Here is a 917,167-nt window from a genome sequence, read left to right on the forward strand (position 1 = left end):
CCGGTGGTGCGCTACCTGCTGGCCTGGCTGTTCGGCACCTGGCTGCTGAGCCTGCTGTTCAAGGGCATCGACCGCATGACCCGGGGCAATGGCGCAGGCGAGGTCACCCTGCAGCGCCGCGCGGCGCCGTGGTACAACCGCCTGGCGGTGTTCATGGTGATCCTGCTGGTGGCCGTGGTCGCTGCCCGTGGCACCCTGCGCCAGGGCCCGCCGATGCGCTGGGGTGATGCCTTCACCACCGATTCCAACTTCGTCAACCAGCTGGGCCTGAACGGCACCCTGACCCTGATCGATGCTGCCAAGAGCCGCTTCGGCGAAGACCGCGCCAACATCTGGAAGCCGGTGCTGGAGCAGGACGTGGCCACGCAGAGCGTGCGCGAGCAGCTGCTGACCGCCAATGACACCCTGGTCGATGCCGACGAGGCTGCAATCCGCCGCGACTTCGTGCCGCCGGCCGAGCGCACCCTGCCGATCAAGAACGTGGTGGTGATCCTGATGGAAAGCTTCGCCGGCCACTCGGTGGGCGCGCTGGGCAGCCCCAACAGCATTACCCCGTACTTCGACAAGCTGGCCAAAGAGGGCCTGCTGTTCGACCGCTTCTTCTCCAACGGCACCCATACCCACCAGGGCATGTTCGCCACCATGGCCTGCTTCCCCAACCTGCCAGGCTTCGAATACCTGATGCAGACCCCGGAAGGCGGCCACAAGCTGTCCGGCCTGCCAGCGTTGCTCAGCGCCCGCGATTACGACGACGTGTACGTCTACAACGGCGACTTTGCCTGGGACAACCAGTCCGGGTTCTTCGGCAACCAGGGCATGACCACCTTCATTGGCCGTAACGACTTCGTCAACCCGGTGTTCTCCGACCCGACCTGGGGCGTGTCCGACCAGGACATGTTCGACCGCGGCGCCGAAGAACTGGCCAAGCACGATGGCAAGAAGCCGATCTACGCGCTGCTGCAGACCTTGTCCAACCACACCCCGTACGCGCTGCCCAAGGACCTGCCGGTAGAGCCGGTAACCGGCCAGGGCCGCCTGGACGAGCACCTGACCGCCATGCGCTATTCGGACTGGGCGCTGGGGCAGTTCTTCGAGAAGGCGCGCAAGGAGCCGTACTTCAAGGAAACTCTGTTCGTCATCGTTGGCGACCATGGCTTTGGCAACCACCAGCAGGTCACCGAGCTGGACCTGGGCCGCTTCAACGTGCCGCTGCTGCTGATTGCCCCGGGCATCCAGGAGAAGTTCGGTGCGGTCAACCACACCGTGGGCACCCAGGTCGACATCGTGCCGACCATCATGGGCCGCCTGGGTGGCCAGGCCCGTCACCAGTGCTGGGGCCGCGACTTGCTCAACCTGCCTGAGGGCGACCAGGGCGTGGGCATGATCAAGCCATCGGGCAGCGAGCAGATCGTCGGCCTGGTGCAGGGCGACCGCATCCTGATCGAGTCCAAGGACATGTCCCCGCGCATGTACCGCTACCAGCTGGGTAGCGAGTTCAAGGCCGAGCTGATCGAAAGCCCGGACCAGCCGGAAATGCTGAAGAAGCTGGAAGCGTATATCCAGACCGCGACCAAGAGCTTGCTGGATAACACTGCCGGTGTTGTGCACGGCACGCCGAAGTAATAGCTGGATCGCCAGGCGGACCTGGGCCGTGTGGGAGCGGCCTTGTGTCGCGAAAGGGCTGCGCAGCAGCCCCAGATCCAGTATCCATGCATAAATCGCCGGGGCCGCTTTGCGGCCCTTTCGCGACACAAGGCCGCTCCCACAAAAAGCCGCACCGCTACCAAGTCATCTGACTGAACATTCTCCCCACCTCAAGGTCACTTGTTTCAGGCATCACACACCCGGTGTTCGTTGACTTAGAGGGTTCGTTCAATGAAAGAGTGGGAAGTCATCTTTGCCGACCAGAAGGGCGTGCTCACCACCCTGACGCTGCACGGCGACCAGTGCCCCAGCGAGGAGGACGCCGCGCGGGCCATCCGTTCGCACCTGTTCCCGGTGATGGACGAGCTGGACCTCAACGACTTCCAGGACCGCACTGTTTCACCCACCGCACGCTGGCTCAAGGAACAGAGTGGCGTGACCATCACCAGCATCCACGAAACGCCCTGAACCACACGTTTGCGTGGTGCCCTGGCAGGCACTACGCTGCAAGAAGGTGCCGGCCTATTCTGCGGGTCGGCACCGCATCCCTTCGCGTCTTGCATCAGCTCGAACTGCCCGGCCGCTGCCGGCAGGTGCGTAGTGCACGGAAAGTCTATCCATCGCATTATTCAGGAGGACGTTTCATGAGCAGCCAGAACGACGATATCAGCAGCAACGTCCTGCGCCAGATGAAGGCAGGCGGTTTCGACTTCACCCAGATCCACCCCATCGAGTTCTACGCCATATTCCCCGACGAAGCAGGGGCCCGCCGCGCGGCCGGGCAGTTTCGCGGTGAATCGCTGAATGCCCAGGTCAAGGAGCTGGGCGACGGTGCCTGGCATCTGGAGCTGAGCAAGGTCATGTATGCCACCCATGGCGGGATTGGCGACTTCGAAGAGGCCTTCGAGCAGCTGGTGACACCTTATGGCGGTGAGGTGGAAGGGTGGGGGGTCAAGCAGGAACGGCCCATAGCCTGAGACTTTGGGAATTTGGGGCCGCCTTGCGGCCCATCGCGACACAAGGCCGCTCCTACAGGCGTGCGCGTACCCTTGTAGGAGCGGCCTTGTGTCGCGAAAGGGGCGCAAAGCGCCCCCAGGTTCTCAAGGCCTGCGCCCAGCCATATGCCTCAAATAGGCCAGCAATTCATCCAGCTCCGTTTCACTCAAGACACTTTCTGCAAACCCCGGCATCTTCGCCTGCGGCCACTGCCGCAGGCTCTGCGGGTCACGAATCAGCTGGCGTAGATATTCCGGCCGAAAATACTCGGTCGGGTTATGCGGCACATTCAGGTCCGGCCCCACCTGCGCATCCCCCGCGCCATTCAGCCTATGACACGCCAGGCAGTTCTGCTGGAACAAGGCAAAGCCCCGGCGCACAGGGCTGTCGGCCGACAGCTTCGGGTCGGGCAGCAGCGCCGGAAAACGCGCCTCGACAGAAGCCAGCTTGCGAATCGTGGAAATCTGGAACGGCCACTGCTCCGGGCGGATGCCGCTTGCCTGCGGTGCAGTCCACACCAGGTAGAACGGCCCGGCACTCGGCTTGCCCTGGCCCAGTGGTGGCCACGGCCGGCCCGGCTCCTCCACCGCCAGCCAGGCCTGTGCCGGCCCGTGCTGCAACAGTGGCGCCGCCGGCATTTCGGCGGCAAAACCATCCAGCGCCACCGCCTGCAGGTGGTCGCTGGCGCTCACGCCATCCAGCAGCGCGGCCAGCGGCACCGCCCGATAATGCATGGGCTGCTTGTAGGAAACGTCCTGGTCGATGCTGATGTCCCGGGCCTGCGGGTGGTCGAGCAGTTCGGCACTGCTCCACTGGCGCGTCGTGGCGCCCAGTTCAAGGTGCAGTTGCGCCGCCGACAGCGGCAGGCTCAGAAGCAACACTAACAGTGCAAGGCAGTGGCGCATGGATAATCTCCGACCATCAAGGCCAGCAGGTTACCTGTGCGTTGCCTGTTGGCGCCACAGCGGCAGTCAGCCGAACAAACGTGTGAGGTTCGGCAGGATCAGCAGCAAAGTCGTGGCGAAGAGAATGAGCCCAGCTTGGCGAATTTTCGATTGTCTGAACATGGCGGACCGCCTTCTTGTTGTTATTCCTGAATACCCGTTGGCTTCCCTGTCGCGCTTCGGGTCGATCGCAGTGGCGTTGCGTTACGCCTGAACTGCCTGCCTCTTGAAAGTGGATATACAACCAACAGTAGGGTGTGCGTCATCCATGTTTGAGAACCCTTTGTTCTAATACTGTAGTTCGTTGATTTCGTCTGGCTATGAGGCCAAGTGCCAGCCGGCTGGCATGCTCTGGCTAGACGGTGGCGCAAGTGCCAGCAGGGCACCGACGAAATGTGACCGTTCGTCAGTGCGGCCTACTTGCTTGTACGTGCCTTTCGCGTCAGTCTCTACAGCAGATTCCCACCCATGTCGTTCAGGACTACCCCTATGTCGTTACGCATCTGCATCCTTGAAACCGATGTCCTGCGACCGGAGTTGACCGCGCAGTACCAGGGCTACGGCAGGATGTTCGAGCAGCTCTTCTCGCGTCAGCCGATCGCCGCCGAATTTCGTGTGTACAACGTGATGAATGGCGATTACCCCGCCGACAACGAAGTGTTCGATGCCTACCTGGTGACGGGCAGCAAGGCCGACTCGTTTGGTACCGACCCGTGGATCCAGACCCTCAAGGCCTACCTGCTGAAGCTGTACGAGCGTGGCGAGAAGCTGCTGGGTGTGTGTTTCGGCCACCAGTTGCTGGCGTTGACCCTGGGTGGCAAGGCCGAGCGTGCCGAGCAGGGCTGGGGCGTGGGTATCCACCGCTATTCGCTGGCGGCCCATGCGCCGTGGATGGACCCGGAGGTGTCGGAGCTGACCTTGCTGATCAGCCACCAGGACCAGGTGACCGAGCTGCCGGAAGGCGCCACGGTGATCGCCTCCAGCGATTTCTGCCCGAACGCTGCGTACCACATTCGTGACCAGGTGCTGTGCTTCCAGGGGCACCCGGAGTTCGTGCACGACTACTCCCGCGCACTGCTCGATGCGCGCCAGCAGTATCTGGGTGATGAGGTGTACCACAAGGCCGTGGCCAGCCTGGCCACCGAGCACCAGGGCGACCTGGTGGGGGAGTGGATGTTGCGGTTTATCCAGCAGCCGGTGAGCAAAGATACCGCAGCGTGATGGCTGGGGGCTGCTGTGCAGCCCATCGCGACACAAGGCCGCTCCTACAGGGGGTCGCGCCAGTCAGGTTATTCGCGATCCCTGTAGGAGCGGCCTTGTGTCGCGATGGGCCGCAAAGCGGCCCCGACAATCTCAGAGCCAGCCAGACTTCTTGAAGCTGGCATACAACGCGGTACAGCCCAGGCCGATCACCCCCAGCACCCCGAAGTACCCATAGTGCCACCCCAGCTCCGGCATGTTCTGGAAGTTCATCCCGTAAACCCCGGCAATTGCCGTGGGGAACGCCAGGATCGCCGCCCAGGCTGCAAACTTGCGCTGCACGATGCTCTGCCGTGACGACTCCAGCAGCATGCCGATCTCGATGGTCTGGCTGGCGATGTCGCGGATGCCTGCCAGGTCCTCCATCTGCCGCGTCACGTGGATCTGCACATCACGGAAGTACGGGCGCATGTTCTTGTCGATGAACGGGAAGCTCAGGCGCTGCAGTTCCTCGCTCACTTCCACCATCGGTGCCACGTAGCGGCGCAGGCGCAGGATGTCGCGGCGCAGGCTGTGCAAGCGGCGGATATCGTCCTCTTGCAGCGAACCGCCAAGCACGCTCTGCTCCAGCTCTTCGATCTCGCCGTGAATGGCCTCGCTGACCGGCTGGTAGTTCTCGGTGACAAAGTCGAGCAGGGCGTACAGCACGAAGTCTTCGCCGTGCTCCAGCAGCAACGGCCGCGCCTCGCAGCGCTGGCGCACCAGGGCATAGGATTTCGAGTGGCCGTTGCGGCAGGTGATGATGTAGCCGTTGCCGGCGAAGATGTGGGTTTCGATGAACTCCAGCTTGCCTTCGTGGCGCACCGGCGAGTAGGTGACGATGAACAGGGCGTCGCCAAAGGTTTCCAGCTTGGGCCGGCTGTGCTTTTCCAGGGCGTCTTCGATGGCCAGTTCGTGCAGGTTGAACTGGCACTGCAGGTTGGCCAGCTCCTCTGCGTTGGGCTCTTCCAGGCCGATCCATACAAAGTGCCCCGGCTTGCGCGCCCACTCGCTGCCTTCATCGATGCTGATGTTGGTGACCTTTCTGCCGGCGCTGTACACCGCCGATGCCACGACTCGACCCATGGTTGTTCGCTTATTCCGGTTGGACACGGGTTACAGCTTGGGCTGTAGTGGGCTCAAGAGCAACCTAGCGCTTGGCCAGTTCCCCTTCCATGCGGTCGATGCATTGCTGCATCTGCCCGCGGCACTGTTCGATCAGCGCCGGCAGGTCCTGCAGGGTCATGCCCGCCGTGGCGATCGGTGGCAGCGAGCGCACGATCACCGTGCGCTGGCGCCAGCTGTTCAGGCTCAGGCGCCCGGCATAGCGGCTGACGCATACCGGCACGATCGGCACACCGGCCTCGATGGCCATGTGAAACGCGCCTTTCTTGAAGGCCAGCAGGTGCTCGCCGGGATTGCGCGTGCCTTCGGGGAAAATCCAGATCGAGGTATCGTCCTGCAGCACCCGGGTGGTCTTCTGCATGGCCTTGCGTGCCTGGTAGGCGTTCTTGCGGTCGACCAGCACGTTGCCACCCAGCCAGAACAGCTGGCCGAACAGCGGGATCCAGCCCAGGCTTTTCTTGCCGATGGCGACGGTGCGCTGCGGTACCACCTGGCCTAGCACGAACAGGTCGAAGTTGGACTGGTGGTTGGCGACGATCACGCAGCCTGGCGGCTGATCCCACAGCGGACCGACTTCTGCCTTGACCCTGATGCGCATCAGCCAGGTGGCCGGCAGGCTGTAGAGGCGGGCGAAAAGGCGGCTGTTGTCGGGGTTGAAGGGACGGCACAGGCCAATGACCAGGCCCAGGGTACCAACCACAAGGAAATGCAGCGCCAGCAGGAACATGCGCAATGAATAAAGCATGGTACGACTCACACCAGACAGTCGCCGGGCAGTGTACGGATGTGCACTGGTTGGGGCAAACCCTGGTGCAAGCCTGTTGCGGCCTCTTCGCGGGCTTGCCCGCTCCCACAGGTACAGCGTTGCCCTCGGCTCTGGCGCTGTCCCTGTGGGAGCGGGCACGCCCGCGAAGAGGCCGGCCCGGCTAACCCATATGCTGCTGATCCAGCTCGATCGCCTTGTCCAGCGCCTCCAGCAGCCCTTTGCGCACCTTCAGCTTGGTGTTCTTGTGCGCCAGCATGTTCAGCTTCTTCAGCTCTCGCGCCGCCGCCAGTGCCGCTTCCTGCAACTGCTCGGCCGGCACGACCTTGTCGAGGAAGCCTGCGTCCACCGCGCCCTGCGGGTCAAACACCTCGGCATTGATCACCGAGCGGTGGAAGGCCGAGCGGCGCAGGCGGTCGCGGGCCAGTTCGATGCCGGCATGGTGCATGGTCATGCCGATCTGCACTTCGTTCAGGCACACCTTGTACGGCCCTTCGACGCCAATGCGATAGTCGCCCGACAGCAGCAGGAAGGCACCCTTGGCCACGGCATTGCCCGGGCAGGCGACTACCACCGGGAACGGGTGCGAAAGCAGGCGGCGGGCGAGGGTGGAACCGGCGGTGACCAGGCTGACTGCTTCCTTGGGGCCGCTGGTCATCACCTTGAGGTCGTAGCCGCCAGACAGGATGCCCGGCTGCCCGGTGATGATCACCACCGCACGCTCCTGCGTGGCGCGGTCTAGCGCGGCGTTGAAGGCGGCGATGACGTCTGGCGAGATGGCGTTGACCTTGCCGTTGTTCAGGGTCAGGGTAACGATGCCGTCTTCGGCGTGGTAGGTAATCAGCTCGCTCATGGCAGAGTCCTTTTGTTGGCGTGGCGACGACGTTACCCAGCGCCAGGGGCGAGGTAAAGCAGTAAGGCTGACTGGTCGGTCAGCGTTCGCCGGGGCTCAAATGCAAATGCATGAAAAAATTAAAAAAAATGCTTGCCAAAGGGAAAGTCTTTCACTAAATTAGCGCACCTCGACAGGCTGCAAGGCTTGAAGAGAAACGGTGAAGTGTCCGAGTGGTCGAAGGAGCACGCCTGGAAAGTGTGTATACGAGAAATCGTATCAAGGGTTCAAATCCCTTCTTCACCGCCACATTCTACGAAGAGCCCCCGAGCTGAGAAGCCGGGGGCTTTTTGTTTTTGGGGCCTTTGGGGGCCGCTTTGCGGCCCTTTCGCGACACAAGGCCGCTCCTACAAGCGTGCGCGGACCCCTGTAGGAGCGGCCTTGTGTCGCGAAAGGGCTGCAAAGCAGCCCCAAAAAATCTAGAAGCTGACCGAAGCCGACAGCCGAGCCGTCCGCGGCGCTCCCTGGAACAGGTAGTTATCCCCCAGGTAATCCCCCACATCACGCCAATAACGCTTGTCGAATACGTTATCCACAGTCAGCCGCAGCACCGTGTCATACCCACCAATGCGCGTGCGGTAGCGGCTACCCACATCGCACACCGTATACCCACCAACTTCCACATTCCCCGCCTGGCTCGCATACTTGCTGGCGCTGTAGCGCGCCCCGCCCAGCAGTGCCAAGCCCGGTATCGGCAGGGTGTATTCCGCCTGCAGCGCCGCCCGGAACCTGGGCACGTTGATCGCTTGGTGGCCTTCATAGGCATCGGTGTCGCTGTTCTGCACCCGCGCCCGAATCGCCGCAGCGCTGGCCTGCACCTGCAGGTTCGAGGTCACCCAGCCGCTGGCGCCCAATTCCAGGCCGGTGTTCTTCTGCTGGCCTTGCTGCACGTAGGTGAAAGTGCCGGCGCCGTCCGGGCGCGCGTACTGGTATGCCTGGCGTATCTGGAACAGTGCGGCGCTGAAGCTCAGGCCTTGCCAGTCATGCTTGAGGCCCAGTTCCAGTTGGTGCGAGGTCGTCGGTGCCAGGATTTCGAATCTGTTCTCGGCGAACCACGGTGCGGTGCCGCCTGCCGACAGGCCTTTGGAATAACTGGCATATACCGTGGTATCCGGCTGCGGCTTGTAGATGAGCGCGGCGTTGGGCAGCAACTCGTACTGCCGGGTATGGCGACCGGCAACACCTTCCTCATTCCAGGTTTTCTCGTCCAGGCGTACTTCACGGGCACCCAGTACGGTCTGCCAGTGCTCGTTGAAGCTGATGCGGTCGCTCACGAACAACCCGTACTGGCGGCTGTCCAGGCGACGTTCGCTAGACCTGATGGGCTTGTCGGATGGATCAAAGGCCGGTGCACCCGTGTAGATGTTGCCTGTACCTACCCATTCCATATAGCTGGGGCGCTGATCCAGCGTGCGCCGCTGCGCACTGGTGCCCACGGTCAGCTCATGCCCCACGCCCAGCGCATCGAAACGCCCGTTGAGCATGGCCTGCGCCTCGTCGGTACGGCGGGTGTCGTCGGGGCTGCGGAAGTCGTAGATGTCGTAGTCGCCGTTGCTGCCGAAGAAGGCGCCTTCGCTCGAGCCCCAGGCAAACGAGCTGTAGTCATCGATCACCACCTTGCTGCGCGAGGTGCTCAAGGTCCCGGTCCAGGCTTCGTTGAAACGGTACTCGAAGCGCCCACCCAGGTTCAGCGAATCGTTCTGCACCGGCTTGGCCCAGTGCTGGTAGGCCAGGCGGTCGTCGGGGTCGATGCCATGGGGTACTTCGCTGCCACCGAGCAGCTGGTAACCCGGCACCGAGCGCTGTTCGCGATGCTGGTATTCGGCATCCAGCTGCAGGGTGGCATTCGGGTTGATCTGCCAGTCGAAGGCCAGCGAGGCGAAGTCGCGCTTGCCGTCGGCGTGGTCGACCAAGGAGCGGATGTCTTCATGGGCCAGGTTGGCCCGCAGGCCGAACTGCCGCTCGCTGCCGAACCAGCCGCCCAGGTCGGTGGCCAGGTAGCGTTCGCCTTGTTCGTTGGTCGACACCGTGACGCTGCGCACGTCTTCGGCGCGCTTGGTCACGTAGTTGACCAGGCCGCCCGGCTCTGACACACCGCTCTGCAGCCCGGACAAACCCTTGAGCAGCTCCACCTGCTGCTTGTTCTCCAGGGCCACGTTCTGCTCGCCGGCGATGGTCTGGCCATTGATGCGGTAGCTGCTGGCGGCATTCAGCTCGAAGCCGCGCACGTTGAAGTTTTCGTAGTAGCCGATGGGGGCGTAGCTTTCACCCACCGAGGCGTCGCTTTGCAGCACTTCGCTGAGCTGGCGTACCTGGCGGTCTTCCAGCAGTTGCTGGTTGAACACGCTGATCGAGGCCGGGGTGTCGAGCAGGGGCGCGGGCTGGAAGCCGCCTACTGCTGCCTGGCGTGCCTGGTAGCCGTCGTTGGTGTAGGTGTCGGACACCTGCAGCGGGGCCAGTAGCACGCTGTCTTCGGCAAGCACATGGGGGCAATGCAGGGCCAGGCCCAGGCTGAGCAGGCTCAGGGGCAGGCGGGGGTGACGCGGGGGCATGCGGTGGGGCTCCTGGATGCGCGACACCTGTGCCGGCCTCTTCGCGGGTGAACCCGCTCCCACAGGAAAATCACTATCCTCAGGTGCAGTGATATCCCTGTGGGAGCGGGTTCACCCGCGAAGAGGCCGGCACAGGCCATGAAAAAGGCGGCATCTTACAGCCGCCTTCAACATAAAACGATCCGGGCTCTGCGATATCCAGTCAGCCTTTGCGGGCCGGCCGCCTGTGCTGCCGCCAGTTGTCATCGATCTTCGACCAGGTCTTGCCATCGGTAATGGCCATGAGCTTGCGCCCGTCCTTGAAGGTGGCCAGGAAGGTGGCTTCCTCTTCCTTGCCACCCAGCCACAGCCCGGCCAGCAACCCCACCGGCCCGGCCACCAGGGCCCCGGCCACGCCCCAGCCCAGGGCACTGCCCAGGCTACGGCTGGATTCCAGGCTGGCCAGCCGCAGCTCGCTGATGCGTGCCAGGGAAATCCGCTCGCCCGGCGAGGGGCTGCGCGGGGTCTTGAGTGTGAGCGATCCATTGCGATACTCGCCTTCGCCTTGCAAGAAATCGCCGGATTGCACCGTGAGTCTTGTCATAACGTCGTCCTGTCAGGGAAAGGGCATTGACCAGCGCCTACTGAGCGCTGCCCGGGCAGGCAAGTCAACGGCCATGCGACGGAGGGTCGTGCGGTGCATTGTCGCCCAGGTCAATGGACTTCAGGCCACCTGCAAAGCGTTCTTGCGCTTGCGCTCGGCCAAACCCCACGCCAGCAACGCCAGCCCGCCAATCACCAACCCGGCCACCACAATCCCCATCCAGCCCTGGCGCTGGAACAACTGCGTGCCCAGCAACGACCCCAAGGCCCCGCCAATGAAGTAGCAGGTGATATACCCGGCATTCAGCCGCGTGCGCGCTTCGGGCCGCAGGGCAATCACCGCGTTCTGGTTGCTCACGTGCACCAGTTGCACTGCCAGGTCGAGCATCAGTACGCCCAGCAGCAAGGCCAGCAACGATTGCTCGGCAAAGCCCAGCGGCACCCACGACAGCAGCAATACCACCAGGCCCACGGTGGTGCCCAGCGAACCCTTGCCACGGTCGGCCAGGCGCCCGGCCCAGTTGGCCGACAGCGCACCCGCTGCACCGGCCAGGCCGAACAGGCCTATCACCGCGTCCGAATAGTGGTACGGGCCTTTCGCCAGCAGGAACGCCAGTGGCGTCCAGAACAGGGCGAACAGGCTGAATGCCAGCAGGCCGAGCAGCGAGCGCAGGCGCAGCACCGGTTCTTCGACGAACAGGCGGAACACCGAGCCGATCAGCGCCGGGTATTTCAGCCCGGCATGGCTGTGGTGTTGTGGCAGGCTGCGGTACAGCGCCACGGCGGTGATGGCCATCAGCACTGCAGCCAGCACGTAGATGCTGCGCCAGCCACCCAGTTCGGCCATGAACCCGGCGGCGGTACGTGCCAGCAGGATGCCCAGCAGCAACCCGCTCATCAACGTGCCGACCGCGCGCCCGCGCTGGTGTGGCTCGCTGAGGGTCGCGGCCATGGGCACGAGGATCTGCGCCACCACCGAGAACAGCCCGGTCAGCGCCGTACCAAGGATCAGCCAGGGCAGGCTCGGTGCGCAGGCGCTGATGATCAGGCCCAGGGTGGAAATGGCGGTCATCACGGTGATCAGCCGGCGCTGCTCGAACAGGTCGCCCAGCGGTGCCAGCAGCAACAGGCCGGCGCCATAGCTCAGTTGCGCGGCAATGACGATGCTGCCGGCACTGGCAGTGCTCAGGCCGAACTGCTGGGCGATGCTGTGCAGCAGTGGTTGCGCATAGTAGTTGCTGGCCACGGCCAGGCCGGTGGCGGTGGCCATCAGCAGGATCAGGGCGCGGCTGAGAGTGGGGGCGTTCATGCAGTTCTCGTGGCGGGCAGGAGTAAAGGGGGGATTATCGGAAAGTGTCGGGCACTACATCAATGCATTGTGTGGCAGAGCAGGGCAGGGGGAGGGGGGCTGGAGGTTGGGGATCGGTTGAGCCTGTGCTGGCCTCTTCGCGGGTAAACCCGCTCCCACAGGTACACCACTGGGCTCGGGGCCTGTGATATCCCTGTGGGAGCGGGTTTACCCGCGAAGAGGCCGGAACAGGCAACCCTTCAATCAGGCAGCAAACCCGCCATCGACCGTCAGGCTGGCCCCAGTGACATACCCCGCCTCAGGCCCCGCCAGGTAAGCCACGAAGCTGGCAATCTCATCCGCCTCGCCATAGCGCCCGATCGCCATCAGCGGGATCAGGCTGTCAGCGAACTCGCCGCTGGCCGGGTTCATGTCGGTGTCCACCGGCCCTGGCTGCACGTTGTTCACGGTAATGCCTTTCGGCCCCAGGTCACGGGCCATGCCGCGGGTCAGGCCGACCAGCGCCGATTTGCTCATGGCATAGGGGGCGCCGCCGGCAAACGGCATGCGCTCGGCATTGGTGCTGCCAATGTTGATGATGCGCCCACCTTGGCCCATGTAGCGTGCCGCGGCCTGGCTGGCGACGAATACGCTGCGCACGTTCACCGCCAGCATGTGGTCGAAGTCGGCCAGGTCGAATTCGGTCACCGGTGCTACCGCCAGCACACCGGCGTTGTTGACCAGGATATCCAGCCGGCCGAAGGCCTTCACAGTGTCATCCACGGCCAGTTGCACGGCCGCCGCGTCGGCGCTGTCGGCCCGCAGGGCCAAGGCCCTGCCGCCGTTTTCGGTAATTTCCTCAGCCAGCGCCTGCGCCGGGCCGGCGGAGCTGACATAGGTGAAGGCCACCTGCGCGCCTTCGCGGGCCAGGCGTCGCACGATGGCTGCACCGATGCCGCGGGAACCGCCCTGTACCAGGGCTACTTTGCCTTTGAGGGTATGTTGCTTGGACATGCTGATCTCCTGCTGGAAGCCAGGCCGGAATGCCTTGGATGGGCGCAGTATCGGCGCTTGATTACCTGCTGATAAGATGGCAATCACTATCAGCAGAGTAAACCTTTGGTTGCCAATCATGGCCATGGAATCGTTCAACGCGTTGGAATGCTTCATCCGCAGTGCCGAAGTCGGCAGCTTTGCCGAGGCCGCCAGGCGCCTCAGCATTACCCCGGCTGCCGTGGGCAAGCATGTTGCCCAGCTGGAAGCGCGCCTGGGGGTGCGGTTGTTCCAGCGTAGTACCCGCAAGCTGACCCTGACCGAGGCCGGGCAGCGATTTCTGGGGGAGGTCAGTGACAGCTTCCGCACCATCCAGTACGCCGTGGCCAACCTGGCCAGCAGCGAAGGCCAGCCGGCCGGGTTGTTGCGGGTGAGCATGGGCACGGTGTTCGGGCGCTTGTATGTGTTGCCATTGCTGGCCGAGTTCCTGCGTCGCTACCCGGCCATTACCCCGGACTGGCATTTCGACAACCGCCAGGTCGACCTGATCGGCCAGGGCTTCGATGCGGCGATTGGCGGAGGCTTCGATCTGCCGCCGGGGGTGGTGGCGCGCAAGCTGACCCCGGCGCACCGGGTGCTGGTGGCGGCGCCGGCTTACCTGGGCCGGCACGCGCCGATTGACGACCCGCAGGTATTGCAACGGCATGACGGTATCCTGATCCGCTCGCCGCAGACCGGGCGGGTGCGTTCATGGCCGTTGACCAGCCGTTGGCAGGTGCAGCAGCCATTGCAGTTGCGCCAGACGATGACCATGAGCGATTCGGATGCGGCTTGCGCGGTGGCCGAGCAGGGCTTGGGGATTGCCCTGGTGAGCCTGCCGTTTGCAGTGCCGTACCTGGAAGGCGGGCGGCTGCAGCGGGTGCTGCCGGACTGGTACGTGGACGATGGGTATATCAGCCTGTATTTCGCCGAGCACAAGCTGTTGCCGGGCAAGACCCGGGCGTTTATCGATTTTGTGGTGGAACAGTTCGAAGAGCAGGGGTTGGCGCGGCGGTTCGATGCCTTGCAAACCGTGTAGGAGCAGCCTTGTGCTGCGAAGAGGCCGGTAAGGCAAATGACTTTCTGTGTCGCTCATGGCCCCTTCGCAGCACAAGGCTGCTCCTACACGGGGATCACTGGCCTGGGGAGCGAAGAGGCCGGTTCAGACAACATCGACTATGAACAATGCCTGTGCCCCCAGGCTCACCTCATCATCAACCTTCCTGCCGACCAACTGCTGCCCCAGCGGCGAGCGCGGGGTAATCACCGTCACCAGCCCATCCCCCTCGCCAATCTTCAACCCCGCCGCCTCGGGCCCGAGGAACAGTCGGCGTTGCCCGCCATCTTCATCCTCCAGCGTTACCAGGTTGCTCACCTGCACCCCGCGTGCCGGGTCGTAATCACGCAGCAGCAGTTGCTGGTAGGTCACCAGCGCCTTGCGGATCTCGGCGCTGCGGCGGGCTTGGCCGGTAGCCAGGTACGAGGCTTCCAGGCCCAGGGTGTCGTACTTGTTCTCGGCGATGTTCTCTTCGGCGGTGGCGGCTTCGTACGCGGTTTGCGCCGCGCGGGTCAGCACATCCTGGTCATGCTCGAGGGTGGCGACTATCTGCGCCAGCAGGCTGGGCTTGTCCATGGTCAGTAACAGAACTCCAGCACGTTGGCCTGGCTTTTGTCGGTGGGCGCGGTGCGGTTCTGCTGCAGCCAGAACTGGCACTTCGGGCTGTTGAGGTTGCGCGGGTTGCCCTGGGCGGCCTCGGCGGCCTGTTGCACCTCCTGCTTGTGCAGGATGTCCTTGTAGCGTTCGAACATTTCCGCCTGGGCATCCGCCGCAGGGGCTGGCGCTGGCGGCGCGGCAGGCCGGTACGCGGCGGGGGCCACGGCCTGGGCCAGTGGCTGTACCTGCTGTGGCCACAGTTGCAGCGCCAGCCACAGGCTGGCGGCGATCGCCACGGCGCCCAGCCACAGGCCAAGGGCAACGCACACGATCAACGGCAGCGGCTTGAGGGTAATCTTCAGTTCACGGTGGCGCGGCATGGCAGCCTCCTGGCAGGGTGTTCGGGGTGCATTGTCGCATGCGCCTGGGCATTTTTCCGCGCAGGTGCTTTTGTCAGCGACAATTTATGCGCAGAATGCGCGGTTTTTCCGCTGGGCGAGGGCAGGGCACATGAACGCCACCTGGGACATCTTCTGCAGCGTCGTCGACAACTACGGCGATATAGGCGTGACTTGGCGCCTGGCCCGGCAGCTGGTGGCCGAGCACGGCCTGGCAGTGCGCCTGTGGGTGGATGACCTCAATGCGTTCACGCCCATGTGCCCCGGGGCCGATGCCGCCGCCCCGCAGCAGTGGCAGCACGGTGTGGATGTGCGCCAGTGGCCGGTGACCTGGTTGCCGGTGGCGCCGGCTGATGTGGTAATCGGTGCCTTCGCCTGCCAGTTGCCAGCAGCTTATGTGGAGGCAATGCGTGCTCGCGCCACGCCGCCGCTGTGGTTGAACCTCGAATACCTCAGTGCCGAGGACTGGGTGGAGGGCTGCCATGGCTTGCCTTCGCCGCAGCCCAATGGCTTGCGCAAGGTGTTTTTCTTTCCCGGCTTTACCGAAAAAACCGGTGGCCTGCTGCGCGAGGGCTCGCTGCTGGCGCGGCGTGATGGGTTCCAGCAAGGCGCACGTCAGGCCTTCTTGCAGGGGCTTGGCGTAAACCCTGAAGCGGGGGCGTTGCTGATTTCCCTGTTCGCCTACGAAAACCCGCAACTGGGCAACTGGCTTGATGCCTTGGCCTCAGGCGAGCAACCTTGCCACCTGCTGGTGCCGCAAGGGCGCGTCCTCGCGGGGCTCGGCCAGTGGCTTGGCGAGGCGGCCCTGCAAGTGGGCAGCGTGCGCAAGCGAGGGGCGCTGACCGTGCAGGTGCTACCTTTCGTCAGCCAGGACGACTACGACCGGTTGCTGTGGAGCTGTGATTTCAACGCCGTGCGCGGCGAAGACTCGTTCGTGCGCGCGCAGTGGGCCGGGCAGCCGATGCTGTGGCACATCTACGTGCAGGACGAGAATGCCCATTGGGAAAAGCTCGAAGCGTTTCTCGCGCATTATCGACACGGGTTGTCAGACGATGCCGATGCCGCCCTGCTTGGCTTGTGGCGTGCCTGGAACATGGACCGCGACATGGGCCAGGCCTGGCAGGCGGCCCGCCAGCACTGGCCGGAACTGCAGCAGCATGCCCGGCTTTGGGCAGCGCGACGGGCCGCTCAGCCGGACCTTGCCACAGCGCTAGTACACTTTTACCGAAATTCGCTATGATACGCGGCCTCGATTTTTATAAATCCATCCAGATTCGGATACTTCGTAATGAAAACTGGTAAAGAACTGAAACCCGGTACCGTCCTGCGGATCGACAACGACCCGTGGCTGGTTCAAAAAGCTGAGTTCACCAAGTCGGGCCGTAACAGCGCGATCATGAAGACCAAGCTGAAGAACCTGCTGACCGGCTACAAGACCGAAACCGTCTACGGTGCAGACGACAAGCTGGACGACGTGATCCTGGATCGCAAAGAAGCGACCCTGTCGTTCATCAACGGTGACGAATACACCTTCATGGACACCACCGACTACACCATGTACGAACTGAACGCCGAGGACATCGAAGCCGTTCTGCCGTACATCGAAGAAGGCATGGAAGACGTCTGCGAAGCCGTGTTCTTCGAAGGCCGCCTGGTATCGGTTGAACTGCCGACCACCATCAGCCGCCAGGTTGTCTACACCGAGAACGCTGCACGCGGCGACACCTCGGGCAAGGTGATGAAGCCTGCCAAGCTGAAGAACGGTACCGAGATCTCGGTTGCCGACTTCATCCAGATCGACGAGTGGATCGATATCGACACTCGCGACAACAGCTTCAAAGGCCGTTCCAAGAAGTAATCCTTCCTGTGAAACGCAAAAAACCCGGCCTTGGCCGGGTTTTTTGTGCCTGCGATTCCTGCAGATCTCGATGCGTGCTCTTGCTTTTGTGGGAGCGGCCTTGTGTCGCGAAAGGGCCGCAAAGCGGCCCCGGCAATATTAAGGTGTACCCGAGATTCCGGGGCCGCTTCGCGCCCCATCGCGACGCAAGGCCGCTCCCACAGCCTTACACGGTCACGTGCAGGCGCACATCCACATTGCCGCGGGTGGCGTTGGAGTACGGGCACACCTTGTGCGCCTTTTCCACCAGCGCTTCAGCATCGGCCTGGGCCAGGCCCGGCAGGTTGATGTGCAGGTCGATGTCCAGGCCGAAACCACCTGGAATCTGGCCGATGCCCACTTTCGCGGTGATCGAGGCGTCCGCCGGCAGGGCTTTTTTCTCCTGCCCGGCCACGAACTTCAGGGCACCGATGAAGCACGCCGAGTAACCGGCGGCGAACATCTGCTCGGGGTTGGTGCCGTCACCGCCTGCGCCGCCCAGTTCCTTGGGGGTGCTCAGGCTGACCACCAGCTTGCCGTCGCTGGAACGGGACTTGCCGTCGCGCCCACCGGTGGAGGTAGCTTCTGCGATGTACAGCGGAGTGACCTTTTGCATCTTGAGCCTCGCTAATGTGCTGTGCGCTCCCCGTCTGGAGGAGGGCGCGGGTTGGTGTGGGATTTAAATTAGCGCGCAATTAGTTAGTGCGCAAGATAAATCGTCACCGCTCATCCGAACGGCCATTGCACAGCATAGCTGTCAGAGGGTTTTCTGCAGGTTCTCGCGCAGCGCCAGCAGGTCGGCCTGCAGCTGTTGCAACTGTTCCAGGCTGCGCCCGCTGGCCTTGAGGATGCACTGCGGCACTTCTTTGGCCTGCTGCTGCAAGGCGCGGCCCTTGTCGGTCAGCTGCACCAGTACCACCCGTTCGTCCTCGCGGCTGCGGTTGCGCTGCAGCAGGCCTTCGCTTTCCAGGCGCTTGAGCAGCGGCGTCAGCGAGCCGGGGTCGGTGAGCAGGTGCTGGCTGATCTCGCCTACGGTCAGGCCGTCGTGCTCCCACAGCACGAGCATGGCCAGGTACTGCGGGTAGGTCAGGCCCAGGGCCTGCAGCAGCGGTTTGTAGACCTTGGTCATCAGCAACGAGGTGGAGTGCAGGGCGAAACAGACCTGGTTGTCCAGCAGCAGCTCGTCACAGGAGGCTTGGGTGTTGGCGTTCATGCAGGTCCTTGAAGGTAATCAATGGGAAAGTCTGGCACGCGGATCGTAAGTGCGCGCTTTATTCGCGCAGTTCACTGCGCAAGGCCAGGTCCCAGGGTGGAATCGGGCTGAAGCGGCTCTTGAGAAATTCGAGCAGCAAACGACTGCGAGAGTTCGTTTCATGTTCCAGGCGAAGCGCGTAGATACCGCTGGTTTCCGCTTGAGGCAAGCCACCGTCGCAAAACAAAGGTATCAGCTCGCCACGTAGCAGGTATTCACTGATCAGCCAAGTGGGCAGGTGGGCTATGCCTAAACCGGCGAGGGCGCCGAACAGCAGGGTTTCGGCGTTGTTGGCGGCCATGCGCATGCGTGAGGGGCGGTACAGGCGGGTTTGCCCGGCCACGTTGAAACGCCAGGCGAATGGCGGCGCCAGGCCGTCCCAGTCCAGGCCGTCGTGCCCGGGCAGTTCGCTGGGGCAGGTGGGCATGCCGCGGCTGGCCAGGTAAGCCGGGCTGGCGCAGGCGATGCGCACCATGTAGGCCAATGGCGTGGCGACCAGCCGGGTGTCGGCCAGGGGGCCGGCGCGCAGCACCAGGTCGACCTCGCCCAGGTGGCTGCCATGCAGGTCGACGAAGCTGTCGATCAGGCGCAGTTGCACATCAAGGCCCGGGTAGGCGACCAGGAAATCGGCGATGGCCGGGGCCAGGTGGCGGCGGCCGAATGCGGCGGGGGCGTCGATGCGGATCAGGCCTTCGGGGGCATTGCTCAGCGACACCGCTTCGGCGCGGGCCAGGCGCAGCTCCTCGATGATGCGCCTGGCCCGTTCGGCAAAGGCGTTGCCGGCAGGTGTGGCACGCACGGCGTGGGTGCTGCGGGTGAACAGGCGGCTGCCCACGGCGCTTTCCAGGTTGTCGATGCGCCGGGCCACGGCGGACGGGGTCAGCGGGTGGCGGCGGGCGGCGGCAGAAAAACTGCCGGTTTCCAGCACATCGAGGAACAGGCTTAGCTGGTCGGTCAGGGTATCGGGGCTCATGGCTGCCTTGCTTTTGCGAAAAACGCACAGCCATTGTGCGCTGCTGTGCGTTTCCCCGCCAGCCCGCAATCGTTAGCATGCTCGCATTATGTGTAAAGGCGGATGAGGCCCCTGATGATCGAGTGGTTGTTGTATATCGTGCTGGGCGCAGCCCTGGGGACCATGGGTGGCCTGTTCGGCATTGGCGGCGGGCTGATCGCGATTCCGGCGCTGGGCGTGCTGTTCGGCCTGGACCAGCAACTGGCGCAAGGCACGGCGCTGGTGATGGTAGTGCCCAATGTGCTGCTGGCGCTGTGGCGTTATCACCAGCGTAACCGCATCGAGCTGCGCCATGCGGTGCCGTTGTCGCTGTGCAGTTTCGTGTTCGCCTGGTTGGGGTCGATCTGGGCGGTGGGGCTGGATGCGCAATCCATGCGCCTGGGCTTTGTCGGCTTCCTGGTGGCCCTGGCGGTGTGGAACGTGGCGCGGATGTTCATGAAGGTAACGCCGCCCAGCGCCGAGTTGCGCTATGCCTGGCCGTGGCTGGGTGTGCTGGGCAGCTTTGCCGGCACCATGGGCGGCTTGTTCGGGGTGGGTGGGGCCGTGGTGGCCACGCCGATCCTGACCAGTGTGTTCGGTACCACCCAGGTGGTGGCGCAGGGGCTGTCGCTGGCGCTGGCGGCGCCGAGTACCTTGGTAACCCTGGTGACCTATGGGGTGCACCACAGTGTTGACTGGGGGGTGGGGGTTCCATTGGCGATGGGCGGCCTGCTGAGTATCAGCTGGGGTGTGAAATTGGCCCATGCATTGCCGGAGAAGGTGTTGCGGGCAATGTTCTGTGTGTTTCTGGTGGGGTGTGCGGTGATGCTCGGGTTCGAGCTTTGAGATTTTGGGGCCGCTTTGCGGCCCATCGCGACACAAGGCCGCTCCTACAGGGGATCGCGTGCCCTTGTAGGAGCGGCCTTGTGTCGCGATGGGCTGCGCAGCAGCCCCGGCTCACTTGAAACCTTCGACAATGTAGTCGGCCATGCAATCGGTGATCGGCGAAGGGTTCTGGGTACTGCGCACCAGCATCACATTGGCCACCGGCAACTGCGGCAACCCTTCGCTTTCGCCCAGAATGCGGATATTCCCGCCGATCAGGCTCTGCAACTGTGCGGTCACCGCCAACCCAGCGGTGACGATGGCGAAGATCGCTGCCAGGCTCGGGCTGGTATAGGCGATGCGGTAGTCGATGCCCTGGGCCTCCAGGGCATTGCAGGTCCAGGCCCGGCAGAAGCAGTCGGTGTTGAACAAGGCTACCGGCATGGGGCGTTGCTCCTGCGGGCAGAAGCCTTCCGCGGCGGCCCAGACCAGGCGTTCCTGGCGCAGCAGCTGGCCAATCTCGTTGCCCGGCTCACGGGTGACGATGGTCAGGTCCAGGTCCTGGCGCAGCATCAGTTGTTTGGAGGAGTCGCAATGCACCTCCACCTGCACCAGCGGGTAGGCTTGGGCAAAGCTCGACAGGATGGTCGGCAGGAAACGCATGGCATAGTCGTCCGGCGTACCGATGCGTACGATCCCCACCATGTGCGGCATGCGCAGGGTGTTGAACACTTCCCCATGCAACTTGAGGATGCGCCGCGCATAGCCGAGCAGCACCTGGCCTTCGGCAGTCAACCGCACCTGGCGGCCGTCGCGCTCGAACAGCTGGCGCTGCAAAATGTCTTCTTCCAGGCGTTTCATCTGCATGCTCACCGCCGACTGGGTGCGGTTGACCACCTCGCCGGCGCGGGTGAAGCCGCCCTGCTCGGCGATGGCCACGAAGGTGCGCAGTACGTCCGCATCGAGGCTCTGGTACTGGGACATTGCATCAATCTCCGAGATGCATGGCATCAGAAACATTCGTTGGATTGATCTTATGCCTGGCAGGAGACTGGAGCCATCAACACGGAGGGCTTCACGATGAAAGGTCATGTCAGCAGCATCCAGCAACCTGTCTTTTCCCTGAACCACCTGTGGCATGCCGCCCTGCAGCGCCCGGCGCGCTGGCTGCAGCTGTACCGCCAGCGCCAGGAACTGGCCAGCCTGAGTGATGCGACCCTGCACGACCTGGGGTTGAGCCGGGCGGATATCCAGCAGGAGGCCGAGCGGCATTTCTGGGATGACCCGCTGCGGAAATAGGCTAAGTTTGTCGGTGGAACCACTGGCCTCTTCGCGGGTGAACCCGCTCCCACAGGAACTCCACATTCCCCCGAGACCAGTGGGATCCCTGTGGGAGCGGGTTCACCCGCGAAAGGGCCGGAACAGACACTACAAGGAGTTCAGGCTTGCCCCTCAAGCTGTCCATCAATCAGGCCCGCCGCCTGGCCCTTTCTGCCCAAGGTTTCGGCAAGCAGCCGGAATCGGCGCCGTCCCTGCCAGCACTCAAGCGCATGCTGCAACGCCTGGGCGTGTTGCAGATCGATTCGGTCAACGCCCTGGTCCGCTCCCACTACCTGCCGCTGTTCTCCCGGCTGGGCAACTACTCGCCTGCCACCCTCGACCAGCTCGCCTGGGGCAGTGGCCGCCAGCGCCTGTTGTTCGAGTACTGGGGCCATGAAGCCTCATTGCTGCCGCTGAGCCTGTACCCACTGCTGCGCTGGCGCATGGCCCATGCCGCCGATGGCCGTGGCATCTATCGCCAGCTCGCGCAGTTTGGCCGTGAACGCCAGGATGTGATCGCCCGGGTACTGGCAGCGGTCCGCGAACAGGGCGCCCTTGGCGCGGGCAGCCTGTCCACCCGCGAGGAGCGGGCTGGCCCCTGGTGGGACTGGAGCGAGGAAAAGCACGCACTGGAGTGGCTGTTCGCCGCAGGGGAGGTGACGGTCGCTGGCCGGCGCGGCTTCGAGCGGCTCTACGATGTACCGGAAAAGGTCCTGCCGAGGTCGATCCTCGACCAGCCACTGCCCAGCGAGACCGAGGCGCATCAGGGCTTGATGCTGCACGCCGCCACCGCCCTGGGCGTAGCCACCGAGCGCGACCTGCGCGACTACTTCCGCCTGGACCCGGGGCAGGGCAAAGCGGCACTGGCCGAACTGGTGGCTGATGGCCGCCTGCAAGCGGTCGAGGTGCAGGGTTGGAAGCAGCTTGCCTACTGCGCCGGCGTGCCGCGTATCCCCCGGCGCATCCAAGCCAGCGCGTTGTTGTCGCCGTTCGATTCACTGGTCTGGGAACGCAACCGTACCGAGCGCTTGTTCGACTTCCGCTACCGCCTGGAAATCTACACCCCGGCGCACAAGCGGGTGTACGGCTACTACGTGCTGCCGTTCCTGTACCGCGAACGCATCGCCGCGCGCGTGGACCTGCGCGCCGAGCGCGCCCAGGAGCAACTGGCAGTGCACGCCGTGCATGTCGAGGAAGCCGGCCTTGACGAAGAGGGTTACCAGGCCTTGGCCGGCAACCTGCTGCGCCTGGCCAGCTGGCTGGGGCTGGAGAAGGTGCAACTGAACTGCCCGCGTACCGAGGGCAGCCAGTTGCGCCAGGCGTTGCTCAGCGCCGCACTTGCTTGAGGGTTTCGGCAATCAGGAACGCCAGCTCCAGGGATTGGTCGGCATTCATCCGCGGGTCGCAGTGGGTGTGATAGCGGTCGGACAGCGCATCCTCGGTGATCGGCCGGGCGCCGCCGATGCATTCGGTGACGTTCTGCCCGGTCATCTCGATGTGGATGCCGCCGGCATGGCTGCCCTCGGCCTGGTGCACCTGGAAGAACTGCTTCACCTCATCCAGGATCTGCGCAAAGTCGCGGGTCTTGTAGCCACTGCTGGCCTTGATGGTATTGCCATGCATCGGGTCGGAGCTCCACAGCACCTTGCGCCCTTCGCGCTCGACCGTGCGGATCAGCCCCGGCAGGTGGTCGCCGACCTTGCCGGCCCCCATGCGCACGATCAGGTTCAGGCGCCCGGGGTCGTTGGCCGGGTTCAGCGTGTCGATCAGGCGGATCAGTTCTTCGGGGTTCATGCTCGGGCCAACCTTGACCCCGATCGGGTTGTGCACGCCGCGCAGGAACTCCACATGGGCACCGTCCAGCTGGCGGGTGCGGTCGCCGATCCACAGCATGTGCGCCGAGCAGTCGTAGTAGTCGCCGGTCAGGCTGTCCTGGCGCACGAAGGCTTCTTCATAGTTCAGCAGCAGTGCTTCGTGGGCGGTGAAGAAGCTGGTTTCGCGCAGCTGCGGCGCGCTGTCCAGGCCGCAGGCGCGCATGAATGCCAGGGTTTCGTCGATGCGGTTGGCCAGCTGGTGGTACTTGTCGGCCAGCGCCGAGTTGGCGATGAAGTCCAGGTTCCACTTGTGCACCTGGTGCAGGTCGGCAAACCCGCCCTGGGCGAAGGCGCGCAGCAGGTTGAGGCTGGCAGTGGCCTGGTGGTAGGCCTGCAGCAGGCGCTCCGGGTCGGGGATGCGGCTTTTTGCGTCGAAGCCGATGCCGTTGACGATGTCGCCACGGTAGGCGGGCAGGGTGATGTCGCCGATGGTTTCATCGCCCGATGAGCGCGGTTTGGCGAACTGCCCGGCCATGCGCCCGACCTTGACCACCGGGCAGCCGGCGGCGAAGGTCATGACGATGGCCATTTGCAGCAGCACTTTGAAGGTGTCGCGGATTTTCGCCGCCGAGAACTCGGCGAAGCTCTCGGCGCAGTCGCCACCCTGCAGCAGGAAGGCGCGGCCTTCGGTGACCTCGGCGAACTGCCGGCGCAGCTCGCGCGCCTCGCCCGCGAACACCAGCGGCGGGTAGCTGGCCAGGGTCTGTTCGACCTTCAGCAGGTGCGCGGCATCGGGGTAGGTCGGTTGCTGCTGGATCGGCAGGGCGCGCCAGCTGTCGGGGCTCCACGGTTGGTTCATCTCGGGCTCGGTCTTGTCGGTTGTAGGCTTTGGGCCATGGTAACAGTTGGCGCTGCGCTTGTTGCATCGAGGGTGTTGACGGACAATGCGCGTTTTTGCGCGGGTGGGTGGTGAGCATGGCGGCAGAACGGGAAGAGCGGCTACTGGCACGGGTGGAGGACGCCTTTGGCGTCATCAGCGTGTATGAAGTCGACGACTACCGCTTTCTGGAATTCGGCGATGCGATCGAGCAGAGCTGCGTGTTCACGGCCGACCCCAGCTGGCTGGAGTACGACTATACCCGCGCCATGCTGGTGGGGGCGCTGTGCCACGAGCAGCCGGAGAGCGCGCTGTTTCTCGGCCTGGGTGCCGGCACGCTGACCCAGGCCTGCATGAAATTCCTGCCGCTGGACGACATCGAGGCCATCGAACTGCGCCCGGACGTACCGCGCCTGGCCATGGAGTACCTGGGCCTTGACGACGACCCGCGGCTGTATGTACGCATCGGCGATGCCCTGGAGCTGTTGCCCACGGCGGAGAAGGCCGACCTGCTGTTCGTCGACCTTTACACCGACCATGGGCCGGGGGTGGGCCACCTGGCGTGGAACTTCCTGGAGAACTGCCAGCAGCAGCTGAACCCGGGTGGTTGGCTGGTGATCAACCAGTGGGCCACCGACGACGGCAAGCCGCTGGGCGCGGCGTTGCTGCGCGGGTTGTACCACCGGCATTACTGGGAGCTGCCGGTGAAGGAGGGCAATGTGATCCTGCTGGTGCCGGCGGACCTGGAGCAGACGCTGGACCTGGATGCTCTGAAAGCCCGGGCCGAGGCGCTGGCGCCGCGCCTGGGGTACAGCCTCGAGGGGCTGATCCGCGAGATTCGGCCGGCTACCTGAGTTGGCTTCTTCGCGGGCGTGCCCGCGAATCAGGCGACGCGGTATCGCAGACAGGAATCGTTTCAGCCGCACATTGCTGATGGCCCGACACTGGCCAGGCACCCTGAAAATATTCCTCACGTCTGCGCACGATTTCGGGTATAGTACGCGCCGGTCTTTTAGCGGACCGCAAAATCAGGTGGTGCAAACCCTCCGAGTCCAGCTTCGGCTGCACGTCCGCTAGGCGGACTTTCCCACGTTTTCTTTTTCAATCGTTTTCGCAAATCCCCGCCGCCAAAGCTGCCTGGGTGACCTGTCGGTCTTTCATGGCTTGTGCAGCTTTGGAGCATGGGTCTTTGCGGATGCACCTAGAGGCAGACCCATGACCCAGGAAACCGGCGGCTTCGCCGCTCTCGATCTCAATCCGAATATTGTTGCTGCCGTTCTGGCGACCGGCTACGAAGAGCCGTCCGCCATTCAGCAACAATCGATCCCGATCATCCTCGCCGGTCACGACATGATCGGCCAGGCGCAGACTGGCACCGGCAAGACCGCTGCCTTCGCCCTGCCGATCCTCAACAAGATCGATGTGAGCAAGCGCGAACCGCAAGCCCTGATCCTGGCGCCAACCCGTGAGTTGGCGCTGCAAGTTGCTACCGCTTTCGAAACCTACGCCAAGCAGATGCCGGGCGTGAACGTGGTCGCCGTCTACGGTGGTGCCCCGATGGGCCCACAGCTGCGTGCGATCCGCAACGGCGCGCAAATCGTCGTGGCCACCCCGGGCCGTCTGTGCGACCACCTGCGTCGTGACGAAAAAGTCCTGTCGACCGTGCAGTACCTGGTACTGGACGAAGCCGACGAGATGCTCAAGCTGGGCTTCATGGACGACCTCGAAGTGATCTTCGATGCCATCCCGGCCAGCCGCCAGACCGTGCTGTTCTCCGCCACCCTACCGTCGTCGATCCGTTCGATCGCCGAACGCCACCTGCGCGAGCCCAAGCACGTCAAGATCCAGAGCAAGACCCAGACCGTTACCGCGATCGAGCAGGCCCACCTGATGGTCCACGCCGACCAGAAGATCCCGGCTGTGCTGCGTCTGCTGGAAGTGGAAGAGTTCGACGCGCTGATCGCCTTCGTGCGTACCAAGCAAGCCACCCTGGACCTGGCCTCCGCGCTGGAAGCCAAGGGCTACAAGGCTGCCGCGCTGAACGGCGACATCGCCCAGAACCAGCGTGAGCGCGTGATCGACTCGCTCAAGGATGGCCGCCTGGACATCGTTGTCGCTACCGACGTCGCTGCCCGTGGCCTGGACGTACCGCGCATCACTCACGTGTTCAACGTCGACATGCCGTACGACCCGGAGTCCTACGTACACCGTATCGGCCGTACCGGCCGTGCTGGTCGCGATGGCCGTGCACTGCTGCTGGTCACCCCGCGTGAGCGCCGCATGCTGCAGGTGATCGAGCGCGTAACCGGGCAGAAAGTTGCCGAAGCCCGCCTGCCGAATGCCCAGGCCGTGCTGGACGCCCGCATCAAGAAGCTGACCACGAGCCTGGCGCCGCTGGTTGCCGAAGCGGAAGCCACCCACGGCGAGCTGTTCGACCGCCTGACCGCCGACCTGGGTTGCAGCGCGCGTGCCCTGGCTGCTGCCCTGCTGCGCAAGGCCACCAATGGCCAGGCGCTGGACCTGGCTGCGGTAGAGCGTGAGCAGCCGCTGGTGCCGAGCTTCGCCCCGCGTGGTGAGCGTACCGAACGTGGTGAGCGTGGCGAGCGTCCGGAGCGTGGTGACCGCGAGCGCCGTGCGCCGATGCCGCTGGCCGAAGGCCGTGTGCGTTGCCGTACTGCCCTGGGTGCTCGTGACGGCATCGCTGCCAAGAACCTGCTGGGTGCGATCCTCAACGAAGGTGGCCTGGCTCGTGACGCCATCGGCCGCATCCAGGTGCGCGACAGCTTCAGCCTGGTCGAGCTGCCGGAAGATGGCCTGGAGAAGCTGCTGTCCAAGCTCAAGGACACCCGCGTGGCTGGCAAGCAGCTGAAGCTGCGTCGCTACCGCGAGGATTGATCCTGGCGCAATGAAAAATCCCCGGCTTTGGCTGGGGATTTTTTTTGCCTGTGCCATTTTGGGGCTGCTTTGCAGCCCATCGCGACACAAGGCCGCTCCTACAAGGGATCGCGTACCCCATGGTGACGCGTAACCTCTGTAGGAGCGGCCTTGTGTCGCGAAAGGGGCGCAAAGCGCCCCCGGCTATCTTCAGTCGAACCGATAAATGTCCATCCCCAACGCCCCCAAGGTAAACCCTTGGTGCACCACCCCGAACTTGCCCCCAGCTCCCAGGGCAAAGAACAGCGGCAGGAAATGCTCATCACTGGGATGGTTACGCACCGCAAACGGCGCCTGCTGCCGATAACCCAGCAGCGCTTCCTGATCATCCGCCCGCAGCTTTTCCACCACCCAATCCCTGAACGCCAGTGCCCACGGCTCGATCACATCCGGCCCGGCATGCCAGTCCAATTCGCCCAGGTTGTGGGTAATGCTGCCCGAGCCGATCAGCAGCACGCCCTGGCCGCGCAAACCCGCCAACGCCTGGCCTACCTTGACCTGCAGCGCCGGCCCCATGTGGCTGGGCAGTGAAACCTGCACCACCGGAATATTCGCATCCGGGTACATCAGCGACAGCGGTACCCAGGCGCCGTGGTCGAACGGCCGCTGCGCGTCCAGCCGGGCAGGCAGCCCGGCAGCCTGCAGCAGTTCACTGACCTGGCCGGCAAGGGTGGGGTCGCTCGGCGCCGGGTACTGCACCGCATACAGCGCCGGTGGGAAACCGTAGAAGTCATGCCAGGTCTCTGGTCGTGCGCTGCCGGTAACCAGCAGTTCGCGGCTTTCCCAGTGCGCCGACACCACCACGATCGCTTTCGGCCGGGGCAGGGCGTTGGCCAGCCCGGCCAGCGCCGGCCCGCTGGCGCCGGGTTGCAGGGCCAGCATGGGGGAACCATGGGAAATGAACAGGCTGGGCAGCATGGCAGGGTCCTGACGGTTAAGATGCACTCATCTTCGATCAACTACAGATCGAAATCCAAACCAACTTTTACCGACAAACCATCTAAAAATCGGGAGTGATCATGGAGCCAGCGTTCTGGCAGCAACGGTGGGCCGACAACCAGATCGGCTTTCACCAGGCGCAGGTGAACCCCTATCTGCAGAAGTATTGGCCAACGCTTGGCCTGGCGCCGGGCAGCCGCGTGCTGGTGCCGTTGTGCGGCAAGAGCCTGGACCTGGCCTGGCTGGCCGGGCAGGGGTACCGCGTGTTGGGCGTAGAGCTGTCGCGGCGGGCGGTGGAGGCTTTCTTTGGCGAGCATGGGCTTGAAGCCGAGGTGCAACAGCGCGGGGCTTTCGAGGTTTGGCGCAGTGGTGACGTTGAGCTCTGGTGTGGGGATTTCTTTGCGTTGCAGGCAGAGGATATCGGCGACTGCGCGGGGCTGTATGACCGGGCGGCGCTGATTGCCTTGCCGCCGCAGATGCGTGTGGCTTACATGCAGTTATTGTCGGGCTTGCTGCCGGCGGGTTGCCAGGGGGTGGTGGTGACTCTGGATTATGACCAGGCTTTGCTGGGCGGGCCGCCGTTTTCGGTGGGGGATGAGGAGCTGCGGCAAGGGTTTGCCGGGTGGCAGGTGGATGAGCTGGAGGCTGTGGAGGTGATTGAGGAAAGCCCGAAGTTCTTGCAGGCCGGGGTATCGAGTTTGTTGGAGCGGGTGTACCGGGTTAGCCGATGACAGGTGTGTAGCCTGCACCGGCCCTTTCGCGGGTGAACCCGCTCCCACAGGTACTGCACAATCCTCAAGGTGAGTGGTGAACCTGTGGGAGCGGGTTTACCCGCGAAGAGGCCGGCACAGGTGTACAAAAAAGGGCGACCGAAGTCGCCCTTTTGTTTTACCGGTTGGATCAACCGCGACGGCGCAGGGCCTCGATACGGTCTTCCAGCGGCGGGTGGCTCATCAGCAGCCCGGCCAGGCCGTGCTTCAGGCCACCATTGATGCCGAAGGCCTTCATGGTGTCGGGCATGTGCACCGGCAGGCCTTGCTCCACGCGCAGGCGCTGCAGGGCACCGATCATCGCCGCGGTACCGGCCAGCTGAGCACCGGCTTCGTCGGCGCGGTATTCGCGGCGGCGCGAGAACCACATCACGATCATGCTGGCCAGAATGCCCAGGATCAGCTCGGCAATGATGGTCGCCACGTAGTAGGCAATGCCCTGGCCTTCTTCGTTCTTGAAGATCACCTTGTCGACGAAGTTGCCGATGATGCGTGCGAAGAACATCACGAAGGTGTTCACCACGCCTTGCACCAGCGCCAGGGTGACCATGTCGCCGTTGGCCACGTGGCCGATCTCGTGGGCCAGCACTGCGCGCACTTCATCGGGCGAGAAACGCTCCAGCAGGCCCTGGGACACGGCTACCAGTGCGTCGTTGCGGTTCCAGCCAGTGGCGAAGGCGTTGGCCTCGTACGCCGGGAAGATACCCACCTCGGGCATCTTGATGCCCGCTTCACGGGACAGCTCTTCGACCGTTTGCAGCAGCCACTGTTCGTGGCGGGTGCGCGGCTGGCTGATGATCTGGGTGCCGGTGGTCATCTTCGCCATCCACTTGGAGATGAACAGCGAGACGAGGGAGCCGGCAAAGCCGAACACGGCGCAGAACACCAGCAGGCTGCTGAGGTTCAGGTCGACCCCGTTGGCGGCCATGAACCCGTTGAAACCGAACAGGCTCAGGGTAATGCTTGCAACCAGCACCACCGCGAGGTTGGTGGCTACAAACAACAGAATGCGCATCATGGTTGTTACGTTCTCCTGACGGATGAGTTGTCGCTTACTGCGGGGTATATAAGGGGCCTGCCGTGCCGATTCAATCGGGCGACTATTTCAAACTGTGTACGGCGGAGTATGGCAGAGGATGGTGCGGGGGCTGTGGGATAGAGCGTTGCAGGATGTAAGAAACATCCTGTGGGGTTTTGGGGTTGCTTTGCAGCCCATCGCGACACAAGGCCGCTCCTACAACTGATCGCGTAACCCTGTAGGAGCGGCCTTGTGTCGCGAAAGGGGCGCAAAGCGCCCCCAGGGCCTTCACTTACTGCGAATAACCCTTCAGGAAATTCCCGATCCGGCCAATCGCCGCCTCCAGGTCATCCACCCGCGGCAAGGTGACCACGCGGAAATGGTCCGGCCACGGCCAGTTGAACGCCGTACCCTGAACGATCAGCAGCTTCTCCGACAGCAGCAGGTCGAGCACGAACTTCTCGTCGTTGTGAATCGGGCAAACCTTCGGGTCGATCTTCGGGAATGCATACAGCGCACCCATCGGCTTCACGCAGCTCACGCCCGGGATGTCGTTCAGCAGTTCGTAGGTGCGGTTGCGCTGCTCCAGCAGGCGGCCCGGTGGCAGCACCAGGTCGTTGATGCTCTGGTAGCCGCCCAGCGCGGTCTGAATGGCATGCTGGGCCGGCACGTTGGCGCACAGGCGCATGTTGGCCAGCATGTCGATGCCTTCGATGTAGCTTTGCGCGTGGTGCTTGGGCCCGGAGATGATCAGCCAGCCGGAACGGAAGCCCGCCACCCGGTACGACTTGGACAGGCCGTTGAAGGTCAGGCACAGCAGGTCGGGGGCCAGCGAGGCGGTGCTGATGTGCACGGCTTCGTCGTACAGGATCTTGTCGTAGATCTCGTCGGAGAACACCACCAGGTTGTGCTGGCGGGCCAGTTCCAGCATGCCCAGCAGCAGCTCTTTGGAGTACACCGCGCCGGTCGGGTTGTTCGGGTTGATGATCACCAGGGCCTTGGTGTTCGGGGTGATCTTGGCCTTGATGTCCTCAAGGTCGGGGAACCAGTCGGCCTGCTCGTCGCACAGGTAGTGCACCGGCTTGCCGCCGGCCAGGCTCACGGCGGCGGTCCACAGCGGGTAGTCGGGGGCCGGGATCAGCACTTCGTCGCCGTTGTTGAGCAGCGCCTGCATCGACATCACGATCAGCTCGGACACACCGTTACCCAGGTAGATGTCCTCGATGCCGACGCCTTCGATCTGCTTCTGCTGGCAGTACTGCATAACCGCCTTGCGCGCGCTGAACAGGCCCTTGGAGTCGCTGTAGCCCTGCGCGGTGGGCAGGTTGCGGATCACATCCTGGAGGATTTCGTCAGGCGCCTCGAAGCCAAAGGGCGCCGGGTTGCCGATGTTCAGCTTGAGGATGCGGTGGCCTTCCTCTTCCAGGCGCTTGGCGTGCTTGAGCACTGGGCCGCGAATGTCGTAGCAGACATTGGCGAGCTTGTTCGATTTGCTGAACTGCATGATGGGATCCCGATTGAGAAAACGCGCTACGCCCCGCCGAAAGGTTTGAAAGGGCAGGAAGCGGGTGCCAGACTGAACGCCTGGCACACGAAGCCAACTAATATACGTGCCACCCGCGCCCCGGAAAAGACGGTGCGCAGTGAAATTCAGCCTGCCGAGGTCCCTACATGCAAAAGATCGAGAAAACCCTGGATCAATGGCGGTCGATGCTTGACCCCGAGCAGTACCAGGTGTGCCGCCTCAAGGGCACCGAACGGCCGTTCAGCGGCAAGTACAACAGCGAGCGCCGCGACGGCATCTACCATTGCATCTGCTGCGGCCTGGCACTGTTCGATGCGCAGACCAAGTTCGATTCCGGCTGCGGCTGGCCGAGCTTCTACGCCCCCATCGAGGAGAGCGCGATGATCGAGATCCGCGACACCTCCCACGGCATGATCCGCACCGAAGTCACCTGTGCCCGCTGCGATGCGCACCTGGGCCACGTGTTCCCCGATGGCCCGCCACCGACCGGCCTGCGCTACTGCATCAACTCGGTGTGCATCGACCTGCGCCCGCGCGACTGACCGGAGCCCGACCATGGCTGGATCGATACTGGACATCCCCTGCGTGACCCTGGGCGGCGAGCACAAGAAGCTCGGCGACTTCCCCGGCAAGGCGTTGCTGGTGGTCAATACCGCCAGCCAGTGCGGTTTTACCCCGCAGTACAAGGGCCTGGAGCAACTGTGGCAGGCCTATCGCGCACGCGGCCTGGTGGTGCTGGGCTTCCCCTGCAACCAGTTCGGCAAGCAGGAGCCGGGCGATGCGCGGGAAATTGCCCAGTTCTGCGAGCGCAATTTCGGCGTGAGCTTCCCGCTGTTTCGCAAGGTCGAGGTCAACGGCCCCGGCAGCCACCCGCTGTTCGTCGAACTCAAGCAGCGCGCCCCGGGCATTCTGGGCAGCCAGAAGATCAAGTGGAATTTCACCAAGTTCCTGGTCGACCCGGCCTCTGGCCAGGTAACGCGCTACGCCCCCACCACCAAGCCGCAGGCCCTGGAAGCGGACATCGAGCGCCTGCTCAGCCGTTGACCGGCACCCAGTGGTCGACCAGCGCCAGCAGCTCTTCACGGCGGAACGGCTTGGCCAGGTAGTCGTTCATGCCCGCTGCCCGGCAGCGCTCGCGCTCCTCGGGCATGGCGTTGGCGGTCAGGGCAACGATCGGCAGGTCGGGCCAGCGGCCGCTCTGGCGGATGCGCCGGCTGGCCTCGTAGCCGTCCATCACCGGCATGTTGCAGTCCATCAGTACCAGGTCGAACTCGTCCTGTTCCAGTAGCTCCAGGGCCTCGGCGCCCTGGGTGGCCAGCTGTACCTGGCAACCGAGCTTGGCCAGCATGCCCTTGGCCACCAGCTGGTTCACCGGGTTGTCCTCCACCAGCAGGATGCGCGCGCGGCCTTGTTCCAGGGTGATGGCCGGGGTGGCCAGCGGGTGTTCGGGCTCGTGGCCCTGCAAGGTGCGGCGCAAGGTCTGGTACAGGGCATTGCGCGCCAGCGGCCGGGCCAGCTGGTGCAGGGGGGCGAGGGTGACCGACTGTTCGCTGGGCAGGAAGTTGCCGTAGGCGGTCACCAGCAGGATCGGTGTCTTCAATGCCGGGCGCAGTTCGAACAGCTGGTCCAGGCTGTCGGTGATCAGCAGGTCGATGGCCGTGGCGTCCAGCCCCGCGCTGCTGTCATGGTGCTGATAGGCAAGGCCCCAGGCGGGCAAAAGGTCCTGCAACAGTTCATCGAGCCCGCTGCCGGCCGCGCTCAGCGCCGCCACGCGCCCGTGCAACGGTGCCGGCGGGATGGCCTCGGTGTGCACCGCCAGTGGCAGCTCGGCGGTGAAGCGGCTGCCGAAGCCCGGGTCGGACTTGATATGCAGGTGGCCCTGCATGGCCTTGCACAGGTTGCGTGTCAGCGCCAGGCCCAGGCCGGTGCCGCCGTACTGGCGGGTGATGCCGGCGCCGGCCTGGGTGAATGGCTGAAAGATCCGCGCTTGGGCTTCTTCGGGAATGCCGATGCCGGTGTCGCGCACTTCCAGGCGCACACCGCCGACGATGGTCGACAGGCGTACATCCACGCGGCCGAAGCGGGTGAACTTGAGGGCGTTGGACAGCAGGTTGCTGACGATCTGCCGTACCCGCGTGGGGTCGCCAAGCACGCTGCTGGGGAAGTCGCGGGCAATCAGGCAGGTCAGCTCCACGCTTTGCGCGGTGTTCTGCGACAGCAGGTTGGCAGTGTCCTCGACCATCGAGCCCATGTCGAACGGAATGCGCTCCAGCTCCAGCTGGCCGGCATCGAACTTGGACAGGTCGAGAATATCGTTGAGCAACTCGACCAGCACCTTGCCCGAGTCATGGGCTATCGCCAGCTGCTGGCGTTGCTCGCTGGGCAGCGGGCTGTCCAGGGCAAGGGCGATCATGCCGAGCATGCCGTTGAGCGGGGTACGGATTTCGTGGCTCATGTTGGCGAGGAAGGCGGCGCGCGCCTGGGCCATGTCCAGCGCCCGGCGGCGGGCTTCTTCCAGCTCCTGGTTGGACAGGCTCAGGCTGCTGTTGCTGGCCTTCAGCTCGTTGGTGCGTGCCGAGACGATATCTTCCAGCTCGTTGAGGTACTGGGTCAGGCGGTTTTCTGCGGTGCGCCGCTGCTCGATCTCGGTGGCCATGCTGACGAATTGCTGGTTGGCGACCTTCACCAGTACGCCGATCTCGTCGTGTTCGTGGCCGTGCGGGCAGGCCACGCGGGTTTGCCGGGGCTTGCGCGGGTCGCTGCCGCTGAGCGCGCCGATCACCGTCACCAGCGGCTTGGTCAGCATCATGTAGAACAGCGCCAGGAGGATGCCGGTCAGCACCAGGCTGCGGGCGAAACCGTTGAGCAGGGTGATGCCGGCGCGGTCGAGAAAGCGGCTGCCGAAGGCGTAGGTGTCCACCTCCAGGTACAGGGTGCCGAGGTATTCCTCGGGCATGTGGGTCAGGTACAGGCGTTCCTTGAACTGGCGCTGGTCGCCGAACAGGAAGTCGCTGAGCGGCCGGTAGCGGTCCTGCAGGCGCGGCCGTTCGACGTCGGCCAGCACTGTTTCGTTGTTGTCGATCAGCCGCGCACGGATGATCGCCGGCGATTGCAGCAGGCCGCGGGTCAGCTCCAGGGCCAGTTCCGAGTCGATGTTGTAGGCGATGCGCGAAGCCGGGTTGTGGCTGATTTGCAGCAAGGCGCGCACTTCACGGTTGATGGACGCGTCTTCGCTGGCATAATCGATGCCGATCTGGATGAGACTGAGCAATGTTCCCAGGATGAAGCCGACCAGGACTGTCAACCGGGCTTGCTTGTATGACAGGCGATTGGTGAACTTGATATCCATGTGTCCCGAGCCGGTTTCACGTCCCTTGCGCTGCGCAAGCATAGCCGAATAGCCCCGGCTGCTGGTGGGTCTGTCACACATTCAGCCTTGATTGTTCTACTGGCTGTGCCGGCCTCTTCGCGGCTAAAGCCGCTCCCACAGGTACATCACAGGTCTCAAGGGCGGTGATAAACCTGTGGGAGCGGCTTTAGCCGCGAAGAGGCCGGCACAGCAGCCCCGAATCTGAATTTGCAGGAGCCCTGATGGACGCTCGCTTGATTGCTTTCCTGGACCGCGCCGAATCGGTACTGGCCCGCCTCGAACCCCTGCTGCCGGCCCAGCGCCCGAACATCGACTGGGCCGCCACCCTGGCCGCGCGCTGGCAGCGCGATGGCCGCAGCGGCTACCTGCTGCCGCTGGAAGTCAGCCTGGACATCCGCCTCAGCGACCTGATCGGCGTCGACCTGCAGCGTGACCAGCTGGGCCGCAACACCCATCAGTTCATCAACGGCATGCCGGCCAACCATGCACTGCTGTGGGGCTCGCGCGGCACCGGCAAGTCGTCGCTGGTACGTGCCTTGCTGGCCGAGCACGCCGGTGCCGGCCTGCGCCTGATCGAAATCGAACGCGACCACCTGGCCGACCTGCCGCGTGTAGTCGAGCAGCTGCAGAAGCTGCCGCAGCGCTTCATCCTGTTCTGCGACGACCTGTCGTTCGAAGCCGGGGAGGGCGACTACCGGGTGCTCAAGAGCGTGCTCGACGGCTCGCTAGAGCAGGCCCCCGACAACGTGCTGCTGTACGCTACCTCCAACCGCCGCCACCTGGTGCCGGAGAAGGAGAGCGACAACGAGAACTGGAGGCGCGTGGACGGCGAGCTGCACCCCAGCGAAGCGGTGGAAGACAAGATTGCCCTGTCCGACCGTTTTGGCCTGTGGCTGTCGTTCTACCCCTTCACCCAGGAACACTTCCTGAACGTGGTCGAGCACTGGATCGGCCAGCTCGCGCAAACTGCCGGCCTGGCCTGGCAGCGCAGCGAAGAACTCGACATCCTCGCCGTGCGCTGGGCCACCGGCCGCGGTAACCGTAATGGCCGTTGTGCCTATCAGTTCGCCCGCTACTGGGTCGGGCTGCAATTGCTGGAGCAAAAGTAAATGATCGACCTCAATGCCAGTGGCGCCGGCCTCGACGGCTACAACCTGCTGGCGGCGCAAGTGCAGGCGCTGTTTGCCGACGAGCGTGACTTCATCGCCAATGCCGCGCAGTTTTCGGCGTTCCTCTATAACCAGGTGGACGACCTGAACTGGGCGGGGTTCTACCTCAACCGCAACGAAGAACTGGTGCTGGGCCCGTTCCAGGGCCAGGTGGCGTGCGTGCGCATCCCGTTCAGCAAGGGCGTGTGCGGGGCGGCAGCGGCCACCCGGCAGACCCAGCGGGTAGAGGACGTGCATGGGTTCCCGGGGCACATTGCCTGCGACAGCGCGTCCAACAGCGAGCTGGTGATCCCGCTGGTGAAGGAGGGCAGGTTGATTGGTGTGCTGGACCTGGACAGCCCGAAGCTTGGGCGCTTCAGTGAGGCGGATCAGGTGGGGTTGGAGCGGTTGGCGGCGATTTTTCTGGAACTGACCGACTGCTGATGGTCGTTGCCTGTACCGGCCTCTTCGCGGCTAAAGCCGCTCCCACAAGGATGGCATCAAGCCTGAGGGCGATGCGGTCCCTGTGGGAGCGGCTTTAGCCGCGAAGAGGCCAGTACAGGTTAAAGCATCAGTCGTACATCACCTTCTTCTTCCAGGTCTCTTCCTCATCGGTCTTGAGCCCCTGGGTCAGTTCATTCTGCTCGTCCTCCGCCGGGGCCATGCGGTCCAGCACCTGGGCGTTGGCCCGGGCCAGCAGCTTCTCCAGGTACGTCAGCTGCTCTTCATACACCTTCGGTTCCGGCTGCTTGCGCAGGTACTGCACGCCGCGCTCGAAGGCCAGGCGCGCCTGGCCTGGCTGGTTCTGCTGCAGGGCCTGCTGGCCGAGGTTGTTGAAGAACTCGATATGCAGCAGCACCAGGATATGGCGGATTTCCTTGATCCATTGCTTGGCCTCGGGCGTGGGCAGGAAGCCCTCCTGGGCGGCGCGGGTCACCTGGTTGTGCAACGCCTCCAGCAGGAAGCGGACATCTTTGGCCTTGATCTCGGTCTGGATCGGGTTGGGCGGGTTGTTCACCGGAATTTGCCCGCCCTGGGCAATCAGCCTCTCCAGTTCGGCGATGCGCGCCTTGATTTCGGCATTGTGCTTGTCCATCGCCAGTTGACGCTGGTTGAGGTTGAGCTCCAGGCGGGTCAGCAGCAACTTCAGCGCCGGGGTCATGAACTGGCCGGGGAAGGTCTCGGTGATTTCGCCACAGCGGCGCAGGCGGTCGGCCAGCTCGACCTTCATCCGGGCGCGCTCGAGCTTGCCGTTCTCGACCACATTGTTTAGGTAGCCGATCACGATCAGCAACGCGATACCCGCCACGATGAGCAGGGTGATCAGAAGTGGTGTCACCGTTAATGCCTCATTGAAGAAGAATTACAGCTTTGAGTGTAGTGAGTTTGCCGGGGGGCGAATAGCGGCTATATGCCTGTACCGGCCTTTTCGCGGCTAAAGCCGCTCCCACAGGTACGGCACTGCCTTCAAGCTGCGCACGGTCCCTGTGGGAGCGGCTTTAGCCGCGAAAGGGCCGGCACAGGATTGCCTCTCCCTATATCGGCAACCCCTCCCGCATCTGCACCCCAACTCACCCGGAAGTCATTGATTTAAATAAATTTCTACAAAGGGGTTGACGCCTGTCCGAACCATCCATAGAATGCGCGCCACTTGCAGCGTAAAGCACACAGCGAAACGCGGCAGGGAGTGAAAGCAGGCAGTAATGCCAGCAGCGTGTCCCCTTCGTCTAGTGGCCTAGGACACCGCCCTTTCACGGCGGTAACAGGGGTTCGAGTCCCCTAGGGGACGCCAATTTGCGGGAATAGCTCAGTTGGTAGAGCACGACCTTGCCAAGGTCGGGGTCGCGAGTTCGAGTCTCGTTTCCCGCTCCAGTTTCTCCGGCAGCGCCTAATGGCGGGGCAGGAAAAGAAAATCCAGGCTGAATCGTGAGGTTCAAACCTGGTGCACTGAAAAGTGTCGTGTGTCCCCTTCGTCTAGTGGCCTAGGACACCGCCCTTTCACGGCGGTAACAGGGGTTCGAGTCCCCTAGGGGACGCCATTTGCGGGAATAGCTCAGTTGGTAGAGCACGACCTTGCCAAGGTCGGGGTCGCGAGTTCGAGTCTCGTTTCCCGCTCCAGTTCAATACTGTGGCGTCTATGCGGTGCAGTGGTGGTGAAGGTCTTCAAGGCGCTTCACGCCGATAGCGGTAAAGCTTCACAATGCGGGAATAGCTCAGTTGGTAGAGCACGACCTTGCCAAGGTCGGGGTCGCGAGTTCGAGTCTCGTTTCCCGCTCCAATTCAAAAAAACCACTCCATATGGAGTGGTTTTTTTTTTGGTCATTTCACCAGTTGAACCGGCAATGGAAGAGAGGTAATCCAACTCTGCTTGTTGTCGACACTGAGGAACGCCAGTATCTCCAGATCCGACGGTGTGACGAATACCCTCAGCGCATCAGCAGTTACCGTCCCGATCGTCATGTCGCCATCAGCCGACGGTACCGGTGTTGCCTCTGCGACCACGACCGGGTCCTTGCTGCCATCGTTGCGTACGCCTGTAATGTAAAGCCTGACGAACTGGCCGGTATCCTTGAGCACCCAGCGCTCCAGGGTAAAGGTCACAGGGCCCATTTTGCTCAGGCTCAACGGCTCGCTGCCGATCTGTTCAGATTGTGGGGCTCCAATGTCCGGGGCTTCCACCTTGAGAAGGTGCGGGTCTGAGGGGTGATTCTTGCCACGCCGCGTGACTTCGAAATACAGCTCCAGCTTGCTGCCCATCCGCGCCGCAATGTTCGCTCTGGGGATAGCACACTCCATCTCGCCGGGGGCAATGCTCACGACTGCGCTGAAGGCACCGTGTTCGCCCGGATGCGCAAAGTACATTGTCACGATGTCGTCGGGTTCGAAGCTGCTGCCCGATTTGATGACCGCTGTGCCACCGTTCGTGGCCCGTGCTGGTTTCAACGTGCTGCTACTGCCGGTGCTGCCTGTTTCCTTCAGGTAAGGGGGAGCGAACCTTGTTGGCAGTGGGGTGGCGTTGCACTGCAGATCTATCGGCAGCGCGCGTTGCAGAGGGGTGCCGGCGCGGTCCTGCACCGTGTAATGCGCATAGCGAATGCCGTCACCCAGCTTGCGGATGAGCTCGCCGGGGAAATTGATTTGCAACGGCTTGCTTGTGTCGTCAAGGGTCAGGGTCCAGCTGTCTACCAGGTCCTGGCCGCCGACTGTTTTGCTCCAGTACCAGGTCAGGACATCACCGGGGCGAACGTTCTTGTAGGCCGGAACCATGGCGGGCAGGGCGTCGCCATTGGTCTGAAGGTAGGCATCGGTCACCCCATTGGCAATGACTGCCGGGTCGAACAGCAGGGCGCTATCCTTGGCGAGTTCGGGCGGGGTTGTGAATATGTAGATATCCAATGGCCGGGAGACTGAAACATTGCTGTTATACAGCTCCACCTCGTAGCGCAGTGTATGCTTCCCATCAGTGCTCATGTAGCGTTCCGGCACTATGATGAAAAGATCCGTTTCGGCTACCGTAGCGGTCCAGGTCTTGCTGTCGACTGGCTGATCATTCCAGAACAGCGTTAGTGTTTCGGGGCCATCCGGGCTCGGGTCGGAGTTTTCCCACATCTCGAACGCCACGCGCAGGGGCTTTTGCGTAGCGCTGTAGCGCAACAGGTTGCTCTCGCCGCCCTCGATATCGTCCAGTAGGTCTTCAATCAGGACAGGAGCAAGCTTGTCCGACTGGGCCGTCGGTCGAAGCAAGCGGGTAAACAACCAACGAAGGTGAGCTACGAAAGACATGGTGACGCCTCCGGAATGAAAAACTCATCGCATGAATGACGGGCCCAGCAGTGGATCAAGGATGCTGCCGGGCACTATTCACGGCTACCAGTTGTAACGTACGCCCAGGCTGGCCCCCCACGGCTGTTCCAGGCGTTCGCCGTTGGCATAGTCGAACTCCGCATGCACTTGCCACTGCTCGGCCCAGGCCGCTACCACACCGGCACCCAGCTCTGCACGAGAACCGCCCAGGTCGTTATCCAGGCTGTTGCCGTTGACTTTCACGCGGTTGTTGTTGACGAACTCATGGGCCCCGGCAACCCGCACATAAGGCTGGAGCATGCGGCTCTGGCCGAAGTCGAAGGTGCGCCCGGCGGTAGCCCCCAGCTTGCCTTGCAGCGAGCGGGTGTCGTCACCGCTGGCTTGCAAGCCATTGGCCAGGTGGTACGACTGCCCCTCGATTGCCATGGCCGCCAGCTGGGCATAAGGCTCGATGAAATAGCCATGGTCCAGCTTGATGTGCCGGCCGGCCTCCAGCGAAACGCCGATGCCGTGGTTGCTGTAATCGCCTTTGGTCTTGCTGCCGTCGCTCAGTTGCACATCGGCGCGGTTCTGGTAGCGGTTGAGCTTGGCAACCCCGTCGAAGTAGTAGCCGCTTTGTGGGTCGAGCCAGGTGGTGTAGGCACCGATGTGGTAGCTGTCGACCGAGCCCGAACTGCCGCCCTGCAGGTTGAGGTCGGAATTGCTGTAACCTGCCGTTACCCCGGCCAGCCAGTTGCCGTCGCCGATTGGCAAGCGGCCATCGGCACCGAACGACAGCCCTTGTTGCTGTTGCTTGTAACCGAAGCCGGAGGTAGAGGCGTTGTACTGGTTGCCATAGCTGCGCATCCAGGCGCCCGCAGCACCATCGTTGCGGCGCACTTCACCCATGCGGCTGCGCAAGGTGGTGAGCTCGCCATACCACACCGTGGGAGCGGTATTGGCCAGTGCCAGGATGGTCTGGGTGCCGTTGCTGAGCGAACGCATCGAGGTATCCAGGTACCAGTCATTGCCGCGTTGTGCCAGGCCGTAGGCGAAGGTACCGAGGTCAACCGGCCCGCCCTCCAGGGTGAAGCTGGCATCGCTGCCTGCGGCGGTCTCCACCAGGCGCAGTTCGCTATCGGCCAGTGGATCCTTGCCGGTGCTGGTAACCCGGATCTGGTGGTTGCCGGTGGCATTACCGGTTATTTTCAGCAGGTCGCCCCGGCCGTCCGCGAAATCGACATTCATGTTGAAGCGGCCACTGCCTTCCACTGTGGCCACCTCCAGTGTAAGGAATTCGCCGTTGTCGCCAAATTCCACCGCGCCGCCGTCCATCACCAGGTCCTTGAGCTGGGCATCACCGGTCATTGTCCACCGGCCGCCGCTGTTCAATGCCAGGCGATCGAGGTTTTCAAGGCGGCCTTTGAGGGTGGCCTGGTTGGCCAGGGTCAGGTTGCCGCTGCCGCCTTCGGCAATGATGATATTGCCTTCCAGGGCGCTGGCACTGACCAGGATGTCCGCGGTGCCGACGGCACCCACTTCAACCAGGGTGCCGTTGCCGGCCTTGAGGGTGGAGCCGTTCAGTACCTCGATCCTGGCGCTGGCTGGTGCGCTGCCTACAGTGCCGACGGCTATCGCTGACCCGTTCTGGCCTTCTACGTGGCTGGCATCCAATACCACCGTGCCTGTCCTGGCAGCTTGGCCGCTGTCGCCACGCAAGCGAATGCCATTCTGGCCACCGACAATGCGGCTGCCGGCGCTGGCCTGCAGCTCGCCGTCGAACAGCTGGGCCCCCACGCCGGTGGTGTCGGTGCCCAGCAGCTGGCTGGCGGACAGCGTCACCAGGCTGTTGTTGATGACTGCCCCGGCGTTGCCGCCGCTGATCACGCTGTCGTGTGCATCCAGCCGTGTGCCTGCCCCGAGGCCCAGCCCCTGGACTGCCGATGACACGTGGCTGCCGCTGAGGGTGGCACTGCTGCCGTCGCGCAGCCTTATCCCGGTTGCATTGCCGGTGGCGTTCACGGTGCTGGTGTCGAGTACCAGCCTGGAGCCTTCCCGTACCTCGATGTTGAGGGCGTTGGCGCCGTTGGCGGTGAGAGTGGCACCGTCGAGCACCGTGTAGTTGTCTGGTGGCGTGCTGTTATCGATCGTGGTGTCTTTGTCGATGATGGTTTGCGCCCAGCTCTCCGGGCTCAATAACAGAAGAGGGCCCAAAGAGGCGGCGCGCAGTGCGTGGCGCAAAGGAAAAGGGCGGAGTGCTGACATACGAGTACCTGTGGCTTATCCGGTTCAAGTTTGGTCGGCAGGTATCGGAAGCTGACCAATGGCGGCAAAGTCTAGGGATTTCTCAACATATTTCTGTAGGAAAAGTCCTCAAGTTGCCGTCGTTGGTTTTGTGTGTGATGGGCTGCGGGTATGCCGACAGCCCATGCTTGGCTGGCTGCTCAGGGGATTGCGCAGGTTCCTGAACCGGTACCCAGGCTGACGACGGCTTCGACGGTTTTCGCTGTGACAACTTCGCCGTTGAATTCCAGGCTGTAATTGACGCGGCCACGGCCGTCCTGTCCGAGGCCGGTGGGGTCATAGATCGGCAGAATGTGGGTTGCGTAAGGTTTGACCTCCCATTCAAAACCTTTTTCTGCCTGGGCCTTGGTGATGGTGACGGTCTCGGTCTTCCGGGCTGCGGGAATTTCGGTTTCGCCACTGCGGCCACCCATGGCGGTCCACACCATGGTTACATCCCCGCCGTTAGGCAGATACTTATTCAGGGGTTTGACGGAGACCTTGAAGGCGGGTTCGCCGGCGGGGTTTGCCGAGTCCTCCCACAGCGAGTTGCAATTGAGCCAGCCTTTGCTGTTCGTCCGCAGGAATTCTGCGGCATCGGGAACGATGGTCACGGCGTCGGCAGCGACCGATGCATTCGTTGATTTTTGTTCGTTTCCCGCGCCCACCGGCTTGCGGATGGTGTAATGCACCGGCAGCGTGGTGTTGTTCCCCGCCCTCAGGATGTAGGCCCAGGGGATCGTCCGTTCGATTGGTGGGGTATCACCTGTGGCGACGGTGTAGGCAGCTTCGGTTACCAGGATGCCGTCCCAGTAGAAGTCCATCAGGTCGCCATCCTCGGCATCGGCATGGAGTGAGAACGTCAGCTTGGCATCCTGCTCCGCGTCATCGCGCGTCAGTACGTTTGCCGTATCAGATATCGCACCCCGCACCTCGGGCGCTGGCAACTCTGTATTGACCGGGTCTGGCCAGTTGGGGTCCGGGTCCGGGCGCCCGGGGCCAGCGACCGAGAAGTCGACATCCACGTCGTCACTTTCCGGCCCGTAGGCTATCTGGTGGCGCAGGATCCGATAGCTGACCGAGGTGTTTACAACATCGTCGGCGGCACCATAGGCGGCGCGCAAATGGCTTGGAGGTATGGCGATGGAAAGCGGGAGCTCACGGGAGCCAATCTGTTCGGCGAATGCTGTGGATGTTCCCCAGGTCACTTCGACAAAATCAGTAGGCCGAGCATTGTCGAAACGGGGTATCTCGACGGCGATACCCGACTGCGCATCCGCCAGGTCGAGGAGGCCGTCTGCCGCCAGGGGTACTACCGGTTTCTTCAAGTTTTCGGGCAATGCGCCCAAGTTGACATCTACGGCAACAAGTTTGGAAATCTGGCTGCGGTTGGTAGCTTTGTCCAACAGGATGTAGACGATGTAGAAGTGGCCATCTCCGAACTTTTCAATTTCTTCCTTTTGGATGAGTAAAATTCTATCAGTGGGTACCAACCCGCTCGCCACCGGTGCCGGTACCTCGGGTTCGACGGGAGGGGTGTCTGAAAAATAAAGCGCATAGACATCTTTCTTGTCTTGGCCTTCATAGGGTGGAAGCGTAACTTTCAATCCGTCAGGGTTGGCGGTGAAGAATGCATCGGTAATCAAGTTGGTCGCGAGTATCGCCTGATCCGGCATTTCTCGGTCCCACGGGGGGGTTTTGTCAAAGATCAGTTCGATCGCAGCCGAAAAGAGGGTGTTCTCATTATATTTTTCAATGCGGTACCTGAGTTGGCGCCTGCCGTCAGCCGGATAGTCATCCCGAGGAACGTTTACTGTCATAGGGAATTTTTGGTTTTTATCGCACTGGTGGCTGGGGCCGACATCCAGGAAAGCCCCCACGCTGTCATCATCCGCGACCTTGGCCATTTGTAGCTGTAGTTCGTCGTAATCCCCTGGCTCGGTAGGCAGGGCGTCCCACTGCTGGATGATGACCTCAAGATCGGCGTCGAGAACATCCTTGTTCAACGTGCCGTCCTCGGTGTCAATGATACCCACCACCTCCGGATCGGCTGGCGCCAGATGCCTTTGTGCAGCCAGCCTGGCAACACGCTGTTGTTGATAGTCACGACGTACCTTAGCTGCAAGCAGACGTGTCGAGTCGTTACTCATGTGGATTGCTCCCATTCGACGGAGAATAACGGTTGCGGGCATGCCACACTTTTGGAGTGACATGCCCTTTGGGGTGGTGGAATGAGGCTAGCGCTGAAGGAGAACTTCGGATACTGGTAAAAATGCTAGGTGGGAGATGAGCGGGACGGAAGATTAAAAAAATCCCACTCTGCCAGTGCACGGATAGGTTTCGTTATCTCGTGTTTCTGGCTGAGTGGGATTATCTGTAATGTTTATCGCGCTGGATCAACTCTTCATGATGTCATTGATTAGTGAAAACGGCTTTGTCCCCAATATGTGGCCCACTTTTTTCTTATATCGAATACTTTAGCTGACTCGCTCCTTTGATCAGTACGATTTGCAACGATACTTTCACTGCCGCTAGTAACAGGAGCACCAGCATTTCTCAACGCACCGCTCAATCTCTCCGCGTATCTACCTGTCATTCCGCTAAATATCCTACTGCCGGCCCCGGCTATCCCAGTCGCCAATCCCAAACCAACAGATGCAAAAGCCAGGTATTCTGCCCATTGTGCGGCCTGCATATTGTTGTCAATGACCGAGACCGCCTGTGCTACCGTGCCGGCCAACGTCACTGCTGCTGCGGCAGTGCTAACGATGGCCGATGTAGTGGTTGTTCCCGCAAAACTGGCAAGAAACGCCGTTCCTAGGGCGACTTTGCCGGCAGCCATGCTGGTACCTGCTGTCGCTATCGCTGTCGCCGCCGCACTGCCGAACGCGCCCACCGCTGCCAGTGCACCGCCGGCGGTAACCACGGCAGCAATGGTGGCGAGAACGCCGATGGCCAGCCATATCCATTTCGATGCATCGCTACCCCTGTCAACCCCCAGCCAGCTCGGGTCATCCTCATCCGGGCGTCGCGGTCGGCCACTGCCGCTTGTGGCCGTGAACCCGCTTGGGTCGCGCAGGGCAATCGGGTTGTTCAGGCAATAGGCATATGGGTTCAACTCGCCGGTTTCGAAGACGCTGAGTGGGTCGGGGCTGTTGAAGTTCCTCTTGCGTGGGCTGCGGGCACGCACGCTTCCCGGGAAGTACCAGCCACTGCCCTGGTCCAGCGCTTCGCCATTGAAGGCCAGATGGCTGTGCAGCGCAGCTGTGGCATGACGTTGGCCGTACGCGCTGTACTGGATGTCGCGAACAATACCGGCCTCGCATTCCGCGATGACACTGAGGCTGGCGTTGGTCTGCAGCAGCAATGTCCTGGGCGGCGATTCGCTCTGCTGTGCCAAGGGAGTGTCTGCATAGAAGCTGTAGCGGGTCCGCGCGCTACCCTGGATGGCCAGGCTCAGGCGGTTCTCATCGAACCAGAGCAGTTTTGCCTCCTCGCTCCCTGTCTGGCTGGTCAGCATCTGCCCGATGCCGTCGTAGCTGTATCGGCTGTGGCCCACAACCTGCAAAAGGAGACTTTCTTTGTCGTACACCAGCTTTCGGCCATGCTGGTCAATTTCAAGGTTGCCGTTCTTGTCATGGCTGAATGTCATTTCGATGGGTGCGGAGCCTGTCGTTGCCAAGGTCAATGTCTTGAGCAGGAAACGGTCTTCTTTCTCATAGGTGTAGGTCTCCCTTTCACTGCTGCCATCAGCGAATTCAGTCAGGCAGATTTTGATGTTGTCGATACTGTCATATCGAAACGTCTCCTGGCTGACCGCGCGTCCGGCCTCATCTTTCGGCAACCGGCTGCCGCTGTACTCGACGATACTCAGCCTGCCTCGCGCGTCATAAGTGAACCGCTCTTTCAGTAGTACGTTACGGCCTTCACGCAGCAGGCGCCCATCGAGCAGCTTGTCTTTGCCCCATTGCTGCACCAGGGTACGTTCGGGTTGGTTGTCGAGTCGTTGTACCCGTTTGCATTCGAAACCATGATCATCGTATTCGAGCGTGGTGACCAAGGTGCTGCCATTGCTCTTGTCCGTGCTGGTTATTTTCTGCAGGCGGCCCAAGTTGTCGTAATCGAATGCCGCGAGCAGGTTGCCCTCGTCGGTGGACTTGATACGGCCAGCCTCGTCGTACTCGTGCACGGTGACGATGTCATCGACATAGGTGCGGGATTTGAGGCGGCCTTGCACCGTGTTGACAAATACCGCGTGCAGCTCGCTGCTGTCCGGTTTCTTCCAGGTTTCCCGGGTTAGCTGCTCATGCTCGTTGTACTGGTAGATTCGGCTACCCTCGGCATTTTCCGTTCGCTCCAGCAGGCCGGTGACCGGTTGGTAGACATACCTGGTTTCGGCGCTTTCGACGCTGCTGTGAGTCGGGGTGGGTGAGAGAGCCAGATTGTATCGGTAGGCAATGGTGTCCCCCGCCCCGGTAACTCTCGCCCGGGGGGCCGACTGGCCAGGTGTGTACTCGTACTTCTCGAGCCGTTTGCCGATCGTACGTGAAGTCAGTTGACCGAGGCCGTTGAAGCTCTGTGCGCCTACCTCGAATGGCGGTTCGGACCCCACATTGGAAATAGCGCAGATACTGGTCGCCCATAGTTCTTCCGACTGGGGCGCATAGCGGTGTTCGATACGGGTCTCGTCGGCCAGTATGTTGGCCGTCATGCGGTTGAAATGGTCATACTTGAACCGGGTGACATTGTTGCGCTCATCGGTCTTGCTGATGCAACGTCCCAATCCGTCATAGCTCTGTTTCTGTTCGGCTACGGCGGTATCGTCCGGGCCAAGGCGCTGGATCAGCACAGGCTTGTCGAACGCGTTGGTCCAGGTACTGACCTTTTGGCTCTTCACGGACTGTTGCGCAACCTGCAGCCAGGTGACTTTGCGCACGTTGTTGTCCGCATCCTTTTCGGTCGGGTCGAACGCCGTATGCTCTTGCACGTTGTCTTCGCGGATGATCACGTTGCGTGCTTCCCAGGCGTCGTACAGGTACTTGCGAGCCACGAACTGCACGGTTTCGGGGAAGGGTTGGGCATCGAGCCAGTCATATCGGCGCTCCTCCACTTCCCGCTCCCAGGCGTCGTACAGCTGTTCCCGGATCAGGAAAAGCCGGGCTTTTTGTTTCGGGTCGACATGGCTTCGGCGTTCCTGATGCACCCTGCCCAAGCCGTCGAAACGTGTTTCGGTGACCACCGTCGTGGGCGAGGTGAAACGCTGGCTGGCCTGGTCCTGGTCGTCGGCGCAAAGGTTGTACTCGTTGCTGCGAACGGCTTCGTCGGCATTGCCCCCGTCGACTACTTCAAAAATGGTATTGCGCAGTTCGTCCTTGACGGTGCGGCGCTCGACATTGTCTTCATCGATATCAAGCAGCAGTTCCCGGGTCAGTAGCGAATGGCCTTCGCTGCTCCTTTGCTGCTCACCGTCGTACCCCTTCACGGTCTGAACAGTTTCCAGCACTTTTATTGGCGGCAGGGCGTGCAAGCGATCGTCGCGCATCCCCTCCCATGTCATCGTGGAGAACTGGTAGGCATACTCCACTGTCGTATCCAGCGTCTTTGGCTGGTCCAGGTCGCCTGCCTTCGGGTTCGGGTAGCTTGTAACGCTTTGCTTCATGCGGCCATGCAGCAGTGGCGTGTCTTCGATCGGGGCTTCATGCTCATTGTCGTAGTAGTCATAGGTGATGGTTTTCACCTCTTTGCCGCTTTCGCTGGTCGTTTCGCTGTGGAGCGCGCACCAGGTCGTCTGGTCGCTGGCGGAGCGGCTGCTGGCCAATACCTTGTAGGCCTTGTAGCGGTAGCGGGTAACCAGCGTGGGGGCGTCACCGGGGTGGCCCTCTGCTGGAATCACGGTCTTCGATTTCATGTCGCAAACGAACATTTCGTCGTTGCCTGGGTAACCGTCCTCGGCCTGCCTGTACCATTCGTAGCGCTCGACAGTGCCGTTGGCTGCCTTCTGCATCAATGCATTACCGAAATCGTCATACGCGGTTTCGACATACTCCTTGCGGCTGTTGCTGCTATCTGCTTTCCACCAGTGCTTAACGACCTTGATCGGCAATTGGCAATATCTGACCTGGTCTTTGAACAGCCCTGATTTCAATGCGTACGAAGTGGTTGTTTCTTCCACGTTCGGGCCGATGACTTCATTTTTTTCGGCGTTCAGCCTGTTGCCTCGATAGGTAGCCTCGCGCGTGTTCAGGTGGAACTTGTTGAATTCGCGAACCGTGCTGCGCACTGGCTTGCCATCGACCCATAATGTCTCGGTCGTTGCGTAGTCATAATCGATGGCTTTGCGGAACAGGTTGTCCAGGCCATCTGCGATCCAGTCCAGGTCCGTGTTGCCGCCGAGGAAGTTATGCCCATTCCTGGAGTAGGTGTAGCGGATGTCGATGGCTGTTTTGTCCTGATCCGGTCCTTTTGCAGCGTATTTGACATGTTTGGTAACCCGCGGTACGGGGTCCAGGCCCGAGCGGTTCGGCAGCAAGTGACCACCATCGTCGTAGAAAAGTTTCTCCAGGCCATTGGTGGGGGTGATGATCTCCTTGATGCACTCCATTCCTCGCTCGAGCGAGTAAGTAAAGCGCCAACTGGCCAGGTTCGGAGTGGGCAATTCGATGCGCTTTACTCTATTGGTCGTGTTTTCGAATACCAGGCTGTAGCTCGCAGTACCGACATCGGTCAGGAATTTCAGTATCGCCCGATCGGAGCGGCGCTCCACTTCCAGTAAGGTAAGGCCGCGCATGTCGGTAATCTTGCTTAGGGTCGGGAACCCGTCGTGGTGCTTGTACTCCAGCGCCAGCCAGTGGCCCTTGCGGCTGAGCATGCAGGTCGGCACCGCTCTGGCGTTTTCGCCCCAGCCTTTGAGTTCGAGCACTTCCACCACGCCAGAGCGGTGTTTCACGTACCACAGCTCCGGAGATAGCTCGTATAGATGGAAAGTGTCGATTTTCTTTTCCGACATCGACAGCTGGTTACTGGTACCGACGCGGCCATCGACCTTGAACGTTTCGCCATTGGCCAGTGAGATGATGCGCCGCCCGCTGGCGACAGCGAACTCGGTCACTGGAAGGGTCCAGCCGCTGCCGAATCCACGGTCGTATTGGCTCAGTTGGCTATAGCGCAGGTGTAATCCCAGATCAGCGGCCATCAGATCACTGCCGGAAAGCTCAGAAAAATCCATGCGAAACATGAAGATACCGGTGCGTTTATCAACACCATTCTGCATGTGGCTGCAGAAGTTGAATGCATTGGAGCTTGGGTTGGTTACGGTGGCCATCAAGCGTGCTCCCCTGTGTCAAAGGCGTGAAATTCAGATCATTTGATCGCCACGCTAACAAAGCCCCCGCGTATTGCCACCTGTTAAATCTGCTAGTTTCGATGGTGCAGATGCAGGTGTAAAAAGTCCCTATCGTGATCGGCAGGCAAAGGCCTGTTTATCGGGCAGATGTATAGGGGATGAACAGATGAAAGATGCTTCCAAGATGCCATTGCCACTAGGCGGGGGGGCGAAAAAAGTTGCGCTGCCGAAACCCTCTGTTCCAGATTTGGAAGGGGATTCCCTGAGCCTGGAGAAGCTGGGGGATGCCAAACTCAAGACATATTTGCCGGGTTTGAAGTTAGGCGATGAAGTATGGCCGCGTTTGTTTGGCTGCGGCCCTGCCGGCGAAACGAGGGACTTGGAGCCGACGCCTGTAGATGTAGAGGCTCTGGAGCCGGATGGCACTTTTCTGGTTGAGGTAGGAAATGAACTAATGAAAGAACTGGATGAGGGGGTTGTATTTTATTCGTACGCTAGAACCCTTCCTCCAAAGACCGATCCGCGGAAGCTGGAAATTTCCGACAGGTTGCTCTTCTACGTGAATAAGCCAGTCCCGCCCGCCGACTTGCTGCCACCCCCTCATATGATGGACAGTGATGGCCTGATTATTGATTTGACTCGTGTGTCCGGAGCCGGCCAAGTCATTAGTACAGCATTCCAGTTCATGTCTGTAAACGACAAGGTGGTACTTTCCTGGAAGGACGAGTACGGAAGTGAAACGTTGACCAAAGAGTTAAAAGCAGAGGATCTGGGCAAGCCTTTGCTTTGGAGTATAGACGCAGCCTGGTTTCAAATGGCTGGAAGTTGGTGCGAACTCTACTACACGATTCATTATCACGATGGTACGCAGGCCAGCCAGTCGCCTACCCAGCGTTTCACGATCGACAACCCAGGCAGCGGGCAATCTCCCAGCTTGCCGCCGCCGAGGATCCCCGATCATGACGGCGGGATGCTTGACCCAAACAGCTATCCGGATGGGGTGTGGGTCGAAGTGGATGGCTATGTTGCACAATTCGGCGATGAGCTGTTGCTTACCGCATCGGGCAAACAGGTTGTACGCGGCGTTTTTCGTATTGATCGTGCAGTATTGGACAGTGGCCGGCTGCGTTTTCATGTGCCTGGCGAGTGGCTCCAGGCCAATAGCGGGGAAAAGATTGCATTGACCTGGCAATGGAGCAGGGTCGGTGGCGCGGCGGACTCTGCGCCGCTCGAACTGACCCTGCGCCAACAGCTGAAATTGAAGGTTCCATTTGTCCCGGATGCAGAGTGGGAAGATTCGGATCCCGGTGAGGAAGTTGACCCCGACATGGAGCTATTCGGCTTTATCCGGGCTGGCCGGTTGAAATATGGCGCGTACGTTGAAGTACCGGTAGATTCCGAAACCGGTGGTGGCAAGATCACCATGCACTGGCAGGGGTATGGCGAATCGGGTAGTTACAGTACGGATAAACCGACTGCAGGTAATAACCGGCGGTTTCAAGTCCCTGTCGAATTTGTTCCTCCCAACTTTTATTCAAGGGTCAAGATTTTTTATACCGTTGAAGTGGATGGTGCCCAGCAGCATTCAGCCGCGTACGGCCTGAGAATAATCAAGCCGGACCCCGGTGATTATGGGGCGATCAGTTGCCCTGGAGCACCGGATGGGAAGCTGTCGCTTTCCAGCGTAAAGGATAACCTCGGTTTTTATCTGAACTCGAGCAGTTGGCCTTTTTTTGCAGTCGGTCAGCTTGTGCGTGTTTTTGTGGAGGGAGAAGGGAAAGAGGGCGGGGGATCGTTACCTCGGGAGTACATTCGTGAGGATCTGCCGGTGACTGAAGAAGAGTGGTTTGCCGATAAGGTGGAAGTTCTGCTTTCAATGGGATATCTGACAAAGCTTAAGTTGAATAAGAGTTTCTCGGTCCATGTACAGGTTAGTTTCGATGGTGGTGTTCATTTTGAACAACTCTTGCCTGTAGACATTTACCTGGAAGCATGAGTCTGTCGCAGCGCCTTCAAATGCATTGCCGGGTTGCAGCCCTGTTTGTACTGCGCGCGGTGCGCCGTTAATCGTTATACAGGAGTTTCTGAAGATGGAGTATACATTTGATAAGCTTTATAGTCGGCTGAAAGAGCAGTCGCATATGCTCAAGTGGGGGATGATCTCCTTCGCTGATGATTTTAAACTGGGGCGATTGTTGCTGCAGATTTATATTCGCCGATTCAAGACCAGTTCAATCATCCCGCCTATCAGCGGGAGCATTCCCAATGAAAATGGTTGGCGCTTTGCGCTGAATGATTTCACGCTCGATTCACCTCGATTGGATTTCACACGCCAGTTGTCGAATGACTCCACGGCGCGTTTGTGTATGTCTGTTGCCGGCGGGACCCAACTTGGTCTGCAGAAAGCGGGTGGCGGCTGGCAAGTTCGAGAAATTCGCGAAACCAGCCCGCTGCTCGGGCCCGAGTTGAGCCTGAACCTGCTGCTGGCTAAAGTACCTGGCGTTGTCGGTGAAGACGGGCGGGTGAGACTTGACTTGAGCAAGAGTTCCGATTTCACCTTGGAGGTTTCTGACGACCCTGGCATGCAAAGGCTGGTAGGTGAATTCTTCAGGCAGAAGTTCGTCGCCCTGAAAGAGGAACAGCGCGTATTTACGCTCGGCCAGATCGAGGCTGGAGGAAACCCTCTATTGCGGGCGAAATCATTCGCGCTGCGTACCCAGGCCCGTGGTCGTGACGAAGATGATAGCGCTGGAGGTGTGCTTGCGCTCATACGTTACGAAGGGGATAAAGAAGGTGATTTCCCTGGTAATGACTACAGCTACTTGATACCCAGCGACAGGAACTATGACGCTGCGGTGTTATTCGAGCCGAAGCGGATCATGCTGGCGCAGTTGCTCGAGTCGTTGCTGACGATAGCAAAGGATGTTGCGTTCGATGTTACTCAGGATGATGAAGGCTTGGTGACAGGAGCTGTGGCCACGTCCGGGACAATGATCGTAGAAGAACAGTTGAGAGTCGCCGAGTTTAGGACCGAAGTGGTGGAAGGCCAATACTTCGATATGGTCCTCAAGCTGAGGATCTTCCAGGTTGACTTGCAGATGGCCAAGGTTTTGAGCGTGTCCGTAAAGGAAGATAAAGTCGTTGTTGAATGGTGTTTGAAAGGAATTTTGGCGGTTCAGCCGGAGGATCTGGATGATGTAACGGGGCGCTTCAAGAAGACCATGATAGCTTTGAGGCTTGATACCAGTGATTTTTACAAGCGCAGCGAGGATGATTTTGAATACAGGATAACGTCTAGCTACCAGCTTAAGGATATTGACGGTGGGACGCTGGAACATAATGAGTTCAAGATGGAGGAGATCAAGGCGGCGGCTCCACCTATTGGGGAAATTAAGCCGGGAGAGGTCGAGTCGGAGGATTTTTGGGGGTGGTTGATCCTGTTCTTAATAGCGGGCGGCGCTTTGCCCATAATGATCGTCGCCGGAGTAATGAATGTAATTAATATATTGCTCAGGATGGTGGAGGATGTCGAAGTTCCAAGTGTCGAATCCGTTGTTCGCGAGTCTCTCGAGCAGAACTTCAAGTTCTCAAACTCTCTCAAGCAACTGGTCCAGGACACCATCAAGCTCAACTTCGGCAACGCCATTATCGGCCAGGACCAGTACGCCCCACTGGATGTCGGTTTTTTTGGCAATGTAAACCCGACGTTTACCGCCTTTGCCATCGAGCCGATGCAGCACACCATGGCAGTGGGCGCGGCCCCGATGAAGTTCAAGACCGATAAGGCGGACAATAACCTGGAATGGTCCATCGAGCCCTTGCTGGACACTGTTCTCAGCTCGCAGATCGGTGATATCGACCCCGACGAAGGCCTGTACACCCCTCCGTCCGCAGACGCTTTCGACGGCCCATTCGTGCGGCTGCGAATTGTGGCCAAGGACAAGGCAAGCGATTTCAGTAGTGCAGCGCTGGTCACGGTCATGAAGAGTAACTTGCAGGTAAACCCCTTGGCCTATGTCATGGTCGAGGACAAGGTCACCCTGCAAGCCGGCTACCTCGGCGATGCCGCTACGCTGCATTGGCAGCAGCCAGAGCACGGTAGCGTAACGGGCAGTGGGGCAACGGCTGTCTATCATGCGCCCAAGGAAATGCCCCCCATCGAGTCGGCAAGGTCGGAAGGGGAGGAGAAAGAGCGTACGGCCTTTACTGTCGATGAAGTGCAGGTAAGCCCCCCGGGTGACGGGCCGACCAAGACCGCGCTGCTGATTACCGAGAACCCTACAAAGCCGCCGATGCCAATCGAGCGAAAGGTGGATCCTGCTACCGGTACGGTGCAATTGACGGCAACACCCAACGGTAACCCGATATCAGCGGACAAGGTCATCTGGAAGGTCCGGGTTGGCAGCGGCACGGTCGACCCGAAAACCGGCATCTATTCCCCCGATAAATCCAGCACCGATCAGTTTGCCCTGATTACAGCCTCCTTCGACACAGGGTTTATAGGCACTTTCGAAGGTTATGTGCTGCAGACCTTGCCGCCAGCGGCGCTCGAGGACGCGGTATTGGGCGTTGGTGCTTTTCAGGTGAAACAAGGACGACAAGGAGCCGAATCATGAAAGTGACAGATCCTCATCTGGTTGACTGGCTGGCTGACCACCCTGATCTGTACAAATGGGACAATATCATGGGGCTGGCGTTGGAGGGAGGGAACCGCATACTCCGGCAGACTCATGCCGCTCACCTGAGCCAAGGGCAGCAGATTGACGGTATCTCAGGCCAGTTCAATGTCGACATGACGAACGTCACTTACCACCTGGCGGGTTTTGAGCTATCGGCGCCCCAGGTGGCTATTGGCAGTATTGGTCTTGAGGACATCCGCCTGGACATGGTGGCGCAAATGTATGGCGGTACCTTGGTCAAGGCCGAGAAGCCCTACAAAGTGCTGAGCTTGTCGTCGTATGGCCCTCTGGACAGCCTGGAACTGAGGCAAAAGGTGCCCGTGCTCGGCAAGAATGGCGCGTTGGTGCTGGATGTGTCCAAGGGCGAGGATGTGCGCCTGATGGTAAGTGATGACCAGAGCGTACAGCGTGCTGCCGGTGACTGGCTACAGCAACAACTGCCGCAGGACCCGGCAAGACTCGACTACCCGTTGGTTTCCGCTGGTCCTCAAGAGCAGCCGGAACACTATCTGGATGCCCTCTATCTAGGCACGCAGGCCGACGCTCAAGGTAAAGGTGACACGTTGGTGATTTTTGCTTCCTCGGCACATGGCAGTCATGGTGATTATCCGGGAGCAAGCAGTGGCTTTCCACGCCTGTTGCCAACACCGCCCAAGGCAAATGACGCGGTACAGCTCATGAGCTCAAGGATGCTGCATCGCAACGCCTACCTGGCCGGCTTCATCAACATGTTGACGAATCCGGCCTTCGACTACCGCTATGAAGAGGGCGTGCTCGACCGTGTTGTTGTCGAGGAGGGTCAGCTGTCGGTGCCGGCAACCAATTACAGGTCCGATAACTACACCTTCAACGGTAAGGCATTCAAGTTGCACGCAGCCGGTGGCCTTGAGGCGCGTTTCGAACAGGACTGGGCGAGCCAACATTGGGATGGCGAATGCGAACTTACGTTCGATTGCCTGCGCAATGGGGAGGAGGTGGCGGTTGAGTACAAGGCCACGTTCGACCTGTCCTTGCACCATCGCTACTACCTGTTACTTGGCTCGGGGCCTGATGAACACTTGCTTGAAGGCCAGTTCTACTCGCCGTGGCCAGAACGACTGGAAGCAAGGGTGATACGTGGTCTGCCCGAGGACGGTGACGATAAGGTGGCAGAGCTGAGGGTCGAGGCTGCAGATTTTGCAGCGCATGCGGTCAAGCAGGCGATCTTGCTGGGTATGGCAGGCAAACTCGGCTCGAAGTCAGCGGAAGATTGGCTGGATAAGCTGCAATTTGGCGCCTTCGGCAAGGTGCGGCCTGTCGCAGCCGAGTTCCCCGGGGCCATGGCTGTGTCTGCCCACCTGGGGGGCGAGGCGTCGTTCTCCATTTACGACGATGCCGTACTGGTGCGAGCGGGCAGCGAACACAAGTTTCAGGTCGATAACCCGAAGGAAGCATTGGACTGGAGATTGGAAAGCCTCCCAGGGGGGCCGACGCACCCAGGCTTCGTCGAGAATGGCACCTACCGTGCGCCGCCTGCCCACACTTTGCAGCGTGCCTTTGGCCAGGTGCTGGTGACTGCCAATAAAGGGGACAAAGAGCGCAGCGTGGCGGTGGTAACGGTGCTTCCCAAAGCACTGGCCGCCAACCCATTCATCACCACGGTGCAAGCCGATTCGACGATATCGCTGAGTGCTAGGGCGCTGGGCGATGCCCCCCTGCGATGGGCCAAGGTCAACGACGACCAGAGTGGAAGTGGCGAACTGGTGGAGGAAGACCTGGGACGGCGCTGTCGTTACCTGGCCAAGGCTAGCGACCCGAGCAAGAGCAATACCTACTGGCTGGAACGGCTTGAGGTAGCGATCGCCGAGCCGACGACGGACGAAAAACAGGGCCTGTACGTGCTGGTGATACAGCGCACGCCAGCACTTGTCGTGGCATTGAAAGAACAGCCAGAGGCCGATGGCAGCATGCAGTTCGTCGCTTATGCCAACGACAGGGTAGTGGTTGCCCAGTGGGAGCTGGCGGTAGGCACGGGCAGCATCGACCCGCAATCAGGGCTGTATCGGCCCGCGCAGAGTGGGGAGCAGTCGCCCGGCATTCTGGTGTTGGCTTCCTTCGACACGGGGCAACTCGGTGTGTTCGAAGGCCACCTGATCATGCCGCTGCAGGCTGCCGGCTTCAAAGGCCTGTGCCAGCAGATGCTGGCTCCACAAGCGCGTTCTGCGTGACTGCCCCGCGACGAAAACAAGGAGAGTGACATGTCTACATACCCTATCGAGCAGGTACTGGCTCGTATGGACAAGCGCAACATCACCCGAGGCTGGGGGGCTGTCGCAGCGTTCAGCCGTTCGCGGCTGAACGACCAGTTGCGGGAGCAACACCGACAACGCCTGGCTACCTTGCGTTTTATACCGCTGTTCAACGGTGATGTGGAGCACGATGACCATATTCGTACGTCCAGCGTATTGCGAAAGATCGAGTTCGGTGCACCGCTGTTGTCCTTCACCAATGCATCGCTCAGTGATTCCAAGGCACGCCTGACTTTTCCCATTATTGCCGGGACGTACAAGCGCCATTCGCCACTGGCAGAAAACCTGCTGACACGATTGGTCATCGACGAGGCCCTGGGCTACACGTTGGTGATGGAAATCGAGCTTCGGCTGGTGATCGGTGAGATCGATCGGCGTGGCAGGGTAACGCTGGACTTGGCCGAAGCGTCCAGTTTCAGCTGCAACCTGGCGGGTGCAGACGAGAAAATCAACGGGCTGATTGCCGCCGCCATTCAGGAACACTTCCAGCAACTGGAACCAAGCAGCAGCCAGTTCGAACTGGGCATGCTCGAACTCAAAGGCCTTACACCATTGTCGCCGACCCACTTCCGAATCCTGACTCAGGCCGCGCCAGGTGCGCAGACCCTGGGTGCTGAGAATTTTGGTGATGGTGCGGTACTGACGTTCATCCAGCTGCGGGCAAACAGCGGCCCGGGCGATCTGCCTGAGCATAGTTTTCCCTACCTGATCCCTGATGATCTCGACAGCGACGGCAGCCTGCGCTATTCGGCAGTGATGGTTGTAGACAAAGCCGTGCTCCAGCATGTTCGCGATGACCGCCTGGATGTTCTGGCATCGTTGTTGTTTTCGACGCGGCACAAGTTCGTCGAGCGGGAGCGGCACATACCTCATGATCTGGCAGTTTTCGGCAAAATTGTTGCAGTACCGCCGTTGTATGCCATCGATCCGCCGTCTCAGACCATTGGCGTTGGGGACACTCAGCAATTCACACTGCGTGATCAGGCAGGAAACAAGGTGACGGCTACCAACTGGTTTGCCTACAGTCGCCAGAGCCATCGTGAAAAAGGCGATGGCACAATCGACGCTGACGGCCTTTACCAGAGTGCCGGCATAGAGGATATCGGCCATCACAGTTTGACCGTTGTGATCACGGCAGAACTCGAAGAGGGGAACCAGCTGCATCGCGTGCATGCTGAGGTGATCGTGCAGTTCGAGCGAACTCAGGTTGCACCACGGGTTAGCGTGTTTGCACCACGCACGCCGATGGTACTGAGCGCGACCATGCAAGCGGAAGATATCGAATGGTCGCTGAGTGGCGAAAAGCGTGGGCAGCTTGACCAGACCAAGGGTCGCCGCGTCACGTTCAGTGCTGAACGGGAGGCCGCTCGGCGCCACTTGAGCATCCAGCAGGTGCAAGCCAAGGGTACGCAGCAACAACGTTTGTCGACTTTGGTCATGCTCAATGGCTTGCAGTCCGTGGTTATCGAGCCTGCGCGGTCTGTCGGCCTTCAGCCGGGCGAAACCGTGGACCTGAGCGAGCGAGATCCTGGTTTGCTGCCCGGCGCGCAACGACGCTGGCGGCTCGTCGGTCCTGGGACGCTCGACGATAACAGGCGATATACCGCGCCGATGGGGGGCGAGCAGGGCACCAGCGTGGTGACATGCGAACTGATTCAGAACGGTGTGATATTGGCGAGCGGTTACAGCCTGCTGGAGTTTGGTGAAAAGCAATTGCAGGAAGAAAGGACCTGGCTCGAAATCAACAGTTACAAGATCTACGTGCCCGGTGGCCAGGAGGGGGATTCCAAGGGCCAGTTGCTCAACAATGGGTTCCAGCCTTTGCGGCTGGAGGTAGTGATTGAGACTGAACCGGTCAATGGCGAGTACTTCAGGCTCAGTGGCGATGAGCAACGCTCCATCGGCATGAGGTTTCTGAACAACAAGCAAGCGCTGGTAAAGCTTAATGATGATGACCCGAGTGGTGGTATAGAGCGGGACCACCTGCATCGCTGGGGTACTCGTACTGTGGCAAACCGGTTCGAGTTTTCCTATCCCCAGTTGTTCGAGCCCGCGCGTCCCGCCAGTGAACAGGGTATCACCCGCAAGAATCTCTACCTTCATTGTGGTGACCGTGCGGGAACTTCCACCACACTGTATAGCACCTTCAACCCGGATTTCGGCGGAATCGAGGCTTCCAACAAGACTGAGTCTGCAAACACCAAGGTGGTGATCGTGCCCAAGGCCCCTCCGGAATTCGGAGATGAGCATTATTCGTTTGTGGCCAAACGTGTAGAGGGAGGGGGCACCGATCCCAATCCGAATCTGCCTCTTGACCCTGGCGATCCGACGCTTGACCCGGCATTCGACCTGCGTTTGAGAACACTGGATTACTGGGTGTTCAAATTGAGAAATAGCCGCTTCATGACGGTTGAGTTCCTGCCGGAAGAGGCGGGGCATGGCCATATAAGCCAGTCGATGATTCGATGGGAGTCCGAGCACAAGAACGAAAAGATGTTCAGTTTTACCGGCGCTATCTTCCGAGACCGGCTGAGCAAGGAAGAAGACGACTGGGTGAAGCCTAAACCGGATGTACCGATTGTTTTCGACCAAAGCCTGCCGAAAGTCATGCCCAGGCGCAAAGAGTTGGAAACCAAAGTCAATATTTCAAAATATGAAGAGGGGAGCCTGGTCATTACCAATCATCGGGTTCCGGACTTTGCTTACCAGAAGCCAGGCGCAGAGGCTCGTGACAACCTGTCGCGCGATGTCGTGGTGTTGCTGCGAGACCTGCAAGGTAATGCCCATTATCGGCGCTTCTCATTCCGGCAGTCTGGCACGGTTTATCACCGCAACTATATCGAACATACGTTGTTTACTCCGCATTAATGCCGGTCGGCTGCCTGCTGGGCAGGCAGCTGGTTGTTTGAATAACTTCAATGGAGATTTTTCATGAAACTCAATTTGGCTTTTTCATGTGGTGCCGTATTGGCAGTTGCGCTTTGGGGCTGCAGTGCTTCTGGGTATGCCGCCAGTGGTGAAGCACCCAAGGTTAAAGATACAGGGCTGATTTACTTTGCCGGGCAGAAAAATGGTGAGCCGGATGGTGGGAATACATGTTCAATCAAGATTGAGTCGGGTACGCACAAGTTCGTCAAGATGGATGACTGCGTAAATGATGATTACTACTATTATCGGCTCGAAAATGCACCGTCCGCGGCGTTGATTACGCTCTATGCCGAGAATGATTGCCGGGATGGTAGTGATGATAATGATTGGTATTTTACGCTGAGAACTACCATGACCCCGGTCACCACTACGTACAGAAAAATCGAGGATCTTCAAAGTCTTTCTGCTGGCGATATTGTTTCCCGGGGTGTCATGTTTGAGAGGGGGAAAAGGAGAAAGGGTGACGTAGATGGCAAGCTGTCTTGCGTAATCATTGATTATGATCTGGGTGAAAGCTGAGGAGAATTACCATGGCTGCTAACCTCTCGGTTCACTCCAATGCCTTCAATTTCGGTAGTCACTTGCGCGGGGGAGTGGACTCACGCACCGGCTTGTATACGTTTTCCGCCAATCTTCGCCGTATTCTGGGGAACGATAATCTGGGTGCGCAATTTGATGCACTGCTCCGCTCCAGCTCACTTGGCCTTGTTGATAGCGGGTTTGGCAAAGGCTGGTACATGGCTGTCACCGAGTTTGACCCTGACCCGGATCGCCGCATTATTTCCCTTGCCAGCGGCGAAACGTTCAAGGCCGATGGCCGTGTCGGCACGACCAACCAGTTGACGATGTCGGAAAGGAAAATCGATTCATTCCATCTTTACGAAGTGTCTGCGAACCGCTGGGATATCAGGTATGACACCGATGTGGTGGAAAGACTCGAGCTCAGGGGTGTCGGCAAGCACGCCAGGGCCGTGCCGACCCGCATTTTCGGTGCAAAGGGCGGCCATTGGCTGGATCTGGAATACAAAAACCACAATGACTACCCCATGCTGGTCAAAATCACCGACATGCGCGGAGTGACCCACCTGGAAGTCAGTCGTACCGACAAGTTGGTGGAACTCACAGTGCTTGCGGATTCGGGCCCGCAGACATTCAGCCTGATTCTGGATGGGGATTACAGGGTAAGCCGTCTCGAACTGCCGACCCCGAACCGTGCCAGTTGGCGCTTCAGTTACATCCATGAAGGAGGCATGGACTTGGTCGACCAGGTCCAGACCCCCACCGGCGGTTTGGAGAAGCTGTATTACCAGGATGGTGGTCACCAATTCCCTATCGGGTCTAACGTGGCTCCGCTGCCGCGGGTTACGCGACACGTGAGCTATCCGGACCCAGGGCCAGGCCAGGATAAAACGGCCATTGACACGCGCTACACATACTCCAGCAACGGGCACAACTTCCTGGGTGGCAATGCGGAGCTGGACTGGATTAACGATGGCCTCGACAACTTGTTCCGTAAAAATATCGACTATGACTACGCTGTTACCGAAACGCTCTGGGTTGAAGATGTTCCGGTAAAAAGTACGGTGCGCGAGTTCAACAAGTTCCACTTGCTCACGCGCGAAGCGACTTTTCTGGGCGAGGAACTCAATGCCGAGAAGACCGAGGTCATTGGCGACAACGTTGTAGAGCAGATCAATACCTACAACCTGAAGCCGGGTCTTTTCAAGGACCAACCCAGATACTGCCAACTGGTGCATGGCGCCCATACTCGCTGGTGGTTGAATAGCAATCCGACACATAACCGAAAAGTCTCCGCTACCAGTACTTACGACGACCACGGCAACCTCAAAACCCACGTGGGTGAAAACGGTGTCGAAGAAATCTATGAGTGGTATGGCAAGGCAGAGCCTGGTTACCCGGGCAATGAAGAGGGTTTCGTTACCCATGTGAAGAAAAAAACCGAGAAACCGGCAGCCAGCAAGGCGGCGGCACTGCCACGCATAACAAATTACACCTACCAGGCACTGCCCATGCTGGCCAGCGCGCAGGCGCAAACTCAGGTGAGCCAATGGCTGGAAGTGGATCTCGAAACGTACACCTGTGGTGATGAAGTGCAAACCACGCACTACAGCTTTGTACAAGCAGAAAATGAAACTGTCGTTGAAGGTGTACCACTGCAACATGGCCGCCTGCATATTCAGTGCGTGCGGTTTCCGAACCCTGAGGCCGCTGAGCCAGGCGCTCCAGCAACGCTCGATACCCAGTTTGAACACACCTACACATACCAGACACTGAACTGGGACGTTGCGAAGGAGAGAGGGCCATCGGTCAGCGGAACCATGCAGGTGTTGCAGACCGCGCAATTACTGACGGGTTTTGATGGCAAAACCAAGGAAGTGAAATCTCAGCAGTCGCTGGCTACGGGTGAAACCGTGCTTAATCGTGATGATACCGACACGGTCATCATGACCGTCTGGGACGCGTTGCTTCGTGTCGAGCGTGAGATCGTAAGCCCGGGCAAGCGTGAGGAGGCGCTGCGTAGATACGAGTACGAGCTTTGTGCCCAGGTGGGTGACCGGGCGCTCCAGGCGACGTACGACGTGAATGATGTGATGACCGTGGCGTATTTCGATGGTGCTTCCCGAACGGTCCGTGAGGAGAGGGAAACCCGCCTTCTGGATGAACCAGGGGTGAAGAGGAAGAGTAAGCCCAGGTCAGATCGCGAAACCAAGCCCACTTACAGCGCGAAGTACGACAATCGGGACAAGCTCGCGGAAGAGACCGAGATTGACTGGATGACCAGCGGCGATTTGTACCTGACAAGCCATTATCGCTACGACGCCTGGGAGGAACAGCTGGGAGTCATTGGGCCTGACGGTGTGGGTGAGTTTGCGCAAACGGACCCTATCGGTGATGGCAAGACAGGCCCGATCACGCGTGAATGGCGGCAGCAGATGTTCGACGGCGGCGGCAACGAGTTGGATAACGGGCGCAAGACCGGCGTGACCGAAACCCAGCTGGACCTGTTTGAATTGCCAGTTCAGGTGCGGCGTTGGGTGAAGGAATGCCCCGACGATGAAAAAGAGACGGTTCTTGAAAGCCAGACGCTGACCGAGTACGACGGGTTTGGCCTGAAGACCAAGGAAATCTCGGGCCTTGACGGCAACGTGAACAAGCAGACGGAGGCCTTCACTTACGATGGCTTCCAGCGCCTGGTGACACATAGCTTGCGCGAAGGCGAGGTGGTTTATCGAACGTACGCTGCGCACAGCGATAAAGACCTGCCGGTCAAGATCTGGGTGAATGACCTGCCGCTATTGGGCGAGCAGCGCTTCGATGGCCTGGATCTGATGGTCTGGTCCAGTACGGGTGGGCGCGAGCAGACATACGAGTACAAGCAGGGGGAAAGCAAGCCGCACAAGGTCATCACGCCGGAGGGTGAAATTGATTATGTATATCGTCCTTATCTGACTGACGAACCGGTACAGCGTACGCTTGCCGGTCATGAGGCTGACTTTGTTTATGATCCGCACAATGCGCGGCTGCTCAGCTGTACCGAGCAAGGAGGGCAGGGGTTCTCGCGTACATATTACACGACTGGCGAGGTGCATACGGAAACTCGCGGCGACCTCGACATGGTGTATGGCTACAGCTGCCTCGGGCGCATGGAGTCCTATCAGGATGTGCTGAAGCAGACCCAGGTCAATACTTACGATAAGGCCGGGCGGTTGGAGCGGACGACATTGGGCTCACTGAGTAGTGAATTCAAATACGATGAGCTAGGCCGTATTGAAAGCTACGAAACCATTGACCAGCCGCAGGGCGCTGGCGAGAAAAACTCACTCAAGACCACCTTGGCCTATGATGATCTTGAGCGGGAATGTTCTCGTACGTTTACGTTCAGCCACGGCGCTGAACAGGTGCTTGCCCAAGAGTATGACGATTTTGATCGTATTATCGAGCGCACTCTGTCGGACGGTACGACAGTGCTGCGCAAGGAGACCTACAAATACGATACGCGCGGCAGGTTGACTACGTATGAATGTGAGGGTGATGATGATTATCGCCCGGTTGACCCCTGTAATAAAAAGATTATCAGCCAGGTATTCCGCTTCGATGCGGTTGATAATATTCGGCAGGTGTTGACAAAGTTCATCGATGGTAAAGATGAGAGTGGTCATGATATTACGGGTCAGAACATGGCGGTTTATCATTTTGAAAATCCCAAGGACCCAGCACAGCTTTCCCGTATTACCAATAACTTTGGCCCCCCTTATCCGCCAGAAGTACTGCTCAAGTATGACGATAACGGAAATTTGAAGGAAGATGGCGAACTCACCATGAAGTACGATGCACTGAATCGCCTGATCGAGGCTACGGCCCCCGGCAAAGGCAAGTGTACGTATGGCTATGACCCGAAAAATATTCTGAGTTCGACTGAAACCGCAGATCCCGCCTGATCCGTGAATAAGCGCGACGCCCAGGGCCCTCGCCTTGGGCGTCGCTCTGTTTCAAACTTGCTGGCGGTCAGCGGTAGCGCATGGTGAATTTCAAGGCCCCCTTCGCCTCGCCGGCGCGAACTGCGCTTGCGTCCTCGGTCTGGTAGAACCGTGCGCCAAAGTTCAGGATCGTGTTGCCATCCCGGATCGCTTGGAGCTCTACCTCGCGTTGCAAGGGTAGAGGGGAGTTGTCATCTTTCAGTATCTGGATACCGACACCTTCAGCGGTAGAGTCAGAAGTGAGGCTGAACACCCCCTCCAGCCCGGGTACCGGCATAGATCCATCGACGGGGTCGAGTTCGATGGTGGCCTTGGTCAGGCCGCCAGGGTCTGTCTTGCAGTCGCTCAAGGTGATGGAGAACGGAATGATCGAAGTCGTGGTGCCTTTGGCGACGAAGTGTGACTTGTCCCACTCCTGCAAGTCCACCGGGTTTGCGCTGACCGGGTCACCGATCAGGCTACACTGGGTTTGCAGTACATTGGCCTGCAACCGGTAGCGCAGCACCAGTCCCAGCCCTGTTGCGTCGAAATGCCCGGTGAACAGTTCGGCGTCGACTGTGTGCAGGCCAGGCTCAATGTCCCCGGTCTTGACCAAGGTTACCTCGTTGCGCAGAGTGGACATCTTGTAACCAACCAAGGTGTTGTTGAACTGGTAAGTCGAGCGCATCGGGATCAATGGTTTGCCAGGGCCACTTTCGGGCATGAAGTAGGCGGGGTCGGTGCCGGTGAAAGGCCGATCGAGGCGGATGCGTGCGCCGATTCCGTCGATATTGGTATTCAGTATGTAGCCGTCGGAAGGTTCACCCGCCACAGGTGGTAGCGGGCCGGGAAAGATGGAGCGAGCGTTCATGTCGAAGCGCCAGAGCACGTCGCCATCGTTGTAACAATGCAGTTCCGACCTTGGTTGGGACAGGGTGAATTCCGGTTGGTTTGGCGTACCGATGACGTCACCTGGGGCGGCGTTGAGGGGTACATGCATCACGCCGGAGAGTACCCGGATGATATTCATTGGCTGGGTGCCCGCGCTCCAGGTGCAACTGTCACCTGCGTGGGCTTGATAGCTGGCGAAAAGCATGACGGGTAGCGCCAGGGGCAGGAGGCGTTTCATTGGTATTTCCTGATGTCGCGCGCCTTTTGTGGGCGCGCGTTCAATAATTGGGAAGGGTTTGTCAGGTCATTCACAGGTCAGGGACTGCAGGCGATAGCCTTGGTTTTGTGGAATGGCTTGTGGATCCAGCTCGAAGCGGCAACGCTCATCTGGCGCTTCGCCCCAGCGTGCTTCCAGCAGCTGCAGGCCATCGGCAAGCGACAGCATGGCGCGGCCAGCCGGGCCGACAATGCCCAGCACGTTGCCGTCGGCATCATGAAGCTGGCTGCCGAAAGGCAATGGCAGTTGCTCGTTGCTGGTAAGGCTGAGTACCACCCGGTTGGCCCGGCGGGCTTCGAACCCGCTTTTGATCACTGCGCCGCGGCGTGGGACGACCTCGGCGGTCGCGTTGACGATTTCGACGTCCGGGTCCAGCTGGTTGGTATCCAGCACCAGTTGATTGAGCCGGTATGGGCGCAAGTGTGGAATCAGTGCGTAGCCATTGGCATTGGTTCGGCTGGCGCTGTGGTTCTGCAGCCCCACCTCGGCGATGTCGGGCACATGCACCAGGCCGATGGTCTCCCCCAGGTAAGGCCCGAGCGCTATACCATCGCTGTGCAGCAACGCAGCGCCGTTCATGTTCAACGACAGGCTACGGTAATCGTCCGACGCCGACAGGCCGGCTCCCAGGGTTGCCTGGGGCGCCTGGTATGCCAGGGACAACGCGGCGCTTTGCTGCTGTTGCTCGCTGGAGGCGACCGAGGCGTTGTAGCTCAGGCTCTCGACCTGGCTGTGCAGGGATGCACGTTGCGACGTGCCATGAGCGGAGTGCTGCAGGTCGAGGCTGAAGCTGCTGCCGCGGCCGAATTCCAGTGGAACCGAAACGCTGAGGCCGAACTGTCGGTCGCTGCCAGTGCCGTGTTGGGTCAACGATTGTGAACCATGCAGGCTGTAGCTGATGCCGTTGTGCGAGGTGGTGAAGTTGAGCTGGAACTGGCGTTGGCTGTCGCTGCGTTGCCAGTAATCCTGTTGCGACAGGGTCAGGCTGAGCGTGCTGCGTTCGCCGATGCGCTGGTTGATCGAGCCTTCCAGGCGGCTGCGGCGGCTACCGAGGAACAGGCGATCACTGCTGCGTTGGCTGATCCACTCGTCGAAGTCGCGATAGCCTTGGGTGGAGTATCGGTAGCCGGCAAAGCGCAAGTGTGTACCGCTGTTGAATGCCTTGCTGTATCTGGCGCTGTAGCTCATGCCTTGGGCAATATGTGGCTCGACCGGCGAGAGGTCGCTGCGGGCATGGGTGATGTCGAACGAAAGAGCCCCGATTGCCCCCAGGTCGCGGGCGATGCCTATGGCTTCGGCGGTGTAGCCTTCGCTTGCCATCAGCCCACCATACAAGGTGGCATTCCACGCCATGCCCAGGGCCATGGTGCCCTGCCAGAGCAATGGGTCCTGGTTGCCGTATGCCGCGTTGTAGCGGCCCAGGGTGGTGCTGTAGCGCCAGACTCCGGGGCGCAGCAGGTTGGTGATGCTGGCGAAAGGCTGGATGAATCGCCGCACCTGGCCGTCGGCTTCGGTGAGTACCACCTCCAGTTCGCCGCTGGCGCCTACGTTCAGGTCGTCGATCACGTAGGGGCCGGGGCTTACGTAGGTCGAGTAGATCGGGTAGCCGTTTTGCCAAACCTCGAGTTTGGCACGCGTTTGCGCTACACCACGCAAGGTGGGGGCATAGCTGCGCATCGCGTCGGGCAGCATGTCGATATCGGAGGCCAGGCGCATACCGGTGACCGGCACGCCGCGGAACACATCGCTGCTGGTAAAGGTTTCGCCCAGGGTGATATTGCCCCAGGTGCCGGGCAGATCATGCTGGGCATAGGTATAGGCACGGCTCCAGGTTTGTCGACCCTCTTCGTCACGGCGCCAGGCCTGGTTGCTGCGCAGTCGCCAGCCTGCCAGGTTTACGCCGCTGTTGAGGTAGAGGTCCTGAGTGTTCTGGCTGCCGCTCCTGCGGTGGTCGCTTTGCTGCATGGAAGCCTGGTAGCTGACGAATGCGGCCGGGATGCCGTGTTCCCAACGTGCCGGGTCCACCTGGCCTGCCATGTCCCGACGCAATGCGATTTGCGGGATGGAGATGGCAAGTTGCAGTCGGCTGGCATCGAAGTCGACAAGCGCACCGGGTACCAGGGTGGGTAAGTCCAGGCAGGTGTTTTCAAGTGCCGCTGGGTCGGCGATGGCATCCAGGCGCAGCCCTAGCTCGCCCATCAGGCCAGGGCCAAGGCACGGTCGCAACTGCTCATCGCCAGGGGCCGCTTCGAACGTCAGTTCGCGTACACCCGCCGGCGCCAGGTTGACCAGCACCTGCACTGGATAGCGTCCAGGTGGCAGTGCCTTTTGCTCGGCCAACCCATGCAGGGCATGGGCAGCATTTGCCCGTGGCTGCCCGGGCGACAGGTAGAGGAAGCTTGCGTCGAACTCGGGCTGCGCCGCAGGAAAGGGGGTTGCCAGCACCGTGCCGGTCGACAGGCAGATGACCATCGGGCAAACGTGGCGCAGGCGAAAACGCCTGCACCCGGAGGGTTGCAGGATCATGGGAAGTCCTTCGAAGGCCGTGGGTCAGGGGGTGTCGTGCACGGGCAGGGTCAGCGGTTTGCTGGTGCTGCCGTAGTCAGTGATCACCGCTACGATGGCCTGTAGGCCGGCGCTGTCGATTTCGGCTGGCAGCGGATAGCTGAGCTCGGACATGGGTGGCACCATGTCCGCACCGGGTAGGGCTTTTTCCTGTTTGCCCTTGACCAGGTCCAGGCGGCTGAAGGTGTAGTGGTAGGGCGTGGGGTTGTGCAGCGTCAGGTGCGGGTGGCCCTCGCGCAGGGTCCTGGCGAGGTGCAATTGCTTGAGCTGGTGAACCGGGTCGCCTTGCAAAGTGGCCGGCCGGTAGAACAGCTTGATGCGAGTGCGCAGGGCAATGTTCAGCGCATTGCGCTGCCCGTCGATGGCCTGAGGGATCTCCTGCAGGTTGAAGAAGAACAGCGATTCGCGGTCTTGTGGCAGGTCGTTGGGCAGGCCGCTGATCTGCACCGATTGCTCCTTGCCGGCCCCCAGCCGGAACAAGGCCGGGGCTGTCATGAACGGTACGGCGGTGGTGGTGTCATCGGCCTGGGTATTGACCCAGGCCTGGGCGGCAAAGGGGCGCTGGCTGGGGTTGGCAACTACCACCGAGGCACTGCGCTGGCTACTTTCGTAGATGATGCGTGTGCTGCTGATGGTGAGGGCGGCATGGGCGCTGTTCAGCAGGCAGGCCAGCAGCAGCAGGCAGCCGCCCAGCAGCGTCGAGGTGCGGGTGACGGGGAACATGGAAGATGACCAGGTGAGGGTGAGCGAAGGATCCAGGTGCACTGGGGCACCTGGAAGGGCATCAAGGCAGAGCGACCACGAAGTTCAAATCTGCGTTGGCTGCGCCGTCGGTCACGGTGCCGGTCTTGATCAACGAGGCATAGAATTTCATGTCGGTAGTGCCGGTTGAAGCCAGAGGGTATTCCTTGGAGTCTGTTCGTGGAGGGATCGACGTGCCATCCTCGTCCTTGATCTCCAGAGCCAGACCGTCGGCTCCGTCAGTGCGAATCCCGTAGTACTTGCCCGTGGGATCATCGCCGTTCAGCGAGTCGAATTTCACAGTGGCTACGTCGCCAGGATTAAAGGCGCAAGTGCCATCTACCTCGACTCGCAGGGCGAATGCGACATCGGTGGTGGACGTGTTAGAGGCGAAGTACTTGACCGGGTATACGCCGAGGTCTACCCAGCCCAGACCACCCATGCCCGGTTCAACCACTTCGATAGGGCAGGTACCACCGCCGTTGATATGCCCCTTGAAGAGGATCTTGTCGGTGGCAGCAAAGGCCGTGCTGCTTGCCAGGCTCAGGGCAAGCACCATAAGAGTTTTTTTCATTGTTCAATCCGTACATTGAAAGGTTGGCTGGCTGTGTGCAGGGCACGCAGCGCTTCAAGTTGCCAAGGCATCCTTGAAACGAGGTACAGCGTACGGACAGGGGGGCGAAGGGGATGTAGGGCGAAGTAATTGGCTAAGGTTGAAACTTCGACAGGCACCCGGCCGAATCACGGCCAGGTGCTTGGCAAGGTCAGTGGCGGGCCGGGTTCAACAGCTGCTTCTCGGCGTGCCAGTCGAAGGGTTCATTGTTCTGTTCCGCTTCGTAACGGCGCTCTTCCAGCCGCTGGTAAAGGTCCAGTTCCTCGTCGGGCATATAGTGCAGGCAATCGCCCGCGAAGAACCACAGCAGGTCACGGGGTACCAGGTGTGCGATTTGCGGGTAGCGCTGGATTACCTGGCAGATCAGGTCCTGGCCCAGGTACTGGCTTTCCAGAGGATCCTGCGGCAGCAGGCTCAGCAGCTCGTCGAAGCGCTCGAGGAACAGGGCGTGGCTTTCCTCCGGTACCTGCTCGGCGTCACCCAGGGCCACCAGGATGGTACGCAGGTGGTTGAGCAGTTGCAGGTGGTATTCCAGGTGGGGGTTGGCCATGGGAGCGGTCCTCGGGTTGGTTGAAACGGGGGCGGAGTATACGCGGGTTACAGAAGGGGCCGCAAAACGGCCCCTTGGCTCAGCGTACCTTGCCTGGTTCGGGCAGCAACTGTGTCTTGTCGAAGGCATCCACATCGATCACCGCCCGGCGGGCGTGCTCTGCCTCGTGCAGTCGTTGCCCCTCACCAGGCTGTAGCGCACCGCTTTCCACTGCCGCATCGATTATCGACTGCCCTGTTGCAGGCTGAACCTTGCCTTCCTTGATAGCTTGGTGCAGTGCCTTGTGCAGTGGGGCCGCCCCATCCAGCAAGTCGGCGGCCCGTTGTAGTGCCGCTACCGGGTCGCCATCGGCCTGCGGGCGGAAGCAACCTGCGAGCAGCTCCTCCAGGGCTGGGTCGCCCTTGCTGCGACCGATCAACGCCGCTACTTCGGCATCCAGTTCATCGCTTGGGCCGGTGTGGCGGCGGCCGAAGGGGAACACCAGCACGCGCAACGCACAGCCGGCAAAGCGGTTGGGGAAGTTGTCGAGCAGCCGGTCCAGGGCCGTTTCCGCCTGGCCCAGGCTTTCTTCCATCGCCCAGCGCAGCAAGGGCTGCATGTGTTCCGGTGAGCCCAGGTCGTGATAGCGCTTGAGCGCAGCGCTGGCCAGGTACAGGTAACTCAGTACATCCCCCAGCCTTGCGCTCAGCCGTTCGCGGCGTTTCAGCGCACCGCCCAGCAGCATCATCGACAGGTCAGCGAGCAGGGCGAAGGCCGCGGCCTGGCGGTTGAGCGCCCGGAAGTAACCTTGGCTCAAGGCGTCACCCGGTACGCTCTCCAGGCGGCCCAGGCCGAGGTTCAACACCAGCGTGCTGGCCGCATTGCTCGCGGCGAACAGGATGTGTTTCATCAACAGGTCATCGAATTCCCTCAATGCCTGATCGCGGTCCTCGCGGCCGGCCAGGGCCATTTCCTTGAGCACGAACGGGTGGCAGCGGATAGCGCCCTGGCCGAAGATCATCAGGTTGCGCGAAAGGATGTTGGCGCCTTCGACGGTGATGAAGATCGGCGCCCCTTGCCAGTTGCGCCCCAGATAGTTGTTTGGCCCCATGATGATGGCCTTGCCACCGTGCACATCCATGGCGTGCTGGATGCATTCGCGGCCGCGCTCGGTGAGGTGGTACTTGAGGATCGCCGACAGCACCGAAGGCTTCTCGCCCAGGTCCACGGCCTTGGCGGTCAGCAGCCGCGCGCTGTCCAGCAGCCAGGCATTGCCGCCGATGCGTGCCATCGACTCCTGGATGCCTTCGAAGGCAGCCAGCGGAACATTGAACTGTTCGCGGATGTTGGCGTACTGGCCGGTGACCAGGCTGGTGTATTTGGCAGCGCCAGTGCCCACGGCCGGCAGGGAGATGGAGCGGCCTACCGACAGGCAGTTCATCAGCATCATCCAGCCCTTGCCGAGCATGGCCTGGCCACCGATGAGGAAATCCAGCGGCACGAATACGTCCTTGCCGCTGTTGGGGCCGTTCATGAACGCGGCGCCCAGTGGCAGGTGGCGTTTGCCGATTTCGACGCCGGGCGTGTCGGTAGGGATCAGCGCCAGGCTGATACCCAGTTCTTCCTGCTCGCCGAGCAGGTGGTCCGGGTCGTAGGCCTTGAACGCCAGGCCCAGCAGGGTGGCGACGGGCCCGAGGGTGATATAGCGTTTTTCCCAGTTCAGGCGCAGGCCGATGACCTCTTCGCCGTTCCATTGCCCCTTGCAGACCACCCCGGTGTCAGGCATGGCGCCTGCGTCGGAGCCGGCCAGCGGGCCGGTGAGGGCGAAGCAGGGGATTTCATCGCCACGCGCCAGGCGTGGCAGGTAGTGGTTGCGTTGTTCGTCGGTACCGTAATGCAGCAGCAGTTCGGCCGGCCCGAGCGAGTTGGGCACCATCACGGTGGAAGCCAGGTCGCCGCTGCGGGTGGCCAGTTTCATCGCCACCTGGGAGTGGGCGTAGGCTGAAAAGCCTTTGCCGCCGTATTCCCTGGGGATGATCAGGGCGAAGAAGCCATTCTGCTTGATATGTGCCCAGGCTTCGGGCGGCAGGTCCATGTCCTGGCCGATCTGCCAGTCGCTGACCATGGCGCAGAGCTGTTCCGTCGGGCCATCGATGAAGGCCTGTTCTTCTTCGCTCAGCTTCGGCGCCGGGTAGGCGAGCAGGGTGCGCCAATCTGGACGGCCGCTGAACAGTTCGCCGTCCCACCATACGGTGCCGGCGTCGATCGCCTCGCGCTCGGTTTGCGACATTGGCGGCAGGGTGCGCTGGAACCACTTGAACACGGGGCCTGTGAATACCTTGCGGCGCCATTCCGGCAGCGCCACCAGGGCGACTTTCAGTGCCAGCACTATCCAGAGCAGGGTCAGCAGCCAGCCGGGAGCGCTGCTGAAAATGCCCATCAGCAGCACATAAGCGGCCATGATGCCGAGAATCTGCAAGGGCGCCAGGCGCCGGTGCGTGAGGTACGCCGCGCCGATCACCAGCACTACCAACCACAACAGCAACATAATCGGTCCTCCTTGGAACCAGGGGGGGTAAGCCGTCCCAGACAGCTTAGACGCAACGCTGCGAACGGCCGGGTCAGAACAGTGACAGGGTATGGCGGTGGGAGTTTCAGGGCATTGCTTGTCTGTACCGGCCTCTTCGCGGGTGAACCCGCTCCCACAGGTACTGCATCACTCTCAGGTATGGCGCAGAACCCTGTGGGAGCGGGTTTACCCGCGAAGAGGCCGGTACAGGCGACGAAAGTCTGGAGTAGACTGCACCACCTCCGCATTCATAAGGACGTTGCCATGCTGAAGATCTGGGGCCGCAAGAATTCGAGCAATGTGCGCAAGGCGCTGTGGGTCGCCCACGAGTTGGGCCTGGATTTCGAGTCGATCGACGCCGGCGGCGCCTTCGGCGTGGTCAACGAGCCGCACTACCGTGCGCGCAACCCCAACGGCCTGGTGCCGATGCTGGAAGACGGCGACCTGACCCTGTGGGAATCCAACACCATCGTTCGCTACCTGTGCGCCGAGTACGGTGCGGAGCAGGGCTGGTACCTGGACGACCCGCGTCAGCGCGCCCTGGCGGACAAGTGGATGGACTGGACCACCTCGTCCTTCGCCACGCCGTTCCGCCCACTGTTCTGGGGCCTGTTGCGCACCCCGGAAGACCAGCGCGACTGGGTGGCGATCAACGCTGCGCACAAGCAATGCGCCCAGCTGCTGGCCATTGCCGACGAAGCCCTGGCCAAACAACCGTACCTTTCCGGTGACCAGATCGGCATGGGCGACATCCCATTGGGAAGCTTCATCTATGCCTGGTTCGAAATGCCCATCGAGCGCCCGGCCATGCATCACCTGGAGGCCTGGTACGAGCGCCTCAAGGCCCGCCCTGCGTACCAGGCAGCGGTAATGACTGCGCTGACCTGATCGAACACCACGGCTACTTCGATAGTCATTATCAATACACATGACTGTACTTGTGCGGCCAGGCCAAGCACCATTGACCGCACTCACTGCGCCAGTGCCTTTACCTGGCGTGTCCTGCACCTTTTTCTCGGTAAGTGACCCGCTATGAGTTCCGCCCTGTCCATCCGACAGCTGACCAAGACCTACGGCAACGGCTTCCAGGCCCTCAAGGGTATCGATCTGGATGTTGCCGAAGGCGACTTCTTCGCCTTGCTCGGCCCCAACGGCGCGGGCAAGTCCACCACCATCGGCATCCTCTCCACCCTGGTCAACAAGACCAGCGGCACGGTCAACGTGTTCGGCCACGATCTGGACCGCGAGCCGTCGGCGCTCAAGCGCTGCCTGGGCGTGGTGCCGCAGGAGTTCAACTTCAACCAGTTCGAGAAAACCTTCGACATCGTCGTGACCCAGGCCGGTTACTACGGCATCCCGCCCAAGGTGGCCAAGGAGCGTGCCGAGCAGTACCTGACCCAGCTCGGCCTGTGGGACAAGCGTGACGTACAGTCGCGTTCGCTGTCGGGGGGCATGAAGCGCCGCCTGATGATTGCCCGCGCGCTGATCCACGAGCCGCGTCTGCTGATTCTCGACGAGCCCACCGCCGGTGTGGACATCGAACTGCGTCGTTCGATGTGGAGCTTCCTCACCGAGCTGAACCAGAAGGGCATCACAATCATCCTCACCACCCACTACCTGGAAGAGGCCGAGCAGCTGTGCCGTAACATCGGCATCATCGACCACGGCACCATCGTCGAGAACACCAGCATGCGCCAGTTGCTGGGCAAGCTGCATGTCGAAACCTTCGTGCTCGACATCAAGCAGGACCTGGCCACTGCACCGGTGCTGCAGGGCTACCCGTGCCGGCTGCTGACCCCGCATACCCTGGAAGTGCAAGTGGACAAGGACATTGGCATCACTGCGCTGTTCGGCCAGCTGGCGCTGCAGAACATCGAGGTGCAGAGCCTGCGCAACAAGACCAACCGACTCGAGGAGCTGTTCGTGTCCCTGGTGGAAAAAAACCTGTCGAAGGTGGCCGTATGAGTGTGGAACTGCGCACCAACTGGGTCGCCCTGAACACCATCGTCTACCGCGAAGTGCGGCGCTTCCTGCGTATCTGGCCGCAGACCCTGCTGCCGCCAGCGATCACCATGGTCCTGTACTTCGTCATCTTCGGCAACCTGATCGGCCGGCAGATCGGCGACATGGGTGGCTTCACCTACATGGAGTACATCGTGCCGGGGCTGATCATGATGTCGGTGATCACCAACTCCTACGGCAACGTGGTGTCGAGCTTCTTCGGCAGCAAGTTCCAGCGCTCCATCGAAGAGCTGATGGTGTCGCCGGTATCGCCACACACCATCCTCGTCGGTTACGTGCTGGGTGGCGTGCTGCGTGGCCTGGCGGTGGGCGTGATCGTGACCTTCCTGTCGCTGTTCTTCACCCACCTGCAGGTGCACCACCTGGGCGTGACCGTGGTCGTGGTGCTGCTGACCGCCACTATCTTCTCGCTGCTGGGCTTCGTCAACGCGGTGTTTGCGCGCAACTTCGACGATATCTCGATCATCCCGACCTTCGTACTGACGCCGCTGACCTACCTGGGCGGGGTGTTCTATTCGATCAACCTGCTGCCGCCGTTCTGGCAGACCGTGTCGTTGGCCAACCCGGTGCTGCACATGGTCAACTCGTTCCGCTACGGCATCCTAGGGGTGTCGGATATCAGCATTGGCACGGCGATTACCTTCATGCTGGTCGCCACCGCGGTGCTCTACCTGGTGTGCGTTCGCCTGCTGGTCAGCGGCCGCGGCATGCGTGCCTGAAGCCTTGCACCGGCATTGGCGCAGACGCCACTGCCGGCCCACCCACCAGCGCCAGTAGAGCATGGTGGTGAAGTAGCCGAGGATGCCCAGCACCACACCGCACACCACCGAGCCGAGCAGGAAGGGTTGCCACAGCGTCGACAGCTGGTCTGTGATCCACTGGAAAGTCAGCTCGTCGGGCAGGGTGCGCGGCGGTACCTGCATCAGCCAGGCGCCGGTCATGTAGGTGACGAAGAACACCGGTGGCATGGTCAGCGGGTTGGTCAGCCATACCAGGCTGACCGCGATCGGCAGGTTGCCGCGCAGCGGAATGGCCAGCGCGGCGGCCAGCAGCATCTGCGCCGGCATCGGGATCAGCGCCGCGAACAGGCCAACGCCCATGGCCCTCGCCACCGAATGGCGGTTCAGGTGCCAGAGGTTCGGGTCATGCAGCAACTTGCCGAAAAAGCGTAAGGACTTGTGTTCCCGAATACTGGTCGGGTCCGGCATGTAGCGTTTGAAAAGTCGGCGCGGCATGTAGGCTCCCGGAGCGTTGATCCGGGCAGTATGCCCTGATTCCCGCTCAGCCTCGTTTAGAGTTTGTGACAATTGTTGAGCAAGCGCTGCCGGCAATTGGGCTATGCCTCAGAAGGTGATTTCGCTTCTGGAGCTCTACTTCATGCGCACAGGGATGTTTGCGCTCGCGCTCGGGCTGTTGTGCCTGGGCTTTCTCCCCGCATTGCCATCGGTCGGATGGCTGGTGCTGCTGGCTGTAGTCGGTGGCCTCGGCCTGTTCACCCGGCTGTGGCCGCTGGGCTGTTTTCTGTTGGGCCTGTGTTGGGCTTGCTGGTCTGCGCAGCAGGCCCTGGATGACCGCCTGGCCCCAGGGCTGGATGGCCGCACCTTGTGGCTTGAGGGCCAGGTGGTCGGCCTGCCGACCCGGACTGCGCAGGGTGTGCGTTTCGAGCTGGACGCGGCCCGCTCGCGGCGGGCAGAGCTGCCGCAGCGCCTGCAACTGAGCTGGTTCGACGGCCCGCCGCTGCGCGCCGGCGAGCAGTGGCGGCTGGCGGTGACCTTGCAGCGCCCGGCCGGGCTGCTCAACCCGCATGGGCCGGACCGTGAGGCGCAATTGCTGGCGCGGCGGGTCGGTGCGACCGGTACGGTCAAGGCCGGGCAGTTGCTGGCGCCGGTTGTCGGCGGCTGGCGCGACACGCTGCGCCAGCGCCTGCTGGCAGTGGACGCCAATGGCCGGCAGGCAGCGTTGGTGGCGCTGGTGCTTGGCGACGGGGCAGGCCTGGCCCGGGAGGACTGGCAAACGTTGCAGGCCACCGGCACGGTGCACCTGCTGGTGATCTCTGGCCAGCACATCGGCCTGGTTGCCGGCTTGCTGTATGGCCTGGTTGCCGGGCTGGCGCGTTGGGGGCTGTGGCCCGCTCGGTTGCCCTGGCTGCCCTGGGCGTGTGGCCTGGCCATGGCTGCGGCACTGGCCTACGGTTGGTTGGCTGGTGGCGGTGTACCGGTGCAGCGTGCCTGCCTGATGCTGGCCGTGGTGTTGCTCTGGCGCCTGCGCTTTCGCCACCTCGATGCGACCTTGCCGTTGCTGCTGGCGCTGGTTGCCGTGCTGCTGGTGGAGCCGTTGGCCGCGCTGCTGCCCGGGTTCTGGCTGTCGTTCGCGGCCGTGGCCACGCTTGGCTATTGCTTCAGTGCCCGCCTGGGCGGCTGGCGGCCCTGGCAGGCCTGGACGCGGGCGCAATGGGTGATTGCCATCGGTTTGTTGCCGGTGCTGCTGGCTACGGGCTTGCCCGTGAGCCTGAGTGCGCCGCTGGCCAACCTTGTTGCGGTGCCTTGGGTCAGCCTGGCGGTACTGCCGTTGGCGTTGCTGGGGACCTTGCTGCTGCCGCTGGGCGGGGTGGGGGAGGCGCTGCTCTGGCTGGCGGGTGGTCTGCTCGATGTGCTTTTCCGGCTGCTGGAGTTGGTGGCGCAACAGCAGTCGGCGTGGCTGCCAGCAGTTCTGCCATTGTGGGCCTGGCTGCTGGTGTGCCTGGGTACGCTGCTGGTTTTGATGCCCCGTGGCGTCCCACTGCGCGGGTTGGGTGGCGTGATGCTGCTGGCGCTGTGGGTACCCCGGGAGACGGTGCCGTTCGGCCAGGTCGAGGTCTGGCAGCTGGACGTCGGCCAGGGGCTGGCGGTGCTGTTGCGCACCCGGCATCACGACCTGCTGTACGACGCCGGGCCGGCCAGGGGGGAGAGCGACCTGGGCGAGCGGGTGGTGTTGCCGACCTTGCGCAAGCTGGGGGTGGGCAGCCTGGACCTGGTGCTGGTCAGCCACGCCCATGCCGACCACGCCGGTGGTGCTGGCGCAATCATGCGTGGCCTGCCGGTCGAACGGGTGATCGGCGGCGAAGTGCTGGATGACATGCAACTGCAGCCTTGTGTCAGTGGCGACCAGTGGACGTGGGATGGCGTGCGCTTTTCGCTGTGGCGCTGGGCTGATGGGCAGAGCAGCAATGACCGTTCCTGTGTGTTGCTGGTCGAGGCGCAGGGTGAGCGGTTGTTGCTGGCGGGAGATATGGAAGCCGGTGCCGAACGGGCCTGGCTTGCGGCTACAGAATCGCCGCGGATCGACTGGCTGCAGTCGCCGCACCATGGCAGCCGCAGTTCGTCCAGCGAGGCCTTCATACGCGCCACGGCACCGCGCGGGGTACTGATTTCACGGGGGCGCAACAACAGCTTCGGGCACCCGCATGCGCAGGTGGTCGAACGTTATCGGCGGCATGGGGTGGTGATGCATGACACAGCGGTGCAGGGGGCGCTGCGGTTGGTGTTGGGGAGGCAGGGGGAGGTCGAGAGTGTGCGCCGACAGAGGCGTTTCTGGAGGGATGCGGGCGGTGGCTGAGCTGGCCCTTTCGCGGGTGAACCCGCTCCCACAGGTTTTGTACCATCCTCAGGTTGAGTGCAGTACCTAATGAAATGGTCCTCCCAGGACTCCCCAGTGAAAGCTTAAGCTTTCACTGGGGGATCTAACTGGAGATCGCCGTTATGAATACTCAGAATCTTGCTCTTACCAGCTTGGATCTAGGCAAAAATTGTTTCCATTTCCACGGCCAGGATAGCCGTGGTCAGTACCTGTTCCGTAGCAAGATTTCTCGCAGCAAGGTTTTTTCCTACATCGCTCAACTACCACCCTGCACCTTGGCCATGGAGGCCTGTGGAGGCGCTCATTTCATGGCTCGATTCGCAGCCAGCTGTGGTCATCAACCCAAATTGATTGCCGCGCAGCATGTACGACCTTATGTCAAAAGTAACAAGAACGACTACACCGACGCCGAAGCCATTGGTGAAGCAGCCAGTCGTTCGGCGATGCGATTTGTTGCAATCAAAAGCGAAGCCCAGCAAGCGCTGAGCATGCTCAACATGACCCGTGAAGCTTTCATTCGGGACCGCACAGCGACGGTCAATCGAATCCATGCATTCCTGCTTGAGTGGGGCGTTAGCCTGGCGCCAACCTTCAAGTCGGTCAGAGAGTTACCGGAAACCTTGGAAAAACTTCATGCTCCTGGCTCGGTCATTCGCCTTTTCGAACAGTTTCATGCGCACTTCAACTACCTCGACGAACAGGTCAAGGCACTCACCAAAGAGCTGGAGAGCCAGGTCGCTGGAGATGATCTGGCAACCCGTTTGATGACCATACCGTGTATTGGACCGATCACCTCCAGCGCCCTGGCTGCAGAATTAGGTGACGGTAAGCAGTTCAAACGAGGACGTGACTATTCGGCCTCGATAGGCCTGGTGCCCAAGCAGCTGACCACCGGCGGGAAACCGCGCTTGCTGGGTATCAGCAAACGCGGTGATCGCAATCAGCGACGGCTACTGGTGCAGTGCAGCCATACCTTCATCAACCACCTGGATAAGCAATCTGGGCGATTGGCTGACTGGGTGAGAGTGTTGCTGACTCGTCATCACCCGAATGTGGTTGTGTGTGCCTTGGCGAACCGGTTAGCACGGATAGCTTGGGCAATCGCACATAGCCATGGCATTTATGAAGCAGGGCCAAGCGCACAGAACGCTTGACCCTGCGCTACCAAGCACCACCCAACGGTTTTTGCGATGCTGGATAACAGATGACGTAAACGGCCAACCGACCTGACGAAAAACCTGGGCTCCCACGCGGCTCTAAAGCCGATTTACCTAATCAGGATCGTCAGGCGCGATTTTCATCAAGGCGCGAACCTTAACCCTTCGACGCCGAATAGATTGCGGCAAGCCAACTACGCATCCAGATTCAGTATTGCAGAAACTGGGAGGACCATAGATGTGGGAGCGGGTTCACCCGCGAAAGGGCCAGTTCAGCCACCCGACAGCTCAAGGTAGAAACCGGGTAGGGCAATTCCCTGACCTCCGGCAGATGAGCCTCCGGCGCGCCTATGGTAGAGTGGCGGCCTTTTTCCGAAGGGGCGTTTACTGTGTGGGAATTGGTCAAGTCCGGTGGTTGGATGATGCTGCCGATCATTCTGAGCTCCATCGCTGCCATGGCTATCGTCGTCGAACGCCTGTGGACCCTGCGCGCCAGCCGCGTCACCCCGCCGCACCTGCTGGGCCAGGTGTGGATGTGGATCAAGGACAAGCAACTGACCAGTGACAAGCTCAAGGCCCTGCGCGCCGATTCGCCACTGGGCGAGATCCTTGCCGCCGGCCTGGCCAACTCGCGCCATGGCCGCGAAATCATGAAGGAATGCATCGAGGAGGCCGCCTCGCGCGTCATCCACGAACTGGAACGCTACATCAGCACCCTCGGCACCATCGCCGCCATGGCCCCGCTGCTGGGCCTGCTGGGCACCGTGCTGGGCATGATCGACATCTTCAGCGCCTTCATGGGCTCGCAGATGACCGCCAACGCCGCAGTGCTGGCCGGTGGTATCTCCAAGGCCCTGGTCACCACTGCGGCCGGCCTGATGGTCGGTATTCCGGCGGTGTTCTTCCACCGGTTCCTGCTGCGCCGCATCGACGAGCTGGTAGTCGGCATGGAACAGGAAGCGATCAAGCTGGTGGAAGTGATCCAGGGCGACCGTGAAGTGGAAGTGGCCGGAGGCAAGGCGTGAAGTTCCGGCGCAATCGCCAGCGGGAGAGCGTCGACATCAACCTGGCGTCGCTGATCGACGTGGTGTTCGTCCTGCTGCTGTTCTTCGTGGTCACCACCACCTTCACCCGCGAGACCCAGCTGCGCGTCGAGCTGCCCGAAGCCGCCAGCGCCGAGCAGGCGCCGCCCGACCAGGGCAAGCTGGTGGAAATCACCATCAGCGCCGAAGGCGTGTACTCGGTGAACAACCACCTGCTGCCCAAGAGCGACCTGGCCACCCTGAGCGAAGCGATCGAGCGTGAGTCGGGCGGCGACAACAAGCTGCCGCTGGCCATCAGCGCCGACGGCAAGACCCCGCACCAGGCTGTGGTCACCGCGATGGATGCCGCCGGCAAGCTCGGTTTCAGCCAGTTGCGCATGACCACCGTCGAGGCGGCTCAGGGCACGCCTTGATGGCCTTCGCCGACCGCCTGCTCGCCGCCTGGTACGCCGGGCATCCGGCTCTGGCGCTGCTGCGCCCGCTGGAGGCACTGTATCGCCGCGTGGTCACGCGCAAGCGGGCGCGTTTTCTCAGTGGCGAAAGTGCCAGCTACCGGGCCCCGGTGCCGGTCATCGTGGTGGGTAACATCACCGTGGGCGGTACCGGCAAGACGCCGATGATCCTCTGGCTGATCGAGCACTGCCGCCAGCAGGGGCTGAAGGTGGGCGTGGTCAGCCGTGGCTATGGCGCCAAGCCGCCGCAGCTCCCCTGGCGCGTGCAGGCCGACCAGGCCGCCGAGCAGGCCGGCGATGAACCGCTGCTGATCGTGCAGCGCACCGGCGTGCCGCTGATGATCGACCCCGACCGCTCCCGCGCCGTGCAGGCCCTGCTGGCCAGCGAACCTCTCGACCTGATCCTGTGTGACGACGGCATGCAGCACTACCGCCTGGCCCGTGACCTGGAGTTGGTGCTGATCGATGCCGCCCGCGGCCTGGGCAATGGCCGCTGCCTGCCGGCGGGGCCGTTGCGTGAGCCGGCCGAACGCCTGCACGAGGCTGACGCGGTGCTGTTCAACGGCGCCAGCGCAGACCGCGCCGATGGCTTCGGCTTCTGCCTGCAGCCGTCAGCCCTGGTCAACCTGCGCAGCGGCGAGCGCCGCGCGCTCGACCATTTCCCCGCAGGCCAACGCCTGCACGCGGTGGCCGGTATCGGCAACCCGCAACGTTTCTTCAATACCCTGCTGGGGCTAAACTGGCAGCCGGTGCCGCATCCCTTTGCCGACCATGCGCAGTTCAGCGCCCAGAGCCTGGCCTTCAGCCCGCCGCTGCCGCTGGTCATGACCGAGAAGGATGCGGTGAAATGCCGGGCCTTCGCCGCTGACGACTGGTGGTACCTGGCCGTCGAGGCGCAGCCCACGCAGGCTTTCAGCGCCTGGTTCGACAACCAGTTGCAACGCTTGCTGCGCAAGCCCTGAGCCCTTTTTCAATTCCCGGCCACCTGGCCTAAAGGAAGCCTCAAATGGACACCAAACTGCTCGATATCCTGGCCTGCCCGATCACCAAGGGGCCGCTGAAGCTCAGTGCCGACAAGACCGAGCTGATCAGCAAGGGCGCCGGCCTGGCCTACCCGATCCGCGACGGCATCCCGGTCATGCTGGAAAGCGAGGCGCGCACCCTGACCGATGAAGAGCGTCTGGACAAATGAGCCTGGATTTCACCGTGGTGATCCCCGCCCGGCTGCGCTCCACGCGCCTGCCGGGCAAGCCATTGCTGCCGATCGCCGGCAAGCCGATGGTGCAGCATGTGTGGGAACAGGCCCGCAGGAGCGGCGCCAGCCGCGTGGTCATCGCCACCGACGACGCCAGCATCGTAGAGGCCTGCAAGGCCTTCGGCGCCGAAGTATTGCTGACCCGTGCCGACCATGAGTCCGGCACCGACCGCCTGGCCGAAGTGGCCGTACACCTCGGGCTGCCGGCCGATGCCATCGTGGTCAACGTGCAGGGCGACGAACCGCTGATCCCGCCGGTGATCATCGACCAGGTGGCAGCCAACCTGGCGGCGCACCCGGAAGCCGGTATCGCCACCCTGGCCGAACCGATCCATGAGCCGGAAACCGTGTTCAACCCCAACGCGGTCAAGGTAATCAGCGACAAGAGCGGCCTGGCCCTGACCTTCAGCCGTGCACCACTGCCCTGGGCCCGCGATGCGTTTGCCAAGGACCGCAACCAGTTGCCGGAAGGCGTGCCGTATCGCCGCCACATCGGCATGTACGCCTACCGCGTCGGCTTCCTGCAGGACTTCGTCAGCTGGGGCCCGTGCTGGCTCGAGCAGACCGAAGCGCTGGAGCAGCTGCGTGCCCTGTGGCATGGCGTGCGCATCCACGTCGAAGACGCCATCGAGGCGCCTGCCGTGGGCGTGGATACCCCTGAAGACCTGGAGCGCGTACGGCGCTTGCTGGAGGCCTGATGCGCGTCCTGTTCGTCTGCCTCGGCAATATCTGTCGCTCGCCCACCGCCGAAGGCGTGCTACGCCATCAATTGCAAGCTGCCGGGCTTGCCGACCGGGTGCATGTGGCCTCGGCCGGCACCGGCGACTGGCACGTCGGCAAGGCGCCTGACAGCCGCACCTGCAAGGCAGCGCTGGCGCGTGGCTATGACCTGTCGCAGCAACGCGCCCAGCAGGTCAAGGCGGCGCACTTTGCCGAATATGACTTGATCCTGGCCATGGACGAGAGCAACCTTGGCCATTTGCGTGCGATGCGCCCGCACACGGCAGTAGCGGAGCTCGACCTGTTCCTGCGCCGCTATGGCGCAGCGCTGGATGAAGTGCCAGACCCGTACTACGGCGGCGCCGATGGCTTCGAGCAGGTGCTCGACCTGGTTGAAGCGGCGTGCCAGGCGCTGGTCCTGGAAATCAAGGGGCGGCTATGACAGTGCAGTGGCAGGAGCAGGTATCGCTCAAGCCTTACAACACCTTTGGCATCGACGTGAAGGCGCGGTATTTCACTCAGGCACATGATGACCAGGAGGTGCGCCAGGCGCTGGCCCAGGCGCAGCAAACCGGCGTGCCGGTGCTGGTGATTGGCGGTGGCAGCAACCTGCTGCTGACCCGCGATATCGATGCGCTGGTGCTGCATATGGCCAGCCGTGGCCGACGCGTGCTCAGCGACGATGGCGAACGTATCGTGGTCGAGGCCGAGGCCGGTGAGCCTTGGCACCCGTTTGTGCAGTGGACACTGGCGCAGGGGTGTTGCGGGCTGGAGAACCTCAGCCTGATCCCCGGCACCGTGGGCGCTGCGCCGATGCAGAACGTGGGCGCCTATGGCGTTGAAATCAAGGACGTATTCGTCGGCCTGACCGCCCTGGACCGCGAGACCGGCGAGTTGCGTGACTTCGGCCTGGCTGAATGTGCCTTCGGGTATCGCGACAGCCTGTTCAAGCGCAACCCTGGGCGTTGGTTGATCCTGCGTGTGCGTTTTGCCTTGAGCCGAACGCTGCAGGCTCACCTGGATTACGGCCCGGTGCGCCAGCGGTTGGCAGAGCAGGGCGTGACCGAGCCGACCGCGCAGGCGATCAGCGAGGCGATCTGCAGCATTCGCCGCGAGAAGCTGCCAGACCCGGCAGAGCTGGGTAATGCCGGGAGCTTCTTCAAGAACCCGGTGGTCTCGGCGGAACTGGTCGAGCGTATCCGTGCGCAGTACCCGGGAGTGGTGGCGTATCCCCAGGCTGATGGCCAAGTGAAGCTGGCGGCAGGCTGGCTGATCGAACAGGCAGGCTGGAAGGGCCATCGCGAGGGGGATGCCGGGGTGCATCGTTTGCAGTCGCTGGTGCTGGTCAACTACGGCCAGGCGAGCGGGGCGCAGATGCATGCGCTGGCGCGGCGGATCCAGGCCGATATCCTCGAGCGGTTCGGGGTCGAGCTGGAGATGGAGCCTAACCTCTACTGATTCAGTGCCTGGGCTGGCCCTTTCGCGGCTAAAGCCGCTCCCACAGGGACCTCACAGGGCCTGAGGGTAGTGGGGCCCCTGTGGGAGCGGGTTTACCCGCGAAGAGGCCGGTACAGGAAAAACGTCCAGCCAAGAAAAAGCCCCGCCAGTTCGCACTGGCGGGGCTTTTTCATTCAGCCTTGGCTATCAACCGTGATGAGGCTTTTGCTCATCAGTGGCTTCCAGGGCTGGCTCCTCGGTGGCTGCAGCAGCTTCCTGTGCGGCCTTGGCGGCAGCCTCGGCCTCACGCTTGCGGCGACGCACTTCACGCGGGTCGTTCGGCGCACGGCCGTTGGCCAGCATGACAGTGGCAGGTTCCACCGCCGCAGGGGCTTCGACCGGTGCAGGCTCGACGGCCACTGGGGCAGGCTCGGCCACCACTTCTGGCTGGGCTTCGACAACCGGGGCAGGTTGCTCGGCAACCGGAGCGGCTTCGACCACGACCGGGGCCTGCTCGATTTCACCGGCCTCGACGGCAGGCGCTTCTACCGGTGCTTCGGCAACCACTACCGGTTCGGCAGCAGGTGCTTCGTCGACCACTGGCTGCGGAGCGACTTCGACCACTGGCTCGGCAGTTGCCTCGACCACGGCCACAGGCTCGCTGACCGGCTGCTCGACCACCGGGGCCACAGCCACTTCTTCAGCCTCGGCAGCAGCTTCGACCTGTTCGACCTTCTCGGCCTGCTCGACCGGCTGGGCGACTTCGCTGTTGTCGGTTTCCGCTACGGCGGCGACTTCGGCGGTGGCAAGCTCGGCCTGCTGGTTGGCCTGGGCTTCGGCGTCGGCACTGATGTTGCTGCTGGCGACGGCGGCAGTCACGGCCAGGCCGGCAGCCAGTTCGGCACCCAGCTCGGTGGCCTGATGCGGTTGCGGCTGCTCTTCGCTGCCTTCTTCCTCGCTGCCATCGATCAGCTCGCCGTTGGCGTTGCGCTGACGCTCACGACGGTTGCTGCGGCGACGCTGACCACGGGAACGGCGGCGCGGGCGCTCGCCATCGGTGCCTTCCTGTTCGTCCTGCAGCAGCTCTTCGTTCGGCAGTTGCTCTTCGGCCAGCTCGGCAGCCTGCTCGGCGGTTTCTTCGGCTACGCGTGGCTGACGCTCTTCGCGTGGTGGGCGAGGGGCACGTTCTTCGCGTGGAGCACGTTCTTCACGAGGTGCGCGCTCTTCACGCGGAGCACGTTCTTCACGCGGAGCACGTTCTTCACGCGGAGCACGTTCTTCACGCGGAGCACGCTCCTCACGCGGTGCGCGTTCTTCACGTGGAGCACGCTCCTCACGTGGGGCACGTTCCTCGCGAGGTGCACGCTCTTCACGCGGGACACGTTCTTCACGGGCTACACGTTCCTCGCGCGGCTGACGTTCCTCACGCTCGGCAGGGGTGGCGTCCAGTGGCTCACGCAGTTCGCGCACGCGCTCTTCGCCACGGTTGCCGCGGCGGTCTTCGCGTGGCTGGCGTGGAGCACGCTCTTCGCGTGGAGCACGTTCTTCACGCGGTGCACGCTCTTCGCGTGGGGCGCGTTCTTCACGTGGTGCACGCTCTTCGCGTGGGGCACGTTCTTCACGAGGAGCACGTTCTTCACGAGGTGCGCGCTCGGCACGCTCTTCACGCGGCTTGCGCTCTTCGTCGCGGCGGCCGTTGCGGTTGCGGCTCTGCTGGCGGCCGTTGCGGCGTTCTTCGTTGCGTGGGCTGCGCTCGGCGGCCGGCTTCTCGGCGGCAGTGACAACCGGCGCTGCGGCAGGCTCTTCCTTGCCGGCGAACAGGCTTACCAGCGATTTCACCAGGCCCTTGAACAGGCTTGGCTCCGGGGCGACCGGGGCAGGGGCGACCGGTGCGGCAGGCTGCGGCTCTTCGACAGTGGCCGGGACCGGCGCGTTGGCGCGGGCCGGGGCGGTCTTGACCGCGGCTTCCTGGCGAACCAGGGTGCGAGTGGCGGTCGGCTGCGGCGCTTCTTCGGCTTCGGCGGCGGCGATCTCGTAGCTGGACTGGTTGCTCAGCACTTCCGGGTTGTCGTCGCGCAGGCGCTGGACTTCGAAGTGCGGGGTTTCCAGGTGATCGTTCGGCAGGATGATGATGCGCGCACGGGTACGCAGTTCGATCTTGGTGATCGAGTTGCGTTTCTCGTTGAGCAGGAAGGCAGCCACCGGGATCGGCACCTGGGCGCGAACTTCGGCGGTGCGGTCCTTCAGGGCTTCTTCTTCGATCAGGCGCAGGATGGCCAGCGACAGCGACTCGACGTCACGGATGATGCCGGTGCCGGAGCAGCGTGGGCAGACGATGCCGCTGCTTTCGCCCAGCGAAGGGCGCAGGCGCTGACGGGACATTTCCAGCAGGCCGAAGCGCGAGATGCGGCCGACCTGGACGCGGGCGCGGTCGGCTTCCAGGCACTCGCGAACACGCTCTTCGACGGCGCGCTGGTTTTTCGCCGGGGTCATGTCGATGAAGTCGATGACGATCAGGCCGCCGATGTCACGCAGGCGCAGCTGGCGGGCGATTTCCTCGGCCGCTTCCAGGTTGGTCTGCAGGGCGGTTTCTTCGATGTCGCTGCCTTTGGTGGCGCGCGCCGAGTTGATGTCGATGGACACCAGGGCTTCGGTCGGGTCGATCACGATCGAACCGCCGGACGGCAGGTCGACCACGCGCTGGAAGGCGGTCTCGATCTGGCTTTCGATCTGGAAGCGGTTGAACAGCGGCACGCTGTCTTCGTACAGCTTCACCTTGCTGGCGTACTGCGGCATCACCTGGCGGATGAAGGTCAGGGCTTCTTCCTGGGCATCGATGCTGTCGATCAGCACTTCGCCGATGTCCTGGCGCAGGTAGTCGCGGATGGCGCGGATGATGACGTTGCTTTCCTGGTAGATCAGGAATGGCGCGGCGCGGTCCTGGGACGCTTCCTTGATGGCGGTCCACAGTTGCAGCAGGTAGTCGAGGTCCCACTGCATTTCTTCGCTGCTGCGGCCAAGGCCGGCAGTGCGCACGATCAGGCCCATGTCGCCTGGCACGGTCAGGCCGTTCAGGGCTTCACGCAGTTCGTTGCGCTCTTCGCCTTCGATGCGGCGGGAGATGCCGCCGGCGCGCGGGTTGTTCGGCATCAGCACCAGGTAGCGGCCGGCCAGGCTGATGAAGGTGGTGAGGGCGGCGCCTTTGTTGCCACGCTCTTCCTTCTCGACCTGGACGATGACTTCCTGGCCTTCGCTCAGCACTTCCTTGATGTTGACCCGCCCTTCGGGGGCTTTCTTGAAGTATTCGCGGGAGATTTCTTTCAGCGGCAGGAAGCCGTGACGTTCGGAACCGAAGTCGACGAAGGCGGCTTCGAGGCTGGGTTCGATGCGGGTGATCTTGCCTTTGTAGATGTTGGCCTTTTTCTGCTCGCGCGCGCCGGACTCGATGTCCAGGTCGTAGAGACGTTGGCCGTCCACCAGGGCTACACGCAACTCTTCGGGTTGAGTCGCGTTAATCAGCATTCTTTTCATGTTGTACCGTCGGTTTCCGGGCTGCCGGAAACGGCGTTCGGCACACACGACGTCTCATGGTCGGTGCCAAGGTGCGCAAAGGGTGGCCGGGCCACCCCCGTGTCGAGCGACGTTCGGCACCAGCCGGTTGCCCAGCCTGCCGTTGTCGCGACGACGCGTCCTGTTTGCTGCGGTGCCAACAAGGCCCCGGTGGCTTCGAATTGGAATCCGAATCAACCAAGCGGGCCTTGTGCACTCAGTCAGGAGGAGGAATCAACCGTCAGCCGTGGACGCCCGGAGGCATCTGTTCAGGACCTTATCCGCTCGCCAGCCGTTCAGTGGGCTGGTGGGCCGGACGCGGTGCTACACGGTCCGAGGGCTGTGCATCTCCACCCTGCACGTATCCCTGATAATTCGGGTGCTGCCGCGCGCTGAATCCGCAACGGGTTGCATTTTTCGCCAGCGCAGGTTCTGCGCTGGCGCCATTCATGTCCAAGGCAGGTATTTCCGAAGCATTCGCCGGGCGTTGCGTGGAAGCGACGGGGCGGGCAGAGGTGCAGCGAAAAGAATCGGGTAAGCAGGTGAAACACCGCACTTGTCGTTTTTTTTCGGTCTTCTCTACACAGCGCTGGTGGCGATTCCAGGCAATTCGGTAAACTGGCGAAAACCCCGTAGGACGGCCTCGCGTCCTGGAGAATTGCGTTGGTCAGGGACCGGCTAGGAGCCTGGTGCCGCTGGCCTGCCGCTTTTGGCGGCGTTCGCGACTATAGCAGCAATGATTAAGTGCTTCAATTCCATAAAAAATTGTTATGATCCCGCCATGACGACCAATACCCCTCCGACTTCCGGCGTTCAGCTGATCGAAGTCGCGCCGGAGCTTGCCGGCCAACGCATCGACAATTTCCTCATCACGGCCCTCAAGGGCGTGCCCAAGACCCTGGTGTACCGCATCCTGCGCAAGGGTGAGGTACGGGTCAACAAGGGTCGCGTCAAGCCGGAGTACAAGATCCAGGCCGGCGATATCGTGCGGGTACCGCCCGTCCGCCTGCCGGAACGTGACGAACCGGCGCCGGTGGCCCAGGGTCTGCTGCAGCGCCTGGAAGCGGCCATCGTCTACGAAGACAAGGCGCTGATCGTGATGAACAAGCCGGCCGGCATCGCCGTGCATGGCGGTAGCGGCCTGAGCTTTGGCGTGATCGAGGCGCTGCGCCAGTTGCGCCCGGACGCCAAGGAACTGGAACTGGTGCACCGCCTGGACCGCGATACCTCCGGCCTGCTGATGATCGCCAAGAAGCGCAGCATGCTGCGTCACCTGCACGCCGCGCTGCGCGGCGACGGTGTCGACAAGCGCTACATGGCGCTGGTGCGCGGCCACTGGCCGACCTCGAAGAAGCAGGTCAACGCGCCGTTGCTCAAGAGCAACCTGCGCTCCGGCGAGCGCATGGTCGAGGTGAACGACGAGGGCAAGGAGGCGCTGACCCTGTTCCGTGTGCTGCGTCGCTTCGGCGAGTTCGCCACCATTGTCGAGGCACGCCCGATCACCGGTCGTACCCACCAGATCCGTGTGCACACCCTGCATGCCGGGCATATGATCGCTGGCGACAGCAAGTACGGCGACGAAGACTTCAGTCGTGAAATTCGTGACTTGGGCGGCAAGCGTCTGTTCCTGCATGCTTATGCGCTGACCGTACCGCTGCCGGACGGTGGCGAGCTGAAGCTCGAGGCGCCAGTGGATGAAGTCTGGGCGAAAACCGTTGAACGTCTGAGTGCGTCCTGACCTATGAAAAAAGGCTATGAGCTACTGATCTTCGACTGGGACGGCACGCTGGCCGACTCGATCGGGCGTATCGTCGAAGCCATGAACGCCGCCGCCGAGCGTGCCGGTGAGGCGCAAAGCAGCGAGAAGGCGGTCAAGGGCATTATCGGCCTGGCCCTGGGCGAGGCGATCCACACCCTGTACCCGCACCTGGCGCCTGCTCAGGTCGAAAGCTTCCGTCAGCACTATGCCGATATCTACATGGCCCTGGACCAGCAGCCCTCGCCACTGTTCGAGGGTGTGGTCGAGTCGCTGGATGCCTTCCGTGCCGAGGGGTACCGCCTGGCCGTGGCCACCGGCAAGGCGCGTCGCGGCCTGGACCGGGTGCTCAAGGCCAATGGCTGGGAGCAGTTCTTCGACATCACTCGCGCCGCCGACGAGACCCGCGGCAAGCCGCACCCGCTGATGCTCGAGGAAATTCTCGGCCATTGCGGTGTCGAACCGGGGTGTGCGCTGATGGTTGGCGATTCGGCATTCGACCTGCAGATGGCCAGCAATGCCGGCATGCACTCGGTGGCCGTGGGCTATGGTGCCATGTCGCTGCAGGCGCTGGCCGAGTTTGGTCCGCAGGTGTGCATCGATCATTTTTCCCAGTTGCGTGAGTGGCTGGGTGGTTCCGCAATTCCATTTCCAAGGTAGGTAAGCATGGCAGACGAATGGAAAGCCCCCGAGGCCGAACCCGAGGAGCGCGAAGAGCGCAAGAGCTGGAAGCTGCTGGAAAAGACCCTGCTGGCAGGTGTTCAGGAGCAGCGCCGGGCGCGACGCTGGGGGATCTTCTTCAAGTTGCTGGCCTTCGTCTACCTGTTCGGCATCCTGATCCTGTTCACACCGTTGATGGACATGGACAAGGCCGCGTCGCGCAGTGTCAGCCATACCGCGCTGGTCGAGGTGCGCGGGGTGATTGCCGACCAGGAGCCGGCCAGCGCCGACAATATCGTCAAGAGCCTGCGCGAGGCGTTCAAGGACAGCAAGACCAAGGCTGTGGTGATGCGCATCAACAGCCCGGGAGGCAGCCCGGTGCAGTCGGGTTACGTGTATGACGAAATCCGCCGTCTGCGGGCCGAATACCCGGCCATCAAGCTGTACGCGGTCATCGCCGATCTTGGCGCTTCCGGTGCCTACTACATCGCCAGTGCAGCGGACGAGATCTATGCCGACAAGGCCAGCCTGGTGGGCTCGATTGGTGTGACGGCGGCCGGTTATGGATTTGTCGGCACCATGGAGAAGCTGGGTGTGGAGCGGCGTACCTACACTGCAGGCGAGCACAAGGCCTTCCTCGATCCGTTCTCGCCGCAGAAGCCGGAAGAGACCGAGTTCTGGCAGGGCGTGCTGAATACCACGCACCAGCAGTTCATTGCCATGGTCAAGCAGGGGCGGGGCGAACGCCTGAAGGACAAGGAGCATCCGGAGCTGTTCAGTGGCCTGGTCTGGTCGGGCGAGCAGGCCAAGGAGTTGGGCCTGGTGGACGGGCTGGGCAGTGCCAGCTATGTGGCGCGCGAGATCGTGGGCGAGAAGGAGTTGGTGGACTTCACCGTGCAGGAGTCGGCGCTCGATCGCTTCTCCAAGCGTGTGGGGGCCAGTGTGGCTGAGCGCCTGGCGATGTGGATGGGCTTCCAGGGGCCGCAGTTGCGCTGATCCGGGTTGCCGGGGGCGCTTTGCGCCCCTTCGCGGGCATGCCCGCTCCCACACTGCTCGCGCAAAGCCCGCAGGTTGCACACGCCTGTGGGAGCGGGCGTGACCGCGAAGGGCCGCAGCGCGGCCCCAAAATTTCAGGGAATCACCACCCCTTCCTTGGTCAACATATCCACCAATCTAATCAGTGGTAGCCCGATCAGGCTGGTCGCATCGCACCCATGTGTGCTCTGAAACAAACTCACCCCCAGCCCCTCGGCCTTGAAGCTGCCGGCGCAGTCCAGCGGCTGTTCCGCCGCCACATAGCGTTCCACTCGCTCCCGGTCCAGTTCGCGCAGGTTCACGGTAAACGGCACGCAGTCCACCTGGCAGTGCCCGGTGGCGCTGTTCAGCAATGCCAGCCCGGTCAGGAAGCTCACCTGCTGCCCGCTGCACTCCAGAAGCTGCTCGCAGGCCCGTTCGAAGGTGTGCGGCTTGCCCAGTACCTGCTCGCCCAGCACCGCAACCTGGTCCGAACCGATGATCAGATGCCCCGGGTGGCTGCCCGCCAGGGCCTCGGCTTTTTGCCTGGCCAGCCGGCGCACCAGCTCCACCGCCGGTTCGTCATCCAGGCGCCGCTCGTCTATATCGGGGCTTGCCCAGGTGAAGGGCAGGCGCAGGCGCGCAAGCAGTTCGCGGCGGTAGGCAGAGCTGGAAGCCAGTAACAGAGGAAGCATGGTAGACTCCTGAATCAGTTGAACAAATTCTATCACGCACGATGCCGCCGAATTTCCTTTGACAGGGGCGGGGGGCATCCCTAGAATGCTGCGCCTATGTTGAATGACCCGATTCCACCTCACGTTGACCCGCGCAAATTAGCCGATCGTGGCGTAACCCTTAACGGTTCGCTGCAACTCGCTGATTTGGAAAGACTCTGCGACCCGCTTTCCGACAATGTCGGTACGGTGCAGGCGAAGTTCGATTTTGAACGAGATGAACAGCACGTGGTGGTTATCCACAGCGAGCTGGACGTCGAAGTCAAGATGGTTTGCCAGCGTTGTCTTGAGCTGGTCACCCTGCCGATCCACAGCGAATGTACATACGCCGTGGTGAAGGAGGGTGCGAATACCCAGTCGTTGCCGAAAGGCTATGACGTGCTGGAACTGGGCGAAGATCCTTTGGATCTGCAGGCATTGATCGAGGAGGAGCTTCTGCTCGCCTTGCCAATCGTGCCTGCTCATCATCCGGAAGAATGCCAGCAGCCGGCGGGCGCAGACGAGCCCGAATCGAGCAAGGACGAGGTATCGCGGTCCAACCCGTTCAGTGTTTTGGCGCAGTTAAAGCGTGACCCAAACGTTTAGGAGTTAATCAATTATGGCTGTTCAGCAGAACAAAAAATCCCGCTCTGCCCGTGACATGCGCCGTTCGCACGACGCCCTGTCGGAAAACGCGCTGTCGGTAGAGAAAACCACCGGTGAAGTACACCTGCGTCACCACGTATCGCCAGAAGGCGTATACCGTGGTCGCAAAGTGGTCGACAAGGGCGCTGACGAGTAATCCTTGTCCGCTCAGATCATCGCGATCGACGCAATGGGCGGGGACTTCGGTCCCCGCAGCATTGTCCAGGCTAGCATTGCCTGCCTTTCGGCTACCCCCTCGCTGCACCTGACCCTCGTCGGTCAACCCTCCCTCCTTGAAGATCTTGTCAGCGGCCTTGCGGCTGCGGATCGCGCGCGCCTGCAAATCGTGGCCGCCAGCGAGGTGGTCGGCATGGACGAGCGGCCATCCCAGGCGCTGCGCGGCAAGCCGGACTCGTCGATGCGCATCGCCCTTGAACTGGTGCGCGACGGCAAGGCTCAGGCCTGCGTCAGCGCCGGCAATACCGGGGCGCTGATGGCGCTTTCGCGTTTCGTGCTCAAGACACTGCCGGGTATCGACCGGCCGGCCATGGTGGCGGCGATCCCGACCCAGACCGGTTACTGCCAGTTGCTCGACCTTGGCGCCAACGTCGACTGCAGCGCCGAGAACCTCTACCAGTTCGCCGTGATGGGCTCGGTGGCCGCCCAGGCCCTGGGTGTGCAGCGGCCGCGCGTGGCGCTGCTTAACATCGGTACCGAAGACATCAAGGGCAACCAGCAGGTCAAACTGGCGGCCAGCTTGTTGCAGAACGCCCGCGGGCTCAACTACATAGGCTTCGTCGAAGGTGACGGGTTGTATCGTGGCGAAGCCGATGTGGTGGTGTGTGACGGGTTCGTCGGCAACATCCTGCTCAAGTCGAGTGAGGGGCTGGCGACGATGATCGGCGCGCGCATCGAGCAGTTGTTCAAGGGTGGCGTGTTGTCGCGGGCAGCCGGGGCCGTGGCCATGCCGCTGCTCAAGCGCCTGCAGGCCGACCTGGCACCGGCGCGGCACAATGGCGCGAGTTTCCTGGGGTTGCAGGGCATCGTCATCAAGAGCCATGGCTCGGCGGGGGTGCAGGGCTTCCAGAGTGCCATCCAGCGGGCGTTGATCGAGATCCAGGAAAACCTGCCGCAGCGCTTGCATGGGCGGCTCGAGGACCTGCTGTTGTAGCCAGTGCCGGCCCTTTCGCGGGTAAACCCGCTCCCACAGGTGCTCCACAACCTTCAGGTCTGTGGTAACCCTGTGGGAGCGGGTTTACCCGCGAAAGGGCCGGTGCTGAAGGAATAAAGACCTTAGGCATATCGCCGATGAAGTGCTTAAATGTGACCGCTTGGTCTGCGTATCCATCCAAGCTTTCAGATTCCGCGCCTGGCCCAAAGCCCGGCGCACCCTATCCGACGACAAGATCATAAGGGCTTGTTCAATGTCTGCATCTCTCGCATTCGTCTTTCCCGGTCAAGGTTCCCAGTCGCTGGGCATGCTCGCCGAGCTCGGCGCCGAGAAGCCAGTGATCATCGAAACCTTCAAGGAAGCGTCCGAGGCACTCGGTTACGACCTGTGGAAGCTGGTCCAGGAAGGCCCGGAAGAACAACTCAACCAGACCGACAAGACCCAGCCGGCCATCCTCACCGCGTCCATCGCGCTGTGGCGCCTGTGGCTGGAAGAGGGCGGTGCCAGGCCGGCCTTCGTCTCCGGTCACAGCCTGGGTGAATACAGCGCTCTGGTTGCCGCCGGCAGCCTGAGCCTGAAAGATGCCGTGCGCCTGGTCGAGCGCCGTGGTCAGCTGATGCAGGAAGCCGTGCCGGCCGGTCATGGCGCCATGGCCGCCATTCTCGGCCTGGATGACGCCGTGGTCGTGGAAATCTGCGCCGAAGCGGCCGAAGACCAGGTGGTCAGCGCGGTCAACTTCAACTCGCCAGGCCAGGTGGTCATCGCCGGCAACAAGGCCGCCGTCGATCGCGCCATCGAGCTGTGCAAGGCCAAGGGTGCCAAGCGCGCCCTGCCGCTGGCGGTCAGCGTGCCGTCGCACTGCGCGCTGATGAAGCCGGCTGCCGAGCGCTTTGCCGAGTCGGTCAATGCCATCGAGTGGCACGCCCCGCAAATTCCGGTGGTGCAGAACGTCACCGCTGCCGTTGCCGCTGACCTCGATGCCCTCAAGCACGACCTGCTGGCGCAGCTGTACCAGCCAGTGCGCTGGGTCGAATGCGTGCAGACCCTGGCCGCTAACGGTGCGGTCAACCTGGTCGAGTGCGGCCCGGGCAAGGTCCTGGCCGGCCTGAACAAGCGTTGCGCCGATGGCGTGACCACCTACAACCTCAATACCCCTGACGCCGTCGCCGCCACCCGCGCGGCACTGGCCTGATTTGGAGAAGCTTGCATGAGCCTGCAAGGTAAAGTTGCACTGGTCACCGGCGCCAGCCGTGGCATTGGCCAGGCCATCGCCCTCGAGCTGGGCCGCCAGGGCGCGACCGTGATCGGCACCGCCACTTCGGCCTCCGGCGCCGAGCGCATTGCTGCCACCCTGAAAGAACACGGCATCACCGGTACCGGCATGGAACTGAACGTGACCAGCGCCGAATCGGTTGAAGCTGTGCTGGCCGCCATCGGCGAGCAGTTCGGCGCACCGACCATCCTGGTCAACAACGCCGGTATCACCCGTGACAACCTCATGCTGCGCATGAAGGACGACGAGTGGTTCGACGTGATCGATACCAACCTGAACAGCCTCTACCGTCTGTCCAAGGGCGTGCTGCGTGGCATGACCAAGGCACGTTGGGGCCGTATCATCAGCATCGGCTCGGTCGTCGGTGCCATGGGCAACGCCGGCCAGGCCAACTACGCGGCCGCCAAGGCCGGCCTGGAAGGCTTCAGCCGCGCCCTGGCGCGTGAAGTGGGCTCGCGTGGCATCACCGTCAACTCGGTGACTCCGGGCTTCATCGACACCGACATGACCCGCGAGCTGCCAGAAGCGCAGCGCGAAGCCCTGCAGACCCAGATCCCGCTGGGCCGCCTGGGCCAGGCAGACGAAATCGCCAAGGTGGTTTCGTTCCTGGCATCCGACGGCGCAGCCTACGTAACCGGCGCCACCGTGCCGGTCAACGGCGGGATGTACATGTAACACTGCAACTCAATGTGACGGATTTCGTAAAAAAAGAGTCATACTGCGAGCCTAAAATCCGTTATAAAGCTGCAACCAGATTCCAGGCAGCGGGTGTGGTGACTGGTGTGAAGGTGCGTTTAGCTTGAAAAGCGAACGTCTTTCTATAAAATTAGCCACCGGCCAGCTGCCTGACATATATCCATTAGGAGTAAACCTAGGTATGAGCAACATCGAAGAACGCGTCAAGAAAATCGTCGCCGAGCAACTGGGCGTCAAGGAAGAGGAAGTGACTCTCGAGAAGTCCTTCGTCGATGACCTGGGTGCCGATTCGCTTGACACCGTTGAGCTGGTGATGGCTCTGGAAGAGGAATTCGAGACCGAAATCCCTGACGAAGAAGCCGAGAAGATCACTACCGTTCAAGCTGCTGTAGACTACGTCAAAGCCCACCAGGCCTAAGACGCTGTAGTCGACGCTTCTTGTCGGGAAAAACCGCACTGCCTTTGCCGGCGTGCGGTTTTTTCTTTGCGAGCACCCTGCGTTTTGCAGATCGGGCTCGTTCACCGGGTACCAAGAGCTTGTTGCCATTTCATTCCATTGCTTGAATGCAATGGCAAGAAACTCTGTCATTAGAAAAGGAGAGTACTGTGTCGCGTAGACGCGTCGTGGTCACCGGTATGGGTATGCTGTCGCCACTGGGTACTGATGTACCGAGCACCTGGCAGGGCATTCTGGCTGGCCGCAGTGGCATCGGTCCGATCGAACACACGGACCTGTCTGCCTACTCCACCCGTTTTGGCGGCTCGGTGAAAGGCTTCGAGGTCGAGCAATACCTGTCGGCCAAAGAGGCCCGCAAGCTCGACCTGTTCATCCAGTACGGCCTGGCGGCCGGGTTCCAGGCAGTGCGTAATGCCGGCCTGGAAGTCTCCGACGCCAACCGCCAGCGTATTGGCGTGGCCATGGGCTCGGGTATCGGCGGCCTGACCAACATCGAAGAAACCAGCCGCACCCTGCACGATTCGGGGCCGCGTCGCATTTCGCCGTTCTTCGTGCCAGGCTCGATCATCAACATGATCTCCGGCTTCCTGTCGATCCACCTGGGGCTGCAAGGGCCGAACTACGCCATCGCCACCGCGTGCACCACTGGTACCCACTGCATCGGCATGGCCGCGCGCAACATCGCCTACGGTGAAGCCGATGTGATGATCGCCGGCGGCGCCGAAATGGCCGCCTGCGGCCTGGGCATGGGCGGCTTCGGTGCCTCCCGTGCACTGTCCACTCGCAACGACGAGCCGACCCGGGCCAGCCGCCCGTGGGACAAGGGCCGTGACGGCTTCGTGCTGTCCGACGGTGCCGGTGCCCTGGTGCTCGAAGAACTGGAGCACGCCAAGGCCCGCGGCGCGACCATCTATGCCGAGCTGGTCGGCTTCGGCATGAGCGGTGACGCCTACCACATGACTTCGCCACCCGACACCGGCGAAGGCGCTGCCCGTTGCATGGCCAACGCCCTGCGTGATGCCGGCATCCAGCCGGAAGAGGTCAGCTACATCAACGCCCATGGCACCTCGACTCCTGCTGGCGATGTGGCCGAAGTGGCGGCGATCAAGCGCGTGTTCGGTGAGCATGCCTACAAGCTGGCTGTCAGCTCGACCAAGTCGATGACCGGCCACCTGCTGGGCGCCGCCGGTGCCGTGGAAGCGATCTTCAGCGTGCTGGCGATCAACAGCCAGATGGCTCCGCCCACCATCAACCTGGACGAGCCGGACGAAGGCTGCGACCTCGACTTCGTACCGCACCAGGCGCGCAGCATGCCGATCGATGTGGTGCTGTCCAACTCGTTCGGCTTTGGCGGCACCAACGGTTCGCTGGTATTCCGCCGGTTCGCCGATTGATGCAAAGCTGGATCGATGGCCAGCCGGCGGCTGCAGTCAACCTGCAGAACCGCGGCCTGGCCTACGGCGATGGGCTGTTCGAGACCATCGCCGTGCGCGGCGGCCGGCCCAGCCTGCTGGACGGCCACCTCGCACGCCTGGCGCTGGGCTGCCAGCGCCTGGCAATCAGTGCCGACCTGGCGCTGGTGCGCGACGAACTCCTGCGCTATGCCAGCCAGCTCGGCGATGGCGTAGCCAAACTCATCCTTACTCGTGGTGACAGCCAGCGCGGTTACGCACCGGTTGCCGGTGCCGCGCCGCGCCGTATTCTGCAGGGCAGCCCGTTGCCCAGCTATCCTGTCGAACATGCCGAGCACGGCGTGCGCCTGTTCCCGTGCCAGACCCGGCTTGGGGAACAACCGCTGCTGGCCGGCCTCAAACACCTCAACCGCCTGGAGCAGGTGCTGGCCCGTGCCGAATGGCAGGACAGCGAACATGCCGAAGGCCTGATGCGTGATGGGCAGGGCAGGGTGATCGAAGGGGTGTACAGCAATCTGTTCCTGGTGCGCGATGGCGTGCTGTTCACGGCCGACCTCAGCCGCTGTGGCGTCGCTGGCGTGATGCGGGCCGCGTTGCTGGAACAAGCAGCGCTGCTCGGCATCCCGGTGCAGGTCTGCGACCTGCCGTTCGACGCGCTGGAGCAGGCAGATGAAGTATTTGTCTGCAACAGCGTCTACGGTGTCTGGCCCGTGCGTGGCGTTGCCGCGCTAAACTGGTCGCCGGGCCCGCTCACCCGTAAACTGCAGGCCGTTGCCCGTACGTTACTGGAAACCTGAATTCGTGAGACGTAAATTCCTGCTGCTGCTGGAAATGGGCTTGATCCTCGCCGGCCTTGCCGTGGGCTGGTCAGCCTGGAAGGTCAACTCGGTCCTCGAGCAGCCCCTGCACGTGACGCAGGAGCGCCTGCTCGACGTGCCCAATGGCACCAACCCCAATCGCATGTTCTATCGCATGCAGAACGAAGGGTTGCTCGACGACGCCGTCTGGTTGCGCCTGTACTGGCGCTTCAACATGGCCGGCACCCCGCTGCACACCGGCGAGTACCGCCTGACCCCCGGCATGACCGTGGAGCAGTTGTTCGATGCCTGGCGTCGGGCCGACGTGGTGCAGTACAACCTGACCCTGGTCGAAGGCTGGACCTTCCGCCAGGTGCGCTCGGCCGTGGCCAAGCATGAAAAGATCAAGCACACGCTGGATGGGCTGTCCGATTCGGAAGTGATGGACAAGCTCGGCCATACCGGTGTGTTCCCCGAGGGGCGCTTCTTCCCGGACACCTACCGCTTCGTGCGCGGCATGAGCGACGTCGAGTTGCTGCAGCAGGCCTATATGCGCCTGGACGAAGTGCTGGCCAAGGAGTGGGCCGAGCGCACCACCGACCTGCCATACCGTGACCCGTACCAGGCGCTGATCATGGCCTCGCTGGTGGAGAAGGAGACCGGCATTCCCCAGGAGCGCGGGCAAATCGCCGGCGTTTTCGTGCGGCGCCTGCGCCTGGGCATGATGCTGCAGACCGACCCTACGGTGATCTACGGCATGGGTGAGCGCTACAACGGCAAGATCACCCGCGCCGACCTGCGCGAGCCGACGCCTTACAACACCTACACCATCACCGGCCTGCCGCCGACCCCGATCGCCATGGTCGGTCGCGAAGCGATTCACGCGGCGCTCAACCCGTCCGATGGCACCAGCCTGTACTTCGTCGCCCGTGGCGATGGCAGCCACGTGTTTTCCGACGACCTCGACGACCACAACTCGGCGGTGCGCGAGTTCCAGCTCAAGCGCCGTGCGGACTACCGCTCCAGCCCCGCGCCGCAATCGCAGCCAGAGCCGCAGCCGCAGCCGCAACCGCAACCGCAACCACAACCCCAACCACAACCAAGTACCGACGAGGCCGAACAGCCCCAGGCGCCTGCCGACGAGTCTACCGCGCAGCCAGCGCCCGACCAGCCGCCTGTGCAGGACGCCCCTGCCGGCGGCGCGCAAGCGGCCGAACGGCCGATGCCTGACGAACAACATTAAGGACTGCCTGTGAGCGGCTTGTTTATTACTTTGGAAGGCCCCGAAGGCGCGGGCAAGAGCACCAACCGCGACTACCTGGCTGCGCGCCTTTGCGAGCAGGGCCTGGACGTGGTGCTGACCCGTGAGCCCGGCGGCACGCCGCTGGCCGAAAAGGTGCGCGAGCTGCTGCTGGCGCCCAGCGATGAAAGCATGGCGGCCGACACCGAACTGTTGCTGGTGTTCGCTGCGCGTGCCCAGCACCTGGCGCAGGTGATCCGGCCGGCGCTGGCCCGCGGGGCGGTTGTCTTGTGTGACAGGTTTACCGATGCCACTTACGCCTACCAGGGCGGCGGGCGCGGTTTGTCGGTCGAGCGGATCGCCACCCTGGAGCAGTTCGTCCAGGGCGACCTGCGCCCGGACCTGACCCTGGTCTTCGACCTGCCGGTCGAAGTGGGCCTGGCCCGCGCCGCCGCCCGTGGCCGCCTGGACCGTTTCGAGCAGGAAGGCCAGGCGTTCTTCGAAGCGGTGCGTCAGGCCTACCTGCAGCGCGCCAACCGCGAACCACAGCGCTATAGCCTGCTCGATGCCGCCCAGCCTCTGGAGGCCGTGCAGCGCGCCATTGATTCACTGCTGCCAGGCATCCTGGAGCGTTGCCGTGGCTGAGGCCTATCCCTGGCAGCAGGCCCTCTGGCAGCAACTGGCCGGCCGCAGCCAGCACGCTCACGCCTACCTGCTGCATGGGCCGCAGGGCATCGGCAAGCGGGCCCTGGCCGAGCGCCTGATGGCCCGCCTGCTGTGCCAGCAGCCCCAGGGACTGGAGGCCTGTGGCGGGTGCAAGTCATGCTTGCTGCTCAAGGCTGGTAGCCACCCGGACAACTTCGTCCTCGAGCCCGAAGAGGCCGATAAGCCGATCAAGGTCGACCAGGTGCGCGAGTTGGTGGCCTTCGTGGTGCAGACCGCGCAGTTGGGTGGGCGCAAGGTGGTACTGATCGAGCCGGTGGAAGCGATGAACGTCAACGCCTCCAACGCCCTGCTCAAAAGCCTCGAAGAACCCTCCGGCGATACCGTGTTGCTGCTGGTAACCCACCAGCCCAGCCGCCTGTTGCCGACCATCAAGAGCCGGTGCCAGCAGGTCGCCTGCCCGCAGCCCAGCCTGGCCCAGAGCCAGGCCTGGCTGGCCGGCGCGCTGCCTGACAGTGACGAGGCCGAGCGCGACGAGTTGCTGACCCTGGCTGCCGGTTCGCCGCTGATGGCGGTCAGCCTGCAGGCGCAAGGCGTGCGCGAGCAGCGCGCGCTGGTCACCGACGGGGTGAAGAAGCTGCTCAAGCAGCAGCAATCGCCCAGCCAGCTGGCCGATGCCTGGAACGGTGTACCGCTGTTGCTGCTGTTCGACTGGTTCTGCGACTGGGCGCACCTGATCCTGCGCTACCAATTGACCCAGGACGAGGAGGGGCTAGGCTTGGCCGATATGCGCAAGGTGGTGCAGTACCTGGCGCAGAAGAGCCGCCAGGCCAAGGTGCTGGAGGTGCAGGCATGGATCCTGGAACAGCGCCAGAAGGTGCTGGGCAAGGCCAACCTCAACCGCGCCCTGCTGCTTGAATCGCTGCTGGCCCACTGGCTGCAGTTGCCGGGCGCCCGCTGATTTTCATTTTTTCATGTGTGCCGTTATCCCATGCTCGTAGATTCCCATTGCCATCTCGACCGTCTAGACCTGAGCGCCCACCAGGGCTCCCTCGATGCTGCCCTGCAGGCGGCGCGTGAGCGCGGGGTCGGGCATTTCCTGTGTATTGGCGTCAGTGCCGAGAATGCTGGTGCGGTGAAGGCGCTGAGCGAGCGCTACGCCGATGTCGATTGCTCGGTGGGCGTGCACCCGCTGGACCTGGCGCCGGGCGAAACGCCGGCGCTGGAATGGCTGCTGCGCGAGCTGGCTCACCCGCATGTGGTGGCGATTGGTGAAACCGGGCTGGATTACCACTACGAGCCGGAAGCAGCCGAGTTGCAGCAAGCCTCGTTCCGCCTGCACCTGGAGGCCTCGCGGCAGACCGGCAAGCCGGTGATCGTGCATACCCGTGCGGCGCGTGCCGATACCCTGGCGCTGCTGCGCGAGGCCAACCTGCCGCAGGCTGGCGTGCTGCACTGCTTCACCGAAGACTGGGACATGGCCAAGGCGGCGCTGGACCTGGGGTATTACATTTCGTTGTCTGGCATCGTTACCTTCCGCAATGCCGATGCCCTGCGTGAAGTGGCGCGGCAGGTGCCGGTCGATCGTTTGCTGGTGGAGACGGATTCGCCGTACCTGGCGCCGATCCCGCATCGGGGCAAGCCGAATTTGCCGCAGTACGTGCGTGAGGTGGCGGAGTACGTGGCTTCGTTGCGCGGGGCCAGTTATGAGCAGTTGGCAGAACAGACCACTGCCAACTTCAAGCGCTTGTTCCCGTTGGCGCGGGTGGCCTGACAGCAACTCTTCATAATACAAAGCCTGAGCGCTCTTGCTCTTGCTCTTGCTTCAGCTTTTGCTTTTAAGCGCGCGATAGTTCAGGCGCCGCCGATTGCGACTTCAGGAGGCCGAGCGAAGGGATTGCGGAGGGAGGTGACGGACATGGATGCCCGTCAAGCGCTGAGGCCCCATGGATGGGGCCTGCAGCGCGTCCTCCCGGGAGCAGGCCCGTAGCGAGGGGACCCCGGAGCGCAGCGCAGGGGCCGGATGATGGGAGCCGACGGTTTTTGGTTCCTTTTTGCCACGACAAAAAGGGACCCGCCGTAAGGGCGGAAAGGTGACTTTGCGCCACCATTGCGAATGAATGCCTACTCGATGTGAATGCCCGCATCCAAAAAGCAAAAAGCAAAAAGCAAAAAGCAAAAAGCAAAAAGCAAAAAGCAAAAAGCAAAAAGCTTAAGCGACGGTTTTGATATGGCGAACAGTCCGTTTGCGATGGCGACGCTGACTCACCTTTTCGCCCTTACGGCGAGTCACTTTTTGCCAAACGCGGCAAAAAGTAACCAAAAAACGCTGCGCTCCCATCATCCGGCCCCTGCGCTGCGCTCCGGGGTTCCCTCACTCCGGCCTTGCTCCCGGGAGTACGCGCTGCAGGCCCCATCCATGGGGCCTCAGCGCTTGACGGGCATCCATGCCCGTTACCTCCCTCCGCAAGACCTGCGTTCGGCCTCCTGAAGTCGCGAAGATCAAGATCAAAAGCAAGATCAAAAGCCAGAGCAAGATCAAAAGCCAGAGCAAGATCAAAAGCTCAGCACGAGCCTCGCGTGGGCGGCCCGTCACGTAAGCAAAAAAAACCCGGGTTCTGGGGGGGGAATCCGGGTTAAGACCATTAGGAGTAAAACAAAGGTACGCGGTCCCTGAGCACCTTTATCGGCGCGCCACTTGGGGGGGATGCGCCGCGCCAACACTTCAAGTATTGGTCAGCTTTGGCGCAGTGCCAGTGCATATTGATCGTTTTTTAAACAGATTTGGAATACGCCAACGTTTCATTCCTCCCGCAGCGCATGGCCGTAAGCATCATGAAACACAGACATGCTAGGATGATCCGTGCAATTTCCCGCAAGTTAGGCATAATAAACCGCTTCGATTGTCATCCAGTCCTTCCTATGCAGAAAGAACCTCGTAAGGTCCGTGAGTTTCGCCGTCGCGAACAGGAAATCCTCGACACCGCGCTCAAACTGTTTCTCGAACAGGGTGAAGACAGCGTCACTGTCGAGATGATCGCTGACGCCGTGGGCATCGGCAAAGGCACGATCTACAAGCACTTCAAGTCCAAGGCGGAGATCTACCTGCGCCTGATGCTCGACTACGAGCGCGACCTGAACGCGCTGTTGCATTCGGCCGACGTCGATCGCGACAAGGAAGCCCTGTCGCGAGCCTACTTCGAGTTCCGCATGCGCGATCCGCAGCGTTACCGGCTGTTCGACCGCCTGGAAGAAAAGGTGGTCAAGGGCAACCAGGTACCGGAAATGGTCGAACAGCTGCACAGCATCCGTGCCTCCAACTTCGACCGCCTGACCCAGCTGATCAAGGGCCGTATCAGCGAAGGCAAGCTCGAAGACGTGCCGCCGTATTTCCATTATTGCGCCGCCTGGGCGCTGGTGCACGGCGCCGTGGCGCTGTACCACTCGCCGTTCTGGAGCAATGTGCTGGAGGACCAGGAAGGCTTCTTCCAGTTCTTGATGGACATTGGCGTGCGCATGGGCAACAAGCGCAAGCGCGATCCCGAACCTTCTAACTGAGATAGTGCAGGCTTTCCCTGAAGCCTGCCAGTCAGCGTTATTGGGGCCGCTTTGCGGCCATCGCAGGCAAGCCAACTCCCACATGTACAGCGCAGATCTCGAGTTTTGCGCGATCCTGTGGGAGCTGGCTTGCCTGCGATGGGCTGCGCAGCAGCCCCATGACTGACATGCCTGCTTCCACAACAGCACGGCGACACCGACAGCGGCAAAAAGGATAGGGCTTGCAAAAACCTGATTTATAAGTCAGGTTTTGCCAGCCCCCATCATCCATGCCGGAGTCATTCATGATCGTCGATCGTCAAGGCAGGCGTTTTCGCAACCTGCGCGTCAGCCTGACGGCTGCCTGTAATTATGCCTGCACCTACTGCGTGCCAGACGGCAAGCGCCTGGTCGCAGCACAGGACGAACTACCGGCGGATGCCCTGGCCCGTGGCGTGGCCTACCTGATCGAAGCCGCCGGCATCGAACGCTTGCGCATCACCGGCGGTGAGCCATTGGTCAGTCCGCGTCTGGATGCCTTTCTGGCCGCCGTGGCCAAGCTCGACCTTGACGATATCTCGCTGACTACCAATGGCCAGCTGCTGACGCGCAAGTTGCCCCAGTTGCAGGCGGCAGGTATCCGCCGATTGAACGTTTCCCTCGACACCCTCGACCCACATGCCTTCCGCCGTATCGCCCGGGGCGGCGACCTGGCCAGCGTGCTGGCGGGTATGCAGCAGGCCAGCGCCATGGGCATGCAGATCAAGGTGAACATGGTGCCGATGCGCGGGCACAACCTCGATCAGGTGCTGCCGCTGCTGGATTACTGCCTTGAGCGTGGCTTCGAGCTGCGCTTCATCGAACTCATGCGCATGGGCCACCTGGCCCGTGACCACAATGCCTTCCTGCAGCAGTTCGTCGGCCTCGACCAACTGCTCGCACTGATCGCTGGCAAGCATGCCTACCTTCAGGTCGACGCGCCGCTGGATGCCACCGCCTTGCGTTATCAGGTACCCGGCAAAGGCCACTTTGGCGTGATCGCCAACGAAAGCGTACCGTTCTGCCGCACCTGTTCGCGACTGCGCCTGTCCTCCACGGGCTGGCTGCACGGCTGCCTGTCGTCGGGCAATCGCCATTTCGTCGGCGATCTGCTGGAAAAACCGCGGCATCAGGCGCTGCCAGCCCTGCAGCGCTTGCTGGTCAAGGCCCTGGCAGACAAGCAGGACCTGGCGTTTTCCGGCGATGTGATGGTGATGAAGGTGATCGGTGGCTGAAGCTGGCGCAAAAGCTGCATCCGCCGGCTATTCGCCGGTTTTTCGTCGCCGGCCACTGGAGGAAAGATGCGTAGCCTGGTTTTGCTGCTGGCGCTGATGGCGCTGGGCGGTTGCATGAATGTCAGCGATATGGGCGAGGGCGTCCGTTACCACATGAGCGATGCCGGTCTGCTGGACCACAGCGATACCCGGCGCACCCTGTCGATCCGCCTGCAGCCCGATTCGTTCATCTTCATCGGCCAGGGCGCGTTCGTGCCACCGGGCAAGGGGCCGGTGCCGCGGCAGAACGCGGTGGCCGAGCAGGCCTACAAGAGCTTCGTCGAGTATTTCCCGCTGGTACGCCGCGCCCAAGGGCCACTGGGCCTGGAAGAGGCCATCGCCCAGGCCCGTTCGGTGGGTGCCGACTACGTGCTGTACACCCGCTTCGCGCGCACCGACGACCGTATCGGCAATGGCGACGAGTGGTATGACGAACAAGCGGTCGACCGCCTGGGCTGGGACACCGGCGTGGTGCAGATGATGCTCATCGAAACCAGCACCCGTTACCTGATCGACACTGCGCGTATCAAGAGCCGTGGCGGTTTGTTGACGTTCCACGATAAAACCCCGGAGGATTTGCTTGGCGCGCCGATGCGCGAGTACGCTCGTAGCCTTCTGGGTGTGAGTGAATGAGGCAAGCGTGATGAGCGATTCCGGCAAGGCCAATGATCTTCTGGCGCAGATTCCCAAGGCCAAGGGCCTGCCGCCGGTGCATCTGTGGAACCCGGATTTCTGCGGTGACATCGACATGCGCATCGCCCGTGATGGCACCTGGTACTACCTGGGTACGCCGATCGGTCGCAAGCCGATGGTACGGCTGTTTTCCACCATCATCCGCCGCGATGGCGATGACTACTTCCTGATTACCCCGGTAGAGAAGGTGGGCATCCGCGTCGACGATGCGCCGTTCGTGGCCGTGGCGCTGGACGTGGAAGGTGAGGGTGAGCTGCAGGTGCTGCGCTTCACCAGCAATGTCGAGGACCAGGTCGAAGCCGGGCCGGCCAACCCGCTGCGCGTGGTGATCGACCCCGTCACGCAGGAGCCATCGCCGTATGTGCTGATGCGCAGCAATCTCGAGGCGCTGATTCATCGCAATGTGTTCTACCAGTTAGTAGAGCTGGCGGTGCCGCGTGAGATCGACGGGGAAGAGTGGCTTGGGGTCTGGAGCCACGGTGAGTTTTATCCGATTGGGCGTAGCAGCTGAGATATCTGGTGCCTGCACTGGCCTTTTCGCGGGCTCGCCCGCTCCCACAGGGTTCTCTACAGGCTTCAAGGGTGTGGGAGTGGGCAAGCCCGCGAAGAGGTCGGCACAGGCAATAATCGGCCTCTTGGTTTTTCCCCGAATTGGTCATTTGTCTCTCTGCCCCACAGGCCTAACCTGCAGGCAATTGCCATCCAGGAGAAGCCCCCCATGAAACCCTTTAGCATCATCCTTTTCGCCCTGTTCGCCGCTCAAACCCCTGCCTGGGCGCACGGCGACGCTGCCGACCAGGTCAAGGTCCTGCAGCAGCAACAACCCTCGAACGCCCCTGGCAAGAGCGCCGTGATGCTCACCGTCAGCTACGCCCCCGGCCAGGCATCACCCGCGCATCAGCACCCGGGCGCAGTGATGGCCTACGTGCTGGAAGGGGCAGTGGTATCGAAGCTCGATAACGAGCCGGAGAAAACCTACAAGGCCGGTGAATACTGGTACGAAGCCCCGGGTACCGTGCACAGCGTGTCACGCAACGCCAGTCAGAAGCAGTCAGCCAAGTTGCTGGTCTGGAGCCTGGTGGATGAAGGCAGTGCGGTCACATTGCCCTATCCGGCAGCAGGCTCGGAGCGCTGAGCCTGCCCCAGCCGGGTTGTCACTTCCTGCATCAGGTTCGGGTCCAGTACCTGGCAAGGCGCGACCTGCGCGTTGCTGGTGTAGAACGGCGGCAGATTTTGCGCCAGTCGAGCAACGTCCTTGGCAGTGCAGCCTGTTGGCAGCAATACATATTGCAGGCTGGAGGGGAAGGACGGCGCGGTGTACCGTTCCAGGGTGGAGCCATAGGCGCCAAGGGTCATGACCGCCTCGCTGCCGGCCGGGTCCGGAAAACGGAGCAGGACGAATGTGCAGTAACGGGGGTGGGTGAGATGCTGGTGTGCTTCGTCGCGGACCTGTGGGTCGTCATGGTTCATCAGGTTCCAGCGCAATGCGGCGTAGCTGCGAGTGGTCTCCATGAACGCAGTGCGAATGGGGGAGCGCGTTTCGTCACCGCCCAGGCAGGCCAGCAGATTGCCGAATGGGTCCAGCAAGGCTACGGCGTTGCACGTATCTGCCGCGAGCGCTGTGTCGACCAATGGCTCGGCCAGTTCGATGCCGGGCAGGCGAGGGTCTGCACTTTTGATGCGCAGGCTCCATGGGCTCAAGCCCGCCAGGGCCTGGCGTACCAAGCTCCGGCTGGGTAGGGCGATAGGGTCTTTCAGGGCAGATGGCGGCAGGCCGGCGTTGCTGCTTTCGTCGTGCACATGGTTCACGCTGGCTTCGAACAACGAACGGGTAAGGCACATCGTTGCGGCATCGATACGTTCGCCAGCGTAGATCGGCCCTTGCGCCGGCCCGACATAGTCGCGATCAAAAGGGCTGCCGACAGCATAGTAGCCCCATGTGGCTTGCACGCGCAGACGAAGTGCGGCCGGCAGGCTGGGGAATTCGAAGCGGCCGTCATGATTGATGCCGGCAAAGGTGTCGAGCGCACTTACCGCAACATTGAAGCCGGCAGTCAGCAAGGCACCTGCGCACATGGCGCAGGGGTCGAGCGTGGTGATGACGGTCAGTTCATGCGCGGGGGGTAGGGCAAGGCGCTGCTGGTTGTCGAAATACCAGTCGACCAGCCGGCGCTCACCATGCCCCGTTGGGTCGTGAAGCCTGAATGCGGGTTGCGCCTGGCTGGCAGAGGGCTCCAGCACGCGGTTGTGCAGGGCGACCAGTACCTTGCCAGTAGCATTTTCGATGATGCAGCCACCCACGGCGAACGTTGCTTGTCGGCTTGCCAAGAGGGCCTGGTTGGCGGCGATTGCTACCGCTTGCTGAGCGTTCTGAGTGAAGTAGTTGGCTTTCATGCTTGCCTGTGCTCGTCGAGGGATCTCGGACGATACAGCAGCCGTACGCTGGCATGAGGGGATAAGTGCAACAAAAAACCTCCAGTGCTTGCGCATCTGGAGGTTTTCAATGTTTGGCTCCGCGACCTGGACTCGAACCAGGGACCCAATGATTAACAGTCATTTGCTCTACCGACTGAGCTATCGCGGAATCTGTGCGTATCTTACTGATTGCCTAGGGGAAGTCAAGCCACCCCTAGGCAAAACAATGAGTTACAGCACCTGCACGATAGCTTTGGTCACCACGTGGATGTTGCTCTGGTTCAGCGCGGCCACGGCGATGCGGCCGGTGTCCAGCGCATAGATGCCGAACTCGTTCTTCAGGCGGGCGACCTGTTCGACGGTCAGGCCCGAGTACGAGAACATGCCAACCTGGCGGCCAACGAAGCTGAAGTCGCGGTTGGCGCCATATTCGGCCAGCAGCGAAACCATCTGCTTGCGCATGCCGTGGATGCGCTCGCGCATTTCGGCCAGCTCGGTTTCCCACATCTGGCGCAGTTCGGCGCTGTTCAGCACGGTGGCAACGATGGTTGCACCGTGGGTCGGCGGGTTGGAGTAGGTGGTGCGGATCACGCGCTTGACCTGCGACAGCACGCGGGTGCTCTCGTCCTTGGAGGCGGTGACGATCGACAGCGCACCGACGCGCTCGCCGTACAGCGAGAACGACTTGGAGAACGAGCTGGACACGAAGAACTCCAGGCCCGACTCGGCGAACAGGCGCACGGCGAAGGCGTCTTCGGCGATGCCGTCACCGAAGCCTTGGTAGGCCATGTCGAGGAACGGCACGTGGCCCTTGGCCTTGACCACTTCCAGGACGTTTTTCCAGTCGTCCAGGCTCAGGTCGACGCCAGTCGGGTTGTGGCAGCAGGCGTGCAGCACCACGATCGAGCCGGACGGCAGGTTGTTCAGGTCTTCGAGCATGCCGGCGCGGTTGACGTCGTTGGTCGGCGCGTCGTAGTAGCGGTAGTTCTGCACCGGGAAGCCGGCCGATTCGAACAGCGCGCGGTGGTTTTCCCAGCTCGGGTCGCTGATGGCAACCACGGCGTCAGGCGACACACGCTTGAGGAAGTCGGCACCAATCTTCAGCGCGCCGGTACCGCCGACGGCCTGCACGGTAACCACGCGGCCGGCGGCCAGCAGTGGCGACTCGGCACCGAACAGCAGCTTTTGTACAGCCTGGTCGTAGGTGGCGATGCCGTCGATCGGCAGGTAGCCGCGCGAGGCGTGCTGGGCGGCACGCTGGGTCTCGGCTTCGATCACGGCGCGCAGCAGCGGAATGCGGCCTTCCTCATTGCAGTACACGCCCACGCCCAGGTTGACCTTGTCGGTACGTGGGTCGGCGTTGAATGCTTCGTTGAGGCCCAGAATAGGGTCGCGGGGTGCCAGCTCGACAGCGGAAAACAGGCTCATTGTTACCTTGGCTCTGATTGGAGTGTGATAGGACGTACACGCTCCAGCCCGAATGCACTGAAGCGGTGCACAAACGGGGAGTCAGTATAGTGATACCGACCGGTCACCGCGACAGTCCGGCACCGCTTTTCCGGTCATTTGCGCAAATATTTTTCGACCATTGGTCTAATTGCCGGGTCCACCGTAACAAGCGCTCACAGCTGTGCCTTGAAAGCGCCCCCCGGCGGGCGCATTTGGGTATAGACTACTGGCTAAATTTACAGTTGCTGCAACACCGCGAGGTCCGTCATGTCCGAGTTCCAGCTCGTCACCCGTTTCCAGCCTGCCGGCGATCAGCCCGAGGCCATTCGCCAGATGGTCGAAGGCATCGAGGCGGGGCTGTCGCACCAGACGCTGCTCGGGGTGACCGGCTCGGGCAAGACCTTCAGCATCGCCAACGTCATTCAGCAGGTGCAGCGCCCGACCCTGGTGCTGGCGCCGAACAAGACCCTGGCCGCGCAGCTGTATGGCGAATTCAAGGCGTTCTTCCCCAACAATGCGGTGGAGTACTTCGTTTCCTACTACGACTACTACCAGCCTGAAGCCTACGTACCGTCGTCCGACACCTTCATCGAGAAGGACGCTTCGATCAACGACCACATCGAGCAGATGCGCCTGTCGGCGACCAAGGCATTGCTGGAGCGGCGTGACGCGATCATCGTCACCACCGTGTCGTGCATCTACGGCCTGGGCAGCCCCGAGACCTACCTGAAAATGGTCCTGCACGTGGACCGCGGCGACAAGCTCGACCAGCGCGCGCTGCTGCGCCGCCTGGCCGACCTGCAATACACCCGCAACGAGATGGACTTTGCCCGCGCCACCTTCCGCGTGCGCGGCGATGTGATCGACATCTTCCCGGCCGAATCGGACCTCGAGGCCATCCGCATCGAACTGTTCGATGACGAGGTGGAGAACATCGCCGCCTTCGACCCGCTGACTGGCGAGGTCTTCCGCAAGCTGCCGCGTTTCACCTTCTACCCCAAGAGCCACTACGTCACCCCGCGGGAAACCCTGCTGGAGGCGGTGGAAGGCATCAAGGAAGAGCTCAAGGACCGCCTGGAGTACCTGCAGAAGGCCAACAAGCTGGTCGAGGCCCAGCGCCTGGAGCAACGCACCCGCTTCGATCTGGAGATGATCCTGGAGCTGGGCTACTGCAACGGCATCGAGAACTACTCGCGCTACCTGTCCGGGCGCCCGGCCGGGGCGCCGCCGCCCACCCTGTACGACTACCTGCCGCCCGATGCGCTGCTGGTGATCGACGAATCCCACGTCAGCGTTCCGCAAGTCGGCGCCATGTACAAGGGCGACCGCTCGCGCAAGGAAACCCTCGTCGAATATGGCTTCCGCCTGCCTTCGGCGCTGGACAACCGGCCGATGCGTTTTGACGAGTGGGAAGATGTCAGCCCGCAGACCATCTTCGTGTCCGCCACCCCGGGCCCCTACGAGGGCGAGCACGCCGGGCGTGTGGTGGAGCAGGTGGTGCGCCCCACCGGCCTGGTCGACCCACAGGTGGAAGTACGCCCGGCGCTTACCCAGGTGGATGACCTGCTGTCGGAAATCCGCAAGCGCGTGGCACAGGGCGAGCGGGTGCTGGCCACCACGCTGACCAAGCGCATGGCCGAAGACCTCACCGACTACCTGGCCGACCACGACGTGCGGGTGCGTTACCTGCACTCGGACATCGACACCGTCGAGCGGGTGGAGATCATCCGCGACCTGCGCCTGGGTACCTTCGACGTGCTGGTGGGCATCAACCTGCTGCGTGAGGGCCTGGACATGCCCGAGGTGTCGCTGGTGGCGATCCTCGATGCCGACAAGGAAGGTTTCCTGCGCTCCGAGCGCTCACTGATCCAGACCATCGGCCGTGCTGCGCGTAACCTCAATGGCCGGGCCATCCTGTATGCCGACAACATCACCGGTTCCATGCAGCGCGCCATCGACGAGACCGAGCGTCGTCGCGAGAAGCAGATCGCCTTCAACCAGGCCAATGGCATCGTGCCCAAAGGCGTGGTCAAGGACATCACCGATATCATGGAAGGCGCCACCGTGCCCGGCGCGCGCAGCAAGAAGCGCAAGGGCATGGCCAAGGCAGCGGAGGAGAGCGCCCGTTACGAGGCCGAGCTGCGCACGCCGGGCGAGATCACCAAGCGCATCAAGCAGCTGGAAGAGAAGATGATGCAGTTCGCCCGCGATCTGGAGTTCGAGGCCGCGGCGCAATTGCGCGACGAGATTGCCCAACTGCGCGAGCGGTTGATTACCAGCTGATTTTTTTACTGCCTGCACTGGCCTCTTCGCGGGTAAACCCGCTCCCACAGGATCGCTGTAATCCTTGAGCTCTGCGCAGTACTGTGGGAGCGGGTTTACCCGCGAAGAGGCCGGCTCAGGCGACAACCCATTCAATGGGGCTCCCCAGCCTTCAGCCCCTCTGGCAACTTGCGTGTCAACAACACCGCCACCATGCTCACCGCCAACCCGATCCCCACAAAGTGGAACGCATCGTTGTAGGCCATGATCAACGCCTGCTGGTGAGTGATCTCGCTCAACTTGCCCAGCGCCGCATTGTCATTGCCCAGCCGCTCCGCCAGTTGCGCCAACCGCTCCGCCACCTGCGGGTTGCTCGGCACCACCGCCTCCCTCAGGTAATCGAAATACACCTTCGTCCGTGCATCCAGCAGGGTGGCCAGCAGCGCAATGCCGATCGCACCGCCCAGGTTACGCAGGATATTGAACAGGCTCGACGCCGAACCCGCATCCTGCGGCTGTATATACGCCGTGGCGATCAGCGAGATGGTCACCATGATCATTGGCTGGCCGATGGCACGGATGATCTGGATATGGTTGAACTGCGGCCCTGCAAAGTCCGGGTTGAGCACCCCCGAGCCGAAACTGGCGGCGCCGAACAGGCAGAACCCCAGGGCACACAACACCTTGGGCGACACCACTTTCATCAGTTGCGGCACCAACGGGATCAGGAACAGCTGCGGGATACCCATCCACATGATCACCTCGCCGATCTGCAAGGCGTTGTAGCCCTGCACCTGTGCCAGGTACAGCGGCAGCAGGTAGATCGACCCGTACAAGCCCACCCCCATGCCCAGGCTGGCGATGCTCGACAGGCCAAAGTTGCGGTTGCCGAGGATGCGCAGGTTGATCAGCGGGTGTGGCTTGGAAAACTGCAGAATCACGAAGGTGATCAGGCTGACCAGGGCGATGCTGCCCAGGCCGACGATCAGCTGCGACTCCAGCCAGTCCTTGCGGTGGCCTTCCTCCAGGAACACCTGCAGGCAGCCAAGCCCCAGGCCCAGGGTGACGATTCCGGCGTAATCGGTGCTTTTCAGCAGTTCCCAGTGCGCGTCCTTCTTTTCCAGCCCGTACAGCAGGCCGGCGATCATCACCAGGCCCGGCGGGATATTGATGTAGAAAATGTATTCCCAACCCCAGTTCTCGGTCAGCCAGCCGCCCAGGGTAGGGCCGATGGAGGGGGCGAAGGTGGCGGTCATGGCGAACATGGCCATGCCCTTGGCGCGGTGGTGTTCGGGCAGCTTGATCAGCGTCAGGGTGAAGGCCAGCGGGATCAGCGCACCGCCGGTAAAACCCTGCAGGGCGCGGAACAGGATCATGCTCTCGAGGTTCCAGGCCATCGAGCACAACAGCGACGACAACAGGAAACCGCCGGATACCCACACCGCCAGGCGCCGCGCCGACAGCAGCTGCACCAGCCAGGCGGTGAGCGGGATCATGATGATCTCCGCGACCAGGTAAGAGGTGGAAATCCACGAGCCTTCCTCCAGCGTCGCCGACAGCGCGCCCTGGATGTCCTTGAGCGACGAGTTGGTGATCTGGATGTCCAGCACCGCCATGAAGGCGCCGAGCATCACGCTCATTACCGCGATCCAGTCGCGCCGGGTCGGCTCGGCGGTGGGCCTGAGCAGCTGGTCACCGGCCATTGTGGCCTTCGTCTTCGCTGCGCAGGTCGACGGTGGCGGTCACCGACATGCCAGGGCGGATGCGCCCGTGCAGTGGGTTGTCGGCGCGGAAGGTCAGCTTGACCGGGATGCGCTGCACCACCTTGGTGAAGTTGCCGGTGGCGTTGTCGGGCGGCAGCAGGCTGAACTGCGCGCCGGAGGCGGCGAACAGGCTGTCGACCCGGCCTTCGATCGGTGTGTCGGGGTAGCTGTCGAACAGCAGTTCGGCACGCTGGCCGGGCTGCATGCGGCCGATCTGGGTTTCCTTGAAGTTGGCCTGCACCCAGATGTCTTCGTCCGGCACGATCGACAGCAGGTAGGCACCGGCCTGTACCACCTGGCCATCGCGCGCGTTGCGCTGGCCGATGCTGCCGCTGATCGGTGCGCGGATTTCGCAGCGGGTCAGGTTCAGTTCGGCCTGGGCCAGGTCGGCGCGGGCGTTGGCGATCTGCGCGTCGAGGCGCTTGAGCTCGGCGGCCAGCGCATTGACCTGCTGGCGCTGGCTTTGCAGGTCGGCACGGGCCTTGTCGACCTGCGAGCCGGCGACATGGCTGTCTGCGGACAGGGTGGTGACCCGCTCTTCCGATACGAAACCTGGCTTGCGCAGCTTCTCGGCACGGCTCAGGTCCAGGCGCGAGCGGTCGAAGGTGGCCTGGTTGGCCGCCACCTGGGCCTGGCCGGCGGCGATCAGGCTGGCTTGCTGGGTCAGGCGGCTTTGCGCCTGCACCTGTTCGGCTTCGCGGGTGGCCAGGGCGGCGCGGGCGCGTTGCACGGCCAGTTCGAAGTCGGCGGCCTCCAGGCGCACCAGCAGGTCGCCTTTCCTGACGTGCTGGTTGTCCTCGACCCGCACCTCGTCGATGCGTGCGCCCAACTGGCTGGAAATGCGCGTGATCTCGCCCTGTACGTAGGCGTTGTCGGTACTTTCGTAGAAGCGGCCCTTGAAGTACCAGTGGCCCAGGAAGGCGAGGGCGATGACGGCCACCACGGTGAAGAAGACCAGCAGGCGGCGTTTGAGTTGGGCAGGCATGAGGACTATCGTTCCAGAAATGTAAATAAATTTAACAGCGGCACATGGCCGGTCGACAAGTGACGTTCGCGCCATTGCTGGAGCCCGGTGCCTGCCTCCTGCTAACATCCCGCCTTTGTTTCATCTTTCGTTCGAGACTCTCCATGACCACCGTACGCACGCGTATCGCGCCATCGCCTACCGGCGACCCCCATGTCGGCACCGCCTACATCGCCCTGTTCAACTACTGCTTTGCCAAGCAGCACGGCGGTGAGTTCATCCTGCGCATCGAAGACACCGACCAACTGCGCTCCACGCGCGAGTCGGAACAGCAGATCTTCGATGCCCTGCGCTGGCTCGGCATCGAATGGAACGAAGGCCCGGACGTCGGCGGCCCGCACGGCCCGTACCGGCAGAGCGAGCGTGGCGAGATCTACGCCAGGTACGCCAAGGAGCTGGTTGACGCCGGCCATGCCTTCTACTGCTTCTGCACCGCCGAAGAGCTGGAGCAGATGCGCGCCGAGCAGCAAGCCCGTGGCGAAACCCCGCGCTACGACGGCCGCGCGCTGCTGCTGAGCGCCGAGGAAGTGCAGCGCCGCCTGGACGCTGGCGAGCCGCACGTGATCCGCATGAAAGTGCCGAGCGAAGGCGTGTGCGTGGTACCGGACATGCTGCGTGGCGATGTCGAGATCCCGTGGGACCGCATGGACATGCAGGTGCTGATGAAGAACGACGGCCTGCCGACGTACTTCCTGGCCAACGTGGTCGACGACCATCTGATGGGCATTACCCACGTGCTGCGCGGCGAAGAGTGGCTGCCATCGGCACCCAAGCTGATCAAGCTGTACGAATACTTCGGCTGGGAACAGCCCAAGCTGTGCTACATGCCGCTGCTGCGTAACCCGGACAAGTCCAAGCTGTCCAAGCGCAAGAACCCGACCTCGGTGACTTTCTACGAGCGCATGGGCTTCATGCCCGAGGCGATGCTCAACTACCTGGGCCGCATGGGCTGGTCGATGCCGGACGAGCGCGAGAAGTTCTCGCTGGCCGAGATGGTCGAGCACTTCGACCTGTCGCGTATCTCGCTGGGCGGCCCGATCTTCGACATCGAGAAGCTGTCCTGGCTGAACGGCCAGTGGCTGCGCGAACTGCCGGTCGAGGAGTTCGCCGCGCGCCTGCAGAAGTGGGCGTTCAACAGCGACTACATGATGAAGATCGCCCCGCACGTGCAGGGTCGGGTGGAAACCTTCAGCCAGGTTGCCCCGCTGGGTGGGTTCTTCTTCGAAGGCGCGCTGAAGCTGGACGCCAAGCTGTTCGAAAGCAAGAAACTGTCGGCCGACCAGGTACGCCAGGTGATCCAGCTGATCCTGTGGAAGCTCGAAAGCCTGCGTCAGTGGGAAAAGGAGCGCATCACCGGTTGCATCCAGGCGGTGGTAGAGGCGTTGGAGCTGAAGCTGCGTGACGCCATGCCGCTGATGTTTGCCGCCATTACCGGCCAGGCCAGCTCGGTTTCGGTACTGGATGCCATGGAAATCCTTGGCCCGGACCTGACCCGCTACCGTCTGCGCCAGGCGCTGGACCTGCTGGGTGGTGTGTCGAAGAAAGAAAACAAAGAGTGGGAAAAGCTGCTGGCCTCCATCGCCTGACAGTGGTCCCGAGGCTACAAGCCAAACCTGTGGGAGCGGGTTTACCCGCGAATACGATGGTGCGTTTTCCGTCGCATTCGCGGGTAAACCCGCTCCCACAGGGCTCACTGTTCAGTTTTGGCAAGGGCAGGGCGGTAAGTGATTGTTATCTGTGAAAAATTTTTTGAATATTTTGAAAAATTCGTTTGACAGCCCTGCAATCCGATCTTAATATGCGCCCCGTCCACAGCGATGAACGAAAACGAAACGCCAGGCACCCAGCCAGCGCTTCGGTTCTAAGCGACATTGTGGGGCTATAGCTCAGCTGGGAGAGCGCCTGCATGGCATGCAGGAGGTCAGCGGTTCGATCCCGCTTAGCTCCACCAAATTCCGTCTGGCAGCCAAGGCTGTCGGGCAAGACCGGGTCCAGCAACCGGGTCTTGAGGGTAAGAAGGTTCGTCCCCTTCGTCTAGTGGCCTAGGACACCGCCCTTTCACGGCGGTAACAGGGGTTCGAGTCCCCTAGGGGACGCCAGTTTTGCACAAGCGATGTTTCAGGGTGTCGCTGGGCCGAGAGGCTAGAAATCCGGGGCTATAGCTCAGCTGGGAGAGCGCCTGCATGGCATGCAGGAGGTCAGCGGTTCGATCCCGCTTAGCTCCACCAATTTTTGCCGCGGTTCGCGCAAGCGGATCGGCACGAAGGTTACGTCCCCTTCGTCTAGTGGCCTAGGACACCGCCCTTTCACGGCGGTAACAGGGGTTCGAGTCCCCTAGGGGACGCCACTTTTCCTGCGTTTTGCAGGGCTTTAAAGGCTCGTCGATTACTGATGAGTCTTTTGTTTCGGGGCTATAGCTCAGCTGGGAGAGCGCCTGCATGGCATGCAGGAGGTCAGCGGTTCGATCCCGCTTAGCTCCACCATTTCTGCCGCGGTTCGCGCAAGCGGATCGGCACGAAGGTTACGTCCCCTTCGTCTAGTGGCCTAGGACACCGCCCTTTCACGGCGGTAACAGGGGTTCGAGTCCCCTAGGGGACGCCACGTTTACCCGCGTTTTGCGGGACTTTTAAGGCTCATTCGATTATTGAATGGGCCTTTTGTTTTTCTTCCCTATTCAAAATTTCGCGACCGACAGCGGCTGCAGATTCTGCTTGCCAAAAAATATTATGCGAATAATATTTCGATCATCATATTTTGATCGGCGAGTGGCCTGATGAGCGACAAGAAGAGCAGAACCCGCGAACGCATTCTCGAGGCGGCGCGAAGTGCGCTGATCCAGCACGGCCCGGCCGAGCCTAGCGTCAGCCAGGTCATGGGGGCGGCAGGCCTGACCGTCGGTGGCTTCTACGCCCATTTCGACAGCAAGGACGAGTTGATGCTCGAAGCGTTCCGCCAGTTGCTGGGCGAGCGCCGCGCCTTGCTCGCGCAGATCGACCCCAGCCTGGATGGCGCCGGGCGGCGGGCGCTGGCCAGTGCCTTCTACCTGTCGCGCAAGCACCGTGATGCCGAAGTGCATGCCTGCCCGCTGCCCAACTCGCTGGGCGAGATGCAGCGCCTGCCGGAGGCCTTCCGCGAGGTGCTGGCCGAGCACATCGAGTTGATGGCTGCTGCCATGGTCGACCGCCCCGAGGACGCCGACAAGGCTTTGGCCGACCTTGCCCTGATGGTTGGCGGGCTGGCGCTGGCCCGTGCCCTGGGCACCAGCGAGCTGTCTGATCGTATTCTGCGCGCCGCCAAATCGGCGGTGCTTTAACCCTGGAGCATGGCGATGACTACCCTGAGCTGGATTCGTGGTGTCAATGGCACCCTGGGCCGCCTGGCCCCCGAGCACGTCGCGGGCAAGATGCGCCGTGCCTTCATGACCCCGCGCAACCTGCCGCCACGGGATTGGGAGTTGCCCGTGCTGGCCAGCGCCGAGCGCATCACCCTGCGCTTCGGTTTGTCGGCCTTGCGCTGGGGCAAGGGGCCGACCGTGTTGCTGATGCACGGCTGGGAAGGGCGCCCGACCCAGTTTGCCGCGTTGATCGAAACCTTGGTCCAGGCCGGGCATACCGTGGTGTCGCTGGAGGGGCCGGGGCATGGGCGTTCGCCCGGCGAGCAGGCGAATGTGGTGCTGTTTGCCCGAGCGCTGCTGGAGGCTGCCGCCGAACTGCCGCCGCTGCGCGCGGTTATTGGCCATTCCATGGGCGGCGCGAGTGTATTGCTGGCCCTGCAGATGGGGCTGCGCACAGAGGCAGCGGTCAGCATTGCCGCTCCGGCGCGGCTGTTGGGCGTACTGCGTGGCTTTGCCCATCGCCTGGGGCTTCCAGCGCGGGCGCGGGCGGCATTCATCCGCCAGGTGGAGCGGGATGTGGGCATGCAGATTGCTCGGCTGGATGTGACGGGTTACCAGCTGGAGTTGCCTGGGCTGGTGGTGCATGCCGCCGATGATGCGTTGGTGGCAGCCGATGAGGCCCAGGTCATCCACAAGGCCTGGTTCGATAGCCGCTTGATGCTGCTGGAGGCGGGTGGCCACCAGCGGGTGCTGTCCGATCCGCGCCTGAGTGCAGCGGTGCTGGAGTTGCTGGCCCGGGCTGGCGCGGTCCCTGTAGGAGCGGCCTTGTGTCGCGATGGGCTGCGCAGCAGCCCCGGCAATCTGTGTCGGGACTGAGATTTTGGGGGCCGCTGCGCGCCCCATCGCGACACAAGGCCGCTCCTACAGGGACCGCGTAGCCCCGCAGGCAAGTGCAGAAGGGCTGGACTTTCCCACGGCGGTCCCTGCTAAATCCACTTTTGCTCCAAGGAAGCGAACATGAGCTGGGACCTGGCAACACCTTTCGTCATCGACCTGCGCGTCGGCAGCGAGGATATCGACGGCCTTGGCCACGCCAACAACGCGGTCTACGTCACCTGGCTGGAGCGCTGCGCCTGGCGCCACTCTCAGCGCCTGGGCCTGGACCTGGCCGAATATCGCCGGCTGGACCGGGCCATGGCCGTGGTGCGCCACGAAATCGACTACCTGGCCGCTGCCTACGAGGACGACGAGCTGCAACTGGCCACCTGGATCATCGACTGGGACCAGCGCCTGCGCATGACCCGGCGCTTCCAGCTCAAGCGCCCGCGCGACGGCGTGACCTTGCTGCGCGCCCAGACCACCTTTGCCTGCATCGAGCTCTCCAGTGGCAAGCCCAGGCGCATGCCGGCGGAGTTTCTCGACGGTTACGGCCCGGCGCTGATCGGCGCCTGAAACACCGGCAATTTTTGTTAGACTGCCGGCTTTTTCCGCCGAGACCCCGACATGCAAATTGCCCTGGCCCCCATGGAGGGGCTGGTCGACAACATCCTGCGCGACGTGCTGACCCGCGTGGGCGGTATCGACTGGTGCGTCACCGAGTTCATTCGCGTGTGCGACCGCCTGCTGCCGCCTTCCTCGTTCGACAAGCTGGCACCCGAGTTGCGCAATGGCGCGCGGACTGCCGCAGGGGTGCCCATGCGTGTGCAGCTGTTGGGCTCGGACCCTGTGTGCCTGGCGGAAAACGCCGCGCTGGCCTGCGAGTTGGGCGCGCCGGTAATCGACCTGAACTTTGGTTGCCCGGCCAAGACCGTGAACAAGTCGCGTGGTGGAGCGGTGCTGCTCAAGGAGCCGGAACTGCTGCACGCCATTGTGCGTGAAGTGCGCCGGGCCGTGCCGGCGGATATCCCGGTCACCTCGAAGATGCGCCTGGGTTTCGACAGCCCCGATGGCGCGCTGGAGTGTGCCACGGCGCTGGCCGAAGGAGGCTCGGCGCACCTGGTGGTGCATGCGCGGACCAAGGTCGAGGGCTACAAGCCGCCGGCCCACTGGGAGTGGGTGGCGCGGGTGCAGGATGTGGTCAAGGTGCCGGTGTTCGCCAATGGCGAGATCTGGACCGTGGACGACTGGCGGCGCTGTCGTGAGGTCAGTGGCGCTGAAGACATCATGCTGGGCCGTGGGCTGGTTTCGCGCCCCGACCTGGGGCTGCAGATTGCCGCGGCGCGTGACGGGCGGGAGTACCAGCCGATGAGCTGGGACGACCTGCTGCCATTGCTGCGCGAGTTCTGGCGCCAGGCTCAGGACAAGTTGTCGCCGCGCTATGCGCCGGGGCGGATGAAGCAGTGGCTGGCGATGCTGACCCGCAGTTATCCCGAAGCGGTTGTGCTGTTTGCCGAGTTGCGTCGGGAGGATGACTGTGCGCGGATCAGCAGGTTGCTGGGGGTTGAGGCGGTTTCCATCGAAGCTTGTGTTGCCTGATCCGGCCCTTTCGCGGGTAAATCCGCTCCCACAGGTTCGGCGCAGGTTTTGGAATGTGTGAGCTCCCTGTGGGAGCGGGTTTACCCGCGAAGAGGCCATCAAGCCCAACGCAGGAATCCAGATTTTTTCTGCTCCCCCCTTGAAAGCATTTCCCTCGGCCATATCTCTTGAGTACGCGATGCCGAAGTCGGGTCGCGTAATGACTTACTTGCTGAATCTCAGGAGTTCATGACCATGACCACCGCTTTCTCTCTCGCTCCACTGTTCCGCCATTCCGTTGGTTTCGATCGTTTCAACGACCTGTTCGAATCCGCGGCACGTAACGAGGCTGGTAGCAGCTACCCGCCCTACAACGTGGAAAAGCATGGCGATGACCACTACCGCATCGTGGTTGCTGCAGCCGGTTTCCAGGAAGAGGACCTCGACCTGCAGGTTGAAAAAGGTGTCCTGACCGTGACCGGTGGCAAGCGCGACAATGGCGCTGCTGAAGTGACCTACCTGCATCAGGGTATCGCGCAGCGCGCCTTCAAGCTGTCGTTCCGCCTGGCCGACCATATCGAAGTCAAGGCCGCCGGCCTGGCCAATGGCCTGCTCAGCATCGACCTGCTGCGCATCGTGCCTGAAGAAGCCAAGGCCAAGCGCATTCCGATCAACGGCGACAAGCCAGCGCTGAACTGATCGTGTAGATGTGAAAAAGGGCACCCCCAGGGGTGCCCTTTTTTGTGTCCGTTCCCACGGTCCCCTTGTAGGAGCGGCCTTGTGTCGCGATGGGCTGCGCAGCAGCCCCAAAATCTTGGTTCCAGCATCGATTGCCGGGGCTGCTGCGCAGCCCATCGCGACACAAGGCCGCTCCTACAGGGGCTGCGTCAGCGTCACCAAAGTCGCGTCAGTCGTTCGGTCAGTAATCCGCCGGCGCCTCCAGCAACATCTGCCGGAACTCCGGCAAAGGCAGCGGCCGGCTGTGCAAGTACCCCTGGTACAGGTGGCACCCCAGCCGTTCCAGGAACTCCAGCTGTTCGGTCAGCTCCACCCCTTCGGCAATCACCGCCAGGTCCAGGCTGCGGGCCATGGCGACGATGGCGCGGACGATTTCGGCGTCGTTGGGGTCCACCGGTGCATCGCGTACGAAAGTCTGGTCGATCTTCAGCGCATCCACTGGCAGGCGTTTCAGGTAGGTCAGCGAGGAATAGCCGGTGCCGAAGTCATCCATGGCAAAGCTCACCCCGTAGCGCTTCAGTTCGCGCATCTTGCTGATGGTGTCTTCCAGGTTCTGGATGACGATGCCTTCGGTAATTTCCAGCTTCAGCATCTGCCGTGGCAGGCGGTAATCGTCCAGGCTGCGCAGCACCCGCCCGACAAAGTCGTTCTGGCGGAACTGCCGTGGGCTGATGTTCACGCACAGGCTGAAATCATCGGCGTCGATCAGCCCGTCGCCGAGCATGCGCGCGCAGGCATCGCAAGCTTCGTCGAGGATCCAGCTGCCAACTTCAAGGATCAGGCCGCTTTCTTCCAGCACCTGAATGAATTGCGCGGGTGGCTGCTGACCCAGTTGCGGGTGATGCCAGCGCAGCAGCACCTCGGCGCCGACGATGCGGTTGTCGCGGGCATCCACCTGTGGCTGGAAGTGCAGCGCCAGCTCGCCGCGGGCCAGGGCCAGGCGCAGGTCGTTTTCCATGCGCAGGCGCTCGCTGGCAGCCTTCTGCATGGTGGTATGGAACAGCTGGGTGGTGTTGCGCCCGGAGTCCTTGGCCCGGTACAGGGCGATATCGGCACGCTTGAGCAGGTCGGCCGGGGTGGCGCCGTGGTCAGGGATCAGCGCCACACCGATGCTGGGTGTCACCTGCAGGCGCTGGCCGTCCAGCGACATCGGCTCGGCCAGCAGTTCGCGCAGGGTGTCGGCCAGCCCGCGGACTTTCTCTTCGACCAGCTCGCGGCTGCCTTCCAGGCCGCTGAGCAATACCACGAACTCGTCGCCACCCAGGCGCGCCACGGTGTCTTCCAGACGCACGCTGGCTTCCAGCCGCGCGGTGATGATCTTCAGCACCGTGTCGCCCACCGGGTGGCCCAGCGAGTCGTTGATGTGCTTGAAGTGGTCAAGGTCGAGGAACAGCAGGGCGCCGCGCAGGTTGTGGCGCCTGAGCAGGGCGATCTGCTGGCTCAGGCGGTCCATCAGCAGGGCACGGTTGGGCAGGTTGGTCAGCGGGTCGTGGTAGGCCAGGTGGCGAATCTGTGCCTGGGCGTTCTTCAGCTGGCTGACATCGCGGGCGGTCAGCAGCAGGCAATCCACCTCGTTGAGGGTGATCGGCTCCACCGACACCTCCACGGTAAGGATATCGCCACGCTTGTTGCGCCCGAGCATCTCGCGATGATGCACCCGGCCACGCTCGAGCAACTCGGCCAGCAGGGCGCTGCGCTGCTTGTCGTCGGCCCAGATGCCGATCTCGTACACCGTGTGGCCGACCACGTCGGCGGTGCTGTAGCCGGTCAGGCGGCAGAAACCGTCGTTGATTTCCAGGTAGCGACCGCTATAGCGTTCGGTGATGGTGATGGCGTCAGGGCTGGAGTGGAAGGCCTTGGCAAACTTCTCCTCGCTGGACTTCAGCGCCGCCTCGGCGCGCTGCTGCTGGGTGATGTCGCGCAGGGTGGTGACGCTGCAAGGCTGGTCATCGACGGTGATGAGGCGGCTGGAAATCACGCAGGTCAGCGGTGCGCCATTGCGGTGGTTGACCACCACGGCGACGTTGCTCAGGGCCTGCTCGCGGATCACCCGCTCGATGCGTTGTGCGCGCTCGACTGACTCCGCCCACAGGCCGATTTCCTCGGCAGTGCGGCCGATCACCTGGTCGGTGCCCCAGCCGAAGGTCTGGGTGAACGCCGGGTTGATCTCGATGAACTGGCCAGTGTCCTGGCGAGTGACGCAGATCGGGTCGGGGCTGACCTGGAACAGGCTGGCGAACTTCTCTTCCGAGGCGCTCAGGCGCTGTTCGCGTTCCACCTGGTCGGTGATGTCGAGCAAGGTGCCAGCCATGCGCAGCGGGTTGCCCTGCTCGTCGCGGTACAGCCGGGCTCGGCTTTCGATGTAGCGCGAGATGCCGTTCTCCAGTTGTACCCGGTAGGTGATCTGGTAGTTGCCGGCAGGCCCTTCGCGCAGGCTGCGGTAGGCCTGGCGCATCGAGTTGCGCTCCTGCTCCGGTACCCCTTCGAAAAACGCGTCGAACGATTCGTGAAAGGGAATGGGCGGCAGGCCGTGGAGCTGTGCGGCCCGGGCCGAGCCGTAGAGCATGCCGCTGGGGATATGCCAGTCCCAGGTGCCCAGTTGTGCCGAGTCCAGGGCCAGGTCCAGGCGCTCCTGGCTGTCCTTCAGGGCCTGCTCGGCGCGCTTGCGTTCGGTAGTGTCGACGAAGGTGCTGATCAGGTAGGTCACGCCTTCCAGCTCGATGCCCTGGGTGCAGAGGATGCCGTCATGCACCTTGCCGCTGATGGCGCGGAACTGCACCTCGAGGATCAGCGGGCCACTGTTGGCCCGGGTCGATTCCAGCATCTGGTGGCGCTGTTCGGGGTTGACCCACAGGCCCAGTTCCAGGCTGGTCTTGCCGATCACCTGGCTGCCGGGCCAGCCGAACATGTCTTCGAAGTGCTGGTTGACCTCGAAGATCATGCCGTCGTGGCGGCGGGTGAGCAAAATGGCATTGGGGCTGAGGTGGAACAGGGTGGCGAAGCGTTTTTCCGAATTGATCAGCGCCGTTTCCCGCTCGCGCTGGCGGGTGATTTCACGGATCACCCCGATCATCTGCGGCCGGCCGTTCGGGTCGTGGGTCAGGCTGCCGTTGATCTCCAGCCAGTGCAGGCTGCCGTCCGGCCAGCGGATACGGTGGCGCATGGCCTGTTCTACCGGTTCGCCGTTGAACACTGCCTGGAACACCTGGCGTGTACGCGCGCGGTCTTCCTCGGGCAGCAGGTCGAGGTAGTCGACATCGGCGGGGAGCGGGCGCTGCGGGTCGAAGCCGAACAGGGCCTGGGTGCCCCGTGACCAGCTGACCCGGCCGCTTTCGATATCCCATAGCCAGGCCCCCAGCCGCGCGCCGTTGAGCGCGGCCAGCAATTGCGGGGCGTTCTGCCAGGCCTGCTCGGACTCCTGAGGGTCGGCCGCAGGTATGCGCGGCAGGCGCAAAAAGCGATTCGCTGATTTGGGCATCGGTACCAGACCTTTGGCGTGTGACGCGTCCTTGGAGGTGGCAATACCGGGCTGACGACCGGTCAGGCGGGCCCTGCGTGGCTGTCGAGCAGGGCCATGAATGCCCTGGCCGCGTTCGATAGCGTACGCTCCGTGTGCAAAATGTAGCCTAGCTGGCGTGACAGCTGTATGCCCGGCAAGGCGATGGGTGCAACCTGTTCGTCGAGCATGGTGCGCGGCAGCACGCTCCAGGCCAGGCCGATCGACACCATCATCTTGATGGTTTCCAGATAGTTGGTGCTCATGGCGATGTTCGGCGTCAGGCCCTGGCTTTCGAACAGGCGCTGGACAATATGGTGGGTAAAGGTGTTGCCGCCGGGGAACACGGCCGGGTGGCGGGCGACGTCGGCCAGGCTGACCGTATGGTTGTTGGCCAGCGGGTGCTCGGGAGCGGCGACGAAGTCCAGGGCGTCGTCCCACACCGGCACGGCCTTGACCAGGTGGTGCGGCTCGGGCGCCAGGGTGATAACGGCAATCTCGGCGCGGCCATGGAGGATTTCGTCGTAGGCCTGTTCCGAATCCATGAACTGAATATCCAGCGCCACTGCCGGGTATTCCCGAGTGAAAGCCCGCAATAGCGGGGGAAGGCGGTGCAAGCCGATATGGTGGCTGGTGGCAAGGGTCAGCCGACCACTCACTTCCCCGGTCAAATTGGTCAGTGCGCGCCGGGTATCATCAAGGACGTTGAGGATCTGGTAGGCGCGGGGCAGCAAGGCGCGTCCGGCCTCGGTCAGGGTCACCTCGCGGCCCAGCCGGTCGAACAGGCGCACATCCAGTTGCTGTTCCAGCCCGGCGATGCGCTTGCTGACGGCCGGTTGGGTCAGGAACAGGCGGTCGGCCGCCCCGGAAAAGCTACCGGTTTCGGCAATCGCGATGAAGGCGCTAAGGTTCGCCAGATCCATGGGTTTGTATTCCTGTTGGTTATCCAAAGCATAAAAATTATGAATTTGAGTTATTCAATTTAACCCCCTAGCATCGACCGCACAAGCCAAGGGGTCTTTGGCATAGAAAGACGCTGATGAGGAACAGTCTGATGGCTGGCAAAACGCTCTACGACAAACTCTGGGAAGCCCATGAGGTCAAGCGCCGTGATGACGGCTCGTCCTTGATCTACATCGACCGTCACATCATCCACGAAGTGACGTCGCCCCAGGCCTTCGAAGGCCTGCGCCTGGCCAACCGCAAACCCTGGCGCATCGACACCAACATCGCCACGCCGGACCACAACGTGCCGACCACGCCAGAGCGCAAGGGCGGTATCGAGGCCATCGTCGACCAGGTGTCGCGCCTGCAGGTGCAGACCCTCGACGAGAACTGTGACGAATACGGCATCGTCGAATTCAAGATGAATGACGAGCGTCAAGGCATCGTCCACGTCATCAGCCCGGAGCAGGGGGCCACCTTGCCTGGCATGACCGTGGTCTGCGGTGACTCGCACACCTCCACCCACGGCGCCTTCGGTGCCCTGGCCCACGGCATCGGCACCTCCGAAGTAGAGCACGTGCTCGCTACCCAGTGCCTGGTCGCCAAGAAGATGAAGAACATGCTGGTGCGCGTGGAAGGCCAGTTGCCTGCCGGCGTTACCGCCAAGGACATCGTCCTGGCCGTGATCGGCAAGATCGGTACCGCCGGTGGTAACGGCCACGCCATGGAATTTGCTGGCAGCGCCATCCGCGAATTGTCGATGGAAGGCCGCATGACCATCTGCAACATGTCCATCGAAGCCGGTGCCCGCGTAGGCCTGGTAGCGGTGGACGACACCACCGTTGCCTATGTCGAAGGCCGCCCGTACGCGCCGAAGGGCGAGCAGTGGAAGCAGGCGGTCGAAGCCTGGAAAGGCCTGGTTTCCGACGCTGACGCGGTGTTCGACACCGTGGTCGAGCTCGACGCTGCGCAAATCAAGCCGCAGGTCAGCTGGGGCACCTCGCCGGAGATGGTCCTCGCCGTCGACCAGCGCGTGCCGGACCCGGCTGCCGAGCCTGACCTGATCAAGCGTGGTTCGATCGAGCGTGCTCTCAAGTACATGGGCCTCGCCGCCAACCAGGCGATTACCGATATCAAGCTCGACCGCGTATTCATCGGTTCGTGCACCAACTCGCGCATCGAAGACCTGCGCGCCGCTGCCGAAATCGCCAAGGGCCGCAAGGTCGCTGCCAACGTCAAGCAGGCGCTGGTGGTACCGGGCTCGGGCCTGGTCAAGGCCCAGGCCGAGCGGGAAGGCCTGGACAAGATCTTCCTCGAAGCCGGTTTCGAATGGCGTGAACCAGGCTGCTCGATGTGCCTGGCGATGAACCCGGACCGCCTGGAGAGCGGCGAGCACTGCGCGTCCACCTCCAACCGCAACTTCGAAGGCCGTCAGGGTGCCGGTGGCCGTACCCACCTGGTCAGCCCGGCCATGGCCGCCGCCGCCGCGGTGACCGGCCACTTCATCGATGTCCGCGAGTTGATCCAAGGGAGCGCAGCATGAAAGCCTTTACCCAGCACACTGGCCTCGTCGCGCCGTTGGACCGTGCCAACGTCGATACCGACCAGATCATCCCCAAGCAGTTTTTGAAGTCGATCAAGCGCACCGGCTTCGGCCCCAACCTGTTCGACGAGTGGCGTTACCTGGATGTGGGCCAGCCTTACCAGGACAACAGCAAGCGCCCGTTGAACAAGGAGTTCGTGCTCAACCACGAACGCTACAAAGGTGCCAGCGTGTTGCTGGCGCGGGAGAACTTCGGTTGCGGCTCCAGCCGTGAGCACGCCCCATGGGCGCTGGACGAGTACGGCTTCCGCAGCGTGATCGCGCCGAGCTTTGCCGACATCTTCTTCAACAACAGCTTCAAGAACGGCTTGCTGCCGATCATCCTCAGCGACGAGGAAGTCGACGAGCTGTTCAAGCAGGTCGAAGCCATTCCGGGCTATCAGCTGACCATCGACCTGCAGGCGCAGGCGGTGACCCGTCCGGATGGCAAGGTGCTGCACTTCGAGATCGATGCGTTCCGCAAGCACTGCCTGCTCAACGGCCTGGACGATATCGGCCTGACCCTGCAGGACAGCGATGCGATCAAGGCCTTCGAAGGCAAGCACCGCGCCGGGCAGCCTTGGCTGTTCCGGGATGCCTGAAGTTTGCAGGTGACAGTACCGGCCCTTTCGCGGGCACGCCCGCTCCCACAGGGATGTCACCAACCCTGAGAGCAGCGCTGTACCTGTGGGAGCGGGCATGCCCGCGAAAGGGCCGGTACAGGCAGCAAGAAACCAAAAGGATCGAGACATGACCAGCACCCAGCACACCGATGTGGTCCAACGCCAGTTCGGCGAACAGGCCAGCGCCTACCTCAGCAGCGCCGTGCACGCCCAGGGCAGTGAATTCGCCCTGCTGCAGGCCGCGCTGGCGGGGCAGGGCCGTGCCCGCGTGCTGGACCTGGGCTGCGGCGCCGGTCATGTCAGCTTCCACGTCGCCCCGCTGGCCGCCGAAGTGGTCGCCTACGACCTCTCGCAGGCCATGCTCGACGTGGTCGCCAGTGCCGCCGCCGAGCGCGGCCTGGCCAATATCACCACCGAGCGCGGTGCCGCCGAACGCCTGCCGTTCGCCGACGCCTCGTTCGACTTCGTCTTCAGCCGCTACTCGGCCCACCACTGGAGCGACCTGGGCCTGGCCCTGCGCGAAGTGCGCCGGGTGCTCAAGCCGGGTGGCGTGGCAGCCTTCATCGATGTGATGTCGCCGGGCAGTCCGCTGCTCGACACCTACCTGCAAACGGTCGAAGTGCTGCGCGACACCAGCCACGTGCGCGATTATTCCGCCGCCGAATGGCAACGCCAGGTCAGCGAGGCTGGCCTGCATGTACGCAGCCACACCCGCCAGCCGCTGCGCCTGGAGTTTTCCAGCTGGGTCGAGCGCATGCGCACCCCCGAGCCAATGCGCGTGGCAATTCGCCAACTGCAGCAAGCCATGGGTGAGGAAGTACGGCAGTATTACCAGATCGAGGCCGATGGCTCATTCAGCACCGATGTGCTGGTGTTGTGGGCCGAGCGTTAAGAACTTTTCGGTGGGGCCCGCTTGGCCGCACCGCGTGATTGGATAGAGGAAAGCATGAGCAAGCAGATTCTGATTCTCCCAGGTGACGGTATCGGCCCGGAAATCATGGCCGAGGCGGTCAAGGTGCTGGAGCTGGCCAACGACAAGTTCCAGCTCGGCTTCAGCCTGGAGCACGATGTGATCGGTGGTGCCGCCATCGACAAGCACGGCGTACCGCTGGCCGACGAGACCCTGGAGCGTGCGCGCAAGGCCGATGCCGTGCTGCTGGGCGCCGTGGGCGGGCCGAAGTGGGACAAGATCGAGCGTGACATTCGCCCCGAGCGCGGCCTGCTGAAAATCCGTTCGCAACTGGGCCTGTTCGCCAACCTGCGCCCGGCCATCCTCTACCCGCAACTGGCCGATGCCTCGTCGCTCAAGCCAGAGATCGTTTCCGGCCTGGACATCCTCATCGTCCGTGAGCTGACCGGCGGTATCTACTTCGGTGCCCCGCGTGGCCAGCGCGAGCTGGAAAACGGCGAGCGCCAGGCCTACGACACCCTGCCGTACAGCGAAAGCGAAGTGCGCCGCATTGCCCGTGTCGGCTTCGACATGGCCCGCGTGCGCGGCAAGAAGCTGTGCTCGGTAGACAAGGCCAACGTCCTGGCTTCCAGCCAGCTGTGGCGTGAAGTGGTCGAGGACGTGGCCAAGGACTATCCGGATGTTGAACTGAGCCACATGTACGTCGACAACGCCGCCATGCAGCTGGTGCGTGCGCCCAAGCAGTTCGATGTGATGGTGACCGACAACATGTTCGGTGACATTCTGTCGGATGAAGCTTCCATGCTGACCGGCTCCATCGGCATGCTGCCTTCGGCGTCGCTGGATGCCGACAACAAGGGCATGTACGAGCCGTGCCACGGCTCGGCGCCGGACATCGCAGGCCTTGGCATCGCCAACCCGCTGGCGACCATCCTGTCGGTGTCGATGATGCTGCGTTACAGCTTCAATCAGTCGGCTGCCGCCGAGGCGATCGAGAAGGCCGTGAGCCTGGTCCTGGACCAGGGCCTGCGCACCGGCGACATCTTCTCGGAAGGCTGCCGCAAAGTTGGTACGCAGGAAATGGGCGACGCAGTAGTCGCAGCGCTGCGGAATCTGTAATCTCTCTGGCCCGCCACCCAAAATTCCCGGTGGCGGCCCACTTTTAGCAAAGGTGTAGTTGCGATGAAACGTGTAGGTCTGATCGGTTGGCGCGGTATGGTCGGTTCCGTGCTCATGCAGCGGATGCTGGAGGAGCAGGATTTCGACCTCATCGAGCCGGTGTTCTTCACCACCTCCAATGTTGGCGGCCAGGGCCCGAACGTGGGCAAGGATACAGCTCCGCTCAAGGACGCTTATTCGATTGAAGAACTCAAGACCCTCGACGTGATCCTGACCTGCCAGGGCGGCGACTACACCAACGAGGTCTTCCCCAAGCTGCGTGAAGCCGGCTGGCAGGGGTACTGGATCGACGCCGCCTCGTCCCTGCGCATGCAGGATGACGCGGTGATCATCCTCGACCCGGTCAACCGCAAGGTCATCGACCAGCAGCTGGACGCGGGTACCAAGAACTACATCGGCGGCAACTGCACCGTCAGCCTGATGCTGATGGGCCTGGGTGGCCTGTTCGAAGCCGGCCTGGTCGAGTGGATGAGCGCCATGACCTACCAGGCGGCCTCGGGTGCCGGCGCGCAGAACATGCGCGAGCTGATCAAGCAGATGGGTGCTACCCATGCTGCCGTTGCCGATGACCTGGCCAACCCGGCCAGCGCCATCCTCGACATCGACCGCAAGGTTGCCGAGACCATGCGCAGCGAAGCCTTCCCGACCGAGAACTTCGGCGTGCCGCTGGCTGGCAGCCTGATCCCGTGGATCGACAAGGAACTGCCGAACGGCCAGAGCCGTGAAGAGTGGAAGGCCCAGGCCGAGACCAACAAGATCCTCGGCCGCTTCAAGAGCCCGATCCCGGTCGACGGCATCTGCGTGCGCATCGGCGCCATGCGTTGCCACAGCCAGGCGCTGACCATCAAGCTGAACAAGGACGTGCCGCTGGCCGACATCGAAGGCATGATCAGCCAGCACAACCCTTGGGTGAAGCTGGTGCCTAACCAGCGTGAAATCAGCATGCAGGAACTGAGCCCGACCAAGGTTACCGGCACCCTGAACATCCCGGTTGGCCGCCTGCGCAAGCTGAACATGGGCTCCCAGTACCTGGGTGCGTTCACCGTAGGTGACCAGCTGTTGTGGGGCGCGGCCGAGCCGCTGCGTCGCATGCTGCGGATTCTGCTTGAGCGTTGATCGTTCCGGTCTGACCGAAAACCCGCGCTGGTGACAGCGCGGGTTTTTTTATTTCCGATCCATCCCGGCCGGCCCGGCTCTTCTCTGCTTTTGCTTTTGCTTTTGCTTCTAGGCGCGCGATAGTTCAGGCGCCGCCGATTGCGACTTCAGGAGGCCGAGCGAAGGGACTGCGGAGGGAGGTGACGGGCATGGATGCCCGTCAAGCGCTGAGGCCCCATGGATGGGGCCTGCAGCGCGTACTCCCGGGAGCAGGCCCGTAGCGAGGGGACCCCGGAGCGAAGCGTAGGGGCCGGATGATGGGAGCCGACGGTTTTTGGTTCCTTTTTGCCACGACAAAAAGGGACCCGCCGTAAGGGCGGAAAGGTGACTTGGCGCCACCATCGCGAATGAATGCCTACTCGATGGGAATGCCCGCATCCAAAAAGCAAAAAGCCAAAAAGCCAAAAAGCCAAAAAGCTTAAGCGACGGTTTTGATATGGCGAACAGTCCGTTTGCGATGGCGACGCTGACTCACCTTTTCGCCCTTACGGCGAGTCACTTTTTGCCAAACGCGGCAAAAAGTAACCAAAAAACGCTGCGCTCCCATCATCCGGCCCCTGCGCTGCGCTCCGGGGTTCCCTCGCGCCGGTCTTGCTCCCGGGAGTACGCGCTGCAGGCCCCATCCATGGGGCCTCAGCGCTTGACGGGCATCCATGCCCGTCACCTCCCTCCGCAAGACCTCTGCTCGGCCTCCTGAAGTCGCGAAGATCAAGATCAAGAGCAAGAGCAAGAGCAAGAGCAGCGCAGCTCTAGGTTTGGGCCAGCACAGACAAAACTCTACAATCCGAGTAAAGTGCCGCCCCCCGCCGTTTTCAGCAAAAGGATCCCTTCCATGACAAACCCTTTGGACATCGCCGTCGTCGGCGCCACCGGCAGCGTCGGTGAAGCCCTGGTGCAGATCCTCGAAGAGCTGGATTTCCCGGTCGCCACCCTGCACCTGCTGGCCAGCATGGAATCGGCGGGCAGCAGCGTGATGTTCGCCGGCAAGAAGCTGAAGGTGCGTGAAGTGGACAGCTTCGACTTCGCCCAGGTCAAGCTGGCCTTCTTCGCCGCAGGCGCCGCCGTCAGCCGCAGCTTTGCCAGCAAGGCGCTGCAGGCAGGCTGCACGGTCATCGACCTGTCCGCTGGCCTGGACGACGCCCTGGCCCTGGTGCCAGAAGCCAACGCCGAACGCCTGGCCGGCCTGGCATTGCCCGCCCGCATCGTCAGCCCGTGCTCGGCCGCGGTTGCCCTGGCCGTTGCACTGGCACCGCTCAAAGGCCTGCTGGATATCGAGCGGGTGCAGGTAATGGCCGCGCTGGCGGTGTCCGCACAAGGCCGTGAAGCGGTCAACGAACTCGCCCGGCAAACCGCCGAGCTGCTCAATGCCCGCCCCCTGGAGCCACGCTTCTTCGATCGCCAGGTGGCGTTCAACGTGCTGGCCCAGGTCGGAGCCGCTGATGAGCAAGGTCACACGGCCCTGGAGCGCCGCCTGGTCAGCGAGCTGCGCGTGCTGCTGGGCCTGCCGGAACTGAAGATTTCCGTGAGCTGCGTTCAAGTCCCGGTGTTTTTCGGCGATAGCTTCAGTGTGGCGGTGCAGAGCCGTCGCCCGGTAGACCTGGACGCGGTCAATCAGGCCCTCGAGGCGGCCGACAGCGTCGAACTGGTGGAGCGCGATGATTATCCGACCCCGGTAGGCGACGCAGTGGGCCAGGACGTGGTCTATGTTGGTCGTGTACGGCACGGTGTTGATGAAGACCAGCAACTCAACCTCTGGCTGACCACCGACAACGTGCGCAAAGGCGCCGCGCTCAATGCCGTGCAAGTGGCGCAATTGTTGATTAAACACATGCCGTAAAAGATACTGGCGAGCACTATTGTCCTGCTCCGCATGCAGGTTTCAGGACGCTTTATACAAGGGAAGAGGTCATGCTTCGAATTCGCAAACTGGTTCTGGCCATGGCTGCAGCATCGGCGCTGTCGTCGGGCATGGCGAATGCCCTGGGCCTGGGGGAGCTGACCCTCAAGTCGGCACAGAACCAGCCCCTGGACGCCGAGATCGAGCTGCTCGACGTGCGCGACCTCACCGCCGCCGAAGTGGCGCCGAGCCTGGCGCCGCCGGAAGAGTTCAGCAAGGCCGGGGTGGCGCTGCCGACGTACCTCGAAGACCTCACCTTCACGCCGGTGATCAACCCCAACGGCAAGAGCGTGCTGCGGGTTACCTCCAGCCAGCCGCTGCCTGAACCGGTGGTAAAGTTCCTGGTCCAGGTGATGTGGCCGCAAGGCCGCCTGCTGCGTGACTATAGCGTGCTGCTCGACCAGGCCAAGGCCCAGGGCGAAAAGCCGGCTGCAGGCAATGTCGCGCCAGCGGTGACCGCTGCCGGCAGCTATACCACCCAACGCCGCGACACCTTGTGGCAGATTGCCGCGCGCAACACCCAGGGTGGTTCGATCCAGCAGACCATGATCGCGATCCAGGCGCTGAACCCGGACGCCTTCATCGGCAACAACATCAACCAGCTGAAGGTTGGCCAGGTGCTGCGCCTGCCCGACCAGCAGCAGATCCAGAATATCGCGCAGGGCGAGGCGACCGCTGAGGTGGCCGAGCAGTATGCCGCCTGGCGTGAAGGCCGTCGCCTGGGCCCGCGTGCCCGCCAGCTGGACGCCACCCGTCGCGGTGCCGCCGAGGCAGCGCCAGCGCGTATCGCCCAGGGCGACAACCTGCGCCTGGTCAGCCCGGGCAACCAGGCCGGTGCCGACCAGGCCAAGGCCCTCAACGACAAGTTGGCGGTGGCCCAGGAAAGCCTGGACACCAGCCGTCGCGACAACGAAGAACTCAAGAGCCGCATGGCCGACCTGCAGAGCCAGCTGGACAAGCTGCAGCGTCTGATCGAGCTGAAGAACAACCAGCTGGCCCGCCTTGAAGCCCAGGGTGCGGCGGCGCCGGCCCAGCCGGTCGCCAAGCCTGCACCTGCCGCCGTCGATACCGCACCCAAACCGGCGCCCGCCGCCGAGGCCGCACCTGCCGGCCAGCCTGGCAGCCTGGTTGACGAAATCATGGGCAACCCGCTGCTGCTTGGGCTGATTGCCGGTAGTGCCTTCCTCGTACTGCTGCTTCTGCTGTTGCTGCTGGCGCGCAAGCGCAAGGCCCAGCAGGAGGCTGAAAAGCACCTGCGCATGGCGCGGGCGCTGGAAGAAGAGCAGGGCGCAGGCTTCGACAGCGATAGCGCAAGCTTCGATGGCGTCGAGGTCTCGGCCCCGAGCGTGACCCTGTCGCCGGCCGTGGTCGCCGCTTCGGCTGCCGCCGCCACCGCCGCGGAAAAAACATCGGCACCCGCAGTGGAAGCGCAACCTGAACCGCAAGCCGACCCCCACGCAGCGCTGCTGGCGGAGGTCGAGCAATGCGTGGCCGAAGGCCGCCTGAACCGCGCTGCCGACCTGCTGGAGCCTGCCGTGGCCGCCGCGCCGCAGCGTGACGACCTGCGCCTGAAACTGATGGATGTGTACGCCCGCCAGGGTGACCAGAGCGCGTTCGTCGAGCAGGAGCGCAAGCTGCCGGCCAGCGAGCCGAACAGTGCAGCTGTTGCCGGGCTGAAAGAGCGTTACCCGGCCATGCTCGGCCTGGCCGCTGCCGGCCTGGGCGCGGCGGCCCTGGCTGCCGAGATGGACGAGCAGTACGTGCAGGAGCTGCTGCAGGATCAGCCTGAAACGCCAGTGGTTGCCGACGTGGCACCCGAGGAAGAGTCGGCGTTCGAGCCAGAGGTGGCGTTTGAACCAGAGGCCGTTGCCCAAGTGGAGCCTGAGGCAGTGCTCGAGCCCGAAGTTGATCTGGATGCTGAGCTGGATGCCTTCGATGAAGTGCCGACCCTCGATGCGCCGGGCCTGGACGAGCAGGACCTGGACAGTGCCTTCGACCTGAGCCTGGGTGACGACCTGCCTGAGCAAGACCCGCTGGCGGCGCCGCTGCTGGACGAATCGGTGGCCCAGCAACCTGTCGTCGACGAGCCGGTACTGGATGAACCGATGCTGGAAACGGCTCAGCCGGAAGACGAGCCGTTTGCCGTGGACGCCGAGCTGCAGGCCGACGCCGACGCCGAGTTCGAGGCCATGCTGGCTCAGGCCGAGACACAGCCCGCTGTGGACCTGTCCGACTTCGACCTCGACGTCAGCGAACCGGTTGTCCCGGCCGCCACGGCTGCGGACGACGAAACCCCGGTGGATGTCGCCGCCGAGCTGGCTGCCTTCGACAGCGAGCCAGCGTTCGACCCGCTTTCCGAGTTCGACCTGCCGTCCGACTTCGATCTTTCGCTGTCGCTGGAAGACGATTCGCCGGCAGCCAAGAGCTTTGCCTCGGAGCTGAACGACGTCAACGCCGAACTGGACAAGCTGTCGCAGAGCCTCGAATCGCCGTCGCTGGAGCCGCACTTCACCAGCGAGGACGCGGCTGCCCAGCCAGAGCTCGAGCCACTGGACGACCTGGACTTCGACTTCTTCTCCGGTAGCGACGAAGTGGCCACCAAGCTTGACCTGGCCCGCGCCTATATCGACATGGGCGACAACCAGGGCGCGCGCGACATCCTCGATGAAGTGGTCAAGGATGGCGACGACAGCCAGCGTCAGGAAGCCGAGGACATGCTCTCCCGACTGGTCTGATGTAAGCAGGGCCGGCCTCTTCGCGGGTAAACCCGCTCCCACAGGTTCATCACAGGTCCGAATTCTGTGCGGGCCCTGTGGGAGCGGGTTTATCGAGGCGTCGAACCGCCGCGAAGAGGCCCTGAAAGGCAGTGCATATTCAACGGCAGCCCTACACGGCTGCCGTTGTCGTTATAATCCCCGCCATTCCGTACACCCCACAGGTTTCATGCTCTTGGACATCATCGACACCGCCGCCGCCGAGTCCGCGGCCGAAGGCTACTCCCGCATCGCCCTGGGCGTGGAATACAAAGGCGCGCGCTATCGTGGCTGGCAGCGCCAGGCCAGTGGCGTGCCCAGTGTCCAGCAGGCCCTGGAGCAGGCCCTGTCCAAGGTGGCCAACGAGCCGATCTCGGTGATCTGCGCCGGGCGTACCGACGCCGGCGTGCATGGCTGCGGGCAGATCGTGCACTTCGACACCCGCGCCGTGCGCGACGAACGCGCCTGGACCATGGGCACCAACTTCAACCTGCCCCATGACATCAGCGTGGTCTGGTCGCGGCCGATGCCGGCCGACTTTCATGCCCGCTTCAAGGCCTGCGCCCGGCGTTACCGCTACGTCATCTACAACGACCCGATCCGCCCGGCGCACCTGGCCGAGGAAGTCACCTGGAACCACCGCCCGCTGGATGTCGAGCGCATGGCCGAAGCCGCGCAGTACCTTCTCGGTACCCATGACTTCAGTGCCTTCCGCGCCAGCCAGTGCCAGGCCAAGTCGCCGATCAAGCACATCTACCACCTGCGCGTCACCCGCCATGGCCAGATGATCGTGCTGGATGTGCGTGCCACGGCCTTCCTGCACCACATGGTGCGTAACATTGCCGGTGTACTGATGACCATTGGTGCCGGAGAGCGCCCGGTCACCTGGGCGCGTGAGGTGCTGGAGGGGCGCAACCGCCGCGAAGGCGGGGTAACGGCGCACCCGTACGGGCTCTACCTGGTGCAGGTGGAGTACCCCGAGGAATACGCGCTGCCCAAGCGTTACATCGGCCCACACTTTTTGACCGGCTACGAGGCATTGGCAGACTGACGGGCGAAAAGTCATTTGCTAACATCCGGCCTTTCACCGTAACAAGCAGGGTTCGCTGTCCATGAGCAATGTTCGCAGCAAGATCTGCGGGATTACCCGCATCGAAGACGCACTGGCCGCTGCCGAAGCGGGCGCCGATGCCATCGGCCTCGTCTTCTATGCCAAGAGCCCGCGCGCCGTGGACGTGCGCCAGGCGCGGTCGATCATCGCCGAGTTGCCACCGTTCGTGACTACGGTCGGGCTGTTCGTCAACGCTTCGCGCTGCGAGCTGAACGAGATCCTCGAAGTGGTTCCGCTGGACCTGCTACAGTTCCACGGCGATGAAACCCCGCAGGACTGCGAAGGCTACCACCGCCCCTGGATCAAGGCCCTGCGCGTGCGCCCGGGCGACGACCTGGAGGCGGCCTGCCAGCTTTACGCCGGTGCCCGCGGCATTCTGCTGGACACCTATGTGCCAGGCGTACCCGGAGGCACCGGTGAAGCGTTCGACTGGTCGCTGGTGCCGGCGCGCCTGAGCAAGCCGATCATCCTGGCGGGCGGGTTGTCTGCCGACAATGTCGGCCAGGCCATCGCCCAGGTGCGGCCGTACGCGGTGGATGTCAGTGGCGGCGTGGAGCAAGCCAAGGGCATCAAGGACGCGGCGAAGATCGAGGCATTCATGCGTGCGGTGAAACAGGCGTGATGGCAGATGTGACGGCTGGCTGCGCGCCATCGTCCATAGCTTTCGCAGCCCTGCGGGGCAGCCGCCTGCGCCTGTGGCGGCAAGACAACACATTAGCGGTGGGGTGGCGCGCTGGAAGTCCCGGCGGCCGGTCCATCATCGTTTCATAAAAGATTTTGAGCTCAAGGGCAGGGCAGGGCCGGCGACACCGGCCCACGCCTGCCAATACTGGAGAAAGAAAGCATGAGCAACTGGTTAGTCGACAAACTGATCCCTTCGATCATGCGTTCCGAGGTGAAGAAGAGCTCGGTGCCTGAAGGCCTGTGGCACAAGTGCCCGGCCTGCGAGGCCGTGCTGTATCGTCCGGAGCTGGAAAAGACCCTGGATGTCTGCCCCAAGTGCAACCACCACATGCGCATCGGCGCACGTGCGCGCATCGACATCTTCCTCGACGCCGATGGCCGTGCCGAACTGGGCGCCGACCTGGAGCCGGTCGACCGCCTGAAGTTCCGTGATGGCAAGAAGTACAAGGACCGCCTGACCGGCGCGCAGAAGCAGACCGGCGAGAAGGACGCCCTGATCTCCATGAGCGGCACCCTGATGGGCATGCCGATCGTGGTCAGCGCCTTCGAGTTCTCGTTCATGGGCGGCTCCATGGGTGCCATCGTCGGCGAGCGCTTCGTGCGCGCGGCCAACTATGCCCTGGAGCACCGCTGCCCGATGGTCTGCTTCTCCGCTTCGGGCGGTGCACGCATGCAGGAAGCGCTGATCTCGCTGATGCAGATGGCCAAGACCTCGGCCGTGCTGGCGCGCCTGCGCGAAGAAGGCATCCCGTTCATCTCGGTACTGACCGACCCTGTGTACGGTGGTGTTTCCGCCAGCCTGGCCATGCTCGGTGACGTGATCGTCGGCGAGCCAAAGGCACTGATCGGCTTCGCCGGCCCGCGCGTGATCGAGCAGACCGTGCGCGAGAAGCTGCCGGAGGGCTTCCAGCGCAGCGAGTTCCTGCTGGAGCACGGCGCCATCGACCTGATCATCTCCCGTGGCGAGCTGCGCCCGCGTCTGGCCCGCCTGCTGGCGCAGATGACCGGCCAGGAAACCCCGGAGCAAGCGCGTGAGGCGGCTGCCGTCGCGTGATGAAACAACGATCCCTGGGCGAATGGCTCGCCTACCTCGAGCAGTTGCACCCCTCGGCCATCGACATGGGCCTGGAGCGTTCGCAGAAGGTGCTTGCCCGGCTGGCGCTGGGCAAGCTGGCGCCACGCGTGGTGACGGTGACCGGCACCAACGGCAAAGGCTCGACCTGCGCCTTCGTGGCCTCGCTGCTGCGTGCCCAGGGGCTCAAGGTCGGCGTGTACAGCTCGCCGCACCTGTTGCGTTACAACGAGCGGGTGCTGATCGATGGCCAAGAGGCCAGCGATGATGCCCTGTGCGAAGCCTTCGCCGCCGTCGAGGCGGTGCGAGGCGATATTTCCCTGACCTACTTCGAGATGGGCACCCTGGCCGCGTTCTGGTTGTTCTACCAGTCGCAGCTGGATGCCGTGGTACTGGAAGTGGGCCTTGGTGGCCGCCTGGACACCGTGAACGTGGTGGATGCCGACCTGGCCCTGGTGACCAGCATCGGCGTCGACCATGTCGATTACCTGGGTGATACCCGCGAGCTGGTGGCCTTCGAGAAGGCCGGCATCTTCCGTCAGGGCAAGCCGGCACTGTGCGGTGACCTGGATCCGCCTCGGCCGCTGCTGGACAAGGCCGCCGAACTGGCTGCGCCGCTGTTCCTGCGTGGTCGTGACTTCGACCTGGCCAGTGCCGATGGCAGCTGGAACTGGCGGGGTACTGCGGCTGATGGTGCGCAGGTAGAGCTGCGTGGCCTGCCTTTGCTCGACCTGCCCATGGAAAACGCCACGCTGGCCCTGCAGGCCTACCTGCTGATGGGCCTGCCCTGGGACGCCGGGCAGATTCGCCAGGCGCTGCTGGATACCCGCATCACGGGTCGCCTCGACCGTCGCCTGCTGAGCTGGCAGGGCAAGCCGGTGGAGCTGTTGCTGGATGTCGGGCACAACCCGCACGCCGCGGAGTACCTGGCCCGGCGCCTGGCGGCCCGGCCGCTGAAGGGGCGCCGCCTGGCGGTGTTCGGCCTGCTCGCCGACAAGGACCTGGACGGTGTTGTCGCGCCGCTGCAGGGGCTGGTCGACGACTGGGCAGTGGCGCCACTGGATACCCCGCGCAGCCGCCCGGCTGCGGAGCTGGCCACGGCCTTGACGAACGTCGGCGCCGCGGTGAAGTCTTATGCCAGCGTCGATGCTGCCCTTGAAGGGCAATGCGCGCAGGCAACGGCGGATGACCAGATCTTGCTGTTCGGTTCGTTTTTCTGTGTTGCCCAGGCACTGGAATGGCTGGAGCGGCACGCCCAGGAGGGTGGAGTAGATGGCAGTGCTGGATAAAGGGATGAAACAGCGCATGGTGGGTGCGTTGGTGCTGGTGGCGCTGGCGGTGATTTTCCTGCCGATGCTGTTCACCCGCGAGGACGAGATGCGTCAGGTGCGCGTCGAGGCCCCGCAGGCGCCGGCCATGCCAAGCCTGCCGGAAGTGAAGGTGGAGCCGGTCGCCGTGCCGGAGCCGCAGGCCATTGCGCAAGAGCCGCAACAGCCACCGGTGGTGGTGGACGAGTCCACCGCGCCGGCGAGCGCGCCCAGCCAGCCGATTACACCGTCACCGCAGACCCAGCCTCAGGCGCAGGTGCAGCCTCAGCCTCAGCCCGCCAAGCCGCAGGCGCCCGTGGCCAAGGTCGAGCCTCAGCCGGCAGCCAAGCCGGCCGCGCCGGCGGCGCCATCGAAGATCGACGTCAACGGCCTGCCGGTCAGCTGGTCGATCCAGTTGGCCAGCCTGTCCAACCGTGCCGGGGCCGAAAAGCTGCAGCAAACCTTGCGTAGCCAGGGTTACAACGCCTATATCCGCTCGGCGGGTGGCATGAACCGGGTGTACGTGGGGCCGCTGATCGAGCGGGCCGAGGCCGAGCGCGTGCGCGACGCCATCAACCGCCAGAACAGCCTCAAGGGCTTCGTGGTGCGCTTCCAGCCTGAACGCAGCTGAGTCTGGCTGACTCGGGCCTTGTAGGAGCGGCCTTGTGTCGCGATCGGGCCGCATGGCGGCCCCAGCGATTTTGGCTGTGTCCGAGACCCTTGGGGCTGCTGTGCGGCCCGATCGCGACACAAGGCCGCTCCTACAGAAGTGCGCATGCTAATCCACCCGACATTCCGCTTACTCCCAGCCCGCCGCTCTGTTAAAATGCGCCGCCTCAAACGTCTGCAGGCAGCACCGTGGCATTTACCTTGGTTGATTGGGCGATCATCGCGATCATCGCCGTCTCCACACTGATCAGTCTCAAGCGCGGCTTCGTCAAGGAAGCCTTGTCCTTGCTCATCTGGATCATTGCCGGTGCGGTTGCCTGGATGTTCGGTGGTTCGCTCTCGGTGTATCTTGAAAGCTACATCCAGACGCCGTCGATGCGCGTCATCGCCGGCTGCGCCATTCTTTTCGTCGCCACCTTGCTGGTGGGGGCCATGATCAACTTCCTCATCGGCGAGCTGATCCGCGTGACCGGGCTGTCCGGTACCGATCGTTTCCTGGGCATGGCCTTCGGCGCCGCGCGCGGGGCCTTGCTGGTGGTGGTGGCCATCGGGCTGATCAGCCTGGGGCCGGTTCAACAGGACACCTGGTGGCAGGAATCACGCCTGATACCACAATTTCTCTTGGTCGCCGACTGGTCGAAAAACCTGATCCTGGGTTTTACCGGCCAGTGGACACCCAGTGGGCTGATCGGCACTCCAGCTGATCTTCCGTTCAAGGAACAGTTGCTCGGGCCGGCAAAGCCCTGAGCGCTATTCACTCAAGTTTCGTCAAAGTAGGGGTTGCGTCGCATGTGTGGCATCGTCGGTATCGTCGGTAAGTCGAACGTCAATCAGGCGCTGTATGACGCGCTTACGGTCCTCCAGCACCGCGGCCAGGACGCTGCCGGTATCGTGACCAGCCATGACGGCCGGTTGTTCCTGCGCAAGGATAATGGCCTGGTGCGCGACGTGTTCCAGCAGCGCCACATGCAGCGCCTGGTCGGCAACATCGGCATCGGCCACGTGCGCTACCCGACTGCGGGCAGCTCGACCTCGGCCGAGGCCCAGCCGTTCTACGTCAACTCGCCATACGGCATCACCCTGGCGCACAACGGCAACCTGACCAACGTCGAGCAGCTGGCCAAGGAGATCTACGAGTCCGACCTGCGCCACGTCAACACCAACTCCGACTCGGAAGTACTGCTGAACGTGTTCGCCCATGAGCTGGCGGTGCGTGGCAAGCTGCAGCCGACCGAAGAAGACGTGTTCGCAGCGGTTTCCCACGTGCACAGCCGCTGCGTCGGCGGTTACGCCGTGGTGGCGATGATCACCGGCTACGGCATCGTCGGCTTCCGTGACCCCAACGGCATCCGCCCGGTGGTGTTCGGCCAGCGTCACACCGACGAAGGCGTGGAATACATGATCGCCTCGGAAAGCGTGGCCCTGGACGTGCTCGGCTTTACCCTGATCCGCGACCTGGCGCCGGGCGAAGCGGTATACATCACCGAAGAAGGCCAGCTGTACACCAAGCAGTGCGCCGAAGCACCGAAGCTGCAACCGTGCATCTTCGAGCATGTCTACCTGGCCCGCCCGGACTCGATCATGGATGGCGTGTCGGTGTACAAGGCCCGTCTGCGCATGGGTGAAAAACTGGCCGACAAGATCATGCGCGAGCGCCCCGAGCACGACATCGACGTGGTCATCCCGATCCCGGACACCAGCCGCACCGCGGCCCTGGAACTGGCCAACCGCCTGGGCGTCAAGTTCCGCGAAGGTTTCGTCAAGAACCGCTACATCGGCCGTACCTTCATCATGCCCGGCCAGGCTGCGCGCAAGAAATCGGTACGCCAGAAGCTCAATGCCATCGAGCTGGAGTTCCGCGGCAAGAACGTGATGCTGGTGGACGACTCGATCGTGCGCGGCACCACCTGCAAGCAGATCATCCAGATGGCCCGCGAAGCCGGCGCCAAGAACGTCTACTTCTGCTCCGCAGCCCCTGCGGTGCGCTACCCCAACGTCTACGGCATCGACATGCCGAGTGTTCACGAACTGATCGCCCACAACCGTACCACCGAACAAGTGGCCGAGTTGATTGGCGCCGACTGGCTGGTCTACCAGGACCTGCCGGACCTGATCGACTCGGTCGGTGGCGGCAAGATCAAGATCGACCACTTCGATTGCGCGGTATTCAACGGTGAGTACGTCACCGGCGATATCGACGAAGCCTACCTCGACCGTATCGAGCAGGCTCGTAACGACCTGGCCAAGGTCAAGAACCAGGCGGTCAGCGCGATCATCGACCTCTACAACAACTGATTTCGGGAGCGACGGCATGACGGATCAATGGGATGCCGGACGACTGGACAGTGACCTCGAGGGTGTCGGTTTCGACACCCTGGCGGTGCGCGCCGGTCAAAACCGTACACCGGAGGCCGAGCACAGCGAAGCGCTGTTCCTGACCTCCAGCTATGTGTTCCGCACGGCTGCCGATGCCGCCGCGCGCTTTGCCGGCGAAACGCCGGGCAACGTCTATTCGCGCTACACCAACCCGTCGGTGCGTGCCTTCGAGGAGCGCCTGGCGGCCATGGAAGGCGCCGAACAGGCCGTGGGCACCTCCACCGGCATGGCGGCGATCCTCGCCGTGGTGATGTCGCTGTGCAGTGCCGGTGACCATGTGCTGGTGTCGCAGAGCGTGTTCGGCTCGACCATCAGCCTGTTTGAGAAGTACTTCAAGCGCTTTGGCGTGCAGGTGGACTACGTGCCACTGGTCGACCTCGCCGGCTGGGAAAAGGCCATCAAGGCCAATACCAAGCTGCTGATCGTCGAATCGCCGTCCAACCCGCTGGCCGAGCTGGTCGATATCACCGCTCTCAGCGAAATCGCCCATGCCCACGGTGCCATGCTGGTGGTGGACAACTGCTTCAGCACCCCGGCGCTGCAGCAGCCGCTGAAGCTGGGTGCCGACATCGTGTTCCACTCGGCCACCAAGTTCATCGACGGCCAGGGCCGCTGCATGGGTGGCGTGGTTGCCGGCCGTGCCGAGCAGATGAAAGAAGTGGTGGGCTTCCTGCGTACCGCAGGCCCCACCCTCAGCCCGTTCAACGCCTGGATCTTCACCAAGGGCCTGGAAACCCTGCGCCTGCGCATGCGTGCGCACTGCGAAAGCGCCCAGGTACTGGCCGAGTGGCTGGAGCAGCAGGAGGGCGTGGAGAAGGTGCATTACGCCGGCCTGCCGAGCCACCCGCAGCACGAACTGGCCAAGCGCCAGATGAGTGGCTTCGGTGCGGTGGTCAGCTTCGAGGTCAAGGGTGGCAAAGAGGGCGCCTGGCGCTTCATCGACGCTACCCGGGTGATTTCCATCACCACCAACCTGGGTGACAGCAAGACCACCATCGCCCACCCGGCCACCACCTCCCACGGTCGTCTGACGCCGCAGGAACGTGAAGCCGCCGGCATCCGCGACAGCCTGATCCGCGTTGCCGTGGGCCTGGAAGATGTGGCCGACCTGCAGGCCGACCTGGCGCGTGGGTTGGCGGCACTGTGATCGAAATCCGCGGCGGTACGCCCGGCCATAACGGCCGGGTAGCCCTGGTGACCGGTGCCGCGCGCGGCATCGGCCTGGGCATTGCCGCCTGGTTGATCTGCGAAGGCTGGCAGGTGGTGCTCAGCGACCTTGACCGCCAGCGTGGCGCCAAGGCGGCCAAGGCCCTGGGTGACAATGCCTGGTTCATTACCATGGACGTTGCCGACGAGGCCCAGGTCAGCGCCGGGGTATCCGAGGTGCTGGGGCAGTTTGGCCGCCTGGACGCGCTGGTGTGCAATGCGGCCATCGCCAATCCGCACAACCAGACCCTCGAAAGCCTGAGCCTGGCGCAGTGGAACCGGGTGCTGGCGGTCAACCTCAACGGCCCGATGTTGCTGGCCAAGCATTGTGCGCCGTACCTGCGTGCGCACAACGGGGCGATCGTCAATCTCACCTCCACCCGGGCGCGGCAGTCCGAGCCCGATACCGAGGCCTACGCGGCGAGCAAGGGCGGCCTGGTGGCCTTGACCCATGCCCTGGCCATGAGCCTGGGCCCGGAGATCCGCGTCAATGCGGTGAGCCCGGGCTGGATCGATGCCCGTGACCCGTCGCAGCGCCGTGCCGAGCCGTTGACCGAGGCGGACCATGCCCAGCACCCGACGGGCAGGGTAGGGACGGTGGAAGACGTGGCGGCCATGGTTGCCTGGCTGTTGTCTCGGCAAGCGGCGTTCGTCACCGGCCAGGAGTTCGTGGTCGATGGCGGCATGACCCGCAAGATGATCTACACCTGAGCCTTTTGCATATCCTGTACCGGCCTTTTCGCGGGTAAACCCGCTCCCACAGGTACTGCGCAGTTCTCAAGGCCTGTGCAGTACCTGTGGGAGCGGGTTTACCCGCGAAGAGGCCGCCACAGGCAACCGCACCGCTTTTGCGCTTTTCTGAAAAAAATTCAATGGGGCTATTGACTTAGCTTCGCCACCTGCGTAAATTTCGCGGCCTCAGCGAAGCAAACGCAACAAGCAACATCGCGAGGGTGATTAGCTCAGCCGGGAGAGCATCTGCCTTACAAGCAGAGGGTCGGCGGTTCGATCCCGTCATCACCCACCACTTCCTGAGATGTTCCTGGTGCTTCGGGTTTCGCAAGAGGCCGATAGCCAGAGAGGAACGCACTGCGCAGCGGTAGTTCAGTCGGTTAGAATACCGGCCTGTCACGCCGGGGGTCGCGGGTTCGAGTCCCGTCCGCTGCGCCATTTTTCAGTAACAGATGGGTGCCTGGCACCGGTCTGAAGCCACAAGGCAAGCGCCTTGGGCTGATCCCAGTTTCAATCGGGCGAAAGCCTGAACGATACGCAGCGGTAGTTCAGTCGGTTAGAATACCGGCCTGTCACGCCGGGGGTCGCGGGTTCGAGTCCCGTCCGCTGCGCCATCTTCGTTTCAAGGTCCCTTGAACACCTTGAAGCAAACACAAGAGAAGCGATCACGTTATCGCTTTTTTTGTGCCTGTCCTGAGGCCATCGCGCCGGAAGGGCAGACCCAGGTTTCAATCGGGCGCAAGCCTGAATGATACGCAGCGGTAGTTCAGTCGGTTAGAATACCGGCCTGTCACGCCGGGGGTCGCGGGTTCGAGTCCCGTCCGCTGCGCCATCTTCGCCTCGAGGCCCCTTGAACGCCTCGAAGCCACGAGAAAGCGACCTTCGGGTCGCTTTTTTCGTTTTTACGCCTGGCAATCGCCGCCCCTGACCCAGATTTACACGAACCTGACAGACTCTTCACCGATCAGCGGTTCCTGTGCCTGCCTGCTGTGTTGCACAATAGGCACCTTCTCGACTTACCCGGAATTCGCAATGACCAGATCTTCCGTCTTTGGTGCGCTCGGGCTGGCCCTGGTGCTGGCGGGCGTGACCGGTTGTTCCTCGAAAAAAGCCGCCGTCTACGAGCACGAGAACTTCGATGACTCGGGCACCTTCTCGCGCAGCTTCCCGGTGAGCGATGCCGGCTCCTGCGAGGCCGCCCGGCGCGCCTTGCTCAGCCAGGGCTACATCATCACCAGCAGCGGCGCCAACCAGGTGGTGGGCAACAAGAGCTTCCAGCAGAACAGCGAGAACCACCTGCAGATCAGCTTCAACGTCACCTGTGCGCCGGATGTGAGCGACGAGCAGCGTTCGACCATGTTCGCCAACGCCCTGCAGGACCGCTACGCCCTGAAAAAGTCCAACACCTCCGCCAGCCTGGGCGTTGGTGTACTGGGGTCGGTGTCGATGCCGATCGGCTCCAGCGACGACTCGATGGTCAAGGTGGCCAGCGAGACGGTGACAGCGGCGCAGTTCTATGACCGCTATTTCGCCCTGGTGGAGAGCTACCTGCCAAAGCCCAAGCCTAAACAGGAGAGCAAGGCCAAGGTCGAGGAGCCCGCGCCGAAGGTCGAAGCGCCCGCGGCTGCCCTGGGGCTGCCAGAGCAGGCCGCGGCAGCGCCGGTGGCACCGGCCCCGGTGGCGGCGCCTTTGGTTGAGGCGGCGCCAGCCCCGGCCCCTGTTGCCCCGGCCAGCGAGGCGGTAGCCGCGCCGGTGGTGGATGACAGCCAAGGCTCGCAACCGGTGGCCCCGCCGGCGGAGGCGGCACCGATCGAGGTGCAGCAGGAAGCCCAGCCTGCCGAGGCCGCCGAGACCGCTTCCCCCGCCCTTTGATAGCTTGCCTGTACCGGCCTCTTCGCGGGTAAACCCGCTCCCACAGGTACTGCGCAGTTCTCAACATCTGCGCAGTACCTGTGGGAGCGGGTTTACCCGCGAAGAGGCCGGTGCAGGCAGTCCATCCCCTGTTACAGACGCACCGCGATAACTTCCTGAACACCTGCTACGTTTACCACTCATAAGCTTGTCATCATTCCTTCACTCCACCTGCTTAGGTTGAAGGCGACACCGATAAAGATCATGAGATGAGAGGACGCAGGGCTATGGACGAATACCAGGAAGAACTTCTCGAATTCCAGGCTTATGAACTGGACACCCCGGAACCGGCTGACGACGCTACCGAGCTCTAGCCCGCCCGCCGCTGGCTGCGGCGAAACTCCCCCGGTGTAAGGCCCGTCCAGCGCTTGAAGGCGCGCTGGAAGGCCTCGGCCGACGCAAACCCCAGCAGATAGGCAATCTCGCCAAAGGCCAGCTCCGTATCGCGGATGTAGGTTTCGGCAAGGTCGCGCCGTGTTTCGCTGAGCAGGTCGCGAAAGCGCGTGCCTTCCTCGGCCAGTTTGCGGCGCAACGTCCAGGTCGGCAGTTGCAGGTGCAGCGCCACTTCTTCCAGGTCCGGTTCACGGCCACCATTGAGCAACGGGCCCAGCAGGTGGGTGATGCGCTCACCCAGGCTGCGCACCCGCGTACGCTGCAGCATTTCCGCCTCGCACAGCTGCAGCAGGTGCTGCCAGGTGCTCGGGCAGTGCCTGGGGTTGGCCAGCTGCAGCGTGGCGCGGCTCAGGCGCAGCTGGTTGCCGTCGGCCGCGAACTGCACGGGCGCGCTGCACAGCGGCTGGTAGCGCGCGGCATAGGCGGGTGCGGCAAACTCGATGTCCATATGTTCGGCCTGCACCGCCGTACCGGCCAGGTCGGCAAGCTGGGCGAGCCAGCCGGCGAGTAGCGAATCGACCACGAAACGGTTGTAGGCGTTGTAGGGGCTGATGGAGTAGAAGCGTAGCCAGGCGCCCTGGGCATCTTCCTGAAAACTGGAGTGGCCGCGGTAGTTGGCGGCGTACAGCGGCTCGAAGCGCAACAGGGTGCGTGCCGCCTCGCCCAGGTTCGGTGCCTGGGCAGCGGTGACCCCGGCCAGGCCGGCATGCGCCAGGCGGCTCAGGCGCCCCATGTGCAGGCCCAGCGCGGCCTCGCCGCACAGTTCGATGGCGGCGTGCCCCAGGTGCATGTAGCGCGGGATCGACAAGCGCGCACCAGCTTCGCTCAGGCGCGCCGCATCCAGGCCATAGCGGCGCAGCAGCGGCTCGGGGTCGTGGCCCAGTTCGCGCAGGGCCTCGGTCAGCGGCTGGACAAAACCAACCGACAGGTCGCCCAGGCGCACGCGGGGGCGGGCCATGGGCTTACAACCACAGGTTCAGCAAGCGGGCGCCAGGGCTGGGGGTGCCCGCCAGCAATTCACCCGCCTGGTGGGCAAAGCCCTGGCCGTCGCTGCCCTGTTCCCAAAACTGCCCACGCATGAACACGCTCATGCTGCTGACGCCGGCCCCGGCCGCTTCGGTCAGGCGCTGCCAGGCCGCCTGTTCGCTGACTTCGCCGCGCTGCAAGGCCAGCCCGGCGCTGGCATCCTGGTGGCGATTGCCGCGCCAGGGCGCTTGCCAGCTGCCCTTGCCGCTGAGGAATACCGGGTTGGCGATCAGTTGTACCGCCTGTCGTGCCAGTTGCTGGTGGTTTTCCGGGTACCAGCTGTCACTGCCCACCAGCACGCCCAGGCGCCCCGCAGGGGTTTGCAATACTTGCAGCGGGTGCTGGCGGCCATCGTGTACATAGCGGCGCATTTCGCTGTCGGGGAACTGCTGGCGTTGCGGTTGGCCCAGCAGCGAGCCGTCACCGGCGAACACCACGCTGCTGTTGAACAGCGGGCCGCTACCGGCATGCAGCACACCCTGTTTCACGTAGGGGGCGGGCAGCACGATGGAGCCGGCTACCAGGGTGACGTTGAACTCCTTGGCCAGGCCACCGAACAGTTGCTGGTAGTCCGCAGCCATCTGCTCGGCTTTCATGCGCAGGTGCGCGTCGGCGCGCCAGTCGTCCCCGTCGGCACGGAGCATGGCCAGGCCATAGCGCAGCGGGTTGCTCAGTTCCAGCCATTGCAGGGCTTCGCTGCTTTGCGTGACCTGGTACAGCTCGTTCTTTTCTCCGCGTGCCCACAGCCAGGTACCGATGTGCTCTGGTAGCACCACCACCGTACGCGGGCTGACAAGCCCTTGGGTACGTGCCTGCTCCAGGTAGGCCGCGAGCTTGCGGTGCAGGCGTTGCAGGTTCTGGTAGTCGCCCGGGTAGAGCAGCGGTTCGACGCCGAGCAGGTTGCCGTGCTCGCCCGGCACGCCGTGGTTCAGTGCCAGTTCGATGCGCAGGTCGGACAGGTAGTGGCCTTCCGGGCGCTGCTGGGTCCAGAAACCGTAGCCGCAGAGGGCGGCGATCATCACCAGCGCCAGGGCGCTTGCCAGGAGTTTTCGCATGAAGCAGGACGGCGCCTTGGAAACGAGAGTTTCCTAGGGTAGTCGTGCTGTGCGCGAGGATCAATAACTTGTCAGTTTCGATCATTGAGCCCGTTCAAACGGCTGTTTAATGTCGCAGGCAGACAAACGACGGGGCCCGCCAGCCGGTGCGGCACCCGCATTCCGTGATCACGCCACCTGGGGACCTTTCCATGGCCGCCGACCGCTACCCGCACCTGCTCGCCCCGCTGGACCTGGGCTTCACCACCTTGCGCAACCGCACCCTGATGGGCTCGATGCACACCGGCCTCGAAGAGCGCCCGGGCGGCTTCGAGCGCATGGCGGCGTACTTTGCCGAGCGCGCCCGCGGTGGCGTCGGCCTGATGGTCACCGGCGGCATCGCGCCCAACGATGAGGGTGGGGTGTATTCCGGGGCGGCCAAGCTCAGCACCGAGGAAGAGGCCGACAAGCACCGCATCGTCACCGAGGCGGTACACGCTGCCGGCGGCAAGATCTGCCTGCAGATCCTGCATGCCGGGCGCTACGCCTACAGCCCGCGCCAGGTGGCGCCCAGCGCGATCCAGGCGCCAATCAACCCGTTCAAGCCCAAGGAACTGGACGAGGCGGGTATCGAGAAGCAGATCGCCGACTTCGTCAATTGCGCGGTGCTGGCCCAGCGCGCCGGTTACGACGGCGTCGAGATCATGGGTTCGGAAGGCTACTTCATCAACCAGTTCCTCGCCGCCCACACCAACCACCGCACCGACCGCTGGGGTGGCAGCTATGAAAACCGCATGCGCCTGGCGGTGGAGATCGTCAGCCGGGTGCGCGGTGCGGTCGGGCCGAACTTCATCATCATCTTGCGCCTGTCGATGCTCGACCTCATCGAGGGCGGCAGCACCTGGGACGAAATCGAGCTGCTGGCCAAGGCCATCGAGCAGGCCGGCGCGACCTTGATCAATACCGGCATCGGCTGGCACGAAGCGCGTATCCCGACCATTGCCACCAAGGTGCCGCGTGCGGCCTTCAGCAAGGTCACCGCCAAGCTGCGTGGCGTGGTGAACATTCCGCTGATCACCACCAACCGCATCAATACTCCGGAAGTGGCCGAGGCGGTGCTGGCCGAGGGCGATGCCGACATGGTCTCGATGGCACGGCCGTTCCTGGCCGACCCGGACTTCGTCAACAAGGCCGCTGCCGGCCGCGGCGACGAAATCAACACCTGCATCGGCTGCAACCAGGCCTGCCTGGACCATACCTTCGGCGGCAAGCTGACCAGTTGCCTGGTCAACCCGCGTGCCTGCCACGAGACCGAGCTCAACTACCTGCCCGTGCGCACCGTGAAGCGCATTGCCGTGGTCGGCGCTGGCCCGGCCGGCCTGGCGGCAGCCACGGTGGCGGCCGAGCGCGGCCACGCGGTAACCCTGTTCGATGGCGCCAGCGAGATCGGCGGGCAGTTCAATGTGGCCAAGCGGGTGCCGGGGAAAGAAGAGTTCCATGAAACCCTGCGTTACTTCCGCAACAAGGTCAAAAGCACGGGCGTGGACCTGCGCCTGAATACCCGGGTCGATGTGCAGGCCCTGGTGGACGGTGGCTACGACGAGATCATCCTGGCCACCGGCATCGCCCCGCGCACGCCGGCCATCCCCGGTGTCGAGCATGCCAAGGTGCTCAGCTACCTGGACGTGCTGCTCGAGCGCAAGCCGGTGGGCAAGGCTGTCGCGGTGATTGGTGCGGGTGGCATCGGTTTCGACGTTTCCGAGTACCTGGTGCATCAGGGCGTGGCTACCAGCCTGGACCGTGAGGCGTTCTGGAGGGAGTGGGGCATCGACACCCATCTGCAGGCACGCGGTGGCGTGGCCGGGATCAAGGCCGAGCCGCATGCCCCGGCGCGGCAGGTGTACCTGTTGCAGCGCAAGAAATCCAAGGTGGGTGACGGCCTGGGCAAGACCACCGGCTGGATTCACCGTACCGGGTTGAAGAACAAGCGGGTGCAGATGCTCAACAGCGTCGAGTACCTGGGTATCGACGATGCCGGCCTGCATATTCGCGTGGCCGATGGCGAGCCACAGGTGCTGGCGGTGGACAACGTGGTGATCTGTGCAGGGCAGGAGCCGCTGCGCGAACTGCAGGACGGGCTGGTGGCAGCGGGGCAGTCGGTGCACCTGATTGGTGGGGCCGATGTGGCGGCCGAGCTGGATGCCAAGCGGGCGATCAACCAAGGATCGAGATTGGCGGCTGAGCTCTGAGATCGCCGGGGCCGCTTTGCGGCCCTGTGGGAGCGGGTTCACCCGCGAATAGGGCTGCGCGGTGCATGGCACCGGCTGCGCCGGTGTTCGCGGGTGAACCCGCTCCCACAGGGGCGCAAAGCGCCCTCGGGATTTCACTGGTAAACTCGCAGCATGCTCCTCGACCTCCCCCAACCCCCCCTGCAGCCCCTGATCCTGCCCTGGCTCCAACAAGCCCAGGTAGAAGCCGCCATCCTGCGCCTGGACCTGATCGACCCGCTGATCAGCGGCAACAAATGGTTCAAGCTACGCCACCACCTGCAACAGGCCAGCGCCAGCAATGCCCCGGGCCTGATCAGCCTCGGCGGCAACCATTCCAACCACCTGCACGCCCTGGCCGCTGCCGGCAAGCGCTTCGGCTTCGCCACCGCCGGCCTGCTGCGTGGCCACGCCCAGGACACGCCAACCGTGCGTGACCTGCAGGCGCTGGGCATGGAACTGCATTGGCTGGGCTATGGCGGCTATCGCGCACGAAACCAAGCGGGTTTCTGGGAACCCTGGCAGGCACGCTACCCGGGTTGGCACTGCATCCCCGAAGGGGGCGGCGGGCTGGCCGGTGCACAGGGCTGCGCGCTGATCATGCAGCAGGCGCGCGCGCAGATCGCGTCACTGGGCTGGTCGGGCTACGACGCCTGGTGGCTGGCTGCCGGAACGGGGACTACCCTGGCCGGCCTGGTAATGGCCGAGGCGGGCGCACATGTGGTGCATGGTGCATTGGCTGTACCCAGGGACCATGGTGTGCCGGAGGCGGTAGCGACACTGGCCGGCGCGCATGGCTACCAGCTGCACGACGCCTGCCGTGGCGGTTTCGGCAAGTTCGACGCGGAGCTGCTGGCGTTCATCGCCGATTGCGAGCGGCACACCGGCGTGCCGCTCGAAGCCCTCTACACCGGCAAGGCCCTGCTGGCCCTGCGTGAGCAGGTCGAAGCCGGGCTGTTCGCGCCCGGCACCCGCCTGATCGTGGTGCATACCGGCGGCCTGCAGGGCCGGCGCGGTTACTTGTAGGGCAGCATGCGCAGCAGCGTGTTGTCGCGCTGCACATAGTGGTGATACAGCCCAGCCACAGCGTGCAGGCCGATCAGCCAGTAGCCCCAGCTGCCGATGCGTTCATGCCAGCCTTTGATGAACTTGGCCTGGTCCGGGTTCGGGCCGATCAGGTGCGGCAGCTCCAGGCCGAAGAACGGCACTGGTTTGTCGGCGGCGCTGAGGATCAGCCAGCCGGCCAGCGGCAGGATGATCATCAGCAGGTACAACGCCAGGTGCATCAGGTGCGCGAGGCCGGTCTGCCAGGCCGCAGGTTTGGGCACGATGGGTGGAGTCGGGCGGCTCAGGCGGATGGCCAGGCGCAACCAGACCAGCACGAACACGCTGAGCCCGAGCATGAAGTGCAGGTCCTTCATCAGGTTGCGTTCGACGCTGTCCTTGGGGAACAGGCCACGCAGTTCGATAAGGGCATAGACAGCGGCCAGCAGCACCAGCATCAGCCAGTGCAGGGCGATGGACAGGCGCGCGTAATGGGTCGCGGGGGTGGATGAAACCATGATTGGTCCTCGTCATCAGGTCGGAATGGCGCTCTTGCCGGCGCTCAGGAAGTACTGTAATGGCTACGGGGGAACAAATCTTTGCGCCAGGTCTGTGAAATTTGTGTTGTCTGCACCGGCCCTTTCGCGGGTGAACCCGCTCCCACAGGCACAGCGCTGAGCCAGAGACCTGTGCAGTACTTGTGGGAGCGGGTTTACCCGCGAAGGGGCCAGCCCAGACAACATCAGACATCGGGCAGATGCGGCCAATCATCAGCCACCAGAAACACCCGTTCAGCCTCCTGCCACGCCCCGCCAGCCTCTTGCGCCAACCTCACCAGCAACTGCGCCGGAGCCTGCCGCTCCAGCACGTGCAGCCACGCCGCAAACTGCTCCACCGCCCAGCACTCCTGCGCCTCGACCCGCGCCGGCGCCAGCCAGGCATGCCGTTGCAGCGGCTGCCATCGCTCACCTTCGCCCATGACCCAGTCCCGCCGCCGCAGCCAGCGCCCGCGCAAGTGCTGCGGGTTGGCGCCCTGTGGTGGCTGTGCATGCCCAGGCCACGGGTAGAACAGATAGCCACCCAGCCACACATGCGCCTGCACCTGCTCCACCCCCAGCCGGGCCAGCACCTCGCGGCTGTGCGCCCCTGTCGACATGGGCAGCTGGTGCCGCGCCAGGTGCGCCAGTTTGCTTCCCAGTCGGTCATGGCAGCCCGGCCCCAGCCAGGCGGCGGGGTCGTGCCCGGGATGCTCCGGGCCCAGGTACAGCTTGATGGCCAGTTCCAGGTGGTGCACACCGTCGCGGTCGCGCAGCACCACATCCAGCTCGCCCAGGGTGCGCCCGCCTTCGCGAATCGCCAGGTTGGCCGCCAGTAGTTCAATGCCCGGGGCCTGGCCCAGGGCGAATTGCCACAGCCGTTCGTAGTAGTGCCCCAGGCGCCGGCTGCCCAGCTGCGCCAGCCAGTCGCGCAATGGGCGGTCATCGTCATCCAGCGCCCGCAGCCAGTCTGCCAGGCGCTGTGGCTGGTCCGCCCACAGGCTGCCCGCCAGCGGGTGGCGCTGGGGGCAGGGCGGGGCGCTGAGCAACGGGGGCGACAGCAGGGCCCAGGCCAGGTCGCGCACGTTGGGGCGGCGTAGCTGCCGGGGCAGGTCGTGGAGCAGGGCGAATGGCATCATCCTGCGAGCATAGCCGGTTTGCCGCTACCCGGTGGTTTCGCCCATAATCGCGGCATAGTCACCCGCCGCAGAGCCTCGCAGGAGCCCCATGGAGCAATTTCGCAATATCGGTATCATCGGCCGCCTTGGCAGCTCGCAGGTGCTCGACACCATTCGCCGACTGAAAAAATTCCTCCTCGAACGCCACCTGCACGTGATCCTCGAGGACACCATCGCCGAAGTGCTGCCCGGCCATGGCCTGCAAACCTCTACCCGCAAGCTGCTGGGCGAGGTCTGTGACCTGGTCATCGTGGTCGGCGGCGACGGCAGCCTGCTGGGCGCCGCCCGCGCCCTGGCCCGGCACAACATTCCGGTGCTGGGCATCAACCGTGGCAACCTGGGCTTCCTCACCGACATCCGCCCCGACGAGCTGGAAGAGAAGGTCGCCGAAGTGCTCGACGGCCACTACCTGGTGGAAAACCGCTTCCTGCTGCAGGCCGAGGTACGCCGCCACAACGAAGCCATCGGCCAGGGTGATGCGCTGAACGACGTGGTGCTGCACCCGGGCAAGTCGACGCGCATGATCGAATTCGAGATCTACATCGATGGCCAGTTCGTCTGCAGCCAGAAGGCCGACGGCCTGATCGTCGCCACCCCCACCGGCTCCACCGCCTACGCGCTGTCGGCCGGCGGCCCGATCATGCACCCCAAGCTCGACGCCATCGTCATCGTGCCGATGTACCCGCACACGCTGTCGGGCCGGCCGATCGTGGTCGACGGCAACAGCGAGCTGAAGATCGTGGTGTCCAAGGACCTGCAGATCTACCCGCAAGTATCCTGTGACGGCCAGAACCACTTCACCTGTGCCCCCGGCGACACCATCACGGTGAGCAAGAAACCGCAGAAGCTGCGCCTGATCCACCCGCTGGACCACAACTACTACGAGGTCTGCCGCACCAAGCTCGGCTGGGGCAGCCGCTTGGGAAGCAGGGACGACTGATGCTCGATCCGGCGCGTAGTTTCGACATCATCGGTGACGTGCACGGTTGTGCGCTGACCCTTGAACGCCTGCTCGACGCCCTTGGTTACAAGCGTGTGGCAGGCGTGTGGCGCCACCCGCGGCGCCAGGCGCTGTTCCTTGGCGACATCGTCGACCGCGGGCCACGCATTCGCGAGGCGCTGCACATCGTCCACGACATGGTCGAGGCCGGCCAGGCGTTCTGCATCATGGGCAACCACGAGTACAACGCGCTGGGCTGGGTTACCCCGGCACTACCTGGCAGCGGCAAGGCCTTCGTGCGCGAGCATACGCCGCGCCACGCCCGGTTGATCGACGAAACCCTGACCCAGTTTGCCCACCACCCCGCTGACTGGCACGACTTCGTCAACTGGTTCTACGAATTGCCGCTGTTCGTCGACGCCGGGCGCTTCCGCCTGGTGCATGCCTGCTGGGACCCGCGGCTGATCGAGCCACTGCGCCAGCAGTACCCCGACGGGCGCATCGACGAGCACTTCATCCAGGCTTCGGCGGTGAGCGGCAGCTTTGCCGCCACCGTGTGCAACCGCTTGCTGCGCGGCACCGACATGCGCCTGCCGGACGGCCTGACCCTCACCGGTGGAGACGGCCTGACCCGTGCCTTCTTCCGTACCAAGTTCTGGGAAGAAGACCCGCAAACCTACGGCGACATCGTGTTCCAGCCTGACGCCCTGCCCGCGGAAGTGGCCAGCACCCCGCTCAGTCACAGCCAGAAGAACGCCTTGCTGCGCTATGCCGAAGACGAGCCCATGCTGTTCGTCGGCCATTACTGGCGCAGCGGCCGCCCGGCGCCGATCCGCGCCAACCTGGCCTGCCTGGACTACAGCGCCGTGCTCTACGGCAAGCTGGCTGCCTACCGGCTGGATGATGAAACCCGCATCGACCCGCACAAGTTCGTCTGGGTCGATGTCGACCGCCCACAGGCCAACCAATGAACATTATCGAAGTGATGCGCCTGCCGCTGTCGGTCGACCTCAGCGGCTTCGTTCACCTGCTGCAGCGCCTGCAGGTGCCGCACCGGGTCAGCGAGGAGGGCGATGCCCAGGTGCTCTGGGCCCCCGACACCCTGGCCGCAGACGTCCGCGAACTCTACCAGCGCTACCCCGACGGCAACGCCGACCTGCCAGCCACCACCGATCCTGTGGGAGCGGGCGAGCCCGCGAAAGGGCCCTCCCTGGCGGAACAGGCCCGCGCCTGCAAGATCACCACCCTGACCCTGCTGCTGTGCTTCATCGTCGCCGGCCTCACCGGCCTGGGCGACAACTTCACCACCATCAGCTGGTTCACCTTCCTCGATTTCCGCGTCCAGGGCGACTACCTGTACTTCAGCCCGCTGGCGCAAAGCCTGGACGAAGGCCAGTGGTGGCGCCTGGTATCGCCCATGCTGCTGCATTTCGGCGTGCTGCACCTGGCCATGAACAGCCTGTGGTACTGGGAACTGGGCAAACGCATCGAATTGCGCCAAGGCCCGTGGGCGCTGCTGGGCCTGACCCTGCTGTTCAGCCTGGTGTCCAACCTGGCCCAGCACTACAGCAGCGGGCCGAGCCTGTTCGGCGGCCTTTCCGGCGTGCTGTACGGCCTGCTCGGGCACATCTGGCTGTACCAGTGGCTGGCACCCGACCGTTACTTCAACCTGCCCAAGGGCGTGCTGGTGATGATGCTCATCTGGCTGGTGGTGTGCATGAGCGGCGTGATCGACACCCTGGGCCTTGGCCAGATCGCCAACGCCGCCCACGTCGGCGGGCTGCTCATCGGATGCCTGACCGGGCTCTTGGGTGGGGCGCTGGCCCGGCGTAAACTGTCGGCTTGAATCAGGAGACACTATGTCCACTTTCGCGCAAATGATTGAAAACATCACCCCGGAAATCTACGAGAGCCTGAAACTGGCCGTGGAAATCGGCAAATGGTCGGATGGCCGCAAGCTCACTGCCGAGCAGAAAGAGCTGTCGCTGCAGGCGGTAATCGCCTGGGAGATGAAAAACCTGCCCGAAGACCAGCGTACCGGCTACATGGGCCCGCAGGAATGCGCCTCGAAGTCCGCGCCGATCGCCAACATTCTGTTCAAGTCGGACTCGGTACATTGATCGAACTCGCTCGTGGCTCGTTGAGCAAGATGGCGGTAAGCCTGCAGGCGCCAGTGGTGCAGTACAGCTTCCGTCTGGATGACACGCAGGTGCCGGTCAACCCGCTGATCGGCCAGCGCCTGCGCCTTGAATACATCGGCGCCATTCACTGCAGCCATTGTGGCAAGCGCACCAAGACCAGCTTCAGCCAGGGTTACTGCTACCCGTGCATGACCAAACTGGCCCAGTGCGACGTGTGCATCATGGCCCCGGAAAAGTGCCACTACGACGCCGGCACCTGCCGCGAACCGTCGTGGGGCGAACAGTTCTGCATGACCGACCATGTGGTCTACCTGGCCAACTCGTCGGGGATCAAGGTCGGTATCACCCGGGCCACCCAGCTGCCCACCCGCTGGCTCGACCAGGGTGCCAGCCAGGCCCTGCCGATCGTGCGCGTGGCTACCCGCCAGCAGTCCGGCCTGGTCGAAGACCTGCTGCGCAGCCAGGTGCCGGACCGCACCAACTGGCGCGCCCTGCTCAAGGGCGATGCCGAGGAGCTCGACCTGGTCGCCATTCGTGAACAGGTGTTCGACGCCTGTGCCGATGGCCTGCGCGAGCTGCAAGGGCGCTTCGGCCTGCAGGCGATCCAGCCGCTGGCCGACGCCGAAGTGGTGCAGATGAAGTACCCGGTCGAGGCCTACCCATCGAAGATCGTCAGCTTCAACTTCGACAAGGACCCGGTAGTGGAAGGCACGCTGCTGGGCATCAAGGGCCAGTACCTGATCTTCGACACCGGTGTGATCAATATTCGCAAGTACACGGCCTACCAGTTGGCCGTGCTCCAGTAAAAAGGACCTGCACATGCGTACCGAACAACCGCAAGTGATCTACCTCGAGGATTACCAGGCGCCCGAGTACCTGATCGACGAGACGCACCTGACCTTCGAGCTGTACGAGGACCACACCCTGGTTCACGCGCAGCTGGTCATGCGCCGCAACCCGGCACGCGGTGCCGGCCTGCCGCCACTGGAGCTCGATGGCCAGCAGCTGGAGCTGCTGCGCGCCTCGCTGGATGACCAGGAGCTGCAGCCGGGCGACTACCAGCTCGACGCCGACAGCCTGACCGTGCAGCCCAAGGCCGAGCGCTTCACCCTCGACACCAGCGTGAAGATCCACCCCGAGAGCAACACCGCACTGGAAGGCCTGTACAAGTCGGGCAAGATGTTCTGCACCCAGTGCGAGGCCGAAGGCTTCCGCAAGATCACCTACTACCTCGACCGCCCGGACGTGATGAGCACCTTCACCACCACGGTCATCGCCGAGCAGCATCGCTACCCGGTATTGCTGTCGAACGGCAACCCGATCGGCAGCGGGCCGGCAGACGATGGTCGCCATTGGGCCACCTGGGAAGACCCGTTCATGAAGCCGGCCTACCTGTTCGCCCTGGTGGCCGGTGACCTGTGGTGCGTCGAGGACAGCTTCACCCGCCAGTCCGGCCGTGATGTGACCCTGCGCATCTACGTCGAGCCCGAGAACATCGACAAGTGCGACCACGCCATGGTCAGCCTGAAGAAGTCCATGCGCTGGGACGAAGAAGTCTATGGCCGCGAGTACGACCTGGACATCTTCATGATCGTCGCGGTCAACGACTTCAACATGGGCGCCATGGAAAACAAGGGCCTGAACATCTTCAACTCCAGCTGTGTGCTGGCCCGTGCCGAAACGGCCACCGATGCCGCACACCAGCGCGTCGAAGGCGTGGTTGCCCACGAGTATTTCCACAACTGGTCGGGCAACCGGGTCACCTGCCGTGACTGGTTCCAGCTGTCGCTGAAGGAAGGCTTCACGGTGTTCCGCGATGCCGAGTTCAGCGCCGACATGAACTCGCGCACGGTCAAACGCATCGAAGACGTGGCCTACCTGCGCACTCACCAGTTCGCCGAAGACGCTGGCCCCATGGCCCACCCGGTGCGCCCGGACAGCTTCATCGAGATCTCCAACTTCTACACCCTGACCGTGTACGAGAAGGGCGCCGAAGTGGTGCGCATGGTTCGTACCCTGCTGGGCGCAGACGGCTTCCGCAAGGGCAGCGACCTGTACTTCGAACGCCACGATGGCCAGGCGGTGACCACCGACGACTTCATCAAGGCCATGGAAGACGCCAACGGCGTCGACTTCACCCAGTTCAAGCGCTGGTACAACCAGGCCGGCACCCCGCGCCTGGAAGTCAGCGAGGCCTATGACGCGGCCGCGCAGACCTACAGCCTGACCTTCCGCCAGAGCTGCCCGCAGACCCCGGACAAGGCCGAAAAACTGCCGTTCGTGATCCCGGTGGAGCTTGGCCTGCTGGATGCCGCAGGCAACGACCTGCCGCTGCAACTGGCCGGTGAAGCGGCGGCGCAGGGCACCAGCCGCGTGCTGTCGGTGACCGAGGCCGAGCAGACCTTCACCTTCCAGGGCATCCAGGCCAAGCCGCTGCCTTCGCTGCTGCGTGGCTTCAGCGCACCGGTCAAGCTCAGCTTCCCCTACGACCGCGACCAGCTGATGTTCCTGATGCAGCACGACAGCGACGGCTTCAACCGCTGGGAGGCGGGGCAGCAGTTGTCGGTGCAGGTGCTGCAGGAACTGATCGGCCAGCATCAGCGCGGCGAAGCACTCAAGCTCGACCAGCGCCTGATCAGCGCCTTGGGCACCGTGCTCGGCAACGACTCGCTGGACCCGGCCATGGTTGCCGAAATGCTCTCGCTGCCGGGTGAGGCCTACCTCACCGAAATCAGCCAGGTGGCCGACGTGGACGCCATCCACGCCGCCCGCGAGTTCGCCCGCCAGCAGATCGCCGAGCAGCTGTTCGACGCCCTGTGGGCGCGCTATCAGGCCAACCGCGAAGTGTCGCGCAGCACCGCCTACGTGGCCTCGGCCGAGCACTTCGCCCGCCGCAGCCTGCAGAACATCGCGCTGTCGTACCTGATGCAGAGCGGCAAGCCGCAGGTGCTGCAGGCGACCCTGGAGCAGTTCGAGCACTGCGACAACATGACCGAGCGCCTGACCGCCCTGGCCGTGCTGGTCAACTCGCCGTTCGAGGCCGAGCGGGCCAAGGCGCTGGAAGCCTTTGCCGAGCACTTCAAGGACAACCCGCTGGTCATGGACCAGTGGTTCAGCGTGCAGGCGGCCAGTACGCTGCCGGGCGGGCTGGCGCGGGTCAAGGCGCTGATGCAGCACCCGGCGTTCACCCTGAAGAACCCGAACAAGGTACGTGCGCTGGTCGGCGCCTTTGCCGGGCAGAACCTGGTCAACTTCCATGCGGCGGATGGCTCCGGCTACCGCTTCCTGGCGGACCTGGTGATCGAGCTGAATGCGCTGAACCCGCAGATCGCCTCGCGGCAACTGGCACCGCTGACCCGCTGGCGCAAGTATGACGACGCGCGTCAGGCCCTGATGAAGGGCGAGCTGGAGCGGATTCTGGCTTCTGGTGAGCTGTCCAGTGATGTGTATGAGGTTGTGAGCAAGAGCCTGGCTTGAGTTTTCCGTAGCCTGAGCCGACCTCTTCGCGGGTAAACCCGCTCCCACAGGTACTGCACCGCTTTCATGGGCTGTGCAGGACTTGTGGGAGCGGGTTTACCCGCGAAGCTTTTGGAGCCGACAACAAAACATAACACCCCGCCCGTTGTGTTCCCGCAAATATCCCCGCTACGATCCCCTCAAGCTATTGCAGGCCTCTAGATCAGGCTTTTCGCAGTACCTGCAGTGCATTGACCCACCACACAAGAACACAACAGGGGGACAGTCATGAGGGAACAGAACAGGCGCTTTGCCTGGCCATTGGCAGCCGGCGCGGTACTGGCGCTGGGGCTTGGCGTGTGGGCTGACAGCGTGCAAGCCGCTGCCGCCGACGAGTATTCCACCGAATCGGCCAAGGCCAGCCAAAGCCTGCTGATCGACGCCACCCATGCCGGCAAGCGCCTGGTGGTGGTGGGCGATCGCGGTCATATCCTGTTCTCCGACGACCAGGGCAGCACCTGGACCCAGGCGCGGGTGCCCACCCGGCAACTGCTGACCGCGGTGTTCTTCCTCGACGACAAGCGCGGCTGGGCCGTCGGCCACGATGCGCTGGTGCTCGCCAGCAGCGATGGTGGTGCCACCTGGAGCAAGCAGTTCGAAGACCTGTCCCGCGAAGCACCCTTGCTCGATGTCGCCTTCCTCGACGCCCAGCACGGCTTTGCCGTAGGTGCCTATGGCGCCTTGCTGGAAACCACCGACGGCGGCCAGCACTGGCAGGATGTCGCCGAGCGCCTGGACAACCCCGACCAGCTGCACCTGAACGGTATCGCCCAGGTGCGTGACGCGGGCCTGTTTATCGTCGGCGAGCAGGGTGGCATGTTCCGCTCCGCCGACAACGGCCAGACCTGGGCCAAGGTCGAGGGCCCTTACGAGGGCTCGCTGTTCGGCGTGATCGGCACTGCCCAGCCGAACACCCTGCTGGCCTACGGCCTGCGCGGCAACCTGTTCCGTTCCACCGATTTTGGTGACAGCTGGCAGCCGATCGAGCTCAAGGCCGCACGTGGAACCCTCGAATTCGGCCTGGCAGGCGCTACGCTTGTCGAGGACGGTAGCCTGGTGCTGGTCGGCAATGGCGGCAGCGTGCTGCGCAGTACCGATGATGGCCAGACCTTCAGTGTCTACAACCGCGCCGACCGCATTGCCCTGGCCGGCGTCAGTGGCCTGGCCGATGGCGGCCTGCTGCTGGTAGGGCAGGGTGGCGTGCACCTGGCTGACCCGCAGGGTGCTGACCAGGAGGTGCGTCCATGACCAGCAGGGAGAGCATCACCATGCACCCGCATCACCAGGACAAGGCCACGCTGCTCGAACGCCTGATCTTCAACAATCGCCCCGTGGTCATCGCCCTGTGCGTACTGGTCAGCATCTTCCTGTTCTGGCAGGCCACGCAGATTCGCCCGTCCACCAGCTTCGAGAAGATGATCCCGCTGCAGCACCCGTTCATCGAGCAGATGATGGAGCACCGCAACGACCTGGCCAACCTCGGCAACACCGTGCGCATTTCGGTGGAGGCCGTGAATGGCGACATTTTCGACAAGGACTACATGGAGACCCTGCGGCAGATCCATGACGAAGTGTTCTACATCCCTGGCGTCGACCGTGCCGGGCTGAAGTCGCTGTGGAGCCCCAGCGTGCGCTGGAGCGAGGTCACCGAGGAAGGCTTCTCCGGTGGCGAGGTGATCCCCAACACCTACAACGGCTCGCAGGACAGCCTCGACACCCTGCGCGACAACGTGCTCAAGTCGGGCCAGGTGGGGCGCCTGGTGGGCAACAACTTCAAGTCCAGCATCGTCGACGTGCCGCTGCTGGAGAGCTACCCAGACCCGCAGGACCCGGGCAAGCAGGTGAAGCTGGACTACCAGCAGTTCTCGCACCAGCTGGAAGAAAAGATCCGTGACAAGTTCCAGGCGCAGAACCCCAACGTGAAGGTGCACATCGTCGGCTTCGCCAAGAAGGTCGGCGACCTGATCGACGGCCTGGTGATGGTGGCGATGTTCTTCGGCGTCGCCCTGGCCATCACCTGGGTGCTGCTGTACTGGTTCACCTGGTGCATCCGCAGCACCATCGCCGTGCTCATCACCACCCTGGTGGCGGTGGTCTGGCAGCTGGGCCTGATGCATGCGGTGGGCTTTGGCCTGGACCCGTACTCGATGCTGGTGCCGTTCCTGATCTTCGCCATCGGCATTTCCCACGGGGTGCAGAAGATCAACGGTATCGCCCTGCAGTCGAGTGACGCCGACAACGCCCTGACCGCCGCCCGGCGCACGTTCCGCCAGCTGTTCCTGCCGGGGATGATCGCCATCCTCGCCGACGCCGTGGGCTTCATCACCCTGCTGATCATCGACATCGGGGTGATTCGTGAACTGGCCATCGGTGCTTCCATCGGTGTGGCGGTGATCGTGTTCACCAACCTCATCCTGCTACCGGTAGCCATCTCCTACGTCGGCATCAGCAAGAAGGCCGTCGAGCGCAGCAAGCAGGACGCCACCCGCGAGCACCCGTTCTGGCGCCTGCTGTCGAACTTTGCCAGTGCCAAGGTGGCGCCGGTGTCGGTGGCCCTGGCGCTGGTCGCCTTCGCCGGTGGCCTTTGGTACAGCCAGAACCTGAAGATCGGCGACCTCGACCAGGGCGCGCCGGAGCTGCGCCCCGACTCGCGCTACAACCAGGACAACAACTTCATCATCAGCAACTACTCGACCAGTTCCGACGTGCTGGTGATCATGGTCAAGACCCCGCCGGAAAGCTGCTCGATCCACTCGACCATGGCGCCGATCGACGAGCTGATGTGGACCATGCAGAACACCCCGGGCGTGCAGTCGGCAATTTCCCTCGTGACCGTGTCCAAGCAGGTGATCAAGGGCATGAACGAGGGCAGCCTGAAATGGGAAACCCTGTCGCGCAACCCGGACATCCTCAACAACTCCATCGCCCGCGCCGATGGCCTGTACAACGGCGACTGCTCGCTGGCGCCGGTGCTGGTGTTCCTCAACGACCACAAGGCCGAAACCCTGGAGCGGGTCACTGCCGTGGCCAAGGCGTTTGCCGACAGCCACAACAAGGAAGGCCTGCAGTTCCTGCTGGCGGCGGGCAATGCCGGGATCGAGGCGGCGACCAACGAGGTGATCAAGTCGGCCGAGCTGACCATCCTGATCCTGGTGTACATCTGTGTGGCGGTGATGTGCCTGATTACCTTCCGCTCGTTTGCCGCCACCCTGTGCATCGTCCTGCCGCTGGTGCTGACCTCGGTGCTGGGCAACGCGCTGATGGCCTACATGGGCATCGGGGTCAAGGTGGCGACCTTGCCGGTGGTGGCGCTGGGTGTGGGCATTGGCGTGGACTATGGCATCTACATCTACAGCCGGCTGGAAAGCTTCCTGCGTGCCGGGTTGCCGTTGCAGGAGGCTTATTACGAGACCCTGCGCTCGACTGGCAAGGCGGTGCTGTTCACCGGGTTGTGCCTGGCCATCGGCGTGTGCACCTGGATTTTCTCGGCGATCAAGTTCCAGGCGGACATGGGGCTGATGCTGACCTTCATGCTGCTGTGGAACATGTTCGGTGCGCTGTGGCTGCTGCCGGCGCTGGCAAGGTTCCTGATCAAGCCTGAGAAGATGGTGGGCAAGGAGGGGGGCTCCATTTTCGCTCATTGACCGCAGGGAGCCGCTCCTGCAGGGGAACGCGTATCGGCAGGCTGATGCGATCCCTGTAGGAGCGGCCTTGTGTCGCGATGGGCTGCAAAGCAGCCCCAGGGCTATAATGCCAACTCATTTCAGATTGGTACCCCCATGTCCCCCCTCGCCACCGCCCTGCAGTCCTGCGACATGCTCCTGATCGACGGCCTGCACGCCTTCGACTTCACCTCCGATGAATCCGGCCTCACCATCGAATGCATGGACGGCCGCCAGCTCCGCCGCTGGTCCTTCCCCCCCGAGCAGATCACTGCTGCCATCGCCGTGGGTGACGAGTGGCAACTCGACGATGCCAACGGCGAGCATCGGCTAGTCTGTATGAGTGCCTTTCGTGCCCCGGATGATGACGAAGATGAATCGGATCTGGACGAGCCTGCTGACCGTTAGCCTGATGAGCATGACCCTCCACGCCCACGCCGCCACCTTGCTGGTGGGCAGCTACACCGATGGCGCCAGCCAGGGCATCTACCGCTATCAGTTTGACGAAAAGACCGGCCATATCGACCCTGCGCCGCAGCAGGTAGTGAAGAGTGTCAGCCCTTCGTGGCTGGTATTGTCGGCCGATCAACGCCAGCTGTTCGCGGTCAATGAAACCCCGAACGGCCATGCCAGCAGCTTCAGCGTCAGTGCAAAAGGCGAGATCAAGCCCATCAACCAGGTGGCCAGCCAAGGTGACGAGCCGACTCACGCCAGTCTCAGCCAGGACCAGCGTTATCTGTTCGTGGCCAATTACGCGGTCAAGCCCGACCCTGGCGGCAGCCTGGTGGTAATCCCGGTGGCCAAGGACGGCAAGCTCAAGCCGGTGGTGCAACAGGCCCGGCACAAGGCGAGCGGGGTCAACCCCGAGCGCCAGGCCGGCGCCCATGTGCATTCGCTGGTGCTGTCACCCGACGGCCGCCACCTGTATGCCAGCGACCTGGGTGCCGACAAGGTGTTCATCTACCGCTACGACGGTGCCAGCGCAGACCACCCGCTGACGCCGGCGATCCCCGCGTCGGTGGACCTGCCGCCGGGCAGCGGGCCGCGCCACCTGTTGTTCGACGCCAAGGGCCGGCACGCCTACCTGACCCTGGAAATGAGTGCCGATGTGGTCATGTTCGATGTGCAGGAGGGCAACCTGGTCGAACGCCAGCGCCTGCCCCTGACCGAGAGCAAGGAAGCTGCGGCGAAAGCGGCAGGTGGCTTGCACCTGTCGGCAGACGGGCGCTTCCTGTATGTGAGCAACCGAGGCACGGCCAACGAGATCGTGGTGTTCAGCGTGGGCAAGCAGGATGGCCAGCTGACATTCCTGCAGCGCCGTTCGGTGGAGGGGGATCATCCCCGCGAGTTCGCCCTCGATCCGAGTGACAACTTCCTGCTGGTGGCCAACCAGAAGAGCAACCAGATCGTGGTGATCCGCCGCGATCCGCGCAGCGGCAAGCTGTTGGAGACGGTGCAGACGCTGAAGCAGGATGCGCCGTCGGACCTGAAATTCATCGAGTGATATCGATCGGCGTGATAATCGATACTGCCGCAATGAATTTTTGCCTGCGGCTTCGGCGGCGTAAGTTTGACCCAAGGCCCAAACAGGCCAACGTCAAACCACCGCCGTCGAGGTCAGCCCAGATGAACTTCAATCTCTTCCCGGTCATTGCCGCATCCGCCATTTCCGCTTCGGTCGTATTGCCGACGCATGCCCATGCCGACAGCAGCGGCAAGGCGTCTGCTACCCATAGCTACACCGAACAGTACCTGCGCCAGAGCGCCAACTTCCATGCGGCATTGAGTGGCAAGCACACCCACTGAATCCTGTACTGGCCCTATCGCCGGCAAGCCAGCTCCCACAGGGGTTGAGCAGGCCTCAGGTCCAGCGCCGTACCTGTGGGAGCTGGCTTGCCGGCGATAGGGCCAGTACAGGAAACAGGGTTCATTTGGCCATTACGGCCTTGAACAGCTCCGAAGCCAACCACCCCTCCAGCCAGCTCCGCACCCGCGGATAAGCCGCCTCGGCGAACCACTGCGGTTCGACCCCGGCAAACTGGCGCATCAGGGGCAGCAACGCGGCATCGGCAATGCGGCATTGAGTGGCAAGCACAACCACTGACTCAAGCCTGACACGGATCCTGTGGGAGCGGCCTTGTGTCGCGAAAGGGGCGCGAAGCGCCCCCAGGATTTCGGCGGTTTACCCCAGGATTGACGGGGCCGCTGTGCGGCCCTTTCGCGACACAAGGCCGCTCCCACAGGTGACTGTGCAATGCTGATAGTTGTTCATTTGGCCATGACTGACCTGAACAGCTCCGAAGCCAACCACCCCTCCAGCCAGCTCCGCACCCGCGGATAAGCCGCCTCGGCGAACCACTGCGGTTCGACCCCGGCAAACTGGCGCATCAAGGGCAGCAACGCGGCATCGGCAATGCTCGGGTGCGTGGCCAGCAAGTAGGGCCTGCCTGCCAGCAGGCCTTCGAGCTCCGCCAGCCAGGCCTCGGCCTGCTGGCGGTAATGCTCGCGGGTATGCTCGGGGTAGCGCTCGGCATACTTGTACAGGTTCACCTGCGCCTTGAACGTGCTGTCGTTGCGCGCAATCAGGGTTTCAGCCTGCTGCGCCGCCACAGGGTCGGCCTGCAGCCGCCAGTCCTGTGGGTCGTTTTGCTCCAGCGCCCAGCGCATGATGTCCAGGCTTTCTTCGAGCACCCCGGCACCGGTATCCAGTACCGGCACCGTGCCCTTGGGTGACAAGGCCAGCAGTTCTGCCGGCTTGTTCTTCATCGCTACCTCGCGAATCTCCACCTCGCACCCCGCATAGCGCAGGGCCAGGCGCGCGCGCATGGCCCAGGGGCAGCGGCGGAACGAGTAGAGGATCACCCGCACACCTCCACGTCACTCAGGCCATTGCCTTGGCGGCGTACCTGGATCTGTACCGGGATGCGTTCGTGCATTTCCTGCACGTGGGAAATCACCGCCACCTTGCGGCCCTGGGCCTGCAAGCCGTCGAGTGCATCCATTGCCAGTTGCAGCGACTCGGGGTCGAGGCTGCCGAAGCCTTCGTCGATGAACAGCGATTCGATGCGCAGCGTGCTGGAGGCCATCGAGGCCAGGCCCAGGGCAAGGGCCAGCGACACCAAAAAAGTTTCCCCGCCAGACAGCGAGTGCACCGAACGCAGTTCGTCACCCATCTCGGTGTCCAGCACCAGCAGGCCGAGGGCGCTGCCGCCGCGCTTGAGGCGGTAGCGGCGGGCCAGCTGGCGCAGTTGGGCGTTGGCGTGGTGCAGCAAAAGGTCGAGGTTGTAGCCCTGGGCGATCTTGCGGAACACATCGCCCGAGGCCGAACCGATCAGGGCGTTCAAGCGAGCCCAGCGTTGCCACTGCTGGTGGGCCTGTTCGATTTCCGCCGCCAGCGCCTGGTGCGCCTGTTGGCGACGCTGGTCATCGGCCTGCTGTGCACGCAGTTCGGCGCATTGCTGCTCATGGCCGGCCAGGCGTTCGCGCAGTTCGGTCAGGGCCTGTTCCAAGGCGTCGGCCGAGGTGTCCACGGTCATTTGCGCGGCATGTTGCTGCAGGCGTTGTTCACGTTCCTGCAGCAGCACGCGGCCCTGTTCGATGGCCTTTTCGGCGCCTTGCAGGCGCTGGCGCAGCTCATTGACCTGCGCATCCTCCATGCCCAGCAGGCGATCCAGGCCGGCGTCGTCCAGTTCCGGGTGTTCTGCGCGCCACTGGGCGATCTGGCCCTGCAACTGCTGGCACTCGGCGTCCAGCGCCTGCTGCTGCTGGGTGTTGGCCTTGAGTTCGCTGGCCAGTTGCACGCCTTGGGTACGCAACTCCTGCAGGCGCTGGGCAGTGTCGGTGTCGAGGGCGCGGGCCTGCTCCAGCGAGGCGTCCATGTGCTGTTGCCAGATCTCGGCGCTTGCATGCCCGCCAAGCAGTTCGCCAAGCGAAGCCTGGGCCTGTTGGCGCTGCTCGTCGAGGGCGGCAAGTTTCTGCTGCAGCTGCTGCTGGGTCTGCACGCGTGCCTGCTGCTGGTCGCGCAGCTTGTCCAGCTGGGCCTGGCGGGCTCGCTGTTCTTCCTGTTCGTCCTTGCGCTGCTCCAGTTGCTGCAGGCGTTGGGCGATCTGCTGGTCCAGGGCGAGGAAGGCATTGGCCGGGTCGTCGTTCAAGGCCTTGAGGGCCTCTTCGGGCAATACGCCGGCAAGGTCCGCGAGGCCTTGCTGCAACTGCTGCTCGTCGCTGGCCAGGGCCTGGTGCTGTTGCTCCAGGTGGCGCTGGGCTTGCTGTTGCGCCTGCTGGGCGGCCTGCAGTTGCTGGTTGAGACGGGCTGCATCTTTTTGCAGGGCGAGCAGGGCGCTCTGGCGTTTCTCGTCCTGGCCGATTTCTTCGTCCAGGCGCCGCAGCTGGCTGTCGAGCCAGGCACTGCGGGCCTTGTCGTCCTGCGGGGCCAGGGCCGGCCACAGGCTGTGCGCCTGCACCTGGGCCACCAGCGGTTGCAGCTGTTCGTCCAGTTGCTGCTGTTGCTGCTGGAAGTCCTTGAGCTGGGCGTTGACCACGCCCAGCTGGGTGCGCAGCTCCACCAGCTTGCTGTTGAGGGTTTCGACCTGCTTCTGCGCGGCATCTTCTTCGGCCTGGTCATGGCGACCCAGGCTTTGCAGCAGCGCTTCAGGCTGGTGGAACGGGTGCTCGGCGCTGCCGCACACCGGGCAGGGTTCGCCGTCACGCAACTGGCCGCGCAACTCTTCGACGCTGGTGTTGCGTGCCAGGCGCTGGCGTTCCAGCAACTGGCGGGTGAGGTTGAGCGCTTGCTCGGCGGCTTCCAGCTCGGCCTTGGCGGCGGTGCCTTCGGTAATCAGTTGCTGGCGCTGCTGCATGGCCTGCTGCTGACGCACGCGCACGGCCTCCAGCTGCTGGCGCAGTTCCAGTTCACGGCCATGCAGGCGTGACAGCTCTTCCACGGCGCGCTGCTGCTTGCGGTTGTCCTGCAGCATGCCACCCAGCAGGTCGATCTGTTCTGCCAGGGCCTGGGGTTCGGCCTTGGCTTCGCGGAACAGCAGCTCGAAGGCATCGCGCTCGGCCTGCAAGTGCGCATTGGCCTGGCTGGCCTGGGCCTGCAGGCCGGGCAGCTCTTCACGGCCCTTGGCCAGGCGGCCCCCGATCAGCATCACTTGCTTCAGTTGCGGCAGGTAGGCGTGCCAGGCATTGGCCAGGCCCGCCAGGTGCTGGCTGTCGGCGAGCGCGGTGTCGATCTGCGCCAGTTGCTGCAGGCTGCGCTGCTGGTTGTCTTCCAGCTGCTGCAGGTGCTGCTGGCCTTCGGCGACCTGCTGCTCGGCCTGCTGGCCGGCGCTGCGCTGTGCTGCCAGCTCCTGCTCCAGACGGGCCAGGTTGTCCTGGGCGGCGAAGGCCTGGCGCAGGCGAGGGGCGTTCTCGCTGTGTTGGGCCTGGCTATCGGCAAGCGCCTGACGCGCGGCGTCCAGCGCCTGCTCAAGCTCGCTGGTGCGCACTTGCAGCTCGGCTTGCTGCTGCTGTTGTTCGGCGATCTTCGCTGCCAGCGGTGCCAGTTGCGCGGTCAGTGTCTGCTGGCGGTGGAACTGGTGACGCTGCGGGGCCAGGCGCTCCAGGCGCACAAGGTCCAGGCGCTGCTCAGCCAGTTGTTGCCAGCCCTGCTCGGCGGCCTGCAGCGCGGTGCCGGCTTCGGCGTGCTGGGCCTGCAGTTGGCGCTGCTCGTTCAGCCAGTTGCGTTGCTGCTCCAGCTGGCGCTCGCCGGCCTGGTCGGCCTTGAACTGCTGCTGCGCCTGTTCCAGGCGCTGGTCGAGCTCGGCGCGGGCTTCGGCGGCCATCGGCAGCAGGTGGCTGGCACGGTCCTTCAGGGCATTGTGGGCCTCGCCGGCTTCGCGTGCCTTGCTGAAGGCCCGCTGGCCCAGGCGGGTGTAGATGGCGGTGTTGGTGAGCTTTTCCAGCAGCTCGCTGCGTTCTTTGTCGTCGGCCTTGAGGAAGGCGCCGAATTCGCTCTGGGCCAGCATCACCGCGCGGGTGAACTGTTCGAAGTTCAGGCCCAGGCGGGCTTCGACCAGTTGTTTGTATTCGTTCTTGCCGCTGCCCAGTACCTGCTCGCTGTCCAGGTCATAGAAGCTCTGGCGGCTGTGCTGCAGCTTGCCGTTGGCCTTGTCGCGGGCGCGGTTGGCTTCCCAGCGGGCGCGGTAGCGGCGGCCATCGATGCCGACGAAATCGACTTCGGCAAAGCCGCTGCCGGTGCCGCGGCGCAGCAGGTTGCGCGGGTCGGAGGTAGGGATTTCACCGTCTGCATCCGGCACCTTGGCCTCGCGGCCAATGTCGTTCAGCCGTGGTACGGTGCCGAACAACGCCAGGCACAGGGCGTCGAGCAGGGTACTCTTGCCCGCCCCGGTAGGCCCGGTGATGGCGAACAGGCCGGCGCTGGCCAGCGGTTCGGCGGTGAAATCGATATCGACCGGGCCGGCCAGGGATGCCAGGTTCTTCAGGCGGATGGCAAGAATCTTCATGGCTGTTCCTCTTCCTGCTGCACGTCCTGCAACAGCAGGGCGAAGTCGGCCAGCGCCTGTTCGTCGGCGGGGTTGCCATAGGCTTGCTCCCAGGCGCGACTGAACAGGTCCTGCGGGGTCATCTGGGCCAGTTCGACAAAGGCCAGGTCATCGTCTTCGGCATTGTTGCGGCCGGCGTATTCGGCGCTGATGCGGATCAAGCGCACGGCCTTGCCTTCCAGTGCGGTTTCGATCTGCTGGCGCAGGTCGGGTTGCGGCTCATCCAGTATCACTCGCACCTCCAGCCAGGGCTGGCGGTTGGGGTCTTCGAGCAGGTCGATCACTGGCAGGTCGGCCAACTGCTCCAGCAGTTCGCCCAGTGGTGCCGGGCCGACCCGTTGCAGGGCCACGGCGCGCGGTACCGGGCGCGGTTCGACGCTGACCAGGCCGGTGCCGTCCAGCTCCACTTCCAGCACCTGGTGCGGGTAGTTGATTTCAGCGAACGACAGCGGGATCGGCGAGCCGCTGTAGCGGATGCGTTCTTCGCGGTTGACCTTCTGCGGCTTGTGCAGGTGGCCCAGGGCGACGTAGCTGATGGCCTTGTCGAAAAGCTTGGCTGGCAGCGCCTCGGCGTTGCCGATGATCAGGCTGCGCTCGGAGTCCTCCGACACCGCGCCACCGGCCATGTGCGCGTGGCTGATGGCGATCAGCGCCTGGTCCTTCTTGCGCTTCTTTTGCGCGGCGGCGATCAGCTGCTGGTGCACCTGGGTGATGCCTTGCAGGTAGTCGTCGCCCAATTGCGGGCCGGTCACCTCGGCCGGGCGCAGGAAGGGCAAGGCCAGGCACCAGGCGGCGACCTTGCCACGGCCGTTGGTCAGCGGAATCAGCAGGCGCTCGGCGTCCAGCTGGCCCTCGTCCAGCCAGTGCACACGGCCCAGGGCATGGGTGCGCAGGCGGCGCATCAGCGCCGCGGGCAGCTCGATGCGCGAGCCGGAGTCGTGGTTGCCGGCGATCATCACAATGTCCAGCTTCGGCTGTTGCTCGTGGGCCTGGACGATGAAGTCGTAGAGACGTTCCTGGGCTTTGACCGGCGGGTTGACCGTGTCGAAGATATCGCCGGCGATCAGCAGCGCATCCGGCTGGCGCAGGCGCAGCTGGCCGAGCAGCCAGTCGAGGAAGCAGGCGTGTTCGAAGTCGCGTTCCTGGCCGTGCAGGCTTTGGCCCAGGTGCCAGTCGGAGGTATGAAACAGACGCATGGATGACCTGTTGGTGTCGAGTCGAGCAAGCGGGGAAAGGGCGGTATGGTAACCCAAGCATGGGGCTAACAGGTGCTCGCCTGAAAGTGTGTCGGCGAACACCTGGCAGCCTTGATGCGATCACGCTTTCTGTAGGAGCGGCCTTGTGTCGCGAAAGGGCCGCAAGGCGGCCCCGGCGATTTTGCGGTGATGCGAAGATCCTGGGGGCGCTTTGCGCCCCTTTCGCGACACAAGGCCGCTCCTACAGGGGCTGCGCTTGTCTTGGGGCTGTGTAGTCAGTGCAGGGTGATATCCCCGGTTTGCCGGTGCAACAGCAACTCGGCCAGGGCCTTGGTCATCTGTACGTGATGCACCGCGTTGACCAGCATGTTGATGCCGGGCTCGCCGGCATTGGCGCAGATGTATTCGTCCAGCGAGTCTTCGATGCCGGCCATCAGCTGGAGGGTGTGGATCAGGGCGTCAACCGAGGGTGTGTCCTGGTTGATGGTGTAGAAGGGGCGGGCCGTTAGTTTTACGGGTGGATCGGGGACGATCTTTTTCATGATTCAAACCCTTTGCTTGATCAGAGAATGCCACCACCGCAACCTTCTCACGGGTTTAGGTGGCAGCCGTGCGCGGGGTGAGAAACCGAGGAAGCAAAGGAAAACTCGGCCAGACTGAAGTCTGCCCGCGCGCGGCCGCCATGAAAGCTGGCGGAAATTTGCTTATCGTCGGGTTCTCACACCCGGTCACCGAAGCGACCCGGAAACGTTATCCGTGAGGTGTTTCCCCGACAACAGCGATAGTTCGGCAGCGCGCGTAGGATAATTCCTAAGCGGGTTGATTCTGAAGCATTGGGTTGCAGGTTCAGAAATATCTTACGGTGGCACCGGCTACGCCGGTGTTCGCGGGTGAACCCGCTCCCACAGGTACTGCGCAAGGTTCTTGGCGTACGCGGTCACTGTGGGAGCGGGTTTACCCGCGAAGAGGCCTGCACAGGCAGCACATCACTTGGGATAGAGCGGCGGCAGGCTGCCGTTCTCGCCGGTCGGCAGCAATACCTGCTCAGCCGGCGGAATCGTACCGATCGCCCGCCACAAATCCTCACCCTGCCAATACTGCCCGCTCTCGCTATACAGCGCCCCGTTCAACCCATCCAGTGCATCCGACAACGGTACGAACCGCGCCGCCATCTCGGCCAGGGTCTCCGGCTGCTGGCGGGCCCAGGCGTCCAGCGCCTGGCGGGTTGCCTGTGGGTCGTTGGCCTGGCACGCGCGCTTGAGATCATCCAGCAAGGTACGCGGGCTCGGCCCGGCCTGCGCGGCGCGCAGCACCGCTGGCTGCGAGCGGGCGCGCCACCACAGGGCAAAGCCCAGCAAGGTGGTGAGGGCGAACACCAGGGTGGCCAGCTGCCACGGCCACAGCAAGCTGCTGGCACTGCTGTTGTCGCCAACCGGGGTGTCGGCGCTCAGCGCCGGGTTGTCCTGCACGTTCAGCGTGCGCGCCGGCAGGCTGCTGTGTTCCAGGTGGTCTTCGCGGGTGTTCCACCAGGCCACTTCCAGCGCCGGCAGGGCCAGCGTACCGCTGTGGGTCGGCACCAGGGCTTCGCGCTCTTCGCGGTTGGCGGTCATGCCGCGCTCGCTGATTTCATTGCGCAGCAACGGCTGGTCGGGGTAACGGCGCAGGCCGGTGATTTCGGTGGCTGGCAGCGGCGGCAACTGGGTGCTGGACAAGCCTTCGGCACGCAAGGTGATGTTGCGGGTCAGCGAGTCGCCAATCTGCACCTGCTGGTTGCCAGGGTCGGGGTTCCAGTGCTCTTCCAGGGTCAGGCTGCGGGCCGGTAGCCATGGCACGCCAGCAGGCCAGGCCGCGGGAATCGGCCGCACGGCCAGGCGCAATGGCAGCGAGCTGACCTGCACCTGGTGGCCGGCCCGGGCCGTGCCGTTGGCTTGTGGGGCTTGGTCCGGGCTGGCGGCGGCGGTGGCGGTGAAGGTCAGTGGCGGGATGTCGAGGGTGCCGCTTTGCTGGGCATACACGGCATAGCGGGTTTCGATCACGCCGTGGCGGACGCCGTTGATTTCCTTTTCATAGGTGCGCGATTCACCCAGCGGTTCGACTTTGGCGTTCTCCAGTTGCAGTGGGCTGAGGCTGCTGTCGTCGTACAGTGCCACCGAATGGTAGATGCGCAGGGTGAGCACGGCCTGGGCCTGGACGTAGACCTCGCTGCTGTCGAGCGTGGCTTCGATGAACACCTGCGAGGCACTGTCCTGGCGGCTGGCATCGGCCTGCAGCACTTGCAGTTCGATGGCCTGGCTGTGCGACTGGCCCAGTTGCAGTTCGGGGATGCGCAGGCTGCCGCTGCGCCGCGGCAGCAGGGTGATGATCCAGCGGGTGCTGGCGCGGGTTTCGCCGTCGAGGCTGTGCAGGCTGTTCAGCTGGCGCGTGCCGCGCACTTCGAAGTCACCCTCCAGCGCGCGCAGGTCGGGCTTGCCGAACTGGGTGACGTCCTGGCTTTCCAGGGTCAGCTCCAGGCTTTCGCCGGCTTCCAGGCGGGTACGGTCGACGCTGGCGCGCAGCAACGGTTCGGCCTGGGCCAGCACGGCCCACAGCAGACTGAGGAGAAAGACGCCGAAGCGACTCATCGTGGGGTTTCCTGATGCAATTGCTGTTCATACCAGAATTTGCGCCGCAGCAGCTCCGCCGGGTTGTCGGGGATCTCCCGCAGCCATTGTTCAAGGGCCTGGCGCTGTTCGGCATCGAGGCTGGTCGATACCGGACGCTGCGGCGGCTGGATGACGCTGTCATCCGCGCCCGCCTGGTTGCCGGGCGCTACCTGGCTGTTGCTGCTGCCTTCACCGGGCTGTTCGGCGCTGGCTTGTTCGTCGTTGCCGGCCGTACCCTGGGCCGGGCTGCTGGCCGAGCTGCTGTTGCCTTCGGTTTCGCTGCCGGGCGTGCCTTGGGCATCGCTGCTGGCTGGTTGTTCCTCGGCCTTGGCTTCGCGCTGTTGCAGCAGTTGCTGCACCAGTGCCTGGTTGTCCAGCGCCGCTTGCAGGTCGGGCTGGCGTTCCAGGGCTTGTTCGTAGGCGTCCAGGGCTGCTTCCAGTTCACCGCTATGGGCCAGGGCATTGCCTCGATTGTAGTGGGCGGCGGCAGTGTCGCCTTGGGAAAAGGCTTCGGCGGCGCCAGCATAGTCGCCCGCCTGGTACAGGGCCATGCCGCGCCATTGCGGGTCCTGGAACTGGCGCGCGGCGCTGGCCGGGCGGTTCTGCTCCAGCAGGCGCTGGCCTTGCTGGTCGGGGCGCAGCCACAGGTCACTGAACTCGAAGGCCTGGCTGGGCTGGGGCAGGGCCAGCAGCAGCGGCAGGCAGAACAGCCAGCCGCGTCGGCCGGCACAGGCGGCCAGCAGCAACAGCGGCAGCAGCAGCCAGTAACCCTGATCGGCCCAGCTGTCCAGTTGCAGGGTCTGGCCGTCATTGCGCCCGGCGCGCGGGTTGTCGAACAGGCCCAGGCCACGCAGGTCGAGGTCGTCGATGCGGGCATGCCGGTAGCGCCCGCCGGTGCCGTTGATGAAGCCCTTGAGGCTGGCGCTGTCCAGGCGTGGCAACAGGATGCCGCCCTGGTCGTCCTTGAGGTATTCGCCATTGGCCTGGCGCACCGGTGCGCCTTCGCGGCTGCCGATGCCCAGCATCAGCAGGCTCGGGCCCTGGCGGCCGAGGGCCTGGGCGATGCCTTGGCGCTCCGGGGCGCTGAGCGACGAGCCGACCAGCAGCAGGCGGCCCTGGCCCAGGCCGCTCTGGGCCAGCAGGGCCAGGCCTTTTTGCACGGCCAGGTCGGCGCGCTGGCCGGGTTTGGGCATGATCGACGGGTCGATCGCCTCGAGCAGGTTGCGGCTGGTGGCCAGGTCATCGGACAGTGGCACCAGGGTGTGCGCGGAGCCAGCGTAGACCACCAGCGCAGTCTGGCTGTCGCGGCGGTGCTCCAGCAGGTCGAGGATCTTGCGCCGCGCCTGCTCCAGGCGGTTGGGCGGGCTGTCCTCGGCGAGCATCTGCGGGGTCAGTTCGAGCAGGATCACCAGCGGGTCGGCCGGGCGCTGGCGGCTTTCTTCCACGCGCTGCCAACTGGGCCCGAGCAGCGCCAGGATCACCAGCACCCAGGCCAGGCCCAGCGCCACCCACGGCAGCTTGCTGGTGCTGCCGCTGCCACCGCCGAGCAGGACGCCATGGAACGCCGGCGGCAGAATCATCTGCCAGCGCCCGGCGCGCTTGCGCCGGTGCCATAGTTTGTACAGCAGCCAGGCGAGCAGGGGCACGGCCAGCAGCCAGAGCGGGCGCAACCATTCGGGCCACAGTTCGATCATCGCCGCCTCCTCAGGCGCAGGCGCTTCAGGCGCTGGCGCCATTCCGGGTGCGGTTGCAGGAAGCGCGGCTTGCGCAGCAGGCGGTGCAGCAGGTTGTCGGGCCATTGCACGGCCAGCACCAGCAGCACGCTCAGCAGCAAGGCCAGGGCCAGGGGCCAGGCATACAGGGCCTTGGCCGTGCGCGCCTGGGTCGGTTGCTGGGCCACCGGTTCGAGCTGGTCGAGGGTGTCGCCGATGGCGTCCAGTTCGGCGCCGTCATGGGCGCGGAAGTAGGTGCCGTGGGTGATGTCGGCAATTTCCTTGAGCGAGGCTTCGTCCAGGTCCAGGCTCGGGTTCAGGCCGAGCAGGCCAGGGGTGCCACTGGCTTCGGGGTTGGCACCGATGCCGATGGTGTAGATGCGCACGCCTTCCTGGGCGGCCAGGCGGGCGGCGGTCAGCGGGTGGATCTGCCCGCCGTTGTTGGCGCCGTCGGTGATCAGCACCAGCACCCGGCTTTGTGCCGGGCGTTGACGCAGGCGCTTGACCGCCAGGCCAATGGCATCGCCAATGGCGGTGTTCTTGCCGGCGATGCCGATCTGCGCTTCGTCGAGGAAGGTGCGCACGGTGCGCCGGTCGAAAGTGAGCGGCGCCTGCAGGTAGGCCTGGCTGCCGAACAGGATCAGGCCGACGCGGTCGCCTTCGCGGTCCTGCAGAAAGTCGCCGAGCAGCGCCTTGACCAGGTCGAGGCGGCTGATTTCTTCGTTCTGCCACTGCATGTCGGGGAAGTCCATCGACCCGGACACATCCACCGCCACCAGCAGGTCGCGGCCGCTGGCAGCCACTGGCACCGGCTCGCCCAACCATTGCGGGCGGGCGGCGGCGCACAGCAGCAACAGCCAGATGACGACAAAGGGCGCCTGCTGGCGCCAGGTCGGCAGGTTGAGCCGCGCGCGGCGCCCGGCCAGGCCTTCCAGTTCGTCGAGAAAGCCCACCTTGAGCACCGGTTCGCCGCTGTCGGCGGCCGGCAGCACCAGGCGCGCCAGCCACGGCAGCGGCAACAGGGCGAAGACCCACGGCCAGGCCAGTTCAAACATGCTTGCGAATCCAGGTTTCGACGGCTTGGCTGAGCCCGGCGATGGCCTTGTCGTCGAGCTTGCACTCGGGTTTGTAGGCGCCTTCGACCAGTACCATCCAGCGGGTCAGGCCGGCGGCCGGGCAGCGGTTGTCGAGAAACGCCAGCCACTGGCGGCCGTTGAGGGTGTGGCTGTTGGCGCCCGGGTAGTGGCTGCGGCACAGGCGCTTGAGCAGGGCGTTGATCTGTTGCAGCCAGGCCCCGGCCGGGGCGCCGTCGTAGGGGCGCGGCAGGCGCGCCAGTTCGGCCAGCGCTTCCACGCGCACCGGGTCCAAGGGTTGTTCGGCACGCACGATGCGGCGTTTGCCCGGGCGCCAGTGGCGCACCCGCCACAGGCCCCAGGCCAGCAGCGGCAGCACGGCCAGCAGCAGCCACCAGCCGGGTGCCGGTGGCCACAGGCCGATCGGCGCGGGGGCGATCAGCGGCTGCAGTTGGTCAAGCGGGTTCATTGGCCGCTGCTCTTCATGACGCGCTCCGTGGCCGCTGGGCGTTCAGGTACTCGCGCAGTTGCTCGATCATTTCGCTTTGGGTGCTCAGTGGCATCAGCAGCACGCGCAGCTTTTGCGCCATCAGCTCCCAGCGCTCGATGCGCGCTTCGGCCTGCTGGCGGTAGGCCTGGCGCAGGTTGGCGTCCAGGGTGTCGAGCTCCAGCTGCGCGCTGCGCTGGGCGAAGCGCAGCAGGCCGGCGGCGGGCAGGGCGTGGTCGAGCGGGTCGGACACCGGCATCAGCAGCAGGTCGCAATGGCGCGAGAGCATGGCCAGGTGCTGCTCCACCTGGGCAGTGAGCGAGCGCTCATCGCAGATCACGATGGCCAGGCTGCCGGGGCGCAGCACTTCGCGGGCGCGGCGCAGGGCCAGGCCCAGGCTGTCGGCCCCGGGCGTGGCCTCGGTGTGCAGCGCCTGGTTGACCTTGGCCAGGCGGTTGAGCAGTTGCAGCAGGCTCTGCTTGCTGCGCCGGGGCTTGATTTCGTGGTGTTCGTTGTCGCCGAACACCAACCCGCCGATGCGGTCGTTGTGGCCCAGCGCGGCCCAGCCGAACAGCGCGGCGGCCTGGGCGGCCAGCACCGACTTGAACATCAGCCCCGAGCCGAAGAACAGCCGTTGGCTCTGCTCGACAAGGATGAAGATGGGCCGTTCGCGCTCTTCGTGGAACAGCTTGGTGTGCGGTTCCTGGGTACGCGCGGTGACCCGCCAGTCGATGTTGCGCACATCGTCGCCGGCCTGGTAAACGCGCACCTGGTCGAAGTCCACGCCGCGCCCGCGAAGCTTGGAGTGGTGCAGGCCCACCAGCGGGCTGCGTTGGCCGGGCCGGGAAAACAGCTGGATTTCGCGCACGCGGTGGCGCATGTCGATCAGCTCGGCAAGGCCGATGCGGATGCCGGGTTCGGCCAGCGACGCGGTGGGCATGGGCTCAGGCAACGGCGACGACGTCGAGGATGCGCTGGACCACGCGGTCCTGGTCGATCCCTGCCGCCTCGGCCTCGAACGAGAGGATGATGCGGTGGCGCAGTACGTCGAACAGCACCGCCTGGATGTCTTCGGGGCTGACGAAATCGCGCCCGGCCAGCCAGGCGTGGGCGCGCGCGCAGCGGTCCAGCGAAATGGAACCACGCGGGCTGGCGCCGTAGGCGATCCAGTCGGCCAGTTCGGCGTCGAACTTGGCTGGGGTGCGGGTGGCCATCACCAGTTGCACCAGGTATTCCTCCACCGCGTCGGCCATGTACAGGCCGAGGATTTCCTTGCGGGCGGCGAAGATCGCCTGCTGGCTGACCCGGCGCTCTGGCTTGGTCTCGCCACCCAGGGCTTCACCACGGGCCTGCAACAGGATGCGCCGCTCTACCGCAGCGTCGGGGAAGCCGATTTTCACGTGCATCAGGAAGCGGTCGAGCTGGGCTTCGGGCAGCGGGTAGGTGCCTTCCTGCTCGATCGGGTTCTGCGTTGCCATCACCAGGAACAGCGGCGACAGGTCGTAGGTGCTGCGCCCCACGCTGACCTGGCGTTCAGCCATGGCTTCGAGCAGTGCGGACTGCACCTTGGCCGGGGCGCGGTTGATTTCGTCGGCCAGCACCAGGTTGTGGAAGATCGGCCCCTGCTGGAACACGAAGCTGCCGGTTTCCGGGCGGTAGATTTCGGTGCCGGTGATGTCGGCCGGGAGCAGGTCGGGGGTGAACTGAATGCGATGGAACTGCGCCTCGATGCCTTCGGCGAGCTCTTTGATGGCCTTGGTCTTGGCCAGGCCCGGCGCGCCTTCGACCAGCATGTGGCCGTCGGCCAGGAGCACGATCAACAGCCGCTCGACCAGTTTCTCCTGGCCTAGGATCTGGGAAGAAAGAAAGGTGCGCAGCGCGATCAGCGCTTCACGGTGTTCCATCGGTGACGGTTCCTGGTATGGGGCCGCAGGCGGCTGGAAGCAGCTGCCCTGGCAAGGGGTGATACTTTAATCCATCCGGGGGGGTGGCGACCAATGGCGGCAGGGAAATTTATCCTTGCCCGGGGCCATGCAGGTCCGGAAATGTCCTGCATATGGCTGGCCATTGGCTGATGTTCCGCGGCGGTGTGCTGGCGCCTGCTTGTGCTTTTTGTACAAGCAGGAGGCAGGACAATGGGCCTGAACAGCTGTAGCACTGCACGCATCATGCCGGTCACTCTGCGTTTTGGCGTGTTCTTCGATGGCACCGGTAACAACCTGAACAATGTGATGCCGGTGGATTCACCGGTGGGTAAAGGGGGCAGTTATGCCAATGCCTTGAGCAACGTGGCCCTGTTGCATGCGCTGTATCCGGTGCAGGGGGCCAATGCTGACGGGACCATGGCGTTTCTGAAGCGCTATGTCGAGGGCGTGGGCACCCTGGCGGGGGAGGCGGATCATGCCTATGCCTCGGCCACCGGGTGTGGGCGTTGGGGGGCCGAGGCGCGGGTCGCCGAGGCCTTGGCGGGGATTGCCGGGCAGTTGCGGGACTGGGGCGAGGCGCATCCGCAGGCAAGGCTCGAGCGGGTCGAGTTCGACCTGTTCGGTTTCAGCCGGGGCGCGGCGGCGGTGCGGCATCTGGCCAACCTGCTGCATGATGGCGGCGACAGTCTGTTGGCGGTGTCCTGCGGCATCGTCATCAATTTCATCGGCCTGTTCGACACGGTGGCGGCGATCATCGCGCCGCTACAGGGCGACTTCGACCCCGCCGACGACCGCCATGGTGGCTTGCGCCTGGGCCTGGGTGCGGGCATTGCCCGGCAAATGGTGCAGCTGGTGGCGGGGGACGAGCAGCGGCACAACTTCCCGCTGGTGCGCAGCGGCCATGACATCGTGTTGCCAGGCGTGCACTCGAACATTGGCGGTGGTTACCCGGATACCACGCAGGAGCAGGTGCTGCTGTGCAAACCGCATTCTCAGCGGGTGCCGCTGAGAATGCGCGTCGAGCACACGCGTGTGCACGCAACAGTCAGTGCGTTGCTGGCGTCGTCGTTTGGTGAAATGGGCGCGCCCAGGCCGCGTGTGCTGGCCTGGGAGGAGCCGATTGCCGGTGGCCTGCCTAGCGAGGCGCAAAAGCAGGTTTATGCGGCGGTGTACCGCGAGCGGGAAGTGGCGGGGCAGCTTTCCCGGGTGTACCTGAGCATCATGCGTGAGTTGGCGGTGCGGGCGGGTGTGCCGTTTGCGCCGTTGGGCGGGCAGGCTGAGCATCGGTTGCCGGAGGAGTTGCTGGGCATCAGCCGCAAGTTGCACGGGTTTGCCTTGGGTGAGAGTGAGCAGCCTGGGTTGACCGAGGATGAGCTGCGTTTGTTGCGCGACAGGTATGTGCATGCGTCGGCGAACTGGAATGCGTTGAAGGGGTTGCGTAACAGTGTGCTGGATGTGCTGTTCGTCGATCGGCCGGGGGCGGGGGGGCGGGTGAAGCATGCCAACCCGGTCGCGTGAGTCGTCTGTGGGCGTGGGTTTGCATGGCACCAGCTGCGCCGGTGTTCGCGGGTGAACCCGCTCCCACAGGTCCTGCGTCAACCCTGAGAGCGGCGCGATACCTGTGGGAGCGGTCTTGCGGCTGCGATGGGTCAGTCAGCCGCGCTCAGGGCGTCCAGCAGGCTCTTCAGGTACGCGCTGCCTTGCGCATCCAGCGGCTGCAGGGGCAGGCGTGGAGTGCCGACATCCTGGCCGAGCATCTTCAAGCCGGCCTTGATGGTGGTGGGCAGGCCACGGCGGGTGATGTATTCCAGCAGTTCGTACTGGCGGTAGAACAACGCGCGAGCTTCAGCCAGGTCGCCTTGCTGCACCGCGTCCCACAGCGCCAGGTTCAGCGCTGGGATCAGGTTGGGCGCGGCAGTGCACCAGCCGGTGGCACCGGCCACGAGGGCTTCCAGGGTGAGCGGGTTGCAACCGTTGTAGAAGGCCACCTGGCCATCGGTGGCCTTGAACAGGCGGTGCATGCGCTGGATGTCGCCGGTGCTTTCCTTGACCATCGTCACATTGGGCACTTCGCCGAGGATGCGCAGGATCAGCTCCACCGACAGGTCGGTGCCGCTGGTGCCCGGGTTGTTGTAGAGCATGATCGGAATGTCGATGGCCGCACCCACCGCCTTGTAGTGGGCGGCCACTTCGGCTTCGGTGAGCTTCCAGTAGGAGATGGGCAGCACCATCACCGCCGTGGCGCCGCAGGCCTGTGCCAGGCGGGCGCGCTGCACGGTGCGTGCGGTGGTCAGGTCGGAGACGCTGACCACGCTGGGTACGCGGCCGGCAATGCGTGCCAGGCTGAAACGCACCACCGTTTCCCATTCGCTGTCGGACAGGTAGGCGCCTTCGCCGGTGCTGCCCAGTGGTGCGATGGCGTGCACGCCGTCTTCTATCAGGCGGTCGATGGACAGGCCCAGGGCATCCAGGTCGAGCGCGCCGTCTGCCGTGAAGGGAGTGATGGTGTAGCCGATAACGCCGCGAATTACAGGTGTAGACATAACCAGGCACCTCTGCCGTTGTTGGGGAAAGAGTACAGCTTCAGTCAGCCCAGGCAGTCGCCATGGGCACGCAAGGCACGGCGCGCGTAGTAGCTGAAGGCGGCGCCATGACGTTTGGGGGTGGAGATCCAGTCGTGGGCTTCCTTGCCCAGGGCATCCGGGATGGGGCGGATGTCACCGGCACCCATGGCCAGCAGCTGCATCTTGGCTGCGCGCTCGAACAGCAGGGCGAGCACGCAGGCTTCCTCGATCGAGCGGCCGGCGATCAGCAGGCCATGGTGGGAAAGCAGGATCGCGCGCTTGTCGCCGATCGCCCTGGAAATGATTTCACCTTCTTCGTTGCCCACCGGTACGCCGGGCCATTCCTTGAGGAACGCGCAGTCGTCGAACAGCGGGCACAGGTCCATGTGCGAGATGGCCAGTGGCACTTCCAGCATCGACAGGGCGGCGCTGTGCAGCGGGTGAGTGTGGATGATGCAGTTGACGTCGGGGCGTGCGCGGTACAGCCAGCTATGGAAGCGGTTGGCCGGGTTGGCCATGCCGCGGCCTTGCAGCACGGTGAGATCTTCGTCGACCACCAGCAGGTTGGAAGCGGCGATCTCGTCGAAGCCCAGGCCGAGTTGTTGCGTGTAGTAGGTGCCAGGCTGCTCGGCGCGGGCGGTGATCTGCCCGGCCAGGCCGGAATCGTGGCCGCCGTCGAACAGGATGCGGCAGGTGAGGGCGAGTTTTTGTCGAGAGGTATAGGTGTTGTCGGCCAGCGCCGTCAGCATCTGCTGCTGGGCGAGTTTGACGAGTTGGTCCTTGGGGGTCTGCATGGTGGTCGTCATGGGCGGTACCTGCATCGGGAAGGGCGATGGATTGCTGATCGGCGAGGACGCCGTCAGGACACAAGTGCGATATTAATGACACAAGGTGTCATATGCAAGCGATGTGTCATCGCCAGCGCCAGTCCATCTGAGACTGCGAGGGGGGAGGTATGGCGGGGTTGTCAGAGGTGGTGCAGGCAACGATCGGCAGGCCAGCCCTGATCACAGGGCTGGCACGTGCCCTTCAAGGTGCGCCGAACAGCATCGTCCAGTAAACGCCGTTATCGCTACGCGAGTTCTCGGCAAAGGCCGCACCCACCTGGGTAAACATCGGGTTCATCAGGTTGGCGCAATGCCCGGGGCTGGCCAGCCAGCCGGCCATCGCCTTGCTCGGTGACCCCTGGCCTGCGGCAATGTTCTCGCCGATCTGTCGCCCACGGTAGCCGGCATCCCATGCCCGATCCGCGGGTAGATCACCGTCGAGGTCGCGGTGCGCGAAGAAATTGTCGTTGGCCATCGCCCGGCTGTGGCGCTGCGCCGCCGTTCCCAGGGCGGTGTTCCAGGTCAACGGGCGTGCAGCGGCAAAGCGCTGGCGACCACACAGGCGCGGCTTCGCCCGTGCAGCGTTTACCTGTGCCAGCAACGCGTTGCTTGCCGATCGCCTATCGCCAAGCTGGGCATCGAGCAGGGGCCGAGCCAGCAGTACCCGCCATTCATTGCGTGAGCGACTCACACCGATATCGGCATATTGGCTATCGAGCAGGGCTGCGCAGTAGTCGCTGCGGAGCATGTCAAAGGCCTCCTCGGCATCTCGCGCGCCGACCAGGCGGATGGCCCGCACCTTCACCGCCTGATAACCCGCAGCCTTCAATCCTTCCCGCAAACCCCCGCCGTAGCCGACCGGCAACGCCAGTTTCGGTTTCAGCACCAGCGGCGTCGAGCCTCGGATCATGCGCCGCTCGCAGCGTTGTGGCTGGGTGCGATAGTCGTTGATGGCTGCCACCAGTTGCCTTTCCCCGCTGGCATGGGCGGGGTTGGCGAACAGGTGGAAAAAAGGGATGAGGCAGAGCGAGACAAAGGGGGAGCGACGGACTGCTTGGCGCATGGGGTGAGTGGCTCTGGTGAATGACGGCGGCAAGGCCGATTTGAGGGCTCGGCTAAGACTGTGCGGCTCAATACAGGTTCACGCGTACGGGGTACAATTTTTCGCGGGTACTCAACTTGAATGCTGCAACAAGGTAAACCGCAATGACACAAGCTACCGATCAGGCTTTTTACGACCGCGCGGATGCGCATATCGAACTGGCGAACCAGCAGATCGAGAAAATCGAAGACCTGGGCAAGGTCAGTGCCTCGCTGACCTTCGGCGCCTCGCGCTTCAATGCCTGGATGAGTGCCCGCAGTTTCAAGACCAGTGCCGAACTGGCTGCCGCGCGGGAAGAGTTGTTGAAGTATTTCTGCGAGCAGTACCGGATGATGCTCGAGGACAACCTGGACGAGCACATCGAGCATTTTGACCGGTATGTGCTGGGCAAAGGCGACTGAACCATGGGGGCGCGAACTCATGGAACTGCACAAGGCTCATTGAGTTAGCAGGGACCCTGTGGGAGCGGCTTTAGCCGCGAACACCGGCGCAGCCGGTGCCATGCACCGCGTTGGATTCTTCGCGGGTAAACCCGCTCCCACAACAGACCGCGCATGCCTTATCGGGTCTTCTTCTCCAGAATCCGCGCCCCGGTACCTTCCTTGCCCAGCACATCCTCGGGGTTGCGCAGCGGGCAATCTTCCAGCGACAGGCAGCCGCAGCCAATGCAGTTGTCCAGGCTGTCGCGCAACGCTTCCAGAGTACGAATGCGGGCGTTCAGGTCTTCGCGCCAGGCGGTCGACATCTCGCCCCATTGCGCTGCCGTGAGCTTGCTGTTGGGCGCATAGCGGCTGAAGGCCTGCTTGATCTCCTCAAGCGGAATACCCGTGCGCTGCGCCACCTTGATGATGGCCAGCGTGCGCAGCACCAGTGAAGGATAGCGGCGCTGGTTACCCGCCGTACGGACGCTGGCGATCAGCCCCTTGGTCTCGTAGAAGTGCAGCGCAGAAACCGCCACGCCGCTGCGTTTGGCCACTTCCCCTACCGTTAGCATCCGTGTGTTGTCCGCTGCCATGCCTGTTGACCTCAAGTTAACTCGAGCTCTTATAGTCCTGCCCGATCTTCCCCGCAACCGCTTTCCCTGATGATCGGAGCACTGCATGAACAAAAGGACGTTACTGGCCTGGGCTGGCGCTGTTGCAGGTGTGCTGGCCGCTGCCTGTGCATTGGTCGGCAGTGGCTCGGCGCCGCCGGCTGCGGCGGCATGGCCGGCGACCAAGGTGGCGCTGGCCACGGCCGAGCAAGTGCAGTTGGCACGGCAGAACTTTGCCTCGGGGGAGCTGGAGGCGGTCAACCAGGTACAGGTGGCGGCCGAGACGGCGGGGCGCATCACCCGCATCGCCTTCGAGTCGGGGCAATGGGTGAGTGCAGGGCAATTGCTGGTACAGCTGAACGATGCCCCGGAGCAGGCCCAGCGCGTGCAGTTGCGCGCCAGGCTGCGCAATGCCGAAGTGGTGCTGCAGCGCAGCCGCAAGCTGCGCGCGGTGAACGCCGTGTCACAGGAGCTGCTCGACAATGCGGCCACCGCCGTGGACGTGGCCAGCGGTGAGCTGCAGCATGTCGAGGCGCTGATCGCGCAGAAGGCAATACGCGCGCCGTTTGCCGGCAAGCTCGGCATTCGCCGGGTGCATCAGGGCCAGTACCTGAGCGCCGGTGAGACAATCGCCAGCCTGGCCGACATCAGCCAGCTGCACGTCAATTTTTCCCTGGGCGAACAAGCCGCCCCCGAAGTGCACGTGGGGCAAATGCTGGCGCTGACGGTGGATGCGGTGCGCGGGGAGGACTTCCAGGCCCGGGTGGTCGCGGTGGACCCGGTGGTGAGCAAGGCGCGCCTGGTGCAGGTGCAGGCGGCCTTGCCGAACCCGGGCGGGCAGTTGCAGCCGGGTATGTACGCCGGCGTGCGCCTGGATGCCGCGCAGCCGTCAAGCGTGCTGGCCGTGCCGGAAACCGCTATTACCTACACCGCCTACGGGCAGACGGTGTTCGTCGCTACCCGGGACCCGGAACAGGGCACCCGGGTCAGCCGGGTGCGGGTGACTACCGGTGAGCGCTGGCAGGGGCGGGTGGAGATCACCTCAGGCCTGGCGCCCGGTGACCAGGTGGTGGTTTCCGGCCAGTTGAAACTGAGCGACGGCATGTCGGTCGAGCCTGTGGCGCAAGACAGCCTGCAGGCCAGCCAGGGAGGGCGGCAATCGTGAAGTTCACTGACCTCTTTGTCCGCCGCCCGGTGCTGGCGCTGGTGGTCAGCAGCCTGATCATCCTGCTGGGGCTGTTTGCCATGGGCAAGCTGCCGATCCGCCAGTACCCGCTGCTGGAAACCTCTACCATCACCATCAGCACCGAGTACCCCGGCGCCTCTGCCGAGCTGATGCAAGGCTTCGTGACCCAGCCGATCACCCAGGCGGTGTCGTCGGTCGAGGGCATCGACTACCTGTCCTCGTCGTCGCAGCAGGGGCGCAGCTTGATCACCTTGCGCATGGTGCTCAACCGCGATTCGACCCAGGCGCTTGCCGAGACCATGGCCAAGGTCAACCAGGTGCGCTATCGCCTGCCGGAAAAGGCCTACGACCCGGTGGTGGAGCTGTCGGCAGGTGACTCCACGGCGGTGGCCTACGTGGGCTTTGCCAGCGAAACCTTGTCGATACCTGAACTGAGCGATTACCTGTCGCGGGTGGTGGAACCGCAGTTCTCCGGCATCGACGGTGTGGCCAAGGTGCAGTCGTTCGGCGGGCAGCGCCTGGCCATGCGCCTGTGGCTGGACAGCGAGCAGATGGCCGGGCGCGGGGTGACGGCCGCCGACGTGGCGCAGGCGGTGCGTGCCAACAACTACCAGGCGACGCCGGGGCAGGTGCGTGGGCAGTACGTGCTGGCCGATATCCAGGTGGACACCGACCTGACCCGGGTCGAGGACTTCCGCGAGCTGATCATCCGCAACGATGGCACCGACCTGGTGCGCCTGCGCGATGTCGGCACCGTCGAGCTGAGCGCGGCGGCCACCCAGACCAGCGCCACCATGGACGGCAAGCCCGCCGTGCACCTGGGGCTGTTCCCCACCCCGACCGGCAACCCGCTGGTGATCGTCGAGGGTATTCGCCAGCTGCTGCCGCAGATCCGCCAGACCCTGCCACCCGGGGTGGAGGTGGCGCTGGCCTACGAGACCGCACGCTTCATCGATGCCTCGATCGACGAGGTGCTGCGCACCCTGGTGGAGGCCATGTTGATCGTGGTGCTGGTCATCTGGCTGTGCCTGGGTTCGCTGCGCAGCGTGGTGATCGCGGTGGTGGCCATCCCGCTGTCGATGCTCGGTGCGGCGGGCCTGATGCTGCTGTTCGGCTTCAGCCTGAACCTGCTGACTTTGCTGGCGATGGTGCTGGCAATCGGCCTGGTGGTAGACGATGCCATCGTGGTGGTGGAGAACGTGCACCGCCATATCGAAGAGGGCAAGTCGCCGGTTGCCGCGGCACTGGCCGGGGCGCGGGAGATCGCCGGGCCGGTGATCGCCATGACCCTGACCCTTGCCGCCGTATACGCGCCGATCGGCTTGATGGGCGGGTTGACCGGCACGCTGTTCCGTGAGTTTGCCCTGACCCTGGCGGGGGCGGTGATCGTTTCCGGCATCGTTGCGCTCACCCTGTCGCCGGTGATGAGCTCGCTGTTGTTGCAACCCGGCCAGCAGCATGGCGCCATGGCCAACATGGCCGACCGCCTGTTCGGCATGCTGACCGGGGCCTATGGGCGAGTACTTGCCTACACCCTGTCGCATCGCTGGATCAGTGGTGGTGTGGCGCTTCTGGTGTGCCTGAGCCTGCCTTGGCTGTACCTGCTGCCGCAGCGCGAACTGTCCCCGCCCGAGGACCAGGCGGCGGTGCTGACGGCCATCAAGTCGCCGCAGCATGCCAGCCTGGATTATGTGGAGCGCTTTGCCCTGAAGCTGGACCAGGTGATGAAGTCCCTCGCCGAAACCACCGACACCTGGATCATCAACGGCACCGACGGCCCGGCCGCCAGTTTCGGCGGCATCAACCTCAGCGCCTGGCAGGCCCGCGAGCGTTCCGCCGCGCAGGTGCAGGCGCAGTTGCAGCAGGCCGTGGCGGACATCGAGGGCAGCAGCATCTTCGCCTTTCAGGTGGCCTCGCTGCCGGGCTCCAGCGGTGGTTTGCCGGTGCAGATGGTGTTGCGCAGCGCACAGGACTACCCCGAGCTGTACCAGACCATGGAGATGATCAAGCAGCGCGCCCGCGACAGCGGCCTGTTCAGCGTGGTGGACAGCGACCTCGACTACAACAACCCGGTGGTCAAGGTGCGCATCGACCGCGCCAAGGCGGCCAGCCTGGGCATCAGCATGCAGGCCATCGGCGAGTCGCTGGGCGTGCTGGTGGGCGAACAGTACCTCAACCGCTTCGCCCTGTTCGGGCGCTCCTACGACGTGATCCCGCAAAGCATCCAGGACCAGCGTCTGACGCCGGCGGCGCTGAACCGCCAGTACGTGCGCGCCGAAAACGGCAGCCTGGTACCGCTGGCCACGGTGGTGCACCTGTACATCGAAGTGGCGCCCAACCGCTTGCTGCAGTTCGACCAGCAGAACGCCAGTACCCTGCAGGCGATCCCGGCGCCCGGTGTGTCGATGGGGAATGCCGTGGCATTTCTCGAACAGCTTGCCGCCGAACTGCCACCTGGCTTCAGCCATGACTGGCAATCGGAGTCGCGTCAGTACGTGCAAGAGGGCTTTGCCCTGATGTGGGCGTTTCTCGCCGCCCTGGTGGTGATCTACCTGGTGCTGGCTGCGCAGTACGAAAGCCTGGTGGACCCGCTGATCATCCTGGTGACCGTGCCGCTGTCGATCTGCGGTGCGTTGCTGCCGCTGGCGCTGGGCTGGGCCACGCTGAACATCTACACGCAGATCGGCCTGGTGACCCTGATCGGCCTGATCAGCAAGCACGGCATCCTGATGGTGGAGTTCGCCAACGAGATCCAGGTGCGTGACAACCTCGACCGTGCCGCCGCCATCGTCCGCGCCGCGCAGATACGCCTGCGGCCGGTGCTGATGACCACGGCGGCGATGACCTTCGGCGTGCTGCCGCTGCTGTTCGCCAGCGGCGCCGGGGCCAACAGCCGCTTTGGCCTGGGGGTGGTGATCGTGTGCGGGATGCTGGTGGGGACCTTGTTTACCTTGTTTGTGCTGCCGACGATCTATGCCTTGCTGGCGCGCGATCATCGGGTGACCACGGTGCGGGGACAGCAGTTGGCGGAGGCTGAGCGGGTGTTGGACATTTGAGGTAAACCTGGCCACATGCGCGATCCCTGTAGGAGCGGCCTTGTGTCGCGATAGGGCTGCTGCGCAGCCCTATCGCGACACAAGGCCGCTCCTACAGGGATCGCGCAAGTTTTGGGATATCGAGCATGGCGCTGGTTTGATCAGCCAGGCGACCGATCCCGGCGCATCTGGGTAACCAGGGTAAAGCGATCATCCGGGTGCACCGTCTCGGACACCGCCATCAGATCGCCGTTTTCCTCGCGGTAATGGCGAATGATCTTCAGCCCCGGCGCGCCTGCCTCGGCCTTCAGCACCCGGGCCATTTCCGCGCTCAGCAACACTGCCCGCACCTGCTGGTCGACCACCGCGATCGCCCGGCCATAGTGTTGCTCGATCAGCCCCGCAATCAGTTGGTCGGGGTGCTCGCGGGCCAACTCGATGACCTCGGCATAGTCGCGCTGCGCATACACATCGGTCCAGCACAGCGGCGCCGCGTTGTGCACGCGGTCGACACGGATGCTCGACACGCAGAAGTAGTGCTCGCCCGGTACCAGCCCCAGCCGCGCCGCCTCGCTCAGGTCGGCGACGAAGTGGCGCACGTCCTGGATTTCCCGTTGCTGGGTTTCCGCCAGGTGCGCCAGGTCCGCCACGCTGGCCAGTGACTGCGAGTAGCCACCGCGCGGGCTGCTGGCCTCCACCCGGGTACCCACGCGCTTGCGCCGCGATACCAGCCCTTGGTTGAGCAACTGGTTGATCGCCGCGCGCACCGTGTGTCGGCTCACATCGTACAGGTCGCACAGCTCGAACTCGGTCGGCAGCAGGCTGCCCACCGGGTAGCGGCCGCTGGCGATGCCTTCCATCAAGTCCTTTGCCACGGTGGTATAGCGCGTCGGGTTCATGCCTTTGGTCTGTCTCGCGAATTTGTAACAGCGGCGGTGCGCAATGCGGCCCCGGAAATCAGGCCTGTGCGGGCAGGCTCATATGCAGCAAGGGGAACGGCCGGCCTTCGCCATCCAGCGGTGAGCGGCCGGTCTGGATGAAACCGTAGTGCCGGTAGAACCCCACCGCCTGCGGGTTCTGCTCGTTGACATCGACGCTCATCACGTTGTGCTTCTGGCGGCCGAAGTCCAGCAGCGCGCGGCCTATGCCCTGGCCATGGCGCTCGGGGGCGACGAAGAGCATTTCCACGTGGTTGCCATTGAAACCGATGAAGCCCAGCGGGCGGTCTTCGGTGTCAACCGCGACCCAGAGCTCGACGGCCAGGAGGTAGACGTCGCGCAATTGCGGCAGCAGCGCGTCGATGTCGGACGCTTGCAGAAAGTGGTGCGTGGCGCGCACGGCGCGCAGCCAGATATCGAGCAGTTGCGGGTGGTCTGCAGCGATGCTTTGGCGAATGATCATGGAGTCATGCCTGGGGAGACCGGGAGGAAAAAAGGGTACCCGGATTGTGTGGGGCGGGGCAATGGACGGTGGGGCAGGGCATCAGCTGATGTGTTGCCCGGGCCGGCCCTTTCGCGGGTAAACCCGCTCCCACAAGTACGGCACTGCCCTCGAGCCCGGCGCCGTACCCGCGAACATGGGCGAAGCCCGTGCCATCGATGGGCTCGACTGCAATCCACGTCGATAGTTAGAAACCTGCCTCCAGGCCCAGCAGGTCCTGCACCGTCTGCCTGCGGCGAATCATCCGTAGCGCTCCATCCTCGATCAGGAACTCCGGCAGCAACGGCCGGCTGTTGTAGTTCGACGACATCGACGCGCCATAGGCCCCGGCGTCGTGGATCACCAGCAGGTCACCCACCTGCGCCTGGGGCAGGTCGTGCGGGGTCAGTTCCTGGTCATCCTGGGTAAACACATCACCCGACTCGCACAGCGGCCCGGCCACCACGGTCGGCTGCCGTGGGCGGTCAACCGGCTGGCCGTCGGCGTCGAGCAGGGTCATGCGGTGGTAGGCCCCGTACATCGCCGGGCGCATCAGGTCGTTGAAACCGGCGTCGATCATGACGAAGGTGTTGCGGCCCACCTGCTTCACGGCGCGTACCTCGGCCACCAGGTAGCCCGATTCCGCCACCAGGAAGCGCCCAGGCTCGATCTCCATGCGCACGGGGTGGCCCAGCATCGCTTCGATTTCCTTGCGGGCCACGGCCCAGGTCCGGGCGTAGCGTTGCAGGTCGACCGGCGTGTCGCTGCTGCGGTACGGGGTGGAAAGGCCGCCGCCAATGGAGAACGCCTCGATGTCCACGCCCAGGCGGCCGATCAGCTCGATCATCGAGCGCGCCACTTGCTCCAGATGCTGGTAGTCCACCCCCGAGCCGATGTGCATGTGCACCCCTACCAGGTGCAGGCCATGGGTTTTCACGCAGGCCAGCGCTTCGCCCAGCTCTTCGTGCCAGATGCCGTGCTTGCTGTTCTCGCCGCCGGTGTTGGTCTTGCGGCTGTGGCCATGGCCGAAGCCGGGGTTGATGCGGATCCAAACGCGGTGGCCGGGCGAGCGCTCACCCAGTTGGCGCAGCATGTCGATGGAACCGGCGTTGACTTCGATCTTCGAGGCCACCACCCGCTCCAGGGTCGGCCGGTCCAGCGCGTCGCAGGTCAGCACCACGCCGGCAGGGTCGCCATCCACGCTGGCGCCCGCGGCAAAGGCCCGTTCCATTTCGCCCAGCGACACTGCGTCCAGCACCAGGCCGTGGGCGCGCATCAGGCGCAGCACATGCAGGTTGGGGTTGGCCTTCTGGGCGAAGCGCACGGTGTCGAACACCTTCAGCTGTTCGACACGCTCGGCGATGGTGCCGGCGTCGTAGGCCCACAGCGGCGAGCCGTGCTGGCGGACAGCCTCGGCCAGAAGAGTGAAGGGTGCAGTCATGGCGGCGCTACTCATATAAGGAAGGCCACGAGGATGAGCCAAAGCAGGAATTCAGAAAAATAGCTATTTTTCTGTCAGCCATTCATATCTGATATGACCATTGCCGACTTGCCAGGTGTTGCCCGTGAAACTGTCCGTCCGCCATATCGAAGTGTTCCGCGCCATCATGGCCGCTGGCAGCGTCACCGGTGCGGCGCGCCTGCTGTTTACCTCGCAGCCCACCGTCAGCCGTGAGCTGGCGCGGCTGGAGCAGGTAACCGGGCTGAACCTGTTCGAGCGCGAAGGTGGCCGCCTGGTGGCGACGGCCCAGGCGCTGCTGTTGATCGAGGAGGTTGAGCGGGCCTACGTAGGGCTGGAGCGCATCGACCGCTTTGCCCAGGCTATCCGCAATTTCGAGCAGGGCCGGCTGGCCATTACCTGCCTGCCACTGTTTTCCCAGACCTTGCTGCCCAAGGCTTGCCAGCGCTTTCACCAGCAGCACCGGGGCGTGAGCGTGAGTATCCTGGCGCAGGAGTCGCCGTTGCTGGAGGAGTCGCTGGTTGCCCAGCAGCACGACCTGGGCCTGACCGAGGTAGAACAGATACCGCGTGGCGCCTACGGCGAATTACTGTTCAGCGCCAACATGGTGTGCGTGCTGCCCGACGGGCACCCGTTGCAGGCCAGGGCCGAGCTGGAGCTGAGCGACTTCCACGAGGTCGACTTCATCAACCTGGCCAGCCTGGACACCTACCGGCAGCGCCTGGACCAGCACTTTCGCGCGGCAGGGGTGAACCGCCGCACGGTCATCGAGACCACCAGTGCTGCCTCGGTGTGCGCCATGGTCAGGCAGGGCCTGGGGGTGGCGATCATCAACCCGCTGAGCGGGCTGGAGGCGGCGCAGGGCGGGTTGCCGATCCGGCGGTTGCGGGTGTCGGTGCCGTACCAGGTGATGCTGATCAGGCCGGACCACCGGCCGGCGTCGGCGGCGGTGGAGCCGTTTTGCCAGGCGTTGCGGCAACAGGCCCAAGAGATGCAGGCGGCACTGATCTGAAGCCTGGCGCGGCCTTTGTAGGAGCGGCCTTGTGTCGCGATGGGCCGCTCCTACAGGGATCGCGCAAGCGTTTGGATTGCTGTATGGCTCAGAGTTCGCAGACGAAGGTGCCGGTCCCGGCCAGGATGTTCTCCAGGGTTTCCTTCACTTCATCCATGTCACTCAACTCGCTGGTCAGGTTGATCTCCAGCACTTCATCCCCCTTCAGCGCATCCCGGTCGCCGGCCGCCACTTCGATCAGCAGGCGCTTGGCGCTCAGGGTCACTTTCAGGCCATCCAGCGTCGACGGCTCGTCATCCAGGGTCAGGTCGACGGTGTCTTCGTCCGGGTAGCGGGTCAGCAGGAACATCTGACCCTTGTCGCTGTGGCAGCACAGGGTCGCCATGTTGTCTTCCTCGTCATCGCAAGGGGTGGCGAACAGCAGGGCAGTATTGATTTGCATGGACAAGGCTCGGATCAAAGGAAACGGAAGGGAATTCTGACAGTCTTGCCGACAGGCATAAACGTAAAGTTACCCCCCCTTGACCGAAATTGTCGCAGCGCTGCAAGCCTTGATGACCGATCAGTCGTTAAGCTTCGGCGAGCCCTGGACGTGCCTGCGCACGTTCAACGCCTGGTTTTACCGTCCGCCTTGCCACGGGTTGGCTATCGTTGATCCGTACACGGCGCACGCAGCGACGCTTCAATTATTACAAAGCCCAAGCGGAGTACCACAGATGGCGTTCTTCACCGCAGCCAGCAAAGCCGACTTCCAGCATCAACTGCAAGCGGCCCTGGCGCAGCACATCAGCGAACAGTCCCTGCCACAAGTCGCGCTGTTCGCCGAGCAGTTCTTCGGCATCATCTCTCTGGACGAACTCACCCAACGCAGGCTTTCCGACCTGGCCGGCTGCACCCTGTCAGCCTGGCGCATCATCGAGCGTTTCGACCCCGAATACCCGCAAGTACGGGTGTACAACCCCGATTACGAACGCAATGGCTGGCAATCGACCCACAGCGTGGTCGAAGTGCTGCACCACGACCTGCCGTTCCTGGTCGACTCGGTACGCACCGAGCTCAACCGCCGCGGCTACAGCATCCACACCCTGCAGACCACCGTGCTCAGCGTGCGCCGCGGCGCCAAGGGCGAGCTGCTTGAACTGCTGCCCAAGGGCACCCAGGGCGAGGGCGTACGCCATGAGTCGCTGATGTACCTGGAGATCGACCGTTGCGCCAACGCCGCCGAGCTGACGGTCCTGGCCCGCGAGATCGAGCAGGTGCTGGCCGAGGTGCGGGTGGTGGTTGCCGACTTCGAACCGATGAAGGCCAAGCTGCGTGAAGTGGTGGCGGAGGTGGAGCAGACCGCCTTTGGCCCGGCGCAGCACGAAAAGGGCGAGGTCAAGGCGTTCCTAGAGTGGCTGCTGGACAACCACTTCACCTTCCTGGGCTATGAAGAATTCACCGTAAAGGGCGACGCCGATGGCGGCCAGATGGTCTACGACGAGCAGTCGTTCCTCGGCCTGCCGCGCCGCCTGCGCGTGGGCCTGACGAGCGACGAGCTGCGCATCGAAGACTATGCCGTGGCCTACCTCAACGAACCGTTGCTGCTGTCGTTCGCCAAGGCCGCGCTGCCAAGCCGCGTACACCGCCCGGCCTACCCGGACTACGTGTCGATCCGCCAGCTGGACGCCGATGGCAAGGTGATCAAGGAACACCGCTTCATGGGCCTGTACACCTCGTCGGTGTACGGTGAAAGCGTGCATGCCATCCCTTATATCCGCCAGAAGGTCACCGAAGTCGAGCGCCGCTCGGGCTTCGATCCCAAGGCCCACCTGGGCAAGGAACTGGCCCAGGTGCTGGAAGTGCTGCCGCGCGACGACCTGTTCCAGACCCCGGTCGACGAGCTGTTCAGCACCGTCATGTCGATCGTGCAGATCCAGGAACGCAACAAGATCCGCGTGTTCCTGCGCAAGGACCCGTACGGCCGCTTCTGCTACTGCCTGGCCTATGTACCGCGGGAAATCTACTCCACCGAAGTGCGGCAGAAGATCCAGCAGGTGCTGATGGAGCGCCTGAAGGCCAGCGACTGCGAGTTCTGGACCTTCTTCTCCGAATCGGTGCTGGCCCGTGTGCAGCTGATTCTGCGGGTAGACCCGAAAAACCGCATCGACATCGACCCGCAGCAGCTGGAACGCGAAGTGATCCAGGCCTGCCGCTCGTGGCATGACGACTACTCGGCGCTGGTGATCGAGAACTTCGGCGAAGCCCAGGGCACCAACATCCTCGCCGACTTCCCCAAAGGTTTCCCGGCCGGCTACCGCGAGCGCTTCGCCGCGCACTCGGCGGTGGTCGACCTGCAGCACGTGCTGAACCTGTCGGAAAGCAAGCCGCTGGCGATGAGCTTCTACCAGCCGCTGACCCAGGTCGGCGAGCGCACCCTGCACTGCAAGCTGTACCACGCCGACACGCCGCTGGCGCTGTCCGACGTGCTGCCGATCCTGGAGAACCTTGGCCTGCGCGTGCTCGGCGAGTTCCCGTATCGCCTGCGCCATGCCAGTGGCCGCGGCTACTGGATCCACGACTTCGCCTTCACCTACAGCGAAGGCCTGAGCCTGGACATCCAGCAGCTCAACGACACCCTGCAGGATGCCTTCATCCACATCGTCCGCGGCGATGCCGAGAACGACGCCTTCAACCGCCTGGTGCTGACCGCCGGCCTGCCATGGCGCGACGTGGCGCTGCTGCGCGCCTACGCCCGTTACCTGAAGCAGATTCGCCTGGGCTTCGACCTGGGCTACATCGCCAGCACCCTGAACAACCACACCGACATCGCCCGCGAGCTGACCCGGTTGTTCAAGACCCGCTTCTACCTAGCGCGCAAGCTCACCCAGGAAGATCTGGATGACAAGCAACTGCGCCTGGAACAAGCCATCCTGACCGCGCTGGACGACGTGCAGGTGCTCAACGAAGACCGCATCCTGCGTCGCTACCTGGACCTGATCAAGGCCACCCTGCGCACCAACTTCTACCAGCCGGACGCCAACGGCCACAACAAGTCGTACTTCAGCTTCAAGTTCAACCCCAAGCTGATCCCCGAACTGCCTAAACCAGTGCCCAAGTTCGAGATCTTCGTCTACTCGCCACGGGTCGAAGGCGTGCACCTGCGCTTTGGCAACGTCGCCCGCGGCGGCCTGCGCTGGTCCGACCGTGAGGAAGACTTCCGCACCGAGGTGCTGGGCCTGGTGAAAGCCCAGCAGGTGAAGAACTCGGTCATCGTGCCGGTCGGTGCCAAGGGCGGCTTCCTGCCGCGCCGCCTGCCGCTGGGCGGCAGCCGTGACGAGATCGCCGCCGAAGGCGTGGCGTGCTACCGCATCTTCATTTCCGGCCTGCTCGACATCACCGACAACCTCAAGGACGGTGGCGTGGTACCGCCGGCCAACGTGGTGCGCCATGACGATGACGACCCGTACCTGGTGGTGGCGGCCGACAAGGGCACCGCGACCTTCTCGGACATCGCCAACGGCATCGCCATCGACTACGGCTTCTGGCTGGGCGACGCCTTCGCCTCGGGCGGCTCGGCCGGTTACGACCACAAGAAGATGGGTATTACCGCGCGCGGCGCCTGGGTGGGCGTGCAGCGCCACTTCCGCGAGCGCGGCATCAATGTGCAGGAAGACCCGATCACCGTCATTGGCGTCGGCGACATGGCCGGCGACGTGTTCGGCAACGGCCTGCTGATGTCCGACAAGCTGCAACTGGTGGCGGCGTTCAACCACCTGCACATCTTCATCGACCCGAACCCGGAGCCAGCCGCAAGCTTTGCCGAACGCAAGCGCCTGTTCGACCTGCCGCGCTCGGCCTGGAGCGACTACGACACCAGCATCATGTCCGAAGGTGGCGGGATCTTCCCGCGCAGTGCCAAGAGCATCGCCATCAGCCCGCAGATGAAAGAGCGCTTCGCCATCGAAGCCGACCGCCTGACCCCGACCGAGCTGCTCAATGCGCTGCTCAAGGCACCGGTAGACCTGCTGTGGAACGGTGGCATCGGTACCTACGTCAAGGCCAGCACCGAGAGCCACGCCGACGTCGGCGACAAGGCCAACGACGCGCTGCGGGTCAATGGCAACGAATTGCGCTGCAAGGTGGTGGGCGAGGGCGGCAACCTGGGCATGACCCAGCTTGGCCGGGTCGAGTTCGGCCTGCATGGCGGCGCCACCAACACCGACTTCATCGACAACGCCGGCGGCGTGGACTGCTCCGACCACGAGGTCAACATCAAGATCCTGCTCAACGAAGTGGTGCAGGGTGGCGATATGACCGAGAAGCAGCGCAACCAGCTGCTGGGCAGCATGACCGACGAAGTGGCCGGCCTGGTGCTGGGCAACAACTACAAGCAGACCCAGGCGTTGTCGCTGGCGGCCCGCCGCGCCCGCGAGCGGATTGCCGAGTACAAACGCCTGATGGCCGACCTGGAGGCCCGAGGCAAGCTGGATCGCGCCATCGAGTTCCTGCCGTCCGAAGAGCAGTTGGCCGAGCGCCTGGCCGCCGGCCAGGGCCTGACCCGCGCCGAGCTTTCGGTGCTGATCTCGTACAGCAAGATCGACCTCAAGGAACAGCTGCTCAAGTCGCTGGTGCCGGACGACGACTACCTGACCCGCGACATGGAAACCGCCTTCCCGCCGTCGCTGGTCAGCAAATTTGCCGAATCCATGCGCCGCCACCGCCTGAAGCGCGAAATCGTCAGCACCCAGATCGCCAACGACCTGGTCAACAACATGGGCATCACCTTCGTCCAGCGCCTGAAGGAGTCGACCGGCATGAGCCCGGCCAACGTGGCCGGGGCGTATGTGATCGTGCGCGACATCTTCCATCTGCCGCACTGGTTCCGCCAGATCGAGGCACTGGACTACCAGGTGCCGGCGGAGATTCAGCTGACCCTGATGGACGAGCTGATGCGCCTGGGCCGCCGTGCCACCCGCTGGTTCCTGCGCAGCCGCCGCAACGAGCAGGACGCCGGGCGCGACACCGCGCATTTCGGGCCGAAGATCGCGCAACTGGGGCTCAAGCTCGACGAGTTGCTCGAGGGCCCGACCCGCGAGCGCTGGATGGTGCGCTACCAGGGCTTCGTCGAGGCTGGTGTGCCGGAGTTGCTGGCGCGCATGGTGGCTGGCACTACCCACCTGTACACCCTGTTGCCGATCATCGAGGCCTCGGATGTTACCGGCCATGACCCGGCGCAGGTGGCCAAGGCGTTCTTCGCCGTGGGCAGCGCGCTGGACCTGACCTGGTACCTGCAGGAAATCAGCAACCTGCCGGTGGAGAACAACTGGCAGGCGCTGGCCCGCGAGGCGTTCCGCGACGACATCGACCTGCAGCAGCGGGCGATCACCATCTCGGTACTGCAGATGGCCGATGCACCGGAAGACATGGACGCTCGCGTGGCGCTGTGGGCCGAGCAGCACCGGGTGATGGTGGAGCGCTGGCGCGCCATGCTGGATGACCTGCGCAATGCCACCGGTACCGACTATGCGATGTACGCGGTAGCCAACCGCGAGCTGGTCGACCTGGCCATGAGCGGGCAGGCGGCGGTGGTGCCGTCCTGAGCCATGAGCTGAAATGAAAAGCCCCGGCAGTGATGCCGGGGCTTTTTTATTTCTGTGCTGGCCCTTTCGCGGGTGAACCCGCTCCCACAGGGATATCACAAGACTTGAGTGTAGTGAGGTCCCTGTGGGAGCGGGCGTGCCCGCGAAGAGGCCGGTACAGGCTTACTTGAACCTGCGCTCCACCCCTTTCTCTACCAGAATCTTCGCCGAAATCTCCTCCACCGAAAAATGCGTGGAATTGATGTTGGGAATGTTCTCCCGGCGGAACAGGTTTTCCACCTCGCGCACTTCGAACTCGCACTGGGCAAAGCTGGAATAGCGGCTGTTGGGCTTGCGCTCGTGGCGGATGGCGGTGAGGCGGTCGGGGTCGATGGTCAGGCCGAACAGCTTGTTGTGGTGCTTTTTCAGCACCGCCGGCAGCTGCAGGCGCTCCATGTCGTCCTCGGTCAGCGGGTAGTTGGCGGCGCGGATGCCGAATTGCATGGCCATGTACAGGCAGGTGGGGGTCTTGCCGCAGCGCGATACGCCTACCAGGATCAGGTCGGCCTTGTCGTAGTAGTGGGTGCGCGCGCCATCGTCGTTGTCCAGGGCGAAATTCACCGCCTCGATACGTTCCATGTAGTTGGAATTGCCGCCGATCGAGTGCGACTTGCCGACGGAATACGACGAATGGGCAGTCAATTCTTGTTCAAGCGGGGACAAAAACGAAGAAAAGATGTCGATCATGAAGCCATTCGAAGTAGCCAGGATCTCACGGATGTCCTGATTGACGATGGTGTCGAAGATGATCGGGCGTACACCATCGCGCTCGGCCGCGGCGTTGATCTGCTGGACCATGGTCCGCGCCTTTTCCGGCGAATCGATGTAGGGACGGGTGAATTTATTGAACGGAATGCTCTCGAATTGAGCGAGCAGACTCTGGCCCAGGGTTTCGGCAGTGATGCCGGTGCCGTCGGAGATGAAGAACGCGGTTCGTTTCATTTGCGATCTGGGCCTTAAGCTGATGACGTTTCTTGGATATGATAAGTTCGGTTTGCCGAATGCGGCTGTCGGCATTCTCACTTATTTTCCAGGTACAGGCCACAAGCGTCCGGCCAAGTCAACGAAGGCAGGCGGGCGCCCTTGAGCTTTTCCAATACAGTTAGTGGAGAGATCACCTTGGTAGAGTACGTAGTTTCCCTCGATAAGCTCGGCGTCCATGATGTGGAGCATGTGGGGGGCAAGAACGCATCCCTGGGCGAGATGATCAGCAACCTCGCAGGTGCTGGTGTATCGGTGCCGGGCGGCTTTGCCACTACGGCGCAGGCGTACCGCGATTTTCTCGAACAGAGTGGTCTCAACGACCGTATCCACGCCGCGCTCGACGCACTCGACGTGGATGACATCAACGCCCTGACCAAGACCGGCGCGCAGATTCGCCAGTGGGTCATGGAAGCCGACTTCCCGGCCCGCCTGGATTCGGAAATCCGTACGGCCTTCGCCGAAATGGCTGCCGGCAACGACAACATGGCAGTTGCCGTGCGTTCCTCGGCCACCGCCGAAGACCTGCCGGACGCCTCGTTCGCCGGCCAGCAGGAAACCTTCCTCAACATCCGCGGCGTCGACAACGTGATCCGCGCGGCCAAGGAAGTGTTCGCCTCGCTGTTCAACGACCGTGCCATCGCCTACCGCGTGCACCAGGGCTTCGACCACAAGCTGGTGGCCCTGTCCGCCGGCGTGCAACGCATGGTCCGTTCCGAAACCGGCACCGCCGGCGTCATGTTCACCCTCGACACCGAGTCGGGCTTCCGCGACGTGGTGTTCATCACCGGCGCCTACGGCCTGGGCGAAACCGTGGTGCAGGGTGCGGTCAACCCTGACGAATTCTACGTGCACAAGAACACCCTGCAGGCAGGCCGCCCGGCCATCCTGCGCCGCAACCTGGGCAGCAAGGCGATCAAGATGGTCTACGGCGAAGAAGCCAAGGCCGGCCGTTCGGTCAAGACCGTCGAAGTGGACCGCGCCGAGCGCGCGCGCTTCTGCCTGACCGATGCCGAGGTCAGCGAGCTGGCCAAGCAGGCCATGATCATCGAGAAGCACTACCAGCGCCCGATGGACATCGAATGGGCCAAGGACGGTGACGATGGCAAGCTGTACATCGTCCAGGCGCGCCCCGAGACGGTGAAGAGCCGCTCCAGCGCCAACGTCATGGAACGCTACCTGCTCAAAGAGAAGGGCACCGTACTGGTCGAAGGCCGTGCCATTGGCCAGCGCATCGGCGCCGGCAAGGTCCGCGTGATCAACGATGTGTCCGAGATGGACAAGGTCCAGCCGGGCGACGTGCTGGTCTCCGACATGACCGACCCGGACTGGGAACCGGTGATGAAGCGCGCCAGCGCCATCGTCACCAACCGTGGCGGGCGTACCTGCCACGCGGCGATCATCGCCCGTGAGCTGGGCATCCCGGCCGTGGTCGGTTGCGGCAACGCCACCCAGGTGCTGAAAGACGGCCAGGGTGTGACCGTGTCCTGTGCCGAAGGCGATACCGGTTTCATCTTCGAGGGCGAGCTGGGCTTCGACGTCAAGCAGAACTCGGTCGACGCCATGCCTGACCTGCCGTTCAAGATCATGATGAACGTCGGCAACCCGGACCGTGCGTTCGATTTCGCCCAGCTGCCCAACGCCGGTGTCGGCCTGGCGCGCCTGGAGTTCATCATCAACCGCATGATCGGCGTGCACCCCAAGGCACTGCTGAACTACGCCGGCCTGCCAGCCGACCTGAAGGACAGCGTCGACAAGCGTATCGCCGGCTACAACGACCCGGTAGGCTTCTATGTCGAGAAGCTGGTCGAGGGCATCAGCACCCTGGCTGCGGCCTTCTACCCGAAAAAGGTCATCGTGCGCCTGTCGGACTTCAAGTCCAACGAGTACGCCAACCTGATCGGCGGCAAGCTGTACGAGCCGGAAGAAGAAAACCCGATGCTGGGCTTCCGTGGCGCTTCGCGTTACATCAGCGAAGCGTTCCGTGACTGCTTCGAACTCGAGTGCCGTGCGCTCAAGCGCGTGCGCAACGAAATGGGCCTGACCAACGTCGAGATCATGGTGCCGTTCGTGCGTACCTTGGGCGAAGCCAGCCAGGTCGTCGACCTGCTTGCTGAAAACGGCCTGGCCCGCGGCGACAACGGCCTGCGCGTGATCATGATGTGCGAACTGCCGTCCAACGCCATCCTCGCCGAAGAGTTCCTGGAATACTTCGACGGCTTCTCGATCGGCTCCAACGACCTGACCCAGCTGACCCTGGGCCTGGACCGTGACTCGGGCATCATCGCCCACCTGTTCGACGAGCGTAACCCTGCGGTGAAGAAGCTGCTGGCCAACGCCATTGCCGCGTGCAACAAGGCTGGCAAGTACATCGGCATCTGCGGCCAGGGCCCGTCGGACCACCCGGACCTGGCCAAGTGGCTGATGGAACAGGGCATCGACAGCGTGTCGCTGAACCCGGACTCGGTACTCGAAACCTGGTTCTACCTGGCCGAAGGGCAGGGCGCGGTCTGATGCAGTAAAACGCGGGGGTACGTCTGGCGTACCCCCGCCTGGTTTTTTCCAGGGCGAGCTCCAGCAATGGATCCCGCCCTTTTTTGTGCACCAAGCAACCTTATGCAAAGCAGCAGCACTCTATTCCCCGTGGCCCTGCTCAGTGCCGAACGCCGCGGCGACCTCAGCGAAGACGTGTACCGGATCAAGGCCGGCAACAGCCCTGACCCCAGCGTCGAGCTGGCTGTCACCCGCCTGGGGCTGGCCGATCAGGGCCAGCCCCAGGGCGTGCCGGTCATTCTCCTGCACGGCAGCTTCTCCAACCGCCGCTTCTGGTACTCGCCCAAAGGGATTGGCCTGGGGGCCTATCTCGCCCGCGCCGGCTTCGATGTGTGGATCCCGGAAATGCGCGGCCACGGCCTGTCGCCACGCAACCATGACTGGAAGCACAACAGCGTTGCCGCCTATGCCCGCGATGACCTGCCGCTGATTGCCGCGTTCGTGCGCGAGCAATCGGGCCAGGCGCCGCACTGGGTCGGCCATTCCCTGGGTGGTACGACCCTGGCGGCAGCGCTGGGCGGTGGCTTTCTGCCTGCCGAGCAGGTGGCCAGCGTGGCGCTGTTCGGTACCCAGATCAGCCGCGTCTACTGGCCGTTGAAAGTGCCGCCGCTGGCCTGGGGGGCGAAGCTGCTGCTCAAGCGCTGGGGGCAGATTTCCGGGCCGCGTTTCAAGCGTGGGCCGGAGGATGAGCCGATCGGCCTGGCCCTGGAGAGCATGCGCTGGCATGGCCTGTTCGGGCGCTTTGGCGACAGGCAGAGCGACTGGTGGGCGGGGCTGGCCGAGGTGGATGTGCCGCTGCTGGCGGTGGCGGGTGCGGGGGACTTCCAGGACCCGGTGTGGGCCTGCCGCAAGCTGTTCGAGCAATTGGGCGGTGAGCGCAAGCAGTTTCTGCGGCTGGGGCTCGAGGAAGGCTTCGAGGCTTTCGGGCATGTCGACATGCTGGTGAGCAAGGCCGCGCAGGTGCAGGTGTGGCCGCTGGTGGAGCGTTGGCTGCGGGATCCGCTGGTGCCGGTGCATGAATCCACGGTGGTGGCGGAGCCTGTGCCCGTCGGTTGAATGGGTTGCGCCTGTGCTGGCCTCTTCGCGGGTAAACCCGCTCCCACAGGAATTCCACAGGGCTCGAGTGCAGTGAGGACCCTGTGGGAGCGGGTTTACCCGCGAAGAGGCCGGTACAGGCAAAACACAACTGACTGCTTGGTCCCGGATGACTGCAATGGGCTCTACGGTGTAGCCTTGGCCGATACCCGCTTTCGTTGTGACTGACAGGAGCTTCCCATGCAGCATTACGTTACGCCCGACCTGTGTGATGCCTACCCGGACCTGGTGCAGGTGCTGGAACCGATGTTCAGCAATTTCGGCGGCCGCGATTCGTTCGGCGGCCAGATCGTCACCATCAAGTGCTTCGAAGACAACTCGCTGGTCAAGGAGCAGGTCGAACTCGATGGCAAGGGCAAGGTCCTGGTCGTCGATGGTGGTGGCTCGCTGCGCCGCGCACTGCTCGGCGACATGCTCGCCGAGAAGGCTGCCAAGAACGGTTGGGAAGGCCTGGTGATCTACGGCTGCGTGCGTGACGTCGACGTGCTGATCCAGACCGACGTCGGCGTGCAGGCCCTGGCCAGTCACCCGATGAAGACCGACAAGCGCGGCATCGGCGACCTCAACGTGGCAGTGACCTTCGCCGGGGTGACCTTCCGCCCGGGCGAGTACGTGTATGCCGACAACAATGGCGTGCTGGTCTCGCCAAGCCCGCTGAAAATGCCGGAGTGATGCGCCGCCCGCGCTGATGGAGCTTTGATGTTCGAGGAAGACAACGCGCAGTGGGGGCTGGTACACGCCCTGGTGCTCGATGGCAAAGGTGGCGCGCGCTCGATTGCCCGTACCGAGCTGGACGACCTGCAGCTGCAACCCGAGCAGAGCCTGTGGCTGCACTGGGACCGCAGCCATCCGCAAACCCGCACCTGGCTGCTGCACGACAGCGGCCTGAGCGCGTTCGCCTGCGAGCTGCTGCTGGAAGAAAACACCCGGCCGCGCCTGCTGCCCCTGGCCGATGAACAGTTGTTGCTGTTCCTGCGTGGGGTCAACCTCAACCCGGGTGCAGAGCCTGAAGACATGGTCTCGGTGCGCATCTTCGCCGAGGCGCAGCGAGTCATCTCGCTGCGCCTGCGGCCGTTGCGCGCCAGTGACGAGATTCTCCAGCAGCTCGAAGAGGGCAGGGGCCCGAAATCGGCTTCCGAGCTGTTGCTGCTGATGGGCGAACTGCTGACCGAAAAGGTCCAGGGCCTGGTCAGCGACCTGTCCGAACTGGTCGACCTGGAAGAAGAAAAGGTCGAATCCGACGAACGGTACACTCCAGAGAATGGTTGCCTGCAGCAGATCCGCCGGCGTGCCGCCGGTCTGCGGCGTTTCCTGGCTCCGCAGCGGGAGATCTACGCCCAGCTGTCGCGCAGCAAATGGAGCTGGTTCGTCGATGCCGACGCCGATTACTGGAACGAGCTGAACAACAGCCTGATCCGCTACCTCGAAGAGCTGGAACTGACCCGCGAGCGTGCCGCCCTGGTGCTGGAAAGCCAGGATCGCCGGCGCAGCGAGCGCATGAACCGCACCATGTACCGCTTCGGCATCATCACCTGCATCTTCCTGCCCATGAGCTTCATCACCGGGCTGCTGGGAATCAATGTCGGCGGCATCCCGGGGGCGGAAAACCCCTATGGCTTCCTGTTTGCCTGCATCGTCGTGCTGGGGCTGGCGGTGGGGCAGTGGTGGCTGTTCCGGCGGTTGCGGTGGGTATAGATGCTCATTGACCTGCACCGGCCCTATCGCCGGCAAGCCAGCTCCCACAGGTGCACCACAGGTTTCAAGGCTTGTGGTACCCCTGTGGGAGCTGGCTTGCCGGCGATAGGGCCAGTGCAGGCAAGCGCCATTCATTTTGAAACACTCGTCCCAATGCGATGTGTGACCCATCGACCGGCCATCTCGTCTCTGACTGACACTGCGCGAGGTGCCCATGCACGATCCGTTTGAAGAATCCCTGCGCGACCTGCTCAAGGCGTCACCCTCCGGCAATGACCGGGACGACCGGGACGACGCCGCTTGCCTGGGTCGCGTGCTGAAAACCGCCAACCGCCAGGTTGGCGCGGGCGATCTGTTCAGCCTGCTTGGCCGCTGGAGCCAGGCGCTGCTGATCGCCGTGAACAATGGCGCGGCGCATGTTGCGCCGGTGCGTCGACACTCTTCCCGCAACGCTGCCAACGGCAGCAAAGCAGATAAGGCCGATTGAATATGGAACTCGATCTCTGGACCCAGAGCCTGGTCACCGCCATGACTGCCCTTTGGACCAAGGTAGCGAACTTCATCCCCAACCTGTTCGGCGCGCTGGTCGTGGTGCTGCTCGGTTTCGTGGTGGCCAAGCTGCTCGACACGCTGCTGTCCAAACTGCTGGCCAAGTTCGGCCTGGACCGCCTGATGGCCGGCACCGGCCTGACCAAGATGCTCGGCCGGGTCGGCATCCAGGTGCCGATCTCCACCTTGATTGGCAAGATCGTCTACTGGTTCGTGCTGCTCATCTTCCTGGTCTCGGCCGCCGAGTCGCTGGGCCTGGAGCGGGTCTCGGCAACCCTCGACATGCTTGCCCTGTACCTGCCGAAGGTGTTCGGCGCAGCCTTGGTGCTGCTGGCTGGCGTGCTGCTGGCCCAGGTGGCAAACGGCCTGGTACGCGGCGCAGCCGAAGGCATCGGCCTGGAATACTCGGCAGGCCTGGGGCGTATCACCCAGGGCCTGGTGATCATCATCAGCATCTCGGTGGCCATCAGCCAGCTGGAGGTGAAAACCGACCTGCTGAACCATGTGATCGTGATCGGGCTGATTACCGTTGGTCTGGCCGTTGCGTTGGCAATGGGCCTGGGCAGCCGCGAAATCGCCGGGCAGATCCTGGCCGGCATCTACGTGCGCGAGCTGTACCAGGTGGGCCAGCAGGTGCGGATTGGCGAGGTCGAAGGGCATATCGAGGAGATCGGTACGGTCAAGACGACGCTGCTGACCGATGATGGCGAACTGGTATCGCTGTCCAATCGTGAGCTGCTTGAACAGCGAGTCAATAGCCGCTAACCGCACAAAGCTGTTAATGTATGCCGCCGCGAAAATCGACCCACGGGGTCGCGCGGCGACATTGACCTGACTGTCGGCCAGATCCGTTTTGAATAAAGTTCATTCGCCGCCCATGCGTTATGACCCCCGCGAGCTCACCGACGAAGAGTTGGTGGCGCGTTCGCATGAGGAGCTGTACCACGTTACCCGCGCCTATGAAGAGCTCATGCGGCGCTACCAACGGACCCTGTTCAACGTCTGTGCGCGTTATCTGGGGAACGACCGTGACGCGGACGATGTCTGTCAGGAAGTCATGTTGAAAGTGCTGTACGGGCTGAAGAACTTCGAGGGTAAGTCCAAGTTCAAGACCTGGCTCTACAGCATCACCTACAACGAATGCATTACCCAGTACCGCAAGGAGCGCCGTAAACGTCGGTTGATGGATGCCTTGAGTCTGGACCCTGTTGAAGAGGCGTCCGAAGACAAGGCTCCAAAGCCGGAAGAAAAAGGCGGGCTGGACAAGTGGCTGGTGCATGTGAACCCGATTGACCGGGAAATCCTGGTGCTGCGTTTTGTCGCAGAGCTGGAGTTTCAGGAAATTGCCGACATCATGCACATGGGCCTGAGCGCGACAAAAATGCGCTACAAGCGCGCGCTAGACAAGCTTCGGGAGAAATTTGCCGGCCTCGATGAAACTTAGTGGCGTGCAAATATCTCTAACGAACCGGCGAGTTCTGCTAGACTTGCCGTCGAGTTGTCCCCCTTGTTTGTGGTGGGACTGCTTAACTATCACCAGATGGGGATTTAACGGATGAAATTGAAAAACACCTTGGGCTTGGCCATTGGCTCGCTCGTCGCTGCTACTTCGTTCGGCGTTCTGGCTCAAGGCCAAGGCGCTGTGGAAATCGAAGGCAACGTTACCAAGCAGTACTACGACAGCGAACGTAACTTCAAGAACGACGGCACCAATCCTGGTGTTCGCCTGGGCTACTTCCTGACCGACGACGTTTCCCTGGACCTCGGCTACAACGAGACCCACAACGCTCGTGGTGAAGTCTTCAACAAAGACATCAAAGGTTCCAAGGCCAAGCTCGACGCCACCTACCACTTCGGTACCGTGGGCGACGCTCTGCGTCCGTACGTTTCCGCCGGTTTCGCTCACGAGAGCCTGGGCCAGGCCACTCGTAGCGGCCGCGACCACTCCACCTTCGCCAACGTTGGCGCTGGCGCCAAGTGGTACATCACCGACATGTTCTTCGCCCGTGCTGGCGTAGAAGCCATGTACAACATCGACAACGGCAACACCGAGTGGGGCCCGACCGTTGGTGTTGGTCTGAACTTCGGCGGTAGCCCGAAGCAAGCTGAAGTCGCTCCGGCTCCAGTTGCCGAAGTGTGCTCCGACTCCGACAACGACGGCGTTTGCGACAACGTCGACAAGTGCCCAGACACCCCAGCCAACGTTACCGTTGACGCTGATGGCTGCCCGGCAGTTGCCGAAGTCGTTCGCGTTGAGCTGGACGTCAAGTTCGACTTCGACAAGTCGGTCGTCAAGCCAAACAGCTACGGCGACATCAAGAACCTGGCTGACTTCATGAAGCAGTACCCACAGACCACCACCACCGTGGAAGGTCACACTGACTCCGTCGGCCCAGACGCTTACAACCAGAAGCTGTCCGAGCGTCGTGCCAACGCTGTCAAGCAGGTCCTGACCCAGCAGTACGGCGTGGAATCCAGCCGTGTTGACTCGGTTGGCTACGGCGAAACCCGTCCGGTTGCCGACAACGCCACCGAAGAAGGCCGCGCTGTCAACCGTCGCGTTGAAGCTCAGGTAGAAGCCCAGGCCAAGTAATTGGTTTGAAGCTTCATGAAAAACCCGGCCTCGGCCGGGTTTTTCTTTGCCTGGGATTTGTGTGGTGTGTGCCGGCCCTTTCGCGGGTAAACCCGCTCCCACAGGTTCGCCGCACCCTTCAGGTCATGCACAATCCCTGTGGGAGCGGGTTTACCCGCGAAAGGGCCGGCGCAGGCAGCGCATCATCCAGCAATTGCCACCAATTCCTGAACCACCTGTTCCCCAACCACCTCCCCAATCACCAAAATCGCCGGGCTACGCAAGCCAAACCCCCGCGCATCCTCGACCATCCCCCGCACATCGCTCCTGCACTCCCGCTGCTGCGGCAACGAGGCATTTTCGATCATCGCCACCGGCGTCGCCGGTGCCATGCCCCCGTCCAGCAACCCTTGGCGCACCTGCTCCAGCCTGGCCACGCCCATGTACACCACCAGCGTCGTCCCGCCCTGGGCCAAGGCCGCCCAGTTCAGTTCGCTGTCGTCCTGGGTATGTGCCGTGACCAGCGTCACGCCCCGGCTCACACCCCGTGAGGTCAGGGAAATCCCGCATTGCGTGGCGCCAGCCAGGCCGGCGGTGATGCCGTTGACCACTTCCACCTCGATGCCATGCCCCTGCAGCCACAGCGCCTCTTCACCACCACGGCCGAAGATGCACGGGTCGCCGCCCTTGAGCCGGACCACGCAGCGTCCTTGCCGCGCATGGCGCAGCATCAGGCGCTGGATGAATGCCTGCGGCGTGGAGCGGCAGCCGCCGCGCTTGCCCACGGCAATCACCCGGGCCTGCGGGCAATGCTCCAGCACCGCCGGGTTGACCAGGTCGTCGATCATCACCACAGCGGCTTGCTGCAATGCGCGTACAGCCTTGAGGGTGAGCAGTTCGGGGTCGCCAGGACCAGCACCAACCAGCCAGACTTTCGCATTCATCAGGGTTTCCTCATCGGCAAGGTGCGTTCAGCCCTTGAGCAGGGTGAGCAGCAATATCAGGTTGAACAGCAAGGACAGCAGGGCCAGGGTGCGCCAGACCTTCAACGGTTCGCGCTCCAGCAACGGCCGTGGCCGGCTGGGCAGTTCCTGGTGGTCGCCACGCTCGAGCAGCAGCAACCAGTGTTCGGCGGTTTCGAAGCGCTGCGCCGGGTCCGCTGCCAGTGCCTGGTGCAGGTTGTGCTGCAGCCATTCCGGCAGGTCGGGGCGGTAGCGCGCGGCGTTGACCGGCTGGCCGAAGCGCGGGCGCTGGAAAGCCTCCACTTCGCCGTAGGGGTAATGCCCGGTCAGCAGGTGATACAGCGTCACGCCCACGGCATACAGGTCCTGGCGTGGGCTGGGCGGCTGGCCGTCGAACGCTTCCGGGGCAATGTATGACGGCGTGCCCGGCAACTCGTGCAGCGGGTCTTCGGACAGCCCCGGGCAGTAGGCCAGGCCGAAGTCCAGCAGGCGCAGCTGGCCATCGCTGCCCAGGTGCAGGTTCTCTGGCTTGATGTCGCGGTGCAGCAGGTTGCGCCGGTGCAGTACGCCGACCGCTTGCAGCAGCTGCCGGGCCAGCTCCAGCCACTGCGGCATGGGTAGCGGGCCGTGCTCGGCCAGCAGCGCTGCCAGGCTCTGGCCGGGGTATTCGCGCATCACGTAGTACAGGTGCTGGCGCTGGCTGGCGGTGTGCAGTTCGGGGAAGTGCCGGCCAGCGACCCGGCGCAGAAACCATTCTTCCAGCAACAGCCCTTGCGCCGCGCCGGGCTCCTGCTCGCGTGCGGCGGGCAGGGTCTTCAGCAGCCAGGCTTGGCCCTGGGCATCGCGCACCCGGTACAGCAGCGACTGGCGGCTTTGCGAAAGCAGCTTTTCGGCTTGCCAGCCATCGATTACCTGGCCTTCACGCAGCGGGCCGGGCACTGGCCATTGCTGCAGTTGCGCCAAGGTGTCGCCCAGGTTGGCCGTGCCCAGTTGCTCGACCTGCACCAGCAAGGCACTGGCGTTGTCCTGGCTGCCGTTCAGGTGCGCGCTGGCGACCAGGGTGTCGACGGCCAGTTGCAGGTCGGGTTGCTCGCGCAGCACCGCCTGGATGTGCTGGTCGCCCAGGCTGGCCCATACGCCATCGCTCAACAGCAGGAAGCTCTCGCCCGGCTGCAGCTCACCTTCCAGATAATCCACCAGCAGGTGCTGGTCCAGGCCCAGCGCGCGTTTCAGCACATGCTGCATGCCTGGCTGGTCCCATACATGGTCTTCGCTCAGGCATTGCAGGCGCCCAGCGTGCCAGCGGTACACGCGGCAGTCACCCACGTGGGCCAGGGTAAAGCGCCGGCCACGCAGCACCAGCGCGCTGAGGGTGGTCAGCAGTGGCTGGCCACTGCCTTGGGCGCGCAACCAGCGGTTCTGCGCCAGCAGCAGGCGGTCGAGTGCCTGGGCCACGCTCCAGGTCGCGGGGGTGGCGTAGTAGTCCAGGGCCAGCGCCTGCAGGCTGGCGCGGGCTGCCAGGCCGCCATCGGCACATTGGCTGACGCCGTCGGCGAGGGCGAACAGGTAGCCTTTGCTGGCGGCCAGCTCCGGCGCCGGGGTAACCAGGCGCAGGGCGTCCTGGTTTTCCTCGCGCGGCCCGGTGGCGCTGGCCTGGGCAAAGTTCAGTTGCAGGCTCATGGCTGTGCCTCAGACCCGCGCCGCGGTAACCGCAGCCGAGCCCCAGGTGGTGCGCCAGCGCTGTTTCACGCCGTGCAGGCCGAACCAGGCCAGCAAGCCCAGGCTGGCGAACAGCCACAGCCCCAGCTGGTAGTCACCGGTGTGCTGCTTGATGGTGCCAAGCCCGGCGGCCAGCAGGAAGCCTCCGATGCCGCCGGCCATGCCGATCAGCCCGGTCATCACGCCGATCTCCTGACGGAAGCGTTGCGGTACCAGCTGGAACACCGCGCCATTGCCGGCCCCCAGGCCGAGCATGGCGCTGACGAACAGGGCCAGTGCGGCGGCGGCGCTAGGCAGGTTGAAGCCGACTGCAGCGATGCAGATGGCCGCCACACTGTACATGCCCAGCAGGGTGCGAATGCCGCCGAAGCGGTCGGCCAGAGCGCCGCCGAGCGGGCGCATCAGGCTGCCGGCGAACACGCAGGCAGCGGTGTAGTAGCCAGCGGTGACCGGGCTCAGGCCATACTGATCGCTGAAATAGCCGGGCAGGGCGCTGGCCAGGCCGATGAAGCCGCCGAAGGTGACGCTGTAGAAGAACATGAACCACCAGCTGTCACGGTCACCCAGGGCCTTGAGGTAGTCGGCCATGGCTTTTGGCTTGGGCCGCTGCGGAGCATTGCGTGCCAGCAGGGCGAACACCAACAGCGCCAGCGACAGCGGGACCAGCGCGAAGCCGAACACATTGTTCCAGCCAAAGCCCGCAGCCAGCGCCGGGGCCAGCAGGGCGGCGAACACCGTGCCGGAGTTGCCGGCACCGGCAATGCCCATGGCTTTGCCTTGGTGCTGTGGCGGGTACCACTGCGAGGCCAGCGGCAGTGACACGGCGAACGAGGCACCGGCAAAGCCGAGGAACACGCCCAGCAGCAGCGCTTGTTCATAGCTGTGCACGCCCAGGTGCCAGGCAGCGGCGAGGGCGATGATGACCACCACCTGGCCGATCAGCCCTGCGGTCTTGGGCGAAAGGCGGTCGACCAGCACGCCCATGGCAAAGCGCAGGATCGCCCCGGCCAGGATCGGCGTGGCCACCATCAGGCCCCGTTGTTGTGCACTCAGCTGCAGATCGGCGGCAATCTGCACCGCCAGTGGGCCAAGCAGGTACCAGACCATGAAGCTGAGGTCGAAGTACAGGAACGCGGCGAACAGCGTGGGCACATGCCCGGATTTCCAGAAGCTGGTACTCATCGAACACCTCACTCGGCAATGCAACGGAACGAAAAAGACGCCGCTACCCGCTCCACGTGGGTGGAGGGGAGAGCGACGTCTTTGTCGGGATCAAGTGGGCAACCGCCGTTGGCTACCGGTGATATTTGTTCAGCAAGAGATGGGCCAACTCTGAGAAGTTGCAGTCCCCTTGTAGGAGCGGCCTTGTGTCGCGATGGGCTGCGCAGCAGCCCCAGGATCTCAGCTTCGCGGCAGAGATTGCCGGGGCTGCTGCGCAGCCCATCGCGACACAAGGCCGCTCCTACAGGGACCGCGTGAAGCAGGTTGCTAGCCCAGCATCTCGTGCATGGCAATGATCTGCTCGGCCACCTGAATCAGCTTCTGCTGCCGGCTCATGGCCTGGCGGCGCATCAGGGTGTAAGCCTGTTCTTCGTTGCAGTCCTTCATCTTCATCAGCAAACCCTTGGCCTGCTCGATGCGCTTGCGCTCGGCCAGTTGCTGGTCGCGCGCAAGCAGCTGCGCCTTCAGCGCCTGGTCGCTTTCGAAGCGGGCCATGGCCACGTCCAGGATCGGTTGCAGCCGCGCGGCATGAATGCCTTCGACGATGTAGGCGCTGACCCCTGCCTGGATCGCCTGGCGCATCACCCCAGGGTCGTGCTCGTCGGTGAACAGCACGATCGGCCGCGGCTGGTCACGACTGACCAGGACCACCTGTTCCATCACATCGCGGTCCGGTGAGTCGGTATCGATCAGCACCACGTCCGGGCGCACCGTTTCGACGCAGGCGGGCAGGTCGATGGTCAGGTCCGGGGCTTCGATGACCTCGAAGCCGGCCTCGCTCAAGGCCGCCTTGAGGCGGCCGAGTTTGCTCTGGGTGTCGTCGATCAGCAGGATGCGCAACATGAATGGTCCCCCTCACGCGCCGACACGGGCATCAGGCAGGTCGCCCAGTGCATGCAGGCTGAAACTGCGGGCATAACCGTAGGGGTCACTGCCGTCCCAGCGGCTGCCATCGATCAGCAGGCTGCTGCGCATCGGCTGCTCGGGGCAGGCCACGCCGAGGCTTTGTGCCGCCTCGCCATACAGTGCCAGCTGCTGGACCTGGCGGGCCACGCCGAGGTAGTCGGGGTCGTCGCGCAGCAGGCCCCAGCGGCGGAACTGGGTCATGAACCACATGCCGTCGGACAGGTACGGCAGGTTGGCCCGGCCATGATCGTGCAGGCGCAGGGCGTGCGGGTCTTGCCAGTGGTTGCCCAGGCCGTCGTGGTAGCTGCCGAGCAGGCGTGGTTCGATACTTGCCAGCGGGGTGGCCAGGTAGGCGCTGCCGCTGAGCAGTTGCGCAGTGCTGCGGCGGTTCTCCGGGCTTTGCTCGATGAAGCGGCTGGCAGCGAGGACCGCCTTGATCAGCGCGCGGGCGCTGTTGGGGTATTGCTCGGCAAAGGCGCGGGCGCAGGCCAGGACCTTTTCCGGGTGGTCCGGCCAGATCGACTGGCTGGTGGCCAGGGTGAAGCCCTGGCCCGTGGCTACGGCATCGGCAGCCCAGGGTTCGCCCACGCAGAAGCCGTCGATGCGCCCGGCCTGGATATGCGCGGCCATCTGCGCTGGTGGTACCACCACGCTGTCGACGTCGCGCAATGGGTGGATGCCCTGGCTGGCCAGCCAGTAATACAGCCACATGGCGTGGGTGCCGGTGGGGAAGGTCTGGGCGAAGGTGAGGCGTGCGCCATGCTGGTGCACCAGGCGCGCCAATGCTTCAGGGTTGGTCACGCCTTTGCGCTGCAGGGCCGGGGACAGGTTTATGGCCTGGGCGTTCTGGTTCAGCCCCATGAGCACGGCCATGGCGCTGGCCGGTACACCGCCGATGCCCAGGTGCACGGCGTACACCAGGCCATACAGGCAGTGCGCGGCATCCAGCTCGCCGCTGACCAGCTTGTCGCGCAGCCCGGCCCAGGAGCCCTGGCGCTTGAGGTTGAGGGTAAGGCCGTGCTGCTGGGCGAAGCCCTGGGTGGCGGCGACTACCACCGAGGCGCAGTCGGTCAGGGCCATGTAGCCGATGTTCAGGCTGGGCTTTTCCGGCGCGTCGCTGCCGTTGACCCAGGCCAGGGGCGTTGCTCGGGGTACAGTGTTCACAAGGTTCCTCGCCCGTACTGATAAGGCTGTGGGCTTTTCCGGTGCAACCGATGTGCCATCTGGCAGCCTCCCTGTGGAGCAACTGCCTTGTGCCGCCTGCATTGGCCTCATCGCCGGCAAGCCAGCTCCCACAGATACAGCACAGGTCAGCCCTTGTGTTGTTCCTGTGGGAGCTGGCTTGCCGGCGATGGGCTGCGCAGCAGCCCCACGATTTGCTGTCATGCCGGCCTCGCGCTGGCTATAATCGCCCCCTCATTCACCCCGAGCCTTGCCCGCCCATGTATACCCTGGCCCGCCAGCTGCTGTTCAAGCTTTCCCCGGAAACCTCCCACGACCTGTCCCTGGACCTGATCGGCGCCGGTGGCCGTCTTGGCCTCAACGGCATGCTGTGCAAGCAGCCGGCGGCTTTGCCGGTTACGGTCATGGGCTTGAACTTCGCCAACCCGGTGGGCCTGGCGGCCGGCCTGGACAAGAACGGCGCGGCCATCGACGGTTTCGCCCAGCTGGGCTTCGGCTTCGTCGAAATCGGCACCGTCACCCCGCGCCCACAGCCGGGCAACCCCAAGCCGCGGCTGTTCCGCCTGCCGGAGGCAACGGCCATCATCAACCGCATGGGTTTCAACAACCTGGGCGTTGATCACCTGCTCGGCCGGGTGCGGGCTGCGCGTTACAACGGCGTGCTGGGCATCAACATCGGCAAGAATTTCGACACCCCGGTGGAGCGTGCCGTCGATGACTACCTGATCTGCCTGGACAAGGTGTACACCGACGCCAGTTACATCACGGTCAACGTCAGTTCGCCAAACACCCCGGGCCTGCGCAGCCTGCAGTTCGGCGATTCGCTCAAGCAGCTGCTCGATGCCCTGGCCGAGCGCCGCGAGCAACTGGCCGGCACGCATGGCAAGCGCGTACCTCTGGCAATCAAGATTGCCCCGGACATGCGCGACGAAGAAACCACCCTGGTGGCCGCCGCGCTGATGGAGTCGGGCATGGATGCGGTGATCGCCACCAACACCACGCTGGGGCGTGAAGGTGTCGAAGGGTTGCCGTACGGTGGCGAGGCGGGCGGCCTGTCGGGCGCGCCGGTGCTGGAGAAGAGCACCCATATCGTCAAGGTGCTGGCGGGCGAGCTGGGCGGCAAGCTGCCGATCATTGCCGCTGGCGGCATTACCGAAGGCCGCCATGCCGCCGAGAAGATCGCTGCCGGGGCGAGCCTGGTGCAGATTTATTCGGGCTTCATTTACAGAGGGCCAGCGTTGATTCGCGAGGCGGTGGACGCTATCGCTGCGATGCCGCGGTGACCTGGCCGTCCCATTCGCGGGCGAGCCCGCGAAGAAGCCAGCGCGGATATGGATTCGAAGTCATAAAAAAGGGCCCCATCAAGGGGCCCCTGGGCCTTCGCCCGCCGCCCGGATAGGGCGTGCATGGTAAATCGAATTCAGTGTCCTCGTTCAGCCAACGGCGTGATTTTCGTTGAGTCTATGGATGCCAGCGGTGCCAGTCATTCCGTCCCAGTTATCACCGCGACCTTCACGCCAGCCGTTGATCCAGGCTTGGCGAACAGAAGGAAGATTGAAGGGGCAAAGTTCGCGGGATTTGCCGGTGACCCCGTATTGGTAGCCACGTGAATATGCTCTTTCCAACGGATCACGCTTAAGTCTTCTCATAGGGTGTTGCCCTCACTTGTTGACTGTAATGTCCCGTCGGCCTCTCCGAGGCCGGGCAGAGTCTTTCTGCCGGTGTGCGCTCGCTGCCGGCGTGGCGAGCTGAAAGTGCCACCTCGTTGCGAAGTGGCCTGAGACCAGTTCTATCGAATGCGAGTCACCGTGTGAATGATCGATTTGTCATAAGCACGTAACCTTTCCAAGGGTGAGGGGATAAGTAAATAAATGCGACTCAACCTTGTTTAGCGTTGAGGCCGCTATGATCAGGCTTTGCCGATCATTGACGTCATTTCGCCAGCGTTTCTCGCGGATGACAGAAATAATTTGAAATGCGACGAAGGGTCACATCGGCCCCGGTATCGCCAGAATTTTTCGTACTGCCTGATGATCTAAGCTGTCTTTGCCACTGGGCCAAGCACAGATCGGTCAGGCGGCCCGGCCTTTCACCGCGCGCGCGCGTGCCGGGAAAGGCCACCCGCACGCCTGCTGGAAAGGTGTGCGGGCAAACATCGCGGGGCGATGCGTCGCCCCGTCAGTCAAATAGCCCAAGGCGCTGGATTACTCATGTCGGACCGTTTCGAACTTTACCTCACCTGCCCCAAAGGCCTGGAAGGCCTGCTTGCCGAAGAGGCGCGGGGCCTCGGCCTGGATGACGTGCGCGAGCACACCTCGGCCATTCGCGGCGCCGCCGACATGGAAACCGCCTACCGCCTGTGCCTGTGGTCACGTCTGGCCAACCGGGTGCTCCTGGTACTCAAGCGCTTCTCCATGAAGAACGCCGACGACCTCTACGACGGTGTGCATGCGGTCGACTGGGCCGATCACCTGGCAGCCGATGGCACCCTGGCGGTGGAGTTCAGCGGCCATGGCTCGGGCATCGACAACACTCACTTCGGTGCGCTGAAGGTCAAGGACGCGATCGTCGACAAGCTGCGCAACCGCGAAGGCCTGCGCCCGTCGGTGGAAAAGATCGACCCTGATGTGCGCGTGCACCTGCGCCTGGACCGTGGCGAAGCCATTCTCTCCCTCGACCTTTCCGGGCACAGCCTGCACCAGCGTGGCTACCGCCTGCAGCAAGGTGCCGCGCCGCTGAAGGAAAACCTGGCGGCGGCGGTGCTGATCCGCGCCGGCTGGCCGCGCATTGCCGCCGAAGGTGGCGCGCTGGCCGACCCGATGTGCGGTGTGGGTACCTTCCTGGTCGAAGCGGCGATGATCGCCGCCGATATCGCGCCCAACCTCAAGCGTGAACGCTGGGGCTTCAGTGCCTGGCTCGGCCATGTACCGGCGTTGTGGCGCAAGGTGCATGACGAGGCGCAGGCGCGGGCACAGGTCGGCCTGGCCAAGCCACCACTGTGGATCCGTGGCTACGAGGCCGACCCGCGGCTGATCCAGCCAGGCCGCAACAACGTCGAGCGTGCCGGCCTGGGCGACTGGGTGAAGATCTACCAGGGCGAAGTCAGCACCTTCGAGCCGCGCCCGGACCAGAACCAGAAAGGCCTGGTCATCAGCAACCCGCCCTATGGCGAGCGCCTGGGTGACGAAGCCAGCCTGCTGTACCTCTACCAGAACCTCGGCGAGCGCCTGCGCCAGGCCTGCATGGGCTGGGAGGCGGCGGTATTCACTGGCGCGCCGCAGTTGGGCAAGCGCATGGGCATTCGCAGCCACAAGCAGTACGCGTTCTGGAACGGCGCCTTGCCGTGCAAGCTGCTGCTGTTCAAGGTGCAGCCCGACCAGTTCGTTACCGGCGAGCGCCGCGAGGCGCAGCCTGAAGGCGCGGAAAGCCGCCAGCAGGCAGCACCGGCCAGCGAGCCGGCGCGCCTGTCGGAAGGGGCGCAGATGTTCGCCAACCGCCTGCAGAAAAACCTCAAGCAACTGGGCAAGTGGGCCCGCCGCGAGCAGGTCGATTGCTACCGCCTGTACGATGCCGACATGCCCGAGTACGCCTTGGCGGTCGACCTGTACCAGGATTGGGTGCACGTGCAGGAATACGCCGCGCCACGTTCGGTCGACCCGGACAAGGCCCAGGCACGCCTGCTCGACGCGCTGGCAGCCATCCCGCAGGCCCTGGGCATTTCGCCGCAGCGTGTGGTGCTCAAGCGTCGCGAGCGGCAGAGCGGCACGCGCCAGTACGAGCGCCAGGCAACCGAAGGCCGCTTCCAGGAAGTGAACGAAGGCGGCGTCAAGCTGCTGGTCAACCTCACCGACTACCTCGACACCGGCCTGTTCCTCGACCATCGCCCGATGCGCATGCGCATCCAGCGCGAAGCAGCCGGCAAGCGCTTCCTCAACCTGTTCTGCTACACCGCCACGGCCACCGCGCATGCGGCCAAGGGCGGCGCGCGCAGCACCACCAGCGTCGACCTGTCGAAAACCTACCTGGACTGGGCGCGGCGCAACCTGGCGCTCAATGGCTTCTCCGAGCGCAACCGCCTGGAGCAGGGCGATGTGATGGCCTGGCTGGAGGGCAACCGCGACAGCTACGACCTGATCTTCATCGACCCGCCAACCTTCTCCAACTCCAAGCGCATGGAAGGCGTGTTCGACGTGCAGCGTGACCACGTGCAGCTGCTGGACCTGGCCATGGCCCGCCTGGCGCCGGGTGGCGTGCTGTATTTCTCCAACAACTTCCGCAAGTTCCAGCTGGACGAGCACCTGATGGCGCGTTACGCGGTGGAGGAAATCACGGCCCAGACCCTGGACCCGGACTTCGCCCGCAATAACCGTATCCATCGCGCCTGGCGTCTGCAGCTTCGTTGAGGCGACGAGGTACATTGCGCGGCTAATGGCCAATAGCTATAACTGAGGGCAGGGCAAGATAATCCGCAGGACGCTGACGTGACGAGATGGGTGTATGTCAAAGGGTGGCGTGCGTGCGCGGTTGCTTGGCCTGTGCACAGAGGCGGTGTCCGCCTGGGCGGTGGCCCTGGTCGCCCTGGTCGTGGGCGGCCTGTTGACGGCCGTCCTGGCGTTAGCCACGCAAACCTTCTACAAGCAGCAGCTGCGCCAGCGCTTCGAGCTGCTGGCCAGCGAGCGTTTCAGCCGTATCGCCGAGCGGTTTGACGAACAGCAGCAGCGCCTTGACGGGCTGCGGCGGTTTTTCAGCTTTTCCAACGAAATCACCCCACACGAGTTCGACGGCTACGCCAGGCCATTGCTGCAGCGGACCCTGGCCTACGCCTGGGCGCCGCGTGTCGAGGCCGCGCAACGCGCCGAATTCGAGCGCCAGGCCAGTGCGCATTCCGGCCCGGGCTATGTGATCCGCGACCAGGATGAGCAAGGCCAGTGGCGGCCATCCCCCCAGCGCGACCATTACTTCCCGGTGCTCTATACCCAGTCGGGTGAATTGCCCGGGTTGCCCTATGGGCTGGACCTCGCCGGCCAGGAAGTGCCCCTGGCGGCACTGGCGCGGGCGCTGGGACCGGGCAGCATGGCGGTGTCCGAGCCACTGCCCATGTTCGATACCAGCTCGGATGCGCGTGGCCTGCTGATGGTGGCGCCGGTGTTTTCCGATGCCAACCCCCGCGGCGCGGCAGTGGGCTATGTGATGGCCTTGCTGAGCATGCGTGAGCTGGTCAGTGACGGGCGCCCGGTTTCGGCAGACGATAACCTGGTGGTGCGTATCGTCGACCCCACCGGGCTGCATGGCCCCGAGGTGATGTTCGATTCGCAGAACCCGGTCGCACCCCTGCCGCTGGCCACCAACCAGCTGTTGCACCTGGCTGACCACCACTTCCAGCTGAGTATCCGGCCGAGTCTGGCCTTCGTGCGTGCCAACCGTTCCTCCGCGGTGCTGGCGGTGAGCCTGCTGGGCGGCTTGTTGAGCCTGCTGCTCAGTGTCTTGCTCTACAGCTTGTTCAGCCAGCGCCAGCGCGCCTTGGCCCTGGTCGAGCAGCGCACCGCCGAGTTGCGGGTCAGCGAGCAATCCCTGCGTGGCACCCACAACCAGCTGCGCAGCGTGCTGGATGCCGCAACCCAGGTGGCGATCATCGCCACCAACCTCAAGGGTGTGGTCAGCACCTTCAACGCCGGCGCCGAGCGCATGCTCGGTTACCCCGCCAGTGAGGCGATCGGCCAGCTGCGCCTGGAAGACCTGGTGCTACCCGAGGAGTTGAGCCTGCGTGCCCATGCCTTGAGCCTGCGTTACGGCCGGCCGATTGAAGGTGGCCAGGCCATGTTCGCCGAAACGGTGCAGGAGCATGGCGCCGAGCCGGGGGAATGGACCTTGCTGCGCGCCGATGGCAGCCAACTGGTGGCCAACATGCTGGTCACCGCCATGCTCGATGAACAGGGGTTGTGGATCGGTTACCTGGCGATCTGCATCGATGTCACTGAACGGCGGCGGGTGCATGAGGCGCTGGCAGCGCGTGACCGCCTTCTGGAAAAGCTCAGTGCCGAGGTACCGGGCGGCATCTACCAGTACCGCCTGGATGGCAACGGCCATTCCTGTTTTCCGTACGCCAGCATGGGCCTGTACGACATCTACGAAGTCGACCTGCAGCAGTTGCGCGAGGATGCAACGGCGGTGTTCGAGCGCATCCACCCGGATGACCTGGAGCGCGTGCGCCGCTCGGTGCGTTACTCGGCCGAACACCTGTCGCCCTGGCGCGAGGAATACCGGGTCTGCCTGCCGCGTGCCGGGCTGCGCTGGGTGCGTGGCGAGGCGACACCGGAGGTGGGCGAGCAGGGCTGCACCTTGTGGCATGGCTACCTGACCGACATCTCCGACCTCAAGGGCGTGGAGGAAGAGTTGCGTGCGCTGTCGGTGACCGACTCGCTGACCGGCATCCATAACCGCCGTTACTTCCAGGAGCGGCTCAAGCTCGAACTGGAACGGGCCCAGCGCGATGGCCAGGCACTGGCGGTGATCATGCTCGATATCGATCACTTCAAGCGCATCAACGACCATTTCGGGCATGCCGTCGGCGACCGCGTGCTGCGCAGCCTGTGCCTGCGTATCGGCCAGCGTTTGCGGCGTACCGATGTGTTCTGCCGGCTGGGCGGCGAGGAATTCATGGTGCTGTGCCCGGGCAGCGATGCAGAGCAGGCGCGGCTGTTGGCGCTGGAGCTGTGGCAAGGAGTGCGCAATGTGCCGGTGGAAGGCGTGGGCAGGGTGACCGCGAGTTTTGGTGTGGCGGGCTGGCGACCGGGGGAAGGGGCCGATGCCTTGCTGTTGCGGGCTGATGCAGGCGTGTATGCGGCCAAGCAGGCCGGGCGGGACCGGGTGGAGGGGGAGTTGGCCTGACAGCGTTCAGTTGCCAATGCCGGCCCTTTCGCGGCTAAAGCCGCTCCCACAGGGACATCACAGGTCTTGAACCCTGCACTGTACATAGGAGCGGCTTTAGCCGCGAAGAGGCCGGTACCGGTTAACGATCAGTTGGCCGCTGTGCTGCCGGCCAGTTTCGGCTGGCGGTAAAGGTCCAGCAGCACCTGGTCGAGCACCTGCGAGGCGCCCCACGGTTTCGGATCGTTGAGGATCGCCGCCACCGCCCAGGTATGGCCGTTGCTGTCGCGGCTGAAGCCGGCAATTGCCCGCACGGTGTTCAGCGTGCCGGTCTTGATGTGCCCTTCGCCGGTCATGGCGGTGCGCTTCAGGCGCTTGCGCATGGTGCCGTCCATACCCACCAGCGGCATCGAGCTCATGAACTCGGCGGCATAGGGGCTCTTCCAGGCGGCCTGCAGCATCGCGGCCATCTCCCGGGTGCTGACCCGTTCGGCACGCGACAGGCCGGAGCCGTTTTCCATCACCAGGTGCGGCGCGGTAATGCCTTTCTTCGCCAACCACTGGCGCACCACGCGCTGGGCGGCGCGGGCGTCGTCACCGTCGGCATCGGTGCGGAACTGCGCGCCAAGGCTAAGGAATAGCTGCTGGGCCATGGTGTTGTTGCTGTACTTGTTGATGTCGCGGATCACTTCCACCAGGTCTGGTGAGAAGGCGCGGGCCAGCAGGCGAGCGCCCTTGGGCACGTTCTCGAAGCGGTCGCCACCCTGGATGCTGCCACCCAGCTCGTTCCAGATCGCGCGCACGGCACCGGCGGCGTAGGTTTGGTGGTCGAGCAGCGACAGGTAGGTCTGCGAGTTGCAGCCGTCACCCAGCTGGCCGCTGACCGTTACGCTGATGCCATCGGCCTGCTGCACCGGGTTGTAGCGCACATCACCCGAGCACTGTTTGGAGGCTACCGCCTTGACCTGGTTGTCGATGCGGATGCTGGCAATCGGCGGTTCGACCGCGATGGTGACCTTGCCGCCATCGTTGCGGGCCACGAAGCGCAGGGCCTTGAGGTTGACCAGCAGCGAGTCGGGCTTGACCAGGAACGGCTTGTTCACATCGCCGCCGTCGTCGTTGAACTGCGGCAGGTTGGGCTGCACGAAGTGGCTGCGGTCCAGCACCAGGTCGCCGGTGATGGTGCGCACGCCATTGGCGCGCAGGTCACGCATCAGCAGCCACAGCTTCTCCATGTTCAGTTTCGGGTCGCCGCCACCTTTGAGGTACAGGTTGCCGTTGAGTACACCGTTGCTCAGGGTGCCATCGGTGTAGAACTCGGTTTTCCACTGGAAGGTCGGGCCGAGCAGTTCGAGGGCGGCGTAGGTGGTGACCAGTTTCATGGTCGAGGCCGGGTTGACCGAGACATCGGCATTGAACACGGTCGGTGTGCCGGGGCCGTCCAGCGGCAGCATCACCAGCGACAGGGCAGAATCCTGCAGCTTGTTGGCTTTGAGGGCCTGCTGCACTTTGGCAGGCAGCGTGGTGTTGACGGCGGCGGCCTGGCTGGGCAAGGCGAGTGGCAACAGCAGGCCGGCAAGAACGAGGGGACGAAGCGTTTTGATCATGATCGATAAATACCCTACGGCGAGGGAAAAGGGCATTGGGGCTGTAAGGGATGATGGCCCCAGGGTGAAAGAATACGCATTATGCCCCAAGCGCAGCGACGATGCGCCACGTTCGACGGAAAAGCACCCCCAATAAAAAAGGCCACCCCTTGGGGTGGCCTTTTCAGCGATCGAGCCGGGCCGGTATTACTCGGCCTTGTTGATCGGCTTTTCCGGGTACCAGGCGTCCAGCAGCGGGCTGACTTCGATCTTGGTCAGTTCGCTACGGCCTTTGAGCCAGGCTTCAACGGCTGCACGCTGTTCTTCGCTGACCGAGCCACGTTTGACCGAGCACACCAGGCCGAAATCGTCACCGCCTACATAGTCCAGGCCGTTGGCGTCCATGGCTTCTGCCAGGAACGCGTCGAGGAAAGCATCGATTGCCTGGTCATCCAGATCTTCCTTGAATTCCAGGTTCAGCTCGAAGCCCAATTCCTGAAACTCGTCGACACACAGCTTCTTGCGCAGACGACGGGAGCGGTTTGTGGCCATGAAACAATCCTCTTAGGTAATAACGCCGCGCAGTCTACCAGTTAACACGCCTGGCTGCCTGCCTGTGTGCAGGTACCTGTGGCCAGTTCCTTGGCCAGGGCACGTTCTACCCGGCACATATGCCGCGCCAGTGCCTGGCGCCGCAGGCGTAACTGGTCGGGAGGCAAGTCGCTTGCCTCCAGGGCTTCGCAGGCTTTCATCAGCGCGGGGGCTTCCAGCATCCGCGCGGCGCTGAGCACCTTGTGCGCCTGTTCGGCAATGGCACCGCTGTCGTGCTGCGGATGCAATGCCATCAAGGTGGCCAGGTCGGCCTGCAGGCTCTGCTGCAACGCCTGCAGGAAGCGCCGGCGGTCGTTCGGGTCATGCCCGACCACTGTGGCCAGGCCGTCCAGGTGGTACAGCTTGCGCCGCGGTTTGTGCTGGCGGCGCGGGCGGATGCCGGCCAGGCGCTGGCTGAGCGTGCCCAGGCTGATGGGCTTGAGCAGGCAGTCGTCCATGCCGGCGCTCAGGCACTTTCGGCGTACCTCCGGCTGTGCGTTGGCGGTGTAGCCGAGAATGGTGCAGCGCGGCCGCTTGCCATGGCGTTCCTCGGTACGCACGGCGGTGGCCAGCTGGTAGCCGTTCATGTGCGGCATGTTGCAGTCGAGCACCAGCACATCGAAGTCGCCCGCCCGCCAGGTGGCCAGGCCTTCGCGACCGTCGCGGGCGCTGGTGTGCTCCAGCCCCAGGTAGCCAAGCTGCTGTGCCATCAGTTGCAGGTTGGCCGGGTGGTCGTCGATCACCAGCACGTTCAGCCGTGGGTCGGGCACATCGAGGTTCTCGATCAGCGGGGCCGGCTGCGCCGCAGCGTCAACCCGCTGCAGCGGCATTTTCAGGCGCACCTGGGTGCCGACATCCTCCAGGCTCTTGATGGTCAGGCTGCCGCCCATCATTTCGCACAGGTTGCGACAGATGGCCAGGCCCAGCCCGGTACCCGCGCGGGCGCTCTGGCTATGCGGGTTGGCCTGGATGAACGGGTTGAACAGGCGTTGCAGGTCGTCGGCATGGATACCGATGCCACTGTCGCGCACTTCCAGCTCCAGCACGGCGGGGGTAGTGCTGCCGTCGTCCACCAGGCCGACGCAGATGCGCACCTGGCCATGCTCGGTGAACTTGATGGCGTTGCTCACCAGGTTGGACAGGACCTGCTTGAAACGCAGGGGGTCGAGCAGGGCATGGCAGCGTGCGGCCGGTGCGATCATCACCTCCAGGGCCAGGCCTTTCTGCCGCGCCTGGCCTTCGAAAATGCGCCCCACCGATTCGACCAGGGCCGCCAGGTCGACGGCCTCCGGGGCGAGGGACAAGTGCCCCGACTCGATGCGCACGATGTCGAGGATATCGCCGATCAGGCCCAGCAGGTCCTTGGCCGAGTGGTGGGCCAGTTCCAGCGCGCAACGGTCTACCCGGCCTTGGTCGGCACGCTTGACTGCCAGTTCGAGCATGCCGATGACCGCATTCATCGGGGTGCGGATTTCGTGGCTGATGGTGGCCAGGAACGTGCTTTTGGCGCGGTTCGCATCGTCGGCCTGCTGCTTGGCCTGGCGCAGCTCCATGACCAGATGGCGGCGCTCGCTGATGTCGATCCAGCCACCGATGATGCCTTGCACCTCACCCAGTGAGTCGCGGTACGGCAGGATCCAGTGGTAGATGGTCATCTCCCGGCCCTGGATCCGTAGTGGCCGGTCCATGATCAGTGGCGAGCCTTCGGCCATCACCTTCAGGTAGTCGGCGTGGATCTGCCGGGTCTGCTCGAAATCGGCGAACAGGCTCCCCTCCAGGTTCTTGCCGATGACCTCTTCGGAGCGGGCCTGCACGGCTTCCAGATAGCTGTAGTTGCAGCTTTGCAGGCGGCCCTCGCGGTCACGCACGTACATGGGGTGGGGCGTGCCGTTGAGCAGGGCGCGCATGAACGCCAACTGGTCGTTCAGCGCCCGTTCGGCGCGTTGCCGCTGGCGAATCTGCAGGCGCAGGCGGGCATTCCACAGCAAGGCCAGCAGCAACAGCACGGCGGTGCCCAGTACCACCTGAATCGCCAGCCGGCGGTAGCCCTGGTCGTTGCCATCCTCGTGCAGGCTGAAGCCGCGCCAGCGGTTGTTGATGACCCCCAGTTCTTCCGGCGAGATGCTCAGCAGCGCCTTGTCGAGGATCGACACCAGCGCCTGTGACGGGGCGCTGGTGGCCATGGCGAAGTTGGCGGGTTCGCTGCCGACGGTAGCCCGGATGACCAGTTCGGGGTTGCCGGCCAGCGCGTGGTTGGCGTCGATCAGGGTGGTGATCACCGCATCGACGGCACCGCTGTTGAGCAACGCCATGGAATAGAACGAACTTTCGGTCTCGACCCAGCCGATTTGCGGATAGTGCCGCGACAGCATGGCGTCCATGGCGCTGTAGCGGGTAATGGCGATGCGATGACCCTGCAGCTGTTCCAGCGAGGTGAAGGGTTGTTTGTCCTTGCGGCTGACCAGCACATAGGCGCTTTCCAGGTAGGGCTGGCTGATTTGCAGGTCGTCTTCGTTCACCCCGCCGGTGGCCAGTGCGGCGATGACATCGGCGCGGCCATCCTTGAGGCGGGCAATCATGTCGGCAAGGCCGCTGGCGCGCTGCACTTCGAAACGCAAGCCGGTGCGCAGGCGAAGGAGCTCGAGCAGGTCGGCGGTGATGCCGCGAAAATGCCCCGAGCCATCGAAATAGGAGACCGGTGCAGCGGTGTCATCGATTGCCACACGCATCACCGGGTGGTCCTTCAGCCATTGTTCTTCGGTGTCGGTCAGTTGCAGCTTGCGGTCGGTCAGCAGCAGGTCGCTACCGGCGCTCCAGCGCTTGAAGATACTGGCGCGTATGGCCGAGGTCTGTCTGTCCAGGGTGGCGTTCACCATCTCCATCAGCACCCTGTCCTCGTGGCGCAGGGCAAAACCGAAGCCGATGGCTTCGTGCTTGCCGAAACTGGCCATGCGCAAGCGCGGCAGGTGGCCGCGATTGAGCTGGTAGTGGGTGGAAATGGTATCGCCGATGAACACGTCGGCCTGGCCGAACGCCACGGCACTCAGGGCCTGGCTGGATGAGCCGAAGGCCAGCAGCTCGGCCTTGGGGTAGGCGCTTTTCACCTCCTGCCGGGGCAGGTAGTGGTAGAGCATGCCCAGGCGCATGCCAGCCAGGCCCATGTCCAGCGCCCGGCTTTCGTCCTCGCGCGTTACCAGCACCGGTTGGTCGATGGCATAGGGGTGCGACAGGGCCAGGCCATCGCTGGCCGCTTCGTAGCCATTGGAGCTGCCAAGCAGGTCGATGTCGCCCTGCCGGAGCGCCTCCACCGCCGCTTGCCGGCTGGTAAAGCGCAGCACTCGCACGGGCAACTGCAGGGCCTTGCCGATCAGGCTCGCGTACTCGGCGGTAAGGCCCTGGTAGTCGCGGCCCCCACTGGTGATGTCGAACGGCGGGTAGTCCGGTGCCGAGGTACCCAGCACCAGTTCCTGACGGCCTTCGAGCCATTGCCGTTGTTCGCTGGTGAGGGCAGGCAGTGCCGGCCTGGCCGATGAGCGTGCCAGCAAGGTATAGGACGAAGCTTCGTGATGGGTAGCCTGTGCCACGCCGCTGAACAGGAGCAGGGTGAGCAGCAGGCGAACGATAAGGTGCGCCATGACTACCCTCAGACCAGCGCGTTGCGTTTGGCCATTTCAATCAGGTCGACCAGTGTATTGACCTGAAGTTTGTGCATGAGGCGCTTCTTGTAGGTACTTACGGTCTTGCTGCTGAGGAACATGCCCTTGGCAATTTCCTTGTTGCTGCGGCCTTGGGCGAATAGTTGCAGTACCATCAGTTCGCGGTCATTTACCTGACGGAAAAGTTGCAAGTCGGCATCTACCGCCTGTTCATGCTTGATTGCCTGGCTGGGGAAGTAGTTGTAACCGGCCAGTACGGCCTTGATTGCACTGAGCAGTTCGCTCAGGTCTTCCTGCTTGCACACGTAGCCTGCAGCACCCGAGTGCATGCAGCGTACGGCAAACAATGCGGGAGACTGCGCGGTCAGTACCAGCACCTTCATGGGCAGGGCCATGGCCTGGAACCGGGCAAGCACCTCCAGCCCATCCAGCTTGGGGATGCTGATGTCGAGGATGACCAGGTCGGGCGCGGTTTCGCGAATCATCTGCATGGCGTCAACGCCGTTGTCCGACTCGCCGACAACCTTGTAATTCTGGTTTTCCAGCAACATACGAACGGCCAGGCGGATGACGGGATGGTCGTCGACGATAAATATGGAATGCATGTTCAACTTCCCTGCGGGCTATTGAGGGTGACAGGCGGCACCTTATCGCAGTTGGAAGTCGTCAGGCATGCGAGGAAGGGCTATTAGCCCTATATGGGAAATGGCTTACAAGATAAAACAAAACGGGCTACGAGACAGGCGCGTTTAACTCGATGTCAAAGCGTGATTGGTAACTTTTCATTTATTCTTATTCGTGCTGTTTAACTTGTTGCCAGTATATGTAGGAAGTTTCCCACAATACACGGTGCAGCTTCGGGCAATGCCCGGGCTGCACCGGCAGGGCTCAGGTCGGGCTGGAGCGCCCGGTCATTTCCCGGGCCATTTCGCTGGCATAGCTGTCGGTCATCCCGGCGATGAAGTCGATCATGCGCAGGAAGGCGCTGTGCAGCGAGCCGTGTGGGTCGGGGGCATTGTTGCCGATAAGGTCCAGTACCCGGCGGCTCTTGAACGATGGCGTGCGTCCGCCGTGCTGTTCGAGGGCGGCGCCGCAGAAGGTGTTCAGCAGAATCTCCAGCGTGGTGTAGGCGCCGATCTCGTGCAGGGTCTTGCGCTTGTCCTGGAAGATTTTGTTGCGTGCCATGTCCTTGGCCTGCAGCACGCAGCGCTTGGCCGGGCCGTGCATGTGTTCGACCAGGTCGCCCGCCAGCTGGCCGGCCAGCAAGGCTTGCTGCTGCTCGACGAAGGCGCGGGCGGCAGCGTTGGTCAGGTGCTCGATGGCCTTGCCGCGCAGGATCGCCAGCTTGCGCCGCCGGGAGTCGCCTGGGCCGAGCTGGCGGTAGGTTTCCGGCAGGTCATCGCCGACCAGGTCGAGCAGCAGCGCTTCGACTTCGGCGTACTGCAGCAACTCCATTTCCAGGCCGTCTTCCAGGTCGATCAGCGCGTAGCAGATGTCATCCGCAGCCTCCATCAGGTAGACCAGCGGGTGGCGCGCCCAGCGCTGGTGTTCCAGTTGCGGCAGGCCGAGCTTGCGGGCGATCTGCTCGAGCAGTGGCAGTTCACTCTGGTAACTGCCGAACTTGTGCTTCTTGTAGCCCAGGGCGTCGGCGTGGCGTGCGCTCCACGGGTACTTCAGGTAAGTGCCGAGGGTGGCATAGGTCAGCCGGGTACCGCCGTCGAACTGGTGGTACTCCAGCTGGGTGAGTACGCGAAAGCCTTGGGCGTTGCCTTCGAAGTTGAGGAAGTCGGCGCGCTCGTCGTCGCTCATGTCGTCCAGCCAGCCACGCCCGGCGGCCTGCTGGAACCAGTGGCGGATGGCGTCTTCGCCAGAGTGGCCGAACGGTGGGTTGCCGATGTCATGGGCCAGGCAGGCCGACTGCACGATCATCCCCAGGTCGCTGGGGGCGCACCAGTCCGGCAGGCTGTCGCGCAGGGTTTCGCCGACGCGCATGCCCAGCGAGCGGCCGACGCAGCTGACTTCCAGCGAGTGGGTCAGGCGTGTGTGGATATGGTCGTTGCTGGAAACCGGGTGCACCTGGGTCTTGCGCCCGAGGCGGCGGAAGGCACCGGAGAAGATGATGCGGTCGTGGTCCTTGTGGAAGGGGCTGCGCCCGAGTTCATCGGCGCTGTACAGGGCTTTGCCCAGGCGTTCGCGGGTGAGCAGGGTGTGCCAGTCCAAGGCGCGGTCTCCTGTGGATCGAGGGGTATAGCTTCCGGTGTCCGGAAGGGCAGCGCAAGGGGTAAGCCCGTAATGGCCCTATCGCCGGCAAGCCGGCTCCCACAGGGATTGCACATGGCTTGAGGCCGATGCGGTCGAGGTGGGAGCCGGCTTGCCGGCGATAGGGTCGGTGCAGTCGACGGAAAACGCTCAGGGGCGGCGGCTGCCTTGCAGGTACAGGCGCAGCAGCGGCAGCAGGCTGGTGCCCAGGCGCAACAGCCGCGCCAGGTTGCCGCTGCGCACGCCCTTGCCGGTGAGGAAACCCAGCGCCACCACGGCGCCAATCCCCCACAGCGGCGCATGCTTGATGCCCAGCCCGTCGTGCAGCGAGCTGCCCATGCCGCGCACGCGGCGCAGTGGCTCAAGCAACTGCGCGGACTCGTGGCGGATTTCCTGGCGGTGCATTTCCATGCGCAGGCGCAGCAGCGCCTTGCGCAGTTCGCGCGGGTTTCGGGTGTTTGGCAGTTCTGGCAGGCTCATGGCAACAGGCGCTCCCGGTCCTTGGCAAGTTCCTCGAGGGTGGCGCCGAAGGGCGACGACTCGTCGAACACTGCTGCCTTCAGACGCAGGCCGCAATACAGCGCGGCGATGCCGTAGAACACGCACAGGCCGATGATGCCGGCCAGGCGATAGCTGTCCCACAGCAACACCAGCAACAGCCCGGACAGCGCCGTCAGCAGCAGCAGGGCGAATACCAGGGCCAGGCCGGCGAACAGCAGCAGGCTCAAGGTGCGGCCCTTCTGCTCCTGCAACTCGATGCCAAACAGTTCGATATGGCTGTGCAGCAGCCCCAGGGCAGCCGCGCCCAGGCGCCTGCCCGAGGCGCTGGCGCCGTTGGCGTCGTTCTCCATGGGAACCCCTTAGCGCCGGTTGGCCAGCAGGCCGATCAACAGGCCGACGCCAGCGGCAATGCCGATCGCCTGCCATGGTTTTTCCTGCACGTACTGTTCGGCACTGCCCAGTGCTGCCTGGCCGCGCTCGCGCACCGAGTCCTGGGTCAGCTGCAGGCTTTCGCGGGCCTGGGCCAGGCGTTCGTGGATCTGTTCACGCAATTCGTCAGCCTGGTCGCCGGCCAGGTTGGCGGTGTCGGCCAGCAGCTTCTCGGTGTCGCGGACCAGTGCCTGGAAGTCAGCCATCAATATCTCTTGTGCAGTCTTTGCCGATTTGCTGGCCATGGGTGTCTCCCTGTCGATGAGTGTTGGTAGTTCGAGTGATAGCACGCGCGGAAGGTTCAAGTGCCGGCGCTGGTATGGGCCTTGCTAAGGCTTTGCCACGTTGCGGGGCGCCCCAGGCAGGTATTGCGCCGATTAGGGGCGCCAGCGCAACGGATACCGATAAACCTTAACCCAATCCACGACAAACCCAAGAAAAAACCACGCAGGCTCCGCCCGGCTCACCGAAACAGGGCAGGGGGCTGGCACCGATTCGGTGCAGGGATGCAGGTTCTTGAACTGTCCTGGTGCCTTTTTCAGCAGGTCTGCCTATTTCATGGAAAACATGCACAGCGCGATGGACTCCCTGGTCCACGGTTCCAACACCCTGTTCATTCTCATGGGCGCCATTCTGGTGCTGGCCATGCACGCCGGCTTCGCTTTTCTCGAAGTGGGCACGGTGCGCCACAAGAACCAGGTCAACGCCTTGTCGAAAATTCTCAGCGACTTCGCTATCTCGGCATTGGTGTACTTCTTCATCGGCTACTGGATCGCCTACGGCGTCAACTTCTTCCAGCCAGCGGCGGCGCTGGCGGCCGACCATGGCTATGCGCTGGTCAAGTGCTTCTTCCTGCTGACCTTTGCAGCGGCGATCCCTGCGATCATCTCCGGGGGTATCGCCGAGCGGGCGCGCTTCGTGCCGCAACTGTGTGCCACGGCGTTGATCGTGGCGTTCATCTACCCGTTCTTCGAGGGCGTGGTGTGGAACGGCAACCTGGGCGTTCAGGCCTGGTTGCAGGCACGCTTCGGCGCGCCGTTCCATGACTTTGCCGGCTCGGTGGTGGTGCATGCCATGGGTGGTTGGCTGGCGCTGGCGGCGGTGCTACTGCTGGGCGCGCGCCGCGGGCGCTACCGCGATGGCCGGCTGGTGGCGTTTGCGCCGTCGAGCATTCCCTTCCTGGCATTGGGGTCGTGGATCCTGATCATCGGCTGGTTCGGCTTCAACGTCATGAGTGCCCAGACCTTGCAGGGTGTCAGCGGCCTGGTGGCGATCAACTCGCTGATGGCCATGGTCGGTGGCACCCTGTCGGCCTTGCTGGCCGGGCGTAACGACCCGGGCTTCCTGCATAACGGGCCGCTGGCCGGGCTGGTAGCGGTTTGTGCCGGTTCCGACCTGATGCACCCGATTGGTGCGCTGGCCACCGGCCTGGTGGCGGGCGCGCTGTTCGTCTGGACCTTCACCGCGGCGCAGAACCGCTGGAAGATCGACGATGTGCTGGGGGTGTGGCCGTTGCATGGCCTGTGCGGTGTCTGGGGTGGCATGGCCTGCGGTATCTTCGGCCAGGAGGTGCTGGGTGGCATGGGCGGTGTCAGCCTGGTCAGCCAGTTGCTGGGCAGCCTGATGGGCGTGGTGGTGGCATTGGCCGGCGGTTTTGCCGTGTATGGTGCAATCCGCGCGCTGCACGGGCTGCGCTTGAGCCATGAGCAGGAGTTCCAGGGCGCGGACCTGTCGCTGCACCGTATCGGCGCCACCAGCCAGGATTGAGCCAGGTCAGGTGCACGGACGGCAGTACGGACCTAGAATAGGTTTCTCCCTGCCAAACCGGACTTGCCCCCATGCTGCCTGAATGCCAACTGTTCGGCACCCTCGGCTGCCACCTGTGTGAAGTGGCCGAGGCCGTGCTGATGCCCTTCGTCGACCATGGCCTGCTGGTGGAGCTGGTCGATATTGCCGAGAACGAAGCCCTGTTCGAACGCTATGGCCTGATCATTCCGGTGCTGCGCCGCTGTGACAATGGCGGCGAGCTGCACTGGCCGTTCGATGCCGAACAGGTGGTGGCGTTTCTCGCGCAGTAATCGCACAAGGGGAGGTCTGTCCCTGCTCCATGCAGTGTGGTGCGTTGTGATGATCCGCTGCCGGCACGTTGAGGCCGGCATCCTTCACCGGTCATCAGGAACCCAGCCATGCGTATTTCCCCCCATTTCACCCTTGATGAAATGACCGTTTCGCAGCTCGCCGCCAGGGAAGGGCTCGACAACAATCCTCCAGCCGAAGCCCGTGCCAACCTGCAGTTGCTGTGCAATGCACTGGAGCAGGTGCGCGCGCTGTTCGGTGCACCAGTCATCGTCAGCAGCGGCTATCGCAGCCCCGCAGTCAACCAGCGCATTGGCGGGGCGCTGACGAGCAAGCATCTGCAGGGGCTGGCAGCTGACTTCACGGTGATTGAAGTGAGCCCGCGCGAGGTGGTGCGCCGGATCAGCGAAAGCGCCATCCCCTTCGACCAGTTGATCCTCGAATTCGATGACTGGGTGCACCTGGCCGTGTCGCGTAGCGCCCCCCGGCGCCAGGTGCTGACCATCCGCAAAGGCACCGGCTATCTGCCGGGCCTGCAATGAAGCGCATTGACGGCGCCAAGGGGATGTTCGTATGCTGTATATAAATACAGTATCGAGGTGAAGCCATGCTCAATGTCGAGCAACTCAAGTACAGCGTCAACCGCATGCCCGTCGAGCGGGTGGCCGACGCTGTTCTGGAACTGCGCCTCGAAGGCCTGGTGACCGACGACCGTACGCCGTTCGGCAAGGTCCACTTCAATACCTGTTTCGCCGAGATCGAGGCCCTGTTCCAGCGTGCCGGCTACCACCGTGGGCTGGACGTGGTGGGCTACCAGGGGTTGCTGTATGCCCTCTACGACCCTGGGCGCTGGGAGCCGGTGCAGGTGTTGCGCTGGCTGAAGGAGCGCTGCGAGGCCATTGCCCAGGCTGGTTGAGGGCGCGGGCTTGGGGGATAATGCGCGGCCGTGAACGTTTCGAGCCCTGCCATGACCACGCCTTTCGACCCCGCCCGCCAGCAAGCCAGCACGGTGTGCCTGCCCCCCGGTAACTGGGCGACGGTGCTCGACTGCCTGTGTGACCATTTCAAGGCCATCGACCGCGCCCAGTGGCTCGACCGCTTTGCCCGTGGCCGGGTACTGGATGCCGAGGGGCGGGCGGTTTCTGCCGAACTGCCTTACAAGCGCGGTATGCGTTTGCACTACTTCCGTGAGGTGCCGAACGAGCGGCCCATACCGGTGCAGGAGACCGTACTGCATGTGGATGAGCACCTGGTGGTAGCCGACAAGCCGCATTTCCTGCCAGTGACGCCGACTGGCGAATACGTCGAACAGACCTTGCTGCGCCGCCTGATCCGCCGCCTGGACAACCCGCATCTGGTGCCGTTGCACCGTATCGACCGGCATACCGCCGGGCTTGTACTGTTTTCCGCCAACCCGCAGAGCCGCAGTGCCTACCAGCGGCTGTTCCCCGAACGGCGTATCGACAAGCGCTACCAGGCCATTGCCGCGGCCATGCCGCAGCACGATTTCCCGCTGGTGCACAAAAGCCGCCTGGTTCATGGCGAGCCGTTTTTCCGCATGCATGAGGTAGCGGGGGAGGCCAACAGCGAAACCCTGGCCGAAGTGCTGGAGAAGAATGGCGAGCTGTGGCGTTATGGGCTGTCGCCAGTGACTGGCAAGACCCATCAGTTGCGTGTGCACATGGCGGCATTGGGGGCGGGGATCTGCAATGACCCGTTCTATCCGCAGTTGGTCAACGAAGAGGATGACTACCAGCGGCCGCTGAAGTTGCTGGCGCAGAGCCTGCGCTTTGCAGATCCGCTGAGCGGGGAAGAGCGCTACTTCGAGAGCTGCTTGCAGCTGGATTGGTAGTCTGGACGGGGTCGTTGTAGGAGCGGCCTTGTGTCGCGATGGGCCGCGAAGCGGCCCCGGCATTCTTTGCATCACCGCTGAACTCCTGGGGCCGCTTCGCGGCCCATCGCGACACAAGGCCGCTCCTACAGGGCCCTAGCGGTTGAACCGCTCCACCAGCGAGTACTGGGTACCCGCCGTGCTGGTCAGCTCTTCGCTGAGCAGCGCCGAGTGCTGGGCCTGTTCGGCAGTCTGGTCGGCCAGGTCGGCGATGGTGCTGATGTTGCGGCTGATCTCGTCAGCCACTGCAGTCTGCTCCTCGGTCGCCGCAGCAATCTGGGTGGCCATGTCGGTAATGTTGGCTACCGCTTCACTGATGCCCACCAGCGCCTCGTCGGCCTGCATCACACGGTCGACGCCTTCCTGCGCCTGGCGATGGCCGGTTTCCATGGTCAGCACGGCATTGCTGGCAGTTTGTTGCAGCTTGGCGATCAGGCCGTGGATCTGCCCGGTGGATTCGGCGGTGCGCTGGGCCAGTTGACGTACTTCGTCGGCCACCACGGCAAAGCCTCGGCCCATTTCACCGGCACGTGCCGCTTCGATGGCCGCGTTCAGCGCCAGCAGGTTGGTCTGGTCGGCGATGCCCTTGATCACATCGACCACGCCACCAATCTCGTCGCTGTCCTTGGCCAGTTGCGTCACCGTCTGGCCGGTCTCGCCCACCGCCGCCGACAGGCGTTCGATGGCCTCGCGAGTTTCACCGGCAATCTGCCGGCCCTGGCTGGTCAGGCGGTTGGCTTCCTGGGTGGCATCGGCGGTGCGCTGCACGTGGTTGGCCACTTCCTGGGTGGTGGCGGCCATCTGGTTGACCGCAGCGGCAACCTGCTCGGTCTCCACCCGCTGGCGCTCCAGGCCCGAAGAACTCTTGTGCGCCAGCTCGTCGGACTGGCGCGCCTGTTCGCTGAGGTGTTCGGCGCTGTCCTGCAGGCGGGTCAGGCAGGTTTTCATGCGCGCGTCCTGGCTGAGCATGGCCATTTCCAGGCGCGCCTGCACGCCCCGGCTGTCGGTGTACATCTGCGCGATCAGCGGGTCGGAGGTGGTTTGCTCGGCCAGGCGCAGCAGGCGCTTGAGGCCACGTTGCTGCCAGCTCAGGCCCAGCAGGCCCAGCGGTACGGAAAGCCCGGCAGCCAGGGCGAAGCCCCAGGAATGGCCCAGCCAGTTGCCGATCAGGAAGCCCACCTGGCTGATCAGGATGAACGGCAACCAGTCCTGCAGCACCGGCAGCCACTTGTCCCGGCGTGGTACCGGCGGCTTGCCCTGGTTGATGCGCTGGTACAGCGCCTCGGCGCGGCGGACCTGCTCGGCGGTAGGCTTGACCCGCACCGACTCGAAGCCGACTACCTGGTTGTTGTCGAAGATCGGCGTGACATAGGCGTTGACCCAGTAGTGGTCGCCGGACTTGCAGCGGTTCTTGACGATACCCATCCACGGCTGGCCCTGCTTGAGGGTTTGCCACATGTGGGCAAACACCGCTGGCGGTACGTCGGGGTGGCGCACCAGGTTGTGCGGCGCACCGGTCAGTTCTTCGCGGGTGAAACCACTGATCTCGATGAAGGCATCGTTGCAGTAAGTGATCACACCTTTGGCATTGGTGGTGGAGATCAACCGCTGCTGGGCAGGGAAAGTCCGTTCTCTCTGGGTAATCGGCTGGTTGTTACGCATGGGTTGATAGTCCGCAGGGCTTTCGACTGGTATCGGCAAGCCGCTGGTTTTATTGAATGAATAATTAATGTGCTTGACCTGTGGCAACTGGCCATCAGTCGATCTGGGTTAGCCAACGAGCACGTTCAAGCAATTTAGCGTCATTATTTCGTTTTTACTGCTGTTTCATGACGGATAAGTCGAATGATGACCGAATGGCTAGCCAAGAGCCAGCATCGGATAGCTGAACAGGGTGAAATGCACCAGGTTCAGGCCAAAATGGCAGAGCACCGCCGCCGCCACGCCGCCCCAGCGGTACGCCAGGCCGTAGCCGATACCGGCAAGGGTGGCCAGGTACACCCATTGCCAGCCGGCCCCCAGGTGTGCCAGGCCGAACAGCAAGGCGGCGGCGAACAATGCCAGCCCTTGGTGGCGCAGCAGCCGTTGCAGGCCGGCCTGGATGTAACCGCGGAACAACAGTTCTTCGGTCAGGCTTACCAGCAGCAGGTTGTTCAGCAGCCATAGCCAGGCCTGGTCGGGCCATTTCGGGGCCCAGCCCAGCATGCCCATTGCCCAGGCGCCTCCCAGGCAGGCAAGCAGGGTCAGGGGCAGGGCGTACAGCAGGCTGGTCGCCAGGCCCTGGCTACGCCACAGGAACAACCAAGGGCAGGCCAGCAGCAGCCAGGCGCCGATCAGCGGTTTGTCCAGGTTCAGGTACATCGTGAAGGGCAGGGCGCCGGGGCTGAGGACAACGCCGTCGATGACCTTGGCAGCGTTGAAGCCGGGCAGCCAGTGCAATGCCAAGGCGATGGCCAGGAGGACGAACAACGTGTGGCCGAGGGCTTGTTGCCAGCGCTGGTGGCGGCGAGCGAGCAAGGCGCTGGCAAGCAGGGCGAGAAACGTGGGCAGGGTGGTGATGCCGAGGTTGCCCTGGCTCAGGGCGAGGGTGTAGCCGAGTGCCAGGAGTAAAAGTGCGATCAGGTGGAAGCGAGGCACGAGTGGTCCTTTTCGGGTAAACGGAAACGGGCCGCTACGCGTCGTCTGTAGGAGCGGCCTTGTGTCGCGATGGGCCGCATAGCGGCCCCAGATTTCAGCTTCGCCGCCGCTATCGAGCGGGGCCGCTGCGCGCCCCATCGCGACACAAGGCCGCTCCTACAGGCGATCGGCGTGTACAGCAGCCCCAAGCATACGCGCCTCAACCAGCAATCAGCTGGCGCAACACATAATGCAGAATTCCCCCGGCCTTGAAGTACTCCACCTCATTCACGGTATCGATCCGGCACAGCACCTCGATCTGCTCCTGCTGCCCATCCTCGCGGGTGATGCGCAAGGGCAGGCTCATGCCCGGGCGGATCTGTGCGCCGTTCAAGCCAAGCACATCGATCTTCTCCTTGCCGGTCAGCCCCAGTTGCTTGCGGTTGTGTCCGGCCTTGAACTGCAGCGGCAGTACGCCCATGCCTACCAGGTTGGAGCGGTGAATGCGCTCGAAGCTTTCCGCCAGTACCGCCTTGACCCCCAGCAGGTTGGTGCCCTTGGCCGCCCAGTCGCGGCTCGAGCCGGTGCCGTATTCCTGGCCGGCGATCACTACCAGCGGAGTGCCTTCCTGCTGGTAGCGCATGGCCGCGTCGTAGATCGACAGCTTCTCGCCACTGGGCACGTGCAGGGTGTTGCCACCTTCTTCGCCCGCCAGCATTTCGTTGCGGATGCGGATGTTGGCGAAGGTGCCGCGCATCATCACTTCATGGTTGCCACGCCGCGAGCCGTAGGAGTTGAAGTCGCGGGGCTCCACGCCCTGCTCACGCAGGTAGCGCCCGGCCGGGCTGTCGGCCTTGATGTTGCCGGCCGGGGAAATGTGGTCGGTGGTCACCGAGTCACCCAGCAGCGCCAGGATCCGCGCACCTTGGACGTCGGTGATCTGCGGGGGCGGCCCGCCGATGTCGTCGAAGAACGGCGGATGCTGGATATAGGTGGAGTCGGCCTGCCACACGTAGGTGGCCGCCTGCGGTACCTCAATGGCCTGCCACTGTGCATCGCCGGCGAACACCTCGGCGTACTCCTTGTGGAACATCGCCGTGTCGACCTTGGCCACGGCAGCGGCGATTTCCTGCTGGCTGGGCCAGATATCGCGCAGGTACACCGGCTGGCCATCCTTGCCGGTGCCCAACGGGTCGCGGGTCAGGTCCAGGCGCACGCTGCCGGCCAGGGCATAGGCCACCACCAGCGGCGGCGAGGCCAGCCAGTTGGTCTTGACCAGCGGGTGCACGCGGCCTTCGAAGTTGCGGTTGCCCGACAACACCGAAGCCACCGTGAGGTCGGCGCTGCCGATGGCTTTTTCGATCGCTTCATCCAGCGGGCCGGAGTTGCCGATGCAGGTGGTGCAGCCATAGCCGACCAGATCGAACCCTAATTGGTCCAGATAGGTGGTGAGCCCGGCGGCCTTGAAGTAGTCGGTGACCACCTTGGAGCCCGGCGCCAGCGAGCTCTTGACCCAGGGTTTGCGTTGCAGGCCTTTTTCCAGGGCCTTTTTCGCCACCAGCCCGGCGGCCATCATCACGCTGGGGTTGGAGGTGTTGGTACACGAGGTGATTGCGGCAATCACCACGGCGCCATCGCGCAGGGTGTGGGTCTGGCCTTGATGGCTGTAGTCGATCTCCCCGGCCTGGTCGGCGTTGCCCACCGCCACGCCGCCGCCACCTTCGCTTTCCAGGCGGCTGACCTCTTTGGCCAGCGGTTTGGGTTGCAGTTCGATGAAGTGGTCGAAGGCCTGGCTGACCTGGCCCAGGGCTACCCGGTCCTGCGGCCGCTTGGGCCCTGCCAGGCTGGCCTCGACCTCATGCATGTCCAGCGCCAGGCTGTCGCTGAACAGTGGCTCCTGGCCGGGCTTCCGCCACAGGCCCTGGGCTTTGCAGTACTGCTCGACCAGTTGCACGGTCGCCTCGGGGCGGCCGGACAGGCGCAGGTAGTCCAGGGTCACCTGGTCGACCGGGAAGAAGCCGCAGGTGGCGCCGTATTCCGGGGCCATGTTGGCGATGGTCGCACGGTCGGCCAAGGGCAGCTCGGCCAGGCCATCACCATAGAACTCGACGAACTTGCCCACCACGCCCTTCTTGCGCAGCATCTGCGTCACAGTCAGCACCAGGTCGGTGGCGGTGATGCCTTCGCGCAGTTTGCCGGTCAGCTTGAAGCCGATCACTTCGGGGATCAGCATCGACACCGGCTGGCCGAGCATGGCTGCCTCCGCTTCGATGCCGCCCACGCCCCAGCCGAGCACGCCCAGGCCATTGATCATGGTGGTGTGCGAATCGGTACCGACCAGGGTGTCGGGGAAGGCGTAGGTGCGGCCATCGGCCTCACGGGTCCAGACGGTGCGGCCGAGGTATTCGAGGTTGACCTGGTGGCAGATGCCGGTGCCCGGCGGTACCACGCGGAAGTTGTCGAAGGCGCTCTGGCCCCAGCGCAGGAAGGCATAGCGCTCGCCGTTGCGCTGCATTTCGATGTCGACGTTCTCGCTGAAGGCCTGCGGCGTGCCGTAGCGGTCGACCATCACCGAATGGTCGATCACCAGGTCCACGGGTGACAGCGGGTTGATCCGCTGCGGGTCGCCGCCGGCCTTGGCCATGGCTGCGCGCATGGCGGCCAGGTCGACCACGGCCGGCACACCGGTGAAGTCCTGCATCAGCACCCGCGCCGGGCGATACTGGATCTCGCGGTCGGAGCGTCGCTCGCCCAGCCATTGGGCGAGGGCGCGCAGGTCGTCGCCGGTGACGGTCTTGCCGTCTTCCCAGCGCAGCAGGTTTTCCAGCAGCACCTTCAGCGACATGGGCAGGCGCTGCAGGTCGCCCAGTTGGCGGGCGGCTTCGGTGAGGCTGAAGTAGTGGTAGGTCTGGTCGCCGACCTGTAGGGATTTGAGGGTATTCAGGCTATCGAGCGAGGGCATTGCCAACTCCTTCTGCGCCGGTGCCTGGCAAGATTTGCCGGTGGCACCGCTCTGTATCGATCCGCACGGCACGGACCTGGCTGAAAGGTCAGGTTAGACCGCTTTGCGCTACCTGACCCTTTTCTGGACCGGCGGGGCGTGTCGCAGGTTCCGATCTTCCTTTATCATCGCCGCCCTGCCGGCGCCTGTGGCGCGCCAGCCGAAGTGGAGTGAGAGATGAATACCCTGTTCATGCATTGCCGGCCCGGTTTCGAGGGTGAGGTGTGCGCCGAAATCAGCGAACATGCCGCCCGCCTGGGTGTTGCCGGCTATGCCAAAGGCAAGCCGCAAAGTGCCAGTGCCGAGTTTGTCTGTAGCGAGGAGGGCGGTGTCGAGCGGTTGATGGGGGAACTGCGCTTCAACCAGCTGATTTTCCCGCGGCAGTGGGCCCGTGGCGGTTATGTCGAACTGCCGGAAAGCGATCGCATCAGTGTGCTGCTGGCGCACCTGGCCGGGTTCCCGGTGTTCGGTAGCCTGTGGCTGGAGGTGCTGGACAGCAACGAAGGCAAGGAACTGTCCACCTTCTGCCGCAAGTTCGAGGTGCCGCTGCGCAAGGCTTTGGAAAAGGCCGGCCGCCTGGTCGACGACCCCAGCCGCCCACGCCTGCTGCTCACCTTCATCAGCGGCCGCCGGGTATTTGCCGGTGTTGCCCCGGCCAACAACAGTGCGCTGTGGCCCATGGGCATCCCGCGCCTGAAATTCCCCCGCGAGGCGCCCAGCCGCTCGACGCTCAAGCTGGAAGAGGCCTGGCACCAGTTCATCCCGCGCGAGCAGTGGGAGCAGCGCCTGGGCGATGACATGACCGGGGTCGACCTGGGGGCCTCGCCGGGTGGCTGGACCTACCAGCTGGTGCGCCGGGGCATGCTGGTGACCGCCATCGACAACGGGCCGATGGCCGAAAGCCTGATGGACACCGGGTTGGTTCAACACCTGATGGCCGATGGTTTCACCTGGCAACCGAAGCAGCCGGTGGACTGGATGGTGTGCGATATCGTCGAGAAGCCGGCGCGTACTACCTCGCTGATCGAGACCTGGCTGGGCGAGGGGTTGTGCCGTGAAGCTGTGGTCAACCTGAAGCTGCCGATGAAACAGCGCTATGCCGAAGTACGCCGGCTGCTCGACCGCATGGAGGCGACCTTCAAGGCGCGCAAGATCAAGGTGTCGATTGCTTGCAAGCAGCTGTATCACGACCGCGAGGAAGTGACCTGCCATCTGCGCCGATTGGACTTGAAGCCGCGCTAGCACAGCGAACCGCTTTGCTCTTGCTCTTGCTCTTGCTCTTGCTCTTGCTCTTGCTTCGGCTTTTGCTTCTAAGCGCGCGATAGTTCAGGCGCCGCCGATTGCGACTTCAGGAGGCCGAGCGAAGGGACTGCGGAGGGAGGTGACGGGCATGGATGCCCGTCAAGCGCTGAGGCCCCATGGATGGGGCCTGCAGCGCGTACTCCCGGGAGCAGGCCCGTAGCGAGGGAACCCCGGAGCGCAGCGTAGGGGCCGGATGATAGGAGCCAGCGTTTTTTGGTTACTTTTTGTCGCGTTTGACAAAAAGTGACCCGCCGTAAGGGCGGAAAGGTGAATAAGCGCCACCTTCGAGAATGAATGTTGACCTTGTTGTTGATGCCCACGCTTGAAAGCGAAGAGCGAAGAGCGAAGAGCGAAGAGCGAAGAGCGAAGAGCGAAGAGCGAAGAGCGGAAAAGTACCGGTCTTGATCTTGCGCATAGTCCATTTACGATGGCGACGCATACTCACCTTTTCGCCCTTACGGCGAGTCACTTTTTGCCAAACGCGGCAAAAAGTAACCAAAAAACGCTGCGCTCCCATCATCCGGCCCCTACGCTGCGCTCCGGGGTCCCCTCGCGCCGGTCTTGCTCCCGGGAGGACGCGCTGCAGGCCCCATCCATGGGGCCTCAGCGCTTGACGGGCATCCATGCCCGTCACCTCCCTCCGCAAGCCCTCTGCTCGGCCTCCTGAAGTCGCGAAGATCAAGATCAAGATCAAGAGCAAGAGCAAGAGCAAGAGCAAGAGCAAGAGCAAGAGCAAGAGCAAGAGCAGGCGCAGGCGCAGGAGCAGGCGCAGGAGCAGGGCGCGTCTTCACAGGCGGTGCTTGGACCACGTCGCGCGATGCGCGACAATAGCGATCATTTGCGGAGTCCCCCATGACCGATTTCACCCCCGACGCCATCCTCGACGCCACCGGCCTGAACTGCCCGGAACCGGTGATGATGCTGCACCAGCACGTGCGCAACCTGGCCGCTGGCGGCCTGCTCAAGGTCATCGCCACCGACCCCTCGACCCGCCGCGACATCCCCAAGTTCTGCAACTTCCTCGGCCACGAACTGCTGCAGCAGCAGGAAGACGCCGGTACCTTCCTGTACTGGATCCGCAAGAAAGCCGACTGAGCCGCTCTGGAACACGCCCGGCGTTGCGCCTACACTGCGTTCCCCAGACAGGAGAGCGCCATGCTGATAGTTGCCGACGAGAACATCCCGCTGCTCGATGCCTTCTTCCAGGGTTTCGGCGAAATCCGTCGTTACCCGGGCCGAAGCCTCGATGCCGCCAGCGTAAAGGACGCCGACATCCTGCTGGTGCGCTCGGTGACCAAGGTCGACCGCCAGTTGCTCGAAGGCAGCCGCGTGCGCTTTGTCGGCACCTGCACCATCGGCACCGACCACCTCGACCTGAACTACTTTGCCGAGGCCGGCATCCACTGGAGCAGCGCACCGGGCTGCAATGCCCGCGGCGTGGTCGATTACGTGCTGGGCAGCCTGCTGACCCTGGCGGAACTGGATGGCGTGGCACTGCCCGAGCGTGTGTATGGCGTGGTAGGCGCGGGTGAGGTGGGTGGCCGCCTGGTGCGGGTGCTGCACGGCCTGGGCTGGAAGGTACTGGTATGCGACCCGCTGCGCCAGGCCGCCGAGGGCGGTGACTACGTCAGCCTCGAGACCATCCTGCAACAGTGCGATGTGATCAGCCTGCACACCCCTTTGCAGCGTGGCGGCGAGCACCCGACCTGGCACCTGCTGGGCCAGGCGCAGCTGGCGCAGTTGCGCCCGGGGGCCTGGCTGGTCAACGCCAGCCGTGGTCCAGTGGTGGACAACGCCGCCCTGCGCGAACTGCTGCTGGACCGCGAAGACCTGCATGCGGTGCTGGATGTGTGGGAGGGGGAGCCGCAGGTCGACCTGCAACTGGCCGACCTGTGCACATTGGCTTCGCCGCACATTGCCGGCTACAGCCTCGACGGCCGCCAGCGTGGTACGGCGCAGATCTACCAGGCGCTGTGCCGCTTCCTCGGTGTGGATGAACAGGTGCAACTGGCCGACCTGCTGCCCCGGCCGCCGCTGGCGCAGATCGAGCTGGATGCCAGCACTGACCCGGCCTGGGCTTTGGCCACCCTGTGCCGCGCGGTGTACGACCCACGCCGCGACGATGCCGATTTCCGCCGCAGCCTCAGCGACGACCCGCAGCAGCAGCGTGCAGCGTTCGACCAGTTGCGCAAGCAGTACCCGCCACGGCGCGAGATCGAGGGGCTGGCGGTGCGCTTGCGCGGGGAGTCGCCGCAGTTGGCGCAGCTGGTCAGTGCCTTGGGTGGGGTGTTGGTCTGACAGCCGTTTGAAAGCTGTGCCGGCCTCTTCGCGGGTAAACCCGCTCCCACAGGTAGCCCGCTGACCTCAAGGCTTGTGTTGTCCCTGTGGGAGCGGGTTTACCCGCGAAAGGGCCGGTACAGGATTCAGGCAAATAAAAACCCGGCGCAAGCGCCGGGTTGCAAGAATTCGCCGATCAACCTTTGCGTACGCGCTCGACCCGGCTTTCTTCCAGGGCCTTGCAGGCCTTCTGGATCATCTGCTCGGTGATCGGTACTTCGCGCCCCTGGGCATCGATGATCGAACCGCACACCTGCGGCTGAGGGGTAGTCCGGGGCTTCTGGTTGTCGCTGCCATGCTGCAAGCTCATGTATTGTCTCCTCATCAGGTTCAAGCGCAGGTTAACCCTGTGCCGTGACTGGCCTGTGACAGTACCTGCAGGGTCACGGCAGGCACAGTCGAACAGAAACGGCGGTAAAGCTCCATAGCCTGGTTAGACCGATAGGCTATAGCAACCCTGCAAGGGTTCCACAGGCGTGGATGAGTGGTAGGCTGCGGTTTCCCCGCCAATGTGGTCAGCGCCATGCCCGAATCGGTTTCCCCGCGTCAACGCCGCGCCTTGCGCCTGGGTTGGCAGTTTGTCCGTCCGTACCGTCGCCAGGTGCTGCTGGCCTTGCTGGCCCTGGTAGTCACCGCCGCCATCACCCTGTCCATGGGGCAGGGCATCCGCCTGCTGGTGGACCAGGGCTTCATGACCCGCTCCGCGCGTCAGCTCAACCAGACCATCGGCCTGTTCCTGCTGCTGGTGGTGGCACTGGCGGTGGGTACCTTCAGCCGCTTCTACCTGGTGTCGTGGATCGGCGAGCGCTGCGTGGCCGATATCCGTCGGGCCGTGTTCGACCACCTGATCGGCCTGCATCCCGGTTTTTTCGAAGACAACCGCAGCTCCGAGATCCAGTCGCGGCTGACCGCCGACACCACCTTGCTGCAATCGGTAATCGGCTCTTCGCTGTCGATGTTCCTGCGCAACGCGCTGATGGTCATCGGTGGTGTGGTGTTGCTGTTCATCACCAACCCCAAGCTCACCAGCATCGTGGTGGTGGCCCTGCCGCTGGTGCTGGCGCCGATCCTGCTGTTCGGCCGCCGGGTACGCAGCCTGTCGCGGCAGAGCCAGGACCGGGTGGCCGATGTGGGCAGCTATGTGGCCGAGACCCTCGGGCAGATCAAGACCGTGCAGGCCTACAACCACCAGGCACATGACCGCCAGCTGTTCGCCGGCACGGTGGAAGCGGCGTTTGCCGTAGCCCGGCAGCGGATTGCCCAGCGCGCCTGGCTTATCACCCTGGTGATCGTGCTGGTTCTGGGAGCGGTGGGGGTGATGTTGTGGGTTGGCGGCATGGACGTGATCGCCGGGCGTATTTCCGCGGGCGAACTGGCCGCCTTCGTGTTCTACAGCCTGATCGTCGGCAGTGCCTTCGGCACCCTCAGCGAGGTGATCGGCGAGTTGCAGCGGGCGGCGGGCGCCGCCGAGCGCATTGCCGAACTGTTGGCGGCGCGCAGTGCAATCCTGCCGCCCGCCGTGGCGCAGGTGCTGCCGCAGCAGCGGGCCAGTGGGCGTATCGAGCTGCAGCAGTTGGTGTTCGCCTACCCGTCACGGCCCTCGGTGGCGGCTGTCGATGGCCTGAGCCTGACCATCGAGCCGGGGCAGACCGTGGCGCTGGTGGGCCCGTCGGGGGCGGGCAAGTCGACCTTGTTCGATTTGTTGCTGCGCTTCTACGACCCCCAGCAGGGGCGCATCCTGCTCGATGGCCGGGCGATCAACGAACTCGACCCCGATCACCTGCGCCAGCAGTTCGCCCTGGTGGCACAGAACCCCTCGCTGTTTCGCGGCACGGTCGAGGCCAACATCCGCTATGGCCGGCCCGAGGCGACCCTGGCCGAGGTCGAGGCAGCCGCCCGGGGTGCTCATGCCGACGCATTCATCCGGCAATTGCCGCAGGGCTACCAGACACCGCTGGGCGAGGGCGGCATCGGCCTGTCCGGCGGGCAGCGGCAGCGCCTGGCCATCGCCCGTGCGTTGCTGGTCGATGCGCCGATCCTGTTGCTGGACGAAGCCACCAGCGCACTCGACGCGCAAAGCGAACACCTGATCCAGCAGGCGCTGCCCAGCCTGATGGCCGGGCGCACCACCCTGGTGATCGCCCATCGCCTGGCTACGGTCCAGCATGCTGACCGTATCGCGGTCATCGACAAGGGCAGGCTGGTGGCGGTGGGGACGCATCGCCAGCTGATCGAAGAGAGCCCGCTGTATGCCCGGCTGGCGGCCTTGCAGTTCACCACGGGGTAGCTTGTAGTGGCGTTGTAACATTTCTGTAGTATTTGCCTGAGAGTATCTAGCTCAACTGTTGCGTAAGTGCTCGACCTGGCTGCCATTGCTTGATGGCAGCCTTTTTTTGGCCTGCCAGTAACCGGGCTGCGTTGCACCCCATTGCCAACTTGCGCGGCCCCCGGTCTTCCTCCTGCTTTCCGAGATCCAAGATGTTGCGTAAATCCCTCAGAGTGCAAATTCTCTCCCTGCTCGGCGGCAGTCTGGTGGCGATGTTGCTGATCGCCCTGGTGTGCTTCCAGTTCCTCTCCTCCAGCGTGCGCGGCTACGCCGAGCTGGTCGACGGGCCGCTGCGGGCCTCGCAGTTGATCGACGAAGCCAACCTGCAGTTCAAGATCCAGGTGCAGGAATGGAAGAATGTGCTGTTGCGCGGGCGCCAGCCGGCTGACATGGACAAGTACTGGCAGCAGTTCCAGGCTCGCGAGCAGCAGGTGCAGCAACTGCTCGGGCAATTGATCGACAGCAGCGACGCGAGGCTCAAGGCGCCGCTGCAGCAACTGCGTGACAGCCACCGGCAGCTGGGCCAGGCCTATGCGCAGGGGCGCCAGGCATTCCTGGCGGCGGGCGGCGACCCGGTGGCCGGCGACCAGGCGGTCAAGGGCGTGGACCGCGCCGTCAGCGAGCAGATGAGCGAACTGGTCGAGCAACTGCGTGCCGAAGCCCGTCAGCACGCCGCCAGCCTGAGTGCCGGCGCCGAGCGCACGGTATGGCTGGGCTTGCTGGTGATGCTGGCTTCGGCCGTGCTGGTGGGGCTGCTCAGCCTGTGGTTGGTCAACCGCAGCCTGGTCGAGCCGATCCGCCAGTTGATCGAATATGTCGCGCAGCTTAGCCAGGGCCGCTTTGCCGCCCGGGTAGACAGCCGCCGCGAGGACGAACTGGGGCGCCTGGCGCGGGCCGCCAACACCCTGCGCGATTTCCTCGCCGACACGGTCGGCCGGCTGCAGGACAACGCCCAGGAACTGGAAGGTGCCAGCGGCCAGCTGCGCAGCATCGCCGGCGACATGGCCCGTGGTACCCATGACCAGTTCCAGCGCACCGACCAGGTGGCCACGGCCATGCACGAGATGTCCGCCACCGCCCAGGAAGTCGCGCGCCACGCCGCCGAGGCCGCCCGCGCGGCGGACGACGCCGACCACAGTGCCCAGGCGGGCGAGCAGGTGATGCAGCAGACCATCGACATCATCGGCGCGGTCAACCGCGAAATTGCCGGCACGGCGGCGGTGATTCGCGACCTGGAGCATGACAGCACGCGCATTGGCAAAGTGCTCGAAGTGATCCGTGGCATTGCCGAGCAGACCAACCTGCTGGCGCTCAACGCGGCCATCGAAGCGGCCCGTGCCGGCGAGGCCGGGCGAGGTTTTGCGGTCGTCGCCGATGAAGTGCGCAGCCTGGCCCAGCGCACGGCGGCGTCGATTGCCGAGATCCACCAGATCATCGAGGCGGTGCAGTCTGGGGCGGTGGAGGCGGTCAAGGCAATCGAAAGCGGCCAGCAGCGCAGCGAGGAGGGTGCCGAGCAGGTGCAGCAGGCCGGGCAGATGCTGCAGCGCATCACCCTGGCAGTGGAAGCGATCCGCGACATGAACCGGCAGATCGCCACGGCGGCCGAAGAGCAGACCAGCGTGGCCGAGGACATCTCGTGCAACCTGATCGAAATCACCCGCATCGCCACGGCCAACCAGCAGGCGGTGCAGCATACCGAACGGGCGGGGCAGCGCCTGCATGGGTTGTCGGGGCAGCTGGGTGAAGTCACCTCCCGCCTCACCGCCTGACGCGGCTCTTGTGGGAGCGGCCTTGTGTCGCGAAAGGGCCGCAAAGCGGCCCCGGCAATCTCTGCACGGACGCTGATATCCTGGGGCCGCTGCGCGGCCCTTTCGCGACACAAGGCCGCTCCCACAACGGTGCGGCGTCAGGTTGGCTACTGGGGAAACCCGCCACTTCCACTGCTTCATTCCATGCCCTCTGGCGGATTGCCGCCATCCTCCCCGTCGCCCGCCCCCTGTATTCACTGCTCCAGACCCAGTTGGCACGTTCCCTGCTCAAGGCGGCGCGCGTGTACACAACAACTGGATAACATCAATGAAGAAATTCCTGCTGACGTTCCTCTGCCTGGGCGTCATCGGCTGCTCCAAACCCGCGGAGCCGGAAAAGACCGTCGATGTGCTGCTGATTGGCGGTGGCATCATGAGTGCAAGCCTGGGCACCTACCTCACCGAGCTGGAGCCTTCCTGGAAGGTCGACGTCTACGAACGCCTGGACCAGGTGGCCGAAGAAAGCTCCAACGCCTGGAACAACGCCGGTACCGGTCACTCCGCGTTCTGCGAGCTGAACTACACCAGCGTCGGCAAAGACGGCAGCATCGACATCAGCAAGGCCGTTGGGGTCAACGAGCAGTTCGAGGTGTCCAAGCAGTTCTGGGCCTACCAGGTCGAGCAGGGCGTGCTGAGCAACCCGAAGTCGTTCATCAACAACGTGCCGCACATGAGCTTTGTCTGGGGTGACGACAACGTCGCCTTCCTGCACAAGCGCGTCGACGCCCTGCAGCACAGCTCGCTGTTCCGCGGCATGGAAATCTCCGAAGACCACGAGCAGATCCGCAAATGGGCACCGCTGGTGATGGAAGGCCGTGACCCGGAGCAGAAAATCGCCGCCACGCGCATGGCCATCGGCACCGACGTGAACTTTGGCGAAATCACCCGCCAGTTGTTCGCGGCGATGACTCGCAACCCCAATGTGTCGCTGAACCTGCGTCATGAAGTGCGCGACATTGTGCGCAACGACGACGGCACCTGGCATGTGCGGGTGGCCGACCTGGCCAATGGCGGCGAGGAAAAGGCCGTCAACGCCCGCTTCGTGTTCATCGGTGCCGGTGGTGGCGCGCTGAAGCTGCTGCAGAAGTCGGGCATCCCTGAAGCCGAAGGCTATGCCGGCTTCCCGGTCGGTGGCCAGTTCCTGATGACCGACAACCCCGACCTGGTCGCCCGCCACCAGGCCAAGCTGTACGGCAAGGCCTCGGTCGGCGCGCCGCCGATGTCGGTACCGCACCTGGACACGCGGATGATCGATGGCAAGCAGGTGCTGCTGTTCGGCCCGTTCGCCACCTTCTCCACCAAGTACCTCAAGCACGGCTCGCTGCTGGACATGTTCGCCTCGCTGAACAGCCACAACGTGCTGCCGATGGTCAATGCCGGTATCGACAACATCGACCTCAGCACCTACCTGATGGGGCAGTTGATGCTCAGTTTCGATGACCGCATGAACGCGCTGCGCGAGTACTTCCCCAACGCCAAGAACGAGGACTGGAAGCTGCTGCAGGCCGGCCAGCGGGTGCAGGTGATCAAGAAGGACCCGGTACTGGGCGGTGTGCTGCAGTTCGGTACTGAAGTGGTGGCGGCCCAGGACGGCAGCATCGCTGCATTGCTGGGGGCATCGCCGGGTGCCTCGACCGCGGCGCCGATCATGCTGACCGTGCTGGAAAAGACCTTCAAGGACCGTATCCAGTCGCCAGCCTGGCAGGCCAGGCTCAAGGAAATCGTGCCAAGCTATGGGCAGAAGCTGAACAACAACCTGGCGCTGACCAACCAGACCCGGGCCTGGAGCAGTGAGCGCCTGCAGTTGCTGTATGTGCCGGTGGAGGCCGAACTGTCGCACTGACACATGTGGGAGCGGCCTTGTGTCGCGAAAGGGTCGCAACGCGGCCCCAGGATTTCAGCCAGGCTGCACAAGTTGCTGGGGGCTGCCTTGCAGCCCTTTCGCGACACAAGGCCGCTCCCACAAAGGGGCGCGCGCTGGGGCAGGGCACTTTTCAATGCGCAACAAAAAGCCCGCACTAGGCGGGCTTTTTGACGAGGATTTGGTCGGAGAGACAGGATTCGAACCTGCGGCCTTCTCGTCCCGAACGAGACGCGCTACCTGGCTGCGCTACACTCCGATGAAGGAAATCCTACTGCATACTTTTTTTGCACGCAAGCCCTTGTTGTTAAAAGGGCCTTTGCAAAAAACAGGCTGCGATCAGAGCTCTTTGACGGTGCGGATCTGGTCCTTGTTCAGGCGTGTGCGCTTGCCGTCCAGCTGCTCGAATTCGTAGAAACCGGAGTCTTCATCGAACTTCGGTGTGTCGGTGGCCTGGATTTCGCGACCGTCGTTCAGGGTAATGACGGTTGGCGATGCGCAGCCAGCGAGGGCGCCCAGGCCCAAGGCGAGCAGGAAGGCGGGTAGGGTCCGTTGAATCATCGTGTTTCTCCAGTGCGATGGTGCTAGATGACATTAAGACGCAGGGCGTCCACGCAAGTTCCGTCTACAGTGCAGCATAGCGGCAAACCCGGGGCATTGATCGAGGGCAAGGGCCACGGGCGTCACGCTGTGATGGGGGCGCGCTGTGTTATAACTGCGGCCATCCCATCTTCTTGTGACGGACCCCCATGAAAGCCAAGGCAGATACCCCCTTCGTGCCGCTGAACATCGCCGTGCTCACGGTCAGCGACACCCGTACTTTCGACACCGATACCTCCGGCCAGCTGTTCGTCGACCGGCTGAGCGCGGCTGGCCATCGCCTGGCCGAGCGCGTGCTGCTGAAAGATGACTTGTACAAGATTCGCGCCCAGGTCGCCACCTGGATTGCCGATGACAGCGTGCAGGTGGTGCTGATCACCGGCGGCACCGGCTTCACCGGCCGCGACAGCACGCCCGAGGCCGTGGCCTGCCTGCTGGACAAGCAGGTAGAAGGCTTTGGTGAGCTGTTCCGGCAGATTTCCGTGGCCGACATCGGCACCTCCACCGTGCAGTCGCGTGCCCTGGCCGGGCTGGCCAACGGTACCCTGGTGTGCTGCCTGCCGGGTTCGACCAACGCGGTGCGCACCGGTTGGGACGGTATCCTCGCCGAGCAGCTGGATGCCCGCCATCGCCCGTGCAACTTCGTGCCGCACCTGAAGCAGGCAGCGGCCTGCGACAGCCGTGGCTGAGGTCCGCCATGCCCGGCCGCTGATGCCGGTAGAACAGGCCCTGGAGCAGCTGCTGGCTTTGGCCGAAGCGGCACCGATCCGCGACACCGAGAACCTGCCGCTGGCCGAGGCCGAGGGCCGTGTGCTGGCCACCGACCTGGTGGCCTCGCTCGACCTGCCGCCTTGGCCGAACAGTGCCATGGACGGTTACGCCCTGCGCATGGCCGACTGGCAGGGCGAACCACTGCCGGTCAGCCAGCGGATTTTTGCCGGCCATGCGCCGCAGCCGCTGCAACCGGGCACCTGCGCGCGCATCTTCACCGGGGCACCGCTGCCCGAAGGTGCCGACTGCGTCGAGATGCAGGAAAACACCGAAGTGGCGGAGGATGGCCGGGTACGCTTTCTCGAAGCGCTGAAGACCGGGCAGAACATTCGTCCCCAGGGCCAGGAAACCCGCAAGGGCGAACAGGTGATGAGCGCCGGCACCCGGCTGGGGCCGATCGAGCTGGGCCTGGCCGCGACCCTGGGCCATGGCCGGCTGGACGTGGTGCGCAAGGTGCGGGTGGCGGTGTTGTCCACCGGTGACGAACTGGTCGAACCCGGCCTGCCGCTGGGGCCGGGGCAGATCTACAACAGTAATCGCCGGCTGCTGGTCAGCTGGCTGCAGAGGCTGGGCTGCGACGTGGTCGATGCGGGCATCCTGCCGGATGACCTGGCGCGCACCCGCAACTGCCTGGCCGAGGTGGGCGATGTCGACCTGATCCTGTCCACCGGCGGTGTCTCGGTGGGGGAGGCCGACTACCTCGGCGCCGCCCTGCGCGAAGCCGGCGAGCTGGCCTTGTGGAAGCTGGCGATCAAACCGGGCAAGCCGCTGACCTTCGGCCACTTCCAGGGCGTGCCGGTAATCGGCCTGCCGGGTAACCCGGCCTCGACCCTGGTCACCTTCGGCCTGCTGACCCGGCCCTACCTGTTGCGGCGTCAGGGCGTGGCCGATGTCACGCCGTTGCGCTTCGACATGCCGGCCGGCTTTGACTGGCCCAAGCCTGGCACGCGCCGCGAGTACCTGCGCGCCCGCATCGAACAGGGCCAGGTGCGCATCTACAAGAACCAGAGCTCTGGCGTGCTGCGCAGTGCGGCCTGGGCCGAAGGGTTGGTGGAGGTGCGCGAAGGCAGTACGCCGAAGCAGGGTGACAGCGTGCCGTTCATCCCCTTCAGCGAACTACTTGGCTGAGCGGCCCCGTCAGGCACTGGCCAGCGGCGTGGCCTCGGCCGGTGCCGCCAGTGCCAGGCGCATGTGCACGTTCTCCAGTTGCTGGGCGGCCACGCTCCAGTCGTGGCGCTGGCGGGCGAACTGGCGCCCGGCGTCGCTCAACTGGCTCATGCGCCAGGGCTGGTTGAGCAACTGGGTGATCAGCAGGGCCAGCTGGTCGCCATCCTCACTGCCCAGGTAGTGCTCACCATTGTTCGCGGCCAGGCCTGAAACGCCTTTGCCGGTGGTGATCACCGGCAAGCCGGCGGCCATCGCTTCGAGGATTTTCACCTTGGAGCCACCGGAATAGCGCAGCGGTGCGAAGAACAATGCTGAACGCCGTTGCAGTTCACGCAGGTCGGGGCGGTAGCCGAACCATTCGATGCGCGGGTCGTTCCAGTGCAGTTTCCAGCTGGCCGGCATGGCATGCCCGGCAATCGCCAGGCGCACCGCCGGGTTGCTCATCCAGACCTGCGGCATGATGTCTTCCAGCGCCCATTCGATGGCCTCCAGGTTGGCGCCATACTCGAAGTTGCCAACGAACAGCAGGCGCTGGCTGTGCAGCGCGGGTTGCACGTGCTGGTAGAAATCACAGTCCACGCCATTGACCACCACGTTCACCGGGCGCCCGCTGATCTGCGCGATCAATTCGGCGTCGTGGGCGCTGACTGCCACCAGTTCGGTGGGTTGGCGCAATACCCGCTGTTCCCAGCGTCGATAGCGCCAGCGGTCGAAGGCGTTGAGCGGGCGCAGCCATAGCGGCAGGCGATCGTGGCTGGCGCCACCCATCACCGATTCCAGGGTGTGCTCGCTGAGCATGTACGGCAGTCCGCGTGCCTGCAGGGCCTTTTCGAAGGGCTGGAAACTGTAGCTGTGTTCGATCTGGATCACGTCCCAGGGCTCGTCCAGCAAATGCTCGAAGCGGTGCCGCAGGCAAGGGGCCAGCCCATTGATGATTGCCCGCATGGGGTAGGCGATGATCGGCGAGGCCAGCAGGTTCAGCGGGCTGTGCAGGGGCCGACGGGGCAGCACGATCAGGCGCTCGAGCAGCGGTTCCAGGGCTTCGCGGGCGGCATCGCCGAGCGGGATCTTCGATTGCACCAGCAGGGTAATCCGATGGCCCCGCTGTGCCAGTGCGCGCATCAGGTGGTATTGCCGGGTCTTGCTGCCGCTGGTGGTTGGCCAGGGCAGGTACGGCAGTGTCCAGAGAATGCGCATGACCCGAAATCCTCGCTAAAGGCTGCGGATAGCAAGACGCGCCCGTGGGCAGCAGTGGTAGAACCACTGCCGGGGGCGCGTCCGTGGCAATAAAGTGTATCTGCTGAGCATAGCCGTGCATTGCCAGGCGTGTGGGAATTGACCGGCCTACGCAATTAAATACTGGGAGCGGCCTGCTATTTTTTCGGGCGCATGCAACGATCCGCAATTGCAAAGGGTCGAGATCTTGGTTGATCACTTCACGGAGGCGCGCACATGCAAGGGCGCAAGGCAATGCTGATCCTGCACGGCAAGCAGGCCATGAACGAAGATGTGCGCAACGCCGTGCATGGTCTGCGCGACAGCGGCTGGGTACTGGATGTGCGGGTCACCTGGGAGGCCGGTGACGCGCAGCGCCTGGTCACCGAGGCGCTGGCCGCCGGCTACGGCCATATCGTCGCCGGAGGCGGCGATGGCACGCTGCGTGATGTCGCCGAGGCCATGGGGCTGGCAGGTACCGAGGCCAGCCTGGCGTTGTTGCCGCTGGGCACGGCCAACGATTTTGCCAAGGCCGCCGGCATACCCCTGGAGCCTGCCACGGCCCTGGCATTGCTGAACATACCCGCACGGCCAATAGACTTGGGCCAGGCCGGCGACCAGTTGTTCCTCAACATGGCCACGGGCGGTTTTGGCAGCCAGGTCACGGCCAACACCTCCGAAGACCTGAAGAAAGTGCTGGGCGCGGCCGCCTACCTGTTCACCGGCTTGTCGCGCTTCAGCGAACTGCAGGCAGCCTCGGTGGAGCTGCAAGGGCCGGGCTTCGACTGGCAGGGTGACCTGCTGGCGCTGGGGATCGGCAATGGCCGCCAGGCCGGGGGTGGGCAAGTGCTGTGCCCCGAGGCATTGGTGGATGACGGCTTGCTCGATATCGCCATCCTGCCGGCACCACAGGAGATGGTCGGGGCGCTGCGTGAGCTGTTGGCTGGCAACGGGTTGTTAGTCAGGGCCAGGTTGCCCTGGGTCGAGATCAAGTGCTCGCAGGGCCTGGACATCAACCTCGATGGCGAGCCGGTGCAGGCCGACAAGTTGCGCTTCCAGGCCAGGCCCGCTGCACTGCGCCTGCATCTGCCGGAGGGGTCGCCGTTGCTCAGTCGTCCAGGCTGATGATTTTCTCGCGCACGGCGAACAGCACCAGGCCGGCCACGTCATGAATCTGCAGGCGTTTCATGATTTGCGAGCGGTGGGTTTCCACGGTCTTGATCGACAGGCCCAGGCCGGTGGCGATTTCCCGGGTGGACTTGCCACGCACGATCAGGCGCAGGATTTCCAGCTGTCGCGCCGTGAGGTTATGCCGCTCGCCCGCGGGCTGCTTGCCCTGCCTGGCGTGCTGCAGCGCCTGGTTGATGACCGTATGGGCGATGGCTGGGCTGAGGTAGCGCTCGCCGTTGCGCACCGCGGCCAGGGCCTGTTCCAGTTCGGTGGCGCTGGTGTCCTTGAGCAGGTAGCCGTGGGCGCCGCTTTCCAGGGCCCGCATGATCAGGTCCGGGTCGGTGTGCATCGACAGGATCAGCACCTTGCAGGTGTTGCCGCTGGCGCGCAGTTGGGTGAGGGCGTCCAGGCCGCTGGTCGAGCGCATGGAGATGTCCAGCAAGACGATGTCCGGCGCCAGCGTGCGCACCTGTTCGAGCAACTGGCTGCCGTCGTCGGCTTCACCGATCACGTCATAGCCGGGGATGTCGCAGACCAGTGCGCGCACCCCGGCGCGGATCAGCGAGTGGTCGTCTACCAGCAGCAGTCTACAGGTCATGGGTTGCAGTACTCCTGGCGCGTTCCTGGGTGCGCGGTGGCCATGGGAACATTGCCTCGATGCGCGTGCCCAGGCCGAGCTGGCTGGTGATGTCCAGGCTGCCCTGCAACGCGGTTACCCGCTCCTGCATGCCGGCCAAGCCCCGCTGGCCTGCTTCGGCCGGTTGCCTGGCTGGCACGAAGCCGCGGCCATCGTCGTGGATCGATAACGCCAACCCCTCGGGGGTGCGCTGCAGGCGGACGACCAGGTTGCGTGCCTGGGCGTGGCGCAGCATGTTGGTCACGGCTTCCTGGGTAATGCGGAACACCGCCATGGCCACGGCCTCGTCGATGCCGCCCAGGCGCTGGTTGCACGCCAGGCTCCAGTGCACGCCGCTGTTGCCCAGGGTGCGCACCAGGTGCGCGCGCAGGCTGGCCTCCAGGCCCAGGCTGGCCAGCTGCCGCGGGTTGAGCAGGGCGGAGACATCACGCACGTTGCCCAGGGTGTCATCCAGCGTGCTGCGCAGGGCGTCGCAGTGGCCTTGCAGGTCATCGGGCATGCGCTTCTGCAGCCACTGCAGCTGCAGCTTGGCGGCGGTGAGCAGCTGGCCGATGTCATCGTGCAATTCCCGGCTCAGGTGCTGGCGCTCGTCTTCCTGGACCTTGAGCATGCGCTCGGCGAGTTCCGCCGGGCGCAGGTTGATCGACCTGGCGCCCAGGGCCAGGTGCACGGCAGCGCCCAGCGTGGCGGCCAGCTGCAGCAGCAGCAGGCTGGCCGGGATCGCCTGGTCGGTCAGGTACAGCGACAGGGTGGCGACCAGCGAGGCCACGCACAGCCCGACCGTCGCCCAGCGCAGCAGGGTAGTGCGGAAGCAGCACCGCAAAGAAGTCTTCAAGCGTGGAAACATAGGTAGGGAAGCCACTGAAGTATTGCTGATGGAGGCCTTGCACAATCCATGTCAGAGGCTTTGGAGCAGTACTTTCTATTTTCTTTCGAACACGTGATCTTGCGACCTTGCTGCAGGTCGCAAGCGTTTGTGGGGCAGCATATTACCACTTCGCAGTGCATTGGTCGCGATCGGGTAACGCTATGAAACGCCTGCGGGGCGGGCGCTGGAGGGTAGCAAAGTGCCACTTGGCTTTATCGCACAACAGGCACTTGCCATTGAACTTGCGCGCTGTTGATTCAACTTGGCCCCCGGCAACCTGGAAAACTTCGAGAACTTTCCAAGTTCGACCTGGGTGGGCCTGAATAAACGTGCCCGGCTGCATTTCAAGCCAGTTCAATATGTGGCAGATGAGCGGCCGGAGTGCGTGCTGCCTGCCGTCTCGGTATGCGGGTGGATGCACACGCTGCCTTGCTCGTCGCAGGAGGTGCAGGGTTGTGCAAACGTTTGCTGCACGGCCTTGGCCAGTTCACCCAGCAGTACCAGCTGCTCGCCGATGTCCAGGTTGAGCCGCCCGGTGCAAGGGTCGACCAGTTCCAGTTGCCAGGCCAGCAGGGTCAGGCAGGCCCCTACCGCGGGCAGGGCTTCGCGCTGCAGGCGACCGACCTGGCAAGCCGGTGCCAGCAACTGCTGCAGGGCGGTGGTGTAATGGGCGACTTCGCGCAGGCCCAGGTGTGTGGCCTGTCGAGCAAGGTTGTCGAGGGCGTTGTCCAGGCAATGGCAGGCATCCGGGTCGTTGTCGATCAGCTCCAGATGCTGCAGGCATTCCTGGGCCTGGGTCAGCAGTACCTGGGCATCCAGCAGGAACCCCTGCAGGGCGTTATCGAACGACAAGGCGCTGTCCATCATGATGCCCCCGCGCGTGGGGCGGGCGCAGGGGACGGGCACGCCAAAACGATAGCTAGCAAAAGCCTGACTCCATTCATGCAATGAGAATGGCGTCACATTAATGGCTAAAGGATATCGCGAACATCAGGTTGCACCCGATTGTGGCTAAGGGTTTCCCTGATAAGGGCCTCAGGTGGGGAACTTTTACTGTCCCGCTTGATCACCCGTGCTTCCCGCAGTAAAGCATGATGGTAAAGTGATATCAATCGCCTTCACGGCATTTTCCCGCAAGGGTCAAGGTGTGCGTGAAGCCGCCGATACAGGGTGGATGATTTCACTATTTCCGACTCAAGCCTGGGGGCTTTCCAATGGCTGGCATTCTCGACACGGTAGACCAACGCACGCAACTGGTGGGTGAGAACCGCCTGGAAATCCTGATGTTTCGCCTGGCCGGCCGCCAGCTGTTCGCGATCAACGTGTTCAAGGTGCAGGAAGTGCTGCAACTGCCCAAGCTGACCCTGATGCCCCAGCGCCACGCCTTCGTCTGCGGTGTGGTCAACCTGCGCGGCCAGACCCTGCCGGTGATCGACCTGTCCCAGGCGATCGGCATGCGCCCGCTGCAGCCGGGGCCGGACAGCACCATCATCGTCACCGAATACAACCGCTCGGTACAGGCCTTCCTGGTGGGCGGTGTCGACCGCATCGTCAACATGAACTGGGAAGCGATCATGCCGCCGCCATCCAGCGCCGGACGCCAGCATTACCTGACTGCGATCACCAAGGTCGATGACAAGCTGGTGGAAGTGATCGACGTGGAGAAGGTGCTGGCCGAGATCGTGCCGTACAACGCCCGGGTTTCCGGCGACAAGCTCGCCGACCCGGTGCTGGCCCGGGCCCGTGGCCGCGAAGTGCTGCTGGTGGACGACTCCAGCGTGGCCCTGGCGCAATTGCGCGACACCCTGTCCCAGCTGGGCGTGAAGCTGCACGTGGCCAGTGATGGCCTGAAGGCGCTGCGCATGCTCAAGGGCTGGGCTGACGCTGGTGAGGATGTGTGCGAGAAGCTGCTGATGGTGTTCACCGACGCCGAGATGCCGGAAATGGACGGCTACCGGTTGACCACCGAGATACGTGGTGATGCCCGTTTGCGCCAGCTGTACGTGGTGTTGCACACCTCGCTGTCGGGTAGTTTCAACGAATCCATGGTGAAGAAGGTGGGCTGCGACAACTTCCTGTCCAAGTTCCAGCCCGATCGCCTGGTCGACGTGGTCAAGCAACGCCTGTTGCTGGATGCCGCTACCGCGTGATCCCGGCCCCTACCGGGTATAAGCTTGGCGTTTTGGCATGACGCGAGGCGGCAGGGATGTTTCTCAGTGAGCTGTATCGGTACCCGGTGAAGTCGGGGCAGGCGCAACGCCTGCAGGCTTCACCGGTGGGATTGCTGGGGTTGCAGGGTGACCGGCGCTGGATGGTGGTGGAGGAAGAAAACGGACGCTTCCTTACCCAGCGCGCCTGGCCTCGGCTAGGCCAGATCAAGGCAAGCGATGATGACAGCGGCCAGTTGCTGCTGGAAGCGCCTGGGCAGGCACCGTTGCGGGTGCCTGTGCCACCTGCCGATGACGCCTTGCGCGGCGTGACCATCTGGCGCGATACCCTGCGCGTGCCGGATGCGGGCGATGCGGCGGCGGCCTGGCTGAGCCAACTGCTGGGCAAGGCCGTGCGCCTGGTGCATTGCCCGGAGCAGCGCGCGCGTTACCTGCCCAATGGCTATGGCTTCAACAGTGACCGGGCGGCGTTCCCGGACGGTTTCCCGTTGTTGCTGATCGGCCAGGGTTCGCTGGACGAACTCGAGCGGCGTGTCGGACGGCCCATGGAGATGCTGCGCTTTCGGCCCAACCTGGTGGTGCAGGGGGCTGAACCGTTTGCCGAAGATGGCTGGAAGCGGATTCGTATCGGCAGCCTGGAGTTTCGCGTGCTCAAGCCCAGTGTGCGCTGCATCTTTACCACCATCGACCCGGCTACCGGCGAGCGCAGCGAGGACCGCGAGCCGATGGCCACGCTCAGGACCTTCCGTGAGAAGGAGGGGGATGTGCTGTTCGGGCAGAACCTGGCGGTGGATGGCAGTGGGTGGTTGGAGGTAGGGATGCAGGTCGAAATCCTGGAGTAGCTGTGTTGCATGTGCCGGCCTCTTCGCGGGTAAACCCGCTCCCACAGGTACTGCACCGCATTCAGGACCGGTGAAATCTGTGGGAGCGGGTTTACCCGCGAAGAGGCCGGCACAGGCTCACTAGCAATCACATGTCATCGAAGTACCGCTCATGCCAATCCACCAGCGGCTGCGGCGAGTTCAGCTTCTGCCCATAGATCACCGAATACGACAGCACGTTCTGTACATACTGGCGCGTTTCGTCGAACGGGATCGACTCCACCCACACATCGAAGCTCAGGTGCTTGGCGCCTTTGAGCCACTGCCGCACGCGCCCGGGCCCGGCGTTGTAGGCTGCCGAAGCGAGTACCCGGTTGCCGTTGAACTGGCTGTGCACCTGGCTCAGGTAGGCGGCACCCAGCTGGATGTTCTTGTCCGGGTTGAGCACCTGCGCCGGTGATGCCAGCGGGATGCTGAACTTGCGCGCGGTTTCCTTGGCCGTGGCCGGCATCAACTGCATCAGGCCGCTGGCACCCACCGGGGAACGGGCATCCTCCATGAACGCGCTTTCCTGGCGGGTAATGGCGAATACCCAGCTTGAATGCAGGCCGCGGACCTTGGCCTCGCGCACCAGGGTGTCGCGGTGGGCCATCGGGAAGCGAATGTCCAGATCGTCCCAGTACTGCGCCTGGCTGATGGTGCGAATGGCCGGGAAGTACCAGCGCAGGTCGTATCCCAGGCGCGCCTGGGCGACCATTTCGTCGCGGGTGAAGTGGCGGCTGACGTGGTACCACTCGCGGCGGCCTTCGACGATCTGGCCACGGGCGTGGAACTCCAGGGCACGGCGGATGCCCGGGGTGTTGCGTACCTTGTTGACCAGCTGCGGGCTGAGCACCAGCGGCTTGTTGTTCAGCTGGTAAGGGGTCTGTGCCCGGTCGGCGGCGAGGAAACCGTAGAAGTCACGCTCACGCGCCACGGTCTTGTACAGCAGCGGGATCTGAGGGTTGTTCGGCTGTGCCAGCTCCAGGCTGCGCGCTTGCCAGTATTTCCAGCGGCTGCTGCTGGCCAGGTCCTGGGGCAGGCGGCGGGTCAGTTCGTAGGCGTCTTCCCAACGCCCCAGGCGCAGCAGCAGGCGCAGGCGCCATTCGCTGACGGTGTTGTCACGCAGTTCGGGGTCGTAGCGGGTCATCAGGTCGAGTGCGCGCGGGTCGTAGCGGCGCGCCAGGGTCAGGCCGATCTCACGGGCGATGGCCACCTTCTCGTCACGGGAAAAGTGCATGCGCTGGGCGTAGTCGTCGAGCAGTGCCATGGCCCGCTCCGGGTCCTGCCGGGCCAGGCGGCGCAGGCCGAGGCTGACCACGTCGGACATGGCTTCGTTGACCGGGGTGAAGCGCGACGGCTGGTTGAGCAGCTCGGGTTTCTGCGCCACATCGACCAGCAGGCGCCCTTGCGGGGCAAGGGTGGTCAGGGTCTTGACCAGGTTGTTGGCCAGGCCGTAGTTGCGCGCCTGGGCCGCCAGCTTGGTGCGTTGCCAGCGCTTGGCCTCGGTCAGCTGGCCCTCGGCCGCCCACATGCCGAACAGCGTGTCGCAGGTGGCCGGCTGCGACTTGCCGACGTTCCACAGTTTGTCGGCCGTGGCAAAACCCTCGGCGCGCAGGCCGTGGCTGAGCTGGTACTGGCCGTTGAGGCAGTCCAGTTCGGTGAAGTTGAGCTTGGGGTCGTAGTACTTGACGAAGGTGTTCCATTCGCCGCGTTCGGCCAGCCAGCGCAACCAGCGCAGTTTCATCCAGTTGGCCTGGGGCAGGTCGCCATGCTTGGCGAGGAAGCCTTCGATTTCCTGGTTGCTGGCGGTTTTCAGGCGGGCGGTGAGTTCGTCGTAGGCCAGGTAGGGCGTCAGCGGGTAGTCGCTGAGGGCCTGGGCATAGCGCAGGTACGGGCCTTTGTCGCCTTTGGCCAGCGCGCGCTTGGCCTCGTCATAGTATTGGCGTTGCAGGGTAAGGTCGGCGGCCTGCGCCGCGCAGGTGGCGGCGGTGAGCAGCAGGCAGGATGCAATATGTAACAGGCGGCTGCGCATGATACGTCCGGGCAGTTGAACCATGGGGAAGTGACGGCGGAGCCAGCACTGTTGGAAGCTATTGCCTTAGCTTAGCTGTTTGCCGGCGGCGGGTGAAAGCACTGTGCTTGTATCGGGATATTAAGTTCGACCAGATGTCGCAAAGGCCTCGCCGGTTGGCCAGGCGGATGCCGTCGAGGGCCAAGTCAGGTAGAATGCGCGCCCGATTTATGGAGACCAACATGACCCTGCTCAAATTCAGCGATGTGTCCCTCGCATTTGGCGCCATGCCGCTGCTGGACAAAGTGTCCTGGCAGATCGCTCGTGGCGAGCGGGTGTGCATCATCGGCCGCAACGGCACCGGCAAGTCGAGCATGCTGCGCCTGGTCAAGGGCGAGCAGAAGGGCGACGACGGCGAAATCTGGCGCGCCCCGGCCCTGAAGATCGGCGAGCTGCCGCAGGAACTGCCGGTGGCCGACGAGCGCACGGTGTTCGATGTGGTGGCCGCAGGCCTGGATGGCGTGGGCGAGTTGCTGGCGCAGTTCCACCACCTGAGCCTGAACATCCAGGGCGATGAAGACCTGGAAAAACTCATGCACGTCCAGCACGAGCTGGAAGCCCGTGACGGCTGGCGCCTGCAGCAGGTGGTGGAAAGCACCCTCAGCCGCCTGCAGCTGCCGGCCGACAAGACCCTGGCCGAACTGTCCGGTGGCTGGCGCCGCCGCGTGCTGCTGGCCCAGGCGCTGGTGTCGGAACCCGACCTGCTGCTGCTCGACGAACCGACCAACCACTTGGACATCGGTGCCATCGCCTGGCTCGAAGAGGCCCTGCGCGGCTTCAACGGCGCGGTGCTGTTCATCACCCACGACCGTTCCTTCCTGCAGAACCTGGCCACCCGCATCCTCGAACTGGACCGCGGCGGCCTGATCGACTGGAACGGCGACTATGCCAGCTTCCTGGTGCACAAGGAGGCCGCGCTGGCCGCCGAGGAAACCGCCAACGCATTGTTCGACAAGCGTCTGGCCCAGGAAGAAGTGTGGATCCGCCAGGGCATCAAGGCTCGCCGCACCCGCAACGAAGGCCGCGTGCGCGCGCTGAAGGCCCTGCGTGTGGAGCGCAGCGAACGCCGCGAGCGCCAGGGCAAGGCCAACATCCAGATCGAGGCGGCGGAAAAGTCCGGCAAGCAGGTGATGGTGCTGGAAAACGTCAGCTTCCATCACCCCGACGGGCCTGTGCTGGTCAAGGACTTCTCCATGGTCCTGCAGCGTGAGGACCGCATCGGCCTGCTGGGCGCCAACGGTACCGGCAAGACCACCCTGCTCAAGCTGATGCTCGGCGACCTGGAGCCGACCACCGGCAAGGTCGAGCGCGGCACCAAGCTGGAGGTGGCCTATTTCGACCAGATGCGCCACCAGCTCGACCTGGAAAAAACCGTTATCGACAACCTGGCCGAAGGCCGCGACTTCATCGAGATCGATGGCCAGAACCGCCATGTGCTGAGCTACCTGGGCGATTTCCTGTTCAGCCCTCAGCGTGCCCGTACGCCGGTCAAGGCGTTGTCGGGTGGCGAGCGTGCACGGCTGTTGCTGGCCAAGCTGTTCAGCAAACCGGCCAACCTGCTGGTGCTTGACGAACCGACCAACGACCTGGATGTGGAAACCCTCGAGCTGCTCGAGGAGGTGCTGTCCAACTACAAGGGCACCGTGCTGATGGTCAGCCACGACCGGGCCTTCCTCGACAACGTCGTCACCAGCACCCTGGTGTTCGAAGGCGAGGGCAAGGTGCGCGAATACGTCGGTGGTTACGAGGACTGGATTCGCCAGGGTGGCTCGCCGAAGCTGCTGGGCGTGACCGAGAGCAAGGGCGGCAAGTCCGAGCTCAACAGCGCGGTGGTGGAGAAGGTCGAGGCCAAGCCGGCGCCTGCGCCTGTTGCAGAGGTGGCCGACGGTTCGAAGAAGAAGCTCAGCTACAAGCTGCAACGTGAGCTGGAAATGCTGCCGGGGCAGATCGACGAACTGGAGCAGCGCATGGCCGAGGCCCAGGAAGAAGTGAATGCGGCGGGCTTCTATCAGCGGCCGATTGCGGAAACCTCGGCAGTGCTGGCCAAGATCGAGAAACTGCAGGGTGAGCTGGATGTGCTGGTGGAGCGCTGGGCCGAGCTGGAAGGCTGATCGGCGTTAGTCTGACCCGGCCATTTCGCGGGTGAACCCGCTCCCACAGGTACTGCGCCGCATTCAACGGCGGCGCGGTCCCTGTGGGAGCGGGTTCACCCGCGAAGAGGCCAGCACAGGTTGAATCATTCCTTCTTCTGCAACCGCACCGCCAGTACATCGCACGGCGCACCATGCAGCACGTCATTGGCCGTGGACCCCAGCAGCAACGCCAGGCCGTGACGGCCATGGCTGCCGACCACGATCAGGTCGCACTTCTGGTCCTTGGCCAGTTGGTGGATTTCCTGGCGCGGCTGGCCATAGGTCAGGTGCGAGTCGCCGCGGTGGATGTCCGGGTATTTGTTGAACAGGCGGTCCATGCGTTCCTTGGCCTGGTCGAACTGCTGCTGTTGCAACTGCGACAGGTCCATCGGCACGTCACCGCCGAACGCCATGGCCATCGGCTCGACGATGTGTACCAGCGAAACCTTGGCATTCGACGGTGCAGCCAGCGCCATGGCACGTTTGATCACCGGGTCGCATTCTTCGGTCAGGTCGACGGCGACCAGAAGATGTTCGTAGGACATGAGCGGAACTCCTGACAATCGCGATAGAAGAAGTATGGTCGCTTTCGGGCGGGTCTTCCGTGAAAAATGGCTAACCAGCTCATTTGCAACGTTTTATGGGAACTACAGATATGACGGTATTGCTGGTGGTGTCAATCCTCGCGCTGATTCTCAGCCCGCTTTCCTGGTTGCGCACCTCGCGCAAGCAGAGCGAGCAGATGAAGCTGCGCCTGGAGGCTCGGCGCATGGGTCTGGCCATGCAGCTGGCGCCGCAGCAGTGGCCGCACTGGCTGGAAAAGGAGCCGCCAAGCCCTTGCCCGCAATACCACCGGGCACGTCGCCGCGGGCATGAGGACAGCTTCAGCTTCTGGCAGATCACCCCGGGGGTGTGGTGGAACCAGTGGCGTGAACCCTGCGAGGACCCACGCTTCATGGAGGCCCTGGCGCGCTTGCCGGCGAGTGTCTACAAGGTCGAGGCCGATGCCCGGATGATCGCGCTGTACTGGACCGAGCGGGGCGATACGGCTGTGTTGCAGGATATTGCCCACGTCCTCGAAACCTTGGCCTGAAATTTGCCTTTGCGCGGCCTCTGTGGGAGCGGGTTTACCCGCGAAGAAGGCGACTCGGTGGGTGGCACCGGCTTTGCCGGTGTTCGCGGGTAAACCCGCTCCCACAGGGCCACGCTAAGCCCGCCCATTGGTCTTCTCATCCGAAGGCAAGCACAAAACGACAAAGCGGCGGCTTGGCCGATCCCCTGAAGGGGTGGGGTGCCAAGTCGCCGCTTTGCGTTCTGCTGCGCAGAAAAGGCCAGGCAGGCCGGGTATGCATTCAAGCAAGTGCCAGTGTAGCCGTTCGAGGTCACCGCGCAAGGCAAAAGCTGCAGCATTCTCCTGCGGCTCATGGTCAATCGCCGACATGAATGGTCAGCAATCACTGTCATCATGTTTTGTACCAAGACGCTACAAAATGACCGGAAAGTCGTGTTTTCACCTTGCTCGCGAGCATTTGACAACGCCGATCTTTTCGGAGAATGTGTGCACACCCAAATCAAACGGGCGTATGAATTGAGCGTTTGTATGTCATGACGCCAAGCCATACTTCCGACTAGCGCGCTGACGGGTGTGCCTGGGGCAGGGCAGCTAGGCCTGCTTTTGCTGCAGCGATCGGCGTGTACTGTTCAGCTTCCATATCGTGGAGATCAGTTGATGATTTACGAAGGTAAAGCCATCACGGTTAAGGCTCTTGAAAGTGGCATCGTCGAGCTCAAGTTCGACCTCAAGGGTGAGTCCGTCAACAAGTTCAACCGCCTGACCCTGAACGAACTGCGCCAGGCCGTCGATGCCATCCAGGCCGACGCCTCGGTCAAGGGCGTGATCGTCAGCAGTGGCAAGGACGTGTTCATCGTCGGCGCCGACATCACCGAGTTCGTCGACAACTTCAAGCTGCCCGAGGCCGAACTGGTCGCCGGCAACCTGGAAGCCAACCGCATCTTCAACGCCTTCGAAGACCTCGAAGTGCCGACCGTCGCCGCCATCAACGGTATCGCCCTGGGCGGCGGCCTGGAAATGTGCCTGGCCGCCGACTACCGGGTCATGTCCACCAGCGCCAAGATCGGCCTGCCGGAAGTCAAGCTGGGTATCTACCCGGGCTTCGGCGGCACCGTGCGCCTGCCGCGCCTGATCGGTTCGGACAACGCCATCGAGTGGATCGCCGCCGGCAAGGAAAACCGTGCCGAAGACGCCCTGAAAGTGGGTGCCGTCGACGCCGTGGTCGCGCCTGAACTGCTGATTGCCGGTGCCCTTGACCTGGTCAAGCGCGCCATCAGTGGCGAGCTGGACTACAAGGCCAAGCGCCAGCCCAAGCTGGAAAAGCTCAAGCTCAACGCCATCGAGCAGATGATGGCCTTCGAGACTGCCAAGGGCTTCGTCGCCGGCCAGGCCGGCCCGAACTACCCAGCCCCGGTCGAAGCCATCAAGACCATCCAGAAGGCTGCCAACTTCGGCCGCGACAAGGCCCTGGAAGTCGAAGCCGCAGGCTTCGCCAAGCTGGCCAAGACCTCGGTTGCCGAGAGCCTGATCGGACTGTTCCTCAACGACCAGGAACTCAAGCGCAAGGCCAAGGCGCATGACGAAATCGCCCACGACGTGAAGCAGGCCGCCGTGCTCGGCGCTGGCATCATGGGTGGCGGCATCGCCTACCAGTCGGCGGTCAAGGGCACACCGATCCTGATGAAGGATATCCGCGAGGAAGCCATCCAGCTGGGCCTGAACGAGGCCTCCAAGCTGCTCGGCAACCGCGTCGAGAAGGGCCGCCTGACCCCGGCCAAGATGGCCGAGGCACTCAACGCCATTCGCCCGACCCTGTCCTATGGCGATTTCGCCAATGTCGACATCGTCGTCGAGGCCGTGGTCGAGAACCCGAAAGTCAAGCAGGCCGTGCTGGCTGAAGTGGAAACCCAGGTGAAGGACGATGCGATCCTCGCTTCCAACACCTCGACCATTTCCATCAACCTGCTGGCCAAGGCGCTCAAGCGCCCGGAAAACTTCGTCGGCATGCACTTCTTCAACCCGGTGCACATGATGCCGCTGGTGGAAGTCATCCGTGGCGAGAAGTCCAGTGAAGTGGCGGTCGCCACCACCGTGGCCTACGCCAAGAAAATGGGCAAGAACCCGATCGTGGTCAACGATTGCCCGGGCTTCCTGGTCAACCGCGTGCTGTTCCCGTACTTCGGCGGCTTCGCCAAGCTGGTAAGCGCCGGTGTCGACTTCGTGCGTATCGACAAGGTCATGGAAAAGTTCGGCTGGCCGATGGGCCCGGCGTACCTGATGGACGTGGTCGGCATCGACACCGGCCACCACGGCCGCGACGTGATGGCCGAAGGCTTCCCGGACCGCATGAAGGACGAGCGCCGCTCGGCCGTTGACGCACTGTACGAGGCCAACCGCCTGGGCCAGAAGAACGGCAAGGGCTTCTACGCCTACGAAACCGACAAGCGCGGCAAGCCGAAGAAGGTCGCCGACGCCAGCGTGCTCGACGTGCTCAAGCCGATCGTCTTCGAGCAGCGTGAAGTCACCGACGAAGACATCATCAACTGGATGATGATCCCGCTGTGCCTGGAGACCGTGCGCTGCCTGGAAGACGGCATCGTCGAAACCGCCGCCGAAGCCGACATGGGCCTGGTCTACGGCATTGGCTTCCCTCCCTTCCGCGGTGGTGCGCTGCGCTACATCGACTCGATCGGTGTGGCCGAATTCGTTGCCCTGGCCGATCAGTACGCCGACCTGGGGCCGCTGTACCACCCGACCGCCAAGCTGCGTGAAATGGCCAAGAACGGCCAGCGCTTCTTCAACTGAGCGGTCAACGAGCTAGAGCGAGAGATTTGATATGAGCCTGAATCCAAGAGACGTGGTGATTGTCGACTTCGGTCGCACGCCGATGGGCCGCTCCAAGGGTGGCATGCACCGCAATACCCGCGCCGAAGACATGTCGGCGCACCTGATCAGCAAGCTGCTGGAACGCAACGACAAGGTCGACCCGAAAGAAGTCGAGGACGTGATCTGGGGCTGCGTCAACCAGACCCTCGAGCAGGGCTGGAACATCGCCCGCATGGCCTCGCTGATGACCCAGATCCCGCACACCTCCGCGGCGCAGACCGTCAGCCGCCTGTGCGGCTCGTCGATGAGCGCGCTGCACACCGCCGCCCAGGCGATCATGACCGGCAACGGTGATGTATTCGTGGTCGGTGGCGTGGAGCACATGGGCCACGTCAGCATGATGCATGGCGTCGACCCCAACCCGCACCTGTCCTTGCATGCCGCCAAGGCTTCCGGGATGATGGGCCTGACCGCGGAAATGCTCGGCAAGATGCACGGCATCACCCGAGAGCAGCAGGATCTGTTCGGCCTGCGTTCGCACCAGCTGGCCCACAAGGCCACGGTCGAAGGCAAGTTCAAGGACGAAATCATCCCGATGCAGGGCTATGACGAGAACGGCTTCCTGAAGGTGTTCGATTTCGACGAAACCATTCGCCCGGAAACCACCCTCGAAGGCCTGGCGTCGCTGAAGCCGGCGTTCAACCCGAAAGGCGGTACCGTCACTGCCGGTACCTCGTCGCAGATCACCGACGGTGCGTCGTGCATGATTGTCATGTCCGGCCAGCGCGCCATGGACCTGGGTATCCAGCCATTGGCGGTCATCCGTTCCATGGCGGTGGCTGGTGTCGACCCGGCGATCATGGGCTATGGCCCGGTGCCGTCGACCCAGAAAGCCCTCAAGCGTGCTGGCCTGACCATGGCCGACATCGACTTCATCGAGCTCAACGAAGCCTTCGCTGCACAGGCCCTGCCAGTGCTGAAAGACTTGAAAGTACTCGACAAGATGGATGAGAAGGTTAACCTGCACGGCGGCGCCATTGCCTTGGGCCACCCGTTCGGTTGCTCCGGGGCACGGATTTCCGGCACCCTGCTCAATGTCATGAAGCAGAATGGCGGTACCCTGGGGGTGGCGACCATGTGCGTCGGCCTCGGCCAAGGTATCACCACTGTCTTCGAACGCGTCTGATCGCGTAGCGGGACAGCGACCGGGGCCTTGTGCCCCGGTTTTGTTTTTTACAGGTTTTATTCAAGAGGGTGGGCAACATGCAGATACAACCAGGCGTATACCGGCATTACAAAGGGCCTGAGTACCGTGTCTTCAGTGTTGCGCGGCACTCCGAGAGCGAAGAGTGGATGGTGTTCTACCAATGCCTGTATGGTGATTACAGCTTCTGGGTTCGGCCACTTTCGATGTTCCAGGAGTCCGTCGAGGTTGACGGCGAGCAGGTGCCACGCTTTGCTTTGGTCAAGGCCGAAGAGGGGCTGCCCGGGTTGCTGGGCAAGTCGCACGAGTGATAGTCCGAACTTGACCTCACACTTTTGCCACTATATATAGCGGTGCCGCGTCTGGCACCTGACGCGTTTTTCATCTTCAGATTCAGGAATACTCCGATCCATGGGCAAATCGCTGGTCATTGTGGAATCCCCGGCCAAGGCCAAGACCATCAACAAGTACCTGGGCAACCAGTACGTGGTGAAGTCGAGTATCGGCCATATCCGAGACCTCCCCACCAGCGGTTCGGCCAGCGCCAGCAAAGAGCCAGCCGCCAAGCGTGGCAAGGCCGCGGGTGAGGCTCCGGCCCTGTCGCCGAAGGAAAAGGCCCGCCGCCAGCTGGTGGCACGCATGGGCGTCGACCCCGACCATGGCTGGAAGGCCAAGTACGAGATCCTGCCTGGCAAGGAAAAGGTGATCGAAGAGCTGCGCCGCCTGGCGAAGGACGCCGACACCATCTATCTCGCAACCGACTTGGACCGCGAAGGGGAAGCCATTGCCTGGCACCTGCGCGAGGCCATCGGCGGCGACGACACCCGCTACAAGCGCGTGGTGTTCAACGAAATCACCAAGAAGGCCATCCAGGAAGCCTTCTCGCAGCCGGGCGAGCTGGATATCGACCGGGTCAACGCGCAGCAGGCGCGGCGTTTCCTCGACCGCGTGGTCGGCTACATGGTTTCGCCGCTGCTGTGGGCCAAGATCGCCCGAGGCCTGTCCGCCGGCCGTGTACAGTCGGTGGCGGTGAAGCTGGTGGTGGAGCGCGAGCGCGAAATCCGCGCGTTCATCCCGGAAGAGTACTGGGAAATCCACGCCGACCTCGGCACCGCCAAGAACGCCAAGGTGCGTTTCGAAGTGGCACGCGAGAAGGGTGAGGCCTTCAAGCCGCTGAACGAAGCCCAGGCCATGGCGGCGCTGGAGAAGCTCAAGGCTTCCAGCTACAGCGTGGTCAAGCGCGAAGACCGCCCGACCAGCAGCAAGCCGTCGGCACCGTTCATTACCTCCACCTTGCAGCAGGCCGCCAGCAACCGCCTGGGCTTCGGTGTGAAGAAAACCATGATGATGGCCCAGCGCTTGTACGAAGCCGGCTACATCACCTACATGCGTACCGACTCCACCAACCTGTCGGCCGACGCCCTGGACATGGCGCGCAGCTACATCGAGCGCGAGTTCGGCAAGCAGTACCTGCCCGAGGCACCGCTGGTGTACGGCAGCAAGGAAGGCGCCCAGGAGGCGCACGAAGCGATTCGTCCTTCCGACGTGAATACCCACCCGAGCAAGCTCACTGGCATGGAGCGCGACGCCGAGCGCCTGTACGAGCTGATCTGGCGCCAGTTCCTGGCCTGCCAGATGCCGCCAGCGCAGTACCTGTCCACCAGCGTCACCGTGGCCGCGGGCGACTTCGAACTGCGTGCCAAGGGCCGTATCCTCAAGTTTGACGGTTACACCCGTGTGCTGCCGCAGCAGAGCAAGCCTGGCGAAGACGACGTGTTGCCGGAAATGGTCCAGGGCGAAGCGCTGAAGCTGATCCAGATCGACCCGAGCCAGCACTTCACCAAGCCACCGGCGCGCTTCACCGAAGCCAGCCTGGTCAAGGAAATGGAAAAGCGCGGTATCGGCCGCCCGTCGACCTATGCGGCGATCATCTCGACCATTCAGGACCGTGGCTATGTGACCCTGCACAACCGCCGCTTCTATTCCGAAAAGATGGGCGACATCGTCACCGAGCGCCTGTCCGAGAGCTTCTCCAACCTGATGGACTACGGCTTTACCGCCGACATGGAGGAGAACCTCGACGACGTGGCCCAGGGCGAGCGTGACTGGAAGAACGTGCTCGACGAGTTCTACGGCGACTTCAGCAAGAAACTGCAGACCGCCGAGTCCAGCGAAGACGGCATGCGCGCCAACCAACCGACCATGACCAACATTCCGTGCAAGGAATGTGGCCGGCCGATGATGATCCGCACTGCCTCCACCGGCGTGTTCCTCGGTTGCTCGGGCTACAGCCTGCCGCCGAAAGAGCGCTGCAAGGCCACCGTCAACCTGGTGCCGGGCGACGAGATTGCCGCGGACGACGAGGGCGAATCGGAATCCCGCGTGTTGCTGGGCAAGCACCGTTGTCCGATCTGCGCCACGGCGATGGATGCCTACCTGCTGGACGAGAAGCACAAGCTGCACATCTGCGGTAACAACCCGGATTGCGCTGGCTACGAGATCGAGGAAGGCAACTACCGCATCAAGGGTTACGAAGGGCCGAGCCTGGAGTGCGACAAGTGTGGCAGCGAGATGCAGTTGAAGACTGGCCGTTTCGGCAAGTTCTTCGGTTGCACCAACCCGGCGTGCAAGAACACCCGCAAGCTGCTCAAGAGCGGCGAGGCGGCGCCACCGAAGATGGACAAGGTGGACATGCCAGAGCTCAAGTGCGAGAAGGTCGACGATACCTACGTGCTGCGTGATGGCGCTTCGGGGCTGTTCCTGGCCGCCAGCCAGTTCCCCAAGAACCGCGAAACCCGCGCACCGCTGGTGCTGGAGATCGTGCCACACAAGCATGAGATCGATCCGAAGTACCACTTCCTGTGTGATGCGCCGCAGAAAGACCCGGAAGGCCGCCCGGCGGTGATCCGCTACAGCCGCAAGACCAAGGAGCAGTACGTGCAGTCCGAGGTTGATGGCAAGCCGACCGGCTGGAAGGCGTTCTACGACGGCAATGCGTGGAAGGTTGAAGACAAGCGCTGATCCGTCAGTGCTGTAATTGGGGCCGCTTCGCGCCCCTTCGCGGGCTTGCCCGCTCCTACAGGTACAGCGCAGGCCTTGGGCTTGATGGAGTTCCTGTGGGAGCGGGCAAGCCCGCGAAGGGACGCAAAGCGGCCCCAATCATTTATGATGAGGCTATCCGCCTTGCAGCCTTAGGGAGGGCACTGAAATGGCCCAGGAAATCTACACCCGCACCAATCAGAAACTGTTCTTTGCCGGCCTCGCCCTGGAGTCCATGGCCAAGGCCGAACAAAGCCAGGCCATGAATGCCCAGGGCCTGGTCCAGGCCGAGCGCGAGTCGGCGCTGTTCCATCTCTACGGCGCACTGCTGGGCCTGTGTCATGAAATTGGTGGCTTCTACCGCCTGCCAGTTGTTGCAACGGTCGAGCAAGCACTGGCTGACGATGCGCTGAACGGCATCGCCATCCCGGAAGTGGCCGAGCTGCTGGAACTGGCCCGCCAGCGCGAAACCTGGCTGGCGCAAATGCTCAGTGCTTATGCCGATTTGTTCCGACCACCGGTCGCGAAAAAAGCGCCAAAAACCGACGTCACCCAGCCATTGATCCAGGCGGTCAATCTCGATGAGCCCGAGTATCCGGCGCTGTCGCGTGCCGAACTGGAAAGCTGGCGCAGCAACCTCAAGGGCCTGGTGAGACGTTTCCGCGACGCGTTGAGTGAGTGCTGATAGCTGCTACGGCTGGTACAATACTGGCCTTTCGCGGAGAACTGCCATTTATGTCTACGTCGTTTCTGGAAATTGTCGAGTTGCCTGATGGCCGCATCGAACTGCGTCGCGCCGAGGATGAGGGCTCTCTGGTAACCCTGGATTTCTCGGAAGACGCCAAGGCGTTCCTGCAGGGTCAGCATGTGGAAGTGGCCAAGGCCATGCTCAGCGTGGGCGTGCAGATGGCCGGTCGCCTGATGGATGGCGAGCTTGAGCGTGATGAAGGGCCGCGTGTGCTGCACTGAGGTGCAGCAGGGCATCAGGTTTCATGCAGTGACAGGCAAAGCCTGAACATCAGCCGAGGCGGATGTTCAGGCTTTGTGCGTTTCCGGCACCGGCAGCGCGCAGCAATTGCTGGCGTGCAGTGGCGTTGACGTTGCCCAGCCAGCTGACCACGGTGTGGCTGCGGCCCAGGCGCAAGGCTTCGCAGGCCAGTTGAAGCGGGCTCTGATTGCCGCGAGGTTGCAGCAGCAGGATGCGTTCACGGTTGAGCCCGGCATCGCGTAGCCAGGCCTGGGTCAGGCTTGACGGCGGGGCGATCAGGGTCAGCCAGCGGGTCTCGTCCTCTTCGCTCAGTTCGCGCAGCACGGGTGCCAGCAGGCTTTGGCAGTGCCCGGGGGCTCCGCGCAGCGACAGTTCGCTGAACAGCTCGGGCTGGCTGCTTTTGCGCGCCACTTCGCTGGTTTTCAGGCCAGGCAGTACGGGCTGGGCGAGGAATGCTTCGAACAATGGCAACTGGACTTGCTCGGGTGCGTGAATGAACTGCTGCATGACGCCTCCTGGATCAGCGGCGAATGACGCCGACGCTCAAGCCCTCGATCACCAGCTCCTGTTCTTTCAGGTCGACTTCGATGGGGGCGAATTCGGGGTTTTCGGCAAGCAGCCAGACCTTGCTGCCTTCGCGCTTGAAGCGCTTGACGGTGACTTCGTCGCCGATGCGGGCCACGACGATCTGGCCGTTGCGGGCTTCGCGGCAGGTGTGTACCGCCAGCAGGTCGCCATCGAAGATGCCGACATCCTTCATGCTCATGCCGTGTACGCGCAGCAGATAGTCGGCCTGGGGGTGGAAGAAGTCGGGGTTGATGTTGCAGGATTGCTCGATGTGCTGTTCGGCAAGGATCGGCGCACCGGCGGCAACCCGGCCGATGATTGGCAGGCCGCTTTCTTCGGCCTTGGCTTCCAGACCGGGGATGCGAATACCACGGGAGGCGCCCGGGGTCATCTCGATCGCGCCTTTGCGGGCAAGGGCCTTGAGGTGCTCCTCGGCGGCGTTGGGCGACTTGAAGCCCAGCTCCTGAGCGATCTCGGCGCGCGTCGGCGGGAAGCCGTTGTCTTCCAGGCAACGCTTGATGAACGCGAGAATTTCGGCTTGGCGTGGCGTCAGTTTCAACATGGTGAGCGCTCTGTCTTTTTGTACAGTGACTGGGATTATATACAGTACTGGATGCGCTGCAAGCCAAAACCTGTAATAAACAGCAGCAATGGCGCTTGCAGCCGCCCGCCTGGCGCTTTTAAATGGCGACCGGCCGGTCACCGAGCCTTGACAGAAGCAGGGCTGAAACGTATGTTTCAAACACCTGTTTGTCTGGCGGAGTAGTCGGAGTAGTCATGGCCCAATCGGAAACCGTTGAACGCATTCTCGATGCTGCCGAGCAGCTGTTCGCGGAAAGGGGGTTCGCAGAAACCTCGTTGCGGCTGATTACCAGCAAGGCCGGGGTCAACCTGGCGGCGGTCAACTATCACTTCGGCTCCAAGAAGGCCCTGATCCAGGCAGTGTTCTCGCGTTTCCTCGGGCCGTTCTGCGCCAGCCTCGAACGTGAGCTGGAGCGGCGCCAGGCCAAGCCGGAGCACAAGCCGAGCCTCGAAGAGCTGCTGGAAATGCTGGTCGAGCAGGCTTTGGCCGTGCAGCCGCGCAGCAACAACGACCTGTCGATCTTCATGCGCCTGCTGGGCCTGGCCTTCAGCCAGAGCCAGGGCCACCTGCGGCGTTACCTGGAAGACATGTACGGCAAGGTGTTCCGCCGCTACATGCTGCTGGTCAACGAGGCTGCACCGCGCATCCCGCCGCTGGAGCTGTTCTGGCGAGTGCACTTCATGCTTGGCGCCGCCGCCTTCAGCATGTCCGGCATCAAGGCCCTGCGGGCGATTGCCGAGACCGATTTCGGCATCAACACCTCGATCGAGCAGGTAATGCGCCTGATGGTGCCTTTCCTGGCTGCGGGCATGCGTGCCGATAGCGGTGTTACCGACGACGCCATGGCCACCGCGCAGCTGCGCCCGCGCACCAAGACCAGCGCAGGCGCCTCCACCGCCAAGGCCTGAAGGCTGGGCGGGGCAGGGCGCTTCGGCTAAGCTAGCGCCCATGCCCGACCTCGACTTCCTGCACATTTCCCTCGCTGACCAGTGCCTTTATGGCTTTGCCGATGGCCAGCTGCGCCTGCGCGTGCCGGTTTCCACGGCGCGCAACGGCGCCGGCGAGCGCAACGGCTCGGGTTGCACGCCGTGTGGCCTGCACCAGGTGCGGGCGAAGATCGGTGCGGGCTTGCCGCTGAATGCGGTATTTGCCGGGCGGCGCTGGACCGGCGAGGTGTGGTCGCCGGCCTTGCATGCGCAATGCCCCGGCCGGGACTGGATCCTTACCCGCATTCTCTGGCTCAGTGGCTGCGAGCCGGGTGTCAACCGCCTGGGTGCGGTCGACACCTTCCGCCGTTATATCTACTTGCACGGCACCCCGGATACGGAACCCATGGGCGTAGCGCTGTCCCATGGTTGCATACGCCTGCGCAACACCGATTTGCTAAGCCTGTTCGAGCAGGTGCCGGCCCATTGCCCGGTGCGCATCGAGCAGGCCGCCTGCCCCCAGTGGGCTTCTCTCAGTCTTCAATGAAGGATTACCCATGACTGTCAGCCTGCAAGGCTCCCTGATGGTGGATATCGCCGGTAAATGGCTGACCGCCGAAGACCGTCACCTGCTGCGCCAGCCTGAAGTGGCCGGCCTGATCATCTTTGCCCGCAACATCGACAGCCCGCGCCAGGTGCGTGAACTGTGCGCGTCGATCCGCGCCATCCGCCCCGACCTGATCCTGGCGGTGGACCAGGAGGGCGGCCGGGTGCAGCGCCTGCGCCAGGGCTTTGTGCGCCTGCCGGCCATGCGGGCGATAGCGGACAATGACAACGCCGAGTACCTGGCCGAGCAGTGCGGTTGGTTGATGGCGACCGAGGTGCTGGCGGTTGGCCTGGACCTCAGCTTTGCCCCGGTACTCGACCTGGACCACCAGCGCAGCGCCGTGGTGGGCAGCCGCGCCTTCGAGGGTGACCCGCTGCGTGCCACGCAACTGGCCGGGGCGTTCATCCGTGGCATGAATGCGGCGGGCATGGCGGCTTGTGGCAAGCACTTCCCGGGGCATGGCTGGGCCGAGGCGGACTCGCATGTGGCCATTCCCACCGATGAGCGCAGCCTCGAACAGCTGCGCCAGGCCGACCTGGTGCCGTTCACCCGCCTGAGCGGACAATTGGCGGCAGTGATGCCGGCGCATGTCATCTATCCGCAGGTCGACAACCAGCCGGCTGGCTTCTCGCGGCGCTGGTTGCAGGACATCCTGCGTGGCGAGCTGGGCTTTGACGGGGTGATCTTCAGTGATGACCTGTCGATGGCGGGTGCGCATGTGGTCGGGGACGCGGCCAGTCGGATCGAGGCGGCGTTGAGCGCTGGCTGCGACATGGGCCTGGTGTGCAATGACCGGGCGGCGGCGGAGCTGGCGTTGAGTGCGGCGCAGCGGATGAAGGTCAAGCCCTCGCCCCGGATTGCGCGGATGCGTGGGCAAGGGTTTGCGCGGACGGATTATCGCCAGCAGCCGCGGTGGCTGGAGGCGTTGGGGGCGTTGCGGGAGGCGCAGCTGGTCGATTGACCGCGCCGGCCCCTTCGCGGGCATGCCCGCTCCCACAGGTGCTGTGCTGGTTTCGAAATTAGTGTTGTACCTGTCCCGGCCTCTTCGCGGGTGAACCCGCTCCCACAGAGGTATGGCGCTGGTTTCGAAATTGGTGTTGTACCTGTGCTGGCCTCTTCGCGGGTGAACCCGCTCCCACAGGTGCGGCGCTGGTTTCGAAATTGGTGTTGTAGCTGTGCTGGCCTCTTCGCGTGTAAACCCGCTCCCACAGGTACAGAACCGCCCTTGAGGGCACTGATATCCCTGTGGGAGCGGGCGTGCCCGCGAAGAGGCCGGTACAGGCAGCGAGGGATTCTAGGCTACCGCCCGCGCTTCCCAGGCAGCGGCGCAAACAGCGCTTCGATCTCTTCATCCCCCAGCCGCCATTGCCCGGCCTGCCCGCCATCCAGCAGGCTCGCCGCCAGCGCCGCCTTCTCCTGCTGCAACAGCTGGATCTTTTCTTCCACTGTCCCCCGGGTGATCAGCTTGAACACGAACACCGGCTTGTCCTGGCCGATGCGGTAGGCGCGGTCGGTGGCCTGGTTTTCGCTGGCCGGGTTCCACCAGGGGTCGAAGTGGATCACCGTGTCTGCAGCCGTCAGGTTCAAGCCCACGCCACCTGCCTTGAGGCTGATCAGGAACACTTCGCTATCACCCTGCTGGAACTGCTGCACCGGCGTGCGCCGGTCGCGGGTGTCACCGGTCAGCAGGCTGTAGCGGATCTTGCGCTTCTCCAGCTCCTGCTCGATCAACGCCAGCATCGAGGTGAACTGCGAGAACAACAGCACCCGGCGCCCTTCGCTCAGCAGCTCTTCGAGCATTTCCAGCAGCGCGCCCAGTTTGCCCTTGTCGGCCTGGTTGCCTTTGCTTTCCACCCCTTTGACCAGGCGCAGGTCGCAGCATACCTGGCGCAGCTTGAGCAGGGCGTCGAGGATGATGATCTGGCTGCGCGCGGCGCCATTGCGGGCGATTTCATCGCGGACTTTCTTGTCCATGGCCACCCGCACGGCTTCGTAGGTGTCGCGCTGGGCATCGCTAAGCTCGACCCAGTGCACCATCTCGGTCTTGGCCGGCAGCTCGGTGGCCACCTGCTCCTTGGTGCGGCGCAGCAGGAACGGGCGGATGCGGCTGGCCAGGTGGGCCATGCGCTCGCTGTCGCCGTGGCGCTCGATCGGTGTGCGGTAGTCCTGGTTGAAGCGCTTCAGGTCACCCAGCCAGCCAGGCATGAGGAAGTGGAAGATCGACCACAGCTCGCCCAGGTTGTTTTCCATTGGCGTGCCGGTCAGGCAGACGCGCTGATTGGCCCGCAGCTCGCAAACCGCGAGGGCGGCCTTGCTGGTGCTGCTCTTGATGTTCTGTGCCTCGTCCAGCACCAGCACATGCCAGGCCTGGGCGCGCAGGTGCTCGAGGTCGCGCGGCACCAGGGCATAGGTGGTCAGGACCAGGTCGTATTCGTGCAGTTTGGCGAAATGCTTGCTGCGCCCCGGGCCTTGCAGGGCCAGCACGCGCAGCCCAGGGGCGAAGCGCTGGGCTTCGTCCAGCCAGTTGGGCACCAGGCTGGTCGGCATCACCGCCAGGGCCGGTGCGCTCAGGCGCCCGGACTGTTTCTCCAACAGCAGGTGTGCCAGGGCCTGCAGGGTCTTGCCCAGCCCCATGTCGTCGCCGAGGATGCCGCCGGTGCCCATCTCGCGCAGCGCCTGCAGCCAGTTCAGGCCTTGTTGCTGGTAAGGGCGCAGGCTGGCCTGCAGCCCGGTCGGCGGTTCTACCTGCAAGTCACGGGCATCGCGCAGGCGACGGCCCAGGTTGCGCACATGCTCGCCACCCTCCCAATGCAGGGGCATGCCGTCGATGTCGTTCAGGCGTGAGGCATCGGCACGGTCCAGGCGCAGGGACGGGCCTGCGGCGTCTTCGTGCAGATACAGTTCGCCCAGGGTGCCCATCACTGCCTTGATGCGGCCATAGGGCAAGGCAACGCGCAGGGCCGGGGCATCGAGGCGGCCACGGTTGAGGTCGATCAGCAGGTGCTCGTCGTCACTGCGCCGGGCCAGTTCGCTGGGGCGCAGCAGTTCCGGGTTGCTGCGCAGCAGTTGCAGCACGATCGGCAGCAGGCTGTGGCGCTGGCCATCGACCACGATGCCCAGCTCCAGGTCGAACCATTCATGGCCGGGCGCTTCGTCGATGGTGGCGTACCAGTCGTCCACTTCCTGCAGGTTGAAGGCGAAGTCGCGGTGGATGTCGATGTTCCAACCGGCTTCGCGCAGGCTCGGCAGGCCTTCGCGGGCAAAGCGCAGCCAGGCTTCGTCATCGGGCAACTGGAGCATCTCGCCGGCACTGTCAGGCAGGGCCTTGCTTTGTCGGGTGGCGGCCTTGAAGCCCAGGTCGCGCAGCATCTTGCGCAGCGCCTGCTCGGCTTGCGGCTGGCGGCGGATGCGCTGGCTGGTGTTGTCTACCAGGCGGGTCAGCGGTTTTTCGTCGCTGCCGCTGGCGCGTAAACCGTCATAGTCGAACGCCAGTGCGGCCCGATGCTGCATCTGCCGCTGCATGCGGCCGGTCTTGGGCATGTAGGCGCTGAATTCAAGGCTGCCCAGCGTCAGGTGCGGCCTGGGTTGAATACTGTCGATCTCTTCACTGCGTACGCTTGTAGGCGTTGGAACCTGGCGATTCAGTGCGTTCAAGCGGTGGCTCAGGGGGATGATCAAGTGTTCGGGCACCGTAGGTGCGCTTGCCAGTTGGCTGGCAATGAACGGGTCAAGATCATGTACAAGCTTGCCAGTCATGCCCGTCTGGGTATCGATGTAATAGAGCGGGTCGAGCGGCAGTGCCATGTCATGCATCCGCTCATCATGGTGCCACGCACCACGATAGCTGCCGTTCTCAAGCCTCATCCAGCGAAACTCGGCCGGCAGTGTCGGCCCGGGGGCTAGTGGCAACAGTTGCTCGCCGTAGATCAGGCGGCCACTGGCCAGTGCGAACTCGTACAGCTCTGCGCCTTGCTTTCCTTCCAGCCTTGCGATTGGCATGTTGGTGTTTTTGCCAAGGGCGTCAATCAGCCTGAGGATGCGCAGGTCCTCATCAGTTACGTAACGTGGCGTGTAGTAGAGCATCTCAGGCAGCGAGCTGGCACGGGCGAGTTTCAGCTGGCCATCGGCTTCGCGGGTGCCTTTGGATACGCTGAGCGTGCAAAGGCCGTGCTCATTAACGACCTTGTAGTAGAGCGACGGGCCTTTGCGCCTGGCAGGCTCGGCAGGCTTTGTCGGAGCTTCCAGGGCCTCGACCCAATGGGCGAGTTCAGGTGGGAGGTCCAGAGATTGCCGGGCTGCGTCAACCGTTGGGTGAGGGGCATCATGGCTGCCCTCGGCGTAATCCGGCCCGCGCTCCAGCAAATAGAGCGCAGCCGCACAATGCTTGCAGTCTTCGCCCACCGGGCATGAGCAAGTGCCTCGGCACTCCAGGCCATCTTCCGTCATGTCCAGCGTGATGCGCTGGTAGTAGGTCCGGCCGCCGGAACCTGCGCACTGGGCGCGGACGGTCATGTCGAGGATGGACACGATTTCGCTTCTGCCTTCCTCGGCGTAGTCCAGGCCGCGTTGCAGGGACTTGCGGTCAAACGCGAACGTCCAGCCGTCGTGCTCCCGCACAAAGAACTGCGCATCGCTCTCGCTCACATCACTGCTCCATCATCTCCGGGTCCATCACTGGCATTTTAGGCGTACCTGGTGGTGTCACCTTCAGCAGCACCGCCAGGTGCCCACCGTCGAGGAAGGTCAGCTGGCCGCCCTTGACGTTGCTGTTGCTCTGCTTGAACTGCTCGCTTTGCAGCACGCTGCCGTTGCCGTCCAGCTGGTTGACCCAGAAGTTGGCCTCGACCGCAATGAAACGGCCCTCGGCGATGCTCAGGTTGCCTTCGATGGGGAAGTGGCCGAACTGCTCGGTGCCTTCGCCCAGGGCGATGCGGCTGGGCTCGCTGCCCACTTGCTGCTGCCAGGCCTTGTGCAGTAGCACGGTGTAGTCGGCGGTGGCTTCCAGGCGGGTGGCTTCGTCTTCCAGCGCCAGGCGGCGCTCGGCGTCCTTTTCCAGGCGTGGAGCGCCAGCGCTCCAGTCTTCGGGGGCGAACGGGCTGGTGAAGGCGGGCACGCTGTTCTGCCGCACCAGGATCATTTCTACCTGATACAGGCCTTCGGCGAAGGCGGCCGGGGCGAACAGCGCCAGCAGCAGGGTCAGGCAACGGATGGCACGCATGGATCTTCCTTAGGCAGGCTGTGGGGTCAGGCGCTCGAACAGCGCCTCCAGGTTATTGAAGCGTTCGTCGGGGCGTTCCATCGGTACCAGGAAGCGGAACTGGGTGGCGCCTTCGAACTTGTAGCGTTTGGGCTGGCCCTGGATCAGCTTGATCAGGGTCAGCGGGTCGACCGGGGTCTCGGCCTCGAACTCGATCTTGCCGCCGTTGGGGCCGGCGTCGACTTTCTTGATGCCGAGCTTTTCCGCGTGCAGCTTGAGCGAGGTCAGGCGCATCAGGTTCTTGGTCGGCTCGGGCAGCAGGCCGAAGCGGTCGATCATTTCCACCTGCAGGTCCTTGAGGCCTTCTTCATCGGCCGCCGAGGCAATGCGCTTGTACAGGATCAGCCGCGCATGCACGTCGGGCAGGTAGTCCTCGGGGATCAGTGCCGGCAGGCGCAGGTTGATTTCCGGGCCGCCGCCCAGCGGCTGCTCAAGGTTGGGCTGGGTGCCCTTGCGGATCGCCTTGACCGCGCGCTCGAGCATTTCCATGTACAGGGTAAAGCCCACCGCCTGGATCTGCCCGCTCTGGCCTTCGCCCAGCAGCTCGCCGGCGCCGCGAATCTCCAGGTCGTTGGTGGCCAGCACGAAGCCGGCGCCGAGGTCCTGGGTGTTGGCGATCGCCTCCAGGCGTTTTTCGGCGTCGGCGCTGACCTTCTGCCGGGTTGGCGTCAGCAGGTAGGCGTAGGCCTGGTGGTGGCTGCGGCCAACACGGCCGCGCAGCTGGTGCAGCTGGGCCAGGCCGAACTTGTCGGCACGCTCGATGACGATGGTGTTGGCGCTGGGCACGTCGATACCGGTTTCGATGATGGTCGAGGCCACCAGCACGTTGAAGCGCTTGTGGTAGAAGTCGCTCATCACCTGTTCCAGCTCGCGCTCGCGCATCTGCCCGTGGCCGATGCCGATGCGCGCCTCTGGCACCAGTTCGGCAAGGTCGGCGGCGCATTTCTCGATGGTTTTCACATCGTTGTGCAGGTAGTACACCTGGCCACCGCGCAGTAGCTCGCGCAGCAGCGCCTCCTTGACCGTGCTCTTGTTCTGCTCCATGACGAAGGTGCGTACCGACAGGCGGCGCGCCGGCGGCGTGGCGATGATCGACAGGTCGCGCATGCCCGCCACCGCCATGTTCAGCGTACGCGGGATCGGCGTGGCGGTGAGGGTGAGGATGTCCACCTCGCTGCGCAGGGCCTTGAGCTGTTCCTTCTGGCGCACGCCAAAACGGTGCTCTTCGTCGATGATGGCCAGGCCCAGGTCCTTGAAGCGTACATCGTCCTGCAGCAGCTTGTGGGTGCCGATGAGGATGTCGATCTTGCCTTCGGCCAGATCGGCGGCGGCGTTGGCCACTTCCTTGGCCGACTTGAAGCGGCTCATCACCTCCACGGTCACCGGCCAGTCGGCAAAGCGGTCGCGGAAGCTGTTGTAGTGCTGCTGGGCGAGCAGGGTGGTGGGCACCAGCACGGCCACCTGGCGGCCGCTGTGCACGGCAATGAATGCCGCGCGCATGGCCACTTCGGTCTTGCCGAAGCCGACGTCGCCGCACACCAGGCGGTCCATCGGCTTGGGCGCCAGCATGTCGGCGCGCACCGCTTCGATGGCAGCCTGCTGGTCCGGGGTTTCCTCGAACGGGAAGCCGGCGCTGAAGGTGGCGTAGTCGGCGGACGGGTCGGCAAATGCATAGCCCTTGCGCGCGGCGCGGCGGGCATAGATGTCGAGCAGCTCGGCGGCCACGTCGCGCACCTGTTCGGCGGCCTTGCGCTTGGCCTTCTGCCAGGCCTCCGAGCCCAGCCGGTGCAGCGGTGCCAGGGCATCGTCGCTGCCGGTGTAGCGGGCGATCAGGTGCAGGTTGGCCACCGGCACGTACAGCTTGGCGCCCTCGGCGTATTCCAGGGTGAGGAATTCGGCGGCCTGGCCGTCGATTTCCAGGGTTGCCAGGCCCAGGTAGCGACCCACGCCATGGTCGATGTGCACCACCGGCGCGCCTTCGCGCAGCTCGGTCAGGTTCTTGATCACCGCGTCGTTGGCGGTTTCGCCGCGCTTGTCGCGGCGCCGGCGCTGCATGACCCGCTGGCCGAACAGCGGGCTTTCGGCGACCAGAGCGATGGCTGGGTCGTCCAGCAGCAGGCCTTCGTCCAGCGGGGCGATGGTGATTGCCAGGCGTTCGCTGCCGGTGATGAAGTCGGCCCAGCCGTCGACGGTATGCGGGCGCAGTTTCAGCCGTTCGAGCAGCTCCAGCAGCACTTCGCGCCGGCCTGCCGATTCGGCGGTGAACAACACCCGGCCAGGGAACTGGTCGAGGAAATTGGCCAGTTCGGCCAAGGGCTGGTTGGCCTTGGCCTCGATTGCCAGGTTGGGAAGGGGGCGCGCCGGGAAGCGCTCGCGGCCCACGCCCGGGTCGAGGTCTTCGGTGCTGACCACTACCCGTGGCCATTGCTTGAGCCGGGCGAAGCAGTCTTCCACCGGCAGGAACAGTTCGGCCGGTGGCAGCAGCGGCCGGCTCAGGTCGCCACGGCGGTCTTCATAACGCCCGCGCACGTCGTTCCAGAAGTGTTCGGCGGCCTGTTCCACGCCGGGCAGCGAGAACACCTGGGTGTCGGCCGGCAGGTAGTCGAACAGGGTCGAGGTTTCTTCGAAGAACAGCGGCAGGTAGTACTCGATGCCGGCGGGGATGATGCCGCTGGCCAGGTCCTGGAAGATCGCGCTGCGGCGGAAATCGACATCGAAGCGTTCGCGGAAGCGCGCCTTGAAACGGGTCACTTCCTCTTTCTGCATCGGGAACTCGCGCGCCGGCAGCAGGCGCACCGAATCCACCTTGTCGATCGAGCGCTGGGTCTCTGGGTCGAAGGTGCGCAGCGTCTCGATCTCGTCATCGAACAGGTCGATGCGGTAGGGCAGCTTGCTGCCCATCGGGAACAGGTCGATCAACGCGCCGCGCACGGCGAACTCGCCATGCTCGTAGACGGTGTCGACGCAGCGATAGCCACTGGCCTCCAGGCGCAGGCGCATCTGCTCCACGTCGATGGTCTGGCCCACGTCCAGCACCAGGCTGCTGCCCAGCAGGAAACGGGTCGGCGCCAGGCGGTGCAGGGCGGTGGTGATCGGCACCACGAGGATGCCGTGGCTCAGCTCCGGCAGGCGGTAGAGGCTGGCGATGCGCTGGGAAATGATGTCCTGGTGCGGCGAGAACAGGTCGTAGGGCAGGGTTTCCCAATCGGGGAACGGCAGCACCGGCAGGTCCGGGGCAAAGAAGCGAAGTTCCTGTTCAAGACGATCGGCAGCCTGGCTGTCGGCAGTCAGCAGCAAAGTGAAGCGGCCCGCGCTGCTGGCGGCCTCGGCGATGGCCAGGCTGAGGGTGGCACCGGGTAGATTGCCCCAGGTTTGTTTGCCGGCCGTGGCCGACATTTGCGGTAGGCGCAGAACTGACACGGGAGATTGCACTCCAAGCGTTGCGGCAAAGAGATCAATTGTACCGGTGACGGTGCCGGCTGTCAGGTTCGAAAGGGCGTGAACGCTGGCTTGCGTGGCCGCGACAGGCGCTCATTGCCCGTAACGCGTTGGGGCGTCATAATGTAGCCCCTTTTTTCTGTCCCTACATGTGGAAGGTTCCCGTGACTCAGAAGCCCGACCAGTGTCTTGGTGAGTGGATCGATCGTGAAGCCCTGGCTGAAGCGATGATCCCGCTTATCGGTCAGCTCTACCGCAACAACAACGTGGTGAGCTCGATTTATGGCCGTAGCCTGATCAACCGTTCGGTTATCTCGATCCTCAAGGCGCACCGCTTTGCGCGTCATCGTCAAGCCGACGAAACCGAACTGTCCGTCCACGAGACATTCCCCCTGCTCAAGGCCATGAGCGAGCTGAAACTGGGCGCCGCTTCGGTCGACCTGGGCAAGCTGGCCAACAAGTTCAAGCAGGAAGGCAATGGCCGCACTGCCGAGCAGTTCGTCCGTGAAGAACTGGCCGAGGTGGTTGGCCAGCAGAACGCTTCGGCGCGCAAGGGCACCGACGTTGTCCTGTACGGCTTCGGCCGCATCGGCCGCCTGCTGGCGCGCATCCTGATCGAGAAGACCGGTGGCGGCGACGGCCTGCGCCTGCGCGCCATCGTCGTGCGCAAGGGCGCCGAGAACGACCTGGTCAAGCGTGCCAGCCTGCTGCGCCGTGACTCGGTGCACGGCCCGTTCGATGGCACCATCACCATCGACGAAGCCAACAACACCATCACCGCCAACGGCAACCTGATCCAGGTTATCTACGCCAAGAGCCCGAGCGAAGTCGACTACACCCAGTACGGCATCGAAAACGCGCTGATCGTCGACAACACCGGCGTATGGCGTGATGCCGACGGCCTGGGCCAGCACCTGGCCTGCCCGGGCGCTGCCCGCGTGATCCTCACCGCACCTGGCAAGGGCGCGCTGAAGAACATCGTGCACGGCATCAACCACGGTGACATCGCTGCCGATGACAAGATCATCTCGGCCGCTTCCTGCACCACCAACGCCATCGTGCCGGTGCTCAAGGCCATCAACGACCAGTACGGCATCGTCAACGGCCACGTCGAAACCGTTCACTCGTTCACCAACGACCAGAACCTGATCGACAACTTCCACAAGGGCAGCCGCCGTGGCCGTGCCGCGCCGCTGAACATGGTCATCACCGAAACCGGCGCCGCCACTGCTGCCGCCAAGGCACTGCCAGTGCTGAAGGGCAAGCTGACCGGCAACGCCATTCGCGTACCGACGCCGAACGTTTCGATGGCCATCCTCAACCTGAACCTCGAGAAGGCCACCAGCCGCGACGAGATCAACGAGTACCTGCGCCAGACCGCCATGCACTCGGAACTGCACAAGCAGATCGATTACGTCAGCTCGCAGGAAGTGGTTTCGACCGACTTCGTCGGTTCGCGCCACGCCGGTGTGGTTGACGCCGAAGCGACCATCTGCAATGACAACCGCGTTGTTCTGTACGTCTGGTACGACAACGAATTCGGTTACAGCTGCCAGGTGGTTCGTGTGATGGAAGAGATGGCCGGTGTGAACCCGCCAGCGTTTCCGCACTGATACGCTTGTAAGGCAATGAAAAAACGGGAACCTTCGGGTTCCCGTTTTTTTTTATCCAGAATTTGTGTTTCCTGTGCCGGCCTCTTCGCGGGTAAACCCGCTCCCACAGGTATACCACTGCCCTCACGGACGACGCGGCCCTGTGGGAGCGGGTTTACCCGCGAAGAGGCCGGCACAGGCAACCGAGAGCCCGAACCTTGCGCACAGCCTTGCTGTTCATCCTCATGCTGCTCACCGCCTGCAACCAGGGCCCCACCCTGGAGCGCCTGGGCGGCCCGACCATGGGCAGCAGCTACAGCATCCAGTACGTGCGCGAACCCGGCGGCCCGGCGCCGGTCCAGGTGCAGGCGGCAGTCGAAACCATCCTGCACGACATCGACCAGCATTACTCGACCTACCGCGGCGACTCCACCGTCAGCCGTTTCAACCAGTTGCCCGCCAACCAGTGCCTGGTCCTGCCACCCGACATGCTCGAACTGGTCAGCCTTGGTCAGCACCTGGCCGAGCAGAGCGGCGGCGCCTTCGACCTTACCGTCGAACCCTTGCTCGACCTGTGGGGCTTCGGCCCCCAGGCCCGTCACGAGCAGGTGCCCGACCCGCTGGCCCTGGCCCAGGTGCGCCAGCGCGTGGGCTACCGGCACTTGCACATCGACGGCCAGGCCCTGTGCAAGGACGCCCCGGTACAACTCGACTTCAACAGCATCGCCGCCGGCCATGCCGTCGACCTGATCGCCGCGCGCCTGCAGGCCATGGGCGTGGCCAGCTTTGTCGCCGAAGCCACCGGCGAGCTCAAGGCCGCCGGCCGCAAGCCCGATGGCAGCCCATGGCGCATCGCCCTGGAGCTGCCCCGCGAAGATCGCCAGATAGCCCGCCAGATCATCCCGGTCAATGGCCTTTCAGTATCAACCTCGGGTGACTATCGGCACTATTTCGAGGAGAATGGCCGGCGCTATTCGCACACCTTCGATGCCCGCCTCGGGCGCCCGGTGCAGCACGACCTGGCCGCGGTCACCGTGCTCGATGGCTCGGCGCTGCAGGCCGACGGCTATTCGACGCTGCTGTTGATCCTGGGCCCGGAACGTGGCTGGGATTTTGCCGTGGCGCATGACCTGGCCGCGGTATTGGTGACTCGGGCCGAGGGTGGCTTCGTCTCCCGAGCTACGCCCGCATTCGAACGGGCAGTGAAAGGCGAATGAAAGCGCAAGCAGGGATGATCGCCGCCAGGGAATGGTTCACACATGTAGTGCGGGCAAAATTGGCCTACGACGCGACCAAGGGTTAATGTGCGCGGCGTTCACGCTTGATTAGACTGCACCCGAATTTTCTCATGACGCCCCGGCGGCATGATCGCGCCCCGCGAGCGACCGTGGCTTGCGGGCCAGTTCTGAAGGAGTACGCATGGCTGTCTACAACTACGACGTAGTGGTGCTGGGTTCCGGCCCGGCCGGAGAAGGTGCGGCAATGAACGCCGCCAAAGCAGGGCGCAAGGTGGCGATGGTCGATAGCCGTCGCCAGGTCGGGGGCAACTGCACCCACCTGGGCACCATCCCGTCCAAGGCACTGCGTCACTCGGTGCGGCAGATCATGCAGTTCAACACCAACCCGATGTTCCGTGCCATCGGTGAGCCGCGCTGGTTCTCGTTCCCGGACGTGCTGAAAAGCGCCGAGAAGGTCATCGCCAAGCAGGTAGCGTCGCGCACCGGCTACTACGCGCGTAACCGCGTGGACGTGTTCTTCGGCACCGGCAGCTTCGCCGACGAGCAGACCGTCGAAGTGGTCTGCCCGAACGGCGTGGTGGAAAAGCTCAACGCCAAGCACATCATCATCGCCACCGGCTCGCGCCCGTACCGCCCGGCCGATATCGACTTCCACCACCCGCGCGTCTACGACAGCGACACCATCCTCAGCCTCAGTCACACCCCACGCAAGCTGATCGTGTACGGTGCCGGCGTGATCGGTTGCGAATACGCCTCGATCTTCAGCGGCCTGGGTGTATTGGTAGAGCTGGTGGACAACCGTGGCCAGTTGCTGAGCTTCCTCGACTCGGAAATTTCCCAGGCGCTGAGCTACCACTTCAGCAACAACAACATCACCGTGCGCCACAACGAAGAGTATGAGCGCGTCGAAGGCTTGGACAACGGTGTGATACTGCACCTGAAGTCGGGCAAGAAGATCAAGGCCGACGCCTTGCTGTGGTGCAACGGCCGTACCGGCAACACCGACAAGCTGGGCCTGGAAAACATCGGTATCAAGGTCAACAGCCGCGGCCAGATCGAGGTCGACGAGGCCTACCGCACCAGCGTGCCGAACATCTATGGTGCCGGCGACGTGATTGGCTGGCCGAGCCTGGCCAGTGCCGCTCATGACCAGGGCCGCTCTGCCGCTGGCAGCATCGTGGATAATGGCAGCTGGCGCTTCGTCAACGATGTGCCGACCGGCATCTACACCATTCCGGAGATCAGCTCGATCGGCCGCAACGAACAGGAACTGACCCAGGCCAAGGTGCCGTACGAAGTGGGCAAGGCCTTCTTCAAGGGCATGGCGCGCGCGCAGATCGCCGGTGAGCCGCAGGGCATGCTGAAGATCCTGTTCCACCGCGAAACCCTGGAAATCCTTGGCGTGCACTGCTTCGGCTACCAGGCTTCGGAGATCGTCCACATCGGCCAGGCGATCATGAACCAGCCGGGTGAGCAGAACAACCTGAAGTACTTCGTCAACACCACGTTCAACTACCCGACCATGGCCGAAGCCTATCGGGTAGCTGCCTACGACGGCCTGAACCGGCTTTTTTGAGCGGCTCCGACCGGTGGCCTGAGCCGGTCGGAGAGACCGATTTCAACCCTGCCCGAGGGTGGTCTTGGCCAAACCGGGAAAGTCTGTAATCAGGCTGTCCACGCCAAAATCAGCGAGCCGGCGCATCAGTGCCGGTTCGTTGACCGTCCACACCGACACGTGCAAACCCTGGCCCTGGGCTTTGAGCAGGCGCTCGGGGGTGCACAGTGTCCAGTTCAATGCAAGCAGCTCGCAGCCGTAGTTCTGCGCCACCTTCAGCGGGTCGAGCCAGGCGTATTCGGCCACCAGCCCGCGCTTGACGTCCGGCACCAGCTCCAGGGCGGCACCCAGCACTTCGCGTGAGCTGGAGGTGATGGTCACCTTGTCCAGCAGGCCGTACTGCTGGGCCAGTTCGCGGATTGCCAGCACGGTGGTGGCGGCACGGGTGCGCGAGGCGCTTTTCACCTCCAGCTGCCAGTGCTCGAACGGGCATTTCTCGAACAGTTCTTCCAGTTTCGGGATCGGGCAGGGCTGGACGTGGCCCGGGCCGCCTTTGCGGGCATCGATCTTGACCAGCTCGGCGGCCGGGTGCTCGACCACCTTGCCGCGTTTGCCGGTGGTGCGCTTGAGGGTGGGGTCATGGATCACCATCAGCTCGTTGTCGGCCGACAGGTGCAGGTCCAGCTCGCAGCGGGTCACGCCATGGGCGAGGCATTGCTGGAAGCTCTTCAGGGTATTCTCGGGCGCTTCGCCCTTGGCGCCGCGGTGGCCGTAGATCAGGGTCACGTTCGTTCCTTCAAATCAGAGAAAAATGGGCTCAGGAGGCGGGGTCGTTCTGTTCCAGCTGCTGGCGCCGTTGCTGCTGCTGGCGCTGCAGGATGTAGCGAGCCAGCAGTTGCCGTTGGGCATCGGTCATGTCGGTGAATTCGGTGCCGACCTCGAAGCCGCCCTCCGGGCGCGGGTCGCAATGGGTGACCTTGCCGCGCAGCAGCAGGCCATGGGCGCGCGGCATCAGCACCATCTTCACCTTCACTCGGGTGCCGGGGGCCACCGCTGTGGCTTGCGCGAATTCGATGCCGCCCTCGGAGATGACCACCGGCTGGGGCTGGCCAACTTCGCCGATCAGGGTCTGGGCAACCACCGCGCTAAGCAGGTCGAGGCGTTTGTTCTGCGCGCGCAGGAAGGCGGCGAGGGTGCGGTCCTTTTCGCTCAGCTGGCGCAGCAGGTGTTGCGACTCGAAGTCGGACAGGTGCAGTTCGCTGAGCAGGTTGAATAGTGGCGAATCATCTTGCAACACATCTGGGTCAAGGGCTTCGGCCGCGCTGAGGGGGCTTATTTGAAGTGCGATCCGATCTTCGATGCGGTAGTATTCGCGGCGATCTTCTTCGTCTAATGTCGTCATGGCGAACCCAAGGTAGCGGCGGTGGTCCGAGTGTAAAGCCGCCGTAGGCGCCTCGCCACAAGGACGTTCCCTTTCATCCGAACAAGCCCCGACATGTTCAGACCTCTTTTCGCATTCATCGGCACGCGTTATACCCGTGCCAAACGTCGCAATCACTTCGTCTCGTTCATTTCCCTGACCTCGATGATCGGCCTCGCCCTGGGCGTGGTGGTGATGATCGTGGTGCTCTCGGTGATGAACGGTTTCGACCACGAGATGCGCACCCGCGTGTTGGGCATGATCCCGCATGCCACGCTGGAGAGCGGCCAGCCCATTGCCGACTGGCCGGCCCTTGCCCAACAAGTAAAGCAGAATCCGCAGGTGGTGGCGGTTGCGCCCTTCACCCAGATGCAGGGCCTGCTGACCCATGAAGGCAAGGTGCAGAAGGTGCTGCTCAACGGCATCGACCCGGCCCGCGAGCGCGAAGTGTCGATCATCGACAAGTTCGTCCTTCAAGGCCGCCTCGACCAGCTGGCGCCGGGCGAGTGGGGCATCATGATCGGCGACAAGGCCGCGGCCAAGCTGGGCGTGGGCATCGGCGACAAGCTCACCTTCGTCGCCCCCGAGGTCAGCGTGACCCCGGCCGGCATGTTCCCGCGCATGAAGCGCTTCACCGTGGTCGGCACCTTCCACGTGGGCGCGGGCGAGATCGACGGCTACCTGGGCCTGACCAACATCAGCGACCTGTCCCGCCTGCACCGCTGGAAGCCCGACCAGGTCCAGGGCCTGCGCCTGAAGTTCGACGACCTGTTCCAGGCGCCACGGGTGGCCTGGGACATCGCCCAGCGCCTGGGTGACCAGGAGTTCTACAGCCGTGACTGGACCCGTACCCACGGCAACCTGTACCAGGCAATCCGCATGGAAAAGGCCATGATCGGCCTGCTGTTGCTGCTGATCGTGGCGGTGGCGGCGTTCAACATCATTTCCACCCTGGTGATGGTGGTCAACGACAAGCGTGGCGACATCGCCATCCTGCGTACCTTGGGCGCCACGCCTGGGCAGATCATGCTCATCTTCATGGTCCAGGGCACGGTGATCGGGGTGATCGGTACCCTGATCGGCGCCGTGGTCGGGATCGTCGCCGCGCTGAACGTCAGTGCGGTGATCGCCGGCATCGAGAAACTGATCGGGCACAAGTTCCTCAACGCCGACGTGTACTTCATCGATTACCTGCCGTCGCAGATCCAGGCCCAGGACGTATACATGGTCTGTGGTGCGGCGCTGGTCCTGAGTTTCTTCGCCACCCTGTACCCGGCCTGGCGTGCGGCCCGCACCCAGCCTGCAGAGGCGCTACGTTATGAGTGAGTCGCGCATGAGTGATAAAGCCGTTCTGAGTTGCCGCAACCTGGGCAAGTCCTACGACGAGGGCCCGGAGTCGGTGCAGGTGCTGTCCGGGCTCAACCTCGAGCTGCACGCCGGTGAGCGGGTAGCCATCGTGGGTAGCTCCGGCTCGGGCAAGAGTACCTTGCTCAACCTGCTGGGCGGCCTCGACCGGCCGACCCAGGGCAGCGTCTGGCTGGCCGGCGAGGAGCTGTCGGCACTGGGCGAGCGTGCCCGTGGCCTGTTGCGCAACCGCGAGCTGGGCTTTGTCTACCAGTTCCACCACTTGCTGCCGGAATTCACGGCCATCGAAAACGTGTGCATGCCGTTGCTGATCGGCCGCACGCCGATCCCCGAGGCCCGTGAGCGTGCCGAGGCGCTGCTCAAGCGCGTGGGCCTGGCCCACCGCTTCAACCACAAGCCGGCCGAACTGTCCGGTGGTGAACGCCAGCGGGTGGCGATCGCCCGGGCACTGGTCAACCGCCCCGGCCTGGTAATGCTCGACGAGCCGACCGGCAACCTCGACCACCACACCGCCCAGGGCATCCAGGAGTTGATGCAGGAACTGTCCAGTGCGTCGCGCACGGCGTTCCTGGTGGTCACCCACGACCTCAACCTGGCGCGCCAGATGGACCGTGTATTGAAGCTCGACGACGGCCACCTGGTGGCGATCTGATCGACTGCACGGGGTGGCCGGTGCCGCCCCGTTTTCCTGTTTTCATTGGGTGTTTTCGTACATGTTCAGACCCTTGCCCATCTTCATCGGCGCGCGCTACACCCGAGCCAAGCGCCGCAACCACTTCATCTCGTTCATCTCGATGACCTCGATGATCGGCCTGTCGCTGGGCGTGCTGGCGATGATCGTGGTGCTGTCGGTGATGAACGGTTTCCAGCGCGAAATGAGTTCGCGCATCCTCGGCCTGGTGCCGCATGCCGCCATCCTCGGCGTGCAGCCGCTGGACGACTGGCACAAGGTGGCCGACGCGGCCATGCGCGACCCGGCGGTGATGGCGGCGGCGCCGATTACCGAAATGGAAGGCATGCTGTCGTACAAGGGCGCGATGCAGCCGATCCAGGTCGGCGGTATCGACCCGGCCGAAGAGGGCAAGGTCTCGATCGTCGGCCAGCATATCGTCCAGGGCCGCCTGCAGGACCTGCAGCCGGGAGAGTTCGGCGTGGTCATCGGTGAGCTGACTGCGCGGCGCTTCCGCTTGAATACCGGCGACAAACTGACCCTGATCGTGCCGGAAATCAGCAAGGAGCCGGGCGGCATCACCCCGCGCATGCAGCGCCTGACCGTGGTCGGCATCTTCAAGGTCGGCGCCGAGCTGGATGGCTCGCAGGCTTACATCCACGTCGACGATGCCGGCGCCATGCAGCGCTGGGCGCCGGGCCAGGTGCAGGGCGTGCGCCTGAAACTGCACGACCTGTATGCCGCGCCGCAGGTGTCCAAGGCCATCGCTGCCGGACTGGGCGATGCCTACCGGGCCGACGACTGGTCGCATACCCAGGGCAGCCTGTTCAGTGCCATGAAGATGGAAAAGACCATGATCGGCCTGCTGTTGCTGATGATCATCGCGGTGGCAGCGTTCAACATCATCGCCACCCTGGTGATGGTGGTGAACGACAAGGGCCCGGACATCGCCATCCTGCGCACCCTGGGCGCCACACCGGCGCAGATCATGGGCACGTTCATGGTCCAGGGCAGCCTGATCGGCATTGTCGGGACGCTGATCGGTGGCGTGCTGGGGGTGATTGCGGCGTTCAACGTCAGCCAGATCGTCGGTTGGCTGGAGCGGGTGAGCGGGCAGCACATCTTTACTTCGGATGTGTACTTCGTCAGCAGCTTGCCGTCGCAGCTGCAGTGGGGCGATGTGGCGATCATCTGCACTGCCGGGTTGGTGATGAGCTTCCTGGCGACCATTTACCCGGCTTATCGGGCATCGCAGGTGCAGCCGGCGATTGGTCTGGCGGTTTGATGTTTACCTGAGAGTCTGGGGGCGCTTTGCGCCCCTTTCGCGACACAAGGCCGCTCCCACAAGCATCGCGAATTGGCCAAGCTGACGCGATCCCTGTGGGAGCGGCCTTGTGTCGCGATGGGCTGCGAAGCAGCCCCAGTTTCACCGATCCTGAGTGAACTCGATCAAAAAACGCGTCCACCCATCCTCGCATTGCGCCCGAATGCTCCCGCCATGGGCCTGCACGATCGACCGGGTAATCGCCAACCCCAACCCGGCATGCTCGCTACTGCCTTCCCGCCGCGCCGGGTCCACCCGGTAGAAGCGGTCGAACAACCGTGGTAACACTGCCGGCTCGATAGCCGCCCCGTTATTGGCCACGCCAATCCTCGGCCCTGGCCCCAATGTCACCTTTATCTGCCCACCCGCCGGGGTGAAGCGCAAGGCATTGTCCAGCAAGTTGGACAGTGCCCGGCGCAGCATATGCCGGTCGCCCTGCAGCAGCGCCTCACCCTCGCGCAGCATCTGCACGCCGCTGTCCTCTGCCAGCGGCGCGTAGTACTCCAGCAGCGCATCCACCTCCTCATGCAGCACCAGCGGTGCTTGCCCCGGCACCAGCAGGCCATGGTCGGCCTTGGCCAGGAACAGCATGTCGTTGATCATCTGCGCCATCCATTGCAGCTCCTCGAGGTTGCCGTGCAGGGCTTCGCGGTACTCTTCGAGGCTGCGCGGGCGGGTGAGGGTGACCTGGGTGTGGGTCAGCAGGTTGGACAGCGGCGTGCGCAGCTCGTGGGCGATGTCGGCGGAGAATGCCGACAGGCGCTGGAAGGCATCGTCCAGGCGCTGCAGCATGGCGTTCATGGCCGTCGCCAGCTCGGCCAGCTCTTCGGGCATCTGTGCCACCGGCAGGCGTGTGGTGAGCGAGCGCGCCGATACACTGGCAGCCACCTGGCCCATCTGCCGCAACGGTCGCAGCCCGCGGCGTGCAGCCCAGGCACCGAGCAGTGCCGTGGCCAGTGCCGACAGGCCCACCGTCAGCCAGATCAGCCGTTGCATGCCCTGCAGGAAGTGCTGGTGATGGGTGATGTCGAGGTACAGGGTCAGTTGTGGCGACTGCGGGGCGCCTTGCGCCAGGTGCACGGCCAGGCTGCGGTAGTCGGTGCCTTGCGCATGCAGGGTTGCCAGGCCGTCGGGCAGTGGCGTCCGCGGCAGGCCTGTGCGGCTTTCGAACCAGGTGGCGCCGTCGCTGCCGTTGATGCGCAAGGCCAGGTCGGCCTGGTGGCCCAGTTCATCGCGCAAGGCGGGCAGGCGCGCCTGCAGCTCGGCCGGGGTGGTGATACCGGCCAGCTGGGTGCGGAACAGCGACAGGCGCGAGTCCAGCAGTTGCTGGTCCAGTTCGACGAAGTGCTGCTCGCTGGCCCGGCTGAATATCAGGCCGGCACCGAGCGAGACAGCGGCGGTGCAGGCGGCGAACAGCAGGGCCAGGCGGCTGCCGAGGGAGACCCGACGCATCACTCAGTACGCTCTTCGAGTACATAGCCCATGCCGCGTACGGTATGGATCAGCTTGTTGGGGTGTGGGTCGTCGATCTTCAGGCGCAGGCGGCGGATCGCCACTTCGATCACATTGGTGTCGCTGTCGAAATTCATGTCCCATACCTGCGAGGCGATCAGCGATTTGGGCAGCACCTCGCCCTGGCGGCGCAGCAGCAGTTCAAGCAGGGCGAACTCCTTGGCGGTCAGGTCGATGCGCTGGCCGGCGCGCTCGGCGCGGCGGCGGATCAGGTCCAGGCGCAGATCGGCCAGGCCCAGGGTGGTGTCCTGGCTGGGGCTGGTGCCCCGGCGCAGAAGGCTGCGCACCCGCGCCAGCAGTTCGGAGAAGGCGAACGGCTTGACCAGGTAATCATCGGCGCCCAATTCCAGGCCGTGCACCCGGTCTTCCACGGCATCGCGGGCGGTGAGAAACAGCACCGGGGTGTCCAGGCCGGCCTGGCGCACGGCCTGGAGGATCTGCCAGCCGTCACGGCCAGGCAGCATCACGTCGAGAATCAGCAGGTCGTGGTCGCCGGTCAGGGCGAGGAACTGGCCGGTCTCGCCGTCGGTGGCCAGTTCCGTGGCGAAGCCGGCCTCGTTCAGGCCCTGGCTCAGGTACTGGCCGGTACGGGCCTGGTCTTCGACGATCAGCAGTTTCATTGGGTGAATTGACTCCAGCAAACGGCACAAAACCCTGTGGGAGCGGGTTTACCCGCGAAGAATTCAACACGGTGCATGGCACCGGCTTTGCCGGTGTTCGCGGGTGAACCCGCTCCCACAGGGGTTGGGTGATGCTGAGATGATACGTGACGATGCACCCGCTCGCCCCAAACTGACGAAGATGTAATCCCGCTGACTTGCGCTCCAAGGCGGGGGGCAAAACCGGTAGACTAGGGGCAATTTCGAACCTTCAGGTCAGTTTCCATGCATCCCGCTGCCGAACATTCCCCGCTGGGCAAGTCCAGCGAATACATTGCCACCTATTCTCCGGAGCTGCTGTTCCCGATCCCGCGTACCGCCAAGTGGGCCGAACTGGGCGTTACCGCCCAGACCTTGCCGTGGCAGGGTGTGGATTACTGGAACTGCTTCGAGCTGAGCTGGCTGCTGCCGTCGGGCAAGCCGGTGGTGGCAATCGGCGAGTTCGCCATCCCCGCCGATTCGCCGAACATCATCGAGTCCAAGTCGTTCAAGCTGTACCTGAACTCATTGAACCAGACGGTGTTCGCCTCGCTTGGCGAACTGCAGGCGTGCCTGGAGAAAGACCTGTCCGCCGCCGCCGGCAAGCCGGTCGGCGTGAAAGTGCGTACCCTGGCCGAGGTCGAGGCCCAAGGCGTGGTGGCCTTGCCGGGGCATTGCATCGATGCGCTGGACGTTGCCATCAGCAACTACGAACAGCCACAGCCAGAGCTGCTGCACTGCAACCCGGAGCGGCAGGTGGAAGAAACCCTGCACAGCCACCTGCTGAAGTCCAACTGCCCGGTCACCGGCCAGCCGGACTGGGGCAGCGTGGTGGTCGAGTACAAGGGCAGGGCGCTGGACCATGCCAGCCTGCTGACCTACCTGATCAGCTTCCGCCAGCATGCCGACTTCCACGAGCAGTGTGTGGAGCGGATCTACCTGGACTTGAAGAACCTGCTGCAGCCGGAGCATTTGACCGTGTATGCGCGCTATGTGCGCCGGGGTGGGCTGGATATCAACCCTTACCGCAGCATGGGGGCGATCAGCCCGGACAACAAGCGCCTGGTTCGGCAGTAAGGTTCGCAAGTACGCAGGGGGGGCGCTTCGCGCCCCTATCGCGACACAAGGCCGCTCCTACAGATACAGCGCAAGATTTGAGGCATGCGCTGTACGTGTAGGAGCGGCCTTGTGTCGCGATAGGGCCGCAAAGCGGCCCCAGTATTTCTAGATCCCCATGCTGTGCAGCGAGTTGGCAATGCTGCGCAGGGTGGCGGTGAGGTCGGGGTGGTCGGCCTCGAAGCGTTCGATCGCCAGGTTCACGCCGTCCACCAGGTTATGGTCTGGCGTGGCTTCCTCAAGCTTCAGTTGCGCCTCGATCTGGCGCGCTTCTTCGTGCAGCGCGGCCAGTTCCTCGTCAGAAAGCGGCACGTTGCGATCCAGTTGCTCGCGCAAGCTGTTCAGGCGCTCTTGCAATTCGCGGGCAGGCATTGGCAGTTCTCCATCAATGGCTTGGCAAGCCATGGACCTCAGCGAAGCGGCAAAGGTTCTGGCCTGTCTTCAGCGTAATCCACCTGCCGTTGCTTTGCATGATCCGCGTCAATGGTGCTGTATCAGGGTTTTTCGCCCTTGCGCCGGCGTTGGGCGATGTCCTGCAGGCAGGTGTCCAGCGCTTCCAGGTGGTCGATCACCGAGTGCACGCCCAGGCTGAACAATTCAAGCGTCGCCTTGCCACGGGCCAGGTCCTGTTCCTGCGCAGTCATGGCTTGCCATTGCCGCGAGCTGCGGTCGCAGAACGGGCTGCAGGCTGCCAGCCCTACCGTCCACAACCCCGCGTTCAGGCCAGATTGCAGCAGGCGTGGGTCGCCGCTGACCAGCACGCAGCCGTCCAGGCGTTGGCTGTCGAGCGTCATCAGGGCCTGCCAGCAGGCATTCGGCGCCGGCCAGCGCGCGCCGTTCACCGAATGCCCCGGCAGCCAGGCGGGCAGTACGTGCGCCAGGCGCTTGCTCTGGGTGGCGTCGAGGTCGTCCAGCCAGATGCACGGCACCTGGCGCTGGCGCAGGCTGGCGAGGGTGGCCAGGGCGCCGGGGGCGGGCGAGGGGGCGCCATTGGCGGCTTGAACCAGGCAGCCGCGCAAGCCGAACAGCACAGCGGTGAAGGCGGGTGCAGCGTCCATGGCAACTTCCCTCAAATAGTCCGCAGGCTATTCGGCGATTGTTACCGCCCTGTGACAACGGGCACCGCGCAACAGTTGTTCACAAAATATTGAGCAGAGATGTGTAAAGCTGTTTATCAGCCCGCAAGCCTCTATACTGCCGCCGTACAGCAGCGCACCCGTTTGCGCTTGCGGCCGAGAAATTCGATGGAGAAACACCTATGCGTAGGATCGGTGCCAGTGTGATCGAACGAGTCACCCAGGCCTGTGTCTGCGCCAGCATGCTGCTGGCGCCCGTGGCAGCCACCCAGGCCGCCACCGAGGAAGATCCCTGGGAAGCGGTCAACCGCCCGATCTTCCGTTTCAACGATACCCTCGACACCTATGCCCTCAAGCCATTGGCCAAGGGCTACCAGGCGGTCACCCCGCAGTTCCTCGAAGATGGCATCCACAACATCTTCCGCAACCTGGGTGATGTGACCAACCTGGCCAACGACCTGCTGCAGTTCAAGCCCCATGCTGCGGGCGTGGACACGGCGCGGCTGATCGTCAACACCACCTTCGGCCTGGGCGGCTTCTTCGACGTGGGTACCAAGATGGGTCTGCAGCGCAACGACGAGGACTTCGGCCAGACCCTCGGCTACTGGGGCGTGCCGAGCGGCCCGTACGTGGTCATCCCGCTGCTGGGCCCGAGCACCGTGCGTGACGGCGTGGCCAAGTACCCGGATACCTACACCAAGCCCTACCGCTACATCGACCATGTGCCGACGCGCAATTCGATCTTCGCCCTGGACATCATCGACACCCGCGCCGACCTGCTGTCGGCCGAGAAGCTGATCCAGGGTGACAAGTACATCTTCATTCGCAACGCCTACCTGCAGAACCGCGAGTTCAAGGTCAAGGATGGCGAGGTCGAAGACGACTTCTGATCCTGCGCGTGCTTGGTCCTGCACAGTCCCCGTGTAGGAGCGGCCTTGTGTCGCGATAGGGCCGCAAAGCGGCCCCGGCAATTCATGTGGCGAAGCTGAAGCCGGGGGCTGCTGCGCAGCCCATCGCGACACAAGGCCGCTCCTACAGGGGTGCCCAGCAGACCCATCAATGCATCGCCAGAATCCGCAACCCGAACTTCTGCTGCCCGCCCGGCTGGTCGGCAATCCACACCACTTCGGTGCTGGCGTGCAGCCCCTTCAGCGCCGGGTGGTCGGACTCGATCCGTACCTCGATATGGTCTCCCACGTGGAAGCGCTGCGGTGCCTGCACCTGCATGCCGCCGCTGGACAGGTCCAGGCACACTGCCGCGATCACCTGGCCTTCGTGCAGCAGGCTGACCTCGGTGTCGATGCGCATGCGGATGAAATCGCGTTTCTCGCCATGGCTGGAGGGCGTGTGGGGCATGCTGCATCCTTCCCGTCGGGTTGCGCTGGTCGACTTTCTTATAACTCCCGGTGATTTGCCCTGTAAAGTGCGCCGAGGTCGACCCTTGCATGCTTGAAACGCCTGCCGGATGGGAGTACCGTCTGCGCCTTACAAGGTAGCTCTCACAGTTGCCGGACAGTTGCCGGGCAGGTGATCTTGTCCTACAACTCAAAGTAGAGTGTGACCACAAAGAATTCCCGTAGCTGGCCGTCTGCCTTGCCGACACCGCTGCACCAACCTAAATCGGCGCCGTTCGCCCACATGCAGAAAACCAGTGCAACGCTGCTGATCATCGATGACGACGACGTGGTCCGTGCAAGCCTCGCCGCCTATCTTGAAGACAGTGGCTTCAGCGTCCTCCAGGCCGGCAATGGCCAGCAGGGGCTTCAGGTCTTCGAAGAACACCAGCCCGACCTCGTGATCTGCGATCTGCGCATGCCGCAGATGGGCGGCCTCGAACTGATCCGCCAGGTCAGCGAGCGCGCCCCGCAGTTACCGGTGATCGTGGTGTCCGGTGCCGGCGTCATGAGTGATGCGGTGGAAGCGTTGCGCCTGGGCGCTGCCGACTACCTGATCAAGCCGCTGGAAGACCTGGCCGTGCTCGAGCATTCGGTGCGCCGCGCCCTCGACCGCTCGCGCCTGGTGCTGGAAAACCAGCGCTACCGCGACAAGCTCGAAGCCGCCAACCGCGAACTGGAGGCCAGCCTGCACCTGCTGCAGGAGGACCAGACCGCCGGTCGCCAGGTGCAGATGAACATGCTGCCGGAAAGCCCTTGGGTGGCCGGCGAGTTCGCCTTCGAGCACCAGATCATCCCGTCGCTGTACCTGTCGGGTGATTTTGCCGATTACTTCCGGGTGGACGAACGGCGCATCGCTTTCTATCTCGCCGACGTCTCCGGGCATGGCGCGTCGTCAGCGTTCGTCACCGTGCTGCTGAAGTTCATGACCACGCGGCTGTTGTTCGAATTCAAGCGCGGCAGCAAGATGCGCGAGTTCAAACCCTCGCAGGTGCTCAGCCACATCAACCGCGGGCTGATCAACTGCAAGCTGGGCAAGCACGTGACCATGGTTGGCGGGGTGATCGATGAAGACACCGGCCTGCTGACCTACGCCGTTGGCGGCCATCTGCCGCTGCCGGTGCTGCACACCCCCGAGCACACCCGCTACCTGGAAGGCCGCGGCCTGCCGGTGGGGCTGTTCGACGAGGCCACCTACCAGGACCTGGTAGTGGAGCTGCCGCCGCAGTTCAGCCTCAGCCTGATGTCCGATGGCATTCTGGACCTTTTGCCGGGTGACACGCTCAAAGATAAAGAAACCGCCCTGCCGGAAATCGTCAGGGCAGCAGGTGGCAGCCTGGATGGGCTGCGTCAACGATTTGGATTGGCTACGCTTGGGGAGATGCCGGATGATATCGCCCTATTGGTGTTGAGCAGGAACCTTCAATGAGTACCGGTAGAATCCAGTTCGCCGAGCAGAGCGGTACCTTCGTCCTGAAATTCGTCGGTGAAGTGCGCCTGACCCTGTGTTCGGCGCTGGATGCGACGATCGAGAAGATTTTCACCGCGTTGAACTTCTCGGCGATTGTCATCGACCTGACCGAAACCGAGAGCATCGACAGCACCACCCTGGGCCTGCTGGCCAAGCTGTCGATCCTGTCGCGCCAGAAGGTTGGCCTGTTGCCGACCGTGGTCACCACCAACCCGGACATTTCCCGGTTGTTGCAGTCGATGGGCTTCGATCAGGTGTTCAACATCGTCGATCGGCCGATCCCGTGCCCGGAATGCCTGACCGACCTGCCGTCCCAGGACCAGAACGAAGACGTGGTGCGCTCCAAGGTGCTGGAGGCGCACAAGATCCTCATGGGCCTGAACGACTCCAACCGCGAAGCCTTCCATGACCTGGTCAATGCGCTGGAGCGGACCTGATCTTCAGCCTGTACCGGCCTCTTCGCGGGCGCGCCCGCTCCCACAGGTACTGCGCTGCATTCGGAACCTGTGGTGGTCCTGTGGGAGCGGGCGTGCCCGCGAAGAGGCCGGCAAGGCCAACACAAGCATTACCTGCCTGATCACCCCCGCCGCGCAAACTCGGTAGCCTCACCCCCACCCGCATCCAGCTGATACACCCGCGCCGGCCGCCCCTGTTCATCGAAGAACACCTGTCCCAACCCCGCGCCATTCCACAACCGCTCGCCAGCCTTGCTATGGCTGGGTGTACGCGGCACCACCTCCATTTCCCGCCGCTTGGTAAACCAGTTGAGCGGCGAGCGTGGCGCATACAGCCAGCGGTTGAGCCGGTCGAGCACATCCAGCAGGCGCCGCGGGAATTCGTTCTTGATCCCGCTGCTGGTCACCTGCCACAAGTGCGGGCTGCGCTGGCGGTGGCGGATCAGCACTTCATAGACGAACGAGTAATGCACATCGCCGGACAGCACCACGTAGTGCCCCGGCGTGCGCGAGTGGCGGAAGATGTTGAGGATGACCTGCGCTGCACCGCGATGGGCCATCCAGTTCTCGGCATCCACCAGCAGCGGGTAGCCCAGCCAGCTGAATAGCTTCTGCACTGTCTCGATCAGCTTCACGCCAAAAATCGGCGCAGGCGACACGATGATCGCCGACGGGTGGTCCAGCAGTGCTTGCTGCAACTCGCTCAGCGCCTCCCAGTCGAGCAGGCCGGACGGCTTGGCCAGGCTGCTTTCGCTGCGCCAGCGGCGGGTGCGGGTGTCCAGCACCAGCAAGGGTGGGTTGGTGGGCAGGCTGAACTGCCAGCCCTGGAAGCGCAGCAGTGCGCCGATCAGCTCATCCTGGGTCTGGCTGTTCAACGCCTGGCATTGCCCGACCAGGGGCTTGCAACCCTGCGGGTCGTTACCCCAGGCCTGGCACAGCAGGTAGCCGAGCAAGGCATTGCCGATGATCCGCCGCGAAAAGGGGTGGCCGTAGGCGGTTTCTTCCCACAGCGCCGAGAGGTTCCAGTCGTCGGTGATGTCGTGGTCGTCGAAGATCATCAGGCACGGCAGGTGGGCCATCACTCGCGCTACCTGGCCGAGGTTGTCGGCAAACGCCTGGATCAGCGGCAGCTCCTGCCGGTAACGGGCCTGGCGCGGGGCGGTGAGCCCGTTGGGCATGTCCAGGTTCACCAGCTGCCAGGGCACCGGTGACCACACCAGCAGGTACATGGCCATGACCTCGGCGAAGGTCACCAGATGGTTGTCGGCGTTGCTGGACGAGAAGATCGGCTTGCGCTTGCCGCCGAAAAAGCGCTCGCGCAGGGTTTCGTTGCGTTCCTGCGCCGGCAGCAGGTCGGCGCGGTGGTAATAGCAGGCCGGGTGCTGGTACAGCGCCTGGCTGTCGGGCACCACCGCGCCCTCCAGTTGCTCGTCGAACAGGCCCAGGCGCGCAATCAGGCTGTGGATGGCGCGCAGCATCGGGCCGGCGACGTCGTCGGCATAGACCTGGTCGCCGGTCATCAACAGCACGGCGGGGCGGTCCGCGGGGCTTTCGCAGGCCTGCAGCAGGCGGTCGGCGCAGAGCAGGCCATCGGCGGCCGGAAAATGCGGCTTGCGGCAGGAACCGTGCAGCAGGTGGTCGAGCCGATCGCGCAGCACCAGGCTTGGGCGCCGGGCGCCGGGGTAGAGCAGGTGCGGCGCCCAACCGGCGATGCCCTGGCCGTTGATGAGCAGGTCATAATCGAGCAGCTGGTTGCAGGGCAGCGGCTGGGCGAAGTGGATGTCCAGCAGGTGGATGAAGGCGTGCTGGCCCACCGCGACCACCTGGCAATCGACCTGGGCCTCGCCTGCCGGGAAGATGAGTTCGGGTTGCAGCGGTTGCGTGGCGACCAGCCAGATGGCCAGGCGCTGGGGTTCCAGGCGGCGCAGTACCGGGCCGGCGAGTACGAGGGGCAATGGGGTAGAGGAGGTCATCGACAGCTCAGGTGGCTTCTCGGGCCTCTTCGCGGGTAAACCCGCTCCCACAGGTACAGCGCCAACTTCTGGCCTGTGGGGATCCTTGTGGGAGCGGGTTTACCCGCGAAGACGCCCTGGAATTCAATACAAATCTAAGGCCAGGTAAAACAAAACGGGCGGAAAATGCTGAACACTTCCCGCCCGTCAGGCAATCCCGAAATGTATCAGGCCTTTTCAGCCATCAACTTCTCCAGCTTCTCCTGGTCCCGCGCGAACTGGCGAATGCCCTCGGCCAGCTTCTCGGTGCCCATGGCATCTTCGTTCATGGCCCAGCGGAACTGGCTTTCGTTCAGTTGTTGCTTGGGCTCGCCGGCATTGCCCGGCTTCAGCACCTGTGGCAGGTCGCCCTGGTCATCGCTGAGCTGCTGCAGCAGCTCTGGGCTGATGGTCAGGCGGTCGCAGCCGGCCAGCTGCTCGATCTGGCCGATATTGCGGAAGCTGGCACCCATGACCACCGTGTTGTAGCCGTTGGCCTTGTAGTAGTTGTAGATGCGAGTGACCGACTGCACGCCCGGGTCTTCGGCGCCCACGTATTCCTTGCCGGTGCTCTTCTTGTACCAGTCGTAGATACGGCCCACGAACGGCGAAATCAGGAACACCCCGGCATCGGCGCAGGCCTGGGCCTGGGCGAAGGAGAACAGCAGGGTGAGGTTGGTCTGGATGCCTTCCTTCTCCAGCTTTTCGGCGGCGCGGATGCCTTCCCAGGTGGAGGCCAGCTTGATCAGCACGCGGTCGCGGCCAATGCCAGCGGCTTCGTACAGCTCGATCAGCTTGCGCGCCTTGGCCAGCAGCGCGGGTTCATCGAACGACAGGCGGGCATCGACCTCGGTGGAGATACGCCCCGGGATGACCTTGAGGATGCCCGAGCCCACGGCCACTGCGAACTTGTCGCAGGCCAGGTCGACATTACCCTTTGCATCGGCCTTTACCTGCTTGAGCAGATCGGCGTAACCCGGGATGGCCGCAGCCTTGAGCAGCAGCGACGGGTTGGTGGTGGCATCGACCGGTTTCAGGCGGGTGATGGCGTCCAGGTCCCCGGTGTCGGCGACCACGGTGGTGAACTGCTTGAGTTGTTCCAGCTTGGAGGTCATGGGCGTGCTCTGTCCTGTGCAATGACTCGACATTACCCGAGCCCCGACGGCCACTCAAGGGCTCGCGAAGCGCGGTGCGAAAGGTGAGGATTCGAGTCGCAAGCGGCCCCGAGGTTCCGCATCTGCTTGCAAGGGCCGCTGGAGATACAACTGGCTTACACAAAATGTGGTGGTTTGCGCCATCCCTGTGGGAGCGGGTTTACCCGCGAACACCGGCGAAGCCGGTGCCATGTACCGCGTTGTTTTCTTCGCGGGTAAACCCGCTCCCACAGGATCTGCATATATCTGAACCCCTGCAGCATCCTGCAGGGGATGGCTTGCTGGCGATGAGGCCCACCTGCTGAATCACCGCCCCTGCAACAACTCCACCGCCTGGTCGAACACCGCCAGCGGCTCCGCCGCCTTGTGGATATCCGCCGACAGCAGCTGACGGAAGCGCCGCGCCCCCTTGAACCCTTGGGCTAGCCCCAGGATATGCCGGGTAACGTGGTGCATCGCGCCACCATTTTCCATGTGCGCGACGATATAAGGCCGCAACTGCGCCAGTGCCTCGCTGCGGCTGACCACTGCCGCCTCGCTGCCGAACAGCTGCTGGTCCACCTCGGCCAACAGGTAAGGGTTGTGGTACGCCTCGCGCCCCAGCATCACCCCATCGAAGGTTTCAAGGTGTGCCTGGCACTCGTCCAGGGTCTTGATCCCGCCGTTGAGCACGATCTCCAGGTCCGGGAAGTCCGCCTTCAACTGCGCCGCCACGTCATAGCGCAGCGGCGGAATCTCACGGTTCTCCTTCGGCGATAAACCTTCCAGGATCGCGATGCGCGCATGTACGGTAAAGCTCCGGCAACCTGCCTCGCGCACCTTGCCGACGAAGTCGCACAGCTCGGCGTAGCTGTCGCGGCCATTGATGCCGATGCGGTGCTTGACCGTCACCGGGGTCGACACCGCGTCACGCATGGCTTTCACGCAATCGGCCACCAGCGCCGGGTGGGCCATCAGGCAGGCGCCGATCATGTTGTTCTGCACCCGGTCACTCGGGCAACCGACGTTGAGGTTGACCTCATCGTAGCCAGCCTCCTCGGCCAGCCGGGCACAGGCAGCCAGGTCGGCCGGCACGCTGCCGCCCAGTTGCAGGGCCAGCGGGTGCTCGGAGACGTCGTGGCGCAGGAAACGGTGGGCGTCGTTGTGCAGCAGGGCACCGGTGGTGACCATTTCGGTGTACAGCAGGGTGTTTTTGGAAAGCAGGCGCAGGAAGAAGCGACAGTGGCGGTCTGTCCAGTCCATCATGGGTGCAACGCTGAAGCGACGGGAAGGCTCAGGGCGCGTGGTTGCTGGGTTAGAGCCTGGGTTTGTGGTCATATCGTTCAACGTGTCTTGTACCAAATTCAGCAATTTCGAGGGTGTTTGTAGCAAACCGAGGGCGCGACGTAGCAAAAGTCGGCGGCAGGAGATCGGTGATTGCCAGGGCAGGCGGCTAGTTTACCAAGAGTGCAGGGCATGCGTCTGGACTCGATCTATACGCAGACCTGCAGCCTTCTGCCGGATCAACTTGACCCGCGTGACTGCGCGACGTTATAGCGGTTGATACGTTCATTGGTCATATCCATTGATCACCAGGTCTAGGGCCAGCTGCTTGAGGTAGACATCCATTGCCTCGTAGAACGATTACTTTCCGCACCTACCAACCCTCTCACGTTTATCGGGATCCTCTTGCTCCGACATTGACCGCAGCGTGATCTATCAGTTAACTGTATGTTTATACAGTTTGCCGAGCCGTCCATCATGTCCATCACATTTCTAGGAGCGCCAATCGGTGGCCCCACGCAGTTGCCGGTGTATTCGTTCCGCGTGCCTGCAGGCTTTCCTTCGCCGGCGGCGGATCACCTCGAGCGGCACATTTCCCTGGACGAGCTATTTGATCTCCGGGCGCCGCATATGTACCTGGTGCAGGTTGAGGGCGATAGCATGCAGGGCGCCGGCATTTATTCCGGGGATTTACTGATCGTAGACCGTAGTCGCGATGCCGAGCACGGTGACATCGTAATCGCGGCCATCAATACAGAGCCGGTGTGTAAGCGGCTGTATCGGCGTAATGGTGTGGTGATCCTGCAGTCTGAAAACCCGGCCTATCCGCCGAGGTATGTTATGGAAGGTGATGACCTGGTGATCTGGGGCGTGGTCCGCTATAGCGTGCGTGACCATGCGCAGTGACCAGGTGTTCGCGTTGATCGATTGCAACTCATCCGGACCCTTACTAACCGTTAGTATTGATTTTATTCCTGTAATTCAATGTCTTACTGTTTGTAACTATTTATAGATTTTTCGAGCTTCGCATTCTACTGAAGCCAGCCAATGGCAAGGATCTGCATGGCACCACACGAAATGCTGCTTCCTTCAGGCGACGATGGCTACTCACAGGCAGGATCAACGTAACGCAAGACCCCGAAAGCGGCATAGAAACCATTCATGCCCATTTTGAGGGGCATGGGCTAGCTTGCGGGGTGAGCGAGTGCAATGGCTCCCTTCTGCGGAGGGCCGTGGAATCGGTGTCCGAGTCAGCGTGGAATCCGCAATGAGGACGATGGATTTACTTTAGTTGGCTAAGCACTATACGCTGGATTTCCTCGACCCAAGGCTCGTTGCCAGCAGCCCTGCCAAGCAATTTTGCGCCTATGAGTGTGGTAAACAGGAGCAACACCTGATCTCGCGAACGGTCAAGCGAGGTCTCGCCGGCCGTAGCCTCCAGTAAGGTATCAAGCAGCAGCCTGGCACCCTGTTTATAAGCCTCGACCATTAAATCGTTATGGATAGTGGCTGCATCATGATTGAGGCCAACAATCGGACAGGTCGTTTCCTTGGCGGTTTCTGCGAGGTACCACTGCGCCAGATTTCGCAGCGCTGGAGTCGAATCTGGCGAGCTACCTGCCAGGACCGTGCTCCAGGTTTTCTGCTCCTTGAGAAAGGATCGGGCGCAGGCCTCCGCGGCCAAAGCCTCCTTCGACGAAAAGTGCTTGTAAAAGCCTCCTACAGTCAGCCCCACGGCAGCCATAACGTCGCCTACGCTCACACCTGAGTAGCCATGCTTGCGGAACAGGCTTGATGCCGTTTCGACAATCCTTTCTCGCGTAGCTTCAGCCTTGGTGCGGGTGGACAGCCCCATATGCTTATCTCCTCTTGGTATGGCCTTCCTGAGAAAATTGGCTCGCCTGTTAAAGGGGGCGCCCGGGCGGTTTGCACTGCAGCTGTTGAGCCAACAAAGCCAGGGCGGCCGCAACTCGTTTGTTTTTATCTAGATGCCACCTCGGTAGGAGGAGGAGACCAACCCCCACCCAGTGCCTTGAACGCCGCGACGGCGGCACGGGCCGATTCGGTTTGCGCCTGGGCTCTCGTATCGGAGGCGCGCAGCAAGCTCTCATCCGCTTGTAGAACTTCGATCAGGCTGACGACGCCTTGCTGGTAGGAGGCAAAGGACGCCTGTCGTGCACGGGCGAGCGAATCCACACCTTGCTCCAGCAGGCCCGCCTGCTCTTCACGCTTGACCAGGGCTGAGAAGGCATTTTCCACGTCTTCGGTGGCACGCAGGGCGGCCAGTCGGTACGCCGCCAGGCTCTCGGCTTCCCGGCCCTTGGCTAGGTCGATCTGCGCGTCGATGCGGCCGAAGTCGAACAGCCGCCAACGCAGGCCTAGCACACCGGAGGCCTGGCTAGCGCCGCTGCCGAACAGGTTGCCGGACGACATCGAGGTCGCGCTGCCGATCAGCCCGCTCAGGGAGAGCTTGGGGTAATACTCGGCGATGGCGGCGCCGATCCGTGCGTTCGCAGCGACCAGGCGGCGTTCGGCCGCAATCAGGTCGGGCCGGCGTCTGAGCAGTTCGCCCGGCGATCCCACTGCTGCAATCTGCGGGGCGAGCGGAATGGCTTTCACCTTGGCAAGTTCTGCGCGGTGCGTGCCTGGCGTTGAGCCCAGTATCACGTCCAATGTATTCATCGCCGTGTCCAGGCCCGTTTCCAGCAAGGGGACGGATGCCCGCACCTGGGCAAGCGCGCCCTCGACCTGATGCACCTGCAACTCGGCTGCCAGCCCCTGGTCATGCAGCAGGTTTACGGTCGCCAGCAGCTCTTCTTGCGTATCTACTTGCCGACGTGCAACGGCGATGCGAGCTTGTAGCCCGCGGATGATGATGTAGATATCGGCGGTCTGCGCCGCCACTGCTAGTCGTGTGGCGGCAGCGCCTGCCTTCGAAGCCTGGTAATCGGCCAGTGCCGCTTCGCGCTCACGGCGCAGTCCACCGAACACATCCAGCTCCCAACTGGCGCCTAGATTAGCTTCATAGGTGTTGCCGTAGCGGTCAAAGTCAGGTGTCGAGTTCAGTACCTGGCCCAACGGCGTCTCCACCGACTGGTAGGCTCTGGCTGCTTGGCTGCCGACAGAGCCGGATGGCACTAATGCTGCTTTTGCGGCCTCTAATCCTGCACGAGCCTGAGACACGCGGGCAGTGGCTTGGGTGAGATCGAGGTTCTGCTCAAGCGCCAGGGTCACAAAGTGGGTCAGTTGCGGGTCGCCGAACCCCGCCCACCAGGCAGCAAGGTCGGCACTGGTGCTGGCCTGTCGTCGATTGACTGCCGCCTGGCCTTGGTACTGCTGCGGCAGCGTCGTGTCCGGTTGAGCGTAGTCGGGGCCGACGGTGCAGCCGGCCGAGAGGCTGGCGAGGACGAGCAGGGCAAGCGGGCGTTTGGGTGGCATGGTTTGTTCCCGGGCAGGCGACGGAGAAGATATGTGACCATATTACATATTGGTCACTTATTGTCTATCACCGAATCGGCCTGTAGGCTATGCCCATGAACAAGACACCTTCCCCTAAAACGGCATCCCGTGGTCCGGTCGATCACGAGGTACGCAACCAGATCGTGGTCGCGGCTACCGAACACTTCAGCCTCTATGGCTACGAGAAGACGACGGTCTCCGATCTGGCCAAGGCTATCGGTTTTTCCAAAGCCTATATCTACAAGTTTTTCGAGTCCAAGCAGGCCATCGGCGAGGCAATCTGTTCGAACTGTCTGGGCCAGATCGAAGCCGAAGTCAGGGCCGCCGTCGATGAGGCCGAGCGCCCGCCGGAGAAGCTGCGGCGCATGTTCAAGGCGCTGGTCGAGTCGAGCCTGCGGCTGTTCTTCCAGGACCGTAAGCTCTACGAAATCGCCGCTTCTGCGGCGACCGAGCGCTGGTCGTCGGTACGCGCCTATGAGGAGCGCATCCAGCAGCTGATCCAAGACATCCTGCAGGAGGGACGGCAAAGCGGAGATTTCGAGCGCAAGACCCCTCTCGATGAAGCCGCGATGGCGATCCATCTGGTCATGCGCCCCTATCTCAATCCATTGCTCCTGCAGCACGGCCTCGACTACACCGACGGGGCTCCACAACTGCTGTCCAGCTTGATACTGCGTAGCCTGTCGCCATGACAATTGTGACTATTGACTAAATTGGTCACTAGATTCAAAGTGAGAGTCCCAACCCACTCGCCAATGGGACTCTCATGCTTTTGCGCCGCTTCACCTCATCCCTCGTCATCTGCGCATTGCCCCTTGCGCTAGTCGCCTGCGGCGAACAAGCGCCGTCCGATCCACGTACCGATGCGCCCTTGGTGCGAGTCGCCCTCGCTCAATCGGCGGCACCCGCGCCGCGCTCATTCACCGGCATCGTCGCAGCCAGGGTCCAAAGCGATCTGGGCTTTCGCGTAGCCGGCAAGGTGCTGGAGCGGCTGGTGGATACCGGACAATCGGTCAAGCGCGGCCAGGTTCTGCTGCGCCTCGACCCCGTCGACTTGAAGCTTGCCGCCCATGCGCAGCGCGAAGCGGTCGCCGCGGTGCGAGCGCGGGCGCAGCAGGCTATCGACGATGAAGCCCGCTATCGCGCGTTGCGCGGCACCGGTGCGGTATCGGCATCGGCCTACGACCAGTACAAGGCTGCGGCGGATGCGGCGCGGGCCCAGCTCAGCGCGGCCGAGGCCCAGGCGGAAGTCGCCGGTAATGCGACACGCTACGCCGAGCTGTTGGCCGATGCCGATGGCATTGTCATGGAGACGCTGGTCGAGCCCGGTCAGGTCGTCAGTGCCGGCCAGCCCGTGGTGCGAGTGGCGCATGCCGGGCCTCGGGAAGCCGTTATCCAGCTACCGGAAACCCTGCGCCCTGCGGTCGGCTCTGTCGCCCAGGCCACACTCTTCGGCAAAGACAACATCAGCGTTGCGACCCATCTGCGCCAACTCTCGGATGTCGCCGACCGCCTGACCCGCACCTTCGAGGCGCGCTATGTGCTGGAAGGCGAACTCGCCAGAGCGCCCCTGGGTACCACCATCACCGTGCAGGTAGCGAACGGGCAGGCCGATCAGCAATTCAACCTGCAGGTACCGATCGGCGCCTTGTACGACGCGGGCAAGGGGCCGGGTGTGTGGGTCATCCGGGGAGAGCCCGCTCAGGTAGCCTGGCAGCCGGTCACTGTGCTGCACCTGGACGACGAGCATGCCCGCATCACTGGCCAGCTCAAGCAAGGCGAGCAGATCGTCGCGCTCGGGGCACACCTGCTGCGTGAAGGTCAGCACGTTCGGGTCGACGGTCAGCCAGCTGTTGCGGTGGCCGAAGGAGGCCGCCCATGAGCGACGGTCGGTTCAACCTCTCGGCGCTTGCCGTGCGCGAGCACTCCATCACCCTGTTCCTGGTCTGTCTGATCTCGCTGGCGGGGCTACTCGCCTTCTTCAAGCTGGGGCGGGCAGAGGATCCGGCCTTTACGGTCAAGGTGATGACCATAGTCACCGCCTGGCCCGGTGCCACGGCCCAGGAAATGCAGGACCAGGTCGCCGAGAAAATCGAAAAGCGCCTGCAGGAGCTGCGCTGGTACGACCGTAGCGAAACCTACACGAGACCCGGCCTGGCTTTCACCACCCTGTCGCTGCTCGATACCACGCCTCCCTCGCAAGTGCCGGAGGAGTTCTACCAAGCCCGCAAGAAGATCAGCGACGAGGCGAAGACGTTGCCGTCCGGCGTGATCGGGCCGCTGGTCAACGACGAATACTCGGACGTCACCTTCGCCCTGTTAGCGCTCAAGGCCAAGGGCGAGCCGCAGCGCCTGCTGGTGCGCGACGCGGAGGCGCTGCGTCAGCGGCTGCTGCACGTGCCGGGAGTGAAGAAGGTCAACATCATCGGAGAGCAGGCCGAACGCATTTTCGTTGAGTTCTCCCATGAGCGCCTGGCAACGCTAGGGATCGGTCCGCAGGAGGTATTCGCCGCGCTCAATGCGCAGAATGCCCTGACGCCGGCCGGTTCCGTGGAGACCAAGGGGCCGCAGGTGTTCCTGCGCCTGGACGGCGCCTTCGATGAGCTGCAGAAGGTTCGCGACACGCCGGTGGTGGCCCAGGGGCGTACCCTGAAGCTGTCGGACGTCGCCACGGTCAGGCGCGGCTATGAGGACCCGGCGACCTTCCTGATTCGCAACGGTGGTGAACCGGCTTTGCTGCTGGGCATCGTCATGCGCGAAGGCTGGAACGGTCTCGACCTGGGCAAAGCCCTGAACGACGAAGTGAGTGCAATCAACGCCGAGCTGCCGCTGGGCATGAGCCTGAGCAAGGTCACCGACCAGGCCGTCAATATCAGCGCTTCGGTCGACGAGTTCATGATCAAGTTCTTCGTCGCGCTGCTAGTGGTCATGCTGGTGAGCTTTATCAGCATGGGCTGGCGGGTGGGCGTGGTGGTCGCGGTGGCCGTGCCGCTGACGCTGGCGATGGTCTTCGTGGTGATGGCGGCGACCGGCAAGAACTTCGACCGCATCACTCTGGGCTCGCTGATCCTGGCCCTGGGCCTATTGGTGGATGACGCCATCATCGCCATCGAGATGATGGTGGTAAAAATGGAAGAGGGCTACAGCCGGATCCAGGCCTCCGCCTACGCCTGGAGCCATACGGCGGCGCCGATGCTGTCTGGAACCCTGGTCACCGCTGTGGGCTTTATGCCCAACGGTTTTGCCCGCTCTACGGCCGGCGAATACACCAGCAACATGTTCTGGATCGTCGGCATCGCGCTGATCGCCTCGTGGCTGGTTGCGGTGATCTTCACGCCCTATTTCGGCGTCAAGCTGCTGCCCGAGATCAAAAAGATCGAGGGTGGGCATGAAGCCATCTACGATACCCCGCGCTACAACCGTTTTCGTCGTCTGCTGGGCCGCGTAATCGCACGCAAGTGGCTGGTTGCCGGTTCGGTGATCGGCCTTTTCGTCACGGCGATACTCGGCATGGGGTTGGTGAAGAAGCAGTTTTTCCCGATCTCCGACCGACCCGAGGTGCTGGTCGAGGTACAGATGCCCTACGGCACCTCGATCGCCCAGACCAGCGCCGCCACGGAGAAGGTCGAAGCCTGGCTGGCCCAGCAGGAAGAGGCCAAAATTGTCACGGCCTACATCGGCCAGGGCGCGCCACGCTTCTTCATGGCTATGGGGCCGGAGCTACCGGATCCGTCGTTCGCCAAGATAGTTATCCGTACCGACAATCAGGACGAGCGCGAAGCATTGAAGCATCGGCTGCGCCAGGTGATTGCCGAGGGTCTGGCCAGCGAGGCGCGGGTGCGCGTCACCCAGCTGGTGTTCGGCCCGTACTCGCCGTTCCCCGTTGCCTATCGGGTCACCGGCCCCAACCCGGACAAGCTGCGCGAAATCGCGGCGGCGGTACAGCAGGTGATGGACGCCAGCCCGATGATGCGCACGGTCAATACCGACTGGGGCACGCGCGTGCCGACGCTGCACTTCAGCCTGCAACAGGATCGCCTGCAGGCCGTGGGACTGACCTCCAGCGCCGTGGCCCAGCAACTGCAGTTTTTGCTCAGCGGTGTACCCATCACCGCCGTGCGCGAGGACATTCGCACAGTACAGGTGATGGCACGTGCGGCTGGCGATATTCGTTTCGATCCGACCAAGGTTATGGAATTTACCCTGGCAGGTGCCAACGGGCAGCGTATCCCACTGTCGCAGGTCGGCGAGGTGGAGGTGCGTATGGAAGAGCCGATTATGCGCTGGCGCGACCGTATGCCGACTATCACCGTACGCGGCGATATCGCCGAGGGTCTGCAGCCGCCGGATGTGTCGACGGCCATTAGCCGACAATTGCAGCCCCTGATCGAGCAGCTGCCGAGCGGCTACCGTATCGAGCAGGCGGGCTCCATCGAGGAGTCGGGCAAAGCGAGCAAGGCGATGCTGCCGCTGTTCCCAATCATGCTGGCCGTCACGCTGATCATCATCATTCTGCAGGTGCGCTCGATCTCGGCGATGGTCATGGTGTTTCTGACCAGCCCATTGGGGCTGATCGGGGTGGTGCCCACGCTGATTCTGTTCCAGCAGCCATTTGGCATCAACGCACTGGTCGGGCTGATCGCGCTGTCGGGCATCCTGATGCGCAACACGCTGATCCTGATCGGGCAGATCCGCCACAACGAGCAGGCAGGCCTGGACCCGTTCCGCGCGGTGGTCGAGGCTACCGTACAACGCGCCCGGCCGGTGATCCTCACCGCACTGGCGGCGATTCTGGCCTTCATCCCGCTGACCCACTCGGTGTTCTGGGGAACGCTCGCCTACACCCTGATCGGCGGCACCTTCGCCGGCACCGTGCTGACCCTGGTGTTCCTGCCGGCCATGTATTCGATCTGGTTCAAGATCAGGCCCGGCAACGGCAACGATGGCAGCCTGGCCGGCGTGGACAGGGCGCCCCCAGTGCGGCAGATGGCAGACCTTAAACTTCCCTGAACGAGAGAAACCACCATGGCGAACTCAAAAGTTGTGCTTGTTACCGGCGTGTCATCGGGTATCGGCCGCGCCGCCGCGGAGCGCTTTGCCCAGCGCGGTTGCCGGGTATTCGGCAGCGTGCGCAACACTGCAACGGCACAGCCCATAACCGGCGTCGAGCTAGTCGAGATGGATATCCGTGACGAGGCGTCGATCAGGCAGAGCGTTCAGCACATCATCGCCCAGGCCAGGCGCATCGACGTGCTGGTCAACAGCGCGGGGATGACCCTGCTCGGCGCGACGGAGGAGACTTCGATTGCTGAAGCCCAGGCGCTGTTCGACACCAACCTGTTCGGCATCCTGCGTACCACCCAGGCAGTACTGCCGCATATGCGCGAGCAAGGCGCCGGGCGCATCGTCAACGTCAGCTCGGTGCTGGGTTTCCTGCCGGCGCCGTACATGGGGCTTTACTCGGCCTCCAAGCATGCCGTGGAAGGGCTGTCCGAGACCCTGGATCACGAGGTGCGCAAGTTCGGCATTCGTGTCGCCCTGGTCGAGCCGTCCTTCACCAAGACCAACCTGGACCTCAATGCGCCCCAGGCGGCTTCCAGGATCGCGGCCTACGACAGCGAGCGCGGCGTCGTTGCCCAGGCCATACAAAGGAATGTCCAGAAGGCGCCGCAGCCCGAGGGGGTCGCTTCGACCATGGTCGAGGCCGCCTTGGGGGCCTGGAGAATGCGCCATACGCCCAAGGGCGAGGCCGCCCTGCTGAGCAAGCTGCGCCGTTTCATGCCGACCGGCCCAGTCGCGAAGGGCCTGAGGAAAACCTTTGGCCTCGCCTGACATCCCGTCCGGGCGTCACATCGCATTTGAACAGACACGCATGTATTAAGCGAGAGACTCCATGAACGCCCCCGACAGCCAGACCATCATGCCCTCTCCTGCCAATAAGGCACAGGCAGCGCCGAGCACGCATACCAGCACCGCCTCACCTTGGCGGGTATTTGGGGTGGTCAGTTTGGCGGTGTTTCTGGTGTCGATGGACGGCACCATGCTGTTCGCGGCCTTCGGTTCCTTGCGAGAAGGTTTTCCTCTGGCAACTCCGGCGGATCTCTCCTGGGTGCTCAATGCTTACACTATGGTCTATGCCGCGATGCTGATCCCGTCCGGTGGCTTGGCCGACAAGCATGGGCGAAAAAAGGTGTTTCTCGGCGGCGTTGCGCTGTTCCTGGCGGCATCTACCGCCTGTGGTTTGGCAAACAACGTGGGATGGCTCGTCGCGGCAAGAGTACTGCAGGCTATCGGCGCTGCACTGCTGACACCCGCATCGCTCTCACTCGTACTGGCGGCGTTCCCGCAAAGCCAGCGCGCCGTGGCGGTCAGCCTATGGGGGGCCGTCGGTGGCCTGGCCGCGGCGGTGGGGCCCAGCCTGGGGTCGTTCGTGATCGCATCGGTCGGCTGGCAGTGGGCGTTCTACCTGAACCTGCCTGTGGGCCTGCTTGCACTGTGGCGCGGCGCAACGCTATTGACGGAAGCAACCCAGCAAGCCAGGCCCCGTCCACTGGATCTGCTGGGCATGGGCCTGCTGATTATCGGCATCGGTGCCCTGGCGCTGTCCATCGTGCAATCGGAGTCGCCTGCCTGGTCACGCCATGAACTGCTGAGCGTTGCAGGTATCGGCCTAATGGGCATCGTCGGATTTGTCGTCTGGGCACGGGTCGCCAGCGCGCCGCTGGTGGATTTGAGCTTGTTTCGCAACCCTACTTACCGCTACGTCAACCTCGCAAGCTTGAGTTTCAGCATCGCGTTTTCGATGATGTTTTTCGCTTTCTTCTTCTACATGAACTCGATTTGGCACTACTCGCTGCCACTGGCAGGCCTGGCAATTACACCTGGTCCACTGCTGGTGACTCCGGTCGCCGCTCTGTCCGGTCGGCTCGCGAGTAGGCATGGCCACCGCCCACTGCTGCTGGCGGGCTGTCTGGTCTACGCGGCCAGTGGACTGTGGTTTTTGCTGGTACCGGGAGCCGAGCCGGCGTACCTGACGCAGTGGCTGCCGGGCATGCTGCTCAGTGGGATTGGTGTGGGCATGGTAATGCCGTCGCTGTCGGGAGCTGCGGTCAGCCGCTTACCTGCGAACCAATACGCCGTGGGCGGCGCTATCAACCAGGCAATCCGGCAAATTGGTTCCGTCATGGGCGTCGTCCTCACCGTGCTGCTGCTCGGCAGTGCCGGTTTGCAACGCGTCGACTTCGATGCCGTTTACCTGTGCCATGTCGGCTTGGCGCTGTTGACCGCAGCCTTGTGCCTGCCCGTCAACACGCGGCCAGCAACCCTCGTCAAACCCAATGACTCGGACGCAAGCCGAGAAACTACCAGGTAAAAAATCTGTACCTGCCCTGTCGGAGAGATCTATGGACATCGAGCAGAAATCCTTTGTCTGGACAAGCCAGCAGTCGGACGCAATGCAGCGCATGCGCGAAGGCGGCGGCAAGCCGGGGCTCGCCCGGATGGAACAACTCGCCGGCAAGAGCGGCCGCGAAATTCTCGAAGCCATGATGTCCGGCGAGCTGCCGTACCCACCCATGAACGAGACCATGAACATGACGTTGTTGGCGGTGGAAAACGGCCGTGCCGTGTTCCAGGGCATCCCGCTGCCGCAACACTACAACCCGCTGGGCACGGTGCACGGCGGCTGGCTCGCCACATTGCTGGACTCAGCCCTGGGCTGCGCAGTGCAAACCACGCTGCCGGCCGGACGCTCCTACACCACGGCCGAACTCAGCATCAACATCGTGCGATCTGCCTCCCACAAGATCGGCCCGTTACGGGCGGTCGGCACGCTGATCCACGGCGGGCGGCAGATCGCCACGGCCGAGGCCCGTGTCGAAGACGAGACAGGCAAGCTCTATGCCCATGCGACCACTACCTGTTTCGTCTTCGACGTGCCGACGGCTTGACGGCGAAGTGCGCATGGCCGGAACCGAGCGTATAAGCGACTAGAAAGCAACCGGGCGGTGCGCGTTGCGAGGCGCCGACCCTGTGACAAGCGAGGTGAGATTATGAGTGTCCGCAATGCAGTTCGAATCGTGGTGACCGGCACAGGTGTGGTCAGCCCCCTGGGCTGCGGCACCGAGACTGTCTGGTCACGCCTGCTGGCAGGGCAGTCGGGCATTCGAGCGTTGCCCGCCAAGTTGAGCGAAGGTACTGGCTGCGCGGTGGGTGGCCGGGTCCCTACCGTGGAGGACGATCCGCATGCGGGTTTTGACCCTGAGCGAACCATCGCCACCAAGGAGCGCAAGAAGATGGATCGCTTTATCGAGTTCGCCCTGGTCGCCGCCGATGAAGCCCTGGCACAGGCTGGCTGGCAGCCGACAGACGAAGCGCAGCGACAACGAACTGCGACCATCATTGCCTCCGGTGTCGGCGGCTTCGGTGCCATCGCCGAGGCGGTTCGCACCACGGACGAACGCGGCCCGCGACGACTGTCGCCATTCACCGCACCTTCCTTTCTGGGCAACATGGCCGCCGGGCAGGTTTCCATCCGCCATGGCTTCAGCGGCCCGCTCGGGGCTCCGGTGACTGCCTGCGCGGCCGGCGCGCAAGCCATCGGCGATGCGGCCCGGCTGATCCGCAGTGGCGAAGCGGATATCGCCGTATGCGGCGGAACCGAAGCCGCGATCCATCGCGTCACGCTCGGCAGCTTCGCGGCGGCGCGTGCCCTGTCCAGCGGATTCAACGACCGGCCTCGGGAAGCATCGCGCCCGTTCGACCGCGACCGGGATGGCTTCGTCATGGCCGAGGGCGCCGGCCTGCTGGTGATCGAATCGCTGGAGCATGCCCTGGCCCGCGGCGCCCAGCCGCTGGCGGAACTGGTCGGCTACGGCACCAGCGCCGATGCCTATCACCTGACCGCCGGCCCGGAGGACGGCGACGGCGCCCGCCGGGCCATGCAGCAGGCGTTACGCCAGGCCGATATCGCGCCAAGCGAGGTGCAGCACATCAACGCCCATGCGACCTCCACGCCGGTGGGCGACCGCGGCGAACTGGCCGCCATCCGCTCGGTGTTCGGCAGCGAATCGGGCGTGGCGATCACCTCGACCAAGTCCAGTACCGGCCACCTACTGGGTGCCGCCGGTGGCGTCGAGGCCATCTTTACCGTCCTGGCGCTACGCGATCAGGTCGTCCCGCCCACGCTCAATCTCATCCATCCCGACGAAGCGGCTGAGGGGCTAGACCTGGTCGCCCTGAATGCCCGGCACATGACGATCCGTCATGCGCTGTCGAACGGTTTCGGCTTCGGCGGCGTCAACGCCAGCCTGTTGTTTCGCCGCTGGGAGTCTTGAGCATGAGCCACCTCACGCAGAAGGACAGGCGCCGTGATAAACGTCGGCGCGAGATACTGGGGGCGGCGAGCGATGTGTTCACCGCATTCGGCTACGACCTGGCGAACATGCAAGCCATTGCCGACTCCGCCGGGGTGACTAAGGCCACCCTGTATGCGCACTTCGGCGACAAGGAGCAGCTGTTCCGAGCCGTCATCGATCACTGGTTGGAGGAGCTGCCGGAGCCGAAGCTGCCGTGTCAGGCAACGGGCGGGTTGCGCGCCTGTCTGCAGGAAGCCGCAGGTGAACTGCTACAGCAAAGCACGCATCCGGCCTTTCATGCTCTCACTCATATACTGCTGCGATCCAACCGAATTCCGCAGAAGCGCTGGCGCCAACGCCATCGCCCCTACCAGGCCTATCTTGAAAGGGCTTTGTCCCAGTCCAGACGCTGCAACGATCCCAGGCAGGCCTCCATCCAGTTTCTTCTGCTGGCGGTCGGAAGCATCGATTGCAACAACCTTATGGCGGTGAACGAATCGCGCGTTAGCGCCGCAGTGGAACTGTTCGTCCAAGCCTATGCGTGAGGCAAAGATCACCCGATCCGTTGGCATTGAACGCAGCGCGTAAGGTTGCTTTAGGTAACTACCAGAGCAACCTCAAGCTGGGTAGAGATCCTAGCTAGCGATGATGATCGACTGCTTTTGGCCGATTTCTGCCCGAACTGGAAGCACCAGGTCGTTCCCTGCCAGTTTAGGATCATGAAGCATGCCGGTCAGATTCGATGCAAATGACTGGTCAGATCGAGTGCTAATGGCTGGGCAAAGGCTGTGCAACTACTCAATCTGGATCGTCGGAAAGCGCATAAATGGCGGTGCTATGGGAGCATTATCAGTAGCGGGTTTAGAGAATGACTGCTATCGGGGTTACGTCAGAATATGCACGGGGGCAGGTCGATCACCTTGGAGTCGCTCTGCTTCGCCTGTAGAAGTCGGTTCTCGGCTAGCAAAACCTCGTTGATGGAGGCAAGGCTGGCTACCTTGGCGCGCAGTCCCTCTATCTCCCGGCGAAGCGCGCGATTCTTCTCACGCTCCGCACAGAGATCTTGGTGTTTCACGTCGCGTTGGGCGCGACTGGAACGCCCTTGAGCATCGCGGATCGCCTCAGCGATTATGGGGTAGTGGTTGTGAATCAGCGCCGTCGAAACGCCCGCCTCGCGCGCCACAGAGGCGATAGTGACCTTGGATTCTCCGGTATGTGCCCGGCCACGCTGGATGCGGGCGAGCGCGAGTTGCAAATCCCGCTCACGAGCGTCCGAGGGCTTGCGTTTGGTCGTCATGCTAGGTTCATCTCCGGGGCGTATCCAAGCTGCACGAGCACGTCACGGCAACGCTGCAGGTCGCGCACGATGCGCTGGCGGCCACCGTCCCCAATGTCGTTACAATCCAGCAATCCCTTCAGGTTGTCGTAGAGACGCTGGTATACGCCAATGTGGCTGCGCCCAATTACTGCGTTGTGGCAGTCGCCGCAGCGAGTCCGCTCTAATGTGTTGCCGATGCAACGGTCGTCGCTGGCGGTGCACCAGGCGTGGCCATTGCTGCGGATCGCGGTGCTCTCGGAAATTGAGGTCACCATCGATGCATGACTCTCGAAGATGGCGAGGTTCGCCGGATCGCGCCGCCAGCGCTTGATCGAGCGACCGTAGCCTCCGGCCAGCGGTTCGTCCTCCATCCAGGTGTCAACGACGCCGAACTTGATGTCTTCGAGTTCTGCCTGGATGTCGCTGTACAACTCGATGTCGAGGTGCTGACCCCAGTCCTCGTCCATGGAGTAGCCCAGCGTCATGTCCATGGACCAGTGTGCGAAGTGCTCGCGCATGTAGCGCAAGTCGCCGAATTGGCTGTGCGCCGCGTAGTTGGCGAATTTGCGGCGGAATTGATGGCTGGCGAGGTTCCAGTCCACCCCACAGCCCTGCACGAACGCTTTGAGGGCATGGTTCCATGTAATGCCCGACAGGGTGCGAACTAAATTGCCCTTTGCAGGGCACACCCCGAGAAAGAGTGCATGGTGATGCTTATGCGCCGTGGCGATTTCTGGGTCGCGCAGATTGACCCTTCGTCGCTCGGCAATCTCGGCGGCGATCATAGCCTGATACGGCTCGGCCCAACGCTCCATCATGCGCAACACGCGCACGGCGACTTCGGGGATCATCCAGTCGTGTACCCCAGTGTCGGTCTTATCCGACCTGGAGCGCATCCAGTGATAGATCGTTCCCTCGTCGTCCTCTGTGCAGCGGTGCGCGCCCGACTGGATGTTGGCCAGTTCGTGGTTGCGGCAACCGGAGGTGCTGGCCAGCACGATGTAGCAGGCAGTCCGTAGATCAAGGATCGCCTGATTAAATGCCCCCAAGCCGCCATCCCAGCCCAAAGTGGCGAGGTGGCGGTTTTTAGCCTCTATGACTGTTCTGGTAACCTGCCTTCTCCGTTGTGCTGCGACGGCATTGAGGGCATCGCGTAAATCGAGTAGCGCCTTGCCGTGCTGAACCTGTTGATAGGCTCTCTCGAACAGGGCGCAGAACACCTCATCCGGCATCAGCGGTGTTTTGCCACCCTGTTTACGAGCCGTGCCGCTGCCGGCCAGCGCATTCGCGGAAGTATCAGGCCAGGGATGCAGAGGGATCGGATCGTGGGTGTACTGGCTCAATTCATGAAGCGCCTCGACTGCCATGAAGCGGCGCTCAAGGGCGCTCTGAGACAGCGGCTTACCCTGGTTCCGGCTCGTCTGCTTGTACGCCCGACACTCGGCAACGTAGTTCGCGCAGACCATGGGTGTCACCGCGCCGAAGTGATTGAGCTTGAGCGCGTTTAGAAACCGTAGGAAGGGCAGCGCATTCTCAAAAAAATTTCGCAAAGTGCTCGCTTTGGGGCGCTTCTGCCCCGCGCGACCGCGCCGCAGGTAGCGGTACAGCAGAGCCTTCATCACGTCCTTAAACGCACGGGGCACGCGGCTGAAGTCCTGGCGCCGCAAGTTGTCTGGCACGTTGCTGGTAAAGCCGTCCAGCTGCCAAATATCGTCGCCGTAGCGGCTGAGGATGACCCAGTGCCCCTCGACCTGGATGGCGCTCACGATGAGTGCGTCGCGATCGCTCTTGGGTAGGTCGCATATTTCCCCCGGCTGGGACTCGATGTTCGCCCAAGATAGCGTGACTAGGTTATTGCCGCTCATGCAAAGATCTCCAGCTTTTCCACCACATCGGACGACCAGAACGGGTGCGGCTCGCGGCGCGCACGCTCGCGGGCGGCTTCGACGGCCGCCGGCTTGAAAGTCCCGCGCCGCAGCCCCTCAGCTACAATGTAGTCGTCAATCAATCGAGGAATGTGCGCGTATTCCTGTGTCCAACGCCGCTTGTCTATGCGTGTGCGCTCCGTGAATACACGGAAGTAGAAGCTGAATAGGCGGTGCAGATCTTCCTCCGTCACTGCGTAATGCTTGCAGCGCAGACAGTTGAGGAACGAAAAACACGCTGCCCCTTCACGTTTCGGTGCGTACTGGCCATTCATCGGGTCGCCGCAGCGCCCCATCGGGGTGGTCTGGTAGGTCGCGCCGATGGTGCGGGTCAGTAATTCTTGAACAAGTATCTCGCCCATAAATTTCCAGTTGCGCCTCGCGTCCCCGCTAGGTGCCAAATAATTTCGCCCGGCCACCTGTGGCGTGTTGCCAAGCGCGATGGCCGTAGTCACCAGGTCGCCCCCTAGTAACTCGAAAATTCGGTTGGCGAACGTTTTGCGGAGGCGAGAGATGTTGATGCGCAGCGGTTGGCCGTCGATATCGGTAAGCCCGTGGTCGGCCACGAGTTTTTTGATCGCCAGTTTCAACGTCCCGTCAGTCAGTGCAATGACCCGGCCGGGGCCTGGGCCGCGATGCACGCGATACAGCCACACGCGATCCTTGAGTTCGTCTGGGGCCTCCGCGCACAGCGGCTCGCTGTGGGCAAGGATGCGTCGTATCAGGCGCTCGACATTGGTCTTGACGGTTGGCGTGGATTCCAACAGATGTGCAGTCGTGTTCTCGGCGCGCAGCGCCACCTTGTGGCTGGTGTGGCCGCGGCGCTTCCAAAGGACCAGGAATACGCTGTTGTCCTTGGGATGGGCGCGCAGGCAATTGCGCTCCATCTCCAGCAGCGGCGTGGAGTTTCGCCCGGTGTGCAGTGCTACAGTCAGCAGGGCATAAGCCAACAATTCGCCAGTTACTGGGATATCGTCGTGCCAGATCGGCATGACCGCTTGCCTGAGTGCGGTGGTGAACGCCTGCCGCTGACGCTTCGGCAGCGGCGTTTCGCCCTTATGCTTGCCACTGTTTGGAAACGGATTTCGTGGGAAAGTCGCATCGTCCCCCGTGGAGACTAACGAAATAAGGCTACGCTGGCCCAACGCATGAAGGACGGACTTCGCGCTGGTGTAGTGGCCCCTCTGGCTAAGGGTGCTGATGCCCAGTCCAGCGAGGTGGCCAAGAAAGCCGTCAATTACAGCGCGATTAATATCGTCCAGGGTCAGCCCGCGCCCGAGCGCGGTTGCGCGCAGTGCAATGTAGTTTAGAAAGTGACGTAAACCACCTTTACAGATACTCGCCACGGAACTGGCCTCGAGCCCGCCGTCCTGCCGGGCCAGGAAGCGTTCGATCTGCCGCTGGCAGGCATAAGTGATCGGATCAATGCCCGTGCCGTACCAAGGGGCGAAGTCGATGCCCCGGGAGCGAGTGGCATTGCGCTCGAAGGCCACTACAGTAGTGGCCGGCGGAATCGCCTCCGGGAGAACGACAACATGACCCGCCGCATCGCGGCTGTGCTCGACATGTGGGACGCTGAGGTCGGTCCTATTGAATACCTTGCGTTTGCCCATTAGACCGCTCCAGCCCTTCATTCAATTCATCGTCGTAGGCCAGCACCGCGTCGTCGGCCAGTTCGTTGACCAAGTGCAGATAAACCATCGTCGTCTGAATGGAGCTATGGCCAAGCTGCCGCTGCACGAACACCAGCGGATCCGCCCCAGCGCGGTTTCGCTGGAGCGTGACTAGGGTATGGGTGGCGTAGGTGTGTCGTAGCATGTGGGTATGGACCCTGATACCGGCTCGCTTGCCGGTTTCCCGGACGATACGTGCGACGCGCTTGCCATCATCAGAGTAGGGCTCACCAAACTGGTTCAGGAACAGCGTCTCATGTTTGGTGCGGCTCAATGATGCCCGCTCACCGCGAACCTGCACTACATAACGATGCAAATCAGCGAGGAAGCGGCGACTGATGTAGATGTCGCGTGGTTTGCTGCCCTTGGTGCGCATGCCATGACCATCGTGTGGATCGAGGCGAATCCGGATGTTGCGCTCGCGCCTACCGGCTTTATCCGGATCGAAGATGTAGGCAAGCGGGAAAGAGGCGATTTCCTCCCGGCGCAGTCCCGTCTGAAGGCCGAGCCGAATCATCATGCGGTGATGCGGATTTTCCTGCGTCGCCAGCAATGCCTTGATCTCATCCATGCTTAGAAACTTCGGAAGCGCCCGATGCTTGCGCGGCATGACGTCGTTCACCATTGCTTTGGCGCCGCCGGCATCAACGTGGGCAAGGAAGCCGAGGACGCGTTTGACCGTTCGTTCCTCATAGCCAAACGGCAGTCTGCTCACCCATCCCTGCTGCTGTGCATACTCGTAGAACTTGCACACATAGTGCAGCCGTTGACGTGTTGTTGATGAAGCCAACTTGCAATCCACCAGGGAGTAGTCCCGGTAGGCCCCTACGACACTCTTGGCCTCGCCACGTTCCACGTCGCGCCAGTCAAGTTCATGCACTTGGAGGAAACTAAAAAAGTCATACAGCGCACGCCCTGTGCTTGGCCATGACTTTCGTGACCCAATAGCGCCACGCAACAGGTAGTGGCGAAAGAATTCATTGGCCGGGACGCAACTGTCCATCGTGTCCCAAAGCAGGATCGGAAAGCCTGGATAAGGACGACCGGCAATCACCAAGTCCTCGGTAGCCCACACAAGCTCCATCAACCTCCCTCCGTCTCTGACCTATCCCCATTTCCTTCTAAAGCTGTTTTTAGATCTTTCTTAAATCATTGTTTATAAGCCTATTTCATTCCTAACCTTTAGCAAGCCCCGGAACAACTCGTTCTATGCGAGCTGTGAGCGTGTGTTCCGGCCGGATCTGGCCAAGACCCCCATCGTGGTCCTGAGCAACAACGACGGCTGCGTGATCGCCAGGTCGTACGACGCGAAGCCGTTCGTCAAAATGGGTGAGCCTTACTTTCAATGCAAGGACACGCTGCAGCGGCACGGCATTGTGGCCTTTTCATCAAACTATGCGCTCTACGGCGACATGAGCGAGCGCGTAATGTCGCTGATTGAATCAATGGTTCCGGCGGCGGAGGTGTATTCGATCGATGAGTGCTTTGCCGATCTGACTGGGGTTCAGGGCAGTCTCACCGAGTTCGGCCGCCAGGTGCGGGCCAAGGTGCTCAAGTGCACCGGCATCCCAGTAGGGGTAGGTATTGCCCCTACCAAGACACTCGCAAAACTGGCCAACCATACCGCGAAGCGCCTGCAGGCGCAGACCGGAGGCGTGGTTGATATTTGCGACCCGTTCAAGCGGGACTGGGTGTTGCGCAACACCGAAGTCAAGGAAGTCTGGGGGATCGGCAGGCGGATGACGGTGCACCTTGAGGCGATGGGCATTCGCACCGCGATGGACTTGACCAAGACGGACCCGTGGACGCTGCGCCAAAAGTTCAGCGTTGTCGTTGAGAAGACAGCCCGGGAGCTTGCCGGCACACCGTGCCTTGACCTCGAGGAGACTGCCCCGCCCAAGCAAGAGATTTGCTGCAGCCGTATGTTTGGCAAGCGCCTGACTGAATTGGCGACGATCAAGCAGGCGGTGGCCAGCTATGCCGGCCGAGCGGCCGAGAAACTCCGGGCGCAGGGATCTGTGTGCAAGCGTATGCGAGTAAGCATCCGCACGGGCATGTTCAACCCGGACGAAGCCAAGTACGCCAAGGGCGTGCTGGTGGAGCTGCCGTATCCCACCAACGATACGTTGCTGCTCACCAGGGCGGCCACCGAGGCGGTGGAGCAGGTCTACCGGCCAAGGTATCGATTCAGCAAAGCCGAGGTGCTGTTGATGGATCTACGGCAGCCGGGCGAGTTCACCGATGACATGTTCGCGGTCACGCAGCCGGTGGCATGCGACCGACTGATGTCGGTGCTGGACGAGATAAATGGGAAGTACGGCCGGGGAACGATGCGTTCGGCCAGCGTCCCCCGTACCCCCGATTGGGGGATGCGTCGAGAGATGATGAGTCGTTCCTACACGACTCGGATCGATCAGCTATGGCGGGTACGCTGAATCCATATGAGCTTCTACTGGAATGAAGTGGGAACTCTCTTCATAGGGGCTTGTTCTGATCTGGCCTCTGCGTCAATCTCTCCTTATCTCAACCGCTAATTGGGTTGATCGATCTGAAGTCAGAACTCAGGAGAACCTATGCTTTTTAAAAGTACGCTGCCCTACAAAGGCTTTTTCTTAGAGAATCCTGTAGAGATTGATAGTCCTGTCGCGGTGCTCACAGGAAAGAACGGCGCAGGAAAAACCCGATTTCTAGAGGCAGCTCGGAGTGCTATGCAGGTAACTGATGGTGGACGGTTTATTCCTTCTGCGAACATAGCTTATGTGCCCTCTACAACGATGCAAGGCCGCATCAGCAACGGCTATGCACGCGACGAACACCATACTCGGCTGGCCATGGTGGTTGGCTGGTTTAATAGCCAAAAGGAGGTTTTCGCGTCCCCTTATCGGGATGAGCCGCATTATAATCAAATGAATCCTGGGGCCCCCTATAATTTTGAGCAAATGTATAAATGCTTTGCATCCATTGCGCGAAAGCTAGGGAAAAGCGTTGGGGAGCTTACTGAGGAAGAAATTAAGTTTAATTTTGAGGGCGGGTTTCAGATTTTCGATGGCCTGGATATTGGGAATGTCTGTAATGATTACATAAGGCGAAAGAGAACCAACTTGTTTGAGAAGTGGCGCGGAGAAAATTACGGCGGAAAGAGTATTTATTTGGAATTGCCAGAATTTGTTAGGTCTTTTGGTGAGCCGCCGTGGTTGTTGTTTAATGATGTGCTAAATGAGATATTTGACGGCAAGATCGGCATTGATCCGCCAAATGATGAGATGGGTGATGATGTTTTTAATCCGGTCTTGAAAGATGTATCTACCGGGCAGGAAATACCATTAGATGGACTGTCGTCGGGAGAGAAAAGTCTTTTATGGCTTGCGACGGTAATGTTTAAGTTGAAATATAGGTCGGAATTGACTTCTGGGGTTCCTGAGTTGATTTTGCTGGATGAGCCGGACGCATTTCTGCATCCAAAAATGGTTGTAAAGTTTTATTCCGTAATTCAGCGAGTCGCAGAGTCTTTTCATTGTAAAATAATTTTTACTACGCACTCTCCGACAACTGTGGCATTGGCGCCTGATGAATGTGTATATCGGGTTTCCTCAAAGGCAATTGTTCTGACGGAAAAAGATGAAGCTCTAGCTGACTTGCTCGATGGCGTAACCCAGATTTCGCTGAACTCTCGTAACAGACGTGAGGTGTTCGTCGAGAGTAAAGGAGATATGGATGCGTATAGATACATATATGACAAAATAAAGTCTCGTTTTCCGAGTGTTGATTCGAAAATATCGCTGTCATTCCTCGTGGCAGGCCCCAAAATGCCACCTAGCCAAGTGGAAGTGAAAGTAGGACAGTATCTGCGGGGGATCGAGAAAGAGGAGTTGCGACGATTCACGGAAGAGCTAAATGGCGTCGGTGATTGCGGTCAAGTTATAGCGATGGTTGAATCACTTTCTTTTGCTGGAAATTCTACAGTGAGGGGCATAGTAGATTGGGATCTTAAAAACAAACCAGTCCGGAATGTGGTGGTGGCTGGTTGTGGGCTTTACTATACGATAGAAAATATAATGCTTAACCCGCTCTATGTGTTGCGTTTGCTTTACGGGCACTCACCGCATAAGTATGACTTGGCTAAATATTGTGGCGTACAGGTTAGTGTTCGCGAGTGGATGGAGCGCGTAGAGCTTCTTCAGGCCTCAATTGATAATTTTATACTTGAGTTTAGAGGTTCGCCAAATGCACAGGATGTAAGCATTGAACTTCTCGGTGGTTATGTTTTGAAACTGGATTTGGAATATCTTACATGTAATGGCCATGAGTTAATGGCGCGGGTGATCGCTCGTTATCAAGAGCTAAAATCTTTAAATGGCAGGGAGGGGGGAGTTCTTTTTGCTTTGGTGAAGTCGATGGTTGACGATTTCGGGTGGGAGTTTGTTCCTGCTTGCTTTGATAAAATTTTTAGTTCCTTGCAGAAGTAGATTGTTGCAAGCTGTTGACTTTGCTGGCCTATGGAGCTTATTGGAATATTGGGGCGGGTTTGAAACGCTAATCCTGGTCGAAGCTGTCGTATGGTCGGGTCAGCCCTCCCGGGGGGAATGACGTACCTTAGGGGGGCAAAGAATGGGACAGAACGAGGACAATTTGAGACATAGTGCATGCAGTGATTGCGGCTTTCTCGTCCATGTCGGTCTCATGGGCCGGTTGTAAGGGCTCAGGCGAGGATAGTCGGTTCTCGGAGCTACAGCGCCTTGTCGAGCGTGTCGGATCACTTTTTTCAGGCGAGTTGAGCTTACGTTACCTCGAATGGTAAAAAATGGTACTACGCCTGTTCGCTAGCCCGAAAAACGGGCGGCTAGGAATAAACTATGCCCAATCCATCCCAGGAGCAACCACCAACCGAGTTCCTTGGAGGAGACGATTGCTCCAGGTTCTTAGCCGAGCGCGATTCGCTGTCCGCTGGCGTTGGGCGTGCGGCGCCAAAATTGCAGCTCCTTTTTGCGTCGTCTCGTACTGTTCCACACAGGACGTATTCAGAGTCTTACCCCATAGCTTGAAGTCGATTGGGATAGGCTGCCTCGATACCTGCCTTATGATCGTCGCTCATTCCGCGCTCCAGGTCATCAATCCACTCAAAGAACTCTGTCAGGTTGTTCAGGCTGAAAACGCGTACGCCATAGCGACCCTCGAGATTCACGCTTGGCTGGCGGACTAGGTCGGCCATTGGTTGGTCCATAAAAAACGCGTTGCAGTACGGAGCGTAAAGCGAAATGTGCTTGACATCCTCAAAGAAACCATTCAGTCGTTTACGAGCCTCTTCGCGGTTAGCATAAGCGCCTCGTTTCACCATAGCCTTCAGTGTTGCGTACATTCGAGCCGAGATATACAGATTCGGCACTTGTCGGAAGTGTTCCGACCTGAAGAACTCAGCGCATTGTTTAAGGCGCTCAGTCAACCCCTGGTCTTTCGGTAGCCAATGCAGCATTTGCTCGACAACCTGACTCACAATCGGGGAGTCCAGCATTGCTTGGGCGTCACCTCGGGCGAGCCGCTGTATCATAGTGATGTACGTGCTCAGGTAGTTATCGGCAACCGCCTGTACCTCTTGGGCGACGTCTTGGTCGAACGTTTGAGTGGAGGCTTGCCATCGATCAAACAGATCGATCAAGCCATCGACAGATTGCCCCTTCAAGAACCTATTGAGTTCGACGTCTTTGAAGTAATCAGGCACGTCAATACGGAAGTAATCGTCCCACTGGTCTAGTGGGCCTTCTATAGCGTCGTCATCCTCAAGTACATACCCCGAGGGCTCACCCTTAAGGAAAGCGCTCCAGGCCTTCGTGACCTGGGTGGTTTCGACGTCATAGTCCTGCTGGAACTTCGCACCACCCGATACCTCTTTGATGAACGCCAAGAGGTCGGTTTTATTGAATTCCTTATAACCTCGCCACTGATGGGTTTCGTCCTCGTGAATAGAGGAGTACGGCGCAACCAAAAGCTGCAGGCTCGCCGCTTTCTTCACTCGATCTGCCGCCTCTACAAATCGAGGGTCTCCGCCACGGAATGCGCTAGAAAAGAAGAATTGGTCCAGGTACAGGACCTTTTTTCGAATTTCCGGCAGCCAAACACTGATGTGATGCTTACAACGGAGGCATCCACGAAGAACGTGGTCGTCGCGGACGGACACGTTTCCGAAGCAGCTTTTCCCGTTGCAGCCGGGGCAATCTCCGAGAATATGGGTAACCAGCATCGTTGCCTCCAAGACGGTTTTCCGAAGATTCTGACACCAATGTGTTGGACATACGACTGAACACGCGGTTGCAATCGTTACTGCCTTCTGGTCGAGCTGGTACAAAAGTGGTACGGCAAGGATTTATTTTAGCTGTAGGCCTTTAAAACAAAGGCGTGTGAGATGAGTCGGTGCAATCCATTACTTACAGCTTGGCCACGGCAATCTTCGATGCTGATGCGGAATTCAGCTGGAGCTGCTGGGAAGGTCCGCTTTTGGCACGTAGCGGACGGTAGGCGCTACGGCGCAGGCGCACCATTTCGCTAGCGAGGGCATTTGTGAGGCGTCCATGTCAGCGCTACCCATCACAATTAGGTCATCCCGTCTAGGCGATGCGACGGCATCCAGCCCGCTAAATAAAGTCCAGAGCCCTAGCTGTCTAGGTATTCGTCCATGTCCAGTTCGGGAAACTTGCGCGTCATGAATTGCAGCGCATCCGGGTCACGGTTGTCCCGATAACGTCGTACGGCATTCAGGACATCGATTCCGCTCCACATCTCAGTCCATAGGATTTCAGGTTTGTGGCGCAGTAACACCTTCAGCGCTTCCAGAGAAGTACCGCCAAAATTGGTTACATGTCTTGCCGCTGAACAACCTTGACGGTCGACAGCGTCAATATCGGCTCCCGCCTGCAACAGGCGCTCCATGATCTCGGGGTGACGTCTGTTGGTCGCCCACATCAAGGGTGTCATTCCATGACAAAGCGGGTCCTTGAAGGGTTCGTCCGGATGCTTCCCGGCTGATAACAGCGCTTCGACCACTATCAGGTCACCCTTCATCGCCGCTAGGGCCAAGGTGCCATCCTCTGCATACATCCCGCCACGTCGCACTAGCTCCACAGCCAGGGCGGATTGATTGTAGCCGATGGCACAACGGACAGCGGATTCTCCCCATTCGCCACGCAGATAACGCAACCTCCACGGCTGCGCAAACTGCAACGCGGCTTGGTGATTGCCAAGTTCGATCTCTTGAAAAAGTCGAGAACGAATGGTTCGGCGAAACCAATGGTTCAAATGGTAAGAGTTCCAGTTTTCAGGAATAGTGAAAACGAAAGTTCTCCACCCAGGGATCCGTATAACGAAAACACTTGCCATTATGCACTCGGCGCTGAAATAGGTGGCCAGATGCTACCACCACACGTTGCAATCCAGAACCCTCAGCTTTTACACGCACTCCTGAAACACCTCATGTGTGCCGACGCAGCCGACGCGATGACGCATTACCAAAAGCGCAGGCCGATAGCAGCATCAGCGAGTTCATCTAAAAGTGTCGGCAGTTAGGCCGAATGGAAAAATGGTTGGTACGAAATTGGTACGAAAATCGTTGGCTTAGGATGAAACCCCTGTAAACGTTGGGTCGGGTGAAGAACCAGCCCAATCCATCATGGGTGCAACGCTGAAGCGACGGGAAGGCTCAGGGCGCGTGGTTGCTGGGTTAGAGCCTGGGTTTGTGGTCATATCGTTCAACGTGTCTTGTACCAAATTCAGCAATTTCGAGGGTGTTTGTAGCAAACCGAGGGCGCGACGTAGCAAAAGTCGGCGGCAGGAGATCGGTGATTGCCAGGGCAGGCGGCTAGTTTACCAAGAGAGCAGGGCATGCGTCTGGAAACAGATCGGATGGTCCTGCCGAGCGAGCGGGCATCTCTGCTGGCTGCTGGGACCCTTGTAGGAGCGGCCTTGTGTCGCGAAAGGGCTGCGCAGCAGCCCCAGGGGTTCAGCGCAGAGGCACAAATTGCTGGGGCTGCTGCGCAGCCCTTTCGCGACACAAGGCCGCTCCTACAGGGGGCCGCGCTGGCAGCCCCGGTCAGTGGTGCGTGCTATCCACTGCGATGCTTTCGCCGGAAACCTCAATGTATCTGGCGCTGCGGTTGGCGAGGGCATAGTGGATTAGCCCGCCCAGGCTCGCGCCGAAGAACCAGGAGAACTGCGACAGCGTATCGAACGCCGGCACCAGCGCCAGCACGATGGCGATCAGCGACGCCGGGATGAAGGCCGCTACGGCGCGCAGGTTGACCCCGCCGCGATAGTGATAGGCGGCCTCGCTGCTTTCGCTATACAGCTCCGGCAGGTTCACCCGGCTGCGGCGAACCAGGTAATAGTCGGTGACGATGATCCCGTACAGTGGGCCGAGCAGGGCGCCCAGGCCGCCGAGGAAATACACGATCACGGACGGGCTGTTGTACAGGTGCCAGGGCAGGATCAGCACGGCGATGCCGGCACTGAGCAAGCCAGCGCGGCGGAAGTTCAGCAGGTTCGGGGCCAGGTTGGTGAGTACGTAGGCCGGGGCGACGAAGTTGGCCATGATGTTCACCGCCACGGTGACGATCAGGAAGGCCAGGCAGGCCAGCACCAGGCCGGCGGTGCTAGGGATGGCTGCAACGATCTCGGTCGGGCCCTGCACCAGTTTGCCGTCGATGCTGAACTGCGCACCGGCGAGCACCACGGCGATCAGTGCGAAACCGAGCATGTTCACCGGCAGGCCCCAGAAGTTGCCCACGCTGATGGTACGCCGGTCCGGGCAGTTGCGGGTAAAGTCGCAGAAGTTGAGGATCATGGTGCCGTACAGCGAGACCCACAGCGCGGCGGCACCCAGTACCTTCAGCCACATCGTGGCGCCGGTCGGCGCGTTGCCGCTGGACCAGGAAATCGACAGGCCGCTGCGCCAGTACATCCAGCCCGCCAGGCCTGCGAAGGCGACTAGGATGATCGGTCCGGCGAAGGATTCGTAGCGGCGCACCATCTCCATTCCATAGGCGAAGATCGCCACCTGCACGCACCAGATGCCGAGGAAGGTGATCCAGCCCAGGGTCGACAGGCCGAGGATCGAGTTCTGGTCGTAGGGCTTGAGGTCGGGAGCGATGGCGGTGAGCAGCACGCGCAGCACTACCGAGGCGAGGTATGTCTGGATGCCGAACCAGGCGATGGCGATTACCGCGCGGATCAGTGCCGGGATCTGCGCACCATGGATGCCGAAGCTGATCCGGCACATGACGGGGTAGGGCAGGCCGGTCTTCTGCCCCATGTAGCCGGACAGGTTCATGAGGCCGTAGATCACCAGTGCGCCGAGCGCGAAGGCTGCGAGGATCTGTGCGCCGCTCATGCCCAGGGCGAAGAGGCCGATGGCGAAGGAATAGTTGGCGATGTTGTGCACATCGTTGGTCCACAGTGCAAACAGGCTGTAGCGGCCCCAGGTGCGATTTGCCGCGCGGGTCGGTGCAAGGTCGGCACTGTAAAGGCGCGGGCTCAACTCCAACTGAGTGGGCCCAGCCGTTTCGGCAGGGAGAACATCAAGCTGGCTGACACCGGAACGTGAAATTGACGCCATCGGGACTCCGTAACTCTTGTGTACTTTTATTTTTGGTTTTGTATACAAACAAGATTCGTACCAACCCGCCGAGCAGTTGGAGTTGGCGGTTCTCGGGCTTTTGTATCCTCTTCATTGGTCGCCGTCACATTTTATGCGAGCCTGGAGATGGGAAATTTGTACACACATATTGTGCGCATGTGTTACTGGCTGCGCCAAATATGGATACTTGTTCGGCGCCGCTGCCGGGCATCGGCAGCGAACGCCGGCTGGGTCAGAACGCGTACACCAACGTGGCCGTGGCGCTACGTGGGCTGCCGTACCAGCCACGTGAGCCGATCGCCGTGTAGTAGGTCTTGTCAAACAGGTTGTCGAGGTTCAGCGAGACGCTGGTTTGCGGCGTGAAGGCATATTGCGCCATCAGGTTGACCACGCTGTAGGCGCCTTGGGTGAAGGTCTCTTTGTTGGGGCCTGCGTTTTTCTCGTACTCCGATCCTTGCCAGCGCACACCGCCGCCCACTTTCAGTTGCGGCAGTGACTGCAGGCGGTAGCTGGTGAACAGTTTGAGGGTGTCGCGGGGCACTTCGGTGAGCAGGCGGTCGCCATCCGAGTTCTTGCTCACGGCATAGGTGTAGCTGGCCGATACTTGCCAGTCAGGCAGGATCTCGCCCGCCATTTCCATTTCGAAACCGCGGGTCTTGGTGCCGGACTCGGCCCGGTAGGCCTGGTTGCCGTCCGGCGCCTGGACGTCGCCGTCCGCCACGGCCAGGTTGTCCTGGTGCACTTCGAACACGCTGAGTGCAGCAGTCAGGCGCTTGTCCCAGAACTCGCTTTTCAGGCCCAGCTCGTAGTTCACGCCCTCCAACGGATCGATGTAGCTGCCCGATGCAGTCTGTTTGTCTTGCGGGTTGAAGATGGTGGTGTAGCTGGCATAGGCCGACCAGTTGTCGTTGATGTCGTAAACCAGCCCGATGTAAGGGGTGACGACCCCGGTTTCGCTGCGCGAGGTGTGTTTGGTTTCACCGCTCGCCAACTGCTCCTCGGTTTCGTCACGTCGCCAGTCGATCACCCGTGCGCCGGTAATCAGCGACAGGTCATCGGCCAGGCTCCAGCGCACCGAAGCCACCAGGCCGTCCTGGGTTTCGTCCAGCGCATTTTCCGTCGTCTTGTTGTGGATGGCGTCAGGTACCGGCAACGAGCCATCCCAGTCATGGATGTTGTCGATGTCCTGCCAGGTCCACAGATGGTAGCCGTCGTTGCGGTAGTAGGCCCGGTAGTGGCTGAGCCCGACGTACGCCTGGTGCTCGCGCGACAGCACTTCGAACGGGCCCGTAGCCGACAGGTCGAACGAGGTCTGCCGAGGTTCGCCTGCCCAACGGCCAGTCCAGGTCTGGATGCCGCTGCCATCAGGTTTGACGGTGCCGCTGGCGGCGGTGGCAAATACGTCGTCATAGCTTCGGCGACTGTGCTCAGCATTGAATTTCAGGTGCCAGCCGTTGGCCAGGTCGTGATCCAGGGTGGTGAACAGGGTCTTGGTGCGACGCTTGTGGTAGCTCCAGTCCGAGGCCGAGTTGAACGAGCGGGAAGGGCTGAAGTGACTGCCATCGGAGTTGAACATCGGGAAGCCGTGGTTACCGGCGCCGTCGTTGTCCATTTCCTGATACTCCGCCCCCACGGTCAGCATCGTGCTGTCGGTGATGTCCCATTCCAGCACTCCATAGCCCACCTGCCGTTCCAGGGACTGGCGGTCGACGTAGCTCTGGCTGTCGGTGTTCGAGGCCACGAGGCGCCCGCGTACATTGCCGCTTTCCGACAGCTTGCCAGACACGTCCAGCTCGGTGCGGTAGGTGTCCCACGAGCCTGCTTTCAGGGTCAGCTTGCGTTGCGTTTCAAAGGTAGGCTTCTTGCGGATCAGGTTGACGGTCGCACCGGGGTCACCGGTGCCGGACATCAGCCCCGTGGCCCCGCGTACCACCTCGACCCGGTCATACGACACCATGTCGGCAAGGTCATCACGAAAGCCAAAGCTGTCAGGCCGGTTGAGGCCGTCGACCTGGATGGTGCCGACCTCGAAACCACGTACGTAGATATGATTGGCGTCGCTGCCGGCCGGCCCCATGCTATCGACGACCACGCCTGGGGTTTGTTCCAGTACCTGGGCAACATCGTTCAGGTTCTGGTCTTCGATCTGCTGGCGGGTCACCACGCTGATCGACTGTGGTGTTTCGCGTGCCGAGAGGCGCAGCCCGGTTGCCGTATTGGCCGAACCTGTGGTGTAGCTGCCGGTGCCTTCGGTGGTGGCACCCAGCCCCACGCTGGAGACCGTCGTTGCAGCGAGTTCCATCGTGCCATCCTGACTCGGGCGGGCCAACATGTAGTGCTTGTCTCCCGCTTGCAGCACCTGCAGGCCACTGCCTTGCAGCAATTGCGCGAGGCCTTGCTCCAGCTCGTAACTACCCTGCAGTCCCTCACTGCGCTGGCCAGCAATTTCTTCGTTGCTGACGCTGACAGTCACCCCGCTTGCCGTGGCGAACTGATTGATTGCGGCCCCCAGCGGCCCCGCCGGGATGCTGTAGCTGACAGGCACGGCCCAGGCATTGGCACTGGCCAGCAGCGAGCCAGAAAGGCTTGCTACCAGTGCGGCTTGGCGAATGCTGAAGGCGGGGGGAGAAAAACAGGCGGACATCCATTGGCTCCTTTCGATGGACTATGCGGGCGCATTGATGAGAAGCGTATTGATAATGATAAAGCTTCGCATATAGGCGGCCGGATAGTTGTCCTTCCTCCTGCAGTTGTCAATCGGTGTGTTGTGTTTTGCGGGTGGGGGCAATCGATTACCCGGTGCTTGAAGCACCACTTCATGCAGAAAGCCACTCGAGTAAATCAATCTGATTTACAATTGCGTCCCTTTTGCCGAGGCTGACGTTTCGTGGATGCCCTGTCGCTTGTCTATGAGCACCTGACCGATTGGGTGATCACGCCCGTTACCGACCAGTTTCTCGGCATTTTCAATTTGAACGGCCGTTTCGGGGCCTTGTTCCTTTGCATCTCCTATGGCGCAGCCTATGGCCTGTTCCGCTTCAGGAAGCAGCGCGGCCTGAGCGACGCCCAGTCGTTCTGGCAATTCATCGGCGGCGCCCGGGTACATCTGCATCCCTCGGCGCTGCTGGACTACCGCTACTACTTCGTGCGGGCCATCCTCAAGGTTGCACTGGTGCTGCCCGTCGTCCAACTGGTCGACCCCTACATCCTGCGCTCCGGCGATTACCTGGTCTTTTTCAGCAACCTCTGGGGCGCGCGCCCGCGCCTGGGCGAGAACCTTGCACTGTCCCTGCTCTATGGGTTGGGGGTGTTCCTGCTCAAGGACTTCATCCATTACTGGGCGCACCGGGCCTTTCACTCCCGCTGGCTCTGGGCCTTTCACAAGGTCCATCATTCGGCGCCCGTGCTGGTGCCGGCGACAGCGAGCCGGGTGCATTTCGTGGAAAAGATCGTCGAGAAACTGAGCACCGGCATTGGCATCGGCTTCTACGCCGGATGCTTCTGGTACCTTTGCGGCGGTGAAGTCAGCCGCTACACCCTGTTCGGCGTGACCTACCTGGTGTTCATCTTCAACAGCCTGGCGGCCAACCTGCGGCATAGCCATGTCTGGCTGTCGTTCGGCCCGCAGCTGGAACATGTGTTGAACAGCCCGGCCCAGCACCAGATCCATCACAGTGATGCCCCGCGCCATTTCAACCGGAACTTCGGCACCAACCTGTCCCTCTGGGACTGGATGTTCGGCACGCTCTATGTCACTACATCAACGCCCGAAAGCATCCGCTTCGGCACCGGTGAGCAGGACCACCAGCGTTACCTGACGGTCTATAGCCTGATCGTCACGCCCTTTGTCGAAACTGGCCGTAAGGTCCTGATGAAATGCCAGCGCAAGGCTGTGCTCGGCGCGTCCGGCAGGGCGGGTCGTTAGCTGATCCCGTGTTTGTTGCGAACGACTGACCGCTCAGGCGGGGAACTGGGCTATCCAGTGCCTGGCAATCTCTTCGCGCCGGCAGACCCACACCCCGTCGTGGCCCTGCACGTAATCGAGAAAGCGCGCCAGCGCCATCGCACGACCAGGATGGCCACTGATCCGCCCATGCAGGCCCACGCTCATCATCTTCGGGTGGTGCGCGCCCTCCTGCCACAACAGGTCGAAAGCATCCTTCAGCAGCCGGAAGAAGTCTTCACCGCAGGCGAAGCCATTGGGCAGCAGATAGCGGGCGTCGTTGTTGACCAGTGTGTACGGAATCACCAGGTGGGCGGGCGAGCCTGGGAGCCAGTAGGGCAGATCATCGTTGTAGGCATCCGAGCTATAGAGAAACCCACCTTCCTCACGCAACAGGCGGCGGGTGTTCTGGCTGACCCTGCCTGTATACCAACCTACGGGGCGTTTACCGCAGATCTGCTCGATCATGTCGATGGTGAGGCGGATATGGCGCCGCTCCTGGTCTTCAGGCATGTCGCGATAGTCCAGCCAACGGTAGCCATGCCCGGCAATCTCATGCCCGGCGGCGCATAGCGCATGGCCAATCGCCGGGGTCAGTTCCAGTGCTCGGCCAACGGCAAAGGCGGTCAGCGGCAGGCCCCTGGCGCCGAACAGCTCCAGAATGCGCCATACACCTGCGCGCGATCCGTATTCGTACATGCCCTCGACGCTCAGGTCCGGTTCCCCCACACGCGGCGGGCGGCCCGGTAGCTCATGAAGCCAGGCCTCCGACTGTGCGTCACCATTGAGCATGCATGACTCCGCACCCTCTTCGATGTTGAGTACGAACTGGACCGCGACGCGCGCCCCACCGGGCCATCGCGGGTGGGGTGGGTTGCCGCCATAACCGATCAGGTTGCGAGCGGACATCAGCCCAGCTCGAAGGTCGTGACGGCGAACACACGTTCGTGTGCGATCACCGGAGGAGGGCCGAGGTACATGCGTGCGCAGCCGAAAACCTCGATCATGCCCTGTTGGCGCACAAGCGCCATCGCGGCGGGGTTATTCTCGGGGGCATCCAGAAACAGCGGGCAACCTTGCGCAAATTCTGCCAGGCGTGCGTAGAGGGCATTGGCTGCCAGGGCGTCATCGGCGAACAAGGGGCCGATCTTGTAGCCTTCCCGGCAGCGCCTTGCCACGCCATAGCCGCTAAGCCTGCCCTCGCGGCGGCAACCCACGGCAAGTGCATCGGCCTGGGCTATCCACCCGCTCAGGAAGGCTGCGCGCGCGGCAGGGAAGCAGGTGCGGTCGTAATCGACCACCTCATCGAACGGGAAGGTGGTCAACGGGACGATGTCCTGGTTGTCTACCTGCGAGCTGGCCGGGCATCCGGTGGCCTTGGCACGAAAACGCATGTTGCGATGGGAGAAGACGAACCCACCCTTGGCGTAGTAGTCCTGCATCGCGAAGACGCCGTCCATGCCAATGCTCGCGCCTGGGCGCAGGCGGGCGAGGAGTCGCTCGCGGCGTGCGTGCCAGAGGGTATTGCCCAGGCCTTGACCGCGATACTCGGGCCGGACGATGAAAATGCCCATGAAGCCGAATTCGCCGTTGTAGGAAGTGATTGCACCGCCACCAATCAATTCGCCGCCCCGGGACGCTGCAATGAAGGCGGCAGGGTCCGTGGCCCAGAACAAATCGGCATCGTGAACGCCGGGATTCCAACCCTCACGGGCAGCCCAATCGACGAGCTTGTCCAGTTCGGGACGGGTCATGTTGCGTATGACCAGCTGATTTGACACCGCAAAGTTCCCCGGTCGATAACAGGGCGGATGGTTCATCGTTACTCTGAACCCTTTGGGTATAGCTTCAACACGAGTATTGATCCAGGCCGTTACGACGCCTGCAGAACAGGCTCGTCGCCATTGAATGGTCCTGAGAGCCAGGGGTAGCTGTCGACCGATGCGAGTAAAAAGTCCTCAACCTATACTGACGCTTGAAAAGCGCCTTATATACGCATTGCAGGCCCTCCTTGCAGGGCAAGCGCATTGCCGTGAATTGCTCCAGCACTGCCACTTTTAGGTGAGTCGTTGATCATGGATGAAGTCACTACCATGCCCGCGGATGATGTACCTGAACTTCAACCTGTGGTGCAGCGCAAGCTCGGACGCTGTCTGTTGCGTTTGCAACAATACGAACAGCTGCTGAAAGTCATAGTCGCGCATGCTGAGTTGAGCGGCCCTGTGGATCGGCTGCATGCCATCCGTGAGCAGAAGATCGCACGTACCAAGAAAAAAACCATGGGCATGTTGGTCGGGATGTTGGCCGACAGCTTTCTGGTCCAGTCGCCCCAAAATGAAGAGTCAGAGACGGAAGCCGATGCTGGTGACCAGATCGGGTTCAGCTATCGAAACCAGTTGAAAATGCCAGTCGAGCACTATGAGGCAACGAAGGTGGCTACCAAGGCGTTGGTCGACCTGCGTAACAAGCTGGTTCACCACTTCATTGAGCATTTCGATCTCTGGTCAGAGTCAGGCTGCCAGGCTGCGGATGGTTATCTGGAGGAAAGCTACCAAACCATCAATCGGCATTGTTTGAACCTGCGATGTTGGGCCAGAACCATGGGCGAGGCACAAGTTAAATTGGCTTCGTTTATACAGAGCCAGGCATTTGCAGATGCGCTCGACGGCATACGGGAGGACGGCTCGGTCGATTGGCTTGGCTGTGGGATCTGCTCCTGTTTACGTGAGGCAGAAGCCAAGCTTGCCGAAGGTGGCTGGACTCGACTGGAAGCAGCGATCCGCTGGATTAGTGATACCTATCCAGAGCAGTCGCCCAAGCGCTACGGTTGCAATCGCTGGAGGCATGTCCTGCACGAATCACGGCAGTTCGAAATACGAAAATCCCAAGCTGATAATGAACGGACTAGCGTTTGGTATCGCAGCAAGGTCAGTTGAAAGGGCCGCTGGATCGTCACTCTATTTGTCGGCGCGCTTAGGGACTGCTTTTGGTCGTTAGTTACCTTCCGCCAAGGGCCGCTCTGGAGCGAAAGCGGTCATCCACGACCGGCAGCTATCGACCCGTTGCTGCCGGTGAGCCGAACAGCAATCTTTGTGGGAGCGGGTTTACCCGCGAACACCGGCACAGCCGGTGCCATCCACCGCAGCGCCTGCATCGCGGGTAAACCCGCTTGGATGGTAGGACTTGAAGGGAGGAGGAGGGTCGGGAGCAGCCAGTCGCGAATGGCCGCTATCGACCCATAGCGGCCGTTCGTGAAGGGCATGAATCGGCCAGAAGCGGACATTGATTTGCTCTCGCTCAAACCAGACGTCGGGCTGTTTAGAAATTGTCAGTGCCAACCGGTACAGTTCTTGGCTGACCCGCCATATAAGCCCTCAGCGAGTCCAAAACGGCCGCCATGCTATCTACATATTCTGGGCGAACGCTGTGCTTACTGTCCAGAACACCATCCTTCGCTCCCGTCGCTGGGCGCGCTGGCTTAGTCCTAATATCGTCGGCAGGGAGTATGCAGGAAAAATAGTCCGGGAAGAGCGATTTAAGCTCATCAGCGTCGGCAGCCTTGTCGCCGTCAAACACCGCAGCAACTCGTGAAAATCCTAGCTCACTCAAAATCTGACAAAGATGCTTGATGTTGCCGGCACCGCCAGCACCCCAGCCAAAGAAAGTGCCTGGCATATCCTGCTCAAGTTGATTGGCAATCTCTGGCAGGAGAACCACATCTTCCTGACCCTCGGTAAGCACAAGCCCATCCTCCTGGAAAAACAGCTCACGTGCATCAAGCCCAAACACATGCGGGTTGTACACGTTGCGGGCTGACAACTTTTTGATCGACTCAAGTGCCGATGGGCCAAGCTGATTGATTTTAGTTCCATTGGCGCCAGTGGTGACCCGGACCAAGCCAGCGCCATTTTTCAATGCTTCCAGATCAACAAAGTATGGAGAGTGAGTGGAGATCACAATTTGCCGGTCGCTAGAGAACTTTCGGATCAACCGTGCTAAACGTTTTTGCAGGGCAGGATGCAATGAAAGCTCGGGCTCGTCGATGACGACAACATCTCCCTCAATCGAGTCATAGAGCGAATCGACAATGGCAAAGATACTGACGATGCCTTCGCCCATGCCATCGCTGGAGTGGGCGTTATCGGCCGAGAAAAACTTGAGAAAATGTTGCCCTTGTTCAGATAGGTCAATCGACCAATCTGGGGTGAATCCTAGCACCTCGGAGGCGTGCAAATTGAACGCGGCCAGCTTGGCTTCATCACTCAGAATATTGAACAAGCGGTATTCGAAACCGCTGAGCGTCGGGCTGCGTTGCGGTGGCAACACCGATCCCTCAATGTGCTCATGCCGTGTATACGCATGCTTGCTGAAGTAAGGGTTGAATGCACGCCGCGATGGTAGTACGAATATTCGCTCTTCGGCTTTTTCTCCAATGCGTTTGGTCTCGCTGGCCCCTTTGCGGAGCGAATGGATGGATTCCTTGGCACCGTCAAAGACGTAATCAATCTCAACCAGTCCGACGGCAGCATGTCGCACCCCGGCACTGAAGCTCGGAGTTGCATAACCGTTACGAGCTCTTAGGCACTCCAGAATGGAAGACTTCCCTGCATTGTTAGCTCCAGTAATTATAGTGAGACCACTGCCTTCTTTGCCATTTGGCACAGAAAACGTCACTGTTCCACGATTCTTGAAGCCACGGTAACCCAGGATGCTGATGGTTTTGATTGGCATTATTTATGATCCAAACTAAAAAGAGGTAAGCCCCTACAGTAGGCTATGCACAAGGCTCATCGCTGGCTGCCCGACGCCTATTAGACCGTAGTCTTAGGCAAACCTAGGTGTGTTTCTGCTGCCCACAGCTGCCTAGAAACGAACGAATTATTGACTATTAGATTTTGGCCAAATGCGCCAGCGAACCAACTCTAACTGAAATTTACAGAGTATCTCAACGCGGTTTAGAGATAGTAGACAGAATGAACGGGCGTTCAGGCGGAACGGACAGTATTTCAATTTCGCTCATGCGCCGAACTTCGCCTCGTACCACAAGTGAACACGGGCCTGGTTGCGCACTTCCACGTTGACGCCCAGGTGCGCGCACGCCTGATGAACCCGGGCGATGACACGGTCCTCTGCCTCCCAGGACAAGTCGGCGTCGAAGTAGGCGATGTCATAGTCCTTGATGCCCCTCTCCGAAGGTAGCCCGGCGCGGTGGTTCCAGAATGTCTGGAACAGGGCGCCTGCCGTCAGCATGCAGTGGGGGACATCCAGCGCTGGCAGGGCGGCCAGCAATGCCCGGTTTATCGGGTTCTCGTGGATGATTGCCAGCACTTGTTCATTCGTCAGTGAATGCATGGGTACCGTCCTTGGTGGTTGCATTGCGCTGAGCTTACCTGAATGCCAGGGTGAGTGGCTGTGCGCAATGGGTTGCTGCTTGCCGTGATCCCATTGGAAGATCGTCCAGCCCGTTGGCCTGTGCTGGCGCGTACTCTGTGGGAGCGGCTTTAGCCGCGAAGATCCAACGCGGTGCATGGCACCGGCTGCGCCGGTGTTCGCGGCTAAAGCCGCTCCCACAGGGTCCCTGCTAATGCAATGAGTTATGTGCTGCTCTATGAGCGCCCGCCCGCCGTGGCGCTGAACAGCGCCGGATTTCGTGTAGTTGAATGCCTGAGCGAGGTGTTCCCTGGGGAGAGTTTACCCGCGAACTGGGCAGTCGGGGCTAGTCATGAAAGCGTTGGTTACACAGCTCTGCGCTACGGTGCGGACGATGGGTTCATAATGCATGCTTTTTCGAGTTTAGCAGGCTACGGCGCCAATTATTGCTCCGGCCAGGTCATCCGGTTGATCAGCATTCACTAACGAGTACTCAGATAATGAAAATTCTTGCCGAAGGGGTCACCGGTAAAGCGCTTTGCGAACACTGCCAGGTAGTGGTGCCTACGTACTATGCACGCCGTGATGTACCGTTCAGCGATGGTCAAGGGGTGGTCAAGGATATCCTGGTGGGTGTGTGTTTCCGTTGCGATGGCGTGGTCGCCCTTACACCTCAATCTACGCCAGCCATCCGAGAGTCACGCCGTCGTTTCGGATAATCGCGATCAATTGTTATCGCGCCATTCTTTCGCCAGTCGAGCCAGATACTGCATGGTCGAAATATCCCGGGCTTTGGTGTGCGCATCCGGCCATAACCAGACTGGCATTGGTCACCTTACGCCAGTCGGTTGAGCTTGCGGGTAGTGTGATCGGCAAGATCGCGAAGGCCAGGGGCACTCAGTGCGCTCTGGAACTCATCCGGCGTGAGGAAGAACTGCTGGTAGATCCCATCGATGACAACCATTTTGCTGCGTACCTTAGCCACTGCTCGGCGCAGGTTCTGGTGCTCATCGTAAAGAGCGGTTGGCACGTTTGCCGCTTGCAGTCCGCCCTCCAACTGCCTTACCGCTTTGAGCAACTCAGCATTCTTGAGGTATTTGGTCTGGTCGAAGGTATCCGATTTCATGAGTGCAACGACACGCCTCGAATAGATCGACTCCAGGACCAGCCAGCCATGAGTCAGCTCAGCGATTACGCTGCGCAGGTCAGGGGAAGAGGGGGGGGTAGCGCTGGCTTCACGAACCTCAACGGCACGTGATTGAAGTGAGAGAGTTGTGTAATCACCCACCAATGCGAGCGCGGCGACGATGAGCGCCGGTGCTGCTGCTTTGACTGGCATGAATACCTCCATTTGCTGCTCGGATTTTGCTGCGATTACTGAAAACTTGGGGGCAATTATCGGCGTTGAAGCCTGATAGTCAATTGCTGCCAAGTCTGGAAATTGTAAGCCTAAAAAACGTTGAGCGTATGGTTCTGGTGCGTCGGTGTGAGCTGGTCCTACAAGACCGAATCAGTTTTTTCCCCTTCCTCGTAGTCCATTTCTGAATCATCCTTTTCAAGCCGTTTCACCATTGCGATGGAAACCTGAGCCCCCTAGTCTCGCCCTGTCGTTGCAAATTCAACGACCGGGTCTGCAAGCCCGATGCTTGGTTTGGTCTCAGTTTGCTGTTGGCTTCGTTCAACGGTGGCTGCGTGCGGGTGGTCTTCGGGCCAGCCGGGAATCGACCTCCAAGCCCGGTCTTGCAGGCCCGCATGTAGCCGCCACCCTATCATCTGCAAGTGATCTGGCGACGGTCCGACTTGTTATTGTCTGGAGGCTGTCATGCTGAAACTCGTTCCCGATCCACCTTTCTCCACTGACTCACCCCATCACTTGGAAGACACCCTGATCCAGGCCACGGAATACGTACTCTGCGCCTTGTCCGTAGGCCATCACGCGATAGCCTCGCTCCCCAAGTCTCCCGCCACGATCATGACCCTGGCGGTCATGCATGAAATGGAGGCTGTGCGCACGCTGCTGGAGTCGGCGATTGCGCAGGTGCAGCTTCGGGCCGGGCAGCCGGTGCATACATTGCACTGATGAGCTGATTTTCAAATTTTGCCAGCCTGGGCGGTGTGGTTTTCCTGCCAGGGACTGCAACCGGGAAATCGCACTGGCCGGCAGATTCAAAAGAGGGTTTCAGATGGACAAGGAATTGGATGACGACACCGGCACGCTGGGCCTGACCGTAGGCGCGGCCACGTTCCTGGACGGTGTGCTGGACGGCAGGAAACTGTTCCGCGTAGAACCGGGAAACTGCTGCGACCATGCCATCGAACAAGCGTCGGTGTTGATGGACTGCTCTCGGCGAGCATCGTTTATCGGGGTTATGGACAACGAACCGGTGCTGGTCTGGGCTTCGCACTTTCTTTGCGACATGGCCAAGGCGCTGATGGATGACGCGCATATGGGCATGCGCAAGAACCGCTGACCTGCCCCCCCGGGCGGCGATGTTGTGCAGCCAACAGCGATCCAGCAGCTTGTTCGACCGCATGCAGCCAACATCGCCGCCAATTTCAGCTAACCAATTGAAATAAAAACACTTTAAAGCCTGGCATGTTTGCTGCTCCTGCCTCCTTGAACCCGAGGATCACCAAGGAGCCTTACCATGAGCCAAGCCCCGATCAAGTTCGCCTACTGGGTCCCCAACGTCAGTGGTGGCCTGGTGGTCAGCACCATCGAACAGCGCACCAGTTGGGACATCGACTACAACCGCAAGCTCGCGCAAATCGCCGAACAGGCTGGTTTCGACTACGCCCTGTCGCAAATCCGTTTCACCGCCGGCTACGGCGCCGACAACCAGCACGAGTCGGTCACCATCAGCCACGCGCTGCTTGCTGCCACGGAAAAGCTCAAGGTCATCGCCGCCATCCTGCCAGGCCCGTGGAACCCGGCGCTGGCGGCCAAGCAGCTGGCGAGCATCGACCAGTTCACCAATGGCCGCATCGCCATCAACGTGGTCTCGGGTTGGTTCAAGGGCGAGTTCCACGCCATCGGCGAACCCTGGCTGGACCACGACGAACGCTATCGCCGTTCCGAGGAATTCATCCGCGCGCTGAAGGGCATCTGGACCCAGGACAACTTCACCTTCAACGGCGACTTCTATCGCTTTCGCGACTACAACCTCAAACCCAAGCCGCTGCAGCAGCCGCACCCTGAGATTTTCCAGGGCGGCAGCTCGCGTGCCGCACGGGACATGGCGGCGCGCGTGTCGGACTGGTACTTCACCAACGGCAACAGCGTGGAAGGGATCAAGGCGCAGGTCGACGATATCCGCGCCAAGGCGGCGGCCAACGGCCATTCGGTAAAGGTTGGAGTCAATGCCTTCATCATCGCCCGCGACACCGAAGAGCAGGCGCGTGCGGTGCTGCAGGAGATCATCGCCAAGGCCAACCCCGAGGCGGTGCGGGCGTTTGGCCAGGAAGTGAAGCATGCCGGTTCTGCCAGCCCGGAGGGCGAGGGCAACTGGGCCAGGTCCAGCTTCGAAGACCTGGTGCAGTACAACGATGGCTTCAAGACCAACCTGATCGGTACACCACGGCAGATTGCCGAGCGCATCGTTGTGCTGAAGGCGGTGGGTGTGGATCTGATCTTGTCCGGGTTCCTGCACTTCCAGGAGGAAGTAGCGTACTTCGGCGAACATGTGCTGCCGCTGGTGCGTGAACTGGAGGCCGGGCGCAGCGTGGACAAGGCGGTGGCCTGAAGCCGATGCCATGCACCGCGTCGGATTCTTCGCGGGCGCGCCCGCTCCCACAGGTAGGGCGCATTCCTTGGGCTACCGGAGCACCGGCGTAGCCGGTGCCATGCACCGCGTTGGATTCTTCGCGGCTAAAGCCGCTCCCACAGGGTACGCGGACCGCTTGTGAATTCAGTTCTCTAAGCGACAGCGCAGCAGACTGCATAAGGCCAGAAACAACCCGCGTCGGTTTCAGGATGCGCCTGGTCGTTCGCACGCAACCCCCCGGCGCCACAAGTGCCATGCTTGCAGGATGCCTCGGACCAGCGCGCGCAGACGTGCGGCCGCAGGCAAGGAGGCCGCTGGCACCACGCAACCGTGACGTGGCCGGCGCGCCGCAGCAGAACACGCCGGATACCTGCCCTTACAACAATTCAGGCAGGGTCCGTGATGCCGAGGTCCGCTGTATGCCTGATGAATTGCTCCACCTGCCTGTGATCCACCGCATTCTGGCCCGTGACAAGGATACCCCCGGCGCGCTGTTGCCGATCCTGCATGCCATCCAGCACGACATCGGCTACATCCCCGATGCCGCTGTCGCCGAAATTGCCCATGCCCTGAACCTCAGCCTGGCCGAGGTGCGTGGGGTGATCAGCTTCTACCATGATTTCCGCACCACGCCACCGGCGCGCCACACCCTGCGCCTGTGCCGCGCCGAGTCGTGCCAGAGCCGGGGCGCCGAGGCGCTGGCCGCGCAACTGCGCGAACAGCTGGCGCTGGACGACCACGGCACCAGCGCCGACGGCACCATCAGCCTGCGCCCGGTGTACTGCCTGGGCGCCTGTGCCTGCTCGCCAGCGCTGGAACTGGACGGCCAGGTGCATGCGCGTCTTACCCCTGACCGCCTGCGCGCGCTGGTCAACGCTTGCCGGGAGGACGCAGCATGCTGAAGCTGTACATCCCCTGCGATTCGGTAGCCCGTGCCGTGGGCGCCGATCAGGTCGCCGATGCCTTGCAACGTGAGGCCGAACGCCGCCAGCTGCCGCTGGACATCCAGCGCACCAGTTCCCGCGGGCTGTACTGGCTGGAACCGCTGCTGGAGTGCGACAGCGCGCAAGGCCGCCTGGGTTTCGGCCCGGTCACCCCGGAAGACGTGCCGTCCTTGCTCGACGCCTTTACCGGTGAGCCCGGTGAGCCCGGTGAATCTGGTGGCCACTCGCTGGCCCTGGGGCCGGTCGAGGACATCCCTTACCTCAAGACCCAGCAGCGCCTGCTGTTCGCCCGCGCCGGCATCACCCGCCCATTGTCGCTGGACGACTACCGTGCCCATGGCGGTTTCGCCGGCCTTGAAGCGGCCGTGGCCCTGGACGGTGCCGAGGTGGTCGCCGCCGTGCTCGATTCCGGCCTGCGCGGCCGCGGCGGTGCGGCGTTCCCGGCCGGCATCAAGTGGCGCACCGTGCGTGACGCCGGGGCCGGGCAGAAGTACGTGGTGTGCAACGCCGACGAGGGTGACTCCGGTACCTTCGCCGACCGCATGCTGATGGAAGGCGACCCATTCCTGCTGATTGAAGGCATGATCATTGCCGGCCTCGCCGTGGGTGCCGACAAGGGCTACATCTATGTGCGCTCGGAATACCCCGACGCCATCCGCATGCTCGACCAGGCCTTCGCCATCGCCCGTGACGCCGGCTACCTCGGCAGCGACGTGGCCGGCAGCGGCCAGGCCTTCGACCTGGAAGTGCGGGTCGGCGCCGGCGCCTATATCTGCGGCGAAGAAACCGCGCTGCTCGAATCAATCGAAGGCAAGCGCGGCATCGTCCGCGCCAAGCCTCCGCTGCCCGCGCTGCAGGGCCTGTTCGGCCTGCCGACGCTGGTGCACAACGTACTCACCCTGGCCTCGGTACCCATCATCATGGCCAAGGGCGCGGCGTTCTACCGCGACTTCGGCATGGGCCGCTCGCTGGGCACCATGCCGTTCCAGCTGGCCGGCAACATCCGCCAGGGCGGCCTGGTGGAACGCGCCTTTGGCCTGACCCTGCGCGAGCTGGTGGAAGGCTATGGCGGCGGCACGGCCAGCGGCCGGCCGCTGAAGGCCGCGCAGGTGGGTGGCCCGCTCGGTGCCTGGGTACCGCCCAGCCACTTCGACACACCGCTGGACTATGAAGCCTTCGCCGCAATGGGCGCGATGCTCGGCCATGGTGGTGTGGTAGTGGCCGACGACACCCTGAACATGGCCAGCATGGCGCGCTTTGCCTTGCAGTTCTGCGCCGAGGAGTCCTGTGGCAAGTGCACCCCATGCCGCATCGGCTCGACCCGGGGCATGGAAGTGGTCGACCGGCTGATCGCCACCAGCGACATAACCGAACGGCATGACCAGGCTCTGTTGCTGCGCGACCTGTGCGACACCATGCAATACGGCTCGCTGTGTGCCATGGGCGGCATGACCGCCTATCCGGTGGCCAGCGCGCTGAAGTACTTCCCCGCCGATTTCGGGCTGACCCACACGGAGGCCGCGCAGTGATCAATTTCTTCGACCCCGCTTCTGATAAAAGCAGCGACCTCGGCACCCCGGCCCGTGACAGCGAGGTACAGGTCAGCCTGAGCATCGATGGCCGTGCCATCACTGTGCCCGCCGGTACCTCGGTAATGCGTGCTGCGGCCATGCTCGGTACCAGCATTCCCAAACTGTGCGCCACCGACAGCCTCGAAGCCTTCGGCTCGTGCCGCATGTGCATGGTGGAAATCGAAGGCATGCGCGGCTACCCGGCCTCCTGCACCACCCCGGTCAGCGAAGGCATGGTGGTGCACACCGAAACCCCGCGCCTGGCCGGCCTGCGCCGCAACGTGATGGAGCTGTACATCTCCGACCACCCGCTGGACTGCCTGACCTGTTCGGCCAACGGCAACTGCGAGCTGCAGACCGTGGCCGGCCAGGTGGGCCTGCGCGAGGTGCGCTACGGCTACGACGGCGCCAACCACCTGGCCGAGAAAAAGGACGTATCCAACCCGTATTTCGACTACGAGCCGAGCAAGTGCATCGTCTGCAGCCGCTGTGTGCGCGCCTGCGAGGATATCCAGGGCACCTTCGCCCTGACCATCACCGGGCGCGGCTTCGAATCGCGAGTGGCGGCGGCGGGTGGTGAGAACTTCCTCGCCTCCGAGTGCGTGTCGTGCGGCGCCTGCGTGCAGGCCTGCCCGACCGCGACCCTGACCGAAAAGAGCCTGGTACAGCTGGGCCAACCCGAGCGTGCGGTCATCACCACCTGCGCCTATTGCGGCGTCGGCTGCTCGTTCCGCGCCGAAATGAAGGGCGACCAGCTGGTGCGCATGGTCCCGGACAAGAACGGCGGCGCCAACCACGGCCACGCCTGCGTCAAGGGCCGCTTCGCCTGGGGCTACGCCACCCACCCGGACCGCATCACCAAGCCGATGATCCGCAAGCGCCTGGAAGACCCATGGCAGGAAGTCAGCTGGGACGAGGCGGTGACCTACGCCGCCAGCGAGTTCCGCCGCATCCAGCTGAAGTACGGTCGCGATTCCATCGGCGGCATCACCTCCAGCCGCTGCACCAACGAAGAAGCCTACCTGGTGCAGAAACTGGTGCGCACGGCGTTCGGCAACAACAACGTCGACACCTGCGCGCGGGTATGCCATTCGCCCACAGGCTATGGCCTGAAGCAGACCCTGGGTGAGTCGGCTGGTACACAAAGCTTCGACTCGGTGATGCAGGCCGACGTGGTGCTGGTGATCGGCGCCAACCCCACCGACGCCCACCCGGTATTCGGCTCGCAGCTCAAGCGCCGCCTGCGCCAGGGTGCGCGGCTGATCGTGATCGACCCACGGCGCATCGACCTGGTCGATTCGCCGCACGCCCGCGCCGAGCTGCACCTGCAACTGCGCCCCGGTACCAACGTGGCCATGCTCAACGCCCTGGCCCACGTGATCGTCACCGAAGGCCTGCTGGCCCAGCGCTTCATCGATGCCCGCTGCGAAACCGAAGATTTCGCCCGCTGGCGCGACTTCGTCAGCCTGGCGGAAAACGCCCCCGAAGTGCTTGGCCCGGTCTGTGGCGTGCCTGCCGAGCAGATCCGCGCCGCCGCCCGGCTGTACGCCACCGGCGGCAACGCGGCCATCTACTACGGCCTGGGCGTGACCGAGCACAGCCAAGGCAGCACCGCGGTGATGGGCATCGCCAACCTGGCCATGGCCACCGGCAACATCGGCCGCGAAGGGGTAGGGGTGAACCCGCTGCGCGGGCAGAACAACGTGCAGGGCTCGTGCGACATGGGTTCGTTCCCTCACGAATTGCCCGGCTACCGGCACATTTCCAACGAGGGCGTGCGCGCCGAGTTCGAGCGTGCCTGGGGCGTGACCCTGCAGCCGGACCCGGGCCTGCGCATCCCCAACATGTTCGAAGCGGCGCTGGACGGCAGCTTCAAGGCCTTGTACTGCCAGGGCGAGGACATTGCCCAGAGCGACCCCAACACCCAGCACGTCACCGCGGCCCTGCTGGCCATGGAGTGCGTGGTGGTGCAGGACATCTTCCTCAACGAAACAGCCAAGTTCGCCCATGTGTTCCTGCCGGGCAGCTCGTTCCTGGAGAAGGACGGCACCTTCACCAACGCCGAGCGGCGCATCTCGCGGGTGCGCAAGGTCATGGAGCCGCTGGCTGGCAAGGCCGACTGGGAGGCGACCGTGGCCCTGGCCAATGCCCTGGGCTACCCGATGAACTACCGCCACCCGTCCGAGATCATGGACGAGATCGCCCGCCTGACGCCCACCTTCCACCGCGTCAGCTACGCCGAGATCGACCGCCACGGCAGCCTGCAGTGGCCGTGCAACGACGCAGCGCCGGATGGCACGCCGACCATGCACATCGACCAGTTCGTACGTGGCAAGGGGCGCTTCATGCTTACCGGCTACGTGCCCACCGAGGAGAAGGTCAACAACCGCTACCCGCTGCTGCTGACCACCGGGCGCATTCTCAGCCAGTACAACGTCGGCGCCCAGACCCGGCGTACCGGCAACGTCGCCTGGCATGACGCCGACCGCCTGGAAATCCACCCGACCGACGCCGAAAGCCGTGGCATCCAGGACGGTGACTGGGTCGGCATCGGCAGCCGCGCCGGGCAGACGGTGCTGCGCGCCAAGGTCAGTGCACGGGTGGCGCCGGGGGTGGTGTACACCACGTTCCACTTCCCCGAGTCGGGGGCCAACGTGATTACCACCGACAACTCCGACTGGGCCACCAACTGCCCTGAGTACAAGGTGACGGCGGTGGAGGTGGTGAAAGTGTTCCAGCCTTCGCAGTGGCAGAAGCGCTACCAGGACTTCAGTGACGAGCAGCGGCGCTTGCTGAAGGAGCGCCGTATTGCGGAAAAAGCCGAGGTGCGCCGATGAGCAGTGAGAACCTGGTCAAGATGGCCAACCAGATTGCCCATTACTTCGACAGCGAGCCAGACCGGGCGCTGGCGGTGCAAGGGGTACGGCAGCATCTGCAGAGCTTCTGGACGCCGGCGATGCGCCGGCAGCTGGCGCAATGGATCGAGGCCAATGCAGGGGAGGGGCTGGACCCGAAGGTGCAGGAAGCGTTGGCCTGACTGGCTCAAGTTCCAAGACGTGCGCGGTCCTTGTAGGAGCGGCCTTGTGTCGCGAAAGGGCTGCGTAGCAGCCCCAGCGATTCCTGCGTAGACGCCAGGATCCTGGGGCCGCTTTGCGGCCCTTTCGCGACACAAGGCCGCTCCTACATGGCGCGCGTCACTTTTAGCCGCGGGCCAGTTCCGCCTGGTGGGCAATTGCCTCCTCGCTCTTGAGCACCAGCACATCCCCTTCCAGCGAATCCAGCACCACCTCCGAGGTATTACCAATCAACGCCCCGGAAATCCCCGTGCGGCAAACCGTGCCGATCACCGTCACCACGGCATCGATCTTCTTCTCGGTATGCGGAATCAGCACATCCGCCGGCCCTTCGGCCACATGCAAGCGGTCTTCGCTGATGTCGTACTCTGCCTGGAATGCCTTGCACGCCTCGCGGTAGCGCTTTTCGATGGTCTCGCTCAGCTGGTACACCGGGTCCGACGCCGACAGCATCGGTGACGGATGCGCACTGATGACGTGCAATTCACCCTTGGCCAGCGCAGCAATGTCATAGCCATGGTCGATGATGCTGGCATGCAGGCGGCGGTGGTCCTCGTCCTGGTTGCCCACGTCCACCGCGGCCAGGACCTTGCCGCCGGTCCACGGCCGCTCGCTCTTGACCATCAGCACGGCACACGGGCACTGGCGCAGCAGCTTCCAGTCGCTGGGGGTGAGCAGGGCCTTTTTCAGCGGGTTGTCCGGGCGGTGTTCCTTGATCACCAGCTCGCAGCCCTCGGCCTGCTGCACGTAGATGATGGTGTCGTGCAGGTTGTCGCGCCAGGCCTCCTCATGGGTGACGTTGTCGTACCCGTCATCATGCAACTGGCTGCTCAGCAGGCTCAGCAGCGCGCTGTGGTCATGCCTTTTGTCGCACATCAGCAGGTGCAGGCGCGCGCCGGTGACACCGGCGATCAGCTTGGCCCGGGTCAGCGCCCGGCTGTGGGCGTGCTCGGGGTCGAGGACGACGAGGATGCTGCGGACGGCTTGCATGGGCGTTAACTCCCTTCAAAGGTGGCGACCAATGCCTGACTATAGTCGGCGCTTCCCCCGCTGGCGCTTGATGTACATCAAGCATAGTCACTGGCGCCGCCCGCCGCCGCCGGTATAATCGCCGGCCCTGCCTGTTCTTTGTGGTTGCACGCTCATGTCCCTGATCCCCGAAATCGACGCCTTTCTTGGTTGCCCGACACCAGACGCCTGGATCGAAGCGGCGCTCGCCGACCAGGAAACCCTGCTGATCGACCACAAGAACTGCGAATTCAAGGCTGCCAGCACCGCCCTGAGCCTGATCGCCAAGTACAACACCCACCTCGACCTGATCAACATGATGTCGCGCCTGGCCCGCGAGGAGCTGGTGCACCACGAGCAGGTGCTGCGCCTGATGAAGCGCCGCGGCGTGCCGCTGCGCCCGGTGTCGGCGGGGCGTTATGCGTCGGGGCTGAGGCGCCTGGTGCGCGCCCACGAGCCGGTCAAACTGGTGGATACGCTGGTGGTGGGGGCGTTCATCGAGGCGCGCAGCTGCGAGCGCTTTGCCGCGCTGGTACCGCACCTGGACGAGGAGCTGGGCCGCTTCTACCACGGCCTGCTGAAGAGCGAAGCGCGCCACTACCAGGGTTACCTGAAACTGGCGCACAACTACGGCGATGAGGCAGACATCGCCCGCCGGGTGGAACTGGTGCGCGCAGCGGAGGTGGAGCTGATCCAGTCACCGGACCAGGAGCTGCGTTTCCACAGCGGTATCCCGATGGCGCAGGCCGCCTGATTCGCACCAGGCGGCCCAGGCGTCAGTGACGGCGGCCCAGCAGCAGGCCGACCACCAGCCCGAGGCCTGCGGAAATGGCCACGGTCTGCCACGGGTGGCCGCCGATGTAGTCCTGGGTAGCCTCCACCACCGGTTGCGCCTTGCTACGCACCTTGTCGGCGGCATGGCGCGCCTGGCGTAGCTTGAGGCTTACCTGCGCGCGCAGGGTTTCCGCCTCGTCACCCACCAGGGCGGCGCTGTCGTTCAGCAGCCTTTCCGACTCTTCGATCAGCGCCTGCAGTTCGCTGAATACCTGGTCCTTGATCTGATCGCTGTCGGCCAGCGCGGCGTTTTTCCGGGCCATGAACTCGTCCTCGTCGATGGTGTGGTTTGAACAATGGATGCCGGCGCGTCGGGAAAGTTGCGGCGGCTTTGGGCTGTTGCAGTACCTGGGTGTAAGATAGCGGCCATTTTCAAACCTGCAGGTACCTTCATGAGTTTCAATCTGGCCAACATGAGCTTCGAGGAACGGGCGCAGATCGAGGCAGAGAAGGCCCGGCTGTTCGAGCTGTGGCAGAACAACCTGGGCAAGGCCAAGGGCGAAGCGGCGCGGCTGATCGCCGAAAAACCCCGGCGCAAAGGCAAATGGGCCGAGTGGGTGCGCGCCGAGCTGGATGGCATGTCGCCGCCCGAATACGCCAACATGGTGCGCAGCGAAGTCAACAAGCTGATGGCCGCAGCCAGCGCCAACCGCTGATCACACCCGCCAGGCGCCTACCAGTAGGCGCCCTTGGGCAGGTCCAGCTTGCCCTCGTCGGTAAAGCGCACGGTCCCCAGCAGCCCGCCGGCCAGCTTGCCGCGCAGCACATAGGGCAGGCCCTGCAACGAGTCCACCCGGCCCAGCCCATAGGCCTGGCGCAGGAAGGAAAACGCCGTGATGCTCACCGGCACCACGACCACCGCTTCGCCATAACGGCCGATGTGCCCCTGCTGGTCGCTGACCCCGGCGGCCAGCGGCTGGCCGTTCACTTCCAGGTTGATGGCGATGCCGTTGTAGTCGATCGGCGCCTCGTTGGGGTTTTGTACCCGCATCTTCACCGCCATGCGCAGTTCCAGCTCCTGCCCGGGCAGCGGTTCGATACCGATCACGCTGATATTGACCGGGTCGTGTGCCTGGAACAGCGCACAGGCCCCCAGGCCGCAGGCCAGCAGCAGGACCAGGAACAGGCGGGCGTAGCGGTGCAGACGGGCAGCCATGGGGTGCGACCTTGCCAGAGTGGGCGAATGGGCAGTGTGGCAAATACGCGTCGGCGTTGAAAGTCTCCGCCCAGATGAAAGATACTGTTTCTCATTAACGCCCGATAACTTCTCCTACTGGCCGTTCCCAAACCCATGCTGACCTCTCCCGCGCCGGGCCTGCTGGCAAGTTTCCAGGAGCACTACGACGACCTGCTGCAGTTCCTGACCCGGCGCATGAGCGACCGTCAGCGCGCTGCCGACGTCGCGCAGGAAACCTACCTGAGGCTGGTGAACATCGACCAGCAGGCGGTGCCGGTGCTGCACGCGCGCAGTTTCATCTTCCGCGTGGCCGGCAACCTGGCGATCGATGCCTTGCGCCGTGAGCAGCGCATTGCCGCCAGCCACGACGACAGCGAGCGGGCAGGTGAGGTGGCCTGCCCGGCGCCTGCACCCGAAGCGGCCTTGCTGGCCCGGGAGCGCCTGCAGATCCTCGATCAGGCGCTGCTGCAGCTGTCCGACAATGCCCGCCAGGCACTGTTGCTAAACCGCGTCGATGGCCTGACCCAGGCGCAGATCGCGCAACGCCTGGGGGTTTCCGAAAGCATGGTGGCGAAGTACATCGGCCAGGCCCTGCGCCATTGCCGCAACTGGCTCAAACAGGCGGGCGTGGCTGCGGCGCTGGTATTTGCCGTTGCTGTGGCAGGTTGGCAGCAGGCGCCGGTGCTGCTGGCGGATTACCACACCGGGGTCGGTGAGCGACAGGTGATTACCCTGGCCGACGGCACGCGGGTGACGTTGAACAGCGCCACTGCCCTGAGCGTGGTATTCAGCGACCGTGAGCGGCGGGTGGTGCTGGAGTCTGGTGAGGCCTTGTTCGAAACCACCGATGATTCACGGCCCTTTGTGGTCGACACGGCCGGTGAGCGGGTGCAAGGGAGTGCGGCTACCTTCAGCGTGCGTCGCGATGGCCGCGTGGTATTGGCACACGGCGAAGCCAAGGTTGGCGAGCATGAATTGGCAGTAGCGGCCGATGCCGGCACGCAGATGGCCTGGCAGCGCGGCAAGTTGATCTTCAACGGCAAGCCGCTGGGGCAGGTGCTGGCGGAGCTCGAGCGTTACCGGCATGGGCGGATCGTGTTGTCCGATAGCAAGCTGGCGGCGATGGAGGTCAGCGGGGTGTTCGACCTCGATGAGCCGGAGGCCCTGTTGCGGACCCTTGAGCAGCGCTATGGGCTGAAGGTGACCTACCTGCCGTGGTTGGCCGTGGTTCATTGATTCGCCTGTGCCGGCCTCTTCGCGGCTGAAGCCGCTCCCACAGGTACTGCACAGGTCTGGAAGGCTGTGGAGATCCCTGTAGGAGCGGCTTTAGCCGCGAAGAGGCCGGCACAGGAAAAATTTTTTATTTTGCACTGCAAGTTCCTGCCTGCCAGATCGTCGTAGTGGGACTGATCAGCAACCAATTCTCATTTACGACTTGTCAGGAAGCTCATTCGTGCCTCTGATGCTCAAGCCCTTGCACCGCCGCCGCGGTCCGCTTCACCATGCCCTGATGTCCTGCAGTGCCCTGGCCATGCTGGTCGGCCCGCTGCAGGCGTTTGCCTCGACCGCCACCGAACAGGCCCAGACCCAGGCCCGCCTGGTCCAGCTCGACCTGCCGGCCCAGCCGCTGGACCAGGCCCTGACCACCTTCGCCGACCAGGCCGGCCTGCACCTGCTGTACACCACTGGCGATGTCGCCGGCCAAGCCAGCCCGGCCTTGCAGGGCAGCTACAGCATCGAGCAGGCCCTGCAGCAGTTGCTGGCCGGCAGCGGCATGAGCTGGCACTTCAGCGATGCCCGCACGGTGACCCTGCGCAAGGCCGACGCTGCGCCGCAGGCGGTCAACCTCAAGCCGATCGAGGTCAGCGTGGCCTCGCGCACCAGCACCGCGATCAGCGAAATCCCCGGCACCGTGTGGGTGGTCGACCAACAGCAGCTGCGCGAGCAGATCGACAGCGGCGTCAGCCTGAAGGAAGCCATCGGCAAGCTGGTGCCAGGCCTCGACCTGGCGCCGGAAGGCCGTACCAACTACGGCCAGAACATGCGCGGGCGCAACGTGCTGGTGATGATCGACGGGGTCAGCCAGAACAGCTCGCGCGGCCTGTCGCGCCAGTTCGACAGCATTTCGCCGTTCAACGTCGAGCGCGTCGAAGTGCTGTCTGGCGCCAGTGCCATCTACGGCGGCGGCGCCACCGGCGGCATCATCAATATCGTGACCAAGAAGGGCGAACCCGGCCCGGCGCGCTTCGAGACCCAGCTCGGCGCCAGCAGCGGTTTCAACAACAGCGACGACCTGGCCACCCGCTTTGCCCAGTCGATCAGTGGCGGCAACGAGCGGTTCAATGCCCGCCTGGGGGTTTCCGGCGAGCAGAACGAAGCCTTCTACGATGGCGCCGGCGACCAGATCTTCATCGACAACACCCAGACCGACCTGCAGTACAACCGCACCATCGACGTGCTCGGCACCTTGGGGATGCAACTGAACGACCAGCAGAGCCTCGACCTGCTGGCCCAGTACTATGACTCGGGCAACCACGGCAGCACCGGTATCTACTTCCCCAACCTGAACCACAACGCCCCATCCGACCTTGAAGACGCCGAGCTGCGCAGCGGCTACTCGTCGGACCTGGAGCCGCGCACCCGGCGCCTGCTGCTGAACGCCAACTACCACCACACCGACGTGCTGGGCCAGGACTTCTACCTGCAGGCCTCGTACCGCAAGGAAGACGACAACTTCTACCCGTTCCCGTACTACAACCGCGCCACGCCCACCGGCTCGCGCGGGGTGTACTTCGCCGCCTCGCAGCAAAACTTCGAAGTCACCAGCCTCAAGGGCCTGTTCGCCAAGCAGTGGGACGCGCTGAAGCTGACCTACGGCGTGGACCTGGACCGCGAGCGCTTCAACGCCGAGCAGACCACCTTCAACGCCCAGACGTCGTCCGAGTCGGGTGGCCTGGAGCTGGAAAAGGAAAGCAAGGCCGCGCGCTACCCCAGCTACCGGGTCGACGGCGTGTCGGTGTACGCCCAGCTGGACTGGCATGCCACCGATAACCTGACCCTGTCCGGCGGCGCCCGGCGCCAGCAGATGGACGTGGACGTCAGCGACTTCAAGGGTGTGCCGGGTGGCAGCAACGATTACCAGGTCAACCTGTTCAACGTCGGTGCCATCTACGACTTCAAGAATGGCCACCAGGTATGGACCAACTACGGCGAAGGCTTCGACCTGCCCGACCCGGCCAAGTACTACGGCAAGCCCGGGCTGAGCGTGGCCGACAACCCGCTGGCCGGCATCAAGAGCCGCCAGGTGGAACTGGGCTGGCGCTATGCCGACCTGGACTGGGATGCCCAGGCGGCGCTGTACTACATCTGGTCGGACAAGATCATCAACGTCGATTCGCAGACCCTGACCATCAACGTGGAAGAGCAGAAAAGCCGCGACTTTGGTTTTGAGGGCGCTCTGACCCGACACTTCCAGACAGGTTGGGAAGCCGGTGGCACCCTGCACCTGACCCGCTCCGAGGAAGAGGATGTCGATGGTGGCTGGATCAAGCGCGATGCCCGCTATGCCTCGTTGTCCAAGGCTACAGCATTCGTCGGCTGGAAGGGCGATGGCCGCAATGCACGGCTGCAGGCCAACCATGCCTTCAGCCTGAAGGACGATGCCGACCACGAGATCGACGGCTATACCACCTTTGACCTGCTGGGCAGCCAGGACACCGGCTTCGGCACCTTCAGCGCCGGCATCCAGAACCTGCTGGACAAGCAGTACAGCACGGTCTGGGGGCAGCGTGCGACGCTGTTCTACTCGCCTACCTACGGGCCGGCTTACCTGTATGACTACCAAGGGCGCGGGCGTACCTACACCCTGACTTGGAGCATGGCTTACTGACCCTGCGCGGTTCTGTAGGAGCGGCCTTGTGTCGCGAAAGGAGTGCGAAGCGCCCCCAGGATTTCAGCTGCGCAGCACATATTGCCGGGGCCGCTTTGCGGCCCTTTCGCGACACAAGGCCGCTCCTACAGAGACCGCACATGCCTGAGGAAGTCGCGGTCCCTGTGGGAGCGGGTTTGCCCGCGAAGAGGCCCGGTCAGACAAACGCCGCCAGCAAATCCTGCGCAAACGCCTGCTGCGCCTCGCCGCCCGGTGCTGACCTGGAGCATGGCTTACTGACGCTGCGCGGTTCTGTAGGAGCGGCCTTGTGTCGCGAAAGGGGTGCGAAGCGCCCCCAGGATTTCAGCTGCGCAGCACATATTGCCGGGGCCGCTTTGCGGCCCTTCGCGACACAAGGCCGCTCCTACAGGGACCGCACATGCCTGAGGAAGTCGCGGTCCCTGTGGGAGCGGGTTTGCCCGCGAAGAGGCCCGGTCAGACAAACGCCGCCAGCAAATCCTGCGCAAACGCCTGCTGTGCCTCGCCGCCCGGTGCTGACCTGGAGCATGGCTTACTGACGCTGCGCGGTTCTGTAGGAGCGGCCTTGTGTCGCGAAAGGGGTGCGAAGCGCCCCCAGGATTTCAGCTGCGCAGCACATATTGCCGGGGCCGCTTTGCGGCCCTTCGCGACACAAGGCCGCTCCTACAGGGACCGCACATGCCTGAGGAAGTCGCGGTCCCTGTGGGAGCGGGTTTGCCCGCGAAGAGGCCCGGTCAGACAAACGCCGCCAGCAAATCCTGCGCAAACGCCTGCTGTGCCTCGCCGCCCGGTGCTGACCTGGAGCATGGCTTACTGACGCTGCGCGGTTCTGTAGGAGCGGCCTTGTGTCGCGAAAGGGGTGCGAAGCGCCCCCAGGATTTCAGCTGCGCAGCACATATTGCCGGGGCCGCTTTGCGGCCCTTCGCGACACAAGGCCGCTCCTACAGGGACCGCACATGCCTGAGGAAGTCGCGGTCCCTGTGGGAGCGGGTTTGCCCGCGAAGAGGCCCGGTCAGACAAACGCCGCCAGCAAATCCTGCGCAAACGCCTGCTGTGCCTCGCCGCCCGGTGCTGACCTGGAGCATGGCTTACTGACGCTGCGCGGTTCTGTAGGAGCGGCCTTGTGTCGCGAAAGGGGTGCGAAGCGCCCCCAGGATTTCAGCTGCGCAGCACATATTGCCGGGGCCGCTTTGCGGCCCTTCGCGACACAAGGCCGCTCCTACAGAGACCGCATATGCCTGAGGAAGTCGCGGTCCCTGTGGGAGCGGGTTTACCCGCGAAGAGGCCGGGTCAGGCAAACGCCGCCAGCAAATCCTGTGCAAACGCCTGCTGTGCCTCGCCGCCCGGTGCTGACCTGGAGCATGGCTTACTGACCCTGCGCGGTTCTGTGGGAGCGGCCTTGTGTCGCGAAAGGGGTGCGAAGCGCCCCCAGGATTTCAGCTGCGCTGCACATATTGCCGGGGCCGCTTTGCGGCCCTTTCGCGACACAAGGCCGCTCCCACAGGGACCGCACATGCCTGAGGAAGTCGCGGTCCCTGTGGGAGCGGGCAAGCCCGCGAAGAGGCCGGGTCAGGCAAACGCCGCCAGCAAATCCTGTGCAAACGCCTGCTGTGCCTCGCCAACCGCCTGCGCCCGGTGCCTGGCCAGGGTAAACGGCACCACGAAGTCCAACCCCGGGTCCAGCGCCCACAACAGCCCCTCAGCCTCCCAGGCTTGCGCGCAATGGCACGGCAGATAGCCAATATGCCGCCCCGACAGAATGAACGTCAGCACGCTCTCGATCTGCTCCGCCACCGCCATGCTGCGCTGGCTCTGGAACGGCTCACCGCCCTTGAGAAACCGGTACGGATGGCGCACCTGGTCCATCGCCAGTAACCGCTCCCGCCCCACGCCAGCCTCACCGAACAGCTCATGGCCCTTGCCGCAATACAGCCGTTGCCGCTCCTCGAACAGCGGCTGGTAATCGAAGGCTGCCTGGTTGCCGGAAAAGTAGCTGATGGCGTAATCCAGCCGCTGCTCTAGCAACAAGCGCTCCAGCTCTGCCGGTGGCGCACTGATCAGCTCCAGCTGCACCGCCTCCTCGCGCCTGCGAAACGCCGCAATGGCCGCCGCCAGCTTCAGGCTCACCGCCTTGTCCTGGTTCTCCGCCATGCCTATGCGCACGGTCCCCAGCAGCCGCCCGGCAACGCCATTGGCCTGCTGGCGAAACTGTTCGATGTTCAGCAATAACCCACGGGCGGCGTCCAGCAACAACGCGCCTTTTTCCGTCAGGTGAAAACCACCCTTGCCGCGGCTGCACAGGCGGTAGCCCAGCCGCGCTTCCAGCTGCGCCATGCGCTGGCTGATGGTGGGCTGGCTCAGGCCCAGCACGCCTTGCGCGGCACTGAAGCCTCCGGCCTCGACTACAGTGACGAACAGCCGCAGCAGGTGCAGGTCGGGGTCGTGCACTTGTCCGAGCATTACATTGCCTCTGGTGAATGTCAGCTTTGCAAACTTGCCATTCCTGCAATGTAACCCGGCTGGCATGCTCGCGGCATCCACCCATTTGCCGAGGTGTCCGCCATGCGTCGATCGTTGTGCCTGCTGTCCCTGGTCCTGGCCTTGCCGCTGCAGGCCGAAGAAAAGGTCGTCAACCTCTACAGCTGGGCCGACTACGTCGCCCCGCAAACCCTCCAGCGCTTCGAGCAGGAAACCGGCTACAAGGTGCGCTACGACACCTTCGACACCACCGAAGTGTTGGAAACCAAGCTGCTGACCGGTGGCAGCGGCTATGACGTGGTGGTGCCGTCGTCGGCCGTGCTGGCCCGGGCGCTCAAGGCCAACGCCCTGCAGCCGCTCGACCCCCAGGCCATGCCTGGCTATGCCAACCTCGACAAGGACCTGCTGGCCAAGCTCGCCGAGGCCGACCCCGGCAACCGCCATGCCGTGCCCTACACCTGGGGCACCCTGGGCCTGGGGGTGAATGTGGAAGCGGTGCGCCAACGCCTGGGAGATGTGCCGCTGGACAGCCTCGACCTGCTGTTCAAGCCCGAGTACGCCAGCCGGCTGAAGGACTGCGGCATCGCCATGCCCGACTCGCCGCAGGAGGTGATCGGCGTGGCCCTGAACTACCTGGGCAAGGACCCTTACAGCCAGGACAAGGACGACCTGGCCGCCACGCAGAGCCTGCTGAGCCAGCTGCAGCCGTCGATCAGCTACGTCGCCAATGGCCGGCAGATCAGCGACCTGGCCAACGGCAGCGTGTGCCTGGCGCTGACCTACAACGGCGATGCGGCGATGGCCGCCGACCAGGCGCGCCGCGCCGGCAAGCCGTTCGAGCTGATCTACCGCATCCCCCGCGAAGGCACGCTGGTATGGCAGGACAACCTGGTCATTCCCAAGGACGCCCCGCACCCCGAGGCCGCGCGGGCGTTCATCGCCTTCATGCTCAAGCCCGAATCGGTGGCCGCGCTGACCAACACGCTGTTCTTCGCCAACGCCAACCAGGCGGCCACGCCGCTGGTGGACGAAGCGGTGCGCAACGACCCGGACATCTACCCGTCGGCCGCGGTGCGCCAGCGCCTGTATGCCGACCGCAGCATGGCCCTGGCCGACCTGCGCCAGCGCAACCGCCTGTGGACCGCGTTCCGCAGCCGCCAGTAACCAATAACGACAAAGGAGCCCGACCGTGGAGCAAGCCGCAAACAACGACCAGGCCATGACCCGCGACAGCCTGTATGGCACCGCTGCGGAAAGTACCTACGCCGGCATTACCAGTTTCTCTCGCCGCCGCTACAGCCGCGACCTGCGTGGCGTCGATGTGGTGGTCAGCGGTGTGCCGTTCGATACTGCAACCAGCAACCGCCCCGGTGCGCGCTTCGGCCCGCGGGCGATCCGCGCCGCTTCGGTGCAGCAGGCCTGGGCCCGGCACTGGCCGTGGGCGTTCGACCCGTTCGATCACCTGGCGGTGATCGACTATGGTGATTGCGCCTTCGACAGCGGCACCCCGCAGTCGGTACCGGACAGCATCGAGGCCCATGCCACGCATATTCTGGAAGCAGGCTGCGCCATGCTCACCCTGGGTGGCGACCACTTCATCAGCTACCCGCTGCTCAAGGCCCATGCCCGCCGCCATGGCCCGCTGGCGCTGATCCACTTCGATGCGCACAGCGACACCTGGCCGGACGAGGAGGGCAAACGCATCGACCACGGCACCATGTTCTGGCATGCCGCCCGCGAAGGCCTGGTAGACCCGGCCAGCTCGGTGCAGATCGGCCTGCGCACCACCAATGATGACAGCCAGGGCTTTGCCCTCCTCGACGCCCGCCAGGTACACCGGCAGGGCACCGAGGCGGTGATCGCGGCGATTCGCCAGCGGGTGGGCGAGCGGCCGGTGTACCTGACCTTCGATATCGACTGCCTCGACCCGGCCTATGCGCCTGGTACCGGCACACCGGTGTGCGGCGGGCTGAGCACGGTGCAGGCGCTGGAGATCATCGGCGGGCTGCGCGGTATCAACCTGGTGGGCATGGATCTGGTGGAGGTGGCGCCAGCCTATGACCACGCCGACATCACCGCGCTGGCCGGGGCGACTCTGGCGATGGAAATGCTGTGCCTGTATGCGGCGCGGCACAAGGTGGACAAGGGCCAGTAACCTGGGGCCGCTTTGCGGCCCATCGCGACACAAGGCCGCTCCTACAGGTAATCGCGTACCCCTGTAGGAGCGGCCTTGTGTCGCGATGGGCTGCAAAGCAGCCCCCAAGGCCCATACTGAAACATCAGGAATCATCTCCACCCGCATTCACACTTTTGCCGCGAACCCTTCGCGCCTTAGGCTATCAAACCCACCAGGCGCGGCATTTTCGTACAGGAGGTGAAGCATGACCCCGACCTTGCCCATCCTGGCCCTCGGCCTGGTGCTGTGCCTGCCCGCGCAAGCGGCCCCCGAGCCGCCCTTGCAACTCGCCGCCGGCAACAACAACCCCTACAACAGCCCGATCCAGCGCGCCAACCCTAACAGCCGCCAAGGCAGCATGCCGGCCACACCTCCCGTGCGCGGCCCGTCCACCGACCCGTACCAGCGCACGCCCACCCTGGACAACCGCGGCATCGGCAATGGCGACAACCTGCGCCGCCAGCAGCAAACCCCGAACCTGGAGCCCACCCGACCACCCCGCGGCAACCCGCGCGCGCCATGAGCGCCCTACGAAAGGAATCCTGCATGCTTCGAGCACCCTGGCTTGTCACCCTGACCGCCGCCGCACTCCTGCCCCTGCTGGCGCAAGCGGCGGCCGAACAGCAGCTTCGCAGTGAAGAAGGCACCTTGACCGTCAGCACAGTGGCCGACGGCCTGCGCAACCCTTGGGCCCTGGCGTTCCTGCCGGACGGCAAGGACATGCTGGTCACCGAGCGCGCCGGCAACTTGCGGGTGGTCAATGCCGAAGGCAAGGTCGGCCCGCCGATCAGTGGTGTGCCCAAGGTCTGGGCCGAGGGCCAGGGCGGCCTGCTGGATGTGGTGCTGTCGCCGGAGTTCGCCAAGGACCGCACCGTCTACCTGTCCTACGCCGAAGAGGGCAGTGACGGCAAGGCCGGTACGGCGGTCGGCCGTGGCCAGTTGTCCCAGGACCGCGCCCGGCTGGAAAACTTCAACGTCATCTTCCGCCAGCAGCCCAAGCTGTCGGAGGGCAACCACTTCGGCTCGCGCCTGGTGTTCGACCGCGACGGCTACCTGTTCATCGCTCTCGGCGAGAACAACCAGCGCCCGACCGCCCAGGACCTGGACAAGCTGCAAGGCAAGATCGTGCGTATCTTGCCGGACGGCGAAGTACCCAGGGACAACCCCTTCGTCGGCAAGGACAACGTGCGGCCGGAGATCTGGTCGTTCGGCCACCGCAACCAGCAAGGCGCCGCACTCAACCCCTGGACCGGCAAGCTGTGGACCCACGAGCACGGCCCGCGCGGCGGCGACGAGATCAACATTCCCGAGCCTGGCAAGAACTATGGCTGGCCGATTGCGACCCACGGCATCAACTACTCGCTGCTGCCGATTCCCGAGGCCAAGGGCAAGCATGTGCAGGGCATGGTCGACCCGCACCATGTATGGGAGAAGTCGCCGGGTATCAGCGGCATGGCCTTCTACGACAGCTCTAGGTTCAAGGCCTGGGATCACAACCTGTTCATTGGCGCGCTGGCTACCCAGGAGCTGATCCGCCTGCAACTGGATGGCGACAAGGTGGTGCATGAAGAGCGTTTGCTGGGTGAGCTGAAGGCGCGTATGCGCGATGTGCGGGTGGGGCCGGATGGCTACCTGTATGTGCTGACCGATGACAAGGACGGCGCGTTGCTCAAGGTAGGCCTGGGCGACGGCACCTGACGCAGTACAGTACTTGTGGGAGCGGCCTTGTGTCGCGAAAGGGCCGCAGAGCGGCCCCAGGATTTTCGCGTCACGACGAATATTGCTGGGGCCGCTGCGCGGCCCTTTCGCGACACAAGGCCGCTCCCACAAGGTATGTGTAGAATGCCGCATGGCTATCGATCCCCATTCCCTCTACCAGCAGGCCCTGACCACCCAGGGCTATGTCGCCGACCCCGCCCAGGCCCGCGCCGTCGAGGCCTTGCAGGCCTGTTTCCAGGCCGTCGAACAGGGCCGCCCCACCCAGGGTATCTACCTCTGGGGCCCGGTCGGCCGCGGCAAGACCTGGCTGATGGACCAGTTCCACCACTGCCTGCGGGTACCCAGCCGGCGCCAGCACTTCCACCACTTCATGGCCTGGGTCCACCAGCGCCTGTTCCAGCTCAACGGCACCGCCGACCCGCTGCTGGCGCTGGCCGGGGAGCTGGCAGGGCAGATACGCGTGCTGTGCTTCGACGAGCTGTTCGTCAACGACATCGGTGACGCGATCATCCTCGGCCGCCTGTTCCAGGTACTGTTCGACCAAGGCGTTGTTATCGTCGCCACCTCCAACCAGCCACCCGAGCAGCTCTACCGCGACGGCTTCAACCGCGAGCGTTTCCTGCCGGCCATCGCCGCCATCCAGCGGCACATGCAGGTACTGCCGGTAGCCGGCGAGCAGGACCACCGCCTGCACCCCGGCGCCGAGCGCCAGCGTTACTGGGTGGCGCAAGCGGGGCAGGCCAGCCAGCTGGGCGAGGTGTTCCGCCAGCTCAGCCCCGGCGACGCAGGCCACGATCAGCCCTTGGCGATCGGCTCCCGGCAGGTGCAGGTGGTGCGGCGCAGCGCGCAGGCCATCTGGTGCCGCTTCACCGACCTGTGCGAACAGCCGCTGGCGGCCATGGAGTTCATGGCCCTGTGCGACCGGTTCCCGGCCATCCTGGTGTCGGGCATTCCGGCGCTGGGGGGTGAACAGCGGGCCGGGCGCATTGCCCGGGGCACCGAGGATGCTGCGGCGCGGGTGGTGGCGGGTGACCGCGAGCTGCCAGCGCTGTCGCCCAAGGACGACGCGGTGCGCCGCTTCATTGCCCTGGTCGACGAATGCTACGACCGCCGGGTGGCGTTGTACCTGGAGGCACAGGTGCCGCTGGATGCCCTCTACACTCAAGGGTATCTGGCGTTCCCGTACCAACGGACCCTGAGCCGGCTACGGGAGATGCAACTGCAACGCTTCGCCTGAAAAGGAGCCGAACCATGGAGCCGCTGTCGCATCATCTGCTGACCCAGGCCTACAACAATGGCTGGGCCAACCACCGTCTGTACAAGGCCTGCCTGCAACTGACCCAGGACGAATTCGTCGCCCCGCGCTGCAGCTTTTTCCCGTCGATCAAGGCCACCCTCAACCACCTGCTGACGGTGGACTGGTTCTACCTGCACATGCTCGAGTGCGAGCAGCGTGGCGAGCAGCCCGACGCCGACGGCGAGCGCTTCTTCGACCCCGAACAGCCGTTTGCCACCTGCACCGACCTGCATGCCGAACAGGCCCAGGCCGATCACCGGCTGATCGCCTATTGCCGCGGCCTGCGCGATGGTGAGCTGGGGCGCTATGTGAGCATCGTGCGCCCCGAGCGGGTACAGCGCGAGCAACGGCTGCGGTTGTTGGCGCACCTGTTCGAGCACCAGGTGCATCACCGTGGGCAGGTGCATGCGATGCTCAGTGACACGGCAGTGAGGCCGCCGCAGCTGGATGAGTTTTTCTGTGAGGAAGAGGCGGGGTTGCGGGCGGCGGACTTTGCCGAGCTGGGCTGGACCGAGGAGCAGGTCTGGAAAGTGTAGGGGGCTGCTTTGCAGCCCTTCGCGGGCTTGCCCGCTCCCACGGGTAGTGCACAGCTTCCCAAACCTGTGCAGTACCTGTGGGAGCGGGCGAGCCCGCGAAGGGCCGCAAAGCGGCCCCTCGACTATTGGCTCACTTGCCCAGCCACTCCACCAGCGTACGGTTGAACCGCACCGGCTCCTCGATCTGCGGCGCATGCCCCATGCCTTCAAAGGTAATCAGCTCACCCTTGGGAATCAGCTTGGCCACCTGCGGCCCCAGCACTGCATACTTGCCCAGCTTCGCTTTCACCTCCGGCGGCGCGATATCACTGCCGATGGCTGTGGTGTCCTGGTCACCGATCAGCAGCAGGGTGGGCATCTGCAGGTCCTTGAACTCGTGGTACACCGGCTGGGTGAAGATCATGTCGTAGATCAGCGCCGAGTTCCACGCCACCGCTTCATGCCCCGGCCCCTTGTTCAGACCCACCAGCATCTGCACCCAGCGCTCGTACTCCGGCTTCCAGCGCCCGGCGTAGTAGGTCTTGCGCTCATACTCGCGCACGCCTTCGGCATCCAGCTTGAGTTCGCGCGCATACCACTGGTCCACCGTGCGGTAGGGCACGCCCAGGGCTTTCCAGTCTTCCAGCCCGATGGGGTTGACCATCGCCAGGCGCTCCACCTGCTGCGGGTACATCAGCGCATAGCGGGTGGCGAGCATGCCGCCGGTGGAGTGGCCGAGCACGATGCTTTGCTTCACGCCCAGCTGTTCGAGCAGGGCATGGGTGTTGCTCGCCAGTTGCTGGAAGCTGTACTGGTAATGCGCCGGCTTGCTGGAGCTGCAGAAGCCGACCTGGTCGGGGGCGATGACCCGGTAGCCAGCCTTGCTCAGGGCGTCGATGGTGGTTTCCCAAGTGGCGGCGCAGAAGTTCTTGCCATGCATCAGCACCACGCTGTGGCCGTTGGCCTGGCCCTGGGCGGGCACGTCCATGTAGCCCATCTGCAGGGCCTGGCCCTGGGACTTGAAGTCGAAATGCTTGAGTGGATGCGGGTAGTTGAAGCCCTCCAGCTGGGGGCCATAGGTGGGCGATTCGGCGGCGATGGCCGAACTGCCGGCGAGGCAGGCCAGGGCCAGGGCGGTTGCGCGCAGCATGGGGGCACTCCGTGTAGGGCCATGTAGGAAGGGGCGACTGTAGCAGTCAGTGGACCACGCGGGACGTGAAAGGTGTTACCAGGCGTGAAACCAGCCCAGGGTAATCATCGCCAGCACCCCATAGCGGCCGGCCTTGGCCAGGGTCACCAGCAGCAGGAAGCGCCAGAACGGCTCACGCATGATGCCTGCGATCAGCGTCAGCGGGTCGCCGATCACCGGCATCCAGCTGAGCAGCAGCGACCATTGCCCCCAGCGCTGGTAGCGCTGTTGCGCGCGTTCCAGCTGGGCAGGGCTGAACGGGAACCAGCGCTTGTCACGCAGGTGCTCGATGGCCCGGCCCAGCACCCAGTTGACCACCGAGCCCAGCACATTGCCCAGGGTCGCCACCAGCAGCAGGGTGGCCCAGGCCTCGGGCTGGCGCAGCAAAAGGCCGACCAGCACGGCCTCCGATTGCAGCGGTAGCAGGGTGGCGGCGCCGAAGGCGCTGAGGAACAGCGCCCACAGGCTGAGCATCAGTAGTTGGCGACCACGGTGTCCTTGCCGTCCTGGGTCACGCCGATGACCTGGTAGGCATCCTTGTGGTCACCCATTTCCATGCCGGGCGAGCCCATGGGCATGCCTGGCACGGCCAGGCCCTTGAGGTCGTTGCGTTTGGCCAGCAGGCGCACCTGCTCGGCCGGTACGTGGCCTTCGACGAACTTGCCATCGATCACCCCGGTATGGCACGACGCCAGGCGTGGCGCCACGCCCAGGCGTTGTTTCACCTCGCTCATGTTCGGCTCGACATGGTCGTTGACGGTGAAGCCGTTGTCGCGCAGGTGGCTGATCCAGGCCTTGCAGCAGCCACAGTTGGGGTCGCGGTAGACGTCGATGGTCTCGGCAGCCTGGGCCAGGCCGGTGATGGCCAGCAGGCCCAGGGGCAGCAGGTGTTTACGCAGCATCATGAAGCACTCCTTCAAAAACGTGGGCGGATACCGGCGACCAGGCCTATGCCTTGCACGCGCCCGGTGTCGTTGCGGCCCCAGGGGCGGTCCGATATCCAGCGGTCGGCCAGCAGCATAGCGTAAGCGGCTTCCAGGCGCAGCGCGGCCTGTTGCTGTTCGCCAGCGTTGTCAGGCAGCCAGTCTACCTGTCAGGTAGTGGTTCCGGATGCCGGCCTGTCATCACGCTGGCTAACGTGCGGCACACCTATCTGAGAGCCTGCTGGATCATGACCCTACCACTGGACTGCCTGTTGTACTCCAAGACCAATCTGATCGGCATCGGACCAAACCTGTCCGACGAGGAACGCCAGGACGTGCAAACGTTGCTGGACCATGCCGATGAGTTCGCAAGCCGCTTCCTCGACCGGGACGAGCTATGGAAAAGCTGGTTCGACCGCTTCCGCAATCGCCTGGAGAAACATGGCTGCGTAAGGATGGCCGCCCTGGAGTTGCCGCCCCAGGTCATCAGGGACCATGACGATTTCGATACAAGGCTCGAGCCCATCGGCACAGGCAGCACACCAACGCTGTTGGCCCAACTGGCGCGCGCATCCATGCAGGAACTGCGCATCAGTGCTCACGCCAGCAAGTTCCTGCAGTCTGGTTGGCAGAACGACGTCGCCTCATCGTTTCTGATAACACCCTGCCAGAAGGACGAGGAGGGCCAGATCCATCTGGCGGTCTACTCGTTTCGCTTCAATGGCACGGTGGAAATGCGCGACTTCGGATTCTGGAGCGAGGCCCAGCGTGACATCGTCGTGTGGAACACCGGCACTGTTTACCGCTTTGACCTGGAACGTTTCGCCGCTTTTCGTCAGCAGATTCGTAAGGAATTGGGCGACCGGCGGCTTGGCGCCATTACCAGGATTGAACTCTAGCCACCTCGCTCAAGCTGGCAGGTCACGCATCAGCAGGCCGTATGCCAATGGCACCTGCTCGGGAACAGGAAGGTAGATGGTGTGGCCATCGCCAGGGGCGACCTGCAGCGGTTGCTGCTGGCCATTGCTCATGTGCTCGAGATCGAAGTGGTAGTTGCCGCGTGGGGTCATCAGTTCCAGATGGTCGCCCACGGCGAAGCGGTTCTTCACCTTGACCTCGGCCAGGCCGTCGACGCGCACCCCGGTCAGCTCGCCAACGAACTGCTGGCGCTCGGACACCGAGTTGCCGCGCTGGTAGTTCTGGTACTCGTCGTGCACGTGGCGGCGCAGGAAGCCTTCGGTGTAACCGCGCTGGGCCAGGGATTCGAGGTTGTCCATCAGGGAGCGGTCGAATGGCCGCCCGGCCACCGCGTCGTCGATCGCCTGGCGGTACGACTGCACGGCGCGGGCGCAGTAGAAGTGCGACTTGGTGCGGCCTTCGATCTTCAGCGAGTGCACGCCCATGGCGGCCAGGCGCCCGACATGCTGGATGGCGCGCAGGTCCTTGGCATTCATGATGTAGGTGCCGTGCTCGTCTTCGAACGCCGGCATTTCGGTGCCGGGGCGGTTGCTTTCCTGCAGCAGGAATACCTGCTCGGTCGGTGCACCCAGGCCCAGCGTCGGCTGCACTTCGCGCACGATGTCGCCAGTTGCGTTTTCGGTGGCCGGGGTGGCGTCGTACTTCCAGCGGCAAGCGTTGGTGCAGCTGCCCTGGTTGGCATCGCGCTTGTTGAGGTAGCCCGACAGCAGGCAACGGCCGGAGTAGGCCATGCACAGGGCACCGTGGACGAACACCTCCAGCTCCATTTCCGGCACCTGCTGGCGGATTTCTTCGATCTCTTCGAGCGACAGCTCGCGCGACAGGATCACCCGGCTCAGGCCCAGTTGCTGCCAGAACTGCACGCTGGCCCAGTTGACCGTGTTGGCCTGCACCGACAGGTGCACCGGCATCTGCGGGAAGTGCTGGCGTACCAGCATGATCAGGCCTGGGTCGGACATGATCAGCGCGTCCGGTGCCATCTCGATCACCGGCGCCAGGTCCTTGAGGAAGGTCTTGAGCTTGGCATTGTGCGGGGCAATGTTGACCACCACGTAGAAGCGCTTGCCCAGGGCATGCGCCTCCTGGATGCCCAGGGCCAGGTTGGCATGGTCGAACTCGTTGTTGCGCACCCGCAAGCTGTAGCGAGGCTGGCCGGCGTAGACCGCGTCGGCGCCATAGGCGAAGGCGTAGCGCATGGTCTTGAGGGTGCCGGCGGGGGCCAGCAGTTCGGGCTTGGCGATAGGGGTCATGTGCGCACCGGAGCAAAAGGCGCGGATGCTAGGGCTGGCAGATACGGCCCGTATTGATTTGCATCAAGGGAATGGCGGCACTTTTGCCAAGGTGCGGCGCACTAATAACGCATAAGCCATGCGAGGACCCGCGATGAACCAGACCGCCCTGCAGAACAAAGCCCTGGCAGTACTGCTGGCGCTGGTGAGCATTGCCTTCATCTGGATCCTGCTGCCGTACTACGGTGCGGTCTTCTGGGCGGTGATACTCGGTATCTTGTTCGCCCCGCTGCAGCGCCACCTGCTGTTGCGTTTCGGCCGCCGGCGCAACCTGGCTGCGGTGACCACCTTGCTGGTGTGCCTGCTGGTGGCGATCCTGCCGGTGATCATCACCAGCGCATTGCTGGTGCAGGAGGGGGCCGCCCTGTACCAGCGCATCGAGCACGGGGAGCTGGATATTGCCGGTTATGTCGAGCGCGGCAAGGACATGCTTCCGGCGTTTGCCCAGCAGGGCCTGGACAGCATGGGCATGGGCAACCTCGACGGGCTGCGCGACAAGATCAGCAAGTGGGCCACCCAGGGCAGCCAGGTGCTGGCCAGCCAGGCGTTCAACTTCGGGCAGGACACCTTCCAGTTCATGGTCAGCTTCTTCGTCATGCTGTACCTGTTGTTCTTCTTCCTGCGCGAAGGCGCGGAGGTCGCCCGCCAGGTGCGTCTGGCAGTGCCGCTGCCCGAACACCAGAAGCGCCGTTTGCAGCTGAAGTTCAACCGTGTGGTGCGGGCGACGGTAAAAGGCAACGTGCTGGTGGCCATTACCCAGGGGGCGCTGGGCGGTTTCATCTTCTGGGTGCTGGATATCCCGAGTGCGCTGGTGTGGGCGGTGCTGATGGCGTTTCTGTCGCTGCTGCCGGCGGTGGGGGCGGGGATCGTGTGGGCGCCGGTGGCGGCGTACTTCCTGCTGACCGGTGCGATTTTGTCGGGGGTGATCCTGACCGCGTTCGGCGTGCTGGTGATCGGCCTGGTGGACAACTTGTTGCGGCCGGTCCTGGTGGGCAAGGATACGCGCATGCCGGACTACCTGATTCTGGTGTCGACGCTGGGCGGGCTGGCGGTGTTCGGGCTCAACGGCTTCGTGATCGGGCCATTGATCGCGGCGCTGTTCGTGTCGAGTTGGGCGATCTTCGCGGCAACCAAACCCCGGGTGCAGTTGCCGGAGTAGCACTTATTCGAGAAAGGCCTGCCGATACGGCGATCCTTGTAGGAGCGGCCTTGTGTCGCGATCGGGCTGCGCAGCAGCCCCAGCAAATTTCGCATTGAAGCAGAAACCCTGGGGCTGCTGCGCAGCCCGATCGCGACACAAGGCCGCTCCTACATCTATCGCGCAAACGTTCAGGTATCGCGCAAACGTTCAGGTATCACGCAAACGTTCAGGTATCACGCAAACGTTCAGGACGCCTGCGGCATCTCACCCTTGGCCAGGCGCCGGTTGATGTCGGCGATCACTTCGGGCAGTTCGTTGATGGTGTCGATCAGGTAGTGCGGGCGGGAGCCGGCGAACAGGGCGTGGATGCGCTGGCGCTCGCTTTCCAGCTTCTCGGCGCTCAGCGCGCGGTAGCCTTCCCAGGTCAGCCCCAGGGCATTGCCCGAGCACACCAGGGCCACGGTCCACATGCCGGCACGGCGGCCTTCGAGAATGCCCGGCACGGTATCGTCGACCTTCACGCACGCCGCCACATCGTCGATACCCAGCGCGATCACGTTGGCCAGGGCCTGGGCCGGCCATGGGCGGCCGTTCGGGGTTTCGTCGGTAGCCACCACATGGTCGGCCACGTAGCCGTTCTGCGCGGCCAACTCCACCACCTTGTCCATCACCACCTTCGGGTAGCCCGAGCAAGAGCCGATCTTCAGGCCGTCCTGGCGCAGCCCGGTGAGGGTGTCCAGGGCGCCGGGGATCAGCGCCGAGTGCACGGCGATCTTCTCGATCTGCAGCGGCATGAAGCGGTTGTAGATGGCGGTGACATCATCGTCGGTCGGGGTACGGCCGAACACCTTGCGGTAGCGCTCGGCAATTTCCGGCACATCGCACAGGGTGCGGATGTGGTCCCACTTGCCCATGCCCATCGGGCCACGGGCTTCTTCGATGGACACCTGCACATCGAATTCGGCAAAGGCTTCGACAAAGATCTGGGTCGGGGCGAAGGAGCCGAAGTCGACCACGGTGCCGGCCCAGTCAAGGATGGCGGCTTGCAGCTGGGTAGGGTTGCTGTAGTTCATGTGCGCTTGTTCCTGAAATTGGGTGGGCAAAGGGTCAGATGTCCAGCACTTCCATTTCCCGCAGCACCTCGGCCACGGCATTCACGGCGGCCTGCATGCCATCCGCTCCAACCACGCCGATGCAGCCGACACGGAAGGTTTCCACCTGGGTCAGCTTGCCCGGGTAGAGGATGAAGCCCTTGGCCTTGACCCGCTCGTAGAAGTCCTTGAACTGGTAGCGGGGATCGTTCGGTGCGTGGAAGGTGACGATGATCGGCGCCTGGATCTCGGCAGGCAGGAAGCTGCGCAGGCCGATGGCGGCCATGCCGTCGAGCAAGGTCTTGCAGTTGTCGGCGTAGCGCTGGTGGCGCGCTGGCAGGCCACCTTCCTCGTTGTATTGCTGCAGCGCTTCGTGCAGGGCAGCGACCACGTGGGTCGGCGGGGTGAAGCGCCACTGGCCGGTCTTGGCCATGTAGGTGTGCTGGTCGTGCAGGTCCATGGCCAGCGAGTGGGCGTTGCCTTCGGCAGCGGCCAGGGCGGTTTTCTCGGCGAACACGAAGCCCATGCCAGGTACCCCTTCCAGGCATTTGCCGGAGGCGGCGATCAGCGCCTCGAAGGGGATGGCGCGGGCGTCGATCGGCAGTGCGCCGAACGAGCTCATGGCGTCGATGATCAGGCGCTTGCCGTGGCCTTTGATCACCTGGGCGATCTCGGGCAGCGGGTTGAGGATGCCGGTACTGGTTTCGCAGTGGATCAGCGCGACGTGGGTGATGGCCGGATCGGCGGCCAGCAGGCGGTCGACGTCGGCGGCGGTGGTCGGCTGGTCTTCGGCGGTTTCGAAGGTGCTGTAGGCACGGCCCAGCACTTTGCAGATCTTCGCCAGGCGCTGGCCATAGGCGCCATTGATCAGCACTAGGACCTTGCCGTCACGCGGCACCAGAGTGCCGATGGCCGCTTCCACGGCGAAGGTGCCGCTGCCTTGCAGGGGCACGCAGTGGTGGCTGGCGCTGCCGTCGATGATGGCCAGCAGTTGCTCGCAGACACTGGCAGTCAGTTGGTTGAAGTCGCGGTCCCAGGAGCCCCAGTCCACCAGCATGGCTTGGCGGGTGCGGATTGATGTGGTCAGGGGACCGGGGGTCAGCAGAATCGGGGCGTTGCTCATTCCGTTATTCCTCACAAGCGGTGGGCTGAAACTACGGGGCCTAGGTTGCAATTGGCGTTGCCATCAATCAAATTGTTTGTTGTTATCCGAGCTATAAGTAAGGCCGATAAATATGAACCTGTTCCAGTTGCGTGCCTTCGATGCCGTCGCCCGTGAGGGCAGCTTCACCCGTGCCGCCGCACGCCTGTTCATCAGCCAGCCGGCAGTGACCGGGCACGTGAAGGCGCTGGAGGAGCACTACCAGATCACCTTGCTGCGGCGTACCGCGCGGCGGGTTGAGTTGACCGAAGAGGGCACCCGCCTGGCAGCCATCACCCGCGCCATGTTCGGGCTGGCCGAAGAGGCGCAGGCCATGCTCGAGGCTAATCGCCAATTGCTGACCGGGCGCCTGGAGGTGGCGGCCGATGGCCCGCACCGGGTCATGCCGATGCTGGCGCTGCTGCGCGAGCGCTACCCGGGCATTACCGTCAACCTGCGCTTGGGCAATGCCCAGGAAACTTTGGCGGCATTGCTCAGCGAACATGCCGACGTGGCCGTGCTGACCGAGATCGAGCCGCGCAAAGGCCTGCATTTGCAGAACCTGTGCGAGTCGCGGTTGTGCGCCTTGCTGCCGGCGGGGCATGCCTGGGCCAGCGGCGAAGGTGATTTGCCGCTGGCCGAGCTGCACCAGCAGATCATGGTGTTGCGCGAGCCCAGCTCCACCACCCGGCGCACCTTCGACAAGGCCTGCAGCAAGGCCGCCGTGCAACCTCGGGTGCTGCTGGAGCTGGATAGCCGCGAGGCGGTGACCGAAGCGGTGGCCTCGGAGCTGGGCATTGGCGTGGTGTCGTCCACCGAAGTCGCCAATGACCCGCGGGTAGTGGCGCGCCCGCTGGCCGGTGACGGCCTGGTCAACCAGCACCTGATCGGCTGCCTGGAGCGCCGCCGTGAGCTGCGCCTGATCCAGGCGTTCCTCGGCCTGGCGGCAGGGCTGTGATGGCTGTTTTCAACGGGGCGGCCTAAGATGGCCGGCATTGAGCCGACAGGACCGTCGATGAGCGAGAAAGACACCATTTCCATGCAGCTGGTGCGCGAGGCGCTGTTGCAGACCTGCCCCGCTGGCGAGCCCGATATCGGCTTGCTGGCCCGGGCGGGTATCGCCGTCGAACAGCTGCACCTGCCTGCGGCGCGAGTCAGCGCCGAGTCCTATGCCCGGCTCTGGCGCCTGCTGGCGCGGCGCTGCAACGATGAGTTCTTCGCCATGGACCCGCGCGGTCTGCGCAGCGGCAGCCTGGCGTTCATGTGCCGTGCCAGCATGGGCCAGCCGACCCTGGGCGCTGGCCTGGAAACCGCGCTGGCGTTCCTGTCACTGATGCTTGAAGACCTGCAGCCAAGCCTGGTGCGCCAGCAAGGCCTGGCCGAAATCGTCATCAACGAGCCGCGTGACACACCGCGCCGCGCTTTCACCTATTTCACCTTCTGGATGATCGTGCACGGTGTGACCTGCTGGCTGGCCGGGCGGCGTATCCCGATCCTGGCCATCGATCTGCGCTGTGCCGAGCCGCCGTTCTGCGATGACTACCGGGTGATGTTTTCGGAAAACCTGCAGTTCGAGCGCCCGCGCACGCGCATGATCATCGCTGCCGAATGCCTTGAGCTGCCGCTGCGGCGCAGCGAAGAAGAACTGCAGCGTTTTCTGGCCGAGGCGCCGGGCAACATCCTGGTCAAGTACCGTGACCCGGCCAGCCTCGGGCGGCGCATTCGCACCGACCTGCTGCGCCTGGATCCGGGGCAGTGGCCCGATGGTGACAGCCTGGCGCGGCAGTTGTGCCTGTCGCCCTCTACCCTGCGCCGGCGGCTGGCCGAAGAGGGTCAGAATTACCAGGGGTTGAAGGACAGTGTGCGGCGTGAGCTGGCGATTGCCTGGCTGAGCCAGGAAGACGCAGCCATGAGCGAAATCGCCGAACGCCTGGGCTTTGCCGACAGCAGTTCGTTCTACAAGGCGTTTCGCAAGTGGTTCGGCTGCAACCCCGGGCATTACCGTGCGCTGATCCTCAAGCGCGGCAGTGGCGGCTAGGGGACCACGCCTTCCCGCTGCCGGCCGCCGCCGCTGGCAAGCATCGTGACGAGTCGATCACTGACCAGGAAATCGACGATGTCTCAACCTGCCTTGCATCCCAAGTTGCTTCACCCCGCCGAAGACTTCATCGCCCAAAGCTTGCCCGCCTGGTTGAAGGCGGCCAAGCCCAAGCAGCTTGCCAGGCTGCAACTGCGTTTCAATGCCTATCTTGCGAGTCAGCGGCAGATGGCAGGGTTCGCCGACCGCCTGCAGCCTCTGGACCGTTTTGCCAAGCAACTGTTCGAGCCTGCCTTGCGTCAGGACAGCCAGCTGAAGCTGCAGGTTGACCTGGACAAGCTGGTGTGGCGCGAAACACGCGCACGGCTGGATGTGAGAACCGGCTTGATCCCTGATTATCAACCGTACTTCGTGCGCATGCCGGCCTTGCAAAAGCTGTTGCAGAACTTCAAGGCCAACGAGTCCTTCTTCCTCGGCACCGCCTTGACCCTCCCGGGAGCCCACCAGGACGAGCAGGTGGTGAGCGAAGACATCGACCGGATTGTCAGCCTGTGCCGCCAGGTGGATGTCGGCAGCGCCTACCAGCGGCACCTGGCGCAGGTATTGACCCCTGACTATGAAAAAGCCCTGACCACCGACCGGCGCCTGGAACTGGCCGTGGCGGTCGAGATCGCGGCCATCAAGCAGCAGCTGGATCCGCAAGACCTGCTGCTGCTGCGTGTCGCGTGCAAGGATGAACACGCCGTGATCAAGGGGCCGCTGCAGCTGGAGATCGGTGCGCTTGAGGTCCTTGGCTGCCGGGTGGATGGCGCGCTGGCGGTTGAATTGATCGAGCAGTCCCGCCACCAGTCCACGTTTCCCTTCGGGGTACCTGGGCGCTTGAAAAGAGTGATCCTGTACACCCCTGACGATCAGGCGCAACCCCTGCGCGCGTTCACCAACTGGGATGAGGCGAACCGCGTCCTGGCCACGGCGATGGGCAACCAGGACTATCGGCAGGCATTCGTGCGGCGCATTGCCTTGGGTGATCGCGCCACTTGTGAGCAGGCCCTGGCCACACGCTTGCAGGATGCACAACCTGACCTGGAACCCCGCAGGGTGTTGGAAGCGGGGGACGGTTTTGCGTCGATGGCCGCCTGGCACATTCAGCGAATCAAGGCCGATGCACGTTTCCTTGCGGTGCCCACCGCCCAGGCCGATGACGCGGCTTCGGAGCAGCGCCTGGACGAGCTCAAAGGCGCCGGCCTGGTATTGCTCAACCTGGCGGGCCTGTTCGTGCCGGTCATCGGGGCTTTGCTGCTGGCGGACCTTGCCAGGCAACTGTTGACCGAAACTTTCGAGGGCGTGCGTGACTGGCAGTTGGGCCATCAGCATGAGGCCTTGACGCATATGCTTCAGGTGGCCTTCAGCGTGGCAACCACCGGTGCGGTGGTTGTCGGTGTCCATCTGGCCCGCAGCGCATTCGTCGAAACCTTGGAGCCGATTATCACCGAGGATGGCCGGCAACGGCTTTGGCGCAATGAGCTGGCGCCTTACCAGGACATTACACCACCAGTACAGCTGACGGAGCTCGACAACGGCTTGCTCGCCGAGGGTGAGCGCCATTGGTGGCGGTTGAATGGAGCCTTGTATCGGGTAAGGCAAACCGCCAATGGCGTCTGGCGCTTGCTGCATGCCGACGGTGAGGCAGCGTTCGGGCCGGTGCTGGAACGCTGCTCTGCGCGTGGCTGGCGGCTGGCTTATGAGCGGCCACTGGAATGGCAGGGCGCCGCGCTGTTGCTCGGGCGGCTCTGGCCGGCTGCGGCCGCGATGGACGCTGTGCGGGTGGAGCAGGTGCTGAAAGTCGCGGATGTCGACGAGGCCTACCTGCGTGGCCTGCTGGTGGAGCGGCGAGCGATGCCAGTGCAGCTGCGCGATACCTTGCAGCGCTTTGCCGTGGACGCGCGCGCGCAAGCCTTTTTCAGCCGGCTGGAAGCGGGGGAGGCCGATACCGATTCCGACTTGTGGCAATGGTGCATCGAAAGGCTGCAGCTGCAGGATGAAACCGTCGAAGAACAGGCGCTGTCGATCGGTGACGCGGCAATCGAGTTGCGTGAGGCGATGCTCGAGCATTTCTCCAGGCTTTACCTGGCTGACGACCCGCTGCTGGGATTGATCCAGCGCGACTTCCCTACGCTGCCAGAAGCCTATGCCCTCGATGTGCTGGAGCAGGCCACCGAGGCTGTACGCTTACGCATGCAGGCAGAGTCCCGTCTGCCGCTGGCATTGGCTGAGCAGGCGCGGGTGGCCCTGCAACTGGCGCGCCTGACCCGCATGCGCGAAGCGTTGTACCTGCAAGGCAGTTACCGGCCGGAAGTGGTGGCGCTGGCCTTTGCCCTGCTGCGTCGGCATGGCCCCGGCGCTGCCGGGTTCAACCTGGTGTTGCGTCGTGACCCGTATGCTGGGGCGGCGATGGAACGGCTGTTCGCCGAGACCGACCTTGAGCAGGACGTGGTGCTGGTCAGGCGGGAAGGGCGCTTCCAGCTCTACAACGACAGAGGCTTGCCGGATGAGCGCGAGGTCGCCGCCCCCCAGGGGCTGTTCGAGGTGCTGGCCGCTTGCCTGCCCGTGGAATACCGGGTGCGACAGGGTTGGAATGGCACCGATGCGCCGACCAGAATCCGCGAGCAGATGCAGGCCTGGCTACCCGGTGACCGGCAGGCCCTGCTGCGCCTGCTCGGCTGGCGGGAGGCAAGGCCCATGGCATCGCCCATGCAGCGTTTGGCCGATGGCCGAGCGGGCTATCCACTGGGTGGCTGCCAGTCGTGCATCGGCTCGCCGGAGCGCGTGGTGCGGCAGCGGGTGCGCGCGTTGTATCCCGGTATCGGGGATGCCGGCGTCGATCGCTATGTCCAGAGCCTGTTGGACATGCGCGGGGGCCTGTTCGAGAGCCTGCTGCGTGTCGAGCAGGAATACCGCCGCCTGGACGACAGCTTGCTGGCCTGGGTTGAAGAGGTGGCGGGCAGCGCCAGCCGCGCACGCCGACGCGTCGCAGATTCGTTGCGGCGTGCCTGGCAGATGCGCAGCGACCGCGCCGTCGGGGCTATCAGCAACGATGCGGTGCTCAGCCTGAGCATCGTCGCCGTACCGGTGGGCAGCCTGCCCGTGTTGCCGGTCGGGACGGACTTCTCGCACGTGTCGGAATTGACCCTGTCGGCGCTCGGTCTGGATGCCATCCCGTCGGGGTTCCTCGCTTGCTTCCCCGATCTACTGTGCCTGGACATGAGCGACAACGCCTTGCGCGCGTTACCTGCGGGGCTGGAGCGGTTGACCGCCTTGCGCCAGTTGCTGATGCCGCGCAACCGTATTCGTATCTCGGAGCCGCAGGCCAATGTGCTGACCGGCCTGGCGCACTTACGTTCGCTGGACCTGAGTGACAACCCGCTCGGCGACATCAGGCTACAGTTCGAGCGGTTACCCAGCTTGCGGATCCTGCGCTTGAACCGGGTACAGATGACGGCGCTGCCCCGGGGCCTGGAGTGGTGTGGCCTGTTGGTGTTCGCCGACCTTCGCAACAACCAGATAACCGAGTTGCCGGCAACTTTGTTCCAGGCCCCGTTGCAGTTGCGCCGTGCCATGCACCTGGAAGGCAATGCGCTGCCAGTGCAGGATCTCGATCGCCTTTATGCCGTCGAACGCCTGCTGGCCACACCCCGCCCGCAACGGCACGCTCCGGCCCGGGAAGAATGGCTGCAGACTCTGGACTCAGCGGCGCGGCAGGAGCAGCAAGGGAAATGGGATGCGCTGAATGCCGAGCCCGGCAGCCTGGCTTTCTTCGAGCTGCTCAGGCAACTGACGACCACGGCCGAATTCAGCAAGGCGCCGGCCGAACTCGGGTTCAGGGTATGGGCAATGCTGGATGCCGCCCATGCCGATACCGCCACGCGCATAGCGCTGTTTGACCTGGCAGCGGAGCCCACCACCTGTGTGGACAGCGTTTCCACCGTGTTCAGCCGCCTTGAGGTGCGCATGCATGTCGAGCAGGCCACCCGCGGCGGCGACCCGATTTCGACCCGCGCGGCACGCCTGCAGTTGGCCAAGCGGCTGTTTCGCGTGCACTGGGTAGAGAAAATCGCCCGACGCGAAATCGACGCCCGCTACCAGGATGGACGCTGGAGCCGCGGGGACCATGATGAAGAGGAGGTGGAGGTCAATCTTGCCTACCTCAGCGGCTTGGCCCAGCGCCTGGACCTGTTGGGCCAACCTCGCCATATGCAGTTTGGCAGGCTGGCCAACGTGTCGTCTCTGCAACTGGAGGAGGCTTTCAAGGAAGTGCTGGAGGTGGAGGCGGGCGAGCAACGCATCGTGTTCATCAGCGAGCGTGATTTCTGGCTGCCGGTACTGCGGGCAGAGCATGCGGACGACTTCGAAAACCTGGAAACGCAATTCACCCTGCGGCTGGAAACACTGGACGAGCAAAGGGAGGCCTTGACCAGTGACGAGTACTGGAACCTGAGCAACGCCCTGCGCGATGAGCGCGAGCAGGCCCTGGCCAGCCTTGCCCAGCGCCTTACGCACGAAGCGTTCATGGTGCCAGAGGCAAAGTGACGGCGCTTCACGGGCGGTACGCAGTGTGCCGCCCTGCTTCTACCGCAGGGGTTCCCTCTGCGCAAGCGCCGGCAGGTTGCACACCATGCGTGGCTTTCGACAGTCATCCAGGGACCTGCCATGACCCGCGAACCACACGCACCACAGCCCGCCTCTGCGTCTTCCAGCCACTTGCACGACGGTTTCATCGGTGACCGGTTGCCTGCCTGGCTCAAACAGGCCACGCAAAGCCAGATACGCACCTTGCGCGAAAGCCTGGAGGCCCATCATGCCACCCAGGCCCGGTTGCGCGGGATCACCCTGGCGTTGCCGTCACCACAGCAGTTCGCCGAACGGCAATTCGCCAGTTTGTTGCGCGAGCCGCTGCCGGGCGACGTGGCGTTCTGGCAGTTGGAGTGGCTGGAGGTTTCCCATCGTTTTTCGTCCACGCTCGGCGCTGAGCCGCAATTTCCCACTTACGGGCAACGGCGTGAAAGCGGCTTGCTCCGCCTGATGCGCAACTTTGCCGCCAGCAACGATTTCTACCTGGGAACTGGATTGGTCGCGCCGGGGCAGGAACGGGTACTTTCGCGGGGCACCGATGAACTGGTCGAGGCGTGCCGCAAGCTCGATGCCGGGCGCCTGTATCAGCAGGAACTGGACCGTACTTTCGATGCCGCGGCACAGCACATCTTGTGTGAGGACAAGCGCTCCGGGCTGCGCCTGGCCGTGCAGGTTGCCGCGCTGAAAGGCGAGATCACCGAGCCGGTCAAGGAGGCATTGCACGCCTTGGTGGATGAACCCGCGGATCGGCGATCCGCCAGCCTCACGGGTCACCCGGGCCTGCTCGAAGCCCTCGGTTGCCCAGTGGCGGATGGTGTGTGGATTCAACTTCGCGACACGCATGGGCAAACGCAGGGCGGCGTGCTCTACCTGCCCAGCGACCCGGTACAGGCGTTGCGACACTTCGACAGCCATGCCTCGATCAACAGCGCGCTGGTGGCCGAGCTGCGCCATGAACCCTATCGCCAGGCGTTCAGCCAGTTGATCGGCCTGGATCAGCGTGCCGGGTTCATGCACAAGCTGCGGGCCCGACTGGAGGATGACCAGCCGGACCTGGAACTCGATGGCAGCGTGCCGCAGCATGACATTTTCCAGGCGCTGGCTGCACAGCAGACAAACCGGGTGAAGCAGGATGGCCGCCTGTTGCTGGTGCCGACCGCCGATGCCGATGAAGCCGCATCGCGTGAGCAGCATGAGGCGTGGAAGGCCGCCGGCCTCGATGTGCTCAACCTCGCGGGCCTGTTCATTCCTGTGGTGGGCGGGTTGCTGCTCGGGCAACTGGTGGCCCACACCCTCTCGGAGGTTTTCGAGGGCACGCAGGACTGGTTGCGAGGCCATCAGCACGAGGCGCTGGAGCACATGCTGGGCGTTGCCGAGATACTGGCGGGCACCGCCGCGACGGTGGCGGGCGTCACCTTCTTGCGCAGCGCGTTCGTCGCGGCGCTGGAGCCGGTAAGGCTCGCCAATGGGGCGGGGCGTTTGTGGTCCCGAGATCTGGCAGCCTTTGCCTCGACCCCTGAAACGATCACCTTGGGTGCGGACGGGGCCTATGCCGATGGCGAGCGCCGCTGGATGAAGGCCGACGGGGTCTTCTACGAGGTTCATCGGCCCGACCCCGATGGCCCCTGGCGTCTGCGCCACCCCGGTCGCGAAGAGGCGTACGGCCCGGTCGTGCTGCACAATGGCGAACGCAGCTGGCGCCTGATGCACGATGAGCCGCAGCGTTGGCGCGACCCTGCGAAAATGCTCGATACCCTTTGGCCGCGCGATCAACCTTTCGATGGTCAGCAGGCGCAGCGAATCTTGCGCATGGCCGGCATCGATGAGGACGAACTACGCGGCCTGCTGGTGGAAAACCGGCGAACGCCCGCCACCTTGCGGGAAACCCTCAGGGCATTCGATGCCGATGCCCGCATCGACACGTTCTTCCGCAACCTGGAACGCGACACTGTCTCCGATCAGGACTTGCAGCTGCTGGCCTGGTGCGAGGCCCGACCGGGCAGCGTAAAGGGGCGTGCGGCAGTGCTAGCGGACCGGCCAAGGTCGAGCGACCTGCTGTTCGCACGGCTGACACGCCTGCCCGAATCGGCGGAGCCTTTGCTCAAGCCGCTGATGGCGCTGGGGCTGCCTGAGCCCTATGCGCGCGATCTGGCCGACGGAGCAAGTCACGACGCTCGCCAGCTGTTCGTCAGTGGTGGAAAGTTGCCGCAAAGCCTGGCCACCCAGGCCAGGTCGTTGTGCTCGCTGGCGAAGGTGAGCAGGGCGTTGGCAGGGTTTTATCTGTCGAGCGCATATAGCGATGAAACGGGCATGCTGGTGTTGGCATTGCTGAATGTCGAGGCCATTGATGCGTTCAGCCTGGCGTTGAGCAATGCTGCTGCCGATGCCGTGGCGTTGCAGCGCATCGGTTCGGTTGGCGATGCAGCCGAGCAGCGGGAGCTGGTGCGTGAGCAAGGGGTCTTTGCCCTGTATGACGGGCAGGGCCGAAAACTCGCGATGCAGCCACCTGCTTCCTCGTGCATCTTCCAGGCTGTGCTGGCCGCGCTCGAATCGCGCAACCTGCTGGGCCGTTTGGGCCTGGCCGAGAACGCCAATGCCGAGCGCCTGCGCGAGAAGCTCATGGCGCACCTGGGTACCCATGAGGAAATCGCCCGCATGCTGGGCTGGGCGCCGACGGAGCGCTGGTTCAACCCCGGGCAGCGCCTTGCCGATGGCCGCGTCGGGTACCTGCTCAGCGGGCGCGCGGCACTGCCCACCACACCCAGGGAACAACTGCGGGCCGGCCTGAGGCGATTCTTCCCGGGGCTGGGCGATTCGCTGGAAACGCAAGTTGACCGCTGGCTGCTGCAGAATGTGCCGGTCGCCGATGCGCTCATGGCGCTGCAGGACGATCATGAGCAGTTGAACCGCGCGCTCAATGGTTGGGTGTCGGCTGCGCTGAGTGACACATTGCGGGCGCGACGCCAGCTGTTCGCCGAACGATTGCTGCGTGCCTGGCAGGCGCTTGGCGACCATGTGGTGGTCGACAGTGATGGCAAGCGCCAGGGGCTACGCCTGGTTCTGAATGATCTGCCAACCGATTCGTTGCCGGTCATGCCTGCCCCTATCGATTTCTATCACGTCACCACCCTGGTACTGAGCGAGACGGCCATCGGGGTGGTGAACGAGGAGTTTCTGCGGGCATTCACCTACCTGCAGGAGCTGGACCTGAGCCACAACCAGCTGTTGCGCTGCCCGCGCGGGCTTGGCTACCTGACCAACCTGCGCCGGTTGCGTCTGGGGCATAACCGCATTCGCCTGGATGCCCATGCCATCGAAGCATTGAACGGGTTGCCGCTGCTCAGCCACCTCGACCTGAGCTACAACAGCCCGCTGGGGGTGTACGAAATGCGCTTCCATCACCTGCCTCATCTGATCGAGCTGAATTTGCGTCGCTGCGGGCTCAGCGAGTGGCCCAGAGGGATCGAGCTGTGTGGCTTCCTGCAACGAGCCGACCTCCGTGACAATTTCCTGCGGGGTGTGCCTGACGGCGTGCTGGCCATGCCGCTGGAGTTTCGCCAGCGCATCCTGGTCGATGGCAACCGCCTGAGCATGGCCGATTACGGCAAGCTGTATGCCTTGGAGCCGCTGCTGGAGGACCCGGAGGAAGAGATCGGCCGAGCCTGGTGGGTCGGTTCCGACTCCGCCAGCCATGGGCGTGGTGAGCTTTGGGACCGGCTGAGCAGCCGAGACGAAAATGCCCGCCTGTTCGATCTGCTGGAGCTTCTGCAAGGCCTGGCGGACTACAGCTGGCCCAAGGCTTATCTGTTGCGCATGGGCTGGCAGTGCCTGTCGATGATGGAGACAGACGCCGAATTCGCTCGCCAGGTGCAACTGGCGGCAGCCGGTGCGGTAAAGGATGACAACGGTGCCATCGACCTGTTCAGCCGACTGTTGCGTCTGCATGCCGAGCGCGACGCGGCGGGCGATGGTGCTCAGACCCATGGTCCGAAGTTGCTGGCGTTGGGGCGCGCCTTGCAACGCCTGGACCGCCTTGATGAGTATGTCGAGGCCGAGCGGCAAAACCTTGAAGGCTTCGCCGAACCGGCAGTACTGGCGACGTTGGCAATGCGCTACAGGGTGCGCTTGCGCACCAGGCTCAGGTTGCCGTTCCAGCCTGCCAGAATGCGCCTCAGGGCGGCAGCCGTAGGGTTGAGCGAGCATCGGCTGCAGGCGGCAGAGGCAGCCGTGGGAAGGGCGGACGTTCTCGATGATGTAGTGGCCGACTTGTGCACGCGCGCGTTCTGGCAGCGCTTTTTGCAACAGCACTTTGCGCAGCCGTTCAACGACCTGGAGCAACTCGCCGGTGAGCAGCGGGCGGCACTGGCGGTAAGGCGCGATGAACTCGGTGAAGCACAGTATCTGAACCAGGCACAGGCACTGGATGCGCAGCTGCAGGCCGATCGGCTGGCGTTGCAACTGCAACTGACCCGGCACTACGTGATCAGCCTGGAGCGCGCACCGGGCTGATGGCCACCGGCCAAACCGGTCATCCAGTTTGACAACTTAGGCCATTGCCGCGACGCCAGCGCGGCGCGAACATCGTCGGACCGATGGTTCAACTCCAAAAACAAGAAACCAGGAGTCCGACGATGCGCGATTACACCGAGGCCGCTCGTGCGTTCGACCATGGCCAGGCTGCTGCTGCGGCGCTGCATGGCAACCTTGAAGCCCTCAATGCCTGTGTCGAATGTTGCGACCGCCATGCCGGTGAGGGCAAGACCGCACTGGTCTGGGAAGACCGCGAGGGCAAGAGTGCACGGTTGAGCTTCGATCAGTTGCAAACACTGGCTGCCCGTTTCGCCAATGTGCTCCAAGCGCAAGGCGTTGGTGCGGGTGACCGGGTCGCCGGGCTGATGCCGCGCACCCCCGAACTGCTGGTCACCATCCTCGCCACCTGGCGCCTCGGGGCGGTGTACCAGCCACTGTTCACCGCGTTCGGCCCCAAGGCCATCGAACATCGCCTGGAGCAGTCCCACGCCCGCGTGGTCGTCACCGACAGCCTCAACCGCGCCAAGCTGGACGATGTGCACGCCTGCCCGACCATCATCACCGTCAACGCCCGAAGTGGCGAGCTGGACTTCCAGCAATGCCTGGACAATGCCGTAGACAAATGCGAGCCGGTCATGTGCTCGGGCAACGACCCGTTCCTGCTGATGTTCACTTCCGGCACCACCGGCCCGGCCAAACCGCTGGAAGTGCCGCTGCGTGCCATCGTCGCGTTCCAGGGCTACATGCGTGATGCCATCGACCTGCGCCCCGAGGACAACTTCTGGAACCTGGCCGACCCGGGCTGGGCCTATGGCCTGTATTACGCGGTCACCGGCCCGCTGTCGCTGGGCCATGCCACCACCTTCTACGATGGCCCGTTCAGTGTTGAAAGCTGCGCGCGGGTGATCGACAAGCTGGGCATCACCAACCTGGCCGGCTCGCCCACCGCGTACCGCCTGCTGATTGCCGCCGGGGATGACTTCTCGGCACCGATCAAGGGCCGCCTGCGGGTGGTCAGCAGTGCCGGCGAACCGCTCAACCCGGAAGTGATCCGCTGGTTCGCCGACGAACTGGGCGTGACCATCCACGACCACTACGGGCAGACCGAACTGGGCATGGTGCTGTGCAACCACCATGGCCTGCAGCACCCGGTACACCTCGGCTCGGCCGGCTTTGCCATCCCCGGCCACCGCATTGTGGTGCTGGACGAGCAGGCCAACGAACTGCCAGCCGGCCAGCCGGGCATCCTCGCGGTCGACCGCGAGCAGTCGCCGCTGTGCTGGTTCGCGGGCTACCACGGCCTGCCGACCAAAGCCTTCGTCGGCAAGTACTACCTCAGCGGTGACACCGTCGAGCTGAACCAGGATGGCAGCATCAGCTTCGTCGGCCGCAGCGACGATGTGATCACCACCTCCGGCTACCGGGTCGGCCCGTTCGACGTCGAGAGCGCACTGATCGAGCACCCAGCGGTAATCGAAGCGGCGGTGATTGGCAAACCGGACCCGGAACGTACCGAGCTGATCAAGGCCTTCGTGGTGTTGGCAAGCGGTTACCAGGGCAACGCCGAGCTTGAAGAGGCTTTGCGCCAGCACGTGCGCCAGCGCCTGTACGCCCATGCCTACCCAAGGGAAATCGAATTCGTCAGCGAGCTGCCCAAGACCCCGAGCGGCAAGCTGCAACGCTTCATCCTGCGCAACCAGGAAGTCGCCAAACAACAAGCGCAACAGGCCACCCCTGCCAGCGCCTGAAAGGAACCGATCATGCAGATAGCCAACAAACACTTCATCGTCAGCGGCGCCGCCTCCGGGCTGGGCGCTGCCACCGCGCAGATGCTGGTCGAGGCCGGCGCCAAGGTCATGCTGGTCGACCTCAATGCCCAGGCCGTCGAAGCCAAGGCCCGCGAGCTGGGCGAAAACGCCCGTTTCGCGGTGGCCGACATCAGCGACGAGCAGGCCGCCCAGGCGGCGGTCGATGCGGCCGTCAGCGCCTTTGGCAGCCTGCACGGGCTGGTCAACTGCGCCGGCATCGTCGGTGCCGAGAAAGTGCTGGGCAAGCAGGGCCCGCATGGCCTCGCCAGCTTTGCCAAGGTCATCAACGTCAACCTGATCGGCAGCTTCAACCTGCTGCGCCTGGCTGCCGCGGCCATGGCCGAAGGGGCTGCCGATGAGGCGGGCGAGCGCGGGGTGATCATCAACACCGCCTCCATCGCCGCCTATGACGGCCAGATCGGCCAGGCGGCCTACGCTGCATCCAAGGGCGCCATCGCCAGCCTGACCCTGCCGACCGCCCGCGAACTGGCGCGCTTCGGCATCCGTGTGATGACCATTGCCCCGGGCATCTTCGAAACGCCGATGATGGCCGGCATGACCGAGGAAGTACGCGCCTCGCTGGCCGCCGGCGTGCCATTCCCACCGCGCCTGGGTCGCCCGCAGGAGTACGCCGCGCTGGCCCGCCACATCATCGAGAACAGCATGCTCAACGGCGAGGTGATCCGCCTCGACGGTGCACTGCGCATGGCTGCCAAGTAAGGAGAGCGAACATGACCCTCGCCAATGACCCGATCGTTATCGTCAGCGCCGTGCGCACGCCCATGGGCGGCCTGCAGGGCGACCTCAAGAGCCTGACCGCGCCGCAGCTGGGCAGCGCCGCCATTCGTGGTGCCGTCGAGCGCGCCGGCATCGATGCCACCAGTGTCGAGCAGGTGCTGTTCGGCTGCGTGCTGCCAGCAGGCCAGGGCCAGGCACCGGCGCGCCAGGCCGCGCTGGGCGCCGGGCTGGACAAGCACACCACCTGCACCACCCTGAACAAGATGTGCGGTTCGGGCATGCAGGCGGCGATCATGGCCCATGACCTGCTGCTGGCCGGCACCGCCGATGTGGTGGTGGCCGGTGGCATGGAAAGCATGACCAACGCACCGTACCTGCTGGACAAGGCCCGTGGCGGCTACCGCATGGGCCACGGCAGGATCATTGACCACATGTTCATGGACGGCCTGGAAGACGCCTACGACAAGGGCCGCCTGATGGGCACCTTTGCCGAAGACTGCGCCCAGGCCAATGCCTTCAGCCGCGAAGCCCAGGACCAGTTCGCCATCGCCTCGCTGACCCGCGCCCAGGACGCTATCAAGAGCGGTCGCTTTGCTGCCGAGATCGTGCCGGTCGAGGTCACCGAGGGCAAGGAGAAGCGCGTCATCAAGGACGACGAACAACCGCCCAAGGCGCGCCTGGACAAGATCCCGCAGCTCAAGCCGGCCTTCCGCGAAGGCGGCACGGTGACCGCCGCCAACTCCAGCTCGATTTCCGACGGCGCTGCGGCGCTGGTGCTGATGCGCCGCTCCGAAGCCGACAAGCGCGGCCTCAAGCCGCTGGCGGTGATCCACGGCCACGCCGCCTTTGCCGACACCCCGGCACTGTTCCCGACCGCGCCGATCGGTGCCATCGACAAATTGATGAAACGCACCGGCTGGAACCTGGCCGAGGTCGACCTTTTCGAAATCAACGAGGCCTTCGCCGTGGTCACCCTGGCGGCCATGAAGCACCTCGACCTGCCGCACGACAAGGTCAATATCCATGGCGGCGCCTGCGCCCTCGGCCACCCGATCGGCGCTTCCGGCGCGCGCATTCTGGTGACCCTGCTGTCTGCCCTGCGCCAGAACAACCTGCGCCGTGGCGTGGCGGCCATCTGCATTGGCGGTGGCGAGGCCACGGCCATGGCTGTCGAATGCCTGTACTGAGGTGAACCATGCTGGTAACTGACGAGCAACAACAGATCGCCGATGCGGTACGCGCCTTTGCCCAGGAGCGCCTGAAGCCGTTTGCCGAGCAATGGGACAAGGAACACCGCTTCCCCAAGGAGGCCATCGAGGAGATGGCCGAGCTGGGCCTGTTCGGCATGCTGGTGCCGGAGCAGTGGGGCGGCAGCGACACCGGCTACGTGGCCTATGCCATGGCACTGGAGGAAATCGCCGCCGGTGACGGCGCCTGTTCGACCATCATGAGCGTGCACAACTCGGTGGGCTGTGTGCCGATCCTGCGTTTTGGCAGCGAGCAGCAGAAGGAGCAGTTCCTCACCCCGTTGGCCAGCGGTGCGATGCTCGGCGCCTTCGCCCTGACCGAACCGCAGGCCGGCTCCGACGCCAGCAGCCTGAAGGCCCGTGCACGTCTGGACGGCGACCACTACGTGCTCAATGGCAGCAAGCAGTTCATCACCTCCGGGCAGAACGCCGGGGTGGTGATCGTGTTCGCCGTGACCGACCCGGACGCCGGCAAGCGCGGCATCAGTGCCTTCATCGTGCCCACCGATTCGCCGGGCTACCAGGTGGCGCGGGTCGAGGACAAGCTCGGCCAGCACGCCTCCGATACCTGCCAGATCGTTTTCGATAATGTGCGTGTGCCGGTAGCCAACCGCCTGGGCGTCGAAGGCGAGGGCTACAAGATCGCCCTGGCCAACCTCGAAGGCGGCCGCATCGGCATCGCCTCGCAGGCGGTGGGCATGGCCCGCGCGGCGTTCGAAGTGGCGCGCGACTACGCCAACGAGCGGCAGAGCTTTGGCAAGGCGCTGATCGAGCACCAGGCGGTGGCCTTCCGCCTGGCCGACATGGCGACCAAGATTGCCGTGGCCCGGCAGATGGTGCTGCACGCCGCTGCGCTGCGCGATGCCGGGCGCCCGGCGCTGGTGGAGGCGTCGATGGCCAAGCTGTTTGCCTCGGAAATGGCCGAAAAGGTCTGTTCGGATGCCTTGCAGACCCTGGGCGGTTATGGCTATCTGAGTGACTTCCCGCTGGAGCGGATCTACCGCGACGTTCGGGTTTGCCAGATCTACGAAGGCACCAGCGACATTCAGCGCATGGTCATTGCGCGCAATCTTTGAAGGAGCAGACTGCATGGCATTCGAAACCATCCTGTTGGACATCCACGGCAAGGTCGGCCTGATCACCCTCAACCGCCCGCAGGCGCTGAACGCGCTGAACGCGCAGATCGTCGGCGAGATCAACCAGGCCCTGGACCAGCTCGAGCGCGATCCGAACATCGGCTGCGTGGTGCTGACCGGTTCCGCCAAGGCCTTTGCCGCTGGCGCCGACATCAAGGAAATGGCCGAGCTGCAATACCCGCAAATCTACGTTGACGACCTGTTCAGCGATTCCGACCGCATTGCCAACCGGCGCAAGCCGATCATTGCCGCGGTGTCCGGTTTTGCCCTGGGCGGCGGCTGCGAGCTGGCGATGATGTGTGACTTCATCCTGGCGGCGGACAATGCCAGGTTCGGCCAGCCGGAAATCAACCTTGGCGTGCTGCCGGGCATGGGCGGCACCCAGCGCCTGACCCGTGCGGTGGGCAAGGCCAAGGCCATGGAACTGTGCCTGACCGGCCGCCTGATGGGGGCTGAGGAAGCTGAGCGTGCTGGCCTGGTGGCGCGTATCGTGCCGCAGGCGGAGCTGGTGGAAGAGGCGCTGAAGGTGGCCGCGACCATTGCAAGCAAGTCGATTCCGGTGAGCATGATGGTCAAGGAGAGCGTCAACCGTGCGTTCGAAGTCACCCTAAGCGAGGGTGTGCGCTTCGAGCGGCGGGTGTTCCATGCGGCGTTTGCTACCGAAGACCAGAAAGAGGGGATGGCTGCGTTCATTGCCAAGCGCGAGGCGCAGTTCAAGGACCGCTGATTGGAATCGGCGTTGCCGTTGCTTTTGCTTTTGCTTTTGTTTTTGCTTCTAAGCGCACGGTAGCTCAGGCGCCGCCGATTGCGACTTCAGGAGGCCGAGCGAAGGGACTGCGGAGGGAGGTGACGGGCATGGATGCCCGTCAAGCGCTGAGGCCCCATGGATGGGGCCTGCAGCGCGTACTCCCGGGAGCAGGCCCGTAGCGAGGGGACCCCGGAGCGCAGCGTAGGGGCCGGATGATAGGAGCCAGCGTTTTTTGGTTACTTTTTGTCGCGTTTGACAAAAAGTGACCCGCCGTAAGGGCGGAAAGGTGAATAAGCGCCACCTTCGAGAATGAATGTTGACCTTGTTGTTGATGCCCACGCTTGAAAGCGAAGAGCGAAGAGCGAAGAGCGGAAAAGTACTGGTCTTGATCTCGCGCATAGTCCATTTACGATGGCGACGCTTACTCACCTTTTCGCCCTTACGGCGAGTCACTTTTTGTCAAACGCGACAAAAAGTAACCAAAAAACGCTGCGCTCCCATCATCCGGCCCCTCCGCTACGCTACGGGGTTCCCTCGCGCCGGTCTTGCTCCCGGGAGGACGCGCTGCAGGCCCCATCCATGGGGCCTCAGCGCTTGACGGGCATCCATGCCCGTCACCTCCCTCCGCAAGACCTCTGCTCGGCCTCCTGAAGTCGCGAAGATCAAGATCAAGATCAAGATCAAGAGCCAGAGCCAGAGCCAGAGCCAGAGCAGAGGGCGCCGACTGGCGGAATGTGGGCAACGGAAGCAAATTCGCACCCAATTGCAGTTGCTCCACGCGACGCGGCGCCTTAGACTGCCGCCCCCTGTAAAAGAGTGCCGGTTGGCGCTTGAAGAATTCCGCTGCCGATGCCAAGGCGTCGGCGGCACCCGAATCGCCCAAATGCACATTTTTTCATAGAGAAATCGATGACCAAGGAACAGTTGCTGGCCATGTCGGCCGATGACTACATGAACGCTGACCAGCTGGCTTTCTTCGCTGGCCTGCTGCAGGCGATGAAAGTCGAAACCCATGAACGCATCGAGCTGAGCCGTGCCACCATCGAAGGCCTGGACACCCCGTCGGATCCTGCCGACGTGGCTTCGGTCGAAGAAGAGCGTAGCTGGCTGGTGAACGCCATCGACCGCGACCAGCGCCTGCTGCCGCAGCTGGAAATGGCCCTGGACCGTATTGCCGACGAAAGCTTCGGCTGGTGCGATGACAGCGGTGAACCAATCGGCCTGAAGCGTCTGCTGATCAGCCCGACCACCAAGTACTGCATCGAAGCCCAGGAGCGCCACGAGCAGCTCGACCGCCATCAGCGCCAGGTGTAACCCCGCGCGGTGTGCCAAGCCCCACGGAGCGATCCCTGGGGCTTTTTGCGTTTCTTTCCGGCAGCGGTTTTGTTGCCCCGTACGTAACACTGCTGTACCGGGATGCGCTGTTTTCGCGCCTTACGCAGGCGTATCATGGCTTTATCGTTAGGGTGCTAATTAAATTCCGGAGGGAATGATGAATAGCCGGGTCGATGTAGCCGTGATGATTGGTTCGGGGGTGCCCGCCACACTGCGTGCGCTGGGTAAACGCATCTGCTGGGTGGTACTGGTCAATGGCGAACGCCGTGGTACCGCATTCGCCACGCGAGAAGAAGCGCTGGAGTGCCAGGCGGCCTGGCAGCAGCAGTTGAAGAAGGGCCTGGCGGCCTGAGTGTAGTGAGTACTGCCGACGAGCGAACGGGTGTTGTTCAGGGCGTTCCCCTGTAAGAAATGTACTTTGCCTCTCGACGAATTTCGGTGTTTTCGTGCATATTCTTCCCCCAGTAATGCGTTGATGGATTGCAGGGCCCGTTCTCACGTGCGCTCTGGCATTGCCTGCCGCATCTTTTCTGGCGGTTTTGCTGTCAGACATTACGCTTCCCGAATGGGAATATGCCGAAAGCCTGTATTTGAGGCCATATCTGGCAAGCCAGAGTAAAGATTCCTGCACGCTGCATCGCCAGCGTGCACAGACATTTCGCATATCGCTTCATTACTCTTTTCGCCTATCGATAAGAAATGGCCGTGCCTCACCGAGCTTGGGTGAGGGCGGGTTGTAACCGGTTGAGGATTACTTCATTGGCAGTCAGCACTCTTGATACCCATGCGTTGTTCGCCCTGGGCGACTTGCGCGGTAAATTGGCCCAGCTGTTTCAGGGCCGCTTTGTCTATGTCACCGAACAGAGTCCCGAAGGCCTGTACATGGCCGAAATCGACACCGAAAGCGCATTGGTCGTCGATGACAAGCAGCGGTTGGAACTGAAGGTCGGCGACCACTTTCGCGCCGCCGTACTGCCCAGTCGCGAAGGCGGCAAACTGGAAATGCGCTTTCGCGAAATCAAGCTGAACGTATATGGCGTGGGCGACTATGCCTTCGTCTCGGTGCCCGAAGGCGAGGGCATCGTGTTCCGTGAAGGCCACGGTGTGATGCTGGTGTTCGCCGCTCAGCAACAAGTGCAGGAAGGCCTGGGCAAGTTGCTCAAGGCGGTGACCGGCAAGGTTGCCAAATGGCGCAAAGGTGAGCTGACCACCTTCAAGGCCAGTGAATGACCCACAGTGACGACGCGCCCGCCACGCGTGCCGAGTTCCATCGCCAGCACCAGGCGGATGCCGTGGCCGAGGCCGAGCGTTTGCTGGCCAGGCGCGGAGAGTTGCAGGGCGCCTGGTTGAACTGGGTGGCAGGGGAATTGTATCGCCTCGGCCCGCCGCCTTATGCGGCCATGGTCCGGCGCGAGTTGCAGCGCCTGGCCCAAGGGTGAGGCGGCAACCTTTCAGTTACCGCGATCGCGGCCGCTGCTCACTTCTTCAGGTACCGGCTCTTTCGCCATGCGCTTGCGGAACAGCGCTGCCCGGGCCAGCAACAGTGTGGTCACCGGTACGGTGATCGACAGCAGGATCGGAATCAGCCAGGCGTGCAGCACCGGGGCGTCCTTGAGCCAGGAAAAGTAGACGATCGAGGCCAGTGCCACGCACCAGGCACCAATGGTCGAGGCCAGTGCCGGCGGGTGCATGCGCTGGAAGTAGTCCTTCAGCCGCAACAGGCCCACGGCACCGATCAGGGCGAACAGGCTGCCGGTCAGCAGCAGCGCGGCAGTGACCAGCTCCAGCCAGAACGGGAGTTGCAGGGTTTCAGTCATTCGATCACCTCACCGCGCAGCAGGAACTTGGCCAGGGCAAACGAGCCAACGAAACCGAACAGCGCAATCAGCAGGGCACCTTCGAAGTAGGTGTCACTGGCATAACGGATTCCCAGTACCAGCATGGTCAGCATGGCCAGGATGTACAGGTAGTCCAGCGCCAGCACCCGGTCCTGGGCGGACGGGCCGCGGAACAGCCGGACAAGCGCCAGGGCCATGGCCAGGGCGAAGATGAACAGGCTGGCGAGGACAGCATTGGCGAGCAGGCCTGTCATTGGAAAATCTCCATCAGCGGGCGTTCGTAGGTGTCCTTGAAGTGCTGGATGAAGGCCGCCTCATCGTCCAGGTCGAACACATGCAGCAGCAACACGCTGCGGTCCAGCGCCAGCTCGGACCAGACCGTGCCGGGCACTACCGTGGTAATCATCGACAACGCCGCCAGGCCATGCGGGTCGCGCAGGGCCAGCGGGATGTGCACGAACGCCGAGCGTGGCGGCTGCTTGCCAGCGCGCAGCACGCCACGGGCAACCAGCAGGTTGGACATGATCACATCGATGCCGACCCGGCCAATCAGCCGGGCGATGGCCAGCGGCCGTCGCACATGGGCATGCTGCGGGCGCAGCGGTGCCATCAGCAGCGGCGCCAGCACGCCGAGCGCGGCAGCCAGCAGCAGGTTGCCGGGGCTGACCGACAGGTTCAGCAACAGCCACAGGCCGAACAGCGAAACCGATAACAGCGGTGCGGGGAACAGTCGATTCATGGCTGCACCTGTACGTCGAGCGAGGTGGGACCAGGAATCGGCCGGGCGGCCATCACGGCTTCGATATAGGCGTCGGGGGCCTGCAGGCTGGCGGCGGTGTCCTGGGTGTAGCGCAGCAGCGGTTCGGCCTTGAAGCTGAGGATGATGCACAGGCCGAGCAGGATGACGATGGGCAGGCATTCATAGCGGCGCAGCACCGGCGACGGGCGTTCCTCAGGCTTCCAGAAACGCTGGATGCCGACGCGGCCGAAGGCGATCAGCGAGGCCATGCCAGACAGGATCAGCAACGCCACCAGGCCCCAGCCCGCCGTGCCTAGCGGCTGCTCGGCAGGTACGCCCAGCCCCTGCGGGTTGAACAGCGCGCTGATCAGGTTGAGCTTGCCGACAAAGCCCGACAGCGGCGGCATGCCGATGATCAGCAGGGCGCAGGCGATGAAGCTGAGGCCGAGGAAGGCCATGGTCCACGGGATGATCTGGCCGATCACCACCTTCTGTTCATCGTCGAGGTTAATGCCTTTGGGCGGGTGCAGTGATTCCAGCGGTGGCGGCATGGCGTCTTCTTCGTCGTCCAGCGGTGCTTCGTTGGCCGAGCGCGAACGCTCGACCAGTTCGGCGAGCAGGAACAGTGCGCACAGTGCCAGGGTCGAGTTGACCAGGTAGAACAATGCCGCGCCGGTCAGCGCCGATTGCGCAAAACCGACGGCGCCGAGCAGGGTGCCGGCCGAAACCAGGATGCTGAGGGCGGCCATGCGCTCCAGGCGCTGCGCGGCCAGGATCGACACCGCCGCCACCGCCAGGGTGACCAGGCCACCGTACACCAGCCATTCACCACCAAAGTGCGCCGAGGCCCCGGCCTGCCCGGAGAACAGCAGTGTCCACAGGCGCAGCACGGCATACAGGCCGACCTTGGTCATGATGGCGAACAGCGCAGCCACCGGCGCGCTGGCGGAGGCATAGGCCGGCACCAGCCAGAAGTTCAGCGGCCAGATGCCGGCCTTGACCAGGAAGGCCATGGCCAGGATCGCCGCGCCGGCGTGCAGCAGGCCACGGTCGGCCTCCGGCACCAGTGGTATCTTCAGGGCCAGGTCGGCCATGTTCAGGGTGCCGGTCACGCCATATAGCATCGCCGCGCCGATCAGGAACAGCGACGAGGCGAACAGGTTGATGGCAATGTAGTGCAGGCCGGCACGCACCCGGGCGCGGCCCGAGCCATGCAGCAGCAGGCCATAGGAAGCGGCCAGCAGCACCTCGAAGAACACGAACAGGTTGAACAGGTCGGCGGTGAGGAAGGCGCCGTACAGGCCCATCAGCTGGATCTGGAACAGTGCGTGGAAGCTGGCCCCGGCACCGTCCCAGCGGGCGCGGGCAAACAGCAGGGCACTGAAGCCGATGATGCCGGTGAGGGTCAGCAGCAGGGCCGACAGGTGGTCGACCACCAGCACGATGCCGAACGGCGCCGGCCAGTTACCCGGCAGGTAGACACCGATCGATTCCGCCTGGCCCTGGGTGCGCACCCACAGTAGCAGGCTGACCGCGATGGCCAGGCCGGCGAAGGTCGACAGCAGGTTCAGCCGGGCTTTTATCTGCCGGTGTTTCTCGCCCAGCAGCAACATCACTGCCGCGGTCACCAGGGGCAGCAGGATGGGCGCGATGATCAATTGGCTCATGCCACTCATTCGTCACGCTCCCGGCCATCCACGTGGTCGGTACCGGTCAGGCCGCGCGAGGCCAGCAACACCACCAGGAACAGCGCGGTCATGGCGAAGCTGATGACGATGGCGGTGAGCACCAGGGCCTGCGGCAGCGGGTCGGTGTAGTGGAGCAGGTCCTGGGGCACGCCGTCCTTGATGATCGGTTCCTTGCCGATGAACAGGCTGCCCATGCTGAAGATGAACAGGTTGACCCCGTACGACAGCAGGCACAGGCCCATGATCACCTGGTAGGTTCGCGGGCGCAGGATCAGCCACACCCCCGAGGCGGCCAGAACGCCGATGGCTACTGCAATCACTTCTTCCATCAGGCGGCTCCTGCTTGGCTGGTTTTCGCCGGGTTGCCCGGGCGGTAGGCGCGCACCGACTGGTGCGCCAGGGCAGTGAGGATCAGCAGGGTCGAGCCGACCACCACGGTGAACACGCCGACATCGAAGAACAGCGCGCTGGCCACGTGCACATCGCCGAGCAACGGCAGGTGCAGGTGGGCGGTATGGGTGGTGAGGAACGGGTAGCCCAGCAGCATGGCGCCCGCGCCGGTCAGGGTTGCGCACAGCAGCCCGGTGCCCATCCAGCGCAGCGGGCGCAGGCTCATCTGCGCCTCGACCCACTGGGTGCCGGCCACCATGTACTGCAGGATGAACGCCACCGACATCACCAGGCCGGCGACAAAGCCGCCACCGGGCTGGTTGTGGCCACGCATGAACAGGTACATCGACACCAGCAGGGCGATCGGCAGCAGCAGGCGCACCAGCACCGCAGGCACCATCATGAAGCCCAGGGCGGTGTCGGTGGCATGCCGTGGGTTGATCAGGTCGGTGACCACGTCGGGTGCCAGCTGACGCTGCTGCGCCGGCAGTTGCATGCTTTCCTTCGGCGGGCGGAAGCGCCGCAGCAGGGCGAACACGGTCAGCGCCACGGCCACCAGCACGGTGATTTCACCGAGGGTATCGAAACCACGGAAATCGACCAGCATGACATTGACCACGTTGGTGCCACCGCCCTGGGGCAGGGCCCGGCTCAGGTAGAACGAGGAAATGTCGTTCGGCGTCGGCCGGGTGAGCATGGCGTAGGACAGCACGGCCATGCCGCCACCTACCAGCACCGCCAGCAGCAGGTCGCGCAGGCGACGCATGCGCGCACGCTCCAGGCTGCCCGGCAGCGGCGATACGCCTTCGATCCGCCGCGGCAGCCAGCGCAGGCCGAGCAGGATCAGTACGGTGGTGACCACTTCCACCACCAGCTGGGTCAGGGCCAGGTCGGGCGCGGAGAACCAGACGAAGGTGATGCAGGTCATCAGGCCGCAGACGCTGACCATGATCAACGCCGCCAAACGGTGATACTTGGCCTGGTAGGCGGCGCCGATGGCGCAGGCAATGGCGATCAGCCACAGCGCGACGAACACGCCCGAGCCTGGAATCTTCGGCCGGTCGCCCCAGCTCAGGCCGCTGTAGAGCATGGGGGTGAGGCCGGCGAGGAAGGCGGCGAGCACCAGCATGAACAGCTGCGACTGCAGGCGGCGGCTGGTGAGCAGGCGCTCGATGCGCCGCGCCAGCAGCATCAGTTGCACCTGGCCGTGTTCGAACAGGCGCTTGCCGTTGAAACGCTCGATCACCGGCGGGTAGGGGAAGCGGCCCAGGCGCAGCTGCTTGCGCAGCAGCAGGTACAGCACGATACCGCCGCTCATGGCCACCAGGCTCATGATCAGCGGCGCGTTCCAGCCATGCCAGATGGCCAGGCTGTATTCCGGCAGGGTGCCGCCCACCACCGGCAGGGCGGCGGCTGCCAGCAGCGGGCCGACCGACTGGGCAGGGAAAATGCCCACCACCAGGCAGGTAAGCACCAGCAGTTCGACCGGCGCACGCATCCAGCGTGGCGGTTCGTGCGGGGTGTGCGGGAGGTCCTGCGCCGTGGGGCCGAAGAACACATCGACGGTGAAACGCAGGGCATAGGCCACGCTGAAGGTGCCGGCCAGGGTGGCGATCACCGGCAGCGTGGCCTCCACCCAGGCAGTGGAGCTGATGAACACCGTTTCGGCGAAGAACATTTCCTTGGACAGGAAGCCGTTCATCAACGGCACGCCGGCCATCGAGGCGCTGGCCACCATGGCCAGGGTGGCGGTGTATGGCACCAGGCGTATCAGCCCGCTGAGGCGGCGGATGTCACGGGTACCGCTTTCGTGGTCGATGATGCCAGCGGCCATGAACAACGAGGCCTTGAAGGTGGCGTGGTTGAGAATGTGGAACACCGCCGCGACGGCGGCCAGCGGGCTGTTCAGGCCCAGCAGCAGGGTAATCAGGCCCAGGTGGCTGATGGTCGAGTACGCCAGCAGGCCCTTGAGGTCGTTCTGGAACATGGCGGCGAAGGCGCCGAGCAGCAGGGTGAGGGCGCCGGCACCGCCGACGATCCAGAACCACTCCTCGCTGCCCGACAGCACCGGCCACAGGCGCGCCAGCAGGAACACCCCGGCCTTGACCATGGTCGCCGAGTGCAGGTAAGCCGATACCGGGGTGGGCGCTGCCATGGCATGGGGCAGCCAGAACTGGAAGGGGAATTGTGCGCTCTTGCTCAGGGCGCCGATGAGGATCAGTGGCAGCAGCACCGGGTACAGCGCATGCTGGCGGATGGTGTTGCCGGCAGCCAGGACCTTGTCCAGGTCGTAGCTGCCGACCACATGGCCGAGCAGCAGGGCACCCACCAGCAGGCACAAGCCGCCCGCGCCCGTGACCATCAGCGCCATGTAGGCGCCGCGGCGGGCGTCGGCACGGTGGTGCCAGTAACCGATCAGCAGGAACGAGAACAGGCTGGTGAGTTCCCAGAAGAACACCAGCTGGATCAGGTTGCCGGAGATCACCAGGCCGAGCATGGCGCCCATGAAGGCGAGGAAGAAGGCGAAGAAGCGCGGCACCGGGTCCTGTGGCGACATGTAGTAGCGGGCATACAGCGACACCAGCGTACCGATGCCCAGCACCAGCAGCGAGAACAGCCAGGCGAAGCCGTCCATGCGCAGCACCAGGTTCAACCCCAGGCTGGGCAGCCAGAGGAATTCTTCGCGAATCACGCCACCGTGGGCAACCTGAGGGTACAGCAGTGCTACCTGGACAGTGCCGACCAGGGCCACGAGCCCGGCGAGAATGGACTCCGCGTTACGTGCGTTGTGCGGCAGCACGGCTGCCAGGCAACTGCCCACGAACGGCAGAAGCAATAGCACTATCAATGACATAGCGTTCTATTCTGGAGAAGTTTGCAAAGAATCATACGTGCCGAGGGGTTGATCACCAACACGCAAGCTGTCGCAGAATCCTACAAACAGGCTGTGACAAGCTGTTTTTTTATAACAGATTCTTACAAAGCATAGCCGCAGTTGGCGGCTTTACAGGCCAGCCTGGCGTTCGCCTCCATCCTGCACGTCCCGTGCTTCGGCCACCTCGCGCGGGCGGCGCACCTTGAGTTCGCTGACCACCACCGCGATCACGATCAGCAGGCCGCCGAGCAGTGCCACGCCCGGCAGGCGCTCACCGGCGATGCGCCCGACGATCCCGGCCCATACCGGTTCGCCGGCATAGATGAGGGTGGCGCGGGTGGGCGAGACCGACTTCTGCGCCCAGTTCATGGCCACCTGGATCACCGCGCTCATGGCGCCCAGGCCCACGGCACTGGCCAACAGCAGCCAGGAGAAGTCGGGTATGCGCTCCTGGGTCGGCACGATCATCAGGAACGCCAGCAGCGAGGCGGTCGCCAGCTGCACCACGGTGACCCGGCGCACATCGACCTGGCCGGCGTAGCGGCTGATCAGGATGATTTCGCCAGCAATGGCCACGGCGCTGACCAGGGTTACCAGCTCGCCTTCGCTGAAGTGCAGGCTGCCACCCTCCGGGCCGGCCAGCAGCATCAGGCCGATGAACGCCAGGCCGATACCGATGCTGGGCATCAGGCCGGGGCGCCGGCCCAGCACCAGCCATTGCAGCAGCGGCACGAACGGCACGTACAGCGCGGTGATGAACGCCGACTGGCTGCTGCTGATGGTTTGCAGGCCCATAGTCTGCAGGCCGTAGCCGAGCATGATCGACACCCCGATCAAGATGCCGGCCTTCAGTTCGGTGAAGGTCAGCCCCGGCAGCGCCCGCGCCGAGACCACCCCGACGAACAGCGCGGCTGCAGCGAAGCGCAGGCCGACGAAGAACATCGGGCCGCTGACGGTCATCACGTTGTGCACCAGCAGGAAGGTGCCGCCCCACAGCATGGTGATGAACACCAGCACCAGTTCGGCCTTGCTCAGGCGAAAGGCAATGTCAGGGGTCGGTTTGCTGCTGGGCTGGCTCATGGTCTTGCGCACTCGGAGGGGGCGGCGCACAATCGCCGCAAAGTGGGCAGTATACTGCGCAATACCGACCAGTGAGCAATATAGTGCACAAAGATTCCTCGCACCGGGCATCGGTGCTGCAGCATGTCAGCCTCAATGTACGCAGCCTGCGCAATGCCGCGGGCATGAGCCAGACGGCGCTGGCGGAGCGCTCCGGTGTCAGCCGGCGCATGCTGGTGGCGATCGAGGCGGGCGAAAAGAATGTCAGCCTGACTACTCTCGACCTGATTGCCGAAGCCTTGGGCGTGGCTTTCAGTACCCTGATCCAGGCACCTGACCAGCGTGACCCCGGGCGCATCGAAGAGTTGGCCTGGGCCGGGGAGCACCCGCAGAGCCGGGCGGTGCTGCTGGGCAGCAGTGTGGCGCGGCGCGAGGTGGAGCTGTGGGAATGGACCCTGGCACCAGGCGAGTGCTATTCCAGCGAGGCTGATGCCGAGGGCTGGAGCGAGCAGATCTATGTGGCGCAAGGGCAACTGACGCTGATTATCGAAGGGGTCGAGCATCGCCTGCAGGTCGGGCAGTTCCATGTGTTTCCCAGCAATTGCCGGTATGCCTATCGCAACGATGGGGCGGTGGCGGTGCGGTTTGTGCGTAATGTGGTGATCTAAGGGCGCGCAGGGCTGCACCACCTGTGGGAGCGGGCATGCCCGCGAACACCGGCGGAGCCGGTGCCATCCTCCGCGTCGCCTGATTCGCGGGCACGCCCGCTCCCACAGGTGCTGAGCAAGCCTGATCAGCTATTCAGCAACTCATCGGTCCTGACCACCTTGGCATAGGCAAACGCCAACGCCGCCATCACCGAATCATGCACCTGCGCCGCCGGCACCTGCTTGCCATCGAACTCCAGTGGCAGCGTGGCACAGGCGTCGTGCGCCACGGTCACGTCGTAACCCAGGTCGGCCGCGGCCCGGGTGGCGGCGTCGACGCACATGTGGCTCATGCTGCCGACGATGGTCAGGGCCTCGACGCCATGCCGGTCCAGCATGTGCTCAAGGTCGGTACCGAGGAAGGCGTTGACCTTGTGCTTGAGCACCACCGGTTCACCGGCCTGAGGCTCGACCTTGGCATGGATCGCCGCACCCTGCGAGCCTGGCGCGAAGAACGGCGCATCGGCGCTGTCGAACTCATGCCGCACATGCACCACCAGGTCGCCCCGTTGACGCGCCGCCGTCAACAGGCGGGCAGCATTGTCGGCCGCCTGGTCGGCACCATCGAGGGTCCATTTGCCGCCCGGGAAGTAGTCGTTCTGGATGTCGATGATGATCAGCGCCTGCTTGCTCATGCTGCCTCCTGTGGCAGTAGTCGTTGGATGACGTTAGTTATAGGCTGTGTGCACTGACCTGAGGATTGGCGCGAACGACACTATGCAGGCAAAAACTGACAACCCCGCCAGCCTGGACATCGGCCTGCTGCTGTACCCCGGTGCGCAACGTGCTGCCGTGCATGGGCTGGCCGACCTGTTCCTGGTGGCCAACCGGGTGGTTGCCGAACTGGGTGCCCTCGAGTTGCCATCGGTGCGTATCAGCTTCTGGCAGGCGGACGAAGCGGGGCAGTTGCAGCCTGCCCCTGAGAGTCCACCTGCCGCCGCGGCCGATCTGCGGGTGCTGATCATTCCGCCGAGCCTGGAGTCGGCACCTCAGGGTGAGCTGCTTGAGCGCCATCGTGCGTCGTTATGCCAGTTGCACGGGCACGGCACGGTGCTGGCGTCGGTGTGCATCGGGGTGTTCTTCATCGCCGCCAGTGGCCTGCTCGACGGGCGCCCGGCCTGCACCCACTGGAACTACGTGCATTCGCTTGCCCAGCGTTTTCCCAAGGTGCGGGTCGAGGCCCAGCAACCGTTGCTGGACGATGGCGACATCGTCACCTCAGCCGGGTTGATGGCCTGGACCGACCTGGGCTTGCGCTTGCTGGAGCGCTTCATGGGCGCAACGGTGGCTCGGGAAACTGCCCGCTACCTGGCGGTCGATCCGGTCGCGGCGCCGCTGCCTGGTGCAGTGTTCAATCCACGCCTGGACCATGGCGATGAGGCGGTGCTGAAAGTGCAGCACTGGTTGCAGGGCAACGGTGGGCAGGATGCCGACCTGGCCAGCATGGCTGCGTGCGCGGGGCTGGAGGAACGCACCTTCCTGCGGCGTTTTCGTGCTGCCACGGGGCTACGGCCGACCGAGTACTGCCAGCAGGTGAGGGTGGGGCGGGCGTGCCGCTTGCTGGAGTTCACCCGGCGCAATGTCGAGCAGATCGCCTGGGGCGTCGGTTACCAGGACCCGGGTGCGTTTCGCAAGGTGTTTCAGCGCATCACCGGCCTGACCCCGAGTGATTACCGGCGGCGCTTCGCGGTATCGGGTTAGGGCACGGGGGCGTTCCCGGTGCGGAAAACCGCTTGACCTTGACATAACTTGAGGTTTTACCCTGCTCGGCATCGCGCTGTAGGCGTCCGTCACCAGGAGACCGTTCATGACGGCAACATCCCATGCCCTGTGGTTTACCCAGATGATCGAATACGAAGTACCCGGCAGGTTCCAGCAGGCGTTGGCCCAGGCGCTGGTGGCGCGCAGCGAAGCGCTGGCCGCGCGTTGCGAAGGGCTGCAGGGTGTCAGCATTCAGGCCAGCGACGATGGCAGCCGGGTGCTGCAGTACCTGCAATGGCAGTCCCGCCAGGCGTGGGCAGCGGCGGCCGTATATTTCGTCGGGGAGCCTTTCCTCGAACTGCTTGGCCAGCATCAGGCGCGTGGAGTCAACTTTGCTGCCTACCAGACCCTGCGTAGCCTGGTGCGCGGCGCCGATGGCGGCCTGCATTGCCAGGTGGGCGAGCCTCAGGCATACCAGGGCGCGTAGTGCGGGTAGCGATCCAGGCGGGCGCCAACGACCATTTCACTGACCCATGCCGCCAGGATCGAACTGTAGGCTTTCTGGCTCTCTTCGCTGGACAGCGCGTGGTCGGCGCCGTCGACGATGCGGTGGGTGAGCGAATGGGCGCTGACGAATGCCGAGCGGTAGCTCATCAAGGTGCTGTGCGGCACATAGTCGTCCTGCTCGGACTCCACCAGCAGTACATCGCCACCGAACTCGGCACAGGCTGCCAGTGCGCGGTTGTCCGCCGGGCCGAGCGGGCGCTGGCGGTAGGCGTTCAACCGTTGCCGGTCGAGGGTTTGCTTGGGGAGGTTCCATTCGTCGTCCCAGTACATGGCGGGCACCCGCAGGGCCAGCCATTTGACCGGCCGCTCGCGGGTCAGCAGGGTGGCCAGATAGCCGCCGTAGCTGCTGCCGATGATGGCGATGGCACTGGTGTCGACGGCCGGGTGGCTTACCAGCCGGTCGTAGGCCACCAGCAGGTCGGTCAGGTTCTGTTCGCGGGTGACCGTCAGCCGTTGGCTTTCGGTTTTTTCGTGGCCGCGCAGGTCGAAGGTCATGCACACGCAGCCCAGTCCGGTGATATGCCGGGCGCGGGCCAGGTCGCGTTGCTGGCTGCCACCCCAGCCGTGGACGAAGAGAATGCCCGGCATCTTGCTGCCGGGGCTGACCAGGGTGCCGACGATGCTGTCATCCTCGACCTGCAGTTCAACGGTTTCACTCTGAATGGTCATGTTCACGAATCCGCGCGAATTTGCTGAGTTGTCCGAGTTCACTGTCGTTTCCTTGGTAAAAGAGGGTGGCGTCAGTGGGCAGTTCGGGGGTGCCGAACACTTCATGGGTGGAGGCACGCACCCGTTGCAATGCCGGGTCATCGGCGAACGCCTGCAAGGCCAGCAGCTCGGCACTGCTGGCTCCGCCCAGGCGCCAGGATTGCTCGAGTACGCCGCTGCGCAGGTGGCCCATGGGGTTGACGCCGCGGGCGATGTCGTAGTTGCGCCGTGAGGCGATGAAGCCGGGGAAGTGCTGCTCGGCGGCCTGCTCGTAGGCCATCGCCTGGTTGATGGCCAGGCGCAGCGGCTCGTCCAGCGGCAGTTGCAGCAGTGCCTGGTAGTCACCGCGCACCACCACCAGGTCGGAGCCGCCATACACTTCCGTGCCCTGGTGGTCGCGGGTCAGTTGCTGGGTACCGTGATAGCTGCAGGTCAGGCCGGCGACACGTACCTGGCCGACGCTGAAGGTTTGCACTTCGCTCAGGTCTTCCTCGAGCACCAGCCCCCACAGCGCAAGGTCCTGGTCATCCATGCCGGCCAGCAGCGGTTCCAGTTCATCCACCGCGGTGATGACCTGTTGCCCACGGCCTGCGCAGGCCAGTACCGGCTTGATCCGCAACGGGCCGTCCGCCAACAACAGCTGTGCGGCGGTGCGCGCATCAGCCTTGCTGAACACGGTATAGCCGCGCAGCAGGGCGTCGCTGGCTTGGCGGGCGAAGGCATCGGTCCAGCCCGGCGGGAAACTGGCCCCGGCCGGCAACGGGTGGGAGATCGCCTTGGTCGCCATGTAGGGGTGTGCGACCAGGCCACCGAACAGGTCCTGCTCGCTGCAGATGCCCAGGGCGGCATGGCGCTTGGGATCGACCAGGGTTTCGGTGGGCAGGTAGTAGTAGCCATCGGTGGCGCTTGGTGGCTGGCTGGGTTGCACGTGTGGGCAGCCCAGCAGGCGGGCCAGGCCATCGGCAAGCTTCAGGTGCACGGCATGCTCGTGGTCGGGGGTGTGCGCGCGGGTGTCGAGCAGCACCACGCCGTTTTTAGGGGCGCAGGCATTGGGCATGGTCATTTGCCTGTGTGCAATGAATGTACTGAGTGTGAAGCCGGTGCTCTGAGGAAGTTCAGCGGAACTTGATCGGTGGTCCTGGCCCGTCTGTAGGAAATGTCTGGTATGCGCAGGGCGTGACGGGCAATGCATGCCGTGTGTCGGTCGCCACGATTGCAGGGCTTCGGCGGCTGTTCCATTATCGGCGCACTGGATAAACCGTGATGTAGCCGCAGGAGAGCGCATGAACGTTCAGACCACCTTTGGGCAAAGCGTGCCGCAGCGCCTGGCGCAGGTTCGCCAGGCCATGGCCGCAGAGGGCATCGATGCCTTGCTGGTACCCTCGGCCGACCCCCATCTTTCCGAGTACCTGCCCGGTTACTGGCAAGGGCGCCAGTGGCTGTCGGGTTTCCACGGCTCGGTCGGCACGCTGGTGGTCACGGCTGACTTTGCCGGGCTGTGGGTCGATAGCCGCTACTGGGAACAGGCGGAACACGAGCTGGCTGGCAGCGGCATCGAGCTGATGAAGCTGTTGCCGGGCAAGCCTGGTGCGCTGGAATGGCTGGGCGATCACGTCGAGACCAATGGCAGCGTGGCGGTAGACGGTGCGGTCATGGCCCTGGCTTCGGCGCGCCAGCTTGGCGACCGGCTGAAGGCGCGCGGGGCGCGACTGGTGACGGACAAGGACCTGCTGGGCCAGGTATGGGAAGGGCGCCCGGCGCTGCCAGGCAACCCGGTCTACCAGCATTTGCCACCGCACGCCACGGTAAGCCGTGCGGAGAAGCTGGCGCAGTTGCGCCAGAGCGTGCAGGCCAAGGGGGCCGACTGGCATTTCATCGCTACCCTGGATGACATTGCCTGGCTGTTCAACCTGCGCGGTAGCGATGTGTCCTATAACCCGGTGTTCGTCGCCTTTGCCTTGATCAGCCAGCAGCAGGCCATCCTGTTCGTCGGCCAGGACAAGCTCGACGAACATCTACGCCAGGTGCTGGCGGCCGACGGTATCGAGGCGCGCGACTACGCCGAAGCAGGCAAGGCCCTTGCCGCCATGCCGGCCGGCAGCCGATTGCTGGTCGACCCGGCCCGGGTAACCTGCGGCCTGCTGGATAACCTGCCGGCCGGGGTGGAACTGGTCGAGGGGCTCAACCCCAGCACCCTGAGCAAGTCGTGCAAAGGTGATGACGATCTGGTGCACATCCGCCAGGTGATGGAGCAGGACGGCGCGGCCTTGTGCGAGTTCTTCGCCTGGCTCGAGGCCAACCTCGGTCAGGAGCGGGTTACCGAACTGACGGTCGACGAGCAGTTGAGTGCCGCGCGTGCCCGGCGCCCAGGCTTCGTGTCGTTGAGCTTCTCGACCATTGCCGCCTTCAATGGCAATGGCGCGATGCCGCATTACCGTGCCACCGAGCAGTCGCATGCGGTCATCGAGGGCGATGGTCTGCTGCTGATCGATTCGGGCGGGCAGTACCTTGGCGGTACCACCGACATCACCCGCATGGTGCCGGTGGGCAACCCGAGCCTTGCACAGAAGCAGGATTGCACGCGCGTGCTCAAAGGCATGATCGCCCTGTCGCGGGCCACCTTCCCGCGAGGCGTGCTGTCGCCGTTGCTCGATGCCATTGCCCGGGCACCGATCTGGGCTGACCAGGTGGATTACGGCCACGGCACCGGGCATGGGGTGGGTTACTTCATGAATGTGCACGAGGGGCCGCAGGTCATTGCCTACCAGGCGGCGCCCACGCCGCAGACCGCGATGCAGGTGGGCATGATCAGCTCGATCGAGCCGGGCACGTACCGCCCAGGGCAGTGGGGTGTGCGCATCGAGAACCTGGTGGTCAACCGCGAGGCCGGCAAGAGCGCCTTCGGCGACTTCCTGAACTTCGAGACCCTGACGTTGTGCCCGATCGATACCCGCTGCCTGGTGCCCGAACTGCTGGCCAGGGAAGAGCTGGACTGGTTGAACGGCTATCACGCCACGGTACGCGAGCGCCTGGCGCCGTTGCTCAAGGGGGACGCGCTGGCCTGGCTGGAGGCGCGTACCGCGCCCTTGTAAGGTGGCAAATGAAAAGGGCAGCTTGCGAGCTGCCCTTTTTTCTACTTGCAGATGACGATCATGCTGCGGCTGGTGTAACCCGCCGGGTTGATGCCGAACAAGTAGTCACCGGGTTCTTCATCGCTATCGCCCGAGCGTGCAATGACCCGGTAGCCGCGCGTGCTGCAGGAGCTTGCGGCCTTGCTGTAGCAGTTGTCCCACGAGGAAGACAGGCCGGAGCAATTGATATGCAGGCCCTTCTTGCCCCTTTTGACCTCAGTCTTGGCCGTGGCGGCACATCCAGCAATAGCCAAGATGGCCAGGATGAGCAAAATACGTTTCATTCCTGTCCTTAAATGCAGGGCGGATCAGCTGCCAGGCCCTGTCGTTATCGCTTCGGTTCTTCCTGAAATTTCCCCAGCGTCCGTGTTCGGTCCAGTAGATAGCGTAAAGATGATGATTCTGTGACAGCTTAATGAGCGAGACGGGTCGCTACAATCATTAATCCTGTCTCAAATGAAAATATTTCTCATATCAGTCTGCCGCGACGGCTGGGCTGGGTTCCTTGCGCATGGACAGGGTGGTGCCGACCGACGCGGTAATGATCGCCAGGATGGCCAGCCACTGGGTAATCGTCAGGACCTCGCCCAGGAACAGCAGGCCGGACAGTGCGCCGAAGGCTGGTTCGATGCTCATGAGGGTGCCGAAGGTGCGTGCCGGGATGCGCGTGAGGGCAACCATTTCCAGGCTGTAGGGCAGGGCGGTGGACAGCACCGCGACGCCCAGGGCCATGGGGATCACGGCGGGAGTGAGCAATGCGCTGCCGGCGTGGGCGATACCGATGGGGGCAACGAACAGCGCGGCGACCACAACGCCCAGTGCGGCACTCTGGATACCATGCTCGGCCCCGGCCCGCTGCCCGAACAGGATGTACAGTGCCCAGCACACGCCCGCGCCCAGGGCATAGGCTGCGCCGACCGGGTCGAGGGCCTGCCCGCCATGGCCGGCAGGCAGCAACAGCAGCAAACCGACGATGGCCAGCGCAATCCACAGGAAGTCGATCGGCCGGCGCGAGGAGAAGATCGCCACGGCCAACGGGCCGGTGAACTCCAGTGCCACGGCGATGCCGATCGGTACCGTTTGCAGGGCCATATAGAAGAGGAAGTTCATGCCGCCCAGCGCCATGCCGTAGATGATGACGTTGCGCAGGGCGTTGCGGGTCATGCGCACCCGCCACGGGCGCAGGATCAGTAGCATGATGATGCTGGCAAAGATCAGGCGCAGGGTGGTGGTGCCTTGGGCGCCGATGAGGGGGAACATGCTTTTGGCCAGGGAGGCACCGGACTGTATCGATGCCATGGCGATGAGCAGCAGGCCGATCGGGAAGAGGGTAGCGGCCAGGCTGCGGGGCTGGGTGTTCATTTCTGTGCAGCGATCCTTGAGCGGGGTGGGGGTGAGCAATATAGTGCGCAATTACGGCGGGTGGGGGCAAGGTGCCCGGCGTTGTATTTTCGGTCCCTGTGAGATCGGGCGCCGCCCACGCGGCGCTCGATCTCACAGGCGCAGCAGGTGTTGTGGCGAGCACCTGGTGGCCCTGACGCGGTCTTTTTCAAAAAAACCTAAATTATTGAAATTAAAGATTGACCTCCTGAAACGCCGCCCTATAATGCGCACCACTCCAACGCGGTAGCGAAGCAAAGCCAGCCACCCTGTTGAGTCAAGTGTTTGAAGCTAAACGAGTTTCTCGCAAAAACTTCAAAATAAACGCTTGACAGCAAATGAGGAAAGCGTAGAATGCGCGCCTCGGTTGAGACGAAAAGCTCTTAACCAAACGCTCTTTAACAAATCGAATCAAGCAATTCGTGTGGGTGCTTGTGAGTACGGACTGATAGTCACAAAGATTATCAGCATCACAAGTGGCCATGCGAGAAATCACATAGTCATTTGAGATTGCTGAGCCAAGTTTAGGGTTTCTTAAAAACCCAAGCAGTATTGAACTGAAGAGTTTGATCATGGCTCAGATTGAACGCTGGCGGCAGGCCTAACACATGCAAGTCGAGCGGATGACGGGAGCTTGCTCCTTGATTCAGCGGCGGACGGGTGAGTAATGCCTAGGAATCTGCCTGGTAGTGGGGGACAACGTTTCGAAAGGAACGCTAATACCGCATACGTCCTACGGGAGAAAGCAGGGGACCTTCGGGCCTTGCGCTATCAGATGAGCCTAGGTCGGATTAGCTAGTTGGTGGGGTAATGGCTCACCAAGGCGACGATCCGTAACTGGTCTGAGAGGATGATCAGTCACACTGGAACTGAGACACGGTCCAGACTCCTACGGGAGGCAGCAGTGGGGAATATTGGACAATGGGCGAAAGCCTGATCCAGCCATGCCGCGTGTGTGAAGAAGGTCTTCGGATTGTAAAGCACTTTAAGTTGGGAGGAAGGGCAGTAAGTTAATACCTTGCTGTTTTGACGTTACCGACAGAATAAGCACCGGCTAACTCTGTGCCAGCAGCCGCGGTAATACAGAGGGTGCAAGCGTTAATCGGAATTACTGGGCGTAAAGCGCGCGTAGGTGGTTCGTTAAGTTGGATGTGAAAGCCCCGGGCTCAACCTGGGAACTGCATCCAAAACTGGCGAGCTAGAGTACGGTAGAGGGTGGTGGAATTTCCTGTGTAGCGGTGAAATGCGTAGATATAGGAAGGAACACCAGTGGCGAAGGCGACCACCTGGACTGATACTGACACTGAGGTGCGAAAGCGTGGGGAGCAAACAGGATTAGATACCCTGGTAGTCCACGCCGTAAACGATGTCAACTAGCCGTTGGAATCCTTGAGATTTTAGTGGCGCAGCTAACGCATTAAGTTGACCGCCTGGGGAGTACGGCCGCAAGGTTAAAACTCAAATGAATTGACGGGGGCCCGCACAAGCGGTGGAGCATGTGGTTTAATTCGAAGCAACGCGAAGAACCTTACCAGGCCTTGACATGCAGAGAACTTTCCAGAGATGGATTGGTGCCTTCGGGAACTCTGACACAGGTGCTGCATGGCTGTCGTCAGCTCGTGTCGTGAGATGTTGGGTTAAGTCCCGTAACGAGCGCAACCCTTGTCCTTAGTTACCAGCACGTCATGGTGGGCACTCTAAGGAGACTGCCGGTGACAAACCGGAGGAAGGTGGGGATGACGTCAAGTCATCATGGCCCTTACGGCCTGGGCTACACACGTGCTACAATGGTCGGTACAGAGGGTTGCCAAGCCGCGAGGTGGAGCTAATCTCACAAAACCGATCGTAGTCCGGATCGCAGTCTGCAACTCGACTGCGTGAAGTCGGAATCGCTAGTAATCGCGAATCAGAATGTCGCGGTGAATACGTTCCCGGGCCTTGTACACACCGCCCGTCACACCATGGGAGTGGGTTGCACCAGAAGTAGCTAGTCTAACCTTCGGGGGGACGGTTACCACGGTGTGATTCATGACTGGGGTGAAGTCGTAACAAGGTAGCCGTAGGGGAACCTGCGGCTGGATCACCTCCTTAATCGACGACATCAGCCTGCTGATGAGCTCCCACACGAATTGCTTGATTCATTGTAAAAGACGATGCTGTAACGCGACCCTGTTATAGGTCTGTAGCTCAGTTGGTTAGAGCGCACCCCTGATAAGGGTGAGGTCGGCAGTTCAAATCTGCCCAGACCTACCATTACATGGTTCAGCCGTAGAATACACGGGGCCATAGCTCAGCTGGGAGAGCGCCTGCCTTGCACGCAGGAGGTCAGCGGTTCGATCCCGCTTGGCTCCACCACTTTTGCCGTACGCAGTAACTTGTCAGAACTTAGAAATGAACATTCAGTTCGAATGTTGATTTCTGACTTTTGTCAGATCGTTCTTTAAAAATTCGGATATGTGATAGATATAGACTGATGACCAGTTTCACTGCTGGTTGATCAGGCTAAGGTAAAATTTGTGAGTTCTGCTCGAAAGAGCAACATGCGAATTTTCGGCGAATGTCGTCTTCACAGTATAACCAGATTGCTTGGGGTTATATGGTCAAGTGAAGAAGCGCATACGGTGGATGCCTTGGCAGTCAGAGGCGATGAAAGACGTGGTAGCCTGCGATAAGCTTTGGGGAGTCGGCAAACAGACTGTGATCCAGAGATCTCTGAATGGGGGAACCCACTCAGCATAAGCTGAGTATCTTGTACTGAATACATAGGTGCAAGAGGCGAACCAGGGGAACTGAAACATCTAAGTACCCTGAGGAAAAGAAATCAACCGAGATTCCCTTAGTAGTGGCGAGCGAACGGGGACCAGCCCTTAAGTTGATTTGAGATTAGTGGAGCGCTCTGGAAAGTGCGGCCATAGTGGGTGATAGCCCCGTACACGAAAATCTCTTGTCAATGAAATCGAGTAGGACGGAGCACGAGAAACTTTGTCTGAATATGGGGGGACCATCCTCCAAGGCTAAATACTACTGACTGACCGATAGTGAACCAGTACCGTGAGGGAAAGGCGAAAAGAACCCCGGAGAGGGGAGTGAAATAGAACCTGAAACCGTATGCGTACAAGCAGTGGGAGCCTACTTTGTTAGGTGACTGCGTACCTTTTGTATAATGGGTCAGCGACTTATATTCAGTGGCGAGCTTAACCGAATAGGGGAGGCGTAGCGAAAGCGAGTCTTAATAGGGCGTTTAGTCGCTGGGTATAGACCCGAAACCGGGCGATCTATCCATGGGCAGGTTGAAGGTTAGGTAACACTGACTGGAGGACCGAACCGACTACCGTTGAAAAGTTAGCGGATGACCTGTGGATCGGAGTGAAAGGCTAATCAAGCTCGGAGATAGCTGGTTCTCCTCGAAAGCTATTTAGGTAGCGCCTCATGTATCACTCCAGGGGGTAGAGCACTGTTTCGGCTAGGGGGTCATCCCGACTTACCAAACCGATGCAAACTCCGAATACCTGGAAGTGCCGAGCATGGGAGACACACGGCGGGTGCTAACGTCCGTCGTGAAAAGGGAAACAACCCAGACCGTCAGCTAAGGTCCCAAAGTCATGGTTAAGTGGGAAACGATGTGGGAAGGCTTAGACAGCTAGGAGGTTGGCTTAGAAGCAGCCACCCTTTAAAGAAAGCGTAATAGCTCACTAGTCGAGTCGGCCTGCGCGGAAGATGTAACGGGGCTCAAACCATGCACCGAAGCTACGGGTGTCATCTTTGATGACGCGGTAGAGGAGCGTTCTGTAAGCCTGTGAAGGTGAGTTGAGAAGCTTGCTGGAGGTATCAGAAGTGCGAATGCTGACATGAGTAACGACAATGCGAGTGAAAAACTCGCACGCCGAAAGACCAAGGTTTCCTGCGCAACGTTAATCGACGCAGGGTTAGTCGGTCCCTAAGGCGAGGCTGAAAAGCGTAGTCGATGGAAAACAGGTTAATATTCCTGTACTTCCAGTTATTGCGATGGAGGGACGGAGAAGGTTAGGCCAGCCTGGCGTTGGTTGTCCAGGTTTAAGGTGGTAGGCTGAAATCTTAGGCAAATCCGGGATTTCAAGGCCGAGAGCTGATGACGAGTTGCCTTTAGGCGACGAAGTGGTTGATACCATGCTTCCAAGAAAAGCTCCTAAGCTTCAGATAACTGGGAACCGTACCCCAAACCGACACAGGTGGTTAGGTAGAGAATACCAAGGCGCTTGAGAGAACTCGGGTGAAGGAACTAGGCAAAATGGCACCGTAACTTCGGGAGAAGGTGCGCCGGCGAGGGTGAAGGACTTGCTCCGTAAGCTCATGCCGGTCGAAGATACCAGGCCGCTGCGACTGTTTATTAAAAACACAGCACTCTGCAAACACGAAAGTGGACGTATAGGGTGTGACGCCTGCCCGGTGCCGGAAGGTTAATTGATGGGGTTAGCGCAAGCGAAGCTCTTGATCGAAGCCCCGGTAAACGGCGGCCGTAACTATAACGGTCCTAAGGTAGCGAAATTCCTTGTCGGGTAAGTTCCGACCTGCACGAATGGCGTAACGATGGCGGCGCTGTCTCCACCCGAGACTCAGTGAAATTGAAATCGCTGTGAAGATGCAGTGTATCCGCGGCTAGACGGAAAGACCCCGTGAACCTTTACTATAGCTTTGCACTGGACTTTGAATTTGCTTGTGTAGGATAGGTGGGAGGCTTTGAAGTGGGGACGCCAGTTCTCATGGAGCCATCCTTGAAATACCACCCTGGCAACTTTGAGGTTCTAACTCAGGTCCGTTATCCGGATCGAGGACAGTGTATGGTGGGTAGTTTGACTGGGGCGGTCTCCTCCCAAAGAGTAACGGAGGAGTACGAAGGTGCGCTCAGACCGGTCGGAAATCGGTCGTAGAGTATAAAGGCAAAAGCGCGCTTGACTGCGAGACAAACACGTCGAGCAGGTACGAAAGTAGGTCTTAGTGATCCGGTGGTTCTGTATGGAAGGGCCATCGCTCAACGGATAAAAGGTACTCCGGGGATAACAGGCTGATACCGCCCAAGAGTTCATATCGACGGCGGTGTTTGGCACCTCGATGTCGGCTCATCACATCCTGGGGCTGAAGCCGGTCCCAAGGGTATGGCTGTTCGCCATTTAAAGTGGTACGCGAGCTGGGTTTAGAACGTCGTGAGACAGTTCGGTCCCTATCTGCCGTGGACGTTTGAGATTTGAGAGGGGCTGCTCCTAGTACGAGAGGACCGGAGTGGACGAACCTCTGGTGTTCCGGTTGTCACGCCAGTGGCATTGCCGGGTAGCTATGTTCGGAAGAGATAACCGCTGAAAGCATCTAAGCGGGAAACTTGCCTCAAGATGAGATCTCACTGGGATCTTGAATCCCCTGAAGGGCCGTCGAAGACTACGACGTTGATAGGTTGGGTGTGTAAGCGCTGTGAGGCGTTGAGCTAACCAATACTAATTGCCCGTGAGGCTTGACCATATAACACCCAAGCAATTTGCGCGTAAGAAGCCAAATTGTGGTGGTGAAGACGAAAGAACCGAAAGTTCGCAACATCACAAATATCGCATATCCGAATTCGCTGGGCTGTCCATCTGGACATTCTGGCAACAGAATTTCTTGACGACCATAGAGCATTGGAACCACCTGATCCCATCCCGAACTCAGCAGTGAAACGATGCATCGCCGATGGTAGTGTGGGGTTTCCCCATGTGAGAGTAGGTCATCGTCAAGATTCATTTCGCAAAACCCCTATCTGCGCATGCAGGTAGGGGTTTTGTCTTTGTGGTGCAAAAATTCCCGGGCATACGCAGTTCCTGTGGGAGCGGCCTTGTGTCGCGAAAGGGCCGCAACGCGGCCCCAGGATTGATGCGCAACAGTTGAAATTGCTGGGGCTGCTTTGCAGCCCTTTCGCGACACAAGGCCGCTCCCACAGGGGATCGCGCCAACTTTTAGAATTTGAGCAAGGCAGTTGCTCCCACAGGGCCCCGCGTAGCTCTGAAAAGCAATCATGAAATGTGCGTCATTTATGCCTGACGAGTTACAGGTCAATGCTACGCTCGCGGAAATACTCAGCACGGATACCCATCATGGAAATGAACTGGCACCAGGCCCTGCAAGAGAGCCTGAGCTGGCTGGCAATCGCCTCGTTCATCACCCTTGTCTGCTTCACGGCAGCCGCCACACTGGCCGTACGTTGTACGCGCTGGGGCAGCCAGTTCTGGCAGCTTGCCGGGCCCTATTTCAGTTTCAGGCGCAGTTGGCGGCCGTTACTGGTGTTCGCCCTGCTGCTGGTATTGACGCTATTCTCGGTGCGCCTGAACGTGCTGTTCTCGTTCTGGTACAACGGCTTCTACAGCGCCTTGCAAGGCCTTGACCAAGCCGCCTTCTGGTACCTGCTCGGCGTCTTCGCGGTATTGGCCACCATCCATGTGCTGCGTTCGCTGTTCACCTTCTATGTAAGCCAGGCGTTCAGCATCCAGTGGCGGGTCTGGCTGACCGAGCGCCTGACCCACGACTGGATGCACGGCGATGCCTACTACCGTGGCCAGTTCCTTGCCGAGCCGGTGGACAACCCTGACCAGCGTATCGAACTGGACGTCAACGCCTTTGTCAGCAACTCGGTGACCCTCGCCCTGGGCGCGGTCAGCGCGCTGGTTTCACTGGTGGCGTTCACCGGCATCCTCTGGGGGCTGTCGGCGCCGCTGGCCGTCGCTGGTGTGGAGATTCCCCGGGCGATGGTGTTTGCCGTGTACCTGTACGTCATCGTCGCCACCTGGATCGCCTTCCGCCTCGGGCGGCCGCTGATCCGCCTGAACTTCCTCAACGAAAAGCTCACCGCCAACTTCCGTTACGCGCTGATGCGTCTGCGCGAGAACGCCGAGAACATCGCTTTCTACCAGGGTGCGCAGGTCGAGCGGGGCACCTTGCTGGGCCGCTTTGGTGCCTTGATCGTGAATGCCTGGGCGCTGGTGTTCCGGAACCTGAAATTCAGTGGTTTCAACCTGGGCGTGAGCCAGGTAGCAGTGGTGTTCCCGTTCATTCTGCAGGCACCGCGCTTCTTCAGCGGGGCGATCAAGCTGGGCGACGTCATGCAGACCTCCCAGGCCTTTGGCCAGGTGCAGGATTCGCTGTCGTTCTTCCGCGAGTCGTATGATGCGTTTGCCCAGTACCGGGCTACTCTCGATCGTCTGACCGGCTTCCTCGATGCCAACGAGCAGGCAAGCGCTTTGCCGCGCGTCATCACCGAGGACCAGGAGCATGCCTTGGCGATCAGCCGCCTGCAGGTGCTGCGCCCGGACGGGCATGCCCTTATCGCCGACCTGGACCTTGACCTGCACGCCGGCCAGGCGCTGTTGATCAAGGGGCCGTCGGGCAGCGGCAAAACCACGCTGCTGCGTGCGCTGGCAGGCCTCTGGCCGTATGCCGAGGGTGAGGTCAGGCGCCCGCTGGGCCACCAGGCGCTGTTCCTGTCGCAGCGGCCGTACCTGCCGCTGGGCGATCTGCGCGCCGTCATTGCCTACCCGGCGGCCAGCAGGCCTGAGGATGAAACGCGGATGCAGCAGGCCTTGCGCCAGGTCAACCTGGCCCACCTGGCCGAGCGACTGGACGTCAGCTGTGACTGGTCACACATTCTCTCGGTCGGTGAGCAGCAGCGCCTGGCATTTGCCCGGGTGCTGTTCAACCGGCCGCAGGTGGTGTTCCTTGACGAGTCCACTTCGGCCATGGACGAAGGGCTCGAGCATGCCCTGTATTCACTGTTGCGCACGGAAATGCCGGCGGCGTTGCTGGTCAGTGTCGGGCACCGCAGCACGCTGGCAGGTTTCCATACCCATCGGTTGGAGGTGGATGGGCATGGCGGCTGGTCGCTACTGGAGCAGCAGCCAGCGCTGGCCTAGTTCGGATTGTCGGTGATCGGGGCCGGCCTGAGCAATGCGACCCCGACCAGGGTGCTGCCGGCACACGCTGCGCCAAGCAAGAATGTCGCCTTGAAGCCGACCCCGTCCCACAGCAGCCCGGCCACCACGCTGGCCACCAACAGCGCCACGCCGGTCAGCAGGTTGAACAGGCCGAAGGCTGTACCGCGCAGTTCGGCGGGGGCGCTGTCGGCGATCATGGCGGCAAAGATGCCTTGGCTGAAACCCAGGTGCAGGCCCCAGGCAGCCACCCCCATGGCCAGCCCGGTCCAGCCCGGCAGCAGGGCCAGCAGCAGGTCGGCGGCGACCAGCAGCCCCAGCCCGGTCATCAGCACGCCGCGGCGGCCCACGCGGTCCGACAGCACCCCCGCGGGGTAGGCCGACAGCGAGTAGGCCAGGGCCATGAGCACCAGCACTGCCGGCGCCCACAGCGGCGCCAGGCCCATGTCCTGTGCGCGCAGCAGCAGAAACGCCTCGCTGAAGCGGGCGAGGGTGAACAGCGTGGCCAGGCCGATCAGCCGCCAGTAGGCCGGGCCCAGGCGGGCCAGCTCGTGCAGGGCCAGCGGTGAGCGCACCGGCCGGGTGGTGGCCGGCGTTTCAGGTTCGCGCACGAAGGCGATGAGGATGTACACGGCCACGAACGCCGGGAGCACCGCCACCCAGAACACCGTCTGGAAATGGCTCGCGGTCAGCCACATCAGCACGATCGCCAGCAACGGCCCAAGGAAGGCGCCCACGGTATCCAGCGCCTGGCGCAGGCCGAAGGCTGCACCACGCAGTTCTGCGGGCGTGACGTCGGCCACCAGCGCATCGCGCGGCGCCCCACGAATGCCTTTGCCTACCCGGTCGACGAAGCGTGCCGCGGTCAACCACTCCAGCCCGGAGGCCATGGGGAACACCGGCTTGGTCAACGCACCCAGGCCATAGCCCAGCACCGTGAGCAGCTTGCGCTTGCCCAGCCGGTCGCTGAGGGCACCGGAAAACACCTTGGTGATCGAGGCGGTCGCCTCGGCGATACCTTCGATAAAGCCCACCGCCACTACCGAGGTACCAAGCACGGTGACCATATACAGCGGCAGCAGTGCGTGAATCATTTCCGAGGAAATGTCCATGAACATCGACACGAACCCCAGCGCCCAGACACTGCGAGGGATCTTCGACAGGGACCTGGTGGCGTTCGTGGCGTGGCTTTCTTCGTGGCTGCGCATCAGGAGGCTCGGCAGAGGGCTACGTTCGAAACTGTAGGAGCCGTCACGCAGGATGCAAATCGGACAGGTGTATGCAAGCAAGAGCGCGAATAGCCGGGCTGCGCCGGCAACGCTGTCGTGTCAGCAAAGTTCCGTTACAAACATGTAAACTTCGTAAATAAGATTTAAACTCATTTGCGAATCTCTATATTTACCATCCCTGTTGGCCACCAAACTGTGTTTGCGAGGCCGGTGGGCGAGGGCTCCCGGTTTCCGACAGGGATGTGCCGTTTCGCTCATGAATCGCAGGAGATGTACCCATGCAGTGCAAGACTTCACCCAACAGCCTGGCCCTGGCGTTCGTCGCGCTGGCGTCACCGGCCATGGTGGCCACCGTGGCCCAGGCCGAAGAACAGCGCACGGGTGAGGTGCTGGAGATGCCGGTTGCCGACAGCGCCCTGGTTATCCAGGACACCCTGGTTACCGCCGAGCGCGAGGCACGCCAGGCCCTGGGTACGTCGATCATCACCGCCGAAGACATCAAGCGCCATCCGCCGGCCAATGACCTGTCCGACATCATCCGCCGCGAGCCCGGGGTCAACCTGACCGGCAACAGCGCCAGCGGCGCGCGTGGCAACAACCGGCAGATCGACCTGCGCGGCATGGGCCCGGAAAATACCCTGATCCTCATCGACGGCAAACCATCCAGCGCACGCAACGCCGTGCGCTATGGCTGGAACGGCGACCGCGATACCCGCGGCGAAACCAACTGGGTACCGGCAGAAGCGGTCGAGCGCATCGAGATCCTGCGTGGCCCGGCGGCCGCACGTTACGGTTCCGGCGCCATGGGCGGGGTGGTCAACATCATCACCAAGCGGCCCACCGACGAACTCAAGGGCAGCGTCAGCCTGTACACCCAGCTGCCGGAAGACAGCGCCGAGGGCGCCAGCCGCCGGGCCAACTTCAACCTGGGCGGCGGCCTGACCGACAACCTCGGCTTCCGCCTGTACGGCGGCCTGGCCAAGACCGATGCCGACGACCTGGACATCAATGCCGGGCATGCCACCAGTGCGCTGGTGGCGGGCCGCGAAGGCGTACGCAACAAGGACATCAATGGCCTGCTGAGCTGGAAGCTGAACGACGAGCACCGCCTCGAGGCCAGTGCCGGCTACAGCCGCCAGGGTAATATCTTTGCCGGCGACACCATGAACAGCAACGGCGGTGGTGACGTCGAGTTCGTGTCCAGCCTGTACGGCCACGAAACCAATGTGATGCAGCGCAGTACCTACGACCTGACCCACCTGGGCGATTTCACCTGGGGTACCAGCAAGACCGTGCTGGCCTACGAGTACGTGCGCAACTGGCGCCTCAACGAGGGCCTGGCAGGCCGTACCGAAGGTGCCCCCAATGCCGAAGGCGCCGCCATGTCGCGCCTGCGCAACACGCGCCTGAGCAGCGAAGTGAACCTGCCATTCGCCATGAGCAGCACCGAACATGTGCTGACCCTGGGCGGCGAGTACCTGTACGAAGCGCTCAATGACCAGGGCTCGCTGCGCCCGCAAAGCTCGGACCCTACCGGTAACGACGGGTTGGTCGGTTTCGACCGCAGCAGCTCGAAGATGACCGCCCGCAGCTATGCGCTGTTCGTCGAGGACAACATCATTGTCGGCGACACCACCATTACCCCGGGCCTGCGTTTCGACCACCACGAAACCTTCGGCGACAACTTCAGCCCCAGCCTGAACCTGTCGCACAAGCTGACCGAAGCACTATCGGTCAAAGGCGGTATCGCGCGCGCCTACAAGACCCCGAACCTGTACCAGTCCAACCCCAACTACTTGCTGTACAGCCGCGGCAATGGTTGCAGCGTGCAGCAGACCAACAACGGTGGCTGCTACCTGCAGGGCAACGCCGACCTCAAGCCCGAGATCAGCGTCAACAAGGAAATCGGCCTGATGTACGACCGTGGTACCTGGCGCACCAGTGCCACGTACTTTCGCAACGACTACAAGAACAAGATCGTCGGTGATACCGATGTGTTGTACACCATCGGCACCGGCAGCCGCGTGACCCAGTGGGACAACGCCGGCAAGGCGCGGGTGGAAGGTATCGAAGGCAACCTGTTCATCGAGCTGACCCCGGCCCTGGACTGGAACACCAACCTGACCTGGATGCTCGACAACGACAACCGCGAGACCGGCGAGCCGCTGTCGGTGATCCCGGAATACACCGTCAACACCACCCTCGACTGGCGCGCCACCGAGAAGCTGTCGTTCCAGGTGGCGGGTACCTACTTCGGCAAGCAGAAGTCGCCGACCTTCAACGAACGCACCCAGCAAGGCTACGACAAGACCGCGCAACAGGACGTGGAAGCCTACGGCCTGGTGGACGTGAGCGCTGGTTACAAGTTCAACGCCAACTACGACGTGCGGGTGGGGGTGAACAACGTGTTCGACAAGCAGATCCTGCGTGGCGGCAACGCCAGTACTTCGGGCGCCAATACCTATAACCAGCCGGGCAGGGCGGTGTTCGCTGCGCTGAACATCAACTTCTGATCCAAGGGGCCGCTGCGCGGCCCATTCGCCGGCAAGCTAGCTCCCACAGGGATCGCGCCAACGTTTGGAATTTGAGCAAGACAGTTGCTCCCACAGGTACCACATAGTATTCGAACCCTGTGCAATCCCTGTGGGAGCTGGCTTGCCGGCGAATGGGCTGCAAAGCAGCCCCGGATGCCCCGATCAACGCCAAGGAGCCCCCGATGATCAAAGCCCCCGCCTGGCTGCAGATCCTCTCCCGCAGCTGTGCCGCACTGCTCGGCGGCTATGCCCTCAGCTACGCCGCCAGCGCCTGCCTGGCCCGTATCCTGCCGCTGGCTGCCGCCGATGCGGTCATCGTCGCGACCCTGCCGGCCTTCATCTTCTACACCGCCGCCATCCTCTGGGCCTTCGCCTGCAGCGATGCCCTGCGTGCCTGGGCCCCGCTGGCTTTGGCCGTACCGCTTGCCCTGATCGGCTTCTGGCCGCAGGCACTGGAGTGGCTGGCATGAAGAACACCTTCACCCAATCGATGGCCTGGCTGCACACCTGGGCCGGGCTGATTTTCGGCTGGCTGCTGTTCGCCATCTTCGTCACCGGCACCCTGGCGGTATTCGACAAGGAACTCGACCACTGGATGCAACCGGAAATCCCGGCCACCGAGGTACCCCAGGCCGACGCCGCGCGGCGCGCCATTGCCTACCTGCAGGCCCACGAGCCGCAGGCTGGCAACTGGGGCATCAGCCTGCCGAGCGAGCGCTCTCCCGGGTTGCGGGTGTCCACCGGCGAGCGTCGACATGGCCCCACCGTACAGCTCGACCCGCGCACCGGCGAGGCCATCGAGGTGCGTGACAGTGTTGGTGGCAACTTCTTTTTCCGCTTCCATTTCACCCTCGACCTGCCACGCAACTGGGGCATCTTCGTGGTCGGCGCGCTGGCGCTGGTGATGCTCGCGGCGCTGGTCACCGGTATCGTCATCCACAAGAAGATCTTCAAGGAGTTTTTCACCTTCCGGCCGAACAAGGGCCAGCGCTCGTGGCTGGATTTCCACAACGCCAGCGCGGTGCTGTTGCTGCCGTTCCACCTGATGATCACCTACACCGGCCTGGTGATCTTCATGCTCATCTACATCCCGGCCGGGGTCGATGCGCTGTTCGCCGGCGACAACCGTGCCTACTTCCAGGCCCAGGGCAATGCCCGCCTGGAGCAGCCTCGTGGCCTGGCCAGGCAACCGGCCGCGCTGGTCGATGTCGCGCCATTGCTGGCCCAGGCCGAGGCGCGCCTGGGGCCGATTGGTGGCCTGAATATCCGCAACCCCAACACGGCGGCGGCGCGTATCGAAATACGCCCCGGACTGGGCAACCGCATTGCCTTGGCCAAGGGCCAGGCCATGGTCTTCGATGGTGTCAGCGGGCAGTTGCTCGGCGACGTCGCCGAATGGCGCGCGGCGCCATTGACCCAGCGGGTCATGGCCGGCCTGCATTTCGCCCAGTTTGGCGGCTACCCGATGCGCTGGCTGTATTTTGTCTGCGGGCTGGTCAGTTGCCTGATGATCGCCAGCGGGCTGGTGCTGTTCTGCGTGAAGCGTGGGCGCAAGTACGCCAGCGCCGAGGCTTCGGTGCGGCGTTGGTACCGAGTGGCGGAGGTGTGCAACGTGGGCTTCGTCAGTGGCCTGTTGTTGGCGTGCGTGGCGTTGCTGTGGGCCAGCCGCGTGCTGCCGGTAGAACTGGCGCAGCGGGAGAGCTGGGAGGTTCGTGCGTTCTTTGGTGTATGGCTGCTGGCGCTGTTGCATGCCGGTATCAGGCCAGTACGCCGGGCCTGGGTCGAGCAACTGCTGCTGACCGCGTTGCTGTGCATTGGCGTGGGTGCGTTGGGTGGCTTGGGCGACGCCATGCGCCTGGGGGTGGTGGCCTGTGCCTTGGTGTTGGGTGTATTGCTCGGGCTGCTGGCCTGGCGCGTATGGCAGGCGCAGTGGGTGCCGCAGAAGGCCAGGGCAGGGCGGCGGATGGAGGCCGGGGCATGATGATGTGGATCATGGGCAGCGTGTTGTTCGCCTACGCTGGCATGCTGGGGCTGTGCCAGGGGCTGGAGCGGCATTACAAGCAGGTATGGAACCGCACCTGCCCGTCGGTGCTGCGTGTCGGCTTGCGCGCGGCCGGCTGGCTGGCGTTGCTGGCCAGTCTGGTGCTGTGTGCCCAGGCCTGGGGCTGGGCCATGGGGCCGGTGGCCTGGTTTGCCGTGATGTCGCTGGCGGGGATGGTGCTGGTATTGCTGCTGCCATACTGGCCGCGGCTGGCGGTGGGGTTGGTGGCAGCGGTGCCGGTTTGGGGACTGATGCTGCTGTGATCTGACCAGGCTCCATCGTCGGCGCAGCCGGTGCCAGGTTGTTGCGGTAAAAAGTGCCAAGGCATGTTACACCTTGCGCCCCGACCCGCTGCGAGAGAAACCCGGTGAAAGCCGTCCGCCTGACCCTGATCTGCCACGCCCTTACCCAGGCCCAGAAGACCGGGCGCCTGCACCGTGCCGACGACGGCATCCTGCCGTTGGGCCAGCAGCCTTTCGCCGACCTTTCTGGTGTGCCGGTGCTGACTGCACCAGAGCGGCGAGCCTGCGAGACGGCGGCGTGGTTTTTGGGACCGGTGCAGGTCGAGCCGGCCTTGGCCGATTGCGACTTGGGGCGTTGGCAAGGGCTGACGCTGAAGCAATTGCAGGCCGAGCAACCGCAGGCGATGGCCGAATGGCTGCAGGCCCCGGCCAGTGATGTGCACGGCGGCGAGTCGTTCGCCGTGCTTTGCCAGCGCATCGCCGCCTGGTTGGCGGCCTTCGACAGGCCGGGTGAATGGGTGGCGGTTACCCACCCGATGGTCATGCGCGCTGCGCTGGTGCACGTACTTGGCTGCCCGATGAGCGCCAGTCAGCGGGTCGATGTGTTGCCGCTGTCGCGCCTGGAGCTGAGCTTTACCGGGCAGTGGCGCCTGCGCCTGGGCTGAAGGTCAGAACGCCAGCTTGTAGCCGATCAGCAGCAGCATCGCCGCCAGGCACGGACGCAGCACGCGGTCGGAAATCCGCCCGGTGAGGTGGCTGCCCAGGTAGATGCCTGGCAGCGAGCCCAGCAGCAGGTAGCCCAGCAGTGACCAGTCCATGTTGCCCATGCCGGCATGGCCCAGGCCCGCCACCAGGGTAAGTGGCACGGCGTGGGCGATTTCGGTACCGACCAGGCGGCGGGTGACCAGGAACGGGTACAGCAGGAACAGCGCCACGGTACCCAGTGCGCCAGCACCGATGGAAGTGAGGGTGACCATCACCCCCAGCACCACGCCGGTGAGCACGGTAAGGATGTTCAGGCTGCGGTCGCTGAGGTGGTAGTGGTCACCGGCATGGCGGCTGGCGAAGGCCTGCAGGCGCGATTTGAACAGGATGGCCAGCGCGGTCAGGATCAGCACCACCGCCAGGCCTTGCTTGATGACGGCGTTGAGCGCCGAGGTGTCGGTGTGCAGGGTGCTGAGGAACCACAGGGTCAGCGCCGCCGCGGGCACGCTGCCCAGGCTGAGCAGGCCGGTGATCTTCCAGTCGACGTTCTTGTTGCGCGCATGCACCCAGACGCCACTGGCCTTGGTGATGGCGGCGTAGAGCAGGTCGGTGCCGACGGCTGTTGCCGGGCTGATGCCAAACCACAACAGGATCGGGGTCATCAGCGAGCCGCCACCGACGCCGGTCATTCCGACGATGAAACCCACGACCAGGCCCGCAATGGTGAAACCGAAAGAACCTACATCCATACGCTACTCGACTGCCCAACTTGCCCGTTATCGGATGCAGCCCAGCATATAGATTTTTTTATAGCCAAATAGACTTGTTCGTTATTAGGTTATAACCGAGACGGCGACGTACGCGATCTTTGTAGGAGCGGCCTTGTGTCGCGAAAGGGCCGCAAGGCGGCCCCGACAATATGTGTTGTGCTGCTGATATCCCGGGGCTGCTGCGCAGCCCTGTCGCGACACAAGGCCGCTCCTACAAAAAGGCGCATCGTTCAACACAGTCAGCGATCAGTCATCACCACCATCACATGCGCATCTGCGCCATCGTCACTTTCCGACAGGTAGATATGCCCCACCTGGCTGTCGAAATACGCCGTCTCCTGCGGCCCGATGCTCACCGCTTCGCCGGTTTCGAACTCGATACGAACACGCCCGCTCAGCACCAACGCGAACTCTTGCCCGGGGTGGCGGATAAAATCGTCGAACTGGCCGCGTTCACGGGCAATGATGCGGGCATAGGCGGGTGTCATGCGCCGTTCGGGGAAGTCGCCGGCGATCGGGTGGTAGTCATAGGTGCCGGTCGAGTAGCCCGCCGCCGCCGGCAGTGAATCGACCACCACGGTCACCGGTGCCGGTGCCGTGACCGTGCCGCTGGCGCGCAACAGCTGGGCAATGTCGACATTCAGCGCCCGGGCGGCAGCGGCCAGTTTTTCATAGCTGACCGAGACCTGCGCCAGTTCCATCTTCGACAAGGTGGACAGCGGTACGCCGCTGGCTTCGGACAATTGCTTGAGGGTCATCTGGCGCGCCTTGCGCACCTGGCGCAGGCGCTGGCCGACTATGGCACGGTCCAGCAGGGGTAGGGCAGCGGGCATTCAGGGTCTCGGCATGCGGCGTTGGTCGGGCATCTTACCTTGGACCCTTGCGTATTCGTAAATTCTCATATATTAGAATTCTCATAAATGATAATTAGCCTGGCAGGAGCGTGCATGACCCCGATCTACGACACCCTGATCATCGGCGCCGGCATTGCCGGTGCATCTCTGGGCTATCGCCTGGCCGGCCAGCAGAAGGTGCTGCTGCTCGAGCGCGAGGCACAGCCTGGCTACCATTCCACCGGGCGTTCGGCAGCCATGTTCATGGAGGCCTACGGCACCCCGCAGATCCAGGCGTTGACCCGCGCCAGCCGGGCCTTCTACGAAGCACCACCGCAGGGTTTCTGCGAGCACCCGCTGCTGGAACCGCGTGGCTGCCTGTACGTCGCCAGCCTGGAACAGCGCACGCTGCTCGAGCAGACCCATGCGCAGAACCTGGCCAACGGCACCGAGGTCAGCCTGCTCGACCGCGACGCCGCCCTGGCCCTGGTGCCGAGCCTGCGTGGCGAGAACCTGGCCGGCGCGGTGCTCGAGGCGGGGGCCATGGACCTGGACGTACATGCCCTGCACCAGGGCTTCTTGCGTGGCTATCGCGCCGCTGGCGGCGAACTGCGCTGCAACGCCGAGCTTGTCCAGGCCTGGTACCTGGATGACCTGTGGCAGGTGCAGCTGGGCGATGGCAGCCGCGTGCAGGCGCGCCAGCTGGTCAATGCCGCTGGCGCCTGGGCCGACCGTGTGGCCGAGCAGTGCGGCGTGGCGCGTATCGGCCTGCAACCCTGCCGGCGCAGTGCCTTTACCTTCCCCGGCCCGGCAGACCAGGACTTCGCCCGCTGGCCGGCGGTAATCGGCGTAGACGAAAGCTTCTACTTCAAGCCCGACGCCGGCCAGCTGCTGGGTTCGCCGGCCAATGCCGACCCGGTCGAACCCCAGGACGCCGCGCCCGAGGAGCTCGACGTGGCTTTGGGCATCTACAACATCGAGGCCATGACCACCCTGGCGATCCGCCGGCCGAGCCACACCTGGGCCGGGCTGCGCTCGTTCGTCGCCGACGGCGACCTGGTGATCGGTTTCGATGTGCACGCGCCAGCGTTCTTCTGGCTGGCGGCACAAGGTGGCTATGGCATCCAGTCGGCTGCGGGCGCCTCGCGCCTGGCTGCCGACCTGCTGCTGGGCCAGCCCCTGTGTCCTGGCCTTGTCAGCCAGGGGGTGGCGCCCGAGCGCCTGTCCCCGGCCCGTTTCCAGCAATCCTGAAAGGAGCATCCCATGAGCAATGATATCCAGCGTTTCCCCAGCAGCCTGCCGTTCCCGTTCTCCCGTGCGGTGAAAGCCGGCGGCTTCCTGTTCCTCTCCGGCCAGGTGCCGATGAGTGCCGGCGGCGAAGTTGTGCGCGGTGACATCCAGACCCAGACCCGCGCCGCCTGCGAGCGCATCGGCGAAAGCCTGGCGGCCTGCGGCGCGCGTTTCGACCAGGTGGTCAAGGCCACGGTGTGGCTGTCGGACATGAGCCACTTCGCCGGTTTCAACGAGGTGTACAAGGAGTTCTTCGGCGCAGCGCTGCCGGTGCGCTCGACCGTGGCCTCGGCATTGGCGCTGGGGGTGGATGTGGAGATTGAAGTGCAGGCGTTTGTCGGAGATTTTTGACCGAACAAATCGCCCATGTGGGAGCGGCCTTGTGTCGCGAAAGGGGCGCGGAGCGGCCCCAGGATTTCTGCATTGCTGCACAGATCGCCGGGGGCCGCTCTGCGGCCCTTTCGCGACACAAGGCCGCTCCCACAAAAGCGATGTGGTGGCAGTGAGACAACAACAATAAATCCAGAGGTTCACATGCAAGAGCAGCTGAAGATTGCCGGCGCGTTTGTCGGCGTGATCGTGGGGGCGGGGTTCGCTTCGGGGCGGGAACTGTTGTTGTTCTTTGTCGATTTCGGTGTGTGGGGGCTGGTTGGTGCGCTGGTCAGCGCAGCCTTGTTCACCTTCCTCGGCATGGCCCTGGCGGGGCTGGGCAATCGCCAGCAGGCCACTTCGCACAAGGATGTGATCCAGGCCATCTGCGGCCGTCACCTGGGCCTGTTCGTCGACTGGCTGATCACCTTTTTCATGTTTGCCGTCACCGTGGTCATGCTGGCCGGTGGTGGTGCCTTGCTGGAGCAGCAGTTCGGCATCCCGGCGCTGGCCGGCAGCGTGATGGTGACGCTGGTGGTGGTGGGCATCGTGTGCCTGGATGTGCGCAAGGTGATCCTCGCCATTGGTGCCATCACGCCGTTGCTGATCCTGGTGGCCTCGGCGATTGCGTTGTACGCCGTGTTCAGCCGGGAGCAGAGCTTCGCCCAGCTCGACCAGCTGGCCAGCCAGCAACAGGCGGGCACCCGTCACTGGCTGCTGGGGGCGTTCCTGTACGTGTCGTACAACATCGTTGCCGGCGCGCCGATCCTGGCCATCCTGGGCGGCTCGGCCAAGGGCGAGAGAACGGCGGTATGGGGTGGGTTGCTCGGTGGTGCAGCACTGGGCGGACTGATGCTGGTGATGAGTGCCGGGCTGTTGTCGCGCCTGGACAGCGTGGCTGACCTGCCGATGCCGATGCTGTCGATCGCCAACGAAGTATCGCCACTGCTGGGGCTGGTGATGTGCCTGATCATCTTCGGCATGATCGTCAACACCGCGGTGGGTACGTTGTTCTCGTTTCTCTCGCGGCTGATGCCGGCGGGGACGGCGAAGTTTCGCTGGGGCTCGGTGGTGACCGGGGTGGTGGCATTCGGCTGCAGCCTGGTGGGGTTCATCAGCCTGGTGGGTGAGGTGTACCCGCTGTTCGGCTACCTGGGCTTCGTGTTGATGGCGGCGGTGCTGCTGGCCTGGGTCCGGCGGAGCAAAGTGGTTAAAGCGGCAGTGGCGTAGGGGGCTGCTGCGCAGCCCGATCGCGACACAAGGCCGCTCCCACAAGGATCGCATGGCACCTGTGGGAGCGGCCTTGCGTCGCGATTGGGGCGCAGAGCGCCCCCCTGGGCCATCAGATCCTGAAGCTGCCTACCAGCTGCTTCAGGCGCCCGGCCTGCTGGGCCAGTTGGTCGCAATGGCGCAGGGTCTCGTTGAGGTTCTCCACCCCTTGCTGGTTCAGGGCGTTGATCTGGGTGATGTCCAGGTTGAGGCTCTCGACCACGGCGGTCTGCTCTTCGGTAGCAGTAGCCACCGATTGGTTCATGCCATCGATCTCGCCAATGCGCTGGGTCACGCTGGCCAGGCGCTCGCCGGCCTGGTTGGCCACCTGCACGGTCTGCTCGCTGGAAACCTGGCTGGTGTTCATGGTGTGCACCGCTTCGCGCGAGCCTACCTGCAGGCTGGTGATCATGCGGTGGATTTCTTCCGCCGATTCCTGGGTGCGGTGCGCCAGGTTGCGTACCTCGTCGGCCACCACGGCAAAGCCACGGCCGGCCTCACCGGCACGGGCCGCTTCGATGGCGGCGTTCAGCGCCAGCAGGTTGGTCTGCTGCGAGATGCCCTTGATCACGTCGAGGATCTTGCCGATTTCGTCAGTGCTGGCGTTGAGCGTTTCGATTTGCGCGCAGGACTCGCTGATGCGCTGCGACAGGGCGGTCATGGCGCTGATCGCTTCTTCGACCACTTCACGGCCACCGTGGGCCTGTTCGCTGGCACCGCTGGCATGCTGCGAGGCATCGGCGGCGTTGCGGGCGATTTCCTGGGTGGCGGCACCCAGTTCGTTGATCGCTGCGGCCACGCTGTTGGTGCGCATGCTTTGCTCTTCGGAACCGGTGATCGACGCATTGGAGGCATTGACCACCTTTTCCGACAGGTCGTGCACCAGGCGGGTTGCCGAGGACACTTCGCTGATCGAGGCATGGATGCGCTCGACGAAGCGGTTGAACGAAGTGGCCAGTTCGCCGAACTCGTCCTTGTTCTGCACGGTCAGGCGGCGGGTAAGGTCACCTTCGCCCTCGGCGATGTCGCGCATGGCGCGGCCCATGGTGGTCAGCGGGCTCATCAGCACCGGGATCAGCAGGCCGAGCAGGCCGGCGATGGCCGCCACGGCGATCAGCATGGCGATGATCGCCGAGGTGCGGAACTGACTGAGCGCGGCGTAGGCCTTGTCCTTGTCGATCGACAGGCCGATGTACCACTGTGCCGACGGCAGGCCGGCCACCGGGGCGAAGGAGATGATGCGGTCCTGGCCATTGAGGGTGACATCCTGCATGCCGGCGGCGACTTGCAGGTTGCTGCCGGGGTAGATGTCCTTGAGGTTCTTCATCACCTGGTCTTTGTCGGGGCTGACGATCACCTGGCCATTGCTGTCGGCCAGGAAGGCGTGGCCGATGCCGCCGAAATCGACCGAGTTGATGATCTCGACCAGGGTGTCGAGGGTGACGTCACCGCCGACCACACCGATCAGCTCGCCATTGCCCTTGCTTTTCACCGGCGTGGCGATGGTGACCATCAGGCCGCCGACAGCACCCTGGTACGGGGCAGTCAGCACGGTCTGCCCGGCGCTGGCCGCGGCGCCGTACCAAGGGCGCTGACGTGGGTCGTAACCGGCCGGCATCTGTGTATCGGGGCGCTGGGTGAACACACCGTTGGCCTGGCCCAGGTAGGTGAACAGGAAATTGCGCGTGTAGGACGGCTGCTCGATCAGCCCGGCCAGGGTGTCGCCGGCACCTTGCTGGGCGATGTCCTGGGCCAGGTTTTCCAGGACCAGGATGCGCCCGCTCATCCAGTTCTGCACGCTGCTGGCGGTCAGTGCGCCGGACTGCTGCACCGAAGCTTCGATGTTCTGGCGAATGGTGTTGCGTTGCAGGTAGTCGTTGTAGAGCGTGAACAGGGCAAATGCCAGGACCACGACGCCGCAGGCGCTGAGCAGGATCTTGTGGCGAAATTTCAGGTTCATGTTTCGAGACCTTGGGCCAATGAGGGGAGGGCGCATCGCGCTCATGACGCATTGCGCAACCTATCGTTCGGGATATCGGCTCAAGGGGTAAAAGATTGAAGTGCTTACAGAAATTTCTTACGGTCATTTCGACGGACGGCATTCACTGGCTACACAACTGCTCGATCAACAGGCGTGCAGCCTGCTGCAACGGTTGTTGCTTGCGCCAGAAGATGTGTACCGGCAACTGCAGCTCGTTGCGGGTGTTGCGAAAATCCAGGCGCACCAGTCGCCCGCTGGCCAGCAGTGGCGCGACCCGCGACAGCGGCAGGTCGCCCCAGCCCAGGCCGGCCTCCACCATCTGCAGGGCGAGGTCGAAGCTGTCGGTTGACCAGTGCGTGGCGCCTATCAACGGGCGTGGGTCGGCCAGCGGCAGGTCACGGCTGCGCACCAGGATCTGGCGCACCCGGGTCAGGTCTTCGAGGTAGTGGATACGCCCCTCGCGCAGGGCCGGATGGGCGGGCGACAGGGTGGCCACCAGCGACTCCATGCCGATGTGCTGGAAGCCGCGCCGGGCATCGACCTGCAGCCCGGCAAAGGCCACGCAGAGGTCGGCGCGGCCGCTGTCCAGCAGGTGCACGGCCTCTTCCTGCGGGGCGCTGAGCAAGGCGATGTCCAGCAGCGGGTGCCGCTCACCCAGGCGAGCGATGGCCGCCAGCAGCGGGCGGTGGTCGATGTCCGGCACCACCGCCAGGGTCAGGCTGCTCTCCAGCCCCTGGGACAGCTCCAGGGCATGCACCTGCAGCAGCCCCAACTGCTCGGCGATCAGCCGGGCATGGGGTTCCAGCGCCATGGCCTGTGCGGTCGGGCGGACTTCCCGCGGGCCGCGCTCGAACAGGGTGTAGCCCAGTTCGGCCTCGAGGTTGCCGATAGCCATGCTGACGGCCGAGGGCACCCGCTGCAGGGCGCGCGCGGCGGCGGAAAACGAACCGCGGTCGAGCACGGCGAGAAACAGCTGGATATTGTCGCTGGAAAAGTTCATGGCAGCCTCCTGTCAGTAGATCTGACAGCTGCTGACTTTTGCTGTCAAGCATGATGAAGCATGATCGCGCCCCATCGCTTTTGTCATTGGAGGTAACCCCGGGTGCAGGGACTCAAACGCAAACTGGTCTACGTGACTTTCTATGAACTGATCGGGCTGTGCATGTCGACCCTCGGGCTGGCCTACCTGTCGGACACCCAGGCATCGCATACCGGGCCTCTGGCGGTGATGATCACCACCATCGCCATGCTCTGGAACCTGATCTACAACACCCTGTTCGAGTGGTGGGAGAGTCGCCAGGCCACGCGCGGGCGCAGTGTGGCACGGCGGGTGGCGCATGCCATCGGCTTCCAGCTGACCCTGGTGGTGTACCTGATCCCGCTGATTGCCTGGTGGCTGGACATGACATTGCTGGAGGCGTTGCTGGTGGATATGGCGTTCATCGTGCTGGTGCCGTGCTACACCTTTGCCTACAACTGGGCGTTCGACCGGATCTTTGGCTTGCCCAGTTCTGCGTTGGTTACGGCCTGACACGTTACCTGTGGTGGCCTCTTCGCGGGTAAACCCGCTCCCACAGGGATATCACAGGCCTTGAAGGCAGTGGGCGACCCTGTGGGAGCGGGTTTACCCGCGAAGAGGCCGGAACAGTCAACCACTAAGGCGGCAGGCGTATGATCAAAGGCTCCTGTTGCTGCTTCACCTGCTGCTCGACCGGTTGTTCCGCCGGGCGCGGCGCACTGGCCAGCAAGCTGTCCTCGACCTGCCCCGACAGGTAGTACACCCCCGACATGGCCCCGCTCTGGCGGTTCTCCATCAGCTCCTGCCATTCCTGGTTCAGCGCCACGTTGAGGATCACCCGCAACTGCTCGACCATCTGCGGGTGTTCGCGGTCATGGGTCATCATCCCGTAACCGGCCGCCGCAATCGAAATCATCGCCCCCGCCACCTTGCCCACCGCCGACGCCACGGCACTGGCGATGCCGCGCGGGGCCAGGGTGGCGCCGAGCTTTTCGCTGGCCTGGTTGGCCACCGAGTTCAGCCCGACATCGGTCTTCCCGGGGCCTTTGCTGGCCTGCTGGTGCAGGTGCTGGCGCATGGCTTGCCAGGCCGGTTGCTGGGCCAGCGACTTGGCCCGTAGCAGTTGGTACAGGCTGGCATTGCGCGCATCCGGCGGCCCCAGGGCGATGGCAGGAATGCGGTTGAGGCGCTGGCTGAACTGTTCGGGGGGCGCGTTGTAGCGGCTGATGATGGCCGGCAGCTGCTGGCCGAGCAGTTGCAGGTACAGCTCGCTGGCACGGTCGCGGATGCCTTCGGGGTTGATCTGCTCGGCCACCGGTTCGATCACCCGCTTGTGGTACTGCTCCTGCAGGTACAGCGCCAGGCGCTTTTCCGCGGGCTCCCGGCCTTCACCGCTGTCGATCTTGTACCAGGCCACCTTGAGGGTCAGCCACTGCTGGGTCCAGTAGCCGGTGAACCAGGGGATGAAGTCGCTTTCGGTGCGCTGCTGCACCTGTTCCTTCCACACTCGCATGGAGCGCCGGGCATAGTCGTTGGCCGAGCTGGCGGCGCCGACCGAGGCTTCGATCAGTTCCTGGTCGATGCGTTGCCAGGCGGCGGGGGTGAGCACCACCGGTGGTGGCGGGACAGGTGGGGGCTTGCCTGCGCAGCCGGCCAGGGCCAGCAGCAGGCACAGCAGCAGGAGGACTCGAGTGCTCACGCAACCGCCTCCCTGATAGAGGCTGGGGTGGTTCTCGGAGTATAGGGTGGGGAGTGAAGGGCTGCCGTGCAGCCCATCGGCCATCGCCCGGCCAACGCGATCCATGTAGGAGCGGCCTTGTGTCGCGAAAGGGCCGCAAAGCGGCCCCGGCAATTTCTGCAGCACAAATCCTGGGGCCGCTTCGCGCCCCATCGCGACACAAGGCCGCTCCTACAAGGGGGGCGTCAGCTTGAATCGGTCATTCCAGGTCGAGCTTTTCTTCCAGGCGGTCGAGATGCTTGTGCATCAGCCCCAGCGCCGCCTCGGCATCGCCGTGCTCCACGGCATCGATGATCGCCGCATGTTCCTGCCACGCGCAGTGGTCGCAGCATGGCGACTCGTAGCGGGCGATGATCAGCGAGGTCATCGGCACCAGGCCGTTGAGGAACCGTGCCAGTGGCGCATTGGCGGCCACCTGCGCCAGTTTCAGGTGAAACTCGCCGCCCAGGCGGATCGCCGCACAACGCTCGCCGTTCTCATGGTGCTGGCGCTCGCGCTCCACCAGTTGTCGTAACTGGCGAATCTGTACCGGCCGGGCGCGTTGCGCGGCCAGGGTGATCAGCGTGGTTTCGGCCAGGCGCCGGGCGCTGAGCACCTGGCGTGCCTGCTCCGGGTCGGGCGCGGCCAGATGCGCAGTGTGGCTGGGGCGCTGCACCACCACCTGCTGGTCGGACAGGCGCCCGAGCACGCGGCGGATCACTGTACGGCTGACGCCAAAGGCATGGCCCAGCGCCTGTTCGGGCAACAGGCTGCCAGGTGGCAGGCGCTGTTCGAGAATGGCATCGAACAGCCGCGGGTAGATCTGCTCGGCCGACAGGCGGGTTTCGCCGGCCGCGAGCAGGGCCGGCAAGTGAGGGGCGGCGTTCATGGTCGCTCTCCTGGGGTCATGGATGCGGGTGTTCGTCCGGGATGTTCAACGGGATGCCCATGCGCAACCCTTCGGCCAGGATGTGCTGGCGCATCTGGGCACTGGCCTGGGCGCTGCTGCGCTCACGTATGGCGCGCACCACCGCTTCGTTTTCCTTCAGCCGCGCGGCCAGGTGCTCTGGCGAATTGCGCAGCATGTCGGCGCTCTGCTTTAGGGCATTGCCGGTCTGTTGCACCACGCTCTGGAAGATCGGGTTGGTGGTCAGGGCGAACAGCGCTTCATGGAAGGCGATGTAGGCCCTGACGCCGGCTTCGCTGTCATCGGCCTCCAGCGCTTCACGCATGTCCATCAGGGTCAGGCGCAGCTGGCCGATGTCCTGGCTGTTGGCCGACTGCGCCACCAGGCCGACGATGAAGGGCTCGAGGGTGTAGCGCAGCTCCAGCACGTCGGCCAGGCTGGCTGCGGCGCTGGTGTCCACGCCCGGTTCCTGGGCGGCGGCATCGGCATCCAGCACCAGCACGCCCTTGCCCGGCAGCGAACGCACCAGGCCCAGGGTTTCCAGCACGGTTACCGCTTCGCGCAGGCTGGGGCGGCTGATACCCAGTTGTTCGGCCAGCTCGCGCTGGCCTGGCAGCATGTCGCCTGTACGCCATTGGCCTCGGGCGAGGGCCTGGCGCAGTTTTTCCACCACTGAGTTGACGACGGTAGATGAGCTGATCACGGTTCGCTCCTGGAAGGGCCGGCATCAGTGCCGGCCACGTTCGCTCAGAATTCCTGTTGATGGGGGTTGGGCTGCTTGCGTGGCGTGGGGGCGAAGCCGGGTTTGCCGTCGAGCACGTTGTGCGCGCGTTCCAGGTCGATGTCCTTCTCCCAGCGGGCGATGGCCACGGTGGCCACGCAGTTGCCGATCAGGTTGGTCAGCGCCCGGCCGATGCCCATGAACCAGTCCACCGCCAGTACCAGTACCAGGCCGACCACCGGGATCGCCGGCACGGCGGTCAGGGTAGCGGCAAGGATCACCAGCGCCGAGCCTGGGATGCCGTGAGCGCCCTTGGAAGTCACCAGCGATACCAGCAGGATGGTCAGCAGGTCGGTCATTGCCAGTGGCGTGCCGGTGGCGTTGGCAATGAACACGATGGCCAGGGTCAGGTAGATGGAGAAACCATCGAGGTTGAACGAATAGCCGGTGGGGATCACCAGGCCGACGGTGGAGCTGCCGATGCCCAGGTGCTCGAGCTTGCGCATGATCTGTGGCAGTACGGCATCGGACGAGGCGGTGCCCAGCACGATGGTCAGCTCTTCACGCAGGTACTTGATCAGTGGCAGCAGCTTAAGGCCCGACAGGCGCATGACCGTGCCCAGCACGATCAGTACGAAGCCGGCACAGGTCAGGTAGAACAGCGCCACCAGCCCGCCCAGGTGTTGCAGCGATTCCAGGCCGTACTTGCTGGTGGTGAAGGCGATGGCACCGAACACGCCGATCGGTGCCAGGCGCACGATCATGCCCATGATGCGGAAGATCACGTGGCTCAGTTCGTTGATCAGCCGCGAGATGCCGGCTGCCGAGTCACCTACCAGGTTCAGCGCGCTACCGAACAGTACCGAGAACAGCAGCACCTGGAGGATGTTGTTGTCGGCGAAGGCGCCGATCACCGAGGTGGGGATCAGGTCCATGAAGAACGCCGTGGCACCGTGGATGTGCTGGCCGCGCTCGGCCAGGCTGCTGGCGTCGGCGCTGGACAGTTGGTCCAGGTGGATGTTGGCGCCGCTGCCGATGCCGCTGGTGAAGGCGAACACCAGGCCGATCACCAGCGCCAGGGTGGTCAGCACTTCGAAGTAGATCACCGACTTCAGGCCGATGCGCCCGACCTTTTTCAGGTCGCCGGCGCCCGAGATACCGCTGACCACCACGCAGAACACGATCAGGCCGATGAGCATCTTGATCAGCTTGATGAAGCCGTCGCCAAGGGGTTTGAGTTGCAGGGAAAGGTCGGGGAAGCTGAGACCGCAGGCGATGCCGAGGGCAAGGCCGAGCACGACTTGAAGGAAGATCGAACGCGAGCACCATTTGAGCATGGGAGGGATCTCTGATCGGTGTCCTTGCTTCGGTAGCCGCACGGGGCGAAAGAGCGCAGGACTTAATTATTGTGGTCTTACCGGTTTGTTCAGCGCGAAGCCATGAAAGCGCGAAAAATCCGACTTTGCAAGGTTTTTTGGCCTTACCGGTCTGACCAGTTGTGGGGCAATCCAGCCTGCCTCGCTCTAATTCGGTGCGTCTGGTTGATCGGGCCGCAGTGCGGCCGTTCGCAGGTGAATCGCAGCGGCGAACCGCGTGCGCACATGAATCAGATCAGGCTTTGGCCAGTGCCTCGGGCACCGTAGCAATCAGCTTGCCAAGCGCCATGCCGACTTCAATATTTTCGATAACGCCATGATTCATAAGGGTTATTTGCATTATGCGGGTGACCTCGTAGAATCCGCGCCCTCGTGGAGCGCTTCAACCGCCAAGGCAGGATGCTTTATGGATGACATCTATCGTGCGGCCGTGGACGCGGCTGCGATCTTTTCCGAAACCGACCTGCGAGGGACCATCACCTACGTCAACCAGCAGTTCTGCAGCATTTCGGGCTACAGCCGCGAGGAGCTGCTGGGCGCCAACCACCGCATCCTCAACTCCGGCCTGCACGAGCCGGAGTTCTTCGTCGGCATGTGGCGGGCGCTGGCCGCTGGCCGGGTGTGGAAGGGCGAGATCTGCAACCGCGCCAGGGACGGCTCGCTGTACTGGGTCGACAGCACCATGGTGCCGCTGGTCGACCCGCTCACCGGCGAGGTGCGCAAGTACGTGTCGATCCGTTTCGACGTCACCGAGAAGCGCCAGTTGCTGCATACCTTGCAGTGGCGTGTGGGCCATGACGTGCTCACCGGCCTGCCCAACCGCGCCTACCTTTCCGACCTGCTGAACCAGGCCCTGGCCTGCTCGCGGCGTGAAGACATTGCGCTGGCGGTGTGCATGCTCGACCTGGATGGCTTCAAGGCGGTCAACGACGGCTACGGGCATGCCATGGGCGACCTGCTGCTGGTCGAGGTGGCGCAGCGCCTGAAGCACATCCTGCGCGATGGCGACGCGGTGGCCCGGCTGTCGGGAGACGAATTCGTGCTGATCCTGCGCGACGTCGACGAAGACCGCCGGCTGCATGCGGCGCTGCGCCGGGTGCTGCGGGCACTGGCGGCGCCCTATGTGGTACGCGAGCAGCGCCTGTCGCTGAGCGCCAGTATCGGCGTGACCCTGTACCCGCAGGACGACGAAGATGCCGACACCCTGGTGCGCCATGCCGACCAGGCCATGTATGTGGCCAAGCAACGTGGGCGCAACCGCTATCACCTGTTCGATGTGTCCCAGGAGCAGGAACTGAAGGCTACCCACCAGACCGTGGCGCGGGTGCGCCGGGCCTTGCACAACGGCGAGCTGTGCCTGTATTACCAGCCCAAGGTCAACCTGCGCAGCGGCCAGGTGCTGGGTTTCGAGGGCTTGCTGCGCTGGCAGCGGCCAGGCCGCGGGCTGGTGCCGCCTGGTGATTTCCTGCCCGCGGTGGAGCAGACCGACCTGATCGTGGAAATCGGCGAGTGGGTGCTCGACCAGGCGCTGAATCAGCTGCAGGCATGGCAGCGCCAGGGGTGGCCCTGGTCACTGAGCGTGAACATCGCCGCGCGGCATTTGCAGCGCAGCGACTTTGTCGAACGCCTGCAGCAGTTGCTGGCGGCGCACCCGGAGGTGGACCCGGCGCGGCTGGACCTGGAAATCGTCGAGTCGGTGGCCATCGACAACCTGCAGCATGTCAGCTGCTGTCTCGATGCCTGCCGCGCGCTGGGTGTGCGCTTCTCCCTGGACGACTTCGGCACTGGTTATTCGTCGCTGAGCTACCTGAAGCGCTTGCCGACCCAGACGATCAAGATCGACCAGTCGTTCGTGCGCGACATCCTGCATGACCAGGACGACCTGGCGCTGACCGGGGCGGTGATCGGCCTGGCGCGGGCATTTGGCCGCGAGGTGATTGCCGAAGGGCTGGAGAGCGTCGAGCATGGGCGGGTGCTGATGGGGTTGGGCTGCGAGCTGGCACAGGGTTACTGCATCGCTCGGCCGATGCCGGCCAGTGCGGTGCAAGCCTGGGCGCTGGCCTATCGGCAGCCGGCGCAATGGCGCGACTCTTGATAGCGCGTCAGCGAGCCATTGGCTTGACCTCGGCCAGTACCGGGTGCGCGACCAGCTTGTCGATGTGCAGGGTGTCGTCGTTCATCCAGCTTTCGCTGAGCAGCCGGTAGTGTTCCATGTCGCGGCAGCGCAGGCGCAGGCTGTAGTCGAAGTGGCCGCTGATCAGTTGGCACTCGTGCACTTCCGGGCAGTTGCGCAGGGTGGCTTCGAAGGCCTTCTGCGCGGCCCGCCCGCTTTGGTTGGACAGGGCGACCAGCACCAGCAGCGACACCCCGGGCGCCACCTTCTGCAGGTCGATGATCGCCCCGTAGCCGCGGATCACGCCACGGCGCTCCAGCTTGCGTACACGCTCCAGGCAGGGGCGCGGGGTGAGGTGGACGAGACTGGAGAGCTTCTCGAAGGTGATGCGGCCGTCATGGCGCAGGATGTCGATGATCGCTTCGTCGATGCGGTCGAGGGGGTGGGCGTTGGCGTCCTTGGTGTCCATGCGCTTGGGCTTCGTTCGGAAGAGGGCATGGGACAGGTTAGGCGGTAAAGGGGGCCGCTGCGCGGCCCATCGCGACACAAGGCCGCTCCTACAAGGGATACGCGGTCCTTGTGTAGGAGCGGCCTTGTGTCGCGATGGGCTGCGCAGCAGCTCCAGGATCCATCAGGCGCAGACAGAACCAGCCTTGGCCACCGCCCGCAACTCCACCACCCGCGGCTGCAACAACCCATACAAATCCTTCGGATCTTCCAGCACCGGCACCAGCCCGATATCCGTGCCGATACCCAGCGCCTGCGCCGTATCCAGCACATAGCGCAAGGCCGAATAATCCTCCAAGGCAAACCCCACCGAGTCGAACAGCGTCACCTGTTCGGCGCGCTCACGCCCCTTGGCTTCCCCGGCAACCACGCGCCAGAATTCGGTCACTGGCGAGTCCGCCGGCATCTGCTGGATCTCGCCTTCCACCCGGCTCTGCGGCTCGTACTCGACGATCACCCGGGCCCGCTCGACAATCGCCCGGTGCAGCTCGGTCTTGCCTGGGCAGTCACCGCCCACGGCGTTCAGGTGCATGCCCGGCTCGATCATCTCCGGGGTGAGGATGGTGGCGCAGGCCTTGTCGGCGGTCACCGTGGTGACGATATCGGCCCCGCGTACCGCTTCGGCCACGGAGCTGGCGATGCTCAGCTTGAGGCCGGGTCGGTTGGCCAGGTTGGCGACCAATTTGGCCGAGGCGGCCGGGTCGATGTCGTACAGGCGGATTTCATCGATGCCCAGCAGGGCATTGAAGGCGATGGCCTGGAACTCGCTTTGCGAGCCATTGCCGATCAACGCCATGCTGCGGCTGTCTTCGCGCGCCAGGTAGCGGGCGGCCAGGGCCGAGGTGGCCGCAGTGCGGATGGCGGTGGTCAGGGTCATTTCGCTAAGCAGCAACGGTGCACCGGTATCGACGCTCGCCAGGGCGCCGAAGGCCATCACTGTGGGCAGGCCATGGCGAGTGTTCTTCGGATGGCCGTTGACGTACTTGAAGGCGTAGCGGCTGGCGTCCGAGATTGGCATCAGCTCGATCACGCCGTCCGCTGAATGGTTGGCCACCCGGGCGCATTTTTCGAAGGCGGGCCAGCGCAGGTAGTCCTGACGGATGTACTCGGCCATTTCCAGCAGGCACGTGGGCAGGCCTTTGCGGTTGACCAGGCGGGCCAAGTCTTGCACATCGATATAGCGGGTCATGAGGGGTCTCCCTGCGGTCGACGCTTCCAGAGTGGGCTCTGGTTTCATTGTGCGGCGGGTGGGGAGGTAAAGCTGGCTGTAATGGGCTGTGGCGGCAGCGGCTTTGGCTGATTTCGCTGCGCTGGCAGCCGAATCGGCTGTGGCTGCCTGGCCCGGCCCTATCGCCGGCAAGCCGGCTCCCACAGGGATATCACAGGCCTTGAGAGCGGCGCTGTAGGAGATAGCCCAGCCCTTTGGGCCGTGCTGTCGCACAGATAACTGAATTCGCGAGCGATCCTCGTACCCTGTGGGAGCGGCTTTAGCCGCGAAGAATCCAACGCGGTGCATGGCACCGGCTGCGCCGGTGTTCGCGGCTAAAGCCGCTCCCACAGGGTCCCTGCTAACTCAATGACTTATGTGCAGTTCTATGAGAGCTGGCTTGCCGGCGATGAGGCCCGCACAGGCAAAGGCAATCATCGCTCACGCAGCCGCTTGTACAGCGTGGTGCGGCTGATCCCAAGCCCGCGCGCCACCGCCGACAGGTTGCCGTTGGCTTGCTCCACCAGCGCGTGCAGGTCCGCTTCCTCAGTGGCAAGCAGCACGGGGGCCTGCAACTCGGCCAGAAATCCTGCAGGCAGGTGCTCGACGCCAACCGGCCCATTACCCGCCAAGGCCAGCGCCACCTGCAGCACACTCACCAGTTCACGCATATTCCCCGGCCAGGGGTGCTGATCGAGCAGTTCGATAATGGCCGCAGGCAGCCGCGCAGGCTGCCCGGGGTCGCGGTAGCGCGCATGCACCTGCTCGATCAGCTGCCGGCGATCACTGCGCTCGCGCAGCGGCGGCAACACCACCGCCAGCCCGGCGATGCGGTAATACAGGTCCTGGCGAAAGCGCCCGGCGCGCACTTCTTCGGCCAGGTCGCGGTTGCTCGCCGACACCACGCGGATATCCACCGCCACCGGTTCGCCGCTGCCCAATGGCTGGATGCTGCGCGTCTGCAGCACGCGCAGCAGTCGGGCCTGGGTGGGCAGCGGCATGTCGCCGATTTCGTCGAGGAACAGGATGCCGTGGTGGGCCTTGCGGATCAGGCCCGGGTTGCCCTTCTGGTGGGCGCCGGTGAACGCGCCCTTGTCGTAGCCGAACAGTTCCGACTCCACCAGCTCTGCCGGGATCGCCGCACAGTTGACGGCAATCAGCGGCTGGCTGGCGCGGCTGCTGGCCCGGTGCAGGGTATCGACGAATACCTCCTTGCCTACGCCGGTTTCCCCCTGCACCAGCACCGGGATGTCCTTTTCCAGCAGCAGGCCGGCCTGCGCCAGGGCCTTCTCCAGGCGTGGTTCGGCGCTACTGGCGGCGGGGCGGCCGGGGGCCTCACGCGGTGGCTGCCACTGGCAATGAAAGCGGTTGCGCCCGGTGGCTTGCAGGGCGAAGGGCTGTTGCCGGGGATGGCTGAGCAGCTGTTGCAGGGGCAACTGGAACAGTTGCGCGATGTTCTGCTGCAGCGGGTTGCCCCCGAGCAGGGTGTCGGCCCGGTGATTGGCGGCCAGCACCTGCCCGTGCTGATCGAACACCAGCAGGCCGGCCCAGGGGCTGTCGAGGTTGTCGGAGGCGCTGTTGAAGATCAGTTGCGCGTGCTGGTCGGCATGCTTGGCGAGGATCAGGCGGTTCTCCAGGCTCTGGCCCATCATGCGTACCAGGCCCAGGGTCTGGCTGGCGGGCAGGTAGCCGTCGCTGGCCACATCGAGCACCCCGACCAGCTGCCGCTCGGCGTCGAACAGCGGCGCGGCGGCGCTGGACATATAGCGGTTCTGGCGCAGGAAGTGCTCGTCCTGGCCCACGTGAATCGCCTCGGCGCAGACCAGCGCGGTGCCCAGCGCATTGGTGCCGACACCGCGCTCGTGCCAGTGGGCACCGGCGCTGAAACCATGCTGCTGGCGCGGCTCGATGAACCGCCGCGAGCCCCAGCTGTCGAGCAGGCAGCCGCTGGCATCGGCCAGCATCACCAGGTAGCTGGCATTGCCCAGCAGGTGCGCATATTGCGGCAGCACCGCTTCGCGGGTCAGGTGCAGCAGGGCCTGGCGCTGCTCCAGCAGGGCGTTCAGCTCGGCGCGGGTCAGGCAGTCGAAGTCCGGGGCGTGCTGGGGTTGCAGGCCGTGGTCGCGGCAGCGGGCCCAGGAGGCCTGGATCAGTTGGGCATGGGTCGAAGCGGATGCGGCCATGGGCCTGTCCTGTGTGATTGTTGTCATGGGGCCGACCGCTGTTCAGTGTCGTGCACGGTTGTTCAATGTCAAACCGGCAAGTGTTCAGTTGTTCAGTGCTTGTGTTCACTTGTGAACCTGCGATTGGCCGGTGTTGCCAGCAAGGCCCCGGGCCAGACGGTCGCGGCGCAACTGGCACGAAACTGGCTGTGCCCGGCAGACAAAAACCACAAGAAGGCCACGCCATGTCCCTGGTGCTGGAACAGGTCAGCCGCAGCGTCGACAACCAGGCCTGGATCGTCGATGCCTCACTGCGTTTCGAACCCGGCTCGTTCAACGTGCTGCTGGGCCGCACCCTGGCCGGCAAGACCAGCCTGATGCGCCTGATGGCCGGGCTCGATCGCCCGAACCGGGGGCGGGTGCTGATGGATGGCCAGGACGTGACTGGCGTGCCGGTGCGCCAGCGCAATGTGTCGATGGTGTATCAGCAGTTCATCAATTACCCGACCCTCAGCGTGTACGAGAACATTGCGTCACCGCTGCGCCAGGCACGCATGGCCGAGCCCCAGATTCGCCGACGGGTGCAGGAAACCGCCGAAATGCTGCGCATCGAAGCCTACCTGCAGCGCCTGCCGCTGGAGCTGTCCGGTGGCCAACAGCAACGCACGGCAATGGCCCGGGCGCTGGTCAAGGATGCCTCGCTGATCCTGTTCGACGAGCCACTGGTCAACCTCGACTACAAACTGCGCGAGGGCCTGCGCCAGGAACTGCGCGAACTGTTCGCGGCACGCCACTGCATTGCCGTGTATGCCACCACCGAGCCCAACGAGGCGCTGGCTCTGGGCGGTACCACCACCCTGGTGCATGAGGGCCGTATCGTCCAGAGCGGGCCTACCGCCGAGGTCTACCAGCGCCCGGGCAGCGTGCTGGCTGCCGAGCTGTTTTCCGAGCCGCCGATCAACCTGGTGCCTGGCCATATCAGCGGCAACGACGTGAGCCTGGCCCATGCCGTGCACTTTGCCCGCAATGCCGACTTGCAGCCGCTTGCCGAGGGTGACTACCGCTTTGGCGTGCGGCCCAGCCACATCAGCCTGGTGCCGGCCCACGACGACGACCTGGAATTGTCGGTGCTGGTGGAACTGGCCGAGATCAGTGGTTCAGAGACCTTCCTGCATGTACGCAACGAACACTGGCGCATGATCCTGCACCTGCCAGGGGTGCACGAATACCAGGTGGACACGCCGATCCGCGTGTTCATCCCCACACACAAGCTGTTCGTGTTCGACAGCGCCGGGGCGCTGGTGCAGGCCCCTGGGCTGCGCCAGGCAAGGAGAGGGTGATGGCCGAGATCCGCCTGCGCCAACTGGCGCACAGCTACAGCCGCCAGCCCGCCAGCGAGGCAGACTATGCCCTGCACGCGCTGGAGCATGTGTGGGAGCAGGGCGGTGCCTACGCCTTGCTCGGGCCGTCGGGCTGCGGCAAGTCGACCTTGCTCAACATCATTTCCGGGCTGCTGACACCGTCCCACGGCGAGGTGCTGTTCGACGGCAAGCCGGTCAACCGGCTGTCACCACAGGCGCGCAACATCGCCCAGGTGTTCCAGTTCCCGGTGGTGTACGACACCATGACGGTGTTCGACAACCTGGCGTTTCCCTTGCGCAACCAGGGGCTGGACGAAGCCCGGGTGCAGGCCCGGGTGGAGGAGATTGCCGAGGTACTCGACCTCTCGGCCGTGCTGCGCAAGAAGGCGCGCAACCTCAGTGCCGACGAAAAGCAGAAGGTCTCCATGGGCCGTGGCCTGGTGCGCGATGACGTGTCGGCGATCCTGTTCGACGAGCCGCTGACGGTGATCGACCCGCACCTGAAGTGGAAGCTGCGGCGCAAGCTCAAGCAGATCCACGAGCAGTTCAACATCACCATGATCTACGTCACCCACGACCAGTTGGAGGCCTCGACGTTCGCCGACAAGATCGCGGTGATGCACGGCGGGCGCATCGTTCAGTTCGGCACCCCGCGCGAACTGTTCGAGCGGCCGCGGCATACCTTCGTCGGTTACTTCATCGGCAGCCCGGGAATGAACCTGATCGAGGTACGCGCCGAAGCGGGCGGGGTGGCGTTCGGCGATATTCACCTGGTGCTGCCCGGGCAACTGCGGGAGCACCTGCGAGAGCGCCTGGCGGCCACAGGCGGTGGACGCCTGCAGGTAGGCATCCGCCCGGAATTCGTGCAGCTGTGGGACAGCCCGTTCGATGACGCCTACCCGGCACGGGTGCTGGACGTCGAGGACCTGGGCACCTACCGCATCGTCACCCTCGAACTGGGCGGTGTCGCGCTCAAGGCGCGCCTGGGCGAGGACCGCCCACTGCCGGTGGCCCAGGCCTGGGTCAGCCTGCCGGCGCAGTGGCTGATGCTGTACGTCGACGATGTGCTGCTGGAGGCCGGGCCATGAACAAGGTGCCGAACAACAAGGCCTGGTGGCTGGTGCTGCCGGTGTTCCTGCTGGTGGCATTCAGTGCGGTGGTGCCGATGATGACGGTGGTCAACTACTCGGTGCAGGACATCTTCGACCAGTCCAACCGCTACTTCGTCGGCGCCGACTGGTACCGCCAGGTGCTGCGCGACCCGGCGCTGCACGATGCGCTGCTGCGCCAGTTCATCTATTCCGCCTGCGTGCTGCTGATCGAGATCCCGCTGGGCATCGCCATTGCCCTGACCATGCCGACCAAGGGGCGCATGGCCTCGGTGTGCCTGATCGTCATGGCCATCCCGTTGCTGATCCCGTGGAACGTGGTCGGCACCATCTGGCAGATTTTCGGCCGGGCCGACATCGGCCTGCTCGGCGCCACCCTGGCCAAGCTCGGGGTCAGCTACAACTACGCCGGCGACCCGTTCGACGCTTGGCTGACCGTGCTGGTGATGGACGTGTGGCACTGGACCTCGCTGGTGGCCTTGCTCTGTTATTCGGGGCTGCGCGCCATCCCCGACGTGTACTACCAGGCTGCGCGCATCGACCGCGCCTCGGGCTGGGCGGTGTTCCGTCATATCCAGTTGCCCAAGCTGAAGAACGTCCTGCTGATCGCGGTGATGCTGCGCTTCATGGACAGCTTCATGATCTATACCGAGCCCTTCGTGCTGACCGGTGGCGGGCCCGGCAACGCCACCACCTTCCTCAGCCAGACCCTCACGCGCATGGCCGTGGGGCAGTTCGACCTGGGCCCGGCGGCGGCATTCTCGCTGGTGTACTTCCTGATCATCCTGCTGGTTTCGTGGCTGTTCTACACAGCCATGACCCATGCCGACAAGGACTAGTCCATGAGCTCACGCAAATCGCTGGCCCTGTTGCTGTACTTCTTCTTCCTGCTGGTGCCGATCTACTGGCTGCTGAACATGTCGTTCAAGAGCAACACCGAGATCCTCGGCGGCCTGACCCTGTGGCCACAGGCGTTCACCCTCGACAACTACCGGGTGATCTTCACCGATGCCAGCTGGTACAGCGGCTACATCAATTCGCTGTACTACGTGTGCCTGAACACGCTGATTTCGCTGCTGGTGGCGCTGCCAGCGGCATATGCCTTCTCGCGTTACCGCTTCCTCGGTGACCGGCACCTGTTCTTCTGGCTGCTGACCAACCGCATGGCGCCACCGGCGGTGTTCCTGCTGCCGTTCTTCCAGCTGTATTCGTCGATCGGCCTGTTCGATACCCATATCGCCGTGGCCCTGGCCCACTGCCTGTTCAACGTGCCGCTGGCGGTGTGGATCCTCGAGGGGTTCATGTCTGGTGTGCCGAAGGAAATCGACGAAACAGCCTACATCGACGGCTACAGCTTCCCGCGCTTCTTCGTGAAGATCTTCATCCCGCTGATTGGCTCCGGCATCGGCGTGACGGCGTTTTTCTGTTTCATGTTCTCCTGGGTCGAGCTGCTGCTGGCGCGCACCCTGACCTCGGTGAATGCCAAACCGATCGCCGCTGTGATGACCCGTACCGTGTCGGCCTCGGGCATCGATTGGGGCGTGTTGGCGGCGGCGGGGGTACTGACCATCTTGCCGGGCATGCTGGTGATCTGGTTCGTGCGCAACCATGTGGCCAAGGGCTTCGCCCTGGGCCGGGTGTGAGGAGGGCAAGGCATGGAGTGGATGGCCTGGACCTTGCCGACGGCGCTGTTCTTCGCCGCCGTTGGCGTGCTGCTGCTGGGCATGACCCTGCTCGAACTGCGCCGCCCCTGCGTGGAGCGACGCGGCTTCCTGCCGCTGGTCACCAGCCGTGGCGACCGCTTGTTCATCGGCCTGCTGGCCAGCGCCTACCTGCATTTGCTGGTGGTTGGCGTCAGCGAGTGGCCATTGTGGGTGGCCTCGCTGCTGTCGCTGGCGTGGCTGGTGGTGGTGCTGCGCTGGGGCTGAGCGAGCGGCCCTGTGGGATAACTGAAACGGGAGATCACAATGTTCGACAACAAGTACAACAGGCGACATTTGACCCTGGCCGCGTTGCTGGTACTGGCCAGCGTGCAGGGCACAGCCTGGGCCGACCAGTACGAGGATGCGGCAAGGAAGTGGCTCGGCAGTGAGTTCAAGCCTTCGACCCTTACCCCTGAACAGCAGCTGGCCGAGTTGAAGTGGTTCATCAAGGCTGCCGAGCCGTTCCGCGGCATGAAGATCAACGTGGTGTCGGAAACCATCACCACCCATGAATACGAGTCCAAGGTGCTGGCCAAGGCCTTCAGCGAGATCACCGGTATACAGCTGACCCACGACCTGTTGCAGGAAGGCGACGTGGTGGAAAAGCTGCAGACACAGATGCAGTCGGACAAGAACATCTATGACGGCTGGGTCAACGACTCCGACCTGATCGGTACGCACTTTCGCTACGGCAAGGTGGAATCGATCACCGACCTGATGGCCAACGAAGGCAAGGACTACACTTCGCCGACCCTGGACCTGAAGGACTTCATCGGCATTTCCTTCACCACCGCGCCGGATGGCAAGGTCTACCAACTGCCCGACCAGCAGTTCGCCAACCTCTACTGGTTCCGTGCCGACTGGTTCGAGCGGCCCGAGCTGAAGGCCAGGTTCAAGGAAAAATACGGCTACGAGCTGGGCGTACCGGTGAACTGGTCGGCCTACGAGGACATTGCCAGGTTCTTCAGCGAAGACGTCAAGGAGATCGACGGCAAACGCGTCTATGGCCACATGGACTACGGCAAGAAAGACCCGTCGCTGGGCTGGCGCTTCACCGATGCCTGGTTCTCCATGGCGGGTGGCGGCGACAAAGGCCTGCCCAATGGTTTGCCGGTGGACGAATGGGGCATTCGCGTGGAGGACTGCCACCCGGTGGGGTCCAGCGTGACCCGTGGCGGCGACACCAACGGCCCGGCCGCCGTGTATGCCACGCAGAAGTACGTGGACTGGATGCGTGCCTATGCGCCCAAGGAAGCCCAGGGCATGACCTTCTCCGAAGCCGGCCCGGTGCCGGCACAGGGCAACATCGCCCAGCAGATCTTCTGGTACACCGCGTTTACCGCCGACATGACCAAGCCCGGTTTGCCGGTGGTGAACGCCGACGGCACGCCGAAGTGGCGTATGGCGCCTTCGCCGAAGGGGCCGTACTGGGAGGAGGGGATGAAGCTGGGCTACCAGGACACCGGTTCGTGGACCTTCTTCAAGTCCACCCCCGAGAAGCAACGCCTGGCTGCGTGGCTGTACGCCCAGTTCGTCACCTCCAAGACCGTGTCGCTGAAAAAGACCATCGTCGGCCTCACGCCGATTCGCGAGTCGGACATCAATTCCCAGGCCATGACCGAACTGGCGCCCAAGTTGGGCGGGCTGGTGGAGTTCTACCGCAGCCCGGCGCGGGTACAGTGGACACCGACCGGCACCAACGTGCCGGATTACCCGCGGTTGGCGCAGTTGTGGTGGAGCCACATCGCCGAAGTGGCCAGTGGCGAGAAGACCCCGCAGGAAGCGCTGGACGGCCTGGCCCGCGACCAGGACCGGATGATGGAGCGCTTGCAGCGGTCCAACGCCCAGGCCACCTGCGCACCGAAGCTGAACCCGGAGAAGGACGCCCAGTACTGGTTCGACCAGCCCGGGGCGCCGAAACCGAAACTGGCCAACGAAAAGCCCAAGGGCGAGACGGTCAGCTACAACGAACTGCTGAAGTCGTGGGAGGCGGCGAGGAAGTGACCGGCTGAATACCGCGCCGGCCTCTTCGCGGGTAAACCCGCTCCCACAGAGATATCGCCATCTTCTGGGACGGCGCGCAACCTGTGGGAGCGGGTTCACCCGCGAAGAGGCCGGTGAAGCCAATGCATTGATCACGGGCAAAAAAAACGGCACCTGCCAGAGGTGCCGTTTTCATATCACGCGGTATTACTTGTGCAGCTCTTCCGCCGCATACAGCGTGTTCTCCAGCAGGCATGCGCGGGTCATCGGCCCGACGCCGCCCGGCACCGGCGTGATCCAGCCGGCGCGCGGCAGGGCGGTCTCGTAGACCACGTCGCCGACCAGCTTGCCGTCTTCCTGGCGGTTGATGCCCACGTCGATAACGATGGCACCTTCCTTGATCCATTCACCCTTGACCAGGCCAGGCTTGCCGGCGGCCACTACCACCAGGTCGGCGCGGCCGACATGGCCGGCGAGGTCCTTGGTGAAGCGGTGGCAGACGGTCACGGTGCAGCCGGCCAGCAGCAGCTCCATGGCCATCGGGCGGCCAACGATGTTGGAGGCGCCGACGATGACCGCGTTCATGCCGTACAGGTCCTGGCCGGTGCTTTCCAGCAGGGTCATGATGCCCTTCGGCGTGCACGGGCGCAGCAGCGGGATGCGCTGGGCCAGGCGGCCGATGTTGTACGGGTGGAAGCCGTCCACGTCCTTGTCCGGGCGGATGCGCTCGAGCAGCAGCGAGGCGTCCAGGTGCGCCGGCAGCGGCAACTGCAGCAGGATACCGTCGACGGCCGGGTCGTCATTGAGGCGGTCGATCAGCTCGGTCAGGGCCTGCTGCGTGGTTTCGCTGGGCAGGTCGAACGCCTGCGAAATGAAGCCGACCTCTTCGCAGTCCTTGCGCTTGTGCGAGACATAGACTTGGGAGGCGGGGTCGGTGCCGACCAGGATCACCGCCAGGCCCGGCGTACGCAGGCCTTGCTGGCGACGCTCCACGACACGTTGAGCGATCTGCTGGCGCAAGTTGGCGGCGATCGCCTTGCCATCGATTAGGTGTGCAGTCATAGACGCGTGATTAACCATCGAGAAGGAAACAATTAAAGAGGGCGCATTCTCGCACGACATGGGCCAAGGGCAAAGGCGGGTGGTCGGGCAAATCCCCTAAGCCCTTAAATAATTTAAATTTTTTTGAGAAAGGTGTTGACGACTATCAGGCCCGCCTATAAGATTCGCCGCACTTGTCGGGCACAGCCTAGCACTGGTTGGCTAAGTCGGGCAGAATGAGTGGTTTAGCAGTTACCTGTTAAGGTCTCGTTCGGTTAGGCTTCAAGCTTAAGCGCCCGTAGCTCAGCTGGATAGAGCATCCGCCTTCTAAGCGGATGGTCGCAGGTTCGAGTCCTGCCGGGTGCGCCATTAGGCAGCTTTGGCAAGCAAGTAGGCTGTAATGCAATATGGTGGGCGTAGCTCAGTTGGTAGAGCGCTGGATTGTGATTCCAGTTGTCGTGGGTTCGATTCCCATCGTCCACCCCATATTCTTCAAAGGCGCCTCGATAGCATCTGGCGCCTTTGTTTTAAGCGTTACGCGGACGTGGTGAAATTGGTAGACACACTGGATTTAGGTTCCAGCGGCGCAAGCTGTAAGAGTTCGAGTCTCTTCGTCCGCACCATGCTTCTGTAAGGCTGTACCGCAACATCGCAAGACTGCAATATGGTGGGCGTAGCTCAGTTGGTAGAGCGCTGGATTGTGATTCCAGTTGTCGTGGGTTCGATTCCCATCGTCCACCCCATATTCTTCGAAGGCGCCTTGATCGTGAGATCGGGCGCCTTTTTTGTTTCTGCGCTCGGTGTATGGCTTGAGGGTTCTGGCACTTGTGAGATCGAGCGCCGCCCGCGCGGCGCTTCGCGGGACAAGTCGGATCGCCGCGCGGGCGGCGCTCGGTCTCCCGGGCGCTGAAAATGCCCTGGCGAACGCCCTCCCGGCCAAATCGCATCCCGGCCCTTGCAATCCTCTGGTGACACCCCAATAAAAGCTGTTAGATTTCAGCCGGTTGAAACACCGGCCCATTTGGCCGGCAGAGGAACAGCCCGATGATCGCAAAAGAAGCCCGTCAGGCCCTGGCGCTACAGCGCTTTGCCGAGGCCAACCCGCAGCTGCTCGAAGAGATCCGTGAGCTGGATGCGCGCGAGCAGGCCCAGCAGATCGAGTGGGCGTTCGAGGATGCGGCCGAGGAGCAGGGTATCCAGCCTTGGGAGCTGGCCCTGCAACTGATCGCCGAAACCCCCGAGCAACTGCAGGCCATGCGCCTGGAGACGCACCGCGAGGTAGCTGAGGCGCTGGGGATGGAGTGGGAGGAGTACTGCCAGTTCAACGAAATCGACCCTGAATAAAGGCAGCGAATTCGTTCCTGGTAGTTGTTTGACAAGGTATTTCGGCTGCAGGGCGCCCCGGGCGTCGTGCGGCCCCCATTGAAGCAGGCCCGGCGTTATGTCGTGCGGGCCTTGAAAGTTAATCGACCGGCGTGGTTTCCCGTCGTCCCGAGTGGGGTGACTTCTGCTGCGCGACTCACTAGAATGCTTGCCCTTGATTCTGGAGTCGGGCTAACGCCGGCTAACGTCTGTGCAACGAGGAATATCCATGCAAGTTTCTGTTGAAAACACTTCCGCTCTCGAGCGCCGCATGACCATCGCCGTTCCGGCCGAGCGCGTCGAGAACGAAGTCAACAAGCGTCTGCAACAGACTGCCAAGCGCGCCAAGGTTGCCGGCTTCCGCCCAGGCAAAGTGCCGATGAGCGTGATTCGTCAGCGTTTCGAAGCTGATGCCCGTCAAGAGGCTTTCGGTGACCTGGTCCAGGCTTCCTTCTACGAAGCCATCGTCGAGCAGAAGCTGAACCCGGCTGGCGCCCCTGCGGTAGAGCCGAAGTCCTTCGAAAAGGGCAAGGACCTGGAATTCGTCGCCATCTTCGAAGTGTTCCCGGAGTTCACCGTTGGCGGCCTCGAGTCGATCAACGTCGAGCGCCTGAGCGCCGAAGTGGCTGACGCCGACCTGGACAACATGCTGGAAGTGCTGCGCAAGCAGAACACCCGCTTCGAGGCCGTCGAGCGCGCTGCGCAGAACGACGACCAGGTCAACATCGACTTCGTCGGCAAGGTCGACGGTGAAGTGTTCGCCGGTGGTTCGGCCAAGGGCACCCAGCTGGTACTGGGCTCCGGCCGCATGATCCCAGGCTTCGAAGACGGCCTGGTTGGCGCCAAGGCTGGCGAAGAGCGCGTTGTCAACGTGACCTTCCCTGAGGACTACCAGAACCTGGACCTGGCTGGCAAAGCCGCCGAGTTCACCATCACCGTCAACAGCGTTGCCGCTCCTGTGCTGCCAGAGCTGAACGAAGAGTTCTTCGCCCAGTTCGGCATCAAGGAATCGACCCTGGAAGGCTTCCGCACCGAAGTTCGCAAGAACATGGAGCGTGAACTGCGCCAGGCCATCAAGGCCAAGGTGAAGAACCAGGTCATGGACGGTCTGCTGGCTGCCAACCCGATCGAAGTGCCGAAGGCCCTGCTGGAAAACGAAGTCAACCGTCTGCGCGTGCAGGCTGTTCAGCAGTTCGGTGGCAACATCAAGCCTGAGCAACTGCCGGCCGAGCTGTTCGAAGAACAAGCCAAGCGCCGTGTGGTCCTGGGCCTGATCGTGGCCGAAGTGGTCAAGCAGTTCGAGCTGAAGCCGGACGAAGGCAAGGTTCGCGAAATGATCGAAGAAATGGCTTCGGCTTACCAAGAGCCTGAGCAGGTCATCGCGTGGTACTACAAGAACGATCAGCAACTGAACGAAGTCCGTTCGGTTGTGCTGGAAGAACAAGTTGTAGATACTGTTCTGCAGAAAGCGACTGTGACCGACAAGTCGGTCTCGTACGAAGATGCCGTTAAACCAGCACAGGCTCCAGCCGCCGCTGAGTAACAGGCTTCTCTCGTAGGAAACCCCCACAAGCCAGCCTTCGAGCTGGCTTGTGCGTATTCAAGCCATGACTATTTGGGAGTGAGCGCAGGACATGTCCCGCAATTCTTATATTCAGCAGAGCTCTGACATCCAGGCCGCAGGCGGCCTGGTCCCGATGGTTATCGAGCAGTCCGCCCGTGGCGAACGCGCTTACGACATCTACTCGCGCCTGTTGAAGGAGCGTGTGATCTTTCTGGTTGGCCCGGTAGAGGACTACATGGCCAACCTCGTCGTCGCGCAACTGCTGTTCCTTGAAGCGGAAAACCCGGACAAGGATATCCATCTTTACATCAACTCGCCGGGCGGTTCCGTCACCGCCGGCATGTCGATTTACGACACCATGCAGTTCATCAAGCCGGACGTCTCGACCATCTGCATCGGCCAGGCCTGCAGCATGGGCGCCTTCCTGCTGGCTGCAGGTGCCAAGGGCAAGCGTCACTGCCTGCCGAACTCGCGTGTGATGATCCACCAGCCGCTGGGCGGCTTCCAGGGTCAGGCCACCGATATCGAGATCCACGCCCAGGAAATCCTCAATATCAAGGCCCGCCTGAACGAGCTGCTGGCCTACCATACCGGCCAGGATCTCGAGACCATCAAGCGCGACACCGAACGTGACAACTTCATGAGCGCCTCGCGCGCGGCCGAGTACGGCCTGATCGACTCGGTCTACGACAAGCGGCAACTGGCCTCCTGAACCGGGGTGCCAGAGCAGGTGGGCGCCGAAAGCGCCTACCTGCGGACTTGAAAAAGCCCGCAATTGCCTTCATCTTGTGTTGCAAGCCTACCGGATTGGATCGATCGAATGACTGACACCCGTAACGGCGAGGACAGCGGCAAATTGCTTTATTGCTCCTTCTGCGGCAAAAGCCAGCACGAAGTGCGCAAACTGATTGCCGGGCCCTCGGTATTTATCTGCGACGAGTGCGTCGACCTGTGCAACGACATCATCCGTGAGGAGGTGCAGGAAGCCCAGGCCGAGAGCAGCGCGCACAAATTGCCTTCGCCGAAAGAAATCAGCGGTATCCTGGACCAGTACGTCATTGGTCAGGAACGCGCGAAGAAGGTGCTTGCCGTAGCGGTGTACAACCACTACAAGCGCCTGAACCAGCGTGACAAGAAGGGTGACGAAGTCGAACTCGGCAAGAGCAACATCCTGCTCATCGGGCCAACCGGCTCGGGCAAGACCCTGCTCGCCGAAACCCTTGCGCGCCTGTTGAACGTACCGTTCACCATTGCTGACGCCACCACCCTGACCGAAGCCGGTTACGTGGGTGAGGACGTCGAGAACATCATCCAGAAGCTGTTGCAGAAGTGCGACTACGACGTGGAAAAGGCCCAGATGGGCATTGTCTACATCGACGAGATCGACAAGATTTCGCGCAAGTCGGACAACCCGTCCATCACCCGTGACGTCTCGGGCGAGGGCGTGCAGCAGGCACTGCTGAAGCTGATCGAAGGCACCGTGGCCTCGGTTCCGCCGCAAGGCGGCCGCAAGCACCCGCAACAGGAATTCCTGCAGGTCGATACCCGCAACATTCTGTTCATCTGCGGTGGCGCCTTCTCGGGCCTGGAAAAGGTCATCCAGAACCGCTCCACCAAGGGTGGCATCGGTTTTGGCGCCGAAGTACGCAGCAAGGAAGAGGGCAAGAAGGTTGGCGAGTCCCTGCGTGAGGTCGAGCCGGACGATCTGGTCAAGTTTGGCCTGATTCCGGAATTCGTCGGCCGCCTGCCGGTACTGGCAACCCTCGACGAGCTGGACGAGGCTGCGCTGATGCAGATCCTCACCGAGCCGAAGAACGCCCTGACCAAGCAGTATGCCAAGCTGTTCGAGATGGAAAGCGTCGACCTCGAGTTCCGCAGCGATGCGCTCAAGGCCGTGGCGCGCAAGGCCCTGGAGCGCAAGACCGGCGCCCGTGGCCTGCGTTCGATCCTCGAAGGCGTGCTGCTCGACACCATGTACGAGATTCCTTCGAAGAAGGATGTCAGCAAGGTGGTGATCGACGAGAGCGTCATCGATGGCACCTCGCAGCCGCTGATGATCTACGAGAACAGCGAGCCGCAAGCCAAGGCCGCACCGGACGCCTGATCCAGGCAATGGCCGGTTGACGGTTGCAAGCAAGAAGGGGCCTACGGGCCCCTTTCTGCTTTTCCTGCGCTAGCGCTTGTAATTTCCCAAGCGTGCCCCCACATTAGGTCCAAGCATCATTTCCACCGGTTTCCGGCCATAAGGCCGCTGTAGAGGCGAAATCATGAAGACCACCCTCGACTTGCCTCTTTTGCCATTGCGCGATGTCGTTGTTTACCCGCACATGGTCATCCCGCTGTTCGTGGGGCGCGAAAAGTCCATCGAAGCCCTTGAGGCGGCGATGACGGGCGAAAAGCAGATCCTCCTGCTGGCCCAGAAAAACCCGGCCGACGATGATCCGGGCGAAGACGCCCTGTACCGCGTCGGTACCGTTGCCACCGTGCTGCAATTGCTGAAACTGCCCGATGGCACCGTCAAGGTGCTGGTCGAGGGCGAGCAGCGCGGCGCCGTGGAGCGTTTCAGCGAAGTAGAAGGGCACATCCGTGCCGAAGTTTCCCTGATCGACGAAGTCGACGCCGCCGAGCGCGAGTCGGAAGTGTTCGTGCGCACGCTGCTGTCGCAGTTCGAGCAGTACGTGCAGCTGGGCAAGAAAGTCCCTGCCGAAGTGCTGTCGTCGCTGAACAGCATCGAAGAGCCAGGGCGCCTGGTCGATACCATGGCCGCACACATGGCCTTGAAGATCGAGCAGAAACAGGAAATTCTCGAAATCGTCGATCTGCCGACCCGTGTCGAGCACGTCCTGGCGCTGCTGGATGCCGAAATCGACCTGCTGCAGGTCGAAAAGCGCATTCGCGGTCGGGTCAAGAAGCAGATGGAGCGCAGCCAGCGCGAGTACTACCTGAATGAGCAGATGAAGGCCATTCAGAAAGAGCTCGGCGATGGCGACGAAGGCCACAACGAAGTCGAAGAGCTGAAAAAGCGCATCGAAGCCGCTGGCCTGCCCAAGGACGCACTGGCCAAGGCCCAGGCCGAGCTGAACAAGCTCAAGCAGATGTCGCCGATGTCGGCCGAGGCCACCGTGGTCCGGTCGTACCTCGACTGGCTGGTGCAGGTGCCGTGGAAGGCCCAGAGCAAGGTGCGCCTGGACCTGGCCAAGGCCGAGGAAATCCTCGATGCGGACCACTACGGCCTGGAAGAGGTCAAGGAACGCATCCTCGAGTACCTTGCCGTGCAAAAGCGCGTCAAGAAGATCCGCGGGCCGGTACTGTGCCTGGTCGGCCCACCCGGCGTCGGCAAGACCTCGCTGGCCGAGTCGATCGCCGCTGCGACCAACCGCAAGTTTGTGCGCATGGCCCTGGGTGGTGTGCGTGACGAGGCCGAGATCCGTGGTCACCGCCGTACCTACATCGGTTCCATGCCTGGCCGCCTGATCCAGAAGATGACCAAGGTGGGGGTGCGCAACCCGCTGTTCCTGCTGGACGAAATCGACAAGATGGGCAGCGACATGCGTGGCGACCCGGCCTCGGCACTGCTCGAAGTGCTCGACCCGGAGCAGAACCACAACTTCAACGACCACTACCTGGAGGTCGACTACGACCTCTCGGACGTGATGTTCCTGTGCACCTCGAACTCGATGAACATCCCGCCGGCGCTGCTCGACCGGATGGAAGTCATCCGCCTGCCGGGCTACACCGAGGACGAGAAGATCAACATCGCGGTCAAGTACCTGGTGCCCAAGCAGGTCAAGGCCAACGGCTTGAAGAAGGACGAGCTGGAAGTCGACGTCTCGGCGATCCGCGACATCATCCGCTTCTACACCCGCGAAGCCGGTGTGCGTGGCCTGGAGCGGCAAATCGCCAAGGTCTGCCGCAAGGTGGTCAAGGAACATACCGGGCAGAAGCAGGTCAAGGTCAAGGTGGCCAGCGAGCAGCTGGAGCACCTGCTGGGTGTGCGCAAGTTCCGCTACGGCCTGGCCGAGCAGCAGGACCAGATCGGCCAGGTTACCGGCCTGGCCTGGACCCAGGTGGGCGGCGAACTGCTGACCATCGAAGCCGTGGTCATCCCCGGCAAGGGCCAGCTGATCAAGACCGGCTCGCTGGGCGACGTCATGGTCGAGTCGATCACCGCCGCGCAGACCGTGGTGCGCAGCCGTGCCCGCAGCCTGGGTATCGCCGCCGACTTCCACGAGAAGCACGACGTGCATATCCACATGCCGGAAGGCGCCACGCCGAAGGATGGCCCGAGTGCCGGTATCGGCATGTGCACCGCGCTGGTGTCGGCGCTGACGCAGATTCCGGTACGTGCCGATGTGGCCATGACCGGCGAAATCACCCTGCGTGGCCAGGTGCTGGCCATTGGCGGGTTGAAGGAAAAACTGCTGGCGGCACACCGTGGCGGGATCAAGACGGTGATCATTCCCGAGGAGAATGTTCGCGATCTGAAGGAGATTCCGGAAAATATCAAACAGGATCTGCAGATCAAACCGGTCAAATGGATTGACGAAGTCCTGCAAATTGCGCTGCAATACGCCCCGGAGCCCTTGCCAGATGTGGCTCCGGAGATTGTCGCGAAAGATGAAAAGCGCGACGGCGATGCTAAGGAAAGAATTAGCACGCACTAGTAGTTTTTGGCTGGGGGGCTTTCCTTGACAGTTTTTTCGGGGCCTTGCTATAAAGCGGCACGCTATTGTCATCAGGCCACCCAGCGCACGTTTCATAAGCTTTTCATTACATACTTAGAAACAAACTCAATAGAGAAATAAGGGGACTTAGAGTGAACAAGTCGGAACTGATTGACGCTATCGCCGCATCTGCTGACATCCCGAAAGCTGTAGCCGGCCGTGCGCTGGACGCAGTCATCGAATCCGTCACCGGCGCCCTGAAGCAAGGTGACGATGTGGTACTGGTTGGTTTCGGTACCTTCTCGGTCAAGGAGCGTGCAGAGCGCACCGGCCGCAACCCGCAAACCGGTAACGCGATCAAGATCGCTGCCGCCAAGGTTCCAGGCTTCAAGGCTGGCAAAGGCCTGAAAGACGCCGTCAACTAAGTCGTCTCTTTCAGCCGGACCCGGCCTGGCCAGGTCCGAGCACGGTGATGGCGGGGCGCAAACGTTCCCGCCTGACACGTTTGCTAAGAAAAGGCGCATCCTCGGATGCGCCTTTCTTTTATCAGGTTTCTACCCACGCTCCGCGGTTGTCGACGCAGTGGTACAGCCGTTTCTGGGGGACGCATGCTGCAAAATATCAGGGACAATTCACAAGGTTGGATTGCCAAGACCATCATCGGCCTTATCGTCGTGTTGATGGCGTTGACCGGCTTTGAAGCCATTTTCCAGGCCGCCACACATAGCCAGGACGCCGCCAAGGTGAACGGCCAGACCATCAGCCAGAACGAGCTGAGCCAGGCGGCCGACATGCAGCGCCGTCAGCTGATGCAACAGTTGGGCAAGGATTTCGACCCGGCGCTGCTGGACGACAAATTGCTGCGCGAAGAGGCACTGAAAGGCCTGATCAGCCGCAAGCTGCTGCTGCAAGGCGCCGAAGATGCCAAATTCGCCTTCTCCGAGGCCGCGCTGGATCAAGTGATCCTGCAGACGCCGGAATTCCAGGTGGACGGCAAGTTCAGTGCCGACCGTTTTGACCAGGTCATTCGCCAGATGGGCTATGGCCGCATGCAGTTCCGCGACATGCTCGCCGAGGAAATGCTTATCGGCCAGCTGCGCACCGGCCTGGCCGGCAGCAGCTTCGTCACCGACCAGCAGGTCGATGCCTTTGCCCGCCTCGAGAAGCAGACCCGTGACTTCGCTTCCCTGACCTTCAAGGCCGACCCGGCCGCGGTCAAGGTCAGCGATGAAGAGATCAAGGCGCACTACGACCAGCACGCCAAGGAGTTCATGTCGCCAGACCAGGTGGTGATCGACTACATCGAGCTGAAGAAGTCGGTGTTCTTCGATCAGGTCAAGGTGACCGACGAAGAGCTCAAGGCCCAGTACGAGAAGGAAATCGCCAACCTCGCCGAGCAGCGCCATGCCGCGCACATCCTCATCGAGGTCAACGACAAGGTCACCGACGCCCAGGCCAAGGCCCGCGCCGACGAGATCGAGCAGCGTCTGGCCAAGGGTGAAGACTTTGCCGCGCTGGCCAAGGAGTTCTCCCAGGACCCGGGTTCGGCCAACAGCGGCGGTGACCTTGGCTTCGCCGGCCCGGGCGTTTACGACCCGGCGTTCGAAGATGCACTGTACAAGTTGCAGGATGGCCAGGTCTCGGCGCCGGTGCGCACAGAGTTCGGCTACCACCTGATCAAGCTGCTGGGCGTACAGGCACCGGAAGTGCCGAGCTTCGCCAGCCTGAAGGACAAGCTGACCCGTGACCTGAAGATCCCGCTGGTCGAGCAGCGTTACGTAGATGCCAGCAAGCAGCTGCAGGATGCCGCCTACGAGGCTTCCGACCTGGCCCAGCCGGCCCAGGACCTGAACCTGAAGGTGCAAACCTCCGCAGCCTTCGGCCGTGAGGGTGGTGAAGGCATCACTGCCAACCGTTCGGTCGTGCAGGCCGCATTCTCCGAAGAAGTGCTGGAGGAGGGTGCCAACAGCACCGCCATCGAGCTCGACCCGGAAACCACCGTGGTACTGCGCGTCAAGGAGCACCGCAAGCCTGAGCAGCTGCCGCTGGAAGCCGTGGCCAAGAACATCAGCGAACACCTGGCCAAGGAGAAGGCGACTGCCGAGCTCAAGGCCAAGGCGGACAAGCTGATTGCCGGCCTGCGTGACGGTTCCATCGCAGCGGGCAGTGTGCACGAAGGGCAGGGCTGGAAGGCCTATGAAGCAGTTACCCGCGGCGAGGACGGTATCGACCCGGCCGAGCTGCAGGCACTGTTCCGCCTGGGCAAGCCACAAGCCAAGGACAAGCCGGTTTATGGCAGCGTCGTGCTGCGTGACGGTAGCCTGGTGGTACTGCAGCTCAAGGGTGTCAACGAAGGCGCTACTGCCACCGACGAAGAGAAGCAGCAGATCCGCCGCTACCTCGCGTCGCGTGCTGGCCAGCAAGACTTCGCGGCGTACCGCAAGCAGCTGGAAGCCAAGGCGGACATCACCCGTTACTAAGGTGATGGATGCATGAACGAACAGGCCGCCCAGTGCGGCCTGTTTCGTTTCTGTTGTCTGTGCCGGCCTCTTCGCGGGTAAACCCGCTCCCACAGGTCCAACACAGGTTTCAAGTACTGTGGTGAACCTGTGGGAGCGGGTTTACCCGCGAAGAGGCCGGCACCAGCAGCGCAGGGTCTAGCGTTTCACCCCTTCATGGATATCCAGCGTATCCCGCGCAATCTCCCGCCCCAGGGCAATCAGCTCCGGCGCCTTGTAGAACTCGAAAAACCGGCATACCCGTTTGGGCACGTTGATCAGTACATCCGGCGGATAGCCGGCGATCTTGTACTGCGCCAACGACGTCTGCATGACCTCGAAGCTCTGGTTGATCAAGTCCAGCAGCGAAGCGGGCCCCACGTTGTCGATGATGAACGAGCCAGTCGCCGACTTCGGCGCGCCTTCGCGCTCCGGCGCCGCCGCCGGTTGCTGGCCTTCCGGGTTGGCGGCGTCGGCCAGCCACGGGTTTGGCGGCGCCAGCCCTTCGGCGACGATTTCCTGCTCGATGCGGATCAGCTCCTCCGCCGGCTTGCGCCGGAACGGCAAGCGCGAGCCCAGCGAACTGAGCAGGGCATCGAAACGCATCTTGAACGCTGCCGGGCGTTCGATCACAGGTAACTGGTACTGCTTCTGGTTGGTGGCGTTGAGGTTGACCGCGATGATCAGGTCGCAGTGGCTGGACACCACCGGCACGATCGGCAGCGGGTTGAGGATGCCGCCGTCGACCAGCATGCGGTTGCCTTGCATCACTGGGGTGAACAGGCTGGGGATGGCCGCCGAGGCGCGCATGGCCTGGTGCAGGCACCCCTCCTGGAACCAGATTTCCTGCTGGTTGGTGAGGTCGGCTGCAACCGCCGTGTAGGGGATGCGCAATTGCTCGATGTTGATCTCGCCGACGATCTTGCGGATTTGCCCGAACACCTTGTCGCCGCGAATTGCGCCGAGGCGAAAGCTGACATCGACCAGGCGCAACACATCCAGGTAGTCGAGGCTCTCGATCCAGTTGCGGTAGTCTTCCAGCTTGCCGGCGGCATAGATGCCGCCGATCACCGCGCCCATGGAGCAGCCGGCGATGCAGGCAATGTCGTAGCCACGGCGCTCGATTTCCTCGATCACCCCGATATGTGCATACCCCCGGGCTCCGCCGGATCCCAGTACCAGTGCCACGCGTTTGCTCATGAACATTCCCCGGCCAGTGCAACCATGGTCCTACAATGCACCCATCGCCACCTGTGCTTCAATGTGCATCGCGCTGAGCTACTGTAATAAAACTGGCTGGGCCAAGCTGGCTGGGCAGGGCACTTTTCAGCTGCCGAGGCGTCAAAAAGCCAACGTTTTTTCTTTTGAGGTATTACCGATGAAAGCCTGGATCTGCCTTCCCTTGATCGCCTTGGCCCTTGCTGGCTGCGCGGGCAAGACGGCCTACCGCGAGAGTTGCGCGACCCAACTGGATGCCGCCTGGAAGGAACTGGACCTGGCCAAGGCCGAAGGCTTTGCCGGTGCCGTGAGCTACTCCAAGGCCTTGTCGTTGCTGACCGGGGCCAAGACCCAGCAGCAGTTCGAAGGTTATGAAAGCTGTACCAGAAAAGCCGAAAAGGCCCGTTTCTATATTCGTGAGTCTCGCGCCGGGCGCTGACCAAGGAGCGTCTTTCGATGTCTGCCATGCTCGATCATGTGGTTGCCCAGATAGTGGCCTTGCAGGTGCGCCTGCTGGCCTGCCGCGAGCGCCTGGCTGCCGATACCGACAGTGAGGCCTTGCATGACCTGCGCACCACCCTGCGGCGCCTGCGCAGCCTGCTGCGGCCGCTGCGTGGGCTGCCGGGGGTGGAGCAACTGGAGGACGCCGCCAAGTCGCTGGGTACACTGACCACGCCGTTGCGTGATCGTGAGGTGCTGGCGGCCGAACTGATCGGGCGTGGTTTTGCCGAGGCCGGGCAGCGGCGCCTGGAAGGGCGTGGCAGTACCTTTGCCAGTGTTGCCGCCAGCCCGCAGCTGACCCGGGTGCTGGCGATTGTCGACGCGTTTCCGCTGTTCCTGCGTGCAGCTGGCCGCGAGGGCCTGGTCAAGGCGTTGGAAAAGCGTATCGACAAACGCCTGGTCAAACAGTGGCGCAAGTTGCACAAAGCGCTGCAGGACCCGGCCCACGATCGCCATCGCCTGCGTTTGCTGATCAAGCGTGCGCGCTACGGTGACGAGGCATACCCGCAGCTCGACCATGCGGGCAAGCCGTTGCGGCGCTTGCTGAAGCAGGCCCAGGGCGACCTGGGTGACTGGCATGATCGCCAGCAATGGCTGCTGCAGGCGCGCGACCATGCCGACCTGGAACCGTGCAAGGTCGCCTGGGAGCAGGAGTTGCACGAGGCCGAGCGCCATTCGGATGTGACGCTGGCTGCACTGCTGCAGGCGCTGGCGCGGCGAAAGCCCGAAAAATGACCGATATGCGGGCTGATCGACAAGGGTTTGCTGGCTAGGATGGACAGACCTTTTTCGCTGCAGGCAGGAGCCGGCCAATGAATTTCAACCAACTGCTCGACGCCGTGCGGGCCAACCCCGAAGCGGTGAGCGTCCCGCCAAGCTGGGCCCAGGGTCGCGCCGCCTTTGGCGGGCTGATGGCGGCCATGGTGTATGAAGCCATGCGCCAGAAAATCTCCGATGACCGCCCCGTGCGTTCGCTGGCCATCAGCTTTGTGGCGCCGGCCGCGGCGGATGTGCCAATCCGCTTCGACGTGGAGGTGCTGCGTGAAGGCAAGGCAGTCAGCACCTTGCTGGGCCGTGCCGTTCAAGACGGCCAGGTGGTGACCCTGGTGCAGGGCAATTTCGGTGCAGGGCGGCCATCAGTGGTCGATGTGCCGGCGTTGCCGGCCACGGAAATGAAAGCGCTCGAAGACGCAGCCCCCGAGCTGCCCCATATCAAAGGCGTTACCCCGGAGTTCATGCAGCATGTGGCCTTGCGCTGGGCGGTGGGTGGGTTGCCGTTCAGTGGCAATCAGTCGCGCCAGATGGGTGGCTGGGTACGTTTGCGCTCGGTGGCCGAAGAACCGGTCAACGAGGCGCACCTGCTGGCGTTGGTCGATGCCTGGCCGCCGAGCCTGATGCCGTTTCTCAAGCAGCCGGCTGCCGGCAGCACGTTGACCTGGACGATCGAATTCATGCAGCCCACGGCGCAGCTGTCGACCCTGGACTGGTGCCGTTATTGCGTGGAAACCGAGCATGCGCGGGATGGTTATGGGCATGCCGCCGCCGCATTGAGGACGGCGCAGGGCGAGTTGCTGGCCTTGAGCCGGCAGACGGTTACCGTGTTTGCCTGACCGAACCCGGGAGCGCGTTGCGCTCCTATCGCGACACAAGGCCGCTCCCACAGGATCGCGTAAAATTCAGGACATGCGCGGTTCTTGTGGGAGCGGCCTTGCGTCGCGATTGGGCTGCAGAGCAGCCCCACTGGCATCAGCGCCGATGCTTGTGTCGTTCCCGCCAGGCCTTCCACCAGGCCCCGCTCAGCAAGAAGCGCGGAAAGGTGATGAACTGCTCGGTCAGCAGGCGTTGCACGGCATCCTTGCGGTTGGCGAAGGGCTCGGGTTGCTCGGCTTCCAGGCGATGGCCCTGGCGCTGCAGGCCCAGGCCGGCGATCAAGGCAATGATGCCAACGGCAATCTGGCCCAGATCCAGGCCGAACAGGCCGGACAGAATCAGCAACGCGCCAAGGATGAACAACGGCACGGCGATCAGGTGCAGCACCAGGTTGGTCGGGTGGCGGTGGTTGTGGTGGTAGCCGCGCCATTGCCAGGCGGGCAGGTTGGGCAGGCGTTTGCTCATGGGCATTTCCTCTCGGTCATGCCCAAAGCTTAGTGCGCCCCCCAGGCGGGGGCCAATCGAGGCTGGCTATGGTGACTATAGCTTGAGCTGGCCAATGGCCTTGTTCAGTTCACCGGCCAGGGTCGCCAGTTCGCTGCTGGTGGTCGCCGAGCCCACGGTCTGTTGCACGGTCTGTTCGGTGACATCGCGAATACTCACCACGGCGCGGTTCATTTCCTCGGCCACCTGGCTTTGTTGCTCGGCTGCCACGGCAATCTGGGTGTTGCTTTCGCGCATCTGCGCCACGGCACCGGTAATCTCGGCCAGTGCTTCGCCGGCCTCCTGGGCCTGCCTGACGCAGTCGTCGGCCTTGTACGAGCTTTCCTGCATGAAATCCACTGCATCGCGGGTGCCCGACTGCAGGGCCGAGACCATGGTGGTGATCTCGTCGGTGGAGTTTTGCACGCGCTTGGCCAGGTTGCGCACTTCATCGGCCACCACGGCAAAGCCGCGGCCCAGGTCGCCGGCACGCGCTGCTTCGATGGCGGCATTGAGCGCCAGCAGGTTGGTCTGCTCGGCGATGCTGTGGATCACACTGACCACGCCATTGATCTTCTGGCTGTCTTCGGCCAGCTGGCGAATCATCTCGGCAGTTTGCTGAACGCCGCTGGACAGCCCCGAAATCGAGTCCTGCACCCGGCTGACCACCTCCTGGCCGCTACCAGCCAGGGTGTCGGCGGTTTGTGACAGGTCACGGGTGGCGCCGGCGTGCTGGGCGATGTGGTGCACCGTCGCCGACATTTCGTTGATGGCGGTAGCGGCCTGGTCGGTTTCGCTCTGCTGGCCGAGCATGCCGTGGCGCACGTCGCTCATGCTCGCAGCCAGGCGCGCGGCACCGGAGTCCAGTTGCGCTGCGGTGTGGGCGACGGTACTGACCACGCGGTGGTAGGTCGCCTGCATGGCATTGAAGGCCCCGGCCATCTGGCCGACCTCGTCGCCACAGGCCAGCGGTACGCGGGCCGACAGGTCGCCGGTTTTTTCCACGTGCAGCATCACGTCCTTGAGCGTGTTGAGCTGGCTGAGCAGGAAGCGGATCAGCAGCTGCGAGGCGCCGAGCATGGCCAGCATCAGGACCAGCACGCATACTGCGTAGTTGCTGAAGCGGTCGAGGAACACCTGGCGCAGGCTGGGCGACTGGGCCAGCACGGCCATTTGCTGATCGCCGTTGCGCAGCACCTGCGCGCCCTGTAGCGGGTTGTTGCCCAAGAGCCGGGCGGCGGGCAGTTCGACCCAGCCTTGGGCATTGCGCAGGGCCTCGAGGGGTTCACCCGCGAAGGTGGGCGTTTGCCCGGCTGACCAGCTGATGACGTTGGCCGGGCGGGGCAGCGGCTGGCCGGCCGGCCAGGCAGCCAGCAGTTGGGCCTGCGCGGCCGCCTGGGCCTGCGCGGCCTCGGCGCGGGCGCGTTGCTCCAGGTGCACGGCATAGAGCACCAGCAGCAAGGTCGTGACAAAGGCCACCGCGTTGACGGCCCAGAACTTGTACTTCAGGGAAACGTTGCTAAGCCAGGCACCCATGGGCAGGTCTTCTCTGAGTTGAGCGGGAACAATATTGGCAAGGTGCCATCATTGTGCCTGCGCAAGCCAGGGCCTTTCTTGATGTGTATCAAGAAAATTCTGCCGCAAGTTCTGACGCGCTTTTGTAGGAGCGGCCTTGTGTCGCGATAGGGGTGCGAAGCGCCCCCAGGTTTTCAGCTTCGCTGCATAGATTGCCGGGGCCGCGTTGCGGCCCTTTCGCGACACAAGGCCGCTCCTACAGGAGAACGCGTCGGGTTCAGGGGAGTTGGAAAAACGCCTGCGCCGTTGCCGTGGTATGCGCCGCCGTCTGTTCGGTCGACTCGCCCCGGTGCAAGGCCACTTCACGCAACACCTCCGGCAGGAACGCTGGTTCGTTGCGCCCGTTCTTCGGCTTGGGCCGCAGGCTGCGCGGCAGCAGGTAAGGCGCATCGCTCTCCAGCATCAGCCGCCCCTCGGCAATGTTGCCCACCAGCGGGTGCAGGTGGGTGCCACGGCGTTCGTCGCAGATCCAGCCGGTAATACCGATGTGCAGGTCCATGTCCAGGTAGGCGAACAGCGCGTCGCGCTCGCCGGTAAAGCAGTGCACCACTGCGCCGGTCAGGTGGTCGCGGTAATCCTTGAGGATCGCCAGCAGGCGTTCGCTGGCGTCGCGTTCGTGCAGGAACACCGGCAGATGCAGCTCGGCAGCCAGTGCCAACTGTGCCTCCAGGGCTTTTTCCTGCAGCGGGCGAGGGGAGAAGTCGCGGTTGAAGTCCAGGCCGCATTCGCCCACGGCGCGCACGCGTGTTTCATTCAGCAACTGGCGCAACTGGCGCTCGCTGCCGGCATCCCAGGTTTTGGCATCATGAGGGTGTACGCCTGCCGTGGCGAACAGGTGCGCGCCGCTCGCATCCAGTTGCTGGCACAGCTCCAGCGCCTGTTCGCTGACCGCCAGGCTGGTGCCCGTCAGCACCATCTGCGTGACCCCGGCCTCAAGGGCGCGCTCGACGATTGCCGCCTGCTGGTCGTGGAAACTGCTGTTGGTCAGGTTGACGCCGATATCGATCAGTTGCATGGTGCTATCTCGTGCCGCGGGGCGGCCAGCATAGCAAAAACCGTGTTTTTCTGAAAAAACCAAGAACTTCATGCTGTTGCCGTGGTCTTTTACCGTCATTTCTCTCTTGGCGGTGCAACCCCATGGATGCCGCCCACCGACCACGGACACGTTTTCGCATGCAGCGATGCTGGCTCATTTTCCTGCTGACGCTTGGGCTGACCTTGACCGGGCCTGCCCACGCGCGCGTGCCGGGACCGCAGCAGAACATCGCGCCGGCCAAGGTCCGTGACCTGCAACAGATTCGCACCAGCCAGGTGCTGCGGGTGCTGGTCAACCAGAGCCGCAACAGCTCCGGTGAGGTCAAGGGCGAGCCGGTCGGCATCGAATACTATCGCCTCCGTGCCCTGGAACATTACCTCAATGCCCGCGCCGCCGACGGCCAGGAGATCCAGCTCAAGCTGATCCCGCGGGCCAAGGAGCAGTTGCTCGGCGCCCTGGCCCGGGGCGAGGGTGACCTGGCCGCGCCGGGTGAGCTGCTCGACCCCGCCGTGGTGCGTGGGGTCAGCAGCAGCGCGCCGGTGCTCGACCAGGTGCCGCTGCTGCTGGTGGGGCGCAAGGGCGAGCGCAGCTTCAGCCATGTCGAGCAGTTGTCCGGGCGTACCGTGGCCCTGACCAGCGCCAGTGCCGCCGGCCCGTTGATCCAGCAGGTCAACCAGCAACTGGCGCTGCGCAAGCGCGCGCCGATCAAGGTAGAGTGGGTCGACTCGACCCTGGCGGTGGAGGATGTGCTGGAAATGGTCCAGGCCGGCATCTATCACCTGACCGTGGTCGAGCAGCCGATCGCCCGGCGCTGGGCCCGGGTGATGCCGCGCCTGCGCCTGGACAGCCGCGTAAAGCTGGGGGCGCCGCAAGCCATGCGTTGGTATGTGAGGCCCGATGCGCCGCAGTTGCAGGCCACGGTCGATCGCTTTCTGCAGGGCTACCGCGCACCGGACAACCAGGACGCCGCGTTCGAGCGCATCTACCGCCGCCAGTACCGGGTGCACGACCCATTGGCCAGCAAGAATCGCCAGCGCCTGACCGCGCTGCGGGCGGTGCTGCAGAAACACGGTGAGGCGCAGCAGATCGACTGGCTCAACCTGGCCGCGCTGGCCTTCAAGGAGTCGACGCTCAACCCGGCAGCGCGCGGCACCGGAGGGGCCCATGGCCTGATGCAGATCACCCCTTCGGCGGCGCAGCGTGTGGGGGTGAGCAACACCGCCACGGTGGATGGCAATGTCCAGGCCAGCGCCCGTTACCTGGCGCTGATCCGGCGCAAGTTCTTTGCCAGCGCCAAGATCAACGAGCGCGAGCGCATGGCCTTCGTGCTGGCGGCCTACAACCTGGGCCCCGAGCGCGTCCAGGCCATGCGCGCCGAAGCGCGGCGGCGCGGGCTGAATGGCGACCAGTGGTTCTTCCAGACCGAACGTGTCGCCATGGAGCAGGTGGGCATGGGGCCAGTCAACTTCGTCAATAGCGTCAACAAGTACTTTGTAGCGTTCAACCGGGAGCGTGCCGCGCTGGAGCGTGTGGCTAAACGCTGACAAATCGATTTTGTCGATTGTTATGTTGGGTTTTTTGCGATTTTCATATCTATCGAATCGATTATGATGGCGACCATCCCAACACAACTTCCCCGCTTCAAGGAGTCTTCGACATGAACAACGCTACCCTCAACGCTCTGTTCTCCACCCGCGCCGGTGCTGGCCTGAGCGTCATCCGTATCCTGGTCGGCATCATCTTCATTGCGCATGGTGCGCAAAAACTGTTTGGCATGTTCGGTGGCTATGGCCTGGAAGGCACCGGCCAGTGGATGGAGAGCATCGGCCTGGCCCCGGGTTACCTGATGGCCCTGCTGTCCGGTAGTGCCGAATTCTTCGGCGGCCTGGCCCTGGTGATCGGCCTGCTGGCCCGCCCGGCGGCCCTGGTGCTGGCGGTGACCCTGGTGGTGGCGATCTTCTCGGTGCACATCGGCAACGGCCTGTTCATGTCCAACAACGGCTATGAGTTCGGCCTGGCCCTGCTGGCTGGCACCGTCGCGGTACTGATCGAAGGCGCTGGCCGCTTCTCGCTGGACCGCCTGATCGCCCGCTGATCCACCGCAAATGCCAAGATACAAGCCTCAGGCCGATCACTTTCGGCTTGAGGCTTGTATCTTGCCGCTTGTAGCTCTAGCATACCGTCTGCGCCGATTTAAACAGCTACTTGCGGGGCGCAGGAAAGCCCCTCTCCGGGTCATCCGAAATACCGCTAAAGCGCTGGTTCGGTGACGCCTCCCACCGCTGCCCAGCGGGATTCGCGAGGCGGAGAGAAGCTCCATGAGTTGCCCACGTACCAGTGTCTGTTTGAGCCCCTTGCCTGCCAGCCAGGCGTCCCGCACACCGCGCATCCTGCTCGGCGGCCAGCATCAACCCACTCTTTTACGTCACCTTGAAGGCCTGTCCCGGCGCAAGGGCCAGGCGCGTGCATTTCTGATCCAGTTCGCCGATACCGGCTGCCACCTCGCACAGTATGGCAATGACCGTTTCGACCTGGCCGTGATCCAGGCCCCGGCACCGGACGAGGCCGCCGAAATCATCGGCCACCTCACCCGTATCGCGCGCCAAGGCCTGATTACCCGCCGCTGAGGAGCGCGCTGTTGAGTACCAACATCATCACCACGGAAGGCCATGAGGCGCTGAAGAAAGAACTGGACCACCTGTGGCGGGTATACCGCCCGGAGATTACCCAGAAGGTTACCTGGGCGGCATCGCTGGGCGACCGCAGCGAGAATGCCGACTACCAGTACAACAAGAAGCTGCTGCGCGAGATCGACCGCCGGGTGCGTTACCTGCGCAAGCGTCTTGAAGATGTGAAGGTGGTGGCCTACTCGCCGCAGCAGGAGGGCAAGGTGTTTTTCGGTGCCTGGGTGGAGATCGAGAACGACGAGGGCGAGACCATGAAGTTTCGCATTGTCGGGTATGACGAGATCTATGGGCGCAATGACTACATCTCGATCGACTCGCCCATGGCTCGTGCCTTGCTGAAGAAGGAGGAGGGTGATGAGGTGGTGGTGCACACACCTACCGGTGAAGCGACCTGGTATGTGAACAGCATCACTTACGGCCAGTGAGTTGATATTGCCTGTGCCGGCCTCTTCGCGGGTAAACCCGCTCCCACAGGTCCGACACAGGTTTCAAGTACTGTGGTGAACCTGTGGGAGCGGGTTTACCCGCGAAGAGGCCAGCACGGGCTGTCATCAACTCTCGCGTAAAACCGCCAACGGGCTGGCATTCAACGCCCGCCGCGTCCCCAGCACCCCCGCACCACCTACCAGCAACGCCCCTGCCAGCGGCAACAGCAGCAACCACACATGCGGGCTCCATTGCAGGTCGAAGGCATAGCGGTACAGCACCAGGGTAATCAGCTCGCACCCGACCGCCGCCAGCAAGCCGCTGGCCGCACCCAGCAAGCCGAACTCGATCCGCCGCGCCTTGACCAGCAATGGCCGCGCCGCGCCCAGCGCACGCAGCAAGGCGCCCTGGCGGATGCGCTCGTCCAGCGTCGCCTGCAAGCCAGCGAACAGCACCGCCAACCCGGCTGCCAGCACGAACAGCAACACATACTCCACCGCCAGGGTCACCTGGGCGAGGATGCTGCGCAGCTGATCGAGCAAGGCATCCACCTGCAGGATGGTCACTGCCGGAAATGCCCGTGACAGCGCCACCACATCCAGGTCATGGCCCGGTGCCAGATAGAAGCTGGTCAGGTAGGTGGTCGGCAGCCCCTGCAACGTGCCGGGCTGGAAGATCATGTAGAAGTTCGGCTGGAAGCTGTCCCAGTGCACGCTGCGCAGGCTGCTGACCCGGGCCTGGCGCTGCTGGCCGCCGATGTCGAAGGTCAGCAGGTCGCCCAGTTGCAGCTTCAGACTGCTGGCCAGTTCCGCCTCCACCGACACACCGGGGATTTCATCTTCGGCGGGCAACGCCTGCCACCAGTTGCCGCCCGTCAGTGTATTGCCTTCGGGCAGTTCGGCTGCCCAGGTCAGGCTGAGGTCGCGCTGCACGGCGCGCTCGCCTGCCGAGTCCTTGCTGACCACCTGCTGCACCGGTTGCTCGTTGATGCGCACCAGGCGGCCGGGTGTCACCGGGTACAGCGGTGCCGAGGTGGCATTGACCTGCTGCAGGTGTTGGGCGAAGGGCTCACGGTCATCCGGCAGGATGTTCAGGGCGAAATGGTTGGGTGCATCCTTGGGCAGCTGCGCTTGCCAGGTGTCGAGCAGTTCCGCGCGCAGCAGCGCGACCAGGGCCATGGCCAGCAGGATCAGGCCGAAGGCCAGGGCCTGGCCGGCAGCGGCCATGGGGTGGCGCAGCAGTTGGCCCAGCCCCAGGCGCCAGGTCAGTGGTGCCCCGGCCAGCAATTGGCGCAGGCTGCGCAAACCGAGCAGCAGCAGGCCACCGAGCAGCAGCGCGGCGACCAGGCCGCCACCGAGCAGGGCGAAGGTGAGCAGCAGGTCGAGGCTCAGGCGCCACATGATCAGGCCCAGTGCGAACAGGGCCGCGCCGTACACCAGCCAGCTGCTGGGCGGTATCGGCAGCAGGTCGCGGCGTAGCACGCGCAGCGGCGGCACCTGGCCCAGCGCGGCAATTGGCGGCAGGGCGAAGCCGGCCAGGGCCACCAGCCCGGTAGCGATGCCGGCCAGGGCCGGGACGATGCCGCCTGCAGGCACCACGCTTGGCAGCAGGCCATGCAGCAGGCGGAACAGGCCCAGCTGGGCCAGCCAGCCGAGCAGGGCGCCGGCCAGCGCGGCGACCAGGCCGAGCATGGCCAATTGCAGGCAGTACAGGCCCAGTGCCTGGCGGCGCGAAAGGCCCAGGCAGCGCAGCAGGGCACTCGCGTCCAGGCGGCGTGCGGCGTAGCGGCTGGCCGACAGGGCAACGGCGACGCCTGCCAGCAGCACCGCCACCAGGCTGGCCATGTTCAGGTAGCGCTCGGCCTTGCCCAGGGCGCCGCCGACCTGCTGGTTGCCATCGCGGGTGTCGCGCAGGCGCTGGTTGGCGGCCAGGTCCTTTTTCAGTGCCCCGCGGTACTGGGCCAACGCTTCGGCATCGCCGCGCCACAGGTCGCGGTAGGTGACCCGGCTGCCCGGTTGGATCACGCCGGTCGCCTGCAGGTCGGCCAGGTTCATCATTACCCGTGGGGTAAGGCTGTAGAAGTTGTTGGCGCGGTCCGGTTCGTAGGTCAGTACGCGGCTCATGCGCAGCGTCTTCATGCCCACGTCGATGCTGTCGCCAACCTTCAGCCCCAGTGCCGCCAACAGGCGTGGCTCGACCCATGCTTCGCCAGGTGCCGGGCCGCCGCCCGGGGTTTCTGCGGCATAGGGCTCCGCGGCACTGCGCACTTGGCCGCGCAACGGGTAGGCACCATCGGCAGCCTTGACGCTGGACAGTTGGATACCGTTGTCGCCGCCGACCACGCTGGTGAACTCGACCACCTGGGCGTGGCGCAAGCCAAGCGCCTTGCCGGCTTTTATCTGCTTGTCGCGGGCCGGGGCGCTGCCCTGCAGCACCAGGTCGGCACCGAGGAACTCGCTGGCGCGCAGTTGCATGGCGCCGCTGAGGCGGGCACCGAAATAGCCGATGGCAGTGCTGGCCGCGACCGCCACCAGCAGGGCGAAAAACAGCACGCGCACTTCGCTGGCGCGGATGTCGCGCAGCAACTGGCGCAGGGCCAGGCCGCACAGGCGGGACAGCGGCATGTGGTTCATCAGGCCTCCACCGGGGCCACCAGGCAGCCCGCATCCAGGCGGATCTGGCGGCGGCAGCGCCGGGCCAGGCGTTCGTCATGGGTAACCAGCACCAGGGTGGTGCCGCGTTCCTTGTTCAGTTCGAACAGCAGGTCGCTGATGCGCTCGCCGGTGTGGCTGTCGAGGTTGCCGGTGGGTTCGTCGGCGAACAGCACTGCCGGTTGCGCGGCGAAGGCACGGGCAATGGCCACCCGTTGCTGTTCGCCGCCCGAAAGCTGGCGCGGGGTGTGGCTCAGGCGCTTGCCCAGGCCGACCCGTTCGAGCAGGGTGCGCGCGTGTTCGCGGGCGTCGCGGCGGCCATCCAGCTCCAGCGGCAGCATGACGTTTTCCAGGGCGTTGAGGCTGTCGAGCAGCTGGAACGACTGGAACACGAAGCCCACATGTTCGGCGCGCACCCGCGCGCGCTGGTCTTCATCCAGCGGCCCCAGGTCGTGGCCTGCGAGGATGACCTTGCCGGCACTGGGCTGGTCGAGGCCGGCGAGCAGGCCGAGCAGGGTCGACTTGCCCGAGCCCGAGGCGCCGACGATGGCCAGGCTGTCGCCCTGGGCCAGGTCGAGGGACAGCGCGTGCAGGATGGTCAGGTCACCTTCCGCGCTGGGGACCACTTTGCTAAGGTTCTGCGCAACGAGAATGCTGGGGCCCATGGAGAATCCGATGCGAGTGTGGTGGTTGAGTGCCGGTCTGGCCCTGTATTGCCTGGCCCAGAGCGCGGCGGCGGGAACACTGCTGGTTGTCGGCGATAGTATCAGCGCCGGTTTTGGCCTGGATACCCGCCAGGGCTGGGTCTCCCTGTTGCAGACCCGCCTGCGGGACGAAGGTTTCGACGACAAAGTGGTCAATGCATCGATCAGCGGCGACACCAGTGCAGGTGGCCAGGCGCGGCTGCCGGCGCTGCTTGCAGCGCACAAGCCGAGCCTGGTGGTGCTGGAGCTGGGCGGCAACGATGGCCTGCGCGGGCAGTCGCCAGCGCAATTGCAACAAAATCTTGCCTCGATGATCGAAAGTTCGCGCAAGGCCGGTGCCAAGGTGGTGCTGCTGGGCATGCGCCTGCCACCCAATTATGGCGTGCGCTACACCACCGCCTTCGCCCAGGCGTATGAACAGCTGGCGGCAGAAAAACAGGTGCCGCTGGTGCCGTTTTTCCTCGAGGGGGTAGGGGGCGTGCCTGAGTTGATGCAGGCGGATGGCATTCACCCGGCCCAGGCCGCCCAGCAGCGCCTGCTGGAAAATGCCTGGCCGGCGATAAAACCCTTGCTGTGACGCTTTAAACGGCGCCGGCTTTCGGCTAATGTTGCGCCCCCCGTTTCGAGTGCCACCGATGCCGCGCCCTGCCTGGTCCCTGTATGCCTACCAACTGATCGAGCCTGATGAGCAGCTCGACCTGTTCGCCTGCCAGGAAATCCGCGTCCACCTCGTGGCCCGCCAGCTCGAGCTGGGCGTACCGGCCGACCGCACTCTGTGCGGTGGCCTGCTGCCGGCGCAACCGCGCTGGTCGGGGGTGGCGCGCTCGATCTACCGCGACGGCCGCCTGTGCGACCTGTGCCGCGCCATCCTCGATGCCCAGCGGCGCGGCATGCGCCCGGTGTGGCCGGAGCTGCAGGGCGCCTGAACACCGCGCCTTTCATCATCTGGAACGCTTGCATGGTGCCAATGCCTCCCGCTTGCATCGGCGCAGGTGTACAATCGATTCTCTTGACCCACCTTTCGAAGGATTTACCGGATGTTGCCGCGCTTTCCTGCCGTCACCCGTAGCCTGTCCCTGGCCGCCCTGCTGGTAGCAGGCCCCGCTGCTGCGCTGGAGCTGCCACTGCCACCACCCGGTGAAGACATCATCGGTCAGGTGCATGTGATCAAGGCAAAGTACGAGGACACGTTCGCCGATATCGGCACTGCCAACGACCTCGGCTACCTGGAAATGATCGCCGCCAACCCGGGCGTGGACCCATGGCTGCCAGGTGCCGGCACCGAGATCATCCTGCCGACCCGTTACATCCTGCCGCCGGGCCCGCGCGAGGGCATCGTCATCAACCTGGCCGAGTACCGCCTGTACTACTTCCCGAAAGGGCAGAACGTGGTGCATACCTTCCCGCTGGGCATTGGCCGTGAAGGCTGGGGCTCGCCGATCGCCAATACCAAGATCACCGCCAAGACGCCGAACCCGACCTGGACCCCGCCAGCGTCGATCCGTGCCGAGCACGCGGCTGACGGCGACATCCTGCCGAGCGTGGTGCCGGCTGGCCCGGACAACCCGCTGGGGCCGTTCAAGTTCACCCTCGGCGTGCCGGGCTACCTGATCCATGGTTCGAACAAGAAGTTCGGCATTGGCATGCGTACCAGCCACGGTTGCTTCCGCATGCTCAACAACAACGTGCTGGAACTGTCGAAGATGGTGCCGGTGGGTACGCCGGTGCGCATCATCAACGAGCCCTACAAGTTTGGTATCAGTGGCGGCAAGGTCTATCTGGAGGCGCACACGCCGCTGGACGACCAGGGTAATCCGTCGGTGGTCGATAAACACACTGCTGTTATCAACGCCTTGCTCAAGCGTGAAGACCTGGCCAATAACCTACGCATGAACTGGGACATGGTGCGTGACGTGGTGGCCGCGGAAGATGGCATGCCGGTGGAAATTGCCGTGCCGACCGAAAACCAGGGTGGCGCACCGATGGTTTCGAGCATTCCGCCCGAACTGCAGTAAGGTAATTGCGACACACCCGGGCCTGCTTTAGTGCAGGCCTTTTCGTTTCTGCGTGGCGCGTTTGCCTTGTGGCAGGCAATAAAAAAGCCGACCCACAAGTGGGTCGGCTCCATAACAATCCGTGAGGATTATTACTTGCGGCTGGCTTTGTCCAGCATACGCAGAGCGCGCTCGTTGGCTTCGTCAGCAGTCTGCTGAGCCTTCTGAGCGGCTGCCAGTGCGTCGTCAGCCTTACGGTAGGCTTCGTCTGCACGAGCTTGAGCGCGAGCTGCTGCGTCTTCAGTCGCAGTCAGACGAGCTTCGGTTTCTTTGGATACGCTGCTGCAACCGGTAGCCAGAACTGCGGCCAGAGCCAGAGCAGAGAATTTCAGAACGTTGTTCATCGTGTTCCCCTTCAAGGACTTTCTATTAAATAGCCATCTCTCGGAAAAGAGAAACTGGCCGGCGTACATAGTACCCATTACTTGTAGTAAGTAAACTGACTAAGCGCAAGAACTGCAAAAAAAATGTTGCTTGACGCCTTTCCGACAAGATTTGCGACACGCCTGTGAAAAAAACGTACAGGGTTCGCAAGCGACTGTAGTACAGGAACTTTTTTGTTGAACTAAGGGTGACTTTAACTGTCCTTCGGCGTCTTAAGCCCTAGTACATCCGGTGGCTGCCTGGCGCGTTGCCAAGAATGGCATCTGGCTGCATTTTCGCCATTTTTAACCGCCACCACCTTGAGCAATCCCGCCTGCGGCGCCTACTATCTTGTGAGTGCCAGAGGATCCGAACGATTGCAATCGTCCAGTGGTCGAAGGGGGCAACAGGTGGCGTAGAGGATTCTGTGCCGGATAAACCACCATCGGTTAAGGTATGGGTCTGCCGAGAAGACCTGCGAGGAGTAGTGATGAGCGAAGCGCTGACCATCCACCATGACCAGGCCGGTCATCAGTTCGAGACCAACGTGGACGGTCATCGTGCCTATCTGACGTACATGGACCTGGGCAAGCAGACGCTGGACATCTATCGCACCTTCGTACCCAACGCCCTGCGCGGCCGCGGGATTGCTGCCGCCCTGACCGAACGGGCCCTGGAGTACGCTGAACAGATGGGCTACACGGTGATTCCGTCCTGCTCATACGTGGAGCGCTACATGGAGCGCCAGCAGCGGCATTCGAGCAAGGTCTGATTCTGTAAATAAAAAGCGGGGCCGCTTCGCAGCCCATCGCGACACAAGGCCGCTCCTACAGGAAATCGCATAACCCTGTAGGAGCGGCCTTGTGTCGCGATGGGGCGCGAAGCGGCCCCGCTCTTTATCGCATCAGCCGCGCTTGCGCTGCGGCAGCACATCCTTCAGCTTGGTGCGCATGCTGCGCAGGGTCTTCTCGGTAGCCGACCAGTCGATGCAGGCATCGGTGATCGACACGCCGTACTGCAGCTCGTCCAGGTTCTTCGGAATCGACTGGCAGCCCCAGTTCAGGTGGCTCTCGACCATCAGGCCGATGATCGACTGGTTGCCTTCGAGGATCTGGTTGGCGACGTTCTCCATCACCAGCGGTTGCAGGGCCGGGTCCTTGTTGGAGTTGGCGTGGCTGCAGTCGACCATGATGTTGGCCTTGATCTTGGCCTTGGCCAGGTCCTGCTCGCAGAGGGCGACGCTGACCGAGTCGTAGTTCGGCTTGCCGTTGCCGCCGCGCAGTACCACGTGGCCGTACGGGTTGCCCTTGGTGGTGACGATCGACACGCCGCCTTCCTGGTTGATGCCGAGGAAGCGGTGCGGTTTGGACACCGACTGCAGGGCGTTGATGGCAACGGTCAGGCCGCCGTCAGTACCGTTCTTGAAGCCGACTGCCGAGGACAGGCCCGAAGCCATCTCGCGGTGGGTCTGCGATTCGGTGGTGCGGGCGCCGATGGCCGACCAGCTGATCAGGTCCTGCAGGTACTGCGGGGAAATCGGGTCGAGCGCTTCGGTGGCGGTCGGCAGGCCCATTTCGGCCAGGTCCAGCAGCAGCTTGCGGCCGATGTGCAGGCCATCCTGGATCTTGAACGAGTCATCCAGGTACGGGTCGTTGATCAGGCCTTTCCAGCCGACGGTGGTGCGCGGTTTTTCGAAATACACACGCATGACCAGGTACAGCGTGTCGGACACTTCCTCGGCCAGCACTTTCAGGCGCTCGGCGTACTCGTGGGCGGCCTTGATGTCGTGGATCGAGCAAGGGCCGACCACAACGAACAGGCGATGGTCCTTGCCGTCGAGAATATTGCGCACCACTTCACGGCCGGCAGTAACGGTCTGCAGGGCCTTGGCGCTGAGGGGGATTTCCTTCTTGAGCTGATCGGGGGTGATCAGGGTCTCGTTGGAGGCAACGTTCAAGTCATCGATCGGTAAATCAGCCATCGTGTTACTCGTCAGGTCACGGGTGCCGGCCGCCAACTATCCCCGTGCGGCCCAGCAGCAAGAATAATCGCAGCGGGGAGCCGAACCTTAGCGCGTTACAGGTGGCGCGACAATGGGCTGGGCCCAGTCCGTGTGGGGTTTTTCCGAGATGGCAGGTGTTTGCCGTGCATGGGCTGCCCAGCGCTGCGCAACCTGTGTAAAAAGAGGGCTGACATTTACCTGGAGATCGGCATGCATCCGCACACACCACGTATCGGCATCATCGGCAGTGGCGCCATCGGCGGCTTCTATGGGTTGATGCTGGCCCGGGCTGGCTTCGATGTGCATTTTCTGTTGCGCAGCGAGTACGAGGTTGTCCGCGAGCAGGGGTTGACCCTGGACAGTGCCGTGCATGGCAACTTGCAGATGAAGGTGCAGGCCTATGCCAGTGCCGCCGACATGCCACCCTGCGACTGGCTGCTGGTGGGGGCCAAGGCCACCAGCAATGACCAGTTGGCGCCGCTGATCGTGCAGGCGGCCGCACCGGGCGCCAAGGTGGTGCTGCTGCAGAACGGCCTGGGCGTGGAGGAGCAATTGCGCCCGGCCTTGCGCAGCGACATGCACCTGCTCGGCGGCCTGTGTTTCATCTGCGTCAACCGCCAGGCGCCCGGCGTGATCCGCCACCAGGCCCTGGGCGCGGTCAACCTCGGCTACCACAGCGGGCCGGCCAACGATGGCGGTGCCGCGCTGGTCAATGAAGGCGCGGAGCTGTTCCGGGCTGCGGGCATCGACTCGCAGGCCATGCCCGACCTGGCCCAGGCACGCTGGCAGAAGCTGGTGTGGAACGTGCCCTACAACGGCCTGTCGGTGCTGCTCGGCGCCAGCACCACGCCGCTGATGGCCGACAGCCATGGCCGCGCCCTGATCCAGGCCCTGATGGCCGAGGTGGTGCAGGGGGCGGCGGCGTGTGGCCATGTGTTGCCCGAGGGGTATGCCGAGCACCTGTTCCAGGTGACCGAGCGCATGCCCGACTACTGGCCCAGCATGTACCACGACCATGTCCACAAGCGCCCGCTGGAGCTGCAGGCCATCTATGCCGAGCCGTTGGCGCAGGCGCGTGCGGCAGGCTGCCACTTGCCACGCATGGAGATGCTGTACCAGGCGCTGGCTTTCATCGACCGGGGCGAACAGCCTCGCTGAGGGTGGCTCTGGCCCCGCCGGGGCCCTCCAGCCCGCATCAGCAGCGCGCCGGACGGCAAAGCGTGCGTCCGGCGCGCTGCTAAGCTGAAGCTTGCTCTGCCGAAGCGGCAGTCGAGGAGGTCGAATGATCCACTCCATGCTGTACGCCACCGACCTCGGTGTCTACGCCCCTTTTGTCATGCAACACGCGCTGGCGCTGGCGCGCACATTCGGCGCCGAGTTGTATGTGATCCATGCGGTAGAGCCCATGGGCCAGTTCGCTGAATCTCTTCTGCAAAGCTACCTCGATGAGCAGACGCTCGACCAGCTGCACAGCCAGGGGGTGAACACGGTGATGGCCAATATCGAGCAGCGTGTGCTGGAAAACTTTCGCGACGAACTGGGCGAGGAGGCTGACCTGGCGGTGATCAAGGCGGTGCGAGTACGCCAGGGCGACCCGGCGCAGGTGATCCTCGACCAGGCACAGCGGCTGAGCGTCGACCTGTTGATTTTCGGTAGCCACAGTGCTGGCGCCGGCGTGGATGTGCCATTGGGGCGCACGGCGGTACGGCTGCTGCAGCTGTCGCCGGTACCGGTGTACATGGTGCCGCTGGCGCAGCATTTGGGGCGTAGGAAAGCATGAAGATGGCCGTAGGCCATTTCCGGGGGTATGTAACAAAATAGTTCTAGATTTATTTCCAGAACCACTAATATAGTTATATATCGTCGCTGCCTGCTGCCGCGGACTCATCGCTGAACCGAGGGGAACCTATGAAGCTTCAACAACTGCGCTACATCTGGGAAGTGGCGCACCATGACCTCAACGTCTCCGCGACGGCGCAGAGCCTGTATACCTCCCAGCCAGGTATCAGCAAGCAGATCCGCCTGCTCGAGGATGAGCTGGGTGTTGAAGTCTTTGCCCGCAGCGGCAAGCACCTGACCCGCGTTACCCCGGCCGGTGAGCGCATCATCAATACCGCTGGCGAAATCCTGCGCAAGGTCGAAAGCATCAAGCAGATTGCCCAGGAGTTCTCCAACGAGAAGAAGGGCACGCTGTCCATCGCCACCACCCACACCCAGGCGCGTTATGCCTTGCCGCCGGTGATCAGCAACTTCATCAAGCAGTACCCGGAAGTGTCCTTGCACATGCACCAGGGTTCGCCCATGCAGATTGCCGAAATGGCCGCGGACGGTACGGTCGACTTCGCCATCGCCACCGAGGCGCTGGAGCTGTTCGGCGACCTGATCATGATGCCGTGCTACAAGTGGAACCGCTGCGTGGTGGTGCCGCAGGGCCATCCGTTGACCAAGCTGCCAAAGCTTACCCTGGAAGCGGTCGCCGAATACCCGATCGTTACCTACGTGTTCGGTTTCACCGGGCGTTCGAAGCTGGACGAAGCGTTCAACCACCGCGGCCTTACGCCGAAAGTGGTGTTTACCGCGGCTGACGCCGACGTGATCAAGACCTATGTGCGCCTGGGGCTGGGCGTGGGGATCGTCGCCAAGATGGCGGTGGACACCAAGCTCGACAGCGACCTGGTGGCCTTGGATGCCAGCGAACTGTTCGAAGCCAGCATCACCAAGATCGGCTTCCGCCGCGGCACCTTCCTGCGTGGCTTCATGTGCGACTTCATCGAGAAGTTCGCCCCGCACCTGACCCGTGAAGTGATGGCCAAGGCCATCCAGTGCCACAACAAGCAGGAGCTGGAAGACCTGTTCGAAGGCGTCGAGCTGCCGGTGCACTGATCCGGAATTGCAAGGGCCTCACGGCCCCTGTGGGAGCGGGTTTACCCGCGAAGAAGGCGACGCGCTGTATGGCACCGGCTTCGCCGGTGTTCGCGGGTGAACCCGCTCCCACAACGGCCCATTATGCCTTGCTGATCAGGTTGCCCGCGTGCAACCCGCATTCCTTCTGCGTCGACTCTTCCCACCACCAACGCCCTTCGCGCTCATGCTGGTTTGGCAGCACCGGGCGGGTGCAGGGCTCGCAGCCGATGCTGATGAAGCCGCGCTCGTGCAGGCTGTTGTACGGCAGTTCCAGCATGCGGATATAACCCCACACTTCCTCGCTGGTCATCTGTGCCAGTGGGTTGAACTTGTACAGGGTGCGCTCGGGGGTGGAGAAGGCGCTGTCGATTTCCACTGCCGCCACCTGGCTGCGGGTGCCCGGGCTCTGGTCGCGGCGCTGGCCGGTGGCCCAGGCGCTCACGGTGGCCAGCTTGCGACGCAGCGGCTCGATCTTGCGGATACCGCAGCACTCGCCGTGGCCGTCCTTGTAGAAGCTGAACAGGCCCTTTTCCTTGACGAACGGGTCGAGCTTGGCGCGGTCGGGGCTGAGGATCTCGATCGGCAGGTTGTACTGCTCGCGGACCTGGTCGATGAACCGGTAGGTCTCCGGGTGCAGGCGGCCGGTGTCGAGGCTGAACACCTTGACCTGCTTGTTCAGCTTCCAGGCCATGTCCACCAGCACCACATCCTCGGCGCCGCTGAAGGAGATCCACAGGTCATCACCGAAGTGCTCGAAGGCAAGCTTGAGGATGTCCTGCGGGGACTTGTTGGCATAGGTCGCGGCCAGTGCTGCGACGTCGAAGGGTTGGCTCATCAGGCGGTTTCCATCGTGGCTGTGGCGCTGTGCGCTCGTAGTGAGGTGATGGTAACAAAAAATGGCGGGGTAGGCGGGCTTGGAGTCGGTGGCGCCCGCGAAGCAGGCGCCGCCGATCACAAGCCTTGCAAGGTCTCCATCAACACCCGCACCTTGGCAATCGACTCTTCATATTCGGCTTGCCACTCGGAGTCGGCCACCACCGCGCCGCCGCCCCAGCAGCTGACCTGTCCACCCTTGACCAGCAGGCTGCGAATGGCAATAGAGCTGTCCATCTCGCCGCGCACATCCACGTAGAGCAGTGAGCCGCAGTACAGCGCCCGGCGTGCCGGCTCCAGTTCGTCGATGATCTGCATGGCGCGGATCTTCGGCGCACCGGTGATCGAGCCGCCCGGGAAGCTGTCGCCGATCAGGTCCAGGGCGTCTTTATCGCTGGCCAGCTGGCCGGTGATGCTGCTGACCAGGTGGTGCACGTTGGGGTAGCTCTCCAGGCTGAACAATTCCGGCACCTTCACCGAGCCGATCTCGCAGGTGCGCCCCAGGTCGTTGCGCAGCAGGTCGACGATCATCAGGTTTTCCGAGCGATCCTTGGGGCTGTGCAGCAGCTCCTCGGCATTGCGCATGTCTTCAGCCGGGTTGCTGGCGCGCGGGCGAGTGCCCTTGATCGGCCGGGTTTCCACCTGGCGCTGGCTGACGCGAATGAAGCGCTCGGGCGAAAAGCTCAGCAGGGCGCTGCCGTCTGCCAGTTGCTGGTAGCCGGAGAAGGGGGTGGGGCAGGCTTTGCGCAGGGCCTGGTAAGCGTGCCACGGGTCGCCCTGGCAGGGCGCGCGGAAGCGCTGGGTAAGGTTGATCTGGTAGCAGTCGCCGGCCTGGATGTAGTGCTGCACCTGGTCAAAGGCGGCCTTGTACTGCTCGGGCTGCAGGTCGCCGGCCATCGGCGCGAGTAGCTGGAAGCTGCCGCTTTCCGCGTTGTCGACACCTTCGAACAGGGCGATCAACCGTTCCCGTTCGCTGCCGGGCAGGCTCGGGTGGAACACCAGTTGGCTGGTCGCGCACTGGTGGTCGGTCACCAGCGCCCAGGCATACAGCCCCAGTTGCGCGTCCGGCAGGCCAAGGTCGTCCACGGCCAGGCTGGGCAGGTGTTCCAGGCGGCGGCCGAAGTCATAGCTCAGGTAGCCGATCAGGCCGCCAGCGAACGGCAGCTCGCTGCCTGCGGGCAACTGCGCATGGCCCAGTCGTGCCAGGCCGGCGCGCAGGCGCTGGAGGAAGGTGCGGCCATCTTCGTCGGGCTGCGCTTGCAGGTGTTGCAGCGGCCAGGCGCTGAGCAGGTCGAAGCGCCCGCGTTCGGCGCCGGGGCGGGCGCTGTCCAGCAGGATCGCACCGGGGGCCTGGCGCAGGCGGGCGAAATAGGCGGCAGGGTCGGGCTGGTAGGGCAGGGGGTGGAGCGTACAGGTCGGCATCAGTGTGGACGGCGATGTAAAAGCGAGGAGGGCGATTGTAGACCTGTGCAGGAAATGCGCCTAGCTTTGTGGCGACATTCAAGCACTGGGTTTCGCCCTTGCGGCCCTGTTGCGACACAAGGCCGCTCCTACAGGAGATCGCGTGATCCTGCAGGAGCGGCCTTGTGTCGCGATGGGCTGCGCAGCAGCCCCGGCGATTTCAGCGCGGGTGCACGTGCCCGAACAAGCCTTGCGATACCCGCACGCGCTGTTCGGCATCTTCGCTGATGCCATCCTTGGCCAGCGCTTCCAGGTGCGCCTCGATGGCGTGGGTGCGCTGGGTCAGGCCGCAGTCGTTGGCGATCTGGATGTTCAGGCCGGGGCGGGCGTTGAGCTCGAGAATCAGCGGCCCCTTGTCCTGGTCCAGCACCATGTCGACACCGATGTAGCCCAGGCCACACAGCTCGTAGCAGCCGGCGGCCAGCTTCATGAAGCCGTCCCAGTTCGGCAGTTGCACGCCATCCACCGCGTTGGTGGTGTCCGGGTGCTTGCTGATGATGTTGTTCAACCAGGTGCCGCGCAGGGTCACGCCGGTGGCCAGGTCGACACCCACGCCGATGGCGCCCTGGTGCAGGTTGGCCTTGCCGCCGGACTGGCGGGTCGGCAGGCGCAGCATGGCCATCACCGGGTAGCCCATCAGCACGATGATGCGGATGTCCGGCACGCCTTCGTAGCTGATGCTCTTGAAGATCTGGTCGGGGGTGACCCGGTACTCGATAAGCGCACGGTCGCGGTGCCCGCCCAGCGAGTACAGGCCGGTGAGGATGCTCGAGATCTGGTGCTCGATTTCCTCGTGGCTGATGATCTTGCCGGACACCGTGCGGTAGCGGTCCTCGAAGCGGTCGGCGATCACCAGGATGCCGTCACCACCGGCGCCCTGCGCCGGCTTGATGACGAAATCGCTGCGCCCACCAATGATCTGGTGGAGCTTCTCGATCTCTTTCTCGGTCTCGATGATGCCGTACATTTCCGGCACATGGATGCCGGCCGCCAGGGCGCGCTCCTTGGTGATGATCTTGTCGTCGACGATCGGGTACAGGTGGCGCTTGTTGTACTTCAACACGTAGTCCGCGTTGCGCCGGTTGATACCCATGATGCCCCGGGCCTCCAGGGCTTTCCACGTCTTGATCAGGCCAAACATCAGGCGTCAGCCTTCTTCAGGAATGCCTTGAAGCGCACGAGCTCGGTCAGGCGGTAGCCGCGGTAGCGACCCATCGCCAGCATGAAGCCCACCAGGATCAGCAGCACGGCCGGGAAGGTGAACACGAAGTACACCAGCTCCGGCACCATCATCAACAGGTGCGCCAGGGAAGCGGCGAACAGGGTGCCGATGGCCACTTTCATGGCATGGCCGCCGCCACGCTCTTCCCAGGTGATGGACAGGCGCTCGATGGTCATGGTCAGGATCACCATCGGGAACAGCGCTACCGACAGCCCGCGCTCCAGGCCCAGCTTGTGGCTGAACAGGCTGATGGCGGCAATCAGTACCACGACGAAGGTCAGTACCACCGACAGGCGTGGCAGCATCTGCAACTTCAGGTGTTCCAGGTACGAGCGCAGCGACAGGCCCAGGGCGGTGATTACCGTGAACAGCACGATACCGAAGCCAAGCTGGGTCTCGCGGAAGGCCAGGGCGATCAGTACCGGGGTGAAGGTACCCAGGGTCTGCAGGCCGACCAGGTTGCGCAGCACCAGGATCACCAGCACACCGATCGGGATCATCACCATGATCATGAAGGTTTGCTGGGTCTGCAGCGGCAGGCCGTACAGCGAATATTCGAGGAAGTCGGCGTCGGTATTCTCGTCGGTCAGCTTGGCCAGGCGGATGGCGTTCATCTCGCTGTTGTTCATGCTGAAGGTAACGTTGGCCTTCTTGCCGCCATCGACAGTGATCAGGTTGTCGTCACCGGTCCACCACAGCAGGCGATCGCTGGGCAGGCCCTGCTCGCCGGTGTCCGGGTTGAAGTACAGCCAGTCGGTGCCGTTGAAGCTGCGCAGCCACAGTTCCGGGGTTTGCGGGGTGTCGGCCACCAGGCGGATGGTGTGCACCTTCTCCATCGGTACGTGGGCGATCGACAGCAGCAGGTCGATGACCTGGGCCTTCTTCATGGCCGTGGTGTCGCCGGCCAGCAGCAGCTTGACGTTATCGTCGTTCAGGTTGTTGACCCGCTTGATGGTCTCGCTGACGAAGGTCTCGACGTCGGCCGAGTGCTGGCGGATCGGCGCCATCAGGGCCTCGGCGGCGATCTTCTCGGGGCCTTCCACTGCCAGGCTGTCACGGAAGGTCGGGCCTTTGACCGTGGTCTTCTCGTTGCTGTAGCGCTTGGTCAGCACCAGGCGGTAGTAGAGGGTCTGGTTGCCGCTGGCGCGGCGGGCCGACCAGGTGACCTTGCGGTTGCCGTCGGCACGGTTGACGCTCACCCCGTAGTTGTTGGAGATGAAGCTCTCGTTGAGGCTGACGTAGTCGCGGTTCAGTGGTGGCACGAACATCTGCACCTTGACCGGGTCCTTGGTGCTGGCCACGAACTCGACCTTGGCGTCGATGTTCCACAGGTCGTCGGTTTCATCCTCGGTTACCGGGATGCCGAGTACGAAGATCTGATAAGCCGTGACCGCCACGCCCAACAGCACCAGCACGGTGATCAGGACTTTCAGATGGAGGGTAAGAGAGCGCATCGGGATTACTCTGCTTTGGGAGCGTCGGTGGCACAGGCAGGTTTGCCGGCCGCGTATTTAAGGCTTGGGTCGACCAGCGCGTCGAAGTGCTTGAGCGCCTCGGAGCCGATCAGCAGCGGGAACTGGAAGGCGCTGCGGTCGGTGAGATTGACTTCGATGGTGCGCATGGCCTGGCCCATGCAGATTTCAAGTTCGATGACCGGGCGCGCGGTATAGGCCTTGCCCGATTCAGCATCATAGTCGCCGGCCCGGCGCTTGATCTTGCTTACGCGTGCCAGCGGGCGTTCGATGGGGTGCGAATGGGCGGCGTCGATGGCCAGGTAGAAGCGCACCCAGCTTTCGCCGTTGCGCTTGAAACGCTTGATGTCGCGGGCGCTGAGCGACGCGGTCTTGGCGCCGGTGTCGAGCTTGGCGGCCACTTCCAGGTCCAGGTCGCCCAGGCGTGCATATTCGTTGAGACCGTACACGGTCTTGCCTGCGGCCTGGCCAAGGGCCGGCAGCAGGGTGAGGCAGAGCAGCAATAATACGGGTGTAAGTCTCATATTCCTGGCGCGGTGCAGTGCAAGGTTCGGGGCTGTTTTCAAAGCCATGTTCAGAGCCGTGTTCAGGGCAAGGCGACTGGCAGCGACTGCGCAAGCTTCCTCGTTCATCTGTCAACAGCATGAATGGATGACAGACAGGCTATCCATACTCCATCGGAGGCGCGGCATTCTATCACGCCGGCGCCTTGACGCCAGCGGTGCGCGATCTGACAGCACCGCGCTGGCATTAGTTCGTTCTTAGACGATTGTCGACAATATTCATTTTGTCTTTGACTGCTGCGGTCGAATTAGCTAATTTCTGGCAAAGAGATTTGCAAGGTGTCGACAATATGCAGGACCTATCCACCCCCAGCCCGGTGCTGGCAGACGAAACGGAAACCTTGTCCGAAAACGTCTTCCGGCGCATCCAGGCGGCCATCGTCAAGGGCGATATCGCCCCCGGCAGCAAGATTTCCGAGCCGGAGCTGGCGCGTACCTACGGCATCAGCCGCGGGCCGCTGCGCGAGGCCATCCACCGCCTCGAAGGCCAGCGCCTGCTGGTGCGCGTGCCGCATGTGGGGGCGCGGGTGGTGTCGCTCAACCACGCCGAACTGATCGAGCTGTACGAAATTCGCGAATCGCTGGAAGGCATGGCCTGCCGCCTTGCCGCCGAACGCATGAGCCAGGCCGACATCGACGAACTGCGCCGGGTGCTCGACACCCACGAGCGCGATGCCGCGTTCCAGGCCGGCCTGGGCTATTACCAGCAGGAAGGCGACTACGACTTCCATTACCGGATCATCCAGGGCAGCGGTAACCAGACTCTGGTCAAGATGCTCTGCGGCGAGCTCTACCAGCTGGTGCGCATGTACCGCATCCAGTTTTCCGCCACGCCGAACCGGCCACGCCAGGCCTTTGCCGAACACCACCGCATTCTCGATGCCATCGCCGACCGTGACGGCGAGCTGGCCGAACTCCTGATGCGCCGCCACATCGGCGCGTCCAAGCGCAATATCGAGCGTCACTACCTGGACGCCCACAACAACAGCCCACGAGGTGAGAAATGACTGTGAAGAGCACCCCCGGTCAGCGTTTCCGCGACGCCGTTGCCGCTGAACATCCGCTGCAGGTGGTTGGCGCCATCAACGCCAACCATGCCCTGCTGGCCAAGCGCGCCGGCTTCAAGGCCATCTACCTGTCCGGTGGCGGCGTCGCCGCCGGTTCGCTGGGCCTGCCGGACCTGGGCATCAGCGGCCTGGACGATGTACTCACCGACGTGCGCCGCATCACCGACGTGTGCGACCTGCCGCTGCTGGTGGATGTCGACACCGGCTTCGGCGCCTCTGCCTTCAACGTTGCCCGTACCGTGCGCTCGATGAGCAAGTTCGGCGCTGCCGCCATCCATATCGAGGACCAGGTCGGCGCCAAGCGCTGCGGCCACCGCCCGAACAAGGAAATCGTCAGCCAGCAGGAAATGGTCGACCGCATCAAGGCCGCAGTCGATGCCCGTACCGATGACAGCTTCGTGATCATGGCGCGTACCGATGCCCTGGCCGTCGAGGGCCTGAACGCCGCCCTGGACCGCGCCGCCGCCTGCGTCGAGGCCGGTGCCGACATGATCTTCCCGGAAGCCATCACCGAACTGCAGATGTACAAGACCTTCGCCGACCGGGTGAAGGCACCGATCCTGGCCAACATCACCGAATTCGGCGCCACGCCGCTGTACACCACCGAAGAGCTGGCCTCGGTCGACGTGTCGCTGGTGCTGTACCCGCTGTCGGCGTTCCGCGCCATGAACAAGGCGGCCGAAAACGTGTACACCGCGCTGCGCCGCGACGGCACGCAGAAGAACGTGATCGACACCATGCAGACCCGCATGGAGCTCTACGATGCCATTGGTTACCACGCCTTCGAGCAGAGCCTCGATGCGCTGTTTGCCCAGAAGAAGGGCTGAAGGTCAAAGATTTGCGTTGGAGCGGCTGGCCTCTTCGCGGGTGAACCCGCTCCCACAAGTACGGCGTGATGCTCGATGCCTGTGGAACCCTGTAGGAGCGGGTTTACCCGCGAAGGGGCCGGCCCAGGTTTCAACGATTAGCCAGATTTCCATAACAAGTTCAAGAAAGGAGAAACACCATGGCCGAAGCAAAAGTACTCAGTGGCGCAGGCCTGCGCGGCCAGGTGGCCGGCCAGACCGCGCTGTCGACCGTGGGCCAGGCCGGTGCCGGGCTGACCTACCGTGGTTACGACGTGCGTGACCTGGCCGCTGGTGCCGAGTTCGAAGAAGTCGCCTACCTGCTGCTGTACGGCGAGCTGCCGAGCAAAGCCGAACTGGTCGACTACAAGCGCAAGCTCAAGGGCCTGCGTGACCTGCCGCAAGCCCTGAAGGAAGTGCTCGAGCGCATCCCGCGTGATGCCCACCCGATGGACGTGATGCGCACAGGTTGCTCGGTGCTGGGTACCCTGGAGCCCGAACTGACCTTCGAGGCCCAGCGTGACAAGACCGACCGCCTGCTGGCGCTGTTCCCGGCGGTGATGTGCTACTGGTACCGCTTCACCCACGACGGCGTGCGTATCGACTGCACCAGCGACGAAGACACCCTCGGTGGCCACTTCCTGCACCTGCTGCACGGCAAGAAGCCGAGCGAGCTGCACGTCAAGGTCATGAACGTGTCGCTGATCCTCTACGCCGAGCACGAGTTCAACGCCTCGACCTTCACCGCCCGCGTCTGTGCCTCGACCCTCTCCGACCTGTACTCCTGCGTAACCGCTGCTATCGGTTCGCTGCGCGGCCCGCTGCATGGCGGTGCCAACGAGGCGGCGATGGAGCTGATCGAGCGCTTCCAGAGCCCGCAGGAAGCCACTGCCGAGCTGCTGCGCATGCTCGAGCGCAAGGACAAGATCATGGGCTTTGGCCATGCCATCTACAAAGAGTCCGACCCGCGCAACGAGGTGATCAAGGGCTGGTCGAAACAGCTCGCCGACGAAGTGGGTGACAAGGTGCTGTACCCGGTTTCCGAAGCCATCGACAAGACCATGTGGGAGCAGAAGCGCCTGTTCCCCAACGCGGACTTCTACCATGCCTCGGCGTACCACTTCATGGGTATCCCGACCAAGCTGTTCACCCCGATCTTCGTCTGCTCGCGCCTGACCGGCTGGGCGGCGCACGTCTTCGAACAGCGCGCCAACAACCGCATCATCCGCCCGAGCGCCGAGTATGTCGGCGTCGAGCAGCGCCAGTTCGTGCCGATCGAGCAGCGCTGAGTCATAGATCGCTGGGGCTGCTGCGCAGCCCTTTCGCGACACAAGGCCGCTCCCACAGGGACGGCGCAGTACCTGTGGGAGCGGCCTTGTGTCGCGAAAGGGGCGCGTAGCGCCCCCAAGTCCTGAGCCGCACCTGCCCCCGAATACCGTGACCGAGCCTGATAACGATATGAACACTGCATTCCGCAAGCACCTGCCAGGCACCGACCTGGACTACTTCGATGCCCGCGCGGCGGTCGAGGCCATCAAGCCCGGCGCCTACGATGGCCTGCCTTACACCTCTCGCGTACTCGCCGAAAACCTGGTGCGCCGCTGCGACCCTGCCACCCTCGACGCCTCGCTGGGCCAGCTGATCGAGCGCAAGCGCGACCTCGACTTCCCGTGGTTCCCGGCGCGCGTGGTGTGCCACGACATTCTCGGCCAGACCGCACTGGTCGACCTCGCCGGCCTGCGTGACGCCATTGCCGACAAAGGCGGCGACCCGGCCCAGGTCAACCCTGTGGTGCCGGTGCAACTGATCGTCGACCACTCGCTGGCCGTCGAGTGCGGCGGTTTTGACCCGCAGGCCTTCGAAAAGAACCGCGCCATCGAAGACCGCCGCAACGAAGACCGCTTCCACTTCATCAACTGGACCAAGAAGGCGTTCAAGAACGTCGACGTGATCCAGCCGGGCAACGGCATCATGCACCAGATCAACCTGGAGAAGATGTCGCCGGTGATCCACAACGACCGTGGCGTGGCCTACCCGGACACCTGCGTCGGCACCGACAGCCACACGCCGCATGTCGACGCCCTGGGCGTGATCGCCATCGGCGTGGGTGGCCTGGAAGCCGAGAACGTGATGCTCGGCCGTGCCTCGTGGATGCGCCTGCCGGAAATCGTCGGCGTCGAGCTGACCGGCAAGCTGGCGCCGAACATCACCGCCACCGACCTGGTGCTGGCCCTGACCGAATTCCTGCGCAAGCAGAAAGTCGTCGGCGCCTACCTGGAGTTCCACGGCGAGGGTGCACGTGCCCTGACCCTGGGCGACCGCGCCACCATTTCCAACATGGCCCCGGAATATGGCGCCACTGCGGCGATGTTCGCCATCGACCAGCAGACCATCGACTACCTGCGCCTGACCGGTCGCGAAGAGCAACAGGTCAAGCTGGTGGAAACCTATGCCAAGGCCACCGGCCTGTGGGCCGACAGCCTGGGCGGTGCAGTCTACGAGCGCACGCTGAGCTTCGACCTGTCGAGCGTGGTGCGCAACATGGCCGGCCCGTCCAACCCGCATGCCCGCGTCGCCACCAGCGACCTGGCGGCCAAAGGCATCGCTGGCAGCTGGGAAGAAGTGCCAGGGCAGATGCCAGATGGCGCGGTGATCATTGCTGCCATCACCAGCTGCACCAACACCAGCAACCCGCGCAACGTGATTGCCGCAGGCCTGCTGGCGCGCAATGCCAACAAACTGGGGCTGGCCCGCAAGCCGTGGGTCAAGTCGTCGCTGGCGCCTGGTTCCAAGGCCGTGCAGCTGTACCTGGAAGAAGCCGGGCTGGAGAAGGAGCTTGAGCAGCTCGGCTTTGGCATCGTCGCCTTCGCCTGCACCACCTGCAACGGCATGTCCGGCGCCCTGGACCCTGTGATCCAGCAAGAAATCATCGACCGTGACCTTTACGCCACCGCCGTGCTGTCGGGCAACCGCAACTTCGACGGGCGTATCCACCCGTATGCCAAGCAGGCCTTCCTCGCCTCGCCGCCACTGGTGGTGGCCTACGCCATCGCCGGTACCATCCGCTTCGACATCGAGAAGGATGTGCTGGGTGTGGTCGACGGCAAGGAAATCCGCCTCAAGGACATCTGGCCCAGCGACGAAGAAATCGACGCCGTGGTGCGTGCCGCGGTCAAGCCGGAGCAGTTCCGCAAAGTGTACATCCCGATGTTCGCCATCGAGGAAGACCGTGGGCCGAAGGTGGCGCCGCTGTACGACTGGCGCCCGATGAGCACCTACATCCGCCGCCCGCCGTACTGGGAAGGTGCCTTGGCCGGTGAACGTACCCTGCGCGGCATGCGCCCGCTGGCAGTGCTGCCGGACAACATCACCACCGACCACCTGTCGCCGTCCAACGCCATCATGCTCGACAGCGCTGCCGGCGAGTACCTGGCGAAGATGGGCCTGCCGGAGGAGGACTTCAACTCCTACGCTACCCACCGTGGCGACCACCTGACTGCCCAGCGCGCTACCTTTGCCAACCCCAAGCTGTTCAACGAAATGGTGCGCAAGGAAGACGGCAGCGTGAAGCAGGGCTCGCTGGCGCGTATCGAGCCGGAAGGCAAGGTCACCCGCATGTGGGAGGCGATCGAGACCTACATGGATCGCAAGCAGCCGCTGATCATCGTCGCCGGTGCCGACTACGGCCAGGGTTCGTCCCGTGACTGGGCGGCCAAGGGTGTGCGCCTGGCCGGTGTCGAGGCGATCGTCGCCGAAGGCTTCGAGCGTATTCACCGTACCAACCTGGTGGGCATGGGCGTACTGCCGCTGGAGTTCAAGCCGGGCACCGACCGCAAGACCCTCGGCCTGGATGGCAGCGAGACCTATGACGTACTGGGCGCGCGCACGCCGCGGGCGACGCTGACCCTGGTGGTTACCCGCGCCAACGGCGAGCGCCTGGAGGTACCGGTGACCTGCCGCCTGGACACCGCCGAGGAGGTGTCGATCTACGAGGCTGGCGGGGTGCTGCAACGCTTCGCCCAGGACTTCCTCGAAGCGACCGCCTAATCAAGAGCAGCGCGGTCCTCTGTGGGAGCGGGTTTACCCGCGAATGCGTCAGCAGATACAACATTGTTTTCTGATCGGACGCTTTCGCGGGTGAACCCGCTCCCACAGGGGTGCTGTGCAAGACAGGAATTGAACATGGCTCATGTACCGCAAGTAAAAATCCCTGCCACCTACATCCGTGGCGGCACCAGCAAAGGCGTGTTCTTCCGCCTGCAAGACCTGCCCGAGCAGGCGCAGATCCCCGGCCCTGCCCGTGATGCACTGCTGCTGCGGGTGATCGGCAGCCCCGACCCCTATGGCAAGCAGATCGACGGCATGGGCGGCGCCACTTCGAGCACCAGCAAGACCGTGATCCTGTCGCAAAGCATCAAGCCTGAACACGATGTCGACTACCTGTTCGGCCAGGTCAGCATCGACAAGGCCTTCGTCGACTGGAGCGGCAATTGCGGCAACCTTTCTGCCGCGGTCGGTTCGTTCGCCATCAGCAGCGGCCTGGTCGATCCGGCGCGCATTCCGCGCAACGGTATCGCCACCGTGCGCATCTGGCAGGCCAACATCGGCAAGACCATCATCGCCCATGTGCCGATCACCGAAGGTGAAGTGCAGGAAACCGGCGACTTCGAGCTGGACGGGGTGACCTTCCCGGCCGCCGAGGTGCAGCTGGAGTTCCTCGACCCGGCGGCCGACGAAGATGGCGACGGCGGGGCGATGTTCCCCACCGGCAACCTGGTCGATGACCTCGAGGTGCCGGGTGTCGGTACGTTCAAGGCGACCCTGATCAATGCCGGCATCCCGACGATCTTCGTCAATGCGGCGGATATCGGCTACACCGGCACCGAACTGCAGGACGCCATCAACGGCGACCCGCAGGCGCTGCTGCGCTTCGAGACGATTCGCGCCTATGGCGCCGTGCGCATGGGTCTGATCGACAACGTCGACCAGGCTGCCGGGCGTCAGCACACGCCGAAAGTGGCTTTCGTCGCGCCGCCGAGCACCTACACTGCGTCCAGTGGCAAAGCGGTGCAGGCGGGTGATATCGACCTGCTGGTACGGGCCTTGTCGATGGGCAAGCTGCACCATGCAATGATGGGGACGGCCGCGGTGGCCATCGGCACCGCGGCGGCCATTCCGGGCACGCTGGTCAACCTCGCCGCAGGCGGGGGCGAGCGCAGCGCCGTGCGTTTCGGCCACCCCTCGGGCACCCTGCGGGTGGGGGCCGAGGCGCGCCAGGTGAATGGTGAATGGACAGTGACCAAGGCAATCATGAGCCGCAGTGCTCGCGTGCTGATGGAGGGCTGGGTTCGCGTGCCTGGCGATAGCTTCTAACGCACCACTGGCGCTCGGCTTTAGTTCGTTGGGGCCGCTTTGCGCCCCTTCGCGGGCAAGCCCGCTCCTACACGGTTTGCGCGGTACCTGTAGGAGCGGCCTTGTGTCGCGAAGGGCTGCAAAGCAGCCCCGGCAATTCTGAAGGGAGCTGGATATGAGCGCCAACGTAGACCTCAACGCCCGCCCGGACTACGACCGGGTGCTGCAAACCCTTGCCGATTACGCCCTTACGTACCGGGTCGAATCCGCCGAAGCCCTGGACACCGCGCGCAACTGCCTGATGGATACCCTCGGCTGCGGCCTGCTGGCCCTGCGCTTCCCCGAATGCACCAAGTTGCTAGGCCCCCAGGTTGAAGGCACCGTGGTGCCCAACGGCGCCCGCGTGCCCGGCACCGCCTACCGCCTCGACCCGGTCAAGGCTGCCTGGGACATCGGCTGCACGGTGCGCTGGCTGGACTACAACGATACCTGGCTGGCCGCCGAATGGGCCCACCCCTCGGATAACCTTGGCGGAATCCTGGCCGTTGCCGATCACCTGTCGCAGAAGCACGTGGCCGCAGGTGAGGCACCGCTGCTGATGCGCGATGTGCTCGAAGCCATGGTCATGGCTCACGAGATTCAGGGCGTGATGGCGCTGGAAAACGCCTTCAACCGCGTTGGCCTCGACCATGTGATTCTGGTCAAGGTAGCCTCCACCGCCGTGTGCGCCAGGCTGATGGGGGCCAACCGTGAGCAGATGCTGAGCGCCTTGTCCCACGCATTCGTCGATGGCCAGGCGCTGCGTACCTACCGCCATGCGCCCAACGCTGGTTCGCGCAAATCGTGGGCCGCCGGGGATGCTTCCAGCCGTGGTGTGCGCCTGGCCGACATTGCCCTGCGTGGCGAGATGGGCGTGCCTGGCGTGCTCACCGCGCCGCAGTGGGGCTTCTACGATGTGCTGTTCAGCCACACCAACAAGGACCTGGCGCTCAAGCCGTCCGAGCAGCAAGAGCTGCGCCTGCCGCAAGCCCTGGGTAGCTACGTGATGGAAAACGTGCTGTTCAAGGTCAGTTTCCCTGCCGAGTTCCACGCCCAGACCGCCTGCGAGGCAGCGGTAACCCTGCATCCACTGGTGCGTAACCGCCTGCACGAAGTCGACCGTATCGTCATTACCACCCAGGAGTCGGCGATCCGCATCATTTCCAAGAGCGGCCCGCTGGCCAACGCCGCCGACCGCGACCACTGCCTGCAGTACATGGTGGCGGTGCCGCTGATTTTCGGTCATCTGGTGGCCGAGCATTACGAAGACACCTTCCATGCCAACCACCCAAGCATCGACCGCCTGCGCGAGAAGATGGAGGTGGTGGAAGACCCGCGCTTCAGCCGTGAGTACCTGGAGCCGGACAAGCGCTCGATCGCCAACGCGCTGCAGGTGTTCTTCAAGGATGGCAGCAGTACCGAGCAGGTGGTGGTGGAATACCCGATCGGGCATCGCCGGCGGCGAGGGGAGGGCATACCGTTGCTGGAGGCCAAGTTCAGGGACAACCTGGCCACGCGCTTTGCGCGGCAGCGGTGTGGGGAGATTCTTGAGGTGTGCAAGGACCAGCAGAAGCTGGAACAGATGGCGGTGCACAGGTTTGTCGACCTGCTCGTGATCTGAGGTTGCCTGTGCTGGCCTCTTCGCGGCTAAAGCCGCTCCCACAAGGTCCTGCGCAGCCGTCGACAACTGTGGGGTCCCTGTGGGAGCGGCTTTAGCCGCGAAGAGGCCGGTACAGGTTGAAACAAGAAAGCCCCGGCATTTCTGCCGGGGCTTTCCTTTACATCTTACAACTCAGCTTACGCCTGAACTACCGGGATCTTGGCGTTGGCTGCCGCTTCGCGGAACTCGGCGATCTGGTCGAAGCTCAGGTAGCGGTAAACGTCGGCAGCCATGCTGTCGATGTCCTTCGCGTACTGCATGTACTCTTCGACGGTCGGCAGCTTGCCGATGATCGAAGCGACAGCAGCCAGCTCGGCCGATGCCAGGTACACGTTGGTGGCGTCGCCCAGACGGTTCGGGAAGTTACGGGTCGAGGTGGAGACCACGGTCGAACCGGTCTGCACACGTGCCTGGTTACCCATGCACAGCGAGCAGCCTGGCATTTCCATGCGCGCGCCAGCCTTGCCGTAGATGCCGTAGTAGCCTTCTTCGGTCAGCTGGTGAGCGTCCATCTTGGTTGGCGGAGCCAGCCACAGACGGGTCGGGATACCGCCCTTGACCTTGTCCAGCAGCTTGCCGGCAGCGCGGAAGTGGCCGATGTTGGTCATGCACGAACCGATGAACACTTCGTCGATCTTCTCGCCCTGTACCGAAGACAGCAGGCGGGCATCGTCCGGGTCGTTCGGCGCGCAGAGCACAGGCTCTTTCACGTCGGCCAGGTCGATTTCGATGATTTCGGCGTATTCTGCATCGGCGTCGGCCGACAGCAGCTCAGGCTTGGCCAGCCAGGCTTCCATGGCCTGGGCGCGGCGCTCCAGGGTGCGGGCATCGCCGTAGCCTTCGCCGATCATCCAGCGCAGCAGGGTGATGTTGGACTGCAGGTACTCGGCGATGGCCTTTTCTGGCAGCTTGATGGTGCAACCGGCAGCGGAACGCTCGGCCGAGGCGTCGGACAGCTCGAAGGCTTGCTCGACGGTCAGATCGTTCAGGCCTTCGATCTCGAGGATGCGGCCGGAGAAGGCGTTTTTCTTGCCTTTCTTCTCGACGGTCAGCAGGCCCTTCTGGATGGCGTAGTAAGGGATGGCATGAACCAGGTCACGCAGGGTGATGCCTGGCTGCAGTTTGCCCTTGAAGCGCACCAGGATCGACTCTGGCATGTCCAGCGGCATGACGCCGGTGGCGGCGGCGAAGGCCACCAGGCCGGAACCTGCCGGGAACGAGATGCCGATCGGGAAGCGGGTGTGCGAGTCGCCACCGGTACCCACGGTGTCAGGCATCAGCATGCGGTTCAGCCAGCTGTGGATGATGCCGTCGCCCGGGCGCAGCGACACGCCGCCACGGGTGCGGATGAAGTCTGGCAGGGTGTGGTGGGTGGTGACGTCGATCGGCTTCGGATAGGCCGCGGTGTGGCAGAACGACTGCATCACCAGGTCAGCGGAGAAGCCCAGGCACGCCAGGTCTTTCAGCTCGTCGCGGGTCATCGGGCCAGTGGTGTCCTGGGAACCGACGGTGGTCATCTTCGGCTCGCAGTAGGCACCTGGGCGCACGCCCTGGCCTTCTGGCAGGCCGCAGGCACGGCCGACCATTTTCTGTGCCAGGGTGAAGCCCTTGCCCGAATCGGCAGGCTGCTCCGGCTTCTTGAACAGGTCGGAAGCACCCAGGCCCAGTTCGGCACGGGCTTTTTCGGTCAGGCCACGGCCGACGATCAGCGGGATACGGCCGCCAGCGCGGACTTCATCCAGCAGCACTTCGGTTTTCAGCTCGAATTTGGTGACCAGTTCGTCGCTGCCGTGACGGCGCACTTCGCCCTTGAACGGGTAAACGTCGATCACGTCGCCCATGCCCAGGTTGGTGCAGTCGAATTCGATCGGCAGGGCGCCGGCGTCTTCCATGGTGTTGTAGAAGATCGGGGCGATCTTGGTGCCGAAGCAGAAGCCACCGGCGCGCTTGTTCGGCACGTACGGGATGTCGTCGCCGAAGAACCACAGCACCGAGTTGGTGGCGGATTTACGCGAGGAACCGGTACCGACCACGTCACCGACGTAGGCAACCGGGTAACCCTTGGCCTTGACGGCTTCGATCTGGGCCAGCGGGCCGACCGAACCAGGCTGCTGCGGCTCGATGCCGTCACGGGCCATTTTCAGCATGGCCAGGGCGTGCAGCGGGATGTCAGGGCGCGACCAGGCGTCCGGAGCAGGGGACAGGTCGTCGGTGTTGGTTTCGCCAGGCACCTTGAACACGGTCAGGGTGTACTTGTCGGCGATGGCCGGACGCGAGGTGAACCACTCGCCGGCAGCCCAGGATTCCAGCACGGCCTTGGCGTGAACGTTGCCGGCCTTGGCTTTTTCGGCCACATCGTGGAAGGCATCGAACATCAGCAGGGTGTGCTTGAGCTGTTCGGCCGCGACGGCGCCCAGTTCGGCGTCATCCAGCAGTGCGACCAGCGTTTCGATGTTGTAGCCGCCCTGCATGGTGCCCAGCAGTTCGGTGGCGTGCTTGCGGTCGATCAGAGGCGACTTGGCTTCGCCCTTGGCGACGGCGGAGAGGAAAGCGGCCTTGACGTAGGCAGCTTCGTCGACCCCTGGCGGTACGCGGTTGGTGATCAGGTCTACGAGGAAGGCTTCTTCGCCGGCCGGCGGGTTTTTCAGCAGCTCGACCAGGCCTGCAGTTTGTTCGGCGTTCAGCGGCTGGGGCACGATACCCAGGGCGGCACGCTCTTCGATGTGTTTGCGGTAGGCTTCAAGCACAGTTATTTCCCTCATCAGTGGTCCCTAAAGGGGGTCCGGGACGCTCATCCAGCATTCAATGCACCCATGCGCTGCCACGGCTTTGTGGGCCGCCCAGCCAGAGTCGCAAAGAATCCTTACAGAAGCTGCTTTCAAAGTTTTACGCCTGCAGAACGGGGAGCTGATGAGGGCTGGCACGGGCATGCGAGGGATGCATGGCCCGGGCCAACGCCGTTCTACCGGATGAACTGTGCTCGTGACGCTTTGAAAACAGCTTCCAACGGACATTGTTGCCTTTGAAAAGGCGGGATGATTCTACGGCAAAAAAAGCTCGAACGTAAGGCGGCGAAGATGACTTTAACGAGTGACCCTGGTTAGACAAAGGGCTAACATGAGCCCGTGTTCCACCGCCAAGCTGTTGTTTTTCATGTCCAACAAGTCCATCAAGACCCCTTGCGTCGGCCTGTGCTCCACGGTTTACGGAGACACGGTTTGCCGTGGCTGCAAGCGGTTCCACCACGAAGTGATCAACTGGAACGGCTACGACGATGCGCAGAAGCGCGCCGTGTGGCTGCGCCTGGAGCAACTGCTGGTGCAGGTGATGATGGCCAAGCTGGAGGTGTTCGACAAAGGCCTGCTGCGCCAGCAACTGGAGCAGCGTTCCATCCGCTTTGTCGAGCAGCAGTCGGAATATTGCTGGGCGTACCAGCTGATTGCCCGCGGGGCGCGGATGATCCGTGACCTGGAGGCCTATGGCATGGTGCTGCTGCCGGAATTCCGCGACTGGGAGCTGCCGCAGTTGCGCGACGCCATCGACCGCGAGTTCTTCCTGCTGTCCGAGGCGCATTACCAGCGCTACATCGCCCCGGCGTTCCTGCAACAGGCTTTGGAGTAGGCTGTTTCCCGCTGATTTCGGGCGGCATCGCTCGCGTAGTGTCCGGCGTTTTCCATGTACAGGAAGCGCCCATGAGCGACTATGTCTACCACCCGGAATTTTCCTTCTTGGCTCGCTGCTGGTGGCAGCTGGGCGATGAGCTCCTGCACCCCGATCAGTGGGATGCTTCGACCGCCAGGCTTGCGCCCATGTGGCTGCATTATGGCGGGGCCGGGTTTCACAATGACCACTGGTACCGGTATCTGCGGGCCGAGCCCGAAGGCACCGGGCCATTGCAACTGGAGCCATGGAGCTACACCTTGCCCAGTCATGTGTATGGCGAGCTGTTCTGGTTCGGAGCCTATGTCAGCGGTACGGACCGGACCGGGGCGACGCTGCGGTATGAAATGCGGCCTTATGACCGGAACTGGAAACCGCTGCAGCGGATTGTCTACAGTAAGCCGGGGGCGCTGTCAGGCTTTGCAGGCTACGTAGGCGTGAAGGACCAGACCGAGGCGGCCGCCGGGCGTCAGCATCTGGCCGACCCGCAGCACCTGTGGAACCTTTCGGGTATCAACCACAACGATATCAAGCGCGGGGCGCGGTTATGCAATGTCGTTCTGGTCGACGCCGCCGGGCAACGGGCCAGGCGCCTCGCCAACCGGGAGGCGTGGCTGATAAACACGCTGACTGGCGAGCCAGGACTGATGGCCCTAGAAGTGATGGACTACGCACATGAAGCGCGTGATGTCGCCTGGGGCACGGGCCTGCAGCGGGCGGGCAGCAGTCATGTGTTCAAGGCAGAGCACAGTTTCATCGCCAGTTTGTGCTGGCGGCCCGACGAGGCGCCAGCCGGCCCTGCCGGCTCCGCGGACGGCGTGCAGGGCTTGGTGGCAGCTCGCTTTGACGAAGGCTGGGAGTGGAATCCACGGGCAAGGCTGAGTGTGGAGCAGACCGATTCGTTGGGCACGCGCTGGCGCGACGATGAAACCCGACCGGCATGCGAGCGTTTCTGGTTTGCCGCCTACCTCGATAACGGGGTGTATGCGTATGAGATCTGGCCGCTTGACGAGCGCGGTCGGCGCCTGAAGTTCACCCTGCGCAAACAGAAGGGCTGGACCATGAGCCTGGCGCAGCGCTGGCAATCGGTTCGTGCGGAGGCGGATTTTCTCTGGCATCTGGACGGGTTGGACCCGGCTGCCTTGCAGGTGGGGGCAACAGTGGCCAACGTGAAACTCAGGCACAGCAGTGGCCGAGTCGTGAAGCTGGCTGATCGCAGCGAACGCAGGCTGGGTACGGAGGCGCTGGGTGAGGAAGGATCCCTGACTGTGCAGGTGGTTGAAACCTCGGCCAGGTTCTAGGGGGGCGCAAGGGCGCTGCTACAGCGCCCTTGCCGGGGTTCAGTCGCCGCTGTACTCGCAGCCGCTGGTGCAGGTCTCGTGGATGCGGACCTTTGACAGTTCCGGCAGCAGCGGCTTGACCTGGTCCCAGATCCACTTGGCGATCACTTCGCTGGTGGGGTTTTCCAGGCCCGGGATGTCGTTCAGGTAGTTATGGTCCAGTTGCTCGTAGATCGGCTTGAAGATCGCCTTGATTTCGGCGAAATCGCGGATCCAGCCGGTGTGCGGGTCGAGCGGGCCGGTCAGGTGCAGGCCGACCTTGAACGAGTGGCCATGCAGGCGACCGCATTTGTGCCCGGCAGGGACGTGCGGCAGGCGGTGGGCCGATTCGAATGTGAATTCCTTGAAGATTTCCACGCTGTCATAACTCTATGTGAATCAAGAATGCGCGCAGTCTACCAGCATGGCCGCTACAAGGCTTGCAGGCGTTCATGCAACCGCCCGGTGGCAATCAGCTCCAGCAGCTCGTCGCCCAGCCGCTGGCTCTCGGCAATGGCCTTGTACCAGTAGCGCTTGCGGCCAGGCGCATCGCCCATGAAACGCTTGAAGTCGTTGCGGTCGGGCAGCTTGCCGTAGGGCAACGCCGCCAGGTACTGCGGCGAGGGTGTCATCAGCAGCACGTTCTGCAGGCGGGTGGCATCGCCCTTGCGCCAGGGCAGGGCCTTGTCGAACCAGCCGGGTACGACCTTGTCGGTGAAGTGCGGGTACAGCACCAGGTCGTCGCCGCGGTAGGGCAGGTCGAGGTGGTAGTCCAGCAGGCCGCCGTCGCGGTAGGTGCCTGCACCTGCGCCTGGGATGTCTTTCACACCTTCCATGACCATGGGGATGGACCCTGAGGCGAGCAAGGCATGGCGCAGGTTGGCCAGGTCCAGCGGCAGGCAGCGCGAGGGGAAGTCGGTCAGTGCGTCGAGCGGCGGCGTGGCGCGGCCGTCGTGCAGGATGATGCGCTCGAAGTGCCGGGCCAGGCGCGAGCGGCCGAGCAGGTTGCTGGCGATCACCGAACCCAGGCCGAGGCCCAGGCGGCCGCGATGGTCGTGGGCGAGCTGGCCATGGCTCTTCACTACCAGGATGTTCAGGCGATAGTGCGGGTTGGCCAGCAGTTGGCCGTCGCGGCCTTGCAGCAGGTTGTCGAGCATGTGTTGGCAGCTGCGGCTGATTTCGGCCGGGGTGACGCCCTTGGCGAAATCCTGCTCGGTGTACAGTTCGCCCAGGCGACGGATGCCTGCGACCGGGTCGTCGAGGCAGGCACTGGCGAAGCGCCAGGCGCCGATCGAGGCGCCGATCAGCGCACGTTGGCGTGGTGCCGACGGCAGCCACTCACCGAACAGCGCCAGGTCCAGGCCCTGGATGCCCAGCGGCTTCGGCCCGCCAGCCGCACCCGGCAGCACACCGACATCGGCCGCCTGCAGGCCGCGCTCGCGGACCTGCCGCAGGGCACGTTGGCCGGCCTTGAAGGTGAGGGCGGGGTACTTGATGTGAATGGCGCTCATGGCGGGTCTCTTTGGCAGCAGGCGAGTCATTGTAAAGGGTTCAAGGCATGCACAGGGCCTGCAGGAGATTGCCCAACCCATCGGGTTGCGCTGTCGCATAGGGAACAAGGTTCTAGAGCATGTCACATTCCCTGTGGGAGCGGGCGCGCCCGCGAATGGCCCAGCGCGGTGTATGGCACCGGCTCCGCCGGTGTTCGCGGGCATGCCCGCTCCCACAGACCGCGCGGGATTCGGTGATGGCGTGAAAGCAGCCTGACCTGCGCTATCATGGCGCCAGTTGTTTTCAGGTTGAATTAAGGACCGGTGGTTAATCTTAACCCCGTAGACAACTTGCACAGTTCTCAGGAGAGAAGAACGATGAAACACATGACTGCCCTGTTCACCGTAGCCGCCGCCCTTGCCCTGGGCGCCCATTCCGCCATCGCCAAGGATGTGCAGCCCGACGAAGTGGTCAAACTGGTCAATGCCAAGACCGTCAAGTCGCTGGACGAACTCAAGGCCGCCGCCGTGGCCAAGCACCCGGGTGCCACCGTCACCGACTCGGAGCTTGAAGACGAGTACGGCCGCTACATCTACAAGGTCGAGTTGCGCGACACGCAGAACGTCGAATGGGACGTGGCGCTGGACGCCAAGACCGGTGAAGTGCTGAAGGACGAGCGGGACAACTGATGACCCACCTACTGCGGCCGGCGCGCTACCTCGCGCTGGCCCTGCTGGCCGTGTGTTCCCTGGCCGTTGCCCGCGACCTGGACCAGGACGAAGCCCTGGAACTGCGCCAGAAGGGCATCATCCTGCCGCTCGAGCATCTGCTGGAAACCGCCCTGGGGCGTCACCCCGGGGCGCGCCTGCTGGAGGCCGAGCTGGAAGAAGACGACAATCGCTACGAATACGAAGTCGAGTTGCTGACGGCTGAAGGCGTGGTGCGCGAGATCAAGCTCGACGCCAGCAGCGGTGCCCTGCTCAAAGACGAGGAAGACGACTGAATGCGCCTGTTGCTTGTCGAGGACAATGTACCGCTGGCCGATGAACTGACCGCCGGCCTGCAGCGCCAGGGCTACGCCGTGGACTGGCTGGCCGATGGCCGCGACGCGGTGTACCAGGGCCAGAGCGAACCCTACGATTTGATCATCCTGGACCTTGGCCTGCCGGGCTTGCCGGGCCTGGAGGTACTGGCCCAGTGGCGTGCCGCCGGCCTGGCCACGCCGGTGTTGATCCTTACTGCCCGTGGCTCGTGGGCCGAGCGTATCGAAGGGCTGAAGGCCGGGGCCGATGACTACCTGAGCAAACCCTTCCACCCCGAAGAACTGCAGCTGCGCATCCAGGCGTTGTTGCGCCGTGCCCGTGGCCTGGCCAACCAGCCGACGCTGGAAGCGGCCGGCCTGCACCTGGACGAAAGCCGGCAGTGCGTGAACCGTGACGGCGTGGATATCCAGCTGACCGCCGCCGAGTTCCGCCTGCTGCGCTACTTCATGCTGCATCCGCAGCAGATCCTGTCCAAGAGCCACCTGGCCGAGCACCTCTACGACGGTGAAACCGAGCGCGATTCCAACGTGCTGGAAGTGCACGTCAACCACTTGCGGCGCAAGCTGGGCCGCAGCGTCATCGAGACCCGCCGTGGGCAGGGCTACATCTACGCCGGGAGCGCCGCGTGAAGTCGATCCAGGCGCGCCTGAGCCTGGGCCTGGTGGCGGTGCTGGTGGTGGTCGGCCTGGTGCTGGCGCAGCTGACGTTGTGGCTGTTCGAAGTCGGCCTGCAGCGCTACCTGGAGAACGGCCTGCGCAAGGAAAGCGAAAACCTGCTGGTGGCCCTGGTGCGCGGGCCTTCGGGCCTGCAGCTGGATGAGCGGCGTATCTCGGCCGCCTACCAGCGGCCGTTTTCCGGCTATTACTTCCGCATCGATTTCGATAAAGGCACCTGGCGCTCCCGTTCGCTGTGGGATCTGGACATGCCCAAGCCCGCCGCGCCGGGCCTTTCCGACAGCCACGAACTCGGCCCGGAAGGCCAGCAACTGCTTGCCCTGCGTGCCGACTACCGGCGCCTGGGCCAGGACATTTCGATCAGCGTGGCACAGGATTATTCGCCGGTACGCGAAGGTTTTCGGCGCCTGCAGCAGATCGGCCTGGGCATGGGCCTGGTGGCGCTGATCCTGGTGCTGGTGTTGCAGCGCATCACCGTCACCCGCTCGCTGCGGCCACTGGAGCGGGCACGCCAGCAGATCGCCCAGTTGCAGCAGGGCCAGCGCTCGCAGCTGGATGCCGAAGTGCCCAGCGAACTGGCGCCGCTGGTGGGGCAGATCAACCACCTGCTGAGCCATACCGAAGACAGCCTGCGCCGCTCGCGCAATGCCCTGGGCAACCTGGGCCATGCGCTGAAGACGCCACTGGCGGTGCTGCTGAGCCTGGCCTCCAGCGAGCGCCTGAAGGACCTGCCGGATGTTCGCGCGCAGATGCGTGAGCAACTGGAGCAGATTCAGCAGCGCCTGGCGCGTGAGCTGAATCGTGCGCGCCTGGCGGGGGATGCGCTGCCTGGCGCGCAGTTCGACTGCGACGTCGAACTGCCGGGGTTGCTGGGGACGCTGGGCATGATCCATGGCGAGGGCCTGCTGCTGGCCAGGGATGTGCCGCCCGGGCTGCTGCTGCCTTGGGACCGCGAGGACTTCCTGGAGCTGCTCGGCAACCTGCTGGACAACGCCTGCAAGTGGGCCGACAGCGAGGTGCGGCTGGGTATCGCACCGAATGCCGAGGGCTACCAGGTGTGGGTCGATGATGATGGCCCCGGTATCCCCGAGGGCCAGCGGCAGCAGGTACTGGAGCGCGGTTCGCGGCTGGACGAGCAGGTAGACGGGCACGGGCTGGGGTTGGGCATCGTGCGCGATATCGTCGAGGCCTGGGGCGGGCGCCTGGCGCTGCTGGATAGCCCGTTGGGCGGCTTGCGGGTAAGCATCGACTTGCCGCGCAAGGCTCGGTAATGCCGGGTCCCTGTGGGAGCGGGTTTACCCGCGAACACCGGCGAAGCCGGTGCCATGCACCGTGTCGCATTCTTCGCGGGTGAACCCGCTCCCACAAGTTGCGCGGCGCGCTTGAGGAATTTGCTGGCCATATCACCACTGCAAAAAAATTGCAGTACAGCCGCATTTTTTTGAATTAGCCCAATCTCACCCCACCCGGCAAAATTCCCCCACGAAACCTTGCGGTTTCCATCTCTCCACGGACGGAGCCCCTTGTGCTATTGCAACCGCAATACGAGGCCCAGGCCACCTCGGCTGGGCTTTCTTTCTAACCAGAAAAACTACAGATTCCGATTACCTACATGTCTGCCTCGCGTTCCGAAAGTCGTCTGCAGCGGCTGTTGCCAGCGCCCCTGAATATTCCCCCCAAAGAATGGTTGCGTGCCGGTATCGGCGCGTTGCTCGGCCTGTTCCTCGCCGGCTGGCTGACCAGCATGGCCTATGGCCCCAGCATCGCCTTGCACCTGCTCGGCCCGCTGGCGGCTTCGGCCGTGCTGGTGTTCGCCGTGCACTCGGGCCCGTTGGCCCAGCCCTGGCCGGTGCTGGGCAGCTACGCCCTGGCCGGCGCGGTCGGCCTGGCCATGCGCCAGGGCTTCGGCCCGGAGCTGTGGGTGGCCGCTGCCGCCCTGGGTATCTCGATCCTGGTGATGTGCCTGCTGCGCTGCCTGCACCCGCCAGGTGGCGGGGTGGCGGTGAGCGCGGTGCTGGCCGACCCGGGGCTGACCGCCATGGGCGACCACCTGCTGGAGCCGGTGCTGCTCAACGCGTTGATCCTGGTAGCGGTGGCGATCCTCTACAACCGCCTCACCGGCGTGCGCTACCCGAAAGGCGCGGTGCCGCGCAAGGACCTGCACCACACCCATGACCCGCTGCCCAGCGAGCGGGTCGGCATCCGTGGAGAAGACCTGGACCAGGCCTTGGAAGAACTGGGCGAGTTCGTCGACGTCACCCGTGACGAACTGGAACGCATCATCCTGGCCACCGAGCAACACGCCCTGCAGCGCAGCCTCGGCGGTATCACCGCGGCCTCGGTGATGTCCCGCGACGTGCAGTTCGCCACCCCCGACACCACTCTGGAGCAGGCCTGGAAAATGCTGGCCAGCCACCATCTGAAAACCCTGCCGGTGCTGCAGCAGGGCAAGCTGGTGGGGATAGTCAGCCTCAGCGACCTGGTCGGCCCGGCCATGCAGCGTGGTCGCTTCAGTTGGCGCGGGTTGTTCGGCCGCAAGGCGGTGCGCATGGAGCAGGTGATGAGCCGCCGGGTAATCAGCGTCAGCAGCCAGCACCCGCTGGAGCGCTTGCTGCCATTGTTGTGCGAACAGGGCCTGCATTGCCTGCCGGTGCTCGATGCCGACCAGTTGGTGGGGGTGATCACCCAGACCGACCTGATCGCCGGCCTCAAGCGCCAGCTGCTCAGCAAGGCCCAGGCTTCAGATAACCGGGTCCCAGCGTTGTGACCAGTCGCTGGCGCCGGCGGCCACCAGCCGGCGCAGGATGGCGAAGGCCTGTTGCAGGGCTTCGCTGTCGCGCTTGCGCGGGTACACCAGGAAGGTCGGGTAGGTGAATTCCGGCGCCTGCGGTACCCGCTCGAACACCCCGCTGTCCAGGTAGGCCTGTACCACCCGCGTGCGGAAGTAGCCACTGCCGCCCTGGTCGAGTATGAACTGCAAGGCCAGCGGGCCCAGGTTGAAGCTCAGCGCCGGGCGCGCGCAGTCGGGCAGGGCGGCATCGTGCTGGCGACGGAAGGCTTCGCCCCAGTCGATATAGATGTACGGGTCTGGCTGGGCGACCCGGCGCACACGGATCAGCTTTTCCTCCATCAACTGCTCCACCTGCAGGCCCGGGCCGTAGGTCGGCTGGTAGACCAACGCGGCATCCAGCAGGCCCATCTCGACCTTGCGCAGCAGCGATTCGCCGTCGCTCACCTCGCTGCGGATGGCATGGCTGGGCAGCTCGCGGTGCAGGGCACTGACCCAGTCGAGCAGCATCGGGTTGCCCAGGCTCACCTCAGCGCCCACGTGCAGCACTTGCTGGCAGCCTTCGGGCAGCGGCAGGTCGCGGCGCGCCGCTTCCCAGGTTTGCACCATCTGGTTGGCATAACTGACGAATGCCTCGCCGTCGCTGGTCAGGCTGGCGCCGTTGCGGCTGCGCACGAACAGCTGGCAGCCCAGTTGCTGCTCCAGGCGCTGCACCCGCGCGGTGATCGCCGTCTGTGACACGAACAGGCGTTCGGCGGCGGCGACCAGGCTGCCGCAACGCACGATTTCCAGAAAGGTACGGGCCTGATCGATGTCCATGGGCTGCTCGGTGGTTGAAGGGGTGGCCTATTCTAGAGGCTTTGCACCGTTATGGGGCGTTTTTGCGTTGTCTGCAAATTTGCAGGTCGGTTGTGACTTTAGTCCCCTGGCGGCGCGGGTGTAGCGGTCCATACTCAAGTTTCGCCCTTCAATAACAACAAGTACCGGGTTTCTTTCGATATGAGCTACCAGCACAGCTACGCCCATTCCATTTCCGACCCTGCCGCTTTCTGGGCGGAACAGGCCGCGCACCTGGCCTGGCACCGCAAGCCTGCCCTCACGCTGCAAGACAATGCCGACGGTACCCACCGCTGGTTTGCCGATGGCCGCCTGAACAGCTGCTACCTGGCCCTCGATCACCAGATCGAGCAGGGCCGTGGCGAGCAGCTGGCGCTGATCTACGACTCGCCGGTGACCGGCGTGCAGCAGGCCTACACCTACCACCAACTGCGCGACGAGGTGGCGCGCCTGGCCGGGTTGTTGCGCCAGCTGGGGGTGAACAAGGGCGATGGCGTGATCATCTACATGCCCATGGTGCCGCAGGCGGCCATGGCCATGCTGGCCTGCGCGCGGATTGGCGCAGTGCACTCGGTGGTGTTCGGTGGCTTTGCCGCCAACGAGCTGGCCTTGCGCATCGACGATGCCCGGCCGACGCTGCTGCTGACGGCCTCCTGCGGGCTGGAGTTCGACCGGGTAATCGAATACAAGCCGCTGGTCGATCGCGCCCTGCAACTGGCCCGCCACCAGCCGCGCAACGTGCTGGTGCTGCAGCGCCCGCAGGCGCGTGCCCAGCTGCAGCCAGGCCGCGACCTGGACTGGCAGGCGGCATTGACCAAAGCCGAGCCGGTGGCACCGGTGGAGCTGGATGCCGGCGACCCGCTTTACATCATGTATACCTCTGGCACCACCGGCAAACCCAAGGGCATCGTGCGGGAAAACGGCGGCAATGCCGTGGCGCTGTGCTACGCCATGCGCCATATCTACGGCATGCAGGCCGGCGATGTGTGGTGGGGCATATCCGACGTGGGCTGGGTGGTCGGCCATTCGCTGATCGTCTATGGGCCGCTGATGAGCGGCTGCACCACGGTGTTCTACGAAGGCAAGCCGATCCGTACCCCGGACGCCTCGGCGTACTGGCGGGTGGTGGAGCAATACAAGGTCAATGCATTGTTCTGCGCGCCCACAGCCATGCGCGCCATCCGCAAGGAAGACCCCGAGGGGGAGCTGATCCGCAAGCACGACCTGAGCTCGCTGCGCCAGTTGTTCCTGGCTGGCGAGAAACTGGATTCCAGCACCCACGAATGGCTGGAACGGGTCAGTGGCAAGCCGGTACACGACCATTGGTGGCAGACCGAGACCGGCTGGCCGGTCACCGCGCCCTGCGTAGGGCTGGAAGGCAGCGCGGCGAAGCCGGGGTCGAGCAACCGGGCGGTGCCGGGCTATCACGTGCGTGTGCTGGATGACGAGGGCCACCTGCTGGGGCCCAACCACCAGGGCTCGATCGTCATCGCCCTGCCATTGCCGCCCGGGTGCAGCCAGACGTTGTGGGGCGACCATGAGCGTTACCTGCAGGCCTACCTGCGGACCTACCCGGGGTATTACCACACCGGCGATGGTGGCTACCTGGACGATGACGGTTTCGTCTACATCATGGGGCGTACCGATGACGTGATCAACGTGTCCGGGCACCGGCTGTCCACCGGCGAGATGGAGGACCTGGTGGCACGCCACCCGGCGGTGGCCGAGTGCGCGGTGATTGGCGTGCATGACGAGATCAAGGGGCAGGTGCCGTTGGCCCTGGTGGTGCTCAAGGACGGCGAGGGCATTGCCGAGGCGCAGTTGCTGGTGGACCTGGTGGGCAGCGTGCGCGAGGAGATTGGCGCGTTGGCGTGTTTCAACCGGGTGCGGTTGGTGAAGCGGCTGCCCAAGACCCGCTCCGGGAAGATTCTGCGGGCGGTGCTGCGCAAGATTGCCGACGGGCAGGACTATGTGCCGCCTTCGACCCTGGATGACCCGGCAGTGCTGGGGGAGATCGAGGCGGTGCTGGCGGATTTGCCCAGGGCGGGTTGATGTTTTGACTTTGCTGGTCTCTTCGCGGGCATGCCCGCTCCAACAGGTATTGCACAGTTCTCAAGGCCTGTGACATCCCTGTGGGAGCTGGTTTACCCGCGAAGAGGCCGGCCCAGGCAATGCAGTTCTAGGGCCCTACCTGATGCAGCTGCCCCAACCGGCTGCGCGTACGCATCAGGTCGGCAAGCGGCCCGCCCAGGCTTTCTTCCAGCGGCCGTTTGCCGATCACCAGCACCTGCCGGTCCTGGTCATACAGCACATCCACCAGGTTGACGAAACGTTGCTGCGCCGCCAGCGAACATTCAGACAGATCATCCAGCCCATCGATGATCCACTCATCGTACTGCCCAGCCAGCACCAGGTAGTCGATCACTGCCGTGGCCTTTTCGCACAGGTCGTCAAAGCCAAGCACCACCCGCCGGCCATCGACGGCCAGCGCGCGCAGCGGGCGCTTGTTCACTTCCAGCATCACCGGCTGCGGCTCGGGCACCTTCAGCGCCTGGCGCTGCGCTGCATTGCCCGGCCACACATAGTGGCCCCGGGTAAAGCGCTGATGCTCGCGGTTGGCCGGCAGGCTGCGGAAATCGGTATCGCCACCCACTTCCAGCACTTCCATCGCGCTGTTGATCAGGCGGATCACCGGCAGGAAACGTTCGTGGTACAGCGGGTTGGGCAGCAGCCCTTCGGGTGCATAGTTGGACGTCACCAGCAGGAACACGCCGCGGCTGAACAACGCATTGAACAGCCGGGTGAGCAGCATGGCATCGCCAATGTCGTGCACATGGAATTCGTCGAAGCACAGCACCTGGCAATCGCCCACCAGCTCGTCGAGGGTCGCGCCCAATGCGTCGTCCAGCGCCCGGTTGCGGTGCATGCCCTGGTGCAGGCGGGCGAAGAAGTCATGGAAGTGCAGGCGCAGCTTGGCCTGCACCGGCACCGCCTGGAAAAACCCATCGAGCAGCCAGCTCTTGCCCCGGCCTACCGAACCGTACAGGTACAGGCTGCGCGGCTGGCCTTGTTCGAGCTGCGCCAGTTGTTCGGCCATGCAGTGGATCACCCGGCGTTGGCCGTCGCTGAGCTGGTAACCGCGGCTGTGCGCCTTGTCCTCGAACCAGCCGAGCAGTTCGCTCTGGTTGGCGGCGGCGCCGCGCAGGCGTTGGCCAAGCTGGCGTAGCGGGGTAGGGATCCAGGCAGGCAAAAGCAAAGCTCCTTGGGCGATGGCGGGGCAGCGTGCAGCTTGCCCGAGGGCGGCCATTTTGACCAATACAGAAAGTGCGCGGCAATCATCGCCTGATGAGATAGGTTTGCCATGGCAGGCGTACAGTAGATGCTGGAGCCGATGCGAGGAGGGGCGAGCATGCACGCCGACCATGATCTGCAGCGTTTCGTCGAGGCGCAGAACCCTGTGTATGACCAGGTGATGCAGGAGCTGCAGGCCGGGCGCAAGCGCAGCCACTGGATGTGGTACGTGTTCCCGCAGCTCGATGGCCTGGGCCACAGCGCCATGGCCGAACGCTATGCGCTGGCCGGTATCGACGAGGCCCGTGCCTACCTGGCTCATCCGCTGCTTGGCCCACGCCTGGAGGCCTGCGTGACTGCGCTGTTGCAGCACAGCGACAAGAGCGCCCGTGAAATGCTCGGCAGCCCCGACCACCTCAAGCTGCGCTCGTGCCTGACCCTGTTCGCCCGGGCGGCGCCCGACAACCCGCTGTTCCAGCTGGCGCTGGTGCAATTTTACGGCGGTGATCAGGACGCCCTGACCCTGGCCATGTTGCCGGGTTAGCTCAGGCCTTGTGCTCCAGTTGGCGCTCGATCATGTACTTCACTGCCAGCCGACGTTCTTTCAGGCGGCGCAGGTCTTCATCCTCGAAGTTGCCCGCCGAGATCGACTCGGCGGCCAGCACCTGGTTGTCGATGTCCATGTACTCGTCCAGCAGCCGGTCCAGTGCCTTGTCCTGCTGACGGCGTTGCTGGACGATTTCGCGCGGGTAGTGCAAGTCCTGGTAAAGATCGTGGGAGACAGGCATGGGGTCCTCCTTGGTCAATGCAGATGGTTCATCTGATTGGAAGGGAGGAATGCGATTGTGTTGAAGCCAAGCGGGCGGAAAGCGACGGATGGTCGCCTCGCCAACCGCGAAAATGACTAACTCGCTGTTTTTTGGTAATTTTTTTTCATCAGGGGGTTCACAGACCGAAAGTTTGTTGTTAAAGTGCCGCGCATTCCAAGACAACAACCCAGTTGTCACTCAGTTGGAATTGTCAGAGCAGCAGATGCTGCATCCGATACAGGGGCGTCGCCAAGCGGTAAGGCAGCAGGTTTTGATCCTGCCATGCGTTGGTTCGAATCCAGCCGCCCCTGCCATTTTCCTGCTTCAAACGTATCTCGGTCCGGTGCTTGGAAAGACAAGCGCCGGGCTTTGTCGTTTCCGCAGGTTTTGTCGCGGGCTGTTCGGTCACCTGGCAGTTCCAAGCATCTCGTTCAGCAAGCGGGCCAGTTCATCGGCCTGTACCGGCTTCTGGATCACCAGGCTGCCCGGCAACTCCAGCCCCTGCAATTCTGCATAACCGGTAAGCAGTACCACCGGCAGGTGCGGGTACCGCTCGCGTGCCGCCAGTGCCAGTTGCGCACCGTTGAACTCGGGCATGGCGAAATCGCTCAGTAGCAGGTCGATCTGCTCATCCAGCAAGGCCAAGGCCTGTTCGCCACTGTGCGCCTGGCGCACCTGGTAGCCGTACTGGCGCAACACATCGCCGAGCATGTCGCGTACCAGATGGTCGTCATCCACCAGCAGCACGGTGCGATTACGGCCGCTTTCGCTTATCGAGTGGCTGAACAGCGACGGCACCGGTTCGTTGACGGCTTCACCCTTGACTGCCGGCAGATACACGGCCACCTGCGTACCACGCCCAGGCGTGGTGTCGATGCGCACGCCACCCCCGGACTGTTTGGCGAAGCCGAATACCTGGGCCAGGCCCAGGCCCGAGCCCTTGCCGATATCCTTGGTGGTGAAGAACGGCTCGAATACCTTGGCCAGCACCTCTTCACTCATGCCGCAGCCGGTATCGCGGATGCTCAGCATCACGTACTCGCCAGGGTCCGGGTCTTCCGGGCGCTGCGGGCGGGCGTCGATCCGGGTGTTGCGGGTCGACAGCGTCAGTTGGCCGCCGTCGGGCATGGCATCGCGGGCATTGATCGCCAGGTTGAGAATGATCATTTCGGTCTGGGTCGGGTCGGTCAGCGCCTGCCACAGGGTTGGTTCCAGGTCCAGGCGCACCGAGACATTGCCGCCCAAGGTGCGGCGCAGCAACTCCTCCAGGCCGGCCAGGGTGCGGTTGAGGTTCAGCGCCACCGGTTCCAGGCGTTGGCGACGGGAGAAAGCCAGCAACTGCGAGGTCAGCTTGGCGCCGCGCTCGCCGGCTTCGCGGATGTGCGTGAGCCGCGCACGGGCTTTTTCAACGTCGGCTTTGGCCAGGTCGCGCTCGAGGAAGCTGGCACCGGTGAGGATTACCGTCAGCAGGTTGTTGAAGTCGTGAGCCACACCGGCGGTCAGCTGGCCGACCGCTTCCAGCCGCTGCATCTGCTGCAGCGCGGCCTCGATACGTTCGCGCTCGGCGATCTGCTCGCGCAGGCGGGCGTTGGCTTCGGCCAGGCCCAGGGCGGCTTCGCGCTCGCTGGTGATGTCGCGCGCCACCACGTACAGCAGGGTGTCTTCCGGCACCACCACCCACGACAACCAGCGTTGCTGGCCACCGGCATCCAGGATACGCCCGACAAAGCGGGCGCTGGTGCGGCCATGGGCGAGGGCGGCCAGTTCGGTGAGCAGCAGTTCCTGGTCGGGCTCGGGCAGCAGGTGCAGCAAGGACGACTGGCTCAGGCGTTCGCGGGACAAGCCCAGGCTGGCTTCCCAGGCGGGGTTCAGCGCGACTGGGGTCAGGTCCTTGTTGAGCACGGCCAGCAAGTCCTGCGACAGCTCCCAGGCACGGTCGCGTTCGCGGGTGCGGCGCTCGACCCTTTCACCCAGCATCTCGTTGAGCTGGCGCAGTGCCTGGTTGGCCTGGCGCTGGGCATGGATGTCTTGCAGCACCCCGGAAAAACGCACGCACTTTCCGTCGACGAACTGGCTCTGGCCACTGCTGAGCAGCCAGCGCGGTTCCAGGCCAGCGGGGTGGGCGATGCGGAATTCGACCCGATACAGGCCGCCACTTTCCGGGCACATGGCGTGCTCCACCGCCTCGCGCACCTGCGGCAGGTCGTCGGGGTAGATGCCGGCGTAAAACACCTCGAGGCTCATTTCGGTATCGGCGGGCAGGCCGAACAGGGTCTTGCAGCGGTCATCCCACAACAACAGGCCTTCTTGCGGGCGCATGTCCCAGGTGCCCATGCCGGCAGCGTCGATGGCAATGCGTGCCCGTGCCTCGACGTCGGCCAGGGCTTCTTCGGCGCGGCGCCGGCGCTGGCGCTCCTGCACTTCGGTCAGGGCCCGGCGTACGGCCTTGGGCAGCAGCGGCAGGTTCTTCTTGAGTACATAGTCGGTGGCGCCCAGGCGGATCATTTCCACCGCATGTTCTTCGCCATAGATGCCAGACAGGAAGATGAACGGAATGTCCGGTGCCAGGCGCTGGGCGATGGCCAGCACATCGGTGCCGGACGAGCCCGGCAGCACGCAGTCGCACAAGATCAGGTCGTAGTGGGGCTCGCTCAGGGCTTGCTCGACACCGGCATGGTCGAACACCAGCTGCGCCTGCACCTGCAACCCGCTGCGTTCCAGGCGCATCAGGGTCAGCTCGGCGTCCATCGAGTTGTCTTCGACCATCAGCAGTTTCAGCGGCGTTGGCTGCATCGTCGCGGCCACCTCAGATGCTGCCACGCCGGTTCAGGCGCAGCGAGCCGGGTGGCGGTTCGTTGAGTACCGCCCAGAACACCCCCAGGTCGGAAATGGCGGCGACGAATTCCTTGAACTCCACCGGCTTGACCACGTACGCGTTCACCCCCAGCTCGTAGGCGCGCAGCAGGTCGGGCTCCTCGCGCGAGGACGTCAGCATCACCGTCGGGATGCTGCGCAGCTCGGCGGTGGCGCGCACTTCCTTCAGCACCTCCAGGCCGTCGACCTTTGGCAGTTTCAGATCCAGCAGCAGCACGGCGGGGTTGCCATCGTCACGTTCGGCATAGGCATTGCGCCGAAGCAGGTAGTCGAGTGCCTCGGCACCGTCACGCAGCACGATGACCTCGTTGGCCAACTGGCTGCGCTCCAGCGCCAGGAGCGTCAGCTCCAGGTCCCGTGGGTTGTCTTCGACCAGCAGGATGGGTTTGAGCATGATGGTAGCGGTGCCTCAGGTAGTCGCGGGATGGCGCGGGAGGGTGAAGTGGAAGGTTGCACCCTGGCCAACCTTGCCATGGGCCCAGACCCGGCCGTCATGGCGTTCGATGATGCGACGCACGCTGGCCAGGCCGATCCCGGTGCCTTCGAAGTCTTCCATGCGGTGCAGGCGCTGGAACACGCCGAACAGTTTGTTGGCGTAGGCCATGTCGAAGCCCACGCCGTTGTCGCGAATGCAGATCTCGGTTTCGCCCGGGTGTTGCACGGCGCTGATGCCGATGCGCGCCGGGGTGCGCCCACGTGTGTATTTGATGGCGTTGGCCAGCAGGTTGTGCAAGGCCATGTTGATGAACGCCGGGTCACCGACCACCTTGGGCAACTGGGCGATGTCCCAGACAATTTCGCGGTTTTGGTAGTCGGGCGCCAGTTCGCTGCGAATGGCCTCGACCAGGGCGTTGAGGTCGACCTCGGACAGGCGCAGGGCAGAGCGGCCCATTTGCGAGAAGTTGAGCAGGTTGTCGACCAGGCTTCCGGCAAAATGCGCGGCTTCCTCGATGTGTTGCAGAAAGCGCCTGCCGCGCTCGCTTAGGCTCTGGCCCTCGATTTCGCCGAGCAGTTCGGAGTAGCCGGCAATATGGCGCAGGGGCGCGCGCAGGTCATGGGACACGCTGTAGGAAAACGCTTCGAGCTCCTTGTTCGAGCGGCGCAGCTCCCCAGCCAGCTGCGCCAGTTCCTCGGCCTTGCGCAGGACAATGCCGAGCACTGCCGTGCGCAGCTCCTGCACGCCTTCGATGACCAGCGGGTGCCAGGGTTCGCAGTAGCCGCGCAATTTTTCCTGCCAGCTTTCGAAACTGTGCCGCGGGTCGAGGTTGCCCTGCGGCCCGACCTGTTTGTTCGGCTGCCCGGCCCAGTTCACCGTGCGCACCTGCTCGGGGCGGAACCACAGCAGGTAGTGCGAGTGGATCTGCGAAATGGCCACTGCCAGCACACCGCCTGCATGGGCCGCGAGCTCGGGCAGTTCATCGATGTCGCGGCGCAGGTTGTCGCTGTGGAACACGCTCTCTTCGCCACGCTGGGAGAGCCAGTGCACCAGGGCGTTTACCTGCGCGGCCGGAGGGGTCTTGCCGATCAGGTCGCAACGTTCGGCGGATATGACCGCGGCACCTTGGGCGCCGGCGAAGGCCAGCAGTACTTCCGGCAAGTCGCGCAGGCCGTCGCCGACACTGTCATGGTCGGCCATGGACGAGATCATGCGCACGATGTGTTGGCGCAGCTCCAGCAACTGGCGAGTGTTGGCGTGGGACTCGCGCGACTCGATCTGCAGCGACAGCACACTGGCCAGCAGTTCGCAGGCGGTACGGGTGCGCAGGTCCACCGGGCGCGGCTGTTCGTGGTGACAGGACACCAGCCCCCAGAGTTGCCCGTCGACCACGATCGACAGCGACATCGATGCCAGGGTACCCATGTTGCGCATGTACTGCAGGTGCACTGGCGACACGCTGCGCAGCGCGGCAAAGCTCAGGTCCAGCGGCTTGCCGGTGCGCGGGTTGGCAGCTGGCAGCAACGGCGAGGCCTGGTAGTTGGCGTCCTCGATCACGCGGATGCGGTTGATTCGGTATAGCTCGCGCGCCTGGCGCGGTATGTCCGAAGCGGGGAAACACAGGCCCAGGTAGCTCGGGTACCCCGGGTCGGCCACCTCGGCCAGCACCTGGCCGTTGCCTTCGGCATCGAAGCGATAGGCCTTGACCCTGCCAAAGCCGGTGATGCGCTTGAGCTGCAGCACGGTTTGCTGCAGCAGTTCCTCGAGGCTGCCGGCCTGGTGCAGGCGGCCTACGAAGCTGCGCACCAGCGGGTAGTAGTCGCCTTGCCCGGCAAGGTCCGCCGGCAGACGAGGGGGTTCGAATTCGGCGATCAGCACCTGGTCGTGACGATGGACCAGCAGGTGCAGGTTGCCACGATATGGAGCGTCCTGGCGCAGGTGCACATCGCTGATGTGGAACGGAAAGACCTCGTCCTGCGGCAGGCGGGCCAGGTGCAGGCGCAGGTCGAAGGCACCGCTGACCAGTTCGGCGAAGTCGCGACCTATCAGTTCACTGGCCGGCATGCCCAGCCAGTGTTCGACATTTTCACTGGCCTGGAGTACCCGCATGTCGGTTTCGTCCAGCACCAGCAGGAAACCGTGGGGCTGGATGCTGCCAGGCAGCTGGATCGGCTCCTGGGCGCAGCGCTCGAGGGCTTGGGTGAGCGTGCTGTCTGCAATCATCTATGAAAACGCTCCTGTCGTGTCCTTCCATGCATGCCGCATGAGTCTAGGCAGGATGAAGGGGATACACCCTAACAGAATATCGGTCCGGATAACGGCCTTTGGCCATTTGAGGAGAATGTCGGCGATGCGTTCTGTGTCGTGCGGCTTTTTTTTCAGGTGGTAGCGCTTTTTGGCTAATACAAAAAAATGGCTCGATGCCAGCAGCGTGATGCCACTCCGCTGCTACGCTCAGGTCAGCAGACATCGACAAGGATAATTAGGTGACGGAGCGCTACCTGGCCGCCCTGTTGGGCCTTATGTTGAGCAGCAGTACCATGGCGGCGGACTTCCTGGTGGAGGTGCGGGTGCTGGTGCAGCGCGGCTGCATGCTGGTCAACCAGCCCCGCGATGCCGGGGCACAGGCGCTTGGGCGCATCGACCTGGGCGCTGCTGCACGGCTGGATGGCCCTGGGGCGCCGCTCACCGGCGCGCTGTTGAGCCAGCGTCCGCCACGCCTGGAATGCAATCCCCACACCCCCTATCAGGTCCGCGTCGATGGTGGGCAGCATGGCGGCGTCGGCGAGTTGCGCTTCCTGGCCAGTGACGATGCCACGGCCCGGCCCATCCCGTATCGCCTTTACCGCGACGCTGCCTGGCGCGAACCGCTGGCGGTGAACGTGGCGCATTCGGCGCGGGTGCCGAACAGCGGTTCGGTCGAGCTGCCGTTGTTTGCTCGGATCGACAAGCTGGCCTGGGTACCGCCTGCAGGCTTGTACGCCGACCTGCTCAAAGTCACCGTCAGCTGGTAGGGATGCCGCCATGCACAAGGACGCGACGCCATGAACCGTACCTCGATCCTGCTGCTTTCCCTGGGCCCGCTGCTGGTGCCCGGTGGTGCCGCGCATGGCACCAGCACCGGTTTCATCCAGGCGCGGCTGGTGATCAGCACCGCTTGCCAGATCAGCAGCAACGAGACGCAACCGGCAACGGTGGGTAACCCCGGCCTGATGGACTTCGGCGAGCGCGGACCGAACTGGGACCAGCCGCTGCGCAGCCGGGTTGATGATGTGAGCGGCGAAGGCAGCCTGCAGATCAGTTGCACGCCCGAGGTGCGGGCGTTCAACGTGCGCATCAACGGCGGCCTGAATGGCAGCGACGGCATACGGCGCCTGAGCAACGGCCGCGAGCTGATCCCCTATCAACTGGCGGTCGACCCAGGCGGTAACAGCCGCTACGGCATCGGCCAGGCGCGTGCCTTCACCATCAGCAGTACCCGGCAGATACCGATCCCCATCTACGGTGTGGTAGTGGCGCAACCGCGCGCGCTGCCGGCCGGGCTGTACCGTGACACCCTGAGGGTGACCCTGGACTGGTAACGACACAAGGAGACTTCGATGCGAACGAACCTTTCACGCTGCATCCTTGCCGGCCTGGGGCTGATGCTGGCTTCCCAGGCGCAGGCCGCCACTACCGGGACCATCGACTCGAAGCTGACCTTGACCGCGGCGTGCCAGGTCAATGGCAGCTCGGGCACTTCGGGGGTGAACTTCGGTGCCCTGGACTTCGGTACTCGCGATGCCCTGTTCACCAGCGCAGACGCCCAGGTGATCGGCGGCGGAGGAGGGGCTATCAGCATTCTCTGTTCGGCCGGCACGGTACCCGTGATCCGCGTGGGTGCAGGTTCCCACGATGGCCAGTCGGCCGGGGGCAGCCGTGCGCTGGCAGATGGCATCGGCAACTTCGTGCCCTACGACTTCTACACCGATGCCGGGCGCACGCAGGTGCTGGCCATCAACGGCACCATCACCTTGCCGACCAGCAGCGGTACGGCCCAGACCGTCAACCTGTATGGTCAGGCGCGCGGCAAGGCCGGCCTGCCGGCGGGGGTGTACACCGACACTGTGTCCGTCGAGCTGTCGTTCTGAACCATGCGCAGCTGGCTGGCGGGCGGCCTGAGCGGCCTTGGCGTGCTGCTGGCCGCGCCTCTGGATGCGGCGACCACCAGCAGCTTCCAGGTGACGGCGCAGATCGTTGCCGGGTGCCTGGTGGTGGGCGGTGTGAGCAGCTTCGGGACGCTCGACTACGGTTCGCAATCGGCTCTGGCCAGCGGAGTCATCGGCACCTCGTTGGGCGGCAGCACGGTGACATTCCAGTGCACCCCGGGGGTGGCCTTGAGCATGAGCGTGGATGGCGGGCAGAACAGTGCCAGTGGCACACGCAACCTCAAGCGGACGGGCGGCACGCAGGTGCTGGCCTACCAGTTGTACCGGGATGCGGCATACAGCCAGAGCCTGGGGATCGGCCAGAGCGTGGCCGTGAGCTACACCGACCCGACGGCGATCAAGCTGCCGGTGTACGGGCGGGTCCAGCTGACCGGCACGCAGCCGGCGGGGACCTACACCGATGTGGTGCAAGTGACGGTGACCTGGTGAATGCACCGGCACCAACGACCGGTATTCAAGGAGAGCTTCATGGGGGCAGGCGCGAAGTGGGCGCGTGGATTGATCGGAGCATTGTGGCTGGCGAGCCTGCCGGCCGGGGCGGCCACCTCGGTGCTGATCTGGCCGATCGACCCGGTGCTGGAGGCTGACCAGAAGGCTGGCGCACTGTGGCTGGAAAACCGCGGCACGGCACCGGCCAACCTGCAGGTGCGGGTGTTCGCCTGGCGCCAGGGTGACTACCAGGAACAGTACCAGGCGCAGCGCGAGATCATTGGCAGCCCGCCGGTGGCCAACATCGCCCCCGGGCAGAAGCAACTGATCCGCCTGACCCGCACCGGCCCCTCGCCAGTCGGCCAGGAGCAGGCCTACCGCATCATCATCGACGAAATTCCGCCCGCCATCCCCGTCGACAAGGCCGAGCCCGGCACCACCGCGGCGATCCGCCTGCAGATGCGCTACTCGGTACCCCTGTTCGTATACGGCGAAGGCCTGTGGGGCAAGGCCGATCCCGCGGGCAAGCGCAATGCCGAGGGCGTCGGCAAGCCGCAACTCAGCTGGCGTGCGGTGACCGTGCAGGGCAAGCCGTACGTGGAGCTGCGCAACACCGGCGCGGTGCATGCGCGGCTGACCGATGTGGTGGTGCAGCAGGGCAGCCAGAGCAAGCCACTGGCCGATGGCCTGCTGGGTTATGTGCTGCCGGGGGCCAGCATGCGCTGGCCGGCACCGCTGGCACCGAGTGCCGGCAGTGTGCTGAAGGGGAGGGTAAACGGCCAGAGCAGCGCGGACACCATCCGCCAAAGCCAATGAGCCTGCGCCTGAATGCCGCGCAGGGGCCAGGGAGGACCCGGCAATGGTTGGAAACCGTGTGTGAGGGGGCTGACAGCGAGGACGCACCGCTGGTGCCTGGGGCTAGCCCTGGTCGGCCCTGGCCTGTTGCTGGCCGACGACCTGCCGCCACCACCCACGGAACTGTCCGCGATCGCCGATGCCACGTTGTACCTCGAGCTGCTGGTGAACCAGATGCCCAGGGCTGAACTGGTGCCAGTGCAGCAGCGCGCAGGGCAGCTGTACCTGGACAGCGAGGTGTTGCGGGCGGCCGGCGTCTCGCTGCCGGGCAACCCGCAGGGCGAGGTGGCGCTGGAGGCCATCGCCGGGCTGCACGCCGACTACGACAGCCAGAACCAGCGCCTGCTGCTGCAAGTGCCGCCGGCCTGGCTGCCCGACCAGCAGCTGGGCGACCGCAACCTGTACCCGGCCAGCGATGCGCGCAGCAGTTTCGGCGCCTTGTTCAACTACGACCTGTACCTGAACGACACCGATGACGGCGGCAGCTACCTGGCGGCCTGGAACGAACTGCGTCTGTTCGACAGCTGGGGTACGTTCTCCAGCACCGGGCAATGGCGCCAGTCGTTCAATGGTGCGCCGACCGACGACACGCGCCAGGGCTTCTTGCGTTACGACACCACCTGGCGCTTCACCGACGAACAGCGCCTGCTGACCTACGAAGCCGGTGACCTGATAACCGGGGCCTTGCCCTGGACCAGCTCGGTGCGGGTCGGTGGCCTGCAGTTGTCGCGCGATTTCGCTGCGCGCCCCGACCTGGTCACCTATCCGCTGCCGGCGTTCTCCGGTGAAGCGGCGGTACCGACCTCGCTGGACCTGTTCATCAATGGCTACAAGTCCAGCACCAGCGAATTGCAGCCGGGCCCCTACACGTTGACCAACGTGCCGTTCATCAACGGCGCCGGGGAGGCGGTGGTGGTTACCACCGATGCCCTTGGCCGGCAGGTGTCGACCACCTTGCCGTTCTACGTCACCAGCAGCCTGCTGCAGCAGGGCCTGACCGACTATTCGGTGGCAGCCGGCAGCCTGCGCCGTGACTACGGGGTGCGCGATTTTGCCTACGGCCCAGGGGTTGCTTCGGCCAGCCTGCGCTACGGGGTCAGCGATATCTTCACCCTGGAGACCCATGCCGAAAGCGCCGAATCGCTGATGCTGGGCGGCCTGGGCGGCAACATGCGGCTGGGCAACTTCGGCGTGCTCAACGCGGCCCTGGCGCAGAGCCGGTTCGACGGCGACAAGGGCCACCAGGTCGCCCTCGGTTACCAGTACAACAGCCAGCGCATCGGCTTCAGCTACCAGCGCCTGCAACGCCATGGCGACTATGCCGACCTGACCCGGGTCGACAGCCGGGACATACAGCTGAGCCAGCGCAGCGAACAGGTCACCTTGAGCCTGAACCTGAACGAATACGGCAACATCGGCGCCGGCTATTTCGATGTGCGCGCCGGTGACGGTACACGAACCCGGCTGATCAACCTGAGCTACAGCAGGCCACTGTGGGGCAACAGCAGCGTTTATCTGTCGGCCAACCGCGAGGTGGGGGACAGCCAGTGGGCGGTGCAGGCGCAACTGGTGATCCCGTTCGACCTGCATGGCACCCTGGCCCTGGGCATGGAGCGCAGCCAGCAAGGCGAAAGCCTGCAGCGGGTCAACTACAGCCGCGCGACGCCGGTGGGTGGTGGTGTCGGTTACAACCTGGGCTACGCCGCTGGTAACGAGCGCGATGCCTACCGCCAGGCCGATGTCACCTGGCGCCTGCAGTCGGTGCAGTTGCAGGCCGGTGTGTATGGCAGCAGTGGCGAGATGGCCCGCTGGGCCGACGCCAGTGGCTCGCTGGTGTGGATGGATGCCGGGCTGTTCGCTGCCAACCGCATCGACGATGCCTTCGTGGTGGTCAGCACCGGTGGTTACGCCGATGTGCCGGTGCGCTACGAAAACCAGGAGGTCGGCCGCACCGATGCCGATGGCCACCTGCTGGTGCCGTACAGCAGCGGTTACTACCGCGGCAAGTACGAGATCGACCCCATGGACTTGCCGCCGGACATCCTCGCGCCGGAAGTGGAGCAGCGGGTGGCGGTGCGCCGGGGCAGTGGCTACCTGCTGGAGTTCCCGCTCAGGCGCGTGCTGGCGGCCAGTGTCGAACTGGTGGACGCCGACCGGCAGGTGCTCAAGCTGGGCAGCCGTGTCACCCATGCAGAAAGCGGCAGCCAGGCGGTGGTCGGTTGGGATGGCCTGGTGTATCTGGAGAACCTGGCGCCGCATAACCGCCTGCAGGTGGAGCTGGAAGGGGGCGGGCAGTGCCAGGTGGCGTTCGACCTGCCTGAAGCACAAGGCTCGATTCCCTTGATCGGCCCGTTGGTGTGCAAGTGAAGGCCCGCTGGCGTGGTTTGTGGGCATGCGCCCTGTTGTTGTGGGCGGGCTCGGCCTGGGCCAAGTGCACGTCAGTGCTGACTACGCCGGCGGCGTTTGGTTCGCTCAACTCGACCCAGGTACGTGGCGCGGTACAGACAGCTTCCAGTACCAACTCGGGCCTGCAATGCAACGGTTCGGTGATCAGCGTGCTCAGCAGCACCGACTCCTTCAAGATCAAGGTCACCTCTACCACCAGCGGGCTGGTAGGGCCTACCGGGGATGTGATCCCCTACACGCTGTATGCCGACGCCACGACCACCTATCCGATTACCCGTGGCACCGCCTTCGAATTCAGGACCACCGGCATCCTCGACTTGCTCGGGTTGCTCAACGGTACACCGAAGAACGTGCCCATCTACATGCGCACGCAGGTAGGCAGCAACGTATCGGCCGGGTTGTATCAGGAAACCCTCACTGTCGAGTGGACCTGGGACTATTGCGACGGGATTGGTGTTGGCGGGCTTTGCATAGGGCGAGACCAGGGCACTGGTACCAAGACCCTGCTGGTGAGCATGACGGTGACCAACGACTGCCAGATCACCACACCCAGCATCAATTTCGCCAGCGCGCCGGTGGTGGCGGGGTTCGGCACGGTGAGCCAGAGCCTGAGTGTGTCGTGCACCAAGGGCAGCAACTACACCGTGGGCCTGGATGACGGGCAGAACGTGGCCAATGGGCGGCGGCGGATGAAGTCGGCTGCCAACAACTACCTGGCCTATGACATTTTCAAGGGCGCCGGTGCGGTGCGCTGGGGTTCGACAGGGGCTGCGCGACGGGCCAGTGCCGATGCCGATGTGAACCCCGGCACGGGGACCGGCACCGGTAGCCAGGTGTTCAACTACAACGCCAAGGTCTACACCGACCAGGCTACACCCCCGGCTGCGACCTATACCGACAGCGTGCTTCTGGATGTGCAGTTCTGACATGGCTCCCGGCTGACGCGATCGTTGTAGGAGCGGCCTTGTGTCGCGAAAGGGGCGCGCAGCGGCCCCACATTTTCAGCTTCGCCGCAGATATCGCCGGGGCCGCTTTGCGGCCCTTTCGCGACACAAGGCCGCTCCTACAGGGGGCGCGTCGGCCAGGGGCCTCAGCGCAAATCGCCAACCATCTTCGCCAATGTCTCCAGCACCGCCCCGGCCAACGCCTTCGAGCGCGCCCCCGACCACCCGGTGACGGCATTCGGAGCGTCGTCATGGTCCTTGAAGGGCATTTCCAAGGTCAGTGACAGGCAGTCATGCGCCATCCCCACCGCATTGCAGGCCAGCGTCGTGTTGGCTTGCCCCGGTTCGTCGCGGGTGTAGCCATGCACGGTCTGGAAGTCGCGGGTCAGGCTGCACAGGGTGCTGCGGAACTGCTCTTCCAGCTTGGCCAGACGCGGCGTGTAGCCGGGGTTGCCCTCGCAGGCCGCGGTGAACACATGGGGAATCTCCTCGTCGCCATGCACGTCGATGAACGCATCCACGCCGTATTGCTTCATCTGTGCCTGGGCGAAGAACACCTCGGGGCTGAGCTCGACGCTGGCGTCCTGCCAGGCACGGTTGAGGTCCTTGCCCTTGAAGTTGGTGCGCAGGTGGCCGAGGAAGGCGCCGTCGGGGTTCATGTTGGGGATCAGGTACAGGTCGGCCTTGGCCAGCAACTGCCGGATCACCTCGTCGTTGGCCTGCAAGCGGTCGATCACGCCCTCCATGAACCATTCGGCCATGTGTTCGCCCGGGTGTTGCTGGGCAATCAGCCACAGCTTGCGTTTGCCTGCGGCACCATCACCGGCACGCAGCAGGGGAATGTCGCGGCCCTGTACGCTGCGGCCACTGGCGAGCAATTCGACCCCCGGCAGTTGCCGTGCACGCTCGATCAGCTGGTTGTGGCGCGCGCGCGGGTAGGGCTCGAAGTAGGCGAACCAGATGTGCGGCTGTTCGGCCTTTACCTCGAACGACAGCGCCGTGCCGTCGAACTGGCTGGGGACGCGAAACCAGGTTTGCTGGTCGTAGGAGGCCACGGCGTTGTAGCCGCTCCAGGCGTTCTTGTAGGAGGAACCGGAGGCGTTGTCGAGGCTGAAGCGATGGACCTGGCCCGGCGTAAGCCCGCTGACCTTGAAGTGGAACCACTGGTAGTGGCCGCTGTGGGTGTCCGGGCGGATGGCCAGGTGCACCCGGGCCGGGTTGCTGGCATCCAGCACCTGGATGTTGCCGGAGTCGAAATCGCAGTCGATCTGCAGGGGGGACAGCGTCACGGTCATGTGCCGGGCTCCTTCTGGGGGCTTTGTTGTGAGGGTACTGTACACGGCTTGACAGGGTTGCTGTGCGAGATCAGGCGACGCGGGGCGATCTCATATGTTTCCTACAGGCTATTTGAAGAACTGACTCGGCGTGATACCGAACTGGCGCTTGAACATGCTGGCGAAGGCACTTGGGCTGTCATACCCCAGCGTCCCCGCCACATCGATGATCCGCTCGCCCAGGGCGATCCGCTCCAGTGCCTGCATCAGCCGCGCCTGCTGGCGCCACTGGCCGAAGGTCATGCCGGTTTCCTTGCGGAACAGGCGCTGGATGGTCTTTTCGTCCACCCCCAGCTGCTGGCCCCAGTCGGCCACGGTGGCGTTATCGTCAGGCCGCTCGTGCAGCGCGGCGCAGATTGCCTGCAGGCGCTTGTCGCCGGGCTGCGACAGCTTCAGTGGCAAGGTCGGCAGCACGCAGATCTCGTCGAGGATCAGGCGCATCACCCGGGCTTCACGCGAGTCTTCGGCAAACGGCGCGGTAAAGCCCACGGAGGCTTTGATCAGTTCGCTGAGCAACGGCGAGATGCTGATAGCCTTGCTCTGCACGGGCAACTGCACTGCCGCGTCGGTGCGCACGAACACACTGCGCATCTTCACATCGCCCACGCAGCGGATCGCGTGCACCTGGCCGCAGGGCATCCATACGCCGCGGCTGGGTGGCACGGTCCAGCGTTCGTTACCGGACTCGACGATCATCAGGCCTTTGATGGCATAGATCAGTTGGTGCTTGGCATGGCTGTGGGGCTCGATGAACCAGTCGGTCGGGTAGTCCGTCGCACGGCTGCCCACCTCCCAGCTCCACTCATCCACCTCCACCAGCAATTCGTGCTGCGGCTTCAGCATTTCAACCTCTTGTACGGGCAGCCTGGCACGCCCACTTTAACAGCAGCGGCTTGGGCGGGCTTGCGAGCGGGTTGCCGGCAGCAGCGCGGTGGCCAACCCCAGCAGCGGCAGGAACGAGATGATCTGGTACACCCACTCGATGCCATGCCGGTCGGCCAGTTCGCCAAGCCCGGCGGCGCCGATGCCGCTGATACCGAACATCAACCCGAACATCACCCCCGACACCATGCCGACCCGGCCCGGCACGGCCTCCTGGGCATACACCACCAGGGCGGCGAAGGCCGAGGACATCACCAGGCCGATGGCCACCGCCAGTACCGCCGTCCAGGCCAGGTTGGCGTAGGGCAGGGCGAGGGCGAAGGGCGCCACGCCGAGGAACGAGACCCAGATCACCGCCTTGCGCCCGATACGGTCACCCACCGGGCCACCGGCGAAGGTGCCCAGGGCCACGGCCGCGAGGAACACGAACAGGTACAGCTGGCTGTGCTGCACGCTCAGGCCGAAATGCTCGATCAGGTAGAAGGTGAAGTAGTTGGTGAACGAAGCGATGTAGACGAACTTGGCGAACATCAGCACGGCGATAACCGCCACGGCGCGCCACATGGCGCCACGCGACAGGCCGGGGGCCTGCTGGCCGGCGAAGGACTTGAGCCGGGTCTGGCCGTGGCGTACGGTCCAGCCGGTCACCCGCAACAGCACGAATACCGCCAGCGCGGCCGCCAGCATGAACCAGGCAATGGCCGGTTGGCCGTGCGGAATGACGATGGCAGCGGTCAGCAGCGGGCCGAGGGCCGAGCCGGTGTTGCCACCGACCTGGAAGGTCGACTGCGCGGTGCCGAAGCGCCCACCGGAGGCCATCCTGGCCACTCGCGAGGCTTCGGGGTGGAAGGTCGCCGAGCCCACGCCGACCACCGCCGCGGCCACCAGCAGCATTTCATAGCTGCTGGCGAAGGCGAGCAGGGCGATGCCCACCAGCGTCACCAGCATGCCGGCCGGCAGCAGGTAGGGTTGCGGGTGCTTGTCGGTGTACAGGCCGACCCAGGGTTGCAGCAGGGACGCGGTCACCTGGTAAATCAGGGCGATCCAGCCGATCTGGGCAAAGCTCAGCGCGAAATCGCTCTTGAGCATCGGGTAGATGGATGGCAGCACGGCCTGGATCAGGTCGTTGAGCAGGTGGGCGAATGCGGCAGCGCCGACGATGCGGACCAGAAAGCCCTGGGGTTGGTCGGCAGGCGTGGTGGCGGCCATGGAGGCGGTGGAGGTCGTCATGGGCGATCTTCTTCTGGCGAAAGGGAACAAGGCATTTGCCGAAGAAGGGTAGCCAGTGCCCGGTTTGCCTGTCTCACGCCGAACAGGCAGCCACTGTCGCGTTTCGGACATTCCGGGCCTGACGCCCTGAATTCGCAAGCGGTCCGCGTACCCTGTGGGAGCGGGTTTACCCGCGAAGAATCCAACGCGGTGCATGGCACCGGCTGCGCCGGTGTTCGCGGCTAAAGCCGCTCCCACAGGGTCCCTGCTAATACCTGGCCGCCCTCGGATTCATCGTTCGTGCCGCGCCACCCAGCGCAGCAATGCTGCAATCGGTACGCTGCGATGAGCCTCGTGCCGGTAGGGCTTGCCTTCGGCGGTAAAGCGTTCGCGATAGCGGCTCAGCACCAGGCTCCGGCCATCGGCCGAAACACGGGCCTCCAGTTCATGCAGCAACAGCGGTTGCCGGGCAGCGCCTTCCAGGCGCCTGAACAGCAGCATGGCGGCTTGGGCATCATTCTTCACGGGCACCCCCTGCACAATCCACTGGCCACGCCCCCGGCTCGCCGGCCTTGCCTTCTGCCACCCGGTTGCTGCGCCGCTGCGCGGTGTAGTCACGCAGCGCAACGTAGTAGTCAGGCCAGGTGCGCAGCAGGTCGGTCAATGGCAGTGCTTCGGCCCGTGCATCGACGATGCCGCCGGCCGTGGCTACGTTGCCCATGGTTTCTACGGTATCGCTGTTGCCGCCAAACGGGTCCAGTGCCAGGCCCAGCAGCGTGCCGGTGGCATCGCGCAGGTTGTGGGTGCCCAGCAGCGGCAGCTCGACAATGGGGCCAGCGGCGATGTTCCACACCCCGAAGGTCTGGCCAAAGTCCGAGCGGTGCTGGCTCAGCCCCATCTTGCCAGACACGTCGACCAGCCCCGCCACACCCAGGGTGGTGTTGAAGATGAAGCGGGAGAGGCTGGTCATCGCCCGTTCGCCATTGCCCTGCAGCAGGTCGTTGACGAACACCTTGGGCTCACCGAAGTTGCTGGCAAAGTTGTGCATGCCCTGTTGGGCAAAACCGGGCAGCGCGGTGTAGCCCCGGGCGACGGGGGCCAGCAGATAGTCATCGACCGTGCGGTTGAAGGCGAAAACGGCGCGGTTGGCGGGCTCGGCCGGGTCACTGACCTGATAGGCGACATTGCCGCAGGCCGCCGTGGCCGGTGCACGTTGGCTGCAGCCTCCCGCCGCAAGCAGCGACAAGGCCAGCGCGGCTGAGCGCGCTGAGCGGGAGGCGGATGATGAACGGGACATAGATACATTCCTGGCAAGAACTGGCGGCGATGCTGCGCAGTTTTCTTTGCCTGGGAATGTCCGGATTGTCTCGGCGTCGACACTTTGTTTCCGGGTTGAAATATATGACGGCTGCGTGGGGATGGCCTTAAAGTACGGCTTGGTAACCTTGTTTTGCGGTGCTTTTTTGTGAGCCATTTGCTGATAGTCGACGATGATGTCGAGGTGCTCGACCTGCTGCAGAAGTTTCTCTGCCAGCATGGCTACGAGGTTGATGTGGCCAAGGATGGCAAGGCGCTGTGGCAGGCCGTCGAGCGGCGGGTGCCGGACCTGGTCATTCTGGATGTGATGCTGCCTGGTGACAGTGGCCTGGTGTTGTGCCAGCGCTTGCTGGCCGAGCACAAGGTGGCAGTGATCATGCTCACCGCCATGGGCGAGTTGAGTGACCGGGTGGTTGGCCTGGAGCTGGGGGCAGACGACTACCTGACCAAGCCGTTCGCCGCCCGTGAACTGCTGGCCCGGGTGAGGGCAGTGCTGCGCCGTGCCGGCGAAGCGGCCGGGGGCGCGGCGGGCCATGCCTGCGCGACCCTGGAGTTTGCCGGCTGGCGGCTGGATGTGGTGCGCCGCGAGCTGCGTTCGCCGGACAACGTCATGATCCCCTTGTCCAACGGTGAGTTCGAGCTGCTGCTGGTGTTCGCCGAGCATCCGCGGCGGGTGCTCAGCCGCCAGCAGTTGCTGGACATGGCTCGTGGCGATGCTTACGACGCCTATGACCGCAGCATTGACGTCCAGGTGAGCCGGCTGCGCCGCAAGCTTGAAACCGACAACGGCAACGAGCCCTTGATCCGTACCCTGCGCAATGCCGGTTATCTGTTCACGCCCACGGTCGCGAAGCGATGAAGCTGCTGGCCAGGGTTCGCCAGGCCCTGCCACGGCCCAGGATCACCATTGCCCGCTGGATCGCACTGACCACCCTGACGGCGATGCTGTTCCTGCTGCTGCTCAAGGGGCTGTTCAGCCTGTTGCTGAGCGTCTGGGCGCAGCCACCGCTGCTGGAGAGCGGGGTGATCGAGAAGGTTGCAGCGGTCACCCGCATCCTCGATGCCGCGCCCATGGCGCAGCGTGCCAACATCGCCAGTGCGGCGGGCGACGGCTCATATTCCGTGCGCTGGCTGCGCCGCCATGACGAAGCGGGCGTGCCAGTGCTGGTCGATGCCGAGTTCAGCGAGGGCACGCCTATCCTGCGCGCACTGCTAAAGCGCCCGGATGCCAGGGTGGAGGCTTTCGAACCGTCCGATATGCCGGAGTACGCACCTGAACGTGGTTATGCGCTGATGATCGAGCTGAGCGACAAGTCCTGGGTGCTGTTCCGTGCCACCAGCCGTAGCTGGGGCCTGGATGAACTGCCGCGCAACCTGATCATCCTCGGCCTGATGCTGGTTTCCAGCCTTGCCGTCGCGCTGCTGGCCACGCGCTACCTGGCCAAGCCGCTGGAACGCTTTGCCGAAGGTGCGCGGCGTTTTGGCAAGGACTTCAACGCCCCGCCCATTCCGGTGGTCGGCCCGCACGACCTGCGCCAGGCCATTCTCGCGTTCAATGCCACCCAGGCGCAGCTCAAGCATTTTCTCAACGACCGCACCCAGATGCTTGCGGCCATTTCCCATGACTTGCGTGCGCCGCTGACGCGCATGCGCTTGCGCGCCGAGTTCATCGACGATGCCCAGCTACAGGCCAAGTTGTTCAAGGACGTCGACGAGATGCAGGCGATGGTCGATGCGGCGTTGGAGTTCTTCCGTGATGACGCACGGCTGGAACAGACGACCGTATTCGACCTGGGCGAGCTGCTGCTGACCGTGGTGGACGACTTCAAGGACGCGGGGGTCGAGGTCGGCCTCAGCGGGCCGCGCCGCTGTGTGTACACGGGGCGGCCCGTGGGTATCAAGCGCGTGCTGGTCAACTTGATCGACAATGCAGCGAAATACGGCTGTGAGCCAACGGTGGTGCTGGCGGTAAGCGCCAGGCAGATCGAGATTACCGTGCTGGATCGCGGGCCGGGCATCGCGCCGGAGCTGCATGAGCAGGTATTCGCGCCGTTCTACCGTATCGAAGGTTCACGCAACCGCAATACCGGTGGCGTGGGGTTGGGCCTGCCCGCAGCACGGGCCATCGTGCTGGAGCAGGGGGGCAGCGTGACCCTGGGCAACCGCCCGGGTGGCGGGCTGGAAGTCAGGGTCATGCTGCCGCAGGGCTGATCAGAGCCCCAGTTCGCTGAGCCCGGGGTGATCATCCGGGCGCCGGCCCAACGGCCAGCGGAACTTGCGCTCGGCTTCGCTGATAGGGTGCTCGTTGATGCTCGAATGACGGTTCTGCATCAGCCCGTCCTCGGCAAACTCCCAGTTCTCGTTGCCATAGGCGCGGTACCACTGGCCGCTGTCGTCGTGGTACTCGTAGGCATAGCGCACGGCAATGCGGTTGCCGGTGAAGGCCCACAGCTCCTTGATCAGGCGGTACTCCAGTTCATGGTTCCATTTACGCGTCAGGAACGCCTCGACCTCGGCACGGCCGCGGGGGAACTCGGCGCGGTTACGCCAGACGGTGTCGATGGTATAGGCAAGCGCGACCTTGGCCGGGTCGCGGCCGTTCCAGCCATCCTCGGCCAGGCGGACCTTTTCGATGGCGCTTTCGCGGGTGAAGGGCGGCAGGGGTGGGCGGGACATCGGGGTACTCCTCAGTTCGATTGGCTGGTAGGAGAGTAGTAGCCGCTGGCCGAACAGAGAATGGGTGTGCCTGGCACATCATAATTGCAGTGCGTGGAACAATGCCGAGGTGCCATACCAGGCGCGGTCCACGTGTAGGAGCGGCCTTGTGTCGCGACAGGGCTGCGTAGCAGCCCCAATAGCTCCAGAGTTGACGCAAGCACCTTGGGGCCGCCTTGCGGCCCATCGCGACACAAGGCCGCTCCTACAGGGGGGGCTCTGTCAGGCTGCGTCGGCTGCGGTTTTCCCGGCAGCCTTGCTACGCCCGCCCAGCCACACCAGCAGCAGCCCGGCAGCCGCCAGCACGCCACCAGCCATCGGCACTGCCGCATAGCCCAGGTCCAGGCTGATCACCGCACCACCCAGCGCCGCGCCCACGGCATTGCCCAGGTTGAACGCGCCGACGTTGATCGACGAGGCCAGCCCCGGTGCTTCGATGGCGGCGATCATCACCCGCATCTGCAGCGGCGGTACCACGGCGAAGGTGAACATGCCCCACACCAGCAAGGCGATGGCGGCGCCGATGTGGCTGCCGAGCACCAGCGGCATCAGCAGCATGATCACTGCCAGTGCCGCGAGGAAGATCCGCGCCGCCCCATCCAGCGACCAGTCGGCCAGGCGGCCACCCAGGCTGTTGCCCAGGGTGAAGCCCACACCGATCAGCACCAGGCCGAGGGTGACGAAGCTGTCCGAGGCGCCGGTCAGTTCGGCCAGTACCGGTGCCACGTAGGTGTACAAGGTGAACATGGCGCCGGCACCGAGCACGGTGGTGGCCATTGCCAGCAGCACGCTGGGGCGGGCGATGACCGCCAGCTCCTTGCGCACGTGCGGCACGTTGCCGCGTTCACCCTTGGGCAGGGCATACCACAGCGCGGCCATGGCCAGCAGGCCCAGCACGGCGGTACCGGCAAAGGCCATGCGCCAGCCGACCTGCTGGCCAATCCAGGTGGCGGCCGGCACGCCGCCGATGTTGGCGATGGTCAGGCCCATGAACATGGTGGCCACGGCACTGGCCTGTTTCTCCTTGGGCACCACGCTGGCAGCCACTACCGCGCCAAGGCCGAAGAACGCGCCGTGGTTGAGGCTGGTGACCAGGCGCGAGGCGAGCAGGGTGTAGTAGTCCGGTGACAGCGACGACAGCAGGTTGCCGAGGGTGAAGATGGCCATCAGCGCCATCAGCGCGGCGCGCTTGCCGAAACGGCTGAACAGCAGGGTCATGATCGGCGCACCGACCATCACCCCGATGGCATAGGCGGTAATCAGCATGCCAGCGCTGGGGATGCTGACATCGACACCTTGGGCGATCACCGGCAGCAGGCCCATCGGGGTGAACTCGGTGGTGCCGATGCCGAAGGCGCCGATGGCCAGGGCAAACAGGACGCGCCCGGCTTTCATTGCGCGTGTTCCTGTCATGGTGTGGCCTCCGTCAGTTGGGTTTTTGTCTCATGGAATTGTGGCAATACGTATTCGGCGATTTCGCGCAGGGTTTCGTCCAGCGGCCGCACGTTGCGCCGCAGGTGCAGGCCGATATGGTCGACGCCCGCCGCACGCAGGGCGCCGAGCTCGGTCGCCAGCGCCTTGCGGCCGCCGCGGAAACCGAAGCGCCAGCGTTGCAGCGGTTCGTCGGGGTTGTCCGCCAGGTCCAGGTGGATGAAGCTGCTGTAAGGCTTGTTGCCCGCCACCGCGCGCCAGGCGGCGACCCGGTGCCGGTGGTCGTCCGCTGTGCCGGGGTAGGCAAGGCAGCCGTCCAGGTTGCTGCCGATCCATGCCGGGCTCTGCTGGGCCAGGCCGGCTACCAGCAACGGTAGCGGCGAAGCGGTGCTGGGTAGTACGGCCAGCCCTTCGGGCAGGTGGCCGTTGGCACCATCACGCAGCAGCGCGACCTGTTCGCGGAAGGTGTTGCCACGCCCCTCGAAATCCCGACCGAACAGTGGGTACTCCACTGGCCGGTCACCACTGGCCACGCCCAGCAGCAGGCGGTTGCCACTGAGGCGCTGCACGCTGTTGGCCGATTTCAGGGTCAGCAGCGGTTCGCGAATCGGCAGCACCACGGCAGCCGTGCCAAGCAGGATGTCGCGGGTTACCCCGGCCAGGTAGCCGAGGTAGGCAAACACCTCGAACACCTGGGCGGCGTCGCCGAACGACGGGTCGTACAGCGGCACATCGCGGACCCACAGGGCGCGGTAGCCCAGGCGGTCGGCCAGTTGTGCCAGTTCTGCGTGGCGGGCCAGGTCCGGCTCGCCGAACTGGCGGCCATCGCGGCGCCGCGCCTGGTCGCCGGCGGGCGTCCAGTCGTGGTCCAGCGGTGCTTCCAGGCCGATGCTGAAGCCGCCAGCGGTCAGGCGTTCGAGAGGCGTGGTCATGGTATCAATCCCAGATTGGCGCCAGGCCGTCAGGGCTGACTTCGCGGCCATTGCGCTCGAGCTTGGCGATGCGTGCCATGTCGTCGGCGTCCAGCTTCAGGTCACGGGCGAGCAGGTTGCTGGCCAGGTTTTCGCGTTTGGTCGACGACGGGATCACCGCGTAGCCCAGCTGCAGGGCCCAGGCCAGGGCAACCTGGGCGACGGTGGCCTTGTGCTTGGCGGCGATGTCGGCCAGAACCGAGTCCTTCAGGACTTTGCCGTAGGCCAGGGTCATGTACGAGGTGACGGTGATGCCTTGCTCCTTGAGGAACGCGGTCAGCTTGCTGTTCTGCAGGTACGGGCTGAGTTCGATCTGGTTGGTGGCGATTTCGCCTTTGCCGACCACTTCGATGGCCTGGCGGGTCAGTTCGATGTTGAAGTTGGACACACCGATCTGGCGGGTCAGGCCCAGCTTCTTGGCTTCGGCCAGGGCGCTCATGTACTCGCGCAGCTCAACGCCGTTGCCTGGGGCAGGCCAGTGGATCAGCAGCAGGTCGACGTAGTCGGTGCGCAGTTTCTGCAGGCTGTCGCGCAGGCTCGGGATCAGCTTGTCGGCGGCGTAGTTTTCGACCCAGATCTTGGTGGTGATGAACAGCTCGTCGCGCTTGACGCCGCTTTCGGCGATGGCCTGGCCGACGTCGGCTTCGTTCTGGTAGATCTGCGCGGTGTCGATGACCCGGTAGCCCAGTTCCAGGGCCGACTTGACCGAATCGATGACGGCCTGGCCGGTGAGGCGGAAGGTGCCGAGGCCGAAGGATGGAATGCTCATGGATCTGCTCCTGGTGAGTGAGGGGTGAGCCGAATCGAGCCTGGTCGCTCGGGTTCGATCGCTCTTCGTGTGGGGAGCAGTGTGCGGCTTTGAGGGGGATTGATTAAGGTGGGGCGGGGCCAAGGTCATTTGACCGGGAGGCAAGAATAGGTCGCTGTGCCTTGACTGTTGCTGAGGGAATGCAGGGTAAACCTGTACCGGCCTCTTCGCGGGTGAACCCGCTCCCACAGGGGCCGCGCCGCACTCAAGAAGGGTGCAGTACCTGTGGGAGCGGGTTCACCCGCGAAGAGGCCAGTACAGAAAAACGAAACGGCCCGCCATAGAGGCGGGCCGTCTGGCATTGCAAGGTGACGATCAGCGGCGGCGGAACAGCGGCAGCGGCTCGTCGGTGGCGGCCTGGTAGGTCACCGAGAAGTCCTTCAGGCTTTGCAACGCGTCTTCCGGGTCCTTGTCGGCACGGATGGCGAACGCGTCAAAACCGCAACGGGCCATGAAGAACAGCTGGTCGCGCAGCACGTCGCCAATGGCGCGCAGTTCGCCCTTGAACTTGTAGCGGTCACGCAGCAGGCGCGCATTGGAGTAGTTGCGCCCGTCGGTGAACGCCGGGAAGTTCAGTGCGATGACCTGGAAGTGCTGCACGTCCTCGCCGATTTCTTCCGCTTGCTCGTCGCTGTCCAGCCACACGCCCAGGCCGCCGTCGCGGGCCTTGAGTACGTGGGCATGGTCGCGCCACATCTGCAGCGGGACGATGTAGTCGTCGCAGTTGGTCAGCTCGTCAAAGGACGTTTCCTTGGGCAGCAGATGCCAGGTTTCGTCGACGATCTGGTTGTTCTTAATGATTCGCTGCATAGACGCGTTCCTTGAAGGGGTCGATGCCAATACGCTGGTAGGTGTCGATGAAACGCTCTTCCTCGATACGTTGCTCGACGTACACGGCGATCAGCTTCTCGATCACATCGGCCATGTCATCCTGTGCGAAGGACGGGCCGAGGATCTTGCCCAGGCTCGCGCCACGCGCGGCATTGCCGCCCAGCGACACCTGGTAGAACTCCTCGCCCTTCTTGTCCACGCCGAGGATGCCGATGTGGCCCACGTGGTGGTGGCCGCAGGCGTTCATGCAGCCGGAGATGTTCAGGTCGATCTCGCCGATGTCGAACAGGTAGTCCAGGTCGTCGAAGCGGCGCTGGATGGATTCGGCGATCGGGATCGACTTGGCGTTGGCCAGCGAGCAGTAGTCACCACCCGGGCAGCAGATGATGTCGGTCAGCAGGCCGATGTTCGGGGTGGCGAAGCCGCTTTCGCGCAGTTCCAGCCACAGGGCGTGCAGTTGGCGCTGCTCGACGTCGGCGAGGATGATGTTCTGCTCGTGCGAGGTGCGCAGGAAGCCGAAGCTGTAGCGCTCGGCCAGGTCGGCCACGGCGTCCAGCTGCTTGTCGGTCAGGTCGCCCGGGGCAACGCCGGTGGGCTTCAGCGACAGGGTCACGGCCACGTAGCCAGGGCGCTTGTGGGCGCGGGTGTTGCGCGAGCGCCAGCGGGCGAAGCCTGGGTACTCGGCGTCCTGGGCGGCGTAGTCGAAGTTGTCCAGGGCCAGGTAGGCCGGGTCGACGAAGTGGCGCGATACACGCTGCACTTCGGCTTCGGTCAGCGTGGTGCTGCCGCCGCGCAGGTGGACCATTTCGGCCTCGACCTTCTCGGCGAACACTTCCGGGGTAAGGGCCTTGACCAGGATCTTGATCCGCGCCTTGTACTTGTTGTCACGACGACCGTAACGGTTGTACACGCGCAGGATGGCGTCGAGGTAGCTGATCAGGTCCTGCCACGGCAGGAACTCGTTGATGAACGAGCCCACCACCGGGGTACGGCCCAGGCCGCCACCGACCAGCACACGGAAGCCCAGCTCGCCAGCGGCATTGCGCACCGGCTCCAGGCCGATGTCGTGCACTTCGATGGCGGCGCGGTCTTCCTGCGAGCCGTTGATGGCAATCTTGAACTTGCGCGGCAGGTAGGCGAATTCCGGGTGGAAGGTGGTCCACTGGCGGACGATTTCGCACCACGGGCGCGGGTCGACGATTTCGTCTGCGGCCACACCGGCGAACTGGTCGGTGGTGGTGTTGCGCAGGCAGTTGCCGCTGGTCTGGATCGCGTGCATCTGCACGGTGGCCAGTTCGGCGAGGATGTCCGGGATGTCTTCCAGTGCCGGCCAGTTGTACTGCACGTTCTGGCGGGTGGAGATGTGGGCGTAGCCCTTGTCGTAGTCGCGGGCGATCCTGGCCAGGGTGCGGACCTGGGTGGCGTTCAGCTGGCCGTACGGCACGGCGACGCGCAGCATCGGTGCGAAACGTTGGATGTAAAGGCCGTTCTGCAGGCGCAGAGGGCGGAATTCTTCTTCGCTCAGCTCACCGGCCAGATAGCGGCGGGTCTGATCACGGAACTGCTTGACGCGGTCCTCGATGATCCGCTGATCGTACTCGTCGTATACGTACATAAAAGTCCTGTCTCAGGCATGCAGCTATTCGCGCGCACGGCCGCGCACTCCGCTTCGGAGCCGGGGAACGATAGCAGGTTGCGTTTATGCGCTAAAGTGATGTTTTTGCATATGAAAAGAACCAAATGGACTATGTGAGACTGACTGCCATTTGTGCGCTGGATGTGGCCTGGCGTTTATAATCCGATGTTTGCATCGCAGGGATATCACCCATGCTCAAGGCGTTGTGCCAAAGCTTGTGTCTTGCCTTGCCGCTGGCGGCAAGCGCGCAGCCGGCTTCGGTGGTTTTCCTCAACCCGGGGCTGTCCACCGAGACGTTCTGGAGCAGTTATACGCGCTTCATGCAGGCCGCCGCGGACGAGCTGGGCATGACCCTGCGCGTGGAGTACAGCGAACGCCGCGCCGACCTGGCGCTGACCCAGGCCAGGGCGATCCTGGGCGGGGCGCAGCGCCCGGATTACCTGGTACTGGTCAACGAGCAGTACGTGGCGCCGGAGATCATCCGCCTGTCGCGCGGCAGCGGGGTCAAGCTGTTCCTGGTCAACAACGGCCTGACTGCCAGCCAGGCCCGCAGCATCGAGGCCCAGCCCGACAAGTATGCCGAGCTGCTGGGCACCTTGACGGCCAACGACGAGCAGGCGGGCTTCCAGATGTTGCACCAGATGGTCGCGCAATTGCCCCGTGACAGCGGGCCGGTGGACCTGCTGGCGTTTGCCGGGGTCAAGACCACCCCGGCCTCGCAACTGCGCGAGGAAGGCATGCGCCGGGCCCTGGCCGACTTCCCCCAGGTGCGCCTGCGCCAGGTGGTATATGGCGGCTGGAGCCGCCAGCGCGCTTACGAGCAGGCGCAGCAACTGCTGGAGCGCTACCCGGCCACCCGCCTGGTGTGGTCGGCCAACGACGAAATGGCCTTTGGTGCCATGCAGGCGTTCGAGGAGGCGGGGCGCAAGCCAGGGCGCGATGTGCTGTTCAGCGCCATCAACAGCTCGCCAGAGGCCCTGCACGCACGTATCGACGGGCGCCTGAGCGTGCTGATGGGCGGGCATTTCACCCTCGGTGGCTGGGCGATGGTGATGCTGCACGATGATGCCCAGGGGCTGGCAGTGAACCGTGACGGCCTGCGCGAGCATCGCGTGCCGGTGTTGCAGCCGATCGACCAGGCCAAGGCAACCCGTTGGCTGAAACTGCTGGAGCGGCCCGACTACGGCATCGATTTCCAGCATTACAGTGCCGAAGGGCGGCCGCCCGACTACCAGTACCCGTTTCTGACATCACCGATCAATTATTGAAAGACCCTGCTTGAGGGAAGGGCATTGCTCGTCTTAACTGCTGGTGGTGAAGTGCATTCCCATAACCACTACAAGAGGCAATGCAATGGGAAACTCAACCAAGGTCCGCAAAGCTGACAGCAGCGTCGATGCCTGGGCGATCCTCTGCCTGATCGTTCTGGTGGTGGTCACTGCCGTGTATTGGGTCAGCCACCAGTAGACTTGTATTCAAGACCGTGATGCAGCCAGAGCGCCTGCGGGAGGGAGTCCCGCAGGCGTTTTTGCTAGCGCGCAAGGTGCAGGGCCAACTGCACCAGGCCGATCAGCACGGCAATGAACACCAGGGTGAACAGCGTCCCCAGCGCAATGAAATGGCTGGCCTTGCCGTGTGTGAAGTCGCGGGCGCGGTTCTTGCCGCTTTGCACGCCGAAGGCGGCAGCGAGGATGCTGTGCAGCATCTGCCAGAAGGTAGGGGGCTTGCCCTGGCTGGAATCGTCCATGGTGGCTCCTGAGGAAATCAGAGGCAATCAGGGACAGTGTAGGTGGCTATTGGGGCTGCTGTGCAGCCCATCGCGACACAAGGCCGCTCCTACAAGGGATTGCATTCTCCTGTAGGAGCGGCCTTGTGTCGCGATGGGCCGCAAAGCGGCCCCAAGGGTCTTAGCTGTCGTAACCCAGGTTAGGCGCCAACCAACGCTCGCTGACACTCACATCCTGGCCCTTGCGCGCGCTGTAGCGCTCGATCTGGTCCTTGTCGACCTTGCCCACGGCAAAGTACTGCGCCTGCGGGTGGGCAAAGTACCAGCCGCTGACCGCCGCCGCCGGGAACATCGCGAAGTGGTCGGTGAGGAACACGCCGCTCGGCCCGGTCTCGCCGATGGCAGTGCCGTCAAGCAGGCGGAACAGGGTTTCCTTCTCGGTGTGGTCCGGGCAGGCCGGGTAGCCGGGGGCCGGGCGAATGCCGCGGTACTGCTCCTTGATCAGCGCCTCGTTGTCCAGGTGTTCGTCGCGGGCATAACCCCAGTGCTCTTTACGCACCTGCTCGTGCAGCCATTCGGCACAGGCCTCGGCTAGGCGGTCGGCCAGGGCCTTGACCATGATCGAGCTGTAGTCGTCGCCCTTGTTCTGGTAGGCCTTGGCCACTTCCTCGGCACCGATGCCGGCGGTGGTGATGAAACCGCCCACGTAGTCGGTAACGCCACTGGCCTTCGGCGCGACGAAGTCGGCCAGCGACCAGTTGGGCTTGCCGTCCGGCTTGATGGTCTGCTGGCGCAGGTGGTGCAGGGTAGCCAGGGCCTGGCCGTCCTCGCCGTACACCTCGATATCGTCATCGGCCACCTGGTTGGCCGGCCAGAAGCCGAACACCGCGCGGGCGCTGATGAGCTTTTCGTCGATCAGCTTGTCGAGCATCTCGCGGGCATCCTTGTACAGCGCCGTGGCCGCCTCGCCGACCACTTCGTCGGTGAGGATGCGCGGGAACTTGCCGGCCAGGTCCCAGGAAATGAAGAACGGGGTCCAGTCGATGTACTCGGCCAGGGTGCGCAGGTCGATGTCTTCCAGCACCTTGACGCCGGTGAAGGAGGGCACCGCTGGCTGGTAGCCAGCCCAGTCGTACTGCGGCTTGGCGGCGATAGCCTGGGCATAGCTCAGGCGCTCGGTGCGGGCACTGCGGTTGGCGGTGCGCTCGCGTACTTCTTCGTATTCCTGGCGGGTCTTCTCGACGAAGCCGGCTTTCAGCTCCTTGGACAGCAACTGGGTGGCAACGCCCACCGCACGCGAGGCGTCGGTGACGTAGACCACGGCGTCGTTGCTGTACTTGGGCTCGATCTTGACCGCGGTGTGCGCCTTGGAGGTGGTGGCGCCGCCGATCATCAGCGGCAACTGTAAGCCCTGGCGCTGCATTTCGCGGGCGACGTGGACCATTTCGTCCAGCGACGGTGTGATCAGGCCGGACAGGCCGATGATGTCGCACTTCTCGTCGCGGGCGGTTTGCAGGATCTTCTCGGCCGGCACCATCACGCCGAGGTCGACGATGTCATAGCCGTTGCAGCCCAGCACCACGCCGACGATGTTCTTGCCGATGTCGTGCACGTCGCCTTTTACCGTGGCCATCAGGATCTTGCCCTTGGCTTCCGGCTTGTCGCCTTTCTCGGCTTCGATGAACGGGATCAGGTGTGCTACCGCCTGTTTCATCACGCGGGCCGACTTGACCACCTGGGGCAGGAACATCTTGCCCGCGCCGAACAGGTCGCCGACCACGTTCATGCCATTCATCAGCGGGCCTTCGATCACTTCGATCGGGCGTGCGCACTGCTGGCGGCATTCCTCGGTGTCTTCGACGATGAATGCGGTGATGCCCTTGACCAGCGCGTGCTCCAGGCGTTTTTCCACCGGCAGCGAGCGCCACTCTTCGTTTTCCACTTCCTTGGTTGCGCCGCCACCCTTGTAGTCGTCGGCGATGGCCAGCAGTGCGTCGGTGCCATGCGGGGTACGGTTGAGCACCACGTCCTCGACCTTTTCACGCAGGACAGCCGGGATCTCGTCATAGATCTCCAGCTGGCCGGCGTTGACGATACCCATGGTCAGGCCGTTCTGGATCGCGTGGTACAGGAACACCGAGTGGATGGCTTCACGCACCGGGTTGTTGCCACGGAACGAGAACGACACGTTGGACACACCGCCCGAACTCAGGGCGTGCGGCAGGTGGTCTCGGATGTAGGCACAGGCCTCGATGAAATCGACGGCGTAGTTGTTGTGCTCTTCGATGCCGGTGGCGACGGCGAAGATGTTCGGGTCGAAGATGATGTCTTCCGGCGGGAAGCCCACTTCATTGACCAGGATGTCGTAGCTGCGCTGGCAGATTTCCTTCTTGCGCGCGGCAGTGTCGGCCTGGCCGACTTCGTCGAAGGCCATCACCACCACGGCAGCGCCATAGCGCTTGCACAGGCGGGCGTGGTGCTTGAACTGCTCGACGCCTTCCTTCATGGAAATGGAGTTGACGATGCCCTTGCCCTGGATGCACTTGAGGCCCGCTTCGATCACTTCCCACTTGGACGAGTCGATCATGATCGGCACGCGCGAGATGTCCGGCTCGCCGGCGATCAGGTTGAGGAAGCGGACCATGGCGGCCTGGGAGTCGAGCATCCCTTCGTCCATGTTGATGTCGATCACCTGGGCGCCGGCCTCGACCTGCTGCAGGGCGACTTCCAGGGCTTCGGTGTAGTTCTCTTCACGGATCAGCCGGGCGAACTTGGCGGAGCCGGTGATGTTGGTGCGCTCGCCGACGTTGACGAACAGCGACTGGCGGTCGATGGTGAACGGCTCCAGGCCCGACAGGCGGCAGGCCTTGGCAATTTCCGGAATCTCGCGCGGCTTGTACTTGGCCACGGCCTCGGCGATGGCCTGGATGTGGCCAGGGGTGGTGCCGCAGCAGCCGCCGATGATGTTGAGGAAGCCGCTGGCGGCGAACTCCTCGACCACCACGGCCATTTCCGCCGGGGTTTCGTCGTATTCACCGAAGGCGTTCGGCAGGCCGGCGTTGGGGTGGGCCGAGACATGGGTGTCGGCCTTGGTCGCCAGCTCTTCCAGGTACGGGCGCAGGTCCTTGGCGCCGAGGGCGCAGTTCAGGCCCACGGAAATCGGCTTGGCGTGGCGTACCGAGTTCCAGAACGCTTCGGTGGTCTGGCCCGACAGGGTACGGCCCGAGGCGTCGGTGATGGTGCCGGAGATCATGATCGGCAGTTCGATGCCGTCTTCCTCGAACACCTGCTGCACGGCGAAGATCGCCGCCTTGGCGTTGAGGGTGTCGAAGATGGTCTCGATCAGCAGCAGGTCGGCGCCGCCCTCGATCAGGCCGCGGGTGGCCTCGATGTAGTTCGTTACCAGCTCGTCGAAGGTGACGTTGCGGTAGCCGGGGTCGTTGACGTCCGGGGAAATCGAGCAGGTGCGGCTGGTAGGGCCGAGCACGCCGGCGACGAAGCGCGGCTTGTGCGGGGTTTCCAGGGTCTTGGCATCGGCCACCTGGCGGGCGATGCGCGCGCCCTCGACGTTCAGCTCGTAGACCAGCGACTCCATGCCGTAGTCGGCCTGGGAAATCTGCGTGGCGTTGAAGGTGTTGGTTTCGAGGATATCGGCGCCGGCATCCAGGTAGGCCTTTTCGATGGCGGCGATCACATCCGGGCGGCTGAGCAGCAACAGGTCGTTGTTACCCTTGACATCGCTTGGCCAATCGGCGAAACGCGTGCCACGATAGTCGTGTTCCTCGAGCCGGTAGCTTTGGATCATAGTACCCATGCCGCCGTCGAGGATCAGGATGCGCTCTTTGAGTGCGTTCTGGAGTGCTTGGAGACGAGCGCTGCGGTCGGACATAGGAACTACCTGGTCGGGCAAATTTCAGAAGGTGCAGAATCATAACAAAGCTGCGCGGTTTTTAGGCGCATCGCCCATTTGCATGAAAATGGCTCATGTTGGGCGGGCGTCGGCGAAGCAGGGCACCCAAGGACGACCAGGCAACAAATCGTGATGGCTTTCAATACCCAGGACTTTCCGCACATGGTGCATCGTATTCTTGCCGGCGTTTTCGCCCTGCTCATCAGCAGTGTGGCGTTCGGGCAAGCCCCCCAGTCGAGCCCGGCTATTTCCTACACCCGGGACATTCAACCGATCTTCACCGAGAAATGCGTGGCCTGCCACGCCTGCAACGACGCCGCCTGCCAGCTGAAGCTGGAAAGCCCCGAAGGTGCGGTGCGCGGCGCCACCAAGGTTCCGGTGTACCAGGGCGAGCGCAGCAAGGCAGTGCCCACCACGCGGCTGTTCTACGACGCCCACAGCGAGGGCGAGTGGCGCAAGAAGGGCTTCTACTCGGTGCTCGACAACCAGGGCAGCCAGGCTGCGCTGATGGCGCGCATGCTCGAGCTGGGGCACAAGACCCCGCTCACGCCCAACGCCAAGCTGCCCGAGGAAATCGTCCTGGGCCTGAACCGCAACAACATGTGCCCGTTGCCGCATGAGTTCGATGCCTATGCCGGCGCCCACCCCAAGGAAGGCATGCCACTGGCGGTGACCGGCCTGACCGACAAGGAATACGACACCATGCGCCGCTGGCTGGCCGCCGGTGCGCCGGTCGAGTACCAGCCGATCAAGCCAAGTGCGGCCGAAGCCAAGCAGATTGCCGACTGGGAAGAGCTGCTCAACCGCCCGGGCTCCACCGAGGCGCTGGTCGGCCGCTGGCTGTACGAGCACCTGTTCCTGGCGCACATCTATTTCGTTGGTGGCGAGCAGGGCCACTTCTTCCAGTGGGTACGTTCGCGTACACCGAGCGGCCAGCCGGTCGACCTGATCGCCACGCGCCGCCCCAACGACCCGCCGGGCACCGACTTCTACTACCGGTTGATCCCGGTGCAGGGCGTGATCGTGCACAAGACGCACATCACCTACCCGATGGGGCCGCAGAAGCTCAAGCGGGTCAAGCAACTGTTCTACGCCGGCGACTGGCATGCCACCGCGCTGCCAGGCTACGGCCCGCGCCACCGGGCCAACCCGTTCGAAACCTTCGAAGCGATCCCGGCCGTGGCGCGCTACCAGTTCATGCTGGATAACGCCGAGTACTTCGTGCGCACCTTCATCCGTGGCCCGGTATGCCGTGGGCAGATCGCCACCGACGTGATCCGCGACAACTTCTGGGCGTTGTTCCAGGAGCCGGCCCACGACCGCTACATCACCGATGCCAAGTACCGTGGCGAGGCCACGCCGCTGCTGGCCATGCCTGGGCAGATCGATGACGTGGGCAGCGTGCTGAGCCTGTGGCACGCCTACCGTGACAAGCGCAACGAGTACGAAAAACTGCGCCGCGAAGCCTATGCCGACATGCCGGCACCAGGCTGGGCGACGCTGTGGGCCGGTAACGACAACGCGTTGCTGAGCATTTTCCGCCACTTCGACAGCGCCTCGGTGACCAAAGGCCTGATCGGTGATGTGCCGCTGACCGTGTGGCTGTTCGACTACCCGTTGTTCGAGCGCACCTATTACCAGCTGGCGGTCAACTTCGATGTGTTCGGCAACGTCTCGCACCAGTTGCAGACGCGCCTGTACTTCGACCTGATCCGCAACGGCGCCGAGGTCAACTTCCTGCGCCTGATGCCGGCCGACCAGCGCAAGGCGATCCTCGGCGACTGGTACCAGAACAGCGGCAAGGTGAAGATGTGGATGGATTATGAAGACATCGACACCGACACCCCGAGCGGCATCCAGCTCGACCCGCGCAACCCCAAGCGCGACTTCGGCCTGAAGCTGTTGCAGCGTACCGGCAGCCTGAATGCCGCGCCTGACCCGATCAACCGCTGCCAGGGCGCATTCTGCTCGCGGCCGCAGGTGAGCGAAGAGTTCCGCAATGCCGAGCAGTCGCTCAGCCGCCTGGTGTCGCGCCCGGCTGCCGGGTTGAAGGTGATCAACCAGCTGCCCGAAGCGACCATGCTGCGCATCGAAGGGCAGGGCGGCCAGCGCCAGGTGTACAGCCTGCTGCGCAATCGCGCGCACAGCAACGTGGCGTTCCTGCTGGGCGAGGCTTACCGCTACCAGCCGGGGCTGGATACCCTGACGCTGTACCCGGGCGTGCTCAGCAGCTACCCCAACTTCATCTTCAACATCCCGACCAAGGATGTGCCGGAGTTCGTCGAGGACATGGAGTATGCGAAAGATGACCCGGCCAGGTTCGAGCGCATCGTCATGCGTTGGGGTGTGCGTCGCAGTCACCCAGAGTTCTGGCGCTATTTCCATGACCTGAACAGCTTTATCAAGGAGACCGAACCAGTCGAGGCGGGCGTGCTGGACATGAACCGCTACGAGAACCTCTGATCGGTTGGGCTGACCTTTCCGATTACCCTGCGGTCGGACTTGCTGGGTGGTCCGGATCGATTGCAAGGGGCTGCTTTGCAGCCCTTCGCGGGTAAACCCGCTCCCACAGGTATGGCACCGCTCTCGAGGTCAGCGCTAACCCTGTGGGAGCGGGTTTACCCGCGAACGAGCGCGTAGCGCTCGCCCCTGCATTCGAGCCTAGGCCTCAATGCACCGGCAATTGCAGGGTTCTCCATGCTGTATTCGCTTCAAGCACTGCGGGCGTTCGCCGCCTGGGTGGTGGTCTGCCACCATTTCATGCAGATCTTCTTCGACTTCCAAGCCTCCGGCCCCATCGGCCAACTGCTCACCGACCGCGGCGCCGCAGGCGTCGACATCTTCTTCGTCATCAGCGGGCTGGTCATCTACCTGTCGACTTGCGACAAGGCCATCGAGCCTCGCCAGTTCCTGCTCAACCGGGCGCTGCGTATCGTCCCGGCCTACTGGTTCTACACGGCGCTGATGGCAACCCTGCTGCTGGCCTTCAGCCAATGGATGCCGCACCAGGCATTCAGCTGGCACCATCTGCTGCTGTCGCTGCTGTTCATTCCGGCGGAAAACCCCGGTGGCTACGGCTTGTACCCGACCCTGAACGTGGGCTGGACGCTGAACTTCGAGATGTTCTTCTACCTGCTGTTCGGCCTGGCCTTCCTGGTGCGCCAGCGTCATCACCAGTTGCTGGTCACCGCCGCGCTGCTGCTGGCCAGCGAGATACTGGGCCGACTGGGCGTGCTCAGCCGCTTCTACAGCAACGACATCATCTACGAATTCCTGCTCGGCATCGGCTTGGGCGTGCTGCACCGTCGCGGGCTGATCCACCAGGGCCGCTGGCTGCCGTTGGCATTGCTGGCGGTTGCAAGCCTTGCCATCTACCACCTGGACGCTTCCCGGCGCTTGCTGCACTGGGGCGTGCCGAGCGCAATGATCGTGCTGGCCTTCGTCGCCCTGGAGCCGGTGTTCCGCGGCAACCGGCTGCTCAAGGCGCTGGGTGACTGTTCGTATTCGGTGTACCTGGTCCATGTGCTGGTGCTGTACGCAGGCTGGTTCGCCAGCCAGCGCCTGCAGTTGAACCCGTACCTGGTGTTCGCCCTGTGCGTGCCGTCCATTGGACTAATGTCGTGGTTCAGCTACCAGTGGCTGGAGCGCGGCCTGTACCGGCGCATGCAGGCCTGGCTGGCGGCGCCACGGGGGCAGGCCCCTGAATATGCGCTTTCCCGAGTCAAATACTAGGACTTTGTTCGAAGGCCGGGTTGGCGTACACTTGGCCGCAAGTCTGTGAGGAACCTACATGAGCGCTATAACCATTACCGACGCCGCCCATGACTACCTGGCCGATCTGCTCTCCAAGCAGAACACGCCTGGCATCGGCATTCGCATTTTCATCACCCAGCCGGGCACCCAGTACGCCGAAACCTGCATCGCCTACTGCAAGCCGGGCGAAGAGAAGCCTGACGACACCGCCGTGGGCCTGAAGAGCTTCACCGCTTACCTGGACGCGGTCAGCGTGCCGTTCCTGGAAGACGCACTGGTCGACTATGCCACCGACCGCATGGGTGGCCAGCTGACCATCAAGGCGCCGAACGCCAAGGTGCCGATGGTCAACGAAGACAGCCCGATCAACGAGCGCATCAACTACTACCTGCAGACCGAGATCAACCCCGGCCTGGCCAGCCACGGCGGCCAGGTGAGCCTGGTGGATGTGGTCGACGACGGCATCGCCGTGCTGCAGTTCGGTGGTGGTTGCCAGGGTTGTGGCCAGGCCGACGTGACCCTGAAGGAAGGCATCGAGCGTACCCTGCTCGAGCGTATTCCCGAGCTGAAGGGCGTGCGTGACGTGACTGACCACAGCCAGAAAGAGAACGCCTACTACTGAGGCTGACGCGCTCTGTCGTGTGTAGGAGCGGCCTTGCGTCGCGAAAGGGCTGCGGAGCAGCCCCGGGATATTGGCGGCGAAGCTGGTATTGCCGGGGCCGCCTCGCGGCCCTTTCGCGACACAAGGCCGCTCCTGCAGGGATCGCGTTGAACCCACTTCCTTAGCAACAAAGTGTTACCGTTTCAACCCCTGCGACAACAGGCCGCAGCCCGTATTCAAAGGGCTGCAGCCGATCCTTGCCTTCGTCGGGTAGAACCCCTCGGGGTGTCGTGCCAGAATGCCCCGGTTTTTCGACCGGCCCGTCCCGAGGGCCGGCACCTTCCCTGTAAAGGATGGTTTCATGAATGATCTATATACCCGGCGCGCAGTTGTCGCCGGGATGGGCGTTCTCGGGCTTGGCCTGCTCGCAGGCTGCAGCCCGGCCCGGGGGCTCGAGTTCAAGTACGGCAAGAACATGAGCAACGAAATCCTTGGGCGCAAGTTCAGCCTCAAGGACACCCAAGGCAATGTGCGCACCCTGTCGAGCTTCTACGGCAGCATGCCGATGATCTTCTTCGGCTTCACCCAGTGCCCGGCCGTGTGCCCGACCACCCTGGCGCGCGCTGCGCAAATCCGCAAGCTGCTGCGCGGTCGCGATCGCGACCTGTTCCAGGTTGTGTTGATTACCCTGGACCCGGAGCGCGACACCCCCGAAGTGCTCGACGCCTACGTGAAGGCGTTCGACCCGTCGTTCACCGCGCTGACCGGCACCCCCGAGGAAATCGCCGCGGTGGCCAAAGAGTTCAAGGTGTTCTACGAGAAAGTCCCGGCGGGTGATACCTATACCGTCTCTCACTCGTCCACCAGCTACGTCTACGATACGCGTGGCACCCTGCGCCTGAGCCTGGGCCATTCCCTGACCGCCCAGGAATGCGCCGAAGACCTGGTCACCCTGATGGAGATCTGCTGAATGTCGATGCAACCGATCAAGCACGGCCTGGCTGCCCTGGTCCTGATGGGCCTGGCGCTGCCGGCCCTGGCCCAGACCACCGTGAGCGACGCCTGGGTGCGGGCGACCGTGCCGCACCAGCAGTCCACCGGTGCCTTCATGACCCTGACCGCCAGCAGCGACAGCAAGCTGGTGGGCGTGGCTTCGCCTGTGGCCAAGACCGTGCAGGTGCACGAGATGACCATGAACGGCGATGTGATGGGCATGCGTGAGGTCCAGGCGGTCGAGCTGCCGGCCGGCAAGGCCGTAACCCTCGACCCGAACAGCCTGCATGTGATGCTGATGGGCCTGAACAACCAGGTGAAGGAAGGCGAGAAAGTGCCGCTGACCCTGACCATCGAAGATGCCAAGGGGGCCAAGGAAACCCTGGACGTACAGGCCGAAGTGCGTGCGCTCAACGCCGAGGCGGGCGGTGGGCATGATCACATGCACATGAAGCACTGATCAGGCTGAACCCTTTGGGGGGCGCTTTGCGCCCCATCGCGACACAAGGCCGCTCCCACAGGAGAACGCGCATCCCCTGTGGGAGCGGCCTTGTGTCGCGATGGGCTGCCAGGCAGCCCCGGTTCAATCAGCTGCGAAACTTGGGCAGCGGCCTGTCGAGGGTCAGCGAGGTCAAGGTCTTGCGGACCTGGGCCTCATCGGCCTCCAGGGCCTTGAGACTTGCGCGGATCTTGCCGGCGGCGGGCACGTCGCCCTGCCGGTCGATCCAGTCGGCTATCTCCTTGCAGGCACTGCTCAGGCAGGCCTGGCGCTGGTTCATCAGCGACAGGAGGGTAGTGAGCTCTCTTTCGGACATGGCAGGATCCTCCATTCAGCCTTGTCAGTGTAGCAGTGGCTGGCCGGCCTGCCTGAGGCCGGCTGTCGCAGCTCAGCCTTGCAGGCAGGCGCTGCGATAAGCCCCTGGCGTTACCCCATAGGCCTGCTTGAACTGCCGGCTCAAATGGCTCTGGTCGGCAAAGCCCAGGTCGAACGCCACCTCCGAGGCAGCCCAGCCACGCTTTAGCATTTCCCGCGCACGGGCCAGGCGCCGCTGCTTCAACCAGGCATGTGGCGGCAGGCCGGTGGCCTGGCGGAACACCCGGGCGAAATGGAATGGTGACAAGTTGACCGCCGCCGCCAGGGCCTCGAGCGAGGGCGGGTCGGCCAGTTGGCTTTCCAGCAGCTCACGGGCGCGGGCCACTGCCAGCGGTTCGTGGCCAGGGGCGGCAGGTTCGGCGCATTGCCCGTGCCGTTGCACCAGGGCCAGCACCGCCTGGCGCCAGGCGGTCTGCTGCTGCAGGGCGCTGGCGCCGGCTTCGGACAGCTGGTGCAACTGGCTGAAGGCAAGCGCCAGGGCCGGGTCGTGGATCACGCTGTCCTTGAAGCTGGGCATGCCGTGGCGGCCCAGTTCCAGTTCGTCGAGCACCCCGGTTACCCGTTCATGTTCCGGGTAGAACCCTCGGTAGCGCCAGCCCGCTTCGTGGGCGGTGGCCCCGGTGTGCAGCTCGTCGGGATTGATCAGCACCATGCTGCCGACCGGCGCCAGGTGCTCGCTGCCGCGATGCCAGAAGCGCTGGGCGCCTGACTCGATCACGGTGAACACATAGCCTTCATGCACATGCGGTGCGAAGCGCTGCTGGAAATAGCGCGCGTGCAGCATCTCGACGTCGCCCAGTGCCGGCGCCTGCCAGAGGTGTGTCTGCTCGCGCAGGGGCGTGCTCATGCCAGCCAGCTGCGCAGGAGGAAGAAGATCAACATGCTCACCAGCATGCTCAGCAACACGCTGCGGGTCAACAGCACCAGGGCGATGGCCACCAGCGAACCCAGCAGGTAGGGGTTGAGCAGGCTCAGGTTCAACAGGTGCTCGGGCATGAAGATGATCGGGCCGCAGATTGCGGTGAGCATGCCCGGCACGGCAAAACCGAGGAACTGCCGGGCGTTGGAGCTCAGGCGCAAGGGCAGGCGCGGCTCCAGGAACGCATAGCGGTTGAGGAACACGATGGCGCCCATGGCAAGAATCAGGACCCAGGTCATGCGCGGGCTCCGGCGAATTTCTGGCAGACGAAACCGGCGCTCATGCCCAGCAGGCCTGCGGCCACCAGGGCGGTTTCCCAGTGCCAGTAGCTGAACAGCACCGAACAGAACAGCGACACCGCCACGCACACCAGCGTGGCCAGGTTGCGCACCAGCGGCGCGATCAGGGCGACGAAGGTGGCGACAATGGAAAAGTCCAGGCCGAGCTGGTCCAGGTGCGGAATGTTCTGCCCCAGCAGGATGCCGGCCAGGGTGAACAGGTTCCAGGCGACGTAGAAGGTCAGGCCCACGCCCAGGGCGTACCAGCGGTTGAACTGCTGCTGGTCGTACTGGCTGGTCAGGGCGAAGAACTCGTCGGTGAGCAGGAAGCCCAGGCCCAGGCGCCAGCGCAGCGGCTGGCTGGACAGCACCGGGCGCATCGTCAGGCCATACAGCAGGTGCTGCGAGGTCAGCAGCAGGGTGGTCAGCAGGATCGACGCCAGGTTGGCGCCGCCCTTGAGCATGCCGATCGCCACCAGTTGCGCGGCACCGGCGAAGACAATGGCCGACAGCCCTTGCCCCTCCCAGGCGCTGAGGTTGGCCTCGATGGCCATGGAGCCGGCCAGCAGGCCCCAGGGGGCGACGGCCAGGGACAACGGGAGAATGGCGATGGCGCCGTGGAGAAAGGCTTGGCGGGCGATGTGGGGCATGGTGGCTGCAGTGCGTGTACGTTGGCAGGCCAGCATGCCAGACGGGGCGGGGGATGGCTTGAACGATCTTGCTATGCCTGGCACGGTCCCTTGTAGGAGCGGCCTTGTGTCGCGATGGGGCGCGCAGCGGCCCCAGGATTTCAGCTTCGCCGCAGATATTGCCGGGGCCGCTGCGCGCCCCATCGCGACACAAGGCCGCTCCTACACGGGAGCCGTGTCCGTGTTAAGGACGGCTGGTCAGGTGCTGCTGCGCTGTCACGCAGCCGTTGGTATCCACGGCCTTCTGCAGCAGGCTCTGGCGGTGCTGCGGGTCGAGGTCGCCGAGCAGGCGGTATACCTCGGCCTGGTAGTCACGCTGGCGCCCCCACTGCATTTCCAGGCCTTGTGGCCGGTTGCGGTTGCAGGCCAGGCGCGTGGCCGGTTGCGGGTAGTAGGGGGCATATACGGTGGCCATGTTGGGGATGGCCTCCAGCGCAGTGCGGTACTCGCTGCTGACGTTATAGGGCGGGCACCAGGTGGCGATGGCCGGCGCCGGCGCGGCAAAGCCCTGTCTGAGGCTGGCTTCGAGCAGCGGGCAGGCGGCATCCGGGATTTGCGCGGCGGGCAGGTAGGTCATGTAGTACAGCGCCAGGCGGTACTGTGCGACCGGGTGGCCCAGCTCCACGGACTTTTTCAGCAAGGCGACGGCTGTCGGCAGGGTGTGGGCCATGGCCTGGCCCTGGCGGCTGAGCTCCGGGTCGCCGCCGATGGCCGTGCGCAGCGTGCTGGCGCCGTCGTCCTGGCTGTCGGCCTGCTCCAGCAGGGGCAAGGCCTGGCGGTAGAGCAGGTCGGCATGAGGGTCGATGCGCACTTCCAGCGCGTGCGCGGCCAGCGGCATCAGGGCGATCAACAGTGGGGGCAAGCGAAGCATGCGGCTCACAGGCAAGCCCCATGGGGTGCCAGGTACTGATGGATGGCTTCGATGTTCATGGCGGTCAAGCGTGCGCCTCGGGCAGATCGGAACGACGGCCTATTCTAGCCACCCAAGTGGCCTGGCCGGAAGACCACCTGGCAACTGTCAGACGAGCTTGATCGGCGTGACCTTGCGCTGGGCATGTTTTTCCTGGGCCAGGCCAAGCTTGGCGGTAATGACCTTGGCCAGGGCATTGTTGCCCAGGTCGTTCAGGTGCAGGCGGTCGATGAACAGGTCGGCGCCGAACACCGGCGAGCTGCTGAGCATGCAGTTCATGTCATAGCAGGGCACCGGGTCGGCCTGGCTCTTGATGCGACGGAAGAAGGCCGAGTGCAACTGGCTGTCGAACGCGCCGTCCAGCAGCCGGTCGAAATTCGCCGGTCGCCGCTGTAGCGCGTCCAGCATGGCCTGCTCGCCAGCGGGCAGGCTATCCCGGCACCAGGGCAGCAACGGCTGCAGGATGAAGGTGAGGGTGGAATGGCTGTCTGCCAGCAGCCGGTCCCATTGGCGCAAGGTCCGGCCAATGCTGTCGGCGGCACGGGCCAGGCGCTTTTCCGGGGGTGACAGCGGCCAGGTGGCAGGTGTTGCGACCGAGGGCGTGGCCAACGCCTGGCCGATGCGTCGCCACAGCGATTGCCGGCGGGGCGCCGCCGCGGGCTGCATGCCTTCGCTGAAACTGTTGAGAAAATCCTGGTAGGCCTTGGCGTGCCGCGGGTCGCTCAGGCTGGCGAGGACTTCGCAGAGGGCTTCGTGGGCCAGGGTGTTGAGGCCGCTGAGCACCACCACATGGCCGAGCTGGCCAAGGCGGTGCTGGTGGGTCAGGAACATCAGCAGCTCCTGGCTGGCATTGAGCCCGCAGCCAGCCAGGCTCAGCCAGACTTCGCCAGTCAGCATCGACAGGTGCGAGGCCACCGTGTGTTCGTCGGAGCTGGCACCGATGCCCAGGGCGGTGGAGCCGCCGACCAGCAGGTTGATGCGTGACGCACCACCGCGCTCGGCTGCCGAAAAGCGCTTGCCGGCAAAATGGCTGTAGCGCAGGCCCAGGGCATCGGTGTTGATGGTGCCGGAGCGGTAGCCGGTTTCGTGCACATGCACGGTGTGCGGGGCGCGCCGGCTGCCCAGCAGCAGAAAGCGCTGGTAGTCCTGTTGCAACGGCGAAGGCGACGAGGTCGTGTCAGTCGCGGTCATGGGTTCTCCTTCTGTTGCAGCGGGCACCTTGCATCACGTTCAGGCCGCCAGCTCCTTGACGTTGTACAGCAGGCCGCCGGCGGCGATCAGCAGCAGGGCGACCCCCGAGGCCAGGCTGATCATGCGGTTGCTGCGCTGCGAGGCGATCTTGCCGATGGCGAAGATGTACAGGCTGAGCACGGCAAAATCGATGGCCACCCACAGCATCGACAGCACCACCATGCTCTTGCCGAACGACTCGGTGATCTGGATGAACTGCGGGAAGAAGGCGATGAAGAAGATGATGTCCTTCGGGTTGGAAATGCCCACCATGAAACCTTGCAGCAGCCCGCCGCGGCCAGGCTTGGCGAGCTCGCCCGGTGCCTCGGCTGCCGGCGCCTGCAGGGCGTCCCGCAGCGTGCCGACGGCAATGTAGCCGATGAACAGGCAACCCAGCAGGCTCATGGCGCTGAGCCAGGCCTTGTCGATGGCGGCGCTGGTGAGGATGATCCAGGCCGCCGCGCCGATCAGCACCAGTGATGCCCAGTTGGTACCCACAGCCGTGAACATGGCCTTGCGTGAGCCGGAGGCGGCCGCGGTGTTGACGATCAGTGCCACCACCGGGCCGGGGGTGGCGATCAGTAGCAGGACAGTAAGGGCGTAGGTAGCGGTGAGTGCGGTATTCACGGTCAGGTCTCGATCAGTATGTCGGGTGTTGCCGGCTGTACGGCATGGGCGTGGAACGGGCAGCGGGACGGGTTGAGCGACCCTGCCTCCTGCAGTTGGTACTGCTTCCACTCGTAGTTGTCGGCATCGCCGAAGAAACCAAGGGTGTCGGGCATGACGCCGTCGTTGTAGTGGTGCACGCGCTCGCGGATGCGTTCGCGGATACGATGGCCGCTTTCGGTGTTGACGTTGGCCACTTCGTCGAAGTTCGCCCGCGGGTTGATGACGAAGGTGATGTGTGGCCCCAGGTTGCGGCTTTTCATCTGCTGGTGGCCGGGGAAGTTCATGTTGATGAACAGCGGCATGCCGGCAAAGCAGAACGACCAGGCGTTGTCGTCGGGGTCGGTCGGGATGCCCTGCGGCCAGGGATGCGGGTCGCGCGCGTGCACGCCACGCAACACCTTCCAGGCCAGCGCCTGTTGCTCGGCCAGGGTGTAGTCGGCGGCAGTTTCGAGAAACACCACCAGTGGGCTGCCGATACGCTGCTTGGGTGGGATAGGTGTGACGGTGCGCACGTAGTCGGCCAGGCCCATGGCGATGTCATCGGCCAGCTGCCCGGCGCGGGCGAAGAGGATGTGGCAGGTTGCGCCGTTTACCGCCTTGCGGCCGAACAGGCAGGGAAACTCGGGGTTGGCGAGGACACTGCGAAAATGTTCTACGGCTTTGTAGGTCCAATGTCGCGCGTTGCGCACATGGTCAGCGGCCAGCTCTAGCGCATCCAGGCGATAGCAAGTTCCATAACCCGTCGACATGATTTCCCCAGGCGTAAATTTGATGAACGTTCAAGTCACATGCAGGCAGGATCTTGGTTATGTTTATTATTTACCCGCATTTTCCGAGACGTCCTTGGCGTTGTAAAACGCGTGGAACTATGACCTACTATTAGTCTTACTCATGCTCAGGGCGTCGCCATGTCGGAACGGATTCAGGCTTTGCACGCGCTGCGTGCCTTCGAGGTGGCCTCTCGCTATGGCTCATTTACCCGTGCCGCGGAAGAGCTGGCCCTGACCCAGGGCGCCGTCAGCCACCACATCAAGACCCTCGAAGCCATGTTCGGCTGCGACCTGTTCGAACGCCGCGGGCCGAAGCTGGCCCTGACCGAGCACGGCCGCCTGCTGGCGCAGGAACTCAAGGTTGGCTTCAAGATCATCGAAAATGCCTGCGCCCTGCTGCGTCAGGACCGCTACGGCCTGCGTCTGAAGGCGCCGTCCACGCTGACCGTGCGCTGGCTGCTGCGGGCGCTGGATGCGTTCAAGAAGGTCGAGGACAACTGCAGCGTGCAGCTGTCCAGCGTGTGGATGGACATCGACAGCGTGGACTTCTACTCCGAGCCCTACGACTGTGCGATCCTCCTGGCCAACGGGCGTTTTCCCGCCGATATCGAGAGTTTCAAGCTGTTCGATGAATGGCTGATCCCGGTGTGCCACCCGGATTACATGGCCCAGGCTCAACCGGTCCTTGCCGACCTGGCCCAGTGCGAATTCCTGCACCCGTCCCCTGACCGACGAGACTGGCGGCGCTGGCTGGCTCGCATGGATGCGCTGGACATCAGCATCGATCACGGGCAAGTGTTCGATACTCTCGACCAGGGCATCTCGGCCGCACAGCAAGGCCTGGGTATTTCGGTGGTCGACCTGGTGCTGGCCAGCGCCGACCTGTTGGCCGGGCGCCTGGTCACACCGTTCAAGCACGCGGTGGCCACCGGCGACGGCTATTACATGACCTGGCTCAAGGCCAGCCCCAAGGCGCGGCAGATGCACAAGCTGCGCGAGTTCCTGCTAGGCCAGGTGCCACCGCTGGCCTGCAAGGACATCAATTACCTGTACGGTTGAACACGCGTTCGAGCAAACGCCCGGCCGCCGGCAAGCGCCCGGCGCTGAAAATATTTCGGCAAACACCTGCGGGGCCCAACAAAATGCGCTGCGACGGTGCGTCAGCGGTAGAATCCCGCAATCAGCACAACAAACGATTCAGAGGTCGACGCGGTGGAGTTGCAGCAGGGCTTTGTCCTGACCCGACATTGGCATGACACGCCCGAAGGCACCTGCGTGGAATTCTGGCTGGCCACCGACCAGGGGCCACGGCAGCTGCGCCTGGCGCCACAGGTATCGGTGGCATTCATCCCCCAGGAGCAGGAAGCGCACGCGCGGGTGCTGCTGGCCAACGAAGCCGGTGTCGAGTTGCGGCCGCTGCAGCTGAAGGACTTTGACCAGCGCCCGGTGCTGGGCCTGTACTGCCGCCAGCACCGGCAACTGATGCAGTTGGAGCAACGCCTGCGCACGGCCGGTATCGAGGTGTTCGAAGCCGATATTCGCCCGCCCGAGCGCTACCTGATGGAGCGCTTCATCACCGCCCCGGTGCAGTTCACCGGCCAACCGGATGCCCAGGGTGTGCTCTGCGATGCCCAGCTCAAGCCCCTGCCGGGTTATCGCCCGCCGCTGCGCCTGGTGTCGCTGGACATCGAGACCAGCGAGCGGGGCGAGCTGTACAGCATTGCCCTGGAAGGCTGTGGCCAGCGCCAGGTGTACATGCTCGGGCCGGCCAACGGCACGGCTGATGACCTCGACTTCGACCTGCACTACTGCGCCGACCGCGCCGACATACTGGCCTGCCTCAACCAGTGGATGGCCGAGCACGACCCGGATGCAATCATCGGCTGGAACCTGATCCAGTTCGACCTGCGCCTGCTGCATGAGTACGCCAAGCTGCTGCAGGTACCGCTGGCACTGGGACGCAATGGCGCGCCGATGACCTTGCGCAGCCATGCCGGTGGTGGCCACGTGTTCGCCGATGCCCCGGGGCGGCTGCTGATCGACGGCATCGAGGCGCTGCGCTCGGCGACCTGGAGCTTCCCGTCGTTCAGCCTCGAAAGTGTCGCCCAGACCTTGCTCGGTGAAGGCAAGGCCATCGACACGCCGTACCAGCGCATGGATGAAATCAACCGCCGCTTCGCCGAGGACAAGCCGGCGTTGGCGCGCTACAACCTCAAGGATTGCGAGCTGGTGACGCGCATCTTCGCCCACACCCGCCTGCTCGAATTCCTGCTGGAGCGGTCTTCGGTCACCGGCCTTGCGGTGGACCGCAGCGGTGGTTCGGTGGCCGCGCTCTGCCACTTGTACATCCCGCAGATGCACCGCCTGGGCTTCGTCGCCCCCAACCTCGGCAGCCGCCCCGACGAAGCCAGCCCCGGTGGCTTCGTCATGGATTCGCGCCCGGGCCTATACGACTCGGTGTTGGTGCTGGACTACAAGAGCCTGTACCCGTCGATCATACGTACCTTCCTGATCGACCCGGTGGGGCTGGTCGAAGGCTTGCGCCTGCCCGATGATGAACACTCGGTGGAAGGGTTCCGCGGTGGGCGTTTTTCCCGTAGCGAGCATTGCCTGCCGGCCATCGTCGAGCGGGTATGGCAGGGCCGGGAAGCGGCCAAGCGCGAGGGCAACGCGCCGCTGTCGCAAGCGCTGAAGATCATCATGAATGCCTTTTACGGGGTGTTGGGCTCGAGCGGCTGCCGCTTCTTCGACCCGCGCCTGGCTTCGTCGATCACCATGCGCGGCCACCAGATCATGCGCCAGACCCGTGCGCTGATCGAAGCCAGGGGCTACGAGGTGATCTACGGCGATACCGACTCCACCTTCGTCTGGCTCAAGGGCGCCCACGGCGAGGAGGCTGCAGCACGCATCGGCCGTGAGCTGGTGGCCCAGGTCAACCAGTGGTGGCGCGAACACCTGCGCGAGCAGATGAACCTGGAAAGCGCGCTGGAGCTGCAGTTCGAGGTGCATTACCGGCGCTTCCTGATGCCCACCATCCGCGGTACGGACGAAGGCAGCAAGAAGCGCTACGCCGGGCTGGTGCAGCGGGCCGATGGCAGCGAGCAGATGGTCTACAAGGGCCTGGAGTCGGTGCGTACCGACTGGTCGCCGCTGGCCCGGGAGTTCCAGCAGGAGCTTTATGGCCGGATCTTCCGCGGGGAGCCTTACCAGGCGTATGTGCGCGATTATGTACGGCGCACCTTGGCCGGGGAGCTGAATGAGCTGATGGTGTACCGCAAGCGTTTGCGCCGGCCGCTAGCCGATTACCAGCGCAATGTGCCGCCGCACGTGCGTGCGGCCCGGCTGGCCGATGACTACAACCGCCGCCTTGGTCGCCCGTTGCAATACCAGCGCGGCGGCTGGATCAGCTATCTGATCACCCTGGCGGGCCCCGAACCCCTGGAAAACCTGCAAGCGCCGGTGGACTACGAGCATTACCTGACGCGGCAGCTGCAGCCGGTGGCCGATGCCATCCTGCCTTTTGTTGGCGACAGTTTCGAAGGGTTGACCGGCCAGCAGCTGGCGCTGTTCTGAAGAGGTGGTACCTATCTAGCTTATCGCTTGGCAAGCCTGCGTCTAGTGTCGGGCCTTTTGATAAGCCCGAGGCGTAACAACGTGACTACACCCACCAAGCAGCAACCGCCAACCGCCGATACGCTGGCCATGGAGCAGGCCTATCAGGACAACCTCATCGTCAAGCGACTGCCCAGATGGATTCGCCGGCTGCGTATCGTCTCGCCGACCGAGCAGAACATCCCGGCCAACGGTTTGTATGAATCGCAGCATGCTGCATTGCGCGACGCATTGAAAGACAGCCTGGCCTGTCGACAGTGGCTGGAAAAGGAGCTTGCGCGAATCGAGGGCATCGACCGTTTCGTCAAGCCGCTGCTTCAAAACGCCATGCAGGAACAGTTCGGCACCAAGGAAAATGTCGATGGCCTGTATTTCAGGCGCTGGTACACCTACACCGCTCCCAGCCAGGGCACCGTGTGGGGGCGCTACCCGGTTTTGGAAAAGGACTATTTCGAGGTACCGCTGATCGAGGCGGCACTGGACAACTTCACGCCGGGCGAGGGGCGGAACGAGCAGCACAAGGACAACTGCATCGTCGACAGCCTGTCGCAACGGCTCGCCTCACCAACCGCGCCAGCTTTCGCACGCTTGTGCCGCCAGCTGGATCTGGGCAAGCGCTATCAACAGCACCTGGACAGCGTGCTCAAAGCGCCGAGCAGCCAGGCAAGCGGCTGGCGCAGCATGGCTTCGACGCTTGCCCAGCTTTACAGCTCGGTCATGCTGATCGATGCGTGCAAGGCCAAGAGCGATGGCGTGCTGACTGCTGCCGAACTGGGGCTGGTACTGGAACTATGCAAGCACGGGAGACCTGGCACGTTGTACGAGTCGAAAGTGGTGGCCCGGCAACTGAAGGCGTTCGGCTGCGATCTGCAACAGATCGTGATACTCGATGTATTTCATGACAAAGTCAGCCGCAAGATCATTGTCTATATTCCCGATGACCCCCACGGTCCCTGGAGCGCAAGCCCCGACCTGGAAAGCTTCACCCGCAAGGTCTTGGGCAAGCGTCTGCGAGACAAGCGCTATCAGGATTTCTTCAAACGCTTCGTACGCCGGCGCGACTGCCAGCAGTTCTTCTCCAGGGTTGCCAAGGACCTGGTGGGCGTCGCCGATTGGGCAACCCGGGAAATGGACCAGCACATGCGGGACTACCCGCTGCCGTTGTTCGCCCACCTTGCTGCCGCGCGCATTGCCCACATCAAGGACGATGCCGCGCTGATTGCCACGCCGGTGTCGGACCTTGACCGCAAGGCCCAGGAAGCCCATCAACAAAGGTTGGTTGCCGAGGGTTGGACCCTGGCCACGGTGGCGGGCGTGTTCATCCCCGCACTCAATGCGCTGCTGCTGGCGGTAATGGTCTGGGACCTGCTGGGCGAGCTGTTCCAGGCCGTGGAAGACTGGCGCGAGGGCGATACCAGCGCAGCAATGGAGCATGTGCTCAGCGTGACCAAAGACCTGGCCGTGATCGGTGTAACCGCTGTGGTATGGCGGGAAGCGAGCCGGGCCTGGGCCGCATTGGACCAATGGGTGCCAGCGCGCCTGGAAGACGGCAGCGAGAAACTCTGGAATGGAGACCTGGTGCCGTTTCGCAGCGCTGCACCTCCCGCTGGGGAAGTGGCCGATGCAATGGGCATCTACCGTGCCCAAAACAGAAGCTGGATGACCATGGACGGCCACAACTACGAAATCGTCCAGCGCGCAGATGAAGAGTGGCAACTGGCACCACGAGATGGTCATGGACCTTTGTTGCGTCACAATGACGCCGGTGCCTGGCGGCTATGGACCGAGCAACCGGCCAGCTGGACAGACAAGCACAGGATGTTCCGCCGTCTTGGTGAGCGTTTCGCTCGCCTGGATGATGAACAGATTGACCAGGCCATGGCCGTCCATGCCCTGGATGCAGACCATCTACGGGCGCTGCATGTGTACGGCCGGCCACCTGAGGCCGAGCTGGTCGATACCGTAGAGCGCCTGCTGATCGATCGCCGGCTGCAAACCCTGCTGGACGATTTGAAGCTCGGGCGGGTGCCGGAGGACGCGCCGTTGCTGGCGAAGGCTCGCGCCCTACCTGGTGTCACCGAGCAGGGCGGGCCAGCATTGGCGGCGCAGGTCTCGGCAAGGCGGCGCCAGCTGTTTCAACAGGTGTATGACGGGCAGCAGGAGCCAGACGATGCGGCGGTGGCAACCTTGCGCAAGGCATTCCCGAGCCTGCATCGCCGAGCGGCGCGCGAGCTTGTGGGTGAGCTGTCGGCAGAAGGTGCGGAATTTCAGGCACTGGTCAGCGGTACGGTGCCGTTTCGGCTGGTCGAAAGGGCCAGGCTGAGCGTACTGCGCATACGTGTTGCGCGTGCCTGCGAGGCGCTGTTCATTGATACGCCCCAGACCCTGGACCAGGCCAAGGTCGCGCTGACGCTGCTGGAGACTCTGGATGTCAGGGAGGCCAGGCCGCGCTGGCGGCTGTACGATGGCGATAGCCCGCAGCCGATAATGACTACTGCTGGCGACGGGCAGAACTACAGGCTTGTGCATGACAACGGGCGGTTCGAGCTTGAAGATGCGCTAGGCCTCGAAATGAGTGGCCCCGGCGAGCTGTTCGAGACCTTGGCGGATGCGTTTGCCCCGGCCGATCGTGCTGCACTCGGTATCACTGAACCCTACGCCCCGGGTTTGAGAGCAGTGTTGGCCCGGCAAATGCCCGGGCACAGCAGGGTACTCGCCCAGGTGTTGGGCAAAAACCCTCGACAGCCATGGATGCTGGCGCCAGTGCGCCTGGAGGATGGCAGGGTCGGATACCCGCTGGGCGGCTGCCAGGGATGCTTTGCCCGGTCTGCATCTCGACCCCGGGCGTTCGAGGCGCGTCTGCGCGACCTTTACCCAGCGTACAGTGACGAGCAGATCGAAGCCTGGCTGACCACCTTGCATGCTTCGGGGCGTGATACCGACACCGAACTCGGTGTGCTCGAAGAGCAGGCCCGCAGGTTGAACGACCACTTGAAAAGCTGGGAGTGGCGAGGGTTGCTGAATCGTGATCGACCCGAGCGCAAGCGGTTTCGCAAAGCAATCATGCAATGCTGGCGGGAACGGGTGCCCGCTCAAGTTACACCTGAGCATCAACGTCTGGCTTTAACTTGGCAGTACAGCGCGTATGACCTGTGCTCATTGCCTGAATTGGGCCCACTCTTCAGCTTCCCGCACGTTACCGAACTTTCCCTGCGCAGCCTGTTGCTGAAAGAGGTACCAGAGCAGTTCCTGCTCTCATTCCCCAATCTGACGTCCCTGGAACTGAGCTACAACCAGTTGCAACGTCTGCCAGCGAGCCTGTCGTTGCTCAATGACTTGCGCATACTCGACTTGTCCGGCAATCGCATCTCTCTGGACGAGCCCCAGGCTCAAGTGCTGGCGCAATGCAGCCGGTTACGTTACCTGAACCTTTCGGACAATCGCTTGAACATGACCTTTTCTGTGGCACAGATGAACCAGTTGGCCGAACTGCGTTTGCGCAATGCCGGGTTGGTATTGCTACCCGAGGGCATCACGGACTGTCAGACGTTGTACATGCTCGATGCTTCCAACAACTTCATCACGCTGTTGCCTCCCAACTTCATCCAGTCCCCGTTGTGGCGGGACGGCTACGTGGCGCTGTCAGGCAATCCTGTGCTGCTGCACCAGGCTGTAGATGTGCAGGAGGCCTGGAACATTCCGGAGGACAGTTCGGTCCCTCACAAATTTCGCTGGGTGGACCGCCTGGACGGTGATAGACGCGAAGATCTGGGTAACCTGTGGGCCACTGTTGAGCAAATGGATGGGGTGACGAACTTCATGCAACTGCTGAAACAGCTTACGCGCTCGCAAGACTTCACCCATCCTCGATATGGGGAAATGCTGGCTGCACGCGTTTTGACCATGATGGAAAAGGTGGACAGCTCAGCAGCACTGGCCAATGAAATTTTCGCCAATGCACTGGTCGAGAACTGCGCCGACAATGCCACAGTGGTCTTCCAGCAGCTTGAAATCCGATGCCTTGTGTGGGAAGCCGAGCAGGCCGCCCCTTCTGGCAGCCAGGAACGAGCCCTGGTGAAACTGGCGCGGCAGTTGTGGAGGCAGCAGGAGGTTGACTTCATCGCCTTGCGCGAGGCTGAGGCTGCAGGTGCGGGCAATGAGTCGATCGAATGGGTACTAGCTTACTCGATCCGCTTGCGTGAGGAGCTGGGCCTGCCTGGCAACGCGCGCAGCATGCTATACGAGGGCATCCCGCACCTGGATGACGCTTCGGTGATGCGCGCGGCTGATCAGGTCAGGCGTAACGAGACAGCCGAATCGGTGGCAGTGTGGATGGTCCAGCAACCTTTCTGGAGAAATCATCTCGAGAAACGCTACGTGCGTGAACTGGAAGTGCCGCCAAGGTTTCAGAACCAGTTGGCAGAGGATGCCAATGCCGAGGACGCCGCCAGGTTGATGGCGGAAATCAGGCTGTGGACCGAGAGGACCGAGCTTCAACTGACCATCGAGGCTCTGCAACGGCCGGCATGACCAGGGCGCATTGGACTATGCTCAAGCTACAAGTGATAGAGGTACTTTTCGGGCTCGGGACGTGGAGTGACCGCACTTGGTAACCGCCGGTTACTGTTCATTCAAACATGGAGGCCTTTTGCTGGTTTACGCTCGCTCGTCGGATCTTTCGCCCTGATCTGTAGTCTTCTGGTTTATCGAGAGAATAAGGAGATACGCATGCTCGTCCGGTCACTGACCCTCGCCACCTTGCTCGCGCTTGTCGGCCCTGTGTTTGCTGCCGACAGTGACGCGCCGCTGGCCAAGGAACTGGGCAAGGCCAGGCCCTTGGTCGTCATTGCGCCCAGCAGCGCCGACCCGACCTTGCGTGGGTTGAACGAGGCCCTCAAGGACCCGGCCACCCAGGCCGCCTTCAAAGAGCGCAACCTGGTGGTGTACAGCGTTGCCAACATGATGGGCAAGCGTGAGGACAAGAACCTCGAGCAGCAGACCACCATGGCCCTGATCCGCGAGTTGAAGCTGGGTGCCAGCAAAGGCACCAAGGTGATCCTGGTGGGCAAGGACGGTGAGCGGCACATGCTCAAGGACGACGAGGAGGGCGAGGCCATCGACCCGCAGGTGATCCTCAAGGCGGTCGATGATCTGCCTGCCAGCGAAAAAGCCGTGACGGCGCCGGAGCCTGTGGCAGCGGCGGCCCCGGAGCCCAAGGCCAAGGACAGCAAGCCTGCCAAACCCGCCAAGCCGGCCGCGCCACCCAAGCCGCTGGAAGACTGACCCTGCACGACGGCCCCGAGGCACCTTGGGGCCGTTGTGTATCCCACTGTATCTGCCCACGCCGCAGACCCATTCCCATACAAAACCGCACCCCGCGCGATACATCCACGACATACCGCAACGGCCTAATGGCTCCACATTCCAACCACAGTGGAGCGACACCATGACTCAAGTACGAAACACCCTCGGCCTGCTCGGCGCTGCCCTGATCGGCAGCATGGCATTGAGCAGCAGCGCCTTTGCCGTCGAGCCGTTGGCCCAGGGTTACCAGCTGGCTTCGGCCAAGGTGGCCGGCGAGGGCAAGTGTGGTGAAGGCAAATGTGGTGGCAGCGCCAAGGCCACCCAGGGCGAAGGCAAATGCGGTGAGGGCAAGTGCGGCGCCAGCGCCAAGGCCGGTGCCGAAGGCAAATGTGGCGAGGGCAAGTGTGGTGACGCCTCGTTCGCCAAGACCGACAGCAACCACGACGGCAAGGTCTCGCGCGACGAGTTCCTGGCGGTGGCCAAGGACCGTGCCGGCGACTTCGACAAGATCGACAGCAACCATGATGGCTTCATCTCCGAACAGGAGGCTGCGGATCACCTCAAGGCGATCTACCAGGCTAATGGCAAGGCCATGCCCGAAGGCTTGTTCAGCCACCTGACCGGCAAGTCCTGACCTTCTGCCCCATGAACCGCGCAACGCCCCTCCTGCTGGTCAGGCGGGGCGTTGTGCCTGTTGCGGAGACCTGTTCATGCACCCCACATCTTTGTCCCCTGTACCTTTACAGACCGGGCTAGGCCTGCGCCGCGGCCTGCTGGCGGAACTGCTGGCCATGGAGGCTGGCGCCGTGGACTTTCTCGAATGCGCACCGGAAAACTGGGTTGCCGTGGGCGGTGCCTACGGCAAGGGCCTGGCGCAGTTGGCCGAGCGTTTTGCCATTACCTGCCACGGGCTGTCGTTGTCGCTGGGTGGCAGCGAGCCGCTGGACCGCCATTTCCTTGGCCAGACCCGCCAGTTTCTCGATCGCCACCAGGTGCGCCTGTACAGCGAGCACCTGAGCTACTGCAGTGATGACGGGCACCTGTACGACCTGATGCCCATTCCATTCACCGACGAAGCGGTGCGCCATGTGGCCACGCGGATTCGCCAGGCCCAGGAATACCTGGAGCGGCGCATTGCCGTGGAAAACATCAGCTACTACGCCGCACCGTACCAGGCGATGAGTGAACTCGACTTCATCCGCGCGGTACTCGATGAGGCCGACTGCGACCTGCTGCTGGACGTCAACAACGTCTTCGTCAATGCCTGCAATCACGGTTATGACGCCCGCGAATTCCTGGCGGGCTTGCCCCAGGCGCGGGTCACCGGCATGCACGTGGCTGGCCATTACGATGAAGCGCCGGACCTCAAGGTAGACACCCACGGGGCTGCGGTGAAGGAAGATGTGTGGGCGCTGTACGCGGTAGCCTGTGCGCGCTTCGGTGTGCAACCGACCGTGCTCGAGCGTGATTTCAACTATCCGCCGCTGGCCGAACTGCTCGCCGAGGCGGCGCGCATCCGCACTGTGCAGTGTGCTGCGGGAGGGCATGCAAATGAATGAGACCTTGCGTGAGCAGCAGTACACCTTGGCCCGGCACCTGCGTGACCCGCAGCGCCATGCGCCGCCGCCGGGCGTGGAGGCCCGGCGCCTGAAGGTTTACCGCGAGCTGTTCTATGGCGCTATCGAAGGTTTGCTGGCCGGCAGTTTTCCGGTGATGCGCCAGGCGTTGGGCGAACCGCGCTGGCATGCCCGAGTGCGAGATTTCTATGCCAACTATCGCAGCCAGACACCGTTGTTCACCGAGATTGCCCAAGCGTTCGTCGATTACCTGCAAGGCATCGAGCTGGATGCGCCCTGGCAGCTGGAGCTGGCGCACTATGAGTGGGTCGAGGCGCAGTTGTATCTGAGCGATGCCGAGGACCCGGCCCATGACCCGGCAGGCGACCTGCTGGAAGGGGAGCCACTGTTGTCGTGTGTGGCGCGGGTGTTGGCCTATCGCTGGCCGGTGGAGCGGATCGGGGCGGATTACCAGCCAGCGGTCGCGCCAGAGGCGCCGACCTTGTTGCTGGTTTATCGCGATGCGGGGCTGAAGGTGCGCTTCGCGCGCCTGGCGCCGCTGGCGTACCGGTTGCTGGCACTGGAACAGGGCAGTGGGCGGGCTCGGTTGGAGGCGTTGGGCGGTGCTGTGGAGGAAGGGTTGGCGTTGCTGGAGGGATTGCGCGAGCAGGGGGTCATCATCGGTACAGGTTGAGTGCGGGTACGGGGGGCGCCTTGCGCCCCTATCGCGACACTAGGCCGCTCCTATGTATGGACTCGCCCACACTGTCTAGCTGCTTTTGAACATAGGAACCCGGTTGCATCTATGTATCAGGCCTGTTCGAGGAAGCTTTTTGCTTCTGGCCAACATCGTGGTGAGCTCGCAGCGTGCCGTTTACATTGAGGCCACTGCATCGGGCCTGTAGGAGCGGAGGCATCAGTCTGCGACGGTCTTACCAGGGGTCAATGTTCACTAGCAGGGGTTGGAGCGCTTAGCGCCCCGGTGGCATTACTCGGTTGGTCAGAGGCTCATGGCAGCCTCCGGGTTGCTGTTCGGTTTGTGTTGATAGACCTGGTCGTTCTGTAACAGGGCCCAGATAATGCGCAGATTTCGATTAGCCAGTCTGATCGCCGCTTCCTTGCGCCCAAGGCGGGATAGCCAGCGCAAGAGGCGGCGATCGTCTGGCTGATCGGAATCAGGCCTTAGCTGACTCAAGACAGCATGTGCGCCCTGGATCATCAGGCTACGTATGTAGCCGTCACCTCGCTTGCTCATCCTGCCCAATCTGACTTTGTTTCCACTGCTGTGCTGATCGGGCACGATACCGAAGAAGGCGGAATACATTCGGCCACTGGCGAAGCGGCTGGGCTCGGTCTGTTTCGCCACGATCGCCGTGGCGATGATAGGGCCTACGCCACGAATGGTGACCAGTCGCTGTGCGACTTTATCCTCCCGGGCTGTCGCTTCGAGCCGTCTACTGAGCCCCGCAATGCGTTCACCCAGAGACAGCCAGTCCGTCAACAGCTCATCGAGCAACTCACGCAATAGGTCGGGCAAAGGTAAAGAGGCATCCTCAAGAGACCGCGGCACATGCTTACCAATCGCAGCGTCGCCCTGTGGCATGGATACGCCATGCTCAAGCAGCAAACCACGTATCTGGTTACCCAGCGCGGTATGCCGCTTGATGTTGCCGCGGCGGATACGGTGCAGTGCTTGAATAGCCAGTGCTGTGGTGCTCTTGATCGATATCGAGGCAATACTGGTATCGCGACCGGCGCGCAAAATGGCATGGGTGTCGTTACGGTCGTTCTTCGCGCCGCTGCGGTGTTCGGCGACTCGTTGCGCAGGCAGGATGCGAACCGCATTACCTTTGGCCTGCAGCAGCCTTGCCCAGGCTTGTGCACCTGGGCCGCACTCCATCAAGACGGTCACTGTCGCTGGCAACCTGAGCAGGAAATCATGAAAGGCCTGACGGGATTTGATGCGATCTTCGTAGATCACCCGACCGGTAGCATCCTCGCCTGCTAACTGAAAGACCTGCTTGGCCAGGTCTACACAGATGGTTGTGCAAAGCTCCACATCAGTGGACGACAGGGAACCTTGCTTGGAACTATGCTTTTTCATGGTCTCGCCCTCGCTGCCGTTGGCTTCTTAGAACGCCACCGTGGCACTGTGATGCCTCGGCGGGGGCGAGTCCATCGATTACAGAGGTACGCGATCCCCTGTAGGAGCGGCCTTGTGTCGCGATGGGCTGCAACGCAGCCCCGGCGATATCACCTGCAGAACCGCCCTCTGAGCCAATGATCCAGGCTCAATCGCCCAGCCCCTTTCAGCAGCAGTGGCAGCAACGCCACCAGGTAGATCAACGGCAACTTGAAGTTGCCAAAGCCCTGGTCGGTAATCGCATACCCTTGGGCCAGCTCGGCCAGGTTCGACCAGTGCGCCGGCCAATGCACCGCAGCAATCGCCACCACGGTCACCACCATCAGCCCCAACGAGGCCAGCCGGGTACCTAGCCCCAGCAACAGCAGTAACGGCAGGATCAGCTCCGCCCACATCGACAGCTGCCAGTTCAGCTCTGCAGGCAGCAGGTTGAAGGGGAACGGGAAGTTCGCTTGCAGGTCGGCGAACCAGTTGCTGCCATTGAATTTCTCCCAGCCGGATTCGAAAAATTCCCAGGCCAGGAACAGCCGCAACGGCAGGTCGGCGCTCCAGGTACCGAAACGGTCGAAGGTGGTCAGGGTGCGGGTCAAGGTGGTCATGCTGGTTTCTCTCTTCAGGAAAGGGCACGGGCGTTACGGCGTTGCTGGCGGGCCAGCTTGGCGGTGAGCTTGACGGCGATGGCGCTGAACATCAGGGCGAACGCCAGCGGGTACCAGCCGCCCATGGGGATGCGTTTGTAGAACGACAGGCAGAACACCGCGGCCAGTACCCACATGCCGGTGCTGTGCAGGGCCTGCCAGGCACGGCCACCCAACAGGCGCATCGGGGCCTTGAACGAGGTGATGGTGAGCAGCAGCAGAAACAGGTAGCCGAGGGTGCCGGGCAGGCTGGAAGTTAGCGTGCGGCCGGCCCAGAACAGCTCGGGGAATTGCTGGGCATAGCGGTAGATCAGTACGCCGTGCACGGTGTGGGAAAAGGCGAATGCCAACCCCAGATAGCGCCGTTCCTGGAGGATGCGACGGCTGTTGGTGCCAGGCAGCAAGGTCACCAGCGACGAGGCCAGGAAGGCCAGCAGGAATAGCGCGAAGGAGCTGCGCGCAGTGGCACGGATCGCGCTGCGCAGGCCGTCCGGATCAGGTTGGCTGGCCAGGACCACGGCGGTCATCACCAAGGTCAGGCCGGCGAGCGTGGCGAACAGCTTCCAGCCGGAGGGAAGGGTGAGGGGTTTCATCACGGAGGCTCCCGGAGTGTGGTTGTGTGACCGGGAGTGTGTCGGGGTGGGGTATCTGCAGTGTGTCGGCGGTGGTGGGGTTGTGTATCGGAGTGTACTGATACTTCAAGCACCACCTGCTTTTTGTGGGAGCGGCCTTGCGTCGCGAAAGGGCCGCAACGCGGCCCCGGCAATTCATGCGACGAAGCTGAAAACCTGGGGCTGCTGCGCAGCCCTATCGCGACGCAAGGCCGCTCCCACAAACTGTCATTTGAGCTCGATCTGCGCGCACAGCCCGCCGCCTGCGCGGTTGCTCAGGGTCAGTCGGCCGCCCATGGCCTGGATCAGCTGATGGGCAATCGCCAACCCCAGCCCTGTGCCGCCGGTGCTGCGGTTGCGTGAGCCTTCCACGCGATAGAACGGCTTGAGCACTTCATCCAGTTCGCCGCCAGGTATGCCTGGCCCGTTGTCGAGCACGCGGATCAACGTCCAGTCGCCCTCGCGGCACACCTCCAGTTCGGCAGCGCCGGCAAACTTGAGGGCGTTGTCCACCAGGTTCACCAGCACCCGGCGCAGGGCATGCGGGCGGGTTTCCAGCAGGCTGCCGCTGCTGCCATGGCGCTCGACCTGGGCGCCACTGTCCTGGTAGTCGAACACCAGGCTGTCGAGAAAGGCATCGAGGTTGACCCGGCACGGGGCCTCGGTGCTGGTGTCCATGCTGCGGGCATAGGCCACGCCTTCGCGCACCAGGTGTTCCATCTCACCCAGGTCGCTCCACAGCTTGTCCTTTTCCACCCCTTCGTCCATCACTTCGACACGCAGCTTCATGCGCGTAATCGGTGTTTGCAGGTCGTGGGAAATGGCCGCCAGCAACTGCATGCGTTCCTTGAGGTAGGCAGCGATGCGCGCCTGCAGGGCGTTGAAGGCCACGGCGGCGTAGCGCACCTCGCGCGGGCCGCTTTCATCCAGCTGCACGCCAGGCTTGTCCGGGTCGAGGTTGTCCACCGCACGGGCCAGGCGGGTCAGCGGGCCGATCGCCAGGCGTACCGCCAGCCAGGTGCACAGCAACAGCACGGCCAGCTGGATCAGCAACACCACGGGCAGCCAACGTGCCACCGGGACCGGCGATGGGGTGACGTCGATGGTCAGCGGTGCGCCATCGGCCAGGGTCAGGTGTGCCTGGAAGTGCGCATTCGGGCCGGGGATTTCCTGGAAGGAAAGGCGATAGTCGGCGCCAATGGCCTTGACGATAGAGTCGGCGGCCATGGGTGGGTCACTGGTCGGCATGGCTTCGCCCGCCAGGCCCTGGTCCAGCCGGTAGCGGTAGGTACGCCGCTCCAGGCGCGGCAGCCAGGCGGCGCGCTCGGCCGCGGGCAGGCGGTCGAGGATGGCCACCGAGGTGGCCACGTCCTGCTCCAGGGTGCTGAGCATCATCGAGCGGCTGCTGATGTAGCGCTCGTAGGCCTGCAGGCCGAACGACAGGCCGTAGGCCAGCACCAGGCCGGTGAAGAAGATCAGTGCCAGGCGTGAGGCCAGGGTACGTGGCCACTTCATGATGGCGACTCGAGCAGTTGCACCGGCAGCGAGAACACGTAGCCCTCGCTGCGCACGGTCTTGATGCAGCTGGGTTCGCGGGCGTCGTCACCCAGGCGCTGGCGCAGGCGGCTGACCAGCAGGTCGATGGAGCGGTCGAAGATGTCGGCTTCGCGGCCCTGGGTCAGGTTGAGCAACTGCTCACGGCTGAGCACCCGCTGCGGGTGGTCGAGAAACACCCGCAGCAGGCGGTATTCGGCACCGCTCAGGGCTACCAGGGTGCCTTCGCTGTCGAGCAGGTGGCGCGCGGTGGTGTCCAGCCGCCACTGGCCGAAGCCGAGCAGGCGGCTGCTTTCGCTGATGGTCAGGTTGGGCGGCAGCATGCGCGTGCGGCGCAGCACGGCATTGATACGGGCCAGCAGTTCGCGGGCCGAGAACGGCTTGGTCAGGTAATCGTCGGCGCCCATTTCCAGGCCGATGATGCGGTCGGTTTCGTCGTTGCGGGCGGTCAGCATCAGCACCGGGGTGTTGCGGTGCTTGCCGGCGCGCAACTCGCGGCACAACAGCAGGCCGTCGTCGCCGGGCATCATGATGTCCAGGACGATCAGGTCGACGCTGTTGGCTTCTAGAAAGGCGCGCATCTGCCGGCCGTCAGCGACGATGCTGGTGCGCAGGCCGTTCTTTTTCAGGTAGTTGCCGACCAGTTCGCGGATTTCGCGGTCGTCGTCGACGATCAGGATGTGATCGACGTGTTCCATGCGCTGCGTTCCTGTGCAAGAGGGGATGGGCGCAGTGTACCGAGCGCGTTCGCGCTTGCCTGCGGGGGTTTGTATTGCAGTGTATCTGCCATGCGTACAGACACAGGAGGAAGCACATCACAGCTTCGGGCGACACATACGGGATACCTGGCCGGCGTGAAATGGCTCTCGACCGGGGAGCACAACTCCCCACCCTCAAGCGTTACACAGGAGAGATGCCATGAACTTCAATACCTTCGCCCGTGCCAGCCTGTTCGCCGTGCTCAGCTTCGGCGCCATTGCCGCCCAGGCCTCCACCATGCCGATGGACGACAGCGGGGTCATGCAGTACCGCTACGGTGACCACCTGGATGTGAAGAAAGTGCTGTCGATACAGGATGACCAGAGCGACGCCTGCGGTTTGGTGAACACCCGCATGGACTACCTCGACTCCAAGGGCCAGCAGCAGAGCGTGCAGTACCGCACTTACGCCACCGGCGGTTGCCATGAGAATTGATCGCCGCTTGTTGTTGAAGGTTGGCGGCATTGCCCTGGCGCTGGCCGGCCTGGGCCTGGCCGGGCACCTGATGGCCCGCGACAGCTACGGTGCCATGCCGTCGCTGTCCGGCGCCAGCCAGTGGCTTAATTCGGCGCCGCTGGATGGCCCCGGGCTCAAGGGCAAGGTGGTGCTGGTGGACTTCTGGACCTGGGACTGCATCAACTGCCGGCGCAGCCTGCCGCATGTGAACGAATGGGCGCGGCGCTATGCCGACCAGGGCCTGGTGGTGGTTGGCGTGCACACCCCGGAGTACGACTACGAGCACGATGTAGGCACCTTGCGTGACAAGGTAGCCAGCCTGGGGATCGGTTACCCGGTGGCGGTGGATAACGACTACAAGGTGTGGAACGCCTGGGGCAACCAGTTCTGGCCGGCGCATTACTTTGTCGACCGCAAGGGGCAGGTGCGCCATGTGCACTTTGGCGAGGGGGATTATGGTGGGCAGGAGCAGGTGATACAGGCGTTGCTGGATGAGAAAGGGTGAGTTGTCTGTGCCGGCCTCTTCGCGGCGGTTCGACGACTCGATGAACCCGCTCCCACAGGTACTGCACCGCTTGCAGACTGTGCGATCCCTGTGGGAGCGGGTTTACCCGCGAAGAAGCCAACACCGATCCGTCAGGTGAAACTGGCAAAGTGCGCCTGCATCCGAGCCGCATCCGCCTGGCGCCCGCTGAACAGCTCGAACGCCTTCACCGCCTGGAACACGGCCATGTTGCTGCCATCCAGGGTGCGGCAGCCCAATGCCCGGGCGGCGCGCAGCAGTTCGGTCTCCAGCGGGAAGTAGATGATCTCCGCCACCCACAGGCGCGCATGCAGCAACTCCACCGGCAGCGGTGTGCCCGGCAGCTTGGCCATGCCCACCGGGGTGGTGTTGACCAGCCCGTCCGCCTCGGCCAGGGCCGTGGCCAGGTCGTTGCCGACCACGGCGCGCCCGGCACCGAAGTGGGCATTCAGGTTGTCCACCAGGGCCTGCGCACGGGCCGCGTCCACTTCGAACAGCACCAGCCGCTCCACCCCTTCACCCAGCAGGGCATGGGCCACGGCCGAACCGGCACCACCGGCACCCATCTGCACCACCTGGCGCCGTGCCACATCAGGCAGGCCACGGCGCAAGCCTTCGGCAAAGCCCAGGCAGTCGGTGTTGTGGCCGACCCGCTTGCCGTCCTTGAGCACCACGGTGTTCACCGCGCCGATGCCGCGGGCTTCGTCCGACAGTTCGTCGAGCAGCGGCAGGATCGCCTGCTTGAACGGGTAGGTGATGTTGAGCCCGGTGAAACCGGTGTGTTGGGCGGCGTCGAGCAGACCGGGCAGGGCGCTGTCGTCCAGTTGCAGCTGGTCGGCATCGATCAGCCGGTACAGGTAGCGCAGCGCCTGGGCATCACCTTCGTGTTCGTGCAGGGCAGGGGTGCGCGACAGCTGGATGCCACGGCCGATCAGGCCGGCGAGGATGGCTTGCTGGCTCATGCGCTGTGCTCCTGCAACATTTCGGCGAAGTGGCTGATGGCCATGCGGTAGCCATGGCTGCCCAGGCCGCAGATGACCCCGACGGCGATGGACGATACGAACGACAGGTGACGGAACGGTTCGCGCTTGTGCACGTTGGACAGGTGCACTTCGATTACCGGCACTTCGCTGGCCACCAGGGCATCGCGGATGGCCACCGAGGTATGGGTCCAGGCGCCGGGGTTGATCACGATGCCGGCGCAGCGGCCACGGGCGGCATGGATCCAGTCGATCAGTTCGCCTTCGTGGTTGGTTTGGCGGAATTCGATTTCCAGGCCATGGGCATGGGCGGTATCGGCACAGCCCTGGGCCAGGTCGGCGAGGGTTTCGTGGCCATATTGGGCAGGCTCGCGGGTGCCCAGCATGTTCAGGTTGGGGCCGTTGAGCACGAGAATGAGGGGCTTCATGACGGGCATCGCTTTGTTGTTGTTGGATGCGTCTAGTTTTGTACCGACTGGTTAGTTTAGTCAATTGGACTAAACCGCTGTACCGGGAAAGTGGGCGATTATCGAACTTGATATCGCCTGTACCGGCGATAGGGCCAGAGCAGACAGCCTGCAGCTTGATTACAAAATTGTAATTTTCCCGCCACCGCCCCGATAAGCGCGGCTTTCTACAGTCCCTCGCCAAAGCTCGCCGACGAGGACCTGTTTCGTGCCCATCCCCCGCAAGACCGCCTTGCTCTGCCTGTTGCTGGCTGTTGCCGCCAGCGCCCAGGCCAGCCAGAGCCTGAGCCTGCCCCAGGCGCTTGACGCCGCCTTTGCCCAGAACCCGGAGCTGGCTGCGGCCGGCCGGGAAATCGGCATTGCCGATGGCGAGCGGCGCCAGGCCGGGCTGATCCCCAACCCGGAGCTGTCCTGGGAGGTCGAGGACACCCGCCGTGACACCAGCACCACCACTGTCACCCTCAGCCAACCGCTGGAGCTGGGCGGCAAGCGCGGTGCACGCATCGCCGTGGCCGGTGCCGGTCAGGCCATTGCCCAGCTGGACCTGGAGCGCCAGCGCAACGGCTTGCGCGCCGATGTGGTGCAGGCGTTCCACGCGGCCCTGCGCGCCCAGACCGCGCTGGAGCTGGCGCAGCAATCGCAGGCGTTGACCGAGCGTGGGCTGCGAGTGGTGCAGGGGCGGGTGACCGCTGGCCAGTCATCGCCCGTGGAGGCCACCCGGGCCCAGGTGCAGTTGGCCCAGGCCCAGGCCGAAGTGCGCCGTGCGCAAACCCAGCGCAGTGTGGCTTACCAGGCCCTGGCACGGTTGACCGGCAGCCCGCTGGCAAGCTTCGATCAGTTGCAGGCCGCCAACCTGTCCCCCGGTGATGCACCCAGCGCCGACGCCCTGCTCGACCAGGTCGAGCAAACGGCTGAATGGCGCCTGGCCGCCGCCCAGGTCGAGCGCGGCGAAGCGTCCCTGGGTTCGGAAAAGGCCCTGCGCATACCCAACCTCACCGTCAGCCTTGGCAGCCAGTACAGCCGCGAAGACCGCGAGCGGGTCAATGTGGTGGGCCTGTCGATGCCCTTGCCGCTGTTCGACCGCAACCAGGGCAACGTGCTGGCTGCGGCCCGCCGTGCCGACCAGGCGCGTGACCTGCGCAACGCCGTGGAACTGCGCCTGCGCAGTGAAACCCGCAGCGCCGTCAGCCAGTGGACCACGGCCATGCAGGAAGTGCAGGCCTATGACCGCACCATCCTGCCTTCTGCCCAGCAGGCCGTGGACACCGCCACACGCGGTTTCGAAATGGGCAAGTTCGCCTTTCTCGATGTGCTCGACGCCCAGCGCACGCTGATCGAGGCGCGCGGGCTGTACCTCGAGGCGCTGGCCTCGGCGACCGACGCGCGGGCGCAGGTCGAGCGGATCTATGGCGACCTCGATGGCCTGCGCAACAAATTGAACAGCAGGAGCAACAATGACTAATCCACGCAAGATAGCCCTTCTGGCTGCCGCCATTGCCGCGCTCGGCCTCGGTGGCCTGGCCTGGACCGGCAACCTCGGCAACGCGTCAGGCACTGAAGCCCGGCACGACGACCACGGCGAAGACAGCCACGGCCACGGCGAGGAACAGGCCGGCGAAGGCCACGAAGAAGATGAGGGCAAGCTGCACCTGTCCATCGCCCAGATCGAAGCTGCCGGTGTGCAACTGGCCAATGCCGGCCCTCGTGAACTGGGCACCGCCATCAGCTTCCCGGGTGAAATCCGCTTCGACGAGGACCGTACCGCCCACGTCGTGCCACGCGTGCCCGGTGTGGTCGAGTCGGTGCAAGCCGAGCTGGGCCAGGCGGTCAAGCGTGGTCAGGTGCTGGCGGTAATCGCCAGCCAGCAGATTTCCGACCTGCGCAGCGAACAACAGGCTGCCCAGCGCCGCCTGGAACTGGCGCGCCTGACTTTCCAGCGCGAACAGCAGCTGTGGCAGGAACGCATCAGTGCCGAGCAGGATTACCTGCAGGCCCGTCAGGCGTTGCAGGAAGCCGAGATTGCCTTGGCCAACGCCCGGCAGAAGGTCGCCGCCGTGGGCCCGGCCGGCGCCGGCAACCGCTATGAACTGCGCGCGCCGTTCGATGCAGTGGTGGTGGAAAAGCACCTGACCGTGGGCGAGGTGGTCGATGAGACCAGCAATGCCTTCACCCTGTCTGACCTCAGCCGGGTCTGGGCCACCTTCGCCGTCGCCCCGCGCGACCTGGACAAGGTGACCACCGGCCGCAATGTCACGGTCAGCGCGCCGGACCTGGGCGCCCAGGTCGAGGGCAAGGTCAACTACGTCGGCAGCCTGCTCGGCGAGCAGAACCGTGCCGCCACTGTCCGCGCCACGCTGGCCAACCCCAACGGCGCCTGGCGCCCCGGGCTGTTCGTCAATGTCGCGGTCAGCGTCGAACGCTTCAACGCCGCCGTGGTGGTACCGCAAAGCGCCCTGCAAACCTGGGAGGAGCAGACCGTGGTGTTTGCCCGTACCGAGGAAGGCTTCGAGGCCCGCCCGGTGAAGACCGGCCGCCGCGACGCCGGCCAGGTGGAAATCACCACCGGGCTTGCCGCCGGCACCCAGGTGGCCGCTGCCGGCAGCTTTGTCCTCAAGTCCGAGCTGGGCAAAGGCTCGGCCGAGCACAGCCATTGATCACGGGGACGCCTGCATGTTCGAACGCCTGATCCAATTCGCCATCGAGCAGCGCCTGGTGGTGATGCTGGCCGTGGTCCTGATGGCCGCGGTGGGTATCCACAGCTACCAGAAACTGCCGATCGACGCTGTACCGGACATCACCAACGTCCAGGTGCAGATCAATACCGCCGCCCCCGGCTATTCGCCGCTGGAGACCGAGCAGCGCATCACCTTCGCCATCGAGACCGCCATGGCCGGCCTGCCCGGGCTCAAGCAGACCCGCTCGCTCTCGCGTTCGGGCCTGTCGCAGGTCACGGTCATTTTCGACGACGGCACCGACCTGTTCTTCGCCCGCCAACTGGTCAACGAGCGCCTGCAAGTGGCGCGTGAGCAGTTGCCCGACGGCATCGAAGCGGGCATGGGGCCGATTTCCACCGGGCTGGGTGAAATCTTCCTGTGGACGGTGGAAGCCGAGCAGGGCGCGCTGAAGGAGGACGGCACACCCTACACCCCGACCGACCTGCGGGTGATCCAGGACTGGATCATCAAGCCGCAGCTGCGCAACGTGCCCGGGGTGGCCGAGGTCAACAGCATCGGCGGCCATGCCAAGCAGTACCTGATTGCGCCGGAGCCCAAGCGCCTGGCGGCCTACAAACTCACCCTCAACGACCTGATCGCGGCGCTGGAGCGCAACAACGCCAACGTCGGCGCCGGCTACATCGAGCGCAATGGCGAGCAGTTGCTGATTCGCGCGCCAGGCCAGGTGGCGTCGGCCGAGGACATCGCCAACATCGTCATCTCCAGTGTCGATGGCACGCCAATCCGCGTCAGCCATGTTGCCCAGGTCGGCCTGGGCGAAGAGCTGCGCTCGGGCGCGGCCACCGAAAACGGCCGGGAAGTGGTGCTGGGCACGGTGTTCATGCTGATTGGCGAGAACAGCCGCACGGTGTCCCAGGCGGTCGCCGCCAAGCTGGTCGAGATCAACCGCAACCTGCCCAAGGGCGTGGTCGCGGTGACGGTGTACGACCGCACCAACCTGGTGGAAAAGGCCATTGCCACGGTGAAGGAGAACCTGGTCGAAGGTGCCATTCTGGTCATCGCCGTGTTGTTCCTGTTCCTGGGCAACATCCGCGCTGCGCTGATCACCGCCATGGTCATTCCGTTGTCGATGCTGTTCACCTTCACCGGCATGTTCAGCAACAAGGTCAGCGCCAACCTGATGAGCCTGGGCGCACTGGACTTCGGCATCATCGTCGACGGCGCGGTGGTGATCGTGGAGAACGCCATCCGCCGCCTGGCCCACGCCCAGCAACGCCATGGCCGCATGCTGACCCGCACCGAGCGCTTCCATGAAGTGTTCGCTGCCGCCCGTGAGGCGCGTCGGCCGCTGATCTATGGCCAGCTGATCATCATGGTGGTGTACCTGCCGATCTTTGCCCTGACCGGGGTGGAGGGCAAGATGTTCCACCCTATGGCCTTTACCGTGGTCATCGCCCTGCTTGGTGCCATGATCCTCTCGGTTACCTTCGTGCCGGCGGCCATTGCCCTGTTCGTCACCGGCAAGGTCAAGGAAGAGGAAGGCCTGGTAATGCGCACGGCGCGTCAGCGCTATGCCCCGGTGCTGGCCTGGGTGCTGGGCCGGCGCAAGCTGGCGTTCGCTGGTGCCGCTACCCTGGTGTTGTTGTCCGGGGTTATGGCCAGCCGCATGGGCAGCGAGTTCATCCCCAGCCTCAGCGAAGGCGACTTTGCCCTGCAGGCTTTGCGCGTGCCGGGCACCAGCCTGTCGCAGTCGGTCGACATGCAGCAGCGCCTGGAACAGGCGATCATCGCCCAGGTGCCGGAAGTGGAGCGGGTGTTCGCCCGCACCGGCACCGCCGAGATCGCCTCCGACCCGATGCCGCCGAACATTTCCGACGCCTATGTGATGCTGCGTCCGCGTGAGCAATGGGGCGACCCGGGCAAGCCGCGTGATGAGCTGATCGCCGAGGTACAACGTGCCGCCGCCAGCGTGCCGGGCAGCAACTATGAGCTGTCGCAGCCGATCCAGCTGCGCTTCAACGAGCTGATTTCCGGGGTGCGCAGCGATGTGGCGGTGAAGCTGTTCGGTGATGACATGGATGTGCTCAACCGCACCGCCGCGCAGATCGCCAGCAGCCTGCAAGGCGTGCCGGGCGCGTCCGAGGTAAAGGTCGAGCAGACTACCGGCCTGCCGGTGCTGACCATCGATATCGACCGCGACAAGGCGGCCCGCCATGGCCTTAACGTGGGTGATGTGCAGGACGCCATTGCCATTGCCGTGGGTGGCCGCACGGCCGGCACGCTGTACGAAGGTGACCGCCGTTTCGACATGGTGGTGCGCCTGTCGGAAACCCTGCGCACCGATGTCGACGGGCTGGGCAGCCTGCTGATTCCGGTGCCGGCCAATACGGCTGCGGGTGCCGGGCAAATCGGCTTCATCCCGCTGTCGCAGGTAGCCACGCTGAACCTGCAGCTGGGGCCGAACCAGGTCAGCCGCGAGGATGGCAAGCGGGTGGTGGTGGTCAGTGCCAACGTGCGTGGGCGTGACCTGGGCTCGTTCGTCGAGGAGGCCGAGCAGACGTTGATCGAGCAGGTGCAGATACCGCCGGGTTACTGGACCCGCTGGGGCGGCCAGTTCGAGCAGCTGCAGTCGGCGGCCGAGCGCCTGCAGGTGGTGGTGCCGGTGGCCTTGCTGCTGGTCATGGCGCTGTTGCTGATGATGTTCAACAACCTCAGGGATGGCCTGCTGGTGTTCACCGGCATCCCGTTCGCCCTTACCGGCGGGGTGCTGGCGCTGTGGTTGCGGGACATTCCGTTGTCCATTTCCGCTGGCGTGGGGTTCATTGCCTTGTCGGGGGTGGCGGTGCTCAACGGGCTGGTGATGATCGCCTTTATCCGTGGCCTGCGGGAGGAAGGGCGCACGCTGCGGGCAGCGGTCGAGGAGGGCGCGCTGACGCGCTTGCGGCCGGTGCTGATGACGGCACTGGTGGCGTCGCTGGGGTTCATCCCGATGGCCTTGGCGACCGGGACCGGGGCCGAGGTGCAAAGGCCGCTGGCGACCGTGGTGATTGGCGGGATTCTGTCGTCCACCGCACTGACCTTGCTGGTGTTGCCGGCGTTGTATCAGTGGGCGTATCGGCGCGAAGAGGTGCAGGAGGGTTGAGCGTTTTGGGGCTGCTTTGCAGCCCATCGCGACACAAGGCCGCTCCTACAGGGGACCGCATCAGCCGCAAATTGACGCGATCCCTTGTAGGAGCGGCCTTGTGTCGCGATGGGCCGCAAAGCGGCCCCAAATTCTCAAACAGTACGACGAGCCCCAGTCCTTGCACCGTCGCCCCCAGCCTCATCATGCAACGAAATCCGCGAAGTCTCCGGCAACGCCAACCCACCCACCAACGCCACCAGTGCAATCACCACCAGGTAGAACGCCGGTGCCAGGCTGCTGCCGGTCTGCCCGATCAGCCAGGTCGCCACCAGCGGTGCGGTACCGCCAAACAGTGTATAGGCCACGTTGTAGGTAATTGCCGAAGCGGTATAGCGGGTGCGGGTAGGGAAGCTTTCCGACAGCAATGCCGCCGTGACCACACCACTGCACAACGCCCCCACCGCCAGCAGGATCACCCCCAGCAGCGCACCGGACATCGAGCCGGAACTGGCCAGCCAGTACGCCGGGAACACGCACAGCATCACCCACAGGCAGGTAAAGCCGATGGTCTTGCGCCGCCCGACGCGGTCCGAGAACGCCCCGGCCAGCGGGCAGCCGACCGCGGCGAACAGCAGGGCCACGGTGGTTACCAGCAGCGATTGCGCGCGGGTCAGGTTGCCGACCAGTTGCAGGTAGGTGGCGAAGTAGGTGGTGAACATGTAGAACGACAGCGCGGTCAGCGAGATGAAGGCCCCCAGGTTGCGGATCGCCCGGCCATGGTTGCGCAGGGTTTCCTTGAGCGGCGAATGTTCATGCTCCTTGCCCTGGGCGATGGCTTCGCGGAACGCCGGGGTTTCTTCCATGCGCCAGCGCAGGTACAGGCCGACCAGCCCCAGCGGCGCGGCGATCAAGAACGGGATGCGCCAGCCCCAGGCATTCATCGCCTCGGCCGACAGGCTGGCTTCCAGGCCATAGGCGATCACTGCCGCGCAGGCAAAGGCGGAAAAGGTCGACACCGGTACGAAGCTGCCATAGAAGGCGCGCTTGTCGTTGGGCGCATGCTCCATCAGGTAGGCGCAGGCCCCGGCATACTCGCCACCGGCGGAAAAGCCCTGCAGGCAGCGCGCCAGGGTCAGCAGCGCGGGGGCTGCCAGGCCGATGCTGGCGTAGGTCGGCAGCAGGCCGATGAGGGTCGTGGAGCCGGCCATCAGCAGGATGGTCAGCGAAAGGATGCGCTTGCGCCCCAGGCGGTCACCCAGCGCGCCGAACACGATGCCGCCCAGCGGGCGCAGGGCGAACGCCACGGCGAATACCGCAAAGGTCTTGAGCAAGGCCACGCTGGCGTCTTCGCTGGCGAAGAACTGGCTGGCGATCAGGGTAGCGAGAAAGCCGTAGACGGCGAAGTCGAACCATTCGACGAAATTGCCGATGGCCGAGGCGGCGATCACCCGGCGCAGGGTGGCGGGGGATACCTCGTGAGGTGCGGGCATGCGAGTGCTCTCCGGTTCCATTGGCAGGCATGATGAAAGTGGCGCGGTCGGGCCGCGCCATCATTGTTGTGCTTGCCAGTAGATAGCCGGGCGCTGGAACGCGCTTTGTCGAGGGCGACCTCGGGATACCTGAATCAACCGCGAGCTGTTCGCTTGACGCGGTCCACTGTAGGAGCGGCCTTGTGTCGCGAAAGGGCTGCGCAGCAGCCCCTCGATTGCAGCTTCGCCACTGACATCGCCGGGGCCGCTCTGCGACCCTTTCGCGACGCAAGGCCGCTCCCACAAGAGCCAATGCAGGCCCGGGATGTTCATGCAAGACAGGCCATGGGTTCAGAAGCGCATATCCAGCGCCAGCTCGAAGGTGCGCGGCGGCCCCATGTAGTACTGGCTGTTGTAGGCCTGCTTGGCATACACCTCGTCGGTCAGGTTGCGTACTCGCCCGGTGAGCGTGGTGTGTTCATCCAGCCGGTAGCGGGCGAACGCGCCGAACAGGGTGTACGCCGGGGCCTTGAGGCTGTTGGCGTTGTCGGCATACACCGAGCCCACGTAGCGCCCGTCTGCCCCCACCGACCACGCCGGGGTCAGGCTGTAGGTCAGCCACAGGTTGGCGACGTTGGCCGGTACGTTCACCGGTGCGTTGCCCTTGCGCGATACCGACACGCCGTTGACCGCCTCGTTGAACGCGTCGTACTGCGCATCGACATAGGCATAGTTGGCTTCGGCCAGCAGCTTCGGCGTCACCTGCAGGCGCCCGGACAACTCGACACCGCGTGAGGTCTGCTGCCCGGCCTGGACCGTGAGGTTGGCGTCGTTGGAGTCGCGCACGGCAAAGTCCTTGCGCACGATCTGGTACAGCGCCAGCGTGGCTGCGCCGCGCCCGTCGAGAAAGTCGAACTTGCTGCCCACCTCCCACTGCTCGCCCTTGGACAGGTCGAACAGCCCGACGTTGGAATAGGTCGCTGCCGCCAGCGAGCCGGCCGGCAAGTCGGCAGAGGTACTGTACTGCGCATAGACGCTGGCGGAGGGGGTCAGCGCGTAGGTCAGGCCGATACGCCCGGAAAGCGGTTCCCAGCGCCGTTCGAAGAACGCCGGCGAGGTTGGCGTTACCGCGCCGTAGTTGGTCACCTGCATGTCAAGGTAGTCGTAGCGCAGGGCGGTCAGCAGGGCCAGGCGTTCGGTGAGTTGCAGGCGGTTTTCGGCAAACACCGCGCGGTTGGTCACCTCGTGGCGGCGTTGCTTGGTCAGGCCGGCATTCACCCCGGGGATGTCGTCGAAGCTGCCGGGGTCGAAGTGCTCGGCATCGACCACATCGCTCCAGCTGCTCGACGTGGGGTAGAGGGTCTGGCGCATGCGCGAGTACTCCAGCCCCAGCGACCACTGGCTGGCCAGGCCGAACAGCTGGTTGTCGTGGCGCAGCTCGATGCGGTCGCCCAGCAGGTTCTGGTCGTGGCGCTGCAGGTAAGGGCTGCTGCGCCGTACCTTGCCATCGCTGGTGTAGCTGTAGCGTTCGAGGTTGCGGTAATCGCGCTGGGCGTTGTAGTGGTACAGCGTGTTCTGCACGCTGGTGCTGTCGCTGAGCTGGTAGTCGAGGATCGAGCGTAGCCAGCGTACCCGCTGTTCATAGCGCCCGTCGCCGACGTTGTAGTTTTCGAAGCGGCGGCTGTTGTCGATCTTCATCGTGCTGCGCCCGGGCAGGATCGGCGAGCCCCAGTAAGGGCTGTCTTCGCGGTCTTCCTGGTACTCCAGGGCCAGGGTGTGGGTGAGGTTGGGCGTGAGGTCGCTCAGCAACGAGAAGGCCAGGCTGTCGGTGTGCCGTTCGTTGCGGTCGATGTAGCCGTTGCCCTGCCCGCGGCTGAAGTCCAGGCGCACGAAATGGCGGGCATCGGCGGGGTTGCTGGCCAGTGCCTGGTTGATGCCGAACGCCACTTCGCTGTCGTCGAAGCTGCCATGGCGGATACGGCCGTCGATGGTCTGCTGATCGCGGCTGGCCAGCTTGGTGATGTAGTTGATCGAGCCGCCCACCGCGCCTGCACCATGCAGGAACGACGATGGCCCGCCGATCAGTTCGACGCGGTCGAGCACCCAGGCATCCACTGGCCGGGTGGCGCTGCTGTAGCCCAGGTTGATGCCGTTGTACAACTGGGTAACCTGGTTCTGGGTGAAGCCGCGGTAGGCGACGAAGCCGCCAAAGCCGGGGTTGGCCGAGGCATTGACGCCGGTCATGGCGTTGATCACGTCCTGGCTGTCCTTGGCGCCGCGCTCCTCGATCAGGCGGCGGTCCGAGACACTGACCGAGGCCGGCGTTTCCCGCGCGGTGAGGCCCAGGCGCGAACCGGTGCGGATCGGCTCGTCCAGTTGCACGCCGCTGGCGGCGTCGCGTTCACCGTCGATGGTGGTGGCGCTCAGTTCCACCGGGGCAGCATCCGCCCAGGCAAGGTTGCAGGTGCCCATGAGGAGCACCAGGGAGGTTTTGCGAAGCATGTTGGTGTGTCTTCCACGCAAAGGTCATGGCTGACCGCGAGCGCGCGCAGTCAGGCGCGCCCGGTTGAGGTCAGGCGAAATGAAGTACGGCTGCGGGGAAAGCGACGGGGGAGGCGCGGGGGTTGAGGGCGGGGCGTTGATAGCGCGGCGGCGGTTGCGCCCAGCTGCGCACCACGATGGGCGAGGTGGCCACGGCTTGCGCCGGGGTGAACGACCAGCCGCTGCTGCTGAGCGGCACGGCCAGGCCGAACGAGGAGCACACCGGGCAGTCGAGCTGGGCCATGTGCTGGTCGCCGCCAGCGCCATCCAGGTCGATGGCAACGCCGTGTTCGCTGTTGATCGAGCAGAAACCGCCTTCCAGGCCGGCCAGGCGCAGGCCACCCATCTGGCCATGGTGCAGGCCGCACAGAACCAGGCTGAACAGGACACTGGCGTAGAGCGTCCAGGCGGTCAGCGTGCGGGTATGCCGGGTGGTTTTCATGGCGGCGAATCTACCATCCGGATGAACGGTCGGGTAGTGCTTCGGGCTTGATATTTTGGGGCTGCAATTTGACGAGATCCCTTGTAGGAGCGGCCTTGCGTCGCGAAAGGGGCGCAAAGCGCCCCCAGGGTTCTGTCAGGCCGCACGCTCCAGTACATCCAGCAAATCAACAAACTCCAGCGCCAGTTTATGCCGCGGCGCCAGGTGCACCAGCGGCACCGAGGCCTGGTGCGATTCACGCATCTTGATCGAACTGCTCAGGTACACCGGCAGCACCGGCATGCCTTCACCGCGCAATTGCTCGATCAGGGTCTGGTGCAGCGCGGTGCGCCCGGCGAACTGGTTGACCACCACACCTTCCACCTGCAACGCCGGGTTGTGGTCCTGGCGCAGTTCTTCGACCTCGGCCATGACGCAGTGCAGGGCCTGGCGCGAAAAGCTGTCGCAGTCGAACGGGATCAACAGCCGCTCGGCCGCCACCAGCGCGCTGAAGGTATAGAAGTTGAGCGCCGGCGGGGTGTCGATGTAGATCCGCTCGTAGTCCTCGCCCAGTTCCACCAGCAGCTTGCGCAGCTTGTTGATCTTGAACTTGCTCTCCAGCTTGCCTTGCAGGTCGCTGAGGTCGGGGCTGGCGGTCACCAGGTGCAGGTTGCTGTAGCGGGTTTCGGTGATCGCCACCCGGTGCTTCTTGCCGGCAGCGGTGACTGGCGACAAGGTCTGGCGGAAGAAATCGGCGATGCCGGAAGGAATGGCGTCATTGACCAGGCCGGTCAGGTAGTAGGTGGCATTGGCCTGCGGGTCGAGGTCGACCAGCAAGGTCCGGTAGCCTTCGGCGGCACTGGCGGCGGCAAGGTTGCAGGCGATGCTGGACTTTCCGACGCCACCTTTCTGATTGAAAACCACACGACGCATTAGACGCTCATCCATGAAATGAAAATGTCAGGTTGGGGTCAATCCTATGACTGGAACAAGACAGTTTTATGACAAGGAATGTTACAACCTGCCAAGTTCATTTCTTCATGTGGCAATAGGTTTGCCTTGAGCTGTGTAGTGTCTGTTCCGGCCCTTTCGCGGGTGAACCCGCTCCCACAGGTTATGCACCGCCCTTGAGGGCAGCGGGGTACCTGTGGGAGCGGGTTTACCCGCGAAGAGGCCGGAACAGGCAAACAAGGGCGTTCAGGCAACAACCACCCGATTGCGCCCCTCCTGCTTGGCCCGGTAAAGCGCCCGGTCAGCCTCGCTCAACGCATCCCCCGGTTCGCTCTCGGCCTCGCCATCCCAACGCGCCACCCCAAGCGACACGGTCACCGCCCCCACCGGCTCCACCGGCGTATCCTGCACCGTCACCCGCAGCCGCTCGGCCACCACTGCCGCAACGTCCACGCCGGCCCCCGGCAGCAGCATCAGGAACTCCTCGCCGCCGGTGCGGCACAGCAGGTCACCCTCGCGGCAACAGCGGCGCATCAGTTCCGCCAGCCGGCGCAGTACCTGGTCACCCACCTCGTGCCCGTGGCGGTCGTTTACCCGCTTGAAATGGTCGACATCCAGAACGATGGCCGCAAATGCCCGGCCCTCGGCTTCCAGCAACGACAGGTTGAACTCCAGGCTGCGGCGGTTGCCCAGGCCGGTCAGCGGGTCGGTCTGGGCGTCGCGGTTGAGCCGGCCGATGCGTTCATGCAGCAGGTTCAGCCCAAACAGCAGCGCGCGCTTCAGCTCGGCCGCCTCGAAGTACCAGGCCGGTACCCGATGCAGGCGCTCGGCAGTGCCGGCCCGGTCCATCGAGCGGGCGCCGGCGGCCAGCTGCCACAGCGGCCGGGCGATGGTCATGGCCAGCCACCACAGCAGCACGCTGCCCACCAGCGCCAATGGTGCGGAGGTGCCGACCACGTTGAGGATCAGGTGGCTAAGCGGCGTCACTGTCTGGGTCAGCGGCTGCTGCGCCACCACGCCCCAACCAGCGCTGGGCACGGTGGCGTATCCGGCGAGCATTTCCACGCCGAGGCTGTTGGTCAGTTGCCGGGTACCATTGCCCAGGCTCGCCAGCTGATCGATCAATTCATTGCCTTCAACCACCGTCCCCACGCGCTGGCTGTCGGGGTGATACAGCAGACGGCGGTTGCGGTCGACCACGTACAGGTAGGAACCATCCTTGTAGAAATGCTCCCCCAGCAGGCTGTTGAGGATGTTGCGTTCACGCAGGTACAGGCTGCCGCCGACATACCCCAGGTAGCGGCCATTGCTGTCGAAAATGGGTTGCGACAGCGCCACCACCAGGTTGTTGGCCGCCGATATGTAGGGCGTCGACACCAATGGGCGGCGCGCCTGCAGCGCCTCCTGGACACCGGGCGAATGCATGTGGCTGCCGACCAGGTGCCGCAAGGGGGCGGGGGAAATCGCCAGCAGCACCCCGTTGGCATCGATCACGAAGGTGGAATTGAAGGCCATGCTCTGGCTCAGGACACGCTCGGTCTCCGACTGCAGGGCGACGGCGTCACCCAGCTGGCGGCCTTGCACGCCAGCACTGAACGACAGCTGCTGCAAGGCGTTGTCGATAAAGGTCTCGGTGATGCTTGCCAGCTTCATCGCATACACCCGGTTGGCTTCCAGGGCATGGTCGATCAGCAGTTGGCGTTGCACCCGGTAGCTGGCGAAGTAGCTGGCGCACAGCATGACCACGGCGGTAAGGGCGCAAAGCACCAGAATGAGTGTGCGTAGATCCGGGCGCAGTCCGTGCTTGGCGTGTGGCAATCCTGACCTCGGGTGATCGAAAAACAGCTACGAAATGGGAACAACCTTACGCCTTATGAGCGCAGTGGGGAACCGCGTTCAGGAGCCTGCCTTTTCCAGCGCGTCCAGTTCGTCTTCCACCTGTTGCATGCGCTGCTCGGCCAGGGCCTGCACTTTCGCGTCGCGGGCCGATTCGCGCATCAGGGCGGTGAGCTTCTCGCTCAGGCGCTTGCCGGCCTCGGTGTCTTCCAGGGCGCGGGCCTTGGCCGGGTCCTGAGTGGCCTCGACGATGGTGGCGAATTCGGCATCGCTGAAGTTCTTTTCGCTGTACAGGCGGAACAGGTCCTGGCGCTGGTCCTCGACGGTCAGGTGCTTGCGCAGCACGCCCTGGATGGTCGCCTGCGGCAGCTGCGGGTGCGTGCGGCCGAGCAGCGCGGCCATGCGCTCGATGTTGTGCGTGTAGGCATCCTGCAGCGGCAACTGGGCCAGGATCTGTTCTTCACGGGAGGGTTTCTGGTCGCAGGCGGTGAGGGCTGCAGTCAGCAGCAGGGGCAGCAGCAACTTCTGGAGGCGAGGCATGGCGTGGCCTGGTTGGGCAGTGAGTGTTGCCGATTATACGGCAGTTGTGGTTGCCTGATGGATTTTGGGGGCCGCTGAGCGGCCCATCGCGACACAAGGCCGCTCCTACAGGGAGCGCGCCTGGCCGGATCTTTGCGCGAATCCCCTGTAGGAGCGGCCTTGTGTCGCGATGGGCTGCAAAGCAGCCCCATTCAGGCAACGCGGAGCATCAGAACCCACCCCCCAACGGCCATTCCACCGCCAACCGTATCTGGTCCCCATCCAGCTCCGCCTGCGCCGTATTGCCCCGATGCACGTTATGCCGCAGCGAAAACGCGGTGCCCTTGGCCTTGCCGCTCTGCACCACATACCGTGCCTCCAGGTCGCGCTCCCAATGCTTGCCCCCCTTGCCATACCCCAGGTACGCATACCCGCCCGCAGGGTCGACATGGCTGCCGTCGATATCGAACCCGCGCACGTACAACGCCGTCAGGTTCAACCCCGGTACGCCGTAGGCGCCCATGTTCAGGTCATAGCGCGCCTGCCACGATTTCTCGTTCGGTGCGTTGAAGTCCGACATCTGCGCCGCGTTGGCAATGAAGATCGCCCCTCGCGTCACGTAGTCGAATGGCGTGTTGCCGTCCACCTGCTGCCAGCCCAGGCTGAAACCGTGCGGCCCGTGGTCGTAACGCGAGACCAGGCTCCAGGTGGTGTTGTCGATGCGCCCGGACAGCGCCTTGCCGGTGTCGGTGGTGCGGTACAGGTTGAGGTCGAGGGTGAGGCTGCGTCGCTCATCCAGGGCATGGCTGAGGGTGCTGCCCAGGTAATGCTGGTTCCAGCTGTCCTGGTAGCGTGAGGTGTACAGGCTGCCGCTGAAGGCGGCGCCGGGGTTCCACACCACGCCGGCCAGGTCGAAGCTGTTGCCCTGGCGGCCATTGGAGTAGTTCACCACGAAGCCCTGGTCATGGCTGGAAGCATTGCGGTCGGCGTTTTCGTTGAAGTGCCCGGCCACCAGCCTGAGGTGCTCGAACTCGGTGCTGTCAAGGAAGAACCCGGTCGCGGTCTCGGGTAGCAGGCGGCTGTCGGAGGAGCTGAACACCGGGGTCTTGACCCGTTGCTCACCGTAGGACAGCACGGTATCGGACATGCGCAATTTCAGTGCCGCGCCGGCACGGCTGTATTCGTTCTTCGGGTGCCCCTCGTTATCCACCCCGAGCAAGCGTGCCTTGCCCACGCGCCCGCCGCCGCTGTCGAGTTGCACGCCCAGGTAGGCGTGGGCGTCGACCCCGACACCAATCAGCCCCTGGGTGAAACCGGACCGGAAGGTGCCCATCAGGCCATAGGCCCATTCCTCGGCCTTGCCGCTACGTTCATCGCGCGGCTTGTAGGCGTTGCGCCCGGCACTGTTGCGCCCGCCATGCTTGTAGTCGCGCTGGTCGAATACGCTGCGGTTGAGCAGGTTCCAGCGGCCATCCTCGACAAAACCGTTGCTTTGCGACTGGGCGGAGTCGGCCAGCGCAGGGGGCGCGAGCAGGGCGCTGGCGAGCAGCAAAACGGCAGGGCGCGGCATGGGCAGAACTTCCTGTTCAGGGGGCGCGAAAACGCAGGATGTGCGCGCCGTCGAAGGGGTCGATGAGGTAATGGGCGTGCACGCCGAAGGTGTTCAGCAGGCGCTCGGGTGTAAGCACCTCGAGCGGTTTGCCGAGGGCGACCAGGCGGCCCTTGTCGAGCACCGCGACGCGGTCGCAGGTGAGCGCCTGGTTGAGGTCGTGCAAGGCCACCAGGGTGGTCACCGGCAGGGCCTGCACCTGTTGCAACAGGCTCAGCTGGTGCTGGATATCCAGGTGGTTGGTCGGCTCGTCCAGCAGCAGCACCTGTGGCCGCTGTGCCAGGGCACGGGCGATGTGCACGCGCTGGCGCTCGCCACCGGACAACGACCCCCACAGGCGTGTGCGCAGGTGCAGGGCGTCGAGGTCGGCCAGGGCCTGCTCGACGATCGTACGGTCCTCCCTGGAGAACGGCGCCAGCGCCGACAGCCAGGGGGTGCGGCCCAGGGCAACGGCATCGAACACGCTGATCGCATCGAGGGTGTCGGCCTGCTGTTCGACCAGCGCCAAGGCCTGGGCGACACGGCGGCGGGGCAACCGTGCCAGCGGTTCGCCCAGCAGTTGCACGCTGCCGTTGCCTGGCTTGCGCAGCCCGGCCAGCACCTTCAGCAGCGAGGATTTGCCGGAGCCGTTGGGGCCGACGATGCCCAGGGTTTCACCGGCGACAACACGTAGTTCGATATCACTGAGCACGGTATTGCCGGCCAGTTGCAGCCCCAGGTTCTGGCAACTCAAGGGGGCCAGCTGTAGCGCCGTCATGACCGTCATGGGCGCCCCCGGCGGCTGACCAGGATCAGCGCGAAGACCGGTGCGCCGAGCAGCGCGGTGACCACGCCAACGGGGATCACCTGGCCCGGGATCAAGGTGCGCGACAGAATGTCGGCGGCAATCAGGAACAGTGCCCCGCCCAGTGCGCTGGCGGGCAGCAGGCGGCTGTGCCCGGGGCCGAGCAGCAGGCGCAGGGCATGGGGGATCACCAGCCCGACAAAACCGATGGCGCCGACGATGGACACCATCACGGCGGTCACCAGCGCCGCGCAGCTGATCAGCAGCAACTGGGTACGCCGCACCGGGATGCCCAGCGATGCCGCCGAGTCGGCGCCGAAGGTGAAGGCATCCAAGGCACGGCGATGCCACAGGCACACCAACAGCCCGAACAGTACAACTGGCACGGCCAGCCACACCGAAGGCCAACGCACGCCACTGAGGTTGCCCAAAAGCCAGAACAGGATGCCGCGCGCCTGCTCGGCGGTGGCCGACATGGTGATGAGGAAGGCGGTAAGGGCGTTGAACAGTTGCGAGCCGGCGATCCCGGCAAGGATCACCTGGGCATTGTTGCTGCTGGGGCCGGCTGCCCTGGCCAGCACCAGTACCAGGGCGAACGCTGCCAGGGCGCCGATGAAGGCGCCGCCGGACATGCTCAGCGCCAGGCTGCCGAAGCCCAGCAAGCCCACCAGCACCGCACCGGTCGAGGCGCCGGCAGACAGCCCCAGCAGGTAAGGCTCGGCCAACGGGTTGCGCAACAGTGCCTGAAGGATCACGCCGCAGGTGGCCAAGCCGGCGCCGCAGGCTGCAGCGACCAGGGTGCGGGGCAGGCGGTAGTTCCAGACGATGCCGGCGTCGATCGGGTCGACCGGGTAGCCGGCCTGCCACAGGTGGTTGGCCAGCACCTGGCCGACCACGCTGGGCGACAGGTTGGTTTCGCCGATGGCGGTGCCGGCCAGCAGGGCCGCCAACAGGGCGGCCAGGGCAACGGCGATGCAGGGTAACAGGCGCATCATCACTGGGCTGCTTTGCCGCTGGCGAAGGCGGCGGCCAGCGTCTGCAGGCCGGTGAACAAGCGAATGCCGGCCTGCATGGCATCGGCGTCGAGGATGATGATGCGATCGTGCTTCACCGCGTCCATGTTGCGCGTTACCGGGTCGCTACGCAGGAATGCCAGCTTCTTCTGGTAGTCGTCGGCGGGGTAGCGGCGGCGGTCCATGCGGGCAATGATCAGCCAGGTGGGGTTGGCCTTGGCCAGGGTTTCCCAGCCTACGGTCGGCCATTCTTCGCTGGACTCGACCACGTTGCGCACGCCAAGGGTGCGCAGCATGAAGTCGGCGACCCCCTGGCGGCCTGCCACGTAGGGGTCGATGTGCAGGTCGGCGCTGGAGAACCAGAACAGCGCCGAGGTAGCGGCTAGGTCCTTGTCGGCCAGTTGCGCCTTGGCACTGTCCAATCGGCCTTTGAGTTCGGCATTCAGGGCCGTGCCACGGTCCTGCACGTCGAAGATTGCCGCCAGCTGGCTGACGCTCTTGTAGATGGAGTCGACCTGGAACGCCTGCAGGCGGGTGCCATCGGCGCCCACCAGGTTGTCCTTGCCTTCGCAGTCCGACGGCAGCAGGTAGGTGGGGATGCCCAGTTCATCGAACTGCTCGCGGGTGCCGACCACGCCCTGGGCACCGACCATCCATTCGAACTGCACCGTCACCAGTTGCGGGCGCTTGCCCACTACCGCCTCGAAGCTGGGCTCGTTGTCGGCCAGGCGCGGCACCTTGGCGTTCTGCACCTGGTACTCGGGCAGCACGTTGTTGAACCACAGCGAGGTGGCCGCCAGTTTGTCGCCCAGCCCCAGCGCGTAGAGCATCTCGGTACTGGCCTGGCCAATGGTGACCGTGCGTTGCGGCGCCTGGGCGAAGGTTTGCGGCTTGCCGCAGTTGTCGACCGTCAGCGGGTAATGGGTGGCAGCAGCCTGGGCCAGGCCGGTGAGGCTGGCGAGCAGGGTGGCAAAACGGGGCAGCATGCTGGGCGATCTCCTATCGGACAGTTCGGGTGAGGAACGCACGGACAGGCATCGCCGAGCCCCCGCTGGCGGCAGGGGTAACACTGATGGCCAATCCCGGACACCCCGCCGGTTGGTGAATGTAGGCCGGCAGGTCTCCTGACTGGTGCGTCATGGCCTGGCTCCGGCCTTCCCGGGTTCGTGGCCCAGTGGCATCGATGGAGCAGGCTCGGCACCTACAGTTGCGGGGGCAGTTCCGTTTGGCCCGAATTGGCGGGCCTGGGATTCCCTATTGATTCCGTGGTGGAAACCGGCGGCCGGCATGGTAGACCATCGTGCCGCCGGGTGAAAACGCTTTTCAGAAGTACTTCAGCCAGGTGATGTCGCGCCGCCGCGCCTTCAGGCGAGCGAACCAGCGCACCGGCAGGTACAGCGAAACCGCCAGCAGCACTGCCCCCAGCCACACCGCGGCGATGCCGTCGAAGCCGAAGTAGTCGCCGTGGTTGCGGCCGAACAGCGCCACGCTGGCCAGGTACAGCAGCTTCAGCACATACAGGTGCAGCAGGTAGAAGAACATCGGTGCTGCGCCGAACACCGCCAGGGCACTGATCCAGCGGGCCTGGCCGGCGCGTTCGAAGGCGCGCAGCAACAGCAGGCCACAGCCCAGGGTCAGGGCCAGGAACAGCAGCGACGGCGGGTACTTGGTGATGTTGAAGAAGCTCATCAGGGTTTGCGTGACGGTTGGGTAAGCGCTCCACGGCGCCTCGCCGTAGCCGTTGACCAGGCGCAACACGACAAAGCCCAGCAGCGCGATCAGCCCGGCCAGCAGCAGGCGATGCTGGCGTTGACCGGCCTCGCTGCCACGGGCGAACCACGGGCCCAGGCCGTAGCCCAGGGCGATGACACCGATCCACGGCAGCACCGGGTAGGAGGTGCGCAGGCGCAGGTTTTCGGAGAACTCCAGCCAACCCCGGTCATGCAGGATCGCCCATGGCACATGCAGGGCGGATTCGGCGCCAAAGTGCAGGCCATCGAGCAGGTTGTGGCCGGCGATGATGATTGCGCCCAGGGTGATCAGGGCGGCACGTGGCAGCCAGACCAGCAGCGACAGGGCGATCATGCTCACGCCGATGGCCCAGATCACCTGCAGGTAGATGACGCTGGGCGGCAGCTGGAAGGTCCAGGCGAAGTTGACCAGGGTGAGTTCCAGCACCACCAGGAACAGCCCGCGCTTGAACAGGAACGCCGAGACATCGCCGCGGCCCTGGTGTTTCTCGCCGTACAGCCAGGCCGACAGGCCGGTCAGCATGACGAACACCGGCGCGCACAGGTGGGCCAGGGTACGGCTGAAGAACAGCGAAGGCTCGGTGGTATCGATAGCCATCGGGTCGCTGACCTGGCGGTGCAGGAAGAAGGTTTCGCGGACATGGTCCAGGAGCATGAACAGGATCACCAGGCCGCGCAGGGCATCGATGCTCTGCAGGCGCTGGGTGACCAGGGTGGGAGTGGCGCTGGCGCTTGTCATGGGAGGTCGCTGATAGGAATGGATGTCAACTGAAACGTTATCTTATAACTAAAGCGTGACGGGGCGGTAGATGTTTTTGTGCTACCTGTGCCGGCCTCTTCGCGGGTAAACCCGCTCCCACAGGTACCTCACCGTATTCGAATTCTGTGTTATCCCTGTGGGAGCGGGTTTACCCGCGAAGAGGCCGGTGCAGGCAGTTCAGATCAGAAGCTGTAATCCACCGTCGCAAAGTACGACCGTGGCATCCCCATCAGCCACTGCTGGCCACTGAACGCCGACTGCACATACTCACGGTCGAACAGGTTGTTCAACTGCAACCCCAGCCGCACATCCGGCAACACCTGCCAGCCGATGTCGGCATCGACCACGGTGTAGCCGGGGGCGCTCTGGGTGTTGGCGGTATTGGCATATCGTTCGTCCACATAGCGCGCGCCAATGCCGGCCTCCAGCCGCTGGCCGAAGCCTTTGCTCAGCCACAGGTTGGCGGTACGCCGCGGGACATTGGCCGGGCGATTGCCCGCACGGTCCTGCGCCACGCCGCCGACCATTTCGTCGAAGTCGTCATACCTGGCGCGCACGATCGCCGCGTTGGCCGACACCTGCCACTGATGCGCAAGCGCCAGTTCCAGGGTTGCCTCCAGGCCGTCGGACGTCTGCTGGCCAGCCTGCTGCTTCTCGTGGGTGAACGGGTCATCCACCAGCAGCTTCTTCTTGACGATGTGGTACGCCGCCAATGTCCATTCGCCACGCCCCTCCCAGAAGCGCTGCTTCAGGCCCACCTCGGTCTGCCTGGCCTCGGTCAGGTCGTAGTGCATCTGGTTGGCGCTGAGGCTGATGAGGTTGTCGACCCCGTCCTCGCTGGTGGAGTACTGGCCATACAGCGACAGGTCGTCGCTGACCGCAAACACCAGCCCGGCACGCCAGTTGCCCCCTTGCAGGCTGCGGTCGCTGCGGCTGTCGGTGGTCAGTTTCTCCTGGACGATGTGGTTCTGGTCGCGGCGCACGCCGGTGACCAGGGACAGGCGATCGCTCAACTGCAGGCGGTTTTCGGCGAACAGGGCAAAGGTGTGGGTGGTGGACAGGGTTTGCGGGCGCAGCGGCGAGGCGCTGTGGAACCAACCCGGTTGTGGCTGCCAAGGGTCGACGTAGTCACCGCCCACATCGTTGTAGGGCGCGTTGCTGTCGACGTTGAAGCGGACTTTGTTGTACTCGGCGCCGACCACGGTCTTGCTGGCCAGGCCGAACAGCGTGTGGTCGAGGGTGAAGGCCTGGCGATCGCCGAACTGTTCCTGGTTGTGCTTGATCTGCAGGTAGCTGCCGCGCAGCAGCTGCTGGCGCCCGGCATCCCAGCTGTACTCCTCGGCATTGCGCCAGTGACGGCGGCTCTTGATGTAGTACAGCTGGTTGCTGGCGCTGAGGTGGTCGTTCAACGTCCAGTCGGTGTTCAGGCGGGTCCATTCATCGACGTAGTGCTGCACATCGTCCTGCACGTTGTAGTTCTTCTTGCGCAGGCTGCTGCGGTAGTGGCCGTCGATCAGCGGGGTGCCGTAGTAGTTGGCAGGCTGCGCATCGCCGCGGTCGTGGGCGAGGGTGAAGCTGAGGTCGTCGCTGGCATCGAAGCGCAGCGCGGCGCTCAGCGCCAGGCTGCGTGACGGGGTGCGGTCGACCCAGCCGTTACCGGTTTGCTGGTTCAGGGCCAGGCGGTAGCTCAGGCGCTCGCCGAGGCTGCCGCCGCTGTCCAGGCCGAGCTGCTGGCGGTCCCACGAACCGTAGCCCAGGCGCAGGTGGTTGCGTATCTCGCCGGCAAACGGCTTTTTCGGGATCACGTTGACCACCGCACCGGTGGCCCCTTCGCCATACAGCACCGAGGCCGGGCCGCGAATCACATCGATGCACTCGACCATCCATGGGTCGACCGGGAACGTCTGGGTGCCGGCACCGGTGTACAGGCGTGCGCCGTCGAACAAGGTCATCACCGAGTTGTGCCCGGTAAAGCCGCGGGCGGACAGGCCCGTGCCGCCGTCGCCCGGGGAGCCGATGTAGCTGATGCCCGGTGAGCGGGTCACCGCGTCCTGTACGGTGAGGTTGCTGCGCTGCTGGATCTGCTCGGCGCTGATGCTGCTGGTGCTGGCCGGTGTCTCCAGGGCGCTGAGGCCCAGGCGCGAGCCCGCCTGGGTCGGGGTGGCCAGGTCGATGGCGTGGCTGCCTTGGGTGTCGGTGATGGCCGTGGAGGGCAGGGCCAGTGGCTGTCGGTCGAGGTCATCGGCCAGGGCCGGCAGGGATACGGCCAGGCAGGCCGCCAGGGGGTGAAGCTTGAAGATACGGGACATGTCGTTCCACTACTGCAGGAATGAATGGATCCCGGTGGAAAACACGCAAAGGCGCACCGTGCACGCAGGCGCGCGCGCGGATACCGGCCTGCGCCCGCCCACCGCGGGTTGCCAAGTGAAGCTCCAGGCCGGTCTCCGGGCTTGCGAGGGGCATGAAACCTTCACCTTCCCATGCATGTGCACAGTGGTATCTCGAAGGGTTCGCTCGCTTACCGTTGCGGGGGCAGCGCCGGACTTGTCGTGGGCAACACGACGCACCGGCTTCCCGTTTCACCCTGCGCGCGGCGGCGCAGGGCACCTGAAACTGGCGGGCATATGACCATTGAAACGCGGGAGGCGTCAAATCTGCCTGCTACCAATGAAACAACTCTCGTCGCGCCCCCTCGGTAATCGCCACGATCCCCGGGTGCTTGACCTTGCGCTCTACCGAAATGGCATAGAACGACTCGTGCACCGCCTCGGTCTGCCCGATCAGCTCCACGCCGTACTGGCGGCACACTTCCTCGGCGATCACGCTGGGCGCAACGAAGATGCCGCTGCCCGACTGCCCGAACGCCTGCATCAAGGCACTGTCATCGAACTCGCCCACGATCCGTGGCTGCACCTGCTGCTCACCCAGCCAGCGCAGCAGGCGGCTGCGTACCACGGTTTCCTGCCCGGGGATAAGCAATGGCGCATCCTGCAGGCAGGCGGGGAAGGGGCCTTCCAGGCGTTGTGCCAGCGCCGGGGTGGCGAAGAAGCTCAACCCACACTCGCCCAGTTTCTGGCTATAACCCTTGATGTCCAGGTGGCTGGGCATGGGGCTGTCGGAAATCACCAGGTCCAGGCGCTGGATCGCCAGGTCGGCCAGCAGCCGTTCGAGCTTGTCTTCGCGGCAGTTGATACGCAGCATGTCGTCCAGCTCCATGGTCGGTGCCAGCAGGCGGTAGACGATGGACTTGGGCACCACATCAGCCACACCCACGCGGAACAGGATCTGCTCCTGCGGGCCGGCCCGCAGCATGGCCTCCAGCTCGTTACCCAGCTGGAACATCTGCTCGGCATAGATCAGCGTCTGGCGCCCTGTTTCGGTCAGTTCCAGCTGGCGCCCCACGCGCTGGAACAGCTCCAGGCCATAGGTCTGCTCAAACAGGCTGATCTGACCGCTGATGGTTTGCGGGGTCAGGTTCAACTGTTCGCTGGCGCGGGCGATGCTGCCGGTCTTGGCAACGGCCCAGAAGTAGTGCAACTGCCGATAGTTGAGCATCGGTATCGTTCCGGATTCGTAAAAACCGAAGTATAACCGCTGAAAATACGAATTTTCCGGATGTGTTGCGCTCTTTAGAATGCGACTCCATCAGGCGCCGTGTGCGCCGCCGGAACATGAAAAGCGAGGAACCCATGCTGCAACTAAAATCCATCGGCACGCCGCTGGTGCTGGCCTTGGCCCTGTTCACCCTGGCCGGTTGCGAGCAGGCCGAGAAATCCGCCCAGCAGATGCTCGACCAGGCCGCACAGTCGGCCAAGCAGGCCATCGACGACACCAACAAGGCCGCCCAGCAGGCGTTGAGCGAGGCCATCGGCAGCGAAGGGCAAAAGCCCAAGGACGCCGACAAGAAAGAAGACACCCAGGAAATCTGACCCCCAACCGCTGCTGCAGGATTTGAACAATGGAATACTTGCTGGAACTCGTCGCTAGCCCTACCGCCTGGGTTGCCCTGGCTACGCTGGTAGCCATGGAAGTCGTGTTGGGCATCGACAACCTGATCTTCATCTCCATCCTGACCAACAAGCTGCCGGTGGAGTACCGCTCCAAGGCGCGCCGTATTGGTATCAGCATGGCCTTGGTCATGCGCCTGGCCTTGCTCAGCACGGTGGCCTGGATCGTCCAGCTGACCGACCCGGTGTTCGAAGTGTTCGGCAATGCCTTCTCCTGGAAGGACGTGATCCTGATTGCCGGTGGCCTGTTCCTGCTGTGGAAGGCGACCAAGGAAATCCATGAGAACGTCGACCCGCACGGGGCCAAGGAAGAAGCCAAGGTGTCGTCGACGGTTACCCTGGGCTTTGCCGCGGCGATCTTCCAGATCCTGTTGCTGGACATCGTCTTCTCGGTCGACAGCATCATCACCGCCGTGGGCATGACCGAGCACCTGCCGATCATGATCATTGCCGTTATCACTGCCGTGATCGTCATGATGGTGGCCGCCGACCCGTTGGCCAACTTCATCAACGACAACCCGACCGTGGTGATGCTGGCCCTGGGCTTCCTGATCATGATCGGCATGACGCTGATCGCCGAAGGTTTCGGCGCCCATGTACCGAAGGGTTATGTGTACGCGGCCATGGCCTTCTCGACGGCGATCGAGATCCTCAACATCCTGGCCCGTCGGGCGCGGTTGAAGCGCGAAGCGGCTGAAGGTTGATGCAAGAAAAGCGGGGCGCTTGCGCCCCATTCGCGGGTGAACCCGCTCCCACAGGTCCCCGCCACTTCTGAAGGCAGTGGAGGGCCTTGTGGGAGCGGGTTCACCCGCGAATGGGCCTCCGAAAGCTCTGAATCAGTGCACCCCGGCATGCCGCCGCGTCCGGCGCACAGGCTGTGGCTTGGCGGGGGCCTGCGGTGGCAGGTGGTGGTGGGAGTGACGCCGCACGATACGCAGTACACCCCATAGCATGGCGGCTGCAACGCTCAGCCACATGCCCACCAGCATGAGGATTGCCATGGTCAGGCTCATCTGTGCCTCCATCTCTACGGGCCGCGCTCGGTCGCCGACGCTGGCCTTCCAGACACTGCTTTAGTCTAGTCTCTCGCCTGTGACGTTCCATTGACCAAAGGTCTATTGCTTGGTCCGATTTGCTCCTAACCGGTGTCGGACTATACCCGCGCCGCTGTCCGACCTATGATCGGTGGCCAGAGCCGGGCGCTGCCTGCCCGGCGTTGGAGCAAGCGAGTGTCCATGCAGCAACCTTCCTTCAAGACCATCCCTCGTCGGCTGCTGGCGGCCTGCCTGGTAGCGGCCAGCCTGGCCGGTTGTGCCAGCGCACCCTCCGCCAACCTCAAGGGCCTGCCGCAGCGGGTCGAGATCAGCAGCGTGCCGTTCTACCGTGGCAACGCCAACCACAGCGGGGCCATGGCATTGGCGGCGGTGCTGTCGCAACAGGGGGCTCCGATCACGCCGGGGCTGCTGGACAAGCCGCTGAACCTGCCCCAGGGCGCCGAGGCGCTGGACACCAGCATCCCCCGGGTGGCGCGCGACTACGGCATGGTGGTGTATCCGCTGGACAAGCAGCTGGACGCGCTGTTGACCCAGGTGGCGGCGGGCAACCCGGTGCTGCTGCGTTACGAGGATGGTTCGGCCTGGTGGAGCGAGCCACGCTATGCCGTGCTGATCGGCTACGACCGCTACAAGCAGCGGGTGCTGTTGCGTTCAGGCATGCACCGGCGGCAGCTGATGGCGTTCGATGACTTTGCCTCGGCGTGGGCGAAGCTTGGGAGCTGGGCGGTGCTGGTGCAGCCACCGCGGCAACTGCCGGCCCAGGTGGACCGCCAGCGCTGGTTGCAGGCTGCGGATGAACTGGCGCGGGCGGGGCAGGAGATTGCGGCGAAGCAGGCTGTGAGTAGCCTGAACAAATAGCTTTGTCTGTACCGGCCCTTTCGCGGGTGAACCCGCTCCCACAGGAAACCCGCTGCCCTCAGGTCCAGTGATATCCCTGTGGGAGCGGGTTTAGCCGCGAAGAGGCCAGCCCTGCCTACATCAGAAGCCCAGGCGATCGCGCAGGCTGTAGTACCAGGCACCAATGGCGCTGAACGGCACACGCAGCATCTGGCCACCCGGGAACGGGTAGTGCGGCAGGCCGGCGAAGGCGTCGAAGCGCTCGGCCTGGCCGCGCATGGCCTCGGCCAGCACCTTGCCCGCCAGGTGGGTATAGGTCACGCCGTGACCCGAGCAGCCCTGGGAGTAGTAGATGTTGTCGCCGATACGGCCAACCTGCGGCAGGCGCGACAGGGTCAGCAGGAAGTTGCCGGTCCAGGCGTAGTCGATCTTCACGTTCTGCAGCTGCGGGAAGGCCTTGAGCATCTTCGGACGGATGATCGCCTCGATGTTGGCCGGGTCGCGCGCGCCGTACACCACGCCACCACCGAAGATCAGGCGCTTGTCGCTGGTCAGGCGGTAGTAGTCGAGCAGGTAGTTGCAGTCCTCGACGCAGTAGTCCTGCGGCAGCAGGGTGCGCGCCAGTTCGTCGCCCAGCGGCTCGGTGGTGATCACCTGGGTGCCGCATGGCATGGATTTGCTGGCCAGTTCCGGCACCAGGTTGCCCAGGTAGGCGTTGCCGGCGACGATGATGAACTTGGCGCGGACCTTGCCCTGCGGGGTATGCACCACCGGGTTGGCGCCACGCTCGATGCGTACGGCCGGGGTTTGTTCATAGATGATGCCGCCCAGCGACTCGACCGCGGCGGCTTCGCCCAGGGCCAGGTTCAGCGGGTGGATGTGGCCGCCGCTCATGTCCAGCATGCCGCCCACATAGTTGTCGCAGGCGACCACTTCGCGGATGCGCTTCTGGTCCATCAGCTCCAGCTGGTTGTGGCCGAAGCGTTCCCACAGGCGCTTTTGCGACTCCAGGTGGCCCATCTGCTTGCTGGTGAGGGCAGCGAACACGCCACCGTCCTTCAGGTCGCACTGGATGTTGTACTTGGCCACGCGCTCACGAATGATGCGCCCGCCTTCGAAGGCCATCTGGCCCAGCAGCTGGGCCTGCTTGGGGCCGACGGTGCGTTCGATGACGTCGATGTCGCGGCTGTAGCTGTTGACGATCTGGCCACCGTTGCGGCCCGATGCGCCGAAGCCGACCTTGGCCGCTTCGACGATGCTCACCTTGAAGCCGTTCTCCAGCAGGAACAGGGCGCTGGACAGGCCGGTGTAGCCGGCGCCGATGATGCACACATCGGTTTCCACCTCACCCTGCAGCGCCGGACGTGGCGGCACCGGGTTGGCCGAGGCGGCGTAGTAGGACTGGGGGTAGGGGGTGTTAGCCATGCTGCAGGAACCTCGTGTTTTATATTTTTAACGAATGTACCGATGCTATCAATAATAATAAACACCCGCTAGTCGTCCGTTGAAAATCCTTTACTCGGTCCCCGTCAGCGCGCCTTTCTATAAAGAGTTTAAGATTCAGTAGGTTAGCGCGAAAAAAAGTATTGACATGGTTTTTGGAATGGGTAGAATGCACACCACACGACAGGCACATAGCTCAGTTGGTTAGAGCACCACCTTGACATGGTGGGGGTCGTTGGTTCGAGTCCAATTGTGCCTACCAAATCGAAGAAGGGGTGATCCGAAAGGGTCACCCCTTTTTTCATTGTGATTTTATGCGGCCAGGGGCTGGTGCGCAGCCCATCCGACCAATGCCGTGCTTCGGCAAGGCGGCCCCATGTGTAGAAAACTCGAAAGTTTTTGATTTTTCTCAAAAAAACGCTTTACAGGTACGCATTCGGTCACTAATATGCGCACCACACGACAGGCACATAGCTCAGTTGGTTAGAGCACCACCTTGACATGGTGGGGGTCGTTGGTTCGAGTCCAATTGTGCCTACCAAACGAAAGTCCCGGCTACCGGGCATCAAAAGGGCGACCCCAAGGGGTCGCCCTTTTGTTTTTGTCGTGCCCAACGGAGGGCGATTTCACGCGCTACAGTCTCGTCGGAAGGCCGCATAGCGAATTGCGACTATAGTGAGTCTCTAGCGATGGGGTCAGAGATGCGGCTATGCCTTCGATTGATGTGTCGCTTCCGTTGAGCCTGCGCAAACGGGCCATGTTGGCCAGTGCGTTGAACCTTCTCGCTGTCTTTGCTTCCCAGGTCATGCGACTGGGCGGCAATCTGGTGATCACCCGCTTGCTCGTGCCGGAAATGTTCGGCGTGATGGCCATTGCAACCACTGTTTCAGTGGTGCTGCAACTGCTTTCCGATGTTGGGCTGCGGCCGAACGTCATTCAGAGCTCGCGCGGCGACGAACCGCTGTTTCTCGATACCGTGTGGACGGTGCAAGTCATCCGTGGGTTTGTGCTGTTCCTTCTGACGTTGCTATTGGCCCTTGGGGCAAAATTCACGCAGTACATCGAACTGTGGCCGGCCCATTCCACCTACGCCGCTCCAGAGCTACCGATGGTGCTGGCTTTGTCTGGGTTCGCCGCGATCATCTATGGCTTCCAGTCGCCCAAGGTCGATGTGGCCATCCGTGTCTTCCAGCAGAAGAAGGTGGTGATCGCCGAACTGATTGCACAGTTTGTCGGTTTGATCGTGATGCTCGTGGCAGGCTATCTCACCCGCTCCATCTGGTCATTGGTGGCGGCGGGGCTGCTGAGCACACTGGTTTTCACCGTACTCAGTCACCTGGTCTTCCAGGGGCCGCGCAACCGCCTGCGATGGGACCCCGCCGCGCTGCGCGAGGTGTTCGATTACGGGCGCTGGATCTTGTTGTCGTCCTCCGTAGGGGTGCTGGCGATGCAGGGTGACCGGATCTGGTTCGGCGGAAGTATGTCGGTCGCGGAACTAGGGGTCTATTCCATCGCTGTCGCCATCCTTGGGGCCATTCAGTCGGTCCTGCTGCGGCTGGCGGGGGCAGTCGCCTTGCCGGCCTTCAGTGAGGCAACGAGAAGTGGCGACAAAGAGCGGGTGCGCAGCCTTTACTACCGTTCCAGGGTGCTGTTCGACCTGACCTCGCTGTTCGCTTGCGGTTTTTTGCTGACTGCCAGCCCGCTGTTGATCAGTTGGCTGTACGACGACCGTTATGTCGGCGCCGGCAATACCATGGCCATTCTCTCGCTCTCTCTTTTCACCTTGCGCTTCACGCTGGCACACCAGCTCTGGTTGGCCCTGGGGCTGACCAAATACGTGGCGATGGACAACATCATCCGGGTCGTTTCGCTGTTTATCCTGCTGCCGGTCCTCATGGCCATCGGTGGCGTGAGCTATGCCATCTGGGGTGTGGCGCTGCATACCTTCTTCACGCTTTTCCTGATTTTTCCTGTCAACCGCAAGCTGGGGCTGCTGGACCTGAAGCGCGAGGTTGTAGTACTGCCTGCCCTGCTGATCGGCGTCTTTTTCGGTGAAATGATAACCAGCCTGTTCACCTGATTGGGCCGTGAAGGCGCAGGCAGGTGAGCGTGTGGTCGGTAGACACATGGGCCGCGAAAGGTTCCAGCGCCTGGGAGGGGAGGCTGCATCAGCCGGCCTCTGAGGCCGCATGGTCAGGTATGCTGTTGTTATCTTTCGCCATATCCACAAGTAGAAAAAATGGCGCCATAAAACATACAGTTTTCACTGGCTAATCATTGAATAATCAATGATTAAGCGTGTCTTGACAGATCTTTTTCGCAGATCTTTAATCTTTTGGTATCTGGCAGCCTGAGGCGTTTAAGTGCCAAGGTTTATTGGCTGTTTATTTGACAGCGCTTATTACCTGTTAACTGGATGAGCTCCAAGGGCATGAAATGAGAAAGCACATACGAAAGCTCATAACGCCGTCGATGCGCTTCGAAATAAGAAAGTTCTTGACTTGGGCTCAGGATATAATGGGGCGCGCGTGTTTGTGGCGCTGGGAAATTACCAGGTTTCGGCTGCAGGCAAGTAACGACTACGAAGTCTTATATGTGGGTCGAAAGAGCCGCAAGGAAATGGCCAAGCTGCTCATCGGCGGCAAACCCGAGGCCGACACCAAATCCGGTGATGGCACGCAACAGCCTGGCGCCGCGTCCCATAGGGTGTTGATCAGCGAGATGCCCAGTGCAGGTGCCCTGTACGTGCCCCATTATCTGAGTGCCATCATCCCCTTGGGGCGTCCGCTGGAAGAGATCATCGCCCGCTACGACGGTGAACTGCGCCGCAACATCCGCAAGTGTCGGCCACTGTACCGCATGCAGCAGGTGCTGACGGACGAGGAGATTGGCAAGGCCGACCGGGAAATGTTGCAGCCTTATGCCCAGGCGCGGCATGGCCTGTATGCCAAACAGTTCGATTCCCAGGACGTGTTGCGCATCGCCAAGACCGTTGGCCGGCTCGACCTCGTGATGAAAGGCGACGAGGTTGTAGCCTGTCATTTCGGTTGTGTAATTACCCGGGCCGGCAAGCGCTATTGGAGCACGCTTCGCTTTGGCTACCCGGAGGCCGTCTTCAACGACCCAAAACGACTGCGCGAGGTCAACTCGATCACTACCTTCATGGCCCTGGAATGGGCCATCGAGCAGGGTTTCGATTATTACGATATCGGCCAATGTCTGGCACGTCCTGACGATGGGCTTTTGAAATGGAAGCGCCGGCGCGGCGGTGATGTGGATACCTTGGGCAACCAGGCTTATATGTTCGTCCGGCTGCCGAAGACCGGCATCGCCAAGTTTCTCTGGGAATTCCCGTTATTTGCCGTCGAGAACAGCAGGCTCACACTGCATCTGGGTTTGCCGGATGGGCCAAGTGACGACGAAGTTGTCGACCGCTATCGTGAAATGGTCTTCGGTGGATTATTCAAGATATACATTTACTGTGCGAAAGCGCCTGGCGAACTGCTGCTGGAGAACTTGCGTGATCGATATGCTCACTTCCAGTCCCCTCCCATTCTGGAAAAAGTAGTGTGCAACTGAGCGTGAAAGATAGCCTTTCAATGAGAGCGCTGCATGATGAACGACATTTCGGATGTAGACACGAAGGGATCCGACCATAAAAGCTGGAGCTTGGCCGCGTACAAGTACCTCGCAAGAAAGCGGCTGGTACGAAAGCCGTCGGAGAACCTGAAGAACCTTGCGGTCAGGACCTGGGATATCGCCCCGGTCGAGGTCACCCCAGCGCCTCCCGCTTTCTTTCTGCCGAATCAGTTGGAGCGAGTGACCGGCTGGGAAGCGAAACGTTTCTTTCCTTTCGAGCATCCGCGGCGGACCATGGAGGGGCTGGGCAGCGTCGCACAGGCCCCTACCAGGGGCTATCTGATCAAGGACGTCGTTCTGATCGATGGCGCACTCTACAAAAACAATGCCAGCTTCTGGCTGTCTGACCGGCCCAACGGGTTGCCGCGAATCGTCGTGGAGCAAGAGGTCGAGCGTGGGGCCGCTTATTGTTCACGTTACGGCAACCGCTGGTTTGGAACGTGGCTGGCCGAGGATTGCGTCACATATGCTTTGGCCCGTAACGAAGGCGTGCCGGTCACCACGGCACCCTCGGGCAGGCTCCCCCTTTTTTCCCAGGCTGCGCAGTACGAAGAATGGCTTGGCATGCATCCGCTTCGGCTGCACACGGCCTTTTTTCGAGAGTTGGTGCTGTTCGATGACTTCAGCCACAACACAAACCAGTCCGAGCGATACCGCGCCATGGGCCAAAAGTTGTTGTCGCGGGTAAATTACCAGTCTCACCCGGGGGTTTTCATCTTGCGGGGCGGTGATGGGGATCCGCGCCTGCTGCACAACGAACTGGAGATCGCCGAACATCTGCAAAAACATCGCGGCTTTCGCATCCTTGCCCCTTTGAAGTGCGACCTGGCAACCATCGTGGAAACCTGTGCCGGGGCGAGGGTAGTGGTGGGCGTCGAAGGCAGCCAGCTCATCCACGGTATGAATGTGCTGTCGCCCGGCGCTTCGGTGCTGACGCTGCAGCCACCTGATCGCTTTGTCTGCTTCTACAAGTACCTGACTGATCGCGATCAACAGCATTTCGGCTTTGTGGTCGGAATACCCGATGGCAGTGGCTTCCGCATCGACCTCGATGAGCTCGAACGGACCTTGGATCTACTGCCGTCATGACGAGGCATGGCATGCCATGACTGCCTGAGGTGCATGGCCACTGGTTGCACGGTGTAACGTATGGTCGCGGTCCTTGCCCGGGGAGGGCGTGCTAGAATCCGCGCCTTCGAATCTGGAGGTACACGCGTGCGCAAACTGGCTGTGGTAATGGCAGTGCTCGCCCTGGCGGGCTGTGAGAACGAGGTCGAAGGCGTGCACAAACAGGTGGCCGAACACCTGCACAACCCCAAGACCGCCAAGTTCGGCAACGTGCGGATCGACACCCAGGGCACCATCTGCGGCCAGGTCCGCGGCAAGGATGATGCCGGGCAGTACGAAGCCTACCGCAGCTACGTGGCGATCAAGCGCGATGGCCAATACGAAATCATCGTCGACGACAGCGGCAACAACCTGCGCATCCGCGAGATGTGTGGCGGCGCCGAGCTGCAGCGTCGCGCCGAAGCTCTGGCAGGCCAGCCGGCCCCGCAAGGCTGGGATGTGGAAGTGATCCAGGGCGCCAACATGGGCGCGCTCAGCGACATGACCGCGCGCCTGATCGAAAAGGGCATCCCGTCCTCGGTGGAGTACCGCGACGGCAAGCCGGTGGTGCTGATGGGGCCGTTCCCCAGCCGTGAGGAAGCCGAAGCACGCAAGGCCGAGGTGATGGCCAAGCTGGGTACCGATTCGGTGGTGATCCAGCACGGCGCAGCGCGCTGAAAACCTTGTGTGCGTAGGGCCTGTAGGAGCGGCCTTGCGTCGCGACGGGCTGCGAAGCAGCCCCACAGAATCTGCTGTGATGCCGAAATCCCGGGGCTGCTTCGCAGCCCGTCGCGACGCAAGGCCGCTCCTACAGGGCGTGCGCCAGCTTCCGGATTTCGAGCAGTCAAACGCGCGCTAGACATTGTCCGCACAGTTTTGGCTATGCTTGGCAGGAAGAAGCCGAACGGGGAGGGCCTCATGTCTACACTGGAGCGGGCCATTGCCGTGGCCGCCAGGGCGCATGAAGGGCAATACGACAAGGGTGGGGCTGCTTATATCCTCCACCCGCTACGCGTGATGATGCGGGTTTCCACAACCGAACAACGGATTGTCGCGGTGCTTCACGATGTGATCGAAGACACCCCGCTGACCCTGTCCGACCTGGCGCGCGAGGGTTTCGCGCTGAAAATCCTTGCCGCCTTGCTGGCGCTCAGCCGCCGTGAGGGCGAGGCCTACCAGGACTTCGTGGTGCGCCTGGGCGGTGACCCGCTGGCGCGCACCGTCAAGCTGGCCGACCTGGCCGACAACAGCGACCTTTCGCGCATCCCCTGCCCAGGCCCCACCGACCTGGCGCGGCTGGCGCGTTACCGCGAAGCCAGCGCCTACCTGCAGGCGTTGGCCTGAGGTTGAATACGCGGTCAGTCTTCCTTCGGTACGGTCCAGAAAATCTGCACACCGCCATCGTCGCGGTGGGCGAGGGTGACGTTATCGTTTTCGGCGATTTCCTCGAGCAGGGTTTCCCAGTCTTCCGGGGCTTCCTGTTCCAGGCGAAAGATCAGCGCCGCGCGGCTGCGCTGGGCAGTGGGGCTGTTGATGATCTTCTGGATGCGTATACCCAGTTGTTCATAGCTGCTCGGGGTGGCGGAGGCGGTGCTGGACACAAGTGTTTCCTTGTTTTTGCTGTATGCACATACAGTATTTCACTGTAAGTAATTTCGCAACAGCTTGTCAGGCGAAAACTGTGCTCAAGCCTGGGCCGATCCGTGCGCAGCGTTATCCAGGGTATTCCACAGGCTTCTCATCGTAGGGTTCTGATGCGGGAGACCCTGTGGGAGCGGGCATGCCCGCGAACACCGGCGAAGCCGGTGCCATACACCGCGTCGCATGCTTCGCGGGCATGCCCGCTCCCACAGGTACCGCGCAACTGCAAGTGCTGATGATCGTTCATACATTTGTATGGCTGATGGCTCCGTCTATTGAAAATGGTCGATACCACCCCCCGCCAACCCCGCATAACCTCAGGCCAACACGCACTGGTCACTACTGACAAGACGAAGCCCTCCACACCAGTCGCAAACGCCAACGGGAAGCCACCAGCATGTCAGCGAAATCCGATTTGTCCCTGTTACCCAACAAACCGCTATGGTTTGCCCCGAGCGCGCCACGGGCCCGGCTGGACGGCGTGGCCGATGCCGATGTGGTGATCGTCGGTGCCGGGTACACGGGGTTGTGGACCGCCTACTACCTGCTCAAGAGCGACCCGTCGCTGCGCGTGGTGCTGCTGGAAAAGAACGCCGTCGGCTTCGGCGCCTCGGGCCGCAACGGCGGTTGGGCCTCGGCGATCTTCCCGATTTCCCTGCACCGGGTGGAGCAACTGTATTCCCACCATGCGGCCTTGCACCTGCAGGCTGCGATGAACGCAACGGTCGACGAGATCGGCCGGGTGCTGGCGCTGGAAGGGGTCGATGCCGACTATGCCAAACAGGGCTTCCTCTCCCTGGCCCGCAGCGCCCCGCAGATGGCGCGGGCGCGTGCGGCCGTGGAATCTTCGGCGCGCTTCGGGCTGCCTGACCAGTGGCGAGTGCTGGAGGCTGCCGAAGCCCATGCCCGGACCGGCGCCCAAGGCACCCTTGGCGGCCTCTACACCGAACACTGCGCGCTCATCCACCCCGGCAAGCTGGTGCGTGGCCTGGCCAAGCTGGTCGAAAGCCTGGGCGCGACAATTTACGAGCAGTCGGCGGTCACCCAGATGGCCCCGGGCGTAGTGCACACCGAACACGGTTCGGTACGTGCCGGCATGACCGTGCGGGCCACCGAGGCATTCACTTCGCAACAGCCGGGCAAGTCGCGTTTCGTCATCCCGCTGTATTCGCTGGTGCTGGCCACCGAGCCGTTGCCGCGTGAACTGCTGGCCCGGCTCAACCTCGACCACCGCCTGGCGTTCAACGACATGCGCCACCTGCGCGTATACGGCCAGGTCACCGCCGAAGGCCGGCTGGTGTTCGGTGGCCGGGGCGCGCCCTACAAATGGGGCTCGAGCATGCCCGAACAGGCTGACCTGGTGGACAGCATCCACGGCAAGATCCACGACACCCTGCTCGAATTCTTCCCGGCCCTGCGCGACGCCCGCATCACCCACCGCTGGGGTGGCGCGCTGGGTGTTTCCCGCGACTGGTGCCCGACCGTCAGCATCGACCGCAACCAGCGCATGGCCTGGGCCGGCAACTACGTCGGTGATGGCGTGGCCACCAGCAACCTGGCCGGGCGCATTCTGCGCAACCTGATTCTCGAGCGTGATGAAGACATCAACACGCTGCCCCTGGTCAACCACCGCTCGCCATCCTGGGAGCCAGAACCGCTGCGCTGGTTCGGCATCAACAGCGGCCTGGCTGCCGCGTCGCTCAGTGATCTGGAAGAGCGCTACACCCACAAACCTTCACGTACCGCGATGCTGCTGGAAAAGCTCACCGGCGCCCATTGACAAGGAGAAACTCCATGCCTTCGTTCACCGTCATCAAGCACGCCGATATCAAGGCACTGCCACTGAACCCTGCCGGTCAGCGTGCCGGCGCCGACAAGGGGGACCCGCAGATCGCCATCAGCAAGCAGGCCCCGGAAGCGATCGGCAACCTCGGCGTATGGGAATGCCAGCCCGGCGGCTGGCCGGTGGTCGACCGCCCTGACACCGAGTTCACCTACATCATTTCCGGCAAGGCGCTGCTCACCGACGACAGCACCCGGGAGGTGGTGGAAGTGACCGGCGGCGACCTGATAATCCTGCCGCCAGGCTGGACTGGCCGCTGGGACGTGCTGGAAACCGTGCGCAAGGTCTACGCCATCTACTGATTTGCGCCAGAGCTGGAAGCCTGCCCCGATCCTTGTGGGAGCGGCTTCAGCCGCGAACACCGGCGCAGCCGGTGCCATGCACCGAGTTGCCTTCTTCGCGGGTGAACCCGCTCCCACATGGCCGCCGCATCCATCAACCATTTTCGGATAACCACAATGACCCAAACCATCATGAACTGGATCTCCGGCGCTCTGGCCGAGACCACCAGCGGCCAGCAACTGCCGGTCTACAACCCGGCCACCGGCGTGGTCACCGGCCAGGTGCAGCTGTCTGCGCAAACGGACGTTGACGCCGCCGTGGCGTCGGCCAAGGCCGCTTTCCCGGCCTGGAGCAACCTCTCGCCACTGCGCCGTTCGCGGGTGCTGAACAAGTTCCTGGCGTTGCTCAACGAGCACCGCGACGACCTGGCCCGCATGATTACCGCCGAGCACGGCAAGGTGTTCACCGATGCCCAGGGCGAGGTGATGCGCGGCATCGAGATCGTCGAGTTCGCCTGCGGCGCGCCGCAGCTGCTGAAAACCGACTTCACCGACCAGGTCAGCACCAACATCGACAACTGGACCCTGCGCCAGCCGCTGGGCGTGGTCACCGGCATCACCCCGTTCAACTTCCCGGTGATGGTGCCGATGTGGATGTTCCCGGTCGCCCTGGCCACCGGCAACACCTTCGTGCTCAAGCCCAGCCCGCTGGACCCGAGCCCGAGCCTGTTCATCGCCGAGCTGCTGAAGCAGGCCGGCCTGCCGGACGGCGTGTTCAACGTCGTGCAGGGCGACAAGGACGCGGTCAACGCGCTGATCGAGCACCCGGATGTGCAGGCGGTGTCGTTCGTTGGCTCCACGCCGATCGCCAACCACATCTACGAAACCGGTGCCCGCCACGGCAAGCGCGTGCAGGCGCTGGGCGGGGCTAAGAACCACTTGGTGGTGATGCCCGACGCCGACATCGATCAGGTGGTCGATGCGCTGATCGGTGCCGCCTATGGCTCGGCTGGCGAGCGTTGCATGGCGATCAGCGTGGCGGTGTTTGTCGGTGACGATACTGCCGAGAAGGTCATGCCCAAGCTGATCGAGCGTACCCGCGAGCTGAAAGTGCTGAACGGTACCAACCTCGAAGCCGAGATGGGCCCGATCGTCACCCGCGCGGCGCTGGAGCGCATCACCGGCTACATCGAGCAAGGCGTGAAGGAGGGCGCGAAACTGCTGGTCGATGGCCGCACCTTCAACGGCCAGGCGGCTGGCGAAGGTTGTGGTGACGGTTTCTGGCTGGGCGGCACGCTGTTCGACAACGTCACCCCGGACATGCGCATCTACAAGGAAGAGATCTTCGGCCCGGTACTGACCTGCCTGCGGGTGAAGGACTTTGCCGAAGCGGTCGACCTGATCAACGCCCACGAGTTTGGCAATGGCGTGAGCCTGTACACCCGCGACGGCCACATCGCCCGCGAGTTCGGCCGCCGTATCCAGGTGGGCATGGTCGGTATCAACGTACCGATCCCGGTGCCGATGGCCTGGCATGGCTTTGGTGGCTGGAAGAAGAGCCTGTTCGGTGACATGCATGCCTACGGTGAGGAAGGGGTGCGCTTCTACACCAAACAGAAGAGCATCATGCAGCGCTGGCCGCAGGCGATTGCCAAGGGGGCGGAGTTCGCGATGCCGACCAGCCACTGAGGCATTCGGCTAGCTGACAGCAAACGGCCCCGCCCACGCAGCGGGGCTGTTTGCATTTCAGGGGTACTAGTGATCAGTACTCCCAGAAGATCCGCTGCAGCTCCTTGCTGTCCTGGGTCCTGGTCATCGCCACCATCGCCAGGATCCGCGCCTTTTGCGGGTTCAGGTCATGGGCCACGACCCAGTCGTTCTTGTCGTCCGGCTGTTCGGCGTTGCGCAGCACGAAACCACCTTGGTTGACGTGCGACGAGCGAATGATCTGCACGCCGTTCTTGCGCAGTTCCTGCAGCGCCGGCACTACCCGCGACGACACCGAACCGTTGCCGGTACCGGCATGGATCAGTGCCTTGGCCCCATTCTGCGCCAACGCCTTGTAGGCGGTGTCGGTGACGTTGCCATAGCCATAGGCGATGTCCACCTGCGGCAGGCTGCTGATCTGCTTGATGTCGAACTCGGAGTTGACCGTGTGGCGCTTGGCCGGCAGGCGGAACCAGTAGGACTTGCCTTCCACCACCATGCCCATCGGGCCCCAGGCGCTCTTGAAGGCCTCGGTCTTGATGTTGAGCGCCTTGCTCACATCGCGGCCGGACTGGATCTCGTCATTCATGGTCACCAGCACGCCCTTGCCGCGCGACTGTTTGTCGCTGGCCACGGCCACGGCGTTGTACAGGTTGAGCATGCCGTCGGCGGACATGGCGGTGCCCGGGCGCATCGAACCGACGACCACGATCGGCTTGTCGGTCTTTTCCACCAGGTTGAGGAAGTAGGCGGTTTCTTCCAGGGTGTCGGTGCCGTGGGTGATGACGATACCGTCCACGTCCTTGCTTTCGGCAAGTTCGGCAACGCGTTTGCCCAACTTGAGCAGGTCGTCGTTGGAGATGCTCTCAGAGGCGATCTGCATGACCTGCTCGCCGCGCACGTTGGCCACGTTGGCCAGTTCCGGTACGCCGGCGATCAGCTTGTCGACGCCCACCTTGGCGGCCTGGTAGGTGGCGCTGTTGGCGGCGCTGGCGCCAGCACCGGCAATGGTGCCGCCGGTGGCGAGAATGACCACGTTGGCCAGCTTCTGCTGGGTTTCGGCTTCTTTGGCCGAAACGGTGGTTGGCAGCACCAGCAGCAGGGCGAGTGCGCTGGGGGCGAAGGTTTTCAGTGCGGCATTCATCGTTATTGTTCTCTCTCTTCCTAATGAGATGGTTGTTTTGTCGCACAGGGTGCAAGGCAGGTTTCGTACCAGGCATGTGCGCGCTGCCTGTAGGAGCGGCCTTGTGTCGCGATGGGGCGCGTAGCGGCCCCAGATTCACGGGCGAATACACAAATTGCCTGGGCTGCTGCGCAGCCCATCGCGACACAAGGCCGCTCCTGCATGAAGGTGCGTTCCATTCGAGATTCCGAACAAACGCAGGAAAAGACGTTCGGCTTTTCGGAAAAAATCCGGATAAACTGCCCCAGGCTCGACTTGACCTCCCACAGCCAAACGGATTTGACAAACCCCGGTCCTGTTTCCATAGTTAGGCAACGCAAACGTTTGCGATCCGACAAAAAACACAAGATCCGGAGTCATCGTCCATGAAACTGCCGTTCCCCGGTCGTCTGCTGGCCCTCGCGGTCATTTCCTCGCTGTCCCTGGCCCTGCCGTTTTCGGCCGCCCACGCCGAAGACAAGCCCAAGGTCGCCCTGGTCATGAAGTCGCTGGCCAACGAGTTCTTCCGCACCATGGAAGACGGCGCCAAGGACTACCAGAAAGCCCACGCCGATGAATTCGAGCTGATCGCCAACGGCATCAAGAACGAGACCGACACCGGCGAGCAGATTCGCATCGTCGAGCAGATGGTCAACGCGGGCGCCAAGGCTCTGGTCATTGCCCCGGCCGACTCCAAGGCGCTGGTATCGGCGGTGAAGAAGGCCATGGACCAGGGCGTGGTGGTGATCAACATCGACAACCGCCTGGACCCGGCGCTGCTCAAGAGCAAAGGCATCAGTGTGCCCTTCGTGGGCCCCGACAACCGCAAGGGCGCGCGCCTGGTCGGCGACTACCTGGCCAACGAGAAGCTCAAGGCCGGCGACCAGGTCGGCATCATCGAAGGCGTGCCGACCACCACCAACGCCCAGCAGCGTACCGCCGGCTTCAAGGAGGCCATGGAGGCCGCGCAGATCAAGATCGTCTCGGTGCAGAGCGGCAATTGGGAAATCGACAAAGGCAACGCCGTCGCCGCCTCCATGCTCAACGAATACCCCGACCTGAAAGCCTTGCTGGCCGGTAACGACAGCATGGCCCTGGGCGCCGTGTCGGCCGTGCGTGCTGCTGGCAAAGCCGGCCAGGTGCAAGTGGTGGGCTACGACAACATCAACGCCATCAAGCCGATGCTCGCCGATGGCCGTGTGCTCGCCACCCTCGACCAGGCGGCCAGCCAGCAGGCGGTGTACGGCATCCAGGCGGCGCTGAAAATGGTCAAGGGCGAGAAGCCTGACGTGGATGCCGACAACGTCATCCAGACCCCGGTCCAACTCATCACCAAGCCCTGATCGCTGGCAGGAGAAACGGCCATGCCTGCATCGGCCAATGAAGTGGTGCTCGCCGCCAGCGGCCTGGGCAAGACCTACGCCCAGCCCGTGCTCGGCGAGGTCAGCCTGAACCTGCGTGCCGGTGAAGTGCTGGCGCTGACCGGTGAGAACGGCGCCGGCAAGAGCACCCTGTCCAAGCTCATCAGTGGCCTGGAAACCCCCACCACCGGGCACATGCACTACCGCGGCCAGGCCTACGCGCCTGGCAGCCGCAGCGAGGCCGAGCGCCTCGGCGTGCGCATGGTCATGCAGGAGCTGAACCTGCTGCCCACGCTGACCGTGGCGGAAAACCTGTTCCTCGACAACCTGCCCGGCCGCTTCGGCTGGATCAGCCAAAAGCGCCTGCGCCAACTGGCCACGGCCGCCATGGCCCAGGTCGGCCTCGACGCCATCGACCCGGACACCCCGGTCGGCGAGCTGGGCATCGGCCACCAGCAGATGGTCGAGATCGCCCGCAACCTGATCGGCGACTGCCATGTGCTGATCTTCGATGAACCCACCGCCATGCTCACCGCGCGCGAGGTGGAGCTGCTGTTCACCCAGATAGAGCGCCTGCGCCAACGTGGCGTGGCCATCGTCTACATCTCCCATCGCCTGGAAGAACTGCAGCGCGTGGCCCAGCGCATCGTCGTGCTGCGCGACGGCAAGCTGGTGTGCGACGAGCCGATACAGCGCTACAGCAGCGCCGAACTGGTCAACCTGATGGTCGGCCGCGAGCTGGGCGAGCATATCGACCTGGGCAGGCGGCAGATCGGCGCGCCGCTGCTCAAGGTCGACAAGCTCAGCCGTGCCGACAAGGTGCGTGAAGTGTCGTTCGAGGTCAGGGCAGGGGAGATCTTCGGTATCTCCGGCCTGATCGGTGCCGGCCGTACCGAGCTGTTGCGCCTGATCTACGGCGCCGACCGTGCCGACAGCGGCAGCATCGCCCTCGGCCAGCCACCGCAGGTGGTCACCATCGACTCGCCCAAGGCTGCCGTGCAGGCCGGTATCGCGCTGATCACCGAAGACCGCAAAGGCGAGGGCCTGCTGCTGACGCAGTCGATCAGCGCCAATATCGCCCTGGGCAACCTCGGTGCGGTATCACGGGCCGGGGTGCTCGATGGCGAAGCCGAAGCGGCATTGGCCGAGCGCCAGATCCAGGCCATGCGCATTCGCAGTGCCGGCCCGCAGCAGGTGGTGGGCGAGCTGTCTGGCGGCAACCAGCAGAAGGTGGTGATCGGCCGTTGGCTGGAGCGCGACTGCCAGGTGCTGCTGTTCGACGAGCCCACCCGTGGCATCGACGTCGGCGCCAAGTTCGACATCTATGGCCTGCTGGCCGAGCTGGCGCGCCAGGGCAAGGCCCTGGTGGTGGTGTCCAGCGACCTGCGCGAGCTGATGCTGATCTGCGACCGCATCGCCGTGCTGTCGGCCGGTCGCCTGATCGACACCTTCGAGCGTGACCATTGGAGCCAGGACCAGCTGCTGGCCGCGGCCTTTGCCGGTTATCAGAAACGTGACGCACTGCTGCATGACGCAGCTCCCAGGATGGATGCATGAAAACCACCCCGCTCGACAGCCAAGGCGCCGCACCGGTGCGCCGCAGTGGCGCCTATCTTGGTCTGGGTACCTACCTGGGCCTGGCCGGCGCCTTGCTGGCGATGATCGTGCTGTTCTCGTTCCTCAGCAGCCACTTCTGGTCGTACAACACCTTCAGTACCCTGGCCAACCAGATCCCCGACCTGATGGTGCTGGCGGTGGGCATGACCTTCGTACTGATCATTGGCGGCATCGACCTGTCGGTGGGCTCGGTGCTGGCGCTGGCAGCCTCGACGGTCAGCGTGGCGATCCTCGGCTGGGGTTGGGGCGTGCTGCCTTCGGCCCTGCTGGGCATGGCCGTGGCCGCGCTGGCTGGCAGCATCACCGGCGGCGTCACCGTGGCCTGGCGCATTCCGTCGTTCATCGTTTCGCTCGGGGTGCTGGAAATGGCCCGCGGCCTGGCCTACCAGTTCACCGACTCGCGCACCGCCTATATCGGCGATGCCTATGCCTGGTTCTCCAACCCCATTGCATTCGGCATCTCGCCGGCGTTCATCATCGCCTTGCTGGTGATCGTGCTGGCCCAGTTGGTGCTGACCCGCACGGTGTTCGGCCGCTACCTGATCGGCATCGGCACCAACGAAGAGGCCGTGCGCCTGGCCGGCATCGACCCGCGCCCGTACAAGGTGCTGGTGTTCGCCCTGATGGGCCTGCTTGCCGGCCTGGCTGCGCTGTTCCAGATCTCGCGCCTGGAAGCCGCCGACCCCAATGCCGGCTCCGGCCTGGAGCTGCAGGTGATCGCCGCCGTGGTGATTGGCGGCACCAGCCTGATGGGCGGGCGTGGCTCGGTCATCAGCACCTTCTTTGGCGTGCTGATCATTTCGGTGCTGGCCGCAGGGCTGGCGCAGATCGGTGCCAGCGAACCGACCAAACGCATCATCACCGGGGCGGTGATCGTCATCGCCGTGGTGCTCGACACTTACCGTAGCCGGCGTGCAGGCCGGCGGAACTGAAAACATGGCAACCATCAAAGACGTCGCGGCACTGGCGGGCATTTCCTACACCACAGTGTCCCATGTGCTGAACAAGACCCGGCCGGTCAGCGAGCAGGTGCGGCTGAAAGTCGAAGCCGCCATCGCCGAGCTCGACTACGTGCCCAGCGCCGTGGCCCGCTCGCTGAAGGCGCGCAGCACGGCCACCATCGGCTTGCTGGTGCCCAACAGCGTCAACCCGTACTTCGCCGAACTGGCGCGGGGCATCGAAGACGCCTGCGAGCGCAACGGCTACTGCGTGATCCTGTGCAACTCCGACGACAACCCGCAAAAGCAGCGCAGCTATCTGCGCGTACTGCTGGAAAAGCGTATCGACGGCCTGGTGGTGGCTTCGGTGGGCCAGGACAGCGACCTGCTGCAAAGCCTGACTGGCGTGCGCACGCCAATGGTGATCGTCGACCGCGAACTGGACGGCGTCGATGCCGACCTGGTGCGCATCGACCACGAGCAGGGCGCCTACCTGGCCACCCGCCACCTGCTGGAGCTTGGCCACCGCGACATCGCCTACATCGGCGGCCCCGCCGAGACCGGGGTCACCCAGCTGCGGCTGAGCGGCTTCCGTCGCGCCATGGCCGAGGCCGGCGCAGCGGTGCTGGGCGACCGCGTGCTGCACTGCGACTTCACCAGCCCGGGGGGCCATGCGGTGGCAACCCGGTTGCTGGAGGGCAAGCGGCCCACGGCGATCTTCGCCGGCAACGACATGATCGGCTTCGGCGTGCTGCGCGCCGCGGCCGAACGCAATATCAACGTACCCGGAGAGCTGTCGGTGATCGGCTTCGACGACATCGAGCTCAGCCGCTATGTGTACCCGCCGTTGACCACGGTGGGCCAGTCGATCCGCGAGTTGGGCGAGAGCGCCGCGTCGATGTTGCTGGCGCGTATCGGCACACCCCGGCAGGGCGCGGCGGAGCAACGCATCGTCGCCCCGCGCATCGTGCTGCGCGAGTCCACCGGGCCGCGCCCGGACCTGTTCAACGATTACCGCTAACGCTAAGGAAATGTCATGAGTGCCAAGGTCGTGGTAGTCGGTAGCCTCAACATGGACCTGGTGGCCCGCGCCCAGCGCCTGCCCCGGGCCGGCGAAACACTCCCCGGCGAAAGCTTTTTCACCGTGCCGGGCGGCAAGGGGGCCAACCAGGCGGTGGCCGTGGCGCGCCTGGGCGGCAGCGTGGCGATGATCGGCAACGTCGGCGACGATGATTATGGTCGGCAACTGCACCGGGCCTTGTATGTGGAAGGCATAGACTGCCAGGGCGTCAGCACCTGCCAGGGCGTGTCCAGCGGTGTGGCGCTGATCACCGTGGATGCCGCCAGCCAGAACTGCATCGTCATCATCCCCGGTGGCAACGGCCTGCTGACGCCGCAGTCGGTGCAGCGGTTCGATGCGCTGCTGCAGGCGGCCGAGGTGATCATCTGCCAGCTGGAAGTACCGGCCGACACCGTGGCCTGGACCTTGGCCCGGGGGCGTGAACTGGGCAAGCGGGTGATCCTGAACCCGGCGCCGGCGACCGGCCCCTTGCCGGCGGGCTGGTTCGCCCACATCGACTACCTGACGCCCAACGAAAGCGAGGCCGAAGCCCTGACCGGCGTGGCGGTGGCTGATCTGGACAGTGCCCGGCGCGCCGGCGAGCGCTTGCTGCAACTGGGCGCGGGCAAAGTGATCATCACCTTGGGCGCGCAAGGGGCCTTGCTGGTCACCCCTCAGGGCCACCAGCACTTCCCCGCGCCGGTGGTGCAGCCGCTGGACACCACGGCAGCCGGCGATACCTTCATCGGCGGCTTTGCCGCTGGCCTGGTGCGCGGCATGGAGGAGGGCGAAGCCATCACCTTCGGCCAACGCGCCGCGGCTCTGTCGGTTACCCGCGCCGGTGCCCAGCCGTCGATTCCCTACCTGGCGGAGCTTGCGCCATGAAGAAGACCCCACTGCTGAACGTCGCCCTGTCGCGGACCATCGCCGGCATGGGGCATGGTGACATCCTGGTGATCGGCGATGCCGGGCTACCGGTGCCGCCGGGCGTCGAACTGATCGACCTGGCCGTCACGCCCGGCCTGCCGGATTTCGCCAGCGTGTTGCGGGTTGTGCTGAGCGAATTGCAGGTAGAGCGCCACGTGCTGGCCGAAGAGATGCAGAAAGTAGTGCCACCGGCGCTGGTCGAGATCGAGCGGCTGAAGGGCAAGCTGGGCAAGCGCGAATGGCTGAGCCATGAAGATTTCAAAGAATTGTCACGCAGTGCCCGTGCGGTAGTGCGCACCGGCGAGTGCCAGCCCTACAGCAACATCGCGCTGATTTCCGGCGTGACTTTCTAGCTCGTCGCCCCCTGTGGGAGCGGGTTCACCCGCGAACACCGGCGAAGCCGGTGCCATCCACCGCGCTGCCTTCTTCGCGGGTAAACCCGCTCCCACAGGGATTTGCGGTGTATCAGGAATACCAATCCAGGCAACAGGAGTGCCACCCATGCTCAAACCCCTGCTACAAGGAATCGCCCTCATGGCCGCAGCCACCACCCTCCAGGCCGCCCCCATCGACCTGATCATCGACACCGACCCCGGCGCCGACGACGTGGTCGCGCTGTTCCTGGCCATGGCCTCGCCCGACGAACTGAACATCCGCGCCATCACCACTGTGGCCGGCAACGTGCGCCTGGACAAGACCTCGCGCAACGCCCGCCTGGCCCGCGAATGGGCCGGCCGCGAAGACATCCCCGTGTACGCCGGCGCCGCCCGCCCGCTGGTGCGCAAGCCGATCTACGCCGCCGACGTGCACGGCGAAGAAGGCCTCACCGGCATCCAGGTTCACGAACCGAAAGCGCCGCTGGCCCAAGGCAATGCCGTGCAATACCTGGTCGACACCTTGGGCGCCGCCAAGCCCCACAGCATCACCATCGCCATGCTCGGCCCACAAACCAACCTGGCCCTGGCGCTGATCCAGCGCCCGGACATCGCCAAAGGCATCAAGCAAGTGGTGGTCATGGGCGGTGCCCATTTCAACGGTGGCAACATCACCCCGGCGGCGGAGTTCAACCTCTATGCCGACCCGCATGCCGCCGAAGTGCTGCTGGCCAGCGGCGTGCCGCTGACCTACCTGCCGCTGGACGTCACCCACAAGCTGCTGACTAGCGACGCCCGCCTCAAGCAACTGGCGGCGGTGAACAACCAGGCCAGCAAACGGGTGGTGGATATCCTCAACGCCTACATCACCCACGACATGGACCTGTACGGCATGCCCGGCGGCCCGGTGCACGACGCCAGCGTCATCGCCTACCTGCTCAAGCCCGAGCTGTTCAGCGGCCGGCGCATCCATATGAGCATCGACAGCCGCGAAGGCCCCAGCTTCGGCCAGACCCTTGCCGACTGGTACGGCGTGCTCAAGCAGCCTGCCAACGTGATGTGGGTGGAGGAGGGCGATGCCCAGGGCCTGTTCGACCTGCTCAGCGCCCGTTTGGCGCGATTGGAATAGCCGTGTGCGGCGCGTAGCGCTCGAACACCTGGTCGAAGAAGCTGCGTGCCGCCTCGGCGCCGCGATCGCGCACCAGCAGGTCGATGGCAATCAGCAGCAACTCCTCCGGCGTGCCAGGGCTGTACGCGCTCTGGCCTTCGGCCCATTTGACCTTGATATCGGCTTCGATGCTGTGGCTGCTCATGAAAGGCTCTCGCTTGGGGCCCGGGACGAAGGGGCGAACACCTGACCCTGGTGTTCGATGGAGGCGGGGTGCGCTCCACTTCTTGCACTAAATCATGACTTTGCGTCAGTGACCTTGCGGCTTAAGCATATGGCAAACGCAGCAGGTTGTGCAAAATCCGGTCACGATTGCGTTTTCGCCTCGGCTGGCAAGTTCAGGCAGACTTGACCGGTTTTGCAACAAAAGATGAGCGGAACTGTCGGATCAGACAGTTCCCGGACCGATTTAGGAGGCTTCATGTTCCGTACCCGTGCTTACCTGGCAACCCTGGCGGTGGCTGCTGTCCTGGCTGGTTGCAGCACTGGTGGCAATTCTGCTGGTGGCGCTGCACCAGCTACGCCGGCAGGCAATGATGGCCGCTGCGAAGCCAGCGGCGCCGATTTCGCCATTGGCAAGCCCGCCAGCGCCGAGCTGCTGGAGCAGGCGCGCAAGGCCAGTGGCTCGCAGATGGCCCGCATTCTCAAGCCGCATGATGTGGTTACCCTTGAGTACCGCTCCGAGCGCTTGAACCTGAATGTGGACGAGCAGGGCAAGGTAATTCGCGTCAACTGCGGTTGACACAGCCCGGAGGATCGACGCGGTCCCTGTAGGAGCGGCCTTGTGTCGCGATAGGGCCGCAAAGCGGCCCCGGCCATTGATGCTGCGAAGCTGAAACCCTGGGGCCGCTACGCGCCCCTTTCGCGACACAAGGCCGCTCCTACAAAAAAGCGAGCGCGTGCAGCCTGGTAAACGCCCATAAAAAAACCCGCCACAAGGGCGGGTTTTTTTACAGCTATCCGAATTACTCCGGACGAACCTGTGCAGCCTGCATGCCCTTCTGGCCGCGCTCGGCGACGAAGGAAACAGTCTGGCCTTCTTTCAGGCTCTTGAAGCCGTCAGATTCGATGGCCTTGAAGTGAACGAACAGGTCGTCGCCGCCGCCTGCTGGGGTGATGAAGCCGTAGCCTTTCTCATCATTGAACCATTTGACGGTGCCTTGTTGGCGATTGGACATGGGTGAATCTCCAGAACATTTAGTTTTTTCAGTGGTGCAATGCGGCCGAGGCTACGGAGCACGGAACACATCATAGTCTAATTCTGCGCATCTAGCGCCTTTTACCTTCGCAGGATGTTGATCCAGCTCAAAGAATGGCTGGTCTGCTCTGGCTTTAAGGTTTCAGCTCTTCGGTGCGCAGGCCTGTTTCACGACCGTCTGGGCCTTCTGCATCAGCTTAGCGTCCACGCCGTCCTTGCTGTCGAGGTCGGCAATCTCCGCGTCGGTGAAATTCTTTTTGATGGCTTGGGCGCCACAGTCGCAGTGTTTTTTCGCGGTTGCAGCATCAACGCCCTGGCCGCTGGCCACCTGCGTGCACTGGGCCATGTAGCCAGCCTCCTTTCCGGGCGGGAAGTTGCCGGCGTTCGCAGCCATGGGCAGCAGCAGGGCCCCAGCAGCCGCCAGGGCCAGAAGAGACGGAACTCGCATAACCAGTTACTCCTTGGGTTAAGGTCTCATCAAGAGTAGGTTGCTTCCCAAGGTCTGATAGGAATTTTTCCGCGTTAGTTCACCGCTGCGGCGTAATTTCCAAATATTTCTGCCTGGCGTGCAACCCGCGTGCTAGCATGCCCGGCTTGCAGCTGACAACTTGCAGCTTGCAGCTATCTTTTTTTCTTTCCAGTCACTCTGGTTCGTCCCTGGCAAGCCGAAAGGCTTCTGCCACTGTGAGGCAGGCTTCCCGTTGCGGGAAGGCAGGTCGGATCTTGTACTGGCTCATCCCAACCCACGTGACCTTTGGTAGGGGTCACCACTAGGAGAGGAGGCGCCATGCCCGTTATTACTCTTCCCGATGGCAGTCAACGTTCGTTCGATCATGCCGTATCCGTAGCCGAAGTCGCCGCTTCCATCGGCGCCGGCCTGGCCAAGGCCACCGTGGCCGGCAAGGTCGACGGCAAACTGGTCGATGCCTGCGACCTGATCAGCAACGACGCCACCCTGCAGATCATCACCCCTAAAGATGAAGAGGGACTGGAGATCATCCGTCACTCGTGCGCCCACCTGGTCGGCCACGCGGTGAAACAGCTGTACCCGACCGCCAAGATGGTGATCGGCCCGGTCATCGACGAAGGCTTCTACTACGACATCGCCTACGAGCGCCCCTTCACCCCTGAAGACATGGCCGCCATCGAAAAGCGCATGATGGAGCTGATCGACAAGGACTACGACGTCATCAAGAAGGTGACCCCGCGCGCCGAAGTCATCGACGTGTTCAAGGCCCGTGGCGAAGACTACAAGCTGCGCCTGGTCGAAGACATGCCGGACGAGCAGGCCATGGGCCTGTACTACCACGAAGAATACGTCGACATGTGCCGCGGCCCGCACGTGCCGAACACCCGCTTCCTCAAGGCATTCAAGCTGACCAAGCTGTCCGGCGCCTACTGGCGCGGTGATGCCAAGAACGAGCAGCTGCAACGCGTGTACGGCACCGCCTGGGCCGACAAGAAGCAGCTGGCTGCGTACATCCAGCGCATCGAAGAAGCCGAAAAACGCGACCACCGCAAGATCGGCAAGCAGCTCGACCTGTTCCACCTGCAGGAAGAAGCCCCGGGCATGGTGTTCTGGCACGCCAACGGCTGGACCGTGTACCAGGTACTCGAGCAGTACATGCGCCAGGTCCAGCGCGTCAACGGCTACCAGGAAATCAAGACCCCGCAGGTTGTCGACCGCATTCTCTGGGAGCGTTCCGGCCACTGGTCCAACTACGCCGAGAACATGTTCACCACTTCGTCGGAAAGCCGTGACTACGCGGTCAAGCCGATGAACTGCCCGTGCCACGTGCAGGTGTTCAACCAGGGACTGAAAAGCTACCGCGACCTGCCGCTGCGCCTGGCCGAGTTCGGTGCCTGCCACCGTAACGAGCCGTCCGGCGCCCTGCACGGCATCATGCGCGTGCGTGGCTTCGTGCAGGACGACGCGCACATCTTCTGCACCGAAGAACAGGTAAAGAAAGAAGCCGCCGACTTCATCAAGCTGACCCTGGACGTGTACAAGGACTTCGGCTTCACCGACATCGCCATGAAGCTGTCGACCCGCCCGGCCAAGCGCGTGGGTTCCGAAGAGCTGTGGGACCGTGCCGAAGGCGCACTGGCCGACGCCTTGAACGAATCGGGCCTGGAGTGGGAATACCAGCCGGGCGAGGGCGCCTTCTACGGCCCGAAGATCGAGTTCACCCTGCGCGACTGCCTCGGCCGTAACTGGCAGTGCGGTACCCTGCAGTACGACCCGAACCTGCCGGAACGCCTGGATGCCAGCTATATCGCCGAAGATAACAGCCGAGTTCGCCCGGTCATGCTGCACCGCGCCATCCTCGGTTCGTTCGAGCGCTTCATCGGCATGCTGATCGAGCACTACGCTGGCGTGTTCCCGGCCTGGCTGGCACCCACCCAGGCCGTGATCATGAACATCACCGACAAGCAGGCCGATTTCGCCCTCGAGGTGGAAAATACCCTGAACGGTAGCGGTTTCCGTGCCAAGTCGGACTTGAGAAATGAGAAGATCGGCTTTAAAATCCGCGAGCATACTTTGCTCAAGGTCCCGTACCTTTTGGTTATAGGGGATCGCGAAGTCGAAACGCAGACCGTCGCCGTACGCACCCGTGAAGGCAAAGACCTCGGCTCCATGCCGGTGGCTGAATTCACGCAGCTGCTCAACAGCGCTGTTGCCCAGCGCGGTCGCCTAGAATCGGAGTAATGACTATTAAGCGTGAAATGAGAAACGATAAACGAACTGCACCGAAAGCCCCGATCAACGAGAATATCTCGGCACGCGAGGTTCGGTTAATTGGCGCTGACGGCGAGCAGATTGGCATCGTCTCGATTGATGAAGCGCTTCGTATCGCTGATGAAGCGAAGCTGGATCTGGTGGAAATCTCTGCAGACGCGCAACCGCCCGTCTGCAAGGTGATGGACTACGGCAAGCACCTCTTCGAGAAGAAGAAGCAGGCCAACGAAGCCAAGAAAAACCAGAAGCAGATCCAGATCAAAGAAATCAAGTTTCGTCCAGGGACGGAAGAAGGGGATTACCAGGTAAAACTACGCAACCTGGTACGTTTCCTTACCGATGGGGACAAGGCCAAGATCTCTCTGAGATTCCGCGGCCGTGAGATGGCCCACCAGGAGCTGGGCATGGAGCTGTTGAAGCGGGTCGAAGCCGACCTCGCCGAATACGGCTCCGTTGAGCAGCATCCGAAGATGGAAGGACGCCAGCTTATGATGGTCATCGCCCCCAAAAAGAAGAAGTAATCTCCCGGGCACGGCAGGCCTGATGATTATTGTGTAATTTTATCGAATGCGGAGTTCCAACATGCCAAAAATGAAAACCAAGAGCGGTGCTGCGAAGCGCTTCCTGAAGACCGCTTCCGGCTTCAAGCACAAGCACGCTTTCAAGAGCCACATCCTGACCAAAATGTCGACCAAGCGTAAGCGTCAACTGCGCGGTGCCAGCCTGCTGCACCCGTCTGACGTGGCAAAAGTCGAGCGCATGCTGCGCGTACGTTAATTCTGGTTTAGATAGAGGAAGTTACTCATGGCTCGTGTTAAGCGTGGCGTCATCGCTCGTAAGCGTCACAAGAAAATTCTGAAACTGGCTAAAGGCTACTACGGTGCACGCTCGCGCGTATTCCGCGTTGCCAAGCAGGCTGTCATCAAGGCAGGTCAATATGCCTACCGTGACCGTCGTCAGAAGAAGCGTCAGTTCCGCGCACTGTGGATCGCTCGTATCAACGCCGGTGCCCGCACCAACGGTCTGTCCTACAGCCGTCTGATTGCTGGCCTGAAAAAGGCTTCGATCGAAATCGACCGTAAGGTTCTGGCCGATCTGGCAGTGAACGAAAAAGCGGCGTTTGCTGCGATTGTCGAGAAAGCTAAAGCCGTTCTGGCTTAAGTACCCGCGACAATCACCCGGCGGCGCTAGCGCCGTCGGGCATTGAACGTCATCGATAGGGGAAGAGCCTTCAAAGCTCTTCCCCTATTTTCGTATCTGGAGTCTGTACATGGAAAACCTGGATGCGTTGGTCTCCCAAGCCCTAGAGGCCGTGGAGCGCGCTGAAGACATCAATACCCTGGAACAGATCCGGGTGAATTATCTCGGCAAGAAAGGCGAGCTGACCCAGGTGATGAAGACCCTGGGCAACCTGCCAGCCGAAGAGCGGCCGAAAGTCGGCGCGCTGATCAACGACGCCAAAGAGCGCGTCACCGTTGTGCTCAATGCCCGCAAGGCCGCCTTCGAAGAAGCCGAGCTCAGCGCTCGCCTGGCTGCCGAATGCATTGACGTCACCCTGCCAGGCCGCGGCCAGGCCACTGGTGGCCTGCACCCGATCACCCGTACACTCGAGCGCATCGAGCAGTTCTTCACCCACATCGGCTACGGCATTGCCGAAGGCCCAGAGGTGGAAGACGACTACCACAACTTCGAAGCGCTCAACATCCCCGGCCACCACCCGGCCCGGGCGATGCACGACACCTTCTACTTCAATGCCAACATGCTGCTGCGCACCCACACCTCGCCGGTGCAGGTGCGGACCATGGAGTCCACCCAGCCGCCAATCCGCATTGTCTGCCCGGGCCGCGTATACCGTTGCGACTCGGATATCACCCACTCGCCGATGTTCCACCAGGTCGAAGGCCTGCTGATCGATCGCGATATCAACTTCGCCGACCTCAAGGGCACCATCGAAGAGTTCCTGCGCGTGTTCTTCGAAAAAGAACTGGCGGTACGTTTCCGCCCATCGTTCTTCCCCTTCACCGAGCCGTCCGCCGAAGTCGACATCCAGTGCGTGATGTGTTCCGGCAAAGGCTGCCGCGTGTGCAAGCAGACCGGCTGGCTGGAAGTGATGGGCTGCGGCATGGTGCACCCGAACGTGCTGCGCATGTCCGGCATCGACCCTGAAGAGTTCCAGGGCTTCGCCTTCGGCATGGGCGCCGAGCGCCTGGCCATGCTGCGCTACGGCGTCAACGATTTGCGTCTGTTCTTCGATAACGACCTGCGGTTCCTTGCCCAATTCCGCTAGGCCCAATCGACGCACATTCTAGGAGAACAGCATGAAATTCAGTGAACAGTGGCTGCGCGGTTGGGTAAACCCGCAAGTCTCCCGTGACGAACTGGTCGCCCGCCTGTCCATGGCCGGCCTCGAAGTCGACAGCGTTACCCCCGCTGCCGGCCAGTTCAGCGGCATCGTCGTGGGCGAAATCCTCGCCACCGAACAACACCCGGACGCCGACAAGCTGCGCGTGTGCCAGGTAAGCAACGGCCAGGAAACCTTCCAGGTCGTGTGCGGCGCCCCTAACGCCCGCCCAGGCATCAAGATCCCGTTCGCAATGATCGGCGCCGAACTGCCAGGCGACTTCAAGATCAAGAAGGCCAAGCTGCGCGGCGTCGAGTCCTTCGGCATGCTGTGCTCGGCTGCCGAGCTGCAAATCAGCGAAGAGAACGACGGCCTGCTGGAACTGGCTGCCGACGCCCCGGTTGGCGAAGACATTCGCCAGTACCTGAGCCTGGACGACGCCAGCATCGAAATCGGCCTCACCCCCAACCGCGGCGACTGCCTGTCCATCGCCGGCCTGGCCCGCGACGTCAGCGCCCTGTACGACACCCCGGTCACCCGCCCGGTAGTGCCAGCCGTACCGGCTGCCCACGACGAAGTGCGCCCGGTCGAAGTCAGCGCCCCGGCTGCCTGCCCACGCTACCTGGGCCGCGTCATCCGCAACGTCGACCTGAGCAAGCCGACCCCACTGTGGATGGTCGAACGCCTGCGCCGCAGCGACGTGCGCAGCATCGACGCCGCCGTCGACATCACCAACTACGTGATGCTCGAACTCGGCCAGCCGATGCACGCCTTCGACCTGGCAGAAATCAACGGCGGCATCCGCGTACGCATGGCCGAAGAGGGCGAGAAGCTCGTCCTGCTCGATGGCCAGGAAGTTGCCCTGCGCGCCGACACCCTGGTAATCGCCGACCACACCCGCGCCCTGGCCATTGCCGGCGTCATGGGTGGCGAGCACAGCGGTGTGAACACCGAAAAAACCCGCGACCTGTTCCTGGAAAGCGCCTTCTTCGAGCCAATCTCCGTCGCCGGTAAAGCCCGTTCCTACGGCCTGCACACCGACGCCTCGCACCGCTACGAGCGCGGCGTGGACTCGCAGCTGGCCCGCGAAGCCATCGAGCGCGCCACCCAGCTGCTGCTGGACATCGTCGGCGGCGAAGCCGGCCCGGTCGTCGAAGCCGTCAGCGAACAGCACCTGCCGCAAGTGGCCCCGGTCACCCTGCGCGCCGAACGCATCACCCAGATGCTCGGCATGGAAATGGACCCAGCCCAGGTCGAGCAGCTGCTGAACGCCCTTGAGCTGACCACTACCAAAACTGAAGAAGGGCAGTGGACCGTCAACGTCCCAAGCCACCGCTTCGACATCAGCCTGGAAGTGGACCTGATCGAAGAGCTGGCCCGCCTGTACGGCTACAACAACCTGCCGGTTCGCTACCCGCAAGCCCGCCTGGCCCCTCAGGGCAAGCCGGAAACCCGCGGTGACCTGCCGACCCTGCGCCGCCTGCTGGTTGCCCGCGGCTACCAGGAAGCCATCACCTACAGCTTCATCGACCCGAAACTGTTCGAACTGTTCAGCCCGGGCGTAGAGCCGCTGCTGCTGGCCAACCCCATCTCCAGCGACATGGCCGCCATGCGCGCGTCCCTGTGGCCGGGCCTGGTCAAGGCACTGCAGCACAACCTGAACCGCCAGCAAGACCGCGTGCGCCTGTTCGAAAGCGGCCTGCGCTTCGTCGGCCAGCTCGGCGACCTGAAGCAGCAGCCGATGATCGCCGGCGTTGTCACCGGCAGCCGCCTGCCAGAAGGCTGGGCCAACGGCCGCGACGGCGTCGACTTCTTCGACGTGAAGGCCGACGTGGAAGCCCTGCTGGGCTACTCCGGCGCCCTGAGCGACTTCACCTTCAGCGCCGGCAAGCACCCAGCCCTGCACCCAGGCCAGACCGCCGCCATCGAGCGTGACGGCAAGCTGGTCGGCTACCTCGGCGCCATCCATCCAGAGCTGGCAAAAGCCCTGGACCTGGACCGCCCGGTGTTCCTGTTCGAGCTGGTGCTGGGCGACGTGGTCGAAGGCCGCCTGCCGAAATTCAGCGAGCTGTCCAAGTTCCCGGAAACCCGCCGCGACCTGGCTTTGATCGCAGGACGTGATGTAGCTTCTAGCTCGGTGCTTGAAGTAATTCGTGACAATGCAGGCGAATGGCTCACAGACCTCAGGCTGTTTGATGTCTACCAAGGTAAAGGCATTGATCCTGATAGAAAAAGCCTTGCCGTCGGCTTGACCTGGCAGCATCCATCGCGCACTCTTAACGACGATGAGGTGAACGCCGCACTGCAAAACATCCTCACCTCGCTCGAACAAAGGTTGAACACCACGTTAAGGAAATAACGGCATGGGTGCTCTGACGAAAGCTGAGATGGCCGAAAGGCTGTACGAGGAGCTGGGGCTTAACAAGCGTGAGGCCAAGGAGCTGGTCGAGCTGTTTTTTGAAGAAATTCGGCACGCACTTGAAGAGAACGAGCAGGTCAAGCTGTCCGGTTTCGGCAACTTCGACCTTCGCGACAAACGCCAGCGGCCGGGCCGCAACCCCAAGACAGGGGAAGAAATCCCGATCACTGCACGGCGCGTCGTCACCTTTCGTCCAGGGCAGAAGTTGAAGGCCCGGGTTGAGGCCTATGCTGGAACCAAGCCATAACGACGAACTGCCCCCCATACCGGGCAAAAGGTACTTCACCATTGGTGAGGTGAGTGAGCTTTGTGCGGTAAAACCGCACGTGCTGCGGTATTGGGAGCAGGAGTTCGATCAGCTCAATCCCGTGAAGCGGCGGGGGAACCGGCGGTATTATCAGCGGCAGGATGTGCTGATGATTCGCCAGATTCGTGCGCTGCTTTATGACCAGGGGTTCACTATTGGCGGGGCTCGGTTGAGGCTATCCAGTGATGAGGCCAAGGATGAGTCGAGCCAGTACAAGCAGCTGATTCGGCAGATGATTGTCGAGTTGGAGGATGTGTTGGTGGTGTTGAAGAAGTGACCTGGGTTTTTGATGAGTGAAATTTTTTGAGAAAAAGCTTTCATTTATCAGGAGGTTAGGGTACATTCTTCATCGTTCTCGGTAGCATTGAGAACATGCTTCAAAGCCCAGTCGGGGCGTAGCGCAGCCCGGTAGCGCACTTGCATGGGGTGCAAGGGGTCGAGTGTTCGAATCACTCCGTCCCGACCATTATTGAAACGAAAAAGCCCAGTCGGTAACGACTGGGCTTTTTTTTTGCATTTCTCATCTGATATTGGAGAATCATCTATCTTCAATAGGAATCCACATTGTAATGGCTTTGTGCTATGTTCATTAAGAGTATTGAATTGAATGGTCATGGCGGACCTACGGAAACTACCCTGACCAGAAATTGATGATGTAAGCTCTTCATGGAGAGGTTATGGTTTTGTCAATGGACCCAGGAATATCTGATGCAGAATGGGGATGCTCTTATCATGAAGTAGCTGGGGCACTTGGTGTTACGGAAATAAAAATATGTTTTGTCAATGTTCGTGATCTTTCAGAGTTTTCCAAAAGGTTGACTCACTCTGTTTTAGACGACTCATGGATGACTAAGCTAGATAAAGGTAGTCGCCGGCAATACGACTATACAGTTAAAGAAACAGCAGGAGTCTTAGTTGATATTTTTAACCGGGCATCAGCTGGCGGGGTGATCGGTGCGGAGTTTGGTGAACTAATGGTTTCCATCGGTTCAGCAAGAGCTTTAGAAAGAATTTTTTCGCATGCAAGACTGCCAATAGCCGAGTTATGGAAGCCGCAAGTTAAGCAAAATGAAGGTTTCGATTTTCACACGGTTTGCACAGAAGAATTTATAAATTTTGGTGAGGCGAAGTTTTCAGCTCATAGCAATCCACATGGCAATGCGATCTCCCAAATTGGCGACTTTTTATCGGTTGACAAACATTTTCGTGATCGGGGGCACTTAGAGAAGCTAGTTAAACCTACGTCTATTGCAAACCTTGATGACGAAAAATTTGGTGTTGTTGCCGCGTTTTCTATCAACTCGGAAAATCCATTAACGATCTTTACAAATGCGCTAAAAACTGCGGTGGATTTTGTCGGGGCTAATAATGTGGCTGGCTTTTACTTGGTGGGGGTCAGTGAAAGTGCTGCATAAAATAAATCATATTAAAGCATCTGTTGATCCGTATTCTGACATATCCGGATTGCTAAAAATACTTCATCTGGAAGGGCCGGCTAGTTCTGATATTTTAGAGTCGTTGGCTCTATATAAGGTTTTTCATTCTGAGAGCTTCAAGGAGTTAGAGGAGCGGATAATTATCGCGATAGGTTTATTCTACAAGGTTAAAGAACCTACGAGCCTCTATTCGTTCTTGATGGCTTCTGTAGGTATTCAGCATAAGCTCGAGTATGGCGCTCTTCTTACCCCTGTCCAGGCTAGCGTCCGCCGAGCTATAAATGATAATCAGTATGTGTCAATCTCTGCCCCAACTAGTGCTGGTAAGTCCTATTCGATAAGGGATTTCATAGCAGAGCAGAAAGGTGACGCAGTTATTGTAGTTCCTTCTAGAGCTCTAATTGCAGAGTACGTTGCTAGCATTCGTGACAGGTTTGCTGGCGATAAGACAGTTATGATATCTACTTTCGTAGATACTGTTTTCACTAGCCGCAATCTGAGGAGGATTTTTATCCTAACTCCGGAGAGAGCACGAGAGCTATTTGTAATTGGTCCAAAGCTAGATGTGGCTGTTTTCTTTTTCGATGAGGCGCAGGTTTCCGAAGATGCAAGTCGGGGAGTGATTTTCGATGTCTTGGTTAGGCGTGTTAATAAAATATTTCCAAGTGCAAAGCTTATTTTTGCTCACCCATTTGTAGATAATCCCGAAGCACAATTTACGAAACATAACTTACCATCTTCAGCTGCATATGCTAGGCCCTACACCCATGGCTCAGTTGGAAAGATAAGCGTGTTTCGTCACGGTAATGGAGGTGATTACTATTTTTCGCCATTTGAGGAAAAAGGCCACATATTGACGAAGTGTGCGGAGTTTGAGGGGGGCTTTGAGGGTTTTGCATTTAGCGGAAATCATTCAATATTGGTGTATGTATCAAAATCTTCAATTTATAGCGGAAGGTTTACCGAAGGTTTTGATGCCTATATTTCAAGTTTGGAAAACATTTCGGAGCAGCGGGCACTGAATATTATCAGTGCGGTAGAGCATATGCTCGGTGCTGATATAAGTGGGCATAACTCAAAGCTAGTTGCACTTTTGCGCAAAGGTGTAGTAATCCACCACGGGTCCGTTCCACTTGAGGTTAGGTTTCTTATTGAGGACTTTATTCGCGGACGATATGCGAAGCTCTGCTTTGCAACTAGCACTCTAGCCCAAGGTGTAAATATGCCGTTCGATATTGTCTGGTTGCAGACAATGAGAATCAGCGGGGAGAGTAGCGAAGACAGATCGTTGGCATTTAAAAATCTGATTGGTAGGGCAGGTCGCCTTACAGATGAACAAAAATTTGATTATGGGTATGTATTTACCGAGAATGCAAAATTATATGCTCAGCGTCTTAATGACTCTTATAGATTGAGTGAAGTTTCGATTATTGATTCGGACGGTTTTGACGCGAATGAAGATACACAAGAGGTAATGGATGCTTTTCGGAGCAATACATTTAATGAAGACTTTAACTTGCCAGAGAAAAAAATTGATAGACTGAGCGCTCCGGCCGTGTTGGCAGCATGCCAAACGGTACTAGATATCATGTACTCAGGTTCGGGTGAAAAGCAAGACATCTCAGGTGAGGCACTGCAACCGTTAAGAATCAAGGTTCGTGAAAGCCTTAAGCTTATTTTTGAGGCCTCAATAAACCGGAAGCTTCTGGATGGTGAGGTGGCAGTCTTTAGAACGGCAATTGTTATATTTTTGTTGGCTACAGGAGGCTGGAGCTTTCGAGAGATCGCCGGCATTAGATATAGTGATATATCGAAGCGGAATGAACGGCGTGTTGGCGTAGCCGAATTTGCTCAAGCCGCAGCCAAATTGCCAGATGCAAGTTTAAAAAAGCCATACCCGCTTGTGAAGGGGGTTTTGGCAAAGGATGTTAGTTATGACGCTGTAGTTTTCGATACATACGACTATATGGATCAAGTTATTTCATTTTCACTTGTGGATGTTTTTTCGGCAGCTTTTAAAATATACGTATCGAGAACTGCTGATGATCGAGCAAATAAAATGATAGAGCTGCTTCGCTATGGGACTAATAATGTGATTCATATGCTGCTAATGCGTTATGGCTTCCCGCCTGAGGCTGTTGGTGAGGTCTCAGGTTATATAAAGTTCATAAATGAAAGAGAAATTATATTTAATGATGGCGTAAATGATGCTCCGGCGCATGTTAAGAGTCTCGTGAGTTGGTATTTGCCTTGAGTTAGTTGGGTGTAGTTGCTCTCCAGTTTATGAAGGTGTAGTTAAATGGCGGTTCAAGATTTAGCGTTTGTTAGAAGGAAAAGTTCAACTGGCGGCTTTGGAGTCGTCATGTCGGAGTCCTCTTGCTTATGATCTTTCACTCCCTCACTGGGTAGCTTTTTTCTCTAGGAGAAGAAGAATTTCTTAGTTTTTTACAGTGCCGACTATTTCTTAAACAGCGAGATATTTAGCAATGTGCCTGGACCATCGTGGTGATGGATTTTGCAATTATTGAAGCATTCAGGTCAATCAAGTGTGCACGGCTGCGGAAGTACTGCGCGGTCTGCTCATCGCTGCAGTAGATATAGCAACCCTTCATTCCGCGCGTCATCAAGGTTCGGTAGGTGTTCTTGATAATAAGGTCCACTAGCTCGCGCGTTTCCTCCGGTTCCGTCTTCATTCGACTTTTGTATCCTCGAATAGAACGATCATGCTTATCCCTCATCTCGGGGGCAGTCTGCACTTGCCCATTGCGTATCACCAGGTCCGGACCAATGATCACGCCGATGTAGTCAACCTCCAGTCCTTGACAGGTATGAATGCAGCCGACCTGCTCGATGGATTTCTCCGCAATGATCCATAGGCTCCCGTCTTGGTCGAGGTTCCATTTACGACGGTAGTTTTCTCCAATGACGATGTCGTAGGCAGAAGGCTGTTTCTTGCTGGTCCAAGGCCAGCAATAACCTGCCACGACTCGGGCCTTGTTATGGTCATTCTTCTTTTCGATCGCTGCGTGCAGTGCTTCGGGGCTATCGAAAACCTTAAACTCGTAAAGGCTACTGTCCAGGTGCCGGTTGGCAGTCGGGCGCACTTGCAGGACGTCGTCCAGCCAGGCCAGGTATCCATCCGAGCCATTGCAACGGAACTGGGAGCTGAGGGTGTACTCCTCAACCTGTGCTCCTTTAGCCTCAGCGAATGCTCGGATCGCATCTCGGCTGCCGATATCACTCAGGGTGACGCGTTGATCTTCGTCGATGAAGAAGATGGTGCAGGCCGAGGCGTTGATCAGTTCTTTGATCTGGTTTTCGCCGAGGTTTCCGTAAAGACCGCTCTTTTCGTTGAGGCGGTGGGCCTCATCGACCACCAAAAAGTCATTGGTATTCGCGTTGGTATCTACAAATGCCCCTGAGCCCACGAACAGATGGGAAAAGCGGCTTCGAGTAATAGAGCCAGCCAGTTTGCTTTCATACACTTTTCGCGGTGCGGCATTTTTTGATACGTACCGGCCGTTCAGGCCTTGTCCGGTGAGCTTAACTAGTAGGTTCAGCGCTACCACCGTCTTGCCTGTGCCAGGTCCGCCTTGAATGATCACAACCCTTGGTTTTTCGGCGGACGCAGCTGTACCGGCAGCTATGGCTGCTTCGAAGATCTCTTTCTGATCGTCGATCAGAATGAATTCCGGTTGAGCCTTCAGTAAGCCCTTCAGCGAATCCGCCAATGCTTTGGATGGGCGGATAGGGCTATCCATCAGCTCATGCAGTACAGTTCTATTGTCACCACTGGCGATGTGCTGTTTGATGAACGAGCGCAGGTGGCCCAGCTGATCCTTACCCTTCATGAACAGCGGGGCGCGGGTGGTGTAGTCCTCATACTGCTTGGCATCGAGCACGCCGTCGGGGACGTAGTTGTGTAAATAGGCGCAGGCTTGAACCTGAATGCCACCCGAGTGAACGGCCTCGTTGAAGCCCTCTAGCAAGCAGGCGTAAGACCAAGCCTGGTACGACGGGTGTACGGTCTCCCGAACGTTGCCGCCAAGTGCTGTGCGCACAATCGCATCTTTGTTGGTGGCCTTCGCTTGACTCCACTGTTTGAGCTCAACCAACAGAACGCTGCGCTGGCCCTGGGCATTGAAGCCGGTCAGGGTTACATCGACTCGCTTTGAGGTCTGTGGTATGTGCAATTCGATCGCTACGCCCATATCCTCGGCCAAATCAGATGCCCGCAGCACCTTGGCCATGGCGCCAAGGGAGTTCTTCCAGGCATTCATTTCTGCTGCGGCCACCAGCTTGCCGGTCGCAGTTTTGAAACTCTGCAGAATTACATCTTCGATGTCGTCGTTATCGCTGTCGTGTAGGAACTGCGATTTGGTCGCTTCGTAAACGATCAAGGTCCTTCTTCCTTACTGAAGCTGGGCAATCAGAGTTGGTCGTACTTCTTCGCTGTATTGCGGGCTTTTTCGACTGGGTACTTTTCGCCGTTAAGGCGCAGCTTGCGCTGGGCTGCGGCGTCAAGGTCCACGCCCAGTACCGAGGAAAGGCGCACCAGATACATCAGCACGTCGGCGAGCTCATCCTCGACGGCTTGCGCTGTTTCCGGGTTGCGGGCTGCGGACTTGGAGGCGTCTTCGCTGAGCCATTGGAAGACCTCAGTTAACTCACCGACTTCACCACTCAGAGCCATGACTAGGTTCTTGGGTGAATGGAACTGGGCCCAGTTGCGGTCGCTGGCGAACTGCTCAAGGGCCTGGGCCAGGCGGGTGATATCGACAAGTTGGGTTGAAGTGGTGGGGGTTGTCACGAGCGCGTCCTGTGGCGGCGGGCGAACTGTGCTGTTTTCAGCCACCGTTTCGCCTTCGTTGCAGATGCTGGACACCATACTTCCTACAGACGAAATGAGAAAGAGCGTAGGAATATTCTGGTGCGTCTGACGGCGTGGGACTAGCGCGCGTGATAGGTAAACACGCCGTTGTTAGCCGGTTGTGCGGCCTTGTGCGGCTTGATTTTGCGTAGGAAAAAGCTGAGAGTGGCGACGAAAATCACCGCAAGGATGCTTAGCCAGTGCCCCAGCTTTCCCTCCTGAAAAGCCCCGCCGCCGTACAGGCTGCAATGGATGAGTTTTCGCATCTGGGTCGGGTGGCGTTCCTCAAACGCTATGGTTTCGGTAAGTCCAGAGACTACATGGTTCGCAACCCTCGAACCGGGGAGCCATGCGACTCGAAGGCGATCGTGGGTGTTGCCTTTGGTAAGCAGTTTCCTAATCAAGGCGTGCTTAGGGCCGAGGATTTCTCTGGCGGTGAAATGACCGTGGTTCCGCTGCTCCAGGCTTTGGGTTTTGACGTTATACGGATTGGGGAGGATTGGACGGAAAATGAGGTCCAGGCCACGGTCGCTGACTATTTCGAAATGCTCCGTTTAGAAGCTGATGGCTTGGCGTTCAACAAGTCCGAGCACAACGAACTCTTGCGCAAGCAGTTGAGAGGCCGAAGCAAAGCGTCCGTAGAGCTTAAGCACCAGAACATCAGTGCTGTACTCGCAGGCATGGGCCTGCCTTTTATCCAAGGCTACAAACCGCGCGGCAACAGCCAATTATTATTGCGGAAGGCTGTTCAAGATTACGTGCGTCGACATTCGGCAGATGTGGGCAAGATTGTCGATGGGTTGGAGGAGGTGAAGACTCCGGCACAGAGGTCTTACTCGGCAGTGCTGGTCGAAGCTCCGGTTATGGAAGAGCGGCGCAAGCTGGTTGCACCGACACGTAATCGACAACGTCTACCGCGCAAGCTTGACTACGCCGCTCGGGACGAAGCGAATCGAAAACTTGGACGATTGGGCGAGGATTGGGTGATTGGTTATGAGCAGCATCGCCTGACTGAGATGGGGCATCCTGAGTTGTTCCAAAAGCTGGAGTGGATCTCGGACACGCAAGGTGATGGTGCTGGCTACGACATTCTATCGTTTGAGAGCGATGTTCACCATCGCTATATCGAGGTAAAGGCGACGAATGGAGGGATCTCATCTCCATTTATTGTGAGTCATAATGAATTGGAGTTCTCTGCAGAAGCAGGGAATCAGTTTTACCTTTATCGAGTTTTCCAGCTTGGCGGCGAGCCGAAGCTTTTTATCTTGCAAGGCGATCTATCGAGTCAGCTTTACCTAAAACCATTGGATTTTAGGGCAAGCTTCCGTGAGTATTTTCAATAATGTCCCCATTCTGACTCTCGGCTCTGAATTCTAAGGGGGAATATTGCAGGCTTATGGAAAAGATTTCAGAGTTGTTGTTCCTTAGGGTGTGGCCATTGATTTGCGCCACTGCCTCAGATGTTCGAACACTTTTAAGTTCGAACAAAACATTTATGTGTCGAATGAAAACCAGGGCTGACATCTGCCCTCGTGCTTGGCTTTTTGGGCTATTTGCCGCTGCACTACTTGGTCTACTGGGTCTGCCGTCACTGCGGTTAGCTGGAGTCAGACCGAGCCTGGAGATGGCGGTAGTGATGACCACGATCAATTGGATTTTAATAGTAATTTATGGCGCATGCTTCGGGATCGGAGCTGCTATGTTCAGGACGCGACAGCATGTGATGGTGAGCATAAACACCTTTTTCTATCTCTCGATTTGGATCGTGATATTGAAGGTGTTTGAGATCCCTGCGCTCGGCGCGCGCTTCGGTGCCTTGGCGCAAAACTGCGCGTCGCTGGATTACAGTAGTGCTGTCACGGAGGCCATTCAGAAGAGCCACCTGACACGCGTATCAGATGCGGTGGTAGGTGTAGGGTATCTCTTCTTCACGCTTCATATGGTCCGGGTTACAAAAGAGTTGCATGATTTCGGATGGATGCGGGCTGTAGCGAATACGCTCTTAGCGATGGCTCTTCTAAGCGCAGTCGTCTCCTTTGTACAAGGGCCGATCATAGCGCAGCTAGTTTGTAGCTACTCCGGAAAATACTAGCAATGTCAATGCGTATTTGATTTTTGGTGGTGGGTGCGTTTCGAGCGCCTCTAAAAACCTGATGTCTGCTGTAGTGACTATTTACGGAGTTACGCTGGGGTATTAGGTGCTGGGGGCCGCTTTGCGGCCCTTTCGCAATACAAGCCTGCTACCAGAGGGCTTTTTAGGCCTATAACCGCGCGTGCTTCAATGATTTTTCATCATGCCCAGCTCGGCATCATCCATCAGCGCCTTAGCCAATGCGCAGAGGTAATGCGAAGCCCAGATCAGCTGGGGTTTGTCTTCCATCAAGCCGTCCAGGGTCATATCCCGTGCGTAGCCCATAAGCTCCGAGGCTTGTTCGCGGGCGCTCTGGCAGGGGATGCCAGCTTCGATGCGGAACAGCGGATGGGTCTGGTTTTCCCCTTGGTAGAAGGTGGTTTTGCCGACGGTGAATTTGGTTTCTTCTGTGGTCATTGTTCTATCTCCCCGAAATCTCTAGTACCTGGTCTGGCCTCATCGCCGGCAAGCCAGCTCCCACAAATACTGCACAGGCCTCGAGATCTGTGGCGCAGTTTAGATCCATGTGGGAGCCTTGCTTGCTGGCGATAGGGGCAGCCCAGGCGACACATAAATGAAGCCTTAGTGCAAAGTCCTAGGCTCAGTGGGCATTTGCACCTGGATCAGTGCGGACTCAAGCAAAGCTCGCAGCGTCTCCAGTTCATGCATCGAGGTCATCATCAAAATCGACGCAGGCGATTTGGGCTGCAGCAGCATTGCCTGATGCACGACGGTCGCCGCGCATAGCGCGTAGTCCGTGGCTTGGATCAGGGTGTCTTCAAGGCAGAGAGTCTTGTGGGGAGGATCTGGAACGATCTTGAGCATGGTGAAGCTCCAACGTAGAAGGAGGAACTACCACGGCCATGCCGTCAAGCAATGGGGTGGTAGCTGTACGCGGGTTGACGGACCGAGACGTTGGCACTCGGCGCACCACAGGGTGCCCGCACGTACAGCCACCATAAAAGTGTGCACATGAGGACAGCGTCATCGGTCCGTCAAAACCGGTCGCTGAATTGGCAGCGACGAGCCGAGACTAAAATCCACGTTGGTCATGTGCAACGAAAAACAGGCGCAGGGAGTATCTTTGGGAAATGGCCTACAAGGAAGGGGCTAATTCTGACTTTTTTTGCCCATTCACCCTCACAGCATGCAACGCCGGCTGCTCTGTTAACGGTTTGTGGCTCTCAAAAAGCTTTCCACTCACGAATCCCTGTATCCAGTTATGTCGCGATGTCAACAAACGGCCCAGCATGGACTTTCACCACTCAAGCCTTGAAACTGACCCGCTGGCATCTGGACCAAGGCAGGTCACGGGCCAGCCCCTGACAACGGACGCCAAGTAACAGCCCATGGAATGCACCGAAGATGAATATCGAAGCTTTTGCCCCTTTCCAGCGCCTCGCCACTGACCTGTTGAAGTACCTACCGGCTGACCAGCCAGATGGCTCCCACGACCTGTCCCACATCCATCGCGTATGGGTCAACGCGCAACGGATACAGCGCGTAGAAGGCGGCGACCTGGAAGTGCTGCTTGCAGCGACTGTGCTGCATGATTGTGTCGCAGTAGAAAAGAACTCGCCCTTGCGTGGGCAGGCGTCAACGCTGTCCGCACAAAGAGCGGCGTCAATCCTGGCTGATATGGGCTGGCCCTTGCAGCGCATCGAGCAGGTGGCGCATGCAGTCAAAACCCACAGCTACTCGGCTGGCTTCGAACCACTCACCCTTGAGGCCAGGATTCTTCAGGACAGCGATCGCCTGGACGCCATAGGTGCAGTGGGTATCGCCCGGTGTTTTTACGTTTCCGGGCGAATGGGGTCGGCGCTGTACGATTTCGAGAACCCCGCGGCGTGGGGGAGGGAGTATCAGGACAAGGCGTATGCGGTCGAGCACTTTCATACCAAGCTGCTCAAGCTTGCGTCAGGGTTTAAAACTGCTGAAGGGGCTCGACTGGCTGCTGAACGCCATGCTCGGCTTGAAGCTTATCTTGCAGATTTTATGGATGAGATCGGGGCGATCGGGCCCGACAAGCCTTTCTGAATCATGGCTTCTGGGCAATCCTCGTTGCAGTAAAGGACTGCTCATAACTTGATCTGGGTTAAAGGGGCGTGGCGGGCTGGATCAATCGGCGATCTGTACCTTCAACTGAATGAAACATTTTGCTTGAGGTTGAGCGGCTGTCGATGTGCCATCATGACATTCCATGCCTTGGCTGATGCCCATGGTTCATCCCAAGCGGGCGATCCTTATGTATGAGTCGGAAAAGCAGGGGCGATTCAAGGAATAGAGGTAGAGCTGTCTAAGCTCTGGTAAATGGGTTTATTCAGCAACCAGAAATGCTACCTCGGGCATGCCATGTTCTACTGCGATTTTTCTGCTTGGGTTGGGAGATTGTTGTTCCAAGGCTTTGTTGGTGTCGCTGCCTACGCTGTAATGACAGCAGAGTTGGGCCATTTGGGTTGAGTACGGAGACTATTAATGACAGTGCATGCCCCCCTTACCCCCACTCAGGAAGATCTCTTTCATGAGGAAGTATGGCTGTTGCTACCCGAGCGCTTAGCAATCAATTGCAAGGTGCTCAATAACCCAGTTCGACAGCTTGCAAGTCCAAAGAAACGAGAGCTTTGCAGGTTGCGGCCATTTTCATTTCGTCAGATTGCCGGCTATGAGGCAACGTTATCCTCTGGCGAGATCCTGAAAATTATCAGCGCTAAGACAGCAGCCCAACTCAATGCGGACTTGGTCTTGTTGGTGCCGGGAGCTTCGGAGCCCACAGAAATCGTTTCGGCGCTCGAACGGGGTGAAGGCCGTTGGTTTGCCAACGCGTTGATCGATCTGGGTACGCTCGATACACCGACTCGGAAAGCAACACTTAAAGCAATTACGGATTCATGGGACGACGCCTTTCAACTCCGCGAAAGCCGTGCAGCTAAGGATGGCCAGGCTGCTACGCCAGGGTTACGTCGTCCCCAAATTGGAGCGCTGCATGCCTCGCTCGCCCACCTCACGCGATCAGGTTCGCCTGCGACGATTGTCATGCCAACAGGTACTGGCAAGACGGAAACTATGCTAGCGCTAAATGTTCACCAGCGTTTTGAGCGATTGTTGGTTGTGGTGCCCAATGACGCGTTACGTGAGCAAGTCGCTGGAAAGTTTGAAACCTTTGGTGTGCTCAGGCGGCAAGAGTGCCTCAGCTCAAGAGCTGAGTACCCGGTAGTAATGCGTCTTTCCCACATTCCCACCTCGGTGGGTGAAGTGGAACTGATCTTTGGCAGCGCGAATGTGGTGGTAGCTACCATGCAGATTGCTGGTCGTGCCGAAGCTGAGATTCAGGAGTGTATGGCTGATCACGCATCTGCGCTCTTCATAGACGAGGCTCACCACATTGGAGCTCCGACCTGGGCGAGATTCCGCAGCCTCTTCGTCGACCGTGAACTGCCGTTACCAATTTTCCAGTTTACTGCCACTCCGTTTCGAGAGGATGGACGACGAGTCGATGGCGAGTTCATCTATACCTACCCGCTCAAGAAAGCGCAGGTAGAGGGCTACTTCAAGCCGATCCGCTTCGAGGCGGTTTTTGGTCTGGATCAATCCGAAGCAGATAAAGCGATTGCTGAAAAGCTTGGTGAGATGCTGCAACGTGATCTCAACCTTGGTCTAAACCATCTGGCTATGGCACGGTGTTCCACAATTGAACGCGCTAAGGAGCTTCATCAGATCTATAGCCGGCGGTTCCCACAACACAACCCTGTCCTTGTACACAGTAACCAGTCCGCACGGGAAAGGCGTGCAAGCCTTGCGGCGCTGCGTAGTTTCGACAGCCGGATTATTGTGTGTGTTGACATGCTGGGCGAGGGTTTCGACTTGCCGGAGCTCAAGATTGCCGCCTTGCATGACCCGCATAAAAGCATTGCGGTCACTATTCAGTTCGTGGGGCGGTTCACGCGACCAGACCCTAGGCTCGGCGATGCAACAGTAATCGCCAACACGGGCGTGGATGACGTCGACCGCTCGTTGGCGAAGCTCTATGCGGAGGATGCTGACTGGAATACGTTGGTTGAGGCGCTGAGTTCTGCACGGATCGAACGGCAGGTGCGGCGTGCCGAAATGTTTAGGGGTTTCACGGGGGATCTCCGTGACATTCCTTTGCAGACCTTGGAGCCCAAGATGAATGCTGTCGTCTATAGAACGACCTGCGAAGCCTGGGATCCGCTGCGAGTAGAGGATCTCTATTCACCTGACGTGTTCCGCGGCATGAAGCTCAATCAGCAGCGTCGAGTAGCTATATTCGTTACCCGTAATGAAGAGCAGGCTGGGTGGACTACAGCTCAGCAAGCTACCAATGTCATCTGGGATCTCCACATGATGCATTGGGATGAGGAGGCTGGACTCCTGTTCATTAGCAGTTCGTTGAAAGGTCCCCATGACAAGCTTGCCAAGGCTATCTGTGGCGATGTCGCGCGCCGAATCGAGGGTGAGGAAGTGTTTCGAAGTCTTCATGGCTTCAAACGGCTGATTTTGCGCAACCTGGGACTCACTCACCATCAGGGGCGCGGAGTGCGCTACTCGATGTACATGGGGGTTGATGTCGCAGACGGCCTCGACAGCACTAAGCAGTCCAGAATCAAGAATAATGTCTTCGCTACGGGTTTCTTGGAGGGTATGCCGACCATTCGTGGTTGCTCGGTGAAAGGTAAGTTCTGGTCGATTACTCCGGTCCGAGACCTTACCGATTGGGTGGATTGGTGTCAGGGAATTGGTCGTTTGGTGAACGATACCGGAATCACGACTGATGAAGTGTTCAAGAGTGCGATGCGACCTCGTTTAATCAGCGAGAGGCCTGCTGTTCCGCCCGTTGCTATTCACTGGCCTGAGTCGCTTGTGACGCAGATTGAGGACCGTATAGAAATCAGCTTTGATGGCCAAGTTGTCCCGTTCTCAGAATGTGATATCGAGCTTCTAAGTCATGAGAGGACTGGCCCGCTGCGATTCGCCGTAACCAGTGATGCCCATGTTGCCGAGTTTGAAATTGAGTTCAACGATGGGGGGGCCAGCTATCCACAGCGGGTGGGGGCGGAGGCCACGATCAAGATTGGCGGTGTTGTAAAAACGTTATCTGAGTCTTTCGGAGAGGAAGCGCCACAGATCGATTTTGGCGACGGATCGCTTCTGATCTACAGCCATCTTTACGCGCTACCTGAAGGCGTCTCTGTTGAGCCGTACCCAACCGACAAGATTGTTGACTGGGATTGGTCCACAACCAACATACGGGCTGAATCTCAAGGTATCGAGAAACGTTCCGATTCCGTCCAGCGTAGGGTCATCGAATACTTGCTCTCCGATGGTAACGTATATGACCTGGTTTTCGATGATGATGGGAAAGGGGAAGTCGCTGACGTGGTTACGGTGCGTGTCACTGACAGTCTGGTACAGGTCACCCTCTACCATTGCAAGTACTCGAGTGCCGATACACCAGGAGCCCGCCTCGGAGATCTCTACGAGGTCTGTGGACAAGCGCAGAAATCTGCTCGATGGCGTGATCGACCTAATCGCATGTTCACTCACATGCTGCAACGAGAGAAACGTCGCCTCGACAAGGGACAGAGCTCTCGCTTCGAGCTGGGAACCGCTGCATCGCTCAAGAAACTGAAGGCGAGCTGGCAAGACTATCGCTATGAGTTTGATGTTCGCATCGTGCAGCCAGGGTTATCGCGAGCGGCAGTTAACGAAGAGGGCTTGCATCTGCTGGCTGGTGTTGAAACGTATCTTTTAGAAACCCGCGCGATGAGATTGCGGGTAATTGGCAGTGCTTGATCGACCACGTGCGACTGTGACTTCAAAGGTAACGGACGACAGAGGGACCTCCCAAATCCTCCGCAGAAGGCTATGGTGGCCATCTGATTTAGGTGGACACCATCTTGGGTCTATTAAGCGGACTTTTCATGCCCCCTCATTTCTCGCCGTCGGCATTGGGGGCGCGCGGGTGGATCGAGCGCGGTTGGCCTCCAGATCAACCTCGTACTTGGTTGAAACTGCCAAAGCCAACGGCTGGGTGGGGATAGTTTATGCGCCAACTTTTTTGCCAAGGCTGATGCCCGACCGAGAGAGTTGGCCAAAACGTTTGAGCGAACCAGCATCACCGGGTCGAATTGCAAGGAGAAATGCCGTACTGCCCGCACCATGCCCCCTCAGAAAGGCGGCGCCACATACACAACCCGGTTTCGTCCATTCTGTTTGGCGTCATAAAGCCCTTTGTCAGCGCGTTCCAGTGCGTCATCCAGCGTTTCTCCCTTGGCAAACAGGGTGCACCCGATGCTCAGGGTTACGTTCAACTGACCACAGGGCAACTGCATCGGGTTGGCACCCACCTGTTCGCGAATCCGCTCAGCAATCCGGGTCAGCTCTTCGCTGTCCTTCACCTGCAAAATTGCAACAAACTCCTCACCCCCATGCCGCACCACCAAATCATCAGGGCGCAGTGCCGCGCGCAGGCGACGGGCCGTTTCGCAAAGCACCTTGTCACCACCGCCATGGCCGTACTTGTCGTTGATGGACTTGAAGTGGTCCAGGTCGGCATAAACCGCACCCAGCTGTAAGCCGTTCACCTCGGCCAATCGCCGTTCATGCGCTTCAAACGCCGACAACGCGCCGCGGTTCCACAGTTGTGTCAAAGGGTCGAGCAGGGCTTTGCGTTGTTCGCGATCCATTTCAAGCCGCAGATCGCGGTTCACCTGGGCCAAGGTACGCAGCTGCAGATACCCCTCGGCGAGCGTAGCCAGGTCCCTGAAGTTCGCTTGCTGAGCCTCGCTGAGCACGCGCGGGCGCGGGTCGAACATGCACAGCGTACCGATGGCTTTACCGTTGCCGGCGCGCAAGGGGTGGCCGGCGTAAAAGCGGATGTAGGGCGCGTTCAGCACGAGCGGGTTGTCGACGAAGCGTTCGTCGCACAGGGCGTCGGGCACCGTCAGGGTGTCCTCGCCGAGAATGGCGTAGCCGCAGAACGAAACACTGCGCGTCGTCTCGCTTGCCTCAAGGCCTATGCGGGCCTTGAACCACTGTCGGTCCTGGTCGATCAGGCTGATAAGCACAGTGTCCACATGGGCCAGGTCCTGGGTGAGCCGCACCAGGGTATCCAGGTAATGCTCGGCTGGCGTGTCGACCAGGTTCATGTCGTCGAGCGTGCGCTGGCGCAGCGCTTCGTCAGCGGGCAAGGGGCAAGCTGGCATTGTGGGTCCTCCGTTCCTTGGTTGGCTTGGTTACCTGGCGGGTGCGCGGTCTGTATCCCGTCGAAACAAGCACAGCATAGGCCATGGCGTGGTGCACGGTCGGCCGACAATTTCTTGCCGGGAGTGTGATTTCTTTCGCTCGATCTTCGTCAAGGATGCTACCCCTTAGCCGTCGTCTGGGGACTGATACAGGGCCTTCCATGCAAACGCTGTTGAACGAGATTCTCGAAGAAGTACGTCCCTTGATCGGCAAGGGCAAAGTGGCTGACTACATTCCCGCGCTGGCCGATGTGCCGGCGAACCAGTTGGGCATCGCGGTCTATGGCAACGATGGCAGCTATTACTGTGCAGGCGACGCGCTGGTGCCGTTCTCGGTGCAGAGTATTTCCAAGGTGTTCAGCCTTGTGCAGGCGATTGGGCACTCCGGGGAAGCCATTTGGCAGCGGCTTGGCCATGAGCCTTCCGGCCAGCCGTTCAACTCGCTGGTGCAGCTGGAGTTCGAGCGTGGTCGGCCGCGTAATCCTTTTATCAATGCGGGGGCGTTGGTGATCTGCGATATCAACCAGTCGCGCTTCGCTGCACCCACGTTGTCGATGCGCGACTTCGTGCGGCGGCTATCGGGCAATCCCCATATCGCGATCGATGCCCGCGTTGCCGACTCGGAGTATCAGTTCCGCGCGCGCAACGCGGCCATGGCTTACCTGATGCAGTCGTTCGGCAACTTCCATAACGAGGTGGAGACGGTACTGCGCAGCTATTTCAGCTATTGCGCGCTGCAGATGAATTGCCTGGACCTGGCCCGGGCGTTCTGTTTCCTGGCCAATGATGGGTTCTGCAAGCACAGCGGTGAGCAGATTCTGACCCGGCGCCAGACCCAGCAGGTGAACTCGATCATGGCCACCAGCGGGTTGTATGACGAAGCAGGGAATTTCGCCTATCGGGTGGGATTGCCGGGCAAGAGTGGTGTAGGGGGTGGCATTGTGGCGATCGTGCCGGGGCAATTCACCGTGTGCGTGTGGTCGCCGGAATTGAATGCGGCGGGTAACTCCCTGGCCGGGATGGCGGCGCTCGAACTGCTCAGTTCGCGGATCGGCTGGTCGGTGTTCTGATCGGCGGGCCCGGTGGCTGAGGTAGGCCCGGTCGATACCTCAGCTCGTCGGGTCTTGCCCCAGTACCTTGGCAAGGGCCACGCGGGCATCTTCAAGCTGTACCAGTGAAGCATGCCGCGCGCCCAGCGCGTCACCGTTCTGGATAGCGGTCAGAATCGCCTTGTGGCGGGGTAGGGCGAGTTCGTCGAAATTCGCCCGCTGGTTGGAGTAGCGCACCGACTCGCGCAGCGCCATCGACAGCATGTTGCACAGGTAGGCCAGCAGGTCGTTGTGGGTGGCGTCGGCGATACGGGCGTGGAAGTCCAGGTCCGGTTGCAGGCGCTCTTCATGGTTGCGGGCGGCTTCCATGCGTTGGTAGGCCTCGGCGATCGAATCGACGTCGTTGGCGCTGGCGTTGGTGGCGGCCAGTGCGGCGGCGGCGGGTTCGATGACCCAGCGTACGCTGCTCAGCATGTTGAAGAATTCCTGCTGTGGCGTGGCCTGCATCAGCCAGTGCAGCACGTCCGGGTCGAGCATGTGCCAGTCATGGCGGGGCCGAACCAGGGTACCCACCCGCGGGCGGGCCTCGATCAGGCCCTTGGCGGTAAGGGCGCGCATCGCCTCGCGGAACACCGGCCGGCTGATCGCGTAGGCTTCGCACAGGCTGGCCTCGGAAGGCAGCTTTTGCCCGGGTGCGAGTTGGCCGGATACGATCTGTACGCCAAGGTCCTGGACCAGGGTGGCGTGCATGCTCTTGCGCGTGGTGGGTTGGCGGTAGTTCATGTGGGGCGGGGCGGATCCTTCGGGCGGGGGCAGCATCATAGCATTAGCGCGTCGACGCGGTGCATGGCACCGGCTGCGCCGGTGTTCGCGGCCACGGCCGCTCCCACAGGTACCGCGTGAGCCTGAAGCCTGCGCCGTCCCTGTGGGAGCGGGTTCACCCGCGAAGCAGGCGACGCGGTGGATGGCACCGGCTGCGCCGGTGTTCGCGGCTGAAGCCGCTCCTACAGGTACAGCGCGAGCCCGAAGCCTGCGGCGTCCCTGTGGGAGCGGGCGCGCCCGCGAAGCAGGCGACGCGGTGGATGGCACCGGCTGCGCCGGTGTTCGCGGCCACGGCCGCTCCCACAGGTACCGCGTGAGCCTGAAGCCTGCGCCGTCCCTGTGGGAGCGGGTTCACCCGCGAAGCAGGCGACGCGGTGGATGGCACCGGCTACGCCGGTGTTCGCGGCTGAAGCCGCTCCTACAGGTACAGCGCGAGCCCGAAGCCTGCGCCGGACCTGTGGGAGCGGGCGCGCCCGCGAAGCAGGCGACGCGGAGGATGGCACCGGCTTTGCTGGCGATGGGCTGCGCAGCAGCCCCGATGACGCTAAACGACAGGCTTCAGGCCTTAGTGCGAGTGCTTGGGCACCGCCGCCCCGCGGCATCCGACCAGGAAGTCGAAGTCGCAACCCTCATCGGCCTGCATGACGTGGTCCAGGTACAGCCTGGCGTAACCACCGCTGATCAACTGCGGCGGGGCTTGCAGGTCGGCCAGGCGGCCGGCCAGTTCCTCGTCGGAAATGTCCAGGTGCAGCCGGCCTTCCCTGCAATCCAGCTCGATCCAGTCGCCTTCGCGCACGGCAGCCAACGGCCCGCCAGCTGCAGCTTCCGGCGCCACGTGCAGCACCACGGTGCCGTAGGCGGTGCCGCTCATGCGGGCATCGGAAATACGCACCATGTCGGTCACGCCCTGGGCCAGCAGCTTGGCCGGCAGGCCCATGTTGCCGACCTCGGCCATGCCCGGGTAGCCCTTGGGCCCGCAGTGCTTCATCACCAGCACGGAACTGGCATCCACGTCCAGCTCGGGGTCGTTGATGCGTGCCTTGTAGTCGTCGAAGTTCTCGAACACCACGGCGCGGCCACGATGCTGCATCAGCGCCGGGGTGGCGGCCGAGGGCTTGAGCACGGCGCCCTTGGGCGCCAGGTTGCCGCGCAGGATGCAGATGCCGCCGTCGGCCACCAGCGGCTTGTCGATCGGGCGGATCACCTCTTCGTCATACAGCGGTGCGGCCTGGCAGTTGTCCCACAGGCTCTTGCCGTTGGCCGTCAGCGCGGCAGGGTTGGGCAGCAGACCGTGTTCGCCCAGGCGGCGGATGACCGCAGGCAGGCCGCCGGCGTAGTAGAACTCTTCCATCAGAAAACGGCCCGAAGGCTGCAGGTCGACCAGGGTTGGCGTACCGCGGCCGATGCGGGTCCAGTCTTCCAGCTGCAGGTCCACGCCGATGCGTCCGGCAATGGCCTTCAGGTGAATCACCGCGTTGGTCGAGCCACCGATGGCGGCGTTGACGCGGATGGCGTTCTCGAAGGCTTCGCGGGTGAGGATTTTCGACAGGCGCAGGTCTTCGCGCACCATGTCGACAATGCGCATGCCCGACAGGTGGGCCAGCACGTAACGGCGTGCATCCACCGCCGGGATGGCGGCGTTGTGCGGCAGCGAGGTGCCCAGCGCTTCGGCCATGCAGGCCATGGTCGAGGCGGTGCCCATGGTGTTGCAGGTGCCTGCCGAGCGCGACATGCCGGCCTCGGCCGAGAGGAACTCGTTGAGGTCGATCTGGCCGGCCTTGTAGGCCTCGTGCATCTGCCAGACGATGGTGCCGGCGCCAATGTCCTTGCCTTTGTGCTTGCCGTTCAGCATCGGCCCGCCGGTAACCACGATCGCCGGCACGTCACAGCTCGCCGCGCCCATCAGCAGCGCCGGGGTGGTCTTGTCGCAGCCGGTCAGCAGCACCACGGCGTCCACCGGGTTGCCACGGATCGCTTCCTCCACATCCATGCTCGCCAGGTTGCGGGTGAGCATGGCCGTGGGGCGCAGGTTGGACTCGCCACTGGAGAACACCGGGAACTCCACCGGGAAGCCGCCAGCCTCCAGCACGCCCTTCTTGACGTGTTCGGCAATCTTGCGGAAGTGCGCATTGCACGGGGTCAGCTCCGACCAGGTGTTGCAGATGCCGATGATCGGCTTGCCCTGGAATTCGTGGTCCGGAATACCCTGGTTCTTCATCCAGCTGCGGTACATGAAACCGTTCTTGTCGGCGGTGCCGAACCATTGGGCGGAGCGCAGTGGGCGTTTGTTATCAGACATGGGAACACCTAATTAGTATTACTATTTTTCGTTGTGCGATCGACTGTACTAATAAAAATGGTCTCTGTGAAGGCTTGTTGGCTCAATTAGTAATACTATAAGATCATTCACCCAGGTCAGAGGTCTGCCAAAAAGTCCCCGGCCAGGTGCTGTACCCATTACAAGAACAATTGGAGACATCGCCATGATTCAGGAGCAGCGGTTAGTCCGCCTGATCACACTGAAACTCATCCCTTTTCTGGTACTGCTTTACCTGGTGGCCTATGTCGACCGTTCCGCGGTGGGCTTCGCCAAGCTGCACATGGGCGCCGACATCGGCCTGGGTGACGCGGCCTACGGCCTTGGTGCCGGGCTCTTCTTCATTGGTTACTTCCTGTTCGAGGTGCCGAGCAACCTGTTGCTCGACCGCTTTGGCGCGCGCCGCTGGTTCGCCCGCATCCTGGTCACCTGGGGCGCGATCACCGTCGGCATGGCCTTCGTTACCGGGCCCAACGGTTTCTACGTGATGCGCTTTCTGCTGGGGGCGGCCGAGGCGGGCTTCTTCCCGGGCGTGCTGTACTACATCACCCAGTGGTACCCGGTGCGCCATCGCGGCAAGATCCTCGGCTTCTTCATCCTCTCCCAGCCGCTGGCGATGCTGATCACCGGGCCGCTCTCGGGCGCGCTGCTGGGGCTCGATGGCATCTACGGCCTGCATGGCTGGCAATGGCTGTTCATCTGCATCGGTACCCCCGCGGTGCTGCTGGCCTGGCCGACCCTGCGCCTGCTGCCGGACAGCCCGGCCAAGGTGCGCTGGCTCAGCGACGAACAGCGCAGCTGGCTGCAGGAACAGCTGGCCAACGACCTGCGCGAGTTCGGCCAGACCCGCCATGGCAATCCGTTGCATGCCCTGAAGGACAGCCGGGTGCTGTTGCTGGCGCTGTTCTACCTGCCGGTGACCCTGAGCATTTACGGCCTGGGTCTTTGGCTGCCCACGCTGATCCACCAGTTTGGCGGCAGTGACCTGGTCACCGGTTTCGTTTCGGCCGTGCCTTACCTGTTCGGCATCATCGGCCTGCTGATCGTGCCGCGCAGCTCCGACCGCCTGAACGACCGCTATGGCCACCTCGGCCTGCTGTATGCCCTGGGTGCGATCGGCCTGTTCTTCAGTGCCTGGCTTAGCGTGCCGGTCATGCAGCTGGCAGCGCTGTGCCTGGTGGCATTCGCGTTGTTCTCCTGCACCGCCATCTTCTGGACCTTGCCGGGCCGGTTCTTCTCCGGGGCCAGCGCTGCAGCCGGCATCGCCTTGATCAACTCGATCGGCAACCTCGGCGGCTACCTGGGCCCGTTCGGTATCGGCGCGCTCAAGGAGCACACCGGGCAACTTTCGTCGGGGCTGTATTTCCTGGCCGTGGTGATGCTGTTCGGGCTGTTGCTCACCGGGGTTGTCTACAACCGCCTGGAGCGCCGCCAGCGCCTGGCTTCCTCGCGGGCAGCCGAAGCCTCCCGCTAATTTTCGCAACCGAGAAGCGAGCACAAACATGCGATTGATCCAATTTGAAACCGCCACCGGCGAGCGCTGCGTGGGCGTGGTGGAAGGCGATTACGCCCTGCAGGTGCAGGGCGCAGCCAGCACCCGCGAGCTGGCCCTGCAAGCCATTGCCGCCGGCCGTGACCTGGCCGCTGAAGTGCAGGCTGCCGGCCTGGGCGAGCGCCACGACTACCTGGCCATGCTGGCCGAAGGCCGCGTGTTGCCGCCACTGGACCACTCGGACCCGGCGCACTGCCTGGTCACCGGCACCGGGCTGACCCACCTGGGCAGCGCCGCAACCCGCGACAAGATGCATCAGCAGCAGGCCGAAGGCGCGGTGACCGACAGCATGCGCATGTTCCAGTGGGGCCTTGATGGCGGTCGGCCGCCGGCAGGCGAGGAGGGCGCGCAGCCGGAGTGGTTCTACAAGGGCGACGGTGGCATCGTCGTGCGCCCTGGCGCCGACCTGCCGCTGCCGGCGTTCGCCGAGGATGCCGGCGAGGAGCCAGAGCTGGTCGGGCTGTACCTGATCGGTGCCGACGGCACGCCTTACCGCCTTGGCTATGCGTTGGGCAACGAGTTTTCCGACCATGTGATGGAGCGGCGCAACTACCTGTACCTGGCCCATTCCAAACTGCGCGCCTGCAGCTTCGGCCCAGAGCTGCGCCTGGGTGCGCTGCCGGCCCACCTGGAAGGCACCAGCCGCATCCTGCGCGACGGCCAGGAGCTGTGGCGCAAGCCGTTCCTCTCGGGCGAGCAGAACATGTGCCACAGCTTCGAGAACCTTGAATTCCACCACTTCAAGTACACCCAGTTCCTGCGCCCCGGTGATATCCACGTGCATTACTTCGGCACCGCCACGCTGTCGTTCGCCGACGGCATCCAGGCGCGCCCGGGCGACACCTTCGAAGTCAGCCTCGACGCGTTCGGCCAGCCGCTGCGCAACGGCATTGCCGCCGCGCCCGGGCAGGTTCGCCCCGGGGTGGTGAAAAGCCTTTGAGCCCGCTGCCAGCCAGTTGCTGAATCGGGGCCGCTCTGCGCCCCTTCGCGGGCTCGCCCGCTCCCACAAATACGGCGCAAGCTCCCAGAACTGCGCGGTCCCTGTGGGAGCTGGCTTGCCTGCGATGGGCTGCGCAGCAGCCCCCTTTCCGCTAACTGCCTGACACGAGCATCTGAACCTTCTTTCTCATTACAGGATTCAACCATGACCGGAAGCAATTTCATTGGCGGCCAGCGCAGCGCCACCGGCAGCGTGCGCCTGCAAAGCCTCGATGCGCGTACCGGCGAAGCCTTGCCGCAGGCCTTTGCCCAAGCCACCCCGGAAGAAGTGGACGCCGCCGCCCAGGCTGCCGAAGCGGCCTTCGCCGAATACAACGCCCTGGCCCCGCAGCGCCGTGCGCAGTTCCTCGATGCCATTGCCGACCAGCTGGATGCGCTGGACGACACCTTTGTCGCCACCGTGTGCCGCGAAACCGCACTGCCGGCCGGGCGCATCCAGGGCGAACGCGCGCGCACCAGCAACCAGATGCGCCTGTTCGCCTCGGTGCTTCGTCGTGGCGACTACCTGGGTGCGCGCATCGACCGCGCCCAACCCCAGCGTCAGCCGCTGCCGCGCCCTGATCTGCGCCAGTACCGCACCGGCGTCGGCCCGGTAGCCGTGTTCGGCGCCAGCAACTTCCCGCTGGCCTTCTCCACCGCAGGGGGGGATACCGCCGCGGCGCTGGCCGCCGGTTGCCCGGTGGTGGTGAAGGCGCACAGCGGCCACATGGCTACTGCCGAACGGGTGGCTGAGGCCATCGAGCGGGCGGTGGTGGCCACCGGCATGCCCGCGGGCGTGTTCAACATGATCTACGGTGCCGGTGTCGGCGAAGCGCTGGTGCGCCACCCGGCGATCCAGGCCGTGGGCTTCACCGGTTCGCTCAAGGGCGGCCGTGCGCTGTGCGAGCTGGCTGCAGCGCGCCCGCAGCCGATTCCGGTGTTCGCCGAAATGAGCAGCATCAACCCGGTGCTGGTCTTGCCTGAGGCCTTGCAGGCCAGGGGCGAGCAGGTAGCCAGGGAGCTGGCCGGTTCGGTGGTGCTGGGCTGCGGGCAGTTCTGCACCAACCCCGGGCTGGTCATCGGAATTGCCGGCGAGGCGTTCAGCAACTTCCTGGCGGCCCTTGGTGCGCAGCTGGCCGACCAGCCCGGGCAGACCATGCTCAATGTCGGTACATTGCGCAGCTATGCCCAGGGCGTGCAACGCCTGCACCAGCACCCGGGCGTGCGTCATCTGGCCGGCGCCGACCAGGCTGGCGACCAGGCGCAGGCGCAGCTGTTCCAGGCGGATGTGAGCCTGCTGCTTGACGGTGATGCGTTGCTTCAGGAGGAGGTGTTCGGGCCGGCCACGGTGGCCGTGGCGGTGGCCGACGAAGCCGAACTGCGCCGCGCGCTGCAAGCCTTGCACGGGCAGCTGACGGCAACGCTGATTGCCGAGCCGCAAGACCTGCAGCGCTTCGCCGCTCTGGTGCCGCTGCTGCAGCGCAAGGCCGGGCGCCTGCTGGTCAATGGTTACCCGACCGGTGTCGAAGTGTGCGATGCCATGGTGCATGGCGGGCCATACCCGGCCACGTCCGATGCCCGTGGGACCTCGGTCGGCACCTTGGCCATCGACCGCTTCCTGCGGCCGGTGTGCTACCAGGACTACCCGGATGCGCTGCTGCCCGACGCCCTGAAAAACGCCAACCCGCTGGGCCTGCAACGCCTGGTCGACGGCCAGCACAGCCGCGAGGCGCTGGCCTGACGCCAAGGGCTTCGGCGTGGTACCGCTGGACCCCGCCCGGGTAGGCCCGGGCGGGGTGTCAGATATGCGGCCAGAACGCCAGCAGCAGACCACCAGCGATAAGCAGGGCGCCACTGTAGCGGCGCCAGGCCGCGCCCAACCGCAACACTTTCTCCGCCAGAACCAGCATCGCCAGCGCGGCCATGCCCCACAGGCTCATGGCGCCAACCACCAGCAGCACCAGCATCAGCGCCCAGCAGCAACCGATGCAGTACAGGCCATGCTGCAACCCCAGCCTCCAGGCGCCGCCAAGGCCCGGGCGTACATGGTGCTGAAGAAAGAACAGCGGGCTCTGGCAATGCTCCAGGCAAGCGGCCTTGCCCTGGCTCATCTGGTAGCCGCCGGCCAGCAGAAGCAGTAGCGCACCCATGAGCGGTGGCAGGCGCAGGGTCATGGGATCGAGCCAGCCAAGCCATTCGCCAAGGGCCTGCAGCAGGGTCATCAGCAGGGCGAAGCCACACCAGAGCAGCGCATAGGCCGCGCAGAACAGCAGCAGCTTGAATGGGCCGGTGCTGTCGCGCAGCAGGCAGCGTCGGTAAAGCAGGAACACCGGCAGGGCGGCCGGCAGCATCATTGCCTGCATCATCGCCAACCACATCAGCAGGGTCAGCGCGCCCTGGCGCGACCACCAGGCGGTGGGTGGCATCTGCATCTCGCCCATCGCCGCCATGGTCGTTGCCTGCTCGACGTGCCACCACCAACCCAGCGCGCTGATCATCAGCACCAGCGCGCCGGTCAGCAGCGCGCCCGGGGCTGGCCAGCGACTAGCCGCGGATGATGCCATTTGGCCCCATATCCAGGTCGTAGAGCATGGCGTTGCGCCCGGCATAGTCCAGCTTCACCGCCCCGGAGCAGTTGAAGGTGGCGCTGGCGCAGTCCGTCTCGCCGAACTCGAAGCCCTCTGGCAGCACCAGCCTGGCCCGGTGCACCGATCCGTCCACGGGGTTGCGGATCGGCTCGGCCCGGCCATCCAGCACCCCGGGCACGTGGATGCTGGCGGTCAGTGCGGCGCGGTCGGTGTGCACCTCAACCGGCACGAACTGCGGTGCGTGCATGGTCTGCACCGTGCTGGCAAAAATGGCGAAGAAGGCCGTGGGTTCCTGCTCCTGGCCGCTGAGAATGGTCAGCAATGCCTGGCGCTGGGCATCACTGGCGCGTTCATCGATAAAGGCCTGGCATTGCCCACCGCCCTCGTGGATGGGCCCAGGCCAGGCGAAGGTGCAGGCCACATTCAAGCCGGCCAGCGACACCTCGTCGAAGTACCCCTCCTCGATGTGATAGCCCACTGCCGCTTCGCAAGTGCCATGGGTGGGCAAGGCATTGAACTGGCAGGGGCAGCCATAATCGCAGTTGCAAAGGTCGACCCCTGCGCCGCGCAATCGCCAATCGACATAGGCCATGATCCTATCCTCGCAAACAAGTGCCACTTGTTAGTTTAGTTCCGGATCATGCCGCCATATTTAGATAGATTCGGCATCTGTCACGGGCCGTATAAAACCACTGCTTCAAAGCATCGGCCTTCTCAGTCAGATGGGGCAGTGCGGGATTCACGGTCAATATCCTCCGGCCAATGAACCTTGGGTGCCAGGCAATGCATGTGGCTCAGGCCATCGTCATCGTTCCAGTCACGGGGTGGGTGTACGAACGCTGGCAGGGCTTCTGGGCCTTGCTGCATGAATAGCCGGGCGATAGCCCAGTAGGCTTCGCCTTGGTACAGGTCATAGGTGAAGAACACACGGTCGATAACTTCGTTGGTTTCCGGGTTGCGGACCGACAGCATGACGTTTTCGATCAGGCCACCGTGGCCGGGGGCGTAGACTCGGTAGACTTCGGCGGTTACATCGTCCCAGTTGTAGGCGACCGGTTTGACGCCCCAGCGTTTACGACTGAAGATGAATATGCGGTCATATCGAAACTCATAAATATATATTTTTTGGCGTAGTCGATTGAAGCGAATTGGCTCGTCTCTAGGCGTAACCAGATCAAGTCTGATATAGGGAATCAAAACCCACAGCATGACCGGAGGAAAAATTATTGATATGTTTATTAACCAATCGCGCTGCCAACCGTCATGTAAAAGACCCCAGTAGAAGCAAAGCGTCAATCCTAGAATAAAAATCAAGCCCGGAGCCCCAACTAAAAATATGACGCCTCGAAGGATGGTGCTGCTCCGTGGTAACTCGAGATATACATCATCGAAATAATTGGGTGCCGGCTTGACACTCGCCCATACGCTCCGCCATTTTGGCACTTCATCCACCTTGGGAAGGTCATGACTCCAGCCTAAAGCACGTTCGCACAAAACTTCATCATCACGTTTCACTCGTTAATCTTCTTTGCACAAACCCCAATGTACCCACTTGGCATCTAGGCAGAGCGTGTAGCAGCAGGGTGCTTACCGTGCCCTCAGCACCTCGCGCTAAGGTTTTAGACGACTTCATCTGTTGTCGGTGCGCTGCGAGACTCCAAGTCGATTTTCGCTGGCCATCGGACCCTGGGGGCGAGGTATTGCATAGGGTTCAGACCATTGCCAATCTTCTGACCCTGAAAAGGGCGTAGAGAGTCAGGAAGAGCGTCATAGCCACTTTGCATGTACAAACGTGCCAGTGCCCAATACTGCTTGCCTTGCTCTATGTCGTCACACAGGAACAGGCGGTCGATGACTTCCTCGGTGTCTGTTTTACGAACCGATATCATTACATTTTCAATGAGGCCGCCGTAGCCCATTGGGGCGTATACCCTGTAGACCTCGGCAGTTAGGTCGGCCCAGTCATAGGCCACGGGTTTTACCCCCCAACCCTTGCTGCCGAAGGGGTGTAGGCGATCAAACCTGTACTCGTAAAAATAGACTTTTTGGCGTGCTCTATTGAAGCGTATGGGTTCATCGCGAGGAAGTCGTAGGTCTATACGAAACAATGGAAAAAAGGCCCAGGTTGAAAGAGTTACAATCATGATGCCTATGGTCGTAATTTCAATTCCCGATTGCCAGTCGTCAAGGAGGGAAGTGATGATGTCTGGCACGATAAACACCATGGTGTAAATTAAAATAATCAAGCCTCCGAAAAAAGATATCCCCCGCACACTGACCGACGACCGTGGGATCTCGATAAATATATGTCCAGCCCGATTGATCTTTAAATTAGATGCCAAACACACCTCGCGCTGCGCGGGTGCAATATCATGCGGAGGAAGATCATACTTCCAGCCCACCCCTCGGGTAGGTAGCATCTTTCTCTTTCCTTTCATGCATTCAGTTCCGTGGAAACAGTGATGGGTAGGACGATGATGGCCTGGCTGATGATGGCAAGCAGAGCGGGGAGCAGCCTGCCGCAGGGCCTGACTGGGCAGTGGCCACGCGGGAAGAGTGAGGCTGCCGCAACCCAGGGCAGCCTATACCTTCTAGACTTGGGGTTCATCGGCCCTCTCAGTCAGATGGGGCAGTACGGGACTCACGGTCAATGTCCTCCGGCCAATGAACCTTTGGTGCCAGGCAATGCATGTGGCTCAGGCCATCGTCATCGTTCCAGTCACGGGGTGGGTGTACGAACTTCGGCAGGGCTTCGGGGCCTTGCTGCATGAATAGTCGGGCGATGGCCCAGTAGGCTTCGCCTTTGTAGAGGTCATAGGTGAAGAACACACGGTCGATGACTTCGTTGGTTTCCGGGTTGCGGACCGACAGCATGACGTTTTCGATCAGCCCACCGTGGCCGGGGGCGTAGACTCGGTAGACTTCGGCGGTTACGTCGTCCCAGTTGTAGGCGACCGGTTTGACGCCCCATCGCTTGCGACTGAAGATGAAGATACGGTCATATCGAAACTCATAAATATATATTTTTTGGCGTAGTCGATTGAAGCGAATTGGCTCGTCTCTAGGGGCAACCAGATCAAGCCTCACATAGGCAGTCAAAGCCCATAATGCTACCGGAAGAAGAGCTATTGATATGTTTGTAAGCCAGTCGCGCGGCCAACTGCCATGCAAAAGGCTCCAGTATAAGTAAAGCGTAATTCCTAAAGCGAATAGCAAACCCGGAACCCCAATCAAAAATATAACACCTCGAAGGATGGTGCTGCTCCGCGGTAACTCGAGATATACATCATCGAAATAGTTTGGCGACGGCTTGACACTCGTCCACACTTCCCGCCACTTTGGAACTTCATGCACCGTGGGAAGGTCATGGCTCCAGCCTAAAGCGCGCTCGCACAAAACTTTATCATCACGCTTCACTCGCTAATCTCCCTGGCACAAATCTCAATGTACCCACTTGGTAGGCTCCGATCCGGCCAGTACATGACCAACAGCGTAGCTGCCTCAATTGTGTGTTTTCCTATAGTCGCCATGAGCGCTATCGAGCCCGAAATCTCTAACTGGCTGAGTTCAGTAGAATAAGGTTTTCGCTTCTCGCTAATTGAATAATTGCAGTCGTGGTCTGGTATTCGTGGAGGCGCGAAGCTCGAAAATGAAGAGGACGGCGAGAGAAATTCTTCAGAGCTCGCAAAAAAAATTGCCCGAAGCAATAGTTTCCCCGCCAATGTAATCAGGGTGATTACCGTCATCGTGACGATGCGCAATCAATTTCCAGCGATATCCCGAAGAACGCTCGTCGTACATAGGCAAAGCGATCAAGAATTTCAGTTCCTTAATTATTTCCGTGCTTGTCAAGCCACCGATTTTCGGAAGCCCTGGATCAGTTGCCAAGCGCGACTCAAAATTCAACTTCGCCTGAACGCCTAGCGTGGCAGCATTGAGTTCGGCAAAAGCGATATCCGCTTGTTCTGGAACATTCCAATGAATGGTCGGCTTTTCGTCTGCTTTTCCAAAGCAGCACCGCCTTACCCAGCGCTCCAGATCAGTTGATTCATTTTCCTGAGCGCGTTTGCTTAGTTGATAAGCAGCAAGCGTGAAGGCGATCGCCAATCCCAGCGGGCCGAAAACCAAGGGATAGAGTACTGCGAATCCGAAAGCGACAGTGCCAAGAACATACAAACCGGCCGAAATTAGATGTCGCTGGTATGCGGCATCATCACCCGCAGCGGCAGCTCGCCTGGTCGCATTGATTGCTTGAGCCGCATCAAAGACCCCTGCAACCGCACTCACCAAAGCACCAAGCCTTATCAAGGCCCCCCCACTGGCTGCAACACCCTTTGCCCACCCCAAATTCAGTGGACCAGCACTTGATCTCAAAATGAGCCCAACCAGTTCGATTTGCCCTCCCAACAGGCCCAACTGCGATCCTTGCAACGCCAACTTGGCCTCATGCGCCTTCGGCCCAATCTCTGTCTCCGCCTTTTCCTGATTCCTGCCCAGGCTGTCCTGCTGCAGATACAACCCGCCTATCGCCAGCAGAACCTCCCAACTGCCAGCAATCCCGCGCAACCCGGAAAAACCGGTTTTTACCAATCGGGCCGACTGCTGCGTCGTGATCTTCATCCCCTGCAACAACCTGCGCGCATCGGTTTCCAACGTCCCCGCTGCCACCGAGATATCCACCAAGGCAAGCTGCGCCGCGCTGCTCGCCTGGGTCACGTCCATGCTGGCCTCCTTGAACAACCGGCCATGCACTTCCTCGGCCTTGCCCTCGACCCACACCGTCACGCTGATCATCGAATTGGTGAACCGTGGATCGAGCACGGCCAGGCTCATCAGCCCGTGCTGGATGATCGGCCGCACCTTGCGCATGGCCTTCATCGAACCAAACTCGAAGTCATCGATATTGCGGCGCATCCGGTCCCGCGCCTCGGCGATCGACGCGTTGGCCTTGTGCTGCAACTCCCGGAGGTGGGCGCTCTGCAAGGCGTAGTACTCGCCCAGCTTCATCTTCACTTCCAGCTCGATCAGGTGGACGCCGTTGTAGAGAAACTGCGTGGCGCTGTTCAGATGCCGCACGGCCTTCTGAATGCCAGGTGACAGACATGGCGCCAGCCGCTGACTGGCCGCATTGAGCGCGCCCTGCGTTTCAGCAATGGCCTGCTTGAGGGTATTGCGCATGCGCAGGCCGGCGTCATCGCTGGCGATGATCTTGCTCAGCATGCCGTAGAGCTTGTCGCTGTCGTTCCAGTTGATCGCTTCTGTGGCGGAGAAACTGGGCAGCAGCCCGGCCAGCAGAGAGCGATCCCGCATCAACAAGGCGCGGTAGGGCGGGCTGTCCGGGTCCTGCAGCCATTTCAACCAGAGCAGTTCGCTGGTGCCGGAAGCGGGAATATGCGGTTCAAGGCGGGGGACGACAGCTTCCGTAACGCCACCGCCCAGGCACAGGGCCATGGTCTTGGCGTAGGCCACCCCGGACTCACGATCGTTACCGTCGTAGTCGTACGCCTCGGCCACCTTGAACATGGGCGTATCGAACAAGGCAACGTACGCCCTTGTGTCCTTGTCGATGTAACGCTGAAACTCGCGCTCCTGCTGCTCGTATTCAGCCTGGAACGCGGCCCGCTGCGGTTCGTGGTAGCGCTCTTCAAGCCGCTCGTCACTCTCCTGCTGCGCACGCTCGACCAATAGCTGCCGCTCGACAGCCGGGTCGGTGAACACCGGCGGCCCATCGCCCGTCATCGGTTCCAGCGACGGCACCTTCTGCGCCGCCCATTCCCTGTGCGTGGCACGAATGATCTGCAGGATCTGCGAGGTCTGCAGCTGATAGGCGCGCATCGGGTCTTCACGCCAGGCCTGACGCTTCAGTACCCAGTTCAGGCGCTGATGGTTGTACTCCTGAATCAGCCCGACAGTGTCGTCGAGCACCACCGCCAGCACGCCGTTTTCCAGCTTGTGCCGGTTGATCGCATTGACCAGATACCCTCGCAGGGCGAACCGGCGCAACCAGCGGCTGTGGAAGCCATGCGCACTGTCGAAGGGGGCACAGCCATGCTGGGCGTACTCGAACACCTGCTGGTCGACCCCAAGCTTATCGGGCGTCATGGCGATGCCCAGCAGTTCGGGATTGTTGCGGGCCTGGATCAGGTCCAGGCCCTCGAAGCGATGCGCAGGCGACGCGCCGCTCTTGTAGGCGTTCAGCACGCTCACCGGCCAGGCGTCACTGGAGAAGGCCAGCCAGGCGCTGGTGTACCTGCCGGTATCGAGGTTGAGAAAGGCCGAAGGAATGTCGTGATCTGCGTTCACGCATTTTTCGGGCAGCGGCGAAGGCGGGCCATCTGGCGGCTCGTAAGGGTTGAAGCGGCGCAGATGACCTTGCTCGCTGACGGCATAGGCATGCCAGACCTGCTGGTCGAGCAGCACATACAGGAAGCCCCTGCGCAAGGTGCGCAAGCCGATCTTTGTCGAGATATGCCGGTTATCCGCCACGGTGGAGACACACTCGGGGCGGGTATCGGGCACCAGGGCGCGACGCAGCGGTAGGATCGGCAGGCCCTGGCGCTCGCAGAACATGCACTGGTCGTGCGGCAGCCCGGCTTCGGCGATCGCGAGGGCAATACGTTGGCTGATGGTCATGAGCGATCCTCGTGTTGGACAGGTCCTTGTCGACCTCTGAACACTAACGGGGAATCGCTTTCCAGAGAGGCATTGGGCTTCCTAAAAGCTTGTAGGAAACGTCTCTGAATAATGGTTTAGCTCTATATGGGGCCATGATCGGTACCCCGGCCTTTTGCGCCACCTGTCGAACCCAAGGCACTGCTGCTGGCCGTTTTCCGTCCGATCTGTATGCGCGATCAATGCGCAAACCCAGGAGAACTTCCATGGCAAACGATCAGAATGACCCCGGCCTCGAGCAAACCGAATCCCAGCCCGGCAGCGGTGACGGAGAGATCCCGCTACCTTCGGATGACGAAGGCCCGATCGAGGAGGAGATGGAGGACGTGCAGGCCAACAATTCGGTTTCTGCCGAGCACCCGCAGCCTCGCTGACGGAATTGCCCGGAACGAATGCGGTTCACACCTTTTCTTGCGAGGTATGCAGCGATGAGCCCCGATCCGAATGCACAAGGCGGCACGAACCTGGACATGCCCACTTCACCTGACCTGGCCGTTGACCCCGACCGCCCGACCATACCCGACCCTGACGACGACCCGCTCATGAACGAAGAAGAGGGTGGTGATTGGCAGGAGGAAGACAGCTTGGCTGATGACGGCAGGCAGAGCGTGGAGCAGCCTGCGGTAGACCTGGATCAGCGCAGGGAGTGACCATTGATAGGGCGGGGCCCTGTGGGAGCGGGTTTACCCGCGAAGAATCCGACACAGTGCATGGCACCGGCTGCGCCGGTGTTCGCGGGTGAACCCGCTCCCACAGGTACTGCGGCTGCCTTGAAGGTTGTGGTAATCCTGTAGGAGCGGGCATGCCCGCGAAGAATCCAACGCGGTGCATGGCACCGGCTACGCCGGTGTTCGCGGGTGAACCCGCTCCCACAGGTACTGTGGCTGTCTTGAAGGCTGTGGTGATCCTGTGGGAGCGGGCATGCCCGCGAAGAATCCAGCGCGGTGGCTGGCACCGGCTGCGCCGGTGTTCGCGGGCACGCCCGCTCCCACAGGTACTGCATCTGCCTTGAAGGCTGTAGTGATCCTGTAGGAGCTGGCTTGCCTGCGATGGGCTGCGCAGCAGCCCCAATGGACACAGCCCTGGCATGCGCGCCGGCGTATCACCCCCGTCGCAACGCAGCCGCCAGCCCCACGGTCAGGATCACGGCACAAAGCATGGCCAGGCTGATGGCAATTGCGACACCCCAGACATCGAGCAGCCCTGCCAATACCAGATAAAACGCAATCACCCCCACCGCTCCGATCGCATTGCCCCGCACCATCGCCGCCATTCCGGCACGGCCATTCTGCAGATGGGCGAACACCACCAGCGGCCAGGCGATCACCGGGATCGGCGCCAGCATGCCGCTGGCCGCCGGGCCCAGCCAGTTGGCCAGGCTTGTGATGACCATCAGCAACGAAGTGGCAGACACCATGCGCAGAGGGATCTCCCAAAACCGCTGTCGTGGCCGGGCCAGGGCATCCGGCCTGGGCTCGCGGCCGCTGGCGCGTATCAGCACGCCAATCAGCACCAGCGCCACGGCAATCGACAGGTACAGGTTGCCCCCATGGGTAAACGCATAGGCCGCTACACCATAGAACAGTATCGCCAGCAATACGGCCGGGCCGATGCCGAGCCTGCGTGTGGCGAACAGGTAGAAGGTGTACGTGGCCTGCACCGCCGCCAGGCCGCCCAGCGCGCCGGGCACCGCACCCAGGGCGAAGGCCGTGCCCTGTTCCAGGCACAGGAAGGTCATTACCAGTGCCGAGGTGATCGGCAGGCCGGACAGCAACCCGCCGAGCAGGCCGCCCCAGCGACGCGAGGCGAGGGAGATGGCCCACATCAGGAGAGGGGTGACGATCAGCTTGAGGTAGAACAGAGTCATCGCAGGGCTATCCATATGTGCGAAAGGTGCGCCCGCCGTAGGCATTGGGTAGGGCGCAGATGAATCAACCGCGGCTGGCCTCCAGCGCCTGGGCCAGGTCGGCGATGATGTCGTCGCTGTGCTCGATGCCGATCGACAGGCGCACCATGTCCCGTGGCACGCCGGCCTTCTCCAGTTCCTCGTCGTTGAGCTGGCGGTGGGTGGTGGAGGCGGGGTGGCAGGCCAGCGACTTGGCGTCGCCGATGTTCACCAGGCGCACCACCAGTTGCAGCGCATCGATGAAGCGCGCGCCGGCCGCCTGGCCGCCCTTGATGCCGAACGACAGGATCGACGCCGGTTTGCCGCCGGTGTAGCGCTGGGCCAGCTCATGCTCGGGGTGGTCGGGCAGCCCTGCATATTTCACCCACGCCACCTGTTCGTGGGCTTGCAGGTAGCGGGCGACCTTCAGCGCGTTCTCGGTGTGGCGCTCCATGCGCAGGGCCAAGGTTTCCAGGCCTTGCAGGATCAGGAAGGCATTGAACGGCGACAGCGCGGCACCGGTGTTGCGCAACGGCACCACGCGGCAGCGGCCGATGAAGGCGGCGGGGCCGAAGGCTTCGGTGTAGGTGACGCCGTGGTAGGACGGGTCGGGGGTGTTGAGCAGGGCGAAGCGTTCCTTGTTGTCGGCCCAGGGGAACTTGCCGGAGTCGATGACGATGCCGCCAATGCTGGTGCCATGGCCGCCGATGTACTTGGTCAGCGAGTGCACGACGATATCGGCACCGTGCTCGAACGGCCGGCACAGCACCGGGGTGGCCACGGTGTTGTCGACGATCAGCGGCACACCATGGCGGTGGGCGGCCTCGGCCAGCGCGGCGATGTCGACGATATTGCCGGCAGGGTTGCCGATGGACTCGCAGAACACCGCCTTGGTGCGCGAATCGATCAATGCTTCGAGGGCGGCGATGTCGTCATGGGCGGCGAAGCGGGTGTGGATGCCCATGCGCGGCAGGGTGTGGGCCAGCAGGTTGTAGGTGCCGCCGTACAGCTTGGCCACCGAGACAATGTTGTCGCCGGCCTCGGCGACGGTCTGGATGGCGTAGGTGATGGCCGCCATGCCCGAGGCCACCGCCAGCGCGCCAACCCCGCCCTCCAGGGCGGCCATGCGCTGCTCGAGCACGTCGTTGGTGGGGTTCATGATGCGCGAGTAGATGTTGCCGGCCACCTTCAGGTCGAACAGGTCGGCGCCGTGCTGGGTGTCGTCGAAGGCGAAGGAGGTGGTCTGGTAGATCGGTACGGCCACTGCCCGGGTGGTCGGGTCGGGGCTGAAGCCTGCGTGGATGGCGAGAGTTTCCAGCTTCATGCAATCGTTCCTTGAGCGTGGGTGGAGCGATCGAGCATGTGGCGGGGGGAGGGCGTGGGTCAAGCGTGAACGCGCGATGGGCTGCCCGGCAGCAGCCCATCGCGTTCAAAGGTGCTTCTACTGGTCCTGGCGGCGTACCTGCATCAACCACTGCCCCAACTGCCAGGCGCCGCCTACCGCGATCAGGCCCGCCACTGCGCGCCAGTCACGGAAGAACAGTCGCATCGCGTTGATGGTGGGCGGTGCGTCGCTACTGCGGACGTAAATGCGGATCCGCGAGGGTTGTGGTGCGGGATCGGTCTCCACGCTGTCGTGTTGCGACAGCGAAGCTGGGCTGACGCCCTCCTGGATGATCAGGTAGTCACGGCCCTGCTGCGCCACATGGGCGTTGATCTTTTCCTTCTTCAACTGCTCGACCAGGCCTTTGGTGACGCTTTGGATCTGCTGATCCACGGTATGGACGAAGTCCAGTAACTGGGCGCCACTCACCTTTGGCTCGGCGGTAAACGCCAGCGGGCCGGCGTTGATGGTGGCGATTTCTATGGGTTTGTTCATTCTCAGCTCCTTGCCGAATCCGGCGACAGCAGGCCGGCGCGCTGCTGCGCGCCGGCCGCAGCTTCAGGCGTGTTCCAGAACCCTGCCAAGGCGCTCCTGGCGGGCAGCGATCAACCGTTGGGTAGCCTCGTAGGATACTTTGGTCACTTCGGAGTAGGTGATGGTCAGTTTGATATTGGCGCCGTCCATGCGCGCAGTTGCGGTTGCGCAGTTCATGCCACTGGGGAACTTGATCTCTCTTGGGCCGACAACGACGTTGCTGCTGATGACTTCACCCAGCTGTACTTTCTGGAACAGCCCCAGGTAATAAGTGGGTGTCACCTTGAACTGAGCCTGGCCGCTACCGACCACATCCGGCTTGAACACCGAACCCTGCCCGCTCATGCCGATACCCAGGTTGGCAGGCAAGTTCGATTTGTTGTTGATCTGGATGCTGTCTCCGGGCGCGGAGCCGCTACCCAGCACCAGTTGCTGGACGTTGTCCTTGAACACACAGTCCCAGACCGATCCGAGCTGCGTCGACAGCGTCTGGCTGGCCTTGTACACCCCGACGCCACCGACCTGCCGATAGTTGGCGATCACCACGTTGTAGTCGATGGTCCACTCCACCCCGCTGAAGCCCTGGGTGGGCACGGTGGTCTGCTTCCAGGACACGCTGTCGAGCCCTACCGAGCTTGGCAAGGTCTGGTAGACCGCGAGGGTCCAGGTATCGTTGGTCTGGTTGTCGAAGTCTACATAGTAGTCAGTGCTCATGATGCTCTCCTTGTCATGTGGGCCGAGCGTGTGGGGTCACGCGCTCGGCCCAGTGACAGGAGCATCGATCATGCCAGGCTGGTGATCGCTTTCCTTTCAACCAGTTAGGCCGAAAAGCAGGGGTACAGGTGGACGTTTTCGTCCACCTGGGGGAGCCCATGGCGGACGTATCCGGCCACCTCAGCCAAGGGGCGCCCTGGCGTAGCACAAACGGCTCGGTCGCACCTTCATTCGCACCAGCGACAGCAGGAAGCCGAAGCCACACTGGTTGGGGTCCAGCACCGGTACGTAGCAGCCAAGGTCCTGCTCGATAAGCTTCGACAAGCGCTCGGCGACACCCATGAAGCCGGTACAGCCGAGCAACAGTGCCTGCGCGCCATCCTCGTTGATGGCAGCCAGCCCGGCTTGCAATGCCTTGACCAGTACCACCTCCACATCACCCAACTGGGCTACCGGGCAGTCGATGGCACGGATCGAGGCAAAATTGATGCTCTGGCCATAATTGGCCACATGACCGCGTTGCAGGGCCAGGGTGCTCTGCAGGATGGTGATGATGGAAAACCGCTGACACAACCCCAGGGCACTGAACGCGGAGGTGGGGAAGCCGCCAATGATCGGGATATCGATCACTTCGCGGGCAGGCTCCACGCCGCACATGTCGAAATCGCTCAGCCAGATGCCGTCGAACCCCTGCTGCTCAAGCTGTTGGGCCAGGCGCACCACCGCCAGGGCGTTCTCGGTGAGATTCAGCCGGTTCTGGATACACGGGCTGCCCTGGACGATGTTGTACACCTGGACCTCGACGTCCGGGGGCACCACTGGGGCTATCGAGGCCAGCAGGCCCTCGTTGTAGTCGCTGCTGTTGACCGGTGCGAGAACCGCAATACGCAGGCTCATGGTCGTAACTCCTGCAGTTGCTCGATGCTTCGGTAAGCGCCCATGTAACCCAGGTCTGCCAGCAACTGCTCGAAGCTCCACGCGATCAATCCACCGGGTTGGCGTAGCGGCGCCGCCGCCTGCCAGCCGATCAGGCAGGCACCGCGCCCGGCATAGCTCGGGTCCAGCGAGCCGTCGGCGCGCACCAGGTCGCCGTTGGAGGCCAGTGCCGGCCCCGGGCCTTCGAAGAACCAGGCAATGCTGTCCGGGGCCATGGCCAGCGGTTGCGGCTGGTGCTTGTCCCACAGCAACAGCGACTCGTTCTCGTAGCACAGGCGCAAGCTGCCTTCTGGGCTGTCGAGGTCGATGCGGCCGATGTCAAAGCCGCCCTGGGTAGTCACGCCGGCGTGGGTCAGGCGCGCATTGCGGGACAGGCAGCGGGCCATCAGGCCGAACTGGCCAAGCCAGTCGAGCACGGCCTGGCAAGTGTGCAGCTGCCCCGCAGCCAGGGCTCTGCCCAGCGCCAGGGCGCGGCTGAGGGTGCCGCGCAGCGGCAGCGCGGAAGGCAGCTGGTCGGGGCTCATGCACCATAGCGCCAGGCCACCGAACTCACCGAACGCCGGCGAGCCGACCACAGGGCGCAACATTTGCTCGGCGATCACATTGGCGTTTTCAGCGTACCCCTGGGCCTTGGCCGGCGGCGTCACATTCAGCTCCACCACCAGTCCGCCCTGGCTGACCACGAACGCCGGCCGCGGCGGTATACCGGCAGCAGCGAAGGTGAGCATCGGCAATGAGGGCACCGCGCGCCCGGCGCCGTCCGCATCGACCACCGCCAGGCCCAGCTTGGCGGCGGCCAGGCACGCAACCAGAAAGCCCAGCGCGCCGCTTTCCGGCGGCACGACATAGGCAAGCTCGCGGCCCTGCTCATTCAGGCGCTGGCGCAAGCATTCCAGGGCCTGAATCGGCCCGAGGGGGTACTGGCAACGCCCGATCGTTTCCGGTGCACCCATGTACGCCACTACCGCGGCGTCGCCGGCACGGGCCTCATCCACCGTGACCACCCTGACGCGGTCGCGCGGGTAGAATTCCCCGACATTGAACGCGGCCAGCAAGTGCCGGGCCGACGCCAAGGTGCCGCCACCACCACTGCCAAAGAAACAACCACCGTTGATCAACGCTTGCAGATCCTTGTGCTCCAGCTCGAACGCCATGATCGTGCTCCTGCTTTCGGGTTGAGGGGGTCAGCTCGACAAACGTGCCAGCCAGCTACGCACGGTGCTGGCGGGCGGGTAGTCCAGTTGCGGGTCGAGACCGCGTAGCGCGCGCACCAGGATCGACTGCACCTGGGCGCCACGTTCGCTGCGTTCGAGCAACCGGGCCAATTCCAAGGCGGCGTGCAGCCGCGCCGGCACCACGCCGAGGGTCAGTGCGGTGGACAAGGCGACGCGCAGGGTCGCCTCGGCTTCGCGGTCGTCACCAAGCGCCAGCAGCGCCCGGCCGCGTAACAGCATCAGTTCGCACAGGTAGGCGCGCTCCTGATGGTCCTGGGCCAGGTCGAGGGCGACATCCACCAGTTCCAGGCAGGCCTCTGCACGCCCGCCCAGCAACAGCACTTCGCCGCGCTTCCAGGCCTGGAAACCATGGAACAACAGGCCGCCGTTACGCAGTACATGCTGCTGGTAGCCTTCGGCAATGGCCTGTTCACCGGCTTCGTACTCACCCGATATGCCCTGGTGATAGCCGCGCAGGATCATGCCCACGCCCCGGTAGAAGGAGAACTCGTGGCGCGCACTGAGCAGCTCCAGCTCGCGGGCCTGGCGCCCGAGTGCATCGCGCTCGCCCAGCACTGCGGCGAGCCAGGCCGCGCCCTGCAGGGCGACCGCGCGGTTGAAGGGGTTGTCGACCGCCTGCTCGGCGCGGGACTGCAAGCGGGCCAGCGCCTGGCGCGCCTGGCTGAACAGGCCCAGCTCGAAGGCGGCCAGGCCTTCGAAAGTGCGGGCCAGGCCCACCAGGTCCAGCCCTTGGTTCGATGGCCAACTGGCCTGGTCGTCCTCCAGCAGCCTGCCGCGCGTCAGGCAGGCCAGGCTTTCCTCGAAATCGCCGAGCCAGAACAGGGTGTTGGCCATGGCCAGGTGGGCCTCGATGCGCAGTGCTTCGCCACCGGCTATCTGCGCCTGCTGCAGCATCTGTTGTGCCGTAGCGCGGGCCTCTGCCAGATCCAGGCCCATCAACAGGGTGGTCCACAGCCCGAACGACACCGACGCCATCTCTTGCGCCTGGCCTTGGCGCGCGGCCAAGGCCTGGGCGTCCCGGTAGCTGGCCAGGCTGGTGATGCTCAACCAGCCCTCAATACTGCGAAAGCTAACTCCCAGTAACCGGTGCAACTCAAATTGCAAACGCCACAGGTCTTTGCCCTCGTAGACCCGCTCGGCTACTTCCAGGCCTTTCTGCAAAGGGCCCAGGGCGCCGCGGAAGTCGGCCCCGTCGATCAGCTTGCGGCCTTCGGCCAGGTAGCGCTCCACGGTCAGGCGCAAGTCCTGGCGCAACCGGACCCGCCGCTCGATCACCTTGCGGTTGACCCCCAACAGCTGCGCCGCAGCACTCTTGTTGCCGTTGCAGCGGTTCAGCGCATGCTCGATCAGCAGTGTTTCCACCGCCGCCAGTTTGTCCGGCCCCTCAAGCCCGAGCAGCGCTTCGGCCAGCTCTACGGCAAGCGCAGAGGCGGGCGAGGGCGGTGCCAGCAACTGCTCGAGGGTTTCCCGGTCGACCAGTGGTGACGGGGCCAGGGTGCCGATGCGATCGATCGAATTGCGCAGTTCGCGCACATTGCCGGGCCAATCTCGCTGGCACAGCAGCTCCAGCGCTGCGGCATCGAAGTGCAGCGGTCGCCGTTGCTGACGGCAGAAGTGCTCGATCAGGTCCGGGATGTCCTCCCGCCGCTCGTTCAGCCCCGGCAGTTCGAGCTCGAACACCGACAAGCGGTAGTACAGGTCTTCGCGAAAGCGCTCCTCGGCCACCAGGCGCTTGAGGTCACGGTGGGTGGCCGCCACCACCCTGCCGCGGAAGTGCCGGCTCTCGCTGCTACCGAGCGGCCGGTACTGCCCGGTTTCCAGCACCCGCAGCAGCTTCGGCTGCAGGGCCAGGGGCAGTTCGCCGATCTCGTCGAGGAACAGAGTCCCCGTCCCAGCCATCTGCAGATGGCCCATGCGCTCGCCAACCGCGCCAGTGAACGCGCCGCGGGCATGGCCAAACAGCTCGGACTCGAGCAATTGCTCGGGGATCGCCCCGCAGTTGAGGTCGATGAACGGCTTGCCCGGCGCGCTCAGGCGGTGCAGTTGCTGGGCGATGACTTCCTTGCCGGCTCCCGTCGGGCCGAAGATCAGCACCGGCCGGTCGCTCTGCGCCACCCGTCGCAGCAGGGCTTGCAGCGCCTGCATGGCAGGCGAACGGCCAGGCACGCCGTCCTCGTCGCCCGGGTGCGTGGTGCACAGTGGCTCCATGAGAATCCATCCTCGTTGGGGTGAGCCAGGCAATGAGGTATAGCAGAGCGACGCGGCCGCTGCTGTGTGTCCGGGTGGCCACCGGTCAGAACGTCGTAAATGCGCGCGACCAGCCCGCCAGAAACGATGGAAGCGGCGGCCGAGGCCACTGTCTGGTTGATGTTGCTTTCGTGCAACGTCCATGCGGGCCGGCCCTTGCTCCGCCCCGCCAGGCCCTGCCACAGGGCGAAGCCGACCAGCAAGGCGATGATCGACATGTTGAACGACCAGCCGATCCGAAGGCCCGCGTACACATTCGAGGGCGTCAGCAGAATGCCAAGCACTACGCCGGTGAGCACCGCCCGCAGGCTCAGTTCACGTTCGATGCGAGCCTGGGGAAGGGCGGTGGACGGGGCATCTCTCATGGCAATCCCTTGTCGGAGTGGTAAGCGCGCTTTGCACAACTGAGCCACTGCTGCCACAAAGGTTCACTGTCGCTACTGGTTGTGAAAGGTGCCCAGCAACAGCCCGGAAGTGCTAGCGGCAACACCGTTGGGTCTCAAGGAAAGTGCTGTGCACAGGGGCTCGCTTTTGCTGACATTGCCGAATCAAGTGAAATTAGTTAAGTTATCTAAATTCGATAACATCCCTAAACTCGGTATAAGTCATGGACCCGATCGCTAATCCCTATTCCCCGGGAGCAGGCGCGCCGCCGCCGGCATTGGCTGGTCGCGACGCATTGCTCAAGCAGGTAAGCATCGCAATCGCCCGCATTCGCCGGGGCCGAGCGGCGAAGAGCGTGCTGATGGTCGGCTTGCGCGGCGTGGGCAAGACTGTACTGCTCGAAAAAATGCGCATTGAAGCCGAGGCCGAGGGTGTTCATGCCATACGCATGGAGGCGCCGGAAAACCGTTCGCTACCCGCACTGTTGGCGCCCCAATTGCGCCTGGCGTTGCTTCGCCTGAGCCGGGTGGAAGCGGCTCGGGACCTGGCTCAACGTGGGTTACGAGCCCTTGCCGGCTTTGCAAAGTCGTTGAAAGTTACTTACGCGGACATAGAGGTGGGTCTGGATCTGGAGCCGGAGCCAGGCTTGGCTGATAACGGTGACCTCGAAGGCGACTTGGCGACCTTGCTGGAGGAGGCCGGCAAGGCCGCACAGCGCGCGGACACGGCGCTGGTGATGTTCATCGACGAGTTGCAGTACGTTGCCGAAGATCAGTTGGCCGCGTTGATTACAGCCTTGCATCGCTGTGCCCAGGGCCAGTTACCTGTCACGCTGGTTGGGGCTGGCCTGCCTCAATTGCGCGGGCGTTGTGGTAACGCGAAATCCTATGCGGAGCGACTGTTCGATTTCCCTGAGATCGGCCCGCTTGCTCCTGAGGCCGCAAGGTTTGCGGTAGTACGGCCTGCAGAAGATGAAGGCGTGGAATTCGAAGAGGCGGCGCTGGAAAGTGTGCTGGCACATTCACAGGGCTATCCGTACTTCCTGCAGGAGTGGGGCAAGCATTCATGGGATGTAGCCTCGCAGAGCCCCATCACCAGCGCTGATGTCGAAACTGCTTCAGAGCAGGCGATTGCCACACTGGATGAGAGCTTCTTCCGGGTGCGCTTTGACCGCCTGACGCTTGCGGAAAAGAAGTACCTGCGTGGCATGGCGGATCTGGGGGCCGGCCCTCATCGTTCTGGTGATATCGCGGCCAGCCTGGCGCGTAAGGTTTCCACGCTTGCACCGCTGCGCAGTGCATTGATCGAGAAAGGGATGATCTACAGCCCGAACCACGGTGATACGGCGTTCACGGTGCCGCTCTTCGATGAGTTCATGCGGCGTATCATGCCGGGCGATGATTGGCGGATGGGCTAGCCTGCTCTACAGGCATGCAAGCCGCAATCACAGGCAACGGTCCTCCCTGATTGCCAGTACGACTGTAAAGATATGCAAAGTTTCCCCGGGCCATCACGCTGCCGCTCTAGAATCCGCGCGCTGCCGAACCTGGCAATGGCAGGCAGCAGATCTAGCCTTGTGGAGCGTTCAAATGAAGTCGAAACACCTTTTCCGCGCAGCCCTGGTTGCGGCGCTGGTATCGGCCTTGTCAGGCTGCTGGATGTTCATGCCGCCGGGTGGTGGCGGTGGTCATGGTGGTGGCCACGGTGGCGGCGGTGGCTTTGGCGGTCATCAGGGCGGTGGCCCTCGCTAAGCTGACCTTGCGACGGAGCGCACAGCCTCGGCCGGGACGCTAAAGCGTACCCGGCGCGAGCGCACACACCTCGGTTCAGCTCACCCCGACCGCCCAAACCGCTTGCGATACTCCGCCGGCGTCACCCCCACATGCTTCACGAACGCCCGCCGCAACGTATCCGCATTGGCAAACCCGCACAGCGCCGCCACCTGCTTCGGTGCCTCTCGCCCAGCCTCCAGCCGCGCCCGCGCAGCATTCACCCGCGCCAGCTCCACCCACGCGGCCGGGGTCATGCCCACATCACCCTGAAACACCCGTGCAAAATGCCTCGGGCTCAGCCCAACCCGCGCAGCCAGGCTGGCAACCCCGTGGTCCAGTGCAGGGTTGGCGGCCACGTAACGCTGCAACCCCTGCAATGCCGAACGCCCAACCGGTGATGTCCCACCTTGCCGGCTGAACTGCAGCTGCCCGCCAGGCCGCTTGAAGTACATCACCAGGTGCCCGGCAACTTGCTTGGCAATATGCCGCCCCAGGTCTTCTTCCACCAGGGCCAGCGCCAGGTCCAGCCCGGCCGTTACCCCCGCAGCGGTACGCAGGTTGCCGTCATGCACCTGAATGGCGTCGGCATCCACCTGCACCCGCGGATAACGCTCGGCCAGCGGCTGCGCCACGGCCCAATGGGTGGTCACACGCCGGTCATCCAGCAACCCGGCAGCCGCCAGGGCAAACGCCCCCGTGCACACCGAGCCGTAACGCCGGCAAGCGCCCGCGCGTTGTCGCAGCCAGTCGAGAATGCCGGGGCGCAGGTACTGCTCGGCAGCCTGCGGCGTGCCGGCGACCAGCAAGGTGTCGATGGCTTCCAGGTCTTCGCCGATCCAGCCGTCGGCGACCAGGCGCGTACCGGAAGAGCTCACCAGCGGCCCCGGTTCGCAAGCCAGCAACAGCAGGCGATAGGCGTCACGGCCGGCCTGGCGGTTGGCTTCGGCGAACACATCGAGCGGGCCGCAGGCATCCAGCAGTTGTACGCCGGGCATGGCCAGGATGGCGACCGTGATGGGGGCAGAGGGCATGGTGGCTCCGGGCGTTGCGCCGCAAGTCCGTAATCCGCCGACAATGGCAGTATCTGGCGCTACAAGTCAATTGAGGACATTGGCTCACAGCAGCAGACTGGGCTCGTCATCAACCCACCCAGGAGCGACCATGTACTCATCTATCGCTGGTATCCAGGTGCCCGCCAGCGCCATGGCTCGGGAAATCACCGAGCTCGTCCGTGACACGGCTTCCCCTTTGCTGTTCCACCACTCCAGCCGGGTGTTCTACTTCGCGGCCCTTGCCGGGCAGCGGCTGGGACTGCGCTACGACAGTGAACTGTTGTACGCAGGCTGCATGTTCCATGACATGGGCCTGACCCATCAGCACAGCAGCGATTGCTGCCGCTTCGAGGTGGACGGTGCCAATGCGGCGCGCGATTTCCTCCAGCGCCACGGCGTGGACGAGCGCGATGTCGAGCGTGTGTGGACGGCGATCGCGCTGCATACCACGCCGGGCATTCCAGAGCACATGCACCCGCTGATCGCCCTGGTCACGGCGGGGGTAGAGACTGATGTGCTGGGGTTGCACCACGAAGGGCTGGGGATTGCCGCGCGGGACGCCGTGGTCCAGGCGCACCCGCGTGGGGAGCGGTTCAAGGAGGCGATCATCCAGGCGTTTTACGACGGGATTCGGCACAAGCCGCAGACCACGTTTGGCAACGTGAAGGCGGATGTGATCGCGGACAAGGAGCCTGCATTCCGGCCTGGGAATTTCTGCAGCGTCATTCGGCAGTCCTGCTGGGCGAGCTGAGTAAAGCGGGCGGAGGATGGCACTGGCGTTGCGCAGGTATTGCGCATTACATCAAACCGGTGCGATCGAAGTGGGAGCAGTTGTCTTGCTCACATTCTAAAAGTTGGCGCGAACCCCTGTGGGAGCGGCCTTGTGTCGCGAAAGGGCTGCAGAGCAGCCCCAGCAATTTCAACTGTTGCGCATCAATCCTGGGGCCGCTTTGCGGCCCTTTCGCGACACAAGGCCGCTCCCACAGGTTCAGCGACAACCTCGGGAGCAACGCTGTACCTGTGGGGCACGTCGAGCGCAGAGTCTGCCACCGAACGCTCGCGATTCGCCACCCCGAACGGCACATGCACCATCGGCAAATCCCCCGCCGGCGATTGCAAATGGCTGCGCTGGTCATCAAAGAACACATGCGGCTTCAGTATCGACAGCACCCTGGGTTTTTCCATCCCGCCCAGAAAGAAGCACTCGTCCGGCGATACGCCCCAATCCTTCAACGTCGTCACCACCCGCTCGTGCGAAGGGGCATTGCGCGCCGTCACGATGGCAATCCGCAAGATGCGCTTGTACGCCGGGTCCTCGGCCAACTTGCGGTCTTCGAGCATGCGAATCAGCGAAAGCTTGCGGTACAGGTCCGCCAGCGGCCCCGGCGAATGCGGGATGCCCTTGCGCACGCGTTCATGCTCCTGAAACTCGTCCAGGTTGTCGTCGCGCTTGTACACGCGCTCGGCCTCGTCATCGGCAATCACCCCGTCAAAGTCGAAGGCTACCCGCAGTTCGGTGTCGATCTCGTCATCGTAGATGCGTGTCGGCAGCACCCGCCCGGCCGGGTAGTTGGCGTCGATGGCTTTCTGCACATCTTCCTCGTTGGCGCTGAGAAACAGCGAGGCATTGAACGCCGGGATGTACTCGTAGGGCGAGCGGCCCGACATGAACGCCGCGCGGGTGATGTCCAGCTGGTAGTGGCTGATCGAGCGAAACACCCGCAGGCCGGTTTCCGGCGAGTTGCGCGACAGCAGCACCACCTCCACCGGCAGCTGCTCGGGGAAGGCCTGGTTGATGCTCAGGAAGCGGCGAATGAACGGGAACGCCACGCCCTTGGGGAAGGGTTCGTCCAGGTTCTGCTGCTGGTGCTGGCGGTAAGCCTCGACGCCCTGGGTCTGGTAGATGTCGTCCGAGACGGTGAGGTCGAACAGCGCACTCGAAGCAACGCCGATGACCAGTTTCTGTTCGATGGGGTAGGGCATGAAGCAACTCCTGAGCGTGAGCTGAAGGCAAGTGTACCCGTGCGCTGTGACGAAAGCCCTCAGTACCAACAGGCGCTATCGGCATCAGATGAGGATGTAGTCGCTACGCACCATCAGCGGCTCATGCGCCCCTTCGACCAGGTGCACGAACTGCCCTGCCACCTGGTCGATCGCCAGGCAGTCGTCTACATCCAGCAAGGCATCGGTATGCGGCTTCAGCCAGCCCGCCTGCATGCGTTGCTTGCCCAGGGCCTTGGCCTCGGTCTTGCTGTGGGCGGTGACCAGCAGGTAGCGGTGGGCCTCGCCGAACACTGCGCGTTCATAACCACCGAGGTTGATGAAGTACAGGCGCAGGGCACCGGGGGCGGGGGCGTGCGGGCGCAGTTCGATGCGCTGGCCGTCGACGCCATGCACTTCCAGCCACGAATCGATGTGCAAACCTTTCGGGCTGCCGAACCAGGCCTGGCGCAACTGCGGGTAGGCCTGTTCGAAGGTGTCGGCCATGGCGAACACCACATCGTGAACTTCGATCTTGGCGCCGGGGTGGCGGCCTCCGAGCATGACGACGTAAAGCATGGGCGGTCCTTTGCATGGTGGATGTAAAAGTGCGGCATTGTACTGCCAGAAGCGGATGCCGCTTTCATGGAACTGCACAGGACTCATTGAATTAGCAGGGCCCCTGTGGGAGCGGCTTTAGCCGCGAACACCGGCGCAGCCGGTGCCAGGCACTGTGTTGGATTCTTCGCGGCTAAAGCCGCTCCCACAGGGTACGCGTACCGTTTGCGAATTCAGTTCTCTGCGCAACAGCTCCGGCCTGACAGTTGCTCCACCAGAAAATCCACGAACACCCGCACCCGCGCCGGCATCGCCGGGCCGCCGACGAACACCGCATGGATCGGCTCGCGATCACCCGGGTTGTACGCCTCCAGCAACGGCACCAGCTGCCCGTTGGCCAGGTCGTCGGCCACGGTAAAGGTACCGATGCGCGCCACGCCGGCGCCGAGCCTGGCCAACTGCGCCAAGGCCTCGCCGCTGCTGCATTCGATACTGCCCGTCACCTTCAATGAAAATGCCTGCCCGTCGCGGCGGAACGGCCAGTCGGGCGCGGCGCGGCGGAAGTTGAAGCGCAGGCAGTTGTGCCGGGCCAGGTCTTCCGGCACAAGCGGCGTACCGCAGCGCGCCAGGTACTCGGGCGAGGCGACGATCACCTGGCCGGTTTCGCCAATGGCGCGGGCGCTCAACGAACTGTCCGGCAGGTGGCCGAAGCGCAGCGCCACGTCGGCCTGGCCGCCAAGAATGTCGGCCACTTCGTCGCTGAGGGTAAGGTCGACCAGCACCTGCGGGTAGCGCGCGCTGAACGCCGCCAGCAACGGCACCACGGTCAAGCGGCCATGGCCCAGTGCTGCGCTGACCCGCAAGCGCCCGCGTGGCACGCCCTGGTCGGTGATGGCCTCTTCCACTTCGAGCATGTCGGCCAGCACCCGCCGTGCACCACGCAGGTACGCTTCGCCTTCGGGCGTGAGGGTGATCGCCCGGGTGGTGCGCAGCAGCAGGCGGGTGCCCAGGCGCTGTTCGGTGCGCGCGAGGATGCGGCTCACCGCCGAAGGCGTCAGGCCCAGCGCCCGAGCGGCTGCGGACAGGCTGCCCTCGTGGGCCACCTTGGCAAATATTTCCATCTCTCCGGATCTTCCACTGAAGTCCATTTGTGCCTCTTCAGCAAAGGTGGTTCGCAAAAATGCAGTCTAGTGCGGCTCGCCTTCGGATCGTAGCATTTGCAGCACAGATAAGGAGCTTGCCATGCGTATCAATCCACCTCTTGTCGCACTCGCCATCGGTGCCTTCGGCATCGGGGTCACCGAGTTTGCCCCCATGGGCATGTTGCCCAGCATCGCCACCGACCTTGGCGTCTCCATCCCCGCAGCCGGGCTGTTGGTCAGTGCCTATGCGATCGGTGTGCTTATCGGTGCACCGCTGATGACCCTGGCCACGGTGAAGATCCCGCGGCGTTACCTGCTGATCGGGTTGTTGGCCATCTTCACCCTCGGCAACCTGATGTCGGCCCTGGCCAGCGACTATGCCAGCCTGCTGGTCGCCCGTGTGGTCACCTCGCTGAACCACGGTGCGTTCTTCGGCATCGGCTCTATCGTCGCGGCCAGCGTGGTGCCGCCCGAGAAGCGCGCCGGGGCCGTGGCCGCCATGTTCATGGGGTTGACCCTGGCCACCATCGGCGGAGTGCCGCTGGCGACCTGGTTCGGTGAAATGCTGGGCTGGCGCACGGCATTCTGGGGCATCGCCGGGCTCGGGCTGGTGGCAATGACCACCCTCTGGTACGCGCTGCCCAATGTGCCGTCGCCCAAGGGTGGCGGGGCCATGGCCGAAATCCGCGTGCTGGGCCGCGGGCCGGTGCTGGCGGCACTGCTGCTGACCGTGGTGGGCTCCAGTGCGATGTTCACGGTATTCACCTACATCGCGCCGATCCTGCAGAGCGAGGCGGCAGCGTCCACCACCTTCGTCACGGCCATGCTGGTGTTGTTCGGTGTCGGCCTGACCTTGGGCAACGTGTGGGGTGGCAAGGCGGCGGACCGCTCGATCGACCGTACCCTGATGCTGTCGCTGGCCGTGCTGATTGCGGTGTTGCTGGTGTTCCCGCTGGTGATGGACTGGCCGCTGCCGACTGCGCTGGCGATCCTGGTATGGGGCGCTGCCAGCTTTGCCCTGGTGCCGCCGCTGCAGATGCGGGTGATGGAGGCGGCCAAGGATGCGCCCAACCTGGCGTCGGCGGTGAACATCGGGGCGTTCAACCTGGGTAACGCGATTGGTGCGGCGCTGGGTGGGGCGGTGATCAATGCCGGGCTGGGGTATTCGGCGGTTTCCCTGGCGGGGGCGGCGATGGCGGCGGTTGGGTTGGTGATGGTATTGATGTTTGCCTGGCGTGGGCGGGCGGTGGCATTGGGGGATCGGGCAGCGGTGTAAGGGCTTGAGATCCTGGGGGCGCTTTGCGCCCCTTTCGCGACGCAAGGCCGCTCCCACAGGGAAGGCGCTGGCAGTACTTGTGGGAGCGGCCTTGTGTCGCGATGGGCTGCAAAGCAGCCCCACGGTCTTGCCCCGGTCGTCAATCTGTTGCCATCACGGCGTACCGTTACGGCCATGCAGGTGATAGGCCGGGCGCTCGCTCAGCCGCTCGTAATAATCGCGCACGGCCGGCAGGTGCGGGTGCTCGAACGGCGTTTCGAACCAGCGGTTGACCGACAGGCCAATGGGGATGTCGGCCAAGGTGAACTGGCTGCCGGCCACATAGGCACCGGTGCTTGCCAGCTGGCGGTCGAGAATGTGCATGTAGCGCGCCCAGTCCGCGCAGCCGGCGGCCAGGGCCTGTGGGTCCTGGTGGGCGGGCGAGTGCCTGACCAGCGACATGAACGCGTAGCTCCAGGAACGGTTGAGGTCCGAGGCCTGCCAGTCGATCCACTGGTCGATCCTGGCCCGCGCCTGCGCCTCGCCCGGGTAGAACGCGGTGGCGCCATAGCGCGTGGCCAGGTAGCGGATGATGCTGTTGGACTCCCACAGGGTGAAGTCACCATCCTGGATCACCGGGATCATGGCGTTGGGGTTCAACGCAAGGAACTCGGCGCTGTCCGTGGGCTTGAAGCCCGCCCCCCAGTCTTCGCGCTCGAACGCGACCTCGAACTCGGCGCAGGCCCACAGGACTTTTCGTACATTGATGGAGGAGGCTCTGCCCAGTATCCGTAGCATGGTGTTCATCCTTGTGGGGGGAGATTGATCGTCCGTCACTGCCGGTTGCCGGTCAAGAGCCTGAGTGGTGGTGGAGCATCCCCTTTGTAGGTTCCTTGTAGTCCATTTCCGAAAGTAAGCCTTTCCACCCCCAAGGTTATTGTGGCGGGGCAGGCAGCGCCCTAGTCTCGGCACGCTCGTAACCCCGAGGAATGGACATGGACAAAGACACTCCGAAAGAAAGCAGCAACCTCAATGTAGTGCGTGCAGCGGGCCGTTTTGGCAACGGCGGCGCCGAACTGGTGCAGATGAACGCGCAGCTGCCAATGCGTACGGCGCTGATGGAGGCCTCGAGCATCATGGGCTGCATTACCGAACTCACCCGCAAGGCCATCGACCGGCCCGGTGACCGCAAGGCGATGATGCAGGCCACGTATTACCTGGCAGGCATGGCCAAGGCGCTGATCGACGGCCAGTTGCAGCAGTTGCGCCAGGCTCGGGGAGGCGAGCAGGAGCCTTAGTCAGGCTTGCCTGGGGACCATGAACTTGGCACCCTTGGCCAGTTTGAATCTCTGTATCACGACAGAAGGAAGTTCGCATTGAGCTGGGACAAGGTGGGGAAACTCCTCGTAGCCGTGCTGCTTGGCCTGATGGTCCTGTTGGCCGCCTATGGGTTGCTCAGGGGCAACCCGCGCCTGGAGGCATCGCTGACCTATGCCTACCTCACCTATCCCAGCCAGTTCAGCGAACGCATCACCAAAGCCAGCGAGCAGCTCAAGTACGAGCAGTTGCAGGGGCGTATCAATTCAATCAGCGAGGGCGGGCTGAGCCACGATCAGGTCGAGCGGCTGATCGAAATGGCCCAGGCGCCGTATGCCCAGCTGTTCGCCAAGCCCTTCGAGGCCGGGCTGGTCGACCACCGTACCGGTCTGCTCATCGAGCTGCGCAACAGCGGTGATGCGCAGGTGCGCCAGGTGAAAATCCGCCTGCCGGCGAAAGGCCTGGTACAGGTGCGCGATGCAGCTGGCAATGACACCATCCTGGAAACCTCCACCATGCAAGCGGACATCCCCGTCATCGAGCCGGGTGGCGCGTGCAAGGTATGGGTGTATTTCGATGCGGACTACTCACAGATCCGCCAGGGCGGGGTCAGCATCAGTCACGCCGATGGCAAGGCTGACATACAGGTTTACCGCGAGGTCATCGGTTTCCCGGCCTGGGTGGCCCGTTACAGCCGCGAGCTGATGGTGCTGCTGGGCGTATTGGCGGCCAGCGTGCTGGGTCTGGGGTATGCCTGCCTGTCGCGTCGCCGCCTGGCGTGAGCTTGCCGGGCGTGTCTTCAGGGCAAAGGACATTTGCCGCAAACTCAACAATCGCGCGTTGACAACCCTCTATAGTGCTCGGCATTACAAGACCCATGCCGAGCCTGCCCGATGATCCCCTCCCTGGACTCCATTTTTTCCCGCCTGCGCCTGCGTCAGTTACGCCTGCTCATCGAACTGGACCGTTGCGGCTCCCTGCACAAGGCGGCGGAGGCCATGGCGATTTCCCAGCCCGGTGCCACCAAGGCCTTGCGCGAGGTGGAGGAGGTGCTGGGTGTGCCGTTGTTCCAGCGCCTGCCCAGCGGCCTGGTGGCCAATGACGTAGGCCGTTGCGTGGTGCGATATGCGCGGTTGATTCACAGTGACCTGGGGCATTTGCGCGAGGAGGTGCTGGGCATCGTCCAGGGCCAGGGTGGGCGGCTGGCAGTGGGTAGCATCATGGGTGCCATGCCGACCCTGGTCGGTGCCCTCGGGCGGTTGCGCCGCAAGCAGCCGCAACTGGCGGTGGAGATCGCCGAGAACACCAGTGCAAACCTGCTGGCCCAGCTTGATGAAGGGCGCCTGGACCTGGCCATCTGCCGGCCAGGGCTGGGCCGCAACGCGGCGGACTACGCCTTTGTCGAACTGGCCCAGGAGCCGCTGGCGGTGGTCGCGCACCCTCAGCACCCGCTGGCCGGTGCGGCGGCGCTGGAAGTTGGCGACCTGAGCCAGTATCGCTGGATCGTCTACCCGGCCAACATGCCCATGCGCCAGGCGCTGGAGCGTGAGTTGAGCGAGGCGGGGGTGGAGGTGCCACGCTACCCGCTGGAAACCTTCTCCACCTTCGCCACCTTCATGCTGCTGGAAGACGACCCGACGCTGGTGGCGGTGATCCCCAGCGCCGTGGCGGCGTTTGCCGAGCAGCGCGGGTTGCTGGTGTCGCTGGCAGTGCAGCTGCGGGCACTGAGCGAGCCGTTCGGGATCGTGCACCGGGTAGCAGCGCCGCTGTCGCCGGCGGCGCGGTTGCTGGTGGAGGAGCTTACGGCCGGTTGAGCCCTGTTGCGGCCCCCTATGGGAGCGGGTTTACCCGCGAAGAAGACGACGCGGTGGATGGCACCGGCTGCGCCGGTGTTCGCGGCCACGGCCGCTCCCACAGGTACAGCGTGAGCCCGAAGCCTGCGCCGTCCCTGTGGGAGCGGGCATGCCCGCGAAGCAGGCGACGCGGTGGATGGCACCGGCTGCGCCGGTGTTCGCGGCCACGGCCGCTCCCACAGGTACAGCGTGAGTCCGAAAGCCTGCGCCGTCCCTGTGGGAGCGGGTTCACCCGCGAAGCAGGCGACTGGTGGATGGCACCGGCTCTGCCGGTGTTCGCGGCTGAAGCCATGCAGGGATCTCGCAATCTAGGTCTCAGAACTGCCGCTCGCGGTAATCGATCAAGCTGGAAAACACCGCAATCAACACCGCAGCCACCACAAAGAAGATCAGCGCAAAGAAGTAATCCCCGGTGAACTGCACGATCAGCCCGATCACGATCGGCACCAGCACTCCGGCCATGTTGCCGCAGAAGTTCATGGTGCCACCCAGCACGCCGGTGCGCGACGGCCCGCCGATGATCGCCGGCAGGCACCAGTACATCCCGCACCAACGGATGAAGAACATCGCCACGCACAGCAGGCTGATCACCGCGACGGTCTCGCCCACATAGGCTGCCGCCAGGATGCACAGCGCCGCCACCAGCGCCGAACCGCTGAACATGGTGCGCATCACCAGGTTCGGCGAGGCACCGCTGGCCCGCCAGCGGTCACCGATCCAGCCGCCGATCAGTTCGCCGACAAACCCGCACATGAAGATCAGGAAGGTCGCCCCGCCCATGGCCGAAATGTTCAGGCCATGGGCTTTGTGCAGGTAGCTCGGCATCCAGGTCAGCAGGCCGTAGAACACTGCCAGGATGCAGCTGTAGCCGGCGAACATGGCAAAGATCGAACGGTCCTTGAGCAGCTCGCGCAGCGGCAGCCTGGCCTTGGCTGCCGCGGCATGGGCGCTGGCGTTGCCTTCGGTGATGTGGCGCAGCTCGGCCTCGTTCACCCCCGGGTGCTCGCTGGGGTGGTTGCGGATGTACTTCCACGCCAGGATGCCGGCCAATACGGTGCCGACCCCGGCCACCACGAAGGCCAACCGCCACGAACCCAGCCAGGCAATCAGCCCGGAAATCAGGATCGCCCCCAGGGCGCTGCCCAGCGGCGCGCCGCCATCCACCAGCACCGCGCCACGGCCACGTTCGTTAGGCGTCAGCCAGGCGCCATTGAGCTTGGCCCCGGCGGGCATGATCGGCGACTCGGCCACGCCCAGGCCGATACGCGTCAGCAGCAGTACCAGCCAGTTGTGCGAGGCCGCGCCCAGTGCCTGGAACAGGCCCCAGGCCACAGTTGCCGCGCCAATGATGCCGCGGGTGTGGAAGCGGTCCAGCAGCATGCCGCCAGGGATCTGCATCAAGGCATAGGACCAGAAGAACGCACTGAGCATCAGCCCTTCCATGGCCGGCGTCAGGTTGAATTCGGGGGCGATCAGCGGCAGCGCCACCGACAGCGAGGCGCGGTCGATGTAGTTGATTGCGGTCAGCAGCAACAGGATCAGGAAGATGCGCCAGCGCACCGTGGTCATCGGGGCCGCAGCGGGCAGCGCCAGGTCGGCCGGGGAGGGGATGGTCTTCATCGCAGGAGCTCGTTGTTGTGATTATCGGGAGGCGTAGCAACTACGCAGGCCGATTGTTGGAGCGCTGCCGGCAGTGCAGGTAATGAAAAGAGCTGATCCGCCAATAACGCCTGCTTATTACCCAGGCAGGGGATAAGCAGTGGTTATTGGCGGATCAGCTCTTTTCATTATCGGCGGCCCTGGCCCGCGCTCTAGATTGCCCCGGCACGGCCCGCCAGCGTCACGACGGGCACAACAAGAACAACGCAGTTGCCTGAGGACCCCTCATGAGCCAATTCCAGTTCCATTTCCCCACCATTGCCAAATGTGGCGCGGGCCTGGCCGACCAGGCCGGTGCGCTGCTCAAGCCGTACGTGGACGGCACCCTGCTGGTAGTCACCGACCAGGGCCTGATCGACGCTGGCATCCTGGCCGGCTTCTTCGCCTCGCTGGAGCAGGCGGGCATCGACTACCAGCTGTTCTGCGCCGTTGAAGCCAACCCCAGCACCGACGTGCTCGACGCTGCCGTGGCGCTGCTGAAAGAGCGCAACTGCACCGCCGTGATCGGCGTGGGCGGCGGCAGCAGCATCGACACCGCCAAGGGCGTGGCGGCGATGGCCACCAACCCTGGCAACATCCTCGACTACGAGGGCTACGACAAACTGACCCAGCCGCCGCTGCCGATCTTCGCCATCCCGACCACCTCCGGTACCGGCAGCGAATGCACGGCGTCGACCGTGTTCACCAACAAGCGCACGCTGTTCAAGACGGTGATCGTCAGCCCGCGGCTGTTCCCGCGCCTGGCCATCCTCGACCCGGCACTGACCCTGAAGCTGCCTGCGGCCATCACCGCCGCCACCGGCATGGATGCCCTGACCCACGCCATCGAGTCGTATGTGTCGCGCCAGGCCAACCCGATCAGCCAGGCCATGGCCCTGCAGGCCATCCGCATGATTGCCGGCAGCCTGGAAACAACCTACTTCGTCGGCACCGACATGGCGGCCCGCGAGCAGATGCTGCTGGGCTCGTTTCTGGCAGGGGTGGCGTTCTCGCAATCCAAGCTGGGCAACGTGCATGCCATTTCCCACACCTTCGGCGGGGTGTTCAACATCCCCCATGGCATCGCCAACGCCGCCCTGCTGCCTTACGTGATCAAGTTCAACCTGCCGGCCTGCCCGGAGCGCTTCCGCGACATCGCCATTGCCCTGGGCGCCGATGTGACCGGGCTCAGCGTGGAGCAGGCCGCGGCACGCACGGTGGATGCGGTGGTGGCCCTGAACCAGGCCATCGGCATTCCCGCGACCATCCGTGAACTGGGCGTGGACCTGGAGTTCCTGCCGCAGATGGTCAGCGACTCGATGCGCAGCGGCAACGTGCTGGTCAACCCACGCCTGACCACCGCGCGCGATGTCGAGCGCCTGATCACCGACGCCTACCACGGCAACCTCTGAACCTTTTACGGAACCACGACCATGTTCTATGAAATGCGTACCTACACCCTGCACATCGGCAAGATGAAGCAATACCTGGAGCACTTCGAAAAGGAAGGCTTGCCGGTGATCTCGCGCTACGCCAAGCTGGTGGGCTGGTGGTACACCGAGATTGGCGAACTGAACCAGGTGGTGCACATCTGGGCCTACGAGAGCCTTGACGACCGCATCGAGCGCCGCGCCGCCCTGTACCGCGATGCGGACTGGCTGGAGCGCTTCATCCCCGTGGCCTTCCCGATGCTGGTGCGGATGGAATCGAAGCTGTTGATGCCTGCCGCGTTTTCGCCGATCCAGTGACCCTGTAACTGCATTGCATCAAGGAGCAACCCAATGGATCTAGGCATTACCGGCCGCTGGGCCATCGTCTGCGCGGCCAGCCAGGGCCTGGGCAAAGGCTGCGCCGAGGCGCTGGGCAAAGAAGGCGTCAACCTGGTCATCAATGCCCGTACCCAGGCCACCCTGGAGCAGACCGCCGCCGAGTTGCGCGCGGCTTGCCCGGGCATCGAGGTGCGCACCGTGGCCGGTGATGTCGCCGACGCCGAGGTGCGCCAGGCGCTGCTGGCAGCCTGCCCGCAGGTGGATATCCTGGTCAACAATGCCGGTGGCCCGCCCCCGGGCGACTTCCGCGACTGGGGCCGCGAGGACTGGCTGAAGGCACTGGACGCCAACATGCTTACCCCCATCGAGCTGATCAAGGCGGTGGTCGATGGCATGGCCGAGCGCGGGTTCGGCCGGGTGGTGAACATCACCTCCGGTGCGGTGAAGGCGCCGATCGATATTCTTGGCTTGTCCAATGGTGCGCGCAGTGGCCTGACCGGCTTCATCGCCGGCCTGGCCCGTCAGCAGCGCCTGGCGGGCAGCAACGTGACGCTGAATAACCTGCTGCCTGGGGCGTTCGACACGGCGCGCCTGCGGAAGACCTTGAAGGCGGCAGGTGGCGATGTGGAAGCCACCGCCCAGTCGCGACGCAAGGCCATCCCGGCGGCGCGCTTTGGCAGTGCCGGCGAGTTCGGCGCTTACTGCGCGTTCCTGTGCAGTGCGCATGCCGGGTACATCACCGGGCAGAACCTGTTGATCGATGGTGGGGCGTTCCCCGGTACCTTCTGAGTCGCCTGACTGAACGCAGGCCCCCTGTGGGAGCGGGTTCACCCGCGAACACCGGCGAAGCCGGTGCCATGCACCGTGTCGCTTTCTTCGCGGGTGAACCCGCTCCCACAGGTACCGTGTCAGCCCTCAGGCGCGGCGATCAGTGAATCGCCACGGGGTTGATGTTCACCTGGGTCGAGCCCTTGTACAGGGGCTGGCCCAGCACGAACAGGAACTCGAACGCCTTGTCCTTCACCAGCGCGCGGGTGTCGATCAGCTCCAGGTTGTAGATGCCGCGCTTGGCCAGCATGAACTGGTTGACCGGGAATTCTTCACCGGTCGGGTTCGGGTACACCTCCGAAGCCCAGGTATCGCCACCAAAGGCGACAATGCCCTGGTCAGCCAGCCACTCGGCCGCCGGCAGGTCGATGCCCGGTTCGGTGGCGAGGAACTGCTGGTTGTCCTTGCCGATCAGTTCCAGCCAGCCGGTGTTGAACAGCACCACGTCACCCTTGCGCAGGGTAATGCCTTCTTTCTTGAGCACGGCCTTGATGTCGTCGACGGTGAACGAGGTGCCGCCCGGCACGATGGCCTTGCCGTAGTGAGCGGTCATGTCCAGCACCACGCCACGGGTGACCATTGGCGGTACTTTTTCCACGCCCAGCTTGGTCACGCCTTCGACCGTGACGAAATCGGCAGCCTTGTTGCCGTTGTAGTAGACGTTGTCGATACCGATGTGGCCGATGCCGTTGAGCTGGGTGCCGACGCCGGTCCAGCCGTTGACCAGTTCATCGTTGAAGCTGAACTTGTTGCGGCCCAGGGTCTGGCCGGCCTGTTCGCCAGGCTGGATGTTGTACAGGTGGAAGCTGCGGTGGCGGAAGGCCGGCAGGTCTTTGCTCACCGGTACGGCCAGCGGGTAGGTCTTGCCGGTCTTGACCAGGCCGACCGCCTGCTTGACCACTTCGGGGGTGAGCAGGTTGGCGGCGCCGATTTCATCCTGTTTGCCGTAGGGCGAGGTCTGCCAGTCGGCGGCCAGGGTGGCCTGGGCAGTGGTCGCCAGGGCGACGGCGAGCAGCAGGGGCTTCAAGCGTTTCATCGGGTACTCCTGATAGTGAGGCGTTGTCAGGAGCAGATTCTGCGCAGGGCCAGCTATGGGAAAAAGCGGCCCGGGGGACAATGACTTTTGCTTGCCGGTCAACAACCACCCTCGTGCAGCGCCAGGCTCTGGCGCAACTGCTCGAGCATGGCCTGGCGCAGTGCCTGTGGCGCCTGCACGCGGATCGAGCCGGCTTGGGACAGCAGCCAGCCCATCAGCGCACGGTTGTCGTCGACGGTGGCTACCAGGGTGGCGCCGCCGTCCGCTTGCAGCGTCAGTTGCATATCTGCCGACAGGGGCGCCGCTTCCAGGCGCCGGGCCAGCGCATCATCGACCCAGGCGTGCAATTCAACCTGGTCCGGGGGTATGAGCGCATCGGGCTGCAGCTGCTGCGCCTCACCCAGGTTCAGGCCCGGTTGCCAGTACCAGCCGTAGGGCATGCCTTTGCTGTTGCACTGCAGCGGGAACAGCGCCGCGAGTTCGACCAGGTCGCGTTCGACGGTGCGTTTGCTGGTGATATGGCCCACGGTTGTCAGGGCGGCCTGCAACTGGGTGGAACTCATCCCCGGGTGACGGCCGGGCAGCAGCTTGAGCAGCTGCCACTGGCGGGCGATGGTGTGACGGGTAGGGTGGCTGGGCAAAGGGCTCGTCCTTGAAGGCAGGCATGAGGCCTGCCTGAGTAGTGGCGTTTAGCTATTGCCCAGCATACCTTGTAGCAGAATGGGATCCAAGTTCTCGCGTACGGCGTTCAGTCGAGGCGCGTCACCCATTTGCCTGCGCCTTGGCCCTCTTTCAGCTGCCGCAGAGCCTGTGGCAATGCCGAGAAGGCGAACTCGCGGCGCTGTGGCGCGATCAGGCTGCCATCGGCGACGGCCTGCAGCAGGCGTTCACCGGCCACGCGCAGGGCTTGGCGATCTGCCAACCGGCCATGGGCATGAATGCTGTTGAGCGCCACTTCATGCAGCGAGATTGCCGTGCCGAAGGCGGGCGTTGGCGCGGTTTCCTGGCGGTCCTGGATGCACACCAGGTGGCCGTTGTAGCCGAGCAGGTGGGCAAGGCTACCGGCATGGGCGCCGCTGACGGTGTCGAACAGGGCATGCAGCGGGCGCTCGCCCAGGGCGGCCTGCAGTTGGTCCTGCCAGTCGGCGTCGTGGTAGTCGAACACCCCACTCACACCAAGGGCCTTGAGAGTGGCGTGGTGGCGTTGACCGGCACTGGCCCACACGCGCAGGCCGCGTTGCGCGGCCAGTTGCGCGAGGTAGAAGCCCACCGCGCCACCGGCGCCGATCACCAGCACATCGCGGCTGGCACCTTCGGGCACCTTGGCCAGGGCCTGCCAGGCGGTCAGGGCGGGGCAGGGCACGGCGGCCGCGGCGGTGTCGCCGAGCGCACTGGGGATATGCATCACCAGGCTGGCATCCAGCAGGCAGTGCTCGGCAAAGCTGCCGTCACGCGCCAGCGATTGGTGGTAGGCAACGCGGCTGCCCAAAGGCATGTCGACGCCTGCGCCAACGGCGACTACCACACCGGCGCCATCCACGCCCGGTACCGTGCCTTGCTGCCAGGCAGGGTGGCCCCACTCGCAGATTTTCCAGTCCACCGGGTTGAGGGCAATGGCGCGGTTGGCCACCAGCACCTCACCGGGGCCGGGTTGTGGCAGGGGTTTACGCAGCAGTTGCAGGCCGTCGAGGCCGGCGTTCGGGGTCCAGGCCCAGGCTTGATGATCGGTTGGCATGGTGCGGGTCCTTTCGAGACGGGTGAGGGCGGCAGGCTAGCGGGGATCGGGCGGGGGAAACAGCTGCGGTGAGGGCAAGGTGTTTTGATTTCAGGGCAAAAGTCTGGGGCCGCTTTGCGGCCCATCGCGACACAAGGCCGCTCCTACAGGAGAACGCGTTTCCTTGTAGGAGCGGCCTTGTGTCGCGATGGGCTGCAGAGCAGCCCCAGGGGTAACTCAGATAGCCAGGCTGTCGACTACACCACCATCGACCCGCAGCGCTGCACCGGTGGTGGCGGACGAGTAAGGGGAGGCGAGGTACACCGCCAGGTGGGCGACTTCGTCGACATCGGCGGCGCGTTGGATGATCGAGCTCGGCCGTGCGGTACGCACGAAGTTGTCGGCTTCTTCACGAATGCTGCGCCCGGACGCCTGGGCTGCATCAGCCACCAGCGCGGCCACGCCGTCGGTCAGGGTCGGGCCGGGCAGCACTGCGTTCACGGTTACCCCGGTGCCGGCCAGGCGCTTGGCCAGGCCATGCGATACCGCCAGGTTGGCAGCCTTGGTGACGCCGTAGTTGATCATGTCGGCAGGGATGGCGATGCCCGATTCCGAAGAGATGAACAGGATCCGCCCCCAACCTTTCTCGACCATGCCCGGGGCATAGTGACGGGCCAGGCGCACGCCGCTCAGCACGTTGGTGTCGTAGAAGCGCGTCCACTCGCTGTCGGCCACGTCGAAGAAGTCGACGTCGTCGTAGATGCCCAGGTTGTTGACCAGGATGTCGGCCCGTGGGTGGGCGGCGAACAGGGTTTTGGCACCGGCGGCGGTGCCCAGGTCGGCGACCACGCCGTGGATCTGCCCACGGCCACCTTGCTCGCGCAGTTCGGCCAGGGCGGCATCCAGCGACTTCTGGCTGCGGCCGGCAATGACTACGTCAGCGTTGGCGCGGGCCAGGCCGCGGGCGATAGCCAGACCAATACCGCCGGTCGAGCCGCTGATGATGGCGGTGCGTCCGCCGAGGTCGATGTTCATGGAATGGCTCCTGTGGGTGAGTTGCATCGATAGGAGCCATCCTAGTGAAGCGCGGTCAGACTGTAAAAGACGTAATTCGACTGAGTTCAGACCTGATTTGACTTATCAAGCCCTTGCTCGGCCAATGCCAGCACCCGCTCGCGGAAAATGCCCACGATCGGCCGCAAGTCGACCTGGTGCCAGACCGCCCACAACTGCTCGCTGGGCTGGAACCAGTCCAGCTGGCGCAGCACCACGGTAGGCCCGGCGCTGGCCGACAGGCTGCTTTGCACCATGGCCAGGCCCAGGCCGGCGGACACCAGGCCGAGCACGCTCAGCGGGTCGTTGGCCTCCAGCGACAGGCGCGGGGTGAAGCCGGCATCGCCACAGCGGGCGATGAAATCGTCACGCTTGTGGCCCTGGTCGGGCTGCCCACCGGTGATGATCCAGTCCTGTTCGTGCAGGTCGGCGGGGGTCAGTTCGGCCTTGCTGGCCAGCGGGTGCGCGGCCGGGATGGCCAGCAGCAATGGGTCGTCCAGCACCGGCTGGCCGCGCAGGTCGGGGTCATTCTTTGGCGGCGGCTCGCAAACCAGGGCAATGTCCAGGCTGCGCTGACGCAGGCCTTCGAACTGTTCGTTGGGGGTCATGTTGTACAGCGCAATGTGGATTTTCGGGCGTTCGCCACGAATCGCCCGCACCGCGCCCGGCAGCACGCCGGCGTGGATGGCGTGGTTGACGTAACCGATGCACAGCCCGCCTTCCTCGCCACGGCCCAGGCGCTTGCCCAGCGATTCCAGGCGCTCGGCATGCTTGAGCAGGCCACGCGCTTCGGCCAGGAAGGTGCGCCCGTCCCTGGTCAGGTACAGTCGCTGGTTGCGCCGTTCGAACAGCGCCAGGCCAAGGTTGTCCTCCAGCTGGGCGATCTGCCGGCTGAGGGGGGATTGGGAAATATGCAGCTGCTCGGCGGCCCGGCCGACGTTCTCGCATTCGGCGACGGCTACGAAGTAGCGCAACTGACGTAGATCTTGCATGAGACCTCCTGGGACTTAACTATTAATAATTATGACTTGGGCGGTCTCGATCTTGCCAGCGTGCCATGCGTTCACTTCGTCGGGTTGATGAACGCGGTCAATTGTGGGAGCGGCCTTGTGTCGCGAAAGGGCTGCAAAGCAGCCCCAGCAATATACGTCTTTGCGCTGAACCCCTGGGGCTGCCTTGCAGCCCTTTCGCGACACAAGGCCGCTCCCACAACTGACCGCGCAGGCTGGAACATTAAAGTTGACCCGCTCGCAATAGCTTGAAGATAACCTTTGCCTTCAAATCAAAACTCATTGTCCCGTCCCCACCTTTTTCCCATCCCCATGTCCCTCGAGAATTCACCCATCCCAACCTTCCACAGGTGATTCTCAAATGCCTCTCGCCTTGTTAGCCCTGACCCTGGCAGCCTTCGCCATCGGCACCACGGAGTTCGTGATCGTCGGCCTAATCCCGACCATCGCCAATGACCTGGCGGTCACCCTGCCTTCGGCCGGCCTGCTGGTCAGCCTTTACGCCCTCAGCGTCGCCATCGGCGCGCCTCTGCTCACTGCCATGACCGGCCGCGTCCCGCGCAAGCTGCTGCTGGTCGGCCTGATGGCGCTGTTCACCGCCGGTAACCTGGTGGCCTGGCAGGCGCCCAGCTACGAATCGCTGATCATGGCGCGCATCCTCACCGGCCTGGCCCACGGGGTGTTCTTCTCGGTCGGCTCGATCATCGCCACCAGCCTGGTGCCGAAAGAAAAAGCCGCCAGCGCCATCGCCACCATGTTCAGTGGCATGACCGTGGCCTTCGTCACCGGTATCCCGCTGGGTACCTTCATCGGCCAGCACTTCGGCTGGCGCGTCACCTTCCTGGTGGTGGCTGCCTTCGGCCTGGTGGCGCTGCTTGGCGCACTGCTGTTCGTGCCCAAGCGCATCCAGCACAGCCAGCCGGCACCGCTGCTGCGCCAACTGCGGGTGATGCTGCAACCGCGCCTGCTGCTGGTGTATGCCATGACTGCCGTGGGTTACGGCGGCTCGCTGATCGCCTTCACCTTCCTTGCCCCGATCCTGCAGGACATCGCCGGCTTCGGCGCCAACAGCGTCGCCCTGGTGCTGCTCGCCTACGGCGTTTCGGTTGCCCTGGGCAACATCTGGGGCGGCCGCCTGGCCGACCGCAAAGGCCCGGTCAAGGCACTGTCGATCATCTTCCTGCTGCTGGCCGTGGTGCTGCTGGCGCTGACCTTCACCGCGCCGCATCCGGTGCTGGTGGTAATCACCGTACTGGCCTGGGGCGCGGTGGCCTTCGGCAATGTGCCGGGCCTGCAGGTGTACGTGGTGCAGCAGGCGGAAAAGGTCGCCCCCGACGCAGTCGACGTGGCTGCCGGTTTCAACATCGCCGCCTTCAACCTGGGTGTGGCCGGTGGCTCCTGGGGCGGTGCCCAGGTGGTGCAACAGCTCGGCCTCGGCCACACCCCATGGATTGCCGCGCTGGTCACCCTCGGTGCCTTGGCCCTGACCCTGTACAGCGGCCGCCTCGACCGCCGCGTACCTGCCCAGCCACAACCTGTCGTCAGCCGCGCCTGACCCCTGATTCGCCTTACGGAGATGCTCATGATGACTCAAGATCCGCTGTTCCAACCCCTGCAATTCGGCGCCCTTAACCTGCCCAACCGCGTGCTGATGCCGCCGATGACCCGCTCCCGCGCCGCCCAGCCTGGCGATGTACCGACCGCGCTGATGGCCGAGTACTACGCACAACGCGCCAGTGCCGGGCTGATCGTCAGTGAAGGCACCTGGATCTCGCCACTGGGCAAGGGTTACGCCCGCACCCCGGGTATCCATACCCAGGCGCAGATCGACGGCTGGCGCCTGGTCACGGAGGCGGTACATACCGCAGGCGGGCGCATCTTCGCCCAGCTCTGGCACGTCGGTCGCCTCAGCCACAGCAGCCTGCTCGGCGGCCAGGCACCGGTGTCGTCCTCGGCAATGCAGGCCGAAGGCGTGAACGTGTTCATCGACAATGCCGACGGCACGCCAGGCTTTGTCCAGGCCTCCAAACCGCGCGCGTTGAGCGAAGCGGAAATTGCCGAGATCATCGAGCAGTACCGCCAGGCTGCGCGCAACGCCATGGCAGCCGGTTTTGACGGTGTCGAGTTGCACGCGGCCAACGGTTACCTGGTCAACCAGTTCCTCGATTCCGGCGCCAACGACCGCACCGACCGCTACGGCGGCTCGTTGGAAAACCGCCTGCGTTTCCTCGACCAGGTCACCCGTGCGCTGGTCGAAGGCACCGGCGACGCCCAGCGCGTAGGTGTACGCCTGGCGCCGCTGACCACGCTCAATGGCTGTGTCGATGCCGACCCGGTCACCACCTATACCGCAGCGGCCAAGCGCCTGGGCGAAATCGGCATCGGCTACCTGCACATTGCCGAAGCCGACTGGGATGACGCGCCGGACATGCCGGTGGACTTCAAGCAACAGCTGCGGGCGGTGTTCCCCGGGGTGCTGGTGTATGCCGGCAAATACACCGGCGAACGTGCACGGCGCGCGCTGGAGGAGGGCTGGGCTGACCTGATCGGCTTCGGCCGGCCATTCGTGGCCAACCCGGACCTGCCGGCGCGGCTGAAGCTGAATGCGCCCTTGGCCGAGCACGAACGGGCCACGCTGTTTGGCGGTGATGCCCATGGCCTGACCGACTACCCGGCACTGGCAACAGCCTGACTTCAGGTTCTACTTCTGTAGGAGCGGGCTCACGCTGTACCTGTGGGAGCGGCTTTAGCCGCGAACACCGGCAACGCCGGTGCCATTTACCGTGTCGCCTGCTTCGCGGGTGAACCCGCTCCCACAGTGACCGTGCAATTTCGAGGTAGGGTGTAAAAAAGCCGGCTGCACTGAAGTTCCTGCAAGACCGCCATTCTCTGTTCTATTCCATCAGCATCACAGCGTTGGCGTATTTTTCCTGGTCCGGTGTGAACGTTGTCAGCATGCCGGTGTGATTACAGGTCAGGGTGAGCTCTGTTCGCGTATCGATGAACAGATCCTCGCCGCGAAGGCCCTGCCATTGCGCCAGGTACTTGAACGAACCGTACTTCATCGGTTTTTTCAAAGCGCGATCATGGCCACCTTTCCAACCTAGCACCGGGAGTGCGCCATCGGCGCAGTGCCGGGCAAGTTCTGGTTGGGCCAGAGCCCGCTCACGGCCAATCTCCCAGCAGCGGATCAAGCCCTCGTCGGGCCCCTTCCATGCTTCTTCCCAGGTGATCAAGGGGCGGATGGGGTGATGAATGGGGCGTCGAATGACCCCGGTAGCTCGATCCATGACTGAGATTGTCCGTAATGTTCAGTTGGCCTGGATGCTACTAATTGGCCACTATCGTGTCCAGTGCTCGCCGACCCCAGCTCTGCGTTCAGTCAAGGCTCTGCTGCAACGCCTCGATAAACACCTCTTCTGCCCGGCTGAAGCGTTGCTCCCTGTTCCACAACAGGTGGATATCCACATCGGCAATCCCTTCCTGCGGCGGCAGCTTCCACAGCAACCCGGCGTCTACATCCGGCGCCACCACATGCTCGGGCAGGCAGCCTATGCCAAACCCGGCAATCACCAGCCGGCGTACTTCTTCAAGGCTTGGTGACGATGCCACGATCCGCCCGGCAAACCCTTGCTGGTCGCGGAAAATGGTCAGTGGCGACAGCATGCCGCCAATCTGGTCACTGGTGAAACTGACGAAGTTCTCCCGCTGCAGGTCGCCTTCGTCCTGGCCAAACAGGGCATGGTGCTTGCCACAGAAGAACGCATAGCGCTGGCGCAGGAACAACCGTTGCTCCAGCCGTGGCTGCGCCCGCCGGTTCAGGCTGAGGCCCGCCGTGGCGGTTTTTTCCTGCAGGGCGGCGACGATGTCGGAGCTGCGCATCACGTCGATCTCCAGCTCCACCCGCGGGTGCTGGCGGTGGAAGTCGGCGAGGAAGTCGTCGAAGTGTTCGTTGACGATACGGCTGATCATCAGCAGGCGTACCTTGCCCACCAGTTCGTCCGCCGGCTGCTCCAGCAAGCCGCCGATCTGCGACATCTGCCCATAGACCTCGCCAGCCAGCTGGAACAGCTGCTCGCCCATTTCCGTCAGCACGAAGCGCGGCCCGCGGCGGGCGATGAGCTGGCGGCCAAGCTGTTCTTCAAGGCGCTTGAGCGCCTGGCTCACTGCCGGCTGGGTGAGGTGCAGGCGGGCGGCCGCACGGCTGATGGACAGCTCCTGGCCGATGACCCGGAAGGTGCGCAGCAGGTTCCAGTCGAGGCGGTCGTTGAGCAGACGGTCGGGCATGGCAGGGCTCGATAATAAGCAAGGCTAATATTTCGAATAATAAATAGAAAATTGACTAATCATAGCCCCGGGCCGATAAATCGCAGATATCGAGGCCTGCCGAGTCGGTGTTGGATTCTTCGCGGGCTTGCCCGCTCCCACAGGGTTACCACAAGTTTCGAATGCTGCGCAGTACCTGTGGGAGCGGGCGAGCCCGCGAAGAATCCAACACCGATTCAACAGGCCAAGCGCCACAAGAGCGCCCCCGTGCCCCTGACAACTCCTGCCAGAACAACAAGCAAAGGAGCCCCCATGAAGCCCACCGCTTCCCCCCAGCCACGCCGTGCCGCCGCCGCCGCGTTCATCGGTACCATGATCGAGTGGTACGACTTCTACATCTACGCCACCGCCGCCGCCCTGGTGTTCGGCGCGCTGTTCTTCCCCTCCGACAACAGCCTGTTCAGCACCATGGCCGCGTTCGGTACCTTCGCCGTCGGCTTCTTCGCCCGGCCGCTGGGTGGCATCGTCTTTGGCCACGTGGGCGACCGTATCGGCCGCAAGAAGTCGCTGGTCATCACCTTGCTGATGATGGGCATCGTCACCGTGGGCATCGGCCTGCTGCCGACCTACGCACAAATCGGCGCCAGCGCGCCGGTACTGCTGATCCTGCTGCGCATCGTCCAGGGCATTGCCGTGGGCGGCGAGTGGGGCGGGGCGGTGCTGATGGCCGGTGAGCATGCACCCAAGGGCCGGCGCAACTTCTTCGCCTCGTTCGCCCAGTTGGGCAGCCCGGCGGGCCTGATCCTGTCGCTGCTGGCCTTCGGCGCGGTCACCCGCCTGCCGGAAGAAGACCTGATGAACTGGGGCTGGCGCGTGCCGTTCCTGGCCAGCGCGCTGTTGCTGCTGGTGGGCCTGGCGATTCGCCTGGGGGTGAATGAGTCGCCCGAGTTCATCGCCAGCCGCGAGCAGGCGGAAAAGGCCCGGCGCAAGGAGCAGGCCCCGGTGTTCGAAGTGCTGCGCACGGCCTGGCGCCCGCTGTTGCTGTGCATCGGGGCCAATACCTTGGGTATCGCCGGGGTCTACTTCACCAACACCTTCATGATCAGCTACACCACCACGCAATTGCACCTGGAGCGCTCCTTGATCCTGGAGTGCCTGTTCTTCGTGGCGATCATCCAGTTCTGCGTACAGCCGTTGGCTGCCTGGCTATCGGAAAAGATCGGCGCCACCCGCTTCCTGGCCCTGGTCGCGCTGCTGGCGATGGCCTCGCCTTACCCGATGTTCGTGCTGGTCAGCTCGGGCCAGGGCCCGTTGATCGTACTCGGCATCGCCCTGGCCGCCGCGTGCATGGCGTCGTTCTACGCGGTGATCGCCGGCTATGTCAGCGGCATGTTCGACACCCGCGTGCGCTACACCGCCATTTCCCTGGCCTACCAGATCTGCGGCGCCATCGCCGGCGGCCTGACTCCGCTGATCGGTACCTGGCTGGCCCACACCTTCACCGGCCAATGGTGGCCGATGGCGGTGTTCTACACCTTGATCGCAACCATTTCGCTGGTCTGCGTGCTCGCCCTGGCGCGCCAGTACGCCCGCAGCCAGCGCCTGGAACTGGCCTGATCGAACCGCTTTTTTCTGGAGTACCCGCACATGTTGAAAAGCAATGGCGAACGCCTGTGGGCGAGCCTGATGGCCATGGCCGAAATCGGCGCTACCGCCCGTGGCGGCAGCTGCCGCCTGGCCCTGAGCGACGAGGACAAGGCTGGCCGTGAACTGTTCAGCCACTGGTGCCGCGAAGCCGGCCTGACGCTGACTGTGGATGCCATCGGCAACCTGTTCGCCCGCCGCGCTGGCAGCGACCCCGATGCAGCGCCGGTGATGATGGGCAGCCACCTCGACACCCAACCTGAGGGCGGCCGTTTCGATGGCGTCTACGGTGTGCTGGCAGGCCTTGAAGTGGTGCGCCGGCTCAATGACCTGAACATCCAGACGCGCAAGCCGCTGGAGATCGCCGTATGGACCAACGAGGAGGGCGCCCGCTTCACCCCGGCCATGTTCGGTTCGGCGGTGTTCACCGGTACCCTGGCGCTGGACGAAGCGCTGGCCATTCGCGATGCCGATGGCATCAGCGTCGCCGACGAACTGCAGCGCACCGGTTACGCCGGCCAGCGCCCGCTGGGTGGCCGAGTCGATGCCTATTTCGAGGCCCACATCGAGCAAGGCCCGATCCTTGAAGACAACGCCAAGGCCATCGGCGTGGTCAGCGGCGGGCAGGCTATCCGATGGCTCGACGTCACGGTCGAAGGCTTGGCCGCGCACGCCGGTACCACGCCGATGCCACTGCGCAAGGATGCCCTGTATGGCACCGCGCGGATGATCCAGGCAGTCGAGCAACTGGCTGCCGCTTTTGCCCCTGAAGGCCTGACCACGGTGGGTGAACTGTCCATCGCCAAGTCCTCGCGCAACACCATTCCGGGGCTGCTGCAGTTCACCGTCGACCTGCGTCATCACCGGGATGAAGCCATCGAGGCGATGGAACGCGAGCTGACGTTGAAGCTGCAAGCCATCGCCAATCAGCGCGGGTTGCAGGTGCGTATCGAGCGCCACTGGATCAGCCCGGCCACGCCATTCGATGCCGATTGCGTAGCCGCCGTGCAGCAGGCGGTGGATGGCCTCGGCTATGCCCAGCAGTCGATCGTCAGCGGCGCCGGCCACGACGCCATCCTGCTGGCCCGCTACTGCCCGACCGCCATGGTGTTCATCCCCTGTGTCGGCGGCTTGAGCCACAACGAAGCCGAAGACGTATTGCCCGACGACGCCCGCCAGGGTGCCGATGTACTGCTCAATGCCGTGCTGGCCCGCGCGGGCATTGTCGAACAAGGAGAAGCCTGATGCGTTGCTACTTCCACCCCGAACAACTGCTGCACCACCCACGCAGCTACTACTCGCGCGGCGCCATGCGCACCCCGCAGGAAGTCCCCGAACGCGCCCAGCGCCTGCTGCAGGCGGCCAAGGATCTGGGCTTCGACATCCGTCAGCCTGAGGACGCCGGCCTCGAACCGCTCAAGGCAGTGCATGGCGAGGCCTACCTGGCCTTCCTCGAAGAGGCCCATGCGCGCTGGAAGGAAGTGCCCGAGGACTGGGGCGACGAGGTCATGTCCAACATCTTCGTGCGTGAACCCAACGCCTTGCGCGGCATCCTCGCCCAGGCCGGGCGCTACCTGGCTGACGGCAGCTGCCCTGTAGGCGAACACACCTGGCGCTCGGCCTATTGGTCTGCGCAAAGCGCAGTGGCCGGTGCCAAGGCCATTCTCGACGGCGAGCCGGCGGCCTATGCCCTGTGCCGGCCGCCAGGCCACCATGCGCGCTTCGATGCGGCCGGTGGTTTCTGCTACATCAACAACGCCGCTGTCGCTGCCCAGGCCTTGCGCAGCCGCTACAGCCGCGTGGCCATCCTCGATACCGACATGCACCACGGGCAGGGGATTCAGGAAATCTTCTACGACCGCCGGGATGTGCTGTATGTATCGGTGCATGGCGACCCCACCAACTTCTACCCGGGTGTGGCCGGGTTCGCGGACGAGCGTGGCAGCGGTGCGGGGGAGGGGTACAACCTCAACTTGCCGATGGCGCATGGGGCTAGCGAAGCGGACTTCATGGGCCAGCTGGAGATCGCGCTGGCAGCGGTGAAGGACTTTGGCGCCGAGGTGCTGGTGTTGTCGCTGGGGTTCGATATCTACGAACTCGACCCGCAGAGCAAGGTGGCGGTGACGACTGAAGGGTTTGCGGTATTGGGCGAGCGGATTCGGGCGATGCGCTTGCCGTGCCTGATCGTGCAGGAAGGGGGGTATCACCTGGAGAGCCTGGAGGCGAATGTGCTGGGGTTCTTTGCTGATAAAGCAGATTGGTGATAAGTGCTATATGCCGGCAGCTGTGTTGTCGCTGCCGGCGTCTGTGATGATACTCGGTCTCGGTGAACGAGGATGTACGTGCTGGGCTCTGGAATCAGTTCTGCTTATAGCTCATATCTTTTTTGGGTCAAGAATTCAGGCTCTCGCCAGTTTGGACCTTTGATATAGCCATTTCCACCACGCTGTATCAAACCTTCGTCACTCATTTTCTTAATCAGGTTAATGAGTTGTAGGCAGTCGCCAATGTTCACCCATCCATTTCGATTGTATAGATTGTCGAGTCGTGGATGAGAAATGCCATTTTGCCTGACAAGCCACAGAATTATATCGGTGGGGCTTTCGTTGGTGATTATTTCGCTAATAGTGTTCATTTGTTCTCTCGTGCGATCTGCTGGTCATCTGCTTCAATTGCTTCTGGTGTGTAAAGCAGTTCGAGCTCCGAGGTGAGTTGGTAGTCTTCCAGTGTTGCAGCGTGTGTATTGTTCCATGCTTCACCATCATCGTTCGGCCTGATTTTATCTGGTATTTCAAGGGTGCGAAAGCGCTCCAGCTCCCTTATCTCATGTGTGTAAAAGCGCTTGTCGGTGTCCGTTTCTTGCAACTTGCCCTGTAGGATTTTTTCCAGCCTGTTGATCATGATGTCATTTGCATCGGACGGGCCGAAGCGGCTTGTGTGTAATTTGACTAATTCGATGCCTGTCGCTGTGATTTTGACCTCGCGCCAATCCAGTCGCTCGATAGGTCCACCTGCTTTGTCTGGATTATAAGCTCGCCCGCTATAAGTGCCTATGGTTGTTGCGTCGGGATAGGGAGAATTGAAAACTATGTACAGTGGTGGCAGACCAGATTCTGGCGGGAAGCAGTAAATACAGTCTTTATAATTCGGTGGTTCATAGGCAGGGAGCGGTGTCGCTTCTATCCATGCGGGTCTGAGATTGACCCCCTCATAGGGGTCCGACAGTATCGGGTCACTGGGGGTTGTAGTTGACGACCCGTTCTCGGTATGAATGGGGAAGCTGAGCCTGATTGGAAAATCACTCGATGGAATCGATGTGTAGCTATTGCCTTCTTTATCCATTACTAAGGGGCGTACAGGCACCTTTTTTTCAGCACTTGTGGAGTTTGCGCGGTTCGTAAGAGTATACGTGTCCAGATTGGCATTTATTCGTAGCGGTGATTCAATTGTCCCGTGCTTAAGCGCAATGTCATGAATATTCGTAGGCAAATCAGGAATGAGTAGTTCAGCAGGCATGCTCAGGGCTGAGTCATGGTACAAATCAGCGTTTCCTAATTCTGATGAATAAAAAAATAAACCTATGCCCAGCCTGAAGATTGGGGTTGCAGTAATGCCCAGTGTCTTAACTTTCTCTATTCCTCTAAGGATATGGCTCTGAAGGCTGCCAAATCTGATTGGGTTAGTTGATATTGTGGTTAATGTTGAGCTTAGCACTATTCCGGAGTTGGGTTTTAAGGTGATGGAATTGCCTTGACTGTCTTTGTTGTGGTTGTTTCTTAATATTATTATGGTTTTCTGCTGGAGGTTTTCGTATTCCTTTTTTATTTTTTCAAGGCAGCGATTTAGTACTATTTCAATTTGCGCGGCAGTAATGTTGCTCATTAAAAAGTACAAATCTTCCTCGATCATATAGAAATCTTGGTCGTGCCAGCGGTTAAAGTGAACGACGTTTTCGAAATGCAGTGCTGCTTCGTCAATGCCTATTGTATATATGTGTTCTGCTAAGTATAGGTTGATATTGTGGATGGCTTGTTTGTGGGTTTTGTTATAAAGGAGCAGGAGGAATTTCTTTTGGGCGTAAAGTTGGCTTGCCTGGTCTGGGTAGGATTGTCTTATGTCTGAATAATGTTTATTCAAATAGTTCTCAAATCCAGGAGTGCTCACTGGGCAGGTAGCCTCGATTTCCTGTATCACATTTTTCGCAATGGTCGTTGCGTTGTCGCTGAGCGCATCATATGAAAGCGATGCTATGTTCGGCGGTGTTATAGGTAGTGTGAACGGGCTGTCCCAAGAAAGGATGTCCTCAAAGTCATATGTAAAAGGCGCGGCTGAGTATATTTCTTGCAGTTCCTGGCTTGTTAGTGTTCTGCGTGAGGTCACGTCTATTTCCCTTGAAGAAGCCTTGAGGTACTAAACCTTGAGGCTTTCGCAAGAAGGGCGGCAGGTGGAATAGATGCACTGCTATTGAGTAGCGAGCGCGACACCAACAGAAATCGTAGATGCCGATGGCTGGTGGGTGTAAGAAGATGGGTTAAGCTGTTGGATCAAGGGAGTTAGACATCTAGTTTTTGTTATAGGCACTCGTTGGCTGAAGTATCCCTGAGGTTTATGGAATAGGTGACGCAGACTGCGGAGGGAGTTGGCCTGCACCTGTGGCAGCGGGCATGTCCGTGAAGAAGCCAGCGTGGCTCAAGCGTGGAGTGTGCAGCTATCGGTGGCAGGCGTAGGCTGGGGGAACCAGAATCTTCGCATCAGGCGCCATCCCTTGGGCAATCCCTGCACAGACTGCAAGCACCAGAGAATCCCCCTGTTCCCCTGTTCCCCCCCCCCACTGCACGCCTAGGCCTAGTTGATGTGCAGAGCGGCGCTCGATCTCACAGGTGCTGAAAAGGTTGCGGCGAACTACACCCCACCCCGCCGCACATGCTTCACCAACACCTTCTCCAGCAACTCCCACATCGCCGGCTCGGTACTGAACGCCACGTTGAACCGCATCCACCCGGTCGCTTTGGCATCGACCATGAACAACTGCCCGGGCCCGAGCATGATGCCTTTCTCCAACGCATCATCCAGCAACGCCGCGCTGTCTGGAATCGCCGGGTGGCGGGTCCAGATATACATCCCTTCATCCGACTCGATGAACAGCTCGAAGCCCAGCCGATGCAGATGCCGGCCAACTTCCTGGTGCGCCTCGGCCAGCCGCTGGCGCAGGCGCTTGAGGTGCTTGCGCCAGCGCCCGTCGATGATCGCGGCATACACCACGCGCTCCATCACCTGCGAGGTGGTCAGGCCAGAGCGCATTTTCAGGTGCAGCAGCTTCTGCATCAGCTCGGGGTTGGCCAGCATGTAGCCGACCCGCACATTGGGCGAAATGCTCTTGGAGTAGCTGCCCACGTACACCACCTGCTGCAGGTGGTCGAGGCTGGCCAGGCACGGCTGCGGTTCGGCGACCATGTCGGCGTACAGGTTGTTCTCCACCAGGCGGAAGCCGTGCTGGCTGGCCAGTTGCAGCAGGCGGTGCAGCTGCGGTAGCGGCGTGCGCGAGCAGGTCGGGCTGTGCAGGTGCGGCTGGGTGAAGAATGCAGTGGGGCGGTGATGGGTGAGCAACTGTTCCAGCTGGTTCAGGTCGTAGCCGGCCGGTGTGCGCGGCACGCCGACCAGGGTCGCGCCCTGGGTACGCAGGATGCTCATCAGGTTGGGGTAACCGGGGTCGTCCACCAGCACCACGTCGCCCGGGCGCACCAGGGTGCGCGCGGCCAGGTCCAGGGCCTGGCTGGCGCCATGGGTAAGCATCAGCTGCGCCGGGTTGGCAACGATCGACAGTTCCTGCTGCAGGTTCTGTGCGGTCAGTGCACGCAGCTCCATCAGACCCATGGGGTCGCCGTAGCCCGACAGCTCCAGCGGGCTGCCGGCCACCTGGCGCAGGCCGCGGCGCAGGCCGTCTTCGTACATCCAGTCGTTGGGCAGCCAGCCGCAGCCTGGCTTGAACGGCAACTGGCGGATTTCGAAGATCTGCTGCAGGTACCACTCGGAGTTGAACGTTGGTCGACTGGTGTCGGCCTCGGCGTTGTGCGGGTCGAGCAATTCGCCCGCCGCGCGGTTGACGAAGAACCCCGCATTGCCCCGGCTCACCAGCAGGCCCTGGGCGACCAGACGGTCGTAGGCCTCGACCACGGTGAAGGTGCTCACCGAATAGCTCGCGGCAAAGGCGCGGATCGAGGGGACCTTGGCGCCTGGCTTGAGGGTCTGGTTGTCGATCAGCTCGCGCAGCCCGTCGATGATCTGGTTCACCAGCGGGGTCGAGGAGTCTGGATGTAATTCGAACATTTGGGCCTTCAGGTTGCGTATCGCCCGGCGTTTGCAAGGTGTATTGCAAGGGCGACCTGTACAGTGCAGTGCGAGTTTCATGCCACTGTGCATGGCTCTCTGCGTCGGACATTTTTACATTAGGTGTCAGATATCGCCACCTAAAGCATGTTCAGTTCGCTCCAGGCGCCTGCCCTGGGGCGCGTCAGCAGGCCGCCATGGAAGGCCTGCGTGTGTTCGCTCACACCATCCTGCGCGCATTAGCACTGATGTACGTGAAACCGCCAGCCATCGGGGTTTCACAGTTTTCCTTGGATAAAAAGAAGCACGGGGTACACAACTGATGGACGCAACATCCACAACCACCACCGCGAAAAGCGGGCATGAGAGCAAGCTCAGTGCCTCGCTCAAGTCGCGCCACCTGACGATGATGTCGATCGCCGGGGTTATCGGCGGCGCCTTGTTCGTCGGTTCCGGCAGCGTGATTCACAGCGCCGGCCCAGCTGCTGTGCTGGCCTACCTGGCAGGCGGCATCCTGGTGGTACTGATCATGCGCATGCTGGGTGAAATGGCGACTTCCTCGCCAGACACCGGTTCGTTCTCCACCTACGCCGATCGCGCCATCGGCCGTTGGGCCGGTTTCACCATCGGCTGGCTGTACTGGTGGTACTGGGTCATCCTCATGGCCTGGGAAGCTTATGTGGCGGGCAAGATCCTGCATGGTTTCTTCCCCGACGTCAGCGTCAACGTGTTCGTGCTGGCCACGACCCTGTTGCTGATCACCGTCAACTTCTTCAACGTCAAGCACTACGGTGAGTTCGAGTTCTGGTTCGCCTTGATCAAGGTGATCGCGATCGTCTGCTTCCTGATCGTGTGTACCGCTGCCGTGCTGAACATCTGGCAGTTCGGTGAAGTGCGTGGCATCAGCCACCTCACCGCCGAAGGCTTCATGCCCAATGGCATCACCACCGTGATCGGTGCCTTGCTCGGGGTGATGTTCGCCTTCCTCGGCGCGGAAATCGTCACCATCGCCGCTTCCGAAGCCAAGGACCCGGCCGCGCAGATCGTCAAGGCGACCAACTCGGTGGTCTGGCGTGTGTGCCTGTTCTACGTGGGTTCGATCTTCCTGATCGTCTGCCTGGTACCGTGGAACGATCCGCACCTGGGCGTTTCCGGCTACGGCGCCTACCGCCGCACCCTGGAGCTGTTGGGCGTGCCGTATGCCGAGCTGCTGATGAACTTCGTGGTGCTGACCTCGGTGAGCAGCTGCCTGATCTCGGGCCACTACACCGCTTCGCGCATGCTGTTCTCCCTGGCCCAGCGTGGCGACGCGCCGTCGTTCTTCAAGATCACCCGCGCCGGCACCGGTGTACCGGTGTACGCGATCATGGGTTCGTGCGCCGTGGCCGTGGTGTGTGCGCTGATCAACTTCAGCGAGACCCTGCGCCCGAAAGACGTGCTGGAAACCCTGATGAACACCACCGGCATGATTGCCCTGCTGGTGTACCTGGTGATTGCCTTCTCGCAGCTGCGCATGCGCCGCAAGCTGATTGCCGAAGGCAAGGAAGTACGCCTGAAGATGTGGCTGTTCCCATGGCTGACCTACCTGGTGATCGCGTTCATCGTGGCCGCCCTGGTGACCATGGCCTTCATGCCTGACTACCAGATCCTGGTGATTTCCACCGGTATCGCCGCGGCAATCGTGGTGGCGATGGGTGTGGTGCATCAGATCCGCACTGGCAAGCAGCACTAAGCGTCACTCGCTTCTCGAAACGGCCGGCTCCCTCAGGGACCCGGCCGTTTTGCGTTGTTGGGCCAGGGGTATATGGCCGCCTGTTACATGGCATATGCTGAATACATTGCCCGCCCAGAGGAGCTTCACATGGCCTGGTCCGCCACCCAGTATTCGCAATTCGAAGACGAGCGTACCCGCGCGGTGCGTGACCTGCTGGCCGCTGTACCGGCACGCCCGGTACGCCACGCCACCGACCTGGGCTGTGGCCCTGGCAATTCCACCGAGGTGCTGCTGCAACGTTACCCGGATGCCCAGGTGACGGCCCTGGACAGCGACCCGGACATGATCGACAAGGCCCGCGAGCGCAAACGGCTGTGCATCCCCCGCGTGCGCACAGTCATCGCTGACATTGCCGGCTGGTCCGCCCCCGAGCCGCAGGACCTGATCCTGGCCAATGCCTCGCTGCAATGGGTACCCGACCACGCCTCGCTGTACCCGCACCTGGTGCGCCAGCTGAGCGAAGGTGCCAGCCTGGCCGTGCAGACCCCGGACAACCTCGATGAGCCGGCCCACCGGCAACTGCGCGAAATCGCCAGCCAGGGCCCCTGGGCGGCGAAGTTCGCTGATTTCCAGCTGCCGCCACGGCACAGCGCGGCGTTCTACTACGACCTGCTCAGCCCGCTGTGTGCGCGGGTGGATGTGTGGCGCACCACCTACCACCACCCGTTGGCCGGTGGCGCGGAAGCCGTGGTGGAGTGGTTCAAGGGTTCGGCCTTGCGTCCGTACCTGGGGCGGTTGGAGGAGCAGGAGCAGGCGGATTTCCTGCAGATGTACCTGCAGGCGATGCAGCGCGACTACCCGCCGGCCACCGATGGCAAGGTGCTGTTGCCGTTCCCGCGGCTGTTCGTGATCGCTACCCGCTAGGGCGGCGCCAGCGCCAGGCCACGTAGCTGTAGATGCCGAGGTTGAGCAGCAGCACGAAAGTGCCCAGCAGCAGCTGGATGTGCGGTGTCAGCCCGGCGGGGTAGATCAACGGCCAGATATAGTGCTCGACGAAGCCGCCCTGGTAGCCCGCGTCACCAGCCGTGCTACGCATGCGGTTTTCCCAGGTGGTCAGCGGGCAGCCCAGGTGCAGGCATTCCACCGCCAGGCCCCAGGCCAGCGCCGGCAGGTGCAGCAGCAGGGCAGGGCGCCAGCGCAGTACCAGCAGGCCGCCGAACAGCACCAGCAGGATGAAGAGCAGGTGCAGCAGGACCAGGCTGTCGGCGGCAAGGCGGTAGAGCATGGTTTGTGTGCCGAGGGTTGAGGTTATCCCAGCATAGTTGGGTTGCCTGTACCGGCCTCTTCGCGGGTGAACCCGCTCCCACAGGTACTCCACAGAGCTTGAGAGCTGTGGAATACCTGTGAGAGCTGCCTGTATTGGTCTCCCACAGGTACCGTGCCAATCTGAGCCTTAGTGCGGCCCCTGTGGGAGCGGGTTTACCCGCGAAGAGGCGGCACAGGCTTACAACCCTTCCTCCACCATCTGCAGGAAGGTCGCCACCACCCGCCGCGTGCGCTGCTCGCTCAGGCACACCAGGGTCTCGGTCAGGTGCCGCTGGCAATCGACGATCGGCAAGGCGCACACCCGCGCATCCGCACCAAACTCCGCCGCCGACACCACCCCCACACCAATCCCCACCACCACCGCTTCCCGCGCCGCTTCCCGGCCTTCCACCTGGATCGCCGGGCGAATCCGCAGCCCGGCCCGTTGCATTTCTTCTTCCAGCGTCTGCCGCGTCACCGACCCGGGCTCGCGCAGCACCAGCGGCGTATCGTCCAGGTCCGCCAGGCTGATCGCGCCGCGGCTGGCCCATGGGTGCTGGTGCGAGACGAACGCCACCATCGGGTCGCGGCGCAGCGGCAGGCAGTGCAGCCGCTCATCGTCGACGTCCCGCCCCAGCAGGGCCAGGTCGGCCTGGTAGCTGAACAGCCGGGCCAGCGACTCGTCGGTGTTGCCAGTCTCGATCTTCACCTGGATACCCGGGTAGCGCTGGCAGAAGCGGGCGATCTGCGGCAGCACGTGCACCGGCGCATCCACCGCCAGCACCAGGCTGCCGGTGTGCAGCGCACGCGAATCCTGCAGCAGTTCATGGGCTTCGGCCTCGCAGGCGAACAGGCGCTGGCTGATGCCCAGCAGGCGCTCGCCGAGGTCGGTGAGCTGCACCGAACGCTTGTTGCGGTGGAACAGCAAGACGCCGAAGCGCTCCTCCAGTTTGCGCACCTGGTCCGACACCGCGGGCTGGGTAAGAAACAGCTTTTCGGCGGCGCGGGTAAAGCTGCCGTGAACGGCCACGGCATGGAAGGCCTTGAGTTGTGCGTGGGAAACCGACATGACGACCTCAGTAACAAGCTGGGCTTATGTGTGAAATACGATAAATCGATTTTATTTATCTTAGCGCAACTGTTTCCATGCATGTCAGCCCGACGCTGGTATCACAAGTGCCGCCAGGGCCATGGCACCCACACGGCGCCATCTGACCCGATGACAGCCTCGTCATCGCTGTGCGTAACACAAGAACAAGACAGGCGTTTCTTCACATTCTGCCGGCACACTCAAGCAAGAGGTCAGACTTACATGAACCAATCCCTAGCCGCGTTCAAACGCTGGCGTATCCAGATTTTCGCCATTACCTGGCTGGCCTACGCCGCCTTCTACTTCACCCGCAAGGCCTTCTCGGTGGCCAAGCTGGGCATCGGTGAAGACCCCAACTTCATGCTCGACAAGGCCGCCATGGCCAACCTCGACGCCATCTACCTGACCGCCTACGCCGTAGGCCAGTTCACCTGGGGCATGCTTGCCGACCGCTTTGGCCCACGCGTGGTGGTGCTCGGCGGCCTGCTGATTTCTGCTGCTGCGGCGGTGGTGATGGGCAGTTACGCCACCTTCCCGATCTTCGCCACCTGCATGCTGGTGCAGGGCCTGGCGCAATCCACCGGCTGGGCCGGGTTGTGCAAGAACATCGGCAGCTTCTTCCCGGCGTCGCAGCGTGGGCGGGTGCTGGGCCTGTGGAGTTCCTGCTATGCCTTCGGCGGCCTGGTGGCCTCCCCGTTCGCCGGCTGGTGGGCCTATACCCTGGTCGGTACCTGGCACGCGGCGTTCTTCTCCAGTGCCGCGGTGGTGGCGCTGGTGGCCGTGCTGTTCTTCTTCCTGCAGCGCAACAAGCCTGAAGACGTCGGCCTGCCGGCGGTGGAGCCCGAGCCGCAGAGCATGGCCCCGGCCGGCAACCTGTGCAGCGTGTGGGCGCCGCTGAAGGAGATCATGCGCAACCGCACGGTGCTGACCCTGGGGCTGGCGTACTTCCTGTTGAAGCCGGCGCGCTACGCCATCCTGCTGTGGGGGCCGGTGATCGTCTTCGAGCAGATGCCCTCGGTGGGCAAGGTGGGGGCAGCAATCATCCCGACAGCCTTCGAACTGGCCGGGCTGCTCGGCCCGATCATCATCGGCCTGGCCTCCGACAAGCTGTTCGGCGCCCGGCGCATGCCGGCTTGTGTCATCAGCCTGGTGTTGCTGACCGTGGCGTTGGCGGCGTTCATGGCGGCCATGCACACCGGCAGCGTGATCCTGGTGGTGGCCCTGCTGTTCGTCATGGGCCTGACCCTGTACGGGCCGGACTCGATGATCAGCGGCGCTGCGGCCATCGACTTCGGCACCGCCAAGGCTGGCGCTACCGCAGCTGGCTTCGTCAACGGCTGCGGTTCGGTGGGGGCGGTGCTTGGCGGGCTGCTGCCGGGGTACTTCGATGGTGTCACGGTGTTCATCGTGTTCGCCGGCTGCGCGCTGTTCTCGGCGCTGGTGCTGCTGCCGCACTGGAACAGCCGCCCGGCCAGCGCTGCGCAAAGCACTGACGTGGCCCCGAATACCAGCATGGCAATCAAGCCACTGCGTACCTGAAAGGAAAGCGAGCGAATGAGACCCTTCTGGCTGCAACAGGCCCTGGATTCGGCGCAAGAGGCGGTGTGCCCACCGCTGCAAGGCGATGCCCGGTGCGATGTGTGCATCGTCGGCGGCGGCTATACCGGCCTGTGGACCGCGCTGATGCTCAAGGAAGCGGTGCCGGCCCTGGATATCGTGCTGATCGAGGCCGATATTTGCGGTGCCGGTGCCAGTGGCCGCAATGGTGGCTGTGCGTTGTCCTGGTCGGCCAAGTACTTCACCCTCGAGCGGCTGTTCGGGGTGGCCGAGGCGGTGCGCCTGGTGCGTGAGTCCGAGCGCAGCATAGGTGAGATCGGCGCGTTCTGCGCGGCCAATGGCATCGATTGCGACTACCGCCTGGACGGCACGCTGTACACCGCCACCAATGCCGCGCAGGTCGGCGCCACCGACGCGGTGATCGCCGCGCTGGAGCAAAAGGGGATCAATTCGTTTCGCCGCCTGCCGCTGCAGCAGGTGCAGCGCCTGGCGGGTTCGGCGCGGCACCTGGAAGGCTGGTTCTCGCCGGCCGCGGCCACGGTGCAGCCGGGCAAGCTGGTGCGCGGCCTGCGCCGGGTGGCCTTGCAGCGCGGCGTGCGCATCCATGAGGGCACCGCCATGACCGGCCTGGAGCACGGCGCCCCGGTGCAGGTGCGCACAGCCCATGGCACGGTGCGCGCCGACCGCGTGGTATTGGGCCTGAATGCCTGGATGGCGCGGGCTTTCCCACAGTTCGAGCGCAGCGTGGCGATTGTTTCCAGCGACATGGTAATCACCGAACCTTGCCCCGAGCTGTTGCACCAGGTCGGCCTGGACAGCGGCATCAGCGTGCTCGATTCACGGATATTCGTGCATTACTACCACAACACCTCCGATGGTCGGCTGATGCTCGGCAAGGGCGGCAATACCTTCGCCTATGGCGGGCGCATGCTGCCGGTGTTCGACCAGCCGTCGCCGTACCGGCCGCTGCTGCGTGAAAGCCTGGGCGGATTTTTCCCGGCGCTGGCCGAGGTGCCGCTGGCGGCCAGCTGGAACGGGCCGTCCGACCGCTCGGTGACCGGTTTGCCGTTCTTTGGCCGGCTGGACGGGCAGGGCAACGTGTTCTACGGCTTTGGTTACTCCGGCAGCGGCGTCGGGCCGTGCCACATGGGCGGGCAGATTCTGTCGTCGCTGGCACTGGGGCTGGACAACCCATGGACCCGTTCGCCGCTGGTCAAGGGGCCGCTGGGGCTGTTCCCGCCCGAGCCGATTCGCTACCTGGGCTCGCTGATGGTGCGCAATGCCATCCGCCGCAAGGAGCGGGCCGAGGACCGTGGGCTGCGGCCGCGCAGGCTGGATGTGCGCCTGGCGCGGTTTGCCGCGGCGGCGGGCAAGGCCGATAAAGGCTGATGAGATTTCTTGTCGAACACAGGCCAGAGGGCGTATAAACTGCACCCACTTTTGGCCGGTCGCTTCCTGAACCGGCCGCTGAAACAAGAGAGTCGACATGGGCGCACAGTGGAAAGCCAAACATAAAGAAGCCGCGGCCAACGCCAAAGGCAAGATCATGGGCAAGCTGTCCAAAGAGATCCAGATCGCCGCCAAGTCCGGCGCCGACCCGGACATGAACCCACGCCTGCGCCTGGCCATCGAGCAGGCCAAGAAGGCCTCGATGACCCGCGAGACCCTGGAACGCGCAATCCGCAAGGGCGCGGGCCTGGACGGCGATGCCGTGCAGTACTCGGCGGTAAGCTACGAAGGTTTTGCCCCGCACCAGGTACCGCTGATCGTCGAGTGCCTGACCGACAACGTCAACCGCACCGTCGCGCAGATCCGCGTGCTGTTCCGCAAGGGCCAGCTGGGTGCCAGTGGTTCGGTGGCCTGGGATTTCAACCATGTCGGCCTGATCGAAGCCACCCCGAACGGCGACGCCGACCCGGAAATGGCGGCCATCGAAGCCGGTGCCCAGGACTTTGACGAAGGCGACGAAGAGGGTTCGACCCTGTTCATCACCGACACCACCGACCTGGACGCGGTGCAGAAGGCCCTGCCGGAGCATGGCTTCACCGTGACCTCGGCGAAGATCGGCTACACCCCGAAGAACCCGGTGAGCGCGGCAACCCTGAGTGCCGAAGCGCTGGCCGAGGTGGAAGCGTTCCTCGAAGCCATCGACGAGAACGATGACGTGCAGAACGTTTATGTTGGTCTGACTGACTGATCTGCTTCTCTGGGGCCGCTTTGCGGCCCATCGCGACACAAGGCCGCTCCTACAGGGGAACGCATGACCCATGTAGGAGCGGCCTTGTGTCGCGAAACGAGGGCAAAGCCCTCGCCAGCGGTCTGGAGCCGAACCCCGATGAACCCCGCTTTCGCCTCCCTCAGCCTCGCCCACCTGCGCACCCTCGACCACCTGCTGCAGCTGAAGAACCTCAGCCACGCCGCCGAGCGCCTGGGCGTCAGCCAGTCCGCCCTCAGCCGCCAGCTTGCCCACCTGCGCGAAGCCTTCGATGACCCCTTGCTGGTACGCCAGGGCCGTGGTTACGTGCTCAGCGAACACGCCGAAGCCCTGGTCGAACCCCTGCGCCAGGTTCTCGAAGAGCTGCACGCCCTGCGCCAGCCCGCGGTGTTCGACCCGGCGCGCTGCGAGCGGCGTTTCTGCCTGGCCGCTTCGGACTACGTGGCCGAGCACATGCTGCCGCTGCTGGTGGCGGCGCTGGAGCGCGAAGCGCCGGGTGTATCGCTGGAGTACCGCACCTGGCAGGCCGGCCAGTACGCCTTGCTGGCCAGCGGCGAGATCGACCTGGCCACCACCTTGTTCGACGAGTCGCCACCCAACCTGCACGGGCGCCTGTTGGGCGAGGACCGCGCGGTATGCCTGATGCGCCACGACCACCCGCTGGCCGCCCGCGGCGCGCTCAGCCAGGCCGACTACCTGGCGCACAAGCATGTGCGTATTTCCGGTGGAGGCGACAAGGACAGCTTCATCGACCGCCACTTGCGCGCCCAGGGCCTGCAACGGCGGGTCAGTTTGGAAGTGCCGTTCTTCTCCGCCACCGTGCAGGTGATCGCCAACAGCCAGGCGCTGGCCACCGTGCCCGAGCACATCGCCCGGCAGCTGTGCCGCCTGCATGACCTGGCCTGGCGGCCGTTGGGCTTCATCGACCACAGCCAGCGCTACTGGGTAGTGTGGCACCAGCGCCTGCAGGCCTCGGCCGAACACCGCTGGTTGCGCAACCGGGTGTTCGAGTTGTGGCGCCAGTCGCAGTTCGGTGTGCAGGGCGGGCATGCGGGTTTGCCATAGCAGGTATGCGCGAGGCGGGGTTATTTGCCTGGGGATAGGTGCCTAGACTGGGGGCATTATGTTGCCTGTACCGGCCTCTTCGCGGGTAAACCCGCTCCTACAAACGATGCAGTACCTGTGGGAGCGGGTTTACCCGCGAAGAGGCCAGTACAGGCAGCGAACCACCCACAGGAGACCCCAGGTGACCCCCGAACAATTCCGCCAGTACGGCCACCAACTGATCGACCTGATCGCCGACTACCGCCAGACCGTCGGCGAGCGCCCGGTCATGGCCCAGGTCGAGCCCGGCTATCTCAAGGCCGCCTTGCCCGCTCAGGCCCCCCTGCAAGGCGAACCTTTCGCAGCGATCCTCGACGACGTCAACCAGTTGGTCATGCCCGGCCTGTCCCATTGGCAGCACCCGGACTTCTACGGCTACTTCCCCTCCAACGGCACCCTGTCGTCGGTCCTCGGTGACTTCCTCAGCACTGGCCTGGGCGTGCTTGGCCTGTCGTGGCAGTCCAGCCCGGCCCTGAGCGAGCTGGAGGAAACCACCCTCGACTGGCTGCGTCAGCTGCTCGGCCTGTCTGGCCAATGGAGCGGGGTGATCCAGGACACCGCATCCACCAGTACCCTGGTGGCGCTGATCTGCGCGCGGGAACGCGCCAGCGACTACGCACTGGTACGCGGCGGCCTGCAAGCCCAGGCCAGGCCGCTGATCGTCTATGTCAGCGCCCATGCCCACAGCTCGGTGGACAAGGCCGCATTGCTGGCCGGTTTCGGTCGCGACAACATCCGCCTGATCCCGACCGACGAACGCCATGCCCTGCGCCCGGAAGCACTGCAGGCGGCGATCGAGCAGGACCTGGCCGCCGGCAACCAGCCCTGCGCCGTGGTCGCGACCACCGGTACCACCGCTACCACGGCCCTCGACCCGCTGCGGCCGATCGGCGAGATCGCCCAGGCTCATGACCTGTGGCTGCACGTGGACTCGGCCATGGCCGGCTCGGCGATGATCCTGCCGGAATGCCGCTGGATGTGGGACGGCATCGAGCTGGCCGATTCGCTGGTGGTCAACGCGCACAAGTGGCTGGGTGTGGCCTTCGATTGCTCGATCTACTACGTGCGCGACCCGCAGCACCTGATCCGGGTGATGAGCACCAACCCCAGCTACCTGCAGTCGGCGGTGGATGGCGAGGTGAAGAACCTGCGTGACTGGGGTATCCCGCTGGGCCGCCGGTTCCGTGCGTTGAAGCTGTGGTTCATGCTGCGCAGCGAGGGGGTCGAGGCGTTGCAGGCACGGCTGCGGCGTGACCTGGACAATGCCCAGTGGCTGGCCGGGCAAATCGGCGCGGCGGCGGAGTGGGAGGTGCTGGCGCCGGTGCAGTTGCAGACGTTGTGCATTCGCCATCGGCCTGCGGGGCTGGAAGGGGAGGCGCTGGATGCGCATACCAAGGGCTGGGCCGAACGGCTGAACGCGTCCGGGGATGCCTATGTGACACCGGCGACGCTGGATGGGCGGTGGATGGTGCGGGTGTCGATTGGCGCATTGCCGACCGAGCGGGAGCATGTCGAACAGCTCTGGGCGCGCTTGCAGGAAGTGGTCAAGGGCTGAAACTGCCGGGGCCGCGTTGCGGCCCTTTCGCTGGCAAGCCAGCTCCCACAGGGACCGCACAAGACCTGGCGCCTATGCGGTCAAGGTGGGAGCGGGCATGCCCGCGAATGGGCTGCAGAGCAGCCCCCTGCAATCTGTCAGTGGCTCACCGCCTGAAAGCTCCCTTTACGGCTAGCCTCATACGCGGTCTTGTCCATCGGCTTGGCATCGGGGTTGCCAAGGTCTTCCATTGCCAGGCGATGGGTTTCCGGGGCGATGTACGCTGCCAGGGCACACACGCAGGTGATGAAGAACGCCAGGCCACCGACCACCAGCGGGATGTTGTCCGAACCAGGCGGGGCTACCAGGGCGAACAGCGCCGGCAGCATGGCGGTCAGCATGGTGCCGATGTTCTGCGCGATGGCCATGGCCGAAACACGGTAGCGGGTGTGGAACAGCTCTGGGTAGAAGCTTGGGAACACCGCGTTGTAACCCTGGTACACCATGCCCCACATCACGATCGACGAGGCGAACGCCAGCGGTACGTTCTGAATGCTGATCGCATACAGGTAGACGAAAGCCAGCAGGCCCGAGCCCAGGCAACCGGCGATCATGGTCGGGCGACGGCCGATCTTGTCGGACAGATTGCCGACAAATGGAATCACCAGCACCGCGACGATGTTGCCGACTACCGGAATCCACAGGTACACGCTCTTGTCGAAGCCGATGCCATAGGCTGGCTGCACCGCGTAGGCCGCACCGAAGATGGTGGCGACTACCGGGATCACGTTCATCAAGGCCATGAACATCACCAGCACCATGTGCTTCCAGCTGTGGCGGAAGGCCTCGCTGATCGGCGACTTGGCGACTTTGTCCTGCTTCTCTTCCTTCACGAACGCCGGGGTTTCGTGCACTTCCTTACGAATGATGAAGCCGGCGATCAGCACGATGGCGCTCATCAGGAATGGAATGCGCCAGCCCCAGTCGTTGAAGGCTTCGCTGGGCATGAAGTAGGCCAGTGGCAGGAACACTGCCGCCGCCAGCACCTGGCCAGCCTGCACGCCTTGCAGGGTGAAGCTGGCGTAGTAGCCCCGTCGACCGAACGGTGCGTGCTCCATGATCATCGAACTGGCACCGGAGATTTCCCCGGCCACGGCAAAGCCCTGGATCAGGCGCAGCACTACCAGCAAGGCCGGGGCGAGCAGGCCGATGTCGTGGTAGGTGGGCAGCAGGCCAACGGCCATGGTCGACAGGCCCATCAGGAACATGCACAGCAGCAGTACGTTCTTGCGGCCGCGGGTGTCACCCCAGTGGCCCAGCACGAAGGCGCCGACCGGGCGCGCCAGGTAACCCACGCCGTAGGTGGCCAGCGAGGCAATGATGGCCATTTTCGGGTCGGTGTTGGGGAAGAAGATCTGCGGGAAAATCAGCGCAGCGGCCTGGGCGTAGATGAAGAAGTCGTAGTACTCGAGTGCCGAGCCTATCCATCCACTGGCGGTCGCTTTCTTGGCTTGAGAGCTGGAGTGAGCCATCGTTGTCTCCGTTGTTATTGTTGTTTGCACAGGTTCCGCCGGAGATTCGCCAAGGCAGGAGGCGAGGGTCGGTGTGCCTGCGTCTGTGGTTCATGTTGACCACGGGCCAGTGGACTGGCAATTCGCTAAAACCGGTTTTGTGCGATAATCGAACGCAAAACTAACCATTCCGTACAAAGAGATTGAAGCGACGACTTTACCTGCGAATAATCGATCGTGCCAGGAACTGTGGTCCTGATTTTCCAGGTCTGGCCCAATCGCCGGCAAGCCAGCTCCCACAAGGCATGCGCCAATCCTGTGGGAGCTGGCTTGCCGGCGATTGGGCCGGTACAGGCAGCCCTGGCCTCAACCCTCTAACAACAAGGAACTCCCGCCATGCAGCGTTCGATCGCTACCGTGTCCTTGAGCGGCACCCTGCCGGAAAAGCTCGAAGCCATCGCCGCCGCCGGTTTTGACGGCGTCGAGATCTTCGAAAACGACCTGCTCTATTACGCCGGCAGCCCGCGCCAGGTACGGCAGATGTGCGCCGACCTGGGTATTGCCATCACCCTGTTCCAGCCGTTCCGCGACTTCGAGGGCTGCCGCCGCGACCGCCTGCAGAAAAACCTCGACCGCGCCGAGCGCAAGTTCGACCTGATGCAGGAACTGGGCACCGACCTGGTGCTGGTATGCAGCAACGTCCAGGCCGATGCCCTGGGCGAAGAACAATTGCTGGTTGATGACTTGCGCCTGCTGGCCGAGCACGCTGGCAAACGCGGCCTGCGCATTGGCTACGAAGCGCTGGCCTGGGGCCGCCACGTCAACACCTACCAGCAAGTCTGGAACCTGGTGCGCCAGGCCGACCACCCGGCCCTCGGGGTGATCCTCGACAGCTTCCACACCTTGTCGCTCAAGGGCGACCCGAGCGCGATCCGCGACATCCCCGGCGACAAGATCTTCTTCGTGCAAATGGCCGACGCGCCGATCCTGGCCATGGATGTGCTGGAGTGGAGCCGCCACTTCCGCTGCTTCCCGGGGCAGGGCGAGATGGACATGGCCGGTTTCCTGGCGCCAATTCTTGCCACTGGCTACCGCGGGCCGCTGTCGCTGGAAATCTTCAACGATGGGTTCCGCGCCGCACCGCCCCGGCAGAACGCCGCCGACGGCCTGCGTTCGCTGCTGTACCTCGAAGAGCACACACGCCTGCGCCTGGAGCAGGAAGGTACCTCGATCGAGCCCGGTGTACTGTTCACCCCACCGGCGGCCAGTGCCTATGACGGTGTGGAGTTCCTCGAATTCGCGGTCGACGAAGCCGTTGGAGCGCGCCTGGGCAGCTGGCTGAAGCGCCTGGGCTTTGCCGATGCCGGCAAGCACCGCAGCAAAGAGGTGCAGCTGCTGCGCCAGGGCGATATCAACATTGTGCTGAACGCCGAACCCTATTCCTTCGGCCACAACTTCTTCGAGGCCCACGGGCCGTCGCTGTGTGCCACCGCGCTGCGGGTCAAGGACCAGCAAGCCGCCTTGAAGCGCGCCACCGCCTTCCGTGGCCAGCCGTTCCGTGGCCTGGTCGGGCCCAACGAGTGCGAAGTGCCGGCGGTACGTGCGCCAGATGGCAGCCTGCTGTATCTGGTGGAGCAGGGCACTGCCGGCCAGACCCTGTACGACACCGACTTCAGCCTTGACAAGAACGCCACGGCCACCGGCGGCCTGCGCCGTATCGACCACATGGCCCTGGCCCTGCCGGCCGAGTCGCTGGACAGCTGGGTGCTGTTCTACAAGAGCCTGTTCGATTTCGCTGCCGACGACGAAGTGGTGCTGCCGGACCCTTATGGCCTGGTCAAGAGCCGCGCCCTGCGTAGCCAATGCGGCACTCTGCGCCTGCCGCTGAACATCTCGGAAAACCGCAACACCGCCATCGCCCATGCGCTGTCCAGCTACCGTGGCTCGGGCGTGCACCACATCGCCTTCGATTGCGACGACATCTTCCGCGAGGTGGCGCGGGCAAAACTGGCTGGGGTACCGTTGCTGGAGATCCCGCTGAACTACTACGACGACCTAGCGGCGCGTTTCGATTTCGACGACGAGTTCCTCAGCGAACTGGCGTACTACAACGTGCTGTACGACCGCGATGCCCAGGGCGGCGAGCTATTCCACGTGTACACCGAGCCGTTCGAAGAGCGTTTCTTCTTCGAGATCATCCAGCGCAAGGGGGGGTATGCCGGTTACGGTGCGGCCAACGTTGCGGTGCGCCTGGCAGCCATGGCCAAGGCCCGCAGCGGGGCGGCGCGCAAGCCGGTCCTCTGAGCCCGGCGCGGTCCCTGTAGGAGCGGCCTTGTGTCGCGATGGGCCGCAAGGCGGCCCCAGGATTTCAGCAGCACCGCATGAATCTTGGGGCCGCTTTGCGGCCCATCGCGACACAAGGCCGCTCCTACACCGACCGCGTATGCTTCAAGGGCGTTCGGCCACCAACAGCAGCGACTGCGGCAGCGCACTCTGCGGGTGCTGTGGCTCCTGCAGGCTGACCAGCCGCAACCCCGCCATGTCCAGCGCGTTCAACCAGCTGGCCAGGGTACGGAAGTACCACGGCATCACCTGCCAATCCCCGGCGAACCCGGCAAACGCCTCCTCCCGCCAGCCATCCTGGTAATCCCCATCCGCCACGCCCCACGGGTGCAGGGTCTGGATCACCAGCGCACCGCCGGGCGCCAGCAACGCATTCATCGCCGCCAGCAGCGGGATGATGTCCTGCTGCAACAGGGCGAAGTTGGCGCAGATCAGGTCATAGTCCTTGCCAACATAGGCCTGCCCGGCGGCCAGCTGTGCATAGCTGGCCAGGTGCACCTCGGCGGAACCTGCAGCACGCGCGGCATCCACCAGCGCCCGGTCTCCATCCACACCTACCGCCTCGACACCCCGGTCGCCCAGCGCGCGCAACAGCCAGCCTTCACCACAGCCCAGGTCGAGCACCCGTTCGGGCTGGCGGCCAAGAATGACCAGCAGGATGGCCTGGTCGGTGACCTGGCGGCGGCTCTCGATACTGCCGCTGCGTACCGCATCGATCCAGGCCTGGGCGTTGTGCTGCCAGCTGTCGAGCAAGGCGTCTTCAGGGTTGCGCATGGTCATCTCCGTCGTGCTCGTTTCCGCTGGCGGCCGCCAAAGCGCTCAGCCGGCCGCAGCGTGCTGTCGCTTGATCCGGTACATATCGCCATCAGCATGGCGCAGCAGCATGTCGGCATCGTTGCCGTCCTCGGGGAAACGGGCCACGCCAATGCTGCAGGATGGCGCATCGATGCCCGCAAACTCGGCGCCGAGTGGCTCCGCCATGGCGGCCAGGATGCGTGCCACCTGCTCGGCGATGGCCTCTGGCGACACGTAGTCGGTCAGCAGCACGGTGAACTCGTCACCACCCATCCGCGCCACTGTATCGGTCGCACCTACGCAGCCTTCCAGGCGCCGGGCCAGGGTGCACAGCACCCGGTCACCCACGCTGTGGCCATGGTTGTCGTTGATGTCCTTGAAGTCATTGATATCGATGAACAGCAACGCCAGCGGGTGGTTGTGGTGCCGGGCCGCGGCAAGGGCGGTGTCCAGCCGCTCATTGAACATGGCCCGGTTGGCCAGGCGAGTGAGTGGGTCGTGGTGGGCCAGGAAGCGCAGTTCCTCCTCGGCCTTACGTTGGGCGGTGACATCCCGCGCCACACCGATGCGGGCATCGGCCTCATCGGACCAGCAGGCGGCCCACAGGATATGCACGATACCGCCATCCTTGCGGATGTAGCGGTTGCGGAAGTCGTAGTGGGATTGGCCGTTCATCACCCGGACGATCGATGCGCGGGTGATCGCCAGGTCGTCAGGGTGCATGTAATCGGTGATCGGGGTGCCGATCAGTTCGCAGGCCCGGTAGCCCAGCAGCGCCTCGCAGGCATCGCTGACGAAAACGATCTGGTTGTCCCGGTCGACCACGAACACCGTGTCCAGCATCAGGTGGATCAGCCTGGGGTATAACGCTTGCAGGTCTACGGGCATGGGGCAGGGTGTCCGCGGCGGGGTGACCGATCATAGCCTGAAGGGGAGAGGCGCAGCCATGGGGGCAGCGAGGGTTGTGTGGTTCCTTGTAGGAGCGGCCTTGTGTCGCGATCGGGCCGCAAAGCGGCCCCGGCAATTTGTCCTGCGTAGCTGAAATCCGGGGGCCGCTCCGCGGCCCGATCGCGACACAAGGCCGCTCCTACAAGGGCAGTTGCCATCAGTTACTCACTATCAGTTCCGGCCCGAGGTAATCGTTGATCTGCTGGATATCGTCATCCCCCAGGCTGCCCACCGACGATGCCAGGCGCAGCCGCGACATCAGGTAGTTCAGCTTCGCCTCGAACAGGTCATGCCGGGCGTCAAACAGCAATTCCTCGGCATTGAGCACATCCGAGTTGGTGCTGGTACCGCCTTCCCGGAAACCCTTGCGGGCCGAAAGCAGCGAGCGTTCGTTGGACGCCACGGCCTTTTCCAGCGCCTGAATGCGCAAGGCGCCACTCTGCACGCCGCGGTACTCGCGAGTGGTGCCGGAAATCACTTCCTCGCGCGTGGCGTCCAGTTCATCCAGGGCCTTGGAACTGTTGGCGCTGGCCTGGCGGGTGAGGGCGCTGGTGCTGCCGCCGCTGTACAACGGAATGTTCAGCTCCAGCCCGATCGAGCTGTAGTGGTTGCGCTGGTTCAGTTCGGAAATCGACTGGCTGCTGCCGGCGGTATAGCCCGCCACGAAATCCAGGGTCGGCCAGTGCCCGGCGCGGGCGCGTTTCACTTCTTCTTCGGCCAGCTCGTAGTTGTGCCGGCGCGCATGAATCAATGGGCTGTCGGCCTGGGCCTTGACCAGCCAGTCCTGCAGGTTGCCCGGCATCAGCGGCGGGGTGCTGAAGCCCGGCTGCAAGGTGGTCAGCGACTCCGGCGTTTCACCGATGTATTCCTCCAGCTTGCGGCGGGCGTTGACCAGGTTGTCCTGGGCCTCGATCAGGTCGGCCTCGGCCAGGTCGCGACGGGCTACTGACTCGTCGATGTCGGTGATGGTGCCGGCACCCAGCTCCATGCGCCGCTTCGCCGACGCCAGCTGCTCTTCGAAGGCATTCAGCTTGGCTTTGGCCAGGGTGATGGTTTCGCTGGCCAGCAGCACGTCGAAGTAGGCGTCGGCCAGGCGCACCGCAGCGTCCTGGGTCTTGGCATCGAACACCGCCACGCTGTAGTCGGCACGTTGCTGGCCCTGGCGGTATTCGGCCATCTTCTGCTTGTTGAACAGCGGTTGGCGCAACCGCACGTTGGCGCCCTTGGAGTCATAGTCCAGGTCGCTGTCCCGGCCATTCTGCCGCTGGCTGCCATTGACCTTGTTGAAGTAGCCCGCAGCGTTGATCTGCGGCAGCAGGCCGGCCTCGCCGATGGCGCGGTTCTCACTGCCGGCTTCTTTCTCGTGCACCGCGGCGCGGTAGATCGGGCCCTGGTACTGCAGCAGGTCCCAGGCTTGCTTCAGGTCCATGGCACTGGCCTGTACGGACAACCCCAACAGGCACAACATCAGGCACGGGCGATTCATGTCATTGCTCCTTGAACGAGGCGTCCACGCGTTCGAGCATCGGCTTGAGCAGGTAGCTGAGCAGGTTGCGCTCGCCGGTCTTGATGGTGACGGTGGCCGGCATGCCGGGGCGGATGTGGTTGCTGCCCAGCAGGCCCATGCCGCCTTGCGTCACTTCCACTTGGGCCAGGTAGTACGGCTGCTTGCTTTCTTCGTCCATCAGGCGGTCGGCGGAAATGGTCATGACCCGCCCGGGAATGTTCGGCGTCTTCGCATGGTTGAAGGCCGGGAAGGCGAGGTCCACGTCCAGGCCCGGCACCATCTTGTCGATGGCCTGCACCGGGATCATCGCGTCAACCTGCAACGGCTGGTCGAGCGGCACCACCTCCATGATCTTGGCTCCAGGCTGGATGATGCCGCCGACCGTGGCGATGCTCAGTGCCTGGACCATGCCGTCGATCGGCGAGCGGATCACCGTGTGGGTCACTTCGTAGTCCAGCGCGCGCAGGCGATCGGCCAGGGTGGTGTTCTCCTTGGCGGTATCGGTCAGTTGCGATTCCACTTCCTTGAGGTAGTCGTGCTGGCGTTGCAGGATGCGCAGCTTGATCTCGGTGGCCTGGCTGCGCGCCCGGGCAATGTTGTTGAGGTTTTCGGCCTGGCCGGCGGACAGGTCGGCATTGTTGCGCTCCAGCTCCAGCAGGCGGTTGCGTGGCACATAGCCTTCGGCGGCCAGCACGCGTGTGCCTTGCAGTTCCTGGTTGAGGAAGCCGATCTGCGAGGCGCGGGCGCCGTACACCTGCTGCAGGCCCTTGAGCTGCACCGCCGTGGCGGCCAGGTTTTCCTCGAGGATGCTCAGTTCGCCAGCAAGGCCGGCGCGGCGGGTGTCCAGCAGGCGCTGTTGCAGGTCCATGGCTGCCAGCAGGCGCGGGTCGTTGCCGTAGTGCTTGAGCAGGGCAGGGTCGAAGGTGACCTTGTCGCGGCCATCGCGTTCGGCTTCCAGGCGGTTTTCCACGGTCTTGCTGACGATGTACTGGGCACTGACCGCGCCCTGTTCGGCCACCGCGCGCAGGGCGTCCAGGCGTACCACCTCCTGGCCTTTCTTCACCATGTCGCCTTCACGCACCAGGATCGCCTCGACCGTGCCGCCGGTCAGGTGCTGCACCGCCTTGCGGTTGCTGGTGACCTTGACCGTGCCGGTGGCGACCACCCCGGCATCAAGTGGCGCCAGGCACGACCACAGCAGGAAGCCGCCAAAGCCGGCGATGACCATCCATACGCCCCAGCGTGCCGGCCGGCCCATGTCCAGGTCGATACCGTTGCGGGCCTCGGCGGGAATCAATTCGGTGTGTTGGGTCATCTGCATGATCGATCACTCCCGTGCTTTTACCGAGGCCAGCGGCGCTGCGGTCGCCGCCGGGATCACGCTGGCCTTGCGCAGCGCCGCGAACACTTCGTCGCGGCTGCCGAGCATGTGCACGGCACCGTCACGCAGCATCAGCACCTTGTCGACCGCGCACAGCACATTAGGCCGGTGGGAAATCAGGATTACCGTGGCCCCGCGCGCCTTGAGTTCGGCCAGCGCATCGACCAAGGCCTTTTCGCCAACGTCATCGAGGTTGGCGTTGGGCTCGTCCAGCACCACCAGGTTCGGCTCGCCATACAGCGCACGGGCCAGGGCGATGCGTTGCTTCTGGCCACCGGACAGCGGGCTGCCGTCGGCTGCCAGGCGGGTGTCGTAGCCCTGCGGGAAGCGCAGGATCATGTCGTGCACGCCACTGCTGCGGGCAGCGCGGATCACCGCTTCGCTGTCCACTTCGGTGAAGCGTGCGATGTTCTCGGCGATAGTGCCCTCGAACAACTCCACATCCTGCGGCAGATAGCCGAGCCACGGGCCAAGTTCGGCCTTGTTCCAGGTGAAGATGTCGGCGCCGTCCAGGCGCACCTTGCCGGCCTGGGTCGGCCACACGCCTACCAGCAGGCGGGCGAGGGTGGATTTGCCCGAGGCCGAAGGGCCGATGATGCCCAGGCTTTCACCCGGGACCAGGCTGAAGCTGACCCCGCGCACGATGTTGTTGTTGGTGCCGGGGGCGCCTGCGATCACGTTTTCCACGGCCAGCATGCCCATTGGCCGCTGCAGCGACATGCTCGGTGGCCGCTGCGGGTAGTCGTGCAGCAGGTCGTTGAGCCGGCCCCAGGCGGAACGGCAGCCCAGCAGTTGCTTCCACGCGGCGATCGCCTGTTCAACCGGGGCCAGGGCGCGGCCGGTAAGGATCGAGCAGGCGATCATCATGCCGGGGGTGATCTTGCCCTCGATCGCCAGCAGTGCGCCGGCACCGAGGATCACTGACTGCAAGGTGATGCGCACGAAGCGCCCGGTGCTGCTGATCATTGCGGCGCGGTCGGAGGCCAGGGTCTGCATCTGCAGGATGCGCAAGTGCCCCTGGTACCAGCGCTTGCCTATCTCCGGCAGCATGCCCATGGCTTCGATCACTTCGGCGTTGCGCAGGTTGTTGTTGGCATAGCTGGCCGACGACATGGCCGCCTGGTTGGCCTCGGCCAAGGGTTTTTGCGTGGCCTTCTCGGTGAGGTAGGCCAGGCCCACCAGGATCAGCGAGCCGATCAGCGTCACCAGCCCCAGCAGTGGGTGGATCAGGTAGCAGACCAGCAGGTAGATCGGCGTCCAGGGGGCATCGAAGAAGGCGAACAGGCCGTTGCCGGTCAGAAACTGGCGCACCTGCGCAAGGTCCTGCAGGGCCTGGGCCGGGTTGCCGCCGGCGCGGCTCAGGTTGCGTTCGAAGGCAGCGCTGAAGATGCGTCGGTTGAGGTCCATGTCGAGGAAGTTGCCGACCCGGATCAGTACGCGGGTACGGACCATCTCCAGGGCCGACATCAGCATGAACAAGCCGATCACCAGCAGGGTGAGCATGGTCAGGGTGGTGACGTTGCGGCTGACCAGGGCGCGGTCGTACACCTGCAACATATAAATTGCTGGCGTCAACATCATGACGTTTATGACGCCGCTGAAGGCGGCCAGGGCAAAAAAGCTGCGGCGCAGGCGGAACAGCACGTCGGCCAGCTCGGAACGAGTGCGTGGTGGCTTGTGCATCGGGGCCTCCCTTTATCACAAATCGGGAAGCCCTTGCGGCGCCCCGTGCAGCGGTAATCGTGGCTTCTGGTTGGCTCGCAGGCGGATCGCTCTAATGGCGGATGCTCCAAAACGCTGCGCTGCTCCCACATGCTGGAGCGTAGGTTGCAGCGACATAGCCGGTAATATCGTTTCGCTCTATGAAGTCTTTGAACTTTTCATAAGTGCCAAAAAAACAGCTATTTGCATCGCATTATCATCGGCCGATGATTTTTTCGACGGGATATTGACAACCTTTTCGCCTGCGACTTTAGTCTGATGTATTCGGGCCCTGTGCGAGCTGGGGTCGATGCATGTGCGTTACAGCTGTATCGCATGCTTAACAAGGCCCCCCGGATGGTGGGTGCCGGCTTGCGAATGATGAGGCCAGTGGGGGCCAGCACAAGAGTGTTGTGCCCACTGAACCTGGACCACCGAACCAGTATCTGCGCACGTCAACACTGACTGGGCGCGGGAAGGACCCTGTTGCCCTGTGTCATCTCCGGACAGATCGAGGGCAATTGAAATGGCAGATTTCAGCAAGTCGGACCTGGAGTTCATCCTTCAACAGATTTTCATCGCCGAAGCCCACGCCGATGGCGCGAGCCTGACCGACCTGCTGCCCAACAGCCAGGTACCGTTCGGCCTGCGCACCGTGGACGGCAGCTACAACAACCTGGTAACCGGGCAGAGCGAGTTCGGTGCCGCCGACAACTCGTTCCTGCGCCTGCTCAGCCCCTCCTTCAGCGGCGACTATGCCGGCACCGGCACGGTCACCGATTCGCAACCACGCACCATCAGCAACCTGATCGTCGACCAGACGGCGAACAACCCGGCCGCGGTCGAGGCCAATGGTGGTGCCGCTCCGGTGATCAGCCCCGGCATCGACGGGGTGTTCGGCACCGCTGACGACACCGAAGTGTTCTTCATCCCCAACGTGTCGCCCGACGTCGGCCTGACCGCCGGCTTCAACGCCTGGATGACCTTCTTCGGCCAGTTCTTCGACCACGGTCTGGACCTGGTCACCAAGAGCAGCACCGACTTCGTGTTCATCCCGCTGCAGCCGGACGACCCGCTGTTCGTCGAAGGCAGCCCGACCAACTTCATGGTGCTGCCACGGGCTGTGCGTACCGCAGGCGCCGATGGTGTTGTGGGTACCGCCGACGATGGCCAGACCAACACCACCTCGCCGTTCGTCGACCAGAGCCAGACCTACAGCTCGCACCCCTCGCACCAGGTGTTCCTGCGTGAATACACGCTCAATGCCGCAGGCGACCCGGTAGCCACCGGGCGGCTCATCACCAACCGTGACCTGGGCGCCGATGGCCGCTTCGGCACCGCCGACGATGGCAACGGCGAAAGCGGTGGCATGGCCACCTGGGCGGTGGTCAAGGCCCAGGCCCGCGACCTGCTCGGCATCAATCTGACCGACGCCGACGTGCACAGCGTGCCGCTGCTGGCCACCGACCCCTACGGCAACTTCGTGCGCGGGCCCAACGGCATGCCGCAGGTGGTGATGCGCGTGAGCAATGGCGCCGACGGCATCGCCGGTACCGCCGACGACGTCACCACGCTGGTCGAAGGCAACCGCGACGCGCCGATCAGCCTGGCCAATGCCGTGAGCACCGGGCATGGCTTCCTCGATGACATCGCCCACAACGCCGCGCCGGTGATCGTGAACGGTGTGCTGCAGGCCGACGCCGATACTGCCGTGGGCAACGCACAGCCGGTGGGGCCGGGTGGCAACAACCTGACCTACGACAACGAACTGCTCGACGCCCACTACATCGCCGGCGACGGTCGGGTGAACGAGAACATCGGCCTGACTGCCGTGCACCATGTGTTCCACTCCGAGCACAACCGCCTGGTGCAGCAGACCAAGGACACCCTGTTGGCTTCCGGCGACCTGGTGTTCCTCAACCAGTGGCTGATCGATGATGTCGCTGCCATCCCCACCACGCCCGCCGAAATCGCCGCGCTGGTATGGGACGGCGAGCGGCTGTTCCAGGCTGCCAAGTTCGGCACCGAGATGCAGTACCAGCACCTGGTGTTCGAAGAGTTCGCCCGCACCATCCAGCCGCAGATCGACGAGTTCCTGGCCCCCAACGGCTACGACACCTCGATCGACCCGGCCATCCTCGCCGAGTTCGCCCATGTGGTGTACCGCTTCGGTCACTCGATGCTGACAGAGACCGTCGACCGCTTCGACCCGGCGTTCGCCCCGGTGAACGGCGACCCGCAGCTCGGCCTGATCGCTGCCTTCCTCAACCCGCTGGCCTTCGCTGGCAGTGGCGCTACCGCCGACGAAGCGGCCGGCGCGATCATCCGTGGCGTCACCCGTCAGCTGGGCAACGAAATCGACGAGTTCGTCACAGAGGCGCTGCGCAACAACCTGCTTGGCCTGCCGCTGGACCTGCCCGCGCTGAACATTGCCCGTGGCCGTGACACCGGCATCCCCACCCTCAACGAGGCGCGGCGCGATTTCTATGCCATGACCGGCGACAGCCAGCTCAAGCCTTACATCAGCTGGGCCGACTTTGCCGACCATCTCAAGCACCCGGCGTCGCTGATCAACTTCATCGCCGCCTACGGTACCCACGCCACCATCACCGGGGCGGACACCGAAGCGGCCAAGCGCGCCGCCGCCGTGGCGCTGGTGCTTGGCGGTGACGGCGCACCAGCGGACCGCCTGGACTTCCTCAACGGCACCGGCGCCTACGCCAACGTGACACTGGTCGGCGCGGACGGTGTCGCCGGCACCGCCGATGACATCACCGGAGTGACCGTGACCGGTGTCGATGACATCGACTTCTGGGTCGGCGGCCTGGCCGAGCAGAAAATGCCATTCGGCGGCATGCTCGGCTCCAGTTTCAACTTCGTCTTCGAGACCCAGCTGGAAGCCCTGCAGAACGGCGACCGGTTCTACTACCTGTCGCGCACCGCGGGCATGAACTTTGGCACCGAGCTGGAGAACAACTCCTTCGCCAAGCTGATCATGCTCAACTCCGATGTCACCCACCTGTCCAACACCGTGTTCCTCACGCCGACCTTCACCCTCGAGGTGAACCAGGCCAACCAGTTCACCGGGCTGGGGGTCGATGGCCGGGCCGACCCGACGGGCGGCATCATGATCAACGGCGTCGAAGTGGTGCCGCTGGTGATTCGCGACAACCCCGATACCGTGGGCACCGACACCAACTTCCTGCATTACACCGGCGAAGACCACGTGGTGCTGGGCGGCACCTCCGGCAACGACATCATCATCTCTGGTGATGGCGACGATACCGTCTACGGCGACGCCGGCAACGACACCCTGGAAGGCGGTGCGGGCAACGATGCGGTGCTGGGCGGTGCCGGTGATGACATCATCACCGACTCCTTCGGCGACAACCGCCTGGAAGGCAACGACGGCAACGACGTGATCGTCGCCGGCAGCATGCTGGTGGGCGGTAACCTGATCCTGGGCGGCAACGGCCAGGACTTCATCATCACCACCGAAGACATCAGCACCACCTTCGGCGGGCAGGGCGACGACTTCATCCTCGGCGCCAAGACCAACCTGCCACCTACCGGCAACGAGGGCGACGACTGGATCGAGAAGGGCACCCAGGACGGTGCGCCTGGCGACAACTTCGCGCCGCTGCTGGGTGACGAAGTGATCGGCAACGACATCTTCGTCGGTGGCGGTGGCTTTGACGAGATGATCGGCGAGGGCGGTGACGACATCTTTGTCGGCAGCGACGCCCAGGACAAGATGGACGGCATGTCCGGCTTCGACTGGATTACCAACAAGAATGACCAGGTTGGCGTCACCGTCGACCTGACCCTGGCCGCCCTGGCTCAACCCCATGGCAACGCACCGAACCAGAACACCGGTATTTTCAACCCGGTCGGCGCTTCGCCGGCTTCCATCCTCGACCGCTTTGCCGAGGTCGAGGGCGTGTCCGGCTCGAACTTCGCCGATGTGCTCAAGGGCGATAATGTCGATGCCGTGACCATCCTCAACCACGGCGGTGCCACCGGCAGTGCGCTGACCAACGTGGCACTGATCCGTGGCCTGCAGCAGTTCCTGGCCGATGCCGGGTTGCCAACCACCGGCTTTGCCACCGGCAACATCATGCTCGGCGGCAACGGCAGCGACCTGATCGAAGGCCGTGGGGGCGATGACCTGATCGACGGTGACAAGTGGCTCAACGTGCGCATCGCCGTGTATGCCCCAGGAGACGTCAACCACACCGGCCCTGAGATCGCCAGCTTCGACAGCATGGTCGACATGATTCCGTTCATGCTCGACCGCACCTACAACCCAGGCCAGCTCAAGGCCGTGCGGGAAATCCTGCCCGGCACCTCGACGGGAGGCGCGGCGTTCGACACGGCAGTGTTCTCGGGTGTGCAGAGCGAGTACACGGTGACGCAGAACACCAAAGGTACGCTCGACACTTCCGATGATGTCTGGACAGTGACCGACAACGTCGATGGCCGCGATGGCGTCGATACCCTGCTGCACATCGAGCGCCTGCAGTTCGCCGACAGCCAGCGGGTGCTGGTGGAGGGGCTGAATGCGCAGCCTACCGGCAGCCCGGCCATTACTGATGGCAACGGCGGTGCGATCACCGTGGGCGATGTCCTTACGGTAAACGTGGCCGGCGTGCTGGATGCCGACAACATCAGTGCCGGCAACCCGCTGGGCACGCTCGCCGACCGTTCGGTATCGTACTACTGGCAGTTCGAGGCCACCCCGGGCAGTGGCGTGTTCGAAGACATCATCCTGCTGCCGGCCGGCGACCTGGCGTTCCAGAGTGCCGACGGCACCACGTTCAAGGTGTCGCCGGACCTGGCCGGGTTGTCGCTGCGGGTCAAGGCGATCTACCAGGACGCCCATGGCACCACCGAAGTGCTGTTCTCCCAGCCCACTACCGTGGTGCAACCGGGCGCGCCTGTGGTACCGACGCCAGCCACGCCGGTGGCGGATGCCACTGCTGGCGGTGCCGGGCTGCACATGGTGCGTTCCGACCTCAACTTCATCCTCGACCAGATCAAGATCGCCGAGGCAGATGCCAACGGGGCAGACATCCTCTCGCTGCTGCCCAACATCCGTGCGCCGCTGGGCTTGCGTGCGGTGGATGGCTCGAACAACAACCTGATGAACCTCAACGGCATCAACAACACCCAGTTCGGTGCCGCCGACAACGTCTTCCCGCGCTTGACCGACCCGGTGTTCAACCCGGCCGAAGGTGCACCGGCCGGCTTCTTCGGCCCTGGCTCGCCGGCCATTCCGGGCTCGTCTTACGAGCAGACCAGCGGCCCGGTGTTCGACTCGCAGCCGCGCACCATCAGCAACCTGGTCGTCGACCAGACTTCCAACAACCCGGCGGCCTATGCCACCGCGTATGACCCAGGTGCGGACGGCGTGCTCAACTTCGGTGCCGTGGGCAACGACGACGTGCTCAAGGACGGCGTGCGCATCGTCGCCAGCCCGGGCCTGGACGGCCAGTTCGGCACCGCCGACGACCACGACGTGTACCTGTTCGAGAACACCGCCGCCGATGCTGGCCTGTCGGCGCCGTTCAACGCCTGGATGACCTTCTTCGGGCAGTTCTTCGACCATGGCCTGGACCTGGTTACCAAGGGGGGCTCGGGCACCATCTTCATCCCGCTGCAGCCGGATGATCCGCTGTTCGTGGAAGGTGGCTCCGCCAACTTCATGGTGGTGACCCGTGCCACCAACCTGCCTGGGCCGGATGGCATCCTCGGCAACGCCGATGACATCCACGAGCACACCAATACCACCACCCCGTTCGTGGATCAGAACCAGACCTACAGCTCGCATCCTTCCCACCAGGTGTTCCTGCGCGGTTATCTGCTGACCGACGACGGGCCTATCGCCACCGGCCGATTGATCACCAACCGGGACCTGGGCGCCGACGGCCGCTACGGTACCGCCGACGACACCGAAATTGGTGGCATGGCGACCTGGAAGGTGGTCAAGGCCCAAGCCCGTGACGTACTGGGCATCAACCTGACCGACGCAGACGTCGACAACGTGCCGCTACTGGCGACCGATGCCTACGGCAACTTCATCAAGGGGCCCAACGGTTTCCCGATGGTGATCATGAAAGGGGCAGACGGCATTGCCGGCACGGCCGACGACCAGCAGGTCGAAGGCAACCCGCTGGCGCCGATCGACCTGACCAATGCCGTGCGCACCGGTCACCAGTTCCTTGCCGACATCGCCCACAATGCCGTGCCGGTGTTCAGCAACGGCGTACTGGTGCCTGATGCCGATACCGATGTGGGCAATGCCGTGCCGGTGAACCCGCAGACTGGCGCCAACCTGGCCTACGACAACGAACTGCTCGATGCGCACTACATCGCCGGCGACGGCCGGGTCAACGAGAACATCGGCCTGACTGCCGTGCATGCGATCTTCCACTCCGAGCACAACCGGCTGGTGGCGCAGACCATGGACACCGTGCTCGATTCGGGTGACCTGGCCTTCATCAACGAGTGGCTGCTCAACCCGATAACCGTGCTGCCGGCCGACCAGGCCGCAATCGACGCGCTGGTGTGGAATGGCGAGCGGCTGTTCCAGGCCGCCAAGTTCGGTACCGAGATGCAGTACCAGCACCTGGTGTTCGAGGAGTTCGCCCGCACCGTACAACCGCGGGTCGACCTGTTCTTCGCCCCGACCCAGGTGTATGACGTCGACCTCGATGCGTCGATCGTGGCCGAATTCGCCCACACCGTGTACCGCTTCGGCCATTCGATGCTGACCGAGACCGTCGACCGCTTCGACGTCGACTTCACCGTCATCAGCGACCCGGCCAGCGCCAACCCCGACCAGCAATTGGGCCTGATCGCGGCGTTCCTCAACCCGCTGGCGTATGCCGCCAGTGGCGTCACCCCCGAGGATGCCACCAGTGCCATCGTGCGCGGGGTCACCCGCCAGGCCGGTAACGAGATCGACGAGTTCGTCACCGAGGCGCTGCGCAACAACCTGCTCGGTCTGCCGCTGGACCTGCCGGCGATCAACATCGCCCGTGGCCGCGACGTCGGTATTCCTTCGCTGAACGCTGTGCGCCGCGACATCTACGCGCAAACCGGCGATACCCAGCTCAAGCCTTACACCAGCTGGGTCGACCTGGTGCAGCACCTGAAGCATCCGGAGTCGCTAATCAACTTCATCGCCGCCTACGGCACCCATAGCACCATCACCGGGGCCACCACGTTGCTGGAGAAACGCGCGGCGGCCATGGCCCTGGTGTTCGGCGGCGACGGCGCGCCGACCGATCGCCTGGACTTCCTCAACAGCACCGGAGCCTACGCCAACGTCACGCTGCCTGGCAGGGATGGCGTGCTGGGTACCGCCGATGACCTGAGGGCAGTGACCGTGACCGGGGTCGATGCCATCGACCTTTGGATCGGCGGCCTGGCCGAAGCGAAAACCCCGTTCGGCGGCATGCTCGGCAGCACCTTCAACTTCGTGTTCGAGAACCAGATGGAGAAACTGCAGGATGGCGACCGCTTCTACTACCTGGAGCGCACCGCCGGCCTGTCGATGAACGCCGAGCTGGAAAGCAACTCGTTCGCCAAGCTGATCATGGCCAACACCTCGGCCACCCACCTGCCGGGCCTGGTGTTCTCCGACCCGGGCTTCTACCTGGAAGTGGACCAGAGCAAGCAGTTCAACGAAGGCCTGGGCAACCTCGACCCACTGGGCGAAAACGGCGAGCAGGTGGTGTTCCGCGACAGCCCGCTGACGGCAGGCCCGGACACCAACTACATCCGCTATGCCGGTGCCGAGCACATCGTGCTGGGCGGCACCGAGGGTGACGACATCCTGGTGTCCAGCGAGGGTGACGATACGGTCTGGGGCGATGGCGGCAACGACCGCATCGAGGGTGGCGACGGCAACGACCAGCTGCGTGGTGGTGCCGGCGACGACATCATCAGCGACATGGGTGGTGACGACAACATCCAGGGCGGCGACGGCAACGATGTGCTGCACGGCGGTAATGGCGTCAACCTGATCATCGGCGGTTTCGGCAACGACTTCATCGTCACCGGTGAAGACGCCTCCGAAGCCATTGGCGGCCAGGGCAACGACTTTATCCTGGGCAGCAAGGCCAACGAGCAGGACATGGGCAACGAAGGTGACGACTGGATCGAGAAGGGCACCTCGGACGGTGCGCCTGGCGACAACTTCGACCCGCTCGGCAACGACCCGATCATCGGCAACGACGTGTTCATCGGTGGCAACGAGAACGACAAGTTCAACGGTGAAGGCGGCGACGACATCATGGTCGGCAGCCTGGGCTTCGGTGACCGCTACATCGGTGGTTCCGGCTACGACTGGGCGACCTTCAAGGGCCTGGCCCAGGGCGTGACTGCCGACTTCAGCGACCGCTTCTTCGATGTGCCGCCGGTACCGGGCTCGGGCGCGTCTGCGCTGGTGCGCTTCGACATCATGGAAGGCCTGTCGGGTTCGGCCCATGGCGACTTCCTGCGCGGTGACAGCGAAACTTCTGCCACCTTGCCAACCAACGGCGCCAACGGCAGCGTGCTGACCAACATCAGCCTGATCGACGGCCTGGCCGGCCTGCTGGCTGCCGGGGCAACGTTCTACGACGGTGGCAACATCATCCTCGGCGGTAGTGGTAGCGACCTGATCGAGGGCCGTGGCGGCGACGACATCCTCGACGGTGACAAGTGGCTGAACGTGCGCATCAGCGTGCGCGCCAACAGCGACGGCACCGGCCCGGAAATCGCCAGCTTCGACAGCATGGAGCCGATGGTGCCGCTGATGCTCAATGGCACCTACAACCCGGGCCAGCTGGTGATCGTCCGTGAAATCCTGAGCGGCACCGACAGCTACGACACGGCGGTGTTCTCGGGGGTAGCCACCGACTATAGCGTGGTGGTCGATGGCAACTCGGTGATCGTCACTGACCTGGTGGACGGGCGTGATGGTGTCGACCGCCTGACCGGTATCGAGCGCCTGCAGTTCTCCGACAGCGCCCAGGCCTCCGGTGTGGGCACTGCCGTCAATGCCGGCCCAACGGGCCACCTGGCGATCCTCGACGCTGTCACCGGCCTGCGTAACGATACATCGGTCAGCGGCCAGTTGCTGCGCGTGAGCAACGTGGCGGTGCACGATGCCGACAATGTCAGCGCCACCAATGCGAGCGGCGCCATCAACGGCCCTGTGGCTTACTACTGGCAAGTCGAGACCCTGCCAGGTTCGGGTGTCTATGAAGACATCACCTTCGTCGCTGCCGGCGAAGTTTCCCGGGCCACCGGCGCCACTTACCGGGTCACGGACGATGTGGCGGGGCTGAACATCCGCGTACGGGCGGTGTACCAGGACGCCAAGGGCACGCTGGAAATCGTCGATTCGTCGGCGAACAGCGCGCCGACCGCCGGGCCGACCGTGACCGGGCTGCTGGTGCAGAACCAGACCCTCACCGCCAACACGGCGACCATCGTCGATGCCGACGGCCTGAGCAATCCGCAGTTCACCTTCCAGTGGCAGTCCAACCGAGGGCTCGGCTGGGTCAACATTGCCGGCGCGATCAGCAGCACCTTTGTCCTTACCCAGGAACAGGTTGGGCAGAACATGCGGGTCTTGGTCAGCTATGTGGATGACATCGGGGTGCATGAAAGCATCGCCTCCGACATCCTCGACCCGGTCGCCAACGTCAACGATGCGCCTACCGGTGCCGTGCTGATCAGCGACACCACGCCAGCCCTGGGGCAGACGTTGACGGCGCTTACCGGCAGTATTGCCGACCTGGACGGGCTGGGGGCGTTCAGCTTCCAGTGGCAGCAAGGTACTGGCGGCATCTTCACCAACATCATTGGTGCCACTGCGGCCACCTTCACCCCGGGCCTCGACCAGGGAGGCCAGCAACTGCAGGTGGTAGTGCGCTACACCGACGCCTTCGGCGCGCAGGAGTCACTCACCTCGGCGGCGACTGCTGCAGTGCCAGCCTTGACGCTGGTCGGCACCAATGGCGCCGATATCCTGATCGGGAGCGCAGGCAATGACGTGATCTCTGGCCTGGACGGTGCCGATCAACTGTTTGGCGGGCTTGGCAACGACATCCTCAACGGCGGGCTTGGCGCGGATGCCATGACCGGCGGTGGTGGCAACGATACCTTCGTGGTCGACAACGTCGGCGACACGGTGATCGAGGCGCTTAACGGTGGTGTCGACTTGGTGCAGACCAGCCTGGCCAGCTACACCCTGGGTGCCAATGTTGAAAACCTGACATACACCGGGGTGGGTAACTTCATCGGTACCGGTAACGCGCTGGACAACATCATCAGAGGAGGCTCTGGCAACGACTTGCTCAATGGCGGTGCGGGTGCCGACCGCCTGGTCGGGGGGCTCGGCAACGACATCTACGTGGTGGATAACGTCGGGGATGGGCTGATCGAGGTCACGGAGGGCGGTACGGATACTGTGCGTACCACGCTAGCCAGCTACCGCATGACCAGCAACATCGAGAACCTGATTTATACCGGTGCGGGTAATTTCAACGGTACCGGTAACACGCTGGACAACATCATCTTCGGTGGCGCTGGCAACGACCTGCTCAATGGGGGGACGGGTGCCGACCGCTTGGTGGGTGGTCTCGGCAACGATATCTACGTGGTGGATAACGCCGGGGATGGGCTGATAGAGGCTGCTGGGGCCGGTACGGATACCGTGCGTACGACACTAGCCAGCTACCGCATGACCAGCAACATCGAGAACCTGACCTACACCGGAGTGGATAACTTCAGCGGTACCGGTAACACGCTGGATAACATCATCACTGGGGGGGCTGGCAACGACTTGCTCAATGGCGGGGTGGGTGCCGACCGCCTGGTAGGTGGTCTCGGAAACGACATCTACGTGGTGGATAATGCCGGGGATGGGCTGATCGAGGCTAATGGGGCTGGTACGGATACGGTGCGTACCTCATTATCCAGCTACCGCATGACCAGCAACATCGAGAACCTGACCTATACCGGGGCAGACAACTTCAGTGGTACCGGTAACACGCTGGACAACGTCATCACCGGAGGTGCCGGCAACGACCTGCTCAACGGTGGTGCGGGTAACGACCAACTGCTGGGTGGCATCGGTAACGATACCCTCAACGGTGGCGACGGCAACGATAGCCTCAATGGTGGTCTGGGTGACGACATCCTCAACGGCGGCGCAGGCAGTGACACGCTGTTCGGCGATAATGGTAACGACATTCTGTCGGGCGGTAGTGGCAGTGACTTCCTCAACGGTGCGGCTGGCAACGACACGGTCAACGGCGGCGCGGGCGATGACACGATGATGGCCACTGATGGCAATGATGTCTTCCAGTTCGCCGCAGGCTTCGGCAATGACCTGATCATCAACTTCGACAGCGATGCGACGGGTGGGCAGGACCTGCTGGATATCACCGCCTTCAACATCACCGCGGCCACCTTTGCCGCCAACGTTACCATCGCCGATGACGGCGCGGACACGCTGGTCAGCATCGGTGCTACCGACTCCATCCGCCTGGTGGGAGTGGCGGATGCAACCACGGTGACCGCAGCGGACTTCAACCTGTCGGTTTGAGGAACCGAAGGAAAAGCTGTTGGCTTGAAATGCACGGGCTGCTGCGCGGCCCATCGCGACACAAGGCCGCTCCTACAGGAGATCCCCTGTAGGAGCGGCCTTGTGTCGCGATGGGCCGCAAAGCGGCCCCATGTCGCACGCAGTTACTTGATGAACCGCACCTGGCTGTTGATCTTCTTGATCACCGCCCCCTTGCGTTCGTTGAACCGGGCCTTGTTCTGCTCGAACAGGTTGTTGCCCTTGGTGTCGATGGAGATGATCAACGGGCCGAACTCGCGCACGCGGTTCACCCATAGCGTCTCCGGCATGCCCAGGTCCTGCCATTCCGCACGCTCGATCTCTTCCACCTGGGTCGCCGCCAGCACCGCGCAACCGCCCGGGAACACTGCATGCACTGCCTTGTTCTCCAGGCAACCGGTCGTGGTCTCCGGGCCCATGCCGCCTTTACCGACGATCAGCTTGACGCCGGTCTGCTCGATGAACTGCTTCTCGAACTTTTCCATGCGCATGCTGGTGGTCGGGCCAATGGAGACCATCTCGAAGCTGCCATCGTCCTTCTTCCTGACGATGGGGCCTGCGTGGAAAATCGCGCCGCCACGCAAGTCGACCGGCAGCTCGCGGCCCAGCTCGATGAGCCGGCGGTGGGCAACGTCACGGCAGGTCACCAGTTGGCCGGTGAGGTAGACCACATCGCCCACGTTGAGGTTGGCCAGGTCTTCGTCGCTGATAGGTGTGCTCAGGATCTTTTTCACAGTACTACCCCTTCGTGCGAGAGGATGTCGTAGGACAGGTCGGCGTTGATGCGGATCTTGCCGCGGCGGTGCGCCCAGCAGCCGGTGGACACCGCCACACCGATGGTGGACGGGTGGCGGGCCGAAGACTCGATGTTCACGCCCATCACGCTGCTGTTGCCGGTCAGGCCCTGCGGGCCGATGCCGATTTCGTTGAGGCCTTCCTCCAGCAGCTTTTCCATCATCGCCGCGCTTTCGTTGGGGTGGCTGGAGTCCACTTCGCGCAGGATGGCCTTCTTCGACAGGCGTGCCGCCGTCTCCACCGAGGTCGATACCCCTACACCCACCAGCAGTGGCGGGCAGGCGTTGACACCGCGCGAGGTAATGACATCGAAGACGAACTCGGTCACCCCTTCATAGCCTTGCCCCGGCATCAGTACCTTGGCCGAGCCCGGCAGGGTGCAGCCGCCGCCGGCCATGTACACGTCGACGATGGCGTAGTCGGCATCGGGGATGATTTCCCAGTCCAGCCACGGGATCTTCGAGCCGGTGTTGGTGCCGGTGTTCTTCTCGATGAAGGTTTCCACCGCATTGTGGCGCAGCGGCCCCTGGATGGTGGCTTCCCTGGTGGCGTTCTCGAGGATGCCTTCCATCTCGCCCAGCAGCGGGAAGCGCGCGCCCGCCGAGACGAAGTACTGGATGACGCCGGTGTCCTGGCAGCTGGGCCGGTTGAGCTTGTCGGCGTATTCCTGGTTGTCGGCCATCGAGTCGTACACGGCGATGGCCAGCGGGTTGGTTTCGGCGGCGCGCAACTTGGCGGTCTTTTCCTTGACGTCGCGGGGCAGGCGCTTGCCGATATAGGCGGTGAACTTGGCCATCACGTCGGTAAGCGATGACACGGCTGTTTCTTTGTCCATGATTATTTCCTCACTGCATCACAAGGCGGGTTCTTTTTGCTGTTTTTCGAAAGGTCAGGGTGCGGGTGTGCCGGCCTCCATGCGTGCAAGGGCAGGGTGCGGCGCAGCAGCCTCGGGTTCGGGGTCGGCCGGCAGCTGGCCTTCCAGGGCCTGGGCCATGCGCTGCTTGTCCAGCGCACCCACCCAGTTGGCGATGGCCACGGTGCCGACCGCGTTGCCGATGGTGTTGGTGATGGCCCGGGCTTCGGACATGAAGCGGTCCACGCCCAGCAGCAGGACCATGCCGGCCACCGGGATGTTGTCCATGGTCGCCAGGGTCGCGGCCAGGGTGATGAAGCCCGAGCCGGTTACGCCTGCAGAGCCTTTGGAGGTGAGCAGCAGCACACCCAGCACGATCAGTTGGTCCATCAGGGTCAACGGTGTGTTGGTGGCCTGGGCGATGAAGATGGCGGCCATGGTGTAGTAGATGCACTGGCCGTCCGGGTTGAAGGTAAGGCCCGAGGGGATCACCAGGCCGACCACAGGCTTGGACACGCCAACCTTTTCCAGCTTGTTCATCAGTTGCGGTACCACCGACTCGGATGAGCTGGTACCCAGTACCGTGAACAGTTCTTCCTTGAGGTACTTGAGGAACTTCCACAGGTTGAAGCCGCACAGCCGGGCAATGGCGCCCAGCACCACCACCACGAACAGGAAGCAGGTCAGGTACATGGTCGCCATCAGCTTGCCCAGCGAAACGATCGAGCCCAGCCCGTACTTGCCTACGGTGAAGGCCATGGCTCCGCAGGCGGCCAGCGGTGCCACGCGCATGATCATGCCGACGATGAAGAACATGCCGTGGGAGAACGCTTCGAGCACATCCACCATCGGCTTGCCGCGCGGGCCCAGGTGGGAGAGGGCGATGCCGAACAGGGTGCTGAACAGCAGAATCGGCAGGATCTCGTTCTTGGCGAAGGCATCGGTCACGCTGCCGGGTATCACATGCAGCAGGAAATCGATGAAGCCGCCGCTGTTGCCGGCTGCCGCGGCGGTGTAGGTGGAGATGCTCTTGGCATCCAGGGTGGCAGGGTCGACGTTCATGCCCTGGCCGGGCTGCACGATGTTGACCACCACCAGCCCCAGTACCAGGGCAAAGGTGGACAGCACTTCGAAGTAGATCAGCGCGCGCACGCCGACGCGGCCGAGTTCCTTCATGTTTTCCATCTTGGCGATGCCCAGCACCACCGTGGCGAAGATGATCGGGGCGAAGACCATCTTGATCAGTTTGATGAAGGCATCACCAATGGGCTTCAGGTCAGCGCCAACCTGTGGCCAGAACACCCCGATCAGCACCCCGAGGGTTACGCCGATCAATACCTGTACGTAGAGCTTGCCGAACAATCGCTTGGCCATTGCCGTCTCCGAATTATTGTTGTGAGTCGGATTTATCTGGCGGCCGGGCTGCTCGTGAGGGGTGCAGGTCACACCTGGCCTTGGCGGCCGAAGAGCCCAGCTTTCTTGTGGTTAATCACGCAGGGCAAAAGGTAATGGTTTTTCAAAAATGCTGTAATACAATGAAATTCAACTCATTGTTTCCCTCAGGTTAATTATGAATCCGGTATCGGAGCTGGCGTTCTTCACCCAGCTGATCAGGGTGGGTAGCCTGGCGGGCACTGCTCGCGAACTGAACCTGACCCCGCCAGCGGTCTCCAAGCGCCTGGCCCAGCTGGAACAGCGCCTGGGCGTGCGCCTGCTCAACCGCACCACACGCAGCATCAGCCTTACCGCCGAAGGCGAGACTTACCTGGTGAATGCCAAGCGCATACTGGGCGAGATCGAGGAAATGGAGCGGCAGGTGTCCAGCAGCCGCGCCGAGCCCAAGGGCTTGCTGCGGGTCAATGCGCCGCTGGGCTTTGGCCGTACCCACGTGGGGCCGGCGGTGTCATCGTTTGCCAAGCGCTACCCCGAGGTGGAGGTGCAACTGCACCTGACCGACCGCCCCATTGCCCTGCCGAACGATGCCATCGACGTGGCCATCCGCTTTGGCGAGTTGCCCGACTCGCGGCTGATCGCCCGCAAGATCGCGGCCAACCGCCGCCGATTGTGCGCATCGCCCGGTTACCTGGAAGCCCACGGTACCCCCGAATCGCCAAAGGACCTGGCCAGCCACAACTGCATCGTGTTGCGCCAGAACGACGCCGCGTTCGGTATCTGGCGGCTCAGCCGCGGCAAGCAGAGCGAGTCGGTGAAGGTGCATGGCAGCCTCAGCACCAACGATGGCGAGGTCGCCCTGAACTGGGCGCTGGACGGGCAGGGCATCCTGCTGCGGGCCGAGTGGAACCTGGCCGACCACCTGCGCAGCGGGCGCCTGGTGGAGGTGCTGGGCGATTACCACACGCCGCCTGCGGATATCTATGCGGTGTACCTGGAACGCCTGAACCTGTCGGCCAAGGTGTCGTGCTTCGTCGAGCACCTGAGGGCATTCTTCCGCCAGGGGGACAGCCTGGCAGCGTGGCATTGAGGCCTTTACCACAGGCGATCGCGTTATACTCCGCGCCTTTGCCCATGCCCGGAATCCGCCCATGCGCCAGGTTTTGCTCATTGTCGATGTCCAGTCCACCTTCAGCCCGCCCGAGTGGCTGGTCGATGGCCTGCGCCGGTTGTCGGCGAACATCCCCACCATCGCCTCGGTCGAGTTGCACGACGAACAGGTCACGCCGTTCGAGCGCCAGCTTGGCTGGCACCCGGCGGCCGAGGACGACAGCCTGGTCGAGGCCGACCAGGTGTTCGTCAAGCATGGCTACGGGCAGAGCGCCGAGGCTATCGACTACATCAAGAAATTGGGTGTGGAGCGCGTGCTGGTATGTGGGTTGCAGACCGAAACCTGTGTGCTGGCCGCCGGTTTCGCCCTGTTCGATGCGGGGCTGATGCCCACCCTGGTCACCGACATGACGGTAGGCTCTTCGCTCGACAGGTCGGGCAAGCTGGGCATCGACCTGTGGAAGCATCACTTCCGCCAGGTCACCACCTCGGCCGAGGTGCTCGCCGAAGTGGCTGTACCAGGCTAGCGCTTGCAGGCCCATTCTCATAGAACTGCACTAACTCATTGAATTAGCAGGGACCCTGTGGGAGCGGCTTTAGCCGCGAACACCGGCGCAGCCGGTGCCATGCACCGCGTTGGATTCTTCGCGGCTAAAGCCGCTCCCACAGGGTACGAGGATCGCTTGCGAATTCAGTTATCTGTGCGACAGCGCAGCCCAAAGGGCTGGGTAATCTCCCACAGGTTAAAGCATGGTCTTATCGGGCCGTGGTGATCGTGTGGGAGCGGCCTTGCGTCGCGAAAGGGCTGCGTAGCGGCCCCAGGATCTCGGCATCACAGCCGAAATTGCCGGGGCCGCCTCTCATAGAACAACACATAACTCATTGAGTTGGCAGTGACCTTGTGGGAGCGGGCGTGTCGAGGCGTCGAACCGCCGCGAACACCGGCGGAGCCGGTGCCAGGCACCGCGTTGGATTCTTCGCGGGCACGCCCGCTCCCACAGGGGAACACCTACATGCGAACTTGCAAGGACAGGCCTCAGGCCACATCCACCAGCACGATCTCGCTGTCCTCGATGGCGGTCACCCGCAGCACCTCCTCCTGCTCGATCGCCACGCCATCGCGCGCCTTGGCACGCAGCCCGTTGACCTCCACCAGCCCCTTGGCCGGCACCAGGTAGCCCCGGCGTGCGGCATCGAAGCGGTACTCGGCAGTTTCGCCGGCACGCAGGGTGGCAGCCACCAACCGCGCATCGGTGCGGATCTGCAGGCTGTCCTCATCGCCCGCACGGCCGCTGGCCAGGGTCACGAAGCCTTCGCCACGCTCACCTTTGGGGAACGGCCGGCTACCCCACTGCGGTGCTTCGCCAGTGCGCTCCGGCACGATCCAGATCTGGAAAATACGCGTGTCGACGTCTTCCAGGTTGTACTCGCTGTGCACGATGCCGGTACCGGCGCTCATCACCTGCACATCTCCGGCTTCGGTACGGCCTTTGTTACCCAGGCTGTCCTGGTGGCTGATCGCGCCTTCACGCACATAGGTGATGATTTCCATGTCGCGGTGCGGGTGCGGCGGGAAGCCGCTGCCGGCAGCGATCAGGTCGTCGTTCCACACCCGCAGGTTGCCCCAGTGCATGCGCGCCGGGTCGTAGTACTCGGCAAACGAGAAATGATGGTGGGCGTCGAGCCAGCCGTGGTTGGCGTGGCCGAGGCTTTCGAACGGTCGCAGTTGCAGCATGGTCGTGCTCCTCGAATCAGTGGAATGAGACCATGATGCGTCAAAGAAGCATCGAAAATAAGCGTAAATATCGGCTTAAAATAATCAGTAAAATAGATTGATAGCGATGGAGTGTTTTATCCGCTTCATCGCCTAATCCACTGATCTGCAAGCATTCGCTGGCGATTTTTTGTCGATGCGGCGAACATGCCCGCTGATTTTGTTTTTCAACGGAGTGACCGTGGCCCACGAGCAACCCCAGGCCCCCGCCGACCTTACCCCTCCTGCCCAACTGCCCTGGTTTCGCCGCCTGGCGGCCCGCCTGCTGGGGCGCGGCCTGACCCGCCTGCATGCCCAGCACCGCGACTCCTGGTTCCTCGGCCACGCCAGCGGCCAGCGCAGTGGCCATGCCGATGGCGTGCGTGAAGGGTTCGAACGCGGGCGGGTGGAAGGTTATGAGGCCGGGCGCCAGGTGCTGGTGATCCGCGATACCCGGCCCGACACCGCCGCAGTGCCGGGCCGGGATGACAACCTGTTCGATGACTGGCGCCTGCCCCTGACTGCCGAGCTGAAAAAGCGCTTCAAGGCCGATGTCGCCCAGCGCCTGCCCGCCGAGGCGCAACCCAGTGCCGCGCAATGGAAGCTGATATTCAGCGACACACCGTCCACCTGCGTGGTGGCAGGGGCCGGGGCGGGCAAGTCCACCTCGCTGGTGCTGCGCATCCTGCTGTTGCGCCACTACTTGGGCTACGAGCTGGACGCGATGACCGTGGTCACCTTCACCCGCGAGTCGCGCAAGGACTTCATCAAGCGCCTGTTGCAGGTGTTCGCCCTGTGGCAGATCAACCTGCAACCGCTGCAGGCCCGCGAGCTGGTGCGCACGTTCCATTCGCGCATCCTGCCGCTGGTGCGCAGCCTGCCGGGTTTTGGCCAGGTGCGCGCGTTCGAAACGCTGGGCAACGAGATGCCGGCCGGGCGTGAGGCCGAGGCCGAGAGCAACCCGTTCGACCTGCGCCTGAACGATGCCCAGCGCCAGCAATTGAACCAGTGCTACAGCACGCTGCTGGGCGAGAGCCCGCGTTTTGCCGAGCTGATCGGCCTGTTGCGCAGCGAAGCCCTTCAGCTGAAGCCGCTGGACCCGAACAACCCCGATGTGCAGAAGCGCGCCCAGGTAACCCAGCTGGCTGCCCAGCGCGACGAAGAGCTGTGCGACGTGATCGAAGACCTGTGGTTCGCCGCCGGCGCCTGGCCGATCAAGGGCATCGAACCCTGCCGCGAAACCATCCAGATCCGTGGCAGCCGCTTCCATGTGCATGGCCGTCTGGCCGGCCAGGGGCCTTTGCTCGTGCTGGGCTTCGACCCGGCGGAAAGCGCACAGTACCAGCGCCCCGGCGCCAAGCTGGCAGTGCGCGCCGAGTGGGCGGTCAAGCGCACCCTGTTGCAGGCCTTCTGCGACCAGCCGCTGATCTGGCTCGACAACTACGCCATGGCCCGGCGCCTGGCAGCCTCGCTGGCCGGTGATGCCGTGGCCGGCCCCGGCTTCGAATACAAGGTCAAGGGCGAACTGGCCCCGGCGCCGCTGCTCGATGCCTTTGTCGGTGCGGCGAACTTCATCGAGAACCTCGGCCTTGAGGTGAACACTGCCGTGGCGGCGATGAACTTCCCGTCCGGCGACAGCGATGCGCTGTTCTTCGAGGCCCTGGCCCTGTACTGGAAGGCCCTGGAGGCGCACCTGCTGGACCAGTCGCCGCCGGTGATGAGCTACAACCGCATGTTTGCCTTGTTCGGCGAGAACAACCCGGAAAACCTGCAACTGCTGCCCGACCCGTTGCTGCGGCCGCTGGCGCACCTGATGATCGACGAGTTCCAGGACGTGTCACCGCAGATCGTCAGCTGGCTGCGCGCCAGCCTCGCCGAGATCCGTCGTCGCGGCCCGGCGATGCACACCGGCTGCCATGCCCAGCACTCGTCGCTGCTGTGCGTGGGCGACGACTGGCAGTCGATCTACGGCTGGCGCGGCAGTTCGCCCAAGTACTTCATGGAATTCACCAAGGCCTTCCCGTCGCCGGCCAACACCCGGGTAATGCTGGTCGACAACTACCGTTGCCAGCAGCAGGTGATCGATGCGGCCGAACACTTGGTCAAGGGCACCCCGGCGATTGCCGGCAAGAAAGCCCGGGCCAGCGGGCCGGCGGCCGAGTTGCCAGGCTCGCCGGTCAAGGTGTTCGACCGTGACGAGGCAGCCCTGGGTGAAACGCTGATCGAGCACTACCAGCGTGGCGAGACGGTAATGATGCTGTACCGCAAGGGCAGCGACAGGGCGCTGATGAACGAGCACCTGCAAGGCGTGCTGCACGCCGAGGCGGCGTTGCCGGCCGAGCAGCGCCGACTGCGCCAGTTGACCTACCACAGTGCCAAGGGCTTGCAGGCCGATGCAGTGTTCATGCTGGGCGACTGCCAGTACCTGACCAGTTCACCCTACAAGAACCAGGTGTATCGCCAGGCCGGGCTGGGCAAGGCCGGTGATGCCCAGCCGTTCGATACCGCGCAGAAGGAAGAGGTGCAGCGCCTGGCCTATGTGGCGGTAACCCGCGCGGTCAGGCACTGCTATTGGCATGTGGAGGCGGCCAACGCAGAGGCGGCGGCAGCGCCGCGTGCGTCGAGCCAGGTGGATGGGCGGCAGGCCTTCTTCGAAGACCTGCGTGGTCATTGATCAGCGTTCAGGCGTCGAGGACGTCCTCTTGCCGGGTAAGGCTCAGCAGTAGCCCTGCTTCCACCTCCTGCTGTGCCTCGGTCAAGGCTTTCGTAGTCCTGACATAGGCTTGCTCATTGAGAGGAACCCGACGTAGCGTGCCATTTTCGTCCAGTGCAGGGTCAGGCATTTCCGGGGCCAATGCACGTAATATCGCGTCGTCCAGGTGCGTGACCGGCTCCTGAGTTTCATCCAGGCAATAGAACAGGTAATCGAGGCCCGGCCGCCAGAAGTCGGTAATGGCTTCGAACTGGCTGGCATATTGGCGCTTGAGGTAGTCAGCCCAGACCGGCTGTTGGCTCATCCACTGCTGTCGGGCGGAGGAGTCGGCATCGAGTTCGAGCACAGCAGCGCGGACGTTGTCGACGATTTGCTGGTTTATGTTGGCGAAATGGCGATAAATCATGCCGCTGCTAGGTTCGGGGAAATCGAGTTCTTCGGCCAAGGACTGGCGCAGTGCCAGGCGAACTTCGATATCGTCGACCCGTTCTCTGGCCAGGACCGCATCAGGGATTGCCGCAGGGACATCCAGCACGTCAAGGTCCGGTAACTGACCGGCATCTCCACCTAGCGCCGCCCTGCGCACGATGCGATGCGTGCTGATGCGGTCCGCCAGTTCGTTGACTTTTTCGCGACGATACAGCTTGCGGTAAAGGTCGAGCAGCGGCTTGGCCGTACCCCTTGCCAACCCTGAGGCCTGGCTGGCCAGCAACTCTACTTCCAGGGCGCTGAATGCATCGGCGCCGGCATCACCGCAAGCGGGTGGGAAGGTATGCGCCACCTCGTTCAACCGCTCGCGCAGCGCTGTATCCTCGTGGGCCTGCTTCAACAGTGCCCACACTCGGGCACGCAGGCCTTGCGGATCCCTTTGCGCTTCCAACGAGTAGGTCAGGCGCTCCAACACCGTTTGCAGGTCGCCATTGTCGTTCTGGTCGAACAGGTCGGACCACATCTGCTGCTGCTGGTCGGTCGCGGCGTCGCGCCAGAGCCCTTGCCACTCCTGCCTTTCGGGCGTGTGCTCGAAGATATTGACGCCGCTGGCTCTCAGGCGCCTGGCCGACTCGGTCTCCAGATCGTTGTAGTTGAAGAGCCAGCGGCGCTCGGGCAAGCGGGCGGCGACGTCCCGCGCATAGGGGCTGCGCAGGATACCTTCGAGGTCTGGAACATGGTGAATGCGGTTGGATGAGAGGTCCAGGTAGCGCAACTGGTACTGTGGCTGATTCATCAAGGTGGTCAGGCCAGTAGGAAATGCCTGCAAATGAGCGTTGGACAGGTTCAGGCGCTGCAGCCGCGCCATGTAGCGCACATCAGGCGCGTGCTGCAGCGGGTTGAAGTCCAGGTCCAGTTGCTGCGGATGGATCATGTCCTGAAAGCGCGTGGCGAGGTTTTCATCGAGTGTGATGCCATTGTGCCCCAGCCTCAGGACATCCAGTGGCCGGCCGCAGAGGAAAGTCATTGTCGCTTCATCCAGTGTCAGCTGGTTGCGGCGCAAATTCAGTTGGCGCAGGTCTGGCATCGCCGCCAGCACACGTTGTGCGGTGGGTGAGAGGGTAGCAAGGGTGTTGTTGGTCAGATCCAGCGTGCGCAGCCTGGGCACCGCTTCAAGTGCCTCGAACAGTGCTTGCGCGTCGATTGTACGGTTGTTGGTCACTTCCAGCACTTGCAGGTTGGGGAAGCGTGACAGGAACGCCCTGTCCAGTCGTTGCAGTTGCAGCTCGTCCAGCTTGAGTTCACGGATGTGGGGCAGGCTGGCTGTGATCGCTGGCAACTCGCCTAACTGCATTCGCTCCAGCACGAGCGTGTCCAGGTTGCCGGGGCCCTCCCGCCGCCAGGCAGCCTTGAGGCGGTCGGCGCATTGTTGTCGCTCGAAGCGCTGGCTGATGTTGCGTGCGGTCAGGTACCACGTTTCCAGATAGCGTTTCAGATCTTGCCACTCTGCCTGCAGTTGCCGCACCGCCGCGCCCAGGTCACCGGTCTGGCTCAGTTCGGCTCTCAAGGCGCTGATCTCGTTGCTGTTCAGTGAGGGGAAAAGTGACTTGAGCCGGCGTGTCGCGGCGCTTTCGCCGAAAGGGCCTGCTCCTCGGCCACTGAGCGGGTAACCGATTCGCCCATGTGCCAGGCGCATGGGCGAGCGAAAGCCTGGCCTGATTGGCTGCTGGCCGAGCAGCACGGCGCAGCCCGAGCGGTCGGCGAGGGCGCTGGCGAACAGCTCGGCTTCACTCGCCTGCGGCTGTTCGGCTACCAATGCATCACGCAGCAGTTGGCTGTCGGCATTGGCCAGGTCTGCTCGGTACAGGCCGGTCAAGGCACGATCGAGGCGGGCACGGGCCTGCAGGTAGCGGGCTTCTTCAGCCACGCGCAAGGGCACGCGCCCGTTCTTCAGGCGTTCGCGTTCGGTGCTGTCGGCATGCGCGACGAGTTCTTCCAGGGCATTGTCAGGCAAACCGGGGAACTGGCGGCCCAAGGTCTGCGCTTCGTCGCCAAGCGGTGCGCGATGGCTTTCCAGCATGCTCGCGAAGACTTCGCGACGACGTGCTGTCAGGTGGTTGGCCAGTAGCTCGTTCAGGGCGCCCGGGCGCTGCTCTTCTGGCGTATCGGGTAGCAGCTGCTGTATGACATCTTCATCCATCTCTGCCAGGACAACCTTGCTCAGTTCGCCTTCGTCAAGCTCCCCGCGGCCGATCTCGATCTGCAGCGTGTCGGCTTTTGGCTGCGCACCGAAGTAGACGGCGTCCCCCCATTTTTCGGCACCGGTGAAGACCTTCAGCCTGTAGTTCGTGGGCCAGCCAGGCAGCTGTACCAGTTCCGGTAGCGCGAAGTTCATATGTGCAGCCAAAGGCTGGCCATGACGTACCCGGGTGATGATGCCCTCCACGTCGTCAGCCAGTCGCAGGCGCAGCAAGGTATCGGCCAGCAGAGCCGGCGGCCGCGAGCCGGTGACCTGGCTGCGACGCAAGGTGTCTGCGTCGACGTCGGTAATGCGCAAGGCGGCAAGTTTCTCCGATGCATCCAGCCCCTGGCCGAACCGGCCCAGCCCCTCGAGCAGCTGCGCATCATCCCATTCGAGCGGGTTGTCGTGGGCCAACTGCCAACGCTGGTCGCCGAGGTAGCGCAAGGCCGGAGTGTAGGCATCGGGGGCGTCCGGGTGGCGCACATGCCACTGTCCGTCGGTTTCGAATACCTCATACAGTTTGCCTTGAAGCCAAACGTGGGTTTTGCCATCGATGATGTAGAGCCCTTGGGCATTTTTCTGCACACCCACCGGCAACGAGCTCGAAGTGCTGTAAGGGCCCATGTCGGGGTGCCAAAGCCGTTCGCGGCCACCTTTCCAGACGCTTTCCAGCGCATCGACGAACCCTGATGCCTTGACCGCGCTGCTGCCGACGGCAAAACCGGCGATCACGGCGGCATTGATGGCCAGTGACTCGAGCTGTTGCAGCGCTTCCTGGGTATCGCCTTCTTCCCAGGCTTCGAACCCGGTGAACACCGAATCCATGAGGTCGTAGGCAAATACCCCAAGCATCGCGGCATCCAGCCCAGGCACGAAGAAGGCGGCCACGTTCAGTACGTTCATGCCTGCGTCCAGCCAGTGCTGCAGCCGCTCCTTGCGTGCCTTGGCGTCGGCATCCGCGGTCGGTACCGCGATCGTTCTGGCGTTCGCCTTGATGCGGCGCTTGTGGTCCCTGTAAAGCACTTGCCAGATGGGAAAGGCCAGGCGGGTTCGCTTGAAGTGCAGCTCAGGCTTGTCCTTGGGTTTGCGCGTGGAGGTGCCATGCTCGAACAGGGCATTTTCGAGCTTGCGGCTGAGTTCGACCTGGTTGTCCTGGTCAGCCAAGCTGATCAAGTGCTGGCGAAACGTGGTTTGCAGCAGGCGTTGACGCATGAGTGAGCCGGCCTTTTGCAAAGAAGCAAACTCCCTCACCGGGTGTTCGGAATCGTGGGGAATGTAGAGCATGCAGGGGTTGGTCTGGTCGGCTTCATCGGGGCCTATCAGCAGTGCGCCATGAAGCGGGATGCCGAACAGGCTGAAGCGCCAGCAGCGAAGCTTGTTTTCGCCGTAACGCGGCGTGCTTTCGTTGTCGCATAGCTGTACCAGAGCTTCGTGGCCTTTGGGCGTCAGCAGGCCCTTGAGGTAGGCGATCATTGCCTCGGTTTTCAGTGCCTGCTGGCTTGCATCGATCCACTGCTGTTCGATCGCGGCCTTTCTGGCGCCTTCATAAATGCCCTGCAGGTGGTCTTGATACTGCTGGCCGAGGTCCAGGCTTCGGCAAAGGTTCACGAACGCTTCGGGCTCGAGCCCTGGAAGTGAGTCGACGTTGTCAGGGCCAAGGGTCAGGGTGTCGAACGGGCCCACTTCGTCGGGGCCTTCGAAATTGTGCAGTGCGGCTTCCAGCAGCGAGCGCTTCTGTGGCGGCCCTTCGGGCTGCTTGATGTGCGTATCGTCACCGCCAAGTGAAAAATCGAGGCCTGGGGCATTTTCCAGCGTGGTGTACACCTTGAACGGCTGGTGCAGGTACTGGGCTTTGTCCACTTCGACATCCGGGCCCAACCGGCCCTCGAGCAAAGGCTTGCAGAATTCGCTGATCTGCCTGAAGTCATCGAGCAAGGCTTGCAGCGCTTTGAACCCGGCATTGCGGGCGCTGATCAGCTGTCGTAAACGCGCTTTGTCTTCATCGCTGGCTGCAGCGTACCAGGCGTAATGCGAGCCGTTTTCGTCGAGGTAGTCCTTGCGCACGCTCTGCACGACGCGGCGGGTATGGTCGGGGTGCATCGTTCGGCACCAGGTAGGCAGGTTACGGACAATCTGGGCCTGATGGAAAGGCACGGGTGTGCTGGTCATGCTGAAGTCTCCGTGGTCAATGGAGGCGCCAGTCGACAGGTTTCGCCTTGGCATGCGGTGGTATTTAGTTGAATGCGCAGGTCGGTCCTGTGCACGAGAGCGTCGGTAGGGGAGCAGCGCGGGCAGGGCTGTTGGGAGATGGTGGCGCAAGGCATGGGGTAGGCATGTCGTGTGGATGACGCCGGCGTGTGGGGTATGGGTCGGTGTCATGTGATGCCTGGCCATGGGCCGGCGCTCTATCAGGGAGAACTACGATGCATTCGCTGTGCAGTCCCAAGGATCACCTGCTGGACCTCGACGGTATTGAAATTGCGGTACGGACCTGGGGGGCGGAGGATGGCATCCCGGTGCTGGCCCTGCATGGCTGGCTGGACAACGCCGCCTCGTTCGAGCGCCTGGCACCGATGCTCGACGGCTGCTTCGTGGTCGCTCCCGACCTGGTCGGCCACGGCCGCTCGGACCATCGCCGCCACGACAGTGGCTACTACCTGTGGGAACATGCCGAGGACATGCTGGCGGTGGCCGACAGCCTGGGCCTGGCGCAATTCCATGTGCTGGCCCATGGCATGGGCACCGGGGTGGCGTCGCTGCTGGCGGCCATGACCAGCGGTATTGCCAGCATGACCTTCCTCGACGGCATGGGCGCACCGTTCACGGTGGCCGAGGACGACCGCGTGCAGCACCTGGCCAGGGCCTACCGGCTCAAGCGCATGGTGCAGCGCAGCCAGTTGCAGGGTTTTGCCGAGCCGGACGTCGGCCGTTTCGAGGACCTGGACACAGCCTTGGAACAACGCCGCGAGCGCCTGGATACCGGGCTGTCGGAAGAAGCGGCACGGCTGCTGGCGCTGCGCGACCTGCTGCAGCTGGGCGAGGGCTATTGCTGGCGCCACGACCCACGCCTGGTGCTGCCCGAACCCATGCCGCTGACCGAGCGCGAAGCCTGCGACCTGCTCAGCCAGATCCGTTGCCCGTTGTACCTGCTGTTCGGCCGCCAGGGGGCATTTACTGGTGAAGCCTTTACCCGGCGCCAGGCGGCCTTGCCCAGCCAGGCGAAGATCTCCTGGCATCCGGGCGGGCACCACTTCCACCTGGATGCGCCGGACCGGGCGCTGGTCGATCAACTGCTGCGCATCCTGGCCCGCCATGAAGGGGGCGTGCTGCAACGGTTGGTAAACGAGTAACTGGATATGGTCATGCCATGCGCACGTGGGCTATGGTGGTGAATCTCATCGGGCTTGCGTGATCCCCTGTGGGAGGTTGTCCAGCTCTTTGGGCTGCGCTGTCGCGCAGATAACTGAATTCGCAAGCGATCCTCGTACCCTGTGGGAGCGGCTTTAGCCGCGAAGAATCCAACGCGGTGCATGGCACCGGCTGCGCCGGTGTTCGCGGCTAAAGCCGCTCCCACAGGGGCCCTGCTAATTCAATGAGTTATGTGCAGTTCCATGAGAGCGGGCGAAGCCCGTGTCATTCACCGCAACGCCTGATTCGCGGGCACGCCCGCTTCCGCAGGAATCCAGCGGCCACAAGGAGCCTTGGCATGCGACCATTCGTCATCAAGCATATCGACCACCTCGTCCTGCGGGTCAGCGACCTGGAGCGCAGTGTCGCTTTCTACACCCAACTGCTCGGCTGCACGGTCAGCCGCGTGCGCAAAGACCTGGGTATGGTCCACCTGGCCACAGGCACGGCGATGATCGACCTGGTGACCCTGGACGGTCCCTTGGGCCAGCCTGGTGGGGCGGCACCGGGGGCCGAGGGGCGCAACCTGCACCATTTCTGCCTGCGCATCGAGCCGTTCGACGAGGCTGCACTTACGGCTTACCTGCAAGCTGCGGGGGTTGAAGTCGAACCTGCCGAAAAACGCTATGGCGCCGAAGGCGAGGCGCTGTCGCTGTACTGCTACGACCCTGATGGCAACCAGGTCGAGCTGAAAGGGCCGGTACCGGCAACGGAGGCTCCATGAGCAACCTGCACACCCGCGAGCACTGGATCGACACCGCACAAGGCAAGCTCTTCGCCCAGGAATGGGCGCCGCTGCAGGCGCAGGGCGCGCCTATCGTCCTGCTGCACGATTCGCTGGGTTGCGTTGCCCTGTGGCGCGAGTTCCCGGCGCAGCTTGCGCAAACCACCGGGCACCGGGTAATCGCCTACGATCGCCTGGGCTTTGGCCGCTCCGACGCCCACCCCGGCAGCTTGCGCCTGGGCTTTGTCGAGGACGAGGTACAGCAGGGGTTCACGGCGCTGCGCGAGCATTTTGGCATTGGCGATTTCATTGTCTTCGGCCACAGCGTTGGCGGCGGCATGGCCGTGGCCTGTGCGGCGGCCTTCGCCAGCCAGTGTGTGGGGCTGATTACCGAATCGGCGCAGGCGTTTGTCGAGGCCCGTACCCTTGAGGGCATTCGCGTGGCCGACCAGCAGTTTGCCGAACCCGGGCAGCTGCAACGGCTGGAGCGCTACCACGGCGGCAAGGCCGAGTGGGTATTGCGTGCCTGGGTGGACAACTGGTTGTCCGAGCACTTTGCCGACTGGAGCCTGGATGCGCTGCTGCCGCAGGTACGCTGCCCGCTGTTGAGCCTGCATGGCGACAACGACGAGTTCGGCTCGCCGGCACACCCCGAGCGGCTGGTGGCGCTGGCTGGCGGCCCGGGGGGGATGCGCCTGCTGCAAGGTTGTGGCCATGTGCCGCATCGGGAGCAGGCCGAGCGGGTACTGGCGGAAGTCCTGCAGTTCTTGCGCTGACCTTTCTCCCCAGGCTCACGCGATCCTACACGGATTGCGCGAGGCTCAAGTGGATATCCCGGCAAAGCCTATTATGCTTCAGTTACCTTGCTGCGATCCGAGGCGGCCTGCCTCGTCGTGCTTCGCATATCCAAAGCAAGCCCCCCAGGGCCTGGGTGCGATGGTGAAAAAGATTTGAGGTGCTCCCGGCCTGCATGACGACAAGACGGAGGCACCCCATGGCGGTTCTCGACAGCACATCCACGGGCAGCGCGCCCCAACGCGGTATCACCCGGGAGGAGCGCAAGGTCATCTTCGCCTCATCCCTGGGCACGGTATTCGAATGGTACGACTTCTACCTGTACGGCTCCCTGGCGGCGATCATCGCCAAGCATTTCTTTGCCGGGGTCAATGAAACCACCTCGTTCATCTTCGCCTTGCTGGCCTTTGCCGCCGGCTTTGCCGTGCGGCCATTCGGCGCCATCGTGTTCGGCCGCCTGGGTGACATGATCGGGCGCAAGTACACCTTCCTCATCACCATCGTCATCATGGGCCTGTCCACCGCTGTGGTGGGCCTGTTACCCAGCTATGCCACGATCGGCGTGGCCGCGCCGATCATCCTCATCAGCCTGCGCCTGCTGCAGGGCCTGGCATTGGGTGGCGAGTACGGCGGCGCGGCCACCTACGTGGCCGAGCATGCACCCAAGGGCCGGCGCGGTTTCTTCACCGCCTGGATCCAGACCACGGCCACTCTGGGGCTGTTCCTCTCGCTGCTGGTGATCATGGCCTGCCGCACGGCCATGGGTAACGAGGTATTCGAGGCCTGGGGGTGGCGGGTGCCGTTCCTGCTGTCGATATTGCTGCTGGCGATTTCGGTGTACATCCGCATGCAGCTCAACGAGTCGCCGGTGTTCATGAAGATGAAGGCCGAGGGCAAGGCGTCCAAGGCGCCACTGACCGAATCGTTCGCCCGCTGGGACAACCTCAAGGTGGTGATCATGTCGCTGCTCGGCGGCACCGCCGGCCAGGCCGTGGTGTGGTACACCGGGCAGTTCTATGCGCTGTTCTTCCTGTTGCAGATGCTCAAGATCGAGCCGCAGACCGCCAACCTGCTGATTGCCGGTTCGCTGTTGATCGGCACACCGTTCTTCATCTTCTTCGGCAGCCTGTCCGACCGCATCGGCCGCAAGAAAATCATCATGGCCGGTTGCATCATCGCCGCGCTGACCTACTTCCCGATCTTCAAGGCACTGACCCAGTACGGCAATCCGGACGTGTTCGTCGCCCAGGAGCAGAACCCGGTAGTGGTGATGGCAGACCCTGCCCAGTGCGCGTTCCAGTTCGACCCGGTGGGCAAGGCCAAATTCACCAGCTCGTGCGATATCGCCAAGAGCCTGCTGGCCAAGCGGGCCATCCCCTATACCAACGAAGCGGCCGAGCCTGGCAGCGTGGCGCAGATCCGCATTGGTGAACGGGTGCTGCCAAGCTTTGATGGACGCAGCCTGGCGGCAGCGGACTTCAAGGCACAGAGCGACGCCTTCACCGCGACCTTGAGCGGAGCGTTGAAGGAAGCCGGCTACCCGGAAAAGGCCGACCCGGCGAAGATCCACTACCCGATGGTGCTGTTGCTGCTGACCATTCTGGTGATCTACGTGACCATGGTCTACGGCCCGATCGCGGCCTGGCTGGTGGAGCTGTTCCCGGCGCGTATCCGCTACACCTCGATGTCGCTGCCTTACCACATCGGCAACGGCTGGTTCGGCGGCTTCCTGCCGACCGTGGCGTTTGCCATGGTGGCGGCGACCGGAGATATCTATTACGGCTTGTGGTACCCGATCGTGATTGCGGTGATGACGGCGGTGCTGGGGATCTTCTTCCTGCCGGAGACCAAGGATCGCGATATCAACCACACATGAAGGTTTAGGCTGCCAGTACCGGCTTCTTCGCGGGCTTGCCCGCTCCCACAGGGATACCACTGTGCCCTGTGGGAGCGGGTTCACCCGCGAAGAGGCCGGCACAGTCAACCCATCAGTCGAAATAGCCACGCAGTCCAAAGGCTCTGGCATCACAGGTACAGCACAGTTCTCGATATCTGTGCAGTACCTGTGGGAGCGGGCAAGCCCGCGAAGAGGCCGGTACAGTCAACCCATCAGTCGAAATAGCCACGCAACCCAAAGGCATACCCGGTATCCACCCCGGCAGCCTCGCCCCGGCTCCAGCGCTTCTTCAACACGAACTCGAACGCCGGCTCGTACAGCCCGTCCCGCACCAGCGCACCCGCCAGCACCTCCACGTCATACCAGCCATTGTCCAGCTCGATGATCGGCCGCCCCGGCACCTGGTAGCGCGCCATCAGGTCACCCAGTGTCTTGGGCGTGAAGTGCTGCAGGATGCGCCAGGTGTACAGCATCAGCGCACCGTGCTCGACCTGCAGCACATAGCCATTGCGGCGGTGCTTGAGGCGGCTGCCGGGTTCGCGCAGAGCCGGGGTGTGGTTGTCCAGGGTGAACAGGATGCGGTAGGGCAGGTTATCGACCCCGGCCAATGGCAGCACGATCCCTTCACGCACGGCCTGGTCGCCGCTGTCGCCATGGGTGAACGCATGGGCCAGGTCGTCGGGCAATTCATGTTGTTGCTTGAAGCGCTCGAGCAGCTGGATATCGCCGAGCAGAAAGTAGTCGACCAGGTCGTTGAGCACTTCGCTGAATTCGTGGCGCATCTGTTTTCCTTGTTGGTGCGCATGAGGGCAATGGCAAATGTAGCACTTCAGATTGGCTTCAGATTGCCCCCTGATACTGCCCCCGAGACCTGACTTGAAAGGGGGACAGCCATGACCCAGGCAGACAGCGCCAGCCTGTTTCCACTGGCTATCGGCAACCACGGCGATCGCCTTGCCCACATGACACTGAAACACCCGGGGGAGCCGGGGCGCGACGAGCTGGAACAGTTCATTCACGCCCGCTTTGCCTGCGCGCACCACGCCGACGTGCAGCACTACCTGCCCGAACTGCTCGGCCTGCATGACAGCCACGGGCGCCTGATGGCCGCTGCCGGCATACGCCTGGCCAGCAGTGGCCCGACCTTCATCGAGCGTTACCTGGATGAACCGCTGGAAGCGGCCGTGACCCGGCTGTCGGCCAGCCCGGTCAGCCGTACGCAGTTGGTCGAAGTGGGCAACCTGGCCGCGCTCAGCGCCGGCAGCGCGCGGATCATGATCATTGCCGTGACCTGGTTGCTGGCCGCTCGCGGCTTGCAGTGGGTGGCCTTCACCGGTGCCGCGACCCTGGTCAACAGCTTTCATCGCCTGGGCCTGGTGCCCACGGCGCTGGCCGTGGCCGACCCTGGCCGGCTGAACGGCGATGCCGACAGTTGGGGCAGTTACTACGCGCAGCACCCGCAAGTGTTCGTCGGCAACATCGACTACGGCCATGCAGCCCTGGCCCGCGGCGGCGTTTTCGAGCGGCTGGGCTTGCCCGCGAGCGTGCAGGAGGCCGGCCATGCCGCGTGAATGCCAACTGTTCAGGGAAGTGTTGCACCTGCACGCTCGTCACCGAGGGGCGCAACCGGCGTTGCTGGGCCTTGGCGGGCCGTTCATCTATCAACAATTGCTGGACGAGGTCGAGCAACGCCAGGCCTGGTTGAGCGCGCAGCCATCGGGCACCTTCGCCCTGGCCCTGGAGAACGGTCCCGAGGCGCTGTTCTGGGACCTGGCAGCGCTGTTCGCGGCCCGCCCCATCGTCATCCTGCCGGCGTTCTTCAGCAGCGCCCAGCGCCGCCACTGCCTGGCACAGAGCGGGGCGGTGCTGGCGCTGGCCGACGAGGCTTTCGCTGACGACTTGCACGCCAGCGGCTTCACTGCCAGTGAGCGCTTCTGGAGCCGGCGGCCGCCAGCGGCCGCACCCTTGCCACTGGGTACCGCGAAAGTCACCTACACCTCCGGTAGCACCGGTGCACCCAAGGGCGTATGCCTGAGCGCCGATGCCATGCTGCGGGTAGCGCGTGAACTGGAGGCCGCCAGCCGGCCCACGGCGCCAGGCAAGTACCTGGCGGTATTGCCCCTGGCGGTGCTGCTGGAGAACCTGGGCCTGTACGCGGCCCTGCTGGCCGGGGCGAGCATTGCCCTGTACCCGCAGGCGCAACTGGGCTTTCGCGGTGCCAGCCAGGTCGACTTCAAGCAATTGCTGGGCGCCATCGCCTTGAGTGGGGCCGAAAGCCTGATCCTGGTGCCGCAACTGCTGCTTGGGCTGGTCACTGCCATCGAGCGCGGCCTGATGCGGGTCGGCCCGTTGCGCTTCGTGGCGGTGGGCGGCGCGCGGGTGGCACCGAGCCTGCTGGCCCGGGCCAAGGCTGTCGGGCTGCCGGTGTTCGAGGGCTATGGCTTGTCCGAATGCGCCTCGGTGGTATGCCTCAATCGCCCCGGGGCGCACCGCCCGGGCAGTGTCGGGCGGCCGCTGCCGCATGTGCAGGTGCGCATTGCCGAAGACGGCGAAGTGCAGGTGGCCGGTTCGGCGTTGCTCGGCTACCTGGGCGAGCCGCCCTTCAGCGAGCCGTGGTTGCCGACCGGTGACCTGGGCCACTTCGACAGCGACGGTTTCCTGTACCTGGCCGGGCGCAAGAAGCACCAGTACAGCACCAGCTTCGGGCGCAACGTCAACCCCGAGTGGGTCGAGGCCGAACTGACCCAGGGCGGGGTGATCGCCCAGGCGTTCGTCCACGGCGAAGGCCTGGCGCACAACCTGGCGCTGATCTGGCCGCTGGACCCGCAGGCTGACGACCACACCCTCGAACAGGCCATCCGTCAGGCCAATGCCGGCCTGCCGGACTATGCCCGGGTGCATGCCTGGCGGCGCCTGCCCGAACCCTTGAGTGCCGCCGGGCAAACCCTTACCGCCAACGGCCGGCCACGCCGCGAACAGATCCTGCGGTGTTACCAGTCCCTGTTATCCGACCTTCAATGACCCACGAGGTTTGCCATGCTTTTCTTCGATACGCTGCAGCAGGAAACCGCCGACGAGCGTACGGCATTGTTCAGCGTCCCGGTCATCCGCGACGCGCTGGCCGGCAAGGCCAGCCTCGAGGCCTATGTGGCCTTTCTGACCCAGGCCTACCACCACGTGCGGCACACCGTACCCTTGATGATGGCCTGCGGGGCCCGTTTGCCGGCGCGGCTGGAGTGGCTGCGCGGCGCAGTGTGCGAGTACATCGAGGAGGAGTACGGCCATGAGCGCTGGATTCTCGATGACATCGCCGCCTGCGGTGGCGACCCCCAGCAGGTGGCGGGCGGCCGCCCGGCATTGCCTGTCGAGCTGATGGTGGCCTTTCTCTACGACCAGATTGCCCGTAGCAACCCGGTCGGGCTGTTCGGCATGGTCAACGTGCTCGAAGGCACCAGCATTGCCCTGGCCACCCAGGCTGCCGGTACCCTGCAGGGCAGCCTCGGCCTGCCGGACCAGGCGTTCAGCTACCTGAGTTCCCATGGCGCCCTGGACCAGGACCACATGGCCACCTACCGTGGCCTGATGAACCGCCTGGACCAAGCCGAGGACCAGCAAGCAGTAATCCACGCTGCCAAAGTGGTGTACCGCCTGTACACGGCCATGTTCGAAGGGCTGCCGCGTAACGCGCAGCAGGAGGTACAGCATGCGCTTGCCTGATTGCGTGGCGGTGCTCACCGGCGCCAGCGGTGGCATCGGCCTGGAGCTGGCGGACCAGCTTTGCAGCGCCGGGGGCCGCGTACTGGCGGTCAGCCGGCAGCAGGGCAAGCTGGCCGAACTGATGGCGCGCTACCCCGGCCAACTGCGTTGGCAGCAGGCCGACCTGCGCTGCGCCGAAGGCCGCCGTGACGTGCTGGAGGCGGCGCGGGCGATGGGCAGTTGCAACCTGTTGATCAACGCCGCCGGGGTCAACCGCTTCGCCTTGCTCGAACAGATGGACGAGGCCGCCCTGGACGAGTTGTTCGACCTCAACATCAAGGCCGCCGTGCAGCTCACCCGCCTGTGCCTGCCGTTGCTGCGCGCGCAGCCCAGTGCGTTGGTGGTGAACGTGGGGTCGATCTACGGCTCGATCGGCTACCCCGGCTATGCCACCTACTGCGCCAGCAAGTTTGCCTTGCGCGGGTTCTCCGAGGCATTGCGCCGCGAGCTTGCCGACACCTCGGTGAACGTGCTGTATGCCGCACCGCGCACCACCCGCACGACGATGAACAGCAGCGCCGCGCAGGCCCTGAACCAGGCGTTGAAGGTAGGCGTCGATGACCCGCAGGATGTCGCCCGGGCAGTGCTCGACGCGGTGCAGGCCGAGCGCAGCGAACTGTACCTGGGCTGGCCGGAAAAACTCTTCGTGCGCCTTAACGGCATGCTGCCGGGCGTGGTCGACCGCGCCCTGCGCAAGCAACTGCCGCTGATCCGCCGCTACAGCACCTGGCACAGCAAGGAGTCGAGCAAATGAAACGACTGATACTGGCCGGCCTGCTGGCCATCGCCCCGTTCACCTGGGCCCTCGACCAGAACGGTACCCAGCAACTCAATGCCATCCAGCAGCGCTGGGCGGTTATTCGCTACAACCTGCCCGAAACCCAGCGTGCCGGGGCGTTCGAGGCCCTGGCGGTACAGTCGGCGGCGTTGGTGCGCCAGCACCCGGGCTCGGCCGAGCCGCTGATCTGGGACGGCATCGTCAACAGCAGCTGGGCCGGTGCCACCGGCGGGTTGGGCGCGCTGGGCAAGGTCAAGGCCGCCCGCGCCAGCCTGGAAAAGGCCCTGGCCATGGACCCCAAGGCCCTGCAGGGCTCGGCCTACACCAGCCTGGGCGCGCTGTACGACCAGGTGCCCGGCTGGCCGCTGAGCTTCGGCGACCAAGCCAAGGCCGAGGCCATGCTGCGCCAGGCGCTGGCGATCAACCCCGACGGAATCGACAGCAACTACTTCTGGGCTGACCACCTGTACCGGCAGAACCGCTACGACGAAGCCCGCGCCGCTCTGCAAAAGGCGTTGCAGGCACCGCCCCGTCCCGGGCGGGAGCTGGCCGACCAGGGCCGGCGCGGTGAAATCGATGCTTTACTCAAAGCGATCAAGGACAAACAGGATTAAGCATGCGCCTGCTGCTGGTAGAAGACGATGCCGCGTTGGGGGAGGGGATCTGTGACGGCCTGCGCCGCGAGGGCTATACCCTCGACTGGCTGCAGGATGGCGCCAGCGCCTTGCATGCCCTGTGCCACGAGGAATTTGACCTGGCCATTCTCGACCTGGGCTTGCCGCGCCTGGATGGCATCGAGTTGTTGCGGCGCCTGCGTGCGGCCGGGAAGAGCCTGCCGGTGCTGGTGCTGACCGCCCGCGACGCCACCGAGGACCGCATCGCCGGGCTGGACGCCGGCGCCGACGACTACCTGGTCAAACCCTTCGACCTCAACGAACTCAAGGCCCGCTTGCGGGCCTTGCTGCGGCGCAGCAGTGGCCGTGCGCGGGTGTTGATCGAACACGCCGGGGTGTGCCTGGACCCGGTCAGCCAACAGGTGCACTACCAGGGCCAGCCGGTGGTGCTCACGCCCAAGGAATACCTGCTGCTGCACGAATTGCTGGCCCAGCCGGGCAAGGTGTTCACCCGCGAACGCTTGACCCAGTTGCTGTATGGCTGGGATGAAGAGCCGGAGAGCAACACCCTGGAAGTGAACATCTACCACCTGCGCAAGAAGCTGTTCAACGGCCTGATCCGCACCGTGCGCGGGATTGGCTACCTGGTGGAACGCAAGGCATGAGCTCGCTGCGCCAACGCACCTTGTGGCGGGTGATGCTGCTGTTGCTGGTCGGCAGCGGGTTGCTGGCGCTGTACAACTACCACGACAGCCGCCACGAAATTAACGAGGTGTACGACGCCCACCTGGCGCAGAACGCCCGGCTGCTGCAGGGCATCATGAGCCTGCCGGTGCAGGAGCAGAGCCGTGACGAGTTGTACCGTGCCTTCGACGAGGCCTTGAGCAAGGCCGGGCACCACAAGGTGGGGCACCGCTACGAGAGCAAGCTGGCCTTCCAGGTGTGGGCCGACGACAACGGGCTGCTGGTGCACACGCCCAGCGCCCCCCAGCTGGGGCAGGCGCCGCGGGTGCCAGGGTTTGCCGACGTGGTGGTGGACGGGCGCCGTTGGCGCAGTTTCGTCTTGCCGGTGCCGGAAAAACACTGGGTGATCTGGGTGGGCGAGCGCAATGACGTGCGTGACGACCTGATCGAACGCATCGTGCGGCACACGCTGTTGCCATTCCTGTTCGGCAGCCTGGCCCTGGCCTTGCTGGTGTGGGCGGCCATAGGCTGGGGGCTGCGGCCGCTGCAGAACATGGCCAGGGTGATCCGCGCCCGCCACGCCGAGTCGCTCGAGCCGTTGCAACTGGTGCCGTTGCCAAAGGAGCTGGAACCGATGCAGGCGGCGATCAACCGCCTGCTCGGGCAGATCGATGACCTGCTGCGCCGCGAGCACCGTTTCATCGCCGACGCTGCCCACGAGATGCGCACGCCCTTGGCCATCCTGCGCCTGCATGCGCAGAACGCCCTCAATGCAGACAGCGCTGCCGAGCGTGACAAGGCCCTGCAGTTCCTGATGGGCGGTGTCGACCGCCTTGCCCGGGTGGTCAACCAGCTGTTGACCCTGGCCCGCCTGGAGCCGCGGCCAGGCCGGCGCGACTGGCCGCGGGTGGACCTGGAGGGCGTGGTGGCCGAGACCCTTGCCGAGCTGACCCCATGGATCCTGGAGCGCGGGCTGGAGCCTTCGCTGGACATCGCCGCCGGCGACTACCACTTGCATACCGACGCTGGCGCGCTGGGTATCGCCTTGCAGAACCTGGTGGCTAATGCAGTGGACCATTCGCCGGCAGGCGGTCGGGTCACCGTGACACTGCAGCGCGAAGGGCAGGCCTTGCTGGTCAGTGTCGATGACGAAGGGCCTGGCATCGCCGAAGTCGACCAGCAGCGGGTGTTCGAGCGCTTCTACAGCAAGGGCTCGACCAATGGCGCCGGGCTTGGGTTGTCGATCGTCAGCACCATCATGACCCGCCTGGGTGGCAGCGTGCAGTTGCGCAACCAGGCGCCACATGGGTTGCGCGCGACCTTGCGCCTGCCCGTGGGGTCCTGAACATCGCTAGTGTTTCTGGGCGATCTGGATCAGGTTACCGCAGGTGTCATCGAACACCGCTACGGTGACGGGCCCCATGTCGGTGGGCGTCTGGGTGAACTGCACGCCTGCCGCGCACAGCCGGGTATATTCGGCCTGGATGTCACGCACGCCGAACGAGGTGGCGGGGATGCCATCCTGCTTGAGCGCGGCCTTGTAGACCTTGGCGGCCGGGTGCGCGTCGGGTTCGAGCAGCAGCTCGACGCCGTTGGGGTCGTTGGGGGAAGTGAGCGTCAGCCAGCGGTGTCGGCCCATGGGGATATCGTGCTTGGGCTCGAAACCGAGTACGTAGTGGTAGAAAGCCAGGGCTTTGGCCTGGTCGTCGACGAGGATGCTGGTGACCACGATCTTCATAAGCGCACGCCCTATGTCTGGAGCCGATGAGTACTAGTAAAGACAATCAGGGGTATTTGACCAGCGGGCTGCCAGGCTCCTGTGGGCTTTAGCCGCGAACACCGGCGAAGCCCGTGCCATGCGCCGCGTCGGATTCTTCGCGGCTAAAGTCCCCCTACAAAAAACCTGCTCAAGCCATAGGTAAATCCTTCATCACCCGGCCCCCACCCAGCCGCTGCCAAGGGTAAAGTGACAGGCATGATCCCAGCGCGCCCAGACCGGCGTCAGAGAGGTGCCCGTGGCGGCCTACACATTGCGACAACTCAAGTACTTCGTCACTACCGTCGAGGCCGGCAGCGTGGCCGAGGCTTCACGCCAGCTGTACATCGCCCAGCCTTCCATCTCCACGGCCATCAAGAGCCTGGAGGAAAGCTTCGGCGTGCAGCTGTTCATCCGTCACCACGCCCAGGGTGTGTCACTGACGCCCAGCGGCAAGCGCTTCTATGCCAAGACCAAGTCGCTGCTGCAGATGGCCCACGAATTCGAACAGAACGCCCTGGCCGACAACGACACCGTGGCCGGGCAAATCGACATCGGCTGCTTCGAAACCGTGGCACCGCTGTACCTGCCGCGCCTGATCGCCGGCTTTCGCCAGCGTTACCCGGGGGTGGATATCCGCCTGCGCGACGGCGAGCAGCAGGACCTGATCCAGGGCCTGACCGCCGGTACCTTCGACCTGGCGTTCCTCTACGACCATGACCTGGACGGCACCATCGAGGCCGAGCCGCTGATGCCGCCGCAGAAACCCTATGTGCTGCTGCCCGAGAACCACCGCTTCGCCGGGCAGGCCCAGGTGTCGCTGCGTGACCTGTGCCCGGAGCCGATGATCCTGCTGGACGTGGCCCCCAGCCGTACCTACTTCGTCAGCCTTTTCAACGAAATGGGCCTCACGCCCAACATCGTCTTCAGCTCGCCGTCGATCGAGATGGTGCGCGGCATGGTCGGGCAGGGCTTCGGTTTTTCGCTGCTGGTGACGCGGCCGCACTCGGAGTACACCTACGACGGGCAACGCCTGGCCATGCTGGATATCGCCGAGCCAGTGGCGCTGTCAGGGCTGGCGGCGGCCTGGTTGAAGCGGGTGCAGCTGACCAAGCCGGCGCAGTTGTTCGTGGAGTTCTGCCGGGAGCAGCTGGCGAAGTTCTGATACGGGCACGCCGTGCAGGAGCATGGCGTGCCCGTTGGTCAGGGGTTGACCTGATAGCCGCGCCCTTGCAGGCACCCGGCATAGGCACTGGCATGAGCCTGGGCTTTCGCTTCGTCCTGGCCGCGCCGGTCCTGACGGCGGTCCTGACGCTGGCGCATGCCACCGACCGCAGCACCGGCGGCGGCCACTTCGCCGGCGCGGTTCTGCCGGTATTGCTCTTTGGCATCGTCACCGACCCGGTCATACAGCTCGTCGTGCTGGTTGCCGCGCACCTGCGCGCCTGCCGCACCGGCAACCGCGCCGGCCGCGGCACCGCGTACCCGGCCACCGACATGGGGGTCGCTGGAGGTCGCGGCACTGTTCGCGGCATTGGTCGCGACGGTATTGCAATCATTGATATCCAGTTGCATCTGCTGGCTGCTCTGGCCCTTGAGCGGCACCACCGACTGCGCCTGGGTTGCCGATGCCGCGCACAGCAGCACCAGCAGGCAACTCCACGTCATCGTACGCATGGCAAACCTCCAGCGGGTGGGGATCCCGTTTCACAGAATAGTTCGCCTTTGCTGCCGATGATGGCAGTTTTGCCGGGATGGTCTAAACCGGATATCAAGCGTGGTTCGCCTGCGTATCACGGCGTGAATCCGGGCTACCTGTGGAAACCCCATGAGCCAGACCCAGCACCTGATCATCTGTGAGTACTGTGACACGGTGTACCACCGTGCGCCGCTGCTCAAGCACCAGCGCGCCGTTTGCCAGCGCTGTGGCGGCGTGCTGTACCGGCACACCTCGCTGACCGTGCAGCAGCGGCTTGCCCTGAGCGTGACGGGTGGCATCCTGCTGGTGTTCGCCAATTTCTACCCGGTGATGACCATCGGCATGCAGGGGCTCACCCATTCCGCGACATTATGGGACTCGGTGCAGATCCTCAGCCACGGCAGTATCACCTTCATCGCCCTGGTCATGGCCTTGTCGATCATCTTTGCGCCGGTGCTGCAGATTACCCTGTTGTGCTGGCTATTGAGTTTCGCCCTGGCCGGCCAGCGCGCCCCCGGCTTTGCCCTGTGCATGCGCAGCCTGGAGAGCCTGCGGCCGTGGAGCATGCTGGAGGTGTGCCTGCTGGGGGCGATGGTGGCGGTGATCAAGCTGGCGGGGTTGCTCGATGTGATACCCGGCATCGGCCTGCTGGCCCTGGCCGCACTGAGCATGCTGATCATCCATATTGCCGGCAAGGACATCCGCGACCTTTGGGAGCAGGTATGAATACCCCGGCCAACGCCGACGACCTGGGCCTGTGCCTGTGCCATGGCTGCGGCCAGGCCTGCGAACTGGGCAGCGGCAAGCACACCTGCGAGCGCTGTGGTGCCGCCATCCACCGGCGCAAGGCCAATGCCATCAGCCGCGGCTGGGCGTTTCTGCTGGCGGCGCTGGTTTTCTACATCCCCGCCAACCTGCTGCCGGTGATGCACACCGAAATGCTCGGCAGTGGCAGCGCAAGCACCATTGGCGGTGGTGTGCTGGAGTTCTGGGAGGCAGGGGCCTGGGACATCGCACTGATCATCTTCATTGCCAGCGTGGGCGTGCCGGCCATCAAGTTCTTTTCGCTCGGCCTGTTGCTGTTCACCGCCCAGCGCGGCTCTACCTGGGCTTGCCGACAGCGCTCGCAGCTGTACCGTTTCGTCGAGCTGATCGGCTACTGGTCGATGCTCGATGTGATGGTGGTGGCGCTGGTGGCGGCGCTGGTGCAGCTGCGCGGGCTGGGCACCATCGAGCCGCGGGTGGGCATCCTGTTTTTCGGCATGGTGGTGGTACTGACCATGTTTTCTGCGATGAGCTTCGATCCACGCCTGATCTGGGATAGCCGTGCCAACGAGGGAGGCCGCATTGATGGTGCAACAGACTGACAAGCGCGAGGGCGCGGGGCAGGTTGAAGTGCACACCCGGCGCTGGAGTGTGTCGCTGGTATGGATCGTGCCGATACTGGCGATCCTGATCGGCGCTTCGCTGGTGGTGCGCAACTGGATGCAGCAGGGCCCGGTCATCGCCATTTCCTTCCACACCGGGGAAGGGCTGGTGGCGCACAAGACCCAGGTCAAGTACCGCAGCGTGGTGATCGGCGAAGTCACTACGGTGGACCTGGCCGACGACAAGAAGAGCGTGGTCGCCAAGGTCCAGCTGTCCAACGACGCCCGCGCGTTCGCCACCCAGGGGGCGCGCTTCTGGGTGGTGCGGCCACGCATTGGCGTGGGCGGCGTGTCCGGTGTGGACACGCTGCTGTCGGGCAGTTTCATCGGGGCGGATTCCGGCGCATCGAAAGTGCCGGAGAAGTCCTTTGTCGGCCTGGAGCTGCCACCGCCGATCACCTACGACGAAAAGGGCAAGCGCTTTGTGCTCACCGCCAGTGACCTGGGGTCGCTGGATATTGGCTCGTCGATCTACTACCGCAAGATCCCGGTGGGCGAGGTGGTGTCCTTTGCCCTGCAGGGCGATGGCAAGGGCGTGGAGATCGGCGTGTTCGTGCAGGCCCCCTACGACAGCTTCGTCACCGCCGATACCCGCTTCTGGAACGCCAGTGGCGTCGACATGCAGATCGGTGCCAACGGCCTGAAGATCGATACCGAATCACTGTCGTCGATCCTAGTGGGCGGGCTGGCCTTTGGCTCGCCCGACTTCGCCCCGCAAGCCGAGCCCGCTGCCGACCAGGCGCGCTTCCAGCTGTTTGCCGACCGTGACGCCGCCCTGGCACCGCCCAGTGGCCAGGCGCAGTACCTGCAATTGCGCTTCGACCAGGCCATGCGCGGCCTGTCGGTGGGAGCGCCGGTGGAGTTCAAGGGGGTGGAGTTTGGCCGGGTCACTTCGGTCAAGCTCGACTACGATGCCACCCGGCAGACCTTCCCGGTGGTGGTCGATGCGGTGATCTACCCGCAGCGGTTGGGGCCGGTGCACCGCAAGATGCTGTCCGTGTTCAAGCATGCCGAAGGCGACATGGACGGCGCGCGCCGGCTGATCGGCACCTTCGTCGAGCACGGGCTGCGGGCCCAGGCGCGCAGCGGCAACCTGATCACCGGGCAGATGTTCATTTCCCTGGACTTCTACCCCGATGCCCCCAAGGTGGCTTTCGACAAGACCGCAGACCCTATCACCATCCCCACCTTGCCCGGCAGCCTGGAGCAGTTGCAGGAACAGCTGCAACGGGTGGTGGAGCGCATCAGCAAACTGCCGCTGGAGAGCATCGCCAACAACCTGGACGGCAGCCTGCGAGAGTTGCGCGCCAGCCTCAAGCAGTTCAATGGCCAGACGCTGCCGGACGTGAAGGTGGCGCTGGACGAAGTGCACAAGACCCTGCGCACCGCCAATTCGGCCATTTCCGAAGACTCGCCGCAGCGCGAGCGGATGGGCGAAACCCTGGACGAACTGGAGCGCATGTCGCGTTCGCTGCGTGACCTTGCCGATTACCTGGGCCGGCACCCCGAGTCGCTGATACGCGGCCGGCCGAAAGCGGCCGCTGCCGCCGACCTTGAACCCTGAGGAGACAGCCGATGCATCGACTGCGCAATGTGTGTGGCGCTGGCCTGCTGGCCGTGCTGTGGGGCTGCAGCAGTACCCCGAACAACTATCACACGCTGGTACCGAGCGAACCGGTGCGCGACGGTGGCCAGCGCATCCAGGTGGCGAGGGTGGCCGTGCCGCCGCAGGTGGACCGCCCGCAGTTGGTGGTGCGGCAAGGGCAGAGCGGCCTGGCCATCCTCGAGACGGAGTGGTGGGGGGCCGACCTGGTGGATGAGTTCCGCAGCGCCTTGCAGGACCAGTTGGGCGGGCCGGTGGGTGGCGGCAAGGCGTTGCTGCGGGTGGACGTGCAGCGCTTCGATAGCGTGCCGGGGCGCTATGCATCGCTGGAGGCGGTATGGCGCCTGACGCGCCCGGGTGCGGCCGAACTGACCTGCCGTACCTCGCTGCAGACGCCCGCGGACAACAGCATCGCCAGCCTGGTCAATGCCCACCAGGCCAACCTGCGCAAACTGGCCGAGGCGGTGCGGGGGAGTGCCCGGCAGGGCAGCTGTTCTACATCTGCCTGAGCATCTCGCCGACCGTTGTAGGAGCGGCCTTGTGTCGCGAAAGGGCCGCAAAGCGGCCCCAGCAATTGTTGCTGTAACGCTGAAAGCCGGGGGCCGCTTCGCGGCCCTATCGCGACACAAGGCCGCTCCTACACAGAGCGCGCTTCTGCGAATTTCCCGAATTTCCTTCATACATTTGTACAGGCCAGCGCCTGCGCACCTGTTTTTTTGCGATAGGCCATGCGCTGGCCCCTGCATACCCTTGCGAAGCGGCAATGTTGATTACTAATAATAAAAGGAGACAACCAATGCCGATTCAGTCGGAGCATGACCCGCGTCTCAAGCGTGCCCTCAAGACCCGGCACATCAGCATGCTGGCCCTGGGCGGTGTGATCGGGGCCGGTCTGTTCGTAGGGTCCAGCGCGGTTATCGCATCAACCGGCCCGGGTGCCTTCATCACCTATGCCATCACCGGCCTGATCGTCGCGCTGGTGATGCGCATGCTCGGCGAAATGGCCGCCGCGCACCCGGCCAAAGGTTCGTTCGTCGACTACGCCCGGTTGGCCTTCGGGCGCCCGGCCGGGTACATGACCGGTTGGCTGTACTGGTACTTCTGGGTGATCGTGGTCGGCTTCGAGGCCGTGGTCGGCGGGCAGATCATCAATGCCTGGCTGCCCGATATCCCGGTGTGGGCCATTGCCCTGGGCCTGATGGTCGGCATGACCTTGCTCAACCTGATGTCGGTGCACTCGTTTGGCGAGGCCGAATACTGGTTCGCCGGCATCAAGGTCGCGGCCATCGTGGTGTTTCTGGTCGTGGCCGGGTTGTACGTGTTCAACCTGTGGCCTGGCTCCAGCGCCAGTTTTGCCAACCTCACCCAGCATGGCGGCTTCCTTCCCCATGGGGTAGGTGCGTTGTTCACCGGGGTGGTGGTGGTGATCTTCTCCATGACCGGTGTGGAAGTCGCCACCCTGGCAGCGGCCGAATCGGAAGACCCGTCGCGCAACATCCGCAAGGCAGTGAACACGGTGATGCTGCGCATCCTGGTGTTCTTCGTGCTGGCGACGTTCTTCATCGTGGTGGCACAGCCATGGACCTCGATCACCCCCGGCAAGTCGCCGTTCGTGACCACCCTGGAGCATATCGGCATTCCCGGCGCAGGCGACATGCTCACCGTGGTCATCCTGGTGGCGGTACTGTCGGTACTCAATGCCGGGCTGTATACCTCGTCGCGGTTGCTCTATGTGCTGGCCTCCAACGGTGAGGCGCCACGCTGGGTGGCCAAGGTCAGCGGCAATGGCGTACCCGTACGCGGGGTGATTGCCTCGACCTTGGTGGGCTATGGCTGCGTGGTGATTGCGGCGCTTTGGCCGGATACCGTGTTCCAGTTCCTGATCAACTCGTCCGGCACGGTGTTCCTGTTCGTCTACCTGGTGATCTGCCTGTCGCAGCTCAGGCTGCGGCGCAAATGGGTGGCGGAAGGTACGCTGAAGTTCGCCATGTGGGGGCATCCGTGGTTGCCGTTGCTGGTGACCGGGTCGATCGTGGCGGTGCTGGTGAGCATGGCCTTCGACCCGAGCATGCGGGTGAGCCTGGGGCAATGCGTGGTTGCGATTGTGGTGATTGCGGTTTCGTATGCGATGGTGCGGGGGCCGCGGGGGCAGCAGCCTGGTGCAGAGGTTGGGTTGAACTGAGGTGTATCTGGGGCCGCTTTGCGGCCCATCGCGACACAAGGCCGCTCCTACAAGGGGATCGCACCAGGTCGGACCTGTATGCGATCTCCTTGTAGGAGCGGCCTTGTGTCGCGACAGGGGCGCAAAGCGCCCCCAAGGGCCTAGACCAGATGCTCGAACAGGTCGGTATTCTTCCCCGCCTGAATCGCAATCCAGAACCGCGCAATCCCGCCGGTAGTGGTCGGCTTGATCCCGGTAAGCTGCTCCACCAGTTTCAGCCGGTACACCAGCGTCTGCCGGTGAATCCCCAAATCATACGCCGTGGCCTTCCAGTTGCCGTCGTTGTGCAGAAAGGTGACCAACGTCTGCAGCAGCGCCGCACCCTGGGTGCGGTCATGCTCGATCAGCGGCCCCAGGTAACGCCCCACCAGCGCCCGCGCCTCGGCCAGTGACTTGGGCGCCATGATCAGGCCGGTTTCCGCCTCGCCATAACGCAGCTGCTGCGCGCCACTTTCCTCGGCCTGGGTCAGCGCCAGGCGGGCTTGGCGCACGCTCTCGCGAAAGCCGGTGGCCGCCGCGATCGGCCCGCTGATACCAATTACCGTACCCTCGCCGAGGTTGTGGCACAGCGCCGTCAGGCTTGGCGCGTCGTCACGGCTGATCGCCAGCAGCAGGCCTTTGTCGTCGAGCAGTAGTGGCGTGGAGTGATGCAGGGCAGGGGCCTGGTGGATGTCGGCGCTGCTCCACGGGCCGTGGCTGCCCGGCCTGATCGCCAGGCTCACCAAGGTGCCGACCAGGCCACGACGCTCCAGCATCGGCCGCGCCAGGCTGAACTCCGTCTCGCTGTCGAGCAGGCTGCGCAACAGCGCTGCGCCTTCTTCGCGCTGCTGGTCGCGGTGGATCATCAGGCGTTCCAGTTCCACCCCCAGCAAGCCGACCAGCGAGCGCACCAGGATGGCGTCATCCTGCGTGCGGGTGCCTTTGCGCGCCATCAGCAGGTTGGCGCGGGCGCGGCCGCCGATCGGGATGCGTTCCACCCGCTCGGCAGCCTGCGCGGCCCGGCGGGTTTCGACCACGGTGGTGCCGCTGGGGGCATCCTCGATGGCCAGGTCGAGGCCGAGGGTGTCGGCCAGGATCGCCAGGCGCCCAGCCATGTCGGGGGCTTTGCGCAAGGCGTCGGCGTAGGTCTGGAACAGCCGCTCGCTGGCGTTGAAACGCTCGCGCTGGGCCTGCAGCACGCTCTCGATCACGTAGTGCGACAGCTTGACGAACTCCAGTTCGAAGCTGCCATGCAGCACCGGGAACAACAGGCGGTCGGCGGCGGCCAGCAGTTCGCCGGACAGCGCCGGCGCATCGGCCCGCGGCGCCACCACCAGGGCACTGGGGTTGCTCTGCACCAGTTGCTCCAGCCAGCTCACCTGGTCTGCCTGGGCGCTGGGCAGGCCGACGCCGGTGGTCATCACCAGGTCGCCTGGCGATACCCAGCGCCAGGGGTCTGGCAAGTCGACGGTGTGGGCCCAGGTGATCAGCCTGCCGGTGCCGGCCGCGCCAGCCACGGCCTGCAACTTGAGCAGTTCGATATCGATCAGGTCCTGCACCGTGAGCATGGGCATCTCTCATTCCAAAGATGCGCCAAGCATGGCGTTTTACGCTGGGGCGGTAAACCTTTGTTCGCGGTGCAGGGCCAGTGGGGCTGCTTTGCAGCCCATCGCGACACAAGGCCGCTCCCACAGGACAGTGCGCATCCTTGTGGGAGCGGCCTTGTGTCGCGAAAGGGGCGCAAAGCGCCCCCGGCAATCCCTACCGCGCAACACTCAGTTCAGGTTCTTGCCACTACTGGCCGTCTCCCGCACCCGCTCGGCCTTGTCCAGCGGCAGGTGGTCGAACTCGCGCAGACCATCCTTGCGGTACGGGTCGCCAATCCAGCGTGGTGCCACCACGAACTGCGGGCTCACCAGGCTCTTGGCCGGTTCGTAACGGTCATAGCTCAGCCCGGCCAGGTCGGACAGGGTATGGATCAGGTGCGAGCTGCTGTAGGGGCGGTCGGCCATCGCCTGCAGGTCGCGCGGGTGCTCGGCCTGCCAGCTGGGCGAAGTCCACAGCAAGAACGGGATGGTGTACATCGGCCGGGTCGGCGCGCCTTCGTTGCGCCCCAGGCGGTCGTGGTTGCCAGAGCTGTACACATCTTCGCCATGGTCGGACAGGTACAGCAGGAAGCCATTGGAGGTACTGGCCGAGTAACGCTTGATCAGGCTCGACACCACGTAGTCGTTGTAGCGCACCGCGTTGTCGTAGAAGTTGTAGGTTTCCACCTGGTCATCGGTCAGCTTGCCGGGCACCCCCTGGCGGTCTTTGAAGTGCGCGTAGTCGTTCGGGTAGCGGTAGCGATAGTCCATGTGCGTACCCAGCAGGTGCACGATGATGAACTTGTTCGGCGCCGGGTCCTGCAGGGCCTTCTCGAACGGCGTCAGCACCACGTCGTCGTACTGGCTGGCATTCTGGTTGCGCTGGTTGTTCAGGTACACCGGCGCGTCCGTCTGCTGCGAGAAGGTGGTCAGCATGGTGTTGCGCTTGGTCATGGTCTGCTGGTTGGTGATCCAGAAGGTCTTGTAGCCGGCCTGTTTCATCAGGTTGATCAGCGACGGGTCGGTGAGGAAGCGGTCCGGGTTCTGCTCGTCGCCGAAGGTGAGGATCTGCTGCATCACTTCGATGGTGTACGGGCGTGGCGACACCACGTTGCGGAACACCGTCAGGCTCTTGTCGCTGGCGGCCAGCGCATCGAGGTTGGGCGTGGTGTCGCGGTTGTAGCCGTACAGGTGCATGTGCTCGCGGGTGGTGGATTCGCCCAGCACCAGCACCAGCGTGCGCGGCGCTGCACCGCTGCTGTCACGCAGGTTTTGCAGGGGCGGCAGCGCGGCGTTCTTGGCCAGCAGCTCCTGCATGTTGTCCAGCTGCTGGCGGTACTGGCGGTAGCCGACCAGCAGTTGCCAGGGCACGGCGGGTTCCATGCGCTGCTGCACCTTTTCCGCCGCGTCGGCGAAGCTGCGTTCCTGGGTGACCATCTGCTTGTAGAACGGGTACACCAGGTTGGCCAGCAGCAACAGGGCGACCACCGGCAGGCGGCTGCGCAGCGGCAGGCTGACCGGGCGTACGCGCTTCCACAGCAGCACCGCCACCAGCGTGTACAGCAGCAGTGCCAGGCCCAGCCAGGCGCTGAAGTACTGGCTGAAGTACTCACCGGCCTCGGCGGTGTTGGACTCGAACATCACGAAGATGACGCTTTGCGAGAACTCCTGGCGATAGATGCCGAAGTAGCTCAGGCCCACCAGCGAAGCAGCCCACAACACCAGGCCGATGACCGCTGCCGTGGCGCGAGTGAAGCGCGGCAGCAGCAGTACCGGGGCCAGCCACAGGCTGCTGAGGAAGAATGCATCGCGAAAACCGGCGAACCCGGTGGTACCACTGAACAGCAGCAACGCCTGGGTCACGCCCGAGAAGTACCAGAAGAACAGCAAAAGCCAGCCCAGGCCGGCCCAGTCCACGCGTTTGGGCGAGGAGGGGGATGGAGTGTGTGACACGTATGCCTCGTCGTACTTGGCGGCCAGCGGATGTGCCCGTGGCCGGAAAGGGCGTGACGCTAATCTGCCGAGCGTGAAAATAACGTCAACGAGACGCTGGCCCAGGCAAGGTATGATGTGTTCAGCCAAACCGGACTGACAGGTCGAGTGAGAATGAACCGTCGCAAGAAGATCAAGCAGCTACTGCAGGCGCATGCCAAGAAGGCCAGCGCCAAGCTGGCGCCGCGCAAGCCCAAGTACATTTGCAAGGCCGACCGTTTGAAGATGGAGGCCGAGGCGGCGGGGGATACCCCCACCTGACTGGCGCGGACCTTGTAGGAGCGGCCTTGTGTCGCGATCGGGCCGCAGAGCGGCCCCACGATTTCAGCATTGAAGCAGATATCGCCGGGGCCGCTCTGCGGCCCGATCGCGACACAAGGCCGCTCCTACAGGGGGCGCGTTGGCTGCTTGCGATCAACGGCGATAGTAGCGGTGGTCATCATTGTAGCGGTGGTGCATGGCCCGCTCATGGCGGTGCTCCCAGTCGCGGCGCCGTTCCCAGTCGCGTCGGCGTTCCCAGTCCCGCCGGCGCTCCCAATCACGGCGGGCCTGCTCGCGGCGCCACTGTTCGCGGCGCCAGTCGCTGCGGTGGTCATGCCAGCGGTCGTCATCGTGGGCCAGCAGTGTGGCTGGCTGTTCATCGGCCACACTGGCCACCCTGGACCAGGGGTTGCCGGCAGGCTGCAACGGTGATTGAACCACCGGGGCTGCCACTACGGGCGCCTTCATTTGTGTTGCCGATGCCGTGCCCATCGCCGCGAACGAGAACAGGCCGAGCAGCATCAACCTTGCGACATGTATTTTCATGAGCGAAGCCAACCTCTGATAACAATTGAGCCATCTGGCCAGCAGGTGGTCGGCGAAGCTTGTCTCGCGTTCCGCTACCTTTCTGTGCCTCCCACATAGACCGGTAAACGGGAAAAAGTTCGCAGCGGCAACAAGTTGTAGAACTTCTGTGGCTCAAAACAGATAGTCGGTTGCGAGCAAGCTGAATTCGCGGTGCCGAATGATGCCGCTGACCAGGGCCAGATCATGGCGCAGCTCTCAGGAGCTCTCGTTGGCTATGCTCGCGTATACTGTGGCGCAGATCCGGTAGCGCAAACACCCTCCTTTGATTGGTTCAGGTACATGGCATCGAGCACCCTCGTCCAGAGAATCGTTTCTGAAATCCGGCAAAAGATTCAGCTGGGCGAACTGGCCCCTGGCGCGCACCTCAGTGCGCAGAAGGTGGCCGACAGCTTCCACGTGTCGCGCTCGCCCGCGCGAGAGGCGCTGACCACGCTCGCCGGGCAGAAACTGCTGGAGCAGATTCCCAACCGTGGCTTTTTCGTGCTGGAGATGCCGGGAGGTATGGTGCCGGGCAGTGATGAAGTCACCTCGCTGGAAGAGCCGCCCGAGTACTACCGGCTTTCCGAAGACTGGCTCAACGACGCCATCCCGGCGGAGGTAACCGAAAAGTACCTGCGTGACCGCTACGGCCTGACCAAATTCCAGGTCACCGACATACTCAACCGGGCGGCCAAGGTCGGCTGGGCGGAACCCAAGGCAGGCTACGGCTGGCGCTTTCTCGACGTGGCCAAAACCCCGGAAACCCTCGAGCAGATCTACCGAGTGCGTGCGCTGATCGAGCCAGCGGCGCTGTTGGAAAGCAGCTTCATCGGCGACCTCGAGGTGTTGCGGCGGTTGAAGAAAGAGCAGAGCGACCTGCTGGCCGGTGGCATCGATACCTTGCCTGCAGACATGCTGCTGAAGTCGGGCATTCGTTTTCATGAGGAGTTGATCAAGCTGTCGGGCAACCCACTGTATCTGATGATCCTCAGGCAGTTGAACAACATGCGCCGGTTGATCGAGTACCGCTCGATGATCGACCGCAAGCGGCTTTATACCCAGTGTGCCGAGCACCTGCGCATGGTCGAACTGGTGGAGGAAGGGGATAACCTGGAGGCGGCGCACCTGATGAAACGCCACCTCAGTGGTTCGTTTGCGCGCAAGTCGCCGATCCTGGAGCTGCGCAGGGCGGCGCAGGGGCAACTTGTGCCGAACGTTGTTGTGGAAATCTGAACCTTGGGGCCGCTTTGCGACACAAGGCCATTCCCACAGGTACAGCGCTGTATTTGGGACCTGCGCGGTATCTGTGGGAGCGGCCTTGCGTCGCGATAGGGCTGCGAAGCAGCCCCGGCACTCTCAAGGCTCAACCGCTGCCCGTCGCCCCAACCACACCTTCAACAGCGGTTCCGCACACAACATCACCAACACCAGCCGCATGATCTGCATCGCCGTCACCATTCCCGCCCCAAGGTTCAACGCCTCCGCCGTCAGGTACATCTCGGTGGTACTTCCCGGCATCATCCCCAACGCCAGCGACAACAACCGGCTACCCGACAACCAGGCAAAGCCCCAGGCGAACAGGAAGGTGCAGCCAATCATCGCCAGGGTGAACGCCACCACCTTGCCCAGATACAGGGGGGAGCGTCGGAAGAAGCCGCGGTCAAAAAAGCTGCCCAGCGCACAACCGATCATCAACTGGCCGTAATGGCTCAACTCCACCGGTAGCGCCATGCGCAGATCGAAGCATGCCGTCAGCGCCGCACACAAGGTCATCGGCCCGAACATCCACGGGTTCGGCAGCCCCAGACGCTTCCATGACAAAGCCACCAGCACCCCACCGGCCAGCATCGGCCCCAGCCACTGCCAGTCGGCCGGCAAGCGTGGCTGCGAGGTGCCGGGGGCCGCGTGCATCAGCAGGAGCATCGCCGGTGGCACGCTGAGCACGATCAGCACCAGGCGAATGCTGTGTGCTGCGGCGATCTGGCTGACGTTTGCCCGATAGCGCATACCCAGTTGGATCATCTCGGCGAAGTTGGCCGGCATGAAGGCGAAGTAGGCGGTGGTCAGGTCCATGCCGCGGCGGTGGATGAAAGCGATGCCAACCAAAGCCAGCAGCAGGGTGACGAAGGCGGCGGCCAGCATCAGCAGGAAATGCCTCGCAAGTTCGTGCACCACCGGCTGAGTGAAGTGCAGGCCGATGGAGGTTGCGATCAGCCATTGGCCGGACTTGCGGCCGTTGGGGATTTCGGCAATGGCCCAGCCGCTGCAGCGGATGATGATCACGGCAAGCATCGAGCCGATGATCCACGGTAGGGGCCAGTGGGCGGCGCTGGCGAGTAGTGCGCCGGCGGTGCCTGTCAGCGGGGTGGCCCACCAGGTTTTCAAGGTATTGAGCATGGGGTCTCCTGGTGTTTGTTGGGGGGCTGCTTTGCAGCCCATCACGACACAAGGTCGCTCCTGCGGGAAAACGCGGGTCCCCTGAAGCAGCCTTGTGTCGCGATGAGGCGCAAAGCGCCCCCATGATTCGCCGACGCAACGCGTCACTTGACGGAATACTGCCGCCGCAACTCAGCCACCTGCTCCGGCGTCAAGGTGCGGAACTTGTGCTGGAAAATCAGCAGAAACAGCTGCGCAGTTGCCTCCAGCTCTTCCGTGGCATCCACCGCCGCATTCAGGTCGCTGCCCGCCACCACCGGCCCGTGGTGGGCCAGCAGCATGGCGTGGTGCTTGCCCGAAAACGCCCGCACCGCCTCGGCCAGTGCCGGGTCGCCAGGTGCGTAGTAAGGCACCAGCGGCAGCTTGCCGACGCGCATGGCGTAGTAGGCGGTGATGGCCGGCAGCAGGTCGTCCGGGTCCAGCCCGTCCAGCACAGATACCGCCACCGAGTGCGTCGAGTGCAGGTGCACCACTGCGCCACTGGTGGGCCGCTCCTGGTACATGGCCAGGTGCAGCATCAGCTCCTTGGACGGCTTGTCGCCGCTGACATGGCGACCCTCCCAGTCGAGCTTGGTCAGCCGTGCCGGGTCCAGCCGGCCCAGGCTGGACCCGGTGGGGGTGAGCAGCCAGCCATCGTCCAGGCGCACGCTGATATTGCCGGTGCCGCCGTGGGTCAGGCCGCGGTCGTACATCGACTTGCCCAGCAGCACGATCTCTTCCCGTTGCTTGCTTTCGTTCATGGTGCCAGCTCCAGTGCCTGGGTGAAGAAGTCGGGGCCACCGAAGTTGCCCGACTTCAATGCCAACGCCACGGGCACCTGGCCCAGTCCGAGGGTCCAGGGCACGCCAGGGGCTATCGATGGGCCGATGCGCAGCGCCTTGACGCCCAGGGCCTTGACCACCGCTCCGGAGGTTTCGCCACCGGCGACCACGAAGGTGCGCACGCCCAGTTCCTGCAGGCCGAGGGCGATCTGCGCCAGGGCGCGCTCGACAATTTCCCCGGCGGCCTCAACGCCCAGCCGGGCCTGCACGGCCTTGACCGCGTCCGGCTGTGCGCTGGCATAAACCAGCACAGGGCCTTGGGCCAGCAGTGGCTGGGCCCAGTCCAGCGCTTCAGTCACCAGGTCATGGCCTTCGGCCAGGCGCAGCGGGTCGATGGCGAAGCTGGGTTTGCCGCTGTCGTGCCAATGCGCGACCTGACCATTGGTGGCTACCGAGCAACTGCCAGATAGCACGGCAGCCAGCCCATCGACCGGGGGCAGGTCTGCCGCACAGGCGGTATCGGCCAGCAGGCCGGCGCGCTTGTAGTTGTCCGGCAGGCCCAGGGCAACGCCCGACCCACCTGTGATCAGCCGTTGTTCGCTGGCGGCTTCGCCAATGACCGTCAGATCGGCGTTGCTGATGGCATCGACGATGGCATATCCGAAGCCACCCGCTTGGGCATCGGCCAAAGCCAGGCGCACGGCTGCGGCACCTTGGCTGACAGTGGCATGGCGGACCAGGCCGACTTTGCGCGGCGTTTGCTGTTGCAGCACGCGCACCAGGTTGGAATCGGCCATCGGCGTGAGCGGGTGGTGGCGCATGCCGGATTCGTTCAGCAACGTGTCGCCGACGAACAGGTGGCCATTGAACAGGGTGCGTTGGTTTTCCGGGAAGGCCGGGCAGGCCAGGGCAAATGGCGTGTCCAGTGCGTCGAGCAAGGCATCGGCCACCGGGCCGATGTTGCCTTGCGCCGTGGAGTCGAAGGTGGAGCAGTATTTGAAGAAGTACTGCCGGCAACCGGTGGCCTTGAGCCAGGCCAGAGCCGTCAGGGATTGTTCGACTGCCTGTTCGGCGGGCAGCGTGCGGGTTTTCAGGGCGATGACGATGGCATCGACATCGGCGTCGATCGGTCCGACGGGTACGTCGATCACTTGCAGGGTGCGCATGCCGCCACGCACCAGCATGCTGGCGAGGTCGGTGCCGCCGGTGAAGTCGTCTGCGATGCAGCCCAGAATCGGTTGGCTCATGGCCAGTTCCTCCAGCCCGGCACCGAATGCGCAGGGCTCGGAACACAGGCCTGTGTGGGGGTAGGGAAGGGCGCTTGGCGGCACGCACGGGCGTGCCGCCAACTTGGGTCAACCGGCGATGGCTTCGGCCACGGCCTCGCCAAAGGCGCGGCAGCCCAGTTGGCCACCGAGGTCGGCAGTGCGCTTGGCCGGGTCTTCCAGCACAGCGTCCACGGCCTGTTCCATGGCCTTGCCGGCTTCGAACAGCGCCGGCTTGCCATGGTGCTCGCCCATCCACTGCAACAGCATGGCCACCGACAAGATCATCGACACCGGGTTGGCCTTGTCCTGGCCGGCGATATCGGGCGCCGAACCATGCTGGGCCTGGGCGCAGCAATGGATGTCGCTGGCCATCATCGAACCGGCCAGGCCCAGGCTACCGGACAGCTCGCTGGCCAGGTCGCTGATGATGTCGCCGTAGAAGTTGGTCGCCACCAGCACATCGAAGCGCTCCGGGCTGCGCACCAGGTGGGCCGTGGAAGCATCCACCAGCAGGTCGTCCAGTTGCACTTCGGGGAAGTCCTTGGCCACGTTGCGCACGCATTCCAGGAATAACCCGTCGGTCATGTGGAAGCTGTTGGCCTTGTGGATCGCGGTGACCTTGCGCTTGCGCTTCATCGCCAGTTCGAAGGCGCGGCGGGTGATGCGCTCGCAGCAGTGCCGGGTGATCTTGCGGGTTGACAGGGCCATGTCGGGCGAGGGCATCACTTCACCCCAGCCACGGCTCATGTTGCGGTCCGGGTAGAAGCCTTCGGTGGCCTCGCGCATGATCACCAGGTCCATGTGCTTGCCCGGCTTCATGTTGGATTCCAGGAAGCTGCGGGTACGCGCCGGGCGTACGTTGGCGTACAGGTCCAGGCCGATGCGGAAGCCCGCCGAAACGTTGCGACCGCCTTTCTCCGGGGCCGGGTAGTCGGCATGGGACTGGGTGCCGAGGATGATGCCGTCGTAGGTCTTGGCCTTCTCCAGCACTTCGTCGCGCAGGGTGGTGCCGTACTTTTCCAGGCTGGCGAAGCCGACGTCGTCGTAATCGAACGACAGGCCCAGGTCGAACTTGCGGTTGGCAGCGTGCAGTGCCGCCATCGACGACTCCACGATCTCGGGGCCGATACCGTCGCAGGGAAGAACCAGAATTCGCATCACACTCTCCTAACCATTTTTATTCGGGCGTTCTATTGAGGATCAAGGCGCTTCATCGACGTCGCTCGATAGTGTACGTCGTGATTACGAAATACATTAAAGGCCAGCCGACAAGCGGGTTTTCGGTGCCATTGGTTGTGCATCTTGGGTTGGCGTTATTCGCTCGACTTTGCATTTTATTGCATGCAAAACCAATTCATGCAACATTTGTTTCGGCTACGGAGCTACTGAACAAAGGAGAGCGCAACATGATCAAGACCACGGACCTGTGCGACGAACTGGGCGAGCGGGCGCGGGTGCTGGCGCCGGTATTCGTCGACTTGGGCGGCAAGCGCGACTTCCAGGGGCGGGCGGTGACGGTGAAGTGCTTCGAGGACAATTCACGGGTCAAGGAGCTGAGCACTCAGCCAGGGCAGGGCAAGGTATTGGTGATAGATGGTGGTGGCAGCGAGCGTTGCGCGCTGTTCGGCGACCACATTGCCGAAGACCTGGCGCGCAACGGCTGGGCAGGTGTGCTGGTGTACGGCCATGTGCGCGACAAGGCCGTGCTGCAGGGGCTGCCTCTGGCGATCAAGGCCTTGGGCGTGACCCCGCGCAAGTCGGTCAAGCGCAACGAAGGGCAGGTGGGCCTGAGCGTGACGTTCGCCGGGCAGACCATCGCCGCCAGTGACTGGCTGTATGGCGACGATGATGGTGTGGTTGTGCTCGACGCGCCGTGCGCCTAACCCAGGTCGGCGACCGCCAGCGCCTGTTTCAAGTCCCGGGCTTCCTGGGCTTCGCGGGCGGCCTTGAGGCGGCTGACCACGTCGAGGTGCTGGCGCAGAAAGGCCGCTGCCTCTTCGCGCCGGCCTTGTTCAATCAGGTCGAGCAGCTGGATGTGTTCCTTGCACTGGCTGATCAGCCGAGGGCGGTCGACGTTGGACTGGTAGGCCATGAACCGGCGCAGCTGGTTTTGCCGGCGGATCGCTTCAAGGAAGAAGGTGTTGCCCGAGCAGCGCACGATCAGTTCGTGCAGTTGCGAGCCGATCTGGAACAGTTGCGAGCGGGACAGGGTGAAGATATCGCCATCGAGCAGTTCCTGCTGGATGCGCCGCGCCTTGGCGAAGGCAGCGCTGTCGACCTTGTAGGTGGGCTCCAGCAGCGCTGCCGGCTCGATAGCCATGCGGAAGCGGTAGCTCTGTATATGCGCTTCGGAGTCATGCAGGAAGCTGTTGATGCTCCAGCCCTGGCCCGGGTTGCGTTCGATCATGCCTTCGTTGGCCAGGCGATTGAGCACCTTGAGCAACTGGCCGCGTGGTACGTCGTACTTGCGCAGCAACTCGGCCTCGAAGAACGAGGTGCTGATCTCGCCGGCCAGTACATCGTCGACCACGCGCAGGTAGAAGTCTTCGAAGGTGTCGACGTCCAGCGGCAACTTGCGTACGTCGATGTCGCGGGCATCGCGGGTGAGAAAGTAGCCGCGGTTCGGCTCCTTTACTGCCAGGCCGAGGTCTTCGAGCAAGGCAAAGCCGCGGCGCACCGGCGAGCGCGATACACCCAGTTCCTTGGCGAAGGCTTCTTCGCGCAGCGGGTCGCCAGCGCGCATGGAGCGGGCTCGGGCCATGTCGAGGATTTTCGGTGCGAGTTGGCCGGCGAGGTCCGTTTTTATCTTGGAGGTCATGTCCTGGCGCTTCGAGCAACGGGCGGCGAGCCGCAAAAAACAGCCGGGCAACCCCCGGCCGGAAACATCATCCCTGGCAAGCCTGGCTTGCCGTCAACAATGTTTGCACCCCGGAGAACGCATGACCAGCACCAAACGCATTTTTCTCATACACGCCACGCCCGTGGCCATTGCGCCGATCAACGAAACCTTTGCCCGGCTGTGGCCCGAGGCCGAGCTGTGCAACCTGCTGGAAGACTCGCTGTCGCGCGACCTGCGCAGCGCCGGGCAGTTGACCGACGACCTGAAACGGCGCTTTTGCGAACTGGCCCGCTACGCCCGCGATGCTGGCGCGCATGCGGTACTGTTTACCTGTTCGGCGTTTGGCGAAGCCATCGAGTCGAGTCGCCGGGAGTTGGATATCCCGGTGCTCAAGCCTAATGAGGCGATGATCGACGAGGCACTGGGGCAGGCGCGCACGATAGGTATCCTTGCCACCTTCGAGCCCAGCATCGGTTCGATGAGTGAGGAGTTTGCCAAGGCGGCCGACGCGCGTGGTGTGCAGATTCGCATTGTATCGGGTGCTTGCCCGCACGCGCTGGAAGCCCTGCACCAGGGCGATGCAGCCCGGCATGACCGCCTGATTGCCGACCTGGCCGGGCAGATCGAGGCGTGCGATGTGCTGTGCTTTGCCCAGTTCTCCATGACCCGGGCCGCGGAAGGTGCGCGCTATGCCAGCGGGCGACCGGTGCTGACTACGCCAGATAGTGCGGTGCTGATGCTGCGTAGGCTTCTGGAGGCTTGACACTCGACTGGGCCATGCGGGCTTCAGTTACTGCCTATTTAAGTTCAAAAATGCATTTTTGTTTTCGTCGGGCATGCGAAATAAATTGTACTGTGTTGGCTTGCAAAACAATCAGGCTTCGCGTTAAGTAGTCAGCAACCGCCGCCACCGGTGGCCAGCAATGCTCCCCACAAAAACAATACGGAGTACACCCATGAGCAAACGTATCGCCTACGTCACCGCGGGAATGGGCGGCCTTGGCACTGCCATCTGCCAGCGCCTGGCCCGGGATGGTTTCACCGTCGTGGTCGGCTGCGGCCCTGCATCGCCACACAAGGACGCCTGGCTGGCCGAGCAGAAACAGCACGGCTTCGACTTCATCGCCTCGGAAGGCAATGTCGCCGACTGGGACTCGTGCCAGGAGGCCTTTGCCCGTATCAAGCGCGAAGTCGGCCCGGTGGATGTACTGGTGAACAACGCCGGCACCGCGATCAACGTGGTGTTCCGCGACATGCAGCCCGGTGACTGGAGCACGGTCATCGATACCAACCTCAATTCCCTGTTCAACGTCACTCGCCAGGTCATCGACGACATGGTCGCCCGTAGCTGGGGCCGGGTAATCAATATTTCCTCGGTCAACGCCCAGATCGGCCAGGTAGGCCAGGTAAACTATTCCACCGCCAAATCGGCGATTCGCGGCTTCACCCGCGCGCTGGCCCGCGAAGTTGGCGCACGCGGGGTGACGGTGAACACCGTATCGCCGGGCTTCATCACCACGGCCAAACTGCGCTCGGTCACCAGTGCCTCGGTGATGGACCGCATCATCCAGGACATCCCCGCGCGCCGCCTGGGTACCCCGGACGAAATCGCCGCCATTTGTGCCTGGCTGGCATCTGACGAATCGGGCTATGCAAACGGGGCGGATTTCTCGCTCAATGGCGGCCTGCACATGAGTTGACGGCGCAGGCCGGCTGCCTGCCGCTTTACCTTGATGCGTCTCTTCGGCGCTGACTCATAAAAACAATTGTATTTCAAGTCAAGGTGATACAAATGCTGTCAATTCTTGGATACGGCATGATCGTGACCTTCATGGCCCTGATCATGACCAAGCGCCTGTCGCCGCTGGTGGCCATGACTACGGTACCGATTTTATTCGCGCTGTTCGCAGGCTTCGGGCCGGACATGGGCGACATGATGATCGAGGGGCTGCGCAAGGTCGCGCCCACGGCGATCATGGTGATGTTCGCCATCCTCTACTTCGGGGTGATGTTCGACACCGGCCTGTTCGACCCCATAATCAAGAAGTTCATCCTGCTGATCGGCGGCGACCCGATGAAAGCGGTGGTGTTCGCCGCCCTGCTGGCGGGGCTGGTGTCGCTCGACGGCGACGGCTCGACCACCTACATGATCACTGTCACGGCCATGTTGCCGCTGTTCAAGCGCATGCGCCTGGACCCGCTGGCGCTGACCTGCGTGGTGATTCTTGCCGCCAGCGTCACCAACCTGCTGCCCTGGGGTGGGCCGCTGGCCCGTGCCGCCGCCTCGCTGCAGGTGGAAACCGCCGAACTGTTCCTGCCGTTGATCCCGACCCTGATCATCAGCTTCCTCGGCGTACTGCTGCTGGCCTGGTTCATCGGTACCCGTGAACGCCAGCGCCTGGGCCGCCTGCCGCAGTCGTTGGGCGCGGCCGCCACGGTGTTCGACGATACCGACAACGAGGCTACGCCGTCGCTGTCGGAAGAAAACGCCGAACTACGCCGGCCCAAGCTGTTCTGGCTGAATGCCGGCTTGACCATCGCCCTGATGGCTGGCCTGGTGCTGGAAATCCTGCCGCTGGCGATTCTGTTCATGGTGGCGTTCTCGATCGCCCTGGTGATCAACTACCCGCACATGCAGGACCAGCGCAGGCGCATTTCTGCCCACGCGCCGACGGCGTTGAACCAGATCGCCATCTTCCTCGCTGCCGGCATCCTCGCGGGCATCCTCTCGGGCACCGGCATGGTCGATGCCATGTCCAAGAGTTTCCTCGACATGCTGCCGGCAAGCTGGGGGCCGTACATGGCACCGATTACGGCGTTGGCAAGCATTCCCGGCACCTTCTTCATGTCCAACGACGCCTTCTACTACGGGGTACTGCCAGTGCTGGCCAAGGCCGCCGAGGTGTACGGCATCACCCATGCCGAGATCGGCCGTGCCTCGCTGGTCGGCCAGCCCATCCACCTGCTGAGCCCGCTAGTGGCCTCGACCTACTTGCTGTGTGGCCTGGCTGGGGTAGAGTTCAGTGACCACCAGAAGTACACGCTGAAATGGGCGTTCGCGCTGTGCATGCTGATCATGTTCGTGGCCATGGGCTTTGGCCTGTTCCCATGGAGCGCTGGCTGACCCGCGCCGATCAACACCGGGGTGGCCGCAGGCTGCTCCGGCTTCTGCCTTTCAGGACTTTGCCGTGCGTTACGACCTTACCAGCCTGGACCTGTTCATCACCGTGGCCCAGGAGCGCAATCTCACCCGCACCAGCCGCATCAAGCATGTGGCGGTGTCGGCGATCAGCAAGCGCATCACCGAGCTGGAGGCGCAGATCGGCTCGCCGCTGCTGGTGCGCAATGCTCGCGGCGTGGAGCTGACCCCGGCGGGGCAGTCGCTACTGTTCTACGCCCGCCAGCTCAAGCAGACCATGGCCCAACTGGATACCGAGCTGAGCGGCTACGCCAGCGGGGTCAAGGGCCATATCCGTATCCATGCCATTACCTCGGCGCTGTCGCAGTTCCTGCCGCAGGACCTGGCCGGCTTTGCCCAGCTGTACCCGGCGATCAAGTTCGACATCGAAGAGCGGGTAGGCTCGGCGGTGGTCCGTGCAGTTGCCGACGGGCGCGCCGACCTTGGCATCATCGCCGCGCAAACTCCTGCTCAGGGCCTGGAAACCTTCCCCTACCGGCACGACGAACTGACCTTGGCCGTACCTGTCGGGCATGCTCTGGCGACCCGTCAGCGGGTGCGCTTCGAAGAGGTGCTGGAGCACGAGATGGTCGGCCCGCACCTGGAAAGCTCGGTGCACACCTTGCTCACCAGTGAAGCCGAGCGGCTGGGCAAGGCACTGAAGCTGCGTATCCGTATCAGCAGCTTTGACTGCATGTGCCGCATGGTGTCGAACGGGCTCGGTGTCGCCGTGCTGCCGCGCAGTGTCATCGACCAGTACCTGCGCAGCCACAAGATCAAGGCGGTGACCCTTGACGAGCCTTGGGCGCAGCGCACCCTGCTGCTGGCGTTGCGCAAGTTCGATGGCGCCTCGGCCACCCTCAAGACCTTTGTCGACCACCTGAAACTGGCGGATTAGGGCCATTGTTGAGCGTTCGCGATTGGCGAACGCTGCTGTGGTAATTGATCAATTTTCATCCGCCCAGGCTGCTTTTACCATCGGCTCATCCACAACGCCGAGTGCCGATTACGGCCTGTGCACACGACCAGAAACCGAGCGATACGAGCATGACCGAGACTGCCCGCGACCTGATGAGCACCCTGGAGATCGACCAGGCGCAATTTACCTACGTCGACCTGAAGAAGCTGCTGAACCCCAGCCAGCTGCAACGCCTGCCGTTTTCCATCCGTATCCTGCTGGAGAACGTCGCCCGCTGCACGCCGCAGGCGTTGCAGCCGGTGCTGGCTCGCGCCCTGGGTCAGGGCCCGGACTGCGAGGTGCCGTTCCAGCCCAACCGCCTGATGTTCCATGACACCACCTGCCTGCCGGCGCTGGCCGACTTCGCCGGCATGCGTGACGTGGTGGCCGAGCTGGGTGGCGACCCGGCGGCGATGAACCCGCAGATCCCGGCGGTGCTGACCATCGACCACTCGGTGATTGTCGAGCGCTTTGCCGAGCCGGAAGCGGTCGAACAGAACCTGGACATCGATTTTCGCCGCAACAGCGAGCGCTATCGCTTCATCAAGTGGGCGCAGAAGAGCCTGGACAACTTTGGCGTGATTCCGCCGGGCACCGGCATCATCCACCAGATGAACATGGAAGCCTTGGCCAAGGTGGTATGGGAAAGCCGCACGGAAGACGGCCAGCGCCTGCTGCACCCGGACGATATGGTCGCCACCGACAGCCACACACCAATGATCAACGCCATCGGCGTGCTGGGCTGGGGAGTCGGCGGCCTGGAAGGGCAGGCGGCGATGGTTGGCGAGCCGGTGCCGATCAACTTCCCGCAGGTGATCGGTTTTCGCGTCACCAATGCCCTGCGTCCGGGCGTGACCGCCACCGACCTGTCGCTGCATGTAGCGCAGATCCTGCGCCAGCGTTCGGTGGTGGGCAAGTTCGTCGAGTTCACCGGCCCTGGCCTGACCACCCTCAGTTGGGCGGCGCGCGGTACGGTGTCGAACATGGCGCCGGAGTATGGCGCCACCGTGGTGTTCTTCCCGTTCGACGACCAGACCCTGGACTATCTGAGACTCACCGGCCGCTCAGCCGAGCTGTGCCTGCAAGCCGCCAGCTACATGCATGCCCAGGACCTGCATCGGCGCGATGACCAGCCAGAGCCTCAGTTCGATGAACTGATCGAACTGGACCTGGCCACCATCGAGCCGAGTGTCGCCGGCCCGTACCAACCGCACCAGCGGCAGCCGCTGTCGCGCTCGGGCGCCTCGTTCCAGGAGCAGGTGCTCGGTAATGGCAACCTGATTGCCGGCCCCAAGGCAGAGCAGTTTTTCGAGCCATCCTTCGGTACGCCGATCAGTCACGGCGCCGTGGTGATCTCGGCGATCACCAGTTGCACCAACACTGCCAACCCGGCGCAGATGATCCAGGCTGGACTGCTGGCGCGTAACGCCCGACGCCTGGGGCTGCAGCGCAAGCCCTGGGTCAAGACTTCACTGTCGCCGGGCTCCCAGGTGGTGGCTGACTACCTGGCCGAGGCCGACCTGCTGCAGGACTTCTCTGCCTTGGGCTTTGACCTGGCCGGCTTTGGCTGCATGACCTGCATCGGCAACTCCGGCAAGCTTGAAACCCACGTGGAAGCCTTTGCCGACCAGGGCCTGAAAGGCGTGGTGGTGCTGTCGGGCAACCGCAACTTCGAAGGCCGGGTGAACCCCAAGGTGCCCGCAGGTTACCTGGCTTCGCCGGCCCTTTGCGTGGCCTTCGCCATCGCCGGTACCGTCGAGGTCGACCTGACCCGCGAAGCGCTCGGACATGACAGCGCCGGCAACCCGGTGTACCTGCACGACCTTATGCCCAGCGACGAGGAGGTCGCCACACTGGCGGCCCGGGTGGTCAAGCCGGAATTCTTCCGGCAACGCCTGGCCACCGTCTGGGACGGTACCCACCATTGGCAGGCGCTGTCGGCCGAAGGCAGCGTGCAGTTCCCGTGGGATGCGCGGTCCACCTACCTGCGCCGTCCGCAGTATCTGGCCGATATCCAGGCCGAACCCAAGGCCAGCCTGGCGATCCAGGGGGCGCGGCCGTTGATGGTGCTGGGCGACAACGTGACCACCGACCATATTTCCCCTGCTGGCGCGATCCCTGCCAACAGCCAGGCTGGCGAGTGGCTGCTGGCGCGCGGCGAGGACCCGCAGGACCTCAACCAGTACTCCACCCGCCGCAGCAACCACGAAGTGATGTTGCGTGGCGCGTTTACCAACAAGTCGGTGCGTAACCGCCTGCTCGGCGAGCAGCAGCCAGGTCCTGGTGCCTGGGCCTGGAACGCCGACCACAGTCAGTGCCTGCCGCTGTACGACGCGGCGCAGAGCTATGCCGGTACGCCAATGGTGGTGTTCGCCGGTATCAACTACGGCGCCGGCTCCAGCCGTGACTGGGCGGCCAAGGCCCAGGCCCTGCTGGGCGTGCGCGCCGTGGTGGCACGCAGCATCGAGCGGATTCACCGCAGCAACCTGATCGGCATGGGCGTGCTACCGCTGCTGTTCAAGGGCGGCGAGAGCGTGGACGACCTGCAACTGGATGGCAGCGAGCATTTCGACTTCGTCGGCCTGGACGAACTGAGCGTGGGCGAAAACCGCATCCGCCTGCTGGTGCAGCGCCAGGATGGCCGCCGCGACGAGGCCGAGCTGATTGCCCGCATCGATTCGCAGCAGGAAATCCGCTACCTGGTCAATGGCGGGGTGCTGCCCTATGTGATTCGCAAAGTGGTCAAGCGCACCCGCAGTTGACGCTGCTGACCTGAACGATGCTGCTCTGAATGATTCAAGGCGGTGGCCGTGATGGCCACCGTGCGGGGCGCTGCTGCCGCCACAAAGGCCAGCGCTCATCCACTAACGGGAGAACTACCCAATGTTTGCCTACGTCGGTTCGCGCACCACCCGCGAGCGCAATGCCAGGGGTGACGGTATCACGGTCTATCAGGTGGACCAGCAGGCGGGCACCCTGGAGCGCGTGCAGGTGGTCGGTGACCTGGTCAACCCGTCGTTCCTGGCCCTCAATCGGGCCGGCGACCGTCTGTACAGCGTGCATGGCGATCGCAGCGAAGTCAGCGCCTTCAGCGTCGACCGCAACGATGGCAGCCTGGTCCTGCTCAACACCGTCAGCTGCGAAGGCCGCAACCCGGTGCACCTGGCGCTGGACCCGAGCGAGCGCCACATGGTCGTGTCCAACCACATTACCGGCACCCTGGCAGTGCTGGACGTACAGGCTGATGGCCGCCTGGGTGCGGTCAGCCAGCTGGTGCAACTGGAAGGGCCGATCGGGCCGCACCGGGTCGAGCAGCCATTTGCCAAGCCACATTTCAACCCGTTCGATGCCTCGGGCCAGTTTGTGCTGGTGCCGGACAAAGGCCTGGACCGGGTGTTCAGCTTCCGCTTCGACAACGGCAAGTTGTACCCGGCCGAGCAACCCTTCGTGGCCAGTCGCGAAGGCGCCGGGCCACGGCATATCGCGCTGCACCCCAATGCGCCTTACGCCTTTGCCATCAACGAGCTGGATTCCACCGTCACCAGCTACCGCTTCGACGCCATGACCGGTGCACTGCAACCGCTGCAGGTGTTGTCGTCACTGCCCTCGACCTACACCGGCAACAGCCGCGCCTCGGAAATCGAAGTGGACCGCAGCGGGCGTTTTCTCTACGCCTCCAACCGCGGTTACGACAGCATCGCAGTGTTTGCCATCGACCTGCAAAGCGGCCTGCTGACGCTAGCCGATGTGGCGCCGAGCGGTGGCAGCACGCCACGCTTCTTCACCCTTACTCCCAACCAGCGCTTTGTCTTCGCCCTGAACGAAGACAGCGACAGCATCGTTGCCCTGGCAGTCGATGCGCAGCACGGACGCTTGAGCAAGACGGGCTTTGCGGTTTCGACCGGCAGTCCGGTCTGCATGGTTTTTTCTGCCTGAACCGGGCTGCACGTATAACAATGAAAAGGGGCGGGCTCTGGCCTGCCCCATAGTGAGGTTGCCATGAACAACAACAAGACTGTCGATGAACAGGCCACGGTCCGCAAGGTCACCCTGCGCATCATCCCTTTCATGTTCCTGCTTTACATCGTGTCGTACCTGGACCGTGCCAACATCGGCTACGCGGCCCTGGAAATGAACAAGGAGTTGGCCCTGACCAGTGAAGCCTTCGGCTTCATCTCGGGTATCTTCTTCATCGGTTACTTCCTGTTCGAAGTTCCGAGCAACGTCATGCTCAACAAGTACGGTGCGCGGGTGTGGATCGCCCGCATCCTGGTGACCTGGGGAGCCATCGCTGCCGCTACCGCCTTTGCCCAGACCGCCAACCAGCTGTATGTGCTGCGCTTCTTCCTTGGCGTGGCAGAGGCCGGGTTCTTTCCGGGCGTAATCGTGTATCTGACTTACTGGTTCCGCTCCAGGGAACTGGCCACCACCGTGGCCCTGTTCACGGCGGCGATCCCGGTCAGCTACATCATCGGTGCACCGCTTTCCACCTGGATCATGGACAACATCAAGTGGCTGGACTGGAGCGGCTGGCGCTGGATGCTGTTCCTCGAAGGCGTGCCAGCAATTTTCCTCGGCGTGGCCTGCTTCCTGTTCCTGACCGACAAGCCCGAACAGGCCAAGTGGCTTACCCAGGCAGAAAAGGACTGGCTGATCGCCGAACTGGAACGTGACCGCCAGAGCCGCAAGAATGTAAAGCGCCTGAGTGTGTTCAAGACCATGGTCAACCCCAAGGTGCTGTACCTGGCGTTCATCTACTTCGTGTACCAGTGCGGCAGCCTGGGTGTCGGCTACTGGATGCCGCAGATCATCAAGGGCTTCAGCAGCAGCCTGACCCATACCCAGATCGGCCTGATCGCCATGCTGCCGTACATTGTCGCGACCATTCTGATGGTGGTGTGGTCGCGCAGCTCTGACCGGCGCAACGAGCGCAAGCTGCACTCGGCTATCCCGCTGGCGGTGGCGGCCCTGGGCCTGGTAGGTGCGGCCATGCTGCCAAGCCCGGTGGCATCGATGACGATGATCTGTGTGGCGCTGACCGGGCTATATAGCTTCAAGTCGCCGTTCTGGGCACTGCCTACATTGTTCCTCGACCGCGCCACCGCTGCGGTGTCGATTGCCGTGATCAACTCCATCGGCAACCTCGGCGGCTTTGCCGGGCCGTCGCTGATTGGCGTGGTCAAGGGCGAGACCGGCAGTGCGGCGACCGGGTTGATGTTCCTTAGTGCCTTGTTGCTACTGGCGTTCCTGATGACCTTGCTGATGCGGGTTGACAACAAGGAACCCGGTCAGCCGCAGACCGCATCCGCCCACTAGTCCCTTGGGGCTGCTGCGCAGCCCGTTCGCAGCACAAGGCTGCTCCTGCACAGGAGCACGCCACCTCTGAAGCAACACCAAACCACCAGAAGCGGCCTTGTGTCGCGACAGGGCCGCGCCGCGGCCCCAACAATCCCAGCAAATTCGGAACCGCCAGATGCACAACAACAAGAACATCCTGCGTACCCTGCTAACCCTGTCTCCCTGCCTGGCCGCCGGCACCGTCAGCGCCGAAGGCTTCATCCAGGACAGCAAGGCCAATCTGACGCTGCAGAACTACTATTTCAACCGCGACTTCCGCGACGGCACCGGCCAGTCCAAGCGCGAGGAGTGGGCTCAGGGTTTCCTGCTCGACCTGCGCTCCGGCTACACCCCTGGCACAGTCGGCTTCGGCCTGGACGCCCTGGGCATGCTTGGCATCAAGCTCGATTCAAGCCCCGACCGTGCAGGCTCTGGTCTGCTGCCGGTGCACGACGATGGTCGCGCCGCCGACGAGTTCAGCCGCCTGGGCTTGACCGCCAAGGTCAAGGTGTCTGCCAGCGAGTTCAAGTACGGCACCCTGGTCCCCAAACTGCCGACCGTGCAGGCCAATACCGGCCGCATCCTGCCGCAAACCTTCGAGGGCGGCTTGCTGACGGTCAAGGAAATCGAAGGCTTGACCTTCACCGCTGCGCGCTTCAACCGGATGACCGACCGCGACTCGACCAACGCGACCAGGATTACCCTCAACAACAAGAACCGGCGCTTCGCCGGGGCCGTTGAAGGGGATGACTACTGGATCGGCGGTGCTGACTACGCCTTGAGCAAGCAGCTGGGCATTAGCTACCAGTACGCCGAGTTGCAGGACGTGTACCGGCAGAGCTTCTTCGGCCTCAACCATGTATGGAGCCTGGGCCCGGGGAAGCTCAAGAGTGACCTGCGCTACATGCTCAGTGACGACGCCGGCAAAGCCCGTGGTGGTGCCATCGATAGCGGCGCCCTGAGCGGCATGTTTACCTACAGCCTGGGCGGCCATGCCTTTGGCCTTGGCTTGCAGAAAATGAATGGCGATACCTCAATGCCGTTCCTCAACGGTACCGACCCGTACCTGACCAACTACATCCAGATCAACGACTTTGCCGAGCCGGGCGAGCGTTCGTGGCAGTTGCGCTATGACTACGACTTCGCTGCGCTGGGCATCCCGGGGCTGAGCTTCATGACCCGCTATGTCAAGGGCGACCACGCCGATGCGGCCACCTCGACACAGCAGGGGCGTGAATGGGAGCGCAACACCGATATCGCCTACGTGATCCAGGCCGGCCCCTTGAAGAACGTTGGCATTCGCTGGCGTAATGCGGCCTACCGCTCCAATTTCGCCCGGGGTGCAGACGAAAACCGCCTGATCGTGACCTACACCTTGCCTATCTGGTAAGGCCAGAAAAATTCATGGAGAACCCGATGCCTGCCACCATCGCGCAAGCAGTGCTCAATCAACTTGCCCCCAACGGCATCCTCCCGGTTGCCATCAATCTCGGCAATCCGGTCCTCGCACAGCGTGGCCCGGACGGTGAACCGCAGGGCGTATCGGTCGCTCTTGCCAAGGCTTTGGCCGAAGAGCTTGGCGTTACCCTGCAAATGCATACCTTCGACGCCGCCGGCAAAGTTTTCGCGGCGCTGGAGGAGGGGACCTGGAATCTGGCCTTCCTCGCCATCGAGCCGGTGCGCGAAGCACAGATAGCCTTCAGCGAACCCTATGTACTGATCGAAGGCACGTACCTGGTAAACCGCGATGCGCCGTTCCAACAGGTCGAGCAACTGGACCGTGCCGGCTTGCGCCTGGCCGTGGGCAAGGGGGCTGCCTATGACCTGTACCTGAGCCGCACCCTCGAACACGCCGAGTTGGTACGTGCCGATACCTCGGCTGGCGCCGTTGACCTGTTCATCGAGCAAGGCCTGGATGCCGCGGCCGGTGTGCGTCAGCCGTTGCAGAAAGTGGCCGATGCCGACTTGCGGTATCGGGTGCTGGACGGCGCGTTCACCGCCATTCGCCAAGCCATGGCCGTGCCGCGTGGGCGCGAGCAGGCTGCAGCCTATGTGCGGGACTTTGTCGAACGGCAGTTGCGCAGTGGTTTTGTTCGTGGGGCCTTGCTGGCTACCGGGCAAACGGACGTCAGCGCACCGCGTTGAGTTTGGGGGGCGCTTTGCGCCCCATCGCGACACAAGGCCGCTCCCACAGGTACAGCGTGATCCCGAAGCCTGTGCCGTACCTGTGGGAGCGGGCATGCCCGCGAAGCAGGCGGCGCGGTGGATGTGTTCGGTTACTGCGCAGGTTTCGGGTACAAGCTGTACCTGTGGCTGCGGCGCTCATTTACCATGGCGGCTGTTTTTAGCCATTACCAAGGAATCCATCCATGAGCGCCCCTCAGTTCCGCACCCCCACAGCCGCCGACGCCGAACGCTGCTACGCCATCGAAATCGGTGCCTATGAAGGCGATGAGGCGGCCACGCTGGAGAAGATCCGCACCCGCATCGCGCAGTATCCGCAGGGCTTCCTGGTGCTGGAAAACGCGGGCGAGATCGTTGGTTTCATCAACAGTGGCTGTGCCCACGAAGTGGTGATGTCCGACGAGGCATTCAAGGAGCTGGTCGGGCATGACCCGGCGGCGCCAAACGTGGTGATCATGTCGGTGGTGGTGGACCCGGCGCACCAGGGCAAAGGCTACGCCAAGCAGTTGATGGATGAATTCATCGCTCGCATGAAGGCGGCGGGCAAGCTGACCATTCACCTGATGTGCAAGGAACAGCATGTGGCGTTGTACCAGAAGCTGGGGTATCAGTACGTGAAACCGTCGCCGTCGGACCACGGCGGCATGGCCTGGCATGAGATGCTCATGGTCCTCTGATTTCGCAAGACACGGCAGCGTTGCCGGCGAAGGGCCGCCAAGGCGGCCCCGAATGGCTGCTTATTCGCCGCTGACCAGCTGGCGTGCCAACTGGTTGTGGCGCTCCAGCACCCGTGGCAGGTCGACCGTGGCCAACTGGCCATCCTTCACCACCACACGGCCATTGATGACACTGGTGTGCACCTGGGTCGGGGTGCAGAACACCAGCGCCGCCAGCGGGTCGTGGTGGCCACCGGCATAAGCCACGTGGCCGAGGTCGAAGGCGACGAAGTCGGCCACCATGCCTGGGGCCAGGGCGCCGATGTCGTTGCGGTTGAGCACCTTGGCACCGCCGAGCGTTGCAATTTCCAGCGCCTCGCGTGCAGTCATCGCGTCGGGGCCGAAGCCCACCCGTTGCAGCAGCAGGGCCTGGCGCACTTCACCGATCATGCTGGCGCCGTCGTTGGATGCCGAACCGTCGACCCCCAGGCCCACCGGCACCCCGTGGTCGCGCATCTTGCGCACCGGGGCGATGCCCGAGGCCAGGCGCATGTTCGAGCATGGGCAGTGGGCGACACCCGTGCCGGTGCGGGCGAACAGCTCGATGCCATGCTGGTCGAGTTGCACACAGTGGGCGTGCCACACGTCGTGGCCGACCCAGCCGAGGTCTTCGGCATATTCGGCGGGGGTCATGCCGAACTTCTCGCGGCTGTAGGCGATGTCGTTGACGTTCTCGGCCAGGTGTGTGTGCAACGACACCCCGTACTGGCGTGCCAGCACGGCGGCTTCGCGCATCAGGTCGCGGCTGACCGAGAACGGCGAGCAGGGCGCCACCACGATGCGGCGCATCGAGCCGTGGCTGGCGTCGTGATAGTCCTCGATCAGGCGCTGGGATTCCGTGAGGATGTCGGCTTCCTTCTCCACCACCGAATCAGGCGGCAGGCCGCCCTGGCTGCGGCCCACGCTCATGCTGCCGCGCGCGGCATGGAAGCGCATGCCGATCTCGTCGGCGGCATGGATGCTGTCGTCGAGCTTGCAGCCGTTGGGGTAGATGTACAGGTGGTCGCTGGAGGTGGTGCAGCCGGACAGGATCAGTTCGGCCATGGCGGTCTGGGTCGACACCGCGATCATCTCGGGGGTCAGGCGTGCCCAGATCGGGTAGAGGTTGGTCAACCAGTTGAACAGCTCGCCGTCCTGGGCTGCAGGCACCACGCGGGTGAGGCTCTGGTACATGTGATGGTGGGTGTTGACCAGGCCAGGGATGACCACCTTGCCGGCCATGTCCAGCACCACATCGGCGTGCTGTGGCAGGGTATCGCTGGGGCCGACCTGGCGGATCAGGTTGCCTTCGATGAACATTCCGCCGTTCTTGATCTCGCGGCGTTCGCCGTCCATGGTGACCAGAAGTTCGGCGTTCTTGACCAGTAGCGTTCTTGGAGCATTTGTAGATGACATGGCTTAAGCCTGTCGCAATACGCATCGGCGATTACCGATGTCATAGGCGCATGGCATTGTAAGCAAGGTTTTTGCGGATTGTATACAGGGCTGGTAATCCTGTGCCGGCCTCTTCGCGGGTAAACCCGCTCCCACAGGTACTGCACAGAATTCATGAGCTGTGTAGTACCTGTGGGAGCGGGTTTACCCGCGAAGAGGCCAGTACAGGCTACCTCAATGTCAGATCAAACCGCGCCACGGCTGGCTACCCCATCCACCAACCGCGCAATCCCCAGCGGGTTGGCACTTTTCAGCGCATCCGGCAGCAGTGCATCCGGGTAGTTCTGGAAGCACACCGGGCGCAGGAAGCGGTCGATGGCCAAGGTGCCGACCGAAGTGCCTCGGGCATCGGAGGTGGCCGGGTATGGCCCGCCATGCACCATCGCGTCCGATACCTCTACGCCGGTCGGGTAGCCGTTCAGCAGCAGGCGCCCGGCCTTGCGCTCCAGCAGCGGCACCAGCGTGGCAAAGGCACGCAGGTCGTCCGGTTCGGCAATCAGCGTGGCAGTCAGCTGGCCTTGCAGGTGGCGCAGCGCTTCGGCCAGTTGCTGGGCATCGGCCACTTCCACCACCACGGTGGTCGGGCCGAACACTTCTTCCTGCAGCAGCGGGTCGCTGTCCAGCAGCAGGCTCACATCCGCCTTGAACAGCTGTGGCTGGGCCTGGGTGCCGGCTTGTGGCTGCCCGGCCAGGTGCTGGATGCCAGGGTGCGCCAGCAGGTGCTGCACACCGCTCTGGTAGCTGCGCAGGGTGCCGGCGTTGAGCATGGTCTGCGGCGCCTGGTCGGCCATGCGCGCCACCAGCGTGTGCACGAAGCGTTCGAACTGCGGCGACTTGATGCCCACCACCAGGCCCGGGTTGGTGCAGAACTGCCCGCAACCCAGCACTACCGAGGCGGCCAGTTCGCCGGCTACCTGCTCGCCACGGGCCTGCAGGGCCTGGGGCAGGACAATTACCGGGTTGATGCTGCTCATTTCGGCGAACACCGGGATCGGCTGCGGGCGCGCAGCCGCCATGTCGCACAGGGCGCGGCCACCACGCAGCGACCCGGTGAAGCCGACCGCCTGGATGGCCGGGTGCTTGACCAGTGCTTCACCCACGCCGGCGCCATAGATCATGTTGAACACGCCTGCAGGCATGCCGCAGCCGGCCACCGCGCGGTCAATGGCCGCGGCCACGTGGGCAGCGGTCAGCATGTGCCCGCTGTGGGCCTTGAACACCACCGGGCAGCCGGCCGCCAGCGCCGAGGCGGTATCACCGCCGGCGGTGGAGAAGGCCAGCGGGAAGTTGCTGGCACCGAATACAGCCACCGGGCCGACGCCGATGCGGTACTGGCGCAGGTCCGGGCGTGGCAGCGGGGTGCGCTCGGGCTGCGCACGGTCGATGCGCGCACCGAGGAAATCGCCACGGCGCACCACATCGGCGAACAGGCGCAGCTGGTTGCTGGTGCGGGCGCGTTCACCGCGGATGCGTGCCTCGGGCAGCGCGGTTTCGCGCATCACATGCTGGACGAAGTCATCGCCCAGTGCGTCCAGTTCGTTGGCGATGGCGTCGAGGAAGGCGGCGCGCTGTGCCGGGCTGGTGCTGCGGTAGGCCGGGTAGGCAGCCTCGGCGGCCAGCACGGCGGCTTCGACTTCGTCGCCGGTCGCCTGGTGGAAGGCGTATGGCAGTGGCTCGCCGGTGTGGGCGTCGACGCTGTTCAGCAGCACGTCACCGTTGCCGCTGAGCTGGCCGGCGATGTGGTTCAGGCGATGTTCGATGGACATTTCGTTTCCCGTTGGCAATGACAGTCGTTGGGCTGGGACTGTAGGGGGCGAAATGCGTGCTGAATAATGATTAATGCGGATCAGGTGATAACAGATTGTTATCACAACGGCCTTCTCCAAAAGTTTCCATCGTATGCACGGCCCCCTGTGGGAGCGGGTTCACCCGCGAAGCAGGCGACTCGGTGTATGGCACCGGCTTCGCCGGTATTCGCGGGTAAACCCGCTCCCACAGGGACCGCGCAAATGCTTGAAAGCGCGTGGGTCACTCGGCCATCTGCAACTCCGGCAGCTTCACCCGGAACGCCCGGGTAAGCCCCAGCAGCACCACCAGGCCCATGCCCATCCAGCACAAACCGATGGTGAACGACAGGCTGGTCAGGCTGCTCCACAGCCACAGCGTGCTGAGGAAGCCCAGGCCGGGAATGGCGCCATACAGCAGGTAGTTGCGGCCACCACGCAGCTTGTGGTCGATCAGGTAGTGCTTGACCACGGCCAGGTTCACCGCCGAGAAGGCGAACAGCGCGCCAAAGCTGATCATGTTGGCCACCGTGTCGAGGCTGATCACCAAGGCAATCAGCGACAGCAGGCTGACCAGCAGGATGGCCGTGGCCGGCACGCGCTTTTTCGTCACCAGTTGGCCGAACGCACGGGGCAACGCACCGTCGCGGCCCATGGCGAACAGTACCCGCGACACGCTGGCCTGGGACACCATGGCCGAGGCGAAGCAGCCGGCCACGTAGGTGGCGGTGAAGGCGGTCACCAGCAGTTCGCCGCCGACCCGGCGCATCACGTCCACCGACGCCGAGTCCGGGTCGGCGAAGCTGCCCCAGTCAGGGAACACCATCTGTGCGCAGTACGACACCACCAGGAACAACATGCCGCCGATCAGCGACACGGCGAGGATCGCCACGGGAATGCGGTAGGTGGGGTTGCTGGTTTCCTCGGCCATGGTCGAGACCGCATCGAAGCCCAGGAACGACAGGCACAGCACGGCGGCGCCGGTCATGATCAACGGCACGCTGAAGCCTTCGTGGTGGAACGGCGCCAGCAGCGACACCGGCTGCGCCTGCCCGCCGAGGTTGTGGATGGACAGGGCGACGAACACGACGATGAACACCAGTTGCACCACCACCAGGATCCAGTTCACCCGGGTGATCGACTCGATGCCGATCAGGTTGAGGAAGGTGACCAGGGCAATGGAGCCCGCCACCCACACCCAGGCGTGGATGGCCGGGAAGTACTCCGACATGTAGATGCCGATCAGCAGGTAGCTGAGCAGCGGCAGGAAGATGTAGTCGAGCAGCAGGGTCCAGCCGGCGATGAAGCCGATGTGGCTGCCGAAGGCCTTGCGGGTGTAGGTGTAGACCGAGCCGGAATAGGGGTGGGCCTGGACCATGCGGCCATAGCTGTAGGCGGTCAGCAGCATGGCGGCGAGGGTCAGCAGGTAGGCGGTGGGCAGGTGCCCCTTGGTCATCTGGGTGACCAGCCCGTAGGTGGTGAATACTGCAAGGGGGACCATGTAGGCCAGGCCGAACAGCACCAGGGCGGGCAGCCCCATGGACTTGCGGAAACGGCCGTTGCTGGCGGTGGGTTGCGACGGGCTATGTGCAGGGCTATGGGCTGTACTTGTTGTTGTATGCATTGCTAACTCCTGGAAAGGGATGCAGGACGCCGCGGTATGCGAGCGGGCTCGATACCGGTGGGTGTTGTGCAAGGAGGTCGAGCGGGTGGCTCGCAGCGCTGGGGCGGGTTGATGCTCCCACACCCCGCCGGTACCCGGAATCACCCTTTGGGGTGAGCCGGCAGGGGGCTTTGCCTGCTCACCCCAAAGGGTGATTTCGGTGTTTGCAGTGCCATGGGAGTATCTGGCCAACGACGCACCGCACTGGCGGCGGTGCCTTTACTTGAGACGGCAGGCCCAAAGTGACTGATCAATTGCTTTCGCAACAGTGGTTCGAGCACCTGGCCAAGGTCACCGAGGCGATCGGCCGACCGGGCTTTGCCGCCACCCTGTTTGCTGCGCTTGGCGTGATTCGGCCGATCCAGGCGACCACGGTGTACCTGTACCCGCACGACGGCATGCCCTGCGCGCTGTTCGAGCAGGACGACAAGGCGCCTTGGCAGCCCGAGGGCAATGTCAGCCGCTACCTGTCCGGCTTCTATCTGCTCGACCCGTTCTACGGGGCCTGTGTGGAGCAGGTCGAGTCCGGTTGCTACGGCCTGTTCGAAGTGGCGCCCGACCACTTCGAGGTCAGCGAGTACTACCAGTCGTTCTACCGGCACTCGCACCTGGAGGATGAGCTCAACTACATCCTGCAGGTCGCGCCCGGGCAGAGCCTGGCGGTATCGCTGGCGTTCACCGACAAGCTCGATGGGCAAACCCGTGCGCTGTTCGCGCGTATCACGCCCTGGGTACTGGCGGTGCTCGGCAAGCACTTCGCCGGGCTGGACAGCCGCACCGGGCGCTTCGAGAACATCCTCGAGCAGCGCATCCACGCGGCGTTGAACAACTTCGGCAGCTCGCTGCTGACCGAGCGTGAGTGCCGTATCGCCCAGCTGATCCTGCGTGGCCACTCGACCAAGTCGCTGGCCGAGCGCCTGGGGGTGTCGGAGGACACCATCAAGTCACACCGCAAGAACGTCTACGCCAAGCTCGACATCGGTACCCAGTCCGAGCTGTTCTCCCTGTTCATCGACGCGCTGGCCAATGCCCAGGGCGTGCTGGGCAAGGACCCGCTGGAAAGCTACATGGGCAAGCTGCGCTGAGCGCAAGCCACCCTGCAACCCCACCGCAAAGGAAAACCAACAATGAATGCGCCTTTCGCCCCGCAACGCCAGACCCGTGACTACCAGGCAGCCGATGCCGCGCACCACATCCATGCCTTCCTCGACCAGAAGGCGCTGAACGCCGAAGGGCCGCGAGTGATCGTCGGTGGCGAACGCCTGCACCTGTGGGACAGCGAGGGCAAGCGCTACCTGGACGGCATGTCCGGCCTGTGGTGCACCCAGCTCGGCTACGGCCGCCGCGACCTGACTGCCGCCGCAGCCACGCAGATGGACCAGCTGGCCTACTACAACATGTTCTTCCACACCACCCACCCGGCGGTGATCGAACTGTCCGAGCTGCTGTTCAGCCTGTTGCCGGGGCACTACAGCCACGCGATCTACACCAACTCCGGCTCCGAGGCCAACGAGGTGCTGATCCGTACCGTGCGCCGCTACTGGCAGGTGGTCGGGCAGCCGAACAAGAAGATCATGATCGGCCGCTGGAACGGTTACCACGGCTCGACCCTGGCCGCCACGGCGCTGGGTGGCATGAAGTTCATGCACGAAATGGGCGGGTTGATTCCGGATGTGGCGCACATCGACGAACCGTACTGGTACGCCGAGGGCGGCGAGCTGACCCCGGCCGAGTTCGGCCGCCGCTGCGCCCTGCAGCTGGAGGAGAAGATCCTCGAACTGGGTGCCGAGAACGTCGCCGGCTTTATCGCCGAGCCGTTCCAGGGCGCGGGCGGCATGATCTTCCCGCCGGAAAGCTACTGGCCCGAGATCCAGCGCATCTGCCGCCAGTACGACGTGCTGCTGTGCGCCGATGAAGTGATCGGCGGCTTTGGCCGCACTGGCGAATGGTTCGCCCACGAGTACTTCGGCTTCGAGCCCGACACCCTGTCGATCGCCAAGGGCCTGACCAGCGGCTACGTGCCCATGGGCGGCCTGGTGCTGAGCAAGCGCATTGCCGAGGCGCTGGTGGAGCGGGGCGGGGTGTTCGCCCACGGCCTGACCTATTCCGGCCACCCGGTGGCGGCGGCGGTGGCCATCGCCAACTTGAAGGCGCTGCGTGACGAAGGCATCGTGCGCCAGGTGAAGGACGACACCGGGCCGTACCTGCAACGCATCCTGCGCGAGGTGTTTGCCGACCACCCGTTGATCGGCCAGGTGCAGGGCGCCGGGTTGGTGGCGGCGCTGCAGTTCGCCGAGCACAAGCCGACGCGCAAGCGCTTCGCCAACGAGAATGACCTGGCCTGGCAGTGCCGCACCTTCGGTTTCGAGGAAGGGGTGATCATTCGCTCCACCCTGGGCCGGATGATCATGGCGCCGGCGCTGATCGCCAACCACAGCGAGCTGGATGAGCTGGTGGAGAAGACCCGCATTGCCGTGGACCGCACGGCGCGCCTGGTCGGCAAGCTCTAAAAACCTGCGAGCGCTCCGCAGCCCCTGTGGGAGCGGGTTCACCCGCGAAGAATGCGACGCGGTGCATGGCACCGGCTTCGCCGGTGTTCGCGGCGGTTCGACGCCTCGATGAACCCGCTCCCCCGGTGCTGTATCGACACTGCACCTCACGAGCAACAGAGACCGCCACGACGGTCGCCTGGAGTACAAATGTACACCCTCGAATTCTGGCAACAACGTGCCTCGGACCTCTACCTCCCGGCCAATGCACTGATCGACGGCAAGCCCGTCAGCGCACAGGACGGCGCCACCTTCGCTGCCGTCAACCCCGCTACCAACAAGGTGCTGGCCCAGGTCACCGCCTGCGGCCAGGCCGAGGTCGACCTGGCCGTCGCCAGCGCCCGCAGGGCTTTCGAACAAGGCCCATGGCCGCGCATGGCCCCGGGCGAGCGCAAGAAAGTGCTGCTGCGCCTGGCCGAGCTGATCATGGCCCATCGCGAAGAACTGGCCCTGCTCGACTCGCTGAACATGGGCAAGCCAGTCATGGACGCCTACAACATTGACGTGCCGGGCTCGGCGCAGGTGTTCGCCTGGTACGGCGAGGCACTGGACAAGCTGTACGACCAGGTGGCACCCACCGCGCCCAACGCGCTGGCCACCATCACCCGCGAAGCCCTCGGCGTGGTCGCCGCCGTGGTGCCGTGGAACTTCCCGCTCGACATGGCCGCCTGGAAGCTCGCCCCGGCGCTGGCTGCCGGTAACAGCGTGGTGCTCAAGCCCGCCGAGCAATCACCATTCTCGGCCCTGCGCCTGGCCCAGCTGGCGCTGCAGGCCGGTGTGCCGGAAGGCGTGCTGAACGTGGTGCCGGGCCTGGGCGAGCAGGCCGGGCGGGCGCTGGGCCTGCACCCGGACGTGGATTGCCTGGTGTTCACCGGCTCCACCCAGGTGGGCAAGTACTTCATGCAGTACTCGGCACAGTCCAACCTCAAGCAGGTATGGCTGGAGTGCGGCGGCAAGAGCCCCAACCTGGTGTTCGAAAACTGCCAGGACCTGGACCTGGCTGCGGAAAAGGCGGCATTCGGTATCTTCTTCAACCAGGGTGAGGTGTGCTCGGCCAACTCGCGGCTGTACGTGCAGCGCTCCATCCATGACGAGTTCATCGAGCGCCTGCAGGCCAAGGCCCGTAAGTGGCTGCCAGGCAACCCGCTGGACCCGGCGAGCCGTGCCGGTGCCATTGTGGATGCCGGGCAGACCGGCCGGATCGAAACCGCCATCGCCCGTGCCGGGCAGGACGGGGCGCGGTTGGTGTGTGGTGGCCGGCGCCTGACTATCGACGGCTCGGACAATTACATCGAGCCGACCATTTTTGCCGGTGTCGATGGCCGTATGAGCCTGGCGCGGGAAGAGGTATTCGGGCCGGTGCTGGCGGTCAGTGCCTTCGACAGTGAAGAGCAGGCCGTGCGCCTGGCCAACGACAGCATCTATGGGCTGGCGGCGTCGGTGTGGAGCGATGACTTCAACCAGGTGCACCGCGTGGCGCGGGCTTTGAAGGCCGGCACCGTGTCGGTGAACACGGTCGATGCGCTGGACGTGACGGTGCCGTTCGGCGGCGGCAGGCAGTCCGGGTTTGGCCGCGACCTGTCGCTGCACTCGTTCGACAAGTATTCGCAGCTCAAGACCACCTGGTACCAGTTGCGCGCCTGATCCCTGAAGGCATACCCAGGACCTGTAGGAGCGGCCTTGTGTCGCGACAGGGCTGCAAAGCAGCCCCAGGGTTTCAGCACGGATGCACAAATTGCCGGGGCTGCTTTGCAGCCCTGTCGCGACACAAGGCCGCTCCTACAAGGGCCAGTGCTGGCTAGAGGAGCCATGCAAGACTAAATTTCTTCTCTAGCCCGGCAAAAAGCCCGTCCGCCCTCTACACTGCTGCGGGTATCAGCCAAGGCAATGTGCCATACATGGAGTACCTGGGATGGGCTGCGTGTCGAATGGTCGTGCTGCTGGCAACGCCGGACGTGGCATTTCACTGCAGTGGCTGGTGGCACTCGCCATCGTGCTGGGCATGTTGCTGCTCGGCGCCGCCCTGGCCTGGCAGGGCTATCACGGCATTCGCCAGACCTTGGTGGCCGCAGCGGGTGATTCTGCCCAGCAAATTGGCAAGACCATCGACGAGCGCGCCCGGCGCCTGATCGACCCGGTGCACAGCAGTATCCGCCTGCTCGCCCACAACCCGGCCGCGCAAACCCCGGCGCAGCGCCTGGAACGCTTGCCGCAACTGGTCGAGACGCTGGACGCCAACCGCATGCTCAGTGCTGCCTACATGGGTTACCCCAGTGGTGAGTTCCTGCTGGTGCGCCGCTTGCGCGACCCGCAGTTGCTGCAGCGTTTCGCCGCGCCGCCGGGCACTGTGTTCCTGGTGCAGAGTGTCAGCCGTGAGGGCGGGGCGGTGCAGGGTGAATGGCGCTTCTACGACCACGCGCTGAACCTGCTGCAGGCCCAGGCCAAGCCCGAATACCGCTACGACCCGCGCACGCGCCCGTGGTTTGTCGAAGCCAGCGCCCAACCCACCACCGTGCTGACCCACCCCTATGTGTTCTACACCACCCGCGAGATCGGCCTGACCATGGCCCAGCGCAGCGTCGACGGCGGGGCGGTTATCGGCATGGACGTTTCGGTCGATGACCTGGCCAGCGAGACCCAAGGCCTGCGCATGACCCCCGGCACCGAGATCGTCGTGGTCGACGACCAGGGCAGCGTGGTGGCCTACCCGGACTTGCAGCGGGTAATCGTGCACGAAGGGCAGGCCGTGCGCCTGTCGCGCATCGGCGAACTGGGCATCCCCAGCCTGGAGCACCTTTACGCCGACCTGCCGCAAGGCACCCGCCCGCAGCCTTATCAGGTGGACGGCCAGACCTGGTATGGCATGCGTGTGCCACTGACCAACCTGGCCGGGCAGGACCTGCAGGTGCTGATTGCCGTGCCAGGCCATGAGTTGCTGGCCGGTGCACGCAAGGTACTGCTCGAACAGTTGCTCTGGACCGCCGCCCTGATAACCGTGCTGCTGGTGCTCGGTGGTGTGCTCGGCCGGCGCATCGGCCGCCCGTTGCGGTTGCTGGCCGAACAGCTGCAAGGCGTGGCGGGTTTTGATTTCAGCCGCGAAGTCGGGGTGCGCTCGCGGGTGTCCGAGGTGCGTGAACTGAGCCGCGTGCTCAGCCGCATGTCCGGCACCATCCGCAGCTTCCAGGCGATTACCCTCACGCTCAGCCGCGAGCGCGACCTGGAGCGCATGCTCGACGGTGTGTTGACCCATCTGGTGGAAGCCGCCGGGGTCAATGCCGGCGTGGTGTACCTGTTCGATGCCGAACATGCCTTGCTGCGCCTGGCCGCGGCCTGCCGTGGCGAGCAGTACCCTGGCGAGCTGGCCGTGGATGAGACTGCCCAGCAGCACCTGGCCACGGCGGTGACCCAGGCCCTCGGCCTGCATGAGGGCAGCATGGCCTTGGTGTTGAATGACCGTAGCCAGGCGTTGCTGGGCATCCTGGTCCTGCAACTGGGCGATGGGTCTGTACACGAGCAGACAGGCCAGCCGTTCCGCAGCTTTGTTGCCGAACTGTCCGGGGTGGTGGCGGTGGCCATCGAGACGCGTCAGCTGGTCGAAGCCCAGCAACGCCTGCTGGATGCCATGATCAAGCTGCTGGCCGATGCCATCGATGCCAAGAGCCCCTATACCGGCGGCCATTGCGAGCGGGTGCCACAACTGGCGCAGATGCTGCTGGACCAGGCGGTGGCGGCCGAAACCGGCCCGTACGCCAGCTTCAGCATGACCGCGGCTGAACGCTACGAATTCCACGTGGCGGCCTGGCTGCACGACTGCGGCAAGGTCACCAGCCCCGAGTATGTGGTGGACAAGGCGACCAAGCTGGAAACCTTGTACAACCGTATCCACGAGGTACGCATGCGTTTCGAGGTGCTCTGGCGGGATGCCGAGCTGGCCTATTGGCAAGGCCTGGCCAGCGGTGGCGACCAGCAGGCGCTGCAAGCCACCCTGGCGCGCAGCCAGGCGCAGCTGCAGGACGACTTCGCCTTCGTCGCCCAGGCCAACATCGGCGGCGAGTTCATGCAGGACGCCGACATCGAGCGCCTGCAGCAGATTGGCCAGCGCCGCTGGCAGCGCCATTTCGACAACCGCCTGGGCATCTCCCGTGATGAGGTGGAGCGCTTTGCCGATGTGCCTGCGCCTGCGCTACCGGTTGACGAACCACTGCTGGCCGACCGCCCTGAGCATTGCGTGCCCTGGGGCCCGCGCAAGCCCCCGGTGGCCAAGGGCGACCCGCGCAACCGCTGGGGCTTCGACATGCGCTTGCCGGCCTACGCCAGCAATCATGGCGAGTTGTACAACCTGGCGATCCGCCGCGGCACGCTGAATGATGAGGAACGCTTCAAGATCAACGAACACATCGTGCAGACCATCATCATGCTCAGTTCCTTGCCGTTCCCCCGCCAGCTCAAGCGGGTACCGGACATCGCCGGCAACCACCACGAGAAAATGGACGGCAGCGGCTACCCGCGCCGGCTGGGCGAGCAGGACCTGGGCATTGCCGAGCGGGTGATGGCGATTGCCGACATCTTCGAGGCGCTGACCGCGGCCGACCGGCCCTACAAGGCGCCGAAGACCGTGTCCGAGTCGGTGAAGATCCTGGTGGGCATGGCCCGTGGCGGGCACATCGACGGCCAGCTGCTGGAGCTGTTCCTCAGCAGCGGGGTGTACCGCCAGTATGCCGAGCGGTTCCTGCGTGCCGAGCAGATCGACGATGTGGATGTGGCGTACTGGCTGGGGCAGATGCGTTGCCCGGCTTGAACGAAAAATCAGATTTAGGCCCTTCCTTGTAGGCCATTTCCCAAAGATACTCACGCCGCCTGTTTCCCGTTGCGGCCGCTTTGGCAGCGCTCTAGTCTCAGCGGGTCGCTGCACATCAGCGATCGGCTTTGACAGGCCGCTTCGGGTTGATCGCATGGCTGAGGTTTCAATGGCAGCTGTGCGTAGGGCACGTTCGCGTGCGCCGGTAACTGATCAACTCCGCCGGTCTGTCAACCTACGTACAGTTGCCGCCCTCCCGTTTGACAGCAGGTGTGTGGTAGCTCCATCAAGGAGTTGATTCATGCTGAAAGTTGTCCCCGATCCACCCCACATCCCCCCATTCCTTGGAAGACACCTTGATCCAGATGCAGATGCCCGATGGGCGCAGCACTTTGCATTAAGGCTTTATTGATTTGTCGCCAAGGCTGGCCTCTTCGCGGGTGAACCCGCTCCCACAGGATCACCACAGACTTCAAGACTTGCACAGTACCTGTGGGAGCGGGTTTACCCGCGAAAGGGCCGGCTCAGGCACTCGAGATATTTCAGGGGGATTGAATAATGACCACAGAAGACACCCAATTCACCGTCGGCAAGACCACCTTCTACCAAGGTGAAAACGGCACCCATCCACTGTTCCGCATCGAGCCCGGCATCCCCTGCCGCGATGCCCGCGAGCAGTCCTCGGAGTTGATGGGCTATGTCCGCGAACTGACCATTACCGGCCTGATGGATGAGAAACCGATGATGATCTGGGCCGCCCATTACCTGAGCGCGATGGCCAAGGCGCTGATGGATGATGCCGAGCTGGGCATGACGCACTGAGGTATCGCAGGCAGGCGCGGTTTCCTGTAGGAGCGGCCTTGTGTCGCTAAAGGGCCGCAAAGCGGCCCCGGCGTTTTTGCGGTGATGCACAGATCGTTGGGGGCGCTTCGCACCCCTTTCGCGACACAAGGCCGCTCCTACAGGAATCGCGCCGTCCATGAGGAACAGGGCACGGCCATCAGTGATCGCTCACCTCATTCATACTCCTGCGCCCCGGCAATATGCCGCCCGGCCACATAGCCAAAGGTCAGCGCCGGGCCCAGGTTGATGCCACCCGACGGATACCAGCCGCCAAACACGCTGGCCATGTCGGTACCCGCCGCATACAGGCCAGCAATCGGCTGCCCAGCTGCATCCAGCACCCGGGCATTCCCGTCGGTGCGCAACCCGGCGAAGGTGCCAAAGCAGCCGGGCTGCACCTTCACCGCATAGAACGGCCCATGCTCGATGGGCGCCACGCAAGGGTTTGGCCCCTTGTGCTGCGGGTCACCCTGCTTGCGGTTGAACGGTGTGGAACCACGGCCGAACGCCGGGTCCTGGCCGTTGCGGGCATGGTTGTTGAAGTCGCTGACCGTGGCGCGCAACCCTACCGGGTCGATGCCGCAGGCCTCGGCCAGCTGCTCGAGGGTGGCACCCTGCTTGAGATAGCCGCTGCGCACGTGCGGCCACACCGGCAGCGGCGCCGGGCGGGCGTGGCCCAGGCCGTAGCGGCGCAGGAAGCGGTGGTCGCAGACCAGCCACGAACACACCTCTTCGCCCTGCGGCACCGCCGCGACCATCGCTGACACATAGTCGTAATAGCCATGCGCTTCGTTGACGAAACGCTTGCCGTCGGCCAACACGCCGATGATGCCCGGTTTGCCGCGTTCGATGATGTGCGGGAAGTGGCCGACACTGCCGTCGCGGTGCGGCACTCGCGAAACCGGCGCCCAGGCCACCGGCGACTTCAGGTCGGTGGCGACCACACCGCCGGCCGATTCGCCCAGGCGCAGGCCGTCGCCCGAACAACCCTTGGGGGGCAGGGCCAGGTTGTCGTGGCCGCTGGCATCGCGCGGGAACAGTTGCCGACGGCGGGCATTGTCGTTGGGGAAACCACCCGCCGCGAGTACCACGGCCTTGGCACGGATCAGTTGCTCGCCCTGCGGTGTAGCCACCAGCGCCCCCCGCACCTGGCCATCCTCGACCAGCAGGCGTTTGGCCGGTGCCGACTCCTGCAGGCGCACGCCCAGGTCCTGCGCCGACCTGGCCAGGCGGGCCACCAGCGCTACGCCGTTGACCAGGTGCATCGCCCGGCCATACCGGGCCAGGTGGTACAGGTGGCGGCCAAAGCGTTTGCACACGTGCAGCAAGGCCTTGGGCGAGCGGGTCATGTTGAGGAACGCGGCAAGGTCGACACCCGCCATTATCGGCATGCCCATGAACGAAGTTTCGCGCATGGTCTTGCGCAGGCGTGGCAGCAGCGCACCGACCTCGCGGGCGTCATAGGGCGCGGCAATCACCTGGTGCCCGCCCTGGGCCGCGCCCGGTGTGTCGTCATGCATGTCGGGGATGCCGTTGCCGTCGGCAAACTGCAGCGCCGTGTGCTTTTCGAAAAACGCCACCATGTGCGGACAGGCTTCGAGAAAGGCGTCGACGCGTTCGGCGTTGTAATACGCCCCCAGTTCATTGCGCAGGTAGGTACGCGGCTGCTCGATGTCTTCCTCGATACCGGCCCGGCGTGCCAGCGGGTTGCGCGGCACCCAGGCCCAGCCGCCGGACCAGGCGGTGGCGCCGCCGAACACTGGCTCCTTTTCCACCACGATCACCTTCTGCCCGTGCCAGGCAGCCGTCACGGCCGCAGCCAGCCCGGCGGCACCAGAACCTATGACCAGTACATCGCATTCGGTTTCGTAGGGAGCGGAAGGCATTGCGGGATTCCTGTATTGTTATTGGAACAAGGTTCCACATTCTTATTGGCAGCGAATCGGCCTGCAAGGGTGTGGCGGCCCTGCCGGGCAAGTAATGGGCGATAACCGGACAGTTCGTGTCGCGCTGGCTGCAGCGGCTATCGGCGGTATGGAATCATCTTCTAGAATTCGCAAAAATTTCAGGGACCTGTGTCATGGCTGGTAGTCAGATCGAACGCGCCTTCAGTCTTGTAGAAAGCCTTACCGGTGAACCGCAAGGGCTGCCGTTGCAAACCCTGGCCGAGCGCCTGGACATCCCCAAGAGCGCCACCCATCGCATGCTCACCGAGCTGGTGCGGCTGGGCTATGTGCGGCAGAACCGGGACAACAGCCGCTACCAGCTGTCGGCCAAGCTGGTGGCGCTGGGCTTCCGTTATCTTGCCAGCAGCGGTGCCGACATCATTCAGCCGATTCTCGACCGCCTGGCCCAGGACAGCGGCGAACTGGTGCGCCTTGGCGTGATCGACGGTGCTCGCCAGACCTGGATCGCCAAGTCCCAGGGCGCCCGCTCCGGGCTGCGCTACGACCCGGACATGGGCCGCGACGCACCGCTGTTCTATACCGCGTCCGGGCATGCCTGGCTGGCCAGCCTGGACGATGAGCAGGCGCTGCAGATGGTATTGCGCCAGGGCATTGCCGACCCGGCGCAGTTCGGCCCGAATGCACCACGCTCCACCGACGAGTTGCTCACCTACCTGCGCCGCGCTCGCGAGCGCGGTTATGCCTGGGTCGAGGAAACCTCGGCCATTGGCACCTCGGCCCTGGCTGCGGTGGTGCGCCGCCCGCAAAGTGACGAGGTGATCGGTGTGCTGAGCATCGCCGGGCCCAGTGCGCGCCTGGCGCAAAGCCGCATGGCAGAACTGGCGCCGCTGTTGCTGGCGGCGGCAGAGGAACTGTCGGCGGCCAGCCGGGCCAGTGAGTTGTTCGCTTGAAGGTGCATTTCCGGTCGATTACCGCACACTCTGTCCTGCGGCTTCTTCTTAAAAGCTGAACCTGGTTCTAAATTGTCGAATGTGGATTGTGGAATCAGATTCCGGAATCCGCATGACAACAATGACAAGAGGACAGGCTGTTGAACGCACCCCTTCGTATTGCCTTGATCGGCGCCGGCAGCATGGGCCGCCAGCATTACCAGCATTTGCTGAATGTGCCGCAGGCCCAGCTGTGCGCTGTGGCCGACCCGGGCCCGCAGGCCGAGGCCTTTGCCGCCGAATGCGGCGTGCCCTGTTTTGCCGACCACCGCCAGATGCTGGAGCACGCGCGCCCCGAGGCAGTGATCGTCGCCAACCCGAACAACCTGCATGTCGCCACCGCCCTGGGCTGCGTCGAGGCCGGTGTACCGGTGCTGGTCGAAAAACCGGTGGGCGTGCACCTGGATGAAGTCCGCGCGCTGGTGGAAGCCTCGCGCCGCCACGATGTGCCGGTGCTGGTCGGCCATCACCGCCGGCATAACCCGCTGATCGCCAAGGCTCACCAGGTGATTGCCGACGGCAAGCTGGGCCGACTGATCAACGTCACCGCGCTGTGGCAGTTGCAAAAGCCCGACAGCTATTTCGACACCCCCTGGCGCCGCGAGCCGGGCGCTGGCTTCCTGCTGACCAACCTGATCCATGACCTCGACCTGCTGCGCCACCTGTGCGGCGAGGTGGTACAGGTGCAGGCATTCACCCGCAACGATGTGCGCGGTTTTGCCAACGAGGACAGCGCCGCGGTGCTACTGCAGTTCGCCAATGGAGCATTGGGCAGCCTGACTGGCTCCGACGCGGTGGCCGCGCCGTGGAGCTGGGAGCTGGACTCCGGCGAAAGCCCGGTCTACCCGCGCCAGGATGGCCAACCGTGCTACCTGCTGGCCGGCACCCAGGGGGCCCTGAGCATTCCGCAACTCAAGCGCTGGCACTACGCCGAGGTCGGGTCGGGCTGGCACACGCCGTTGTTGCAGAGCGAGGAAAGCATCCCCGCCGGCGAGGCATTGACCTTGCAGTTGCAACACTTCGTGCGGGTTGCCCGGGGTGAGCAGGCGCCACTGATCGATGCCGCCGATGGTGGCCGTACCCTGGCGCTGATCGAGGCGATCCGCCAGGCCGCGGAAACTGGCCGGGCCTGTGCGCCCGAGCACATTGCTTGAATTGTCGGGTGACGATAATGACTGAACGAATTTTCTCCCTGGCGGCCCTGACGGTACTCGAGCTGTCCCCGCCGGACATGGTCGAGGCAGCAGCCCGCGCCGGTTACAGCCACGTTGGCCTGCGCCTGGTGCCCGCCACCGAGCAGGAGCAGCATTTCCCGCTGGTGGCCGATGCCGGCCTGCGCCGGCAGACCCAGGCGCGCCTGCGCGATACGGGCATCAAGGTGCTCGACCTGGAGATCCTGAGGCTTAAGCCGGAAACCTGTGTCGCCGATTTCGAGCCGATCCTGGCGGTGGGCGCCGAGCTGGGCGGCACGGAGCTGCTGGTGGCTGGCAACGACCCGGATGAAGCGCGGCTGACCGAGCGCTTTGCTGCGTTGTGTGACCTGGCGGCGGGGTATGGCATTCATCCGCACCTGGAGTTCATGCCCTGGACTGATGTGCGTGACCTGCGCCAGGCCATGCGGGTGGTGGCCAACGCCGACCGCGCCAATGGCTGTGTGCTGGTGGATGCCTTCCACTTCAACCGCTCCGGTTCTTCGCTGGACGATCTGGCGCAACTGGCACCGCAGCGCATGCGCTATGCCCAGCTGTGCGACGTTGCCGGCCCGGTGCCGGCCGAGATGGACGAGATCCTGCGCCAGGCACGCAACGAGCGGCGCTTCCCGGGCGAGGGCGATGCCGATCTGGTCGGCCTGCTGCGCGGTTTGCCGCCAAGTGTGCCGTTGAGCCTGGAGATCCCCACACGGCAGTTGCTGGAACAGGGCATGAGCGGCGAACAGCGTGCGCGCATGGCGCTGGAGAAGGCCATGGCAGTGTTGGCCAGAGTCTGATTGACAGCGCGCGGCGCATGGCACGGGCTACCGCCCGTGTTCGCGGGCACGCCCGCTCCCACAGGTACAGCGACAACCTCGAGAGCAACGCTGTACCTGTGGGAGCTGGCTTGCCGGCGATGAGGCCGGGCAGGCAAATTACTGTTTGCTGACTGGCCAAAAAAAGGGCCCGCAAGGGCCCGTAGAGGAAAATGGTCAGCGCGTTCAGGCGCTCTCGATCTTGCGTGGTGCCATGAAGTACATCCACACCAGCGCCAGGAAGTACATCGCCGGGATCATGGTGAACAAAACGGCATAGTTGTTATTGGTAGCGGTCAGCACGCTACCGACGATCTGCGTCATGAACATCCCGCCAATCGCCGCGCACATGCTGCCGAAACCGAACACCGTACTCACCAGGTGCTTGGGCGTGTAGTCCATCACCAGGCTCCAGATATTCGCCGTCCATGCCTGATGCGCGCCCACCGCCAGCGAGATGGCCGCCACCGCGACCCACAGGCCACTGGCGTTGGCGGCAAAGGTGACGCTGACCATGGTGCAGGCGAAGATCAGCATCGACACCAGCCGCGCGGTGGTCGCGCGCACGCCACGGCCGATCAGCCAGGAAGACAGGATGCCGCCGCCGATGCTGCCGAAGTCCGCCGTCAGCCAGATGATGATCAGCGGGATGCCCATCTGGGTCACGTTGATGCCCAGGCTGTATTGCTGGTTGAGGAACGGTGGCAGCCAGTACAGGTAGAACCAGAACACCGGTGCGGTAATCGCGTAGGCCACCGCGAAGGCCCAGGTGCCACGCAGGCGCAGGATACGGCTGAACGGCACGCGGGTTGGCTCGGGCTCGTCATCCTGCTGGATGTACTCCACCTCGCTCTGGCGCACGCGCGGGTGATCTTCAGGGTTGTAGTACTTCAACACCCACAGCACCACCCACACCAGGCCCAGGCTGCCCATGGCGATGAACGCGGCCTGCCAGCCCCACACGGCCAGAATCATCGGCAGCAGGGCCGGTGTGACCATGGCGCCGACGTTGGTGCCGGCATTGAACAGGCCGGTGGCGATGGCCCGCTCGCCAGCCGGGAACCACAGGCGCACGGTCTTCACGCAGGCCGGGTAGTTGGCGGCCTCGGTCAGGCCGAGGATGAAGCGGCAGACCATGAAGCCAGCGGCCGAGGTGGCCAGGCCGTGAGCGCCGGTGGCCAGGCTCCACAGCAGCACGGCGAAGAAGAACGCGCGCTTCACCCCGACCTTGTCGATCAGCCGGCCCTGCAGCAGGAAGCCGACCGCGTAGCCGACCTGAAACCAGAAGTTGATGTTGGCGTAGTCCATCGCCGTCCAGCTCATTTCCTTGGCCAGGACGGGCTGCATGATGCCGAGCGCGGCACGGTCGATGTAGTTCAGGGTGGTGGCGAAGAACACCAGGGCGAGCATGCCCCAACGGGTCTTGCCGACGCCGAAGGCGCCGCGAAGCTTGTCGCCGATCGAACCCTGGGGCATCCGGGGGGCGGCGGGGGTGATCTTGGAGTGGTTCATAAACTGCTCGATTCTTGAAATTGTATTCAGCTGCGGTGCTGCAAGTACGTGACCGGTTCCCAGGCAGGGGGCACGCAAGGCCGGTGCATGGTGAGCAGTGAAGGCGGCAGCGTCAATTAAAGGGAGGGGCTAGTGTTCGGTTACCGAACGGTTGCGTTGGGCCTGCGTGCGAGGCAAGGGGCAACGTGATTTCAGGTGGTCAAGGTACTCAACGCTCTACCAGCCAGATAACCGAATGTCATCCCCGGCCCCAGTGTGATACCGCCACTCGGGTAGTGCCCGCCCATCACGCTGTGCATGTCGTTGCCCACCGCATACAGCCCGGGGATCGGCCGCGCATTGCGGTCCAGTACCCGGGCCGAGGCATCCGTGCCCAGGCCGGCGAAGGTACCCAGGCTGCCCGGCAACAGTTTCACTGCGTGGAACGGCCCGTGCAGCAGTGGCCGCAGCGACGGATTGGGGGCTTGCGACGGCTCGCCCTGCGCCCGGTTGTAGGCCGATACACCGCGCTGGAATAGCGGGTCTTCACCCCGGGTTGCATGGCGGTTGAAGCCGTCCACCGTGCGCTGCAACTGCTCGACGTCGATCCCGCAGCGCTGCGCCAGTTCCTCCAGCGTGCGACCGCTGTGCAGGTAACCGCAGCGTTGATAGTGACGGGTGGGGAAAGGGAAGGGCTTGGCCCAGCCGATACCATAGCGACGTTGCGCGGCATGGTCGCAGATCAGCCAGGCTTCCGGCGCTTCACCCTGCGGCGTGGCGGCGAACAGTGCGTTCATGAAGTCGTGGTAGCAATCGGCCTCGTTGACGAAGCGCCGGCCATCGCCGCGCACGGCGATGAAGCCGGGCTTGGCGCGATCGATCAAGTGCGGGAAATGGCCGAAACTGCCATCGCTGCGCGGCACCCGCGACACAGGTGCCCAGGCACCTGCATGGGTCGCAGTCGCCTGGACCATGCCACCGGCCTGTTCGCCCAGGCGCAGGCCGTCGCCGCTGTTTTCCCTGGGGGCTGCGGAGTAATGCTGGGTACCGTCCGGCGCATGCGGCATCAGGTGCGCGATGCGCTGGCGATCATGTGCAAAGCCACCGCAGGCCAGCACCACACCGCGGCGGGCGTGGATCATCTGGCCGTCGGCAAACTGTGCGCCGCTGACCCGGCCTTCGCCCAGCAGGCGGCTGGCCGGCTTGTCGGTCAGTAGCGTCACGCCAAGGTCCAGGGCGCTGCGCAGCAGCCGTGCCACCAGGGCGTTGCCATTGACCAGTTGCAGGCTGCGGCGGTGCAGCAGCAGGTCGCGGCCATGGCGCAGCAGGCGTTTGCCCACATGCAGCGCGGCCGTGGGCGAGCGTGTGGCGTTGAAGAAGGCGGCCATGTCGGCGCCGCCGGCAATGCCCATGCCGGCCAGGCTGACGATGTCCAGCGGTGGGCGCAGCTTGTGCAGCCAGGGCCCGAGCAGGCGCCCGTCGTATGGCAGGGCGCACAGCGAACGACCACCGCGCGTGCTGCCATCGCCCTCGCGCATGTCGGGCATGCGGCTGCCGCACTGGAACTGCACGGCGGTGTGTTGCTGGAAGAACGCCACCATCTCCGGGCCATGGTGCAGGAAGGCGCGCTGGCGCGGGTCCAGTTCGCTGACATGGGTTTGCGCGCGCAGGTAGCGCTCCGGGGCATCGTCGGTCTCGACGATGCCTTCGGCAATGGCCAGCGGGTTGCGCGGTATCCACAGCCAGCCCCCCGACCAGGCGCTGGTGCCGCCCAGTTGGCTGGCTTTTTCCGCGACGATCACCTGCAGGCCGTGATGGGCGGCAGTAACGGCGGCAGCCAGGCCAGAGGCACCGGAGCCGATGACGAGTACGTCACATTCGAGGGGTTGCATGGTGGGGTTCCGCTCAGGCGTTGGAGGAAGGTTTTACTGCAGCGGCGAAAAACCGGTGGGCCGCAGCATTCGCGACTGCAAATGCAGTACCGCGCCCAGCTCGCGGTTGCGCCTTGAGAACTCTGCCCAACGGGGGTCCGCTGCCATGGCTGCGCGGCGTGCCATGCGTTCGTCGAGGCTGGCATAGCCCCAGATATGCACCACCTGGTTGACCTCGCCGAACTCGCTGGTGAAAAAGCCGACCAGGTTACCGAGATGCTCGCTTTGCACCTCCAGCGCGTGGCTTTGGTACAGGCTCAGCCAGTCGGCCATTTTCAGTGGGTCGAGGGTGTAGGTTCTCAGTTCGTAGTACATGCTGGGGTCTCCATTTGGGTGGTTGGCGCCTGCAGGCGCGCGGCGATGTGGTTGGCAGCGAGCCAGCCGAAGGTGAGGGCAGGGCCCAGGGTGATACCGGGGCCGGGGTAGGTGCCTTTCATCAGCGAGTTCATGTCGTTGCCGACTGCATACAGCCCGGCAATCGGCTGGCCATCGCGGTTCAGCACGTTGGCCTGGGCGTTGGTCACCAGGCCGCGGGCTGAGCCAAGGTCGCCGGTGTGGATGCGGATGGCGTAGAACGGGCCGCTGGTCAGCGGCGCCAGGCATGGGTTGGGCGTGTGTTGCGGGTCGCCCATGTAGCGGTTGTAGCTGTTGCCGCCTTTGCCGAACGCGCGGTCGATGCCGTTGCGGGCGTCGGCGTTGAACTGCTCCAGGGTCTGCATGAATACCTGTGGGTCGACACCAATGGTCTTGGCCAGTGCCTGCGCTGTTGCGGCGCGGTGCAGGTAGCCGGCATGGATCAACGCCTGGTTGTCCACCGGCTTTGGCCGCGCCAGGCCCAGGCCGTAGCGGTTCATCGCTTCGGCATCGCAGACCAGCCAGCAGCTGGCGATGCCTTTGGCGAACATGGTCTGCACGAAGTGGTGGTAGGAATCGGACTCGTTGACGAAGCGTCGCCCGTCCGGGCCCACCGCGATCACCCCTGGCTTGGCGCGGTCGGTGACCAGGTGCGGGAAGCGCTCACGCTCGCCACTGGCATGGCGCAGTTCCGAAACCGGTGCCCAGAAGAAGTTGGCCACCAGGCCCTCACCCTGGGCAGCGGCCACGGCTTGGCCAAGGCGCAGGGCAGCGCCGTCATTTGTGGGCGGTGACATGGTCAGGTGCGGCGCCTGCCGGGCCGGCCGGTAGCTGTCGGCGAGCGCGCCTGCAGCGAACCCGCCCATGGCGCACACCACACCGCCCCGGGCCAGCACCCGTTCACGGCGCCCTTCGCGTTGCACCACCACGCCGGTGACCACGCCGCGTTCGACGATCAGCTCCAGGGCTTCGCTGCGCAACCACAGCTGCGTGCCATGGGCGAAGGCGCTGCTGGCCAGGCGGGCGATCAAGGCGTTGCCGGTGGTAAGGCGGGTGCCACGCGGATGATGCAGGCGGTCCCGCGCGTAACGCGCCATCAGCTTGAGGCAATGCCACAGCGACCGGGGCGAGCGGCGAATACTGAGAAAGTGCTGGATATCCACGCGGTTGACCATCATGCCGCCGAACAGCAACATGCCGGGCGGCGGCATCTGCAGGTCCTTGAAGTGCGAGCCGAGCTGCCTGCCGTCGTACTCGACCATCTCCAGCGCCCGGCCAAACTGGGTGGCACCGGGGGCGTCCGGGTAGTAGTCCGGCGAATGCGGGCGCAGGGCGTAGCGCAGTTCGGTGTTCTGCTCCAGCCAGCGCAGCGCCTGGTGGCCATGCTCGATGAAGGCGTCGACCAGCGCGGGGGCATAGCCGTCGCCGATGACCTGCCTGAGGTAGGTGCGAATGGCCTCGGGGGAATCCACCGCACCAGCGGCGCGGGCTTGATCAGTACCATAGAGCCACACCGCCCCACCGGAAATTGCCGAGGTACCGCCAAAGTGCTCGGCCTTTTCCACCACCAGCACTTTCAGCCCCCGGCGGGCGGCGGTGGCGGCAGCGGTAAGGCCACCGGCGCCGCTGCCCAGCACGACCAGGTCAAAGTTGTGTTGCGTATGTTCATGTGTCGGCATGGCTTCAGATCTCCAGCGGCGTGACGCCCATGAAGGCGCCCAGGTGGCCGAGTTGGGCGAAGGCCATTTCCGGGCCGGTCTGGACCGCGCAGCCAACCTGGCGTGCCCGGTTCAGCAGCGGGGTGATCTCGGGCGAGGTGACCACATCGGCGACCAGGGTTTCGGGTTGCAAGGTGGCGAGCAGGGCGGCAGGCAGTGGCAGCTCCGCGCTACCGCCCATGCCGACAGGGGAGGCGTTGACCAACAGGTCGAAGCCTTCCAGCCCGTCGACCCGGGTGGCGATTTCGACCGTGGGGAAGGCATTGCCGAGCAGCTCGCACACAGCGCCCATGCGCGCTGTGCTGGGGTCGCTGAGGGTGACGCTGGCGATGCCGGCCTCGCCCAGTGCATAGGCAATGGCACTGCCGACCCCGCCGCAACCGATTACCAACGCACGCTTGCCGGCCGGCTCGAAGCCATGTTTGCGCGCAGCACCGAGGAAGCCGGCACCGTCCACGTTGTCGCCCAGCAGTCGCCCGTCACGCTCTCGGCGAATCACATTGACCGAGCCCAGCGCGGCTGCGCGCTCGCTCAGGCTATCAAGGCGGCTGGCCAGGGCCTGCTTGTACGGCACGGTGACCACGCAACCGCGCAGGTTCTGCCAGCCGCGCAGGGTGCCGGCGAAGGTATCCAGCGCGGCCTCATGCAGATCGATGGGCAGCATGGCGAGGTTGCAGTTGTTGTTGGCGAACCAGGTGTTGAAGTTTTCGGGGGACTTCACCTGGGCAATGGGCGAACCGACGATGGCGACCAGTTCAGTGGAACCACGAATCATGCTGACCTCCTTATTGGCGTTGTTATGCAGGCCAAGGGTGAGGCAAGGGGGCGTGGGCAACAATGCGTTGATCGGGCGTTTAATGCGATAATCGCATCACTGATCCGGTTATCGCGGTAATCGGCTGTATTTGCCCTGCTTGCGAGTCGAATAGATGAACACCCCCGCTATCCACCCCCGTGACCTGATCGCCGGCTTGCAGAAGGGCCTGGCGCTCATGCAGCTGTTCAGCGCCGAGCAGCCGCGCCTTAGCGTGCCGCAGGCGGCCAGGTTGTCTGGCCTTACCCCCAGTGCCGCGCGGCGGTTTCTGTTGACCTTGGTGCACGAAGGGTTTGCCGAAACCGACAGCCGTGAGTACTGGCTTACGCCCAAGGCGCTGCGCCTTGGCCAGGCGTATGTGGACTCGGCACAACTGCCGCGCATGCTGCGGCCGATCGTCGAGCAGGTGGCGCGGCAGACCCAGGAGCATGTGTCGGTAGGTACCCGTGATGGTGACGAGATCATCCACCTGGTACGTAGCCGCTACAGCCATGTGGCCTCGTTGTCGATCCGGCCGGGTTCGCGGGTGCCGATGTATTGCACCGCCGGCGGGCGCGTCTGGCTGGCCTGGCTGGATGAGGGGGAGCGGGATGCCTACTTTGCGCGTAACCCGCTGCGAGGGTTGACGCCTTATACGCAGACGGACCGGTTACAGCTGGAGGCGGAGTTGCTGCGGGTGAAGGAGCAGGGGTTCTGTATCGTGGACCAGGAGTATGAAATCGGCATGCGCGTGCTGGGTGTGCCACTGCTGGACCGGGCTGGCCGGCTGAAAGCGACGTTGACCATCACCACCCATGCTTCGCGGTTGAGTGTGGATGAAATACGCTTGCGGTATCTGCCGACCCTGTACGAGGCCCAGGCGTTGTTGCGGCCGGTGCTGGATTGAGGTGTCAGGGTTTGGAGGTGTGTTGCCTTCTTCGCGGGAAACTCGATCTCATAGAACTGAACATGATTCATTGAGCTAGCCGGGACCCTGTGGGAGCGGCTTCAGCCGCGAACACCGGCGCAGCCGGTGCCATGCACTGCGCTGGATTCTTCGCGGCTAAAGCCGCTCCCACAGGGTACGCGGACCGACAGCGCAGCCCAAAGGGGCGGGAGCGGCCCAGGCCCTCGGCTTATCGCTCGATCTGGCGGTTCCAGCGCGCGTTCCATTCGGGGCGCTGGGTGTTGACCTGGTCCCAGTCGATGGTCACGGCAGTCTGCAGGTAGGTCTGCATGGCTTCGACCTGGCCACGGGTCTTGTCACTGGTAGGTGTGTTGGGGTTGGACGGGATCTGGTCACCCAGCTCCAGGGCCGGCGACTGCGCCTCGGGGCTGAGCAGGAACTCGGCGAGCTTCTGCGCAAGCTCCGGCTGGTCGTTGTTGGCCGTGACGCATTCGGCCTGGTTGAGCACCACGGCACCTTCCTTGGGCGCGGCGTACTCCACCGGGATGCCTTTGAGCTTCAGCGCCGTCACCTGGGTGGGGGTGAGCGGGAACAGCGCGGCTTCGTCGGTTTGCACCATTTCCGAGAGCTTGGCCGAATTGGGGATGTACTCCAGCACGTTCGGGCCCACGTTCTTCTGCCAGGCCGTGAAGCCCGGGTTGACATCGGTATCGCTGCCGCCGTGCAGGCGGTTGTACATCAGGAAACCATGCAGGCCGAAGGTGGACGATGCCATCGACTGGAACACCACCTTGTCCTTGAAGCGCGGGTCGGCCAGGTCGTTCCAGGAGGTGGGCGCTGCCCAGCCATTGGCCTTGAACAGGCGGCTGTTGTAGGCAAGCCCGGTCACGCCCAGGCTGACTGCGGCGGCCTTGTCCTTGATCAGGGCCTTTTCCGGCAACTGGGCCAAGGTCGGGTTGGGTTTGAGTGTGCTGCACAGGCCCATGCCGATGGCGCGGTACATGATGCCGTCATCCAGCACCATCACATGGATCGACGGCTTGTTCGGCGTGGCCTGGACCTTGGCCAGGATGTCGGCCGAGGTGCCGGGGACAATCACCACCTTCACGCCGTTGGCCTGCTCGAACTTTGGCAGGATATTGTCGCTGAACAGCCGTTCCATGGTGCCGCCGTTCATGCCCAGGTAAAGCGTGGGTTGGGCCATGGCGGGCAGGCAGGCGAACAGGCCGGGCACGGTGCAGAACAGGGCGAGCAAACGTTGCTTGTGCGTCATGACAGGTTTTCCTTGTGGTGGTTGGGCTGAAAGCGGTTGATGGAAAAAGCCGCAAGGCTGAGTGCCGGCGCGCCGTGCAGGATGCATTGCGCCAACGCTTCACCGGCAGCCGGGCCTATCTGGAAGCCGGCACCGGCAAAGCCGAAACCATGCAGCAGGCCGGGCTGGTGCAGGCTGGGGCCGAGCACCGGTTCGTCATCGGGCAGGTAGCCTTCGGTGCCGCTCCAGGTGCGAATGGCCTGGGCGCCGGCCAGTGCCGGGTACAGCTCGGTGGCATTGCGCAGGATGTCGAGCACTGCGGCCTGGCCCGGGCGTGCGGTGGTCGGGGTAAGGGCAAAACCGCGCCCGCCGCCCAGCACGCAGTTGCCACGCGCCACCTGGCGGGCGTAGATGCCGCCGCCTTCGACCCCGGTGCTGGCGGTCATGAACAGCGGCAGCGGCTCGGTCACCAGCATGGCGGGGTGGGCCGCGGTCAGCGGCACCGGCTCGCCGAACTGCTCGGCCAGTTGCGCCGACCAGGCGCCGGCGCAATTCAACAGCCAGGGCGCCTTGAAGCCTTGGCCGCTGCTGGTGCTTACGCTGAAACGGTGGCCGTCGTGCCCCACCTCCAGCACTTTGCACTGCTCATGCACCTGGGCGCCGCTGCGTCTGGCCGCCTGGGCGAAGGCCGGTGACACCAGCCGTGGGTTGGCATGGCCGTCCTCGGGGCAGTACGAGGCGCCGACAGCGATATCGCCCACCCAGGGGAAGCGCTGGCGCAGTTCGCGTCGTTCAAGCAGTTGCAGGCGAAGGTCAAAAGCCTGGGTACGCCGGGCATAGGCCTTCAAGGCATCGAAGTCGGTTTCGCTGCGGGCCAGCTTCAGGTGGCCGCTGCGGGCGTATTCGCCATCGATGCCGATCCAATCGCGCAGATTCCCCCAGATGGCATGGGCGCGCATCGACAACGGCAGCTGGGCCAACGAGCGGCCCTGGCGGCGCACACCGCCGTAGTTCACCCCGCTGGAGTGCGAGCCGCAGAAGTCGCGTTCCAGCAATGCCACTTGCCGACCAGCGCGGGCCAGGGTCAAGGCCGCGCTGCTGCCGATGATGCCGCCGCCGACGATGATGGCGTCCACTTCGATCAACTTCATGGTTTTATCTCCAGGCCAAAGGGCAGGGGCTTGACCGGTGCCTGGCCACGCAGGCGCCCTACCTGGTCAATGGCCCGACCACTTTCGCAGGCGATCAACTCGGCGGCAGCGGCACCGCACACTCGGCCCTGGCAGCGGCCCATGCCGACTCGGCACATGGCCTTGACCCGGTTGATTTCCCAGTGCCCGGCACGCACGGTGGCGCGGATTTCCCCGGCGCTGATCTGTTCGCAGCGGCACACGGTGAGATGGTCCGGGGCTTGGCGGGCCCACTGCTCGGGAAATGGAAAGGCCTGCTCCAGCCCTTGGCGGAAGCGCTGCAAGGTGGCCAGGCGCCTTTCCAGTTGCTGCTGGCGCTGCGGGTTGCCGGGCTTGCCGAGGTCGGCCAGCAGTGTCAGGGCGGCCAGTTCACCGCTCATCTCGGCACCGTCGGCACCGAGGATGCCGGCACCGTCGCCTGCCAGGTACACGCCGGGGCTGGTGGCCCGGCCCTGGGCGTCACGTACCGGTAGCCAGGCGCGGTTGAGCGCGCTCCAGGCGAACTGGCAACCCAGCAGGTCGGCCAGTTGGGTTTCACTGCGCAGGGCGTGGGCGAATGCCACGGCGTCGCACGGCAGGTCGTGTTGCTGGCCATTGTGCAGCCAGCGCACACCGCTGGCGCGTTGCTCGCCGTCGATACCCAGCAGGGTCACGCCCTGGTGCACCGGCACACCCTTGCGGGCCAGCCAGGCTCGGTAGTACAGGCCCTTGGCAAAGGTGCCCGGTTGCAGAAGCAGGCGTGGCAGGGCACGCACCTGGGCGCTGAACGGTGAGGTGTCGAGCACCGCGCTGACCGTGGCACCGGCCTTGGCGTACTGGTAGGCCACCAGGTACAGCAGCGGCCCGCTGCCGGCCAGCACCACCCGTTCACCGATCGCGCAGCCCTGGAACTTCAGGGCGATTTGCGCAGCGCCCAAGGTATAGACCCCAGGAAGGGTCCAGCCGGGTATCGGCAACACCCGGTCGGTGGCACCGGTGGCGACGATCACCCGGTCGAACGCCAGGCGGTCGGCCAGTTGGCCCTGTTGCAAGGTGTCCAGCACTTGCTGCTCGGCGTTCCATACCAGGGTGTCCGGGCGGTAGTCGACCTGCCCGCGCAGTTGCTCGAGGGTGGCGTGCACGGCTTGCGCCTTTCCTGCCTCGAAGCCGTACAACGCTTTGGCCGAGCGGCGAAAGTTGGCCGGCTGCTGGCGGTAGATCTGCCCGCCGCCGCGGCTGGCTTCGTCCAGCAGCACCGGGCGCAGGCCGTGGGCTACCAGGGTTTGCGCGGCGCGGATGCCGGCCGGGCCGGCACCGATGATCACGATCGCACTCATGGCTGACGCCCCGGGTCGCGGGTCACGCACTGGCCCGGTTCCAGAAAGGTCGAGCAGGCGCGTACCCGGCGGCCATCCTGCAGGCGTACCCAGCAGTCCTGGCAGGCGCCCATCAGGCAGAAGCCGGCGCGTGGTTCGGCGCTGAAGTCGCTGCCGCGCAGGTGCCCGGCATTGGTCAGGATGGCAGTCAGCAGGGTATCGCCGCTCATGCCTCTGGCCGGTTGGCCGTCGAGCAGGAAGGGCACAGGCTCGCGGTCGTGTTCGGCCACGCGCTTGAACAGAGGCATGGGGGCATTCCTTGTCATTGCTTGCCCACCAGCACGCGGTCCAGGCCATATACGCGGTCCAGGGCGACCATGGTCAGGGCGGTGACGGCGATCACCAGCGCCGAGACGGCGGCCATCATCGGGTCGATGGATTCGGTGGCGTATACGTACATGCGCACTGGCAGGGTCTGGGTGGCAGGCGAGGTGACGAAGATCGACAGGGTCACTTCGTCGAAGCTGTTGATGAACGCCAGCAGCCAGCCGCCGGCCACACCGGGCAGGATCATCGGCAGGGTGACCTTGCAGAACAGCGTGACCCGGCCAGCACCCAGGCTTTGCGCGGCCTGCTCGGCGCTGCGATCGATACCGATGGCTGCAGCCAGTACCAGGCGCAGCACGTAAGGGGTGATCACCACGACATGGGCGAACACCAGCCAGGCGAAGCTGCCATTGACCCCCAGCAAGGCGAACAGCCGCAGCAAGGCCACACCCAGCACCAGGTGCGGGATGATGATCGGCGACAGCAGCAGGCCGTTGAGAAAGCCTTGGCCGGGGAAGCTGTAGCGGGTGATCGCCAGGCCCGCCGGCACGGCGATCAAAGTGGCCAGCGAGGCAGCCAGGGCCGCGAGTTTCAGGCTGTTGTAGAACGCATCGAGGAAATCGGCACGCTCGAACACGGCGCTGAACCAGCGCAGCGAGAAGCCGGCGGTGGGCAGGCTCAGGGTGTTTTCCGGGGTGAATGCCACCAGGCACACCACCACCAGCGGGGCGAGCATGAACAGCATCACCAGGGCGTGAAAGGAAAGGGCCAGCGGGCCGTTACGGGTCATCGGTTCAGACTCCAAGTGCGCGTTTGTAGCGGCGTTCGACCAGCCGGTTCCAACTGAGCATCACCAGCAGGTTGATCAGCAGCAGGGCCACGGCGATGGTGGCACCCATCGGCCAGTTCAGTTCGGCCAGGTACTGGTCGTAGATCATGGTGGCGACCATCTTCAGCCGGCGCCCGCCCAGCAGACCGGGGATGGCGAACGAACTGGCGGCCAGGCCGAACACGATCAGCGTGCCCGACAGCACGCCGGGCATGATCTGTGGCAGCACGATGCGGCGGAACACCGTCCACTGGCTGGCACCCAGTGACAGCGCGGCTTGCTCGGCAGCCGGGTCGAGCTTCTGCAGCGAGGTCCACACCGGGATGATCATGAACGGCAGCATCACGTGGACCAGGCCGATGATCACCGCAAAGGGCGTATACAGCAGCTTCACCGGCTGCCCGCCGAGGGCAGTGATGCCCTGGTTGACCAGGCCGTCGGCGCCCAGCAGCAGGCTCCAGCCGAAGGCCCGCACTACCACCGAAATCAGCAGCGGGGTCAGCACCAGGATCAGGAAGATCGAGCGCCACGGCGCGCCCATGCGGCTGAGCACCAAGGCCTCGGGGATGCCGATCAGCACGCAAAGCAGGGTGACCAGGGCGCTGATCCAGAAGGTGCGGAAGAAGATCTCGTAGTAGTAGGTGTCGGTCACCAGGCTCAGGTAATGGCCGAGGGTGTACTGGCCGGCCTGGATGCCGCTGCTGTAGTCGAACGCGTTGAACGACAGCAGCACGGTCAGCCCCAGTGGCACCACCAGCAAGGCCAGGAACAACAGCAGCGCCGGCATGCTGAGGCCGTAGCCCCAGGCGCTGCTGCGCAGTTTTGCCGCGCTCATGCCGCCACCTCGCCAGCGTTCAGTACCCGCAGCAGGGCATCGTTCCAGTCCAGGCCGACCTGTGTGCCTTCATCCAGCGGTGTGTTGCCGTCGTTGGCACGCACCACGGCCAGGTTGCCCAGAGCGGTGTCGACCCGATACAGCCACTGGCTGCCGAGGAAGTAGCGGCAGCTGATGCGGCCTGCGAGCTTGCCGCTACCGGCCGGGCCGAGGCTGATTTTTTCCGGGCGCAGGCTGAGGGTCAGCGGGCCCTGGGCATTCGCCTGCGGTTGCCCGCCGGGGCCGGTTACGCCGCGCAGGCGGTTGGCCTTGCCGACAAAGTCGGAAATGAAGGGCGTACCCGGGTGTTCGTAGAGGCGGTAGGGGTCATCTACCTGGGTGATGCGCCCGGCCTCCATCACCACCACCCGGTCGCTGATCGACAAGGCCTCGGCCTGGTCGTGGGTGACCATCAAGGTGGTAATGCCGACCTCGTTCTGGATGCGACAGATCTCGAACTGCATTTCTTCACGCAGGTGGGCGTCCAGGTTGGACAGCGGTTCGTCCAGTAGCAGTACCGGCGGTTCGATCACCAGTGCGCGGGCCAGGGCCACCCGCTGACGCTGGCCGCCGGAGAGTTCGCGCGGGTAGCGCTCGGCATGCTTGTCCAGACGCACCAGCGCCAGGGCCTGGTCGACCCTGCGGGCGATGTCGGCGTTGGCCACCTTGCGCATGCGCAGGCCAAAGGCGACGTTGTCGCGCACGGTCATGTGCGGGAACAGCGCGTAGCTCTGGAACACCACGCCCAGGCCTCGGCTGGCCGGCTTGGCGTGGGTGATGTCGCGGCCGTCGAGGACAATGCGGCCGCTGGTGACCTCGACGAAGCCGGCAATCATTTGCAGGGTGGTGGTCTTGCCGCAGCCCGAAGGGCCAAGCAGGGAGACGAACTCGCCTTTCTCGATGGCCAGTGACGAGCTGGCCACTGCCTCCGTGGCGCCATAGCGCTTGCAAAGCTTGTCGATCAACAGAAAGGTCATGGCTGTGCTCCATCGCAAACGGAACCGGGGTCAACCGGCAGTTTCAGGGTGGGCAGAGCGCCAGCGGCGAAAAGCAATGCTTTTACGGACGTTGGCGCTCGCTTCTGTGGCGGCGGCCGATGTTGTGATATCGCCCTATGGACCGGAGAGTAGGGCAATGATTAGGATGGCGACAAAGGGTAATTTCACTGGGTGACAGCTATTTTGAAATTATTCCACTGAATGGAATTTTTAAGGGTTTGACGAAAAATGGATTCCGATAAGCGAAATGAGCAGGCCAAGGAAGTAGGTGTCAGTGCGGTGTCGCGTTTGTTCGCCGTGTTGCGTGCGCTGGGAGAATGCGGCGGCGAGGGCGAGAAGGTCAGCCAGCTGGCGCAGCGGGTTGGCCTGGCGCAACCCACAACCCACCGCCTGCTGCGCAGCCTGATTGAAGAAGGCATGGTCGATCAGTGCGCGACCAGCAAGCGCTACCGGCTGAGCCTGGATTTTTTTGCCTTGGCGGCCAAGGCCGGGCAAGTCGGCAACCTGCGCGATGTGGTGCGCCCCAGCCTGCTGCGGTTGTCGGCCTCGCTGGGCGATTCGCTGTTCCTGCTGGCGCGCTCGGGGTTCGATGCGGTGTGCCTGGACCGCAGCGAAGGGCCATACCCGATCCGTACCTTCACCGGCGATATTGGCGGCCGTGTGGCCTTGGGGGTGGGGCAGGGCAGCCTGGCAATCCTGGCCTTCCTGCCGGAGGAGGAGCGCGACGAGGTGATCCGCTACAACCTGCCGCGGCTGAAGGATTTCCACCATTACGACGAAGTCATGCTGCGCGCCGAAATCGACAATGTGCGCAGCCTCGGCTATGCCGGGCGCAATACCGGAGTGCTCGATGGCATGGCCGGCCTGGCGGTGCCGATCCTCGATCGTAACGGCCATGCGGTGGCGGCCCTGAGCGTGGCGACCATCAGCGACCGCCTGGGGCCCAACCGCATGCCGACCGTGGTGGCGCTGCTCAAGCGCGAGGCGGCGGCGATTGGCGAGCGGGTCAACCCGTTCGACCCGGTGCTACGCCGGCCTTCGCATGTGTTTGGTTGAGCTGCAGGCCCGGAGAACTCAGTACGCAAGCGGTCCGCGTACCGTGTGGGAGCGGGCGTGCCCGCGAAGAATCCAACGCGGTGCCTGATCCCACCTCCTGCCTACTCCATCGCCTCGGCCACGCCCTGGTCCTCACCCAGGAACCCGCCGCTCTGGTGCTGCCACAACCGCGCATAAGTACCATTCTTCGCCAGCAGTTGCGCATGGGTGCCTTGTTCGATGATGCGCCCTTCATCCATCACGATCAGCCGGTCCATGGCCGCAATCGTCGACAACCGGTGGGCGATGGCGATGACGGTCTTGCCTTGCATCATTTCATCCAGGCTTTCCTGAATGGCCACTTCCACTTCCGAGTCCAGCGCACTGGTGGCTTCGTCCAGCAGCAGGATCGGCGCGTTCTTCAGCATCACCCGGGCAATGGCGATGCGCTGGCGCTGGCCACCAGACAGCTTGATGCCGCGCTCTCCCACCAAAGTGTCGTAACCGGTGTTGCCCTGGCGGTCGCTGAGCTGGCTGATGAAACCATCGGCCTGGGCATTGGCCGCAGCGGCGCGGATCTGCGCTTCGGTGGCATCTGGGCGGCCATAGGCGATGTTGTCGCGAATCGAGCGGTGCAGCAGCGAGGTGTCCTGGGTGACCATGCCGATGGCGCTGCGCAGGCTGTCCTGGGTGACCTTGGCCACGTTCTGCCCGTCGATGCGGATTTCTCCACGGTCCACGTCGTAGAAGCGCAGCAGCAGGTTGATCAAGGTGGACTTGCCAGCGCCGGAGCGGCCGACCAAACCGACTTTTTCGCCCGGGCGGATGTGCAGGCTCAGGTCGTCGAGTACCTGACGCTCGCCGTTGTAGTTGAAGCCGACCTTGTCGAAACTCACCGCGCCCCCCTTGGTTACCAGCTCGGCAGCGCCGGGCGCATCCGTTACCTTGGGGCCGCGGGTGAGAGTGGCCATGCCGTCCTGCACGGTGCCGATGTTTTCGAACAGCGAGGTTATCTCCCACATGATCCAGTGCGACATGCCGTTGATACGCAAGGCCATGGCGGTGATCGCCGCCACCGCCCCGGTGCCGACCTGGCCCTGGTGCCACAGCCACAGCGCATAGCCACCGGCAGCAATGATCAAGCCCACCACCAGCGCCTGGTTGACGATTTCGAACTGGCTGACCAGACGCATCTGGCGAAAACCGGTCTGCTTGAAGTCCTCCATGGCCGCGCGCGCGAAGTGCGCTTCGCGGTTGGCGTGCGAGAACAGTTTCACCGTGGTGATGTTGGTGTAGGCGTCAGAAACCCGCCCGGTCATCGATGATCGGGCGTTGGCCTGCTCCTGGCCGACCTTGCCCAGGCGTGGCACGAAATACAGCATGGCCAGGCCGAACAGCACGACCCAGGCAATGAATGGCAGTATCAGTTTCAGGGCAAAGCCACCGGCCAGGGCAATGATCGCGATGAAGTACACACCGATCCCGGGCAGGATCTCGATGAGGGTGAACAACACATCGCGTACCGCCAGCGCCGTCTGCATCACCTTGGTGGTGACCCGGCCGGAAAACTCGTCAGAAAAGAACGACAGGCTCTGGCGCAGCATCAGCCGGTGAAAGTCCCAACGCAGGCGCAGCGGCAAATTGATCGCCAGTACCTGGTGCTGAAGCATGGTGCGCAGCGCCACCAACCCGATGCTGACCAGCAGGACCACGCCGATACCCCACAGCACCCGGGTTTCTTCAGGGCCGACGGCCCCGCCGGCCTGCCAGGCCGAAAGCAGGTCCACGACCTGGCCGAGGAAGGCGAACAGCCAGGCTTCGTAGATCGATACCCCGGCACTGAGCAGCGCAAGCGCCAGGATGTAGCCGCGCGCGCCCCGGGTGCAGGCCCACATGAAGCGCAACAGGCCAACCGGTGGCGGTGGTATCTCGTCAGGGGGGAAGGGGTCGAGCCATCGTTCAAAAATACGCAGCATGCTTGTCTCCGAAAATCAGCTTTTGCCTGGCGCTAACCATACAGATCACTCAGGCGTGCGGGGGTTCGTGCAGTGTCGTTCTGGCACTCGCTGACCGGCTTGCCGCTGTCCAGCGCTTCCAGCACGGTCCACCGCGTCGCCTGCTTCGCGGGCATGCCCGCTTCCACACGTCCGGCGCAGGCTTCGCGCTCACGCTGTACCAGTGGGAGCGGCCGTGGCCGCGAACACCGGCGCAGCCGGTGCCATCCACCGCGTCGCCTGCTTCGCGGGTGAACCCGCTCCCACAGGCACTGCGCAGGCTTCGGGCTCGCGCTGTACCTGTGGGAGCGGCTTTAGCCGCGAACACCGGCGTAGCCGGTGCCATCCACCGCGCAGTCTGCTTCGCGGGTGAACCCGCTCCCACAGGTCCGGCGCAGACTTCGGTCTCACGCTGTACCTGTAGGAGCGGCTTTAGCCGCGAACACCGGCGCAGCCGGTGCCATCCACCGCGTCGCCTGCTTCGCGGGCATGCCCGCTCCCACAGGCACTGCGCAGGCTTCAGCCTCACGTTGTACCTGAGGCAGCCTTGTGCTGCGAAGCGCCGGGCGGGCGGCGCTCGATCTCACAGGCACCAAACATCCCCAGACATGTACCTGCTGCTAACAATTTTTTGCAATTCATTACATTTCTGCTTGATTTCATTTTGCCTCCCTGCTGTAGAATTGACGGGTTCGGTTGTTAGCTAGTAATTTCGTTGTTTTTTTGACGCTCATCATCGAGCCTCAGCGGCGCATGTGCCCGCAGCCACCTCTCAGAGCCGTTTCAATCTACTTTTCAGAGCCAGTGTTTTGACGAATGGAATGCCGTGGTTGGCTATTTCCGGCTTAGGCGCCGAAAGCAGCCAGCTTCATGTACAAGGACTGTATTGGTTGGCCTGTGACAACGCAGAAGACGCCACCGTGCTATGCCGCCAGGTGGTCGGGGGACTGCCCGAGCACGTTCGCGCAGCCCTGGTCGCCGATGCGCAAGCCATCGGTGATGTGCTGGGTGCGCTCGATGCCGCGCAGGGCCCAGCCGAACTGGCGCTGTACGAAGCCGACCTGCAAGCCGCCCGGCACCTGGTCGATGACCTGCCGCGTATTGACGCCGCCGGGCGGGTGCTGGTGCTGTTGGCGCCCGCCGACGTCTGGGGTGCCGGCAACGTCGAAAGCTGGTGCAACGCGCTGCGCCCGGTCCTGTTGGCCGAGGCCACGCTATTGCTGGTCATCAGCAGCGGCCAGAGTGCCGGGCTGGTAGAGCGCCTGCGTGCGTTCAATCAGGGCGTCGATGGCCTGGCCCAGGTGTACCGCGGCAAAGGCGGGGTGCGCTACCTGCAGCATTTCTGGAGCAACCCGCTCGGCAAGATCGGTACGCGCGATGTGGAACTGGCGCGGCTTGAAGCGGGCTTCGCCGCCGCCGGGGCGCCGCAGGCCCCCAGCGACACCGGTGGCGACGAGCTGTTATGCCTGGCCCAGCGCCCGGTACTGGAAGGTGCACCAGCCTTCTCCGAGCACTGGCAGGTCTGCGAGAGCCTCGAGGAACTGGGTGCCAAAGCTGGCAGGGCGGTTTCCGCCACGGTCATCTTTGCCATGGACGGCGTGCAGCGCCTGGATAGCCTGGCGCGCCAGTTGCACCGCTTGCGCCAGTTGCGTGGCAGTGCCCTGAAGCTGGTGGTGCGCGAGATGGCACCGACCCTGCGCTACCAGGACGAACAACTGCTGCTGGCCTGCGGGGCCAGCCAGATCGTGCCGTTCGGCGCCAGCCTGTCGCGCTTCCTGACCATGGTCGAGAGCATCCAGGGTTACCTCTGGCGCCGGCGCCTGCCAAGCGATTTCGATGCCTTGCTCGCACGCCTGCGGCCGCTGGCAATCTGCGGGCTGGTGGCGCCGCGCGCGTTCGCCGAAGCGGTGCAGACCATGTGGCACGGGGTGCGCAACGGCGAAATCGCCCACCAGTTGCTGGTGTTGCGCCCGGCCCCAGGGCTGACCCCGCTGCAAGCCTGTTCGCGCACGGTGTTCCGCCGCGACGGCGACATCGCCTGCGTGGTGGGCGATGTGCTGTTCCTGTTCCTGTTCGCCTGTCGCTCCGAAGGCGTCGAGCAAGCCCTTGACCACATCTTCCAGTTGTCGTGGAAAGAGTTGTTCATCAGCCAGGAGGTGCTTGCCGGTGTCGACAGCCTGGCCACCCCGGCCTTCCTCGACGACAGCGTGCCACAGCCACCCCGGCTCGACGCGGCGGCGCAGCTGCCCACCCAGGCCAGGCCGGCCCTGGCGCCGCGCCGGGTGGCCCTGGGCAAGCGGGGTACGCAATGAACTTCGTGCAACTGCTGCAAGTGGTCGGCATCACGGCGCTGGTCACCTTGGCGCTGGCCCTGCTGCTGTTGCGCCTGCGCGCCACGCTGCGCGGCTGGTTGCGCCGCCGCCTTCCACCCCGTTACCTGAAACCGCTGGGCGTACGCCACCGTGCTGCACGCCAGGAACCCCGTAATGACTAATACATCCGCCACCCTCCCGGTACCGGCCCGTTGGCCTGGACTGGGAGGGTGGAACCTTTACTTCCTGGCCAAGTTCCTGCTGGTCGCCCTTGGCATGCTCGACTTCCAGGCGCTGCCGAACCTGTTGTTCGCCGCGTTTCTGCTGCTGCCGTTGCCGGGCAAGTGGCTGCGAATCGCGCGGCAGCTGGTGGCCGTACCGGTCGGCATCGCGTTGTTCTACCAGGACACCTGGCTGCCGCCCTTCAGCCGCCTGCTGGCGCAGCCGGGGGTGTTCGATTTCTCGTGGGACTACCTGCTCGAACTGCTCGGCCGCTTCATCAACTGGAACCTGCTGGGCGCGCTGGCGCTGTTGCTGGTGGGTTACCTGTACCTGCGCCATTGGCTGCGGCTGAGTACCTTGAGCCTGCTGGGGCTGGCGTGGCTGGCGGTCGGCGGCCTGCCAGCGCTGGGGTTCAATGCGGGCCAGGCGCCTGGCGCCGCGGCTGCCAGCCCCACCGAGCAGGCGCAGGCAACCGCGGTTGCCGACAATGCCACGCTCGACAGCTGGCTCGAGCGGTTCTTCGCCAGTGAGCGTGAACGGGTGACAGCCTTCCCGGCCATGAAGGCCGATGAGCAGCCGTTCGACCTGCTGGTGATCAACATCTGCTCGCTGGCCTGGGATGACCTGTCTGCCGTCGGGCTGCGTGACAACCCGCTGTTCTCGCGCCTGGACGTGATCTTCGACCAGTTCAACTCGGCCACGTCCTACAGTGGGCCGGCCGCCATCCGCGTGCTGCGTGCCAGCTGCGGGCAGTCGTCCCACGCCGGGCTGTATCAGCCGGCCCCTGAGCAGTGCCTGTTGTTCCAGAACCTGGCCAGGCTCGGCTTCCAGAGCAACACCTTGCTCAACCACAGCGGCCGCTTCGACAACTTCATCGGCGATATCACCCAGCAGCACATGCCGCAACCCGGCCTGCGCAACACCGACTTCCCGCGGGCACTGGTCGGCTTCGACGGCTCGCCGATCGCCAGCGACCTGGAGGTGCTGCGCCGCTGGTGGGGGCAGCGCAAAGGCGCGCCCGCCGAGCATGTGTCGCTGTTCTACAACAGCATCAGCCTGCATGACGGCAACCGTATCGTCACCGCCGACGGCGGTACCCGCGTGGCCGATTACGCCACCCGCGCCACCCGGCTGTTCGGCGAGCTTGGCAGCTTCCTCGATGAACTGGAGCGCAGCGGCCGCCGCGTGGTCGTGGCCATTGTCCCGGAACATGGCGCCGCGCTGCATGGCGACCGCATGCAGCTGTCGGGCATGCGTGAAATCCCCACCCCATCGATTACCCATGTGCCGGTCGGCCTGAAGTTCATCGGCATGGGCCAGCCTGCCCGCAGCGAGCCGCTGCATGTCTCGGCACCCACCAGCTACCTGGCGCTGTCCGAGCTGATCTCGCGCGTGTATGCGGGCCTGGGCCAGCAGCAGGTGCTGGATGTGCCCAGCCTGCTGAGCGACCTGCCGACCACCGAACAGGTCGCGGAAACCGCAGGTGCACAAGTACTGAACTACCAGGGGCGCGCCTACATGCGCCTGCAAGGCCAGCCCGACTGGCAGCCTGTCCCGAAGGAGCGCCCATGATCACTGGCAAGGCAGACCCTGCCGACCGCAGCGACGATATCGCCCAGTTGCGCCAGCACCTGGACATGCCGGACCTGAACTACCAGGACATCTCATTGCTGGTGGGTGTCCAGCAGGCCTTGCAGCGCTGGCCACTGCTGGGTGAAAGCTGCCGGAGCAGCGCCCAGGGCACCTTGTACACGGTGGCGCCGCGGCGCCAGGTGCTGTCGCCATGACCAGCCTGGCGTTGCACGGCGTTCGCGGTGGCCTGGGGCGCAGCGCCTTGCTGGCCGCGCTGGGGCATGCGTTGCAGGGCGTAGGTGAGCGGGTGCTGCTGGTCGACCTGTGCCCAAGCAACCTGCTCGGCCTGCACTTCAATCTGCCCCTCGACACGCACGAGGGCTGGGCGCTTGCCGAGCGGGAAGGGCGGCCATACAGCGATGCCATGTACGAGGTGCTCGATGGCCTGTACCTGATGCCGTTCGGCAATCTGCCTGCCGGCACGCGGCCGCCGTTGCCCGACGCTGAAGCATGGCGCGCGCGCCAGGCCGAGCTGGCCGAACACTTCGACTGGTTGCTGTTCGACCTGCCGCAACTGCCGGCCGATGCCGCTGGCCAAAGCGTCGAGACTGACGTGCGGGTGTTGGTGGCCGAGGCCGAAATGGCCAGCCACCTGCTGCTCGGGCGCCGGCAGGTCGAGCACTACGACCTGTTGCTGGTCAACCGCTACGACCCCGCCAGCCGCTTGCAGAGCGACCTGCTGATGGTGTGGCGCGACCTGTTCCGTGATCGCCTGCCGATCCAGGTGGTGCACCGCGACGAGGCCTTCCTCGAGGCCCTGGCGTGCAAGGCACCGCTTGGCCACTACGCGCCGCAGAGCCTGGCTTGCCGGGACGTGCAGAGCCTGGCGGTGCGCTGCCTGACGAGGCGCCAGTCGTGACCCTGACCCCTCTGTCGGCCTACGCCTGGTTCCGCACACGTGGCGCGCGGCAGCCGGTCGCCTGGCTGTTTACCCTTGGCGTGTGGCTGGCCTTCCTGTTCCTGCGCCTGGAGTCGCCTGCCTGGCAAGCCCTGTTGGCCGAGCGGCAGCGGCTGTACCCGCAACTGGCGGGCAAGCGCCCAAGCCTGGGCGACCCGCTGCGCCTGCTGATCCAGAGCCTGTGGCTGCTGGTCCGGCGTCAACCGCTGCCTCGCGAACCGGGGTTTGCCCGGCGTGCCTGGGGGGCAGTGCGTGCGCAGCTGCGCGGTATGCGCCAGGTGCTGCGCCGTTACCATGGCCTGCTGATCGACCGCCTGCAGCAGCTGCCTGCGCGCTACCGCGCCAGCGCTTTCAAGCAGCAAGCCTCGGCACGCCTGCGCGGCTTGAGCGTTTTCGCCCGGTGGGTTTTCTACAGCGTGCTGACCCTGGGCGCCATCGGCCTGGCCGTGCTGTGCGTGACCGAACCGTTCGGCTACCTGGCGCAGCTGGTATTCATCTGCCTGCTGCTGGGCATTGCCCTGCTGGTGCGGCACATGCCGGGCCGCTTCCCGACCCTGATGCTGATCGTGCTGTCGACGCTCATCTCCTGCCGCTACCTGTGGTGGCGCTACACCTCGACCCTGAACTGGAACGACACCACGGGCCTTGTGTGCGGGGTGATCCTGCTGGCGGCAGAAACCTATTCGTGGTTCGTGCTGATCCTGGGCTACATCCAGACCTGCTGGCCGTTGCAGCGCAAGCCGGCGAACCTGCCGGCAAATCCGGCGCACTGGCCGACCGTCGACCTGATGATCCCCACCTACAACGAAGACTTGTCGGTGGTGCGCACCACGGTGCTGGCCGCCCTGGGCCTGGACTGGCCGCGCGAGTGCCTGCGCATCTATATCCTCGACGACGGCCGGCGCGAGACGTTCCGTGCGTTCGCCGACGAAGTGGGGGTGGGCTACATCGTGCGGCCGGACAACAAGCACGCCAAGGCCGGCAACCTCAACCATGCGCTGGGCGTGACCGACAGCGAGCTGATCGCCATTTTCGACTGCGACCACGTGCCGGTGCGCTCCTTCCTGCAAATGACAGTCGGCTGGTTCCTCAAGGACCCGAAGCTGGCGCTGGTGCAGACGCCACACCATTTCTTCTCGCCCGACCCGTTCGAGCGCAACCTGGGCTCGTTCCGCCGTCGCCCCAATGAAGGCGAGCTGTTCTACGGCCTGATCCAGGATGGCAATGACATGTGGAACGCGGCGTTCTTCTGCGGCTCGTGTGCCGTGCTGCGCCGTACCGCGCTGGAGAGCATCGGCGGTTTCGCCGTCGAAACCGTGACCGAAGATGCCCATACCGCCTTGCGCATGCACCGCCAGGGTTGGTCATCGGCCTACCTGAGCATTCCGCAGGCGGCCGGCCTGGCCACCGAGAGCCTGTCGGCGCACATCGGTCAGCGCATTCGCTGGGCCCGGGGCATGGTGCAGATCTTCCGTACCGACAACCCGCTGTTCGGCCGTGGGCTGAGCCTGTTCCAGCGGGTGTGCTATGCCAACGCCATGTTGCACTTCCTGGCTGGCCTGCCACGGCTGGTGTTCCTGACCGCGCCGCTGGCGTTTCTGTTGCTGCATGCCTACATCATCTACGCCCCGGCGTTGATGATCCTGCTGTACGTGCTGCCGCACATGATCCACGCAAGCCTGACCAACTCGCGCATGCAGGGCAAGTACCGGCAGACCTTCTGGGGCGAGGTCTACGAGACCGTGCTGGCCTGGTACATCGCCCGCCCGACCACGGTCGCGCTGTTCGCGCCGAAGAAAGGCAAGTTCAACGTCACCGCCAAGGGCGGCCTGATGGAGCAGGAGCAGTTCGACTGGCGCATCGCCCAACCCTACCTGTGGCTGGCGGCGCTCAACGTGGCCGGCCTGGGCTTCGCCGTGTGGCGCCTGTTCACCGGCCCGACGGCAGAAATCGGCACGGTGATCGTCAGCTCGCTGTGGGTGATCTACAACCTGCTGATCATCGGCGCCGCCGTCGCCGTGGCTGCCGAAGTGCGCCAGGTGCGCCGCGCCCACCGGGTGCAGATGCGCTTGCCGGCGGGGCTGGTGCTGGCAAGCGGTCACGCCTACCCCTGTACCCTGGTCGACTACTCCGACGGCGGTGTCGGCCTGCAACTGCACCGGGGCCTCGAGTTGCAAGCGGGGGAGCGGGTGCGCCTGCTGCTCAACCGCGGCCAGCGCGAGTTCGCCTTCCAGGCCTGTGTCACCCGTACCGTCGGGCAACACGTGGGCCTGGTGTTCCATGACCTCGGCCAGCAACAGCGTATCGACCTGGTCCACTGCACCTTTGCCCGTGCCGATGCCTGGCTTGGCTGGAACGAGCAGCATGAGGTCGATCGCCCGCTGCGCAGCCTGGTCGACGTGCTGAAGCTGGGCGGTGTCGGTTACCTGCGGCTGGTCGAACACTTGCCGCCATGGGTGGGGGCGTTGCTGCGCCCACTGCACGCGCTGGCGAACTGGCTGGCCAGCTACAGGCCCCGCACACCGCAGCCTGTCCCTTCCTTGAACCCTGTTGATCGAGACGCATGATGACTGGTTATCCCGCGCGTACCTGGGGCCTGGCGATGGCGCTGCTTGCTGCCTTGTCGCAGAGCGCCGCTGCCGCCTCCGTAGCCCCGCTTGCCGAGCCAGCCGTACCCACGGTACCGAACTGGCCGGTTGCGAAAACCTTCGAGCAGCTCGGGCATGCGTCCGACAGCCTGTTGCTGGGGGTGCGCAACAGCGAGCATATCGAATTCGGCCTGCGGCGCGACCGCCTGGCCACCGACGCCAGCCTGCAGCTGGACTACACGCCATCGCCCGCACTGTTGCCGAACCTGTCGCACCTGCGCGTGTACCTGAATGACGAACTGATGGGCGTGGTGCCGGTGGAAAAGGATCAGCTTGGCCAGCGCGTGCGCCGTCAGCTGCCGCTGGACCCGAAGCTGCTCAGCGATTTCAACCGGGTACGCCTGGAGTTCGTCGGGCATTACACCGACATCTGCGAAGACCCTGCGCACAGCGGCCTGTGGCTGAACCTGAACCGCAAGAGCCAGGTGCAGCTGCACGAACAGGCCCTGGCCCTGGACAACGACCTGGCGTACTTCCCGCTGCCGTTCTTTGATGTGCGCGACACCGGCAAGGTAACGCTGCCGGTGGTGTTCAGCGGCGTGCCGAGCCTGGGCGAGCAGCGTGCGGCGGCGATCCTGGCGTCCTACTTCGGCAGCCAGGCCGGTTGGCGCAAGGCGACCTTCCCGGTGCTGTACGACAGCCTGCCGGCCCGTGGCGACAAACCCACGCCGAGCATCGTGTTTGCCAGCAACGACCGTCGCCCGGCCTTCCTTGCCGACCTGCAGCAATTCCCGCCGGTCGACGGCCCGGTACTGCAGATGATCGACCACCCGGACGACCGCTTCAGCAAGGTGCTGCTGGTGCTGGGCCGCAACGACGATGACCTGGTCAAGGCCGCCTCGGCGCTGGCGGTTGGCAACAACCTGTTCCGCGGTGCCCGGGTGAAGGTCGAGCAGATGACGGCACTGCAGCCGCGCCAGCCTTACGATGCGCCGAACTGGACACGCACCGACCGCCCGGTGCGCTTCGCCGAGCTGCTCGATTACCCCGAGCAGTTGCAGGTCAGCGGCCTGCAACCACGGCCGGTGACGCTGGAGCTGAACCTGCCGCCGGACTTGTTCGTCTGGCGCAACCAGGGCATTCCGCTGCGTACGCTGTACCGCTACACGGCCCCGGCAGTGAGCGACGAATCGCGGTTGAGCATCAGCGTCAACGACCAGTACATCACCAGCATGCCGCTGGTGGGCAATGACCGGCGCGGCGGTACGCTCGAGGAAATGCGCCTGGCGGTGCTGTCCGGTGACAACAGCGCATTGACCGAGAAGTCGCTGGTACCGGCGTTGAAGATCGGCGACCGCAACCGCCTGCGCTTCGATTTCAGCTTTGCCAGCACCCTGGGCAGCGCCCAGCGCGACCGCTGCCAGACCTCGTTGCCGGTGGATGTGCGCGCGGCGATCGACGACAACTCGACCATCGACCTGTCCGGTTACCACCACTACATCGCCATGCCCGACCTGCGCGCATTCGCCCGCAGCGGCTTCCCGTTCAGCCGCATGGCCGACCTTTCCGAAACGCTGGTCGTCATGCCGGCCAGGCCCACGGCGATGCAGGTGGGCACCTTGCTCGATGCGGTCGGCGGGTTGGCCGGACAGATCGGCTACCCGGCGCTTGGCCTGCGGCTGGTCGATGACTGGAAGCAGGCCGCAGCGGCCGATGCCGACTTGCTGCTGCTCGGCAGCCTGCCCGAGGCGCTGGGGGATGCGCCCAACCTTGGCCTGCTGCTCAGTGCCCAGCGGGACTGGCTGCTGCAAGGCCGTAGCACAGGGCTGCCGGGCAGCCAGCGCTTCGATACCGCGCCGGTGGCCGCGAGCAGCCGAGTGGCAGTCAGCGCGCAGGCGCCGATTGCGGCCATCACCGGGCTGAAGTCGCCCTTCCATGAGCAGCGCAGCGTCGTAGCCCTGCTGGCCAACAGCGATAGCGACCAAGCGTTGCTGCGCGATGTGCTCGGCGATGTGGGCAAGCTCGATGCGGTGGCCGGCTCTGTGACGCTGGTGCGCAGCAGCGGCGTCACCAGCCAGTTCGTCGGCGAGCACTACTTTGTAGGCGCGCTGCCGTGGTGGCTGCTGCTGTGGTTCCACCTGTCCGAACACCCGGTGCTGCTGGCGGCGATCGCGGCCATTTGCGTGGTGCTGTTTGCCTTCCTGTTGTGGCGGGCACTGCGCTGGGCAGGCAAGCGCCGTCTGGGCGAGGCGGGGTGATGATGCGTCAGTTGCTGGTGGGGCTGGTCGCCTTGGGCCTGCCCGTCGTCACGAGTGCCGCACCGGCTTGCAAATGGCCGGCCTGGGACCGCTTCAAGGCCGAACTGGTGAGTGTCGACGGTCGGGTCATCGACCCGAGCGACGAGCGCCTGATCACCACCTCGGAAGGGCAGAGCTACGCGCTGTTCTTCGCCCTGGTGGGCAATGACCGGCAAGCCTTCGCGCAGTTGCTGCGCTGGACCGGCAACAACCTGGCGGAGGGCGACCTGGCCCGGCATCTGCCCGCCTGGCTGTGGGGCCGTAACGGCCAGCAGCAGTGGCAGGTGCTGGATGCCAACAACGCCAGCGATGCCGACCTGTGGATTGCCTACAGCCTGCTGGAAGCCGGGCGGCTGTGGGACGAGCCGGCCTACACGCAGCTGGGCCAGCGCCTGCTGTGGCGTATCGCCGCGCAGACCGTGCGCAAGCTGCCGGGCCTGGGGGTGATGCTGCTGCCGGGGGACTACGGCTTCGAAGATGCTCGCGGCGCCCGCTTGAACCCCAGCTATTTGCCGCCGCAGTTGTTCGATCGCTTCAGCCTGGTCGACCCGTTGTGGGGCGAGCTGGCGGCCAACACGCGGCGTTTGTGGCTGGCTTCGTCGCCAAAGGGCTTTGCTCCGGACTGGCTGCTGTGGACGCCAGCCGGTGAACTGGCAGCGGACCCGCAACATGGCAGTGAAGGTGACTACGACGCCATCCGCGTCTACCTGTGGGTCGGCATGCTGGCCAAGGACGCGGCGCAGCGTGCCGAACTGGTGGCCCACTATGCCCCGATGGCGGCATTGACCACGCGCCAGGGGTTGCCGCCAGAGCATGTGGATGCGCAAAGCGGTATTGCCAGTGGCCATGGCCCGGCGGGTTTCTCTGCGGCGTTGCTGCCGTTGCTGGCAGCATCGCCGGAGCACGTCGCGGGCCTGGCGGCCCAGCGTCAGCGCCTGCGCGAGCAGCCAGTCGAAGCCAAGGCCTATTACAGCCAGGTGCTGGCGCTGTTTGGCCAGGGCTGGGACCAAGGCCGTTACCGTTTTGACCCGCACGGCCGCCTGTTGCCGGCCTGGAGCGCGCCATGCAGCGAATGATCGGTGTGCTGATGCTGGCGGCAGTGACCTGCCAGGCCACGGCACAACCCAAGGATGCCGGCGAACAGCGCCAATGGCTGCTGGACCAGGTGCGTCGCGGCGAGGCGCTGCATCGTGACGACCTGGTGCGCGATGCACTGGGGCGGCTGCAATTGCTCGAGCCGCGCAACCCGGATGTGTTGCTGGCGGCCCTGAGCCTGGCATTGCGCGAAAAGAACAACACCGAAGCCGAGCAGTTGAGTGCGCGGATCAATGCCATCGCGCCTGGCAGCTTGCAGGCACGCCAGGCCAGGCGCCTGCTCGAGCTGCAGCAGCCGGAGCGCGTGCGGCAATTGCAGCAGGCCCGCTTGCTGGCGGTCACCGGGCGCAATGAAGAGGCGCTGGCGGCCTATGAGCAGTTGTTCGCTGGTGAACCGCCAAACCTGGAATTGGCCCTGGACTACTGGCGCGTGCGCGGCAACCTCCCAGGCCAGCGCCCAGAAGCGATCAGGCAGCTGCAGCAACTGGACCAGCAGTACCCGGGCAGTGCCGGGCTGCGCCAGACCTTGGCCGGTTGGCTGTTCGCCGAAAATCGCGACCGCGAAGCCTTGGCCTTGCTCAACCAGCTGTCGCGCGACCCTGGCGCACGGGATGCCGCTGCCCAGCGGGAGTTCGACTACCTGTCCGGGCAAGCGGTGAGCGCCGCCAGCGCGGCGGCCTGGCAAGCGTTTCTCCAGCGTTACCCGGCCTCACCGTTGCAGGCGCAGGCCAGCGAGACCCTGCAACAGCAGCGCAAACTGCTGGCCGACCCGTCCTGGCAGGCTGGCCAGCGGGGCTTGGCATTGCTCGACAAGGGCCGCAACGCTGAAGCCGAAGCACAACTGCGCCGGGCGCTGCGCCAGTATCCGGATGATGCCAGCCTGCAGGGTGCACTGGGCTATGCGCTGATGCGCCAGAGCCGCTACGAAGACGCCAATGCGGCGTTCCGGGCGGCAAGTGCCAAGGAACAGGACACCTACTGGATCGGCCAGTGGAAGGACCTGGAGTCGTCCAGCCAGTATTGGGCCCTGCTCAGCAAAGGCGAGCGGGCACTGCAGGCGAAAGACCTGCGCGCTGCCCGTGCCATCTACCAGCAGGCACGCCAGCAGCGCCCGAAGGAGGAATACGCCTTGCTGGGCCTGGCGGATGTCTCGCTGGCCGAGGGCGATACAGCCGCCGCCGAGCGGCAATTCCTGCAGGTTCGGCGCATGGCACCGGATAACGAAAGTGCCGTGCGCGGCCTGGTGCGTGTGTACCAGGCGCAATCGCCCGACAAGGCGCGGGCGTACCTCGACAGCCTGTCGCCTCGGCAGCAAGCGCAGTTCGCCAGCCTGCGCCGCAGCCTGGAACTCGCACGCCTGCGCCAGCAAGGTGACCAGGCCATGCAGCGTGAGGACTGGGCGGCGGCCAGCCAGGCGCTGGGCCAGGCCACGGCCTTGGCCCCCGATGAGCCCTGGCTGGTCTACCAGCTGGCCAGCAGCCTGCGCCACCTGGGGCGCACCGCCGAAGCCGACGCGGCATTCGCCAGCATCGTGCAGCGCCAGCCGGGCGACCCATCTACCCGCTATGCCCATGGCCTGTTCCTGGAGTCCAGCGACCGCGATGCGCTGGCCCTGGACAGCCTGGGCGCGGTGCCGCAGGGGGCCTGGAGCGCGGACATGCATGCACTGGAGCAGCGTATCCGCCGCCGCATGACCCTGGCCTCGGCGCAGCAGCTGCAGGCGCAAGGCCGCACGGCTGAAGCGACCCGCCTGCTCGAGGCCAGCCTGGCGCGTGGCGAAGGCAGCACCGACGACCTGATGCTGCTGGCTGACTGGGCGGCGGCCAATGGTGAGCCTGGCAAGGCGCGCGGTTATTACCAGCGCGTGCTTGTCGTGCAGCCTGGGCAACCCCAGGCACGCCTTGGCGTGATCGAAAGCGCGGTGGCCGAAGGCAACCTGGCACAGGCCCGGCACATGCTGGCTGTGCAGGTACCGCAACTGGCTGCCGATGACAGCAACGCCAAGCGGCGCCTGGCGGCTGTCTGGGTCGCCTTGGGCGAACACGACCAGGCGGCCAGAATGCTCGACCAGATCGCAGCGCAGCAGCCTCGCCCCGACCCCTTGTTGCGGCGCGACGCTGCCCGCCTGGTGGCGCAGGATGACCCGCAACGGGCGCTGGACCTTTACGCCGCAGCGATGGCCGATGCGCAGTTGCTCGAGCGTGCTGCCGTGTCGCCACGGGATGACCGCGCACTGACGCTGGCCAGCCGTGAGCAGGATGACGACGACTGGCTGGCACGCAGCCTGCGCAGCGACGTCGATGCGCTGTATCGCCAGCGCAATACCCATGTGACGTTGATGCACGACTACGGTTGGCGCGAGGACGACGGCACGCCGGGCACGTCCGAACTGAGTACCCAGTCGACCCTGCTGCATGTCGATACCCCTTGGCAGGACGGCACCGCCTTTGCGCGGCTGGAGCGCATCGGCATGGATGCGGGGTCGTTCGAGCAGAACGACCAGGGGCGCTATACCCCGGATTTCGGCAGTTGCCAGTTTGTTGGCAGCACCGCTGACGGGAGGTCGCTCCCCGCGTGTGACGGCGGTTCGCAAACGGCGGACGGCAGCGTGCTGGCGCTGGGCTGGCAGGGCAGCCGCTGGGCCTTTGACCTGGGCACTACCCAGGGCTACGCGATCAACAACTGGCTGGGTGGCGCCACGGTCAACGGTGACCTTGGCCAGCTTGGCTGGTCGCTGACCGCTTCGCGGCGGCCGATGAGCAACTCGCTGTTATCGTTTGCCGGGGCACGTGACCCGCGCACGGGCGTGCGCTGGGGCGGGGTCACGGCCAATGGCGCCACACTCGGCCTGAGCTGGGACCAGGGCGGTGACAACGGCGTCTGGGCCAGCCTCGGGCACCACTGGCTGTATGGCGAAAACGTCGCCGACAACCAGCGCACCCGGGCTATGGCCGGCTGGTACCACCGCGTGGTGGAAAAAGCCGATGAGCGTGTGCGCGTGGGCCTTACGCTGATGCACTGGCGTCACGACAAGGACCTGGGCGGCTACAGCCTGGGGCAGGGCGGCTACTACAGCCCGCAGCGCTACACATCGGTTGGCGTACCGGTCAGTTATGCCTGGCGCAACTACGACTGGTCGGTGCTGCTGGAAGGCTCTGTCAGTTGGTCCCAGGCCCACAGCGGTCGCAGCCGCCTGTACCCGGACGCGCACGTCAACCGCAAGGTGCTGGCACAGTATGACGTTGGCTCCAACATCGACGCCATGAACGACGCCAGCGACAGCAGCGGGCTGGGCTACCGACTGCGCGGGCTGTTCGAGCGGCGCCTGAGCGACCAGTGGGTGTTGGGCGGCGGCTTCGACTGGCAGCACAGCGATGACTATGCGCCTAGCCATGGCATGCTCTACCTGCGCTACCTGTTCGAGCCGTGGCGAGGCAACCTGGCGCTGCCGGTGACGCCGCTGGAGCCCTATAGCGAGTGGCGTTGATTCCGAATGCAGACGCTGTGTGCGGATTTACCCGTGAAGAGTCGGGCCTGCAGGGAACGGTCAGCGCCGTGCCGACAACTGCTGCGGTGCCAAAAAAGCATCATGGAAGTAATTGCGCACAGCCTGCATCGCCGGGCTGAACGCCCGTTCCCGGTGCCAGGCTAACCCGACGCTCATCGGTGTCACCGGGTCGCTGATGGTCACCGTCTCGATTCGCTTGCCCTCCAGCGACCAGGGCCGGTGCACCAGGTCCGACAGGATCGCCACACCGCTGCCATTGGCGACCATGCTGCGCACGGCCTCCACCGAACTGGTCCGCACCCGCACTTGCGGCCGCTGCCCGGCCTGTTCCCAATAGCGCATGGCGCTTTGCTCGGCCTCATCCACGGTCAGCAGGATGAACGGCTCGCAGGCCACATCGGCCAGGCTTACCGCCGAGCGCTCGCACAGCGGATGGTGGCCGGGCAGCCACAGGCGGCGCTCGGAGTTGAACAGGGTTTCCGAGACGATGTCCGGGTGGGTGAGGTTGGCGGTGAGCACCACTGCCATGTCGAAACGCCCCTCCAGCAAGCCTTGTTCGATGGCGCTGCGCTCCTGCTCGTACAGCTCCAGGGTCACGTCCGGGTGCCAGTGCTCCAGCCGCTGCAGGTGATGCGGCAGGAAGTAGCCGATCACCGTATAACTTGCCGCCAGGCGCAGCAGGCCACTGGCGCGCACGTCCGGCAGCGGGCTGTTCAGCGCATCGTCCACGCTGCGCAGGATCACGTAGGCGCGGTTCAGGAAGTGCCGGCCGGCCTCGGTCAGGCTCATGCCCTGGGCCGAGCGCTGGAACAGCAGCACGCCAAGCATCGCCTCCAGCTCCTTGATCGCCGTGGTGACTGCAGACTGGGAAATGTTCAAGTGGATTGCCGCCTGGGAAATCTGGCCGATCTCGGCGGTGGCGACGAAATAGCGGACCTGGCGCAGGGTCAGTGACACAGTAGGCTCCCGGGGTATCTGATTTTCAGAAGACACCCTATCTGTTTATAGATCTTCCCAAGGGGGTGCGGAGAATCTAACGTGGCTTGCATGCAGTCACAAGCGCCAGGAGAGACAGTCATGCAGGTGGTGGATTTCAACTCGGACATGGGTGAGGGCTTTGGCCCGTGGACCATTGGCGACGGCGTCGACAACGAGCTGATGGGCTACATCAGCACGGCCAACATCGCCACCGGCTTCCATGCCGGTGACCCCGGCACCATGCGCCGTACCGTCGAGCGGGCCAAGGCCCTGGGCGTCGCAGTGGGGGCGCACCCTGGGTTCCGTGACCTGGTCGGCTTCGGTCGCCGACACATCAATGCCCCGGCCCAGGAACTGGTCGACGACATGCTCTACCAGCTCGGCGCCCTGCGTGAAATTGCCCGCGCCCAGGGCGTGCGCCTGCAGCACATCAAGCCGCACGGTGCGCTGTACATGCATCTGGCACGTGACGAAGAAGCTGCACGGCTGCTGGTGGAAAACCTGCGGGTGATCGAGCCGGAGCTGCTGCTGTACTGCATGCCGGGTTCGGTGATCTGCCGCATTGCCCAGGAGCTTGGCCAGCCGGTAGTTCGCGAGTTCTACGCCGACCGCGAGTACGACCTGAGCGGGTCGATCGTGTTCACCCGCAACGTGCGGGGCCATGAGCCCGGGGCGGTCGCCGAACGGGTGTTGCGGGCTTGTCAGCAAGGCGTGGTGCGCACGGTCGAGGGGCAGGACCTGGCCATCGAATTCGATTCCATCTGCTTGCACAGTGATACCCCGGGGGCGCTCGACCTGGTCGAGGCCACGCGCCAGGCGCTGGACGCTGCCGGTATCGTGGTGCGCGCGCCACGCTGAATCCGTGGGGCATCCGGCAGGTATACGTCGGAGCCCGTGCAATTTGCTTTCGCCTGCCTTTCTATAAAGATTCCAAGAAAAGGAACAGTCATGGCCGAACCGCTTGCTACAACCCCGATCCGCTACAGCTTTGGCGCTGACGAGCACCTGTTTGCCGAAGTCAGCGAGAGCATGTCGCTGGAGGCTTTTTTCAAGGGCATGGCCGTCACCCGTGCGGTGGAGCGGCTGGCCCTGGATGGCGTGCTGGATGTGTGCCTGGCCAACGCCTCGTTCCAGATCCGCTTCGACCCGGACCGTATCGCGCCGCAGGCACTGCTGGAGGCGGTGCGCGGCGCCGAAGCGCAGGCAGTGGCCGAGCGCTCGTTGCAGACGAGGATCATCGAGATTCCAGTGCTGTACAACGACCCTTGGACCCATGAAACGCTGATGCGTTTTCGTGACCGCCACCAGGACCCGGGCAGCACCGACCTGGAGTATGCCGCGCGGATCAACGGCCTGGCCGATGTCGAGGCGTTCATTGCCGCGCACAGCGGCGCGCCGTGGTTCGTGTCGATGGTCGGGTTCGTTGCCGGCCTGCCGTTCATGTTCCAGATGGTCGAGCGCGAGCGGCAACTGCAGGTGCCCAAGTACCTGCGCCCGCGTACGGACACCCCCAAACTCACCCTTGGCCATGGCGGCTGCTTCGGCTGCATCTATTCGGTGCGCGGGGCAGGCGGCTACCAGATGTTCGGCGTCACCCCGGCGCCGATCTATGACCCGCAGCAGACACTGAACTACCTGAAGGAGCACATGGTGTTCTTCCGCCCGGGAGACATCGTGCAGTTCAAGCCCATCGACCGCCGCACCTACGACCATGCGGTGGCGGATGTCGAAGAAGGCCGCTTCGACCTGCGCATTCGCCCGGTGGAGTTCTCCCTGGACGCGTTCCTCGCCGACCCGGTCGGCTATCCACGGACCCTGCAGGAGGTGCTGGCATGATCAAGGTACTCAAACCCGGGCTGGCTACCTCGGTGCAGGACCTGGGCCGCGAAGGCTACTACCACCTGGGCATCCCGCCGTCCGGCGCCCTCGATCAGTACGCCCTGAGGGCGGCCAACCACCTGGTGGGCAACCCGGCCGGCGCCGCGGGCCTCGAGTGTGCGCTGGTGGGGCCGGAGCTGGAGTTCCAGCAGGATGCCCTGGTGGCGGTTTGTGGTGCGCAGATGCCGGCCTTGCTCGATGGCCGCGAGCAACGCCCGGACACGGCGTTTGCCGTACGTGCCGGGCAGGTGTTGCGTTTCGGCTTCCCTACCGCAGGCGCCCGGGCCTACCTGGCGGTGGCCGGCGGTATTGATGTACCCGAGGTGCTCGGCAGCCGCTCCACCTATGCGTTGGGTGCATTGGGTGGCTTCCATGGGCGCAAGCTGATGGCGGGTGACCTGTTGCCGGTCGGCGTACCCAGCGGCAAGACCCGCGCCGGTGCGAGCCTGCCAATGGCCTTGCGCCAGGCCTTGGGTGGCGAGGTGGTGCTTCGGGTGGTGCCGGGGCTGTATTTTCATCGCCTGACCAAGGCTGCGGCGCAAAGCTTTTTCACCGAAGCCTGGACGGTAGGCTCCGAGGCAGACCGTATCGGCTACCGCTACAAGGGCGGCAGTGCCTTGAGCTTCCAGCCACGGGAGCAGCCGTTCGGGGCCGGCTCGGATCCATCGAACATCGTTGACAGCTGCTACCCGATCGGTTCGATCCAGGTACCCGCGGGGCTGGAGCCGATCATTCTGCACCGTGATGCGGTGTCGGGCGGCGGCTACGCCATGATCGGCACGGTGATCAGCGCTGACCTGGACCTGATCGGGCAGATGCAGCCCAACCAGCAGGCGCGGTTCCTGGAAGTCAGCCTGGAGGACGCACTGGAGGCTCGGCGCTCGTACAAGAAGAAGCTGGGTTGCCTGGCCAGGTTGTTTGGCTGATTGATCGGTTGCGGCGCTGCGCCGCCCACACAAGGGCTGGCGCAGTCGTTGCAGGAGCGGCCTTGTGTCGCAAAGGGGCCGCAGAGCGGCCCCGGAATTCCGGCATTGCAGCGTCCAGACAAGCCAAGAGGCGAAAATTCCTACAGCGTTTTGGGAAGCCCTACGCTCCTCGAAGAATTGATTCCCCGATAGTGTTCATGTCTTCAGCCTACTGGAAGACAAGGACCTCTTCATGCCCGGCCCATCTGCTGTTAGTCCTGGAAAATCTCAGGCCGCCAACGCTGTTCATGACGTAACCGAAAGCAGCCTGCATGCCATGCTCGATGTCCCGGGGGGCACCGATTCACCCTATCCACCCGGTCAGGGCAGGCGCGCAGATCATCAGGGTTATCCGGCCGACCCGGACTTCCGGCTACGCGGCGGCTTCGCCAACCTGATGCTCGACGCGGCCAACCCGCTGTTCGGCCTGGTCATACGCCTGCGTACGCTGGATGACCTGCCCAACATCGAACAGGTGCACAAGGCCCTGCAGACCCAGGTCAGCGCCATCCGCGAGGAAATACAGCAGCACGGTTATTCCGCCGTGCACCTCGAAGTCTACTCCTATGCCTTGTGCCTTTACCTGGACGAGGCCGTGATGAGCCGCCCCTGGGGGAACAATTCGTGCTGGAGCCACGAACCGCTGCTCAGCATCTTTCATGACGAAACCCAGGGCGGCGAGAAGATCTTCGTGTTGCTGGAGCGGTTGATGCAGTCGCCCAAGGAGTTCCAGGATGTGCTGGAGTTCCTGTACTTCTGCTTTTGCCTGGGCCTGAAGGGCAAGTACGCCCTGGACCCGAAGTGCGATGAAATCATCAACGCCCTGATTTCGCGGATGCACAAGGTCATTCGTGAACTGCGCGGCCCCACGCCGGAATTCGTGGGCGACCCGTATACCAACGTGGTCCATCGCCCCCACCGCAGGCTGCGCCGGGAATGGCCCTGGTGGAGCCCGTTGGTGATCTCCGCCATCGCCATGGTCTGCGCCTACTGCTACTACAGCTACCGCCTGAGCTTGATCACCGCCGAGGTGCTGGAATCGCTCAACGGCATCTTGCAGCAGTAGCAGGGGGATCCGCATGCCTAGCCAATCCGACTTGCGTTTCACCTTCCAGCTGCTGGCTGGCCAGATTGACTTCGAAGTGGTTTCGTTCGAACTCGACGAAATGATCAGCTCACCGTTCCAGCTGAAACTGGAACTGATCAGTTTTGAAGACGAGGTCGACTTCGGCCAGTTGCTCGACAAACCAGTGCTGTTCACGATCTGGCGCGGTGAGCGCCCCTTGCGCTATGTGCACGGCCTGGTCAGCAGTTTCAGCCAGGGTGAGACGGGGTTCTATCGCACCCGTTACCGCGCATTGGTCGAGCCCGTGCTGGCCCGTGCCGGCTTGCGTTCGAACTGGCGCATCTTCCAGCAGAAGACCGTGCCGCAGATTCTCGAATTGATGCTCAAGCGCCAGGGCATTGCCCGTTTCGAAATCAAGAGCATGGGCGAGCATCAGGTGCGTGAGTTCTGCGTACAGGCCGGTGAAACGGACCTCGACTTCATCGCCCGCCTGGCGGGTGAAGAGGGCTTCGTCTATCGCTTCGAGCACACGCCTAAACAACACCTGCTGGTCATCACCGACCGACTGCTGGCGCTGGGGCAGATCAGCCGAAGCGCGCTCAAGGCCGACGACGAAGGTGATGACTTCTTCGACGAAGACGACATCGGCCCCGACCAGGTGCTGTACCGCGCCAACAGTGGTGGCGACCAGGCCAGGCCTTGCCTGCGCCGCCTGCGTTACAGCGAACAGGTGCGCACCGCACGGCAGGTGCAGCGGGACTACACCTTCACCAACCCGCAGTACCGGCAGGAACACCGCGCAGGTGACAGTAGCATCACCCATCAGTCCCGGGACTATGAGCGCTTCGACTACCCTGGCCGCTACAAGCGCGATGCGGTCGGTGTGCCTTTCACCGCTACCCGCCTGACGGCCCTGCGCCATGACGCCCGTATTGCCGAAGTCGAGGGCGATGATGTACGCCTGCAACCGGGGCTGAGCTTCACCCTCGTCGAGCACCCGCGCAAAGACCTCAACGCCCATTGGCGTGTGATGCGTGTACATCACGAGGGCAGCCAGTTCACCAGCCTGCAAGAAGAAGCTGCCGGGGCCGAACAAGGGACACGCTACTCGCAGGAAGCCGTGCTGGTGCCCGGCCGGATCGAATGGCGTCCGGCGCCACTGCCCAAGCCACGCATCGACGGCCCGCACATGGCCACGGTCGTCGGGCCGCCCGGGGAAGAGATCTACTGCGACGAGTGGGGCCGGGTCAAGGTGAGCTTCCCCTGGGACCGGGAGAGCGAGAACAACGAGTTCAGCTCCTGCTGGGTGCGCGTGTCGCAAGGCTGGGCCGGTGGTAGCTGGGGTTCGATGGCCATCCCGCGCATCGGCCAGGACGTGATCGTCCAGTACGTCAACGCCGACCCCGACCAGCCGATGATCACCGGGCGTACCTATTGCGGCGACCAGCTGCCGCCGTACGACCTGCCCGAGCACAAGACGCGCATGACCATCAAGAGCCAGACCCACAAGGGCAATGGCTTCAATGAACTGCGCTTCGAGGACGAACTCGGCAAGGAAGAAGTGTTCATCCATGCCCAGCGGGACCAGAACAATGTAGTCGGCAATGACGAGACCACGCGTGTGGGGCGTAATCGTGTCGAGCAGGTCGGTAATGATGAGCACTTGAATATCGGCCATGACTTCCGCCAGGAAACCGGGGGCGACCATACCCAGCTCATTGGGCAAGACTGCCGTGTAGATATCAAGCATGACCTGTTCGAGAAAGTAGGCAACGACCGTAGCGAATCAACAGGGGCCAATCACCAGGCCTTTGTCGGAAAGGACGCCGAGCTTGTCGTCAAAGGTGCGCAAAAGGTCACCGTCGGGCAGGGCATGGAGCAACATACGACGATCTATCAGCTGCGCGCCAGTGAGCGCATCGAGTTCAGAACCGCGGGCGGCAGCATTGTGCTGGACGGGCAGGGCATCACCATCAACGGGCTGAAACTCGACCTGCTGGGGCAAACCAGCGCGGCTGCGTCAGGGGCTGGAAACAGCCAGCCACTCTCGCTTACGCCTGACGCCAGCAAAAAGTGCGAGGCCAAGGTCTGATGCGCACCGATAACCTGGCCAGGCTCATCGAAAGCCATCATGGGGCGCACTTGTACTGCCATGTGCTGATAGATCCGCTTGCGACTGCTCACCATGGCGACCATGCCGTGCTTGCCGCGCTGCGCAATGCCCTGGGTGAGCAGGCATTGACCCGTGTGCACCGGGCCGACCTGGCCCATGCCCCCCAACTGCATCCCGTACTGGTCTGCCTGGCTTCGCCCGGCACGGTCCCCAGTCGCCGTCTGCTGGAACTGACCGCCCGGGCAGCGCAGAGGGCGTTGTTTCAGCAACGGCGTTACCTGTGTGGCTGGCTGTTCAGTGAGGCGCCTTCGGCCGCTGTCGCGTCCCATCTCACGGCCTTGTGTCGGTTGCCCGATTCCAATCGGGAATTTGGCTGCCACCCGGTCTACGAACCCGTCCGTCTGGAGTTGCTTGCGGCGACGTTCGAGCGGCTTGAACAAGGCCCATGGTGGCCGATCAGTGACTGGTTGTTCCTGAGTAGCGGTGGGAGGTTGGCAAGCCTGAAAGGGCAGAGCGGGCAGCGACACCCTTTACCAACCCCTGCGCGGCGAATTCAGGATGACGTGGGGCTGATCGAACGTGTGCTGGCTACCTGGAGAGTGTTGCGAGCGGGTTCGCAGCACATCAATCAGTGTCAGATTCCACCGTTTGCTGCGGTGCGTGCTTCGAACCATGTCGATGATGCACGCAGGTTGGGCCTGAGCGAGATGGAGGACATCGTGGCCTTCGCTCTCCATCACCTGTGCATTCACCCCAGGCTGCATACCGTACCTGCGGTGGGCGAAATGATCGACGCAGCGGCCAGAGGTCAGGCGCCTCTTGCCGCATTGCTCGCCCGCTACTCCGAGGCGCAATGGCGCCAACTGATCGAATGCCTGCCGAAATCCGAGAGTCGCTTATGACCATCAGCCAACGTATTGCCCTCGCGATCGCCGAAGCAGGGCTCCCGCATGACCAGTGCATGTTTTGCGAGCGCCAGGGCCTGCCGATCCTGCCGCTGCGCCGCGCTCTGGTACCGGATACCCGCCCCGAGTGTGTCTCCACCGTGGCGGATAACCGGCATATCACGGCGAAGATCGGCTTGCGCACTTTGCGCATGGGCTACCTGTATGTCCTGCTCGACCAGCAGGTCTGGCATGCCTATGCCGTCAGCGAGCAGGGTCACCTGCGTCGTTTCAATCCCTATGAGCCACCGGACGGCCCGCCTTCGCCGCTGCCCGAAAAATGCGTGAACGCAGATCACGACATTCCTTCGGCCTTTCTCAACATCGATACCAGCAGGTACGCCAGCGCCTGGCTGGCCTTCTCCAGCGATCCTTGGCCGGTGAGCGTGCTGAACGCCTACAAGAGCGGCGCGTCGCCTGCGCATCGCTTCGAGGGCCTGGATCTGAATCAGGCACGCAGCAATCCCGAGCTGCTGGGCATCGCCATGACGCCCGATAAGCTTGGGGTCGACCAGCAGGTGTTCGAGTATGCCCAGCATGGCTGCGCCCCCTTCGAGAGTGCGCATGGCTTCCACAGCCGCTGGTTGCGCCGGTTCGCCCTGCGCGGCTATCTGGTCAATGCGATCAACCGGCACAAGCTGGAAAACGGCGTGCTGGCAGTGGTGCTCGACGACACCGTCGGGCTGATTCAGGAGTACAACCATCAGCGCCTGAACTGGGTACTGAAGCGTCAGGCCTGGCGTGAAGAACCGATGCGGGCCTATCAGCTGCAGACCTCGCAGATCCTGCAGATCATTCGTGCCACGCACAGGGAATGGGCGGCGCAGAAGGTGCCGTCGCTGGAACCGATGACGGGCGATGGGCCGCCGGTGTTCACCGACCCGGCTGTCGAGCGGCAGCTGTTGGTCGAGCGTGCGCAGCAGGAGAGTGACGAGCGGCTTGAAGAGCGCTACCACGAACCGCAGCGGGCCGCGTTCCAGGCTGAATACGAGCAGCAGGAACGCGAGTTTCAGCGTTACATCGACAAGGACGCAAGGGCGTACGTTGCCTTGTTCGATACGCCCATGTTCAAGGTGGCCGAGGCGTACGACTACGACGGTAACGATCGTGAGTCCGGGGTGGCCTACGCCAAGACCATGGCCCTGTGCCTGGGTGGCGGCATTACGGAAGCTGTCGTCCCCCGCCTTGAACCGCATGTTCCCGCTTCCGGCACCAGCGAACTGCTCTGGTTGAAATGGCTAAAGGACCCGGACAGCCCGCCCTACCGCGCCTTGCTGATGCGCGACCAGGCACTGCTGGCCGGGCTGCTGCCCAGTTTCTCCGCCACAGAAGCGATCAACTGGAACGACAGCGACAAGCTCTACGGCATGCTGAGCAAGATCATCGCCAGCGATGACGCCGGCCTGCGCATGCGCAATACCCTCAAGCAGGCCATTGCTGAAACGCAGGGCGCGCTCAATGCGGCCAGTCAGCGGCTGGCGCCATGTCTGTCACCTGGCATTCAGAAGGCCGTGCGGCATCTGAACAGCGCCACGCAGTTTCTCTACAACGGCGTCCACCTGATCGAGCTGGAAGTGAAGATGAAGCTGGGCGAGTACTACGCCTTGCAGAGCGCCCACCTCCGGGAGTTGCAGCACAAGGCCAACGCGTCGATCGCCGAGGCGCGGGACCGGATGCGCCGCAATATCGATGACTTCGAGTTTGGTTCGATGAAGGCCATGCGCAAGGTGCGGCCGATCATCCAGCACGGGCTGATGAGCCTGGCCGTGCTTGACCCGCGGTTCACCAATTCGATGATCAGCGTAACGGTGTGGGTCGAGGGCAAGGCTGAGGAAGTGCATGGGCGGTTGTTCAAGGAGGCCAGCATGGGGGTGACCCAGGCGAGCAGTGCGGCGCAGCTTGCCTTGGTGGATATCTCGGTGGCAGCGGGGACGTTGGAAACCGATGCGCGCAGGTTGTTGCAGGGGATGAAGATCACAACGCAGCAGGCGGCCCGATTGGTTAGAACCGGTTTTTCCGGGTTGCGCGGGATCGCTGGCAGCTGGGAGGTTCTGCTGGCGATAGGCGGGTTGTATCTGCAGCAGGACAGCCTGGGCAGGAATCAGGAAAAGGCGGAAACGGAGATTGGGCCCAAGGCGTTTGAGGCCAAATTGGCGTTGCAAGGATCTCAATTGGGCGTGTTGGGAGGGCAAATCGAGTTGGTTGGGCTCATTTTGAGATCAAGCGCTGGTCCACTGAATTTGGCACGGGCAAAGGGTGTAGCAGCCACAGGGGAGGCCTTGATAAGGCTTGGTGCTTTGGTAAGTGTGGTTGCAGGGGTCTTTGATACGGCTCAAGCAATCAATGCCATGAGGCGCACCGCCGCTGCGGGTGATGATGTAGCGTACTACCAACATCTAACTTCAGCCGTTTTTTATGCTGCTGGAACTATCGCGTTCGGAGTCGCAGTACTCAATCCGTTATTTTTCGGCCCGCTGGGATTGGCGATAGCCCTCACGCTTGCTGCTTATCAACTAAGCAAACGGGCTGAGAAAAATGAATCAACTGATTTGGAACGCTGGGTAAGGCGGTGCTGCTTTGGAAAGGCAGACGAAAAGCCGAGCGTTCATTGGAATTCTCCAGAACATGCGGATATCGCTTTTGCCGAACTCAATGCTGCCACGTTAGGGGTGCAGGCGAAGTTGCACTTTGAGTCGCACTTGGCAACTGATCCAGGTCTTCCGAAAATCGGTGGCTTGATTAGTGTCGAAATAATGAGGGAGCTAAAATTCTTGATCGCTTTGCCTATGTACGACGAGCGGTCTTCGGGATATCACTGGAAATTGATCGTGCATCGTCACGGTGATGGCCATCACCCTGATTACGTTGGCGGGGAAACTATTGCTTCGGGCAATTTCTTTGCAAACTCTGAAGAGCCTCTCTCACCGTCCTCTTCATTTTCCAGCTTTACATCGCCGCGAATACCCGACCACGACCGCAATTATTCAATCAGCGAGAAGCGAAAACCTTACCCTGCGGGGTTCAGTCAGTTAGAAATTTCTGGCTCGATATCGCTCATGGCAACTATAGGAAACCACACGATACTGGCAGCTACGCTGTTGGTGATGTACTGGCCGGATCGGAGCTTGCCAGGTGGGTATATTGAGATTTGTGCCAGGGAGATTAACGAGTGAAGCGTGATGGTAAAGTTCTGTGGGAGCGCGCTTTAGGCTGGAGTCATGACCTTCCCAAGGTAGATGAAGTGCCAAAGTGGCGGGAAGTGTGGGCAAGTGTCAAACCGTCGCCCAACTACCTCGATGATGTTTATCTCGAGTTACCTCGGAGTAGCATTATCCTCCGAGGTGTCATATTTTTAGTTGGGATTCCGGGGTTGATTTTTATTCTGGGATTGACGCTTTGCCTCTACTGGGGTCTTTTGCATGACGGTTGGCAGCGCGATTGGCTAATAAACATATCAATAATTTTTCCTCCGGCAATACTATGGGCTTTGATTCCCTATGTCAGACTTGATCTGGTTACGCCTAGAGATGAGCCAATTCGCTTCAATCGACTCCGCCAAAAGATATACATTTATGAGTTTCGATATGACCGCATCTTCATCTTCAGCGGCAAACACTGGGGCGTCAAACCGGTCGCCTACAACTGGGACGACGTAACCGCCGAAGTCTACCGAGTCTACGCCCCTGGCCACGGTGGGCTGATCGAAAACGTCATGCTGTCCGTCCGCAACCCGGAAACCAACGAAGTCATCGACCGCGTCTTCTTCACCCACGACCTGTACCACGGTGAAGCCTACTGGGCTATCGCCCGGCTATTCATGCAGCAAGGTCCCGAAGCCCTGCCGAAGTTCGTGCACCCACCCCGTGACTGGAACGATGACGATGGCCTGAGCCACATGCATTGCAGGGCTCCCAAGGTTCATTGGCCAGAGGACATGGACCGTGAATCTCGTACCGGGCCATCAGAAGGAGAAGCCCAATGAACCCTGTCGTACTGGTAGGCCATCGACATGTCTGCCCGCTACATGGCACCAACCAGGTAGAAAGCGGCAGTGCCACGTACACCTTCAATGGCAGGGCGGTTGCCAGGGTGGGGGATCGGACCACGTGCGGCGCCGTGATCGAGAGTGGGGCTGAGCATTTCCTGGTCGAGGGCGCGGCCGTGGCGCGTAAAGGTGACCGGACGGATCACGGTGGTGTGCTGGAGGAGGGTGATGCTGGGTGGATGCTGGATTGATCAAATACCTCTTGTACAAGATCGGGCCCGCAGATCTCTGTGCGGCTTTGGCAGTGAACACCAGCGCAGCCGGATGGGTTTGCTATCTCGGTGTTGACACCGAGTGCGCCGCGCCACCATTATCCAGCCATATCCACGCAACGGGCTTGCCAGCATGTCCATTTCCAACCACGCCATTTTCGCTTCGGGCTTCATCGCCCAGGCAGGCGCGTGCGTTGCCGTTGCCAAGAAATCCAAGAAACAGCCGCTCATCTGACCGAGGCGCGCTGTCTCGTCAGGTGGGCTGACGAGACAGAAGGCGCCAGGTATCCCTGCCAGACCACTTCGACTCTTCGCCCTGCTGACGCTGACTTTCGGTCAACATCAGGAGTTTTTGCATGTCGAATTTCCGTGGTATCTGGATCGCCCTCGTCACGCCCATGCGCGCCAATGAAATCGACTTCGCCGCCCTGGAAAAGCTGGTGAAGAAGCTGCTGGAAGAGGGTGTGGCCGGTTTTGTGGTATGCGGTACCACGGGCGAGGCAGCGGCGCTGTCCAAGGCCGAGCAACTGGCCGTGCTGGACACTGTGCTGGCCTGGGTGGAGCCGGGCAGGGTGGTGATGGGCCTGTCGGGCTACAACCTGCGCGAGCTGTTGGCCTTCCAGGCTGAAATCCAGCGGCGTGACATTGGCGGACTGCTGGTCCCTGCACCGTGCTACATCCGTCCTTCGCAGGCCGGCATCGAGGCGTTCTTCAGCACCGTGGCGGATGCCGCCAGCGTGCCGGTGATCGTCTACGACATCCCCTACCGCACCGGGGTACGCATCGAGCGTGAAACCCTGCGGCGCATCGTGCGCCACCCTCGCATCGCGGCGGTGAAGGACTGCGGCGGCGACAGCGAGACCACCATGGCCCTGATCCAGGACGGCCACGCCCAGGTGCTGGCCGGTGAGGACATGCAGATCTTCAACAACCTGTGCCTGGGTGGCGCAGGGGCCATTTCGGCTTCGGCGCATGTACGCGCCGACCTGTACGTGCGCATGCTGCAGCAGGTCGACCATGGCGACTGGGTAGCCGCGCGCGGAACGTTCTACCAGTTGCTGCCGTGGATGAAGATGGCCTTTGCCGAGCCCAACCCGGCTGTGGTCAAGGCGGCCTTGCAGCTACAGGGGCTGATGAGCGACGAACTGCGAGAGCCCATGCAGCCGTGCACCGAGATGACCCGGGGCAAGCTGCAAGGCGTGCTGGATTCGCTCGGTGCTTGAGATAGAACGGCACATAACTCATTGAATCAACAGGGCCCCTGTGGGAGCGGCTTTAGCCGCGAACACCGGCGCAGCCGGTGCCATGCAGCGCGTTGGATTCTTCGCGGCTAAAGCCGCTCCCACAGGGTACGCGGATCGCTTGCTTCTGAATCTATGAAAGCGGCCTGGCCTCGCCAATCAGGATGTCTTCGAAAAACGCCCCGACCGGCTCGGTAGGGTGGCACAACTGGATCTCCAGCACCCACACCACTTCGCTCGGGACGATTTCCACCTCGGCCAGTTTGTCCTGCCCATACAGCACATGCGGGAAGTCGGCGATGCGATGCCCGGCCAGGTTGCGCTCCAGCTGCCAGCCTTTTGCCTGGGCACTGCGCTCGGCGAAGTCGTACAGTTCGCGCCCGGTCAGGCCACGGCCCCAGGCCTGGCGGGTTTCGTCGAACACTTCATGCAGTGCCTTGACGCAGGCGTGGTGCAGCTCGTGCTGGCCGAACACGAAGGTGTCGCCATAGTCGCCCTCATAGCCATCCCATACCGGGCCGACATCGACCACGACGATATCCGTGTTACGTAATACACGTTGCAGATCAATGCCTTGGCGCGGCGTGCGCACGGTGTCGTCGCCAAAGCGGATGTAGGTCGGGTGCCAGGTGTGCGATGCGCCCATCGCCTGCAAGGTTTGCGCGGCCATCTCCAGCGCCTGGGCGGTGGTCATGCCGACTTTCAGCTGGCTGGCGATCGCTGTCACGGCCCGTACCGACTGCTCGCGGGCAGCGAGCATGCCGTCCAGCGAGTAGCGCGGGCCGACTTTTTCCAGCTCCGGGTGCAATGGGCTGGCTGTTGAGGCCTCGGGCGCCAGTGCGCCGCTGGCAACGAAAGCCTCCGCGACAAAACGATGGGGCTGCAGGCCTGCTGCGAGGCACCGCTCGCGAACCTGGCTGATCATCGTGGCATTGCCGCAGGCATAGACCTGGGTGTCGGCCCAGCGATGGGCCTGGGCCAGCGCCACCTGCTGCACGCGCTCCCGGTCCGACAGCACCGGGTGCCAGCGAAAGTGAGCGTGTGCACGGCTGGCCTGGTCGAGAAACTCACGGTCATAGAAGTCGGCGTCCGATCTGCCGCCCCAGTACAACGTGACCTCGGCATCACCTGCCAGGGCGGTCAGCAGCAATGGCTTGATGCCGGCGTAACCTGTGCCAGTGGCGAACAGCACCAGGGGCCGCTGGTCCTCGTGCTGCCAGGTGCAGGCACCCACCGGCCCTTCCAGCTTCAAGCTGTCACCTGCTTGCAGGGTTGGCAGCAGGCGTTCGGTAAACAGGCCGCCGCTTACCTTGCGGATGTGAAACACCAGTTGCCCCTGGTCCTGGGCGGGCAGGTTGGCGATGGAAAAACAGCGGCTGTCACCGTTGTCGAGCCGAAAGCGTACGTACTGGCCAGCCCGTACCGCCAACGGCTGTGCAGGCTGCAGCACCAGTTCGATGATATCGGCGCTCAGTTCGCGTTTGCCATGAACCTGCGCGTGGATTTCCAGCGCCTGGGTTTCCAGGGACCAGCCGGGGATTTCCAGGCGCATGTCGCTGCAGGCATGGCTCTGGCACAGCAACATTTCGTCGGCGGCGAGGGGGTAGCAGGGCGCGGGCATGTCTGCCGTCCGCTGCTTGTCCCGATACTGCCCCGACACCACCTTGACCTTGCACGAGCCGCAGGCGCCGCGGCGGCATGAGAAGGGCACCGGCAGGCCGCTGGCGAGCATGGCATCGAGCAGCAGCTCCTGGCTGGCGTCGAAGGTTTTGCCCGAGGGCGACAATTCAATGACGTGGCGGTTCTGCATGGGCACCTCGGGGCAAGTGGAGGTTCGATTGTTGCTATAGTCCAGGACCAGTAGAACCTCCAGTTTCGGTTAATTCACATGGTCCAGCTTCGCAAATGGCAGCCGCTGCTCAAGCTCGACGGGGCGCAGCCGCAGGCTTCGTACAGGCAGATCGTCGAGGGCCTGGTAGCCGCGATCTCCGAGGGCCGCCTGCGCCCTGGCACGCCGTTGCCCGGCACGCGGGAAATGGCGCAGCTGCTGAATGTCAACCGCAAGACGGTGATCCTCGCCTACGAGGAAGCCGAGACCAAAGGCTGGCTGGAAAGCGTGCAACGCCGTGGCACCTTCGTCAGTCGGCAGCTGGCGGCTGGCACCCAGGCCGAGCCCGACGCAGCGCAGCCCTTTGCCCTGGTGCTACAGGAGGAGCCTGCCGTTGCCTACTTCGCGGCCAACGAACAGGCTGCCGCGCAGCAGGACCGGCCGGGTGCGTTGTTCTTCGACAACGGTGCCTGTGACCACCGCCTGCTGCCGCAGACCGTTCTGCACCGTTATTACCGTAATGCCTTGCGCAACAGCTTTGCCGCCAACACCGTGCGCCATGGCAGCGCGTGCAGCAGCCACTCCCTGCGCAGCGCCTTGGCCGACATGCTGCGGCACAATCGCAGCCTGAACGTTGGCGCCGAGCATATCTGCCTGACCCAGGGCGTGCAGATGTCGCTGTACCTGGTGGGCAGCGTGCTGCTCAAGCCCGGTGACGTTGTGCTGGTCGAACGCCTGAGCTATCCGCCCGCGTGGGAGATCTTCCGCCAGCTGGGCGCCCGGCTGGTCACCGTGGACCTGGATGACGAGGGCTGCCGGGTCGAGCAGATCGATGCACTGTGCCGGTTGCACCAGGTGCGCATGCTGTACATCACTCCCCATCACCAGTTCCCGACCACGGTCAGCCTGCCTGCCGGGCGCCGCCAGCAGCTGCTGGAGCTGGCGCGGCAGCATGACTTTTGCGTGGTTGAGGAAGACTACGACCATGAGTACCACTTCGCCGGGCGGCCTTACCTGCCGCTGGCCAGCGACCGTCAGCAGCGGCACGTGATCTACATTGGCTCATTGTCCAAGTCCTTGGGCAGTACGTTCCGTTGCAGTTTCATCGTGGCGCCGGCGGAGGTGGCTGCGGCGCTCGAACGCAGGGCGACACTGACCCTGGGGCAGGGCGATGCGGTGATGCAGCAGATGCTGGCGGACTTGATCAATGATGGCGAGCTGAAAAAGCATTTGCGTCGGGTTGCCCGGGAGTATCGCCGGCGTCGAGAGACCCTGTTGGCTTGCTTGCACGATGCCTTTGGCGAGCAGGTAACCGTGCGCGAGCCGGAAGGTGGGCTGGCGCTGTGGGTGAGGTTTGCTGACGGGATCGATGTGGATCAGTTGGTTGACAAGGCGTTGGAGTTGGACCTGGTGGTACGCAGTGGCCGGCAGTTTTCGCCGTTTGGTCATGCGGAAAATGCCCTGCGCCTCGGTTTCGCCTCGCTGGACATGGAGGAAATCCGGCTGGCTACACAACGTTTGGCGCAAGCAGCGAAGGCGATTGCAACAGCGGTCCAGCGCAATCCCTGTGGGCGATCACCCAGCCCTTTGGGTTGCGCTGTCGAGTAGAAAACTGAATTCGCAAGCGGTCCGCGTACCCTGTGGGAGCGGCTTTAGCCGCGAAGAATCCAACGCGGTGCATGGCACCGGCTGCGCCGGTGTTCGCGGCTAAAGCCGCTCCCACAGGGTCCCTGCTGATGCAATGAGTTATGGGTAGTTCCATGAGAGCTGACTTGCGAGTGATCACCGGCGCAGCCGGTGGCAAAGCAGGTCGATGGTGGCCTGACGCGCAGCGTCTGATCGCCGTCAGTGTGCAGCCGTCGGCAGCATGCCCGAGCCCTGGGCCTTGTGCGCGGCTTCTATCAGCTGCAGGTTGCGGCTGCGCAGTGCGTGATTGTTGCCAACACGCAGGTTGGAGCGAAGCGCCAGGGTTTCGGCCTGTTCATACTGCCCTTGCTGAAGGCGCAAAACGCCAAGGTAGTGCAGCGTTGCCGGGTTGTTCGGCTGAATGTGCAGCGCACGCTCCAGGGTGGCCGCCGCCTGGTCCAGTTGGCCGTCGGCATACTGTTGCGAGGCGGTTTCGATCAGCACCGTCGAGGCATTGTTGCTGCGTGCGGGCGCGTAGCGTTCGCCGGCCAGTGCGCCCTGTGCCGTGATTGCGCTGAACAACAGGAGCAGGGCTGACAGAACAGGTGTGCTGGGCATCGGCGGTAGACTCGGCAGGGCTTGGGCAAGCCCCTGGCTGGAGGGCGAGGGGATGCTATCGACCGAATTGGAGCGTTGAAGTTCCCGCCTGGGCGATTTGTTGCCTGTTGCCCGGTCTTTGCCTCGACAACATCTGTTCGGTTACCGCCCATAACCGCACTCCGGCGCCTCAAGCCTGGGGCAGTACCTCCGATAGCAGCACACCCACCGTCGAATCATCGACCAGAAGTGGTGCCAACAAGGAGTACTGCCCGCATGCTTGCCAACCTGAAGATCCGCACCGGAATGTTCTGGGTGCTGTCGCTGTTCAGCGTGACCCTGCTGTTTTCCACCGTCAGTGCCTGGCGGGCGGCGGTGGGCAGTGACCAGCAGATCACCGAACTGGACCAGACCGCGCACCAGTCGGACCGGTTGAACAATGCGTTGCTGATGGCGATTCGCGCCAGTGCCAATGTGTCCTCGGGCTTCATCGAGCAGCTGGGTGGTCATGAGGAAAGCGCCAACAAGCGCATGGCGCTGTCGGTCGAGCTGAACGACAAGAGCCAGAAGCTGGTGGACGAGTTTGTCGAAAACGCCCGCGAGCCTGCGTTGCACGCACTGGCAACCGCGCTGCAGGCCACCTATGGCGAGTATGCCACGGCGGTCGCCGGGCAGCGTGAGGCAACCCGTCAACGTTCGCTCGAGCAGTATTTCAAGGTCAACACCGACGCCGGCAACGCCATGGGCCGGCTGCAGGCGCTGCGCCAGCAACTGGTCGGCGCATTGAGTGAGCGAGGTCAGCAGATCATGCTGGAATCCGACCGGCGCCTGGCGCGTGCGCAAATGCTGAGCCTGGGGCTGCTGGGCATGACGCTGTTGTTGGCGGCGCTGTGCTGGGCCTTTGTTGCCCAGCGCGTGCTGCACCCGCTGCGCGAAGCTGGCCGGCACTTCCAGCGCATTGCCGGTGGCGACCTGAGCGTGCCGGTGCAGGGGCAGGGCGGTAACGAGATCGGGCAGCTGTTCCATGAACTTGAACGCATGCAGCAGAGCCAGCGCGACACCCTGGGGCAGATCAGCAGCTGCGCCAGGCAACTGGACGCAGCCGCCACGGCGCTGAATACCGTCACCGAGGAAAGTGCCAACAACCTGCGCCAGCAGGGCCAGGAGCTGGAGCAGGCCGCCACCGCCGTCACCGAAATGACCACGGCCGTGGAGGAGGTTGCGCGCAATGCCATCACCACCTCGCAGACCACCAGCGAATCCAACCAGCTGGCAGCGCAAAGCCGCCGGCAAGTCAGCGACAACATCGACGGCACCGAGGCCATGACTCGGGAGATCCAGGCCAGCAGCGCGCATCTGCAGCAACTGGTCGGGCAGGTGCGGGACATCGGCAAGGTGCTGGAGGTGATTCGCTCGGTGTCCGAGCAAACCAACCTGCTGGCGCTCAATGCCGCCATCGAGGCCGCCCGTGCGGGCGAGGCCGGGCGCGGTTTTGCGGTGGTGGCGGATGAGGTGCGTACGCTGGCGTACCGCACGCAACAGTCGACCCAGGAAATCGAGCAGATGATCGGGCGCGTGCAGGCGGGAACCGAAGCGGCCGTGGCCTCGATGCAGGCCAGTACCAGCCGCGCCCAGTCGACGCTGGACGTGACCCTGGCTTCGGGGCAGGTGCTGGAGGGTATCTACAGTGCGATCGGCGAGATCAACGAGCGTAACCTGGTGATTGCCAGCGCAGCCGAAGAGCAGGCCCAGGTGGCGCGAGAGGTGGACCGCAACCTGCTGAACATTCGCGAGTTGTCGACATCCTCGGCAGCGGGGGCGCAGCAGACCAGTGAGGCAAGCAAGGCGTTGTCGGGGTTGGTGGGGGAGATGACGGCGTTGGTGGGGCGGTTCAGGGTTTGAGGTCTGGCGGGCACCAGGCTGTGGGAGCGGGCGCGCCCGCGAACACCGGCGTAGCCGGTGCCATCAACCGCGTCGCCTGCTTCGCGGGTAAACCCGCTCCCACAGGGACCCCACCAGCCGAAGGAATGTGCTGTACCTGTGGGAGCGGGCGAGCCCGCGAACACCGGCGTAGCCGGTGCCATCAACCGCATCGCCCGGTTCGAGGGCACGCCATGTGCGCTTTCAGTTATCGATCATGCTTCGAAGAGGAGCGCCCGACCTTGTTGTGTTCCTTGGAATGGGCAATGCCGGACCGGGTAGTGCCACGGCCGTTGTCATCATTGCGCAGGCTTCCATAGTGATTGCCGCTCTCGCCATGGTTGCGGGTGGCCTTGCCGGCATGATCACTCTCGTAGCCGGCGCCATTACCGTTGAACCCACCTTTGCCGCCGCCATTGCCATTACCTTTGGCATATGCGGAACCAATCGGCGAGATATCGGCAGGCAACAATGCAGTTGCGCCGAGCGCCAGGGCACAGGTAAAGACGGCTACCAGGGTTTTTTTCATGTTTGTTCGCCTCCAGAAGGCGCAGGGGGGAGCTTGAGTGCGGATACGACATAAGGTTGCTTTTTAAGTTCCGCAGTGCGCAGCCGTTCGATGAAGCGGCTGCCAGGCCCTTTCAGTACCTGGCAGCCTCAAGCTTCATGACTGTTCAGATCTCGACCTGAGTGCCAAGCTCGATCACCCGGTTCAGCGGCAGCTTGAAGTACTTCAGGTTGCTGTTGGCATTCTTCAGCAGGAAGGCAAACAGGTGCTCCCGCCAGCGGGCCATGCCCATCTGCCTGCCTGCAATGACCGTCTCCCGGCTGAGGAAATAAGTGGTGCGCATGGGGCCGAACTCAAGGTCCGCACGTTGGCAGCGGCTTAGCGCCAACGGTACGTCGGGTTCCTCCATGAAGCCGAAATGCAGGCTCACGCGGAAGAAACCATCACCAAACGCCTCGACCTCAAAGCGCTTGCCGGCGCTGACCCGTGGCTCGTCCTCGAACACGACGGTCAACAGCACCACCTGTTCATGCAGTACCTGGTTATGCAGCAGGTTGTGCAGCAAGGCGTGAGGCACCGCCTCGGGCCTGGCGGACAGGAATACGGCAGTACCGCCCACGCGGTGAGGCGGCTGGGCCTTGAGGCTGGTAATGAACAGGTCCAGCGGCAGCGAACTTTCGTCCAGTCGCTCGACGATCATCCGTCGCCCGCGCTTCCAGGTAGTCATCAGGGTGAACAGTGCCAGGCCGGCAATCACCGGAAATGCACCGCCCTGGAGGATCTTCGGCGCATTGGCGGCGAAATACAGGCTGTCGACCAGCAGGAACGCCAGCAGCATCGGCACCGCCAGCCAGTGTGGTGCCTTCCACAGCAACAGCACCACTGCCGAGGCCAGCAGCGTGGTGATCAGCATGGTCCCGGTCACGGCTACGCCGTAGGCTGCCGCAAGCGCCCCGGACGACTCGAAGCCGACCACCAGCAGCACCACGCCAACCATCAGTGCCCAGTTCACCATGCCGATGTAGATCTGCCCCTGTTCCTCGCTGGAGGTGTGCTGGATGAACATGCGCGGTACGTAACCCAGCTGGATGGCCTGGCGCGTCAACGAGAACGCACCGGAGATCACGGCCTGGGAGGCGATGATGGTGGCCAGCGTGGCAAGCCCGACCATGGGCAGCAGGGCCCATTCGGGCGCCAGCAGGTAAAACGGGTTGCGCACTGCCTGCGGGTCGCCGAGGATCAGCGCGCCCTGGCCGAAGTAGTTCAGCACCAGGCCGGGCAGCACCAGCAAGAACCAGGCCCGGGCAATGGGTTTGCGGCCGAAGTGCCCCATGTCGGCGTAGAGTGCTTCGGCGCCGGTCAGTGCCAGCACCACCGCGCCCAGAATCGCCACCCCCATGCCCGGGTGCAGCACGAAGAACTTCACCGCCCAGAGCGGGTTGAGTGCCTGCAGCACCTCCGGGCGCTGGACGATGCCGTGCAGGCCCAGCGCACCCAGTACGATGAACCACAGCACCATGATCGGCCCGAAGAGGATGCCGATGCGCGCGGTGCCGTGCTTCTGGATCAGGAAAAGCGCCACCAGCACCACCACCGACAGCGGCACGACCCAATGTTCGATACCGTCGAAGGCCAGTTGCAGGCCCTCGACGGCCGATAGCACGGAGATCGCCGGGGTGATCATGCTGTCGCCGTAGAACAGCGCGGCGCCGAACAAGCCGAGCAGCACCAGTATCCTGCCCAGGCGCTGGTAGGGCGCCGCCGCCCGATGCGCCAAGGCGGTCAGGGCCATGATGCCACCTTCGCCCTGGTTGTCGGCACGCAGGATGAACAGTACGTACTTGAGCGACACCACCCAGAGCAACGACCAGAACACCAGTGACAGCACACCCAGTACGCCGGCGGTGTTGGCCTGCACGCCGTAGTGCCCGGCGAACACTTCCTTGAGGGTGTACAGCGGGCTGGTGCCGATGTCGCCATACACCACGCCGACAGCGGCGACGAGCATGCCGATGGGGTTGGACTTGCCGGGAACGGATTGATTTGCGATGACGGTGGACTGGCTCACGAAGGGCTTCTCTGGACTGGCGGGTAGAAATGCATGCCATCCCTGAGCATCGCGCGCCCAGTATTCCTTCTGTCTGTCGGCTCAGCCGTAAAAAGAGCGTAAAAAATCAGCCAGGTTGCGCCGCCAGGCTGTTGCTGACATTACGCCCCAGCACCAGCACCGTAGCGAAACCGCAGCCCACCAGGGCCGTGGCCAGGCTCAGCAGCACCGAGCTGCCCAGCTGGTCGACGATCCGCCCGCCGAAGAACGAACCCAGCGCAATGATCACCTGGAACATGGCGACGAACAGCGGCATGCCGCGTTCGACATCCTTGGGCGCGACGACGAACATCCAGATACTGGCGCAGGCCGGGAACGCGCCGAAGGCGAAGCCCCACAACCCGATCAGCATCGCTGCGCCGGTCATGCCGGTGGCGAAATGAGGGAACAGGGCAGTGCTGGTGCCGATCATCAACGCTACCAGCAGCAGGGTGTGACGTACGCTGCGGTTGGCGGCGAAACCGGCGAAGATATTGCCGAATACCCCGGCCACGCCATAAAGCAGCAGCAACGAGCCAATGGTCGGCCCATCGAAGCCGGAGCTTTGTTTGAAGAAGGGCGCGACATAGGTGTACGCGGCAAAGTGCGCCAGGCCGATCAGCAACACGGCGATCAGGCCAACCCGCGCCTGTGGGTTGATGAACAGGGCCGGCAGGTCGCTGATGCGAATGGCCTTGTCCGGGTTGAGCCGCGGGAGCAACAGGATCTGCGCCAGCAGCACCGGTACGCCCAGTAACGCGGTTACCAGAAAGGTCATGCGCCAGCCCATCAGGCCGCTCAACCAGGTGCCTACCGGCACGCCCAGCACGGTGGCCAGGGTTACACCGACCATGATGATCGAGGTGGCCTGGGCTACGCCGACGCCCTTGGGCGCCAGGCGGCCGCTGAGGGCAATGGCCGTCGCCCAGAAGCCGCCGATACTCACGCCCAGCAGCACGCGGCCGAACAGCAGCAGGTTGAAGTCACTGGCGTAGGCCACCACCGCGTTGGCGATGATCATGATCAGCGTCAGGCCGATCAGCAGGTAGCGACGGTCCAGGGCGCCAATGCCCACCGACAGTAGCGGGGCGGCGAGGGCGGCCATGATGCCGGGCAGGGTGACCATCAGGCCGGCGTGGCCTGCACTGATGCCAAGGTCGCTGGCGACATCGTTGAGTACACCCACCGGCAGGAATTCGCTGGTCACCAGGGCGAAGGCGCCGACGGCGACCGAAAGGATTGCCAGCCACTGCTGGCTGACGCTTTGTTGATCATGTTCGGGGAGGCCGCTAGGGGCCTGGCTGGCACTTGGCATGGTATTGGATTCCAAGAGATGGATGTCGCCTGAAGCAGGCGCAAGGAGCGGGGGAAATTTGCTGGCGATTATAGGGGGCGCTTTTGCCAGGCCAACATGCGGGTCGCTCGATAGTAATCATCAGCGCAATCGATGAAACGCCTTGCGCAGAGCGCCCGCTGTTGGAGGCGGAGTAATGCTGCAGGTTCCGCAAGCAAGCTTTCAGCGGCGCTGGCCAACCAGCGCAGCGCCTGCGCAGGCCAGGGCAATCGCTGCAATGCCCAGCCACTGGAGCAGCGTCAGCACCTCGTTGAGGATCAGCCAGCCGGCTATGGCCCCGGCGGCGGGGGAAGCGCTGAGCAGCACGCCAAAGATGCTCGGTGGCAGGTGCCGCATCGCATACATGTCGAGCAGGAAGGGCACGGTGCTGGAGAGCAGGGCGACGCCCAGGCCTACCGTGAGCACCCAGGGCGCCAGCAGGTCGGTACCTGCCTGGTCAACGCCTAAGGGTACACCCAGCAACGCTGCGAACAACATCCCGGTGGCGACCGCCTGCTTGCCGTGAACCGCCACCTTGCTGCCGAGCATCACATACAGCCCCCAGGCCAGTGCAGCGGCGAGCGAGTACAACACCCCGCGCAGGTCCAGGCCATGGCTATCCGTACCCCAGGGCAGCAAGGTGAGGCCGGCGACCGACAAGGCGATCCAGAGCAGGTCGATTCGGCGTCGGGAAGACAACAAGGCAGCCCCCAGAGGGCCGATCACCTCGATGGACACCGCGATACCAACCGGGATGTAGAGAAATGCCCGATAGATAAGCAGATTCATCAGCCCCATCATCACGCCGTAGCCCAGCAGGTGAAGCATGTTCGCCTGCTGCCAGATGCGCCAGGGCCGCAACACGGCCAGCAGGATCACGGCTGACAGGCCTAGGCGCAGCGCGGCCACGCCCTCGGGGCCGACCAGTGGGAACAGGGTCTTGGCCAAGGCAGCACCGGTCTGCACAGACACCAGGGCGGCGATGGCAGCGCCGACAGGAGCGAATGCTCCAACACTTTTCGAGTCCACGCTCGTCTCCAGCGACATACGAGACGCAATTTTAGGGCTCGGCGTTCGAAGGAATTGCTGTGAAAATAGCCCCCTGATGAGCGAACTGCTTTCTTTGGAACCCGAAAATGAGTGACTCCACCAGCCGCCCGCTTGACGGCTTCGATCATGCGATTCTGCGGCTGCTTCAGCGCGACAACAAAACCTCCCAGCGAGCGATTGCCGAGGAAATCGGCCTGTCCACGCCTGCTGTACAGCGGCGTATCGCCCAGATGGAGGCAAGCGAGGTGATCGTCGCCAACGCTGCGGTGATCGCCCCGGAGAGTGTCGGCCAGATGATTACCGCCATTGTCGAATCGCGCTTGCGGGACGACCGATCCCTGGTGATGGACCGCGCCAAGCGGTACTTCGCCAATGTCGAGGAGATACAGCAGTGTTACTTCGTCAACGGCGGGGTTTCGTTCATCATCGTCATGCTTGCCCGTGATGTGGCGCATTTCGAAAAGCTGGTCAGGCTGCATTTTGCGGATAACGAGGACATCCTGACCTACCGAACGCTGATTGTTCTGGACAAGGTCAAGGTCGGGTTGTCTGTTCCGGTCTGACCCGCGAAGCAGGCGCCGCGGTGGATAGCGCGGGCTTCGGTGGAGGACACGCAAGCGTCCTCCACAACACCTGCATCCTATGGCGACACCAGCACATCGCATTGGGATTCGTTCAGCACATGCTTGGTTACACTGCCTATCAGCAGCTCTTCAAGCGCGCTTTCCCCTTGCTTGCCAACCACGATCAGGTCGCATTCCAGCTCTTGTTCCTGCTCGGCAATCCGCCAGCCAGGGTCGCCATGCACCACGATCTGCCGAGCATCTGCCACTCCGGCGGTTTCGCTCAAGGCCGCGAGCTGCTTCACCGCATCCTTGCGGATGACATTGCGGTAGTGTGCAAGCGTGTCATGGTCGATGTGGGCGAAGCGCATGCTGCCTTCGAACGGCGCTTCGTACACATGCAACAGAATGATCTCGGCCTGTGGGGCAATGGCTTTTGCCAGTTCGATGGAGCGCAGTGATGAAGGCGAAAAATCAACTGCAACCAGCAAGGTCCGGTAGGCATCGCGTGGCGCCTGTTTGACCACCAGTAAAGGGCAGGGCATGCGGTTCAGCATCTTCTGCACAGTGGAGCCCAGCAGCAGGCGCCGCGCCACGCTCTGGCCCTTCGCCCCGCACACCAGCAGGTCGCTGCGTTTATCCTGCACCACACGGGTGATCTCCGTGGTCACCGAGCCGTGCGCGACCTGCACGCCAGCGGCGATGTCATGGCGCTGGAACAGCATTGCAGCCAGTGCGCGAATTTTTTCGCCTGCGGTGTCCAGCACGCGTTTCAGCAGGTCGTCACCCGGTGCCACCAGCTGTTTCAGGCGCTCGAAGGGGGCCGGGTTGGCAACGTACAGCAGGTCCAGCGATGCCTGTTGCTCCTTGCTCAGGTACGCAGCGCGTTCTGCCGCGTTGCGGGCAGAAGTGGACAGGTCGGTGGCTACCAGTATGTGGTTCAGCGGGCTCATGTGGGGCTCCTTGTCCAAAGCCGCGCACAGTGATCGATGGCGATGGCCTTGAGCACAATGCGCATGGCGGTTTTCGATTCGTTCCTTGCTGACAGCCATCGTCTCGCGAACCGAGGCCGGCGGCTTGATATGCGTCAATGGAGTGAAGGACCGAGCTCGAACTGACCACTGCTCCGCACCACCTCAACGCCAGCGGGCTGCCTATGAATTAGCCAGGGCGACGCGCATCACAACCCCACGCTGGCGCGCACCATCGCATAGGCCTGGCGCACCAGCGGGTTCACGGTGTTGGCCCGCACCCACAGGTAGTAGGTCACGTCGGGCAGTGTCGGCAGGCCATCGCTTTGCCCTAGCACGCGCATGTCGGGGCCGACCATTTCCTGGCTGCGTGCGGTAATGCCCAGGCCCGCGCGCACCGCCGCCTTGACGCCGATCAGGTTGGATGCCAGATAGGCCTGGCGCCAGGCGATGCCGGCTTGCTCCAGCGCCTCCAGCGCCAGCTTGCGGTACAGGCTGGGTTCGTCCACCAGCACCAGCGGCAGGGGCTCCCCCGGCAGGTGCTGATAGTGCGCCGCGCATATCCACCACACCGGCGAGGTGCGCAACGCAAAGCCTTCCAGGCCCGGCGCGGTGCGGGTCGAGATGACCATGTCGACCTTGCCGCGCTGCAGGTCTTCCATCAGGAACGGGCTGCGGCCAACGTCGATCTCCAGGCGCAGGTTGGGCGCCGAGCGGGCGATGTGGCTGAGCAGTGGCGGCAGGATGGTGTCGGCGATGTCGTGGGGCGAGCCGATCCGCAGCACGCCGCTGGGGCCGTCCTGGCGCAGGCCGGCGAGGGCCTCGTCGTTGAGCGTGAGCATCTGCCGGGCATGGCGCAACAGCTGGCGGCCGGCATCGGTCAGGGACTTGTGGCGACCTTGCTTGCGCAACAGCGGCACGCCCACCTGCTGCTCCAGGCGCTGCATGTGCTGGGTCACCGAAGCCTGGGTGCGGCCCAGGTTACGGCCGGCCTCGGCGAAGCTTGAGTGGTCGGCGATGGCGACAAAGGTGCGGAGCAGGTCGAGGTCGAGGGCGCTCATGGGGTCGGCCGGGTAGGGAGGTGGGGCGGGGCGCGGTGCTTTCCCGCTGTTTTACATTACTGATGGTCGGTTAAAGATAATGAATCTTTATCTGTTGGTCGATTGGATATCACCGCTCGATAGGGATTCTCCAGCAATTACGGTGCTTATGCCCGTTTTGCAAGTTTTCTGGATGCGCTGCGTTATAACGATAGGCAATATTTGAATTTCCCCTCGCCCCTGCAACTTCCTAGGATGCGCCCTCATTGGCCGGGTGTTCCGGCTGCCGGGATGAGGAGCCCCCACCATGTCGCTGTCCACCTTTGCCCGTCGCGGGCTGTTCGCATCGTTGCTGGCCACCGCTACCCTGGCCACCAGCGGCCTGGCCCAGGCCGATGCCACCCTGGACAAGATCCAGCAGCGGCACAAGCTGGCCGTGGGTGTGGTGCTTTCCGGTGGCCCGTTCGGTGCCATCGACCCGGCCACCCGCGAGCCGATCGGTTTCAGCGTCGACCTGGCCCGTGACCTGGCACGCCAGCTGGGCGTGGCGGTCGATCTGGTCGCCGTGCAACCGGCCAACCGCGTGCAGTTTCTGCAGCAGGGCAAGGTCGACCTGCTGATCGCCAACATGGAATGGACCCCCGAGCGTGACAAGCTGTTGGGCCACGTGCCCACGCCGTTCTACCGTGTCGGCGGCACCGCAGCATTGGTCAAGGACAGCCCGATCAAGACCTGGGCCGACCTCAAGGGCCAGCCGGTGTGCACCAGCCAGGGCAGCAGCTACACCCAGGCGCTGGTGGAACTGGGCGCCGACCTCAAGGCTTTCAAGACCTCCGCCGAATCGCTGCTGGCCCTGCGTGGCAACAACTGCGTGGCCGCGGTGCACGATGCCACGCTGATCAACCCGCTGCTGGCCAAGGGCGGCGAGTGGGGCGCCTACCGCGCCCTGGCTCCCGAGCTCAATCCGGCGCCATCGGTGATCTGGACGCGCCTGGGCGAGACCGACACCCAGCAGCGCCTGGACCCATTCGTCAAGCAATGGCACCGCAGCGGCTGGCTGATCGAACGTGAGCAGGCCAACCACATCACCCCGGCCTCGCCTGCGCTGGTGGAGCTGCGCACCAAGCTGCAGGGCGAAGGCGCCTGATGAGCGAGGCTCTGCACTGGCTGGTCGGGCAGCTCGCCCGAGTTGGCCTGAACTACAACTTCCTGTTCGACGGCTACGCCAGCGGCAAGCTGCTGGAAGGTGCGCTGACCACGCTCTGGCTGTGCCTGTTCAGCATCGCCGGCAGCCTGCTGGTCGGCGTGCTGCTGGCGGCGGCGCTCACCGCCAGGAGCCGCTGGCTGGCCTGGCCGGCGCGGGCCTTCATCGAGGTCACGCGCAACACGCCGACGCTGGTGCAGCTGTACTGCGCGTTCCTGGTGCTGAACATGCTCATCAGCCAGAGCCTGGGCAATGCCAACCCGATGACACCCTTTGCCTGGGTGGTGCTGGTGATTGCCCTGCACAAGGGCGCCTTCCATGCCGAGGCTTTGCGCGCCGGCATCGAGGCGGTGCCGACGGTGACCCTGGAGGCGGCCAGCTCGTTGGCCTTCAGCCGTCGCCAGCAACTGCTGCAGGTGCAACTACCGTTGGCCGTGCGTTTCGCCCTGCCGGCGCTGGTCAACAACCTGATCGACCTGGTGAAGATGACTGCCGTGGCCTCGGCGATTGCCGTCAACGACATCACCTACGCCTCGATCATGATCTGGACCCAGGGCGACAACGTCATCGAACTGATGATCCTGATCCTGGCTTTCTTCGGCCTGCTCAGCTTCGCCGTCAACTGTGCCGGTCGCGCCCTGGAAGCGCGCCTGAGGATGCCTGGCTATGGCCACTGAGAACCTCGCCGCGCTGTGGCATTGGTCACCGACCCTGGGCGCAGGCCTGTTGCAGAACATTCAGATCAGCGTCGGCGCCATTGCCCTGGGCACGCTGCTGGGCTTGTTGCTGGGCATCCTGTTGCTGTCGCCGGTAGCGCCGCTGCGCGGCATCGCGCGCCTGTGGGTGCAGGTGTTTCGCAATGCGCCGTGGCTGGTATTGATCTACTTCACCTCGTACGTGTTCCCTTTCGATATCCAGGTTGCCGGCACCTGGCTGGCCTTCCCCGACTGGCTGAAGGTCACCATCGGCCTGGCGCTGCCGGCCAGTGCCAATGTTGCCGAAATCTTCCGTGGTGCAGTCGCCTCGATCCCGGCCACCCAGTGGGAGGCTGCGCGCTCGCTGGCCTTCAGCCGCGCGCAGATCTTCCGGTCGATCATCCTGCCGCAGTGCCTGCGACGCATGCTGCCGCCGTGGATGAACCTGTATGCGGTGGTGACCATGGGCACCGCCCTGGCTTCGCTGGTGGGCGTGCACGACCTGATCGACAGCGCGCAGATTGCCGCCAATACCGTCAACCGCAGCGGCTTCACCGTGCTGGTGTACTTCAGCGTGCTGGCGCTGTTCTTCGCCTACTGTTACCCGATTGCCCGCCTGACCCAACGCCTGGAGCGTCGCTATGCCTTCTGAACCCTTGATCCAGCTGCGTGACGTGCACCTGGCCTTCGCCGACAACCCGGTGCTGCGCGGTATCGACCTCGATGTGCAGGCCGGCCAGGCGGTGTCGATCATTGGCCCGTCGGGTTCGGGGAAGTCGACCATCCTGCGCTGCATGACCGGCCTGTTGCGGCCGCAGCAGGGCAGCATCCGTATCGGCGGTACCCAGGTCGAGCGCTTGCGGGGCGAGGCCGAGCTGATTGCGCTGCGCAAGCAGGTGGGCTTCGTTTTCCAGCAGTACAACCTGTTTCCGCACCTGAGCGTGCTGGACAATCTGCTGATCGCCCCGACCAAGGTACTCGGTCGCCAGCGTGGCGAAGCTCGCGATCTGGCCCTGGCGCTGCTCGACAAGGTACGCCTGGGCCACAAGGCCGCGGCGTTTCCGGGCGAACTGTCGGGTGGGCAGCAGCAGCGCGTGGCCATCGCTCGCGCCCTGGCGATGCGGCCCAGGTTGATCCTGTTCGACGAAGTGACCTCGGCGCTGGACCCGGAGATGGTCGGCGAAGTGCTGGCGGTGATCCGCGAGCTGACCGAGGAGGGCATGACCTGTGTGCTGGTTACCCATGAAATGCGCTTTGCCGAAGAGATCAGCGACCGGGTGTATTTCACCGAGCATGGCCGCATCGTCGAGCACGGCAGCGCCGAACAGCTGTTCCGCGCCCCGCAGCACGAACGTACCCGCGCTTTCCTGCAGCATGCGCTGGGCGAGGGCGGGCAGCGTCCGAGCCGCCCGGCGCCCGATGTATTCAGCAACCTGGGGCGCTACAGCCTCAGCGTTTGATTTCCGCTAGCGAAGAAGAGAGACCGAGCATGTCCCGTGATTCCGTGATCCAGCCGTTCCTGGCGCAAGTGCGCGCCATCCATGCGCGGGGCGTCGATCGCGCCGCGCTGCAGCAGATCGTCGTTTTGCTCGAAGGGCTGGCCGAGTGCCGCGAGCTGTTCAACTTCGAGCGCTTTCCGGCGCCGGATGCTGCGAGTGGCGAGACCCAGTTCCGCTATCGCCTGAACGACGACGGCGAGTCGCCGACCTTGTATGTCAACTCGCTACTGCCGGGCAAGGCGACCTTGCCGCACAACCACGAGACCTGGGCAATCATCGTTGCTGTCGAGGGGCAGGAACTGAACCGGGTGTACCGCCGCGAGGATGACGGCAGCGACCCGGCCCGTGCCCGCCTGGCGCTGGAGCGCGAGATCGTGGTGCAACCGGGGACCTCGGTGGCCTTCCTGGGCGAGGACCTGCATGGCATTCGCGTCGAAGGCGATAAACCGACCTTGCACTTCCACCTTTATGGCCGGCCGCTGGAGTCGCTGGAAAACCGCTATGGGGTCAAGGACGACGGCAGCGTGGTGAACTACAACAAGTCACAGATGGCGCCTTCGATCGAGGCTTATGGCCTTTGATGTGTGCGGCCTGTGCCGGCCCTTTCGCGGGTGAACCCGCTCCCACAAGTAATGCACGGCTTGTAAGCACGGCGCGGTCCCTGTGGGAGCGGGTTCACCCGCGAAGAGGCCGGCACAGGCACCGCATTTTCCCAACCTGATCGACCAAGGACTGCGTCCCATGATCCCCAGCATCACCCCCGCGCACCTGCATGACTGGCTATTCGACGGCCAGGAGATCGCCCTGTTCGACCTGCGCGAACATGGCCAGTACGGCGAAGCTCACCTGTTCTACGCCGTCAACCTGCCGTACAGCCGGCTGGAAATCGAGGCCCCGCGCCTGGCGCCCAACCCGGCGGTGCGGCTGGTGGTCTACGATGCAACCGGCGGCGAGCTGGCGCAGCGCGGCGCCCGGCGGCTGCAGGCCCTGGGCTACACGGCGGTACACTGGCTCGAAGGCGGCAGCCTGGGGTGGCAGGCCGCAGGTTTCGAACTGTTCGCTGGCGTGCACCTGCCATCGAAGGCCTTTGGCGAGCTGGTCGAGCACGCGTGCCACACCCCGCGCATCAGCGCCCCGCAACTGGCCGAATGGCAGCGTCAGGGCAAGCCGCTGGTGCTGCTCGACGGCCGGCCGCTGGACGAGTTCGCCAGGATGAACATCCCCGGCGCCACCTGTTGCCCCAACGGTGAACTGGGCTACCGCCTGGAAGACTTGGTGCAAGACCCGCACACACCAGTAGTGATCAACTGCGCAGGCCGCACGCGCAGCATCATCGGCGCGCAAACGCTGATCAACCTCGGCATCGACAACCCCGTCTATGCCCTGGAAAACGGCACCCAGGGTTGGTACCTGGCGGACCTGCCTCTGGAGCACGGCGGGCAGCGCGGCTATCCGCCCCACAGTGGCCAGGCGTTGGCAAAGCAACGGACGCGAAGCGTGGCCTTGGCGCGCAAGGCGGGGGTGCAGTGGGTGGCGGCAAAGCAGGTGCTGGAATGGCAGCAAGAGGCACAGCGCACGCTGTTCCTGTGCGACGTGCGCACCCCGGAGGAATTTGCCGCCGGCAGCCTGCCCGGTGCGCAACATTGCCCGGGAGGCCAACTGGTGCAGGGCACCGACCTGTACATCGGTGTGCGCAAGGCGCGCGTGGTGCTGTTCGACGACGACGGTGTGCGCGCGCCGGTGGTGGCCAGCTGGCTGCGGCAGATGGGGCATGATGCCTATGTGCTCGAAGGCGGCCTGGGCAGTGGCCTGGCACTACCGGGCAAACCCGGTCTGGCTGTGACCCTGACCGAGGCCAGCGCCGAAGAACTCGACGGCGCCTTGCTGCTGGACCTGCGCTCGAGTACGGCCTACCGCAGGCGCCACCTGCGCGGCGCGCAGTGGGCGATCCGCCCGCAACTGGCCGAGCAGGTGCGCACGCAGTCGCGGCGCCTGGTATTCATTGCCGATGACCCTCGCGTCGCCGAGCTGGCGGCCAGCGAATTGCCCGCTGCACAACGCCAGGCGGCGCGCCTGTTCCCTCGGGCGTTGCAGGCCGGGTGGCCCCAGGTCGAGGATGATGCTTCCCTGGCAGACGCCGCCTGTATCGATTTCCTCTTCTTCGTCCACGACCGCCACGCCGGGAACAAGGAGGCCGCACGCCGTTACCTGGCCTGGGAAACCGGGTTGATCGCGCAGATGAGCGCCGCCGAAGTCGCCAGTTTTGCGCCATTGACCCACGCCGACCCGATCGCCACGCGGTTGGTGCATGCCGGTCGTGGCGAGCCGGGCCAGGGTGCGCATGGCGTCAACCCGCCGGTCAGCCGCCTGAGCACGGTGCTGTTCGACAGCGTCGCCGACCAGCGCGAGGCACGCAGCCGTCGTGACCAGCAACGGGTGCTCAGCTATGGCGCCCGCGGCAACCCCACAGCCTTTGCCCTGGAAGACCTGGTCAGCGAACTGGAAGGCGGCCACCGCACCAAGCTGTTCGCCACCGGGCTGCAGGCCATCGCCCAGACGTTTCTCGCCTACCTGCGCCCCGGCGACCATGTGCTGATCAGCGATGGCGTGTATGGGCCGGTGCGGCGCCTGGCGCGCGAGCTGCTGCAGCCGTTCGGCGTGCAGGTCAGCTATTTTGCCGCGGACGGGCAGGGCCTTGAGGCCGCGCTGCGCCCGAACACGCGCATGGTCTACAGCGAAAGCCCGAGTTCGTTGCTGTACGAACTCAACGACCTGCCGGCCATGGCTGCTCTATGCAAGCCGCGCGGGATCCTGCTGGCGGTCGACAACACCTGGGGTTCGGGCTATCTGCACCAGCCGCTGGCGCTGGGCGCGGACATTTCGGTGATGGCCCTGACCAAATACCTGGGCGGGCACAGCGACGTGATGCTGGGCAGCGTCTGCACCACCCGCGAGGCCTTCGCCGCGTTGTCGCGCAGCAGCGATACCTGCGGTTGCACGGTCAGCCCGGACGATGCCTGGCTGGTACTGCGCGGTGCGCGCAGCCTCGCCAGCCGCATGGCGGTGCACGAGCGCCAGGGCCTGGAAATCGCCCACTGGCTGCAGGCACGAGAGGACGTGGCGCGGGTGTACCACCCGGCGTTGCCGGAGCACCCGGGCCACGCCCTGTGGCGCCGCGACTTCAAGGGCAGCAATGGCCTGCTCAGCATCGAGCTGGCCGACAGCAGCCTGAGCCGGGCGGAAACCTTCATCGATCGCCTGCGCCTGTTCGGCATCGGCGCGTCCTGGGGTGGTTACGAGAGCCTGGTGACCTTGGCCGAGCTGGGCGAGCGAACCTTCGCCACACCCGTGCGTGGGGCCCTGGTGCGCCTGCACGTGGGCCTGGAGGCGGTCAGTTCGCTGCAGCGCGACCTGGACCAGGCGCTACGCTGATCAGCTGTCGGTATGGTGTGCGCCGTGCGGCAGCAGCAGTTCGGCGAGCTTGTCCATGGCCGGTGTCGCCTGGCTGCCTTTGCGGGTGACCAGCTCGTACGGGTCGCTGACCGAGCCCATGGTCAGGGGCAGAATGCGCACCTGTTGGTTCATCGCGCATTGCCGGGCCACGTCGATCGACACCAGTGCCACGAAGTCGGGGCGGTTCTGTAGCAGCGACAAGGTCGCCAGGATCGAGGTGGTTTCCACCAGGTGCAACGGGAAGCGCAGCCCGGCATCGTGGAATTCGCGCTCCAGCTGTACCCGCATCGGCATGTTGGCCCGGTACACGATCCAGCGGCTCTCGGCCAGGTCTGCAAGGTTCAGGTTTTGCGCGTGCTTGAGCGGGTGGTCGATATTGGCGATGACCGCCAGCGTCTCGTCCTGGACAAAGCTGCTGGCAAACAGCTGAGGGCTATTGCTCACGCTGGTGCGGCACAAGGCGACGTCCAGGCGACCGCTCTCGATCTGTGCCAGCAGCGACTGGCTGGTGTCTTCGATGATCTCGAACGACATCTGCGGCTGGATGCTGGCCAACTGCGACACCGCCCTCATCAGCAATGGCACCGCGCCCATGATTGCCCCCACCGCCAGCCGGCCGCCGACCCCGCGCAGGATGGCATCCAGGTCATGCCGCAGGTTTGAAATGTCCGTTTGCACCACGCGCGCGTAGCGGATGGCGCAGTGCCCGGCAGCCGTGGGCTCCAGCCCGCGATTGGTGCGGTTGAACAGCACCGTGCCGAAGGTGGTTTCGATTTCCTGCAACGCCTTGCTCGCTCCGGGCTGGGTAAGCCCGACGCTGCTTGCCGCGCCGAGCAGCGAGCGGTGCTCGTCCAGTTCGATGAGCAGGCGCAGGTGGCGGGCGTGGAGCCTGGACATGATCGAGTTGAGTGAAGGGGTCATCTGGTATGCGTCCGGGTTATACCGATATGGATTGTTCTCAATACCATGGCCAGGCGCGAATTCCTATACTGGCGCTGCACGGTGTCGCATCCAGTGCGGCGGAACCGCCCATAATAATAGCGCCAGGAGGCTGTGAAGGCCCTATGTCCCTGATCAACTACATCACCCAGATCCAGTTCGATATCGGCGCCATTGCGCGCCTGCCTGCCGAGTGCGAGCGCATTGGTATAACCAGGCCTTTGATCGTGACGGACCGTGGCGTGCGTGCTGCCGGTATCGTCGATGTGGCCTTGAGCACCTTCAGTGACAGCAGCGCGCAATTGCCGATCTATGACAGCACGCCGCCCAACCCGAACGAGAACGCCGTGCGTGAAGCGGTTGCCATGTTCCAGGAGTGTGGCTGTGACGGGATCATCGCCATTGGCGGGGGCTCGGCGATCGACCTGGCCAAAGGTGTGGCCGTGTGTGCCAGGCACGACGGCCCATTGAAAAGCTTTGCGGTGATCGAAGGCGGCTTGGCCCGCATTACGGCGGCAACCGCACCGGTAATCGCCGTGCCGACCACGGCGGGCACCGGCAGCGAGGTAGGGCGGGGCGCCATCCTGATTCTCGATGACGGGCGCAAGGTGGGCGTGATCTCACCCCATGTGGTGCCCAAGGCTGCCATCTGCGACCCGGCGCTGACCCTTGGCCTGCCGGCGCAACTCACCGCCGCCACCGGCATGGACGCCATTGCCCACTGCCTGGAAACCTTCATGGCGCCTGCGTTCAACCCGCCCGCTGACGGCATTGCCCTGGACGGGCTGTGGCGCGCTTGGCGCTTCATCGAAACCGCCACCCGCGAGCCCGGCAACCTGGATAGCCGCGTCAACATGATGAGCGCCTCGCTGCAAGGCGCCCTGGCATTCCAGAAGGGCCTGGGCTGCGTACATAGCCTCAGCCACGCACTGGGCGGCATCAACCCACGGCTGCACCACGGCACCCTCAACGCGATCTTCCTGCCCGTCGTCATCACCTTCAACCGCAAGGCCGAGACGGTGCTGAACGAGCACAAGATGCAACGCATCGCCCAGGCGATGGGGCTGGCCGACGAAGGCCAGATCGAAGACGCGATCCGCCACATGACTCGTGCGCTGGGCCTGCCGACCGGGCTGCGCGAGCTGGGCGTCAGCGAAGAGCTGTTCCCGCGCATCATCCAGGGTGCGCTGGCCGATCACAGCCACCGCACCAACCCGCGTGAAGCGTCTGCCGAGGACTACCAGTGGCTGCTTGAGGCATCCATGTAGCTCACTGATCCGCTGTTCAACCAAATAACAACAAAAGTGAACGCCCATGACTACCAAATATGCGCAAGCCGAGCTTGGTCGCGAGCCTGAAGCGATCGCGAGCCCGAACCCGTTCAGGAAGTACCAGGTCATCACCGTCAGCCTGCTGCTGGTGATTGGCATCATCAACTACGTCGACCGCAGCGCGCTGTCGATCGCCAACACCTCGATCCAGCGGGACATGGTGATCACGCCGTCACAAATGGGCATTCTGTTGTCGGCATTTTCCCTGGCATATGCCTTTTCCCAGTTGCCGCTGGGCATGATCATCGACCGCCTGGGCAGCAAGATTTCGCTGGGGGCTGCACTGCTGGGCTGGTCGGTGGCGCAGACGGCCTCCGGCCTGATCAACAGTTTTTCCGCGTTCATCGGGCTGAGGGTGGTGCTGGGGATCGGCGAGGCGCCGATGTTCCCGTCGGCGGCCAAGGCGCTGGCGGAGTGGTTCGAGGCCGAGAAACGCGGCACGCCGACCGGCATCGTGCTGTCATCGACCTGCATCGGGCCGTGCATTGCGCCGCCGTTGCTGACGCTGCTGATGGTCAACTGGGGCTGGCGAGGCATGTTCATAGTCACCGGGGTGTTCGGCATCCTGGTCGCCGCTTGCTGGTTCGCCTTCTATAAAAGCAAGGAACGTTACCTGGCCGAGTTGCCTGCCGAGGAGCGTGAACGCCTGTTGGCGGCCCAGGCGCAGAAGCAGCCAGTGGCAACGGCCAGGCCGAGCATGAAGGCACAACTGGCGGCATGGGCCGAGTTGTTCCGGCACAAGAGCACCTGGGGCGCTGTGCTGGGCTTCATGGGGGTGATCTACATGCTGTGGCTGCACCTGACCTGGTTGCCGGGCTACTTCGAGCGTGAGCACGGGCTGAGCTTGTACAAGACAGCCTGGGTGGTGTCACTGGCCTACGTTTTCGGCGCCCTGGGCACCATTGTGGCGGGCCGTGTGTGCGACCGCCTGGTGAAGAACGGCGCCAGCGTGCTGGGTAGCCGCAAGCGGGTAGTGGTGAGCGCGTTGTTCGCGGCGGCGGCCTTCACCGTGCCGCTATCGTTCGGCAGCGGCTTCATGCTCAGCGTGGCCCTGCTGTGCTGCGCGTTGTTCAGCGTGAACATGGCCAGCTCCACCGCCTGGATGATCGCCAACACCGTCGTGGATAGCCGGCGCGTGGCCTCGTTTGGCTCCATCCAGAATTTCGGCGGTTACCTTGCGGGTTCGGTGGCACCGATCGTGACGGGGTTCAGCATTCAGCAGACCGGGTCGTTTGCCTCGGCGTTCCTGATCAGTGCGGCAGTCGCGGCGGTGGCGGCGATGGCCTACGTATTGCTGCTGAAGCAGCCGGTGTCTGCTGACAGGTAATCCTGTAGGAGCGACCTTGTGTCGCGATGGGCCGCAACGCGGCCCCGGGGTTTCAGCGCAAATGCACGCATTGCCGGGGCCGCTTTGCGGCCCATCGCGACACAAGGCCGCTCCTACACGGGATTGCGTCAGGCAGGGTCATAACGGTTTGTGATGCCAGACATCATGACAATATATTTATCCTTATCAATGCCACGCTCTAGCATCTGTTGCCCGCCATCGCCCATCAATCAAGAGGTCTTATGAACAATTCGCTCTTCATTCCCCAGCGTACCGCGGCATTGTTGCTGCAGCACTGGCTTAGCGGTGAGCTGCTGGCGGAACTGCCCGCCAGCCTCAAACCCGAGACGTTGAAACAGGGCTATGACAGCCAGGACGAGTTGTTTGCGGCCGCCGCAGGCCAGCGCGCCGGGTGGAAGCTGGGTGTCGGCAGCCCCGCAGCCATGCGTGCAGCCAATTTGTCCCGGCCCTTGATTGGCCAGTTGGAGGCGGGGCGTTGTCATGCTGGTGGTGTGCATATCCGGTTGCCGGCAGTTACACCGGTAACCATCGAATGCGAGGTCGCCTTCGTACTGGATCGCGATATTCCACCCCAGGTTGGGCGGGTGCCAGCCAGCGAAGATATTCGCGCAACCTGCGTCACCTTCGAAGTGGTGCGCTCGCGCTTCGTCGATCGCAAGATTGTTGGGTGGCCAAGCTTCGTGGCGGACAACGTTGGGTTTGAAGCGCTGGTGATTGGCAACAGCCTGGCAGCAGGCATCGATGTGCCGTTGCTGGCTGACCTGGCCGAAACCACCGAGGTATACGTAGACGGCCAGTTGCGGGCGCGGGGCTTGTCTGGCGATGCGGCGACCGACCCGTTGGCATCGCTGGCCCACCTTTATGCGCATGCCGCCGAACGTGGCCAGACCCTGAAAGCAGGCGATGTGGTGACTACAGGGGCCATGTGCCAGCCATTCGACCTGAACGAAACAGGGCATCAGGTTAGCGCCAGGTATCTTGGCCAGGAGCTGTTGTTTACGCTGTAGCGATGCCCCAGCCTTTTCGCGGGTAACCACGGCGTTGCGATTGTTTGTATGAGTCACCTTGATGCTTTCCCTTAGCGGTACTAATACTAAGAGACTGCCGGGAGGGGGATGAACATGCAGACGCGCTTTGTTGTGGTTCCCGCTGTGCCGCTCAAGAAAGAGATTTACCCGCGTAGTCTTGGCTTTCCCGCGACGTTAGGGGAGGGTTATGACCTTTATGACACACAAGAAAAGCTGCGCCTGACCTTCAACTACCCGACACGCGCCGAGGCGGAATTCGTATGCGCGTCCCGCAACAGTTGCCGGGATGCCGACGCGGCGGATATCGCCGGGATTGGTTGATGCAGTTGAAGCTTCGCGGAACTTGAGTGCGATGCGGTCCAGGTGGGCGCAACTGACTTGCTCAATTTTTTGAGACGTGCGCGGTCCCTGTGGGAGCGGGTTCACCCGCGAACACCGGCGTAGCCGGTGCCATGGACCGCGTTACATTCTTCGCGGGTAAACCCGCTCCCACAGGGATCGCGCCTGGCCCAAGATCGGCACCATTCCTGTAAAGGCCATAGCCTTGCCCAAGGATCGTGAAGCTTGCACGGCTCGGTGTGGGAGCGGGTTCACCCGCGAACCGGCGTAGCCGGTGCCATGGACCGCGTTACATTCTTCGCGGGTAAACCCGCTCCCACAGGGTTCGCGCCTGGCCCAAGATCGGCACCATTCCTGTAAAGGCCATAGCCTTGCCCAAGGATCGTGAAGCTTGCACGGCGCGGTGTGGGAGCGGGTTCACCCGCGAACACCGGCGTAGCCGGTGCCATGCACCGCGTTGCATTCTTCGCGGGTAAACCCGCTCCCACAGGGATCGCGCCTGGCCCGAGATCGGCACCATTCCTGTAAAGGCCATAGCCTTGCCCAAGGATCGTGAAGCTTGCACGGCTCGGTGTGGGAGCGGGTTCACCCGCGAACACCGGCGTAGCCAGTGCCATGCACCGCGTTGCATTCTTCGCGGGTAAACCCGCTCCCACAGGGTTCGCGCCTGGCCCAAGATCGGCACCATTCCTGTAAAGGCCATAGCCTTGCCCAAAGATCGTGAAGCTTGCACGGCTCGGTGTGGGAGCGGGTTCACCGCGAACACCGGCGTAGCCGGTGCCATGCACCGCGTTACATTCGCCGGGCCGGGGGCTTGTGTCATGCGTGTTTGAGCGCTTCCACCAATTGCGCCTTGGTCATGGTGGAGCGCCCCTTGATGTCTTTGCTGCGCGCTTCCTTCATCAGGCTCTGCTTGCTCTGGGTTTCCAGGGAACTGCCCGATGTGCGGGAATGACCCTGGCGTGACTTCGCCGCCCGTTTGGCCGAGTCCGAGCGAGCAGTTTTCTTCTCGCTGGAAGAGGTGGCCTTGCCCGAGCCGCCTTTCTTCTCGCCACCACCGGACTGTTTGTTGACGGTGGCCCAGGCGCGTGCTTCGGCCTGGTCTTCCGGCACGCCTTTGTGCTCGTAGCTTTCCTCGATATGTTCGGCCTTGCGCTTCTGCTTGTCGGTGTACTTGTCCTTGTCGCCGCGTGGCATGGCATTCACTCCCGTCTGGTTCGCATGAGCGGTTGAATGCCGCGGCAACACCCGAGTGCCCGGTAATCGACCAGCGGTGCCAGGAAACCTGTCGCCCACTCGAAACAGTCATTCAACCGACACATCGAGGCCTTAGGGTTGAGACAGGAACCCGTCCAGGGCTCTGCTCACTGATGTTGCCGTGATGGCGCCGCCAGACGGCTCTACCGTGCGGCTTGCCATTCATTGGTCACAAAGCTGTAACATTGCTGCTGCAAAGTGTGCCGGCCATCACACGGAGCGCTTTTCGATGATACGCCTGATGAAGTCTGCTGCACTCGCCGTTGCCGTTTCGCTTTGCGCCACTTCGGCATCCTTCGCCGCAGAGAACGTCCGCCTGACCGGTTCCGGCGCCAGCTTCCCGGCACCGATCTACCTGACCTGGTTCAAGGCCTTCAGCAAGGAAACCGACGGTGTCACCGTTGACTACCAGTCCAAGGGGAGCGGGGCGGGTGTTCAGGACTTTCTGAACAAGACCGTCGACTTCGCCGCCAGCGACTCGGCAATGAAAGCCGAAGAAATCGCCAAGGTCGGCGAGGGCGTGCAGTTGCTGCCAATGACCGCCGGTGAAATCGTCCTGGCTTACAACCTGCCGGGCAACCCTAAAGGGCTGAAGCTGCCACGCGATGTGTACTCCAACATCTTCCTCGGCAAGATCACCCAGTGGAACGACCCGCAGATCGTCGCGGCCAACCCTGAGCTGAAACTGCCAGCCACCCCGATCACCGTGGTCGTGCGTGCCGACTCCAGCGGTACCACTGCGGTATTCACCAAGCACCTGTCGGCCATCAACGCTGACTTCAAGCAAGCGCTGGGTGAAGGCAACACCGTCAACTGGCCGGCCAGCGACAAGTTCATCAAGTCGCCGAAGAACGACGGCGTAACCGCCACCGTCCGCCAGACCCCAGGCGCCATCGGCTACATCGAATACGGCTTCGCCAAGCTGGCCAAGGTCGACTTCGCCCAGCTGCAGAACAAGGCCGGCCAGTACGTCGTGCCGAACGCCGAGAGCGGTGCCGAGGCGCTGGCTGCGGTGCAGATGCCGGAGAACCTGGTGGCCTGGCTGCCTGACCCGGACGGTGCCAAGTCCTACCCGATCACCTCCTACACCTGGATGATCTTCCGCAAGGACAACGGTAACCCGGCCAAGGCCAAGGCCATGCGCGAAATGGTCGAATACAGCCTGACCAAAGGCCAGAAGATCGCCGACTCGATGGGCTACATCCCGCTGCCAGCGTCGGTTGTCGATCAGGTACGCAAAGCGTCCGCCAACATCCAGTAACACGCCCAGGCGCTCCCGGTGTGGTCTGGCGGCCATGCCGGGTGTGTTTGCCCTCTGTCCCGGAACTTGCCAATGAACACTCCTTTTGCCATCCCGGCTAACCCCGACTCTGCGTGCCAGCCACCGTCTGCGAAAGACTTCCTGGTTGATCGCACCTTCCGTGCGCTTGCACGCATCGGTGTGGTGCTGGTGCTGGCGCTGGTCTTCGCGCTGGTCTACGAAGTGGGCCGCAAGGCACTGCCAGGCATCGAGAAGCACGGCTTTGACGTGCTGTTCGGCAGTGTCTGGGACGTCAACCAAGGCAAGTACGGTATTCTGCCAGCGATCTGGGGCACCCTCTACAGCGCCCTGATCGCCCTGTTGATCGCCGGTTTCTTCGGCGTCAGCATGGCCATTTTCCTGACCCAGGACTTCCTCCCGGCCCGGCTGGCGGCGGTGTTCCGCACCATCGTCGAGCTGCTCGCTGCCATCCCCAGCGTCGTCTACGGCCTGTGGGGGATCTATGTGGTCATCCCGGCCATTCGCCCGCTGACCACCTGGCTGAACAGCGAACTGGGCTGGATTCCCTTTTTCGGTACTTCCCTGAGCGGCCCGGGGCTGCTGCCTGCCGCGCTGGTACTGGCGATCATGATTCTGCCGACCATCGCCGCCGTTTCGCAGGACGCCCTGACCAGCGTGCCGATGAAGACCAAGCAGGCCGCCTACGGCCTGGGCGCCACCCACTGGGAGGCCATCCTCAAGGTAATGGTGCCATCGGCAGCCACCGGCATCTTCGGTTCGCTGGTGCTCGGCCTGGGCCGTGCGCTGGGTGAAACCATGGCGCTGGCCATGCTGGTGGGTAACGCCAACAACATTTCCCTGTCCTTGTTCGCCCCGGCCAACACGCTGGCGGCCTTGCTGGCGCTGAACTTCCCGGAGGCCGGCCCGAACGAGATCGAGGTGCTGATGTACGCGGCACTGGTACTGATGTTCATCACCCTGGCGGTGAACGTACTCGGCTCGATGATCATGCTCTACGCCCAGCGGGGTAACAAATGATGACCAACCTCACCACCCCTGCAAACGCGTTGCCCAGCCTGCAGCGCAAGCTGGAAGGCCGTTCCCTGCGCAGCCTGGTATTGACCACGCTGGCATGGTTCGCGGCGCTGGTGGCCAGCGTGCCGCTGATTTCCGTGCTGTACATGCTGATCACCCGCGGCGGCGCACGCCTCAACCTGGAGGTGTTCACCGAGTTGCCGCCCACCGGCTTCGAGATGGGCGGGGGCTTTGGCAACGCCATGGCCGGTACTTTCGTCATGGTCGGCATTGCTGCCGCCATCGCCGTACCGGTCGGTATTCTGGCCGCGGTGTTCCTGGCCGAACTCGGCCCGGACAGCAAGCTGGCCAACGCCGCGCGCTTCGCCGCCAAGATGCTCACCGGCCTGCCGTCGATCCTGGCCGGCGTGTTCGCCTACGCCTTGGTGGTGATGACCACCGGCACCTACTCCGCCCCGGCAGGTGGTGTGGCCCTGGCGGTACTGATGCTGCCCATCGTCGTGCTGACCGCTGAAGAGTCGATGAAGATGGTGCCCAAGATCATGAAGGATGCCGCCTACGGCATGGGCTGCACCCGTGCCCAGGTGATCTGGAAAATCGTCCTGCCCACCGGCCTGCCGGCCATCCTGACCGGCGTCATGCTGGCCGTGGCCCGTGCCGCCGGCGAGACCGCGCCGCTGCTGTTCACCGCGCTGTTCAGCAACTACTGGATCCTGCATGACGGCGACCTGGCAGTCATGAACCCGACGGCCTCGCTGGCCGTACTGATCTACAACTTCTCCGGCATGCCATTCGACAACCAGCTCGAGCTCGCCTGGGCGGCCTCGCTGGTACTGGTGATGATCGTGCTGGTAATCAACATTCTGAGCCGAGTATTCGGCAAGCCCAAGTATTGAGAAAGGGAGCATCCGACCTTGAACGTATCCACTGCGCCAAAAGCCGCTCCCGTGGTCAGCGAAGCCCCCATCGTCATGGACTGCAAGCTGGACAAGATCTTCTACGGCAACTTCATGGCCGTTCGCGACAGCCATGTGCCGATCCGCAAGAACGAGATCACCGGTTTCATCGGGCCGTCCGGCTGCGGCAAGAGTACCGTGCTGCGTAGCCTCAACCGCATGAACGACCTGGTGAAGGGCTTCCGCTTCGAAGGCCATGTGCACTTCCTGGGCCAGGATGTCTACGGCAAGGGCGTCGACCCTGTGGTGGTGCGCCGCTACATCGGCATGGTGTTCCAGCAGCCCAACCCGTTCTCGATGAGCATCTTCGACAACGTCGCCTTCGGCCTGCGCCTGAACCGCTACAAGGGCGACATCGGCGACCGCGTCAAGCACGCACTGCAGGGTGCCGCGCTGTGGGACGAGGTGAAGGACAAGCTCAAGGTCAGCGGCCTGGCCCTGTCCGGCGGCCAGCAACAGCGTCTGTGCATCGCCCGCGCCATCGCCACCGAGCCGGAAGTGCTGCTGCTGGACGAACCCTGCTCGGCACTCGACCCGATTGCCACCCGCCGGGTGGAGGAGCTGATGGTCGAATTGAAAAAGGACTACACCATCGCCCTGGTGACCCACAACATGCAGCAGGCGATTCGTGTGGCCGACACCACTGCGTTCTTCTCGGTCGACATCTCCAAGGGCACCCGTACCGGTTACCTGGTCGAAATGGGCCCGACCACGCAGATTTTCCAGAACCCGCGTGAGCAGCTGACCGCCGACTACATCAGCGGCAAGTTCAGCTGAGGCCGTACCTGCCAAGGTGGCCGGGTGTTGCAGTCAGGAAGGCTGCAACACCCGGCCGCATTACCTTCCCCCAAGTGTTACCAGGGATTTCCAATGCCAGCGACGCGTCGTCTTGATCTGCCAGCGGTAGAGCGCGCACTGCGTGAGGTGCAGGCCCGCTTTGCCGAACTCAGCCAGCATTTCACCGAACCGCGGGATCCATTCACCGACGAGGTGCTGCTGAATGTGGTTGAAGGCTATGCCCTGATTGACGACTATGTCGCCCGGGGTGTCGACCTTTTCGACCTGCAGCAGCTGAACCTGATGCTGGAGATCAATGCCACCGTGCTGTGCGGCAGCGACCCGGCACGCAGGCTGGAATTTGCCCCGCACCTGGCGGCGACCGAGGCGCACTTTTTCAATAATGTGGAGGGCGGCATCAAGGACCTCTACAACTGGTATTGCTCGTATGGCAGCGACTCGATCTGGAAGCGCGCGGCGGGTGTCTACGTTCGAATTCTGAGCAAGCCGCAGCTGTTCATCGAAGGCAACAACCGCACAGGGTCGCTCATTGTCAGCTACTTGCTGATGCGCGCGGGGCTACCACCATTCGTGCTGTCGCTGGACAACGCCGAGGGTTACTTCAACCCGTCCTCGGTCATACGCAACTCCGCCAAGCATGGGGTCAAGGCTTTGTACGAACTACCCAAGATCAAGAAAAAGTATGCAGCTTTCCTTGAAGCGCACGCGCCCGAGCCCGGCAAGTTCTTCCTCGGCGGCGCATCCATGCCTGCGCGCGAGAGGTGCCGCTGATGCAAAGCCCTTCTCTGCTCCAGCGCGGGCGGCAAGCCATCGAGCGCACGTTCAATCGCCCGCAGGTACGCATTTCGTTCGATATCGACGACACGCTCGCCTGCCAGGCCGAGCACGCCGCCGCCGAGCACAGCAAGCTGCCGGCGTTCGTCCACCGCTGGTTGGGTGAACCCCTGCGCAGTGGCACGCGCTCGCTGATTCGCGACCTGCGCCGCCAGGGTTGCAGCATCTGGATCTACACCTCGTCGGGGCGCACGCCGTCCTACATCCGCCGTTGGTTGATGCTCTACGGTATCCGCGTCGATGGCGTGGTCAACAGTGACCGGCACCAGCATATCCTGGCCGTGAACGGGCTTGAGAATGCGCCCTCGAAGTTGCCGTCGGCCTTCGATATCGACCTGCATGTCGATGATTCCGAGGGCGTGCGGCTGGAAGGCGTCGACCACGGTTTTCGCGTGGTGGTGGTGTGCCCCAAGGATGAGAACTGGGCGCAGAAAGTGATGGATGCGGCGGTCGATGTCCAGGCACAGCTGGCCTGGCAGCAACCGCACCGCTATGAAATGCCGGTACGGCAGCGTTCGCAGGCCCTCGCTTCCTGAGGGCTTCAAGGTACTTTTCTCGTTACGCCTCTTCGCTACTTGTTGCCCCCCATACCTCCATTCGCGGCTTCCCATTTTCAGCTTCGGCTTGACTCGTGAAATTTTTCATGTAATTTTTCATGAAAAATAACTCTAAAAATTTCACGGCAGTCTCAAACGATGAAGATGCACGAAGAGGTTGAAGCCCTCGCGATCCTTATTCACGACCTGCGCAAATTCAAGAACCTGACCCTGGGCGAACTGGCCGAGCGCATCAACCGCTCGGTCGGCTTTCTGTCCCAGGTCGAGCGCGGTGTTTCGCGCCCTACCGTGGCCGACCTCACCGCCATCAGTGAAGCGCTCGGCGTATCCACCGCGTACTTCTACAACCTGAGCAAGCCGCGCAGCGTCAGCTGGGTCACGCGCCCCCACGAGCGGCGCACGCTGTACCTCGAGTCGGGCATTACCGATGTGCTGGCTTCGCCCACCATTGGCGGCGCGTTCTCCATGCTCGACAGCCATCTCGAGCCAGGCGCCAGCAGTGGCGAGCTGTACCTGACTGACCGTTCCGAGCAGGGCTGTTTCGTGCTCGAAGGCGAACTCACGGTCTGGCTGGACCACGGCGACGCCGTGACCCTGCAGGCCAACGACTGCTTCCAGCTGCACCCCCACGCGCAGTTCCGTTACGCCAACCTGACGGAAAAAGCCACCCGCGTGCTCTGGGTCTTCAACTGAATTCGTTCACCTCACAAGGACAAGAAGATGAGTGTCGTCTTTCCGGATCTGCTGACTGAAGTGCGCTCGTTCCGAGCGCAGCACCCAGAAATACGTTATGTCGACCTGATTGCGCTGGATATTCCCGGGCACTTCTACGGCAAGCGCTACCCCATGGACATGCTGGAAAAAGTCGCAGCCGGCGCGCCGCTGAAGTTGCCGCAGAACTGCGTGCTGCTGGGCACCCAGGGTGGCCTCTACCCGATCGGTGACTACTGCTTCGCCGACGGCGACCCGGATGCCGCCCGCCGCCTGGTGCCGGGTTCCCTCAAGCCGGTGCGCTGGGAAAAGGAACCGATCGCGCAGATGCTCATCACCTCCGACGGCACTGCCAAGCCCATCGAGTTCGAGCCCCGTGAAGTGCTGGCCCGGGTGATCCAGCGCCTGGCCAGGCGCGGCATTCGCCCGGTGGTGGCCTTCGAGCTGGAGTTCTACCTGTTCGACCGCAAGCTCGACAACGGCCTGCCACAGTACCCACGCGACAAGGCGACCGACGACCACGACGACCAGCCGAACATGCACATCGAGCGGTTGTCGCGTTTCGCACCGGTGCTGCACGAGATGGTCGATGGCGCCAACGAGCAGGGCGTGCCGGCGAACGTCATCACCGCAGAGCTGGGCCCCGGCCAGTTCGAGATCAACTTCTCGCACAGCGACGATGCCATGAGCGCTGCGGACTGGTCGGCGCTGTTCTGCCGCAGTACCCGCGGTATCGCGATGAAGCACGGCTACCGAGCCAGCTTCATGAGCAAGCCGTACCTCGACGCGCCGGGCAGCGGCATGCATGTGCACGTCAGCCTGTACGACAACGCCGGCAACAACATCCTGGCCGGCGATGACCAGCGCAAGCTGCGCCATGCGGTGGCAGGGTGCCTGGAGCTGCTGCCGCACTGCATGCCGATCTTCGCCCCCAACCACAATGCCTACCGCCGTTACGGCGCCATGGTCAACGCGGCGAGCAAGGCCAGCTGGGGTTTCGAAGATCGCGATGCGTGTATTCGCATCCCCGAGTCCGACCCGCGCAACCTGCGCATCGAACACCGCCTAGCCGGTGCCGATGCCAACCCGTACCTGGTGCTGGCGGCCATCCTGACCGGGATGGAGCATGGCCTGGAACGTGGCGTCGAGCCCATTGCCCCGCTGAACGACAACCGCCAGAGCGGCATCGAGTTCCCCAAGGATGCCTTCAGTGCCCTGGCGGCCATGCGTCACCACCCGGAGGTGAACGAGGGCCTGGGCAGTGAATTCGTGATGGTCTACTGCGAAAACAAATACCAGGAGCAACTGGACTTCATGCGCCACATCGATGCCCGCGAATACCGCTGGTTCCTGTAGCTGCCGGGGTTGGTGCAGCGCCGCTGCACCCTGCCTTTCTACCGTTTCAATACAACGCGCAATATGGATTTGCCGGAGGAAGATATGCCACGTGTGCCCGTTATCGGCATTACCGCATGCACCAGCATGATCGAGCTGCATGCAACCCAGACCATCAGCGAGAAGTACGCGCGCGCGGCGGCCAAGGCAGCGTGCGGGCTGCCCATCGTGATACCCAGCCTCGCAGACCTGATGGACAGCGCCGATATTCTCGACGTGGTGGATGGGCTGATCTTCACCGGTTCGCCGTCCAACATCGAACCGTTGCACTACAACGGCCCGGCCAGTGCAGCGGGCACCCATCACGACCCGCTGCGTGATGCCACCACCTTGCCGCTGATGCGTGCGGCCATCGCCGCCGGTGTGCCGGTGCTCGGCATCTGCCGTGGCTTCCAGGAAATGAACGTGGCGCTGGGCGGCACCCTGCACCAGAAGGTGCATGAGACCGGCATGTTCATGGACCACCGCGAAAGCAAGGGTGAGCCCATCGAAAAGCAATACGGCCCGCGTCACGCCCTGCATATAGAACCCGGCGGCATGCTCGACCGCATGGGTTTGCCGGCGGTTATCGATGTCAATTCCATCCACGGCCAGGGCATCGATGTACTGGCCCCCGGGCTGAGGGTGGAGGCGCTGGCACCCGATGGTCTGGTGGAAGCTGTTTCGGTCGAGAACAGCAAGGGTTTTGCCCTGGCCGTGCAATGGCACCCCGAGTACCAGGTCATGGACAACCCGCATTACCTGACCATCTTCCAGTCCTTTGGCAAGGCCTGCCGGCATCGCTCGGTATTGCGCCAGATGCTGTTGAAGTCCGCCTGACAGCGATCTATCCCAAATACAAAAAGTACCTGCGTAGCACGGCTGCGCAGCTTGATGGAGTGAAGTCAATGAGTGAGCAGAATTCCCAGACCCTCGCCTGGCAAGCCATGAGCCGCGACCACCACCTGGCCCCGTTCAGCGATGTTCGGCAACTGGCCGAGAAAGGCCCGCGCATCATCACCTCGGCCAAGGGCGTGTACCTCTGGGACAGCGAAGGCCACAAGATTCTCGATGGCATGGCGGGCCTGTGGTGCGTGGCGGTGGGCTATGGGCGCGATGAGCTGGCCGACGTCGCCAGCCAGCAGATGAAGCAGCTGCCGTACTACAACCTGTTCTTCCAGACCGCGCACCCGCCCGCGCTGGAACTGGCCAAGGCGATCGCCGACGTGGCCCCGCAAGGCATGACCCATGTGTTCTTCACCGGCTCCGGCTCCGAAGGCAACGACACCGTGCTGCGCATGGTCCGCCATTACTGGGCGCTCAAGGGCCAGAAGAACAAGAAGGTGATCATCGGCCGCATCAACGGTTACCACGGCTCCACCGTGGCCGGCGCGGGCCTGGGCGGCATGAGCGGCATGCACCAGCAGGGCGGGCTGATCCCGGATATCGTGCATATCCCGCAGCCGTACTGGTATGGCGAAGGCGGCGACATGACCGAGGCCGACTTCGGCGTGTGGGCGGCCGAGCAGCTGGAGAAGAAGATCCTCGAAGTTGGCGTGGACAACGTTGCCGCCTTCATCGCCGAACCGATCCAGGGCGCTGGCGGGGTGATCATTCCACCGCAGACCTACTGGCCGAAGGTGAAGGAGATTCTGGCCAGGTACGACATCCTCTTCGTCGCTGACGAAGTGATCTGCGGCTTCGGCCGTACAGGCGAGTGGTTCGGTAGCGACTACTACGACCTCAAGCCCGACCTGATGACCATCGCCAAGGGCCTTACCTCCGGCTATATCCCCATGGGCGGCGTGATCGTGCGAGATGAAGTGGCCAAAGTTATCAGCGAAGGCGGCGACTTCAACCACGGCTTCACCTATTCCGGCCACCCGGTGGCGGCTGCGGTGGGCCTGGAGAACTTGCGGATACTGCGTGATGAAAAGATCATCGAGCAGGTGCACGACAAGACCGCTCCGTACTTGCAACAACGCCTGCGCGAGCTGGCCGACCACCCGCTGGTAGGCGAGGTACGCGGCCTGGGCATGCTCGGCGCGATCGAACTGGTGAAGGACAAGGCCACCCGTGCGCGTCATGAAGGCAAAGGTGTCGGCATGATCTGTCGCCAGCATTGCTTCGACAACGGGCTGATCATGCGTGCCGTGGGCGACACCATGATCATCGCGCCGCCGCTGGTGATCAGCATCGAGGAGATCGACGAACTGGTGGAAAAAGCCCGCAAGTGCCTGGACTTGACGTACGAGGCTGTTCGCTGAGCGTCTGGGCGAGACAGTTGCCCCCACCTGACCGGTTGCGCGGTCAGGTGTAGGAGCGGCCTTGTGTCGCGATGGGCTGCAAAGCAGCCCCTGGGTTTCAGCGCAGATGCACAAATTGCCGGGGCTGCTTTGCAGCCCATCGCGACACAAGGCCGCTCCTACACCCGCGTCAACCGACCAGGCATATCTTCGCCGGCTCGTGCAATGCCGCGAAGCATCTTGCTTTGTGAAATGAATCATGTACTTTTCAGGGCATCAATTTTTCCCATCCGAAAGTCGCGATTCAACCATGAAAGTGCACGAAGAGATCGAAGGCCTGGCCGTACTGATTCGCGACCTGCGCAAGTTCAAGGGCCTGACACTGGGCGAACTGGCGCAGCGCATCGGCCGTTCGGTGGGCTTTCTGTCCCAGGTCGAACGGGGCGTATCCCGCCCAACCGTGGCCGACCTCACGGCTATCAGCGAAGAGCTCGGCGTCTCCACGGCCTATTTCTACAAGCTGGACCAGCCGCGCGAACTCGAGTGGGTCACCCGCCCTCACGAGCGTCGTACCCTTCACCTGGCCGGTGGCATCACCGACGTGCTGGCATCCCCCACGATAACGGGCGCGTTCTCCATGCTCGACAGCCACCTGGAGCCTGGGGCCAGCAGTGGCGAGGAGTACCTGGACGACAGCTCGGAGCAGGGCTGCTTCGTGCTCGAAGGCGAACTGACCGTATGGCTGGATGGCGGCGAGCCGGTAACGCTGCGCGCCAGTGACAGTTTTCAGCTGCAACCCCACGCAAGTTTTCGTTACGCCAACCTCACCGACAAGCCCACCCGCGTGCTCTGGGTGTTCAGCTGACAAGAGAAGCCAAGCCATGCTGGCTTTGGCGTCACCAGGCAATCGGTGTGCCGTCCCACGCCCAGAATGTACCGCTCTGGTCGGGGCCGTGTCGGCTCACCAGCGCTAGGATGCATGTCGCTGCAAATGCCGGCGAGAACAGTTTTCCCGGCGGTACATTGCCCTGAAAGGGTTGGGAAAGGCGGGTGTCGGTGGTCCCGGGATGCAGCAATAGTACTGTGGAAACAGGGTTCAGTCGCTTGAGTTCGATGCTCGCAGTGTGCAGAAGCTGGTTGAGCGCGGCCTTGCTGGCGCGATAGCTGTACCACCCGCCAAGATGGTTGTCGCTGATCGACCCGACCCGCGCCGACAGTGCCACATAGGTAATTGGTTGCTGTCGCAACAAGGGCAGCAAGTGCCTGAGCAGCAGGACAGGGGCGAAACAGTTGGTCGTGAAGCTGGCCAGCAGCCCAGCCATGTCCACCTGTGTCAGCGCTTTTTCGGCCCGTGCGGGTGCCTCTTGCAGCACGCCAAGCGTACACAGTACAAGGTTCAGCTGGTCGCAGCAGGCGCCCACCCGTGCCGCCAGTGTTTGCAGTGCCACTTCGGAACACGCGTCGCAGTCGATGCGAACCAACTGTCTTGGGTGCTCGGCGAACAAAGCATCCAGCGCAGGGCTGCTGGTGGCATGTCGCGAGACGGCAAACACCCGCCCGATGTCGGCGCGCCCCAGCAACTGCGTGCACAGTGCAAGGCCGATTCCCTGGCTGGCTCCGCAGACCAGTACGTTGGCGGGAGAGTGAAGGTCATTGATAAGGCTCACTGAACTGCCTCCTTTTCCTGGCACCACCGTATGTCCGCCTGTTCACCACTTACGCCGACATGTCGCTACGGGGTAGACACGTAAAATTGTACAATATGGCTAAAATCTGTACATAATTAACAATGTCGTACAGGTATTTTGGAGTGCTCGAGGTTACCATGGGGCGCACTGCTCGTTGGACCTGGCTTTGCCTGCTACTGACAGGCCTGTCCGAGGCGGCGGACTGGCGAGCGGAGCTCCCGGGGGCGCAACGGCTGGGCTCCGGTGAGTTCACCTGGTTCGGCCTGCGTCTTTACACCGCACAGCTATGGGCAGCAGGTCCGGTTCAGGGCTGGAACCGGCCTTTTGCCCTTGAACTCGCCTATCACCGAACGCTGTCCAGAGACATGCTGGTGAAGGCCAGCCTCGAGGAAATGTACCGCCTGGATCCTGATAGCCTGACGCCGCAGCGGCGCGCGGCGTGGTCCCAGGCCATGCAGCAGGCGTTCGTGGATGTACGCCCTGGGATGCGCATCACCGGCTTGTACATGCCGGGGCAGGGCTGCCGCTTCTACGTCGATGGCAAACTCAGCCGGGCGGTCGCCGACCCCGTTTTTGCACGGGCGTTCTTCGCCATCTGGCTCGATCCACGGGCCAGGGATCAACAACTGCGTCAGCGTCTGCTGGGGGGCATGCCATGAATCTGCATAGCGGTAACGCTGACCAGCCAGGGGGATCCTGAAGATGCGCCTGGGTCTGGTACTGGGTGACCAGCTGTCCTTCGATCTGGCCAGCCTCAACGCCCTCGATCCTGCCCGCGATGCTGTGCTGATGGCAGAAGTGGAAGGGGAAGCCAGGTATGTGCCGCATCATCCATTGAAGATCGTCCTGATCTTCAGCGCCATGCGGCACTTCGCCCAGGCGCTGCGCGAGCGCGGTTGGCAGGTGCATTATGTGCAACTTGATGATGACGGCAACAGCGGAACCATCGTTGGCGAGTTGCGGCGCTGGCAGCAGGCCCTGGGAGCCACGCATATTCACCTGACCGAGTGCGGAGAGTGGCGCCTGGAGCAGGCGTTGCGCGATGCCGCACTGCCGCTTGTGTGGCATCGCGACACGCGATTTATCTGTTCTCGCGAAGCCTTCGCGCGCTGGGCCCGGGAGCGCGGCCAACTGCGCATGGAGTACTTCTACCGTGGCATGCGCAAGCGTACCGGTCTGCTGCTGGAGCCTGACGGCAGCCCGGCAGGTGGAACCTGGAATCTCGATGGCGACAATCGCAAGGCCTTGCCCCGCCAGCTGCGTGGCCCCTTCGCCGCGCATTTCGAGCAGGACGAGATCACGGCAGCGGTAATAGCCCTGGTACGCCAACGCTTCAGCGACCACTACGGAGCCATCGACGGTTTCGACTACCCGGTGACCCATGCCGAGGCAAGGCAGCTCTGGCAACACTTTCTGGATTTCGGCCTGGCAGCTTTCGGTGACTACCAGGATGCGATGGCCGAGGGCGAGCCGTACCTGTTCCATGCGCGCATCAGTGCGGCGCTGAACATCGGGCTTCTGGACGTACGTTGCCTGTGCGAGGAGGTCGACAAGGTCTGGCGCGAGGGGCGAGTACCGCTCAATGCAGCAGAGGGCTTCATCCGCCAGTTGATCGGCTGGCGCGAGTATGTGCGCGGCATCTACTGGCTGCGCATGCCGGAGTATGCGGCGCTCAACTACCTGGGCAACGAGCGAGCGTTGCCGGAATTCTACTGGACCGGGCGCACCCGCATGCGCTGCATGGAGCAGGCCATCGGCCAGACCCTTCGCCTGGGCTACGCTCACCATATCCAGCGGCTTATGGTCACCGGCAACTTCGCCTTGCTGGCCGGTATCGCCCCAGCCGCGATTTGTGAGTGGTACCTGGCGGTCTACATGGATGCCTTCGACTGGGTCGAGCTGCCCAACACGCTTGGTATGGTGATGTACGCCGACGGCGGCTACCTGGGGTCCAAGCCTTACTGCGCCAGTGGTCGTTATATCCAGCGCATGTCCGACCATTGCAAGGCGTGCAGTTACAGGGTTGACCACGTGACCGAGGTGGATGGCTGCCCGTTCAATGCCTTGTATTGGCATTTTCTGATTCGCCATCGCTCGGAACTTTCGGCTAACCCGCGTCTGGCGTTGGTCTATCGAAGCCTGGATGGCATGGCGGCTGACCGTCGCGATGCCGTGTGGCAGCGTGGCCAGTCACTGCTGGCACAACTCGATGCTGCGCAGCCGATATGAAAAAGGGTCTTTTGCCCAGCAAGATCTGCGTGGTGTGTGGGCGGCCGTTCAACTGGCGCAAGCGCTGGGCGCGTTGCTGGGCGCAGGTGCGCTACTGCTCCGAACGATGCCGCAAGTCAGCACCGCACCGCGAGGCGCGCGAGCAAGGGCAGGGTAGCGGCCCATATCGGCACCAGTAACAGGCCGGTTTCCAGCGTGCCCATGGGCAAGTCGACATTTGCCAACCTCGCCCCGCTCAGATAGGCCAGAGGGCCGCCAACTGCACCCACCAGCGCACCGAGCCGCCAGTGCCTGTCGGCCCATGCCAGGCTGTGGCGCATGCCGCTGGCCAGCACCAGCCACAGCAGTGCAAGCCACAGCGGCAGTGGCCAGGTGTCGAAACCGAACACGCCCAGCGCGCCCAGCACGCTGTCCAGCACACATCCCACCGGCGTTACGCGCAACAGCGCCTTGACCTCTGCGTGGACGTCCGGGCACAGGCTCAGGTGCACGGCCAGGCCAGGAATCACAAGCAACGACAGGAAGGTTTTTTCGGCCCCCAATACGCATAGCCACCAGCCAGCCTGTAGCCACAAGGCATTGGCGAGCAGCCAGCGACGGCTCATCAGGCACTGCCAGGCAAGGGCGCGCGCCGTGCCTGGGGCGCTGCCCAGAGCAGATGCGCGACACCGATGGCGCGCTCCTCAAAACCGCCTTGGCAGTAACACAGGTAGAATTCCCACAGGCGCTGAAACATGTCGTCATAGCCCAGGTCCGTCAACGCAGCGCGTGCCTGGCGCAGGTTTTCTCGCCAGTGTCGCAGGGTGCGGGCATAGTCCTGGCCGAAATCTTCCATGTGCAAGAGGTTGAGTGCGGTGTGCCGGCTGGCAGTTTCCAGCAACACGCTCAACGAAGGCAGGGCGCCACCGGGGAAGATGTAGCGCTGGATGAAATCGACCGACCGCCGCGCCTGTGCATAGCGCTGATCGCGGATGGTGATCGCCTGCAACAGCATCAGGCCGTCTGGCTTGAGTAGCGAGGCGCACTGTCGGAAATACACCGGCAGGTAACGGTGGCCGACAGCCTCGATCATCTCGATCGAGACCAGTTTGTCGAAGGTGCCTTGAAGATCGCGGTAGTCTTCGCGAAGCACTTTCACGCGCTGCTCCAGCCCCAGGGCCTGAACGCGTTGCAGGGTATGGCTGTACTGCGCCTCGGAAAGCGTGGTGGTGGTGACCTTGCAGCCATATCGGGTGGCGGCGTGGATTGCCAGGCTGCCCCACCCGCAGCCGATCTCCAGCAGATGGTCGGCAGGGCACAGTTCCAGCTTCTGGCAGATGCGCTCCAGCTTGTGCAACTGAGCTTGTTCCAGCGTCTGTTCAGGGTGTTCGAACCGGGCTGCCGAATACATCATGGTGGGGTCCAGCAGCCGCTCGAACAGGGCATTGCCCAGATCGTAGTGCGCCAGGATATTGCGGCGGGCACCGCGCCTGCTGTTGCGGTTGAGTTTGTGCTGCAACCGCAGGGCAGGGCGGCCGAAGCGGGCCAGGCCACCCTCGAGGGTGTCAAGTACCTCAAGGTTTGCGACAAACAGGCGAGTCACCAGCGCCAGGTCGGGACTTCGCCAATAGCCGTGGATGTAGGCTTCGCCAGCACCGATCGAACCATTGCCGGCTATCAGGCTCCAGGTGATGTCATCAAGGATTTCCACCTCGGCCTGCAGCGGGCTGTCGGCGTCACCGAAGCTCCATTGCTGCCCGTGGCTGAGCAGGCGCAAATGGCCATGGCGCAGCCTGCCCAGGCTGGCGAGCACGGCGTTTCGTGCCAGGCCACCGAACAACGGCCCGAGGCCGGCGAACTTGCTAACGCTCAGGGTGGGGTTCGACATCATCAGGGTCCTCGCAGGAATGGCCGAGCGCCAGGTCACTCTGGCTGGGCGTGTGGTCATGGATGGGCGTGCGTTTGAACAACAGGCGCAGTGCCTGCCAGTAGATGGCCGCGACGGTGCGCAGGCTCATCCAGGGGAAGGCCAGTACGTATCGGTGCACGGCGGCTTTATCCAGCGGCTGGCGCTGCAGGGCCAGGTCGGCCTCGAACACCTTGCTATCGGCTTGCCAGTTCTCCATGTGGATGCGCACATGCTCTGCGTCCAGGGCAAAGTGCAAGCGATAGTCCATGTGCAGTGGCATGAAAGGCGACACATGAAAGGCCTTGGTGACAGTGAAGGGACTGGCAAGGTTTTCGCTGACCGGCAGCACGTAATGGAAGCGTTCGCGCCATGGCGTGTTTCGCACCTCCAGCAGGATTGCCGTCAGTCGTCCGTCGCGGTCATGGCAGAAATAGAAACTGACCGGGTTGAACGACAGCCCCCAGCAACGCAATTGCGTGAGCAGGTGCACCGGCCCCTCAGGCATCTCTCCCGTCGCGTTGTGCACCAGCGAACGTGCAGCCTGGGCCAGCGTCTCGCCGCGGCGGGTCCGAGCTGGCAGGTAATCTGCCGGGTGCCAGCTGAGCGGCGCCAGACGCCAGCGCCACAGCCAACGTGACAGGCCTGTCAGCCAGGCTTGCTCGTCCAGGTCCAGGTAGAACATGCCGATCCTGTAGCGGAAGGCGTGGGGGCGCGGCGCCAGGCGCCGGTGGCTGACCCAGCCCACGCAAAGGCTGCTGTTCACAGGTGCTCTCCGAAATGCGCGGCTACCTTCAACGCACTGACCACGCCATCCTCGTGAAAGCCGTTGCCCCAGTAGGCGCCGCAGAAGTAGCTGTGGCGATAGCCCTGCAGCTGTTCCTGGCGCGCCTGCGCGGCGCACGCCGCAAGGCTGTATTGCGGATGGTCGTACTGGAAGCGGGCAATGATCTGCGCCGGATCCACCAGCGCGGTCTGGTTGAGGCTCACGCAGAACGTCGTCGGTGCCTGGATGCCTTGCAGAATGTTCATGTTGTAAGTCAGCGCGGCAGGCGCCTGCTGTGGCCCGCCGAGCCGGTAGTTCCAGCTGGCCCAGGCGCGTTTGCGGCGGGGTAGCAGACGGGTATCGGTGTGCAGCACCACATCGTTGCTGGCATAGCCGATGGCGCCGAGCACTTCCCGCTCCTGCACGCTCGGCGCTTCCAGCAGCGCCAGGGCCTGGTCGCTGTGGCAGGCAAACACCACATTGTCGTAACGTTCGGTACCGGCAGCGCTCATCAGGGTGACGCCACCTTCGTCGCGGCTGACCCGGTAAACCTTGCAGTCGAGGCGGATGCGCCCGGCAAACGGTCGGCACAGCGGACCGACATAGCTGCGCGAGCCCCCTTCGATCACGCGCCACTGTGGGCGTTGGTTGACCGACAACAAGCCGTGGTTGCGACAGAACCGCACAAAGAACGCAAGTGGGAAGCCGAGCATGTCCGCGCGGGACATCGACCATATCGCCGAGCCCATCGGTACGATGTAATGATCGATGAAGCGCTGCCCATACCGCTGCACCTGGAGGTAGGCGCCCAGGGTAGCGTTGGCATCGATACGCTGGTTATCCAGGTCGGCGAGCGCCTGACGGTTGAAACGCAGAATGTCCCTTAGCATCCCCCAGAACCCCGGGGACACCAGGTTGCGGCGTTGGGCAAACAGGGTGTTCAGGTCGTGCCCGTTGTATTCCAGGCCGGTGGCCGGATCATGCACGGAGAAACTCATTTCGGTCGGCCGCGAGGCGACTTTCAGGTGCTCGAGCAAGCGTATGAAGTGCGGATAGGTCCAGTCATTGAATACGATGAAGCCGGTATCTATTGCATGGCGTTCACCCTGCCAGATCACGTCGAGGGTATGCGTGTGGCCCCCGATCCATTGCTCGGCTTCGAAAACCGTAACCTCATGCCTGCGTGACAGCAGATGAGCGCAGGATAGCCCTGCGATGCCGCTGCCGATTACTGCTATACGCATGGATCATCATTCCTGTTCATGACGGGCAAGGTGTTGCCCTAGCGCCAGGCGCAGGCGTGCGGGCAGTGCGCCTAGCAGTCGCAGTACCAGGGTGAAAAGCAGGGGGAAGTTGATTTCCAGCGGGCGCTCGGGAAGGCGTCTGGCGATATGGCTGGCTGCGCGCTGTGCCGACCATAGCTGGGGCATGGGGAAATCGTTGCGACGGGTCAATGGCGTATCTACAAAGCCAGGGCTGACGAGGGTGACGGCGATGCCCTCGCGGGCCAGGTCGATGCGCTGCGATTCCACCAGGTAGCGCACGGCTGCCTTGGACGCGCCATAGGCACCGGCGCGGGGCAGGGCCAGCCAGGTCACCGAACTGCCCATCACTACCAGGTGAGGGTGCTGACCGGCGCGAAGCAAGGGCAGGGCCGCTGCCAGGCAGTAGCTGACTGCAAGGAAATTGGTACGGACCACGCGCTCGACAAGGGCTGGGTCGAAATGGCCCGGTTCCAGGTACTCGCAGGTGCCTGCATTGAGGATCACCCGGTCCAGCGCTCCCCAGGCCTGCTCGATACGGGTTGCGATCCCGGATACCTGTACAGGGTCGTCGAGGTCGCCGATGGCCAGCAGCACCTGCCCGGGAAAGTGTTCAGCCAACGGCGCGAGACGATCCGCATTGCGTCCGCCCAAGGCAACCTGGTGGCCTTGCTCCAGCAGGCATTGTGCAAGTGCGGCACCGATACCGCTGCTTGCGCCTGTCAGCCAGCAGCGGCTCATGCGACCCTGCCTTTGAGCCATCGAATCGCACGGCCCATGACCGGAACGTGTTCGTAGAGCAGTGCTGCTGCGTCGAAGTAGTCCTGGTGGAAATGGACCCGTTCATGCCATTGCAGGTAACTGCATCCCTGCAAGGTGATCTGCTCACCACCGGCCAGGCGTGGATGGCGGAACTGCAGGGTCCAGCGCAGGTAACCTTGCCCGGGCGTCACTTCGTCGGCGCTGGAAAAGGCATAGCGGATATCGTGAACGTTGGCGTACAACTGCGCGAAATAGGCCCGCAGAGCCGGCAGCCCCTGGATCTGATGCAACGGATCGCGAAAGGTGACATCGTCGCTGTACAGCTTTTCAAGGGTGCCGAGGTTGCCCCCGTCGACGCGGGTGAAATGCTCGGCGAATTGCTGCAGATACGCTGACATGCTGGGCTCCAGGAAATCCTGTACAGAAATGGCTTGCTGTACAGGTATAGCTGAAGTCTAAGCGTAAATCTATACAAGTCAACGACCTTGTATAGGTTTTGGTCAGCGCTCCGCCTGGCCCAGTTGCCGGCGCAATTCAGCTACCTCGGCCTCCAGCTCGCGTAGCTTTTCTTCGGCGAAAACCTGCGCTGTAACGTCGCGCTGGATGCCGATGTAGTACGTCAACTGGTCCGCTTCGTTGTGCACGGGCGTGATGGACAACTCGTTCCAGAACAGGCTCCCGTCCTTGCGGTAATTGCGTAGCACCTGGCAGCATGGGAGGCCTCCACGGATTGCCTCGCGGATGCTGTCGAGGCCCGCCTGGTCATGATCTTCGCCCTGCAGAAAACGGCAGTCCTGATACAGGATTTCCTCGGCGCGATAGCCGGTCAGGCGCTCGAAGGCGGGGTTGACGTAGATGAGGATGCTGTCGTCGCCTTCTTGCTCTGCGACGACGATGCCATCGTTGGAATGCTCGACCATCAGTTGCAGGAGTTTCGCGTTGATCATGGGGCCCACCTACAGGCATTTGTATGCGAAGTGCGCAGCCTGGCCTGCGTGCAGAAGGCCTCGGCGCCGTTTGTTGCATGATGAACCAACGAGGCTCGCCGCAGAAGGTGCATATGGGTTTAGAATGTGCCACCCCCCAGATAAACCCTCATCATGACTGACGCCACCCCAGCCGATTTGTTACCCATGCGCGATGTGGTCAGCCTGACCGGCATCAATCCGGTGACCTTGCGGGCCTGGGAGCGGCGCCATGGGTTGATAAGCCCGCAGCGCACCGAGGGCGGCCATCGCCTGTACACGGCCCGGGATGTCCAGCGCATACGCGACATCTTGCACTGGACCGGCAATGGCGTGCCCATCAGCAAGGTAGGCGACATCCTCGCAGGTCAGCCAGATGCGCCGGTGCAGCAGCACTCGGGCTTCGACGACTGGCGCGTCGCCGTGGAGCGCGCCACCCAGGCATTCGATACACAAGCGTTGGAAGCCATCCACGGGCAGTTGTTCACCATCCTGCCCAAGGCCAGCGTGCTGCGCCAGGTGCTGATGCCGGTCTGGCATGGCCTGGCTTCAGGCATTGCGCCGGGCCAGCGTAGCCAATGGCTGTTTCTGGACATGTTCCTGCGCGCCCGCCTGCTGCTGCGTCTGCAGATGAACCAGGCCGATGCGCCGCGCGTGCTGCTGGCAGGCACCGAGGGGCAAGCCGAACTGCAGGTATTGTGTACCGGGCTGTTGTTGAGCGGCGAACAGCAACGCATCGAAGTACTCGGGTGCGGGCAGCCGCTGGAAGAAATCCCCATGCTATGTGCGGCGATGCAGCCTGCGGCACTGGTGATCAAGGTTCAGGTGCCGGTGGACCCTGCCTTGGCCAGGCGCCTGCGTTCGCTGCAAATGCAGATCGCTTGTCCGCTGGCCTTGATTGGCGAGGGGCTGGCCGATTCGCCACCCGCCTGGCAAGGCCTGCCGTTGTGTCTGCTGGACGAGCAACGGGCTGATGCCTCAAGCACGCTAGGCGCGTTGCTCAGTGGTGCCCTGGACCTTTGACCGGGGCTCGCTCCAGTCTGCCGTATTGATCCTCGCCTGCTCCTGTGGGTTACGCCAGAAGTCTTGCCTCTGGGTGTAACCCGGTCCTGGGCCGGAATCATCACGCCCCGCGCGCAGGCCCAAAGCACCTGGCAGCCCCCTCCAAGGCAGCGTTTCTGGCTGTTTGCCAGCTTCTGATAATCGCCTCCGACATCCCGTCCCCGTTTCGGAGCGCGCCATGTACAACAATAAGAATCTGTCCCCACGCTTGTTGGCGGCTGTTACCGTCAGCCTCTCGACCCTTTGCCTGAGCAGCCTCGCCCAGGCCGAGATCATGCTGTACGACAAGGACCAGACGACGTTTTCCACCGACGGCTATATCAACGCCTTCTACGTCAACAGCGATGTCGACCGGCAGGGCGAGCAGTTCGATCGCCGCCAGTCACGGGTGAAAATGGGCTTTCTGCCCAATTACCTGGGCTTCAACATGGGCAAGCAGGTGGATGACCTGAAGCTCGGCGCGCGTGCCTCGTTCTGGGTGACCATCAACGACAGCGAAACCAACGGCACCGACACCGCCATCGATGTGCGCCAGTTCTACGGCACCGTGGCCAACCCCGAGTGGGGTGAGGTGCTGATTGGCAAGGACTTCGGGCTGTTCGCCCGTTCCAATATCCTGCTCGACGAACTGCTGGCCGGTTATGGCCAGGTCAGTGACACCCTGGGGCTGGTGGACGGCGGCGGGGTATCGTTCGGCAACATCGGTAGCGGTTACCCGTACCCGTTCCCCACCTCGCAGATCACCTACCGCACGCCAGTGATGGACGGCCTGCGGGTGGCGGTGGGCATCATGGACCCGGTGGACACCAACGACAGCAGCCCGACCGGCAAGGCCTATCAGGAAAACCCGCGTACCGAAAGCGAGATCACCTACCAGTTCGACCTGGGTGGGGCGCAGATCTACAGCTGGCTCAACGGCAGCTACCAGACCTCCGACAACACCGACCCGGCGGTGCAGTCGGTCACCTCCAAAGGTGTCGGCTACGGTGTGCAGGCGAAGATGGGGGGGCTGTCGCTGACCGGCTCGGGGTTCCAGGCCAAGGGCATCAACCCGTTCTTCACCAACAACGCTGGCGAGCCGACCTTGCGCAATGTCGACAGCGATGGCTACCTGCTGCAGGGCTCCTACAAGGTCGGCAAGAACCGGGTGGCGCTGTCCTATGGCAAGACCAAGGACGATGGCAACGGCGCGGTGGGCAGTGGTGCGGATTACGAGACCCGCGGCGTGGCGCTGTTCCATGACGTCAACGACAACCTCAAGCTGGTTGCCGAGTACAACCAGTTTTCCATCGACGGCCATGAAACCAGTGACCAGAACGAAGACACCGATACATTTGCGGTGGGGGCGGTGCTCACCTGGTAAACCTTCAGACCGGGCAACACGGTCAATTGTAGGAGCGGCCTTGTGTCGCGAAAGGGCCGCAAAGCGGCCCCAGGATTTCAGCAGCGATGCACAAATTGCTGGGGCTGCTTTGCAGCCCTTTCGCGACACAAGGCCGCTCCTACAAGGTCCCGCGCATGCCGGTGATATTACGTCCATGGAACCGCCCACCCGCTACCCAAGTAGCATTCGTCCTCGATGATCGCCTTCGTACACTCATCACTCAGCCACCCCGCGCCGGAGACCACGATGCAGCAGGCTCACAACGACGGTGTGGTCAGTGCCATGTCCCAGGCAACCGACGCCCGGCAGGCAGCCCAGGAGCTGGCGGCGCAGTTGCTGCACCCGCACCTGGGCTTCGTGCTGTTCTTCTGCTCCGCCGAATACGACCTGCAAGCCTTGGGCGAAGCCCTGGAGCAGGGTTTTGGCGGCATCCGCCTGGTCGGTTGCACCAGCGCCGGCGAAATCACCCCGCTGGGCTACGGTCGCAATTGCATAACGGCAGTCGGGTTCGATCATCGGCACTTTTCCATCGCCACCGAACTGATCGATGAAATGGAGCGCTTCAGCCTGATCGACGCCCAGCAGATGGTCGAGCGCCTGGTCGGCACTTGCCGCAGCAACACCCTGGCGCCGATCAAGGGCCACAGCTTTGCCCTGACCCTGCTCGACGGCCTGTCCAGCCGCGAGGAAATGGTGCTCGCCGCCCTCAGTGCGGCCCTGGGCGATATCCCGCATTTCGGCGGTTCGGCCGGCGACGACAACTACCTGACCCGTACCCACGTGTATTTCGGCGGCGCGTTCCACCACGGCGCCGCGGTGGTGGTGCTGGTCAATACCTGGCTCGACTTCGAAGTGTTCACCACCCACCACATCCTGCCGCGTCAGGAAAAGCTGGTGGTCACCGGTGCCGACAGTGCCCAGCGCCGGGTCTTCGAACTGAATGCCGAGCCTGCTGCCGAGGAATACGCCCGGCACATCGGCGTGCCAGTGGCCGAGCTTGATCATCAAGTGTTCGCCGCCCATCCGCTGGCCGTGCGCATCCATGACCAGTATTACGTGCGGGCGATCCAGCAAGTGCACCCGGACCTGAGCCTGAGTTTCTACTGCGCGGTGGAGAACGGCATCGTGCTCACCGCCATGACCCCGGGCCCGCTGTTGCCGAACCTGCACCAGTTGTTCGACGGCTTGCAGCAGCGCCTCGGCCCGCTGCTGCTGACCATCGGTTGCGATTGCTTCCTGCGGCGGCTGGAGCTGGAAGCCCGGCACGGCCTGGAGCCGATCGGCGCGTTCCTGCGCGAGCAGCGGGTGATCGGCTTCAACACCTACGGAGAACAGTTCAATGGCATGCACATCAACCAGACCTTCACCGGGGTCGCCATTGCCCGCAACCGGCCTCCTGTCGGTCGCTGAACTGCAGGCCGAGGTTGCCCGGCTGCAGCACCAGAACCACAAGCTGCAGCGTATCAACGGCGCACTGATCGAGCGTATCGAGTCTGGCGTCACGCGTGGCAACGACCCTTATGCCGCGTTCCAGCATTCGGTGGTGCTGGCCGAGCAGGTGCGCGAACGCACCGAAGCGCTGAACCAGGCCATGGCCGAGCTCAAGGCCGTCAACCACCTGCTCAGCGAGGCCCGGCAGCGTGCCGAGACGGCACACCAGCACCAGATTCGCCTGATCACCGACCATGTGCCGGCGCTGATCGCCTACCTGAATGCCGACCTGGTCTACGAATTCACCAACAAGGTCTATGAAGAATGGTACTGCTGGCCTCGCGGCGTGATGCTGGGCCAGAGCCTGCGCGAGGCCCACAGCGAGCAGCATTACCAGCGCCTGGAGGCCTACGTGGCGCGGGCGCTGGCGGGGGAGAGCGTAACCTTCGAGTTTGCCGAAACCAACATCAACGGCCAGGAACGCTACATGCTGCGCTCCTACGTGCCGAACCGCCTGGCCAATGGCGAAGTGGTGGGCATCTTCGTATTGATCCGCGACATCACCGAGCGGCGCAATACCGCGCAGGCGCTGCACCAGGCGTATCAGCATCTGGAGCAACGGGTACGCGAGCGCACTGCCGAGCTGACCAGCCTGAACGAACAGTTGCTGCGCGAAATCGAGGAGCGCAGCCGGGTGGAATCGCGCCTGCGCGAGGCCAAGCGCGAGGCCGAGCAGGCCAACCTGTCGAAAACCAAGTTCCTTGCCGCCGTCAGCCATGACCTGCTGCAGCCACTGAACGCGGCGCGGCTGTTCACCAGTGCCTTGCTCGAACACCGCGAGCCACACAACAGTGCTCACCTGGTGCGTAATGTCAGCAACTCGCTGGAGGATGTGGAGAACCTGCTAGGTACCCTGGTGGATATTTCCAAGCTCGATGCCGGCGTGATCAAGGCCGATGTCGCCCCGTTCGCCCTGCGCGAACTGATGGACAACCTCGCTGCCGAATACGCCCAGGTGGCGCGCAGCGAAGGGCTTGAGCTGCATTTCGTGGGCTGTTCCGCCGTGGTGCGCAGTGACATTCAGCTGCTGGCGCGGATCCTGCGCAACCTGCTCAGCAATGCCATTCGCTACACCCGCAGCGGCCGCGTGGTGCTGGGCTGCCGGCGCCAGCGTGGCGGCTTGCGGATCGAGGTATGGGACAGCGGGATCGGTATCGCCGAAGAGCACCTGGAAGAAATGTTCCAGGAGTTCAGGCGCGGCGATGTGCAGCGCCCGGACCAGGACCGTGGCTTGGGCCTGGGGCTGGCGATCGTGGAAAAGATCGCCGGCATCCTCGGCCACCGGATTCGGGTGCGGTCATGGCTTGGCAAAGGCTCGGTGTTCGCGGTCGAAGTGCCGCTGAGCGCCACCGCGCCAAAGGCCCAGCCGAGCCTGGCGATCAGCGAACCGATGCTCGAGCGCCTGCGCGGGGCGCGGGTGTGGGTGCTGGATAACGATGCGGCGATTTGCGCCGGCATGCGCACCCTGCTGGAGGGGTGGGGTTGCCGGGTGGTCACCGCGCTGTCGGAGGAGGACCTGGCGCGCCAGGTGGACAACTACCATGCCGAGGCCGACCTGCTGATCGCCGACTACCACCTGGACAACGACTGCAATGGCGTCGACGCCGTGGCGCGAATCAATGCCCGCCGCGCCCAGCCCTTGCCGGCGATGATGATCACCGCCAACTACAGCAACGAGCTCAAGCAACAGATCCGCGAGCTGGGCCACACCCTGATGCACAAGCCGGTGCGGCCGATGAAGCTGAAGGCGGCGATGAGCCATTTGCTCGGCAGAAGCGTGGTATAGCCGCCGGCCTCTTCGCGGGCAAGCCCGCGAAGAGGCCGGAACAGGTCAACGCCGCAGGTAATCACCAAAATCGATATCACCGGCACTGAGGATGGCCTGCACCCGGTTGTGCACGTTGAGTTTGCGCAGGATCGCCGAAACATGGGCCTTGACCGTGGTCTCGGCGATATCCAGGGTGTAGGCGATCTGCTTGTTCGACTCGCCCTTGGTCATGCGCTCGAGCACCAGCAGCTGCTTGCGGGTCAGGGCCTGGAGCATCTCCGGCGGGAAGCTCGGGGCATCGTTCAGGCGCCGGCTGGTGCTGCTTTTCTGGGCACGGATGATGTCGGGCGGCAGGTAGACGTTGCCATTGAGGATCTGCTCGATCGCCTCGATCATCTGTGAGCGGGGCGAGGACTTGGTGATGAAACCCACCGCACCATAAGTGATGGCCTGCAGCACGATCTGCTTTTCCTGCTCGGCCGAGACGATCACCACCGGCGTGGTCGGTGCCTCGTTGCGCAGGGTGATCAGGCCATTGAGGCCATGCATGCCGGGCATGTTCAGGTCGAGCAGGATCAGGTCGAGGTCGTCGTGCTCGTGGGTCAGCGCCAGGGCGCTGTCCAGGTCGGCAGTTTCCATGACTTCGCTGCCCTGGAAGCCATCGCTGATAACGTTGTGGATAGCTTCGCGAAACAGGGGGTGATCGTCGGCAATCAGAATTTTGTACATGGCCTTTTCACCTCGTTTTTATTGGATGGAGCGGGCACGCGTTTGCAGGCGATGAATTCAGGGGAAGGGTTCTGGCTGCGCCGGTTGCAGCGGCAGGTTGGCCTGCTGCCAGGCGTCCAGGCCGTCGCGGTACCAATACAGATTCTCATAGCCCAGGGCTTTCGCGCGTTTTACCGCGTTCCAGCTTAACCAGCAATCGGAGCGGCAGTAAAAGACCAGCGGTTGCTCCGTGCGCCCGGCGGTGGCTTGTTGCAGGTTGCGCACGAAGTAATCGTGCCACGCCGGGCTCAGCTCACCGTCGCCGGTGTTGGCCAGCCAGCGGCTGCCGGGGATGTTGGCGTGGGGTTCATCTTCGATGAAGCGGCCTTGCAGCCATTGGCGGCGGTAGACGTCGATCAGTACCGGCCTTGGGGTGTGCCCCAGCAGGGCTTGCAGGGTGGCAGTGTCGATGACCTGGCCGCCCTCGACCTGTTGTGGGGTCGGGCTGCGGTAGAGGGTGGTGCGATAGCCGTCGGCGGAGAATAGCGGCGTGGTGTCGGCCTGGGCGATGCCCAGCGTCAGGCTCAGGGAAAGCGCCGCCAGCAATGGGCGTGGCAGCCGGGGCAGGGCACGTGGCATGGGGTTTGTCCTTTTTGTTATAGGCCCATTACATGCCAGTGGCGGTGCATTGTGAATGCGACGATCAGACAGCAAAGGCAGTACCAAAGTAGTAGAAAGCCGGGCGCCTCTGGCCTGATCCTGCCCAATATCTGAATGCATGCGCGATCCCTGTGGGAGCGGGTTTACCCGCGAACACCGGCGAAGCCGGTGCCATGCACCGCGTTGTCTTCTTCGCGGGTAAACCCGCTCCCACACGGACTGTGTTCCTTCAACGGGTTCGGCAAAGGGTCCGGAGGGAGACAGCTGCAAATCAGCGCGGCTTGCGCAGCGCCGCATGCTGGGGGTTGAAGGTAAGGATCGCCAGCAGGGTGAACAGCACGGTCAGCCCCAGGCATACCGCCAGCGCCAGCGGGTTGAAGCGCTCATACAAGGCAAAGCGCACCAGCTCCACGGCATGGGTGAACGGGTTCACTGTACACAGCCAGTACAGCCACTGGCTGGCCTCGCGCATCTTCCACAACGGGTACAGCGCCGAGGACAGGAAGAACAGCGGGAATATCACGAAGTTCATCACCCCGGCAAAGTTCTCCAGCTGGCGAATCGCATTCGACAGCAACAGCCCCAGGGCGCTGAGCATCAGCGCCACCAGCAACAACGCCGGCAGCGCCAGCAACAGGCCCGCAGCCGGTGGCTGCACGCCATACAACCAGGCGATGGCAAGGAAGGCGTACACCTGCAGCAGGGAGATCAACGAGGTTGCCAGCAGCTTGCTGCCGAGCAGGAAGGGCCGCGGCAACGGGCTGGTCAGCAACACGCGCATGCTGCCCATCTCCCGGTCATAGACCATCGACAGCGAGCCCTGCATGCCGTTGAACAGCAGGATCATGCAGGCAAGGCCCGGAATGATGTAAACCTCGTAGGGGATGTAGGTGTCGTAGGGCTCGATGATCGCAATGCCCAGGGCCGCGCGAAAGCCGGCGGCGAACACCAGCAGCCACAGCAGCGGGCGCACCAGGGCGCTGAGGAAACGGGTGCGCTGCAGGACGAAACGCAGGCATTCGCGCAGGAGAATGCCATTGAAGCACTGCCAGTAAGCGTTCATCGGGCATTGGCTCCTGTGGGGATGCTGGTCAGGCGGGCAAAGGCATGGTCGAGGTCACCGCCGTGCTCCAGGCTCAGGGCATCGGCCGTGCCGCTGGCCACCAGGCGCCCTTGATGCAGGATCAGCAAGTCATCGCTGGGCTGCACTTCGTCCAGCAGATGGGTGGTCCACAGCACACTGAGGTGCTGCTCGCGGCACAGCAGCCGCAGGTGCTGGTTGAGCGCCAGGCGGCTGGCCGGGTCAAGGCCGACGCTGGCCTCGTCGAGCAACAGCAAACGCGGTTCATGCAGCAGCGCGCGGGCGATCTCCACCCGGCGTCGATGGCCGATGTTCAGCGCCCGGACCGGCTCACGCCGCCGTTCATCGAGGCCCTGGCGGGCCAGTTCGGCATCGACCCGAATATTGCCCTGGCGCCGCGACAGGCCATGCAGCGAGGCGTGGTAGCGCAGGTTCTGCTCCACGCTCAGGTCCAGGTCCAGGGTGCTTTGCTGAAACACCACGCCCAGCTGGCGCAAGGCCGGGCGTGTGGCGTTGCGCAGCGAGCAGCCGCACACGCGGATGTCGCCATGCTGCAGGTCGTACAACCGGGTGAGCAGGGCGATCAGGGTCGACTTGCCGGCGCCGTTGGGGCCCAGCAAGGCGGCGAAACGCCCGGGCGCCAGGCTGAAGCCGACCTGCCTGAGCGCCTCGCGCTGGCCGTAGGCAAAGCTCACGTCACTGACTTCGAGGGTATTCATGGCGTCACCACCACGCCCCAGGGGTAGCGGCCGACCTTCACCGACTTGAGCACCTTGAGGCTTTTTGCATCGATCACCGAAACGTCGCCGCTGACCCCGTTGGTGGCCAGCAACTGGCTCTGGTCCGGGGTGAACGCCAATTGCCAGACCCGCCGGCCCACCAGCAGGTAGTCGAGTACTTCATAGGTCTTGGCATCGACCACCGCCACATGGTTGGCCGGGCCCAGGGCGACGAACGCGTACTTGCCATCGGCGCTGAGCTTGATGCCTACCGGCTGGACCTTGTCCGGGTGCACACCCTTGATCTGGAAATTCAGGGTTTTCAGCACCTGGCGGCTGGCCACGTCGAGGATGGTCACCGTGCCGCCGATTTCCGCCGAAGCCCACAGCCGCGAGCCGTCCTGGCTGAACTCGACGAAGCGCGGCCGCTGGTCCACCGGGGTGCTGTCCGCCAGGGTCTGGGTGCTGGTATCGATCCAGTGCAGCATGTTGGTGGTTTCGCTGGTGTTGACCGCCCACTTGCCATCCGGGCTCACCGCCATGCCTTCGGGCTCGATGCCGACGTCGATCTGCCCGAGCACCTTGTCGGTCTGGGTGTCGATCACCGTCACCAGCGCGTCGTCCTCGTTGGACACGTACAACCAGCGGTCGTTGGGGTGCAGGGCGAACTGCTCGGGGTCCTTGCCGGAGGGCAGCTCCTTGATGATCTTGCGGGTGGCCACGTCCATCACCTGCACACGGTCCGAATCGCTGGCGCAGATGTACAGCAGCGTGTTGTCGTGGGACAGCAGCAGGCCGCGCGGGCGCTGGCCCACCGGCAGGGTCTCGGTGACTTGCAGGGTGTGCATGTCGATCAGGCTGAGGCTGTTGTCCTTCTCGTTCGACACCCAGGCGGTGGCGGCCACGGCATGCCCGCCGGCAAGCGCCAGGGCGCCCGACAGCAGGCTGGGGTAAAGCAGTGCCCGGTGAAAAGGGGAGCGACGCATGGCGAAATCCTTTTTTGTTGTGGTTATCGGGTCAGGGGTAGCCGCAGGTCACTTCGGGCCTGTCGTAGCCCAGGCTGTCCATTTCGTTGAGCGGGTGCAGGAAGCCCTCCTGCGGAGAGGTACTGACCAGGGCCCGCGGCTGCACCAGCGGGATCGGCTGGCGCAGCTCGCCGTTCCACGGGCGGTAGCTGAGCTTGCGGCCCTTGAAGCCGTCCAGCGGCAACTGCTCGCTGAGCAGCAGTTGCTGCAGGGCGCGGGGCTCGGCCTGGCGCAGTTTGCTCACTGCGCTGGCGACGCTGCGCACGGCCATCCAGGCGGCGAAGTCGCGGTCGTTCATCCAGCGCCCGGCCTGGGCTTCGAAGCGCTTTTGCAACTGCGCCGCGCCGAAGGTTTCAACGGTCTTGTGCCAGCCGGTGGGGGTCAGGCCCTGGGTGCCGGCTACCGGCCGCGGATACCAGGTCTGGTAGGGCAGGTACTCGCCGAAGTCGCCGCGTTCGTCAGCCACCAGCACCACGTCGTACTCGGCGGTTTGGGTGAACAGCGGCATGTCGGCCTGGGCGCTGCGGCGCTGGTCGTTGTCGAATGTCCAGGCTTTCTCCGCGACCAGCTGCATGCCGAAGCGCTTCATGGCGCGGCGCAGGGCCGCCGCATAGGCCCGGTCATCGTCGGTCTGGCCGACGACCAACAGCGCCCGTTGCCATTTGCGCATTACCAGGAACTGCGCCAGGGCATCGGCCAGCATGGCGCGGCTGGGCAGGCTGTGCAGCACATTGCCCAGGCACTGGCTGCTGCGCAGGCTGTCGTCCGGGCTGCCGGCGTTGAACAGCAGGCTGTCGGGCAGGGCGGCAGACAGCGCGCGCAGGCTGGCGGCGGGGGCATTTACCACGAACAGCCGCAGGCCCTGGTCATGCTGGGCCTTGGCAGCCTGCAGCAGGGCTTCGGGGCTTTCGACCGTGGCATTGGCCAGGTGGAATTCCTGTTTGAGAAAACGCCCGCTGCTGTTGCTGTCGACAATCGCCAGTTCGGCGCCCTGCAGCCCGGCATCGGTGGGTTCGGGAATGATGTTGGACAGCAGCGGGCCGGGATCGGGGCGATAGCCGAGATAGCCGATGCGCACCTGCAACGGTTCCCCGCCCGGGGCCTGTGCGGCGAGTGCCGGGCTTGCAGAAAGCGTCGCGGCCAGGGCCAGCAGGCAGGTCATGGCAAGGTGGGCAGGCAGGCGCATAAGGCAACTCCACGGCAGATGGCGCCAGCATAGGAAGCGCGCCGGGAGGGGGGAATATGCAGAAAGTAGCGCTCGCCCGGTACCAAGGTAGTAATTCACCACATGGGCGCGGGTTTTACGATGGCCGCAGCAACCCCGAGGAGAACTGCCCATGCGCCTTGTCAACCTTTCGGCCCTGTGGCGGATCAACCTCTGGGTCACTTGTTGCTTCGCGATGTTGACGCTGGCCTGTGCCGTGGTGCTGTTGCGCCAGGCGGTGGCTGACGTGGAGCGGGAGTTGCAGTCTGCGCAAGCCGTGGTGGCATACCTCGGCGACACTGCCGAGCGCGACCCGCAGAGCCTGCAACCACGGCTGACGCAAAGCCTGCGCCATGTGCGGGTGCACTGGCTGGCGGCGGATGAACCTGCGCGGCTGCCGCAAGCAACCGGCCTGGATGCCTGGCTGGGCCGCCAACTGCTTGGCCAGCGCCATGACAGCAGCCGGCTGCTGGAGCTGGGGGATGGTCGCCGGGTAATGATCGCCGTGGATGCACGGGATGAAATCGACGAGGTGCGTGACTCCCTGCAGCAGTTGTTGGTCCTGTGCGGCCTTGCGTTGCTGCTGAGCTTGTTGACCATCCGCTGGGCGGTGCGGCGGGGCATGGGCTTGCTGGACGATCTGCTGCAGGCCTTGCGCCAGGTCTCGGGTGGGCAATTGACCGCACGCCTGCGCGAGGCCGGCCTGCCGGAGGCGCGCCAATTGGCGGAGCACTTCAACCGCATGACCGCGTCTCTGGAGCAGGCCCGCTGCGACAATACCCAACTCACCCAGGCCCTGCTGGCGGTGCAGGAGCAGGAGCGCACCCAGTTGGCGCAGACCCTGCACGACGACCTCGGGCAATACCTGGCGGGTATTCGGGCCCAGCTCTGCCTGCTGCGCATGGTCGCCGACCAGCCAACCGCGGTGGCGCAGACGACACGCACCCTGGAGCTCGATTGTGAACGCCTGCAGCAAGGTTTCCGCGCCCTGGTACATGACCTGTACCCGCTGGCGTTGCAGCACATGCCGCTGGCCGAAGCCTTCGGCCTGCTGGTGAGCCAATGGCAGGCCAGCCAGGGTATCGATTGCCGCCTGCGGGTAGGCGAGCATTTGCCGGTACTACCCGGCCCGAGTCGCACGCATTTGTATCGTTTGCTGCAGGAGGCGTTGACCAACGTCGCCCGTCACGCCGGCGCAAGCCAGGTGCGGGTGCGCCTGCAACGCAGCGCCAAGGGCTTGCGCCTGCTGGTTCGCGACAACGGTTGCGGTGCCAGCCAGCCCCAGCGCCCCGGGGTAGGCCTGCACTCGATGGCCGAGCGCGCCCGCAGCCTCGGCGGTGAACTGCGCATCCTCAGCCGCCCGGGTGCCGGCTGGGCGCTGGACCTGAACATTCCCATGGAGGTGTGATGAATATCGTGTTGGTCGATGACCACGCCGTGGTCCGCCAGGGCTATGCCAGCCTGTTGCGGGCAGTGCTGCCGACAGTACAGGTGCGTGAGGCTGCCAGTGGCGAAGAGGCGCTGGCCCGGGTTCAGGAGCAGGTGCCCAACCTGGTGATCATGGACTTCGGCCTGCCAGGCATCAGCGGCCTGGAAACCACCCGGCGCCTGCGTCAGCGCCTGCCGCAATTGCGGGTGCTGTTCTTCAGCATGCATGACGAACTGCCGCTGGTGCGCCAGGCGCTGGATGCCGGGGCCTCGGGCTACCTGACCAAGAACTCGGCGCCCGAAGTGCTGATCGAGGCGGTGCAGCGGGTGTTGGCCGGGCATGCCTATATCGAACAGCCCCTGGCCACCCAGCTGGCCTGCACCTCACAGCACAATGCCAGCGACCCGCGCTTGCAGCGCATGACCCAGCGTGAGCTGGAGATTTTCGTGATGCTGGCCAAGGGCACACCGGTGCGGGGGATTGCCGAGCAGCTGTGCATCAGCGCCAAGACCGTGTCCAACCACCTGACCTTGCTCAAGAGCAAGTTGCAGGTCAGTTCCCATGCCGAGCTGGTGCATCTGGGGATTGATCTGGGGGTGGTGCGGGTGGCGGGGTGAGGTGTTCTGCTATCTGGACTCTGCGCAGAGCCTTGTAGGAGCGGCCTTGTGTCGCGATGGGCCGCAAAGCGGCCCCCAGGGGATTCAGCGTCAACGCAGCAATCGTCGGGGCTGCTTTGCAGCCCATCGCGACACAAGGCCGCTCCTACAGGGGGGGCTGCGCAAGGCAGGATATCGGGCTCAATTGTCCCAGGTCTCGGGGCACCCCTTGCACCCCTCCATGTTGGCCTCCTGAAAATTCCCGTAATGCTGCCGCGCCCCGCGCAAGTCGGCGCGGGCCAGGTTGCTCTGGCCAAACTTGGCCTCCTGCAGGTTGGCATCGCCAAGGTCGGCCTCTTGCAGGTCAGTCTTGCTCAGCCAGGCCATTTCCAGGTCCGCCGCGCGCAGGTTGGCCTGCTGCATCTTTGCCCCTGACAACCTGGCGAACTGCAGGTAGGCCGCGCTGAGGTCGGCCTTGGCAAATTGCGCACCCTGGGCAAACAGGCCCCAGCCCTGAATGGCCACGAGCCGGCCATGGCTCAGGTCGGCAAGGCGCAGGTTGCTCTGCTGCAGGCTGGCGCGCGTCAGGTTGGCGCCTTGCAGGCTGGCCTTTTCCAGGTTGGCCAGGTCCAGCCGGGCATGGCGCAGGTCGGCATTGCGCAGGTCGGCGCCGGCCAGGTTCATCTTGCGCAGGTCCTGGTTGGCCAGGTTGGCGCCCCGCAGGTCGGCCCCCGGGCACTGGCTGGCTTCGGCAATCACGCAGCCGTTGATGATCAGGGGGGGATCGTTGCCAGCGTCGTCGGCATTCTCGGCCATGGCAGGGGCCAGCACGATCAGCAAGGCAAGTGGCAAGTAGTTCATGGCGAAAGGCTCTCAATGTGAAGTCGGGTATGCACCCTGGGGCCGCAAAGCGGCCCCAGTGATACGTCAACTCATGCAGTCAACGCTGTGCAGTCTTGTTGTCCCAGCTGGGGATCTTGAACACCCAGAACGAACCGCCCTGGGCCACCGGTTTGGTCAGTTCTGCCATGTCACCGCCCCACAGCGGCACCGCACCGCCGTAGCCCACGGTCACGCCGATGTACTGCTCGCCGTCCTGTTCCCAGGTGATCGGCGGCGAGACGATGCCGCTGCCGGTCTGGAACTTCCACAGCTCCTTGCCCGTCTTGGCGTCGAAGGCCTTGAAGAAGCCGTCGCCGGTGCCGGTGAACACCAGGTTGCCCTTGGTCGCCAGCACGCCGGCCCACAGCGGCAACTGCTCCTTGTGCTCCCACACCAGCTTGCCGGTGCTCGGGTCCATGGCGCGCAGGGTGCCGACGTGGTCGTCGTACATGCGCTTGATGCGGAAGCCCATGCCCAGGTAGGCCGAGCCCTTCTTGTAGTTCACTTCCTCGGTCCAGTACTCCTCCTTCCACTGGTTGCCAGGGATGTAGAACAGGCCGGTGTCCTGGCTGTAGGCCATGGGGTTCCAGTTCTTGCCGCCAAGGAAGGGTGGCGAGACCTCCACCGGCTTGCCCTTGGTTTCTCCCGGCAGCGGTTTGGCCGGGCGCTGCCCGGGGTTTTCCACCGGGCGCCCGGTCTTGAGGTCGATGTGGCTGGCCCAGGTGATGTTGTCGACGAAGGGGAAGGCGTTCTGCAGTTTGCCGTTGCTGCGGTCCACCACATAGAAGAAGCCGTTGCGGTCGGCGTGGCCGGTGGCCTTGACCAGCTTGCCGTCCTTGCCCTTGTAGTCGAACAGCACCAGTTCGTTGTTGCCGGAGAAATCCCAGGCATCGTTGGGCGTGTGCTGGTAGAACCACTTCACCTCACCGGTGCTCGGGTCGACGCCGACCTGCCCTGAGGTATACAGGCTGTCGAAGTCATGCGGGTTGCCGCCTTTCGAGGTGCGCGCCCAGGTGTTCCAGGGGCCGGGGTTGCCGGCGCCGACAATGATGGTGTTGGTCTCGGGGTCGAAGCTGGCGCTTTGCCAAGGTGCGCCGCCGCCGTGGCTCCAGGCTTCGACCTTGCCGGTTTCGGTGGTGGGGTCGTCCGGCCAGGACGGTGCCTTGACGTCACCGGTCGGCGTGCTGTCCTTGCCGTTCAGGCGGCCCATGTGGCCCTCGACGAAGGGCCGCATCCACACCTCTTCGCCGGTGTCCGGGTCGCGGGCGAACAGTTGGCCGACCACGCCGAATTCATCGCCGGAGCTGCCGTGGATCAGCAGTACCTTGCCGCTGGTCTTGTCCTTGATCAGCACCGGGGCGCCGGTCATGGTGTAGCCGGCGGCGTGGTCGCCGAACTTCTTGTTCCACACCACTTTGCCGGTGCGCTTGTCGAGGGCGATGACCCGCGCGTCGAGGGTGCCGAAGTAGATCTTGTCGCCGTAGATCGCCGCGCCACGGTTGACCACATCGCAGCAGGGGCGAATGTTGTCCGGCAGGCGGTGGTTGTAGGTCCACAGGCGCTTGCCGGTTTTCGCATCGAGGGCGAACACCCGCGAATAGGAGCCGGTGACGTAGACCACACCGTCACTGACGATGGCCTGGGATTCCTGACCGCGCTGCTTTTCGTCGCCAAAGGAATAGGACCAGGCCGGGGTCAGCTTGAACACGTTCTGGTCATTGACCTGGGCCAGCGGGCTCCAGCGCTGGGCGTTGGTGCCCATGCCGTACTGCAGCACGTCCTGGGTGGTCAGGTGGTCGTTGGCGATGTCTTCCCAGGTCACGTTCTTGCCGGCAGGTGCGGCTGGGGCGGTGGCGGCGGTGGCCGCGTTGCTCAGGGCCAGGCTACCGGCCAGCAGCAAGGCCCGCACGCTCAGGGCCAGAGGGGAAAGGGCGGGTAGCGTTCTTGTTGTCATGGTTGCAGTTCCCAGTGGAGGTTTTGGCCTGCACAGGGTGGGACGGGGCGGGCGTCGCCGGATACGGAAAATGTCCCGCCCTTGCCGGGAATAGTTCCCGCAGGGCACCTCATTTGGCCCTTCGCCACAAGCCCTACTACCAAGGGAGTAAGGCGCGGCCACCAAAGCAGCATTCGGCTGCTTGCGGGCTGTTTCTAAGATGGCGACACGGCCTCTGTGGTTGAGGCCTTGCGTGCAATCGTGAGGGCATAAAAATGACAACAAAACGCAACGTCTTGCTGGCTGCCGGGCTGCTTGCCAGTGCAGTGCTGACCGGCACTGCCTGGGCACATGGCAATGTGGTGCCCCAGGCCGTGGAAACCCAGGGCCTGACCCCGATCAAGGACGCTGGCGTGACCCTGGACGGCGATGGCTGGGCGGCGGTCAACCCGTACCGCAGCTCTCCCGAGCACGACAAGGCCGTGGAAATCGGTGCCTCGGCCTACAACCAGAACTGCGCCGCATGCCATGGCCTGGAGGCCAAGTCCGGGGGCATCGCCCCGGACTTGCGCATGCTCGATGCCGGCGAGGCCGGGGATGAATGGTTCGTCGAGCGTGTACGCCATGGTGCGGTCCGCGACGGCCGGGTATACATGCCGAAAATGGCCGACTACCTGAGCCAGGAGGCCCTGTGGGCGGTGCGCACCTACCTGGACAGCGTGCACGTCGAGGAGTGACGGCCATGCGTCTGTTGGCGGTGCTGTTGAGCGGCCTGCTGCTGTGTTGCGCGGCGGCGCAGGCGCAGGTGCGCAGCTACGACGCGATCATCGCCGCTGGCGAACTGAAGGTGGCGGTGTACAAGGACTTTGCGCCCTACAGCTTCGAGGACCACGGCCAGCCGCGCGGTGTCGACGTGGAACTGGCGCAGGCCCTGGCCACGGCGTTGGGGGTGCGCTTGCAGCTGATCTGGGCGCCACCTGGCGAGAAGCTCGACGACGATCTGCGCGACTACATCTGGCGTGGCAGCCCGCTGCGCCACCAGCAGCTGGCCGACCTGATGATGCGGGTGCCGTACGACCATGCCTACGCGCAGCGGCGCAACGAGGTGGGCGAGCTGGAAAACGCCCAGGTGGTCATGTTCGGCCCCTATCAGGAGGAGCGCTGGCAGGTCGCCTACGATCGCCGCCGCCTGGCCTCGGTGGCCAGCGTCGCGGTGTTCCAGCAGCACCCGATCGGGGTCGAGGTGGATAGCGTGCCGTCGTTCTATCTGACTTCTGTGTTCAACGGCATGCTCAGCGCCAGAACCCATCATTACCCCAATGTGCAGCAGGCCTTCGGTGCCATGCAGGCCGGCCAGGTGGATGCGGTGATGGCGATGCGCGGCGAGGTTGACTGGCAACTGCACCAAGCCGCCGACCCGCAACTGGCCCTGGCGGAAAACGCCTACCCGAACCTTGGCAAGCAGGCCTGGGAGATCGGCATGGCGGTGCATGAAAGCAACCGGCAGCTGGCCTATGCGCTGGAGGAAGCGCTTGAGGCGTTGATTCGTGATGGGCGGATGAAGGCGATTTATGCCGGTTACGGCCTGCGTTACCAGGTGCCGGAAATGTATCAGTAACAAGCTTCGCAGGCTTGTGGGTTTCTAAAGGCAACACATCCCCCTGTGGGAGCGGGTTCATCGAGGCGTCGAACCGCCGCGAACACCGGCGAAGCCGGTGCCATACACCGCGTCGCATTCTTCGCGGGTGAACCCGCTCCCACAGGGACCGCGCAAAGTCAGTGAGAGCCGTGTTGATTAATGGGAGTGGGCGATGAACTGGCGAGCAACTTTGCTGCTGGCCTGCTGGATGCCCTGGGCCGCACAGGCCCAGGCCAGCGAGCCGAGTAACCACAAGGACCCGGTGCCGTCGGTGATGTGGGACTTCTACCACAAGCAGCTGCTGGGCCAGGCCGCGTTCGTGTTCGATGACCGGGTCAAGCTGCTGGCGCCGCCGTTTGCCGAGGACGCCCGCCAGGTGCCGCTGGAGATCGACGCCCGGGCGTTCAGCGGCGAGGTGGTGCGGATTCTCGCCTGGGCCGAACTCAACCCGCTGCCGCGCATTGTCGACTTCCAGCCCGGCGAGCGCGTGCTGCCCTGGTTGTCGATCCGCATCCGCATCGAGCAGGCCACACCGCTGCGCGCTGCGGTACTGACACGCGACGGCCTGTGGCATGTCGGCTCGGCCCTGATCGATGCCGCTGGCGGCGGTTGTACCGCGCCCAGCGTGGTACGTACCCAGCCCGGCTGGGAGGAGCACCTCGGTGAAGTCCTGGGCAGGCGCTACCCGCGCGGCGACAGCAGCCGCTTGCGCCTGCAGGTGGCCCACCCGATGGACAACGGCCTGGTCAGCGGCATTCCCGAATTCTTCCTCAACCATGCCGAGCTGCAAGGCGCGGACGGCCAGCGCCTGGCCAGCCTGGAACTGTACCCGGCGGTCAGCGAAAACCCCAACCTGGGCTTCGACATCCAGGGCCCTGGGCCGACCCGGTTGGTGTTGCAGGACAACAGCGGCAACCAGTTCGAGGCGGCAGTGCCCTGAACGCCTTGCCCGACTCCATCCCTGATCAGAGGCGCCCGTCATGCGTTGCATTCTGCTGTTGCTGCTGTGCCTGGGCCTGCCGGCCTGGGCAGACCTGGACTATCGGCTCAAGCCCCGGCAGATCGCCGAGAGCACCTGGCTGCTGGAGGGCAGCACCGACAATTTCGCCAAGGACAACGGCGGCAATATCGTCAACACCGCGTTCATCGTCACCGACAGCGGGGTGGTGGTGATCGACAGCGGGCCGTCGAAACGCTACGGCGAAGCCTTGCGCCAGGCCATTGCCGCCACCACCGACAAGCCGGTGGTCGAAGTGCTGCTGACCCATCATCACCCCGACCATGTGCTGGGCAACCAGGCCTTTGCCGATGTGCCCATCGGCGCCCTGGCCGGTACCGGCAAGCTGTTGCGCCAGCAGGGCGAGGCCATGGCCGAGAACATGTACCGCCTGGTCGGCGACTGGATGCGCGGTACCGAGGTGGTGCTGCCGACCCGGGTGCTGGCGCCGGGTATTCACGAGGTGGGTGGGCACCGCCTGCGGCTGCTGGCGCTGGGCGGGCATACCGGTGCCGACCTGGCGATTCTGGATGAAAACACCGGCGTGCTGTTCGCCGGCGACCTGGTGTTCCACGAGCGCGCGCTGACCACGCCCAACACCCCTGGTCTGGAGGTGTGGCTGAAGGACCTGGACACCTTGCAAGCGCTGCCCTGGAAGCAGCTGGTACCCGGTCACGGCCCGCTGGCCAGCGATGCCCGGCCGTTTGCGCAGATGCGTGACTATCTGGGCTGGCTGGATGGGTTGATGCGTGACGGCGCGGCGCGTGGCGATGACATGGCCGAGATGATCCGCAGCCCGATACCCGAGCGGTTTGCCGGTATCAGCCTGACCCGATACGAGCTGATTCGCAGTGTCAGCCACCTGTACCCCCGCTACGAACGCCAGCAGCTGCGGCGCGTGGACAGCAAGGGCTGACACGGTCCCTGTAGGAGCGGCCTTGTGTCGCGAAAGGGCTGCAAGGCAGCTCCGGCAATTTTAGTCATGGGCACAAATCCTGAGGCCGCTTCGCGCCCCTTTCGCGACACAAGGCCGCTCCTACAGGGAACCGCGTAGGTTCACTGATACCAAGGAACTAGAAAACTCCGCACTGCGGGCAATTGTTGGCAAGCAGGTCGGGACCAAGAATTCCCGACACACCGGGAAGTTTTCCCGGATACAACAAAAAAACCAAAGGTAGCCGTCATGACCCGATCCACACGTCGTCCCGTGTTCGCCTTGAGCCTGGTGCTCAGCGCCATGCTGCTTGCCGGTGCAGCCCACGCCGCTGTCAGCAATGAAGAAATTCTCCAGGACCCGAAGAACCCGCAGCAGATCGTGACCAATGGCCTGGGCGTGCAGGGCCAGCGCTACAGCCCGCTGAACCTGCTCAATACCGACAACGTCAAGGACCTGCGGCCGGTCTGGGCGTTTTCCTTCGGTGGTGAGAAGCAGCGCGGCCAGCAGGCCCAGCCGCTGGTCAAGGACGGGGTGATGTACCTGACCGGCTCCTACTCGCGGGTGTTCGCCGTGGACGCCCGTACCGGCAAGAAGCTGTGGCAATACGATGCGCGCCTGCCCGATGACATCCGCCCGTGCTGCGACGTGATCAACCGCGGCGTGGCGCTGTACGGCAACCTGGTGTTCTTCGGCACCCTCGATGCCAAGCTGGTGGCGCTGAACAAGGACACTGGCAAGGTGGTATGGAGCAAGAAGGTGGCCGACCACAAGGAAGGCTACTCCATCAGCGCCGCGCCAATGATCGTCAACGGCAAGCTGATCACCGGCGTTGCCGGCGGCGAGTTTGGCGTGGTGGGCAAGATCCAGGCCTACAACCCGGAAAACGGCGAGCTGCTGTGGATGCGCCCGACCGTGGAAGGACACATGGGCTACGTGTACAAGGACGGCAAGGCGATCGAAAACGGCATTTCCGGCGGCGAGGCAGGCAAGACCTGGCCCGGCGACCTGTGGAAGACCGGCGGTGCGGCACCTTGGCTGGGCGGCTACTACGACCCGGAAACCAACCTGATCCTGTTCGGCACCGGCAACCCGGCACCGTGGAACTCGCACCTGCGCCCGGGCGACAACCTGTATTCCTCGTCGCGCCTGGCCCTGAACCCCGACGATGGCACCATCAAGTGGCACTTCCAGAGCACGCCGCACGACGGCTGGGACTTCGACGGCGTCAACGAGCTGATCTCGTTCAACTACAAGGACGGCGGCAAGGAGGTCAAGGCCGCCGCCACCGC

The 917,167-nt window shown here is 63.5% G+C and carries 764 protein-coding genes, 28 tRNA genes, 3 rRNA genes, 7 pseudogenes and 2 riboswitches (2 of these 804 cut by a window edge); of the genes and pseudogenes, 470 read left to right on the forward strand and 332 right to left on the reverse strand.

From position 1 onward, the window contains the following. The 3 genes from ABNP31_RS06940 to ABNP31_RS06950 all read left to right on the forward strand — a co-directional run. Positions 1-1,623: the 3' portion of an LTA synthase family protein gene (locus ABNP31_RS06940; protein ID WP_350013128.1), read on the forward strand. It extends 453 nt beyond the left edge of the window; 1,623 of the gene's 2,076 nt are visible here — the last part of the coding sequence; its start codon lies beyond the left edge, outside the window; the stop codon is at positions 1,621-1,623. 252 nt (positions 1,624-1,875) lie between these two features. Beyond that, positions 1,876-2,112, forward strand: coding sequence for a hypothetical protein (locus tag ABNP31_RS06945; protein ID WP_025338164.1), 237 nt, complete (start codon positions 1,876-1,878; stop codon positions 2,110-2,112). A 176-nt stretch (positions 2,113-2,288) separates the two neighbouring features. Further along, entirely contained in the window at positions 2,289-2,621 is a 333-nt protein-coding gene (locus tag ABNP31_RS06950) for a ribonuclease E inhibitor RraB (protein WP_003260395.1), read from the forward strand. Positions 2,622-2,744: 123 nt separating this feature from the next. On the opposite strand, the gene ABNP31_RS06955 is transcribed toward ABNP31_RS06950, so the two are convergent. After that, entirely contained in the window at positions 2,745-3,545 is an 801-nt protein-coding gene (locus ABNP31_RS06955) for a c-type cytochrome (RefSeq protein ID WP_350013129.1), read from the reverse strand. 528 nt (positions 3,546-4,073) lie between these two features. Between ABNP31_RS06955 and ABNP31_RS06960 the strand changes: the two genes are divergently transcribed. Beyond that, positions 4,074-4,805 (forward strand): amidotransferase, encoded by a 732-nt coding sequence (locus ABNP31_RS06960; RefSeq protein ID WP_025338166.1) that lies wholly within the window; start codon positions 4,074-4,076, stop codon positions 4,803-4,805. 132 nt (positions 4,806-4,937) lie between these two features. On the opposite strand, the gene ABNP31_RS06965 is transcribed toward ABNP31_RS06960, so the two are convergent. The 3 genes from ABNP31_RS06965 to ABNP31_RS06975 all read right to left on the reverse strand — a co-directional run bounded on the left by ABNP31_RS06965 (position 4,938) and on the right by ABNP31_RS06975 (position 7,564). Continuing rightward, a complete protein-coding gene (locus ABNP31_RS06965) occupies positions 4,938-5,909 on the reverse strand; it encodes a magnesium and cobalt transport protein CorA (protein ID WP_015269363.1) in 972 nt (323 codons plus the stop codon). Between the two features lie 64 nt (positions 5,910-5,973). Continuing rightward, complete coding sequence (locus tag ABNP31_RS06970; RefSeq protein WP_025338167.1) at positions 5,974-6,693, reverse strand: lysophospholipid acyltransferase family protein; 720 nt, start codon at positions 6,691-6,693, stop codon at positions 5,974-5,976. A 181-nt stretch (positions 6,694-6,874) separates the two neighbouring features. Beyond that, positions 6,875-7,564, reverse strand: coding sequence for a crotonase/enoyl-CoA hydratase family protein (locus ABNP31_RS06975; RefSeq protein WP_085590072.1), 690 nt, complete (start codon positions 7,562-7,564; stop codon positions 6,875-6,877). Positions 7,565-7,762: 198 nt separating this feature from the next. Between ABNP31_RS06975 and ABNP31_RS06980 the strand changes: the two genes are divergently transcribed. Then, a tRNA-Ser gene (locus tag ABNP31_RS06980) sits at positions 7,763-7,852 on the forward strand. Between the two features lie 170 nt (positions 7,853-8,022). Here the strand turns inward: ABNP31_RS06980 and ABNP31_RS06985 are convergent. The 4 genes from ABNP31_RS06985 to ABNP31_RS07000 all read right to left on the reverse strand — a co-directional run bounded on the left by ABNP31_RS06985 (position 8,023) and on the right by ABNP31_RS07000 (position 13,039). Beyond that, a complete protein-coding gene (locus tag ABNP31_RS06985) occupies positions 8,023-10,155 on the reverse strand; it encodes a TonB-dependent siderophore receptor (RefSeq protein ID WP_350013130.1) in 2,133 nt (710 codons plus the stop codon). Positions 10,156-10,357: 202 nt separating this feature from the next. After that, positions 10,358-10,738 (reverse strand): hypothetical protein, encoded by a 381-nt coding sequence (locus ABNP31_RS06990; protein WP_025338170.1) that lies wholly within the window; start codon positions 10,736-10,738, stop codon positions 10,358-10,360. Between the two features lie 120 nt (positions 10,739-10,858). Continuing rightward, on the reverse strand, positions 10,859-12,046 hold the full coding sequence (locus ABNP31_RS06995; protein ID WP_085618111.1) for an MFS transporter: 1,188 nt from the start codon (positions 12,044-12,046) through the stop codon (positions 10,859-10,861). Positions 12,047-12,289: 243 nt separating this feature from the next. Then, positions 12,290-13,039, reverse strand: a complete 750-nt coding sequence (locus ABNP31_RS07000) for a 3-oxoacyl-ACP reductase family protein (RefSeq protein WP_350013131.1) — start codon at positions 13,037-13,039, stop codon at positions 12,290-12,292. A gap of 118 nt (positions 13,040-13,157) precedes the next feature. Between ABNP31_RS07000 and ABNP31_RS07005 the strand changes: the two genes are divergently transcribed. Then, on the forward strand, positions 13,158-14,096 hold the full coding sequence (locus ABNP31_RS07005; RefSeq protein WP_085664893.1) for a LysR family transcriptional regulator: 939 nt from the start codon (positions 13,158-13,160) through the stop codon (positions 14,094-14,096). A 123-nt stretch (positions 14,097-14,219) separates the two neighbouring features. On the opposite strand, the gene ABNP31_RS07010 is transcribed toward ABNP31_RS07005, so the two are convergent. Further along, positions 14,220-14,690 (reverse strand): GreA/GreB family elongation factor, encoded by a 471-nt coding sequence (locus tag ABNP31_RS07010; RefSeq protein ID WP_085664894.1) that lies wholly within the window; start codon positions 14,688-14,690, stop codon positions 14,220-14,222. Positions 14,691-14,692: 2 nt separating this feature from the next. After that, positions 14,693-15,091 (reverse strand): hypothetical protein, encoded by a 399-nt coding sequence (locus ABNP31_RS07015; RefSeq protein ID WP_085664895.1) that lies wholly within the window; start codon positions 15,089-15,091, stop codon positions 14,693-14,695. Between the two features lie 130 nt (positions 15,092-15,221). Here ABNP31_RS07015 and earP point away from each other — a divergent pair, with 130 nt between their 5' ends. Next, positions 15,222-16,349, forward strand: a complete 1,128-nt coding sequence (earP, locus tag ABNP31_RS07020; protein ID WP_085664896.1) for an elongation factor P maturation arginine rhamnosyltransferase EarP — start codon at positions 15,222-15,224, stop codon at positions 16,347-16,349. A gap of 48 nt (positions 16,350-16,397) precedes the next feature. Beyond that, positions 16,398-16,967, forward strand: coding sequence for an elongation factor P (efp, locus tag ABNP31_RS07025; protein ID WP_013971530.1), 570 nt, complete (start codon positions 16,398-16,400; stop codon positions 16,965-16,967). A gap of 205 nt (positions 16,968-17,172) precedes the next feature. On the opposite strand, the gene ABNP31_RS07030 is transcribed toward efp, so the two are convergent. The 3 genes from ABNP31_RS07030 to ABNP31_RS07040 form a co-directional block, all read right to left on the reverse strand. Then, positions 17,173-17,601 (reverse strand): organic hydroperoxide resistance protein, encoded by a 429-nt coding sequence (locus tag ABNP31_RS07030; protein ID WP_085590091.1) that lies wholly within the window; start codon positions 17,599-17,601, stop codon positions 17,173-17,175. 141 nt (positions 17,602-17,742) lie between these two features. Continuing rightward, positions 17,743-18,198: a MarR family winged helix-turn-helix transcriptional regulator gene (locus ABNP31_RS07035; RefSeq protein WP_025338178.1), complete on the reverse strand. Its 456-nt coding sequence runs from the start codon at positions 18,196-18,198 to the stop codon at positions 17,743-17,745. Between the two features lie 58 nt (positions 18,199-18,256). Beyond that, on the reverse strand, positions 18,257-19,210 hold the full coding sequence (locus ABNP31_RS07040) for a LysR family transcriptional regulator (RefSeq protein WP_025338179.1): 954 nt from the start codon (positions 19,208-19,210) through the stop codon (positions 18,257-18,259). 114 nt (positions 19,211-19,324) lie between these two features. Here ABNP31_RS07040 and ABNP31_RS07045 point away from each other — a divergent pair, with 114 nt between their 5' ends. Next, positions 19,325-20,074 (forward strand): sulfite exporter TauE/SafE family protein, encoded by a 750-nt coding sequence (locus tag ABNP31_RS07045; protein WP_085664897.1) that lies wholly within the window; start codon positions 19,325-19,327, stop codon positions 20,072-20,074. A gap of 111 nt (positions 20,075-20,185) precedes the next feature. Here ABNP31_RS07045 and ABNP31_RS07050 read toward each other — a convergent pair whose 3' ends face one another. Then, positions 20,186-21,037: a LysR substrate-binding domain-containing protein gene (locus tag ABNP31_RS07050; RefSeq protein WP_025338181.1), complete on the reverse strand. Its 852-nt coding sequence runs from the start codon at positions 21,035-21,037 to the stop codon at positions 20,186-20,188. Between the two features lie 96 nt (positions 21,038-21,133). Between ABNP31_RS07050 and ABNP31_RS07055 the strand changes: the two genes are divergently transcribed. Together ABNP31_RS07055 and ABNP31_RS07060 are read left to right on the forward strand one after the other, a co-directional pair. Continuing rightward, entirely contained in the window at positions 21,134-21,352 is a 219-nt protein-coding gene (locus ABNP31_RS07055; RefSeq protein ID WP_085664898.1) for a DUF1127 domain-containing protein, read from the forward strand. Between the two features lie 146 nt (positions 21,353-21,498). Next, positions 21,499-22,719: a winged helix-turn-helix domain-containing protein gene (locus tag ABNP31_RS07060; protein WP_350013132.1), complete on the forward strand. Its 1,221-nt coding sequence runs from the start codon at positions 21,499-21,501 to the stop codon at positions 22,717-22,719. Here ABNP31_RS07060 and ABNP31_RS07065 read toward each other — a convergent pair. Further along, a complete protein-coding gene (locus tag ABNP31_RS07065) occupies positions 22,700-24,046 on the reverse strand; it encodes a class II 3-deoxy-7-phosphoheptulonate synthase (RefSeq protein WP_003247094.1) in 1,347 nt (448 codons plus the stop codon). The two genes, ABNP31_RS07060 and ABNP31_RS07065, sit on opposite strands and share 20 nt — an antisense overlap. 116 nt (positions 24,047-24,162) lie before the next feature. Between ABNP31_RS07065 and ABNP31_RS07070 the strand changes: the two genes are divergently transcribed. Next, positions 24,163-24,918: a spermidine synthase gene (locus tag ABNP31_RS07070; protein WP_085664900.1), complete on the forward strand. Its 756-nt coding sequence runs from the start codon at positions 24,163-24,165 to the stop codon at positions 24,916-24,918. A gap of 327 nt (positions 24,919-25,245) precedes the next feature. Next, a pseudogene (locus tag ABNP31_RS07075) lies at positions 25,246-26,959 on the forward strand (DEAD/DEAH box helicase). 189 nt (positions 26,960-27,148) lie between these two features. On the opposite strand, the gene ABNP31_RS07080 reads toward ABNP31_RS07075, so the two are convergent. Beyond that, positions 27,149-27,916 (reverse strand): DODA-type extradiol aromatic ring-opening family dioxygenase, encoded by a 768-nt coding sequence (locus tag ABNP31_RS07080; RefSeq protein ID WP_085664902.1) that lies wholly within the window; start codon positions 27,914-27,916, stop codon positions 27,149-27,151. 101 nt (positions 27,917-28,017) lie between these two features. On the opposite strand from ABNP31_RS07080, the gene ABNP31_RS07085 reads away from it, so the two are divergent. After that, positions 28,018-28,668, forward strand: coding sequence for a thiopurine S-methyltransferase (locus ABNP31_RS07085; protein WP_350013133.1), 651 nt, complete (start codon positions 28,018-28,020; stop codon positions 28,666-28,668). Positions 28,669-28,837: 169 nt separating this feature from the next. Here the strand turns inward: ABNP31_RS07085 and htpX are convergent, their stop codons facing one another. Beyond that, complete coding sequence (htpX, locus tag ABNP31_RS07090) at positions 28,838-29,725, reverse strand: protease HtpX (protein ID WP_238067422.1); 888 nt, start codon at positions 29,723-29,725, stop codon at positions 28,838-28,840. A 292-nt stretch (positions 29,726-30,017) separates the two neighbouring features. Then, positions 30,018-31,229, reverse strand: a complete 1,212-nt coding sequence (locus tag ABNP31_RS07095) for a pyridoxal phosphate-dependent aminotransferase (protein WP_013971543.1) — start codon at positions 31,227-31,229, stop codon at positions 30,018-30,020. Between the two features lie 167 nt (positions 31,230-31,396). Here ABNP31_RS07095 and msrB point away from each other — a divergent pair, with 167 nt between their 5' ends. Further along, positions 31,397-31,792: a peptide-methionine (R)-S-oxide reductase MsrB gene (gene msrB, locus ABNP31_RS07100; protein ID WP_085664904.1), complete on the forward strand. Its 396-nt coding sequence runs from the start codon at positions 31,397-31,399 to the stop codon at positions 31,790-31,792. A gap of 13 nt (positions 31,793-31,805) precedes the next feature. Beyond that, the gene (locus ABNP31_RS07105; RefSeq protein WP_015269382.1) at positions 31,806-32,294 is read left to right on the forward strand and encodes a glutathione peroxidase; all 489 of its coding nucleotides are present in this window, start codon (positions 31,806-31,808) and stop codon (positions 32,292-32,294) included. On the opposite strand, the gene ABNP31_RS07110 is transcribed toward ABNP31_RS07105, so the two are convergent. After that, a complete protein-coding gene (locus tag ABNP31_RS07110; protein WP_085664905.1) occupies positions 32,284-34,641 on the reverse strand; it encodes a hybrid sensor histidine kinase/response regulator in 2,358 nt (785 codons plus the stop codon). The genes ABNP31_RS07105 and ABNP31_RS07110 overlap by 11 nt on opposite strands. A 200-nt stretch (positions 34,642-34,841) precedes the next feature. On the opposite strand from ABNP31_RS07110, the gene ABNP31_RS07115 reads away from it, so the two are divergent. Next, the gene (locus ABNP31_RS07115) at positions 34,842-35,729 is read left to right on the forward strand and encodes an ATP-binding protein (RefSeq protein ID WP_085664906.1); all 888 of its coding nucleotides are present in this window, start codon (positions 34,842-34,844) and stop codon (positions 35,727-35,729) included. Continuing rightward, complete coding sequence (locus ABNP31_RS07120) at positions 35,730-36,212, forward strand: GAF domain-containing protein (protein ID WP_350013134.1); 483 nt, start codon at positions 35,730-35,732, stop codon at positions 36,210-36,212. Between the two features lie 127 nt (positions 36,213-36,339). Here ABNP31_RS07120 and ABNP31_RS07125 read toward each other — a convergent pair whose 3' ends face one another. Further along, positions 36,340-37,107: a hypothetical protein gene (locus ABNP31_RS07125; protein ID WP_085664907.1), complete on the reverse strand. Its 768-nt coding sequence runs from the start codon at positions 37,105-37,107 to the stop codon at positions 36,340-36,342. 377 nt (positions 37,108-37,484) lie between these two features. Here ABNP31_RS07125 and ABNP31_RS07130 point away from each other — a divergent pair. The 5 genes from ABNP31_RS07130 to ABNP31_RS07150 all read left to right on the forward strand — a co-directional run bounded on the left by ABNP31_RS07130 (position 37,485) and on the right by ABNP31_RS07150 (position 38,046). Further along, positions 37,485-37,560, forward strand: a tRNA-Glu gene (locus ABNP31_RS07130). Between the two features lie 4 nt (positions 37,561-37,564). After that, a tRNA-Gly gene (locus ABNP31_RS07135) sits at positions 37,565-37,640 on the forward strand. Between the two features lie 91 nt (positions 37,641-37,731). Further along, positions 37,732-37,807: transfer RNA gene (locus ABNP31_RS07140), tRNA-Glu, on the forward strand. 3 nt (positions 37,808-37,810) lie between these two features. After that, a tRNA-Gly gene (locus tag ABNP31_RS07145) sits at positions 37,811-37,886 on the forward strand. Positions 37,887-37,970: 84 nt separating this feature from the next. After that, positions 37,971-38,046: transfer RNA gene (locus ABNP31_RS07150), tRNA-Gly, on the forward strand. A gap of 41 nt (positions 38,047-38,087) precedes the next feature. On the opposite strand, the gene ABNP31_RS07155 is transcribed toward ABNP31_RS07150, so the two are convergent. The 4 genes from ABNP31_RS07155 to ABNP31_RS07170 form a co-directional block, all read right to left on the reverse strand. Further along, the gene (locus ABNP31_RS07155; protein ID WP_085664908.1) at positions 38,088-39,551 is read right to left on the reverse strand and encodes a hypothetical protein; all 1,464 of its coding nucleotides are present in this window, start codon (positions 39,549-39,551) and stop codon (positions 38,088-38,090) included. Positions 39,552-39,635: 84 nt separating this feature from the next. Further along, positions 39,636-41,816, reverse strand: coding sequence for an autotransporter outer membrane beta-barrel domain-containing protein (locus ABNP31_RS07160; protein ID WP_350013135.1), 2,181 nt, complete (start codon positions 41,814-41,816; stop codon positions 39,636-39,638). Between the two features lie 179 nt (positions 41,817-41,995). Then, positions 41,996-43,984, reverse strand: a complete 1,989-nt coding sequence (locus tag ABNP31_RS07165; protein WP_350013136.1) for a hypothetical protein — start codon at positions 43,982-43,984, stop codon at positions 41,996-41,998. A gap of 269 nt (positions 43,985-44,253) precedes the next feature. Further along, on the reverse strand, positions 44,254-49,155 hold the full coding sequence (locus tag ABNP31_RS07170; RefSeq protein WP_350013137.1) for an RHS repeat domain-containing protein: 4,902 nt from the start codon (positions 49,153-49,155) through the stop codon (positions 44,254-44,256). Between the two features lie 187 nt (positions 49,156-49,342). Here ABNP31_RS07170 and ABNP31_RS07175 point away from each other — a divergent pair, with 187 nt between their 5' ends. From ABNP31_RS07175 to ABNP31_RS07200, 6 genes are all read left to right on the forward strand, one after another. After that, positions 49,343-51,172 (forward strand): hypothetical protein, encoded by a 1,830-nt coding sequence (locus tag ABNP31_RS07175; protein WP_350013138.1) that lies wholly within the window; start codon positions 49,343-49,345, stop codon positions 51,170-51,172. Between the two features lie 94 nt (positions 51,173-51,266). Next, positions 51,267-53,792: a hypothetical protein gene (locus ABNP31_RS07180; RefSeq protein ID WP_350013139.1), complete on the forward strand. Its 2,526-nt coding sequence runs from the start codon at positions 51,267-51,269 to the stop codon at positions 53,790-53,792. Continuing rightward, entirely contained in the window at positions 53,789-56,062 is a 2,274-nt protein-coding gene (locus ABNP31_RS07185; RefSeq protein ID WP_350013140.1) for a hypothetical protein, read from the forward strand. The genes ABNP31_RS07180 and ABNP31_RS07185 overlap by 4 nt, the downstream gene beginning before the upstream one ends. Positions 56,063-56,092: 30 nt before the next feature. Then, complete coding sequence (locus ABNP31_RS07190; RefSeq protein ID WP_350013141.1) at positions 56,093-59,011, forward strand: hypothetical protein; 2,919 nt, start codon at positions 56,093-56,095, stop codon at positions 59,009-59,011. 63 nt (positions 59,012-59,074) lie between these two features. Next, positions 59,075-59,590 (forward strand): hypothetical protein, encoded by a 516-nt coding sequence (locus tag ABNP31_RS07195; RefSeq protein ID WP_350013142.1) that lies wholly within the window; start codon positions 59,075-59,077, stop codon positions 59,588-59,590. An 11-nt stretch (positions 59,591-59,601) separates the two neighbouring features. Continuing rightward, on the forward strand, positions 59,602-63,531 hold the full coding sequence (locus ABNP31_RS07200; protein WP_350013143.1) for an RHS repeat domain-containing protein: 3,930 nt from the start codon (positions 59,602-59,604) through the stop codon (positions 63,529-63,531). 67 nt (positions 63,532-63,598) lie between these two features. On the opposite strand, the gene ABNP31_RS07205 is transcribed toward ABNP31_RS07200, so the two are convergent. From ABNP31_RS07205 to ABNP31_RS07230, 6 genes are all read right to left on the reverse strand, one after another. Beyond that, positions 63,599-64,678 (reverse strand): fimbrial protein, encoded by a 1,080-nt coding sequence (locus ABNP31_RS07205; RefSeq protein WP_085664911.1) that lies wholly within the window; start codon positions 64,676-64,678, stop codon positions 63,599-63,601. 66 nt (positions 64,679-64,744) lie between these two features. Continuing rightward, positions 64,745-67,243: a fimbria/pilus outer membrane usher protein gene (locus ABNP31_RS07210; RefSeq protein WP_238067429.1), complete on the reverse strand. Its 2,499-nt coding sequence runs from the start codon at positions 67,241-67,243 to the stop codon at positions 64,745-64,747. Between the two features lie 24 nt (positions 67,244-67,267). After that, the gene (locus tag ABNP31_RS07215; RefSeq protein ID WP_085618152.1) at positions 67,268-68,005 is read right to left on the reverse strand and encodes a fimbrial biogenesis chaperone; all 738 of its coding nucleotides are present in this window, start codon (positions 68,003-68,005) and stop codon (positions 67,268-67,270) included. Between the two features lie 61 nt (positions 68,006-68,066). Next, positions 68,067-68,597: a fimbrial protein gene (locus tag ABNP31_RS07220; RefSeq protein WP_085664913.1), complete on the reverse strand. Its 531-nt coding sequence runs from the start codon at positions 68,595-68,597 to the stop codon at positions 68,067-68,069. A gap of 190 nt (positions 68,598-68,787) precedes the next feature. Then, complete coding sequence (locus ABNP31_RS07225; RefSeq protein WP_085664914.1) at positions 68,788-69,186, reverse strand: PA2817 family protein; 399 nt, start codon at positions 69,184-69,186, stop codon at positions 68,788-68,790. Positions 69,187-69,265: 79 nt separating this feature from the next. Continuing rightward, positions 69,266-71,713 (reverse strand): acyl-CoA dehydrogenase, encoded by a 2,448-nt coding sequence (locus ABNP31_RS07230; protein WP_085664915.1) that lies wholly within the window; start codon positions 71,711-71,713, stop codon positions 69,266-69,268. Positions 71,714-71,998: 285 nt separating this feature from the next. Here ABNP31_RS07230 and ABNP31_RS07235 point away from each other — a divergent pair, with 285 nt between their 5' ends. The 3 genes from ABNP31_RS07235 to ABNP31_RS07245 all read left to right on the forward strand — a co-directional run bounded on the left by ABNP31_RS07235 (position 71,999) and on the right by ABNP31_RS07245 (position 74,475). After that, positions 71,999-72,622, forward strand: a complete 624-nt coding sequence (locus ABNP31_RS07235; protein ID WP_085664916.1) for a glutathione S-transferase — start codon at positions 71,999-72,001, stop codon at positions 72,620-72,622. 144 nt (positions 72,623-72,766) lie between these two features. Continuing rightward, the gene (locus ABNP31_RS07240) at positions 72,767-73,699 is read left to right on the forward strand and encodes an ABC transporter ATP-binding protein (protein WP_046617069.1); all 933 of its coding nucleotides are present in this window, start codon (positions 72,767-72,769) and stop codon (positions 73,697-73,699) included. Next, on the forward strand, positions 73,696-74,475 hold the full coding sequence (locus ABNP31_RS07245) for an ABC transporter permease (RefSeq protein ID WP_003260104.1): 780 nt from the start codon (positions 73,696-73,698) through the stop codon (positions 74,473-74,475). Before ABNP31_RS07240 ends, ABNP31_RS07245 begins: the two co-directional genes overlap by 4 nt. 9 nt (positions 74,476-74,484) lie before the next feature. Here ABNP31_RS07245 and ABNP31_RS07250 read toward each other — a convergent pair. Beyond that, positions 74,485-74,991 (reverse strand): annotated as a pseudogene (locus tag ABNP31_RS07250) (DUF2062 domain-containing protein); the annotation flags it as partial. A 142-nt stretch (positions 74,992-75,133) separates the two neighbouring features. Between ABNP31_RS07250 and ABNP31_RS07255 the strand changes: the two are divergent. From ABNP31_RS07255 to murB, 9 genes are all read left to right on the forward strand, one after another. Continuing rightward, on the forward strand, positions 75,134-77,350 hold the full coding sequence (locus ABNP31_RS07255; protein WP_085664999.1) for a DNA internalization-related competence protein ComEC/Rec2: 2,217 nt from the start codon (positions 75,134-75,136) through the stop codon (positions 77,348-77,350). A 143-nt stretch (positions 77,351-77,493) separates the two neighbouring features. Next, on the forward strand, positions 77,494-78,525 hold the full coding sequence (locus ABNP31_RS07260) for an IS110 family transposase (protein ID WP_085693505.1): 1,032 nt from the start codon (positions 77,494-77,496) through the stop codon (positions 78,523-78,525). 392 nt (positions 78,526-78,917) lie between these two features. Next, positions 78,918-79,553, forward strand: a complete 636-nt coding sequence (locus ABNP31_RS07265) for a MotA/TolQ/ExbB proton channel family protein (RefSeq protein ID WP_016391244.1) — start codon at positions 78,918-78,920, stop codon at positions 79,551-79,553. Beyond that, entirely contained in the window at positions 79,550-79,984 is a 435-nt protein-coding gene (locus ABNP31_RS07270) for an ExbD/TolR family protein (RefSeq protein WP_025338207.1), read from the forward strand. The genes ABNP31_RS07265 and ABNP31_RS07270 overlap by 4 nt, the downstream gene beginning before the upstream one ends. Continuing rightward, positions 79,984-80,985 (forward strand): tetraacyldisaccharide 4'-kinase, encoded by a 1,002-nt coding sequence (gene lpxK / locus ABNP31_RS07275; RefSeq protein WP_085664918.1) that lies wholly within the window; start codon positions 79,984-79,986, stop codon positions 80,983-80,985. Before ABNP31_RS07270 ends, lpxK begins: the two co-directional genes overlap by 1 nt. Positions 80,986-81,029: 44 nt before the next feature. Next, positions 81,030-81,215, forward strand: a complete 186-nt coding sequence (locus ABNP31_RS07280; protein WP_011532874.1) for a Trm112 family protein — start codon at positions 81,030-81,032, stop codon at positions 81,213-81,215. Continuing rightward, a complete protein-coding gene (kdsB, locus tag ABNP31_RS07285; RefSeq protein WP_350013144.1) occupies positions 81,212-81,976 on the forward strand; it encodes a 3-deoxy-manno-octulosonate cytidylyltransferase in 765 nt (254 codons plus the stop codon). Before ABNP31_RS07280 ends, kdsB begins: the two co-directional genes overlap by 4 nt. Then, positions 81,976-82,440 carry a low molecular weight protein-tyrosine-phosphatase gene (locus ABNP31_RS07290; protein WP_063911712.1) on the forward strand — a complete coding sequence of 155 codons (465 nt, stop codon included), beginning with the start codon at positions 81,976-81,978 and terminating at the stop codon, positions 82,438-82,440. The genes kdsB and ABNP31_RS07290 overlap by 1 nt, the downstream gene beginning before the upstream one ends. Continuing rightward, positions 82,437-83,456, forward strand: a complete 1,020-nt coding sequence (murB, locus tag ABNP31_RS07295) for a UDP-N-acetylmuramate dehydrogenase (RefSeq protein WP_085664920.1) — start codon at positions 82,437-82,439, stop codon at positions 83,454-83,456. The genes ABNP31_RS07290 and murB overlap by 4 nt, the downstream gene beginning before the upstream one ends. 186 nt (positions 83,457-83,642) lie before the next feature. On the opposite strand, the gene rne is transcribed toward murB, so the two are convergent. Continuing rightward, complete coding sequence (gene rne, locus ABNP31_RS07300; RefSeq protein ID WP_350013145.1) at positions 83,643-86,966, reverse strand: ribonuclease E; 3,324 nt, start codon at positions 86,964-86,966, stop codon at positions 83,643-83,645. Positions 86,967-87,765: 799 nt separating this feature from the next. Between rne and rluC the strand changes: the two genes are divergently transcribed. Genes rluC through sppA form a run of 3 tightly spaced genes read left to right on the forward strand, consistent with a single transcriptional unit; the run spans position 87,766 to position 90,396 of the window. Then, complete coding sequence (gene rluC / locus ABNP31_RS07305; RefSeq protein WP_025338212.1) at positions 87,766-88,722, forward strand: 23S rRNA pseudouridine(955/2504/2580) synthase RluC; 957 nt, start codon at positions 87,766-87,768, stop codon at positions 88,720-88,722. Positions 88,723-88,725: 3 nt separating this feature from the next. Further along, positions 88,726-89,400 carry an HAD family hydrolase gene (locus ABNP31_RS07310; RefSeq protein ID WP_350013146.1) on the forward strand — a complete coding sequence of 225 codons (675 nt, stop codon included), beginning with the start codon at positions 88,726-88,728 and terminating at the stop codon, positions 89,398-89,400. 6 nt (positions 89,401-89,406) lie between these two features. Further along, positions 89,407-90,396 (forward strand): signal peptide peptidase SppA, encoded by a 990-nt coding sequence (gene sppA / locus ABNP31_RS07315; protein ID WP_085618170.1) that lies wholly within the window; start codon positions 89,407-89,409, stop codon positions 90,394-90,396. A 134-nt stretch (positions 90,397-90,530) separates the two neighbouring features. Here the strand turns inward: sppA and ABNP31_RS07320 are convergent, their stop codons facing one another. After that, positions 90,531-91,109, reverse strand: coding sequence for a Maf family protein (locus tag ABNP31_RS07320; RefSeq protein ID WP_085664923.1), 579 nt, complete (start codon positions 91,107-91,109; stop codon positions 90,531-90,533). Between the two features lie 96 nt (positions 91,110-91,205). Between ABNP31_RS07320 and ABNP31_RS07325 the strand changes: the two genes are divergently transcribed. From ABNP31_RS07325 to ABNP31_RS07410, 18 genes are all read left to right on the forward strand, one after another. Next, positions 91,206-91,733 carry a YceD family protein gene (locus ABNP31_RS07325; protein WP_012313431.1) on the forward strand — a complete coding sequence of 176 codons (528 nt, stop codon included), beginning with the start codon at positions 91,206-91,208 and terminating at the stop codon, positions 91,731-91,733. 13 nt (positions 91,734-91,746) lie between these two features. Next, complete coding sequence (rpmF, locus tag ABNP31_RS07330) at positions 91,747-91,929, forward strand: 50S ribosomal protein L32 (protein WP_003247154.1); 183 nt, start codon at positions 91,747-91,749, stop codon at positions 91,927-91,929. 3 nt (positions 91,930-91,932) lie between these two features. After that, the gene (plsX, locus tag ABNP31_RS07335; RefSeq protein ID WP_075044133.1) at positions 91,933-92,943 is read left to right on the forward strand and encodes a phosphate acyltransferase PlsX; all 1,011 of its coding nucleotides are present in this window, start codon (positions 91,933-91,935) and stop codon (positions 92,941-92,943) included. 253 nt (positions 92,944-93,196) lie between these two features. Beyond that, positions 93,197-94,135 carry an ACP S-malonyltransferase gene (gene fabD / locus ABNP31_RS07340; RefSeq protein ID WP_023661404.1) on the forward strand — a complete coding sequence of 313 codons (939 nt, stop codon included), beginning with the start codon at positions 93,197-93,199 and terminating at the stop codon, positions 94,133-94,135. Between the two features lie 15 nt (positions 94,136-94,150). Further along, positions 94,151-94,891, forward strand: coding sequence for a 3-oxoacyl-ACP reductase FabG (gene fabG, locus ABNP31_RS07345; protein WP_085664924.1), 741 nt, complete (start codon positions 94,151-94,153; stop codon positions 94,889-94,891). A gap of 202 nt (positions 94,892-95,093) precedes the next feature. Next, positions 95,094-95,330 (forward strand): acyl carrier protein, encoded by a 237-nt coding sequence (gene acpP / locus ABNP31_RS07350; protein ID WP_016715141.1) that lies wholly within the window; start codon positions 95,094-95,096, stop codon positions 95,328-95,330. Between the two features lie 188 nt (positions 95,331-95,518). Next, positions 95,519-96,763, forward strand: coding sequence for a beta-ketoacyl-ACP synthase II (fabF, locus tag ABNP31_RS07355; RefSeq protein ID WP_238067434.1), 1,245 nt, complete (start codon positions 95,519-95,521; stop codon positions 96,761-96,763). Next, entirely contained in the window at positions 96,763-97,578 is an 816-nt protein-coding gene (gene pabC / locus ABNP31_RS07360; protein WP_085664925.1) for an aminodeoxychorismate lyase, read from the forward strand. The genes fabF (ABNP31_RS07355) and pabC overlap by 1 nt, the downstream gene beginning before the upstream one ends. Positions 97,579-97,582: 4 nt before the next feature. Then, positions 97,583-98,821, forward strand: coding sequence for an endolytic transglycosylase MltG (gene mltG / locus ABNP31_RS07365; RefSeq protein WP_350013147.1), 1,239 nt, complete (start codon positions 97,583-97,585; stop codon positions 98,819-98,821). A gap of 9 nt (positions 98,822-98,830) precedes the next feature. After that, on the forward strand, positions 98,831-99,463 hold the full coding sequence (gene tmk, locus ABNP31_RS07370) for a dTMP kinase (protein WP_085618179.1): 633 nt from the start codon (positions 98,831-98,833) through the stop codon (positions 99,461-99,463). Then, positions 99,456-100,442 carry a DNA polymerase III subunit delta' gene (locus tag ABNP31_RS07375; protein ID WP_085693378.1) on the forward strand — a complete coding sequence of 329 codons (987 nt, stop codon included), beginning with the start codon at positions 99,456-99,458 and terminating at the stop codon, positions 100,440-100,442. The genes tmk and ABNP31_RS07375 overlap by 8 nt, the downstream gene beginning before the upstream one ends. Before the next feature lie 30 nt (positions 100,443-100,472). Then, positions 100,473-101,255, forward strand: coding sequence for a TatD family hydrolase (locus ABNP31_RS07380; protein ID WP_046616993.1), 783 nt, complete (start codon positions 100,473-100,475; stop codon positions 101,253-101,255). A gap of 363 nt (positions 101,256-101,618) precedes the next feature. Continuing rightward, complete coding sequence (locus ABNP31_RS07385; RefSeq protein WP_350013148.1) at positions 101,619-101,972, forward strand: hypothetical protein; 354 nt, start codon at positions 101,619-101,621, stop codon at positions 101,970-101,972. 431 nt (positions 101,973-102,403) lie between these two features. Further along, positions 102,404-103,039, forward strand: a complete 636-nt coding sequence (locus tag ABNP31_RS07390) for a TetR/AcrR family transcriptional regulator (RefSeq protein ID WP_003260720.1) — start codon at positions 102,404-102,406, stop codon at positions 103,037-103,039. 284 nt (positions 103,040-103,323) lie between these two features. Continuing rightward, a complete protein-coding gene (locus tag ABNP31_RS07395; protein WP_238067437.1) occupies positions 103,324-104,292 on the forward strand; it encodes a GTP 3',8-cyclase MoaA in 969 nt (322 codons plus the stop codon). Between the two features lie 66 nt (positions 104,293-104,358). Continuing rightward, entirely contained in the window at positions 104,359-104,964 is a 606-nt protein-coding gene (locus ABNP31_RS07400) for a DUF4823 domain-containing protein (protein WP_013971585.1), read from the forward strand. 10 nt (positions 104,965-104,974) lie between these two features. After that, a complete protein-coding gene (locus ABNP31_RS07405) occupies positions 104,975-105,535 on the forward strand; it encodes a DUF1285 domain-containing protein (protein WP_085664929.1) in 561 nt (186 codons plus the stop codon). A 207-nt stretch (positions 105,536-105,742) separates the two neighbouring features. After that, positions 105,743-106,159 carry a cupin domain-containing protein gene (locus ABNP31_RS07410; protein WP_075044140.1) on the forward strand — a complete coding sequence of 139 codons (417 nt, stop codon included), beginning with the start codon at positions 105,743-105,745 and terminating at the stop codon, positions 106,157-106,159. Here the strand turns inward: ABNP31_RS07410 and ABNP31_RS07415 are convergent. The 3 genes from ABNP31_RS07415 to ABNP31_RS07425 all read right to left on the reverse strand — a co-directional run bounded on the left by ABNP31_RS07415 (position 106,132) and on the right by ABNP31_RS07425 (position 108,867). Further along, positions 106,132-107,418, reverse strand: coding sequence for a cytosine deaminase (locus tag ABNP31_RS07415; protein WP_085664930.1), 1,287 nt, complete (start codon positions 107,416-107,418; stop codon positions 106,132-106,134). The genes ABNP31_RS07410 and ABNP31_RS07415 overlap by 28 nt on opposite strands. 114 nt (positions 107,419-107,532) lie before the next feature. Further along, positions 107,533-107,608 (reverse strand) — tRNA-Asn (locus tag ABNP31_RS07420). 62 nt (positions 107,609-107,670) lie between these two features. Beyond that, positions 107,671-108,867 (reverse strand): amino acid aminotransferase, encoded by a 1,197-nt coding sequence (locus tag ABNP31_RS07425; protein ID WP_085618187.1) that lies wholly within the window; start codon positions 108,865-108,867, stop codon positions 107,671-107,673. Positions 108,868-109,155: 288 nt separating this feature from the next. Between ABNP31_RS07425 and uvrB the strand changes: the two genes are divergently transcribed. Next, positions 109,156-111,171, forward strand: coding sequence for an excinuclease ABC subunit UvrB (gene uvrB / locus ABNP31_RS07430; RefSeq protein ID WP_085618189.1), 2,016 nt, complete (start codon positions 109,156-109,158; stop codon positions 111,169-111,171). A 131-nt stretch (positions 111,172-111,302) separates the two neighbouring features. Here uvrB and ABNP31_RS07435 read toward each other — a convergent pair whose 3' ends face one another. Both ABNP31_RS07435 and ABNP31_RS07440 read right to left on the reverse strand, forming a co-directional pair. Then, positions 111,303-112,853, reverse strand: coding sequence for an MDR family MFS transporter (locus ABNP31_RS07435; protein ID WP_350013149.1), 1,551 nt, complete (start codon positions 112,851-112,853; stop codon positions 111,303-111,305). After that, a complete protein-coding gene (locus tag ABNP31_RS07440; RefSeq protein ID WP_350013150.1) occupies positions 112,843-113,898 on the reverse strand; it encodes an HlyD family secretion protein in 1,056 nt (351 codons plus the stop codon). The genes ABNP31_RS07435 and ABNP31_RS07440 overlap by 11 nt, the downstream gene beginning before the upstream one ends. A gap of 143 nt (positions 113,899-114,041) precedes the next feature. Here ABNP31_RS07440 and gltX point away from each other — a divergent pair, with 143 nt between their 5' ends. From gltX to ABNP31_RS07500, 12 genes are all read left to right on the forward strand, one after another. Next, positions 114,042-115,523: a glutamate--tRNA ligase gene (gene gltX / locus ABNP31_RS07445; RefSeq protein ID WP_025338230.1), complete on the forward strand. Its 1,482-nt coding sequence runs from the start codon at positions 114,042-114,044 to the stop codon at positions 115,521-115,523. A gap of 289 nt (positions 115,524-115,812) precedes the next feature. Beyond that, positions 115,813-115,888, forward strand: a tRNA-Ala gene (locus ABNP31_RS07450). A gap of 72 nt (positions 115,889-115,960) precedes the next feature. Continuing rightward, positions 115,961-116,036, forward strand: a tRNA-Glu gene (locus ABNP31_RS07455). Positions 116,037-116,089: 53 nt separating this feature from the next. After that, positions 116,090-116,165: transfer RNA gene (locus ABNP31_RS07460), tRNA-Ala, on the forward strand. Between the two features lie 43 nt (positions 116,166-116,208). Beyond that, positions 116,209-116,284, forward strand: a tRNA-Glu gene (locus ABNP31_RS07465). A gap of 60 nt (positions 116,285-116,344) precedes the next feature. Next, positions 116,345-116,420, forward strand: a tRNA-Ala gene (locus ABNP31_RS07470). Between the two features lie 42 nt (positions 116,421-116,462). Continuing rightward, positions 116,463-116,538: transfer RNA gene (locus tag ABNP31_RS07475), tRNA-Glu, on the forward strand. 172 nt (positions 116,539-116,710) lie between these two features. Further along, complete coding sequence (locus tag ABNP31_RS07480; protein WP_013971594.1) at positions 116,711-117,250, forward strand: TetR/AcrR family transcriptional regulator; 540 nt, start codon at positions 116,711-116,713, stop codon at positions 117,248-117,250. Positions 117,251-117,265: 15 nt separating this feature from the next. After that, positions 117,266-118,147, forward strand: coding sequence for an alpha/beta fold hydrolase (locus ABNP31_RS07485; protein ID WP_085664933.1), 882 nt, complete (start codon positions 117,266-117,268; stop codon positions 118,145-118,147). Between the two features lie 141 nt (positions 118,148-118,288). Continuing rightward, positions 118,289-118,723, forward strand: a complete 435-nt coding sequence (locus tag ABNP31_RS07490; RefSeq protein WP_046617041.1) for an acyl-CoA thioesterase — start codon at positions 118,289-118,291, stop codon at positions 118,721-118,723. Between the two features lie 51 nt (positions 118,724-118,774). Beyond that, a complete protein-coding gene (locus ABNP31_RS07495; protein WP_085664934.1) occupies positions 118,775-119,746 on the forward strand; it encodes a tRNA dihydrouridine synthase in 972 nt (323 codons plus the stop codon). 234 nt (positions 119,747-119,980) lie between these two features. Then, the gene (locus tag ABNP31_RS07500; protein WP_084785084.1) at positions 119,981-120,424 is read left to right on the forward strand and encodes an Hsp20 family protein; all 444 of its coding nucleotides are present in this window, start codon (positions 119,981-119,983) and stop codon (positions 120,422-120,424) included. 220 nt (positions 120,425-120,644) lie between these two features. On the opposite strand, the gene ABNP31_RS07505 is transcribed toward ABNP31_RS07500, so the two are convergent. Together ABNP31_RS07505 and ABNP31_RS07510 are read right to left on the reverse strand one after the other, a co-directional pair. Then, positions 120,645-123,941 carry a PAS domain S-box protein gene (locus tag ABNP31_RS07505; RefSeq protein ID WP_350013151.1) on the reverse strand — a complete coding sequence of 1,099 codons (3,297 nt, stop codon included), beginning with the start codon at positions 123,939-123,941 and terminating at the stop codon, positions 120,645-120,647. A gap of 62 nt (positions 123,942-124,003) precedes the next feature. Further along, positions 124,004-124,882, reverse strand: a complete 879-nt coding sequence (locus ABNP31_RS07510) for a LysR family transcriptional regulator (protein WP_025338235.1) — start codon at positions 124,880-124,882, stop codon at positions 124,004-124,006. 131 nt (positions 124,883-125,013) lie between these two features. Here ABNP31_RS07510 and leuC point away from each other — a divergent pair, with 131 nt between their 5' ends. From leuC to ABNP31_RS07620, 21 genes are all read left to right on the forward strand, one after another. Further along, entirely contained in the window at positions 125,014-126,447 is a 1,434-nt protein-coding gene (gene leuC / locus ABNP31_RS07515; protein ID WP_025338236.1) for a 3-isopropylmalate dehydratase large subunit, read from the forward strand. Continuing rightward, positions 126,444-127,088, forward strand: coding sequence for a 3-isopropylmalate dehydratase small subunit (gene leuD, locus ABNP31_RS07520; RefSeq protein WP_238067443.1), 645 nt, complete (start codon positions 126,444-126,446; stop codon positions 127,086-127,088). The genes leuC and leuD overlap by 4 nt, the downstream gene beginning before the upstream one ends. 148 nt (positions 127,089-127,236) lie before the next feature. Continuing rightward, complete coding sequence (locus ABNP31_RS07525; RefSeq protein WP_085664936.1) at positions 127,237-128,001, forward strand: class I SAM-dependent methyltransferase; 765 nt, start codon at positions 127,237-127,239, stop codon at positions 127,999-128,001. Positions 128,002-128,055: 54 nt separating this feature from the next. After that, positions 128,056-129,138 (forward strand): 3-isopropylmalate dehydrogenase, encoded by a 1,083-nt coding sequence (gene leuB, locus ABNP31_RS07530; RefSeq protein WP_025338238.1) that lies wholly within the window; start codon positions 128,056-128,058, stop codon positions 129,136-129,138. A 63-nt stretch (positions 129,139-129,201) separates the two neighbouring features. Beyond that, positions 129,202-130,314: an aspartate-semialdehyde dehydrogenase gene (gene asd, locus ABNP31_RS07535; RefSeq protein ID WP_003260268.1), complete on the forward strand. Its 1,113-nt coding sequence runs from the start codon at positions 129,202-129,204 to the stop codon at positions 130,312-130,314. 871 nt (positions 130,315-131,185) lie between these two features. Next, entirely contained in the window at positions 131,186-132,190 is a 1,005-nt protein-coding gene (locus ABNP31_RS07545) for an aspartate-semialdehyde dehydrogenase (protein ID WP_085664937.1), read from the forward strand. Between the two features lie 71 nt (positions 132,191-132,261). Further along, positions 132,262-134,985 carry a FimV/HubP family polar landmark protein gene (locus tag ABNP31_RS07550; RefSeq protein ID WP_350013153.1) on the forward strand — a complete coding sequence of 908 codons (2,724 nt, stop codon included), beginning with the start codon at positions 132,262-132,264 and terminating at the stop codon, positions 134,983-134,985. Positions 134,986-135,193: 208 nt separating this feature from the next. Further along, on the forward strand, positions 135,194-136,054 hold the full coding sequence (truA, locus tag ABNP31_RS07555; RefSeq protein ID WP_025338241.1) for a tRNA pseudouridine(38-40) synthase TruA: 861 nt from the start codon (positions 135,194-135,196) through the stop codon (positions 136,052-136,054). Positions 136,055-136,115: 61 nt separating this feature from the next. Further along, positions 136,116-136,736, forward strand: a complete 621-nt coding sequence (locus tag ABNP31_RS07560; RefSeq protein ID WP_238067447.1) for a phosphoribosylanthranilate isomerase — start codon at positions 136,116-136,118, stop codon at positions 136,734-136,736. 222 nt (positions 136,737-136,958) lie between these two features. Continuing rightward, the gene (gene accD, locus ABNP31_RS07565) at positions 136,959-137,852 is read left to right on the forward strand and encodes an acetyl-CoA carboxylase, carboxyltransferase subunit beta (protein ID WP_025338243.1); all 894 of its coding nucleotides are present in this window, start codon (positions 136,959-136,961) and stop codon (positions 137,850-137,852) included. Further along, positions 137,852-139,159 carry a bifunctional tetrahydrofolate synthase/dihydrofolate synthase gene (folC, locus tag ABNP31_RS07570; RefSeq protein WP_085664941.1) on the forward strand — a complete coding sequence of 436 codons (1,308 nt, stop codon included), beginning with the start codon at positions 137,852-137,854 and terminating at the stop codon, positions 139,157-139,159. Before accD ends, folC begins: the two co-directional genes overlap by 1 nt. Then, on the forward strand, positions 139,143-139,808 hold the full coding sequence (locus ABNP31_RS07575) for an SPOR domain-containing protein (protein ID WP_085589223.1): 666 nt from the start codon (positions 139,143-139,145) through the stop codon (positions 139,806-139,808). Before folC ends, ABNP31_RS07575 begins: the two co-directional genes overlap by 17 nt. 227 nt (positions 139,809-140,035) lie before the next feature. Further along, positions 140,036-140,593 carry a CvpA family protein gene (locus ABNP31_RS07580; RefSeq protein WP_013971612.1) on the forward strand — a complete coding sequence of 186 codons (558 nt, stop codon included), beginning with the start codon at positions 140,036-140,038 and terminating at the stop codon, positions 140,591-140,593. 42 nt (positions 140,594-140,635) lie between these two features. Continuing rightward, positions 140,636-142,141: an amidophosphoribosyltransferase gene (purF, locus tag ABNP31_RS07585; RefSeq protein WP_025338246.1), complete on the forward strand. Its 1,506-nt coding sequence runs from the start codon at positions 140,636-140,638 to the stop codon at positions 142,139-142,141. A gap of 16 nt (positions 142,142-142,157) precedes the next feature. Next, entirely contained in the window at positions 142,158-143,369 is a 1,212-nt protein-coding gene (locus tag ABNP31_RS07590; RefSeq protein WP_025338247.1) for an O-succinylhomoserine sulfhydrylase, read from the forward strand. Next, positions 143,366-144,139 (forward strand): SDR family oxidoreductase, encoded by a 774-nt coding sequence (locus ABNP31_RS07595; RefSeq protein ID WP_013971614.1) that lies wholly within the window; start codon positions 143,366-143,368, stop codon positions 144,137-144,139. Before ABNP31_RS07590 ends, ABNP31_RS07595 begins: the two co-directional genes overlap by 4 nt. A gap of 240 nt (positions 144,140-144,379) precedes the next feature. After that, positions 144,380-144,455 (forward strand) — tRNA-Val (locus ABNP31_RS07600). A gap of 66 nt (positions 144,456-144,521) precedes the next feature. Beyond that, a tRNA-Asp gene (locus ABNP31_RS07605) sits at positions 144,522-144,598 on the forward strand. A 99-nt stretch (positions 144,599-144,697) separates the two neighbouring features. After that, a tRNA-Asp gene (locus ABNP31_RS07610) sits at positions 144,698-144,774 on the forward strand. A 141-nt stretch (positions 144,775-144,915) separates the two neighbouring features. Further along, a tRNA-Asp gene (locus ABNP31_RS07615) sits at positions 144,916-144,992 on the forward strand. A gap of 200 nt (positions 144,993-145,192) precedes the next feature. Further along, complete coding sequence (locus ABNP31_RS07620) at positions 145,193-146,032, forward strand: DUF2242 domain-containing protein (RefSeq protein ID WP_084785086.1); 840 nt, start codon at positions 145,193-145,195, stop codon at positions 146,030-146,032. Positions 146,033-146,381: 349 nt separating this feature from the next. Here the strand turns inward: ABNP31_RS07620 and ABNP31_RS07625 are convergent, their stop codons facing one another. Both ABNP31_RS07625 and ABNP31_RS07630 read right to left on the reverse strand, forming a co-directional pair. After that, positions 146,382-147,422: an AraC family transcriptional regulator gene (locus ABNP31_RS07625; RefSeq protein WP_085589229.1), complete on the reverse strand. Its 1,041-nt coding sequence runs from the start codon at positions 147,420-147,422 to the stop codon at positions 146,382-146,384. A gap of 4 nt (positions 147,423-147,426) precedes the next feature. Further along, entirely contained in the window at positions 147,427-148,545 is a 1,119-nt protein-coding gene (locus tag ABNP31_RS07630; protein ID WP_238067451.1) for a nitrilase-related carbon-nitrogen hydrolase, read from the reverse strand. A gap of 191 nt (positions 148,546-148,736) precedes the next feature. Between ABNP31_RS07630 and ABNP31_RS07635 the strand changes: the two genes are divergently transcribed. Next, positions 148,737-150,773 carry an NADPH-dependent 2,4-dienoyl-CoA reductase gene (locus tag ABNP31_RS07635; protein WP_350013154.1) on the forward strand — a complete coding sequence of 679 codons (2,037 nt, stop codon included), beginning with the start codon at positions 148,737-148,739 and terminating at the stop codon, positions 150,771-150,773. A 153-nt stretch (positions 150,774-150,926) separates the two neighbouring features. Further along, positions 150,927-151,817, forward strand: a complete 891-nt coding sequence (locus tag ABNP31_RS07640) for a 1-aminocyclopropane-1-carboxylate deaminase/D-cysteine desulfhydrase (protein ID WP_350013155.1) — start codon at positions 150,927-150,929, stop codon at positions 151,815-151,817. Here the strand turns inward: ABNP31_RS07640 and ABNP31_RS07645 are convergent. Next, complete coding sequence (locus ABNP31_RS07645; RefSeq protein ID WP_025338253.1) at positions 151,808-152,353, reverse strand: cytochrome b; 546 nt, start codon at positions 152,351-152,353, stop codon at positions 151,808-151,810. The two genes, ABNP31_RS07640 and ABNP31_RS07645, sit on opposite strands and share 10 nt — an antisense overlap. Before the next feature lie 224 nt (positions 152,354-152,577). Continuing rightward, positions 152,578-153,510, reverse strand: coding sequence for a DUF1853 family protein (locus ABNP31_RS07650; protein ID WP_350013156.1), 933 nt, complete (start codon positions 153,508-153,510; stop codon positions 152,578-152,580). 88 nt (positions 153,511-153,598) lie between these two features. Here ABNP31_RS07650 and ABNP31_RS07655 point away from each other — a divergent pair, with 88 nt between their 5' ends. From ABNP31_RS07655 to ABNP31_RS07705, 11 genes are all read left to right on the forward strand, one after another. Further along, a complete protein-coding gene (locus ABNP31_RS07655) occupies positions 153,599-154,489 on the forward strand; it encodes an NAD(+) kinase (RefSeq protein ID WP_025338255.1) in 891 nt (296 codons plus the stop codon). Then, positions 154,489-155,460 (forward strand): metallophosphoesterase, encoded by a 972-nt coding sequence (locus ABNP31_RS07660; protein ID WP_075044167.1) that lies wholly within the window; start codon positions 154,489-154,491, stop codon positions 155,458-155,460. The genes ABNP31_RS07655 and ABNP31_RS07660 overlap by 1 nt, the downstream gene beginning before the upstream one ends. Further along, positions 155,457-156,335: a rhomboid family intramembrane serine protease gene (locus tag ABNP31_RS07665; RefSeq protein WP_350013157.1), complete on the forward strand. Its 879-nt coding sequence runs from the start codon at positions 155,457-155,459 to the stop codon at positions 156,333-156,335. The genes ABNP31_RS07660 and ABNP31_RS07665 overlap by 4 nt, the downstream gene beginning before the upstream one ends. Positions 156,336-156,348: 13 nt before the next feature. After that, a complete protein-coding gene (locus ABNP31_RS07670; protein ID WP_003260154.1) occupies positions 156,349-156,609 on the forward strand; it encodes a YeaC family protein in 261 nt (86 codons plus the stop codon). Next, positions 156,606-157,436: a DUF2797 domain-containing protein gene (locus ABNP31_RS07675; protein ID WP_350013158.1), complete on the forward strand. Its 831-nt coding sequence runs from the start codon at positions 156,606-156,608 to the stop codon at positions 157,434-157,436. Before ABNP31_RS07670 ends, ABNP31_RS07675 begins: the two co-directional genes overlap by 4 nt. 13 nt (positions 157,437-157,449) lie before the next feature. After that, positions 157,450-160,107, forward strand: coding sequence for an aminopeptidase N (pepN, locus tag ABNP31_RS07680; protein WP_238067456.1), 2,658 nt, complete (start codon positions 157,450-157,452; stop codon positions 160,105-160,107). A gap of 267 nt (positions 160,108-160,374) precedes the next feature. Next, on the forward strand, positions 160,375-161,394 hold the full coding sequence (locus ABNP31_RS07685; RefSeq protein ID WP_350013159.1) for a WD40/YVTN/BNR-like repeat-containing protein: 1,020 nt from the start codon (positions 160,375-160,377) through the stop codon (positions 161,392-161,394). Between the two features lie 20 nt (positions 161,395-161,414). After that, positions 161,415-163,790: an efflux RND transporter permease subunit gene (locus tag ABNP31_RS07690; protein ID WP_024086538.1), complete on the forward strand. Its 2,376-nt coding sequence runs from the start codon at positions 161,415-161,417 to the stop codon at positions 163,788-163,790. A gap of 135 nt (positions 163,791-163,925) precedes the next feature. Further along, positions 163,926-164,216, forward strand: coding sequence for a DUF5629 family protein (locus ABNP31_RS07695; protein WP_350013160.1), 291 nt, complete (start codon positions 163,926-163,928; stop codon positions 164,214-164,216). Next, entirely contained in the window at positions 164,182-165,312 is a 1,131-nt protein-coding gene (locus ABNP31_RS07700) for a lactonase family protein (protein ID WP_256579031.1), read from the forward strand. The genes ABNP31_RS07695 and ABNP31_RS07700 overlap by 35 nt, the downstream gene beginning before the upstream one ends. 122 nt (positions 165,313-165,434) lie before the next feature. Then, positions 165,435-165,614, forward strand: coding sequence for a hypothetical protein (locus ABNP31_RS07705; protein ID WP_085705870.1), 180 nt, complete (start codon positions 165,435-165,437; stop codon positions 165,612-165,614). Between the two features lie 121 nt (positions 165,615-165,735). Here ABNP31_RS07705 and ABNP31_RS07710 read toward each other — a convergent pair. From ABNP31_RS07710 to ABNP31_RS07760, 11 genes and pseudogenes are all read right to left on the reverse strand, one after another. Continuing rightward, positions 165,736-165,882 (reverse strand): annotated as a pseudogene (locus tag ABNP31_RS07710) (glutathione S-transferase); the annotation flags it as partial. 194 nt (positions 165,883-166,076) lie between these two features. Beyond that, positions 166,077-166,670 carry a glutathione S-transferase gene (locus tag ABNP31_RS07715; RefSeq protein ID WP_350013161.1) on the reverse strand — a complete coding sequence of 198 codons (594 nt, stop codon included), beginning with the start codon at positions 166,668-166,670 and terminating at the stop codon, positions 166,077-166,079. Next, the gene (locus ABNP31_RS07720; protein ID WP_350013162.1) at positions 166,667-170,311 is read right to left on the reverse strand and encodes an AAA family ATPase; all 3,645 of its coding nucleotides are present in this window, start codon (positions 170,309-170,311) and stop codon (positions 166,667-166,669) included. Before ABNP31_RS07720 ends, ABNP31_RS07715 begins: the two co-directional genes overlap by 4 nt. Then, entirely contained in the window at positions 170,308-171,546 is a 1,239-nt protein-coding gene (locus ABNP31_RS07725) for an exonuclease SbcCD subunit D C-terminal domain-containing protein (protein ID WP_063913831.1), read from the reverse strand. Before ABNP31_RS07725 ends, ABNP31_RS07720 begins: the two co-directional genes overlap by 4 nt. A 275-nt stretch (positions 171,547-171,821) precedes the next feature. Next, positions 171,822-172,088 carry a hypothetical protein gene (locus ABNP31_RS07730; protein WP_085664955.1) on the reverse strand — a complete coding sequence of 89 codons (267 nt, stop codon included), beginning with the start codon at positions 172,086-172,088 and terminating at the stop codon, positions 171,822-171,824. Positions 172,089-172,532: 444 nt separating this feature from the next. Then, positions 172,533-174,167 (reverse strand): BatD family protein, encoded by a 1,635-nt coding sequence (locus ABNP31_RS07735; protein ID WP_025338267.1) that lies wholly within the window; start codon positions 174,165-174,167, stop codon positions 172,533-172,535. Beyond that, the gene (locus ABNP31_RS07740) at positions 174,164-175,882 is read right to left on the reverse strand and encodes a vWA domain-containing protein (RefSeq protein ID WP_085664957.1); all 1,719 of its coding nucleotides are present in this window, start codon (positions 175,880-175,882) and stop codon (positions 174,164-174,166) included. Before ABNP31_RS07740 ends, ABNP31_RS07735 begins: the two co-directional genes overlap by 4 nt. Further along, a complete protein-coding gene (locus tag ABNP31_RS07745) occupies positions 175,879-176,955 on the reverse strand; it encodes a vWA domain-containing protein (RefSeq protein WP_015269460.1) in 1,077 nt (358 codons plus the stop codon). Before ABNP31_RS07745 ends, ABNP31_RS07740 begins: the two co-directional genes overlap by 4 nt. Beyond that, positions 176,948-177,442 carry a DUF4381 domain-containing protein gene (locus ABNP31_RS07750; protein ID WP_015269461.1) on the reverse strand — a complete coding sequence of 165 codons (495 nt, stop codon included), beginning with the start codon at positions 177,440-177,442 and terminating at the stop codon, positions 176,948-176,950. Before ABNP31_RS07750 ends, ABNP31_RS07745 begins: the two co-directional genes overlap by 8 nt. Positions 177,443-177,455: 13 nt before the next feature. Beyond that, positions 177,456-178,400 (reverse strand): DUF58 domain-containing protein, encoded by a 945-nt coding sequence (locus ABNP31_RS07755; protein ID WP_041506176.1) that lies wholly within the window; start codon positions 178,398-178,400, stop codon positions 177,456-177,458. Positions 178,401-178,404: 4 nt separating this feature from the next. Continuing rightward, complete coding sequence (locus ABNP31_RS07760) at positions 178,405-179,364, reverse strand: AAA family ATPase (protein ID WP_013971644.1); 960 nt, start codon at positions 179,362-179,364, stop codon at positions 178,405-178,407. A gap of 231 nt (positions 179,365-179,595) precedes the next feature. Between ABNP31_RS07760 and ABNP31_RS07765 the strand changes: the two genes are divergently transcribed. After that, positions 179,596-180,903, forward strand: coding sequence for a DUF2235 domain-containing protein (locus ABNP31_RS07765; RefSeq protein ID WP_350013163.1), 1,308 nt, complete (start codon positions 179,596-179,598; stop codon positions 180,901-180,903). Between the two features lie 131 nt (positions 180,904-181,034). Here the strand turns inward: ABNP31_RS07765 and ABNP31_RS07770 are convergent, their stop codons facing one another. From ABNP31_RS07770 to ABNP31_RS07780, 3 genes are all read right to left on the reverse strand, one after another. Then, a complete protein-coding gene (locus ABNP31_RS07770; RefSeq protein ID WP_350013164.1) occupies positions 181,035-181,928 on the reverse strand; it encodes a dihydrodipicolinate synthase family protein in 894 nt (297 codons plus the stop codon). Between the two features lie 44 nt (positions 181,929-181,972). Further along, positions 181,973-182,755: an aldolase gene (locus ABNP31_RS07775; protein ID WP_085617164.1), complete on the reverse strand. Its 783-nt coding sequence runs from the start codon at positions 182,753-182,755 to the stop codon at positions 181,973-181,975. A 223-nt stretch (positions 182,756-182,978) separates the two neighbouring features. Next, the gene (locus tag ABNP31_RS07780; RefSeq protein WP_085664961.1) at positions 182,979-183,839 is read right to left on the reverse strand and encodes a CAP domain-containing protein; all 861 of its coding nucleotides are present in this window, start codon (positions 183,837-183,839) and stop codon (positions 182,979-182,981) included. Between the two features lie 143 nt (positions 183,840-183,982). On the opposite strand from ABNP31_RS07780, the gene ABNP31_RS07785 reads away from it, so the two are divergent. After that, positions 183,983-184,279: a DUF3144 domain-containing protein gene (locus ABNP31_RS07785; protein WP_015269483.1), complete on the forward strand. Its 297-nt coding sequence runs from the start codon at positions 183,983-183,985 to the stop codon at positions 184,277-184,279. Between the two features lie 158 nt (positions 184,280-184,437). Here the strand turns inward: ABNP31_RS07785 and soxR are convergent, their stop codons facing one another. Beyond that, complete coding sequence (gene soxR / locus ABNP31_RS07790; RefSeq protein WP_085589276.1) at positions 184,438-184,893, reverse strand: redox-sensitive transcriptional activator SoxR; 456 nt, start codon at positions 184,891-184,893, stop codon at positions 184,438-184,440. 85 nt (positions 184,894-184,978) lie between these two features. Here soxR and ABNP31_RS07795 point away from each other — a divergent pair, with 85 nt between their 5' ends. Together ABNP31_RS07795 and ABNP31_RS07800 are read left to right on the forward strand one after the other, a co-directional pair. Beyond that, on the forward strand, positions 184,979-186,076 hold the full coding sequence (locus tag ABNP31_RS07795) for an efflux RND transporter periplasmic adaptor subunit (protein ID WP_085664962.1): 1,098 nt from the start codon (positions 184,979-184,981) through the stop codon (positions 186,074-186,076). Then, a complete protein-coding gene (locus ABNP31_RS07800) occupies positions 186,073-189,153 on the forward strand; it encodes a MexW/MexI family multidrug efflux RND transporter permease subunit (RefSeq protein ID WP_350013165.1) in 3,081 nt (1,026 codons plus the stop codon). Before ABNP31_RS07795 ends, ABNP31_RS07800 begins: the two co-directional genes overlap by 4 nt. A gap of 140 nt (positions 189,154-189,293) precedes the next feature. On the opposite strand, the gene ABNP31_RS07805 is transcribed toward ABNP31_RS07800, so the two are convergent. From ABNP31_RS07805 to lysA, 3 genes are all read right to left on the reverse strand, one after another. Continuing rightward, positions 189,294-190,031: a GntR family transcriptional regulator gene (locus ABNP31_RS07805; protein WP_137163320.1), complete on the reverse strand. Its 738-nt coding sequence runs from the start codon at positions 190,029-190,031 to the stop codon at positions 189,294-189,296. Positions 190,032-190,089: 58 nt separating this feature from the next. Next, positions 190,090-190,533 (reverse strand): acetyltransferase, encoded by a 444-nt coding sequence (locus ABNP31_RS07810; RefSeq protein WP_039614895.1) that lies wholly within the window; start codon positions 190,531-190,533, stop codon positions 190,090-190,092. Between the two features lie 226 nt (positions 190,534-190,759). Beyond that, positions 190,760-191,992 (reverse strand): diaminopimelate decarboxylase, encoded by a 1,233-nt coding sequence (lysA, locus tag ABNP31_RS07815; protein ID WP_274120139.1) that lies wholly within the window; start codon positions 191,990-191,992, stop codon positions 190,760-190,762. A gap of 124 nt (positions 191,993-192,116) precedes the next feature. Between lysA and ABNP31_RS07820 the strand changes: the two genes are divergently transcribed. Next, entirely contained in the window at positions 192,117-193,022 is a 906-nt protein-coding gene (locus ABNP31_RS07820) for a LysR family transcriptional regulator (protein ID WP_025338281.1), read from the forward strand. A gap of 88 nt (positions 193,023-193,110) precedes the next feature. Here the strand turns inward: ABNP31_RS07820 and ABNP31_RS07825 are convergent, their stop codons facing one another. Continuing rightward, positions 193,111-193,464, reverse strand: coding sequence for a hypothetical protein (locus tag ABNP31_RS07825; RefSeq protein WP_013971664.1), 354 nt, complete (start codon positions 193,462-193,464; stop codon positions 193,111-193,113). A gap of 274 nt (positions 193,465-193,738) precedes the next feature. On the opposite strand from ABNP31_RS07825, the gene ABNP31_RS07830 reads away from it, so the two are divergent. Beyond that, entirely contained in the window at positions 193,739-198,604 is a 4,866-nt protein-coding gene (locus ABNP31_RS07830; RefSeq protein ID WP_085589292.1) for an NAD-glutamate dehydrogenase, read from the forward strand. A gap of 162 nt (positions 198,605-198,766) precedes the next feature. On the opposite strand, the gene ppsR is transcribed toward ABNP31_RS07830, so the two are convergent. After that, positions 198,767-199,585 carry a posphoenolpyruvate synthetase regulatory kinase/phosphorylase PpsR gene (ppsR, locus tag ABNP31_RS07835; protein ID WP_024086557.1) on the reverse strand — a complete coding sequence of 273 codons (819 nt, stop codon included), beginning with the start codon at positions 199,583-199,585 and terminating at the stop codon, positions 198,767-198,769. A 177-nt stretch (positions 199,586-199,762) separates the two neighbouring features. On the opposite strand from ppsR, the gene ppsA reads away from it, so the two are divergent. The 8 genes from ppsA to ABNP31_RS07875 all read left to right on the forward strand — a co-directional run bounded on the left by ppsA (position 199,763) and on the right by ABNP31_RS07875 (position 208,109). Continuing rightward, complete coding sequence (ppsA, locus tag ABNP31_RS07840; RefSeq protein ID WP_350013166.1) at positions 199,763-202,138, forward strand: phosphoenolpyruvate synthase; 2,376 nt, start codon at positions 199,763-199,765, stop codon at positions 202,136-202,138. Between the two features lie 102 nt (positions 202,139-202,240). Further along, positions 202,241-203,233 carry an alpha/beta hydrolase gene (locus tag ABNP31_RS07845; RefSeq protein WP_350013167.1) on the forward strand — a complete coding sequence of 331 codons (993 nt, stop codon included), beginning with the start codon at positions 202,241-202,243 and terminating at the stop codon, positions 203,231-203,233. 219 nt (positions 203,234-203,452) lie between these two features. Next, positions 203,453-203,944, forward strand: a complete 492-nt coding sequence (gene rraA, locus ABNP31_RS07850) for a ribonuclease E activity regulator RraA (protein WP_021785500.1) — start codon at positions 203,453-203,455, stop codon at positions 203,942-203,944. 27 nt (positions 203,945-203,971) lie between these two features. Then, positions 203,972-204,967 (forward strand): zinc transporter ZntB, encoded by a 996-nt coding sequence (locus ABNP31_RS07855; RefSeq protein ID WP_075044192.1) that lies wholly within the window; start codon positions 203,972-203,974, stop codon positions 204,965-204,967. Positions 204,968-205,181: 214 nt separating this feature from the next. After that, a complete protein-coding gene (locus tag ABNP31_RS07860) occupies positions 205,182-205,454 on the forward strand; it encodes a hypothetical protein (RefSeq protein ID WP_004376140.1) in 273 nt (90 codons plus the stop codon). 2 nt (positions 205,455-205,456) lie between these two features. Continuing rightward, the gene (locus tag ABNP31_RS07865) at positions 205,457-206,281 is read left to right on the forward strand and encodes a mechanosensitive ion channel family protein (protein WP_004376138.1); all 825 of its coding nucleotides are present in this window, start codon (positions 205,457-205,459) and stop codon (positions 206,279-206,281) included. Between the two features lie 112 nt (positions 206,282-206,393). Continuing rightward, a complete protein-coding gene (sigX, locus tag ABNP31_RS07870) occupies positions 206,394-206,960 on the forward strand; it encodes an RNA polymerase sigma factor SigX (protein WP_003248665.1) in 567 nt (188 codons plus the stop codon). A 111-nt stretch (positions 206,961-207,071) separates the two neighbouring features. Continuing rightward, positions 207,072-208,109: an OmpA family protein gene (locus ABNP31_RS07875; RefSeq protein ID WP_004376136.1), complete on the forward strand. Its 1,038-nt coding sequence runs from the start codon at positions 207,072-207,074 to the stop codon at positions 208,107-208,109. 182 nt (positions 208,110-208,291) lie between these two features. Here the strand turns inward: ABNP31_RS07875 and cobA are convergent, their stop codons facing one another. The 5 genes from cobA to ABNP31_RS07900 form a co-directional block, all read right to left on the reverse strand. Next, a complete protein-coding gene (gene cobA / locus ABNP31_RS07880; protein ID WP_085589385.1) occupies positions 208,292-209,032 on the reverse strand; it encodes a uroporphyrinogen-III C-methyltransferase in 741 nt (246 codons plus the stop codon). Between the two features lie 27 nt (positions 209,033-209,059). Continuing rightward, positions 209,060-210,730, reverse strand: coding sequence for a bifunctional protein-serine/threonine kinase/phosphatase (locus ABNP31_RS07885; RefSeq protein WP_350013168.1), 1,671 nt, complete (start codon positions 210,728-210,730; stop codon positions 209,060-209,062). A gap of 9 nt (positions 210,731-210,739) precedes the next feature. Beyond that, entirely contained in the window at positions 210,740-211,951 is a 1,212-nt protein-coding gene (locus tag ABNP31_RS07890) for a nitrate/nitrite transporter (RefSeq protein WP_085589389.1), read from the reverse strand. Between the two features lie 306 nt (positions 211,952-212,257). Continuing rightward, positions 212,258-212,833, reverse strand: coding sequence for an ANTAR domain-containing response regulator (locus ABNP31_RS07895; RefSeq protein WP_025338289.1), 576 nt, complete (start codon positions 212,831-212,833; stop codon positions 212,258-212,260). Positions 212,834-212,845: 12 nt separating this feature from the next. After that, positions 212,846-214,060, reverse strand: coding sequence for a CmpA/NrtA family ABC transporter substrate-binding protein (locus ABNP31_RS07900; protein WP_085664969.1), 1,215 nt, complete (start codon positions 214,058-214,060; stop codon positions 212,846-212,848). A gap of 278 nt (positions 214,061-214,338) precedes the next feature. Here ABNP31_RS07900 and ABNP31_RS07905 point away from each other — a divergent pair, with 278 nt between their 5' ends. Continuing rightward, positions 214,339-215,361, forward strand: a complete 1,023-nt coding sequence (locus ABNP31_RS07905) for a quinone-dependent dihydroorotate dehydrogenase (protein WP_350013169.1) — start codon at positions 214,339-214,341, stop codon at positions 215,359-215,361. Between the two features lie 150 nt (positions 215,362-215,511). Here ABNP31_RS07905 and rmf read toward each other — a convergent pair whose 3' ends face one another. Beyond that, positions 215,512-215,727: a ribosome modulation factor gene (rmf, locus tag ABNP31_RS07910; RefSeq protein WP_003248687.1), complete on the reverse strand. Its 216-nt coding sequence runs from the start codon at positions 215,725-215,727 to the stop codon at positions 215,512-215,514. Positions 215,728-216,288: 561 nt separating this feature from the next. Between rmf and rlmKL the strand changes: the two genes are divergently transcribed. Together rlmKL and ABNP31_RS07920 are read left to right on the forward strand one after the other, a co-directional pair. Then, positions 216,289-218,481 (forward strand): bifunctional 23S rRNA (guanine(2069)-N(7))-methyltransferase RlmK/23S rRNA (guanine(2445)-N(2))-methyltransferase RlmL, encoded by a 2,193-nt coding sequence (gene rlmKL / locus ABNP31_RS07915; RefSeq protein ID WP_085664970.1) that lies wholly within the window; start codon positions 216,289-216,291, stop codon positions 218,479-218,481. A gap of 94 nt (positions 218,482-218,575) precedes the next feature. After that, positions 218,576-220,966: a sensor domain-containing diguanylate cyclase gene (locus ABNP31_RS07920; protein WP_085664971.1), complete on the forward strand. Its 2,391-nt coding sequence runs from the start codon at positions 218,576-218,578 to the stop codon at positions 220,964-220,966. 128 nt (positions 220,967-221,094) lie between these two features. Here the strand turns inward: ABNP31_RS07920 and dacB are convergent, their stop codons facing one another. The 8 genes from dacB to ABNP31_RS07960 all read right to left on the reverse strand — a co-directional run bounded on the left by dacB (position 221,095) and on the right by ABNP31_RS07960 (position 230,212). Further along, entirely contained in the window at positions 221,095-222,552 is a 1,458-nt protein-coding gene (gene dacB, locus ABNP31_RS07925) for a D-alanyl-D-alanine carboxypeptidase/D-alanyl-D-alanine endopeptidase (RefSeq protein WP_046616276.1), read from the reverse strand. A gap of 186 nt (positions 222,553-222,738) precedes the next feature. Continuing rightward, on the reverse strand, positions 222,739-223,083 hold the full coding sequence (locus tag ABNP31_RS07930) for a YggL family protein (RefSeq protein WP_004376110.1): 345 nt from the start codon (positions 223,081-223,083) through the stop codon (positions 222,739-222,741). 41 nt (positions 223,084-223,124) lie between these two features. Next, positions 223,125-226,757, reverse strand: a complete 3,633-nt coding sequence (locus ABNP31_RS07935) for an ATP-binding protein (protein ID WP_085617196.1) — start codon at positions 226,755-226,757, stop codon at positions 223,125-223,127. 8 nt (positions 226,758-226,765) lie between these two features. Further along, complete coding sequence (locus tag ABNP31_RS07940) at positions 226,766-227,383, reverse strand: response regulator transcription factor (RefSeq protein WP_085617198.1); 618 nt, start codon at positions 227,381-227,383, stop codon at positions 226,766-226,768. A 283-nt stretch (positions 227,384-227,666) separates the two neighbouring features. Then, entirely contained in the window at positions 227,667-228,998 is a 1,332-nt protein-coding gene (locus ABNP31_RS07945; protein ID WP_013971681.1) for a deoxyguanosinetriphosphate triphosphohydrolase, read from the reverse strand. Positions 228,999-229,187: 189 nt separating this feature from the next. After that, entirely contained in the window at positions 229,188-229,517 is a 330-nt protein-coding gene (locus ABNP31_RS07950; RefSeq protein WP_013971682.1) for a hypothetical protein, read from the reverse strand. Next, on the reverse strand, positions 229,514-229,888 hold the full coding sequence (locus tag ABNP31_RS07955) for a phage holin family protein (RefSeq protein ID WP_025338297.1): 375 nt from the start codon (positions 229,886-229,888) through the stop codon (positions 229,514-229,516). The genes ABNP31_RS07950 and ABNP31_RS07955 overlap by 4 nt, the downstream gene beginning before the upstream one ends. Positions 229,889-229,897: 9 nt before the next feature. Next, positions 229,898-230,212: a DUF883 family protein gene (locus ABNP31_RS07960; RefSeq protein ID WP_075044200.1), complete on the reverse strand. Its 315-nt coding sequence runs from the start codon at positions 230,210-230,212 to the stop codon at positions 229,898-229,900. 313 nt (positions 230,213-230,525) lie between these two features. On the opposite strand from ABNP31_RS07960, the gene ABNP31_RS07965 reads away from it, so the two are divergent. The 5 genes from ABNP31_RS07965 (at position 230,526) to ABNP31_RS07985 (ending at position 233,895) form a co-directional block, all read left to right on the forward strand. Next, positions 230,526-231,734, forward strand: coding sequence for an ammonium transporter (locus ABNP31_RS07965; RefSeq protein ID WP_025338299.1), 1,209 nt, complete (start codon positions 230,526-230,528; stop codon positions 231,732-231,734). Positions 231,735-231,805: 71 nt separating this feature from the next. After that, a complete protein-coding gene (locus tag ABNP31_RS07970) occupies positions 231,806-232,045 on the forward strand; it encodes a glutaredoxin family protein (protein ID WP_019096182.1) in 240 nt (79 codons plus the stop codon). Between the two features lie 108 nt (positions 232,046-232,153). Further along, the gene (locus ABNP31_RS07975) at positions 232,154-232,585 is read left to right on the forward strand and encodes a D-Ala-D-Ala carboxypeptidase family metallohydrolase (RefSeq protein WP_085664995.1); all 432 of its coding nucleotides are present in this window, start codon (positions 232,154-232,156) and stop codon (positions 232,583-232,585) included. 65 nt (positions 232,586-232,650) lie between these two features. Further along, complete coding sequence (locus tag ABNP31_RS07980; protein WP_004376097.1) at positions 232,651-232,959, forward strand: hypothetical protein; 309 nt, start codon at positions 232,651-232,653, stop codon at positions 232,957-232,959. 51 nt (positions 232,960-233,010) lie between these two features. Continuing rightward, the gene (locus tag ABNP31_RS07985; RefSeq protein WP_350013170.1) at positions 233,011-233,895 is read left to right on the forward strand and encodes a pseudouridine synthase; all 885 of its coding nucleotides are present in this window, start codon (positions 233,011-233,013) and stop codon (positions 233,893-233,895) included. Between the two features lie 135 nt (positions 233,896-234,030). Here the strand turns inward: ABNP31_RS07985 and ABNP31_RS07990 are convergent, their stop codons facing one another. The 3 genes from ABNP31_RS07990 to acnA (ABNP31_RS08000) form a co-directional block, all read right to left on the reverse strand. Further along, entirely contained in the window at positions 234,031-235,596 is a 1,566-nt protein-coding gene (locus tag ABNP31_RS07990; protein ID WP_025338303.1) for a methyl-accepting chemotaxis protein, read from the reverse strand. Positions 235,597-235,794: 198 nt separating this feature from the next. Further along, on the reverse strand, positions 235,795-236,571 hold the full coding sequence (locus tag ABNP31_RS07995) for a CPBP family intramembrane glutamic endopeptidase (protein ID WP_350013171.1): 777 nt from the start codon (positions 236,569-236,571) through the stop codon (positions 235,795-235,797). Positions 236,572-236,770: 199 nt separating this feature from the next. Next, the gene (gene acnA, locus ABNP31_RS08000; protein ID WP_350013172.1) at positions 236,771-239,512 is read right to left on the reverse strand and encodes an aconitate hydratase AcnA; all 2,742 of its coding nucleotides are present in this window, start codon (positions 239,510-239,512) and stop codon (positions 236,771-236,773) included. A 216-nt stretch (positions 239,513-239,728) separates the two neighbouring features. Here acnA (ABNP31_RS08000) and rlmM point away from each other — a divergent pair, with 216 nt between their 5' ends. From rlmM to pdxB, 3 genes are all read left to right on the forward strand, one after another. Beyond that, positions 239,729-240,793: a 23S rRNA (cytidine(2498)-2'-O)-methyltransferase RlmM gene (gene rlmM / locus ABNP31_RS08005; RefSeq protein ID WP_025338306.1), complete on the forward strand. Its 1,065-nt coding sequence runs from the start codon at positions 239,729-239,731 to the stop codon at positions 240,791-240,793. Positions 240,794-241,705: 912 nt separating this feature from the next. Further along, positions 241,706-241,948 carry a sulfurtransferase TusA gene (gene tusA, locus ABNP31_RS08010; RefSeq protein ID WP_003248727.1) on the forward strand — a complete coding sequence of 81 codons (243 nt, stop codon included), beginning with the start codon at positions 241,706-241,708 and terminating at the stop codon, positions 241,946-241,948. A 60-nt stretch (positions 241,949-242,008) separates the two neighbouring features. Further along, on the forward strand, positions 242,009-243,151 hold the full coding sequence (pdxB, locus tag ABNP31_RS08015; protein ID WP_025338308.1) for a 4-phosphoerythronate dehydrogenase PdxB: 1,143 nt from the start codon (positions 242,009-242,011) through the stop codon (positions 243,149-243,151). Between the two features lie 175 nt (positions 243,152-243,326). Here the strand turns inward: pdxB and ABNP31_RS08020 are convergent, their stop codons facing one another. Further along, complete coding sequence (locus ABNP31_RS08020; RefSeq protein WP_170978823.1) at positions 243,327-243,500, reverse strand: PA1571 family protein; 174 nt, start codon at positions 243,498-243,500, stop codon at positions 243,327-243,329. A gap of 213 nt (positions 243,501-243,713) precedes the next feature. Here ABNP31_RS08020 and ABNP31_RS08025 point away from each other — a divergent pair, with 213 nt between their 5' ends. The 4 genes and pseudogenes from ABNP31_RS08025 (at position 243,714) to mqo (ending at position 249,167) form a co-directional block, all read left to right on the forward strand. After that, on the forward strand, positions 243,714-245,477 hold the full coding sequence (locus ABNP31_RS08025; protein ID WP_350013173.1) for an ABC transporter transmembrane domain-containing protein: 1,764 nt from the start codon (positions 243,714-243,716) through the stop codon (positions 245,475-245,477). A gap of 764 nt (positions 245,478-246,241) precedes the next feature. Further along, positions 246,242-246,352 (forward strand): annotated as a pseudogene (locus ABNP31_RS26180) (hypothetical protein); the annotation flags it as partial. A gap of 228 nt (positions 246,353-246,580) precedes the next feature. Beyond that, positions 246,581-247,285, forward strand: coding sequence for a methyl-accepting chemotaxis protein (locus ABNP31_RS26185; protein ID WP_371917556.1), 705 nt, complete (start codon positions 246,581-246,583; stop codon positions 247,283-247,285). Between the two features lie 307 nt (positions 247,286-247,592). Next, positions 247,593-249,167 (forward strand): malate dehydrogenase (quinone), encoded by a 1,575-nt coding sequence (mqo, locus tag ABNP31_RS08035; protein ID WP_350013175.1) that lies wholly within the window; start codon positions 247,593-247,595, stop codon positions 249,165-249,167. Between the two features lie 200 nt (positions 249,168-249,367). Here the strand turns inward: mqo and ABNP31_RS08040 are convergent. Together ABNP31_RS08040 and ABNP31_RS08045 are read right to left on the reverse strand one after the other, a co-directional pair. Continuing rightward, positions 249,368-249,444 (reverse strand) — tRNA-Pro (locus ABNP31_RS08040). Positions 249,445-249,524: 80 nt separating this feature from the next. Then, the gene (locus tag ABNP31_RS08045; RefSeq protein ID WP_025338312.1) at positions 249,525-249,746 is read right to left on the reverse strand and encodes a YgdI/YgdR family lipoprotein; all 222 of its coding nucleotides are present in this window, start codon (positions 249,744-249,746) and stop codon (positions 249,525-249,527) included. Positions 249,747-249,934: 188 nt separating this feature from the next. On the opposite strand from ABNP31_RS08045, the gene moaB reads away from it, so the two are divergent. Further along, positions 249,935-250,474: a molybdenum cofactor biosynthesis protein B gene (moaB, locus tag ABNP31_RS08050; RefSeq protein ID WP_025338313.1), complete on the forward strand. Its 540-nt coding sequence runs from the start codon at positions 249,935-249,937 to the stop codon at positions 250,472-250,474. A 22-nt stretch (positions 250,475-250,496) separates the two neighbouring features. Beyond that, positions 250,497-251,684: a molybdopterin molybdotransferase MoeA gene (locus tag ABNP31_RS08055; protein ID WP_350013406.1), complete on the forward strand. Its 1,188-nt coding sequence runs from the start codon at positions 250,497-250,499 to the stop codon at positions 251,682-251,684. Positions 251,685-251,693: 9 nt separating this feature from the next. Here ABNP31_RS08055 and ABNP31_RS08060 read toward each other — a convergent pair whose 3' ends face one another. Next, the gene (locus ABNP31_RS08060; RefSeq protein ID WP_350013176.1) at positions 251,694-252,920 is read right to left on the reverse strand and encodes a glycosyltransferase family 4 protein; all 1,227 of its coding nucleotides are present in this window, start codon (positions 252,918-252,920) and stop codon (positions 251,694-251,696) included. A gap of 255 nt (positions 252,921-253,175) precedes the next feature. On the opposite strand from ABNP31_RS08060, the gene yegS reads away from it, so the two are divergent. Next, the gene (yegS, locus tag ABNP31_RS08065; protein ID WP_238067474.1) at positions 253,176-254,063 is read left to right on the forward strand and encodes a lipid kinase YegS; all 888 of its coding nucleotides are present in this window, start codon (positions 253,176-253,178) and stop codon (positions 254,061-254,063) included. On the opposite strand, the gene ABNP31_RS08070 is transcribed toward yegS, so the two are convergent. From ABNP31_RS08070 to ABNP31_RS08080, 3 genes are all read right to left on the reverse strand, one after another. Then, complete coding sequence (locus ABNP31_RS08070) at positions 254,047-254,706, reverse strand: response regulator (protein WP_025338317.1); 660 nt, start codon at positions 254,704-254,706, stop codon at positions 254,047-254,049. The genes yegS and ABNP31_RS08070 overlap by 17 nt on opposite strands. Then, on the reverse strand, positions 254,696-255,592 hold the full coding sequence (locus ABNP31_RS08075; protein WP_084785094.1) for a sensor histidine kinase: 897 nt from the start codon (positions 255,590-255,592) through the stop codon (positions 254,696-254,698). Before ABNP31_RS08075 ends, ABNP31_RS08070 begins: the two co-directional genes overlap by 11 nt. A 375-nt stretch (positions 255,593-255,967) precedes the next feature. Beyond that, positions 255,968-256,477, reverse strand: a complete 510-nt coding sequence (locus ABNP31_RS08080; RefSeq protein WP_025338319.1) for a hypothetical protein — start codon at positions 256,475-256,477, stop codon at positions 255,968-255,970. 350 nt (positions 256,478-256,827) lie between these two features. Here ABNP31_RS08080 and ABNP31_RS08085 point away from each other — a divergent pair, with 350 nt between their 5' ends. Both ABNP31_RS08085 and ABNP31_RS08090 read left to right on the forward strand, forming a co-directional pair. Beyond that, positions 256,828-257,763 carry a chemotaxis protein CheV gene (locus tag ABNP31_RS08085; protein ID WP_015269524.1) on the forward strand — a complete coding sequence of 312 codons (936 nt, stop codon included), beginning with the start codon at positions 256,828-256,830 and terminating at the stop codon, positions 257,761-257,763. A gap of 56 nt (positions 257,764-257,819) precedes the next feature. Next, positions 257,820-258,623, forward strand: coding sequence for an MOSC domain-containing protein (locus ABNP31_RS08090; RefSeq protein ID WP_238067475.1), 804 nt, complete (start codon positions 257,820-257,822; stop codon positions 258,621-258,623). 127 nt (positions 258,624-258,750) lie between these two features. Here ABNP31_RS08090 and ABNP31_RS08095 read toward each other — a convergent pair whose 3' ends face one another. Further along, positions 258,751-260,676: a transglycosylase SLT domain-containing protein gene (locus ABNP31_RS08095; protein ID WP_085665478.1), complete on the reverse strand. Its 1,926-nt coding sequence runs from the start codon at positions 260,674-260,676 to the stop codon at positions 258,751-258,753. A gap of 221 nt (positions 260,677-260,897) precedes the next feature. Between ABNP31_RS08095 and ABNP31_RS08100 the strand changes: the two genes are divergently transcribed. Further along, positions 260,898-262,826: an ATP-binding cassette domain-containing protein gene (locus tag ABNP31_RS08100; RefSeq protein WP_025338322.1), complete on the forward strand. Its 1,929-nt coding sequence runs from the start codon at positions 260,898-260,900 to the stop codon at positions 262,824-262,826. Between the two features lie 125 nt (positions 262,827-262,951). On the opposite strand, the gene ABNP31_RS08105 is transcribed toward ABNP31_RS08100, so the two are convergent. Next, complete coding sequence (locus ABNP31_RS08105; protein WP_013971709.1) at positions 262,952-263,392, reverse strand: universal stress protein; 441 nt, start codon at positions 263,390-263,392, stop codon at positions 262,952-262,954. Between the two features lie 110 nt (positions 263,393-263,502). Between ABNP31_RS08105 and ABNP31_RS08110 the strand changes: the two genes are divergently transcribed. From ABNP31_RS08110 to ABNP31_RS08140, 7 genes are all read left to right on the forward strand, one after another. Continuing rightward, positions 263,503-263,940, forward strand: a complete 438-nt coding sequence (locus tag ABNP31_RS08110; protein WP_013971710.1) for a hypothetical protein — start codon at positions 263,503-263,505, stop codon at positions 263,938-263,940. Positions 263,941-264,576: 636 nt separating this feature from the next. Continuing rightward, entirely contained in the window at positions 264,577-266,724 is a 2,148-nt protein-coding gene (gene fadB / locus ABNP31_RS08115) for a fatty acid oxidation complex subunit alpha FadB (RefSeq protein ID WP_085665481.1), read from the forward strand. A 31-nt stretch (positions 266,725-266,755) separates the two neighbouring features. Further along, a complete protein-coding gene (gene fadA, locus ABNP31_RS08120; RefSeq protein ID WP_013971712.1) occupies positions 266,756-267,931 on the forward strand; it encodes an acetyl-CoA C-acyltransferase FadA in 1,176 nt (391 codons plus the stop codon). A gap of 77 nt (positions 267,932-268,008) precedes the next feature. Continuing rightward, positions 268,009-268,260 (forward strand): DUF1653 domain-containing protein, encoded by a 252-nt coding sequence (locus ABNP31_RS08125; RefSeq protein WP_023661154.1) that lies wholly within the window; start codon positions 268,009-268,011, stop codon positions 268,258-268,260. Between the two features lie 100 nt (positions 268,261-268,360). Continuing rightward, positions 268,361-270,970: a type I DNA topoisomerase gene (topA, locus tag ABNP31_RS08130; RefSeq protein WP_025338324.1), complete on the forward strand. Its 2,610-nt coding sequence runs from the start codon at positions 268,361-268,363 to the stop codon at positions 270,968-270,970. A gap of 187 nt (positions 270,971-271,157) precedes the next feature. Further along, positions 271,158-271,673, forward strand: a complete 516-nt coding sequence (locus ABNP31_RS08135; protein ID WP_350013177.1) for a DUF6586 family protein — start codon at positions 271,158-271,160, stop codon at positions 271,671-271,673. Positions 271,674-271,723: 50 nt separating this feature from the next. Continuing rightward, a complete protein-coding gene (locus ABNP31_RS08140) occupies positions 271,724-271,957 on the forward strand; it encodes a hypothetical protein (RefSeq protein WP_004376430.1) in 234 nt (77 codons plus the stop codon). Between the two features lie 49 nt (positions 271,958-272,006). Here the strand turns inward: ABNP31_RS08140 and sulA are convergent, their stop codons facing one another. Then, the gene (gene sulA / locus ABNP31_RS08145; protein ID WP_085589440.1) at positions 272,007-272,483 is read right to left on the reverse strand and encodes an SOS-induced cell division inhibitor SulA; all 477 of its coding nucleotides are present in this window, start codon (positions 272,481-272,483) and stop codon (positions 272,007-272,009) included. Positions 272,484-272,496: 13 nt separating this feature from the next. Continuing rightward, positions 272,497-273,105: a transcriptional repressor LexA gene (lexA, locus tag ABNP31_RS08150; protein WP_004376420.1), complete on the reverse strand. Its 609-nt coding sequence runs from the start codon at positions 273,103-273,105 to the stop codon at positions 272,497-272,499. Between the two features lie 215 nt (positions 273,106-273,320). Here lexA and ABNP31_RS08155 point away from each other — a divergent pair, with 215 nt between their 5' ends. From ABNP31_RS08155 to nagZ, 3 genes are read left to right on the forward strand one after another with little or no spacing between them, the layout of a single operon-like run. Beyond that, complete coding sequence (locus ABNP31_RS08155; protein ID WP_025338327.1) at positions 273,321-274,034, forward strand: TetR/AcrR family transcriptional regulator; 714 nt, start codon at positions 273,321-273,323, stop codon at positions 274,032-274,034. Positions 274,035-274,074: 40 nt separating this feature from the next. Further along, positions 274,075-274,599 carry a L,D-transpeptidase gene (locus ABNP31_RS08160; RefSeq protein ID WP_085665482.1) on the forward strand — a complete coding sequence of 175 codons (525 nt, stop codon included), beginning with the start codon at positions 274,075-274,077 and terminating at the stop codon, positions 274,597-274,599. A 22-nt stretch (positions 274,600-274,621) separates the two neighbouring features. Further along, positions 274,622-275,620, forward strand: coding sequence for a beta-N-acetylhexosaminidase (gene nagZ / locus ABNP31_RS08165; protein ID WP_176240913.1), 999 nt, complete (start codon positions 274,622-274,624; stop codon positions 275,618-275,620). A 338-nt stretch (positions 275,621-275,958) separates the two neighbouring features. Here the strand turns inward: nagZ and ABNP31_RS08170 are convergent, their stop codons facing one another. The 3 genes from ABNP31_RS08170 to mfd are packed head-to-tail and all read right to left on the reverse strand — an operon-like array spanning position 275,959 to position 283,336. Beyond that, the gene (locus tag ABNP31_RS08170) at positions 275,959-279,303 is read right to left on the reverse strand and encodes a DEAD/DEAH box helicase (protein ID WP_350013178.1); all 3,345 of its coding nucleotides are present in this window, start codon (positions 279,301-279,303) and stop codon (positions 275,959-275,961) included. Between the two features lies 1 nt (position 279,304). Beyond that, positions 279,305-279,877: a CsiV family protein gene (locus tag ABNP31_RS08175; protein WP_004376408.1), complete on the reverse strand. Its 573-nt coding sequence runs from the start codon at positions 279,875-279,877 to the stop codon at positions 279,305-279,307. Between the two features lie 9 nt (positions 279,878-279,886). Continuing rightward, positions 279,887-283,336, reverse strand: a complete 3,450-nt coding sequence (mfd, locus tag ABNP31_RS08180; protein ID WP_085665484.1) for a transcription-repair coupling factor — start codon at positions 283,334-283,336, stop codon at positions 279,887-279,889. Between the two features lie 167 nt (positions 283,337-283,503). Between mfd and ABNP31_RS08185 the strand changes: the two genes are divergently transcribed. The 3 genes from ABNP31_RS08185 (at position 283,504) to sthA (ending at position 287,760) form a co-directional block, all read left to right on the forward strand. Next, the gene (locus ABNP31_RS08185) at positions 283,504-284,967 is read left to right on the forward strand and encodes a glyceraldehyde-3-phosphate dehydrogenase (protein WP_031324543.1); all 1,464 of its coding nucleotides are present in this window, start codon (positions 283,504-283,506) and stop codon (positions 284,965-284,967) included. A 197-nt stretch (positions 284,968-285,164) separates the two neighbouring features. Continuing rightward, a complete protein-coding gene (locus ABNP31_RS08190) occupies positions 285,165-286,163 on the forward strand; it encodes an FAD:protein FMN transferase (RefSeq protein ID WP_238067477.1) in 999 nt (332 codons plus the stop codon). Positions 286,164-286,365: 202 nt separating this feature from the next. Then, positions 286,366-287,760 (forward strand): Si-specific NAD(P)(+) transhydrogenase, encoded by a 1,395-nt coding sequence (sthA, locus tag ABNP31_RS08195; protein WP_015269541.1) that lies wholly within the window; start codon positions 286,366-286,368, stop codon positions 287,758-287,760. A 42-nt stretch (positions 287,761-287,802) separates the two neighbouring features. Here sthA and ABNP31_RS08200 read toward each other — a convergent pair whose 3' ends face one another. Together ABNP31_RS08200 and ABNP31_RS08205 are read right to left on the reverse strand one after the other, a co-directional pair. Next, the gene (locus ABNP31_RS08200) at positions 287,803-288,525 is read right to left on the reverse strand and encodes a glycerophosphodiester phosphodiesterase (RefSeq protein ID WP_015269542.1); all 723 of its coding nucleotides are present in this window, start codon (positions 288,523-288,525) and stop codon (positions 287,803-287,805) included. Positions 288,526-288,556: 31 nt separating this feature from the next. Next, positions 288,557-289,141 (reverse strand): PilZ domain-containing protein, encoded by a 585-nt coding sequence (locus ABNP31_RS08205; protein ID WP_085617234.1) that lies wholly within the window; start codon positions 289,139-289,141, stop codon positions 288,557-288,559. 93 nt (positions 289,142-289,234) lie between these two features. Here ABNP31_RS08205 and ABNP31_RS08210 point away from each other — a divergent pair, with 93 nt between their 5' ends. The 3 genes from ABNP31_RS08210 to ABNP31_RS08220 all read left to right on the forward strand — a co-directional run bounded on the left by ABNP31_RS08210 (position 289,235) and on the right by ABNP31_RS08220 (position 292,479). Next, positions 289,235-290,485, forward strand: coding sequence for a lipoprotein-releasing ABC transporter permease subunit (locus ABNP31_RS08210; protein ID WP_015269543.1), 1,251 nt, complete (start codon positions 289,235-289,237; stop codon positions 290,483-290,485). 7 nt (positions 290,486-290,492) lie between these two features. Continuing rightward, positions 290,493-291,176 carry a lipoprotein-releasing ABC transporter ATP-binding protein LolD gene (gene lolD, locus ABNP31_RS08215; protein ID WP_169774647.1) on the forward strand — a complete coding sequence of 228 codons (684 nt, stop codon included), beginning with the start codon at positions 290,493-290,495 and terminating at the stop codon, positions 291,174-291,176. A 61-nt stretch (positions 291,177-291,237) separates the two neighbouring features. Beyond that, positions 291,238-292,479: a lipoprotein-releasing ABC transporter permease subunit gene (locus ABNP31_RS08220; RefSeq protein ID WP_085589453.1), complete on the forward strand. Its 1,242-nt coding sequence runs from the start codon at positions 291,238-291,240 to the stop codon at positions 292,477-292,479. 141 nt (positions 292,480-292,620) lie between these two features. Here ABNP31_RS08220 and ABNP31_RS08225 read toward each other — a convergent pair whose 3' ends face one another. Together ABNP31_RS08225 and cinR are read right to left on the reverse strand one after the other, a co-directional pair. Beyond that, positions 292,621-293,973, reverse strand: coding sequence for a heavy metal sensor histidine kinase (locus ABNP31_RS08225; protein ID WP_238067478.1), 1,353 nt, complete (start codon positions 293,971-293,973; stop codon positions 292,621-292,623). Next, positions 293,970-294,650 (reverse strand): two-component system response regulator CinR, encoded by a 681-nt coding sequence (cinR, locus tag ABNP31_RS08230; protein ID WP_025338336.1) that lies wholly within the window; start codon positions 294,648-294,650, stop codon positions 293,970-293,972. The genes ABNP31_RS08225 and cinR overlap by 4 nt, the downstream gene beginning before the upstream one ends. Before the next feature lie 264 nt (positions 294,651-294,914). On the opposite strand from cinR, the gene queF reads away from it, so the two are divergent. Continuing rightward, a complete protein-coding gene (gene queF, locus ABNP31_RS08235) occupies positions 294,915-295,745 on the forward strand; it encodes an NADPH-dependent 7-cyano-7-deazaguanine reductase QueF (RefSeq protein WP_350013179.1) in 831 nt (276 codons plus the stop codon). 147 nt (positions 295,746-295,892) lie between these two features. Here the strand turns inward: queF and ABNP31_RS08240 are convergent, their stop codons facing one another. Both ABNP31_RS08240 and ABNP31_RS08245 read right to left on the reverse strand, forming a co-directional pair. After that, positions 295,893-296,156 carry a DUF4404 family protein gene (locus tag ABNP31_RS08240; RefSeq protein WP_015269548.1) on the reverse strand — a complete coding sequence of 88 codons (264 nt, stop codon included), beginning with the start codon at positions 296,154-296,156 and terminating at the stop codon, positions 295,893-295,895. A gap of 122 nt (positions 296,157-296,278) precedes the next feature. Beyond that, a complete protein-coding gene (locus ABNP31_RS08245; RefSeq protein WP_085589458.1) occupies positions 296,279-296,842 on the reverse strand; it encodes a phosphonoacetaldehyde phosphonohydrolase-related protein in 564 nt (187 codons plus the stop codon). Between the two features lie 200 nt (positions 296,843-297,042). On the opposite strand from ABNP31_RS08245, the gene ABNP31_RS08250 reads away from it, so the two are divergent. Further along, on the forward strand, positions 297,043-297,750 hold the full coding sequence (locus tag ABNP31_RS08250) for an MlaA family lipoprotein (protein WP_015269550.1): 708 nt from the start codon (positions 297,043-297,045) through the stop codon (positions 297,748-297,750). Positions 297,751-297,916: 166 nt separating this feature from the next. On the opposite strand, the gene ABNP31_RS08255 is transcribed toward ABNP31_RS08250, so the two are convergent. Further along, a complete protein-coding gene (locus ABNP31_RS08255) occupies positions 297,917-298,216 on the reverse strand; it encodes a PilZ domain-containing protein (protein ID WP_025338339.1) in 300 nt (99 codons plus the stop codon). A 282-nt stretch (positions 298,217-298,498) separates the two neighbouring features. Between ABNP31_RS08255 and rssB the strand changes: the two genes are divergently transcribed. Then, a complete protein-coding gene (rssB, locus tag ABNP31_RS08260; protein WP_015269551.1) occupies positions 298,499-299,683 on the forward strand; it encodes a two-component system response regulator RssB in 1,185 nt (394 codons plus the stop codon). Beyond that, entirely contained in the window at positions 299,680-300,162 is a 483-nt protein-coding gene (gene rssC / locus ABNP31_RS08265; RefSeq protein ID WP_013971741.1) for an anti-sigma factor antagonist RssC, read from the forward strand. The genes rssB and rssC overlap by 4 nt, the downstream gene beginning before the upstream one ends. Positions 300,163-300,302: 140 nt before the next feature. On the opposite strand, the gene ABNP31_RS08270 is transcribed toward rssC, so the two are convergent. From ABNP31_RS08270 to dusA, 3 genes are all read right to left on the reverse strand, one after another. After that, on the reverse strand, positions 300,303-302,153 hold the full coding sequence (locus ABNP31_RS08270) for an alkaline phosphatase D family protein (protein WP_085665489.1): 1,851 nt from the start codon (positions 302,151-302,153) through the stop codon (positions 300,303-300,305). 206 nt (positions 302,154-302,359) lie between these two features. Continuing rightward, positions 302,360-303,286 (reverse strand): transaldolase, encoded by a 927-nt coding sequence (gene tal / locus ABNP31_RS08275; protein WP_025338341.1) that lies wholly within the window; start codon positions 303,284-303,286, stop codon positions 302,360-302,362. Between the two features lie 345 nt (positions 303,287-303,631). After that, positions 303,632-304,642 carry a tRNA dihydrouridine(20/20a) synthase DusA gene (gene dusA / locus ABNP31_RS08280; protein WP_350013180.1) on the reverse strand — a complete coding sequence of 337 codons (1,011 nt, stop codon included), beginning with the start codon at positions 304,640-304,642 and terminating at the stop codon, positions 303,632-303,634. A 423-nt stretch (positions 304,643-305,065) separates the two neighbouring features. On the opposite strand from dusA, the gene ABNP31_RS08285 reads away from it, so the two are divergent. Beyond that, positions 305,066-305,494, forward strand: a complete 429-nt coding sequence (locus tag ABNP31_RS08285) for a LexA family protein (protein ID WP_264209879.1) — start codon at positions 305,066-305,068, stop codon at positions 305,492-305,494. Positions 305,495-305,870: 376 nt separating this feature from the next. On the opposite strand, the gene ABNP31_RS08290 is transcribed toward ABNP31_RS08285, so the two are convergent. Both ABNP31_RS08290 and ABNP31_RS08295 read right to left on the reverse strand, forming a co-directional pair. Then, complete coding sequence (locus ABNP31_RS08290) at positions 305,871-306,443, reverse strand: TetR/AcrR family transcriptional regulator (protein WP_350013181.1); 573 nt, start codon at positions 306,441-306,443, stop codon at positions 305,871-305,873. Positions 306,444-306,568: 125 nt separating this feature from the next. Further along, entirely contained in the window at positions 306,569-308,026 is a 1,458-nt protein-coding gene (locus ABNP31_RS08295) for a TolC family protein (protein WP_350013182.1), read from the reverse strand. Positions 308,027-308,121: 95 nt separating this feature from the next. On the opposite strand from ABNP31_RS08295, the gene ABNP31_RS08300 reads away from it, so the two are divergent. The 8 genes from ABNP31_RS08300 (at position 308,122) to ABNP31_RS08335 (ending at position 317,948) form a co-directional block, all read left to right on the forward strand. Continuing rightward, positions 308,122-308,739, forward strand: coding sequence for a TetR/AcrR family transcriptional regulator (locus ABNP31_RS08300; protein WP_350013183.1), 618 nt, complete (start codon positions 308,122-308,124; stop codon positions 308,737-308,739). A gap of 74 nt (positions 308,740-308,813) precedes the next feature. Then, positions 308,814-309,929, forward strand: coding sequence for an efflux RND transporter periplasmic adaptor subunit (locus ABNP31_RS08305; protein ID WP_085590658.1), 1,116 nt, complete (start codon positions 308,814-308,816; stop codon positions 309,927-309,929). Continuing rightward, complete coding sequence (locus tag ABNP31_RS08310) at positions 309,926-313,057, forward strand: efflux RND transporter permease subunit (RefSeq protein ID WP_350013184.1); 3,132 nt, start codon at positions 309,926-309,928, stop codon at positions 313,055-313,057. Before ABNP31_RS08305 ends, ABNP31_RS08310 begins: the two co-directional genes overlap by 4 nt. Before the next feature lie 15 nt (positions 313,058-313,072). Continuing rightward, positions 313,073-313,879: an oxidoreductase gene (locus ABNP31_RS08315; RefSeq protein WP_350013185.1), complete on the forward strand. Its 807-nt coding sequence runs from the start codon at positions 313,073-313,075 to the stop codon at positions 313,877-313,879. 61 nt (positions 313,880-313,940) lie between these two features. Then, positions 313,941-315,419, forward strand: a complete 1,479-nt coding sequence (locus tag ABNP31_RS08320; RefSeq protein ID WP_350013186.1) for an MFS transporter — start codon at positions 313,941-313,943, stop codon at positions 315,417-315,419. A gap of 31 nt (positions 315,420-315,450) precedes the next feature. Continuing rightward, the gene (locus ABNP31_RS08325) at positions 315,451-315,996 is read left to right on the forward strand and encodes a PaaI family thioesterase (RefSeq protein ID WP_085706066.1); all 546 of its coding nucleotides are present in this window, start codon (positions 315,451-315,453) and stop codon (positions 315,994-315,996) included. A 102-nt stretch (positions 315,997-316,098) separates the two neighbouring features. Further along, positions 316,099-317,382 carry a beta-ketoacyl-ACP synthase II gene (gene fabF / locus ABNP31_RS08330; RefSeq protein ID WP_085706067.1) on the forward strand — a complete coding sequence of 428 codons (1,284 nt, stop codon included), beginning with the start codon at positions 316,099-316,101 and terminating at the stop codon, positions 317,380-317,382. Positions 317,383-317,384: 2 nt separating this feature from the next. Then, positions 317,385-317,948: a TetR/AcrR family transcriptional regulator gene (locus ABNP31_RS08335; RefSeq protein WP_085706068.1), complete on the forward strand. Its 564-nt coding sequence runs from the start codon at positions 317,385-317,387 to the stop codon at positions 317,946-317,948. A gap of 344 nt (positions 317,949-318,292) precedes the next feature. On the opposite strand, the gene ABNP31_RS08340 is transcribed toward ABNP31_RS08335, so the two are convergent. The 4 genes from ABNP31_RS08340 to ABNP31_RS08355 are packed head-to-tail and all read right to left on the reverse strand — an operon-like array spanning position 318,293 to position 323,403. Further along, entirely contained in the window at positions 318,293-318,700 is a 408-nt protein-coding gene (locus ABNP31_RS08340) for a TetR family transcriptional regulator (protein WP_085706069.1), read from the reverse strand. Beyond that, positions 318,697-320,586: an integrase gene (locus ABNP31_RS08345; protein ID WP_085706070.1), complete on the reverse strand. Its 1,890-nt coding sequence runs from the start codon at positions 320,584-320,586 to the stop codon at positions 318,697-318,699. Before ABNP31_RS08345 ends, ABNP31_RS08340 begins: the two co-directional genes overlap by 4 nt. Continuing rightward, positions 320,583-322,259 (reverse strand): hypothetical protein, encoded by a 1,677-nt coding sequence (locus ABNP31_RS08350; protein WP_085706071.1) that lies wholly within the window; start codon positions 322,257-322,259, stop codon positions 320,583-320,585. The genes ABNP31_RS08345 and ABNP31_RS08350 overlap by 4 nt, the downstream gene beginning before the upstream one ends. Next, positions 322,234-323,403, reverse strand: a complete 1,170-nt coding sequence (locus ABNP31_RS08355; RefSeq protein ID WP_350013187.1) for a tyrosine-type recombinase/integrase — start codon at positions 323,401-323,403, stop codon at positions 322,234-322,236. The genes ABNP31_RS08350 and ABNP31_RS08355 overlap by 26 nt, the downstream gene beginning before the upstream one ends. An 82-nt stretch (positions 323,404-323,485) precedes the next feature. Between ABNP31_RS08355 and umuC the strand changes: the two genes are divergently transcribed. Both umuC and ABNP31_RS08365 read left to right on the forward strand, forming a co-directional pair. Further along, positions 323,486-324,754 carry a translesion error-prone DNA polymerase V subunit UmuC gene (gene umuC, locus ABNP31_RS08360; protein ID WP_085706072.1) on the forward strand — a complete coding sequence of 423 codons (1,269 nt, stop codon included), beginning with the start codon at positions 323,486-323,488 and terminating at the stop codon, positions 324,752-324,754. Positions 324,755-324,892: 138 nt separating this feature from the next. Then, positions 324,893-326,785: an AAA family ATPase gene (locus tag ABNP31_RS08365; protein WP_350013188.1), complete on the forward strand. Its 1,893-nt coding sequence runs from the start codon at positions 324,893-324,895 to the stop codon at positions 326,783-326,785. Positions 326,786-327,345: 560 nt separating this feature from the next. Here the strand turns inward: ABNP31_RS08365 and ABNP31_RS08370 are convergent. The 4 genes from ABNP31_RS08370 to ABNP31_RS08385 all read right to left on the reverse strand — a co-directional run bounded on the left by ABNP31_RS08370 (position 327,346) and on the right by ABNP31_RS08385 (position 334,582). After that, on the reverse strand, positions 327,346-328,554 hold the full coding sequence (locus tag ABNP31_RS08370) for a hypothetical protein (RefSeq protein ID WP_085706074.1): 1,209 nt from the start codon (positions 328,552-328,554) through the stop codon (positions 327,346-327,348). Between the two features lie 410 nt (positions 328,555-328,964). Beyond that, complete coding sequence (locus tag ABNP31_RS08375) at positions 328,965-329,606, reverse strand: ankyrin repeat domain-containing protein (RefSeq protein WP_350013189.1); 642 nt, start codon at positions 329,604-329,606, stop codon at positions 328,965-328,967. 790 nt (positions 329,607-330,396) lie between these two features. Continuing rightward, the gene (locus ABNP31_RS08380; protein ID WP_350013190.1) at positions 330,397-331,917 is read right to left on the reverse strand and encodes an NCS1 family nucleobase:cation symporter-1; all 1,521 of its coding nucleotides are present in this window, start codon (positions 331,915-331,917) and stop codon (positions 330,397-330,399) included. Between the two features lie 253 nt (positions 331,918-332,170). Beyond that, complete coding sequence (locus ABNP31_RS08385) at positions 332,171-334,582, reverse strand: TonB-dependent siderophore receptor (RefSeq protein WP_350013191.1); 2,412 nt, start codon at positions 334,580-334,582, stop codon at positions 332,171-332,173. 243 nt (positions 334,583-334,825) lie between these two features. On the opposite strand from ABNP31_RS08385, the gene ABNP31_RS08390 reads away from it, so the two are divergent. After that, positions 334,826-335,863 (forward strand): sterol desaturase family protein, encoded by a 1,038-nt coding sequence (locus ABNP31_RS08390; protein WP_350013192.1) that lies wholly within the window; start codon positions 334,826-334,828, stop codon positions 335,861-335,863. A 33-nt stretch (positions 335,864-335,896) separates the two neighbouring features. Here the strand turns inward: ABNP31_RS08390 and ABNP31_RS08395 are convergent, their stop codons facing one another. Both ABNP31_RS08395 and ABNP31_RS08400 read right to left on the reverse strand, forming a co-directional pair. Then, positions 335,897-336,790, reverse strand: a complete 894-nt coding sequence (locus tag ABNP31_RS08395) for a polysaccharide deacetylase family protein (protein WP_350013193.1) — start codon at positions 336,788-336,790, stop codon at positions 335,897-335,899. Next, complete coding sequence (locus tag ABNP31_RS08400; protein WP_350013194.1) at positions 336,790-337,662, reverse strand: GNAT family N-acetyltransferase; 873 nt, start codon at positions 337,660-337,662, stop codon at positions 336,790-336,792. Before ABNP31_RS08400 ends, ABNP31_RS08395 begins: the two co-directional genes overlap by 1 nt. 294 nt (positions 337,663-337,956) lie before the next feature. On the opposite strand from ABNP31_RS08400, the gene ABNP31_RS08405 reads away from it, so the two are divergent. After that, entirely contained in the window at positions 337,957-338,817 is an 861-nt protein-coding gene (locus ABNP31_RS08405) for an OST-HTH/LOTUS domain-containing protein (RefSeq protein WP_085665495.1), read from the forward strand. Between the two features lie 382 nt (positions 338,818-339,199). Here the strand turns inward: ABNP31_RS08405 and ABNP31_RS08410 are convergent, their stop codons facing one another. The 3 genes and pseudogenes from ABNP31_RS08410 to ABNP31_RS08420 all read right to left on the reverse strand — a co-directional run bounded on the left by ABNP31_RS08410 (position 339,200) and on the right by ABNP31_RS08420 (position 342,590). Then, the gene (locus ABNP31_RS08410) at positions 339,200-340,612 is read right to left on the reverse strand and encodes an ATP-dependent nuclease (RefSeq protein WP_085665496.1); all 1,413 of its coding nucleotides are present in this window, start codon (positions 340,610-340,612) and stop codon (positions 339,200-339,202) included. Between the two features lie 291 nt (positions 340,613-340,903). Further along, positions 340,904-341,233: pseudogene (locus tag ABNP31_RS08415) on the reverse strand (nucleotidyltransferase family protein); the annotation flags it as partial. An 853-nt stretch (positions 341,234-342,086) separates the two neighbouring features. Beyond that, positions 342,087-342,590: a hypothetical protein gene (locus tag ABNP31_RS08420; RefSeq protein ID WP_054572328.1), complete on the reverse strand. Its 504-nt coding sequence runs from the start codon at positions 342,588-342,590 to the stop codon at positions 342,087-342,089. A 483-nt stretch (positions 342,591-343,073) separates the two neighbouring features. Here ABNP31_RS08420 and ABNP31_RS08425 point away from each other — a divergent pair, with 483 nt between their 5' ends. From ABNP31_RS08425 to ABNP31_RS08455, 7 genes are all read left to right on the forward strand, one after another. Continuing rightward, the gene (locus ABNP31_RS08425; RefSeq protein WP_085665498.1) at positions 343,074-343,331 is read left to right on the forward strand and encodes a hypothetical protein; all 258 of its coding nucleotides are present in this window, start codon (positions 343,074-343,076) and stop codon (positions 343,329-343,331) included. Positions 343,332-343,434: 103 nt separating this feature from the next. Then, positions 343,435-343,722: a DUF3077 domain-containing protein gene (locus tag ABNP31_RS08430; RefSeq protein ID WP_085617267.1), complete on the forward strand. Its 288-nt coding sequence runs from the start codon at positions 343,435-343,437 to the stop codon at positions 343,720-343,722. Between the two features lie 177 nt (positions 343,723-343,899). Further along, positions 343,900-344,994, forward strand: a complete 1,095-nt coding sequence (sfnG, locus tag ABNP31_RS08435; protein ID WP_085665499.1) for a dimethylsulfone monooxygenase SfnG — start codon at positions 343,900-343,902, stop codon at positions 344,992-344,994. Positions 344,995-345,434: 440 nt separating this feature from the next. After that, on the forward strand, positions 345,435-345,917 hold the full coding sequence (locus ABNP31_RS08440) for a formate dehydrogenase subunit gamma (RefSeq protein ID WP_085617289.1): 483 nt from the start codon (positions 345,435-345,437) through the stop codon (positions 345,915-345,917). Continuing rightward, positions 345,911-347,488 carry a formate dehydrogenase beta subunit gene (locus ABNP31_RS08445; protein ID WP_350013195.1) on the forward strand — a complete coding sequence of 526 codons (1,578 nt, stop codon included), beginning with the start codon at positions 345,911-345,913 and terminating at the stop codon, positions 347,486-347,488. The genes ABNP31_RS08440 and ABNP31_RS08445 overlap by 7 nt, the downstream gene beginning before the upstream one ends. Continuing rightward, positions 347,485-350,367 (forward strand): formate dehydrogenase subunit alpha, encoded by a 2,883-nt coding sequence (fdhF, locus tag ABNP31_RS08450; protein WP_025338352.1) that lies wholly within the window; start codon positions 347,485-347,487, stop codon positions 350,365-350,367. Before ABNP31_RS08445 ends, fdhF begins: the two co-directional genes overlap by 4 nt. After that, a complete protein-coding gene (locus ABNP31_RS08455; RefSeq protein ID WP_015269628.1) occupies positions 350,364-350,567 on the forward strand; it encodes a formate dehydrogenase subunit delta in 204 nt (67 codons plus the stop codon). The genes fdhF and ABNP31_RS08455 overlap by 4 nt, the downstream gene beginning before the upstream one ends. A 163-nt stretch (positions 350,568-350,730) precedes the next feature. On the opposite strand, the gene ABNP31_RS08460 is transcribed toward ABNP31_RS08455, so the two are convergent. Then, positions 350,731-351,594 carry a universal stress protein gene (locus tag ABNP31_RS08460; RefSeq protein ID WP_025338353.1) on the reverse strand — a complete coding sequence of 288 codons (864 nt, stop codon included), beginning with the start codon at positions 351,592-351,594 and terminating at the stop codon, positions 350,731-350,733. Between the two features lie 154 nt (positions 351,595-351,748). Here ABNP31_RS08460 and ABNP31_RS08465 point away from each other — a divergent pair, with 154 nt between their 5' ends. Next, entirely contained in the window at positions 351,749-352,366 is a 618-nt protein-coding gene (locus ABNP31_RS08465; protein WP_085665501.1) for a tRNA-(ms[2]io[6]A)-hydroxylase, read from the forward strand. Between the two features lie 22 nt (positions 352,367-352,388). Here the strand turns inward: ABNP31_RS08465 and ABNP31_RS08470 are convergent, their stop codons facing one another. Further along, positions 352,389-352,709 (reverse strand): DUF883 family protein, encoded by a 321-nt coding sequence (locus ABNP31_RS08470; protein ID WP_025338355.1) that lies wholly within the window; start codon positions 352,707-352,709, stop codon positions 352,389-352,391. Between the two features lie 129 nt (positions 352,710-352,838). On the opposite strand from ABNP31_RS08470, the gene ABNP31_RS08475 reads away from it, so the two are divergent. After that, complete coding sequence (locus tag ABNP31_RS08475; RefSeq protein WP_025338356.1) at positions 352,839-353,102, forward strand: hypothetical protein; 264 nt, start codon at positions 352,839-352,841, stop codon at positions 353,100-353,102. A gap of 17 nt (positions 353,103-353,119) precedes the next feature. Here ABNP31_RS08475 and ABNP31_RS08480 read toward each other — a convergent pair whose 3' ends face one another. Beyond that, positions 353,120-353,602, reverse strand: coding sequence for an LEA type 2 family protein (locus ABNP31_RS08480; RefSeq protein WP_075044241.1), 483 nt, complete (start codon positions 353,600-353,602; stop codon positions 353,120-353,122). Positions 353,603-353,737: 135 nt separating this feature from the next. Between ABNP31_RS08480 and ABNP31_RS08485 the strand changes: the two genes are divergently transcribed. Continuing rightward, positions 353,738-354,859 carry a sigma-70 family RNA polymerase sigma factor gene (locus tag ABNP31_RS08485; protein WP_085665502.1) on the forward strand — a complete coding sequence of 374 codons (1,122 nt, stop codon included), beginning with the start codon at positions 353,738-353,740 and terminating at the stop codon, positions 354,857-354,859. Between the two features lie 226 nt (positions 354,860-355,085). Next, complete coding sequence (locus ABNP31_RS08490) at positions 355,086-357,512, forward strand: TonB-dependent receptor (RefSeq protein WP_350013407.1); 2,427 nt, start codon at positions 355,086-355,088, stop codon at positions 357,510-357,512. Positions 357,513-359,099: 1,587 nt separating this feature from the next. Here ABNP31_RS08490 and ABNP31_RS08495 read toward each other — a convergent pair. Continuing rightward, complete coding sequence (locus ABNP31_RS08495) at positions 359,100-359,990, reverse strand: LysR family transcriptional regulator (protein WP_085619389.1); 891 nt, start codon at positions 359,988-359,990, stop codon at positions 359,100-359,102. A gap of 102 nt (positions 359,991-360,092) precedes the next feature. Here ABNP31_RS08495 and ABNP31_RS08500 point away from each other — a divergent pair, with 102 nt between their 5' ends. The 6 genes from ABNP31_RS08500 (at position 360,093) to ABNP31_RS08525 (ending at position 365,736) form a co-directional block, all read left to right on the forward strand. Further along, positions 360,093-361,172: an extracellular solute-binding protein gene (locus tag ABNP31_RS08500; RefSeq protein ID WP_085619387.1), complete on the forward strand. Its 1,080-nt coding sequence runs from the start codon at positions 360,093-360,095 to the stop codon at positions 361,170-361,172. 25 nt (positions 361,173-361,197) lie between these two features. Continuing rightward, a complete protein-coding gene (gene speB / locus ABNP31_RS08505) occupies positions 361,198-362,163 on the forward strand; it encodes an agmatinase (RefSeq protein ID WP_350013196.1) in 966 nt (321 codons plus the stop codon). Between the two features lie 226 nt (positions 362,164-362,389). Continuing rightward, complete coding sequence (locus tag ABNP31_RS08510; RefSeq protein ID WP_025338362.1) at positions 362,390-362,707, forward strand: hypothetical protein; 318 nt, start codon at positions 362,390-362,392, stop codon at positions 362,705-362,707. Between the two features lie 23 nt (positions 362,708-362,730). After that, complete coding sequence (locus tag ABNP31_RS08515; protein WP_350013197.1) at positions 362,731-363,882, forward strand: PQQ-dependent sugar dehydrogenase; 1,152 nt, start codon at positions 362,731-362,733, stop codon at positions 363,880-363,882. A gap of 151 nt (positions 363,883-364,033) precedes the next feature. After that, entirely contained in the window at positions 364,034-365,140 is a 1,107-nt protein-coding gene (gene zapE / locus ABNP31_RS08520; RefSeq protein WP_085693007.1) for a cell division protein ZapE, read from the forward strand. Positions 365,141-365,154: 14 nt separating this feature from the next. Then, positions 365,155-365,736: a DinB family protein gene (locus ABNP31_RS08525; protein ID WP_013971816.1), complete on the forward strand. Its 582-nt coding sequence runs from the start codon at positions 365,155-365,157 to the stop codon at positions 365,734-365,736. Between the two features lie 130 nt (positions 365,737-365,866). On the opposite strand, the gene ABNP31_RS08530 is transcribed toward ABNP31_RS08525, so the two are convergent. The 3 genes from ABNP31_RS08530 to ABNP31_RS08540 all read right to left on the reverse strand — a co-directional run bounded on the left by ABNP31_RS08530 (position 365,867) and on the right by ABNP31_RS08540 (position 367,806). Further along, a complete protein-coding gene (locus ABNP31_RS08530; protein WP_350013198.1) occupies positions 365,867-366,865 on the reverse strand; it encodes an alpha/beta fold hydrolase in 999 nt (332 codons plus the stop codon). Between the two features lie 75 nt (positions 366,866-366,940). Then, positions 366,941-367,378, reverse strand: a complete 438-nt coding sequence (locus ABNP31_RS08535; RefSeq protein ID WP_013971818.1) for a YqaA family protein — start codon at positions 367,376-367,378, stop codon at positions 366,941-366,943. Continuing rightward, on the reverse strand, positions 367,378-367,806 hold the full coding sequence (locus tag ABNP31_RS08540) for a DUF411 domain-containing protein (protein ID WP_015269641.1): 429 nt from the start codon (positions 367,804-367,806) through the stop codon (positions 367,378-367,380). The genes ABNP31_RS08535 and ABNP31_RS08540 overlap by 1 nt, the downstream gene beginning before the upstream one ends. Before the next feature lie 53 nt (positions 367,807-367,859). Here ABNP31_RS08540 and ABNP31_RS08545 point away from each other — a divergent pair, with 53 nt between their 5' ends. Beyond that, positions 367,860-368,726, forward strand: a complete 867-nt coding sequence (locus tag ABNP31_RS08545; protein WP_350013199.1) for a hypothetical protein — start codon at positions 367,860-367,862, stop codon at positions 368,724-368,726. A 9-nt stretch (positions 368,727-368,735) separates the two neighbouring features. On the opposite strand, the gene yegQ is transcribed toward ABNP31_RS08545, so the two are convergent. Further along, positions 368,736-370,055 (reverse strand): tRNA 5-hydroxyuridine modification protein YegQ, encoded by a 1,320-nt coding sequence (yegQ, locus tag ABNP31_RS08550; RefSeq protein WP_025338368.1) that lies wholly within the window; start codon positions 370,053-370,055, stop codon positions 368,736-368,738. A gap of 133 nt (positions 370,056-370,188) precedes the next feature. On the opposite strand from yegQ, the gene ABNP31_RS08555 reads away from it, so the two are divergent. After that, positions 370,189-371,253 carry an AI-2E family transporter gene (locus tag ABNP31_RS08555; protein ID WP_350013200.1) on the forward strand — a complete coding sequence of 355 codons (1,065 nt, stop codon included), beginning with the start codon at positions 370,189-370,191 and terminating at the stop codon, positions 371,251-371,253. Between the two features lie 227 nt (positions 371,254-371,480). On the opposite strand, the gene phnX is transcribed toward ABNP31_RS08555, so the two are convergent. Further along, positions 371,481-372,308 (reverse strand): phosphonoacetaldehyde hydrolase, encoded by an 828-nt coding sequence (gene phnX, locus ABNP31_RS08560; protein WP_025338370.1) that lies wholly within the window; start codon positions 372,306-372,308, stop codon positions 371,481-371,483. 34 nt (positions 372,309-372,342) lie between these two features. Next, positions 372,343-373,449, reverse strand: coding sequence for a 2-aminoethylphosphonate--pyruvate transaminase (locus ABNP31_RS08565; protein ID WP_013971825.1), 1,107 nt, complete (start codon positions 373,447-373,449; stop codon positions 372,343-372,345). Positions 373,450-373,561: 112 nt separating this feature from the next. Here ABNP31_RS08565 and ABNP31_RS08570 point away from each other — a divergent pair, with 112 nt between their 5' ends. The 13 genes from ABNP31_RS08570 (at position 373,562) to ABNP31_RS08630 (ending at position 393,115) form a co-directional block, all read left to right on the forward strand. Then, a complete protein-coding gene (locus ABNP31_RS08570) occupies positions 373,562-374,425 on the forward strand; it encodes a LysR substrate-binding domain-containing protein (RefSeq protein WP_015269648.1) in 864 nt (287 codons plus the stop codon). A gap of 57 nt (positions 374,426-374,482) precedes the next feature. After that, positions 374,483-375,505 (forward strand): AraC family transcriptional regulator, encoded by a 1,023-nt coding sequence (locus ABNP31_RS08575; RefSeq protein ID WP_015269649.1) that lies wholly within the window; start codon positions 374,483-374,485, stop codon positions 375,503-375,505. Between the two features lie 78 nt (positions 375,506-375,583). Beyond that, positions 375,584-380,092 (forward strand): NEL-type E3 ubiquitin ligase domain-containing protein, encoded by a 4,509-nt coding sequence (locus ABNP31_RS08580; protein WP_350013201.1) that lies wholly within the window; start codon positions 375,584-375,586, stop codon positions 380,090-380,092. A gap of 120 nt (positions 380,093-380,212) precedes the next feature. Beyond that, positions 380,213-384,643 carry a dermonecrotic toxin domain-containing protein gene (locus tag ABNP31_RS08585; RefSeq protein WP_350013202.1) on the forward strand — a complete coding sequence of 1,477 codons (4,431 nt, stop codon included), beginning with the start codon at positions 380,213-380,215 and terminating at the stop codon, positions 384,641-384,643. A gap of 122 nt (positions 384,644-384,765) precedes the next feature. Further along, complete coding sequence (locus tag ABNP31_RS08590; protein ID WP_350013203.1) at positions 384,766-386,412, forward strand: acyl-CoA synthetase; 1,647 nt, start codon at positions 384,766-384,768, stop codon at positions 386,410-386,412. Positions 386,413-386,424: 12 nt separating this feature from the next. After that, positions 386,425-387,192: an SDR family NAD(P)-dependent oxidoreductase gene (locus tag ABNP31_RS08595; RefSeq protein WP_350013204.1), complete on the forward strand. Its 768-nt coding sequence runs from the start codon at positions 386,425-386,427 to the stop codon at positions 387,190-387,192. An 11-nt stretch (positions 387,193-387,203) separates the two neighbouring features. Next, complete coding sequence (locus ABNP31_RS08600) at positions 387,204-388,397, forward strand: acetyl-CoA C-acyltransferase (RefSeq protein WP_085593209.1); 1,194 nt, start codon at positions 387,204-387,206, stop codon at positions 388,395-388,397. An 8-nt stretch (positions 388,398-388,405) separates the two neighbouring features. Then, positions 388,406-389,533 (forward strand): acyl-CoA dehydrogenase, encoded by a 1,128-nt coding sequence (locus ABNP31_RS08605; RefSeq protein ID WP_085665518.1) that lies wholly within the window; start codon positions 388,406-388,408, stop codon positions 389,531-389,533. A 13-nt stretch (positions 389,534-389,546) separates the two neighbouring features. Further along, positions 389,547-390,320 (forward strand): enoyl-CoA hydratase, encoded by a 774-nt coding sequence (locus tag ABNP31_RS08610; RefSeq protein WP_013971834.1) that lies wholly within the window; start codon positions 389,547-389,549, stop codon positions 390,318-390,320. A gap of 930 nt (positions 390,321-391,250) precedes the next feature. Next, positions 391,251-391,655 (forward strand): TraR/DksA family transcriptional regulator, encoded by a 405-nt coding sequence (locus tag ABNP31_RS08615; RefSeq protein ID WP_003259022.1) that lies wholly within the window; start codon positions 391,251-391,253, stop codon positions 391,653-391,655. Positions 391,656-391,833: 178 nt separating this feature from the next. Next, a complete protein-coding gene (locus ABNP31_RS08620; protein WP_025338376.1) occupies positions 391,834-392,028 on the forward strand; it encodes a hypothetical protein in 195 nt (64 codons plus the stop codon). Positions 392,029-392,435: 407 nt separating this feature from the next. Further along, complete coding sequence (locus tag ABNP31_RS08625; RefSeq protein WP_003259020.1) at positions 392,436-392,906, forward strand: hypothetical protein; 471 nt, start codon at positions 392,436-392,438, stop codon at positions 392,904-392,906. Further along, positions 392,903-393,115 carry a hypothetical protein gene (locus tag ABNP31_RS08630; protein ID WP_238067501.1) on the forward strand — a complete coding sequence of 71 codons (213 nt, stop codon included), beginning with the start codon at positions 392,903-392,905 and terminating at the stop codon, positions 393,113-393,115. The genes ABNP31_RS08625 and ABNP31_RS08630 overlap by 4 nt, the downstream gene beginning before the upstream one ends. Before the next feature lie 12 nt (positions 393,116-393,127). On the opposite strand, the gene ABNP31_RS08635 is transcribed toward ABNP31_RS08630, so the two are convergent. From ABNP31_RS08635 to ABNP31_RS08665, 7 genes are all read right to left on the reverse strand, one after another. Further along, positions 393,128-393,493 carry a Na+/H+ antiporter subunit G gene (locus ABNP31_RS08635; protein WP_238067502.1) on the reverse strand — a complete coding sequence of 122 codons (366 nt, stop codon included), beginning with the start codon at positions 393,491-393,493 and terminating at the stop codon, positions 393,128-393,130. After that, positions 393,490-393,768: a K+/H+ antiporter subunit F gene (locus tag ABNP31_RS08640; RefSeq protein ID WP_075044256.1), complete on the reverse strand. Its 279-nt coding sequence runs from the start codon at positions 393,766-393,768 to the stop codon at positions 393,490-393,492. The genes ABNP31_RS08635 and ABNP31_RS08640 overlap by 4 nt, the downstream gene beginning before the upstream one ends. Next, a complete protein-coding gene (locus ABNP31_RS08645) occupies positions 393,765-394,253 on the reverse strand; it encodes a Na+/H+ antiporter subunit E (RefSeq protein ID WP_025338379.1) in 489 nt (162 codons plus the stop codon). The genes ABNP31_RS08640 and ABNP31_RS08645 overlap by 4 nt, the downstream gene beginning before the upstream one ends. Then, complete coding sequence (locus ABNP31_RS08650) at positions 394,250-395,929, reverse strand: monovalent cation/H+ antiporter subunit D (protein WP_238067503.1); 1,680 nt, start codon at positions 395,927-395,929, stop codon at positions 394,250-394,252. The genes ABNP31_RS08645 and ABNP31_RS08650 overlap by 4 nt, the downstream gene beginning before the upstream one ends. Beyond that, the gene (locus ABNP31_RS08655; protein ID WP_013971840.1) at positions 395,926-396,270 is read right to left on the reverse strand and encodes a Na+/H+ antiporter subunit C; all 345 of its coding nucleotides are present in this window, start codon (positions 396,268-396,270) and stop codon (positions 395,926-395,928) included. Before ABNP31_RS08655 ends, ABNP31_RS08650 begins: the two co-directional genes overlap by 4 nt. After that, the gene (locus tag ABNP31_RS08660; RefSeq protein ID WP_085593376.1) at positions 396,270-399,185 is read right to left on the reverse strand and encodes a monovalent cation/H+ antiporter subunit A; all 2,916 of its coding nucleotides are present in this window, start codon (positions 399,183-399,185) and stop codon (positions 396,270-396,272) included. The genes ABNP31_RS08655 and ABNP31_RS08660 overlap by 1 nt, the downstream gene beginning before the upstream one ends. 150 nt (positions 399,186-399,335) lie before the next feature. Further along, the gene (locus tag ABNP31_RS08665) at positions 399,336-400,286 is read right to left on the reverse strand and encodes a DMT family transporter (RefSeq protein WP_350013205.1); all 951 of its coding nucleotides are present in this window, start codon (positions 400,284-400,286) and stop codon (positions 399,336-399,338) included. Between the two features lie 83 nt (positions 400,287-400,369). Between ABNP31_RS08665 and ABNP31_RS08670 the strand changes: the two genes are divergently transcribed. Then, a complete protein-coding gene (locus ABNP31_RS08670) occupies positions 400,370-400,933 on the forward strand; it encodes a helix-turn-helix domain-containing protein (RefSeq protein WP_015269662.1) in 564 nt (187 codons plus the stop codon). Positions 400,934-401,058: 125 nt separating this feature from the next. Here the strand turns inward: ABNP31_RS08670 and ABNP31_RS08675 are convergent, their stop codons facing one another. Beyond that, positions 401,059-401,607 (reverse strand): cysteine hydrolase family protein, encoded by a 549-nt coding sequence (locus ABNP31_RS08675; protein ID WP_238067504.1) that lies wholly within the window; start codon positions 401,605-401,607, stop codon positions 401,059-401,061. A gap of 82 nt (positions 401,608-401,689) precedes the next feature. Here ABNP31_RS08675 and ABNP31_RS08680 point away from each other — a divergent pair, with 82 nt between their 5' ends. Next, complete coding sequence (locus ABNP31_RS08680) at positions 401,690-402,673, forward strand: GlxA family transcriptional regulator (RefSeq protein WP_075044260.1); 984 nt, start codon at positions 401,690-401,692, stop codon at positions 402,671-402,673. A gap of 106 nt (positions 402,674-402,779) precedes the next feature. Further along, a complete protein-coding gene (locus tag ABNP31_RS08685) occupies positions 402,780-403,160 on the forward strand; it encodes an antibiotic biosynthesis monooxygenase (protein ID WP_025338386.1) in 381 nt (126 codons plus the stop codon). On the opposite strand, the gene ABNP31_RS08690 is transcribed toward ABNP31_RS08685, so the two are convergent. Together ABNP31_RS08690 and ABNP31_RS08695 are read right to left on the reverse strand one after the other, a co-directional pair. After that, positions 403,139-403,909 carry an alpha/beta hydrolase family protein gene (locus ABNP31_RS08690; RefSeq protein WP_075044261.1) on the reverse strand — a complete coding sequence of 257 codons (771 nt, stop codon included), beginning with the start codon at positions 403,907-403,909 and terminating at the stop codon, positions 403,139-403,141. The genes ABNP31_RS08685 and ABNP31_RS08690 overlap by 22 nt on opposite strands. Further along, positions 403,893-405,011 carry a DUF3182 family protein gene (locus ABNP31_RS08695; protein ID WP_085665525.1) on the reverse strand — a complete coding sequence of 373 codons (1,119 nt, stop codon included), beginning with the start codon at positions 405,009-405,011 and terminating at the stop codon, positions 403,893-403,895. Before ABNP31_RS08695 ends, ABNP31_RS08690 begins: the two co-directional genes overlap by 17 nt. A 220-nt stretch (positions 405,012-405,231) precedes the next feature. On the opposite strand from ABNP31_RS08695, the gene ABNP31_RS08700 reads away from it, so the two are divergent. Continuing rightward, a complete protein-coding gene (locus ABNP31_RS08700) occupies positions 405,232-407,040 on the forward strand; it encodes an aminopeptidase P family protein (protein WP_085665526.1) in 1,809 nt (602 codons plus the stop codon). 41 nt (positions 407,041-407,081) lie between these two features. On the opposite strand, the gene ABNP31_RS08705 is transcribed toward ABNP31_RS08700, so the two are convergent. Both ABNP31_RS08705 and rhtA read right to left on the reverse strand, forming a co-directional pair. Then, positions 407,082-407,363 carry a hypothetical protein gene (locus tag ABNP31_RS08705; protein WP_025338390.1) on the reverse strand — a complete coding sequence of 94 codons (282 nt, stop codon included), beginning with the start codon at positions 407,361-407,363 and terminating at the stop codon, positions 407,082-407,084. 190 nt (positions 407,364-407,553) lie between these two features. Next, on the reverse strand, positions 407,554-408,441 hold the full coding sequence (gene rhtA, locus ABNP31_RS08710; protein WP_025338391.1) for a threonine/homoserine exporter RhtA: 888 nt from the start codon (positions 408,439-408,441) through the stop codon (positions 407,554-407,556). Between the two features lie 572 nt (positions 408,442-409,013). Here rhtA and ABNP31_RS08715 point away from each other — a divergent pair. From ABNP31_RS08715 to ABNP31_RS08740, 6 genes are all read left to right on the forward strand, one after another. Next, a 16S ribosomal RNA gene (locus ABNP31_RS08715) occupies positions 409,014-410,550 on the forward strand. An 85-nt stretch (positions 410,551-410,635) separates the two neighbouring features. Continuing rightward, positions 410,636-410,712: transfer RNA gene (locus ABNP31_RS08720), tRNA-Ile, on the forward strand. Positions 410,713-410,738: 26 nt separating this feature from the next. Then, a tRNA-Ala gene (locus ABNP31_RS08725) sits at positions 410,739-410,814 on the forward strand. 243 nt (positions 410,815-411,057) lie between these two features. Further along, positions 411,058-413,949 (forward strand): 23S ribosomal RNA (locus ABNP31_RS08730). A gap of 137 nt (positions 413,950-414,086) precedes the next feature. Further along, a 5S ribosomal RNA gene (rrf, locus tag ABNP31_RS08735) occupies positions 414,087-414,202 on the forward strand. Together the 16S, 23S and 5S rRNA genes with 2 tRNA genes alongside form the textbook arrangement of a ribosomal RNA operon. A 355-nt stretch (positions 414,203-414,557) precedes the next feature. After that, positions 414,558-416,366 (forward strand): ABC transporter ATP-binding protein/permease, encoded by a 1,809-nt coding sequence (locus ABNP31_RS08740; RefSeq protein WP_085663130.1) that lies wholly within the window; start codon positions 414,558-414,560, stop codon positions 416,364-416,366. Here ABNP31_RS08740 and ABNP31_RS08745 read toward each other — a convergent pair. Further along, positions 416,363-417,592, reverse strand: coding sequence for an MFS transporter (locus ABNP31_RS08745; RefSeq protein WP_085663131.1), 1,230 nt, complete (start codon positions 417,590-417,592; stop codon positions 416,363-416,365). The two genes, ABNP31_RS08740 and ABNP31_RS08745, sit on opposite strands and share 4 nt — an antisense overlap. A gap of 299 nt (positions 417,593-417,891) precedes the next feature. Here ABNP31_RS08745 and ABNP31_RS08750 point away from each other — a divergent pair, with 299 nt between their 5' ends. The 5 genes from ABNP31_RS08750 to ABNP31_RS08770 all read left to right on the forward strand — a co-directional run bounded on the left by ABNP31_RS08750 (position 417,892) and on the right by ABNP31_RS08770 (position 423,095). Beyond that, positions 417,892-420,126 (forward strand): TonB-dependent siderophore receptor, encoded by a 2,235-nt coding sequence (locus ABNP31_RS08750; protein WP_350013206.1) that lies wholly within the window; start codon positions 417,892-417,894, stop codon positions 420,124-420,126. 203 nt (positions 420,127-420,329) lie between these two features. Next, positions 420,330-420,617 carry an iron transporter gene (locus tag ABNP31_RS08755; RefSeq protein ID WP_350013207.1) on the forward strand — a complete coding sequence of 96 codons (288 nt, stop codon included), beginning with the start codon at positions 420,330-420,332 and terminating at the stop codon, positions 420,615-420,617. After that, positions 420,614-422,128 (forward strand): PepSY-associated TM helix domain-containing protein, encoded by a 1,515-nt coding sequence (locus tag ABNP31_RS08760; protein WP_350013208.1) that lies wholly within the window; start codon positions 420,614-420,616, stop codon positions 422,126-422,128. The genes ABNP31_RS08755 and ABNP31_RS08760 overlap by 4 nt, the downstream gene beginning before the upstream one ends. Then, positions 422,125-422,451: a DUF3325 domain-containing protein gene (locus ABNP31_RS08765; RefSeq protein ID WP_350013209.1), complete on the forward strand. Its 327-nt coding sequence runs from the start codon at positions 422,125-422,127 to the stop codon at positions 422,449-422,451. The genes ABNP31_RS08760 and ABNP31_RS08765 overlap by 4 nt, the downstream gene beginning before the upstream one ends. A 104-nt stretch (positions 422,452-422,555) precedes the next feature. After that, on the forward strand, positions 422,556-423,095 hold the full coding sequence (locus tag ABNP31_RS08770) for a histidine phosphatase family protein (RefSeq protein WP_085617478.1): 540 nt from the start codon (positions 422,556-422,558) through the stop codon (positions 423,093-423,095). Positions 423,096-423,098: 3 nt separating this feature from the next. Here the strand turns inward: ABNP31_RS08770 and ABNP31_RS08775 are convergent, their stop codons facing one another. Continuing rightward, positions 423,099-423,884 carry a sulfite exporter TauE/SafE family protein gene (locus ABNP31_RS08775; protein ID WP_046616814.1) on the reverse strand — a complete coding sequence of 262 codons (786 nt, stop codon included), beginning with the start codon at positions 423,882-423,884 and terminating at the stop codon, positions 423,099-423,101. Between the two features lie 260 nt (positions 423,885-424,144). Next, positions 424,145-424,738, reverse strand: a complete 594-nt coding sequence (locus tag ABNP31_RS08780) for a helix-turn-helix domain-containing protein (RefSeq protein WP_238067505.1) — start codon at positions 424,736-424,738, stop codon at positions 424,145-424,147. 114 nt (positions 424,739-424,852) lie between these two features. Here ABNP31_RS08780 and ABNP31_RS08785 point away from each other — a divergent pair, with 114 nt between their 5' ends. The 3 genes from ABNP31_RS08785 to ABNP31_RS08795 all read left to right on the forward strand — a co-directional run bounded on the left by ABNP31_RS08785 (position 424,853) and on the right by ABNP31_RS08795 (position 427,627). Beyond that, positions 424,853-425,989, forward strand: a complete 1,137-nt coding sequence (locus tag ABNP31_RS08785; RefSeq protein WP_025338400.1) for an NAD(P)/FAD-dependent oxidoreductase — start codon at positions 424,853-424,855, stop codon at positions 425,987-425,989. A gap of 12 nt (positions 425,990-426,001) precedes the next feature. Beyond that, on the forward strand, positions 426,002-426,379 hold the full coding sequence (locus ABNP31_RS08790) for a RidA family protein (protein ID WP_085663135.1): 378 nt from the start codon (positions 426,002-426,004) through the stop codon (positions 426,377-426,379). A 183-nt stretch (positions 426,380-426,562) separates the two neighbouring features. Beyond that, on the forward strand, positions 426,563-427,627 hold the full coding sequence (locus ABNP31_RS08795; RefSeq protein ID WP_075044523.1) for a YkvI family membrane protein: 1,065 nt from the start codon (positions 426,563-426,565) through the stop codon (positions 427,625-427,627). A 112-nt stretch (positions 427,628-427,739) separates the two neighbouring features. Here ABNP31_RS08795 and ABNP31_RS26190 read toward each other — a convergent pair whose 3' ends face one another. The 3 genes and pseudogenes from ABNP31_RS26190 to ABNP31_RS08805 form a co-directional block, all read right to left on the reverse strand. Next, the gene (locus ABNP31_RS26190) at positions 427,740-428,480 is read right to left on the reverse strand and encodes a methyl-accepting chemotaxis protein (RefSeq protein WP_370290711.1); all 741 of its coding nucleotides are present in this window, start codon (positions 428,478-428,480) and stop codon (positions 427,740-427,742) included. A 162-nt stretch (positions 428,481-428,642) separates the two neighbouring features. Beyond that, a pseudogene (gene mcpA, locus ABNP31_RS26195) lies at positions 428,643-429,671 on the reverse strand (methyl-accepting chemotaxis protein McpA); the annotation flags it as partial. Positions 429,672-429,768: 97 nt separating this feature from the next. Then, on the reverse strand, positions 429,769-430,647 hold the full coding sequence (locus tag ABNP31_RS08805) for a LysR family transcriptional regulator (RefSeq protein WP_085705749.1): 879 nt from the start codon (positions 430,645-430,647) through the stop codon (positions 429,769-429,771). A gap of 102 nt (positions 430,648-430,749) precedes the next feature. On the opposite strand from ABNP31_RS08805, the gene ABNP31_RS08810 reads away from it, so the two are divergent. Continuing rightward, entirely contained in the window at positions 430,750-431,178 is a 429-nt protein-coding gene (locus ABNP31_RS08810; RefSeq protein ID WP_085663137.1) for a PACE efflux transporter, read from the forward strand. A 124-nt stretch (positions 431,179-431,302) separates the two neighbouring features. Here ABNP31_RS08810 and ABNP31_RS08815 read toward each other — a convergent pair whose 3' ends face one another. The 4 genes from ABNP31_RS08815 to ABNP31_RS08830 form a co-directional block, all read right to left on the reverse strand. Beyond that, complete coding sequence (locus ABNP31_RS08815; RefSeq protein WP_025338406.1) at positions 431,303-432,364, reverse strand: hypothetical protein; 1,062 nt, start codon at positions 432,362-432,364, stop codon at positions 431,303-431,305. Positions 432,365-432,602: 238 nt separating this feature from the next. Then, positions 432,603-433,271 (reverse strand): GntR family transcriptional regulator, encoded by a 669-nt coding sequence (locus tag ABNP31_RS08820; protein ID WP_025338407.1) that lies wholly within the window; start codon positions 433,269-433,271, stop codon positions 432,603-432,605. A 16-nt stretch (positions 433,272-433,287) separates the two neighbouring features. Further along, entirely contained in the window at positions 433,288-433,992 is a 705-nt protein-coding gene (locus ABNP31_RS08825; protein WP_025338408.1) for a FadR/GntR family transcriptional regulator, read from the reverse strand. Between the two features lie 44 nt (positions 433,993-434,036). Then, positions 434,037-435,347, reverse strand: coding sequence for a C4-dicarboxylate transporter DctA (locus tag ABNP31_RS08830; RefSeq protein ID WP_003260726.1), 1,311 nt, complete (start codon positions 435,345-435,347; stop codon positions 434,037-434,039). A 445-nt stretch (positions 435,348-435,792) separates the two neighbouring features. Here ABNP31_RS08830 and ABNP31_RS08835 point away from each other — a divergent pair, with 445 nt between their 5' ends. Then, complete coding sequence (locus ABNP31_RS08835; RefSeq protein WP_350013210.1) at positions 435,793-437,481, forward strand: putative bifunctional diguanylate cyclase/phosphodiesterase; 1,689 nt, start codon at positions 435,793-435,795, stop codon at positions 437,479-437,481. A 7-nt stretch (positions 437,482-437,488) separates the two neighbouring features. Here ABNP31_RS08835 and ABNP31_RS08840 read toward each other — a convergent pair whose 3' ends face one another. From ABNP31_RS08840 to ABNP31_RS08850, 3 genes are all read right to left on the reverse strand, one after another. Then, positions 437,489-437,968, reverse strand: a complete 480-nt coding sequence (locus ABNP31_RS08840; protein WP_025338409.1) for an Lrp/AsnC family transcriptional regulator — start codon at positions 437,966-437,968, stop codon at positions 437,489-437,491. Between the two features lie 162 nt (positions 437,969-438,130). Then, a complete protein-coding gene (locus ABNP31_RS08845) occupies positions 438,131-439,195 on the reverse strand; it encodes an ornithine cyclodeaminase (protein WP_350013211.1) in 1,065 nt (354 codons plus the stop codon). 452 nt (positions 439,196-439,647) lie between these two features. Beyond that, a complete protein-coding gene (locus tag ABNP31_RS08850) occupies positions 439,648-441,396 on the reverse strand; it encodes a sigma-54-dependent Fis family transcriptional regulator (RefSeq protein ID WP_350013212.1) in 1,749 nt (582 codons plus the stop codon). Positions 441,397-441,620: 224 nt separating this feature from the next. Here ABNP31_RS08850 and ABNP31_RS08855 point away from each other — a divergent pair, with 224 nt between their 5' ends. Genes ABNP31_RS08855 through ABNP31_RS08880 form a run of 6 tightly spaced genes read left to right on the forward strand, consistent with a single transcriptional unit; the run spans position 441,621 to position 447,552 of the window. Further along, positions 441,621-442,715, forward strand: a complete 1,095-nt coding sequence (locus tag ABNP31_RS08855; RefSeq protein WP_350013213.1) for an ABC transporter ATP-binding protein — start codon at positions 441,621-441,623, stop codon at positions 442,713-442,715. Next, a complete protein-coding gene (locus tag ABNP31_RS08860; protein WP_238067508.1) occupies positions 442,715-443,824 on the forward strand; it encodes an ABC transporter ATP-binding protein in 1,110 nt (369 codons plus the stop codon). Before ABNP31_RS08855 ends, ABNP31_RS08860 begins: the two co-directional genes overlap by 1 nt. Then, complete coding sequence (locus ABNP31_RS08865; RefSeq protein WP_013971875.1) at positions 443,821-444,684, forward strand: carbohydrate ABC transporter permease; 864 nt, start codon at positions 443,821-443,823, stop codon at positions 444,682-444,684. Before ABNP31_RS08860 ends, ABNP31_RS08865 begins: the two co-directional genes overlap by 4 nt. A 3-nt stretch (positions 444,685-444,687) precedes the next feature. Next, positions 444,688-445,488 (forward strand): carbohydrate ABC transporter permease, encoded by an 801-nt coding sequence (locus ABNP31_RS08870; RefSeq protein WP_238067509.1) that lies wholly within the window; start codon positions 444,688-444,690, stop codon positions 445,486-445,488. Positions 445,489-445,500: 12 nt separating this feature from the next. Further along, entirely contained in the window at positions 445,501-445,773 is a 273-nt protein-coding gene (locus tag ABNP31_RS08875) for a DUF2160 domain-containing protein (RefSeq protein WP_013971877.1), read from the forward strand. 39 nt (positions 445,774-445,812) lie between these two features. Continuing rightward, positions 445,813-447,552, forward strand: coding sequence for an ABC transporter substrate-binding protein (locus ABNP31_RS08880; RefSeq protein ID WP_085663143.1), 1,740 nt, complete (start codon positions 445,813-445,815; stop codon positions 447,550-447,552). Positions 447,553-447,738: 186 nt separating this feature from the next. On the opposite strand, the gene folD is transcribed toward ABNP31_RS08880, so the two are convergent. Further along, a complete protein-coding gene (gene folD / locus ABNP31_RS08885) occupies positions 447,739-448,593 on the reverse strand; it encodes a bifunctional methylenetetrahydrofolate dehydrogenase/methenyltetrahydrofolate cyclohydrolase FolD (RefSeq protein WP_350013214.1) in 855 nt (284 codons plus the stop codon). A 271-nt stretch (positions 448,594-448,864) separates the two neighbouring features. Here folD and ABNP31_RS08890 point away from each other — a divergent pair. The 11 genes from ABNP31_RS08890 (at position 448,865) to ABNP31_RS08940 (ending at position 458,642) form a co-directional block, all read left to right on the forward strand. Then, positions 448,865-448,941, forward strand: a tRNA-Arg gene (locus tag ABNP31_RS08890). A 41-nt stretch (positions 448,942-448,982) separates the two neighbouring features. Continuing rightward, positions 448,983-449,058, forward strand: a tRNA-His gene (locus ABNP31_RS08895). A 52-nt stretch (positions 449,059-449,110) separates the two neighbouring features. Then, positions 449,111-449,195: transfer RNA gene (locus ABNP31_RS08900), tRNA-Leu, on the forward strand. Between the two features lie 44 nt (positions 449,196-449,239). After that, positions 449,240-449,315: transfer RNA gene (locus tag ABNP31_RS08905), tRNA-His, on the forward strand. Positions 449,316-449,616: 301 nt separating this feature from the next. Beyond that, complete coding sequence (locus ABNP31_RS08910; RefSeq protein ID WP_025338418.1) at positions 449,617-449,916, forward strand: DUF6388 family protein; 300 nt, start codon at positions 449,617-449,619, stop codon at positions 449,914-449,916. Between the two features lie 247 nt (positions 449,917-450,163). Beyond that, positions 450,164-451,477 (forward strand): trigger factor, encoded by a 1,314-nt coding sequence (gene tig, locus ABNP31_RS08915; protein ID WP_024086620.1) that lies wholly within the window; start codon positions 450,164-450,166, stop codon positions 451,475-451,477. A gap of 91 nt (positions 451,478-451,568) precedes the next feature. Then, positions 451,569-452,210, forward strand: a complete 642-nt coding sequence (gene clpP / locus ABNP31_RS08920; protein WP_003259400.1) for an ATP-dependent Clp endopeptidase proteolytic subunit ClpP — start codon at positions 451,569-451,571, stop codon at positions 452,208-452,210. Positions 452,211-452,318: 108 nt separating this feature from the next. Beyond that, entirely contained in the window at positions 452,319-453,602 is a 1,284-nt protein-coding gene (clpX, locus tag ABNP31_RS08925) for an ATP-dependent Clp protease ATP-binding subunit ClpX (protein WP_025338419.1), read from the forward strand. A gap of 163 nt (positions 453,603-453,765) precedes the next feature. Beyond that, on the forward strand, positions 453,766-456,162 hold the full coding sequence (gene lon, locus ABNP31_RS08930) for an endopeptidase La (protein ID WP_015269697.1): 2,397 nt from the start codon (positions 453,766-453,768) through the stop codon (positions 456,160-456,162). Positions 456,163-456,314: 152 nt separating this feature from the next. Further along, positions 456,315-456,587, forward strand: coding sequence for an HU family DNA-binding protein (locus ABNP31_RS08935; RefSeq protein ID WP_003259401.1), 273 nt, complete (start codon positions 456,315-456,317; stop codon positions 456,585-456,587). Positions 456,588-456,770: 183 nt separating this feature from the next. Then, positions 456,771-458,642 (forward strand): SurA N-terminal domain-containing protein, encoded by a 1,872-nt coding sequence (locus ABNP31_RS08940; RefSeq protein ID WP_025338420.1) that lies wholly within the window; start codon positions 456,771-456,773, stop codon positions 458,640-458,642. Positions 458,643-458,819: 177 nt separating this feature from the next. Here the strand turns inward: ABNP31_RS08940 and ABNP31_RS08945 are convergent, their stop codons facing one another. Beyond that, positions 458,820-459,860, reverse strand: a complete 1,041-nt coding sequence (locus ABNP31_RS08945; RefSeq protein ID WP_024086621.1) for a patatin-like phospholipase family protein — start codon at positions 459,858-459,860, stop codon at positions 458,820-458,822. A gap of 178 nt (positions 459,861-460,038) precedes the next feature. On the opposite strand from ABNP31_RS08945, the gene ABNP31_RS08950 reads away from it, so the two are divergent. From ABNP31_RS08950 to ABNP31_RS08960, 3 genes are all read left to right on the forward strand, one after another. Continuing rightward, entirely contained in the window at positions 460,039-460,317 is a 279-nt protein-coding gene (locus tag ABNP31_RS08950; protein WP_003259403.1) for a hypothetical protein, read from the forward strand. Positions 460,318-460,334: 17 nt separating this feature from the next. Then, positions 460,335-461,114, forward strand: a complete 780-nt coding sequence (locus ABNP31_RS08955) for a CHAD domain-containing protein (RefSeq protein ID WP_238067510.1) — start codon at positions 460,335-460,337, stop codon at positions 461,112-461,114. 77 nt (positions 461,115-461,191) lie between these two features. After that, positions 461,192-461,989, forward strand: a complete 798-nt coding sequence (locus tag ABNP31_RS08960) for an acyl-CoA thioesterase (RefSeq protein WP_085617510.1) — start codon at positions 461,192-461,194, stop codon at positions 461,987-461,989. Between the two features lie 136 nt (positions 461,990-462,125). Here the strand turns inward: ABNP31_RS08960 and ABNP31_RS08965 are convergent, their stop codons facing one another. The 3 genes from ABNP31_RS08965 to ABNP31_RS08975 all read right to left on the reverse strand — a co-directional run bounded on the left by ABNP31_RS08965 (position 462,126) and on the right by ABNP31_RS08975 (position 465,102). Continuing rightward, on the reverse strand, positions 462,126-462,494 hold the full coding sequence (locus tag ABNP31_RS08965) for an Mpo1-like protein (RefSeq protein WP_038409214.1): 369 nt from the start codon (positions 462,492-462,494) through the stop codon (positions 462,126-462,128). A 75-nt stretch (positions 462,495-462,569) separates the two neighbouring features. Next, positions 462,570-464,048 carry a methyl-accepting chemotaxis protein gene (locus ABNP31_RS08970; RefSeq protein ID WP_025338425.1) on the reverse strand — a complete coding sequence of 493 codons (1,479 nt, stop codon included), beginning with the start codon at positions 464,046-464,048 and terminating at the stop codon, positions 462,570-462,572. Between the two features lie 256 nt (positions 464,049-464,304). Further along, a complete protein-coding gene (locus tag ABNP31_RS08975; RefSeq protein ID WP_085663147.1) occupies positions 464,305-465,102 on the reverse strand; it encodes a TatD family hydrolase in 798 nt (265 codons plus the stop codon). Positions 465,103-465,260: 158 nt separating this feature from the next. On the opposite strand from ABNP31_RS08975, the gene ABNP31_RS08980 reads away from it, so the two are divergent. The 4 genes from ABNP31_RS08980 (at position 465,261) to greB (ending at position 468,235) form a co-directional block, all read left to right on the forward strand. After that, positions 465,261-466,667, forward strand: coding sequence for a transglycosylase SLT domain-containing protein (locus ABNP31_RS08980; RefSeq protein WP_085663148.1), 1,407 nt, complete (start codon positions 465,261-465,263; stop codon positions 466,665-466,667). Positions 466,668-466,780: 113 nt separating this feature from the next. Beyond that, a complete protein-coding gene (locus tag ABNP31_RS08985; RefSeq protein WP_085663149.1) occupies positions 466,781-467,218 on the forward strand; it encodes a DoxX family protein in 438 nt (145 codons plus the stop codon). Between the two features lie 223 nt (positions 467,219-467,441). After that, positions 467,442-467,750: a hypothetical protein gene (locus ABNP31_RS08990; RefSeq protein ID WP_025338428.1), complete on the forward strand. Its 309-nt coding sequence runs from the start codon at positions 467,442-467,444 to the stop codon at positions 467,748-467,750. Positions 467,751-467,761: 11 nt separating this feature from the next. After that, a complete protein-coding gene (greB, locus tag ABNP31_RS08995; RefSeq protein ID WP_063914016.1) occupies positions 467,762-468,235 on the forward strand; it encodes a transcription elongation factor GreB in 474 nt (157 codons plus the stop codon). A 126-nt stretch (positions 468,236-468,361) separates the two neighbouring features. On the opposite strand, the gene ABNP31_RS09000 is transcribed toward greB, so the two are convergent. Then, complete coding sequence (locus ABNP31_RS09000; RefSeq protein WP_350013215.1) at positions 468,362-470,869, reverse strand: ABC transporter permease; 2,508 nt, start codon at positions 470,867-470,869, stop codon at positions 468,362-468,364. Further along, positions 470,869-471,552: an ABC transporter ATP-binding protein gene (locus ABNP31_RS09005; protein WP_350013216.1), complete on the reverse strand. Its 684-nt coding sequence runs from the start codon at positions 471,550-471,552 to the stop codon at positions 470,869-470,871. The genes ABNP31_RS09000 and ABNP31_RS09005 overlap by 1 nt, the downstream gene beginning before the upstream one ends. Positions 471,553-471,562: 10 nt before the next feature. On the opposite strand from ABNP31_RS09005, the gene ABNP31_RS09010 reads away from it, so the two are divergent. The 3 genes from ABNP31_RS09010 (at position 471,563) to ABNP31_RS09020 (ending at position 473,606) form a co-directional block, all read left to right on the forward strand. Further along, the gene (locus tag ABNP31_RS09010) at positions 471,563-472,168 is read left to right on the forward strand and encodes an arylesterase (RefSeq protein ID WP_075044541.1); all 606 of its coding nucleotides are present in this window, start codon (positions 471,563-471,565) and stop codon (positions 472,166-472,168) included. Positions 472,169-472,226: 58 nt separating this feature from the next. Beyond that, complete coding sequence (locus tag ABNP31_RS09015) at positions 472,227-472,517, forward strand: hypothetical protein (protein ID WP_025338431.1); 291 nt, start codon at positions 472,227-472,229, stop codon at positions 472,515-472,517. Positions 472,518-472,628: 111 nt separating this feature from the next. After that, positions 472,629-473,606 carry a L,D-transpeptidase family protein gene (locus tag ABNP31_RS09020; protein WP_085592905.1) on the forward strand — a complete coding sequence of 326 codons (978 nt, stop codon included), beginning with the start codon at positions 472,629-472,631 and terminating at the stop codon, positions 473,604-473,606. 131 nt (positions 473,607-473,737) lie between these two features. Here the strand turns inward: ABNP31_RS09020 and oprI are convergent, their stop codons facing one another. Then, complete coding sequence (gene oprI, locus ABNP31_RS09025) at positions 473,738-473,989, reverse strand: outer membrane lipoprotei OprI (RefSeq protein WP_003259780.1); 252 nt, start codon at positions 473,987-473,989, stop codon at positions 473,738-473,740. Between the two features lie 509 nt (positions 473,990-474,498). Between oprI and ABNP31_RS09030 the strand changes: the two genes are divergently transcribed. Beyond that, the gene (locus ABNP31_RS09030) at positions 474,499-474,780 is read left to right on the forward strand and encodes a GNAT family N-acetyltransferase (RefSeq protein ID WP_025338432.1); all 282 of its coding nucleotides are present in this window, start codon (positions 474,499-474,501) and stop codon (positions 474,778-474,780) included. A 132-nt stretch (positions 474,781-474,912) separates the two neighbouring features. On the opposite strand, the gene ABNP31_RS09035 is transcribed toward ABNP31_RS09030, so the two are convergent. Beyond that, positions 474,913-475,989, reverse strand: a complete 1,077-nt coding sequence (locus ABNP31_RS09035) for a 3-deoxy-7-phosphoheptulonate synthase (protein ID WP_025338433.1) — start codon at positions 475,987-475,989, stop codon at positions 474,913-474,915. Positions 475,990-476,220: 231 nt separating this feature from the next. Here ABNP31_RS09035 and ABNP31_RS09040 point away from each other — a divergent pair, with 231 nt between their 5' ends. From ABNP31_RS09040 to cysB, 3 genes are all read left to right on the forward strand, one after another. Further along, on the forward strand, positions 476,221-477,168 hold the full coding sequence (locus tag ABNP31_RS09040) for a putative 2-dehydropantoate 2-reductase (RefSeq protein WP_085663442.1): 948 nt from the start codon (positions 476,221-476,223) through the stop codon (positions 477,166-477,168). Between the two features lie 124 nt (positions 477,169-477,292). Beyond that, positions 477,293-477,790, forward strand: coding sequence for a universal stress protein (locus ABNP31_RS09045; protein ID WP_015269711.1), 498 nt, complete (start codon positions 477,293-477,295; stop codon positions 477,788-477,790). A 128-nt stretch (positions 477,791-477,918) separates the two neighbouring features. After that, complete coding sequence (cysB, locus tag ABNP31_RS09050) at positions 477,919-478,893, forward strand: HTH-type transcriptional regulator CysB (RefSeq protein ID WP_013971904.1); 975 nt, start codon at positions 477,919-477,921, stop codon at positions 478,891-478,893. Positions 478,894-479,014: 121 nt separating this feature from the next. Here cysB and ABNP31_RS09055 read toward each other — a convergent pair whose 3' ends face one another. The 5 genes from ABNP31_RS09055 to ABNP31_RS09075 form a co-directional block, all read right to left on the reverse strand. Next, the gene (locus ABNP31_RS09055; RefSeq protein WP_015269712.1) at positions 479,015-479,749 is read right to left on the reverse strand and encodes a phosphoadenylyl-sulfate reductase; all 735 of its coding nucleotides are present in this window, start codon (positions 479,747-479,749) and stop codon (positions 479,015-479,017) included. Between the two features lie 116 nt (positions 479,750-479,865). Continuing rightward, positions 479,866-481,209 (reverse strand): aminodeoxychorismate synthase component I, encoded by a 1,344-nt coding sequence (gene pabB / locus ABNP31_RS09060; protein WP_238067518.1) that lies wholly within the window; start codon positions 481,207-481,209, stop codon positions 479,866-479,868. Between the two features lie 199 nt (positions 481,210-481,408). Further along, positions 481,409-482,389, reverse strand: coding sequence for an alpha-L-glutamate ligase-like protein (locus ABNP31_RS09065; RefSeq protein WP_025338436.1), 981 nt, complete (start codon positions 482,387-482,389; stop codon positions 481,409-481,411). Next, positions 482,389-483,924 carry an inactive transglutaminase family protein gene (locus tag ABNP31_RS09070; RefSeq protein WP_025338437.1) on the reverse strand — a complete coding sequence of 512 codons (1,536 nt, stop codon included), beginning with the start codon at positions 483,922-483,924 and terminating at the stop codon, positions 482,389-482,391. The genes ABNP31_RS09065 and ABNP31_RS09070 overlap by 1 nt, the downstream gene beginning before the upstream one ends. Before the next feature lie 5 nt (positions 483,925-483,929). Then, the gene (locus ABNP31_RS09075) at positions 483,930-484,466 is read right to left on the reverse strand and encodes an ATP-dependent zinc protease family protein (RefSeq protein ID WP_016485910.1); all 537 of its coding nucleotides are present in this window, start codon (positions 484,464-484,466) and stop codon (positions 483,930-483,932) included. A gap of 329 nt (positions 484,467-484,795) precedes the next feature. Here ABNP31_RS09075 and ABNP31_RS09080 point away from each other — a divergent pair, with 329 nt between their 5' ends. The 6 genes from ABNP31_RS09080 (at position 484,796) to prpD (ending at position 493,429) form a co-directional block, all read left to right on the forward strand. Then, positions 484,796-485,512, forward strand: a complete 717-nt coding sequence (locus ABNP31_RS09080) for a GntR family transcriptional regulator (protein ID WP_025338439.1) — start codon at positions 484,796-484,798, stop codon at positions 485,510-485,512. Next, positions 485,509-486,399, forward strand: a complete 891-nt coding sequence (gene prpB / locus ABNP31_RS09085) for a methylisocitrate lyase (protein WP_003259689.1) — start codon at positions 485,509-485,511, stop codon at positions 486,397-486,399. Before ABNP31_RS09080 ends, prpB begins: the two co-directional genes overlap by 4 nt. A gap of 179 nt (positions 486,400-486,578) precedes the next feature. Further along, positions 486,579-487,706: a bifunctional 2-methylcitrate synthase/citrate synthase gene (gene prpC, locus ABNP31_RS09090; RefSeq protein WP_238067519.1), complete on the forward strand. Its 1,128-nt coding sequence runs from the start codon at positions 486,579-486,581 to the stop codon at positions 487,704-487,706. A gap of 169 nt (positions 487,707-487,875) precedes the next feature. Next, a complete protein-coding gene (gene acnD / locus ABNP31_RS09095; RefSeq protein WP_025338440.1) occupies positions 487,876-490,464 on the forward strand; it encodes a Fe/S-dependent 2-methylisocitrate dehydratase AcnD in 2,589 nt (862 codons plus the stop codon). Between the two features lie 135 nt (positions 490,465-490,599). Further along, complete coding sequence (gene prpF, locus ABNP31_RS09100) at positions 490,600-491,790, forward strand: 2-methylaconitate cis-trans isomerase PrpF (protein WP_075044545.1); 1,191 nt, start codon at positions 490,600-490,602, stop codon at positions 491,788-491,790. A gap of 154 nt (positions 491,791-491,944) precedes the next feature. Continuing rightward, positions 491,945-493,429 carry a 2-methylcitrate dehydratase gene (gene prpD / locus ABNP31_RS09105; protein WP_350013217.1) on the forward strand — a complete coding sequence of 495 codons (1,485 nt, stop codon included), beginning with the start codon at positions 491,945-491,947 and terminating at the stop codon, positions 493,427-493,429. A gap of 176 nt (positions 493,430-493,605) precedes the next feature. Here the strand turns inward: prpD and acnB are convergent, their stop codons facing one another. Further along, a complete protein-coding gene (gene acnB, locus ABNP31_RS09110; RefSeq protein ID WP_350013408.1) occupies positions 493,606-496,215 on the reverse strand; it encodes a bifunctional aconitate hydratase 2/2-methylisocitrate dehydratase in 2,610 nt (869 codons plus the stop codon). A gap of 406 nt (positions 496,216-496,621) precedes the next feature. Between acnB and ABNP31_RS09115 the strand changes: the two genes are divergently transcribed. Next, positions 496,622-497,089, forward strand: a complete 468-nt coding sequence (locus tag ABNP31_RS09115; RefSeq protein WP_161795747.1) for a DUF1289 domain-containing protein — start codon at positions 496,622-496,624, stop codon at positions 497,087-497,089. Positions 497,090-497,160: 71 nt separating this feature from the next. Further along, a complete protein-coding gene (locus ABNP31_RS09120) occupies positions 497,161-498,429 on the forward strand; it encodes a hypothetical protein (protein ID WP_238067520.1) in 1,269 nt (422 codons plus the stop codon). 39 nt (positions 498,430-498,468) lie between these two features. On the opposite strand, the gene queD is transcribed toward ABNP31_RS09120, so the two are convergent. Next, positions 498,469-498,825, reverse strand: a complete 357-nt coding sequence (gene queD, locus ABNP31_RS09125; protein WP_025338446.1) for a 6-carboxytetrahydropterin synthase QueD — start codon at positions 498,823-498,825, stop codon at positions 498,469-498,471. 53 nt (positions 498,826-498,878) lie between these two features. Beyond that, complete coding sequence (locus ABNP31_RS09130) at positions 498,879-499,958, reverse strand: patatin-like phospholipase family protein (protein ID WP_025338447.1); 1,080 nt, start codon at positions 499,956-499,958, stop codon at positions 498,879-498,881. 357 nt (positions 499,959-500,315) lie between these two features. On the opposite strand from ABNP31_RS09130, the gene ABNP31_RS09135 reads away from it, so the two are divergent. From ABNP31_RS09135 to ABNP31_RS09155, 5 genes are all read left to right on the forward strand, one after another. Continuing rightward, positions 500,316-500,627, forward strand: coding sequence for a PepSY domain-containing protein (locus ABNP31_RS09135; RefSeq protein WP_025338449.1), 312 nt, complete (start codon positions 500,316-500,318; stop codon positions 500,625-500,627). Further along, positions 500,627-500,941, forward strand: a complete 315-nt coding sequence (locus ABNP31_RS09140; RefSeq protein WP_025338450.1) for a PepSY domain-containing protein — start codon at positions 500,627-500,629, stop codon at positions 500,939-500,941. The genes ABNP31_RS09135 and ABNP31_RS09140 overlap by 1 nt, the downstream gene beginning before the upstream one ends. Next, positions 500,942-501,610 carry a response regulator transcription factor gene (locus tag ABNP31_RS09145; protein WP_013971919.1) on the forward strand — a complete coding sequence of 223 codons (669 nt, stop codon included), beginning with the start codon at positions 500,942-500,944 and terminating at the stop codon, positions 501,608-501,610. Further along, the gene (locus tag ABNP31_RS09150) at positions 501,607-502,926 is read left to right on the forward strand and encodes an ATP-binding protein (RefSeq protein WP_025338451.1); all 1,320 of its coding nucleotides are present in this window, start codon (positions 501,607-501,609) and stop codon (positions 502,924-502,926) included. The genes ABNP31_RS09145 and ABNP31_RS09150 overlap by 4 nt, the downstream gene beginning before the upstream one ends. Positions 502,927-503,267: 341 nt before the next feature. Further along, entirely contained in the window at positions 503,268-504,422 is a 1,155-nt protein-coding gene (locus ABNP31_RS09155; RefSeq protein ID WP_238067521.1) for an HPP family protein, read from the forward strand. On the opposite strand, the gene ABNP31_RS09160 is transcribed toward ABNP31_RS09155, so the two are convergent. Beyond that, positions 504,396-505,262, reverse strand: a complete 867-nt coding sequence (locus tag ABNP31_RS09160) for a LysR family transcriptional regulator (RefSeq protein WP_085592929.1) — start codon at positions 505,260-505,262, stop codon at positions 504,396-504,398. The two genes, ABNP31_RS09155 and ABNP31_RS09160, sit on opposite strands and share 27 nt — an antisense overlap. Positions 505,263-505,442: 180 nt before the next feature. On the opposite strand from ABNP31_RS09160, the gene ABNP31_RS09165 reads away from it, so the two are divergent. After that, a complete protein-coding gene (locus ABNP31_RS09165) occupies positions 505,443-507,332 on the forward strand; it encodes a propionyl-CoA synthetase (protein ID WP_350013218.1) in 1,890 nt (629 codons plus the stop codon). A 127-nt stretch (positions 507,333-507,459) separates the two neighbouring features. Here the strand turns inward: ABNP31_RS09165 and zapE (ABNP31_RS09170) are convergent, their stop codons facing one another. Next, on the reverse strand, positions 507,460-508,530 hold the full coding sequence (gene zapE, locus ABNP31_RS09170) for a cell division protein ZapE (RefSeq protein ID WP_238067523.1): 1,071 nt from the start codon (positions 508,528-508,530) through the stop codon (positions 507,460-507,462). A gap of 159 nt (positions 508,531-508,689) precedes the next feature. Here zapE (ABNP31_RS09170) and ABNP31_RS09175 point away from each other — a divergent pair, with 159 nt between their 5' ends. Next, positions 508,690-509,115 carry a DUF1810 domain-containing protein gene (locus ABNP31_RS09175; RefSeq protein ID WP_238067524.1) on the forward strand — a complete coding sequence of 142 codons (426 nt, stop codon included), beginning with the start codon at positions 508,690-508,692 and terminating at the stop codon, positions 509,113-509,115. Position 509,116: 1 nt separating this feature from the next. Here ABNP31_RS09175 and ABNP31_RS09180 read toward each other — a convergent pair whose 3' ends face one another. Beyond that, positions 509,117-509,359 carry a DUF465 domain-containing protein gene (locus ABNP31_RS09180; protein WP_025338457.1) on the reverse strand — a complete coding sequence of 81 codons (243 nt, stop codon included), beginning with the start codon at positions 509,357-509,359 and terminating at the stop codon, positions 509,117-509,119. A 260-nt stretch (positions 509,360-509,619) separates the two neighbouring features. On the opposite strand from ABNP31_RS09180, the gene ABNP31_RS09185 reads away from it, so the two are divergent. Continuing rightward, a tRNA-Gln gene (locus ABNP31_RS09185) sits at positions 509,620-509,694 on the forward strand. Between the two features lie 91 nt (positions 509,695-509,785). On the opposite strand, the gene ABNP31_RS09190 is transcribed toward ABNP31_RS09185, so the two are convergent. The 3 genes from ABNP31_RS09190 to ABNP31_RS09200 are packed head-to-tail and all read right to left on the reverse strand — an operon-like array spanning position 509,786 to position 514,913. Next, positions 509,786-512,173 carry a response regulator gene (locus ABNP31_RS09190; protein WP_085663161.1) on the reverse strand — a complete coding sequence of 796 codons (2,388 nt, stop codon included), beginning with the start codon at positions 512,171-512,173 and terminating at the stop codon, positions 509,786-509,788. A gap of 13 nt (positions 512,174-512,186) precedes the next feature. After that, the gene (locus tag ABNP31_RS09195; protein ID WP_015269730.1) at positions 512,187-512,648 is read right to left on the reverse strand and encodes a response regulator; all 462 of its coding nucleotides are present in this window, start codon (positions 512,646-512,648) and stop codon (positions 512,187-512,189) included. A gap of 15 nt (positions 512,649-512,663) precedes the next feature. Beyond that, positions 512,664-514,913, reverse strand: coding sequence for an ATP-binding protein (locus ABNP31_RS09200; RefSeq protein ID WP_085663162.1), 2,250 nt, complete (start codon positions 514,911-514,913; stop codon positions 512,664-512,666). Between the two features lie 263 nt (positions 514,914-515,176). Between ABNP31_RS09200 and ABNP31_RS09205 the strand changes: the two genes are divergently transcribed. Genes ABNP31_RS09205 through ABNP31_RS09235 form a run of 7 tightly spaced genes read left to right on the forward strand, consistent with a single transcriptional unit; the run spans position 515,177 to position 521,514 of the window. Further along, positions 515,177-515,704, forward strand: coding sequence for a Csu type fimbrial protein (locus ABNP31_RS09205; RefSeq protein ID WP_085663163.1), 528 nt, complete (start codon positions 515,177-515,179; stop codon positions 515,702-515,704). Positions 515,705-515,734: 30 nt separating this feature from the next. After that, positions 515,735-516,271 carry a Csu type fimbrial protein gene (locus ABNP31_RS09210; RefSeq protein ID WP_238067525.1) on the forward strand — a complete coding sequence of 179 codons (537 nt, stop codon included), beginning with the start codon at positions 515,735-515,737 and terminating at the stop codon, positions 516,269-516,271. Between the two features lie 18 nt (positions 516,272-516,289). Beyond that, complete coding sequence (locus tag ABNP31_RS09215; protein WP_075044622.1) at positions 516,290-516,820, forward strand: Csu type fimbrial protein; 531 nt, start codon at positions 516,290-516,292, stop codon at positions 516,818-516,820. A 3-nt stretch (positions 516,821-516,823) separates the two neighbouring features. Then, positions 516,824-517,327, forward strand: a complete 504-nt coding sequence (locus tag ABNP31_RS09220) for a Csu type fimbrial protein (RefSeq protein ID WP_075044623.1) — start codon at positions 516,824-516,826, stop codon at positions 517,325-517,327. Between the two features lie 39 nt (positions 517,328-517,366). Then, positions 517,367-518,143, forward strand: coding sequence for a fimbrial biogenesis chaperone (locus tag ABNP31_RS09225; protein ID WP_238067526.1), 777 nt, complete (start codon positions 517,367-517,369; stop codon positions 518,141-518,143). A 12-nt stretch (positions 518,144-518,155) separates the two neighbouring features. Beyond that, positions 518,156-520,549 (forward strand): fimbria/pilus outer membrane usher protein, encoded by a 2,394-nt coding sequence (locus ABNP31_RS09230; RefSeq protein WP_433916055.1) that lies wholly within the window; start codon positions 518,156-518,158, stop codon positions 520,547-520,549. Then, positions 520,546-521,514 (forward strand): Csu type fimbrial protein, encoded by a 969-nt coding sequence (locus ABNP31_RS09235; RefSeq protein ID WP_350013219.1) that lies wholly within the window; start codon positions 520,546-520,548, stop codon positions 521,512-521,514. The genes ABNP31_RS09230 and ABNP31_RS09235 overlap by 4 nt, the downstream gene beginning before the upstream one ends. A 164-nt stretch (positions 521,515-521,678) precedes the next feature. Here ABNP31_RS09235 and ABNP31_RS09240 read toward each other — a convergent pair whose 3' ends face one another. The 5 genes from ABNP31_RS09240 to ABNP31_RS09260 form a co-directional block, all read right to left on the reverse strand. After that, positions 521,679-522,827 carry a M14 family metallopeptidase gene (locus ABNP31_RS09240; RefSeq protein ID WP_085663168.1) on the reverse strand — a complete coding sequence of 383 codons (1,149 nt, stop codon included), beginning with the start codon at positions 522,825-522,827 and terminating at the stop codon, positions 521,679-521,681. 108 nt (positions 522,828-522,935) lie between these two features. Continuing rightward, the gene (locus tag ABNP31_RS09245) at positions 522,936-523,709 is read right to left on the reverse strand and encodes an AraC family transcriptional regulator (RefSeq protein ID WP_025338469.1); all 774 of its coding nucleotides are present in this window, start codon (positions 523,707-523,709) and stop codon (positions 522,936-522,938) included. Between the two features lie 36 nt (positions 523,710-523,745). Then, positions 523,746-524,978 (reverse strand): MFS transporter, encoded by a 1,233-nt coding sequence (locus ABNP31_RS09250; protein WP_085663169.1) that lies wholly within the window; start codon positions 524,976-524,978, stop codon positions 523,746-523,748. Positions 524,979-525,248: 270 nt separating this feature from the next. Further along, positions 525,249-525,458, reverse strand: a complete 210-nt coding sequence (locus ABNP31_RS09255) for a hypothetical protein (RefSeq protein ID WP_075044630.1) — start codon at positions 525,456-525,458, stop codon at positions 525,249-525,251. A 13-nt stretch (positions 525,459-525,471) separates the two neighbouring features. After that, positions 525,472-526,254 (reverse strand): MlaA family lipoprotein, encoded by a 783-nt coding sequence (locus ABNP31_RS09260; protein WP_025338472.1) that lies wholly within the window; start codon positions 526,252-526,254, stop codon positions 525,472-525,474. 168 nt (positions 526,255-526,422) lie between these two features. Here ABNP31_RS09260 and ABNP31_RS09265 point away from each other — a divergent pair, with 168 nt between their 5' ends. Together ABNP31_RS09265 and ABNP31_RS09270 are read left to right on the forward strand one after the other, a co-directional pair. Continuing rightward, positions 526,423-527,133 carry a response regulator gene (locus tag ABNP31_RS09265; protein WP_196181685.1) on the forward strand — a complete coding sequence of 237 codons (711 nt, stop codon included), beginning with the start codon at positions 526,423-526,425 and terminating at the stop codon, positions 527,131-527,133. Next, positions 527,130-528,485 (forward strand): ATP-binding protein, encoded by a 1,356-nt coding sequence (locus tag ABNP31_RS09270; RefSeq protein ID WP_085592955.1) that lies wholly within the window; start codon positions 527,130-527,132, stop codon positions 528,483-528,485. The genes ABNP31_RS09265 and ABNP31_RS09270 overlap by 4 nt, the downstream gene beginning before the upstream one ends. Here the strand turns inward: ABNP31_RS09270 and ABNP31_RS09275 are convergent, their stop codons facing one another. The 6 genes from ABNP31_RS09275 to ABNP31_RS09300 form a co-directional block, all read right to left on the reverse strand. After that, the gene (locus tag ABNP31_RS09275; RefSeq protein ID WP_025338475.1) at positions 528,486-528,950 is read right to left on the reverse strand and encodes a DUF1348 family protein; all 465 of its coding nucleotides are present in this window, start codon (positions 528,948-528,950) and stop codon (positions 528,486-528,488) included. Between the two features lie 261 nt (positions 528,951-529,211). Continuing rightward, positions 529,212-530,384: an MFS transporter gene (locus ABNP31_RS09280; protein WP_414058116.1), complete on the reverse strand. Its 1,173-nt coding sequence runs from the start codon at positions 530,382-530,384 to the stop codon at positions 529,212-529,214. Between the two features lie 14 nt (positions 530,385-530,398). Further along, positions 530,399-531,352: a TIGR03571 family LLM class oxidoreductase gene (locus ABNP31_RS09285; protein WP_238067529.1), complete on the reverse strand. Its 954-nt coding sequence runs from the start codon at positions 531,350-531,352 to the stop codon at positions 530,399-530,401. Positions 531,353-531,356: 4 nt separating this feature from the next. Further along, positions 531,357-532,160, reverse strand: a complete 804-nt coding sequence (gene dkgB / locus ABNP31_RS09290; RefSeq protein ID WP_075044636.1) for a 2,5-didehydrogluconate reductase DkgB — start codon at positions 532,158-532,160, stop codon at positions 531,357-531,359. 354 nt (positions 532,161-532,514) lie between these two features. Next, positions 532,515-533,009, reverse strand: a complete 495-nt coding sequence (locus ABNP31_RS09295) for a DUF934 domain-containing protein (protein ID WP_075044637.1) — start codon at positions 533,007-533,009, stop codon at positions 532,515-532,517. After that, positions 532,993-534,645, reverse strand: a complete 1,653-nt coding sequence (locus tag ABNP31_RS09300) for a nitrite/sulfite reductase (protein WP_238067530.1) — start codon at positions 534,643-534,645, stop codon at positions 532,993-532,995. The genes ABNP31_RS09295 and ABNP31_RS09300 overlap by 17 nt, the downstream gene beginning before the upstream one ends. Before the next feature lie 212 nt (positions 534,646-534,857). On the opposite strand from ABNP31_RS09300, the gene ABNP31_RS09305 reads away from it, so the two are divergent. After that, positions 534,858-535,934 (forward strand): ABC transporter substrate-binding protein, encoded by a 1,077-nt coding sequence (locus ABNP31_RS09305; RefSeq protein WP_238067531.1) that lies wholly within the window; start codon positions 534,858-534,860, stop codon positions 535,932-535,934. 263 nt (positions 535,935-536,197) lie between these two features. Here the strand turns inward: ABNP31_RS09305 and ABNP31_RS09310 are convergent, their stop codons facing one another. Further along, positions 536,198-536,413, reverse strand: a complete 216-nt coding sequence (locus ABNP31_RS09310) for a DUF2970 domain-containing protein (RefSeq protein WP_003256398.1) — start codon at positions 536,411-536,413, stop codon at positions 536,198-536,200. A 160-nt stretch (positions 536,414-536,573) separates the two neighbouring features. Next, on the reverse strand, positions 536,574-540,281 hold the full coding sequence (gene metH / locus ABNP31_RS09315) for a methionine synthase (RefSeq protein ID WP_350013220.1): 3,708 nt from the start codon (positions 540,279-540,281) through the stop codon (positions 536,574-536,576). 183 nt (positions 540,282-540,464) lie between these two features. Here metH and ABNP31_RS09320 point away from each other — a divergent pair, with 183 nt between their 5' ends. The 5 genes from ABNP31_RS09320 to ABNP31_RS09340 all read left to right on the forward strand — a co-directional run bounded on the left by ABNP31_RS09320 (position 540,465) and on the right by ABNP31_RS09340 (position 546,109). Beyond that, the gene (locus ABNP31_RS09320) at positions 540,465-542,765 is read left to right on the forward strand and encodes a fatty acid cis/trans isomerase (RefSeq protein WP_025338484.1); all 2,301 of its coding nucleotides are present in this window, start codon (positions 540,465-540,467) and stop codon (positions 542,763-542,765) included. Between the two features lie 234 nt (positions 542,766-542,999). Further along, positions 543,000-544,034: an acyltransferase family protein gene (locus ABNP31_RS09325; protein ID WP_085663176.1), complete on the forward strand. Its 1,035-nt coding sequence runs from the start codon at positions 543,000-543,002 to the stop codon at positions 544,032-544,034. A gap of 58 nt (positions 544,035-544,092) precedes the next feature. Next, entirely contained in the window at positions 544,093-544,677 is a 585-nt protein-coding gene (gene nfuA, locus ABNP31_RS09330; protein ID WP_003250416.1) for a Fe-S biogenesis protein NfuA, read from the forward strand. Positions 544,678-545,017: 340 nt separating this feature from the next. After that, positions 545,018-545,626: an SCO family protein gene (locus tag ABNP31_RS09335; protein WP_024086651.1), complete on the forward strand. Its 609-nt coding sequence runs from the start codon at positions 545,018-545,020 to the stop codon at positions 545,624-545,626. Further along, positions 545,627-546,109: a copper chaperone PCu(A)C gene (locus ABNP31_RS09340; RefSeq protein WP_085663177.1), complete on the forward strand. Its 483-nt coding sequence runs from the start codon at positions 545,627-545,629 to the stop codon at positions 546,107-546,109. 127 nt (positions 546,110-546,236) lie between these two features. On the opposite strand, the gene ABNP31_RS09345 is transcribed toward ABNP31_RS09340, so the two are convergent. From ABNP31_RS09345 to ABNP31_RS09380, 8 genes are all read right to left on the reverse strand, one after another. Beyond that, on the reverse strand, positions 546,237-546,464 hold the full coding sequence (locus ABNP31_RS09345) for a hypothetical protein (RefSeq protein WP_003260451.1): 228 nt from the start codon (positions 546,462-546,464) through the stop codon (positions 546,237-546,239). Positions 546,465-546,536: 72 nt separating this feature from the next. Beyond that, the gene (locus ABNP31_RS09350) at positions 546,537-547,370 is read right to left on the reverse strand and encodes an AraC family transcriptional regulator (protein WP_025338486.1); all 834 of its coding nucleotides are present in this window, start codon (positions 547,368-547,370) and stop codon (positions 546,537-546,539) included. Continuing rightward, positions 547,367-547,681, reverse strand: a complete 315-nt coding sequence (locus ABNP31_RS09355; RefSeq protein WP_085663178.1) for an AzlD domain-containing protein — start codon at positions 547,679-547,681, stop codon at positions 547,367-547,369. Before ABNP31_RS09355 ends, ABNP31_RS09350 begins: the two co-directional genes overlap by 4 nt. Then, complete coding sequence (locus ABNP31_RS09360; RefSeq protein WP_013971958.1) at positions 547,678-548,370, reverse strand: AzlC family ABC transporter permease; 693 nt, start codon at positions 548,368-548,370, stop codon at positions 547,678-547,680. The genes ABNP31_RS09355 and ABNP31_RS09360 overlap by 4 nt, the downstream gene beginning before the upstream one ends. A gap of 223 nt (positions 548,371-548,593) precedes the next feature. Beyond that, entirely contained in the window at positions 548,594-549,289 is a 696-nt protein-coding gene (locus ABNP31_RS09365) for a sel1 repeat family protein (protein WP_075044645.1), read from the reverse strand. Between the two features lie 138 nt (positions 549,290-549,427). Next, positions 549,428-550,510 (reverse strand): hypothetical protein, encoded by a 1,083-nt coding sequence (locus ABNP31_RS09370; protein WP_350013221.1) that lies wholly within the window; start codon positions 550,508-550,510, stop codon positions 549,428-549,430. Positions 550,511-550,549: 39 nt separating this feature from the next. Continuing rightward, positions 550,550-551,176 carry a LysE family translocator gene (locus ABNP31_RS09375; protein ID WP_025338491.1) on the reverse strand — a complete coding sequence of 209 codons (627 nt, stop codon included), beginning with the start codon at positions 551,174-551,176 and terminating at the stop codon, positions 550,550-550,552. Between the two features lie 2 nt (positions 551,177-551,178). Beyond that, on the reverse strand, positions 551,179-551,967 hold the full coding sequence (locus ABNP31_RS09380; RefSeq protein WP_025338492.1) for a YqcI/YcgG family protein: 789 nt from the start codon (positions 551,965-551,967) through the stop codon (positions 551,179-551,181). 159 nt (positions 551,968-552,126) lie between these two features. On the opposite strand from ABNP31_RS09380, the gene ABNP31_RS09385 reads away from it, so the two are divergent. From ABNP31_RS09385 to ABNP31_RS09415, 7 genes are all read left to right on the forward strand, one after another. Next, positions 552,127-553,047, forward strand: a complete 921-nt coding sequence (locus ABNP31_RS09385; protein WP_085592215.1) for a LysR substrate-binding domain-containing protein — start codon at positions 552,127-552,129, stop codon at positions 553,045-553,047. 153 nt (positions 553,048-553,200) lie between these two features. Next, the gene (locus ABNP31_RS09390) at positions 553,201-555,561 is read left to right on the forward strand and encodes a DNA polymerase II (RefSeq protein WP_350013222.1); all 2,361 of its coding nucleotides are present in this window, start codon (positions 553,201-553,203) and stop codon (positions 555,559-555,561) included. An 81-nt stretch (positions 555,562-555,642) separates the two neighbouring features. Next, positions 555,643-560,130, forward strand: coding sequence for an NEL-type E3 ubiquitin ligase domain-containing protein (locus ABNP31_RS09395; RefSeq protein WP_350013223.1), 4,488 nt, complete (start codon positions 555,643-555,645; stop codon positions 560,128-560,130). A gap of 198 nt (positions 560,131-560,328) precedes the next feature. After that, on the forward strand, positions 560,329-560,883 hold the full coding sequence (locus tag ABNP31_RS09400; protein WP_085617600.1) for a DUF4174 domain-containing protein: 555 nt from the start codon (positions 560,329-560,331) through the stop codon (positions 560,881-560,883). 163 nt (positions 560,884-561,046) lie between these two features. Then, positions 561,047-561,538 (forward strand): HvfA family oxazolone/thioamide-modified RiPP metallophore, encoded by a 492-nt coding sequence (locus ABNP31_RS09405; RefSeq protein WP_013971966.1) that lies wholly within the window; start codon positions 561,047-561,049, stop codon positions 561,536-561,538. Positions 561,539-561,614: 76 nt separating this feature from the next. Next, positions 561,615-562,463 (forward strand): HvfB family MNIO-type RiPP peptide maturase, encoded by an 849-nt coding sequence (locus tag ABNP31_RS09410; RefSeq protein WP_238067537.1) that lies wholly within the window; start codon positions 561,615-561,617, stop codon positions 562,461-562,463. Next, on the forward strand, positions 562,456-563,154 hold the full coding sequence (locus ABNP31_RS09415) for an HvfC family RiPP maturation protein (protein WP_274079353.1): 699 nt from the start codon (positions 562,456-562,458) through the stop codon (positions 563,152-563,154). The genes ABNP31_RS09410 and ABNP31_RS09415 overlap by 8 nt, the downstream gene beginning before the upstream one ends. A 306-nt stretch (positions 563,155-563,460) precedes the next feature. Here the strand turns inward: ABNP31_RS09415 and ABNP31_RS09420 are convergent, their stop codons facing one another. The 5 genes from ABNP31_RS09420 to ABNP31_RS09440 all read right to left on the reverse strand — a co-directional run bounded on the left by ABNP31_RS09420 (position 563,461) and on the right by ABNP31_RS09440 (position 568,104). Continuing rightward, complete coding sequence (locus ABNP31_RS09420; protein ID WP_085665802.1) at positions 563,461-564,519, reverse strand: IS110 family transposase; 1,059 nt, start codon at positions 564,517-564,519, stop codon at positions 563,461-563,463. A gap of 194 nt (positions 564,520-564,713) precedes the next feature. Further along, entirely contained in the window at positions 564,714-565,202 is a 489-nt protein-coding gene (locus tag ABNP31_RS09425) for an HvfX family Cu-binding RiPP maturation protein (RefSeq protein ID WP_075044651.1), read from the reverse strand. Between the two features lie 14 nt (positions 565,203-565,216). Next, positions 565,217-565,834: a ferric reductase-like transmembrane domain-containing protein gene (locus ABNP31_RS09430; RefSeq protein ID WP_238067538.1), complete on the reverse strand. Its 618-nt coding sequence runs from the start codon at positions 565,832-565,834 to the stop codon at positions 565,217-565,219. 246 nt (positions 565,835-566,080) lie between these two features. Beyond that, positions 566,081-567,367 (reverse strand): sensor histidine kinase, encoded by a 1,287-nt coding sequence (locus ABNP31_RS09435; RefSeq protein WP_238067539.1) that lies wholly within the window; start codon positions 567,365-567,367, stop codon positions 566,081-566,083. Beyond that, positions 567,364-568,104: a response regulator gene (locus ABNP31_RS09440; protein ID WP_003250463.1), complete on the reverse strand. Its 741-nt coding sequence runs from the start codon at positions 568,102-568,104 to the stop codon at positions 567,364-567,366. Before ABNP31_RS09440 ends, ABNP31_RS09435 begins: the two co-directional genes overlap by 4 nt. Before the next feature lie 220 nt (positions 568,105-568,324). On the opposite strand from ABNP31_RS09440, the gene ABNP31_RS09445 reads away from it, so the two are divergent. Further along, positions 568,325-568,600: a DUF2790 domain-containing protein gene (locus ABNP31_RS09445; RefSeq protein ID WP_023662927.1), complete on the forward strand. Its 276-nt coding sequence runs from the start codon at positions 568,325-568,327 to the stop codon at positions 568,598-568,600. Next, positions 568,590-569,126 carry a thioredoxin family protein gene (locus tag ABNP31_RS09450; RefSeq protein ID WP_075044653.1) on the forward strand — a complete coding sequence of 179 codons (537 nt, stop codon included), beginning with the start codon at positions 568,590-568,592 and terminating at the stop codon, positions 569,124-569,126. Before ABNP31_RS09445 ends, ABNP31_RS09450 begins: the two co-directional genes overlap by 11 nt. Before the next feature lie 131 nt (positions 569,127-569,257). On the opposite strand, the gene ABNP31_RS09455 is transcribed toward ABNP31_RS09450, so the two are convergent. Together ABNP31_RS09455 and aroQ are read right to left on the reverse strand one after the other, a co-directional pair. After that, positions 569,258-570,106, reverse strand: a complete 849-nt coding sequence (locus ABNP31_RS09455; protein WP_025338504.1) for a shikimate dehydrogenase — start codon at positions 570,104-570,106, stop codon at positions 569,258-569,260. After that, the gene (gene aroQ, locus ABNP31_RS09460; protein ID WP_025338505.1) at positions 570,103-570,552 is read right to left on the reverse strand and encodes a type II 3-dehydroquinate dehydratase; all 450 of its coding nucleotides are present in this window, start codon (positions 570,550-570,552) and stop codon (positions 570,103-570,105) included. The genes ABNP31_RS09455 and aroQ overlap by 4 nt, the downstream gene beginning before the upstream one ends. Before the next feature lie 247 nt (positions 570,553-570,799). Between aroQ and ABNP31_RS09465 the strand changes: the two genes are divergently transcribed. From ABNP31_RS09465 to ABNP31_RS09475, 3 genes are read left to right on the forward strand one after another with little or no spacing between them, the layout of a single operon-like run. Next, positions 570,800-572,053 (forward strand): TolC family protein, encoded by a 1,254-nt coding sequence (locus ABNP31_RS09465; RefSeq protein ID WP_238067541.1) that lies wholly within the window; start codon positions 570,800-570,802, stop codon positions 572,051-572,053. Further along, positions 572,046-573,245 carry an efflux RND transporter periplasmic adaptor subunit gene (locus tag ABNP31_RS09470; protein WP_350013224.1) on the forward strand — a complete coding sequence of 400 codons (1,200 nt, stop codon included), beginning with the start codon at positions 572,046-572,048 and terminating at the stop codon, positions 573,243-573,245. The genes ABNP31_RS09465 and ABNP31_RS09470 overlap by 8 nt, the downstream gene beginning before the upstream one ends. A gap of 16 nt (positions 573,246-573,261) precedes the next feature. Beyond that, positions 573,262-576,408 (forward strand): efflux RND transporter permease subunit, encoded by a 3,147-nt coding sequence (locus tag ABNP31_RS09475; RefSeq protein ID WP_350013225.1) that lies wholly within the window; start codon positions 573,262-573,264, stop codon positions 576,406-576,408. Between the two features lie 134 nt (positions 576,409-576,542). Here ABNP31_RS09475 and ABNP31_RS09480 read toward each other — a convergent pair whose 3' ends face one another. The 13 genes from ABNP31_RS09480 to nhaR all read right to left on the reverse strand — a co-directional run bounded on the left by ABNP31_RS09480 (position 576,543) and on the right by nhaR (position 593,599). Beyond that, on the reverse strand, positions 576,543-577,880 hold the full coding sequence (locus ABNP31_RS09480; RefSeq protein ID WP_085663191.1) for an MFS transporter: 1,338 nt from the start codon (positions 577,878-577,880) through the stop codon (positions 576,543-576,545). 330 nt (positions 577,881-578,210) lie between these two features. Beyond that, on the reverse strand, positions 578,211-580,361 hold the full coding sequence (locus ABNP31_RS09485) for a TonB-dependent receptor (protein WP_350013226.1): 2,151 nt from the start codon (positions 580,359-580,361) through the stop codon (positions 578,211-578,213). A gap of 70 nt (positions 580,362-580,431) precedes the next feature. Beyond that, a complete protein-coding gene (locus tag ABNP31_RS09490; RefSeq protein WP_085592246.1) occupies positions 580,432-580,842 on the reverse strand; it encodes a DUF2946 family protein in 411 nt (136 codons plus the stop codon). Between the two features lie 135 nt (positions 580,843-580,977). After that, positions 580,978-581,754 carry a ParA family protein gene (locus ABNP31_RS09495; protein WP_085663193.1) on the reverse strand — a complete coding sequence of 259 codons (777 nt, stop codon included), beginning with the start codon at positions 581,752-581,754 and terminating at the stop codon, positions 580,978-580,980. A gap of 264 nt (positions 581,755-582,018) precedes the next feature. Beyond that, on the reverse strand, positions 582,019-583,590 hold the full coding sequence (locus tag ABNP31_RS09500; protein WP_085663194.1) for a sensor domain-containing diguanylate cyclase: 1,572 nt from the start codon (positions 583,588-583,590) through the stop codon (positions 582,019-582,021). A 78-nt stretch (positions 583,591-583,668) separates the two neighbouring features. Next, positions 583,669-584,148, reverse strand: coding sequence for a hypothetical protein (locus ABNP31_RS09505; RefSeq protein ID WP_085663195.1), 480 nt, complete (start codon positions 584,146-584,148; stop codon positions 583,669-583,671). Positions 584,149-584,356: 208 nt separating this feature from the next. Then, on the reverse strand, positions 584,357-585,697 hold the full coding sequence (locus ABNP31_RS09510; RefSeq protein WP_350013227.1) for an OprD family porin: 1,341 nt from the start codon (positions 585,695-585,697) through the stop codon (positions 584,357-584,359). A gap of 16 nt (positions 585,698-585,713) precedes the next feature. Continuing rightward, positions 585,714-586,502 carry an ABC transporter ATP-binding protein gene (locus ABNP31_RS09515; protein WP_238067548.1) on the reverse strand — a complete coding sequence of 263 codons (789 nt, stop codon included), beginning with the start codon at positions 586,500-586,502 and terminating at the stop codon, positions 585,714-585,716. Continuing rightward, entirely contained in the window at positions 586,499-587,515 is a 1,017-nt protein-coding gene (locus ABNP31_RS09520; RefSeq protein ID WP_085663198.1) for a FecCD family ABC transporter permease, read from the reverse strand. The genes ABNP31_RS09515 and ABNP31_RS09520 overlap by 4 nt, the downstream gene beginning before the upstream one ends. Further along, positions 587,515-588,519 (reverse strand): ABC transporter substrate-binding protein, encoded by a 1,005-nt coding sequence (locus tag ABNP31_RS09525; RefSeq protein ID WP_350013228.1) that lies wholly within the window; start codon positions 588,517-588,519, stop codon positions 587,515-587,517. The genes ABNP31_RS09520 and ABNP31_RS09525 overlap by 1 nt, the downstream gene beginning before the upstream one ends. A gap of 111 nt (positions 588,520-588,630) precedes the next feature. Then, positions 588,631-588,828, reverse strand: a riboswitch (cobalamin riboswitch). A gap of 28 nt (positions 588,829-588,856) precedes the next feature. Then, a complete protein-coding gene (locus ABNP31_RS09530; RefSeq protein WP_350013229.1) occupies positions 588,857-590,023 on the reverse strand; it encodes a DUF1624 domain-containing protein in 1,167 nt (388 codons plus the stop codon). A gap of 203 nt (positions 590,024-590,226) precedes the next feature. Continuing rightward, entirely contained in the window at positions 590,227-592,353 is a 2,127-nt protein-coding gene (locus tag ABNP31_RS09535; protein WP_085663201.1) for a TonB-dependent receptor, read from the reverse strand. Positions 592,354-592,462: 109 nt separating this feature from the next. Beyond that, positions 592,463-592,670: riboswitch (cobalamin riboswitch) on the reverse strand. 35 nt (positions 592,671-592,705) lie between these two features. Beyond that, positions 592,706-593,599 carry a transcriptional activator NhaR gene (gene nhaR, locus ABNP31_RS09540; RefSeq protein ID WP_085663202.1) on the reverse strand — a complete coding sequence of 298 codons (894 nt, stop codon included), beginning with the start codon at positions 593,597-593,599 and terminating at the stop codon, positions 592,706-592,708. Positions 593,600-593,733: 134 nt separating this feature from the next. Here nhaR and ABNP31_RS09545 point away from each other — a divergent pair, with 134 nt between their 5' ends. Together ABNP31_RS09545 and ABNP31_RS09550 are read left to right on the forward strand one after the other, a co-directional pair. Next, positions 593,734-593,973, forward strand: a complete 240-nt coding sequence (locus ABNP31_RS09545) for a hypothetical protein (protein ID WP_085663444.1) — start codon at positions 593,734-593,736, stop codon at positions 593,971-593,973. A 29-nt stretch (positions 593,974-594,002) separates the two neighbouring features. Then, complete coding sequence (locus ABNP31_RS09550) at positions 594,003-594,755, forward strand: TerC family protein (RefSeq protein WP_003260907.1); 753 nt, start codon at positions 594,003-594,005, stop codon at positions 594,753-594,755. Positions 594,756-594,887: 132 nt separating this feature from the next. On the opposite strand, the gene ABNP31_RS09555 is transcribed toward ABNP31_RS09550, so the two are convergent. Then, the gene (locus ABNP31_RS09555) at positions 594,888-595,064 is read right to left on the reverse strand and encodes a hypothetical protein (RefSeq protein WP_176240841.1); all 177 of its coding nucleotides are present in this window, start codon (positions 595,062-595,064) and stop codon (positions 594,888-594,890) included. Between the two features lie 165 nt (positions 595,065-595,229). Here ABNP31_RS09555 and ABNP31_RS09560 point away from each other — a divergent pair, with 165 nt between their 5' ends. Beyond that, complete coding sequence (locus ABNP31_RS09560; protein WP_085619087.1) at positions 595,230-595,964, forward strand: peptidase C39 family protein; 735 nt, start codon at positions 595,230-595,232, stop codon at positions 595,962-595,964. 120 nt (positions 595,965-596,084) lie between these two features. Here the strand turns inward: ABNP31_RS09560 and ABNP31_RS09565 are convergent, their stop codons facing one another. Beyond that, positions 596,085-597,368, reverse strand: coding sequence for an NAD(P)/FAD-dependent oxidoreductase (locus tag ABNP31_RS09565; protein ID WP_025338521.1), 1,284 nt, complete (start codon positions 597,366-597,368; stop codon positions 596,085-596,087). A gap of 203 nt (positions 597,369-597,571) precedes the next feature. On the opposite strand from ABNP31_RS09565, the gene ABNP31_RS09570 reads away from it, so the two are divergent. The 7 genes from ABNP31_RS09570 (at position 597,572) to ABNP31_RS09600 (ending at position 603,476) form a co-directional block, all read left to right on the forward strand. After that, a tRNA-Val gene (locus ABNP31_RS09570) sits at positions 597,572-597,648 on the forward strand. Between the two features lie 202 nt (positions 597,649-597,850). After that, positions 597,851-597,927 (forward strand) — tRNA-Val (locus ABNP31_RS09575). 168 nt (positions 597,928-598,095) lie between these two features. Then, the gene (locus tag ABNP31_RS09580) at positions 598,096-599,466 is read left to right on the forward strand and encodes an oligosaccharide flippase family protein (RefSeq protein WP_085663204.1); all 1,371 of its coding nucleotides are present in this window, start codon (positions 598,096-598,098) and stop codon (positions 599,464-599,466) included. Between the two features lie 356 nt (positions 599,467-599,822). After that, a complete protein-coding gene (locus tag ABNP31_RS09585) occupies positions 599,823-600,965 on the forward strand; it encodes a hypothetical protein (RefSeq protein WP_085663205.1) in 1,143 nt (380 codons plus the stop codon). Positions 600,966-600,998: 33 nt separating this feature from the next. After that, on the forward strand, positions 600,999-602,114 hold the full coding sequence (locus tag ABNP31_RS09590) for a glycosyltransferase family 61 protein (RefSeq protein ID WP_350013230.1): 1,116 nt from the start codon (positions 600,999-601,001) through the stop codon (positions 602,112-602,114). 126 nt (positions 602,115-602,240) lie between these two features. Further along, positions 602,241-602,810, forward strand: coding sequence for an SPOR domain-containing protein (locus tag ABNP31_RS09595; RefSeq protein ID WP_025338525.1), 570 nt, complete (start codon positions 602,241-602,243; stop codon positions 602,808-602,810). A 240-nt stretch (positions 602,811-603,050) separates the two neighbouring features. After that, positions 603,051-603,476 carry an HD domain-containing protein gene (locus ABNP31_RS09600; protein ID WP_003260953.1) on the forward strand — a complete coding sequence of 142 codons (426 nt, stop codon included), beginning with the start codon at positions 603,051-603,053 and terminating at the stop codon, positions 603,474-603,476. Between the two features lie 14 nt (positions 603,477-603,490). Here ABNP31_RS09600 and ABNP31_RS09605 read toward each other — a convergent pair whose 3' ends face one another. Then, on the reverse strand, positions 603,491-603,733 hold the full coding sequence (locus ABNP31_RS09605; protein WP_025338527.1) for a DUF1654 domain-containing protein: 243 nt from the start codon (positions 603,731-603,733) through the stop codon (positions 603,491-603,493). 437 nt (positions 603,734-604,170) lie between these two features. Between ABNP31_RS09605 and ABNP31_RS09610 the strand changes: the two genes are divergently transcribed. The 3 genes from ABNP31_RS09610 to ABNP31_RS09620 all read left to right on the forward strand — a co-directional run bounded on the left by ABNP31_RS09610 (position 604,171) and on the right by ABNP31_RS09620 (position 607,586). Further along, complete coding sequence (locus ABNP31_RS09610) at positions 604,171-605,553, forward strand: NAD(P)/FAD-dependent oxidoreductase (protein ID WP_085663208.1); 1,383 nt, start codon at positions 604,171-604,173, stop codon at positions 605,551-605,553. A 14-nt stretch (positions 605,554-605,567) separates the two neighbouring features. Next, positions 605,568-605,918, forward strand: coding sequence for a cupin domain-containing protein (locus tag ABNP31_RS09615; protein WP_350013231.1), 351 nt, complete (start codon positions 605,568-605,570; stop codon positions 605,916-605,918). Positions 605,919-606,074: 156 nt separating this feature from the next. Then, a complete protein-coding gene (locus ABNP31_RS09620; RefSeq protein WP_433916056.1) occupies positions 606,075-607,586 on the forward strand; it encodes a CoA-acylating methylmalonate-semialdehyde dehydrogenase in 1,512 nt (503 codons plus the stop codon). A 73-nt stretch (positions 607,587-607,659) separates the two neighbouring features. On the opposite strand, the gene ABNP31_RS09625 is transcribed toward ABNP31_RS09620, so the two are convergent. After that, the gene (locus ABNP31_RS09625) at positions 607,660-608,748 is read right to left on the reverse strand and encodes an asparaginase (protein WP_350013232.1); all 1,089 of its coding nucleotides are present in this window, start codon (positions 608,746-608,748) and stop codon (positions 607,660-607,662) included. A gap of 404 nt (positions 608,749-609,152) precedes the next feature. Between ABNP31_RS09625 and ABNP31_RS09630 the strand changes: the two genes are divergently transcribed. From ABNP31_RS09630 to ABNP31_RS09660, 7 genes are all read left to right on the forward strand, one after another. Continuing rightward, the gene (locus ABNP31_RS09630; protein ID WP_350013233.1) at positions 609,153-610,109 is read left to right on the forward strand and encodes a sugar ABC transporter substrate-binding protein; all 957 of its coding nucleotides are present in this window, start codon (positions 609,153-609,155) and stop codon (positions 610,107-610,109) included. 21 nt (positions 610,110-610,130) lie between these two features. Beyond that, the gene (locus ABNP31_RS09635; protein WP_025338535.1) at positions 610,131-611,684 is read left to right on the forward strand and encodes a sugar ABC transporter ATP-binding protein; all 1,554 of its coding nucleotides are present in this window, start codon (positions 610,131-610,133) and stop codon (positions 611,682-611,684) included. Next, positions 611,681-612,676, forward strand: coding sequence for an ABC transporter permease (locus tag ABNP31_RS09640; protein ID WP_350013234.1), 996 nt, complete (start codon positions 611,681-611,683; stop codon positions 612,674-612,676). The genes ABNP31_RS09635 and ABNP31_RS09640 overlap by 4 nt, the downstream gene beginning before the upstream one ends. Before the next feature lie 4 nt (positions 612,677-612,680). Then, on the forward strand, positions 612,681-613,703 hold the full coding sequence (locus ABNP31_RS09645; RefSeq protein ID WP_350013235.1) for a LacI family DNA-binding transcriptional regulator: 1,023 nt from the start codon (positions 612,681-612,683) through the stop codon (positions 613,701-613,703). 15 nt (positions 613,704-613,718) lie between these two features. Next, complete coding sequence (gene rbsK, locus ABNP31_RS09650; RefSeq protein WP_350013236.1) at positions 613,719-614,627, forward strand: ribokinase; 909 nt, start codon at positions 613,719-613,721, stop codon at positions 614,625-614,627. Continuing rightward, positions 614,624-615,022 carry a D-ribose pyranase gene (gene rbsD / locus ABNP31_RS09655; protein ID WP_061550488.1) on the forward strand — a complete coding sequence of 133 codons (399 nt, stop codon included), beginning with the start codon at positions 614,624-614,626 and terminating at the stop codon, positions 615,020-615,022. The genes rbsK and rbsD overlap by 4 nt, the downstream gene beginning before the upstream one ends. A gap of 148 nt (positions 615,023-615,170) precedes the next feature. Beyond that, positions 615,171-616,172, forward strand: coding sequence for a nucleoside hydrolase (locus ABNP31_RS09660; protein WP_350013237.1), 1,002 nt, complete (start codon positions 615,171-615,173; stop codon positions 616,170-616,172). On the opposite strand, the gene ABNP31_RS09665 is transcribed toward ABNP31_RS09660, so the two are convergent. Further along, positions 616,144-616,356, reverse strand: coding sequence for a hypothetical protein (locus tag ABNP31_RS09665; protein WP_003260960.1), 213 nt, complete (start codon positions 616,354-616,356; stop codon positions 616,144-616,146). The two genes, ABNP31_RS09660 and ABNP31_RS09665, sit on opposite strands and share 29 nt — an antisense overlap. 276 nt (positions 616,357-616,632) lie before the next feature. Between ABNP31_RS09665 and ABNP31_RS09670 the strand changes: the two genes are divergently transcribed. Continuing rightward, positions 616,633-616,953, forward strand: coding sequence for an I78 family peptidase inhibitor (locus ABNP31_RS09670; protein WP_085619066.1), 321 nt, complete (start codon positions 616,633-616,635; stop codon positions 616,951-616,953). 223 nt (positions 616,954-617,176) lie between these two features. Here the strand turns inward: ABNP31_RS09670 and ABNP31_RS09675 are convergent, their stop codons facing one another. Both ABNP31_RS09675 and ABNP31_RS09680 read right to left on the reverse strand, forming a co-directional pair. Beyond that, positions 617,177-617,389, reverse strand: a complete 213-nt coding sequence (locus tag ABNP31_RS09675; RefSeq protein WP_003250656.1) for a cold-shock protein — start codon at positions 617,387-617,389, stop codon at positions 617,177-617,179. 162 nt (positions 617,390-617,551) lie between these two features. Beyond that, the gene (locus ABNP31_RS09680) at positions 617,552-617,857 is read right to left on the reverse strand and encodes a hypothetical protein (protein ID WP_085619064.1); all 306 of its coding nucleotides are present in this window, start codon (positions 617,855-617,857) and stop codon (positions 617,552-617,554) included. Positions 617,858-618,196: 339 nt separating this feature from the next. On the opposite strand from ABNP31_RS09680, the gene thrS reads away from it, so the two are divergent. The 11 genes from thrS (at position 618,197) to ABNP31_RS09735 (ending at position 628,906) form a co-directional block, all read left to right on the forward strand. After that, on the forward strand, positions 618,197-620,119 hold the full coding sequence (gene thrS / locus ABNP31_RS09685) for a threonine--tRNA ligase (protein ID WP_013972004.1): 1,923 nt from the start codon (positions 618,197-618,199) through the stop codon (positions 620,117-620,119). Further along, complete coding sequence (gene infC, locus ABNP31_RS09690) at positions 620,119-620,670, forward strand: translation initiation factor IF-3 (RefSeq protein WP_013972005.1); 552 nt, start codon at positions 620,119-620,121, stop codon at positions 620,668-620,670. Before thrS ends, infC begins: the two co-directional genes overlap by 1 nt. Positions 620,671-620,731: 61 nt before the next feature. Next, entirely contained in the window at positions 620,732-620,926 is a 195-nt protein-coding gene (gene rpmI, locus ABNP31_RS09695) for a 50S ribosomal protein L35 (protein ID WP_003250667.1), read from the forward strand. A gap of 27 nt (positions 620,927-620,953) precedes the next feature. Further along, on the forward strand, positions 620,954-621,310 hold the full coding sequence (gene rplT, locus ABNP31_RS09700) for a 50S ribosomal protein L20 (protein ID WP_003250671.1): 357 nt from the start codon (positions 620,954-620,956) through the stop codon (positions 621,308-621,310). Between the two features lie 109 nt (positions 621,311-621,419). Next, a complete protein-coding gene (pheS, locus tag ABNP31_RS09705) occupies positions 621,420-622,436 on the forward strand; it encodes a phenylalanine--tRNA ligase subunit alpha (protein ID WP_013972006.1) in 1,017 nt (338 codons plus the stop codon). 31 nt (positions 622,437-622,467) lie between these two features. After that, complete coding sequence (pheT, locus tag ABNP31_RS09710; protein ID WP_350013238.1) at positions 622,468-624,849, forward strand: phenylalanine--tRNA ligase subunit beta; 2,382 nt, start codon at positions 622,468-622,470, stop codon at positions 624,847-624,849. A 4-nt stretch (positions 624,850-624,853) separates the two neighbouring features. Then, the gene (gene ihfA, locus ABNP31_RS09715; RefSeq protein ID WP_003250679.1) at positions 624,854-625,156 is read left to right on the forward strand and encodes an integration host factor subunit alpha; all 303 of its coding nucleotides are present in this window, start codon (positions 624,854-624,856) and stop codon (positions 625,154-625,156) included. After that, positions 625,137-625,493 (forward strand): MerR family transcriptional regulator, encoded by a 357-nt coding sequence (locus ABNP31_RS09720; RefSeq protein ID WP_003250681.1) that lies wholly within the window; start codon positions 625,137-625,139, stop codon positions 625,491-625,493. Before ihfA ends, ABNP31_RS09720 begins: the two co-directional genes overlap by 20 nt. A gap of 112 nt (positions 625,494-625,605) precedes the next feature. After that, a tRNA-Pro gene (locus tag ABNP31_RS09725) sits at positions 625,606-625,682 on the forward strand. A 211-nt stretch (positions 625,683-625,893) separates the two neighbouring features. Beyond that, positions 625,894-626,631 carry a hypothetical protein gene (locus ABNP31_RS09730; RefSeq protein ID WP_350013239.1) on the forward strand — a complete coding sequence of 246 codons (738 nt, stop codon included), beginning with the start codon at positions 625,894-625,896 and terminating at the stop codon, positions 626,629-626,631. Next, the gene (locus tag ABNP31_RS09735; protein WP_350013240.1) at positions 626,615-628,906 is read left to right on the forward strand and encodes a DEAD/DEAH box helicase; all 2,292 of its coding nucleotides are present in this window, start codon (positions 626,615-626,617) and stop codon (positions 628,904-628,906) included. The genes ABNP31_RS09730 and ABNP31_RS09735 overlap by 17 nt, the downstream gene beginning before the upstream one ends. A 226-nt stretch (positions 628,907-629,132) precedes the next feature. Here ABNP31_RS09735 and ABNP31_RS09740 read toward each other — a convergent pair whose 3' ends face one another. Continuing rightward, positions 629,133-631,052 (reverse strand): DUF2075 domain-containing protein, encoded by a 1,920-nt coding sequence (locus tag ABNP31_RS09740; protein WP_350013241.1) that lies wholly within the window; start codon positions 631,050-631,052, stop codon positions 629,133-629,135. Between the two features lie 29 nt (positions 631,053-631,081). Continuing rightward, positions 631,082-631,462, reverse strand: a complete 381-nt coding sequence (locus tag ABNP31_RS09745; protein WP_100414114.1) for a nucleotide pyrophosphohydrolase — start codon at positions 631,460-631,462, stop codon at positions 631,082-631,084. 260 nt (positions 631,463-631,722) lie between these two features. On the opposite strand from ABNP31_RS09745, the gene ABNP31_RS09750 reads away from it, so the two are divergent. Together ABNP31_RS09750 and ABNP31_RS09755 are read left to right on the forward strand one after the other, a co-directional pair. Continuing rightward, positions 631,723-632,865 carry a DUF3883 domain-containing protein gene (locus ABNP31_RS09750; RefSeq protein ID WP_167506593.1) on the forward strand — a complete coding sequence of 381 codons (1,143 nt, stop codon included), beginning with the start codon at positions 631,723-631,725 and terminating at the stop codon, positions 632,863-632,865. A gap of 293 nt (positions 632,866-633,158) precedes the next feature. Further along, positions 633,159-633,614, forward strand: coding sequence for a hypothetical protein (locus tag ABNP31_RS09755; protein ID WP_137108999.1), 456 nt, complete (start codon positions 633,159-633,161; stop codon positions 633,612-633,614). Positions 633,615-633,800: 186 nt separating this feature from the next. On the opposite strand, the gene ABNP31_RS09760 is transcribed toward ABNP31_RS09755, so the two are convergent. Further along, positions 633,801-634,070 carry a DUF3077 domain-containing protein gene (locus ABNP31_RS09760; RefSeq protein WP_061302515.1) on the reverse strand — a complete coding sequence of 90 codons (270 nt, stop codon included), beginning with the start codon at positions 634,068-634,070 and terminating at the stop codon, positions 633,801-633,803. A gap of 165 nt (positions 634,071-634,235) precedes the next feature. Next, positions 634,236-634,478, reverse strand: a complete 243-nt coding sequence (locus ABNP31_RS09765) for a hypothetical protein (protein ID WP_025338548.1) — start codon at positions 634,476-634,478, stop codon at positions 634,236-634,238. A 540-nt stretch (positions 634,479-635,018) separates the two neighbouring features. Between ABNP31_RS09765 and ABNP31_RS09770 the strand changes: the two genes are divergently transcribed. Both ABNP31_RS09770 and ABNP31_RS09775 read left to right on the forward strand, forming a co-directional pair. After that, positions 635,019-635,690, forward strand: a complete 672-nt coding sequence (locus ABNP31_RS09770; RefSeq protein WP_350013242.1) for an HD domain-containing protein — start codon at positions 635,019-635,021, stop codon at positions 635,688-635,690. A 438-nt stretch (positions 635,691-636,128) separates the two neighbouring features. After that, the gene (locus ABNP31_RS09775) at positions 636,129-639,464 is read left to right on the forward strand and encodes a DEAD/DEAH box helicase (RefSeq protein ID WP_350013243.1); all 3,336 of its coding nucleotides are present in this window, start codon (positions 636,129-636,131) and stop codon (positions 639,462-639,464) included. Positions 639,465-639,838: 374 nt separating this feature from the next. On the opposite strand, the gene ABNP31_RS09780 is transcribed toward ABNP31_RS09775, so the two are convergent. Continuing rightward, on the reverse strand, positions 639,839-640,876 hold the full coding sequence (locus ABNP31_RS09780) for a GGDEF domain-containing protein (RefSeq protein ID WP_350013244.1): 1,038 nt from the start codon (positions 640,874-640,876) through the stop codon (positions 639,839-639,841). Between the two features lie 200 nt (positions 640,877-641,076). On the opposite strand from ABNP31_RS09780, the gene glsB reads away from it, so the two are divergent. Next, positions 641,077-641,985, forward strand: a complete 909-nt coding sequence (glsB, locus tag ABNP31_RS09785) for a glutaminase B (protein ID WP_015269909.1) — start codon at positions 641,077-641,079, stop codon at positions 641,983-641,985. Between the two features lie 39 nt (positions 641,986-642,024). Here the strand turns inward: glsB and ABNP31_RS09790 are convergent, their stop codons facing one another. Further along, complete coding sequence (locus tag ABNP31_RS09790; RefSeq protein ID WP_182328671.1) at positions 642,025-642,747, reverse strand: FadR/GntR family transcriptional regulator; 723 nt, start codon at positions 642,745-642,747, stop codon at positions 642,025-642,027. Positions 642,748-643,351: 604 nt separating this feature from the next. Further along, positions 643,352-645,085, reverse strand: coding sequence for an IlvD/Edd family dehydratase (locus tag ABNP31_RS09795; RefSeq protein WP_350013245.1), 1,734 nt, complete (start codon positions 645,083-645,085; stop codon positions 643,352-643,354). A 184-nt stretch (positions 645,086-645,269) separates the two neighbouring features. Between ABNP31_RS09795 and ABNP31_RS09800 the strand changes: the two genes are divergently transcribed. The 3 genes from ABNP31_RS09800 (at position 645,270) to ABNP31_RS09810 (ending at position 649,374) form a co-directional block, all read left to right on the forward strand. After that, positions 645,270-646,577 (forward strand): MFS transporter, encoded by a 1,308-nt coding sequence (locus tag ABNP31_RS09800; protein ID WP_013972014.1) that lies wholly within the window; start codon positions 645,270-645,272, stop codon positions 646,575-646,577. Between the two features lie 28 nt (positions 646,578-646,605). Then, positions 646,606-647,595, forward strand: coding sequence for an AraD1 family protein (gene araD1 / locus ABNP31_RS09805; RefSeq protein ID WP_350013246.1), 990 nt, complete (start codon positions 646,606-646,608; stop codon positions 647,593-647,595). Between the two features lie 204 nt (positions 647,596-647,799). Further along, the gene (locus tag ABNP31_RS09810; protein ID WP_350013247.1) at positions 647,800-649,374 is read left to right on the forward strand and encodes an aldehyde dehydrogenase (NADP(+)); all 1,575 of its coding nucleotides are present in this window, start codon (positions 647,800-647,802) and stop codon (positions 649,372-649,374) included. Between the two features lie 58 nt (positions 649,375-649,432). Here ABNP31_RS09810 and ABNP31_RS09815 read toward each other — a convergent pair whose 3' ends face one another. The 6 genes from ABNP31_RS09815 to ABNP31_RS09840 all read right to left on the reverse strand — a co-directional run bounded on the left by ABNP31_RS09815 (position 649,433) and on the right by ABNP31_RS09840 (position 656,854). Then, a complete protein-coding gene (locus tag ABNP31_RS09815; protein ID WP_350013248.1) occupies positions 649,433-650,197 on the reverse strand; it encodes a DUF2182 domain-containing protein in 765 nt (254 codons plus the stop codon). Continuing rightward, entirely contained in the window at positions 650,178-650,813 is a 636-nt protein-coding gene (locus tag ABNP31_RS09820) for a DUF1326 domain-containing protein (protein ID WP_013972018.1), read from the reverse strand. Before ABNP31_RS09820 ends, ABNP31_RS09815 begins: the two co-directional genes overlap by 20 nt. A gap of 122 nt (positions 650,814-650,935) precedes the next feature. Continuing rightward, a complete protein-coding gene (locus tag ABNP31_RS09825; protein WP_350013249.1) occupies positions 650,936-651,736 on the reverse strand; it encodes a DUF6708 domain-containing protein in 801 nt (266 codons plus the stop codon). Positions 651,737-651,840: 104 nt separating this feature from the next. Then, a complete protein-coding gene (locus ABNP31_RS09830) occupies positions 651,841-652,659 on the reverse strand; it encodes a DUF6708 domain-containing protein (protein ID WP_350013250.1) in 819 nt (272 codons plus the stop codon). A gap of 178 nt (positions 652,660-652,837) precedes the next feature. Next, positions 652,838-653,638 carry a DUF6708 domain-containing protein gene (locus ABNP31_RS09835; RefSeq protein ID WP_225903889.1) on the reverse strand — a complete coding sequence of 267 codons (801 nt, stop codon included), beginning with the start codon at positions 653,636-653,638 and terminating at the stop codon, positions 652,838-652,840. Between the two features lie 258 nt (positions 653,639-653,896). Continuing rightward, entirely contained in the window at positions 653,897-656,854 is a 2,958-nt protein-coding gene (locus ABNP31_RS09840; protein ID WP_350013251.1) for a T6SS effector BTH_I2691 family protein, read from the reverse strand. Positions 656,855-657,099: 245 nt separating this feature from the next. Here ABNP31_RS09840 and ABNP31_RS09845 point away from each other — a divergent pair, with 245 nt between their 5' ends. Then, positions 657,100-657,267: a hypothetical protein gene (locus ABNP31_RS09845; RefSeq protein ID WP_167506594.1), complete on the forward strand. Its 168-nt coding sequence runs from the start codon at positions 657,100-657,102 to the stop codon at positions 657,265-657,267. A gap of 96 nt (positions 657,268-657,363) precedes the next feature. Next, positions 657,364-657,543 carry a hypothetical protein gene (locus ABNP31_RS09850; RefSeq protein ID WP_176240842.1) on the forward strand — a complete coding sequence of 60 codons (180 nt, stop codon included), beginning with the start codon at positions 657,364-657,366 and terminating at the stop codon, positions 657,541-657,543. A gap of 452 nt (positions 657,544-657,995) precedes the next feature. Here the strand turns inward: ABNP31_RS09850 and ABNP31_RS09855 are convergent, their stop codons facing one another. The 8 genes and pseudogenes from ABNP31_RS09855 to ABNP31_RS09890 all read right to left on the reverse strand — a co-directional run. After that, on the reverse strand, positions 657,996-658,760 hold the full coding sequence (locus ABNP31_RS09855; RefSeq protein ID WP_350013252.1) for a hypothetical protein: 765 nt from the start codon (positions 658,758-658,760) through the stop codon (positions 657,996-657,998). 64 nt (positions 658,761-658,824) lie between these two features. Then, complete coding sequence (locus ABNP31_RS09860) at positions 658,825-660,102, reverse strand: bifunctional O-acetylhomoserine aminocarboxypropyltransferase/cysteine synthase (RefSeq protein WP_013972022.1); 1,278 nt, start codon at positions 660,100-660,102, stop codon at positions 658,825-658,827. Between the two features lie 117 nt (positions 660,103-660,219). After that, positions 660,220-660,657 carry a hypothetical protein gene (locus ABNP31_RS09865; protein WP_085663238.1) on the reverse strand — a complete coding sequence of 146 codons (438 nt, stop codon included), beginning with the start codon at positions 660,655-660,657 and terminating at the stop codon, positions 660,220-660,222. Positions 660,658-660,720: 63 nt separating this feature from the next. After that, complete coding sequence (locus tag ABNP31_RS09870; RefSeq protein WP_046614039.1) at positions 660,721-661,410, reverse strand: hypothetical protein; 690 nt, start codon at positions 661,408-661,410, stop codon at positions 660,721-660,723. A gap of 180 nt (positions 661,411-661,590) precedes the next feature. Beyond that, the gene (locus ABNP31_RS09875) at positions 661,591-662,307 is read right to left on the reverse strand and encodes an aspartate/glutamate racemase family protein (protein WP_350013253.1); all 717 of its coding nucleotides are present in this window, start codon (positions 662,305-662,307) and stop codon (positions 661,591-661,593) included. Next, positions 662,304-663,500 carry an S-methyl thiohydantoin desulfurase domain-containing protein gene (locus ABNP31_RS09880; protein ID WP_350013254.1) on the reverse strand — a complete coding sequence of 399 codons (1,197 nt, stop codon included), beginning with the start codon at positions 663,498-663,500 and terminating at the stop codon, positions 662,304-662,306. The genes ABNP31_RS09875 and ABNP31_RS09880 overlap by 4 nt, the downstream gene beginning before the upstream one ends. A gap of 30 nt (positions 663,501-663,530) precedes the next feature. Continuing rightward, on the reverse strand, positions 663,531-665,789 hold the full coding sequence (locus ABNP31_RS09885; protein WP_350013255.1) for a sigma-54 dependent transcriptional regulator: 2,259 nt from the start codon (positions 665,787-665,789) through the stop codon (positions 663,531-663,533). Between the two features lie 68 nt (positions 665,790-665,857). After that, positions 665,858-666,193, reverse strand: a pseudogene (locus tag ABNP31_RS09890) (OPT/YSL family transporter); the annotation flags it as partial. Positions 666,194-666,435: 242 nt separating this feature from the next. On the opposite strand from ABNP31_RS09890, the gene ABNP31_RS09895 reads away from it, so the two are divergent. Further along, positions 666,436-667,629, forward strand: a complete 1,194-nt coding sequence (locus ABNP31_RS09895; RefSeq protein ID WP_350013256.1) for an ATP-binding protein — start codon at positions 666,436-666,438, stop codon at positions 667,627-667,629. A 172-nt stretch (positions 667,630-667,801) separates the two neighbouring features. Then, positions 667,802-667,963 (forward strand): hypothetical protein, encoded by a 162-nt coding sequence (locus ABNP31_RS09900; protein ID WP_024086757.1) that lies wholly within the window; start codon positions 667,802-667,804, stop codon positions 667,961-667,963. Between the two features lie 80 nt (positions 667,964-668,043). Here ABNP31_RS09900 and ABNP31_RS09905 read toward each other — a convergent pair whose 3' ends face one another. Then, positions 668,044-669,015 carry a GlxA family transcriptional regulator gene (locus ABNP31_RS09905; protein ID WP_085663242.1) on the reverse strand — a complete coding sequence of 324 codons (972 nt, stop codon included), beginning with the start codon at positions 669,013-669,015 and terminating at the stop codon, positions 668,044-668,046. Between the two features lie 130 nt (positions 669,016-669,145). Between ABNP31_RS09905 and ABNP31_RS09910 the strand changes: the two genes are divergently transcribed. Next, entirely contained in the window at positions 669,146-669,787 is a 642-nt protein-coding gene (locus tag ABNP31_RS09910; protein WP_350013257.1) for an HD domain-containing protein, read from the forward strand. A 182-nt stretch (positions 669,788-669,969) separates the two neighbouring features. On the opposite strand, the gene ABNP31_RS09915 is transcribed toward ABNP31_RS09910, so the two are convergent. The 3 genes from ABNP31_RS09915 to ABNP31_RS09925 all read right to left on the reverse strand — a co-directional run bounded on the left by ABNP31_RS09915 (position 669,970) and on the right by ABNP31_RS09925 (position 672,722). Further along, positions 669,970-671,019, reverse strand: coding sequence for a 5'-nucleotidase (locus ABNP31_RS09915; protein WP_085592344.1), 1,050 nt, complete (start codon positions 671,017-671,019; stop codon positions 669,970-669,972). Positions 671,020-671,103: 84 nt separating this feature from the next. After that, positions 671,104-671,595, reverse strand: a complete 492-nt coding sequence (locus ABNP31_RS09920) for a DUF1543 domain-containing protein (protein WP_085663244.1) — start codon at positions 671,593-671,595, stop codon at positions 671,104-671,106. Positions 671,596-671,807: 212 nt separating this feature from the next. Next, positions 671,808-672,722: a LysR substrate-binding domain-containing protein gene (locus ABNP31_RS09925; protein WP_085663245.1), complete on the reverse strand. Its 915-nt coding sequence runs from the start codon at positions 672,720-672,722 to the stop codon at positions 671,808-671,810. A gap of 94 nt (positions 672,723-672,816) precedes the next feature. Between ABNP31_RS09925 and ABNP31_RS09930 the strand changes: the two genes are divergently transcribed. Continuing rightward, positions 672,817-673,992: an MFS transporter gene (locus tag ABNP31_RS09930; protein WP_085663246.1), complete on the forward strand. Its 1,176-nt coding sequence runs from the start codon at positions 672,817-672,819 to the stop codon at positions 673,990-673,992. 153 nt (positions 673,993-674,145) lie between these two features. Here the strand turns inward: ABNP31_RS09930 and ABNP31_RS09935 are convergent, their stop codons facing one another. After that, positions 674,146-674,769, reverse strand: a complete 624-nt coding sequence (locus tag ABNP31_RS09935) for a glutathione S-transferase family protein (protein WP_015269931.1) — start codon at positions 674,767-674,769, stop codon at positions 674,146-674,148. Positions 674,770-674,966: 197 nt separating this feature from the next. On the opposite strand from ABNP31_RS09935, the gene ABNP31_RS09940 reads away from it, so the two are divergent. The 3 genes from ABNP31_RS09940 (at position 674,967) to ABNP31_RS09950 (ending at position 677,102) form a co-directional block, all read left to right on the forward strand. Then, complete coding sequence (locus ABNP31_RS09940) at positions 674,967-675,269, forward strand: DUF3077 domain-containing protein (RefSeq protein WP_025338583.1); 303 nt, start codon at positions 674,967-674,969, stop codon at positions 675,267-675,269. A 78-nt stretch (positions 675,270-675,347) separates the two neighbouring features. Further along, a complete protein-coding gene (locus ABNP31_RS09945) occupies positions 675,348-676,070 on the forward strand; it encodes a hypothetical protein (RefSeq protein ID WP_350013258.1) in 723 nt (240 codons plus the stop codon). A gap of 111 nt (positions 676,071-676,181) precedes the next feature. Next, positions 676,182-677,102, forward strand: a complete 921-nt coding sequence (locus tag ABNP31_RS09950) for a LysR family transcriptional regulator (RefSeq protein ID WP_085663248.1) — start codon at positions 676,182-676,184, stop codon at positions 677,100-677,102. A 354-nt stretch (positions 677,103-677,456) separates the two neighbouring features. On the opposite strand, the gene ABNP31_RS09955 is transcribed toward ABNP31_RS09950, so the two are convergent. After that, complete coding sequence (locus tag ABNP31_RS09955) at positions 677,457-678,761, reverse strand: MFS transporter (RefSeq protein ID WP_075044788.1); 1,305 nt, start codon at positions 678,759-678,761, stop codon at positions 677,457-677,459. 266 nt (positions 678,762-679,027) lie between these two features. Between ABNP31_RS09955 and ABNP31_RS09960 the strand changes: the two genes are divergently transcribed. The 3 genes from ABNP31_RS09960 to ABNP31_RS09970 are packed head-to-tail and all read left to right on the forward strand — an operon-like array spanning position 679,028 to position 681,337. Then, positions 679,028-680,191 (forward strand): iron-containing alcohol dehydrogenase, encoded by a 1,164-nt coding sequence (locus tag ABNP31_RS09960; protein ID WP_350013259.1) that lies wholly within the window; start codon positions 679,028-679,030, stop codon positions 680,189-680,191. A 21-nt stretch (positions 680,192-680,212) separates the two neighbouring features. Further along, positions 680,213-680,527: an NIPSNAP family protein gene (locus ABNP31_RS09965; protein WP_013972037.1), complete on the forward strand. Its 315-nt coding sequence runs from the start codon at positions 680,213-680,215 to the stop codon at positions 680,525-680,527. 33 nt (positions 680,528-680,560) lie between these two features. Then, entirely contained in the window at positions 680,561-681,337 is a 777-nt protein-coding gene (locus ABNP31_RS09970) for an SDR family oxidoreductase (protein ID WP_085663251.1), read from the forward strand. Between the two features lie 139 nt (positions 681,338-681,476). Here the strand turns inward: ABNP31_RS09970 and ABNP31_RS09975 are convergent, their stop codons facing one another. The 5 genes from ABNP31_RS09975 to ABNP31_RS09995 form a co-directional block, all read right to left on the reverse strand. Beyond that, positions 681,477-682,412: a cyclase family protein gene (locus ABNP31_RS09975; RefSeq protein WP_350013260.1), complete on the reverse strand. Its 936-nt coding sequence runs from the start codon at positions 682,410-682,412 to the stop codon at positions 681,477-681,479. A gap of 98 nt (positions 682,413-682,510) precedes the next feature. Next, positions 682,511-683,053 carry a WYL domain-containing protein gene (locus tag ABNP31_RS09980; protein WP_085619236.1) on the reverse strand — a complete coding sequence of 181 codons (543 nt, stop codon included), beginning with the start codon at positions 683,051-683,053 and terminating at the stop codon, positions 682,511-682,513. A 107-nt stretch (positions 683,054-683,160) separates the two neighbouring features. Further along, a complete protein-coding gene (locus ABNP31_RS09985; RefSeq protein WP_238067599.1) occupies positions 683,161-684,147 on the reverse strand; it encodes a zinc-binding dehydrogenase in 987 nt (328 codons plus the stop codon). A gap of 216 nt (positions 684,148-684,363) precedes the next feature. Further along, positions 684,364-685,161 carry an SDR family NAD(P)-dependent oxidoreductase gene (locus tag ABNP31_RS09990; RefSeq protein ID WP_350013261.1) on the reverse strand — a complete coding sequence of 266 codons (798 nt, stop codon included), beginning with the start codon at positions 685,159-685,161 and terminating at the stop codon, positions 684,364-684,366. An 86-nt stretch (positions 685,162-685,247) separates the two neighbouring features. Then, on the reverse strand, positions 685,248-686,171 hold the full coding sequence (locus ABNP31_RS09995; RefSeq protein ID WP_350013262.1) for a LysR family transcriptional regulator: 924 nt from the start codon (positions 686,169-686,171) through the stop codon (positions 685,248-685,250). Between the two features lie 379 nt (positions 686,172-686,550). Here ABNP31_RS09995 and ABNP31_RS10000 point away from each other — a divergent pair, with 379 nt between their 5' ends. Next, positions 686,551-687,744: an MFS transporter gene (locus ABNP31_RS10000; RefSeq protein WP_025338595.1), complete on the forward strand. Its 1,194-nt coding sequence runs from the start codon at positions 686,551-686,553 to the stop codon at positions 687,742-687,744. 30 nt (positions 687,745-687,774) lie between these two features. Further along, positions 687,775-688,881, forward strand: a complete 1,107-nt coding sequence (locus ABNP31_RS10005) for an alkene reductase (protein ID WP_238067679.1) — start codon at positions 687,775-687,777, stop codon at positions 688,879-688,881. 202 nt (positions 688,882-689,083) lie between these two features. Here the strand turns inward: ABNP31_RS10005 and ABNP31_RS10010 are convergent, their stop codons facing one another. Together ABNP31_RS10010 and ABNP31_RS10015 are read right to left on the reverse strand one after the other, a co-directional pair. After that, complete coding sequence (locus ABNP31_RS10010; protein WP_023662326.1) at positions 689,084-689,479, reverse strand: hypothetical protein; 396 nt, start codon at positions 689,477-689,479, stop codon at positions 689,084-689,086. Between the two features lie 88 nt (positions 689,480-689,567). Next, positions 689,568-690,476 (reverse strand): LysR family transcriptional regulator, encoded by a 909-nt coding sequence (locus ABNP31_RS10015; protein WP_085663256.1) that lies wholly within the window; start codon positions 690,474-690,476, stop codon positions 689,568-689,570. A 291-nt stretch (positions 690,477-690,767) separates the two neighbouring features. On the opposite strand from ABNP31_RS10015, the gene ABNP31_RS10020 reads away from it, so the two are divergent. From ABNP31_RS10020 to ABNP31_RS10030, 3 genes are read left to right on the forward strand one after another with little or no spacing between them, the layout of a single operon-like run. Next, on the forward strand, positions 690,768-692,072 hold the full coding sequence (locus ABNP31_RS10020) for an MFS transporter (RefSeq protein ID WP_039613369.1): 1,305 nt from the start codon (positions 690,768-690,770) through the stop codon (positions 692,070-692,072). Positions 692,073-692,102: 30 nt separating this feature from the next. Beyond that, on the forward strand, positions 692,103-693,344 hold the full coding sequence (locus tag ABNP31_RS10025; RefSeq protein ID WP_085663257.1) for a Zn-dependent hydrolase: 1,242 nt from the start codon (positions 692,103-692,105) through the stop codon (positions 693,342-693,344). Further along, positions 693,344-694,363, forward strand: coding sequence for a histone deacetylase family protein (locus ABNP31_RS10030; protein WP_085663258.1), 1,020 nt, complete (start codon positions 693,344-693,346; stop codon positions 694,361-694,363). The genes ABNP31_RS10025 and ABNP31_RS10030 overlap by 1 nt, the downstream gene beginning before the upstream one ends. Positions 694,364-694,467: 104 nt before the next feature. Here the strand turns inward: ABNP31_RS10030 and ABNP31_RS10035 are convergent, their stop codons facing one another. From ABNP31_RS10035 to ABNP31_RS10045, 3 genes are all read right to left on the reverse strand, one after another. After that, positions 694,468-694,734 carry a hypothetical protein gene (locus ABNP31_RS10035; RefSeq protein ID WP_085619215.1) on the reverse strand — a complete coding sequence of 89 codons (267 nt, stop codon included), beginning with the start codon at positions 694,732-694,734 and terminating at the stop codon, positions 694,468-694,470. Continuing rightward, on the reverse strand, positions 694,731-696,479 hold the full coding sequence (locus ABNP31_RS10040) for an S-type pyocin domain-containing protein (protein ID WP_350013263.1): 1,749 nt from the start codon (positions 696,477-696,479) through the stop codon (positions 694,731-694,733). The genes ABNP31_RS10035 and ABNP31_RS10040 overlap by 4 nt, the downstream gene beginning before the upstream one ends. Before the next feature lie 522 nt (positions 696,480-697,001). Continuing rightward, positions 697,002-698,426 (reverse strand): PLP-dependent aminotransferase family protein, encoded by a 1,425-nt coding sequence (locus ABNP31_RS10045; protein ID WP_015269943.1) that lies wholly within the window; start codon positions 698,424-698,426, stop codon positions 697,002-697,004. Positions 698,427-698,748: 322 nt separating this feature from the next. Here ABNP31_RS10045 and ABNP31_RS10050 point away from each other — a divergent pair, with 322 nt between their 5' ends. Both ABNP31_RS10050 and tam read left to right on the forward strand, forming a co-directional pair. After that, complete coding sequence (locus ABNP31_RS10050) at positions 698,749-700,158, forward strand: amino acid permease (RefSeq protein ID WP_025338600.1); 1,410 nt, start codon at positions 698,749-698,751, stop codon at positions 700,156-700,158. A gap of 129 nt (positions 700,159-700,287) precedes the next feature. Then, positions 700,288-701,064 (forward strand): trans-aconitate 2-methyltransferase, encoded by a 777-nt coding sequence (tam, locus tag ABNP31_RS10055; RefSeq protein WP_350013264.1) that lies wholly within the window; start codon positions 700,288-700,290, stop codon positions 701,062-701,064. Here the strand turns inward: tam and ABNP31_RS10060 are convergent. Further along, positions 701,054-701,425, reverse strand: a complete 372-nt coding sequence (locus ABNP31_RS10060) for a DUF2784 domain-containing protein (protein ID WP_350013265.1) — start codon at positions 701,423-701,425, stop codon at positions 701,054-701,056. The two genes, tam and ABNP31_RS10060, sit on opposite strands and share 11 nt — an antisense overlap. Positions 701,426-701,644: 219 nt before the next feature. Then, complete coding sequence (locus ABNP31_RS10065) at positions 701,645-702,514, reverse strand: LysR substrate-binding domain-containing protein (protein WP_013972053.1); 870 nt, start codon at positions 702,512-702,514, stop codon at positions 701,645-701,647. Positions 702,515-702,757: 243 nt separating this feature from the next. Here ABNP31_RS10065 and ABNP31_RS10070 point away from each other — a divergent pair, with 243 nt between their 5' ends. The 5 genes from ABNP31_RS10070 (at position 702,758) to ABNP31_RS10090 (ending at position 708,966) form a co-directional block, all read left to right on the forward strand. Then, positions 702,758-704,074, forward strand: coding sequence for an MFS transporter (locus ABNP31_RS10070; RefSeq protein WP_433916057.1), 1,317 nt, complete (start codon positions 702,758-702,760; stop codon positions 704,072-704,074). Positions 704,075-704,089: 15 nt separating this feature from the next. Next, positions 704,090-705,481 carry an FAD-dependent oxidoreductase gene (locus ABNP31_RS10075; RefSeq protein ID WP_085592729.1) on the forward strand — a complete coding sequence of 464 codons (1,392 nt, stop codon included), beginning with the start codon at positions 704,090-704,092 and terminating at the stop codon, positions 705,479-705,481. A gap of 97 nt (positions 705,482-705,578) precedes the next feature. Continuing rightward, positions 705,579-706,289, forward strand: a complete 711-nt coding sequence (locus ABNP31_RS10080; protein WP_238067605.1) for a YebC/PmpR family DNA-binding transcriptional regulator — start codon at positions 705,579-705,581, stop codon at positions 706,287-706,289. 138 nt (positions 706,290-706,427) lie between these two features. Next, a complete protein-coding gene (locus tag ABNP31_RS10085; protein WP_025338607.1) occupies positions 706,428-707,372 on the forward strand; it encodes a LysR family transcriptional regulator in 945 nt (314 codons plus the stop codon). A gap of 181 nt (positions 707,373-707,553) precedes the next feature. Then, positions 707,554-708,966 carry a DOPA decarboxylase gene (locus tag ABNP31_RS10090; protein WP_350013266.1) on the forward strand — a complete coding sequence of 471 codons (1,413 nt, stop codon included), beginning with the start codon at positions 707,554-707,556 and terminating at the stop codon, positions 708,964-708,966. A gap of 137 nt (positions 708,967-709,103) precedes the next feature. On the opposite strand, the gene ABNP31_RS10095 is transcribed toward ABNP31_RS10090, so the two are convergent. Next, entirely contained in the window at positions 709,104-710,477 is a 1,374-nt protein-coding gene (locus ABNP31_RS10095; RefSeq protein WP_025338609.1) for an MFS transporter, read from the reverse strand. A 375-nt stretch (positions 710,478-710,852) separates the two neighbouring features. Between ABNP31_RS10095 and quiC the strand changes: the two genes are divergently transcribed. Further along, the gene (gene quiC / locus ABNP31_RS10100) at positions 710,853-712,760 is read left to right on the forward strand and encodes a 3-dehydroshikimate dehydratase QuiC (RefSeq protein ID WP_025338610.1); all 1,908 of its coding nucleotides are present in this window, start codon (positions 710,853-710,855) and stop codon (positions 712,758-712,760) included. Between the two features lie 144 nt (positions 712,761-712,904). Here quiC and ABNP31_RS10105 read toward each other — a convergent pair whose 3' ends face one another. From ABNP31_RS10105 to ABNP31_RS10125, 5 genes are all read right to left on the reverse strand, one after another. Next, entirely contained in the window at positions 712,905-713,573 is a 669-nt protein-coding gene (locus ABNP31_RS10105; RefSeq protein WP_350013267.1) for a class I SAM-dependent methyltransferase, read from the reverse strand. Between the two features lie 45 nt (positions 713,574-713,618). Continuing rightward, a complete protein-coding gene (locus ABNP31_RS10110) occupies positions 713,619-714,482 on the reverse strand; it encodes a sensor domain-containing diguanylate cyclase (protein WP_350013268.1) in 864 nt (287 codons plus the stop codon). A 217-nt stretch (positions 714,483-714,699) separates the two neighbouring features. After that, positions 714,700-716,028, reverse strand: coding sequence for a TolC family outer membrane protein (locus tag ABNP31_RS10115; RefSeq protein ID WP_238067609.1), 1,329 nt, complete (start codon positions 716,026-716,028; stop codon positions 714,700-714,702). Position 716,029: 1 nt separating this feature from the next. Further along, positions 716,030-717,370, reverse strand: coding sequence for an HlyD family type I secretion periplasmic adaptor subunit (locus ABNP31_RS10120; RefSeq protein WP_085592711.1), 1,341 nt, complete (start codon positions 717,368-717,370; stop codon positions 716,030-716,032). A gap of 6 nt (positions 717,371-717,376) precedes the next feature. After that, a complete protein-coding gene (locus ABNP31_RS10125; protein ID WP_085592709.1) occupies positions 717,377-719,113 on the reverse strand; it encodes a type I secretion system permease/ATPase in 1,737 nt (578 codons plus the stop codon). Between the two features lie 544 nt (positions 719,114-719,657). Here ABNP31_RS10125 and ABNP31_RS10130 point away from each other — a divergent pair. After that, complete coding sequence (locus ABNP31_RS10130; RefSeq protein WP_350013269.1) at positions 719,658-730,736, forward strand: peroxidase family protein; 11,079 nt, start codon at positions 719,658-719,660, stop codon at positions 730,734-730,736. 143 nt (positions 730,737-730,879) lie between these two features. Here the strand turns inward: ABNP31_RS10130 and ttdB are convergent, their stop codons facing one another. The 3 genes from ttdB to ABNP31_RS10145 are packed head-to-tail and all read right to left on the reverse strand — an operon-like array spanning position 730,880 to position 733,776. Beyond that, positions 730,880-731,488 (reverse strand): L(+)-tartrate dehydratase subunit beta, encoded by a 609-nt coding sequence (gene ttdB, locus ABNP31_RS10135; protein ID WP_085663269.1) that lies wholly within the window; start codon positions 731,486-731,488, stop codon positions 730,880-730,882. Beyond that, positions 731,485-732,384 (reverse strand): L(+)-tartrate dehydratase subunit alpha, encoded by a 900-nt coding sequence (gene ttdA / locus ABNP31_RS10140; RefSeq protein ID WP_013972067.1) that lies wholly within the window; start codon positions 732,382-732,384, stop codon positions 731,485-731,487. Before ttdA ends, ttdB begins: the two co-directional genes overlap by 4 nt. Positions 732,385-732,438: 54 nt before the next feature. Continuing rightward, positions 732,439-733,776, reverse strand: coding sequence for a dicarboxylate/amino acid:cation symporter (locus ABNP31_RS10145; RefSeq protein WP_350013270.1), 1,338 nt, complete (start codon positions 733,774-733,776; stop codon positions 732,439-732,441). A gap of 196 nt (positions 733,777-733,972) precedes the next feature. Here ABNP31_RS10145 and ABNP31_RS10150 point away from each other — a divergent pair, with 196 nt between their 5' ends. Both ABNP31_RS10150 and ABNP31_RS10155 read left to right on the forward strand, forming a co-directional pair. Further along, entirely contained in the window at positions 733,973-734,884 is a 912-nt protein-coding gene (locus tag ABNP31_RS10150) for a LysR substrate-binding domain-containing protein (RefSeq protein WP_075044816.1), read from the forward strand. A gap of 61 nt (positions 734,885-734,945) precedes the next feature. Continuing rightward, positions 734,946-735,431: an isochorismatase family protein gene (locus tag ABNP31_RS10155; RefSeq protein ID WP_085592701.1), complete on the forward strand. Its 486-nt coding sequence runs from the start codon at positions 734,946-734,948 to the stop codon at positions 735,429-735,431. Positions 735,432-735,940: 509 nt separating this feature from the next. Here ABNP31_RS10155 and ABNP31_RS10160 read toward each other — a convergent pair. Continuing rightward, a complete protein-coding gene (locus ABNP31_RS10160) occupies positions 735,941-736,639 on the reverse strand; it encodes a pirin family protein (RefSeq protein ID WP_047934682.1) in 699 nt (232 codons plus the stop codon). Between the two features lie 175 nt (positions 736,640-736,814). Between ABNP31_RS10160 and ABNP31_RS10165 the strand changes: the two genes are divergently transcribed. Continuing rightward, on the forward strand, positions 736,815-739,331 hold the full coding sequence (locus tag ABNP31_RS10165; RefSeq protein ID WP_350013271.1) for a UvrD-helicase domain-containing protein: 2,517 nt from the start codon (positions 736,815-736,817) through the stop codon (positions 739,329-739,331). Positions 739,332-739,338: 7 nt separating this feature from the next. Here ABNP31_RS10165 and ABNP31_RS10170 read toward each other — a convergent pair whose 3' ends face one another. Continuing rightward, a complete protein-coding gene (locus ABNP31_RS10170; RefSeq protein ID WP_350013272.1) occupies positions 739,339-744,210 on the reverse strand; it encodes an NEL-type E3 ubiquitin ligase domain-containing protein in 4,872 nt (1,623 codons plus the stop codon). A gap of 254 nt (positions 744,211-744,464) precedes the next feature. Here ABNP31_RS10170 and ABNP31_RS10175 point away from each other — a divergent pair, with 254 nt between their 5' ends. The 4 genes from ABNP31_RS10175 (at position 744,465) to ABNP31_RS10190 (ending at position 748,844) form a co-directional block, all read left to right on the forward strand. Then, positions 744,465-745,391: an alpha/beta fold hydrolase gene (locus ABNP31_RS10175; RefSeq protein WP_085618479.1), complete on the forward strand. Its 927-nt coding sequence runs from the start codon at positions 744,465-744,467 to the stop codon at positions 745,389-745,391. 356 nt (positions 745,392-745,747) lie between these two features. After that, on the forward strand, positions 745,748-746,173 hold the full coding sequence (locus ABNP31_RS10180; RefSeq protein ID WP_350013273.1) for a VOC family protein: 426 nt from the start codon (positions 745,748-745,750) through the stop codon (positions 746,171-746,173). Then, the gene (locus ABNP31_RS10185; RefSeq protein WP_350013274.1) at positions 746,170-746,949 is read left to right on the forward strand and encodes an alpha/beta fold hydrolase; all 780 of its coding nucleotides are present in this window, start codon (positions 746,170-746,172) and stop codon (positions 746,947-746,949) included. Before ABNP31_RS10180 ends, ABNP31_RS10185 begins: the two co-directional genes overlap by 4 nt. A 218-nt stretch (positions 746,950-747,167) precedes the next feature. After that, a complete protein-coding gene (locus ABNP31_RS10190; protein WP_085663276.1) occupies positions 747,168-748,844 on the forward strand; it encodes an MFS transporter in 1,677 nt (558 codons plus the stop codon). Between the two features lie 233 nt (positions 748,845-749,077). On the opposite strand, the gene ABNP31_RS10195 is transcribed toward ABNP31_RS10190, so the two are convergent. Beyond that, positions 749,078-749,647, reverse strand: a complete 570-nt coding sequence (locus ABNP31_RS10195; RefSeq protein WP_023662794.1) for a hypothetical protein — start codon at positions 749,645-749,647, stop codon at positions 749,078-749,080. 111 nt (positions 749,648-749,758) lie between these two features. On the opposite strand from ABNP31_RS10195, the gene ABNP31_RS10200 reads away from it, so the two are divergent. The 7 genes from ABNP31_RS10200 to ABNP31_RS10230 are packed head-to-tail and all read left to right on the forward strand — an operon-like array spanning position 749,759 to position 756,042. Continuing rightward, positions 749,759-750,436: a thermostable hemolysin gene (locus tag ABNP31_RS10200; RefSeq protein WP_085663277.1), complete on the forward strand. Its 678-nt coding sequence runs from the start codon at positions 749,759-749,761 to the stop codon at positions 750,434-750,436. After that, a complete protein-coding gene (locus ABNP31_RS10205; RefSeq protein ID WP_350013275.1) occupies positions 750,426-751,886 on the forward strand; it encodes an AMP-binding protein in 1,461 nt (486 codons plus the stop codon). The genes ABNP31_RS10200 and ABNP31_RS10205 overlap by 11 nt, the downstream gene beginning before the upstream one ends. 15 nt (positions 751,887-751,901) lie before the next feature. Then, entirely contained in the window at positions 751,902-752,582 is a 681-nt protein-coding gene (locus ABNP31_RS10210; RefSeq protein ID WP_085663279.1) for a TenA family transcriptional regulator, read from the forward strand. Then, positions 752,569-753,375: an SDR family oxidoreductase gene (locus ABNP31_RS10215; protein WP_085592678.1), complete on the forward strand. Its 807-nt coding sequence runs from the start codon at positions 752,569-752,571 to the stop codon at positions 753,373-753,375. The genes ABNP31_RS10210 and ABNP31_RS10215 overlap by 14 nt, the downstream gene beginning before the upstream one ends. Further along, complete coding sequence (locus ABNP31_RS10220; protein WP_085663280.1) at positions 753,372-754,013, forward strand: tetratricopeptide repeat protein; 642 nt, start codon at positions 753,372-753,374, stop codon at positions 754,011-754,013. The genes ABNP31_RS10215 and ABNP31_RS10220 overlap by 4 nt, the downstream gene beginning before the upstream one ends. Positions 754,014-754,015: 2 nt before the next feature. Then, positions 754,016-754,678, forward strand: a complete 663-nt coding sequence (locus ABNP31_RS10225; RefSeq protein ID WP_075044829.1) for a response regulator — start codon at positions 754,016-754,018, stop codon at positions 754,676-754,678. Further along, positions 754,675-756,042, forward strand: a complete 1,368-nt coding sequence (locus ABNP31_RS10230; protein WP_075044830.1) for a sensor histidine kinase — start codon at positions 754,675-754,677, stop codon at positions 756,040-756,042. The genes ABNP31_RS10225 and ABNP31_RS10230 overlap by 4 nt, the downstream gene beginning before the upstream one ends. A 6-nt stretch (positions 756,043-756,048) precedes the next feature. Here ABNP31_RS10230 and ABNP31_RS10235 read toward each other — a convergent pair whose 3' ends face one another. Further along, positions 756,049-756,435: a VOC family protein gene (locus ABNP31_RS10235; protein ID WP_085663281.1), complete on the reverse strand. Its 387-nt coding sequence runs from the start codon at positions 756,433-756,435 to the stop codon at positions 756,049-756,051. Between the two features lie 277 nt (positions 756,436-756,712). On the opposite strand from ABNP31_RS10235, the gene ABNP31_RS10240 reads away from it, so the two are divergent. Then, on the forward strand, positions 756,713-757,618 hold the full coding sequence (locus ABNP31_RS10240; RefSeq protein WP_025338637.1) for a LysR family transcriptional regulator: 906 nt from the start codon (positions 756,713-756,715) through the stop codon (positions 757,616-757,618). 38 nt (positions 757,619-757,656) lie between these two features. Here ABNP31_RS10240 and ABNP31_RS10245 read toward each other — a convergent pair whose 3' ends face one another. Then, positions 757,657-758,130, reverse strand: a complete 474-nt coding sequence (locus ABNP31_RS10245) for a YMGG-like glycine zipper-containing protein (RefSeq protein ID WP_025338638.1) — start codon at positions 758,128-758,130, stop codon at positions 757,657-757,659. 151 nt (positions 758,131-758,281) lie between these two features. Between ABNP31_RS10245 and ABNP31_RS10250 the strand changes: the two genes are divergently transcribed. From ABNP31_RS10250 to ABNP31_RS10270, 5 genes are all read left to right on the forward strand, one after another. Continuing rightward, positions 758,282-758,878, forward strand: coding sequence for a paraquat-inducible protein A (locus tag ABNP31_RS10250; RefSeq protein ID WP_025338639.1), 597 nt, complete (start codon positions 758,282-758,284; stop codon positions 758,876-758,878). Further along, positions 758,875-759,519, forward strand: coding sequence for a paraquat-inducible protein A (locus tag ABNP31_RS10255; protein ID WP_085592668.1), 645 nt, complete (start codon positions 758,875-758,877; stop codon positions 759,517-759,519). Before ABNP31_RS10250 ends, ABNP31_RS10255 begins: the two co-directional genes overlap by 4 nt. Beyond that, positions 759,503-761,143, forward strand: coding sequence for an intermembrane transport protein PqiB (locus ABNP31_RS10260; protein ID WP_350013276.1), 1,641 nt, complete (start codon positions 759,503-759,505; stop codon positions 761,141-761,143). The genes ABNP31_RS10255 and ABNP31_RS10260 overlap by 17 nt, the downstream gene beginning before the upstream one ends. An 11-nt stretch (positions 761,144-761,154) precedes the next feature. Beyond that, positions 761,155-761,691, forward strand: coding sequence for a PqiC family protein (locus ABNP31_RS10265; RefSeq protein ID WP_350013277.1), 537 nt, complete (start codon positions 761,155-761,157; stop codon positions 761,689-761,691). A gap of 287 nt (positions 761,692-761,978) precedes the next feature. Continuing rightward, positions 761,979-763,364 (forward strand): amino acid permease, encoded by a 1,386-nt coding sequence (locus tag ABNP31_RS10270; protein WP_085618504.1) that lies wholly within the window; start codon positions 761,979-761,981, stop codon positions 763,362-763,364. Positions 763,365-763,504: 140 nt separating this feature from the next. On the opposite strand, the gene ABNP31_RS10275 is transcribed toward ABNP31_RS10270, so the two are convergent. Both ABNP31_RS10275 and ABNP31_RS10280 read right to left on the reverse strand, forming a co-directional pair. Continuing rightward, on the reverse strand, positions 763,505-764,956 hold the full coding sequence (locus ABNP31_RS10275) for a PucR family transcriptional regulator (RefSeq protein WP_350013278.1): 1,452 nt from the start codon (positions 764,954-764,956) through the stop codon (positions 763,505-763,507). 201 nt (positions 764,957-765,157) lie between these two features. After that, positions 765,158-766,921 carry a phosphoethanolamine transferase CptA gene (locus ABNP31_RS10280; protein WP_085663286.1) on the reverse strand — a complete coding sequence of 588 codons (1,764 nt, stop codon included), beginning with the start codon at positions 766,919-766,921 and terminating at the stop codon, positions 765,158-765,160. A gap of 153 nt (positions 766,922-767,074) precedes the next feature. On the opposite strand from ABNP31_RS10280, the gene ABNP31_RS10285 reads away from it, so the two are divergent. Then, positions 767,075-767,221: a DUF2986 domain-containing protein gene (locus ABNP31_RS10285; protein WP_023662626.1), complete on the forward strand. Its 147-nt coding sequence runs from the start codon at positions 767,075-767,077 to the stop codon at positions 767,219-767,221. 153 nt (positions 767,222-767,374) lie between these two features. On the opposite strand, the gene ABNP31_RS10290 is transcribed toward ABNP31_RS10285, so the two are convergent. After that, positions 767,375-767,743, reverse strand: a complete 369-nt coding sequence (locus ABNP31_RS10290; protein WP_075044839.1) for a hypothetical protein — start codon at positions 767,741-767,743, stop codon at positions 767,375-767,377. 345 nt (positions 767,744-768,088) lie between these two features. Here ABNP31_RS10290 and ABNP31_RS10295 point away from each other — a divergent pair, with 345 nt between their 5' ends. Beyond that, positions 768,089-769,021: a GntR family transcriptional regulator gene (locus tag ABNP31_RS10295; RefSeq protein WP_075044840.1), complete on the forward strand. Its 933-nt coding sequence runs from the start codon at positions 768,089-768,091 to the stop codon at positions 769,019-769,021. Positions 769,022-769,144: 123 nt separating this feature from the next. Here ABNP31_RS10295 and ABNP31_RS10300 read toward each other — a convergent pair whose 3' ends face one another. The 4 genes from ABNP31_RS10300 to ABNP31_RS10315 all read right to left on the reverse strand — a co-directional run bounded on the left by ABNP31_RS10300 (position 769,145) and on the right by ABNP31_RS10315 (position 773,411). Beyond that, entirely contained in the window at positions 769,145-770,185 is a 1,041-nt protein-coding gene (locus ABNP31_RS10300) for an AbrB family transcriptional regulator (RefSeq protein ID WP_085663287.1), read from the reverse strand. Positions 770,186-770,328: 143 nt separating this feature from the next. Further along, positions 770,329-770,964, reverse strand: coding sequence for a 3-oxo-tetronate 4-phosphate decarboxylase (gene otnC / locus ABNP31_RS10305; protein WP_085663288.1), 636 nt, complete (start codon positions 770,962-770,964; stop codon positions 770,329-770,331). Further along, the gene (gene otnK / locus ABNP31_RS10310; protein ID WP_085663289.1) at positions 770,961-772,232 is read right to left on the reverse strand and encodes a 3-oxo-tetronate kinase; all 1,272 of its coding nucleotides are present in this window, start codon (positions 772,230-772,232) and stop codon (positions 770,961-770,963) included. The genes otnC and otnK overlap by 4 nt, the downstream gene beginning before the upstream one ends. 108 nt (positions 772,233-772,340) lie before the next feature. After that, complete coding sequence (locus ABNP31_RS10315) at positions 772,341-773,411, reverse strand: isocitrate/isopropylmalate dehydrogenase family protein (protein ID WP_085663290.1); 1,071 nt, start codon at positions 773,409-773,411, stop codon at positions 772,341-772,343. 248 nt (positions 773,412-773,659) lie between these two features. On the opposite strand from ABNP31_RS10315, the gene rraA (ABNP31_RS10320) reads away from it, so the two are divergent. After that, entirely contained in the window at positions 773,660-774,136 is a 477-nt protein-coding gene (gene rraA / locus ABNP31_RS10320) for a ribonuclease E activity regulator RraA (RefSeq protein ID WP_350013279.1), read from the forward strand. Here rraA (ABNP31_RS10320) and ABNP31_RS10325 read toward each other — a convergent pair. Further along, the gene (locus ABNP31_RS10325; protein ID WP_075044845.1) at positions 774,133-775,071 is read right to left on the reverse strand and encodes a GntR family transcriptional regulator; all 939 of its coding nucleotides are present in this window, start codon (positions 775,069-775,071) and stop codon (positions 774,133-774,135) included. The genes rraA (ABNP31_RS10320) and ABNP31_RS10325 overlap by 4 nt on opposite strands. 121 nt (positions 775,072-775,192) lie before the next feature. Here ABNP31_RS10325 and ABNP31_RS10330 point away from each other — a divergent pair, with 121 nt between their 5' ends. The 10 genes from ABNP31_RS10330 (at position 775,193) to ABNP31_RS10375 (ending at position 787,426) form a co-directional block, all read left to right on the forward strand. Continuing rightward, entirely contained in the window at positions 775,193-775,855 is a 663-nt protein-coding gene (locus ABNP31_RS10330) for an aspartate/glutamate racemase family protein (protein ID WP_075044846.1), read from the forward strand. Positions 775,856-776,048: 193 nt separating this feature from the next. Then, a complete protein-coding gene (gene phbB, locus ABNP31_RS10335) occupies positions 776,049-776,792 on the forward strand; it encodes an acetoacetyl-CoA reductase (protein ID WP_085663291.1) in 744 nt (247 codons plus the stop codon). A 92-nt stretch (positions 776,793-776,884) separates the two neighbouring features. Then, on the forward strand, positions 776,885-778,216 hold the full coding sequence (locus tag ABNP31_RS10340; protein ID WP_085663292.1) for a CitMHS family transporter: 1,332 nt from the start codon (positions 776,885-776,887) through the stop codon (positions 778,214-778,216). A 64-nt stretch (positions 778,217-778,280) separates the two neighbouring features. Further along, complete coding sequence (locus ABNP31_RS10345) at positions 778,281-779,168, forward strand: LysR substrate-binding domain-containing protein (protein WP_085663293.1); 888 nt, start codon at positions 778,281-778,283, stop codon at positions 779,166-779,168. A gap of 149 nt (positions 779,169-779,317) precedes the next feature. Then, positions 779,318-781,990 carry an aconitate hydratase AcnA gene (gene acnA / locus ABNP31_RS10350; protein ID WP_075044850.1) on the forward strand — a complete coding sequence of 891 codons (2,673 nt, stop codon included), beginning with the start codon at positions 779,318-779,320 and terminating at the stop codon, positions 781,988-781,990. 121 nt (positions 781,991-782,111) lie between these two features. Continuing rightward, on the forward strand, positions 782,112-783,164 hold the full coding sequence (locus tag ABNP31_RS10355; RefSeq protein WP_085663295.1) for a lactonase family protein: 1,053 nt from the start codon (positions 782,112-782,114) through the stop codon (positions 783,162-783,164). Between the two features lie 63 nt (positions 783,165-783,227). Then, positions 783,228-784,544 carry an MFS transporter gene (locus tag ABNP31_RS10360; protein ID WP_075044852.1) on the forward strand — a complete coding sequence of 439 codons (1,317 nt, stop codon included), beginning with the start codon at positions 783,228-783,230 and terminating at the stop codon, positions 784,542-784,544. A 157-nt stretch (positions 784,545-784,701) separates the two neighbouring features. Then, a complete protein-coding gene (locus ABNP31_RS10365) occupies positions 784,702-785,955 on the forward strand; it encodes an OprD family porin (protein ID WP_085663296.1) in 1,254 nt (417 codons plus the stop codon). A 26-nt stretch (positions 785,956-785,981) separates the two neighbouring features. Beyond that, positions 785,982-786,710, forward strand: a complete 729-nt coding sequence (locus ABNP31_RS10370; RefSeq protein ID WP_085663297.1) for a transporter substrate-binding domain-containing protein — start codon at positions 785,982-785,984, stop codon at positions 786,708-786,710. 224 nt (positions 786,711-786,934) lie between these two features. Then, the gene (locus tag ABNP31_RS10375; RefSeq protein ID WP_013972094.1) at positions 786,935-787,426 is read left to right on the forward strand and encodes a GNAT family N-acetyltransferase; all 492 of its coding nucleotides are present in this window, start codon (positions 786,935-786,937) and stop codon (positions 787,424-787,426) included. A 60-nt stretch (positions 787,427-787,486) separates the two neighbouring features. On the opposite strand, the gene ABNP31_RS10380 is transcribed toward ABNP31_RS10375, so the two are convergent. The 3 genes from ABNP31_RS10380 to ABNP31_RS10390 form a co-directional block, all read right to left on the reverse strand. Beyond that, positions 787,487-788,860: an 8-oxoguanine deaminase gene (locus tag ABNP31_RS10380; RefSeq protein ID WP_238067720.1), complete on the reverse strand. Its 1,374-nt coding sequence runs from the start codon at positions 788,858-788,860 to the stop codon at positions 787,487-787,489. A 224-nt stretch (positions 788,861-789,084) separates the two neighbouring features. Next, entirely contained in the window at positions 789,085-790,665 is a 1,581-nt protein-coding gene (locus ABNP31_RS10385; RefSeq protein WP_350013280.1) for an aldehyde dehydrogenase (NADP(+)), read from the reverse strand. Positions 790,666-790,927: 262 nt separating this feature from the next. Next, positions 790,928-792,307, reverse strand: coding sequence for an APC family permease (locus ABNP31_RS10390; protein WP_075044858.1), 1,380 nt, complete (start codon positions 792,305-792,307; stop codon positions 790,928-790,930). Between the two features lie 281 nt (positions 792,308-792,588). Here ABNP31_RS10390 and ABNP31_RS10395 point away from each other — a divergent pair, with 281 nt between their 5' ends. From ABNP31_RS10395 to ABNP31_RS10415, 5 genes are all read left to right on the forward strand, one after another. Then, positions 792,589-793,431 carry a helix-turn-helix domain-containing protein gene (locus ABNP31_RS10395; RefSeq protein WP_075044859.1) on the forward strand — a complete coding sequence of 281 codons (843 nt, stop codon included), beginning with the start codon at positions 792,589-792,591 and terminating at the stop codon, positions 793,429-793,431. Between the two features lie 42 nt (positions 793,432-793,473). Continuing rightward, positions 793,474-794,856, forward strand: coding sequence for an aspartate aminotransferase family protein (locus ABNP31_RS10400; RefSeq protein ID WP_025338659.1), 1,383 nt, complete (start codon positions 793,474-793,476; stop codon positions 794,854-794,856). 189 nt (positions 794,857-795,045) lie between these two features. Beyond that, on the forward strand, positions 795,046-796,539 hold the full coding sequence (locus ABNP31_RS10405; protein ID WP_350013281.1) for an aldehyde dehydrogenase: 1,494 nt from the start codon (positions 795,046-795,048) through the stop codon (positions 796,537-796,539). Positions 796,540-796,807: 268 nt separating this feature from the next. Next, positions 796,808-799,693, forward strand: a complete 2,886-nt coding sequence (locus ABNP31_RS10410; protein WP_238067716.1) for an HD domain-containing phosphohydrolase — start codon at positions 796,808-796,810, stop codon at positions 799,691-799,693. 558 nt (positions 799,694-800,251) lie between these two features. Further along, the gene (locus ABNP31_RS10415; protein ID WP_085663304.1) at positions 800,252-800,515 is read left to right on the forward strand and encodes a DUF3077 domain-containing protein; all 264 of its coding nucleotides are present in this window, start codon (positions 800,252-800,254) and stop codon (positions 800,513-800,515) included. A gap of 194 nt (positions 800,516-800,709) precedes the next feature. Here ABNP31_RS10415 and ABNP31_RS10420 read toward each other — a convergent pair whose 3' ends face one another. Further along, a complete protein-coding gene (locus tag ABNP31_RS10420; protein ID WP_350013282.1) occupies positions 800,710-802,422 on the reverse strand; it encodes an FAD-dependent oxidoreductase in 1,713 nt (570 codons plus the stop codon). 194 nt (positions 802,423-802,616) lie between these two features. On the opposite strand from ABNP31_RS10420, the gene ABNP31_RS10425 reads away from it, so the two are divergent. The 3 genes from ABNP31_RS10425 to ABNP31_RS10435 all read left to right on the forward strand — a co-directional run bounded on the left by ABNP31_RS10425 (position 802,617) and on the right by ABNP31_RS10435 (position 805,419). Continuing rightward, the gene (locus ABNP31_RS10425) at positions 802,617-803,393 is read left to right on the forward strand and encodes an IclR family transcriptional regulator (RefSeq protein WP_015269988.1); all 777 of its coding nucleotides are present in this window, start codon (positions 802,617-802,619) and stop codon (positions 803,391-803,393) included. A 140-nt stretch (positions 803,394-803,533) separates the two neighbouring features. Continuing rightward, entirely contained in the window at positions 803,534-804,586 is a 1,053-nt protein-coding gene (locus tag ABNP31_RS10430) for a Gfo/Idh/MocA family protein (protein ID WP_015269989.1), read from the forward strand. 17 nt (positions 804,587-804,603) lie between these two features. Beyond that, positions 804,604-805,419 carry a sugar phosphate isomerase/epimerase family protein gene (locus tag ABNP31_RS10435; protein WP_054571863.1) on the forward strand — a complete coding sequence of 272 codons (816 nt, stop codon included), beginning with the start codon at positions 804,604-804,606 and terminating at the stop codon, positions 805,417-805,419. A 204-nt stretch (positions 805,420-805,623) separates the two neighbouring features. Here the strand turns inward: ABNP31_RS10435 and ABNP31_RS10440 are convergent, their stop codons facing one another. The 5 genes from ABNP31_RS10440 to ABNP31_RS10460 all read right to left on the reverse strand — a co-directional run bounded on the left by ABNP31_RS10440 (position 805,624) and on the right by ABNP31_RS10460 (position 811,706). Further along, on the reverse strand, positions 805,624-806,949 hold the full coding sequence (locus ABNP31_RS10440; protein WP_015269991.1) for an MFS transporter: 1,326 nt from the start codon (positions 806,947-806,949) through the stop codon (positions 805,624-805,626). A gap of 191 nt (positions 806,950-807,140) precedes the next feature. Beyond that, a complete protein-coding gene (locus tag ABNP31_RS10445) occupies positions 807,141-808,820 on the reverse strand; it encodes an FAD-dependent oxidoreductase (RefSeq protein ID WP_350013283.1) in 1,680 nt (559 codons plus the stop codon). Positions 808,821-808,853: 33 nt separating this feature from the next. Further along, the gene (locus ABNP31_RS10450; protein ID WP_025339629.1) at positions 808,854-809,174 is read right to left on the reverse strand and encodes an NIPSNAP family protein; all 321 of its coding nucleotides are present in this window, start codon (positions 809,172-809,174) and stop codon (positions 808,854-808,856) included. Further along, positions 809,159-810,892 (reverse strand): FAD-dependent oxidoreductase, encoded by a 1,734-nt coding sequence (locus ABNP31_RS10455; protein WP_102083881.1) that lies wholly within the window; start codon positions 810,890-810,892, stop codon positions 809,159-809,161. Before ABNP31_RS10455 ends, ABNP31_RS10450 begins: the two co-directional genes overlap by 16 nt. A gap of 4 nt (positions 810,893-810,896) precedes the next feature. Further along, positions 810,897-811,706 (reverse strand): shikimate dehydrogenase family protein, encoded by an 810-nt coding sequence (locus tag ABNP31_RS10460; protein WP_350013284.1) that lies wholly within the window; start codon positions 811,704-811,706, stop codon positions 810,897-810,899. A gap of 154 nt (positions 811,707-811,860) precedes the next feature. Here ABNP31_RS10460 and ABNP31_RS10465 point away from each other — a divergent pair, with 154 nt between their 5' ends. Further along, on the forward strand, positions 811,861-812,631 hold the full coding sequence (locus tag ABNP31_RS10465; protein ID WP_025339626.1) for an IclR family transcriptional regulator: 771 nt from the start codon (positions 811,861-811,863) through the stop codon (positions 812,629-812,631). A gap of 229 nt (positions 812,632-812,860) precedes the next feature. Here the strand turns inward: ABNP31_RS10465 and ABNP31_RS10470 are convergent, their stop codons facing one another. Genes ABNP31_RS10470 through ABNP31_RS10500 form a run of 7 tightly spaced genes read right to left on the reverse strand, consistent with a single transcriptional unit; the run spans position 812,861 to position 819,375 of the window. Further along, positions 812,861-813,904, reverse strand: coding sequence for an ABC transporter substrate-binding protein (locus tag ABNP31_RS10470; RefSeq protein WP_013972112.1), 1,044 nt, complete (start codon positions 813,902-813,904; stop codon positions 812,861-812,863). Then, positions 813,901-815,034, reverse strand: coding sequence for an NAD(P)/FAD-dependent oxidoreductase (locus tag ABNP31_RS10475; protein WP_075045584.1), 1,134 nt, complete (start codon positions 815,032-815,034; stop codon positions 813,901-813,903). Before ABNP31_RS10475 ends, ABNP31_RS10470 begins: the two co-directional genes overlap by 4 nt. Then, complete coding sequence (locus ABNP31_RS10480; protein WP_085663315.1) at positions 815,031-816,389, reverse strand: NAD(P)/FAD-dependent oxidoreductase; 1,359 nt, start codon at positions 816,387-816,389, stop codon at positions 815,031-815,033. Before ABNP31_RS10480 ends, ABNP31_RS10475 begins: the two co-directional genes overlap by 4 nt. Next, positions 816,386-816,676, reverse strand: a complete 291-nt coding sequence (locus tag ABNP31_RS10485) for a (2Fe-2S)-binding protein (RefSeq protein ID WP_025339623.1) — start codon at positions 816,674-816,676, stop codon at positions 816,386-816,388. The genes ABNP31_RS10480 and ABNP31_RS10485 overlap by 4 nt, the downstream gene beginning before the upstream one ends. A gap of 14 nt (positions 816,677-816,690) precedes the next feature. Next, on the reverse strand, positions 816,691-817,485 hold the full coding sequence (locus ABNP31_RS10490; protein ID WP_025339622.1) for an ABC transporter permease: 795 nt from the start codon (positions 817,483-817,485) through the stop codon (positions 816,691-816,693). A 4-nt stretch (positions 817,486-817,489) separates the two neighbouring features. Next, on the reverse strand, positions 817,490-818,359 hold the full coding sequence (locus ABNP31_RS10495; RefSeq protein WP_075045581.1) for an ABC transporter permease: 870 nt from the start codon (positions 818,357-818,359) through the stop codon (positions 817,490-817,492). Then, a complete protein-coding gene (locus tag ABNP31_RS10500; RefSeq protein ID WP_085663317.1) occupies positions 818,356-819,375 on the reverse strand; it encodes an ABC transporter ATP-binding protein in 1,020 nt (339 codons plus the stop codon). Before ABNP31_RS10500 ends, ABNP31_RS10495 begins: the two co-directional genes overlap by 4 nt. 249 nt (positions 819,376-819,624) lie before the next feature. Here ABNP31_RS10500 and ABNP31_RS10505 point away from each other — a divergent pair, with 249 nt between their 5' ends. Next, positions 819,625-820,452 (forward strand): IclR family transcriptional regulator, encoded by an 828-nt coding sequence (locus ABNP31_RS10505; RefSeq protein WP_350013285.1) that lies wholly within the window; start codon positions 819,625-819,627, stop codon positions 820,450-820,452. Positions 820,453-820,553: 101 nt separating this feature from the next. Here the strand turns inward: ABNP31_RS10505 and ABNP31_RS10510 are convergent, their stop codons facing one another. Both ABNP31_RS10510 and ABNP31_RS10515 read right to left on the reverse strand, forming a co-directional pair. Next, entirely contained in the window at positions 820,554-822,407 is a 1,854-nt protein-coding gene (locus ABNP31_RS10510) for an ABC transporter ATP-binding protein (protein WP_350013286.1), read from the reverse strand. Between the two features lie 32 nt (positions 822,408-822,439). Further along, positions 822,440-822,562 (reverse strand): hypothetical protein, encoded by a 123-nt coding sequence (locus ABNP31_RS10515; protein ID WP_256578927.1) that lies wholly within the window; start codon positions 822,560-822,562, stop codon positions 822,440-822,442. 684 nt (positions 822,563-823,246) lie between these two features. Between ABNP31_RS10515 and ABNP31_RS10520 the strand changes: the two genes are divergently transcribed. From ABNP31_RS10520 to bcsC, 9 genes are read left to right on the forward strand one after another with little or no spacing between them, the layout of a single operon-like run. Beyond that, positions 823,247-824,737 (forward strand): BcsE family c-di-GMP-binding protein, encoded by a 1,491-nt coding sequence (locus ABNP31_RS10520; protein WP_350013287.1) that lies wholly within the window; start codon positions 823,247-823,249, stop codon positions 824,735-824,737. After that, positions 824,734-824,919, forward strand: coding sequence for a cellulose biosynthesis protein BcsF (bcsF, locus tag ABNP31_RS10525; RefSeq protein WP_039613316.1), 186 nt, complete (start codon positions 824,734-824,736; stop codon positions 824,917-824,919). Before ABNP31_RS10520 ends, bcsF begins: the two co-directional genes overlap by 4 nt. Beyond that, positions 824,912-826,531, forward strand: coding sequence for a cellulose biosynthesis protein BcsG (gene bcsG, locus ABNP31_RS10530; RefSeq protein WP_350013288.1), 1,620 nt, complete (start codon positions 824,912-824,914; stop codon positions 826,529-826,531). The genes bcsF and bcsG overlap by 8 nt, the downstream gene beginning before the upstream one ends. Further along, positions 826,528-826,746, forward strand: coding sequence for a cellulose biosynthesis protein BcsR (gene bcsR / locus ABNP31_RS10535; protein WP_085663323.1), 219 nt, complete (start codon positions 826,528-826,530; stop codon positions 826,744-826,746). The genes bcsG and bcsR overlap by 4 nt, the downstream gene beginning before the upstream one ends. After that, the gene (gene bcsQ, locus ABNP31_RS10540; RefSeq protein WP_085663324.1) at positions 826,743-827,450 is read left to right on the forward strand and encodes a cellulose biosynthesis protein BcsQ; all 708 of its coding nucleotides are present in this window, start codon (positions 826,743-826,745) and stop codon (positions 827,448-827,450) included. Before bcsR ends, bcsQ begins: the two co-directional genes overlap by 4 nt. Then, positions 827,447-830,056 carry a UDP-forming cellulose synthase catalytic subunit gene (bcsA, locus tag ABNP31_RS10545; RefSeq protein WP_350013289.1) on the forward strand — a complete coding sequence of 870 codons (2,610 nt, stop codon included), beginning with the start codon at positions 827,447-827,449 and terminating at the stop codon, positions 830,054-830,056. Before bcsQ ends, bcsA begins: the two co-directional genes overlap by 4 nt. Continuing rightward, positions 830,056-832,335 (forward strand): cellulose biosynthesis cyclic di-GMP-binding regulatory protein BcsB, encoded by a 2,280-nt coding sequence (bcsB, locus tag ABNP31_RS10550; protein WP_414058118.1) that lies wholly within the window; start codon positions 830,056-830,058, stop codon positions 832,333-832,335. Before bcsA ends, bcsB begins: the two co-directional genes overlap by 1 nt. Further along, positions 832,335-833,450, forward strand: coding sequence for a cellulose synthase complex periplasmic endoglucanase BcsZ (bcsZ, locus tag ABNP31_RS10555; RefSeq protein ID WP_085663327.1), 1,116 nt, complete (start codon positions 832,335-832,337; stop codon positions 833,448-833,450). Before bcsB ends, bcsZ begins: the two co-directional genes overlap by 1 nt. Next, positions 833,438-836,956, forward strand: coding sequence for a cellulose synthase complex outer membrane protein BcsC (bcsC, locus tag ABNP31_RS10560; protein WP_350013290.1), 3,519 nt, complete (start codon positions 833,438-833,440; stop codon positions 836,954-836,956). The genes bcsZ and bcsC overlap by 13 nt, the downstream gene beginning before the upstream one ends. A gap of 60 nt (positions 836,957-837,016) precedes the next feature. On the opposite strand, the gene ABNP31_RS10565 is transcribed toward bcsC, so the two are convergent. After that, entirely contained in the window at positions 837,017-837,934 is a 918-nt protein-coding gene (locus ABNP31_RS10565) for a LysR family transcriptional regulator (RefSeq protein WP_025339602.1), read from the reverse strand. A 120-nt stretch (positions 837,935-838,054) separates the two neighbouring features. Between ABNP31_RS10565 and ABNP31_RS10570 the strand changes: the two genes are divergently transcribed. The 11 genes from ABNP31_RS10570 (at position 838,055) to dapA (ending at position 850,401) form a co-directional block, all read left to right on the forward strand. Beyond that, positions 838,055-838,813, forward strand: a complete 759-nt coding sequence (locus ABNP31_RS10570) for a 5-oxoprolinase subunit PxpA (protein ID WP_085663330.1) — start codon at positions 838,055-838,057, stop codon at positions 838,811-838,813. 90 nt (positions 838,814-838,903) lie between these two features. After that, positions 838,904-839,791: a 5-oxoprolinase subunit B family protein gene (locus ABNP31_RS10575; RefSeq protein WP_085663331.1), complete on the forward strand. Its 888-nt coding sequence runs from the start codon at positions 838,904-838,906 to the stop codon at positions 839,789-839,791. Beyond that, positions 839,788-840,759 (forward strand): biotin-dependent carboxyltransferase family protein, encoded by a 972-nt coding sequence (locus ABNP31_RS10580; protein ID WP_075045569.1) that lies wholly within the window; start codon positions 839,788-839,790, stop codon positions 840,757-840,759. The genes ABNP31_RS10575 and ABNP31_RS10580 overlap by 4 nt, the downstream gene beginning before the upstream one ends. A 232-nt stretch (positions 840,760-840,991) precedes the next feature. Further along, positions 840,992-841,864, forward strand: a complete 873-nt coding sequence (gene icmH, locus ABNP31_RS10585; RefSeq protein ID WP_350013291.1) for a type IVB secretion system protein IcmH/DotU — start codon at positions 840,992-840,994, stop codon at positions 841,862-841,864. Positions 841,865-841,877: 13 nt separating this feature from the next. Further along, positions 841,878-843,956, forward strand: coding sequence for a type VI secretion system Vgr family protein (locus ABNP31_RS10590; protein ID WP_350013292.1), 2,079 nt, complete (start codon positions 841,878-841,880; stop codon positions 843,954-843,956). After that, complete coding sequence (locus tag ABNP31_RS10595) at positions 843,956-844,879, forward strand: hypothetical protein (protein ID WP_350013293.1); 924 nt, start codon at positions 843,956-843,958, stop codon at positions 844,877-844,879. The genes ABNP31_RS10590 and ABNP31_RS10595 overlap by 1 nt, the downstream gene beginning before the upstream one ends. Continuing rightward, positions 844,876-848,094 (forward strand): T6SS effector BTH_I2691 family protein, encoded by a 3,219-nt coding sequence (locus ABNP31_RS10600; RefSeq protein ID WP_350013294.1) that lies wholly within the window; start codon positions 844,876-844,878, stop codon positions 848,092-848,094. Before ABNP31_RS10595 ends, ABNP31_RS10600 begins: the two co-directional genes overlap by 4 nt. Beyond that, positions 848,091-848,903, forward strand: coding sequence for a DUF6708 domain-containing protein (locus tag ABNP31_RS10605; RefSeq protein WP_256578928.1), 813 nt, complete (start codon positions 848,091-848,093; stop codon positions 848,901-848,903). Before ABNP31_RS10600 ends, ABNP31_RS10605 begins: the two co-directional genes overlap by 4 nt. Then, positions 848,900-849,157 carry a PAAR domain-containing protein gene (locus ABNP31_RS10610; protein ID WP_085663336.1) on the forward strand — a complete coding sequence of 86 codons (258 nt, stop codon included), beginning with the start codon at positions 848,900-848,902 and terminating at the stop codon, positions 849,155-849,157. Before ABNP31_RS10605 ends, ABNP31_RS10610 begins: the two co-directional genes overlap by 4 nt. Positions 849,158-849,260: 103 nt before the next feature. Next, positions 849,261-849,413, forward strand: a complete 153-nt coding sequence (locus tag ABNP31_RS10615; RefSeq protein WP_155951624.1) for a hypothetical protein — start codon at positions 849,261-849,263, stop codon at positions 849,411-849,413. A gap of 121 nt (positions 849,414-849,534) precedes the next feature. Further along, positions 849,535-850,401: a 4-hydroxy-tetrahydrodipicolinate synthase gene (gene dapA / locus ABNP31_RS10620; protein ID WP_085663337.1), complete on the forward strand. Its 867-nt coding sequence runs from the start codon at positions 849,535-849,537 to the stop codon at positions 850,399-850,401. A gap of 151 nt (positions 850,402-850,552) precedes the next feature. Here the strand turns inward: dapA and ABNP31_RS10625 are convergent, their stop codons facing one another. Then, entirely contained in the window at positions 850,553-852,229 is a 1,677-nt protein-coding gene (locus ABNP31_RS10625; protein ID WP_139832702.1) for an NAD(P)H dependent flavin oxidoreductase family protein, read from the reverse strand. A 78-nt stretch (positions 852,230-852,307) separates the two neighbouring features. On the opposite strand from ABNP31_RS10625, the gene ABNP31_RS10630 reads away from it, so the two are divergent. Beyond that, entirely contained in the window at positions 852,308-853,855 is a 1,548-nt protein-coding gene (locus ABNP31_RS10630) for a PLP-dependent aminotransferase family protein (protein ID WP_350013295.1), read from the forward strand. Between the two features lie 237 nt (positions 853,856-854,092). On the opposite strand, the gene ABNP31_RS10635 is transcribed toward ABNP31_RS10630, so the two are convergent. After that, positions 854,093-854,491: a tetratricopeptide repeat protein gene (locus ABNP31_RS10635; RefSeq protein ID WP_025339589.1), complete on the reverse strand. Its 399-nt coding sequence runs from the start codon at positions 854,489-854,491 to the stop codon at positions 854,093-854,095. Between the two features lie 255 nt (positions 854,492-854,746). Here ABNP31_RS10635 and ABNP31_RS10640 point away from each other — a divergent pair, with 255 nt between their 5' ends. Further along, positions 854,747-856,372 (forward strand): methyl-accepting chemotaxis protein, encoded by a 1,626-nt coding sequence (locus ABNP31_RS10640; RefSeq protein WP_350013296.1) that lies wholly within the window; start codon positions 854,747-854,749, stop codon positions 856,370-856,372. A gap of 226 nt (positions 856,373-856,598) precedes the next feature. On the opposite strand, the gene ABNP31_RS10645 is transcribed toward ABNP31_RS10640, so the two are convergent. The 4 genes from ABNP31_RS10645 to ABNP31_RS10660 all read right to left on the reverse strand — a co-directional run bounded on the left by ABNP31_RS10645 (position 856,599) and on the right by ABNP31_RS10660 (position 861,346). Further along, positions 856,599-856,919 (reverse strand): hypothetical protein, encoded by a 321-nt coding sequence (locus ABNP31_RS10645; RefSeq protein WP_350013297.1) that lies wholly within the window; start codon positions 856,917-856,919, stop codon positions 856,599-856,601. Positions 856,920-857,064: 145 nt separating this feature from the next. Next, a complete protein-coding gene (locus ABNP31_RS10650) occupies positions 857,065-858,906 on the reverse strand; it encodes a potassium transporter Kup (protein ID WP_350013411.1) in 1,842 nt (613 codons plus the stop codon). 166 nt (positions 858,907-859,072) lie between these two features. Beyond that, entirely contained in the window at positions 859,073-860,299 is a 1,227-nt protein-coding gene (locus tag ABNP31_RS10655) for an MFS transporter (RefSeq protein ID WP_075045557.1), read from the reverse strand. Positions 860,300-860,500: 201 nt separating this feature from the next. After that, positions 860,501-861,346 (reverse strand): EamA family transporter, encoded by an 846-nt coding sequence (locus ABNP31_RS10660; RefSeq protein WP_238067686.1) that lies wholly within the window; start codon positions 861,344-861,346, stop codon positions 860,501-860,503. A gap of 107 nt (positions 861,347-861,453) precedes the next feature. Between ABNP31_RS10660 and ABNP31_RS10665 the strand changes: the two genes are divergently transcribed. Further along, complete coding sequence (locus ABNP31_RS10665) at positions 861,454-861,930, forward strand: Lrp/AsnC family transcriptional regulator (RefSeq protein WP_025339583.1); 477 nt, start codon at positions 861,454-861,456, stop codon at positions 861,928-861,930. Between the two features lie 77 nt (positions 861,931-862,007). Here ABNP31_RS10665 and ABNP31_RS10670 read toward each other — a convergent pair whose 3' ends face one another. After that, on the reverse strand, positions 862,008-862,883 hold the full coding sequence (locus ABNP31_RS10670) for a universal stress protein (protein ID WP_085663343.1): 876 nt from the start codon (positions 862,881-862,883) through the stop codon (positions 862,008-862,010). A gap of 227 nt (positions 862,884-863,110) precedes the next feature. After that, positions 863,111-863,962 carry a LysR substrate-binding domain-containing protein gene (locus ABNP31_RS10675; protein ID WP_238067685.1) on the reverse strand — a complete coding sequence of 284 codons (852 nt, stop codon included), beginning with the start codon at positions 863,960-863,962 and terminating at the stop codon, positions 863,111-863,113. Positions 863,963-864,248: 286 nt separating this feature from the next. Between ABNP31_RS10675 and ABNP31_RS10680 the strand changes: the two genes are divergently transcribed. The 6 genes from ABNP31_RS10680 (at position 864,249) to metC (ending at position 870,771) form a co-directional block, all read left to right on the forward strand. Then, positions 864,249-865,088, forward strand: a complete 840-nt coding sequence (locus tag ABNP31_RS10680; protein ID WP_350013298.1) for a transporter substrate-binding domain-containing protein — start codon at positions 864,249-864,251, stop codon at positions 865,086-865,088. Further along, positions 865,088-865,822, forward strand: a complete 735-nt coding sequence (locus ABNP31_RS10685) for an amino acid ABC transporter permease (protein ID WP_085663346.1) — start codon at positions 865,088-865,090, stop codon at positions 865,820-865,822. Before ABNP31_RS10680 ends, ABNP31_RS10685 begins: the two co-directional genes overlap by 1 nt. Then, entirely contained in the window at positions 865,812-866,492 is a 681-nt protein-coding gene (locus tag ABNP31_RS10690) for an amino acid ABC transporter permease (RefSeq protein WP_085619419.1), read from the forward strand. The genes ABNP31_RS10685 and ABNP31_RS10690 overlap by 11 nt, the downstream gene beginning before the upstream one ends. After that, entirely contained in the window at positions 866,482-867,300 is an 819-nt protein-coding gene (locus tag ABNP31_RS10695) for an amino acid ABC transporter ATP-binding protein (protein WP_085663348.1), read from the forward strand. Before ABNP31_RS10690 ends, ABNP31_RS10695 begins: the two co-directional genes overlap by 11 nt. A gap of 29 nt (positions 867,301-867,329) precedes the next feature. Then, positions 867,330-867,920, forward strand: a complete 591-nt coding sequence (locus tag ABNP31_RS10700; RefSeq protein WP_085619423.1) for a cysteine dioxygenase family protein — start codon at positions 867,330-867,332, stop codon at positions 867,918-867,920. A gap of 160 nt (positions 867,921-868,080) precedes the next feature. Continuing rightward, positions 868,081-870,771, forward strand: a complete 2,691-nt coding sequence (gene metC, locus ABNP31_RS10705; RefSeq protein ID WP_350013299.1) for a cystathionine beta-lyase — start codon at positions 868,081-868,083, stop codon at positions 870,769-870,771. Here metC and ABNP31_RS10710 read toward each other — a convergent pair whose 3' ends face one another. Continuing rightward, a complete protein-coding gene (locus tag ABNP31_RS10710; protein WP_085619427.1) occupies positions 870,772-871,713 on the reverse strand; it encodes a LysR family transcriptional regulator in 942 nt (313 codons plus the stop codon). A gap of 143 nt (positions 871,714-871,856) precedes the next feature. On the opposite strand from ABNP31_RS10710, the gene ABNP31_RS10715 reads away from it, so the two are divergent. From ABNP31_RS10715 to ABNP31_RS10730, 4 genes are all read left to right on the forward strand, one after another. After that, entirely contained in the window at positions 871,857-872,999 is a 1,143-nt protein-coding gene (locus tag ABNP31_RS10715; RefSeq protein ID WP_350013300.1) for an iron-containing alcohol dehydrogenase, read from the forward strand. 46 nt (positions 873,000-873,045) lie between these two features. Then, a complete protein-coding gene (locus ABNP31_RS10720; RefSeq protein ID WP_238067681.1) occupies positions 873,046-874,389 on the forward strand; it encodes an MFS transporter in 1,344 nt (447 codons plus the stop codon). Positions 874,390-874,631: 242 nt separating this feature from the next. Then, complete coding sequence (locus ABNP31_RS10725) at positions 874,632-875,417, forward strand: 2-keto-4-pentenoate hydratase (protein ID WP_085663352.1); 786 nt, start codon at positions 874,632-874,634, stop codon at positions 875,415-875,417. 108 nt (positions 875,418-875,525) lie between these two features. Then, positions 875,526-875,759, forward strand: a complete 234-nt coding sequence (locus tag ABNP31_RS10730) for a hypothetical protein (RefSeq protein WP_085588058.1) — start codon at positions 875,526-875,528, stop codon at positions 875,757-875,759. Between the two features lie 837 nt (positions 875,760-876,596). Here the strand turns inward: ABNP31_RS10730 and ABNP31_RS10735 are convergent. Further along, entirely contained in the window at positions 876,597-876,974 is a 378-nt protein-coding gene (locus ABNP31_RS10735; protein ID WP_075045548.1) for a termination factor Rho, read from the reverse strand. A gap of 289 nt (positions 876,975-877,263) precedes the next feature. Between ABNP31_RS10735 and pstS the strand changes: the two genes are divergently transcribed. The 11 genes from pstS (at position 877,264) to ABNP31_RS10790 (ending at position 887,671) form a co-directional block, all read left to right on the forward strand. Continuing rightward, positions 877,264-878,295, forward strand: coding sequence for a phosphate ABC transporter substrate-binding protein PstS (gene pstS, locus ABNP31_RS10740; RefSeq protein WP_085663354.1), 1,032 nt, complete (start codon positions 877,264-877,266; stop codon positions 878,293-878,295). A gap of 72 nt (positions 878,296-878,367) precedes the next feature. Next, entirely contained in the window at positions 878,368-879,333 is a 966-nt protein-coding gene (gene pstC / locus ABNP31_RS10745; RefSeq protein ID WP_023661148.1) for a phosphate ABC transporter permease subunit PstC, read from the forward strand. Further along, positions 879,333-880,226 (forward strand): phosphate ABC transporter permease PstA, encoded by an 894-nt coding sequence (pstA, locus tag ABNP31_RS10750; protein ID WP_024086822.1) that lies wholly within the window; start codon positions 879,333-879,335, stop codon positions 880,224-880,226. Before pstC ends, pstA begins: the two co-directional genes overlap by 1 nt. Before the next feature lie 75 nt (positions 880,227-880,301). Next, complete coding sequence (gene pstB / locus ABNP31_RS10755) at positions 880,302-881,063, forward strand: phosphate ABC transporter ATP-binding protein PstB (RefSeq protein WP_031324478.1); 762 nt, start codon at positions 880,302-880,304, stop codon at positions 881,061-881,063. A 93-nt stretch (positions 881,064-881,156) separates the two neighbouring features. After that, complete coding sequence (locus ABNP31_RS10760) at positions 881,157-881,855, forward strand: hypothetical protein (RefSeq protein WP_085616084.1); 699 nt, start codon at positions 881,157-881,159, stop codon at positions 881,853-881,855. After that, positions 881,855-882,454 (forward strand): hypothetical protein, encoded by a 600-nt coding sequence (locus tag ABNP31_RS10765; RefSeq protein ID WP_350013301.1) that lies wholly within the window; start codon positions 881,855-881,857, stop codon positions 882,452-882,454. The genes ABNP31_RS10760 and ABNP31_RS10765 overlap by 1 nt, the downstream gene beginning before the upstream one ends. Before the next feature lie 159 nt (positions 882,455-882,613). Beyond that, positions 882,614-883,168 (forward strand): helix-turn-helix domain-containing protein, encoded by a 555-nt coding sequence (locus ABNP31_RS10770; protein WP_015270026.1) that lies wholly within the window; start codon positions 882,614-882,616, stop codon positions 883,166-883,168. A gap of 27 nt (positions 883,169-883,195) precedes the next feature. Next, positions 883,196-884,542: a glutamine synthetase family protein gene (locus tag ABNP31_RS10775; RefSeq protein WP_085663357.1), complete on the forward strand. Its 1,347-nt coding sequence runs from the start codon at positions 883,196-883,198 to the stop codon at positions 884,540-884,542. Between the two features lie 84 nt (positions 884,543-884,626). Next, positions 884,627-885,400 carry a gamma-glutamyl-gamma-aminobutyrate hydrolase family protein gene (locus ABNP31_RS10780; protein WP_039613290.1) on the forward strand — a complete coding sequence of 258 codons (774 nt, stop codon included), beginning with the start codon at positions 884,627-884,629 and terminating at the stop codon, positions 885,398-885,400. Between the two features lie 68 nt (positions 885,401-885,468). Beyond that, positions 885,469-886,827, forward strand: coding sequence for an aspartate aminotransferase family protein (locus tag ABNP31_RS10785; RefSeq protein WP_025339570.1), 1,359 nt, complete (start codon positions 885,469-885,471; stop codon positions 886,825-886,827). Positions 886,828-887,116: 289 nt separating this feature from the next. Then, positions 887,117-887,671, forward strand: coding sequence for a helix-turn-helix domain-containing protein (locus tag ABNP31_RS10790; protein WP_025339569.1), 555 nt, complete (start codon positions 887,117-887,119; stop codon positions 887,669-887,671). A 31-nt stretch (positions 887,672-887,702) separates the two neighbouring features. Here ABNP31_RS10790 and ABNP31_RS10795 read toward each other — a convergent pair whose 3' ends face one another. Beyond that, positions 887,703-888,473 (reverse strand): SDR family NAD(P)-dependent oxidoreductase, encoded by a 771-nt coding sequence (locus ABNP31_RS10795; RefSeq protein ID WP_350013302.1) that lies wholly within the window; start codon positions 888,471-888,473, stop codon positions 887,703-887,705. Positions 888,474-888,631: 158 nt separating this feature from the next. On the opposite strand from ABNP31_RS10795, the gene ABNP31_RS10800 reads away from it, so the two are divergent. Genes ABNP31_RS10800 through ABNP31_RS10810 form a run of 3 tightly spaced genes read left to right on the forward strand, consistent with a single transcriptional unit; the run spans position 888,632 to position 890,902 of the window. Further along, positions 888,632-889,153 (forward strand): chalcone isomerase family protein, encoded by a 522-nt coding sequence (locus ABNP31_RS10800; RefSeq protein ID WP_085663451.1) that lies wholly within the window; start codon positions 888,632-888,634, stop codon positions 889,151-889,153. 43 nt (positions 889,154-889,196) lie between these two features. Continuing rightward, complete coding sequence (locus ABNP31_RS10805) at positions 889,197-890,723, forward strand: cryptochrome/photolyase family protein (RefSeq protein ID WP_350013303.1); 1,527 nt, start codon at positions 889,197-889,199, stop codon at positions 890,721-890,723. Continuing rightward, entirely contained in the window at positions 890,720-890,902 is a 183-nt protein-coding gene (locus tag ABNP31_RS10810) for a DUF2256 domain-containing protein (protein ID WP_075045543.1), read from the forward strand. The genes ABNP31_RS10805 and ABNP31_RS10810 overlap by 4 nt, the downstream gene beginning before the upstream one ends. Here ABNP31_RS10810 and ABNP31_RS10815 read toward each other — a convergent pair. From ABNP31_RS10815 to ABNP31_RS10845, 7 genes are all read right to left on the reverse strand, one after another. After that, positions 890,840-891,328 (reverse strand): DUF2878 domain-containing protein, encoded by a 489-nt coding sequence (locus ABNP31_RS10815; RefSeq protein ID WP_085616096.1) that lies wholly within the window; start codon positions 891,326-891,328, stop codon positions 890,840-890,842. The two genes, ABNP31_RS10810 and ABNP31_RS10815, sit on opposite strands and share 63 nt — an antisense overlap. After that, positions 891,328-892,590: an SAM-dependent methyltransferase gene (locus ABNP31_RS10820; protein ID WP_084785211.1), complete on the reverse strand. Its 1,263-nt coding sequence runs from the start codon at positions 892,588-892,590 to the stop codon at positions 891,328-891,330. Before ABNP31_RS10820 ends, ABNP31_RS10815 begins: the two co-directional genes overlap by 1 nt. Continuing rightward, positions 892,565-893,374 carry a DUF1365 domain-containing protein gene (locus tag ABNP31_RS10825; RefSeq protein ID WP_085663362.1) on the reverse strand — a complete coding sequence of 270 codons (810 nt, stop codon included), beginning with the start codon at positions 893,372-893,374 and terminating at the stop codon, positions 892,565-892,567. Before ABNP31_RS10825 ends, ABNP31_RS10820 begins: the two co-directional genes overlap by 26 nt. Then, positions 893,371-894,618, reverse strand: a complete 1,248-nt coding sequence (locus ABNP31_RS10830) for an NAD(P)/FAD-dependent oxidoreductase (protein ID WP_350013304.1) — start codon at positions 894,616-894,618, stop codon at positions 893,371-893,373. Before ABNP31_RS10830 ends, ABNP31_RS10825 begins: the two co-directional genes overlap by 4 nt. Before the next feature lie 6 nt (positions 894,619-894,624). Next, positions 894,625-895,377: an SDR family NAD(P)-dependent oxidoreductase gene (locus tag ABNP31_RS10835; protein ID WP_350013305.1), complete on the reverse strand. Its 753-nt coding sequence runs from the start codon at positions 895,375-895,377 to the stop codon at positions 894,625-894,627. Then, positions 895,374-895,796 (reverse strand): nuclear transport factor 2 family protein, encoded by a 423-nt coding sequence (locus ABNP31_RS10840; RefSeq protein WP_350013306.1) that lies wholly within the window; start codon positions 895,794-895,796, stop codon positions 895,374-895,376. Before ABNP31_RS10840 ends, ABNP31_RS10835 begins: the two co-directional genes overlap by 4 nt. A gap of 102 nt (positions 895,797-895,898) precedes the next feature. Further along, positions 895,899-896,345, reverse strand: coding sequence for a PAS domain S-box protein (locus ABNP31_RS10845; RefSeq protein WP_046613898.1), 447 nt, complete (start codon positions 896,343-896,345; stop codon positions 895,899-895,901). A 153-nt stretch (positions 896,346-896,498) separates the two neighbouring features. Between ABNP31_RS10845 and ABNP31_RS10850 the strand changes: the two genes are divergently transcribed. From ABNP31_RS10850 to ABNP31_RS10865, 4 genes are all read left to right on the forward strand, one after another. Beyond that, positions 896,499-897,386 (forward strand): MerR family transcriptional regulator, encoded by an 888-nt coding sequence (locus ABNP31_RS10850; protein ID WP_075045537.1) that lies wholly within the window; start codon positions 896,499-896,501, stop codon positions 897,384-897,386. Between the two features lie 217 nt (positions 897,387-897,603). Beyond that, positions 897,604-898,788 carry a porin gene (locus ABNP31_RS10855; RefSeq protein ID WP_003257627.1) on the forward strand — a complete coding sequence of 395 codons (1,185 nt, stop codon included), beginning with the start codon at positions 897,604-897,606 and terminating at the stop codon, positions 898,786-898,788. A 267-nt stretch (positions 898,789-899,055) separates the two neighbouring features. Continuing rightward, complete coding sequence (gene nosP / locus ABNP31_RS10860; protein ID WP_025339567.1) at positions 899,056-900,219, forward strand: nitric oxide-sensing protein NosP; 1,164 nt, start codon at positions 899,056-899,058, stop codon at positions 900,217-900,219. Then, a complete protein-coding gene (locus tag ABNP31_RS10865) occupies positions 900,188-902,086 on the forward strand; it encodes a PAS domain-containing hybrid sensor histidine kinase/response regulator (protein WP_085663367.1) in 1,899 nt (632 codons plus the stop codon). Before nosP ends, ABNP31_RS10865 begins: the two co-directional genes overlap by 32 nt. Before the next feature lie 45 nt (positions 902,087-902,131). Here the strand turns inward: ABNP31_RS10865 and ABNP31_RS10870 are convergent, their stop codons facing one another. The 6 genes from ABNP31_RS10870 to ABNP31_RS10895 form a co-directional block, all read right to left on the reverse strand. After that, positions 902,132-902,797: a response regulator transcription factor gene (locus ABNP31_RS10870; RefSeq protein WP_013972165.1), complete on the reverse strand. Its 666-nt coding sequence runs from the start codon at positions 902,795-902,797 to the stop codon at positions 902,132-902,134. Between the two features lie 57 nt (positions 902,798-902,854). Then, the gene (locus ABNP31_RS10875; RefSeq protein ID WP_085616112.1) at positions 902,855-903,415 is read right to left on the reverse strand and encodes a PQQ-dependent catabolism-associated CXXCW motif protein; all 561 of its coding nucleotides are present in this window, start codon (positions 903,413-903,415) and stop codon (positions 902,855-902,857) included. Positions 903,416-903,707: 292 nt separating this feature from the next. Further along, positions 903,708-904,499: an ABC transporter permease gene (locus ABNP31_RS10880; RefSeq protein WP_350013307.1), complete on the reverse strand. Its 792-nt coding sequence runs from the start codon at positions 904,497-904,499 to the stop codon at positions 903,708-903,710. Beyond that, positions 904,496-905,236, reverse strand: coding sequence for an ABC transporter ATP-binding protein (locus tag ABNP31_RS10885; RefSeq protein ID WP_350013308.1), 741 nt, complete (start codon positions 905,234-905,236; stop codon positions 904,496-904,498). Before ABNP31_RS10885 ends, ABNP31_RS10880 begins: the two co-directional genes overlap by 4 nt. Then, complete coding sequence (locus ABNP31_RS10890; RefSeq protein WP_085663368.1) at positions 905,233-906,222, reverse strand: YVTN family beta-propeller repeat protein; 990 nt, start codon at positions 906,220-906,222, stop codon at positions 905,233-905,235. The genes ABNP31_RS10885 and ABNP31_RS10890 overlap by 4 nt, the downstream gene beginning before the upstream one ends. A 31-nt stretch (positions 906,223-906,253) precedes the next feature. Beyond that, positions 906,254-907,447 (reverse strand): ABC transporter substrate-binding protein, encoded by a 1,194-nt coding sequence (locus ABNP31_RS10895; protein ID WP_350013309.1) that lies wholly within the window; start codon positions 907,445-907,447, stop codon positions 906,254-906,256. Positions 907,448-907,598: 151 nt separating this feature from the next. Here ABNP31_RS10895 and ABNP31_RS10900 point away from each other — a divergent pair, with 151 nt between their 5' ends. Then, entirely contained in the window at positions 907,599-908,873 is a 1,275-nt protein-coding gene (locus ABNP31_RS10900) for a HAMP domain-containing sensor histidine kinase (protein ID WP_350013310.1), read from the forward strand. Beyond that, positions 908,873-909,511, forward strand: a complete 639-nt coding sequence (locus ABNP31_RS10905; RefSeq protein ID WP_046613887.1) for a response regulator — start codon at positions 908,873-908,875, stop codon at positions 909,509-909,511. The genes ABNP31_RS10900 and ABNP31_RS10905 overlap by 1 nt, the downstream gene beginning before the upstream one ends. A 180-nt stretch (positions 909,512-909,691) precedes the next feature. Here ABNP31_RS10905 and ABNP31_RS10910 read toward each other — a convergent pair whose 3' ends face one another. Together ABNP31_RS10910 and exaA are read right to left on the reverse strand one after the other, a co-directional pair. After that, positions 909,692-910,351, reverse strand: a complete 660-nt coding sequence (locus ABNP31_RS10910) for a pentapeptide repeat-containing protein (RefSeq protein WP_238066068.1) — start codon at positions 910,349-910,351, stop codon at positions 909,692-909,694. Between the two features lie 79 nt (positions 910,352-910,430). Beyond that, the gene (gene exaA, locus ABNP31_RS10915; protein ID WP_238066069.1) at positions 910,431-912,326 is read right to left on the reverse strand and encodes a quinoprotein ethanol dehydrogenase; all 1,896 of its coding nucleotides are present in this window, start codon (positions 912,324-912,326) and stop codon (positions 910,431-910,433) included. A gap of 254 nt (positions 912,327-912,580) precedes the next feature. Here exaA and pedF point away from each other — a divergent pair, with 254 nt between their 5' ends. The 5 genes from pedF to pedH form a co-directional block, all read left to right on the forward strand. Further along, on the forward strand, positions 912,581-913,042 hold the full coding sequence (gene pedF / locus ABNP31_RS10920) for a cytochrome c-550 PedF (protein WP_046613884.1): 462 nt from the start codon (positions 912,581-912,583) through the stop codon (positions 913,040-913,042). A gap of 5 nt (positions 913,043-913,047) precedes the next feature. Further along, a complete protein-coding gene (locus ABNP31_RS10925; RefSeq protein ID WP_085663374.1) occupies positions 913,048-913,923 on the forward strand; it encodes a substrate-binding periplasmic protein in 876 nt (291 codons plus the stop codon). A 193-nt stretch (positions 913,924-914,116) separates the two neighbouring features. Next, the gene (locus ABNP31_RS10930) at positions 914,117-914,884 is read left to right on the forward strand and encodes a quinoprotein dehydrogenase-associated SoxYZ-like carrier (protein ID WP_350013311.1); all 768 of its coding nucleotides are present in this window, start codon (positions 914,117-914,119) and stop codon (positions 914,882-914,884) included. A gap of 40 nt (positions 914,885-914,924) precedes the next feature. Further along, a complete protein-coding gene (locus ABNP31_RS10935; RefSeq protein ID WP_085663376.1) occupies positions 914,925-915,857 on the forward strand; it encodes a quinoprotein relay system zinc metallohydrolase 1 in 933 nt (310 codons plus the stop codon). A gap of 267 nt (positions 915,858-916,124) precedes the next feature. Further along, a protein-coding gene (gene pedH / locus ABNP31_RS10940) for a PQQ-dependent alcohol dehydrogenase PedH (protein ID WP_025339553.1) crosses the window boundary here: on the forward strand, positions 916,125-917,167 show its 5' portion. The gene runs 742 nt beyond the window's last position; 1,043 of the gene's 1,785 nt are visible here — the first part of the coding sequence; it begins with the start codon at positions 916,125-916,127; its stop codon lies off the right edge, out of view.

Origin of the sequence: Pseudomonas asiatica (genome assembly GCF_040214835.1) — a bacterium.
In the GTDB taxonomy this organism is placed as follows: Bacteria; Pseudomonadota; Gammaproteobacteria; order Pseudomonadales; family Pseudomonadaceae; genus Aquipseudomonas; species Aquipseudomonas putida_Z.

Bases quoted from the DNA above. Each gene is read 5' to 3' on its own strand.
- ABNP31_RS10200 (WP_085663277.1), top strand. From the start codon at position 749,759: ATGACCCAGGCAGACAGCGCCAGCCTGTTTCCACTGGCTATCGGCAAC.
- ABNP31_RS10340 (WP_085663292.1), top strand. From the start codon at position 776,885: ATGCTGTCAATTCTTGGATACGGCATGATCGTGACCTTCATGGCCCTG.
- ABNP31_RS10625 (WP_139832702.1), bottom strand. From the start codon at position 852,229: ATGCAGAACCGCCACGTCATTGAATTGTCGCCCTCGGGCAAAACCTTC.
- ABNP31_RS07625 (WP_085589229.1), bottom strand. From the start codon at position 147,422: ATGGCCCGCCCCCGCGTGCGCCTGGGCGACCTGTCGGTTGGTTTTGTC.
- ABNP31_RS08980 (WP_085663148.1), top strand. From the start codon at position 465,261: ATGCAGCGATGCTGGCTCATTTTCCTGCTGACGCTTGGGCTGACCTTG.
- ABNP31_RS10330 (WP_075044846.1), top strand. From the start codon at position 775,193: ATGACCAGCACCAAACGCATTTTTCTCATACACGCCACGCCCGTGGCC.
- ABNP31_RS10725 (WP_085663352.1), top strand. From the start codon at position 874,632: ATGAACAATTCGCTCTTCATTCCCCAGCGTACCGCGGCATTGTTGCTG.
- ABNP31_RS09055 (WP_015269712.1), bottom strand. From the start codon at position 479,749: ATGAGCCAACCCTTCGACGTCGCAGCACTGGCCGCGACCTATGCCAAC.
- ABNP31_RS10880 (WP_350013307.1), bottom strand. From the start codon at position 904,499: ATGAACGCTTACTGGCAGTGCTTCAATGGCATTCTCCTGCGCGAATGC.
- ABNP31_RS07280 (WP_011532874.1), top strand. From the start codon at position 81,030: ATGGACACCAAACTGCTCGATATCCTGGCCTGCCCGATCACCAAGGGG.
- gltX (WP_025338230.1), top strand. From the start codon at position 114,042: ATGACCACCGTACGCACGCGTATCGCGCCATCGCCTACCGGCGACCCC.
- ABNP31_RS09935 (WP_015269931.1), bottom strand. From the start codon at position 674,769: ATGCTACGGATACTGGGCAGAGCCTCCTCCATCAATGTACGAAAAGTC.
- ABNP31_RS10010 (WP_023662326.1), bottom strand. From the start codon at position 689,479: ATGGATCGAGCTACCGGGGTCATTCGACGCCCCATTCATCACCCCATC.
- pabC (WP_085664925.1), top strand. From the start codon at position 96,763: ATGCAAAGCTGGATCGATGGCCAGCCGGCGGCTGCAGTCAACCTGCAG.
- efp (WP_013971530.1), top strand. From the start codon at position 16,398: ATGAAAACTGGTAAAGAACTGAAACCCGGTACCGTCCTGCGGATCGAC.
- ABNP31_RS09305 (WP_238067531.1), top strand. From the start codon at position 534,858: ATGCTCAAGGCGTTGTGCCAAAGCTTGTGTCTTGCCTTGCCGCTGGCG.
- ABNP31_RS07410 (WP_075044140.1), top strand. From the start codon at position 105,743: ATGAAACCCTTTAGCATCATCCTTTTCGCCCTGTTCGCCGCTCAAACC.
- ihfA (WP_003250679.1), top strand. From the start codon at position 624,854: ATGGGTGCTCTGACGAAAGCTGAGATGGCCGAAAGGCTGTACGAGGAG.
- ABNP31_RS09155 (WP_238067521.1), top strand. From the start codon at position 503,268: ATGTCTGCCTCGCGTTCCGAAAGTCGTCTGCAGCGGCTGTTGCCAGCG.
- ABNP31_RS10045 (WP_015269943.1), bottom strand. From the start codon at position 698,426: ATGTTCGAATTACATCCAGACTCCTCGACCCCGCTGGTGAACCAGATC.
- rne (WP_350013145.1), bottom strand. From the start codon at position 86,966: ATGAAAAGAATGCTGATTAACGCGACTCAACCCGAAGAGTTGCGTGTA.
- ABNP31_RS07095 (WP_013971543.1), bottom strand. From the start codon at position 31,229: ATGCAGTTCAGCAAATCGAACAAGCTCGCCAATGTCTGCTACGACATT.
- ABNP31_RS09505 (WP_085663195.1), bottom strand. From the start codon at position 584,148: ATGCCTCGCCTCCAGAAGTTGCTGCTGCCCCTGCTGCTGACTGCAGCC.
- ABNP31_RS09415 (WP_274079353.1), top strand. From the start codon at position 562,456: ATGAATGAGACCTTGCGTGAGCAGCAGTACACCTTGGCCCGGCACCTG.
- ABNP31_RS07775 (WP_085617164.1), bottom strand. From the start codon at position 182,755: ATGACGACCACCATGCAGACCCCCAAGGACCAACTCGTCAAACTCGCC.
- ABNP31_RS10295 (WP_075044840.1), top strand. From the start codon at position 768,089: ATGGCATCGAGCACCCTCGTCCAGAGAATCGTTTCTGAAATCCGGCAA.
- ABNP31_RS10265 (WP_350013277.1), top strand. From the start codon at position 761,155: ATGCATCGACTGCGCAATGTGTGTGGCGCTGGCCTGCTGGCCGTGCTG.
- clpX (WP_025338419.1), top strand. From the start codon at position 452,319: ATGACTGACACCCGTAACGGCGAGGACAGCGGCAAATTGCTTTATTGC.
- ABNP31_RS07290 (WP_063911712.1), top strand. From the start codon at position 81,976: ATGCGCGTCCTGTTCGTCTGCCTCGGCAATATCTGTCGCTCGCCCACC.
- ABNP31_RS09405 (WP_013971966.1), top strand. From the start codon at position 561,047: ATGACTCAAGTACGAAACACCCTCGGCCTGCTCGGCGCTGCCCTGATC.
- ABNP31_RS08305 (WP_085590658.1), top strand. From the start codon at position 308,814: ATGCTTTTGCGCCGCTTCACCTCATCCCTCGTCATCTGCGCATTGCCC.
- ABNP31_RS07190 (WP_350013141.1), top strand. From the start codon at position 56,093: ATGTCTACATACCCTATCGAGCAGGTACTGGCTCGTATGGACAAGCGC.
- ABNP31_RS07740 (WP_085664957.1), bottom strand. From the start codon at position 175,882: ATGATCGAACTGTGGCCCGAATGGTTGCGCCCGCTCTGGCTGCTGGCC.
- fabD (WP_023661404.1), top strand. From the start codon at position 93,197: ATGTCTGCATCTCTCGCATTCGTCTTTCCCGGTCAAGGTTCCCAGTCG.
- ABNP31_RS10085 (WP_025338607.1), top strand. From the start codon at position 706,428: ATGAACCCCGCTTTCGCCTCCCTCAGCCTCGCCCACCTGCGCACCCTC.
- ABNP31_RS09925 (WP_085663245.1), bottom strand. From the start codon at position 672,722: ATGGACTTCAGTGGAAGATCCGGAGAGATGGAAATATTTGCCAAGGTG.
- ABNP31_RS10590 (WP_350013292.1), top strand. From the start codon at position 841,878: ATGCCTAGCCAATCCGACTTGCGTTTCACCTTCCAGCTGCTGGCTGGC.
- ABNP31_RS10690 (WP_085619419.1), top strand. From the start codon at position 865,812: ATGGCCACTGAGAACCTCGCCGCGCTGTGGCATTGGTCACCGACCCTG.
- ABNP31_RS07070 (WP_085664900.1), top strand. From the start codon at position 24,163: ATGGCGGCAGAACGGGAAGAGCGGCTACTGGCACGGGTGGAGGACGCC.
- ABNP31_RS08605 (WP_085665518.1), top strand. From the start codon at position 388,406: ATGCTGGTAACTGACGAGCAACAACAGATCGCCGATGCGGTACGCGCC.
- ABNP31_RS10050 (WP_025338600.1), top strand. From the start codon at position 698,749: ATGGACGCAACATCCACAACCACCACCGCGAAAAGCGGGCATGAGAGC.
- lolD (WP_169774647.1), top strand. From the start codon at position 290,493: ATGAGTGATAAAGCCGTTCTGAGTTGCCGCAACCTGGGCAAGTCCTAC.
- ABNP31_RS10030 (WP_085663258.1), top strand. From the start codon at position 693,344: ATGCGTTGCTACTTCCACCCCGAACAACTGCTGCACCACCCACGCAGC.
- ABNP31_RS09280 (WP_414058116.1), bottom strand. From the start codon at position 530,384: ATGAAAGCCGGGCGCGTCCTGTTTGCCCTGGCCATCGGCGCCTTCGGC.
- ABNP31_RS08640 (WP_075044256.1), bottom strand. From the start codon at position 393,768: ATGACAGGCCTGCTCGCCAATGCTGTCCTCGCCAGCCTGTTCATCTTC.
- ABNP31_RS09245 (WP_025338469.1), bottom strand. From the start codon at position 523,709: ATGCTGAAGCCGCAGCACGAATTGCTGGTGGAGGTGGATGAGTGGAGC.
- ABNP31_RS07400 (WP_013971585.1), top strand. From the start codon at position 104,359: ATGCGTAGCCTGGTTTTGCTGCTGGCGCTGATGGCGCTGGGCGGTTGC.
- ABNP31_RS07560 (WP_238067447.1), top strand. From the start codon at position 136,116: ATGAGCAATGTTCGCAGCAAGATCTGCGGGATTACCCGCATCGAAGAC.
- ABNP31_RS06975 (WP_085590072.1), bottom strand. From the start codon at position 7,564: ATGAGCGAGCTGATTACCTACCACGCCGAAGACGGCATCGTTACCCTG.
- ABNP31_RS09730 (WP_350013239.1), top strand. From the start codon at position 625,894: ATGGTTTTGTCAATGGACCCAGGAATATCTGATGCAGAATGGGGATGC.
- ABNP31_RS10600 (WP_350013294.1), top strand. From the start codon at position 844,876: ATGACCATCAGCCAACGTATTGCCCTCGCGATCGCCGAAGCAGGGCTC.
- ABNP31_RS07115 (WP_085664906.1), top strand. From the start codon at position 34,842: ATGGACGCTCGCTTGATTGCTTTCCTGGACCGCGCCGAATCGGTACTG.
- ABNP31_RS10680 (WP_350013298.1), top strand. From the start codon at position 864,249: ATGTCGCTGTCCACCTTTGCCCGTCGCGGGCTGTTCGCATCGTTGCTG.
- ABNP31_RS08865 (WP_013971875.1), top strand. From the start codon at position 443,821: ATGAACAAGGTGCCGAACAACAAGGCCTGGTGGCTGGTGCTGCCGGTG.
- pstA (WP_024086822.1), top strand. From the start codon at position 879,333: ATGACCAACCTCACCACCCCTGCAAACGCGTTGCCCAGCCTGCAGCGC.
- sulA (WP_085589440.1), bottom strand. From the start codon at position 272,483: ATGCAGCAGTTCATTCACGCACCCGAGCAAGTCCAGTTGCCATTGTTC.
- ABNP31_RS10870 (WP_013972165.1), bottom strand. From the start codon at position 902,797: ATGTACAAAATTCTGATTGCCGACGATCACCCCCTGTTTCGCGAAGCT.
- ABNP31_RS10075 (WP_085592729.1), top strand. From the start codon at position 704,090: ATGAGACCCTTCTGGCTGCAACAGGCCCTGGATTCGGCGCAAGAGGCG.
- ABNP31_RS09215 (WP_075044622.1), top strand. From the start codon at position 516,290: ATGCGAACGAACCTTTCACGCTGCATCCTTGCCGGCCTGGGGCTGATG.
- otnC (WP_085663288.1), bottom strand. From the start codon at position 770,964: ATGAACGAAAGCAAGCAACGGGAAGAGATCGTGCTGCTGGGCAAGTCG.
- lexA (WP_004376420.1), bottom strand. From the start codon at position 273,105: ATGTTGAAACTGACGCCACGCCAAGCCGAAATTCTCGCGTTCATCAAG.
- ABNP31_RS08465 (WP_085665501.1), top strand. From the start codon at position 351,749: ATGTCCCTGATCCCCGAAATCGACGCCTTTCTTGGTTGCCCGACACCA.
- ABNP31_RS09285 (WP_238067529.1), bottom strand. From the start codon at position 531,352: ATGACCACGCCTCTCGAACGCCTGACCGCTGGCGGCTTCAGCATCGGC.
- ABNP31_RS08355 (WP_350013187.1), bottom strand. From the start codon at position 323,403: ATGGAGCTTGTGTGGGCTACCGAGGACTTGGTGATTGCCGGTCGTCCT.
- sfnG (WP_085665499.1), top strand. From the start codon at position 343,900: ATGAGCCAAGCCCCGATCAAGTTCGCCTACTGGGTCCCCAACGTCAGT.
- ABNP31_RS08250 (WP_015269550.1), top strand. From the start codon at position 297,043: ATGCGTAGGATCGGTGCCAGTGTGATCGAACGAGTCACCCAGGCCTGT.
- ABNP31_RS10145 (WP_350013270.1), bottom strand. From the start codon at position 733,776: ATGGCCAAGCGATTGTTCGGCAAGCTCTACGTACAGGTATTGATCGGC.
- ABNP31_RS09795 (WP_350013245.1), bottom strand. From the start codon at position 645,085: ATGTCTGATAACAAACGCCCACTGCGCTCCGCCCAATGGTTCGGCACC.
- sppA (WP_085618170.1), top strand. From the start codon at position 89,407: ATGGCAGACGAATGGAAAGCCCCCGAGGCCGAACCCGAGGAGCGCGAA.
- ABNP31_RS09555 (WP_176240841.1), bottom strand. From the start codon at position 595,064: ATGAGCCTGACCATGGCAATCCTCATGCTGGTGGGCATGTGGCTGAGC.
- ABNP31_RS08020 (WP_170978823.1), bottom strand. From the start codon at position 243,500: ATGAGCTTGCAGCATGGCAGCGACAACCAGAAGCCCCGGACTACCCCT.
- ABNP31_RS07735 (WP_025338267.1), bottom strand. From the start codon at position 174,167: ATGAGTCGCTTCGGCGTCTTTCTCCTCAGTCTGCTGTGGGCCGTGCTG.
- ABNP31_RS10110 (WP_350013268.1), bottom strand. From the start codon at position 714,482: ATGCCCGTAGACCTGCAAGCGTTATACCCCAGGCTGATCCACCTGATG.
- pheT (WP_350013238.1), top strand. From the start codon at position 622,468: ATGAAATTCAGTGAACAGTGGCTGCGCGGTTGGGTAAACCCGCAAGTC.
- ABNP31_RS09620 (WP_433916056.1), top strand. From the start codon at position 606,075: ATGACCCAAACCATCATGAACTGGATCTCCGGCGCTCTGGCCGAGACC.
- ABNP31_RS07185 (WP_350013140.1), top strand. From the start codon at position 53,789: ATGAAAGTGACAGATCCTCATCTGGTTGACTGGCTGGCTGACCACCCT.
- ABNP31_RS10905 (WP_046613887.1), top strand. From the start codon at position 908,873: ATGAATATCGTGTTGGTCGATGACCACGCCGTGGTCCGCCAGGGCTAT.
- ABNP31_RS09535 (WP_085663201.1), bottom strand. From the start codon at position 592,353: ATGTCCCGTATCTTCAAGCTTCACCCCCTGGCGGCCTGCCTGGCCGTA.
- ABNP31_RS09815 (WP_350013248.1), bottom strand. From the start codon at position 650,197: ATGGCATCATCCGCGGCTAGTCGCTGGCCAGCCCCGGGCGCGCTGCTG.
- ABNP31_RS09965 (WP_013972037.1), top strand. From the start codon at position 680,213: ATGTTCTATGAAATGCGTACCTACACCCTGCACATCGGCAAGATGAAG.
- bcsB (WP_414058118.1), top strand. From the start codon at position 830,056: ATGACTGGTTATCCCGCGCGTACCTGGGGCCTGGCGATGGCGCTGCTT.
- lpxK (WP_085664918.1), top strand. From the start codon at position 79,984: ATGGCCTTCGCCGACCGCCTGCTCGCCGCCTGGTACGCCGGGCATCCG.
- ABNP31_RS08965 (WP_038409214.1), bottom strand. From the start codon at position 462,494: ATGAGCAAACGCCTGCCCAACCTGCCCGCCTGGCAATGGCGCGGCTAC.
- ABNP31_RS10815 (WP_085616096.1), bottom strand. From the start codon at position 891,328: ATGAGCCGTCGCTGGCTGCTCGCCAATGCCTTGTGGCTACAGGCTGGC.
- ABNP31_RS09485 (WP_350013226.1), bottom strand. From the start codon at position 580,361: ATGCTTCGCAAAACCTCCCTGGTGCTCCTCATGGGCACCTGCAACCTT.
- pabB (WP_238067518.1), bottom strand. From the start codon at position 481,209: ATGCCGACCTGTACGCTCCACCCCCTGCCCTACCAGCCCGACCCTGCC.
- thrS (WP_013972004.1), top strand. From the start codon at position 618,197: ATGCCCGTTATTACTCTTCCCGATGGCAGTCAACGTTCGTTCGATCAT.
- ABNP31_RS09910 (WP_350013257.1), top strand. From the start codon at position 669,146: ATGTACTCATCTATCGCTGGTATCCAGGTGCCCGCCAGCGCCATGGCT.
- ABNP31_RS26190 (WP_370290711.1), bottom strand. From the start codon at position 428,480: ATGCGCACCAACAGCGTGGCCGCAGCGATCAACGAACTGGGTGCCGCC.
- ABNP31_RS09435 (WP_238067539.1), bottom strand. From the start codon at position 567,367: ATGAAGTGGCCACGTACCCTGGCCTCACGCCTGGCACTGATCTTCTTC.
- ABNP31_RS07195 (WP_350013142.1), top strand. From the start codon at position 59,075: ATGAAACTCAATTTGGCTTTTTCATGTGGTGCCGTATTGGCAGTTGCG.
- fadB (WP_085665481.1), top strand. From the start codon at position 264,577: ATGATTTACGAAGGTAAAGCCATCACGGTTAAGGCTCTTGAAAGTGGC.
- ABNP31_RS10695 (WP_085663348.1), top strand. From the start codon at position 866,482: ATGCCTTCTGAACCCTTGATCCAGCTGCGTGACGTGCACCTGGCCTTC.
- phbB (WP_085663291.1), top strand. From the start codon at position 776,049: ATGAGCAAACGTATCGCCTACGTCACCGCGGGAATGGGCGGCCTTGGC.
- ABNP31_RS08690 (WP_075044261.1), bottom strand. From the start codon at position 403,909: ATGACCATTCAGAGTGAAACCGTTGAACTGCAGGTCGAGGATGACAGC.
- ABNP31_RS08665 (WP_350013205.1), bottom strand. From the start codon at position 400,286: ATGAGCCAGCCCAGCAGCAAACCGACCCCTGACATTGCCTTTCGCCTG.
- ABNP31_RS07010 (WP_085664894.1), bottom strand. From the start codon at position 14,690: ATGGACAAGCCCAGCCTGCTGGCGCAGATAGTCGCCACCCTCGAGCAT.
- mqo (WP_350013175.1), top strand. From the start codon at position 247,593: ATGAAGAAATTCCTGCTGACGTTCCTCTGCCTGGGCGTCATCGGCTGC.
- ABNP31_RS09765 (WP_025338548.1), bottom strand. From the start codon at position 634,478: ATGCTCAAGATCGTTCCAGATCCTCCCCACAAGACTCTCTGCCTTGAA.
- ABNP31_RS07860 (WP_004376140.1), top strand. From the start codon at position 205,182: ATGCACGATCCGTTTGAAGAATCCCTGCGCGACCTGCTCAAGGCGTCA.
- ABNP31_RS07725 (WP_063913831.1), bottom strand. From the start codon at position 171,546: ATGCGTCTGTTTCATACCTCCGACTGGCACCTGGGCCAAAGCCTGCAC.
- ABNP31_RS09565 (WP_025338521.1), bottom strand. From the start codon at position 597,368: ATGGCTAACACCCCCTACCCCCAGTCCTACTACGCCGCCTCGGCCAAC.
- rmf (WP_003248687.1), bottom strand. From the start codon at position 215,727: ATGAGAAGACTTAAGCGTGATCCGTTGGAAAGAGCATATTCACGTGGC.
- ABNP31_RS10770 (WP_015270026.1), top strand. From the start codon at position 882,614: ATGAAGATGCACGAAGAGGTTGAAGCCCTCGCGATCCTTATTCACGAC.
- rplT (WP_003250671.1), top strand. From the start codon at position 620,954: ATGGCTCGTGTTAAGCGTGGCGTCATCGCTCGTAAGCGTCACAAGAAA.
- ABNP31_RS09610 (WP_085663208.1), top strand. From the start codon at position 604,171: ATGTCAGCGAAATCCGATTTGTCCCTGTTACCCAACAAACCGCTATGG.
- ABNP31_RS09370 (WP_350013221.1), bottom strand. From the start codon at position 550,510: ATGACCGCGACTGACACGACCTCGTCGCCTTCGCCGTTGCAACAGGAC.
- ABNP31_RS09195 (WP_015269730.1), bottom strand. From the start codon at position 512,648: ATGCTCAAACCCATCCTGCTGGTCGAAGACAACCCACGGGACCTGGAG.
- ABNP31_RS08820 (WP_025338407.1), bottom strand. From the start codon at position 433,271: ATGAACGCCGCCCCTCACTTGCCGGCCCTGCTCGCGGCCGGCGAAACC.
- ABNP31_RS09520 (WP_085663198.1), bottom strand. From the start codon at position 587,515: ATGATGCGCCTGTTACCCTGCATCGCCGTTGCCCTGGCCGCCCTGTTG.
- ABNP31_RS07890 (WP_085589389.1), bottom strand. From the start codon at position 211,951: ATGAGTACCAGCTTCTGGAAATCCGGGCATGTGCCCACGCTGTTCGCC.
- ABNP31_RS09115 (WP_161795747.1), top strand. From the start codon at position 496,622: ATGTCCAACAAGTCCATCAAGACCCCTTGCGTCGGCCTGTGCTCCACG.
- ABNP31_RS07765 (WP_350013163.1), top strand. From the start codon at position 179,596: ATGGGCCTGAACAGCTGTAGCACTGCACGCATCATGCCGGTCACTCTG.
- ABNP31_RS10230 (WP_075044830.1), top strand. From the start codon at position 754,675: ATGAGCTCGCTGCGCCAACGCACCTTGTGGCGGGTGATGCTGCTGTTG.
- ABNP31_RS08500 (WP_085619387.1), top strand. From the start codon at position 360,093: ATGCGTCGATCGTTGTGCCTGCTGTCCCTGGTCCTGGCCTTGCCGCTG.
- ABNP31_RS07435 (WP_350013149.1), bottom strand. From the start codon at position 112,853: ATGGCCGGTGACCAGCTGCTCAGGCCCACCGCCGAGCCGACCCGGCGC.
- ABNP31_RS07550 (WP_350013153.1), top strand. From the start codon at position 132,262: ATGCTTCGAATTCGCAAACTGGTTCTGGCCATGGCTGCAGCATCGGCG.
- ABNP31_RS08310 (WP_350013184.1), top strand. From the start codon at position 309,926: ATGAGCGACGGTCGGTTCAACCTCTCGGCGCTTGCCGTGCGCGAGCAC.
- ABNP31_RS09335 (WP_024086651.1), top strand. From the start codon at position 545,018: ATGAATGATCTATATACCCGGCGCGCAGTTGTCGCCGGGATGGGCGTT.
- ABNP31_RS10830 (WP_350013304.1), bottom strand. From the start codon at position 894,618: ATGCGTATAGCAGTAATCGGCAGCGGCATCGCAGGGCTATCCTGCGCT.
- ABNP31_RS10105 (WP_350013267.1), bottom strand. From the start codon at position 713,573: ATGCGCAACCCTGAAGACGCCTTGCTCGACAGCTGGCAGCACAACGCC.
- ABNP31_RS08585 (WP_350013202.1), top strand. From the start codon at position 380,213: ATGACCCGCGAACCACACGCACCACAGCCCGCCTCTGCGTCTTCCAGC.
- ABNP31_RS10255 (WP_085592668.1), top strand. From the start codon at position 758,875: ATGAATACCCCGGCCAACGCCGACGACCTGGGCCTGTGCCTGTGCCAT.
- ABNP31_RS10895 (WP_350013309.1), bottom strand. From the start codon at position 907,447: ATGCGCCTGCCTGCCCACCTTGCCATGACCTGCCTGCTGGCCCTGGCC.
- ABNP31_RS09860 (WP_013972022.1), bottom strand. From the start codon at position 660,102: ATGAAGCTGGAAACTCTCGCCATCCACGCAGGCTTCAGCCCCGACCCG.
- ABNP31_RS09680 (WP_085619064.1), bottom strand. From the start codon at position 617,857: ATGCGAGTTCCGTCTCTTCTGGCCCTGGCGGCTGCTGGGGCCCTGCTG.
- ABNP31_RS08970 (WP_025338425.1), bottom strand. From the start codon at position 464,048: ATGGGTGCCTGGCTTAGCAACGTTTCCCTGAAGTACAAGTTCTGGGCC.
- ABNP31_RS08870 (WP_238067509.1), top strand. From the start codon at position 444,688: ATGAGCTCACGCAAATCGCTGGCCCTGTTGCTGTACTTCTTCTTCCTG.
- ABNP31_RS08685 (WP_025338386.1), top strand. From the start codon at position 402,780: ATGACGGCAACATCCCATGCCCTGTGGTTTACCCAGATGATCGAATAC.
- ABNP31_RS07160 (WP_350013135.1), bottom strand. From the start codon at position 41,816: ATGTCAGCACTCCGCCCTTTTCCTTTGCGCCACGCACTGCGCGCCGCC.
- rssC (WP_013971741.1), top strand. From the start codon at position 299,680: ATGAGTACCGGTAGAATCCAGTTCGCCGAGCAGAGCGGTACCTTCGTC.
- ABNP31_RS07440 (WP_350013150.1), bottom strand. From the start codon at position 113,898: ATGCCTGCCCAACTCAAACGCCGCCTGCTGGTCTTCTTCACCGTGGTG.
- ABNP31_RS09430 (WP_238067538.1), bottom strand. From the start codon at position 565,834: ATGAAACCCCTCACCCTTCCCTCCGGCTGGAAGCTGTTCGCCACGCTC.
- folC (WP_085664941.1), top strand. From the start codon at position 137,852: ATGAAACAACGATCCCTGGGCGAATGGCTCGCCTACCTCGAGCAGTTG.
- yegS (WP_238067474.1), top strand. From the start codon at position 253,176: ATGCAAGGGCGCAAGGCAATGCTGATCCTGCACGGCAAGCAGGCCATG.
- ABNP31_RS08080 (WP_025338319.1), bottom strand. From the start codon at position 256,477: ATGGACAGCGCCTTGTCGTTCGATAACGCCCTGCAGGGGTTCCTGCTG.
- ABNP31_RS09840 (WP_350013251.1), bottom strand. From the start codon at position 656,854: ATGACCATCAGCCAACGTATTGCCCTCGCGATCGCCGAAGCCGGGCTG.
- ABNP31_RS09885 (WP_350013255.1), bottom strand. From the start codon at position 665,789: ATGGAGCCACTGTGCACCACGCACCCGGGCGACGAGGACGGCGTGCCT.
- ABNP31_RS10845 (WP_046613898.1), bottom strand. From the start codon at position 896,345: ATGATCAACGCGAAACTCCTGCAACTGATGGTCGAGCATTCCAACGAT.
- ABNP31_RS09030 (WP_025338432.1), top strand. From the start codon at position 474,499: ATGAGCGAAGCGCTGACCATCCACCATGACCAGGCCGGTCATCAGTTC.
- ABNP31_RS10270 (WP_085618504.1), top strand. From the start codon at position 761,979: ATGCCGATTCAGTCGGAGCATGACCCGCGTCTCAAGCGTGCCCTCAAG.
- ABNP31_RS08705 (WP_025338390.1), bottom strand. From the start codon at position 407,363: ATGAAACGTATTTTGCTCATCCTGGCCATCTTGGCTATTGCTGGATGT.
- ABNP31_RS10375 (WP_013972094.1), top strand. From the start codon at position 786,935: ATGAGCGCCCCTCAGTTCCGCACCCCCACAGCCGCCGACGCCGAACGC.
- ABNP31_RS10405 (WP_350013281.1), top strand. From the start codon at position 795,046: ATGTACACCCTCGAATTCTGGCAACAACGTGCCTCGGACCTCTACCTC.
- ABNP31_RS09130 (WP_025338447.1), bottom strand. From the start codon at position 499,958: ATGAGCGCCATTCACATCAAGTACCCCGCCCTCACCTTCAAGGCCGGC.
- ABNP31_RS08795 (WP_075044523.1), top strand. From the start codon at position 426,563: ATGCAAGAGCAGCTGAAGATTGCCGGCGCGTTTGTCGGCGTGATCGTG.
- ABNP31_RS08315 (WP_350013185.1), top strand. From the start codon at position 313,073: ATGGCGAACTCAAAAGTTGTGCTTGTTACCGGCGTGTCATCGGGTATC.
- ABNP31_RS09665 (WP_003260960.1), bottom strand. From the start codon at position 616,356: ATGAGCAGCCACAGCATCGAAGCCGATATCAAGGTCAAATGGGCCGAA.
- ABNP31_RS08515 (WP_350013197.1), top strand. From the start codon at position 362,731: ATGCTTCGAGCACCCTGGCTTGTCACCCTGACCGCCGCCGCACTCCTG.
- ABNP31_RS08085 (WP_015269524.1), top strand. From the start codon at position 256,828: ATGGCTGGCATTCTCGACACGGTAGACCAACGCACGCAACTGGTGGGT.
- ABNP31_RS06945 (WP_025338164.1), top strand. From the start codon at position 1,876: ATGAAAGAGTGGGAAGTCATCTTTGCCGACCAGAAGGGCGTGCTCACC.
- ABNP31_RS09165 (WP_350013218.1), top strand. From the start codon at position 505,443: ATGAGCTACCAGCACAGCTACGCCCATTCCATTTCCGACCCTGCCGCT.
- ABNP31_RS09260 (WP_025338472.1), bottom strand. From the start codon at position 526,254: ATGTCCCGTTCATCATCCGCCTCCCGCTCAGCGCGCTCAGCCGCGCTG.
- ABNP31_RS09345 (WP_003260451.1), bottom strand. From the start codon at position 546,464: ATGTCCGAAAGAGAGCTCACTACCCTCCTGTCGCTGATGAACCAGCGC.
- bcsR (WP_085663323.1), top strand. From the start codon at position 826,528: ATGATCACTGGCAAGGCAGACCCTGCCGACCGCAGCGACGATATCGCC.
- ABNP31_RS09630 (WP_350013233.1), top strand. From the start codon at position 609,153: ATGAAACTGCCGTTCCCCGGTCGTCTGCTGGCCCTCGCGGTCATTTCC.
- ppsR (WP_024086557.1), bottom strand. From the start codon at position 199,585: ATGAAACGAACCGCGTTCTTCATCTCCGACGGCACCGGCATCACTGCC.
- ABNP31_RS07040 (WP_025338179.1), bottom strand. From the start codon at position 19,210: ATGAGCCCCGATACCCTGACCGACCAGCTAAGCCTGTTCCTCGATGTG.
- ABNP31_RS10930 (WP_350013311.1), top strand. From the start codon at position 914,117: ATGAACTGGCGAGCAACTTTGCTGCTGGCCTGCTGGATGCCCTGGGCC.
- ABNP31_RS09240 (WP_085663168.1), bottom strand. From the start codon at position 522,827: ATGACCGTGACGCTGTCCCCCCTGCAGATCGACTGCGATTTCGACTCC.
- rraA (WP_350013279.1), top strand. From the start codon at position 773,660: ATGATCAAGACCACGGACCTGTGCGACGAACTGGGCGAGCGGGCGCGG.
- dusA (WP_350013180.1), bottom strand. From the start codon at position 304,642: ATGACCACAAACCCAGGCTCTAACCCAGCAACCACGCGCCCTGAGCCT.
- metC (WP_350013299.1), top strand. From the start codon at position 868,081: ATGATCCCCAGCATCACCCCCGCGCACCTGCATGACTGGCTATTCGAC.
- ABNP31_RS08955 (WP_238067510.1), top strand. From the start codon at position 460,335: ATGTCTGCCATGCTCGATCATGTGGTTGCCCAGATAGTGGCCTTGCAG.
- ABNP31_RS06965 (WP_015269363.1), bottom strand. From the start codon at position 5,909: ATGGGTCGAGTCGTGGCATCGGCGGTGTACAGCGCCGGCAGAAAGGTC.
- ABNP31_RS10080 (WP_238067605.1), top strand. From the start codon at position 705,579: ATGGGCGCACAGTGGAAAGCCAAACATAAAGAAGCCGCGGCCAACGCC.
- ABNP31_RS10415 (WP_085663304.1), top strand. From the start codon at position 800,252: ATGACCACAGAAGACACCCAATTCACCGTCGGCAAGACCACCTTCTAC.
- ABNP31_RS08455 (WP_015269628.1), top strand. From the start codon at position 350,364: ATGAGCAGTGAGAACCTGGTCAAGATGGCCAACCAGATTGCCCATTAC.
- ABNP31_RS07650 (WP_350013156.1), bottom strand. From the start codon at position 153,510: ATGATGCCATTCGCCCTGCTCCACGACCTGCCCCGGCAGCTACGCCGC.
- ABNP31_RS09845 (WP_167506594.1), top strand. From the start codon at position 657,100: ATGGCAAACGATCAGAATGACCCCGGCCTCGAGCAAACCGAATCCCAG.
- ABNP31_RS09775 (WP_350013243.1), top strand. From the start codon at position 636,129: ATGACAGTGCATGCCCCCCTTACCCCCACTCAGGAAGATCTCTTTCAT.
- ABNP31_RS07660 (WP_075044167.1), top strand. From the start codon at position 154,489: ATGCTCGATCCGGCGCGTAGTTTCGACATCATCGGTGACGTGCACGGT.
- ABNP31_RS07940 (WP_085617198.1), bottom strand. From the start codon at position 227,383: ATGCATTCCATATTTATCGTCGACGACCATCCCGTCATCCGCCTGGCC.
- ABNP31_RS09820 (WP_013972018.1), bottom strand. From the start codon at position 650,813: ATGGCCTATGTCGATTGGCGATTGCGCGGCGCAGGGGTCGACCTTTGC.
- ABNP31_RS10460 (WP_350013284.1), bottom strand. From the start codon at position 811,706: ATGATTCGTGGTTCCACTGAACTGGTCGCCATCGTCGGTTCGCCCATT.
- ABNP31_RS07690 (WP_024086538.1), top strand. From the start codon at position 161,415: ATGCACCCGCATCACCAGGACAAGGCCACGCTGCTCGAACGCCTGATC.
- ABNP31_RS07385 (WP_350013148.1), top strand. From the start codon at position 101,619: ATGCCCGCATCCAAAAAGCAAAAAGCAAAAAGCAAAAAGCAAAAAGCA.
- ABNP31_RS07825 (WP_013971664.1), bottom strand. From the start codon at position 193,464: ATGCAAATCAATACTGCCCTGCTGTTCGCCACCCCTTGCGATGACGAG.
- cysB (WP_013971904.1), top strand. From the start codon at position 477,919: ATGAAGCTTCAACAACTGCGCTACATCTGGGAAGTGGCGCACCATGAC.
- ABNP31_RS10500 (WP_085663317.1), bottom strand. From the start codon at position 819,375: ATGACCTTTCTGTTGATCGACAAGCTTTGCAAGCGCTATGGCGCCACG.
- asd (WP_003260268.1), top strand. From the start codon at position 129,202: ATGAAACGTGTAGGTCTGATCGGTTGGCGCGGTATGGTCGGTTCCGTG.
- ABNP31_RS09580 (WP_085663204.1), top strand. From the start codon at position 598,096: ATGCCTTCGATTGATGTGTCGCTTCCGTTGAGCCTGCGCAAACGGGCC.
- ABNP31_RS06950 (WP_003260395.1), top strand. From the start codon at position 2,289: ATGAGCAGCCAGAACGACGATATCAGCAGCAACGTCCTGCGCCAGATG.
- ABNP31_RS09220 (WP_075044623.1), top strand. From the start codon at position 516,824: ATGCGCAGCTGGCTGGCGGGCGGCCTGAGCGGCCTTGGCGTGCTGCTG.
- ABNP31_RS10730 (WP_085588058.1), top strand. From the start codon at position 875,526: ATGAACATGCAGACGCGCTTTGTTGTGGTTCCCGCTGTGCCGCTCAAG.
- ABNP31_RS08245 (WP_085589458.1), bottom strand. From the start codon at position 296,842: ATGGACGCTGCACCCGCCTTCACCGCTGTGCTGTTCGGCTTGCGCGGC.
- ABNP31_RS08125 (WP_023661154.1), top strand. From the start codon at position 268,009: ATGCAGATACAACCAGGCGTATACCGGCATTACAAAGGGCCTGAGTAC.
- ABNP31_RS09470 (WP_350013224.1), top strand. From the start codon at position 572,046: ATGACTAATCCACGCAAGATAGCCCTTCTGGCTGCCGCCATTGCCGCG.
- ABNP31_RS08290 (WP_350013181.1), bottom strand. From the start codon at position 306,443: ATGGGGCTGTCCACCCGCACCAAGGCTGAAGCTACGCGAGAAAGGATT.
- ABNP31_RS07390 (WP_003260720.1), top strand. From the start codon at position 102,404: ATGCAGAAAGAACCTCGTAAGGTCCGTGAGTTTCGCCGTCGCGAACAG.
- ABNP31_RS10025 (WP_085663257.1), top strand. From the start codon at position 692,103: ATGTTGAAAAGCAATGGCGAACGCCTGTGGGCGAGCCTGATGGCCATG.
- ABNP31_RS10805 (WP_350013303.1), top strand. From the start codon at position 889,197: ATGCGCCTGGGTCTGGTACTGGGTGACCAGCTGTCCTTCGATCTGGCC.
- ABNP31_RS06955 (WP_350013129.1), bottom strand. From the start codon at position 3,545: ATGCGCCACTGCCTTGCACTGTTAGTGTTGCTTCTGAGCCTGCCGCTG.
- lon (WP_015269697.1), top strand. From the start codon at position 453,766: ATGAAGACCACCCTCGACTTGCCTCTTTTGCCATTGCGCGATGTCGTT.
- ABNP31_RS08555 (WP_350013200.1), top strand. From the start codon at position 370,189: ATGAACCAGACCGCCCTGCAGAACAAAGCCCTGGCAGTACTGCTGGCG.
- ABNP31_RS07165 (WP_350013136.1), bottom strand. From the start codon at position 43,984: ATGAGTAACGACTCGACACGTCTGCTTGCAGCTAAGGTACGTCGTGAC.
- ABNP31_RS08490 (WP_350013407.1), top strand. From the start codon at position 355,086: ATGCTCAAGCCCTTGCACCGCCGCCGCGGTCCGCTTCACCATGCCCTG.
- ABNP31_RS10490 (WP_025339622.1), bottom strand. From the start codon at position 817,485: ATGACCCGTAACGGCCCGCTGGCCCTTTCCTTTCACGCCCTGGTGATG.
- ABNP31_RS10925 (WP_085663374.1), top strand. From the start codon at position 913,048: ATGCGTCTGTTGGCGGTGCTGTTGAGCGGCCTGCTGCTGTGTTGCGCG.
- ABNP31_RS08675 (WP_238067504.1), bottom strand. From the start codon at position 401,607: ATGAGCAAGCAGGCGCTGATCATCATCGACATCCAGAACGACTACTTC.
- ABNP31_RS09015 (WP_025338431.1), top strand. From the start codon at position 472,227: ATGCCGCGCCCTGCCTGGTCCCTGTATGCCTACCAACTGATCGAGCCT.
- ABNP31_RS07000 (WP_350013131.1), bottom strand. From the start codon at position 13,039: ATGTCCAAGCAACATACCCTCAAAGGCAAAGTAGCCCTGGTACAGGGC.
- ABNP31_RS07045 (WP_085664897.1), top strand. From the start codon at position 19,325: ATGATCGAGTGGTTGTTGTATATCGTGCTGGGCGCAGCCCTGGGGACC.
- rssB (WP_015269551.1), top strand. From the start codon at position 298,499: ATGCAGAAAACCAGTGCAACGCTGCTGATCATCGATGACGACGACGTG.
- ABNP31_RS10775 (WP_085663357.1), top strand. From the start codon at position 883,196: ATGAGTGTCGTCTTTCCGGATCTGCTGACTGAAGTGCGCTCGTTCCGA.
- ABNP31_RS09080 (WP_025338439.1), top strand. From the start codon at position 484,796: ATGCAGGACCTATCCACCCCCAGCCCGGTGCTGGCAGACGAAACGGAA.
- ABNP31_RS07120 (WP_350013134.1), top strand. From the start codon at position 35,730: ATGATCGACCTCAATGCCAGTGGCGCCGGCCTCGACGGCTACAACCTG.
- ABNP31_RS10840 (WP_350013306.1), bottom strand. From the start codon at position 895,796: ATGTCAGCGTATCTGCAGCAATTCGCCGAGCATTTCACCCGCGTCGAC.
- ABNP31_RS08845 (WP_350013211.1), bottom strand. From the start codon at position 439,195: ATGACCCGCTATATCGATGTGCAAGACTTGGCCCGCCTGGTCAACCGC.
- rlmM (WP_025338306.1), top strand. From the start codon at position 239,729: ATGAATACCCTGTTCATGCATTGCCGGCCCGGTTTCGAGGGTGAGGTG.
- ABNP31_RS07015 (WP_085664895.1), bottom strand. From the start codon at position 15,091: ATGCCGCGCCACCGTGAACTGAAGATTACCCTCAAGCCGCTGCCGTTG.
- phnX (WP_025338370.1), bottom strand. From the start codon at position 372,308: ATGAACTACAGCAACCCTACCCAGCTGCAAGCCGCCATCCTTGACTGG.
- bcsF (WP_039613316.1), top strand. From the start codon at position 824,734: ATGAACTTCGTGCAACTGCTGCAAGTGGTCGGCATCACGGCGCTGGTC.
- ABNP31_RS09145 (WP_013971919.1), top strand. From the start codon at position 500,942: ATGCGCCTGTTGCTTGTCGAGGACAATGTACCGCTGGCCGATGAACTG.
- ABNP31_RS07485 (WP_085664933.1), top strand. From the start codon at position 117,266: ATGACTACCCTGAGCTGGATTCGTGGTGTCAATGGCACCCTGGGCCGC.
- yegQ (WP_025338368.1), bottom strand. From the start codon at position 370,055: ATGACCCCTATCGCCAAGCCCGAACTGCTGGCCCCCGCCGGCACCCTC.
- ABNP31_RS08160 (WP_085665482.1), top strand. From the start codon at position 274,075: ATGCCCGACCTCGACTTCCTGCACATTTCCCTCGCTGACCAGTGCCTT.
- ABNP31_RS08395 (WP_350013193.1), bottom strand. From the start codon at position 336,790: ATGTCCGCTCGCAACCTGATCGGTTATGGCGGCAACCCACCCCACCCG.
- ABNP31_RS07640 (WP_350013155.1), top strand. From the start codon at position 150,927: ATGCTCCTCGACCTCCCCCAACCCCCCCTGCAGCCCCTGATCCTGCCC.
- ABNP31_RS07685 (WP_350013159.1), top strand. From the start codon at position 160,375: ATGAGGGAACAGAACAGGCGCTTTGCCTGGCCATTGGCAGCCGGCGCG.
- ABNP31_RS07920 (WP_085664971.1), top strand. From the start codon at position 218,576: ATGTCAAAGGGTGGCGTGCGTGCGCGGTTGCTTGGCCTGTGCACAGAG.
- ABNP31_RS10480 (WP_085663315.1), bottom strand. From the start codon at position 816,389: ATGAGTGCGATCGTGATCATCGGTGCCGGCCCGGCCGGCATCCGCGCC.
- ABNP31_RS07965 (WP_025338299.1), top strand. From the start codon at position 230,526: ATGGAAAACATGCACAGCGCGATGGACTCCCTGGTCCACGGTTCCAAC.
- ABNP31_RS07210 (WP_238067429.1), bottom strand. From the start codon at position 67,243: ATGATCCTGCAACCCTCCGGGTGCAGGCGTTTTCGCCTGCGCCACGTT.
- ABNP31_RS09905 (WP_085663242.1), bottom strand. From the start codon at position 669,015: ATGCCCTCTGCCCCCATCACGGTCGCCATCCTGGCCATGCCCGGCGTA.
- ABNP31_RS07770 (WP_350013164.1), bottom strand. From the start codon at position 181,928: ATGTCTACACCTGTAATTCGCGGCGTTATCGGCTACACCATCACTCCC.
- ABNP31_RS10595 (WP_350013293.1), top strand. From the start codon at position 843,956: ATGCGCACCGATAACCTGGCCAGGCTCATCGAAAGCCATCATGGGGCG.
- ABNP31_RS08645 (WP_025338379.1), bottom strand. From the start codon at position 394,253: ATGAATCGACTGTTCCCCGCACCGCTGTTATCGGTTTCGCTGTTCGGC.
- ABNP31_RS09010 (WP_075044541.1), top strand. From the start codon at position 471,563: ATGCGAGTGTGGTGGTTGAGTGCCGGTCTGGCCCTGTATTGCCTGGCC.
- ABNP31_RS06985 (WP_350013130.1), bottom strand. From the start codon at position 10,155: ATGCCCCCGCGTCACCCCCGCCTGCCCCTGAGCCTGCTCAGCCTGGGC.
- acnA (WP_075044850.1), top strand. From the start codon at position 779,318: ATGACCGAGACTGCCCGCGACCTGATGAGCACCCTGGAGATCGACCAG.
- ABNP31_RS10275 (WP_350013278.1), bottom strand. From the start codon at position 764,956: ATGCCCATGCTCACGGTGCAGGACCTGATCGATATCGAACTGCTCAAG.
- moaB (WP_025338313.1), top strand. From the start codon at position 249,935: ATGAAAGCCAAGGCAGATACCCCCTTCGTGCCGCTGAACATCGCCGTG.
- ABNP31_RS10250 (WP_025338639.1), top strand. From the start codon at position 758,282: ATGAGCCAGACCCAGCACCTGATCATCTGTGAGTACTGTGACACGGTG.
- ABNP31_RS09770 (WP_350013242.1), top strand. From the start codon at position 635,019: ATGAATATCGAAGCTTTTGCCCCTTTCCAGCGCCTCGCCACTGACCTG.
- ABNP31_RS09865 (WP_085663238.1), bottom strand. From the start codon at position 660,657: ATGAACAAACCCATAGAAATCGCCACCATCAACGCCGGCCCGCTGGCG.
- ABNP31_RS08960 (WP_085617510.1), top strand. From the start codon at position 461,192: ATGAATTTCAACCAACTGCTCGACGCCGTGCGGGCCAACCCCGAAGCG.
- ABNP31_RS08070 (WP_025338317.1), bottom strand. From the start codon at position 254,706: ATGACCTGTAGACTGCTGCTGGTAGACGACCACTCGCTGATCCGCGCC.
- ABNP31_RS10290 (WP_075044839.1), bottom strand. From the start codon at position 767,743: ATGCTGCTCGGCCTGTTCTCGTTCGCGGCGATGGGCACGGCATCGGCA.
- ABNP31_RS08495 (WP_085619389.1), bottom strand. From the start codon at position 359,990: ATGCTCGGACAAGTGCACGACCCCGACCTGCACCTGCTGCGGCTGTTC.
- ABNP31_RS08680 (WP_075044260.1), top strand. From the start codon at position 401,690: ATGCAGGCAAAAACTGACAACCCCGCCAGCCTGGACATCGGCCTGCTG.
- ABNP31_RS10650 (WP_350013411.1), bottom strand. From the start codon at position 858,906: ATGCTCGTCGCCGCTGTCGGCGTGGTGTATGGCGACATCGGCACCAGC.
- ABNP31_RS07480 (WP_013971594.1), top strand. From the start codon at position 116,711: ATGAGCGACAAGAAGAGCAGAACCCGCGAACGCATTCTCGAGGCGGCG.
- ABNP31_RS10670 (WP_085663343.1), bottom strand. From the start codon at position 862,883: ATGAGCCCGCTGAACCACATACTGGTAGCCACCGACCTGTCCACTTCT.
- ABNP31_RS07930 (WP_004376110.1), bottom strand. From the start codon at position 223,083: ATGGCCACAAACCGCTCCCGTCGTCTGCGCAAGAAGCTGTGTGTCGAC.
- nhaR (WP_085663202.1), bottom strand. From the start codon at position 593,599: ATGCTCAACTATCGGCAGTTGCACTACTTCTGGGCCGTTGCCAAGACC.
- ABNP31_RS07760 (WP_013971644.1), bottom strand. From the start codon at position 179,364: ATGGAACACCGTGAAGCGCTGATCGCGCTGCGCACCTTTCTTTCTTCC.
- ABNP31_RS10130 (WP_350013269.1), top strand. From the start codon at position 719,658: ATGGCAGATTTCAGCAAGTCGGACCTGGAGTTCATCCTTCAACAGATT.
- murB (WP_085664920.1), top strand. From the start codon at position 82,437: ATGACAGTGCAGTGGCAGGAGCAGGTATCGCTCAAGCCTTACAACACC.
- ABNP31_RS10910 (WP_238066068.1), bottom strand. From the start codon at position 910,351: ATGAACTACTTGCCACTTGCCTTGCTGATCGTGCTGGCCCCTGCCATG.
- ABNP31_RS07830 (WP_085589292.1), top strand. From the start codon at position 193,739: ATGGCGTTCTTCACCGCAGCCAGCAAAGCCGACTTCCAGCATCAACTG.
- ABNP31_RS09225 (WP_238067526.1), top strand. From the start codon at position 517,367: ATGGGGGCAGGCGCGAAGTGGGCGCGTGGATTGATCGGAGCATTGTGG.
- ABNP31_RS09310 (WP_003256398.1), bottom strand. From the start codon at position 536,413: ATGGACGATTCCAGCCAGGGCAAGCCCCCTACCTTCTGGCAGATGCTG.
- ABNP31_RS10440 (WP_015269991.1), bottom strand. From the start codon at position 806,949: ATGAACCACTCCAAGATCACCCCCGCCGCCCCCCGGATGCCCCAGGGT.
- ABNP31_RS08880 (WP_085663143.1), top strand. From the start codon at position 445,813: ATGTTCGACAACAAGTACAACAGGCGACATTTGACCCTGGCCGCGTTG.
- leuD (WP_238067443.1), top strand. From the start codon at position 126,444: ATGAAAGCCTTTACCCAGCACACTGGCCTCGTCGCGCCGTTGGACCGT.
- rhtA (WP_025338391.1), bottom strand. From the start codon at position 408,441: ATGAACACCCAGCCCCGCAGCCTGGCCGCTACCCTCTTCCCGATCGGC.
- ABNP31_RS09065 (WP_025338436.1), bottom strand. From the start codon at position 482,389: ATGTTTGGCCTGATCAAGACGTGGAAAGCCCTGGAGGCCCGGGGCATC.
- ABNP31_RS07895 (WP_025338289.1), bottom strand. From the start codon at position 212,833: ATGTTGCGCATCCTGCTGATCGACGACACCCAGAGCAAACTCGGCCGC.
- ABNP31_RS07865 (WP_004376138.1), top strand. From the start codon at position 205,457: ATGGAACTCGATCTCTGGACCCAGAGCCTGGTCACCGCCATGACTGCC.
- ABNP31_RS09320 (WP_025338484.1), top strand. From the start codon at position 540,465: ATGGTGCATCGTATTCTTGCCGGCGTTTTCGCCCTGCTCATCAGCAGT.
- ABNP31_RS09990 (WP_350013261.1), bottom strand. From the start codon at position 685,161: ATGAACATCGACCTCGGCGGACGCACCGCCATCATCAGCGGCTCGACC.
- ABNP31_RS10575 (WP_085663331.1), top strand. From the start codon at position 838,904: ATGGCCGAACCGCTTGCTACAACCCCGATCCGCTACAGCTTTGGCGCT.
- ABNP31_RS07230 (WP_085664915.1), bottom strand. From the start codon at position 71,713: ATGTTGCTGTTGTGGTTGGTAGTGCTGGTGATCGGCGCGGCGTACCTC.
- ABNP31_RS08220 (WP_085589453.1), top strand. From the start codon at position 291,238: ATGTTCAGACCCTTGCCCATCTTCATCGGCGCGCGCTACACCCGAGCC.
- ABNP31_RS08410 (WP_085665496.1), bottom strand. From the start codon at position 340,612: ATGCCAATCAAAACCATCAGCATCCTGGGTTACCGTGGCTTCAAGAAT.
- ABNP31_RS10210 (WP_085663279.1), top strand. From the start codon at position 751,902: ATGCTTTTCTTCGATACGCTGCAGCAGGAAACCGCCGACGAGCGTACG.
- ABNP31_RS10875 (WP_085616112.1), bottom strand. From the start codon at position 903,415: ATGCCACGTGCCCTGCCCCGGCTGCCACGCCCATTGCTGGCGGCGCTT.
- ABNP31_RS10370 (WP_085663297.1), top strand. From the start codon at position 785,982: ATGCCTGCCACCATCGCGCAAGCAGTGCTCAATCAACTTGCCCCCAAC.
- ABNP31_RS09560 (WP_085619087.1), top strand. From the start codon at position 595,230: ATGATCGGTGGCCAGAGCCGGGCGCTGCCTGCCCGGCGTTGGAGCAAG.
- ABNP31_RS08025 (WP_350013173.1), top strand. From the start codon at position 243,714: ATGCCCGAATCGGTTTCCCCGCGTCAACGCCGCGCCTTGCGCCTGGGT.
- ABNP31_RS09250 (WP_085663169.1), bottom strand. From the start codon at position 524,978: ATGACGACCTCCACCGCCTCCATGGCCGCCACCACGCCTGCCGACCAA.
- ABNP31_RS09530 (WP_350013229.1), bottom strand. From the start codon at position 590,023: ATGACAAGCGCCAGCGCCACTCCCACCCTGGTCACCCAGCGCCTGCAG.
- ABNP31_RS08100 (WP_025338322.1), top strand. From the start codon at position 260,898: ATGACCCTGCTCAAATTCAGCGATGTGTCCCTCGCATTTGGCGCCATG.
- ABNP31_RS07030 (WP_085590091.1), bottom strand. From the start codon at position 17,601: ATGCAAAAGGTCACTCCGCTGTACATCGCAGAAGCTACCTCCACCGGT.
- ABNP31_RS09455 (WP_025338504.1), bottom strand. From the start codon at position 570,106: ATGAGCCAGCAAGCCATCCTCGCCGGCCTGATCGGCCGTGGCATCCAG.
- ABNP31_RS10220 (WP_085663280.1), top strand. From the start codon at position 753,372: ATGAAACGACTGATACTGGCCGGCCTGCTGGCCATCGCCCCGTTCACC.
- ABNP31_RS08485 (WP_085665502.1), top strand. From the start codon at position 353,738: ATGCTGACCTCTCCCGCGCCGGGCCTGCTGGCAAGTTTCCAGGAGCAC.
- ABNP31_RS07590 (WP_025338247.1), top strand. From the start codon at position 142,158: ATGACGGATCAATGGGATGCCGGACGACTGGACAGTGACCTCGAGGGT.
- ABNP31_RS09175 (WP_238067524.1), top strand. From the start codon at position 508,690: ATGCACGCCGACCATGATCTGCAGCGTTTCGTCGAGGCGCAGAACCCT.
- ABNP31_RS08600 (WP_085593209.1), top strand. From the start codon at position 387,204: ATGACCCTCGCCAATGACCCGATCGTTATCGTCAGCGCCGTGCGCACG.
- ABNP31_RS07380 (WP_046616993.1), top strand. From the start codon at position 100,473: ATGCTCGTAGATTCCCATTGCCATCTCGACCGTCTAGACCTGAGCGCC.
- ABNP31_RS07990 (WP_025338303.1), bottom strand. From the start codon at position 235,596: ATGCGTAACAACCAGCCGATTACCCAGAGAGAACGGACTTTCCCTGCC.
- ABNP31_RS09005 (WP_350013216.1), bottom strand. From the start codon at position 471,552: ATGGGCCCCAGCATTCTCGTTGCGCAGAACCTTAGCAAAGTGGTCCCC.
- ABNP31_RS09545 (WP_085663444.1), top strand. From the start codon at position 593,734: ATGCTGCAACTAAAATCCATCGGCACGCCGCTGGTGCTGGCCTTGGCC.
- prpB (WP_003259689.1), top strand. From the start codon at position 485,509: ATGACTGTGAAGAGCACCCCCGGTCAGCGTTTCCGCGACGCCGTTGCC.
- ABNP31_RS07980 (WP_004376097.1), top strand. From the start codon at position 232,651: ATGCTCAATGTCGAGCAACTCAAGTACAGCGTCAACCGCATGCCCGTC.
- ABNP31_RS10425 (WP_015269988.1), top strand. From the start codon at position 802,617: ATGGCTGGTAGTCAGATCGAACGCGCCTTCAGTCTTGTAGAAAGCCTT.
- rbsK (WP_350013236.1), top strand. From the start codon at position 613,719: ATGAGTGCCAAGGTCGTGGTAGTCGGTAGCCTCAACATGGACCTGGTG.
- tusA (WP_003248727.1), top strand. From the start codon at position 241,706: ATGACCGATTTCACCCCCGACGCCATCCTCGACGCCACCGGCCTGAAC.
- ABNP31_RS09120 (WP_238067520.1), top strand. From the start codon at position 497,161: ATGAGCGACTATGTCTACCACCCGGAATTTTCCTTCTTGGCTCGCTGC.
- ABNP31_RS09230 (WP_433916055.1), top strand. From the start codon at position 518,156: ATGCCGCGCAGGGGCCAGGGAGGACCCGGCAATGGTTGGAAACCGTGT.
- ABNP31_RS09940 (WP_025338583.1), top strand. From the start codon at position 674,967: ATGGACAAAGACACTCCGAAAGAAAGCAGCAACCTCAATGTAGTGCGT.
- ABNP31_RS09525 (WP_350013228.1), bottom strand. From the start codon at position 588,519: ATGCTGCCCCGTTTTGCCACCCTGCTCGCCAGCCTCACCGGCCTGGCC.
- truA (WP_025338241.1), top strand. From the start codon at position 135,194: ATGCTCTTGGACATCATCGACACCGCCGCCGCCGAGTCCGCGGCCGAA.
- ABNP31_RS09295 (WP_075044637.1), bottom strand. From the start codon at position 533,009: ATGCAGCGAATCATTAAGAACAACCAGATCGTCGACGAAACCTGGCAT.
- ABNP31_RS09400 (WP_085617600.1), top strand. From the start codon at position 560,329: ATGCTCGTCCGGTCACTGACCCTCGCCACCTTGCTCGCGCTTGTCGGC.
- ABNP31_RS10570 (WP_085663330.1), top strand. From the start codon at position 838,055: ATGCAGGTGGTGGATTTCAACTCGGACATGGGTGAGGGCTTTGGCCCG.
- ABNP31_RS07805 (WP_137163320.1), bottom strand. From the start codon at position 190,031: ATGAACCCGACGCGCTATACCACCGTGGCAAAGGACTTGATGGAAGGC.
- ABNP31_RS08940 (WP_025338420.1), top strand. From the start codon at position 456,771: ATGCTGCAAAATATCAGGGACAATTCACAAGGTTGGATTGCCAAGACC.
- ABNP31_RS07935 (WP_085617196.1), bottom strand. From the start codon at position 226,757: ATGGCGCACCTTATCGTTCGCCTGCTGCTCACCCTGCTCCTGTTCAGC.
- prpF (WP_075044545.1), top strand. From the start codon at position 490,600: ATGGCTCATGTACCGCAAGTAAAAATCCCTGCCACCTACATCCGTGGC.
- oprI (WP_003259780.1), bottom strand. From the start codon at position 473,989: ATGAACAACGTTCTGAAATTCTCTGCTCTGGCTCTGGCCGCAGTTCTG.
- ABNP31_RS10580 (WP_075045569.1), top strand. From the start codon at position 839,788: ATGATCAAGGTACTCAAACCCGGGCTGGCTACCTCGGTGCAGGACCTG.
- araD1 (WP_350013246.1), top strand. From the start codon at position 646,606: ATGCGATTGATCCAATTTGAAACCGCCACCGGCGAGCGCTGCGTGGGC.
- ABNP31_RS10485 (WP_025339623.1), bottom strand. From the start codon at position 816,676: ATGCCTCTGTTCAAGCGCGTGGCCGAACACGACCGCGAGCCTGTGCCC.
- acnD (WP_025338440.1), top strand. From the start codon at position 487,876: ATGAACACTGCATTCCGCAAGCACCTGCCAGGCACCGACCTGGACTAC.
- ABNP31_RS10060 (WP_350013265.1), bottom strand. From the start codon at position 701,425: ATGCTCTACCGCCTTGCCGCCGACAGCCTGGTCCTGCTGCACCTGCTC.
- ABNP31_RS08380 (WP_350013190.1), bottom strand. From the start codon at position 331,917: ATGGCGTCAATTTCACGTTCCGGTGTCAGCCAGCTTGATGTTCTCCCT.
- ABNP31_RS09040 (WP_085663442.1), top strand. From the start codon at position 476,221: ATGCATCCGCACACACCACGTATCGGCATCATCGGCAGTGGCGCCATC.
- ABNP31_RS07700 (WP_256579031.1), top strand. From the start codon at position 164,182: ATGAATCGGATCTGGACGAGCCTGCTGACCGTTAGCCTGATGAGCATG.
- ABNP31_RS09070 (WP_025338437.1), bottom strand. From the start codon at position 483,924: ATGCGCTCTCTTACCCTCCATCTGAAAGTCCTGATCACCGTGCTGGTG.
- ABNP31_RS07175 (WP_350013138.1), top strand. From the start codon at position 49,343: ATGAAAGATGCTTCCAAGATGCCATTGCCACTAGGCGGGGGGGCGAAA.
- ABNP31_RS08055 (WP_350013406.1), top strand. From the start codon at position 250,497: ATGCCGGTAGAACAGGCCCTGGAGCAGCTGCTGGCTTTGGCCGAAGCG.
- ABNP31_RS10475 (WP_075045584.1), bottom strand. From the start codon at position 815,034: ATGAAGTTGATCGAAGTGGACGCCATCATCGTCGGCGGCGGCATCATC.
- ABNP31_RS09975 (WP_350013260.1), bottom strand. From the start codon at position 682,412: ATGAAACGCTTGAAGCCCCTGCTGCTCGCCGTCGCCCTGGCGACCACT.
- ABNP31_RS09790 (WP_182328671.1), bottom strand. From the start codon at position 642,747: ATGAACTACCGCCAACCCACCACGCGCAAGAGCATGCACGCCACCCTG.
- ABNP31_RS08090 (WP_238067475.1), top strand. From the start codon at position 257,820: ATGTTTCTCAGTGAGCTGTATCGGTACCCGGTGAAGTCGGGGCAGGCG.
- ABNP31_RS08850 (WP_350013212.1), bottom strand. From the start codon at position 441,396: ATGGCCGCATCCGCTTCGACCCATGCCCAACTGATCCAGGCCTCCTGG.
- ABNP31_RS07885 (WP_350013168.1), bottom strand. From the start codon at position 210,730: ATGAGCCTGCAACTGAACTTTGCCCAGGCCAGCGCCACCGGGCCGCGC.
- ABNP31_RS10685 (WP_085663346.1), top strand. From the start codon at position 865,088: ATGAGCGAGGCTCTGCACTGGCTGGTCGGGCAGCTCGCCCGAGTTGGC.
- ABNP31_RS07985 (WP_350013170.1), top strand. From the start codon at position 233,011: ATGACCACGCCTTTCGACCCCGCCCGCCAGCAAGCCAGCACGGTGTGC.
- ABNP31_RS09020 (WP_085592905.1), top strand. From the start codon at position 472,629: ATGTTGCCGCGCTTTCCTGCCGTCACCCGTAGCCTGTCCCTGGCCGCC.
- otnK (WP_085663289.1), bottom strand. From the start codon at position 772,232: ATGAGCCAACCGATTCTGGGCTGCATCGCAGACGACTTCACCGGCGGC.
- ABNP31_RS07320 (WP_085664923.1), bottom strand. From the start codon at position 91,109: ATGCTTCCTCTGTTACTGGCTTCCAGCTCTGCCTACCGCCGCGAACTG.
- ABNP31_RS10185 (WP_350013274.1), top strand. From the start codon at position 746,170: ATGAGCAACCTGCACACCCGCGAGCACTGGATCGACACCGCACAAGGC.
- ABNP31_RS10520 (WP_350013287.1), top strand. From the start codon at position 823,247: ATGCCGTGGTTGGCTATTTCCGGCTTAGGCGCCGAAAGCAGCCAGCTT.
- ABNP31_RS08205 (WP_085617234.1), bottom strand. From the start codon at position 289,141: ATGACGACATTAGACGAAGAAGATCGCCGCGAATACTACCGCATCGAA.
- ABNP31_RS10125 (WP_085592709.1), bottom strand. From the start codon at position 719,113: ATGCACAAGCCACCACGCACTCGTTCCGAGCTGGCCGACGTGCTGTTC.
- ABNP31_RS08595 (WP_350013204.1), top strand. From the start codon at position 386,425: ATGCAGATAGCCAACAAACACTTCATCGTCAGCGGCGCCGCCTCCGGG.
- ABNP31_RS10675 (WP_238067685.1), bottom strand. From the start codon at position 863,962: ATGAGCGCCCTCGACCTCGACCTGCTCCGCACCTTTGTCGCCATCGCC.
- ABNP31_RS09755 (WP_137108999.1), top strand. From the start codon at position 633,159: ATGACCACGATCAATTGGATTTTAATAGTAATTTATGGCGCATGCTTC.
- cobA (WP_085589385.1), bottom strand. From the start codon at position 209,032: ATGAATGCGAAAGTCTGGCTGGTTGGTGCTGGTCCTGGCGACCCCGAA.
- ABNP31_RS08975 (WP_085663147.1), bottom strand. From the start codon at position 465,102: ATGCAACTGATCGATATCGGCGTCAACCTGACCAACAGCAGTTTCCAC.
- ABNP31_RS09355 (WP_085663178.1), bottom strand. From the start codon at position 547,681: ATGACCTGGGTCCTGATTCTTGCCATGGGCGCCATCGTGTTCCTCAAC.
- ABNP31_RS09585 (WP_085663205.1), top strand. From the start codon at position 599,823: ATGAGAAAGCACATACGAAAGCTCATAACGCCGTCGATGCGCTTCGAA.
- ABNP31_RS10760 (WP_085616084.1), top strand. From the start codon at position 881,157: ATGCCAGCGACGCGTCGTCTTGATCTGCCAGCGGTAGAGCGCGCACTG.
- ABNP31_RS08340 (WP_085706069.1), bottom strand. From the start codon at position 318,700: ATGACGACCAAACGCAAGCCCTCGGACGCTCGTGAGCGGGATTTGCAA.
- ABNP31_RS09760 (WP_061302515.1), bottom strand. From the start codon at position 634,070: ATGACCACAGAAGAAACCAAATTCACCGTCGGCAAAACCACCTTCTAC.
- accD (WP_025338243.1), top strand. From the start codon at position 136,959: ATGAGCAACTGGTTAGTCGACAAACTGATCCCTTCGATCATGCGTTCC.
- ABNP31_RS09255 (WP_075044630.1), bottom strand. From the start codon at position 525,458: ATGCTGCTGTTCAGGCGCCTGGAAGGCGCTGCCCGGCAACCGCTGTTG.
- ABNP31_RS08530 (WP_350013198.1), bottom strand. From the start codon at position 366,865: ATGCTGCGCGCAACCGCCCTGGCCCTGGCCTGCCTCGCCGGCAGTTCG.
- ABNP31_RS08780 (WP_238067505.1), bottom strand. From the start codon at position 424,738: ATGCCCGCTGCCCTACCCCTGCTGGACCGTGCCATAGTCGGCCAGCGC.
- bcsC (WP_350013290.1), top strand. From the start codon at position 833,438: ATGCAGCGAATGATCGGTGTGCTGATGCTGGCGGCAGTGACCTGCCAG.
- ABNP31_RS10400 (WP_025338659.1), top strand. From the start codon at position 793,474: ATGAATGCGCCTTTCGCCCCGCAACGCCAGACCCGTGACTACCAGGCA.
- tam (WP_350013264.1), top strand. From the start codon at position 700,288: ATGGCCTGGTCCGCCACCCAGTATTCGCAATTCGAAGACGAGCGTACC.
- ABNP31_RS08440 (WP_085617289.1), top strand. From the start codon at position 345,435: ATGCCTGATGAATTGCTCCACCTGCCTGTGATCCACCGCATTCTGGCC.
- ABNP31_RS09180 (WP_025338457.1), bottom strand. From the start codon at position 509,359: ATGCCTGTCTCCCACGATCTTTACCAGGACTTGCACTACCCGCGCGAA.
- ABNP31_RS09920 (WP_085663244.1), bottom strand. From the start codon at position 671,595: ATGCTTTACGTCGTCATGCTCGGAGGCCGCCACCCCGGCGCCAAGATC.
- ABNP31_RS07855 (WP_075044192.1), top strand. From the start codon at position 203,972: ATGTTCGAGGAAGACAACGCGCAGTGGGGGCTGGTACACGCCCTGGTG.
- dkgB (WP_075044636.1), bottom strand. From the start codon at position 532,160: ATGAGCATTCCATCCTTCGGCCTCGGCACCTTCCGCCTCACCGGCCAG.
- ABNP31_RS08590 (WP_350013203.1), top strand. From the start codon at position 384,766: ATGCGCGATTACACCGAGGCCGCTCGTGCGTTCGACCATGGCCAGGCT.
- ABNP31_RS10435 (WP_054571863.1), top strand. From the start codon at position 804,604: ATGACTGAACGAATTTTCTCCCTGGCGGCCCTGACGGTACTCGAGCTG.
- ABNP31_RS10710 (WP_085619427.1), bottom strand. From the start codon at position 871,713: ATGACCCCTTCACTCAACTCGATCATGTCCAGGCTCCACGCCCGCCAC.
- ABNP31_RS09670 (WP_085619066.1), top strand. From the start codon at position 616,633: ATGTTCCGTACCCGTGCTTACCTGGCAACCCTGGCGGTGGCTGCTGTC.
- ABNP31_RS09995 (WP_350013262.1), bottom strand. From the start codon at position 686,171: ATGCAAGATCTACGTCAGTTGCGCTACTTCGTAGCCGTCGCCGAATGC.
- ABNP31_RS08335 (WP_085706068.1), top strand. From the start codon at position 317,385: ATGAGCCACCTCACGCAGAAGGACAGGCGCCGTGATAAACGTCGGCGC.
- ABNP31_RS10465 (WP_025339626.1), top strand. From the start codon at position 811,861: ATGAACACCCCCGCTATCCACCCCCGTGACCTGATCGCCGGCTTGCAG.
- ABNP31_RS10790 (WP_025339569.1), top strand. From the start codon at position 887,117: ATGAAAGTGCACGAAGAGATCGAAGGCCTGGCCGTACTGATTCGCGAC.
- ABNP31_RS08270 (WP_085665489.1), bottom strand. From the start codon at position 302,153: ATGACCTCCTCTACCCCATTGCCCCTCGTACTCGCCGGCCCGGTACTG.
- ABNP31_RS07395 (WP_238067437.1), top strand. From the start codon at position 103,324: ATGATCGTCGATCGTCAAGGCAGGCGTTTTCGCAACCTGCGCGTCAGC.
- ABNP31_RS08140 (WP_004376430.1), top strand. From the start codon at position 271,724: ATGTCTACGTCGTTTCTGGAAATTGTCGAGTTGCCTGATGGCCGCATC.
- ABNP31_RS10630 (WP_350013295.1), top strand. From the start codon at position 852,308: ATGGTCCAGCTTCGCAAATGGCAGCCGCTGCTCAAGCTCGACGGGGCG.
- pstB (WP_031324478.1), top strand. From the start codon at position 880,302: ATGGACTGCAAGCTGGACAAGATCTTCTACGGCAACTTCATGGCCGTT.
- ABNP31_RS07525 (WP_085664936.1), top strand. From the start codon at position 127,237: ATGACCAGCACCCAGCACACCGATGTGGTCCAACGCCAGTTCGGCGAA.
- ABNP31_RS10655 (WP_075045557.1), bottom strand. From the start codon at position 860,299: ATGCCAAGTGCCAGCCAGGCCCCTAGCGGCCTCCCCGAACATGATCAA.
- ABNP31_RS10835 (WP_350013305.1), bottom strand. From the start codon at position 895,377: ATGAGCCGCTGCTGGCTGACAGGCGCAAGCAGCGGTATCGGTGCCGCA.
- ABNP31_RS09800 (WP_013972014.1), top strand. From the start codon at position 645,270: ATGATTCAGGAGCAGCGGTTAGTCCGCCTGATCACACTGAAACTCATC.
- ABNP31_RS10645 (WP_350013297.1), bottom strand. From the start codon at position 856,919: ATGAAAAAAACCCTGGTAGCCGTCTTTACCTGTGCCCTGGCGCTCGGC.
- ABNP31_RS09960 (WP_350013259.1), top strand. From the start codon at position 679,028: ATGAGCCAATTCCAGTTCCATTTCCCCACCATTGCCAAATGTGGCGCG.
- leuC (WP_025338236.1), top strand. From the start codon at position 125,014: ATGGCTGGCAAAACGCTCTACGACAAACTCTGGGAAGCCCATGAGGTC.
- ABNP31_RS07575 (WP_085589223.1), top strand. From the start codon at position 139,143: ATGGCAGTGCTGGATAAAGGGATGAAACAGCGCATGGTGGGTGCGTTG.
- ABNP31_RS10495 (WP_075045581.1), bottom strand. From the start codon at position 818,359: ATGAGCGCGGCAAAACTGCGCAGCAGCGCCTGGGGCTACGGCCTCAGC.
- ABNP31_RS07705 (WP_085705870.1), top strand. From the start codon at position 165,435: ATGAACTTCAATCTCTTCCCGGTCATTGCCGCATCCGCCATTTCCGCT.
- ABNP31_RS08655 (WP_013971840.1), bottom strand. From the start codon at position 396,270: ATGGAAGAAGTGATTGCAGTAGCCATCGGCGTTCTGGCCGCCTCGGGG.
- ABNP31_RS08420 (WP_054572328.1), bottom strand. From the start codon at position 342,590: ATGCCAGTCAAAGCAGCAGCACCGGCGCTCATCGTCGCCGCGCTCGCA.
- ABNP31_RS09475 (WP_350013225.1), top strand. From the start codon at position 573,262: ATGTTCGAACGCCTGATCCAATTCGCCATCGAGCAGCGCCTGGTGGTG.
- ABNP31_RS08445 (WP_350013195.1), top strand. From the start codon at position 345,911: ATGCTGAAGCTGTACATCCCCTGCGATTCGGTAGCCCGTGCCGTGGGC.
- fabG (WP_085664924.1), top strand. From the start codon at position 94,151: ATGAGCCTGCAAGGTAAAGTTGCACTGGTCACCGGCGCCAGCCGTGGC.
- ABNP31_RS09675 (WP_003250656.1), bottom strand. From the start codon at position 617,389: ATGTCCAATCGCCAACAAGGCACCGTCAAATGGTTCAATGATGAGAAA.
- ABNP31_RS09870 (WP_046614039.1), bottom strand. From the start codon at position 661,410: ATGAGCACTGACTACTATGTAGACTTCGACAACCAGACCAACGATACC.
- ABNP31_RS10610 (WP_085663336.1), top strand. From the start codon at position 848,900: ATGAACCCTGTCGTACTGGTAGGCCATCGACATGTCTGCCCGCTACAT.
- ABNP31_RS07510 (WP_025338235.1), bottom strand. From the start codon at position 124,882: ATGGATCTGGCGAACCTTAGCGCCTTCATCGCGATTGCCGAAACCGGT.
- ABNP31_RS07425 (WP_085618187.1), bottom strand. From the start codon at position 108,867: ATGAGCCTGTTTTCCGCTGTCGAGCTGGCACCCCGCGACCCTATTCTG.
- ABNP31_RS10095 (WP_025338609.1), bottom strand. From the start codon at position 710,477: ATGGCTCACTCCAGCTCTCAAGCCAAGAAAGCGACCGCCAGTGGATGG.
- ABNP31_RS09000 (WP_350013215.1), bottom strand. From the start codon at position 470,869: ATGAACCACATGCCGCTGTCCCGCCTGTGCGGCCTGGCCCTGCGCCAG.
- ABNP31_RS08760 (WP_350013208.1), top strand. From the start codon at position 420,614: ATGAAGAACACCTTCACCCAATCGATGGCCTGGCTGCACACCTGGGCC.
- ABNP31_RS10455 (WP_102083881.1), bottom strand. From the start codon at position 810,892: ATGCCGACACATGAACATACGCAACACAACTTTGACCTGGTCGTGCTG.
- pedF (WP_046613884.1), top strand. From the start codon at position 912,581: ATGACAACAAAACGCAACGTCTTGCTGGCTGCCGGGCTGCTTGCCAGT.
- cinR (WP_025338336.1), bottom strand. From the start codon at position 294,650: ATGAAACTGCTGATCGTCGAAGACCAGGCCCGTACCGGCCAGTACCTG.
- ABNP31_RS10470 (WP_013972112.1), bottom strand. From the start codon at position 813,904: ATGACGCACAAGCAACGTTTGCTCGCCCTGTTCTGCACCGTGCCCGGC.
- ABNP31_RS07180 (WP_350013139.1), top strand. From the start codon at position 51,267: ATGGAGTATACATTTGATAAGCTTTATAGTCGGCTGAAAGAGCAGTCG.
- ABNP31_RS08285 (WP_264209879.1), top strand. From the start codon at position 305,066: ATGTCCATCACATTTCTAGGAGCGCCAATCGGTGGCCCCACGCAGTTG.
- nosP (WP_025339567.1), top strand. From the start codon at position 899,056: ATGCAGCAGGCTCACAACGACGGTGTGGTCAGTGCCATGTCCCAGGCA.
- bcsG (WP_350013288.1), top strand. From the start codon at position 824,912: ATGACTAATACATCCGCCACCCTCCCGGTACCGGCCCGTTGGCCTGGA.
- ABNP31_RS08650 (WP_238067503.1), bottom strand. From the start codon at position 395,929: ATGAGTGGCATGAGCCAATTGATCATCGCGCCCATCCTGCTGCCCCTG.
- ABNP31_RS07500 (WP_084785084.1), top strand. From the start codon at position 119,981: ATGACCACCGCTTTCTCTCTCGCTCCACTGTTCCGCCATTCCGTTGGT.
- ABNP31_RS10005 (WP_238067679.1), top strand. From the start codon at position 687,775: ATGACTCAAGATCCGCTGTTCCAACCCCTGCAATTCGGCGCCCTTAAC.
- ABNP31_RS10800 (WP_085663451.1), top strand. From the start codon at position 888,632: ATGGGGCGCACTGCTCGTTGGACCTGGCTTTGCCTGCTACTGACAGGC.
- ABNP31_RS10850 (WP_075045537.1), top strand. From the start codon at position 896,499: ATGACTGACGCCACCCCAGCCGATTTGTTACCCATGCGCGATGTGGTC.
- ABNP31_RS10115 (WP_238067609.1), bottom strand. From the start codon at position 716,028: ATGAATCGCCCGTGCCTGATGTTGTGCCTGTTGGGGTTGTCCGTACAG.
- dapA (WP_085663337.1), top strand. From the start codon at position 849,535: ATGTCGAATTTCCGTGGTATCTGGATCGCCCTCGTCACGCCCATGCGC.
- ABNP31_RS09300 (WP_238067530.1), bottom strand. From the start codon at position 534,645: ATGTACGTATACGACGAGTACGATCAGCGGATCATCGAGGACCGCGTC.
- ABNP31_RS07845 (WP_350013167.1), top strand. From the start codon at position 202,241: ATGCAAAGCAGCAGCACTCTATTCCCCGTGGCCCTGCTCAGTGCCGAA.
- ABNP31_RS09985 (WP_238067599.1), bottom strand. From the start codon at position 684,147: ATGCCAACCGATCATCAAGCCTGGGCCTGGACCCCGAACGCCGGCCTC.
- ABNP31_RS08075 (WP_084785094.1), bottom strand. From the start codon at position 255,592: ATGTTTCCACGCTTGAAGACTTCTTTGCGGTGCTGCTTCCGCACTACC.
- sthA (WP_015269541.1), top strand. From the start codon at position 286,366: ATGGCTGTCTACAACTACGACGTAGTGGTGCTGGGTTCCGGCCCGGCC.
- dacB (WP_046616276.1), bottom strand. From the start codon at position 222,552: ATGATCAAAACGCTTCGTCCCCTCGTTCTTGCCGGCCTGCTGTTGCCA.
- acnA (WP_350013172.1), bottom strand. From the start codon at position 239,512: ATGCCCTCGCTCGATAGCCTGAATACCCTCAAATCCCTACAGGTCGGC.
- fadA (WP_013971712.1), top strand. From the start codon at position 266,756: ATGAGCCTGAATCCAAGAGACGTGGTGATTGTCGACTTCGGTCGCACG.
- htpX (WP_238067422.1), bottom strand. From the start codon at position 29,725: ATGATGCGCATTCTGTTGTTTGTAGCCACCAACCTCGCGGTGGTGCTG.
- ABNP31_RS10380 (WP_238067720.1), bottom strand. From the start codon at position 788,860: ATGTCATCTACAAATGCTCCAAGAACGCTACTGGTCAAGAACGCCGAA.
- ABNP31_RS07795 (WP_085664962.1), top strand. From the start codon at position 184,979: ATGAACAAAAGGACGTTACTGGCCTGGGCTGGCGCTGTTGCAGGTGTG.
- ABNP31_RS08570 (WP_015269648.1), top strand. From the start codon at position 373,562: ATGAACCTGTTCCAGTTGCGTGCCTTCGATGCCGTCGCCCGTGAGGGC.
- ABNP31_RS08950 (WP_003259403.1), top strand. From the start codon at position 460,039: ATGAAAGCCTGGATCTGCCTTCCCTTGATCGCCTTGGCCCTTGCTGGC.
- ABNP31_RS07085 (WP_350013133.1), top strand. From the start codon at position 28,018: ATGGAGCCAGCGTTCTGGCAGCAACGGTGGGCCGACAACCAGATCGGC.
- ABNP31_RS10700 (WP_085619423.1), top strand. From the start codon at position 867,330: ATGTCCCGTGATTCCGTGATCCAGCCGTTCCTGGCGCAAGTGCGCGCC.
- ttdA (WP_013972067.1), bottom strand. From the start codon at position 732,384: ATGGACAAAGAAACAGCCGTGTCATCGCTTACCGACGTGATGGCCAAG.
- ABNP31_RS09590 (WP_350013230.1), top strand. From the start codon at position 600,999: ATGATGAACGACATTTCGGATGTAGACACGAAGGGATCCGACCATAAA.
- ABNP31_RS07950 (WP_013971682.1), bottom strand. From the start codon at position 229,517: ATGAGCCTGCCAGAACTGCCAAACACCCGAAACCCGCGCGAACTGCGC.
- ABNP31_RS07170 (WP_350013137.1), bottom strand. From the start codon at position 49,155: ATGGCCACCGTAACCAACCCAAGCTCCAATGCATTCAACTTCTGCAGC.
- ABNP31_RS06970 (WP_025338167.1), bottom strand. From the start codon at position 6,693: ATGCTTTATTCATTGCGCATGTTCCTGCTGGCGCTGCATTTCCTTGTG.
- ABNP31_RS07665 (WP_350013157.1), top strand. From the start codon at position 155,457: ATGAACATTATCGAAGTGATGCGCCTGCCGCTGTCGGTCGACCTCAGC.
- ABNP31_RS09490 (WP_085592246.1), bottom strand. From the start codon at position 580,842: ATGAAAACCACCCGGCATACCCGCACGCTGACCGCCTGGACGCTCTAC.
- ABNP31_RS08365 (WP_350013188.1), top strand. From the start codon at position 324,893: ATGCTTTTTAAAAGTACGCTGCCCTACAAAGGCTTTTTCTTAGAGAAT.
- ABNP31_RS09350 (WP_025338486.1), bottom strand. From the start codon at position 547,370: ATGAGCACGCCCCTGCGCGAGCAGACACACCTCTGGCAGGCGCCGGCA.
- ABNP31_RS10225 (WP_075044829.1), top strand. From the start codon at position 754,016: ATGCGCCTGCTGCTGGTAGAAGACGATGCCGCGTTGGGGGAGGGGATC.
- soxR (WP_085589276.1), bottom strand. From the start codon at position 184,893: ATGGCAGCGGACAACACACGGATGCTAACGGTAGGGGAAGTGGCCAAA.
- ABNP31_RS10355 (WP_085663295.1), top strand. From the start codon at position 782,112: ATGTTTGCCTACGTCGGTTCGCGCACCACCCGCGAGCGCAATGCCAGG.
- folD (WP_350013214.1), bottom strand. From the start codon at position 448,593: ATGACTGCACACCTAATCGATGGCAAGGCGATCGCCGCCAACTTGCGC.
- sigX (WP_003248665.1), top strand. From the start codon at position 206,394: ATGCGTTATGACCCCCGCGAGCTCACCGACGAAGAGTTGGTGGCGCGT.
- ABNP31_RS10365 (WP_085663296.1), top strand. From the start codon at position 784,702: ATGCACAACAACAAGAACATCCTGCGTACCCTGCTAACCCTGTCTCCC.
- ABNP31_RS07050 (WP_025338181.1), bottom strand. From the start codon at position 21,037: ATGTCCCAGTACCAGAGCCTCGATGCGGACGTACTGCGCACCTTCGTG.
- ABNP31_RS10635 (WP_025339589.1), bottom strand. From the start codon at position 854,491: ATGCCCAGCACACCTGTTCTGTCAGCCCTGCTCCTGTTGTTCAGCGCA.
- rbsD (WP_061550488.1), top strand. From the start codon at position 614,624: ATGAAGAAGACCCCACTGCTGAACGTCGCCCTGTCGCGGACCATCGCC.
- ABNP31_RS08910 (WP_025338418.1), top strand. From the start codon at position 449,617: ATGATCGCAAAAGAAGCCCGTCAGGCCCTGGCGCTACAGCGCTTTGCC.
- ABNP31_RS08535 (WP_013971818.1), bottom strand. From the start codon at position 367,378: ATGCTCAGCCTGTGGGCGCTGTTCCTCAGCGCCTTCGGCGCCGCCACC.
- ABNP31_RS10780 (WP_039613290.1), top strand. From the start codon at position 884,627: ATGCCACGTGTGCCCGTTATCGGCATTACCGCATGCACCAGCATGATC.
- ABNP31_RS07905 (WP_350013169.1), top strand. From the start codon at position 214,339: ATGTATACCCTGGCCCGCCAGCTGCTGTTCAAGCTTTCCCCGGAAACC.
- ABNP31_RS09135 (WP_025338449.1), top strand. From the start codon at position 500,316: ATGAAACACATGACTGCCCTGTTCACCGTAGCCGCCGCCCTTGCCCTG.
- ABNP31_RS08405 (WP_085665495.1), top strand. From the start codon at position 337,957: ATGGATGAAGTCACTACCATGCCCGCGGATGATGTACCTGAACTTCAA.
- ABNP31_RS09855 (WP_350013252.1), bottom strand. From the start codon at position 658,760: ATGACTCTGTTCTACCTCAAGCTGATCGTCACCCCTCTCCTGATGTGG.
- ABNP31_RS07105 (WP_015269382.1), top strand. From the start codon at position 31,806: ATGGCTGGATCGATACTGGACATCCCCTGCGTGACCCTGGGCGGCGAG.
- ABNP31_RS09930 (WP_085663246.1), top strand. From the start codon at position 672,817: ATGCGTATCAATCCACCTCTTGTCGCACTCGCCATCGGTGCCTTCGGC.
- ABNP31_RS08755 (WP_350013207.1), top strand. From the start codon at position 420,330: ATGATCAAAGCCCCCGCCTGGCTGCAGATCCTCTCCCGCAGCTGTGCC.
- ABNP31_RS07155 (WP_085664908.1), bottom strand. From the start codon at position 39,551: ATGTCTTTCGTAGCTCACCTTCGTTGGTTGTTTACCCGCTTGCTTCGA.
- ABNP31_RS07225 (WP_085664914.1), bottom strand. From the start codon at position 69,186: ATGGCCAACCCCCACCTGGAATACCACCTGCAACTGCTCAACCACCTG.
- ABNP31_RS09830 (WP_350013250.1), bottom strand. From the start codon at position 652,659: ATGAAAGGAAAGAGAAAGATGCTACCTACCCGAGGGGTGGGCTGGAAG.
- ABNP31_RS09875 (WP_350013253.1), bottom strand. From the start codon at position 662,307: ATGAGCCTGCGTATTGCGGTTCTCGCACCGGTCAACAGCAGCGACTAC.
- ABNP31_RS10215 (WP_085592678.1), top strand. From the start codon at position 752,569: ATGCGCTTGCCTGATTGCGTGGCGGTGCTCACCGGCGCCAGCGGTGGC.
- ABNP31_RS08320 (WP_350013186.1), top strand. From the start codon at position 313,941: ATGAACGCCCCCGACAGCCAGACCATCATGCCCTCTCCTGCCAATAAG.
- ABNP31_RS08990 (WP_025338428.1), top strand. From the start codon at position 467,442: ATGAGTTGCCCACGTACCAGTGTCTGTTTGAGCCCCTTGCCTGCCAGC.
- ABNP31_RS08985 (WP_085663149.1), top strand. From the start codon at position 466,781: ATGAACAACGCTACCCTCAACGCTCTGTTCTCCACCCGCGCCGGTGCT.
- ABNP31_RS07325 (WP_012313431.1), top strand. From the start codon at position 91,206: ATGTTGAATGACCCGATTCCACCTCACGTTGACCCGCGCAAATTAGCC.
- ABNP31_RS07785 (WP_015269483.1), top strand. From the start codon at position 183,983: ATGACACAAGCTACCGATCAGGCTTTTTACGACCGCGCGGATGCGCAT.
- ABNP31_RS08095 (WP_085665478.1), bottom strand. From the start codon at position 260,676: ATGCGCAGCCGCCTGTTACATATTGCATCCTGCCTGCTGCTCACCGCC.
- aroQ (WP_025338505.1), bottom strand. From the start codon at position 570,552: ATGAAGCCCCTCATTCTCGTGCTCAACGGCCCCAACCTGAACATGCTG.
- ABNP31_RS09425 (WP_075044651.1), bottom strand. From the start codon at position 565,202: ATGACCACCTTGACCCGCACCCTGACCACCTTCGACCGTTTCGGTACC.
- nfuA (WP_003250416.1), top strand. From the start codon at position 544,093: ATGAGCGCTATAACCATTACCGACGCCGCCCATGACTACCTGGCCGAT.
- ABNP31_RS07780 (WP_085664961.1), bottom strand. From the start codon at position 183,839: ATGCGCCAAGCAGTCCGTCGCTCCCCCTTTGTCTCGCTCTGCCTCATC.
- ABNP31_RS07255 (WP_085664999.1), top strand. From the start codon at position 75,134: ATGCGCACAGGGATGTTTGCGCTCGCGCTCGGGCTGTTGTGCCTGGGC.
- ABNP31_RS26185 (WP_371917556.1), top strand. From the start codon at position 246,581: ATGTCCGCCACCGCCCAGGAAGTCGCGCGCCACGCCGCCGAGGCCGCC.
- pstS (WP_085663354.1), top strand. From the start codon at position 877,264: ATGATACGCCTGATGAAGTCTGCTGCACTCGCCGTTGCCGTTTCGCTT.
- ABNP31_RS07080 (WP_085664902.1), bottom strand. From the start codon at position 27,916: ATGCTGCCCAGCCTGTTCATTTCCCATGGTTCCCCCATGCTGGCCCTG.
- ABNP31_RS08635 (WP_238067502.1), bottom strand. From the start codon at position 393,493: ATGACTGAAACCCTGCAACTCCCGTTCTGGCTGGAGCTGGTCACTGCC.
- ABNP31_RS09160 (WP_085592929.1), bottom strand. From the start codon at position 505,262: ATGGACATCGATCAGGCCCGTACCTTTCTGGAAATCGTGCGTTGCGGC.
- ABNP31_RS10315 (WP_085663290.1), bottom strand. From the start codon at position 773,411: ATGCGAATTCTGGTTCTTCCCTGCGACGGTATCGGCCCCGAGATCGTG.
- ABNP31_RS07035 (WP_025338178.1), bottom strand. From the start codon at position 18,198: ATGAACGCCAACACCCAAGCCTCCTGTGACGAGCTGCTGCTGGACAAC.
- ABNP31_RS09600 (WP_003260953.1), top strand. From the start codon at position 603,051: ATGTCTACACTGGAGCGGGCCATTGCCGTGGCCGCCAGGGCGCATGAA.
- ABNP31_RS10165 (WP_350013271.1), top strand. From the start codon at position 736,815: ATGCGGCGAACATGCCCGCTGATTTTGTTTTTCAACGGAGTGACCGTG.
- ABNP31_RS10360 (WP_075044852.1), top strand. From the start codon at position 783,228: ATGAACAACAACAAGACTGTCGATGAACAGGCCACGGTCCGCAAGGTC.
- rpmF (WP_003247154.1), top strand. From the start codon at position 91,747: ATGGCTGTTCAGCAGAACAAAAAATCCCGCTCTGCCCGTGACATGCGC.
- ABNP31_RS07620 (WP_084785086.1), top strand. From the start codon at position 145,193: ATGACCAGATCTTCCGTCTTTGGTGCGCTCGGGCTGGCCCTGGTGCTG.
- ABNP31_RS10245 (WP_025338638.1), bottom strand. From the start codon at position 758,130: ATGCGTACGATGACGTGGAGTTGCCTGCTGGTGCTGCTGTGCGCGGCA.
- ABNP31_RS10935 (WP_085663376.1), top strand. From the start codon at position 914,925: ATGCGTTGCATTCTGCTGTTGCTGCTGTGCCTGGGCCTGCCGGCCTGG.
- ABNP31_RS09340 (WP_085663177.1), top strand. From the start codon at position 545,627: ATGTCGATGCAACCGATCAAGCACGGCCTGGCTGCCCTGGTCCTGATG.
- ABNP31_RS08185 (WP_031324543.1), top strand. From the start codon at position 283,504: ATGTGGAAGGTTCCCGTGACTCAGAAGCCCGACCAGTGTCTTGGTGAG.
- ABNP31_RS10235 (WP_085663281.1), bottom strand. From the start codon at position 756,435: ATGAAGATCGTGGTCACCAGCATCCTCGTCGACGACCAGGCCAAAGCC.
- ABNP31_RS08775 (WP_046616814.1), bottom strand. From the start codon at position 423,884: ATGGATGTAGGTTCTTTCGGTTTCACCATTGCGGGCCTGGTCGTGGGT.
- ABNP31_RS10410 (WP_238067716.1), top strand. From the start codon at position 796,808: ATGGGCTGCGTGTCGAATGGTCGTGCTGCTGGCAACGCCGGACGTGGC.
- lysA (WP_274120139.1), bottom strand. From the start codon at position 191,992: ATGACTGCACCCTTCACTCTTCTGGCCGAGGCTGTCCGCCAGCACGGC.
- ABNP31_RS08830 (WP_003260726.1), bottom strand. From the start codon at position 435,347: ATGCTCAAATGGTGCTCGCGTTCGATCTTCCTTCAAGTCGTGCTCGGC.
- ABNP31_RS09445 (WP_023662927.1), top strand. From the start codon at position 568,325: ATGAACTTCAATACCTTCGCCCGTGCCAGCCTGTTCGCCGTGCTCAGC.
- ABNP31_RS10820 (WP_084785211.1), bottom strand. From the start codon at position 892,590: ATGTCGAACCCCACCCTGAGCGTTAGCAAGTTCGCCGGCCTCGGGCCG.
- ABNP31_RS10665 (WP_025339583.1), top strand. From the start codon at position 861,454: ATGAGTGACTCCACCAGCCGCCCGCTTGACGGCTTCGATCATGCGATT.
- ABNP31_RS10170 (WP_350013272.1), bottom strand. From the start codon at position 744,210: ATGACCAGCACACCCGTGCCTTTCCATCAGGCCCAGATTGTCCGTAAC.
- ABNP31_RS10735 (WP_075045548.1), bottom strand. From the start codon at position 876,974: ATGCCACGCGGCGACAAGGACAAGTACACCGACAAGCAGAAGCGCAAG.
- ABNP31_RS07670 (WP_003260154.1), top strand. From the start codon at position 156,349: ATGTCCACTTTCGCGCAAATGATTGAAAACATCACCCCGGAAATCTAC.
- ABNP31_RS10160 (WP_047934682.1), bottom strand. From the start codon at position 736,639: ATGCTGCAACTGCGACCGTTCGAAAGCCTCGGCCACGCCAACCACGGC.
- ABNP31_RS10515 (WP_256578927.1), bottom strand. From the start codon at position 822,562: ATGCCCGCGAAGCAGGCGACGCGGTGGACCGTGCTGGAAGCGCTGGAC.
- ABNP31_RS08700 (WP_085665526.1), top strand. From the start codon at position 405,232: ATGAACGTTCAGACCACCTTTGGGCAAAGCGTGCCGCAGCGCCTGGCG.
- ABNP31_RS08480 (WP_075044241.1), bottom strand. From the start codon at position 353,602: ATGGCTGCCCGTCTGCACCGCTACGCCCGCCTGTTCCTGGTCCTGCTG.
- ABNP31_RS08475 (WP_025338356.1), top strand. From the start codon at position 352,839: ATGAGTTTCAATCTGGCCAACATGAGCTTCGAGGAACGGGCGCAGATC.
- tal (WP_025338341.1), bottom strand. From the start codon at position 303,286: ATGACCTCCAAGCTGGAACAACTCAAGCAGTTCACCACCGTGGTCGCC.
- ABNP31_RS09810 (WP_350013247.1), top strand. From the start codon at position 647,800: ATGACCGGAAGCAATTTCATTGGCGGCCAGCGCAGCGCCACCGGCAGC.
- ABNP31_RS10000 (WP_025338595.1), top strand. From the start codon at position 686,551: ATGCCTCTCGCCTTGTTAGCCCTGACCCTGGCAGCCTTCGCCATCGGC.
- ABNP31_RS08580 (WP_350013201.1), top strand. From the start codon at position 375,584: ATGTCTCAACCTGCCTTGCATCCCAAGTTGCTTCACCCCGCCGAAGAC.
- ABNP31_RS07810 (WP_039614895.1), bottom strand. From the start codon at position 190,533: ATGATCATTCGCCAAAGCATCGCTGCAGACCACCCGCAACTGCTCGAT.
- ABNP31_RS10035 (WP_085619215.1), bottom strand. From the start codon at position 694,734: ATGAACACTATTAGCGAAATAATCACCAACGAAAGCCCCACCGATATA.
- ABNP31_RS09635 (WP_025338535.1), top strand. From the start codon at position 610,131: ATGCCTGCATCGGCCAATGAAGTGGTGCTCGCCGCCAGCGGCCTGGGC.
- ABNP31_RS06960 (WP_025338166.1), top strand. From the start codon at position 4,074: ATGTCGTTACGCATCTGCATCCTTGAAACCGATGTCCTGCGACCGGAG.
- ABNP31_RS08660 (WP_085593376.1), bottom strand. From the start codon at position 399,185: ATGTCATTGATAGTGCTATTGCTTCTGCCGTTCGTGGGCAGTTGCCTG.
- ABNP31_RS07235 (WP_085664916.1), top strand. From the start codon at position 71,999: ATGCTGAAGATCTGGGGCCGCAAGAATTCGAGCAATGTGCGCAAGGCG.
- ABNP31_RS08110 (WP_013971710.1), top strand. From the start codon at position 263,503: ATGACGGTATTGCTGGTGGTGTCAATCCTCGCGCTGATTCTCAGCCCG.
- ABNP31_RS08840 (WP_025338409.1), bottom strand. From the start codon at position 437,968: ATGGACACCAAGGACGCCAACGCCCACCCCCTCGACCGCATCGACGAA.
- ABNP31_RS09275 (WP_025338475.1), bottom strand. From the start codon at position 528,950: ATGTCCCGCCCACCCCTGCCGCCCTTCACCCGCGAAAGCGCCATCGAA.
- ABNP31_RS10120 (WP_085592711.1), bottom strand. From the start codon at position 717,370: ATGCAGATGACCCAACACACCGAATTGATTCCCGCCGAGGCCCGCAAC.
- ABNP31_RS09950 (WP_085663248.1), top strand. From the start codon at position 676,182: ATGATCCCCTCCCTGGACTCCATTTTTTCCCGCCTGCGCCTGCGTCAG.
- ABNP31_RS08575 (WP_015269649.1), top strand. From the start codon at position 374,483: ATGAGCGAGAAAGACACCATTTCCATGCAGCTGGTGCGCGAGGCGCTG.
- ABNP31_RS08370 (WP_085706074.1), bottom strand. From the start codon at position 328,554: ATGCTGGTTACCCATATTCTCGGAGATTGCCCCGGCTGCAACGGGAAA.
- ABNP31_RS08425 (WP_085665498.1), top strand. From the start codon at position 343,074: ATGCTGAAACTCGTTCCCGATCCACCTTTCTCCACTGACTCACCCCAT.
- ABNP31_RS08750 (WP_350013206.1), top strand. From the start codon at position 417,892: ATGCAGTGCAAGACTTCACCCAACAGCCTGGCCCTGGCGTTCGTCGCG.
- ABNP31_RS10150 (WP_075044816.1), top strand. From the start codon at position 733,973: ATGAATCCGGTATCGGAGCTGGCGTTCTTCACCCAGCTGATCAGGGTG.
- ABNP31_RS09035 (WP_025338433.1), bottom strand. From the start codon at position 475,989: ATGGCTGATTTACCGATCGATGACTTGAACGTTGCCTCCAACGAGACC.
- ABNP31_RS08105 (WP_013971709.1), bottom strand. From the start codon at position 263,392: ATGTCCTACGAACATCTTCTGGTCGCCGTCGACCTGACCGAAGAATGC.
- ABNP31_RS09915 (WP_085592344.1), bottom strand. From the start codon at position 671,019: ATGCCCTACCCCATCGAACAGAAACTGGTCATCGGCGTTGCTTCGAGT.
- exaA (WP_238066069.1), bottom strand. From the start codon at position 912,326: ATGACAACAAGAACGCTACCCGCCCTTTCCCCTCTGGCCCTGAGCGTG.
- ABNP31_RS09900 (WP_024086757.1), top strand. From the start codon at position 667,802: ATGAAGTCGAAACACCTTTTCCGCGCAGCCCTGGTTGCGGCGCTGGTA.
- ABNP31_RS08385 (WP_350013191.1), bottom strand. From the start codon at position 334,582: ATGTCCGCCTGTTTTTCTCCCCCCGCCTTCAGCATTCGCCAAGCCGCA.
- ABNP31_RS08540 (WP_015269641.1), bottom strand. From the start codon at position 367,806: ATGCTGCGTAAACACCTGCTGCCCCTGGGCCTGCTGGCCATCACCGGC.
- ABNP31_RS08745 (WP_085663131.1), bottom strand. From the start codon at position 417,592: ATGCGCAGCCACGAAGAAAGCCACGCCACGAACGCCACCAGGTCCCTG.
- ABNP31_RS10325 (WP_075044845.1), bottom strand. From the start codon at position 775,071: ATGACCTCCAAGATAAAAACGGACCTCGCCGGCCAACTCGCACCGAAA.
- icmH (WP_350013291.1), top strand. From the start codon at position 840,992: ATGCCCGGCCCATCTGCTGTTAGTCCTGGAAAATCTCAGGCCGCCAAC.
- ABNP31_RS10180 (WP_350013273.1), top strand. From the start codon at position 745,748: ATGCGACCATTCGTCATCAAGCATATCGACCACCTCGTCCTGCGGGTC.
- ABNP31_RS10900 (WP_350013310.1), top strand. From the start codon at position 907,599: ATGCGCCTTGTCAACCTTTCGGCCCTGTGGCGGATCAACCTCTGGGTC.
- ABNP31_RS07245 (WP_003260104.1), top strand. From the start codon at position 73,696: ATGAGTGTGGAACTGCGCACCAACTGGGTCGCCCTGAACACCATCGTC.
- ABNP31_RS10420 (WP_350013282.1), bottom strand. From the start codon at position 802,422: ATGCCTTCCGCTCCCTACGAAACCGAATGCGATGTACTGGTCATAGGT.
- ABNP31_RS09645 (WP_350013235.1), top strand. From the start codon at position 612,681: ATGGCAACCATCAAAGACGTCGCGGCACTGGCGGGCATTTCCTACACC.
- ABNP31_RS07405 (WP_085664929.1), top strand. From the start codon at position 104,975: ATGAGCGATTCCGGCAAGGCCAATGATCTTCTGGCGCAGATTCCCAAG.
- ABNP31_RS07215 (WP_085618152.1), bottom strand. From the start codon at position 68,005: ATGTTCCCCGTCACCCGCACCTCGACGCTGCTGGGCGGCTGCCTGCTG.
- ABNP31_RS10855 (WP_003257627.1), top strand. From the start codon at position 897,604: ATGTACAACAATAAGAATCTGTCCCCACGCTTGTTGGCGGCTGTTACC.
- ABNP31_RS07970 (WP_019096182.1), top strand. From the start codon at position 231,806: ATGCTGCCTGAATGCCAACTGTTCGGCACCCTCGGCTGCCACCTGTGT.
- ABNP31_RS07955 (WP_025338297.1), bottom strand. From the start codon at position 229,888: ATGGAGAACGACGCCAACGGCGCCAGCGCCTCGGGCAGGCGCCTGGGC.
- ABNP31_RS09380 (WP_025338492.1), bottom strand. From the start codon at position 551,967: ATGTCGACGGGTTATGGAACTTGCTATCGCCTGGATGCGCTAGAGCTG.
- ABNP31_RS08325 (WP_085706066.1), top strand. From the start codon at position 315,451: ATGGACATCGAGCAGAAATCCTTTGTCTGGACAAGCCAGCAGTCGGAC.
- metH (WP_350013220.1), bottom strand. From the start codon at position 540,281: ATGTCCGACCGCAGCGCTCGTCTCCAAGCACTCCAGAACGCACTCAAA.
- ABNP31_RS06990 (WP_025338170.1), bottom strand. From the start codon at position 10,738: ATGACAAGACTCACGGTGCAATCCGGCGATTTCTTGCAAGGCGAAGGC.
- ABNP31_RS08610 (WP_013971834.1), top strand. From the start codon at position 389,547: ATGGCATTCGAAACCATCCTGTTGGACATCCACGGCAAGGTCGGCCTG.
- ABNP31_RS08240 (WP_015269548.1), bottom strand. From the start codon at position 296,156: ATGCCTGCCCGCGAATTGCAAGAGCGCCTGAACAGCTTGCGCGAGCAA.
- ABNP31_RS08510 (WP_025338362.1), top strand. From the start codon at position 362,390: ATGACCCCGACCTTGCCCATCCTGGCCCTCGGCCTGGTGCTGTGCCTG.
- ABNP31_RS10205 (WP_350013275.1), top strand. From the start codon at position 750,426: ATGCCGCGTGAATGCCAACTGTTCAGGGAAGTGTTGCACCTGCACGCT.
- ABNP31_RS09210 (WP_238067525.1), top strand. From the start codon at position 515,735: ATGAACCGTACCTCGATCCTGCTGCTTTCCCTGGGCCCGCTGCTGGTG.
- ABNP31_RS08345 (WP_085706070.1), bottom strand. From the start codon at position 320,586: ATGAGCGGCAATAACCTAGTCACGCTATCTTGGGCGAACATCGAGTCC.
- ABNP31_RS10510 (WP_350013286.1), bottom strand. From the start codon at position 822,407: ATGCTGCGTATTTTTGAACGATGGCTCGACCCCTTCCCCCCTGACGAG.
- ABNP31_RS08785 (WP_025338400.1), top strand. From the start codon at position 424,853: ATGACCCCGATCTACGACACCCTGATCATCGGCGCCGGCATTGCCGGT.
- ABNP31_RS09045 (WP_015269711.1), top strand. From the start codon at position 477,293: ATGATCCACTCCATGCTGTACGCCACCGACCTCGGTGTCTACGCCCCT.
- ABNP31_RS10175 (WP_085618479.1), top strand. From the start codon at position 744,465: ATGCATTCGCTGTGCAGTCCCAAGGATCACCTGCTGGACCTCGACGGT.
- pheS (WP_013972006.1), top strand. From the start codon at position 621,420: ATGGAAAACCTGGATGCGTTGGTCTCCCAAGCCCTAGAGGCCGTGGAG.
- ABNP31_RS07065 (WP_003247094.1), bottom strand. From the start codon at position 24,046: ATGAACCAACCGTGGAGCCCCGACAGCTGGCGCGCCCTGCCGATCCAG.
- topA (WP_025338324.1), top strand. From the start codon at position 268,361: ATGGGCAAATCGCTGGTCATTGTGGAATCCCCGGCCAAGGCCAAGACC.
- ABNP31_RS09480 (WP_085663191.1), bottom strand. From the start codon at position 577,880: ATGCCCGCACCTCACGAGGTATCCCCCGCCACCCTGCGCCGGGTGATC.
- ABNP31_RS08875 (WP_013971877.1), top strand. From the start codon at position 445,501: ATGGAGTGGATGGCCTGGACCTTGCCGACGGCGCTGTTCTTCGCCGCC.
- ABNP31_RS09615 (WP_350013231.1), top strand. From the start codon at position 605,568: ATGCCTTCGTTCACCGTCATCAAGCACGCCGATATCAAGGCACTGCCA.
- ABNP31_RS09640 (WP_350013234.1), top strand. From the start codon at position 611,681: ATGAAAACCACCCCGCTCGACAGCCAAGGCGCCGCACCGGTGCGCCGC.
- ABNP31_RS08695 (WP_085665525.1), bottom strand. From the start codon at position 405,011: ATGACCATGCCCAATGCCTGCGCCCCTAAAAACGGCGTGGTGCTGCTC.
- ABNP31_RS08805 (WP_085705749.1), bottom strand. From the start codon at position 430,647: ATGAACTTTTCCAGCGACAATATCCAGCTGTTTCTCGCCGTGCTCGAC.
- ABNP31_RS10445 (WP_350013283.1), bottom strand. From the start codon at position 808,820: ATGCAACCCCTCGAATGTGACGTACTCGTCATCGGCTCCGGTGCCTCT.
- ABNP31_RS10720 (WP_238067681.1), top strand. From the start codon at position 873,046: ATGACTACCAAATATGCGCAAGCCGAGCTTGGTCGCGAGCCTGAAGCG.
- pdxB (WP_025338308.1), top strand. From the start codon at position 242,009: ATGCTGATAGTTGCCGACGAGAACATCCCGCTGCTCGATGCCTTCTTC.
- ABNP31_RS07630 (WP_238067451.1), bottom strand. From the start codon at position 148,545: ATGCGAAAACTCCTGGCAAGCGCCCTGGCGCTGGTGATGATCGCCGCC.
- ABNP31_RS08350 (WP_085706071.1), bottom strand. From the start codon at position 322,259: ATGGGCAAACGCAAGGTATTCAATAGGACCGACCTCAGCGTCCCACAT.
- ABNP31_RS07055 (WP_085664898.1), top strand. From the start codon at position 21,134: ATGAAAGGTCATGTCAGCAGCATCCAGCAACCTGTCTTTTCCCTGAAC.
- ABNP31_RS07635 (WP_350013154.1), top strand. From the start codon at position 148,737: ATGGCCGCCGACCGCTACCCGCACCTGCTCGCCCCGCTGGACCTGGGC.
- rraA (WP_021785500.1), top strand. From the start codon at position 203,453: ATGCAGCATTACGTTACGCCCGACCTGTGTGATGCCTACCCGGACCTG.
- ABNP31_RS08300 (WP_350013183.1), top strand. From the start codon at position 308,122: ATGAACAAGACACCTTCCCCTAAAACGGCATCCCGTGGTCCGGTCGAT.
- ABNP31_RS09450 (WP_075044653.1), top strand. From the start codon at position 568,590: ATGAGAATTGATCGCCGCTTGTTGTTGAAGGTTGGCGGCATTGCCCTG.
- tig (WP_024086620.1), top strand. From the start codon at position 450,164: ATGCAAGTTTCTGTTGAAAACACTTCCGCTCTCGAGCGCCGCATGACC.
- ABNP31_RS07495 (WP_085664934.1), top strand. From the start codon at position 118,775: ATGCAAATTGCCCTGGCCCCCATGGAGGGGCTGGTCGACAACATCCTG.
- ABNP31_RS08615 (WP_003259022.1), top strand. From the start codon at position 391,251: ATGACCAAGGAACAGTTGCTGGCCATGTCGGCCGATGACTACATGAAC.
- ABNP31_RS07745 (WP_015269460.1), bottom strand. From the start codon at position 176,955: ATGTTTGAACTGGCCTGGCCGTGGGTCTTCGCCCTGTTGCCGCTGCCG.
- ABNP31_RS10885 (WP_350013308.1), bottom strand. From the start codon at position 905,236: ATGAATACCCTCGAAGTCAGTGACGTGAGCTTTGCCTACGGCCAGCGC.
- ABNP31_RS07545 (WP_085664937.1), top strand. From the start codon at position 131,186: ATGACAAACCCTTTGGACATCGCCGTCGTCGGCGCCACCGGCAGCGTC.
- ABNP31_RS10890 (WP_085663368.1), bottom strand. From the start codon at position 906,222: ATGCGTCGCTCCCCTTTTCACCGGGCACTGCTTTACCCCAGCCTGCTG.
- ABNP31_RS10020 (WP_039613369.1), top strand. From the start codon at position 690,768: ATGAAGCCCACCGCTTCCCCCCAGCCACGCCGTGCCGCCGCCGCCGCG.
- ABNP31_RS07695 (WP_350013160.1), top strand. From the start codon at position 163,926: ATGTCCCCCCTCGCCACCGCCCTGCAGTCCTGCGACATGCTCCTGATC.
- ABNP31_RS07310 (WP_350013146.1), top strand. From the start codon at position 88,726: ATGAAAAAAGGCTATGAGCTACTGATCTTCGACTGGGACGGCACGCTG.
- prpC (WP_238067519.1), top strand. From the start codon at position 486,579: ATGGCCGAAGCAAAAGTACTCAGTGGCGCAGGCCTGCGCGGCCAGGTG.
- leuB (WP_025338238.1), top strand. From the start codon at position 128,056: ATGAGCAAGCAGATTCTGATTCTCCCAGGTGACGGTATCGGCCCGGAA.
- ABNP31_RS07875 (WP_004376136.1), top strand. From the start codon at position 207,072: ATGAAATTGAAAAACACCTTGGGCTTGGCCATTGGCTCGCTCGTCGCT.
- ABNP31_RS07005 (WP_085664893.1), top strand. From the start codon at position 13,158: ATGGCCATGGAATCGTTCAACGCGTTGGAATGCTTCATCCGCAGTGCC.
- ABNP31_RS09510 (WP_350013227.1), bottom strand. From the start codon at position 585,697: ATGCCGCGCCCTGCCGTTTTGCTGCTCGCCAGCGCCCTGCTCGCGCCC.
- ABNP31_RS07200 (WP_350013143.1), top strand. From the start codon at position 59,602: ATGGCTGCTAACCTCTCGGTTCACTCCAATGCCTTCAATTTCGGTAGT.
- rluC (WP_025338212.1), top strand. From the start codon at position 87,766: ATGACGACCAATACCCCTCCGACTTCCGGCGTTCAGCTGATCGAAGTC.
- fabF (WP_085706067.1), top strand. From the start codon at position 316,099: ATGAGTGTCCGCAATGCAGTTCGAATCGTGGTGACCGGCACAGGTGTG.
- ABNP31_RS06995 (WP_085618111.1), bottom strand. From the start codon at position 12,046: ATGAACGCCCCCACTCTCAGCCGCGCCCTGATCCTGCTGATGGCCACC.
- ABNP31_RS09360 (WP_013971958.1), bottom strand. From the start codon at position 548,370: ATGCCCCACATCGCCCGCCAAGCCTTTCTCCACGGCGCCATCGCCATT.
- ABNP31_RS09880 (WP_350013254.1), bottom strand. From the start codon at position 663,500: ATGGCGTTCGAGCTGGAGCACAAGGATCTGCAAGCGTTGATCAACGGT.
- prpD (WP_350013217.1), top strand. From the start codon at position 491,945: ATGAGCGCCAACGTAGACCTCAACGCCCGCCCGGACTACGACCGGGTG.
- kdsB (WP_350013144.1), top strand. From the start codon at position 81,212: ATGAGCCTGGATTTCACCGTGGTGATCCCCGCCCGGCTGCGCTCCACG.
- quiC (WP_025338610.1), top strand. From the start codon at position 710,853: ATGCAGCGTTCGATCGCTACCGTGTCCTTGAGCGGCACCCTGCCGGAA.
- ABNP31_RS08740 (WP_085663130.1), top strand. From the start codon at position 414,558: ATGGAAATGAACTGGCACCAGGCCCTGCAAGAGAGCCTGAGCTGGCTG.
- ABNP31_RS08470 (WP_025338355.1), bottom strand. From the start codon at position 352,709: ATGGCCCGGAAAAACGCCGCGCTGGCCGACAGCGATCAGATCAAGGAC.
- ABNP31_RS09200 (WP_085663162.1), bottom strand. From the start codon at position 514,913: ATGATTGCAGACAGCACGCTCACCCAAGCCCTCGAGCGCTGCGCCCAG.
- ABNP31_RS09270 (WP_085592955.1), top strand. From the start codon at position 527,130: ATGAAGCTGCTGGCCAGGGTTCGCCAGGCCCTGCCACGGCCCAGGATC.
- purF (WP_025338246.1), top strand. From the start codon at position 140,636: ATGTGTGGCATCGTCGGTATCGTCGGTAAGTCGAACGTCAATCAGGCG.
- ABNP31_RS10155 (WP_085592701.1), top strand. From the start codon at position 734,946: ATGCGCCAGGTTTTGCTCATTGTCGATGTCCAGTCCACCTTCAGCCCG.
- ABNP31_RS09720 (WP_003250681.1), top strand. From the start codon at position 625,137: ATGCTGGAACCAAGCCATAACGACGAACTGCCCCCCATACCGGGCAAA.
- rpmI (WP_003250667.1), top strand. From the start codon at position 620,732: ATGCCAAAAATGAAAACCAAGAGCGGTGCTGCGAAGCGCTTCCTGAAG.
- ABNP31_RS10285 (WP_023662626.1), top strand. From the start codon at position 767,075: ATGAACCGTCGCAAGAAGATCAAGCAGCTACTGCAGGCGCATGCCAAG.
- bcsQ (WP_085663324.1), top strand. From the start codon at position 826,743: ATGACCAGCCTGGCGTTGCACGGCGTTCGCGGTGGCCTGGGGCGCAGC.
- clpP (WP_003259400.1), top strand. From the start codon at position 451,569: ATGTCCCGCAATTCTTATATTCAGCAGAGCTCTGACATCCAGGCCGCA.
- ABNP31_RS07755 (WP_041506176.1), bottom strand. From the start codon at position 178,400: ATGCCCACCGCGTCGCTGGCCGAACCCGGCATCCGCATCGGCCTTGCC.
- ABNP31_RS10810 (WP_075045543.1), top strand. From the start codon at position 890,720: ATGAAAAAGGGTCTTTTGCCCAGCAAGATCTGCGTGGTGTGTGGGCGG.
- ABNP31_RS08765 (WP_350013209.1), top strand. From the start codon at position 422,125: ATGATGATGTGGATCATGGGCAGCGTGTTGTTCGCCTACGCTGGCATG.
- ABNP31_RS09385 (WP_085592215.1), top strand. From the start codon at position 552,127: ATGTCGGAACGGATTCAGGCTTTGCACGCGCTGCGTGCCTTCGAGGTG.
- pstC (WP_023661148.1), top strand. From the start codon at position 878,368: ATGAACACTCCTTTTGCCATCCCGGCTAACCCCGACTCTGCGTGCCAG.
- ABNP31_RS08860 (WP_238067508.1), top strand. From the start codon at position 442,715: ATGGCCGAGATCCGCCTGCGCCAACTGGCGCACAGCTACAGCCGCCAG.
- ABNP31_RS10385 (WP_350013280.1), bottom strand. From the start codon at position 790,665: ATGTCCATCGAACATCGCCTGAACCACATCGCCGGCCAGCTCAGCGGC.
- rlmKL (WP_085664970.1), top strand. From the start codon at position 216,289: ATGTCGGACCGTTTCGAACTTTACCTCACCTGCCCCAAAGGCCTGGAA.
- ABNP31_RS08210 (WP_015269543.1), top strand. From the start codon at position 289,235: ATGTTCAGACCTCTTTTCGCATTCATCGGCACGCGTTATACCCGTGCC.
- ABNP31_RS10195 (WP_023662794.1), bottom strand. From the start codon at position 749,647: ATGCGCCACGAATTCAGCGAAGTGCTCAACGACCTGGTCGACTACTTT.
- ABNP31_RS08430 (WP_085617267.1), top strand. From the start codon at position 343,435: ATGGACAAGGAATTGGATGACGACACCGGCACGCTGGGCCTGACCGTA.
- zapE (WP_085693007.1), top strand. From the start codon at position 364,034: ATGGCTATCGATCCCCATTCCCTCTACCAGCAGGCCCTGACCACCCAG.
- ABNP31_RS07205 (WP_085664911.1), bottom strand. From the start codon at position 64,678: ATGAAACGCCTCCTGCCCCTGGCGCTACCCGTCATGCTTTTCGCCAGC.
- earP (WP_085664896.1), top strand. From the start codon at position 15,222: ATGAACGCCACCTGGGACATCTTCTGCAGCGTCGTCGACAACTACGGC.
- glsB (WP_015269909.1), top strand. From the start codon at position 641,077: ATGCAAACGCTGTTGAACGAGATTCTCGAAGAAGTACGTCCCTTGATC.
- ABNP31_RS08525 (WP_013971816.1), top strand. From the start codon at position 365,155: ATGGAGCCGCTGTCGCATCATCTGCTGACCCAGGCCTACAACAATGGC.
- ABNP31_RS09660 (WP_350013237.1), top strand. From the start codon at position 615,171: ATGCTCAAACCCCTGCTACAAGGAATCGCCCTCATGGCCGCAGCCACC.
- ABNP31_RS09515 (WP_238067548.1), bottom strand. From the start codon at position 586,502: ATGACGGTCATGACGGCGCTACAGCTGGCCCCCTTGAGTTGCCAGAAC.
- ABNP31_RS10190 (WP_085663276.1), top strand. From the start codon at position 747,168: ATGGCGGTTCTCGACAGCACATCCACGGGCAGCGCGCCCCAACGCGGT.
- ABNP31_RS10070 (WP_433916057.1), top strand. From the start codon at position 702,758: ATGAACCAATCCCTAGCCGCGTTCAAACGCTGGCGTATCCAGATTTTC.
- ABNP31_RS08045 (WP_025338312.1), bottom strand. From the start codon at position 249,746: ATGATTCAACGGACCCTACCCGCCTTCCTGCTCGCCTTGGGCCTGGGC.
- acpP (WP_016715141.1), top strand. From the start codon at position 95,094: ATGAGCAACATCGAAGAACGCGTCAAGAAAATCGTCGCCGAGCAACTG.
- ABNP31_RS07110 (WP_085664905.1), bottom strand. From the start codon at position 34,641: ATGCTTGCGCAGCGCAAGGGACGTGAAACCGGCTCGGGACACATGGAT.
- ABNP31_RS09075 (WP_016485910.1), bottom strand. From the start codon at position 484,466: ATGAGACTTACACCCGTATTATTGCTGCTCTGCCTCACCCTGCTGCCG.
- ABNP31_RS10640 (WP_350013296.1), top strand. From the start codon at position 854,747: ATGCTTGCCAACCTGAAGATCCGCACCGGAATGTTCTGGGTGCTGTCG.
- ABNP31_RS08060 (WP_350013176.1), bottom strand. From the start codon at position 252,920: ATGCGCATTCTCTGGACACTGCCGTACCTGCCCTGGCCAACCACCAGC.
- ABNP31_RS10015 (WP_085663256.1), bottom strand. From the start codon at position 690,476: ATGCCCGACCGTCTGCTCAACGACCGCCTCGACTGGAACCTGCTGCGC.
- infC (WP_013972005.1), top strand. From the start codon at position 620,119: ATGACTATTAAGCGTGAAATGAGAAACGATAAACGAACTGCACCGAAA.
- ABNP31_RS08620 (WP_025338376.1), top strand. From the start codon at position 391,834: ATGAATAGCCGGGTCGATGTAGCCGTGATGATTGGTTCGGGGGTGCCC.
- ABNP31_RS09895 (WP_350013256.1), top strand. From the start codon at position 666,436: ATGGACCCGATCGCTAATCCCTATTCCCCGGGAGCAGGCGCGCCGCCG.
- ABNP31_RS08790 (WP_085663135.1), top strand. From the start codon at position 426,002: ATGAGCAATGATATCCAGCGTTTCCCCAGCAGCCTGCCGTTCCCGTTC.
- ABNP31_RS10450 (WP_025339629.1), bottom strand. From the start codon at position 809,174: ATGTACTACGAACTGAGAACCTACACCCTCGACCCACTGAAAATGGCC.
- ABNP31_RS08630 (WP_238067501.1), top strand. From the start codon at position 392,903: ATGACCCACAGTGACGACGCGCCCGCCACGCGTGCCGAGTTCCATCGC.
- ABNP31_RS10300 (WP_085663287.1), bottom strand. From the start codon at position 770,185: ATGCTCAATACCTTGAAAACCTGGTGGGCCACCCCGCTGACAGGCACC.
- msrB (WP_085664904.1), top strand. From the start codon at position 31,397: ATGCAAAAGATCGAGAAAACCCTGGATCAATGGCGGTCGATGCTTGAC.
- ABNP31_RS09140 (WP_025338450.1), top strand. From the start codon at position 500,627: ATGACCCACCTACTGCGGCCGGCGCGCTACCTCGCGCTGGCCCTGCTG.
- ABNP31_RS10260 (WP_350013276.1), top strand. From the start codon at position 759,503: ATGGTGCAACAGACTGACAAGCGCGAGGGCGCGGGGCAGGTTGAAGTG.
- ABNP31_RS07220 (WP_085664913.1), bottom strand. From the start codon at position 68,597: ATGAAAAAAACTCTTATGGTGCTTGCCCTGAGCCTGGCAAGCAGCACG.
- ABNP31_RS09970 (WP_085663251.1), top strand. From the start codon at position 680,561: ATGGATCTAGGCATTACCGGCCGCTGGGCCATCGTCTGCGCGGCCAGC.
- ABNP31_RS10715 (WP_350013300.1), top strand. From the start codon at position 871,857: ATGTCCCTGATCAACTACATCACCCAGATCCAGTTCGATATCGGCGCC.
- ABNP31_RS09495 (WP_085663193.1), bottom strand. From the start codon at position 581,754: ATGCGTCGTGTGGTTTTCAATCAGAAAGGTGGCGTCGGAAAGTCCAGC.
- ABNP31_RS07415 (WP_085664930.1), bottom strand. From the start codon at position 107,418: ATGAAAGCCAACTACTTCACTCAGAACGCTCAGCAAGCGGTAGCAATC.
- ABNP31_RS08175 (WP_004376408.1), bottom strand. From the start codon at position 279,877: ATGCGTGCCATCCGTTGCCTGACCCTGCTGCTGGCGCTGTTCGCCCCG.
- ABNP31_RS07655 (WP_025338255.1), top strand. From the start codon at position 153,599: ATGGAGCAATTTCGCAATATCGGTATCATCGGCCGCCTTGGCAGCTCG.
- ABNP31_RS10785 (WP_025339570.1), top strand. From the start codon at position 885,469: ATGAGTGAGCAGAATTCCCAGACCCTCGCCTGGCAAGCCATGAGCCGC.
- ABNP31_RS08295 (WP_350013182.1), bottom strand. From the start codon at position 308,026: ATGCCACCCAAACGCCCGCTTGCCCTGCTCGTCCTCGCCAGCCTCTCG.
- ABNP31_RS07720 (WP_350013162.1), bottom strand. From the start codon at position 170,311: ATGAAGATTCTTGCCATCCGCCTGAAGAACCTGGCATCCCTGGCCGGC.
- ABNP31_RS08155 (WP_025338327.1), top strand. From the start codon at position 273,321: ATGGCCCAATCGGAAACCGTTGAACGCATTCTCGATGCTGCCGAGCAG.
- ABNP31_RS09955 (WP_075044788.1), bottom strand. From the start codon at position 678,761: ATGAAGACCATCCCCTCCCCGGCCGACCTGGCGCTGCCCGCTGCGGCC.
- ABNP31_RS07490 (WP_046617041.1), top strand. From the start codon at position 118,289: ATGAGCTGGGACCTGGCAACACCTTTCGTCATCGACCTGCGCGTCGGC.
- uvrB (WP_085618189.1), top strand. From the start codon at position 109,156: ATGTCCGAGTTCCAGCTCGTCACCCGTTTCCAGCCTGCCGGCGATCAG.
- ABNP31_RS08460 (WP_025338353.1), bottom strand. From the start codon at position 351,594: ATGCAAGCCGTCCGCAGCATCCTCGTCGTCCTCGACCCCGAGCACGCC.
- ABNP31_RS10765 (WP_350013301.1), top strand. From the start codon at position 881,855: ATGCAAAGCCCTTCTCTGCTCCAGCGCGGGCGGCAAGCCATCGAGCGC.
- ABNP31_RS07505 (WP_350013151.1), bottom strand. From the start codon at position 123,941: ATGCCCAAATCAGCGAATCGCTTTTTGCGCCTGCCGCGCATACCTGCG.
- ABNP31_RS09850 (WP_176240842.1), top strand. From the start codon at position 657,364: ATGCCCACTTCACCTGACCTGGCCGTTGACCCCGACCGCCCGACCATA.
- bcsZ (WP_085663327.1), top strand. From the start codon at position 832,335: ATGATGCGTCAGTTGCTGGTGGGGCTGGTCGCCTTGGGCCTGCCCGTC.
- ABNP31_RS10505 (WP_350013285.1), top strand. From the start codon at position 819,625: ATGGATTCCGATAAGCGAAATGAGCAGGCCAAGGAAGTAGGTGTCAGT.
- ABNP31_RS08945 (WP_024086621.1), bottom strand. From the start codon at position 459,860: ATGAGCAAACGCGTGGCACTGGTACTGGGATCCGGCGGAGCCCGGGGG.
- ABNP31_RS07975 (WP_085664995.1), top strand. From the start codon at position 232,154: ATGCGTATTTCCCCCCATTTCACCCTTGATGAAATGACCGTTTCGCAG.
- ABNP31_RS09190 (WP_085663161.1), bottom strand. From the start codon at position 512,173: ATGCAGCCAACGCCGCTGAAACTGCTGATGGTCGAAGACAACTCGATG.
- ABNP31_RS07240 (WP_046617069.1), top strand. From the start codon at position 72,767: ATGAGTTCCGCCCTGTCCATCCGACAGCTGACCAAGACCTACGGCAAC.
- ABNP31_RS07645 (WP_025338253.1), bottom strand. From the start codon at position 152,353: ATGGTTTCATCCACCCCCGCGACCCATTACGCGCGCCTGTCCATCGCC.
- ABNP31_RS07750 (WP_015269461.1), bottom strand. From the start codon at position 177,442: ATGAACCCGCTTGACCAACTGCAGCCGCTGATCGCCCCCGCGCCGATC.
- ABNP31_RS08135 (WP_350013177.1), top strand. From the start codon at position 271,158: ATGGCCCAGGAAATCTACACCCGCACCAATCAGAAACTGTTCTTTGCC.
- queF (WP_350013179.1), top strand. From the start codon at position 294,915: ATGCATCCCGCTGCCGAACATTCCCCGCTGGGCAAGTCCAGCGAATAC.
- ABNP31_RS08255 (WP_025338339.1), bottom strand. From the start codon at position 298,216: ATGCCCCACACGCCCTCCAGCCATGGCGAGAAACGCGATTTCATCCGC.
- ABNP31_RS09410 (WP_238067537.1), top strand. From the start codon at position 561,615: ATGCACCCCACATCTTTGTCCCCTGTACCTTTACAGACCGGGCTAGGC.
- ABNP31_RS10390 (WP_075044858.1), bottom strand. From the start codon at position 792,307: ATGCATACAACAACAAGTACAGCCCATAGCCCTGCACATAGCCCGTCG.
- pepN (WP_238067456.1), top strand. From the start codon at position 157,450: ATGCGTACCGAACAACCGCAAGTGATCTACCTCGAGGATTACCAGGCG.
- ABNP31_RS08565 (WP_013971825.1), bottom strand. From the start codon at position 373,449: ATGAGCAACGCCCCGATTCTGCTGACCCCCGGTCCCCTGACCACATCA.
- ABNP31_RS08835 (WP_350013210.1), top strand. From the start codon at position 435,793: ATGGATGACATCTATCGTGCGGCCGTGGACGCGGCTGCGATCTTTTCC.
- ABNP31_RS09625 (WP_350013232.1), bottom strand. From the start codon at position 608,748: ATGAATGCCGCACTGAAAACCTTCGCCCCCAGCGCACTCGCCCTGCTG.
- ABNP31_RS10065 (WP_013972053.1), bottom strand. From the start codon at position 702,514: ATGTCGGTTTCCCACGCACAACTCAAGGCCTTCCATGCCGTGGCCGTT.
- ABNP31_RS07260 (WP_085693505.1), top strand. From the start codon at position 77,494: ATGAATACTCAGAATCTTGCTCTTACCAGCTTGGATCTAGGCAAAAAT.
- ABNP31_RS09440 (WP_003250463.1), bottom strand. From the start codon at position 568,104: ATGGAACACGTCGATCACATCCTGATCGTCGACGACGACCGCGAAATC.
- ABNP31_RS09325 (WP_085663176.1), top strand. From the start codon at position 543,000: ATGCTGTATTCGCTTCAAGCACTGCGGGCGTTCGCCGCCTGGGTGGTG.
- ABNP31_RS09550 (WP_003260907.1), top strand. From the start codon at position 594,003: ATGGAATACTTGCTGGAACTCGTCGCTAGCCCTACCGCCTGGGTTGCC.
- ABNP31_RS09780 (WP_350013244.1), bottom strand. From the start codon at position 640,876: ATGCCAGCTTGCCCCTTGCCCGCTGACGAAGCGCTGCGCCAGCGCACG.
- ABNP31_RS07960 (WP_075044200.1), bottom strand. From the start codon at position 230,212: ATGGCCAGCAAATCGGCAAAGACTGCACAAGAGATATTGATGGCTGAC.
- ABNP31_RS08855 (WP_350013213.1), top strand. From the start codon at position 441,621: ATGTCCCTGGTGCTGGAACAGGTCAGCCGCAGCGTCGACAACCAGGCC.
- ABNP31_RS07730 (WP_085664955.1), bottom strand. From the start codon at position 172,088: ATGAAAAAGATCGTCCCCGATCCACCCGTAAAACTAACGGCCCGCCCC.